744 protein-coding genes, 7 tRNA genes, 2 pseudogenes and 3 riboswitches (1 of these 756 cut by a window edge) are annotated in these 763141 nt (G+C 58.9%); of the genes and pseudogenes, 347 read left to right on the forward strand and 406 right to left on the reverse strand.

Annotation, left to right across the window (positions count from 1 at the left end):
* A protein-coding gene (locus tag GOV80_RS00575; protein ID WP_170774245.1) for a hypothetical protein crosses the window boundary here: on the forward strand, positions 1-296 show its 3' portion. Its footprint begins 235 nt before the window's first position; 296 of the gene's 531 nt are visible here — the last part of the coding sequence; its start codon lies beyond the left edge, outside the window; its stop codon occupies positions 294-296.
* Positions 297-301: 5 nt separating this feature from the next.
* Here GOV80_RS00575 and rnd read toward each other — a convergent pair whose 3' ends face one another.
* The 3 genes from rnd to purM all read right to left on the reverse strand — a co-directional run bounded on the left by rnd (position 302) and on the right by purM (position 3218).
* Positions 302-1459, reverse strand: a complete 1158-nt coding sequence (gene rnd / locus GOV80_RS00580) for a ribonuclease D (protein ID WP_170782469.1) — start codon at positions 1457-1459, stop codon at positions 302-304.
* A 119-nt stretch (positions 1460-1578) separates the two neighbouring features.
* Positions 1579-2175: a phosphoribosylglycinamide formyltransferase gene (gene purN / locus GOV80_RS00585; RefSeq protein ID WP_170782470.1), complete on the reverse strand. Its 597-nt coding sequence runs from the start codon at positions 2173-2175 to the stop codon at positions 1579-1581.
* Complete coding sequence (gene purM, locus GOV80_RS00590) at positions 2172-3218, reverse strand: phosphoribosylformylglycinamidine cyclo-ligase (protein WP_170782471.1); 1047 nt, start codon at positions 3216-3218, stop codon at positions 2172-2174. Before purM ends, purN begins: the two co-directional genes overlap by 4 nt.
* A 107-nt stretch (positions 3219-3325) precedes the next feature.
* On the opposite strand from purM, the gene GOV80_RS00595 reads away from it, so the two are divergent.
* Positions 3326-3402 (forward strand) — tRNA-Ile (locus tag GOV80_RS00595).
* Positions 3403-3856: 454 nt separating this feature from the next.
* On the opposite strand, the gene GOV80_RS00600 is transcribed toward GOV80_RS00595, so the two are convergent.
* Entirely contained in the window at positions 3857-5176 is a 1320-nt protein-coding gene (locus GOV80_RS00600) for an ATP-binding protein (RefSeq protein WP_170782472.1), read from the reverse strand.
* 44 nt (positions 5177-5220) lie between these two features.
* Between GOV80_RS00600 and GOV80_RS00605 the strand changes: the two genes are divergently transcribed.
* From GOV80_RS00605 to GOV80_RS00615, 3 genes are all read left to right on the forward strand, one after another.
* Complete coding sequence (locus GOV80_RS00605; protein ID WP_170774255.1) at positions 5221-6135, forward strand: MBL fold metallo-hydrolase; 915 nt, start codon at positions 5221-5223, stop codon at positions 6133-6135.
* Between the two features lie 75 nt (positions 6136-6210).
* Positions 6211-6285: transfer RNA gene (locus GOV80_RS00610), tRNA-Asn, on the forward strand.
* Between the two features lie 130 nt (positions 6286-6415).
* Positions 6416-6490 (forward strand) — tRNA-Asn (locus GOV80_RS00615).
* Between the two features lie 19 nt (positions 6491-6509).
* On the opposite strand, the gene GOV80_RS00620 is transcribed toward GOV80_RS00615, so the two are convergent.
* The 4 genes from GOV80_RS00620 to zwf (GOV80_RS00635) form a co-directional block, all read right to left on the reverse strand.
* Complete coding sequence (locus GOV80_RS00620; protein WP_170782473.1) at positions 6510-8129, reverse strand: long-chain-fatty-acid--CoA ligase; 1620 nt, start codon at positions 8127-8129, stop codon at positions 6510-6512.
* A gap of 148 nt (positions 8130-8277) precedes the next feature.
* On the reverse strand, positions 8278-9885 hold the full coding sequence (gene pgi / locus GOV80_RS00625; RefSeq protein WP_170782474.1) for a glucose-6-phosphate isomerase: 1608 nt from the start codon (positions 9883-9885) through the stop codon (positions 8278-8280).
* Between the two features lie 4 nt (positions 9886-9889).
* Positions 9890-10561: a 6-phosphogluconolactonase gene (gene pgl, locus GOV80_RS00630; RefSeq protein WP_170782475.1), complete on the reverse strand. Its 672-nt coding sequence runs from the start codon at positions 10559-10561 to the stop codon at positions 9890-9892.
* Positions 10558-12006, reverse strand: coding sequence for a glucose-6-phosphate dehydrogenase (gene zwf / locus GOV80_RS00635; protein WP_170782476.1), 1449 nt, complete (start codon positions 12004-12006; stop codon positions 10558-10560). The genes pgl and zwf (GOV80_RS00635) overlap by 4 nt, the downstream gene beginning before the upstream one ends.
* 163 nt (positions 12007-12169) lie before the next feature.
* Here zwf (GOV80_RS00635) and GOV80_RS00640 point away from each other — a divergent pair, with 163 nt between their 5' ends.
* Positions 12170-13123 carry a radical SAM protein gene (locus tag GOV80_RS00640; protein ID WP_170782477.1) on the forward strand — a complete coding sequence of 318 codons (954 nt, stop codon included), beginning with the start codon at positions 12170-12172 and terminating at the stop codon, positions 13121-13123.
* Here the strand turns inward: GOV80_RS00640 and GOV80_RS00645 are convergent, their stop codons facing one another.
* A complete protein-coding gene (locus tag GOV80_RS00645; protein ID WP_170782478.1) occupies positions 13124-13789 on the reverse strand; it encodes a lipid-binding SYLF domain-containing protein in 666 nt (221 codons plus the stop codon).
* Between the two features lie 170 nt (positions 13790-13959).
* Here GOV80_RS00645 and GOV80_RS00650 point away from each other — a divergent pair, with 170 nt between their 5' ends.
* Positions 13960-15486, forward strand: coding sequence for a caspase family protein (locus tag GOV80_RS00650; RefSeq protein ID WP_170782479.1), 1527 nt, complete (start codon positions 13960-13962; stop codon positions 15484-15486).
* Here GOV80_RS00650 and GOV80_RS00655 read toward each other — a convergent pair.
* Positions 15483-15752 carry an usg protein gene (locus GOV80_RS00655; RefSeq protein ID WP_170774269.1) on the reverse strand — a complete coding sequence of 90 codons (270 nt, stop codon included), beginning with the start codon at positions 15750-15752 and terminating at the stop codon, positions 15483-15485. The two genes, GOV80_RS00650 and GOV80_RS00655, sit on opposite strands and share 4 nt — an antisense overlap.
* 193 nt (positions 15753-15945) lie before the next feature.
* Between GOV80_RS00655 and gyrA the strand changes: the two genes are divergently transcribed.
* Entirely contained in the window at positions 15946-18678 is a 2733-nt protein-coding gene (gene gyrA / locus GOV80_RS00660) for a DNA gyrase subunit A (RefSeq protein ID WP_170782480.1), read from the forward strand.
* Between the two features lie 84 nt (positions 18679-18762).
* On the opposite strand, the gene GOV80_RS22615 is transcribed toward gyrA, so the two are convergent.
* The 4 genes from GOV80_RS22615 to GOV80_RS00680 form a co-directional block, all read right to left on the reverse strand.
* Positions 18763-20016 carry a DsbA family protein gene (locus GOV80_RS22615; RefSeq protein WP_170782481.1) on the reverse strand — a complete coding sequence of 418 codons (1254 nt, stop codon included), beginning with the start codon at positions 20014-20016 and terminating at the stop codon, positions 18763-18765.
* A gap of 79 nt (positions 20017-20095) precedes the next feature.
* Entirely contained in the window at positions 20096-21565 is a 1470-nt protein-coding gene (locus tag GOV80_RS00670) for a carboxypeptidase M32 (protein ID WP_170774275.1), read from the reverse strand.
* A gap of 1 nt (position 21566) precedes the next feature.
* Positions 21567-22712, reverse strand: a complete 1146-nt coding sequence (gene ctaA / locus GOV80_RS00675; protein WP_170782482.1) for a heme A synthase — start codon at positions 22710-22712, stop codon at positions 21567-21569.
* A 59-nt stretch (positions 22713-22771) separates the two neighbouring features.
* Positions 22772-23515 (reverse strand): RNA methyltransferase, encoded by a 744-nt coding sequence (locus GOV80_RS00680; RefSeq protein ID WP_170752876.1) that lies wholly within the window; start codon positions 23513-23515, stop codon positions 22772-22774.
* A 153-nt stretch (positions 23516-23668) separates the two neighbouring features.
* Between GOV80_RS00680 and GOV80_RS00685 the strand changes: the two genes are divergently transcribed.
* The 4 genes from GOV80_RS00685 to GOV80_RS00700 all read left to right on the forward strand — a co-directional run bounded on the left by GOV80_RS00685 (position 23669) and on the right by GOV80_RS00700 (position 26868).
* Complete coding sequence (locus GOV80_RS00685) at positions 23669-24286, forward strand: thiamine phosphate synthase (protein WP_170782483.1); 618 nt, start codon at positions 23669-23671, stop codon at positions 24284-24286.
* A gap of 45 nt (positions 24287-24331) precedes the next feature.
* The gene (locus GOV80_RS00690) at positions 24332-25225 is read left to right on the forward strand and encodes a PfkB family carbohydrate kinase (protein WP_170774281.1); all 894 of its coding nucleotides are present in this window, start codon (positions 24332-24334) and stop codon (positions 25223-25225) included.
* Positions 25222-26127: a pseudouridine-5'-phosphate glycosidase gene (locus GOV80_RS00695; protein WP_170782484.1), complete on the forward strand. Its 906-nt coding sequence runs from the start codon at positions 25222-25224 to the stop codon at positions 26125-26127. The genes GOV80_RS00690 and GOV80_RS00695 overlap by 4 nt, the downstream gene beginning before the upstream one ends.
* A 63-nt stretch (positions 26128-26190) precedes the next feature.
* Positions 26191-26868, forward strand: coding sequence for a DUF502 domain-containing protein (locus GOV80_RS00700; RefSeq protein ID WP_170774285.1), 678 nt, complete (start codon positions 26191-26193; stop codon positions 26866-26868).
* Here GOV80_RS00700 and GOV80_RS00705 read toward each other — a convergent pair whose 3' ends face one another.
* Together GOV80_RS00705 and GOV80_RS00710 are read right to left on the reverse strand one after the other, a co-directional pair.
* Positions 26869-27894, reverse strand: coding sequence for a patatin-like phospholipase family protein (locus GOV80_RS00705; RefSeq protein WP_170782976.1), 1026 nt, complete (start codon positions 27892-27894; stop codon positions 26869-26871).
* A gap of 65 nt (positions 27895-27959) precedes the next feature.
* On the reverse strand, positions 27960-28733 hold the full coding sequence (locus GOV80_RS00710) for a 3-hydroxybutyrate dehydrogenase (RefSeq protein WP_170782485.1): 774 nt from the start codon (positions 28731-28733) through the stop codon (positions 27960-27962).
* A gap of 293 nt (positions 28734-29026) precedes the next feature.
* Between GOV80_RS00710 and GOV80_RS00715 the strand changes: the two genes are divergently transcribed.
* Entirely contained in the window at positions 29027-30841 is a 1815-nt protein-coding gene (locus GOV80_RS00715; protein WP_170782486.1) for an extracellular solute-binding protein, read from the forward strand.
* 495 nt (positions 30842-31336) lie between these two features.
* Positions 31337-31573 (forward strand): hypothetical protein, encoded by a 237-nt coding sequence (locus GOV80_RS00720; RefSeq protein ID WP_170774290.1) that lies wholly within the window; start codon positions 31337-31339, stop codon positions 31571-31573.
* On the opposite strand, the gene GOV80_RS00725 is transcribed toward GOV80_RS00720, so the two are convergent.
* Positions 31562-32185, reverse strand: a complete 624-nt coding sequence (locus GOV80_RS00725; protein WP_170774292.1) for a helix-turn-helix domain-containing protein — start codon at positions 32183-32185, stop codon at positions 31562-31564. The two genes, GOV80_RS00720 and GOV80_RS00725, sit on opposite strands and share 12 nt — an antisense overlap.
* A 65-nt stretch (positions 32186-32250) precedes the next feature.
* Between GOV80_RS00725 and GOV80_RS00730 the strand changes: the two genes are divergently transcribed.
* From GOV80_RS00730 to GOV80_RS00745, 4 genes are all read left to right on the forward strand, one after another.
* Positions 32251-33768 carry a class I adenylate-forming enzyme family protein gene (locus GOV80_RS00730; RefSeq protein ID WP_170774294.1) on the forward strand — a complete coding sequence of 506 codons (1518 nt, stop codon included), beginning with the start codon at positions 32251-32253 and terminating at the stop codon, positions 33766-33768.
* Positions 33765-34424, forward strand: a complete 660-nt coding sequence (locus GOV80_RS00735) for a DsbA family oxidoreductase (RefSeq protein ID WP_170782487.1) — start codon at positions 33765-33767, stop codon at positions 34422-34424. The genes GOV80_RS00730 and GOV80_RS00735 overlap by 4 nt, the downstream gene beginning before the upstream one ends.
* Positions 34425-34499: 75 nt before the next feature.
* Positions 34500-35708, forward strand: coding sequence for a multidrug effflux MFS transporter (locus GOV80_RS00740; protein WP_170782488.1), 1209 nt, complete (start codon positions 34500-34502; stop codon positions 35706-35708).
* Positions 35709-35764: 56 nt separating this feature from the next.
* Entirely contained in the window at positions 35765-37423 is a 1659-nt protein-coding gene (locus tag GOV80_RS00745) for a hypothetical protein (RefSeq protein WP_170782489.1), read from the forward strand.
* A 137-nt stretch (positions 37424-37560) separates the two neighbouring features.
* Here GOV80_RS00745 and mfd read toward each other — a convergent pair whose 3' ends face one another.
* Together mfd and GOV80_RS00755 are read right to left on the reverse strand one after the other, a co-directional pair.
* The gene (gene mfd / locus GOV80_RS00750; RefSeq protein WP_170782490.1) at positions 37561-41019 is read right to left on the reverse strand and encodes a transcription-repair coupling factor; all 3459 of its coding nucleotides are present in this window, start codon (positions 41017-41019) and stop codon (positions 37561-37563) included.
* Between the two features lie 21 nt (positions 41020-41040).
* Entirely contained in the window at positions 41041-41565 is a 525-nt protein-coding gene (locus GOV80_RS00755; RefSeq protein WP_170782491.1) for a component of SufBCD complex, read from the reverse strand.
* 108 nt (positions 41566-41673) lie between these two features.
* On the opposite strand from GOV80_RS00755, the gene hemB reads away from it, so the two are divergent.
* The 4 genes from hemB (at position 41674) to GOV80_RS00775 (ending at position 46526) form a co-directional block, all read left to right on the forward strand.
* Positions 41674-42672 (forward strand): porphobilinogen synthase, encoded by a 999-nt coding sequence (gene hemB / locus GOV80_RS00760; RefSeq protein ID WP_170782492.1) that lies wholly within the window; start codon positions 41674-41676, stop codon positions 42670-42672.
* Positions 42673-42812: 140 nt separating this feature from the next.
* Positions 42813-43385 (forward strand): lipid-binding SYLF domain-containing protein, encoded by a 573-nt coding sequence (locus GOV80_RS00765; RefSeq protein WP_170774306.1) that lies wholly within the window; start codon positions 42813-42815, stop codon positions 43383-43385.
* A gap of 173 nt (positions 43386-43558) precedes the next feature.
* Positions 43559-46021, forward strand: coding sequence for a penicillin acylase family protein (locus GOV80_RS00770; protein WP_170782493.1), 2463 nt, complete (start codon positions 43559-43561; stop codon positions 46019-46021).
* A 109-nt stretch (positions 46022-46130) separates the two neighbouring features.
* Positions 46131-46526, forward strand: a complete 396-nt coding sequence (locus GOV80_RS00775) for a nuclear transport factor 2 family protein (protein ID WP_170774310.1) — start codon at positions 46131-46133, stop codon at positions 46524-46526.
* 3 nt (positions 46527-46529) lie between these two features.
* Here GOV80_RS00775 and hflX read toward each other — a convergent pair whose 3' ends face one another.
* The 4 genes from hflX to trkA form a co-directional block, all read right to left on the reverse strand.
* The gene (gene hflX / locus GOV80_RS00780) at positions 46530-47801 is read right to left on the reverse strand and encodes a GTPase HflX (protein ID WP_170774312.1); all 1272 of its coding nucleotides are present in this window, start codon (positions 47799-47801) and stop codon (positions 46530-46532) included.
* Positions 47801-48040 carry an RNA chaperone Hfq gene (gene hfq / locus GOV80_RS00785; RefSeq protein WP_005982826.1) on the reverse strand — a complete coding sequence of 80 codons (240 nt, stop codon included), beginning with the start codon at positions 48038-48040 and terminating at the stop codon, positions 47801-47803. The genes hflX and hfq overlap by 1 nt, the downstream gene beginning before the upstream one ends.
* 126 nt (positions 48041-48166) lie before the next feature.
* Positions 48167-49705 (reverse strand): TrkH family potassium uptake protein, encoded by a 1539-nt coding sequence (locus tag GOV80_RS00790; RefSeq protein WP_170782494.1) that lies wholly within the window; start codon positions 49703-49705, stop codon positions 48167-48169.
* Positions 49705-51081, reverse strand: coding sequence for a Trk system potassium transporter TrkA (gene trkA / locus GOV80_RS00795; protein ID WP_170774316.1), 1377 nt, complete (start codon positions 51079-51081; stop codon positions 49705-49707). The genes GOV80_RS00790 and trkA overlap by 1 nt, the downstream gene beginning before the upstream one ends.
* A 96-nt stretch (positions 51082-51177) precedes the next feature.
* On the opposite strand from trkA, the gene GOV80_RS00800 reads away from it, so the two are divergent.
* Positions 51178-51657, forward strand: coding sequence for a hypothetical protein (locus GOV80_RS00800; protein WP_170782495.1), 480 nt, complete (start codon positions 51178-51180; stop codon positions 51655-51657).
* A gap of 12 nt (positions 51658-51669) precedes the next feature.
* Here GOV80_RS00800 and ntrX read toward each other — a convergent pair whose 3' ends face one another.
* The 5 genes from ntrX to dusB all read right to left on the reverse strand — a co-directional run bounded on the left by ntrX (position 51670) and on the right by dusB (position 58912).
* A complete protein-coding gene (gene ntrX, locus GOV80_RS00805; RefSeq protein ID WP_170782496.1) occupies positions 51670-53079 on the reverse strand; it encodes a nitrogen assimilation response regulator NtrX in 1410 nt (469 codons plus the stop codon).
* Positions 53076-55364: a sensor histidine kinase NtrY-like gene (locus GOV80_RS00810; RefSeq protein ID WP_170774322.1), complete on the reverse strand. Its 2289-nt coding sequence runs from the start codon at positions 55362-55364 to the stop codon at positions 53076-53078. Before GOV80_RS00810 ends, ntrX begins: the two co-directional genes overlap by 4 nt.
* Positions 55365-55463: 99 nt before the next feature.
* Positions 55464-56831 carry a response regulator gene (locus tag GOV80_RS00815; protein ID WP_170774324.1) on the reverse strand — a complete coding sequence of 456 codons (1368 nt, stop codon included), beginning with the start codon at positions 56829-56831 and terminating at the stop codon, positions 55464-55466.
* 33 nt (positions 56832-56864) lie between these two features.
* Complete coding sequence (locus GOV80_RS00820) at positions 56865-57932, reverse strand: two-component system sensor histidine kinase NtrB (RefSeq protein WP_170774327.1); 1068 nt, start codon at positions 57930-57932, stop codon at positions 56865-56867.
* Positions 57929-58912 carry a tRNA dihydrouridine synthase DusB gene (gene dusB / locus GOV80_RS00825; RefSeq protein ID WP_272871003.1) on the reverse strand — a complete coding sequence of 328 codons (984 nt, stop codon included), beginning with the start codon at positions 58910-58912 and terminating at the stop codon, positions 57929-57931. The genes GOV80_RS00820 and dusB overlap by 4 nt, the downstream gene beginning before the upstream one ends.
* A gap of 183 nt (positions 58913-59095) precedes the next feature.
* Here dusB and GOV80_RS00830 point away from each other — a divergent pair, with 183 nt between their 5' ends.
* The 6 genes from GOV80_RS00830 (at position 59096) to GOV80_RS00855 (ending at position 65063) form a co-directional block, all read left to right on the forward strand.
* Complete coding sequence (locus GOV80_RS00830) at positions 59096-60226, forward strand: bifunctional 2-C-methyl-D-erythritol 4-phosphate cytidylyltransferase/2-C-methyl-D-erythritol 2,4-cyclodiphosphate synthase (protein WP_170782498.1); 1131 nt, start codon at positions 59096-59098, stop codon at positions 60224-60226.
* Positions 60223-60720 carry a phosphatidylglycerophosphatase A family protein gene (locus tag GOV80_RS00835; protein ID WP_170782499.1) on the forward strand — a complete coding sequence of 166 codons (498 nt, stop codon included), beginning with the start codon at positions 60223-60225 and terminating at the stop codon, positions 60718-60720. Before GOV80_RS00830 ends, GOV80_RS00835 begins: the two co-directional genes overlap by 4 nt.
* The gene (locus GOV80_RS00840) at positions 60717-61199 is read left to right on the forward strand and encodes a CinA family protein (RefSeq protein WP_170782500.1); all 483 of its coding nucleotides are present in this window, start codon (positions 60717-60719) and stop codon (positions 61197-61199) included. The genes GOV80_RS00835 and GOV80_RS00840 overlap by 4 nt, the downstream gene beginning before the upstream one ends.
* 145 nt (positions 61200-61344) lie before the next feature.
* Positions 61345-62526 (forward strand): ammonium transporter, encoded by a 1182-nt coding sequence (locus GOV80_RS00845; protein ID WP_170774337.1) that lies wholly within the window; start codon positions 61345-61347, stop codon positions 62524-62526.
* A gap of 129 nt (positions 62527-62655) precedes the next feature.
* A complete protein-coding gene (locus GOV80_RS00850; RefSeq protein ID WP_170782501.1) occupies positions 62656-63336 on the forward strand; it encodes an orotate phosphoribosyltransferase in 681 nt (226 codons plus the stop codon).
* 236 nt (positions 63337-63572) lie between these two features.
* The gene (locus GOV80_RS00855; protein WP_170782502.1) at positions 63573-65063 is read left to right on the forward strand and encodes a replicative DNA helicase; all 1491 of its coding nucleotides are present in this window, start codon (positions 63573-63575) and stop codon (positions 65061-65063) included.
* 1 nt (position 65064) lies between these two features.
* On the opposite strand, the gene GOV80_RS00860 is transcribed toward GOV80_RS00855, so the two are convergent.
* Positions 65065-65604 carry a GNAT family N-acetyltransferase gene (locus GOV80_RS00860; protein ID WP_170782503.1) on the reverse strand — a complete coding sequence of 180 codons (540 nt, stop codon included), beginning with the start codon at positions 65602-65604 and terminating at the stop codon, positions 65065-65067.
* Positions 65605-65822: 218 nt separating this feature from the next.
* Between GOV80_RS00860 and alr the strand changes: the two genes are divergently transcribed.
* Genes alr through GOV80_RS00875 form a run of 3 tightly spaced genes read left to right on the forward strand, consistent with a single transcriptional unit; the run spans position 65823 to position 68379 of the window.
* Entirely contained in the window at positions 65823-66857 is a 1035-nt protein-coding gene (gene alr, locus GOV80_RS00865; RefSeq protein WP_170782504.1) for an alanine racemase, read from the forward strand.
* Positions 66854-67636: an MlaE family ABC transporter permease gene (locus GOV80_RS00870; RefSeq protein ID WP_170782505.1), complete on the forward strand. Its 783-nt coding sequence runs from the start codon at positions 66854-66856 to the stop codon at positions 67634-67636. Before alr ends, GOV80_RS00870 begins: the two co-directional genes overlap by 4 nt.
* Positions 67633-68379 (forward strand): ABC transporter ATP-binding protein, encoded by a 747-nt coding sequence (locus GOV80_RS00875; protein ID WP_170774349.1) that lies wholly within the window; start codon positions 67633-67635, stop codon positions 68377-68379. The genes GOV80_RS00870 and GOV80_RS00875 overlap by 4 nt, the downstream gene beginning before the upstream one ends.
* On the opposite strand, the gene GOV80_RS00880 is transcribed toward GOV80_RS00875, so the two are convergent.
* Positions 68376-68804, reverse strand: coding sequence for an acyl-CoA thioesterase (locus GOV80_RS00880; protein ID WP_170774357.1), 429 nt, complete (start codon positions 68802-68804; stop codon positions 68376-68378). The two genes, GOV80_RS00875 and GOV80_RS00880, sit on opposite strands and share 4 nt — an antisense overlap.
* 100 nt (positions 68805-68904) lie before the next feature.
* Between GOV80_RS00880 and GOV80_RS00885 the strand changes: the two genes are divergently transcribed.
* The 7 genes from GOV80_RS00885 (at position 68905) to GOV80_RS00915 (ending at position 75748) form a co-directional block, all read left to right on the forward strand.
* Positions 68905-69351 (forward strand): paraquat-inducible protein A, encoded by a 447-nt coding sequence (locus GOV80_RS00885; RefSeq protein ID WP_170774358.1) that lies wholly within the window; start codon positions 68905-68907, stop codon positions 69349-69351.
* Between the two features lie 153 nt (positions 69352-69504).
* Positions 69505-70287 (forward strand): DNA repair protein, encoded by a 783-nt coding sequence (locus GOV80_RS00890; protein WP_170782506.1) that lies wholly within the window; start codon positions 69505-69507, stop codon positions 70285-70287.
* 122 nt (positions 70288-70409) lie between these two features.
* Positions 70410-71771: a DNA repair protein RadA gene (gene radA / locus GOV80_RS00895; protein WP_170782977.1), complete on the forward strand. Its 1362-nt coding sequence runs from the start codon at positions 70410-70412 to the stop codon at positions 71769-71771.
* Positions 71772-71813: 42 nt separating this feature from the next.
* Positions 71814-72413: a CvpA family protein gene (locus tag GOV80_RS00900; protein WP_170774362.1), complete on the forward strand. Its 600-nt coding sequence runs from the start codon at positions 71814-71816 to the stop codon at positions 72411-72413.
* Positions 72414-73021: 608 nt separating this feature from the next.
* Positions 73022-74548, forward strand: coding sequence for an amidophosphoribosyltransferase (purF, locus tag GOV80_RS00905; protein WP_170782507.1), 1527 nt, complete (start codon positions 73022-73024; stop codon positions 74546-74548).
* Positions 74549-74812: 264 nt separating this feature from the next.
* Entirely contained in the window at positions 74813-75061 is a 249-nt protein-coding gene (locus GOV80_RS00910; protein WP_170782508.1) for a hypothetical protein, read from the forward strand.
* A gap of 42 nt (positions 75062-75103) precedes the next feature.
* Positions 75104-75748: an SDR family NAD(P)-dependent oxidoreductase gene (locus GOV80_RS00915; RefSeq protein ID WP_170782509.1), complete on the forward strand. Its 645-nt coding sequence runs from the start codon at positions 75104-75106 to the stop codon at positions 75746-75748.
* A 63-nt stretch (positions 75749-75811) separates the two neighbouring features.
* Here the strand turns inward: GOV80_RS00915 and GOV80_RS00920 are convergent, their stop codons facing one another.
* From GOV80_RS00920 to GOV80_RS00935, 4 genes are all read right to left on the reverse strand, one after another.
* The gene (locus GOV80_RS00920; protein ID WP_170782510.1) at positions 75812-76654 is read right to left on the reverse strand and encodes an ATP-binding protein; all 843 of its coding nucleotides are present in this window, start codon (positions 76652-76654) and stop codon (positions 75812-75814) included.
* 111 nt (positions 76655-76765) lie between these two features.
* The gene (gene tatC, locus GOV80_RS00925; RefSeq protein ID WP_170782511.1) at positions 76766-77638 is read right to left on the reverse strand and encodes a twin-arginine translocase subunit TatC; all 873 of its coding nucleotides are present in this window, start codon (positions 77636-77638) and stop codon (positions 76766-76768) included.
* Positions 77635-78093: a Sec-independent protein translocase protein TatB gene (gene tatB, locus GOV80_RS00930; RefSeq protein WP_170782512.1), complete on the reverse strand. Its 459-nt coding sequence runs from the start codon at positions 78091-78093 to the stop codon at positions 77635-77637. Before tatB ends, tatC begins: the two co-directional genes overlap by 4 nt.
* Before the next feature lie 6 nt (positions 78094-78099).
* On the reverse strand, positions 78100-78315 hold the full coding sequence (locus GOV80_RS00935) for a twin-arginine translocase TatA/TatE family subunit (protein WP_170354368.1): 216 nt from the start codon (positions 78313-78315) through the stop codon (positions 78100-78102).
* Between the two features lie 219 nt (positions 78316-78534).
* Here GOV80_RS00935 and GOV80_RS00940 point away from each other — a divergent pair, with 219 nt between their 5' ends.
* Together GOV80_RS00940 and GOV80_RS00945 are read left to right on the forward strand one after the other, a co-directional pair.
* The gene (locus GOV80_RS00940) at positions 78535-78840 is read left to right on the forward strand and encodes a hypothetical protein (RefSeq protein ID WP_170782513.1); all 306 of its coding nucleotides are present in this window, start codon (positions 78535-78537) and stop codon (positions 78838-78840) included.
* Between the two features lie 21 nt (positions 78841-78861).
* The gene (locus tag GOV80_RS00945; protein WP_170782514.1) at positions 78862-79533 is read left to right on the forward strand and encodes a helix-turn-helix transcriptional regulator; all 672 of its coding nucleotides are present in this window, start codon (positions 78862-78864) and stop codon (positions 79531-79533) included.
* A gap of 61 nt (positions 79534-79594) precedes the next feature.
* Here GOV80_RS00945 and GOV80_RS00950 read toward each other — a convergent pair whose 3' ends face one another.
* The 8 genes from GOV80_RS00950 to GOV80_RS00985 all read right to left on the reverse strand — a co-directional run bounded on the left by GOV80_RS00950 (position 79595) and on the right by GOV80_RS00985 (position 87010).
* Positions 79595-80755, reverse strand: a complete 1161-nt coding sequence (locus tag GOV80_RS00950) for a peptidoglycan DD-metalloendopeptidase family protein (RefSeq protein ID WP_170782515.1) — start codon at positions 80753-80755, stop codon at positions 79595-79597.
* 63 nt (positions 80756-80818) lie between these two features.
* On the reverse strand, positions 80819-81469 hold the full coding sequence (locus tag GOV80_RS00955; RefSeq protein ID WP_170774383.1) for a protein-L-isoaspartate(D-aspartate) O-methyltransferase: 651 nt from the start codon (positions 81467-81469) through the stop codon (positions 80819-80821).
* On the reverse strand, positions 81466-82248 hold the full coding sequence (gene surE / locus GOV80_RS00960; protein WP_170782516.1) for a 5'/3'-nucleotidase SurE: 783 nt from the start codon (positions 82246-82248) through the stop codon (positions 81466-81468). The genes GOV80_RS00955 and surE overlap by 4 nt, the downstream gene beginning before the upstream one ends.
* Before the next feature lie 121 nt (positions 82249-82369).
* Positions 82370-83455 carry an ABC transporter ATP-binding protein gene (locus GOV80_RS00965; RefSeq protein WP_170774388.1) on the reverse strand — a complete coding sequence of 362 codons (1086 nt, stop codon included), beginning with the start codon at positions 83453-83455 and terminating at the stop codon, positions 82370-82372.
* Between the two features lie 80 nt (positions 83456-83535).
* Positions 83536-84594 (reverse strand): methyltransferase domain-containing protein, encoded by a 1059-nt coding sequence (locus GOV80_RS00970; protein ID WP_170774390.1) that lies wholly within the window; start codon positions 84592-84594, stop codon positions 83536-83538.
* An 87-nt stretch (positions 84595-84681) separates the two neighbouring features.
* Positions 84682-85791, reverse strand: coding sequence for a hypothetical protein (locus GOV80_RS00975; RefSeq protein ID WP_170782517.1), 1110 nt, complete (start codon positions 85789-85791; stop codon positions 84682-84684).
* 3 nt (positions 85792-85794) lie between these two features.
* Complete coding sequence (locus GOV80_RS00980; RefSeq protein WP_170782978.1) at positions 85795-86574, reverse strand: SDR family oxidoreductase; 780 nt, start codon at positions 86572-86574, stop codon at positions 85795-85797.
* 73 nt (positions 86575-86647) lie between these two features.
* Entirely contained in the window at positions 86648-87010 is a 363-nt protein-coding gene (locus GOV80_RS00985; RefSeq protein WP_170774396.1) for a nuclear transport factor 2 family protein, read from the reverse strand.
* A gap of 109 nt (positions 87011-87119) precedes the next feature.
* Between GOV80_RS00985 and GOV80_RS00990 the strand changes: the two genes are divergently transcribed.
* From GOV80_RS00990 to GOV80_RS01000, 3 genes are all read left to right on the forward strand, one after another.
* Positions 87120-88724, forward strand: coding sequence for a peptide chain release factor 3 (locus tag GOV80_RS00990; RefSeq protein ID WP_170782518.1), 1605 nt, complete (start codon positions 87120-87122; stop codon positions 88722-88724).
* Positions 88725-88742: 18 nt separating this feature from the next.
* The gene (locus GOV80_RS00995) at positions 88743-89681 is read left to right on the forward strand and encodes a glycosyltransferase family 2 protein (RefSeq protein WP_170782519.1); all 939 of its coding nucleotides are present in this window, start codon (positions 88743-88745) and stop codon (positions 89679-89681) included.
* Positions 89682-89865: 184 nt separating this feature from the next.
* On the forward strand, positions 89866-91269 hold the full coding sequence (locus GOV80_RS01000; protein WP_170782520.1) for a DEAD/DEAH box helicase: 1404 nt from the start codon (positions 89866-89868) through the stop codon (positions 91267-91269).
* Here the strand turns inward: GOV80_RS01000 and GOV80_RS01005 are convergent.
* Genes GOV80_RS01005 through GOV80_RS01015 form a run of 3 tightly spaced genes read right to left on the reverse strand, consistent with a single transcriptional unit; the run spans position 91266 to position 93264 of the window.
* Complete coding sequence (locus tag GOV80_RS01005; RefSeq protein ID WP_170782521.1) at positions 91266-92168, reverse strand: DMT family transporter; 903 nt, start codon at positions 92166-92168, stop codon at positions 91266-91268. The genes GOV80_RS01000 and GOV80_RS01005 overlap by 4 nt on opposite strands.
* Positions 92169-92189: 21 nt before the next feature.
* Entirely contained in the window at positions 92190-93068 is an 879-nt protein-coding gene (locus GOV80_RS01010; protein ID WP_170782522.1) for a fatty acid desaturase, read from the reverse strand.
* Positions 93061-93264, reverse strand: coding sequence for a DUF2061 domain-containing protein (locus tag GOV80_RS01015; RefSeq protein ID WP_170774408.1), 204 nt, complete (start codon positions 93262-93264; stop codon positions 93061-93063). Before GOV80_RS01015 ends, GOV80_RS01010 begins: the two co-directional genes overlap by 8 nt.
* Positions 93265-93370: 106 nt before the next feature.
* On the opposite strand from GOV80_RS01015, the gene GOV80_RS01020 reads away from it, so the two are divergent.
* Complete coding sequence (locus tag GOV80_RS01020; RefSeq protein WP_170782523.1) at positions 93371-94231, forward strand: helix-turn-helix domain-containing protein; 861 nt, start codon at positions 93371-93373, stop codon at positions 94229-94231.
* Positions 94232-94302: 71 nt separating this feature from the next.
* Positions 94303-94485, forward strand: a complete 183-nt coding sequence (locus GOV80_RS01025; RefSeq protein WP_170354385.1) for a hypothetical protein — start codon at positions 94303-94305, stop codon at positions 94483-94485.
* On the opposite strand, the gene GOV80_RS01030 is transcribed toward GOV80_RS01025, so the two are convergent.
* Genes GOV80_RS01030 through bcoG form a run of 3 tightly spaced genes read right to left on the reverse strand, consistent with a single transcriptional unit; the run spans position 94482 to position 97684 of the window.
* Positions 94482-95243, reverse strand: a complete 762-nt coding sequence (locus GOV80_RS01030; RefSeq protein WP_170782524.1) for an SDR family oxidoreductase — start codon at positions 95241-95243, stop codon at positions 94482-94484. The genes GOV80_RS01025 and GOV80_RS01030 overlap by 4 nt on opposite strands.
* Positions 95240-96721 (reverse strand): carnitine 3-dehydrogenase, encoded by a 1482-nt coding sequence (locus tag GOV80_RS01035; RefSeq protein WP_170782525.1) that lies wholly within the window; start codon positions 96719-96721, stop codon positions 95240-95242. Before GOV80_RS01035 ends, GOV80_RS01030 begins: the two co-directional genes overlap by 4 nt.
* A 48-nt stretch (positions 96722-96769) precedes the next feature.
* Positions 96770-97684 carry a 3-dehydrocarnitine:acetyl-CoA trimethylamine transferase BcoG gene (gene bcoG, locus GOV80_RS01040; protein ID WP_170782526.1) on the reverse strand — a complete coding sequence of 305 codons (915 nt, stop codon included), beginning with the start codon at positions 97682-97684 and terminating at the stop codon, positions 96770-96772.
* Positions 97685-97815: 131 nt separating this feature from the next.
* Here bcoG and GOV80_RS01045 point away from each other — a divergent pair, with 131 nt between their 5' ends.
* Entirely contained in the window at positions 97816-98802 is a 987-nt protein-coding gene (locus GOV80_RS01045) for a GlxA family transcriptional regulator (RefSeq protein WP_170782527.1), read from the forward strand.
* An 89-nt stretch (positions 98803-98891) separates the two neighbouring features.
* Here GOV80_RS01045 and GOV80_RS01050 read toward each other — a convergent pair whose 3' ends face one another.
* Genes GOV80_RS01050 through GOV80_RS01060 form a run of 3 tightly spaced genes read right to left on the reverse strand, consistent with a single transcriptional unit; the run spans position 98892 to position 101900 of the window.
* On the reverse strand, positions 98892-99938 hold the full coding sequence (locus tag GOV80_RS01050) for an aldo/keto reductase (RefSeq protein ID WP_170782528.1): 1047 nt from the start codon (positions 99936-99938) through the stop codon (positions 98892-98894).
* Positions 99939-99970: 32 nt separating this feature from the next.
* The gene (locus GOV80_RS01055; RefSeq protein WP_170782529.1) at positions 99971-100429 is read right to left on the reverse strand and encodes a DNA polymerase III subunit chi; all 459 of its coding nucleotides are present in this window, start codon (positions 100427-100429) and stop codon (positions 99971-99973) included.
* 4 nt (positions 100430-100433) lie between these two features.
* Positions 100434-101900 (reverse strand): leucyl aminopeptidase, encoded by a 1467-nt coding sequence (locus GOV80_RS01060; RefSeq protein ID WP_170782530.1) that lies wholly within the window; start codon positions 101898-101900, stop codon positions 100434-100436.
* Between the two features lie 231 nt (positions 101901-102131).
* Here GOV80_RS01060 and lptG point away from each other — a divergent pair, with 231 nt between their 5' ends.
* From lptG to rsmA, 5 genes are all read left to right on the forward strand, one after another.
* Positions 102132-103232 (forward strand): LPS export ABC transporter permease LptG, encoded by a 1101-nt coding sequence (gene lptG, locus GOV80_RS01065; protein WP_170782531.1) that lies wholly within the window; start codon positions 102132-102134, stop codon positions 103230-103232.
* On the forward strand, positions 103232-105394 hold the full coding sequence (locus tag GOV80_RS01070) for an LPS-assembly protein LptD (protein WP_170782532.1): 2163 nt from the start codon (positions 103232-103234) through the stop codon (positions 105392-105394). The genes lptG and GOV80_RS01070 overlap by 1 nt, the downstream gene beginning before the upstream one ends.
* Positions 105385-106638 (forward strand): peptidylprolyl isomerase, encoded by a 1254-nt coding sequence (locus GOV80_RS01075; RefSeq protein ID WP_170782533.1) that lies wholly within the window; start codon positions 105385-105387, stop codon positions 106636-106638. The genes GOV80_RS01070 and GOV80_RS01075 overlap by 10 nt, the downstream gene beginning before the upstream one ends.
* The gene (gene pdxA, locus GOV80_RS01080; RefSeq protein ID WP_170782534.1) at positions 106635-107600 is read left to right on the forward strand and encodes a 4-hydroxythreonine-4-phosphate dehydrogenase PdxA; all 966 of its coding nucleotides are present in this window, start codon (positions 106635-106637) and stop codon (positions 107598-107600) included. Before GOV80_RS01075 ends, pdxA begins: the two co-directional genes overlap by 4 nt.
* A gap of 81 nt (positions 107601-107681) precedes the next feature.
* Positions 107682-108560 carry a 16S rRNA (adenine(1518)-N(6)/adenine(1519)-N(6))-dimethyltransferase RsmA gene (gene rsmA, locus GOV80_RS01085; RefSeq protein ID WP_170782535.1) on the forward strand — a complete coding sequence of 293 codons (879 nt, stop codon included), beginning with the start codon at positions 107682-107684 and terminating at the stop codon, positions 108558-108560.
* 18 nt (positions 108561-108578) lie between these two features.
* Here rsmA and GOV80_RS01090 read toward each other — a convergent pair whose 3' ends face one another.
* From GOV80_RS01090 to prfA, 3 genes are all read right to left on the reverse strand, one after another.
* Positions 108579-109154 carry a DUF4167 domain-containing protein gene (locus GOV80_RS01090; protein WP_170774436.1) on the reverse strand — a complete coding sequence of 192 codons (576 nt, stop codon included), beginning with the start codon at positions 109152-109154 and terminating at the stop codon, positions 108579-108581.
* A 237-nt stretch (positions 109155-109391) separates the two neighbouring features.
* Positions 109392-110237: a peptide chain release factor N(5)-glutamine methyltransferase gene (gene prmC, locus GOV80_RS01095; protein ID WP_170782536.1), complete on the reverse strand. Its 846-nt coding sequence runs from the start codon at positions 110235-110237 to the stop codon at positions 109392-109394.
* Entirely contained in the window at positions 110234-111289 is a 1056-nt protein-coding gene (gene prfA, locus GOV80_RS01100) for a peptide chain release factor 1 (RefSeq protein ID WP_170782537.1), read from the reverse strand. The genes prmC and prfA overlap by 4 nt, the downstream gene beginning before the upstream one ends.
* Positions 111290-111352: 63 nt before the next feature.
* Here prfA and GOV80_RS01105 point away from each other — a divergent pair, with 63 nt between their 5' ends.
* On the forward strand, positions 111353-111640 hold the full coding sequence (locus tag GOV80_RS01105; RefSeq protein ID WP_170774443.1) for a hypothetical protein: 288 nt from the start codon (positions 111353-111355) through the stop codon (positions 111638-111640).
* On the opposite strand, the gene GOV80_RS01110 is transcribed toward GOV80_RS01105, so the two are convergent.
* From GOV80_RS01110 to GOV80_RS01125, 4 genes are all read right to left on the reverse strand, one after another.
* Positions 111581-111988 (reverse strand): DUF1499 domain-containing protein, encoded by a 408-nt coding sequence (locus GOV80_RS01110; RefSeq protein ID WP_170782538.1) that lies wholly within the window; start codon positions 111986-111988, stop codon positions 111581-111583. The two genes, GOV80_RS01105 and GOV80_RS01110, sit on opposite strands and share 60 nt — an antisense overlap.
* A 66-nt stretch (positions 111989-112054) precedes the next feature.
* On the reverse strand, positions 112055-113002 hold the full coding sequence (gene speB / locus GOV80_RS01115; protein ID WP_170774447.1) for an agmatinase: 948 nt from the start codon (positions 113000-113002) through the stop codon (positions 112055-112057).
* Between the two features lie 63 nt (positions 113003-113065).
* Positions 113066-114031: an agmatinase gene (gene speB / locus GOV80_RS01120; protein WP_170782539.1), complete on the reverse strand. Its 966-nt coding sequence runs from the start codon at positions 114029-114031 to the stop codon at positions 113066-113068.
* Between the two features lie 12 nt (positions 114032-114043).
* Positions 114044-115207: a M20 aminoacylase family protein gene (locus GOV80_RS01125; protein ID WP_170782540.1), complete on the reverse strand. Its 1164-nt coding sequence runs from the start codon at positions 115205-115207 to the stop codon at positions 114044-114046.
* A gap of 66 nt (positions 115208-115273) precedes the next feature.
* On the opposite strand from GOV80_RS01125, the gene mazG reads away from it, so the two are divergent.
* The 3 genes from mazG (at position 115274) to GOV80_RS01140 (ending at position 117579) form a co-directional block, all read left to right on the forward strand.
* Complete coding sequence (mazG, locus tag GOV80_RS01130) at positions 115274-116131, forward strand: nucleoside triphosphate pyrophosphohydrolase (protein WP_170774452.1); 858 nt, start codon at positions 115274-115276, stop codon at positions 116129-116131.
* A gap of 63 nt (positions 116132-116194) precedes the next feature.
* Positions 116195-117133, forward strand: coding sequence for a nucleoside hydrolase (locus GOV80_RS01135; RefSeq protein ID WP_170774454.1), 939 nt, complete (start codon positions 116195-116197; stop codon positions 117131-117133).
* Positions 117130-117579: a GNAT family N-acetyltransferase gene (locus GOV80_RS01140; RefSeq protein WP_170782541.1), complete on the forward strand. Its 450-nt coding sequence runs from the start codon at positions 117130-117132 to the stop codon at positions 117577-117579. Before GOV80_RS01135 ends, GOV80_RS01140 begins: the two co-directional genes overlap by 4 nt.
* 35 nt (positions 117580-117614) lie before the next feature.
* Here GOV80_RS01140 and GOV80_RS01145 read toward each other — a convergent pair whose 3' ends face one another.
* From GOV80_RS01145 to GOV80_RS01165, 5 genes are all read right to left on the reverse strand, one after another.
* On the reverse strand, positions 117615-117782 hold the full coding sequence (locus GOV80_RS01145) for a hypothetical protein (RefSeq protein ID WP_170782542.1): 168 nt from the start codon (positions 117780-117782) through the stop codon (positions 117615-117617).
* 324 nt (positions 117783-118106) lie between these two features.
* A complete protein-coding gene (gene eno / locus GOV80_RS01150) occupies positions 118107-119384 on the reverse strand; it encodes a phosphopyruvate hydratase (protein WP_170774461.1) in 1278 nt (425 codons plus the stop codon).
* A 124-nt stretch (positions 119385-119508) separates the two neighbouring features.
* Positions 119509-120390 (reverse strand): DMT family transporter, encoded by an 882-nt coding sequence (locus GOV80_RS01155; RefSeq protein ID WP_170782543.1) that lies wholly within the window; start codon positions 120388-120390, stop codon positions 119509-119511.
* 126 nt (positions 120391-120516) lie between these two features.
* Positions 120517-120930 carry a Fur family transcriptional regulator gene (locus GOV80_RS01160; protein WP_170774464.1) on the reverse strand — a complete coding sequence of 138 codons (414 nt, stop codon included), beginning with the start codon at positions 120928-120930 and terminating at the stop codon, positions 120517-120519.
* Between the two features lie 74 nt (positions 120931-121004).
* Positions 121005-121709, reverse strand: a complete 705-nt coding sequence (locus tag GOV80_RS01165; RefSeq protein ID WP_170782544.1) for an endonuclease/exonuclease/phosphatase family protein — start codon at positions 121707-121709, stop codon at positions 121005-121007.
* A gap of 165 nt (positions 121710-121874) precedes the next feature.
* Between GOV80_RS01165 and GOV80_RS01170 the strand changes: the two genes are divergently transcribed.
* Positions 121875-122786, forward strand: a complete 912-nt coding sequence (locus tag GOV80_RS01170) for an FHA domain-containing protein (RefSeq protein WP_170774468.1) — start codon at positions 121875-121877, stop codon at positions 122784-122786.
* Here the strand turns inward: GOV80_RS01170 and GOV80_RS01175 are convergent.
* Positions 122762-124180 (reverse strand): protein adenylyltransferase SelO, encoded by a 1419-nt coding sequence (locus GOV80_RS01175; RefSeq protein WP_170782979.1) that lies wholly within the window; start codon positions 124178-124180, stop codon positions 122762-122764. The genes GOV80_RS01170 and GOV80_RS01175 overlap by 25 nt on opposite strands.
* Positions 124181-124266: 86 nt before the next feature.
* Between GOV80_RS01175 and GOV80_RS01180 the strand changes: the two genes are divergently transcribed.
* Both GOV80_RS01180 and GOV80_RS01185 read left to right on the forward strand, forming a co-directional pair.
* The gene (locus GOV80_RS01180; protein WP_170782545.1) at positions 124267-124686 is read left to right on the forward strand and encodes a cupin domain-containing protein; all 420 of its coding nucleotides are present in this window, start codon (positions 124267-124269) and stop codon (positions 124684-124686) included.
* 3 nt (positions 124687-124689) lie between these two features.
* A complete protein-coding gene (locus GOV80_RS01185) occupies positions 124690-125580 on the forward strand; it encodes a fatty acid desaturase (RefSeq protein ID WP_170782546.1) in 891 nt (296 codons plus the stop codon).
* A gap of 65 nt (positions 125581-125645) precedes the next feature.
* On the opposite strand, the gene GOV80_RS01190 is transcribed toward GOV80_RS01185, so the two are convergent.
* Both GOV80_RS01190 and GOV80_RS01195 read right to left on the reverse strand, forming a co-directional pair.
* Positions 125646-126620 (reverse strand): leishmanolysin-related zinc metalloendopeptidase, encoded by a 975-nt coding sequence (locus GOV80_RS01190; protein ID WP_170752718.1) that lies wholly within the window; start codon positions 126618-126620, stop codon positions 125646-125648.
* A gap of 197 nt (positions 126621-126817) precedes the next feature.
* On the reverse strand, positions 126818-127951 hold the full coding sequence (locus tag GOV80_RS01195) for an anhydro-N-acetylmuramic acid kinase (protein WP_170782547.1): 1134 nt from the start codon (positions 127949-127951) through the stop codon (positions 126818-126820).
* Positions 127952-128132: 181 nt separating this feature from the next.
* Between GOV80_RS01195 and tyrS the strand changes: the two genes are divergently transcribed.
* Positions 128133-129377 (forward strand): tyrosine--tRNA ligase, encoded by a 1245-nt coding sequence (gene tyrS, locus GOV80_RS01200; RefSeq protein ID WP_170782548.1) that lies wholly within the window; start codon positions 128133-128135, stop codon positions 129375-129377.
* A 69-nt stretch (positions 129378-129446) separates the two neighbouring features.
* Here tyrS and GOV80_RS01205 read toward each other — a convergent pair whose 3' ends face one another.
* Positions 129447-130436, reverse strand: coding sequence for a hypothetical protein (locus GOV80_RS01205; RefSeq protein WP_170782549.1), 990 nt, complete (start codon positions 130434-130436; stop codon positions 129447-129449).
* A 206-nt stretch (positions 130437-130642) separates the two neighbouring features.
* On the opposite strand from GOV80_RS01205, the gene GOV80_RS01210 reads away from it, so the two are divergent.
* The gene (locus tag GOV80_RS01210; RefSeq protein ID WP_170782550.1) at positions 130643-131398 is read left to right on the forward strand and encodes a 3-hydroxyacyl-CoA dehydrogenase; all 756 of its coding nucleotides are present in this window, start codon (positions 130643-130645) and stop codon (positions 131396-131398) included.
* A 9-nt stretch (positions 131399-131407) separates the two neighbouring features.
* A complete protein-coding gene (locus tag GOV80_RS01215; protein ID WP_170782551.1) occupies positions 131408-131956 on the forward strand; it encodes a sugar O-acetyltransferase in 549 nt (182 codons plus the stop codon).
* Here GOV80_RS01215 and GOV80_RS01220 read toward each other — a convergent pair.
* The 3 genes from GOV80_RS01220 to GOV80_RS01230 form a co-directional block, all read right to left on the reverse strand.
* Entirely contained in the window at positions 131953-133761 is a 1809-nt protein-coding gene (locus GOV80_RS01220; protein ID WP_237215591.1) for an ABC-F family ATP-binding cassette domain-containing protein, read from the reverse strand. The genes GOV80_RS01215 and GOV80_RS01220 overlap by 4 nt on opposite strands.
* 69 nt (positions 133762-133830) lie before the next feature.
* Positions 133831-134565 (reverse strand): GNAT family N-acetyltransferase, encoded by a 735-nt coding sequence (locus tag GOV80_RS01225; RefSeq protein ID WP_170782552.1) that lies wholly within the window; start codon positions 134563-134565, stop codon positions 133831-133833.
* A 102-nt stretch (positions 134566-134667) separates the two neighbouring features.
* On the reverse strand, positions 134668-135144 hold the full coding sequence (locus GOV80_RS01230) for an outer membrane protein assembly factor BamE (RefSeq protein WP_170774488.1): 477 nt from the start codon (positions 135142-135144) through the stop codon (positions 134668-134670).
* 85 nt (positions 135145-135229) lie between these two features.
* On the opposite strand from GOV80_RS01230, the gene GOV80_RS01235 reads away from it, so the two are divergent.
* The 8 genes from GOV80_RS01235 to GOV80_RS01270 all read left to right on the forward strand — a co-directional run bounded on the left by GOV80_RS01235 (position 135230) and on the right by GOV80_RS01270 (position 140553).
* Positions 135230-135766 (forward strand): YceD family protein, encoded by a 537-nt coding sequence (locus tag GOV80_RS01235; protein WP_170774490.1) that lies wholly within the window; start codon positions 135230-135232, stop codon positions 135764-135766.
* Positions 135767-135972: 206 nt separating this feature from the next.
* Entirely contained in the window at positions 135973-136179 is a 207-nt protein-coding gene (rpmF, locus tag GOV80_RS01240; RefSeq protein ID WP_037316137.1) for a 50S ribosomal protein L32, read from the forward strand.
* Between the two features lie 24 nt (positions 136180-136203).
* Complete coding sequence (gene plsX, locus GOV80_RS01245; protein WP_170774492.1) at positions 136204-137292, forward strand: phosphate acyltransferase PlsX; 1089 nt, start codon at positions 136204-136206, stop codon at positions 137290-137292.
* Positions 137293-137313: 21 nt separating this feature from the next.
* A complete protein-coding gene (locus GOV80_RS01250) occupies positions 137314-138285 on the forward strand; it encodes a beta-ketoacyl-ACP synthase III (protein ID WP_170782553.1) in 972 nt (323 codons plus the stop codon).
* Between the two features lie 96 nt (positions 138286-138381).
* Entirely contained in the window at positions 138382-138684 is a 303-nt protein-coding gene (gene ihfA, locus GOV80_RS01255) for an integration host factor subunit alpha (protein ID WP_120633007.1), read from the forward strand.
* An 18-nt stretch (positions 138685-138702) separates the two neighbouring features.
* A complete protein-coding gene (locus GOV80_RS01260; RefSeq protein WP_170782554.1) occupies positions 138703-139275 on the forward strand; it encodes a MerR family transcriptional regulator in 573 nt (190 codons plus the stop codon).
* Positions 139276-139335: 60 nt separating this feature from the next.
* Positions 139336-139412, forward strand: a tRNA-Pro gene (locus tag GOV80_RS01265).
* A gap of 61 nt (positions 139413-139473) precedes the next feature.
* On the forward strand, positions 139474-140553 hold the full coding sequence (locus tag GOV80_RS01270) for a 2'-deoxycytidine 5'-triphosphate deaminase (RefSeq protein WP_170782555.1): 1080 nt from the start codon (positions 139474-139476) through the stop codon (positions 140551-140553).
* On the opposite strand, the gene GOV80_RS01275 is transcribed toward GOV80_RS01270, so the two are convergent.
* From GOV80_RS01275 to argS, 6 genes are all read right to left on the reverse strand, one after another.
* A complete protein-coding gene (locus GOV80_RS01275; protein ID WP_170782556.1) occupies positions 140550-140774 on the reverse strand; it encodes a hypothetical protein in 225 nt (74 codons plus the stop codon). The genes GOV80_RS01270 and GOV80_RS01275 overlap by 4 nt on opposite strands.
* Before the next feature lie 64 nt (positions 140775-140838).
* The gene (gene scpB, locus GOV80_RS01280; protein ID WP_170782557.1) at positions 140839-141489 is read right to left on the reverse strand and encodes an SMC-Scp complex subunit ScpB; all 651 of its coding nucleotides are present in this window, start codon (positions 141487-141489) and stop codon (positions 140839-140841) included.
* Positions 141482-142276 carry a segregation and condensation protein A gene (locus GOV80_RS01285; protein ID WP_170782558.1) on the reverse strand — a complete coding sequence of 265 codons (795 nt, stop codon included), beginning with the start codon at positions 142274-142276 and terminating at the stop codon, positions 141482-141484. Before GOV80_RS01285 ends, scpB begins: the two co-directional genes overlap by 8 nt.
* Positions 142266-143273 (reverse strand): beta-N-acetylhexosaminidase, encoded by a 1008-nt coding sequence (nagZ, locus tag GOV80_RS01290; RefSeq protein WP_170782559.1) that lies wholly within the window; start codon positions 143271-143273, stop codon positions 142266-142268. Before nagZ ends, GOV80_RS01285 begins: the two co-directional genes overlap by 11 nt.
* Positions 143270-144322: an SPOR domain-containing protein gene (locus GOV80_RS01295; RefSeq protein WP_170782560.1), complete on the reverse strand. Its 1053-nt coding sequence runs from the start codon at positions 144320-144322 to the stop codon at positions 143270-143272. The genes nagZ and GOV80_RS01295 overlap by 4 nt, the downstream gene beginning before the upstream one ends.
* Positions 144323-144410: 88 nt before the next feature.
* The gene (gene argS / locus GOV80_RS01300) at positions 144411-146156 is read right to left on the reverse strand and encodes an arginine--tRNA ligase (protein WP_170782561.1); all 1746 of its coding nucleotides are present in this window, start codon (positions 146154-146156) and stop codon (positions 144411-144413) included.
* A gap of 133 nt (positions 146157-146289) precedes the next feature.
* Between argS and GOV80_RS01305 the strand changes: the two genes are divergently transcribed.
* Positions 146290-146841 carry a putative pterin-binding protein gene (locus GOV80_RS01305; RefSeq protein ID WP_170782562.1) on the forward strand — a complete coding sequence of 184 codons (552 nt, stop codon included), beginning with the start codon at positions 146290-146292 and terminating at the stop codon, positions 146839-146841.
* Here the strand turns inward: GOV80_RS01305 and GOV80_RS01310 are convergent.
* On the reverse strand, positions 146823-147995 hold the full coding sequence (locus GOV80_RS01310) for a deoxyguanosinetriphosphate triphosphohydrolase (protein ID WP_170782563.1): 1173 nt from the start codon (positions 147993-147995) through the stop codon (positions 146823-146825). The two genes, GOV80_RS01305 and GOV80_RS01310, sit on opposite strands and share 19 nt — an antisense overlap.
* Before the next feature lie 76 nt (positions 147996-148071).
* On the opposite strand from GOV80_RS01310, the gene GOV80_RS01315 reads away from it, so the two are divergent.
* Positions 148072-148395 (forward strand): HesB/IscA family protein, encoded by a 324-nt coding sequence (locus tag GOV80_RS01315; RefSeq protein WP_170782564.1) that lies wholly within the window; start codon positions 148072-148074, stop codon positions 148393-148395.
* A 281-nt stretch (positions 148396-148676) separates the two neighbouring features.
* Complete coding sequence (gene xth, locus GOV80_RS01320; protein ID WP_170782565.1) at positions 148677-149456, forward strand: exodeoxyribonuclease III; 780 nt, start codon at positions 148677-148679, stop codon at positions 149454-149456.
* A gap of 4 nt (positions 149457-149460) precedes the next feature.
* On the opposite strand, the gene GOV80_RS01325 is transcribed toward xth, so the two are convergent.
* Both GOV80_RS01325 and dksA read right to left on the reverse strand, forming a co-directional pair.
* Positions 149461-150612, reverse strand: coding sequence for an FAD-dependent monooxygenase (locus GOV80_RS01325; protein ID WP_170782566.1), 1152 nt, complete (start codon positions 150610-150612; stop codon positions 149461-149463).
* Positions 150613-150682: 70 nt separating this feature from the next.
* Positions 150683-151105 (reverse strand): RNA polymerase-binding protein DksA, encoded by a 423-nt coding sequence (gene dksA / locus GOV80_RS01330; protein ID WP_170774521.1) that lies wholly within the window; start codon positions 151103-151105, stop codon positions 150683-150685.
* 372 nt (positions 151106-151477) lie between these two features.
* On the opposite strand from dksA, the gene GOV80_RS01335 reads away from it, so the two are divergent.
* The 5 genes from GOV80_RS01335 to GOV80_RS01355 all read left to right on the forward strand — a co-directional run bounded on the left by GOV80_RS01335 (position 151478) and on the right by GOV80_RS01355 (position 155594).
* Positions 151478-152323, forward strand: coding sequence for an AAA family ATPase (locus tag GOV80_RS01335; RefSeq protein ID WP_170782567.1), 846 nt, complete (start codon positions 151478-151480; stop codon positions 152321-152323).
* A 97-nt stretch (positions 152324-152420) separates the two neighbouring features.
* Entirely contained in the window at positions 152421-152870 is a 450-nt protein-coding gene (locus tag GOV80_RS01340; RefSeq protein WP_170782568.1) for a GNAT family N-acetyltransferase, read from the forward strand.
* The gene (locus tag GOV80_RS01345; protein ID WP_170782569.1) at positions 152867-154231 is read left to right on the forward strand and encodes a DUF2927 domain-containing protein; all 1365 of its coding nucleotides are present in this window, start codon (positions 152867-152869) and stop codon (positions 154229-154231) included. Before GOV80_RS01340 ends, GOV80_RS01345 begins: the two co-directional genes overlap by 4 nt.
* 3 nt (positions 154232-154234) lie before the next feature.
* Positions 154235-154405, forward strand: a complete 171-nt coding sequence (locus tag GOV80_RS01350; protein ID WP_170774529.1) for a hypothetical protein — start codon at positions 154235-154237, stop codon at positions 154403-154405.
* A 4-nt stretch (positions 154406-154409) separates the two neighbouring features.
* Complete coding sequence (locus GOV80_RS01355; protein ID WP_170782570.1) at positions 154410-155594, forward strand: vWA domain-containing protein; 1185 nt, start codon at positions 154410-154412, stop codon at positions 155592-155594.
* Here the strand turns inward: GOV80_RS01355 and trhA are convergent.
* Positions 155583-156266, reverse strand: coding sequence for a PAQR family membrane homeostasis protein TrhA (gene trhA / locus GOV80_RS01360; RefSeq protein ID WP_170782981.1), 684 nt, complete (start codon positions 156264-156266; stop codon positions 155583-155585). The two genes, GOV80_RS01355 and trhA, sit on opposite strands and share 12 nt — an antisense overlap.
* Positions 156267-156425: 159 nt before the next feature.
* Between trhA and GOV80_RS01365 the strand changes: the two genes are divergently transcribed.
* Positions 156426-157115: a M48 family metallopeptidase gene (locus GOV80_RS01365; protein ID WP_170782571.1), complete on the forward strand. Its 690-nt coding sequence runs from the start codon at positions 156426-156428 to the stop codon at positions 157113-157115.
* A gap of 71 nt (positions 157116-157186) precedes the next feature.
* Here the strand turns inward: GOV80_RS01365 and GOV80_RS01370 are convergent, their stop codons facing one another.
* Genes GOV80_RS01370 through GOV80_RS01385 form a run of 4 tightly spaced genes read right to left on the reverse strand, consistent with a single transcriptional unit; the run spans position 157187 to position 162013 of the window.
* Positions 157187-157729 carry an RSP_2648 family PIN domain-containing protein gene (locus tag GOV80_RS01370; protein WP_170782572.1) on the reverse strand — a complete coding sequence of 181 codons (543 nt, stop codon included), beginning with the start codon at positions 157727-157729 and terminating at the stop codon, positions 157187-157189.
* Positions 157726-158928: an RSP_2647 family RNA methyltransferase gene (locus GOV80_RS01375; protein WP_170782573.1), complete on the reverse strand. Its 1203-nt coding sequence runs from the start codon at positions 158926-158928 to the stop codon at positions 157726-157728. Before GOV80_RS01375 ends, GOV80_RS01370 begins: the two co-directional genes overlap by 4 nt.
* Positions 158929-158967: 39 nt before the next feature.
* Positions 158968-159237, reverse strand: a complete 270-nt coding sequence (locus GOV80_RS01380) for a hypothetical protein (RefSeq protein ID WP_170782574.1) — start codon at positions 159235-159237, stop codon at positions 158968-158970.
* On the reverse strand, positions 159224-162013 hold the full coding sequence (locus GOV80_RS01385; protein WP_170782575.1) for a [protein-PII] uridylyltransferase family protein: 2790 nt from the start codon (positions 162011-162013) through the stop codon (positions 159224-159226). The genes GOV80_RS01380 and GOV80_RS01385 overlap by 14 nt, the downstream gene beginning before the upstream one ends.
* Positions 162014-162199: 186 nt before the next feature.
* Here GOV80_RS01385 and GOV80_RS01390 point away from each other — a divergent pair, with 186 nt between their 5' ends.
* From GOV80_RS01390 to GOV80_RS01410, 5 genes are all read left to right on the forward strand, one after another.
* On the forward strand, positions 162200-162622 hold the full coding sequence (locus GOV80_RS01390) for a DUF2852 domain-containing protein (RefSeq protein WP_170774544.1): 423 nt from the start codon (positions 162200-162202) through the stop codon (positions 162620-162622).
* Between the two features lie 66 nt (positions 162623-162688).
* The gene (locus GOV80_RS01395; protein WP_170782576.1) at positions 162689-163120 is read left to right on the forward strand and encodes an RDD family protein; all 432 of its coding nucleotides are present in this window, start codon (positions 162689-162691) and stop codon (positions 163118-163120) included.
* A 78-nt stretch (positions 163121-163198) separates the two neighbouring features.
* The gene (locus GOV80_RS01400; protein ID WP_170782577.1) at positions 163199-164023 is read left to right on the forward strand and encodes an arginyltransferase; all 825 of its coding nucleotides are present in this window, start codon (positions 163199-163201) and stop codon (positions 164021-164023) included.
* Positions 164024-164029: 6 nt separating this feature from the next.
* Positions 164030-164419 carry a VOC family protein gene (locus GOV80_RS01405; RefSeq protein WP_170782578.1) on the forward strand — a complete coding sequence of 130 codons (390 nt, stop codon included), beginning with the start codon at positions 164030-164032 and terminating at the stop codon, positions 164417-164419.
* A gap of 243 nt (positions 164420-164662) precedes the next feature.
* On the forward strand, positions 164663-166021 hold the full coding sequence (locus GOV80_RS01410) for a dicarboxylate/amino acid:cation symporter (RefSeq protein ID WP_214647924.1): 1359 nt from the start codon (positions 164663-164665) through the stop codon (positions 166019-166021).
* Positions 166022-166077: 56 nt separating this feature from the next.
* On the opposite strand, the gene GOV80_RS01415 is transcribed toward GOV80_RS01410, so the two are convergent.
* From GOV80_RS01415 to GOV80_RS01425, 3 genes are all read right to left on the reverse strand, one after another.
* Positions 166078-168432, reverse strand: a complete 2355-nt coding sequence (locus tag GOV80_RS01415) for a TRAP transporter large permease (protein WP_170782579.1) — start codon at positions 168430-168432, stop codon at positions 166078-166080.
* Positions 168433-168449: 17 nt separating this feature from the next.
* On the reverse strand, positions 168450-169376 hold the full coding sequence (locus tag GOV80_RS01420) for a TRAP transporter small permease subunit (RefSeq protein WP_170782580.1): 927 nt from the start codon (positions 169374-169376) through the stop codon (positions 168450-168452).
* A 122-nt stretch (positions 169377-169498) separates the two neighbouring features.
* On the reverse strand, positions 169499-170581 hold the full coding sequence (locus GOV80_RS01425; RefSeq protein WP_170774558.1) for a TRAP transporter substrate-binding protein: 1083 nt from the start codon (positions 170579-170581) through the stop codon (positions 169499-169501).
* A gap of 247 nt (positions 170582-170828) precedes the next feature.
* Here GOV80_RS01425 and GOV80_RS01430 point away from each other — a divergent pair, with 247 nt between their 5' ends.
* Together GOV80_RS01430 and GOV80_RS01435 are read left to right on the forward strand one after the other, a co-directional pair.
* Positions 170829-172262 (forward strand): cache domain-containing protein, encoded by a 1434-nt coding sequence (locus GOV80_RS01430; RefSeq protein ID WP_170782581.1) that lies wholly within the window; start codon positions 170829-170831, stop codon positions 172260-172262.
* Positions 172259-172906: a response regulator transcription factor gene (locus tag GOV80_RS01435; protein WP_170774562.1), complete on the forward strand. Its 648-nt coding sequence runs from the start codon at positions 172259-172261 to the stop codon at positions 172904-172906. The genes GOV80_RS01430 and GOV80_RS01435 overlap by 4 nt, the downstream gene beginning before the upstream one ends.
* An 83-nt stretch (positions 172907-172989) precedes the next feature.
* Here GOV80_RS01435 and GOV80_RS01440 read toward each other — a convergent pair whose 3' ends face one another.
* Positions 172990-173832: a HalD/BesD family halogenase gene (locus tag GOV80_RS01440; RefSeq protein WP_170782582.1), complete on the reverse strand. Its 843-nt coding sequence runs from the start codon at positions 173830-173832 to the stop codon at positions 172990-172992.
* Between the two features lie 426 nt (positions 173833-174258).
* On the opposite strand from GOV80_RS01440, the gene GOV80_RS01445 reads away from it, so the two are divergent.
* The 3 genes from GOV80_RS01445 (at position 174259) to GOV80_RS01455 (ending at position 177669) form a co-directional block, all read left to right on the forward strand.
* Positions 174259-176010 carry an acetolactate synthase 3 large subunit gene (locus GOV80_RS01445; RefSeq protein ID WP_170774566.1) on the forward strand — a complete coding sequence of 584 codons (1752 nt, stop codon included), beginning with the start codon at positions 174259-174261 and terminating at the stop codon, positions 176008-176010.
* A gap of 67 nt (positions 176011-176077) precedes the next feature.
* The gene (gene ilvN / locus GOV80_RS01450; protein WP_170774568.1) at positions 176078-176638 is read left to right on the forward strand and encodes an acetolactate synthase small subunit; all 561 of its coding nucleotides are present in this window, start codon (positions 176078-176080) and stop codon (positions 176636-176638) included.
* A gap of 293 nt (positions 176639-176931) precedes the next feature.
* Positions 176932-177669 (forward strand): helix-turn-helix domain-containing protein, encoded by a 738-nt coding sequence (locus tag GOV80_RS01455; RefSeq protein WP_170782583.1) that lies wholly within the window; start codon positions 176932-176934, stop codon positions 177667-177669.
* Here the strand turns inward: GOV80_RS01455 and GOV80_RS01460 are convergent.
* The 6 genes from GOV80_RS01460 to GOV80_RS01485 all read right to left on the reverse strand — a co-directional run bounded on the left by GOV80_RS01460 (position 177666) and on the right by GOV80_RS01485 (position 186292).
* A complete protein-coding gene (locus GOV80_RS01460; RefSeq protein WP_170782584.1) occupies positions 177666-178442 on the reverse strand; it encodes a DUF2189 domain-containing protein in 777 nt (258 codons plus the stop codon). The genes GOV80_RS01455 and GOV80_RS01460 overlap by 4 nt on opposite strands.
* 30 nt (positions 178443-178472) lie before the next feature.
* Positions 178473-179867 carry an amidase gene (locus tag GOV80_RS01465; protein WP_170782585.1) on the reverse strand — a complete coding sequence of 465 codons (1395 nt, stop codon included), beginning with the start codon at positions 179865-179867 and terminating at the stop codon, positions 178473-178475.
* Positions 179868-180053: 186 nt separating this feature from the next.
* Positions 180054-181178, reverse strand: coding sequence for a peptide chain release factor 2 (gene prfB, locus GOV80_RS01470; protein WP_170782586.1), 1125 nt, complete (start codon positions 181176-181178; stop codon positions 180054-180056).
* A gap of 90 nt (positions 181179-181268) precedes the next feature.
* Entirely contained in the window at positions 181269-183755 is a 2487-nt protein-coding gene (locus tag GOV80_RS01475) for a PBP1A family penicillin-binding protein (RefSeq protein WP_170782587.1), read from the reverse strand.
* Between the two features lie 95 nt (positions 183756-183850).
* Positions 183851-185071, reverse strand: a complete 1221-nt coding sequence (locus GOV80_RS01480; protein ID WP_170782588.1) for an N-acetylmuramoyl-L-alanine amidase — start codon at positions 185069-185071, stop codon at positions 183851-183853.
* A 66-nt stretch (positions 185072-185137) separates the two neighbouring features.
* The gene (locus GOV80_RS01485; protein ID WP_170782589.1) at positions 185138-186292 is read right to left on the reverse strand and encodes a pyridoxal phosphate-dependent aminotransferase; all 1155 of its coding nucleotides are present in this window, start codon (positions 186290-186292) and stop codon (positions 185138-185140) included.
* On the opposite strand from GOV80_RS01485, the gene GOV80_RS01490 reads away from it, so the two are divergent.
* Positions 186291-187673, forward strand: coding sequence for a M48 family metalloprotease (locus GOV80_RS01490; RefSeq protein ID WP_170782590.1), 1383 nt, complete (start codon positions 186291-186293; stop codon positions 187671-187673). The two genes, GOV80_RS01485 and GOV80_RS01490, sit on opposite strands and share 2 nt — an antisense overlap.
* Positions 187670-188428 carry a DsbA family protein gene (locus GOV80_RS01495; RefSeq protein ID WP_170782591.1) on the forward strand — a complete coding sequence of 253 codons (759 nt, stop codon included), beginning with the start codon at positions 187670-187672 and terminating at the stop codon, positions 188426-188428. The genes GOV80_RS01490 and GOV80_RS01495 overlap by 4 nt, the downstream gene beginning before the upstream one ends.
* A 42-nt stretch (positions 188429-188470) precedes the next feature.
* On the opposite strand, the gene GOV80_RS01500 is transcribed toward GOV80_RS01495, so the two are convergent.
* From GOV80_RS01500 to hemA, 4 genes are all read right to left on the reverse strand, one after another.
* Positions 188471-189139: a DUF1194 domain-containing protein gene (locus GOV80_RS01500; RefSeq protein ID WP_170782592.1), complete on the reverse strand. Its 669-nt coding sequence runs from the start codon at positions 189137-189139 to the stop codon at positions 188471-188473.
* A gap of 93 nt (positions 189140-189232) precedes the next feature.
* Positions 189233-190354, reverse strand: a complete 1122-nt coding sequence (gene ispG, locus GOV80_RS01505; RefSeq protein ID WP_170782593.1) for a flavodoxin-dependent (E)-4-hydroxy-3-methylbut-2-enyl-diphosphate synthase — start codon at positions 190352-190354, stop codon at positions 189233-189235.
* Positions 190355-190426: 72 nt separating this feature from the next.
* Positions 190427-191641: a helix-turn-helix domain-containing protein gene (locus tag GOV80_RS01510; RefSeq protein ID WP_170782594.1), complete on the reverse strand. Its 1215-nt coding sequence runs from the start codon at positions 191639-191641 to the stop codon at positions 190427-190429.
* Positions 191642-191767: 126 nt separating this feature from the next.
* The gene (hemA, locus tag GOV80_RS01515; RefSeq protein WP_170782595.1) at positions 191768-192991 is read right to left on the reverse strand and encodes a 5-aminolevulinate synthase; all 1224 of its coding nucleotides are present in this window, start codon (positions 192989-192991) and stop codon (positions 191768-191770) included.
* A gap of 313 nt (positions 192992-193304) precedes the next feature.
* Here hemA and GOV80_RS01520 point away from each other — a divergent pair, with 313 nt between their 5' ends.
* The gene (locus tag GOV80_RS01520) at positions 193305-194690 is read left to right on the forward strand and encodes a dipeptidase (protein ID WP_170782596.1); all 1386 of its coding nucleotides are present in this window, start codon (positions 193305-193307) and stop codon (positions 194688-194690) included.
* Between the two features lie 132 nt (positions 194691-194822).
* Here GOV80_RS01520 and lpdA read toward each other — a convergent pair whose 3' ends face one another.
* Complete coding sequence (gene lpdA, locus GOV80_RS01525; RefSeq protein WP_170782597.1) at positions 194823-196217, reverse strand: dihydrolipoyl dehydrogenase; 1395 nt, start codon at positions 196215-196217, stop codon at positions 194823-194825.
* Positions 196218-196433: 216 nt separating this feature from the next.
* On the opposite strand from lpdA, the gene GOV80_RS01530 reads away from it, so the two are divergent.
* The gene (locus GOV80_RS01530) at positions 196434-196868 is read left to right on the forward strand and encodes a hypothetical protein (protein ID WP_170782598.1); all 435 of its coding nucleotides are present in this window, start codon (positions 196434-196436) and stop codon (positions 196866-196868) included.
* Here the strand turns inward: GOV80_RS01530 and GOV80_RS01535 are convergent.
* From GOV80_RS01535 to GOV80_RS01550, 4 genes are all read right to left on the reverse strand, one after another.
* Positions 196865-197440, reverse strand: coding sequence for a DUF924 family protein (locus GOV80_RS01535; RefSeq protein ID WP_170782599.1), 576 nt, complete (start codon positions 197438-197440; stop codon positions 196865-196867). The two genes, GOV80_RS01530 and GOV80_RS01535, sit on opposite strands and share 4 nt — an antisense overlap.
* Positions 197441-197549: 109 nt before the next feature.
* A complete protein-coding gene (locus GOV80_RS01540) occupies positions 197550-198821 on the reverse strand; it encodes an MFS transporter (RefSeq protein WP_170782600.1) in 1272 nt (423 codons plus the stop codon).
* A gap of 109 nt (positions 198822-198930) precedes the next feature.
* A complete protein-coding gene (gene queA / locus GOV80_RS01545) occupies positions 198931-199980 on the reverse strand; it encodes a tRNA preQ1(34) S-adenosylmethionine ribosyltransferase-isomerase QueA (protein WP_170782601.1) in 1050 nt (349 codons plus the stop codon).
* Positions 199981-200024: 44 nt separating this feature from the next.
* Positions 200025-203411 carry a YhdP family protein gene (locus tag GOV80_RS01550; RefSeq protein WP_336510103.1) on the reverse strand — a complete coding sequence of 1129 codons (3387 nt, stop codon included), beginning with the start codon at positions 203409-203411 and terminating at the stop codon, positions 200025-200027.
* Positions 203412-203479: 68 nt separating this feature from the next.
* Between GOV80_RS01550 and GOV80_RS01555 the strand changes: the two genes are divergently transcribed.
* From GOV80_RS01555 to aqpZ, 6 genes are all read left to right on the forward strand, one after another.
* On the forward strand, positions 203480-203941 hold the full coding sequence (locus tag GOV80_RS01555; RefSeq protein WP_170782603.1) for a peroxiredoxin: 462 nt from the start codon (positions 203480-203482) through the stop codon (positions 203939-203941).
* Positions 203942-204022: 81 nt separating this feature from the next.
* Positions 204023-204838, forward strand: coding sequence for a ferritin-like domain-containing protein (locus GOV80_RS01560; protein ID WP_170782983.1), 816 nt, complete (start codon positions 204023-204025; stop codon positions 204836-204838).
* 180 nt (positions 204839-205018) lie between these two features.
* A complete protein-coding gene (locus tag GOV80_RS01565; protein WP_170782604.1) occupies positions 205019-206344 on the forward strand; it encodes a DUF5930 domain-containing protein in 1326 nt (441 codons plus the stop codon).
* Complete coding sequence (locus tag GOV80_RS01570) at positions 206334-206834, forward strand: bactofilin family protein (protein ID WP_170770566.1); 501 nt, start codon at positions 206334-206336, stop codon at positions 206832-206834. Before GOV80_RS01565 ends, GOV80_RS01570 begins: the two co-directional genes overlap by 11 nt.
* Before the next feature lie 90 nt (positions 206835-206924).
* Positions 206925-207734, forward strand: coding sequence for a M90 family metallopeptidase (locus GOV80_RS01575; RefSeq protein ID WP_170782605.1), 810 nt, complete (start codon positions 206925-206927; stop codon positions 207732-207734).
* A 66-nt stretch (positions 207735-207800) separates the two neighbouring features.
* The gene (gene aqpZ, locus GOV80_RS01580; protein WP_170770562.1) at positions 207801-208487 is read left to right on the forward strand and encodes an aquaporin Z; all 687 of its coding nucleotides are present in this window, start codon (positions 207801-207803) and stop codon (positions 208485-208487) included.
* 38 nt (positions 208488-208525) lie between these two features.
* On the opposite strand, the gene GOV80_RS01585 is transcribed toward aqpZ, so the two are convergent.
* Both GOV80_RS01585 and GOV80_RS01590 read right to left on the reverse strand, forming a co-directional pair.
* Positions 208526-209074 carry a peptidylprolyl isomerase gene (locus GOV80_RS01585; protein ID WP_170782606.1) on the reverse strand — a complete coding sequence of 183 codons (549 nt, stop codon included), beginning with the start codon at positions 209072-209074 and terminating at the stop codon, positions 208526-208528.
* Positions 209067-209573 carry a peptidylprolyl isomerase gene (locus tag GOV80_RS01590; protein ID WP_170782607.1) on the reverse strand — a complete coding sequence of 169 codons (507 nt, stop codon included), beginning with the start codon at positions 209571-209573 and terminating at the stop codon, positions 209067-209069. The genes GOV80_RS01585 and GOV80_RS01590 overlap by 8 nt, the downstream gene beginning before the upstream one ends.
* Positions 209574-209705: 132 nt before the next feature.
* On the opposite strand from GOV80_RS01590, the gene GOV80_RS01595 reads away from it, so the two are divergent.
* From GOV80_RS01595 to GOV80_RS01620, 6 genes are all read left to right on the forward strand, one after another.
* Positions 209706-210893 carry a phosphoglycerate kinase gene (locus GOV80_RS01595; protein ID WP_170782608.1) on the forward strand — a complete coding sequence of 396 codons (1188 nt, stop codon included), beginning with the start codon at positions 209706-209708 and terminating at the stop codon, positions 210891-210893.
* Positions 210894-211021: 128 nt separating this feature from the next.
* A complete protein-coding gene (locus GOV80_RS01600) occupies positions 211022-211321 on the forward strand; it encodes a septum formation initiator family protein (protein WP_170782609.1) in 300 nt (99 codons plus the stop codon).
* Positions 211322-211485: 164 nt separating this feature from the next.
* Positions 211486-212475, forward strand: a complete 990-nt coding sequence (gene pdhA, locus GOV80_RS01605) for a pyruvate dehydrogenase (acetyl-transferring) E1 component subunit alpha (protein ID WP_170770551.1) — start codon at positions 211486-211488, stop codon at positions 212473-212475.
* Positions 212476-212490: 15 nt separating this feature from the next.
* Complete coding sequence (locus GOV80_RS01610) at positions 212491-213855, forward strand: pyruvate dehydrogenase complex E1 component subunit beta (RefSeq protein ID WP_170782610.1); 1365 nt, start codon at positions 212491-212493, stop codon at positions 213853-213855.
* Positions 213856-213867: 12 nt separating this feature from the next.
* A complete protein-coding gene (locus tag GOV80_RS01615; protein WP_170782611.1) occupies positions 213868-215166 on the forward strand; it encodes a pyruvate dehydrogenase complex dihydrolipoamide acetyltransferase in 1299 nt (432 codons plus the stop codon).
* 154 nt (positions 215167-215320) lie between these two features.
* Positions 215321-215557 carry a hypothetical protein gene (locus GOV80_RS01620; RefSeq protein ID WP_170770544.1) on the forward strand — a complete coding sequence of 79 codons (237 nt, stop codon included), beginning with the start codon at positions 215321-215323 and terminating at the stop codon, positions 215555-215557.
* Between the two features lie 7 nt (positions 215558-215564).
* Here the strand turns inward: GOV80_RS01620 and cysE are convergent, their stop codons facing one another.
* A complete protein-coding gene (gene cysE / locus GOV80_RS01625) occupies positions 215565-216374 on the reverse strand; it encodes a serine O-acetyltransferase (RefSeq protein WP_170770542.1) in 810 nt (269 codons plus the stop codon).
* 84 nt (positions 216375-216458) lie between these two features.
* On the opposite strand from cysE, the gene GOV80_RS01630 reads away from it, so the two are divergent.
* Positions 216459-216797 carry a TraR/DksA family transcriptional regulator gene (locus GOV80_RS01630; RefSeq protein WP_170782612.1) on the forward strand — a complete coding sequence of 113 codons (339 nt, stop codon included), beginning with the start codon at positions 216459-216461 and terminating at the stop codon, positions 216795-216797.
* Here GOV80_RS01630 and GOV80_RS01635 read toward each other — a convergent pair.
* From GOV80_RS01635 to GOV80_RS01710, 16 genes are all read right to left on the reverse strand, one after another.
* Positions 216778-217074, reverse strand: a complete 297-nt coding sequence (locus GOV80_RS01635) for a DUF7742 family protein (protein WP_170782613.1) — start codon at positions 217072-217074, stop codon at positions 216778-216780. The genes GOV80_RS01630 and GOV80_RS01635 overlap by 20 nt on opposite strands.
* 2 nt (positions 217075-217076) lie before the next feature.
* Positions 217077-221042 (reverse strand): baseplate multidomain protein megatron, encoded by a 3966-nt coding sequence (locus GOV80_RS01640; protein ID WP_170782614.1) that lies wholly within the window; start codon positions 221040-221042, stop codon positions 217077-217079.
* Complete coding sequence (locus GOV80_RS01645) at positions 221043-221489, reverse strand: NlpC/P60 family protein (RefSeq protein ID WP_170782615.1); 447 nt, start codon at positions 221487-221489, stop codon at positions 221043-221045.
* Positions 221486-222373 carry a DUF2163 domain-containing protein gene (locus tag GOV80_RS01650; RefSeq protein WP_170782616.1) on the reverse strand — a complete coding sequence of 296 codons (888 nt, stop codon included), beginning with the start codon at positions 222371-222373 and terminating at the stop codon, positions 221486-221488. The genes GOV80_RS01645 and GOV80_RS01650 overlap by 4 nt, the downstream gene beginning before the upstream one ends.
* Positions 222373-223005 (reverse strand): DUF2460 domain-containing protein, encoded by a 633-nt coding sequence (locus tag GOV80_RS01655; protein ID WP_170782617.1) that lies wholly within the window; start codon positions 223003-223005, stop codon positions 222373-222375. The genes GOV80_RS01650 and GOV80_RS01655 overlap by 1 nt, the downstream gene beginning before the upstream one ends.
* Before the next feature lie 15 nt (positions 223006-223020).
* Positions 223021-223686, reverse strand: a complete 666-nt coding sequence (locus GOV80_RS01660; protein WP_170770528.1) for a phage tail tape measure protein — start codon at positions 223684-223686, stop codon at positions 223021-223023.
* Entirely contained in the window at positions 223670-223882 is a 213-nt protein-coding gene (locus tag GOV80_RS01665) for a rcc01693 family protein (RefSeq protein ID WP_170770526.1), read from the reverse strand. The genes GOV80_RS01660 and GOV80_RS01665 overlap by 17 nt, the downstream gene beginning before the upstream one ends.
* Positions 223879-224196, reverse strand: coding sequence for a gene transfer agent family protein (locus GOV80_RS01670; protein ID WP_170782618.1), 318 nt, complete (start codon positions 224194-224196; stop codon positions 223879-223881). Before GOV80_RS01670 ends, GOV80_RS01665 begins: the two co-directional genes overlap by 4 nt.
* Positions 224197-224200: 4 nt before the next feature.
* Positions 224201-224614, reverse strand: a complete 414-nt coding sequence (locus tag GOV80_RS01675; protein WP_170782619.1) for a phage major tail protein, TP901-1 family — start codon at positions 224612-224614, stop codon at positions 224201-224203.
* A 20-nt stretch (positions 224615-224634) separates the two neighbouring features.
* Positions 224635-225048: a DUF3168 domain-containing protein gene (locus tag GOV80_RS01680; RefSeq protein ID WP_170782620.1), complete on the reverse strand. Its 414-nt coding sequence runs from the start codon at positions 225046-225048 to the stop codon at positions 224635-224637.
* Entirely contained in the window at positions 225045-225383 is a 339-nt protein-coding gene (locus GOV80_RS01685) for a phage head closure protein (RefSeq protein ID WP_170782621.1), read from the reverse strand. The genes GOV80_RS01680 and GOV80_RS01685 overlap by 4 nt, the downstream gene beginning before the upstream one ends.
* Positions 225380-225979: a head-tail connector protein gene (locus GOV80_RS01690; protein WP_170770516.1), complete on the reverse strand. Its 600-nt coding sequence runs from the start codon at positions 225977-225979 to the stop codon at positions 225380-225382. The genes GOV80_RS01685 and GOV80_RS01690 overlap by 4 nt, the downstream gene beginning before the upstream one ends.
* A gap of 174 nt (positions 225980-226153) precedes the next feature.
* Positions 226154-227332 (reverse strand): phage major capsid protein, encoded by a 1179-nt coding sequence (locus GOV80_RS01695; protein WP_170770514.1) that lies wholly within the window; start codon positions 227330-227332, stop codon positions 226154-226156.
* 36 nt (positions 227333-227368) lie between these two features.
* A complete protein-coding gene (locus GOV80_RS01700) occupies positions 227369-227914 on the reverse strand; it encodes an HK97 family phage prohead protease (RefSeq protein WP_170770512.1) in 546 nt (181 codons plus the stop codon).
* Between the two features lie 26 nt (positions 227915-227940).
* Positions 227941-228159: a GTA head formation protein, RCAP_rcc01685 family gene (locus tag GOV80_RS01705; RefSeq protein WP_170399828.1), complete on the reverse strand. Its 219-nt coding sequence runs from the start codon at positions 228157-228159 to the stop codon at positions 227941-227943.
* Positions 228152-229312: a phage portal protein gene (locus GOV80_RS01710; protein ID WP_170782622.1), complete on the reverse strand. Its 1161-nt coding sequence runs from the start codon at positions 229310-229312 to the stop codon at positions 228152-228154. The genes GOV80_RS01705 and GOV80_RS01710 overlap by 8 nt, the downstream gene beginning before the upstream one ends.
* A 159-nt stretch (positions 229313-229471) precedes the next feature.
* Between GOV80_RS01710 and GOV80_RS01715 the strand changes: the two genes are divergently transcribed.
* A complete protein-coding gene (locus tag GOV80_RS01715; protein ID WP_170782623.1) occupies positions 229472-229897 on the forward strand; it encodes a hypothetical protein in 426 nt (141 codons plus the stop codon).
* A gap of 95 nt (positions 229898-229992) precedes the next feature.
* On the opposite strand, the gene GOV80_RS01720 is transcribed toward GOV80_RS01715, so the two are convergent.
* Positions 229993-231363: a DNA-packaging protein gene (locus GOV80_RS01720; RefSeq protein ID WP_473773605.1), complete on the reverse strand. Its 1371-nt coding sequence runs from the start codon at positions 231361-231363 to the stop codon at positions 229993-229995.
* Between the two features lie 473 nt (positions 231364-231836).
* A complete protein-coding gene (locus tag GOV80_RS01725) occupies positions 231837-232715 on the reverse strand; it encodes a DMT family transporter (protein WP_170782624.1) in 879 nt (292 codons plus the stop codon).
* A gap of 372 nt (positions 232716-233087) precedes the next feature.
* Here GOV80_RS01725 and GOV80_RS01730 point away from each other — a divergent pair, with 372 nt between their 5' ends.
* On the forward strand, positions 233088-234344 hold the full coding sequence (locus GOV80_RS01730; RefSeq protein WP_170782625.1) for a DEAD/DEAH box helicase: 1257 nt from the start codon (positions 233088-233090) through the stop codon (positions 234342-234344).
* A 39-nt stretch (positions 234345-234383) separates the two neighbouring features.
* On the opposite strand, the gene mltG is transcribed toward GOV80_RS01730, so the two are convergent.
* From mltG to fabD, 7 genes are all read right to left on the reverse strand, one after another.
* Positions 234384-235544: an endolytic transglycosylase MltG gene (gene mltG, locus GOV80_RS01735; protein ID WP_170782626.1), complete on the reverse strand. Its 1161-nt coding sequence runs from the start codon at positions 235542-235544 to the stop codon at positions 234384-234386.
* Positions 235545-236810, reverse strand: coding sequence for a beta-ketoacyl-ACP synthase II (gene fabF, locus GOV80_RS01740; protein WP_170770498.1), 1266 nt, complete (start codon positions 236808-236810; stop codon positions 235545-235547).
* 185 nt (positions 236811-236995) lie between these two features.
* Positions 236996-237739: a 1-(5-phosphoribosyl)-5-[(5-phosphoribosylamino)methylideneamino]imidazole-4-carboxamide isomerase gene (locus GOV80_RS01745; protein WP_170782627.1), complete on the reverse strand. Its 744-nt coding sequence runs from the start codon at positions 237737-237739 to the stop codon at positions 236996-236998.
* Positions 237740-237857: 118 nt separating this feature from the next.
* Positions 237858-238397, reverse strand: coding sequence for a GNAT family N-acetyltransferase (locus tag GOV80_RS01750; protein WP_170782628.1), 540 nt, complete (start codon positions 238395-238397; stop codon positions 237858-237860).
* Positions 238398-238537: 140 nt separating this feature from the next.
* The gene (locus GOV80_RS01755) at positions 238538-238771 is read right to left on the reverse strand and encodes an acyl carrier protein (RefSeq protein WP_008756330.1); all 234 of its coding nucleotides are present in this window, start codon (positions 238769-238771) and stop codon (positions 238538-238540) included.
* A gap of 207 nt (positions 238772-238978) precedes the next feature.
* Entirely contained in the window at positions 238979-239716 is a 738-nt protein-coding gene (gene fabG, locus GOV80_RS01760) for a 3-oxoacyl-[acyl-carrier-protein] reductase (RefSeq protein WP_170782629.1), read from the reverse strand.
* A gap of 41 nt (positions 239717-239757) precedes the next feature.
* Complete coding sequence (fabD, locus tag GOV80_RS01765) at positions 239758-240696, reverse strand: ACP S-malonyltransferase (RefSeq protein WP_170782630.1); 939 nt, start codon at positions 240694-240696, stop codon at positions 239758-239760.
* A 171-nt stretch (positions 240697-240867) separates the two neighbouring features.
* Between fabD and GOV80_RS01770 the strand changes: the two genes are divergently transcribed.
* Positions 240868-242094, forward strand: a complete 1227-nt coding sequence (locus GOV80_RS01770; RefSeq protein WP_170782631.1) for a cytochrome b/b6 domain-containing protein — start codon at positions 240868-240870, stop codon at positions 242092-242094.
* A 68-nt stretch (positions 242095-242162) separates the two neighbouring features.
* On the opposite strand, the gene GOV80_RS01775 is transcribed toward GOV80_RS01770, so the two are convergent.
* Positions 242163-242735: a YceI family protein gene (locus tag GOV80_RS01775; protein ID WP_170770485.1), complete on the reverse strand. Its 573-nt coding sequence runs from the start codon at positions 242733-242735 to the stop codon at positions 242163-242165.
* 126 nt (positions 242736-242861) lie between these two features.
* Positions 242862-243380 carry a hypothetical protein gene (locus GOV80_RS01780; protein ID WP_170770483.1) on the reverse strand — a complete coding sequence of 173 codons (519 nt, stop codon included), beginning with the start codon at positions 243378-243380 and terminating at the stop codon, positions 242862-242864.
* A gap of 285 nt (positions 243381-243665) precedes the next feature.
* Here GOV80_RS01780 and rpsF point away from each other — a divergent pair, with 285 nt between their 5' ends.
* The 6 genes from rpsF to GOV80_RS01810 all read left to right on the forward strand — a co-directional run bounded on the left by rpsF (position 243666) and on the right by GOV80_RS01810 (position 247371).
* Entirely contained in the window at positions 243666-244019 is a 354-nt protein-coding gene (gene rpsF, locus GOV80_RS01785) for a 30S ribosomal protein S6 (protein ID WP_170354526.1), read from the forward strand.
* A gap of 27 nt (positions 244020-244046) precedes the next feature.
* Entirely contained in the window at positions 244047-244274 is a 228-nt protein-coding gene (rpsR, locus tag GOV80_RS01790) for a 30S ribosomal protein S18 (protein ID WP_005608650.1), read from the forward strand.
* A 12-nt stretch (positions 244275-244286) separates the two neighbouring features.
* Positions 244287-244910: a 50S ribosomal protein L9 gene (gene rplI, locus GOV80_RS01795; protein WP_170782632.1), complete on the forward strand. Its 624-nt coding sequence runs from the start codon at positions 244287-244289 to the stop codon at positions 244908-244910.
* A gap of 152 nt (positions 244911-245062) precedes the next feature.
* Positions 245063-245539 carry a transglycosylase SLT domain-containing protein gene (locus tag GOV80_RS01800; RefSeq protein ID WP_170770479.1) on the forward strand — a complete coding sequence of 159 codons (477 nt, stop codon included), beginning with the start codon at positions 245063-245065 and terminating at the stop codon, positions 245537-245539.
* Positions 245540-245714: 175 nt separating this feature from the next.
* Complete coding sequence (locus GOV80_RS01805; protein WP_170782633.1) at positions 245715-246416, forward strand: LuxR family transcriptional regulator; 702 nt, start codon at positions 245715-245717, stop codon at positions 246414-246416.
* Between the two features lie 97 nt (positions 246417-246513).
* Entirely contained in the window at positions 246514-247371 is an 858-nt protein-coding gene (locus GOV80_RS01810; RefSeq protein WP_170782634.1) for an acyl-homoserine-lactone synthase, read from the forward strand.
* A gap of 93 nt (positions 247372-247464) precedes the next feature.
* Here the strand turns inward: GOV80_RS01810 and tig are convergent, their stop codons facing one another.
* The 3 genes from tig to GOV80_RS01825 all read right to left on the reverse strand — a co-directional run bounded on the left by tig (position 247465) and on the right by GOV80_RS01825 (position 251992).
* The gene (gene tig / locus GOV80_RS01815; protein WP_170782635.1) at positions 247465-248796 is read right to left on the reverse strand and encodes a trigger factor; all 1332 of its coding nucleotides are present in this window, start codon (positions 248794-248796) and stop codon (positions 247465-247467) included.
* A 184-nt stretch (positions 248797-248980) separates the two neighbouring features.
* A complete protein-coding gene (locus GOV80_RS01820) occupies positions 248981-250105 on the reverse strand; it encodes a porin (protein WP_170770470.1) in 1125 nt (374 codons plus the stop codon).
* A gap of 291 nt (positions 250106-250396) precedes the next feature.
* Complete coding sequence (locus GOV80_RS01825) at positions 250397-251992, reverse strand: NAD(P)H-hydrate dehydratase (protein WP_170782636.1); 1596 nt, start codon at positions 251990-251992, stop codon at positions 250397-250399.
* A 170-nt stretch (positions 251993-252162) separates the two neighbouring features.
* Here GOV80_RS01825 and GOV80_RS01830 point away from each other — a divergent pair, with 170 nt between their 5' ends.
* From GOV80_RS01830 to GOV80_RS01850, 5 genes are all read left to right on the forward strand, one after another.
* Positions 252163-252501 (forward strand): P-II family nitrogen regulator, encoded by a 339-nt coding sequence (locus GOV80_RS01830; RefSeq protein ID WP_170782637.1) that lies wholly within the window; start codon positions 252163-252165, stop codon positions 252499-252501.
* Positions 252502-252533: 32 nt separating this feature from the next.
* On the forward strand, positions 252534-253940 hold the full coding sequence (gene glnA, locus GOV80_RS01835) for a type I glutamate--ammonia ligase (RefSeq protein WP_170782638.1): 1407 nt from the start codon (positions 252534-252536) through the stop codon (positions 253938-253940).
* Between the two features lie 100 nt (positions 253941-254040).
* Positions 254041-254670 (forward strand): MSMEG_1061 family FMN-dependent PPOX-type flavoprotein, encoded by a 630-nt coding sequence (locus tag GOV80_RS01840; protein ID WP_170782639.1) that lies wholly within the window; start codon positions 254041-254043, stop codon positions 254668-254670.
* 70 nt (positions 254671-254740) lie between these two features.
* The gene (locus GOV80_RS01845; protein WP_170782640.1) at positions 254741-255529 is read left to right on the forward strand and encodes a lytic murein transglycosylase; all 789 of its coding nucleotides are present in this window, start codon (positions 254741-254743) and stop codon (positions 255527-255529) included.
* A gap of 198 nt (positions 255530-255727) precedes the next feature.
* Positions 255728-256648 carry a hypothetical protein gene (locus GOV80_RS01850; protein WP_336510105.1) on the forward strand — a complete coding sequence of 307 codons (921 nt, stop codon included), beginning with the start codon at positions 255728-255730 and terminating at the stop codon, positions 256646-256648.
* Positions 256649-256684: 36 nt separating this feature from the next.
* On the opposite strand, the gene GOV80_RS01855 is transcribed toward GOV80_RS01850, so the two are convergent.
* Entirely contained in the window at positions 256685-257425 is a 741-nt protein-coding gene (locus tag GOV80_RS01855; RefSeq protein ID WP_170782641.1) for a heme-dependent oxidative N-demethylase family protein, read from the reverse strand.
* 123 nt (positions 257426-257548) lie between these two features.
* On the opposite strand from GOV80_RS01855, the gene dddP reads away from it, so the two are divergent.
* Positions 257549-258892, forward strand: a complete 1344-nt coding sequence (dddP, locus tag GOV80_RS01860) for a dimethylsulfonioproprionate lyase DddP (protein ID WP_170782642.1) — start codon at positions 257549-257551, stop codon at positions 258890-258892.
* On the opposite strand, the gene GOV80_RS01865 is transcribed toward dddP, so the two are convergent.
* Entirely contained in the window at positions 258889-259071 is a 183-nt protein-coding gene (locus GOV80_RS01865; RefSeq protein WP_170782643.1) for a hypothetical protein, read from the reverse strand. The two genes, dddP and GOV80_RS01865, sit on opposite strands and share 4 nt — an antisense overlap.
* A 241-nt stretch (positions 259072-259312) precedes the next feature.
* On the opposite strand from GOV80_RS01865, the gene GOV80_RS01870 reads away from it, so the two are divergent.
* The gene (locus tag GOV80_RS01870; RefSeq protein WP_170770456.1) at positions 259313-260527 is read left to right on the forward strand and encodes a bifunctional alpha/beta hydrolase/OsmC family protein; all 1215 of its coding nucleotides are present in this window, start codon (positions 259313-259315) and stop codon (positions 260525-260527) included.
* A 6-nt stretch (positions 260528-260533) separates the two neighbouring features.
* Here the strand turns inward: GOV80_RS01870 and GOV80_RS01875 are convergent, their stop codons facing one another.
* The 5 genes from GOV80_RS01875 to GOV80_RS01895 form a co-directional block, all read right to left on the reverse strand.
* Positions 260534-260857 carry a hypothetical protein gene (locus GOV80_RS01875; protein ID WP_170782644.1) on the reverse strand — a complete coding sequence of 108 codons (324 nt, stop codon included), beginning with the start codon at positions 260855-260857 and terminating at the stop codon, positions 260534-260536.
* 11 nt (positions 260858-260868) lie between these two features.
* The gene (locus tag GOV80_RS01880) at positions 260869-261417 is read right to left on the reverse strand and encodes a hypothetical protein (RefSeq protein ID WP_170782645.1); all 549 of its coding nucleotides are present in this window, start codon (positions 261415-261417) and stop codon (positions 260869-260871) included.
* 135 nt (positions 261418-261552) lie between these two features.
* A complete protein-coding gene (locus GOV80_RS01885) occupies positions 261553-262140 on the reverse strand; it encodes a biotin transporter BioY (protein WP_170770450.1) in 588 nt (195 codons plus the stop codon).
* A 77-nt stretch (positions 262141-262217) separates the two neighbouring features.
* Complete coding sequence (locus GOV80_RS01890) at positions 262218-262640, reverse strand: DUF6314 family protein (protein WP_170782646.1); 423 nt, start codon at positions 262638-262640, stop codon at positions 262218-262220.
* Positions 262637-262969, reverse strand: a complete 333-nt coding sequence (locus tag GOV80_RS01895) for a hypothetical protein (RefSeq protein WP_170782647.1) — start codon at positions 262967-262969, stop codon at positions 262637-262639. The genes GOV80_RS01890 and GOV80_RS01895 overlap by 4 nt, the downstream gene beginning before the upstream one ends.
* 89 nt (positions 262970-263058) lie before the next feature.
* Between GOV80_RS01895 and purB the strand changes: the two genes are divergently transcribed.
* The 5 genes from purB (at position 263059) to GOV80_RS01920 (ending at position 267470) form a co-directional block, all read left to right on the forward strand.
* Positions 263059-264366 carry an adenylosuccinate lyase gene (purB, locus tag GOV80_RS01900; RefSeq protein ID WP_170770444.1) on the forward strand — a complete coding sequence of 436 codons (1308 nt, stop codon included), beginning with the start codon at positions 263059-263061 and terminating at the stop codon, positions 264364-264366.
* A 115-nt stretch (positions 264367-264481) separates the two neighbouring features.
* Positions 264482-264634 (forward strand): adenylosuccinate lyase, encoded by a 153-nt coding sequence (locus GOV80_RS01905; RefSeq protein ID WP_170770442.1) that lies wholly within the window; start codon positions 264482-264484, stop codon positions 264632-264634.
* 103 nt (positions 264635-264737) lie between these two features.
* Positions 264738-265280, forward strand: coding sequence for a tetratricopeptide repeat protein (locus tag GOV80_RS01910; protein WP_170770440.1), 543 nt, complete (start codon positions 264738-264740; stop codon positions 265278-265280).
* A gap of 95 nt (positions 265281-265375) precedes the next feature.
* Positions 265376-266440, forward strand: a complete 1065-nt coding sequence (locus tag GOV80_RS01915; protein ID WP_170782986.1) for a flagellar motor switch protein FliG — start codon at positions 265376-265378, stop codon at positions 266438-266440.
* A gap of 106 nt (positions 266441-266546) precedes the next feature.
* Positions 266547-267470, forward strand: coding sequence for a lysophospholipid acyltransferase family protein (locus GOV80_RS01920; protein WP_170782648.1), 924 nt, complete (start codon positions 266547-266549; stop codon positions 267468-267470).
* A gap of 12 nt (positions 267471-267482) precedes the next feature.
* On the opposite strand, the gene GOV80_RS01925 is transcribed toward GOV80_RS01920, so the two are convergent.
* Complete coding sequence (locus GOV80_RS01925; protein ID WP_170782649.1) at positions 267483-268184, reverse strand: DUF1223 domain-containing protein; 702 nt, start codon at positions 268182-268184, stop codon at positions 267483-267485.
* 227 nt (positions 268185-268411) lie between these two features.
* On the opposite strand from GOV80_RS01925, the gene acnA reads away from it, so the two are divergent.
* On the forward strand, positions 268412-271102 hold the full coding sequence (gene acnA, locus GOV80_RS01930) for an aconitate hydratase AcnA (RefSeq protein ID WP_170782650.1): 2691 nt from the start codon (positions 268412-268414) through the stop codon (positions 271100-271102).
* A gap of 111 nt (positions 271103-271213) precedes the next feature.
* Here acnA and GOV80_RS01935 read toward each other — a convergent pair whose 3' ends face one another.
* From GOV80_RS01935 to yajC, 10 genes are all read right to left on the reverse strand, one after another.
* Positions 271214-271753, reverse strand: coding sequence for a DsbE family thiol:disulfide interchange protein (locus GOV80_RS01935; RefSeq protein WP_170782651.1), 540 nt, complete (start codon positions 271751-271753; stop codon positions 271214-271216).
* On the reverse strand, positions 271746-271904 hold the full coding sequence (gene ccmD / locus GOV80_RS01940) for a heme exporter protein CcmD (protein WP_170770430.1): 159 nt from the start codon (positions 271902-271904) through the stop codon (positions 271746-271748). The genes GOV80_RS01935 and ccmD overlap by 8 nt, the downstream gene beginning before the upstream one ends.
* Positions 271901-272674, reverse strand: coding sequence for a heme ABC transporter permease (locus tag GOV80_RS01945; protein WP_170782652.1), 774 nt, complete (start codon positions 272672-272674; stop codon positions 271901-271903). Before GOV80_RS01945 ends, ccmD begins: the two co-directional genes overlap by 4 nt.
* Before the next feature lie 61 nt (positions 272675-272735).
* On the reverse strand, positions 272736-273392 hold the full coding sequence (ccmB, locus tag GOV80_RS01950; RefSeq protein WP_170770426.1) for a heme exporter protein CcmB: 657 nt from the start codon (positions 273390-273392) through the stop codon (positions 272736-272738).
* Complete coding sequence (gene ccmA, locus GOV80_RS01955) at positions 273389-274003, reverse strand: heme ABC exporter ATP-binding protein CcmA (protein ID WP_170782653.1); 615 nt, start codon at positions 274001-274003, stop codon at positions 273389-273391. Before ccmA ends, ccmB begins: the two co-directional genes overlap by 4 nt.
* A 146-nt stretch (positions 274004-274149) precedes the next feature.
* Positions 274150-274503 (reverse strand): Mth938-like domain-containing protein, encoded by a 354-nt coding sequence (locus tag GOV80_RS01960; protein WP_170770424.1) that lies wholly within the window; start codon positions 274501-274503, stop codon positions 274150-274152.
* Between the two features lie 9 nt (positions 274504-274512).
* Entirely contained in the window at positions 274513-275271 is a 759-nt protein-coding gene (locus GOV80_RS01965) for a sulfite exporter TauE/SafE family protein (RefSeq protein WP_170782654.1), read from the reverse strand.
* The gene (secF, locus tag GOV80_RS01970; RefSeq protein WP_170782655.1) at positions 275252-276220 is read right to left on the reverse strand and encodes a protein translocase subunit SecF; all 969 of its coding nucleotides are present in this window, start codon (positions 276218-276220) and stop codon (positions 275252-275254) included. The genes GOV80_RS01965 and secF overlap by 20 nt, the downstream gene beginning before the upstream one ends.
* A gap of 2 nt (positions 276221-276222) precedes the next feature.
* A complete protein-coding gene (gene secD / locus GOV80_RS01975; protein WP_170770421.1) occupies positions 276223-277884 on the reverse strand; it encodes a protein translocase subunit SecD in 1662 nt (553 codons plus the stop codon).
* Between the two features lie 33 nt (positions 277885-277917).
* On the reverse strand, positions 277918-278205 hold the full coding sequence (gene yajC / locus GOV80_RS01980; protein WP_170770420.1) for a preprotein translocase subunit YajC: 288 nt from the start codon (positions 278203-278205) through the stop codon (positions 277918-277920).
* Between the two features lie 201 nt (positions 278206-278406).
* Here yajC and GOV80_RS01985 point away from each other — a divergent pair, with 201 nt between their 5' ends.
* Positions 278407-280068, forward strand: a complete 1662-nt coding sequence (locus tag GOV80_RS01985) for a mechanosensitive ion channel family protein (RefSeq protein ID WP_170770419.1) — start codon at positions 278407-278409, stop codon at positions 280066-280068.
* Between the two features lie 72 nt (positions 280069-280140).
* Complete coding sequence (serS, locus tag GOV80_RS01990; RefSeq protein WP_170782656.1) at positions 280141-281433, forward strand: serine--tRNA ligase; 1293 nt, start codon at positions 280141-280143, stop codon at positions 281431-281433.
* Positions 281434-281486: 53 nt separating this feature from the next.
* Here the strand turns inward: serS and GOV80_RS01995 are convergent, their stop codons facing one another.
* From GOV80_RS01995 to GOV80_RS02015, 5 genes are all read right to left on the reverse strand, one after another.
* Entirely contained in the window at positions 281487-282044 is a 558-nt protein-coding gene (locus tag GOV80_RS01995; RefSeq protein WP_170782657.1) for a helix-hairpin-helix domain-containing protein, read from the reverse strand.
* A 76-nt stretch (positions 282045-282120) separates the two neighbouring features.
* Complete coding sequence (locus GOV80_RS02000) at positions 282121-283107, reverse strand: fatty acid desaturase (protein ID WP_170782658.1); 987 nt, start codon at positions 283105-283107, stop codon at positions 282121-282123.
* A gap of 165 nt (positions 283108-283272) precedes the next feature.
* Positions 283273-284736, reverse strand: coding sequence for a ribosome biogenesis GTPase Der (der, locus tag GOV80_RS02005; protein WP_170782659.1), 1464 nt, complete (start codon positions 284734-284736; stop codon positions 283273-283275).
* A 48-nt stretch (positions 284737-284784) separates the two neighbouring features.
* Positions 284785-286107, reverse strand: a complete 1323-nt coding sequence (locus tag GOV80_RS02010; protein ID WP_170770409.1) for a PQQ-like beta-propeller repeat protein — start codon at positions 286105-286107, stop codon at positions 284785-284787.
* A 42-nt stretch (positions 286108-286149) separates the two neighbouring features.
* Positions 286150-286821 (reverse strand): hypothetical protein, encoded by a 672-nt coding sequence (locus tag GOV80_RS02015; RefSeq protein ID WP_170770408.1) that lies wholly within the window; start codon positions 286819-286821, stop codon positions 286150-286152.
* Between the two features lie 227 nt (positions 286822-287048).
* Here GOV80_RS02015 and GOV80_RS02020 point away from each other — a divergent pair, with 227 nt between their 5' ends.
* Both GOV80_RS02020 and GOV80_RS02025 read left to right on the forward strand, forming a co-directional pair.
* Positions 287049-288281: an efflux RND transporter periplasmic adaptor subunit gene (locus GOV80_RS02020; protein WP_170770407.1), complete on the forward strand. Its 1233-nt coding sequence runs from the start codon at positions 287049-287051 to the stop codon at positions 288279-288281.
* Positions 288278-292066: an efflux RND transporter permease subunit gene (locus GOV80_RS02025; RefSeq protein ID WP_170782660.1), complete on the forward strand. Its 3789-nt coding sequence runs from the start codon at positions 288278-288280 to the stop codon at positions 292064-292066. The genes GOV80_RS02020 and GOV80_RS02025 overlap by 4 nt, the downstream gene beginning before the upstream one ends.
* A gap of 25 nt (positions 292067-292091) precedes the next feature.
* Here the strand turns inward: GOV80_RS02025 and GOV80_RS02030 are convergent, their stop codons facing one another.
* From GOV80_RS02030 to GOV80_RS02040, 3 genes are all read right to left on the reverse strand, one after another.
* Positions 292092-292487 (reverse strand): DUF2147 domain-containing protein, encoded by a 396-nt coding sequence (locus tag GOV80_RS02030; RefSeq protein WP_170782661.1) that lies wholly within the window; start codon positions 292485-292487, stop codon positions 292092-292094.
* Between the two features lie 36 nt (positions 292488-292523).
* On the reverse strand, positions 292524-294329 hold the full coding sequence (locus GOV80_RS02035; protein ID WP_237215592.1) for an ABCB family ABC transporter ATP-binding protein/permease: 1806 nt from the start codon (positions 294327-294329) through the stop codon (positions 292524-292526).
* Positions 294330-294407: 78 nt separating this feature from the next.
* Positions 294408-295763: a LysM peptidoglycan-binding domain-containing protein gene (locus GOV80_RS02040; RefSeq protein WP_170782663.1), complete on the reverse strand. Its 1356-nt coding sequence runs from the start codon at positions 295761-295763 to the stop codon at positions 294408-294410.
* 126 nt (positions 295764-295889) lie between these two features.
* On the opposite strand from GOV80_RS02040, the gene GOV80_RS02045 reads away from it, so the two are divergent.
* Positions 295890-296453, forward strand: coding sequence for an LOG family protein (locus tag GOV80_RS02045; protein WP_170782664.1), 564 nt, complete (start codon positions 295890-295892; stop codon positions 296451-296453).
* Positions 296454-296488: 35 nt separating this feature from the next.
* Here GOV80_RS02045 and GOV80_RS02050 read toward each other — a convergent pair whose 3' ends face one another.
* On the reverse strand, positions 296489-296941 hold the full coding sequence (locus GOV80_RS02050) for a host attachment family protein (protein WP_170782665.1): 453 nt from the start codon (positions 296939-296941) through the stop codon (positions 296489-296491).
* 206 nt (positions 296942-297147) lie between these two features.
* Here GOV80_RS02050 and GOV80_RS02055 point away from each other — a divergent pair, with 206 nt between their 5' ends.
* Positions 297148-297489: a hypothetical protein gene (locus GOV80_RS02055; RefSeq protein WP_170782666.1), complete on the forward strand. Its 342-nt coding sequence runs from the start codon at positions 297148-297150 to the stop codon at positions 297487-297489.
* Positions 297490-298413: 924 nt separating this feature from the next.
* On the opposite strand, the gene GOV80_RS02060 is transcribed toward GOV80_RS02055, so the two are convergent.
* Positions 298414-299013 carry a superoxide dismutase gene (locus GOV80_RS02060; protein ID WP_170782667.1) on the reverse strand — a complete coding sequence of 200 codons (600 nt, stop codon included), beginning with the start codon at positions 299011-299013 and terminating at the stop codon, positions 298414-298416.
* Positions 299014-299113: 100 nt separating this feature from the next.
* Between GOV80_RS02060 and GOV80_RS02065 the strand changes: the two genes are divergently transcribed.
* Positions 299114-299875 carry an FkbM family methyltransferase gene (locus GOV80_RS02065; RefSeq protein ID WP_170770396.1) on the forward strand — a complete coding sequence of 254 codons (762 nt, stop codon included), beginning with the start codon at positions 299114-299116 and terminating at the stop codon, positions 299873-299875.
* A gap of 23 nt (positions 299876-299898) precedes the next feature.
* Here the strand turns inward: GOV80_RS02065 and GOV80_RS02070 are convergent, their stop codons facing one another.
* From GOV80_RS02070 to GOV80_RS02100, 7 genes are all read right to left on the reverse strand, one after another.
* A complete protein-coding gene (locus tag GOV80_RS02070; protein WP_170782668.1) occupies positions 299899-300342 on the reverse strand; it encodes a hypothetical protein in 444 nt (147 codons plus the stop codon).
* Positions 300343-300363: 21 nt separating this feature from the next.
* Positions 300364-300843 (reverse strand): hypothetical protein, encoded by a 480-nt coding sequence (locus GOV80_RS02075; RefSeq protein ID WP_170782669.1) that lies wholly within the window; start codon positions 300841-300843, stop codon positions 300364-300366.
* 19 nt (positions 300844-300862) lie between these two features.
* Positions 300863-301339 (reverse strand): hypothetical protein, encoded by a 477-nt coding sequence (locus GOV80_RS02080; RefSeq protein ID WP_170770390.1) that lies wholly within the window; start codon positions 301337-301339, stop codon positions 300863-300865.
* A gap of 193 nt (positions 301340-301532) precedes the next feature.
* Entirely contained in the window at positions 301533-302099 is a 567-nt protein-coding gene (locus GOV80_RS02085) for a sarcosine oxidase subunit gamma (protein WP_170770388.1), read from the reverse strand.
* Positions 302092-305121, reverse strand: coding sequence for a sarcosine oxidase subunit alpha family protein (locus GOV80_RS02090; protein WP_170782670.1), 3030 nt, complete (start codon positions 305119-305121; stop codon positions 302092-302094). Before GOV80_RS02090 ends, GOV80_RS02085 begins: the two co-directional genes overlap by 8 nt.
* Before the next feature lie 43 nt (positions 305122-305164).
* Positions 305165-305494 carry a sarcosine oxidase subunit delta gene (locus GOV80_RS02095; RefSeq protein ID WP_170770384.1) on the reverse strand — a complete coding sequence of 110 codons (330 nt, stop codon included), beginning with the start codon at positions 305492-305494 and terminating at the stop codon, positions 305165-305167.
* An 87-nt stretch (positions 305495-305581) separates the two neighbouring features.
* The gene (locus GOV80_RS02100; protein ID WP_170770382.1) at positions 305582-306826 is read right to left on the reverse strand and encodes a sarcosine oxidase subunit beta family protein; all 1245 of its coding nucleotides are present in this window, start codon (positions 306824-306826) and stop codon (positions 305582-305584) included.
* Positions 306827-307022: 196 nt separating this feature from the next.
* Here GOV80_RS02100 and ccmI point away from each other — a divergent pair, with 196 nt between their 5' ends.
* From ccmI to GOV80_RS02115, 3 genes are read left to right on the forward strand one after another with little or no spacing between them, the layout of a single operon-like run.
* Complete coding sequence (gene ccmI, locus GOV80_RS02105; protein WP_170770380.1) at positions 307023-308243, forward strand: c-type cytochrome biogenesis protein CcmI; 1221 nt, start codon at positions 307023-307025, stop codon at positions 308241-308243.
* Positions 308240-308704 carry a Holliday junction resolvase RuvX gene (ruvX, locus tag GOV80_RS02110; protein WP_170770378.1) on the forward strand — a complete coding sequence of 155 codons (465 nt, stop codon included), beginning with the start codon at positions 308240-308242 and terminating at the stop codon, positions 308702-308704. Before ccmI ends, ruvX begins: the two co-directional genes overlap by 4 nt.
* A gap of 15 nt (positions 308705-308719) precedes the next feature.
* Complete coding sequence (locus GOV80_RS02115) at positions 308720-308953, forward strand: DUF1289 domain-containing protein (protein WP_170770376.1); 234 nt, start codon at positions 308720-308722, stop codon at positions 308951-308953.
* A 249-nt stretch (positions 308954-309202) separates the two neighbouring features.
* Here GOV80_RS02115 and GOV80_RS02120 read toward each other — a convergent pair whose 3' ends face one another.
* From GOV80_RS02120 to GOV80_RS02145, 6 genes are all read right to left on the reverse strand, one after another.
* On the reverse strand, positions 309203-309931 hold the full coding sequence (locus GOV80_RS02120; protein WP_170770374.1) for a SpoIIAA family protein: 729 nt from the start codon (positions 309929-309931) through the stop codon (positions 309203-309205).
* Between the two features lie 36 nt (positions 309932-309967).
* Entirely contained in the window at positions 309968-310747 is a 780-nt protein-coding gene (locus GOV80_RS02125; RefSeq protein ID WP_170782671.1) for a phytanoyl-CoA dioxygenase family protein, read from the reverse strand.
* Positions 310747-311571: a sulfite exporter TauE/SafE family protein gene (locus tag GOV80_RS02130; protein WP_170770369.1), complete on the reverse strand. Its 825-nt coding sequence runs from the start codon at positions 311569-311571 to the stop codon at positions 310747-310749. Before GOV80_RS02130 ends, GOV80_RS02125 begins: the two co-directional genes overlap by 1 nt.
* A 39-nt stretch (positions 311572-311610) precedes the next feature.
* On the reverse strand, positions 311611-312606 hold the full coding sequence (dusA, locus tag GOV80_RS02135) for a tRNA dihydrouridine(20/20a) synthase DusA (RefSeq protein ID WP_336510108.1): 996 nt from the start codon (positions 312604-312606) through the stop codon (positions 311611-311613).
* A 164-nt stretch (positions 312607-312770) separates the two neighbouring features.
* Positions 312771-314828, reverse strand: coding sequence for an adenylate/guanylate cyclase domain-containing protein (locus GOV80_RS02140; protein WP_170782672.1), 2058 nt, complete (start codon positions 314826-314828; stop codon positions 312771-312773).
* Between the two features lie 188 nt (positions 314829-315016).
* Positions 315017-315619: a TetR/AcrR family transcriptional regulator gene (locus tag GOV80_RS02145; RefSeq protein ID WP_170770365.1), complete on the reverse strand. Its 603-nt coding sequence runs from the start codon at positions 315617-315619 to the stop codon at positions 315017-315019.
* 141 nt (positions 315620-315760) lie between these two features.
* On the opposite strand from GOV80_RS02145, the gene GOV80_RS02150 reads away from it, so the two are divergent.
* The 6 genes from GOV80_RS02150 (at position 315761) to GOV80_RS02175 (ending at position 323255) form a co-directional block, all read left to right on the forward strand.
* A complete protein-coding gene (locus tag GOV80_RS02150) occupies positions 315761-316225 on the forward strand; it encodes a (2Fe-2S)-binding protein (RefSeq protein WP_170770363.1) in 465 nt (154 codons plus the stop codon).
* A gap of 3 nt (positions 316226-316228) precedes the next feature.
* A complete protein-coding gene (locus GOV80_RS02155) occupies positions 316229-318415 on the forward strand; it encodes a xanthine dehydrogenase family protein molybdopterin-binding subunit (protein WP_170782673.1) in 2187 nt (728 codons plus the stop codon).
* 111 nt (positions 318416-318526) lie between these two features.
* Positions 318527-319846: a glutamine synthetase family protein gene (locus tag GOV80_RS02160; RefSeq protein WP_170782988.1), complete on the forward strand. Its 1320-nt coding sequence runs from the start codon at positions 318527-318529 to the stop codon at positions 319844-319846.
* A gap of 59 nt (positions 319847-319905) precedes the next feature.
* Positions 319906-320586 carry a type 1 glutamine amidotransferase gene (locus tag GOV80_RS02165; RefSeq protein WP_170782674.1) on the forward strand — a complete coding sequence of 227 codons (681 nt, stop codon included), beginning with the start codon at positions 319906-319908 and terminating at the stop codon, positions 320584-320586.
* Positions 320586-321944 carry a glutamine synthetase family protein gene (locus GOV80_RS02170; RefSeq protein ID WP_170782675.1) on the forward strand — a complete coding sequence of 453 codons (1359 nt, stop codon included), beginning with the start codon at positions 320586-320588 and terminating at the stop codon, positions 321942-321944. The genes GOV80_RS02165 and GOV80_RS02170 overlap by 1 nt, the downstream gene beginning before the upstream one ends.
* A gap of 6 nt (positions 321945-321950) precedes the next feature.
* A complete protein-coding gene (locus tag GOV80_RS02175) occupies positions 321951-323255 on the forward strand; it encodes an NAD(P)/FAD-dependent oxidoreductase (RefSeq protein WP_170782676.1) in 1305 nt (434 codons plus the stop codon).
* Between the two features lie 11 nt (positions 323256-323266).
* On the opposite strand, the gene GOV80_RS02180 is transcribed toward GOV80_RS02175, so the two are convergent.
* Complete coding sequence (locus tag GOV80_RS02180) at positions 323267-324235, reverse strand: formylglycine-generating enzyme family protein (protein WP_170782677.1); 969 nt, start codon at positions 324233-324235, stop codon at positions 323267-323269.
* A 214-nt stretch (positions 324236-324449) separates the two neighbouring features.
* On the opposite strand from GOV80_RS02180, the gene GOV80_RS02185 reads away from it, so the two are divergent.
* Positions 324450-325664 carry a DegT/DnrJ/EryC1/StrS family aminotransferase gene (locus GOV80_RS02185; RefSeq protein WP_170782678.1) on the forward strand — a complete coding sequence of 405 codons (1215 nt, stop codon included), beginning with the start codon at positions 324450-324452 and terminating at the stop codon, positions 325662-325664.
* Positions 325665-325667: 3 nt separating this feature from the next.
* On the opposite strand, the gene GOV80_RS02190 is transcribed toward GOV80_RS02185, so the two are convergent.
* The 4 genes from GOV80_RS02190 to GOV80_RS02205 form a co-directional block, all read right to left on the reverse strand.
* Positions 325668-326423: a trypsin-like serine peptidase gene (locus GOV80_RS02190; protein ID WP_170782679.1), complete on the reverse strand. Its 756-nt coding sequence runs from the start codon at positions 326421-326423 to the stop codon at positions 325668-325670.
* 7 nt (positions 326424-326430) lie between these two features.
* Positions 326431-326985 carry a polyhydroxyalkanoate synthesis repressor PhaR gene (gene phaR / locus GOV80_RS02195; RefSeq protein ID WP_170770347.1) on the reverse strand — a complete coding sequence of 185 codons (555 nt, stop codon included), beginning with the start codon at positions 326983-326985 and terminating at the stop codon, positions 326431-326433.
* A 134-nt stretch (positions 326986-327119) separates the two neighbouring features.
* Positions 327120-327566 (reverse strand): phasin family protein, encoded by a 447-nt coding sequence (locus GOV80_RS02200; protein ID WP_170770646.1) that lies wholly within the window; start codon positions 327564-327566, stop codon positions 327120-327122.
* Positions 327567-327697: 131 nt separating this feature from the next.
* Positions 327698-329500, reverse strand: coding sequence for a PHA/PHB synthase family protein (locus tag GOV80_RS02205; RefSeq protein ID WP_170782680.1), 1803 nt, complete (start codon positions 329498-329500; stop codon positions 327698-327700).
* A gap of 111 nt (positions 329501-329611) precedes the next feature.
* Here GOV80_RS02205 and phaZ point away from each other — a divergent pair, with 111 nt between their 5' ends.
* Both phaZ and GOV80_RS02215 read left to right on the forward strand, forming a co-directional pair.
* Entirely contained in the window at positions 329612-330883 is a 1272-nt protein-coding gene (gene phaZ, locus GOV80_RS02210; protein WP_170782681.1) for a polyhydroxyalkanoate depolymerase, read from the forward strand.
* Positions 330884-330888: 5 nt separating this feature from the next.
* A complete protein-coding gene (locus GOV80_RS02215) occupies positions 330889-331473 on the forward strand; it encodes a DUF6151 family protein (RefSeq protein WP_170782682.1) in 585 nt (194 codons plus the stop codon).
* Here GOV80_RS02215 and GOV80_RS02220 read toward each other — a convergent pair.
* From GOV80_RS02220 to GOV80_RS02235, 4 genes are all read right to left on the reverse strand, one after another.
* The gene (locus GOV80_RS02220; protein WP_170770339.1) at positions 331464-332180 is read right to left on the reverse strand and encodes an alpha/beta fold hydrolase; all 717 of its coding nucleotides are present in this window, start codon (positions 332178-332180) and stop codon (positions 331464-331466) included. The genes GOV80_RS02215 and GOV80_RS02220 overlap by 10 nt on opposite strands.
* Before the next feature lie 69 nt (positions 332181-332249).
* Positions 332250-332864 carry a hypothetical protein gene (locus tag GOV80_RS02225; RefSeq protein WP_170782989.1) on the reverse strand — a complete coding sequence of 205 codons (615 nt, stop codon included), beginning with the start codon at positions 332862-332864 and terminating at the stop codon, positions 332250-332252.
* A 20-nt stretch (positions 332865-332884) separates the two neighbouring features.
* A complete protein-coding gene (locus GOV80_RS02230) occupies positions 332885-333868 on the reverse strand; it encodes an alpha/beta hydrolase (protein ID WP_170782683.1) in 984 nt (327 codons plus the stop codon).
* Entirely contained in the window at positions 333865-334614 is a 750-nt protein-coding gene (locus GOV80_RS02235; RefSeq protein WP_170782684.1) for an alpha/beta hydrolase, read from the reverse strand. Before GOV80_RS02235 ends, GOV80_RS02230 begins: the two co-directional genes overlap by 4 nt.
* Before the next feature lie 217 nt (positions 334615-334831).
* Here GOV80_RS02235 and thrS point away from each other — a divergent pair, with 217 nt between their 5' ends.
* The 5 genes from thrS (at position 334832) to GOV80_RS02260 (ending at position 339516) form a co-directional block, all read left to right on the forward strand.
* Entirely contained in the window at positions 334832-336790 is a 1959-nt protein-coding gene (gene thrS / locus GOV80_RS02240; RefSeq protein ID WP_170782685.1) for a threonine--tRNA ligase, read from the forward strand.
* Between the two features lie 220 nt (positions 336791-337010).
* Positions 337011-337313 carry a BufA1 family periplasmic bufferin-type metallophore gene (locus GOV80_RS02245; RefSeq protein WP_170770331.1) on the forward strand — a complete coding sequence of 101 codons (303 nt, stop codon included), beginning with the start codon at positions 337011-337013 and terminating at the stop codon, positions 337311-337313.
* A gap of 72 nt (positions 337314-337385) precedes the next feature.
* On the forward strand, positions 337386-338243 hold the full coding sequence (gene bufB, locus GOV80_RS02250; RefSeq protein ID WP_170782686.1) for an MNIO family bufferin maturase: 858 nt from the start codon (positions 337386-337388) through the stop codon (positions 338241-338243).
* Positions 338240-338998, forward strand: coding sequence for an HvfC/BufC N-terminal domain-containing protein (locus GOV80_RS02255; RefSeq protein WP_170782687.1), 759 nt, complete (start codon positions 338240-338242; stop codon positions 338996-338998). The genes bufB and GOV80_RS02255 overlap by 4 nt, the downstream gene beginning before the upstream one ends.
* The gene (locus GOV80_RS02260; protein WP_170770325.1) at positions 338998-339516 is read left to right on the forward strand and encodes a DoxX family membrane protein; all 519 of its coding nucleotides are present in this window, start codon (positions 338998-339000) and stop codon (positions 339514-339516) included. The genes GOV80_RS02255 and GOV80_RS02260 overlap by 1 nt, the downstream gene beginning before the upstream one ends.
* Position 339517: 1 nt before the next feature.
* Here the strand turns inward: GOV80_RS02260 and GOV80_RS02265 are convergent, their stop codons facing one another.
* The 3 genes from GOV80_RS02265 to GOV80_RS22505 are packed head-to-tail and all read right to left on the reverse strand — an operon-like array spanning position 339518 to position 340410.
* Entirely contained in the window at positions 339518-339886 is a 369-nt protein-coding gene (locus GOV80_RS02265; RefSeq protein WP_170782688.1) for a hypothetical protein, read from the reverse strand.
* Between the two features lie 41 nt (positions 339887-339927).
* Positions 339928-340245, reverse strand: coding sequence for an ArsC/Spx/MgsR family protein (locus GOV80_RS02270; RefSeq protein ID WP_170782689.1), 318 nt, complete (start codon positions 340243-340245; stop codon positions 339928-339930).
* A gap of 30 nt (positions 340246-340275) precedes the next feature.
* Positions 340276-340410 carry a hypothetical protein gene (locus tag GOV80_RS22505; protein WP_269149773.1) on the reverse strand — a complete coding sequence of 45 codons (135 nt, stop codon included), beginning with the start codon at positions 340408-340410 and terminating at the stop codon, positions 340276-340278.
* Positions 340411-340460: 50 nt separating this feature from the next.
* Between GOV80_RS22505 and GOV80_RS02275 the strand changes: the two genes are divergently transcribed.
* Entirely contained in the window at positions 340461-340667 is a 207-nt protein-coding gene (locus GOV80_RS02275) for a cold-shock protein (RefSeq protein ID WP_008758035.1), read from the forward strand.
* 76 nt (positions 340668-340743) lie between these two features.
* Here the strand turns inward: GOV80_RS02275 and GOV80_RS02280 are convergent, their stop codons facing one another.
* Together GOV80_RS02280 and thyX are read right to left on the reverse strand one after the other, a co-directional pair.
* A complete protein-coding gene (locus GOV80_RS02280; RefSeq protein WP_170770319.1) occupies positions 340744-341016 on the reverse strand; it encodes a hypothetical protein in 273 nt (90 codons plus the stop codon).
* An 87-nt stretch (positions 341017-341103) separates the two neighbouring features.
* Positions 341104-342015 carry an FAD-dependent thymidylate synthase gene (thyX, locus tag GOV80_RS02285; RefSeq protein ID WP_170770317.1) on the reverse strand — a complete coding sequence of 304 codons (912 nt, stop codon included), beginning with the start codon at positions 342013-342015 and terminating at the stop codon, positions 341104-341106.
* 178 nt (positions 342016-342193) lie between these two features.
* Here thyX and GOV80_RS02290 point away from each other — a divergent pair, with 178 nt between their 5' ends.
* Genes GOV80_RS02290 through GOV80_RS02300 form a run of 3 tightly spaced genes read left to right on the forward strand, consistent with a single transcriptional unit; the run spans position 342194 to position 344042 of the window.
* Positions 342194-342622: a VOC family protein gene (locus GOV80_RS02290; protein WP_170770314.1), complete on the forward strand. Its 429-nt coding sequence runs from the start codon at positions 342194-342196 to the stop codon at positions 342620-342622.
* A complete protein-coding gene (locus GOV80_RS02295; RefSeq protein WP_170782690.1) occupies positions 342619-343323 on the forward strand; it encodes a DUF1194 domain-containing protein in 705 nt (234 codons plus the stop codon). Before GOV80_RS02290 ends, GOV80_RS02295 begins: the two co-directional genes overlap by 4 nt.
* On the forward strand, positions 343320-344042 hold the full coding sequence (locus tag GOV80_RS02300) for a DUF1194 domain-containing protein (RefSeq protein ID WP_170782691.1): 723 nt from the start codon (positions 343320-343322) through the stop codon (positions 344040-344042). The genes GOV80_RS02295 and GOV80_RS02300 overlap by 4 nt, the downstream gene beginning before the upstream one ends.
* On the opposite strand, the gene GOV80_RS02305 is transcribed toward GOV80_RS02300, so the two are convergent.
* The 3 genes from GOV80_RS02305 to GOV80_RS02315 form a co-directional block, all read right to left on the reverse strand.
* The gene (locus tag GOV80_RS02305; protein ID WP_170782692.1) at positions 344043-344540 is read right to left on the reverse strand and encodes a MarR family winged helix-turn-helix transcriptional regulator; all 498 of its coding nucleotides are present in this window, start codon (positions 344538-344540) and stop codon (positions 344043-344045) included. It abuts the gene before it with no gap.
* 78 nt (positions 344541-344618) lie between these two features.
* Positions 344619-344876 carry a succinate dehydrogenase assembly factor 2 gene (locus GOV80_RS02310; RefSeq protein WP_336510109.1) on the reverse strand — a complete coding sequence of 86 codons (258 nt, stop codon included), beginning with the start codon at positions 344874-344876 and terminating at the stop codon, positions 344619-344621.
* Positions 344873-345265, reverse strand: a complete 393-nt coding sequence (locus GOV80_RS02315; protein ID WP_170770305.1) for a helix-turn-helix domain-containing protein — start codon at positions 345263-345265, stop codon at positions 344873-344875. The genes GOV80_RS02310 and GOV80_RS02315 overlap by 4 nt, the downstream gene beginning before the upstream one ends.
* Before the next feature lie 91 nt (positions 345266-345356).
* On the opposite strand from GOV80_RS02315, the gene GOV80_RS02320 reads away from it, so the two are divergent.
* The gene (locus GOV80_RS02320; protein ID WP_170782693.1) at positions 345357-346559 is read left to right on the forward strand and encodes a pyridoxal phosphate-dependent aminotransferase; all 1203 of its coding nucleotides are present in this window, start codon (positions 345357-345359) and stop codon (positions 346557-346559) included.
* Between the two features lie 16 nt (positions 346560-346575).
* The gene (locus GOV80_RS02325) at positions 346576-346971 is read left to right on the forward strand and encodes a hypothetical protein (protein ID WP_170782694.1); all 396 of its coding nucleotides are present in this window, start codon (positions 346576-346578) and stop codon (positions 346969-346971) included.
* On the opposite strand, the gene GOV80_RS02330 is transcribed toward GOV80_RS02325, so the two are convergent.
* Together GOV80_RS02330 and ppk2 (GOV80_RS02335) are read right to left on the reverse strand one after the other, a co-directional pair.
* Entirely contained in the window at positions 346968-348329 is a 1362-nt protein-coding gene (locus tag GOV80_RS02330) for an MATE family efflux transporter (protein ID WP_170782695.1), read from the reverse strand. The two genes, GOV80_RS02325 and GOV80_RS02330, sit on opposite strands and share 4 nt — an antisense overlap.
* 101 nt (positions 348330-348430) lie before the next feature.
* Entirely contained in the window at positions 348431-349354 is a 924-nt protein-coding gene (ppk2, locus tag GOV80_RS02335; RefSeq protein ID WP_237215593.1) for a polyphosphate kinase 2, read from the reverse strand.
* 127 nt (positions 349355-349481) lie between these two features.
* On the opposite strand from ppk2 (GOV80_RS02335), the gene GOV80_RS02340 reads away from it, so the two are divergent.
* Positions 349482-350375, forward strand: coding sequence for an alpha/beta fold hydrolase (locus tag GOV80_RS02340; protein WP_336510110.1), 894 nt, complete (start codon positions 349482-349484; stop codon positions 350373-350375).
* On the opposite strand, the gene GOV80_RS02345 is transcribed toward GOV80_RS02340, so the two are convergent.
* Both GOV80_RS02345 and GOV80_RS02350 read right to left on the reverse strand, forming a co-directional pair.
* Positions 350355-350963, reverse strand: coding sequence for a carboxymuconolactone decarboxylase family protein (locus tag GOV80_RS02345; RefSeq protein WP_170782696.1), 609 nt, complete (start codon positions 350961-350963; stop codon positions 350355-350357). The genes GOV80_RS02340 and GOV80_RS02345 overlap by 21 nt on opposite strands.
* A gap of 92 nt (positions 350964-351055) precedes the next feature.
* On the reverse strand, positions 351056-351868 hold the full coding sequence (locus GOV80_RS02350) for a class I SAM-dependent methyltransferase (RefSeq protein WP_170782697.1): 813 nt from the start codon (positions 351866-351868) through the stop codon (positions 351056-351058).
* A 185-nt stretch (positions 351869-352053) separates the two neighbouring features.
* On the opposite strand from GOV80_RS02350, the gene parE reads away from it, so the two are divergent.
* The 3 genes from parE (at position 352054) to GOV80_RS02365 (ending at position 355566) form a co-directional block, all read left to right on the forward strand.
* A complete protein-coding gene (gene parE, locus GOV80_RS02355; protein ID WP_170782698.1) occupies positions 352054-354012 on the forward strand; it encodes a DNA topoisomerase IV subunit B in 1959 nt (652 codons plus the stop codon).
* A gap of 370 nt (positions 354013-354382) precedes the next feature.
* A complete protein-coding gene (locus GOV80_RS02360; protein WP_170782699.1) occupies positions 354383-355033 on the forward strand; it encodes a hypothetical protein in 651 nt (216 codons plus the stop codon).
* 251 nt (positions 355034-355284) lie between these two features.
* On the forward strand, positions 355285-355566 hold the full coding sequence (locus tag GOV80_RS02365) for a DUF1496 domain-containing protein (protein WP_170770289.1): 282 nt from the start codon (positions 355285-355287) through the stop codon (positions 355564-355566).
* A gap of 18 nt (positions 355567-355584) precedes the next feature.
* On the opposite strand, the gene GOV80_RS02370 is transcribed toward GOV80_RS02365, so the two are convergent.
* From GOV80_RS02370 to GOV80_RS02410, 9 genes are all read right to left on the reverse strand, one after another.
* Positions 355585-356355 carry an alpha/beta hydrolase gene (locus GOV80_RS02370; protein ID WP_170782700.1) on the reverse strand — a complete coding sequence of 257 codons (771 nt, stop codon included), beginning with the start codon at positions 356353-356355 and terminating at the stop codon, positions 355585-355587.
* 58 nt (positions 356356-356413) lie between these two features.
* Positions 356414-357559: an iron-containing alcohol dehydrogenase gene (locus tag GOV80_RS02375; RefSeq protein ID WP_170782701.1), complete on the reverse strand. Its 1146-nt coding sequence runs from the start codon at positions 357557-357559 to the stop codon at positions 356414-356416.
* A complete protein-coding gene (locus GOV80_RS02380; protein WP_170770283.1) occupies positions 357556-358938 on the reverse strand; it encodes an aldehyde dehydrogenase family protein in 1383 nt (460 codons plus the stop codon). The genes GOV80_RS02375 and GOV80_RS02380 overlap by 4 nt, the downstream gene beginning before the upstream one ends.
* A gap of 93 nt (positions 358939-359031) precedes the next feature.
* A complete protein-coding gene (locus GOV80_RS02385; protein WP_170782702.1) occupies positions 359032-360393 on the reverse strand; it encodes a glutamine synthetase family protein in 1362 nt (453 codons plus the stop codon).
* 56 nt (positions 360394-360449) lie between these two features.
* A complete protein-coding gene (locus GOV80_RS02390; protein WP_170782703.1) occupies positions 360450-362135 on the reverse strand; it encodes a Na/Pi cotransporter family protein in 1686 nt (561 codons plus the stop codon).
* 148 nt (positions 362136-362283) lie between these two features.
* On the reverse strand, positions 362284-363318 hold the full coding sequence (locus GOV80_RS02395) for a TRAP transporter substrate-binding protein (protein ID WP_170782704.1): 1035 nt from the start codon (positions 363316-363318) through the stop codon (positions 362284-362286).
* 51 nt (positions 363319-363369) lie between these two features.
* Positions 363370-364689 carry a TRAP transporter large permease gene (locus GOV80_RS02400; RefSeq protein WP_170782705.1) on the reverse strand — a complete coding sequence of 440 codons (1320 nt, stop codon included), beginning with the start codon at positions 364687-364689 and terminating at the stop codon, positions 363370-363372.
* Entirely contained in the window at positions 364686-365258 is a 573-nt protein-coding gene (locus GOV80_RS02405) for a TRAP transporter small permease subunit (protein WP_170782706.1), read from the reverse strand. Before GOV80_RS02405 ends, GOV80_RS02400 begins: the two co-directional genes overlap by 4 nt.
* Before the next feature lie 8 nt (positions 365259-365266).
* On the reverse strand, positions 365267-366022 hold the full coding sequence (locus GOV80_RS02410; RefSeq protein ID WP_170782707.1) for an N-formylglutamate amidohydrolase: 756 nt from the start codon (positions 366020-366022) through the stop codon (positions 365267-365269).
* Between the two features lie 155 nt (positions 366023-366177).
* Here GOV80_RS02410 and GOV80_RS02415 point away from each other — a divergent pair, with 155 nt between their 5' ends.
* Positions 366178-367047, forward strand: a complete 870-nt coding sequence (locus GOV80_RS02415; RefSeq protein WP_170770268.1) for a MurR/RpiR family transcriptional regulator — start codon at positions 366178-366180, stop codon at positions 367045-367047.
* Between the two features lie 839 nt (positions 367048-367886).
* Here the strand turns inward: GOV80_RS02415 and GOV80_RS02425 are convergent.
* Positions 367887-368561: a TIGR04283 family arsenosugar biosynthesis glycosyltransferase gene (locus GOV80_RS02425; RefSeq protein ID WP_170782708.1), complete on the reverse strand. Its 675-nt coding sequence runs from the start codon at positions 368559-368561 to the stop codon at positions 367887-367889.
* Between the two features lie 73 nt (positions 368562-368634).
* On the opposite strand from GOV80_RS02425, the gene ygfZ reads away from it, so the two are divergent.
* Complete coding sequence (gene ygfZ, locus GOV80_RS02430; protein WP_170782709.1) at positions 368635-369372, forward strand: CAF17-like 4Fe-4S cluster assembly/insertion protein YgfZ; 738 nt, start codon at positions 368635-368637, stop codon at positions 369370-369372.
* A 104-nt stretch (positions 369373-369476) separates the two neighbouring features.
* The gene (locus tag GOV80_RS02435) at positions 369477-370421 is read left to right on the forward strand and encodes an ABC transporter transmembrane domain-containing protein (RefSeq protein WP_170782710.1); all 945 of its coding nucleotides are present in this window, start codon (positions 369477-369479) and stop codon (positions 370419-370421) included.
* A gap of 52 nt (positions 370422-370473) precedes the next feature.
* On the opposite strand, the gene efp is transcribed toward GOV80_RS02435, so the two are convergent.
* The gene (efp, locus tag GOV80_RS02440; RefSeq protein ID WP_170770260.1) at positions 370474-371037 is read right to left on the reverse strand and encodes an elongation factor P; all 564 of its coding nucleotides are present in this window, start codon (positions 371035-371037) and stop codon (positions 370474-370476) included.
* 218 nt (positions 371038-371255) lie between these two features.
* Between efp and GOV80_RS02445 the strand changes: the two genes are divergently transcribed.
* Positions 371256-371576, forward strand: a complete 321-nt coding sequence (locus tag GOV80_RS02445) for a DUF6280 family protein (RefSeq protein WP_037310273.1) — start codon at positions 371256-371258, stop codon at positions 371574-371576.
* 72 nt (positions 371577-371648) lie between these two features.
* Here GOV80_RS02445 and GOV80_RS02450 read toward each other — a convergent pair whose 3' ends face one another.
* On the reverse strand, positions 371649-372218 hold the full coding sequence (locus GOV80_RS02450; protein ID WP_170782711.1) for a cobalamin biosynthesis protein CobQ: 570 nt from the start codon (positions 372216-372218) through the stop codon (positions 371649-371651).
* A gap of 62 nt (positions 372219-372280) precedes the next feature.
* Here GOV80_RS02450 and GOV80_RS02455 point away from each other — a divergent pair, with 62 nt between their 5' ends.
* A complete protein-coding gene (locus GOV80_RS02455; protein ID WP_170782712.1) occupies positions 372281-373738 on the forward strand; it encodes a cobyric acid synthase in 1458 nt (485 codons plus the stop codon).
* Positions 373739-373741: 3 nt separating this feature from the next.
* Here the strand turns inward: GOV80_RS02455 and GOV80_RS02460 are convergent, their stop codons facing one another.
* The 3 genes from GOV80_RS02460 to GOV80_RS02470 form a co-directional block, all read right to left on the reverse strand.
* Positions 373742-374428 carry a hypothetical protein gene (locus tag GOV80_RS02460; RefSeq protein WP_170782713.1) on the reverse strand — a complete coding sequence of 229 codons (687 nt, stop codon included), beginning with the start codon at positions 374426-374428 and terminating at the stop codon, positions 373742-373744.
* Between the two features lie 74 nt (positions 374429-374502).
* Complete coding sequence (locus tag GOV80_RS02465; protein WP_170782714.1) at positions 374503-375921, reverse strand: TolC family outer membrane protein; 1419 nt, start codon at positions 375919-375921, stop codon at positions 374503-374505.
* A 95-nt stretch (positions 375922-376016) separates the two neighbouring features.
* The gene (locus GOV80_RS02470; RefSeq protein ID WP_170782715.1) at positions 376017-376670 is read right to left on the reverse strand and encodes a protein-L-isoaspartate O-methyltransferase family protein; all 654 of its coding nucleotides are present in this window, start codon (positions 376668-376670) and stop codon (positions 376017-376019) included.
* A gap of 226 nt (positions 376671-376896) precedes the next feature.
* Between GOV80_RS02470 and GOV80_RS02475 the strand changes: the two genes are divergently transcribed.
* Positions 376897-376970: transfer RNA gene (locus GOV80_RS02475), tRNA-Cys, on the forward strand.
* A gap of 43 nt (positions 376971-377013) precedes the next feature.
* Here the strand turns inward: GOV80_RS02475 and GOV80_RS02480 are convergent.
* Complete coding sequence (locus tag GOV80_RS02480; protein WP_170782716.1) at positions 377014-377970, reverse strand: NAD(P)-dependent oxidoreductase; 957 nt, start codon at positions 377968-377970, stop codon at positions 377014-377016.
* Between the two features lie 146 nt (positions 377971-378116).
* Positions 378117-378324: riboswitch (cobalamin riboswitch) on the forward strand.
* An 85-nt stretch (positions 378325-378409) separates the two neighbouring features.
* On the opposite strand from GOV80_RS02480, the gene GOV80_RS02485 reads away from it, so the two are divergent.
* The 7 genes from GOV80_RS02485 to cobJ are packed head-to-tail and all read left to right on the forward strand — an operon-like array spanning position 378410 to position 386379.
* On the forward strand, positions 378410-378784 hold the full coding sequence (locus tag GOV80_RS02485) for a DUF1636 family protein (RefSeq protein ID WP_170782717.1): 375 nt from the start codon (positions 378410-378412) through the stop codon (positions 378782-378784).
* A 1-nt stretch (position 378785) separates the two neighbouring features.
* Positions 378786-379841 carry a cobalamin biosynthesis protein CobW gene (gene cobW / locus GOV80_RS02490; RefSeq protein ID WP_170770244.1) on the forward strand — a complete coding sequence of 352 codons (1056 nt, stop codon included), beginning with the start codon at positions 378786-378788 and terminating at the stop codon, positions 379839-379841.
* 14 nt (positions 379842-379855) lie between these two features.
* Entirely contained in the window at positions 379856-383149 is a 3294-nt protein-coding gene (cobN, locus tag GOV80_RS02495) for a cobaltochelatase subunit CobN (RefSeq protein ID WP_170782718.1), read from the forward strand.
* On the forward strand, positions 383146-384267 hold the full coding sequence (gene cobG, locus GOV80_RS02500) for a precorrin-3B synthase (RefSeq protein ID WP_170782719.1): 1122 nt from the start codon (positions 383146-383148) through the stop codon (positions 384265-384267). The genes cobN and cobG overlap by 4 nt, the downstream gene beginning before the upstream one ends.
* Positions 384267-384896, forward strand: coding sequence for a precorrin-8X methylmutase (locus GOV80_RS02505; RefSeq protein ID WP_170782720.1), 630 nt, complete (start codon positions 384267-384269; stop codon positions 384894-384896). The genes cobG and GOV80_RS02505 overlap by 1 nt, the downstream gene beginning before the upstream one ends.
* A complete protein-coding gene (locus GOV80_RS02510) occupies positions 384893-385618 on the forward strand; it encodes a precorrin-2 C(20)-methyltransferase (protein WP_170782721.1) in 726 nt (241 codons plus the stop codon). The genes GOV80_RS02505 and GOV80_RS02510 overlap by 4 nt, the downstream gene beginning before the upstream one ends.
* On the forward strand, positions 385615-386379 hold the full coding sequence (gene cobJ / locus GOV80_RS02515; RefSeq protein ID WP_170782722.1) for a precorrin-3B C(17)-methyltransferase: 765 nt from the start codon (positions 385615-385617) through the stop codon (positions 386377-386379). The genes GOV80_RS02510 and cobJ overlap by 4 nt, the downstream gene beginning before the upstream one ends.
* Here cobJ and GOV80_RS02520 read toward each other — a convergent pair.
* On the reverse strand, positions 386370-387101 hold the full coding sequence (locus tag GOV80_RS02520; protein WP_170782723.1) for a cobalt-precorrin-6A reductase: 732 nt from the start codon (positions 387099-387101) through the stop codon (positions 386370-386372). The two genes, cobJ and GOV80_RS02520, sit on opposite strands and share 10 nt — an antisense overlap.
* Between GOV80_RS02520 and cbiE the strand changes: the two genes are divergently transcribed.
* The 9 genes from cbiE (at position 387100) to GOV80_RS02565 (ending at position 393950) form a co-directional block, all read left to right on the forward strand.
* On the forward strand, positions 387100-388299 hold the full coding sequence (gene cbiE / locus GOV80_RS02525; protein WP_170782724.1) for a precorrin-6y C5,15-methyltransferase (decarboxylating) subunit CbiE: 1200 nt from the start codon (positions 387100-387102) through the stop codon (positions 388297-388299). The two genes, GOV80_RS02520 and cbiE, sit on opposite strands and share 2 nt — an antisense overlap.
* Positions 388296-388664 (forward strand): cobalamin biosynthesis protein, encoded by a 369-nt coding sequence (locus GOV80_RS02530; RefSeq protein ID WP_170770228.1) that lies wholly within the window; start codon positions 388296-388298, stop codon positions 388662-388664. Before cbiE ends, GOV80_RS02530 begins: the two co-directional genes overlap by 4 nt.
* Positions 388661-389455 (forward strand): precorrin-4 C(11)-methyltransferase, encoded by a 795-nt coding sequence (gene cobM, locus GOV80_RS02535; protein ID WP_170782725.1) that lies wholly within the window; start codon positions 388661-388663, stop codon positions 389453-389455. The genes GOV80_RS02530 and cobM overlap by 4 nt, the downstream gene beginning before the upstream one ends.
* On the forward strand, positions 389448-390776 hold the full coding sequence (locus GOV80_RS02540; protein ID WP_237215595.1) for a cobyrinic acid a,c-diamide synthase CobB: 1329 nt from the start codon (positions 389448-389450) through the stop codon (positions 390774-390776). Before cobM ends, GOV80_RS02540 begins: the two co-directional genes overlap by 8 nt.
* Positions 390773-391501 carry a uroporphyrinogen-III C-methyltransferase gene (cobA, locus tag GOV80_RS02545; RefSeq protein WP_170782726.1) on the forward strand — a complete coding sequence of 243 codons (729 nt, stop codon included), beginning with the start codon at positions 390773-390775 and terminating at the stop codon, positions 391499-391501. The genes GOV80_RS02540 and cobA overlap by 4 nt, the downstream gene beginning before the upstream one ends.
* Positions 391494-392237: a precorrin-6A synthase (deacetylating) gene (gene cobF / locus GOV80_RS02550; RefSeq protein ID WP_170782727.1), complete on the forward strand. Its 744-nt coding sequence runs from the start codon at positions 391494-391496 to the stop codon at positions 392235-392237. The genes cobA and cobF overlap by 8 nt, the downstream gene beginning before the upstream one ends.
* A 43-nt stretch (positions 392238-392280) precedes the next feature.
* A riboswitch (cobalamin riboswitch) is annotated at positions 392281-392486 on the forward strand.
* A gap of 36 nt (positions 392487-392522) precedes the next feature.
* Positions 392523-392687 (forward strand): CbtB domain-containing protein, encoded by a 165-nt coding sequence (locus GOV80_RS02555; protein WP_170770220.1) that lies wholly within the window; start codon positions 392523-392525, stop codon positions 392685-392687.
* 4 nt (positions 392688-392691) lie between these two features.
* Complete coding sequence (locus GOV80_RS02560; RefSeq protein ID WP_170782728.1) at positions 392692-393390, forward strand: CbtA family protein; 699 nt, start codon at positions 392692-392694, stop codon at positions 393388-393390.
* 65 nt (positions 393391-393455) lie between these two features.
* Positions 393456-393950: a hypothetical protein gene (locus tag GOV80_RS02565; RefSeq protein ID WP_170782729.1), complete on the forward strand. Its 495-nt coding sequence runs from the start codon at positions 393456-393458 to the stop codon at positions 393948-393950.
* Here GOV80_RS02565 and GOV80_RS02570 read toward each other — a convergent pair.
* Entirely contained in the window at positions 393947-394282 is a 336-nt protein-coding gene (locus tag GOV80_RS02570) for a DUF1636 family protein (protein ID WP_170782730.1), read from the reverse strand. The genes GOV80_RS02565 and GOV80_RS02570 overlap by 4 nt on opposite strands.
* Positions 394283-394430: 148 nt before the next feature.
* On the opposite strand from GOV80_RS02570, the gene GOV80_RS02575 reads away from it, so the two are divergent.
* The 7 genes from GOV80_RS02575 (at position 394431) to mdoH (ending at position 403924) form a co-directional block, all read left to right on the forward strand.
* Positions 394431-394889 carry a DUF302 domain-containing protein gene (locus tag GOV80_RS02575; protein WP_170782731.1) on the forward strand — a complete coding sequence of 153 codons (459 nt, stop codon included), beginning with the start codon at positions 394431-394433 and terminating at the stop codon, positions 394887-394889.
* Between the two features lie 78 nt (positions 394890-394967).
* On the forward strand, positions 394968-396587 hold the full coding sequence (locus GOV80_RS02580; RefSeq protein WP_170782732.1) for a thiamine pyrophosphate-binding protein: 1620 nt from the start codon (positions 394968-394970) through the stop codon (positions 396585-396587).
* Positions 396574-397758, forward strand: a complete 1185-nt coding sequence (locus GOV80_RS02585; protein WP_170782733.1) for a CaiB/BaiF CoA transferase family protein — start codon at positions 396574-396576, stop codon at positions 397756-397758. Before GOV80_RS02580 ends, GOV80_RS02585 begins: the two co-directional genes overlap by 14 nt.
* A 181-nt stretch (positions 397759-397939) precedes the next feature.
* Positions 397940-399310: a tetratricopeptide repeat protein gene (locus tag GOV80_RS02590; protein WP_170782734.1), complete on the forward strand. Its 1371-nt coding sequence runs from the start codon at positions 397940-397942 to the stop codon at positions 399308-399310.
* A gap of 35 nt (positions 399311-399345) precedes the next feature.
* A complete protein-coding gene (locus GOV80_RS02595; RefSeq protein ID WP_170782735.1) occupies positions 399346-400563 on the forward strand; it encodes an OpgC family protein in 1218 nt (405 codons plus the stop codon).
* A complete protein-coding gene (locus GOV80_RS02600; protein WP_170782736.1) occupies positions 400560-402059 on the forward strand; it encodes an OpgD/OpgG family glucan biosynthesis protein in 1500 nt (499 codons plus the stop codon). Before GOV80_RS02595 ends, GOV80_RS02600 begins: the two co-directional genes overlap by 4 nt.
* Positions 402056-403924 carry a glucans biosynthesis glucosyltransferase MdoH gene (gene mdoH / locus GOV80_RS02605; protein WP_170782737.1) on the forward strand — a complete coding sequence of 623 codons (1869 nt, stop codon included), beginning with the start codon at positions 402056-402058 and terminating at the stop codon, positions 403922-403924. The genes GOV80_RS02600 and mdoH overlap by 4 nt, the downstream gene beginning before the upstream one ends.
* Here mdoH and GOV80_RS02610 read toward each other — a convergent pair whose 3' ends face one another.
* Together GOV80_RS02610 and GOV80_RS02615 are read right to left on the reverse strand one after the other, a co-directional pair.
* Complete coding sequence (locus tag GOV80_RS02610; protein ID WP_170782738.1) at positions 403925-404749, reverse strand: CE1 family esterase; 825 nt, start codon at positions 404747-404749, stop codon at positions 403925-403927.
* Complete coding sequence (locus tag GOV80_RS02615) at positions 404746-405219, reverse strand: rhodanese-like domain-containing protein (protein ID WP_170782739.1); 474 nt, start codon at positions 405217-405219, stop codon at positions 404746-404748. Before GOV80_RS02615 ends, GOV80_RS02610 begins: the two co-directional genes overlap by 4 nt.
* Positions 405220-405440: 221 nt before the next feature.
* Between GOV80_RS02615 and GOV80_RS02620 the strand changes: the two genes are divergently transcribed.
* From GOV80_RS02620 to selD, 7 genes are read left to right on the forward strand one after another with little or no spacing between them, the layout of a single operon-like run.
* Positions 405441-408311 carry a monovalent cation/H+ antiporter subunit A gene (locus GOV80_RS02620; protein WP_170782740.1) on the forward strand — a complete coding sequence of 957 codons (2871 nt, stop codon included), beginning with the start codon at positions 405441-405443 and terminating at the stop codon, positions 408309-408311.
* Positions 408311-408670 (forward strand): Na+/H+ antiporter subunit C, encoded by a 360-nt coding sequence (locus GOV80_RS02625; protein WP_170770195.1) that lies wholly within the window; start codon positions 408311-408313, stop codon positions 408668-408670. Before GOV80_RS02620 ends, GOV80_RS02625 begins: the two co-directional genes overlap by 1 nt.
* Complete coding sequence (locus GOV80_RS02630) at positions 408667-410211, forward strand: monovalent cation/H+ antiporter subunit D (RefSeq protein WP_170782741.1); 1545 nt, start codon at positions 408667-408669, stop codon at positions 410209-410211. Before GOV80_RS02625 ends, GOV80_RS02630 begins: the two co-directional genes overlap by 4 nt.
* The gene (locus tag GOV80_RS02635) at positions 410208-410708 is read left to right on the forward strand and encodes a Na+/H+ antiporter subunit E (protein WP_174839409.1); all 501 of its coding nucleotides are present in this window, start codon (positions 410208-410210) and stop codon (positions 410706-410708) included. The genes GOV80_RS02630 and GOV80_RS02635 overlap by 4 nt, the downstream gene beginning before the upstream one ends.
* A complete protein-coding gene (locus GOV80_RS02640; RefSeq protein ID WP_170770632.1) occupies positions 410708-410977 on the forward strand; it encodes a K+/H+ antiporter subunit F in 270 nt (89 codons plus the stop codon). The genes GOV80_RS02635 and GOV80_RS02640 overlap by 1 nt, the downstream gene beginning before the upstream one ends.
* A gap of 7 nt (positions 410978-410984) precedes the next feature.
* Positions 410985-411371, forward strand: coding sequence for a Na+/H+ antiporter subunit G (locus GOV80_RS02645; RefSeq protein WP_170770191.1), 387 nt, complete (start codon positions 410985-410987; stop codon positions 411369-411371).
* A gap of 5 nt (positions 411372-411376) precedes the next feature.
* On the forward strand, positions 411377-413536 hold the full coding sequence (gene selD, locus GOV80_RS02650; RefSeq protein WP_170782742.1) for a selenide, water dikinase SelD: 2160 nt from the start codon (positions 411377-411379) through the stop codon (positions 413534-413536).
* Here the strand turns inward: selD and mnmH are convergent.
* Both mnmH and GOV80_RS02660 read right to left on the reverse strand, forming a co-directional pair.
* Positions 413527-414579, reverse strand: coding sequence for a tRNA 2-selenouridine(34) synthase MnmH (mnmH, locus tag GOV80_RS02655; RefSeq protein ID WP_170782743.1), 1053 nt, complete (start codon positions 414577-414579; stop codon positions 413527-413529). The two genes, selD and mnmH, sit on opposite strands and share 10 nt — an antisense overlap.
* 44 nt (positions 414580-414623) lie before the next feature.
* A complete protein-coding gene (locus GOV80_RS02660; protein ID WP_170782744.1) occupies positions 414624-415289 on the reverse strand; it encodes an SOS response-associated peptidase in 666 nt (221 codons plus the stop codon).
* Between the two features lie 45 nt (positions 415290-415334).
* Between GOV80_RS02660 and GOV80_RS02665 the strand changes: the two genes are divergently transcribed.
* On the forward strand, positions 415335-416987 hold the full coding sequence (locus tag GOV80_RS02665) for a tetratricopeptide repeat-containing sulfotransferase family protein (protein WP_170782745.1): 1653 nt from the start codon (positions 415335-415337) through the stop codon (positions 416985-416987).
* A gap of 60 nt (positions 416988-417047) precedes the next feature.
* Here the strand turns inward: GOV80_RS02665 and GOV80_RS02670 are convergent, their stop codons facing one another.
* Positions 417048-418625 carry a bifunctional metallophosphatase/5'-nucleotidase gene (locus GOV80_RS02670; RefSeq protein WP_170782746.1) on the reverse strand — a complete coding sequence of 526 codons (1578 nt, stop codon included), beginning with the start codon at positions 418623-418625 and terminating at the stop codon, positions 417048-417050.
* Positions 418626-418733: 108 nt separating this feature from the next.
* On the opposite strand from GOV80_RS02670, the gene GOV80_RS02675 reads away from it, so the two are divergent.
* From GOV80_RS02675 to arsC, 4 genes are read left to right on the forward strand one after another with little or no spacing between them, the layout of a single operon-like run.
* Positions 418734-419072 carry a DUF952 domain-containing protein gene (locus tag GOV80_RS02675; RefSeq protein ID WP_170782747.1) on the forward strand — a complete coding sequence of 113 codons (339 nt, stop codon included), beginning with the start codon at positions 418734-418736 and terminating at the stop codon, positions 419070-419072.
* Positions 419069-419500, forward strand: coding sequence for a DUF1330 domain-containing protein (locus GOV80_RS02680; RefSeq protein WP_170782748.1), 432 nt, complete (start codon positions 419069-419071; stop codon positions 419498-419500). Before GOV80_RS02675 ends, GOV80_RS02680 begins: the two co-directional genes overlap by 4 nt.
* Entirely contained in the window at positions 419497-420555 is a 1059-nt protein-coding gene (locus GOV80_RS02685) for a quinone-dependent dihydroorotate dehydrogenase (RefSeq protein ID WP_170782749.1), read from the forward strand. Before GOV80_RS02680 ends, GOV80_RS02685 begins: the two co-directional genes overlap by 4 nt.
* The gene (gene arsC, locus GOV80_RS02690) at positions 420552-420893 is read left to right on the forward strand and encodes an arsenate reductase (glutaredoxin) (protein ID WP_170782750.1); all 342 of its coding nucleotides are present in this window, start codon (positions 420552-420554) and stop codon (positions 420891-420893) included. The genes GOV80_RS02685 and arsC overlap by 4 nt, the downstream gene beginning before the upstream one ends.
* Here the strand turns inward: arsC and GOV80_RS02695 are convergent.
* The 3 genes from GOV80_RS02695 to GOV80_RS02705 are packed head-to-tail and all read right to left on the reverse strand — an operon-like array spanning position 420890 to position 423149.
* Positions 420890-422206: an MATE family efflux transporter gene (locus GOV80_RS02695; RefSeq protein ID WP_170782751.1), complete on the reverse strand. Its 1317-nt coding sequence runs from the start codon at positions 422204-422206 to the stop codon at positions 420890-420892. The genes arsC and GOV80_RS02695 overlap by 4 nt on opposite strands.
* Positions 422207-422211: 5 nt before the next feature.
* On the reverse strand, positions 422212-422730 hold the full coding sequence (locus GOV80_RS02700; RefSeq protein WP_170782752.1) for a PaaI family thioesterase: 519 nt from the start codon (positions 422728-422730) through the stop codon (positions 422212-422214).
* The gene (locus tag GOV80_RS02705; RefSeq protein WP_170770167.1) at positions 422730-423149 is read right to left on the reverse strand and encodes a PaaI family thioesterase; all 420 of its coding nucleotides are present in this window, start codon (positions 423147-423149) and stop codon (positions 422730-422732) included. Before GOV80_RS02705 ends, GOV80_RS02700 begins: the two co-directional genes overlap by 1 nt.
* Before the next feature lie 113 nt (positions 423150-423262).
* On the opposite strand from GOV80_RS02705, the gene GOV80_RS02710 reads away from it, so the two are divergent.
* The 8 genes from GOV80_RS02710 to GOV80_RS02745 all read left to right on the forward strand — a co-directional run bounded on the left by GOV80_RS02710 (position 423263) and on the right by GOV80_RS02745 (position 431264).
* A complete protein-coding gene (locus GOV80_RS02710; protein WP_170770165.1) occupies positions 423263-423631 on the forward strand; it encodes a MerR family transcriptional regulator in 369 nt (122 codons plus the stop codon).
* A gap of 276 nt (positions 423632-423907) precedes the next feature.
* Positions 423908-424309 (forward strand): MerR family transcriptional regulator, encoded by a 402-nt coding sequence (locus GOV80_RS02715; RefSeq protein WP_170770163.1) that lies wholly within the window; start codon positions 423908-423910, stop codon positions 424307-424309.
* Positions 424310-424355: 46 nt separating this feature from the next.
* Positions 424356-426137, forward strand: a complete 1782-nt coding sequence (locus GOV80_RS02720) for an acyl-CoA dehydrogenase C-terminal domain-containing protein (RefSeq protein ID WP_170770161.1) — start codon at positions 424356-424358, stop codon at positions 426135-426137.
* A gap of 54 nt (positions 426138-426191) precedes the next feature.
* Entirely contained in the window at positions 426192-426404 is a 213-nt protein-coding gene (locus tag GOV80_RS02725) for a hypothetical protein (protein ID WP_170770159.1), read from the forward strand.
* 316 nt (positions 426405-426720) lie between these two features.
* The gene (locus GOV80_RS02730) at positions 426721-427359 is read left to right on the forward strand and encodes a glutathione S-transferase family protein (RefSeq protein WP_170782753.1); all 639 of its coding nucleotides are present in this window, start codon (positions 426721-426723) and stop codon (positions 427357-427359) included.
* Positions 427360-427370: 11 nt separating this feature from the next.
* Entirely contained in the window at positions 427371-428582 is a 1212-nt protein-coding gene (locus GOV80_RS02735; RefSeq protein WP_170782754.1) for an acetyl-CoA C-acetyltransferase, read from the forward strand.
* A complete protein-coding gene (locus GOV80_RS02740) occupies positions 428582-429070 on the forward strand; it encodes a cupin domain-containing protein (protein WP_170782755.1) in 489 nt (162 codons plus the stop codon). The genes GOV80_RS02735 and GOV80_RS02740 overlap by 1 nt, the downstream gene beginning before the upstream one ends.
* Complete coding sequence (locus GOV80_RS02745; protein WP_170782756.1) at positions 429063-431264, forward strand: 3-hydroxyacyl-CoA dehydrogenase NAD-binding domain-containing protein; 2202 nt, start codon at positions 429063-429065, stop codon at positions 431262-431264. Before GOV80_RS02740 ends, GOV80_RS02745 begins: the two co-directional genes overlap by 8 nt.
* Positions 431265-431343: 79 nt before the next feature.
* Here GOV80_RS02745 and GOV80_RS02750 read toward each other — a convergent pair whose 3' ends face one another.
* Positions 431344-431991, reverse strand: coding sequence for a sulfotransferase family 2 domain-containing protein (locus GOV80_RS02750; RefSeq protein WP_170782757.1), 648 nt, complete (start codon positions 431989-431991; stop codon positions 431344-431346).
* The gene (locus GOV80_RS02755; protein ID WP_170782758.1) at positions 431988-432923 is read right to left on the reverse strand and encodes a DMT family transporter; all 936 of its coding nucleotides are present in this window, start codon (positions 432921-432923) and stop codon (positions 431988-431990) included. The genes GOV80_RS02750 and GOV80_RS02755 overlap by 4 nt, the downstream gene beginning before the upstream one ends.
* Positions 432924-433078: 155 nt before the next feature.
* Here GOV80_RS02755 and GOV80_RS02760 point away from each other — a divergent pair, with 155 nt between their 5' ends.
* Positions 433079-434092: a hypothetical protein gene (locus tag GOV80_RS02760; RefSeq protein WP_170782759.1), complete on the forward strand. Its 1014-nt coding sequence runs from the start codon at positions 433079-433081 to the stop codon at positions 434090-434092.
* A 6-nt stretch (positions 434093-434098) separates the two neighbouring features.
* Here the strand turns inward: GOV80_RS02760 and upp are convergent, their stop codons facing one another.
* The 7 genes from upp to GOV80_RS02795 all read right to left on the reverse strand — a co-directional run bounded on the left by upp (position 434099) and on the right by GOV80_RS02795 (position 440455).
* Positions 434099-434731: a uracil phosphoribosyltransferase gene (gene upp, locus GOV80_RS02765; RefSeq protein WP_170782760.1), complete on the reverse strand. Its 633-nt coding sequence runs from the start codon at positions 434729-434731 to the stop codon at positions 434099-434101.
* On the reverse strand, positions 434728-435714 hold the full coding sequence (locus GOV80_RS02770) for an adenosine deaminase (protein WP_170782761.1): 987 nt from the start codon (positions 435712-435714) through the stop codon (positions 434728-434730). The genes upp and GOV80_RS02770 overlap by 4 nt, the downstream gene beginning before the upstream one ends.
* The gene (locus tag GOV80_RS02775) at positions 435711-436922 is read right to left on the reverse strand and encodes a phosphopentomutase (protein WP_170782762.1); all 1212 of its coding nucleotides are present in this window, start codon (positions 436920-436922) and stop codon (positions 435711-435713) included. The genes GOV80_RS02770 and GOV80_RS02775 overlap by 4 nt, the downstream gene beginning before the upstream one ends.
* Positions 436919-438226, reverse strand: a complete 1308-nt coding sequence (locus GOV80_RS02780; protein ID WP_170782763.1) for a thymidine phosphorylase — start codon at positions 438224-438226, stop codon at positions 436919-436921. Before GOV80_RS02780 ends, GOV80_RS02775 begins: the two co-directional genes overlap by 4 nt.
* 3 nt (positions 438227-438229) lie before the next feature.
* Positions 438230-438616 (reverse strand): cytidine deaminase, encoded by a 387-nt coding sequence (locus GOV80_RS02785; protein ID WP_170782764.1) that lies wholly within the window; start codon positions 438614-438616, stop codon positions 438230-438232.
* An 89-nt stretch (positions 438617-438705) separates the two neighbouring features.
* Positions 438706-439797: a cupin domain-containing protein gene (locus GOV80_RS02790; protein WP_170782765.1), complete on the reverse strand. Its 1092-nt coding sequence runs from the start codon at positions 439795-439797 to the stop codon at positions 438706-438708.
* The gene (locus GOV80_RS02795) at positions 439772-440455 is read right to left on the reverse strand and encodes a hypothetical protein (RefSeq protein WP_170770132.1); all 684 of its coding nucleotides are present in this window, start codon (positions 440453-440455) and stop codon (positions 439772-439774) included. Before GOV80_RS02795 ends, GOV80_RS02790 begins: the two co-directional genes overlap by 26 nt.
* 186 nt (positions 440456-440641) lie before the next feature.
* Between GOV80_RS02795 and GOV80_RS02800 the strand changes: the two genes are divergently transcribed.
* The 3 genes from GOV80_RS02800 (at position 440642) to GOV80_RS02810 (ending at position 446678) form a co-directional block, all read left to right on the forward strand.
* On the forward strand, positions 440642-442915 hold the full coding sequence (locus GOV80_RS02800) for an NADP-dependent malic enzyme (protein ID WP_170782766.1): 2274 nt from the start codon (positions 440642-440644) through the stop codon (positions 442913-442915).
* Between the two features lie 255 nt (positions 442916-443170).
* The gene (prpE, locus tag GOV80_RS02805; RefSeq protein WP_170782767.1) at positions 443171-445060 is read left to right on the forward strand and encodes a propionate-CoA ligase PrpE; all 1890 of its coding nucleotides are present in this window, start codon (positions 443171-443173) and stop codon (positions 445058-445060) included.
* A gap of 178 nt (positions 445061-445238) precedes the next feature.
* Positions 445239-446678: an amidase family protein gene (locus tag GOV80_RS02810; RefSeq protein WP_170770127.1), complete on the forward strand. Its 1440-nt coding sequence runs from the start codon at positions 445239-445241 to the stop codon at positions 446676-446678.
* Between the two features lie 259 nt (positions 446679-446937).
* Here the strand turns inward: GOV80_RS02810 and GOV80_RS02815 are convergent, their stop codons facing one another.
* Positions 446938-447699 carry an NAD kinase gene (locus tag GOV80_RS02815; RefSeq protein WP_237215598.1) on the reverse strand — a complete coding sequence of 254 codons (762 nt, stop codon included), beginning with the start codon at positions 447697-447699 and terminating at the stop codon, positions 446938-446940.
* 167 nt (positions 447700-447866) lie between these two features.
* Here GOV80_RS02815 and glyA point away from each other — a divergent pair, with 167 nt between their 5' ends.
* Positions 447867-449162: a serine hydroxymethyltransferase gene (glyA, locus tag GOV80_RS02820; RefSeq protein WP_170782768.1), complete on the forward strand. Its 1296-nt coding sequence runs from the start codon at positions 447867-447869 to the stop codon at positions 449160-449162.
* Between the two features lie 48 nt (positions 449163-449210).
* Here glyA and GOV80_RS02825 read toward each other — a convergent pair whose 3' ends face one another.
* A complete protein-coding gene (locus tag GOV80_RS02825) occupies positions 449211-449585 on the reverse strand; it encodes a hypothetical protein (protein WP_170782769.1) in 375 nt (124 codons plus the stop codon).
* Between the two features lie 93 nt (positions 449586-449678).
* Here GOV80_RS02825 and GOV80_RS02830 point away from each other — a divergent pair, with 93 nt between their 5' ends.
* Positions 449679-450437 carry an alpha/beta fold hydrolase gene (locus GOV80_RS02830; RefSeq protein WP_170782770.1) on the forward strand — a complete coding sequence of 253 codons (759 nt, stop codon included), beginning with the start codon at positions 449679-449681 and terminating at the stop codon, positions 450435-450437.
* On the opposite strand, the gene GOV80_RS02835 is transcribed toward GOV80_RS02830, so the two are convergent.
* The 6 genes from GOV80_RS02835 to GOV80_RS02860 all read right to left on the reverse strand — a co-directional run bounded on the left by GOV80_RS02835 (position 450438) and on the right by GOV80_RS02860 (position 459265).
* Positions 450438-450626 carry a CTP synthetase gene (locus tag GOV80_RS02835; RefSeq protein WP_170770119.1) on the reverse strand — a complete coding sequence of 63 codons (189 nt, stop codon included), beginning with the start codon at positions 450624-450626 and terminating at the stop codon, positions 450438-450440. It abuts the gene before it with no gap.
* Positions 450627-450713: 87 nt separating this feature from the next.
* Positions 450714-451091 carry a rhodanese-like domain-containing protein gene (locus tag GOV80_RS02840; protein ID WP_170782771.1) on the reverse strand — a complete coding sequence of 126 codons (378 nt, stop codon included), beginning with the start codon at positions 451089-451091 and terminating at the stop codon, positions 450714-450716.
* An 80-nt stretch (positions 451092-451171) separates the two neighbouring features.
* Positions 451172-452524 (reverse strand): HlyD family type I secretion periplasmic adaptor subunit, encoded by a 1353-nt coding sequence (locus tag GOV80_RS02845; RefSeq protein WP_170782772.1) that lies wholly within the window; start codon positions 452522-452524, stop codon positions 451172-451174.
* Complete coding sequence (locus tag GOV80_RS02850) at positions 452521-454755, reverse strand: type I secretion system permease/ATPase (RefSeq protein ID WP_170770103.1); 2235 nt, start codon at positions 454753-454755, stop codon at positions 452521-452523. Before GOV80_RS02850 ends, GOV80_RS02845 begins: the two co-directional genes overlap by 4 nt.
* Positions 454756-454792: 37 nt before the next feature.
* The gene (locus GOV80_RS02855) at positions 454793-456730 is read right to left on the reverse strand and encodes a type I secretion protein (RefSeq protein WP_170782773.1); all 1938 of its coding nucleotides are present in this window, start codon (positions 456728-456730) and stop codon (positions 454793-454795) included.
* Positions 456731-456865: 135 nt separating this feature from the next.
* Positions 456866-459265, reverse strand: a complete 2400-nt coding sequence (locus GOV80_RS02860) for a CDK5RAP3 family protein (RefSeq protein ID WP_170770099.1) — start codon at positions 459263-459265, stop codon at positions 456866-456868.
* 596 nt (positions 459266-459861) lie between these two features.
* Here GOV80_RS02860 and GOV80_RS02865 point away from each other — a divergent pair.
* Both GOV80_RS02865 and GOV80_RS02870 read left to right on the forward strand, forming a co-directional pair.
* Positions 459862-460611, forward strand: coding sequence for a helix-turn-helix transcriptional regulator (locus GOV80_RS02865; protein ID WP_237215600.1), 750 nt, complete (start codon positions 459862-459864; stop codon positions 460609-460611).
* Complete coding sequence (locus GOV80_RS02870) at positions 460592-461101, forward strand: hypothetical protein (RefSeq protein ID WP_170782774.1); 510 nt, start codon at positions 460592-460594, stop codon at positions 461099-461101. Before GOV80_RS02865 ends, GOV80_RS02870 begins: the two co-directional genes overlap by 20 nt.
* A 398-nt stretch (positions 461102-461499) precedes the next feature.
* Here the strand turns inward: GOV80_RS02870 and GOV80_RS02875 are convergent.
* Both GOV80_RS02875 and GOV80_RS02880 read right to left on the reverse strand, forming a co-directional pair.
* Positions 461500-461585: transfer RNA gene (locus GOV80_RS02875), tRNA-Leu, on the reverse strand.
* A 757-nt stretch (positions 461586-462342) separates the two neighbouring features.
* Complete coding sequence (locus GOV80_RS02880) at positions 462343-463230, reverse strand: LysR family transcriptional regulator (RefSeq protein ID WP_170782995.1); 888 nt, start codon at positions 463228-463230, stop codon at positions 462343-462345.
* A 145-nt stretch (positions 463231-463375) separates the two neighbouring features.
* Here GOV80_RS02880 and GOV80_RS02885 point away from each other — a divergent pair, with 145 nt between their 5' ends.
* The 3 genes and pseudogenes from GOV80_RS02885 to GOV80_RS22625 all read left to right on the forward strand — a co-directional run bounded on the left by GOV80_RS02885 (position 463376) and on the right by GOV80_RS22625 (position 465313).
* Complete coding sequence (locus GOV80_RS02885; RefSeq protein WP_170770091.1) at positions 463376-464224, forward strand: TauD/TfdA dioxygenase family protein; 849 nt, start codon at positions 463376-463378, stop codon at positions 464222-464224.
* A gap of 135 nt (positions 464225-464359) precedes the next feature.
* Positions 464360-464668, forward strand: a pseudogene (locus GOV80_RS22620) (alcohol dehydrogenase catalytic domain-containing protein); the annotation flags it as partial.
* Between the two features lie 138 nt (positions 464669-464806).
* Positions 464807-465313, forward strand: coding sequence for a zinc-binding dehydrogenase (locus tag GOV80_RS22625; protein ID WP_331252087.1), 507 nt, complete (start codon positions 464807-464809; stop codon positions 465311-465313).
* Between the two features lie 147 nt (positions 465314-465460).
* Here the strand turns inward: GOV80_RS22625 and GOV80_RS02895 are convergent, their stop codons facing one another.
* The gene (locus GOV80_RS02895; RefSeq protein WP_170782776.1) at positions 465461-466051 is read right to left on the reverse strand and encodes a hypothetical protein; all 591 of its coding nucleotides are present in this window, start codon (positions 466049-466051) and stop codon (positions 465461-465463) included.
* A gap of 77 nt (positions 466052-466128) precedes the next feature.
* Here GOV80_RS02895 and GOV80_RS02900 point away from each other — a divergent pair, with 77 nt between their 5' ends.
* Positions 466129-466692, forward strand: coding sequence for a Crp/Fnr family transcriptional regulator (locus GOV80_RS02900; RefSeq protein WP_170770087.1), 564 nt, complete (start codon positions 466129-466131; stop codon positions 466690-466692).
* A 235-nt stretch (positions 466693-466927) separates the two neighbouring features.
* Here GOV80_RS02900 and GOV80_RS02905 read toward each other — a convergent pair whose 3' ends face one another.
* From GOV80_RS02905 to GOV80_RS02920, 4 genes are all read right to left on the reverse strand, one after another.
* Entirely contained in the window at positions 466928-467707 is a 780-nt protein-coding gene (locus GOV80_RS02905) for an IclR family transcriptional regulator (RefSeq protein ID WP_170782777.1), read from the reverse strand.
* 11 nt (positions 467708-467718) lie between these two features.
* On the reverse strand, positions 467719-469077 hold the full coding sequence (locus GOV80_RS02910; RefSeq protein WP_170770085.1) for a TRAP transporter large permease: 1359 nt from the start codon (positions 469075-469077) through the stop codon (positions 467719-467721).
* Positions 469077-469742, reverse strand: coding sequence for a TRAP transporter small permease (locus GOV80_RS02915; protein ID WP_170782778.1), 666 nt, complete (start codon positions 469740-469742; stop codon positions 469077-469079). The genes GOV80_RS02910 and GOV80_RS02915 overlap by 1 nt, the downstream gene beginning before the upstream one ends.
* Before the next feature lie 67 nt (positions 469743-469809).
* On the reverse strand, positions 469810-471048 hold the full coding sequence (locus GOV80_RS02920; protein ID WP_170770083.1) for a TRAP transporter substrate-binding protein: 1239 nt from the start codon (positions 471046-471048) through the stop codon (positions 469810-469812).
* Positions 471049-471155: 107 nt separating this feature from the next.
* On the opposite strand from GOV80_RS02920, the gene GOV80_RS02925 reads away from it, so the two are divergent.
* From GOV80_RS02925 to GOV80_RS02935, 3 genes are all read left to right on the forward strand, one after another.
* A complete protein-coding gene (locus GOV80_RS02925) occupies positions 471156-472751 on the forward strand; it encodes a GMC family oxidoreductase (RefSeq protein ID WP_170782779.1) in 1596 nt (531 codons plus the stop codon).
* A 618-nt stretch (positions 472752-473369) separates the two neighbouring features.
* Complete coding sequence (locus GOV80_RS02930) at positions 473370-473903, forward strand: hypothetical protein (protein ID WP_170782780.1); 534 nt, start codon at positions 473370-473372, stop codon at positions 473901-473903.
* A gap of 879 nt (positions 473904-474782) precedes the next feature.
* Positions 474783-475709, forward strand: a complete 927-nt coding sequence (locus GOV80_RS02935; protein WP_170782781.1) for a DMT family transporter — start codon at positions 474783-474785, stop codon at positions 475707-475709.
* A 114-nt stretch (positions 475710-475823) separates the two neighbouring features.
* On the opposite strand, the gene GOV80_RS02940 is transcribed toward GOV80_RS02935, so the two are convergent.
* The 4 genes from GOV80_RS02940 to GOV80_RS02955 all read right to left on the reverse strand — a co-directional run bounded on the left by GOV80_RS02940 (position 475824) and on the right by GOV80_RS02955 (position 482334).
* The gene (locus tag GOV80_RS02940) at positions 475824-476183 is read right to left on the reverse strand and encodes a group I truncated hemoglobin (protein WP_170782782.1); all 360 of its coding nucleotides are present in this window, start codon (positions 476181-476183) and stop codon (positions 475824-475826) included.
* 270 nt (positions 476184-476453) lie between these two features.
* A complete protein-coding gene (locus tag GOV80_RS02945) occupies positions 476454-478586 on the reverse strand; it encodes an adenylate/guanylate cyclase domain-containing protein (RefSeq protein WP_170782783.1) in 2133 nt (710 codons plus the stop codon).
* A gap of 103 nt (positions 478587-478689) precedes the next feature.
* Positions 478690-479163, reverse strand: coding sequence for a phosphate-starvation-inducible PsiE family protein (locus GOV80_RS02950; RefSeq protein WP_068340474.1), 474 nt, complete (start codon positions 479161-479163; stop codon positions 478690-478692).
* 432 nt (positions 479164-479595) lie between these two features.
* A complete protein-coding gene (locus GOV80_RS02955; protein ID WP_170782784.1) occupies positions 479596-482334 on the reverse strand; it encodes a cation-translocating P-type ATPase in 2739 nt (912 codons plus the stop codon).
* 187 nt (positions 482335-482521) lie between these two features.
* Here GOV80_RS02955 and GOV80_RS02960 point away from each other — a divergent pair, with 187 nt between their 5' ends.
* The 5 genes from GOV80_RS02960 to arcC are packed head-to-tail and all read left to right on the forward strand — an operon-like array spanning position 482522 to position 488614.
* Positions 482522-484009 (forward strand): YfcC family protein, encoded by a 1488-nt coding sequence (locus tag GOV80_RS02960; protein WP_170782785.1) that lies wholly within the window; start codon positions 482522-482524, stop codon positions 484007-484009.
* A gap of 9 nt (positions 484010-484018) precedes the next feature.
* Positions 484019-485398: an amino acid permease gene (locus GOV80_RS02965; RefSeq protein WP_170782786.1), complete on the forward strand. Its 1380-nt coding sequence runs from the start codon at positions 484019-484021 to the stop codon at positions 485396-485398.
* Entirely contained in the window at positions 485395-486618 is a 1224-nt protein-coding gene (locus GOV80_RS02970) for an arginine deiminase (RefSeq protein ID WP_170782787.1), read from the forward strand. Before GOV80_RS02965 ends, GOV80_RS02970 begins: the two co-directional genes overlap by 4 nt.
* A gap of 55 nt (positions 486619-486673) precedes the next feature.
* Positions 486674-487672: an ornithine carbamoyltransferase gene (gene argF, locus GOV80_RS02975; RefSeq protein ID WP_170756246.1), complete on the forward strand. Its 999-nt coding sequence runs from the start codon at positions 486674-486676 to the stop codon at positions 487670-487672.
* Positions 487673-487675: 3 nt separating this feature from the next.
* Positions 487676-488614 (forward strand): carbamate kinase, encoded by a 939-nt coding sequence (gene arcC, locus GOV80_RS02980; RefSeq protein WP_170756466.1) that lies wholly within the window; start codon positions 487676-487678, stop codon positions 488612-488614.
* 393 nt (positions 488615-489007) lie between these two features.
* On the opposite strand, the gene GOV80_RS02985 is transcribed toward arcC, so the two are convergent.
* The gene (locus GOV80_RS02985; protein ID WP_170782788.1) at positions 489008-490267 is read right to left on the reverse strand and encodes a BamA/TamA family outer membrane protein; all 1260 of its coding nucleotides are present in this window, start codon (positions 490265-490267) and stop codon (positions 489008-489010) included.
* 337 nt (positions 490268-490604) lie between these two features.
* Here GOV80_RS02985 and GOV80_RS22630 point away from each other — a divergent pair, with 337 nt between their 5' ends.
* Positions 490605-491042, forward strand: a complete 438-nt coding sequence (locus tag GOV80_RS22630) for an ion channel (protein ID WP_170355052.1) — start codon at positions 490605-490607, stop codon at positions 491040-491042.
* A gap of 437 nt (positions 491043-491479) precedes the next feature.
* Here GOV80_RS22630 and gltS read toward each other — a convergent pair whose 3' ends face one another.
* On the reverse strand, positions 491480-492715 hold the full coding sequence (gene gltS, locus GOV80_RS02995; RefSeq protein WP_170753934.1) for a sodium/glutamate symporter: 1236 nt from the start codon (positions 492713-492715) through the stop codon (positions 491480-491482).
* Positions 492716-492897: 182 nt separating this feature from the next.
* On the opposite strand from gltS, the gene GOV80_RS03000 reads away from it, so the two are divergent.
* Positions 492898-493242: a hypothetical protein gene (locus tag GOV80_RS03000; RefSeq protein WP_170782789.1), complete on the forward strand. Its 345-nt coding sequence runs from the start codon at positions 492898-492900 to the stop codon at positions 493240-493242.
* Between the two features lie 135 nt (positions 493243-493377).
* Here GOV80_RS03000 and ppk2 (GOV80_RS03005) read toward each other — a convergent pair whose 3' ends face one another.
* The 3 genes from ppk2 (GOV80_RS03005) to GOV80_RS03015 form a co-directional block, all read right to left on the reverse strand.
* Positions 493378-494166 carry a polyphosphate kinase 2 gene (gene ppk2 / locus GOV80_RS03005; protein ID WP_336510111.1) on the reverse strand — a complete coding sequence of 263 codons (789 nt, stop codon included), beginning with the start codon at positions 494164-494166 and terminating at the stop codon, positions 493378-493380.
* Positions 494167-494854: 688 nt separating this feature from the next.
* Complete coding sequence (locus GOV80_RS03010) at positions 494855-496006, reverse strand: patatin-like phospholipase family protein (protein WP_170782791.1); 1152 nt, start codon at positions 496004-496006, stop codon at positions 494855-494857.
* Positions 496007-496165: 159 nt separating this feature from the next.
* Positions 496166-497431, reverse strand: coding sequence for an MFS transporter (locus GOV80_RS03015; RefSeq protein WP_170782792.1), 1266 nt, complete (start codon positions 497429-497431; stop codon positions 496166-496168).
* 397 nt (positions 497432-497828) lie between these two features.
* On the opposite strand from GOV80_RS03015, the gene GOV80_RS03020 reads away from it, so the two are divergent.
* Positions 497829-499088 carry an efflux RND transporter periplasmic adaptor subunit gene (locus tag GOV80_RS03020; protein WP_170753928.1) on the forward strand — a complete coding sequence of 420 codons (1260 nt, stop codon included), beginning with the start codon at positions 497829-497831 and terminating at the stop codon, positions 499086-499088.
* A gap of 3 nt (positions 499089-499091) precedes the next feature.
* Entirely contained in the window at positions 499092-502136 is a 3045-nt protein-coding gene (locus GOV80_RS03025; protein ID WP_170782793.1) for an efflux RND transporter permease subunit, read from the forward strand.
* A 360-nt stretch (positions 502137-502496) separates the two neighbouring features.
* Here the strand turns inward: GOV80_RS03025 and GOV80_RS03030 are convergent, their stop codons facing one another.
* On the reverse strand, positions 502497-503843 hold the full coding sequence (locus tag GOV80_RS03030; RefSeq protein ID WP_237215604.1) for an integrase arm-type DNA-binding domain-containing protein: 1347 nt from the start codon (positions 503841-503843) through the stop codon (positions 502497-502499).
* Between the two features lie 173 nt (positions 503844-504016).
* A tRNA-Thr gene (locus GOV80_RS03035) sits at positions 504017-504092 on the reverse strand.
* Positions 504093-504255: 163 nt separating this feature from the next.
* Here GOV80_RS03035 and GOV80_RS03040 point away from each other — a divergent pair.
* Positions 504256-505164, forward strand: a complete 909-nt coding sequence (locus GOV80_RS03040) for a hypothetical protein (protein WP_170782795.1) — start codon at positions 504256-504258, stop codon at positions 505162-505164.
* A 48-nt stretch (positions 505165-505212) separates the two neighbouring features.
* Here the strand turns inward: GOV80_RS03040 and GOV80_RS03045 are convergent, their stop codons facing one another.
* The gene (locus GOV80_RS03045) at positions 505213-505482 is read right to left on the reverse strand and encodes a DUF2312 domain-containing protein (RefSeq protein WP_170614681.1); all 270 of its coding nucleotides are present in this window, start codon (positions 505480-505482) and stop codon (positions 505213-505215) included.
* A 163-nt stretch (positions 505483-505645) separates the two neighbouring features.
* Here GOV80_RS03045 and GOV80_RS03050 point away from each other — a divergent pair, with 163 nt between their 5' ends.
* The gene (locus GOV80_RS03050; RefSeq protein ID WP_170770077.1) at positions 505646-505864 is read left to right on the forward strand and encodes a hypothetical protein; all 219 of its coding nucleotides are present in this window, start codon (positions 505646-505648) and stop codon (positions 505862-505864) included.
* Between the two features lie 9 nt (positions 505865-505873).
* Here the strand turns inward: GOV80_RS03050 and GOV80_RS03055 are convergent, their stop codons facing one another.
* Positions 505874-506089 (reverse strand): hypothetical protein, encoded by a 216-nt coding sequence (locus tag GOV80_RS03055; protein ID WP_170782796.1) that lies wholly within the window; start codon positions 506087-506089, stop codon positions 505874-505876.
* Positions 506090-506333: 244 nt separating this feature from the next.
* On the opposite strand from GOV80_RS03055, the gene GOV80_RS03060 reads away from it, so the two are divergent.
* From GOV80_RS03060 to GOV80_RS03075, 4 genes are read left to right on the forward strand one after another with little or no spacing between them, the layout of a single operon-like run.
* A complete protein-coding gene (locus tag GOV80_RS03060) occupies positions 506334-507197 on the forward strand; it encodes an MBL fold metallo-hydrolase (RefSeq protein WP_170770075.1) in 864 nt (287 codons plus the stop codon).
* 22 nt (positions 507198-507219) lie between these two features.
* Positions 507220-507642, forward strand: coding sequence for a YeeE/YedE family protein (locus GOV80_RS03065; protein WP_170770074.1), 423 nt, complete (start codon positions 507220-507222; stop codon positions 507640-507642).
* Positions 507642-508073 (forward strand): DUF6691 family protein, encoded by a 432-nt coding sequence (locus tag GOV80_RS03070; protein WP_170770073.1) that lies wholly within the window; start codon positions 507642-507644, stop codon positions 508071-508073. The genes GOV80_RS03065 and GOV80_RS03070 overlap by 1 nt, the downstream gene beginning before the upstream one ends.
* A 9-nt stretch (positions 508074-508082) precedes the next feature.
* A complete protein-coding gene (locus GOV80_RS03075) occupies positions 508083-508514 on the forward strand; it encodes a protein tyrosine phosphatase family protein (protein WP_170782797.1) in 432 nt (143 codons plus the stop codon).
* 9 nt (positions 508515-508523) lie between these two features.
* On the opposite strand, the gene GOV80_RS03080 is transcribed toward GOV80_RS03075, so the two are convergent.
* The 5 genes from GOV80_RS03080 to GOV80_RS03100 all read right to left on the reverse strand — a co-directional run bounded on the left by GOV80_RS03080 (position 508524) and on the right by GOV80_RS03100 (position 514398).
* The gene (locus GOV80_RS03080) at positions 508524-509597 is read right to left on the reverse strand and encodes a flagellar motor switch protein FliM (RefSeq protein ID WP_170782798.1); all 1074 of its coding nucleotides are present in this window, start codon (positions 509595-509597) and stop codon (positions 508524-508526) included.
* Positions 509598-509670: 73 nt separating this feature from the next.
* A complete protein-coding gene (locus GOV80_RS03085; RefSeq protein ID WP_170782799.1) occupies positions 509671-512349 on the reverse strand; it encodes a sensor histidine kinase in 2679 nt (892 codons plus the stop codon).
* Positions 512337-512648: a hypothetical protein gene (locus GOV80_RS03090; protein WP_170770069.1), complete on the reverse strand. Its 312-nt coding sequence runs from the start codon at positions 512646-512648 to the stop codon at positions 512337-512339. The genes GOV80_RS03085 and GOV80_RS03090 overlap by 13 nt, the downstream gene beginning before the upstream one ends.
* Positions 512645-513025: a response regulator transcription factor gene (locus tag GOV80_RS03095; protein WP_170770068.1), complete on the reverse strand. Its 381-nt coding sequence runs from the start codon at positions 513023-513025 to the stop codon at positions 512645-512647. Before GOV80_RS03095 ends, GOV80_RS03090 begins: the two co-directional genes overlap by 4 nt.
* Positions 513026-513102: 77 nt before the next feature.
* Entirely contained in the window at positions 513103-514398 is a 1296-nt protein-coding gene (locus GOV80_RS03100) for a helix-turn-helix domain-containing protein (protein ID WP_170782800.1), read from the reverse strand.
* Positions 514399-514575: 177 nt separating this feature from the next.
* On the opposite strand from GOV80_RS03100, the gene GOV80_RS03105 reads away from it, so the two are divergent.
* The 4 genes from GOV80_RS03105 to aat all read left to right on the forward strand — a co-directional run bounded on the left by GOV80_RS03105 (position 514576) and on the right by aat (position 517811).
* Positions 514576-515112, forward strand: a complete 537-nt coding sequence (locus GOV80_RS03105) for a LuxR C-terminal-related transcriptional regulator (RefSeq protein ID WP_170770066.1) — start codon at positions 514576-514578, stop codon at positions 515110-515112.
* A gap of 149 nt (positions 515113-515261) precedes the next feature.
* Entirely contained in the window at positions 515262-515762 is a 501-nt protein-coding gene (accB, locus tag GOV80_RS03110; RefSeq protein WP_170770065.1) for an acetyl-CoA carboxylase biotin carboxyl carrier protein, read from the forward strand.
* A 9-nt stretch (positions 515763-515771) separates the two neighbouring features.
* Entirely contained in the window at positions 515772-517121 is a 1350-nt protein-coding gene (accC, locus tag GOV80_RS03115) for an acetyl-CoA carboxylase biotin carboxylase subunit (protein ID WP_170782801.1), read from the forward strand.
* A gap of 48 nt (positions 517122-517169) precedes the next feature.
* Entirely contained in the window at positions 517170-517811 is a 642-nt protein-coding gene (aat, locus tag GOV80_RS03120; protein WP_170782802.1) for a leucyl/phenylalanyl-tRNA--protein transferase, read from the forward strand.
* On the opposite strand, the gene GOV80_RS03125 is transcribed toward aat, so the two are convergent.
* The 6 genes from GOV80_RS03125 to GOV80_RS03150 form a co-directional block, all read right to left on the reverse strand.
* The gene (locus GOV80_RS03125; protein ID WP_170782803.1) at positions 517757-518125 is read right to left on the reverse strand and encodes a DUF2155 domain-containing protein; all 369 of its coding nucleotides are present in this window, start codon (positions 518123-518125) and stop codon (positions 517757-517759) included. The two genes, aat and GOV80_RS03125, sit on opposite strands and share 55 nt — an antisense overlap.
* A complete protein-coding gene (gene mlaD / locus GOV80_RS03130; RefSeq protein WP_170770061.1) occupies positions 518125-518574 on the reverse strand; it encodes an outer membrane lipid asymmetry maintenance protein MlaD in 450 nt (149 codons plus the stop codon). Before mlaD ends, GOV80_RS03125 begins: the two co-directional genes overlap by 1 nt.
* A gap of 12 nt (positions 518575-518586) precedes the next feature.
* On the reverse strand, positions 518587-518970 hold the full coding sequence (locus tag GOV80_RS03135) for an NADH:ubiquinone oxidoreductase subunit NDUFA12 (RefSeq protein ID WP_170770060.1): 384 nt from the start codon (positions 518968-518970) through the stop codon (positions 518587-518589).
* Between the two features lie 79 nt (positions 518971-519049).
* Positions 519050-519409 carry a RidA family protein gene (locus GOV80_RS03140; protein WP_170782804.1) on the reverse strand — a complete coding sequence of 120 codons (360 nt, stop codon included), beginning with the start codon at positions 519407-519409 and terminating at the stop codon, positions 519050-519052.
* Between the two features lie 62 nt (positions 519410-519471).
* Positions 519472-520737, reverse strand: coding sequence for an ATP-dependent Clp protease ATP-binding subunit ClpX (gene clpX, locus GOV80_RS03145; protein WP_170770058.1), 1266 nt, complete (start codon positions 520735-520737; stop codon positions 519472-519474).
* A gap of 135 nt (positions 520738-520872) precedes the next feature.
* Positions 520873-521505: an ATP-dependent Clp protease proteolytic subunit gene (locus GOV80_RS03150; RefSeq protein WP_170770057.1), complete on the reverse strand. Its 633-nt coding sequence runs from the start codon at positions 521503-521505 to the stop codon at positions 520873-520875.
* 320 nt (positions 521506-521825) lie between these two features.
* Between GOV80_RS03150 and GOV80_RS03155 the strand changes: the two genes are divergently transcribed.
* The gene (locus tag GOV80_RS03155; RefSeq protein WP_170770056.1) at positions 521826-522167 is read left to right on the forward strand and encodes an ArsR/SmtB family transcription factor; all 342 of its coding nucleotides are present in this window, start codon (positions 521826-521828) and stop codon (positions 522165-522167) included.
* A 7-nt stretch (positions 522168-522174) separates the two neighbouring features.
* Here the strand turns inward: GOV80_RS03155 and GOV80_RS03160 are convergent, their stop codons facing one another.
* Positions 522175-523296, reverse strand: a complete 1122-nt coding sequence (locus tag GOV80_RS03160) for a zinc ABC transporter substrate-binding protein (protein WP_170782805.1) — start codon at positions 523294-523296, stop codon at positions 522175-522177.
* Positions 523297-523389: 93 nt separating this feature from the next.
* Between GOV80_RS03160 and GOV80_RS03165 the strand changes: the two genes are divergently transcribed.
* From GOV80_RS03165 to GOV80_RS03180, 4 genes are all read left to right on the forward strand, one after another.
* On the forward strand, positions 523390-523869 hold the full coding sequence (locus GOV80_RS03165) for a Fur family transcriptional regulator (protein WP_170782806.1): 480 nt from the start codon (positions 523390-523392) through the stop codon (positions 523867-523869).
* Positions 523866-524609, forward strand: a complete 744-nt coding sequence (locus GOV80_RS03170) for a metal ABC transporter ATP-binding protein (RefSeq protein ID WP_331252082.1) — start codon at positions 523866-523868, stop codon at positions 524607-524609. The genes GOV80_RS03165 and GOV80_RS03170 overlap by 4 nt, the downstream gene beginning before the upstream one ends.
* Positions 524609-525403, forward strand: coding sequence for a metal ABC transporter permease (locus GOV80_RS03175; protein WP_170782807.1), 795 nt, complete (start codon positions 524609-524611; stop codon positions 525401-525403). Before GOV80_RS03170 ends, GOV80_RS03175 begins: the two co-directional genes overlap by 1 nt.
* A 74-nt stretch (positions 525404-525477) precedes the next feature.
* Complete coding sequence (locus GOV80_RS03180; RefSeq protein ID WP_170770051.1) at positions 525478-525615, forward strand: entericidin A/B family lipoprotein; 138 nt, start codon at positions 525478-525480, stop codon at positions 525613-525615.
* A gap of 1077 nt (positions 525616-526692) precedes the next feature.
* Here GOV80_RS03180 and GOV80_RS03185 read toward each other — a convergent pair.
* A complete protein-coding gene (locus tag GOV80_RS03185) occupies positions 526693-527142 on the reverse strand; it encodes a hypothetical protein (protein ID WP_237215606.1) in 450 nt (149 codons plus the stop codon).
* 116 nt (positions 527143-527258) lie between these two features.
* Entirely contained in the window at positions 527259-527573 is a 315-nt protein-coding gene (locus GOV80_RS03190; RefSeq protein ID WP_237215608.1) for a hypothetical protein, read from the reverse strand.
* Between the two features lie 191 nt (positions 527574-527764).
* Between GOV80_RS03190 and GOV80_RS03195 the strand changes: the two genes are divergently transcribed.
* Positions 527765-528712, forward strand: a complete 948-nt coding sequence (locus GOV80_RS03195) for an aldo/keto reductase (protein ID WP_170782808.1) — start codon at positions 527765-527767, stop codon at positions 528710-528712.
* Between the two features lie 34 nt (positions 528713-528746).
* Here GOV80_RS03195 and lepA read toward each other — a convergent pair whose 3' ends face one another.
* Positions 528747-530546 carry a translation elongation factor 4 gene (gene lepA / locus GOV80_RS03200; RefSeq protein ID WP_170782809.1) on the reverse strand — a complete coding sequence of 600 codons (1800 nt, stop codon included), beginning with the start codon at positions 530544-530546 and terminating at the stop codon, positions 528747-528749.
* A gap of 82 nt (positions 530547-530628) precedes the next feature.
* On the reverse strand, positions 530629-531255 hold the full coding sequence (locus tag GOV80_RS03205; protein ID WP_170782810.1) for an RNA ligase family protein: 627 nt from the start codon (positions 531253-531255) through the stop codon (positions 530629-530631).
* 166 nt (positions 531256-531421) lie between these two features.
* On the opposite strand from GOV80_RS03205, the gene GOV80_RS03210 reads away from it, so the two are divergent.
* Both GOV80_RS03210 and GOV80_RS03215 read left to right on the forward strand, forming a co-directional pair.
* Positions 531422-531730: a hypothetical protein gene (locus GOV80_RS03210; RefSeq protein WP_170782811.1), complete on the forward strand. Its 309-nt coding sequence runs from the start codon at positions 531422-531424 to the stop codon at positions 531728-531730.
* Between the two features lie 66 nt (positions 531731-531796).
* The gene (locus GOV80_RS03215) at positions 531797-532738 is read left to right on the forward strand and encodes a LysR family transcriptional regulator (RefSeq protein ID WP_170782812.1); all 942 of its coding nucleotides are present in this window, start codon (positions 531797-531799) and stop codon (positions 532736-532738) included.
* Here the strand turns inward: GOV80_RS03215 and GOV80_RS03220 are convergent.
* The gene (locus GOV80_RS03220; protein WP_170782996.1) at positions 532735-533178 is read right to left on the reverse strand and encodes a low molecular weight protein-tyrosine-phosphatase; all 444 of its coding nucleotides are present in this window, start codon (positions 533176-533178) and stop codon (positions 532735-532737) included. The genes GOV80_RS03215 and GOV80_RS03220 overlap by 4 nt on opposite strands.
* Before the next feature lie 28 nt (positions 533179-533206).
* Between GOV80_RS03220 and GOV80_RS03225 the strand changes: the two genes are divergently transcribed.
* Positions 533207-533902, forward strand: a complete 696-nt coding sequence (locus tag GOV80_RS03225) for an NAD-dependent deacylase (protein WP_170782813.1) — start codon at positions 533207-533209, stop codon at positions 533900-533902.
* A gap of 61 nt (positions 533903-533963) precedes the next feature.
* On the forward strand, positions 533964-534572 hold the full coding sequence (locus tag GOV80_RS03230; protein ID WP_170782814.1) for an HdeD family acid-resistance protein: 609 nt from the start codon (positions 533964-533966) through the stop codon (positions 534570-534572).
* Between the two features lie 76 nt (positions 534573-534648).
* Here GOV80_RS03230 and GOV80_RS03235 read toward each other — a convergent pair whose 3' ends face one another.
* The 4 genes from GOV80_RS03235 to meaB all read right to left on the reverse strand — a co-directional run bounded on the left by GOV80_RS03235 (position 534649) and on the right by meaB (position 537407).
* A complete protein-coding gene (locus GOV80_RS03235; protein WP_170782815.1) occupies positions 534649-535122 on the reverse strand; it encodes a copper chaperone PCu(A)C in 474 nt (157 codons plus the stop codon).
* Positions 535123-535166: 44 nt separating this feature from the next.
* Positions 535167-535517, reverse strand: coding sequence for a hypothetical protein (locus GOV80_RS03240; protein ID WP_336510113.1), 351 nt, complete (start codon positions 535515-535517; stop codon positions 535167-535169).
* Positions 535518-535916: 399 nt separating this feature from the next.
* Positions 535917-536204: a 50S ribosomal protein L28 gene (gene rpmB / locus GOV80_RS03245; protein WP_170326827.1), complete on the reverse strand. Its 288-nt coding sequence runs from the start codon at positions 536202-536204 to the stop codon at positions 535917-535919.
* A 231-nt stretch (positions 536205-536435) separates the two neighbouring features.
* Positions 536436-537407: a methylmalonyl Co-A mutase-associated GTPase MeaB gene (gene meaB / locus GOV80_RS03250; protein ID WP_170782816.1), complete on the reverse strand. Its 972-nt coding sequence runs from the start codon at positions 537405-537407 to the stop codon at positions 536436-536438.
* 265 nt (positions 537408-537672) lie between these two features.
* On the opposite strand from meaB, the gene hrpB reads away from it, so the two are divergent.
* From hrpB to GOV80_RS03265, 3 genes are all read left to right on the forward strand, one after another.
* On the forward strand, positions 537673-540105 hold the full coding sequence (gene hrpB / locus GOV80_RS03255; RefSeq protein ID WP_170782817.1) for an ATP-dependent helicase HrpB: 2433 nt from the start codon (positions 537673-537675) through the stop codon (positions 540103-540105).
* Between the two features lie 89 nt (positions 540106-540194).
* Entirely contained in the window at positions 540195-540653 is a 459-nt protein-coding gene (locus GOV80_RS03260) for an NUDIX hydrolase (protein WP_170782818.1), read from the forward strand.
* Positions 540654-540745: 92 nt separating this feature from the next.
* On the forward strand, positions 540746-542224 hold the full coding sequence (locus GOV80_RS03265; RefSeq protein ID WP_170782819.1) for an inorganic phosphate transporter: 1479 nt from the start codon (positions 540746-540748) through the stop codon (positions 542222-542224).
* On the opposite strand, the gene GOV80_RS03270 is transcribed toward GOV80_RS03265, so the two are convergent.
* Together GOV80_RS03270 and GOV80_RS03275 are read right to left on the reverse strand one after the other, a co-directional pair.
* Positions 542221-543195, reverse strand: a complete 975-nt coding sequence (locus tag GOV80_RS03270) for a 2-dehydropantoate 2-reductase (protein ID WP_170782820.1) — start codon at positions 543193-543195, stop codon at positions 542221-542223. The two genes, GOV80_RS03265 and GOV80_RS03270, sit on opposite strands and share 4 nt — an antisense overlap.
* A gap of 66 nt (positions 543196-543261) precedes the next feature.
* Complete coding sequence (locus tag GOV80_RS03275; protein ID WP_170782821.1) at positions 543262-544224, reverse strand: pirin family protein; 963 nt, start codon at positions 544222-544224, stop codon at positions 543262-543264.
* Between the two features lie 292 nt (positions 544225-544516).
* Here GOV80_RS03275 and GOV80_RS03280 point away from each other — a divergent pair, with 292 nt between their 5' ends.
* Together GOV80_RS03280 and GOV80_RS03285 are read left to right on the forward strand one after the other, a co-directional pair.
* Entirely contained in the window at positions 544517-544996 is a 480-nt protein-coding gene (locus tag GOV80_RS03280) for a peptidase associated/transthyretin-like domain-containing protein (protein ID WP_170782822.1), read from the forward strand.
* On the forward strand, positions 544997-545596 hold the full coding sequence (locus GOV80_RS03285; protein ID WP_170782823.1) for a ferric reductase-like transmembrane domain-containing protein: 600 nt from the start codon (positions 544997-544999) through the stop codon (positions 545594-545596).
* Here the strand turns inward: GOV80_RS03285 and argF (GOV80_RS03290) are convergent.
* Both argF (GOV80_RS03290) and GOV80_RS03295 read right to left on the reverse strand, forming a co-directional pair.
* The gene (argF, locus tag GOV80_RS03290; RefSeq protein WP_170782824.1) at positions 545593-546519 is read right to left on the reverse strand and encodes an ornithine carbamoyltransferase; all 927 of its coding nucleotides are present in this window, start codon (positions 546517-546519) and stop codon (positions 545593-545595) included. The two genes, GOV80_RS03285 and argF (GOV80_RS03290), sit on opposite strands and share 4 nt — an antisense overlap.
* Before the next feature lie 111 nt (positions 546520-546630).
* The gene (locus GOV80_RS03295) at positions 546631-547818 is read right to left on the reverse strand and encodes an aspartate aminotransferase family protein (RefSeq protein ID WP_170782825.1); all 1188 of its coding nucleotides are present in this window, start codon (positions 547816-547818) and stop codon (positions 546631-546633) included.
* Between the two features lie 292 nt (positions 547819-548110).
* Between GOV80_RS03295 and GOV80_RS03300 the strand changes: the two genes are divergently transcribed.
* Positions 548111-549001, forward strand: a complete 891-nt coding sequence (locus GOV80_RS03300; protein WP_170782826.1) for a DMT family transporter — start codon at positions 548111-548113, stop codon at positions 548999-549001.
* Here the strand turns inward: GOV80_RS03300 and GOV80_RS03305 are convergent.
* Positions 548983-549786, reverse strand: a complete 804-nt coding sequence (locus GOV80_RS03305) for an ABC transporter permease (RefSeq protein WP_170782827.1) — start codon at positions 549784-549786, stop codon at positions 548983-548985. The genes GOV80_RS03300 and GOV80_RS03305 overlap by 19 nt on opposite strands.
* 126 nt (positions 549787-549912) lie before the next feature.
* On the opposite strand from GOV80_RS03305, the gene GOV80_RS03310 reads away from it, so the two are divergent.
* Positions 549913-550491 carry a GcrA family cell cycle regulator gene (locus GOV80_RS03310; RefSeq protein ID WP_170770617.1) on the forward strand — a complete coding sequence of 193 codons (579 nt, stop codon included), beginning with the start codon at positions 549913-549915 and terminating at the stop codon, positions 550489-550491.
* Between the two features lie 195 nt (positions 550492-550686).
* On the opposite strand, the gene GOV80_RS03315 is transcribed toward GOV80_RS03310, so the two are convergent.
* The gene (locus tag GOV80_RS03315; RefSeq protein ID WP_170782828.1) at positions 550687-552123 is read right to left on the reverse strand and encodes an arylsulfatase; all 1437 of its coding nucleotides are present in this window, start codon (positions 552121-552123) and stop codon (positions 550687-550689) included.
* A gap of 376 nt (positions 552124-552499) precedes the next feature.
* Here GOV80_RS03315 and GOV80_RS03320 point away from each other — a divergent pair.
* Positions 552500-554323 (forward strand): annotated as a pseudogene (locus tag GOV80_RS03320) (DUF3604 domain-containing protein).
* Positions 554324-554565: 242 nt separating this feature from the next.
* Positions 554566-554979, forward strand: a complete 414-nt coding sequence (locus tag GOV80_RS03325) for a universal stress protein (RefSeq protein ID WP_170770030.1) — start codon at positions 554566-554568, stop codon at positions 554977-554979.
* 75 nt (positions 554980-555054) lie between these two features.
* On the opposite strand, the gene GOV80_RS03330 is transcribed toward GOV80_RS03325, so the two are convergent.
* From GOV80_RS03330 to GOV80_RS03340, 3 genes are all read right to left on the reverse strand, one after another.
* Positions 555055-556662, reverse strand: coding sequence for a BCCT family transporter (locus GOV80_RS03330; protein WP_170782829.1), 1608 nt, complete (start codon positions 556660-556662; stop codon positions 555055-555057).
* Between the two features lie 516 nt (positions 556663-557178).
* Positions 557179-558255 (reverse strand): DUF2235 domain-containing protein, encoded by a 1077-nt coding sequence (locus tag GOV80_RS03335; protein ID WP_170782830.1) that lies wholly within the window; start codon positions 558253-558255, stop codon positions 557179-557181.
* A complete protein-coding gene (locus tag GOV80_RS03340; RefSeq protein ID WP_170782831.1) occupies positions 558233-560524 on the reverse strand; it encodes a xanthine dehydrogenase family protein molybdopterin-binding subunit in 2292 nt (763 codons plus the stop codon). The genes GOV80_RS03335 and GOV80_RS03340 overlap by 23 nt, the downstream gene beginning before the upstream one ends.
* A 116-nt stretch (positions 560525-560640) precedes the next feature.
* On the opposite strand from GOV80_RS03340, the gene GOV80_RS03345 reads away from it, so the two are divergent.
* The 3 genes from GOV80_RS03345 (at position 560641) to GOV80_RS03355 (ending at position 564972) form a co-directional block, all read left to right on the forward strand.
* Complete coding sequence (locus tag GOV80_RS03345) at positions 560641-561372, forward strand: dienelactone hydrolase family protein (RefSeq protein ID WP_170782832.1); 732 nt, start codon at positions 560641-560643, stop codon at positions 561370-561372.
* Positions 561373-561450: 78 nt separating this feature from the next.
* Positions 561451-564546 carry a valine--tRNA ligase gene (locus tag GOV80_RS03350; RefSeq protein WP_170782833.1) on the forward strand — a complete coding sequence of 1032 codons (3096 nt, stop codon included), beginning with the start codon at positions 561451-561453 and terminating at the stop codon, positions 564544-564546.
* Positions 564547-564639: 93 nt separating this feature from the next.
* Positions 564640-564972: a DnaJ family domain-containing protein gene (locus tag GOV80_RS03355; protein WP_170782834.1), complete on the forward strand. Its 333-nt coding sequence runs from the start codon at positions 564640-564642 to the stop codon at positions 564970-564972.
* Here the strand turns inward: GOV80_RS03355 and GOV80_RS03360 are convergent, their stop codons facing one another.
* Entirely contained in the window at positions 564973-565755 is a 783-nt protein-coding gene (locus GOV80_RS03360; RefSeq protein WP_170782835.1) for a crotonase/enoyl-CoA hydratase family protein, read from the reverse strand.
* Positions 565756-565819: 64 nt separating this feature from the next.
* Positions 565820-566890, reverse strand: coding sequence for an SMP-30/gluconolactonase/LRE family protein (locus tag GOV80_RS03365; RefSeq protein ID WP_170782836.1), 1071 nt, complete (start codon positions 566888-566890; stop codon positions 565820-565822).
* A 95-nt stretch (positions 566891-566985) separates the two neighbouring features.
* Between GOV80_RS03365 and GOV80_RS03370 the strand changes: the two genes are divergently transcribed.
* A complete protein-coding gene (locus tag GOV80_RS03370) occupies positions 566986-568095 on the forward strand; it encodes a pyridoxal phosphate-dependent aminotransferase (RefSeq protein WP_170782997.1) in 1110 nt (369 codons plus the stop codon).
* 106 nt (positions 568096-568201) lie between these two features.
* Here the strand turns inward: GOV80_RS03370 and GOV80_RS03375 are convergent, their stop codons facing one another.
* From GOV80_RS03375 to GOV80_RS03400, 6 genes are all read right to left on the reverse strand, one after another.
* Positions 568202-569392, reverse strand: a complete 1191-nt coding sequence (locus tag GOV80_RS03375; RefSeq protein ID WP_170782837.1) for a pyridoxal-phosphate-dependent aminotransferase family protein — start codon at positions 569390-569392, stop codon at positions 568202-568204.
* 51 nt (positions 569393-569443) lie between these two features.
* Positions 569444-570076, reverse strand: a complete 633-nt coding sequence (locus tag GOV80_RS03380; RefSeq protein ID WP_170782838.1) for a bifunctional 4-hydroxy-2-oxoglutarate aldolase/2-dehydro-3-deoxy-phosphogluconate aldolase — start codon at positions 570074-570076, stop codon at positions 569444-569446.
* A 3-nt stretch (positions 570077-570079) separates the two neighbouring features.
* On the reverse strand, positions 570080-571885 hold the full coding sequence (gene edd, locus GOV80_RS03385; RefSeq protein ID WP_214647929.1) for a phosphogluconate dehydratase: 1806 nt from the start codon (positions 571883-571885) through the stop codon (positions 570080-570082).
* A 2-nt stretch (positions 571886-571887) separates the two neighbouring features.
* On the reverse strand, positions 571888-573333 hold the full coding sequence (gene zwf / locus GOV80_RS03390) for a glucose-6-phosphate dehydrogenase (protein WP_170782839.1): 1446 nt from the start codon (positions 573331-573333) through the stop codon (positions 571888-571890).
* Between the two features lie 127 nt (positions 573334-573460).
* On the reverse strand, positions 573461-575704 hold the full coding sequence (ptsP, locus tag GOV80_RS03395; RefSeq protein ID WP_170782840.1) for a phosphoenolpyruvate--protein phosphotransferase: 2244 nt from the start codon (positions 575702-575704) through the stop codon (positions 573461-573463).
* Between the two features lie 46 nt (positions 575705-575750).
* Complete coding sequence (locus GOV80_RS03400; protein WP_170782841.1) at positions 575751-576989, reverse strand: aspartate kinase; 1239 nt, start codon at positions 576987-576989, stop codon at positions 575751-575753.
* Positions 576990-577155: 166 nt separating this feature from the next.
* Here GOV80_RS03400 and GOV80_RS03405 point away from each other — a divergent pair, with 166 nt between their 5' ends.
* Positions 577156-577512, forward strand: coding sequence for a hypothetical protein (locus GOV80_RS03405; protein WP_170782842.1), 357 nt, complete (start codon positions 577156-577158; stop codon positions 577510-577512).
* Positions 577513-577520: 8 nt separating this feature from the next.
* On the opposite strand, the gene GOV80_RS03410 is transcribed toward GOV80_RS03405, so the two are convergent.
* The 4 genes from GOV80_RS03410 to GOV80_RS03425 all read right to left on the reverse strand — a co-directional run bounded on the left by GOV80_RS03410 (position 577521) and on the right by GOV80_RS03425 (position 579902).
* On the reverse strand, positions 577521-577976 hold the full coding sequence (locus tag GOV80_RS03410) for a DUF1178 family protein (protein ID WP_170782843.1): 456 nt from the start codon (positions 577974-577976) through the stop codon (positions 577521-577523).
* Positions 577977-578045: 69 nt separating this feature from the next.
* Positions 578046-578504 (reverse strand): NUDIX hydrolase, encoded by a 459-nt coding sequence (locus GOV80_RS03415; protein ID WP_170782844.1) that lies wholly within the window; start codon positions 578502-578504, stop codon positions 578046-578048.
* A gap of 106 nt (positions 578505-578610) precedes the next feature.
* Positions 578611-579354 carry an EcsC family protein gene (locus GOV80_RS03420; RefSeq protein ID WP_170782845.1) on the reverse strand — a complete coding sequence of 248 codons (744 nt, stop codon included), beginning with the start codon at positions 579352-579354 and terminating at the stop codon, positions 578611-578613.
* Positions 579355-579407: 53 nt separating this feature from the next.
* Entirely contained in the window at positions 579408-579902 is a 495-nt protein-coding gene (locus GOV80_RS03425; protein ID WP_170782846.1) for a GNAT family N-acetyltransferase, read from the reverse strand.
* A gap of 72 nt (positions 579903-579974) precedes the next feature.
* On the opposite strand from GOV80_RS03425, the gene GOV80_RS03430 reads away from it, so the two are divergent.
* Positions 579975-580580, forward strand: coding sequence for a flavin reductase family protein (locus GOV80_RS03430; RefSeq protein ID WP_170782847.1), 606 nt, complete (start codon positions 579975-579977; stop codon positions 580578-580580).
* Positions 580581-580713: 133 nt separating this feature from the next.
* On the opposite strand, the gene GOV80_RS03435 is transcribed toward GOV80_RS03430, so the two are convergent.
* Entirely contained in the window at positions 580714-582348 is a 1635-nt protein-coding gene (locus GOV80_RS03435) for a SulP family inorganic anion transporter (protein WP_170782848.1), read from the reverse strand.
* Positions 582349-582511: 163 nt separating this feature from the next.
* On the opposite strand from GOV80_RS03435, the gene GOV80_RS03440 reads away from it, so the two are divergent.
* Entirely contained in the window at positions 582512-583069 is a 558-nt protein-coding gene (locus tag GOV80_RS03440; RefSeq protein ID WP_170782849.1) for a hypothetical protein, read from the forward strand.
* A gap of 76 nt (positions 583070-583145) precedes the next feature.
* Complete coding sequence (locus GOV80_RS03445; RefSeq protein WP_170782850.1) at positions 583146-584018, forward strand: S-methyl-5'-thioadenosine phosphorylase; 873 nt, start codon at positions 583146-583148, stop codon at positions 584016-584018.
* A 3-nt stretch (positions 584019-584021) separates the two neighbouring features.
* On the opposite strand, the gene GOV80_RS03450 is transcribed toward GOV80_RS03445, so the two are convergent.
* Complete coding sequence (locus GOV80_RS03450; protein ID WP_170782851.1) at positions 584022-584879, reverse strand: alpha/beta hydrolase; 858 nt, start codon at positions 584877-584879, stop codon at positions 584022-584024.
* A gap of 241 nt (positions 584880-585120) precedes the next feature.
* Between GOV80_RS03450 and GOV80_RS03455 the strand changes: the two genes are divergently transcribed.
* Together GOV80_RS03455 and GOV80_RS03460 are read left to right on the forward strand one after the other, a co-directional pair.
* Positions 585121-586137, forward strand: a complete 1017-nt coding sequence (locus GOV80_RS03455; protein WP_170782852.1) for a DUF418 domain-containing protein — start codon at positions 585121-585123, stop codon at positions 586135-586137.
* Positions 586138-586189: 52 nt separating this feature from the next.
* Positions 586190-586819, forward strand: a complete 630-nt coding sequence (locus GOV80_RS03460; RefSeq protein WP_170770006.1) for a LysE family translocator — start codon at positions 586190-586192, stop codon at positions 586817-586819.
* On the opposite strand, the gene GOV80_RS03465 is transcribed toward GOV80_RS03460, so the two are convergent.
* On the reverse strand, positions 586816-586989 hold the full coding sequence (locus GOV80_RS03465) for a hypothetical protein (protein ID WP_170354960.1): 174 nt from the start codon (positions 586987-586989) through the stop codon (positions 586816-586818). The two genes, GOV80_RS03460 and GOV80_RS03465, sit on opposite strands and share 4 nt — an antisense overlap.
* A 321-nt stretch (positions 586990-587310) precedes the next feature.
* Here GOV80_RS03465 and GOV80_RS03470 point away from each other — a divergent pair, with 321 nt between their 5' ends.
* The gene (locus GOV80_RS03470; RefSeq protein WP_170770004.1) at positions 587311-587850 is read left to right on the forward strand and encodes an adenine phosphoribosyltransferase; all 540 of its coding nucleotides are present in this window, start codon (positions 587311-587313) and stop codon (positions 587848-587850) included.
* Between the two features lie 170 nt (positions 587851-588020).
* On the forward strand, positions 588021-588500 hold the full coding sequence (locus tag GOV80_RS03475; protein ID WP_170782854.1) for a fasciclin domain-containing protein: 480 nt from the start codon (positions 588021-588023) through the stop codon (positions 588498-588500).
* A gap of 34 nt (positions 588501-588534) precedes the next feature.
* On the opposite strand, the gene GOV80_RS03480 is transcribed toward GOV80_RS03475, so the two are convergent.
* The 11 genes from GOV80_RS03480 to coxB form a co-directional block, all read right to left on the reverse strand.
* Positions 588535-589950, reverse strand: a complete 1416-nt coding sequence (locus GOV80_RS03480; protein WP_170782855.1) for an FAD-binding oxidoreductase — start codon at positions 589948-589950, stop codon at positions 588535-588537.
* 38 nt (positions 589951-589988) lie between these two features.
* Positions 589989-590807 (reverse strand): MBL fold metallo-hydrolase, encoded by an 819-nt coding sequence (locus GOV80_RS03485; protein ID WP_170782856.1) that lies wholly within the window; start codon positions 590805-590807, stop codon positions 589989-589991.
* A gap of 102 nt (positions 590808-590909) precedes the next feature.
* The gene (locus tag GOV80_RS03490; protein ID WP_170782857.1) at positions 590910-591494 is read right to left on the reverse strand and encodes a GNAT family N-acetyltransferase; all 585 of its coding nucleotides are present in this window, start codon (positions 591492-591494) and stop codon (positions 590910-590912) included.
* Positions 591494-592756 carry an insulinase family protein gene (locus GOV80_RS03495; RefSeq protein WP_170782858.1) on the reverse strand — a complete coding sequence of 421 codons (1263 nt, stop codon included), beginning with the start codon at positions 592754-592756 and terminating at the stop codon, positions 591494-591496. Before GOV80_RS03495 ends, GOV80_RS03490 begins: the two co-directional genes overlap by 1 nt.
* On the reverse strand, positions 592753-594141 hold the full coding sequence (gene thrC / locus GOV80_RS03500; RefSeq protein ID WP_170782859.1) for a threonine synthase: 1389 nt from the start codon (positions 594139-594141) through the stop codon (positions 592753-592755). Before thrC ends, GOV80_RS03495 begins: the two co-directional genes overlap by 4 nt.
* The gene (locus GOV80_RS03505; protein WP_170782860.1) at positions 594138-594815 is read right to left on the reverse strand and encodes an SURF1 family protein; all 678 of its coding nucleotides are present in this window, start codon (positions 594813-594815) and stop codon (positions 594138-594140) included. The genes thrC and GOV80_RS03505 overlap by 4 nt, the downstream gene beginning before the upstream one ends.
* 155 nt (positions 594816-594970) lie before the next feature.
* On the reverse strand, positions 594971-595786 hold the full coding sequence (locus GOV80_RS03510) for a cytochrome c oxidase subunit 3 (RefSeq protein WP_170782861.1): 816 nt from the start codon (positions 595784-595786) through the stop codon (positions 594971-594973).
* A gap of 22 nt (positions 595787-595808) precedes the next feature.
* Complete coding sequence (locus GOV80_RS03515) at positions 595809-596384, reverse strand: cytochrome c oxidase assembly protein (protein ID WP_170782862.1); 576 nt, start codon at positions 596382-596384, stop codon at positions 595809-595811.
* Positions 596384-596545: a hypothetical protein gene (locus tag GOV80_RS03520; RefSeq protein ID WP_170782863.1), complete on the reverse strand. Its 162-nt coding sequence runs from the start codon at positions 596543-596545 to the stop codon at positions 596384-596386. The genes GOV80_RS03515 and GOV80_RS03520 overlap by 1 nt, the downstream gene beginning before the upstream one ends.
* Positions 596542-597498, reverse strand: a complete 957-nt coding sequence (gene cyoE, locus GOV80_RS03525; protein ID WP_170782864.1) for a heme o synthase — start codon at positions 597496-597498, stop codon at positions 596542-596544. The genes GOV80_RS03520 and cyoE overlap by 4 nt, the downstream gene beginning before the upstream one ends.
* Positions 597499-597571: 73 nt before the next feature.
* On the reverse strand, positions 597572-598483 hold the full coding sequence (gene coxB / locus GOV80_RS03530; protein ID WP_170782865.1) for a cytochrome c oxidase subunit II: 912 nt from the start codon (positions 598481-598483) through the stop codon (positions 597572-597574).
* Positions 598484-598659: 176 nt separating this feature from the next.
* On the opposite strand from coxB, the gene tldD reads away from it, so the two are divergent.
* From tldD to GOV80_RS03555, 5 genes are all read left to right on the forward strand, one after another.
* Positions 598660-600081 (forward strand): metalloprotease TldD, encoded by a 1422-nt coding sequence (gene tldD / locus GOV80_RS03535; RefSeq protein WP_170782866.1) that lies wholly within the window; start codon positions 598660-598662, stop codon positions 600079-600081.
* 239 nt (positions 600082-600320) lie between these two features.
* The gene (dprA, locus tag GOV80_RS03540) at positions 600321-601448 is read left to right on the forward strand and encodes a DNA-processing protein DprA (RefSeq protein ID WP_170782867.1); all 1128 of its coding nucleotides are present in this window, start codon (positions 600321-600323) and stop codon (positions 601446-601448) included.
* A gap of 142 nt (positions 601449-601590) precedes the next feature.
* Complete coding sequence (topA, locus tag GOV80_RS03545; protein WP_170782868.1) at positions 601591-604209, forward strand: type I DNA topoisomerase; 2619 nt, start codon at positions 601591-601593, stop codon at positions 604207-604209.
* 92 nt (positions 604210-604301) lie between these two features.
* Positions 604302-605006, forward strand: a complete 705-nt coding sequence (locus GOV80_RS03550; protein WP_170782869.1) for a CoA transferase subunit A — start codon at positions 604302-604304, stop codon at positions 605004-605006.
* Positions 605006-605632 (forward strand): CoA transferase subunit B, encoded by a 627-nt coding sequence (locus GOV80_RS03555; protein ID WP_170782870.1) that lies wholly within the window; start codon positions 605006-605008, stop codon positions 605630-605632. The genes GOV80_RS03550 and GOV80_RS03555 overlap by 1 nt, the downstream gene beginning before the upstream one ends.
* Positions 605633-605672: 40 nt before the next feature.
* On the opposite strand, the gene GOV80_RS03560 is transcribed toward GOV80_RS03555, so the two are convergent.
* Complete coding sequence (locus tag GOV80_RS03560) at positions 605673-606533, reverse strand: lytic transglycosylase domain-containing protein (RefSeq protein ID WP_170782871.1); 861 nt, start codon at positions 606531-606533, stop codon at positions 605673-605675.
* Between the two features lie 352 nt (positions 606534-606885).
* Between GOV80_RS03560 and GOV80_RS03565 the strand changes: the two genes are divergently transcribed.
* The 14 genes from GOV80_RS03565 to pdeM all read left to right on the forward strand — a co-directional run bounded on the left by GOV80_RS03565 (position 606886) and on the right by pdeM (position 622169).
* The gene (locus GOV80_RS03565) at positions 606886-607098 is read left to right on the forward strand and encodes a Flp family type IVb pilin (RefSeq protein ID WP_170769986.1); all 213 of its coding nucleotides are present in this window, start codon (positions 606886-606888) and stop codon (positions 607096-607098) included.
* A 458-nt stretch (positions 607099-607556) separates the two neighbouring features.
* Entirely contained in the window at positions 607557-608438 is an 882-nt protein-coding gene (cpaB, locus tag GOV80_RS03570; RefSeq protein ID WP_170782872.1) for a Flp pilus assembly protein CpaB, read from the forward strand.
* A gap of 190 nt (positions 608439-608628) precedes the next feature.
* Positions 608629-610035 (forward strand): type II and III secretion system protein family protein, encoded by a 1407-nt coding sequence (locus GOV80_RS03575; RefSeq protein WP_170782873.1) that lies wholly within the window; start codon positions 608629-608631, stop codon positions 610033-610035.
* Between the two features lie 16 nt (positions 610036-610051).
* Positions 610052-610687, forward strand: coding sequence for an OmpA family protein (locus GOV80_RS03580; protein WP_170782874.1), 636 nt, complete (start codon positions 610052-610054; stop codon positions 610685-610687).
* Between the two features lie 201 nt (positions 610688-610888).
* Positions 610889-612124, forward strand: a complete 1236-nt coding sequence (locus GOV80_RS03585; RefSeq protein WP_170769982.1) for a CpaE/TadZ family protein — start codon at positions 610889-610891, stop codon at positions 612122-612124.
* Positions 612125-612148: 24 nt separating this feature from the next.
* Positions 612149-613591: a TadA family conjugal transfer-associated ATPase gene (locus tag GOV80_RS03590; RefSeq protein ID WP_170769981.1), complete on the forward strand. Its 1443-nt coding sequence runs from the start codon at positions 612149-612151 to the stop codon at positions 613589-613591.
* A 12-nt stretch (positions 613592-613603) separates the two neighbouring features.
* On the forward strand, positions 613604-614572 hold the full coding sequence (locus tag GOV80_RS03595) for a type II secretion system F family protein (RefSeq protein ID WP_170769980.1): 969 nt from the start codon (positions 613604-613606) through the stop codon (positions 614570-614572).
* A gap of 10 nt (positions 614573-614582) precedes the next feature.
* On the forward strand, positions 614583-615569 hold the full coding sequence (locus GOV80_RS03600; RefSeq protein WP_170769979.1) for a type II secretion system F family protein: 987 nt from the start codon (positions 614583-614585) through the stop codon (positions 615567-615569).
* A 50-nt stretch (positions 615570-615619) separates the two neighbouring features.
* On the forward strand, positions 615620-616177 hold the full coding sequence (locus GOV80_RS03605) for a tetratricopeptide repeat protein (RefSeq protein WP_237215609.1): 558 nt from the start codon (positions 615620-615622) through the stop codon (positions 616175-616177).
* Positions 616178-616188: 11 nt separating this feature from the next.
* A complete protein-coding gene (locus GOV80_RS03610) occupies positions 616189-617040 on the forward strand; it encodes a tetratricopeptide repeat protein (protein ID WP_170782875.1) in 852 nt (283 codons plus the stop codon).
* Between the two features lie 3 nt (positions 617041-617043).
* Positions 617044-617589, forward strand: a complete 546-nt coding sequence (locus GOV80_RS03615; protein WP_170769977.1) for a prepilin peptidase — start codon at positions 617044-617046, stop codon at positions 617587-617589.
* Positions 617590-617706: 117 nt separating this feature from the next.
* Positions 617707-619014, forward strand: a complete 1308-nt coding sequence (locus GOV80_RS03620; RefSeq protein WP_170769976.1) for an ATPase — start codon at positions 617707-617709, stop codon at positions 619012-619014.
* A gap of 39 nt (positions 619015-619053) precedes the next feature.
* On the forward strand, positions 619054-621462 hold the full coding sequence (locus tag GOV80_RS03625; RefSeq protein WP_170782876.1) for a ligase-associated DNA damage response DEXH box helicase: 2409 nt from the start codon (positions 619054-619056) through the stop codon (positions 621460-621462).
* Positions 621463-621506: 44 nt separating this feature from the next.
* Entirely contained in the window at positions 621507-622169 is a 663-nt protein-coding gene (gene pdeM, locus GOV80_RS03630) for a ligase-associated DNA damage response endonuclease PdeM (RefSeq protein ID WP_170782877.1), read from the forward strand.
* 5 nt (positions 622170-622174) lie between these two features.
* On the opposite strand, the gene GOV80_RS03635 is transcribed toward pdeM, so the two are convergent.
* The 18 genes from GOV80_RS03635 to ruvC all read right to left on the reverse strand — a co-directional run bounded on the left by GOV80_RS03635 (position 622175) and on the right by ruvC (position 638600).
* Positions 622175-622912 carry a LytTR family DNA-binding domain-containing protein gene (locus GOV80_RS03635; RefSeq protein ID WP_170782878.1) on the reverse strand — a complete coding sequence of 246 codons (738 nt, stop codon included), beginning with the start codon at positions 622910-622912 and terminating at the stop codon, positions 622175-622177.
* A 200-nt stretch (positions 622913-623112) separates the two neighbouring features.
* Positions 623113-624003 carry a bifunctional methylenetetrahydrofolate dehydrogenase/methenyltetrahydrofolate cyclohydrolase FolD gene (folD, locus tag GOV80_RS03640; RefSeq protein WP_170782879.1) on the reverse strand — a complete coding sequence of 297 codons (891 nt, stop codon included), beginning with the start codon at positions 624001-624003 and terminating at the stop codon, positions 623113-623115.
* Between the two features lie 51 nt (positions 624004-624054).
* Entirely contained in the window at positions 624055-624360 is a 306-nt protein-coding gene (locus GOV80_RS03645; RefSeq protein WP_170769971.1) for a chorismate mutase, read from the reverse strand.
* A gap of 58 nt (positions 624361-624418) precedes the next feature.
* Positions 624419-626095, reverse strand: coding sequence for a formate--tetrahydrofolate ligase (locus GOV80_RS03650; protein WP_170782880.1), 1677 nt, complete (start codon positions 626093-626095; stop codon positions 624419-624421).
* A gap of 186 nt (positions 626096-626281) precedes the next feature.
* Complete coding sequence (locus GOV80_RS03655) at positions 626282-626857, reverse strand: MOSC domain-containing protein (RefSeq protein ID WP_170782881.1); 576 nt, start codon at positions 626855-626857, stop codon at positions 626282-626284.
* A 90-nt stretch (positions 626858-626947) separates the two neighbouring features.
* On the reverse strand, positions 626948-628864 hold the full coding sequence (ftsH, locus tag GOV80_RS03660) for an ATP-dependent zinc metalloprotease FtsH (protein ID WP_170782882.1): 1917 nt from the start codon (positions 628862-628864) through the stop codon (positions 626948-626950).
* 76 nt (positions 628865-628940) lie between these two features.
* A complete protein-coding gene (tilS, locus tag GOV80_RS03665) occupies positions 628941-630194 on the reverse strand; it encodes a tRNA lysidine(34) synthetase TilS (RefSeq protein WP_170782883.1) in 1254 nt (417 codons plus the stop codon).
* Positions 630191-631015, reverse strand: a complete 825-nt coding sequence (gene ybgF / locus GOV80_RS03670) for a tol-pal system protein YbgF (RefSeq protein ID WP_170782884.1) — start codon at positions 631013-631015, stop codon at positions 630191-630193. Before ybgF ends, tilS begins: the two co-directional genes overlap by 4 nt.
* Before the next feature lie 4 nt (positions 631016-631019).
* Positions 631020-631532, reverse strand: coding sequence for a peptidoglycan-associated lipoprotein Pal (gene pal, locus GOV80_RS03675; RefSeq protein ID WP_170782885.1), 513 nt, complete (start codon positions 631530-631532; stop codon positions 631020-631022).
* An 87-nt stretch (positions 631533-631619) separates the two neighbouring features.
* Positions 631620-632939 (reverse strand): Tol-Pal system beta propeller repeat protein TolB, encoded by a 1320-nt coding sequence (gene tolB, locus GOV80_RS03680; protein ID WP_170782886.1) that lies wholly within the window; start codon positions 632937-632939, stop codon positions 631620-631622.
* Positions 632936-634042: an energy transducer TonB gene (locus GOV80_RS03685; protein ID WP_170782887.1), complete on the reverse strand. Its 1107-nt coding sequence runs from the start codon at positions 634040-634042 to the stop codon at positions 632936-632938. Before GOV80_RS03685 ends, tolB begins: the two co-directional genes overlap by 4 nt.
* Positions 634043-634051: 9 nt before the next feature.
* Positions 634052-634528 (reverse strand): protein TolR, encoded by a 477-nt coding sequence (tolR, locus tag GOV80_RS03690; RefSeq protein WP_170769963.1) that lies wholly within the window; start codon positions 634526-634528, stop codon positions 634052-634054.
* A 1-nt stretch (position 634529) separates the two neighbouring features.
* Positions 634530-635225, reverse strand: coding sequence for a protein TolQ (tolQ, locus tag GOV80_RS03695; protein WP_170782888.1), 696 nt, complete (start codon positions 635223-635225; stop codon positions 634530-634532).
* A 111-nt stretch (positions 635226-635336) separates the two neighbouring features.
* The gene (gene ybgC, locus GOV80_RS03700; protein WP_170782889.1) at positions 635337-635720 is read right to left on the reverse strand and encodes a tol-pal system-associated acyl-CoA thioesterase; all 384 of its coding nucleotides are present in this window, start codon (positions 635718-635720) and stop codon (positions 635337-635339) included.
* Entirely contained in the window at positions 635717-636340 is a 624-nt protein-coding gene (locus tag GOV80_RS03705) for a hypothetical protein (RefSeq protein WP_170782890.1), read from the reverse strand. Before GOV80_RS03705 ends, ybgC begins: the two co-directional genes overlap by 4 nt.
* Positions 636341-636404: 64 nt before the next feature.
* The gene (ruvB, locus tag GOV80_RS03710; RefSeq protein WP_170769959.1) at positions 636405-637424 is read right to left on the reverse strand and encodes a Holliday junction branch migration DNA helicase RuvB; all 1020 of its coding nucleotides are present in this window, start codon (positions 637422-637424) and stop codon (positions 636405-636407) included.
* Positions 637425-637428: 4 nt separating this feature from the next.
* Positions 637429-638106: a Holliday junction branch migration protein RuvA gene (gene ruvA, locus GOV80_RS03715; RefSeq protein ID WP_170782891.1), complete on the reverse strand. Its 678-nt coding sequence runs from the start codon at positions 638104-638106 to the stop codon at positions 637429-637431.
* On the reverse strand, positions 638103-638600 hold the full coding sequence (gene ruvC, locus GOV80_RS03720; protein ID WP_170769957.1) for a crossover junction endodeoxyribonuclease RuvC: 498 nt from the start codon (positions 638598-638600) through the stop codon (positions 638103-638105). Before ruvC ends, ruvA begins: the two co-directional genes overlap by 4 nt.
* 332 nt (positions 638601-638932) lie before the next feature.
* On the opposite strand from ruvC, the gene GOV80_RS03725 reads away from it, so the two are divergent.
* Positions 638933-639145 carry a DUF1127 domain-containing protein gene (locus tag GOV80_RS03725; protein ID WP_170769956.1) on the forward strand — a complete coding sequence of 71 codons (213 nt, stop codon included), beginning with the start codon at positions 638933-638935 and terminating at the stop codon, positions 639143-639145.
* 104 nt (positions 639146-639249) lie between these two features.
* Here GOV80_RS03725 and GOV80_RS03730 read toward each other — a convergent pair whose 3' ends face one another.
* From GOV80_RS03730 to GOV80_RS03745, 4 genes are all read right to left on the reverse strand, one after another.
* On the reverse strand, positions 639250-639732 hold the full coding sequence (locus GOV80_RS03730) for a hypothetical protein (RefSeq protein WP_237215610.1): 483 nt from the start codon (positions 639730-639732) through the stop codon (positions 639250-639252).
* Positions 639699-640571 (reverse strand): 50S ribosomal protein L11 methyltransferase, encoded by an 873-nt coding sequence (locus GOV80_RS03735; RefSeq protein ID WP_170782892.1) that lies wholly within the window; start codon positions 640569-640571, stop codon positions 639699-639701. Before GOV80_RS03735 ends, GOV80_RS03730 begins: the two co-directional genes overlap by 34 nt.
* Positions 640572-640635: 64 nt before the next feature.
* Entirely contained in the window at positions 640636-641868 is a 1233-nt protein-coding gene (locus tag GOV80_RS03740) for an MFS transporter (protein WP_170769953.1), read from the reverse strand.
* 73 nt (positions 641869-641941) lie between these two features.
* On the reverse strand, positions 641942-644167 hold the full coding sequence (locus GOV80_RS03745) for a primosomal protein N' (protein WP_214647931.1): 2226 nt from the start codon (positions 644165-644167) through the stop codon (positions 641942-641944).
* Positions 644168-644226: 59 nt separating this feature from the next.
* On the opposite strand from GOV80_RS03745, the gene fsa reads away from it, so the two are divergent.
* From fsa to GOV80_RS03765, 4 genes are all read left to right on the forward strand, one after another.
* Positions 644227-644880 carry a fructose-6-phosphate aldolase gene (gene fsa, locus GOV80_RS03750; protein WP_170354905.1) on the forward strand — a complete coding sequence of 218 codons (654 nt, stop codon included), beginning with the start codon at positions 644227-644229 and terminating at the stop codon, positions 644878-644880.
* A gap of 199 nt (positions 644881-645079) precedes the next feature.
* Positions 645080-645787 (forward strand): DUF484 family protein, encoded by a 708-nt coding sequence (locus tag GOV80_RS03755; RefSeq protein ID WP_170769951.1) that lies wholly within the window; start codon positions 645080-645082, stop codon positions 645785-645787.
* Positions 645784-646704 (forward strand): tyrosine recombinase XerC, encoded by a 921-nt coding sequence (locus GOV80_RS03760; RefSeq protein WP_170782894.1) that lies wholly within the window; start codon positions 645784-645786, stop codon positions 646702-646704. The genes GOV80_RS03755 and GOV80_RS03760 overlap by 4 nt, the downstream gene beginning before the upstream one ends.
* Positions 646705-646774: 70 nt before the next feature.
* Positions 646775-647470, forward strand: a complete 696-nt coding sequence (locus GOV80_RS03765; protein WP_170769949.1) for a CDP-alcohol phosphatidyltransferase family protein — start codon at positions 646775-646777, stop codon at positions 647468-647470.
* Here the strand turns inward: GOV80_RS03765 and GOV80_RS03770 are convergent.
* The 9 genes from GOV80_RS03770 to GOV80_RS03810 form a co-directional block, all read right to left on the reverse strand.
* Entirely contained in the window at positions 647467-647934 is a 468-nt protein-coding gene (locus GOV80_RS03770; RefSeq protein ID WP_170782895.1) for a hypothetical protein, read from the reverse strand. The genes GOV80_RS03765 and GOV80_RS03770 overlap by 4 nt on opposite strands.
* Positions 647935-648010: 76 nt before the next feature.
* Positions 648011-648466, reverse strand: coding sequence for a methylated-DNA--[protein]-cysteine S-methyltransferase (locus GOV80_RS03775; protein ID WP_170782896.1), 456 nt, complete (start codon positions 648464-648466; stop codon positions 648011-648013).
* 125 nt (positions 648467-648591) lie between these two features.
* Entirely contained in the window at positions 648592-651495 is a 2904-nt protein-coding gene (gene ileS / locus GOV80_RS03780; RefSeq protein ID WP_170782897.1) for an isoleucine--tRNA ligase, read from the reverse strand.
* 205 nt (positions 651496-651700) lie between these two features.
* Positions 651701-652180: a DUF2269 family protein gene (locus GOV80_RS03785; RefSeq protein WP_170783000.1), complete on the reverse strand. Its 480-nt coding sequence runs from the start codon at positions 652178-652180 to the stop codon at positions 651701-651703.
* Positions 652180-653505: an SDR family oxidoreductase gene (locus tag GOV80_RS03790; RefSeq protein WP_336510116.1), complete on the reverse strand. Its 1326-nt coding sequence runs from the start codon at positions 653503-653505 to the stop codon at positions 652180-652182. Before GOV80_RS03790 ends, GOV80_RS03785 begins: the two co-directional genes overlap by 1 nt.
* Positions 653506-653578: 73 nt before the next feature.
* Positions 653579-654289 carry a VIT1/CCC1 transporter family protein gene (locus GOV80_RS03795; protein ID WP_170769945.1) on the reverse strand — a complete coding sequence of 237 codons (711 nt, stop codon included), beginning with the start codon at positions 654287-654289 and terminating at the stop codon, positions 653579-653581.
* A gap of 54 nt (positions 654290-654343) precedes the next feature.
* Entirely contained in the window at positions 654344-655333 is a 990-nt protein-coding gene (locus tag GOV80_RS03800; protein ID WP_214647932.1) for a YcjF family protein, read from the reverse strand.
* The gene (locus GOV80_RS03805) at positions 655326-655781 is read right to left on the reverse strand and encodes a GNAT family N-acetyltransferase (RefSeq protein ID WP_170782899.1); all 456 of its coding nucleotides are present in this window, start codon (positions 655779-655781) and stop codon (positions 655326-655328) included. The genes GOV80_RS03800 and GOV80_RS03805 overlap by 8 nt, the downstream gene beginning before the upstream one ends.
* Positions 655778-657190 (reverse strand): YcjX family GTP-binding protein, encoded by a 1413-nt coding sequence (locus tag GOV80_RS03810; protein ID WP_170783002.1) that lies wholly within the window; start codon positions 657188-657190, stop codon positions 655778-655780. Before GOV80_RS03810 ends, GOV80_RS03805 begins: the two co-directional genes overlap by 4 nt.
* 107 nt (positions 657191-657297) lie before the next feature.
* Between GOV80_RS03810 and truA the strand changes: the two genes are divergently transcribed.
* Entirely contained in the window at positions 657298-658065 is a 768-nt protein-coding gene (truA, locus tag GOV80_RS03815) for a tRNA pseudouridine(38-40) synthase TruA (RefSeq protein ID WP_170782900.1), read from the forward strand.
* Here the strand turns inward: truA and GOV80_RS03820 are convergent.
* From GOV80_RS03820 to GOV80_RS03835, 4 genes are all read right to left on the reverse strand, one after another.
* The gene (locus GOV80_RS03820) at positions 658062-658982 is read right to left on the reverse strand and encodes a nickel/cobalt transporter (RefSeq protein ID WP_170782901.1); all 921 of its coding nucleotides are present in this window, start codon (positions 658980-658982) and stop codon (positions 658062-658064) included. The two genes, truA and GOV80_RS03820, sit on opposite strands and share 4 nt — an antisense overlap.
* Positions 658967-659614 (reverse strand): DUF1007 family protein, encoded by a 648-nt coding sequence (locus tag GOV80_RS03825; protein ID WP_170769940.1) that lies wholly within the window; start codon positions 659612-659614, stop codon positions 658967-658969. The genes GOV80_RS03820 and GOV80_RS03825 overlap by 16 nt, the downstream gene beginning before the upstream one ends.
* A 72-nt stretch (positions 659615-659686) precedes the next feature.
* Positions 659687-660505, reverse strand: a complete 819-nt coding sequence (locus tag GOV80_RS03830; RefSeq protein ID WP_331252080.1) for a thioesterase family protein — start codon at positions 660503-660505, stop codon at positions 659687-659689.
* A complete protein-coding gene (locus GOV80_RS03835) occupies positions 660502-661737 on the reverse strand; it encodes an acyl-CoA dehydrogenase family protein (RefSeq protein ID WP_170782902.1) in 1236 nt (411 codons plus the stop codon). The genes GOV80_RS03830 and GOV80_RS03835 overlap by 4 nt, the downstream gene beginning before the upstream one ends.
* Positions 661738-661861: 124 nt before the next feature.
* Here GOV80_RS03835 and GOV80_RS03840 point away from each other — a divergent pair, with 124 nt between their 5' ends.
* Positions 661862-662797, forward strand: a complete 936-nt coding sequence (locus GOV80_RS03840; protein WP_170782903.1) for a 2-hydroxyacid dehydrogenase — start codon at positions 661862-661864, stop codon at positions 662795-662797.
* A gap of 7 nt (positions 662798-662804) precedes the next feature.
* Here GOV80_RS03840 and GOV80_RS03845 read toward each other — a convergent pair whose 3' ends face one another.
* Positions 662805-663161: a hypothetical protein gene (locus tag GOV80_RS03845; RefSeq protein WP_237215611.1), complete on the reverse strand. Its 357-nt coding sequence runs from the start codon at positions 663159-663161 to the stop codon at positions 662805-662807.
* 394 nt (positions 663162-663555) lie between these two features.
* Here GOV80_RS03845 and GOV80_RS03850 point away from each other — a divergent pair, with 394 nt between their 5' ends.
* From GOV80_RS03850 to GOV80_RS03865, 4 genes are all read left to right on the forward strand, one after another.
* The gene (locus GOV80_RS03850) at positions 663556-663879 is read left to right on the forward strand and encodes a hypothetical protein (protein WP_170782904.1); all 324 of its coding nucleotides are present in this window, start codon (positions 663556-663558) and stop codon (positions 663877-663879) included.
* A gap of 54 nt (positions 663880-663933) precedes the next feature.
* Positions 663934-664920, forward strand: a complete 987-nt coding sequence (locus GOV80_RS03855; protein ID WP_170782905.1) for a type I glyceraldehyde-3-phosphate dehydrogenase — start codon at positions 663934-663936, stop codon at positions 664918-664920.
* Between the two features lie 325 nt (positions 664921-665245).
* Positions 665246-667048 carry an autotransporter assembly complex protein TamA gene (locus GOV80_RS03860; protein WP_170782906.1) on the forward strand — a complete coding sequence of 601 codons (1803 nt, stop codon included), beginning with the start codon at positions 665246-665248 and terminating at the stop codon, positions 667046-667048.
* Positions 667045-671118, forward strand: a complete 4074-nt coding sequence (locus GOV80_RS03865) for a translocation/assembly module TamB domain-containing protein (RefSeq protein WP_237215612.1) — start codon at positions 667045-667047, stop codon at positions 671116-671118. Before GOV80_RS03860 ends, GOV80_RS03865 begins: the two co-directional genes overlap by 4 nt.
* Here the strand turns inward: GOV80_RS03865 and GOV80_RS03870 are convergent.
* From GOV80_RS03870 to GOV80_RS03885, 4 genes are all read right to left on the reverse strand, one after another.
* Positions 671112-671621, reverse strand: coding sequence for a thioesterase family protein (locus tag GOV80_RS03870; protein WP_237215613.1), 510 nt, complete (start codon positions 671619-671621; stop codon positions 671112-671114). The two genes, GOV80_RS03865 and GOV80_RS03870, sit on opposite strands and share 7 nt — an antisense overlap.
* Before the next feature lie 94 nt (positions 671622-671715).
* Positions 671716-674499 carry a formate dehydrogenase subunit alpha gene (gene fdhF / locus GOV80_RS03875; RefSeq protein ID WP_170782908.1) on the reverse strand — a complete coding sequence of 928 codons (2784 nt, stop codon included), beginning with the start codon at positions 674497-674499 and terminating at the stop codon, positions 671716-671718.
* A gap of 14 nt (positions 674500-674513) precedes the next feature.
* Entirely contained in the window at positions 674514-676217 is a 1704-nt protein-coding gene (locus GOV80_RS03880; protein ID WP_170782909.1) for an NAD(P)H-dependent oxidoreductase subunit E, read from the reverse strand.
* Positions 676218-676302: 85 nt separating this feature from the next.
* Positions 676303-677184: a LysR family transcriptional regulator gene (locus tag GOV80_RS03885; RefSeq protein WP_170782910.1), complete on the reverse strand. Its 882-nt coding sequence runs from the start codon at positions 677182-677184 to the stop codon at positions 676303-676305.
* A gap of 156 nt (positions 677185-677340) precedes the next feature.
* Between GOV80_RS03885 and GOV80_RS03890 the strand changes: the two genes are divergently transcribed.
* Positions 677341-677697 carry a YybH family protein gene (locus GOV80_RS03890; RefSeq protein WP_170782911.1) on the forward strand — a complete coding sequence of 119 codons (357 nt, stop codon included), beginning with the start codon at positions 677341-677343 and terminating at the stop codon, positions 677695-677697.
* Positions 677698-677719: 22 nt separating this feature from the next.
* On the opposite strand, the gene ychF is transcribed toward GOV80_RS03890, so the two are convergent.
* Positions 677720-678817 carry a redox-regulated ATPase YchF gene (gene ychF, locus GOV80_RS03895; protein ID WP_170769929.1) on the reverse strand — a complete coding sequence of 366 codons (1098 nt, stop codon included), beginning with the start codon at positions 678815-678817 and terminating at the stop codon, positions 677720-677722.
* Between the two features lie 193 nt (positions 678818-679010).
* Between ychF and GOV80_RS03900 the strand changes: the two genes are divergently transcribed.
* From GOV80_RS03900 to GOV80_RS03930, 7 genes are all read left to right on the forward strand, one after another.
* Positions 679011-679496, forward strand: coding sequence for an acyloxyacyl hydrolase (locus tag GOV80_RS03900; protein ID WP_170782912.1), 486 nt, complete (start codon positions 679011-679013; stop codon positions 679494-679496).
* Between the two features lie 78 nt (positions 679497-679574).
* Positions 679575-680366: a tryptophan synthase subunit alpha gene (gene trpA, locus GOV80_RS03905; protein ID WP_170782913.1), complete on the forward strand. Its 792-nt coding sequence runs from the start codon at positions 679575-679577 to the stop codon at positions 680364-680366.
* A 153-nt stretch (positions 680367-680519) separates the two neighbouring features.
* Complete coding sequence (locus tag GOV80_RS03910) at positions 680520-681686, forward strand: alpha-hydroxy acid oxidase (protein WP_170769926.1); 1167 nt, start codon at positions 680520-680522, stop codon at positions 681684-681686.
* A gap of 247 nt (positions 681687-681933) precedes the next feature.
* Positions 681934-682587 (forward strand): 50S ribosomal protein L25/general stress protein Ctc, encoded by a 654-nt coding sequence (locus GOV80_RS03915; protein WP_170769925.1) that lies wholly within the window; start codon positions 681934-681936, stop codon positions 682585-682587.
* A gap of 126 nt (positions 682588-682713) precedes the next feature.
* Positions 682714-683394: an aminoacyl-tRNA hydrolase gene (gene pth, locus GOV80_RS03920; RefSeq protein ID WP_170782914.1), complete on the forward strand. Its 681-nt coding sequence runs from the start codon at positions 682714-682716 to the stop codon at positions 683392-683394.
* Between the two features lie 82 nt (positions 683395-683476).
* Positions 683477-684640: a serine hydrolase domain-containing protein gene (locus GOV80_RS03925; RefSeq protein WP_170782915.1), complete on the forward strand. Its 1164-nt coding sequence runs from the start codon at positions 683477-683479 to the stop codon at positions 684638-684640.
* A gap of 9 nt (positions 684641-684649) precedes the next feature.
* A complete protein-coding gene (locus GOV80_RS03930) occupies positions 684650-685027 on the forward strand; it encodes a DUF2237 family protein (protein WP_170769922.1) in 378 nt (125 codons plus the stop codon).
* A gap of 121 nt (positions 685028-685148) precedes the next feature.
* Here GOV80_RS03930 and trpB read toward each other — a convergent pair whose 3' ends face one another.
* The 8 genes from trpB to GOV80_RS03970 all read right to left on the reverse strand — a co-directional run bounded on the left by trpB (position 685149) and on the right by GOV80_RS03970 (position 692695).
* On the reverse strand, positions 685149-686396 hold the full coding sequence (gene trpB, locus GOV80_RS03935) for a tryptophan synthase subunit beta (protein WP_170782916.1): 1248 nt from the start codon (positions 686394-686396) through the stop codon (positions 685149-685151).
* Positions 686397-686463: 67 nt separating this feature from the next.
* Positions 686464-687105 carry a phosphoribosylanthranilate isomerase gene (locus GOV80_RS03940; protein ID WP_170782917.1) on the reverse strand — a complete coding sequence of 214 codons (642 nt, stop codon included), beginning with the start codon at positions 687103-687105 and terminating at the stop codon, positions 686464-686466.
* Positions 687106-687111: 6 nt separating this feature from the next.
* Positions 687112-687462, reverse strand: a complete 351-nt coding sequence (locus GOV80_RS03945; protein ID WP_170783005.1) for a lipopolysaccharide assembly protein LapA domain-containing protein — start codon at positions 687460-687462, stop codon at positions 687112-687114.
* A 6-nt stretch (positions 687463-687468) separates the two neighbouring features.
* Positions 687469-687753, reverse strand: coding sequence for an integration host factor subunit beta (ihfB, locus tag GOV80_RS03950; RefSeq protein WP_050603110.1), 285 nt, complete (start codon positions 687751-687753; stop codon positions 687469-687471).
* A gap of 270 nt (positions 687754-688023) precedes the next feature.
* Entirely contained in the window at positions 688024-689700 is a 1677-nt protein-coding gene (gene rpsA, locus GOV80_RS03955; protein WP_170782918.1) for a 30S ribosomal protein S1, read from the reverse strand.
* Between the two features lie 225 nt (positions 689701-689925).
* Entirely contained in the window at positions 689926-690219 is a 294-nt protein-coding gene (locus GOV80_RS03960) for a DUF6525 family protein (protein WP_272871014.1), read from the reverse strand.
* Positions 690220-690360: 141 nt separating this feature from the next.
* Positions 690361-692040 carry a tryptophan halogenase family protein gene (locus GOV80_RS03965; protein ID WP_170769917.1) on the reverse strand — a complete coding sequence of 560 codons (1680 nt, stop codon included), beginning with the start codon at positions 692038-692040 and terminating at the stop codon, positions 690361-690363.
* Between the two features lie 121 nt (positions 692041-692161).
* Positions 692162-692695: a hypothetical protein gene (locus GOV80_RS03970; protein WP_170782920.1), complete on the reverse strand. Its 534-nt coding sequence runs from the start codon at positions 692693-692695 to the stop codon at positions 692162-692164.
* A 218-nt stretch (positions 692696-692913) separates the two neighbouring features.
* On the opposite strand from GOV80_RS03970, the gene GOV80_RS03975 reads away from it, so the two are divergent.
* On the forward strand, positions 692914-693393 hold the full coding sequence (locus tag GOV80_RS03975; protein ID WP_170769915.1) for a YHS domain-containing (seleno)protein: 480 nt from the start codon (positions 692914-692916) through the stop codon (positions 693391-693393).
* A 31-nt stretch (positions 693394-693424) separates the two neighbouring features.
* Here the strand turns inward: GOV80_RS03975 and GOV80_RS03980 are convergent, their stop codons facing one another.
* The 10 genes from GOV80_RS03980 to miaB form a co-directional block, all read right to left on the reverse strand.
* Entirely contained in the window at positions 693425-694042 is a 618-nt protein-coding gene (locus GOV80_RS03980; RefSeq protein WP_170769914.1) for a (d)CMP kinase, read from the reverse strand.
* The gene (aroA, locus tag GOV80_RS03985) at positions 694039-695385 is read right to left on the reverse strand and encodes a 3-phosphoshikimate 1-carboxyvinyltransferase (RefSeq protein WP_170769913.1); all 1347 of its coding nucleotides are present in this window, start codon (positions 695383-695385) and stop codon (positions 694039-694041) included. The genes GOV80_RS03980 and aroA overlap by 4 nt, the downstream gene beginning before the upstream one ends.
* A gap of 69 nt (positions 695386-695454) precedes the next feature.
* Positions 695455-696165, reverse strand: a complete 711-nt coding sequence (trmB, locus tag GOV80_RS03990) for a tRNA (guanine(46)-N(7))-methyltransferase TrmB (protein ID WP_170782921.1) — start codon at positions 696163-696165, stop codon at positions 695455-695457.
* Between the two features lie 125 nt (positions 696166-696290).
* On the reverse strand, positions 696291-697472 hold the full coding sequence (gene metK, locus GOV80_RS03995) for a methionine adenosyltransferase (RefSeq protein WP_170782922.1): 1182 nt from the start codon (positions 697470-697472) through the stop codon (positions 696291-696293).
* A gap of 5 nt (positions 697473-697477) precedes the next feature.
* Positions 697478-697526: riboswitch (SAM-SAH riboswitch) on the reverse strand.
* A gap of 42 nt (positions 697527-697568) precedes the next feature.
* Complete coding sequence (gene lnt / locus GOV80_RS04000; protein ID WP_170782923.1) at positions 697569-699065, reverse strand: apolipoprotein N-acyltransferase; 1497 nt, start codon at positions 699063-699065, stop codon at positions 697569-697571.
* The gene (locus GOV80_RS04005) at positions 699062-699949 is read right to left on the reverse strand and encodes a hemolysin family protein (RefSeq protein ID WP_170769909.1); all 888 of its coding nucleotides are present in this window, start codon (positions 699947-699949) and stop codon (positions 699062-699064) included. Before GOV80_RS04005 ends, lnt begins: the two co-directional genes overlap by 4 nt.
* A gap of 36 nt (positions 699950-699985) precedes the next feature.
* On the reverse strand, positions 699986-700480 hold the full coding sequence (gene ybeY / locus GOV80_RS04010) for an rRNA maturation RNase YbeY (RefSeq protein WP_170782924.1): 495 nt from the start codon (positions 700478-700480) through the stop codon (positions 699986-699988).
* 38 nt (positions 700481-700518) lie between these two features.
* Positions 700519-701541 carry a PhoH family protein gene (locus GOV80_RS04015; RefSeq protein ID WP_170782925.1) on the reverse strand — a complete coding sequence of 341 codons (1023 nt, stop codon included), beginning with the start codon at positions 701539-701541 and terminating at the stop codon, positions 700519-700521.
* Positions 701542-701697: 156 nt separating this feature from the next.
* Entirely contained in the window at positions 701698-702462 is a 765-nt protein-coding gene (locus GOV80_RS04020; RefSeq protein ID WP_336510117.1) for an outer membrane protein, read from the reverse strand.
* A gap of 185 nt (positions 702463-702647) precedes the next feature.
* On the reverse strand, positions 702648-703967 hold the full coding sequence (gene miaB, locus GOV80_RS04025; RefSeq protein WP_170782926.1) for a tRNA (N6-isopentenyl adenosine(37)-C2)-methylthiotransferase MiaB: 1320 nt from the start codon (positions 703965-703967) through the stop codon (positions 702648-702650).
* Positions 703968-704087: 120 nt separating this feature from the next.
* On the opposite strand from miaB, the gene GOV80_RS04030 reads away from it, so the two are divergent.
* Positions 704088-704951: a glycosyltransferase family protein gene (locus GOV80_RS04030; RefSeq protein WP_170783006.1), complete on the forward strand. Its 864-nt coding sequence runs from the start codon at positions 704088-704090 to the stop codon at positions 704949-704951.
* A gap of 68 nt (positions 704952-705019) precedes the next feature.
* On the opposite strand, the gene GOV80_RS04035 is transcribed toward GOV80_RS04030, so the two are convergent.
* Positions 705020-705817 (reverse strand): phytanoyl-CoA dioxygenase family protein, encoded by a 798-nt coding sequence (locus GOV80_RS04035; protein WP_170782927.1) that lies wholly within the window; start codon positions 705815-705817, stop codon positions 705020-705022.
* Between the two features lie 86 nt (positions 705818-705903).
* On the opposite strand from GOV80_RS04035, the gene GOV80_RS04040 reads away from it, so the two are divergent.
* The gene (locus GOV80_RS04040) at positions 705904-706794 is read left to right on the forward strand and encodes a LysR family transcriptional regulator (RefSeq protein WP_170782928.1); all 891 of its coding nucleotides are present in this window, start codon (positions 705904-705906) and stop codon (positions 706792-706794) included.
* 2 nt (positions 706795-706796) lie between these two features.
* Here GOV80_RS04040 and irrA read toward each other — a convergent pair whose 3' ends face one another.
* Complete coding sequence (irrA, locus tag GOV80_RS04045) at positions 706797-707213, reverse strand: iron response transcriptional regulator IrrA (protein ID WP_170769903.1); 417 nt, start codon at positions 707211-707213, stop codon at positions 706797-706799.
* A gap of 188 nt (positions 707214-707401) precedes the next feature.
* Here irrA and fabA point away from each other — a divergent pair, with 188 nt between their 5' ends.
* Genes fabA through GOV80_RS04065 form a run of 4 tightly spaced genes read left to right on the forward strand, consistent with a single transcriptional unit; the run spans position 707402 to position 710220 of the window.
* Positions 707402-707911 carry a bifunctional 3-hydroxydecanoyl-ACP dehydratase/trans-2-decenoyl-ACP isomerase gene (gene fabA / locus GOV80_RS04050; RefSeq protein ID WP_170326986.1) on the forward strand — a complete coding sequence of 170 codons (510 nt, stop codon included), beginning with the start codon at positions 707402-707404 and terminating at the stop codon, positions 707909-707911.
* Between the two features lie 31 nt (positions 707912-707942).
* Positions 707943-709172 carry a beta-ketoacyl-ACP synthase I gene (gene fabB / locus GOV80_RS04055; protein ID WP_170782929.1) on the forward strand — a complete coding sequence of 410 codons (1230 nt, stop codon included), beginning with the start codon at positions 707943-707945 and terminating at the stop codon, positions 709170-709172.
* A 5-nt stretch (positions 709173-709177) separates the two neighbouring features.
* On the forward strand, positions 709178-709969 hold the full coding sequence (locus tag GOV80_RS04060; RefSeq protein ID WP_170782930.1) for an enoyl-ACP reductase FabI: 792 nt from the start codon (positions 709178-709180) through the stop codon (positions 709967-709969).
* Positions 709970-710028: 59 nt separating this feature from the next.
* Positions 710029-710220, forward strand: coding sequence for a hypothetical protein (locus GOV80_RS04065; protein WP_170782931.1), 192 nt, complete (start codon positions 710029-710031; stop codon positions 710218-710220).
* Positions 710221-710237: 17 nt separating this feature from the next.
* On the opposite strand, the gene GOV80_RS04070 is transcribed toward GOV80_RS04065, so the two are convergent.
* A complete protein-coding gene (locus GOV80_RS04070) occupies positions 710238-710666 on the reverse strand; it encodes an FKBP-type peptidyl-prolyl cis-trans isomerase (protein WP_170782932.1) in 429 nt (142 codons plus the stop codon).
* Positions 710667-710774: 108 nt separating this feature from the next.
* Between GOV80_RS04070 and GOV80_RS04075 the strand changes: the two genes are divergently transcribed.
* The 9 genes from GOV80_RS04075 (at position 710775) to GOV80_RS04115 (ending at position 718927) form a co-directional block, all read left to right on the forward strand.
* Positions 710775-711464: a haloacid dehalogenase type II gene (locus tag GOV80_RS04075; RefSeq protein WP_170782933.1), complete on the forward strand. Its 690-nt coding sequence runs from the start codon at positions 710775-710777 to the stop codon at positions 711462-711464.
* Positions 711461-712288, forward strand: coding sequence for an alpha/beta fold hydrolase (locus GOV80_RS04080; protein ID WP_170782934.1), 828 nt, complete (start codon positions 711461-711463; stop codon positions 712286-712288). The genes GOV80_RS04075 and GOV80_RS04080 overlap by 4 nt, the downstream gene beginning before the upstream one ends.
* Positions 712285-713259 (forward strand): threonine ammonia-lyase, encoded by a 975-nt coding sequence (locus tag GOV80_RS04085; protein WP_170782935.1) that lies wholly within the window; start codon positions 712285-712287, stop codon positions 713257-713259. The genes GOV80_RS04080 and GOV80_RS04085 overlap by 4 nt, the downstream gene beginning before the upstream one ends.
* Positions 713260-713318: 59 nt before the next feature.
* Positions 713319-714107, forward strand: a complete 789-nt coding sequence (gene pcaD, locus GOV80_RS04090; RefSeq protein ID WP_170782936.1) for a 3-oxoadipate enol-lactonase — start codon at positions 713319-713321, stop codon at positions 714105-714107.
* An 11-nt stretch (positions 714108-714118) separates the two neighbouring features.
* Complete coding sequence (locus GOV80_RS04095) at positions 714119-714853, forward strand: alpha/beta fold hydrolase (protein WP_170782937.1); 735 nt, start codon at positions 714119-714121, stop codon at positions 714851-714853.
* 61 nt (positions 714854-714914) lie between these two features.
* Entirely contained in the window at positions 714915-716114 is a 1200-nt protein-coding gene (locus GOV80_RS04100; protein ID WP_170782938.1) for a TCR/Tet family MFS transporter, read from the forward strand.
* 82 nt (positions 716115-716196) lie between these two features.
* Positions 716197-717291 carry a Zn-dependent alcohol dehydrogenase gene (locus GOV80_RS04105; RefSeq protein WP_170782939.1) on the forward strand — a complete coding sequence of 365 codons (1095 nt, stop codon included), beginning with the start codon at positions 716197-716199 and terminating at the stop codon, positions 717289-717291.
* 6 nt (positions 717292-717297) lie between these two features.
* Complete coding sequence (locus GOV80_RS04110; RefSeq protein ID WP_170782940.1) at positions 717298-718530, forward strand: mandelate racemase/muconate lactonizing enzyme family protein; 1233 nt, start codon at positions 717298-717300, stop codon at positions 718528-718530.
* A 109-nt stretch (positions 718531-718639) separates the two neighbouring features.
* Positions 718640-718927, forward strand: a complete 288-nt coding sequence (locus GOV80_RS04115) for an ArsR/SmtB family transcription factor (protein ID WP_170783007.1) — start codon at positions 718640-718642, stop codon at positions 718925-718927.
* A gap of 100 nt (positions 718928-719027) precedes the next feature.
* On the opposite strand, the gene GOV80_RS04120 is transcribed toward GOV80_RS04115, so the two are convergent.
* Entirely contained in the window at positions 719028-722024 is a 2997-nt protein-coding gene (locus GOV80_RS04120) for a cyclic nucleotide-binding domain-containing protein (protein WP_170783008.1), read from the reverse strand.
* A 244-nt stretch (positions 722025-722268) separates the two neighbouring features.
* On the opposite strand from GOV80_RS04120, the gene GOV80_RS04125 reads away from it, so the two are divergent.
* Entirely contained in the window at positions 722269-722628 is a 360-nt protein-coding gene (locus GOV80_RS04125) for a DUF3307 domain-containing protein (protein ID WP_170783009.1), read from the forward strand.
* Here GOV80_RS04125 and GOV80_RS04130 read toward each other — a convergent pair.
* The 7 genes from GOV80_RS04130 to GOV80_RS04160 all read right to left on the reverse strand — a co-directional run bounded on the left by GOV80_RS04130 (position 722625) and on the right by GOV80_RS04160 (position 730593).
* Entirely contained in the window at positions 722625-723356 is a 732-nt protein-coding gene (locus GOV80_RS04130) for a hypothetical protein (RefSeq protein ID WP_170782941.1), read from the reverse strand. The genes GOV80_RS04125 and GOV80_RS04130 overlap by 4 nt on opposite strands.
* 54 nt (positions 723357-723410) lie before the next feature.
* On the reverse strand, positions 723411-724715 hold the full coding sequence (locus GOV80_RS04135) for an NAD(P)/FAD-dependent oxidoreductase (RefSeq protein WP_170782942.1): 1305 nt from the start codon (positions 724713-724715) through the stop codon (positions 723411-723413).
* On the reverse strand, positions 724712-725386 hold the full coding sequence (locus tag GOV80_RS04140; protein ID WP_170782943.1) for a TetR/AcrR family transcriptional regulator: 675 nt from the start codon (positions 725384-725386) through the stop codon (positions 724712-724714). The genes GOV80_RS04135 and GOV80_RS04140 overlap by 4 nt, the downstream gene beginning before the upstream one ends.
* Positions 725387-726937 (reverse strand): trimethylamine methyltransferase family protein, encoded by a 1551-nt coding sequence (locus tag GOV80_RS04145; RefSeq protein WP_170782944.1) that lies wholly within the window; start codon positions 726935-726937, stop codon positions 725387-725389. It abuts the gene before it with no gap.
* 2 nt (positions 726938-726939) lie between these two features.
* Entirely contained in the window at positions 726940-729342 is a 2403-nt protein-coding gene (locus GOV80_RS04150) for a GcvT family protein (protein WP_170782945.1), read from the reverse strand.
* Between the two features lie 111 nt (positions 729343-729453).
* Positions 729454-730083 carry a glutathione S-transferase family protein gene (locus GOV80_RS04155; RefSeq protein WP_170782946.1) on the reverse strand — a complete coding sequence of 210 codons (630 nt, stop codon included), beginning with the start codon at positions 730081-730083 and terminating at the stop codon, positions 729454-729456.
* Between the two features lie 12 nt (positions 730084-730095).
* A complete protein-coding gene (locus GOV80_RS04160; protein ID WP_336510118.1) occupies positions 730096-730593 on the reverse strand; it encodes a class I SAM-dependent methyltransferase in 498 nt (165 codons plus the stop codon).
* A 233-nt stretch (positions 730594-730826) separates the two neighbouring features.
* Between GOV80_RS04160 and GOV80_RS04165 the strand changes: the two genes are divergently transcribed.
* Genes GOV80_RS04165 through GOV80_RS04185 form a run of 5 tightly spaced genes read left to right on the forward strand, consistent with a single transcriptional unit; the run spans position 730827 to position 738047 of the window.
* Entirely contained in the window at positions 730827-732599 is a 1773-nt protein-coding gene (locus tag GOV80_RS04165) for an ABC transporter ATP-binding protein (RefSeq protein ID WP_170782948.1), read from the forward strand.
* Positions 732592-734502, forward strand: a complete 1911-nt coding sequence (locus GOV80_RS04170) for an ABC transporter substrate-binding protein (protein WP_170782949.1) — start codon at positions 732592-732594, stop codon at positions 734500-734502. Before GOV80_RS04165 ends, GOV80_RS04170 begins: the two co-directional genes overlap by 8 nt.
* Before the next feature lie 13 nt (positions 734503-734515).
* Positions 734516-735544 (forward strand): ABC transporter permease, encoded by a 1029-nt coding sequence (locus GOV80_RS04175; RefSeq protein WP_170769881.1) that lies wholly within the window; start codon positions 734516-734518, stop codon positions 735542-735544.
* Positions 735541-736695 (forward strand): ABC transporter permease, encoded by a 1155-nt coding sequence (locus tag GOV80_RS04180; RefSeq protein ID WP_170782950.1) that lies wholly within the window; start codon positions 735541-735543, stop codon positions 736693-736695. The genes GOV80_RS04175 and GOV80_RS04180 overlap by 4 nt, the downstream gene beginning before the upstream one ends.
* Entirely contained in the window at positions 736692-738047 is a 1356-nt protein-coding gene (locus GOV80_RS04185; RefSeq protein WP_170782951.1) for a CoA transferase, read from the forward strand. The genes GOV80_RS04180 and GOV80_RS04185 overlap by 4 nt, the downstream gene beginning before the upstream one ends.
* A 52-nt stretch (positions 738048-738099) precedes the next feature.
* Here the strand turns inward: GOV80_RS04185 and GOV80_RS04190 are convergent, their stop codons facing one another.
* Positions 738100-740472, reverse strand: coding sequence for a mechanosensitive ion channel domain-containing protein (locus GOV80_RS04190; RefSeq protein WP_170782952.1), 2373 nt, complete (start codon positions 740470-740472; stop codon positions 738100-738102).
* A gap of 367 nt (positions 740473-740839) precedes the next feature.
* On the opposite strand from GOV80_RS04190, the gene GOV80_RS04195 reads away from it, so the two are divergent.
* Genes GOV80_RS04195 through GOV80_RS04225 form a run of 7 tightly spaced genes read left to right on the forward strand, consistent with a single transcriptional unit; the run spans position 740840 to position 747331 of the window.
* The gene (locus tag GOV80_RS04195; protein WP_170769877.1) at positions 740840-742054 is read left to right on the forward strand and encodes a glycosyltransferase family protein; all 1215 of its coding nucleotides are present in this window, start codon (positions 740840-740842) and stop codon (positions 742052-742054) included.
* A complete protein-coding gene (locus GOV80_RS04200) occupies positions 742051-743298 on the forward strand; it encodes a glycosyltransferase (RefSeq protein ID WP_170782953.1) in 1248 nt (415 codons plus the stop codon). Before GOV80_RS04195 ends, GOV80_RS04200 begins: the two co-directional genes overlap by 4 nt.
* Positions 743298-744374 carry a glycosyltransferase family 4 protein gene (locus GOV80_RS04205; protein ID WP_170769875.1) on the forward strand — a complete coding sequence of 359 codons (1077 nt, stop codon included), beginning with the start codon at positions 743298-743300 and terminating at the stop codon, positions 744372-744374. Before GOV80_RS04200 ends, GOV80_RS04205 begins: the two co-directional genes overlap by 1 nt.
* The gene (locus GOV80_RS04210) at positions 744371-744955 is read left to right on the forward strand and encodes a histidine phosphatase family protein (protein WP_170769874.1); all 585 of its coding nucleotides are present in this window, start codon (positions 744371-744373) and stop codon (positions 744953-744955) included. Before GOV80_RS04205 ends, GOV80_RS04210 begins: the two co-directional genes overlap by 4 nt.
* Positions 744952-746094 carry a glycosyltransferase family protein gene (locus GOV80_RS04215; protein ID WP_170769873.1) on the forward strand — a complete coding sequence of 381 codons (1143 nt, stop codon included), beginning with the start codon at positions 744952-744954 and terminating at the stop codon, positions 746092-746094. Before GOV80_RS04210 ends, GOV80_RS04215 begins: the two co-directional genes overlap by 4 nt.
* Entirely contained in the window at positions 746091-746858 is a 768-nt protein-coding gene (locus GOV80_RS04220) for a polysaccharide deacetylase family protein (protein WP_170769872.1), read from the forward strand. Before GOV80_RS04215 ends, GOV80_RS04220 begins: the two co-directional genes overlap by 4 nt.
* Positions 746855-747331, forward strand: coding sequence for a class I SAM-dependent methyltransferase (locus tag GOV80_RS04225; protein ID WP_170782954.1), 477 nt, complete (start codon positions 746855-746857; stop codon positions 747329-747331). Before GOV80_RS04220 ends, GOV80_RS04225 begins: the two co-directional genes overlap by 4 nt.
* Positions 747332-747354: 23 nt before the next feature.
* Here the strand turns inward: GOV80_RS04225 and GOV80_RS04230 are convergent, their stop codons facing one another.
* Positions 747355-748494, reverse strand: a complete 1140-nt coding sequence (locus GOV80_RS04230; protein ID WP_170782955.1) for an alpha-D-ribose 1-methylphosphonate 5-triphosphate diphosphatase — start codon at positions 748492-748494, stop codon at positions 747355-747357.
* Between the two features lie 52 nt (positions 748495-748546).
* Between GOV80_RS04230 and GOV80_RS04235 the strand changes: the two genes are divergently transcribed.
* The gene (locus tag GOV80_RS04235) at positions 748547-749230 is read left to right on the forward strand and encodes a DUF1045 domain-containing protein (protein ID WP_170782956.1); all 684 of its coding nucleotides are present in this window, start codon (positions 748547-748549) and stop codon (positions 749228-749230) included.
* Here the strand turns inward: GOV80_RS04235 and phnN are convergent.
* From phnN to phnG, 9 genes are read right to left on the reverse strand one after another with little or no spacing between them, the layout of a single operon-like run.
* The gene (gene phnN / locus GOV80_RS04240; RefSeq protein ID WP_170782957.1) at positions 749212-749760 is read right to left on the reverse strand and encodes a phosphonate metabolism protein/1,5-bisphosphokinase (PRPP-forming) PhnN; all 549 of its coding nucleotides are present in this window, start codon (positions 749758-749760) and stop codon (positions 749212-749214) included. The two genes, GOV80_RS04235 and phnN, sit on opposite strands and share 19 nt — an antisense overlap.
* Positions 749757-750440 carry a phosphonate C-P lyase system protein PhnL gene (gene phnL, locus GOV80_RS04245; RefSeq protein ID WP_170782958.1) on the reverse strand — a complete coding sequence of 228 codons (684 nt, stop codon included), beginning with the start codon at positions 750438-750440 and terminating at the stop codon, positions 749757-749759. The genes phnN and phnL overlap by 4 nt, the downstream gene beginning before the upstream one ends.
* A gap of 3 nt (positions 750441-750443) precedes the next feature.
* Positions 750444-751214, reverse strand: a complete 771-nt coding sequence (gene phnK / locus GOV80_RS04250; RefSeq protein ID WP_170782959.1) for a phosphonate C-P lyase system protein PhnK — start codon at positions 751212-751214, stop codon at positions 750444-750446.
* Between the two features lie 4 nt (positions 751215-751218).
* Complete coding sequence (locus tag GOV80_RS04255; protein WP_214646777.1) at positions 751219-751623, reverse strand: VOC family protein; 405 nt, start codon at positions 751621-751623, stop codon at positions 751219-751221.
* Positions 751620-752480: an alpha-D-ribose 1-methylphosphonate 5-phosphate C-P-lyase PhnJ gene (locus GOV80_RS04260; RefSeq protein WP_170782960.1), complete on the reverse strand. Its 861-nt coding sequence runs from the start codon at positions 752478-752480 to the stop codon at positions 751620-751622. Before GOV80_RS04260 ends, GOV80_RS04255 begins: the two co-directional genes overlap by 4 nt.
* Entirely contained in the window at positions 752477-753073 is a 597-nt protein-coding gene (locus tag GOV80_RS04265) for an HAD family hydrolase (protein ID WP_170782961.1), read from the reverse strand. The genes GOV80_RS04260 and GOV80_RS04265 overlap by 4 nt, the downstream gene beginning before the upstream one ends.
* Entirely contained in the window at positions 753070-754161 is a 1092-nt protein-coding gene (locus GOV80_RS04270; RefSeq protein WP_170782962.1) for a carbon-phosphorus lyase complex subunit, read from the reverse strand. Before GOV80_RS04270 ends, GOV80_RS04265 begins: the two co-directional genes overlap by 4 nt.
* Positions 754162-754164: 3 nt before the next feature.
* A complete protein-coding gene (phnH, locus tag GOV80_RS04275) occupies positions 754165-754740 on the reverse strand; it encodes a phosphonate C-P lyase system protein PhnH (RefSeq protein WP_170782963.1) in 576 nt (191 codons plus the stop codon).
* On the reverse strand, positions 754740-755198 hold the full coding sequence (gene phnG / locus GOV80_RS04280) for a phosphonate C-P lyase system protein PhnG (RefSeq protein ID WP_170782964.1): 459 nt from the start codon (positions 755196-755198) through the stop codon (positions 754740-754742). Before phnG ends, phnH begins: the two co-directional genes overlap by 1 nt.
* Before the next feature lie 103 nt (positions 755199-755301).
* On the opposite strand from phnG, the gene phnF reads away from it, so the two are divergent.
* Positions 755302-756012: a phosphonate metabolism transcriptional regulator PhnF gene (phnF, locus tag GOV80_RS04285; protein WP_170782965.1), complete on the forward strand. Its 711-nt coding sequence runs from the start codon at positions 755302-755304 to the stop codon at positions 756010-756012.
* A gap of 161 nt (positions 756013-756173) precedes the next feature.
* Here the strand turns inward: phnF and GOV80_RS04290 are convergent, their stop codons facing one another.
* From GOV80_RS04290 to phnC, 5 genes are all read right to left on the reverse strand, one after another.
* On the reverse strand, positions 756174-756788 hold the full coding sequence (locus GOV80_RS04290) for an LbetaH domain-containing protein (protein WP_170782966.1): 615 nt from the start codon (positions 756786-756788) through the stop codon (positions 756174-756176).
* Between the two features lie 9 nt (positions 756789-756797).
* Positions 756798-758156 (reverse strand): phosphonate ABC transporter, permease protein PhnE, encoded by a 1359-nt coding sequence (phnE, locus tag GOV80_RS04295; RefSeq protein WP_170782967.1) that lies wholly within the window; start codon positions 758154-758156, stop codon positions 756798-756800.
* Positions 758153-759034, reverse strand: coding sequence for a phosphonate ABC transporter, permease protein PhnE (gene phnE, locus GOV80_RS04300; protein WP_170782968.1), 882 nt, complete (start codon positions 759032-759034; stop codon positions 758153-758155). Before phnE (GOV80_RS04300) ends, phnE (GOV80_RS04295) begins: the two co-directional genes overlap by 4 nt.
* Positions 759035-759103: 69 nt before the next feature.
* Positions 759104-760006: a phosphonate ABC transporter substrate-binding protein gene (phnD, locus tag GOV80_RS04305; RefSeq protein WP_170782969.1), complete on the reverse strand. Its 903-nt coding sequence runs from the start codon at positions 760004-760006 to the stop codon at positions 759104-759106.
* Between the two features lie 63 nt (positions 760007-760069).
* Entirely contained in the window at positions 760070-760891 is an 822-nt protein-coding gene (phnC, locus tag GOV80_RS04310) for a phosphonate ABC transporter ATP-binding protein (RefSeq protein ID WP_170769855.1), read from the reverse strand.
* Positions 760892-761054: 163 nt separating this feature from the next.
* Between phnC and rpe the strand changes: the two genes are divergently transcribed.
* Complete coding sequence (rpe, locus tag GOV80_RS04315) at positions 761055-761741, forward strand: ribulose-phosphate 3-epimerase (protein ID WP_170782970.1); 687 nt, start codon at positions 761055-761057, stop codon at positions 761739-761741.
* A 114-nt stretch (positions 761742-761855) separates the two neighbouring features.
* Positions 761856-762074 (forward strand): hypothetical protein, encoded by a 219-nt coding sequence (locus tag GOV80_RS04320; RefSeq protein WP_170782971.1) that lies wholly within the window; start codon positions 761856-761858, stop codon positions 762072-762074.
* Positions 762075-762127: 53 nt separating this feature from the next.
* Here the strand turns inward: GOV80_RS04320 and GOV80_RS04325 are convergent, their stop codons facing one another.
* Positions 762128-762874, reverse strand: coding sequence for an FkbM family methyltransferase (locus GOV80_RS04325; protein WP_170782972.1), 747 nt, complete (start codon positions 762872-762874; stop codon positions 762128-762130).
* Between the two features lie 169 nt (positions 762875-763043).
* A partial coding sequence (locus tag GOV80_RS22510) for an EF-Tu C-terminal domain-related protein (RefSeq protein WP_170782973.1) occupies positions 763044-763141 on the reverse strand: 98 nt, incomplete at its 5' end.

A 763141-nucleotide genomic window follows, 5' to 3' on the forward strand; every position in this document is an offset into this window, starting at 1 on the left:
ACCAGTTGCGCATTGATCCCACACCCGGCGGCGCGATCATCTTCGTATCCGGCACGGCCGCGCGGCAAGGCGCGTTTGGAGCCCAGCTTGTCCCTGTTGAGAGCGAAGAAAACGCGAAGAACGGCGTTTTGGAGTACACGTTCCGCGTCAGCTACCCAAGCTATGCGACCAATCAGGGGACAGATCGTTCGCGCAAAGTGACGGACGCCACCAACGTGACACAGGATGATCTGGCTAATATCCGGCTGGTGCGGGTCATAGGTCAGCAAAACGCGCTGGAATCGCGGCGTCGATAAACCTCTTACAAAGCCACGACTTTGACGGTCTGGCCTTGTGCAGCCAGGGCAATCTTACCCTCGCACAGCTTCAGGGCATCTTCACCGAACACTTCGAAACGCCAACCCGACATCGCTGGCAAATCTCGCTCGCCCGAGGCTATCTGATCCAGTTCTGAGCTGGTTGCGATCAGCTTGGCCGCCACGCCCGAGCTTTCAGTCTTGGATTTTAGCAACACGCGCAGCAGATCGGCGAGGGCTGGATTAACCTTTAGTTTGTCGCGGCTGTTATCCACACGCGGCATCTGTTCGGGAGGGCAGTTCACACCCTTTTTGACAGCCGCCAGAATACCTTCGGCAATCGCGCCCTTGCGCGCTTCGCGCAGCAGCAGGCGCGATCCGCCCAGATCAGAAGGCGACTTGGGCTTGGTCGAGGCCAGCTCGATCAGTGCGTCATCCTTGAACACCCGGCTGCGCGGGACATTGTTTTGCTGCGCATAGGCCTCGCGGAAATGCGCCAGTTCCCGGACGACTGCCAGAAACTTGGCCGAGTTCGTGCGGGTCTTGACCCGCTTCCACGCGTCTTCCGGGCGAATGTCATAGGTATCTGAATGGGTGAGCGTCCGCAGTTCTTCAGCCACCCAATGGCTGCGCTGGGTCTTTTTCAATTCTTTCGCGAGATGCTCATAGATCTGCCGCAGATGAGTCACATCAGCCAAAGCATAGGTCTTTTGCGCATCAGACAGCGGACGGCGCGACCAGTCGGTAAAGCGCGAGGTCTTGTCCACCCCCTGTTTGCAGATCTTGCGCACCAAGGTTTCATACCCGACCTGCTCACCAAACCCGCAGACCATCGCAGCAACCTGCGTGTCAAACAGAGGCGTGGGAAAGACATTTGCTTCGACCCAGAAAATCTCAAGGTCCTGACGAGCGGCGTGAAACACCTTGACCACGCCCTCGTTTCTGAACAGGTCGTATAGTGGTTCCAGCGACAGACCCTCGGCCAGAGGATCGACCAACACCGCGCTGTTTTCATCCGCGGATGGGACGGCAAGCTGAACCAGACAGAGTTTCGAATAGTACGTGCGCTCGCGCAGGAATTCGGTGTCTATTGTCACATAGTCATGGCTTGCGGCGGCCTCGCAGAAATCGGCCAGCTCTTGCGTCGTTGTCAGGGTCTTCATGCGCGGTCGTGTTCTTGCTCTTGTTCTTCTTGGTGACTGCCCGTCGCTTTCATACCGATCCGAGCGCTTGTGCAGACCATAGGCCGAATAACACGGGCGTGTAAATCACCCTGCACAGATCATGGCAGCAACACTGGTGTCCGATCACCGCTCGCATAACGTCGAAGCACAGCGGGATAGAGCTTGTGTTCGCAAACCAGCACACGCGCGGCCAAAGCTTCGGGCGTATCGTTAGCGTCAATCTGCACACGGGCCTGACCCAGGATCGGGCCGTCATCCAGTGCCGCCGTCACCTCATGCACCGAGCATCCGTGTTCGGCATCGCCTGCCTCGATCGCGCGGGCATGGGTGTTCAGACCCTTGTATTTCGGCAACAGTGAAGGGTGGATGTTCAGCATCCGGCCCTGAAACCGCGATACGAAATCACCGGTCAGAACACGCATGAATCCCGCCAAACAGACAATATCGGGCCCCGCGGCCTCGAGCGGTTTCAGCAGCTCCGCCTCGAACGCAGCGCGGTCACCTTTGAACGGGCGATGATCTATTGACGCAGTTGGAATGCCCCGCGCGGCGGCCTTTTTCAAACCGCCCGCTTCCGGATCGTTGGCCAGAACTAGGCAGGGTCGCGCGGGATGATCTCCGGCCATGGAATCAACCAGCGACACCATGTTGGACCCCCCGCCCGAGATCAGGATGGCGACGCGCTTATGGCTCACAGCAGTTTGCCAGAGTAAGCCACGCCGGGCGCGTCAGTGACAGTGCCAATACGCGAGACAGTTTCGCCGGCTTCGACCAGCAGAGCAGCCAGATCATCGGCGCGGTCTTCGGCACAGACGACGATCATGCCAATGCCACAGTTAAAGGTTTTGAGCATCTCGGCTTCGGCAATCCCGCCGGTCTCGGCCATCCAACGGAAGACGGGCGGCAAATCCCAAGCGTTCAAGTCGATCTGAGCGCCCAACCCCTCGGGCAGGACACGCGGCAAGTTTTCGGTCAGGCCTCCGCCGGTAATATGGGCCAGCGCGTGAACGCCCCCTGCCCGGATCGCTTGCAGCGCCTGTTTGACATAAAGACGCGTGGGCGTCAGCAGTGCCTCGCCCAGCGTACCGTCGCTAAACGGCGACTCGGCGTCCCATCCCAGCCCAGAAATCTCGACCAGTTTGCGCACCAGAGAGTAGCCGTTGGAATGCACCCCGTTCGAGGCCAGCCCCAGCAGCACATCCCCCTGCTGCACACCTGCGGGCAGATGCGCGCCACGCTCCATCGCGCCGACCGAGAACCCTGCCAGATCGAAATCGCCATCAGGGTACATGCCGGGCATTTCTGCCGTCTCACCACCGATCAGGGCGCAGCCAGACTGCACGCAACCTTCAGCAATGCCTTCAATGATCCGAGCGGCCGTGTCGGTGTCCAGCTTGCCAGTGGCGAAATAGTCGAGGAAAAACAGCGGTTCAGCGCCCTGACAAATCAGGTCGTTGACGCACATGGCCACCAGATCAATGCCCACACCGTCAACCACGCCGGTATCAATGGCGATGCGCAGCTTGGTGCCCACGCCATCGGTCGCGCCGACTAGAATCGGGTCGGTGTAGCCTGCGTCCTTAAGATCGAACAGAGCACCAAATCCGCCCAACCCGCTCATCACACCGGAACGGTTGGTCCGCTTGGCCGCAGGCTTGATCCGGTCAACCAGAGCGTTGCCTGCATCAATATCAACACCCGCGTCCGCATAGGTGATTCCGTTCTTGCCCGCTGTCATGGCCAACCCCTCATGAATGGTTCCCGCGCGGGTTAGTCGATTGTGGAAGATGTTGCAACGGTCAGGCTTGACGCGGGCGTTCACCGTGATACTCAAAGCGCTCAGGCGGGCCTGTAGCTCAATTGGTTAGAGCAGAGCGCTCATAACGCTTTGGTTGCGGGTTCAAGTCCTGCCGGGCCTACCAAAATCTGCCATAACTGGATACGAAGCTGATCGGCGCCTCGTGCTTTGCTTTGACTATTAGATCCTACCGGAACCGGAAATTCAGTTCCGTGCGCGATTGTTGACATATTGGCAGACTTCGTAAAACGAGTCGCAGGGTTCAAACCACCCCATAGCAACAGCGCCAAACGCGGCACCAATTCCGATAACAATAATCCAGTTCACTGCAACCACCTCGCTTTGAAAAGCGATACCCGACACCCACAACCTCGAATATTAACTGAACTTTAATACGCTGAAAAACTCACCATCCCTAGCGGAATGTACTACAGCACATTCATTTTGAGTTAATATATACACAATTCAATAGGTTTTGGCTACTTTGTTGTTGAAAGCAAACAAAATGGCTTGATTGTTGAAACAACAAACCCAGACCACACACCCCGAATCCGTTGCCTAAAATACTGCTGAAACCTCTAACGTGCGATGATGATATCGGCGCTCAGCCCGCCCAGCTTGTCGCTTTTGCCCAACCGTAAAACTCCGCCATGCGCGCGCGCGATATCAGCGACGATCGCCAGCCCCAGACCCACACCACTGCCCTTGTTCTGGTTGCGTGCCGGATCAAGGCGCGAGAATGGCTTGACCGCCTCTGCCCGGTCTTCAGGCGCAATGCCGGGGCCATCATCCTCGACCCGGATTCGTAAAGTTTTGGCGGTCAACGAGAGGCTCAATTCGGCCTTGTTGCCATAGCGCACAGCATTGCCAATCAGGTTTTCGACTGCCCGCCGGATCGCGGTCGGACGCAGCATGGCCTGCCCTTCCCCATCGGTTGCAACCAAACGCGCGTCGTAACCCGCGCGCTGTGCGTCATCAACAATCACTTGCAGCAAATGGCGCGGATCAACCTGTTCCGGTGCACCCTCGGCTGCACCGCGTGAGAATTCGAGGAACGCATCCAGCAGCAACTGCATCTCGTCTACATCCTTTTGCAGAGGTGCGGCTTCATCTTCGGGCAGCATCGACAATCCCAGCTTGAGCCGGGTCAGAGGTGTACGCAGATCGTGGCTTACACCGGACAACATCAGGGTGCGCTGTTCGATTTGCCGCTCGATCCGGGCGCGCATGTCCAAAAACGCGCTCCCCGCGGCGCGTACCTCAATCGCGCCACCTGGCGAATACGGTACCACCCGCCCGCGCCCAAATGCCTGGGCCGCATCCGCCAGGCGGGTGATGGGCCGAAGTTGGTTGCGCATGTATAGAAACGAGATCGTCGTCATGACGACTGCGAAAAATACCATCGTCACGATCAACTGATGTGGTGCGGCCGGGGACAGGCGGCGGCGATCTAGCACCAGTTCGAACGGGCCCAGATCGGTTTGAAGATACAGGCGCGCCTCGTCACCGCTGGGCAAAGCCACTGCCGTCAGTTGTGGCAGCTTGGCCTGTAATTCCGCTGCAACTTGCGGCGCGATAAAATCATACCAGCGCCGCATTCCGACCGCAGGACGTTCATCAATACCCAGAAACCGCGCTTTCATATCCAGGGCAACAAGGTCCTGCCGTATGGCGGCAAGCGCCTGCAACTGCGTCTCAGCCCCCTCCATCGTTTCCAGAATCAGCGTGACTTCGCGCGCGGAGGAGGTGGTCATCTGTGCCGTCACATCCTCAAGGTGTTTTTGCAGAAAGGCGATACCGACCACCAGCAACAAAACTACAACCGGCAACACCAGGATGATGGCCGCCCGCGCGTACAGGCTGCGCGGCATATAGGATTTGAGCCAGGCACTCGACATGCGCTAAACCTAACGGGCTGATCGGACAAGAGAAAGAGCACAGAATGCAGGCCCCCGACGATTTCAATCCACCCGCCGGTCAGGCTTTCGAATTGCAGCCCGGCCTCAGGCGCATTCTGGCCCCGAATCCGTCGCCTATGACCTATCGAGGCACGAACACCTATCTGCTGGGCACGCGGGACTGTGCCGTTATCGACCCAGGCCCCCTCAGCGATGTGCATCTCGAGGCGATTCTGTCCGCCCTGACCCCCAGCCAGCGCATCAGCCATATCATCGTCACGCATACGCATCTGGATCACTCCCCGCTTGCCGCCCCTCTGGCCCTGCGGACCGGCGCGCCGGTTCTGGCCTTTGGCGGCCCCGAGGCCGGGCGCAGCGCTGTGATGCAAGAGCTCGCCCAAAAAGGGCTGACCGGCGGCGGAGAGGGCATCGACACGGCCTTCCGCCCTGATATCGAACTAACCGATGGGCAGGTCATCACGGGCGATGACTGGCAGCTAGAGGTCATTCACACACCAGGCCACCTTGGCAATCATATTGCGCTGGGTTGGGGGCAGACCTGTTTCACCGCAGATCACGTCATGGGGTGGGCGAGTTCCCTGGTTTCGCCACCGGATGGCGACCTGACGGATTTCATGCAAGCCTGTCACCGTCTGCGCGCCGGCGACTGGTCGGTGTTTCACGCCGGGCACGGCGCGCCGATCACCGACCCTGCCGCCCGGTTGGACTGGCTGATCCAACACCGCACAGCGCGTGAGGCCCAGATTCTGTCCGCATTAGAGGATCGTCCCGGCACAGCCCGCCAGCTGGCAGAGAGGATCTACACCGAAACCCCCGCCGCACTGCTTCCGGCCGCGACGCGCAACGTATTTGCTCATCTGGTCGATTTAACCGTCAGATCAATGGCTTCGCCCAAAGGTGTGCTGTCCGTCGAGGCCGAGTTCACCCGATTACCATAAGGCGTAAACTTTTTCGTCATTTGATGCCGATCCCCTCTGGACGGCAAATTTCGGTGTTGTTATACGGCCCTCAGTTCCGGCGTAGCTCAGCGGTAGAGCAGTTGACTGTTAATCAATTGGTCGTAGGTTCGATCCCTACCGCCGGAGCCAAATCCACCTTCAAAACACACAGATTTGGCGCGAAACATTTGCCTTCACGCGGGCCAAGTTTTTTCGTCGAAAAAACTTCACCATCCCCTCTGGACGACAGAGATTGTGATTGCTATACGGCGCGAACCGTTCCGGCGTAGCTCAGCGGTAGAGCAGTTGACTGTTAATCAATTGGTCGTAGGTTCGATCCCTACCGCCGGAGCCATTCTTCCCAAGTGCAGACCTCAACCCGTCAGGGCGTCTTCGAAATCCACGCGCAGGTTGCGTTTCAGAACCTTGCCCGTTGCGTTCAGTGGCAAAGCATCAACAAAGACAACCTTATCCGGCACTTGCCATTTGGCGATCTTGCCGTCGAAAAAGGCCAGCAGTTCTTCCTCGCTCGGCTCTGCGCCGTCGGCTTTCACCGCCACCAACAGGGGGCGTTCGTCCCATTTCGGATGCGGTACGCCGATGACGGCAGCCGTTGCCAGCTTGGGATGGGCAACGGCGATGTTTTCCAGCTCGACCGAGCTGATCCATTCACCGCCCGATTTGATGATGTCTTTGGACCGGTCCCGGATCGTCATATAACCATCCGCATCCAGCGTCGCCACATCGCCCGTGGCAAACCAGCCATCCTGCAACAGATCCTGACCCTGCATCTGGAAATAGCTGTCCAACACCCACGGCCCGCGCACCATCAGATCGCCCTGCGTTTCGCCATCGCGCGGCAACTCATTGCCGTCATCGTCCACGATCTTCAACTCGACACCATAACAAGGGCGACCCTGGCTTTCGCGCAGTTTGTGCTGCGCTTCGATCGGCAGTTTCGCATGTTTCGACAGCGGATGGTTGGCAGTACCAAGTGGGCTCATTTCGCTCATGCCCCAGGCGTGGATGGTGTCCACGCCGTAGACCTCGCGGAAGGTCTCGATCATCGACGGTGGGCACGCGGCCCCGCCAATGACCGTGCGTTCCAGAGTTTCCAGTTTGCTGCCCGATTCCTGCGCGTAAGCCAGCAGCCCTTGCCAAATCGTCGGCACACCCATGGCGAGCGTCACACCATATGTGTCGATCAGCTTGACCAGAGCTTCGCCGTGCAAGTCTGGCCCCGGCAAAACCATGCGCGACCCGGACATCGCGCAGGCATAGGGCGAACCCCAGGCGTTCACATGGAACATCGGCACCACTGGCAACACGACATCCATAGCCGAAAACCCGATAACATCGCGCGTGTTCGAGCCAAAGCTATGCAGCACTGTCGAACGATGAGAATACAGAACACCCTTAGGGTTCCCGGTCGTGCCCGAGGTATAACACAGGCTGGACGCGGTATTTTCATCAAAGCTAGGCCAATCAAACCCGGCATCCCCGGTCTCGATAAACTCATCATAGAACTGAACACCCGGCACCTGCGCGATCGCATCCTCGTTGCGCTGGCCCATCAGCACGAAATGCTGCACTTCGGTCAGATGAGAATGCAGCGCGGCAACCAGAGGGATAAACGTTGCATCAAAGAACAGCACCCGGTCCTGCGCGTGGTTGATGATATAGGTCAGCTGCTCAGGGAACAGACGGGGGTTGATAGTGTGGCACACGAACCCGGCGCCTGAGGTGCCATAGTAGATCTCAAGATGGCGCCGGTTGTTCCAGGCCAGCGTCCCGATCCGTGCTTGGGGTTCAAGCCCCAATGCCGTCAGCGAAGAGGCCAGTTTCCGCGCATTGGTCGAAACTTCGGACCAGTTGGTTTCCGTCACCGTTCCGTCCGTTTCGACGGAAACAATCTCGGTCTGACCATGGTAGCAATCAGCGTGCTTGATCAGCGACGAGATCAGCAACGGCTGCGTCATCATTTGTCCCAGCATGGACATCCTCCCTTGGTGGTGGCCGCTTCTGTGCGGCGGCCCCTTGTTCTGGCCCGACGTTAGCGTCGGGACGGTCAGGACAAATCCTGCCAATCATTTAATTGTCTGACAATAAAAGAATGCAGCCTGCCGCTACGGCAAGCCGATTTTACTCACCCCGCTGACGCAACGCATAGGCCACCAACGCGGCGGTCGACCCGTCTTTGCCTGCGGTGTCCTCTTCGCCATCCACGATCGGACCCAGTGAGGTCGCAAGCTCTTTCCCCAGCTCGACCCCCCATTGATCGAACGAGTTGATGCCCAGCAAGACGCCCTCCACAAAGACGCGATGTTCATACAGCGCAATGATCTGGCCCAGAACAAACGGAGTAAGCTGTGGGTAAATCAGCGTGGTGGACGGGCGATTGCCCGGAAAGACGCGATGCTGGGCCTGACGGTCCAGTTCGGCCCCTTCCAGACCTTTGGCGGCCATGCGGTCGCGGGCTTCGTCCAGGGACCGGCCGCGCATCAGCGCCTCCGACTGAGCCAGACAATTTGCCAGTAGCAAACGATGATGATGGGCCAGCTCGGGTTCGTGCCCTTCTGCGGCAACCATAAATTCGCAGGGGATCACATCTGTGCCCTGATGGATCAACTGGTAAAAGGCATGCTGGCCATTGGTGCCGGGCTCGCCCCAGACCACGGGGCCGGACGCAACCTCTAACGCTGTGCCGTCCATCGCGACGGATTTACCGTTCGATTCCATCTCAAGCTGTTGGAAATATGCAGGCAGGCGCAGCAATCGCTGGTCATAGGGCAGAACCGCGCGGCTGGCATGGCCCAAAACCTGCCGATGCCAGATACCGACCAGGGCCAGCATCACCGGCAAGTTCTCGGCCCACTCCGCAGCGCGGAAATGCACGTCCATGGACTGGCCACCGCGCAGGAACGCATCAAAGGCATTCGATCCCACGGCGATCATCACTGGCAGACCAACTGGCCCCCAGACCGAATACCGCCCACCGACCCAATCGGCGAACCCGAACACACGCTCTGCCGGGATGCCAAAGGCTTGCGTCTTGTCCAAAGCGCTGGAAACGGCCGCGAATTGGCGGGCCGGATCACCACCACCTTCAGACATCCACGCCCGTGCAGTGCGGGCGTTGGTCATCGTCTCGATCGTGGTGAAGGTCTTCGAGGCGACGATCACCAACGTTCGCGTCGGGTCCAACTGGCGCAGAGTATCCGCAATATGCGCCCCGTCCACATTGGACACATAGTGCAGCCGGGGGCCGTCATGATAGGGCGACAGGGCGTGCGTCGCCATTACGGGCCCCAGATCGGACCCGCCAATGCCAATATTCACAACGTCGGTAAAGCTGCCCCCTACCCCGGCATAGGTTCCCCCGCGCACCTCTTCGGCGAAGATCCGCATCCGGTGCAGTGTGTCCAGAACATCAGGCATGACGTCCAGCCCGTTGACCTCAACCGGGCCGCCATCAAGTTTGCGCAGCGCCGTGTGCAACACCGCGCGCCCTTCGGTTTCATTGATCTTGACACCTGAGAACATCGCCTCGCGCCGATCCGCCAGACCGGCGTCGTCACAGAGATTGATCAGCGCCGCGCGGATATCGCCGTCAATCTGGGTCTTGGAATAGTCAAACAGCATATCCCCGGTCGAGGCCGAGAACTCCTGCGCCCGTTTCGGGTTCTGTTCGAACAGATCCAGAATGGTTTTTGTGCTGCTCGCAAGGGTCATGAGGTCGTCTAGTTTCATCGCATCACTCCGCCCAATGGACTGTCATGCCGCTAAGAACGGCGGCAATCGGAGCCTCTTCCGGCGGTAGCGCCATGGCTTTGTTCAGCGCCTCGCGCTTAGCAGAGCCGAAAATGACCAGATGCTTGGATAACGCACCGTCCAGCACTGGGGCCGTCAGCGAGATACGCGCCTCAGGCTGCGTTTCGGTACGGGCGATGGTCAAGGGCGGCGCGTGGCTGTCCAAGGCAGCCGCCAACCCCGCCATCCCCGGAAACAAAGACGCCGTGTGCATATCCTCACCCATGCCCAGCACCAATACGGACAGGGGCAGAACTGGCGTGATCAGGCTTTCGATCTCGGGCAGCACTGCCTCTGGGTCTTTTCCTTCCACGAACAGCGGCACGTATTGCGCGACCGAGGCGCGGTTGGTCAGCAAACGCTCGCGGATAAGTCGTTCGTTTGAACGGTCGCTGTCACCGGGCACACAGCGTTCATCGGTGGGCAGGACGCGCACACGGTCCCAATCGAGATCGGCGGCACATAGCCCGTCAAAGACCGGCCCGGGCGTGGTGCCGCCGGGCACCGCAAGTGAGACCAAATCGTGGTGCAGCAAGGCGGCCTCAAGATCTCCGGCCAACGCATTGGCAACGTCGATGGCCAGCATGTCCCTGTCGGGGTATTCCTGTATATTCATGGGTTTATTCCTTGCCAGCGGCGACCGTCCCGTTTCATCAGCAGCTCGGCGTCGCCCGGTCCTGTGCTGCCACTATCATAAGGTTTCGGCACATCACCACGTGCCTGCCATCCGGCGATGATGGGATCGGTCCATGCCCATGCAGCCTCGACCTCATCCCCACGCATGAACAAGGTCTGGTTACCCCGGATCACGTCCATCACCAGCCGCTCATAGGCATCGGGCGGGTCCTGATTTTCCGGTCCCAGCGCCTCGGCAAAGCTCATATCTAATGGCACATCGACCAGACGCATACCGCCCGGGCCCGGCTCCTTGATTGTCACTTTCAGCGTGATGCCCTCATTCGGCTGCAACCGGATCGACAGCACATTCGCATGACGCCCCGCATCAGCACCGAATATCGAGTGCGGCGCGTCCTTGAACATCACGTTGATCACCGAGGAGCGCGCAACCAGCCGCTTCCCCGTGCGCAGATAGAAAGGTGTGCCCGCCCACCGCCAATTGCTAACATGCGCCTTCAACGCCACGTAGCTTTCCGTGGTCGAGCGTTCATTGCCCACGACCTGGCGATAGCCCGAGCCCTCACCCTCGAACTGGCCGCGCACAATGTGATGCGGCTCGACCGGGTCCAGAGCGCGGATGACCTTCAGCTTTTCGTCCCGCACCGCGTCTGGGTCGAACTTCGCTGGAGGCTCCATCGCGATCAGGCACAAAAGCTGCATCAGGTGGTTCTGCATCATGTCACGCATGGCGCCTGCGCGGTCATAATACTCTTCCCGCCCATCAATCCCAACGGATTCAGCCACCGTGATCTGGATGTGATCGACGTATTGGCTGTTCCAGAGCGGTTCGAACAGCATATTCCCGAAACGGACGGCCATAAGGTTCTGGACCGTCTCCTTGCCCAGATAATGGTCAATCCGGTAAATCTGGTTCTCGGTGAAATGCGCGGCCAGAGTAGCGTTCAAAGCCTGCGCGCTGTCCAGGTCATGACCAAAAGGTTTTTCGACCACGATCCGCGTCAGGGGTGTGATCAGCCCATGCGCCTCAATCCGTTCGGCCAGCGGACCAAACAGGCGCGGCCCAACCGAAAAGTAAAAGGCCCGCACCCGACCGGGCTTTAGCCGGCGGGCCAAATGCCCCCACCCTTCATCCGAGACCCCATCCAGCGCCACATAGTCCAGCCGCCGCAAAAACGACTCGAGCGCCGAGACGTCCTGACATTGCTTCGCCGCGTGAGTCTTGAGCGATTCGCGCACCACATCGCGGAACCCGTTGCTGTCATATCCCGTGCGCGCAGCGCCTATGATTTGGGCACCGTCCACCCATTGCCCGGCGCAAAATCTGCGGAACAGCGCCGGCAGGATCTTGCGCTGGGCCAGATCACCGGTTCCGCCAAAAATGACAAGATCAAAGGGATCAACAGGGATGACGCGAGAAACCATGTGTTTTCCTTACCTTGACCGCTGACGCATGTCCAATGTTAGCGCAATCATCTATTCAGAAACCCTCATCTTCAAAATTCTGTCAGGACGTCCGTGTCGCACTTAACGAACCCGCCCCAACCGTCTAAGTCAGTGCAATGACTTCAAAGAACCGGATACCGGAATGAAAGACAACGCCGCAAGCGCTGCCAATATCGGCAAGTTTCAGGACAAATTGGTGACAGCCGATGGACAAACCCGGGCGTCGGTGGCGTTGAAGAACCCTGAAACGCTGTGGTTCAACACCGGCACGCTGTGCAATATCGAATGTCAGAACTGCTATATCCTCAGCAGCCCCTCCAATGATGCGCTGGTCTATATCACCGCCGATGAGGTGCGCGATTATCTAGACCAGATCGAAGAACGCAACTGGCCGGTGCGCGAGATCGGGTTTACGGGTGGTGAACCCTTCATGAACCCCGAGATGATCGAAATGACCCGTGCCGCGCTTGAGCGTGGGTTTGAGGTTCTGATCCTGACCAACGCGATGGTCCCGATGATGCGTCGCAAGATGCGCGAAGGGCTGCTGGAACTGCAACGCAGGTATGGCGACAAGCTGACCCTGCGGATTTCCGTCGACCACCACAACTCTGACCTGCATGATGAAGAACGTGGCAAGGGCAGCTTTAAAAAGACTGTGACCGGCATGGAGTGGCTACGCGACAATGGGTTTCGCATGGCGGTCGCCGGTCGGACGGTCTGGGGCGACAGCGATGCCGATAGTCGCGCTGGATACGCGGCCTTTTTCGAGAAACACGGCTTTGACATCGACGCGCAGAACCCGGCCCAGACGGTGCTATTCCCTGAGATGGACGAAACTGTTGAAGTGCCCGAGATCACGACATCTTGCTGGGGTATTCTGGACAAGTCACCAGACGCGGTGATGTGCTCGAACGCGCGAATGGTAGTCAAGCGCAGGGGCGCGGATAAACCCGCCGTTCTCGCCTGCACCCTACTGGCCTACGAGCCCGCGTTCGAAATGGGCACCACCCTGGCCGAGGCCGAAGCGGATGTGCATCTCAACCACCCCCATTGCGCTAAGTTCTGCGTCTTGGGCGGAGCGAGTTGTTCCGGCTGATTAATTCAGCTCCGGTGATTTCCAGTATTTGGTCCCCGTTGCACCGGCCGAGACGCGCCAGCCCTTTTTGTCTAGCATGAAAAACGAACGCCCGTCGGTAAATCTGATCGCGTCGTCGGTGCGTTCATCGCCTTGCATGGTGCCTGCTTCGGCGGTGGCCTCGAACCCTTGTGTGATGAACTTATCCAGATCCGCCTGCGTTTCGAACAAGATCACAAATTTCGACTCAAATCCGCCGATTCCCAGCGCGGCTCCGACCCCGCCGGTGCCCATATTCATGTAGACGTGCTGTTTTGTAGCTTTCGAAACCGCGACACCACGCCCATAGCCCGCAGACACAGGAAAAACGGTCACCTTTCGCGAATCGAACACCGCATAGCCTGCACTGAGCTGATAGAGCGCGTCGGCTTCAGGGTTCTGAGCCAGAAGCTGGGTCAGAACCTCATCCGCCATCACATCCAGCTTGGCGCGGGTTTCTTCGGGGGTCGCCTCATTCGAGACAAGCTCGGCGGTCGAATCCACCGTGTTACCAACAGCGTCGACGCCTTTGTCGACGGTGTCACCAACCTTCTGCGCCCCCTTCTTGATGTTGGACAAGATACCGTCCGCTTGGGCTGAACCACACCCCAGAGCAATAACAACTATGCCCAAAACAAGCCTTTTCATGCCGTCCCCCGATACATCCAACCTGATGAGATCATAGACAAGACCGGCGTAAAATCCACGGCAACGCATTCACAAAATCAAAGTCTTTTTCAAATTGTAACCGAAATCACTGAGGATTTTGTAAGCTTCCGCTAGGTTGGGTTCAGGGTAACGTTCAAAAGGCTACCGAAATGAGATGGATTTGGATGTTTTTCTTTACGGTTTTTGCGTCACCCACATGGGCTGGCGACCGGTTGGCTCTTGTGATCGGCAACAATCAATACGATTCCGTTCCGGTCCTGCAAAAAGCCGTCGCCGATGCCGAGGCTGTGTCGCGTCAGCTTCAGAATCTAGGGTTCGAGACCATTGAAGGATTGAATCTGGACCGGCGCGGCATGAACCAGAGAATCTCGGAATTTACGGCCCAACTTCAGGCCGGAGACACAGCTTTTGTGTTTTTTGCCGGGCATGGCGTGGAAATTGACGGTGAAAACTACCTGCTGCCAACGGATATAGAAACTCCGTTCTCGGGTGAGACAGATTTCGTCAAATCCGAATCCATCGCCCTGTCGAACCTGCTGAACCGCGTGCGTAGCACCGGGGCGCGGACATCAATCGCCATTATCGACGCCTGCCGAGACAACCCGTTTGAAACCACTGCCGGACGTAGCATCGGCGGCACCCGCGGGTTAGGCCGCATCAACGCCCCGCAGGGGATGTTCGTGATATTCTCGGCAGGCGCAGGGCAGATGGCGCTGGATCGGCTGCATGATAGCGAGGCCGAGCCGAACTCGGTCTTTACCCGCGCCTTGCTGCCACGTCTGGCGCAACCGGGGCTAGAGCTGCGCAGCATGGTCGCCGATCTCAGGCGCGAAGTCCGAGATCTGTCTCGCACCGTGCAGCACAATCAAGTCCCAGCTTACTATGATGAGCTGTTGGGCGAGTTCTATTTCACCCCGGCCGCTGTCGCCGCGCCTTCCGTCGATACGGTCACGCCGCCGATTGAAAAGATGCGCGCCGATCTGGAATTGGCCCGGTCCGTCGGTACGGTTTCGGCGCTGGACACGTTTCTTGAGACATACGCGGACCAGTCCACTGACTATACCTATGAAATCGCGTTGCAATTGCGTGCCGGGCTACAGGACCCCGAGACCCCTGCACCCGCTGTCATTCAGGATTCAAAGCAGGTGATGCAGGCGACTCAAGCGGCCTTGAACGCGCTGGGATGCAATGCGGGCGGGGCCGACGGAGTCGCAGGTCCCCGTACCAAACGCGCCTTTGCGGATTACCGGCGCGCCAGCAAATCCAATCTGGGTGCGGACGATCTGGGCACGCGGCACGCGCTGGACGAACTGGAAGGCAAAAGCGGCACTATCTGCGTCGCAGCACCTGCACCTACAACCCCCCGTACCACAGCATCTTCGGCCGTGTCCCTAAGCGGAAGTTGGAGCTTCAAAGCAACCTGCGCGCTGGTCGTCAAAGTGACCGGTTCAGTTAGGTACACCAGAGCGGGTAGCAACAAATTCACGGGCAGCCTGACGGATTCGTTGGGGCAAAAAGCCAACACGGTCGTCTACCTTAACGAGCAAGAGCTTAACGGAACGGATTATTTCCCCGGCATCACCGTGACATGGCGCGGCCGCCTGTCCGAGGATGGCAACAGCTTTACCGGATCGGGATCGACCGGCTGCTCGGTCTATGCTTGGCGGGTCGGCTAGTTTACCCGAAACTCACCCACCATGTTGCGCCATTCACCGGGCGCGATCATCTTGCGGTGCGTGTAGCGCACCGAATGCAGTGGACCTTCAATCTCACGCTGCCAGAATTCGATGAAATCGAACAGTTTCGGATGGTCCGGGGCAAGATCGTAATCCTGCCAGATGAACGTGTTTAGGACGTGGATATAGTCGGGCATGTGATAGAAGAATTCCGCCGTCGTCAGCCCGTACCCTTTCAGCATCAATTCGGTTTCGCTTTGCGTCATATAGACCTCCAATTTCTTGCAAGGTCTCTTCAGGGTAACACGCAAACCCCCTAACAGGCTGATAACAATATGTTACCCAGCTGTTACCGTGGCTTTTTTGCCGGAAAGGATCAGCTTGCTTGCACCTTATGTGCCGGGTCTGATAGAGTGCATCCACAAGATATAGACCCAAGCTAAAGATCGGGCAGTTTACGTGAGCGATACGCCAGAAACCCCAGAAAACATGGATGAAACCCCGCCCGAGCGTCCCGTCTATGACGGTCCGACGGTGTCAATCGAATCCGAGATGCGCACCTCGTATCTGGACTATGCCATGTCGGTCATCGTCAGCCGCGCGATCCCCGATCTGCGCGACGGGCTGAAACCGGTGCATCGGCGGATTCTGTATGCCATGCACGAAACCGGGAACACCCACGACAAGGCCTATCGCAAATCGGCCCGTCCGGTCGGCGATGTGATGGGTAAATACCACCCGCACGGTGACAGCGCGATCTATGACGCGCTGGTGCGGATGGCGCAGGATTTCTCGATGTCGCTGCCACTTCTGGATGGTCAGGGAAATTTTGGCTCGATGGACGGCGATAACCCGGCGGCCATGCGCTATACCGAAGTACGGATGGACAAGCCTGCCGCCGCCCTGCTGGCCGATATCGAAAAAGAGACTGTTGATTTTCAGGACAACTACGACGGCAAGGACAAAGAGCCGACCGTCCTGCCTGCCCGGTTTCCGAACATGCTGGTCAACGGTGCTGGCGGTATCGCTGTTGGTATGGCGACGAATATCCCTCCACACAATCTGGGCGAAGTGGTCGATGCCACACTGGCGCTGATCGACGATCCGGACCTGACGTCGGAGCAACTGATCGAATACGTCCCCGGCCCTGATTTCCCGACCGGCGGCGTCATGCTGGGTCGGTCCGGCGCGCGCAAAGCTTATCTGGAAGGACGCGGCAGCGTCATCATCCGCGCCAAGACCCGCGTGGAAGAGTTACGCAAGGACCGTTACGCCATCGTCGTGGACGAGATTCCCTATCAGGTGAACAAAGCCTCGATGATTGAAAAGATCGCCGAGGCGGTGCGAGAAAAGCGCATCGAAGGCGTCGCTCATGTGCAGGACGAATCCGACCGCAACGGCGTGCGTGTTGTCGTTGAACTGAAGCGCGACGCAACGCCCGAGGTAGTGCTCAACCAGCTATACCGCTTCTCACCGATGCAGACGTCCTTTGGTTGTAACATGCTGGCCCTGAACGGGGGTCGGCCCGAGCAGCTGACCCTGCGCCGGTTCCTGACGTCGTTCATCGACTTCCGCGAAGACGTCGTCGCCCGCCGCACCGCATACGATCTGCGCAAAGCGCGCGAACGTAGCCATATCCTGTGTGGTCTGGCCGTGGCCGTCTCGAACGTGGACGAAGTGGTTGCCACCATCCGTTCGTCGGCTGACGCGGCTGAGGCGCGCGAGAAACTGATGACGCGCCGCTGGCCTGCGGCCGAGATCGAAGGCTATCTGCGCCTGATCGACGATCCTCTGTCCAAGATGAATGACGATGGCACCTACAACTTAACCGAAGTTCAAGCCCGCGCGATCCTCGAATTGCGCCTGCAACGCCTGACCCAACTGGGCGTCAAAGAGGTCACGGACGAGCTGGAGCAATTGGCCGCCAAGATCAAAGAATATCTGGATATTCTGTCATCGCGCGAACGCATCATGTCGATCATCGGCGATGAGCTGCGCGAAGTGCGCGATCAGTTCGCCGTGCCGCGTCGCACCGAGATCGTCGACTGGTCTGGCGACATGGAAGACGAAGACCTGATCGAGCGTGAAGACATGGTCGTGACCGTCACCTCGGGCGGCTATATCAAGCGTACCCCGCTGGCCGATTTCCGGGCGCAAAAACGTGGCGGCAAGGGACTTTCGGGGATGCAGACCAAGGAAGAGGACGTGGTCACCACCCTCTTCGTGGCCAACACCCATACGCAGCTTTTGTTCTTCACCACGGACGGCATGGTCTACAAGCTCAAGACCTGGCGCCTGCCGCAATCGGGCCGCACCGGCAAGGGCAAAGCGATCGTCAACATCCTGCCGATCCCGACCGGGGTCTCCATTGCGGCGATCATGCCGGTGGATGTTCCAGACGAGGAATGGGAGAACCTTCAGATCATGTTCGCCACCAGCGCGGGCACCGTGCGGCGCAATCGCCTGTCGGATTTCACCAACGTCAAACGCAACGGCAAGATCGCCATGAAGTTCGAGGACGAGCACGCCGAGACCAAGCTGATCAACGCCCGTATCTGTTCCGAGGATGACGACGTTATGCTGGTTACCAAATCCGGTCGCGCGATCCGCTTCCCGTCCACGGATGTGCGGGTGTTCAATAGCCGCTCGTCGGTTGGTGTGCGTGGTGTGCGCCTGAACGGCGACGATGAGGTCGTGTCGATGTCGATCATCCGCCACTTCGACGCCAGCTCGGACGAGCGTGCAGCCTACCTCAAGATGCGCCGCCTGATGGCCGGTGTCACCGATGAAGCCGAGGGCGATGACGAGGAAGGCAACGCCGACAGTGTGCTGCCGCAGGAACGTTACGCCGAGATGTCGGCGGCTGAAAACCTGATCCTGACGATCACCAAGGGCGGTGCTGGCAAGCTGAGTTCCAGCCACGATTACCCGGTGCGCGGACGCGGCGGCATGGGCGTCGCGGCGATGGACAAGGCCATGCGCGGCGGCGATCTTGTGGCCTCGTTCCCGGTTGAGATCGACGATCAGATCATGCTGGCCACCTCCAAGGGGCAGTCGATCCGGGTGCCGGTTGACGGGATTTCCTTCCGATCGCGCAGCGCAGGCGGCGTGCGGGTGTTCAACACCGGCAAGGGCGAAGAAGTCGTCAGCGTCGCTTGGATCGCCGATCAGGGCGATGAAGAGGCTGAGTAGTCCAAAACCATCTGGTGACCTCGCCGTGCAACCCATGTTGAGCGGCGAGGTCATACTTTGACACACACGTAGCGGGATGGCTTGTTAAGCTTGTGCTCGTATAAGATCCTGAAGCACCCAAAGCCTGTCCTGACCCCAAACGCTTTGGCCGTTCAGATGAAAGCTGGGAACCCCCCAAAGCCCGATTTGGAGAAGACGTTCCTGGTTGGCCTCGACCCGGGCCCGCCAGTCAGAAGTGCCAATCAATGTCTTGGCCGTTTGCCATTCCAAACCCGCTTGGCGCACGACCTCCGCAAGCCCGGTATCGGTGCTGGCATCCAATCCTTGGGCCCAAGCGCCTGTCATGAAAGCCGCGCAGTATTCCGGTAAGCGGCCTTCGGCTTCGGCATAATCCAAAAGGGCGTACCCCCGTTCAATGCCCGCGCCCAAAGGGTCGCTAATACGACCAAAGGGGATGGCCAGACGTCGCGCCTCGCGTGCGCAATCCCCCAAGATATATGATGATTTCGCTTTGGGAACGGGCAGTCCACGCATCAACATCGGAAGCACCGGACGCAAGATCAAACGCGCATTGGTCCGCGTGGCTAGATCGCGTACACGGTCGAAAGCCAGATAGGAATACGGGCTTCGAAACGAGAAAAAGAACTCCAGTTCCTGCCCTGTTGCATCTGGGAAGGGCTCGGAATAGTCCGGCACAATGGGCGGGTGCGACGGCCCAAGCCCAAGCGTCGCCAAACGCCCGTCCAGGTATCCAAGCCGGTCCGGCCCCCAATAGCATTCGCCCCCATACGCAAAGCTGCCGCCAAGGTAATGCCCGGCGGCGGCAAGAGCCTGATCCCCTGCCCGCCGCGCCACATTCGGATCAGAGTGCGCCCCTTCGGGGATATCCAGACCGGACCACAGCGCAGTGCTGATTTGCCGTGCTTTTGAGGCGAAGTCCTGATCACCCAACAGGGCCGCAAGACGCCGCTCGGCTTGCGCAAAATCCGCGTCAGACGGGGCCGGCTGCTGTGGCGCTGCCAACCCTAAACGTCGCGCCCATCGCACAGTGTCGGCCCATGAATTCTGCCAGTATTCGGTGGGCAACGGCTGGATATCCGAAGCCGGGCGCGAGATCAGATGCGGCTCGATCTGGACATCAAATTTGTTCTGTAACTCTAACAAAAGCTGCAGGCTGAGGTGGCAATAGGGGTCAGCTACATCGTGAAAATACTGTACGGTGTAAGGTTTGCCGCTGAGCCTCCGCCGCACCTCGGCAATACGCTGTCTTGCGACGTGCAGGCCCTCGCTGGTCAGCACAACCGCAGCTTGGGTTTTCAACTTGTTTTTGATCGACACATGCCCCTCCCAAATCGCCTCTGGGGCACTCTATCGTCTGGCACAAAGATTCCCACGGCCGAACACTGAAACGTGAGGGTCAGAGGCCGTACAGCTTACCGAACTTATCTTCCAGATAGGCCAAAAGTGGCTCTGGCCCCGGTTCAACCCCACTTGCGCGGGTTATGACCTCGCGCGGGGCGTACAGCCCGCCATAGCGCTGCAGGTTCTCGCGCAGCCAGCCGGTTGCGCCCGTCGAGTCACCTTGCGCAAGCTGCGCGTCCAAATCGGGTAGCGCCGCGCGCAGCGCCTCATACAGGCATCCTGCGTAGACATTGCCCAGCGAGTAGGTCGGGAAATAGCCAAACAGCCCCACCGACCAATGCACATCCTGTAAGCACCCGTTTGAAGGCTTGTCGACCGCATAGCCGAAATCGGCCTTGAAACGGTCATTCCACGCGGCCTCCAGATCGCTGACCTGCAGGTCTTCGGCCATCAGGGCGCGCTCCAGATCAAAGCGCAGCATGATGTGCAGGTTATATTGCACCTCATCCGCCTCGGTTCGGATATAGCCGTTATGAACACCGTTGACGGTGGCATAGAATGCGTCGGCGTCACTAATCCCGAAATCGCCAAAGGCCGCTGTCATCTGATCGAACAGCCAGCCGGTGAACGCACGCGAGCGGCCCAGCTGGTTTTCATAAATCCGGCTTTGGCTTTCATGCACGCCCATCGACACCCCACTGCCCAGCGGGGTCAGCGCATAAGCTTGGTCGATGCCTTGCTCATATGCGGCGTGGCCGACTTCGTGAATGGTCGAGTAGAAACAGTTGAACGGATCGGTCTCGCTGGTACGGGTGGTGATCCGCACGTCCAGCCCGCTGCCCGAGCTGAACGGATGCACCGCCTTGTCCACGCGACCCGTGTTCAGGTCATAGCCGAAGGTGGTCGCCAGTTTCTGTGACAGGCGCATCTGGGTTAGTTCGTCAAAAGTGCCGGTCAGGGCTTGCGGCGCGGGGCGATCCAGAACAGCGGCGCGCAGGGCCACCAGGCGCGGGCGCATCTGGTCGAATATCTCGGCAATTTGAGTGCCCGTGGTGTAGGGCTCATAATCTTCGACCATGGCGTCATAAACATCACCGCCTTGGGCCAGCGCCGCACCCTCTTCACGTTTCAAGGCAACGACCTGTTGCAGCACGGGCAGGAACGCGGCCACGTCTTCGTCCGCACGGGCCTGCGCCCATGTGCCCTGCGCAGCGGATGTGACACGCGCAATCGCCTTGGCCAAATCAGCGGGAACTTTGACCGTGCGCTCATAGGACCTCCGGATTTCTCGGATCTGCGCCTTGCCAGCTTCATCCTGCGGATCGGCCTGATCCAGCCACTCGGCCACGCGCGGGTCGGATCGGCGCGCGTGCAGAACTGCTTCGATCGCAGCCATTTCCTCGGCCCGTTGCGGCGCAGCTCCGCGCGGCATCACCGTTTCCTGGTCCCAGCCCAGCCGCCCGGCAATCTGCCCCAGCGCCGAGGTTTCCCGTTGAAAGGCCATCAGGTCGTCAAAGGCGGTCATGTCACGCTCCGCGGATCAAGGTTGCGATTGGGTAAGCGGTCAGGAAACGCGCGCGCAGGATCAGGGTCCAGACGACCACGGCCATGAACTGATGGACAATCGCGATCTGCCACGGCGCGGCATAGACCACAGTCACGATACCGATCACCACTTGCAGTGCCAGCGCTGCAAAAGCCGCGTTAAAGGCAAACCGTGTTTGCGGATGCGCGCTGGTACCGCCGCGCCGCCAGACGATGACGCCGAAGATCAGCAGCAGATAGCCCGCGCAACGGTGAATAAACTGCACCAGACCAGGACTTTCGAAGAAGTTGCGCCACATCGGCTCCAGCATCGTGGCATCGGGCGGCAAAAGCTGTCCGCCGATCAAAGGCCAGTCGGTGAAAGACCGCCCCGCATCAATCCCGGCGACCAGTGCGCCAATCAGAATTTGCAGGAATGCGAAATGCATCAAACCGGTCGAGAGCGAGAATAGCTTCGCCTCTTTCGCGCGGCGGGCCTGCATCAGGTCACGCTCCTCGCGGCCCAGCTCAAAGATGTACCACGCAAGGAACCCGAGGATCACAAAGGCCAGACCCAGATGAGTGGCCAGGCGATAGCTGGCGACGGCAGTCATCCCCTCGCCCTGCGTCACGCCCGAGGCGACCATCCACCAACCGACAGCCCCCTGCACCCCGCCCAGAACGCCGGGGATCAAAAGCTTACTAGTCCAACCCGTAGGGATTTTCCGCGCGGCCAAGAAACCAAAGAACCCGATGGCCCAGACCAGACCGATCACGCGGCCCAGCTGACGATGACCCCATTCCCACCAGTAGATGAATTTGAAATCGTCCAGCTCCATCCACTGGTTCTGGATGCGCCACTGGTCGATTTCCTTGTACTTGTCGAACTCGGATTGCCAATCTGTCTCGGACATCGGCGGGATAGCCCCGGTGATCGGTCGCCACTCAGTAATCGACAACCCGCTATCGGTCAGGCGCGTCAGGCCACCCACAGCGATCATCACCACGACCAGCGCGAACAGCATCATCAGCCACGCCCGGATTGCCTTGCGCGCGCCGCCCCGGCCACGGTCGATCATACCGGGCTGAACCGCCTCTTGTTTCTGGTCGCCCGAGACCTCTTCGAAGATGCTGCGCTTGCCGCTCATGCTGTCCTCATGTCCTTGTTTCGTCGCACGCTAGGGTGAAGCGGAAGATAGGTCCAGCCTTAGCCCTTGTCCTTCCAGCGGACCATCTGCCGCATGATCCCGTGCAGCATCTGCACATCGGCCCGCGTCATCCGCATACGCGACCACAGGTTGCGCAGGTTGGTCTTCATCCCTTCGGCCTTTTCGGGCGGGTAGAAAAACCCCGCCTCTTCCAGCCGGTCCTCGTAATGTTCGACCAGTTTTTCAACCTCGATCCCTGTCGCCCAATCGCCCTTACCCAAATCAGTGGCCTCATGCACCACATCGGCGCTTTGGCGCATCCACTCATAGGCGGTCAGAAGCACACATTGCCCGAGGTTGAGCGAGGCATATTCGGGGTTCACCGGCACCGAGATGATGGCGTTGGCCTTGGCGATATCCTCATTCTCAAGCCCCGCGCGTTCAGGGCCGAACAATACGGCGACTTTTTCACCCGCTGCGACCTTTTCGGCAGCGATCTGCATGGCGCGTTCCGGGCTGTAGACTGGCTTGGTCAACCCGCGCTGGCGTGCAGTGGTGGCGAAGACAAAGGTGCTGTCAGCCAAAGACCCGGCCAGATCATCAAACAGCTGCGCCTCATCCAGCAATCGCCCCGCCCCGCTGGACATCGCCACAGCCTTGGGGTTCGGCCAGCCATCACGTGGGGCAACAATCCGCATCCGGTCCAGCCCGAAGTTCCACATCGCCCGCGCGGCAGCACCGATGTTTTCGCCCATCTGAGGGCGCACGAGCACAAAGGAAGGCTGGGATTTGTCGCTGGGCATGGCTGTCTCCGAAAGTTCCGCCTGCTGTAATCGGCACATTGGCGCAGGGCAAGCCGTCCGGGCGGCCAATTGCGCCAATATCCGGCTAAAAAGATTGCTTCCCCGGCCCAATCCGCTAAACCGCGCCAAAGACTGAAAGCGAAGGACGCGCCGATGGACACCCCCGAGCAGCCGCAGATTTACCTGATCACCCCGCCCACGATCACCCTGAGCACCTTCCCCGAGCAGTTGGGCCGCGTGCTGGACAGCGCCGAGATCGCCTGCATCCGCCTCGCCTTGGCGGGTAGCGACGAAGACACCATCGCCCGCGCCGCCGATGCCTGCCGCGAGGTCGCGCACGCACGGGATGTGGCGATCGTGATCTCGAACCATGTCCTGCTGGCGCAGCGGCTAGGGCTGGACGGGGTGCATCTGGATGACGGTGCGCGCTCGGTCCGGGCGGCGCGCAAAGAACTGGGCGCGGATGCCATCGTCGGCAGCTTTTGCGCAGCCTCCAGCCATGATGGCATGACCGCAGGCGAGCATGGCGCGGACTACGTGGCCTTTGGCCCGGTTGGCGCATCGGCCTTGGGCGATGGCACAATCGCAGAAAAAGACCTGTTTCAGTGGTGGTCCGAAATGATCGAGGTTCCGGTTGTGGCCGAAGGCGGCCTGTCCCCAGACCTGATCCGCGCGCTGTCGACGCACACCGATTTCTTCGGCATTGGCGACGAGATCTGGTCGCAGGACGATCCTGCCGCCGCGTTGAAGGCGCTGACCGACGCGATGTGAGCGTTAACCCTTGCACCCGCCGTGACGCTGCGGCATGACACGGGCATGACTCAGACTAGCGAAATCCTGTGTATCGGATCGGTCCTTTGGGACGTGATCGGGCGGTCTGCCAGCGCCATGCGGCAGGGGTCAGACGTGCCGGGGCGGATCACCCGTCTGCCCGGCGGCGTGGCCATGAACATCGCCATGACACTGGTGCGGTTCGGTATGACGCCCACCCTGCTCACCGCAATTGGCCGCGACCCTGAAGGCGACGAACTGGTCAATGCCTGCGCACGGCTGGGCATGGTCACGGATCACGTCTACCGCTCGCAGGATTTGCCGACCGACCGCTATATGGCTGTCGAAGGTGCCAATGGTCTGATCGCCGCCATCGCCGACGCGCATTCGCTTGAGGCTGCTGGGGCCAAAATCCTACGCCCGCTGATGCACGGACCGTTGGGCTACGAGAACACACCGTTCGAAGGCCCCATCGCATTGGATGGCAACCTGACGCTAACTTTGCTGGAAGAAATCGCCCAAAGCCCGGCCTTCGCAAAAGCCGATTTGCGCGTGGCCCCGGCCTCACCCGGGAAGGCCGAGCGCCTGCTGCCCTTCCTCAAACACGCCCGCGCGACGCTCTATGTGAACCTCGAAGAGGCCGGCATCCTGTGCCAGCGCGAATTCACCGATTCCGAATCCGCCGCCAAAGGTCTGCTGGATCGCGGCGCCTTGCGAGTGCTGGTCACAGATGGCGGCAACTCGGCCACCGTGGGCACCGCAGATGAGATTCTGACCCAAACACCCCCGTCCGTTCTGGTAACACGCGTGACCGGCGCGGGTGACACTTTCATGGCGGCGCATATCGCGTCCGAGGCCGCCGGGGCCGCCCCCGACGCTGCCCTGACCCGTGCCTTGCACGCCGCTGCTACTTACGTTTCCGGAGAAACCCCACTGTGATCGACATCCACTACTCGGCCGAGGTCCGCGCCGCCAAAGACGCAGGCCACCCCATCGTTGCGCTGGAAAGCACCATCATTACCCACGGGATGCCCTACCCTCAAAATATCGAGGTCGCGGCGCAGGTCGAACAGGACATCCGCGATGAAGGTGCCGTTCCAGCAACGATTGCGGTCATCGAAGGTGTGCTGAACGTGGGGCTGGAAGCGGATCAGCTCAAAGCGCTTGGTCAGGCGCAAGGTGTCGCCAAAATCTCGCGCGCGGACATGGCGGCCTGTATCTCGACCGGCGGGACCGGAGCCACAACCGTCGCCGCCACAATGATCGCAGCGCACTACGCTGGAATTCCGGTCTTCGCCACCGGCGGGATAGGCGGCGTGCATCAAGGCGCCGAAACCTCATTCGATATTTCAGCGGACCTGCATGAGTTGGCTCAAACCCCTGTGACGGTTGTGGCCGCCGGTGCAAAAGCCATCCTCGATCTGGCCAAAACGCTCGAGGTTCTTGAAACGTTGGGCGTCCCCGTCATAGCTCACGGGCAGGACGAATTCCCCGCCTTCTGGTCCGCCAAATCCCCTTATGCCGCGCCATTGCGTATGGACACCGCCGAAGCCATCGCCAAGGCCCACGCCACACGCCGCGCCCTTGGGCTGCCTGGCGGGCAACTTGTGGCCAACCCGATCCCCGCCGCAGATCAAATCCCGGCCGAGGAATTGGCCCCGATCATCGCCTCGGCCCAAGCAGACGCCGACGCGCACCGGATCACAGGCAAAGGCGTCACCCCTTACCTGTTGCAGCGCATCTACGAACAGACCGAGGGCCGTTCCCTGACCGCAAACATCGCATTGGTCAGAAATAACGCAAAATTGGCTGCCGGAATCGCCCGCGCCCTGTCCGAGTGAGCAAAGCTATTGTACCAAGGCCCCGGACTGCTTAACTAAATCGGCAAATCACTCAGGACCGCAATGAACACGCCCTTTGACGAAGAACCTCACCGCGGACCGGGCCTGTTTTCCCGGCTGCGCGCGTCATTTCTGACGGGCATCGTTGTTATTGCACCAGTCTGGCTAACGGTCTGGCTGATCTGGTCTGTGGTTGGCTGGATCGACAGCGCCGTCCTGCCGCTTGTGCCACAGCAATTTCACCCCGAACAGTATGTAGGAATCAATCTGCGCGGCGTCGGCGTGGTGATTTTCCTGATCTTCACGGTGATCGTCGGCTGGATCGCGAAAGGCATTTTGGGCCGGTCGCTGATCCATTTCGGCGAAAGCGTTGTGAATCGGATGCCAGTTGTGCGGTCGGTTTATTCCGGGATCAAACAGATCTCGGAAACGGTTTTCGCGCAAACCGAACGGTCGTTTGAAAAAGCCTGTCTCATCCAATATCCCCGCCGTGGCATTTGGGCCATCGGCTTCGTCTCGACCACTGCACGGGGCGAGGTCAGCGACCGTGCCGAAACCGGCGGTGCACTGCTCAGCGTCTTCGTGCCCACAACACCGAACCCGACCTCCGGTTTCTTGCTGTTTTTCCCTGAAGAGGACGTGATCCTGCTGGACATGTCCATTGAGGACGCCGCCAAACTGGTCATTTCAGCCGGTCTGGTCTACCCGAACGAAAAAGACCCGACCCAGCCGCCCGAGTAATCAGCCGAACATCTCCGGCAGGTTGACAGTGCTTTGCTGGCCCAAATCCGCCTTGTGATCGGTCAGAAACCGGTTAGCAGCCCGACGCCCAGCCTCTTTCAGCTTATGTAGGATGACCGGGTTCGGCACCGTCTTGGTCGCCACGGAAAGATCATTCATCAGCTCGTCATCCGCGATCATATGCACCAACACGCGGCTCATCTCACCCGCCTGCAACTTGCCCTCGGCCAACAGACGCTGTACGAAACTGATCGCTCGCAACTCCCGAAACAGGGACGAGTTGAAACTGATCTCATTCACCCGATTCTGGATTTGCTGCGGGGTCTTCGGCACCTCGTCCCGCTCCAGAGGATTGATATTCACGATCACAACATCATCGGGCAAACCTTTGTCAAACAAAGGGTAAAGCGCCGGATTGCCGGTATACCCACCGTCCCAATAGGCCTCAGTCCGCCCCGTTTTTGGATCGAAAATCTCCACCGCCTGAAACAAGGTCGGCAAACAGGCCGAAGCCAAAATCGCATCGGTCGAAATCTCGTCCCCCGTAAACACTCGGATCTTGCCACTGCGCACACAGGTCGCACACACAAACAGGGCTGGTCCCAGATCCGCACAGACCTCATCAAAGTTGAAGCGATCAATCACCGACTCCAACGGGTTCTTGTAGAACGGCCCGTATGCATAAGGCGACACCAACCGCGACCACGTATCCCCCACGGAAAACGGCAAGGAATACTCCATCGCCTGCGCGACCTGAGCAGGCTCAACGGCCTGCATCCAATTGGCCAACCGCATGTCGCCCACGGCCCCCATACGAGCCCAAAGCCCGTTCAGGTTGGCACGCGCACCATCGCGCCCATCCCGAACCATACCTGACTTGTACGCGGCACCATTCAAAGCCCCGGCCGAAGTCCCGGTGATCGCAGCGACCTCGATATCCTCTTCGTCCAAAATCCGGTCCAGCACACCCCAGGTAAACGCCCCATGTGCACCACCGCCCTGCAGGGCCAGATTGATCCTCTTCACAACGCTCACCCCTTCTTCTGTTCAAAAATACCTCGGGGGTGTGGGGGCCGAGCCCCCACGCAGTCTCACAACGCCGTCCAACCGCCATCCACGGAAATCGTCGTGCCGGTGATCTGCGCCGCCGCGTCCGAGCACAAAAACACCGTTGTGCCTCCCAACTGCTCAACCGTGGCAAACTCTTTCGACGGCTGCCGCTCCAGCATCACATTCTTGATCACGTCATCGCGGCTCATGTCATATTCCTTCATCGTATTGGGAATTTGCGCCTCGACCAGCGGGGTCAACACGTAGCCCGGACAAATGGCATTGCAGGTAATCGGTTCCTGCGCCGTCTCCAGCGCCACGGACTTGGTCATACCCACTACACCGTGCTTGGCTGCGATATAGGCCGCCTTGTAGGGCGACGCCGTCAAACCATGGGCAGAGGCGATGTTGACCACACGCCCCCACCCGGCCTTACGCATCATCGGCAAGGCGGCGGCTGTCGTGTGAAAAGCTGAGTTCATGTTGATCGCAATGATCGCATCCCATTTGTCGACCGGGAACTGATCAATCGGCGCCACATGCTGAATACCCGCATTGTTGACCAGAATATCGCATACGCCCACAGTCTCGATCAGCGCCCGGCATTCGTCGCCTTTGGACATATCAGCCTTGACATAGCGCGCATTTGTTCCCGTCTGATCCGAGATCTCAGCGGCCAGCGCGTGATCCTCGTCGCGGTCGGTGAACGAATTCAACACCACATCCGCCCCGGCCTTCGCCAACTCGCGTGCGATACCCAATCCAATACCTGAATTTGACCCTGTGATGATTGCAGTCTTGCCCGAAAGACTCATGGCCGCTCTCCTTCGAAATCCGAATTTCCGCCACAGTGCCATGCTGCACCTGCAAAGAAAACGGCGAATGACAAAAGCACGAAACAGCGCCAAAAATCTGCACAAAAAAAACGCCCGCACGAAGCGGGCGTTAAGTTATTGAGGCAGGTTTCATACAGGCAAGAAACCTATCGAGCAGTGCACCCTTTATAAGCAATTCCACGCCTCCGTCCAAGCTAAAAGTTTGAAAATAAGAAAAATCATCGGTACGGTGAATCCCAACAAAATAAGGCCAGAGCAGGATTGTTTCCAAAATGCGCCCCAATATTCTCCGCCCCATTCGCCCTGTGATCACGGGAATCACCCTGCTTTTGAGCAGTGCTATCGCTAACGCAGAATCGGCTCATGGCATAGCTATGTATGGCGCGCCCGCACTACCACCGGATTTTGTGTCATTGCCTTACGCAAATCCGGATGCGCCAAAAGGCGGCAAAGTCGTTTTTGGAAATACCGGCGGCTATAACAGTTTGAACCCGTTTGTGCAAAAAGGCACCCCACCCTGGCAATTGCGATTTTGGACCCATGAAAGCCTCATGGGGCGATCCTGGGACGAGCCATTCTCGCTATACGGGTTGTTAGCCGAATCGGTTGAAACAGCACCAGACCGTTCTTGGGTCGAATTCACCCTGCGCGAAAACGCCCAATTTTCAGACGGAACCCCGGTGACTGTCGAAGATGTGATCTGGTCGTACGAGATTTTGGGCACCGAAGGCCACCTGCGATATCGCGGATTGTGGGGCAAGATCGACAGTATCGAACAGACCGGCCCGCGCTCGGTTCGGATCACCTTTAACGACCCCGACCGAGAGCTGGCGCTCATCGCCGGTCTGCGCCCGATCCTTCAAAAGGCACAGTGGGAGGGCAAGGATTTCGCTGACGCCACCCTGCATGACTTCCCCGTCGGCACCGGCCCTTATGTGATCGATGACTATGAGGCCGGCCGCTATGTCACCCTGCGCCGGAACCCGGACTATTGGGGCGCGGACATCCCGTTCCGACGGGGAACCATGAACTTGGATGAGATGCGGATCGAATTCTACGGGGACGGCACGGTCCTGTTTGAGGCCTTCAAAGCCGGTGCTCTGACCGCTGTGCGCGAATTCAACGCCGACAAGTGGGACACGCAATACACCTTCCCCTCGATCCAGCGTGGCGACGTGATCAAAACTGAAATCCCGCATGGCAAACCTTCGGGCATGACGGGCTTTGTCATGAATACCCGAAAGGCCCCGTTCGATGACTGGCGTGTGCGCGAGGCGTTGACCCTTGCCTTCAACTTCGAATTCATCAACGACACGATCACGGGTGGCGCACAGCCCCGGATTACCTCGTATTTCTCGGGCTCGGATCTTGCCATGCAACCAGGCGAAGCGTCGGGCCGAGTCGCTGAATTGCTGCGACCCTTTGCAGACACGTTGCCGCCTGGCGTGCTTGAGGGTTACAGCCTACCCGAAAGTGACGGATCAGCGCGTAACCGGTCCAATATCCGCAAAGCGACCGCTCTGCTGGCCGAGGCGGGTTGGACCATTCAGGACGGCGTGCTGCGCAATGCAGCGGGCGATGCCTTTACCCTCACCGTCCTTCTGCAACAGGGTGACACCGAAAGCGAAACGGCGATCGAGATTTACAGTCGCGCGCTGGAGCGTCTGGGTATTCAGGTCACGACCGAGATGGTCGACAGCGCCCAACATACGGGTCGCACTTCCGAGCTGGACTTCGACATGACCTTCTTCCGTCGGGCACTATCACTGTCTCCGGGCAACGAACAGCGGCTCTATTGGGGCAGCGAGAACGCCGACACGCCGGGGACGCGTAACCTGATGGGCGTTGCCTCGCCTGCGGTAGATGGGATGATCGACGCCATGCTTGCCTCGGAAAGCCGCGAGGATTTCGTGGCCGCCACCCGCGCCTTGGACCGGGTTCTGACCGCCGGGCGCTATGTCATCCCGATCTGGAATTTCGACGTTGGCCGCATCGCCCACGCGAAAGAGCTAAAATTCCCCGACACTCTGCCGATTTACGGGGACGGGCCGGAATACATGCCGCAGATCTGGTGGTTCGAAGAATAGCCCAAATGGGGCGCTTTCGCGCCCCATTCCGCCCTCCGAGCCAAGGTCTGATCTCGCCCGTCGCAGCCTGTCGGCGAAAATTGGCACATTCGGTTTTCTGACGACATAGAGTAGTCACTGTTTTCACTACCACAAAATCTGCGGGTCCGCGAATTTTCGTCCAAAATCGGCGCAGTCTCAAAAAGAGCTTTACCGAATACATCTTTGCCGCTAGCCTTCGGCCTATACTTCGCTCTGTGTGATAAGATTTTTGCTTTTATTCTTGAACTTTAGCCAATTTCGTACCCCGCAGCGCGTCTGAGAAACGGACCTGCCTCCACTCACTCCAACCTTAGGTCCGACAGCCCGTTGCGGTGCGGCTGCAACGGGCATTTCCATTCCGAAAATACGCAAGCGCAAGGTGCGACATTTTGTCATGCACGGGGTCGCGCAGGGGCTTCGTAACCTGAATATAGGCCGGGCAGCCTTGAAACCTGGAAACCGGAAAGCTTGCACATGCTGAACTGGACTGACCTGACGCAAGACTGGGATGCGATGTACGCACGCGCCAAACGGCGGTTTCCGAACCTGCGCGATCAGGATAAGCCAAAGCTGGGCAAGGATCGCAAAGGGTTCGAAGCCTATCTGGCCGAGCGACACCAATTGACCGTAAACGAAGCCCATGAAGAGCTAGAGGATTTTCTGTTCACAGAAGGTCTGAACCGCGAATTCAGCAGCACGTTACGTAAGTGACGTTACCCACAGGATCGTTGCATCCTCATCGCTGACAGACACGACGTTGTGGCCCATGCTGCCGTCGTAATAGGCGCTATCACCGCGACGCATCTCAACCGGTTCATAGAATTCCGTATACAGCCGCACGACGCCGGTCAGGACATACAGAAACTCTTCACCATCATGGCGTACCCAGCCCTCGAACTCGTCCATCGAGCGGGCCCGTACGCGCGCACGGTAGGGCAGCATCTGTTTCTTGGTCAGTGTTTCCGCCAGCAACTCATGTTCGTAAGTCGCGGTCGCATGTGCCGCACCCTGACCCATCCGGGTGACAGACATCCGCCCGATCACCTGTTCGCGTTGCGGGGGCGTAAACAACTGCGGCACCGAGATCTCAAGCCCAACCGCCAACTTCTTCAGCGCGTCATAGGTGGGCGACATCTGACCGTTTTCGATCTTGCTAAGCGTCGAACGCGCCAGCCCTGCCTGCGTGGCCGCCTGTTCCAGCGTCCAGTTACGCGCTTTGCGCAATTCGCGGACACGGGCGCCCAGATCCAACGGCTCAAGCTCGGTATGGTCTCCGGATTCCCGCGCGATGCGGATCAGCGATGTCTGCTCTTGGGTGCTCATGCGTTTTTCTATAGGGCCAGCCCGTCCTGCTTGCAACGCGTCAGACGTCACGTTAGCCAAGGTCCATGTTGTCTGTCTTCGATCAAGGCCCGCCACCAGCTTGCCCCGTACCATTCAATTTGGCTGCGCATGTGTTGCGTCACGCGGATGATTTTGCGGAAAAGACCGCTTTGTCAGTGCTGGGTGCGCAGAGCGCGCAACATTGGACTTATGCCGCGTTGAAACGCGCCATACTGGGCACAGGCGCCGGCTTGCTGCAGGCGGGTCTGTTCCCGGGTGATATCGCGTTGATGCGGTTGGGAAACACGGTTGATTTTCCGATTGCGTATCTGGGCGCAATTGCGGTGGGGATTGTCCCCGTTCCAACCTCGTCTCAACTGACCGAGCCAGAAACGACGAAAATCATTCAGGATCTGAAACCAGCGGCTGTGCTGCGTGACCCATCGGTGGCTTGTGCTCCTCATCCAGTTCAAGTTTCCTTGTCCGACCTGACCATGATGCGGGACCTCGCACCCGCCACAGTCCAGATGGGCGACCCCGAGCGTTTGGCTTATGTCGTCTACACCTCCGGCACTTCGGGCAAACCCCGCGCCGTTGCCCATGCCCATCGAGCGATCTGGGCGCGGCAGATGATGGTCGATGGCTGGTACGGGTTGCGCGAAGATGACCGGTTGTGCCACGCGGGTGCCTTCAACTGGACCTATACGCTGGGCACCGGGTTGATGGATCCCTGGACAATCGGTGCCACGGCGCTGATCCCAGAACCGGGCACCGATCTGACCGCCCTGCCCGGCTTGCTGCGCGACCACCAAGCCACGATCTTTGCCGCCGCTCCGGGGGTGTTCCGCAAGATCGTATCGTCCCCTGATAACCTGCACCTGCCCGATCTACGCCATGGATTGTGCGCCGGGGAAAAGCTGTCGCCTACGCTGCACCATGCCTGGATGCGCGCCACGGGAACCGAGCTGTTCGAAGCTTACGGTATGTCCGAATGTTCGACCTTCATCTCCTCCAGCCCTAACCATCCGGCACGGGGAGAGTCATTGGGACAACCGCAACCCGGTCGTCGCGTTGCGATTCTGGGGCCCGACGGCCCTGCACCGCGGGGTCAGGCAGGCACCATCGCCATCCACCGTTCGGACCCCGGCCTGATGCTGACCTATCTGAACGCCCCGGACGAGGCGCAAGCGCGAATGCAGGGCGACTGGTTTTTAACCGGAGATCAGGGGGCGATGGCCGTTGACGGCCAGATCACTTATCTGGGGCGCGACGATGACATGATGAACGCGGGCGGCTATCGGGTCTCACCGATTGAGGTCGAAGCGGTGCTGTCGCAATACCCAGGCATCGCGCAGGTCGGAGCGGCAGCGGTTGAGGTCAAACAGGACACTTTTCTGATCGCCGCTTTCTATACCGGGCCGGAAGAACTGGACGAGGCGGACCTGCGCACCTATGTGGAAGCAAATCTGGCGCGCTACAAGCAACCGCGCGCCTTTATCTATCTGCCCGAACTGCCGACCGGTGGGAACGGCAAACTCCTGCGCCGGGCGCTTCCGGCCTACTTCAAGGCGAGCCAACAATGACCCAGACCGTCAAGCTTGATATCATGTCCGACCCGATTTGCCCGTGGTGCTATATCGGCAAGACCCATCTGGACAAAGCGCTGGCCGCGATCCCCGACCACCCCTTCGTCATCGAATGGCACCCGTTTCAGCTGAACCCCGACATGCCTGATAACGGCATGGATCGTCGTGAATATCTGGAGCGTAAATTCGGCGGCAAAGAAGGCGCCGTGCGGGCCTATGCGCCGGTGGTCGAACATGCCGAGAATGCCGGGCTGAAGATCGACTTCGAAGGCATGAAGCGCACCCCAAATACGCTGGACGCGCACCGCCTGATCCATTGGGCCGGGATCGAGGGCAAGCAAACCGAGGCCGTGGACGCCCTGTTCGACGCCTATTTCGTCCAGGCGCGCGATATCGGAGACCATGAGGTTCTTGGCGATATTGCAGACAGCGTCGGCATGGACGCCGCCGTAGTGTTGAAACTGTTGAAGTCAGACGCAGACCGTTCGGATATCAGCAACCGCGACAGCCACTCGCGCCAAATGGGCGTGAACTCGGTCCCGACCTTCATCGTGGCCAACCAGCACGCCGTTCCCGGTGCGCAGCCGCCCGAGATGTGGGAGCGCGTGATCGCGGACATCATGTCTCAACTTGAGGCCTCCCCTGCAAATTAGCACAGGTCTGTGTGCATTGGCATGACTGGCGCCCCCTGACCGCGCGTGATAGCGCGAACGGGTCAGGAGGGCACCATGGCCAGTCGCATGTCTCGCGGAGAGTTCGTCGCACTTGTCGCAATGATGTTTGCAACAATTGCGTTTTCCATCGATTCGATATTGCCTGCGCTGCCCGATATCGGCGCACAGCTTAGCCCCGATGACACCAACAAGGCGCAACTTATCCTGACATCCTTTGTGCTGGGTATGGGTATCGGCACCTTCTTCACCGGCCCGTTGTCGGACGCTTTCGGGCGCAAACCTGTAATCTATGTAGGCTCGGCCCTTTATATCCTTGCCGCTGCCGCCGCATGGGCAAGTTCTTCGCTGGAAATGCTGCTGCTGGCCCGCGTTCTGCAAGGTGTCGGCAGCGCCGCGCCGCGTGTGGTCGCCATGGCCATAATCCGCGATCTCTATTCTGGGCGCGAGATGGCGCGGATCGTCTCCATCGCCATGATGATTTTCACTTTGGTCCCGGCCATTGCACCCATGATGGGCGCCGGCGTGATCGCCTTGGCCGGTTGGCGCGCGGTCTTTGTCTCCTTCATGCTGTTTTCGCTGATCACCATCGTATGGATGGGCCTGCGTCTGCCCGAGTCGCTGACGCCCGAAAACCGCCGTCCCTTGCGCTTGCCGCTAATGCTGGATGCCGCCCGCGAGATGTTCAGCCACCCCACGGTGCGCCTGTCAATCATGGTGCAGACCCTGTGCCTTGGCATGCTGTTTACCATGTTGACCATGGTCCAGCAGGTCTATGACGAGATCCACAACAGCGCCCACAGCTTTCCCTTCTGGTTCGGCTTTGTGGCACTGATGTCGGGCTCGGCCAGTTTGCTGAATGCGACCCTTGTTGTGCGTCTGGGCATGCGACGGTTGGTGACTTGGGGGCTGGGCGGTCAGATCCTGTTCACCTCATTCGTGCTGCTGCTGAATTCGTTCGACCTGTCGGCCAACCTGTCCTTTGCGCTATTCGTCAGTTGGCAGACAGCGGTGTTCTTCATGGCCGGAATGACCATGGGCAACCTCAACGCCATCGCGATGGAACCGATGGGCCATATCGCGGGCATGGCGGCTTCGGTGATCGGTTCGGTTTCAACCGTTCTGGCCGCGCTGATCGCTGGCCCAATCGGTCTGCTCTTTGACGGTTCGATCCTGCCTCTGGGCGCGGGTATACTGACCATGAGCACATTGGGTTTCGGCCTGATGCTGCATATGGGCCGGATCGAAAACAGACTACTCGTCTGACCTGTGCAGCTTGATTGAAACGCGCTAACCTCCGCTCGACCCGAGGGGAGACTGAAATGAGCGACTATTACGATCTGGGCCCATATTCCTGCCCGATCACTACGACTTCACACGACGCGCAGCTTTGGTTCGATCGGGGGCTGAACTGGACCTACGGTTATAACCATGACGAGGCCGTCGCCTGTTTCCAGCGCGCTGCCGAGGCCGACCCGGACTGTGCCATGGCCTTTTGGGGTATCGCTTATGCGGCGGGTCCTAACTATAACCTTCCCTGGGATTTGCGAGATGACCGCGGGAAGAAAAAGTCGCTCGAGCAAGCCTATGACGCAGCGCAGCAGGCACTGGCTCTGGCCTCAATCTGCAACCCGGTCGAACAAGCGCTGATCAACGCCCTACCCGCACGCTATCCGCAGCGCGAACCAATCCCCGACATGCACAGCTGGGACCATGACTTTGCCGAAGCCATGCGTGACGCCTTTGCCGCGCAGCCCGGCAATCTGGACCTGCGCACGGTTTATGTCGAGGCGCTATTGAACCTCACCCCCTGGCAAATGTGGGACCTGAAGACAGGCCAACCTGCCGAAGGTGCCGCAACGTTTGAGGCGCAAACCGCGCTGGAAGACGCCATGACCGACGATCCTGCTGCCATGTCTCATCCCGGCTTGCTACACCTTTACGTGCACCTGATGGAGATGTCGCCAACCCCGGAAAAAGCGCTCAAGGCAGGCGACGTGCTGCGCAGACTGGTTCCCGAGGCCGGGCACCTGGTTCACATGCCCACCCATATCGACGTCCTGTGCGGCCACTACCACGATGTCGTTCAATGGAACCAGCAGGCCTCGGTCGCGGACGTGAAGTATTACGAGCGCGAAGGCGCCTTTACGATCTATACCGGCTATCGGCTGCACAATTACCACTTCGCAATATATGGCGCGCTCTTTTTGGGTCAGATGGCACCGGCTCTGGCCGCAAATCAGGCAATGTGGGACACAACCCCGGAAGAGATGCTGCGTATCGAAAGCCCGCCGATGGCTGATTTCTTCGAAGCCTATCTGTCCATGAAACCTCACATCCTGATCCGCTTTGGTCGTTGGGCCGAGGCCAAAACGCTAGACCTGCCGGATGACCCCGACCTCTACCGAACGCTCACGGCCACAACCCACTATGCCCGCGCACTCGCCCATGCTGCGACCGGAGAGGTTGCCGAAGCCGAAGCGGAAGAATCCCTGTTCCACGCCGCCAAAGCCCGCGTGCCCGAGGCCCGCCGCCTACACAACAACCGAGTCATCGACCTGCTGGAAATCGCCAGTGAAATGCTGCGGGGTGAGATCGAATACCGCAAAGAAAACTATGAAGCGGCATACACGCACCTTCGCCGCTCGGTCGATTTGGATGACACGCTGCCCTACGACGAGCCATGGGGCTGGATGCAGCCCACCCGCCACGCGCTTGGGGCGCTTTTGTTCGAACAAGGTCACGTGACCCAGGCCGAAGCCGTATATCGGGAAGATCTGGGTCTGGGCGGAACGCTCAGCCGCGCCTCGATCCACCCGGACAATGTCTGGAGCCTCAAGGGCCTGCATGATTGCCTCAAGGCGCGGAATGAAACGCTCGAAATCCAACAGATCAAACAACGGCTAGACCTCGCTCTAGCTCGGGCCGACCGGGCGGTCGCAGCTTCGTGTTTCTGCGCCCAAGCCGCGATGCAAAGCTAAATCGCGCTAAAGCGCGATGCCTCCGGCGGGGATATTTTTAGCCAGATGAAGCTGGGATCCCCCGTTCATCTGGCCTTAAATATCCCGGGGGAGTCGCGCGACACGCGCGCCGGGGGCAGCGCCCCCTTCCACCGGTTTCAACTGGTTTTGGACTTCTTTTTCTGGGCGATGACTTTCTCGGCCAGATCACGGGCAATCGCAAACGCCCCCTTGATCTTGTCACCGTCATTCTTCCAGTCCCGCCGCACCACAATCTTGTTGTCTTTGACCTTAGCCATGCCACGTTGGTTTTGGATGAATTCGACCAGCCCTTGCGGAGACGCGAATTTGTCGTTGTGGAACTGAATGGTAGCACCCTTTGGGCCCCCATCCAGCTTGGCGATACCTGCGCGTTTGCACATGGCTTTGATGCGAACGACCAGCATCAAGGTGTTTACCTCTTTCGGCAATTTGCCGAACCGGTCGATCAGTTCGGCGGCGAAGCCTTCCAACTCGACCTTGGTCGACAGCGAGGACAAACGGCGATAAAGGCCCAGACGCACGTCTAGATCGGGTACGTAGTCGTCGGGGATCAGAACCGGGACACCCAGATTGATCTGCGGCGCCCATTGATCATCGGCATCCGACAGCCCTTCCATCTCGCCAGCTTTGATCTTGGCAATCGCCTCTTCCAGCATCGACTGATAAAGCTCGTAGCCCACGTCGCGCATCTGGCCGGATTGTTCTTCGCCCAGAAGATTGCCCGCGCCGCGAATATCCAGATCCTGAGAGGCCAGCGTGAACCCGGCGCCCAGCGTGTCCAACGAGCCCAGAACCCGCAGACGTTTCTCGGCTGTGGCTGTCAGGCGGGCACGAGGCTTGGTGGTCAGGTAGGCGTAGGCGCGGGTTTTTGAACGTCCCACCCGGCCTCGGATTTGGTAGAGCTGCGCCAGGCCGAACATATCGGCGCGGTGTACGACCATCGTGTTCGCGGTAGGAATATCAAGCCCGCTTTCCACAATCGTCGTAGCCAGCAACACATCGTATTTGCCATCGTAAAAGGCGTTCATCCGATCATCAAGCTCACCTGCCGCCATCTGACCGTGGACGACCACATAGGTCAGTTCCGGCAGTTGTTCCTTTAGGAACTCTTCGATCTCAGGCAAGTCCGAGATACGCGGGACCACGTAGAAACTCTGCCCACCGCGATAGTGTTCTCTCAGCAAGGCCTCGCGGATGGTGACCGCGTCGAACTCACTGACATAGGTGCGGATGGCCAGGCGGTCGATGGGTGGCGTGCCAATGATCGACAGGTCGCGCACGCCTGTGAGGGAAAGTTGCAATGTCCGCGGGATCGGCGTGGCGGTCAGGGTCAGGACGTGGATGTCGCTGCGCAGTTGTTTCAAGCGCTCTTTGTGGCCGACGCCGAAATGTTGCTCTTCGTCAATGATCAGCAGGCCCAGATTGTTGAACCGAATACCTTTGGCCAGCAATGCGTGAGTACCGATCACGATATCCATGGTGCCGCGTGCCAGCCCGTCGCGGGTTTGCTGCGCTTCTTTCGCTGAAACGAAACGAGAGAGTTGCCGCACTTCAAGCGGGAAACCCCGAAAGCGCTCTTTGAACGAGGCGGCGTGCTGACGGGCCAGCAGCGTTGTCGGCGCGATCACCGCGACCTGAACGCCTGACATGGCGGCGACAAAGGCGGCGCGCATTGCGACCTCGGTCTTGCCGAAACCCACATCGCCACAGATCAGGCGATCCATCGGCGCGCCGGAATGCATGTCTTCCATCACCTCGGAAATCGCGCGCAATTGGTCGTCCGTCTCTTGATAGGGAAAACGAGCGCTGAACTCTTCCCATGCGTGAGGCGGCGGATCCATCACAGGAGCCTTTCGCAGCGCGCGTTCGGCGGCGATGCGGATCAGCTTGTCCGCCATCTCGTGGATGCGCTCTTTCAGCTTGGCTTTCTTGGCCTGCCATGCGCCGCCGCCCAGACGATCCAGCAGACCTTCGTCATGGCCGTATTTCGACAGCAGCTCGATGTTTTCGACCGGCAGGTACAGCTTGGACTGTTCGGCGTATTCCAGCAGCAAGCACTCATGGGCAGCACCAGCGGCGGTGACGACCTCCATCCCCTGATAGCGGCCGATGCCGTGATCCACATGCACCACGAGATCACCGGGGGTCAGGGATTGAGTCTCAGTCAGGAAATTTTCGGCCTTGCGGCGCTTCTTTGGCTGGCGGATCAGGCGGTCGCCCAGCACGTCCTGTTCAGCGATAACGGTCAAGTCGGGGGTTTCAAACCCATGCTCCAGCGCCCAGACGGCCAGATGCAGGCCCCGTTTGCCGACGCGGGTGCCGTCGGTAACGGGGATCGCCTCGGCCAAGCCTTCGTCTTCGATCAACCCGGTCAGGCGTTCGCGTGCGCCTTCGGAATAGGAGGCGATCAGCACCGGGCCTTGGGCCATCTTGTCGGTGATGTGCGCGGCCAGAGCGCCAAACAGGCTGATGCTTTCCTGCTGCCGCTCAGGCGCAAAGTTACGCCCGATCCGCCCGCCCGCGTCGATTACACCCGGCCCGCTAGCCTGTGGTAGCGGGCTGAATTGCAGCACCCGACGATCACCGATCGCTTGCTCCCATGCGGCATCATCCAGGTAGAGCAATCCGGGCGGGGTCGGCTTATAAACCGTATCCATTCGGGACCGGTTTTCCAGCGCCAAACGCCGGGTCTCATACTGATCAGCAATCGTATCCCACCGCGCCAGACGTGCGGGTGTGACCTGATCATCTACGGTGATCGTTGCGTCGGGAAGATAGTCGAACAGCGTTTCCAGCTTTTCGTGAAAGAAAGGCAGCCAGTGTTCGATGCCCTGATGTTTGCGCCCTGCGCTGACCGCCTCGTACAGAGGGTCGTCGGTGCCCGCCGCGCCGAACTCGATACGATAGTTCTGGCGGAAGCGCGTGATGGCAGCATCGTCCAGAATGACCTCGGACACCGGGGCCAGCTCCACCACCTCCAGCTTTTCGGTAGTGCGCTGCGAGACAGGATCGAACCGGCGCGCGCCGTCCAGAACATCTCCGAACAGGTCCAGACGCACGGGGCCGGATTCGCCCGGAGGGAAGATGTCGATGATGCCGCCGCGAATGGCATAGTCGCCGGGTTCCATCACCGTGGGGCTTTGGGTGAAGCCCATGCGCACAAGGAAATTGCGCAGCGCGGCCTCATCCACGCGGTGGTCCACACGAGCGGTAAAGGCCGCCTCGCGTAGAACCTCTCGGGCGGGCACCCGCTGGGTGGCCGCGTTCAACGAGGTCAGCAGCACGAACTGATCTGGCATCTGGTGCACTAACGCAGCCAGCGTCGCCACGCGCGCGGCGGCGATATCAGCGTTGGGCGAGACCCGGTCAAAGGGCAGACAATCCCAGCTGGGAAACACAAAGACCGGCATGTCGGGCGCAAAAAAGGCAAGGGCTGCTCGCATCGCCTCAAGCCTTTTGTCGTCGCGCGCCACATGACACACCGGCCCGCCGGACCGGGCGATCTCGTTCAGGACAAGCTGTGCGTCAAACCCTTCGGGGGCGCCGCCAACCGTGACATGGTTCGGAGCCTTCATCGCCTAACCTTTCCGAATTCTCTATCCCAGAACGCCGATGGAAAAGTTCTGATACATACCCCAAAGCGAGGTAATCAAGATCGAAATCATCCCCACGATCTGCGTATAGATCCTGCACCGCGTGAGGGTTTTCGCCACAAAGGCCAATTCAGGTTCAACCCGGCTCAACTTGCGCGCGGCCGAGATATTGATGAACGTTACCAACACCAGTGGAAACATCAGTAAAAACACCGCCTGCGCAAATTCCACGCCATAGACAAAGCCCAGCATGGCCAGCCCGGTGAAGAAAAAACAACTTAGCCCCAGCAGCGCAAGTCCCGACACCTCGACAATATAAAGCAGCCGATTGCGGTTGATCCGGACGATGTCCAGCAGATCCTGCTCGCTCTGCCCCCCGATCCGGCGGGCGCGCTGAACCAGATCAAACGGCACACCCATCGACCAATGGCTGGCGGTCGACCACAAAACGGCCAGCCCGATCCAATACCACAGGTTCGAAAAGCTGCGCATATCGATGATTTCGAAAATCGAAGAAAACAAGTCCACGCGTCAGCCCTTTAATTCACTGTCCTGAGGGACCCGCGTCGATCGTTACCCTTGAGACTACGCCGAATTCATGCCACCCAATGCACGAATATTCAAGGAGAGCGCGACATGAAACCGACCATCGCCCCTTATCCCCTGACGCGCTTTCGCCGGGCCCGCCAGTCCGAAGCCATCCGCGGACTGGTGCGCGAGAACGTTCTGACCACAGATGACCTGATCTGGCCGGTGTTTGTGCGCGATGGAGAAGGCGTGGAAGAGCCCGTGCCTTCGATGCCCGGTGTCGTCCGCCGCTCGGTCGATATGATCGCAAAAGCCGCTGTTGAGGCTCAAGCATTGGGGATTCCGGCAATTTGCATCTTTCCCTATACCGACCCGAGCTTGAAAACCGAAGATTGCGCCGAGGCGTGGAACCCCGACAATCTGTCGAACCGGGCGATCCGGGCCATCAAGTCCGCCGCCCCCGATATCGCGGTTATGACGGACGTCGCGCTGGACCCTTACAACATCAACGGTCACGACGGATACGTCGTGGATGGCGAGATTGTGAACGATCAGACCGTCGAGGCACTGGTCAAAATGACGCTGGCGCAGGCCGAGGCCGGGGCTGATATCATCGGACCATCGGACATGATGGACGGACGCATCGGGGAAATGCGCCGTGCTTTGGAAAACGCCGGGCATCACAACGTGATGATCCTCAGCTATGCCGCGAAATATGCCAGCGCTTTTTACGGGCCGTTCCGCGATGCCGTGGGCGCGTCGGGTGCGCTGACCGGAGACAAGAAAACTTATCAAATGGATCCCGCCAACTCGAACGAGGCTTTGCGATTGATCGAGCGCGATCTGACCGAGGGCGCAGACATGGTGATGATCAAACCCGGGATGCCCTATCTGGATATCTGTCGCCGTGTGAAGGACGCCTTTGGCGCGCCCACTTATGCCTATCAGGTTTCAGGCGAATACGCGATGGTTCAAGCGGCGGCGCAAAACGGTTGGATCGACGGAGAAAAGGTGATGCTGGAAAGCCTGCTGGCCTTCAAGCGCGCGGGCTGTGACGGCATCCTGACCTATTTCGCGCCCACGGTCGCACGCCTCTTGCAAGGATAAAATTCCAGTGTGACGCGGTTTTTCGCCGATTGTGATGAGTGCGGCGGCAGCTTTCCCGTGACAGGACGCCGCAATCGGCGTAGTCTTGCACATAAGATCGGGATCACCCGGCAAATCAGGCAGTTATACAGAGAAAACATATGAGCAGTTCCAACCTTCCCCGACTGAACCGTCGTGGCTTTGCGCTTGGCATGGCCGGTCTGACCGTGACCGCCGCCTGTGGCAATGGCGTCGGCAATTCCAATGCGGCAACGATCGACGCTCGCGTCGATGCGACGTTGACCGAAATGTATGCGAGCTATCCCAACACTGTTGAGATCGCCAACAAGGCCAATGGTATGCTAGTCATGCCACTGATCACCGAAGCAGGTTTTGTCTTCGGCGGCGGTTTTGGGCGTGGCGCGCTGCGCATCAACGGGGCAACAGTAGACTACTACTCAGCCGTCAAAGGCACCGCCGGCTTACAGATCGGCGCCCAGCAGTATGCGCATGTTCTGTTCTTCATGACACAAGATGCGCTGAACGACTTCCGCCGCGCCAGCGGTTGGACCGCCGGAGCCGACATCGGCTACGTGGTCAGCGATCAGGGTGACAGCCTTTCGACCGACACGACGACACTGCGCTCGCCTGTTCTGGCGGCTGTGTTTGGTCAAGCGGGTCTGCAAATCGGGGCGACCGTCGAGGGCACAAAATATACGCGGATCATTCCGTAAAGCTGAAATACCACCCCCTCGCTAAGTGCCCGTCATGGCCCAACGGTTGTGGCGGGGTTTCGCGTTTCTAAAGCAGAGTTAAACCTGCATATTTCGTGGCGTTCCTCTTTCGGTTGGTACAGCCTTCCTTTACTCTGCGAACAAGGTTTGACGGAACGGATTATGGACCGCAGATGGGTATAGTTTTTCGCTGGTTGGTGCGTATCACCTCGGCCCTTGTCATGTTGACGCTGGGGGCTGTGCTTCTGGTTTATTTCTTGGCCAGCCAATCCCTGCCCGAGTATAACCAGACCGTCGCCGTGCGGGGCGTGACCGCTCCTGTCGAAATCGTACGAGACACCGCAAATGTACCCCATGTTCTGGGTCAATCCGACCCGGATGTGTTCTTTGGGCTGGGCTACGCCCACGCGCAGGATCGTTTGTGGCAGATGACCGTCATGCGCCGCACCGCCCAAGGTCGCCTGTCCGAGGTCTTCGGTGCACGCACGGTCAATATCGACAAGCTGCTGCGCCGGTTGGACCTGTACGGTCTGGCGCATCGCTCGTTTCAGGTACAGGACGACTATACCAAAGCCGCCTTGCGGGCCTATGCGGCGGGCGTGAATGCGCGTTTGGACGAGATCAACGAAATGGCCCTTGGCCGCGGCGCGCCCGAGATGTTTCTGTTCAACGCCCCCGTTTCGCCTTGGCAGCCCGGAGACAGCCTTGCCGTCATCAAGCTGATGGCGCTGCAACTGTCCGGCCACCTTGAGGACGAGGTGCTGCGAGCGCGCACTTCGCTTATGCTGAACGACTCGGCTCGGTTGGCCGATATCCTGCCCGATGTACCCGGTGCCGGGATCGCGGCTCTGCCGGAATATGCCACGCTCTTTCCCGGACTTCCGCGCTATGCCCATGGCACGCCGATGCCCGATAGCCCGCTGTCACCTTTCCCCAAGCGCGGCCTTGCAGGCGCGTCTAACGCGTGGACAGCTGCCCCCTCACGCTCGGCTATTGGCGGCACGCTGTTGGCCAATGACCCACATCTGGGCTTCACCGCACCTGGCGTCTGGTATCTGGCACGGTTAGAGCTGGCCAAAGGCGGCGTGATCGGCGCGACAATCCCTGGTGTGCCTGCGGTCATGGCCGGGCGCAGTGATCGGCTGGGATGGGGACTGACCTCGTCCTATCTGGACGATCAGGATGTGCATATCGAACGGCTCAACCCCGACAACCCCGAGGAATACGAAACACCGGACGGGTTCAAAGCCTTCCGCGCGCGCCCCTCGATCATCGAGATCAAGGACGAAGCCCCGATCACCCTGACCCTGCGCTGGACCGAGAACGGACCTGTGCTGCCCGGCAGCCACTATGATCTGGAAACGATCACTCCACCCGGTCACGTGACTTCATTGTCTTGGACCGCGCTGAGTGCGCAGGACACCTCCATGTCCGCCGCATTGGCCCTGATGAATGCCAACAGCGTGCGGCAAGGGATCGAAGCAGCCGAGGGCTATATCGCTCCGTCACAGAACCTATCGCTGGTCGATCGGACCACCATCGGGATGAAACTGATCGGGGCCATGCCACGCCGCGCCTTGCGCAACCAAAGCCGGGGCCGTATCCCGACGCCCGGCTGGCTGAACGAGAACCGCTGGCAAGGTCGCCTGCCCTATGCCGACAACCCCGAATTTGTGGCCCCGGCGGGCGGCATTTTGGGCAATACCAACAACAAGATCATCGACCGACCCTTTCCCGAACATGTTTCATACGAATGGGGCGACACACAGCGCATTCACCGCTGGCAGCGTTTGATGCAATCGCGCGAAGTGCACACCCGCGACAGCTTTATCGAGGCGCAGCTAGACACGGTCAGTTTCACAGCCCGCTCGCTTCTGCCGCTGATCGGTGCGGACCTGTGGTTCACCGGTGCCTCTGCACCCGAAGGCACGCCCGAACGCCAGCGCCAGATCGCGCTTGGTCTGCTGGCCGAATGGAACGGCGAGATGAACGAGCACCTGCCCGAACCGCTGATTTATGCCGCCTGGTTGCGGGCGCTACAAATCCGCCTGATCTCGGACGAGCTGGGCCCGCTAGCCGCGGAATACAAACATGTCGAGCCGCTGTTCATCGAGCGCGTCTACCGCGACATCGACGGCGCGTCAGTTTGGTGTGACGTCCGTCAAAGCGCACCGGTCGAAACCTGCACTGACATGGCGCGACTGGCGCTGGACGATGCGCTGATCTGGATTTCCGAGAAATACGGTGGCGCGCTGGAATCTCTGCGTTGGGGCGATGCACATCAGGCCACCCATGATCACCCGGTTCTGGGCTCGGTTCCGGTTCTGCGGTTCTTCGTCAACATCCGTCAATCCACCAGCGGCGGCGACAATACTTTGCTGCGGGGGCGTACCTCGGGCGAAGGGCCGGACCCATTCCAGAACGTACATGGCGCGGGGTATCGGGGCGTCTATGATTTCGCCGACCCTGACAGCTCGGTCTTTATCACGGCCACAGGTCAGTCGGGCCATTTCCTGTCGCGCTACTATGACGATCAGGCGCAACTCTGGCGGCGCGGGGAATACATCCCGATGTCGCTGGACCTTGATCTGGCGCGTGCGGCGGCGGTCGGCGTGACCCACCTGACCCCGCGCTGACAACCGGGTTTTAGGCAAGACATTGCCCTGAAACCAAGGTTTCGTGGACGCAGACCCTTGTTCTGGCTTACGATCTCAAGGTGAAACGATTTGAGACCGGGGGGAATTGATGGCCAGTATTAGAGATACGATGAACAATCTTGCGCGCGACTATGCAATCGCGTGGAGTTCAGGCGACCCGGACGCCGTTGCAAGTTTCTATGCACCCGACGGGCAAATCATCATCAATCGGGGCGAGCCCATTGTCGGTCGCGCTGCGGTGGCCGAGATGGCACGCGGGTTCTATGCAGACTTCCCGGATCTTGAAGTGCGCTGCGACATGCTGCGTTGGGCGGGGAGCCACGCCATCTTTGTTTGGACCCTTGAAGGGCACCATGCACAGACCGGCAACCACGTCGTCGCCCGAGGCTGGGAAGAATGGGAACTGACCGCGGACAACAAGGTCAAATCCTCGCTAGGCTGGTTCGATGCTGACGATTACCAGCGGCAGATCGACGGGGCATAGTGCCTACAAGGCGGCGAACTGCGCCGCCTGTTTATCCGTCCACAAAACGGTGATCTTAAAGCCATCCTCAGTCTGCTCCTCGGTCCGCACGACATCCTGACGGAACAGCCACGCGCGTTTGTCGCCTTCGGCAAAGCTGAGCGTCAGGGTGATCTCGTGACGGACGCCTTGCAGCTTGGTGGCGATCTCGGTCAGCAGCACATCAACCCCGTCGCCCGTCACCGCCGAGATGGCAAAAACCGCAGGATCACGCTCGGCGCGGGCTATGGCGGCTTCGCGATTGTCGTCGGTCAACAGGTCGATCTTGTTCCAGACCTCAAGCCGAGGGCGCGCGTCATCCACACCCAGCGAGGTCAGGATCGTTTCGACATCGCGAGCCTGTTCGTCGGTCTCTTCATGGCTGATGTCGCGCACATGCACGACGATATCCGCGCCCAACACTTCCTCGAGCGTGGCGCGGAAAGCCGCCACCAGCTCGGTCGGCAGGTTCGAGATAAAGCCCACCGTGTCTGACAGGATCACCTCGGGGCCATCGGGCAGCTCTACCCGGCGCATGGTCGGGTCAAGCGTGGCGAACAGCATGTCCTTGGCCATCACCTCGGCCCCGGTCAGACGGTTGAACAGAGTGGACTTGCCCGCGTTGGTATAACCCACCAACGCCACAATCGGATACGGCACCTTGGCACGGGCCGCACGGTGCAGGGTGCGGGTCTTGACCACCTTCTGCAACTGCCGCCGCAAGCGAACAAGTTGTTCGTCAATGGCGCGCCGGTCGGCTTCGATCTGCGTCTCGCCGGGGCCGCCCACAAAACCCAATCCGCCGCGCTGGCGTTCCAGGTGGGTCCAGGCGCGTACCAATCGTGTCCGTTGATAGCTGAGCGCGGCCATCTCGACCTGTAGAACACCTTCACGTGTTCGGGCGCGGTCGCTGAAAATCTCAAGGATCAGCCCGGTCCGGTCGAGGATTTTGACCTTCCACGCTTTTTCGAGGTTTCGTTGCTGAACGGGTGTCACCGGGCCGTCGATCAGCACCAACTCAATTTCATTGTCATGTAGCCGCTCGGCCAGTTCTTCGATCTTACCACTGCCGAACAACAACCCGGCCTGCGCCCGCGGCAGGCGCACGATTTCAGAGCCGACCACGTCGAGGTCGGGCAACGCAGCGGCCAGTGCAACCGCCTCTGCCAGCGCCGGTTCGGGGACACGACGCTGTTCATCTGACTTGATTTCCGGATGCAGCACCCAGGCACGGGTGCGCGTCCTGTCATGTTCCATCAAGAGGCGTCTTCGCCCTCATACAGGTTGATCGGCTGTGATGGCATGATGGTCGAGATCGCGTGCTTATAAACCAGCTGCGACTGTCCGTCGCGACGCAACAACACGCAAAAGTTATCAAACCACGTGATCACACCTTGCAATTTCACACCGTTGATCAGGAAAATTGTGACCGGGACCTTTGCCTTACGTACATTGTTCAGGAACGCGTCCTGCAGATTCTGTCTGTCCGAAGCCATATTTTTATAAACTCGCCATTGTTCTTGCTACGCGCTGCGGACCAACGCGCTCCCTCTGGCGGAGTATGGAGTGTCGTTAACCGAGTTTCCAGATGAAAAATCAATCATTAACACGAGTGTTGATTCTCAGTCCCGCCAGAGCGTGGGCGTAATCAAGGCAATAATGGCCAGAGTCTCCAATCTGCCAATCACCATCGCCGCGCACATGGTCAGCTTGGCGCTTGACGAAAGGTCAATCAGGCGCAGAGGTACATCGGTTGCCAGTTCGATCAGCGGACCCGTGGTGCTGAGCGCCGCGACCGTCAGCACCATCGCCTGTTCGAACCCCGCCCCCATCGCGGCCAGCAACATATTGAACAGCGCGGCGGTCAACGCGAACATCATCAAGAAGATCCACGCAATGAATGCACCATCGCTTTGAATACGTCGGTTACCGCCGCCCACCCCACTGACCGAGGATGGATAGATCAGCCGGTCAATCTCGCGCGCACCATTCAGATAGAGCGCAAACACGCGCAGCAGTTTGACCCCACCGGCGGTTGTCGCGACCCCGCCGCCGATCAGAGCAATGCCCATCAGGATCAGACCCGGCGTGCCAAGGCCAGACAGTTGCTGCGCATCGTTCCAGTTCGCGCTTTCAAACCCTGCCGTGGTCAAAAAGGACAAGCCTGTAAAGAGCATACCCCAAATCACATTGACCGCCTGCATCGGTTCTAACCGGTTGCCGATCTCATTGACCCCCAGCCAAACCCGGACGAACAAAAGCGCAGCGACGGCGCCAACGATCATCAGTCCGATGCGAAATTCTGGGTCTTTGTCCAGGCGCGAATAGCCGGTTGTTGCGGTGTCGGTCGAAAAGGTTAGGCGCGACAAGGCGAAGAAAAGAAACAAGAACAGGATCGCCTCACCCGTGAACCCGGCCTGTGCACCCTCCATTCCGCCGACCGGAGAAATCCCCGAGGTCGCCATCGTAGACATGGCGTGGCAGATCGCCGTCAGACCCTGCTCGCCCGCAATCAACAGCAGCAGGCAGATCACAAGCGTCAGACCGGCATAGATCGGTGTCAGCGTCCGCGCGACCCGGATTAGCCGCCCGCGTGGATCAACCTTTTCGCTTTGCGCCACGCCCGAGACCGGACGACCCGGCTGGCCGCGCGCCGTAACCTCGAACCCGCCTAGCGACAGAGGGGCCAGGATCGCGGCGGCTGAAATCCACATCAGCAGGCCGCCCATCCACCCCACTTGCGCGCGCCAGAAATGCAGAGGCGCGTTTAGACGGTCGGGGTCGGGAAACAGGTCGGCGCCGGTCGTGGTCAGCGCGCTGACCATGTCGAAATAGGCGTTCAGAAAGGTGGTATTCCCCAAAGCGTCATGCAGGGGGATTGCCAGATAAAGGGGCAAAACGGTGAAACTGGCCAGCAATACCGCTAACTGCCCCAAAGTCCCCCTGCGCGGTACACGGTTCGATGAGGCCAAAGCAATGATGGCCACGATGAACAGCCCAAGAAACCCGGAATAAAAAAATGAGCGCGAGGTGTCGTGATCATCCAGAACCAGCGCATAAATCGCGGGTATCCACATGGACAGCGCGGCAAGGGCCCAGATCAGCAGAAACAGCGGCAAACGCCGCACCAATCCGATCCGCTGTGTCCGCGCGCGCTCCATCAGAAGAAATCAATCGAAACCTGCATCAAGCGCTCGACCTCGGGCACGTCCTTGGCCATGGCAAAGATCGCCAGCACGTCTTTCTCTTCGATCCGCAGGCTGCCCGTGGGGCGCAGCAACTCATCACCTTTGCGAACAGCCCCGACCAGAACGCCCTCGGGAAAGTCGATGTCACGCAGCCTTTGCCCCGCCATGGGAGAGGTCGACAGAACCTCGGCCTCGATCACCTCGGCCTCGGCATCGCCGATGGAATAAACCTGCCGCACGCGCCCATGGCGGATGTGGCGCAGGATCGAGCTGACAGTGGTAGCGCGCGGGTTGATATAGGCGTCAATGCCCAAAGGTCCCATCAAGGCCACCATGCTCGGATCATTGATCAGTGCAATCGCCAGCGCACAGCCCTCGGCCTTGGCCCGCACGGCGGCCAGCAAGTTGGCGCGGTCGTCGTCAGTGACGGCCAGCATCGCGTCGGCACGCTCGATCCCGGCTTCGCGCAACAGCGCGGAGTCCAAGCCATCGCCGTTCAGAACAATCGTGCGCTCCAACGCTTCGGCGGCCAGTTCGGCACAGCTGCGGTCGCGTTCGATGATCTTGGCGCGCACCCGGCTTTCGCGTTCCTCAAGCGTCCTCGCAACCTCGAGCCCGACATTGCCGCCGCCCACGATGACCACGCGGTCCTGTTTCTTTTGCGCCTTGCCGAAAACCTCCATCGTGCGGTCGACGTCTTTTACGTTGGCAAAGACATAGCATTCGTCACCAACGAACAGCTGGTCCTCGGACTCCGGGGCAAACAGAGTCCCCTCGCGCCGCACCCCAACCACGATCGAGCTGAGGGTCGAGAACAGATCGGTCAACTGACGTAGGGGCGTGTTTACGATCGGGCAATCCTCGTCAATGCGGATGCCCAAAAGCTGCGCCTGCCCGTCCATGAACATCTCGGTATCAAAGGCCGAGGGGGCCGAAAGGCGGCGCATGGCGGCGGCGGCCACCTCGCGTTCAGGGCTGATGACCACGTCGATGGGCAAGTGATCGCGGCGATACAGGTCGGAATGGATGGCCTGTAAATAGGATTTAGACCGCAATCGGGCAATCTTGCGCTGGATCGAAAAGACAGAATGCGCCATCTGACAGGTGACCATGTTCACCTCATCGGAATGGGTGGCGGCGATGATCATATCCGCATCACGGGCGCCCGCGCGCTGAAGTACATCAGGATAGCTGGCAAAACCGGCAATACCCTGAACGTCCAGTGTTTCCGTGGCGCGACGCACCAGGTCCGGGTTGTTGTCAACCACTGTAACGTCATTCAGTTCGCCCGACAGATGCCGCGCAATCTGCCAGCCAACCTGACCGGCCCCGCAAATGATGACCTTCATATACCTGGCCCTTCTGCCTGAAAGGATTGAATGACAGATGGCCCCAAAACGGTCAATCGAATTGTCATTTCCGCCTGCCGAGGGCAAGATAAGCCTATGAAAACAGTTGCCCGTTTCCTGATACCTGTCTTTGCGTTGACCTCATGCGGTCCGCTTTCGATGTACTACCAAGAAGGCGCAAGCGTTTCGCGTGTGCAGACCGAGACTACACAATGTCAGGTTCAGGCACTGGATGACGCTCCGGTGGCGACCCAGGTGCGTCAAGGCCCCCCCACCTATTGGCCGGGCCGTACCCGCTGCGACGGGCGCGGCAATTGTTATCGCACAGCGGGATGGTGGCAGCCTGGGCAGATCTACACCGTGGACGTCAATAAAGGCCTACGCGACCGTGTTGAAGCACAGTGCATGGCGGCCAAAGGGTATCGCCCGATCAGCCTGCCACCGTGCAAGCAACGGATAAAAGCCAGTGTCCCAGCCGCACGCACGACCCAATTTCCGCCGATTGGAACCGAGTCCTGCTTTGTTAAATTCGACGACGGATCGTTTCAGATCATCACACCCGGCCAGACGGGGTGAAGGACCGGCGGATTATTCCGCCGGCTCCGGTTCGTCCAGTTGCGCCACCCTTGCGCCCGATTTGTTCGACGTCACCACGCCCAGTGATTTCAGCTTGCGGTGCAGCGCGCTGCGCTCCATCCCGACAAAGCTGGCGGTGCGGCTGATATTGCCGCCAAAGCGGTTGATCTGGGTCAGCAGGTATTCCCGCTCGAACGCCTCGCGGGCTTCGCGCAGCGGCAAGGTCGCCAGCGCGCCAGACAGAACAACGCGGCCGGAATCGTCGGCCTTTTCATCCTCGGTCGGCAGTTCCTTAGCCTCGATCGGCCCCGTGCCGTCGCCCAGGATCAGCACCCGTTCGATCAGGTTTTTCAACTGACGCACATTACCCGGCCATGTCATGGTCTGCAGCAAGGCCACCGCTTCTTCGGAAATCTCGCGAACCGGCAGGCCCTGCGTTTCGTTGCACATCTCGATGAAATGCTGGGCCAAAACCGGAATATCTTCGCGCCGATCCTCAAGCGAGGGCACGTCGATCGGCACCACATTCAGCCGGTGATACAGTTCCTCGCGGAAGCGATCAGCGGCAATCTCGGCATCCAGATCCTTGTTGGTGGATGAGATCACGCGCAAATCCACCCGAACCTTGTCCGACCCGCCGACACGTTGGAATTGCTGGTCGACCAGCACGCGCAGGATTTTGGATTGCGTGCCCAACGGCATATCCGCGACCTCGTCGAAATAGACCACACCGCCATGCGCCTCTTCCAACAGACCTGATTCCACCCCCCGGTCCGAGGATTCGCGGCCAAACAGAACTTCTTCCACGCGCTCGGGTTCGATCCCGGCGCAGTTTACGGTCACGAAGGGCGCGTTGGCACGGTTTGAATGCGCGTGGATATAGCGCGCCGCGATCTCTTTGCCCGACCCTGCCGGGCCGCTCAGCATAACGCGGCCGTTCGATTTTGTGACCTTGTCCAACTGCCCCTGCATCGCTCGGAACGAGGCGGATTTGCCGATCATGTCGGAATTTGTCACCTCTTTGCGCTTGAGCGAGGCATTCTCGCGACGTAGACGCGATGTTTCCATTGCGCGGCGGATGACCACCATCAACTGGTCAATATTGAAGGGTTTTTCGATAAAGTCATAAGCCCCCTGCTTGATCGCCGCGACCGCAATTTCGATGTTGCCGTGGCCGGAAATAATCACCACCGGCACATCCGGGTTGTCACGTTTGACGGCTTTCAAAATATCGATCCCGTCCATCCGGCTGTCCTTCAGCCAGATATCCAGAATCAACAGCCCCGGCGGTTCCGAGTTGATCTGGGCCATGCACTCATCCGAGTTGCCCGCCAAGCGGGTCGTATAGCCCTCGTCCTCCAGAATGTCGGACACCAGTTCGCGAATATCGCGTTCGTCATCTACGATCAGAATGTCGCTCATCTTTGGCCTGCTTTCAGTTTGTTTGTTTGAATTGCCTGCTTTTGGGGCGCGTCAGACGGGGAAAAATTACCCGCTGGTAAACGGATCACGGCCATCGCGCCAAAATGGTCCTGTCCGTCGAAGACCGGCGCGTCTTCCAAAGTCAGCGCGCCGCCATGTTCTTCGATAATCTTTTTGACGATGGGCAGGCCCAAACCTGTCCCAGCATCCCGCGTTGTCACATACGGCTCGAACAGGCGCGCCCGATCTTCGGGCAGGCCAATGCCGTTGTCTGCAATTGTGATGACGGTACCCGCGTCATCGCTTTCTACGTCCACTTTGATCTGTGGCTTCAGGTTCTCGGGGGGGCCTTTTTGTTTAAGGGTTTCTATGGCTTCCCCGGCATTCTTGATCAGGTTCGTCAGTGCCTGGTTCAACATCGTCGCATCCAGATCAGCTGGGATCGGATCATCCGGCAATTGCGCCGTGATCTCGACATCGGGCTGCCCTGATTGCTGCAACAAAACCGCCTCGCGTACCAGATCGACAACGTTTTCCTCACGCCGATCGGGCTCGGGCATCCGTGCGAATTTTGAGAATTCGTCCACGATCCGCCGCAGATCATTGGTCTGCCGTACGATCACATCGGTCATGGATACAAGGCTATCGCAATCCTCTTCATCCAGCTTGCGCGAGAATTTGCGTTTGATCCGTTCGGCGCTCAGTTGGATCGGGGTCAGCGGGTTCTTGATCTCATGCGCAATGCGTCGCGCCACATCGCCCCACGCGGCCATCCGCTGCGCGCTAACCAGATCGGTCACGTCATCAAAGGCGACAACATAGCCTTCCAGCCCGCCATCCTCACCCCGTCTGGTTGCCATCCGCACCAGCAGGTTTTCAAGACGGCCCTTGCGCGTCACCTTGACCTCACCCTGAACGGCTTCCTGCCCGCTTTCCTTAAGGCTTTCGAACAAGGGCAGAAACTCGGGCACCGCTATGCCAATCGCCAGCGTTTCGTCCCCGCGCGACCAGTCCAACAATCGTTCCGCCGAACGGTTCACCAGTGTAACGCACCCATCGGGATCGACACCAACAACGCCCGACGTGACCGAACTGAGCACCGAATCGAACAACCGACGACGACGTTCGATCTGGCGGGTATTTTCTAGCAGAGTGTCGCGCTGTGCATTAAGTTGCCGCGTCATCTGGTTGAAATAACGTCCCAATATGGCAATCTCATCGTCGCTGGCCTCTTCGATGACTTGAACGCTCAGATCACCGGCCCCCACACGTTGCGCCGCTGTAGTAAGCCGTCCGACGGGACGCGACAGGCGCTCGGCAAACCACATACCCAGCGACATCGCCGCCAAGATCAAAATGACCGCAAATCCCAGATAGAGCAGACCAAATTCGAACAGTACCCTGCCCCGTTCGCTTTCAAGCTGTTGATAGAACTGCACAGTTTCCTTGGTGTCATCCAGCAGCGTCAACAACTGACCATCCACCTCGCGGCTGACATAGAGATACCGGTCCAGATAGGCGCGTAGCGGCACGAGCGCCCGGAATTCACTGTTTTGCCAATCGTCGATGATCAGAAGGCCTGTGTCAGAGGCCTCTACGATCTGCTCGGGCGTCGGTGCCTCATAGTTGAACAGGTAAGACCGGTCGCCGCGCGACTTTATTTCCCCTGCTCCGTCAATGACATAAGCCTCACGCAGCCCACGTTGAATTTGCGATTGTCCTTGCGCAAGAACCGCGCGCAATTCCGCGTCCGAGATATAGAAATCCACCGCGCGCGCATTGTTGAGGTACAGCGCCAGAACCGTCGCGTCCTGCCGCAAACCTTCGCGGTGCTCCTGCTCATAGGCTTCGGCGGCGGTCAGGGATGAGCCAACAACCTGCCTCACCCGGTCCGAGAACCAGCCCTCGAGACCGATATTTACCGTCAGGCCAGCGAAAATCGCCACCGTCACTGTCGGCACCAGTGCGAGCAGGGTAAAGGCACCAATCAGACGCAGGTGCAGACGCGATCCGGCCGATTTCGCCCGGCGCGCGGCGATCAAACTGCCCAATTGGCTGAGAACCAGCGCAGCAACCACCAGCACATAGACCAGATCTGCCAGCAGAATCAGGCGCAGCGACGGCGCGGTTGTGCCCAAGTCAAAGGGACCGATGACCAGATAGGTCACCAACGCCAGAACCGGGCCCAGAAGAACTAGACCCAAGGTGCTAATATTGCGCAGCTTTCGGGATTTCCGCCACCGATTAATCGATAGGATCAGCCCGCTCTGTGCTCGGGATGCCACCGTCTGCCCTCATCCTGATGCGCCGTTTTCACGGCAAACCGCCATATTTCGTGGTCCTTGTCGGGGTTGAACCCGAATGCCACGCTTTGTGTGGCGATATTACATCAGTTTGCGGCGGCGTGTCACCTGAATATCGAGGTCTGTGATCTTTTTCCGCAGCGTATTCCGGTTAATCCCCAGAAGATCAGCACATTTTGCCTGATTTCCGCCGGTTGCATCCAGGGCCAACTCGATCAGAGGGGCCTCTACCTCGCGCAGGATGCGTTGATACAGGCCCGGCGGCGGCAGAATATTGCCGTGCAAGTCGAAATACCGCCGCAAGTGACGCGCGACCGAAGTCGACAGTTTCTCGCGCTCACCATCGCCCAGAACAGGTTCGGCTTCGGGCTGGCTGCCCAGAACCGCCTCGACCTCGGATTTCGAGATTTCATCGGCGCGGCTGGTCAGGCTGAGGCGGCGGATCGCGTTTTCCAACTGTCGCACATTGCCCGGCCACGAATAGCGCCGCACCAGCTCTACCGCATCCGGGCTGAGCCAGCGTTTGGTGCCGTGTTCGCGCTCTTCCCGCGCCAGAAAGTGGTCGGCCAAAAGGGTGATGTCATCCACACGTTCGCGCAGCGCAGGCACGTGGATTGTCGCGCCGCACAGACGGTAATACAGGTCCTGACGCACGCGCCCGCTCTCCATCGCGTCGGTCAGGTCCGACTGGCTGGTGGCCATAAAGCGTGGGACGTGGTCGCCGGGCGTGTCCATCATGCGGACGATGCGAGCCTGCAGTTCGTCCTCGATATCGGCAATCTCGTCGATCAGCAACGTCCCACCTCGAACCCGCGCCATCACCCGCGCAGGACCTTCCAGATCGCGCAAATCAGCGGCTGTTGCCGTGACAAAGGGCAGTGTGCGGCGGTCTGAGAAATCATGAATAGCACGCGCAATCAATGATTTACCTGTTCCACTTTCACCAGATATCATCACCGAAAGATCAGTGTTCATCACCCGTGCGACCAACCGGTACAGCGCCTGCATCACCGGGGTCCGCCCGACTAGGGGTAGTTCTTCTGGGCGGTCCTGCGCCGGTTCGCTGGCGTCGGTTTGCACGCGCTGTTTCTGCTCCAGCGCCCGCGCGGTCCGTTTCATCAGATCAGGCAGGTCAAACGGCTTGGGCAGATAATCATAGGCATCGGCCTCGGCCGCCTGAATCGCCGTCATGATCGTGTTCTGGGCCGAGATCACGATGACAGGCAGGCCGGGTCGGTCCTGCGCGATCTTGGGCAGCATCTCCAGGCCATTGCCATCCGGCATAACGACATCTGAGATCACCACATCGCCTTTTCCTTCGCCAACCCAGCGCATCAGCGTGGTCAACGAAGAGGTCGCGTGCACCTTGCACCCCGCCCGCGTTAGGGCCTGTGTCAAAACGGTGCGGATCGTGCGGTCGTCATCTGCGACCAGTACTGTTCCATCCATTGGTGCTCTCCTTAAGCTCTTCTCGGCTTTGTCTTACGTTGCATCCTTCGGTGCCCGCCTCAGCGAGATACGAAACACCGTACGGCCCGGCACCGAGTCGGCGGAAATCCAGCCGTCATGGTCCGAGATGATCTTGCTCACCAGCGCCAGCCCGAGGCCGGTGCCGTTTTCCTTGCCCGACACGAAAGGGTCAAAAATATCGCTACGGATTTTCTCGGGCAGGCCCGGACCATCGTCGATGATCTCAACCTGCAGGGGCAACGAATGGCCCGAGCCATCGCTGCGCCGCAGGCGGAAGGAATGTTCGAAATACGTCCGCAGACGAATGGTTCCGCCTTTTGGATCAGCTGCTTCCGAGGCATTCTTCAACAGGTTCAGAATGACTTGGAGAAATTGATCGGGGTCGCCATAGGCCAAGGGCAACGAGGGGTCGTAGTCCTCGATAATCTTCATATGCGCGCCGAACCCCAGCAACGCGGACCGTCGCGCGCGGTCCAGAACGTCGTGGATATTGACGGGTTTGAAGTCAGGCTCCGACAGGTTTCCGAATTGCTCAACCTGTTCCAGCAGCTTTACAATTCTACGGCTCTCGGCAACGATAAGATCTGTTAACTCAAGGTCTTGCTGAGAGATATTCATGCTCAGCAATTGCGCAGCGCCGGTGATGCCGGCCAGCGGGTTCTTGATCTCATGCGCCAACATCTCGGCCATACCAATCGCCGACTGCGCCGCCGATTTAACCGTATTGCCCCGCGTCATCCGTCCCGCCAACTCGCGTGGTGAGATGATCATGATCATCGACCCCGGATGCCCAACCAAAGGGGCAATCTGTAGCGCGCATTGCAGCGGCGCACGATTACCCGATCCCGCATCTACATCATTCACGAACAGGGGTGTTCCCTGTGCCCGCGCCCTCTCGAACGCTTCCTCGAGGGGGGCATCAACCGCGATCTGATCCCACACCGGGTGCCCGATCACCGATTTACGCGAGGCGTTCAGGAAGCCCTCTCCGGCTGAATTGACGTCGGATATCCGATCGTCGCCATCAATGATGAAGGCTGGTACCGGAAGCGAAGTCCAAATACTCTGGTCCGAATTCATGCAACCGCCTCCACTTGCGTCCCAAGCGCGTCACCCAGCAGGCGGATCACCTCATCCGTATCGCGAGAAGTCAGAACAGCGCGGCGCAAGGCTGCGGGCGTTCCGGCCTGATCCATGTACCAACCCAGATGCTTGCGCGCGACGCGCAGACCCAGATCGGTACCGTAAAAGCCCAACATCGCCTGATAATGCGTTCGCACCATCTCGATCAGGTCATCGCCCTGCGGCACCACCGGTGCGGGCGCGCCATAAAGATCGTGGCATATCTGCGCCAGGACCCAGGGCTGACCCTGTGCGCCCCGACCGATCATGACACCATCCGCGCCTGACTGGTCCAACGCGGTTCCCGCTGTTTCCGTATCCACGATATCCCCGTTTGCGATGACGGGGATATCGACCGCCTCTTTCACTGCGCGGATCGCCTGCCAGTCCGCCTGCCCTTTGTAGAACTGACAGCGCGTGCGCCCGTGGATCGTCACCATTTGCACGCCCACCTCCTGCGCGCGCCGCGCGACGTCCGGCGCGTTCAGTAACTTGTCGTCCCACCCCAACCGCGTTTTCAGCGTGACCGGAACATCGACCGCCGCGATCACCGCCTCGATCAATGTCAGCGCATGATCCGGCGTTTTCAGCAGCGCCGAGCCGGAATAGCCATTCGTTACCTTTTTGGCGGGACACCCCATGTTGATGTCGATCACCCGCGCGCCCCGATCAGCGACCTGCCGGGCGGCCTCGGCCATCCAATGCGCCTCGCGCCCGGCCAGTTGAACGGCGGTGTTTTCCACGTCGGCCGACAGCTCGGCCCGTTCGCGCACGCCGGGTTTGGCCTGCACCATTTCCTGACTGGCGACCATCTCACTAACCACCATGCCCGCACCAAAGCGCATCACCAGATCGCGGAACGGGCGGTCGGTGATTCCGGCCATCGGGGCCAGCAGAACCGGAAGGTTCAGGTCTTTGTCAGCGAGTTGCAGTCTCAACGTGCTTAATCCTTGGGCAGTCGCGCTTTTGATATCGAATTTGGCGTATATGAACAACAAAACGGCGACGAAAAAGCCCTCGAAATCATCACTTGCCTAATTATTGGGCAGATTAACGCGAGTGATTGCCTCTGCATTCACCGCGCCCTAAACATTCCCCTGAATTTGCCGGAGACACTCCTTATGACCACCGCCGCCATTATCGTTGCCGCAGGACGCGGCCTGCGCGCCGGAGGGGGTATCCCAAAACAATGGCGGCCTCTAGCCGGACGCCGCGTCGCCGACTGGACGATCGAGCGGTTTCGTGAGCAGGTCGATCATATTGCGCTGGTTCTGTCACCGGATGACCAAGATGCGTGGGCAGAGCTTGCCGAATCGGGTCTGATTCTGACCGCAGGCGGCGCGGATCGCGCGGGATCGGTGCGCAATGGGCTGGCCGCCCTGAGCGGACTGGATGTGACCCGCGTTCTGATCCACGACGTCGCCCGCCCCTGTGTCGGCACGCAGATTATTCACAACGTGTTGCAAGCGCTTGAATCTGGCCCGGCAGCAGCCCCCGGATTGGCGGTGACAGACGCGCTTTGGACCGGAGATGGCGTAACCGTCACCGGCACACAAGACCGCAGCGGCCTGTTCGCCGCGCAGACGCCGCAGGGCTTTCACTATGACGCTATCGTCGCGGCCCATGCCGCGCATTCCGGTGGTGCCGCCGACGATGTCGAGGTTGCCCGCGCCGCAGGGTTGGATGTAACCATCGTGCCGGGCGACGCGGACAATATCAAAATCACACGGCCCGAGGATTTTGCCCGGGCGGAACGCATATTGGGAACGAATATGGATGTAAGGCTGGGCAATGGCTATGACGTGCATCGGTTTGGCGACGGGGATCATGTAATCCTGTGCGGCGTGCAGGTGCCGCATGATCGCGGCCTTCAGGGGCATTCGGACGCAGATGTGGGGATGCATGCCGTGGCGGATGCCATCTATGGCGCGCTGGCGCAGGGCGATATCGGCCAACACTTCCCGCCCTCGGACCCGCAATGGAAAGGGGCCGCCAGCGAGATTTTCCTGCGCCATGCGGTCGAACTGGCCGCGACGATGGGATACGCGATCTCGAATGTCGATTGCACTCTGGTCTGTGAGTACCCCAAAATAGGCCCCCATGCCGAGGCGATGCGGGTCGAGATGGCCCGGATCATGGGGCTGCGGACCGATCAGATCTCAGTCAAGGCGACCACATCAGAGCGGCTGGGTTTCACGGGCCGCAGCGAAGGTATTGCTTCTCTGGCTACAGCCTGTCTGGTGAAATCATGAACGCGGCACAATTGATCGGCACCGTCTGTGGTGTGGGCTATCTGCGCCCCGCGCCCGGTACATGGGGATCGCTCGCCGCCCTGCCCTTGGCGTGGCTGCTTCACACGCTGGGCGGTTTCCCCCTGCTGGTGATCGCAACGCTGGCGGCGTTCTTCGGTGGGCTCTGGGCCACACGCGTGATGACTGCAGGACAAGACGACCACGACCCGTCCGAGATTGTTATCGACGAGGTTGCAGGGCAGTTCATCGCGCTCTGGGCGATCTCTTACCCCTCCTGGGCGCATGGTATTGATATAACCGCTCTCTGGCCCGGCTGGGTTGCAGGGTTCGTGCTGTTCCGGCTGTTCGACATCACAAAACCCGGCCCGGTGGGTTGGGCGGATCGCAAGGGAGATGCGATGGGCGTGATGCTGGACGATGTGATCGCCGGGGTGTTTGCCGCCATCGGCGTGCTGATCCTGGCCGGGATCGCGCACGGGGTGTTGGGACTTTGATCGTCGCCACGTTACTGGACCGCGCCAAGGCGCAAGGTGTGATGATTGCCGCTGCTGAAAGCTGCACTGGCGGCATGGTAGCGGCTGCCCTGACTGATATCCCCGGCAGTTCGGCCGTAGTGGATCGCGGCTTTGTCACCTACACCAACGCCGCCAAACAACAGATGCTGGGCGTGAAGGCTGCGACGCTGGATGCTTACGGCGCAGTCTCGGAAGAGGTCGCACGCGAAATGGCCGAAGGCGCGCTGCATCATTCACAGGCACAACTTGCCGTGTCGATCACAGGCATTGCAGGCCCCGGCGGGTCCGAGTTCAAACCCGAGGGCCGTGTCTGCTTCGGCCTTGCCGCCGATGGTTTGCACACACGATCTGAGACAGTTGAATTTGGTCCGTTAGGTCGGGAAAACGTCCGGCGCGCGGCTCGAGATCACGCGCTGGGCCTGCTTTCTCAGGCGCTTTCTAGTATTGCTCAAAAATAGGGCGTGTTGCTCTGATCGCCGCCTATTTAATCACCTTTTCACAAAAAGCCCCGAAAACAGGCTGCTTTTTGTGATGTTGCCTCTTTTTTCCTCGTCCCTGATCCGCTTCAAGCCGCGCCACGCAAGTTGAAGAGGAGACCGGCCGATGAATGGAGCCGATACAGCCTGGATCATTGTGGCAACCGCCTTGGTCCTGTTCATGACATTGCCGGGCCTGGCCCTGTTCTATGGCGGCCTCGTGCGCGCCCGCAACGTGCTGAGCGTGTTCATGCACTGTTTCTCGATCGCTTGTTTGATGAGCATCCTGTGGCTGGTCGCAGGCTATTCCATCGCGTTCGGCGATGGCGGATCAGGCTTGTGGGGCGGTCTGGGCAAGGCGTTTCTGAACGGTGTCGATGCAGACAGCCTATCGGGCACGCTGCCCGAGGTTCTCTTCTTCGCATTCCAGATGACCTTTGCCATCATCACCCCTGCCCTGATCGTCGGCGCTTATGTCGAGCGCGTGGGCTTTGGCTTTGTGCTGACCTTCTCGGGCCTGTGGATGTTGCTGTGCTATGCGCCGGTGGTGCATTGGATCTGGGGTGGTGGCATTCTGACAGATGGCGGCATTTTGGGCGAGGTCGGCGTGCGTGACTTTGCAGGCGGAATCGTGGTGCATGAAACCGCCGGTCTGGCCGCGCTGATTATCGCCGTGGTTCTGGGCCCGCGCCGCAACCGCACGACGCCGCCGCACAATCCGGGCTTTGTCATGATCGGTGCCGCGATGCTGTGGGTTGGCTGGTTCGGCTTCAATGGCGGTTCGCAACTGGCCGCTGACGGCGGTGCTGCGATGGCGATGACCGTGACGCATATCTCGGCCGCGACTGCCTCTCTGACTTGGGCGCTGTATGAGCGGATCAAGTACGGCAAGGCCTCGATGGTCGGTCTAGTGACAGGTACGATCGCCGGCTTGGCCTCGATCACACCCGCCTCGGGCTATGTGGATCCGGTTCAGGCGCTGATCATCGGTGCCGTGGCCGGTGTGTTGTGTCAGGAAGCCGTCAATGTCATCCGCAACGTTCTGAAAATCGACGATACGCTGGATGTATTCGCCGTGCATGGCGTCGGCGGCATCTTTGGCACGCTTATGATCGCCGTCTTTGGCCTGGGCGCCTGGACTGCACAGTTGGGTGGCTTGGTCATCGTAGGTGTGTTCACAGTCGTTGTGACCTTTGTATTGATCAAACTGGTCGCGCTGATCACTCCGCTGCGGGTGGATGCAGAGACCGAGACCAATGGCCTCGATCTGTCGGTGCATGGTGAGCGCGCTTACGACATGACAAGCTGATCGCGCGTCAATCTGAATGTGCATAGCGGGCCCCTTGCGGGTCCGCTTTTCTTTTGTCCGCCCCCTCGACTCTGTGCCCTGCGGCGGGCTATCAGCCCGCAACGTGTTATCAGCCCAGAGGTTTGCATCATGATCCCCAGCTCGTACCCCGACAGCACCGAAATCGCCCGCCTGACCGCGCGCATGCTGCTGGAGATCAAAGCCGTCCACTTCAACGCGCGCGAGCCGTTCACACTGGCCTCTGGCCTGCCCAGCCCGACCTATATCGACTGCCGCAAGCTGATCTCATACCCCCGCATCCGCTCGACCCTGATGGACTTCCTGACCGTCACCGTGATGCGCGAAGCCGGGTTCGAGGCGTTCGACAACATCGCAGGTGGTGAAACCGCAGGCATCCCCTTTGCCGCCATGGTCGCCGAGCGGATGGCCCTGCCGATGACCTATGTGCGCAAAAAGCCCAAGGGCTATGGCCGCAATGCCCGGATCGAGGGTGCAATGTCCAAGGGTGAGCGCGTTCTGCTGGTCGAAGATCTGACCACCGACGGCGGATCAAAGCTGTCCTTCGTGGATGCGATCCGCGACACCGGGGCGACCTGCGGCCACACGGCGGTGATCTTTTACTACGGCATCTTCCCCGAGACCGAGAAAACCCTGGGCGATCACGGTGTGAAACTGCATCACCTGTGCACTTGGTGGGATGTTTTGGCCGAAGCAAAAGCGCAGAAAGCCTTTGATGCAGAGACACTTGACGGTGTCGAAGCCTTCCTGAACGACCCGCGTGGATGGCAGGAAGCCAACAAACCCTCCTAAAGTGCCTGTGCATAAGCTGGGGGTAACTCGGCAAAGAATCGCCCCCTCAGCGCTCGCATCTAGTGCTGCCGCGATGAAGCTGCACTAAATGTTGCGCCGCGCGGTGTTCTTTGGCAAAGTTGTCCAAACTTATCCCAAGCTGAAGTCGAGTTATTCGCGACTTATCTTCAGAGATTTACAGATGGCCCAACGGGTGCCGGATTGATTAGAACTGTCGCACGGGCAGTGGGGACAAAATGAACGAGATAAGCAGTATCGAGCAGGCGGCGGCGCAGATTCAGAACGCCGAAACCATGCCGCATTCCATCGAGGCCGAGCAGCAGCTTTTGGGCGCGATTCTGACCAATAACGATCTCTATGATCGCGTCGCCTCGATCATTGGGGCCGAGCATTTCTATGACCCGGTCCATGCCCGCATCTTCGAGGTGGCGGCCAATCGCATCGCCAAGAATGCTTTGGCCTCGCCCGTGACGCTGAAATCCTTCATGGCCGAGGATGAGGGCCTCAAGGAACTGGGTGGCCCCGCCTATCTGGTCAAACTGGCGGGTGCGTCGATCAGTGCCTTTGCGGTGCATGACTATGCCCAGATGATCTATGACCTCGCCATCCGGCGCGAGCTGATCCGGCTGGGCCGCGATATCTCGGACAAGGCGGCGCGGGTGGATGTCAGCAGCGAGCCCAAGGAACAGATCGTCGAGGCCGAGCAACAGCTTTATCAGTTATCCGAGCAGGGCCAGACCGAACAGGGATTTCAATCCTTCCTCAAGGCGGTCACAGAAGCCGTCAACGTCACCAACGAAGCGTATCAGCGCGGTGGTGGCATGGCAGGGATTTCCACCGGTCTGGCCGACTTGGACAAACAGCTTGGGGGCCTGCACCCGTCCGACCTGATTATTCTGGCCGGTCGTCCGTCGATGGGGAAAACCTCATTGGCGACCAACGTCGCGTTCAACGTGGCCAAAGCCTACAAACGCGGCACCAAGCCAGATGGGTCTGAGGGTGCGATTGACGGCGGAGTGGTCGGTTTCTTCTCGCTGGAAATGAGCGCCGAGCAGTTGGCAGGCCGGGTTCTGGCCGAAGCCTCGGAAATCTCCTCGCACAAGATCCGTCAGGGCGACATGACCGAAGCCGAGTTCCGCCGCTTTGTAGACGCGGCGAAAGAGTTGGAAGCCTGCCCACTGTTCATCGACGACACCCCGGCTTTGCCGATCTCGCAACTTGCTGCCCGCGCGCGGCGGTTGAAGCGGACGCACGGTTTGGACCTGCTGGTCATCGACTATTTGCAGCTGTGTCGCGGCATGGCCGACAATCGCGTCAACGAGATTGCCGAGATTTCGATGGGCATGAAGGCCATCGCCAAAGAACTGAACATCCCGGTCATCGCCCTCTCCCAGCTGTCGCGCCAGGTGGAAAACCGCGACGACAAGCGTCCGCAACTGTCAGACCTGCGGGAATCGGGCTCGATCGAACAGGATGCCGACGTGGTGATGTTCGTGTTCCGCGAGGAATACTACAAAGAGCGCGAAAAGCCCGGCGATCATGAGCTGGAAAAGATGGAAGAGTGGAAACAGGCCATGGACCGCCTGCATGGCAAGGCCGAGGTCATCGTCGGCAAGCAGCGCCACGGCCCCATCGGCACGGTTGAACTCTCGTTCGAGGCGCAGTTCACCCGCTTTGGCAATCTGGTCAAACCCTGGCAGCAGGACGGCCAGATCGAGGGCTACTGACCTACCACATTTCTGGCACATCGAAGGCCGACACGCAGCGTGACGAGCCTGCCAGCGGCGTCAGGTCCGATTTGGTCAGCGATTGCCCCTGCCATCCATGTGGCATGCTCAGCGCGTGGGGTGGGCTGGCGAACTCTACCGTCATTGGCTGAAATCCCGCTTTGCTATAGTAAGCGGGATCGCCATAGGTAACGACAACATCCAAACCGGTCTGACGCATCAGGTCCAGACCATACGCAATCAGTTTTCTCCCAATCCCCTGCCCCTGACAGTCTGTACGAACCGCGACCGGAGACATCAGAACCACGTCGCGCGGATCGTCTTCGTAAAAAAGCCGAGAAAAAAAGATACAACCCTTCAGATCTCCAACCTCGCCAGCGGTGACGCAGAACAGGTCTTCGGGGGGCGTGGTGTCCATTAGTGCTTGCGTCAGCGCAAAAAGCGCATCGCCTTCCGCTTCGCCCTCGGACGCTGCGAACACATCGCGGTAGAATTCAGGAATTGCGGCCTCTTGCCCAGTAAGCCCCGAAGATAGCTTCATAATTTCACCCTTGCCCGCTGCATAACACCGTTTAGCATGATTCCTCGCCTAACCCTGCGACTGCCGTTCGGCAATTTCAATGGGATTGAGATTTTTTGCGATTTCCTGCGCGCTTTTCCCTGATCCGCGGCCAATCCCTGTCCACGTTCCTGTCAAACCGGGCAATAAACGGTGCGTACCCCCTTGACCTGCCGCGATCCAATGTCATGAACAGTGCCATGAGTACCGCACGTTTGACTATCAACCTTCTTGCGCTGGCCAATAACTGGCGCGCCTTGGATGCCAAGACGAATGCCGAGACCGCTGCGGTGGTCAAGGCCGATGCCTATGGGCTTGGGGCTGGCCCCGTTTCCGATGCGCTGGCCGAAGAAGGCGTGCGCACCTTTTTTGTTGCCGCTGCGGAAGAAGGTGCCGAGGTCCGTGCCGCCGTAGGCGCCAGTCCGATGATCGGCGTGTTCTCAGGCCATATGGAGGGCGATGCAGATCTGTTGCAGGCCCATGACCTGACGCCGATGCTGAACTCACCCGAACAGGTCCAGCGCCACGAACAAAGTCTGCCCGGCCACGCCTTCGGCATACAGCTCGACACGGGCATGAACCGTCTGGGTCTGGAACGCTCAGATTGGGCTGAACTGCGCGAACGGATCGAGGCACAAAACCCTGCGCTGATCATGTCGCATCTGGCTTGCGCCGATGAGCCCGACCACCCAATGAACACCTATCAACTGCGCAATTTCCGCGAGATGACCGAGGGTGTCACTGCACGACGCTCCTTGGCAGCAACCGGTGGGATATTGTTGGGACCCGAATATCACTTTGACCTCTGCCGCGCTGGCGTCGGCCTTTACGGCGGCATGCCCTTTGCTGCGGCGAAACCCGTGGTGACAGCGGATCTGCCCGTCATTCAGGTCCGTGAACTTGCCGAAGGTGAGACGGTCGGCTACGGCAACAGCTGGACCGCGCGTCGTCCGTCCCGCATCGCCACCGTCGCGGCCGGATATGCCGACGGGCTGCATCGCGCGATTGGGGGCGGCATCGACGCCTTTGCAGGCGGTCAGCCCTGCCCGGTTGTTGGGCGCATTTCGATGGACCTGATCACCGTGGATGTCACCGACCTGCCCGAAGACCCCGAACGCCTGCGCATCCTGAACGGCCACCAGACCGTGGATGATCTGGCCGAGGCCGCAGGCACCATCGGCTATGAAATCCTCACATCGCTGGGCGCGCGCTATTCCCGAGGCTACGTGGAATGAACCCTTTGTATATGCTGGGCGGGCTGGGTCGCGTCGTCCTGTCCCTGTTTGCGAACTTCGGCAAGGTATCGCTTTTCACGGTCGATGCGATCTCGCACATTTTCCGCCCGCCTTACTACCCGCGCGAATTTGTCGTAGCACTGATGAATATCGGCTGGCTGTCGCTGCCGGTTGTCGGTCTGACTGCCATCTTCACCGGGGGCGCGCTGGCGCTGCAGATCTACGCCGGTGGCGCCCGTTTCAACGCCGAGGCCGTGGTGCCGCAAATCGTTGCCATCGGCATGGTACGCGAACTGGGCCCGGTGCTGGGCGGGTTGATGATCGCAGCGCGCGTCACCTCGTCGATCGCGGCGGAAATCGCGACGATGAAAGTGACCGAGCAAATCGACGCGCTGGTCACGCTGTCCACCCATCCGATGAAGTACCTGACCGCTCCGCGCGTATTGGCCGCAATCCTCACCGTGCCTGTTCTGGTGGCCGTGGGCGACGTGATCGGCATCGCCGGCGGCTATGTGGTCGCAACGCAAAGCCTTGGCTTCAACGCCGCCGTCTACCTGCAAAACACGGTCAATTTTCTTGAGCTGATCGACGTGATCTCGTCCCTAACCAAAGGGGCCGCCTTCGGCCTGATCACCGCCGTGATGGGCTGCTACTACGGCATGAACTCGGGCCGGGGCGCACAGGGCGTCGGGCGTGCCACCAAGTCTTCGGTCGAGGCTGCAGCCATTATGATCCTGGCCGCCAACTTCATTCTGACAGGGGTGTTCTTTTCGGTATGATACGGCTTGAGAATGTACACAAGGCCTTTGGCGACAACCGCGTGCTGCAGGGCATGAACCTTGAGATCCCCCAGGGCACCTCAATGGTGATCATCGGCGGCTCGGGCACCGGTAAGTCCGTGGCGCTGAAGTGTATTCTGGGTCTGATCAAACCCGACAGTGGCATGATCTACGTGGACGGCAAAGACGCCACCAAGGGCGACCGCGACGCGTTTCTGGCCCGCTTCGGGATGCTGTTTCAAGGCGCGGCGCTGTTTGACTCGCTGCCTGTCTGGCAAAACGTCGCCTTCCGCCTGCTGCGCGGCCCGCTGAAACGCCCGCCAGAATACGCCCGCGAGATCGCCATCGAGAAACTGCGCCGCGTGGGTCTGAAATCCGACGTGGCCGACCGCTTTCCGTCTGAGCTGTCGGGTGGGATGCAAAAACGCGTGGGCCTCGCCCGTGCCATCGCCGCCGAGCCCGAGATCATTTTCTTTGACGAACCTACCACGGGCTTGGACCCAATCATGTCGGGCGTCATCAACGACCTGATCCGCGAAATCGTGACCGAGATGGGCGCCACCGCCATGACCATCACCCACGACATGAGTTCCGTCCGCGCGATTGCCGACAACGTCGCCATGCTGCACGGGGGGGTGATTCAGTGGACCGGCCCTGTCAGCCAGATGGACGCATCCGGTGATCCTTATGTGGAGCAGTTCATCAGCGGCAGTGCCGAGGGGCCGATTGAGGCGGTGCGTTAATCTTCGTTCTTTGCCATCCAATATGCCGAACGCTCGACAATTTCCTGCGGAATGACTTCGGCGCGCCTAGTCTGCAAATTGAGCAAAACGCATTTGAAAACGGTCGTAAATGCAGGTTCTCCATCAGCAACGCGAACTAGTTTGTGGCTGAAAGTCATAGATTTCGTTCCAACCTCTAGAATCTCGCTTTCCATCTGGATGGCTTCGCCAGCACTCAATTCCGCAAGAAAATTGCTGTCTGCATGGACCACCGCAAAGGACAGCTTTCGTCCCGACCGCATGTCGTCGGCCGTAAGCCCCAACTCAGCCTGCAGCGCAAAAACGGAATCCGAACAGGCTGCAAAATACTTGGACACATTCATGTGCCCAAGAAAATCACAGTCCGATGGGTCGACAATTGACTTGTAGGCCACAAAACCCGACATCGTTCCTCCCTTCAAAAAATAACTCTGTGGTGAGCGCTGATTTCGGTTAAGCATAGCAGAACATCGCAGCGAATTTTTAATCTCGCCAAGACACCCAGTCATGCCCCTCCGCCTCGCCACCCTCTCGCTCCTAATCCTCTACCCCATCGCATGGTTTGCCCCTCTGATGCGCGCAGGCCTGCTACCCATCTTCGGCCTTAGCGAAATCAGTGTCATCACCGGGCTGCAGTCGCTCTGGAAATCCGACATCTTCCTCGCGCTGGTCGTCACCGTCTTCGCCCTCTTCGCGCCCTACATCAAAACCATCGGCACAGCCCTGATCCAATGGAATCTGTTAGACCCGCGCGTCCAGCCCGCGCTCAACGTCCTTGGCAAGCTGGCCATGGCCGATGTTTTCCTGATCGCGCTCTACATCACACTGGCCAAGGGCATCTCTTACGCCACCATCGAAACCGCCTGGGGTCTTTACCTGTTTACAGGCTGTATTCTGGCCTCGCTGGCGTTGGGACATATTACAGAGATGACATCCACCTCACGAAAAGCTTAAAGCCAATTGATTGAAAACACTTACCCAAGTATCATCTTAATATTTCGAGCAGCAAATTGTAGTTTTCGGGTCCGTAGCGGATCACTCTGTATGCGTTAAGTCTACTCCGCTTCGGCTCCGGTGTGTTCCGGTTCTAGAAGGAGATCGACAACCATGGCCGCCCTCCACAACATAACATTGCAATTTCAGAATGCCTTTTTAAGACTGACTTTTTTCCTCATCTGCATGGCTGCGCTTGCGGCCGTGGCAACCACCGCATTATCCGCACTCGGGGTCCTACCCTGGCTGACCATGCAAGCTGGTTTCGGCACCGCGCCGACCGCAGATGCGGGCATGTTCATACAGATCGGATTGACCGCACTGATTCTCATGCTGGCCTTCTACCTGCCCGCAAATAGCCGGATGATGGCGCTTGAAAATGCGCATCGCAAGTTTGCGATGAACATGCAGGACATAACTTACGCTTACCAACTGGCTCATGCCGCGGATCGGGGTGACACATTCATGATGTCGTCCGAGTTCGATGCCGTCAAAGAACGTATCGCCTTTTTGCGCCAACATCCTGACCTGCAAGCTCTGGAGCCTGAAATTCTGGAACTCGCCGCTCAGATGAGTCAGATCAGCCATGAATTGGCCGTCACCTACAGTGATGAACGCGTGGCCCGAGCGCGCACCTTCCTGCAACAGCGTCAGGAAGAGATCGAACAATTCCAGCAGCGCATCGGTGACGCTCAAACCATCCAGCAAGAACTGCGGCAATGGACCCGCGATGTCGAAATCGAAGAATCCATCGCCAAATCGCAACTGGCACGCCTGCGGGACGAGTTGTTCGACCTGCTGCCCGAACTTTCGACCCAGCTTCAGGCCCCGGTAGAGGATCGCAAAACGGCGACATCCAGCGTCATCGCCATGTCGCCTTCACGCGCCGCAGAGTAGGCGCCCTTGGGCGCCCGCCGCGGACGATGGCCCGCAGGGCTTGAGGACGTGGCGCGCCACCGGCGGCAATGAAAGCCCGCAAGGGCTTGAAGAACCGCCCCACCTCGGGCACCAAGGGCCGCATGGCAAAGACGACTTTTTCATGCTCGGCCTGTGGCGCCACGCATTCCCGCTGGTCCGGCCGCTGTGACGGCTGCGGCGAGTGGAACACGATTGTACAAGAAGCCCCCCTTTCGGCTGGCCCGGCCAAGAAATCCCTCGGCGGCAAGCGGGGCCAGACCATCGCACTCACGGACTTGTCGACCGAGGAAACCCCTCCGCCTCGCACATTGTGTGGGGTCGAGGAACTGGATCGCGTACTGGGCGGTGGCCTTGTCCCCGCCTCGGCCCTACTGGTGGGCGGAGATCCAGGCATCGGAAAATCCACCCTCTTGCTGCAAGCCGCCGCACGGTTTGCTCGTGCTGGCGTCAAAACCATCTATGTCTCGGGCGAGGAAGCCAGCGCCCAGGTACGGATGCGCGCCCGCCGTCTGGGGCTGGAGGACGCGCCGGTGCAACTGGCGGCAGAAACAAACCTGCGCAACATCCTTACCACGCTTGAGGCGGAAAAGCCCGGCCTTGCTATAATCGACTCGATTCAGACCATGTGGGCCGACAATGTCGACAGCGCACCCGGCTCCGTGTCACAAGTAAGGGCCGCAGCCCATGAATTGACCACGTTTGCGAAACGATACGGCATTTCGATCATCATGGTCGGCCATGTCACCAAAGAGGGCCAGATCGCGGGCCCCCGCGTCGTGGAGCACATGGTCGACACGGTGCTGTATTTTGAGGGCGAACGCGGACATCAATTCCGTATTCTACGCGCAGTTAAGAACCGCTTTGGCCCCGCCGACGAGATTGGCGTATTCGAGATGACGGGTAAGGGATTGGCACAGGTCACCAATCCTTCGGCCCTGTTCCTGTCCGAACGCGGCACGCCCAGTCCCGGCTCGGCCGTGTTTGCCGGGATCGAAGGCACCCGCCCGGTTCTTGTTGAGTTACAAGCACTTGTCGCCCCCTCTCCCCACTCACAACCGCGCCGCACCGTAGTAGGATGGGATAGCGGGCGACTGGCCATGATCCTGGCGGTGCTCGAAGCGCGCTGTGGCGTGCCGTTCACCGGTTTGGACGTCTACCTGAACGTCGCCGGAGGCCTGAAGGTCAGCGAGCCCGCAGCCGACCTTGCGGTGGCAGCAGCCCTGCTCAGTGCGCGCGAGGATACCGCCCTGCCTGCAGATACTGTCGTATTCGGAGAAATCTCTCTTTCCGGGGCTCTGAGACCCGCAGCCCAAACCGAAAACAGGTTGAAAGAAGCCCAGAAACTTGGTTTCACATCAGCTATAGCTCCGGCAGGTGGCAAAACCGGCACTGTGGCAGGTCTGACACTCACCCGACCCTCTGATTTAGTAGGGTTTGTTGGCGAAACCTTCGGAGCAGGTTAAGGTAAAGCCTTGAGAGGCTGAAAAAAACTACAGGCGAGGGCCATGGAAGGTTTTACAATTATTGACGGGGTGGTTGCCCTGATCATCGTGGTGTCGGGTCTTCTGGCCTATTCCCGCGGTTTATTGCGCGAGATTTTGGCAATTGCAGGTTGGGTCGCGGCCGCTGTTTTGGCCTTTATTTTCGCCCCCCAAGCGGTTCCGCTGGTCAAAGAAGTTCCGGTGGTCGGAGATTTCCTGCGCGACAGTTGCGAATTGTCCGTAATCACTGGTTTTGCAGCGGTCTTTGCGGTGGCTCTGATCGTGGTCAGCATCTTTACCCCGCTATTTTCATCGCTGGTGCAACGCTCAGCCCTTGGTGGTTTGGATCAGGCACTTGGCTTCTTCTTCGGGATTGCGCGTGGCATCCTGCTGGTCGCCATTGCCTTCTTTGTCTACGACACCGTCATGACCGGTCAGTCCTATACGATCGTCGATGAAAGCCGCTCGGCCAAAGTGTTCGAACAATTCAGCGACCAGATCGAAGAACAAAACCCGGAAGAGGCGCTTGGCTGGATCACACAGCAATATGAAGAGCTTGTCGCCAGCTGCTCGACCGAGCCCGCCGCGACCGAAGAGCTGACCGAACCGGCAGCAACTGAATAACCCCGAAAGCCCGGCCTTCGCCGGGCTTTTCTTTTACCGGTTAGGTAAAGCCCTCGCCTGCGCAGACGGTGCAGCGGATGTTCTTCAAGCCGAAGCAGCCATCACAGCGGCTGGTTATAGGTTTTCCAAACACATCGCGGCTTTTGACCACTTCGCCTGCGCCATTGCAGATCTGACAGGGCGCGCGCCCCATGCCACGGCATCGGTGACACCGGCGTTTTGGGGGTGTTTCTTTCTTTTGACCCTGTTTGTGTTGCCACATGGCTCAATTCATCCCGGCGAAAAAAATGATAGTCTCTATCCGGTCATGACAGCACACCCTGCCCTGCCTGTCACTTGAACAGGCGTCGTTGCAGCAAATTTCGCCTGCATCAGATGTGAATTGTGATCCTTTGATGACACAGGCATCGTTACGCAGTATGTGAGGGCCGAACTGAGATGGAATCGGAGCCACCGATCTTGCTGTACCCGTTTTCTTTCGCACCAGCCCGTTGCGGTAAGGGTGCGACTGTATCCACAGGCAAGCCAGCGGCTTTGAACAGGGCAAGCGCCCCGATGTTTCTCAACCTGCCGTCAATCGCTACGTCATAGAAAGTTGGAGCCCGTACATGTGTGGGATTTTGGGGATCGCAAGCCGAACGCATGATGTGTTTGCGGAAATCTATGACGGGCTGCTGATGTTGCAGCACCGGGGTCAGGATGCCTCGGGGATCGTCACCTATAACGGCGAATTCTTCCGCGAGAAGAAAGCCAACGGTCTGGTCAAGGACGTCTTCAACGTCAAGGATGCGGAAACCCTGCTGGGCAAGGTGGGCATCGGCCATGTGCGTTATCCAACCGCCGGATCGCTGAGCGCCGCCGAGGCGCAGCCGTTTTTCGTGAACGCCCCATATGGCATCTATCTGGTCCATAACGGCAACATCACCAACACGGCCGAACAGCGAGAGAAAGTGACCGGCAAATACAGCCGCCACCTGCGTACCACCTCGGACTCCGAGATTCTGCTGAATGTGCTGGCAGACAAGGTGGCTGATGCGATCAAGGTCAACGGCAATGCCGATCCGGTCCGCAACATCTTTGCCGGTGTGAAGATGACGATGGAGCGTATTCAGGGCGCCTATTCGGTGATCTGTCTGATTGCCGGTGTCGGCATGCTTGCGTTCCGAGACCCGCACGGGATTCGCCCCCTGTCGGTGGCGATCCGCGAGTCGGATGTGAACGGTGACGATTTTGCCTTTGCGTCCGAGGATGTGGCCTTTGGCATCAACGGTTTTGACAAACTGCGCGACCTGCGCCCCGGCGAGGCAATCCTGATCGATCTCGACGGCAACAAGCATGAGTTTCAGGCCGTCGAAGGCAAGCTGACGCCTTGTATCTTTGAATATGTCTACCTCGCCCGTCCGGATTCGCTGTTGGATGGGGTCTCCGTCTACAAAACTCAGATGCGTATGGGGCAGACTCTGGCCAAGCAGATTCAGGACTCGGGGCTTGAAATCGACCGGATTATCCCGGTGCCGGACAGCGCCCGCCCAGTGGCGCTTGAGGCTGCAAAGATCACCGGTATTCCCTACCGTGAAGGGTTGGTGAAGAACCGATATGTCGGCCGAACCTTCATCATGCCCGGTCAGGAAGAACGCCAGAAATCGGTGCGCCGCAAGCTGAATGCGGTCCCGTTGGAGTTCAAAGGTCACAACGTGCTACTGATCGACGATTCCATTGTTCGCGGCAACACGATCAAGAAGATCGTGCAAATGTGCCGCGAGGCTGGCGCGAAAAAAGTCTATATCGCCAGCGCCTCGCCGCCTGTGAAATATCCCAATGTCTATGGCATCGACATGCCCACCAAGCATGAACTGGTCGCCAACGGCAAAGAGATCGAAGAGATCCGGCAGGAACTGGGCGCAGATGCGCTGTTCTATCAGAAACTGGACGACCTGATCTGGGCCGCCAAGGAAGGCAACCCCGAGATCGAGGCGTTTGATTGCTCCTGCTTTGACGGTAATTACATCACCGGCAGCGTCAGCGACGATTATCTGGACAGCCTGGAAAACAGCACCCGCGTCAGCAAAAAGCGCGAGGACATGCAGGTGCCGGGCGGGTCTTGGAACGCCACGAAATTGGCGTCGGGTTCATAAATCCAGCGAATCAGAAGCGCGGAAAAGCTCGGATCTTAGTGTCGGTCCGGGCTTTTTTGTCAGATGCAGCGCCGGGGGCAAAATTTTCTGACACACAACTCTCTGGCGAAGGAAACGCAATCGCAATGGGTTCGCAGACCCACGCGAAATTGTGAGAAAACCAGCGAGCACCGCCGCCTTTCGTTTCACCTGCTCATTTGCTAGGCCGCTGCCACCACTCACTCAGACATAAGGGGTTGGGGCCCTTCGCCCCTGCCGCAAACCATGCCAAATTCCACCGTCGAAAGCGCGGCTACGCAGAAGGACGCGCTAAAGAAAAGTTCGGTCGCCCTGTTGGGCGTGTTCGGGCCCAAAACCGAGCTACGAGCGCTGATGCGCCTGTCCTCGGGTCGGGTCAAAGAGGTTAAACCGGGCAGCCGCGTTGCCTCGGGCACCGTCGTAGCCATTGATGCCGAAGGGATCATGCTGCGACAAAGCGGCCAGACCCAGCGGATCGCCATCCCCGGTCGCTAATCCTGTCTTGACGGCTTGCGCGCAGGGGTTCAAACCCCACCCATGACCGATCAGACTAAAATTGCCCTCATCACCGGGGCGTCTCGGGGCCTGGGTGCTGCCCTGGCCGAGGCGCTGGCCCCCGAATACCACATCGTTGCTGTTGCCCGCACCACCGGTGGGCTGGAAGAGTTGGACGACCGCATTCAGGCCAAGGGCGGCGCGGCCACGCTGGCGCCAATGGACATCGCCGACCCGAACGCCATGGCAACCCTGTGCCGGGGCATTCACGATCGCTGGGGCAAGGTGGACCTATGGCTGCATACCGCCATCCACACCTCGGCCCTGACGCCTACGCACTTCATTGATCCCAAGGAATGGGCGAAGGCTTTGAACACCAACGCGACGGCGACTTCAGTTCTGATCCCATATGTCGCGCCTTTGTTGGGCGAGAGCGGTCACGCTGTGTTTTTCGACGACCCCAAGGCGGGTGAGAAATTCTATGGCATCTACGGCGCGACCAAAGGCGCACAGATGGCGTTGGCGCGGAGTTGGCAGCTTGAGACCGAGCGTACTGGCCCGCGCGTGTCTATTGTCGAGCCCGCCCCCATGCCCACAGCCGTACGCGCCCGATTCCATCCCGGCGAGGACCGTGGTGCTTTGACGAGCCCTACGGATGAGGCGGCCCGGATTTTGGCGTCGCTATAGGGGAATGGCCCTTGCGGGCCATGCCTCTGGCAGGGATATTTTTAGCCAGATGAAGCGGGCGGATCAGCCGATATGGGTACCGGTGCGCCCGGCCAGATCGACGAAGAATTGCCACGCTACGCGGCCAGAACGTGCGCCGCGTGTGGCCTGCCATTCGATGGCTTCGGCGCGCAGGGTGTCGGGGGCGACGTTGACGCCATAGGCGGCGCAGTAGCGGTTAATCATTGCGAGGTATTCGTCCTGATCGCAGGGGTGGAAACCCAGCCACAAGCCGAAGCGGTCGGAGAGTGAGACTTTTTCCTCGACCGCTTCAGACGGGTTGATGGCGCTGGAGCGTTCGTTTTCAATCATGTCGCGCGGCATCAGGTGGCGGCGGTTCGAGGTGGCGTAGAAGACAACATTTTCCGGGCGGCCTTCGATACCACCATCCAGCACCGCCTTGAGCGATTTGTAGTGTTGGTCATCATGGCTGAACGAAAGATCATCGCAGAACAGGATGAACCGATGCGGCGCGGCCCGCAGATGGTTTAGCAGACGCGCGACCGAGCCCATGTCCTCGCGCTGAAGTTCGACCAGTTTCAGATCGGGGTATTCATCTTGCAGGCTCCCGTGGACCGCTTTGACAAGGCTGGACTTGCCCATACCCCGCGCACCCCAGAGCAACGCATTGTTTGCCTTATACCCAGCCGCAAAGCGCCGCGTGTTGTCCAACAGTGTATCGCGCGAGCGGTTAATGCCTACCAGCAGGTCCAGATCGACCCGGTTGACCTTTGTCACCGGTTCCAGCCGGTCCGGGTCCACATGCCAGACGAAAGCCGGTGCCGCGCCGAAATCCGGGGCTGCCAAGGGGGCTGGAGCCATGCGCTCCAAGGCATCAGCAATGCGGTTCAGGGCTTGGTCATCCATCAGGGCCTCCGACTGTTTTGGGGTTCAAACCATGATCAGATGCAAGCGGCAAGGCCCATGCATGAAAAAGGCGCGCCACCGGTGAGCGCGCCTGATCAGGATTAAGCCGGTTTACTTGCTTTCTTCGTCGACGATATCGGCGTCGGCTTCTTCTTCGTCGTCATAGTAGCCGTCAGCGCGCAGCTGTTCTTCGCGCTTTTTCTCGACACGGGCCACGAGGAAGATCGAGATTTCGTACAGTCCGTAAACCACCACGAACAGGATCACCTGAGTAATCACATCGGGCGGTGTTACCAGCGCGGCAAGCACCAGAATGGCGACCACGGCGTATTTGCGGACTGAACCCAGACCTTCGGCCGTTACCAGCCCCGCCTTGCCCATCAGCGTCAGCAGAACCGGTAGCTGGAAGCACAGACCAAACGCTACGATGAACTTGATCGTCAGGTTCAGATATTCCTGCGCCGAGCCCTGAAAGACCACGCTCAGCGGTGCGGCGGTTACGCCATCCGTCACGGCCTCCCCTTCAGCGCCGAATTGTTGGAAGCCAAGGAAGAAGTCATAGGCCAGCGGAGTGACCACGTAAAAGGCAAAGCTGGCCCCCAACAGGAACATGAAGGGCGAGGCCAGCATGAACGGCAGGAACGCGTTCTTTTCAGACTTATACAATCCCGGAGCCACGAACCGCCACATCTGCATCCCGATATAGGGAAAGGCCAGAATGAACCCACCCAGCAGTGAGACCTTGATGGCGACAAAGAACCCTTCCTGCGGCGAGATGAAGATCAGCCCACAATCCTGCCCGCGCTCGGCCAGAACGTCACACAACGGTTGCGTCAGAAAGTTGAACAGCGGGGTGGCCACTGTAAAGCAGATGATCATCCCGATCAGAAACGCCACGACGCAGTGGATAAGCCGCGTACGCAGTTCTGCCAGATGCTCGATCAATGGGGCCGAGCTGTCCTCGATCTCGTCGGTCTTGGTCATGTCTTGCTTTCGGATTTCAGCGCGGCCTCGGCCTCTTCGGCCTTGGCCAGAGCGTCAGCCGCCTCTTTCGCCTTGCGCTCGGCGGCGGCGCGCGCAGTCGAGGCCTGGATCTTCTTGGCTTGCTCTGCCCGTTCGGCCGCCAGCTTGCCGGTCTCGCTTTCGGGGTCGAACTTGGTCGGGTCGATGCTCTTGGCCAGATCCTGCGCGGCCTCTTTCACGCCATCCATGGCGCTGCCCACAGGGTTGGTGGCCGCGTTCAGACCCTTCTTGATCTCATTGACACCCGCCTGGTCAGCGGCTTCGTTCATGGCGCTGGAAAACTCGCGCGCCATGCCGCGGGCCTTGCCGACAAACCGCCCCACATTGCGGAACAGCACCGGCAGGTCCTTTGGCCCTACAACGATCAGGGCAACAACGCCGATGACCAGAAGCTCGGTCCAGCCCAGATCAAACATCTGCGCTTAGGCCTTGTCTTTGTCGGTCTCGGGGGTGACGTCCTTGGCCATCTCGGAGGCGTCCTGTTCCAGCTCATCCGCGCCTTCTTTGACGCCCTTCTTGAACGAGGTGATGCCTTTGCCCACTTCGCCCATCAGCGAGCTGATTTTGCCGCGGCCAAACAGAACCAGAACCACAACGGCGATCAGCAGCAGACCGGGAAGGCCGATATTGTTAAGCATGTCTTGTCTCCTTCTACATCGACGCCGAGCGCCGGGAATGTTGTTTGGCCATGTGTCTACGCCTGACGAGCCGCGGACAACAGTGCGCCAGATCAAATCCGCGTTCGAATTCGCCCCGTTCACGCGTTTTTTGGGCGCTGGATTTTCTCAACTGACAGGTTTATGTCAGTTGTACGTGACTAGGAAGAGATCATCGAAACCAGGTCAACGGAGATTGAAATGACCCATGTTGCCGAAATCGTCACCTTTTCCCTCGCTGACAGCACCACACCCGAGGCGTTCGTGAAGCTAAGCCAAACCACCGAAGCCTTCGTACGCGCGGCCCCCGGCTTTGCGCATCGACAGCTGAGCCAAGGCGAGGATGGCCGCTGGACCGACTACGTTGTCTGGACCGATATGAAAGCCGCACAGGACGCCGCCGCGCAGTTCCCGCAACAAGACTTCGCTGCCGCCTTGATGACGGCAATCAAGCCCGACAGCATCCAGATGCGTCACGAGAAAGTGCTATGGAACATGACCGCTTAAACGCGGTTCGGACGGCGTGACATGCGCCGCTCGGATCGTCTGTTCGATATCATCCAAATCCTGCGCGACGGAAAACTGCACCGCGCGCAGGACATCGCGGACCGGCTCGAGGTGTCGGTCCGCACGATCTATCGCGACATGGATACGCTAGTCGCGTCAGGCGTCCCGGTCGAGGGTGAGCGCGGCGTGGGCTATATGGTGCGCGAACAGATCACCCTGCCGCCGCTGAACCTGACCCCGGCCGAGCTTGAGGCGCTGAACCTTGGCATGGCCATCGTGGCCCAAGCCGCCGACCCCGATCTGAAAACCGCAGCCGAGACGCTCGCCGACAAGATCGACGCGGTACTACCCACACAAGTCATCGCCGAGGCCGACGCCTGGAAATTCGCTGTCTACCCCTTTGCCGATGCCGCGCGTGGACTGGCCCATATGGCCCCGATCCGCGCCGCCATAAAATCGCGCCAGAAACTGCACCTCAGCTACCGCCGGATCGACGGCGCACTGACCGACCGCACAATCCGCCCGCTTCATATGGAATACTGGGGCCGCGTCTGGACACTCACCGCATGGTGTGAGCTACGAGACAGCTTCCGCGTCTTCCGCATTGACCTGATCGAAGCCATCCGCCCCCTGCCCGAACTGTTCACAGATGAGCCCGGCAAACGCCTCAGCGACTTCGATCCGCAAACCTGATCCGTCCTTCATCTGGCCAAAAATATCCCCGCCGGAGGCATGGCCCGGACCGGGCCATTTCCTAGTTCAGAAACGGTTCGGGGTCGACAGCCTCAAACCCTTTACGAACTTCGAAATGGACATAAGCATTGTCCCCGTCCCGCAGGGCGGCAATCTTCTCACCACGACGCACCCGATCACCCTTTTTCACGGTGATACCGTCCACATTGGCATAAACAGTCAGCAGATCATTGTTGTGCTTGATCACAATGATCGGAACCTGATCTGCATCCGCAGTGATCGCCGCGACAGTGCCGCTATCGGCCGCTTTTACCGCGGTGCCCGGAGCTGCCGCAATGTCGATCCCCTCGTTCTTGCCTTTTTCATAGGTCCGAATGATCGAACCCGTCACCGGCAAACCCAGCGCCGAGTTGCTCTGAGACGTCGGCGCTTCCGCCGTCACATCCGGCGCAGGCGGCGCTGCTACGACCTCTTCGTCAGGCAAAGGCTGGGTGGCACTTGGAGGCGTCGGCGTGGGTGAGCCTTCACCCGGCTGAGTCACATTTGTCGACGGTTCCTCTGTCTGGCGTGGCGGCGTCTGTGTTTTTACCGGGATCAGCAAATACTGGCCTTCGCGCACGGTGAAATCGGAATCCAATCCGTTCCAATCCGCCAGTGCATCCACCGGCACGTCATAAAGGCGCGAAATCGTAAACGCGGTTTCCCCCCGCTTGACCTGATGCCGGATGGGCTCCGGCCCCGAGGCCACTGGTGCAGGCGCTGCCAGCGGCTGCGCAGGCGCAAGTGTCGAGGTACGCACAGACCCATCAGTTGGCGCCTCATCAATTGCAGTCCCGGCAATCGTGGCAATATCGACATTGCCCGACGACGCACTGACCGCACGCGGCAACGCGATCACCTCGCCATCCCGCAACGTATCGGTCGGCTTCAAACCGTTGAATACGGCCAGTTCCCCTTCGGGCAATCCGACCCGCGCCGCCACGTCGCTGACCTTGTCGCCGCGCCGAGCGATGGCGACTTGGTAGGTGGGATAAGTAATGACCCCGCGTGCATCGGGCGCAGGGCGCCTTGTGGTGGCCGATTGCGCCGCGTCAGCGGTCGAAAACCCGCCTACCTGACCGCGCAGATCATAGTCCAGCGGGCCTTCACACCCGGCCAGAACCACCATTGCCACCATGCCGCTTGCGCAGCGGAGCGTCGCTGATTTGGAAACTGCTCTCATTTTACCGTCCTCATCACCTGCCCCTGTTGACCGGGGTTCGGGTGGGTTCCTCAGAATAAACTTCTACGCCTCGTCTTTTCCCAGCCCTTCCAGCAAGGGCACGAAACGAACAGGCAACAATTCGTCATAGTCCAGGCCGGTTTCGGTCCGTCGCACACGGATCAGAGTTTGAACCGCATCCGACTGCCCCACCGGCAATACCATGATACCGCCGATTTTGAGCTGCGCCAAGAGCGGGCCCGGAGGGTCCTCAGCCGCCGCGGTCACAATGATACGATCAAACGGCGCCTGTTCAGGCAAACCAAATGAGCCGTCCGTCAACATCGCGGTCACATTGGTCAGACCCAGCTCGCGGAACAACGCGCCGGTTTCCCGCACCAATCGCTTGTGACGCTCAACTGTGTAGACCCGGCGGGCCAACTTGGACAGGATAGCCGCCTGATAGCCCGACCCGGTCCCTATCTCGAGCACAGTATCGCGCGGCCCCACATCCAGCGCCTGCGTCATCAGCCCCACGACCGAAGGTTGGCTGATCGTCTGCCCGCAAGCAATCGGCAACGGCGTGTCCTCATAGGCGCGCTCGGCAAACAGGCCCCTGACGAACTGGCCCCGGTCGATCTGTTCCATCGCCGCCAACACACGCTTGTCTGTCACGCCACGTGACCGAAGCGCAAACAGGAACTGCATCTTGGTTTCTGCACTCAAGCCCGTCATTCGATCGACTTCAAGGTCTCAAGCGTGTCATGCGCTGTCAGGTCCGCACGCATCGGCGTGACCGAGATATAGCCCGCCAGATTGACCGCCGCATCCGTCCCGGGCGCGGTCGGATTGTGCTGATAGCCGCCCTTGATCCACAAGAACCGCCGCCCTGAGGGCGAGCTGTGTGGTTCGACCGAGAAATGCGTGTCACGGCGAAAGCCCTGCGGCGCCACGCGGGTGCCCAGCACCTCATCTGCGGGAACGGGCGGGAAATTCACGTTATAAAACAGGCGGTAATCGCCCTGCTCGGCCAGGGTCGCGTCCAAGATCTTGCGCACAAGATCCGCCCCAAACCGGGCGGCGGCCTCGAACGGGTCGTCCAGCCCCAGATTGCGCGGGCCAAAGTATTGCGACAAGGCTATCGCTGGGACACCCTGCAAAGCGGCTTCCATCGCGCCACCGATCGTTCCGGAATAGAGCGTATTTTCGGCCGAGTTATTGCCCCGGTTCACCCCGGACAACACCAGATCAGGCAGTGCATCCTTCATCACATCATGCAGACCGGCCAGCACGCAATCGGCGGGCGAGCCCTCGGCGGCATAGCGACGTTCACCCAGCTTGGCGACCATCATCGGATGGGTATAGCTGATGCAATGGCCCACGCCGGATTGCTCGAATGCTGGCGCAACGACCCAGACTTCTCCGTCGGGCCCGGCAAGCTGGGCGGCGATTGCCTCAAGCGTGATCAGGCCCGGTGCATTGATGCCATCATCATTGGTCAGAAGAATACGCATATGCCCCATCCATCCCTGCGTTTCCCCCTTGATAGACCCGGCCCCGCGCCTCGGCAAGCGACGCGCACGCGCAATCTGCGGCATTCGCGCACCAGTTGGGTCTAAAATGCCACGTCAGGTATTATTCGGGGAAAACAAAGCACCGGTCGCGGCGAATGGTCAGCCACATAACGCGCCCCGGCTGCGGCACAAAGACATTCGGCACCGTGGCCTTCAAGATCGAACCGTCATAGTCCATGCGGAACTCAACCAGGCTTTCATTGCCCAGAAAGCGCGCCCGCTGGACCACGCCACGCGCGGCCACCCCATCAGTCGGTGTGGGCAGCGGTCCTTTGCCGTTTCGGTCGAAATCCAGTTTGACATGCTGCGGGCGGAAGACGATCTCAACGTCCGTGCCGTCAGGTACACCCGGCGCAAGAAACTGGCCGAATGGCGTTTCCGCCAGAGCTCCGTTAACTTGCGCCTTCAACACATTGACATCACTAAAGAACGCAACCGCCGCTTTATCCGCTGGCCGGGTATAGACATTATAGGGCGCGCCTTGCTGCACGATCTTACCACGCCGCATCAGGGCAATCTCATCGGCCATGCGCATCGCCTCTTCCGGCTCATGCGTCACCAAAACCACAGCGGCGTCTTCTTCTTTGAGGATTGCCAGCGTTTCATCCCGGATACCGTCGCGCAGACGATTGTCCAGCCCCGAGAACGGCTCGTCCATCAACATGATCCGGGGACGCGGCGCCAAAGCCCGCGCCAGTGCGACCCGCTGTTGTTCGCCGCCTGACAGATGATGCGGATAGCTGTCGATGAAACGCATCAGATCGACCTTGGTCAGCAGTTCTTCGACCCGCGCGCGTTTTTCGTCCTTGTGGCCCTTCAGACCAAAAGCCACGTTGTCGGCCACGCTTAGATGGGGAAACAGCGCAAAGTCCTGAAACATTAGCCCAATCTCGCGCCGCTCGGGCGGGACACGAAACACCGTGTCACAAATCAGCTTGCCATCCACATAGATCTGGCCGGACTCCTGCATCTCAACCCCGGCGATCATCCGCAAGGTGGTCGACTTGCCGCAGCCCGACGGGCCTAGCAAACACGTCACCTGCCCCGCCTGAACACTCAGCGAGACGTCATCCACCACAACGCGCCCTTCATACCGGGCGACCAGATTGCGGATTTCCAGACGTGGAGGAGTTGAATTCACTGTCACCGAAGGACCCCGTTGCCTTTCCCGATCAATTTCATCGGGCTTAGGCGGGGATAGCAACCCCGCCCGTCAGGCGCAAGCGGTCAGCAGCACCCGCCCGAGGCGGCCTCACCGGTGCTGACACCAGTGGCTTCAAATGGGCTTTCCCCTCCACAACCTTCGAAGATGCCATAATGGGTCGAGAAATCGCCGATAAACTCGAAATGGCGCGCAAATCGCGTGTCTTTCAGCATCATCCAGGTGTTGCCGCAGACCGGAAAGACCTTGCCTGCTTCGATCGCATGGTGGTCATCCAGTTCGAACAGATGCGGCGCGTGGGGGATCGTGCCCTTGTAGATCACCGCTTGGCCGTAATCCTCGCAGGCCGGTTCCAGTTCGGTCAGTTTGAACAGACGATACGTGGCCGACAAGAAGCTCAAGGGCGCAACGCGCTCTTCCAGCACCGGGTTTTCGATGGTCAGCGGGCGATGCGTCACCCGGCGCGGGTCGGCAAACCCGGCCTTGCGCGAGATCGACAAGAAGTCATTCCAATAAAGCGCGCCCGACAGGCACTCCCCATACAGAACCTCATCCTCGGCCATGGCGGCGGGGATGCGGCGGTCGGCATAGACGTCCGAGAAATACATCTCGCCGCCCTCTTTCAGCAGACGCTGCGCGCCGCGCAGAACGGCCTCTTTATCGGTGACCAGGTTGATCACGCAGTTCGAGACGATGATGTCGAAGGATCCGGGCTCAAGGTCCAACTCGTCCAGCTTTTCGATATAGCCGTGGTGGAATTCCACATTCGACGCGCCATGACCGAAGGCTTGCGCGTGATAATCCTGATGGGCGCGGGCTACATCAAGCTGCTCTGGCGTCATATCCACACCGACCACACGGCCATTTTCGCCGACCATCGCGGACAGAGCATAGACGTCGCGCCCGGCACCGCAGCCCAGATCAAGGATGCTCATCCCTTCCAGGTCCAACGGTGCGATCAGACCGCAGCCATAATAGCGCGTCAGCACATCATCATGGATTTTAGAGAGTATTTTCTTCACATGATCCGGCATGTCATCGGGTGTGCAGCAGGCATTGGTCTGCAAATCCGCGCTGCTTTGAAGGACATCGCCGTAATAATTCTGCACCGATTCATGCTTCATCGAACCTATCCCCTATGTCTGGTTATGGATCAGCTAATGCAGCAAGCACCATGGCGCAATCCGCACATGTGCGATTTTACAAAAGCGTTACACTAGCAGTTGGAAATCCACGCCCGCACGCACCTGCCCGTTCACCTGAACCTCCAGCCGGTGCAGACCGGGCACCAGTTTGAACGTGGTCGCATTGCCCTTCAGCTTGTGAGTCTTGCTTAGCGTCAGCGCACCATCCCGCAGCGCGGTCTGTTTCAACTTGTGCACTTTGGCCGAGATTTTGCCGCCAGGACGTTGAAAGTGAATGATATAATCGACCAGAACGGGCTGGTCTCCGGCACCACTGAGCGCCACATCGAAATTCAGCGCACCCCCGATCCGGGCATCTCCTTGCACCTGAATGTCAGCCGAGATTGCGGCGTCAGGATCATAGCCCAGCATCTTCATCGCGCCGGGATGTCCGGATTTCACCAATCCACGCAGGGTGTGGCTGGTCATCCAGCGCAACTCATCTGCGTCCTGCCCGCCCTCGCGCCATTGCTGCAGACGGTCCAGCACCAGATCGGGGTCTTTCTTGGCAATGTCGTTAAGATGGTTCGCCACCGACCGCGTCACGTATCGCGTCGGATCACTGTGTAACCGATCTAGCAAAGGCAACGGGTCAGTCAGTTCCAGGCCCACCGCCTGCCCCCACGGCAAACGCGGGCGGGTGCCTTCGCTGACCAGACGCCGTACGTGATAGCTGTCATGGGCGCACCATGCCTGCATCCGTTCCAACACCGTTTCCTGATGAGCGTTCAGGAACGGGCGAATGGCCCATTCCATCGAGAATCTCTGCGTCAGCTCCTCAAGCACGTCCAGCGCCAGATCGGGATGGTCGAGGCCAACGGCCACAACCCAATCACCCAAAGGCGCAAAGATGAAATCGCCGAAATCATCATCTTTCTTTGACGAGTCCAGCGGTGGCGGCAATGCTCGCAGCAGCGTGGGCGCAATGTCCGGCAGCGAGCCGGGGAAAACCTGTTGCAGGCAGTCGGCTATCCACGCCATGCGCTCTTTCAATTCCAGATCCAGCAGGCGGGACATGACCTGAACCTCGAACGCCTTTGCCTCGAAAGCGGGGTCGGCTGCCGAAAAAAGCCCCGCCAGATAGCGGGTCTTTTCTGCATTAAACAGCTGGTCTTTCAGTGAAAAATTCTGCGCCATCGCCTACATCGTCAGATTGGTTCCCCCGCCATCCAGCAGGATGTTCTGGCCCACGATAAAGCCCGCGTGCTGCGAGCACAGGAAAGCACAGGCCGCCCCAAATTCCTGCCGTGTGCCGTAGCGGCGCGCCGGGATTGTGGCGGCACGTTCTGCACGGGCGGCTTCCATCGAGATATTTTTCTGCAGCGAAACTGCACTATCTAAGGACTCCGCGCGGTCAGTGGCGTGGATACCCGGCAGCAGATTGTTGATTGTCACCCCTTGGGGGGCTACCTGCCGCGCGGTTCCCGCGACGTAGCCGGTCAACCCAGTCCGCGCCGCGTTCGACAGGCCGAGCACGGCAATCGGCGCGCGCACCGATTGCGAAGTGATATTGACCACACGCCCCCAGCCCTTTTCCATCATCCCCGGCAACAATGCCTTCATGAAAGCAATCGGTGTCAGCATGTTGGCATCCAGCGCCTTGATGAAGTCTTCACGCTCCCAATCCGACCACATACCCGGAGGCGGACCGCCCGCATTTGTCACAAGGATATCAACACCCTGCGCGGCTTCGATCACCTGCGCCTGCCCCTCGGTCGAGGTCACATCACAGGCCACCGTCTGAACATCAACGCCATAGGTGTCCCGCAAGCGCGCGGCTTCGGCCTCAAGCGCCTCGGCTCCGCGGGCGTTCATCACCAGATTGACACCGGCCTCGGCCAAAGCTTCGGCACAGCCCAGACCCAAACCCTTGCTGCTGGCACAGACCAGCGCGCGTTTTCCTTTGATACCTAGATCCATCTGATCCTCCCCATCTGTTATTGTTGCCATGTCTAGCACCGGCCAGACAGAGAAGACCAGATTTCAAGCAATATCAGTAAAAGAACTCTTCCCGAACGATCTTGCCATTTGCGACGTGATAGACACCAACTTCTTTCATATCAAAGGCTTCACCGGTCTCTTTTACCTTACCTTGGACCTCGAAGATCACGGCAAAACGGTCTTCACCATGGGGCATCGGGTCGCTGACCGAGGCACCGGAAACCTCATGCGCGCCTTCCCACCATTCATGTTTGCCCCGGATCGCGTCGCGACCGTGGGTTTCGCGGCCCATATCCATGAAATCCTGCGCTTCGACCGAGACGGCATCCTCAGCATAGAGTTTCTCAAGATTTTCCTTGGCGCGGTCCTCGCGGCAACCTGCGACCAGCTCGTCGGCAATCTCTTTTAAATTCATTCTCTCTCTCCACTATTTGTTCACTATATGTTCTTATTGCCATAAGCATACGATTCGAACCACCCCCTTTGTCTTGCCTCGGCAGGATTCCCCGCCTATACGCGCGATTATGCTTGATACCTCGAACCAACCCACCCTGCCGCCCGAGATCGCCCGTCGCCGGACCTTCGCGATCATCTCGCACCCTGATGCGGGCAAAACGACGCTGACGGAAAAGTTCCTGCTTTATGGCGGCGCGATCCAGATGGCCGGTCAGGTGCGCGCTAAGGGTGAGGCGCGGCGCACGCGCTCGGATTTCATGCAGATGGAGAAGGATCGTGGTATCTCGGTTTCCGCCTCGGCCATGTCGTTTGATTATGGGAACTTCCGGTTCAATCTGGTGGACACGCCCGGCCACAGCGATTTCTCGGAAGATACCTATCGCACTCTGACTGCCGTGGACGCCGCCGTCATGGTAATCGACGGCGCGAAAGGTGTGGAAAGCCAGACGCAGAAACTGTTCGAGGTTTGCCGCCTGCGCGATCTGCCGATCCTGACCTTCTGTAACAAGATGGACCGCGAAAGCCGCGATACGTTCGAGATCATTGACGAGATTCAGGAAATGCTGGCCATCGACGTCACGCCCGCCGCGTGGCCGATTGGCGTGGGTCGCGATTTCATCGGCTGCTATGACATGCTGCGCGACCGGCTGGAACTGATGGACCGCGCCGACCGCAACAAGGTAGCCGAGAGCATTCAGATCGACGGTCTGGATGACCCGAAACTAGCCGAACATGTTCCCGAGCACTTGCTTGAGAAACTGCTGGAAGAGGTCGAGATGGCGCGTGAATTGCTGCCCGCGCTGGACCCGCAGGCGGTTCTTGAGGGGCATATGACCCCCATCTGGTTCGGTTCGGCGATCAACTCGTTCGGTGTCAAAGAACTGATGGAGGGCATCGGCGCTTACGGCCCGCAGCCGCAAGTGCAATCGGCCGAACCACGTCAGATCGCGCCGGATGAAAAGAAGGTCGCAGGCTTTGTCTTCAAGGTTCAGGCCAATATGGACCCCAAGCACCGCGACCGGGTGGCCTTTGTACGGATGGCCTCGGGCCATTTCAAACGCGGCATGAAACTGACCCATGTGCGGTCCAAGAAGCCTATGGCAATCTCGAACCCGGTGCTGTTTCTGGCCTCGGATCGCGAACTAGCGGATGAAGCATGGGCCGGTGACATCATCGGCATCCCCAACCATGGCCAGTTGCGCATCGGCGACACGCTGACCGAAGGTGAGGCGCTGCGCGTGACCGGCATCCCGTCCTTCGCGCCGGAATTGCTGCAAGGCGTGCGTGCGGGCGACCCGATGAAGGCCAAGCACCTGGAAAAGGCACTCATGCAATTTGCCGAGGAAGGCGCAGCCAAGGTGTTCAAACCCTCGATTGGGTCGGGCTTTATCGTGGGTGTCGTCGGCGCGCTGCAATTCGAAGTGCTCGCCAGCCGGATCGAGATGGAATACGGCCTGCCTGTGCGGTTCGAGGCGTCTCAGTTCACATCCGCCCGCTGGGTCAGTGGTGACAAGGTGGCGGTGGACAAGTTCGTCAACGCCAACAAGCAGCACATCGCGCATGATCATGACGGCGACATCGTCTACCTGACACGTCTGCAATGGGATATCGACCGGGTAGTGCGGGACTATCCTGACCTGACCCTGACTGCGACCAAGGAAATGATGACGTGACCGGCCAAAGGGCCGCGCATGGGCGCTAAACCGACCTGGGGAACTGTCTCGACGGTCCGGGGGGCGGCCCCGGACATCCTGCGTTTCGTGGCCTATCACCTCGACCTTGGGGTGGATCGGATGCATGTCTATCTGGACGAACCCTGCCCCAAGGCCTTCAACGCCCTGAACCGGCATCCAAAGGTTGAGGTCCGCAATTGCGACGACGGGTTCTGGGCCAATCGTCAGCGGGCGCGCCCCGACAAGCATCAGGTGCGCCAGACCGCCAATGCCTCATTCACTTACCGAAAGGCCAACGAAGACTGGTTGCTGCATATTGATCTGGACGAGTTTCTGTGGCCCGACCGCCCGGTGGCCGATCTGCTGGCCGAGGTCGCGCAGGATACCCCTTATATCCGCGTCCGCCCGGAAGAGGCCGTGGCCGAAACCAAGGACCTGTACAAAGCCTATATCCCGCTCGGGCCTGATCGTGCCGCAACGGTGCAGGCGCTCTATCCCAACTATGGGGCTTTCGTGAAGGGTGGGTTTCTCAGTCACCTTCAAGGCAAGGTGTTTGCTCGCACCGGTTTGCCAGGCATCAACTTCCGCATTCACGGGTTGTTCCAGCATGGGGAACGCCTGATCTGCAAAGCGGAACTTGCCGAGGCTGCGCTGTGCCACAGGCACGCTCCTGATTGGGACCACTGGCTGGCGCATTACCGGTTCCGACTTGAGCGTGGGTCATACAAACCCGGATTGACGCCAAATGTCCCGCGAGATGAGGGCGGCATGAATATGAACGAACTGCTCAGCTGGATCGAAGCCGAGGACGGTATCGACGGCTTGCGCGCGTTTTTCGATGAGATCAGCGGCGCACACCCCGACGTGCGGGCGCGGCTGGAACAACACGGGTTGATCCGGCACCGGCCACTGGATCTGGACCGAAAACTTGCGAAACATTTCCCCGGAAGCATCTGAATTGTTGCATTAAATCTGCATGGTATCGGGCCGCGGACATCTAAACCCCTCTTCATTTGACCCTGCCCAACGTTTTTGTTATGTCCCGCTTCAGCCGAAATGCGCGGGACGCGCATGGCCATCCGGGCCCGGCACACCTTCATACGCGCGGGCCAGGTCGAGTGTCCGCAAAAACCGGACATACATGACAAAGTTTAACGAACTGAACCTGAACCCGAAGGTCCTCAAAGCCATTGAGGAAGCCGGATACGAAACACCCACCCCGATTCAGGCCGGAGCGATTCCACCCGCGCTTGAAGGCAAGGATGTGCTGGGCATCGCCCAGACCGGCACCGGCAAAACCGCCAGCTTCACGCTACCGATGATCACCCTGCTGGCTCGAGGCCGCGCACGGGCGCGGATGCCGCGCTCGCTGGTGCTGTGCCCGACGCGGGAACTGGCCGCACAGGTGGCCGAGAACTTCGACACCTATGCAAAGAATGTGAAACTGACCAAAGCACTGCTGATCGGTGGAGTCAGTTTCAAGGAACAGGACGCTCTGATCGATCGTGGCGTCGACGTGCTGATCGCCACTCCGGGCCGCCTGCTGGACCATTTCGAACGCGGCAAGCTGCTGCTGACCGGCGTTCAGATCATGGTGGTGGACGAGGCCGACCGGATGCTGGATATGGGGTTCATCCCCGATATCGAACGCATCTTCTCGCTGACGCCCTTCACCCGTCAGACACTGTTCTTCTCGGCGACCATGGCGTCCGAGATTGAGCGTATCACCGACACGTTCCTGTCCGCCCCTGCCCGGATCGAGGTTGCCCGTCAGGCCACCGCGTCCGAGACGATCGAACAGGGCGTGGTCATGTTCAAAGGTGGCCGTCGCGACCGCGAGGCCAGCGCCAAGCGCAAGGTTCTGCGCGCGCTGATCGACGCCGAGGGTGAAGGCTGCACCAACGCGATCATTTTCTGTAACCGCAAGACGGATGTGGATATCTGCGCGAAATCGCTGAAGAAATACGGCTATAACGCCGCCGCCATTCACGGCGATCTGGATCAGTCGCAGCGCATGAAAACCCTGGACGGATTCCGCGACGGCTCACTGCGCCTGCTAGTGGCCTCGGACGTGGCCGCACGGGGGTTGGATATCCCCTCGGTCAGCCATGTGTTCAACTTTGACGTCCCCGGCCATGCCGAGGATTACGTTCACCGCATCGGTCGCACCGGTCGAGCGGGGCGCGAGGGAAAGGCGATCACGATCTGCTCGGGCCGCGATGAAAAGGCGCTGGATGCGATTGAGAAGCTGATCCAGAAGGACATTCCCCGGCTCGACAATCCGGTCAAGGAAGAGCCCAAGGACGAAAAGCCCAAGCGCGAGAAAAAGATTAAGCCGGTCGACGAGGCAAAGGTCGACAAAAAGCCCGAGCGCAAGAAGGACGCGGACCGCCGAAAGGACAAGGAACTGCGTGGCCGTGGTCGCCGCACCGATTCAGGTCCGGCGGTTGTTGGCATGGGTGATCACCTGCCCAGCTTCATAGCGCTGAGCTTTGACGAACGCCGCGCAGGCGTAACGGCGCTAGCCGAGGCGGACGCCTCTTAAATCGTTAGCACCAGGGCCAGGATTGAGGCCCCCAGCAATGCCATCCCGGCGATCTCGCGCCGGGTGATGGTTTCGCGGAAGAACAGGATCGAGGCGAACAGGCTGAGGATCAGTTCAGCCTGCCCCAACGCCTTCACATAAGCCGCATTCTGCAATGTGAAGGCGAAGAACCAGCAAAACGACCCGCTTAGACTGGTGAGGCCTACGAAGACGCCGGTGCGCCGCGTCTCCCACACCGCGCGCAGTTCGGCGCGGTCTCGCCACAGCAGCCACAGCCCCATGCTGACGAATTGGAATGTCACAACAACGGCCAGCGTCACCAGCGCGCGGAACCATGCGTCGATCTCGCCAAGCTGCAGTGATGCGCCCCGGTAGCTGACTGAGGAAAAGGCGAACAGAATCCCCGACCCCAGCCCCAGCCGTGACGCGCGATTGGTCAGGTGTTTCCACCACGCACCGTCCCCTCCGGGGTTTTTCGACAGCAGCAGAACTGCGGTCAGGCCCATCAGAATGGCGACTAGCGCTCCGGCTGAAACCTGGTCGCCCAGAACGAGGAAACCGACGATAGCGGTCTGGATCACCTCGGTTTTCTTGAACGTGATTCCGACCGCGAAGTTGCGCTGCTTGAACAAGGCGACCACACAGATGGTTGCCAAGATCTGCGTTGTGCCGCCAATGGTCGCGAACAGCCAGAACACGGGTGGCATCGAAGGCAAAGACAACTCGCTGAGTTGCAGTGCAGCCCAAAGCGCCAGAACGACCAACGGCATGGAATAGGCAAATCTGGCAAAGGTCGCACCTGCGGCGGACAATTTCACGCTGCTCAGTGATTTTTGCAGCATAAACCGCACGGTCTGAAACGAGGCGGCGGCGATGGTGACGGGTATCCAGAGGCTCATACCGCCCCTTGTGGCCGCAATTTACCCCTTTGGCCAGAGCGGATGCGGCACCGGATCCTTGGCCTTTAGGAAATGGGCTCGAAACACCTGCGCGTAAGAGCGATAGACATAGGCCTCGTTCCGCGCCAAGTACGTGTCTTGCCCTGCGCGATACAAGGCGGGCAACCGGTACCACGGCGCCGCTGGATTCATGTGATGAACCACGTGCAGGTTGTTGTGAAGAAAGAGAAAGGCCAAGGGCCCCCGATCTTCGATGATCACCGTACGAGCCGAAGCCCGATCATGGGCGCGGTGTTCAAGAAAGGTTCGGATCTTCACCAAGCCTAGCCCCAGATATGCAGCCAGAACATAGGCCCAGATTGGCATGGGCGACAGCGACACAATCCACAGCACCACCAGAACTCCGCATAGATGCAATGCCCAGGCAAGCAGGATATCTGGTTGCAAAACGGACCGTAACTCATTCCGTATGAACACAAATTGACCAATGGCCGGACCCAACACGATGCGCCCTAGTAACGTATTGTTCACTGCCAGCAAGCGTTTCTGCCAACCGCGCAGAGCTGCCCAGACCTGTGGATCCAGATAGTTAGATTCGGGGTCGTCATAGGGGTCGGTCAGCGTCGCATCCCGATGATGTGCCAGATGCTGGTCGCGGAACCGGCGGTACGGAATGAACAGCGTCAACGGCAACGCCATCAACGCCTCATTCAACGCCTTTTGCCGAAAGGGGTGGCCGTGGATCGCTTCATGCGTCAGCGAAGAATGCAGTGCCGCCACGACGCCCACCAATGGCACAGCGGCCCAAACCGGCAAATAAAACAGCATCGCTAACCACGCCCCATAGCACCCAAGGATCAGGGCAAGGGTGCCCCATTCAGGCCCTGCACGCTCAGACATTGCGGCCCCATGAGATACCTGCCCATATACGTTCGTAAATCACGTAGAGCGTCAGGCCGATGGCCGTGTTGACCAAAGCCAAACCGCCCCCGATCGCGGCTGAGCCGGTTGCGACCAACCCCACAACGGTCATCACCACAAGGCCCACCGCATTCCACAGTACGGCCTTCACGACTGATCTGCGTCGTGTCTCCATTCCGTCACCCATATTTTTGTTATGGCTTAAGAATTACGGATCACGCAGATGGTGAACATTCTGAATGTGATTAACAAAATTCATCATCTGTGATAAAACCAAACACATGTCCAAAAATATCGACAAACGAGACCGTGCCGCACAGTTCCGCCTCCGCCTTGCCCGCGCGATGGAGGAGCGGCACGTGAGCCAAAGTGCTCTGGCGCGAAACATCGGCGTAGATCGCTCGACCGTGTCGCAACTTCTGACCGGCGACGGAGCTCGTTTGCCGAATGCGCATGTGGTTGGTGGCTGCGCGTCAGCGCTGGGAGTTTCGGCGGATTGGCTCCTGTCGCTCTCGGACCGACCCGAAAGCGCGGCTGAACTTTTGGCGGGTGCGCTAACTGTGACTGAGGCCGCCCGCGCGTTGGTGGATGAGCGGATATTCGAATGGCATCAAGAGGCCGCCGGATACAAAATCCGTTATGTTCCAGCGACTTTGCCGGACATGTTAAAGACCCGCGCCGTGCTGGAATGGGAGTATGCACCGCATCTGGGGCGGACGGCAAATCAGGCCATCGGCGCATCTGAGGACCGGTTGACCTGGATGCGCCGAGCGCAGTCGGACTACGAAATTGCCATGCCTTTGTTTGAAATCGAAAGCTTCGCAAGCGCAACGGGATATTACCGAGGGCTGGATCTGCAAACACGTCAGGATCAGATCGACCATCTACTTGCTTTGTGCGATCAACTCTACCCGCGCCTGCGCGTCTATCTGTTTGATGCAAAGAGGCTTTATTCGGCACCAGTCACGATCTTTGGCCCCTTGCTCTGCGTGTTCTATGCGGGCAGCCACTATATGGCGTTCCGCGACCGTGACCGGATCGAAACGTTCACCCGCCATTTTGACACTCTGGTCCGCGAGGCCGACGTCACCGCGCGGGATTTTCCCGGCCATCTGCGCGCGCTACGCGACAGTATGCGTTGAACTCAATCCTGTGCTAACGTCACTGGGCGCGAACCCTTTCGCATTCCGATTATGAACGGAGGAGCACAGGAATGGACGCAATGCAAACCGCCCAATACGCACGGGCCTTATATTCCGCCCACGGAGACAGAGCCGAGGCTGAAGCCGCGCAGAAGATGCGTGAATGCGAGGCCGCCGGGAATATGCAACAGGCACAGGATTGGCAGGCGGTCCGCCAGACCATCCGCCAGATTCGTGGTCCCAATCAGGGCTAAATCTTGGGGTCGGGGTTGACGGTATGCCCGTCCACCGCGATCACTTGCCCAGAAACCAGCCGCGCCGCGTCTGACGCCAGAAACACGGCCATATCGGCAATGTCACGCCCCTCGACAAACCGCCCCATCGAGGTGCCTGCGGCATAGCCGTTATACACCTGATCGCGGGTCATGCCTTTGGCGTTGGCCTCGCGGGCCAGAACGCCCTCCATCCGGGGGCCTTCGACCGCGCCGGGGCAGATCGTATTGCAACGCACGCCGTGAGGGCCAAGTTCCATCGCCAGCGTTTTGGCCAGTCCGATGACACCCCATTTCGCCGCCGCATAGGGCGCGCGATTGGGATATCCGTATTGCCCGGCCGTAGACGAAGTGATGATGATCGCCCCACTGCCCTGAAGCTTGAGGATCGGTGCCGCGTATTTCGCGCATAAAAACGCCCCCTCAAGGTTGACCGCCAGACAGGCACGCCATTCGTCAAGCGCCACATCCTCGACCAACGCCGTCGGTCCGGCGATCCCGGCATTGGCGCAGAGCGTATCCAGCCCACCCCATTGCGCCGCAATCTCGGCGAACAGGGCGGCAACCGAGGGCTCATCCGCCACATCCACCTGCGACCGTTTCCAATGCTCTGGGCACGCGCTTAACGCCTCCGCATCCAGATCGGCGACCCAGACCTGCGCCCCAACGGCGTCGAACGCCTCGGCCATGGCCCGGCCGACGCCCGAGGCCCCGGCCGTGATCAGAACCCGCGCGCTCATGCAGGTTTACGGATCGCCGCCCCCGCGCCCTCGGGATAAGGCAACCCGGCCTGCGCCTCGGCAATACGGGCCATGGCCGCCTCGATCTCCGCTGACGGAGCACTTGGACGGCGGGTGTCCAGACTGACATGCAGCAGAAAGCTTTCACCCGTGGCCAGCAGCTTGTCGCCCTCGTACATGCTGTGGAAAACGTGCAGCTTCTTGCCCTGCCCCAACAGCATTTGCGTGCGCACCTGTATCTTTGCGCCTGCATGCACCTCATCCACATAGCGGATGTGGTTCTCAGCGGTGAAGTAGCTGCCGCCCGAGGCGATATAGTCCGCATCACAACCGATGATCTCCATGAACCGGTCGGTGGCAGCGGCAAAGGCCTCCAGATAGCGCGCCTCATTCATGTGGCCGTTATAGTCCGTCCAATCCAGCGGCACCGCGCGCGACAAGGTCAAGATCGGTTGGCTCAGAGCGGCCTCCTCCATCGTCGGCAGAGCACCTGGTTTCAGCAGCGCGTCATGCTGGTTCAGCACCGCCCCTGCGCCATAGTCTTGCGCCTTGAGCGCGCGCATCATGCCCACGAGGTTATTGTCGCGGATGCGCTCCAGTTCACGGATGGAATGCATCCCCGATTGCGCATCCGACTGATCGGCGATCATATCGACCAGTTCATCAGTGAACTCGGGCACATCCATCAGCTTGGTCCAGGGCCATTTCAACGCTGGTCCGAACTGCGCCATAAAGTGCCGCATCCCGGCCTCGCCCCCCGCCACGCGGTAGGTCTCGAACAGGCCCATCTGCGCCCAGCGGATGCCGAACCCCATACGGATCGCCTCGTCCACCTCTTCGGTGGTGGCGATGCCGTCCTTGACCAGCCACAGCGCCTCGCGCCAAACCGCTTCAAGGAACCGGTCAGCGATATGCGCGTCGATTTCTTTTTTGATGTGCAGAGGGAAGAACCCCACCGATTTCAGGAGCCCCTGCGCCCGCTCGACCATCTCAGACGGGTTCTTGTCCGTCGGTACAAGTTCGATCAGTGGCAGCAAGTACACCGGGTTAAACGGATGCGTCACAACGATCTGTTCGGGCCGTAACGCACCCTCCTGCAATTCCGAAGGTTTGAACCCACTGGTCGACGAGCCAATGATCGCGCCCGGATCACACGCCTCCTGCAACCCCTTGTAAACCTTCAACTTAAGATCCAACCGCTCGGGCACACTTTCCTGAATCCACTCCGCGCCCTGCACGGCCTCAACCATATCTTCATGAAAACTCAGAGAACCCTCGGGTGGCAACGGAACATCACTCAGCCCCGGCAGCGAACGCCGCGCATTGTCCAGAACCTCCCCAATCTTGCGCTCAGCTTCAGGATCAGGGTCAAAAACCCGAACATCCCACCCGTTCAGCAAAAACCGCGCGGCCCAACCGCCGCCGATCACACCACCACCAATGATTGCCGCTGTTTTCACGTCGATCCGCCTCTTCATCTGGCTAAAAATATCCCGGGGGTTTGGGGGCAGGCCCCCAGTCCGCGCTTATTTCGCCGCCGGCGCACGCTTGGTCAAACCCAGCTTCTCGCGCACCTCAGCAGGCCCAATGACCTTCGCGCCCATATTCTCGATAATGGTCCCCGCACGCTCGACCAACTGCCAGTTCTCGGCCAGAACACCCTTGTCCAGCCACAGATTGTCCTCCAACCCAACCCGCACGTTGCCGCCTGCCAGCACAGTAGCCGCCACATAGGCCATCTGGTTCCGCCCCAAGGAAAACGCACTGAACGTCCAGTCATCAGGCACATTGTTCACCATCGCCATGAACGTATTCAGATCATCCGGCGCGCCCCACGGCACGCCCATACACAGCTGAACCAGAGCGTTCGGCTCCAGAATTCCCTCTTTCACCAACTGTTTGGCGAACCACAGATGACCGGTGTCAAAAGCCTCAATCTCGGGCTTCACACCCATATCCGTCATCATCTGCCCCATCGCCCGCAGCGCGCCTGGGGTGTTGGTCATGACGTAATCCGCCTCGGCAAAGTTCATGGTGCCGCAGTCCAGCGTGCAAATCTCAGGCAGACATTCCGCGATATGTGCGACGCGCTCGGAGGCGCCGATCATGTCGGTGCCCTCAGCCACCGGAAACGGGCTCTCGACGCCGCCGAACACGATATCCCCACCCATCCCGGCCGTCAGGTTCAGCACTACATCCACATCCGCATCGCGAATCCGGTCCGTCACCTCGCGATACAGGTCCAGCCGTCGGCTGGGTGCGCCGGTCTCGGGGTCGCGCACATGGCAATGCACCACCGCCGCCCCGGCCTTGGCCGCCGCAATCGCGCTGTCGGCAATCTGCTGCGGCGAGCGCGGCACATGCGGGCTGCGATCCTGCGTCCCGCCCGAGCCGGTCACGGCACAGGTGATAAAGACCTCGCGGTTCATTTCCAAAGGCATGGCGTTCTCCCCAACTTATACCCGGTTTTGCCCTGAGTTTTCCCCAGACTTCTCCCCGGCAATCGATTTGCGTTGCCCGCGACTCTGACGCAGCATTGTGAAAACACTTGCCAGAATGCGAATCGAACTTGATGAAATCCGCAAAAAACATACTGCAGCCCGAACATCGTGCCCTGAAAACGGCGGTGCTGGTGCTGGACGACTGCAACACGCTCAGCTTTGCATCCGCCGTTGATCCGATGCGCGCGGCCAACCGTCTGGCGGATCGTCCGGCATTTGATTGGGATTATGTCACCGCCACGGCCCAGCCCGCGATGCTGACCAGCGCACTGACCGTACCGGGTATCCCGCTGGCGCGCCTGCAAAGCTGCGACCTGATGATCGTGGTCGCAGGCTTCCAACTGGCGCGCCACGCAACCCCCAGCCTGCTGGCAGGTCTCCGCCGGATCGCAAACACCGGCGCCACAATGGCAGGCATCGACGGAGGCCCCTGGCTACTGGCCGAAGCAGGCCTGCTGGACGGCCACGCCGCAACAACCCATTGGGAAGACCTGGATAATTTCGCAGCCCGTTTCCCCGAAGTCGACGTCCGCCCCGACCGGTTCGCTGTCTCGCAAAACCGCCTCACCTCAGGCGGCGCAATCCCAGCGGTCGAAATGATGCTGCATATCATCGCCGCCCGCCACGGCGCAGGCTTCGCCGCACGCGTCTCGGGCCTATTCCTCTATGACGGCGCGCCCGACCCCAGCAAACCGCAAAGCCGCACCGGCGCCCCACACCGCCACACAGCGCTGACGGCCAAAGCCAACAGCCTGATGCAATCCGCGCTGGATGACCCCCTGCCGCTTACCAACATAGCCGAGACACTGGGTACCAGCCCCCGCACCCTGCAACAGCAATTCCGCCTGCGCCTGAACACCACGCCGCAAGACCACTACCTGCAACTGCGCCTGGCCGAGGCCCGCCGTCTGGTCACAGATACTGACATGCCGCTGATGGACGTAGCACTGGCCACAGGCTTTGCCTCGCAATCAAGCTTCGCCCGCGCCTTCCGCACGGCCCACGGCCTGTCGGCCCGTGACCTAAGACAAGAACGCGCGCACCCCACCCATCACTGACCGGATCCGCTTTCATCTGGCCAAAAATATCCCCGGGGGAGACGCCCGTAAAGGGCGGCGGGGGTAGAGCCCCCGACCCACCGCGAAACCTAGTACGGCATCGGAAAGGCGCGATGGGCCGCGGTGATCTCGCTCAAAACTTCCGAGGACAACTCAAGATCCTTACCCGCAAGGATACGTTCCAGTTGCTCGACCGTCGTGGCCCCGAATATTGCCGACAACATGAACTTCCGTGTCTGGCACCATGCTAGCGACATCTGGACCGGGTCCAGCCCATGCCGATCTGCAATATCAAGATAGGCCGCAACCGCGTCAAACACACGATCTGACTTGCGCCCACCCATCTCGGCATTGATCGACATGCGCGATCCGTCGGGCACCGCACCGCCCTGATACTTACCAGTCAGGAACCCCGCAGCCAAAGGTGAGAACGCCATCAATCCCACATCCTCATGCACGCTCAACTCGGCCATATCGGTATCGAAATGCCGACAAAGCAGTGAATACTCATTCTGAACCGAAGCCACCCGTGGCCCCGCCCCTGCCTCAGCCAAGCGTAACCATTGCGCGGTGCCCCAAGCGCTTTCGTTGGACAGGCCAAAGGCGCGGATATTGCCCTTGTTCACCTGCACCTGCAGCGCCTCCAGACACTCCTGCATGTTGGCCAGCACTTCGTCGGTGTTGTCACCTGCCGGCGCAAAGGTCCAATTCTGGCGGAACATGTAGCTGCCCCGGTTTGGCCAGTGAAATTGGTAAAGGTCGATGCAGTCCGTCTTCAACCGCCGCAGGGATCCCTCGACCGCCTCTGGAATGGTTTGGGCAGAGATTGGAGACCCGTTCCGCGCATGCGTAAACCCTGCTCCTGAATGTTTGGTCGCCAGCACATAGTCACTGCGGCGCGACGGGTTTGCCGCGTTCCAGTTCCCCAAGATCTCTTCGGTGCGCCCCACCGTTTCGGCCGAGATCGGGTTAACCGGATACATCTCGGCTGCGTCGACGAAATTGATCCCGGCCTCCAACGCCATATCCATCTGAATGTGGGCGTCCGCCTCGGATGTCTGGGTTCCGAATGTCATGGTCCCAAGACATAGATCGGTCACCATGATGCCGGTGCGGCCCAAAGGCTTCATTTCCATTTATCACTCTCCTGAAATCTGTACGGCAGGGCCTAAGCCTCGGCCTTCTTCTCCCATCGACCCGAAGCCTCGGACCAGTATTGCGCCGAACAACCTGCGTCAGTCAGTGCTTTCCACTGCCCCCGCGCGTGCTGCACCGCCTGTTCATCATTGCCGTCGAACAGGATGCATACCCGCTCCAACGCGTTCACTTCGTCCGGGGCAACAGCGGCACCGTCAACGGCCATCACACAAGCCGGATCGTTGCCAGCCTGCGGGCCGGTGGTCAGCAAGATGGGCTGATCCGCGTCATGCGGACCTCCCGCAAGACCATGCGGCAGGAACCCATCCTCGGGCCCCAGCCACAGTTTTTCATCCAGCCAGTCCATCCGTGCGAGATCAGTGCCCCGCACGGCAATCCGCCACCCGGCCTGACGCGCCTTGTCCAGCAACGCCGGCAAAGTGTGCTCCAGCGGGCGTTGGGTCAGGTGGTAGAAATAGACAGCCCCCATCCGATTACTCGAAATTGTCCTGCACAAACCGGCTGAGCGCCCGCACGCCCCATCCTGTTGCCCCTTTGGGCGCATAAGACGTCTCGGACGCGACCGAGGCCACACCAGCGATATCCAGGTGAATCCACGGCGTTTCCTCTTTCACGAACCGCTGCAGGAACTGCGCCGCCGTGATTGAGCCCGCAGGCCGTCCGCCCACGTTCTTCATATCCGCGATACGCGACTTCAACAGCTTGTCATAGGCATCACCCAACGGCATCCGCCACGCGCCCTCATCCTCGGCCTTGGCGGATTTCAGGAAGGCATCGCAGAACGTGTCATTGTTCGAGAAGACCCCCGCATTCTCATGCCCCAGACCGATGATGATCGCGCCGGTCAGGGTCGCCAGATCGACCATGCCCACCGGGCTGAAGCGTTCCTGCGCGTACCACATCACGTCGCACAGGACCAATCGACCCTCGGCATCGGTGTTGATGATCTCGACCGTGTCGCCTTTCATGGACTTGACCACATCGCCGGGACGCGTGGCATTACCCGAAGGCATGTTCTCGACCAGCCCGACAAGGCCGACTACATTGGCCTTAGCCTTGCGCTTGGCCAGCGCGCGCATGGTGCCAGCAACAACTCCTGCGCCGCCCATATCCATGGTCATGTCTTCCATGCCACCCGCAGGTTTCAACGAAATCCCGCCGGTATCGAACACAACGCCTTTGCCCACCAGCGCCAGCGGAGAATCGCCCTTGTCGCCACCGTTCCACTGCATCACCACAACCTTCGAGGGGCTAACCGAGCCCTGCCCGACGCTCAGCAATGTGCGCATCCCCAGTTCTTCGAGCTTGTCCTCTTCCAGAACCTCGACCTCAAGGCCCAGTTCCTGCATTTCGACCAAGCGATCGGCGAATTCGGTGGTGGTCAGAACGTTTGCAGGCTCATTGGTCAAGTCGCGCGTCATCCGCACGCCGTCGGCAATGGCGTAGAGCGGCGCAAATGCCACCTCGACCTCATCGGGTTTTTGATGCGCGATCGTGACCGGAGCGGCCGCGTCGGCATCTTTTGTCTTGTGCGCATCGAAATCATAGCTGCGAAGGGCGATACCAAGGGCCAGTTCCTCGGTCCTAATCTGGTTCGCCGCCATGACCAATAGCGCTTTGCCGCCTGCCAGTTTGGCCAGCGCAACACCGCCCTTGCGGGCCTCGGCCGGATCAGGACGGCGGGGCAGAATCAGGATGTCGAGTGCCTCGGCCACCATTCCTCCGGGCCAAGCCAGCGTGATCACGTCACCGCTTTTCACCTTGCCGAAGCGTTCGCTTTCCACCAGTCGTGCGACGGCTCCACGGGTCAGACGATTGGCACGCCGTGCCGCTGGGCCCATCTTGCCATCGTCCGTGATGATTATCGCCACGCGCCCCTCGGCCTGTGCCATTACGTCGATGTCGAAAGACTGAAACTGGATCGGGATAAGACTGCTCATGGCGAACTCCTGAAAATCTGTTTCCCAAGACCTAGCCCGCGCTGCCCGGCTTGACCAGATAGCAGTTTTCCCCGACAGGCATTTGCAGTACAGTCGCGAAAAAATTCCGGCAGGTTGGTGGGAGAGTGCAGTGGTAAGACGGGGCAGGCATATGCCGTCGCATATAAGCGCGGCCCGCGGTGAGTCCGATCCGTTGCCTCCCACAAATATTGGTCCGGCAGGATGGGCGGCATGATCCTCGACCGCTACTTCGCCCGCCGCTTCATGCAGAGTTTTTTAGTCATCGGCGCGATTTTCCTGACCCTGCTGATTCTGATCGACCTGATCGAACAGGTGCGCCGCTTTGACGACGAAAACCTGTCCTTCGGACGGTTGCTGCATTTGACCCTGCTGAATACCCCCGCTGCCATCAGCGAGATGCTGCCCCTTTTGGTGATCCTGTCCACAATCGCGCTTTTTGTCGGTCTGGCCCGCAGTTCGGAACTGGTGGTGACACGCGCCATCGGTCGGTCAGGCATTCGCGCACTGCTCGCGCCCGCCACGCTGGCGCTGGTCATCGGCGCAGGAGCGGTCGCCCTGCTGAATCCCATTGCGGCTGCCACGTCCGAGGAATATCAACGCCTGTCCGACAGCTACCGCAACAACGGAAGTTCGGCCTTTTCGATCAGCAGCGAAGGCCTGTGGTTGCGACAGGGCTCGCGCAATGGACAATCGGTGATCCACGCGCGGGGCACCGCAAATGGGAACACTTTGGTCCTGAACGAGGTGACAATCATCACCTTTTCACCTGACGGGACACCGAACCAGCAGATCCAGGCAGACGCGGCTGAACTTAAGGACGGGAATTGGATCCTCAGCAACGCAAAGGTTTGGCCGTTGATCCAAGGCGTCAATCCTGAAACCAACGCGACAGAGCATGAAAGGCTGGAGATTCCGACCTCGCTCACCCGTCAGCGTATTCTGGATACATTGGGCGATCAGGGATCCGTGTCGGTCTATGACCTGCCAGAACTGATCCGCGATTTGGGTGAAGCGGGGTTTTCGACCAAACAATATGAGGTCTGGCTGCAAGTTCAGCTTGCCCGGCCCTTCTTTCTGGTGGCAATGGTCCTGATCGGGGCCGCCTTCACCATGCGCCATGTAAGGTTCGGAGGCACCGGGATCGCGGTACTGTCGGCGGTTCTGCTGGGATTCGCCATCTACTTCGTAAGAAACTTTGCCCAAATTCTGGGAGAAAACGGACAATTGCCTATCTTCGTCGCGGCCTGGGCTCCGCCATTTGCAGCCATTCTTTTGTCGCTCGGCCTCCTTTTACACGCGGAGGACGGCTGATGCGTCTTTTCGCGCGTTTATTGTTGTCTGGTGCCGTCGCGCTCACACTGCCAGTAGTTGCGACAGCGCAAGTACAGCCTACGGCCGCCCCAACGCAGGATCAGGCGCAACAGGATGAACCGGCGTTGCTGGTGGCCGACAAGATCTTTATCACCCCCGACCGCGTTCTGGTGGCTGAGGGCAATGTCGAGGCGTTTCAGGGCGACGCCAAAGTCACCGCCAACCGGATCACGTATAACCGCGACACCGGCGAGCTGAATCTGGAAGGCCCCGTGCGCATTGATCAGGCCGGGACAACCACGATTCTGGCGGATTCGGCCACGTTGGACAGCGGCATCCAAAACGGCCTGCTGATAGGTGCGCGGATGGTGTTCGAACAGCAGGTGCAGATTGCATCCGTTCAGGCCAAACGCGCGGGCGGACGGTATACGCAGTTCGACAAGGTCTCTGCCACATCCTGTCATATCTGTTCGGACGGCAGGCCGCCTCTTTGGCAGATCCGGGCGCGGAAAGTCACGCATGACCAGTTGGAGCGGCAACTATACTTCGAAGGCGCACAGTTCAGGATTCTGGACCTGCCTGTCTTCTACTTCCCTTATCTGCGCCTTCCCGATCCGACGCTGGACCGCGCCACGGGGTTTCTGGTGCCGTCGATCCGCACCACATCGCAGCTTGGGACCGGAGTTCAGGTTCCCTATTTCTTCAAGCTGGGTGATCACCGGGATCTGACGCTAACGCCTTATATCTCGCCCGAAACCAAAACGCTGGGCTATCGTTATCGGCAGGCATTCAAGCGGGGGCGGATTGAAATAGATGGCGCGTATACACGTGACGATCTGGAACCCGGTGAGGATCGCGGGTTCTTATTTGCAAACGGATATTTTGGGCTTAACGACGGATATCTGCTCAGTTTCAACCTGCAAACCACGTCGGACGACGCGTATCTGGCCGATTATGGCCTGCCCGAATTCGACCGCCTGCGCAGTGAAATTGCATTGGAACGGTACGAGCGCGATACCGCATTCCGCACCAGCTTTATCCACTTCAAAACCCTGCGCGACAGTGAAGATCAAGATGAAATCCCATCGCGCATCTTCGATCTGTTCTACGAGAAACGCCTGTTTCCCAAATCGGTCGGAGGCGAAGTACGGCTAGGTGTCGAGACCCACGCGCATGAGCGCACCAGCGACGAAGACGTGCTGGGCCGCGACGTCGCACGGGCGACATTCGATGCGGAATGGCTTCGCAGCTGGACTTTTGCATCCGGGCTGCGTGCCGACGCGCAACTGGGTGCGTCTGTGGACACATTCAACATTCGCCATGACAGCAATTTTCCCGATCAGGTGACGCGCACCACGCCGCGCACCGCGCTGACCCTGCGCTATCCGATGGCACGCCGCGAACAAAGCGGGGCAACACAGGTGCTGGAGCCGATTGCGCAGGTCGGTTGGACCCAGGTTTCGACCAATGATGTGCCACTGGATGAAAGCACCTTTCAGGAATTCGACCAAGGGAACCTTTTGTCCCTGTCGCGCTTTCCCGCACCCGACAGGCGCGAGGATGGGGTCACGGGCGTATTCGGGCTCAACTGGTCCCGATATGCGGGCAATGGTCGCCGTGCGTTGGTTACAGTCGGGCAGGTCTATCGCGCAGATGCAGACCCCGAGTTCAACCTGACCTCGGGCTTGCAGGGAACCTCGTCCGATCTGTTGCTGGCCGGGCAGCTGCAAACCGCCAATGGTTGGTCCCTCGCGGGGCGCGGTCTGTTGAACGGCGATTTCAGCTTCGCCAAGGCCGAGATGCGCGCGGCCTGGCAAAGGGAAACCGTTGGGATCGTAGGAAGTTACGTCTGGCAAGAACCCGACCCGGATGAAAATATCGACGACGAGATATCGGAAATACGTTTGGACGGGCGCTATACAATTGACCAAAACTGGCTGACCCAGGCCCTCGCCCGATATGACATTAGTGAATCCGAGCCGATCCGATACGGGCTTGGCGTCACCTACCGCAACGAATGCGTACAAGTTAACATGAGTGTCAGCAGGCGCTTTACTTCGTCATCAAGTATTGAGCCTTCGACAGAATTCGGCTTTACCGTAGCTTTGACGGGATATTCCGTTGAAGGCAGTGGCCAACAGTTCAAGAGAAGATGCAGTTGATTCCAGGTTTCTCAAGTTTCCTTCGTTCCGGTTGGCTTAAACCGGTTGCTCCGGTTTTGACCGCGCTTGTCCTTGCTTTCGTCGCTCCGCAAACGCAGGCCCAAAGCCTGTTCTCGCCTGCAATCAAGGTCAATCAGGATATCGTCACCTGGTACGAACTGGATCAACGCCAGCAATTCCTGACCGTTCTGGGCGCGCCAGGCGCATCAGACGAAGAAGTCCGCCAGGCCCTTATTGATGACCGCCTACGCCGACAGGTCATGCGTCAGGCCGGAATCTCGGCCAATCCCGAGGCCGTTCAACTGGGCATTGACGAGTTCGCAGCACGCGGCCAGCTTTCCAGCGATGAATTCCTGCAACTCCTTGCTGATGCCGGGGTATCACGTGAAACCGTACGTGATTTTATCGCCGACCAACTCTCGTGGCGTGATTTCATCAGCGCCCGGTTTATCTCGCAAGCGCGCCCGACCGAGGATGAGATTAACCGTGCCCTGGGCCAATCGGGCAGCGGCGGCCTTCAGGTTTTGCTCTCCGAAATCATCATCCCCGTGACACCGCAGACTCTGCCGCAAGTGCAATTGTTGGCCGACGAAATCGCTCTGGTCGAAGGGTTCGATGCCTTTTCAGCGGCGGCAACGCAATATTCGGCCGCCGGCACACGCACCAATGGCGGTCAATTGGACTGGTTGAACCTGACCGAGCTTCCGCCCGCTTTGCAGCCGGTTATTCTTGGGTTGAAGACCGGTGACATCACCCAACCCATATCCCTGTCCAACGCCGTCGCACTGTTTCAGATGCGGGGCATCCGGGAAAGCGCAACAGCCGCGCCACAGTACTCCAAGATCGATTACGCAATCTACAATCTGCCAGGCGGACGCAGCCCGGCAACTCTAGCGCGCGCAGCCGAATTGCGTGAAAAAGTCGATACCTGCGACGATCTCTACGGTATCGCACAGGATCAGCCCCCAGAAGTTCTGGAACGGATTGAGGCCGCACCAGCTGAGATTCCGCGCGATATAGCGCTGGAACTGGCCAAGCTGGACCTCAACGAGGTATCCACCACCCTGACCAGCAACAATGGTCAGACACTGCGCTTCCTGATGCTGTGCACGCGCACACTGGACCGTGGAGAAGAAACATCGCGGGCAGACGTCGCCAACGCCCTGACGCAACAGCGCCTGCAAGCCTTTTCCGAAAGCCTTCTGGAGCAGCTGCGCGCCGATGCCACGATCGTCGAGCAATGACAGCCCCTATCGCGCTAAGCTGCGGTGACCCGGCCGGTATCGGCCCTGAAATCGCAGCAAAAGCTTGGGCCGAGCTGCGCGACACCTGCCCGTTCTTCTTCATCGGAGACGCAGCGCATTTGCCGGGCGGGACCCCGACCGCAAAAATTTCTAATCCAGCCGAGGCATTGAAACTTTGTACCACGGCCTTGCCCGTCCTGCAGCTTGACTTTCCCGAACCCGCTCTTCCGGGCCGCCCTGCCTCCGCCAACGCGCCAGGTGTCATTGATGCAATCGAGCTTGGCGTATCCCTGGTCCAATCCGGTGCGGCCTCTGCACTGTGCACGGCACCGATCCACAAAAAGGCACTGATCGACGGCGCCGGTTTCGCCTATCCCGGCCATACCGAGTTTCTGGCGGCGCTTTCTGGTCGCAAACGGGTGGTGATGATGCTGGCCAGCGACCAGCTTCGTGTGGTGCCCGCAACGATCCACATTCCGCTGTCCCGCGTCCATGCGGAACTGACCCCTGACCTCCTGCAAGACACGATCGAGATCACCGCGCATGGCCTACGCACCCAATTCGGTATCCCGAACCCTCGCATCGCCATCGCGGGCCTCAACCCTCACGCAGGCGAAGGCGGCAAAATGGGGCATGAGGAACTGGACTGGATCGGCCCCTTGATCGATAGGCTGCCTACCTATGACTACACGGTCACCGGTCCGCATCCTGCCGACACCATGTTTCACGCCGCCGCCCGCTCCCACTATGACGCAGCTATCGCGATGTATCACGACCAAGCGCTGATCCCGATCAAGACGCTGGACTTCGACCGCGGCGTAAACGTGACGCTGGGCCTACCCTTCATCCGCACCTCGCCCGACCACGGCACCGCCATGGACATCGCCGGGCAAGGCATCGCCAACCCCTCCAGCCTAATCGAAGCCCTGAAACTCGCTCAACGCATGGCGCAAAGCACTTGACCCTTCACCTGGCTGAAAATATCCCCGCCGGAGGCAAAAAAACTGGCGCACCGCCTCAACCCGCGCCACGGTAACCGGATCATGAGCGCCATCGACACCCTTCCCCCACTGCGCGAAGTCATCGCTGCACACCAGCTTTCGGCCCGCAAATCTCTGGGCCAGAATTTTCTGCTGGATCTGAACCTAACTGCCAAGATCGCCCGTCAGGCCGGTGATCTGACTACATGTGACGTGCTGGAAATCGGCCCCGGTCCCGGCGGCCTGACCCGTGGGCTTCTGTCCGAAGGCGCCCGCAAAGTCGTCGCCGTTGAAAAAGACACCCGCTGTATCACCGCCCTCAACGAGATCGCAGCCGCCTATCCGGGCAGGCTAGAGGTCATTAACGGCGATGCGCTTGAAATCAACCCGCTCGCCCACCTGACGCCCCCCATTCGCATTGCCGCGAACCTGCCCTACAATGTGGGCACTGAATTGCTGGTGCGCTGGCTGACCCCACCCGAATGGCCTCCGTTCTGGCAAAGCCTCACCCTGATGTTCCAACGCGAAGTGGCCGAGCGGATCGTCGCTCAACCCGGCAGCAAAGCCTATGGCCGCCTTGCCATCCTTGCCCAATGGCGGGCCGAGGCGCGGATCGCCATGTCCCTGCCGCCGGGCGCCTTTACGCCGCCCCCAAAAGTTTCCAGCGCGGTGGTCCACCTGACCGCCCTGCCCGAGCCTCGTTTTCCGGCAGATGCAGCCACCCTATCCCGCGTTGTCGCGGCAGCCTTCAACCAGCGGCGCAAAATGCTGCGTGCCTCGTTGAAAGGAGTCGCCCCCGATATCGAAGACAGGTTGCGCGCTGCTGGCATAGAACCCACCGAAAGGGCCGAACAGGTCCCGTTGGAAGCCTTCTGCGCTCTGGCTCGTGCAGTGAAGCAGCCCCAAGAAACAAAAAACCTCGGGTCGAAACCCGAGGCTTAACTTTGCTATTCAAACCAATTACTCAGCCGCCTCTGGAGCATCTCCCTTGTCGGCAGCGGGTTCTTCCGCAGCGGGCGCGGCCTTGGGCTTGCGCGCACGTGGCTTGCGTGCCGGTTTTTCTTTCTTCTCAGGTGCGGCGTCGCCGCCTTTGCTTTCGGGTGTCTCCACCAGACCGGATTCAGGTGCCGCATCTTCGGGCGCGAACCCCATCACATCAGGCTGCGGAGCCTCTGCGGGGTCGGCTTGACGGGCGGCTTCACGTTCCTGACGCTCGGCGCGCTCGCGGTCACGTTCGGCCTGGCGTTCGCGGTTCTGCCGCTCCTGCTCTTCGCGGCGGGCTTCCATCTCGCGTTGGGCTTCGCTCAACAGACGCAGGTAATGCTCGGCGTGTTGCTGGAAATTCTCGGCGGCCACACGGTCATTGGACAGCTGCGCATCGCGGGCAAGCTGGTTGTACTTGTCAATGATCTGCTGGGGCGTGCCGCGCACTTTGCCTTCCGGCCCCGAGCTGTCAAAGACCCGGTTTACAACGTTGCCGCCAGAAGGACGATTGCGGTTATTCTTGGCCCGCGAGCGGGATTTGGAAGATCTCATCTACTTTCGTCAGCCTTGTCTTACGATGTCGATCACCTCGCGACGTACACTGCTCAAAGGCTTTAGCTGTGACGCGATGTCGACTTTTTGGGCTTGGCGTCAGGGGCGCGCTGTAACGGCGTCAACCTCGCTGACTATTCCTGAGTAAACATGTCCGGCAGGTTCAGACAAGGGGTTTGTCCCATTTTTCGCTGCTTTTTTACATCAATCGGCAGAAATCGGCCTCAGAACGTGTCGTCATTGCGGCATTCTGGCGAAAACGACGCGGTCGCGCCCATCCAGATCAGGAATAACGCGCGTCTCAGACAAACCTGCCGCATCAAAAAGCGCCGCCACGGCAGCGCCCTGCGTCGGGCCAATTTCCACCAGCAACCGCCCGCCCGGTAATAGAAAATCAGGCACACCGGCGGCGATGCGTCTGTACGCCCCAAGCCCATCCCCTTCGTCGGTCAGAGCCATGCGCGGTTCATGCTCGCGTACTTCCGGGGACAGCGCCTCCATTTCGGACAGCGAAATATACGGGGGATTCGAGACAATAAGGTCGTATTGACCCTCAATGTTTCCAAACCAATCAGATTGAAGAACCTCCACCCGGTCTTGTACCTGGTGATGCACGGCATTCGCACTGGTTTGCAGGCAGGCCGATTCACTCAGATCAACGCCAACGCCCGACGCGCTGGTGCGTTCAGCCAGCAAAGTGATCAGAATACAGCCCGAACCTGTGCCCAGGTCCAGAACGTGATCGAACGGCTCGCTCAGGGCGGCTTCGATCAAGGTCTCTGTCTCGGGGCGTGGGTCCAGAACATCGCGGCTGACACGGAACCGACGGCCGTAGAATTCACGCTCGCCCAGCAGATGCGACACCGGGACCCGAATGGCCCGCAGCGCGATCAACTGATCATAGCGTTCGGCGATTTCCGGGGCCAATTCTTCGGGCGCGATCAGGGTGACACGGCTGGCCTCGATCCGGGCGGCATGGGCCAGCAGAACACGCGCATCGCGCGCCGGATCATCGACCCCCGCCGCACGCAGCCGCGCCGTGGCGGCAACCATAGCCATAGCCGCTGTCTGCGGCCCGTTCATTGCGCCATCTCGGCCAACAAACGCGCCTGATCGTCGGCGGTCAGAGCGTCGATGATTTCGTCCAAATCGCCCTGCATCACCTGATCCAGCTTATAAAGCGTCAGGTTGATGCGGTGATCCGTCATGCGGCCCTGCGGGAAATTATACGTCCTGATCCGCTCGGAGCGGTCTCCGGACCCCACCTGACTGGCCCGATCGGCCGAGCGTTCGCTGTCGATCCGCTGACGCTCCAAATCATACAAGCGCGTTTTCAGCACCTGCATGGCAATCTCGCGGTTGCGGTGCTGGGACTTCTCGGAACTGGTCACAACCAGCCCGGTCGGAAGGTGGGTAATGCGCACCGCCGAGTCGGTAGTGTTCACATGCTGTCCCCCCGCGCCCGAGCTGCGCATGGTGTCGATACGGATGTCATTGGCGTCGACCTGAATGTCCACATCCTCAGCCTCGGGCAAAACGGCCACGGTGGCTGCCGAGGTATGAATCCGCCCCCCGCTTTCGGTTTCGGGCACGCGCTGCACCCGGTGCACGCCGGATTCGTACTTCATCCGGGCAAAGACGTTCTCGCCCTTGATATGGGCCACCACCTCTTTGATGCCACCCAGATCGGAGGCCTGTTCTTCGATGATCTCAAACCGCCAGCCGCGCGCCTCGGCGTAACGCTGATACATGCGCAACAGATCGCCTGCGAACAATGCGGCCTCGTCCCCACCCGTGCCCGGTCGGATTTCCAGCATCGCTGGGCGTGCGTCGGCCTCGTCTCGGGGCAACAGCGCCAATTGCAGCGCATGTTCTGCTTGCGGGATACGGGCCTGAAGATCAGGAATTTCCTCTTCGGCCAGTTCCTTCATGTCGGGGTCGGCCAGCATTGCCTCGGCCTCGGCCAAATCGGCCCGCAGCTGCCGCCAGGCCATGATCTGATCAACCACGGGCTTGAGATCCGAATACTCCTTGGCCAAGGCCGCAATATCTCCACCCGAGGCACCATCGGACATGGCCGCTTCGAGGTATTGGAATCGCTGGGTTATCTGCTCAAGGCGTTCTTCGGGGATCATCTGGGCGGTGTCCCCTAATATGCCGCTTTGGTCAAGGGCCGAGCTTGTGCTAAGATAGCCGACATGAAGGGGTTGGTTTTCGTTTTATCGCTGTTTGCGGTGCCTGCCATGGCGGATTACGTCGGGCCGGACGGCAAGGTGCGCGACTGCTATTGCACAGACAAATCAGGTGCACGCGTGGATTTGGGTGAGATGATCTGCTTGCAGGTCGATGGCCGCATGTTCATGGCACAGTGTCAGATGTCGCTGAACGTGCCAATGTGGCGCGAGGTGTCCGAGGGGTGTTTGTCCTCAGGGTTGGAGCGCAGCAAGCCACTCATCAACTCGGTCTCGGTTTACCCCAAAATCTGATCGCCCAAAGCGCAGGCGTGCATGGATGCGTAGGGTATCGCCGTCTTGCTGGACCGTGGTGTAGTCGGGAAAGCCGATCACTTTGCTGCGGGTAATGTAGGTGATCATCCCCTCATCCACTGACCCGGCCAGCACGGTAGTGCGCGGCGTGGCCTGCGCGATGTCGTCCAGTCGGGCAAGACCTTCCGGCCCGGTTTCAACGATGCGAATGACGCCGCCTTGCATATCCGTATCCGCCGTTGCAGTCAGCGGCATATGCCATTGGGCAGGGTCAGAGGGTGCGAGACGGATATAAACCCACAGAGCCACAACAGCCCCGACTAGCACCCAAACGACCATCTTCTTCATCCTGAACCTCGTGTTTCCGCAGAACCTATTTGGTTCTTAGCGCCCGGCAAGGCACCAAGCGCCCCCTTACCGTGACGTCACACTAGGCAGGATGCATAGCAGTTCGAAAAGCAGGTTTGCCGCCGTCAGCGCCGTCGTCCCCGCAGGGTCATAGGGCGGAGACACCTCGACCAGATCGCAGCCCACCACGTTCACCCCACTCAAAGCTTGAAGCAATTGCAGAGCTTGCGGCGTGGTCAATCCGGCGATCTCAGGCGTACCGGTGCCGGGCGCAAAGGCCGGATCAAGGCTGTCGATATCATAGGTGATATAGGTCGGATGCTCTCCGATCTCATTGCGAATTTGCGCGCCGATTACCGTCAGGTTCTGCTGCCACAACTCCCACGCGGGGAATTGCTTGAAACCCCAGCCCTTGGCCTGGGTGAAATCTGACGCCGCATAGCCCGAGCCGCGAATGCCGATCTGAAAGGTCTTGTCGGGGACGATCAGGCCCTCTTCATAGGCGCGGCGGAAGACGGTGCCATGGGTTTCACGCTCGCCAAACATCTCGTCATTCACGTCGGCGTGCGCATCCACATGCACCAGCGCCACAGGCCCGTGCTTGGCCGCGATCGCCCGCAGGATTGGCAGGGTGATCGAATGATCGCCGCCCATCGCAACTGGCGTCACCCCCTGCGCCAGAATGGCGTCATAGCTTTCCTTGATGATCTTCAGGCTTTCTGCCAGTGAAAACGTGTTGATCGCAAGATCGCCAATATCGGCGATCTGAAGGCTGTCAAAGGGCGCGGCAAAACTGGCCATGTTATAGGGCCGTATCATCGCACTTTCGGCGCGGATCTGTTTTGGCCCGAACCGCGTGCCCGACCGCCACGAGGTGCCGATATCCATCGGTATGCCCAGCACGGCCACATCCAGCCCCGCCAGAGACTCCGCCTGCGGCAGGCGCATGAACGTGTTCGGCCCCGAAAACCGCGCCAGATCATTGCCGCTGAGGGGTTGGTTAAACTGTGTCATGCCCGTATCTCTCCCGTCCGACCTTTTGGCTAAGGTGATACCGGAAAGATGGCTAACCAATGGTTAAGGCTGCAGTTTGTTCCATCCCAAAAGACAAATAATCTGCGTCGCCACATGGGCACCGGCGATCGCCGTCGCGCCCGAGGTATCAAAAGGCGGAGAGACCTCGACTACATCGCCGCCCTTGATGTTGATCCCGGCAATGTCACGCAAGATGATCTGCGCCTGAATAGAACTCAGACCACCCCAGACGGGTGTACCGGTGCCGGGGGCAAAAGCGGGATCCAATCCGTCGATGTCAAAGCTCAGATAAACGGGGCTGTCGCCCATGATCTCTTTGATCTTTTGCGCCACGGCGGCCGGGCCGGATTCGTAGACCTCGCGCGCATCGATGATGTTGACGCCCAGAGTGTCTTCGTTAGTGGTTCGGATACCCACCTGAACGGATCGCTTGGGGTCCACGATCCCCGATTTCACCGCCTTGTAGAACATCGTGCCGTGATCCACGCGGGTCATGTCGTCATCGGCCCATGTGTCCGTATGCGCATCGAATTGCAGCAGCGACATGGGCCCGTATTTCTCGGCATAGGCTTTCAGGATCGGGAAACTGATATAGTGATCCCCGCCCAAAGTGACCGAAGCGACATCAGCTGCCAGAATGGTGCGGATATGGTCGGTCAGCCTGTCGGGGAAGGCTGGGATATTGGCATAGTCATAGGCCATGTCGCCATAATCTACGATGGCCAACTCGCTGAGCGCATCGAAGGGCCAGCCATAGGGCGCATCGGGCGATTGCAGCGCGCTGGCCTCGCGGATTGCGCGCGGGCCCAGCCTGGTGCCGGGGCGGTTCGTCACCGCTTGATCGAACGGCACGCCGGTCACGGCGATGTCCACCCCTTTCAAATCCTTGGTGTATAGTCGCCGCAGAAACGACGTCGCTCCACCAAAGGTATTCTCGAACGACAGCCCCTTGAGGTCGGGGTTGGTGAATGCCTCATCCACCTGAGTTTTTGCGTCTTCCAGTCCCATGTCTTTTCCTTATCAGCCCAGTGGCTGTGCCTTTTCGACGATCCGCGCAAAGAAGGATGCCCCGATGGGCGCGATCTCATCGTTGAAGTTGTATTTCGGATGGTGCAGCCCGGCGCCATCACCCTGCCCCACAAACAGATAGGCACCGGGGCGCGATTGTAGCATGAATGAGAAATCCTCGGCCCCCATCATCGGCGGAACCTCGGTCAGCACGCGCTCATCCCCCGAGATATCGCGCGCCACATCGGCGGCGAATTCAGCCTTGGCGGCGTCGTTGATCGTGGCGGGGTAATTGACCTCATAATCCAGCCGAGCTTCGACCCCGTAAGACTGCGCCTGACCCTCCACGATCTGCGCCATTCGATCCATCACCATCTTCTGTACATTCGGATCAAAGGTGCGCACGGTACCGTTGATATAGGCAGTATCAGGGATCACGTTGTTCACAGAACCGGTATGGATCTGAGTGACCGAGACCACCAGATCGTCCAGCGCATAGTTGTTGCGACTGACAATGGTCTGAATCGCCTGCGCAATCCCGCAGGCCGCCATCACAGGATCGCGGGTTTCATGCGGCATCGCCCCGTGGCCGCCGACACCTTGAATATGAACTTCAAACGTGTCCACCGCAGCCATGATCGGACCGGTATTGGTCTGAAACATCCCCTCGGGCACGCCCGGCGCATTATGCAGGGCGTAGACCTGAGAGATGTCGAACCGCTCCATGATGCCTTCCTCGACCATGACGCCCGCGCCGCCGCCATCCTCTTCGGCGGGTTGAAAGATCAGGGCCACGCGGCCCGAAAAATTCCGCGTCTCGGCCAGATAGCGCGCCGCGCCCAGCAGCATTGTCGTATGTCCGTCGTGACCGCAGGCGTGCATATTCCCCGGCTTGGTCGAGGCATAGTCCACCCCGGTTTCCTCAGGGATCGGCAGCGCATCCATATCAGCGCGCAGACCGATGGTAGGCCCTTCGCCCTGCCCGTTGATAATGGCGACGATGCCGGTGGTCGCGATCCCCTCGTGAATCTCGTCCACACCGAATTCACGCAGACGCTCGGCCACGAAAGCTGCCGTTTCATGGCATTCGAATTTCAGTTCAGGGATCGTATGCAGGTGCTGCCGCCACGCGGTCATATCGGCGGTATAATCGGCAATTCGGTTGACGACGGGCATCTGGGGTGGACTCCTGTTGCGGTCTGCGGAATGGATGCATCTGACACCGGAACGAAAGGGTTCGCAATGGCCGAAAATCCTCTGATCCACGATAAAGACGCAGGCATCGAACGTCTGCTGGAGATCATGCGCCGCCTGCGCGACCCGCAGACTGGCTGTCCGTGGGATATCGAGCAGGATTTTGCGACCATTGCCCCATACACGATCGAAGAAGCCTATGAGGTCGCTGATGCTATCGAACGCGAGGCTTATGACGAGCTGAAGGGAGAGTTGGGCGACCTGCTGTTCCAATCGGTCTTTCACGCACAAATGGCTGAAGAAGCTGGGCATTTCACCTTTCAAGACGTGGTCCGCACCATGTCCGACAAGATGGTTGCGCGTCACCCACATGTGTTCGGTGACGAATCCCGCGACAAGTCTGCCGAACAGCAGACGCTGGATTGGGAAACGATCAAGGCAGCGGAACGTGCAGGTAAGGAACAGAAAGGCGCGCTAGACGGTGTGGCCGCGAACCTGCCTGCCCTGCTGCGCGCGCACAAGCTGCAAAAACGCGCCGCGCGCGTGGGGTTCGACTGGCCCGACGCCAGCCATGTTCTAGCCAAGATCACCGAAGAGGCCGCCGAACTGGAAGAGGCCCGCGACAGCATGGATGCCGATGCACTCGAAGACGAATTCGGCGATCTGCTGTTTGTGATCGTCAATCTGGGCCGTCATCTGGGGATCGAGCCCGAAGCCGCCCTGCGCCGCACCAATGCCAAGTTCACTCGCCGGTTTGAACAGGTCGAATCCCGTCTGGCCGAACGCGGTAAAACACCCAGCCAAAGCGATCTGGCTGAGATGGACGCGCTGTGGGACGAGGTGAAAACCGAGGAGCATCGCGCCAATGGCAAACTCCCGCCGGTGGATGTCGCCACGGGGGTCTGAAACCGCTGGACAAGTGCTGTGACACTTGCGAGTGTCCGCCCTTCACGACCCCCGGAGACACCCATGCCGCGCAAAATCATTATCGACACCGACCCCGGTCAGGACGACGCCGTTGCCATCCTGTTGGCGCTGGCCAGCCCGGATGAAATCGACTTGCTGGGCGTAACAGCCGTCGCCGGGAACGTGCCGCTGGAGCTAACCGCCAAGAACGCGCGCATCGTCTGCGAACTGGCCGGCCACACGGACGTGCCGGTTTATGCAGGCTGTGATCGGCCGCTGAACCGCCCTTTGGTCACAGCAGAACATGTGCACGGCAAAACCGGACTGGACGGTCCCGTTCTGCCCGATCCGCAAATGCCGTTGGCCCAAGGGCACGCGGTCGATTTCATCATCGACACCCTGCGCGCGCATGAGCCGGGCACGGTGACTCTATGCCCTCTGGGGCCGCTCACCAATATTGCGACGGCTTTCACCAAGGCCCCCGATATCGTTGACCGGGTACAGGAAATCGTGCTGATGGGTGGGGCGTACTTTGAGGTCGGCAACATCACTCCGGCGGCGGAATTCAATATCTATGTCGACCCTGAAGCCGCTGATATCGTGTTCAAATCCGGCGCGCACATCGTTGTTATGCCACTGGACGTGACCCATGACGCGCTGGTCACGCCACACCGCAACGACGCCTTCCGCGCGCTGGACAGCAAGGTCGGACACGCAGTGGCCGAGATGACTGATTTCTTCGAACGGTTCGACAAGGAAAAATACGGATCGGAGGGCGCACCCCTGCACGATCCCTGCGTCACCGCCTATCTGATCCGGCCTGAGCTGTTCTCGGGCCGTCACATCAATGTCGAGATCGAGACCCAGTCCGAGCTGACACTGGGCATGACCGTTGCCGATTGGTGGCGCGTCACAGATCGCCCGGCAAACGCCATGTTCATGGGCAGCGTCGATGCACAAGGGTTCTTCGATCTGCTAACCGAACGGCTGGCTCGACTATGAGTGCGGCACTTAAACTCGCCCGGCCTGAGGATCTGGGCCGTCTGATGACCCTTGTCGCCGCCTTTCACGCCGAAGCGGGCATCGATCAGGACGCTGATCACCGGCGCAACGCGCTGGCACCGCTGCTGGACGGTATTCCCCATGGCTGCGTATATTTGATCGGTCCGGCGCGTGCACCGCTTGGATACGCGGTTTTGACCTTTGGGTGGTCTGTCGAGTTCGGCGGAATGGACGCCTTTATCGACGAGATTTACATCCGCCCCGCCGTGCGGGGTCGCGGCATCGCCACCGAGGTGCTGCTGGACCTGCCCAAAGCCCTTGCCAGTGCCGGGCTGACCGCCCTGCACCTTGAGGTCGACCGCACCAATGAAACCGCGCAGAACCTATATCTGCGCACCGGCTTCAAACCGCGCGATCGCTATGTATTGATGAGCAAGAAGCTCTGATAGCAGTCTTTTGTCAGCCCCCCAGCGACAGCACGTTAGCGCAACTCGCCTCTATACATATAGATCGGCGCATCCATGTCTTTGACGGGGTCGGTTGCCGAAACTGACTGCCCTGAAACCGGGTAAACACCTGGTGCCGAGCAGGCCGCCAGAAAAACAGTACTAATCACTGTTGCCGCAAGAAGGAATTTGGAACCAGTCATGGTATTCTCCTTTCGAGTAGTGACCTCAGGTTAGGGTTTGGCGGCCTCGCCCAAATAGGGAAAAGTTCACACAAAATTGCCTTTATGTTGCCACAATATTGGCAACTACCTGCAAACGTTGGACAAAAATTTTTCAAAAAATTGAAGATTCTTTACCTAACGTAACCTGCGCGCACTTTTCAGGCGACAGCACGAGGTTTTCAACGCGCATAAAGGGTGCGGATCGGACAATCCGCATAACCGATTCCCCACGAGTTCAGGGCGAGAGACGAAAAAGCCCGGCCTTCCAGCGAAGACCGGGCCTATTTGCGTCTTTTGGTACGATCAGCGTTTGAGGATCGAAGCCCCCGCATATTCTGCGACCTCACCTAGCGATTCCTCGATGCGGATCAGCTGGTTGTATTTGGCTAGCCGGTCCGACCGCGCGAGGCTGCCGGTTTTGATCTGACCGCAATTGGTCGCAACCGCCAGATCTGCAATGGTGGCGTCCTCGGTCTCGCCCGAACGGTGCGACATCACGTTGGTGTACCGCGCGCGGTGGGCCATATCGACTGCGCGCAGCGTCTCGGTCAGCGAACCGATCTGGTTCACTTTGACCAGCATCGAGTTCGCACAGCCGCGATCGATGCCTTCGGCCAGACGTTCAGGGTTGGTCACGAACAGGTCGTCACCCACCAATTGCACCTCGTTGCCGATGGCGTCGGTCAGAGCTTTCCAGCCGTCCCAGTCATCTTCGGACATGCCGTCTTCGATCGAGATGATCGGATAATCATTGACCAGCGCCGCCAGATAGGCCGCGTTTTCCTCGGACGTCAGTGTTGTGCCCTCGCCCGCCAGCACGTATTTGCCGTCTTTGTAGTATTCGGTCGCGGCGCAATCCAACGCCAGGTGGATTTCTTCACCCGGTTTGTAGCCAGCCTTTTCGATGGATTTCAGGATGAAATCCAGCGCCTCGCGCGTGCTGGCAATGTTGGGGGCAAAGCCGCCCTCATCACCGACGCCGGTGGCCAGACCGGCCGAGGACAGCTCTTTTTTCAGTGTGTGGAACACTTCGGACCCCATGCGCACCGCCTCGCGGATATTCGCGGCCGAGGTCGGCATGATCATGAATTCCTGAATGTCGATTGGGTTGTCGGCATGTTCGCCGCCATTGATGATGTTCATCATCGGCACTGGCAGAACGCGGGCCGAGGTGCCACCCACATAGCGGTACAGAGGCTGGGTGGTAAAATCCGCCGCCGCTTTGGCTGCCGCCAAAGAGACACCCAAAATAGCGTTTGCGCCTAGACGACCTTTGTTTTCGGTCCCGTCCAGTTCGATCATCGCCTGGTCGATGGCGACCTGTTCAGTCGCGTCAAAACCCACAAGCTCCTCGGCAATCTCGCCGTTCACGGCAGCGACCGCTTCCAGCACGCCCTTACCCATGTAGCGCGCCTTGTCACCGTCACGCTTTTCCACCGCTTCATAGGCGCCGGTAGACGCGCCCGAGGGCACAGCCGCGCGGCCCATGGTGCCATCTTCCAGGATCACGTCCACCTCGACCGTCGGGTTGCCCCGGCTGTCCAGAATTTCGCGTGCGTGGATGTCGATAATCGTGCTCATGAGGCCCGTCCCTGTGGCTGCAATCCGTTGCACGCCTCATACCATCACCGGGCAAAAAGTAAACCATTCATGTTAACGCTAACACATTGCGCAGCAGGTGTTTGCGCAAACCTGCGACGATCCGTCAAGCCGCAGCCACCATGACCCGCGCCAAACGACGTTCCCGCAGGAAAGTGTAAAGACCCGATCCCAGGATCAACGAAGCCCCCGCAATGGTCATCAGATCCGGGCGTTCGCCGAACATGATCATGCCCGCCGTGATCGAAAACACCAGCCGCGTATAGCGGAACGGAGTCAGCGCCGAGGCGTCCCCCACTCGCATCGCCGTGACGATGCCGTAGTAGCCCAAAACACTAAACAGGACGGCCCCAATCAACGGCCCCATCTGCGGGCCTGCGATCGGCACCAGCGATTGTGTTTGAACCACCATTAGTACCAATCCACCCAAGATCGCCGCGACATAGGCCTGCATCGCTACCACGGACGAGGCGATATCAGCGTCCAGTCGCCGCGTAATCAGATCGCGGGCGGCGATACAAAAAACGCTGATCACAACCAACAGGGTCTCGGGCTGGAACCCGGCCAGACCGGGGCGGATGATCATCAAAACGCCCAGAAACCCGACGCAGACCGCACTCCACCTGCGCCAGCCGACCTGCTCACCCAGAAACAGCGCCGCGCCGACAGTTACGGCAAGCGGCAATGCCTGGAAAACAGCGGCGACTGTGGACAGATCAACTAAGGCCAGCGCAGTCACGAAGGCAATCGCACCGACCCCTTCGCTGACTGCACGGACAAGTGGCAAGGGGCGCCACGCAGCCCGATCAAAGATGCGCTTGCGCGTTACGACGGTCATCACCGCAAAGATCAGGCCGCACACCGCGCCCAGCAAAATCATGATCTGACCGGTCGGCACCGAAGCCGACAGGTGCTTGATGAACATATCCTCAAGCGCAAAAGCCGCCATTGCGCCGACGACCAGCAAGATGCCGTTTACGTTGTTCATGATCCGATCCGTCAGAGGAGCGCTGTTCGCCCGATCACAGAAATCGAACGCGGCTTGGTCAGGCAAGTCCTATCCGCATGGAATACATGAATTCGCGTGCGGTCACCGTTCGCGATTCGTGATGAATCAGTCCTGTTCCAGCGGAACACCATAGAGCTCCAGCCGGTGGCCTTTCAGCTTATAGCCCAGCTTGGCCGCGATCTTTTCCTGCAAAGCCTCGATCTCGGGGTCGACGAATTCAATGACCTGCCCCGATTGCATGTCGATCAGATGGTCGTGATGGTCCCGTTCAGCATCCTCATAGCGCGCGCGGCCATCACCGAATTCCAGACGCTCGAGAATCCCGGCCTCTTCGAACAGCTTCACAGTGCGATAGACCGTCGCGATGGAGATCCCCGCATCGACCTTTGAGGCGCGGGCATACAGTTCTTCTACATCCGGGTGATCGTCGCTTTGTTGCAGCACCTGGGCGATGGTTCGGCGCTGACCGGTCATGCGCAGGCCCTTGGCCTCGCAACGGGCGATGATCGTGTCGGACATGAGTGACCCTCGGGGTGTATTCGGTTCTCTGTCTTAATACGTCTGCGCACTCTGCGCCACAGGGGAATTGTATCTTAGGCAACGCGCCGCAGGTCGGCCCAGATCGGCAAATGGTCCGAGGCGATATGCGCAGGCCGCGCATCGTGAACGCCATGCACCACAGCCTCAAGCCCTGCGCCCACCGCGATGCGATCCAGCGCGCCCAAAGGTTGCGCTGCGGGAAAGCTGGGAACCGGAGGCAGAAACCGCATGTCAGGCGCCAGATGGTCCAGCACCGGCTGGCGTGACCATTCGTTGAAATCCCCGGCCCAGACCGTGGGCATCTGCGTCAGGTCAACGTCACAGCGGCGGATATGGGTGATCTGCTGACGGCGCGATGCGGGCAGCAGACCCAGATGCATGCCCATCACGCGCAGCGGCCCGATGGGGGTGTCGAATTCAACCCGCACCGCCCCCCGAGGCTCCAGCCCCGGAAGGTCGTGATGTCCGGTCTGTCGCACTTGGATCGTGTCGCCCTTCCAGATCACCGCATTTCCATGCCAGCCCAGACTGCCTGCCCCACCAAGATCGACAATCTGCCATCCGGCCTCGTCCAGCATGAAATGCGGCAGGGCTGCGGGGCGCGGTGGCAGGCGTTTGTCGGCCTCCTGCAACACCACGATATCGGCCTTCATATTGTCGATGACCTGCATGATGCGCTGCGGCTGGCGGCGGAAATCAAGCCCGACGCATTTCTGGATGTTGTAGCTGGCAATGCGAAGCGTTGGCGTGGATGTCATAGCGCTCGGATCAAATATCTGACCACAACAGTGCCACGCCCTGCGCCCAGCGCAACAGTAAATTTCCGCGCGTGTCGAAAGGATCGGATGTGCAAGAGGGTTTTCGCCTTGTATACCCTTTGGCATAATAGTCCATACACCGCCTGCCCAAGCCGAGGACCCCACGTGAGCACCACCTTCGCGACCCTGGTCATTGCTGATATTTCCGGCAGCACGCCTTTGTACAAGGCCGTGGGCGATGCCGAGGCACAAAGGCTGATCCAGTTGGAACTGGATCGCCTGCGGCGCGTCCTGTTTGAGCATGGCGGGGTGCAGGTCGGTCAGAAGGGGGACGATGTTCTCAGCTATTTTAAGGATGCGGATGCGGCAATCAACGCCGTTCTGACCCTGATCGAAGGATCACCGGAAACCTCGCTGTCGGTCCATGTCGGCGTTCACTGTGGGCCGATTGTCATTGCGGAAAAGGGTGTCTATGGCGAGGCCGTGAACGTAACCGCCCGTCTTGCCTCTGTGGCCAATCCCGGCGAGGCCTGCGTCAGTGACGAAGCCGCCGCGTTGCTGCACAACGGCGCGCGCCAGATGCTGACCCCGCTGGGTCAGCTCAACCTCAAGGGTTTGACCGAACAATTCGCGGCGCATTCGCTGATCAGCCCTACGGCAAATTCCTTCACCCAAACCCGCCTGCCCCAATCCTATGGCCGCACCGAAGACAATCTTGCCGCACCCGAGCATCTGACGCTGGTCCTGCGACACGAGGGCCAAAGCTGGAGCTGCCCCGACAATGGCGAGCTGACGGTTGGTCGATCGCCGGGATGCGACGTGGTGCTCAGCCAGCCTTGGGTGTCCCGTCTGCATATGGTGATCACCATGAAAGACGGCAGGCTGATCCTGTCGGATCGCAGCACATCAGGCACCTATGTCAAATCCGAAGGCGGGCGGGAAATCCAGCTTAAGCGTGAAACTGTCATGCTGGCTGATAGCGGCCTGATCTCTCCCACATTGCCCCTCGAACATTCCGAGGCCTGTTTAGAATTCGAGATCCTAGGCCGTCGTCAGGTGCCGCAAAACGTGGCGTGAACCACTTCACCTTCCGAAGGCGGGCGCGTCAGGTCGATCGCTTCAGGCTGATCCTCATAGGGGCGCGACAGCACGTCATTCAAACGGTGGAACGGGGCATAATCGCCCCGTAAGGCGGCTTGTATCATCTGCTCGACACGGTGATTGCGCGGGATGAAAACCGGGTTCGCCGACATCATGGTGGCACGTGGATCGTTTTCCCGCTGCAGCCGCGCCTTCCAAGCATCGGCCCATTGATCAAAGGCCTGCGGGTCTGTGAACTGATCGCGCGCAGTATCACCGCCCAGCGCGCGGAAGGTATTTGTAAAGTCGGCCTGGTTCTGCGCCATTCGCGCCAAAAGGTCCGAAACCAGTTGCCGATCCCCGTCCTCTTCGGTCACAAGCCCGATCTTGGCCCGGAACCGCGTTAGCCAATGCTGTTCCATCAGATCGGGCATGGCGTGAACGATCTCGGTCGCTTCTTCCACAGCGGCCTCTTTGTCGTCTATCTGCTGGATCAGGGCCGTCGCCAGTTGCGCCACGTTCCACACCGCGATGCCGGGTTGGTTCGAATAGGCATAGCGCCCCATCCGGTCGATCGAGCTGTAGACCGTATTCGGATGATAGCTGTCCATGAAGGCGCAGGGGCCGTAATCAATAGTCTCACCGGCAATCGAGCAATTGTCGGTGTTCATCACCCCATGGATGAAGCCCACGCTCATCCACCCGGCAATCAGTTCAGATTGCGCCTGCGCCACGGCGCGCAACAGACCCATAGGACCCGCAGCCTGCGGATAGTGGCGTTCGATGGCATATTCAGTCAGGCGGCGCAGGCTGTCCAACTGCCCTCGCCCGGCAAAGACCTGAAACGTCCCCACGCGCAGATGGCTACGTGCGACGCGGGTCAGAACCGCGCCCGGCATGGGTTCTTCGCGGAAAACAACCTCGCCCGTCTCGACAGCAGCCAAAGCCCGCGTCGTGGGGATGCCCAGCGCGTGCATCGCCTCGGACACCACGTATTCGCGCAACACAGGCCCCGACCAAGCGCGCCCGTCCCCCTGACGGCTAAAGGGCGTGGGGCCAGACCCTTTCAACTGAATATCCCGGCGCAGACCGTCTGTTCCGACGGTCTCACCCAGCAAAACCGCGCGCCCGTCCCCCAACTGGGGATTGTAGTTGCCGAATTGATGCCCTGAATAAAGCTGCGCGATGGGTTCGGCCCCCTCGGGGAGCGTATTGCCGGCAAAAGCCTCGGCCATGTCCTGCACCTCACCCGGTGTGATCCGCAGGACCTTCGCCAGATCGGTGTTAAAGGCGATCAATTGCGGCGCGCGCACAGGCACTGGGGCCTGCCGGGCGTAGAAGCTGTTGGGAAGGCGGGCGTAGCTGTTGTCAAACGGGATCGTCAGGGTCATGTGCCAAAGATATTCCTCATCCACGCGAATACCATAGCGGATCACGCAATCCCGTGCATAATCGCTCCAAACACCCCGAGGGCCCCATGACCGCACAAGAGATTATCGACCACCTGAACCTGCAACAGCACCCCGAAGGGGGATGGTTCCGCGAGACATGGCGCGCCGACAACGCAGGCCGCGCCAGCGGTACCTGCATCTACTTCCTTCTGGCCGAAGGAGAGCGCAGCCACTGGCACCGAGTCGATGCGACCGAGATCTGGCTGTACCACGCCGGTGATCCACTGATCCTGTCGCTCAGCGCCTCGGATGCGGGGCCTGCCACAGATCATATGCTGTCCCCCGACCTGACCAAAGGCGCGCCGCAACTCATCGTCCCCAAGGGTCATTGGCAGGCCGCACGCAGTACCGGAGCCTATACGCTGGTCAGCTGCACGGTTTCTCCTGGGTTCGAGTTCGATGGCTTTGAACTGGCCGCACCGGGTTTCGATATACCAAAGGGTTAGGCCATGGATCACCGCGCCCTCATCGCGTCCATTCCAGCCGAGGCGAAAGACAAACTGCAAGAGCGGTCCAACTCGGCCGGGCTGCGGCATCTGGCGCTTTATGTGCTGGCATTGACCGCCACCAGTATCGGCATCATCGCGCAGGCCCCTTTCTGGCCTTTGCTGATCCTGCCTCAGGGTACCCTGCTGGTGTTCCTATTCACCCTCAGCCATGAATGCACGCACAAGACGCCGTTCAAATCCCCTTGGTTGAATGAGGTCATGGGCCATCTGGTGGCGATTCCGATTGCCCTGCCCTTTGTCTGGTTCCGCTATTTTCACCTGGCCCATCACAAATGGACCAACCACCCCGACAATGATCCCGAACTGGGTGGCAAACCCAAGCCCGATAACTGGCCCAGCCTGCTGATTTACCTCAGCGGCTGGTCCTATTGGCACGGCATGGCGCAGGTTCTGGTGCAAAATGCCCGCGGCCAGATCAAAGCGCCCTATCTACCGACACGTCAGCACAAAGCCATGCGTCTGGAGGCGCGGGTGCTGCTGGGCCTCTACGCCATGGCGCTTGTCAGCCTGTTTAAATCACCCGTGCTGTGGTGGCTGTGGCTGCTCCCTATTCTGGTCGGCCAGCCCTTTCTGAGGCTGTACCTTCTGGCCGAGCACGGCCTCTGTCCGCCGGTCGCAAATATGCTCGAGAATTCCCGCACCACCTTCACCAACCGCCTGATCCGCTTTCTGGCCTGGAACATGCCCTACCACGCCGAGCACCACGCCTTTCCGAATGTCCCCTTCCATCAGCTACCCGCGCTGCACAGATGGACCCGAGCGCATTTGAGATCGACATCAGACGGGTATTCTGACTTTACAAGCGCGTACATCCGCAAAGTAAGGAACTAACAACACCGGCGGTTGCTCTGGATGGCTAGCAACCAGACGTCATCAAGCAGCTTATGACCAGAATATTACGCCAGTGCGATTTCGTTTTCGATGCCAGCCGCACCTTCCGCAAGGACATAACCAAGATCCTCTAGGGACGCGACTGACCAATCTGACAAATAGTTGGTGGCATCATACGAGCCATCATCTGCCACATACCCGATATACCCGGTCATCAGCTCATCCTGATACTCTTCTTCGTCCCAGTGTCCTCCGGCTGTGCCCGACCCACCGTCAGTCTCTACAAACAAGAAATCGTCTTCAGTGAAGTAGCCGACATATGCTGAGTTCGCTGCATCACCGGTATAAACGCTGGTCACTATGTCATCAGTCGGCCGTCTGGTGCCATTGTCGTCCACCACAGTCGATACCAGACCGTAGTAATCCCAAAGCGTACCAAGACCCATGACATGCATCATTTCATGCAGAACAATATCATCGAATTGCCCAGCATCATGATACGCCAGAGCGTCCGCTTCATCGAACGTCATTTCTCCCAAAGCTGGCAAACCAGTATCAGAGCGTATTGCGGTCGGACCCGCCTGCCCCAGCACGCCGCCTTCTCCGTCTATGGCATCCAAATCCGCCATGATGACGAGGTCGTCGTAGAGGTTCCCTTCTCCATCGACAGCGTCTTCGATATCGCCATCAACAAGCGAAGCCAAATAGTCTGCGGACGCAATGAACACTGACTTCAGATCTTCAGGCCAGTCACCTACAAACCGGACTTCAATATTGTATTGAAGGCTGTCGTCGATTCCGTCGCCTTGACCGGTGATGTACGTGTCCGTGACAACCTCTGTTTCGGTTTCACCCCCGCCGCCTATGCCTGCTGGCGGCCCTTTGCTGCCCCTGGCGGCCGCTGACTCATCGATCATCAGCAGATCACCGCTCAAAGTTCCGATGGATTGTTTGTTATTTTCGGATTCATGCAGACGCGAAGCTCCCGCGCCTGATGACTTCACGTAGTCAAGGAAATTTCCACTGTTTTCAGATGGCATACCCTTCTCCCTCGAGCCTAGTCGAATACCGCCACCCAGTTTATTTTCGAGGATCTAATCCAAACAAAAGAAAATGACTAAAATGTGACTTGACGCGAATTTAGTGCACTCATTTCACAACAATAGACCAATAAATCTAGGCTTTGTTTGCATAAAGCACACTAAATGATAGTTATTGGTGTGACACATAGAGTGATCTAAAAACGCTTAATCGAGTCCTCAATACGCTCGACACTACTCACTACGCCTCCTCCCACAAGCGCGCTGACGCCTGTGGTTCCGGGGCATGAGGTCGGCAAGCCCCGCGCCACACGGACGGCGAGATAGGCGAAGGCTTGGGCCTCCAGCATGTCTCCGTCCAGACCCACGGCCTCGACCGGCTCGACAGCGCAATCGAGGCCCGCGCGCAGCATGTCCATCAGCACCGGGTTGCGGCGGCCTCCGCCCGTCACCAGCACACGCGCGGCGGGTCTAGGGCAATGCTCCATCCCCTGCATCACGCCTGCGGCGCACATGCCGGTCAGGGTCGCCACGGCGTCAGCGTCCGAGAGTTCCTGCACCAGTCTGATCATCTCGGCAAAATCGTTCCGGTCCAGCGATTTGGGGGGCATCTTGTTAAAGAAGGGCTCGGACAGGAACAGCTCCAGCGCGCCCGCCTCGACCGCACCCTGACGGGCCAGCGCGCCGTCCCGGTCCATCGGCAGGCCCAGCCGCTCCTGCATCAGATCATCCACTGGTGCGTTGGCTGGTCCCGTGTCAAAGGCCAGCAGCGCGCCGGGAGCCTCGGGGCCGTCAAAGCTGGGGTCCACATAGGTCAGGTTCCCCACTCCGCCCAAGTTCAGGAAGCACACGGGTTCGGTCGCGCCGATCCATTTCGCGCAGGCAAAATGGAAGAACGGCGCCAGCGGAGCACCCTCGCCCCCCATCGCTACATCGTCGCTGCGGAAATCCCACACGACCGGAACACCCAGCGCCTGTGTCAGACCGTCTCCATCGCCCACCTGCAACGTCCCCCGCCCGCGCGGCTCATGCGCCAAGGTCTGACCGTGAAAACCGATCAAGTCGATTTCATCGAACTCGGACAGCGCCTCGGCATGGGCAACCGTGACCAACTCGGCGGCGGCATCGACCTCGGGCCCGTGCCACTGGCCCAGCGCGGCCCGCAGAACCGCACGCTCGGCATCAGAATAGGCCCGGTATCCGCTGGGACCAAAGCCCAGAATGCGCACACCATCGGTTTCGACCACAGCCGTATCAACACCGTCCAGAGACGTGCCCGACATGGCGCCCAATGCCCTAACCGCGCCCGTTTTGCTGATCGCCCGACCCATGTTTGCCCTCGCGTTCCTCACGCCCGTTGATCCGGCGCGTTGGCCTCAACCTGCACGGTAACGCGAAGACAGTGCAAGCCACATCGGGCGTGGCCCGCGCTTTTCGTGCAAAAGGTGCCTTTTCCTTGCCACCCCCACCGCCTATACACTGCCCCGCAACATAAACCCAAAGGGCACGGATATGACCTACCACCCCAAATCGGATTTCATCGCCACGATGATCGAGCGCGGCTTTCTCGCCGACTGCACCGATTATCAGGGCCTTGACGAAGCGCTGATCAGTGGGGTGCAAACAGCCTATATCGGTTATGACGCCACCGCGCAGTCGCTGCATGTGGGCCACCTGATGAACATCATGGTGCTACGCTGGCTGCAAAAGACCGGCCACAAGCCGATCACTCTGATGGGCGGCGGTACGACCAAGGTGGGCGACCCCTCGTTCCGGTCGGATGAACGCCCCCTGCTGGGGCCCGAACAGATCGACGCCAACATCGCAGGGATGCAGAAGGTCTTCGCCAAGTACCTGTCGTATGATGACAGCGAGACCGGCGCGCTGATGCTGAACAATGCGGAATGGCTGGACAGCCTGAACTACCTCGATTTCCTGCGCGATATCGGGCGGCACTTCTCGGTCAACCGGATGCTGTCGTTCGAGTCCGTAAAATCGCGGCTGGACCGCGAACAATCGCTGAGCTTTCTCGAATTCAACTACATGATCCTGCAGGCCTATGACTTCCTTGAGCTGAACCGCCGCTATAGCTGCGTTCTGCAGATGGGCGGTTCGGACCAATGGGGCAACATCGTCAACGGTATCGACCTGACCCGCCGCGTATTGGATCACGAGATATACGGCCTGACCACACCGCTGCTGACCACCAGCGACGGCCGCAAGATGGGCAAGTCGCAGGGCGGTGCGGTTTGGCTGAACGGCGACATGCTGTCAGCCTATGAGTTCTGGCAGTTCTGGCGCAACACCACCGACGCGGATGTGGGGCGTTTCCTGAAGATCTTCACCGAACTGCCGGTGGATGAATGCGACCGTCTGGCCGCATTGCAAGGATCTGAGATCAACGAGGCCAAAATCCGCCTCGCCAACGAAGTCACTACTCTGCTGCACGGGGCCGAGGCCGCCGCAACCGCCGCGGCGACCGCCCGCGAAGTGTTTGAAAAAGGCGGCGTGGGCGATGATCTTCCAACGCTGACGCTGCGCGCAGATGATCTGCCTACTTCGATCGTGCAGTTGATCGTGAAATCAGGCCTGGCCAAAACCGGCAAAGAGGCCAAGCGCCTGATCGCCGAAAACGGAGCCAAACTGGATGACGCGCCGCTGACTGATGCAGGGTTGATGATCGACGCCGGTGCGCTGTCGTCTCCGATCAAACTGAGCGCGGGTAAAAAGCGCCACGCGCTGGTGCAACTGGGCTAAGCTCAGTTCTACGCTAAGAAAAACGGCCACCCAAATGGGTGGCCGTCGTCGTTTCAGGTTTGGCCTGTCTCAGCGGTTCCCACGGTTGCCATTGTTGCCGCCGTTACCGTTTCCGCCGCCACCGTTGCCCGAGCCGCCGCCCTGACCATTGTTGCCGCCGCCATTACCTGTGCCTGGGCCGGACCCGCCAGTGTTGCCGCCACCGTTACCGGGGTTGCCGTTGTTGCCGTTCCCGTTTCCGGGGCCGCCATTGTTCCCACCGTTGCCATCGCCGCCGCCGTTGCCACCGCTACTATTGCCACCGCTATTATTGCCGCCGTTGCCGTTTCCGCCGCCACCGTTGCCTGAGCCTCCGCCCTGACCGTTATTGCCGCCGCCATTACCGGTACCAGGACCGGAGCCGCCATTATTGCCGCCGCCGTTACCGGGGTTGCCACCATTGCCGTTCCCGTTTCCGGGGCCGCCATTGTTCCCACCGTTGCCGTTTCCGCCGCCGTTGCCACCGCCATTATTTCCGCCGTTACCACCGCCGCCATTGCCGGGTCCACCACCATTGCCGGGGCCACCGCCACCATCACCTGGTCCGTCGCCGCCACCGCCATCACCCGGCCCATCTCCGCCGTCACCAGGCCCGTCACCGGGCCCATCGCCGCCGCCGCCGTCACCCGGCCCATCGCCAGAGTTTCCGCCACCGCCCGGACCGCCGACACCCGGCCCTGCATCGGCCGACTGCTCGTTGTCACGATCTTCCCCAAGCGGAGCGTTGGATCCGATCGAGGCAGTCGGCAAATCTGTTAGCAAACCTGCAAGCCCCGGACATTGTTCGCCCGTTACCTGCAAAGTGGTCAGAAAATCACTCTGTTTTTGCAACCGCTCCAAAAAGCTGGGCGTCACCTGCGCACAGTCGCACAAGGCCGCGTAATCACCGCTTTTGGTCACATCGCGCGCGGTTTTCCAATTGCACACTTCAGGCGCGGCCGAGGCTTCACCCACAAACATCACACTCGCCAAGGGGACAACTAAAAGCCCTCCGGCCGCACCTTTCAAAACATTACGCATCACAGCACCTCCATTCACCAAACACGCGAATTGCAAAGTTTCTTCGGTCACGAAGTGGCGATTGGACGTGATCCCCACATGAGCCAAACATGAAGACGCCTTTATATTTGCTCGTGGCACTGCCCCTTCCCTGCAACCAGTCACTGGACAGACAGGGTGGCGACACGTTATTGAACAGGTGTTCATATTTTGCAAAGGAGCCCGCAATGCACCTGTCCAACACAGCCGCACTCATCACCGGCGGAGCGTCGGGTCTGGGCGAGGCAACCGCACGCCATTTCGCTGATCAGGGCGCGCAGGTCACGATTCTGGACCGCGATGCCGACCGGGGCCCAAATGTCGCCAACGAAATCGGTGGTCACTTTGTCCAGACCGATGTGACCAACGAGGCATCGGTGACCGAGGCCGTTGCATTTGCGACAAGTAAGATGGGGCGTGTCACGGCAGCTGTGAATTGCGCAGGCATCGCCTTGGGCATCAAGACCGTTGGACGCGACGGCCCGCATCCTCTGGACGCGTTTCAGCGCACCATCGACATCAATCTGGTCGGCTCGTTCAACGTCTCGCGCCTTGCGGCGGCTGAGATGGCCAAGAATGACCCAGAACCGGACGGTGCACGCGGCGTGATCATCAACACGGCCTCTATCGCAGCGTTCGACGGGCAAAAGGGGCAGACGGCCTATGCGGCCTCAAAAGGAGGGATCGTGGGAATGACCCTGCCCATGGCGCGCGACCTGGCCTCGACCGGTATCCGCGTGATGGCGATTGCACCGGGCATATTCATGACGCCCATGCTGGCCGGACTACCGGAAGAGGTGCAACAGCAGCTGGCCGCCGATGTGCCTAACCCTGCTCGCCTTGGCGACCCGCACGAATATGGGAGGCTGGCCGGGTTCATCGTGGAAATGGGCTATCTGAACGGAGAGGTCATCCGCATCGACGGTGCGCTCAGAATGCGGTAAACCTGCGCCATGAACGAGCGCGAGAAAATGGAGGCCGGGCAGTGGTATTGTTGTCTGGACCCGGAACTGAACGCCTTGCGCGATCAAGCCAGACGCGCCGTTCATGCGCACAACACCAGTTCACCGGACCGGCGCACCGACATGGGGCCGGAACTACGCGCCCTCTTGGGTCATGTGGGCGCGGACTGTTTGCTAGAAGCACCGTTTCACTGTGCCTATGGGATGAACATTCATCTGGGTGACAGAGTTTATTTCAACGCCGGTTGCATCGTTCTGGATACGGCCCCGGTCCGGATCGGCGACGATACGATGTTCGGGCCACATGTGCAGATTTATTGCGCCCAACATGCCAAAGATCCGGCAGACCGCGCGCAGGGGCTGGAGGTCGGCCTGCCTGTCACAATCGGCAAACATGTCTGGATCGGAGGCGGAGCAATCCTGTTGCCCGGTATCACCATCGGCGACAATGCCACCATCGGCGCGGGCAGCGTAGTCACAAAGGATGTCGTCGCCGGGCAGACCGTGGTTGGAAACCCAGCTCGCGTGCTGCCAGCCTAAGCGCCCTCAGCTTTTTCCTCTAGCATCAGCCATTCCTCTTCGGCAGCGGCGAGTTTTTCCTGCCGCTCGACCAAAGCCTCGGTCGCTTTCTGGAACTTAACCGGCTCGCGGGTGAACAACTCGGGGTCGGACATCAGCTCTTCCAGCTTGCCGATCTCGGCCTCAAGCCGTTCCATCTCGGCAGGCAGTTTTTCAAGGCGATGTTTTTCCGAGAAGGACAGACCCGCCTTCGGCTGTGCCTCTTGCTTGACCTTCGGCTTGGAAGGTTTTGATTTCTCATCCTTCTTAGGCAGGAGATCGCCGCGCTGAGCTATGTAATCCGACCAACCACCCGCATAGACAGTGGCGCGGCCATTGCCTTCCATCGCGATGGTCGTAGTAGCGACACGGTCCAGAAAATCGCGGTCGTGGCTAACCAGCAGAACGGTGCCGTCATAATCGTCCAACAGCTCTTGCAGCAGGTCCAGCGTTTCCACGTCCAGATCGTTGGTCGGTTCGTCCAGCACCAGCAAGTTGGACGTCTTGGCCATCAACTTGGCCAACAACAGCCGCGCTTTCTCACCGCCCGAGAGGGATTTGACCGCAGCCCGCGCCTGCCGTTCATCGAACAGGAATTCCTTGAGGTAGCCGACCACATGTTTGGGCTGTCCGCCCACCATGACTTGATCGGCCTTGCCCGAAACCCGCATTTCGGGATCGCCGGTCAGGCTGTCCCACAGGGTCATCTCGGGGTCTAACTGGGCACGGGTCTGGTCGAAGACCGCAACCTCAAGATTGGTGCCCAGCGTGACTGCGCCCTCATCCGGGGTTTCCTGACCTAGCAGCATTTTCAGTAGCGTCGTCTTGCCCACACCGTTGGGGCCAACAAAGGCAACACGATCACCGCGCTGCACCAGCAGATCAAAATTCCGCACGATGGGTATTGAATCAAAAGCCTTGGCCAACCCTTTGGCTTCGATCACCTTGCGCCCCGATTTAGGCCCTGCCTCCAACGTCATCGCCGCCGAGCCCTGACGTTTGATCTGCGCTGCCTTATCAGCCCGCAACGCTTGCAAGGCACGCACTCGGCCCTGATTGCGTTTGCGGCGGGCGCTGATGCCTTCAACGGCCCATTTCGCCTCGGATTTGATCAGGCGGTTCAGCTTGTGGCGCTGCTGATCCTCTTCTTCCCAGATCTTGTCGCGCCATGCCTCGAACGCATCAAACCCCTGTTCCTGCCGCCGCACCGCACCCCGGTCGATCCAAAGGGTCGCACGGGTCAAAGCGCGCAGAAAAGCGCGGTCGTGCGAGATCAGGACATAAGCCGCGCGGGTCGAGCCCAACTCACGTTCCAGCCAGGCAATCGCTTCGATGTCCAGATGGTTGGTCGGTTCGTCCAGCAGCATCAGGTCTGGCGCTTCGGCCATCAGTTTTGCCAATGCCGCGCGGCGACGCTCCCCGCCCGAGGCCGTTTCGACCAGGCGCGCCGGATCGAACTTCAGCCCCTCGCCTGCGCGCTCGACCTTATACAGCTCTCCCGGCTCGAGCCCGCTGGAGGCATAGTCGCCCAGCGTGGCAAACCCCTCCATGCCCGGATCCTGTTCCATATAGCCAACTGATTTGCCCGGAGGCACAACAATGTTGCCCTGATCCGGTTCGACCAGACCGGCCATCACTTTCATCAGGGTCGATTTGCCAGACCCGTTGCGCCCAACCAGCGCCACGCGGTCACCGGGTTGGACCACCAGTTCAAGCTCGGAAAACACCGGATCGCCCCCGAAGGTCAGGGAAATGCCGGACATCTGCAACAAAGGAATTCTCGCCATGCCCGCCAGCTAAACCGGCAGGGTCGGCGCGTCAACGCCCAGCCCTTGTTCTCGCCAAAAATACGGAATCTACCCGGCCACCGCCCGCAACAGACGTTTCCGGGCTGGTGGAATCGCCCCGATCTCGAGCCCGGTAAACACATGCAGCGTGTTCATATGCCGATCGACCACTGCGTGATCACTCACCCAGCCGCCCATCAACAGATAGGTGCGCAGCAGGGGCGGCATCCGCAACATCGCTTTTTTGACGTCAGGCCGACGCCGCAACCGTGCGGCAAAACGAAAGACATCCGGTGCCTTGACCCGTGGCAACCAGCGCTTGGGCGCCAGATGGCTGTGTTTTAGCATGGCAAAAGCATCCAGATACTCGGCCGTTTCTGTCCCGGCAAAGGACGAACAGCCAAACAGCATCTCAACGTTGTTCTGATCCACATAAGCCGTCATCGCGCCCCATGCGACGCGCAGTATGTCAGGATCGGTCCAGTCGGGATGAATGCAGAACCGCCCCATCTCGACCATGCGCCCCTGAAAATCCTCCAAAGCGGACAGATCGTAAAATTGCGCTGAATAGCTGAGGCCGATTTCGTCCCCACGCTCCATCGTCAACATGCGGAAACAGCAGACGAGTTCGCCACTGGAACGCATATCTTCGACAAGAACATGCGCACAGAGGCGATCAAAATCATCCCGATCCGTCTGATCCGTTCCAAAGGCCAGAGTGCGCAACTTCTGTGCCGCCACGATGTCCGCCCCAGTTAATGCCAACCGGGCGCGATACCGGCCTTTGCCAAGCAGTAAAGCCATGGTCGTCCTCTATTCGGCGATCACCAACCCGTTTCATCCCGTCTCGTTGCCTACCACATTATGTGTGACCATCCTGTGACGCGGACAAGAGGCCAAGGCTGATTAGTTGGTCGCGCCCGGAATATTGGCCGGGTTGAAGTTGCCGATATTGCCAAACAGCTGGCGCAGGAATCCGCGGTTCTGAATGCTCGATTCGGTTACCCGCCGCTCCAGAGGGACCACGATCCCGTCTTCAAGGCCGAACCGTTCGATGTTCCGCACCACACCACCCTGATCAAAGCTGATGGCGACAAGCTCACGCTCGACCACTTCGGGTCGCTTCGGACCATAGTGACGCACCCGAGACCGCACATAGTAGAATCCAGAATCCCGCACTACGCCGGACGAGGACGGCGCACCGACCGAGTCGAGGACGCTTTCGCGTGTGTCCACGCCTACCTGAATCTCGGCCAGATCTTCGGGGGGCGGGATGTACCCGTGATTCTCGAACACAGGTGAGCACGCGCTGATACCTGCCACACAGGCTGCAAGCACGAGCGTTCTGGACGCCGGTTTCAACCTGTTCACAACCTTTAACATGCACACCCTCTTGCCTTGGTCCCTTGCGGACCCTATCCGCTTACATCAAACCGCAGCCCCGGTTCAACACAGGAAAGGGTAACGAATGAGCAACCAGACATCTCTGCGGGTGGCCGACCTGCCGCAAAACGCGCCAACCTCGTTCGATCTGCGCCCCGACACCAAAGCGCTTGAGGCGATCCGCGATGACCTGGGCCTGCTGGGTCTGCGAAAGCTCAGCTTTGTCGGAGACGTCCGCGCGCAAGGAAAACGCGACTGGGCACTCGCAGGTAAGCTGGGCGCAACAGTGATCCAGCCCTGCGTCGTCACGCTAGAGCCGGTGACGACCCGGATCGACGTGCCCGTCACGCGGGTATTTCTGGCCGATTGGACCGCCCCCGATGAGGAAGAGTTCGAAATCCCAGAAGGCGACGAGTCGGAGCCCTTGGGGTCCGAGATCGACCCAGCCATTGTAATGATCGAGGCGCTGTCGCTGTCCCTGCCCCAATACCCGCGCAAAGATGGTGCGGAACTGGAACAGGCCGACTATACAGAGCCGGGCAAACAGGCGATGACAGATGAAGATACCAAACCCTTTGCCGGACTTGCCAGCCTGCGCGATGCACTGAAAAAAGACGAGTGACACGGGTCTGATTTCCTGTCATAGCACGCCCTCAGAAAAATCGCTTGAACATGTCGAGAATCGCAGTATTTTCGCGCGCTCATCGGAATTTGGGTTGGACATTGCGGGGCTCGTCCCCTAAACGCGCGTCAAACCACGTAAAAAACGAAGAATGAAACCCGGTCGGCAGCGAATCTGCGGACCCTCAGTAGACAAAGGTTGAGACCATGGCCGTCCAACAGAACAAAGTTTCCAAGTCGCGTCGCAACAACCGCCGCGCACACGACGCTCTGGTTGCTGCAAACCCGAACGAATGCGCAAACTGCGGCGAGCTGAAGCGCCCGCACCATGTCTGTGCGTCCTGCGGCCACTATGATGACCGCGAAGTCGTCGCTCAGGCCGACGAAATCGACCTGGACGAAGACGCGGCCTAAGCCTTTCAAAGCGCAGGCCAAGGCATGACGGAACAGCCCACGCAAACCGGACGGATCACCATCTCGGTTGACGCTATGGGCGGAGATTCGGGTCCCGCCGCAGTTGTGGCGGGGATCGCCAAATCGGCGGACAAGAACCCCGACATCGCGTTCATCCTGCACGGGCCTGAGGCTGAGTTGCGCAAACTTGTTGCGAAACGACGTGTCCTGAATGGGCGCGTCGTTTTTCGTGATTGCACCGACGTGGTCACGATGGAAGACAAGCCCAGCCAGGTTGTACGCCACGGCAAGCAGACCTCAATGTGGTCGACACTGGAATCGGTGCGCCAGGGCGAAGCCCATGGTGCGGTGTCTTGCGGCAATACCGGGGCGTTGATGGCGCTGTCGATGATGCGGCTGCGCAAATTGCCTGGCGTGAACCGCCCGGCGATCGCGATTCTGTGGCCTTCGCGCAACCCGCAGGGGTTCAACGTGATGCTGGATGTGGGCGCCGATGTACGCGCCGACGCGAAGGATCTGCTGCAATACGCGCTGATGGGCGCCTCGTACGCGCGCAACGGCATGGCGCTGGAACGCCCCCGGATCGGCCTGCTGAACGTAGGCACGGAAGAACACAAGGGCCGCGCTGAATTGAAAGAAGCGCATGCCATGATCACGGACTTTGCGGATCAGGCGAGCTTTGATTTCGTGGGCTTTGTCGAAGGCAGTGATATCCCCGGTGACAAGGCAGATGTCATTGTAACCGATGGGTTTACCGGCAATGTCGCGATCAAGACCGGCGAAGGCACGGCCAGCCTGATCGGGGACCTTCTGCGTGAGGCGTTCAAATACTCGCCCCTGTCTCGGCTGGCGTCGGTTCTGGCCATCACCTCACTGAACCGGTTGAAGAAACGTATCGACCCACGCCGTGTAAATGGCGGGGTTTTCCTGGGCCTCAATGGGACTGTGGTGAAATCTCATGGCGGCGCAGATGCCACCGGAGTTTCGGCCGCCGTGAAACTGGCCTTTACCCTGGCACAGTCCGGGTTCTCTGAAAAATTGGCGGCACGGGTTGCATCGACAGTCGAGCTTGCACAAGATGCCGCCCAAGCTCCGTCCAAGGCGGGCGAATAACAAAAAAGGCAGTACCCCAACATGGCAGGCCGTTCAGTTGTTGTAGGTGTCGGACATTATTTGCCAGAGCGAATTGTGCCGAATTCCGAGTTCGAAAAGTCGCTTGATACCTCCGATGAGTGGATCAAGACGCGGTCCGGCATCGAACGCCGCCATTTCGCAGCCGAGGGCGAGACCACATCCGACATGGCCACAAAGGCGGCCGAAGCAGCGCTTGCCGATGCTGGACTGACGGTCGACGACATCGACGCCATCGTTCTGGCCACATCGACGGCGGACCTGACCTTCCCTTCAGCGGCCACCATGGTGCAATCGCGGTTGGGTATGACCAAAGGGTTTGCCTTTGACGTTCAGGCCGTCTGTGCGGGATTCGTTTACGCTCTGACTAATGCCAACGCACTGATCCTTTCGGATCAGGCCAAGCGGGTGCTGGTAATCGGGGCCGAGACCTTCTCGCGAATCATGGATTGGACGGACCGGTCCACCTGCGTGCTTTTTGGCGATGGTGCGGGCGCGCTGATTCTTGAACGACAAGAAGGTGACGGCACGGCCGAAGATCGCGGTATTCTCGCCACTGATCTGAATTCCGACGGTCGCTATAAAGACTTGTTGTATGTAGACGGCGGCGTGTCGACGCAAACAACGGGCTATCTGCGGATGAAGGGCAATCAGCTGTTCCGCCAGGCGGTTGAACGTTTGACCTCAACTGCCGAGACTTGCTTGGAAAAAGTGGGTTTGGGTCACGAGGATGTGGATTGGATTGTCCCCCATCAAGCCAATATCCGCATCATTCAGGGCACCGCCAAGAAACTGGGTGTTCCCATGGATCACGTCGTAGTCACCCTACAGGATCACGGCAACACCTCTGCGGCATCGATTCCCTTGGCCATGTCCGTGGCCAAGCAACGCGGCCAGTTCAAACCGGGTGATTTACTTGTTACTGAGGCAATCGGTGGTGGATTGGCCTGGGGATCAGTCCTCCTTCGGTGGTAACAGGCGCAAAACGGCTTACACACAGACCTGCAATTCATTGATATTGACAGTGAATTTGCCCTGACCCTATGCTCTACCATCAACAGGGGGATTGGCATGGGCGACAAAACACTGACCCGAATGGATCTGAGCGAGGCCGTTTTTCGCGAGGTTGGCCTTTCACGCAATGAAAGCGCACAGCTGGTCGAAAGCGTTCTGGACCATATGTCCGACGCGCTGGTGCGGGGTGAGCAAGTCAAGATTTCGTCTTTCGGAACATTCAGCGTTCGGGACAAAACTGCCCGTATCGGCCGCAACCCCAAAACCGGGGAAGAGGTTCCTATTCAGCCACGCCGCGTGCTGACTTTCCGCCCGTCGCATCTGATGAAGGATCGCGTCGCCGCAGGGAACCGCAAATAAGATCAGGACGGCAGCGCCATGAGCAAGTCCCCAGACGCCTTTCGCACGATCAGTGAAGTAGCGGACTGGCTGGGCGTTCAGGCCCATGTCCTGCGATTCTGGGAAAGCCGCTTCACGCAGGTCAAACCGGTCAAACGCGCCGGTGGGCGGCGCTATTACCGCCCCAATGACATGCGCTTGCTGGGTGGTATCAAAAAGCTGCTGCACGAGGATGGGATCACCATCAAAGGCGTGCAACGCATTTTACGCGAACAAGGCGTGGCCTACGTCGCCTCATTGTCTCAGGGTTTGGAGGATGAGGCCAAGCCCGCCGCAACCGAAGACAACGTGGTAGTTCCCTTTGCAGCAAAGCCCGCACCCGCACCCCAAGAACAGATCTCGCTTGATTTGCCCGAGGCACCGGTGCCCGCAGCGCCCGTGCCGCCGCAGCCTGTTTTGGACAAGCTGGATGAGGCGCCGTTGCTGGGTGGCATCGCAACCCAAGCGTGGAATCGGACTGAATTTGACGATCAGCTGCTGCGTCAGATCGCGCCTGTTGCCCGTGACCTGCGCGCCCTTCTGAACCGAATTGAGAATCGATCGGCGGGATAAGAAAAAGGCAATGTTTTCCTCTTGCCCCTGCCGGGAAAACCGTTATGAACACTCCAACGTCGGGCTATGGCGCAGCCTGGTAGCGCGTCCGTCTGGGGGACGGAAGGTCGCAGGTTCGAGTCCTGCTAGCCCGACCAAATCACAACGACGTTTATGGCAGACAGGCCAGATCCCGCTCTGGCATCAGGGGGGATCGGAATGACAGGTGTATGCCCAAACCAGCAGATCGAAGGCATGATTGCACGCGGTGAGATCACCGCCGATCCCGCCGTAATCGACCCGCAGGTACAACCGGCCAGCCTTGACTTGCGTTTGGGAACAGTGGCTTACCGCGTGCGCGCCTCGTTTCTGGCGGGAGAAGGGCGCTCGGTCGCCGACCGTCTGGCCGAGTTTGAAATGCACCGCATCGACATTAACGACGGCGCGGTGCTGGAAAAAGGCTGCGTCTATCTGGTGCCACTGATGGAATCGCTCGCCCTGCCCGGCAGCGTCACCGCCGTGGCCAATGCCAAAAGCTCGACCGGGCGGCTGGATTTGCTGACCCGCACCATTACCGATGGCGGCACCGAGTTCGACCGGGTGCCTGCGGGTTATACCGGGCCTCTATACGCTGAAATTTGTCCGCGATCATTCTCGGTCCTGGTGCGGCCCGGAATGCGTCTGAACCAGATACGATTCCGTCAGGGCCAAGCGGTGCTAAGCGATGCGGAACTAAACGCGCTACACGCCGAGTCGCCATTGGTGGATGGACCGGCAGTGATTCAGGACGGATTGGGCTTTTCGGTCGATCTGCAACTGCCTGATACCGATCTGGTGGGGTATCGCGCCAAGCCACATACGGGTGTGATCGATCTGGACCGGATCGGCGAATATGACCCGCAGGAATATTGGGAAGAGGTACGCACCACGGACGGTCGCATCATCCTCGACCCCGGCGCGTTCTATATTCTGGTCAGCCGCGAGGCGGTGCATATCCCGCCCATGTATGCCGCTGAAATGGCCCCCTATCTGGCCATGGTCGGTGAATTCCGGGTGCACTACGCCGGTTTCTTCGACCCCGGTTTCGGCCACGCGGCCGCCGGGGGTGCAGGGTCACGCGGGGTGCTGGAAGTGCGCTGCCACGAGGCCCCGTTTGTGCTCGAACACGGACAGGTCGTCGGGCGTTTGGTCTATGAGAAAATGGCCGAAATGCCCACGCAGCTCTATGGCGCGGGCATTGCCTCGAACTATCAGGGACAAGGGTTGAAGCTGTCCAAACACTTCAAGCCGGTTGGCTAGAACTTCATAAAGCGACGCATCTGCCGGGTCATCTTCTGCGCTTGCCTCATGTTTTGAGACGGGCGTGGACCGCTGCTTTGTTTCTGTTGGCCTGTATCACCGCCCTGATCCGATTTGCCGCCCATACGGCTGGCCATATCAAAGCCCTTGTCCACGCCTTTATTGACCAGACGGCGCATCACCTGACGCACGATCATATCGATCATTCGATTGGCATTCATTGCTCAACTCCGTTTCCTGAACCTCAAAATAGGTGATCTGTCTGGCAACAAAAGGGCCGTTTGATCACTCTTCCTCGAACAGTTCCACCTGATCTTCATCTTCTTCTTCGTCGCTGCCCTCTCCCAAGGGAATCGTACCCGGAGGTGGCCTGTTTTCCAGCAACCCTGCGGCGCGCAATTCCTGAAGCCCTGGAAGGTCGCGGGCGTTTTCCAGCCCGAAGTGATCCAGAAACTGCGGCGTCACCACAAATGTCACCGGCCGGCCCGGTGTCATACGACGGCGACCCAATCGAATCCACTCCATTTCCAGCAACTGGTCGATGGTCCCGCGCGAGACCGACACGCCTCGGATTTCCTCGATCTCGGCCCGCGTGCAGGGCTGGTGATAGGCCACGATGGCCAAAGTTTCGATGGCGGCACGGCTGAGTTTTCGTGTCTCAACCGTTTCCTTTTGCATCAAAAAGCCCAGATCAGGGGCTGTGCGGATAGCCCAGGCCTCTCCCACGCGCACAACGCGCACGCCGCGCCCTTCATAGCGCTTGCGCAGCAGATCAACCGCTTGTGCCGCGTCGCTGCCGTGGGGCATCCGGGCTTCAAGATCGCTGATCGAAACGGGTTCAGCACTCGCGAACAGCACGGCTTCGACCATACGTTCCTGTTCGGCCAAGGGGGGCGCTTCGAACAGGGTGCCGGTTTCCTCAGAGGTTTCAGTCACGTGTTTCGGTCCTCTTGCGCAGATGGATCGGTGCAAAGGTTTCGCTTTGCTTGATCTCCATATGTCCTTCTTTCACCAGCTCCAACGAGGCCGCAAACGTCGCCGCCGTGGCCGAGCGCCGCCGCACCGGATCGGCATCCCAACCGTCGGGCAGATAGGTCTCCATATCTGTCCAGACGCCCGCAAACCCGATCAAGGGGCGCATCCGTTCCAGCGCCTGCTCCATGGTAAAGACAGCATCACGGTCCATGACAAAGGGGCGGAATTCATCGCGGGTGCGGATGCGAGCATAGCCCTGCATCAGGTCTAACAACGTGGCTGAATAGGTCACGGTGCGGATGCGGGTGACATCCTCACCCTGCCCGCGTTGGAAGAAATCACGCCCCAACTGATCCCGCGCCATCAATCGCGCAGCCGCGTCGCGCATGGCCTGCAAGCGTTCAAGTTGGAACGCCAGATGCGCGGCCAGTTCCTCGCCAGACGGTCCTTCGTCATCGGGATCGGGCGGCAGCAGCAGGCGGGATTTCAGAAAGGCGAGCCACGCGGCCATGACCAGATAATCCGCCGCCAGTTCGATCCGCAGCGCACGGGCTTTTTCAACGAAGGTCAGATATTGCTGCGCCAGCGCCAGAACCGAGATTCTGCGCAGGTCAACTTTCTGCGTCCGCGACAGGGTCAGCAGCACGTCCAACGGGCCTTCAAACCCGTCAACATCAACAATCAGCGCCTCGGCGGCAAGCCGATCCGCGACCGAGACCGGATCTTCGCTAAAAAGGTTATCGTTCATATACCTGCCCGCCCATTAGGGCAGATAGTTCCGCCTCGGCGGCTTCGATGTCAAGTTCCACAGGCTTTTGCCGCATCGACAGCGCTTTTTCGGCGCGTTTTTGCGCTTGCGGGGTCATCTCGCCAGCGGCGTCCAGCACCTTGGCGCGGGCCTCGAACGTGCCGTTGCAATGCAGAACCACGTCGCAGCCCGCAGCCAGCGCTTGCCCGGCAATTTCTTCGGGCGTGCCTGACAGGGCTTTCATCGAGATATCGTCGGTCATAATCAACCCGTCAAATCCGATCTTGTCACGGATCAGCCCGATCATCGTAGGTGAAACCGTCGCCGGTTGCGGGTCGATCCGGTCATAGACAAGATGTGCGGTCATCCCCATCGGCAGGTCGTTCAGCGCGCGAAATGGTGCGAAATCGGCCCCCTCCAGTGCTTCTTGATTCAGATCCACATGCGGCAGGTCATGGTGGCTGTCCAGTGTCGACAAGCCATGCCCAGGCATGTGTTTGATGACCGGAAGAACGCCGCCGTCCAGATGCCCTTTGGCAACCGCGCGGCCAAGTTTCGCAACCTGTTTAGGATCAGAGCCATAGCAGCGGTTCTTGAGGAACGCATGGGTGTCGTCACGCGCCAGATCAACCATCGGGGCACAGTTGCTGTCGATCCCAAGCTCGAACAATTCCAGTGCGATCAAGCGATAGCGCAGATACATCGCCCGTTCGGCCTGTTCCCCGGCCCGAGCCGCGTGATCCAGCGGCGGCGCCCATTCGCGGACCAAGGGCGCGCGCAGGCGCTGAACGCGCCCACCTTCCTGATCAATGGTAATCGGACAGTTGCGGCCCACCGCCTCGCGAAAGTCGTCACACAGTGCGCGAACTTGATCGGAGGTGTCGATATTTCGGGCAAAGAGGATGAACCCGAACGGGTTCATCTCGCGAAACAGTCTTTTCTCGTCGGATGTAAGCCGCAGCCCCTCCGCGTCCGAGATCGCAGCGCCGAATGTCACCGGGCCGCGACCGGGATACAGTCCGCCCCCTGCGCCTGAAGCGCGGCACAGAACTGACGCGAGTCGCTTAGATCATCAAACCCCAAAACCCGCAGCCGATAGAAGGTACGTCCACCGCTTGTGGTTTTTTGGATAACCCGCTGTTTTCCATCCATATACTCACCAAACCGACCGTTCAGGCGATCCCATTCCGATTGTGCAACCTGGGTGCTTTCATAGGCCCCAAGCTGGGCCATACGGGTGCCCTTTGAAAGGGTATCAGCGTCGACATCCAAGCCAACAGCGGCCTTGACTGCCGCATTGATGGCATCTTCGGTGCTGCTGCTAGGTGTGATCGGGTTGCTGATCCTGCGTGCCGGGCGTGTGATGGGCCGCAGCGACCGGCGCACACCGGGCAGCGCTGCAATTGCGGGGTCCGGCAGTTGCGCTGCGTAGTCCGCAGGGTCAATCGCCGGTTCGTCGTCAAGCGCAAGCGACGCCAGTTGCACACCGTCCTGTGGCTGTTCAATTGGCTTGTCCGCCAGTTCAGCAACCACCGCATCCACGGCACCTTGGCGCAGTTGCGCCGCCTCTTGATCAGAGATTTCTTCTTCCACCAAGTGCACGGCCGGTGTGGGCTTCAGCGGTTCAACCGGCGTGTCTTCATCCGTTAGCGAAACTGGCCGCGGCGCCAAAATCAAACGATCTGCAGGCGGCGCTGCGGTGCCGACGGCGGCCACTGCGTTCACCGCCAAGCCCTGATGATCTGCAGGTGTCCCACCTGGACTTTCCGGCTGGATACGCATCGGCCCTTCGATCGCGCGGACAACCGGAACACCGCTGACATCGCGCATGACCAACTTATAGCCCCAAACGGCGATACCGGCGACCAAAGCCAAGGACGCGGCCGCCCCCAGAAAATTCACGATCCGACCCAGGCCCGCTGCCTGCGGCGTCTCTTCATACCCGTGCATGTCGTCGGAATAATCGTACCCGCCCTGAACCGAGGGTTGATTCGTGTAATGCATCTGCTCGGGACGCATCTGTCCCGAGTAAACGTTATTTGCCATGTCCGCCTCACCGCCCGTTTCGCGCCAGAAAATAAGGCGCGCGGGTCATTTCTTGCCTACCTCGTACCGGCGGTTCGGGCGGTGTTTGTTACCGCATCTCCTGCGCCGGGGTAACGCCAAGAATACCCAAGCCCGCTGAAATCACAACAGAAACGGCACGGGCCAAAGCGATTTTTGACTGGCTTGTGGCAACATCGCCATCCTGAATGAACCGCAGTTGGGTTTCGTCGTTGCCCTTGTTCCACAGCGCGTGGAAGTCTCCGGCCAGTTCATAAAGGTAGAACGCAACGCGGTGCGGCTCGTTCGTGCGGGCAGCGATTTCCACCAGACGCGGCCATTCGGCCAGCTTTTTAGCAACCGTCAACTCGGATGCGTGATCGTTCTTACTCAGATCGGCCCCTTTGAGGGTCGCATCATCTGCGGCGATCCCGGCCTCAGCCGCGCGGCGCAGAACGCTCATGACGCGGGCATGGGCGTATTGCACGTAGAACACAGGGTTCTCGCGGCTTTGCTCCAGCACCTTGTCGAAATCAAAATCCAGCGGCGCGTCGTTCTTGCGGGTCAGCATGACGAAACGCGTAACATCTGGCCCCACCTGATCCACCACATCGCGCAGAGTGACAAAGTTCCCTGCCCGTTTAGACATCTTGAACGGCTCGCCATTCTTCCAAAGCTTCACCAACTGGGTCAGCTTGATATCCAGCGGCACCTTGCCATCGGACAGCGCCGACACAGCCGCCTTCATCCGTTTGACATAGCCGCCGTGGTCGGCACCAAACACGTCGATCAGAGCGTCAAAGCCACGGCTCACCTTGTCATAGTGATAGGCGATATCGGGCGCGAAATAGGTCCACGCGCCGTCCGATTTCTTGACTGGGCGGTCCACGTCATCGCCATGTTCAGTCGATTTGAACAGAGTCTGCTCGCGCGGCTCCCAATCTTCGGGCTTTTTGCCTTTGGGCGGCTCCAGCACGCCTTCATAGATCAGGCCCTTGTCGGTCAGCGATTGCAGCGCAGCCTCGATCCGGCCCGTGCCATAGAGAGATTTCTCAGAAAAGAACACGTCCATCTCGACGCCCAGCGCCTTCAGATCAGCGCGGATCAGGTCCATCATCGCATCGGTGGCAAAGTTGCGCAGGTCCTCAAGCCATTCGCTTTCAGGCTTGTCGATCAGGGTATCGCCGTATTTCTCTTTCAGCGCCTCGCCGATCGGGATCAGATAGTCACCGGGATAGAGCCCCTCGGCAATCTCGGGGCTGAGGCCATTGGCCTCGCGATACCGCTCATAGGCCGAACGCGCTAGTACATCCACCTGCGCGCCGCCATCGTTGATATAATACTCACGCGTAACTTCATGGCCAGAATAAGCCAGCAGGCTTGCCAAGGCGTCACCGAAGACCGCGCCCCGCGTATGGCCTACATGCAGCGGACCGGTGGGATTGGCCGAGACATATTCGACGTTCACCTTCTGCCCGTGTCCCATGGTCGAGCGACCATAATCGTTGCCCTGTTCCAGCACGGCGGTCAGCACACCCTGCCAGACCGACGGCGCCAGCCGCAGGTTCAAAAACCCCGGCCCTGCCACCTCGGCGCTGGTGATCCGATCATCGGCAGCCAGCTTTCCGGCCAGCACATCGGCAATGTCGCGCGGCTTCATCTTGGCTGGTTTTGCCAATACCATCGCCGCGTTGGTCGCCATATCGCCATGTGCCGCGTCGCGCGGAGGCTCAACCGCCACGTTGTCAAAGCTCAGTCCCTCGGGCAGAGCACCTTCGGACTGCATCTGCGCCAGCGCGCCCAGTACAAGGGCGCGGATCTCGGAAAACAGGTTCATTTCGAATGTCCTTTTGCTTGCCCGGCGGTTTATCACGCAGCGCGGTAAGGTCAATGGATGCCTAAAGTTTGACCTTGGTTTGGGCGCAATCCCCGCTACAGTCTGCCCGAACTGCGAAATTCGGAGACCATTGATGCGCCTCGCCCTACCCCTCAGCCTGCTTCTGTCCACCGCCCTGCCCGTTCTGGCCGAGATGCCCGCACCGCAAGGACATGTGCTGGTGACATTGGGTGGCGCTGTCAGCGAAACCAACCTGCCGGCGCGGGGCGAGAATGATGGCGGGCTGCTTGGGTTTCTCGAAGTGACCCATGAGGGTGCAGCAGGGTTTGACGCGGCCCTTCTGGACAGCCTACCCCAGATTCAAATCATTATTCCCTATGGCCCGCCCGATCATCAGCGCAACTACACTTTCAGTGGCCCGCTGCTGTCGGACGTCATGATCCTTGCGGGAGCCGAAGGAAAAACCGCACGTCCCATGGCAATGGACGGGTATCAGGCGGAAATCCCATGGGACAGCATTTCGACGTACAAACCCATTTTAGCCACCCATGCCGACGGTGAACCGATGGGCGTCGGAGGATATGGCCCCACCATGATCGTGTTCCCGCCAACCGACGAAGCCGACTCAGCCGAAGCCCAAGCAAGTCAACAGGTTTGGGCACTGGCCTATATCGGCGTCGAGTGACCCGTCGGCGCGGGTCGCCCTGTCAGGCGCACATAGTCCTGTATCGCAAAGCGATCGGTCATCCCGGCGATGTAATCTGATACGATCCGGGCCAGAACAGTCTCGTCCTCGGCAGCCTCAATATCGGAGTGCCAGCGGGCAGGCATTTGACGCGGATCCGCAAGATAGATCGGGAACAGCTCCTCGACGATCTTGCTAACTTCGGCCCGCACTTCCATCACCGAGGGCGCGCGATACATCCGGGTGAACAGAAAGGCACGGATATCCTGCAACTGCGCCCATAATTGCGCCGAGAACTGGATCACTGGGCGACCCAAATTGCGGATATCTTCCACCGAGTGCGCTCCGGATTCGGCAATCAACGCGGCAGATGTGTCTATTACGTCGGATACCATAACCCCAAAGACCCGCCGCAGAGCCTCATGCCTGCGCCGATACGGGTCAAGATTTGGATAGGCGCGATCGACCTCGGCATAGCACGCACCCACAATCGGCAGCGTTTGAATTTCGTCATCACTGAACAAATCCGCTCGCAGCCCGTCCAGCAAATCATGGTTGTTGTAGGCAATGTCATCTGACAATGCCGCCACCTGCGCCTCAGCGCTGGCATGGGTGTGCAGTTCCAGATCAAACGCGCCGTTGCACTCTGCCAACGCCCAAGGCAACTCGCCCTCAACCGGGCCGTTATGCTTGGCGATCCCTTCCAACGTCTCCCATGAAAGGTTGCAGCCATCGAATTCCGCATAGTGTCGTTCGAGTTTGGTCACGATGCGAATGGCCTGCGCATTGTGATCGAAGCCACCATAAGGCTGCATGATGGCATGCAGCGCATCCTCGCCCGTATGGCCGAACGGTGTGTGCCCCAAATCATGGGCCAAAGCCACCGCCTCGGTCAGTTCGGGGTTCAAGCCCAAAGCACCGGAAATCGTCCGCGCCACCTGCGCCACCTCAATGGAATGCGTCAGGCGGGTGCGATAGCTATCCCCCTCATGCTCCACAAAAACCTGCGTCTTGTGCTTGAGCCGCCGAAACGCGCTGGCATGAATGATCCTGTCTCGATCACGCTGAAAGCATGACCGAAAACTGCTCTCTTCCTCTGGCACCAACCGCCCTCGCGCGCAACTGGGATCCGAGGCAAAACCCGTTCTTTCCAAAGGTCTTGTCCTTGTCGCCTGTCCTTGGGTTTTCTATATGGTAGAGTGGTACAGAAATAAACCTTTGGAGCGTGGCATGAATCTGCCCCCAACAGTCACGGAACGCGCCTTCGATCGCCTGGCCGAAATTGGCGCTGCGGATCAGGGACAAGCCCTGCGCGTCGCGGTAGAAGGCGGCGGCTGTTCCGGGTTCCAATACGAGATCGCTCTGGACGAACCGAAAGAGGATGATCTGATCCTTGAGGGTAAAGGACAGAAAGTCATCGTGGACTCGGTCTCACTGCCGTTTCTGGAAAACGCCACGATAGATTTCACTCAGGAATTGATCGGAGCGCGGTTTGTCATCGAAAACCCGAACGCCACCTCATCCTGCGGCTGCGGCACCTCGTTTTCTATGTAGCTACCGGTGGGGGCGTTGCCCCCACACCCCCAGGATATTTCTGGCCAGATGAAGCAGGGATCCGCTCTCCGACCTCAATGCCGGAGAGCTTCACCTGGCGCGGTCATCGGCGTCCCCGCCTGTACCGCAGATCATAAATCGCACGGATTGGTTAACGATCCGTTTCTTCATCTGGCTAAAAATATCCCGGAGCGCGAGGCAGAGCCTCGCTCCCCAACCCACCATCTTGCCGCTGCGTTCATTCTGCGCGATAGGTTGCCAATGGCTCTGGAGGATCGCGCATGAAAATCGCCACGTTCAACATCAACGGTATCAAAGCGCGGATTGAGGCTCTGCCCCGTTGGCTGGATGACGCGCAGCCCGACATCGTGTTGCTGCAAGAGATCAAGTCAGTGGATGAGAACTTTCCCAGGGAACTTTTCGAAGACCGGGGCTACAATGTCGAAACCCATGGGCAGAAAAGCTTTAACGGAGTGGCAATCCTTTCAAAGTTCCCGCTTGAAGATGTGACGCGGGGCCTACCGGGCGACGATGAAGACGAACAAGCGCGGTGGATCGAAGCGACGGTCGTCGGGAAGCACTCGTTGCGGATTTGCGGTTTGTATCTGCCTAACGGCAATCCGGCTCCGGGACCGAAATATGACTATAAGCTTGCCTGGATGGAGCGCCTCTATCGGCGCGCGCAGGAGCTGATCGCTAGTGAAGAGCCGGCGCTGATGGCCGGGGACTATAATATCATTCCTCAGGCCGAAGACGCCGCACGTCCCGAGGCATGGCGGGAGGATGCTCTGTTTCGGCCTGAAAGCCGGGCGGCATTTCGCAAAATCCTGAACCTGGGCTTTACCGAGGCGTTCCGGGCGTGCACACAGGGGCCAGGGCACTATTCCTTTTGGGATTATCAGGCCGGGGCATGGAACAGGAATGACGGCATCCGCATCGACCATTTCCTGTTAACCCCACAGGCGGCAGATCTGATGCGCGATTGCCGGATTGATTCCGAGATACGCGGGCACGAAAAGCCTTCAGATCACGTTCCGGTTTGGGTGGAACTCGATCTTTAATTCCTTATGCGGTCGGGTCGTAGTTGTAGATCCAGTCGTATTTGCGTGCCAATTTCCCACCGATAGCGGACAAGGCCAGTTGCGCGCCCAGACGCATCGGTCCGCGCAAGTGGAAATTGCGGGCATTGGCACCAGCGGTGGCCACGACGTTGCGGGCTCTGGGGCGGCGGGTGGTCTCGTAGACCGAAAGCGCCTGGGTCACCCCTGATTGCTCAGAAAATGCACGCGCCAAGATCCAGGCGTCCTCCAATGCAAGACATGCCCCCTGCGCCATGAAAGGTAGTGTGGGGTGGGCAGCGTCCCCCAGCAAAGCAAGCCGACCGTTCTGCCAACTTTGCGCCACCGGCCGCAGGTAAAGGGCCCAAAGGTGGGTTTGCGCAACCTCGGTCAGCACCTCCCGAACTGGGCCGCCGAAATCCTGAAAGCGCGCCCTAAGATCGTCAGGATCACCTTCCCTGCGCCAACTTTCATCTGTCCAGTCCGAGCGTTCCTCGATTGCTACCACATTCATCATTTGCTGGTCACGTAGAGGGTACAAGACCACATGGCGACCCGGGCCCATTGTCAGTGACGCACATGGCGCTCGGGCGCGTTGAGCCCAAGGTATCGTTGCACGCCAGGCGATTTGGCGGGTGAATTGCGGCTGTTCCTCTCCGTTCAGGATCGGACGCAGAATGCTGCGTCCTCCGTCTGCGGCAATGGCGCATTCGGTGCGCAATCGCTCACCGCTTTGTAAAACCACTTCGGCTTCGCCAGGATGTTTGATCACCTGCGACACTTGAGCACCCAACTGGATATCGACCCCCGCGTTTCGCGCGGCCTGCACCAACAGGTCCAATAGATCGGCGCGATGGTAGTAGTAGGTCGGGCCGGCCGTCGGGGGCGGAATACGGCTGATGACGCGGCCTCGGCGGTAGTCGCGAAGAACCGTTCCGTTTGAGCGTTGTCCTACACGGGGCTCTGTGTGCTCAATACCCAGCGCACGCAGAACAGCCATGCCATTGGCGCTGATCTGAAGGCCCGCGCCCACTTCGGTCAGGGCTGGTGCTTGTTCCAGCACCGTCACCTGCGCGCCCTTCAGGCGCAGGGCCAGAGCAGCCGCCAAACCACCAATACCGCCGCCGATTACGGCAAAACTCAAACCGTCGATATTCATGAGCAAGGCTTAACGCAAAAACGCCGAGGCGACAGGCCCCGGCGTCAAAGATTTCCGAATTTTGCAGCGATCAATCGTCGCGGTGGACCTTCTCGCGGCGTTCGTGACGCTCTTGCGCCTCAAGCGTCATGGTCGCGATCGGGCGCGCATCCAGACGCCGCAGCGAGATCGGATCACCCGTCATTTCGCAATAGCCGTACTCGCCCTCATCAATCCGGCGCAGAGCCGAGTCGATCTTGGCCACCAGCTTGCGCTGACGGTCGCGGGTGCGCAGTTCCAGTGCGCGATCGGTTTCCTCGCTCGCGCGGTCTGCAACGTCCGGAATGTTACGAGTGTTGTCTTGCAGACCTTCGATCGTGTCGCGGCTGCCTGCCAAAAGTTCAGTCTTCCAGTCCAGCAGCTTACGACGAAAATACTCAAGCTGCTTGTCGTTCATAAATGGTTCGTCTTCGGCTGGACGATAATCTTCGGGCAGAAATACTTCCTGCTTCATTTTTGCTCCCTCGGTGTGGCCTGCAACGCCGAGTGCTCTCTCTTCACCAGACATGAGGCATTCCCTTCTGCGGAGCGTTTATCTGACGGCGCGGGGATTGTCACTATGCAAACGACGCGCCTGTGTTGTGTAATCCTAAAGCGTCTAAATATGAGACAACTAATAACAAAACCTTGTTTTTCTGTGAAAAAGTGCGGGCGATTTCTGGGCAAACTTTATATTGCCTCAGGGTGTGTTAGCGCACGAATCAAGCAAAGCCCTTGGAGTTGCTGGTCAATTCCGCATCGGGCGACGCAGCGACGTGGGTTGTAAAAATCTTCGCCCCTCTGTAACCCCAAAGGCACAACCTGCGCGACCTATCATGAGGCCCCAATGACCGCACGCTTTCAAGGCACAGCCGAATATGTTGCCACCGATGATCTGACCATCGCCGTCAACGCTGCGGTCACTTTGGAACGGCCTTTGCTGGTCAAGGGCGAGCCGGGCACCGGTAAGACCGAACTGGCCAAGCAGGTAGCTGATGCGCTGGGTCTGAAGATGATCGAGTGGAACGTAAAGTCCACCACCCGCGCCCAACAGGGCCTGTATGAATATGACGCCGTCAGCCGTCTGCGCGACAGCCAGTTGGGCGATGAGCGCGTGCATGACGTGTCGAACTATATCCGCAAGGGCAAGCTGTGGCAGGCATTCGACGCCGACGAAAAGGTCGTGCTGCTGATTGATGAGATCGACAAGGCCGATATCGAATTTCCCAACGACCTGCTGCAGGAACTCGATAAGATGGAGTTCCATGTCTACGAGACTGGTGAGACAATCAAAGCCAAGAACCGGCCTATTGTGATCATCACCTCGAATAACGAAAAGGAACTGCCCGACGCCTTCCTGCGCCGGTGTTTCTTTCACTATATCCGCTTCCCAGATGAGACCACGATGCGCCGCATCGTCGAGGTCCATCACCCTGGGATCAAGGATGCCCTGCTGACCACCGCGCTGACACAGTTTTATGAAATCCGTGAGACGCAGGGGCTGAAGAAAAAGCCCTCGACCTCGGAAGTGCTGGACTGGCTCAAGCTGTTGCTGGCCGAGGATCTGACCGCCGACGATCTGAAACGCGACGGGGCGAATGCGCTGCCCAAGTTACATGGCGCGCTGCTGAAAAATGAGCAGGATGTTCATCTGTTTGAACGTCTGGCCTTTATGGCGCGTAGCAAACGCTGAACATCCAGTGATCAGCCTTGCCTTACGGCAAGCGGGCTGTCAGCATTGGCACATGATCGCCCGACTGTCGGGCATCCGAGCAGATGGGGCAATCTGAGTGTCTGACACCCTTACGATCCGTGCCTTGCGGCCCGATGACCGGGCCGAATGGGCTGAGATGTGGCGCGATTATCTGGCGTTCTACGAAACATCCGTACCCGACAACACCTATGACAGCACATTCGCGCGGCTTTTAGGGGATGATCCGCATGATTTCTCGTGCTTTGTTGCCGAAAGCTCCGATGGTTTGGTCGGCCTGACGCACTACCTGTTTCACCGCCATGCGTGGAAAGAGGAAAGTGTCTGCTACCTTCAGGATCTGTTCGCCCGCCCCGAGGCGCGCGGAACCGGCGTTGGACGCGCGCTAATTCAAGCCGTGTATGACGAGGCTGACCGACAAGGCGCGCCATCGGTCTATTGGCTGACGCAAGAATTCAACCATACCGCTCGCAAATTGTATGATCGGATCGGCAAACAGACACCTTTCATTCGGTATCAACGCGCATGATCCGCTGGGCTGCTCTTGTGTTCGGTTTGGCATTGGCTGGATGTACGGCTGTTTCCGTCCCAGAACCACCCAGCCGGGTGAAGCCCACCGTTGAAGGGCTGCCGCCCCCAAAGGCCTTTGTAACCCCGCGCCCTACCCCGCCCGGTCGGGCAAATGCCGATATGGCGCGCGATTTCGTATCACTTCACTTTGCGCTGGAAAGCGGCACGCCCCTACCGGTCTTTACTCGCTTCGAGGGGCCCGTAACGGTGCGCCTGACCGGCCAGGTTACTCCGTCGATGCAGCAGGACTTGACCCGGTTGCTCAACCGTCTGCGCCGCGAAGCCCGGATCGACATCAAGCAAATCCCCGAAGGTCAGGCAAATATCACCATCGAGGCCGTCACTCAGGACCAAATTCAGGATATCCTGCCGCAAGCCGCCTGTTTCGTCGTCCCGAACGCCTCCAGTTTCGAGGAATACAGCCGGGATCGGCGCAAGAAGAAAAGCAGTTGGGTCCGGCTGCAAGACCGGCAGCGACTGGGGATTTTCATCCCCTACGATGCCAGCCCGCAGGAAAAGCGCGATTGCCTGCACGAAGAGATTGCACAGGCTCTGGGGCCGCTGAACGACCTGTATCACCTGCCGGATTCAGTCTTTAACGATGACAATATACATACCGTTCTGACCGGGTTCGATATGCTGATGCTGCGCGCCGCCTACTCGCCTGACTTGCGCAGCGGCATGAGCCGTGAACAAGTCGAAGCCGTTATCCCCGGCATTCTACGCCGTCTGAACCCAAACGGCGAAGTCCAGCCCGTAGGTCCCCCGTCAGAAACCCCGCGTGAATGGATCAGGGCGGTGCAAAAATCGCTGAACCCCAACCGCAACGTGCAGGCCCGGCTACGCTCTGCCCAGCGCGCCGCGCAGATCGGACACGAACAGGGCTGGACCGACCACCGCCGCGCCTATCCGCACTACCTGATGGGGCGCATGGGGCAATTTGACAACCCGCAAGCCGCTTTGCGCGAATATGATATCGCGCTGCAATTTCTGCGCACGTCACCGAGTACTGAGGTGCATCAGGCCTACATTACCACGCAGCTTGGCGCCTATGCGCTGGCGCAAGGCAGCGGTCCCGACTTCCTGCCCGAATTGGACAAAGCCATCGACGTGATGACCCGCGCCGAAAACGCCTCGCAATTGGCGACTTTGCTGTTGCTGAAATCCGAAGCGCTGAATCAGGCCGGACGGTCCACGCAGGCACGTTCCGTCAGGCTGGACAGTCTGGGGTGGGCGCGCTACGGCTTTGGCTCGGAAACGGTGGTCCGGTCGCTGATGCAAGAGGTTGCAGAAGCACCGTCCAACAACAGAGGCGGTTAACGCATGGTCGTAGTTCTGGGAATGGCGATACTGGGGGCAATCCTCGGGGCACTGACGGCACGAAAACGCAATGGCAGCGGCGCGGATATGGCGCAATATGCTGCGGGCTATGGCATCGCTTTTTCGTTGGTGGGTCTGGTCCTGTCCCTCATTCTCGTCCGACTGATCGCGTAGACCCATGTTCCTGCCCTTCTTCGAAAACCTCCGCAAAGCCCGTATTCCCGTCTCACTACGCGAATATCTGACCTTTCTGGAAGGCATGAAAAAGGGCCTGGCCACCTATGATGTCGAGGCATTCTACTACCTCGCCCGCGTTTCGATGGTGAAGGACGAGCGCAATATCGACAAGTTCGATCAGGCCTTTGCTGCCAGTTTCAAGGGCTTGGAAGAGATCAGCTTTGATCAGGTGATCGAGGCCGTGGACATCCCCGCCGAGTGGCTGGCCAAGATGGCCGAAAAGCACCTGTCCGAGGACGAAAAGGCCGAGATCGAGGCCATGGGCGGGTTCGAAAAACTGATGGAGACGCTGCAAGAGCGTCTCAAGGATCAGGAAAGCCGCCATCAGGGCGGCAACAAGTGGATCGGCACGGCCGGGACCTCTCCGTTCGGGGCTTATGGCTATAACCCCGAGGGCGTGCGTATCGGCCAGAAGGAAAGCCGCCACCAGCGCGCGGTCAAGGTCTGGGACAAGCGCGAATTCAAAAACTTAGACGACACTGTTGAACTCGGCACCCGCAACATCAAGGTCGCCCTGAAACGCCTGCGCCGCTGGGCGCGCGAAGGCGCGGCGGATGAGCTGGATCTGGACGGCACAATTCGCGCCACCGCGGAACACGGCTATCTGGACGTCAAAACCCGCCCCGAACGTCACAACGCGGTCAAAGTGCTGTTGTTTCTGGACGTAGGCGGATCAATGGACCCGCATATCAAGGTGGTCGAAGAGCTGTTCTCAGCCGCGCGGACCGAGTTCAAGCATCTGGAATATTACTACTTCCACAACTGCCTGTACGAAGGCGTCTGGCGCGACAATGCCCGCCGCTGGGATCAGCAGACCCCCACCCATGAGGTGCTGCGCACCTACGGCCCCGATTACAAGTGTATTTTCGTAGGCGATGCCTCCATGAGCCCCTATGAAATCGCCTACCCCGGCGGGGCGAATGAGCACTGGAACCAAGAGGCAGGTCAGGTCTGGCTGCAACGCGCACGAGACCAGTGGAATTCAAACCTGTGGATCAACCCAGTGCCCGAGAAATACTGGGAATACACTCATTCCGTTAGCATGATCCGCGAGATTTTCGAGGACCGCATGGTGCCGATGACCTTGGCTGGGCTGGAACAGGGCATGCGCGAGCTAACGCGATAAAGGTTCGCTCGGTAACGCCGGGGCCCATGCCGTATGCGCGGAAACGGCGGCAAAAAACAGAACGCTGCCTGTCAGAACAAAAACATGCCAGATCGTGTTGTGAAAAGGCAGCCAGTCCAACAGGTAAAAGGCAATCCCGGTCGTGTAGACAATGCCGCCTGCGACCATCAGCCAGATAACGGGATGGGACAGGTCCGCTAGCAGAGATTGCCCCGCCCAGACGACGGCCCACCCCATTAAAACGTAGAGCCCCAACCCAAACCATCGAAAGCGATGCGGGTCAATCATCTTCAGGGCCGACCCAAGCGTTGCCGAAGACCACAAACCAATCAACAAACCCGGCGACTGTACGCCCGAAATCAATATGAATGGCGTATAGGTTCCAGCAATTTTCACATAGATTCCGGAATGGTCCAACCGCTGCAATACATGCCCCCACCTGTCCGATTGCACCATGTTGTAGGCTGCCGAAAGCGACAGCATCAGAATAAGCGTGACCCCATAAACTGAAACGCCCAGTATCGCGGCGGGCTCGGTGCGGTACTGAACCGTCAAGAAAATGAGCGTAGGAACCGCGATGCTGGCGGCGCTGACGCCCAGAATATGCACAAACCCGTCGCTGATACGCTCGGCGCGGCTGTAAGATGGGCGGATTTCTGCAAAAGACCACATGATAACAAGGGTATGGCGCAACCTCTCGCGCGGCAAGCAAAGGCTCAGTCGTTTCAGGCGACCTCACCCTAGATTGATGTCACGCGAGCTAGGGCATCGTGATCGTTTCAGCCCCGATTTTTTGTTGCCCTCGCCCCGATCGCCCCCCATATCTGAGGTATGCTGCGATTAACTCCGATCTTGCTGGCGATTGCCTATGCCGTTGTCATGTACCGGATTTCCGTCTGGCGCACCCATCGCGAGTTGGATGCGAAATCTACAGAGTTGGCGGATCCCGCTCTAAAACGCATGACTGACCGATTGGCCGCCGCGCTCGAGATCGAACGTGTGCCGGTTTATATCTATGAGATCGACCCTGTGAATGGGCTGGCCGCACCGGATGGACGGATTTTCATCACACGCGGGTTCTATCGCAAGTTCCGCAATGGAGACGTCTCGGCCGAGGAGATGGCCAGCGTGATCGCGCATGAGCTGGGCCATGTGGCCTTGGGTCATGCGCGGCGGCGGATGATTGATTTTTCCGGTCAGAATGCACTGCGGACGGCGTTGATGATGGTGTTGAACCGGTTCATTCCGTTTGTTGGCGCATGGCTCGCTAATATGCTCGCGCATCTGCTGGCCTCGCGCTTGTCACGTGGCGATGAATATGAGGCGGATGAATACGCCGCCGCGTTGTTGACCAAGGCAGGAATTGGGATCGGGCCGCAGAAATCTCTGTTTCACAAGCTTGAGGAACTGACCGAGCAACGCGCAGGTGTCACGCCCGCCTGGTTGATGAGCCATCCCAAGACAGATGAACGAATTGCGGCGCTGGAGGCGTTGGAGCAGCGTTGGGGTGCGGGTGGATAGGTTTCGGCTGTGAGGGGCCAGCCCCTCACACACCCCGGGATATTTTTAGCCAGATGAAGGGCGGATCGGGATTAGGTCGTGAGAGCTTTGCCCAAACGCGGGAGGCGGGCTTTTTTCATCAGCCCGCGCAGGGTCCATTGGTCACCTGAGAGGTGGTTGGCCTGCGTGAGGACTCGGTGGGCGGTATCCGAGAGGCCTTGCGGATCGGCTTTCCAGAAGCCATGCAGCAGCGTGTCTGGGTCATGGCGGATCAGGCCCTCATCCGACAGGATGTTTCGGGGGAAGTCCTTGGCATTCATGGTGATGATCGCATCTGACGACGAGGTTATGGCGGTGGCCAGAACGTGGATATCGGCGGCATCGGGTAGCCAGAGGCGCTGTTCCACGCCCGGTTGCGCCGCGCGTTCCGCCTTGGGCCAGTGCGATTGTGTCAGGGCAATTTCGGCGCGGGCCTGTACCTCGCCCGTGGGGCCCAGTTTGCGGGCGGCACGGGCCCATTCTTCGAGGATGCGCGCCGACCAGATGGGTTCGAAATGGCCCAGTTTTGCCGCGCCCAGTAGCATCTCTCGCATCACCGTGGGGTAGATGACGCATGTATCCAGAACCGCCCTCACAGCCGGTAGAACACGGCTTTGAGGTAGCCGCTTTCCGCCAGTTGCGGCAGTTGCGGGTGGTCGGGGCCAGCAAAGCCGGTGTGGATCAGTTGCGCCTGCCGCCCGGCCCGGCCGATCCCGCGGGATGAGGCGTCGCGGAAACGACCCAGATCGGCGGCGTGAGAACAGGAACACAGGCCAAGATAACCGCCCGGTTTGACCAGCGGCGCGGCCAGACGCGCGATGCGCTCATAGGCGCGCAGCCCCGCGTCCAGCGCCTGTTTCGAGGGCGCAAAGGCAGGCGGGTCGCAGATCACTACGTCGAATTGCGCGCCCTCTTCGCCCAATTGGGTCAGCACGTCGAAGGCATCGCCTTGGCGGGTTTGGAACCGGTCGGCACAGCCAGACGCCTGCGCGCCCTGAGTGGCCAGATCCAGTGCGGCGGCTGAACCATCGACGGACAGCGCTTGCCCCGCTCCGCCTGCCAGCATCGCCAGACCGAACCCGCCCACATGGCTGAACACATCCAGCACCTGCGCGCCGGGTTGAACCAGACGCGCCGCGAAGGCGTGGTTGGGGCGCTGATCATAGAACAGCCCGGTTTTCTGGCCGCCGGTCAGGTCGGCCATATAGGTCGCGCCGTTCATCGGCACCGACAGCGGCGCGTCGGGGGCCGTGCCGTGCAGGGTGAGGTTGGCATCGTCCAGCCCCTCAAGCCCGCGTGTCCGGCCCGAGGCGTTTTTCAATACCGTGGTCACGCCCGTTACGGCGACCAGCGCGTCGGTCAGGGTGTCCAGATGCGCTTCGGCCCAGGCTGCGTTGGGTTGGATCACGCAGGCATCGCCAAAGCGGTCAATGATGACGCCGGGAAAACCATCCGCCTCGGCATGGATCAGACGGTAATAAGGCGCGTCGAACAGACGCTCGCGCATGTCCAGCGCGCGGCGCAGGCGGGTTTCGAACCACGTGGCGTTTAAATCGGCATCCAGATCGCGGTCCAACACGCGGCACATGATCTTGGACTCGGGGTTTACTGCAACCAACGCGATGGGCGCGCGTTTTTCATCCTCTAACACGGCCAAAGCCCCTGCCGGGATTTTGCGGGTGCGGCGGTCGGTGACGATATCATTGGCATAGACCCAGGGGAACCCGTGGCGCAGGCCGCGCGCATTGGCTTTGGGTTTCAGGCGGATACGGGGCCGGTCAGCGGTTTGGGTCATGCCGCCTCTCTTAGTGGCTCCGGCGCGCGGGGAAAAGCCCTAGCGGCTGCGGGATTTCCAGCCGCCCCGGCGTTTGGGTTTTTGTGCTGCCTGCAGCCCTTCGGCCAGCACCTGCGTCATCGGGTGATCCGCCTGCGCCGCGTAGATCGAGTGCAGATCGGTCAGCGCCTGCGTCTGGTCCCGATCCGCAGGCAGGCTAAGCGCCCAATCCAAGAAGATACTGCGGCATTCGGGCAAGGTGATGCCCTCGATATTATATGCCTCGCGGATCAGGCCCTTGTGGTCGTTGGGGTCGTCACTGCGCGCCATGGGTATCCTCCGAAATCACGCGGCCGATGATCCCGGCGGCGGTGTCGTAACTGTCCTGCAACGCGGCCTGAAGCTGGTCGACCTTTTCAAACCCGGTGGCCCGGCACAGGAAAGCGGTGCCGCCCTCGCCGATCTTGTCGGCCTCGATCACCTTGCCCGACAGCAGCCGGGCCGCGCATTGTACCGACCAGCATAGATCATAGCAGTCCTTCAGCGTTTGCGCCTGCGCGACATTCAGCAAGCCAGCAGCGACCGCGCCGTCCATCCCCGTGTGTACATCACGTTGAGGTAGACCGGACAGCAACGCGCCTGTCTCGGCCATCAGTTCGATATCCATCATCCGACCCGAGCCGTTCTTGGCATCCCAGATACCGGCCGGAGATTTGGCGGCGGCAAGTCTCGTGCGCATCTCGGCCACCTCGCGTAGCACCTTCGCGGTATCTCGGGGACGGGTCAGAAATTCGGCGCGGAAGGTTTCGATATCCTGCGCCAGATCAGCATTTCCAGCCACAACGCGGGCGCGGGTCAGGGCCAAGTGTTCCCAGACCCATGCTTCATTCTGCTGGTAGTTAGTGAAACTGGCCCAACTGGTTGCCACCGGCCCCTGATTTCCCGAAGGGCGCAGACGCATGTCGACCTCATAGAGCCGCCCCTGCGACATGGGCGCAGACAAGGCCGTGATCAGCGCCTGCGTGAAGCGCGCGTAATAGGTTCGTGTCGCCAGCGGGCGCGGACCGTCGGACATGTCCTGATCCAGCGGGTCATAGATCACGATCATGTCCAGATCGGATTGCGAATTGATCCGCCCCGCCCCGATCGAGCCCATGCCCAGCACCGCCGCCCCCCGTCCTGGCGCGAGCCCGTGTTTGCGGGCGAATTGCCCGGCCACATGCGGCAAAAGCGCGGCGATCACGGCGCTAGCCAGATCAGCATAGTGCTGCCCGGCCTGCGCCCCGTCGATTAATCCGCGCAGGTGGTGGACGCCGATGCGGAAATGCCATTCCTTGCACCAGCGTCGGGCGAAATCTAGCTGCGTCTCGTAATCCGACTCTTGCGCCAGCGCCTGCTCCAGATCGGCCTGTAAGGCCGCCTGCCCCGGCCAGTCATCAAAGAAGCTGCCGCCAATCACCGCGTCAAAAACTGAGGCATTCCGCGAAAGGTGCCCCGCCAGCGCGTGAGATGTCCCTACGATATCAACCAGTAGATCGATCAGATGTGGGTTGGCCTCGAACAGGGAAAACAGTTGCACCCCCGCAGGCAGGCCCGACAGGAATCCGTCGAGCGCCAGCAGCGCTTCATCCGGTTTCGCGGTTTTGGCCAGACGCGACAGCAGTTCCGGTTTCAGCCTTTCGAATATACGCGCACCCCGTTGTGAGCGCAGCGCCGGATAGGTCGGCCAGCGCGCCATGACCCCTTCGTCAAACGCGACCTCGGGGGTCGGCGCGGGGGCTGCGGCTCCGGGGGCGAAGAAGCCTTCGGTCAGCTCATGCACTTCGGTCAGGCGACGGGTCAGGTCGGCGGTCAGCTCGGTGCTGTCGATCCCCATCAGGCAGGCGACACGCGCGATCCCGTCGGGCGATTGCGGCACCTTGTGGGTCTGGGCATCATGGATCATCTGGATGCGATGCTCGACCTCGCGGTGGGCGCGGTAATGGTCGGTCAGCTTGTCGGCGACCTCCTGCGGGACCCAGCCTTTTTCGGACAACGCGGCCAGCCCCGGCACCGTGCCGCGAACGCGCAGATCGGGGTCGCGCCCTCCGGCGATCAGCTGTCGGGTCTGGGTGAAGAATTCGATCTCACGAATGCCGCCCTGCCCCAGCTTCATGTCGTGGCCCGGAATGGTCAGAGCGCCGCCGGTCCCCTTATTCTCGCGGATGCGCAGGCGCATGTCGTGGGCGTCCTGAATAGCGGCAAAATCCAGATGCCGCCGCCAGACAAAGGGGCGCAGAGTATCCAAGAACCGTTGCCCGGCCGCTAAATCCCCAGCGCAGGGGCGCGCCTTGATATAGGCGGCACGCTCCCACGTGCGGCCCAGACTTTCGTAATACCGCTCGGCGGCCTCGGCCGCCATGCAAACCGGCGTCACCCCCGGATCAGGGCGCAGGCGCAGATCAGTGCGGAACACATAGCCATCGGCGGTTTTGTCGCTGAGCGTGGCGCAGAAGTTCCGCGTGGCCCGCACCATGCCATGCCGGGCCTCATAGAAATCATCCGGGTCAAACCGGGTCTCATCGAACAGCACGATCAGGTCGATATCCGAGCTGTAGTTCAGCTCATGCGCGCCCATCTTGCCCATGGCCAGAATGATCATCCCGGCGGCGGTCTCAACGTCGTCCTCGACCATACCGGGCAGTTTACCGCGCCGGATCAACGCCGCGATCTCGGCCTTGGCGGCCACATCAGCCGCCAGCGCGCCGAAATCCGTCAGCGCAGCGGTGACTTTTTCTAGCGGCCATGCCCCTGCTACATCGGCCAGCGCGGTCAGCAGCGCCATCCGCCGCTTGCCTTGCCGTAAACCGGGCTTCAGTTGATCCGGTGGCAGTGCGCGCGCGGCGGACATTACCTCAGCCAAGGCTTGATCGGGATGGTGCAACGCCTGCGCCAGCCAGTCTTTTTCCAGATCAATCAACCCTTTGAGGTACGGGCTTGAGCCTGCAACGCCAGCAATCAATTCGCCCTGCTGCGGCGTAGCATCGGGGACCGCTGCGCGCGCCTCATCGCCCAAAGCCGGATCGAACGGGCGCGGCATTCGGTGAATTGTCAGAGCGTCGGTCATGCGGCCTCCTGCATCACAATGATCAGAGATGGCCTGATTTCAAAGGCTTGTACAAGCGGAAACTGGCACTCTGCGTCACTGACACCAATACAATGTAAAACATTTTTACATCACCCCCTTGCAACCCAACTAGTAGTCCCCATCTATTCAATGTGAAAACAATTTACATCAACCCGGAGAACCCAAATGACCGCACTATCCGACCCCGCCGTCCCTTCGAATCCGGGATGGTTGCACCGTATCGAGGCCTGGCTGGACGACAAAGGCAAAGGCGCCTGGATCGCCGCAATGGTGCTTGGTTTCATCTTCTTCTGGCCCGTGGGCCTTGCCCTTTTGGCCTATATGATCTGGAGCAAACGCATGTTCAGCAAATCCTGCAGCCGTCGCAAATCCTGGAACAGCCACATGAGCGCCATGAAACCTTCGGGCAACAGCGCGTTCGACGCCTACAAGTCCGACACTCTGGCGCGACTGGAACGTGAACAAAAAGAATTTGAAGCCTTCCTGCGCCGTTTGCGCGAAGCCAAGGACAAGGCCGAGTTCGACCAGTTCATGGATGAACGCGCCCGCGAAAACCGCGACGACGCCGAAACCGGCGCGACGGCCTGATCCGACCTTGCCCTGCCCCGGATTTCGGGACAGGGTGATCCTATTCAACGACGCGGATATCCCTATATGACCCATCTACCCGATCCCGATCGCCAGCCGGAATTCTATCAATCGGTGGCGACTAAACGCTTTGTTGCCTGGCTGTTCGATATCGCGCTGATTTCGCTGCTGTGTATCGTGCCGGTCTTCCTGACTCTTGGCGCGGGGCTGTTTTTCCTGCCGCTGATCTACGGCGTCATCAGCTTTGTCTACCGCGTGGTCACGATCACCAACGGGTCGGCCACGCTGGGCATGCGCTTTATGGGGATCGAGCTGCGCGACGCATTCGGCGCGCGGATGGATCTGGGCAAAGCGGTGGCCCACACGGCTGGGTATTTCGTTAGCATGGCGTTCTTTGTCGTGCAGATCGTTTCGGTGGTCATGATGCTGACCAGCGCCCGCTGTCAGGGCCTGACGGATTCGTTCCTTGGAACGGTGATGATTAACCAGCGCGCATAAGACAAACAGGGCCGCGTGAATCACTTGGCGGTTCCGGGATCGGTTGTTATCATCCGACCCAGGAAACACGGAACGTTCATGCGACACACGCTGCCCATTGCGCCACAATTCTATGTGACGGCCCCACAGCCTTGCCCTTATCTTGAGGGCAAGATGGAGCGGAAACTGTTCACCGCCCTGCAAGGTGAAGGCGCGGACCAGTTGAACAATTCCCTTTCACAACAAGGGTTTCGGCGGTCTCAGAACGTGCTCTACCGTCCCTCTTGCGCCGATTGCGCGGCCTGTTTGTCGGCACGGATCGACGTGTCGGCCTTCAAACCCCGCAAAAACCAAAAACGCGCAGCCAAGCGCAACGCCTATTTGCAGCGCAAGGCGAACTCGCCCTGGGCCACAGATGAGCAGTATGAGCTGTTCCGCCGTTATCTGGACACCCGCCATTCCGATGGTGGCATGGCCGATATGGACGTGTTCGAATTCGCCGCGATGATCGAGGAAACGCCGATCCGGTCGCGCGTCGTAGAATACGCTGACCCAAACTCGCATGAGCTGATCGCTGTCAGCCTGACCGATGTACTCGATGACGGGCTGAGCATGGTCTATTCCTTTTACGACCCACATCAGCCGCAGAATTCCCTCGGGACATATATGATCCTCGACCATATCGACATCGCACGCGAAGCTGGATTGCCCTATGTCTATCTGGGCTATTGGGTGCCAGGCAGCCCCAAGATGGGCTACAAGGCCCGTTTCTCGGGGTTGGAGGTCTATATTCGGGGCGAATGGACACGCGTCAGTGATCCCTCCGACCTTGCAGCTGCAGGACATCATCCGCTGTCTACCGCTCCGATTGCCGAGCAGGTCGCCAATATCCAACTGCCCGACCGTCACCCTACCAAAGGCTGATCCCTCATGCGGCAAAGCTTGCACGCGGTCACACTGGTCGTGCCCGACTATGATGAGGCAATTGCATTCTATACCCAAACCCTGTCCTTTTCGCTGTTGCAGGATATCGACCTGGGCGGAGGCAAGCGATGGGTGCGCATCGCCCCTGCGGGAGCCCAGCAAGGCTCGCTTTTGCTGGCACAGGCTAACGGCCCGGAACAGGCAGCGGCGATTGGCAATCAGACCGGCGGGCGGGTTGGTTTTTTCCTACAAACCGATGATTTTCAACGCGACTACACCGCCATGAAAGCGGCTGGCGTGACGTTCGAGGAAACCCCGCGTCATGAACCTTATGGAACCGTCGCGGTCTGGCGTGACCCGTTTGGAAATCGCTGGGATTTGATTGAATTCAGCTAGGGCGCGGTCCGGTATTTCGACTGCCTCAGGGCAGATCCCTCAAAAAAGATGAAGAATTATTAATCATCTAAATGGCGACTTCCCTACGCTCAGCGATTGAATCCTTACCCTACGTCACCAAATAATCCTGACCCTCAGCCGTTCGACCCCGTTTAGATCCGCACGGCTGGGCTTCAATGACATAGCCCGTGATGCAACAGGTTCCCGACCTGCGGGTTTGGCTTTGGTAAAGGGAGACGGACAATGACCCATGCTATGCGACGGCTGCTTGCGGCCAACCTGACGACGCAAATTCTAACGGCCCTTGCGCTTGGTTCAGCCCTTGGACTGGCCCTGAACTATTGGCAAATCCCGTTCCTTCAGGAGCATATGGTCAACGGCCTGTTCACCATGGTTGGTCAGATGTTCCTGAACGGGCTGCAAATGCTGGTCGTGCCGCTAGTGGTGTTTTCCCTGCTGTGCGGCGTGGTTGGGATTGGTGATCTGAAGGTGTTGGGCCGCGTAGGCGGGCTGACCTTTGTCACCTATCTGGCGACTACGGCGCTGGCGGTGATGACGGCGCTGGTGTTCGCCAACATCATCAATCCCGGCATGGGATTTGACAGCCTGCATATGGCCAGCGCGGATGTGTCCGTCGCAACGCAGGATACTGCGTGGCAGATACTGGCAAACATCATCCCCAAGAACCCGGTTCAGGCGCTGGCCAATGGCGAAATGCTGCAAATCATCTTCTACGTGATCGTTGTCGGTATCGCCGTGCTGATGATCGGCAGCCGCGCCAAAACTTTTGTCGAGGGTTGCACCTTCATGAACGAACTGGCTATGAAAATCGTCGAGATCGTGATGGCCTTTGCCCCGATCGGTGTCTTTTGCCTGATCGCCAAGACCTTCGCGGTCGAAGGGTTCAGCCTGTTCGCCCCGGTCATCGGGTACCTGACGACCATCAGCCTCACGCTGGTCTTTCACCTCTGCGTGACACTGATGGTGCTGCTTTATGTGTGCACCGGTCTCAGCCCGCGCGCGTTTCTGCTCAAGATGCGCTCGGCGCAGGTATTTGCCTTCTCGACCTCAAGCTCAAACGCGACGATCCCGGCCTCGATGCAATGCGTGACGCAGCGCATTGGTGTGGACCGCTCGGTTGCTTCGTTCGGCATCCCGTTGGGCGCGACGATCAACATGGACGGCACCGCGATCATGCATGGGGTGGCAACCGTGTTCCTGGCCAATGCCTATGGGATTGATCTGGGGCTGGGTGGCTATATGACCATCATCTCGATCTCGGTTCTGGCTTCCATCGGAACGGCAGGCGTTCCCGGCGTGGGGATTGTGATGCTGGCAATGGTTCTGAACCAGCTGGGTATGCCACTGGACGGGATCGCCATCATCCTCGCCGTTGACCGGATCATCGACATGATGCGGACGGTGGTGAACATCACCGGCGACGCGGTTGTCACCACCATCGTTGCGCAGCGTGTCGGCAAGCTGGACCGGGCGGTCTTCAATGACCCCGACGCTGGGACGCAGACCCCCGCCACGCTGGATATCGACCACGAGGCCGAAGCTGCTTTTGCGGAACTGACGCGTCCAAAGGCAAAAGCCTGAACAAAAAAGACCGGAGGCCACAGGGCCTCCGGTCTGTCATTCTTCTGTCGGCCTGATCAGTTCGGGATCAGATCCGGCACGATGGTCACGATGGACGGGAAGAACCACAGGATGGCGATTCCCACCACCTGGATCAGCACGAAGGGCACGATCCCGCGATAAATATGGCCCGTCGTAACTTCTTTCGGAGCAACACCGCGCAAGTAGAACAGCGCGAACCCGAAAGGTGGCGTCAGGAACGAAGTTTGCAGGTTCACCGCCACCATGATCGTCACCCATTTCGGATCGAACGACCCGCCATAGATCACCGGACCCACAATGGGGATCACGATGTAGATGATCTCGAGGAAGTCCAGCACGAAGCCCAGAATGAACAGCACCAGCATCACGATCAAGAAGACCGTAAACTCGTTGTCAAAACTACGCAGGAACTGCTGGATATAGTGTTCCCCCCCGAACGAGATCACCACAAGGTTCAGCAACTGCGAGCCGATCAGGATGGTAAAGACCATCGAGGTCACCTTGGCCGTCTCGCGCACCACGGGCGTCAGAACCCCGCTGGTGAACAAGACCCAGCAACCAAACAGCAAGCCGAACAGGGCAAACAAGTAGGCGCCATAGGCCACGATGAAGGCAATCCAGGTCTCGACGCTGACATCGCTCTGGTTAATGCGCAGATCGAAGTTCACACCCATCAGCAAGGCCACGATCACGGCCAAAGTCGCCCAGATGATCACCTTGGCCGAGCGGCCCTGATCCTGCAGCTTGCGGTAAGCGGCCAGCATGATCGCCCCGCCTGCCCCCAGCGCCGCAGCGGGCGTCGGGTTAGTCACACCACCCAGGATCGAGCCCAGAACCGCGATGATCAGAACCAGCGGCGGGAAGACCACACGGATCAGATCATTGGTCGCACAGCGCGCGGCGGCTTCTTTGCAGCCATAGATGGCCAGCGCAAACGGCACTGCCAGCAGCACAAAGGTCACACCCGAGGACGTGGTCGGAGCGATGAACAGCACATCGACCAACAGCATCAGCAACAGGCCGATGGCCCCTACAATCAGCGGCTGCGTCGGCTTCGATGGCGCGATGCCGCGACCCATGACCAGCGTCAGACCCAGCAGCACGACCATGACGGCCACACCGGTTCCGATCGGCGCAGCCGAAGCGATCTTGGCTTGTTGCGCAGCGGCCAGTTCCTCTTCGCTCAGGCGGGTCGACTCGGCGGCCCCACCTGCGGCGTCGATGGCCTCTTGCTCGGCTACGGCCTGATCCCAGGCCAGTTGCCCATGCAGGTCGATCATCGAGGCTTTGCATTCCTCGGACACGTTCGTGCGCAGCGATGCGCCCTCACCGATATCCGAGAAAGCCGAGACGCTGATGTTCTGGCTTCCGACAACACCAGCACTGCTCAGAACCATCATGCCAACGATCAGCGCAACCGGTGCACCCAGCAACCAGGTCAGACCTTCGGCACGGGTGATCGGCTCACCACTGCCGCCTGACATTTCAACGGCCGGGGCCTTTTCCGGATTCAGCAGCGCATAGCCAAAGGCATAAAGCGCATAAAGCAGCGCCAGCATGATCCCCGGCAGAAGTGCGGCCTGAAACAATGTCCCAACCGAAACCACCGCAGGTTCGCCCAGATAGGTCAGCGCGTCAGTACAGCCTGCATCTTGCGCGCGGGTTTCCTGCGCGGTCGAATAAAGATCACCGGCCAGTGTCCCGAGCAAAACGATCACGATCGACGGCGGAATGATCTGCCCCAACGTGCCCGAGGCCGCAATCACACCGGTCGCCAGTTCCGGCGAGTAGTTGTTGCGCAGCATGGTTGGCAGCGCCAGCAAGCCCATGGTCACAACGGTCGCGCCCACGATCCCGGTCGAAGCGGCAAGGAACGCCCCCACAACCACAATAGACACAGCCAGACCACCAGGCAGCGGGCCAAAGACACGCGCCATCGTGGTCAACAGATCGTTTGCGATCTTCGAGCGTTCCAGCGTGATACCCATCAGGACGAACATCAGAACGGCCAGCAGGGTTTCAATCGACTGACCGGCCAGCACGCGTTCGTTCATACGGTTCACGATGAATGACACATTGCGGTCCAGCGCGGTTTCCCAGCCCTGCACAAAGACCGGTTCGGCGATCCTCGGTAATTCCGGGAAGCGGAACACCGATACCGTTTCTGGTTTGACCCCCGAATTGACGAGGTCCCGGTACGCTTGGGAGCCGGTATCAATTGCCTGGTGGATCAGCAGCCCCGCACTGTCCAGCGCAGCGATGATCCCGAAGGAAATGATCCCTGCCCCGCCGATAGCAAATGCCACCGGGAAGCCGGATAGGATGCCTCCAAAAAGGCAGAAGAATACGATAATGAGGCCTATCTCGACGCCATCAAGTCCGAATAGCATAGTCTTGGTCTCCGTCCTTAATGCGTGCCTTCGAAGGCTTCTTCACCCTCACCAAGGCTGTCCTTGTCGAGGTATTTTCCGGTGCTCTCGGACCCTTCCGAGTATTCCAGGAACGAGCGGTAGAGGAATGCGATGGCGTGCAGGAACACCATGGCCGCAAAAGCCACCAGCAGGATCTTGAACAGGAAGTAGGCGTTGAACCCGTTGGGGCTGAAACCGATGGTTTCCACGTTCCAGCGCAGCGCGCGGGACTTGGCGACCAGGCGGTCCAACGTATCACTGGCCGAGGGTTTCGGCACGATCAGGTGCCGCCACATGAAGTACCAGCCATACATCCAGGTCAACACGGCCATCGGCATCATGAACAGAACCGCCCCGCACATATCGACCACACGCTTGGCCCGGTGGCTGATCCCGGCGTAGATCAGGTCAACGCGTACATGCCCGCCCTGAACGAAAGTGTAGGTGCAGCACAGGCAGACAACCATGGCGTTATAAAGTTTAAGTTCTTCCGCGAACCAACTGATATCTTGCGTAAACGGGATACCCAGGCCAAAGGACATATCGGGCCGGGTAAAGACCCGCTGCATGAACACGATGACGATCTGCTGGATCACCATCAGCAAGCCGGCCCAGGCGAAAAAGCGGCCGGTTGTGTTGGCGAAACCCTCAAGGACCCGCACCATTCCCCACATGAAGTTGCGGTAATACAGTCCAACTGCGGTCAGAACCAAAAAGAAGGTAAAGACCACAAAGAAGAACTCGACCGAACCGCCATAATAGACAAAACGCATGATCGACGCCTTGTCCGACCAATCCAGCCAGAGTTGCGGATGCGTGATGGCATATCCGAAATTATAGAAAGCTTCGGCAATGTTCTGAATGAACCATAGCAGCCCATTCCACAGGGCGCCGAAGAACGAGATACCGTTATCGTCCTGCATGTTGTCCCCAGGTCGCGTCAGTTGCACGAGGTGTTATCGCGGGCATGTCCAAGCCCGGCACGTGCAACGGGAAAGGTTTCCCCGCACAGGGCGGGGAAACCATTTGGTCGTGAGTAGGTTGCTTAGCCGCGAACGCGGTCGCGCTGCGTGGTGTAGGCACCCGAGGACAGGTTCTGCCACGCCGAGGATGCTGCCATCGACGACATTGCGCTGTCGTGGATTTTCTTGAACAGCTCGTCGCCCATGTTTTCGTCCAGAACTTCCTGGCTGGCCTGACCGAAGGCATCCCAGACGCTGTCGGGGAACTCCAGAACCTTCACGCCGCCCGATTGCAGACGCTGCAGCGCCGCACCGTTGTTGGCCAGGAATTGCGCCAGGTTCCACTGGTGCGCTTCGCCAGCTGCGATCTCGATGATCTTCTGCTGTGCCGGTGTCAGTTCGTCGAACACATCGCGGTTCGTTGCCAGCGACAGACCTGCGCCCGGCTCGTGGAAGCCCGCGGTGTAGTATGTCTTGGTGATTTCCTGGAAACCGGCCTTTTCGTCCGCCCAGGGGCCAATCCACTCGGTGCCGTCAATCGCACCCGAGGACAGCGCCTGATACACTTCCGAGCCCGGAATGTTCTGAACCGATGCGCCCAGCTTGCCCAGCGCCTGACCACCCAGACCCGGCATACGGAACTTCAGACCTTGGAAATCCTCGGGGCCGTTGATCTCTTTCGAGTACCAGCCACCTGCCTGCGCACCGGTGTTACCCGCCAGGAAGGATTTCAGGCCGAAGATCGAACCCAGCTCGTCATGCAGCTCCATGCCGCCATCATGGTAGTACCAGTTCACAAGTTCCTGCGCGGTCATGCCGAAGGGCACGGCAGTGAAGAACGCATAGCCCGGATGCTGACCTACAAAGTAATAGTCGGCAGCGTGATACATGTCGGCCTGACCGGACGACACCGCGTCAAACACTTCGAAGGCACCAACCAGTTCGCCAGCGGCCTTGATTTCGACATTCAGGCTGCCGTCGGACATAGTGTTGATGCTGTCGGCACAACGTTGCGCGCTGTCGAACACGCCCGCCAGACCGCGACCCCACGAGGTCACCATGGTCAGGGTGCGTTTGCCCTGTGCATAAGCCGGAGCTGCCAGCGTGGTGGCGGCAGCGGCCGAGCCGCCCAGTGCAGATGTTTTTAGAAATGAACGACGATCCATATGAGTGTTCCTCCCCTACATAGTCCAATCCCCCGAACTTTGCGGGGGCAGTCGTTTTCAGTGCGGCCAGCCTAATGACGGGAATTTGAATGTGAATACCTACTACTACGTAGGATTGCCGGTTTTTGAGGTGGGTGCGGGACAAAACCGGTAAATCTGGGGCCCATTTTCCGGCGAAACGGGCGACGTCACGATCGCAGACCCAAAGATTTTGCATTTTGACGCCTGCTTGCGTAACGATTCGACCATGAGGGGAATCCGCAATCTGATCTCGCTGACCTATGGCCAGAAACTGTCGCTTGTGGCGGCCATTCCTCTGTTGGTGGCCGTGGCAGCGATTGCATTCTTCGTCACCTACGAGGCCCGCGCCACCGCCGAGCGTGAAATTCAGGCGCTGGAACGTCGCCTGATCGAAGCCAAGAAAGAAGAGCTGCGCAACTACGTCACGCAGGCCCGCAACGGGTTCGCCTATATCTACGGCCGCGCCTCGACCGACGACAATGTGGCTCAGAATCTGGTCACGCAGATTCTGTCGGCCATGATCTACGGCAAGGATGGTTTCTTCTTTGTCTATGATTACGACGGCAACAATCTGGTCAGCCCGCGTCAGACCCAGTTCATCAACCGCAACTGGGAAGGTCTGACCGATAGCGACGGCACCCCGATTGTGGACGAGTTCATCCGCCTCGCCCGGCAGGGGGCAGGTTGGCACAGTTTCATGTGGCAAAAACCGTCGACCGGGGAAGAGGCGCAGATGATCGCCTATGTGGTTGGTCTTCAGGATTGGCGATGGGCCGTGGGCACAGGGGTCTTCATCGACGATATCGTCGCCACCGTCGCCAATGCCCGCGCCGAGGTCGAAGCCCGCGTGCAGCGCACCTTTGCTTATATTGGCGGTATCGTTCTGGCCGCCGTTCTGATCGTGTTTGCCTCGGGCATGTTACTGAATGTGCGCGAACGCAGGCTGGCGGATGCCAAGCTGAAAGAGCTGACTCAACGCGTGTTTGACGCGCAAGAGGAAGAGCGCGGACGTGTGGCCCGTGAGCTCCATGACGGGATCAGCCAGATCCTGGTCGGTGTGCGCTATGCGCTGGACAATGCCCGCCGCCGCCTGACGCGCGGCGATGACGCAGGCGCGCGCGACCCGCTGGACAAAGGGATCGACCATCTGGGCACCGCGATTACCGAGGTCCGCCGCATCAGCCGTGACCTGCGCCCCGGCGTGCTGGACGATCTGGGTTTGGGCCCTGCTCTTAAGGCACTAACCGATGATTTCCGCGAGCGTACGGGGATCGAGACCGAGTTCTCGACCGTCGTGTTTCGCAACCGTCTGGATCAGGACAGCAAGATCGCACTCTACCGTATCGCGCAGGAGGCACTGACCAATATCGAGCGCCATTCCGGCGCAACCCGCGTCACCATCGACCTGCGCGGCCACAAAAAGGGCGCGACCATGCGGATCACCGACAATGGCCGCGGTTTGCGCAGCGCACCCAGCGATGGCAGTGCCGGGATCGGGCTGCGCAACATGCAGGAACGGATCGAACAACTTGACGGATCGCTGCGCATTCTGTCATCACGCGGCCCACGCAGCGGAACGGTGATCGAGGTCAGCCTACCTCTCAGCCACTTGCTGCCGCCGCAGGAAGACGCAACCCCAAACCGAAAGGCCGGAACATGAGCGACACCACGATCCGGGTTCTGATCGTCGATGACCATCCAATGGTTGCCGAGGGGATCCAGTCGATATTGGAAAGCTATGACGAGATCGAGGTGGTCGGCACTCTGGGTAGCGGGCAGGATGCGGTCGATCAGGTGGCTGGGTTGCAGCCGGATGTCATTCTGATGGACCTCAATATGCCCGGCCTCGGAGGCCTCAGCGCGACTGAGATCATTCTCGAACGCCTGCCAGAAACGCGCATCCTGATCCTGTCGATGCATGATAGCCCGGAATATATCTCGACGGCGCTCAGCCACGGGGCCAAAGGCTATGTCCTCAAAGATGTCCCCACGGATGAAATCAAGCAGGCCATCGACGCTGTCATGCGTGGCGAGCAATATCTGTGCACCGGTGCCAGCGGCTCTCTTGAGCCCAAGGGCGACAACACGCGTGAGGCCCTGACCGGGCGCGAACAAACGATCCTGCTGGAACTCGCACAGGGCAAGTCCAACAAAGAGGTCGCTCAGACACTGGACATCTCGGTCCGCACGGTCGAGACACATCGCAAGAACATCAAACGCAAGCTGGGGATATCCTCGACCGCCGGTCTTACCCGCTATGCGCTGGAACACGGCGTCTTGCAGGGCACCAGCCCAGGGTTCTGACCGCAGCGCGGCACGCGCTGCCCGGCCCAACCGGCGAAGATAGGCCGCAAGCGCATCGACAACGGGCGGGAGCCCTGCCCGCTTCAGTCGAGCAAACGGTCCTGCCGCAGCCCTTCCCGATCTTGATGATGTTGCAGCACCCGCCCATAAAGCTGCCGGGTTCGTTCGACGCTGCCGCACATCCCCTCGGCCTCAACGAATGAAAAAATACCCACGTAGCGACGTTGCGTCCCGGTCACCGCTGCGACCCGATGCAACGCGTAACGGCCCTTGAAGATCTGAAGATCGCCGGGTTGCAACTCCAATTGCCGGACCCGCGCCCTTTCCCCGCCAAGCACGGCTGAGACGGCTGGAAAATTCTCGTCCGTTGGGCTGCGCAGGTTCGGTACATATTCGAACGCGCCACCCCCTTCGCCGTTTTGGATGGCCAAAGTCACGGTGAAATTGTTAGTATCGAAGTGCCAGGGAAAGCCCTGCCCTTCCTCCACCACATTGATGATCACATCCGCCAAAGGATCGTCATAGCGAAAGAAGCAGTCGTCGGGCTCATCCAACGCTGCGCGAATAAACGGCAGGAAGTCTGCGCATTCGTAAATTCGTCGCAACGGCCCCGTTTTTGCGAAATTATCCGCTGGCACAAAGGCGTTTGAGCGGTCAAAAAACTGCCGAACCGGGTGATTTCGATCCAGCGAGGGTTCATCACGGGTAAAATAGGCATTGGTTCGGCTGAATGAACGATGGGCGTGTTCGGCCACCATATCGGCCTCTTGTCGCAAATGCGCGACACCGTCGGAATGCACAAACTCCGGCAACACCGCGCAGCCATCCTGATCCAACTCACGCCTCAGATCGCTGATCAACCGCTCATATGCTCGAGAGCCGGGGCAATCTATCGGATACCGTCCAAGGTCAATAAGATCGTGCATGATATCCCGCCTCCATCGCCTATATGCTCGGGTCCACGTTGCCCCAGCATGTTGCCGCTATCATGCTCGTTTCGGACATCACTTTGACACTTTCCGACACGGTCAAATCACAGAGTCGCGTGGATTTCCCTCCAGATTTTCCCGAAAATTCCCATCATGCGGCAATCTGCGCAATAAAATGTCGCAAAATTCACTGCCTGAGATAGAAAATTGGTGCGATTGCCTGTTGACGCCCCGTCGCGCCGCTCATAATGTCCCTGCACGCAAAAAAGGAGCCTCTGGCGATGAAAGCGCTAGTCGTAATCGTAGGAAACACGCGCATGGGCCGGTGACGGTAAACCATAATTCAACCCATGCGCCTCCGAAAATCTCGGGGGCTTTTTTTTGGCAACACGCAAGACACATGTCGCGAACGGAGCAAAGCAGATGACACGTGAGATGACCGGCGCAAAGATGGTGGTTCAGGCCCTCAAGGATCAGGGCGTGGACACGGTATTCGGATACCCCGGCGGCGCCGTGCTACCGATCTATGATGAGATTTTTCTGCAAAACGACATTCGCCACATTCTGGTGCGTCACGAACAGGGCGCGGTCCACGCCGCCGAAGGCTATGCGCGGTCGACCGGCAAGCCCGGCGTTGCGCTTGTGACCTCAGGCCCCGGTGCCACTAATGCAGTAACCGGCCTGACCGATGCGTTGCTGGATTCGATCCCGATCGTGGTTCTAACCGGTCAAGTCCCGACCTTCATGATCGGCTCGGACGCGTTTCAAGAGGCTGACACCGTTGGCATCACCCGCCCCTGCACCAAGCACAACTGGCTGGTGAAGGATACGGATTCGCTTTCTGAGACCATGCACGAGGCTTTCCACGTCGCCACCTCTGGCCGCCCTGGTCCTGTGCTGATCGACATTCCTAAGGACGTGCAGTTCGCCTCGGGCGACTATACCGGCCCGAAACCTTCGACCTCACATTACCAGCCAGTTTTGAAAGGCGATCTCGAAGAGATCACCGAACTGGTTGCCGCGATTGAGACGGCGAAAAAACCTGTCTTCTACACGGGTGGTGGCGTGATCAACTCGGGCCCCGCCGCCAGCCAGTTGCTGCGCGAGCTGGTGGATGCAACCGGCTTTCCGATCACCTCGACCCTGATGGGACTGGGGGCCTATCCGGCGTCGGGCGAGAACTGGTTGGGCATGCTGGGAATGCATGGTCTTTATGAGGCCAATCTGGCGATGCATGACTGCGACCTGATGATCAACATCGGCGCACGTTTCGATGACCGGATCACCGGGCGCATTGATGCGTTCTCGCCGAACTCGAAAAAGGCGCATATCGACATTGATCCCTCGTCCATCAACAAGGTGATCCGCGTCGATATCCCGATTGTCGGGGACGTGGCACATGTGCTGGAAGATATCCTCAAGGTCTGGAAAGCACGTGGGCGTAAAACCGACGCAGCGGCGGTTAAACAATGGCAGTCGCAGATCGCGGATTGGCGCAAGGTCAACTGCCTGGCCTATACCAACAGCGAAAAGACGATCAAACCGCAATACGCGCTGCAACGTCTTGAAGAGCTGACCAAAAACCACGACCGCTATATCACCACCGAGGTCGGCCAGCACCAGATGTGGGCAGCACAATATCTTGGGTTCGAAGACCCCAACCGCTGGATGACATCCGGTGGTCTGGGCACCATGGGCTATGGCACTCCGGCCTCGATCGGTGTTCAGATGGCGCATCCCGACGCGCTGGTAATCAATGTCGCGGGTGAAGCCTCTTGGCTGATGAACATGCAGGAAATGGGCACCGCCGTTCAGTACCGCCTGCCCGTGAAACAGTTCATCCTGAACAACGAACGTCTGGGCATGGTACGCCAGTGGCAGGAATTGCTGCATGGTGAGCGGTATTCGCATTCGTGGTCCGAAGCCCTGCCCGACTTCGTCAAACTCGCCGAGGCCTTCGGGGCCAAGGGCATTCTGTGTTCCGACCCCGCCGATCTGGATGACGCGATCATGGAGATGATCAACTATGACGGCCCTGTCATCTTTGACTGTCTGGTTGAAAAGCACGAAAACTGCTTCCCCATGATCCCGTCGGGCAAGGCCCATAACGAAATGCTGCTGGGCGAGGCCGAAACGCAGGGCGTGATCGACTCCAAAGGTTCGGTTCTGGTTTAACAAAATTCGTCGAATTTTGTCGGGCGCTTCAGTACCCGACCTTCGCAGGATGATGAAAGGGACTTAAATGTCTGCCCTACATATCAAACAAGGCTCCACCCGCCATTCGGCCTATAACCTAAGGCCCACATTCTCGGACGTGCAGGAACGGCACACGATTGCGGTTTTGGTCGAAAACGAACCGGGTGTTCTGGCTCGCGTGATCGGACTGTTCTCTGGCCGTGGATATAACATCGAAAGCCTCACCGTGGCCGAGGTCGATCACACCGGCCACCTGAGCCGCATTACCATCGTCACCACCGGCACGCCGCAGGTGATCGAGCAGATCAAGGCCCAGCTTGGTCGCATCGTATCGGTCCGGGATGTGCACGATCTGACGGTCGAGGGCTCATCGGTCGAGCGTGAGCTGGCCATCATCAAGGTCGTGGGCGAAGGCGACAAACGGGTCGAAGCTCTGCGTCTGGCCGATATCTTTCGCGCCAATGTAGTAGACAGCACCCTGAATTCGTTCATTTTCGAAATCACTGGGGCCCCGGACAAGATCGACGCCTTTGCCGACCTGATGCGCCCGCTGGGCCTGGTTGAAATCGCCCGTACCGGTGTCGCGGCCTTGCTGCGTGGTGACTGAATGAATTGCCCCGCCCATTGCATGTAAGCATCGGACGGGGCTAAACATTCACAAAACTGCAGACAATATGCAGTTATGTCTGTTTATTTATTACATAACAGAAAATAATCGAATAAAAGATTATACAAATAAAAATAAAGCCTATTGCCTTTGTGGTTTAGCGCGTTAGCTTCGACACGTAACGTGGCGTTTCTATGCGCCTGTTGGGGTCCTAAGTACGATTTCAAAACATGCGCGACCGTTTGGTCAGACATGGTACGGTTTCACAAAAACACTTGAATACCGGGACAGAAATGACCAACGACACCCGCAACCCTGCTGACTTGCGCAGGATGTTCGGCGCAAACCTCAGGCAGCTCGCGCAGCAATACCCCTCTGTTTCCGAACTCTGCCGTCAGCTTGGCATCAACCGGACTCAATTCAACCGGTATTTGGGCGGAGAGAGCTTTCCCCGCCCCGATGTTCTGGACCGCATTTGCCGGTTCTTCGATGTCGACGCCCGTATTCTGCTGCACCCTCTTGAGGCATTGGACAAGGCCCCTCTACACCCCGCCGCTTCGGCCCTGACCGAGTTTCTGGGCTCAGGCCCCACGACATTGACCGAGGCGCTGCTGCCCGCCGGATTCTATTCTGTGTCAGAGACGGATCTTGAAAACCCCTTCCCGTCCCGGCACCGGCTGCTGCATGCCCGCCGCCTGCCCCAATGCACCCTGATTCGCAGCTTCGAGCCCCCCTCGGATGGCAAAGACAGTTCAGCCAAAGCGCGCGAAGTTCAGGGGATCGCCGCTTGTGCCGGTCATCAAATCTATATCCTGATGTCCTGCCGCGCCGCCCAGAACAGCCGCATCTACCTGATGACTCGCAATTCGGACTCGCAAGAAGAGTATTGGCGCGGCGTCGCAATCTGCCTGTCCAAGACGAATGCAAATGCGACCACCATGCGCAAACTCCAGCTGCGCCATCTGGGCACCAAACCGACCGAGGCATTGCCCGCCGCCCGCACCGCGCGCAGGTTGGAAAAGCCGATTTAGGTAAGTCCTTCGGCCTCTGTAATCTGACGGTAAAGATGCCAGCTTGCGTGCCCCAATAGCGGCAATACGATCAGCAAGCCAAGAAACCAGGGGATCATGGCGACAAAGGTCAGAACGGCGATCAGCACCCCCCAACCCAACATGACCGGCAGGTTTGCACTGACATAGCTATAGCTTGCAATCATCGCCGTAACGAAATCCAGTTCGCGGTCCAGCAGCATCGGGATGGACAAGACGGTGATCATGTAAAGCACGGTCGCGAAAACTGCGCCCACCGCTGTGCCCACCGCCAACATGGTCAGCCCATTGGCCGTCAGATACACCTCGACTGAAGTGGAAACGTTGGTCATGGTCGACAACCCCATGAACAAAGCAAAGATCATGTGACCCAGAAAGAACCAGAACAGGAACATGACCACGATGATTGCGCAGATCGACGGCAACTGACGCCGCCCCTGCTGCGCCACGACACCAAAGATCGCGCCATAATCCAAAGGCTCCCCCAGTTCCAACCGGTGCGAGACCTCATACAGCCCCACCGCCGCGAAGGGGCCCAACAGCGGAAACCCGATCGCCGCCAGCACCAGCCAGTACGAAGTCTGAGTCTGTATTGTCACCCAGGCAATCGCCCAGCCGGCCAGCACATAGAACCCTGCAAACAGCAGCCCAAAAACCGGCGCCCGGCGAAAATCGGCCCAGGCACGGTGCAGGGATTCGCGCAGCATCTCACGGCTGACCGGCCCCATTTTCGGAACGCCAAAGGGTTTCTCCATCACATTCTCCTCCCCTCGTCTGCCCTTCTATCAGGCCGGTCTTTTCTGCGGCCAACGCGTGGCCTTATGATACGCCGCCCCGATGGACAGAACCTGCCCATCGGCCCCTTTGGGTCCAAAAATCTGCATCCCCATCGGCAACCCCTCGGCCCCGAACCCGACGGGCACGGACAAGGCAGGCAGACCAATCAGACTGACAGGCACCATGACCTGCATCCAGCGATGATAGGTGTCCATCTTCACCCCTGCGATTTCCGTCGGGAACGGCGTGTCCAACTCAAACGGCCAGACTTGCGCAGATGGCAGCACTAACAGGTCATACTCAACGAACACCTCTGCGGCCTTGCGATACCAGTCCGAGCGAATGACGCTGGCGCGATGCACCTGCATCGCCGTCAAGGCCAAGCCACGATCCAGCTCCCACTGCGCAGTGTCTTTCAGCTTTGAGCGGTGTTCAGTCAAAGGGCTCAACCCGGCGGCCACGCTCCAGGCGCGTAGCGTCACCCAACTGTCCCACATCAATTCCGCTTCGAATGGCGGCGCAAGTGGTTCCACCTCCGCGCCCAGATCCGAAAACACCGCAAGGGCCTGCGCGCATTGATCCAAAATTCCGTCTTCAAACGGAAAGGCACCGCCCCAATCCGCCAACCAACCGATCCGCAGGCCGCGCATATCGGCGGCTCTGACCGGTGAAACCGGCGTGCAAGCCGCAGATAACGGCTGTCCCGCATCCGGCCCTGAGATCACGTCCAGCAACACGCCCAAATCCTCTGGGCTGCGCGCCATAGGCCCCAGAGTCGACAACTGATGCAAATACCCGTCCCCTTCGGGTTGAGACGGAACGCGTCCCCAGCTTGGTCGAAACCCATAAACATTGTTCCAGGCCGCTGGGTTGCGCAAGCTGCCCATCATGTCTGACCCATCCGCCAGCGCCAGCATCCCCGAAGCCAATGCCACTGCGGCTCCGCCAGAGGAACCTCCGCAGCTACGCTCAGCATCATATGGGTTGCGCGTCGCCCCATAGACCGGGTTGAACGTGTGCGACCCCAAACCGAATTCCGGCGTATTGGTCTTGCCGATCAGAATGGCCCCCGCCGCCCGCAACCGTGCCGCGATCAGATCGTCAGCCTCCGGTACATGCCCTGCAAACAGCGGCGAGCCTTGGGTCGAGGCCATCCCGGCCACATTGACCAGATCCTTGACCGCCATCGGCAACCCATGCAGCGGGCTCCGTCGCGGACCTTCATCCATCGCCCGCGCCTCGGCCATCAATTCGGCCTCATCCCGCAGCGCCACGATGGCGTTCAATCGGCCATTGACCGCCCCGATCCGCTCCAGCGTCAACCGCATGACATCCGCAGCCGAGACCTGCCCCGATGCCATTGCGCCCAAAAGTTCAGTTGCGGTGATTTGGCTCAGTTCCATCCCGGTCCCATCGGCAGTCATATTGCGTCGATACGATCAGCCTAACGACCCCGCCGCACCATTTAAACCCACTGTTTAAATGTATCTTTTCTGGTCCACCGCCGCGCAAGGATCCCCTTCATCTGTCCCAAAATATCCCGGGGGAGTCGCGCGCACGCGCGGCGGGGGCAGAGCACCCTGCCAGACTTACTCGCCTTGCGCCTCGGACCGGGACTTGCCAGCCACATCCAGCGCCAAAGTCGCCGCCATGAACCCGTCCAGATCCCCATCCAACACGCCCTTTGTGTCCGAGGTCTCATGGTTGGTCCGCAAATCCTTCACCATTTGATACGGTTGCAACACGTAAGACCGGATCTGGTTGCCCCAACCCGCATCGCCCTTGGCCTCATGCGCGGCGTTGATATCCGCGTTCCGGCGGTCCAGCTCTTGCTGGTAGAGGCGCGATTTCAGCGCCTTCATGGCGATGTCCCGGTTCTGGTGCTGCGATTTCTCGGAACTGGTCACAACGATTCCGGTCGGGATGTGCGTGATCCGCACCGCCGAGTCCGTGGTGTTCACGTGCTGACCACCCGCGCCGGATGACCGATAGGTATCAATCCGAATATCCGACGGGTTCACCTCGATCTCGATATTGTCGTCGACCACCGGATAGACCCAGACCGAGCTAAAGGACGTGTGTCGCTTGGCCGCCGAGTCATAAGGCGAAATCCGAACCAGCCGGTGTACGCCGCTTTCCGACTTCAACCAGCCATACGCGTTGTGACCCGAAATCTTATAGGCTGCCGATTTGATCCCTGCCTCTTCGCCCGCGGTCTCGGATTGCAGCTCGACGGTGTAACCCTTCTTCTCAGCCCAACGCACATACATTCGCGCCAGCATTGAGGCCCAGTCACAGCTTTCCGTCCCACCCGCGCCCGAGTTGATCTCAAGGAAGGTATCGTTGCTGTCGGCTTCGCCGTCCAGCAGGGCTTCTAGTTCTTTCTTGGCGGCCTTGGCCTGCAGCGCCTTGATCGCGCCCTCGGCGTCGGTAACGACCTCTTCGTCCTCTTCCATCTCGCCCAGTTCGATCAACTCGATATTGTCACTCAGATCGGTCTTGATGGTTTCATAGGTCTCAATCGCATCGACCAGCATCTGCCGCTCGCGCATCAGCTTCTGTGCATTCTCGGGATTGTCCCACAAGTTCGGATCTTCAACACGCGCGTTGAATTCCTCAAGACGATGAGGTGCGGTCTCATAGTCCATGCGCTGCGCCAGCAGCTCCAGCGACTTTTCGATTTCCGCCACGATATTCTGGGTTTCGGCGCGCATGGTCAGGTCCCAACTTGCTCAATCAGGCTTGCGTGATAGCAAGAGGTTGGGGCCACCACAAGACAGCGGAGGCCGCAAACCAATCAGGTGTCAGTAAAGACCGCCAGTTGCCACATCGCCCTGGCTGGCGTTGGGTCCGACGGTGACGGTGTTCCCGGTCGAGGTTGTCACCTGACGACCCGAGCTGGCCTCTTCAAACAAAGGCAGATCCGATCCCATCGCAAATCCACCGTCATAGACACGGTCGATAAACCCATCGACACCATCGCGGAAATACTCGGCCACCACATAGTCACCGGTCGCCTCCGGTGGCAGGCGCGCGCCGCTGAACCGGTCAATCTTGATGAAATGACCACCCTCTGGAACCTCGAAAGGACCGCCGCCATATTTCTCGGTCGCGGTTTCCATAAAGCTTTGGAAAACCGGGCCGCACATAGTGCCGCCATAGGCTCCCCGCCCCATGGGACGCGGGCGGTCGTAACCGATATAGCAGCCCGCCACGATGTTCGAGGTAAAGCCGATAAACCACGCATCCTTCGAATCGTTGGTGGTGCCGGTCTTGCCGGCGGTCGGCACAGGCAGGTTCACAAAAGACGACGCCGTTCCACGATCCACCACACCCTTCATCATCGAGGTCAGCTGATAGGCGGTGATCGCATCCATGACCTGCCAACGGTCAGTGACGATGGTCGGCGACTCGTCCGGCTCCAACCAGGCCGAGTTGCAGTCCAGACATTCCCGGTCGTCGTGCCGGTAGATCGTCTTGCCGAACCGGTCCTGAATGCGGTCAACCAGAGTGGGTTCGACCCGCTCGCCGCCATTGGCAAACATCGCATAGGCTGCGACCATCTTATAGAGCGTCGTCTCTTCGGACCCCAGCGAGTTCGCAAGAAACGCCCCCATGCGGTCATAGACTCCGAACCGTTCGGCATAGCCCGCGACCACCGGCATCGTGACTTCTTGTGCCAGACGAATGGTCATCAGGTTCCGCGACTGTTCAATCCCGGTCCGCAAGGGCGTCGGACCGTAGAATTTGTTCGACGAGTTCTTGGGCCGCCACAGACCTTGCGGCGTGTTCACCTCAATTGGGGCATCCACAACGATGGTGGCAGGGCTATAGCCACTGTCCAGCGCCGCGGCATAGACGAAGGGTTTAAAGCTCGATCCCGGCTGGCGCTGTGCCTGCGTGGCGCGGTTGAACACCGAATCCTGATACGAGAACCCGCCCTGCATTGCTAGAACACGGCCCGAGTTTACGTCCATCGCAACAAAGCCACCCTGCACTTCGGGCACCTGACGGGCGGACCACTGGCCCACTTCCCCGGCCATTACCAGAATGACGTCGCCGCGCTTGAAGTTGTCAAAGAAGTTACCTTGCATCCACTGGATGTCAGAGCGAGGAACGATGCCGTCAGCCGGGCCGTCCTCGATACCCACGGTAAGAGACTGATCGGCGACGTTCAGCACAACGGCCGGATACCATTGCGTCGGCAGTTCTACGTCGCGGGGGATTTCCGTAATCGCCAGTGCTTCGCGCCATTGCGCTTCATCCGCGAGCTTGTCTTCGGCAATCACCTCACCCGTACCGCGCCATTTCCCACGTGATCGGTCGTATTTCTGCAGCGCCGTGCGCAGGGCCTTGGCGGCCTCGACTTGCATTTCCTCATCCACCGATGCGCGGACGGTGAAGCCACCGGTAAAGAACTCACCTTCACCGAAATCCTCGCTCAGCTGACGACGGATTTCGTCGGTGAAATAGTCACGCGGCGGCAATGCGGTACGGAAGCTTTCGAAATCGCCGTTTTGGACCGATCGCAGCGGTTGCGCCACCTCGGCCTCATAGGTGGCCAAGTCGAGGTATCCGTTCTGATTCATCTCGCGCAGCACATAGTTGCGTCGCGCCAGCAGGCGCTCTTTCTCGCGCACCGGGTGGTAGTCTGAAGGCGCCTTGGGCATCGCCGCCAAGGTCGCCGCCTCATGCGGGGCCAGTTCCTGCAGCGTCTTGTTGAAATAGGTCTGCGCAGCCGCCGTCACACCATACGAGTTCTGCCCCAGAAAGATCTCGTTCATATAGAGTTCCAGGATCTGTTCCTTGTCCAGCGTATCCTCAAGCCGGGTGGCGAGGATAATCTCCTTGATCTTGCGCTCGGCGCGACGGTCGCCGGACAGCAGGAAGTTCTTCATCACCTGTTGCGTGATGGTCGACGCACCACGCACGTTTTCACCCTTGGATTTCACCGCCTCAACGCCAGCTGCGATGATCCCGCGCGGGTCATAGCCTTGGTGCGTGTAAAAGTTCTTGTCCTCGGCCGAGATAAAGGCCTGTTTCACCAGATCAGGGATTTCTTCTGAAGGCGTGAACAGGCGGCGTTCCTGCGCGAATTCGTCGATCAACTGACCCTCACCCGAATAGATCCGACTAATCGTGGGTGGTTTATACTGCGCAAGTGATTCATGGCTGGGCAGGTCGCGCCCATACATCCAGAAGATCGCGCCAATCACCAGCGCGGCCATGAAAAACCCAAGGGTCACGAGGCTGAAGATCGCCCCAAAGATCGAAAATATGAAACGGATCACGTCACTGCCTTTTGCTCGCGGTGCCGCCTATATAGGGACGCCCGCGCGTTGGGTCAAAACACGATGCCCCATATTAGCCGTTTTGCGCCGTAGGGTCACTGGCCAATCAGGGATCGGCGGATCACATCCTGCTGACGCCAGACTTCAAGCCCGTCGCGGATGCCATGTGCCATACCCAAGCGCCACTCTGGATTATTGATGTTTTTCCAGTCTCTGGGACTGGACAGAAAGCCAAGCTCGATCAAAACCGAAGGGATGTCAGCTGCTTTGAGAACGGAAAACGAAGCGGTGCGGATCGGGTGGTTGTTCATCGGCCCGCCCTGCTGCGTCATGCCATTGGCCAGCGCTGCGGCCAGCGCATCGGTGCGCGGTTTGGTTTCCTGACGCGCCAGGTCCAGAAGAACATCGGCGACCTGATCGTCGGCCCCGCTGAGGTCGATGCCCGAGATCAGATCACCCCGGTCATGCCGCTCGGCCAGTTTGTGGCTGGCCACGTCCGAAGCCTCTTCCGACAGGGTATAGACCGCCGCTCCATGAGCGCGCCCTTCCGACAGGATATCCGCATGCAGTGAGATGAACACATCCACGCCCGCCCGGTGCGCCAGCGCGATACGGCGCTCCAGCGACACGAAATGATCATCGGTTCGGGTCAAAACGATCTCGTAGCCTCCCGTGCGCAAAAGAACTTCGCGTAATTCGCGGGCGAAGGTCAGCATCAGGGTCTTTTCGTCTAGCCCGTTTACCTCGGCACCTGGATCAATGCCGCCATGGCCGGGGTCCAGCATCACCCGCAGCGGGCGCGGGCCATCCGCCTCTTGATCTGGCGCGGACACCGAGGGTTCGGGCAAGTCCCACTCCGGTTGGCGGGGTGCTCCGGCGCTGGCAACAAACGTATCAAAGTCGGTTCCCTTCAAGTCAAGCGTCAGGGCCGCCGTCCCCGTTGCCTCGTCGATCCGCAAATCAGCGCCTTCGACCGCCAAGGGGGCGCCAAGGTCCAACACCATGCGAGACCATCCGGGGACATAGGCCCCGAATTGCACGCTACTGATCCGATCCGTCTGCAAGAAATCCGCATCTTTCAGCCCGGTCCAATCGACCTCCTGAAAGTCCAGAACCATCCGGTAGGGGTCGCGCAGCGTGAACACACGGTAGGGAACCCCTTGGCTGAGCCCAAGCTGCACCCGCACGCCCGAGCGCCCCTCATCCACGATGCGGCTTTCATCGGGCAACACACGGGCCAGCGCGCTAAGTTCATGCGCAACCGCAGCCCCCGTCAGCGCCCAGATCAGCACTATGGCGTAGAAAATCCTGCTCATGGCCTCAAGTTATCCCGAGATCGTTTGACCAGCAGACTAACGCAGCCGCGCCGGTTTGTGAACGCTCTACCCAATATTGCCCCGCTCGGTCATAAAGATACGCAATCGGTCTAGCCCCTCACGGATATCAGAGGTGGAGCGGGCATAGGAAAAGCGCAAGGTGCAGTGGCCGCGTTCGGGATCGAAATCCAGACCGGGCGTGACGGCTACGCCGGCCTTGTCCAAAATCTCGGCCGCAAAGGCGCGGCTGTCGTCGGTTAGGTCGGATACATCGGCATAGACGTAAAACGCCCCGTCCGGTGGTGCGATATTGGTGAACCCGGCCTTGGGCAGACCTTCCAGCATCAAAGCGCGGTTCTGGCGGTAGACGTCCAGATTGGCTTGCAACTCATCCTCGCATTCCATCGCCGCCAGAGCCGCCACCTGACTGGCATGCGGCGCGCAAATGAACATGTTCTGGGCGATCCGCTCAACCACACGCACCTGATCCTCGGGCACGACCATCCAGCCGACACGCCAGCCGGTCATCGAGAAATACTTGGAAAACGAGTTGATCACATAGCATTCATCCGTCAGCTCCAGCGCGGTGACGGCTTTGGCCTCATATTCCAGCCCATGGTAAATCTCGTCGCTGATGAAGGATGCGCCCTGCCCCTGCGCCGCCTCGATCAGCGCGCCCATGGCCGCGTGGTTCAGCATGGTGCCGGTCGGGTTTGCAGGAGAGGCCACCATCAGCCCTTGCAGATCGAGCCCGGCGAAATCCGCAGGCACAGGCTGCAATCGGTTTTCAGGCGCGGTTGGCAAATCAACCGGAACCAAGCCCAGAGCCTTTAGGATCTGACGATAAGACGGGTAGCCCGGAGCGCCGATTCCGACGCGGTCGCCGCTGTCGAACAGGGCCGTGAAGGCCAGCAGAAACGCGCCCGAAGAGCCCGGCGTCACGACAACTCGATTGGGATCTAGATCGACTTTGTACCATTCATCATAAAGCTGCGCGATCCGCTGTCGCAGCGCGGGCATTCCAAGCGCCACAGTATAGCCCAAAGGGTTGTCCTGCATAGCCTTCGCCAGTGCTTCGGTCGCGTCCTTGGGGGCTCCGGTTCCGGGCTGACCGACCTCCATATGGATGATGTGGCGACCCGCCTCTTCGGCCTTTCGTGCGGCCTCCATCACGTCCATCACAATAAACGGATCGACGCCGGACCGGGTTGAGTTTCTCATGCCCATCTCCCATGTTGCTTGTATGGCTTTTGAGCGTGTATCCAGGCTGGCGTCAATCCCGGCCCTGTTTCTATGTGTGATGACTTGGTTCGTCAGCGCAGCTCAAACCAATGCGCAAAGCTTGATCCGCGACCCCGACATCGAAAACGGCCTACGTGAACTGGCCTTTCCTGTGCTGCGGGCCGCCGGGCTGAACACCAATCGGGTGCAAATTCTGGTCGTTTATGACAGCACATTCAATGCCTTCGTTATCGACAACAACGCGATCTATCTGAACTACGGCCTGATCCTGTCCGTGGACACCCCTGAGATGCTGCAAGCGGTGATCGCGCATGAGGCCGCCCATATTGCCAACGGCCATCTCGCCCGCCGGTTCGAAAACCTGAAAGCCGCCAAACGCAATGCCGGGTTGGGAACAGCGCTTGCGCTGGCCGTTGCCGTCGCCGGAGGTGGTGAAGCAGCGGCAGGTATCGCTGCGGGCACCTCGAGCTCGGCCTTGCGCAGTTTTCTGGGGCACACACGGGCCGAGGAATCCTCGGCCGACCGCAGCGCAGCAAGCTATCTGCGATGGGCAGGTATTTCACCCAGCGGGATGGTTGCCCTGCACCAGAAATTCGTGGGTCAGGAGCTGCTGAGCGAGGCCAATCAGGACCCCTATATGCGCTCGCACCCCACCAACCGCGATCGTCTGCGCGCGGCCCAGACGTTTTTAGGGGAATTTGGCGCGTCTGCGGTCCCCAACGCGCAGGCAGAATATTGGTTTGCCCGCGTGAAAGGAAAGTTATCCGCCTTCCTGCGCGCGCCCTCGTGGACATTGCGACGCGCGAAAGAGGAAACCGCGCAAGACATTCGCCTGATGCGCGAGGCGGCGGCCCATCACCAGAACCGCAATCTTGCGGAAGCGAGGGGCGCCATTGACGGCGCCTTGGCCATTCGCCCCGACGATCCTTATTACTATGAACTGAAAGGCCAGATCCTGCTGGAAAACCGTCAGTTGCCCGAGGCCGTTGCGGCCTATGGTCACGCGATGGAGATGGCACCAAACAACGCCTTGATCCTTGCAGGCTACGGTCGCGCGCTTTTAGCACAGGATCGGACGAAAGACGCCCTGCAAGTGCTTGAAAAGGCACGCGCCCGCGACCATCGCAACACTGGCTCTCTGCGAGACCTGAGCGTGGCATATGCGCGGGTCGGCAACACTGGCATGGCCTCAGTCGTTACGGCGGAAAGATATGCCTTGCAAGGCAAGCTTACCGATGCAGGTATTCACGCAAGACGCGCTCTCGGGCAACTACCCGAGGGTTCAACAGGTTGGCAACGGGCACAGGATGTGCTGATTGCCTCGGAAAACGCAAAGAAATCGAAAAGGAAACGGAAATGATCCTCAGACATGCTGCACCGGCCCTTCTGGGGCTTTCCCTGCTTGCCGCCCCGGCGCAGGCGTTGGACCTCAACACCATGAGCGATGCCGAGAGAGAGCAGTTCGGCGCGCAGGTACGTGCCTATCTTCTGGAAAACCCCGAGGTCATCATCGAAGCGATCAACATCCTTGAACAACGCAACGCTCAGGCCGAGGCCGCCGCGGATCAAGAACTGGTCGCAGTCAATGCCGACGAGTTGTTCAATGATGGCTACAGCTGGGTGGGTGGCAATCCCGATGGCGACATCACGCTGGTCGAATTCATGGACTACCGCTGCGGCTATTGCCGCCGGGCCGTCCCCGAAGTGGCCGAGCTGTTGTCCGAAGACGGCAATATCCGTCTGGTGATCAAGGAATTCCCGATCCTGGGCGAAGCCTCGGTGGTCTCTTCCCGCTTTGCCGTGGCCACCAAGCATGTGGCGGGCGATGACGCTTATAAGCTGGTGCACGACGCTCTGCTGGACTTTGGTGGTGAGCCAAACGAGGTTTCTCTGCGCCGTTTGTCGGATGGTCTGGGGCTGGATAGCGATGCCATTTTGGCAGCGATGGACAGCGATCGTGTGACCGATGAGATTAACCAGACCCGCGAATTGGCGCGGCGGATGCAAATCCAAGGCACACCGTCCTTCGTTCTTGGCACCGAAATGCTGCGCGGCTATCTGACTGCCGACCAGATGCTGCAAATTGCAGACGCCGTGCGGGCTGAACAAGGCTAAGTTTAAACACAGGCGGCGCGCAATAGTGCGCCGCCCTATCCCTTACCGATCGGCTACAGCCATCGGAATTTCACGCAGCAATTTTCGCCGAAGGGCTGCGGCATAGTCCTCATACCCTGCCGCAATTTCCACAAAAGCGCCCTGTCCTGAAATGACGTGCTCGACGTAGTAGGCCAGCACCTCGGGCTCTGCCCCCTCGATCACCAGCGCATTCACGGTGACACCTTGCATCACCTGCATCTCGCGCGCGACATGGGGGCGAAAGCCGTTATTGTGTTTGCCGTCCCCTGACACATCTATGACGCGCCGACGGCAATCGGGCCCATAGTCGAACATCAACGCTCCGAACGCGACCGCCGGGCCTATGCCGGTTCCACCCGTTGCACTTCGAGGGGCCGCCAGAACCTCGGCAGCGATCGATTTCAACCCTGCCACCCCTTTGACCAGACGCCAGGCCGAAATCTGCGTCTGCTGGCGCGAGTCTGACCACTCATACACCATCAGGGCCACGCCACCGGGTTGGGCCGAAATCGCCGTTACAACGTCAGGGTCCAGCAACGCAGCGGCGACGCCATCGCGTTGCAACTGATGTTCGGCCTCATCGACGCTGCCCGACACATCCAACGCAAAAGCCAATGCCAATTCACACGCGCGCGCCGCGCCGATGGGAGCGGTCCACATTAGTAGAACAAGGACGAGTGTAGCCTTCATAGGCCCGACTTGGCCCCAGAACGGCGCGGCCTGTCAACACAGACCGGTTCACCCTGTCGAGAACACATCCCTCCCCGGAACCGCGCGCTTGGGTTATTCCGCAGCCTCGGCCGCTGCGTCCAGTTCAGCCGCTTTCTTTTCGACCTGTTCAACGATGTGGTCGATCATCTGATCGTTGGACATCTTGTGGCTGGCCTTGCCCGCCAGATAGACCATACCCGAGCCCGCACCGCCGCCGGTAAAGCCAACGTCAGTCATCAGCGCCTCACCGGGGCCATTCACGACGCAGCCGATGATCGACAGGCTCATCGGCGTCTTGATATGCTCCAGTCGCTGCTCTAGCGCTTCGACCGTCTTAATCACGTCAAAGCCCTGCCGCGCGCAGGACGGGCATGAGATGATGTTCACACCGCGATGGCGCAGGCCCAGTGATTTCAGGATCTCATAGCCCACCTTGACCTCTTCCACCGGGTCCGCGGACAGGCTGACGCGGATCGTGTCACCGATCCCCATCCACAGTAGATTGCCCAGACCAATGGCGGATTTGATGGTGCCGCTGACCAGCCCTCCGGCCTCGGTGATACCCAAATGGATGGGAGCATCTGTGGCCTCGGCAATCCCCTGATAGGCCGCAGCCGACAGGAACACGTCACTGGCCTTCACGCTGATCTTGAAGTTGTGAAAGTCGTTGTCTTCCAGAATGCGGATATGCTCGAGCCCGCTTTCGACCATTGCCTCGGGGCATGGCTCACCATATTTCTCAAGCAAATGCTTTTCCAGCGACCCCGCATTGACCCCGATCCGGATCGAGCAATTGTGGTCGCGGGCGGCCTTGATCACCTCCTGTACCCGCTTTTCGTCACCGATATTGCCCGGATTGATCCGCAGGCAGGCAGCGCCTGCCTCAGCAGCCTCGATGCCGCGTTTATAGTGGAAATGGATATCGGCCACGATCGGTACAGGGCTTTCGCGCACGATCTCTTTCAGTGCCTTTGACGACGCCTCATCCGGGACCGAGACCCGCACAATATCCGCCCCCGCCTCGGCTGCGGCCTGCACTTGCGCTACCGTCGCGGCTACATCCGTGGTCAGCGTGTTGGTCATGGTCTGAACTGCAATCGGCGCATCACCCCCGATGGCAACGTCGCCAACCATGATCTGACGGGATTTGCGGCGATAGATGTTTCGCCACGGGCGCACGTGATTGAGGGACATGAGGGTCGGGTCCAAGACAGCCAGAGTTGCGCCTTTAGATAGTTTGCTTAACCCGCCATCGCAATGGCTAGATCATTCAGACGCGGCAACGGGTTCCTGTGCCTGAAGCTCGGCAACCAAGCGTTTGAGCGCGCTGTTCTGCTCGGCCTCAAGATCGGCGACCGTGTAGTTTTCCGCCACGGCATCCTTGGACAAGACTACGCCTTTAGCCACGGTACCCGGCGCACCGACCGGGCCGAAATGTTCACCGTTCATCGAGAAATAGACCGACCCCGACGCGCCTGCGCGCAGTTGCGGTGGTTCTTCGGTCAGCGGAACCTCGAACGTGTTGCCTTGCTCGACCGTGCCCAGCGTGCCTTCGAAGATGACGCTGCCATCTGCGGCTGTCACGCGCATCCAGGACGGATTGACCGCGACGATCTTGAGCGTGGTGTCCAGTTGCTCGACCACTTGTGGTAGCACCGGGCGTTCAACAGTATGCACCTCGGCCACTTCGATCTGAGGCGGCTCGGGCGGCAGGAAAGTCCCGACCGTACGCGGATCAAGGGTCGAGATCGGAGCGTCACGCGCGACCAGAACCGGTACATCCAGCGCCTGTGGGCGATACAGACGATCCAGCGCCTCGACGCTGGGTGGTTCGATCTCAGCCGTGGTTTCAGTCGATATTGTTGCGCGGGCAACATCCAGAGGATCAAGATCGGACAAAACGACCGGCGCCTGTTCAACCGGGCTGACCTGAACCTGCTGTATTCTGTTCAGCACTGACCAGCCGCCATAGCCGATCCCGCAGATCACAGCCAGCAACACCAGCGATGAGCCGATGGCACGTGGGTCGATCTGGCTGACCAGCGGTTCTTTTCCCGGAATATAGGGTGTATTGGGCGACATGAACGGATCATGGCCCATCGGGCCACGGGCCGGCAGCCCGCCTATAGGCTTGCGCACTACCGACGCTTGCGCAGACATGCCATGGGCCACTTCGAACCCACTTTCCTTGCAAAAAGCGGCAAAGGTTTCATCCGGGTTCATCCCCAGATAGCGTGCATAAGACCGCACATACCCGGCGATAAAGCCGGGTGTGTCAAAAGCGTCGGGGTTTGCTTCTTCAATCGCTGCGATGTAGGTGGCTTTGATCCGCAGTTCGCGTTGAACATCCAGAAGAGACTTGCCCATCGTCGCGCGTTCGCCGCGCATCATGTCGCCAAGTCGGACCTCATAATCGTCATAGCCTTTCGGCCGGACGTCACTGTCCTCATCCGATCCGCGCTGAGATCTGCGCCCAATCATTCCTGCTGCCCCATTCTGCCTACGCGTGTTTCACGCAAGAGCCGAATCATGCCTACCGATTCGTCTGCTACTTTTGTTAGCTTAAGCCTAACACGCTATGAACGCGTTGCACACTTTGGCGTGAGGTTAACCGGCGAGTTCGGCGCGATTTAGCGCACAATGTGACCAAAGTTCGTCCATCGCCTGCACCAGAGCGTTCATTTCATCCGGCCCGTGAACCGGCGATGGAGTGAACCGCAAACGCTCGGTTCCGCGCGGAACGGTCGGGAAATTGATCGGCTGAACGTAGATTCCATAGTCGTCCAGCAGCATATCGCTGAGCTTTTTCGTATGAACCGGATTGCCAACGATCACCGGCACAATATGGCTGCCATGGTCGATCAGCGGCAGGCCCAACCCTTTCAGTCGCAGCTTCAGGATTTTCGCCTGTGTTTGGTGCAGCTCACGCAGTTCCGGGGCAGTCTTCAGATATGCAACCGAGGCCGCCGCACCCGCAGCAACGGCAGGCGGCAGCGACGTGGTAAAGATGAAGCCCGGCGCATAAGAGCGCACAGCGTCACACATTTTCTCGCTTGCCGCGATATAGCCACCCATCACACCAAAGGCTTTGGCCAGCGTTCCGTTGATGATGTCGATCCGATGCGCCAGACGATCCCGCTCGGTCACACCGCCACCGCGGGGGCCGTACATGCCAACCGCATGAACCTCATCAATGTAGGTCAGAGCACCAAATTCATCTGCCAGATCGCAAATTTCTTCGATCGGGCCGAAATCGCCATCCATCGAATAGACGGATTCAAACGCGATCAGCTTGGGAGCGGCCGGATCGTCAGCCTCCAGCAGTTCGCGCAGATGAGCGACGTCGTTATGACGGAAGATCCGCTTGGCGCCACCGTTGCGGCGCACGCCCTCGATCATCGAAGCGTGGTTCAGCGCATCCGAATAGATAATTAGACCAGGGAACAGTTTGGGCAGCGTGCTCAGCGTTGCGTCATTGGCAATATAGGCCGAGGTGAAGAGCAACGCCGCCTCTTTGCCATGCAGATCAGCCAGTTCAGCCTCAAGCTGCTTGTGGTAAACCGTCGTGCCCGAGATGTTGCGCGTGCCACCCGAACCGGCCCCTGCCGAATCCACAGCTTCGTGCATCGCGTTCAGGACAACCGGGTTCTGGCCCATGCCCAAGTAGTCATTGCCGCACCAGACGGTGATGTTCTGTGTGGACCCGTCCGGGCGCGTGTGTACCGCATGCGGGAAATGGCCGTTGCGACGTTCGATGTCGATGAAGGTCCGGTAGCGTCCTTCGTCGTGCAGCCTGGCAATCGCGGTATCGAGCTGAGCAGTATAGTCCACCGGTTTCTCCTTAAAAGCCCGGCCAATCCGCATTGACCGAACATCTTCCCCGACCCCGTTTTCATCCGACGCCGATATGGTCCCAAGTGATCGCACCATATAAGTGAGTCTGGGAATGCTTATTTGATTTGCATCAAATATCGCCTCACATCCTACCCGACAAGTAAACTTACGTCCAAGAAACGCGAGGAAACGACGCAGGGGGCGGTCGCATGCGTCAGTTATTGCGCCTTTTTTGACAGCAAACGGACTGGACGGCAAGGATCGCCCTGTTAGGGTGCCGCCAGAAATCCTTTTGGCCGGAGTCCCCCTCATGACGCTTGACGCAGTTCTCACCCGTATCGACGCCGATCTGCAAACCTCAATCGATCGGTTGATGGAATTGCTGCGCATCCCTTCGATTTCGACTGACCCGGCTTTTGACGCTCAAGTCAGCCAAGCTGCGGACTGGCTGGTAGCCGACCTGAAAACCATCGGCATTCAGGCAGAAAAGCGCGAAACCACGGGCCACCCGATGGTCGTTGGGCATATCGGAGAAGATAACGACGCGCCGCATGTACTGTTTTACGGGCACTATGACGTGCAGCCAGTGGACCCGCTGAACCTGTGGAACCGCGACCCGTTCGACCCGGCCATCGAAGACACCGACAACGGCCCCGTCATCCGGGGGCGGGGATCCTCGGACGATAAGGGGCAGTTGATGACTTTTGTCGAGGCCTGCCGCGCCTGGAAAGCCGTTCACGGCACCCTGCCTTGCCGCATTACTTTTTTCTTCGAAGGCGAAGAGGAATCCGGTTCGCCCTCACTGGTGCCCTTCCTGCGCGAAAACGCGGCCGAGTTGAAAGCCGATCTGGCCCTGGTTTGCGATACCTCGATGGTGTCGCGTGGGGTGCCCTCAATCGCGTCTCAGCTGCGCGGGATGCTCAAGGACGAATTCACCATCGTCGGCCCCCGGATCGACCTGCACTCGGGCCACTACGGGGGACCGGGTCTGAACCCGTTGCGAGAATTGTCGAAGATTGTTGCCTCTTTCTACGATGACGAAACCGGTCGGGTTGCAGTCGACGGCTTTTATGATGGCGTCCACGAGGTTCCCGCTGACCAGTTGCGCCAATGGCAAGACTGCGGTTTCGACGAAGCTGACTACCTGAACTCCGTCGGCTATTCGCAACCGCATGGCGAAAAGGGCTATTCCACCCTTGAACAACAATGGGCGCGCCCGACACTCGAGGTCAACGGGCTTTGGGGCGGGTACAACGGTGCGGGATCCAAAACGGTGATCCCCTCGCGCGCCCATTGCAAGATCACCTGCCGCCTTGTTGGCGATATGGACCCTGACGATCTGCGCAACAAAATCCGCAAACATGTGGAGGATCGCCTTTCGGCAGATGCAACGGTTGAATGGGATAACGACCTTGAAGGCGCCCCGGCTTCGGTGATGAACCTGGATCGCCCCGAATTCGAGGCCGCACGCGGCGCGCTATCGGACGAATGGGGGCGCGAGGCTGTCTTTACTGGCATGGGAGGATCAATCCCGGTCGTTGGATATTTCAGCACCGAATTGGGGCTGGATTCCATGCTGGTCGGTTTTGCCAATGACGACGATGCGATTCATTCGCCGAACGAGAAATACGACGTAAAGAGCTTCCACAAAGGCATCCGGTCCTGGGCCCGTATCCTGCACGCACTGAGCAACTAGGGGCTAAGCGAGGCTCTGCCTCGCGCTCCGGGATATTTAAGGCCAGATGAATGAAGGATTCCCGCTTCATCTGGCTAAAAATATCCCGGGGGAGTCGCGGCTTGCCGCGGCGGGGGCAGAGCCCCCCTTCACTTACATGTGGATCACGCGCCCATAGGCATCCAATACACTTTCATGCATCATCTCAGACAAGGTTGGATGCGGGAAAACTGTGTTCATCAGATCTTCTTCCGTGGTCTCCAATTGACGACCGACTACATAGCCCTGAATCATTTCCGTCACTTCCGCGCCAACCATGTGCGCACCCAGCAATTCGCCAGTTTTGGCATCAAAGATCGTTTTGATCATCCCCTCAGGCTCACCCAAGGCAATGGCCTTGCCGTTGCCGATAAACGGGAAGCGGCCGACTTTGATGTCATAACCCAGTTCTTTGGCCTTGGCTTCTGTATATCCAACTGAGGCGACCTGCGGCTGGCAATAGGTGCAGCCCGCAATGCTTTCGGGTTTGACCGGGTGTGCGTGTTTACCTGCGATCAGCTCGGCGACCATCACGCCTTCATGACTTGCTTTATGCGCCAGCCAGGGTGCGCCGGCGATGTCGCCGATGGCATACAGTCCTTCGACACCGGTCCGGCAGAACTCATCTGTGACCACGTGGGTACGGTCGATTTTCACCCCTAAGGCCTCGAGCCCTAGATTCTCGACATTACCGACAATGCCAACCGCTGAGATTACCGTATCGAAATCGTGCTTTTCGACCTTGCCCTTCACCTCGATATGCGCGGTGACTTTGCCTTTGCCGCGATCAAGCTGCTTGACCATCGCTTTTTCCATGATGGTCATGCCCTGCTTGGTGAAGGCTTTTTTGGCAAAGGCGCTGATCTCAGCGTCCTCGACCGGCAGAACCCGATCCATCACCTCGACCACGGTCGTGTCCGCGCCCAGTGTATTGTAGAAGCTGGCAAATTCGATCCCAATTGCGCCTGACCCGATCACCAACAGCTTTTTAGGCATCCGGGGAGGTTGAAGTGCATGTTTGTAGGTCCAGACCAGATCGCCGTCCGCCTCAAGACCGGGCAACTCGCGCGCTCGCGCGCCCGTCGCTAGCACGATGTTCTTGGCCGTCAGGTCCTCGGTCCCTTTTTTGGTTTTGACCGAGACCTTGCCCTTGGCCGGGATCGTTGCCTCGCCCATCACAACGGTCACTTTGTTCTTTTTCAGCAGATGACCAATGCCGCCTGACAATTGCGCCGCAACCCCGCGCGACCTTTTAACCACCGCATCCAGATCATACCCGATCTTGTCGGCCTTCAGACCAAAATCCTTGGCGCGTTCCATAAGGTGAAACACTTCTGAAGATCGCAGCAGCGCCTTTGTTGGAATACAGCCCCAGTTCAGGCAGATACCGCCCAGGTGCTCACGCTCGACAACGGCCGTTTTCAGACCGAGCTGCGCTGCGCGAATTGCTGCTACATACCCGCCGGGCCCGGCGCCGATTACGATCAGATCAAAAGAGTGTGCTGCCATTGTTCCCTCTCGGCGCAGGTCGTTTCAGAGATTAGTTTACCATTAAACTAACTTCCAAAATGCATCAACAATATCGTCCCGCGGCAAAAGCGACGCAGGGTCAGCGCACAAGATACACGCTGTTTTCAGCCTATACCGCGCAAGACACAATGGCTAGAACATAGATGTCGGGCCCGCCCGGCACTCATTGATTGTATTGTATTGGAAGTTTCGACCATGGCCAGAACGCTGACTGACCTGTTGCTTGCCCTATTGAACGCGACCCTGATCCTGGTGGCCCTGTGCCTGTTTCTGGGGTGGAAGCTCGCCTCGACGGTTGACGATGTCACGACGACCCTCACGGAAAAGGTTCAAATCGTTGCTCCGCTGAAAGAAGAGGTGAAGGGAGTGCGTGGCGAATTGACCGCCCTGCGCAGTGAATTGTCGTCATTACAATCGGCGGCGGTTGTCGCAGACAGCGCCGTCGCCGCACAAATATCGTTGGCCTTGGCCAAGCTTGACCAGCTTGAAACCAAGCTGCAAACGTCACAGGCGCGTATCGCCGATCTCACTGAATCGCCGGATCACTTAATTAATACCGCCATAAACACGACGGCCGACGCAATCGCCGACCGCGTGATTGCCATTCGTGGCTGTGTGCCTTCGTCTTAGTTCGCGGCCTGCAATTCACGGACCGTTGCACCGTAGCCACCCATGTCCACATAGGCGGCTTCGGGCGCGGTCATGGGGCGCGACAAAGCCTCGTTCCGATAGGGGAAGCGACCGAACTGGCGGATCACTTCACGATGGGCCCGCGCGTGTAGCAGATTGCTGGAGTCCGAATTGATGTTCTGACACATCAACCGCACGCAGCGTTCCTGATCGCACAAGTTTTCCGAATGCATCATCGGTAGATAAAAGAATTGCCGCGCGGGTTCGTCGATCTTGAGGTCCCAACCCTTGTCCACCGCGCATTTCGCAGCCGTCAGAGCGGCGCGGTCCGATGCAAAGGCTTTAGCACTGCCTCGGAACATATTGCGTGGGAATTGATCCATCAGGATGATGTAAGCCAATGATCCGCTGGGATAGGTCAGCCATAGCGAGAATTTGCCCTCGCACGCCTGTTCCCATGTGGTCAGGAATTTTTCGCGGATTTCAGCATCAAGCGCCTCATCCTGCTCATACCACCCTTTGGGACCAACTTCATCCAACCAAAAACTCAGTACGTCTTCAGGCCCTGCCATTGCCCAATACTCCGTCTGTTCGCCTCCCCAGGGACGTAACGTCATTTAAGGACGATTTACAGATTTGTTACAGTAACATATTGCAACATATGCGACATAAACCTGTGTCCTAGGCGACTTCCTGCGCATCCTGATCGGCCTCGGCCGCTTCGATGGCCACTTCCTGAGCGACCTCGAACGCAACCGGCGACGCGGTTGGATACAGCGGCGACATGGTGCCGGTCTCGTCAACCGGGATCGCAGCGCGCTGAGTCATGCGGTACATGGTGTAGAGAGCCATAGCGACCAGCAGCGTGGCAATGATCAGGAAAAAACCCGGCGGTCCAAAGATTGCATCTCCCATCAGCCAACCTGTGATCAGCGGACCTGCAATCGCACCCATGCCGTTGATGAAGACAAGACCGCCGGATGCAGCGGCCATATCTTCATTGTTCAGAAAATCGTTCGCATGGGCGATCAACAGGGAATAGAGCGGGTTCGACATGCCTCCGATCACGAAGGCCGAGACCAACAGGACCGGGAACATCGTTCCAAACAACATAGCCGTCACTGCACCACCGGCCCCTGTCAGTGCAACAAGCATGATCAGCAAGCGCCGGTCCATTCGGTCCGAGAACCACCCCAGCGGATATTGTAGCAGAACCGCGCCCACGTAGAACGCCGCCACAAAAGTCGAGATTTCGACCAGCGTCAGCCCCGCGCGTGCGCCATAGACCGCCGCCATGCCGAACTGGGCCGAAAAGACGCCGCCCAACAGGAACATGCCGACACAGCCCAGCGGCGAGTTCCCCATCAATTCACGCAGGGTCATCGGTTTGGTGGTGTCGAAGGCAGGCGTAGGCGAGATCGACAACAGAATCGGCGCAAATGAGACCGAAACAAGGATAGAGGCGATCACAAACGTCTCGTACCCGGACGGGTCCCCCACCAGCACCAAGCCTTGTGCCGTAATGATCCCCAGCATCTGCACGATCATGTAAAGCGACAGCGCCTGCCCGCGGTTTTCATTGTCGGCTGCGTTGTTCAACCAGCTTTCGGCTGTGACATACACACCGGAAAAGCAGAAGCCGATGACCATACGCCCCAAAATCCATGCGATTTCGTTGGTCAGCAACGGGTACATGATCATCACCGCCGAGATGAACGAGGCCAGCGCCGCAAAGACCCGCACATGTCCCACGCGGCGGATCATCTCGGGCGCAAGGCGCGATCCGCCCAGAAACCCAACGAAATAGGCCGACATCACAAAGGACATCTCGAGCGTCGAGAACCCCTCGATTTCGCCGCGCACACCCAGCATCGTCCCTTGCAAGCCGTTGCCGACCATCAAAAGGCCCATGCCAAGAAGAAGCGCCCATGCGCTGGAAAGGACCTGAATCATTGGGGTCTCCGAATTTTGCCGACCAGACGTTTGCCGGTAGTTTCAGATGAAACGTGACGTCGGTCCTGCCTGTCTACGACATTCATGTGTTTTGATCCCGACACCTAATCTACCCAGGGATCAGAAGCGACGCGTCGCCATATGAGAAGAACCGATATTTCTGTTCAATTGCATGGACATACACGTCGCGCATCCGATCCTGCCCCATCAGCGCCGACACCAGCATCAGCAAGGTGGATTTCGGCAGGTGAAAGTTTGTCATCAGCGCATCGGTGACGTGGAACTGGAAACCGGGATAGATGAAGATGTCGGTCTCGCCTTCCCACGGCGCGATTTCTCCGCTGCGTGCGGCGCTCTCGATCAGGCGCAATGCGGTGGTACCGACCGGGATCACGCGGCCTCCGGCAGCCTTGGTGGCGCGGATCTGCTGCGCGGCCTCTTCGCTGACACGACCCCATTCCGCGTGCATCTTGTGGGTTGTCACATCCTCGACCTTGACGGGCAGGAAAGTGCCCGCACCCACATGCAAAGTGACATGACTGAACTCCACGCCACGCGCTTCAATGGCCTGCATCAGAGCGGGGTCGAAATGCAATGACGCCGTGGGGGCCGCGACCGCGCCAGAGTTTCGCGCCCAGATGGTCTGGTAATCGGTCTTGTCTTGCTCGTCTGCAGGACGTTTGGCGGCGATATAGGGCGGCAAAGGCATCGCCCCTGCCTGTTCGAGGGCGACGTCAAAATCCTCACCCGTCAGGTTGAACCTTAGATAGGCCTGCCCCTCTTCGACCCGGTCCAGCGTCGCGCTGAGGTCGTCCGAGAACCGGATATCCTCGCCCGGTTTGACCTTTTTCAACGGTTTGATCAGTGCGGTCCACGTGCCATCCGCCTGCGGTTCCAGCAAGGTGGCCTCGATCGCGGCCGAGACCGGACCCTGCGCGCTGTCGCGGTGGCGGCGACCATTCAGTCGGGCGGGAATGACGCGGGTGTCGTTCAGGACAAGGCGATCCCCGGCCCGCAACCAGCCGGGCAGATCGAACACATGCGCATCCGAAATGGCATTGCCGTGCGCAACCAGCAAACGCGCCGACGACCGAGGGGTCGCGGGCCGCGTGGCAATCAGGTCTTCGGGTAGATGGAAATCAAAATCGCTGAGTTTCATGCGGGCGCATTACAAGGCCCGGCTGGATTCAGCAACAACCCAATTTAGCGGTCCTCGCCGCGGGTCCCAGAGGCTGCTTTCGTGTTGTCCGACTTGACCGGCTGAGAATTCGGCCCGTCCGTCACTTTTGGCGGTGGTGGTCGAAGCAAATTACGCAAGAACAAAGGCGCAAGGCCCGACAAAGGGTTGACCGCAACCTTGGGCGCGGTGAGCGGACCGGTCAGGGAATAGTTGAACCCGATGACCCCTTCACCCTTTTTGGTCAAAAGGCTGCCCACCGCGTTGACCAGGTATATTGGTGAAATCGCGCCGCGCAGGTTCAGCAGCCCATTCGCAAGGTCGACTGTTCCATCGAAGGACAGCCCCATTGAAGGACCAACCGCGCTGCCGCTGAGGACCTTGATCTCGGTCGGTGTGATGCGCATTCGGCTTTCAATTGTCGCAAAAAAGATCCCCTGCCCGGCCATTTCGTCAATCAACCCGACCAGGCTGATTGCGTTCAGCAGGGCCGCCATGGCGGGCGCATCGGTGATCCGCGTGTTCGAGATTTTCAAGTTGGCGTCATAGTCACTGCCGTTGCCGACCGGCTCCAGCGTCATGGTCAGTGTGCCGCCCCGCGCCTGTGTGATTACCCCGGCAGCGCGAAGCGCCTCGCCTGCATCATCCGAGATCAACTCGACCGCGCTGCGTGCACCGCGTGGAGTGATCGTCCCGCGTACCGGGGCACTGCCGTTGATCCGCGCAGTGAAGCCGCCCGTGACACCGCCCGTGGTACGGAAATCGCCCTTGAAACCAGTCAGTGCTATACTTTCCGTCACTTGCAACCGATCCAGAACCACATCCAGATTCGGCCCGTTCCCGGTCCCCCCGCTGCCGCTGCTACCGCCGCCAAAGGTGGCGCCACCCAGATTGACCACCCCGCCTTGCACCCGAATATCAGGCACCGAAGCGCCACGGCTGACCAACTCGGCCGGGACGGCAAGCCAATTGCCCAAATCGAACGAGCTGAACTCGACCTTGTCGAATTCACCATCGTCGCGGAATGAGATCGACGCGGTGCTGCGCAGCCCTGCCGCATCCAGTTTCAGCGAATTGACCCTCAGTTGATCGCCCAACGTCGCGTCGAGCGTCATTCTTCCCTGGGCTTGCCGCCCCTTGCGCCAACCCAACTCAGGGATCGACAGCGCGACACCGACCAGATCCGAAGTCGCCGTCAGCGCGATCGGTTCACCCGCTCCAATTCCCAGATTGATATCGGCTGTACCCTGCCCGGTCAGCATCCCCTGAGGCAGGCCCGCCTTCAATTCGGTCATCAGTCGCGGGGACAGTTCAATCTCGCCCGACAGCAGACTGCGTTGCGGCTCGGTGCCACCGATGGGTTGGCGCCATGTTGCGTGCATGGGCACGTCGCCAAACAGACCATAGCCGCCAATTTCGACAGCAGTTTGATCGCCAGACAATGTCAATCGGTCGGCACTGACCGTAAAACCAGGAACCAGCCGGTCGCTTTTTACATTGTCGATGTCACCGGTGAAATGAAACTCGGTATCTTCGAATTTCAGCCCTTTTATCAACGGCAGGGACAGCGTGCCCGACAGGCTGACATCACCCGCTGCTAAATCAACGGGCAAATTGGCCTTGCTTAGCAATTCCAGCGGCGGCAGGTCCAGAAGTGACAGCGCAGCAGTCGCCTTGCCCTTGGCTTTGATCCGGGCAATCGCAGGCGAGTCCTTTTTGATCGACGTATCGGGGATGATGAAGGACGTCCCCGACGCATCGACCGCGCCCCCTTCGGGGGCCATTACCACCCCGCTTTCGGCCGAGGCGGTGAAGCGGTTTTCCAGGAGGCTTACCCGGCCTTGTGCGTCCTGAATGGGCGGCAGGGTCTTGGCAAATCTGATCTTCGCGTTGTCGAACCCGAAACCCAGATAGAGATCAGGTTTGGTTTCGGGACGGACCCGAAGCGAGAATTCGATGTCCGCGAAATCACCCTCATACAGGTTTTCAGACACCCATAGGCGGGGTTTGGGGGCCAAAATCTCGGGCCAGTAGTTCAAAAGCCGGTCCGAGGTCATCGTATCCAGATGCGCATCCAGAGACGCGACCCACCCGTCGGGTCGCCCAAGTAAGCGCCCCGAGGCCCGCAATGTGTGATCGGCATCCGTCAAGGTCAGTTGTCCCAAACGCAATTCGAACGGCAAAAGTTTCATCTGGAAATCCAGTTCGGCCCGTGCGGATTCCAACGATTCCGGAAACAGGCCGCCGGGATAGATGTCGATGCTGTTGAGCTGCAACTGAGCGGTCAGGCTTTCCAACGCACCGTCTTCGATGCCTTGCAGAAACGCCTTGCCCTCCGCCTGAATGGCTCCAAGGTCCGAGACCACGGACGCCTCGTTAAAATCCAGCACCTGCTGGCTTGGGTCATAGGTGAAATACGTCCGGGCAGACTCGAAGCGAATGGGTTTTGTCTCGGGCGTAGGCTGAACGGCCCCTGCGCCAAGGTTCAGGGTGGCAAACAGCGGGCCCAGCGCGGCTTGATCGTCGATGCTGCCCCGCAAGGACCCTGAAATCGGCGCTTTGAGCACTTGCAGCCAGGCTAGCGCAAGGCTTTGCCCAGCAATATCCTCGGAAGGTAAATCGGTGATCGAAAATCCGAAACTTGCCTGAGGACTACCCAGAAGACTGGTATAATTGGCCTCGATCGAGCTGGCATAGTCCCGCCCGGTCAGAACCGAAAAGCCGGTGGCAAGGCGCATTTCGTCACCGTCGCGTGTGACGGTAATGTGGCCGCCATCGAAAACCCAGGCCCTACCCAGTCGCAAATCCTGGTAGTCCAGCGTCAGCGATTGCAACTCGACCGACCGCAGACCCGACAGGATTGGCGACAGAAACACATCATCCGATTCCTCGATCAGTTCAGCTAGCGTCGGGGCCTGCTGCACCGGAGAGCTGCCGGACCCGACCGTCAGCGACAACGCCCCGTCCTTGTTGCGCGTCAGGGCTATCTGGGCATCTTGCAGGATGATGCGACGCGGGCGGATCTGGCCACGCAACAGGCCGCGCATAGACAGGCGCGTCCGCAAGTCGCCGACCTGCGCGATCTGCTGACCCGCCGCGTCACTGATCGTCACGTCACGTAACCTTAGCCGCGGAAGCCATTGTTCATTCACGAAAAACGTCGCATCACCGAACCGAACTTTCAGCCCGCCCAGCGTCTGATCCAGCCGTTTTTCAGCCTGCGTGCGCATCCATTGGGGCGCGTGTAACTGGTGACCGATCAGAAAGAACCAACCGGCGACAGCCAGCGCGCCAAGCATCAACGTAAAGCCAAGGGTCACATAGGCAACCAGCCGACGGCGCGACCTGCGACGCCGGGGTGTCTTGCTCTGGTCTGCACTTTTGTCGTCGTGCTGCACCAAATTGCTATCCACGCCTTTCAACCCGCTCGCACCGCCCTATGATCACGGGCAGCACTTAAAAACCTTTAGCGGAGTTTCCAATGCCCGACGTTACAGACATCGCCCCTGATTTCACTTTGCCTCGCGACGGCGGTGGCGAGGTCACGTTGTCAGACCTGCGCGGCGGTGCCGTCGTTTTGTTCTTTTACCCCCGCGATGATACGCCGGGCTGCACCAAGGAATCCATCGGTTTCTCGGAACAACTTCAGGCCTTTGCGGATGCGGGCGCTCACGTTTTCGGCATTTCGCGCGACAGCGTGGCCAAGCACGACAAATTCGTCGCCAAACACAGCTTGACCACGCCACTTTTGTCCGACGAAAGCTCGACCGTATGTGAGGATTATGGCGTGTGGGTTGAAAAGAACATGTATGGGCGCAAGTCGATGGGGATCGAACGATCCACTTTTTTGATCGACGCCGAGGGCAAGGTCGCCAAGGTCTGGCGCAAGGTCAAAGTACCCGGCCATGTGGATGAGGTGCTTGAGGCCGTCCGCGACCTCTGACCCCTTTTCTTGCGGTCGCCATCCGGTCTATGACGCAGTCCGATCAAGCGGAGAAAAACGGTGTCTAAAACCCTGACCCAGATGGCGACCGAAGTTCTGACGACCGCGGATGGACACGCAAAAACCGCGCTGTCCAAACGCTATGCCGCCGAATGGTTCGCCGCCCGCGGCGGGGATGCGCCCGCGATTGAAATCGGCGCGGCGTCTCCGCCTTTGTCCCCCGCGCGCCCAGATAAGCCCGAGCTTCTGTCCCCGCGCGAGGTGCCCAAGCGCAAACCCGGCACCGAGGCGGGCCGGATCGCATTGTTGCATGCGGTTGCCCATATCGAACTGAACGCAGTGGATCTTCATTGGGACATCATCGCACGTTTCGGGCATGTCCCCATGCCCATCGGATTCTATGACGACTGGGTGAAATGCGCCAAAGAAGAATCGCGCCATTTCGAGATGGTCTGTGATTGTTTGGAACGCATGGGCAGCCACTATGGTGCCCTGCCTGCCCATGCCGGGATGTGGCGCGCCGCTGAAGACACCGCCGAGGACCTGATGGGCCGTCTGGCCGTCGTCCCCATGGTGCTCGAGGCGCGCGGGCTGGATGTCACACCGGGCATGATCGGCATCTTCCGCAAAGCTAAGGATGAGCACGCCATTGCCACACTCGAGGTGATCTATGCCGAAGAGGTAGGACATGTGGCCTATGGCTCGAAATGGTTCCATTTCCTTTGCGGGCGCGAGAATGCCGACCCCAAGGATGTGTTCCACTCCTTGGTGCGGCGCTACTTCCACGGTGTGCTGAAACCACCCTTCAACGAAGAAAAACGCGCCGAGGCCGGATTGCCCCCCGATTTCTACTGGCCCCTGACCGAGGACCTACCTGCGCCCGGTCAAGCGCGTTAAACCTGCACAAGTTGACGTTATCGGCAACTTCCCGCCTAAAATGGGCGGGAAAAAACCGGTTCGTTGTGTGAACTGGTTAACAAACTTGCCCAAATCGCACGTCCCCTCTATGCACTTGGCCCAAGGGACGGAGACAACTCACAACCGGTCCCGAATTGGGGATGGACAGAGGGAAGACGCGTGCGAACACGTCTGGCAATTAAACTACATTCACTGCTCGAGCGGCACCTACCAGAACGCCGGGTATTTCTGAAATCCGACAATGATACACGGTTCATCCGTCTCAGCTCCGAGACGCAGGTGGCAGCTGTTGCTGGGGTCGCGCTGATCGTCGGCTGGACCGCCGTGGCAACCGCGATCCTGTTGATGGACAGTATCGGATCGGGCAATTTCCGCGATCAGGCGAAACGGGATCAGGCGACCTACCAAGAACGTCTAAACGTCCTGTCAGCGGAACGTGACATGCGCGCCGCCGAGGCGTTGTTGGCGCAGGACCGGTTCAACGCGGCGCTTCAGCAGATTTCGGCTATGCAATCCGAATTGCTAGCTTCGGAAAACCGCCGCCGCGAGCTGGAAACGGGCATTGAGGTCATTCAGACCACCCTGCGCGCGACGATGAAACAGCGCGAAGACGCGCGTCTGGAACTGGCTCAGCTCAAGCAGGAAGGCGGCGCGGATGCGGCCTATATGGCCAGCGCAAGCGACCCCGCCCAGATGGATTTCATGACCCAAGCGCTGGCCCGTACGGCGCTGGAACGGGACCAGATCGCAGCTGATGCCAAGGATGCGCTGGAAGAACGTGACGATCTTGAGCTGGAAATCCGGCTCATGCAGGAACGCAGTGACGAGATTTTCCGTCAACTGGAAGAGGCAATGGTCATCTCGGTCGAACCACTCGACAAGATGTTCCGTCAGGCAGGAATGCCCACAGACCGCATCATCGAAGAAGTGCGGCGTGGTTACAGCGGCATGGGTGGCCCCCTGACCCCCATATCCTTCAGCACGCGCGGTGAGGAACTGACCCCCGACGAAATCCGCGCCAACACTCTGCTACAGCAGATGGACCAGCTGAACCTGTACCGTATCGCTGCCGAGAAGGCGCCGTTTGCCAGCCCCGTGAATGCGGTTGTGCGTTACACCAGTGGCTTCGGCACCCGCCGGGACCCCAAAACCGGTGGCCGGCGCATGCACAACGGTGCAGACTTCGCTGGTGCGCACGGGACGGATATCTTTGCGACCGCCGATGGTGTGGTCACCCATGCTGGCTGGCAGTCCGGGTTCGGACGGCTGGTGAAAATCAAGCACGCCTTCGGAATTGAGACACTTTACGCTCATAACACCAAGATACGTGTAAAGGTTGGTCAAAGGGTCTCGCGCGGGGATCATATTGCTGATATGGGTAGCACCGGACGGTCGACCGGCACGCATCTTCACTATGAGGTGCGCGTGAACGGAAAACCTGTTAACCCAATGACTTACATTAAGGCTGCGAGAAATGTTTTCTAAGAGCAAAATCAACGAGCCCGCATCCAATGCGTCCGAGGCGGCAAAGCCTGCGGCTCCGGCCACACCGGCGGCACCTGCCCCGTCTGAAACCAAGGCCAGCACTGCACCCAAGCCCAAGCCTCCGGCGTCGGTTCTGTCTGCGGACCTACACATCACCGGCAACCTGAAAACCTCGGGCGATATCCAGGTCGAAGGCACGGTCGAAGGCGACATCCGCGCCCATCTGCTGACTATTGGCGAAACCGCCACCATCAAGGGCGAAGTGACTGCCGATGACGTGGTGATCAATGGCCGTATCGTAGGCCGGGTGCGTGGTCTGAAAGTCCGTCTGACGTCGACCGCACGGGTCGAAGGCGACATCATTCACAAGACCATCGCTATCGAAAGCGGCGCGCATTTCGAAGGTTCGGTGCAGCGTCAGGACGACCCGCTGAACCCCGGTCGCGGCGGCAAAGGCGGTGCGAACCCGGCTGCTGAAGTCAAGCAGTAAAGCCGACACGCAATCAATTCTATCAACGCCGCAGGGAAACCTGCGGCGTTTTTGGTTTCACGCCCCCGTTGTCCCTTGTAGTCTTTGCAAATGTTGATCTTTTTCTCGGTTCTTTTGCTGATCGTTGGCTTTTTCGCCTATCGTCATTGGTCCAAAACCCAAGCACGCAATGCGCTTTTGGCAGCTCCTCTGACCAAGCATCAGCGTCGGATCATCGACGCACAGGTTCCGCTGTTGCGCCGCCTGCCCGTCGGTCTGCGGGACAAGCTGGATGGCAAAATCAACCTATTCCTGGATCAGGTACAATTCCACGGCTGCGACGGACTGGACGTCACCGAGGAGATGAAGCTAGCCATTGCTGCGCAGGCCTCTTTGCTGCTGGTCAACCGTGACATCTGGTACGACAACCTGACCACCATTCTGATCTATCCCAACGCCTTCAAGTCGCGTCAGCGCAGGCAAGACGGCTATGTGATCAGCGAGAAAGAGATCGTGCGCACCGGCGAAAGCTGGGATCGCGGCCCGGTCATCCTGTCGTGGCGGCACAGCCAGCAAGGCGCGTTGGACGATCGCGACGGGCAAAACGTCGTATTGCACGAATTCGCGCATCAGGTCGATGATCTGTCCGGCGGCACCAACGGCGTCCCGATCCTGAGCGACGGGCAGAGTTTCGCAGAATGGGAACGGGTTTTTCTAACCGCCTATGACACCCATGTTCACGCCGTGGAACATGGCCGCCCCACGGTCATCGACCCCTATGGCGCCACCGGACACGAGGAATTCTTTGCCGTCTCTGTCGAGGTCTTTTTCGAGCGGCCCAAAGCCCTGAAAGCCGACGCGCCCGAGGTCTACGACCAGCTTTCAAAGCTGTTCCAACTGAACCCGGCAGACTGGGAATGACCTAAACATTTAACAAAAATGAATTTTTGAATTACGCTAAGCCTATTGATTTTCGGAGGGCTTTTCATGTCATCAAAACTTCTGGCCGAGTTTTTCGGCACGTTCTGGCTGGTGCTGGGCGGGTGCGGCAGTGCGGTATTGGCAGCCGGAGTGGCCGATGTGGGTATCGGCTGGCTGGGCGTTTCATTCGCCTTTGGCCTGACGGTTCTGACCATGGCCTATGCGGTCGGTCACATCTCGGGCGGGCATTTCAATCCGGCGGTCAGCCTTGGTCTGATGATCGGCGGACGGTTTGACGCCAAGGATCTGATTCCCTACTGGATCGCGCAGGTGATAGGCGCGGTTGCGGCAGCGGCTGTGTTATATCTGATCGTCAGCGGCGCGCCGGGGTTTGAAGGCGCAGGCGGGTTTGCCTCAAACGGGTATGGTGAGGCCTCACCGGAAGGCTATTCGATGCTATCCGCGCTGGTGATCGAGATCGTGATGACCGCGTTTTTTCTGATCATCATCCTTGGTGCGACATCGAATTTTGCACCCGAAGGCTTTGCGCCGATCGCCATTGGCCTGGGCCTGACGCTGATCCACCTGATCTCGATCCCCGTGACGAATACATCGGTAAACCCAGCGCGCTCGACCGGCGTTGCCCTCTTTGCAGACGGTCCTGCGATGGCGCAGCTTTGGCTGTTCTGGGTCGCACCGCTGATTGGGGCCGCAATCGGGGCGCTGATCTGGAAAGCAATGGGTGACGACTGAAGCAAAAAGCCCCGATGCAGCGCATCGGGGCTTTTTAATTATTCCGTTACAGTGACTTTTTTCATCACATCCGGCTGGCCGATCACCGCGCCGTTGGGACCGTCGCCGCGCTTGATCGAGTCCACCACGTCCATACCGCCGGTCACTTGACCCACAACCGTATACTGACCGTTCAGGAACGGACCGGGCGCAAACATGATAAAGAACTGCGAGTTTGCACTGTTGGGGTCTTGCGCCCGCGCCATGCCCACAACACCCCGGTCATAGTTATAGTCCGAGAACTCGGCAGGCAGATCCGGGCGATCCGACCCGCCGGTGCCCGCACGGCGCAGGTCACTGCCCAGACGGCCATGCTCTACATCCCCGGTCTGCGCCATGAAGCCTTCGATCACGCGGTGAAAGACCACCCCGTCATACTTGCCTTCGGCAGCCAGAGTGCTGATCTGTTCCACATGTTTCGGGGCCAGATCGTCAAACAGATCGACAGTCACGGTGCCATTGGCACCCTCGCCCTCGATCTCAATCTCAAGGCCTGTGGCAAGCACAGGGCTAGCCAGCAAGGCAAAAGCAGCGGCCAGCTTATACATCGGCGGCCACCTTGACGCTGATCATGCGGTCAGGGCTCATCGGCGGCTCACCACGAGTTATGGCATCGACATGTTCCATCCCTTCGATGACTCGACCGTAGACGGTGTATTGGCCGTTCAGGAAGTGATTGTCCTTGAAGTTGATGAAGAACTGCGAATTGGCCGAATCCGGATTCTGCGAGCGTGCCGCGCCCAGCGTGCCCCGGTCGTGTGGCAGTTTCGAGAACTCTGCCGGAACGTTCGGCAGCGACGAGCCGCCTGTACCCGCCATACGGATGTTGAACCCGTCTTCCATGTCGCCGTGCTGCACATCGCCGGTCTGCGCCATGAAGCCGTCGATCACACGGTGGAAGGCCACGTTGTCGTACTCGCCACCACGGGCCAGTTCTTTCATCCGGGCCGAGTGCTGAGGGGCCACTTCAGGCAGCAGTTCGATGACGACATTGCCGTCTTTCAGCTCGATGATGATGGTGTTTTCGGGATCCTTGATCTCGGCCATGTGGCCCTCCTGTCGTTTATCTTGCGCAAATACCTATGCGGCATGGGCGTGAATGCCAAGTGACGCATTGACCTGAGGGCAAAATGCAGGAAAAGAACCGCTTAAATCGGTTGTAACGACAAGGACAGAGTGATGGGCTGGAAAACACTGGACGATATGGACCTGAACGGCAAACGCGTGCTGGTGCGCGTCGATATCAACGTGCCGGTCGTTGACGGTGTTGTGACCGACGCCACCCGCATTCAGCGCATCGTGCCCACCGTGCGCGATATCCTTGCGGCAGGCGGCAAGCCGATCCTACTGGCGCATTTCGGCCGTCCGGGTGGCGAACGACGCGAGAACCTGTCGCTGAAACAGCTAATCCCCACCCTGACCACTGCCTTTGGCGCAGATGTGCTGTTTGCCGCAGATTGCGTCGGCACCGAGGCCGAGCTGGCTGCAGAGCAGCTGCAGCCCGGCCAGGTTCTGTTGCTGGAAAACACCCGTTTCCACGCTGCTGAAACCAAGAATGACGCTGATCTGGCCGCTGGAATGGCCAAACTCGGCGAAGTCTATTGCAACGACGCTTTCTCGGCCGCGCACCGCGCACACAGTTCGACCGAGGCCATTGCCCGCCTTCTGCCCGCCTGCGCCGGTCGCCTGATGCAAGCCGAGCTCGAGGCCCTTGAGGGCGCTCTGGGCGCGCCAAAACGCCCGGTGACGGCGGTTGTGGGCGGAGCCAAAGTGTCCACCAAGCTGGAGCTGCTGGGCAATCTGATCGAAAAAGTGGACTATCTGATCATCGGCGGCGGAATGGCCAACACTTTCCTCGTTGCCAAAGGCCTGAATGTCGGCAAGTCGCTTGCGGAAACCGCCATGAAGGACACCGCAGCCGAAATCATGGCCAAAGCGGAAAACTCGGGCTGCAAGATCGTTCTGCCAACGGATGTCGTTGTGGCCGACAAGTTCGAGGCAGGTGCCCCACATCAGGTTCTGCCCGTGGATCAATGCACCAATGACGGCATGATCCTAGACGCCGGCCCTGACAGTTTTGCCGCAATTTCCCAGATCTTCGCAGAAAGCAAAACGCTGATTTGGAACGGCCCGCTGGGCGCATTTGAGATCGAGCCCTTTGACGCTGCCACCAACGCCGCAGCCTTGAAAGCCGCCGCTTTGACCCGCTCGGGCCAGTTGGTGTCCGTCGCCGGCGGCGGCGACACGGTTGCGGCGCTGAACGCATCCGGCGCGGCCAAGGATTTCTCGTATATCTCGACCGCAGGCGGCGCGTTTTTGGAGTGGATGGAAGGCAAGACCCTGCCGGGCGTCGCCGCGCTAGAGTAATAAAATTCACGGCCCCTGACACTTTTTTGCGAATCAGGGGATTCACAACCCGAATCACCTGTGACATAGTGCTTTCAGAGGTCCGAAAAGGGCCCGTTGTTGAGGCGTTTCATACGGCGGTAAACAGAGTGTCCCGTTCCAATCGGCCCGGTTTGGGCGCAGTCGTTTTCTTCATGGTGGCATTTATGCTGGGTGTTTATTTCACCTTCGCTGCCGTGCAGGGGGGCTATGGCCTGTTCCGACGGGTCGAGATTGCAGCGGAACGGGACGCCCTGTCGCGCGATCTGGAAAAGCTGGAAGCCAAGATCGCCCAGATGGAGAACCTAACCCGTCGCCTCTCGGACACTTATCTGGATCTGGATCTGCTGGATCAACAGGCACGCTCGGTACTGGGCATGATCCGCTCGGACGAAATTGTTATCCGCTAAGCCCGACCAAGATTTTTCGACGAAAAATCTCTGACGTCGCACCCTTTGATACCCGTGCTTGCAGGGTCAGTGTCGCCGCATATTTTCCCTCGCCAGAGCATCGGAAATGCTTTATGAAATAGTTTAACGCTAAACTATCTTGCCGAGAGGGGGAGATCGCCAATATGGCTGCGCGAAAAACCACAAAGAAGCCAAATGTTTCTGCTGAAGAACTCACCACATATTACCGGGAAATGCTGCTGATCCGCCGATTCGAGGAGAAGGCCGGCCAGCTTTATGGAATGGGCCTGATTGGCGGCTTCTGCCACCTCTATATCGGTCAGGAAGCCGTTGTTGTGGGTCTCGAGGCCGCAGCGAAAGAGGGTGACAAGCGAATTACCTCTTACCGCGACCATGGCCACATGCTGGCCTGCGGCATGGATCCGGGCGGCGTGATGGCCGAACTGACCGGACGTATTGGCGGCCTGTCCAAGGGCAAGGGTGGCTCGATGCACATGTTCTCGAAAGAGAAGCATTTCTATGGCGGCCACGGCATCGTTGGCGCGCAGGTTCCATTGGGTGCAGGTCTGGCGTTTGCAGATAAGTATAAAGAAAACGGCGGCGTCACCTTTACCTATTTTGGCGATGGTGCTGCGAACCAGGGTCAGGTTTACGAGACGTTTAACATGGCGGCCCTGTGGGACCTTCCCGTGGTTTTCGTGATCGAGAACAACCAATACGCAATGGGAACATCACAGGCACGCTCGACCTCAACCAAAGATATCTACCATCGTGGCGAGGCTTTCGGCATCCCCGGCGAGATCGTGAACGGCATGGATGTGCTTGCAGTCAAAGCTGCCGGTGAAAAAGCCGTCGCCCACTGCCGCGCGGGTAAAGGCCCATATATCCTTGAGGTCAAAACCTACCGCTACCGCGGCCACTCGATGTCCGACCCGGCCAAATACCGCACCCGCGAAGAGGTTCAGAAGGTCCGCGAACAAAGCGACCCGATCGAACATGTGCGTGAGCTGCTGCTGACCGGTAAACACGCGAGCGAAGATGACCTGAAGGCGATCGACAAAGAGATCAAAGAGATCGTCAACCAGGCCGCCGAATTCTCGAAAGAAAGCCCCGAGCCTTCCGTGGAAGAGCTCTGGACAGATATCTACGCCTGAGAGGACGACTAAGACATGGCAACCGAAATTCTCATGCCCGCCCTTTCGCCCACAATGGAAGAGGGCACGCTGGCCAAATGGCTGGTCAAAGAAGGCGACACTGTATCATCCGGCGATATCATGGCCGAGATCGAAACCGACAAGGCCACGATGGAGTTTGAGGCGGTCGATGAAGGTATCGTCGGCAAGATCCTGATCGCTGAAGGCACCGAAGGCGTCAAGGTCAACACGCCTATCGCGGTCCTTGTGGAAGAAGGCGAAGACGCTTCCGCCCTGCCCGCGGCTGCGCCCGCAGCCGCAGCGGTAACCGAGGCCGCCCCTGCGGCGGTTGAGGCCCCCGCTTCTGCCCCTGCTGCGCCCGTGATAGACCTGTCGCCCGACTGGCCTGCAGACGCCGAGATGAAATCGGAAACCGTCCGCGAAGCCCTGCGCGACGCGATGGCCGAGGAAATGCGCGGTGACGAAGACGTCTATCTGATGGGCGAGGAAGTCGCCGAATATCAAGGTGCGTATAAAATCAGCCAAGGTCTGCTGGACGAATTCGGCAGCAAACGCGTGATCGACACCCCTATCACCGAGCATGGTTTCGCCGGTATCGCAGTGGGTTCTGCCTTTGGCGGTCTGAAACCCATCGTTGAGTTCATGACCTTCAACTTCGCCATGCAGGCGATTGACCAGATCATCAACTCCGCCGCCAAGACGCTCTATATGTCCGGCGGTCAAATGGGCTGTCCCATCGTGTTCCGTGGCCCCAACGGTGCCGCTGCCCGCGTGGCCGCGCAGCACAGCCAGGATTACGCGGCGTGGTATATGCAAATCCCCGGTCTAAAAGTCGTCATGCCTTACTCCGCGGCCGACGCCAAAGGCCTGCTGAAATCGGCGATCCGCGACCCCAATCCGGTGATCTTCCTGGAAAACGAAATCCTCTACGGGCGGTCCTTCGACGTGCCGCAGGTGGATGACCTGACTGTGCCGTTGGGCAAAGCACGCATTTGGCGCGAAGGCACAGACGTGACGATCGTCAGCTTTGGCATCGGCATGCAATACGCACTGGAAGCCGCTGACAAGCTGGCCGAGGAAGGTATCAGCGCCGAAGTCATCGACCTGCGCACCATCCGCCCGATGGACACCGGCGCGATCATCAACTCGGTGATGAAAACCAACCGTCTGGTGACTGTCGAAGAAGGCTGGCCGCAAGGTTCGGTCGGCAGTTATATCAGTTCGGTGGTGATGCAAGAGGCTTTCGACTATCTGGACGCGCCGGTCATCAATTGCACCGGCAAGGATGTTCCGATGCCCTATGCCGCGAACCTCGAAAAGCTGGCCCTGATCACCACCGATGAGGTGATCGCCGCCGTCAAACAAGTGACCTACCGGTAAGGAGCGACACAGATGCCCACAGAAATTCTGATGCCCGCCCTGTCGCCGACCATGGAAGAAGGCACGCTTGCCAAATGGCTGGTCAAAGAGGGCGACACCGTCTCGTCTGGCGACCTGCTGGCGGAGATTGAAACCGACAAGGCCACGATGGAATTCGAGGCCGTTGATGAAGGTACCATTGGCAAGATCCTGATCCCGGAAGGCTCCGAAGGCGTGAAGGTCAACACGGCCATCGCGATCCTGCTGGAAGATGGTGAAAGCGCCGATGATATCTGCGCAACACCCGCAGCAGCCCCCGCGGCTGCCCCGGCAGGCGCTGCGGGTAACGAGGCCGCCCCTGCGGCGTCCGAGGCGCCCGCCCCTGCCCCGGCTACTCCGGTCAAGGCCGATGGCGGTCGTATCTTTGCCTCGCCTCTGGCCCGCCGGATTGCCGCGCAAAAGGGCCTTGATCTGGCGCAGATCACCGGTTCGGGTCCGCATGGACGTATCGTCAAAGCAGATGTGGAAGGCGCAACAGCGACGGCCCCAGCGGCAGCGCCCGCACCTGCAGCAGCGGCTCCGGCGGCGGCGGCACCGGCTGGCCCCTCGGCAGACGCAGTTGCCAAGATGTACGAGGGTCGCGACTACGAGGAAATCAAGCTCGACGGCATGCGCAAGACCATCGCCGCGCGCCTGTCCGAGGCCAAGCAGACCATCCCGCATTTCTACCTGCGCCGCGATATCAAACTGGACGCGCTGCTCAAGTTCCGCAGCCAGTTGAACAAGCAGCTGGAAGGCCGTGGCGTGAAGCTCAGCGTCAACGACTTCATCATCAAAGCTGTCGCCAACGCGCTGCAACAGGTTCCAGCCTGTAACGCGGTTTGGGCCGGTGATCGGGTGCTGCAGCTGAAGCCATCGGACGTGGCCGTCGCTGTCGCGATCGAGGGCGGTCTGTTCACCCCGGTTCTGCAGGATGCCGACACCAAGTCGCTGTCTGCTTTGTCGACCGAGATGAAGGACCTAGCCGGGCGCGCGCGTGAACGCAAACTGGCACCGCATGAATATCAGGGCGGTACCTTTGCGATCTCGAATCTGGGCATGTTTGGCATCGACAATTTCGACGCTATCGTGAACCCGCCGCACGCTGGAATTCTGGCTGTGGGCACCGGTGTCAAGAAACCGGTTGTAGGCGATGATGGAGAACTGACCGCAGCAACCGTAATGTCCGTCACCATGTCCGTCGATCATCGGGTTATCGATGGTGCGCTTGGGGCAGAACTGCTGCAAGCTATCGTGGAAAACCTTGAAAACCCGATGGTTATGCTGGCCTAACATCTAATAACACAAAACAGCCGCGCCCGATTTTCCGGCGCGGCTTTTTGGTGCCCTGACGGGATGTGAGCAAGCGTGATCTGCCCGACTGTTGCTAGGTTCTGCGCAGCACACCAAATTGAGTGCAGATCAGAAACGAATGCACAGGTGCCCCATGACCTTCACGCGAATTACTCGAACAGGATTGGTTTTGCTGATGCTGGCTGCGATTGCACCCGCCGACGCCTATGCCAAGCCCAATAGCTATCCCGGCGAAAACTCGAAATACAATTCAAAAAGCGCGGTTGCCAAATGGGAAGCAGAACGTTCCAAACGAATTGAAGAGCGTAAGAAACGGCGGGAAGAACGGCGGCTCAAGCGGTTGAACGAAAAGAACAACCGCTCGAACTAATACTCACTTACTGGTCCTTTCCCAGCATGTGATCCATCGAGATCGAGGGCTGATCGCACCCTGCTTCGCCCACGATCTTGGCCGGAATACCCGCCACTGTTTTGCACGCGGGCACTTCCTGTAGCACAACCGAGCCCGCAGCGATCCGGCTGCAATGACCCACTTCGATATTGCCCAGAACCTTGGCCCCGGCCCCGATCAGAACACCGTTGCCAATCTTGGGATGACGCTGCTCTTCTTCCTTACCGGTCCCGCCCAGCGTCACTGAATGCAGCATCGAGACATTGTCCCCCACCACAGCAGTTTCGCCAATCACTATGGAATGGGCATGGTCGATCATGATCCCTTTGCCGATTTTCGCGGCGGGGTGAATGTCGATCCCGAAAATCTCGGACGAGCGCATCTGGAAGAAATAGGCCAGATCGTAGCGTTTCTTCTGCCACAGCCAATGCGCCACACGGTAGGCCTGCATCGCCTGATAACCTTTGAAGTACAGGATCGGCTGCAGCAGGCGGTGGCAGGCTGGATCGCGTTCGTAGACCGCCATAAGGTCAGCGCGAGCCGCCTCGATCAACGACGGATCGTCGGCATAGGCTTCGTCCACAATCTCGCGCAGCACCATCATCGACATCTCGTTCGAGCACAGCTTTGCCGCTACGCGATACGACAACGCGCGCTCAAGACTGCGGTGATGCAGGATACAGGCATGCACCAGCCCGCCCATCAGGGGCTCATTTTCAACGGCCGCTTCGGCCTCGGTCGTGATGCGGTCCCAGACGGGGTCGACGGGGGTCACAAGACTGCGCTTTTCCAACATGGCTTTTCATCCTTTGCTGCGCCTAGAATGCCATTTAGTGGCAAAAACGCCAAACGCAAACCCGTGATCTGCAAGGCAACGAAAATGAATGCATCGCAACTGGCAGAATTCGAAGCCAAAATTCGAGCGCGGTTGGAAGAACTAGCGGAGGATTCAGCCGCTGGACAGGACGCGCAAGCGGTTGTCGAGCTGGACCAGCAAGCCGTCGGTCGCCTGAGCCGAATGGACGCTTTGCAAAATCAGGCCATGGCCAAGGCGCAGCAAGCAAACAGGAATCTGGAAATGCGCAGGTTGCAATCCGCATTGCAGCGTATGGAGGACTGGGAATACGGGTTTTGCGAGGGTTGTGGAGAGGATATCCCCGCTGGCCGCCTGAATTTGGACCTGGCGGCCAGCAAATGCGTCAGTTGCGCGTCTGGTTGATCCGAGTGTCGATCAGGTGACGGAGCACCAGTTCAAAGCACTGACAATAGCGCATATCGTCAAAGCTGGGCTCATCCGCCAGCTTCCTGTTGCGCGCCGCCGCCATCAGAGAACCATTTCCAAACAGCGGATGCATACACCCGGTCTGGCCGACATAGGCATCGGCCAGTTCTGCTTCTTGGATCATACGTTGGCACAGGCGGTCCCGGTCCAGCGGGTCAACCCGTAACAGCACCCGCGCGGCGGCACTGACATCGCCATGAAGCACCGGGCGCATGGTCAGCTTTGTCCTACCGTCAGTCGGGCAAACAGACCTGGGCCAAAGCTCGCGGAAACCTGCGCGACCTGTACATCGTACCCCGCTGAGACACCATCGCTTAGCTTCATCGCGGCGCTATAGACCCAACGCGGTTCTGCAGTGATCTCTTCTCGGATCAAGGACCCGCTGGAGCGAACCTGTACCAGATAGGTTTCAGCTTCTTCCGCCAATGGTACGTCCAAACCCTCCCAGTCGTCGCCATCCAGACGGGTGCGGCGAATCCAGCTGATCTGGTCCTCGGACGCGGCGCGATGCGCGCGCAGATGAACCGGCGCATATGGTCGCAAGCCATTGCCGTTGAAAGCCAGAACCTGATGCACATAGGACGGATCATCGTACCCTCGCGCTGCCGGGCCTATGCGATAATGCTTGGCCACCCGACGCTCGGACCTCAGAAGGTTGGTCTGAGCGATCCGTTGATCCAGCAAGACAAAGGTCGAACCTTCAGGCCAGACATCCGGCATGGCGGCATCGCTGCCCAACTGGCCACGCAGGCGACCAGACAGCGCGTAAGTGCCGGGGCTTTCCAATGTTGCCTGGGCGAACTGAAACACCTCCCAATTGTCGGGCGATCCGTCGCCAATTGCTGCCAGATTGGCTCCATTCAGCAATGCGTCGCGCGGTCGGGATTCCAATAGCCCTGCAATCAGCTCGACACGCAAAGGTGCGCCATTGTCCCATACTCCGGCACTTGCGCGCCGCAGCGGTGTTTGCGTGAAGCCGATCACCGCCTGCCGCGAGATCACATCCTGCAAGCTGAAATCCTCATCACTGCCCGAGGAATAGACAGCCGCCCCGCCCGGCCACGGTTCGGCCGACACCGCGATGTAGGGCGCATGAGGCTCCTCGGCCCCCGTGATCAGCGGCAGGTCCAGAAATACGGGCAGAACCGGAACCGGAGCAACAAAGGGCCGTTCGGGCACCGAATCTTCGGGAATGTCCGAGGCGCTATAGACGCCCGGCTCGACCCGGACCGCGTCCGCCAATTGCAATTCGGCCTGTTCCAGGCGGTCGATGCGATACCGCGCGCCCTGTTCATCGCCTGACAGGCTGATCACATCGCCAGCGCCGATATCCAGCATCGATGGTGGCAGGGCAAAGCGGACAGTTTCACGCGACACCCGCGCCTCGCTGAGCCAACGCTCGACCGTTTGGCGCCCTTCGGTGCGGGTCATCGACAGTGGCATCTCGTTGACCGAGACGGAATGTGTCTGATCGTCTGGCAGAACGGCCTCCTCCGAGACGATGTCGTGATCGGCATCCGATTGCACGAAACGCAACCGCACGCGCCCCGTCATCTCGGCTTCGGCTTCGCGTCTGTGTTCGATAGTGCTTTCGACATCCGGGCTGATGGCCAGTTGCTCGGGGTCAATCACCTGTGGCGTCTGCGCTGCCCGCATCCGAAAGATCAGAACGCCATCGCGTTCAATGGAATCGAATCCATAGCGCAGCATCAAAGGCTGCAAAGCCGCCCGCGCGTCCGAGACCTGCTCGATCACATAACCGCGGACAACACCATAAAGCTGCGTGGTGTCGATATTTGTCACTCCGGCTCCGTGGCAAATTTCCGTCACCACGGACGCCAGACTGCGCGCGCCCGAGCGTCCGTTCAACCAATGACCACGGGCATAGTTTTCGCCGTCGCTCCACTGGCTACGCAGGTTCGGGAAAGCTGGATATGGCCGTGCGTCCCAAGCCCAGACATAGGCGTTGGACATGTCAATCATCGGCGCGTCATAGACATCCGATACCGGGTTCAGGGTCGGGTCGGACCAGTACCCCAGCACCGCGCGCAGATATTGAAGCTGCATGAAGTCATCACGCAACCCATTGGAATAGGCTGGCAAGCTGGATTCCGAGGACTTTGGGTCCAGAAATTTGTTCGGCTGGTTCGTGCCCTTGTCGATGGCCGCACAGCCAAGCTCTGTGAACCAGATCGGTTTCGACCCCGGAACCCATGCTGTTTGGTTCGCCTGTCGCACACCGCCGATGCGTTCGTGATGCGGGTTGGACCACCAATTGCGCAGGTCCTTGTAGCGCCAGATCCACGGCTCGTTGTGTTGCGCGTCTTCAATGGGCGCGCGGATTTGCGCCTCGGCCTCTTCGGGTGAGGCATAGAACCAGTCATACCCCTCGCCGCCTTCGATATTGCTGCGCAGGTAGTCCAGATCGTAGATCGCATTCGCGCCGGCCTTCAGGTCGGCATGATCCTCGCCGTCCCGCCAATCCGACAGTGGCATGTAGTTGTCGATGCCGACGAAGTCGATATTGTCATCCGCCCACAGTGGGTCGAGGTGAAAGTACCGATCCCCGCTGCCATCCGCAGGCTGATAACCGAAGTATTCGCTCCAATCCGCTGCATATCCGATCTTGGTGTCAGGCCCCAGAATTGCGCGCACTTCGGCCGCGAGGGTGCGCATCTGAGCAACGGCCGAAAAACCCGAAGCCCCTCGGATCTGCGTCAGACCACGCATCTCGGACGCGATGCAGAAGGACTCGACCCCACCTGCGGCCTTACACAGCGCGGCATAGTGCAGGATAAAACGGAACATCCCCCAGTCCTGCGGGCCGGTGTAGGTCACTGCACCATCGGCGATGGCAAAATCCGACGTCCGCGCCTGACCGAAGAATGCATTGACCTGCGCATCGGCCTGAGCGGTGCCATCCGGCGTGCCCGCGCGTCCCGGTGCGGTGCTAAGCGTGATCCGTCCGCGCCACGGAAGATGGGGCTGACCGGTTCCGCCCGACCAGGGGTCTGGCAGGTTATTGCCGCTGAGTTGGTCCATCAGAATGAACGGGTAGAACATCACCCGTTTGCCCGATTTCTTCAGGTGCTGGATGGCCTGCACGACCGACGCATCGGCCGGGGTCGCCCCATAGACCGGTCGGTCATTTTCATGCTGTACAAGCTGTGCCTCGGCACGAGACACGCCGGCAACCGTCCAGGGCATATTCTCGCCCTCATATTCCTTGTGCAAAACCTTGGGCTGCAACTGACATTCGCCGCAACGCAGGTCATTCCCGAACCACGACACGATCAACGAGGCCGCGTCGCAAGACGGCAGTTCGGCTTCCAACGCGCGGGTCGAGGTTACAAGGTCCGGCACGCCAGAGGCCGAGTTCACATTCGCCGCCCAGCTTTGCCCCCGCCCCTTGGTGTAATTTACCTGAGTGCTCGCCAAAGCATATTCGCCGGTACCCGGCATCAGGGCCACACCCCGCACAATGCTGGACAGCGCATTCGGTGTCTCTGGCAGACCGGGTTGATCCGGGCGCACCACCTCGAACGAGAATTGCGGCACCCGATTACCGAAGGCCGCCAGCTGCAAATCTTCGATCACTACATAGGCTGTCCCCCGGTAGGCCGGAACACTACCGGCCCCCTCAATCGCTTCGATCAGGGGATCAGGCAATTGCGCGTCATCGCCTGGGTAGACCCGCATGTTCAGGCCTGCGCGTTCCAGCTCCTCTCCGTCGGCCCAGACCCGGGACAAATCGGCGATCTGTCCCGCCCCGACTGCAATCGCCAACGAGATCGAATAACTGTAGCTGTGAGTGGTGGTCGTGACCTCGGGTGCTTTCGGGCTTCCTTTGCCGCCGCCCGACTGCGTGGTTGTGCTGGTACTGAGCGTTTCCAGAAAGTCCGAGGCCCAGATGACCTGCCCACCAACCCGCATCCGCCCGAATAAGGTAGCGACCGAGGCACCTTCACCCGTTTCTGTCAGTCGGAACCGGTCCAGCCGTCCGGTTTCAACCACCTCGCTGCCGCTGCCCATGACCGATTGGCTCATCAGCCGTTGGTCGATCACACGACCCAGCGACGCCCCGATGGCGCGCCCTATGACCGCCGTAGACAACCCCGCGACCGTGCCCCCAATCGCGCCGCCAATCGCGGCACCGGCCGCAGAAAGTACAATCGTCGCCATTTACATATCCTTCCGCGGAAAACAGAAACAGGCGACCACGCGGCGGCTCCAGGGATCGCTCAGGGTATTCTCGACAACGCCATGGCCGGAATACGCATGAATAAACTGCGGCAATGGTTTGATCTGGCTGACAAGTCCGACATGCTTTGCCACGCGTCCGTCGTGCATCCGAAACAGCAAAACATCTCCGACTGCCGCCTCCTTAACTGGCTTTGCGATCAGGTGGCGGCGGGCAGCATCCCACATCCGTTCCTCACCCTGCGGTTCAGACCAATCCATAGAGTAGGAAGGCACCGCCTCCGGCTCGGCCCCCATGACCGCGCGCCAGACGCCGCGCAGTAGACCCAGACAATCCGCGCCCGCCCCCTTGGTCGAGGCCTGATGAACATAAGGCGTGCCCAGCCAGCTTCGCGCCTCGGTCACGATATCCTGCCTTTCTTCAGTCATCGTCTGCTTCCCCCTGCATTCGGATTGCTTTTCTTCGGTACGGCCATCACCCAATCCTCGCCCGGAAGATCAGGAAATCCTTGGAAGTTTATGAGATTGCTAAATTTTAATCGACAGGTCTCCATGCGCTTATCGCAACCTGCGGTCAGGCGAACGTGGTCTCCAGCGGCCAGACCACCGCTTATCCCGGACCACAACGTGATGCGACGACCACCTGAGATCGGCTCATCCTGCTTGACCGACGCCCATAGGCCCTCGGCCTGCCCCGACAAAACGTCAACGCGGCCTCGTTCGAACCACGCGGCTAAAGCGGCTTCAGCACCCGTTACCTCAAGCACACTACCAGCAGTCAAACGAGCAATCTGGGCTTCGGCATGGAACCCCGGTGCTCCAACGTCGAACCGACAACTTCGGTCGCCCAGAACCGCCGTACAAGGTTTTTGATAGATCCGCCCCAGAGGCCGGTTCAACAGATCCGTCAGGCCCCGTAGTTCGGCATGAAACGCCCCACCCGCACGACGTATCTCGCCAATAGAGCCGCGAAATTGCAGGTTCCGCTGTTCTGGCTGCGCCCAGTTCACCAACCAGGCTTTAACCTCAGCCCCATCGAAACGACCCGCCTCAATATCCTGTTCCCGAACCGCTGCATCGGACAACGCGCCCATCGCCTCGGAATTATCGATGGACAGGCCCGTAGCTTGTTCAACCGCAGCGGCGGTCAAGCCGGTGCTGGCCTTGAAGGTCAGCCCCTCGAACTGCAATTCCAGATCATGATCCGTAAACCCATAGACCTGCCCGTCCGGTCGCGTGATGGCCCAGCACCGGCACGTAGTCGTCAGCCCGGTTTGCAGATGCGCTTGCAAGCTTTCCCGATCCACGCTCATCAGATACGCACCTCGACAACCGGAACATTGGGAACGTCTCCGGCCTGAAAGCTGGCAACGCTGGTTTGGATCTTGTCGGTGTCAAAACGCACGGGCACGTCAAACTCGAACCCTGCGGTGATCTCGACATTCTCGGGCGGCGGGTCGGCGAACATCACTTGCCCGCGCAGCAGATCAACCTCGAAATCCACCCCTTCGCGCATTTCATCCTGTTCCAGGCCCAACCGCACAGTGCCCAGAACCGGCTTGGTGATAGGGCGCGCATATTGGAACCCGCCCGAACTGTAGGTTTTAACAAGCTGAAAGTCGGTCTTCACACCGTCCCCGCGCGCGATGACCTGATCGCCTTTGTCCACGTCAGCGGTTGCTGCACCGGATTTGTAGTCGGACCAGTCCTTCCAGCGGAACCCGAACATTTGGCCCTGCCGCGCCTCGAAAAACGAGATCAAAGTCTCGATATCATCCAGAGACCGCATCCCGAACCCAGCGTCATACCGCCTGCGCGAATGAGCCCAAGGGGTGTTGCGTTCTTCGAAACCATTGGCCAGCGTCACGATGTCCGTTCGCCGCTCCGGTCCGCCGACCGAGCCGAAACTCAGGCTGGCGGGAAATCTCACCTCATGGAAATTCATGACCTGCTCCGTGATTTACCTATTGCGATTGCCGCGACCCAAGGCGCGGCTCATCTGTGCGGCGATCTGGCTTTGACTGCGTCGAAAGCCCTGCACGTCAGGTGTGGTGATGTTCATCACCACATTCACCGCTCCACCTCCGCCCGATGTGCGAACACCCAGCTTGCCATCTGGTCCGCGCGCCAGAGGCATAATCGCCTCAGGGCCAGCCTCACCCATCAGGCCGGTCGCGCCGCGCATCGGGAAAGTCGTCGGGCCGGTTATCACCCCGCCATTGGCAAAGGGCATTACCCGGCCCTGGCTAAAACTGCCGCCATCGGCAAACGGCAGAATACCTTGCACAAAACTGCCGACCCCGTTTGCCAACAGTCCACCGAAATGATCCGTTACCGGTTTGATCGCCGCCGCGTAAGCTGCTTGAATCATAGAGTTCTTCAGGACACCCAGCGCGTCCGACAGGTTCATCCCATCCAGCAACACGCCATCAAAGGCCCTCCGCAACCCACCAGACATGCCGCGCTCCAGCGTGGCAACGTCCTTACCAGTTTCCTCGAAGGCTGCGCTGATCCGCTTCATCTGGCTGTCAAATGCTGCCGCCATGGAAGCGGCATCGCCTAGCGCGTCGCCCAACGCCTCACCCCGCTCCTGAAGGTCGTCCAACCCGTCACGATCCGTCGTCATCACGCTCTCCTTGTTCCTTGTCCGGGTAGGCTGCCAGCAACGCGTCCAGCCCCGCCCTGTTCATCGCGGGCACGCCTGCGCCCTGTCCTAGCATCAGTCGCAGCTCAGCCGGGGTCAGACGCCAGAACTGATCCGGCGTCAGACGCAAGCCGGTCATCCCGGCCCGCATCAGGGCGGGCCAGTCGAACCCGCTCAACGATCCGGCACCATGAAGGCGCGGGCCAGCAGCTCGGCCGCCGCGCGGACCCCTTCCATGGGGCCGCCCTCGATATCGGCGCGCATCAAGTCGGCGCGGGTCACATCCGCCCCACCGCCGCGCAGCCCCGCCACGATCAGCGCCAGCACATCACTGCTAGAGTAGGCCCCGCCTTCGAACCGCTGGACCAATTCCACCAAAGTCCCGGTGCCCAGCTCCTGTTCCAGTTCCGCCAAAGCACCCAGCGTCAGCTTGAGCGCACGCGGCTCCCCATCAATGGTCAATGCCACCTCACCCGTCCACGGATTGGCCATCGGCTTACAGCGCCGTAAAGGTCAGAGCCCCGGCGCTGGCCAGACTCATCTCATAGGTGGCCTCGCCGCTATGCGAGCCCGCATACTCGATGCCAGTCACCTGAAACGCGCCTTCGACAATGCCGAAATCGGGGATGATCACCTGGAAATCTGGCGTCTCACCGTCAAAGAACAACTGACGCGCACGTTCATCGGTACCTTCGTCCTTGAACACACCCGAGCCCGAGATCGAGGCCGATTTGACCCCAGCCCCTGACAGCAGCTCGCGCCAGCCGCCCTGGCTTTCAAGGCTGGTGACATCCACACTTTCCGCGTTGAAACTGACCCGCGTGGCGCGCAGGCCCGCGATGGTCTCGAACAGGCCCGAGCCGTTCATATCCACTTTGACCAACAGGTCTTTTCCGTTCTGGGCAGCCATATGCTCTCTCCGTTGATTGCTTAGTCGTCTTCCACGCGGGCGCGGAATCTCAGGTCGATCTGGCGGATCGCGCCGCCCGTTCCCGTGCGCCGGGCGCTGGCGCGTTCGAACCACAGCCCCACAAGGCGGCCCCGATCCAAGCTGAGTGCTGCGCCTTCCAGCGCGTCGCACACCGCGCCCGCCAACGTCTTGGCCGTTCCAAAGCCTGCGGCCTCGGACACCACCGACACAGTGAACCGATGCACGGCCCCCGTGCCCGACCGGTCTGAGGCATCGCGCACCTCTTCCGGGCCCAACGTCACATAGGTTTGGGGCACCGCACCCGCCGGAACCGCGTCATAGATCGCGCCGCCTGACAGCGTACTGACCTGAGCGTCACCGGACAGCTTTTGAAACACCGCCGCCTGCAATGCGGCCGAAACGCCATAACTCATGCTGCCACCTCTTCATCTGCAAAACAGGTCAGGTACTGGCCGCGTGGGTCGCGCTCGGCCACGGCGCGGATTACGAACCGGCGCGAGCCCTCAGAGAACCGCTGATCAGGGCTTGGGCGCATCGACGATCCCTGAGGCGCGCCGCGCACCACGATGCGATAGCCAACGCGCGAGATCGGAACGCCCGCAACAGACCGCTCGGACCCACTTCGCGCGGTGACCTCGGCCCAGACCGTGCCCAGGGCAGCCCATGTCTCGGTATAGCCACCCGCCCCGTCGGCACTGCGTACCGGCGCTTCAAGCACCAGTTTTCTGTTCAACCGGGGCGTCTTCATTGCGCCACCCCGGCACCAAAGCGCACAATCCGGTAGCGTTGGATCAGGCTGGTGACGCCAAAGGGCATACAGCCCGCGCCCAGCGCCGTCTCATCGCGGTATTCATAGTAATGCGCCGCCAGCAGCAGCACCGCCTGCCCCAGATCAGCGGGCAGAGCCCCCCAATCCGCAGCCATCCCGGCGGTAAATGCAATCTTGACCGACCCACCCGTGGGAATGGTCGGCAGGCTTGCTCCGGCAGGACGCAGACGCGGGCGTTGGCTGTCTTGGGCCAGACGATACCGGCCACTGTCCACCACCGTGTCAGTGCCGGTTGCGTCGGTCACAGTCACCGCGCTGATCGCCGTGACCGGGGCCACCGGCAACACCTCACCCGCCGCATCACGCCAGCCGTTCAAATCCCACGAAAACGCGCGCGCGATCAGCACCTTGCCGGTGCGCGCCTCAATCGCTGCAATCGCTGCCCGCAAAAATCCTTTCAGAACATCGTCCTGCACACTGTCTTCGGCGAAACCCGTTCCCAGCCGCAGATGAGCCTTGAACTGGTCCACCGGCAGCGCCGCATCCGCGATGGCGGTTTCTTCGATCAACATCATCCATTCACTCCGCAATCTCGGACCCCTCCGGGGCCGTAACTTCAGGAATTGACGGGCACGCGCCGCCCCACGTTGCTCGGACGGAGGGGAGCAGCTAGACAACGCAAGGGATCTCACCCCGGCACGCGCCCGCCGCCCCGGGGGGCCAATGGCCCCCCGAGGATTCAGCCCGCTTTAGGCGGTGCCGAATTTCACCAGCTTGATCGCGGCAAAGTCGCTCACGTCGCCGCCGACACGCTTGGTCGCGTAGAACAGGACATGCGGTTTGGCGCTGAACGGGTCGCGCAACACGCGCAGGTCGGGACGCTCGGCAATGGTGTAACCCGCCTGAAAATCACCAAACGCGATCGAGAAACTGTCGGTGCCCGCATCCGGCATGTCCTCGGCGATCAGCACCGGATAACCCATCAGGCGCGCAGGCTCACCCGCCGCCAAACCGTCCGACCACAGGAAGCGGCCATCGCTGTCCTTCAGCTTGCGGATCAGACCCGCGGTTTTCGAGTTCATCACGAATGTGCCGTTCACGCGGTACTGCGCGCCCAGCGCATAGACCACATCGACAATCGCATCCGCATCAACACCGCCGTCGATGCCGGTGGGCACGTAGCCAATGTTGCCCCAGTCCCAAACGTCATTGTCGACCTTGGTGTGGCTCAGGATACCTTTGGGCTTGTCTGCCCCATCACCGTTGATAAAGGCCGAGGCTTCGGCGCGGGCGAACTTGTCTGCAATGCGGCCTGCCAGCCAGCCTTCGACGTCAAAGGCGCTGTCATCCAGCAAACGCTGCGAGGCTTTGGGCAGCGCGCTCAGCTCGTGCAGCGAGATCGAGATACGGTCAATCGACGGGGTCGCGGTCTCACTCGCAGCGGTGTTCTCATCGGCCCAGCCCGCGCCCACATCGGTATGGTCGATCAGCACATCGAACGAGTTCGCCTCGACATTCACCACAGACGCGATCGAGCGGATCGAGGCGGTGGATTTCAGCACCGACTTGATTATTTCAGCGGTCTGCGGATCAACCAGATAGCCACCATCGCTGTTCACGGCGCTGGACAGGGATTTCGATTCCATATCAAGCCCGCGCAGGCCGTCATCCTCGCCCGAACGCACATAGGCGTCAAAGGCCTTCTGGTGCGGTGCGCCGTCCTCGATCGAGGCCGCAAGGTGCGGACGCGCCGCGATGGTTGATTTACGATCCAGCATGGTCAGTCGCTCTTCTGTCTGTTGCAGTTGGGTTTTCACTTCAGCCTTGAGGCCCTTGAATTCATTCACGAAGCCAGTCATCGCCTGCTTCACCTCCTGAACCAGGGGCGCACCCTCTCCGGTCAAGGCCGGGGTTTCGGTCTTGCTCATCAGCACTTCCATTTCTTGGGTGGGGGTTGAGGCGCGCTAGGTCCGCGCCAGCTCCTGCCGGGCGGTGTTGAACACCTCGGCAATACTGCGCCAGGTGTTTTCAACGTCAGGCTCAACGCCCTTCGCTGCCACCCGCGCACTGGGCAGCATCGGGAACGTCACCAAGGACACTTCCCACAGCTCCAGTTCGGTCAGGACCCGCTGGCCCTTGTCATTCTTCACGGCCCGCTTGGTGCGATAGCCAATCGACAGACCATCCATCGCACCCGCGCGGATCAGTTCGGCTGCCTCACGGCCCTTTTGCGTTGCCTCCAGCAGACGCCCTTTGACCCAAAGGCCCCGGTCATCCTCGCGCACCTCTTCCCAGACGCCGATGGGTTGCGCCGGATCGTGCTGCCACAGCATCTTGACCCGCTGCCCCGCTTTCGCCAGACCGTCAAGCGAGGCTCTATACGCCCCGCGTTGCACCACGTCGCTGCCCTGATCTACCTGACCAAACAGGCTGGCATAGCCCTCGATCACAGCATCGTCCGTTACCGAAAGCCCGTCTCCGAACCGCGCGAATTTGTGTTCCAAATCCATGAACACCTCCTCGTAAGCCTCTGATTTCACGGCGTCGCCGCAAGGAATGACTGAAACACCTGCGCCAGGATCACTGCCGCCACGCCATAGACCGTCAGCCACAACCGTTTCTCCAGCCGTTCCATCATCTCTTCGATCTGATCCAGCCTGCGGCACAGATGTGCGTGCTGGATCTCGGCCACTCTCTCATGCGCGGCCAGACGCAGGCCCGGCGCGCAATCGAACGGGGGATACCCCTCAGCCATCCGCACGCTCCGGCAGCCCCAGCAACGCGCGTTTTTCAGCGTCGGTCAGGAAGTCGGCGCCATTCACCCGCGCCCATTGCGCATCGCGTTCCGCCGACAGCGCAGGCACTTGATCCAGATCGGGCTTCAGCACCAGATCCTCGCCGGTGTACCCCACCAGCCATTCCGACACCGCCGCCGCCACCCGCGTCACCAGAGGCAGCACGGTCAGGCGGTAAAACGCCCGGTTGGCCTCCTGATAGTTCGAATAGGTCGCGTCGCCCTGTATCCCCAGCAACATCGGCGGGACACCAAAGGCCAGCGCGATCTCGCGGGCGGCGGCTTCCTTGGTCTTTTGAAACTCCATATCGGACGGCGAGAACCCCATCGGCTTCCAATCCAGGCCCCCTTCCAGAACCATCGGACGGCCGGCATTGCGCGCTCCGCGATAGTTCTGTTCAATCTCATCCGAGAGACGCCGGAACTGATCCTCGGCCATCACCCCATGGCCATCGCCCTTCCACACCAGTGCCCCCGAAGGCCGCGCCGCATTGTCGAGCAGCGACTTGGACCACCGAGACGCGCTGTTATGCACATCAATCGCCATCGCCGCCGCCTGCATGGGCGAAAATCCATAGTGGTCGTCCTGCGGATGGAAGGATTTGATGTGACAGATCGCATCCACCGGGAACCGGTGCGTCTTGCCGCCCGCCGTGTAGTCATAGGCTTTGGGCCATCCATCTGCGCCCGGAACCACGCTCATCCGGTCCGAGCGCAGAACGTGCAGCTCAAGCGGCAAGCCTTCTTCGGCCTGCACGGCCTCGACATAGGCATTACCCGACAGCAGCAACTGCCCGAACAGAGCCTCCATCAACTCCGCCCGCCCCTGCGCCGCATTGGGGCGGCGCATCAACGACAGGATCGGATGCGTTTCATAGCGCTGCGCCTGATCCTGCAACACCAGGGGCAGCGCCGCCGCCGCTTCGGCAATCAGCTTGACCGAGCGAAACCCCACCGGGTTCCCCGAAAACCCCGTCCGCGTCAGCGACACCGCGTCCCGAGGGCTCCACGCCACGCGCCCGCCCGTCTGCCACGCCACCACGGGGCCCGCCGCGCTGGCCTTCGCATCGGGCGCTTCGCCCGCCGATCCACGACGCAAGAAATCGAATACCATCTGTGCTCCTTTCTGCCGCCGCTCTGCCCGGCTTGTTGAAAGGAGTTATGCAGGAAAGAAGTTTAAGCCGTGGGAATGGGGCGTACGGGGGTTGGGCAACGGTGGCATTTTCGTGTGGTTACGACGTTTTACCTGCCATGATAAAAACACGTGACATGAATGTCAGAAAATCTGTATCAACCTAACATGTTGATTGAGTTCTTTAAAAAAGTTGGCAGTTCGAAATGGTTGCCGTGGATCGGGTTAACTCCAATCCTGATTTTCTTAGTTTGCGCGATTATTGTCGGAGAAGGTCTCCTTGGTATCGCAGGTGTAGCCTTTTTAGCCAGCATGCCTTTAGGTGTCGCGGTGGGTGGGTTTGCCGCGCATCGTTTGAGCAGGAAATTGTTCCCACGTAAGCCCGAGATCGAACAAAGGCTTACCCAATCGCTTTCGGCACTCGGGTTTCTTTCGTTGCCTTCTTTCGTCGGATGGGCGGCCAATTCTTACTTGGATGCAGGAATCGACATGTATTCTCTGAAAACACATTTGTTTTGGGCTTGCGTCGTAAGTGGCGGCTTTTTTCTGATCAATCCAAGTTCATAAAAGACTTAGCTTGTCGTTCGGTAAAAAAACCAAAGCTGACAAATCCGAACGCCTCGCCTAGTCAAGCTGTGACGAACCAGACTTTCCAAAAGCCTTCACAAACTCCGCACCCTAGGCCTCCGATACCCCCCCGCAGGCCCCACAACCAACTCATGCAGCGCCCAGACCAGCGCGTCGACCCGGTCAGGCGAGCCCGGCCCCTCATACCCGCGCGCCGTCATCTGGCACATCTGTTCCTCCAGCGCGTCCAGCCCTGCCACATGGCAAACCCGCCCCTGCTCGTACAAGGCCGCCACAGGCTCGGCCCGCGCGACCTTGCCGCGGGATGCCCGCACCGCGCGATAAGGGACCAGAGGGTCCACCTGCCGCACGACCTCTTCCACCAACTGCCCGCCCTGATTGACCTCGGCCACCAGTCGTTCACCTCCGAACTCATCCATCGCGCCAATCGCCGCCTGCGCCCAGCCCGCCGGGCCAACGCCCTGCACCGTCCGGTCGGCCAGCACATAGGCCCGCCAGTCCTCGGGCGCGCCCTGTAGCTGAGCCCCCACGACCACAATCCCGCAAGCATCCGCGTCCGCCCCCGCCGTCACCGCCGGGTCCAGCGCCACGACGATGCGATCCAACGCAGGCACCCGCGCGCACCGCGCCGCCTCCAGCATCGAGCCGGTCCACAGCGCGCCCTCAGCATCCGACAGTAGCACCCCGTCCAACTCCTGCCGCCCCAGCCGCGTCCCCGCATAGCGCGCGCGCACCTCGTCCAGAAACGAATCCGCCAGATTGGCCCGGTTCGCCTCGGTCGGTGCATGGGTCTGCACGGTGGAGGGCGACGCCAATAAATTCTTCAAAACCTTCACATTACGCGGTGTGGTGGTCACGCAGACCCGAGGCCGATCCCCCAACCGCAGCGCAAACTGCAACATATCCCAGGTCTCGCCCGCCTTCTTCCACTTGGCCAGCTCATCCACCCAGGCCGCATCGAACTGCGGTCCGCGCAACCCCTCGGGATCATGCGCCGAAAACGCCTGCGCCTCGGCCCCGTTTGGCCAGTTCAGCTTGCGCTCCGACGCTTTCCACACCGGCCGACGATCCGGGGGCGAGCATTGCAATATGCCGCTATCGCCAAAGATCATCACATCGCGCACCTGATCAAAGGTCTCCCCAACCAGCGCCACCCGGCTAGCCTCGCCCTTGTCCAGCGGCTTGGACCCTTCGACCATCGACCGCACCCATTCTGACCCCGCCCGCGTCTTGCCCGCGCCACGCCCGCCCATGATCACCCAGGACCGCCAGTCACCCTCGGGCGGTAGTTGATGCGGCAGCGCCCAGAATTCAAACAGGAAAGGGAGGGCGCACAGCCCCCCCTCCCCGATCTCACTCAGAAATCTGTCCCTCACCGCAGCATCGGCGGAGGCGAGCCAGCCTGCACCCGATTTCAAATCGAGCGCGCTCAAGGTCGAGCGCATATCCCCCTTGGGCAATTCCGGCTTGTCTGTGATGTTGTTCGACAAAGCTTGTCTCCACTTTCTGACAACTTCGGATCAGCCCCTCTAACTGACCCAGTTGTTTTGCCGTTCCGGCAAGATCTGCATCCTCCCCGGTTCCGATTTGCCTGCGCAGTTCTTCTGCTGCTTGGCGCAAACCGCGAATAGATGTTTCCAGCGACTGCAACAGTTCCGCCGTCTGGGACATCCGCTCTTCCGGGGTAATTAAAGTCATGTGTGCCTGTGACCTCATGCGTGAGTTTTCTCCGCACGAGAGAAACGAAAAAACGACCGCCGGGTTGCCCCGCGGCCGTTGCTCATTTCTTCTAGCATGACACAATCAATACGACAAAAAGCACGCAAAGTCAATATGTTGCGCAACACCCATGCAACAGGAACCGCACTGCCTGTTAAGACTGTTGGCGTTTGATCTGTCTATCCAGCGGTAAACTCGCTCAACCCCGAGCGATCTCCAGCACAGCGGCACTCACAATCAGCACTGCCCCCGTGGCCTCGCGCAGTCCAAAGGGCTCGCCCGAAAATACAGCAGCCGAAATCAGGCCGACCACAACCTCGCTCATCAATAACAACCCCACCCGAGCCGGTGTCAGTAAGGTCGCGGGCCAGATCGTCAGAAAGATCATCGGCAGAGTGTACAGCACCGACAGTATCGCAATGGGCAGCACACCGACAATCGCGCTTTGCTCTTGCACTCCGCCCGCGCTGAACACCAGGCTGATCAGCGACAGCATCAGAGCCCCGGCAATAAACGCAAAAACCTGCCCCGGAACCGAAATGCCCGAGGAGCGATACAAACCCAGCGTGCCCACCGCCCAAGCCATGCCGGATACCAGCGCCGCCCAATCTCCGACATTGCTGGGCCAAGGGATCCCCTGACCGCCGCCAAGGACGATCGCCATGCCGCCTAGGCCACATATCAACCCCAAAACGCGAGTTCTGGTCAGATGCTCGCCTAGAAAAACCCGGCCTAAGATCGTGCCCCAAACCGGCGTCAGGTAAAACAGCAGGATGGCTCGAACGACATCCGTATAGACCAGACTGATCGTGAACAGACCAAAGGCCGCACCCGTGAACATGCCGCTGAACATCAAATCCTGCCAGCGCCGTGCCAAACCATGCCGGCCGCGCCACAAAAGCGGCAAAAGGAAAAGCAGCGCTGCCGAATACATCACGATCCCCGGCCAAGCCCCTTCCAGCCCCTGATCCACGAAGTAGCGGACAGGGATCCAGTACAGTCCCCACATCATACCGCCAAGAACCAGGGCACCACTGGCGAGCTTGAGGCTATGGCCCTGCTGTGCACTTCCCGTCATTCCCAACCCCAAACTTCGCCTCGCAATGCTACGACGCGCTGAACCGCCACTCGGAAATCGATGGCTCAAACTGATTGAGAACGCCAGCAGAATTTAGAACTCCGACCGCCAGTCCATCAGACAAATACTTGACAATGCCCGCGCCAACGCTCATGTGCCGTCCATCAGCGCCGCCGCGTGAGCATCCGGGCCTTTGCCCCCACGGCGCACCATATCTCTCCTGGTTCCCCTTCACGCAGGGTTCTTGATGCGATGGCCGGATGGCGCAGGATACGCCTGTGCGTCCCGAGGTCTCGCTAAACCCTGCCTGCCGCGCTTTTGCGCGGTCACACGCATCCGCGCGCAAAGTTGCGGATATCAAAGGATTATTACGTGTTCGACTTCGACATGCTGGGCCTTGCCCCGGCTTTGAATGACGCCCTGAAACGGGCAAACTTTACTCAACCCACACCGATCCAAAACCAGGCCATCCCAATGGCGCTGAATGGACATGACATTCTTGGGCTGGCTCAGACCGGCACTGGTAAAACGCTGGCCTTTGGTCTGCCGCTGATTGATCACCTTCTGGCGCAACCGGCCAAACCTGCCCCCAAGACAGTCAAGGCGCTGATCCTTGCCCCGACGCGCGAACTGGTGAACCAAATCGCTGACAGCCTGCGTACCCTCACGCAAAAGACAAAACTACGCGTCGCCACCGTTGTTGGTGGGCAATCAATCGGCAAGCAGATTTCTTTCCTATCGCGCGGCACCGATATTTTGGTCGCCACCCCGGGACGACTGATCGACCTGATGGAGCGTGGAGCCGTCGATCTTGGTTCTGTGCGCCATCTGGTGCTGGACGAGGCTGATCAAATGCTGGACATGGGCTTTATCCACGCGCTCCGCAAAATCGCGCCCGCTTTGGGCACGCCGCGCCAGACGATGCTGTTCTCGGCCACTATGCCCAAGCAGATGGAGGAGCTAAGCCAGTCCTACCTCACCAACCCACAGCGCATACAGGTGTCGCCTCCTGGCAAGGCGGCGGACAAGATCACTCAGTCCGTGCACTTCCTGTCCCGCGCGGACAAGCCCCGCAAGTTGCGTGAAATCCTCTCGGCCGACTTGGACGCTCTGACGCTGGTCTTCTCCCGCACCAAACACGGGGCCGAGCGGTTGATGAAGGACCTCGTTCGGGATGGCTTCAACGCGGCCTCGATCCACGGCAACAAAAGCCAAGGTCAGCGGGATCGCGCCATCAAGGCGTTCCGCGCTGGCGAGATCAACATCCTCGTCGCGACAGACGTTGCCGCGCGGGGCATCGATATCCCCGGCGTAGCCTATGTGATCAACTATGACCTGCCCGAGGTGCCCGATAACTATGTCCACCGCATTGGTCGTACAGCCCGCGCAGGGCGCGAGGGCGAAGGCATCGCCTTCTGTGCCCCGGACGAGTTGGACCAGTTGAAGCAGATCCAGAAGCTGATGAAGATCGACATTCCGGTCGCCAGCGGCACCATGCCCGAATTCGCCGAGCCCAAAAAGCCGCGCAAACAGGGCGGTTTTCGGGCGCGTAGGCCACAGGGGGGCAACACATCCTCCAAGCCTTCAGCGTCTAAACGGCGGCGTCCGCGCAGACGCCCCGCTGCGTAAAAAAGAAAGGGCCGCGATTTCGACGCGGCCCTTTTTTTCTTAGTTGCCCGAACTGTTTCTCTCGGCCTCAATCTCGCGCCACTTGGCGACGTTTCGATTGTGCTCGTCCAGCGTTTCGGCAAAAGCGTGCCCACCAGTTCCATCCGCGACGAAGAACACAAAGTTTGTCTCCTCCGGTGCCACGGCGGCCTCAAGACTGGCCAGCCCCGGATTGGCAATCGGGGTCGGTGGCAGACCGTCAATCACATAGGTATTCCAAGGTGTTGCGCGGCGCAGTTCACTGCGGCGCAAGCCACGCCCCAGCGTGCCCTTGCCCTCGGTCACGCCATAGATAACCGTCGGGTCCGTTTGCAGTTTCATACCCCGCTCCAACCGGTTCACGAAGACGCTGGCCACTTGCCCACGCTCATGCGGGACGCCGGTTTCCTTTTCGATGATCGACGCCAGGATCAACATCTCTTCGGGGTTCGAGATCGGCAGATCATCCTGACGGCTTTCCCAGATCGCGTTAATCCGAAGCTGCTGCTTGTCCTGCATCCCCTTCAGCACAGCCGTCCGGTCGGCTCCGCGCGCGATGTCGTAGCTGTCAGGCGCCAACATCCCCTCGGCGGGTATCTCAGCCACCTCGCCCGTCAACGCGTCGATCTGCATCAGCCCTTCGACCACCTGCCACGAGGTCACACCCTCGGCCACGGACACCCGATAGCGCGTATCCGCATCTTCGCGTTTCTCGGTATAGGCGGCAGGCACCTCGTCCGAGGTCACATCAAAAGTCGCAATCTCATCAAAATCCAGCGTCGCCGGGTTCAATTCGCGCACGCGGGTCTGAATACGGGTGACGCCGATGCGATATTCGATCTCGGACCCGCAGGTGCTGGCACCGCTGCTGGTGATCTCATCAATGATCTGTTCCATCGACGCGCCTTCGCGCACCAGAAAGCTGCCAGCCTTAAGCTGGGGGGACTTGTCGGTATAGTCTGCCGCCATCCGAAACAGCACGGCGCTGGTGATGGCGCCTTGCTCTTGCAGCTGTTGGCTGACCGCACCCATGTTCGAACCGCGCTGGACCTGAAGGCAGATCGCAGTTTCAAGCGGGCCTGCGTTTTTGTAGCGGGATTGCCCCCACAAGATCAGACCACCCATCAGGAACAAACCAACCACCAAAACGGTTAGCATGTTCGATGCAAGGGCCCGCCACATTTAACTGACCTTTCCGAAGATCACGCTGGCATTGGTGCCACCGAACCCGAACGAGTTCGACAGGGCCACGTTGATCTCACGCTCGCGCTTGGCGTTGGGGGCCAGGTCAATCGGCGTCTCGACAGCCGGGTTGTCCAGGTTGATCGTCGGCGGTGCAACCTGATCGCGGATTGCCAGGATCGAGAAGATCGCCTCGATCGCGCCCGCCGCGCCCAGCAGGTGGCCGGTCGCCGATTTGGTCGAGGTCATGGTCGCATTCGCCGCGTGATCGCCCAGCAGGCGTTCGACCGCGCCCAGTTCGATCGTATCCGCCATGGTCGAGGTGCCATGCGCGTTGATATAGTCCAGATCTTTCGGCTCCAGCCCGGCGCTGCGCAGCGCGGCTTTCATCGAGCGTTCGGCCCCGTCGCCATCCTCGGACGGTGCGGTGATGTGATAGGCGTCACCGGACATGCCATAGCCCAACACCTCGGCATAAATCTTCGCGCCTCGCGCCTTGGCGTGTTCGTATTCTTCCAGCACGACAATGCCCGCACCTTCACCCATGACGAAGCCGTCGCGGTCGATGTCATAGGGGCGGCTGGCTTTCTTGGGATCATCGGCATATTTGGTCGACAATGCCTTGCACGCGTTGAACCCGGCAATTCCGATCTCACAGATGCAGCCTTCGCCGCCGCCTGCAACCATGACATCCGCATCGCCTGCACGAATGATACGGCTTGCATCACCGATTGCATGCGCACCAGTCGAACAGGCCGTCACGACCGAATGGTTCGGCCCTTTGAACCCGCGACGGATCGACACCTGACCCGAGGCCAGATTGATCAGCGCGCCAGGAATAAAGAAGGGCGACACACGGCGGGGGCCCTTGTCACGGATCAGATTGGCGGTATCCGCGATAGACCCAAGCCCACCAATACCCGAGCCTATCAGTACACCCGTGCTCAAGCGCGCTTCTTCATCTTCAGGCATCCAGCCAGCGTCTTCGCAGGCCATATCGGCAGCCGCAATCGAGTACAGGATAAAGTCCTCAATCTTGCGCTGTTCTTTCGGCGACATCCAATCGTCGGGGTTGAACGTTCCGTTCGTGCCATCACCGCGTGGAACCTCGCAGGCATAGGTCGTCGTGACCCCACTGCCTTCGGCATCAAACTGAGTGATCGGGCCCGCACCGGATTCTCCGTCCAACAGCCGCGACCAGGTTTCCTCGACCCCGCTGGCCAACGGAGTGACCAATCCCAGACCGGTTACAACGACTCTGCGCATGAAATGCCTCTTGCCTGCTTCGTGTTTAAGAAACGCTCATACCCCGGCGTAGGGGCCGGGGGCAAGAGCAAGGGCGCATTCAGCCCAGAACCAGTTATCATCATGTGCGTCGCACAGACACCGAAAAACAAAAACCGCCCCCTCAGGTCGTTTGAGAGGGCGGCAAATTCATGATGGAAGTGATTTTACTGGAATTCGGCCACCGGCTCATGTGCGGTCGAGGCCACAGCCAGTGCATCCGACAGCTCCAGCGTCTTGCGGAACAACGCCCGCCCTACAATCGCTCCCGAAATGTTTGGGATATAGGCCAGGCGCGAGATATCGTCGGCCGTGCGTACAACACCGCTGGCGATGACAGGCGTGCGCGATTTCTCAGCAACCCCCGAGATCAGACCCAACTGCGCCTCGACATCTTCCATGTCGCTGTCGATATCTGTCACCAGAATTGCGGCAAACGGAGTATCGGCGAAGGCTTCGATATAAGCTTCGGCGGTAAATGCGCTTTGGCTGCGCCAACCTTCGGTCATCACGTGACCTTGCCAGACATCGACCGCCAGAACGATCTGATCCGGATACAGCTTTGCCAGCTCTTTTACCAGATTTGGGTCCCAGGCGGCCAATGTACCGATGACGATCCGACCCGCGCCCTTGTCGATCCAATGTTCGACTTGCTCACGGGTGCGCATGCCGCCTGCCAACTGCACTGGGATCTCGGCCGAGCGGATGATCTCTTCGACCAGTTCCGCATTAGTATCACGCCCTTCGATGGCGTCGAAATCCGTCAGGTGCATCCATTCCGCCCCTGCGGCAGCCCAGCTACGGGCTGTTTCGGCAGGGTTCACATGCCAGATCATAGCTTCGTCCAGACGGCCCTTGTCCAGTGTGACACAACGGCCGTTCTGCAATTCCATCGTGGGGTAAATCCTCATGAGCCTGATCCTCCGCTCAATCCTTGTGCTATACCCCAGTATCATAGCCGAAGAAATTACCCGTGCGGCAACCAGTTTCGGCAAACCACGGGCATTTTGCGGCATCGCAGCACGGGGATCAGTGACGTGTGGGTGGACCTGTCCGGCGCAGCAATTTGACCGACGTTCCTTGATAATCGCAGTCGCGCAGAGGCTGGTACCCCAGTTTTTCCGCCAATCTTTGCGAAGTCTCATTTTCGGAATTTATCATTGCAACCAATGGCCCCGGCATGATGCGGTCAAACCATTCATGCGCGGCCTGAGCGGCCTCAAGGCCCATGCCCTGTCCCTGCGCCTCGGGGGCCAGAACCCAACCTGCCTCGGGAAAACTGTCGAAATCCTCGCCCAACGCACGGTTGCCATAGAAAAAGCCGGCCTGCCCGATCATCTGCCGATTCGATTGCTGAATCACCGCCCACTGACCAAACCCGGCCATCTGCCAATGCCCGGCATTGCGCAAAAACGAATCCCACGCTTCGCCACGCGATCGCGGTTTGCCGCCAATATGCCGCACGACACACGGGTTACGCCAGATCTCGGCGAACCGGTTGAAATCCTCAGGCCGCATGGCGCAAAGCGTCAAGCGTGCCGTGTTTATCATCGGGGTGGATCGTATCATGCCCTGCCCGCTCTGAAATTTTGCCTCAGCTGAAAGCGTGCGTGCGAAATGGACATCTGACAAGCCTGAATACGCGTCAGGCAACAAAAAACGGCGCCTCCGTTGCCCGGAAGCGCCGCTTTCATAAGATTTCGAAGGTCTTAGGACGCTTCAGAGATGAATTTGACGGCGTCGCCAAAGGTCTGGATGGTCTCGGCTGCGTCATCGGGGATCTCGATGCCGAACTCTTCTTCGAAGGCCATGACCAGCTCAACAGTGTCCAGGCTGTCTGCGCCCAGATCGTCGATGAAGGAAGCGTTTTCCGCTACTTTGTCTTCTTCAACACCCAGGTGCTCAACAACGATCTTCTTAACGCGATCTGCGACGTCGCTCATGTCTATTCCTCATTCCATTTCAGGGCATAGTGCCCGGTTCTGCCCTTGCCCGCTCAGGCTGGCCTTGATGTGCCCGTCTGGGCGGTTTGGGTTCCCGATTGCCGGGAACTAGAAGGCCGACCCTATGGCCGACCCCCGAATTGATGCGCCGCCTATAGCACAGACAACGCCCAAGGCAAACGCTTTCGCGCCTGCCCCGACAGGTGGTCACAACATGGCCATACCGCCGTTTACATGCAAGGTGGTTCCGGTCACATATCCGGCCTCGGGGCTGGCAAGGTACAGAACTGCCGCAGCAATTTCCGACGCATCCCCCATACGTCCCGCCGGGACCTGACCCAGAATGCCCGCCTTCTGATCGTCGGTCAGCTTGTCGGTCATCGCCGTAGTGATAAAGCCCGGCGCCACCGCATTGGCCGTGATTCCACGGCTTGCGACCTCATAGGCCAGCGACTTGGTCATCCCGACCATCCCGGCCTTGGACGCGGCATAGTTCGCCTGACCAGGGTTGCCCGTCGCGCCCACCACGGACGAGATGTTGATGATCCGACCCCAACGCGCCTTCATCATGCCGCGCAGCACGCCTTTGCAAAGTTTCGCGGTCGAGGTCATGTTGACGTCGATTACGCTCTGCCATTCGTCATCCGACATACGCATGAACAGGTTGTCGCGGGTGATACCCGCGTTGTTGACCAGAATATCGACTGACCCCATCGCATCCGCCGCCTGCTTGGGCAGTGCGGCCACAGCCTCAGGGTCGCTCAGGTTACAGGGCAGCACGTGGGCACGGTCGCCCAACTCAGCGGCCAGCGCCTCAAGCGGTTCAATCCGTGTGCCGGACAGCGCCACCGTAGCACCGGCAGCGTGCAGAGAGCGCGCGATCTCACCACCGATCCCGCCCGAGGCACCGGTGATCAGTGCGTTCTTACCTGTCAAATCAAACATTCTCTTGTCCTTTTGCTACGCGCCACGCGGCGCGCGGTGTCTTACGATTCGGCTTGTGTCACATTCTGCACGTCATCCGGCGTGCCGACAGCTTTACCCGCGATCGAACGGTCGATTTTGCGGATCATCCCGGACAGAGCTTTCCCTGCCCCGATCTCCCACGTCTCGGTCACGCCCTGCGCGGCCATGTACTGCACGCTTTCGCGCCAGCGGACCGAGCCGGTGACCTGCGCGACCAGCAACTGTCGGATCAGATCGGGGTCACCGACCGCTTCGGCGCGCACATTGGCAATCAGCGGCACGGCAGGCGCTTTGATTTCAACCCCTGCCAAAGCTTCGGCCATCACGTCGGCAGCAGGCTGCATCAGCGCACAATGGAAAGGCGCGCTAACAGGCAGCATGACGGCCCGCTTGGCACCCTTTTCCTTGGCAATCTCGGCCGCACGTTCCACAGCAGCCTTCGCGCCCGAGACCACAACCTGCGTAGGGTCATTGTCGTTTGCGGCCTGACAAACCTCACCTTGCGCGGCCTCATCCGCCACGGCGCGCACGGCCTCAAGGTTCAACCCAAGGATCGCCGCCATCGCACCTTCGCCCACCGGCACGGCGCTTTGCATCGCCTGACCACGGGTGCGCAGAAGACGCGCAGTATCTGCAACCGACAGCGCACCAGAAGCGGCCAGCGCGGAATATTCCCCCAGCGAATGCCCGGCCACAAAGGCTGCATCGGTGACTGAGGCGCCCTCGGCCTCTAGCGCCCTCATTGCCGCCATTGACGTTGCCATCAACGCAGGTTGTGCGTTTTGGGTCAGGGTCAATTCAGCAATATCGCCATCCCAAATCAGGCCGCTCAGCTTTTCGCCCAGGGCTTCGTCCACTTCGTCGAACACCGCCTGAGCAGCGGGGTAAGCCTCGGCCAGAGCTTTGCCCATTCCGATGGTCTGGGCGCCCTGCCCCGGGAAAACAAATGCGCGTGTCATTGCAACCTCTTGGATGACGTTAGGTTGCGGCGGGGTGTAAACTGTGTGATCGCGCGGCACAAGCATTGCCTGATCTCTGCACAAAGGCACCGTATCTGTGCGCCCTGCGCCCTTGAGTCCTGCCCGCACGGCGATAGGTTGAACCCAACCATCTTTTCGCCGGAGCACCCGATGCCCTCGACCAACACGTTTTCCAGCTATGGCAGCGTCGCCAAGACCTTCCACTGGCTGACCGCCCTGCTGATCTTAACCGCCTTTCCGCTGGGCTATTTCGCCAATGATCTGGCACAGGCCATCTATGACCCGAACATCCCGACGACCGAGGATGACATCACCCGCGCGGCGCGCCTGTTCTCACTGCACAAAACACTGGGCGTGGCGGTCTTTTTCGTAGCCCTCGCGCGCATTCTCTGGGCCCTGACCCAAACCAAACCCGGCCTTTTGAACGCCGACAATAAGCCCGAGGCTTTTGCCGCCGAAACCGTGCATTGGCTGCTATACGGCTCGTTGGTGCTGGCACCGCTGACCGGTTGGATACACCACGCCGCAGCTGAAGGCTTTGCGCCGATCCTTTGGCCGTTTGGTCAAAACCTGCCGCTGGTCCCCAAATCCCAACATCTGGCCGAATTCACCGCCAGCCTGCACTGGCTGTTCGTCTGGACTCTTGGAGGTGCGCTGGTGCTGCATATTGCCGGGGCGCTGAAACACCACGTCATCGACAAAGACAGCACATTGCGGCGTATGCTGCCTGGCTCAGCCCAAGCCCCCGAGCCCCCGGCTCAACACCATTCCAAGACGCCCGCGCTTGCCGCGCTCGTCGTCTGGGGTGCGGTTTTGGTCGGCGGCTGGGGCATCGGCGCGTTCAGCCATCACTCTTACGCTCAGGGCGAAGCCACGGCACTGGCCGAAGTCCAATCGGACTGGCAGGTTCAGGAAGGAACTCTGGGCCTTACCATCAACCAGCTGGGTAGCCCAGTCACCGGTAGCTTCCAGGACTGGACGGCCGCCATAGCCTTTGATGAGCCCGCCGAGCCCGGCTTGGCCGGTTCGGTCGAGGTGACGATCTCAATCCCGTCGCTCAGCCTAGGCACGGTCAGTGATCAAGCTATGGGCGCGGATTTTTTCGACAGCGCACAATATCCCACGGCGCTGTTTAAGGCAGATCTATTCAAAACCGAAACCGGGTATGAGGCACGCGGCCCCTTGACCATCCGCGACAAGTCCTTGGACGTTGTGCTGCCGTTCACTCTGGATTTGCAAGGCGACACCGCGACGGTTTCTGGTGAATTGGAGTTGAACCGCGTGGATTTCGATGTGGGCACATCGCAACCCACCGAAGCTTCACTGGGCTTCGCAGTCACTGTAAGCGTCGAGCTGACTGCTACGCGCGGTGAATAGCGGCGAACAAACGAAAACCGCCGGGGCAAAAAGCTCCGGCGGTTTCGATTCTAGAATAGTAGCCTTATTTACTCGGCTTTCTGCGCCTCGACCGAGATCTGAACATTAACCTCGTCACCCACGAAGGGTGCGAACTGACCCAGATCGAAATCGCTGCGGATCAGAGTGGTCGTCGCGTCGAAGCCAGCCCACGGCTTGCCTGCCATCGGATGCTCACCCGCCTGGTTCAGCTTGGCGTCCAGTACGACCGATTTGGTTACACCATTCATGGTCAAATCGCCGGTGATATTGGCGGTGTTCTCGCCTGTCACTTCGATGCTGGTGGACGTGAAGGTGACAAGATCGCCTTCAGCGGCACCGAAAAAGTCTTCGGTCATGAAGTGATCTTCGCGCGGTTTCCAGCCCGTGAACATCTCGATAACGGGCATCGAAACCGTCACGCTGGACGCAGCCGGGTTTTCCTTGTCGAACAGGATCTCGCCTTCAAAGCCCGAGAACATGCCATAGGTGGTCGAAAAACCAAGGTGGTTATAGTTGAAAATGACCTGGCTGTGGCTTGGGTCCAGAACGTATTTCTCGGCACTTGCAAACGCCGAAGTCGCCGACACGGCCAGTGCAGCAGCAAGAAGGATGGGTTTCATGACAAACTCCGCAATGTTGTGGATGCAAACCTGTTGGGTTGCTCGGTAACGAAAATGTGCCGCCAAGGGGCGGCACACAAGCTTTATTCGCTCACAACTTCTGTTCCTATATGAACAGAATAAAATTCAGGCGAAGATTGTTACACTTCCACTCAATTGACCCTTGAGCGCTCGGCTGACATCCGCCGACTGCAGGGGCAGCTTCATCAGCAGGCTGCCATCGACATCAAACAGTTCGACTTGATCATCGCTGAATTTGGCACCGCCTAGCGTGTCATAGCTGCGGCGCAGAACCGTTTGCGGGCGGCCGTTTTCGTTCTTTTGCAGAACGCGGACTTCGCGACGGATCGGGTCAAAATAGGCATCGGGACGCGAGTCCAGCATCTGAATGGTCAGCAGACTGACACCAACGATCAGGAAAGCAAGCGACGCTGCCATCTTGATCGGCCAAACTTCGGCGGCCATGGCCGAACCCGGTGCCAGCCACATGGAAAAGGACATCACGATCAGAAAGGCACCAACCATGCGCGCCAAAATCATGCGCACTTTCCAGTTCGGAGCGAATGTGATCAGAACTGGAACGGATTTCTCAAAACGCGCGCCGGTCGCCGACTGTTCAAGTGTATTCGTATTCATCGCGGTCATTTCTCTCACCCTGTTTCTCAGGTTGCCGTCGTGGGTCCGGTGTGTCCGGTCTGTCCCCGGTATGAAATCCAAGATCGACTTGAAAAGCGTCAGGAATTGGGCGGTGCAAAGGAAATAGCAGGACTTCACCAAGGCACGTGTGTCAGGTCTTGCCCCGCCGCCATAAACGTGTATACGGGGCCATCCTTCGCTAATCACATGAATCGCGCAGCCTCTCGTGGCAGGGTCGCGAAGGACCAAACGGCCCCGCCTATGAAATGCGCCTTGATATAAACAGGAGTGCACATGCCACTGTATGAGCATGTAATGATCGCGCGTCAGGATCTGTCCAACGCGCAGGCAGAAAGCCTTGTCGAACATTTCGGCACTGTTCTGGCTGACAACGGCGGCAACGTCGTCGAAAGCGAGTACTGGGGTGTCAAGACGATGGCCTACAAGATCAACAAAAACCGCAAAGGCCACTATGCCTTCCTGAAAACCGACTCGCCTGCTGGCGCGGTTCAGGAAATGGAGCGCCTGATGCGCCTGCACGAAGACGTCATGCGCGTTCTGACCATCAAGGTCGACGAACATGCCGAGGGCCCCTCGGTCCAGATGCAGAAGCGCGACGAGCGCGAAGGCCGCCGCGAGCGCCGCTGATCAACGCCTGACGAAAGGACATAAACCATGGCCGCAAAACCATTTTTCCGCCGCCGCAAGGTCTGCCCGTTCTCGGGCGAGAACGCGCCGAAGATCGACTATAAAGACACTCGTCTGCTGCAGCGCTACATCTCTGAGCGTGGCAAGATCGTTCCCTCGCGCATCACCGCCGTTTCGGCGAAAAAGCAGCGTGAACTGGCCCGTGCTATCAAGCGCGCCCGCTTCCTCGCCCTGCTGCCCTACGCCGTGAAGTAAGGAGAGACTGATATGCAAGTTATCCTGCTGGAACGCGTTGCGAAACTGGGTCAGATGGGCGACGTCGTTGACGTCAAGCCCGGCTACGCCCGCAACTTCCTGCTGCCCCAAGGCAAAGCTCTGAGCGCGTCCGAGTCGAACATCGCCTCGTTCGAAGCCCGCAAGGCGCAGCTTGAAGCGCACAACCTGGAAACCAAGAAAGAAGCTGAAGCACTGGCTGAAAAGCTGGACGGTCAGCAGTTCATCGTGATTCGCTCGGCGTCGGATGCCGGTGCTCTGTACGGCTCGGTCACTCCGCGTGACGCTGCAGAGGCCGCGACCGAAGCTGGCTTCACCGTCGACAAGAAACAGATCGCCCTGATCGCACCGATCAAGGAGCTGGGTCTGCATTCGCTGGCAGTCAAACTGCACCCCGAGGTCGAAGTTGAAATCAAGATGAACGTCGCCCGTTCGGAAGAAGAAGCCGAACTGCAAGCTTCGGGTAAATCGATCCAGGAACTGGCCGCTGAAGAAGAAGCCGCCGCAGAATTCGAAATCGCCGAGCTGTTCGACGATATCGGTTCCGCCGCGTCCGACGACGAAGACCTGATTGCCGAAGAAGCACCGGCTGCGGAAGAAGACGACGCGAAAGCGTAACCTTCAACCTGTGAACTTCGAAAAGGCCGCGCCATTTTGGGCGGCCTTTTTTCATGCACGAACTGGGCGGCATAATTCAGCCTGAATTTCCAGCTACCCTTGCGGCCAGAGACAAGTTTCCTAGTATTTCGTCCAAAATTCCGGAGCCCTTGATGACTCAGATCCCGCGCCGCAGTGTCTTAGCCCTTCTTCTTGCCGCACCGCTGGTGGCTTGCGGCACCCCCGACACACCGACGCGTGCGGCCTTTGATCCCCCCCTTTACCCGAACGAAACGCCCGAGCTGCGGGCATCGATCAATAAATGGGCCGATCACTACGAATTGCCGCGCGAGCTGGTGCACAAACTGGCTATTCGCGAAAGTACGCATCGCCCCTGGGCCGTGAACCGACCCTATTACGGGCTGCTGCAAATCCTTCCGGCCACTGCACGGTCCATGGGCTACCAGGGCGATCCGCAGGGGCTCCTCGACGCCGACACCAATTTGGAATTTGCCGGCAAGTACCTGCGCGGCGCATGGCTGCTGTCCGACGGCGATCAGCAACGCGCGATCTTTCTCTATGCCAAAGGCTACTGGCCCGAGGCAAAAGCACGCGGATTGTTGGTTGAAACAGGGTTGGTTCCCGAATAGCCCTCCGAGGCTGCCGAAAACCTTGTATTAATGCGTTATGACGTCGCGAATGGCGGATAATAACACTACACATGTGAACAAATTGCTTGCGCGCTGCCTTACGCCTCGTAAGATTTACTGAACATTAACGCCGTTAACCTCTGAACCGAGGTTAACCTCCGTAAAGGTTGAAAAGTTGAAGCTGATCGACTTGGCCGCTATCGACCACGAGGAAAAGTCAGCCGCTGACATAATTGACGCGGTTTGTTCCGAGCTTGGCTTTGATTACGCATCCTATGCGACATTCAACCCCGTAAAGGGGGATGTTCAAGGCTACGCGAACTATCCTGACGAATGGAAGATTCACTATGGTACGCAGGGTTTTCATAAATTTGACCCGACTTTGTATCAATCCGTGCTCAGTATCGCCCCCGTAGACTGGGGTCGCTTTAACCATGATGACAAGTTCCACACCGTGTTTCGGGACGCCCACGACTTTGGCATCACGACCCGAGGCCTTTCGGTTCCGGTGCGCGGCCCTTACGGCGAATGCGGGCTGCTGAACGTAACGCGTGACTGCTCGGACGACGAATGGGACAAGCTCAAGCGGCACGTGATGGGAGACCTGCAACTTGCCGCCGTGCACGCCCATGACACAGTCATGCAGTCGGGTTTGTTGGGCAAAGCACTATACCTACCTGCCCTGTCTACGCGCGAGAAAGAGATCCTTCAATGGGCGGCCGTGGGTAAATCTCAGCAGGATATCGGTGATATCCTGTCCATCTCACACCGGACCGTCGAAGTGCATATGCGGTCAGGGCGGGAAAAACTAGGCGCATTGACCACGCCGCAGGCGATCGGACGGGCCGTTAGTCTCGGCCTGATAGCTCCCGGTTAACAAAAAAACTAAAATTCTACGGGAAACCCCTAATAGTCTCAGATCACAACTTTGTTAATCCTCTGTTCACGGTAACCAATCTGTAGGGGGATGGAACATGATCATCGTGATTGATGGGATGAACCAACACAAATTCAAAGACATCTTGGATGAGATGTATCAACTGCGCGCACGGGTCTTCGGCGACCGCTTGGGATGGGACGTAACCATCCAGGACGGGCGAGAGATCGACAGGTTCGATACGCTCAATCCTGCACACGTGGTCAGTCTGAACGACGAGGGGAACGTCGTTGGCTGTATGCGTCTGCTGCAGACCACAGGGCCTCATATGCTGGCCGATGTGTTTAACGCGATCCTGGATGGCGAGCCGCCTGTGCGCAGCGCCCAGATTTGGGAGGCAACCCGGTTTTGTGTCGACACTAAAAAGTTGGGGCGCGGGAGGGGTGAGAATTCAGTCTCCTATGTCACCAGCGAGGTCATGATCGGTTCGTTCGAATACGCCAAGTCAGCCGGGGTGCTGGACTCGATCGCTGTTATCGACCCGGTGATGAACCGCGTCCTGCAACGATCCGGGAACGCGCCTTATGACTATCTGGGCACCGCGAAACCCATGGGGAAAGTGGTGGCGATGGCCGCCCTCATGGATTGCTCGGACGAGCGTATTTCAGGAATTCGCGACTATGCTGGCATCGCCCATGACGTGTTTCTAACCGACGAACAAGCGCTCCAGCTTTTCGCCAAGTCCAACGTCAAACCACAACCCAAACCCGCAAACTTCGATCACAAGCCACTGAGTCAAATGGAAAAATACTTCGTAGAACAAATGAGCGCCGCAACCACCCAGGAAGAGGTCAATGCCGTATTGCGCTTGATAGAAGAACTCTCGGACAAGTTCACACCCGAGCAGAAGATAGCCCTGATGCGTTCCCCCCGTGCTCTAGCTCATGGGGCCTGACCCCCTCACCTCAGAAGTTAGAGCAACTTAGTCGGAGCCGCCTTTAATAGGCGGCTCCGTATTCTTTGGCCCGGCTTCTCGGGCGACAAGGGATTATTCCTCGTCCAGCGCCTCAACGGCTTTTTGCAAGTCGTCTTTGCTGACTTCCTTGTCAGCAACCTGAGCCAGCTCGACGATATAGTCGATGACTTTGTCCTCAAAGATCGGCGCGCGCAGTTGCTGCTGCATCTGGGCGTTCTGCTGCACGAACTCAAAGAACTGACGTTCTTGACCAGGGTATTGACGCGCCTGATTCATGATCGCCTGTGTCATCTCAGCATCGGTGACTTCAACCTCGGCCTTCTGGCCCAGCTCTGCCAACAGCAGACCCAGACGCACGCGGCGCTCGGCCAGTTTGTTGTGCTCGTCGGTGGGCTCGATCGGGTCGTGATCGTGGCCTTCGACATCGGGGTTTTCCTCGTGCCACAGCTGGTGCGCGATTTGCTTGGCTTCGGCTTCTACCAGCGACGGCGGCAGGTCGAACGACACCTTCTCATCCAGCACGTCCAGCAGAGCGCGCTTCATCACGGCCCGCGATGCGCCGTTATATTCGGCTTCCAGACGCTCCGAAATCTGGCCCTTCAGCGCGTCCAGATCTTCGGCACCGAATTTGGTGGCCAACTCGTCGTTGATCTCGGCGGCGACGGGCTCTTTCACTTCTTTGACGGTGCAGGTGAAAACAGCTTCCTTACCGGCCAGATGCTCGGCACCGTATTCGGTCGGGAAAGTGACGTTGACGTCTTTTTCCTCTTCGGCTTTCACGCCAACCAGCTGTTCTTCAAAGCCAGGAATGAAGCTGTTCGAGCCCAGAACCAGCGGATAGTCCTCGGCCGAACCGCCTTCGAATTCTTCGCCGTCTACTTTGCCGACGAAGTCGATCACGACCTGATCACCGTCCTTGGCTTTCGAGCCTTTACGGCGCGCTTTGAAATCCTGCGCGGTTTCAGCCAGGTTATTCAGCGCTTCTTCGATCGCCGCGTCGTCGGCTTTGACGACCAGCTTTTCCAGTTCGACCGATTTCAGGTCAACTTCAGGAATGGCAGGCAGCGCCTCATAGGACATCTCGACATGGACGTCGTCGCCTTCTTTCCAGTCCTCGTTGGTCATCTTGACCTCGGGCTGCAGCGCAGGACGGTCGCCGCTATCCTCAAAGTGCTTGTTCATCGCACCGTCGATGCTTTCCTGCATCGCTTCACCCAGCAGGCGCTGGCCGAACTGCTTTTTCAGCAGCGCCATCGGCACTTTGCCTTTGCGGAAACCTTTCATTTCGATTTCCGGCTGTGCCTCGACCAGTTTTTCATTCACTTTGTCGTCCAGCTCAGCTGCGGAAACGACAATATTGTAACCGCGTTTCAGACCTTCGTTCAGCGTCTCGGTAACCTGCATTATGGTAGTCCCCATAGGATTCGGGGCGCGCAAAACGGCGCGCCGGGCAAATTTGAGGCCTTCTATTTGCCCTGCCCCCAACGTGCAAGGGGCAACTGCCGGATCAGCCTTGTTTTGCCGCGGATTTGAAGAAAAAACGCCCCGGACTGGGCCGGAGCGTTTGTTGTTGGCTGCAACTGTCGTCTCAGAACCGCCAGCGCGCGCCCAGAGCCCAGGCTTCGTTCTCGTCGAAATCGACCATATCGTCAAAATCGTGGCGGCGGTATTTCAGATAGGCATCCGTGTTGATGCTGTCGATCCGCTGCACAACCGCGATGCCCCAGGATTTGGTGCTTGATCCTTCATTCTGGAAATCGGATCCGTCGAAATAGTCGATCCCGATACCGGTTTGCCCCCAAGACACCCAATCGGTCTCATAGGCGATCTTTGTGTACCAATAATCCGGATCGCTAGCCCCGTCAGAGGTATTGTCCCGCGTCCCCAGAGCCGCCGTGAAACTGAACCCGCTCGGCAGCAGCACCGAGGCCGATCCGATCGTATCCCGACGTTCACCTGACCCATCATCAAAGTCGCGCACCGCATAGGCGATTGTGGCCGCAAACTCGATCCCATTTGTGAAGGTGTTTCCGTAAGATACTGCAATATCGTAATAATCGTCGTCGTCACTGCTGGACAAAATATTCTGACCATAGGCGATAGCGCCCGAGAACCCATTGTAACTAGGCGTGTCATAACGGATACGCCCGCGCCGCGCCCCGTCAAAGTTGCTGGCGGAATCTCCAACCGTGATGTCGCTCAGTATCCCGTCGGGCTGGCGATAGAAAAAGGCACCGTTCTCGTCATTGGTGAACGAATACAGCACAGTGCCAACATAGGACAGATCAACCTCGGCCGCGCCATCGGACGCCATGCTGCCCTGCCCTGCCGAGAATTTGCCATAGCTGCCTTTCAGGGCGAAATCGACGTGGCGAATATCTTCGCGCGACCAGCCATCATTATTGGTACCGTCCTGATTGGCCGAACCGGTGCTGGGCAACCCCAATCCGGTTTCAAACCGGAACGTGAACTCGTTGCTGCCATAGGGCTGCATCAGGCGAAGCCCCACACGGCTGTTCGACAGATCATTGTCGAGCAAACGGGTTTCCGTTTCTTCCCCGTCATCTACCGAGACAATGACCGGGTGAATCTGACCGTAGAGCTCGACATAGCCGCCGCTGTTATTGTCGTATCGCAATTGCGCCATTGCCGGAACGGCAGTCGTTACGGCCAACACTGCGGCCAGGGAATGAATTCTAAAATTCTGGGTCATTTCAGTCACCATGAGAAAAACTGTTTTGGCGCTGCTCAATTTTTTGTCTTCTACCTGCCTAGGACGGGCGCTGAACGCACAAGTTGATGCCTATTGCCTTCCGTAACGTACCTCACACCGCGTCCTTGAAATCTGACTTCTTTTTAAATTCTTACTTCTCGCAAAACCTGACTTTGCTTCCAGGTTGGTTCGTCCCAAGGCACAGACACAATTGTCGATTGGTCAGCTTCACCCTTCAGACGGCCATTACCAGTGCAGCAACCAGCGTTTGACGACACTTCGAATATACAATCATATATCTATGTTTTTCAATACATATGGCAGTTGCTCAGGCAAATCCTCGGCAATCAAGCCCGGCCCAAAGCTGCGCGCACATTCCACATGCAACCACGCCCCAGTTTCCGCAGCCTGCATGGGCGCGAACCCTCGGGCCAGCAAACCGGTGATGAACCCGGCCAGCACATCTCCAGACCCCGCCGTTGCCAACCAAGGGGCAGAACGGTCATAAAAAGCCGCATTGATCGAGCATCTACCATCCGGCGCCGCAATCACCGTATCCGGCCCCTTGAAAAGCACCACACACCCGGCACGCTTGGCCGCCTCTCGCGTGGCATCCACCTTCGAATAAGCCGGTCCCTTTGTCGGCGTCGCCGCCAGCTTTTCGGTGATATCCGGGAAGAGCCGCGCAAACTCGCCCCCATGCGGGGTCAGAACGCAATTCTCGTGCAACTGCCCTAACAGGGCCGCCGGATCATCTGCAAACGCCGTCAGAGCATCCGCATCCAGCACGGTGGCACGCTTAGCCTGCAACACAACCGGCACCAGTTCGCGCGCCCGCTCCAACCCCATTCCCGGCCCAAGACAGAGCGCATTCAACCGCTCGTCGCCCAGCGCATCCGCAAACCCCTCGGCCCCATCAATCCGCCTCACCATGAGGGCTGTCACCTGCGCCGCCACCTCCATCTGAGCCGAGCCCGGCACTCCAAGCGTCACCAACCCAGCCCCAATCCGCAAAGCCCCCCGCGCCGCCAACCGCGCGGCGCCAGTTTTCGCCGCGCCGCCCGTGAGGATAAATGCGTGGCCGTGGGTGTATTTGTGGTCTGCGCGCCCCTTGAACACGCGCTTTGGAGCACCTTCGATCATTTTCAAAACCGGGCGCTCGGCCTGACTATTCCAATGCTCCGCCAACCCGATGGACTTGACGATCAAGCGGCCCGATTGGATGGCCCCGCGATCAAGAAAATGTCCACGCTTTGCAAGGTGAAATGCGACCGTCAAGGAGGCCACCGCAAACGGACCGAGTGACTTACCGCTATCAGAACAAAGCCCAGACGGGGTATCAACCGCGATAACTTTAACGCCCCCTAGCGCAATCCACGCATCCAAGGACTGCAAGACCTGCCCTAGTTCTCCTTCAATGGGACGCGCCAAGCCCGTACCGAAGACCGAATCCACGACGATGTCGGGCTTTGCCGCATTTTGAAGTGCGCCCTGTTTGCTCAAATGCTGAACAGCCCCCAACTCCACCCACCGCCCATAGTTCTCCCGTGCATCCGGCGGCAGTTTCTCGGCATCTCCATACAGAAACACGTCAACTGCCCAGCCCAGCCCATGCAAAAGCCGCGCTACAACAAACCCGTCACCACCGTTGTTCCCTGGCCCGCACAGCACCACAGCGCGCAGCGGATCCTCTTCATCTGGCCGCAAATATCCCGGGGAGCGCGAGGGGCTGGCCCCTCGCCTGTTCAACTCCGGCCATTCCTCAAAAATAGCCTCGACAACACCCTGCCCGGCGCGCTCCATCAACTCCAGCCCAGTGAATTCACCAGACTCAATTGCTGCCTGTTCAATGGCCCTCATCTGCGCCGCAGTCAGCAATTCTGTCATCTCAAAAACCCAACTCGATTCAATTCTGATTACTTTTTGAGCAAGTCGAACAAAAAGTAATCTATCACTTCTTTTCCCTGCACCTGCACCAGAGCAAATCCGCAATCCGATTGCCGACCAATCTTAGACGTGGTCAGTGCCATCCTGACAAGAGTTAAAGGGAGCCCGGTATGAAGAAGCTCGAAGCGATCATCAAACCGTTCAAGCTGGACGAAGTAAAAGAGGCGCTGCAGGACGTAGGCGTCCAGGGTCTCAGTGTGATCGAGGTCAAAGGCTTTGGCCGTCAGAAAGGCCACACCGAACTCTATCGTGGCGCGGAATATGTCGTCGACTTTCTGCCCAAAGTAAAAGTCGAGGTCGTTTTGGATGACGATCAGGTCGATGCTGCCATCGACGCCATCGTTTCGGCCGCTAAGACCGACAAGATCGGCGACGGCAAGATCTTTGTCTCGCCCGTTGAACAAGCCATTCGCATCCGCACCGGTGAGACCGGCTCGGAAGCGCTTTAATCGAACGCACTCAAATCAGAGGAATAGAGAGTATGAGCAAGGACGCAGTTCTTCAGCTGATCCGTGATGAAGACGCAGAATACGTCGACATCCGCTTCACCGACCCGCGCGGCAAGCTTCAGCACGTCACCATCATGTCGGACCAGGTTGACGAAGACTTCCTGGAAGAAGGCTTCATGTTCGACGGCTCGTCGATCGCTGGCTGGAAATCGATCGAAGCATCGGACATGAAACTGATGCCCGACACCGAAAGCGCCTATGTTGATCCGTTCTACGCGGAAAAGACCATCTGCCTGCACTGCTCGATCGTTGAGCCCGACACTGGCGAAGCCTATGAGCGTGACCCGCGCGGCACCGCCCAGAAAGCCGAAGCCTACCTGAAAGCTTCGGGTATTGGTGACGTTGCCTACATGGGCCCAGAAGCCGAATTCTTCCTGTTCGACGACGTCCGTTTCTCGAACAGCATCAACAAGGTATCTTACGAAGTTGATGCAACCGACGCATCGTGGAACACCGACACCGAGTACGAGATGGGCAACATGGGCCACCGTCCCGGCGTCAAGGGCGGCTACTTCCCCGTGAACCCCGTTGACGAAGCGCAAGACCTGCGCTCAGAGATGCTGTCGACCATGAAGCGCCTGGGCATGAAAGTGGACAAGCACCACCACGAGGTTGCTTCCTGTCAGCACGAGCTGGGCCTGATCTTTGACAGCCTGACCAAGCAAGCTGACGAGCTGCAGAAGTACAAGTACGTCATCCACAACGTTGCACATGCCTACGGCAAATCGGCCACCTTCATGCCGAAGCCGATCGCAGGCGACAACGGCACCGGTATGCACGTGAACATGTCGATCTGGAAAGACGGCAAGCCTCTGTTCGCTGGCGACAAATACGCTGACCTGTCGGACGAAGCGCTATACTTCATCGGTGGCATCCTGAAGCACGCTAAGACCCTGAACGCCTTCACCAACCCGTCGACCAACAGCTACAAGCGCCTGATCCCGGGCTTTGAAGCACCTGTTCTGCGCGCCTATTCGGCCCGCAACCGTTCGGGTTGTGTCCGTATTCCGTGGACCGAAAGCCCGAAAGCTAAGCGCGTCGAGGCTCGCTTCCCCGACCCAGCCGCGAACCCCTACCTGGCGTTTGCTGCTCTGCTGATGGCTGGTCTGGACGGCATCAAGAACAAAATCGATCCGGGCGAAGCCATGGACAAGAACCTGTACGATCTGCCGGCCGAAGAACTGGCCGACATCCCGACCGTATGTGGTTCGCTGCGCGAAGCGCTGGAAGCTCTGGCCTCCGATCACGACTTCCTGCTGCAGGGCGACGTGTTCACCAAAGACCAGATCGACGGCTACATCGCACTGAAGATGGAAGAAGTCGAAACCTACGAGCACACACCGCACCCGGTCGAGTACGGCATGTACTACAGCTGCTGATCCAAGAATTTTCGACGAAAATTCTTCCAAGGGCGCCCAACCGGGCGCCCTTGTTTCGTTTCGGGTGATCTTCCAGACTGCCTGCCAAGGAGGAGATCCCATGGACACCGAGTTTACGCATTTCGTGACCACCGCCGAAGAATTGGAACAGATAACCGGCGCGCCTCTGCCCCAGATCATCGCCAAGGAATTGCCCGCTCTGGATCAGATGTGCCGCGACTTTGTTGCAGCCTCGCCGTTTTGCATCATTGCCTCTGCCAATCCCGACGGACATTTGGATGTGTCACCGCGCGGAGACCCAAGCGGTTTTGTTCACGTGCTCTCGGACACCCTGATCGCCATCCCCGACCGTCCTGGCAACAAACGCGTGGACACGTTCCACAACATCCTGAAAGACCCACGCGTCAGTTTGATTTTCTTCGTGCCCGGCAAGATGGAGACATTGCGCATGCGCGGAACGGCCCAAATCTGCGCCGACCCAAAGCTGCTGGACACCATGGCCGTGCAAGGTCGCGCGCCCAAGCTGACCCTGCTGATCAAAGTTCAAACCGTCTTCGCGCATTGCCCCAAATGCGTGATCCGCGCAAACCTGTGGAACCCTCAGGATTGGCCAGATTCGTCAAACCTGCCGAACATGAACGCCATGATGGTCAAGCACGCGCGGATCAACAAAACTCCGGATGAATGGTTCGAAACCCTCAAGCAAAGCGGAGAACTGGATCTGTACTGACCCCCTTTGCGGGACAGCTCTCGGCACGTAAGATGGGAATTGTTCTTTTCAGTCCATCAGGTTTTTCACCATGTTTCGCCTTGCCCTGCTTTTCGCCTTGATCCTTCCAACTCTTGCGATTGCTGCCCCCTGCGGTGACACAAGCGCCGATTTTGAGGCTTGGAAAAAGGACTTCGCGAAACAAGCCAAACGCGCGGGTGTAAAGAAGAAAGGCCTCCAGGCACTCGCCCAGACGACCTATGCAACACGCACTATTGCAGCCGATCGCAACCAGAAGAGTTTCAAATATTCGCTGGACAAATTCATGCAGGTTCGCGGCGCCGACACGATTGTCGCGCAGGGACGCAGGCGCAAGGCGCGAAACCCGCAATTCTACGCGGCGCTCGAGCGGCAATATGGCGTTCCAGCGGGTGTTCTGATCGCCATTCACGGCATGGAAACCGGCTTTGGCGGCTTTATGGGCGACAGTCAGGTTGTTTCGGCAATCACCACCCTTGCCTATGATTGCCGCCGGTCGGAATTCTTCATTCCCCATGCGATCGGCGCACTGAAACTGGTGGATCAAGGCAGCATTACGACCGCGACACGGGGGGCGAAACATGGCGAATTGGGGCACACGCAGTTCCTGCCCGGCAACGCACTGAACTATGGGGTCGATGCCACGGGGGACGGCAAAGTGGATTTCTACAACATGACCGACGCGTTGGCCTCGACCGCGAATTTTCTTCGCAAAAAGGGTTGGAAACCGGGGCGCGGCTACCAGCAAGGGCAGCCAAACTTTGCCGTCATTCAGCAATGGAATGCTGCCACCGTGTACCAGCAATCCATCGCCATCATGGCCGCGCGAATCGACGGCTAAGGCTGGCCACAATCTCAGCACGCGCCTCCTTATTTCAGCCACATTCCTGCCACAGACATTTAATGGCCCTTAAATTGCCTAGGTTTCCAGACCGTAATCAATCTTTGCAATTTGTGATTTTTTTCCATTTTCGCCCAAATCTGCCCCATTTCTCTCACTAGACTGGAGTCCAAACAGGATGCGACAAAGGAATGCGCAGTGACTCCGAAGAACAGCTATCATGGTGGTTTGCAGTTTGACGGCGAGACCGATGGCGCGATCGAGCGGTTCAGCGCCATTGTTTCTGCAACGCTTGAAGATTACGGGCATCTGGTCGAACGCAAAAGCATTCGTGACGCGACCGAAGCCAGCATCGTCTGCAATCAATATCTGGTGCGTCTGACGCTGGACACACAGGTGCCCGTGGCTGAAGACCGGTTTGAGCGCATGAACCGCTCGGCTGGTTTGAAGACGCTGCAACGGCCCGTGGTGACGTTGCCGAAAAACCGGCTGACCATTACGATCACGCCGGTCTCACCGCTTCTGGACGACCGCGAGATTTCCGAGCTGATGCTGGTGGTTGTCCTGTATCGCATGGTCGACATCTGCGCCACGCAGCGGGTTGAATGGCTGACGCCCAACACCGTGCTGACCATCGAACAATTCATGAGTGCGTTTGACACTCTACCCCCCGTTAAAAAAAAGAAGCGAAATAGAAAACAGATTTTCGAGGCAGTCTCAGGCCCGTTCGCGGAACTGGACACTATTGAGGAAGACCAACTGGACGAGCCACAAAAAAAGGCGCCGCCCCCGGCAGCCCGGCCGATCCAGTTGTCGGATGAGCAGTTGCTCAGCATCGCTTTTCGGACAGAACCTATCGAGCAGCCTTTGGATCGGGACGACACGCACCCCCTCGACCACGACGAACAGCCCAGTGATATCTTGCGACTGACCAGTTGGGGATTGACCGGTGCCGTGGCCAGTGTGTCTGTTCCGATCGCGGCCTCTATGGCCGCTGTGAACCTGATCCGGGGCGAAGATTTTCGCCTTAACACTCAGGTGCTTGCCTATTCGGTAGCGATCTCCGCTCTCAGCACAAGCGGGGCCTTCGCAGGTGTTGCCAACGTTTTGGGCATGTGATTCACGAACCTAAGACCCTCCTAGGAGGCCCCGCCATCAGGCGGGGTTTTCTATATTTGGCAAGCTGTACGCTTTCAGCACGTAGGTATGGATTGTAAATACCACCGCCTGCGTCTGCGGCAGCCGCAACAGTGTTTGCTTTTCGCTGCGCAGATAAGGCGCGGTTCCGGGGTATTTGATGTGACGTGGCTCCTGCGCGCTTCGGGGTTGGTGCAACTCGGCATCATCGTACCACAGCGCGTTGAACCTCCAGAGCGGTCGACCCGGCCGTATCCCGTCGAACAAGCGCTGAACACGGCGGGCGATGTCATCGTCATAGCTGTCGACCGGCACATGGATGTCGATCAGCGGGCGCATGAACTTCTCGGACAGGCGCCAACTGGCCGGAAAACACAAGACGGCCCCGGTCAGAACATGTTCATCGCCGTGTTTTTGCAAGATACAGATATCCTCCTGCACCAGTTTGCACAGGGTCTCCATCGGCTGGGCGCGGTCGATGATCACCTCTTGCCCATCGGGTCGGGTGACATGGTCGGAGCACCCCGGATAGGCGTGGTGCAGCACAAGATCCAGAAGCTCCTGCGCCGCCGGTTCAGCGCTTGGGTCCAGCGCCAGAACATCCGCCCGGCGGTCGCGCAACAAAGCTTCTCGGTGCTGCATCTGCGCCGCAAAGGCATCATCGCGATGCAGCCATGTCTCCATACTGTCGGGCTGGATACCCGGCAGTGGGCGTTGATCTAGCGGGTTGTAGGGAATTGCGGTCTGAAAAATCGTCATAAGGCTGATCTATCACTGCAACGCAGAGCTGTCGGTCAAAAAGCGACGATCCGACCGTCGCAATTTATCGAGACTGCGCGGCAATGATTCTCCACGCTGAAAAAACAGGCAGAGAGGGCATCCATGAACACACATTACCGCGACGGCCGCAAAATCGACCCCACCAAAGGCGCGACCCTTGGTGATGGCACCCCGAACGCATTGGACCGGATCGAGATCGGTCCCACCCAACTAGCCTTTTCCGAGTGGGAGGCCGCCGGGTTGACCCTGCCCAACCTTGCCAACATGCGCGAGTATCGCTGGAAACGCCTGACGCAAGCGGTCGTGGATCGCGGCTATGGCGGGGTGCTGATGTTCGACCCGCTGAACATCCGCTATGCCACCGACAGCACCAACATGCAGCTTTGGAACACCCACAACCCGTTTCGCGCCGTACTGCTGTGCGCCGATGGGTACATGGTAATCTGGGACTATAAAAACTCGCCCTTCCTTTCGACCTTCAACCCGCTGGTGCGCGAACAGCGTTCAGGCGCCGACCTGTTCTATTTCGACCGTGGAGACAAGGTGGATGTGGCAGCTGATGTGTTCTCGAATGAGGTGCGGTTGCTGATCGAGGAGCATAGCGGCGGCAACAAGCGCTTGGCCGTAGACAAGATCATGCTGCATGGGCTGCGCGCGCTCGAGGCGCAGGGGTTCGAGATCATGGAGGGCGAAGAACTCACTGAAAAGACCCGCGCGATCAAGGGCCCGGACGAGATTCTGGCCATGCGCTGCGCCCATCATGCCTGCGAGACCGCTGTTGGCGCGATGGAGCAGTTTGCCCGCGCCAATGTCGGCGACGGCAAGACATCCGAGGATGACATTTGGGCCGTTCTGCACGCTGAAAACATCCGACGCGGCGGTGAATGGATTGAAACCCGCCTGCTCGCCTCAGGGCAACGCACGAACCCGTGGTTTCAGGAATGTGGGCCGCGGATCACGCAACAAAATGAGATCATCGCGTTTGATACCGACTTGATCGGCTCATACGGAATCTGCATCGACATCTCACGCACATGGTGGATCGGCGATCAGAAACCCCGCCCGGACATGATCTATGCCATGCAGCACGCGCATGAGCATATCATGACCAATATGGAGATGCTGAAACCCGGCGTCATGATCCCCGAGCTGACGGCCAACTCCCACAAACTGGACGACAAGTTTCAGGCGCAGAAATACGGTTGTCTGATGCACGGTGTCGGCCTGTGCGATGAATGGCCGTTGGTGGCCTACCCGGACAAGGCGGTTGCGGGCGCTTACGACTATGCCTTGGAGCCCGGCATGGTCCTGTGTGTCGAGGCCGCCGTGGGCGAAGTGGGCGGTGACTTTTCCATCAAGCTGGAGGATCAGGTTCTGATTACCGAGGACGGGTATGAGAACCTGACAACCTATCCGTTCGACCCCCAGCTGATGGGTCTGGCCTAGTCCGGCCAGGTTGAGCGTTTGACATTGCCGTGCCAGTCTTCGGCGGTTTGCGCCGCGACCGGCGCGGCCTCGGGCCAGTTCTGACCCGCCGCAAAGCTAAGCAGCGCCGTCAGGGCAAGAATGATCAGAAGATCGGGGCGCAGCGCGGTGCTGCGTGGTGCGCAAGAAATATGTGCCATCATGGCCTCCGGGATTGTGTGACGTGAACAACGTCAATGTGGAGGTTCCAAACATATTTTTAAAACGAATATTATTTTGATACTCCATCACATATTTTGATGATAATTGGAACCTACGTTCCGCATCCTGCACTGGATGACCGATCTGTCCTCACCTTCCCGTGACGCGCGTTACATATGGGTTGAGCGACCCGGTAGAAGCCCACAGTATTGGCGCTAACTTGCGACGTAAGGAACTGCCATGCCCACCGAACGCATTACCTTTGCCGGTCACGACGGCAACCAACTTGCTGCGCGCCTTGACCTGCCCGACGGGCCGGTTCTGGCCACGGCGTTGTTTGCCCATTGTTTTACCTGCTCCAAGGACATTCCCGCCGCCCGTCGCATCGCGGCGCGCTTGGCTGGAATGGGTATTGCCGTTCTGCGTTTTGACTTCACCGGTCTGGGTCACTCTGAAGGCGAGTTCGCCAACACCACTTTCACTTCCAATGTCGAAGACCTGATTGCCGCCTCTCATTATCTTGCCGGGCGCGACATGGCGCCGTCATTGCTGATTGGGCACTCGCTGGGCGGAGCTGCTGTACTGCGCGCCCGCGCTGGCATTCCCAGCGTCAAAGCGGTGGTCACGTTGGGCGCACCTGCCGATCCGGGCCATGTCTCGCACCATTTCCAGGCCGCTCTGCCCGAGATCGAGCAGGAAGGCTCGGCTGAAGTGACGCTGGGCGGGCGTCCTTTCCGCATTGGTAAGGCCTTTGTCGACGACATTTCGGAAACCGAGTTGACCCCCGCCATCAAAGAGCTGAAAGCCGCGCTGCTGATCCTGCACGCCCCCTTGGATGAGACCGTGAGCGTCGACAACGCCAGCGCCATCTTTATGGCCGCCAAGCACCCCAAAAGCTTTGTTACTCTGGATGATGCCGACCACCTGATCACGCGGGCCTGTGACGCTGAATACGCAGCCGATGTGATTGCGGCCTGGGTGACACGCTACATAACCCTGTCCCCACCAGCCCCACCGCCCGGCGCCCCCGAAGGCATTGTCCGCGTGACCGAGGCCGACCCCAGCGGTTTCTTGCAGGACATTCAATCCGGCCCCCGTCACCATGCGGTCGCGGACGAGCCTGCCTCGTATGGCGGCACCGACCGAGGCATGTCGCCTTACGGTTTCGTGTCTTCCGGATTGGGGGCCTGCACCTCGATGACAATTCGCATGTATGCGCGCCGCAAACGCTGGCCGTTGACGGGCATTGTTGTCGACGTCTGCCACAACAAGGTCCACGGGCAGGATGCGGGGCTAGTCGGCGACGGAAAGGTTGATCTGTTCCGCCGCAAGATCCGGCTCGAAGGTCCTCTGGACGACGAGCAGCGCGCCAGGTTGCTGGAAATTGCCGACAAGTGCCCTGTTCACAGGACACTTGAGGGTTCGGCGGAAATTACAACCGAATTGCTGACCTGACGCACCTTACCGTCGCGGTGCCGGTCGATGGATCGGCGGCCGTGCTGTCGGGGGCCGAGCCACAGGTGGCCGGGGCCGCGCGGGCGGTTTGGCGATCGGTGGCTTGGGCCGTGCAGGCGGTTTCCCAACCGGCGGCTTCGGGCGAACCGGGCGATCTACGTCGATGTCCACATCTACGTCGTGGTAATAGTCGTTCCAAAGAAGCGAGTCGTAAAACGGATCATATCCGTATCCCACGCCAACAGTGACCCCATCACAGGCCGAAAGGGTAAAACTGGCTGCGCCCAGACTCAGGGCAAGACAGGTGCGTTTGATCAGTTTTCTGGTCATCTTCCCCCTCCTCACCGAGCAGCCCGGAACGAGGCGAACACTGCGTTCAGATCCTCCACATAGGCCGGATCGGCCCCATCGCGCAGAACGGCCACGGCCACGGCGACGCGGTCATTGGGCAGGTCGATCACAGTCGCAGTGAAGTTAACGCCCCGCCCATCACGGGTACCGGTGCCCCGGATCACTTGCGCGGGCAGCCCTCCGATACGAGTCGAAACATTGTCTGAAACCACTGGGGATTTGACCAGAAACTTGTCGACATCCTGAAGATACCGCAATCCTCCGTCGATCGAGGCGACGCCGGCGGGTGCGACAAAACCGATCCAGACGTTGTCATCGGTCACAGGCCGTATCCCCATGACACGGGCCACTGCGCGGGGATCTCCCAGTTGCGTATCCTCAATCTCGCGTGTGCCACCTGTCCGCACGGCCCAGAAATCGGGCACCGAAAAGCTAAACAAGGCGCGTCCATTATCCGTATACGTCACCGGGGTATCGGCCAACACTGGCGCGGCGCCAAGCCATATCGCCGCAATGGCAGAGCTTATTCGCAAAAACATATCATAATAACCTGTTGTTTCTGTTGGCTCAGAGTGGCCCGCGATGACCGGATTTGTCCAGTCTCATTCCATAACAAAAAAACCCGCGCCGGGATTGCTCCGGGCGCGGGTTTCGTTGTTCTCAAAAGCGGGAAATCAGGCGCGGGCGTCGCCTACCAGTTTCCACAGGCCAGGGATCAGCAGCGCCGCCAGCGCCAGTTTGATCGCATCACCCACCAGGAACGGCGTCAGGCCCCAGGCCAGGATCGGCTGATCCCAACCATACAGCTGACCCAGCCAAAGCAGGCCGGGGACGTAGATCAACACATTGGCCAGAACCAGCGCCAGCGCCAGCTTGCCAACCGAGCGGTCCCAACCGCGCGCGGCCAGAGCACCCAGAGCCAGGGTTGCCAGCACATAACCCACCAGATAGCCGCCTGTGCCACCCATCATGTAAGTCAGCCCGAATTTCTCGGCCGACGAACCGGCGAACACATCAAAGCCCAGCGCTCCGATCAGCAGGTAACCCAGCATGGTCACCAAACCCAGACGCGCGCCATAGGCGGTGCCAATGGTCAGAACGGCAAAGGTGCCCATGGTGATCGGAACCGGCCACATCGGCACTTTGATTTTCGCGGCAACGGCCAAAGCAACGATGCCCAGCGCAACCAGGATCACTTGCTTAACACGCAGCGCCGTGCCTTCGCGCGGGCCAAACGCATTGGCCAGTACATTTGCATTCATCTTCACTTCTCCCCAATTCGGATCGGAATTCTGCGACAGCAATGCCCAATCCGGTCGCTCACTTCAAGGTGATTACGCTACCGTAGCACGTATTCCGTGTCCATTTCGTAGGATTTTCGGGGCCCGGAGACTATCCAGCGTACGCTCCATCGCGGCCAGTTCGAGAAATCATAGACTGCGTCGTAACTGTCTGGCGCGCAATCATGGTGATCCGATGTCTGCGGAACCCCCAGATTCAAATGGTGGAAATACCGCCCGTCGTCGAAAAAGACCGCTACACCGTCGCCGTTCGCACGCCACAGGTAGCGCCGGGTGCCTGTCATCTTAGCCTGACCGGGTATGCGCAAAACCACTTCTTCGTCATAGACCAGACCGTCTTCAGCAAGACGCAGATACGCCAACCCATCCGCCTGCACCACCTGCCCCGCCCTTGCGTCGCGGATGGTGCGCGTAAGGCCCCAGCAGCCTTCGAAATCGGACAGGCTGTTCGGAGCGATCATTCCGGCAGATACCCGTCCGTTATCCCGCCCCTGCCGTCGATGAACCGAATGATTACCCCGCTTTGCAAAACGTCATAGCAGGCCCAAAGCCCGGATGGTGGCCAGGTCGAGCAATACTGGTCTCCGCGAACCGCCCACCGTCCACTGCTGGGTCGCCCCGAGAAATACTGCGTAGCCCCGCTTGCATCGAAGGTTTGCCAGACGCCTTCGCCATAGCTGAGTTTCTGCCCGGTCAAGGCCGACACGATTTCATTCCCGGTCAGTGGCCAAAACTCTGTCGCGGCCGAAATATCGGGCCAAAGGGCTAAAATCAGGGCAAACCGTCTCATCTGCGCACTCGCATCTTGTTCCCGTGGCGGGTGGGGTTTAAACCGCGCCGCAACGCCTCCTGCCAAATCACAATAAGGTGCCGCTGCCAATGATTCCACGTTATTCCCGCCCCGAGATGGTTGCCATCTGGTCGCCCGAAAGCAAGTTCCGCATCTGGTACGAGATCGAAGCCCATGCCTGTGACGCCATGGCCGATCTGGGCGTGATCCCGCGCGAAAACGCCGAGGCCGTGTGGAAGGCCAAGGACGTTGAGTTCGATGTGGCGCGGATTGATGAAATCGAAGCCGTCACCAAACACGACGTCATCGCCTTTCTGACCCATCTGGCTGAACATGTCGGCAGTGAAGAGGCACGCTTTGTCCATCAGGGCATGACCAGTTCCGACGTGCTTGACACCTGCCTGAACGTGCAACTGACCCGTGCCGCCGACCTGCTGATCGCTGATCTCGAAGGTCTGCTGGCCGCCCTGAAACGCCGCGCGATCGAACACAAGGACACTGTCCGCATCGGCCGCAGCCACGGCATCCATGCCGAGCCCACCACCATGGGTCTGACCTTCGCGCGTTTCTACGCAGAGATGGACCGCAATCTGTCTCGCATGCGCGACGCGCGGGCCGAGATTGCAACCGGTGCGATCAGCGGCGCAGTCGGCACCTTTGCCAATGTCGATCCTGCGGTTGAAGAGCATGTCTGCGACAAACTGGGTCTGGTGCCCGAGCCGATCAGCACGCAGGTCATCCCGCGCGACCGTCACGCGGCCTTCTTTGCCACGCTGGGCGTGATCGCCAGCAGCATCGAAAATATCGCTATCGAAATCCGCCATATGCAGCGGACCGAGGTTCTGGAAGGGGCCGAGTTCTTCTCGATGGGTCAAAAGGGCTCGTCAGCTATGCCGCACAAGAAAAACCCGGTGCTGACCGAGAACCTGACTGGTCTGGCGCGTATGGTGCGTGCGGCGGTGATCCCTGCGATGGAGAATGTGGCACTTTGGCACGAACGCGATATCTCGCATTCCTCGGTGGAACGCATGATCGGGCCGGACGCCACGATCACGTTGGACTTTGCGCTGGCCCGTCTAACAGGTGTGATCGACAAGATGCTGATCTTCCCTGAAAACATGCTGGAGAACATGAACAAATTCCCCGGTCTGGTCATGAGCCAACGGGTTTTGCTGGCTCTGACCCAAGCGGGTGTCAGCCGCGAAGACGCCTATGCCATGGTTCAGCGCAACGCTTTGAAGGTTTGGGAACACCGCACTGATTTCAAAGAAGAACTTCTGGCCGATGCCGATGTCACCGCCGCCCTCAGCCCCGCGGAGATCGAAGAGAAATTCGACCTTGGCTATCACACCAAGCACGTAGACACGATTTTCGCGCGCGTGTTTGGCGAGGAATAAAGCCTAACGCACTAAACAAGGCCCGGACCGTTTCGGCGGATTCGGGCCTTGTCCTTTTGTCAGGTTGCTCAAATTCGGATATGATGTGGTCGTTGTTCCGAACAGGAGACCCACCATGACCCGTACTCTTCTATGCGCATTGGCTCTGACCTGCTCTGCCTCGATCGCGTTCGCCTGCAGCGGACATTCCAAGCAAACGCAATCCTGCGCGCCGGGCACCCAATGGGACTATGAGACCCAGAGCTGTACCAAAACCGTGAACAGCTAAGAAAATATTTCCTACTCGTGAATAAAAGCGAGCCGCCGATTGTTCGTCTTTTATCGGATCGCGCTATGCTTGATCAGAGCAGCCCAGAGTACGGAGTAGGAAAATGCGCCTAGTACTAGCCTCAGCAATTGCCCTGCAGGCATTTGCTTTCGCCCCTGTTGCCCACGCCGCTGGCGGTGGGGACAGCAGCCCGCCTAAACCGACGAACACGACCAAGAAGTGTCTGTTCGGTCGGGTCTATGACAAGGACGCCGGGCGCTGTGTGAAACCGAACAAAACAAATTTCACTCAGGACGAACTTTATGGCGCGGTGCGTGAGCTTGCCTATGACGGGCAGTTGGAAAACGCGCAGGACATCCTTCGGATCATGGATCAGGATGATGACCGTGTTCTGACCTATTGGGGCTTTACCTTCCGAAAGCTGGGCGATCTGGAACAGGCCAATCTGTTCTATCAGGACGCTATCAGGGTCAATCCCGACAATATTCTGGCGCGCTCATACATGGCACAAGGCTATGTCGCCGAAGGTCGCACCGACCTGGCCATCGAGCAATGGCGCGAAATCAAGGCGCGCGGTGGTGAAGGCACCTGGGCCGAGGCGTCTCTGCGCGAGGCAATCCGCACCGGGCTGACCTTCAACTACTAAGCTTCAGGTTTTTTTTACCCGAGTCTCCCTATTCTGTCCGTGGATCAGAATGATGGCACCGCAGGCAGATGCAGGACTCACACACATTGGTACAAATGGCGCCGGGGGCTTCGGCCCCCATTGCCGACAAAGAACAAGAAACGCCGCGCGTGGTTCCACGCGCGCTGAGCAATCGACAAAAGGCGGCAGTGGTCGTACGGCTTTTGTTAAATGACGGCGCGGATATCCCGCTTGAGGATCTTCCCGATGACTTGCAGGAAAAGCTGACCCACCAACTGGGGCAGATGGGTCTGGTGGACCGGGTGACGCTGGACGCTGTGGCCGCTGAATTTGCCGAAGCGCTGGACAGTGTCGGACTTTCCTTTCCGCACGGACTTGCCGGTGCGCTGGATGCTGTGAACGGCAAAATCGCTCCGGCCACCGCCGCGCGGCTGCGCAAAGTCGCAGGGGTGCGTCAAGTCGGTGATCCCTGGCAGCGCCTGCGCGAAATCCCGACCGAGGATCTGGCCGACATGGCGCAGGCCGAAAGTATCGAGGTCGCGGCAGTGATGCTTTCGAAGCTGGAAACCGCGAAGGCCGCGCAGCTATTGGGCCACCTGCCCGGTCCGGTGGCGCGACGGATCACCTATGCGGTGTCAAAAACCGCCAATGTCACACCCGAGGCAGTGGACCGGATCGGATGGTCGCTGGCCGCCCAACTGGATCAACGCCCGACCATGGCATTCACAGATGGTCCGGGTGCGCGCGTGGGGGCAATCCTCAACCAATCCACCGCCTCGACCCGCGACGGGTTGCTTAGCGCTCTGGATGAGGAGGATTCGAACTTCGCCAGTGTCGTACGCCGGTCCATCTTTACATTCGCCCATGTCCCAACGCGTATCCTGCCGCGCGACGTACCCGCTATCCTTCGGGGCGTGGATCAACCGGTTCTGGTCACAGCGCTCGCCGGTGCCGAGACCGAGGATGACAAGGCAACGGTTGAATTTCTTCTGACCAACATGTCCTCGCGCATGGCTGACAATCTGCGCGAGGAAATGACCGAACGCGGCAAGGTCAAACAAGCTGAGGCGGAAGAAGCCATGACCCAGATTGTTGGCGCAATCCGCGATCTGGTGGATGGCGACGCGATAACCCTTGTCGAAGAAGAGGCTGAGGAATAACGGGACGCCCCCGCGCCCTTGTAACCCATTCAGAACGCTTGTGGTCACTCGGTCGGGGTTGTATGTCTGGCCCGGCAACGCCCGCAATAGCCGCCGAGAGCCACAGATGCCCGCAGAAAAGTCAGAACTCAGCCGGATTGAGCTTGGCAAATATTACGTGACCGGCCTGTTCCTCAGAGGGTTGATTGGCGCGATGCGCCTGCTGCCCTACGAGCGCCGCATTGCGACAATGGGCGCATTGGTCCGCATGCTTGCACCAGTGGTGGGGTTTTCGAAACGCGTGCGCGACAACCTGAAGCTGACCTGCCCCGACCTGCCCGAGGATGAAGTCAATCGCATCTGCCAGGCCGTCCCCGACAATGCTGGCCGCGCGATTATGGAACATTTCTCGCCCGAAGGGTTTACGGATCGACAGCGCCACGCAAAGGTCTCGGGTCCTGGTATCGCCGCGTTTGACGCCGCCGTGGCCGAGGGCAAGCCGGTGATGATGATCACCGCCCATTTCGGCCACTACCTGGCGGCGCGCATCGCGCTACAGGAACGCAGCGGCGAACCGATCGGTTGTCTCTATCGCCGGATGGCAAACCCCTATTTCAACGACATGTATGTCGACGCCTTTTACAAAACCGGCGCGCCGATGTTTGAACAGGGCCGCCGCGGCATGGTTGAGATGGTGCGCGCCCTGAAAAAGGGTGGGATCATCGCCATCGTATCGGACCTGCACGCCCATGGAGGCGAAGAACTGACCTATTTCGGCAAACCCGCCGTGACCTCGGTTTTGAATGCCGAGCTTGCGATGAAGTACAAGGCGGTGCTGATCCCGTGCTATGCCGTGCGCCAGCCCAACGGTATCGACTTTGAGATCGTCCTGCACGACCCCGTCCCTCATACCGACCCCAAAACCATGACCCAGTTCACCAATGACGATCTTGAGGCGATGGTGCGCAAGAATATGGGCCAGTGGTTCTGGATTCACCGCCGCTGGAAAGCCTGGAATGGGTTGGGTGTTCAGCCGGAAGACATGGTTTAACGGGCGGTTGACCTATTTGACCCGCGCCGCGGCCACGATCGGACCATGACCCGCCTCTTGAACCAGCACAACCGCAGGAAGGTCCGAAGTCAGCGCAACCGAATATTGCTGCGCCTGGTTGCCATCCCAGGATCCAGCCCAGTGCCAGGATTCCACCACATTGGCATAGTCCAGCTCATGCCCCGCCAGTTCCCCTCGGCGGATCGAGGCATGGCGCATCGGTGAATACTCCACCACCCGAATCTCATAGGTCGCCCCTTCGGGCAGTTCGATCGGCGTGACATCCACCGTGACATCATTCGCCGCCCGTGTTGCTGTGACCGATGCCTCTGGCGCAGCTTTCAGATGGGCGTCGATGATGCGACTTAGTTCATCAGCCTTGGCGCCCACAACATCCTGCTGCCCGTTGATCACCATCTGCGGCGTATAGATCATCGACCGCCCGCCCCCACGCGCATAGGCGCGCTGCCGGGTGGTGTGATCGGGATTGGCATATTCATCTTCCCACCCGATATAGTCCCAATAGTCCACGTGCAGCGCCAAGCCGATAACGTCGTCGCGCTTGGCAAGCTCATGCATCAGCTTGTCCGCAGGGGGACAGGAAGAACACCCCTGAGACGTGAACAACTCCACAACCACCGGGTCACTTTCCGCCATCGAAGACGAGGCAAGAAACAGGGAAACAAGCGCGGTCGCAGTAACGGTTCTGATCATGGGGCTCTCGGGATTTGTGGGATGCGAGACAGGTGTACATCTATCGCCGCTCAACCTCCAATCAAGGTTTCTTGAGAGCCGCGACAGCCAGATTTCAAAAAAATGTGTGCAATGGTATACAAAAATTGCCGCAGGTGGGCTGTTGGACCTTGAACCGGCGGCTTGGGTGATGCAGATACCCCTCAGCGAATCCCATATTCCACGTCATTTGAGAGGGAGGCCACTAGATGCCCATCAAAGTCGGACAGGATACCGCCAAGACACGCCGCAGCCTGAGCGTGAATGGCAAGTCCATTTCCTATTATTCCATCCCCGCCGCACAAGAGGCCGGTCTGGGTGATTTCTCAAACCTTCCCGCCGCGCTGAAAGTGGTGCTGGAGAACATGCTGCGGTTCGAGGATAACGGTTTCTCGGTCTCGGTCGACGACATCAAGGCCTTTGCCGAATGGGGCGCCAACGGCGGTAAGAACCCGCGCGAGATCGCTTATCGCCCTGCCCGCGTTTTGATGCAGGACTTCACCGGTGTTCCGGCGGTTGTCGATCTGGCCGCAATGCGTGACGGCATCAAAGGACTGGGCGGCGACGCACAGAAGATCAACCCACTGAACCCAGTTGATCTGGTCATCGACCACTCGGTCATGATTGACGAGTTTGGCAACCCGCGCGCGTTCCAGATGAATGTGGACCGCGAGTATGAGCGTAACATGGAACGCTACCAGTTCCTGAAATGGGGCCAGAACGCCTTTAACAACTTCCGCGTTGTGCCCCCCGGAACCGGCATCTGTCACCAGGTGAACCTGGAATATCTGGCCCAGACCGTCTGGACTGACACCGATCAGGACGGCAACGAAGTCGCCTACCCTGACACGCTGGTCGGCACCGACAGCCACACCACCATGGTCAACGGCATGGCCGTTCTGGGCTGGGGTGTTGGCGGGATCGAAGCCGAGGCCGCGATGCTGGGTCAGCCGATCTCGATGCTGATCCCCGAGGTTGTGGGTTTTGAGCTGACCGGCGATCTGGTCGAAGGCACCACCGGCACCGACCTGGTTCTGAAGGTCGTCGAGATGCTGCGTGAAAAAGGTGTTGTCGGCAAATTCGTCGAGTTCTACGGCGAAGGTCTGGACCGCCTGCCGCTGGCCGACCGTGCCACCATCGCCAACATGGCCCCCGAATACGGCGCAACCTGTGGCTTCTTCCCGATCGACGGCGAGACCCTGCGGTATCTGCGCAATACCGGTCGTGACGAGGACCGGATTGCTCTGGTCGAAGCCTACGCGAAAGAGAACGGCTTCTGGCGGGATGCGGACTATGCGCCGATCTACACCGACACCCTGTCGCTGGACATGGGCACCATTGTTCCTGCGATCTCGGGTCCAAAACGCCCGCAGGACTATGTTGCCCTGACCGACGCCAAGGCCGCTTTCACCAAGGAAATGGAAGAGACTTTCAAGCGTCCCATGGGCAAAGAAGTCGCCGTCAACGGCGAGGACTACACCATGGAATCGGGCAAGGTCGTGATCGCCTCGATCACCTCCTGCACCAACACCTCGAACCCCTATGTGATGATCGGCGCGGGCCTTGTGGCGCGCAAAGCCGCAGCGCTGGGTCTAAACCGCAAACCGTGGGTCAAAACCTCGCTGGCTCCTGGGTCGCAGGTTGTGTCAGCCTATCTTGAGGCCGCTGGCCTGCAAGAAGATCTGGACAAGGTGGGCTTTAACCTCGTGGGTTATGGCTGCACCACCTGTATCGGTAACTCGGGTCCCATCCAAAAAGAACTGTCCGAGGCGATTGCCGAAGGCGACCTGGTCGCCACGTCGGTGCTGTCGGGCAACCGGAACTTCGAAGGACGCATCTCGCCTGACGTGCGCGCCAACTATCTGGCCTCGCCGCCGTTGGTGGTGGTCTACGCGCTGGCGGGCACCATGGATATCGACCTGACGTCCGAGCCGATTGGTCAGGATCAGGACGGTAACGACGTCTTCATGAAAGACATCTGGCCATCGGCCCAGGAAGTCGCTGAACTGGTTGAACAGACCGTTACGCGTGAGGCGTTCCAATCGAAATATGCCGACGTCTTCAAGGGCGATGAAAAGTGGCAGGGCGTAGATGTTCCGCAGCAGGAAACCTATGATTGGCCCGCGACATCGACTTACATCCAGAACCCGCCCTATTTCCAAGGCATGGGGGCCGAGCCGGGTACGATTTCGAACATCGAAGGTGCCAAGGTATTGCTGATCCTGGGTGATATGATCACCACAGACCACATCTCACCGGCCGGTTCGTTTGCGACGACCACGCCTGCAGGCAAGTATCTGACCGACCGCCAGGTTCAGCCGCGCGAGTTCAACTCGTACGGGTCCCGCCGTGGCAACCACGAGATCATGATGCGCGGCACCTTCGCCAACATCCGCGTCAAGAACGAGATGCTGGACGGTGTCGAGGGCGGTTACACAAAAGGCCCCGATGGCGAACAGACCTCGGTCTATGAGGCATCGATGGCCTATCAGGAACAGGGCACCCCGCTGGTTGTCTTTGGTGGCGAACAGTACGGTGCGGGTTCTTCTCGTGACTGGGCGGCCAAGGGTACGGCTCTGCTGGGCGTCAAGGCCGTGATCGCCGAAAGCTTTGAGCGTATTCACCGCTCGAACCTGGTTGGCATGGGCGTCATTCCGTTTGAGTTCACCGGCGGTGACACACGCAAGTCGCTGGGTCTGAAAGGGGACGAAACGGTCTCGATCCACGGTCTGGACACGATCCAGCCGTTGCAAGAGGTGCCCTGCACCATCGTCTACGGCGATGGGTCCGAGAAGACCATCACCCTGAAGTGCCGCATCGATACCGCGCCCGAAATCGAGTATATCGAAAACGGTGGCGTACTGCACTACGTACTACGGAACCTTGCAAAGGCTGGATGACCGGAATTTGTGCATATAGAATAAGAAAGGACGCCTAAGGGCGTCCTTTTGTTATTTGCGAGGCTCTGCCTCGCGCTCCGAGGTATTTTTGAACAGAAGAACGGGCGGGCTTTATTTGCCTGCAGCTTTTTCCAAGGCTGGGCGGATGGTGCCTTCGATCACGCGTTGGGTGATGGGTCCGGCAAAGCGCAGGATTATGGTGCCTTCGCCGTTGATGACATAGGTCTCGGGTACGCCGTAGACGCCCCAATCGAGGCCCATTCGGCCCTGTTCGTCGCGACCGATGCCAGTGTACGGATCGCCGAGTTCGGTCAGGAAGTCTTCGGCATTGTCCAGTTGGTCTTTGTAGTTGATGCCGTAAAGCGGGATGCCTTCATCGGATAGGGCCTGAAGGTTGGGATGTTCCACTCGGCATGGGGCGCACCAGCTGGCCCAGTAATTGACCAGTTTGACATTCCCGTCGCGCAGCGTGGCGTCGTCGAAATTGGGTTTGCCTTGAAATTCGGTCAGGACGACCGGTGGCGCGGGCTGGCCTTCGCGGGCGGATGGCAACGCGTTTGGATCGTCGCGGAACATGCCGATGCCGGCCAGAACGGCAAAGGCGCCAAAGATCAGCGGTGGCGCGATCATCAGAGGCGAGATTTTAGCCATTGCGGGTCATCCGTTCTTCGAGTTTTTCCATCTCGGTCCGAACCTTGCGGCCCCGCATCACGCTGAACAGGATCAGCGCCGTCAGAAGGCCGATTGAAACCACATAGGACCACAGCACCGTGTCGGCGTATTTTCCAAGATCGGGGATCATCCGTTTACCCTTTCCCGTGCCAGCAACGCCTTGATCCGGCGCGCGCGAATTTCCGTGCCCGTGCGATACAGCACCAGCGCGATGAACAGTAGAACAAACCCGATGATGCACAGAAGCAGCGGGTAGAAATAGATGTTGCTGACTTTTTCCTCGGTATCCGCCCCGGTAATGGCAGCTGCACGCATCACCGATGCGCCTTGGTGCAGACCCTGATTCCAGAAATTCACCGCATAGCGGCTGAGGATCGCAAAAACCGAGCCCACCAGACACAGGACCGAGGTCAGGTCGGCGGCGGTGTCGGGGTCTTCGATCGCTTCCCACAGGGCGACATAGCCCAGATAAAACAGGAATAGAATTAGGAAGGAGGTCAGGCGCGGATCCCAGGCCCACCATGTGCCCCACATCGGCTGACCCCAGATCGCGCCCGTCGCCAGTGCGATCAGTGTCATCACGATGCCAATGGGAGCTGCTGCACGAGCCGCCAACGCGCTGACATGGTGGCGGCGCACAAGCCAGACCAGTGAGGTCGCCAGCATCATCAGCCAGCAATTGATCGCCATCAGCGCCGCAGGAACATGCAGGTAGATGATCTTGACGGTTGATCCCTGTTTGTAATCATCCGGCGTGAAGAAGAACCCCCAGGTCAGCCCAACCACGATGCAGGCGATGGACGTAATCCAGAAAAACGGCATCACCCGTTCGCTGGTCGCAAGGAATTTGCGCGGGTTGGCGTATTCCCAGAGGGCGTTGGCTTTGGCTGCGATAGACATGGGCCTTATCTAGTCCGAGTCGGGTTCGTTCTCAATTGACCTTGGTCAAAGTTTGAGCACGTCACCGAAGGTTGATGCGTAAAACGGCGGCGCTGGCAAAGGGCAGCAGTGCGATTGTGGCGGCGGTGATCCCCGCCAGCATGAGCAGCGGGGTCTGGGTCTCCATCCCGGTGGCGCCACGGCGGGCCACTTCAGCGCCGAAGATCAGCGTGGGCACGTAAAGCGGCAGGACCAGCAGCGACAACAGCAAACCGCCGCGTTTCAGGCCGACGGTCAGGGCTGCGCCGAAGGTGCCGATGACGCTCATGGCGGGGGTGCCGATCAGCAGCGAGATCACCAGCCACGAAAAGCCCGGCACCGGCAGATTCAGCAGCACGCCCAGAAACGGCGCGGCCAGAACCAGTGGTAGGCCTGTGGTCAGCCAGTGCGCAAGCGCCTTGATCGTAACCACGGCTTCCAGCGGCAGCGGTGCCGTGGCCAGCAGGTCGAGCGAGCCGTCCTCCCAATCCAGCGCTAACAGGCGGTCGAGCGACAGCAGGCAGGCCAGCAGTGCGCCCAGCCAAAGCACACCAGGCGCGATAGTCGAAAGCAGAGAGGATTGCGGCCCGACCGAGAATGGCACCAGCACGGTCACGATCAGGAAGAAAGCCAGCCCAAGGCCGAAGCCCCCTCCGGCGCGGAAGGCCAGTTTCAGGTCACGCAGCAGCAAGGCGATCACAGGAAGCCTCCCTCGAAATCGTCGATGGGTTTGGGTTTGGCCTTGTTGGGGCCGACATCCAGAACCTCTCCGTCAAGGCCCAGGTCTATATGAGTGGCGATCAGGGCTGATCCCCCCTGCCCCAGATGCGCGCGCACGGCGTCGGCGAACATTTTCACTGCGTTCTGGTCCAGCGAGACAGTGGGTTCGTCCAGCATCCAGATCGGTCGCCCTGTAACCAGCATCCGCGCCAGCCCTAGCCGCCGTTTCTGTCCCGCCGACAGGTTGCCTGCGTGGCGGTCGGCCAGATCATTCAGAGCAAAGGCGTCCAGCGCCGGTTGTATGCCTTGCGTGCCAAAGACCGAGGCCCAGAAACTAAGATTTTCGACAACCGTCAGCGTGGGTTTCAGCCCGTCGGAATGTGAGGCATAGGCGATCTGATCCTCGGCCCCTTCGATGCGGCCATGCAGAGGGGGTTGTAACCCGGCAAGCGTACGTAGAAGGGTTGTTTTGCCGATCCCATTGGGGCCGCGCAGGATCAGTGCTTTGCCTGCGGGCAGTGTAAAGCTGAGCCCTTCGAGCACGGGAATGCCGCCACGGGTGATGGCCAGATCGGTCACGGTCAGTGTCATAGCGCTCGCTTAGCGGATTGTGGGGGCGGACAAAAGGTCGGAATTGACGCAGAGCTTTAGACGGAACGCGATGTGGTTGGGGTGGGAGTGAGGGGCCAGCCCCTCACGCTCCCCGGGATATTTTTGGCCAGATGAAGGGAGATCCGTCAGACCGGCAGCGCGGCAAGGGCGATGCGGCGACCTTCGGAGAGCAGTACGTTGTAGGTTCGGCAGGCGGCGGGGGAATTCATGATCTCGACCCCGATACCCGCATCTTCAAGCGTGTTACGCAGTTTGGCGGGAATATGTGCCAGCTCTGCCCCGGTGCCGATGAACAGGACGTCAATGTTGGCGGCAAGATCGAGGAGCGGTTGGGCATCCTCATAGCCCCGCCATTCCGAGGTGCCGGTTGGGCCGGTGAGAACCGCGCCGTGAAAGAGCGCGTCGCCCACGCGGAAGAAACCGGGGCCGTAGCCATCGACAGGGGTGGCGTTGGTATAGGTGATCTCGTTCAGGCGCATGGGTGCGTTCTAGCCCCAAAGTGGTAGGCCCGACAAGGCCGCAACGGCAATCACCAGATACGCGGCAGCTCGGTACAGCCTTTCGTGTTCGGGGCGGAACAGTTTGCCGCCCAGCCAATTGCCGATCAGGTTTGGCACAGCAAGCAGCAACCCCAGAAGCGCGGCCATTCCGGTCACCCGCCCCATACCTGTGAGGTAGCCCAGTAGCAGAAAGTCGAAGGCAAATAGGAATAGTAGAATGGTGGCGCGGATGACCGTCACTTGCAGTGGGCGGGACATGTAGAACAGTATGACCGCTGGACCAGGCAGGCCTGCCACGCCTCCAAGAAATCCTGCAGCGCAGCCGATGCCGACCACCATCGTGCGGCTGACATAGCCGTGATAGCGCAGACCTAGGATCAGGACCGCCAGCATCGCGATCGACAGGAGGCTAACCGCGTACCGAAAGACATTCACGTCGACCTGCGTCAAAATCCAAAGCCCAAGTGGCAGGATCAGGGCGCACCCGGCCACCAGCCGGATCAGGTCGCCCCGGTCAACCTCGCGCCACGCACGGCGCAGGTTGGGGAGCGGACCGAAGATATCCATGATGGTCAGCCCAATCAGCGCGCCGAACGGGCCCAGAAAAGGCGTTGCGATAGGCAGGAAGATCAGCGCCGTGCCAAAGCCGGAAAACCCACGCACGATGCCGCTGAGGAAGGCGGCGCATAGAATAATGGACAGCCCTGTGGGGGACTGGCCAAAAAGATCAGGCGTCGATGTTTGCAAACTGGTTGCCCGCCGTGTTCGACGGTTTGGACCAGTCGCGTTTGACCCCCAGCCACAGCAGGATGGTCGAGGCTACGAAGACCGAAGAATACGTCCCGACGATCACGCCCCAGATCATCGCGAAGACGAAGCCACGGATGACGTCTCCGCCCAACACATAAAGCGAGATCAGCGCCAGCAGGGTTGTCACCGAGGTCATGACCGTCCGGCTGAGGGTCTCGTTGATCGAGATGTTGAGGACCTCTTTTAGGTCTTTCTTTTTGTATTTGCGCAGGTTCTCACGCACCCGGTCAAAGACAACCACCGTGTCGTTCAGCGAATAGCCCACGATGGTCAGCAGCGCAGCGATGATCGCCAGATCGAACCGGATTTGCAGTTCCGAGAAGATGCCGATGGTCAGGATCACGTCATGCACAAGCGCGGCCACCGCCCCCAGGGCAAACTGCCATTCGAACCGTAGCCAGATATAGACCAGCACGGCCCCAATCGCGAGGACAACGGCGATCACGGCGGTCTGGATCAGCTCACCCGAAACCTTGGGACCGACGGATTCAACGGACACAAATTGGATATCGGGGGCTGCCGCCTTCAATGCCTCTTCCACAGCCGTTACTGTTGCGGCCGAGACCGCTTCGGCTTCCGCCTGCGCCTGAATGCGGATCATGGCGACGTTTTCGTCCTCGCCAAAGGTCGGGTCGAAAATCTCGGTGATTGTGACATCGCCCAGTTCAAGCGGAGCGATGGCGTCGCGATAGGCACCCACGTCGATCTCTTGCGCCGATTGGGTGCGGATCGTGGTGCCGCCCCGGAAGTCGATGCCGAAATTCAGGCCCTGCAACATGAAGGACGTAAAGGCCAAGACCATCATCAAGCCGGAAATACCCAGCCAAACCTTCCAGCGGCTGAAGAAATCGAACGAGGTTTCTTGAGGGACAAGTTTCAGTCTCATGATCAAACCTCGATCGTTTTCGGGCGGCGGCGTTCGAACCAAATCACGATCATCAGGCGCGTCACGAAGATCGCGGTGAAGACCGAGGTGAGGATGCCCAGACCCAGAGTGATGGCAAAGCCCCGCACCGGTCCGCTGCCCATGGCAAACAGGATTGTCGCCGTGATGAATGTGGTGACGTTTGCGTCCAGAATTGCCGACAGTGCCTTTTCATAGCCCAGCTCAATTGCACGGGCCGGACCTCGGGCGGATTTCAGTTCCTCGCGGATACGTTCAAAGATCAGCACGTTGGCATCCACCGCCATACCGACTGTCAGCACGATCCCCGCGATCCCCGGCAAGGTCAACGTCGCCCCGATCAGTGATAACAGACCGAACAGCAGCCCGACGTTCAGGATCAGCGCGATATTGGCGAAGATACCGAACAAACCATAGCTGAGCGCCATGAAGACCAGGACGGCAACAAAGGCCACGATGGTGGCCACCTTGCCTGCGTCGATACTGTCTTGTCCCAGCTCGGGGCCGATCGTGCGTTCTTCAAGGAACTCCAGCCCCGCCGGCAGCGCACCTGCGCGCAGCAGGACGGCCAGATTGGTGCTTTCCTCAACCGTGAAATTGCCGGTGATGATGCCCGAACCACCCGGAATATGGCTTTGGATCACTGGGGCCGAGATCACTTCGTCATCAAGCACAATCGCAAAAGGCGCACCGATGTTCTCCAGCGTGTAGTCGCCGAATTTACGGGCACCGGACGTGTTAAAGCGGAAATTGACCGCAGGGCGGCCGTTCTGGTCGAACGCGGGTTGGGCGTCGACCAGTTCCTCACCCGTCACAACGGGGGCGGATTCCAGAATGTAATACACACCGTCTTCATCAAGCGAAGGGACGACCTCTTGCCCGATGCCCGGCGCGGTATCCGCATCGGTCGTGCGGCCAGCAACCGGATTGAAGGTCAGTTGCGCAGTGGTTCCGATGATCTCTTTCAGCTCACCCGCGCTGCCGATGCCAGGCACCTGGATCAGAATACGATCCGCGCCCTGGCGTTGAATGGTGGGTTCACGCGTGCCGACCTCGTCGATACGACGGCGGATGATCTCAAGCGACTGTCGAACGGTGCGATCGTCCGAGGCCAGCTTCTCGGCATCCGACAGTTGCACGACGATGGTGTCGCCTTCGGCGCGGGCTTCGATATCAGTGGCCCCTACCCCGGACAGCGTCTGCACCTGACGGGCTAGGCCACGCACGACTTCCAGTGCGCGCGCCATGCCTTCGGGCTGACTGATGCGCACCCGAATCTCATCGGGGGCCGAGTTCTGACGGCGGATGGTGCCTACGGTCGCCCGCTCATCCCGCAGCGCATCGCGGATTTCAGGCCACATGGCATCCATACGGGATTCGTAGACATCGCCGACCTTAACCTCGGCCAGCAAGTGCGCACCGCCCCGCAAGTCAAGGCCCAGATTGACCAAGGACGACGGCAGCCAATTCGGCCACTGCCCCGCTTCGGCCTGCATCTCGGGCGTGTCGATGCCAAGCTCGATCGCGGCCTTGGCATCGTTGGATTGTTCAACGCGCGTGTAAAACGCATTCGGCAGGGCCATCAGCAGGCCGGTCACGCAGACCAGCCAGATCAGAACCCGCTTCCAGGTATCAATGTGCAGCATTACCCTGCCTTTTCAAGGATTTGACGCGCGACGTTACTTCGCCGGTTCAGTCTTGTTCAGAACCTGCGCGATGGTCGATTTGACGACGCGAACCTTGACACCCTCGGCCAGTTCAACCTCGATCTCGTTCTCGCCTTCCTTGACCTTCGACACTTTGCCGATCAGGCCACCCTGCGTGACCACCTGATCACCCCGGCGCACAGCTTCGACCATGGCCTGATGTTCCTTCATCTTTTTCTGCTGAGGACGGATCAGCAGGAAATACATGATCGCAAAGATCAGGATCAGCGGGAGAAACTGGGCGATTGCGCCACCTTCCATGGGATATTCCTTTTGGTTTGGTGCTTGCGGAGGGCCCGCAAATTTTGCGAGAACCTATTCTTTGAACTGACTGTTTGCAAGGAATGGCGGTACAGGTTTTTGCACCGAAACTCAGATAATGCGCAAAGATTTGGCCAAGCGTTGCAGTTAAGTCCTAGAAACAAGCGCTTGCGTCGATATAGTTGAACCGCGGGAGGTCCAATGGCGCAGATTCATCTGAAACTGGGATTGCTACTTCAGATACTGGTCACGACCCTATGGGTTGGCCTTTGTGCAGCGCCTGCTTCTGGTCAGGAAACGGTCGAAGCACCTGTCGAAAACGAAGAACAATCCGAGACCTTCAAAGCACCCGTTATCGTGGACGGCGATACTCTGTTTTTCTTACGTGGTTCCAGCGCACTACCAGCATCGGAACGCGCCGAAGCAGTACAGGAAAAAATAATAGAGGCGGCCGAAGCTTCGGATAGCCTTGAAGTCACAATCACTTATGAGGATACTGAACTCGGTACACGCATACTGGTCGACGGACTTTCGGTATCGGTTGTGACAGTCGCCGACGCGGAATTGGAGCAGATTGAACTGGAAGTTCTCGGTTTTCTCCATGGCGAGGCCATTGAGCAAGCGATCCTAGCCTACAGGTCCAATCGAACTGATCAAGCGCGAGTTTCCGGAGCGATCGAAGCCACCGCATGGACAATAGGCTTTGGTGTCTTTGTAGCCATCATCCTTTGGCTGCATCGCAGGATCAGACGCAAAACGCTGAAATTCGTACAACGGCATCTGAAGGACGTGGAAAACGCCACCGCAAAAAGCGTTCAGGCTGAAGCGATTGCCGCACTGGTTCGATATACCCTGAATTTCGTCCTGCTGGTGATCTTCTTTCTGGGTTTCTACTATTACCTGTCCTTCGTCCTACTCGCCTTTGCCGAAACACGGTACTTCGCGCAGCTTCTGCTGACTTACCTGACTGAGCCTGTTCTACTGATCTTCAAGGGCATCCTTAGTTACATCCCCAACTTGATCATGCTGGGTCTAATCAGCTGGGTCACGCTTTATATCATTCGGGGCATGCGGGTGTTCTTTGACGCCGTCGAGGCCGGGTCATTCGATCTGGGGGATTTTGAGAAACATTGGGTGAGCCCAACCTTCAACATCGCGCGCGTCGTCGTCATACTAATCGCGCTGGTCTTTGCCGTTCCTTATATTCCGGGATCAGATTCGGCTGCCTTTCAAGGCCTGACCATTCTGGTGGGCGCAATGCTGTCGCTGGGCGCGAACTCGGTCGTTTCAAACATGCTGGCGGGACTGTTTGTGATCTATCGCCGCTCGACCTCGATTGGGGACCGCATCCAGATTGGCGATCACATCGGTGACGTGGTGCAGATCAAGCTGATGGAGACGCATCTGAAATCCATCAAGAACGAACTGATCTCGATCCCCAACGCGCAGTTGATGAACTCGGACGTGGTGAATTTTTCCAAGAAAACCGATGGCAGCGGGCTGTTACTGCACACCACTGTCGGCATCGGCTATGAGGAACCGCCCGAGAAGGTCGAGGCCATGCTAATAGAGGCTGCCCACCGCACTAAGGGGATCAAGGCCAAGCCGGAACCCTTTGTTTTGTGGACTGCTTTAGCCGACTACGCGATTAATTACCAGATCAACGGCTATACCACGCGGGGCAGCATCATTCCCAAAATCCGCTCGGACCTGCACCGCAATATCGTGGCCGTGTTCAACGAAAACGGCGTGCAGATCATGACGCCGTCTTATATGGCCGATCCGCCCGATCCGAAAATCCCCAGCGAAGACTGGGATGGCCATCTGGCGCATGAATCCCACGAGGGCGCGGATAAGTCGTAACCGGTGCTACACCCTGCGGTTCAGATGGTGCATAAGCGGTCTCAGTGATTCACGCATTCAAGGATCTGAGACATGCACGACATCCGCGCCATTCGCGAAAACCCCGCCGCCTTCGACGCCGCCCTTGCGCGCCGTGGGGACGCGCCGGTGTCGTCGGACCTGCTTCGGCTGGACGAAAGCCGCCGTGCGAAAATTCTGGCGGCTGAGACCGCTCAGGCCGAACAGAACAAGGCCAGCAAAGAGGTCGGCGCCGCCAAGGCGCGCGGTGATGAGGCGGAATTCGAACGCCTCCGCGCGCTGGTCGCCGAGAAAAAGGCCGAGATCGCCCAAATGCAGACCGAAGCCAAGGATCTGGACGCTCTGCTGACGGATCAACTGATCCGCATCGCCAACCTGCCGGCCGAGGACGTGCCCGAAGGAGCCGATGAAAACGACAATGTCGAGGTCAATCGCTGGGGCACCCCGCGCGAGCTGGACTTTGCTCCGAAAGAGCACTTTGAGATCGACGCCGTGCAAAACGGCATGGATTTCGAGACTGCCGCGAAATTGTCCGGCTCGCGTTTTGTGCTGCTGTCCGGCGGCGTCGCACGCATCCACCGCGCGCTGGCGCAGTTCATGCTGGACACGCATATCAACGAGAACGACCTGACCGAGGTCAACGGCCCCGTTCTGGTTCTGTCGGAAATGATGCAGGGCACTGGTCAGCTGCCGAAATTCGGCGAGGACAGCTATCAGACGCGCGAAGGCTGGTGGCTGATCCCGACGTCCGAGGTCTCGCTAACCAATATCGTCAACGACACGCTGATCGAGGAAAGCTACCTGCCCCGCCGCTATACCGCGCATTCGCTGTGCTTCCGGTCCGAGGCCGGTTCTGCCGGCAAAGATACGCGCGGGATGCTGCGTCAGCACCAGTTCGAGAAGGTCGAGATGGTCTCGGTCACGCATCCGGACAATTCCGACGACGAGCAGAGGCGCATGTTGCGCTGCGCCGAAGGGATCCTGGAAAAGCTGGGCGTGCCCTATCGCACCGTGATCCTGTGTACCGGCGACATGGGCTTTGGCGCGCGCCGCACCTATGACATCGAAGCCTGGCTGCCCGGCCAGGATACGTACCGCGAGATCAGCTCGGTCTCGACCTGTGGAGACTTTCAGGCACGTCGCATGAACGCACGCTTTCGTCCCGAAGGCGGGGGTAAGCCGGAATATGTCCACACGCTGAACGGCTCGGGTCTGGCGGTGGGGCGTTGCCTGATTGCAGTGCTGGAAAACGGCCAGAACGCCGACGGCACCGTCACCCTGCCCAAGGTGCTGGCTCCCTATCTTGGTGGCAAGCTGACACTGCAACTGGACGGCAGTTTGGCATAAGAAAACCGGCGCGCCACAGCCGCCGGTTCGCAAATCTCAAAGGTGAGGAAGGGTTACTTCTTCGCCTTTTTCTTTTCTTTCTTCTTGTCTTTGTTCTTGTCGTCTTTTTTCTTCTTGTCCTTGGACTTGTCGTCCTTTTGGGATTTTTTGTCCTTCTTCGCCTTTGCCTTCACCTTGTCCTTGGCTTTCGAGAACACGGCCTCCATCTCGGCGCGTTTTTTGGCGGCCTTTTCCGCTTTGGCTTTGGCCTTGGCTTTTTTCCGTGCTTTGGCTGCGGCGGCATCTGCGGCTGCTTTTTCCTCGGCCGCTTTGCGGGCCGCCGCCTCAGCCGTTTTTTCGGCAGCGGCCACCGTCTTGCGCGCGACCGGTTTACGCGCCGCCGGTTTGCGCGTCGATGTTCGGCGTGCGGCTGGCTTGGTGGCTGGTTTGGTCGAAATCGCCTCTTTCGCTGCAGCGATCAGCAGCGGCGCACGCGCGACACCAATTCGGGGGACCTTGACCAGATCGGCAGGGCTTGCCTTGGCGATGGCTTCTGCGGTTCTAAAACCGTTTGCCGTAAGCGCTTGTCCTAACGCTTCGCCCACACCTTTAACGTCGGTCACTGAGGTCATTCCTTGTCCTTTCTGTATCTCCAAGCAGATGTATATACACTGAATATACAGATCCGCAAGCCGTATGATCCCAAACCTAACTGCTATGGGCCAAGTTGGCTGTTTGTCGTTTCTTTGGGAACGGCACCAGGCGTTTGGCGTCTTCGTCCCACAGTTTGAGGTTCAATGCCGCCACCGCTTCGGGGAACTTGATCCGGCGCGGCGTGTATTCGGGCGGTAGGTTGTAGTGACATTCCCGCAGTCGATAAGACGGAATACGCGCGTTGAAATGGTGGATGTCATGCAACGTAATGCAGGCCACCGCGTTGTCGAACCACCAACCGAAATCCAATGCGGACGACCCCTGCAAAGCCGCCAGTTTAGGGTCCAGGTCAGGACGCCGATCCCAATAGGTATCCTCAAAATTATGCTGAAGATATACAAGGAATACGCCCAGCATCCCACCCAACAAAGAGAAGACAAGCCACACCAGAATGCCGGTACTGCCCGCTATCAGGTACAGCAGCCCCAGAAACACGATGATAGACAGGTTGTGCAGAACGACACCGGTCACACCGAACCGCATCGTGTTCTTGGGCCAGCGATAACGGATGAAATAGGTGAACAATGCGCCCACTGGGACAAGGATGAACGGATTGCGGTAAAGGCGATAGAACAAACGGGTTTTCCAGTCCGCCTTAGTCCACTCGCGCACTGTCATCGTGTGAATTTCACCGGTTTCGCGATGTTCTAGGTTTCCGATTCCGGAATGGTGCAGATTGTGGTTCTGCTTCATCACTTCGAACGGGGCAAAGGTGAAAGGTGACAGCCCATGCCCGGCCCATTCATTTTGTAGACGTGTTTCGAAAAGGGAATGGTGGCCGCAATCGTGCTGCAAGACATACAGGCGCACGGCGGCAAATGCGAAAACAATCCCGGCGGGGACCATAATATACCAGCGATCCACATAAGCGACGGCCAGCGCAAGCGATGCAAAATACACCGCGAAAGTCCCAAAATAACTGAGAGCCGCCAGCCGGTTGTCCTGCACCGCATATTGTCGCGTGTATTCTCTTAGATCCATCCAGCCCGCCCCTCACGATGGCCCGGTTTAATATCAATTTGAAATTAAGCGTGGAATTCTCACATGCAACCCGCACGCGCGAAAACAAATGCACGCCAGTGAATGCTAGCGTGCAGTTTGGGGCCTGTCACGCCCCTCAGCCGAAAATGCTGCGATTTGGCGCGGTTACGCGCGCCCTTTGAGATGTTTGGCCAAAGCACCGGCGTTTTTCTTACGCCGTCCTTTGTAGGGGTTCTTGTCGCCTTGGCCGCGCAATGTCAGGCGGATGGGCGTACCGGGCATGTCAAAATCCTCGCGCAAGCCATTGATCAGATAGCGGTTATAGCTTTCGGGCATCTTGTCGGGATGCGAGCACATCACCACAAACCCCGGCGGGCGGGTTTTGGCTTGCGTCATATAGCGCAGCTTGATCCGGCGGCCCTGCGGTGCCGGCGGTGGGTGCTGTTCCAGCATCGCAGTCAGCCAGCGGTTCAGCGCAGCCGTGGGCACACGGCGATTCCACACATTATGCGCACGCAGGATGGCCGCACGCAGACGTTCCAGACCCCGGCCCGTCTTGGCGGACACCGTGATCAGAGGCGCGCCGCGCAGTTGCGGCAGCAGCCGTTCAAACGACTCCTTGAGGTCGCGCAGTTTCTCCTGCTTGTCCTCTTCAATATCCCATTTGTTCACTGCGATGACGACTGCGCGACCTTCGCGTTCAGCCAGATCGGCGATACGCAGGTCTTGCTGCTCAAATGGAATTGCTGCATCCAGCAAAACCACCACGACCTCGGCGAACTTCACCGCGCGCAACCCGTCGGAAACCGAGAGCTTTTCAAGCTTTTCCTGCACCTTGGCCTTTTTGCGCATGCCTGCCGTGTCGAAAATCCGCATCGGCGTGCTGTCGCCATCCGGGTCGGCCCAGTCTACCCGAAGGCTGATCGCGTCGCGGGTGATCCCGGCCTCGGGGCCGGTTAGCAGACGATCTTCGCCCATGATCTTATTGATCAACGTAGATTTTCCCGCATTCGGGCGACCTACAACAGCCACCTGCAACGGCTTAGCTGCGGTGATCAGAGGGGTTTCGCCCTCACCATCCTCATCCAGTTCGATATCGGTTTCCGGGGCCTCATCCTGAGCCTGCTCTTCGGCCGCGTCGGCCAGAGGCATCAATTGGGTATACAGGTCCGTCATCCCCTCGCCATGCTCGCCCGACAGTCGGACGGGTTCGCCAAGGCCAAGGTTATACGCCTCAAGCACACCGGCATCGGCGGCTGAGCCTTCGGCCTTGTTCGCCGCAAGGATCACATGTTTCGAACGTTTGCGCAGGATATCGGCAAACAGCTCATCGGTCGGTGTCACGCCAACCCGCGCATCGATCATGAACAGACAGACATCCGCCATGTCTACAGCGCGTTCTGTCAGTCGACGCATCCGACCCTGAAGGCTGTCATCGGTGGCGTCCTCAAGCCCGGCGGTATCAATCACGGTAAAACGCAGATCGGCCAGACGCCCTTCGCCCTCGCGCAGGTCGCGCGTCACGCCGGGCTGGTCGTCGACCAAGGCCAGACGTTTACCAACAAGGCGGTTGAAAAGGGTGGATTTGCCCACATTCGGGCGCCCCACGATGGCGAGGGTCAGTGACATGACATTCAACTTTCAAGACTCAGACGCGCCCTTTAGCGCATCTTTTCGTCAACGGAAAGCGTGTAGATCACCTTTGGTCGATACGACATACAAGGTCTGCCCCGCCACGACGGGTGCAGTGGTGGCCCCGCCGGGGACCTCGACCCGGTTGACCAGCGCGCCATCGACGGGATTAAAGAAGCGCAGGTAGCCATCATTCGAGGCGATTACGATGCGCCCTCCGGCCAGAATCGGGCCGTAGTGAGCCACTATGGGACCACGACGGTTGGGTTTGTCCTTTACGAAGCCTGGCAAGTCCTGCGCCCAGACTACCTGACCAGTCGCTGCGTCCAGACGGATCAGCTGGCTGCGGTCGCTGACCTGGAAAATGCTGTTGCCCGCAGGCCAAACCGTATCAATTGCGCCTTCATCGGCGGTCCACTTTCGCTCACCGGAATCCGCGTCAAAGGCCACGGTGCGGCCCGAGTGGTTCCCAATATAAATCGTGTCACCCACCACCATCGGGCCACCGGTGACATCAACGATCTGCGCCGCCGCGCGTCCACGGCGCCCACCGGCCACCGAGGCGTTCCAGCGGCGGATGCCGCCACGACGGAACGTGGCCGACACATCGCCAGAGCCAAAGGCGAACACGGCAAATTCCTGCGCGATTACCGGAGCGGGCGCACCCAGGACGTTTCCGACGCTCGGCGTGGCTTGAATCTGCCAAGCGATCCGCCCGTCTTTGACATCCACGGCCCAGCCGGTCTCATCCCCGGCGACCAGATACAGCAAGCCGCCATTCACCAAAGGCGCGCCGCTGCCGGTGGCGTTCAACCGTTTCTGCCAGCGGGTTACGCCGGTTCTGGCATCCAGCGCGGTAAGGCGACCAAACCCGGATGACACATACAAAACACCATCAGCATAGGCCAAGCCACCGCCTGTGGCGTCCGCGTCGCCATCCTGCGCAGGGATCAGATTAACGCTCCAGACAGTTGCGCCTTGTGCGGATGTCGCGGTGACGTTGGCGCCAGAGTCCAGAGTGTAGATCAATCCGCCTGCTACGACAGGCTCGGCTGTGATGCGCTGTTTACGCGAATCCCCCTTACCGATGGAATTCGACCATACCCGTTGCGGAGTCGCGCGCAATTGCGCATGCGTGGTGCGGAACGCCGCTGTGCCAGGACTTTGCGGCCAGCTTACATTAGCTTGCTGGGCCGGCAGGCTGATAGGTTTGGCTCCACGTGTCTCAACCGCCTCGGAATCCGCAGCGGGGCGGATATCCTCACGGGGGCCGACCAGGATCACCTCGGCTTCCTGACAGGCAGCCAGTACTGTCAGGGAAAGAACTGCGACCGACGCTCCGACGCGGGAAAATAGACTTGTTACCATGATATTGCGCACTCGCCTGTCCAATATGTGTTCCGCCCCGGATTAGCCCTGCCGGGCTATCAGCGGTTCGGGTTCACCCCCAAGGGCTACAATCAGTTGCGCAGCACGCTGTTGCAGGTCAACACCGATCTCGGCATCTTGGCGCAGCGCTTGCAACCGCGCAATCGCCGCGTCGACATTGCCTTCAGACACATCCAGCAGCGCCAACTGCTCCTCCGCAAGCAAGCGCAACGGCGCACCCGGCGCAGCCAAGGCTTCGAATTGCTGGCGTCTGTCTGCGATGGGCAGGCTATCCGCTTGCAGCAACAAGGCTTTAAAAGCCGCAATCGCCCGGTAGATCTCAGGCAGGTCCCCCTGCACCGCAATGGTGTTCAGACTTGCAACCGCATCCGCCTCGGACCCGGCTTCAACCTGGGACGCCGACAGCAACATATTCAGGACTGCATCTCCACCCGGCGCCGCCGCCTCAACCTCCGACAGGGAAGCAGCACGTTCCGCCGAGTCGTTCAACGCCAGAGCCGCTAGAATCGAGTCGCCCAGATCCTGGGCCTGTCCGGTTGCCCGCGCCTTACGCACCTCGTTGAAGGCCGCGCCGCCGACGATCAGAACCACGGCCAGCACACCGACCCAGCCCCAGCGCCGCAGCAGCAGGTAAAGACGGTCCCGGCGGACCTCTTCGGTCACCTCATCAATGAAACTGTCGGTGTCGCTCATCCCTGCCCTCCGGGGCTGTAATCCGTGGTGTATGGCGCCATGTCATAACCCGCCACATTTGCCAAGCCAAGGGTCCGAATTCGCACATTTCCCACTAGGCGGCACAGGCTTGCGGAAAAAAGTGAACCAAACTATTCAGTTTAGCGTGGAAAAGCTGCATAATCAGCCCCACATTTAAGTACGTGCGTCAACACCATCTTGGCGAAAATTTCTGGGAGAAACCCTTTATGCGCTTGATTTCGCTGGTAAATGCGGTTCTGGTAACAGTCGCACTGTTCCTGCTGGTGTTCGAGCGCGATGCGTTGTTTGCATTCGCAGGGCGGGCCGAAGCCGACGAAACAAGCGCAACCGAGTCGCCTGAACCAACATCAGATGCTTCGGACAAGTCCGCCGTCAACGTGGTTGCCCTGCGTTCAGTCGCACGCGAGATTGACAGCGCTGTGTTGCTGCGGGGCCAAACAAAAGCCAATCGTCAGGTCGAAGTTCTGGCCGAAACCACCTCGACCGTGATCTCGGAACCCAAGCGCAAGGGCACCTTTGTCGAGGCCGGGGATTTGCTGTGTGAACTGGATCCCGGCACCCGCCCGGCCAGTCTGGCCGAGGCAATGGCCGCCAAGCTTGAGGCCGAAAGCCGTATCCCCGAAGCCGAAGCTCGTTTGGAAGAGGCCCACGCATTGGTGGCCGAGGCCGAGATCAACCTAACCGCCGCGCAAAGACTGTCGGAAACTGGCTTTGGGTCGGAAACGCGGCGGGTTGCCAGTCAGGCCGCCATGCGCACCGCCGAGGCGGGTATCAAAACTGCCGAGGCAGGTCTGGAAGCCACGCGCGCCGGTATCGAAGCCGCCATTGCCGAGGTCGAAGCGGCCCGGCGCGAGATCGACCGTCAAACGATCGAGGCCCCGTTCAAAGGCCTACTGGAAAGCGACACTGCCGAACTTGGCAGTCTGATGCTGCCCGGCTCGCTATGCGCCACAGTGATTCAGCTTGACCCGATTAAGCTGGTGGGCTTTGTACCCGAGACAGAGGTCAACCGCGTGATTGTCGGGTCTGAGGCGACGGCGCAACTGGTTACAGGCCTTCAGGTGGCTGGCCGGGTCAGCTTTCTCAGCCGGTCCGCGGACGAAACTACCCGGACATTCGAGGTGGAAATCACCGTCCCCAACCCTGATTTGACAATCCGCGATGGCCAGACGGCAGATATCCGTATCGCGTCCGAAGGCACCAAGGCGCACCTGCTGCCGCAATCGGCCCTGACCCTCAGCCGTGAGGGGCAAGTCGGCGTGCGCACCATTGCGGCGGGCAACATTGTCGCCTTCCAGCCGATCCAACTGTTGCGTGACACGTCCGAAGGCGTCTGGGTCGATGGCCTGCCTGAAACGGTGGATATCATCGTGATCGGGCAGGAATTCGTGACTGCGGGCGTGAAAGTCGCCCCCACCTACAGGAACCTGACCGAATGATCGGAATCGTCAGCTGGGCCGCTGGCCGGGCCCGTATGGTCCTGGCCTTTATCGCCATCTCGCTGGTGATTGGCGGCTATGCCTATATTGGTCTGCCCAAAGAAGGCGAGCCGGATATCGAGATCCCGGCCCTGTTCGTCTCGGTTCAGTTCCCCGGCATCTCGGCGGAAGATTCTGAGAATCTGTTGGTCAAGCCGATGGAAACCGAGCTGGCCGATCTTGATGGTCTGAAAGAGATGACCTCGACCGCCGCCGAAAGCTATGGCGGGGTCGCGCTGGAATTTGATTTTGGCTGGGACAAGACCGCCATCATGGCGGATGTGCGCGATGCGATGAACAGCGCTCAGGCCGAATTTCCGGAAGGGGCCGAGCAATATTCGCTGACCGAGATCAACTTTTCCGAGTTCCCCATCGTCATCGTCAACCTAACCGGCGCGGTACCCGAGCGCACAATGGCGCGCGTCGCCAAGGACTTGCAGGACGATCTGGAAGCGATGGACTCGGTTCTTGAGGCCGGTATCGCGGGCAATCGGGACGAACTGCTGGAGGTCATCATCGACCCCCTGCGTCTTGAGGCCTACAACGTCACCGCAGCAGAACTGATCAACGTCGTTCAGAACAACAACCAACTGATCGCCGCAGGTGAGGTCGAAACCGCACAGGGTACATTCTCGGTCAAGATCCCCTCGTCGTTCAAAACGGCGCAGGATGTCTACGACCTGCCGGTCAAGGTCAATGGCGACCGGGTCGTGACCATGGGCGAGCTGGCGCAGATCAACTACACTTTCGAAGACCGCGAAGGCACCGCAAGGTTTAACAGCGAATCCACGGTCGCCTTGCAAGTGGTCAAGCGCAAGGGTTTCAACCTGATCGACACGGTCGAGGACGTCAAAAAGACCATTGCCACAGCTCAGGCGAAATGGCCCGACCAGATGCGCGCCACGATCGAACTGGGCACCTCGAACGATCAGAGCCGCATCGTTGGCTCGATGGTCAGCCAGCTTGAAGGCTCGGTCCTGACGGCGATTGCGCTGGTGATGATCGTCGTTCTGGCGTCGTTGGGCACGCGGGCGGCGCTGTTGGTGGGGTTTGCGATCCCGACCTCATTCCTGCTGTGTTTTGCCTTCCTTGCCGTTATGGGCGTCAGTATTTCCAACATCGTGATGTTTGGCTTGATCCTTGCGGTGGGGATGCTGGTCGATGGCGCGATCGTTGTGGTGGAATATGCTGACAAGCGCATCAAAGACGGCGTCGGGCCCATGCATGCCTATGTCGAGGCGGCGCAACGCATGTTCTGGCCTATCGTGTCGTCAACCGCGACCACACTCTGTGCCTTCCTGCCCATGCTGTTCTGGCCCGGCGTACCGGGTGAGTTCATGGGCATGCTGCCGGTCACGCTGATCTTTGTTCTGTCTGCCTCACTGATCGTTGCGCTGATCTACCTACCCGTGATGGGCGGCGTGTCTGGCCGTCTGAGCCGTGTGTTCGACCATGCCGCAGACTGGCTGCGGGTCCGCCTGTCCTGGCGCGCACGTGTCGCGCTGGTACCGCCTGCGATGCTGCTAATCTTTATGGGCGCCATACAAGTCCTGAACCCGGCCTATCTGATGCCTGCTGGCAGCTCGGGCGGTTTGGTATTCGGGGCCATCCTGTTCACGCTGGGGGCGTTTGCCGGCTCTGTCACGCTCAGCGCCGCTCGGATTGAACGCGCGCCGGACCCGCATGTGCACACCGCCCGCGAACACACTCGCTTTGGCCATGTGATCAAGTTTCTAGTCGGCAATCCGATCATGCCGGTGGTGTCGATTCTTGTCGTAAGTGCCGCTGTTGTCATGGTCATGATCGCCTATGGCAACAACAATCGCGGGGTCGAGTTCTTTGTCGAAAACGAACCCGAACAAGCCACTGCCTATGTGCGCGCCCGTGGCAACATATCCCTGGCTGAAATGGACCAGATGGTTCTAGATGCCGAACGGATCATCGGATCGCACCCCGCCGTGGTCAATGTGTTCTCTTTCGCTGGAGAAGGTGGCCTGACGCAGAACAATGGCGGCGCGCAGGCCCCCGCTGACACCGTGGGCCGCGTTCAGTTCGAGATCATCCCATGGGAGGATCGCCCAACCATTTCCGAGCCAATCCTGTTTGGTCTGCTGGACCGTCAGACCATCGCGCCAGAGTTTGACGGCGATGTCGTTCTGGACGAGTTGAATGCCGAACTGGCTACCATTCCCGGCATCGTGGTCGAGATTCTGCCACTGGAACAGGGCCCGGCCTCGGCCAAGCCGGTACACCTGCGCCTGAAGGGCGACAGTTGGCCTGAGCTGACTGCTGCCACGCAAACCGCACGCGGAGTGTTTGACGAAACGCCGGGGCTGATCAAGATCGAAGACACCCTGCCCCTGCCCGGTATCGACTGGCAGATCGACGTGGACGTTGCCAAAGCGGGCCGGTTTGGCGCGGATGTGGCGACCGTCGGTGCCATGGTTCAGCTTGTGACCCGCGGCCTGCTGCTGGGCGAAATGCGCCCCGACACGGTCGATGAAGAGATCGAAATACGCGTCCGACTGCCCGAAGATGACCGCGTGCTGTCAACGTTGGATACCTTGAAAGTGCGCACAGCGGACGGTCTGGTGCCCCTGTCTAACTTTGTGACCCGCCAACCTGTCGCCAAACTGGCCGAGATCAATCGCGTCGACCAGCAGCGTTACTATGATGTGAAAGCGGATGTTGAACCGGGCTTGGTCGATATGATCGCCATGTCGACCGACAGCGAAGGACAGAGCATCGAAGACAAGCGTCTTGCCTTGGTCCGCGAGGTTCAGGATGATGCGACCTCTACGCTGTCAACGATCGACGGTGGCAATGGAAAGACCTATGAGGTCGCGCAACTAACCGGCGCTGCGGATATGCAAGAGGTGCAGTCCCAGGCTGAAACCGCGACCTACCGGCCCGTGACACCGAACGAACGCATCGCGCTGCTGACCGAGTGGCTGGATAACGATCCCTTTGGCCCCGCGATTGCGTGGGAATGGACCGGAGATCAGGAAGAACAGGCCGAATCCGGTGCCTTCCTGGCGAATGCCTTCCTAGGGGCGCTGGGGTTAATGTTTGTGATACTGCTGGCGCAGTTCAACTCGCTCTATAACTCGGTGCTGGTGCTGCTGGCGGTGGTCCTGTCGACCACCGGGGTGCTGATCGGCATGATGGTGATGCAGCAGCCCTTCTCGATCATCATGACCGGGACGGGCATCGTGGCTCTGGCCGGGATTGTGGTGAACAACAATATCGTTCTGATCGACACCTATCAGGAATACAGCAGCTATATGCCCCGGATCGAGGCGATCATACGCACCGCCGAATCCCGTATCCGCCCGGTCTTGCTGACCACGCTGACCACCATGGCCGGTCTGACGCCGATGATGTTCGGCCTGTCGCTGGATTTCATCAACGGTGGCTACTCGATCGACAGCCCGACTGCGCTGTGGTGGAAACAGTTGGCCACCGCCGTCGTGTTCGGGCTGGGCATTGCAACGGTGCTGACGCTGATCGTAACGCCCTCGATGCTGGCGCTGCGCGTCTGGGTCACGACCTACGCCCTGTGGCTAAGCCGGTTGCTGATGCGCGTCACGGCGGGTGAGAACAGCCCGCTTGCGCAAGAGGTCGCGATCCGGCGTGCTGCCCGTAAGGCGCAAGCGTCCGAAATGGTTTGGGATGATTCAACGGCAGATGACCGCGATCAGAAACCGGGTCATCCGCCTGGTCCACCGCTGAAAGCTGCCGAATAGAACTGGGTCAACCGCCGGAAAGCCCTTATAACCGGGTCCAGGACTGGTGCGCGCAGATATGATGCTCGCACCCTTTGACCTTGAGCGTATCGCCCTGCAAGGTCATCTGCGGTACCGCGTCCACATTGATCAACGGCACCCAGAACTCACCGCCGCCATAGCCACCTCCGCCTTGGCTGGACACGTCCCAGAACAGCTTTTTGCCAATATTGGGCGTCTGCACCTCTTTCCCCGAGGAATCATAGGCCGACAGAATCTGACCGCAGAATTTGTCGCCGCACGCAGTGATCTTGATATGCGAGGTTAGGTTCTTGCGGTCCGGTTCAGTCTTCCACACTCCGACAATCGGATCATCTGACGCGAGCGCTGGCATCGCGCTCAGAACAATTGCGGCAACTGCCAGTTTCAAAGCAATACGCATCACCAGACCTCTAACCATTGGGGGCAGTATAACAGGTTATGCAGCTTGGGCATCCGATTGCTGACGGCTCCACAACTGGGCGTAGCGGCCCTGACGTTCCAGCAGCTCGTCATGGGTGCCCTGCTCCAGAATCTCACCTTGTTCCAGCACCACGATCCGGTCCGCTTCGGCGATGGTACTCAGACGGTGGGCGATGGTCAGAACCGTGCGCCCTTCGCCCGCGCGGGCTAGCGCATCTTTGATGTCCTGCTCGGTGTCTGTATCCAGCGCCGAGGTCGCCTCGTCCAGCAACAGGATCGGCGGGTTCTTGAGCAAAGTACGTGCGATCCCGACGCGCTGCTTTTCTCCGCCCGACAGCTTCAGGCCGCGTTCGCCGACCTTCGTGTCATAGCCTTCGGGCAGGGTCACGATGAAGTCGTGAATCTGCGCAGCCCTTGCGGCGGCCTCAACATCCTCTTGCGTGGCGCTATCGCGGCCATAGGCGATGTTGTAGCGGATCGTGTCGTTGAACAGGACGGTGTCCTGCGGCACCACTCCGATCGCTGAATGCAGGCTGGTTTGCGAGACATCCCGCACATCCTGCCCGTCAATCTTCAGCGCCCCACCTGTCACGTCATAGAAGCGGAACAACAGCCGCCCAATGGTGGATTTGCCCGAACCTGTCGCCCCAACGATGGCCACCGTCTGCCCCGCCGATACGGTCAGCGACACTCCCTTCAGGATTTCCCGGTCCGCGTCATAGCCAAAGCGCACATCCTGCAATGTCACTTCGCCGCCCGTCACCTTTAGCGCGGGCGCATTGGGCTTATCCGTCACCTCGGCGGGTTGTTCCAGCAGATCGAACATCTGCCCCATATCGACCAGAGCCTGCCGGATCTCACGATAGACCGTGCCCAGAAAGTTCAGCGGCACGGTGATTTGGATCATGTAGGCGTTGACCATGACGAAATCACCCACCGTCAGCGCTCCATTCTGCACGCCGATTGCGGCCAAAACCATGACCCCGATCAGCCCGCAAGTGATCAAGAACGACTGTCCGAAATTCAAAAAAGCCAGCGAATACGCCGTCTTGAGCGCTGCCCCCGCATAGGCCTTCATAGACACATCATAGCGTTCAGCTTCGCGCGTTTCGGCGTTGAAATATTTGACGGTTTCGAAGTTCAGCAGGCTGTCTATGGCACGTTGATTGGCCTCGGTGTCCTGATCGTTCATCTCCCGGCGCAGTTTCACCCGCCATTCGGTCACGGCAAAGGTGAACCAGATGTAAAGCGCGATGGTGACGGCCACGACGACCAGATACCACACGTCGAACAGCCACATCAGGATGATCGCGACCAACAACAGTTCGAGTATCAACGGACCGATGGAGAACAGCAGGAACCGCAACAGAAACTCGACACCTTTCACACCCCGCTCGATGATGCGGCTAAGGCCGCCGGTGCGGCGGGTCACGTGATAGCGCATCGACAGTTGGTGTATGTGCTGGAAGGTCTCTAGCGCCAAGGCGCGCAGGGCGCGTTGACCCACGGGCGCAAAGGCCGCGTCGCGCAGCTGCTGAAAGCCAACATTCATCATGCGTGCGATGCCATAGGCAACGGTCAGGCCGACGGCCCCCAACGCCAGCGGCGGCACGCCGTCTCCGGCCAGGCTGTCCACCGCATCGCGATAAAGGATGGGTGTGCACACCGCGATCACCTTGGCCAGCACCAGCATGGCCATGGCGATCACAACACGCCGTTTCACCCAAGGCTCATCATCTGGCCAAAGGTAGGGCGCGACCTTACGGATCGTGCGCCAACCCGACCGTCGCTCGTCGGTTTCAGGCTTATCTGCGGATAGCATAGGGGCTGCTCGTCTCATCACGTACCAGAACTGCGGTCAGAGATTAGCCCCTGACCCAAGAGGGCCAGAGGTACAGGATTATTCAGGAATGGTGAAGACCTGCCCCGGATAGATCAGATCAGGGTCGCGGATGGCACTGCGGTTGGCCTCAAACACGCGCACAAACAGCAGACCGTCGCCATAACGTTCCCGCGATATCGCCCAGAGCGTATCGCCCTCTTGCACGGTAACGGATCGGATAGCCGGGGCCTCAGCCGCGGCTGCAGCCGCGTTGGACGCCTCGGCCGCGCGCAGAACCTCCAGCGGTTCGCGTTTGAACGGCGTCTCCAGCCGGCTGACAACGGTGCCGTCAGAGCCCACCTCATCCACGCGCAGGGTGTAGACGCCGGGGTCGACATCCTCCAGCTCACTGCGCCATTTGCCGTCATCGGCAGGCGGCAGGTCATCCACCAACTTATTGTTGAGGTAAAGCCGAACGACCGAGCCATCCGGCACGCGCCCGGTCAGCTCCACATCTCCAGTGTCCGAATACCCAATTGTATCCAGTGCTACCTGATCCGCGTCTTCCTGAGGTGTTGCAGGCTGCACCAGCTCGACCCCATCTTCACCTGAGCGCAGGATTGCAACCTGCTGTTCCGGTTCCTCTTTTTTGGGCTCTGGTTCCACTGCGGCGACTTGCTCGTCCGCCGCGGGTTCTTCAGGAGCTTCTGCAGCCTGTTCTTCCTCGGACGCAGTGTTCTCTGCAATCTGTGTACCTTCATCCGCCGATGGCGCAACGTCTTCCTGCACGGTCGCCGGGGGTTCATCCTGGACCGGCTCAGCCTCCACCACAGGTTTGGGCAAGGCTGCGATCAGGTAGTCATCCGAGCGCACGGGCTGATCCTGCCCATCGGTTTCAAGCGTCAAACCACGCGCCGCACTGGAAAACGGGATCAGGACGAACTCGGCAAACTGTCCGCTGCGATCCACGGTGAAACTGTGCACCGTTTCACCATCCAGCAGCACTCGCACCACCGAGCCCGGCTCGGCATTACCCGACAGCACCGCGTTACCGTCGGGCTCGACAAAGATCTGATCAAGGCTGGGCGGGATTGTCTCAGGCGCGGCCTCGGCCGTGTCTTCCGGTACTGGTTCAGCCTCAGCCGGAGCAGCATCCTCAGCCACCTCCGGTTCTGACGGTGCGGTCGTCTCGGGCTGCGTTGAAGCAACGGGTTCTTCGGACGCAGCCGGTTCCTCCACCGCGGCCGACGTTTGCGCGCTTTCGGTCGGCGCGGGCTGTTCGGGGTTGGCTTCTGCTTGTGGCGCAGGGTCTTCGGCCACAGGATCGAACGCGCCGGACAGATAGGCCCCGCCCGCCCCGATCAAAACCACTATTCCGGCGATCACCCCCCAGGTGAAAGTACCGGAGCTTTCGCGTCCAGACTGATCGTCCATTCTTTTCCTTCCACTCCGCAGCGCAAATGCTTTGACTTCCACGCATTCTGCCTGACGGTTGAGCCAATCTATCAATCTCGCTATCAGGGGTCAAAACCCCAGATACAACCCCGGAGAGCCTATATAATGACCCAGAAATCTGTCTGTGTGTATTGCGGGTCACGCAATGGTGTTAATGCGGCTTATGCGCAGGCTGCAAACCGGTTCGGACAGTTGCTGGCGCAAGAGGGCTGGCGACTGGTCTATGGCGCCGGAGATGTAGGTCTGATGGGCGAGGTTGCCCGCGCCACGCAGGACGCTGGTGGCGACACGTTCGGCGTCATCCCCGTGCACCTGCTGCAACGCGAGGTTGGCAAGACCGATCTGACCCGCTTTGTCGTGACCGAAACGATGCACGAGCGCAAAAAGGTCATGATCATGAACGCGGATGCGGTCGTTGTGCTGCCTGGCGGCCCTGGCTCGCTTGACGAGCTGTTCGAGGCGCTGACATGGCGGCAGTTGGGCCTGCATGACAAACCCATTCTGGTGATAAATGTGGATGGCTACTGGGACGCGCTGCACGATCTTGTGCAGCAGGTCATAGGTCAGGGCTTTGCTGATGCATCGCTGGGTGATTTCATCACATGGGTCGATGGGCCGGATGCAGCCATGGCCAATCTGCGGCATTTGTTGGAACCCAGCATAGGGTAAGCAGGCGACCACGTCACCTGCTTTCAAAACTCCGCTTAAATCGCTGGTTTCAAACGATTGATCAGCACCTGCTCGACCTTGTGGAGCGGATGATTTGTCAACGTCTTGTCGACCTCGGCGACCACTTTGCTCAGCACCTCTCCATGAAGGCGACGGCGCAACAGGCCCAGAACATGCGGACTGGCGACCAAAACAAGGCGTTGATACGCGCCTTTCAGCCCCTTGCGGTTCAACAGATTGGCCACATCCTGCACGAACAGGGATTTCGCATGCGCTTTCCACTTGGGTTCTTCAACGGCAGATTTCTGGTTCGGACCCGCATCCGCCCGCCGCCCGGCGCGATCTGAGGGCTTGCTGCTGGCCCCATCGGTTTCTTCAACAGAGACAACCACCAGATTGGGGTCTTCGGCGTCGGTGATATTCTCCATGAACAAAGCCTTTTCGCCATCCGCGATGACAATCCAAGTTCCCTGTGAAAGTGCGACCATCGTGATCTCCTGCTATGGTTTTATGTGACCATCCCTTGTTCAACAGGCATAGGTATCCTGTTGCGCACCAACGGTTTTTCCGCGCGCTGTTTGAGTATTTTTAGTAGATTGGCGGTTCTCTCCCTCCGCCTAATATAGCTAGGGACGACCGGGGCCCGTACAATACTCGTTCAGATTAATTCGAATTTATCAGCGGGAAACCACCGATGGGTGAGCCAGATGCTTCCAAGCGTCAGCAGGCCTTCCAACAAAAAAGACTGGCTGCCCTTTTTCGAGCAATTCAACAACGTCTTAGCGGGCGCAGCAAACTGCGTGCTCTCGCGTCTGCCAGTTCAGCCTTCAGCTTGGCGCCTGAACAAAAAACCGAACGTTTAAAATTTACTGGACCGGTCGTTCACCCGCCAGAAAGTCAGTCATTTGGTGGCGCGTATTTTCCTTGGTCAACATCACCGCTCCATAAACGCGCTATTCTGGAAACTGTTTTCCTGTCAAAATTGAATTCTAATTTCTGCTTTGGAGGAGCGCCGTTCTTTTCTGTAAACATATAGTCACCAACATTCTCCCGATTGCTGGGACGAGATTTCCACAAATCCGTGAACTGTGGCAGTCGCTCGTCCAGCGCACTGGCCAAATCATCAAGTTCATCTTCAATTTTGAAAACGCGGGTAGAATTTGATCGACTAACTGCGCGAGCATATGAAGAAAGCCGATAGTAGCGTGACCAAACTTCGAACTTTGACTTAGAGCGGCGCCACAACCATCCTTGTGACGTACCGTATAGCCAATCCGATTGGCTTAAGTAACCACATTGCGGATCGTAAGCAGAATCCCACCATGGCCGTCCATTGCTGTCATATCTTGAGAACTTAAAATGCGACCTGACTCTTAGCCAAGGATTTCGGATGGTGGTAAACACAAATGCGTCGTCTAGCGAAACTCCAAGAGAACTGAGTTTATTTTCTATAGCTCGGCGGTCGGGATGCTCCTCCCAGTCCACAGAGCCGACCACAGCGAAGTCAGTGTGTCTCTCGTAGGTAATGTCATGTAAAAAGCAATAGTCGTGCAACGCATTACACATTGTCACGCTCCCGGCTTTCGGAGCGTTTAGGTAGAGAACCTTGTGCTTTGGAAGCCAGATCATTTCGTAGAAACCTTTACTTCCAAAGTACTGGGAGAACACGATTATACATTCGGGCGTTGTGTACTACAATGGCCTCTTGCTCTTGAAATCGTAGCGCCAGGACGCGTGCCCTAAGTGGAACAAGGGCGAGGCTGTTGCCACTTACTAAGTGCGTGGCTGACGGCGTTCTGTGCTTATGAATTAGCTAATCTTCGCTGTGGGCTCGAACCTCGCATCAGAACGGCAAAGCGCTGCGGACAGTCGGTCATCTTGAACGCTCCGCCGTTCAATCAAAAAAGGCCCACTCGCTTACGCAAGCAGGCCTTTCAATAACATATAACCGGTCAGCCGATCACATCCGCGAGGCGACGTTTTCCCAGTTCACCAGATTGTCCAGGAAGTTGCTCAGATACGCGGGGCGCTTGTTGCGGAAGTCGATGTAGTACGAATGCTCCCACACATCACAACCCAGCAGGGCGGTCTGACCAAAACACAGCGGGTTCACGCCGTTCTCGGTCTTGGTCACGGCCAGCGCGCCGTCAGCGTTCTTGACCAGCCACGCCCAGCCCGAGCCGAACTGACCGGCACCTGCCGCGCTGAACTGCGATTTGAATTCGTCAACCGAACCAAAGCTCTCAACCAAAGCCTTCTCCAGCTCGCCGGGCATGGCATTGTCGCCGGGGCCCATCATCTCCCAGAACTGGTTGTGGTTCCACAGCTGGCTGATGTTGTTGAAGATACCATTCTGGGCGACAGCATTTGCGTCATAGGTGCCCACGATGATCTCTTCCAGCGACTTGCCGTCCCATTCGGTTCCGGCGATCAGCTTGTTGCCGTTGTCGACATAGGCCTTGTGGTGCAGGTCGTGGTGATATTCCAATGTTTCCGCGGACATGCCCTTGGCTGCCAGCGCGTCATGTGCATAAGGAAGATCAGGAAGTTCAAAAGCCATCTCGGCCCCCTGTTGAAATGATTGTTGCGGTTCCAAAGGTTAAATGCTTTGGCAACGGCCATAGGTCAAGGGCAGAGACAAGAAAACCCGGAGGTCCGCGATGCTGACACAGGCGCGCAAGATGTTTTACCGCGCCCGCGGGTACTATGCTGGGTCCCTGAATGGTGAAGCGTTTCACCTGGATCCCTATCACTCGAAATTCTGGCGCAAGGCAACTGCAGGAAAGTGGGAGCCAGAGACATTCGCGGTTCTGGATGAGCACCTTTCACCCGACCGCGACTATCTGGATATCGGTGCGTGGATCGGGCCAACGGTTCTGTATGGCGCACGCCGTGCACGGCAGGTCTGGTGTTTCGAGCCTGATCCCACGGCGTTCCGCTATCTGGCGTGGAACCTGGATCTGAATGACATCCGCAATGTCTCGGCCTTTGGGGTGGCCTTGTCGGATCAGTTCGGCGTCGCCCGTATGGCCTCAGTCCGGGGTGAGCCCGGCGATTCCACCAGCTCGCTGCTGCATGATGGCGCTCATGGTACTGACGCGCTGACCATTGCTTGGGATCAATTCCAGGCGGTGAATGACCTGTCCCAAGTGTCACTGGTCAAGATGGATATTGAGGGCGCCGAATTCACCGTGCTGCCCAGCCTGATATCATTTCTGGAGGAACACCGTCCGGCCCTGTACCTGTCGACCCACGCGCCTTTGTTGCCAGAGGAGCAGCGCGCTGACAGGATGGCAGCATTGGCGCAGCTCTTGTCATTCTATAAGTCCTGCAAGGATGCGACCGGGGCCGAGGTCGGATTGCAGTCCTTTACCTCAGCCCCTGCCCTGACCGGTTTCCAAACATTCCTTCTGAACGGCTAAATGCCAATCTGACGTTCCTTCGTTCAATACAGGTTCGGACTGGGAACCGGCTTACACCGTCCGACACCACTGGGGCGGTTTACAACGTCCACCATTGGAAACCGGGCTGTCATGTCAAACCTGTTTGTCTTCGGGTCGAGACGCGCCATGTAGGACACCCGAAGCTTTTGGGTCGTGCTGGTCGACAGCGTCACTTTCCATTGCATCTGATACTGCTCTTTTCGGTTGACCTTGAATTTTGTGTCCATCGGTTTTTCATCCGACCAGCCTTTGTATTCGTTGTACGAGGCAATCGCCCCATCGTAGGCGCGCGCGCGCTTGTTGTCCGCATCCACGCTCAGCAATACCCGAGGGGGAATCCAGCCCTGCGCTTCCATGCTATGCAATTCACAGTCATAGTTTACAATTTCCGCCTGAGCCATTGTTCCGGCGATAGAAAATGCCAGCGCGACGAGTGCAACTTTCATCTATATTTTTCCTTCATTTGGTTAATTTGGTGTAGTAACTGCTCTGCAATTCCCCTCTGCGAAACCGGAACGTGAAAATACAGCAAGGTAGGATTCCGACCGGGCTGTCGCTTTCATATTTTTGCGATCCAAGAAAACCGCGAACTCTTGATCCTTCAGATCAACAACGTCCGAGCGTGATGCACTGGAAGAAAGAGTGCGCCCTGTATCAGAATAGACATAGTCTTTTCCGGACCACGCGATTGACAGGTTTCGGACGCCGTCGCGCTTGATGCGGGCGTGCCCTGGCAGTGTTTCGACATTTGGCAGCTGCACCTCGTGAAGATAGGCAGACCGGCCATATTCATCGACTGAAAAGACAAGATGCTGAGGCGTAGGGCTGCCGACAATACCCGGACCGAAATCGCACTCGAACGTCTCTTTGAAAGTTTGAGAGAGTGAAGCGACCGGGATGATGGTTAAAGCACCAATGAGAGCAATTGCGCTTGAATTTGGCCTCACTTGCCAACCCTTTCGCTATTCAACTTGAAAACTCAATCTCAACGCAGGTCCCGTTCGCATTGCCATCATGGGACGTCTGCACATTGGATCTTGAACTCGCAATTGCGCGCATAGTCTGGCGATTCAAAAAGATTGAAAATTCTTGACGCCCAATATCCAGAACTTTGGTTCTGGGGTCGCCAACCCTGGTACGACGACCGTTTTCGGAAAACGTATACGGCTCGCCGAACCAACTGAATGAAAGTAGACGATAGCTGGTTCTGTTGATCGAAGCCCAGGTTTTCGGAGTATTGATTCCCTGCATTTCAACTTCGTGAAGCACAACCGAATGTTGACTTTCATCAACTGAAAAAACGACTCGCGTTGGTGTTGGACGGTTTACCAGGCCTTTACCGAAGACACATTCAAACGATTCTGCATATGTCTCGGAAGCGGCAAAGTTTGGCAGGCTCAGACCGGCAATGAAGCCATACACAAGTAATTTTGAAATTCTCATTACCGACGTCACTATTAATATTTCGTCTATTGCTACTGCATAGGTCAGGCACCCGCAATGGGGGAAAAACGTAGCACGGCACGACAATAAATTGTGCTGCAAAGTAGGCTTTACCGACTAATTGGGCGCTCAAAAAGAAAGGCCACCAGTACAAGACATGGTGGCCCTACTTCAAAACGATAAAGGTTCAGATTCAGTAGATCCCGACCTCGCTGCCCGGTTGTGCGGCCACTTTAAGCAAGTTGAACGCGTAATCCGCAGCCGAACGGAAACAGACAACGCGGAAAGTCTCAGTGTCGTCCATCCAGAACGCCCCTGCGATCTGTGCAAGGCGCGAGCGGCGGATTTGACCGGGTTGGAAGGCCTCGGCCGACAGCTCGACCGGGGCAATTTTTCCCAGAACCTCGCGGGCACTGGTGCCCGAGACACGGAACACAGCCCGCGCGTCCGACACGTTTACAGCCAACGAATGGGTGCCGCTTAGTGTCTTGGTCATGGCCGCCAGCTTGGCGTCGACTTCGGCATAGGGCACCAGCACTAGCAATTCGTCCGAGGACATCCAGCACACGCCGGACTCACCTTCCACGAAAGCTTCGCGCTGACCGGGCATTTTTTGCCCGGTTGCGTCTTTGACGGCCTTCGCCAGCGCCTTATCGGACAGATCGCCGCGCAGCGTGATCATGCCTTGCAGGCCGCATTCTTCGACTTTGGCGATGCCCTCAAAGCTGGCGTGGTTCAGTGCGCTGATGGGTTCAGACATTCTGCTTCTCCCCGTCCTTGTCGTAAAAGATCGGGTCAACGATCTTGGCTTTGTAGGTTTTGCCGTCGGTGCCCGGGAACTCGACAATCTCGCCCATCCGGTCAGGACCGTGCTTGATCAGGCCCATGGCGATGCCTTTGCCCAGATTGGCCGAGTAATAGGTCGAGGTCACGCGCCCGATCATGTTGCGCTGACCGTTGGCATTGACGCCTTCGCCCACCGCATAGGCACCATCGGGAAGGACAGAACCATCCACAGTCTCAAGCCCGACCAGTTTCCAGCGGTCCGGATCGGCCATGTGGCTGCGTGTATGAGCGCGCTTGCCCAGATAGTCCTCTTTCTTTTTCGACAGCGCCCAGTGCAGCCCCAGATCCTGCGGGATCACGGTGCCGTCTGTCTCGTCGCCGATCATGATAAAGCCCTTCTCGGCCCGCAGGATGTGCAGACATTCGGTGCCGTAAGGCATCACGCCGAATTCTTTGCCCGCGTCCATCAGAGCGTCCCAGAAGGCCTGACCCTGAGATGCGGGTACCGCGATTTCATAGGACAGTTCACCCGAGAACGAGATGCGGTAAGCCCGCGCATCGAACGCGCCGATCTTGCCGTCACGCCATTCCATGAAAGGCAGCGCTTCTTTCGAGACATCCATGCCGCCGCCTGCTTGGGCGTTCAACTTCTCCAGCACCTTGCGGGCGTTGGGGCCAACAACAGCAACCTGCGCGTATTGCTCGGTGACGTTCGCGACATAGACTTTCCAGTCCCACCACTCGGTCTGCAGCCATTCTTCCATGTGACCATGGATACGCTCGGCACCGCCGGTGGTGGTGTGGCACAGCCATGTATCTTCGTCGATCCGCGCGACAACACCGTCGTCGATCAGGAAGCCGTTCTCTGAACACATCAGGCCATAGCGGCATTTGCCGACCTTCAGCGTGGACATCATGTTAGTGTACATCATGTCCAGGAACTTGCCCGCATCGGGCCCTTTGACGATCAGCTTACCCAATGTCGAGGCGTCCAGCAGGCCGAGGTTTTCACGGGTATTCTTCACCTCGCGATTGACCGCGTCATGCACGGACTCACCGGGACGGACATAGGCATAGGTCCGACGCCAATGGCCCACCGGCTCCCAATCGGCACCGTTCTTGTCGTGCCAGTTGTGCATCGGGGTTTGACGGATCGGCTGGAACACCTCACCGCGTGCCTCACCGCCGATCGACGCCAGCGAGATGGGCGTATAAGGCGGGCGGAAGGTAGTGGTGCCGACCTTCGGAATCTCTGAATCCAAGGCATCAGCAAGGATCGCCAAGCCATTGATGTTGCTCAACTTACCTTGGTCGGTCGCCATGCCCAGCGTGGTGTAACGCTTGGTGTGTTCGACGCTTTCGTAACCTTCGCGCGCCGCCAGCTGAACGTCGGATACTTTGACGTCGTTCTGGAAATCCAGCCAGGATTTCATCCGCAGCCCGATCTCGGCATTCGCCGGCATCAGCCAGACCGCCGCCATCGGAGCCTCAGCCGTGGTCTCACCGACCGGGGCCTTGGTGCGCTTCGCTGTGAACCCGGCCGCCTTGGCCGCTGCTTTACCCGCCGCATCCGCGTCGGTCAGAACATCGCCCAGCGCCAGCGGACCATTCGACGAGCCCGCGGCCAGCACGAACCCTTCACCATCAGCGCCCAGAGGAGGCCGCGACGGGTCAGGCCGGAAATGCGCCTGCGCCTCATCCCAGATCAATTTGCCGCCGCAATGCGACCACATATGCACGACCGGAGACCAGCCGCCCGACATGGCGACCGCGTCGCACTCGACCTCTTCGCGTGCACCGCCGATGCCTTCCTGATTGCACAGTTCGACCTTTTTGACGCGTTTGCCGCCCTTGACCTTGGCAATGGCTTTGCCCGGATCGACCTGAATGCCAAGCTGGCGCGCCTCATCGGCCAGCGGTCCGGCTGTCGTGCGCGCATCCACGATACGCAGAACCTCGACACCGGCCTGTTTCAGGATGATCGCAGTGCGATAAGCGTCATCATTGTTGGTCGCAACGATTACGCGGTCGCCGGGGGTCACGCCCCAGTTCACCACATAGTCGCGCATGGCCGAGGCCAGCATCACGCCCGGCACATCGTTGCCCGCAAAGGACAGCGGACGCTCGATCGCGCCGGTGGCAGTTACAACCTGTTTGGCGCGGATGCGCCACAGCCGGTGACGTGGGCCCTGAGTGCCCGGCTTGTGGTCGGTCAAACGCTCATATCCCAGCACGTAACCGTGGTCATAAACCCCGGCCCCCATGCAACGATTGCGCATCGTGACGTTGTCCATTGCTTCGAGTTCGGAAACCAATTGTTCCACGAACTTATCCACAGGCTCATCATTGATCGTACCACCGTCAACCGGAGCCCGGCCACCCCAATGGGCAGTCTGCTCGATCAGCATGACTTTGGCACCGGACGCGGCTGCCACTTTCGCAGCCTGAAGACCCGCTACACCGCCGCCGATTACCAGAACATCGGTGAAGTGGTAGAAGTGCTCGTACGTGTCCGCATCGCGGTTGTCCTTGTCAGGCGCTTTGCCAAGACCCGCGGACTGACGGATGAACGGCTCGTAGACGTGTTTCCAGAACGGCTTGGGATGAATGAACATCTTGTAGTAGAAGCCCGCCGGCAAGAAGCGCGACAGGTGGGTGTTGATCGACCCGATGTCAAACTCGAGGTTCGGCCAGTGGTTCTGCGAGATCGACGTCAAGCCATTGAACAGCTCGGTCGTGGTTGCGCGCTGGTTCGGCTCGAACCGGTTGCCCTGCCCCAGACCGACCAGAGCGTTCGGCTCTTCCGCGCCGCTGGCGACAACGCCGCGCGGACGGTGATATTTGAACGATCGGCCCATCATCATTTGATCATTGGCCAGCAGGGCCGAGGCCAGCGTGTCGCCCTCATAGCCCTGCATCGAGGTGCCGTTGAAACTGAATGTAACCTGTTTCGACCGGTCGATCAGCCGGCCTTGATTTGCGAGACGGGTGCTCATGTTGCGGACCTTTCGCAGGCGGAATTACGGGTGGCTGGGCGGATCATTCGAACTCTCTCCAGGTCCAGCCGGGGCGCTTGGCGGTGATCGCCTCGCGGATTTCTTGCGGTGGCTCGGTGGTCTGAGCGGAATAGGTACCGAAGACTTCGAGCGTGTCGGTCGCACGCGCCGCGTGGAACCACTTTCCGCAACCATTGGCGTGGCGCCAGCGTTCGAAGTGAACGCCTTTGGGGTTTTCACGCATGAACAGGTAGTCGTGGAACTCATCATCCGACGAGCCGGGGCCATAGCGCTTGAGATGCGCCTCGCCGCCAGCGGCCAGTTCGGTTTCTTCGGCATCGACGCCGCAATATGGGCAATTCAGGATCAGCATCTGGTCATCCTTTCGGCAGCAGGTACACGGCAGTGTCCTGCGAAATCAGCGTGTCGGGCGCGTAAGATTTTTCGACGAAAAATCTCATCAGTGCGCCACCCCGGCGGCGACGCTTTCGTCGATGAAGCGGCCCTCTTTAAAACGGTCCATCGTGAAGGCTTCGGTCAGCGGCGAATGACCCGTGGCCATCAGCTGCGCCATACCCCAGCCCGAGCCCGGAATGGCCTTGAAGCCGCCCGTGCCCCAACCAGCGTTGATAAAGCATCCACCCAGAGGCGTTTTCGACAGGATGGGTGAGCGGTCGCCGGTCATGTCCACAATACCGCCCCACTGGCGCAACATCTTGAGGCGCGAGATCATCGGGAAGGTCTCGACCAGCGCCCGCACGGTTTCCTCGATATGATGGAACGAACCGCGCTGGGTGAAGTTGTTGTAAGCGTCAGTGCCGCCACCGATGACCATCTCACCCTTGTCGGATTGCGACATGTAGCCGTGCACAGTGTTGGCCATCACAACCACGTCCATGCAGGGTTTGATCGGCTCGGACACCAGCGCCTGCAGCGCCACGGCCTCAAGCGGCAAACGGAAGCCCGCCATCTCGGCCAGCTGACCGGAATGGCCCGCGACCACAATGCCCAGCTTGTCACAGTCGATCGCGCCTTTGGTGGTGTCGACGCCCACAACGCGGCCATTTTCCTGACGCACGCCGGTGACTTCGCATTGCTGGATGATGTCCATTCCCATGGCCGAACAGGCTCGGGCGTAACCCCAGGCCACCGCATCGTGACGCGCGGTACCACCGCGTTCCTGCCAAAGACCGCCCAAAACCGGATAGCGCGGCCCGTCCAGATTGATGATCGGCACCAGCTCTTTGACGCGCTCGGGCGTGATCCACTCGGTCTTCACGCCTTGCAACGCGTTGGCATGGGCCGTGCGTTGATAGCCGCGGATCTCGTGCTGTGTCTGCGCCAACATGATTACGCCGCGCGGGCTGAACATGATATTGTAGTTCAGATCCTGGCTCAGATCCTCGTAGAGGCTGCGTGCCTTTTCGTACAACGCCGCCGACGGGTCCTGCAAATAGTTCGACCGGATGATGGTCGTGTTCCGGCCGGTATTGCCGCCACCCAGCCAGCCTTTTTCGATCACGGCGACATTCTGAATGCCGTAATTTTTACCCAAGTAATACGCCGTAGCCAAACCATGACCACCGGCACCGACGATGATCACGTCGTATTTCTTCTTAGGCTCGGGCGAACGCCAAGCGCGTTCCCACCCGGTGTGATAGCGCAGCGCTTCACGCGCCACAGCAAAGGCTGAATAGTGTTTCATAAGCGAATCCATCCGGTTCGGTGATTGTGCGAAGGTATGCCGCGTAACGACACTATACCCCTGCCGTTCAACGCCGTAATATCGCACTATTGCGACATAGCGCCCAATATTGCGTGTTGTAATCGTCTCGCGGCCATTTGTCCCTTTTTTCTACGCGCCTGCAGGTCTAAGTCAGGGCAGCTATACTGGAGCTGTCATGACTTTCTGGGCCCTCTTGATCCTCACCGCGCTGCTGATTGCCGCGTTCCTTGGCTATGCGATGTTCAGGGGGCGTAAAAACCGTGAACCCGCCGCAGCCTACGACCTGCGTGTGTATCGCGAGCAACTGGCAGGTGTTGATCGCGATCTGGCGCGGGGCGTCGTCAGCGAAGCGGACGCAGAACGTGTGCGAACCGAAATCTCGCGCCGCATTCTGGCCGCTGACGCGCAGATGCAGGCGCAAACGGATCAGGATGGACCGCCGCTCTGGGCCAATGTCGTCGCAATCTCGGTCGTTGCTGCCGTTTTAGTAGGCGGCGGATTCTGGATGTATCGTCAGATGGGCGCGGCCGGACTACCGGATCAGCCACTGGAGCTGCGCAAGGAGATGGCCGAAGCCTTACGGGCCGACCGCCCCAGCCAGGCTCAGGTCGAGGCCGACCTACCCGCCGCTCCACAGCCGCAACTGGACGAAAGCTACGCTGCCCTACTGGAGCAATTGCGTGAGACAGTCTCGGCACGCCCCGACGACCTGCAAGGCCATATCCTGCTGGCGCAACATGAGGCAAACGCAGGGAATTTCCGGGCTGCCTACGCCGCGCAGCAGCGGGTGATCGAACTTTCCGGTGACGCCGCTCCGGCGGATGCCTATTCGCATCTGGCCGAGATGATGATCCTGTCGGCCAATGGCTATGTCTCGCCCGAGGCGGAAGAGGCGTTGAAGCAGGCATTGCAGCGTGATCCGCGTCATGGCCCTGCAAACTACTATCTGGGGCAAATGATGGTTCAGGTCGGACGTCCTGACATCGGCTATCGCATCTGGATCGACGCCCTGCGCGTCGCCCCACCCGGCGCGCCTTGGGTCGAGGCCATCTACGCCCAGCTTGACGATCTGGCTTTCCGGGCAGGCGTGTTTAACCCGCCAAATATCCCGGCACCGTCCGGCCCTAGCCGTGAAGACATCGACGCCGCCGCGGCTTTGACGCCAGAGGAACGGCAAGAAATGATCCAAGGCATGGTCAACCAGCTGTCAGATCGTCTGGCCACCGAAGGCGGTCCGGTCGAGGATTGGGCGCAGCTTATTGCCGCTTTGGGGGTTCTGGGTGAAGGCCAGCGCGCGATTGATATCATGAAAGAAGCCGTGGACATCTTTGCAGGCGATACCGAGGCGCTGGAACTGCTTGACGCAGCCGCGTTTCAGGCCGGGATCGCGCAATGATCCACGACGCGTTTGAAGATTTCGCATCGGCTCTTGCACCAATGACGGCGCTGATGGGGCTGGATCTGGGGGAAAAGACCATTGGGGTCGCGGTCTCGGACCGGATGCGCGGCGTGGCCAGCCCTCTGGAGACTGTTCGACGCAAGAAATTCACGCTCGATTCCGCACGCCTGCTAGAGCTGATTGCAGAACGTGAAATTGGCGGAGTTATTCTGGGCCTGCCGAAAAACATGGACGGATCCGAAGGCCCCCGGTGCCAGTCTACCCGCGCTTTTGCCCGCAATATGATGCGTCTGATCGATGTCCCCATCGGGTTCTGGGACGAACGCCTCAGCACTGTTGCGGCAGAAAAAGCACTGCTTGAGGCGGATACGACACGAAAACGTCGCGGACAGGTTATTGATCACGTCGCCGCCGGTTATATCTTGCAAGGAGCGCTGGACAGGCTGCGCTTTCTGTAAGGACGGATGACGCCTATGACAAACATGGTCTGGAAACGGAATGAGGTCGAAAGCCCTTGTGTCCAGATTTGCGTCGTGCACCCGACAGAGCGGATCTGCACCGGCTGCTATCGCACCATCGACGAGATCTCGCGCTGGTCCAAGATGGACAGTTCCGAACGTGCCGAGATCATGGAGTCCCTGCCCGACCGCAAGCCGCAGCTTGCAAAACGGCGGGGCGGACGGTCGGCGCGTCTGAACAAATCCTGACCCTACCTCCCCGGTTCCCGACCCCTGTGCCGCGCCTGCGCCGTTGCAGGTTGGTCTGAACTCCGAGGGGGTCAAGTTCGAAGACATTTTGTGAGTGAGTGGCAACCCACAACGGCGCGTTTCGGCATTTTTGTTGCCCCGCGTGGTCGACGGGGCAAACATTGGGACACTAGATTTTTTCTGACTGGTCAATCAAGAACAACATGTCGCCAAATGGGCTGACTTGGCGTCAATCCGCCGATCCTGACACTAGCCAGCGGCAAGCCAGGTCTTTGCGTTATCTATCTCTTCTGCCGGGAAAAACTGGGTACGCGCACCCAGCACATGGCTTGCGACGCGTTGCGCCAGATGTTGCCACGCCTTGTCGCCCACGATAGCCGCGCGATCCAGCCGTCCGATATGGCCGCTTGCCAGTCGGAAATGCGCAGCTAAAGCCGTAAGGCCCCGCCAGCCGTCAAAAGCGCTGAGGTCGATCAGCAGACGAAACCCGGTCTTGTCGCGCAGCAGATCGTCCAGATGCGCCCCGGCCTTTTGGTATTCGTCGGGGTCCAGCTTGCCCAACAGGCTGATCTGAACACAGGGTCCGCCCAAATCGGTCACATGGATCGAGCCCAAGGATTCGCGCAACCACCGCCGCGCCTCTTCGATATCGGCCAGTTCGAAAACCTGCATTGGACAGGGCATGATCGGCGCGGCCAGACGAGTGCTGGTCTGCACCCACCCCTGATCAGCCACCACGGCGATCCGATCAAAGCCGCGCCAATGGCTGAGACCCAGCTTGGTATCCGACCACGCCGCCCCCAGGTCATAGCCCTTGAACTCGGGCTGAACGACGGCCATCAGGCGCACGGTCTCATGCTCTGCCAGCGCCGCTTCGATCGCTGGAACAAGCGTTTCGCTGTAATCGGTGCTGGTGACTTCGCCGGACAGCTCGACCTCAATCTGCGCGCCGTCCGAACTTGTGTGAACCGTAATCATACCCCTAAACCTCCAAACCAAAACAATGGCGGCAGGTTACGGAGATTCGATCCACTCGGCCACACCCCCTGCGCATTCGGGGCGGAAATAGGCAATCATCCGACCGTCCGGCCCAGCATTTGCACCATCCGGCCACGGCGCGACCCCGTGCAGGCAATGGCGATGCAGCAAATACGCCTCGCCAGGTTTGGCGGTCAGTTCGATACGCGGGCAGGTGTCGAACACCTCGCGTCGGGCGGTTTGGTAGATGTCGGTGATATCCACCTCGTGCAGCCTGTCGCGGGGGTGATCCATCAGTGCTTCTGCAAAAGCGGCGCGCAGGATTTTATGGCTGCCCTCCCACAGAACCATGGGTGAGGCATCAGCACTGGCATCGGTCAGCGGTATTCCCAATATCCACGCGTGCGGCTCATCCACGCGGCGGCGGCGGTCCGGTCCCGTCGGGCGCAGACCATCCACATGCGCCGCATCCCGATTGCGTCGATACCGCGCTGCCGCCTCATTCTCGCCCCGGCGCGGTTTGGGGTAGCCGGGATAGATGATCGAGACCTGACCTTTGTGCAAGGGCAGTGTTCCGTACTGTTCGACAATAAACCCCATGGCCTGCCCGGACAGGACATCCGACTGCCCGACCCGTCCCTGCGCATCATTGTCCAGTGCATCTACGCCGATGAACCAAGTGCCCTCGCAATCCACCCATTGTGCATGGGCCGGATCCGCCACCGAGGCGCGTGCCTGTGGCAAAGCGTGCCGCACCCAATCAGCCAAAACCGGATCATAGGGGAACTTCACCCAGCCCCTCTCGTGGAAATCCATCACAGCCCCACCGCCTTGCGCAGCATGTTCAGCGCGACCAATGTCAGAAAGACCGCAAAGACCCTTTTGAGTGGTTTCGGGTCCATCGCATGGGCCAGTTTTACGCCCCAAGGCGCCGTAATCATGGTCATTGCGACCACGATGGCGAAAGCAACCAGATTGACCGCGCCGATGGTCAGCGGCGGGCGGTGTTCGGGCGCGATGCCCAGAAACAGAAAGCCGATGACCGACGGCACGGCGATGATTACACCAAACCCGGCAGCCGTCGCGACGGCACGGTGAATTGGCGTGTTGAACAGGCTCATAAGCGGCACGCCGAAACTGCCCCCTCCGATGCCCATCAGGACCGACAGGAACCCAACGCCCGGAGATAGGACCGCACGCCGCACGCCCTTGGGCATCGCGTCACCTAGCCGCCATTCCGACTTGCCCAACCCCAAATAGGCCCCTATTACCATCCCAAGTACGCCGAACAGCGCCTGCAATGCCTCGGTTCGCAGGGCCGACGCCACCATCACGCCGAGGATTGCGCCCAGCGCGATGCCCGGCCCCCAGCCTTGCAGGATCGACCAATCCACCGCACCTTTCTTGTTATGGGCCAGAACCGAGCGGATTGACGTGACAATGATTGTGGCCAGCGAAGTTGCAAGACACAGCTGCATCAGTTGCGGACCGCCATAACCAAGCGTTTGAAACGCATAGAAAAAGGCCGGAACCAGAACGATCCCACCGCCAACACCCAGCAATCCGGCCAACACGCCCGCGAACGCTCCGATCACAAGCAAAAGTGCCAGCATCTGAACCAGCAACATCGTCTCTGGCATCTTTCCCCCATCCCGACCCAAAGGCCGCGTTTTGAATTCTCACGCGTCAGTCAAAGGCGCAACGCGGTCGAGCGCCTGCAACATGACCTCAGGCCCTGCCCCGTCCTGCACGGCCCCTTCGGACAAGGCCCGTCGCCAGGCACGCGCGCCGGGACGCCCAGCGAACAGACCCAGCATATGGCGGGTGATCTGATGCAAACGCCCCCCCGCGGCAAGGTGCTGCTCGACATATGGCACTATTTTTTTGACCACATCGATCGCATCGGCGGCCCGCCCGGTCCCGTAGATCAGCGGGTCCGCCTCTGCCAGAATATCGGTGGGCTGGTGATAGGCAGCTCGGCCGATCATGACACCATCCAGCCCCTGATCCAGATGCTCTTGCGCCTGATTCAGCGAGATGATGCCGCCATTGATCGACACATGCATATCGCTGAACTGCGTCTTCATCCGGTGCACCAAATCATAATCGAGCGGCGGGATATCGCGGTTTTCCTTGGGGCTGAGCCCCTGCAGCCACGCCTTGCGCGCATGAATGGTGACGCGTTCGCACCCTGCCGCGCGTATGGCCTGAAGAAAGGCGGGCAGAACCTGCTCCGGGTCTTGATCATCAACGCCGATCCGGCATTTGACCGTGACCTCGACATCGACCGCCTCGCGCATCGCGGCCACGCATTCGGCCACGCGGGCCGGGTCTTTCATCAGCACCGCGCCGAATGTGCCCGATTTCACGCGGTCCGACGGGCAGCCGCAGTTCAGATTGATCTCATCGTACCCGACCTCGCCTCCCAGACGCGCGGCTTTCGCCAGTTCGGCGGGGTCCGACCCACCCAGTTGCAGCGCTACGGGATGTTCCTGCGGGCTATAGTCCAACAGATGCAGCGCCCCGCCGCGTACCAGAGCGGGGGCCGTGACCATCTCGGTGTAAAGCAGGGTCTCGGCGCTCAGCAGACGGTGCAGATACCGGCAATGGCGGTCTGTCCAATCCATCATGGGGGCCACGCTCAGGCGCGCTGCATTTCGTATTTCGTTCGTCACCAGGTTCGCCTTACACGCTCAAGAAAGGCACCTTTACAAAGCATTTGGTGCCGAATTGCCGATTCGAGTGCGGCACCCTTTATCACATACGCTCGAAACGAACAGCAGCAGGCGACGAAACGCGGCCGCATTCGATCAAGGCCGGTCAACAGGCGAAAAGCGCGTCAGTACTTTTCCGTATGGGTCACAGCGCGCCACCCCTTGGGCAAAGGGGCGCTCAGCAACTCATGCGCGCGGGTTTTCATGACAACCGACGCGGGGTCGCCGCCACGCAGTTGATCTGCCGCCTCAAACGCTGCAATCGCCTGCTCGAACCGTTTGGCCCGGTAATGTGCCAGCCCTTGTTCGTAGGCCAAAATCCAGTCGTCAGGGGCGTCGAACCCATCTCTCATGCCGATCAGCTCATAAACCACCAGCTCCTGATCCCGCCCAAAGAGGGTCAGTGTGTCCAGTTCCCGCACGACAATCGCATCGCCCGCCTCGCGCCGCGTTTCCGGGCCGATCAGGATCAAAGTACCAAAAGACCGGTTCGCCCCTTCCAACCGGCTGGCCACATTCACCACATCACCGATGGCCGTATAGTTGAGCCGCTGTTCCGAACCGATATTGCCCACCAGAGCTTCACCACTGTTCAAACCGATGCGCACACGCAGGGGGTGCCCAGCGTCGTCCACGATACCGGCCTCATCGACAGCGGCGATCAGGTCCAACGCGGCGCGGCAAGCATTTTCGGCGTGATCGGCATCGGTACGCGGAGCGCCCCAGAACGCCATTACCGCATCCCCCATGAACTTGTCGATGGTGCCGTCATGGCGAGTAATCGCGGTCGATGCCGCGCTGAAAAACGGCTCCATCAATTGTACGATGCGCGGACCCAGCTTTTCGGACAGCCCAGTGAAGCCGGTCACATCGCAAAACAGGACTGAGATCCGTTTTATGTCCCCGCCCGGTTGCGATTTGATGCCCTCGGCAACCAGCATGCGCACTAGATCGGTCGGGACATATTTGCGAAAAGCCGACAAACCGGCCGCCATGCTCGCAGTTGCAGCAGACAGATTGGCCAGTTCGGACAGCTTCGAGGGCCTGCGCGAGATCTCTTCGACGTCAAACCGTTCGATTTTGTTTAGGTCTTCGGCGATGCGCGCCAGCGGTTTGGCCACAATGCTGCGTGCCAGCCAGATCGTCGACCCGATGGCCAAAGTCACCACGACGATAAGAATATACAGCAGGTTGATCAGCGTCTTGTCGATCCCTGACAAGAACGCAGATTCCGGTATCACCGTGGCCACCCGCCATCCATAAAACCCCAGCGGGGTCAGTGCGACCGCGTAGGGAACCCCGTCGATCACCACCCTCTGGTTCTGGCTGCCCGCCGCTTTGGCCTTGGAGCCGCCTAAAAGCTGTTCGCCCGAGATCATGGCAACTTCGTAAAGTTCGCCTTCGCCCATCCGCGCAGGCGTCACCTCATCCGCTTCTTGATCAGGAACAGCGATGACCTTGCCATCCGCGTCCAGAATAAAGGCCGCCCCGAACTCACCGGGGTTCAAAGTGGCCAGAAAGCGCGAAAGCCGGTCCGTTTCGATCGCGACGGCCAAGACACCTTCGCGTCTGCGGTTCACATCGACAGGTCCAGCAAACGCGTAAACGGTTTTGTTGCTGCCCGGCAAATCACGTGCTTCGATCCACCCCTGAGAGTTCAGACCCATGAAATTCCCAAACCACGCGTGGTCACGGGGGTCATAAGTGGTCTCCGAAAAGGTGCGCGCCTCAAACTGAATGTCGCCGGGGATGAAAATATACTGGTCCTTACGCAACATGCGGTCGTGGATTTGGTCGTCAATTTCGACCATCTCAAGCCCACCATCACCCAGACGATGCGAGGCAAAGAAATTGCCGTCCGGCCAGCCAAAGAAAATCCACGAGATGTTGGGCTGTGCCTGCAATTGCGACAGAAACACGAATTCGCGCTTATCGGCCTGACGGGTCTCAATAACGTTTTGCACAAAGATCGTACGCACCGCCGCCCAGGCGGCCTCGGCCGAGCCCAGCGTCGCGCCCACCTCGGTACGCACGGTATTGGCGATCTGCGTGTTGATTTCTGCAGCCAGCATGCGGCTGTTATCGCGCGCCGTCGTCCACCACAAGGAATGGACCACAAACGTCGAGACGCCGATCGAGAAGGCAACCAGGATTGAGACAGCGATGCCGACGCTAAGTCGCATGAACGCTCCGAAAAAGTAACGTTTGACACAGTATTCCGTTCAGAACGGAAAAGAAGCAAAGCTTACTTTGATTTTGCGCGAAAATCTCACGCAAGTGTTAAAGATGCGTCATCACGCGTCATCGGCAAACCTGCAAGCAGAGGTAGAAACACCCGCGCAGGATTGCCACGCCGCAACCGCGCTGTGGATCACTGGCCATAGCGGCTCAGGATCATCTCAACGCTGCTGTTGATCGTGTCGGTCATTTCGGCCTCGCTCAGGACACTGCCGGTGAACACCATCGGCCAGAACGCCCGCGCCTTGATCAATCCGATGAACTCCTGCCCGGCGGCGTCGGGGTCGTCGATTTGCAACTGGCCGTCCTCTGACGCGTCCCGCAACATCCGAATGAACACCGAGGTCTTGTCCAGTTTGCCCTGCGCTGCCGCCGCAAGTTCGGGACTGCGCAAAACTTCGCTGATCACCATACGCGACATTGCCATCACCTCGGGCAGCATCAGAATACGCCCTTCGGCCCAAGCCAGTTCAGTCAGTTGCTCGCGGATATCGCGGCCCTTTTCATAGCGGATATCCAGCACACCGGCGAACCGGTTCGACAGCTCCACCACGATAGACCGGAACAAATTTTCTTTGCTTTCGAAATACTTGTACAATGTGCGCTTGGACACTTCGGCGCGAGCAGACACACGGTCCATACTGGCCGCCGCGAACCCCTTTTCCTGGAACTCGGCGACGGCAGCTTCGATGATCTGAGCGTGTTTGGCCGCATTCGGCGCGCTGATGTCGTTCATATCTGCAAGCTATAAGCCCATTGACAGAGCAAGGTCAAACACTAGGTAAACGCATGGGTTTACACTGATGGGAGCGTCACCTATTGTAAACCCGCAAGTTTACCAATTCAGGTAACCAGCCCAACATGGAGTATCCCCCTCATGTCACTGACCTTGAAACTGAACGGCCAGACCCACTCGGTCGATGCCGAACCCGGCACGCCCCTTCTGTGGGTGATCCGGGATGAATTGAAGCTGACCGGAACCAAATTCGGCTGCGGCGTCGCGTCCTGCGGTGCGTGCACCGTGCATCTGAATGGCGAGCCCGTGCGCTCGTGCCAAACTTACATCGAAGATGTCGAAGATGCTGAGATCACGACGATCGAGGCCGTCGGCGACGACAAGATCGGTGCCGCAGTCCAGCAGGCCTGGGTCGAACTGGACGTGGTTCAGTGCGGCTATTGCCAGTCTGGCCAAGTGATGTCGGCTGTCGGGTTGCTGTCCGAAAACCCCAAGCCCTCGGCCGAGGAAATTGACGAATACATGTATGGCAACGCCTGTCGCTGTGCCACCTATCAACGCATCCGCGCCGGCGTCCAGCGCGCATCCGAGATTCTGGAGGCCTGATCTATGACCATCAACACCTCTCGCCGTGGGTTTCTGAAAGGCGCCGCTGCTGCCGGTGCCGTGCTGCTGGTCGGCGCCCGCCCCGATGGCGCGCTGGCGGCGGCCTCGTCCGAGACCGCTCAGTTCAACCCCTTCGTGAAAATCGATGCTGATGGCACAGTGACGGCCATCGTGAAGCATTTTGAAAAGGGTCAAGGCCCGGCCACCGGCCTGCCGACGCTGATCGCCGAGGAAATCGGCCTGACCATGGATCAGATCGAATATGAATTCGCGCCGTCGGACCCGAATGTCTATAACAACCTTCTGTTCGGTCCCTTCCAGGGCACCGGCGGGTCGACCGCGATGGCGAATTCCTGGCTGCAATATCGTCAGGCAGGCGCTGCCGCACGCGAGATGCTGATCAACGCCGCCGCCCAAAGCTGGGGCGTGGATGCGTCGGGCATTACCATCGAAGAAGGCATCGTCAAGGCCGGTGACAAGTCCGCTCCGATTGCGGAGTTCGTGGCAGCCGCTGCTCAGCTAGAAGCGCCGGCCGAGCCACGCCTGAAAGACCCGTCCGAGTTCCGCCTGATCGGCAACGCAGCCGTGCGCCGCAAGGACTCGGCTATCAAGGGCAACGGTCAAGCGATGTACGCGATGGATGTGCATCTGCCGAACCAAATGGTCGCGATGATCAAGCGTCCTGAATCCAAGGGCGGAATCGCACTTGGCTTTGATGACAGCGCATCAAAAGAGGTCAAAGGCTATATCAGTGCCGCTGTTCTGCCCAATCAGGCGGGCGTTGCGGTCTATGCCGAAAACACCTGGGCCGCGATCCAGGCGCGTGACGCGCTTGCGGTCGATTGGGACATGTCGGGGGCCGAGACCCGCGACTCGGATCAGATCAGGTCCGAGATCATGGCCGCGCTGGATGCTGAACCCACCTACAACGTGAACAAGGCGGATATTGGAGCGGTTTCGGCAGCCATCGACGGCGCGGATAAGGTGGTCGAAAAGACCTTCTACTTCCCACTGCTGGCCCACGCACCGATGGAGCCGTTGAACTGCACCATCGAACAAACTGCTGAGGGTGACATCGTCCTGCACGACGGCGCACAGATGCCGACGGGCCCGCATATGGCCTATCAGCAGATATTCCAACTGCCACCCGAGAAGATCCACATCAAGACCATGCTGGCTGGTGGTTCCTTTGGCCGTCGCGCCACGCCCGATGCGGACTATCAGGTCGAAGCCGCGCTGGCCTTTGTGGTCACCGATCGCTCGCGCCCAGTGAAACTGGTCTGGACGCGGGAGGATGACATTCGCAGCGGTTACTATCGCCCCGCCTTTGGCCATAAAGTCCGTGTGGGTCTGGATACGGACGGTAATATCGTTGGCTGGCAACATCAGATCGCCGGGCAATCAGTGATAAAAGGCACCGCGTTCGAGGCCGTTCTGGTGCATGACGGCGTCGATCACAGCTCGGTCGAAGGTGTGACTGACAGCCCATATGCCATTCCTGGAATGGCCGTTGGCCTGACCGACACACCCAAGGCGACAACGGTTTTGTGGTGGCGCTCGGTGGGTCATACCCATACAGCCTATGCGATGGAAACCATGATGGACCTAGTGGCCGAAGCCGCAGGTCGTGACCCGGTTGAATTCCGTCTGGCCCACCTCTCCGACAGCACAAACCCCGATCAACAACGTAAGGCCGCCGTTCTGAAACTGGCGGTCGAAAAGGCGGGTTGGGGCAACGTACCCACGGGGCGCTCTCAGGGGATAGCGGTGCATAAATCCTTTGGGTCTTATGCGGCTGAAGTCGTTGAAATCTCGGGCGATCCGGAAAACGGCATCAAGATCGAAAAGGTCACCTGTGCCGTGGATTGCGGCATCGCGGTGAACCCCGACGTGGTCAAAGCGCAGATGGAAGGCGGCATAGGCTATGGCATCGGCCATGTGATGCGCGACCAGATCACGCTGACAAGCGGGGCGGTCGATCAGTCCAACTTCCCGGATTACGAGCCGCTGCGCATCAGTGATATCGCCGCCATCGACGTGCATATCGTGCCGTCCGCCGAGGCGCCGACTGGCGTGGGCGAACCCGGAACGCCCCCGTCCGCACCGGCGCTGGCAAATGCGATCCACGCGATGTCAGGCGTTCTGGTGGCCGAGCATCCGATGGCTGAAAACGGTGTCAGCTTCGCCTGACCCCCTGCCCCGCGCCGCCTGAACCCGGCGCGGGCTTAATTTGATCAAATTTCGTGACAAGGCGCGCCGTGTCGACTAAACCTCGGGAGAACCACAATGATGGAGCCCCCGATGGACCTGAGCGCCTTGCACAGTTTTCGCGTTGCAGCCTGCGACCTGAACGGTCAGTTGCGGGGCAAACGCGTGCCGCCCTCGTATTCCGACAAGCTGGACAAAGGGTCCGTGCGGATGCCGTTCTCGGCACTGAATGTGGATCTGTGGGGCGCAGATATTGACGGCAGTCCGCTGGTGTTTGAATCCGGTGATGCCGATGGTGTGTTGCTACCCACCGATCGCGGTGCGGTCCCTATGCCTTGGCTTGAGGTGGACACCGCACTGGTGCCCATGTGTCTGTACGACGACCACGGCACCCCCTTCGCCGGAGACCCCCGCCACGCGCTTGGCGCTGTGCTGGACCGTTATACCCAGCGCGGCTGGTCGGTAATCGCGGCGACCGAGCTGGAATTCACTCTGCTCGATTCCTCGGGCGCGCAGCCACAACCGCCGATGAACCCCATTACCGGGCGCAGGCTGGTGGATGAGGCTGTTCTGTCCATGGCCGAGATGGACGCGTTCGATGCCTTTTTCACCGAGCTTTACAATGGCTGCGCCGCGATGGGCATCCCCGCCCAGACCGCCATTTCCGAAAGCGGCATCGGCCAGTTCGAAATTAACCTGAACCATCAGGATGCGATGCGTTGCGCCGACGATACATTGCTTTTCAAGGTATTGACGCGCGGACTTGCCCGCAAGCACGGGTTTACCGCAACGTTCATGTCCAAACCCTATGCTGATGATGCGGGCAACGGGATGCATGTGCATTTCTCGGTCGTGGATCAGGCCGGTCGGAACGTCTTTGACAATGGCGGCCCCGAGGGGACGGACACGCTGCGCCACGCAGTTGCAGGGTGTCTGGCGGCGATGCCCGGTAGCACGCTGATCTTTGCGCCGCACGGCAATTCCTACACCCGGCTCGTGCCCGGTGCCCACGCGCCCACCGGTGCAAGTTGGGCTTACGAGAACCGCACCGCTGCCCTGCGCATTCCCGGCGGTGCCCCTGCCGCCCGCCGGATTGAACATCGCGTGGCCGGTGGCGACATCAACCCCTACCTGATGCTGGCCGCCGTTCTGGGTGCCGCGATGAACGGGATCGAGGACGCAGCTCAGCCGCCCGCCCCGATCACCGGCAACGCCTATGAAATCGGTGGCATGCCCCAACTGGCGGGCGATTGGGAGGCCGCGATCACTACCTTCGAATCCGACCCCAAAGTGGCGCGCATCTTCCCTGCTGATTTGATCCGCTTTCTGGCGATGACCAAACGGCAGGAAGTCCGACGCTTCGCCGAGCGTCCCCCCGAAGAGCACTGGCTAAGCTACGTCGAGGCCGTCTGACCCCCCTTGCCCGGCCCCTTTGGGTTCGTTAGAATGAATTTGATCAAATTTGGTGACTCATGAAAATCGGCATCCTTGTAACCGGCCACCCCCCGGACGAACTGTACGGTGAGTTCGGCACCTATGACGGCATGTTTCGTGCCTTGCTTGGGGGGAACGGGTTCACGTTCGAAACCTATAACGTCGTTGATGGAGAGTTTCCCGCCAGCACGGCTGCGGCTGAGGGCTGGGTCATCACCGGCTCGCGCCATGGCGCCTATGAGGACCATCCCTGGATACCCCCGCTTGAAGACCTGATCCGGGCCATCCGGGACCGTGGCCAGCCGTTGATAGGGGTGTGTTTCGGGCATCAGATTATCGCTCAGGCACTGGGCGGCAAGGTCGAGAAGTTTCAGGGCGGCTGGGCCGTCGGGCGCACCGACTATAACCTTGATGGCCAGACAGTTACGCTGAATGCGTGGCATCAGGATCAGGTGGTCGCCCTGCCCGACGGCGCGCGCGTCACCGGCACCAACGATTTCTGTCGCAACGCCATGGTGGCCTATGGCGACACGATCTGGACCGTACAGGCCCACCCCGAATATGGTGACGCCTTTATCCAAGGCCTGATCCAGACGCGCGGCAAAGGCGTGATCCCCGACGAATTGATGCAAGCGGCCACTGACCGCCTGCCCGCCAATGACGACAACCCCAAGATCGGGCAATTCATGGCGGAGTTTTTGAAGAAAGTGAGGGCCTGATGGCCGATTGGACCGAACAACTGCCGCAGGCAGCCCGCAGCTATTTCGACGGCCACCGACTGGATGAGGTCGAATGCATCATCTCGGACCTGCCCGGTATTGCGCGTGGCAAAGCGGTACCTGCCTCGAAATTCGCCAAGCAATCCTATTTCCACCTGCCAGACAGCATCTTTTACCAGACCATCACCGGTGATTGGGGCGAGGCCGCAGGCGAAGATGGATTCATCGAACGGGACATGATCCTGAAGCCCGACTTCACGACCGCATCCGCAGCACCGTGGACGGGCGACTGGACGCTGCAGGTGATCCATGACGCCTATGACCGCGATGACAACCCGATCCCGTTCAGTCCGCGCAACGTGCTGAAACGCGTGGTGCAACTGTATCACGACAAGGGCTGGAAACCCGTCGTCGCCCCCGAGATGGAGTTCTTTCTGGTTGCCCCCAACGTGGATCCCGCGCAGGAAATCAAGCCGATGATGGGCCGCTCGGGCCGTCCAGCGGCAGCGCGGCAGGCCTACTCGATGACAGCCGTGGACGAATTCGGACCGGTGATCGACGACATCTATGATTTCGCCGAACACCAAGGGTTCGAGATTGACGGTATCACACAGGAAGGCGGCGCAGGCCAGTTGGAGATCAACCTGCGCCACGGCAATCCGGTGAAGCTGGCCGATGAGGTCTTTTACTTCAAACGCCTGATCCGCGAGGCCGCCCTGCGCCACAACTGCTTTGCCACCTTCATGGCGAAACCGATAGTGGATGAGCCGGGCTCGGCCATGCATATCCACCATTCGATCATCGACATGGAGACCGGGCAAAACATTTTCTCGGGTCCACAAGGGGGCGAGACGGACGCGTTTTATCACTTCATCGCCGGGTTGCAGAACCATCTGCCCTCGGGTCTGGCGGTGATGGCGCCCTATGTGAACTCGTATCGCCGCTATGTGAAAGATCACGCCGCGCCGATCAATCTGGAATGGGCACGCGACAACCGCACCACCGGCATCCGCGTGCCGCTGTCGGGGCCTGAGGCGCGCCGGGTCGAAAACCGCATCGCCGGGATGGACTGCAACCCCTATCTGGGCATCGCGCTGTCACTGGCCTGCGGCTATCTGGGCCTGGTCCAACAGGAACGCCCGCGCCGTCAGTTCTATGGCGACGCTTACGAAGGCGAAGGCGATATCCCACAGGTCATGGGCAACGCGCTGGACCTGTTCGATGAAGCGACCGCCCTGCACGAGGTTCTGGGCCCCGAGTTTGCCCGCGTCTATGGCATCGTCAAACGCGCCGAGTATGAAGAGTTCCTGCAAGTCATCTCTCCGTGGGAGCGTGAGCATCTGCTGATGAATGTCTGAACTGCGATGAACCTGCTTTATTCCAACGACCGCAAGGCTGAATATCCAGCCAGCTGGTACGCGGCCACGGCCAATTCGATTGACCGCTTTCCTGTTCTGGCAGGCGATGAAAAGGCCGATGTCTGCATCGTGGGCGGCGGCTATACCGGCCTGTCCGCTGCACTGCATCTGGCCGAGGCCGGGTTCAGCGTGGTGCTGCTGGAGGCGCATCGTGTCGGCTTTGGCGCGTCGGGCCGCAATGGTGGTCAGTTGGGCAGCGCGCAGCGGATGGATCAGGAAGACCTTGAACGACTTGTCGGGGATGACGACGCAGCCAAGCTGTGGGATCTGGCTGAGGACGCGAAGGCGTTGGTCAAATCCCTGATCTCCAAGCACCAGATCGACTGCAACCTGAAACCGGGCGTTGCCGTTCTGGGCCTGTCGGCTGGCGAACAGCAGGAATTGCATGATCACGCGGCGCATCTGTCTGACCGCTATGGCTATAACCAGATGGAGCTTCTGGACGAAGGCGCGGGCCACGGTCTGTGCCCCTCGCCCGCCTATCGCGGAGGCTATCTGGACATGGGTGCCGCGCATCTACATCCGCTTAACTACGCTTTGGGTCTGGCGCAGGTAGCGGCCAAGGCAGGCGTGCGGATTTATGAGGGCACCGAGGTGACGGGGGTCGAGGAAACCGCACCCGCCATAGTCCACACCGCGCAAGGCAAGGTCACGGCCGATCACGTCGTTCTGGCCTGTAACGGATATCTGGGAGGCCTGAACAGCAAGGTCGCCGCGCGGGTCATGCCGATCAACAATTTCATTGCTGCCACGGAACCGCTAGGCACCGATGCCGCCCGTGTTTTGACCCGAGACGTGGCGGTGGCCGATACGAAATTCGTGGTGAACTACTTCCGCCTCAGCGCCGATAACCGGCTGCTGTTTGGTGGCGGCGAAAGCTATGGCTATCGCTTCCCGGCGGACATCGCCGCCAAAGTCCGCAAACCGATGACAGAGATTTTCCCACACCTGCGCGACGTCAAGATCGACTATGCCTGGGGCGGCACACTGGCGATCACCATGCGGCGGATGCCGTATCTGACGCGGGTTGCGCCCAATATCCTGTCCGCCTCGGGCTATTCCGGCCATGGGGTTGGCACGGCAACCCATGCGGGACAGTTGATGGCGCTGGCCATCCAAGGCCAAGCCGAAGGGTTCGACACCATGGCGCGCGTCCCTGCCCTGCCCTTCCCCGGAGGCCCCGCCCTGCGCAGCCCCCTGCTGGTTCTGGCGATGACATGGTTTGCGTTGCGCGATCGGTTGGGGGTGTAATTGCGGATCGGTTAATTGAGTTTCAGTAAGCTACCGAAATCGCGTAGCACCCGAAATCCGGCAGACATTGTGCCTCCGTCCAGATGAATCTTGCCTCGAACTGCCGCGCGTGAAAAATCCATCGCAGTCCAGAAGGCCCCACCTCGACCTACCCTTCTAGCGCAGTCCCTGGTCATGGCTTCTTGAAAATAGATGCTGGATGAATTCCACGCTTCGTGCCTTTTGCTCCAACAAGACATCGTGGCTTCTGATACATTTCCCGACATATGCCGCAATCCCCACGCATTTTCGGCGTCTAGTTCATCCACTCGAACCGGATGGCCTCGCCCCGCCAGATCGGGGCGCTTCACACCCAGCATTTCTTCGGTCGGCTTGCCGTGAAAGTTGACCTGATCGGTGGTGACTTCCTCACCCTGAGCAAAGGGCGTCTGCGTCCCAGCGCGGGCCGCGCATTCCCACTCTGCCTCAGTGGGCAGGCGATAAACTTCGCCCCCCACTTTCTGGTTGAGCCATTTTGTATATGCAAGCCCGTCCAGATATGACACATCGACGACCGGGTAATTACCACGAATGTCTATGCACGGCCCATCAATGCGCGGTGTGCAAGCACGCGGGATATGCCCCCCGCAACCTCCGTCGTTGACGCAGGCCATCCATTGATCATGGGTCACCTCGCTGCGCCCCATTGCGATAGGCATATCGATCGTTACCTGGTGAACCGGTCCCTCGTGATGGGCGATATAGGGCTCTTCCGGTGTCGCAAGACGAAATCCCTTTTTGTCCCAATGGAAGTTGCGCTTGGATTCTCCCGGTGCAGCGCCCATCAGAAACTCTCCCAACGGCAACACGATCATCTCGGGGCAGACGTCGCATTCCTGGAACATCTCAAGCGGCGCGACTTCGGTTCCGTCGGACAGGACGTATTGCGCATGAGCTGGCAGAGCGAGAATGGACAGTGAAAAAGCAAGTCTAGCAAGCATGATGGCAACAATCCGGACCGTGAAATGCAACATGTAGATTGTCCCATTGCCACCCGGATTCCCCTACGGATACAAGACGCAATCCGGCGGTCGGGATGCAATTGCCCCTAAATACAACAGTTCGGTGAAATTTCGCAGCATGTTCACGTAGGGGCTTGGATTGAAATTCTTTTAGCTTTATCTTTTCCAAAGATAGAATTTGGGAAAATCAAATATGACGCTTCCTCCTAACGTTCATGACGCCGAACCCATCCCTGCCGCCGCGCGTAAGGCCATCGACGCCCTGATGCAGTCGGGCGACCTGTTCCGCTATACCGCGCCGCAAGACGCGCCTGTTGCGCTGCTGGAAAGCGAATTCGCGGCCCTTTTGGGCACGAAATACGCGCTGGCGGTATCGTCCTGCTCGGCGGCCTTGTTCCTGTCGCTCAAGGCGTTGGGCCTGCCGCGGGATGCGCGGGTGTTGATCCCCGGATTTACCTTTGCGGCCGTGCCGTCCTCGGTCGTCCATGCGGATTGCATTCCGGTTTTGTGCGAAGTGGGCGAGAATTATCGCATCGACATGGCCGATTTCGAGGCCAAGCTGGACAGCGTTCAGGCCGTCATCATCAGCCATATGCGCGGCCATACATCTGACATGGACGCGATCATGGTACTGTGTGATGCGCGCAATATTCCCGTGATCGAGGATGCGGCCCATTCGCTGGGCACCACCTGGCATGGGCGTAATATCGGCACGATTGGCAAGGTCGGCTGTTTCTCATTCCAGTCCTACAAAATGATCAACGCGGGTGAAGGTGGTATCCTGATCACGGACGACGCCGACCTGGTGGCCCGCGCCGTGATCATGTCGGGCGCGTATGAGCATAACTGGAAAAAACACAAAGGCCCGCGTGGCGACAACTCGCCCGAATTGGAGCAAGCCTTTTCTCGCTGGCAGAACCAATTGCCGCTGTATAATTTGCGGATGAGCAACCTCAGCGCCGCCGTGATCCGGCCGCAGATCCCTGAGCTGGCGCGCCGCGTCAAAGACGGGCTCGCCAATCACGACTACGTGGCCGACCGATTGAACACCTCGCCTTATATCAACGTCCCTGCCCCGCTTGCGCCGGAACAACGTGCACCGGATTCGATCCAGTTCAACCTGGTGAACCTGAGCGATGATGATATCCGCGCCTTTGCCGCAGCATCCGAGGCGCGAGGCGTCAAGGTTCAGGTTTTTGGTCTGAGCGAGGACAACGCCCGCGCCTTCTGGAACTGGCAGTTTCTGCCCGAGCAGGTCGATCTTCCCCAAACACGCGAGATGCTGATGAAAGCGTGCGATGTGCGCCTGCCCGTCCGCCTGACACGGGAAGAGCTGGACGTGATCGCGGACATTCTGCTGGCCTCAGTCGGCGAGGTCACCGCCCCCGAGATGGCGTTCGGCACCTGAGCGTCAGCGCGAGGGTACGTAGACAACTCGACTGGACACAAACAGCGCCGCGATCCCTTCAGGGGTTGCGGCGACGCGCGATAAGACACCAGCCACAGCCAGCCCCGATGGCGTGTCAATCAATAAGGGCGCGCCGGAATCCCCCATCATTACAGGGCAATCCGCGATCATCAGCGCATCAGTGCGCCGAACAACCGGACATGGGTTCGCACGGCTGAGGACATGCGGCCGCACTCCAGCATACCCCGCGACCGATCCGGTCAACATATCCTGCGCTGTCAGAGGAAAAGAACCCAACGCCCGGCCAATCGGGTTCTCCAGTTCAAGCACCGCCCAATCCAGTTCAGGTCCGTCATTGAATGCAGTGCCTTGGCCTTCGGGCAGGACATAGCGCTTGGCGGTCGAGACCGCGGAGGCCTCCCCTCGCTGATACCCAGCAGCAAAGCGGATACTGGATGGCGGTATCCAGCGCTGACGCGCGGCATTGTAAAGGCAATGCGCGGCGGTCAGAACCAAATCATCCGCGACCAAAACGCCGGTGCAATGAGATCGCTGGGCCCTGCTGGCAAAATTGACTCGTCCGATTGCGCGCCATGGCGGTTCAGCCGCATCCAGTATTTCGCGGGCACGGATATCTGCGCAACCATCATCCACAGCAGACCCAAGCGTGCAGATCGGCGACCGCGGCTCAGAAAACTGCCCTTGCGCATAAACGAGCGCTGCCCAACACAGCACGACGCCCGTCAGCACCCAGCGCATGGCAGGTTCAGTTCAGTTTGGACAGTTTCTGCTGAAGCTCGGCAAGCTGCTTTTTGATGTCGTCCAGATCTTCTTTCGGTTCAGATTTGGCCTCATCTTCCTTGTCGGGGCCAGACCACTGGCCAGACAATCCGCCGGTCATCGCCTTCAGAAAAGCCTGTTGCTGCGCCTGCATCGCCTCGAACCCGGGCATCTGGGACATCGGGTTCATGGCGTTCATGTTCTCCATCATCTTGGACTGGCTTTCGCGCAGCATATCGAACGAGCTTTGCAAGAACTGCGGCATCATTCCACCTCCCGGCAGCATGTAACTGCGGACCAGATCGTTCAGCACGTTCACCGGCAGCACGTTTTCGCCCCGGCTTTCATGTTCCGCAATGATTTGCAGCAGATATTGGCGTGTCAGGTCATCCCCTGTCTTCAGGTCGATAATCTGCACTTCGCGCCCATCGCGAATGAACACCGCGATATCCTCTAGCGTGACGTAGTCGCTGGTCTCGGTGTTATACAGCCGACGGCTGGCATAGCGTTTGATCAGCAACGGTTTTTCTTGTTCTGACACCGTTTACCCTCCCCAAGGATGATGCGTTGCAGCAGAGATTATGCGACTGCAGAACAAAAAGAAAGGGCAGGTCTTTCGACCTGCCCAACGCGATTGCACCAGATGGGAGGAATGGGTGCGCCTCGCGGCCTTACTTACTTGGCAGCTGTTGCTTTCTTGGCAGCAGCAGTCACCTCGTTGGTGGCTTTCTTGACAGCAGCAGTTGCGTCTTCTGCAGCGTCTTTACCGGCAGCCATCAGCAACTCGACGGTTTCGCTCTGAACTTTTTTCGCGATTTCAGCGAAAGCAGCCAGGTTTTCTGCGGCAACTTCAGCCGACGCGCTTGCGAAGTCGGTTGCGGCTTTTGCGTAGTCGGCAGGCTCTGCCTTTGCTTTCGACATCTCGGTCAGTTTGGCCAGAGTGTCTTTGGTCCATTTGTTCGAGATTTCTGCCGATTTCTCTGCAGCTTCCAGAGCAACACCCGACAGTTTTTCGTTCAGGGTTGCGGTCGACTTGAAGGCACCTTCCAGAGCGGAAGTGTCAACGGGGAATGCGCCCATGATGTCTTTCAGGGTCGCGGTGAAGTCAGGGGTCTTTGCCATTGTCCAAATCCTTTTTGCCGAACCGGGCCCGCCCCGGTTTTCATCAGCTTGAGGACAATATGATTGCTGCATCGCAGCATTGCAAGATTTTTTTGCTGCAGCGCAGAAAAAACTTCGGATTCCCTTACTAATCAATCAGTTGCTTTGGCCAATACATAGGTACCGGGCGCGGGACACAGAGACGGGTGGTTCGAATCGCCCGGCTCACGCGCCGGAATCTGCTTGCCAGACCGCTTTCTCAACCACGCTTCCCAAAGCGGCCACCAGGACCCTTCATGGAAATCGGCATCCTTCATCCAGCTGTCAGCGTCCAGCTGCATGTCTGGGTTGGTATAATGCCCGTATTTCTTTTTGCTGGGCGGATTCACGATGCCTGCGATATGACCCGATTCCGACACCACAAAAGTTTTCGACCGTGACCCCATCTGCTGCACGCCGCGGTAACAGTCTTTCCAGGCCGCGATATGATCGGTCTCGCAGGTGATTGACATTAACGGCACGTCGACATCCCGGATATGCAGCTTGTGCCCCAACAGTTCAAACCCGTCCGTGACAAAATCATTGCTTTGACACAGCCCACGCAAATACTCGACCGCCATGCGGCCTGGCAGGTTGGCCCCATCTCCGTTCCAGTACAGCAAATCAAACGCCGGAGGTGTTTCGCCCATCATGTAGCTGCGGATTGCGGGGCCGTAGATCAGGTCGTTGGAGCGCAGAAAGGACATGGTTCGCCCGATGACCCAAGCTTTTAGCACGCCATCCTTACCGATCTGGTCTTCGATGCCGTTGACGAAGTCGTTTTGCAGAAACGGGGTGAACTCTCCCTGTTCGCCAAAATCGGTCAGAGTGGTGAAGAACGTGGCCGACTTGATCGACTTGTCCCCGCGCTGCTTCAACAGCGAAAGCGTCAGGCTTAGTGTGGTGCCCGCGATGCAATAGCCGACCGCATTGACTTGCTTGACCTTACAAATGTCCTTCACCTGCTCGATCGCGGTCAGGTAACCTTCTTCAATATAGTCCCCCATGCCGATTTCGGCGTGGGATGCGTTCGCATTTGCCCAACTGACGACAAATAGGGTGTAGCCCTGCTCCGTTACCCATTTGATCAGGCTGTTCTGGGCTTTGAGGTCCAGAATGTAGAATTTGTTGATCCAGGGCGGGAACAGGACAATCGGCGTTTCATGCACTGTCTCGGTTGCCGGTTTGTACTGGATCAGCTCCATCAACCGGTTGCGATAGACCACCTCTCCCGGTGTCGTGGCGATATTGCCGCCCACTTCAAAGGCGCTGTCATCCGCCAGTCGAACAACCATCTCGCCATCATTGGCCTCCAGATCGGAAACGAGGTTCTCCAGCCCTTTGATCAGCGACTGACCTTCAGTCTCGACCGCTTTTTCCAGCGCATCAGGGTTTGTGGCCAGAAAATTTGTCGGAGACATCATGTTGATGATCTGTTGCGAAAAAAAGTGAAGACGCTGCTTGTCTTTGGCATCCATGTCATCGACCGAGGCCACTGCTTCTGAAATCGCATCGGCATTTGTCTGGTATTGCTGGCGGACGAAGCGGAAATAAGGGTTAGTCTCCCAAAGCGGATTGGCAAAACGTTTGTCTTTGGCTACTGGTGCCGCCCCCTCAACTTCGCCCGTTGTCAGCGCCTGCTGCGCTTCGGCAAAGTTCATGACAGACTTGCTCCAATAGGCAATCTGGTGTTCCAACAGCTTGGCGGGATTTTGCCAAGCCTCGGCCATATATGCCGTTGCTGCTTTTGCGAAAAGCTCTTGATTCGGGCCGTCCAACGCGGGGGAATGCGCCTTCTTCCCGGCCATGACCTCGACCAGCCGCTTCGACAGCTCTTCGACTTTGTTCAAATTTTCTTTAAGCCGTTCAAGATGTTCTGCGGACAATTCCTGCGCCTGGTCTTCACTTGTTGTCATTTTAACAATTCCCCCGTAATCTTGCTGCTATGCAGAATAACGTCGCGGCAGCCGCAGCGCAAAGCGACGAATGGTCCGAAGTTTAGGGCTGTCACTCAGGAGGTTCGCCCGATGCGCTACATGATGACCTATGATCTGATGGAAACCATGCGCAACACCAATCAATGGATGGGTGCGACCGCCAGTGCGATGGCCTCTTACCCGTTGTTTTCGATGGTGCCGAACCCTGCGTTCAGCATGATGGCAGCCTGGGGCGAGGTCACGGAACGCACATTCCAGCGCATGATTGTCAAGCCTGACTGGGGCATTCGCACCTTCACCTGCGAAGATGGCAAGGACCATCTTGTCGACATCGTGCCGGTGGTCGAGCGTGCGTTTGGCGACCTGATCCACATCCGCGTCAACGGTCGCGAAGAACAGCCGCGCAAGGTTCTGCTGGTTGCCCCAATGTCGGGCCACTATGCGACGTTGCTGCGATCGACAGTCAAAAGCCTGCTGGTCAATTGCGAAGTTTATGTCACCGATTGGCATAATGCGCGCGATATCCCTGTGTCCGAAGGCAAGTTCGATGTCGAGGACTATACACTCTACCTTGTCGATTTCATGAAAGAACTTGGCCCGGAAACACATGTTGTTGCCGTATGCCAGCCCGCGCCCCTTACCCTGGCTGCCACGGCTTACCTGGCCGAGGTGGAACCCAAGGCACAACCCAGCACTCTGACACTGATCGGTGGGCCGGTCGATCCAGACGCGACTCCGACGGATGTCACCGATTTTGGCCGCCGCGTTACAATGGGCCAGCTGGAAGAAACCATGATCCAGCGTGTGGGCTTTAAGTACAAAGGCGTCGGCCGCATGGTCTATCCCGGCCTGTTGCAGTTGGCCTCGTTCATGTCGATGAACGGAGAGCGCCACAGCAAGGCCTTCACCGACCAGATCCAGCGTGTCATGCGGGGCGAGGCCTCGGATCATGACGCGCACAACCGTTTCTACGATGAGTATCTGGCAGTGATGGACATGACGGCCGAGTTCTACCTGTCTACCGTCGAACGCATCTTCAAAAACCGCGAAATTGCGCGGAATGAATTTGTGGTGGCCGGGCACAAGGTGGATATAGGCAAGATCACCGATGTCGCGGTAAAATCAGTTGAGGGCGCGAATGACGATATCTCGGCCCCTGGCCAATGTATCGCGGCCCTTGATCTTTGCGCCGGTCTGCCCGATGCGAAAAAGGCCAGTCATGTGGAACCCGGCGCGGGGCACTACGGTATTTTTGCGGGCCGCAGCTGGCGCGACAATATCCGCCCGCTGGTGATCGACTTCATGAACGCCAACACACGCAAACCGCGCCGCCGGGCCGCCAACAAGAACAAAGTCGCCTGAGGCGCATGGTTCAAAGCCCGGCCAAGGACACTACCTTCGCCTGCACCTGCGGTGCTTTGAGTGGGCGCATTTCGGCCGCAGGGGTCGCTTCGTCCACACATGTGGAATGCTTTTGCCACGATTGCCGGGCCGCGCAGCTTTATTTTGGACAACCCGACCCTGCCCCTGGCCCGGTCGACGTGCTGCAAATGCTGCCCGAGGAGATCGTTTTTGAACACGGCGCAGAACACCTTGCGCTGATGCAGCTCAGCCCCAAAGGGATGTTGCGCTGGTACGCCAGTTGCTGCAACGCCCCGCTGGCCACCACTTCACGTACACCGAAAGTTCCTTTCGCCGGGTTCATCGTGAACCGCATCCCGGACCCAAGCGACCTAGGGCCCGTACGTACACGCGGCTTTGTTCCTCGCCCCGGCGGAAAGCAAGCGCATGAAGGCTTGGGCCCTGCGGCAATTGGTCTGGTGACGCGCGTGCTGAAGTCCCGTTTGTCTGGCAGTTGGAAGAACACGCCTTTCTTCGATGCCTACACCGGGGAAACGTCGGCCAAACCGACCGTCCTAACGAAACCCGAGCGCGCAGCCCTCTACAAGTAGGCCAAACGCGCCGGAATGTTCAGCCAAGCCTCCAAGGCTTCGGTCACCGCGGCGGGAGCCTCGAGCGGCACCATATGGCCCGCCTCCTCGATCACACGCAGTTCGGCATTCGGGATCATCTCAGCCATGAAACTATGTTTGCGCACTGGAGTGATTTGGTCATGGGCCCCACACAAAACCAGAGTTGGCACGTTGATATGCCGCAACCCCCCTTGCTGGTCCGGTCGGCGCTGCATGGCTCGCATTTGCCGTTCGAACATATCCGGCCCTTGATCAATGGCCATGGCCATCACTTCGTTCAGGACGGGCACCCGCTCCGGCCCCGGCGCCAACGTGTCCGAACCGATCATGCGAGTCATCACATCCTCAAGCCGCCCGGATTTTGCCCCAACGATCAACTCTTCACGTCCCGCCGCGATCTGAGGGGTATCGGCCTGTGCATCGGTCGCCATCAGGCACAACCGAGAGACCCGGTCCGGCGCGCGGCGCGCGATCTCAAGCGCCACAACCCCGCCCATGCTGAAGCCGCCCAATGCAAACCGATGCGGCAACTGGTCCAGCAAGCCTGAGGCGATCTCTTCTATCCGTTCGCCGACCGACAGGGGCGCAACCGTCACCGCGCGGTAATGAGACAGGTACAAAATCTGAGCCCCGAACAGGCGCGCATCGCACATGAAACCGGGCAGTAAAACCAACGGCTCAATCACACAGAGCCTCCACAATAATCAACTTTTCCTGCAGGATGAGCGTTTTCCAGCACCCGGGCAAGGGAAAGTTCAGGGATAGTCGATGCCCCGAAAGGGTGGGAAATCCGCATAGCGCGCCTGCCGCTTGTCCCGGGGTTCATCAGGTTCCGCCCCAGCCCGCAACAGGCATCCGCGTGGCGCGATATAGCTATCGATCCGGCGATGCGGATTGGGTCTCCAGACCAGATTGAACGCGCAGAGCTTGGGAAAGAACCAGATCTCGGAATAGTCCAGATGATCATGCATCCACCACGCAAGATCGCGCCAATCGCGTCCGGTTCCATTTTGATCCGCGAACCACGGAATCACGATCGACGCCCCCGCAATCCGGTTCTCGCCCGTGCCCCGATCCCAGATATGGCATTCCATCGGGTTATCATTGCGGGCACAGTTCAGTTTGTTTTCGTTGCCGAACCGGTTCAGCGAGGGCGCGCGATAACCCGAGCGTACGGCGACGCGCCCAAAGGTCTCTTCCAAAGGGTCCAGCAGGGTTTGGCAAAAAGCGCGCCCCGTTTCGATGGCTAGATCAGGGTTTTCGGGGATGTTCTGTATCCCATGAAAATTCCCGATTTCGGAATACAGGAAGTCCCGCATGAAGAAATGCCGCGACAAGCGCACCCGGCCCAGGGTCTCAAGGCTCCACATACTGGCCGGTTTACGCATCGCTATTCGATCCCCACCGAGCGTAGCCACGCGAGCATGCCATCCACTGTGGCTTCGGTCTGCCCCGGCGACATCAGCCGCCCAGCCACCACATGCGATGCAGGGTCATCTTCTTCGCCCATTGCAACCAGATTGACTGTCGCAGGCCCGCCCCACGCCTGCGCCACCTGATGAGTCCGATCCGGACGCACCACCTGATCGTCATCCGAGAACCAGAACAGCGCCGGAACCTGTGCTTGCGCAAAATCCTGCCCGTTCACCACATCGACCAGCCGGGTCATCGGAACAACGGCCTCCCACGGATAGCTCAGCGACCAGTATTTGTTCCGCTCCGGGTCGGTATCTGACACATCGCGGGTTTCTCCCATCAACATCGGCAACCAATTTCGCGCCCAGGGCAGGCCGGGTATCCAAGCCCCCGGCGTATTGATCCCGAAATTCGGCGAAACAAAGATCATCGCGCCGACATTCTGCGTCATCTCGGCATCCAGCGCGGCAGCCGCAGCCAGCGTCCCCCCAGTCGAGGTCGAGATCACAACCACCCGGTCGCCGACCGCGCGTGCTGCAGCGAGGCCCTCGGCCATGTCGGCCATCCACCCCGAGGCCGTCGCCTCTGCCATGGCGGAACCGCCGCGCCCATGGCCTTGCAGGCGCGTGTACACCAGATTGGCACCCAGCGCTTTTGCAAGCAGATCGGGCACCGGGCGGATTTCCTCGGATGAGGCCGAGAATCCGTGAACATAAAGGATCGACACCGGTGTTCGCTGTTCCTTGAATCCCTCTTGCCAGATCACCCGCTTTTCGACACCGGGAACGATGTCTTCGAAGGCGGATTCGACACTCTCGAAATAGACCTGCACCCCCTCGCCAAATTTGCGCGGCTCAAACGTGGGATGAAGGTCAACCTCTTCGCGCGGCCCCAACCAGAAGATCAGGCCGCCCAGAGCTGCCAGCACGACAATGAAACGCAGAACCAACCGGGTCATTCGGGGGCAAGCACATCAAGCACGGCGCGTTCGATAATCTCCAGGCAAGGCCCGTCCGAGAATCTGTGATCCGCATCCTTGACCAACAGCAACCGCATATCCGGTCCACTGGCATGGTCCAGCAACCGCACAGCCGTCTCGATTGACACCGCTGTATCCGCCGTGCCCTGCAAAAATCGCACGGGAAATGGCAAAGCCAACGGATCGCGCAGAACCAATCGCGTGCGCCCATCTTCGATCATGCGCTTGGTAATGATGTAAGGCTCCATGTAATCCGAGGGCAATTCCACGTGCCCCACCATCTCCAGCGCTGCCTTCTGCTCATCACTGAACGAGGCCCAATACCCTTCCTCGGTAAAATCCGGCGCAGCAGCGATTGTGACCATCCCGGCGATCCGTTCCGGCATCGCTTTTGCCAAAAGCAACGCCTGCCATCCGCCCATCGACGATCCCACAACGACCAAGGGCCCTTCGGTCAGCGCCTCAATCGCTGCAACTGTATCCTCATGCCAGTCCCCAATGCAGCCCTCTTCAAACGTGCCGGAACTTTCCCCGTGCCCAGAGTAATCGAACCGTAAAAACGCCTGCCCGCGTTCCTGTGCCCACGCCTCAAGATGCACCGCCTTGGTGCCCTCCATATCCGACTTCAGCCCGCCAAGAAAAACGATCGTGGGCGCGACCCCCTCGCTTTTGTGAAACGCCAACCGCCGCCCCTGCGCGGTGTCCAGAAATTCAGCCACTGCCATAAAACCCTCTTTGCTTTACCAACATCATGCACGTCCCAACCCCAACCGCAATTCCCTGATCCGCCCTTCATCTGGCCCAAAATACCTCGGGGTGCGCGAGGGGCAGCGCCCCTCGCTCCGACACTTGACACACGCGCACCCACCTGCCAAAGCAGCCACACGCAAATAACCCGCAACCGGGCGTTCAGTGGGCGCCAAACCGACGAGGAGAGCCAACATGGCCTTGGATTCAAAATCCGTCTCACTCACCTTCCCCGATGGCAATGCACGATCCTATGAGGCAGGCATCACACCTGCGCAGGTGGCAGCCGATATCTCGACCTCGCTGGCCAAAAAGGCAATCTCGGCCACGGTCGATGGCAAACATTGGGATTTGCAATGGCCTATTGAGGCCGACGCACATATCGCCATCCACACAATGAAAGATGAGGAACAGGCCAATGAGCTGATCCGCCACGATCTGGCGCATGTGATGGCCCGCGCCGTGCAGGAAATCTGGCCCGCCACCAAAGTCACCATTGGCCCCGTCATCGAAAACGGCTGGTACTATGACTTTGACCGTGAAGAGCCGTTCACGCCCGAAGATCTCGGCCTCATCGAGAAAAAGATGAAAGAGATCATTAACAAGCGCGACCCCGTCACAACCGAGGTCTGGGACCGCGACCGCGCGATCGAATTCTACAAGGCCAATAACGAGCCCTATAAGGTCGAGCTGATCGAAGCCATTCCGGGCGATGAACCGCTGCGCATGTACTGGCACGGTCATTGGCAGGATCTGTGCCGCGGCCCGCACCTGCAGCACACCGGCCAACTGCCCGGCGACGCGTTCAAACTGATGTCCATCGCGGGTGCCTACTGGCGCGGCGACAGCTCGCGCCAGATGCTGCAACGCATCTACGGTGTGGCCTTCACCGGCAAGGAAAAGCTGAAAGCCCACCTGCATATGCTGGAAGAGGCCGCCAAGCGCGACCACCGCAAGCTGGGCCGCGAAATGAACCTGTTCCACATGCAGGAAGAGGCCCCCGGCCAGATCTTCTGGCATCCCAACGGGTGGAAAATCTACACCACCCTGCAGGACTATATGCGCCGGATGCAGGAACGCGACGGCTATGTCGAAGTTAACACCCCGCAAGTTGTCGACCGCAAACTGTGGGAGGCCTCGGGTCACTGGGACAAATATCAGGAAAACATGTTCATCGTCGAAGTGGATGAAGAACATGCCCGTGAAAAGGCGATCAACGCGCTGAAGCCGATGAACTGCCCCTGCCACGTGCAGGTGTTCAATCAGGGTCTGAAATCCTATCGCGACCTGCCCCTGCGCATGGCTGAGTTCGGATCGTGCGCACGCTATGAACCTTCGGGAGCATTGCACGGCATCATGCGGGTGCGCGGTTTCACGCAGGACGATGGCCACATCTTTTGTGCCGAAGATCAGATCGAATCCGAGACCGCCAAGTTCATCGCTTTCCTATCCAAGGTCTATGCCGATCTGGGCTTCCACGACTGGACGATCAAACTGTCCACCCGTCCCGAAAAGCGGATCGGGTCCGATGAAAGCTGGGATCTGGTCGAAAAAGCCTTGGGCGATGCCTGCAAAGCCGCCGGGTATGACTATGAGATCCTCGAAGGCGAAGGCGCGTTTTATGGCCCCAAGCTAGAATTCACTCTGACCGACGCCATCGGTCGGACCTGGCAATGCGGCACGCTGCAGGTTGACCCCAATCTGCCCGAACGTCTGGATGCCAGCTTCATCGGCGCAGACGGTGCCAAGCACCGTCCGTTCATGCTGCACAGGGCAACGCTGGGCTCGTTTGAACGTTTCATCGGTATCTTGATCGAAGAGCACGCCGGCAAGCTGCCGTTCTGGCTGGCCCCGCGTCAGGTTGTCGTGGCCTCGATCACTTCCGAGGCGGATGATTATGTGGCCGAAGTGGTGGAAACGCTCAAAGCCGCCGGGGTTCGGGCCGAAGCGGATATCCGCAACGAAAAGATCAACTACAAGGTCCGCGAGCATTCTGTCGGTAAAGTGCCCGTGATTTTGGCCGTCGGTCACCGCGAAATCGAAGACCGCACCGTCAGCGTGCGCCGTCTTGGCGAAAAACAAACACAGGTTCAATCACTTGAGGCTGTAACAATTGAGCTATCCAAGGCGGCGACCCCCCCCGATCTGCTGTAACATTCGGCGTCAATTCGCCTGCGATCCGGCCCTAAAACAGGGGCCGGATTGAAATATTTTCCATTTTCGATTTCAAAAACAATATGTTAACCTGCAAGAGGGCATGACAGTGCCTGACGGGGTTGTGAGACACGGGCTCGTGAATTTAACTGTCGCCTCTGAACGACTACCTTTGTCATTGTCAACACAGACATACGCAGTCACCAAAAGGATTACCGAGATGTCGAACACAGCTAAGTCCCTCGTTATCGCAAGCGCCGTTGCAGCCGCCGTATCGGGCATGGCCACCACCGCAACCGCACAAGCCAAAGAGAAATGCTATGGCGTTTCGCTGGCAGGCGAAAACGATTGCGCCGCAGGCCCCGGCACCACCTGCGCCGGTACCTCGACCGTTGATTATCAGGGCAATGCCTGGACTCTGGTCGACGCAGGCACTTGCGCCGATATCGAGCTGCCTAAAACCGCAGACGGTTCGGACCGCAAAGGCTCGCTGGAGCCGCTGGACCGCGATCTGCCGGCATAAGCCCGCGCTTAGGAAAACCGAAGGGGCGGGCCTTGTCGCCCGCCTCTTTGTCGTGAACCGGAGACTATAACGATGCTGGACAATGCTATTCGTTCAAACAGACTGCCCGCCGCGCCGGGTGTCGGATATAAGCCCCAGCATTTTCAGCAAATTCTGGATCACGCCCACCCGGTGGCATGGCTGGAAATCCATGCCGAGAATTACATGGGCGATGGCGGACGCCCGCTGGCGCAACTGCGCCATTTGTCCGAACAATTCCCCATCTCTGTCCACGGTGTCGGCCTGTCCATTGGCGGCGAAACCCCGCTGGACCCCGATCATCTGGCCCGGTTGAAACATTTGGTTGGCTGGCTGAACCCTGCCAGCTTTTCGGAACATCTGGCTTGGTCGACCCATGACAGCCATTTCCTGAACGACCTGCTACCCCTGCCCTACACCGACGCAACTTTGGACCGGGTTTGTCAGCATATTGATCAGGTGCAAGAGGTTATCGGACGGCAGATGCTGCTGGAAAACCCCTCCAGCTATTTGGCGTTCGAGGAGAGCACCTGGTCCGAGCCTGATTTCCTGCGTGAAATCGCGCGTCTCACCGGCTGTGGCCTGTTGCTGGACGTGAATAATGTGTTCGTGTCGGCCACCAATCTGGATTTCTCGCCGCAAGGCTATATCGACGCCTATCCGCTGGACAAAGTGGGTGAGATTCATCTGGGCGGCCACGACGAGGATGAAGACGACCACGGTCGCCCCCTGCTGATCGACAGCCATGGGCGCGAGGTTGTGGACCCTGTATGGACGCTGTTAGATTACGCTCTGGACCAGTCCGGCCCCAAGCCCATCTTGATCGAATGGGATACCGACGTTCCCGACTGGCCTGTACTGCGCGCCGAGGCCGATAGGGCTCAGGCGGCTTTGGACCGCGTTCCAGCATGAGCGTTTCTCAGACAACCTTCCACACGGCGCTTTTGGACCCGTCACAGGCGGTGCCCGACGGCCTTGTGGACGCGTCTGAACACCCTGCGGGACGTCGTTTCAGCGTCTATCGCAACAACGTCGCCGTGTCGCTGACCGAGGCAATGTATCAGGCCTTTCCGGTGATTACCAAACTGCTGGGCACGCAGAATATGGATGGTCTATCGGGTATTTTCCTACGTCAGCATCCTCCGACCTCGCCCATGATGATGTTCTATGGCGAGGCATTCCCCGAGTTTCTGGCCGGGATGCCGCAGCTTTCGCATTTGGGCTACCTGCCCGACATCGCTCGGCTGGAACTGGCTCTGCGTCAGTCTTACCACGCCGCCGACAGCACCCCAGCCCCAGCGGATGCGCTGGCAGTTGCGCCTGATGAGGTGATGCAGGCCACGCTTGAATTTGCGCCGTCGATGCGGGTGATCCGCTCGGAATGGCCGATTTATTCGATCTGGCGTTTCAACACGCAAGAAAACGCACCCAAGCCACAGGCTGGGGCCGAAGGCGTGTTAGTAACACGACCGGAATATGATCCCGCTCCGCATCTGCTGCCTGCCGGTGGTGCGGATTGGATTGCAGAGATGATGGCCGGTCAGACGATCGGTCAGGCGTATGAAAACACCTCTGCAACCACCCCCGAGTTTGACCTTGGGGCTACTCTGGCGCTGCTGCTTCAAGGCGGCGCTCTTACTTCTGTGACTATCGAAAGGCTGGCATAATGACTGCCCTGATCTCCCTTCACAATAACGTCCTGGGACGGCTCGACAGTTCGGCCAATTGGCTGACCCCGACCCTGGCGCGGCTTGTTTTTGTTGCTGTATTGCTTGTGTATTACTGGAACTCGGCCACTCTGAAGATTGACGGGTCGATCTTCTCGGCGTCAGCCGGTGCCTTTGGCCAGATCTTCCCCAAAGCGGCTGAAGCCGTTTTGTACGACGTCACCCAGATGACCTTTTTCCAGCGCATCGTGATCTTCTTCGGCACCGTGGCCGAATTCGTCCTGCCTGCGCTTCTGCTGGTTGGTCTTCTTACACGCGTTGCTGCCCTGGCCATGATCGGGTTCGTCTGGGTCCAGACCATCGTTGATGTCGCCGGTCACGGCGTGAAACTGGGTGGATTGTTCGACAACGCCATCACTTTGATGGATCAGCGTGTGATGTGGACCTTCCTGTTCCTGGTCATCGTGATCAACGGCGCAGGCCCGATTTCCATCGACCGCGTCCTGCGCCTGAAGTGATCTAGAAATGCGCCTTGGGCTCGTCCGGTTTACCCGCGGCCAGCCCAAGGACCCCCGCGACCCCGGCAAATGCAACGGGGAACATGGTAAAGGCATTGAAGCCAAACGCGTAATACATGCCGCCTGCTGAGACCAGCAACAATAGCCCCCCAACCAATGCCCGCGCCTTGGCCATGGCCCCGCCAGCAATCGCCAGCAGAGGCGCAAGGATCGAGGCCGTCTGGATCAGTTGCGCGTTGTCCACCTGCTCGGCTAACCCGTCGATCTCGCCGTACCGGTCGATCAGTTCGACATAGCCATAGCCGACAAAGCCGACCAACATGCCGATTAGCCCGGCAATCACACCCAAAATCATCGCTGCGTTACGCATCTTTCGCCCTCTTGCTTGCGCCCTTGCAGATATGCATCCGCTCAGTCGACGCCAAGAGCCGCCTTCGTCGCCGCCGTCCAGCCAAGAAAAAGCTCCTCGTCACGCTCGATCAAAGGACGTTTCATCAAGGTCGGATGATCGCGCAACAGCTCCAACGGTGCACGCGCGCGTTCGTCTCCGCTTAGGCCCCGCCATGTCGTGGACCGGGTGTTGAGCAAAGCCTCGCCGAAATGTGTAAAGGCCTGCGACATCACCGCGTCAGGCACGCCATCCGCGCGCACGTCGATGAATTCTATATCCTGCAATGACTTCAATGCCTTACGGCAGGTGTCACAGTTCTTAAGTCCGTATAGGCGCATTTTCGGGGGTTTCCTGTGCTTGTGCGAATTTTAGGCAATTTCGCCAACGTGTTCCGGTAATTCTTGATTTTTTACTTCACCGTGCAATGTTGAAAAAGACGAAATACGCAATTCGGGCCGAAGCGTGTGGGCGCGGCGGTGATGAAAGGCGGTGGCGTCAATCACTTCCCCCACCAATTTGTGGGACAACGTGTAAGTAGAAGGAGACACGGGAAATGCCAACTGGCACCGTGAAATGGTTTAATACCACTAAAGGCTATGGGTTTATTGCCCCTGATGAAGGTGGCAAGGACGTATTTGTACATATCTCGGCTGTTGAACGGTCAGGTCTGACCGGGCTCGCAGACAATCAGAAAGTCTCATACGAATTGCAGGACGGACGCGACGGTCGCCAGATGGCCGCCGATTTGAAACCGTTGTAAGGCCCCCTCCCGACGGGAAGACAAAGCAGGGCAACGGCCAATTTCCGGCCGTTGACCAATAATGGTTCGACCAATGTTAACCGCGCGCCGGATCTGCGTCGACGTGCGTGAACCAGTCTTGACCCATCGCAACGATGCAGGACGTGCCGGTCGAATAAGTGACAACCATCGTCCAATCACCTTTCTCGCTAGTCCAGACTTCCATGATCTGCTCAGGGCTGCGCACCCCAGAGGCTGCGCGTTGCGAGCCGAACTGACGTTCCAGCTTGTCATGCAACCGGGACGTCGGCTCACACAGCACCTCAGCAATAGGGGATTTGGCCAAAGCCGGAGCGCCAAGCAAAGACATCAAGCACGCGTATCGGATACAGGAAAGAAAAGCCATGAAGCCAGTGTAACAGCTTAATGACAGTACGTATAGACAAACGATATGCGCTTAGTTTTCGCGAATGACCGCTTCGAACTCGCGCCATTCGCGGGCGGTCATGCCCGAGGTTTCCTGCGTCACAGCCTCTCCGGCGAGCATCCGCCGCAGGCTGTCGACCATCTGTGCCGACAGATTCACCGCGCCCAGACGATAATCTTCGAAAGCTTTATAGGCAAAAGGCACCCAATCGGCGACGATCTTGCACATCATATCGGCATAAACGCGGATTTCGTACTGCGCATGCGGGTCGGCCCGTAAACGCAGGAAGTGGAACAGGTTGTGCAGGTCCACCTTCCAATACCACTGGGTGTAGATATTCGCCGGCAGGTTCATTCGCGCCAGTTCACGCGCCAGACCCTGCTGACCGTCCTGACTGATCATCGCCTCGTAATTGTCATAGCACCGGGCGCTGTCGGCCTTTAGCATTTCAAGAACCCGCGCGGCCTCTTCCCCTTGTAAGGCTTCGCCCCGACCCTGGTTGTTCACCTCGGACTGCGCCGCCACATGGTCGGGCGCGGGGATATAGAACTCCCGATCCAGGATCGAGTAACGCGCGGAATATTCGTTCACATTCGCCGTCCGGTGCCGGATCCACTGACGGGCCACAAAGACTGGCAGCTTCACATGCAGCTTGATTTCGCACATCTCGAACGGGGTCGAATGCCAGTGACGCATCAGATAGCGGATCAGGCCCTCGTCATTCTGCACCGACTTAGTGCCTTTGCCGTAAGACACCCGCGCCGCCTGACAGATCGCGTTATCATCGCCCATATAGTCGATTACGCGCACAAAGCCGTGGTCCAGGACTTGATGAGCGGTGTACAAATGATCTTCCATCCCCGGAGCCACAACACGACGCGTTTGATGCGATTGCGCCCTTTGCGCTTCGATCTCGGCCAGTTGGTCAGAGGACAGCGGCATGAAATTTCCTTTCCATCGGATGAGTCGGCGACCACTATATCTCGGCAATGCAGCGACCGGAACCGCGATATGTACGCTTGTTTGTGCATTTTCCAAATTGTGTCCGCCGCGCCTCTCGACAGACTATGTTAGCGCGCTAAGGTGCTTGTCATCACCTGAACAAAAAAAGGAAACCGCAATGGGGCTGACATACCTCCACACCATGGTCCGTGTGAAAGATCTTGAGAAATCCATGGCGTTTTACGAACTGCTGGGGCTGCAAGAAACCCGCCGGTATGACAGTGAACAGGGCCGATTTTCGCTGATCTTCATGGCGCCTCCGGGGCAAGAAGATCGCCCGATCGAACTGACATATAACTGGGATGGCGACGACGGATTGCCTAGCGATAGCCGGCATTTCGGTCACTTGGCCTACGGAGTCGATAATATCTACGAAATATGCCAACTACTTCAGGACAATGGCGTCGTGATCAACCGGCCGCCGCGTGACGGGCGCATGGCGTTTGTGCGCTCGCCCGACAATATCTCGGTCGAGCTGCTGCAAAACGGTGACGCGCTTGATCCGGCCGAACCCTGGGCCAGTATGGAAAGCACCGGCCACTGGTGATCCGCTGGCTGACAATCCTGGGACTGGCTGCTCTGGCCAGCCCCCTGCGGGCCGAGACCTGCAGGCTGGCGCTTGCCTTGGCGATGGACATATCGACCTCGGTAGACGCAACCGAAGACACGCTGCAACGGCAGGGCCTGGCCGCAGCACTCGTCGCACCTGAAGTGACGGAGGCGTTTTTCTCGTCCCCCATGCCCGTCGCACTGACCGTCTATGAATGGAGCGGGCGCAGCACGCAACGCGTTATTCTGAATTGGTCGATGATCCGCACGCGGGCAGACTTGCTGGCAGCGGCGACGACGGTGCAACAGTCGGTGCGGTCCGACAGCGGGTCAGCCACCGCGATGGGATATGCGCTGGCCTTTGGCGCGACATTGATGCAGCAAGCCCCGCCCTGCCTGTTCCAGACCATCGATCTGTCTGGGGATGGGTCGAACAATGACGGGTACGGACCAGACTCGGCCTATCGCCACTTTCCATTTCAGGAAATCGTGGTGAACGGGCTGGTCATCAACGCCGCCGATTTCGAGGGTGAGCTGTTCCTGATCCCGTTTTTTGAGAACAATGTCCTGCATGGCCCCGGCGCTTTTTTGGAAGTTGCGCAAGGGTTTGAGGATTTCGAGCGCGCCATGCGCCGCAAACTTGAGCGGGAATTGCAGGGCCTGCAAATCGGCGCGCTATCTGGTGATGCGTTGAAATGATCCGCTACCTTGCCGCTGCCGCAACCCTTTTGGCAACGCCTGCGATGTCTGAGTGCAGGCAAGCGCTGGCCCTTGGGCTGGATGTCTCTGGTTCGGTCGATAGTACCGAATACCGGTTGCAGCTTGGTGGTCTAGCCGCTGCCCTGCAACGACCCGAAGTCAAGCAACTACTTCTTTCGGGCCTTGGCCCTGCGGTGCGGTTGGCGGTATTCGAATGGAGTGAGCCCAGTCATCAGCGCATGTTGCTAGACTGGACAGAAATCCGATCCGAGGAACAATTGGATGGTATTTCAGCCCTGTTGAACTCCGTGACGCGCAGCTCGGCGCCGCAGGGAACGGCGGTCGGATCGGCGATGCAGTTTGGCGCCGGTCTGCTGTGGCAACAACCTGAGTGCTGGAAGCACACGCTGGACCTGTCTGGTGACGGCAAACATAACATTGGACCCCATCCCCGCGAGGCCAAACAGGCGCTGCAAGCCAGCGGGATCACTATCAACGGTCTGGTGATCGGCCCTGATGATGCCAATGTTGGGGACAAGCGAGACGTGCAGATCAGCGAGTTGTCCGCCTATTACAATGCATGGGTCACTCTGGGCCCCGATGCCTTTGTCGAGGTCGCCGTGGGGTTCGAAGCCTATAAGGACGCGATGGCCCGCAAGCTGATCCGCGAGCTTGAAGGCCTGGTCCTGTCCGATGCCGGGCCCTACACCCGGCCCTGATCAGTAAATATAGCGGATCTGGTCCGTCCAGTAGCGTTCAACCCGGCGGAGGGAAGTGGTGATGTCCTCAATCCCTTCCAGCTCCAATACGCCACGTGATTGCAACCCACCTGCGTGGCGCGCGAACAGTTCGGATACGATATCGCGGATCTCACGCCCCCGCGGCGTCAGACGCACGCGCACCGAGCGGCGGTCAATCTCGCAGCGTTGGTGGTGCATATAGCCCATCTCAACCAGCTTTTTCAGGTTGTAGCTGACATTACTGCCCTGATAGTAGCCCCTGCTTTTCAATTCGCCCGCCGTGACCTCATGATCGCCGATATTGAACAGCAACAAGGCTTGCACGGCGTTGATCTCAAGCACGCCGACACGCTCGAACTCGTCCTTGATGACGTCCAGCAGCAGGCGGTGCAGCCGTTCCACCAGCGCAAGCGCCTCAAGATAGCTGGTCATGAAGCCCTTGGCCCCGTGCGCGGAGACCTGCATTTCCATACTCATCCGATCCTCCGATTCAATCGCGCCGTTTCAGGCAGCATGAATCGAAAAACCGAATATTCTGTTAAGCAGATTTTGCTCTTACTTTTGAAAGGTTTGCGCTATGTCCACAATCAGATCTGCATACGGCTCGGGCGTGGAAACCTGTCCTGTTACCCATTGATACAGGTCCTGATCATTCTCGTGCAGCAGGGCGTCGTACAGGTCCAGCAACGCCTCATCCATGCTGCCAAGATTGCGATCGGCATAGGCCGACAGGATCAGGTCCATCTCTTTGATGCCCCGGCGCATCGAACGCATTTTCAACCGCTTGATCCGCGTGTCCCGCTGCTCGGTCACTGGACTTGCTCAGCCATCTGTCGCAGACGCTTTTCCAGTTTCGCGGCTCGTTCCGCGCTGGCTCGCATCTCGCCCCGGATCGAGCGTAGCTCGGCCACGATATCCACAAGTTCGGGCATGGGTTCTTCAGCTTCCGAGGGCGCATCCATGCCCTCGCCTTCCCCGGTCAGCAGCCACATGATCGAGACATTGACCATCCCGGCCAGCATCGACAGGCGGTTGGCGCGCGGCTCGGACAGGTCGTTTTCCCAATCCGCGAGGGTTGCTTTTTTCACGCCCAACCTGCGGGCCAGTTGTGACTGTGTCATCCCCGCAGCTTCACGCGCACCTGCCAGACGGTCGCCGAATGTCGCTGAATCCGGGCCGTACCAGTCGTTTTCGTCGTTCATCGGGGTCTCCAATTCCACAATTCATATCGCTTGATCGTCGTTCGGGCGCACCCTATGACAGACAGGTTGATCATTCAAACCGAGGGCCCCCATGAGTTTCCTGTCTGCGACACTGTCACGCGTAAAACCGTCGCCTACAATCGCCATGACGGCCAAAGCGGCCGAATTGAAGGCCGCGGGACGCGACGTTATCGGCCTGAGCGCCGGAGAACCCGATTTCGACACGCCGCAGAACATCAAGGATGCCGCCGTTGCCGCGATTGCGGCGGGCAAAACCAAATACACCGCACCCGATGGCATCCCCGAGCTGAAACAGGCCGCCTGCGCGAAGATGAAGCGCGACCACGGGCTGGACTATACGCCTGCGCAGATCTCGGTGGGCACGGGCGGCAAGCAAACGCTCTATAACGCGCTGATGGCGACGATGAACGACGGCGACGAAGTGATCATCCCTGCGCCCTATTGGGTCAGCTACCCCGACATGGTGCTACTGGCCGGAGGCACGCCGGTTGTTGTGGAAACGTCGCTCGAGAACAGCTTTAAATTGACCGCCGACCAGCTTGAGGCCGCGATTACGCCAAACACCAAGTGGTTCATCTTCAACTCTCCGTCCAACCCAACGGGCGCGGGCTATAGCCGGGCCGAACTGAAGGCATTGACCGATGTGCTGATGCGCCATCCACATGTTTGGATCATGTCTGATGATATGTATGAGCACCTGGCCTATGACGGGTTCGAGTTCTGCACCCCGGCCGAGGTTGAACCCGGCCTCTATGACCGCACTCTGACTTGCAACGGCGTGTCCAAGGCCTATGCCATGACCGGTTGGCGGATCGGTTATGCGGCGGGTCCGGTCGAGTTGATTGCCGCGATGCGCAAGATTCAATCTCAGTCGACCTCAAATCCCTGCTCCGTCAGTCAATGGGCGGCAGTCGAGGCGCTGGAGGGCACGCAAGACTTTCTGGCCCCCAATGCCGAGACATTCAAACGCCGCCGCAACTTGGTAGTGCGGATGCTGAACGAGATTGACGGTATATCCTGCCCCACTCCCGAAGGCGCGTTCTATGTCTACCCCTCGATCGCAGGGCTGATCGGCAAGACTACTCCGGCGGGCACGGTGATCTCATCTGATGAAGCCTTTGCCACGGCATTACTGGAAGAAGCCGACGTGGCCGTCGTTTTCGGGGCCGCCTTCGGTCTATCCCCAAACTTCCGCGTCAGCTACGCAACCTCGGACGCGGCGTTGACCGAGGCCTGCACCCGCATTCAGCGGTTCTGCGCCGCACTGACCTGATCGGAGGCTTTGAGCCGTGGATTTGCCCGAATATTACTTTCGCGTGCGCGCGAATGGGGCGGCGGTTTTTCGGATCGACACCGAAAACCGCCAACGCCGGATCGAGATGGACCAGATCGCGGTCATCAACATCCGCAACGGTGAGGTCAAGCCGCAGGGACAGCGCACCCTGACCGAGACCGACCAGGCCGCTATCACTCGTTGGATCGAGGACCGCACAGCCCTTTTGGCACAACGTGATATGGACGACATTCACCGGGCCGTGGACTACCTGAACCTGACGACTCAGTGGGCGCAGTCCAAAGCGACAGATGAGCAGCTTGAGGACGTCACTGACCGGCTGTTACTGGCGATGCACGATCTGCGCAGTGTTCTGGTGCGTAAAAAGGCGGATCGTCTGACCAAAGACTAACCTGCCACCGGGACCGAGCGGACCGACCACATCCAGAACCGCGCCATCAGCAAGACCGCTGCGAAGGCTAACCCAAGCACAAGGCCCAGCCACACGCCGATCCCGTCCATCCCCTGGACAAAGCCGAAGTAATACGAGGCCGGAATCCCCACGACCCAATAGCTGAGTCCTGCCATCACCATTGGCACTTTGGCGTCCTGCAATCCACGCAACAGGCCCAGCGCGATCACCTGCGCGCCATCGACCAATTGGAACAGCGCCGCCATGGCCAGCAACCCGGCTCCGATCAGCAGGATTTGCGACCGCTGCGGGTCATCCGCCTCCATGAACAGGGAAATCAGCGGCTCGGCGCAGGTCAGGAACAGGATCACGGTCAGCACCGACATCACCAGCGACATCGCCGTCACAGCAATCGCGCCTTTTTCCAGATGTGCCCGGTCTTTGCGGCCCAGCGCATTACCTGCGCGGATCGTGGCCGCGTTGGACAGACCCAGATGCACCATGAACGTAGCCGAGGCGAGATTCAGCGCGATACCATGCGCCGCCAGCGGCACTTGTCCCAGCCAGCCCATCATGATTGCCGACATGGCAAACAGGCTGACCTCGGCCAATGTGGTCAGACCGATGGGCACGCCCAGACGCAGGACGCTGAAGAAGAACTCCCAATCCGGGCGCCAAAAGCGCTGAAACAGGCTGTGTTCGGGCAGGGCACGCACCGCGTAGATCACCACGAAAACCAGTGAGACGATCTGCGTCACGACCGAGGCGATGGCCGCACCGATCACGCCCAACTCGGGCGCGCCCCAATTGCCGAAGATCAGCGCATAGTTAGTGAAACCGTTGACCACAGCCGCCGTCACAGTGATCCACAGCACGATTTGCGTGCGTTCCAACGCCGCCAAATAGGATTTCAGGACCATCACGATCAGCGCCGGGAACAGGCCCCAGCCCGCGACCCGCAGATATTGCGCAGCGGTCCGGGCGACCTCGGGGTCCTGATCTAACGCAATCAGGATCGGGTAGGACCACCACAGCAGTGGCATCATCAACGCGGCATAGATCAGCGACAACCACAGCCCCATGCGGGTCGAGCGGCGGATGCTGGTCTCATCCTCCTCGGCGGCGGCGGTGGCGACTATGGGCATCACCGCCCAGCCGAACCCGGCCCCAAACAGAAACAGCACGAAGTAGTAACTACTGGCCAGGGTTACAGCGGCCAGAGCTTCGACCCCGTACCAGCCCAGCATGATGGTGTCGGTCAGACCGATAGCAAACTGCGCCAGATGCCCGCCCACCAACGGCAGGCCCAGCACGGTAATGGCCCGGAAATGGCCGCGATATGTCATCACCTTGTTCATCGCCCCAGCCTTATGCCCGGCCCGAGGCCGGGACAAGACCAGATCAGCGAAATTTCAGGATGAGACTCTCAGTCCGGGGCCAATCAACAGCCCGGATGACCCTAACGCGCATCAGGGTGCAGTGCGCTGCCAAGGATGTGCTCGGACCGATGGATGACGTGATGCGCCTGTCCAACGATCAAGGGATCAGGCTCGCGGACCACATCATGGTTCTTGCCGGGGTAGTCCAGCGTCGACAGGAAATGCCGCATTGTGTTCAGGCGCGCACGCTTCTTGTCGTTCGACTTGATGATGGTCCATGGCGCGTCGGCGGTGTCAGTATAGAAGAACATCGCCTCTTTCGCCTCGGTGTAGTCGTCCCATTTGTCAAGGCTGGCCTTGTCGATCGGCGACAGTTTCCACTGTTTCAGCGGGTCCGTCTCGCGGCTTTTGAACCTGCGTTGCTGTTCGGGCTGCGTGACCGAGAACCAGTATTTGTAAAGCTGAATGCCCGAGCGGACCAGCATCCGCTCAAGATCCGGAGTCTGACGCATGAATTCCAGATATTCGTTGGGCGAGCAGAAGCCCATCACCCGTTCCACGCCTGCGCGGTTGTACCAGGACCGGTCGTAGAACACCATTTCACCAACGGTGGGCAATTCCTGAACATAGCGCTGATAATACCACTGACCCTTCTCTTCCCAGGTGGGTTTGTTCAACGCAACCACTCGGGCCTGACGTGGGTTCAGGTGCTCCATGAACCGCTTGATTGTGCCGCCCTTACCCGCAGCGTCACGGCCTTCGAACAGCAACACGAACCGCTGGCCGGTTTCTTGCGCCCATATCTGAACCTTCAGCAGCTCAGCCTGCAACTCGGCCTTTTGCGCCTCATAGATCTTGCGCGCCATCTTGCGGCCATAGGGGTACTTGCCGCTTTCAAACGCGTGGCGAATTTTCTCGGGGCTGGGCTCAGCCGGGCCGGTCGTGGGCACCGGAACGCCGTTGGCGGAGGCTTGTGTCTTTTCGATCCGCGCCGCTGTTTCCATGCAATCTCTCCTTGAAAAGCTGTCTGACCCAGTGACTAGCAGAGACCGCCATTTCGCGCTTTGATTGGTATCAAATTGCTGTAACCTTGTGGTTCTGTTTTTGGCTATGGCAGCAGAGGGTTAACGCGTGGACAGCAGATTTGTCGAACTGGACGGACAGCCGTTCTTTCTACGCAGTTGGGGCGATCCCAGCCTGCCGCCCTTGCTGATGCTGCATGGCTTTCCTGAATATGGCGGCACATGGGCTGATCTGGCCCCGCATCTAGCTGAACACTTCTATTGTATTGCCCCGGACCAGCGTGGTTATGGCCAAAGCTGGGCGCCCGAGGGGGTCGGGCACTATACCCTGTCAAAACTGGTCGGGGACATGGCGGCGCTGATCGATATGCTGGGCGCACCTGTCACGGTTCTGGGCCATGATTGGGGGGCCTCAGTCGCCTATGGGCTGGCCATGTTCCAGCCCAAGCTGGTGAGCCGACTGATTATCGCCAATGGCGTCCACCCGGTGCCGTTTCAGCGCGCGATGGCGTCGGGCGGAGCGCAATCAGCGGCCTCGCAATATATCAACGATCTGAGGGCCGAAGACGCCGCCCAAAGATTTTCTGCCGACAATTTCGCGCGGCTCGAGAGGTTCTTTCGGTACGGGATGGGGCTGGATTGGCTGTCGGATGCACAAATGCAGGCCTATCGCACCGAATGGGCCCGGCCCGGCCGGTTGGACGCAATGCTGAACTGGTACCGCGCCTCTCCGCTGGTGGTGGCGAAACCCGGCGAACCGCTGACGAATCTGCCCGAGCTGCCGGTCGAGCGCCTTTTGGTCCGCTGCCCGCATCTTTTGCTGTGGGGATCTGAGGACAAGGCCCTGCTACCCGAGGCCACTGAGGGGCTGGAAGAGTTCGCCCCCGACCTGACCCGCATTGACATTCCCGGCACGGACCACTGGCTGCATCATCAACGCCCCAAGGCGCTGGCGCAGGCCATTCTGAACTGGACCCGAGCCTTAACGGTGTCCCCAGTCTGACGGATCGTCCGAGTTGTTGGGGGACAGCCCCAGAATATCCCCATCGGTGGAACAGCCCAGCCCCAGAACCGTGCGATTGGCGTAAGAAAAATAGGCGCAGACCTGATTGATCTCGAGGATTTCTCCATCCTCCCACCCTGCAGCGTGCAGAGCCTCAATATCACTTTCTGTCAGTTCCGCAGGCGCCTCGGTCAGTTTGCGCGCATAGCCCATCGCCGCGATCTGCGCCGGATCCAGAGGGGCCGTCTGCGGTGTCCGGGCTTCAATCGCGGCACGGATAGCATTGCCTCGGTCAGGGTTAGCCAAAAGCCGCTGCAGGCCACTGAAATGATGCTCGACACAATAGTCGCAGCGGTTGAGCGCGCTGACCCACACGCCCAGGACTTCAAGAAACCATTTCGGGATGGTGTTGGCCGAATGGTGCAAGACATTCTTGTACATCGCCATGTGGCCTTCCATCGAATGCGGGCGCAAGGAATGCACCATCATGATGTTGTCCACATTATTGCCCGGCCCCGTCACCCGCTGATACAGCTTGCGCAGCTTGCCGGTCGCTTCTTCGAACGGCACCACTTTGATCCAGCTCATACCTGTCCCCTGTCGTTTCCAGCGCAGCTTAGTTGCGTTCAAATTGAGCTTCGAGAGGCAATCGTATGAAATTTAATTTTTATACGCCGCACCTATGACTTGCGGCACTCATAAATGGTGGCAGACAAGGGCATGTTCATCCCGTTCGCCCCGAAGGCATCAGTCAGCCTTGCGAGAATTCGAGCCACGACATCTTCGGGATCAACACCACCACGTTCGCGGATCTCGTCGATAAAAGGATTGCCAAAGACAAGAGCTGCTGCAAAGGCCCGCGGGTTCGAGATGGGTTTCGTCAGCTCGATCGTCAGGAATGAGACATCCTCCCAACCGGCCTCGGCCAGATCCGAACATACCAATTGCGGGTCGCCATAATGGAAGGGAACCTTGTAAAAGCCCGGCGGGTCATCCGGGAACACCTCCGAAGCAACCTGTTGGGCGATCTGGGAAAACGGATTCAACTCGATCGCGCTCCAGACATTGAAAACGTACCGGCCACCCGGCTTGAGAACACGCGCCGCCTCACGATACGACGCTACTTTGTCGGGAAAGAACATGACCCCGAACTGGCACACGATAAGATCGAAAAGCGAGTCGCCAAATGGTAACTCCATCGCGTTGGCGACTTGAAAATCGATCTTGTCCTTGGAGGAAAATTTTTGACGCGCGACATCCAACATCGGAGCGTTCAGGTCAGTAATGATCAAGGAGGCATCCGAAGGCAATTTATCCCGCAATCTACTACTGACGATACCCGTTCCTGCCGCGAGTTCCAAAACGGTCTTGGACTGTCCTGAAACAGCGGCGTCGACAATCCGGTCCGCGTAATCAAAGAAAATATTTGGACCCAACCCGTTGTCATAGTGCGAGGGGATATCCCCGACAAAGCCCGAGGCGTTCGTGCTCATTGAAATTCTCCCAGTCTGGTGCAGTCCGCAATAGTCACAGGGTACACGAACTTGACCAAGCTTGCCAAAACCATGATCAGCCCTTCCGACCTGCCTACCATTTACCCACAACACTTCGCGCCCCTCTTCCCCCGGACCACATCACCTGCCATAATGGGTAAAACCCAAAAACAAGAGCAGCACCGATGCCAGACGATCTGTTGACGCCCAGCGCCACCTCCACATACGACGCCTCTTCGATTGAGGTGCTTGAAGGACTGGAACCCGTTCGCAAACGCCCCGGCATGTATATCGGCGGCACGGATGAGCGCGCGCTGCATCACATGGTGGCCGAGATCCTCGACAACTCGATGGACGAGGCGGTCGCGGGGCACGCCAACCGAATCGAGGTGGAACTGCACGAAGATTACGCCCTGACCGTCCGCGACAACGGGCGCGGTATCCCTATTGATCCACATCCCAAATTCCCCGACAAATCCGCGCTGGAAGTCATTCTTTGTACTCTGCACGCGGGGGGCAAATTCTCGGGCAAGGCCTATCAGACCTCGGGCGGTCTGCATGGGGTTGGTGCCTCGGTCGTGAACGCCCTTTCCGATTCGATGGTCGTGCAGGTGGCCCGGGACAAGACGCTGTTCGAACAACGGTTCTCACGCGGTATCCCGCTGGGCCCGGTCGAGAAAATCGGCGCGGCCCCCAACCGGCGCGGCACCACCGTGACATTCCACGCCGATGCCGAAATCTTTGGCCACCACAAGTTCAAACCGGCGCGGTTGTTCAAATCCATTCGCTCCAAGGCCTATCTGTTCTCAGGCGTGGAAATCCGCTGGAAGTCCGCCATCGACGATGGCGAAACTCCGACAGAGGCCACGTTCCATTTCCCTGGCGGCCTGTCTGATTACCTCAAGGAGACGATGAACGGCTCGTCCACCTATGCCGAGCAGCCCTTCGCAGGCACCGTGGACTTCACCGAGAAGTTCGGGACACCGGGCAAGGTCGAATGGGCAATCAACTGGACGCCCTCGCGCGATGGGTTCATCCAATCCTACTGTAACACCGTCCCCACGCCCGAAGGCGGCACCCATGTTGCCGGGTTCTGGGCCGCGATCCTCAAGGGGATCAAGGCTTACGGCGAGCTGATCAACAACAAGAAAGCCGCGCAGATCACCCGCGAAGACCTGATCACCGGCGGCTGCGCGCTGGTGTCCTGCTTTATCCGAGAGCCGGAATTCGTGGGCCAGACCAAAGACCGTCTGGCCACAGTCGAGGCGCAGCGTCTGGTCGAGAATTCGGTCCGCGACCATTTCGATAACTGGCTGGCCGCGGACACGAAATCCGCCGGCGCGATACTCGACTTTGTGATACTCCGAGCCGAGGAACGTCTGCGCCGACGGGCCGAGAAAGAGACACAACGCAAATCCGCCACTAAAAAACTTCGTCTTCCCGGCAAGCTGGTGGACTGCTCTAGTTCAACACGCGACGGGACCGAGTTATTCATCGTCGAGGGCGACTCGGCGGGCGGTTCCGCCAAAATGGGACGTGACCGCAAGACGCAGGCCCTGCTGCCCCTGCGCGGCAAAATCCTGAACGTGCTGGGCGCGGCCAGTTCGAAACTGGGCACCAATGCCGAGATCAACGATCTGACCCAAGCGCTGGGTGTGGGCCTTGGCACCAAGTTCAACGTGGACGACCTGCGCTATGACAAGGTCATCATCATGACCGACGCGGATGTGGACGGCGCGCATATCGCCTCACTGTTGATGACGTTCTTCTTCACCCAGATGCGGCCCATGATCGACGCAGGCCACCTGTATCTGGCCTGCCCGCCTCTGTACCGCCTGACCCAAGGCGCCAAACGCGTCTATTGTCTGGATGAGGCCGAGCGCGACGAATGGTTAGAAAAAGGTCTGGGCGGCAAGGGCAAGATCGACGTGTCCCGCTTCAAAGGTCTGGGCGAAATGGACGCCAAGGACCTGAAAGAGACCACAATGGACCCGGCCTCGCGCAAACTGATCCGCGTCACGATTGATGAGGACGAACCCGGCGAGACCGGCGATCTGGTCGAGCGTCTGATGGGTAAGAAACCCGAACTGCGGTTCCAGTATATTCAGGAAAACGCGCGGTTTGTTGAAGAGTTGGATGTTTAATTCGACCTTTGGCCGCTAGCAAATGCCGCAAAAAACGAAAATGAGCGCCAAAGAAGAATCCCGAGCAATCAATCGGATCATAGCCATTTTCAGTACATTTTGGGTATTGTTTGTGGTCTGGGTGGTGTTTTTTCCAGACTGGTTCTCAGCGCCAAGATCGATTTCCAAAGCGTATATATTTATTTTTGTTTGGTGGCCGATAGCTTGGCTGCTGCACATAGCAAAGAAGAGTATAAGCGAAGATCAGCAGTGCGAATAATTATACTTGCTCATGACAAATCCAGCGACTTGGCCTAGGGCTTGATGTTTAAATTGCCCGAACTGAGGTTCCAAATCACCCGAAAGAACGCGCTGATTGTGGAGGAGTTAAATGTTTGATTATCGCACGTATTTGCGATTGGTTTACACTATCGCTTCGATTTTGACATTCATACCTGGCATTGCCCAAAGCGAAGAAACGGACAACAGCATCTTCGAGGAAATCCCACCTTGCGAAGCATACATTTCCTTTCTGAATGGTGAAGATGTGGCCCCAACTCCAGATTGTTATTCGATTTCTAGTTTTCTCATATTGAACAATCATTTGGGTGAAACCAAGTTCATAAAAAAGGCTCTCAAACAATACTCTCAAAGTAGCGGTATTTCTTTTCTGTTTCGTTATCTCAATGAGTTAAGCGCAAGAGACTACTTGCACGCCTACTTTTGGGCTGACAATGCCGACCGCCAAGTTTACGCGTCGTTCTTCCGCTCTGGAGATTACTCCAGGGCCCATTACTATGCTTCCGCGCTGCAGGAAGCGAAATACGATCTGATTGAGGTCTTTTGTCAAAATACCCTACAATGTCCGGACCTTTCGAGGGTGGATTTTACAGTCAATAACCCTTTTGAAAATGAGGAATTATTTGACGGCTACAGCTCAAGAAAGCTCTTGGCATGTTTAGCACGGACGGATAGCTTTACTGTTCCGATTGAAAAGGTTGTTTTGTCTAAGAGATATCTCGATTGTCTACAAAACACGTGACCAAACGTATGATGCGTGCTCGCACCCATCACGTCTTTCATGTCAAGATGAGTGCAAACACCGATCCTACTTCACCGCAGGCGTCGCGCCCGAACCAGTTACGGTTGCGAACAGCATCCGCCACCAAACCCCTTGCCTAACCCGTTGATCTCGTTCACACTTACCTTCAACCCGTCATTCAAGAACGACATTTGAGGTTCCCGAGCGTCCAAGACCCATTTGACCAACTGATTTCTCAACGGGAGGACGACATGAAGACACTACCCCTCGGACTGGCCTTAGCCTTGCTGGCCACACAAGCCCCAGCGCAGCAAATGCTCAGCACCGCATCGCCTATTCCGGAAGGTGCCGAGAAGCGGTTTTGCTATTATGAAGGCATGGCCTATTCCGAAGACGCATTTGTTCTGATGGTCGGCGACAACACTGTAACCAGCACCGTCAGTACCGTTCAGGAACGCCTGCTGCGCTGTCATCGTGAAGAGGATGGCTCGCTGAAGTGGAAACCGCAGAGCACATTCTCGACCAACAACTGAACGCGTTGGGTGGGCGTTCTAGCCCACCTTTTGCTCCAGCCAATCCGCGATCTGACCTGCTGGCCCCTCCCAGCCGGGCTCCATGAACAGGAAATGGGCGTGGTCTTCGGCTGGCAGGAAGGTGGCTCGCACGCCGTAAAGTTCCGCCAGCGCGCGGCAGGTGTTGGGGTTCACGGCCCGGTCCTCGGTTCCGGATACGATCAGCACCGGGCAGTCGACCTTGTCGATATCCACCTTCATCGCGTGCTGGTCGTCGAACATCCAAAAGAACATCTCGAACATCACCCGCCCGCTTTCCGGGCCAAGCTGGTCGAATACCTCATGCTGCTGTGCCTCGGGCAGTTTGTTCAGCGCAAAAGGGGCCATCAGGTCGAAATCGACGCGCATGGGCTGTTTCCAGAACGCCCCGCCCTCCATCAGTGCGCGCGGTACCGCGCGTTCGTCGTCGGTTTCGGGCAGCGTCCCCCAGGCCGCATTCGGGTTGATCAGGACAATGGCGCTGGCCAGGCCCCGAGACGCCACCTGCTGTGCCACCACCCCGGCGATGGCATGGCCGAGCAGCACCGGCTTGCTATCCAGCCCCTGCACGAATGCGGCAACGTCATCGGCGTAGTCCATGACGCTGGTGTCGGTCAGGCCGGGATCGGGCTCGGCCTTGGGGTCGCCGTCATGGTAGCGCAGCGCAGGGGTGTGAACCGTCCAGCCGCGCGCGCGGAAGAAGCCCGCGTAATCCTCCATACACCACGGCCCAGCAAAGGCCCCGTGGATCAGAACAATCTCTTTGGTCATGAAAATCTCCCTCACCTGCGCGCAGTATGCGAGGTGAGGGATCGGGTCTGCAACCCTGTTACAGCGCGGCTTTGAACAGCGCGGTCAGGTTGTCTTCGGTCAGTTCAATCGGGTTGCCGCCACAGGACGGGTCGGTGATCGCACCTTTGACCAGTTCCGGGATCGATGCTTCGGTCACGCCCAGATCGGACAGTTTGCGCGGGATGGCAAAGCTGTCGTTGAACGCCTGCACAAAGGCACGGAAGCCGTCAAAGCCGCCTTCGATGCCCAGATAGGCCGCGGCCTGCTGGAACCGGTCCGCGATAACGGGCGCGTTGAAATCCAGCACGGCGGGCATACAGACCGCGTTGGTGGTGCCGTGATGGGTGTTGAACACCGCGCCGATTGGATGGCTCATCGCGTGGATCGCTCCGAGGCCCTTTTGGAACGCCGTCGCGCCCATTGCCGCTGCGCTCATCATCTGGGCGCGGGCTTCGATGTCGGTGCCATCGGCATAGGCGCGCGGCAGGTAGTCCTTGACCAACCGCATCCCCTCTAGCGCGATGCCCTGCGACATGGGGTGGTAATGCGGGCTGCTGAACGCCTCGACACAATGCGCGAACGCGTCCAGACCGGTGCCTGCGGTGATGAACTTGGGCATGCCCACGGTCAACTCGGGGTCGCAGATCACGACCGCAGGCAGAACTTTGGGGTGAAAGATGATCTTCTTCGCGTGCGTTTCCGAGTTGGTGATAACGCTGGCACGGCCCACCTCGGACCCTGTCCCGGCAGTGGTCGGCACGGCGATGATCGGTGCGATGGCGTCAGCATCGGCGCGAGTCCACCAGTCGCCGATATCCTCAAAATCCCAAACAGGGCGGATCTGGCCGCACATGAAGGCAACCATCTTACCCAGATCCAGCCCCGAGCCACCGCCAAAGGCAATCACCCCGTCATGACCGCCCGCATTATAGGCGGCAACCCCTGCTTCGAGGTTCTTTTCATTGGGGTTCGGGTCCACTTCGCTGAACAGCCCTCGTCCCAGCCCTGCGGCCTCGAGGATATCCAGAGTGGCCGTGGTGATTGGCAGATCGGCCAACCCCTTGTCCGTCACCAATAAGGGGCGTTTCATCCCAGCCGCCGCGCAGGCCTCGGGCAATTCCTTGATCCGGCCAGCGCCGAACTTGATCGCGGTCGGGTAGGACCAGTTTCCAACAAGGCTCATGATGTCACCTTTTTCAGATGGTAGGATTTTGGACGTGTGAGGTTGTGATAGCCGATGACCGACAATCCGCCTCCGCGTCCGGTATTCTTGCAGCCGGTCCAGCACAGACCCGGGTCCAGATAATCCGCCCGGTTCATGAACACGGTGCCGGTTTCGATCCGGTCGCCCACCCGCGCCGCGCGATCCACGTCACGGGTCCAGAGGCTGGCAGTCAGGCCAAACTCGCTATCATTCATATGCCCGATGGCTTCTTCGTCCGAGGACACTTTCATGATGCCCACAACCGGACCAAAGCTCTCATCCCGCATCACGCGCATGTCATGGGTGACATTGGTCAGGATCTGTGGGGTCAGATAGGCTCCCCCATCATCCTCAGCGAAGGTCTCGATATGGGGAACGGCACCATCCGCGACAGCCTCGGCAATCTGCGCGCGCACCTCATCAGCAAAGCGGACGTTGGCCATCGGGCCAATCGTCGTCTCAGCGTCAAGCGGATTGCCCAGCTTATAGCCTTTCACCACCTCAACCGCTTTGGCAACGAAGGCGTCATAGAGGCTTTCATGCACATAAATCCGTTCGATCCCGCAGCAGCACTGGCCCGAGTTGAACATGGCCCCGTCGATCAGCGTATCGACCGCCGCATCCAGATCGGCATCCTCCATGACGTAGCCCGGATCCTTGCCACCCAACTCGGTACCAACGCCAGTAAAGGTGCCCGCCGCAGCGCGTTCCATCGCCTGTCCGCCGCCGACTGAGCCGGTAAAGTTTACGAAATCAAACGCCTTGCCAGCGATCAGATCATTGGTCACGTCATGGCTGAGGAACACGTTCTGGAACACATCCGCGGGCACTCCCGACGCATGGAACGCCTGCGCCATACGCTCACCCACCAGCAAGGTTTGTGTGGCGTGTTTCAGCACCACCGCATTGCCCGCAATCAGCGCAGGTGCCACCGTGTTGATCGCCGTCATATAGGGGTAATTCCAAGGCGCCACCACAAAAACGACCCCATGCGGAATACGCTTGATATAGCGTTTGAAGGTCTCATCCTCACCCACAGCGATATCGGCCAGAGCGTCTGAGGCAATTTCGGCCATATGACTTGCACGTTCATTGAACCCGCCAAACTCACCGCCATAGCGCACCGGCCGGCCCATCATATGCGCAAGCTCTGGCACGATCTCGTCATTCATCGCCCCCACAGCGGCCACACCTGCCATTACAAGATCAATCCGCTCCTGCAACGGCCGCGCCGCCCACTCCACCTGCGCCGCACGGGCCCGCGCGGCGGACTTTAAAGCCGCCTCAGCCGACAACACTTCACGCTCCGCAAAAACCGATCCGTCAATCGGCGAGACACATTGCAACATCTGCCCCATTTTCACTCCATTTTCGAAAGAAACAGGATCCCTGCTTCATCTGGCCCAAAATATCCCGGGGAGCGCGAGGGGCTGGCCCCTCGCTCCCGCCCTCTAAGCCCGCTCAAACCCGCGCGCAATTTCCCAATCCGTCACTACACGCTCGAACTCTTCGATCTCGACCTCCGCCGCACGGGCATAGTGATCGACCACATCATCCCCCATGGCCGCGCGCAACATGGCCGACCCATGCAAGGCATCCCGCGCCGCGCGCAAGTTGCCGGGGATCATGCCCGTTTCGCCCTGATAGACGTCTCCCTGTGTCGGGGGCTGCAATTCCAGCGCTTCCTCGATCCCGGCAATCCCAGCGGCCAGCATCCCTGCCATCGCCAGATACGGGTTCATGTCCGAGCCCGGAATACGGCACTCCACCCGAACTGCCTTGGTGCCATCCCCGCACAGACGGAACCCCGCCGTGCGGTTGTCCACCGACCAGATGATCCGCGTTGGCGCAAACGTGCCCTTCATGAACCGCTTGTAACTGTTGATGTAGGGAGCCATGAAATAGGTGTAATCGGCGGCGTATTTCAGCAAACCCGCCATGTAGTTCTTCATGACATCAGACATCCCGAGCGGATCTTTTTCGTCGAAAAAGATTGGCACCCCGTCTGCCCAAAGCGACTGATGCACGTGGGACGAGCTTCCCACTTTCTCATGATGCCATTTCGGCAGGAACGTCGCCGCATGGCCATGCTGCCACGCGATCTCTTTCACTGCGTTCTTGGCAATCGAGTGATACTCGGCCGTGTCCATCGCGGGGGCGTATTTGATGTTCAGCTCTTCCTGCCCGGTCTCAGCCTCACCTTTCGAGTTTTCGACCGGAATCCCCGCGTTCCACAGATGATTGCGGATCGGGCGCATCACATGCTCTTCCTTGGTGGTCTGCAGGATGTGATAGTCTTCGTTATAGCCCGAGATCGGCTCCAGATCGCGAAACCCTTCCTTGCGGATCTGGTCAAAGCTCTTCTCGAACAGGAAAAACTCCAGCTCGGTGGCGCACATGGCGTCATAGCCCATGGCCTTAAGCCGGTTCACCTGCTTTTTCAGGATGGACCGAGGCGCGTGGGGCACTTCCTCATGCGTATGGTGATCCAACACATCGCACATCACCATGGCGGTGCCCTCAAGCCACGGAACCGGGCGCAGAGTACTTAGGTCAGGCTTCATCACATAGTCGCCATATCCGCGTTCCCAGCTGGTGGCAGCATAGCCATCGGGCGTCGCCATCTCGAGGTCGGTGGCCAACAGATAGTTGCAGCAATGGGTCTCTTCCCAAGCGCCCGCCACGAAATGCCCCGCGTGGAACCGCTTGCCCATCAGACGCCCCTGCATGTCGACCATGCAGACCAGCACGGTATCGACCTCACCGGCTTCGACCTTGGTTTTCAGGTCGTTCAAACGTGCTTCATTGCCCATCCCGTTCATCCTTTGTCACTTTCCGGGACTGTTGTCCCAAGCTCTTGCCCTCGGCCTTAGTCCTCGACCGTTTCGTTATCCATTTCCGTCACCAGACGTGTCTCCAGAACCTGCCCGCTTTGGTAGAGGATCGGATAGGCGATGGCGGCGATATGCCCGTGCAGGTCGCGCATGGCGCGCAACGTCTCAAGATGCAGATCGCTTGAGGCAAAGCTTTCGGTCTGCCCCCTCTCAAGCCGCTTCAAATGCGCCTTTCGGCTGTTCCGCGACAGGCGCTTAACCTCGGCTTTGTCCAGCACCAGACGGCGGGCGCAATCCATGTCATCCACCAGCAGCACATGACGAGCCAGAGAGAAACTGGCCAGCACCGCCGCGTGCAAATCCTTGAGTTCTTTCCAGCCCTGTGCCGAAAAATCGGTGCGTTCGGTGTGTTTGATCTGCGCGGTTCGGGTCATGCGGTTCGACACCACGTCGCCCGCCGCCTCAAGCCGGATCGCGTATTCGACCAGGCTGCGCGCCGCCTTGATCTGCGCCTTGCTCATGTTTTGGCGCGGCATTCGGGCGACAAAGCGTCGGATTTCGGTCAGCTGTGCATTCACCCGTTCATCCTGCTGCCACAGGGCCGAGATCGCATCGCTGTCGTCCTGCTCATAAATATCCAGAACCGGGCGGAACATGCGCTCAACCTGTGTGACCATCTGCAACAGCTCATGCCGGACCGAGGACATCGCAACGTTCGCCCCCGACGCGCTTGGATCGTTCAGTGGGCTAAGCGCGTCCGAGAAGTGGTCCATCGGGTGCGCCTTAACCTCGGGCTCGGGCAGCAGCAGTGTCACCGGACGCTCCAGCCAGTTCACAAACCCTGTGGCCAGCACAAAAACGGCAAGGTTGAACCCGATATGGGCCAAGATCAACGACTGCCCTGCCCCCGCCACCATCAGCGTCTGATGCGTGCCGGTCACGTTGACCACAATCAGCATCACCAGCGCCGCGCTGCCGCGTAGCAGAAGGTTGGCCAGTGGAATACGACGCGCGGAAACGGTCAGGTCACGGGTGAGCCAGATCGGAATAAAGGCCGAGCCCAGATTGGCCCCAAGAACCAGCGACAGCCCGGCAGCAAAAGGGATGGCTCCGATCTGAACCAGTGTCACGCACATCAGGATCGTCGCAACCGAACTGTGCATGACAAAGGCCAATACCGCGCCCACGATAAAGGCGCTGAAATAGTCGCTTTCCAGATAGCCCGCGATGGCGGGCAAAAAGGCGCTCTCGCGGATCGGATCAACCGCATCGCGCAAGAACTGCAATGAAACCAGAATGAACGCGATGCCCAGAACAATGCGCCCGATCAGCCGCACATTGGCGCGGTCGGACTTGAGGTACAACCACCCGCCCAGCGCCAGCAGCACGGGCTGCAGCCAGCCCAGATCATAAGACAGAACCTGAATGACAAGCGCTGCACCCAGATCCGCGCCCAGCACCCCGGCCAACGCAAGGCCAAAGCTGACCATGCCTGCCGCGGCAAAACCGGTCAGCAAAACCGTTACCGCCGCCGAGCTTTGCAGGATCGTGGCCAGAACCATACCGGCCCCACCGGCAACAAAGGTGTTCGAGTGTCGCGTCAACAGCGACTGGAACAATGCGCCAAAGCGTCTTTCGATGCCCGTGCGGACCAGCCGCACCGCAAACAGCAGCAACATGGTCGCCGCAAAAATCTCGATCAGGAACCCCGCAATAGCCATTGGCCTATACTCCTCTGACCCGGTTCACGCCAAGGCGCGACCAGAGTGTTCTTGTCTGTTTCAGAGGCAAGCCTAGCATCGGGGATCGGGGTTCCAGAGGTCCAATACCGGCACGCGACCGAGGCCGCGCGCCGAAATCGCGTTGAATTTAGCCGTAGCGATAAGGCCGTCCGGCCTTGAGCATGTCGGCGTTGTACTGCTTGAAGATCTCGACAACCTTGGCCTTGGTCTCGGACTCGGCTGCGATTTCATCCCAGAAGGCAACGGCTGCTTCTTCGACCTGCGCCCATTCGGCGTCCGGGATCGAGGTCAGTTCCATCTTATCGCCATTCACGCGCAGGCTGGCCTCGCCACCCCAATACCACCACTGGCGATAGTAGTGCGATTGGTCACAGCAAACGCGGAACAGGGTCTGCAGGTCTTCCGGCAGTTCGTTCCAGCGGTCCATATTGGCAAAGAACGATCCTGCCCATGCGCCCGAGATGTTGTTAGTCAGGAAATAGTTGGTCACATCAGCCCAACCCACGGTGTAGTCCTCGGTGATGCCTGACCACGCGATGCCGTCCAACTCGCCGGTTTGCACCGCAACCTCGATGTCTTCCCAGGGCAGAGTGACCGGTACAACGCCGAACTGGCTTAGGAAGCGGCCCGCCGTTGGGAAGGTAAAGACGCGTTTGCCCTGCAGATCGGCCAGGCTGTTGATCGGGTCTTTGGTGGCAAAGTGGCAAGGATCCCATGCACCGGCGCTGATATGCTTGACGCCGACCTTGGAATATTCCTCATCCCAGATCTCGTTCAGGCCGTACTGGTTGAACAGCACCGGCACGTCCAGCGAGTAGCGGGAAGCAAACGGGAAATAGCCACCGAACACGGTGACTTCGGTGGGAGATGCCATCGAGTCATCATCGGATTGCACCGCGTCGATGGTGCCGCGCTGCATGGCGCGGAACAGCTCTCCAGTCGGGACCAGCTGATCAGCATAGAACAGCTCAATCTGCATCCGGTCGCCGGCGATCTTGTTGAACATCTCGATCGCTGGGTCGATCACATGGGCCGCCAAAGCTGGACCGGCATAGGTCTGCATCCGCCATGTGATCGTGCTCTGCGCCAGCGCGGGCGTGGCCAGAGGGGCAGCGGCAACGCCGACCCCGGCTGTTTTCAGAAACTTACGTCTTGTTGTCATGTCATTTCCTCTCTGTTGCAGGTTCTTGTGCCTCTTGAGCGGGCATTCTTGTTAATTTCCGTAAACATATCCGGGCAGCCACAAGGCCAGTTCCGGGAAGATCATGATGATCGTCAGCGCCAGCACCATCACCGCCACAAATGGGAAGATCGACCGGTAGATGTCGCGCAGAGTGATCTCGGGCGGGGCCATGGCGCGCATTAGAAACAGGTTATACCCGAAGGGCGGCGTCATGTAGGCGATCTGGGTGGTGATCGTATACAGCACCCCGTACCAAATCAGGTCAAAGCCCAGCGCCCCCACCAGCGGCACATAGAGTGGAGCCACGATGACCAGCATCGCCGTGTCGTCCAGGAATGTGCCCATGACGATAAAGCTGAGCTGCATCAGGATCAGAATCACCCAGGGCGACAGGCCCAGTTGATCGGTGAACAGGTTGTCGATGGCTTTCACCGCACCCAGCCCGTCGAACACTGCGCCAAAGCCAAGGGCGGCAAGGATGATCCACATAAACATGCATGAAATCGCCAACGTCTGCTTGGTGCAATCCTCGAAAATCTTCCACGTCATGCGCCGTTTCAGCACCGACACGACCAGCGCCGTCAGCGCCCCGATGGCCGAGCTTTCGACCAGCGAGGTCCAGCCATTCACAAAGGGCACCATCATAGCGGCAAAGATGATCAGCGGCAGCGCACCCGCGCCCAGCAGGCGGATTTTCTCGGCCCGCGGGACCTCATGCGCATCTTCCATTGCGGGGCCCAGATGCGGCTGAATGCGGCAGCGGATCCAGATATACAGAATGAACATTCCTGCCATCAGCAGGCCGGGCACGATCCCTGCCAGCCACAACTGCCCTACCGGCTGCCGCGCGATCATCGCATAGAGCACCAGAACCACCGAAGGCGGCACAAGAATTCCCAGACTGGACCCCGCCTGAATGACCCCCGTCACCATCGTCTTGTCGTAGCCCCGCCGCAGCAATTCCGGCAGCGCAATGGTCGCGCCAATCGCCATCCCCGCCACGCTGAGCCCGTTCATGGCCGAAACCAGCACCATCAGGCCAATCGTACCAATTGCCAACCCGCCATTCACCGGCCCCATCCAAACATGGAACATCCGATAGAGGTCATCGGCCAGACGGCTTTCTGACAACACGTAGCCCATGAAGATGAACATCGGCAGCGTTAGCAGTGGATACCACTTCATCAGCTTCATGGCGGCTGAAAATGTAATGTCCTGCCCGCCTGTTCCCCACAGGGCCAGCGCGGCAACGGTAGCAACCGCTCCGATTGCGCCAAAGACGCGCTGACCTGTGAAAAGCATCAGCATCATCGAGGCGAACATGAAAATGGCGATATATTCCTGGCTCATGCCCGAGCGACCCCGATTTCCTGCCCGTTGATCCGGGCTATGTCTTTGAAAAATTCCGATATCGCCTGCAGCAGCATCAGGAAAAAGCCCAGCGTCATGATCGATTTGATCGGCCAGATATAAGGCCGCCACGCGGTCGAGGAACGCTCGAGCCGCCCAACCTCTTCACTGCCGGTCAGAAGACCGGTGAAATAGGCCACGGGTTCCGTGCCCCAATACCCAAGGCTGTAGGCGGTCGAGCCCAAGCCGCCATAGAACAGCACGCCCAGATACAGAATCAACAGCAGCACTGTGAAGGCGTCGAACCACGCTTTCTTCTTGTGACTCCAGTTGTGATAGAACAGGTCCATCCGTACGTTCGAACCCAGCTGGATCGAATACGGCCCGCCCATGATGTAATAGGTCACCATGGCAAATTGCGCCATTTCCAGGGTCCACAGCGACGGCAGAAAGAAGGTTTTCGAGATCGACGACCACAGCAGGATGCCCATCATCGCGAACAGACCCCACATCATCACCCGCCCGATCCGGTAGTTGATCGCGTCAACGACGCGGACATATATGCTCATCGCCCGGATCACTCGGCCGCCCTTTCTTCGAAGGTCGCCAAGGTCCGCTTGATCCACGGGACAAGGCAGTTGGTGACGGTTGCGTGCTGCTGAGGCGTGCGGATCAAGTCGTTACGGATTTCGATCATCACGTTCAGCAAACCATTGGGCAATGCCTGCACATCCAATGTGTGGGCCACGCCGTCCTTGGCCGAATACGGCTCGTTCAGTCGCGTGATATACGGGTTCTCAACGGCTTTCGTTGCCATCATCGCAGCGGCAAACCGATCATCGACTCCGTGCAGTATGCCAAGCTCGACCTGACGTTTTTGTCCGTGATAAATTGGCGTGAAGCTATGGATCGTCACCAGCAACTCCAGTGAGGCGCGGTTGCGGTCAATCACAGCCGACAAGGCTTGTCGAAACGGGTCATAGACCCCGTGGACACGGGCCTGCCTTTCTTCATCCGACATCTGGGCATTTGCGGGGATGTCGTAGTCCTCGCTCCGGACGGGCATGGCGCCCGGCGCTTCGGGGGGGCGGTTGCAGTCATAGACCAGCCGCGACACACCACCATGAACCAGCGGTGCCGAGAGTTCGGCAGACATCATCCGGGCCACGGCCAATGCGCCGGGGTCCCATGCGATGTGACTGTCGCGCGCCTCGGCGCCTAGGCCCATGTCGCCCAGAAACGCAGGGATGCGGTTCGACGCGTGTTCGCAGACCAACACCACCTTCGGGGCGTTGCCTGCCAAGTCAGTGTGAACAACTGTGCCGAAATCCAACCTATCGCCCCGCGATTCCCAGAATCTTCTTTGTGGAAAAATTTCCACACACGTCGATCACCTGTCAATAATTTTCCTGTACAATTTTCTCCAGACTTGATCTTGATGAAAAATTATTCACATTATGCCTTTGTCGCATACAGGAGGATCGTTTAGTGCGGGTGACGGACAGGCTGCTGGCCCATCGGGACAAGATGACGCCTTCGGAACGGCAACTTGTCAGTGTGCTCCTGGATGACTATCCCATGGCAGGCTTGGGCAGCATTACTGAACTGGCCAGCACCGCCTCGGTCTCGACCACCACGGTGGCACGGATGCTGCAAAAGACCGGATTTGACGGCTATCCACAATTTCAGGCCGCCCTGCGGGGCGAAGTAAAAGAGATGATCTCGGGCCCCATCGCCAAGCGTGATGTCTGGCAAAACGATCTGCCCGAAGAACACATCCTCAACCGCTACTCCCAGCAATCCCTCGCCAACCAAAAGCGCACGATTGATGAGGTCGATCCAGCCGAGTTTGACAGTTTTTGCAACCTGTTATCCGATCCCAACCGACGTATTTTCATCACCGGAGGACGCATCACAGGTACAATGGCGCAGTACCTGTACCTGCATTTGCAAATGATCCGTCCCGACGTCCGAATGTTACCGGTGGCTGCGTCGTGGACACATGATCTGCTGGATGTACGCAAGGATGATGTCCTAATCGCGCTGGACGTGCGGCGCTACGAGAACTCGACCATGCTGATCGGGCAGCTCTGTCAGGAACGCGGGGCCGAGATTGTGCTGTTCACAGACCAGTGGCGCTCGCCCATTCACCGACTGGCCAAACATACCTTTGCCGCACGGATTGCGGTACCGTCAGCGTGGGATTCGATGGCGTCGATCCTGACGCTGATGGAGTGCGCCATCGCCGAGGTTCAGGAACGCCTTTGGGATTCGGTCAAAGACCGCACCGACGAACTTGAGGCCGCCTTTGACCGTACCAAGCTGTTCCGCAAGTTCGGTCAAAACTCGGGTTCTTAACATCTGAAATTGCTATAATTTACAACTGCCCGTGATCAGTGTTGCCACTGCGGGGCCGCGCGTTCACTTTATGGGCATGAGTTTTGTCGCCGATAATCAACTGCCGCTTCTGATCCTGTTTTTTCTGATCGGACTCGTGGGCACCGGGTTTCTGTTCCGCAAACCGGCGGGGCATCGGGCGTGGAAACTGGCCGATCTGGTCTGGGTCGTGTTGGGTGGCATCGGCGCATTGGTTGCCGTTTTGGCAGGTCTTTACACTGCAGACAGTTCTCGTCTCGACCGACAAATCGACGTGGCCTACGCAGCTACACTGGCCTTTGACCGGGACGCTGCGCGCTTTCGGTTGCGCTTTTGTGATCCCGCCTACGACGATGATATCGGCGTTCTGTGCGAAAAGGTGGAATTCCTGTCAGCGTCTACGGCCAGCAACGCTGACCTGCCCCTGTTTATCGCCGTGACCAACGAGGTCGCGCCGCTGCAAGGACTGCACTTCCTGTTCGGACGTCAGGCCAAGGACGAAATGGACGACGCACGCGCGATGGCCGAAAAAGCCAGCGCTTTCGATATCGACCAATTTCTGGTTTTTACGACCGTGGACGACAAAACCCAGATTGCCATCGACAATATGCGCCGCAAGGTGCCTGCGATTGCCGGGGACTATCTGATCCTAGCCCGAAGCTACGAGGATCTGATTGCGCAAGTCGGGAAGTTGAAAGACGAATGGGAATATCTACAGGCCAACGCGCATATATTGGTGTTGCAAATCATCGCCCTATGTCTGGTCAGCTTTGCTGCACCGTTCCGACTGGGCAAATCGCTTGTGGAACTACGAACCGCCTTCAGCGCCGATACGCCTGAGCCAGTCGCTCTGGGTCCGCGCCAAGAAAATACCGTGTCAGAGTCCAAAGGTTCCGCGTCCCTCGACGCAGCCAACCCGCCTTCTGGTATCGGTCCGCACTCGTAAAGGCCCGGACCGGCAACAGAGTGATGCGGCCAAGGCGACGCACCAACGCCACGTCCTCCATCAATGGCTGATCCGGGAACCCTCCCGCCTTTTCATACAGGCGGCGCGGAACCAGCAACCCCTGATCGCCATAGGGCAAGCCAAATATCCGGCTGCGCAGGTTGGCCCAACCCGCCACCCATGTCGGGGCAAAACCCGAGGCAGAAAACGCCAGCCGGAAGACCCCCGGGGCGCCATGTCGCAGATGATCCCCAACCACTTTGGTCCAGCCCTGCTGCAATACGGTGTCGGCGTGCAACACCAGCAGCCACTCGCCCTTGGCCTCGGCACACCCCCGGCGCAACTGACCACCGCGCGACGCGGCACCGGACACGATTTCAGCCCCGGCCTCATCCGAGATCTCTAGGGTTTGGTCCGTCGATCCACCGTCCGAAACGATCAACTCCCGGATCAGGCCGGTATGCAGCCCTTCCATCAACGCCTCAAGCGTTGCGGGTAGGGTCTGAGCCGCATTCAGGGTTGGGATGACGATCGAGATCGGTGCTGGCACGTGGATTACCCTCTGGTCTTGTCGGCGCGAACTCCTATATCACGAAGCCGAGGGAAAGCACGAGGACACCCCCATGCCCAATCGCCGCATCCTGCGCCTGAGTGGCGCGGACACTGACAGTTTCCTGCAAGGGCTGGTGACAAACGATATCGCCGGGATGCAGGGCGGGTTGGTCTATGCAGCGCTGCTGACGCCGCAGGGCAAATACCTTGCCGATTTCTTTCTGACGCGTCGGGGCGACGCTGTCCTGCTGGACGTGGCAGAAACTCTGGCGGACGGGCTGGTCAAGCGTCTGAGCATGTACAAGCTGCGCGCGGACGTCACGATCGCGGACAGCGGGTTGAATCTGCAACGCGGCACCGGCCCTGCGCCCGACAGCGCCCTGCCCGACCCACGCCACAATGACATGGGCTGGCGGACGTATAGCGCTGCTTCTGAAAGCGACGACGGCACCGATTGGGACGCCATCCGTGTGCGAAATTGCATCCCTGAGACGGGCGTTGAGCTGACCCCAGACAGCTACATCCTCGAATCCGGGTTCGAAGCGCTGAACGGCGTCGATTTCAAGAAGGGCTGCTATGTCGGGCAAGAGGTCACCGCCCGCATGAAGCACAAGACCGAGCTGCGCAAAGGTCTGCGCAGGGTGCTGATCGACGGCAGCGCCCCGGTCGGAACGGAAATCAACGCAGGTGGCAAACCTGTTGGGACGTTGTTCACTCAGTCGGGCGGCGCTGCCATCGCGTATCTGCGGCTGGATCGCGCAACCGGCGATATGCAGGCCGACGCAGCGACGGTTCGGCTAAGCAGTTGAATTGTTGCGCAATCGGCACGGCTGAACCCGATCACCGCGGGTAAAGATTGCCACCCCCACCCTGGCGCTGTCACAATACCGACGGGACCAACACGGGTGCGGGTATGTTCAAGCTATACAGAGCGATCTGGCGCGCCAGCGCCGGGCGACAGATCATCCTGATCGCCCTGTCCATTGCGGTGGCCGCCCTTGCCGCCGTCCCACTGGAATTTCAACGCGATATCGTCAACCACCTGACCTCGGCCAATATTGATGCCGATCACCTGATGTTGCTGGGCGCGGGGATGATGGGGGTTATCCTGCTGAGCCTCGGGTTGAAATGGGTGCTGGGATACCGCTCGGGCACGCTGGGCGAAGACATGATCCGCCTTATCCGTCAGCGGCTGCTGGTCAGGTCTGCTGATCTGAACGAAACGGGCGAGGACGTGCGCAAGGGGACCATGACCACCGCCATCTCGGCCGAAGCGGAAGAGCTCGGCAAATTCGCAGGTGGTGCGTTTTCCGACCCGGTCGTGCAGATCGGAACGTTGATCAGCGTGATAGGATATATCTCCTCCACACAGCCGGGGCTGGGACTGATCGCTTTTTCGATGATCGTGCCGCAGATCGTCATCGTGCTGGTGTCGCAACGCAAAGTTAATGTCTTTGTGGCTGAACGCGTGCGCATTCTGCGCAGCGCCACGGACCGGCTGACTTCGGCCCAGATCGACGCCGCTGCGCGTGAGGTCGAGGCGCAGTTCGACGACATCTATGAAACCCGCCGCCGGATGTTTCTCTGGAAGCTTTCTGCCAAATTCCTGCTCAGCGTCATCAACGGCGCAGGCACCGTTGGCATACTGATGCTGGGCGGTTGGCTGGTTCTGCAAGGGCGCACCGATGTCGGCACCGTGGTTGCCGCAACAAGCGGGCTGGCCCGGATCCAGGGACCGACCGCGTTTCTGATCGCCTTCTACCGCCAGGTCAGCGCCAACCGCATCAAGTATGAGCTGATGCTGGAACTGTTCGGCCCCCACCCCGAGCAATACCGCCGTATCAAGCGCCGCACATAAAAAAGGCCACGTAGCCTTGGCTAACGCGGCCTCTTGGCGATTTCAGTGCAGCTTACGCGCGCTCGGAATATTCCATAGTCTCGGTGTTCACTACGATCATCTCATCCTGACCGATGAAGGGCGGCACCATGACCTTGACGCCATTGTCCAGAATGGCCGGTTTGAACGAGTTCGCAGCGGTCTGACCTTTGACGACCGGCTCGGTTTCGACGATCTTGCAGGTCACTTTCTGGGGCAGCGTGGCGTTCAGGGCCTCTGCTTCGTAGAACTCAACCACAATGGTCATGCCGTCCTGCAGAAACGGGCGACGTTCGCCCAGCAGTTCCGATGGCAGTTCGATCTGCTCATAGGTCTCGGAATCCATGAACACCAGCATGCCGTCGGATTCGTAGAGGAACTGCTGATCCTTCTGTTCCAGCCGCACACGCTCGACCTTGTCCGCCGAGCGGAACCGTTCGTTCAGTTTCGACCCGTTGCGCAGGTTACGCAGCTCGACCTGCGCAAAAGCGCCGCCTTTTCCAGGTTTTACGTGATCGACTTTTACGGCTGCCCACAGGCCGTCATTATGCTCAAGCACATTGCCGGGGCGAATTTCGTTCCCATTTATCTTGGGCATGACATAAATCCTTCACAAACGGTTGATGCGTCAGTTGCGCTTCCTATATCTGGCGTGACCACACCTGGCAAGACAACGAGACCTAGTGCTGCACATGCAGCAAGCTATGCGAGTGACGCAACGCAACTATGCATATTAGCTGTATCCGAATCACACTTTATAGGTCATAAGGACCGTCACGCCGAAAATGCAAGAGCAAGAACAACAAGGAAGACGAGATGAGAGATTTCGTTGACGGCACCGCCTTTAACAATGAGCAAGGCAACCGTGCGCGCAAACTTTTTGCAGCCGTCGTTCTGGCTGCGCTGGATGATGCAATTGCCGATGACAAGAAATACGGCAATGGCCCCGAACAAATCGCCCGCTGGGCCCGCTCTCGCGATGGCCGCGAGGTGCTGTCCTGCGCGGGTATCGACCCCAATGAGCGGGTTGTCAGCGGCCTGATGGAATTCGTGGGGCGCGGTGTGCGCACCTCGGTCGCGCTGTCGCGCGAGGAAAGCGAACGCCGTAACGCTGCTCAGCAGGCCGAAGCCGCCTGATCTGAACTGCTGCCTTTGAGAAAAAGCGCGCTCTGACTGCCAGAGCGCGCTTTTCTTTTGGCTAAACCAACGTCAGAAAAACAACAGCCACTGCCGAGCGACCCAGACTTCGGCTGCAAGCAAAGCTGCGAAGAAGATCTTTGTCGGAAGGGTCAACCCGCGCCGCCAAAGCGCGATATATGACACCGCGCAGGCTGTGATCGACAAGGGCACGACCCATTGCGCGTGATGGGCGCTGTCCCAATAGCTGATCGGGCTGTGAAAGACCCAATTGCTCAGCGGCCAAAACTGCGCCCGTCCATCCCCTGCATGCAGCAGAAAATCGGTACCCAGATGCAGCAACCCGGCCGAGGCGCCCAGCACCAGCAAACGCGCGCGCAGCAATACCCCGATGGCCAGTGCCAGCCCCCAGACTAGAAACGAGTTGTCGATGGCAAAAACGGTCTGCCACGCGTCGGAATAATAAAGCTGCCCGAACACCACTTGCTCGGGGATGTTCAGAATGAACAGCGACACCCCCGCCATCAGATAGAGCGACAGGTCCGGCAGCACCGACCCAATCAGAACGGCACGCAGAGTTCGGCCATAGGACGGGCGCGCAAAGGCGGCGGCTCCGATCAAAAGATGGGCTGGCGTGTTCATCGGGGGCTTTTCCTCCGCCGTCAAATCGGGTCATGTGCCCGTCAGGTTATAGGAGAACAAGCATGGTTCGCGCCATCATGATTCAGGGTACCGGCAGCAATGTGGGTAAATCGGTTTTGGTGGCCGGGCTGGCTCGCGCCTATACACGACGCGGGCTGCGCGTGGCTCCGTTCAAGCCGCAGAACATGTCAAACAACGCCGCCGTAACCGAAAACGGCGGCGAGATCGGGCGCGCGCAGGCGCTTCAGGCGTGGGCAGCGAACAGGCCGACGCATACGGATATGAACCCGATTCTGCTCAAACCCGAAACCGACACGGGGGCGCAGATCATCGTGCAGGGGCAGCGGGCTGGAACGATGAAGGCGGGTGACTACCGCAAGGGCAAATCCAAGCTGCTGGGGGCTACGCTGGAAAGCTTTGACCGGCTCTGTGCGGATGCCGATCTGGTTCTGGTCGAGGGCGCAGGCAGTCCGGCTGAAACCAACCTGCGTAAGGGAGATATTGCCAATATGGGCTTTGCCTGCGCCGCAGGTGTGCCGGTCGTGCTGGTCGGCGACATTCACCGCGGCGGTGTAATCGCACAGATTGTAGGCACGCAGGCGGTGCTGGAAGCCAGCGATCTAGCGATGATCAAGGGCTTTGCGGTGAACCGCTTCAAAGGTGATGTGTCCCTTTTCGATGAAGGGCGTGACGATATCGCAGCGCGGACCGGTTGGACCTGCATGGGTGTCGTGCCGTGGTTCAACGACGCATGGAAACTGCCTGCCGAGGATATGATGGACATCCGCTCTCACGCGGGCGGGACCTGCAAAGTGGTGGTGCCGCAACTTGAGCGGATGGCCAATTTTGACGATCTGGACCCGCTCTCGGCTGAACCAGGCATCACGGTCGAGATCGTCCCTGCGGGGCGCCCCCTGCCCGGCGATGCGGACCTCGTGCTGCTGCCAGGCAGTAAATCCACTATCGGCGACCTGACCTTTTTCCGGGCGCAGGGGTGGGATGTGGACCTCTATGGCCATGTGCGGCGCGGTGGTCATGTTTTGGGCCTGTGTGGCGGGTATCAGATGCTGGGCAATACCATCTCCGATCCCGGCGGCGTCGATGGTCGACCAGGAACAGTCGATGGGCTGGGCTTGCTGGACGTCGATACCATCATGGCTGGCCAGAAGCAGGTCACGTTGCGGCAGGCGCATGCGGTTCCCGGCAAAGAACCGGTGTCAGGCTATGAAATCCATATGGGCCGGACCGAGGGCCCCGACTGCGCCCGCGCTTGGCTGGAGGTTGAAGGTCGGCCCGAGGGTGCCGCAGACAAAACTGGACGTATTCGCGGCAGCTATCTGCACGGGATATTTTCGTCCGATGCGTTCCGCGCGCGTTACCTGTCGGAATTGGGGGCTGTCTCAGAGATCAATTACGAGGACGGCGTGGACGAGACGCTGGACGCATTGGCCGACCATCTTGAGCAGCATATGGATTTGGATCAGCTTTTGGAACTGGCGCAACAGCCCTGCCGGGCCTAGCGTCTAGCTGGATTCCACCTCAGCCAAAGCCCGATAAATCTCGCGCCGGACCATTTTTCGCACGTTGCGGGTGAAGCGTTCGCCCAGCACGCCCTGAAGCTCTTCCCGCACGACCTGCGCGATAAGCTGGCGCAACGCGTCTTCATCCATCGCAGGAGGTTCAGGCTGTTCTTCAGCCTCGGTCGCCGCGATGACCTCGGGGTCACGGATGAAGGTTGCTTTGGTGTCCGAGAGCCCCTCTTCCACCACTTCATCCTCTTTGGCTTCGTTCCCGACGCTCCAACCCAAAGCACGGGTCGGAGTTCCAGAATAGGCGTCATCGCTATCACCGTCGGGTTCCCACTGATCCTCGGTGCGGGCAATCGCCGCCTCCAGCGCTTCTATCTTGGAACTCAGGCTGAAACTCGGAACTTTCTCTGGGGTTGGGACGGGTTGCGACGCCTCACTCTCTACTGCATCCCGGGCGCGCAGAACCATAGGTTTGACTGACGCATCCACCACCGGGTCTGCAATGGGTTTACCGTCCTCATTATCCTCGACTCGCAGTGCGTCCGTCAAAACCAATCTACCGGGCTTTCGTGCCAAAGAAGACGGAACGAGATCGGGGATTTTGCGGCCTTCTTCACCGACCAGGCGTTTGATAGAGGACAAAACGTCCTCTACTCTCCCGTCTACGACTTTATCCGTCATTCTTCTCTACCACTCTTTCCTCAGAATCGAGTGTAGCCAAACACTTCGGCCCTCACAACAGATTGTGACCTGGGTTAGTCGCGGCGCAGGGCCTTGAGTACCCGATCCAGATCCTTGCTCTGCTTGCTAACCTGTGCCGGTGCTTTCTTGACCAGATTGTAATACAGCGTCGGGTCATAAATTTGCACGGCCAGCCCCAAACGCTCGGCCGTCAAAAGACCTTGCGCCTGCAACAACTGATAGGCAGCCAGCGACCGTTCGGTGCGCGATGCAACCTCATTGAGCTGCGCATCCAGCAGGTCTTGCTGTGCGTTCAGAACATCCAGCGTCGTCCGAGCGCCCAAGGTCGCCTCTTCCCGGATGCCGTCAAAGGCCACTTGAGAAGCTCGCACCTGCTCGGTCGAAGCGCGCAGGCTGGCCGATGCAGCCTGGAAGTTGGCATAAGCCACGGAAACGCCTTGCGTGATATCTTTCTGTACGTTCAGCAGGTTCGCGCGGGACGCGTCACGGGTCGCCATTGCACGACGGACCTGCGCGGCCAAGGCGCCACCAGCATAGATCGGCTGAGTGAAGGTCAAAGCGACCGTCGCGTCTTCGATTGAATCGTCGTTGTCGTAGCTTTCGGTAATCCCGGCATCCGCGTTCAAAGTAACATTCGGGCCAAGGTTTGCACGCTGCTGAAGAACGGCCAGATCAAAGGCACGAACCTCATGCTGAGATGACAGGATCGCCGGGTGGTTGCGCTGAGCCAGGGCAATCGCCTCCGCCTCTGACCGCGGCAGGTTGGGCAGGCTGGGCTGACCAGCCGTCGCGCCCGGCGCTTTACCTACGGCGTTAACGTATTCGGCCTGCGCCGTGCTCAGGTTCCCGCGCGCAACGGACAGTTCCGCCTGAGCGCTGGCAAGCTGCGCCTGCGACAGCGCCACGTCCGTGCGCGTCACCTCGCCCACATCGAAACGGTCCTGCGAAGCGCGGAGTTCCTCGGCAGAAACTTCCACATCGTTCAATTGAATCTGAACGGTTTCTTCCTGAAGAACAACGGCCAAATAAGCATTTACGGCTCGGAACAGCACGGCCTGTTCCACATCAATCAGGCTTTGACGTGTGGACAGAACGATTTCTTGCGCCGATTGCTTGCCCAGAACCGAAAAGCCACCATCGTAGATCAGCTGACTAAGCGTCAGACCAGCAAAGAACGTAGAAGGTTCATTTCGGACCGTCACATCGTCAATGGTCGAGCGGGTATAATCCTGGCTGACCTGAGCGGCAAAGTTGATGATCGGACGCAGCGCGGCCAATGCGATCGCCACATCTTCGTCGGCAGCACGCAGCAAGGCCCGGTTTTGTTCCAACAGCCCGCTGGTGTTATAAGCACCAATGAACGCGTCTGTCAGATTGTCTGCCCATGCGCCCCGACTTGGCACAACACTAAGCGCGATACCGGCCGTCAGCGCCAACGCCTTGACCAGTTTTCCTCCCGCCGTAGAACTCATCACGAAATCCTCTCAAACCAAAATTACGCAGCCCTGCGGACAGTTTGCGCGTTTATGTTCAACTAATCAAGGTGGCAGGACAATCTGTCCCGGAATTATAGCGAAAATACACGATCCGTGGAAAAAGCGCGCAAAACCGGGGCATTGGCATTAAACGCGTGGCGCCAAGTCACGCGTTCGCCGGATTTGTGGCCGATCCGAACAGTTCCCAATTCACCATCCATGAAAAGGCATGCGATCCGGCCATGATCCTTGAGCTGCGCGAGCAACGCGTCAGGCACATGCTCGACCCCGCCTTGAATCAGGATGACATCGTAGGGGCCATGTTCGGTTGCACCCTGCTCCAAAGGCCCGACATGCACGATTGCGTTATCTGAGTCTGCTTCCATCAAAACGGTTTGGGCCTCGGTGGCGAGTTCTTCATCCTCTTCCACCGCAACCACAAGCTGCGCCATCTTTGCGGCAACAGCAGTAGAATACCCCATCGCCGGCGCGATATCGAGTACGACCTCATCATTGGAAATATTCAGCGCATCCAACATTTTGGCAAGCGTCCGAGGCTCCAGCAGGCAGCGACCGTTCCCCAGATCTAGCAGCCCTTCAACATATGCTGCCTCGCGCTGCGCATCGGGCACGAAGTTTTCACGCCTGACGCTAAGCATCGCATCGATAATCGGAAATTTCGTGACATCAGAAGGCCGGATTTGCGTATCGACCATAGTGCGGCGCCGGGCTGCAAAATCTGTCATTGGATCGCTCGTTCTATTCCCTTGGATGCTGGGCTTGTGCCATATCCGGATAAAACCGGCAACGGCTCAGGCATCGAAACTTTTGTTGCAGAACAAGAAAGTGAACCTGTTTCCGATACGGCACGCCTGCGCTTGCTGAATTTTCGCCGCAACCCTCTGGACGCCCCAGAAGAAAGCTGTTAAAACGCCTGTCACACCACAGCAAGTATTTGATTTTACTTGAAAAGGCGAGTTGGCGGAGTGGTGACGCAGCGGATTGCAAATCCGTGTACACCGGTTCGATTCCGGTACTCGCCTCCACTCTCTCTACAAAACAGACTATTCCACTGGCGCGCAGCTTGCGTCATTCGGCCCCACGCCCCTGAGGGATGACCTCGCATCCGGGCTCTTCCGGTTCGTCGTCCTCCATCTCGGGCGGAAAACCGGAGGCTGTGATGTCTAGACCGGTTGCATCCTCCAGACGTCGGATGATGTTGGGAGACAATTCACGCTCGCCATAGCGGGCAATTCCGTCCTCGAAAATCTGGATCATGACCGGGTTGATCTCCAGCGGTACACCGGCGCGGTCAGCAACGTCCTGAAACAGCCCGATATCCTTTTTCACAAGGTCCATCGTAAAGGAAATGTCGCGTGATCCGTTCAGGATCACCTGGCTTTCGGTCTCATGCACAAAGGAAGTACCTGATGAAATCTTGATCGCCTCATAGGTCGTGTTCAAGTCCATCCCGGCGGCCTTGGCGGTCACGAGCGCTTCAGCGCAGGTAATCAGGTTTGCCGTCGCCAGGTAGTTGGTCAGCACCTTAAGCACCGAGGCCGAGCCCAACGCGCCCGTGTGCAGCACGCGGCGGCCCATCGTGGTCAGAAAGGGTAGGATACGTTCGAACGTTGCACGGTCGCAGCCCGCGAAGATCGAGATATTGCCCGTCGCCGCCCTATGGCACCCGCCTGAGACGGGGCAGTCGACTGCCGCCCCTCCGCGTTCGATGACCTGCGCACCCAGCCGCTTGACCTCGGCCTCGTCGGTGGTGGACATCTCCATCCAGATCTTGCCGGGGCCGACTTCGGGCAGCATCTCCTGCATCACGGCGTCCGAGGCAGCAGGCGATGGCAGACAGGTGATCACCGCGTCGCAATCGCGCATCAGCTGGGCCGGGCTTTCGGCGGCCTTGGCCCCCTGCGCCACGAAGCCCGCGACCAGATCAGGGTTCAGATCGTGCACCGTCAGGTCGATCCCGTTGCGCAGCAAAGACCCGGACAGTTTGCCGCCCACATTGCCCAGTCCGATAAAGCCCACTCTCATGCGACACGTCTCCCTGTTTGCGCCGTTTCGGTCATGGCAGCACGGGGTTGCGGGCTTCGTCATGCCGCCCAGCGACGCTTACAGGTCGCTTTTCCACCGTTGCTTCACAGATGCTTGCGACTCGCTTGACAAGCCCCTGTCCGGTGCCGCATGTCCGATCCGTTGGTGTCCTCTGCACGAGGATGAAAAGGGAATGCGTCAACGGATCATCCGCCAAACGCAGCCGCCCCCGCGACCGTGACCGGAGAGGGTGCCCAAGCCACTGGCCAGACAGGCCGGGAAGGCGGGACATCCGGCAGGGCAATCGCCCTGACATCCGCAAGCCGGGAGACCTGCCAGCACCCGCGATTGAAACCGGACGGGGTGTTCCGGTGTCGGGTCAAATGCGACCCGCTTGAAACCCCGTCCCCCACGATGAGGATTTGGGGGGATGAGAGACATGACCGAGACCGCTCCGGTCGAGCTGCTGGTTTGCACCACCTGCCGCCGCGGCCTACCTGTTGAAGATGACGCAGACCGCCCCGGCACGTTGTTGCACAAGGCGCTGGAACAGGCCGATCTGCCCGAAGGCGTAACGCTGAGAGCCGTCGAATGCCTGTCGAATTGCGATCAGGGCTGTTCCATCGTGCTGCGCGGCGGGCCGGAACGCTGGACCTTTGTTTATGAGAACCTGAGCGAAGTCGATCATGTCGACGTGATCGTAGACGGTGCCACCAAGTATCTGGCCTCCGAGGACGGTCTGGTCAAATGGCGCGAGCGCCCCGAACACTTCCGCAAAAACTGCGCCTCGCGCATCCCCCCGATTGGAGCCTGACATGTCCACTTTGGAAAAACTCCCCGTTACTGTGATCACCGGCTTTTTGGGTTCGGGCAAGACCACGCTGGTGCGCCACCTGATGCAGAACCCGCAGGGCAAGCGTCTGGCCGTTGTGGTCAACGAGTTTGGCGATGTCGGCGTGGATGGCGATATCCTGAAATCCTGCGCCATTCCCGATTGCCCGGCGGAAAACATCATGGAACTGGCCAATGGCTGCATCTGCTGCACCGTGGCCGATGATTTCATCCCCACGATCGAGGCGCTGATGGCGCTGGAGCCGCGCCCCGAGCATATCCTGATCGAAACCTCCGGTTTGGCGCTGCCCAAGCCGCTGCTGAAAGCGTTCGACTGGCCCGATATCCGATCCAAGATCACCGTTGACGGCGTGATCGCGCTGGCCGACGCCGAGGCTGTTGCCGCCGGTCGCTTTGCCCCGAATGTCGCGGCGGTGGATGCCCAGCGTCTGGCCGACGACTCCATCGACCACGAAACGCCTCTGTCCGAGGTGTTCGAGGATCAGATCTCCTGCGCCGATATCATCCTGCTGACCAAGCCTGATCTGGCCGGCCCCGAAGGTGTCGCCAAAGCCAAAGAGATCATCGCCGCAGAGGCCCCGCGCCCTCTGCCGGTCGTCGAAGTGGCCGAAGGCGTTGTGGACGTGCGCGTCGTGCTGGGTCTTGAGGCTGCCGCCGAGGATGACATGGAGGCTCGGCCCAGCCATCATGATGGCCACCATGATCACGAGCACGATGATTTCGAAAGCATCATCGTCGAGCTGCCGGAACAGACCGACCCGGCCGATCTGGTCGCGAAAATCGAACGTCTTGCCAAAGAACTGAACATCCTGCGCGTCAAAGGCTATGCCGCTGTTCAGGGCAAGCCAATGCGCCTGCTGGTTCAAGCCGTCGGCGCGCGTGTGCGTCACCAGTATGACCGTCCGTGGGAGCCCGGCGAAGAGCGCCGCTCGCGTCTGGTGGTGATCGCCGAGCATGACGATATCAAAGAGGCTGAAATCCGCGAAATCCTTGCGGGCGTCACCGAAGCCGCCGAGTAAGCACAGAGTAAACCATGCACGTCGTCTTCCGCGAAAGCCACGGGTTAGAGGAATCTGAGACCCCAACCGATCTGGGCCAGAGCCCGGCGGATTTGGTGGTGCTGTCGTTTTCGGACAGTGACCTTGGCGCTTTCGCGGCAGGCTGGCATCGTGGCGGCGGCCCCGAGGGTCGGATGCCGACCCTGCGACTGGCCAATCTGACGGCTCTGAAACATCCTCTGTCCGTTGACACCTATGTCGAGCAGACGTTGGAGGGCGCCAAGGGAATCCTGATCCGTCTGATCGGTGGGGTGCCTTATTGGGCTTACGGGCTACAGCAGGTTCTGGCCCTGGCGCAGGCCAAGGGAATTGCTGTGGCCGTTCTGCCCGCAGACGGGCGCGAGGATACGCGACTGGATGAGTATTCCACCCTGCCCGTCTCCACCCTGCGCCGCTTAGCGCACCTGTGTGACACCGGCGGCGAGGTTGCAGCACAAGCCGCTTTGGCACAGATGGCACTGGCAGCGGGGCTCTATGCGGGCCCGGTGATGGGCGCCAAATCCCTGCCCGACTGCGGCGCATGGTGCCCCGATCGCGGAGTGATTCCGGCGGAACAGGCGTTTTCCGGGGATGCGAAACGCATCCTCGTCACCTTCTACCGCGCTTATCTGACATCCGCCGACACCGCCCCCGTGGCCGCCCTAATCCGCAGTCTGCGCGCACGTGGATTTGAAGCCGTGGGGCTCTTCGCCCCTTCGCTAAAGGCCCCGGCAGCTGCGGACTGGCTGCGCAACACCGTCACCGCGTTGACCCCATCCGCGATCATCAACGCCACCTCCTTCTCGGGTAAAAGCGCATCTGGCACCTCGCCCTTGGACGCCGCCAATGTACCCGTCTTCCAAGTCGCACTGGCCACCTCGCGCCGCAAAGCCTGGGCCGAAGCGGAACGCGGTCTCTCGCCCGCCGACCTCGCCATGCATGTGGTGCTGCCCGAGGTGGACGGGCGGATTTCAGCAGGCATCGCCTCGTTCAAGGAGCCGGGCAAGCGCGACCAGCATCTGGAATATTCCCGCTTTGCCCACCGGGCCGAAGAGGAACGGATCGAAGCCATCCTTGACCGGGTGACCGGCTGGCTGAACCTGCAGGATAAACCCAAAGCCGATCAAGTGCCCGCGCTGGTGCTGTCCACCTATCCCGGCAAAGATTGGCAAATGGCCCATGCGGTGGGCCTCGACGCGCTGGCCTCGGCTGAGGCGATGCTGTCCGACCTGCAAGCCGAGGGCTATGATACCGCCCCTGCCAAACCAATCGCTGATACGCTGCTGAACGCCCGGATCGCATGGCCGCTGGCCGAGTATCAGGCCGCGCTTGCGGACCTGCCCGAACAGCTGCGCACCGACTTGCATACGGTTTGGGGCGCTCCCGAGGATGACCCCGCTTACACCGATGGTGCCTTTCACTTCACCGCCCTGCGTCGGGGCAAGGCTCTGGTCGCCTTGCAACCTGAACGCGGCACGCCCGAGCTACGCGATGACGACTATCATGACCTGTCGCGCACCCCGCGCCACAGCTATGTCGCCTTTTACCTTTGGCTGCGTAAAAGCTTGAATGCCGATGCGCTGATCCACATCGGAGCCCATGGCACGTTGGAATGGCTGCCCGGCAAATCCGTGGCGCTCTCAGCCGGTTGCTGGCCCGAGGCGCTGATCCGCGACCTGCCAGTGATCTACCCCTTCATCGTCAATGACCCCGGCGAGGCGGCGCAAGCCAAGCGCCGGATCGGCGCGGTCACGCTGGGCCACATCCCGCCCGCTTTGAAAGAAAGCGGTACACCGGATCGGATGGTACGGCTGGAGTCCCTGCTGGACGAATTCTCGAACGCCGATGGTCTGGACCCCAAGCGCCGCGACCGTTTGCAAGAGGATATCCGGAATGAGGCTCAGGCCATCGGGCTGGAAAGCGATCTGGGTCTGGATCAGGCCACCTGCACCGCCGAGGCGATCACCCGCATCGACCGCTTTGTCTGTGACATCAAGGAAAGCCAGTTCGGCGACGGGCTGCACATCTTTGGCCGGGTGCCAGAAGTGACCGGCAATTTCGACCCCGCGCCTTCCGCCCAGTCTGAACGCAACGCCCTAATCGACGCACTAGCCGGAAAGCGGATCGAGGCCGGGCCATCCGGTTCGCCCTATCGTGGCCGCTCGGACGTGCTGCCTACCGGGCGGAACCTTTATACCACCGATCCGCGCTCGGTCCCGACTCGTGCGGCCTATACCCAAGGCGTGAAACTGGCCGAGGAACTGGTGCGGCGTCACCTGCAAGAGGAAGGCGATTATCCCAAAGGGCTGATCGTTGACCTCTGGGGTTCGGCCACCATGCGCACCGCCGGGGAAGAATTCGCCATGGCGCTGCACCTGCTGGGCGTCAAACCGGTCTGGGATAAGGGATCCGAGCGGGTCTCGGGCATCGAAGTTCTGCCCATCACCGACCTTAGCCGCCCGCGTCTGGACGTAACGCTGCGGGTCTCGGGCCTGTTCCGCGACGTGTTCCCAACGCTTTCGGCGCTGTACGGTCAGGCGATCCGGGCGCTGTCGGCGCGCGATGAGGCCGCCGATTGGAACCCCTATGCCGGTCAGGAGCCCGCCGCCCGCGTTTATGGCCCCGCCCCCGGCAGCTATGGCGTGAACATGACGCAATTGTCGGAAATCTACACCGACGAGGCGCGCGCGCAGGCGGGTGAGGCATGGCTGGATGCAAGCTCTTACGCGTTGGAGGGCGAGCACATCGCGCAAGACAAAGACGGCATCACCCAGCGCGTCGCCAATGCCGACAGTTTCGTGCACCTGCAGGATCTGACCGAGACCGACCTGCTGCTGGCCAATGACTATGCAACGCATGAGGCCGGGTTTGCCGCCGCCAAAAAGATCACAGGCGGCACGGCGCAGCTTTATCATCTGGACAATACCAACCCCGACACCCCGCGCGCGCGCACCCTGCCCGAGGAAATCAGCCGCGTGGTCCACGCCCGCGCCGCCAACCCCGGCTGGATCACCGGGATGCAACGCCACGGATTCCGGGGCGCAGCCGAGATCGCCGCGACGCTGGATCATATGGCCTCATTCGCGCATCTATCTGGCACAGTCGCGCCGCACCTTTTCGACCTTTACCACGATGCCACGCTGGGCGACGCTGAGGTCAACGCCTTTCTGGCCGAGGCCAACTCTAAAGCGCATCAGGCCATGCAGGACCGGTTCCGCGCTTTGCTTGAGGCGGGGCTTTGGAACACACGCCGCAACTCGATTCGCGCCGATCTGGAGGGGCTGGGATGAGCGCCCCCGTCGTACAGGGTTGGTGCCCCGGCGCGCACCGTCCGATGATGTCGGGCGATGGGCTGGTGGTCCGGGTGCGGCCGCGGCTGGCTCGTCTGACAGCTGAGCAGGCCTTAGGTCTGTGCGATCTGGCGGAACACTTTGGCAATGGCACCATCGACCTGACCAACCGCGCCAACCTGCAGCTGCGGGGCGTGGCCGAGGCGGATCATCAATCCCTGCTGGCCGAACTGGCCGCGCTGAACCTGCTGGACGCCGAGCCGGGGATCGAGGTGCGCCGCAACATTCTGGTCTCACCTCTGTACCAATCCGGAGACCTGACCGCTCGGCTGGCGCAAGAGCTTATTGACCGGCTGGCCGAACTGCCCGCACTGCCCGCCAAGTTCGGCTTTGCCATCGACACTGGACCTGAGCGCCTGCTGGCTGGGGATTCAGCCGATATCCGGCTGGAAACAAGCCCAGAGGGTTTGATCTTGCGCGCTGATGGGGCAAACACCGGACGTTTGGTCCAAGAATCGGAAGCCATCGAACTGCTGATCGCCTTGGCCGCATGGTTCTCCCAAAACTACACGCCCGAGAGCAGGCGCATGGCCCGCGTGGTCTCGAACTTGCCGCCGGAGTGTCAAGGAACGACACCGGGCCCGGTGGGCACCCCGCTGCAACCCGGACTCTGCGATCAGGGGACGCTCTATGGTGCAGCCTTTGGGCAACTGCCTGCGCGCGCCCTGAAAGGCCTGATCGCGCAAAGCAGGGCCGTTGCCTTGCGGGTCACCCCTTGGCGCTTGATCCTGTTGGAAGGTGGGGCGGCGATACCCGCGCCGGCCTTTGTTACGGACGGAACCGACCCGCTTGTGACGACCGACGCGTGCCCCGGCGCGCCATATTGCCCGCAAGCGCAGGTGGAAACCCGCGACGTCGCCCGTGCTTTGGCCGCACGCGTACCGGGCAGCCTGCATGTCTCGGGCTGCGCCAAAGGATGCGCGCGCATGGGCCTGGCCGATGTGACGCTGATCGGCAATGCCGGACGATTTGATCTTGTCAAACAGGGCCGCGCGGGGGATGAGCCCTGCCAGACCGGCCTGACCGAAGAAACACTGATGAATATGGACTTCACCTGATGCCCTATACTTATGAAACCGATGGCGCTGCGATCTATAAGGAAAGCTTTGCCACCATCCGGTCCGAGGCTGATCTTGCCCGGTTCGACGCCGACGAGGAACAGGTCGCCGTCCGCATGATCCACGCGGCCGGCATGGTGGGGCTTGAAGAGTTCGTGCATTTCTCGCCCGGTTTTGTGGCCGCCGCCCGCACTGCAATGGAAGCCGGCGCACCCATCCTGTGCGATGCGCGCATGGTCAGCGAGGGCGTGACCCGGTTCCGTCTGCCCGCTGACAATGAGGTGATATGCACCCTGCATGACGAACGTGTGCGCCCCTTGGCCGCCGAGATGAGCAACACGCGCTCGGCTGCCGCGCTGGAGCTGTGGCGCCCACATCTGGAAGGCGCCGTTGTCGCCATTGGCAACGCACCTACTGCGCTGTTCCATCTGCTGAACATGCTGGAAGACCCCGCCTGCCCACGCCCCGCCGCCATCATCGGCTGCCCCGTGGGCTTTGTCGGCGCGGTCGAATCCAAAGACGCCCTGTGGGAGGCACAGCCAGTGCCCTCCTGCATCGTCAAGGGCCGCCTGGGCGGCAGCGCCATCACCGTCGCCGCCATCAACGCCATCGCGAGCCGCGCGGAATGAGCGGCACCATCTATGGCGTGGGCCTCGGCCCCGGCGATCCCGACCTGATGAGCGTCCGGGCCGACCGCCTATTGCGCAACGCGCGCCACGTGGCGTTTTTCCGCAAGCCCGGTCGCAGCGGACAGGCGCGCAAAATCGTCAATGGGATGATACCCGAAGATGCCGTCGAATTCCCGATGGAGTACCCGGTCACAACCGAGATCCCAGTGAGCGATCCGCGCTATAACGAGCTGCTCTCGGCGTTTTACGAAGACTGCGCCGCGCATCTGAAGGCTCTGTCCGAACAGGGCGAAGACGTGGTGGTCTTGTGCGAGGGCGATCCGTTTTTCTACGGCTCTTTCATGCATCTTTACAACCGGTTGCGCTACGAATCTGATGTCGAGGTCGTGCCTGCCATCACCGGCATGTCGGGCGCGTGGACGGCGACCGGAGACCCGATCACCTGGGGTGATGACGTGCTGACCGTACTGGTGGGTACTCTGCCCGAGGACGATCTGGCGCAGCGCATGGCACAGACAGACGCGCTTGTCGTGATGAAGATCGGGCGCAATATCGACAAGGTGAAGCGCGCGCTGAAGACGGCGGGCCTCTATGACCGCGCGTGGATCGTGGAATTTGCGCAAATGCCGAGCCAGACGGTGACGAAACTGTCCGAGGCTTGTGAAAAGGTCACACCCTATTTCTCGATCATCATCGTGCACGGTCAGGGGCGCAGGCCATGAGTGGCTGGGTCAAGATCGCCGGTCTTGGACCAGGGGATGATGCGCTGGTGACGCCCGAGGTGACTGCCGCTTTGGCCGAGGCCACGGACGTGGTCGGCTATATCCCCTATGTTGCCCGCGTGGCCGAACGCGAAGGCTTGACGCTGCACGCCAGTGACAACCGGGTCGAGATCGACCGCTCGCAGCACGCGTTGCAAATGGCGGCCGAGGGCAAGCGCGTGGTCGTGGTGTCCTCGGGCGATCCCGGTGTGTTTGCGATGGCGGCCGCAGTGTTTGAGGCGTTGGAGGATGGCCCGCCCGAGTGGCGCAATATCCAGATTGATGTGCTGCCGGGGATCACGGCGATGCTGGCGGCCTCGGCCCGTGCCGGCGCACCGATGGGGCATGATTTCTGCGCCATCAACCTGAGTGACAACCTCAAGCCGTGGTCCTTGATCGAAAAGCGTCTGCGGCTGGCGGCACAAGCGGATTTCTCAATGGCGTTTTACAATCCGCGCTCAAAGTCCCGCCCGGAAGGCTTTGTTAAAACGTTGGAAATCCTGCGCGAGGAATGCGAGCCCGAACGGCTGATCCTGTTCGCCCGCGCCGTGTCGCGCGCCGATGAGGCCATTCGGATTTCGACACTGGCCGAGGCCACGCCCGAGATGGCGGATATGCAGACGGTGGTCATCGTCGGCTCGTCCCGCACCCGCGTGATCGAGCGCGACGGCGCGCCCATCGTCTACACGCCGAGGTTCACACCGGCCAAGGATCAGGTATGAACCAGCCAGTCCAGAACCTGAGCAACGCTCGACATCTCGACCCGCTGCGGCAGGGCCGGACGGTCGATCATCAGCACCGGCAGGCCCAGCGCCCGCGCCGCGTCCAGCTTGGCCCGCGCGCCAACGCCGCCCGCGTTCTTGGACACGACCAACTGGATCCCATGGCGCTGCATCAGCGCCTGATCGTCGGCCAGAGTGAATGGCCCGCGCGAGACAACTACGTCGCAGTTCGGCAACGGCAGAGCACCCGGTTCATCGACCAGCCGCAACAAGTAACGATGCTGAGGCTGGGCGGCGAACTCCTCAAGATGCATCCGGCCCACGGCCAGAAACACCCGCTGTGGCGCGGCGGACAGGGCGGCCACCGCGCCGTCGATATCCGGAACATGCTGCCAGTCGTCCCCATCCTGTTCCACCCATGCCGGGCGGGTCAGCGCGGCCAGAGGCACGTCGGCCTTATGGCAGGCGGCCACCGCGTTGGCGCTCATCTGGGCGGCAAAGGGGTGCGTGGCGTCGATCACGTGGGTGATCGCGTGATCGCGCAGGTAGGTGGTCAGGCCGTCCACGCCTCCGAACCCGCCCACGCGCATCGGCAACGGCTGCGGGCGCGGGTTATCAATGCGGCCCGCATAGGAATAGGTCGCTTGGATGCCCCGTTCGGCCACGGTTTTAGCCAGGGCGTTGGCCTCTGTCGTGCCGCCAAGGATCAGGAGGTGTGTCATGCATGAAGCTCCGTGGCTGACCGTTCTGGGCCTGGGTGAGGATGGGCTTGATGGCCTGTCACCCGCAAGCCGTCAAGTGCTGGACCGCGCTGAAATCATCATGGCCCCGCCGCGCCACCTGTCGCTGATCCCCGACAGCCAGGCCCGGCGGGTCGAATGGCCGGTGCCTTTTGCCGACGGGCTGCCCGTGCTGACGGGGTTCCGGGGGCGACCCACTGTCGTGCTGGCCTCGGGCGATCCGTTCTGGTTTGGTGCCGGATCGGTCATCGCGCGCAATTTCGAGGCTGGGGAATGGACCGCCCTGCCCGGCCAGTCAACCTTTTCCTTGGCCGCCGCGCGGCTGGGCTGGCCGCTGGAGGCGACGCTGACTTTCGGCCTGCACGCCGCCCCCCTGACGCGGCTGCGACCGCATCTGTCGCCAGGCCTGCGCGCCATTCTGTTGCTGCGCAACGGGGCTGCGGTGACGGAACTGGCGACCTACCTGACCGAAACCGGCTTTGCCGACACCCGCCTACACGTGATGGAAGCGCTCGGCGGCCCTCGTGAACGTTCCCGCAGTGTGTCCCTGACCGAGGCGCTGCTGGGCGGGTTCGATCACCCGGTCTGCGTCGCGCTTGAAGTCGCAGGCGAGGGTCGCGCGCTGCCCAAATCCTCAGGCAAGCCGGATGAGATATTCGAGACCGACGGCCAGATCACCAAACGCCCTGTCCGCGCCCTGACCTTGTCAGCGCTGGCCCCGCATCGCGGTGAGCATCTGTGGGATATCGGAGGCGGCACCGGCTCGATCAGTATCGAGTGGTTGATGTGCGATCCGACCCTCACGGCCACCACGATTGAACCCCGCGCGGACCGGGCCGAGCGGATTCGTCGCAATGCCGATGCGCTGGGTCAGGATCGGCTGACCGTCATCCACGGCACTGCGCCCGATGCGCTGGACGGGTTGTCCCTGCCGGATGTGGTGTTCATCGGTGGAGGTCTAAGCGCCGCGCTGCTGGACTGGCTGTATGCCACTTTGCCCGCTGGTACCCGCTTAGTCGCCAATGCAGTGACACTGGAGAGCGAGGCGTTGCTGGCGCAGTGGCATGAGAAACGCGGCGGCGATCTTTTGCGGATTGAATTGGCGCAGGCTGCGCCATTGGGGCCGCGCCGGGGTTGGAAATCCGGCTATCCGGTGGTGCAGTGGAGCGTCACGCTATGATCGTCGCGGGCCTTGGCTTTTCCTCCACCGCGACGGTGGACAGTCTGCGCGCGGCCTTTGCGGCTGCCGCCTCTGACCACCCCGTCAGCGCCTTGGCGACCGTCGCGGACAAAGAGGGCCATGCTGCGCTGGCAGAATTCGCAGCCGTAACCGCCCTGCCCCTGCATTTCATCGCGCCCGCCGATCTGGCCGGGCAGCGCACGCTCACCTGCTCGCCCCGCAGCCGCGCCAGTTATGGCACCGGCAGCGTGGCCGAAGCATCCGCCCTTGCCGCCGCTGGATCTGGCGCGCGGCTGCTTTCACCCCGACAGATATCAGACGACCGGCTGGCCACCTGCGCCATCGCCATCGGAGGACAAAAATGACAGTTCATTTCATCGGCGCCGGACCGGGCGCTGCCGACCTGCTGACCCTGCGCGGGCGCGATATCATCGCGTCCTGTCCCGTGTGCCTCTATGCGGGCTCGCTGGTGCCCGAGGAAATCCTTGGCCACTGCCCCGAGGGAGCCAAGATCATCAACACCGCGCCGATGGATCTGGATCAGATCATGGCCGAGATCGATGCCGCCCATAAGGCTGGTCAGGATGTGGCCCGCCTGCATTCGGGCGATCTGTCGGTCTGGTCCGCCATGGGCGAACAAATCCGCCGGTTGAAAGAGATGGGTATCCCGGTCAGCGTCACGCCCGGCGTGCCGTCCTTTGCCGCGGCAGCCGCGGCCTTGGGCACGGAACTGACACTACCCGGCCTCGCGCAATCGGTGGTGCTGACCCGCACGCCGGGCCGCGCGTCTTCGATGCCCGAGGGTGAGACGCTTGAGAACTTCGCCCGCACCGGCGCAACGCTGGCCATTCACCTGTCGATCGGCAATTTAGACAAGGTCATCGCCGACCTGACCCCGGCCTATGGGGCCGATTGCCCGGTGGCCGTTGTCTATCGCGCCAGCTGGCCCGATGAACGCATCATCCGTGCAACGCTGGAGACGCTGAAAGACGCGCTGGACGACGGCATCGCCCGCACCGCGCTGATCATGGTCGGCCCAGCGCTCGCGGGCGAAGGGTTCGACGAAAGCTGTCTGTATTCCAAGGATTACGACCGCCGCTATCGCCCGCAAAGCGCTGACAGCCCGTGGTCCAGCTGGAGCCCCGAGGATGAATGACGCGATGACTAACCCTCCGGGCCTTCTGATTTCTGCACCGTCCTCGGGCACCGGCAAGACCACGGTCATGCTGGGCTTATTACGTGCGCTGGCCGAGGATGGGCTGACCGTTCAGCCTTTTAAAAGCGGACCAGATTATATCGACCCGGCCTTTCACCGGGCGGCTGCGGGGCGTGCCTCGTTCAATTTGGACAGCTGGGCCATGAGAGAGCCTCTGTTGGACGCCATTTCTGCACAGGCCGAAGGCGCGGACATCGTGGTCGCCGAGGGCTCAATGGGGCTGTTCGACGGCGTCGCCAAACCCGGAGAGCTGGGCTATGGCTCGAGTGCAGAGACGGCGCAGCGCATGGGCTGGCCGGTGGTGCTGGTACTGGATGTGGGCGGTCAGGCGCAGTCGGCGGCAGCGACGGCTTTGGGGTTCAAGATGTATAACCCCGATCTGCCCTTTGCCGGCGTGATCCTGAACCGCTGCGCCAGCCCCCGGCATGAGCGGTTGACGCGGCTGGGGATGGAGCGCGCGGGCCTGCCGGTACTGGGCGTGTTGCCCCGGCGCGGCGACCTAACCCTGCCCGAGCGGCATCTGGGTCTGATCCAGGCTGTCGAACACCCCGACCTGGAAAGCGCAATTGTCGGCTATGCTGCGTTCCTGCGCGAGCATGTCGATCTTGAGGCGATCAAGCGGGCGGCATCCTCAGGCCCGAATGGGCCATCGTCCGCCGCGCTGCCGCGGCCCCCGGCGCAACGGATCGCACTGGCCCGCGATGCAGCGTTTTCCTTCACCTATCCGCATTTGCTGGAAGGTTGGCGCGCGGCAGGGGCCGAGGTGTTGCCCTTCTCGCCCTTGGCCAATGAAGCCCCGGCTGCGGATGCCGATCTGGTTTGGTTGCCGGGCGGATATCCTGAACTGCATGCAGGCACTCTGGCCGCTGCATCGAGTTTTCAGGAGGGGTTGCGGAGACATGCGCAGACCAAGCCCGTTCATGGGGAATGCGGGGGGTATATGGCGCTGGGACAGGCTCTGATCGATAAAGAGGGTGTCTCGCATCAGATGGCCGGGTTGTTGGGGCTGGTGACATCTTACGAGAAGCGCAAGTTCAATCTGGGGTATCGCCGGGTCGAGCTGCTGGCCCCCATGCCCGGCTTTGCCGTAGGCACGGGCCTGCGGGGGCATGAGTTCCACTATTCCTCGATTATTGAACAACCCGACGCGCCCTTGGCCCGCGTGTTTGACGCAGAAGGCGCCGAAGGGCCTCAGACCGGATCGGTGCGCGGCAATGTGACCGGCACGTTCTTTCACCTGATCGCGGAGGCCTCAGTATGAGTGGGTTTGTCTCGTTCATCGGGTCGGGTCCGGGCGATCCGGAGTTGTTGACGCTAAAGGCCGTGGACCGGATGCAAAAGGCGGATGCGGTGCTGTTTGATGACCTCAGCAGCGGGCCGATCTTAACCCATGCGCGCGAGGATGCCGATCTGGTGGGCGTGGGCAAACGGGCGGGCCGCCCCTCGCCCAAGCAGGACCATGTCAGCCGGTTGCTGGTGGAATATGCGCAAACCGGGCAGCGGGTCGTGCGGTTGAAGTCCGGCGATGGCGGCATGTTCGGACGTCTGGAAGAAGAACTGGTCGCCCTGCGCGCGGCTGGGATCGAATACGAGATCATCCCCGGCATCCCCTCGGCCGTGGCGGCAGCGGCGGCGGCTGGCATCCCGCTGACCCGAAGGCTAACCGCGCGGCGAGTACAGTTTGTCACCGGCCATGATGTCAGCGGCAAACTGCCCGAGGACCTGAACCTGCCCGCGCTGGCCGACCCCGATGCGACCACGGTCGTCTTCATGGGCAAGCGCACCTTTCCGCTGCTGGTCGAAACGTTGCACGCCCATGGTCTCCCGCTGGAGACGCCAGCACTAATGGCCGAATCCGTCTCGACCCCCGAGCAGAAGCTGCATCGCAGTACTGTAGGCGCGCTGTCCGAGAAACTGGCGGATGAAATCGGCACCGCCCCTGCGCTGATCCTTTATGGTCCTCTGGCAGAGTTTGACGATGTTTGACCTGACCTTGATCGGCATCGGCACCGGAAACCCTGACCACGTGACCTTTCAGGGCGCGCAGGCGATCCGCGCGGCGGACCTGATCCTGATCCCTCGCAAGGGCGAGAACAAGGCCGATCTGGCCGGGCTGCGCGAAGAAATCATTGCGCAGGTCACCGACACGCCGCCGCAGATCGCCTATTTCGACATCCCCAAGCGCCGGTCCGATGACGGGTATCTGCGCGGAGTGGATGAATGGCACGACGCCATCGCCCTGCGCTGGCGCGAGGCAATTGCCGCCCATCCGGGCGCGCAGCATGTTGCGCTGCTGATCTGGGGCGATCCATCGCTCTATGACAGTTCACTGCGGATTGCAGAGCGGCTGGACCCTCAGCCGGAAACGCGGGTGATTCCCGGAATTACTGCCCTTCAAGCTTTGACAGCGGCGCATGCGATTCCGATCAATGATCTGGGCGCGCCTTACGTCGTGACCACAGGGCGGCGGATACGAGATGAAGGCTGGCCCGAAAGTGCATCAAACGTGGCGATTATGCTGGATGGTGAGTGCTCGTTCCAACATCTTCAGATGGCAGATTATGACATCTGGTGGGGGGCTTATGTGGGCATGAAAGAGGAAATTCTGATCAAGGGGCTCTTGGCTGAGGTTGCGCAGCAGATTCTGGACACCCGTGCCGCTGCGCGCGCCGATCACGGGTGGATCATGGATATCTATCTTCTCAAAAAGTGCGTGAACTGACCAAATTGGTCGCGAATGGCGATTGCGCCACGCGGGTTTTGAAGGCTAGATGAACCCGTCTGGTCCCGTCGTTCACAGCGACGAGCTAAGAGGGAATGTGGTGCGATCCGAGTTGATCCAATCCACAGCCGCCCCCGCGACTGTAAGCGGTGAGCCTTGCTCAACCAGCCACTCCTGAATTTTCAGGGGGAAGGCGAGCACAGGCCCTGACCCGCAAGCCAGGAGACCTGCCAGGCGTGATTTGAAACACCGGCCGTCGGGTGCGACGGCACAGGAGAATTGAAAATGACAACACAAACACAAACCGCCTCGCGCGCTGGTATCCTGCCGGTCATGTTCGCTGTGGTTCTGGGCCTTGGCATCATTTCGGTGACTGGTCACGTTCAGGCCGCTGCCCTGCATGACGCAGCCCATGACGTGCGTCACGCAACCGGCTTCCCCTGCCACTAAACCCATGTTTGGCCGCATTCTGACCAGCGCGTTGTTCGCTGGTGCTATAGCGGGGCTGATTGCCGCCCTGCTGCAGCTTGCGTTTGTGCAGCCTGTTTTGCTGCACGCGGAACTGTATGAATCAGGTGAATTGGTGCATTTCGGTGGCGACGCCATCAGTGCACATCCCGAACTGCCGGGCATGTTCTCGGACCTGTTCCGCGATGCGCTGAGCGTTATTTTCACCATGCTCATCTATACAGGTTATGCGTTGATGATGATCGCGCTGATGTCGGTGGCCGAGGGCAGTGGTCACAAAATCGATGGGCGCACAGGCGTCTTGTGGGGCCTGGCCGGGTTCATCGCGGTTCACCTCGCCCCCGGTTTTTCGTTGGCGCCCGAAGTGCCCGGCGTGGCAGCGGCGGATGTCGCAGCGCGTCAGGTTTGGTGGTTTGCCACTGTCGCAGCAGCAGGTGTAGCCATGTGGCTGATCGCCTTTGGCGGCAACCTTGTCAGCTATGTGATCGCAGCCGCCCTGCTGCTGGCCCCGCACCTAATCGGCGCGCCCGAGCCCGACGTGTTCACCGGCCCTGTGCCGACCGAGATTGGTGCGCTGTTCGCTGCACGTGCTTTCGGTGTGGGTCTGGCGGCTTGGGTTCTGCTGGGTGCCTTTGCCGGGTATTTCTGGCAGCATGAAAGCCAACGGGCCGAAGTTCCGGCATAAGCCAAACAAAATCAATCGCGCCGGGTTCTGCCCGGCGCCTTTCATTTATCCTCAAGGAACCTGAAATGGCACGCTCACTTGCCCTTTTTGCAATAGGTCTGGTCTTTGGCAGCGGCGCGGGGTTTGTCGTGGCCGCTGCCAATGGCGTCACCTTTGACGGTCACGACCACGGCGATCCGTCGCACCACGGTGCCGCGCATGCCGAGACCGCAGCCCACGATCATTCTTCGGCAATCAACCTGCCCGCCGGGGCGGACGCTCCGGGAGTTGAGATCACCCTCACCCCCGATCCCATGGCCGGATGGAACCTGCATGTTGTGCCGCAGAACTTCCAGTTCTCGCCACAAAATGCCTCAAAAACCGATATCGACGGCGAGGGACACGCGCATGTCTACGTGAATGGTCAGAAACTGGCCCGGCTCTATGGCAATTGGATGCATATCGACCAACTGCCGCAGGGCGAGGTCGAGGTCTCGGTCTCGTTGAATGCCAACAGCCACAGCCCTTTGATGGTCGACAATGTGCCGGTCAGCGCTGCAGTCATGGTACAGGTAGACTAAAACGCCGGGATACGTGCCCGCAGACACATCCGAAGCCGCCCGCAAGGACGGGCGTCTTCGATCCAGCCTTTGGGGCTTTCCAGATAGGTCCGGCAGGTCGCCACGATATCATCGGCGTCCGAAGCGACATCGACCCCTGAAAACACATATGTCGCCCCGCCATCAGCCTGCAGCGCGATGGCCACGGGTTCTGCACATCCGCTGAAACAGGCGTGCTGATCGACCGAAACCCGCCCCTCAATCCCCGCGCGGGTCAGGGCGGATTCGACAGCTTTGACCTCGGCCCCGCAATCGCGGGCACCGGCACAGGACGAACATATCAACAGGCGCATCTGATCCAATTCGGACCTCATCGGGGGGCATTTGCCTGTTTCTGAGGGTTTCCAACCGCAGGCGCAATCGGGAAAACGCACAAGATTGTTAGTGCGCCCTGTCCCGCTTTCTGGCATCACAGTCGCAACCCCGAAACAGGAGGCCCCGATGAAAGCCCTTTGGACTGCGATTGCCCTGACAGCGACCCCTGCTTTGTCAGACGAGCCCCTGTCGGGCTGGGCCAGCTACGCAACCGACAAAAGTTACGACGCGTTGGTTGCCGACACCAAGGATGCCATCAAAGCCAATGGTCTGATCGTGGTCACGCAGGCAGGCCCGACCAACGCCGCCGCATCGCGCGGGATCACTATCCCCGGAAATCGGGTCATTGGTGCCTTCAACAACGACTATGCGGTGCGTGTGCTGGAAACCTCGGTGAACGCGATGATCGAGGCGCCGATCCGCTTTTATGTTACCGAGAATGAGGACGGCACCGCCACCCTATCCTACAAGACTCCCAGCTTTGTCTTCGCGCCCTATGTCTATGAGGGCGGAGACCCCCTGCGCGAGATCGCTGAGGAGCTGGATGGCAAGTTTCAGGCTGTGGCTGAAACAGCAGTCAAATAGTCACACTGACGTGATCCGCCTTGCGTCCGGGGCTGTCCTCCGCAATCTGCTGTGAAACAGTTTTTCGGAGCATGACTTATGCAAGACCTCTCGCCCCGCGCAGCGGACCTTCTGGCCCAACGTTTGTACGAGGCCGGATGTCGCCACGCCTTTGGAATGCCCGGTGGTGAGGTTCTGACCCTTGTCGATGCGCTGGAACAGGCCGGGATCACCTTTCACCTGACCAAGCATGAAAACGCCGCCGGTTTCATGGCCGAGGCCGTGCATCACCGCGATGGCGCGCCTGCCATTCTGGTCGCCACCCTTGGCCCCGGTGCGATGAACGGGATCAACGTGGTCGCCAATGCCTTGCAAGACCGGGTGCCGATGATCGTGCTGACCGGCTGCGTCGATGCGGATGAGGCGCTGACCTATACCCATCAGGTAATGGATCACGCGCAGGTCTATCGCTCGATCACCAAGGGGACGTTTACGCTGACCGCCAAAGGCGCAGACATTGTTGCCGATAAGGCGGTTACGTTGGCCAATCAACCGCGCCCCGGTCCGGTGCATATCGACGTGCCGATCTCGGTCGCGGATACCCGCGTGTCGGGGGTGAAACCGCGCCGCCGCGCCAAGATCGCCACTGTGTCGCCTGCGGGCGACTGCGTTGAGAAAGCCCGCCGTTGGGTGTCGCAGGCCGAACGGCCCATCGCAATTGTCGGGTTGGATGTTCTCTATGACGACTCGCGCAACGTGGTGCAGGCATTTCTGGAGCATTTCGACATCCCATTTGTGACGACCTACAAGGCCAAGGGCGTAGTCCCCGAGGATCACCCTCTGTGTCTGGGCGGCGCAGGCCTCTCGCCGTTGGCCGACAAACATCTGGTTCCGCTGGTCGAACAGGCCGATTTGGTGCTGTGTCTGGGCTATGACCCGATCGAAATGCGCCCCGGCTGGCGTGAGATCTGGGACCCAGCGGAAAAGCGCGTGATCGACGTCTCGGCTGTGCCCAATGACCATTACATGCATCAGGCGGGGCTGAATTTGGTCGCGCATACGGGCGAGACGCTGGAGGCCATTGCCAAAGGCACCCCGTCGCGCAAGACTTGGCTGGGTGGCGAACCCGCGCAAGTCAAAGCCGCTTTGGCGCAGGCGTTTCCCACGGATGACGACTGGGGTCCCGCGGCGGTTATCGCTGAGACCCGCGCTGCCCTGCCCGCCAACACGCTGGCGACAGCCGACAGCGGCGCGCATCGCATCCTGCTGAGCCAAATGTGGGATTGCTCTGAGGAACGCGGGCTGATCCAGTCCTCGGCCCTGTGTACCATGGGCTGTGCCGTGCCGATGGCGATTGGCCTGAAACTTGCCGAACCCGACCGCCCGGTGATCAGCTTCTCGGGTGATGCCGGGTTCCTGATGGTTGCCGGAGAGCTTTCGACAGCAGCCGAGATGGGGGGAAACCCAATCTTTCTGGTCTTTGTCGATGCAAGCCTTGCGCTGATCGAGCTGAAACAGCGCCAGCGCCAGATGGGCAATACGGGCGTGGATTTCGACCGCCACGACTTTGCCGCCATGGGCCGCGCGTTCGGCGGAAACGGCCACACGGTGCGCAACCGCGAGGAGCTGCGCGCGGCGCTGGACGCGGCGGTCAAGGCCGACAGCTTTACCGTCATCGCCGCCGAGATCGACCGTGGAGGCTATGATGGCCGGATTTGAGGGGCCGCTGACGGGCGTCAAGGTTCTGGACCTGTCCCGCATTCTGGCAGGACCGACCTGCACGCAATTGCTGGGCGATCTGGGCGCCAACGTGATCAAGATCGAAAACCCGGCAACCGGCGGCGATGATACGCGGCAGTGGGGTCCACCTTATGTGACGGACGCGGATGGGAATGCATCGGACCTAAGCGCTTATTTCATGTCGGCCAACCGCAACAAGAAATCTGTGGCCATCGACATCACCACCCCCGAGGGTCAGGCGGAAATCCGACGCATCGCCTCGCACGCGGACATTCTGATCGAGAACTTCAAACCCGGCGGGCTGGCGAAATACGGCTTGGATTACAAAACCTTGTCGCAGGAATTTCCCAGCCTCGTTTATTGCTCGATCTCGGGCTATGGGCAGGATGGGCCGAACGCATCGAAACCCGGGTATGACCTGATGGCGCAGGGCTATGGCGGGATCATGTCGCTGACCGGCGACCCCGAAGGCGCGCCGATGAAGGTGGGCGTGGGCATCGCTGACGTGATGTGCGGCATGTACGCGACCGTCGGTATTCTGGCCGCGCTACGTCACCGGGATCAAACAGGTGAGGGCCAGCAGATCGACCTTGCGCTGGTCGACGCGCAAATTGCGTGGCTGATCAATGAGGGCGTGAATTACCTGACCTCTGGCAACGTCCCTCAACGCCGCGGAAATGGGCACCCGAATATCGTGCCCTATGACGTCTATCAAACGGCGGACGGGCACGTGATCCTGGCGGTTGGCAACGACAGCCAATTTAGACGGTTCTGTGACTTCATCGGGCAGCCTGCCCTAGCGGACGATCCCCGTTTTGCGACCAACCCATCACGTCTGGAACATCGTGATGCGCTGAATGCAATTCTGCGCCCAGCCGTACAAAACTATGACACTGAAACCGTCATTGCCGAGCTTGAGAGTCGCAAAGTGCCTGTGGGCCCGGTGCAGACTTTGGATCAGGTTTTTGCCACCGATCAGGTCGCCGCAAGGCAGATGCAGATCGCCATGCAAGCCGACCCGGCACAGGTGAATCTGATCGGAAATCCGCTGAAACTGTCCAAAACGCCTGTAACATATCGCAGTGCTCCACCGACCTTTGGCGCGGACACTCAGGCCGTTCTGAACGCCGAAAACCCGTTTGAAGACTGAAACACAATGCCTAATTCGGCGGCATGTTGCTGAAACATGCCGTTGAATCGGCGGTTTTTTTCACGTTTTGCACACACAGCATTTCACCAATTCGAGAGGTCGGTCGATACTGATACGACCCGACTAGAGTCTCTGGTAAGTCGAATATTGTACTAATTCTCACACGGATCGGACCACGAGCATGAAACAAGACGTTTTCGGACAGATGAACACCCTGAGCCATTCGGCTAGCGCCGAGGCGTGGGATGGCGTGCTGCTCGGGTTCATGGCGCATGCGGCGGTGACGCCTCAGCATCTGGGAAAAGTCTTGGAGCTTGAGCCTGATTTTGCCCTGGGCCATGCGATCAAAGGTCTGTTCATGGTTCTGCTGGGCCGCCGCGAGATGATGCCTGTCGCCGTCGAGGCTCTGGCCGCTGCCAATGCAGCCATGACGCGTCAACCGGTAACCGCACGCGAACGCCTGTATGTGCAGGCGCTGGAGTTGTATCTGGCCGATCTCCCCTCGCAAGCCGTTCAGAAATTCGAGGAAATCCTGCGCGCCAATCCGCAAGACTCGCTGGCGATGAAGCTTAGCCATGCCACCCGCTTTGTTCTGGGCGACGCCGAAGGCATGCGTCGCTCGATCGAACGTGTGATGCCGGCGTATGAGCCTGATCACGCGGGCCGTGGATATCTGTTGGGCTGCCATTCTTTCGCGCTGGAAGAAACCGGCGCCTATGAGAAGGCCGAGATTGCAGGCCGTCAAGCGCTGTGGATGGTGTCAGATGACGCATGGGGCCTACACGCGGTGGCCCACGTGCATGAGATGACCGGTAACGCACAGTTGGGTCTGGATTGGCTGGCCGGGCGCGAGGACGCCTGGGCGCATTGCAACAACTTCCGCTATCACGTCTGGTGGCACAAAGCGCTGATGCATCTGGATCTGGGTCAGGTCGATCAGGTGATGGAGCTGTATGACAACTACATCCGTCAGGACAAGACCGACGATTACCGCGATATCTCGAACGCGACCTCGTTATTGTCCCGTCTGGAGCTTGAGGGGGTAAATGTCGGCAATCGTTGGGAAGAACTGGCCGACCTGAGCGCCAATCGCACAGAAGACGGCTGCCTGATCTTTGCCGACCTGCACTATCTCCTGGCCCTCACTGGCGATAACCGGGACGAGGCGACCGGAAAGATGCTGAAACGCATCCAGAAAGACGCCCAGCGTAATCAGGGCGACACCCCGATCCGCATGTCCGATCCGGGCGTTGCAGCAGCCAAAGGGTTGGAAGCATTTGGCGACGGCCTGTACGGCCAAGCCTTTGATTTCCTTTCTACAGCACGTGACGGAATGCAACTTGCAGGTGGCAGTCACGCGCAACGTGATGTATTCGAGCGCATCACAATTGATTCCGGCCTGCGCGCCGGGCGTCTGGATGCAGTCGAGCGCATCCTGGATGACCGCCGCGCAAAACGAGCCGGTGGCGAGGACAATTACGCCCTTGCGCGCCGCGCATTGATCGACGCGGCACGCGATGACGGAGACGCACAAAGCGTTCCGGCTGAATAACAAAAACAAAAAGACCAAAGAAGGACAGAACACGTATGGCGACAGCATCGCCCGCTTCTGATTTTGCGCCTGTGGCAGCTCAAGTAGCCGCCCCTGCCCGCGTGCGCGACCCACGGCTGGATTTCTATCGCGGCATCGCGATGTTCATCATCCTGATCGCACACATCCCGAACGACCCCTGGGCCAGATGGATTCCAGCGCGGTTCGGCTATTCGGATGCAACCGAGATTTTCGTATTCTGCTCGGGGATGGCCTCGGCCATTGCGTTTGGTGGGGCCTTTGCCCGCAAGGGTTGGTGGATGGGAACGGCTCGCGTGGCGTTCCGCATCTGGCAGGTCTACTGGGCGCATATCTGCCTGTTCTTCTTTGTGGCCATGTCGATGGCGGCGCTGGACCAGACAGGTTTCTTCGAGAAAACATATATTTCCTCGCTGAACCTCCAGCATTTCTTCAACGATCCTGCGCCACAGATGGTCGGTCTGTTCAGGCTGACATACGTGCCGAACTACTTTGACATCCTGCCAATGTATCTGGTGGTTTTGGCGCTGATGCCCGTTTACATGGGCCTATACCGCGTCGGGTTCTGGGCCGTGGCCGCCACGTCGATTGCGATTTGGCTGGTGGCACAAACTGGCGCGCTGGCCCTACCGGCCGAGCCTTGGTCGGACCGTCAGTGGTTCTTCAACCCCTTCGGCTGGCAGTTGCTGTTCTTTACCGGCTTTGCCTTCATGCGCGGGTGGATCCCTGCCCCGCCCGTATCGAAAACCCTGATCTGGGCTGCCGTGCTGTTCCTGATCCTGTCGGCCCCGTTTGGATCTTGGAAGGTCTTTACCTGGATCAACAATGCCGCGCCTGAATTGGGAGCCGTGCTGCGCAAGGGCTGGCCCTTGACCTCGGAACTGCGGGGCAAGACCGAGTTTGGCCTGCTGCGCTATGTTCACTTCCTCTCACTGGCCTATCTGGGCTGGGTCGTCGCGGGTGAGCATGGCCATCGCCTGATCGCAACCGGTCAGGGTGCAGCCGCGAAAGTTTGGGAATTCCTGCTGACCGTCATCACCAAGGTCGGTCAGCAATCCTTGGCGGTTTTCGTCTTTTCCATGGCAGCAGCGCGCCTGATCGGCGTTGGACTGGACCTGAGTGGGCGGGATGTTGCCAGCGTCTTCATCGCCAACATGATTGGCTTTGCCATGATCATCGGCGTGGCCTATCTGGCCGGTTGGTTCAAGTCACAGCCTTGGAAGTCTAAAAAATGAATTTCACACGTCGCGCATTTCTGGCCTCAACTTCGGCGCTTGCTTTCGCTCCGGCCACTTTTGCTGCCGGGGGCGAGGTCCCCTTTGACCGCAACGATGTGATCGCGCTGGCCCGTGAACTGGCCAGCCAACCCTATGCCGAGCGTGAAATGGTTCCGCAGGAATGGCAGGACCTGACGTATCAACAGTATCGCTCGATCCGGTTCAGGCTGGACCGTGCGCTGTGGTATGAAACCCAGACGCCGTTCAACGTAGATTTCTTTACGCCAGGCCTGTACTTCCCGCGCACTGTTAAGGTTTCAACAGTCGAGGACGGGATGACCACCCCGGTTACGTTCGATCTGTCGATGTTCGACAAATCCGAAGACGTGCCGACCCTGCCCATCGACGACACGCTGGGGTTCTCTGGCTTGCGCCTGCGCACCGAAATGCACCGCCCCGGTAAGACCGATGAGTTCTGCGTCTGGCAAGGCGCCAGCTATTTCCGCGCCATTGGTCTGCACGAGGTTTACGGGCTGTCCGCGCGTGGTCTGGCCCTAAAAACAGGGGACCCGGATGGTGAGGAATTTCCCGAATTCATCCGCTTTTGGCTGGAACGACCCAAACTCGGCCAGCGCAACATGGTCGTCCACGCGCTGATGGACAGCCCCAGCGTGACCGGGGCCTATCGGTTCAACGTCACCGCCGGGGCCGACTGCATCATGGATGTCGAAGCAACGCTCTTCCCCCGCGAAGAACTGCCCCATGTGGGCATCGCGCCCGGCACCTCGATGTTCCTGTTCGACCAGACCAACCACAGCCGGTTTGACGATTTCCGCCCCGCCGTTCATGACAGCGATGGCTTGATGGTTCGCAATGGCGCGGGTGAGGTGCTGTGGCGGCCTTTGGCCAACCCTACCCGCCTGCAGATTTCGTCGTTCGTGGATACGAACCCACGCGGCTTTGGCCTGATGCAGCGGAAACGCAAGTTCTCCGACTATGCGGATCTTGAGGCGAATTATCACAAGCGCCCCGGCCTGTGGGTGGAACCAAAGGGCGATTGGGGTAAAGGCACCGTGACGCTGGTCGAGATTCCGGCGGATCAGGAAATCTACGACAACATCGTCGCCTATTGGCGCCCGGCCGAGCCCTATGCCGCCGGCAGCCAGATCGACATGTCCTATCGTTTGATCTGGGGCGAAGAACCCCAGCGCACCTCTATGCCGCGGGTGATCAACACCGCGATGGGCGACAATACCTTCGGCGACGGACGTCTGGCAGTGATCGATTTTGAGGCTTCGGACCTGTTCGATGACCCCGAGGCGATGACCATCTTTGTTGACTCGCCCCATGCCGAGACCTCAGACGGCGTGCTGCAACGCAATCCCGATACCGGCGGCTTGCGGCTGGCCTTCTCTTTCCAGCCGGGAGAACGGAACCACGTAGAGCTGCGCGCGCAGCTTCTGAAGGACAAACAGCCCGCCTCTGAGGTGTGGCTATATCGTTGGACCACATGAGCCGCGATCTGCATATCATGCCGCCCGAGGCCCCTCTGGCGATGCCCGCGCAGGATTTCAGCGCCGGGTTTCGGGATGCACAGGTACCGAATGGCAAGCGCGCCTCGGCCGGGTTCTGGCGCGCGCTGGCCTTTTCGCCTGCGATGGCGGCCACTTTGGGGCTGCTTTGGGTGATGTCCGACTGGTTCGGGGCCGAAGGGATCAACCTGATCGAAGGCATCCTGCTGGCGTTGATCTCGTTTAACTTTTTCTGGATTTCTTTCACGGTCTGCACCGTGCTGCTGGGCATGGTGTCCCTATCGCGGCAGGAACAGCCCAAACGCGAAGGCCGCCCTCAGCCCCTGCGCGTCGCCCTGTTGACCCCGGTCTACAACGAGGTGCCGTGGAACGTGCTGGGCAATGCCCGCACCATGCTGGAGGATCTGAGTAAGCGCGGTGGACAACATCACTATGCCATGTTCATCCTGTCCGACACGCGCGACCCCGAGATCGCGGCGCAGGAACAGGCCAGTGTCGAGGCGCTGCGCACGACCCTAGCGCCGGGTCTTGAGCTGTATTACCGCCGTCGTCCTGAAAACACTGACCGCAAGGTGGGCAATATCGCCGATTGGGTCAGCCGCTGGGGGGCTGATTGGGACGCCATGCTGGTGCTGGATGCTGATAGTCTGATGACCGGTCGTGCCATCACCCGCCTGACCGACGCTTTGGCACGCGACACCGGAGCCGGTCTGATCCAGAGCTATCCGCAGCTGATCGGCGCGCAATCGGTCTTTGCCCGGATGCAACAATTTGCCAACGGCGTGTACGGCATCGCCTTTGCCGAAGGACTGGCCCGTTGGTGCGGGCAAGAAGGCAATTATTGGGGCCACAACGCCATCATCCGCACGCGCGCCTTTGCCTCAAGCGCGGGCCTGCCCAAACTGCGCGCCTTTAATGGTCAGGAAAAGCTGATCATGAGCCACGATTTCGTCGAAGCAGGCCTGCTGCGCCGCGCCGGGTGGGCCGTGCGCTTCCTGCCGCGCATTCGCGGGTCCTATGAAGAGACGCCCCCTACGCTGATCGACCACGCACTGCGAGATCGGCGCTGGTGTCAGGGCAACCTGCAACACCTGAAATTGCTGGGCTCCACTGGGTTTCGTGCGGTGTCTCGTTTCCACATGTTCCACGGCGCGGTCGGATATTTGATGTCGCCCCTTTGGTTTGCCCTGCTGGTTATGTGGGCGCTGATCGGTCAGGGTGAGGACGCGTCGGTCCTGTATTATTTCAGCCCCGACAATCCACTGTTCCCGCAATGGCCCGAGATGTCGGAAACCCGCCATGTGCTGATCATTCTCGTGATGTACGCCATGTTGCTGGCCCCCAAGGTGCTGGGCGTTCTGGCCCTGCCGCTCAGCGGTGTGCGCTATTCGGATTTTGGCGGCGGATTCAAATTCCTGACTTCGTTTTTGTCCGAGGTCATTCTGTCGATCCTCTACGCGCCGATCCTGATGGTGCAACAGATGATCGCCGTGTTCCGCACCGCATTCGGTGTACAAAAGGGCTGGTCCCCGCAGGCACGCGACGGGGGCAGCTATGGGCTGCGCACTCTGATCCTATGCCACGTGGTAGAGACCGTGAGCGGCGTCGCCCTGAGCGTCGGGATACTGTCCGGCTTGGTTTCGATCTGGCTGGCCCCGATAGCGATCAGCCTAGCCTTCGCGATCCCGCTTTCTGCACTCAGCGGAGTGTCTTCGGGCCCTGCGCGCCGCATGGTCGGGATGAAAGAGGATGTGAAGGAGCCCGCGATCACACGCTCGGCCCGCCGTCACAGAGACGAGTTGAAGCGCTTGATCGAAGGGCGCGGCGTAATGACCCCGGCAGAGTGATCAGCCGCCGGGCAGGCCTTCGTACCAGTCCACCATCATGTCCGCCCACCCTTTGGGCACTGTGTGCCCTCCAGGGAACAGCGCAAACTCCAGTGCACTGCCATCTGCACAGCCGCTCCAATACCGGCGCATAAAAGGGCCGGTCGTCGAAAACCCGCTGGGTTTGGTATCGACGCAGCCATTGGCGATGCGCCAGATTTCCAGCCCGGCAAAGATATCGCCCTGATGGAACCGGCCACCGCCCAGCAAACGCCCTTCGAGCGGGACCACATTGTCGGTCCAGCCATGGGTGTGAAACATACGGATCGGCCCCTCGCAGGCCTCGGGGTGAGGTCGCCAGAACCCGCCTGATACGGGCACATAAGCCGAAAACCTCTCGGGCGCATCGCAGGCCAGGTAGTTGACCATGAACCCACCGGCCGAGAAACCACCGAGAATAACCCGCTCAGCATCAATCCCGAATTTGTCAGCGGCGTCCTGAACGACTTCGGTCAGGAAGGCGGTTTCATCCCTGTCGCCGAAGCCGGGATAGAAGTTCCAGCTTTTGACACCGGGGCGATTGGCGCGCTCAAGCCCCTCGGGTGCCATCACCGCATAGCCTCGCGACAACAAGGGTTTGACCATGCCGCGGTTCTTCATCGTACCGGTTCCGCTGCCGCCATAGCCGTGCAGGAAAACGACCAGCGGCGGATTTTCCGCCTTAGGCAGTTCGATGTGGTATTCGCCCATTTCAGTGCTACAGGCACCGTCCTGATCAGCGCAGGCGGCATGGGCCGACTGCCCGGCGATTGCGGCCACGACAGCCAGTATGGCGGCGCGGATCATTGAACGGCCTCCTCATAAGTTCCAACCGGCAACCCCGACCGGACCCAACCGGGCCCTGCGGCCGAGCCTAGCATCCCTTCGGGTACATCGATGATATTGGTAAAGCCTGCTTCGCTCAGCCGGTTGCTGAGCCGCGCGGACCGAACCCCGCGCGCGCAGATCAGAGCAATAGGCGCAGACCTGTCGCCGTCGGTCAGTTGATCCAGCGCCTGAACAAAATCATCACGGCGCATGTCCAATGGATAGGCACCCTCACCCACGCCTGTCGCATCCCACTCGCGCGGGGTTCGAATATCCAGCAACAGCACGTCGCCCGACACGGCCTGTTCATGCGCCGCCTGCACACTCAGATGCCCACCCGCATAGCTGGGCGGGATCAACCGGTATTCCCGGATCGCAAAACCCGCTGCAACGGCGGCCCCGCCGCTGAAAAGAATCCACCTGCGGGTGCGGATCGTCTTGTCTGGCACGTCGTGCCCTCCTGTGTGGTCAGATACGTATTACCATATTGAACACCGCAAATCCGCGTTCAATTCAGAGAGCCGGATCAAGTTCATGTCAGGATTTTTTCAAAAACCGCAATTTGGCGACATCAGTAGGTCAAACAGCGGTACTTGCAATAGCTGGACAGTTCGAAAATTATCCTTACAAAATCAGGGTTATCTTGACCGCCCAGACCGGAGTATCGCACTTGTCCCTATTCCTCATCGCGGCCCTTCCCTTTCTTGGCGCTGTATTTCCAGCTCTACTGATCAGGGCAGGACGAAATGCAGCTGCTTCGGCTGCGGGCCTCACCACATTCCTGGCACTGATGGGCGTCTTGATCCATATCCCCACGATCATGCGCGGCGAGGTCGTGACCGCCCGGTTCGACTGGATCCCCATCTTGGGCCTGAACGCGAATTTCATGATGGATGGGCTGAGTTTTCTGTTTGCCCTGCTGATCTTGGGGATCGGACTGCTGATCATCCTCTATGCGCGGTTCTACCTGTCGCGCGAGGACCCGATGGGCCAGTTTTACACCTATCTGCTGCTGTTTCAGGGCGCGATGGTGGGGATCGTTCTGTCTGACAACATTTTACTTCTTCTTATTTTCTGGGAACTTACGTCTCTAAGCTCATTCTTGTTGATCGGCTATTGGAAACACCTGCCTGAGGGCCGTCAGGGCGCGCGCATGGCACTGGCCGTGACCGGTTCTGGCGGGCTGGCCATGATCGCGGGGATGCTGATTCTGGGCAATATAGTGGGGTCTTACGACCTGAGCGTAATCCTTCAGAACAAGGAGATGATTCAGGCGTCGCCCTATTATCTGCCCGCGCTGATCCTGATCCTGCTGGGCTGTTTCACCAAATCCGCGCAGTTCCCGTTCCACTTCTGGCTGCCGCACGCAATGGCCGCCCCGACGCCTGTGTCGGCCTATCTGCACTCGGCCACGATGGTTAAAGCAGGGCTGTTTCTGATGGCGCGGATGTGGCCGGTTCTGGCGGGCACGGATGCGTGGTTCTATATCGTGGCGACCACCGGTTTGGTGACCATGTTGATCGGTGCGGTGATTGCGCTGTTCAAAGACGACCTCAAGGCGCTGCTGGCCTTTTCAACCGTGTCACATCTGGGCCTGATCACCATGCTGCTGGGCTTCGGCACCAAGTTTGCCGCAGTCGCCGCCGTGTTCCACATCATCAACCACGCGACATTCAAGGCTGCGCTGTTCATGACCGCCGGGATCGTCGATCACGAGACCGGAACCCGGGATATAAAAAAACTGGGCGGGCTGCGCCACCTGATGCCGATCAGCTTTACCATCGGCACTATCGCATCGCTGTCCATGGCGGGTCTGCCGCCACTGAACGGGTTTCTGTCGAAAGAGATGATGCTGGAAGAAACCGTCCACACCACCTGGCTGCATTCGCACTATCTGGTGCCGGGTCTAGCCCTGTTGGCTGCAGTGTTCTCGGCAGCCTATTCATTCCGCTTCATCAGCCATGTGTTTCTTGGCCCCGAGCGTCACGACTATCCGCATCATCCGCATGACCCGCCGGTCGGGCTGTGGCTGGCCCCGGCGTTTCTGGTCGTGCTGGTCGTGCTCATCGGCCTTTATTCCAACGCTATCGTCGGCCCGCTGGTCGCGGTTGTGTCGGATGCGGTCTATGGCGGTGGCAAGCCGCCCTATTACTCGCTGAAACTGTGGCACGGGTTTACGCCCGCGCTTTACATGTCGGTTGTCGCCACACTGGGTGGCCTGTTCCTGCTGTCCCAGCACCGCCGGGGTGAGCAATTCTGGAACGCCCTGCCCCGCCCCGAGGCGAAAACCATATTCGAGGCCGTGATCAGTGCGCTGACTTCGGCAAGCCGCTGGATCACCGACACACTGCATAATGGCGTGATCAGCCGCTATGCCATCATCCTGATCGCCTTTACCGTGGGGCTTGGGTACTACGCCTATGCGACCGGTTCTATCGGCGCGCAGACGCGCGATCCCCTGCCGCTGCAGGTGATCCCAGTGATCGGCTGGATTTGTCTGGTGGGAGCCACCCTGGCCATCATGTGGTTCCACCGCAACCGCCTATTGTCGCTTGTATTGATCGGTGTCGTTGGTCTGATCGTTTCGATGGCCTTCAACTATCTGTCGGCCCCCGACCTTGCGCTGACCCAGATCTCGGTCGAGGTGGTAACGATGATCCTGTTGCTGCTGTCGCTGAACTTTCTGCCCACCGATACGCCTTGGGACAGCAGCGCCGCGCGGCGCTGGCGGGATGCAGCGATCTCGGTCGTAGCGGGGATCGGATCCGGTGCCCTGATCTATGCGCTGATGTTGCGGGATTTTGCCTTCCCCACAATCTCGGATTTCCACCTGGCCAATTCGTATAAGGGCGGAGGCGGCACCAATGTGGTGAACGTAATCCTCGTGGATTTCCGAGGCTTTGATACGTTCGGCGAGATTATCGTGCTGGGCATCGCCGCCCTGATCATCTTTGCCCTGACCGAGTCCGTTCTGGGCACGAATGTGCGCGCCTATCTGCTGAACCGCAAACCACATTGGCCACAGTCGGGGGACTCGCATCCGCTGATGATGGTCGTCGTGACCCGGATGATGATGCCGATCGCGCTGATGGTGGGAGCATACATCTTTTTCCGTGGGCACAATCAGCCCGGCGGCGGGTTTATCGCCGGTCTGATTGTCGCCATTGCCTATCTGATGCAATACATGGCCAGCGGCTATACTTGGGCCATTGAACGGCAGAGGTTCTACTACCATGGGTCTATCGGGTGGGGCGTGCTGATCGCCGCTGCAACAGGGATCGGTGCATGGTTCAATGAGCGTCCGTTCCTGACCAGCGATTTCGGTTATATCCACTGGCCGCCGCTGGAAGAGTTCGAATGGGCCACAGCTATCCTGTTTGACACTGGCGTGTTCCTCGCCGTGCTTGGCGCGGTGATGCTGGCGCTGGACAGCCTGTCGCGCTTTGCGTGGCAGCCGGGCATGGCGCAGGAATTCCCGATGGATATCAACCCGCTGCGGGACCGCGACACAAAAGACGATAACGAGAAGGAGCAGGCCTGATGGAAGCGCTCGTAGCCTCAGCCGTAGGCGTCATGACCGCTGCCGGGATCTTCCTGATCCTGCGCCGCCGAACCTTTCCCGTTATCCTGGGCCTTTCCCTGCTGACCTACGCGGTGAACGTGTTCCTGTTTGCCACAGGCCGGTTGGCGTTGGATGCACCTGCGGTGCTGAACAAATACAAGGACGTGCCCTACACCGACCCGCTGCCGCAGGCGCTGGTGCTGACGGCCATCGTAATTTCGTTCGGGATGACGGCAGTGATCGTGATGATTGCCCTCTCGGCCTATCTGTCGGCCAAGGATGATCACATCGACATGCGTGGACAAAACAATACCGATGCGCCGGGAGAAGACGCATGAACCACTGGATCGTCGCTCCGATCGTTCTGCCCGCGATCCTGGCCCCGTTCATCATCATGGTCCTGCGCTATCATCTGGACCTGCAACGCATCTTCTCGGTCGCTGGTGTGGTGGGCCTATTGGGTATTGCCCTGACCATCACCGCGCAGGCCGCTGGCGGAGATATTCTGGTCTATGAGTTGGGCAACTGGCCTGCGCCATTCGGCATCGTTTTGGTACTGGACCGGCTTTCTGCGATGATGGTGCTACTGACCGCGCTGTTGGCCCTGCCTATCGTGCTCTACGCCATCGCCTCGGGCTGGGACGACCGGGGCAAACATTTCCACGCCCTGTTTCACTTCCAGCTCATGGGTGTGTGCGGAGCCTTCCTGACCGGCGACGCCTTTAACCTTTTCGTTTTTTTCGAGGTGCTGCTGATCGCCTCATACGGATTGATGACGCATGGAGGCGGCGCAACCCGCCTGAAAGCAGGCGTGCAATATGTGGCCTATAACCTGCTGGGCTCTACCCTGTTTCTGTTTGCTCTGGGTACGCTTTATGCCGTCACAGGCACGCTGAACATGGCCGATATGGCGGTGCGCGTGGCTGAACTGCCTGCCGAAGATACGGCCTTGCTGCGGGTCGGCGCAGTGCTGCTTCTACTGGTCTTTTGTATCAAGGCCGCCGTTCTTCCGCTGCACTTCTGGTTGCCTGCCAGCTATGCCAACGCGCCGTTACCGGTGGCCGCACTGTTTGCGATCATGACCAAGGTTGGGGCCTATTCGATCCTGCGGATGTACACGCTGGGCTTCGGTCCCGAGGTTGAGGCCACCCAAGGCCTGGTGGGCTCTTGGCTGCAACCAGCGGCTCTGGTGACACTGGCCATTGGGACCATCGGCATTTTGGGCGCACAGCATATCGCGCGGATGGTGGCGTTCTGCGCCATCGCCTCGATGGGGACATTGTTGATCGCAATCTCTTTGTTTACCGAGACCGCTACGGCTGCGGCGCTGTATTACATCTACCACTCGACCCTTGCCACGGCGCTGCTGTTCCTGATCGCGGATATGGTGGTCGAACGCCGCGGCGGGTCCATCGCTCCCACCGCGCCGATGCCGCAGGGCGGGCTGATCTCGTCCCTATTCTTTGTGGGGGCCATCGCTCTGGCTGGGATGCCGCCCCTATCAGGCTTTATCGGCAAGTTGCTGGTGCTGGATGCCGCGCGGGATGCGCCTGACGCCAACGCGATCTGGGCGGTCGTCCTGATCGGGTCCTTCGTGACAATCGTCGGTTTGGCCCGCGCGGGTACGCTAATCTTCTGGAAAAGCCACGACATCCAGCACAATCCCGCAACCGACCTTGAAAAAGAAGAAGAGGCGCTGGCCAACCCTGCCCCCGAGCCCCACCCCGGACTGGCCTTTACATCGGTCTTTGCGGCAGTTCTGGGTCTGGTCCTGCTTACACTCTTTGCGGGTCCGGCGCTGAAATATGCCAGCAACACGGCTGAGCAGCTCTTTACCCCAGAAAACTATATCGCTGCCGTATTGGGAGAGAACGGATGATCAGATTGCTGCACCGGATATTCCCGCACCCACATCTAACCTTTCTGCTAACGGTGGTGTGGGTGCTGCTGGCCAATACCGGCTCGCTGAACTCGGTGGTGTTCGGGTTGTTGCTGGGGATCATCATCCCCTTTGTCACGCAGCCCTATTGGCCCGACCGGCCGAAACTGCGCAACTGGCCGATGATCGCCGAATACATGCTGGTCGTGCTGTGGGACATCGTGATCGCCAATATAACCGTGGCCAGGATCATCCTGTTCAAACGCGATGCCGACCGGCAACCCAACTGGGTCTCGATCCCATTGGAACTGCGCACCCCCGAGGCGATCACCGTGCTGGCCGGAACGATCACCATGACGCCCGGCACAGTCAGCTGTGATCTGTCCGCACAAGGCCATAACTTGCTGGTTCACTGCCTCGACGCCCCCGACCCCGAGGCGGTACGTGACGAGATCAAGCAACGCTATGAGCGCCGCCTGAAGGAGATTTTCGAATGATTGTCACCTATGCCATCTGGTTCGCTTTCGCCTGTTTCGGCGCGGCGATCATGCTGTGCCTCTACCGGATCATCTCGGCCGAGGGGGTCGGCACCCGCGTTCTGGCGCTGGACACGATGGTGATCAACACCATCGCGCTGATGATCCTGTACGGGCTTGCATTGGGGACCGAGATCTTTTTCGAATCCGCCATGATCATTGCCATGCTGGGTTTTGTCTCGACCGTAGCCTATGCGCGCTTCATGCTGCGCGGCAATATCATCGAGTGAGGGCGGCATGACGATTATCTTCGAAATTCTGATTGCTTTCTTTCTGGTCGTTTCTGGCATCTTCGGCTTTGTCGGGTCCTATGGGATGATCAAGCTGAAGGACCCGATGTCGCGCCTGCATGCACCTACCAAAGCCACCACGCTGGGCGTAGGCGGGGTGCTGCTGGCGTCGATCGGCCATTCGGTTCTGCTCGAAGGCAAGCTCTCGCTGCACGAGCTTCTGATCACGCTCTTTTTGTTCCTGACCGCGCCGATCACGGCCCTGTTCATTGCCAAATGGCATATTCATCGCCATGAAAAGCCAAGCGACCTGCCGGATGCGGGCGAGGATGAGCTTTGGGCCACCCACGCGGTCGAGCAGGTCGAGGACGTCCCTGACCACACAGCGAACTGACCCTGATGCATACTTCTCCGCTGCCCCTGACCCGCGATCTGGTTCTTGTCGGCGGCGGCCATACGCACGCGCTGCTGCTGCGCAAATGGGGGATGAACCCCTTGCCCGGCGCACGCGTGACCGTGATCAACCCCGGCCCCACCGCGCCGTATTCCGGCATGTTGCCGGGGTTTGTGGCCGGGCATTACGAACGCGCAGAACTGGATATTGATCTGGTGAGGCTGGCCCGGTTCGCTGGCGCGCGGGTCATTTTGGGCAAGGTAGAGGGAATAGATCTGGATACCCGTTGCGTGCGCGTACCAGGCCGCCCTCCCGTGGCGTTTGACGTGGCCTCGGTTAATATTGGCATCACCTCGGACATGCCCGCCCTGCCCGGATTTTCTGATCACGCGGTGCCCGCTAAACCTCTGGGTCCGTTTGCCGCCAGATGGGGCGAATATCTTGAACGTACGGGCCCTGCCTCGGTCGTTGTGATCGGCGGCGGCGTGGCCGGGGTTGAGTTGGTGATGGCCATGGCCCACGCCCTGCGCGCCAAGGGACGTGTGGCGCAGGTCACGTTGATCGACAATGCGCAGGCGTTGACGGCGACAGCGGACAAGGCCGCTGCAACCATCCGCAAGGCCATGGAGGGGCTTGGGGTTGACGTGATCGAAGGCGCGACCATTGCAAAGATCACCAGCGAAACCGTCGTGCTGGAAGATGGCCGCCAAATCCCTGCCAGTTTCGTGACAGGCGCAGCCGGAGCGCGCCCTTATGCCTGGATGGCCGATACCGGGCTGGAGATGCAGGATGGTTTTATCCGGGTGAACGGCTTCCTCCAGTCCAGCGACCCCGCGATTTTCGCCGCCGGGGATTGCGCGCATCTGTCCGAAAACCCGCGCCCCAAAGCGGGCGTCTACGCGGTGCGCGAGGCGCCAGTCCTGTTCAACAACTTGCGAGCCATGCTCGGGGCGGGCCGGATGCGCCGCTATCAACCGCAGAAGGATTACCTGAAACTGATCTCGCTGGGCGAGAAATCAGCTTTGGGCGAGCGTCTTGGAACCTCGTTCAGTGGCCCGTTGATGTGGCGTTGGAAAAACCACATTGATCAGACCTTTATGAACAAGTTTCGGCACCTGCCGCAGATGGAACCGCCCGAGGTGCCACGGCTTCACGCCAGCGGGTTGCAAGAGGCGTTGGGCAACAAACCCATGTGTGGCGGCTGCGGTGCCAAAGTCGGGCACGGTGCGCTGCACGCTGCATTGAAACACCTGCCCGAGGTACAACGAGCGGACATCCACTCCCTGCCCGGCGACGATGCCGCCCTGGTTCATACTGGTGGCGTGCGGCAGGTCATCACCTCGGACCATCTGCGAAGCGTCTCAGATGATCCAGTACTGATGACACGCATCGCCGCAGTTCATGCCTTGGGCGATATCTGGGCAATGGGCGCTACGCCACAGGCCGCTACAGCGACCATCATCCTACCCCGCATGACGCCCGACTTGCAGCGCAGAACGATGGCCGAAATCATGTCAACTGCCAGTGAAGTCATCCGCCAAGCCGGGGCCGAGATCGTGGGCGGTCACAGTTCCATGGGGGATGAGATGACCATCGGGTTCACCCTGACCGGACTGTGCGCGCGCGCGCCGATCACCCTGTCCGGGGCGCATACGGGCGATGCTTTGATCCTGACCAAACCTCTGGGCAGCGGCGTTCTAATGGCTGCTGAAATGGCCGGCCAAGCCGACGGGGACTGGATCACCAAAGCCTATGAACAGATGACCCACCCGCAAGCTGAAGCGTCTCGGATTCTGGCTGATGCTCACGCGATGACGGATGTCACCGGGTTTGGGCTGGCGGGGCATTTGATGGGCATGTGTCAGGCCTCGGGCTGTGGCGCAACGCTGGATCTGGATGCGATTCCGTTGATGACCGGCGCGCTCGACTTGGCCACGCTGGGGGTCCGGTCCACGATTTTCGACGAAAATCGTTCCATCGCACCGGACCTGCCGTCTGGGGGTAAAGCTGATCTTTTGTTCGATCCGCAAACCGCAGGTGGGCTTTTGGCCGCGGTCGCGGCGGATAAGGCTCACAATCTTTGCGAACGGTTGCACAAAGCCGGATATCCAGCTGTGGTGATCGGCCATATGACCGAAGCCGCAGGGCTGCGCCTTCAGGACTGATCCAGAACCTTCTGCACCTGAGACGCGGCCTTCTCCAACCCCTTGGTATCAAGCGTTGGCACATCAACCCGCGCAATCAAATCCGCCTTCCGCGCACGGCTGGATTTCGCATAGGCCGGGTCATAGTGCTGCTGCATCAAAGCCTGCGTCAGTGCCAGCTTGTCGCCCACCTCGATCAGGGCCAGCCAACCGTCGACCACCTCATGCCCGCGATGGGACCGAAGCGGAGACAGCCTGTCCCGCAACCGGGCTGTGTCAGATAAGATATCATCATAGGCCCGCACCAGATAAGTCGAGCGCGCCTCAAGCGGTGTGCAGATCTGAATACGCGGCGCGGCGCATAATGCGGTCCACAGTGAGGGCGGCAGGATCAAAGACCCGATCTTGGAAGATTCCGCCTCGACCACCACGGGATGTTCGGGATCAAGGGCGCAGAGCGCCGCCGCAAGCGCCGATTCAAATGCTTTCTGACTAGGTTGACCCCCGGGCTGTTCCCCAAGTAGCGAGCCGCGGTGATTGGCCAACCCTTCCAGGTCCAGCACCTGAACACCACGGGTGTTTAGGCGGGCCAGCAATTCAGTCTTGGCAGTTCCGGTGTAGCCATCCAGCGCGAACAGACGATGCGGCAGAGGGTCCTCGTAGAGATATCGGTTCACCAAACGGCGATAGGTGCGATAGCCGCCCTCGACCACTTCGGCCCGCCAACCGATCTGTTGCAGCATCCAGGTGAATGAGCCCGAGCGTTGCCCACCGCGCCAGCAATAGACCAGAGGTTTCCACCCGCCCTCATGATGCGCCAGGCTGTTTTCGATATGGTTGGCGGCATTGCGAAACACCAGCGCTGCACCCAACTTGCGGGCCAGAAATGGGCTTTGTTGCACATAGATCGTCCCGACCCGGGCGCGTTCTTCATTGTCCAGAACCGGCAAGCTGATCGCGCCCGGAAGGTGATCTTGGGCGTATTCGGCAGGGCTGCGCACGTCGATCACGGTGTCAAACCCATGCGCATAAAGGTCAGGAAGGCTGTAAAATTTCAAAACCATGTCAAAGGTCTATCGCGCGAAAGCTGGATTGCAAAGAAGAACGCTCAACCTGCGACGGGCTCGATCAGGCTCGCTCCGCTGGCCCGGTTGGAGTTCACGGCGGGATCGACCCGGTAATAGCTCAGCAAGCCCTCAGGCCCCGGTACCATCAGACGGGCGGCACCTTTCCCTGCCTCACCCAGCCACAAGGGCCAGTCCTGTGGCTCAAGGATCAGCGGCATTCGATGGTGGATCGCACTCAGAGTGTCATTGGCCGAGGTCGTGACGATGGCGCAGGTCGGCTGCCGGGCTTCCTCGGCGCCCCAGTTCTGCCAGACACCAGCAAAGGCGATGGGCGCATGATCGAGGCGATGAATATACCATGGCAACCTGTTGCCTTGTTCGGTCTTGGTCCATTCATAAAACCCCGTCGCCAAGATCAGACAGCGCCTTTCGCGGCAAGCCGCGCGAAAGGCCGGTTTCTCGGCCAGGGTCTCGGCACGCGCGTTGATCAGCAGGGGCCCAGCGGTTTCGGTCTTGTACCAATGTGGCAGGAACCCCCAGCGCATCGGATCCAGGGTTCGCCCGTTTTCGCTCGCGCGCACCACATGTACCTGATTTGTGGGGCAAACATTGAAATTGGGCACAGCCGGCAAGCTGTTGGACGGCCGCGCGGCAAAAAGCTGAGCCATCGCATCATTGGGAAGAGTTATTGCAAACCGTCCGCACATGGGTAATGAACCACCTATATTTCCTTCTTACAGGCACCGGGTCATATGCAAAACCAAACAGCCAATACCCTTAAAAGCAAGGCTTTGTCAGCGCTGGAGACCGGCAAGCCGCACCAGGCGCTAAAAAAAGCTCAACTGGGATTGAAGAAGTTTCCAAAAGACAGCGATTTTCACGCCATCGCAGGCTTTGTCCTGACCGAAATGAAGCAATATAGGAAGTCGATCCCGCATTTCGTGGAAGCCGCGCGGATGAAGCCGCAAGACCCGCAATTCGTAGAGAATTTGGCCAATGCGTTGATGCAAACCGGCCAGATTCCAAAAGCGCTGGATTATGCCGAACAGAAGCTTGAGATCTTTCCCAACAACAAAGAGCTCAACCGCGTTCTGGATGAAATTTACCTGAAAGGTAACAACTGGCGTCAGATCATTGATCACACAACCAAAAAGCTGGTCGCAGACCCTGACAATGTCGATCTCCTTTCGACGCGGGCGCGGGCCTATGGGCGGGTCGGGTTCGACGAGGACAGTTCAAACGATATTAACCATGCCTACCGGATCGCACCGGAAAGCCACAAAGTCGCGTTACTAAAGGCAGTCAACTTGCATCAAGGCGGTGACAAGGCGGGAACCAAGGCTATCCTGGAGCGGATTCTGAACGAAAACCCGGACCACATCAATTCGTTGCTGCAACTTTCTACGATGGTAGGTGGTGCGGAAGCCGGAAGCTTGCTCAAAAACGTTGAAAGCGCGATTGAGAGATCGGAACACAAGCTATCCGAATTGGAATTTGCCAAGGCGCATCTGACACACAAAATCGATGGCTTGGACGCGGCCATGCCGCAATTCGAAAAGGCCAACGCGGTTCAGCACGATTCCAATCCATATAATTTTGAATCCGAAGAGGAAAAACTGGGCACGGTCACACGTCAATTTTCTGAAGGCAATCAAATATTGGCAAATGACGTAAGCGAAGGACCTTTGCCAATATTCGTCGTCGGCCAACCGCGTTCAGGCACGACCTTGATGGAGATGATGCTGAGTTCAGACCCCAACATTGCTGGTTGTGGTGAACTTATGCTCGGGTCCGACCTCTCGGTTAACTTCTGGCAAGGCAAGGATACTTTCGATACGGCATCTGCCGCTCAGTTCGCGCAGGAATTTCGCAAACTGATGCCTCCGATCCCTGAAGGGTCCATAGCCTTTGTCGACAAGATGCCCCATAATTTCCAACGTGTGGGCTATTTGCTGTCCGCCTTCCCGAATGCGCGGGTGATCAACATGCAGCGCGATCCACGCGATGTAGGGCTGTCGAAATGGATCCGACGCTTTCCCGCAGGCGGGATGCGCTATGCGTCAAACCAAAAGGCTATTGCACACACTGCCAACCTGTACCGGCGCTATATGGCTCATTGGGAAAAAGTGTTCGAGGATCGCATCCTGACCGTTCCTTACGAAAAACTCGTGGCCGATCCCGAAACCTACAGCAAGAAGGTCGCTACGTTCTGCGGCATCGACTGGTCCGAGGCGATGATGCACCCGGAAGAGAACAAAAAACAGGTTAGAACGGCCAGCATCGACCAGGTGCGCAACAAAATCTCCACCAAATCTGTCGGCGGATGGCGCAGCGTCAGGCACCATCTTCAGCCAATGCTGGACGGTATCGATCCCGCGCTTTGGCCTGAGTACGAATTCGACTGATAAAAACAATAAAGGCCGCATCCTTACGATGCGGCCTGTCAGTTTCCTGCACCTAAGCTGTTATTTCTGCTTGATGCGCCCGTCCAGATACGGGGTGTACGGCGCGTTGGCGGCCAGATATTCAGCCGTCACGTCAGCCAGGTCCGGGCCATAATCATAGGCGTTCTTGTCATCGCCTTCGAACATGTCATAGCCGTCGCCGCCATTACGGACATAGTTGTTGGTCACGACAAGATAGGTCGCCGCCGGGTCAATCGGGACAAAGCCCCCGTCCTTGGCTACCATCACATCGCTGATACGCCCTTCGTTCGGCGCAACCGCAGGATCCCATGTGAAAGTCAAACCGGCCACTTGCGGGAAACGGCCCTTGACCTCTTCCACCTGGCTCACACCGTTTTCCAGCGCATCGATGACGCCCTGACCGCTGATTTGGAAGGTTGAGAGCGTGTTCTGGAACGGCAGCACGGTCAGCACTTCGCCCATGGTCACGTCACCCGGATCAATCGAGGCACGCAAACCACCCGAGTTTGCAATTGCAATCTGCACACCCTGATCGGCAACACGGGCCAGCATGGCATCGGCTACAAGATTGCCCATCTGGCATTCTTGCACTCGGCAGACAGCGCGGTCGCCCTCAATCGCGTCAGCAGCACTTGCCACAACCTTGTTGCGAATCTCGTCCAGCGGCACGGCCAGTTCCGCGATGCGATCCAGCGCCGACTGATCCTCGGTCACAGTGTTGTCCATGATCAGCGGCTCGCCCGCGGCTTCGACCACATTGCCATCGTCGTCAAAGGTCACGTTCAGCTCACCCAGGAATTTGCCATAGGCATAGGCCTGAACGATCTGGACCCCGTTCACCACGGTTGGATAGGGACCCGCCGCCTTGTCCGAGACGTTGGACAGATACGTGTTGGAATGTCCCCCCACGATCACATCGACACCGGTTGTTTCACTGGCCACGCGTTGGTCCACGCCAAAGCCCGAATGGCTGAGTACGATGATCTTGTTCACCCCCTCGCCGGTCAGTCTGTCAACTTCGGCCTGCACCGCCGGGACCGGATCCGAGAAGGTTATGTTCGGGCCGGGTGAGGCCAGATCATGGGTGTCTTCCGGGGTCAGGCCGATCAGGCCGATCTTCTCGCCGCCCACTTCAATCACGGTCGATTTCTTGATCTTGTCGGTCAGCAGCTCTTCGTCTTTGACATCGGCGTTCGACATCAGCACTGGAAAATCGACCGAGTCGATGAAACCGCGCAGAACTTCGGGCCCGTCGTCGAATTCGTGGTTGCCCACGGTCATCGCGTCATAACTCAGCTTGTTCATGAACTCAGCCGCGACCTTGCCCTTGTAATAGGTATAGAACAGGGACCCCTGAAATTGGTCTCCGCCATCCACAAGGATCGAGTTCTCGGCACGGCCACGGGCATCGTTCACTGCCGTTACCAAACGGGCCGAGCCACCAAAGCACTCGCCTTCGGCATTGTCTTCAGCGCTGCAGCCGCTGTCATATTTGTTGATCGGTTCGAACCGGGCGTGGAAATCGTTGGTATGCAGGATCGTCAGCTTATATTCGGCTGCGGCCATGCCTGCTGTCAGGCCCAGAACGGCGACCGATGTCAGTAAGCGGGTGAACATGTTCAAACTCCCAATTGTTATTTGTCGTGATCGTGCGCCGTGCCGCGCAAAGAGTCAAAGGGGGAAATCCAGCTTGATTCTACCCGCCGTGCGAGGCATCACGGCCCCATGCTGATTTACAAGATTTTCCGGGCCGACGAATGGGCCGCTTTGCAGTCCGATGGGGCGACGGACGGTGCTCCGATTGATGTCGCAGACGGCTATGTCCATTTCTCGACGGCCGAGCAAGCAGCCGAGACAGCGGCCAAGCATTTCGCCGGGATCGACGGTCTGACCCTGTTGGCCTGCGACGCCGGCGCGATGGGTGACGACCTGAAATGGGAGGTCTCGCGCGGGGGCGCGCTGTTTCCGCATCTCTACCGGCAGATCAGGATGACGGATGTGCATTGGGCCAAGCCTTTGCCTTTTGACGGGCAGGCCCACCAGTTCCCCGAGGAGATGGAATGACCCGCTACGTCGACCCAGATCGCGCGCAGTTCGAGGCGTTCAAGAATCTGGACCGCGACCATCCGATCGAGATGCTCAATCTGGTGAAATTCCGCGCCAAGGCCGCGTACCCGGATGACCACGATCTGGCCGATGCCGGTCTGACCGGCGCGCAGGCCTATCGCAACTACGGGAGCGACACCGCCCCGATCATCGCCCGTATCGGCGCACATATTCTATGGAGCGGCGCGTTTCAAACAACCCTGATTGGCCCGCAGGACGAGGTTTGGGACGCAGTCTTTATCGCCAGCTATCCCACCGCTCATGCGTTCATGGAAATGGTCACGGACCCGGATTACCAAAAAGCGGTCGTGCATCGTCAGGCAGCGGTGGACACGTCGCGGCTTATCCGTTGCGCGCCGACCCAAGGCAGAGAGAGCTTCGGATGAAACTGACCGAGAAACTGGGCCTTGCCGCCCTGCACCGGATGGATCCGGAAGCCGCGCATGGGATGTCGATCAAGGCGTTGAAAGCGGGGCTAGCCCCCGCGCCCGGTCCTGTGACCTCGTCCCGGTTGCGCACACAGGTGGCTGGGCTTGATCTGCCCAACCCGGTTGGGCTGGCCGCTGGTTTCGACAAGAACGGCGAGGTTCTGACACCTCTGTCCCGCGTGGGGTTCGGGTTTATCGAGGTCGGTGCCGTGACCCCACGCCCGCAGCCCGGTAACCCCAAACCACGCCTGTTTCGCCTGTCCGAAGACAAGGCCGCCATCAACCGCTTTGGCTTCAACAACGAAGGCATGGAGGTCATGGCCACTCGTCTGGCGGATCGCCCAAAAGACGCTGTGATCGGCCTGAACCTGGGTGCGAACAAGGACAGCGACGACCGCCCCGGCGACTTTGCCAAGGTGCTGGCCCATTGCGCGGCACATCTGGATTTCGCGACGGTCAATGTCTCGTCCCCTAACACCGAGAAACTGCGCGACCTGCAGGGCAAGGCTGCGCTCAGTGCGTTGCTAGGCGGAGTGATCGAAACCCGCGATGCCCTGCCCCGTCCCCTGCCTGTCTTCCTGAAGATCGCCCCCGATCTGACCGAAGACGAATTGCAAGACATTGCTGATGTCGCTCGGGAAACCGGCGTGGATGCGGTGATCGCCACCAATACCACCCTGTCCCGCGACGGGCTGCGAAGTGTGCATAAGGATCAGGCCGGAGGTCTGTCCGGCGCACCTCTGTTCGAGAAATCCACCCGCGTATTGGCCCGGCTGAGCCAGTTGACAGAAGGTCAAATCCCTCTGATCGGTGTTGGTGGGATCAGCACGGCGGAACAGGCCTATGCCAAGATTTGCGCCGGAGCCTCTGCCGTGCAGTTCTACACGGCGATGGTTTATGGCGGCATCTCATTGGCCGCTGAGATCGTGCAGGGGTTGGATAAACTTCTGGCGCGCGACGGGTTCGACACTGTCGCACAGGCTGTGGGCAGTAAACGTGAGGACTGGTTATGATCGAATATTGGCACAACCCCCGCTGTTCCAAATCCCGCGCGGGACTGGCGTTGCTTGAGGAAAAAGGCGCGCAGGTCGAGGTGCGGAAGTACCTTGAAGACGCCCCCTCGGCGGATGAGTTGCGCGCAACACTGGCCCTTTTGGGCGTACCCGCCATCGACATGATGCGGACGGGTGAAAAACAGTTCAAGGAACTCGGGCTGACCAAAACCACGTCAGAGGACACACTGATCGCGGCAATGGCGGAACACCCGATCCTGATCGAGCGCCCTCTGGCGATCAATGGCGTCAAGGCCGCCATCGGACGCCCGCCCGAGAACCTGCTGAACCTGCTTTAAGAGATCTGCGCCTCAAGCCGGGGATAGCGCCAGCCCAAGGTCAATCCCCGCGCAATGTTCAGAACCATCAACGCGGCCCAAAGGCCGTGATTGCCCAGCGTCGGCACCAGTAAGAACAGGGCGACCACATAGATCGCAACCGACTGGATCATCGCGTTGCGCATATCCCGCGTCCAGGTTGCCCCGATATAGATGCCGTCAAACATCCAGCTTGCCACCCCGATCACCGGGGCCAGCGCCGCCCAGATCAGGTATTCTCGCGCAGCCAGACGAACCTCGGGCGAGGTGGACATCAGGTCGATCAGCGCAGGCCCGGCAAGGTAGAACACTGCGCCCAAGGCAAAGGCTCCGCCCACACCCCACTGCGACGCCATGACCGACGCCCGCCGCACCTGATACCGGTCCCGTGCACCCACTGCGCCGCCCACCAGCGCCTCGGCTGAAAAGGCGAATCCGTCCAGCGCAAAAGCTGTGATCTCCAGAAACTGCAGAAGGACCTGATTGGCCGCCAGATTGACGTCGCCCAGATCGGAACCCACGAACAAGAAGGTGGTGAATGAGCCCGTCAACAGCACCGACCGGATCATGATATCCGCATTCACCTGCACCATCCGCCGCAAACGTGCGGCGTTGAATATCCGGGGCCAGTCGCGCCACTGATTGCCGCCGAACGCGCTGCGACACAGCCACAGACCCAACGCCAGACCAGTCCACTCGGCGATCAAAGTGGCGATGGCGACGCCTTCGACACCCCAACCCAGCCCCAAAACAAACCAAAGGTCTAACAGGATGTTCAGCCCGTTCATCCAGATCTGAAGAAGGAACACGCCACGGGTGCGTTCGATAGCAATCAACCACCCGGTCACAGCATAAAGCGCAATCGTCGCGGGCGCGCCCCAGATACGAATTTCAAGGTATGCGCGGGTCAGGGACTCGACCTCGGGACTGGCCGGGGACAGCGCGAAGGCCCCCCAGAACACCCATACTTGCGTAGCGATGAATACAAGACCAGCGGCACCGCCCAGCAGTAGGCCGCGCATCAACAGCGCACCGGTCTCGGCTGTATCGCCTGCGCCGCGCGCCTGCGCTGCAAGACCGGTCGTGCCCATGCGCAAGAACCCGAAAATCCAGTAAATCGCTGACAGGATCACCGCGCCCATGCCGACGGCTCCGATGGGGGCCGCCTGCCCCATCTGGCCCACAACGCCGGTATCGACCGCGCCCAAAATCGGAACGGTGGCGTTTGACAACACGATAGGAAGGGCAATCTTCAGCACCCGTCCATGCGTTATTGGCGCCGAAGCGTCCTGCATGGATGCTAGCTACCCTTGGTCATAGGTTGTGGCATCAGGAAATGACCCGTGGCCTGCGCAAAGGGGCGCGCATGATTGTCCTGCCATGCTTCGACCCGGACCGAGGCATAGCGACGCCCCGACCGGCTGATGATAGCCCGCGCATAGGCATCGCGCGGCAGACCGGATCGCAGATAGTCGACCGTGAAATCCACGGTTTTGGGAAAGCGGATCGTCTCATCCCGCGCGATCTGCTCGGCATCCAGCTCACCGCTCTCGATGCTGGGCAGGAAATACTCCCAACTCAAGGTGATCACGGCCGTGACCTCAAGGAAGGCTGCGGTGACGCCCCCATGCAGGGCGGGAAGGATCGGATTTCCGATGAGCTTTTCGTCATAGTTCAACACCCCGGTCAGCTCATCCCCACGCCGATCAAAGCTGAAATCCATGAACCGGATATAAGGCACTCCATCGACAATCGCGTTCAGCGCCGCGTCCCGGCGCTGTTTGACTACTTGTACGGGTTCGGGACGTTTGCGCGCCATCAGAGCCCCTCCACCGTGAAAGAGCCCGAGGCCGTGGCCACCGGCAGGTCCTGATTTTCGTCCATCGCGGTGGCGCGTACGAAGGCCACGTTACGGGTGATGTGGTAGCAGGTCGCGCGCGTGGTGATGGTCTGACCCGGAGTTGCCGCGCGCATATAATCGATGCGCAAATCGATGGTCGCCGTGCCACCGGGCGCGGACGGGTGGCTCATGACAGCGGCGCCGCAACAGGTGTCCAGAACGGCAAATACAGCGCCGCCATGGATGACCCCAGTGCGCGGATCGCCCACCAATTCCACGTTATAGGGCATTGTAATCGCAGCCTCTCCGTTACCGATTTCAGTCAGCGTCATGCCCAGCGCCCTGGCATGTGGGATCGCCTCGATGAACTGACGCGCGATAGCAGCTTTGTCGACCATCTATTTGTACCTTCTTGGTTTCTCCCTTTATGAGCGCGTGGCCCGCAAAAGAGCAAGCCCACCTGTTGCGCTTGTCAGGCGTAGGTCATAGGCTGCGCCAGAGGAGATCAGGAATGCCCGACGACCGTTTGTCATTCAAAGAGATGTGCGCCCAGTTCGATGTGACACCGCGCACCCTGCGCTATTATGAGTATATCGAGCTGTTGCAACCCGACCGCGAAGGCCGTGCGCGATTCTATGGTCCACGCGAATGCGCCCGCATGACGCTGATCATGCGGGGGCGCAAATACGGCTTTCCCTTGGAAGACATCCGCCAATGGCTGCTGATATACGAAGATCAGGGCAACCAGGCGCAGATGAAGGCTTTTGTCGACTTGGCCGATGTCCAATTAGTTGAACTACACAAGCAAAAGCAGCAACTGGATGAGGCGATCGACGCTCTGAAAACCATGCGCGATCAGACCGCCAGGTCGCTGGACTGACCTCAACGCCTATTGCGGCCCTCTTGAAGCCCCGCAAAAGGGATTGCTGTTGCAATTCCCGTTTCCATTGGGTGTTGGCCAGCTGTCGAAATCTGAAAATAACGTGACGTGACGTTGGGGATTTCACCCTCAAACGGACTTGACGCAAACGGAAGTTACGTCAACTAAAGTTGTGACGTAGCGTTTGCATTACGTGAACGTCATCTCCGTGTTGTAAGTGGCGCATCGACTGCGCAACTGTACTTGATAGACGCCAGTGACAAGAGTGCTGAAACCATGACCGAAGATCTGATGACCATTCGTGAAATGTGCGAGACCTATGACGTCACGCCGCGCACATTGCGGTTTTACGAGGCCAAAGAACTTTTGTTCCCGATCCGCGAGGGGCAAAAACGCCTGTTCACCAAACGCGACCGGGCGCGCCTGAAACTGATTCTGCGCGGCAAGCGCTTTGGCTTTAGCCTAGAAGAAATCCGGCAACTTCTGGATCTGTATCATGTGGGGGATCAGCAGATGACGCAGATGACCCGCACGTTTGAGATCGCCCGCGAGCGTCTGACCGATATGGAGGCCCGCCGCGAAGAACTGACGCAGGCCATCGACGATCTGAAGGAACAGTTGCGTTGGGGCGAGAAAGTGATCGCCTCGATGAAGAACGAAAAGAAAGCCGCCGAGTAGCCCTGCGGCCCCACCTCCGGACATTTGAGATTAAAGGGAGCTTCTTATGCCCGTCTATAACGCGCCAACAAAAGACATGCAGTTCATTCTGCACGAAGTCCTCAACGTTTCGGGGTCGAAAATCCCCGGTTACGACGAATTGGAAGCCGAATTCACCGGTGCCGTTCTTGAGGAAGCCGGCAAAATCGCAACCAACGTCCTGCACCCGCTGAACGTTGTGGGTGACACCGAAGGTGTGCGCCACGAAAACGGAGTCGTTTACACGCCGACCGGCTTCAAAGACGGTTTCGAGCAGATGAAAGAAGGCGGCTGGACCGGCTTGGATATGCCCGAGGAATTCGGCGGTCAGAACATGCCTTATGTCCTGGGTAGCGCGGTGGGCGAGTTCTTTCAGTCCGCCAACCAAGCCTTCACCATGTATCAGGGTCTGACCCACGGCGCGGCTTCGGCCATTCTCGCCCACGGCACCGACGAGCAGAAGGCCACCTATCTGCCCAACATGGTCAGCTGTGAATGGACCGGCACCATGAACCTGACCGAACCGCATTGCGGCACCGATCTGGGCCTGATGCGCACCAAGGCTGAACCGCAGGACGACGGCAGCTATAAGGTGTCAGGTCAGAAGATCTTTATCTCGGCCGGTGATCACGACATGGCCGACAACATCATCCACCTGGTTCTGGCCAAAATCCCCGGCGGCCCCGAGGGCATCAAGGGTGTCTCGCTGTTCATCGTGCCCAAGTTCATCGTCAACGAAGACGGCTCGCTGGGCGAACGCAACGGCGTTTCGGTCGGCAAGGTCGAAGAGAAGATGGGCATCCACGGCAACTCGACCTGTGTGATGAACTATGACGAGGCCACCGGCTTCTTGCTGGGCGACCTGCACAAAGGTATGCGCGCCATGTTCACCATGATGAACGAAGCACGTCTGGGTGTGGGTATGCAAGGTCTGGCGCAAGCCGAGGCCGCCTATCAGAACGCTGTCGAATACGCCAAGGACCGCCTGCAGGGCCGTGACGTGACCGGCGCGAAAAACCCCGACGGCCCGGCAGATCCGCTGATCGTCCACCCCGATATCCGCCGTAGCCTGATGGATCAGAAAAGCTTTACCGAAGGTGCGCGCGCCTTCATCTTGTGGGGTGCCACACTGATCGACCAAGCACATCGTTCCGGCGATGCAGATGCAGACGGCCTGATCTCGCTGCTGACTCCGGTCATCAAAGGCTTCCTGACCGACGAAGGCTATGACATGACTGTCAAAGCTCAGCAGGTTTACGGCGGCCACGGCTACATCGAGGAATGGGGCATGTCGCAATACACCCGCGACGCCCGTATCGCCATGATCTACGAAGGCGCAAACGGCGTTCAGGCGCTGGATCTGGTGGGTCGTAAGCTGGCTACCGATGGCGGCAAGCACGTCATGGCCTTCTTCGACATCGTCAAGAATTTCTGCAAGGAAAACGGTGGCCAGAACGAAGCCTTTGACAAGGCGTTCATCGAACCGCTCAAGGCGGCGTCCAAGGATCTGCAGGCGGCTGGCATGTACTTCATGCAGAACGGTGCAAAGAACCCCAACCACGCACTGGCTGGTTCGAACGACTTCATGCACATGTTCGGCCACGTTTGCCTGGGCTTGATGTGGGCGCAAATGGCAAAAGCAGCCTATGCGGCCCTTGACGGCGGGGCCTCGGATACCGAGTTCTACCAGACCAAGATTGCCACCGGCCAGTTCTACATGGCGCGTCGCCTACCGGCCACCGGCCTGCATCTGGCGCGTATCCAGACCGGTGCTGACACTGTCATGGCTCTGGATGCGGCAAACTTCTGATCCAAAACCGGCTGCGGGATTTTGTCTTGCAGCCGGATTTCGCAAAGGACCGACATGCCAAAACGCTTTCGCCTGACCCGCCGGTTTCCGGTTGCAATGACCGAAGATGGCTATCGCAAACTGCGCGGTTTCGCTGCCGAAGCCGGGTTGGATGAAGGCGAGGCTCTGTCGTTTCTGTTCGAAAATTTCAACAGCGTGATTGATCACGACAACCTGACGCACAAGTTGCGCATCTTCAACTCGGAACTTGAGGCGCGAAAACGGTGAATGATGCGGGGACCAGACAACTTTGGCAATTCGCAGATACTCTGTCCGCCTCCGGCGGACGTATTTGGAGCGAGAAGAAGGCAAACGCACGCTTCCCCCCCGCCATCCGGGTTATGATCGCACCTTTGGGCACGCAGTCAGGACGGCGAGGCTTTTCATCGTGCGAACATCGGCTCGGCAGCCTGTACCGCACGCATGAAAAGGCCGCTTTGACGTTAAAGAACCGTTACGGAGAAGGGAAAACTCTGCGGACTTCTTCTCTTCAAAAATTCGGAAATATCGACATAGCCGCACAAGCCACGGGAGGGGCGCGCACATGACCATCAAACTGCATTGCTTCGGAGAAAGCGGAAATTCTTACAAAGCCGCGCTTGCGCTTGAGATGTCGGGCCTGGAATGGGAACCCGTTTTTGTGGACTTTTTCAAAGGCGTATCGCGCACCCCCGAATATCGCGCCGAGGTCAATGAAATGGGCGAGGTGCCAGTCCTGACCGATGGCGATTTTCGCACAAGCCAATCCGGGGCCATTCAGGCTTATGTCACCGAAAAGTCGGGTAAGTTCGGTGGCAAGGACCGCGACGAAAACTACGACATCTTTCGCTGGGTCCTGTGGGACAATCACAAGCTCAGCTCGAATGCGGGGATGACCCGGTTTTTGTGCAATTTCCTGCCCGAAGAGCACCGCAACCCAGATGTCATTGCGTTCAACCAAGGACGCCTGAAGGCCGCTTACGAAATTCTGAATACCCACCTTGAGGGCCGCGACTGGATCGTGGGCGACGGCGTGACCAACGCCGACCTCAGCTGCTGCGGATACCTGTACTACCCTGAACCATTCGGCTTTGACCGTGCCGACTGGCCCCATATCGACGCCTGGCTGACGCGCCTCAGCGAACAGCCCGGCTGGAAACACCCCTATGACCTGATGCCCGGCAATCCGTCGGATCGAGCTTGAGGAGAAGACCCATGACCGAAGCCTATATCTATGACGCCCTGCGCACCCCGCGTGGCAAGGGCCGCAAGGATGGCAGCCTGCACGAGGTAACCTCGGTGCGACTGTCCGCCGTCGCCCTTAACGCCATGAAAGAGCGCAACAACCTGGAAGGTCACGCCGTCGAGGACGTGATCTGGGGCAACGTCACGCAGGTGATGGAGCAAGGCGGTTGTTTGGCGCGCTCGGCCGTGCTGGCCTCGGATCTGGATGAATCGATCCCGGGTCTGGCCATCAACCGCTTCTGCGCTTCCGGCATGGAAGCCGTGAACCTGGCCGCAAACCAGATCAAAGGCGGTGCCGGTGACGGCTATATCGCCGGCGGCGTCGAGATGATGGGCCGTGTACCCATGGGATCGGACGGCGCAGCTATTGCCGTTGACCCTACCCTGGCGATGGATACCTATTTTGTACCGCAGGGGATTTCCTCGGACATCATCGCCACCGAATACGGCTTCAGCCGCGATCAGGCGGACCAGTTGGCGATGGAATCGCAGCGCCGCGCGGCGCAAGCCTGGGACGAAGGCCGCTTTGAAAAATCGATCATACCGGTCAAGGACCGCAACGGCCTGACCATTCTGGACCGCGACGAATACATGCGCCCCGGCACTGACATGCAGAGCCTCGGCAGGCTGAACCCAGCCTTCCAGATGATGGGCGAGCAGATGCCGGGCTTCGACAAGGTCGCCCTGCTGAAATACCCGCACCTGGAAAAGATCAACCACATCCACCACGCGGGCAACAGCTCGGGCATCGTGGACGGGGCAGCGGCCGTTCTGATCGGCAACAAGGAATTCGGTGAGAAGCACGGCATCAAGCCGCGCGCGCGTATCAAAGCCACCGCCAAGATCGGTCTGGACCCGACGATCATGCTGACAGGCCCGGTTCCGGTGACCCAGAAAATCCTGGCCGACAACGGCATGCAGATTTCGGATTTCGACCTGTTCGAAGTGAACGAAGCCTTCGCGTCGGTCGTACTGCGGTTCCAGCAGGCATTTGATGTGGACCCCGAGCTGGTGAACGTCAACGGCGGCTCGATCGCGATGGGTCACCCGTTGGGTGCAACCGGCGCGATGATCATCGGCACCCTGCTGGACGAACTGGAGCGTCAGGACAAAGAAACGGGTCTGGCCACGCTCTGCATCGCGTCGGGCATGGGTGCCGCGACTATCATCGAGCGGGTCTGATGCCCAAGCTGGATCTCTCTCAGATCCCGTTTATTGGGGGATCGTCTTATCCCGGTAAGCTGGCCGAGGCGACCGCAGGTCGTTTCGTTCAGCGGCTGGGGGATACGGGCGGTCTGACCCAATACGGGGTCAACATCGTACGGTTGGAGCCTGCGGGGATGTCCTCGCTGCGGCACTACCACATGGAGCAGGACGAGTTCGCCATTGTGCTTTCCGGCACCTGCACATTGATCGACGACGATGGTGAGCATGAGATGCAGCCCGGTGACTGCGCGGCCTGGCCCGCAGGTGAGCCCAACGGCCACCACCTTGTGAACAAAACCAACGCGCCCGCGACCTTTCTGGTGGTGGGCACGCGGACCCCGACCGAGACCGGCTTTTACAGCGATATCGACATGATGGTGAAGGATGACGCCGACGGCGAGGCCTTCACCCGGAAAGACGGCAGCCCGCTGACGGCTGACCAGATTGGAGATGACAATGACTGATTTCACTCTGACCAAAGACGCAGACGGCGTCGCCACGATCACCTGGGACGTTCCAGGTAAGACGATGAACGTAATGTCCTTTGACGGGCTGGCCCAGCTGAGCGACCTGATCGATCAGGCGCTGGCGGATGAGGAGGTCAAGGGGATCGTCCTGACCTCGGGCAAAGAAGGGTCGTTTGCGGGCGGCATGGACCTGAACCTGCTGGCTGTGATGAAGGAACAGGCAGGCGACAACCCGGCCAAAGGTCTGTTTGACGGCACGATGCAAATGCACGCCCTTCTGCGCAAGATCGAGCTGGCCGGCATGGACCCCAAGACCAAGAAAGGCGGCAAGCCGATCGCAACCGCCCTGCCCGGCACTGCCGCAGGCATCGGCATGGAGTTGCCTCTGTCCACGCATCGCATTTTCGCTGCCGAGAACCCCAAGGCGAAATATGGCCTGCCCGAGATCATGGTCGGCATCTTCCCCGGCGCGGGCGGCACCACGCGGATGGTCCGCAAGGTGGGCGCGATTGCAGCGGCACCGCTGCTGCTGGAAGGCAAGATGCTGGACGTCAAAAAGGCCAAAGGCGCAGGCTATATCGATGAGATCGCTGCAGATCCGGTGGCAGCCGCAAAGGAATGGGTGCTGAACGCGAAAGACACCGATCTGGTCAAGCCGTGGGATGCCAAGGGCTATAAAATGCCCGGCGGTGCGCCGTACCACCCTGCAGGTTTCATGAACTTCGTTGGCGCCTCGGCGATGGTACACGGCAAGACCCAAGGCGCCTTCCCGGCGGCCAAGGCGTTGCTGAGTGCAGTTTATGAGGGGGCTCTGGTTGACTTCGACACCGCGCTGAAGATCGAAGCGCGCTGGTTCACCTCAGTCCTGATGAACCCGTCCTCGGGTGCCATGATCCGGTCGCTGTTCCTGAACAAAGAAGCGCTTGAGAAAGGCGCAGTACGTCCAGCCGGTGTGCCGGATCAGTCGGTCAAGAAGATCGGCGTTCTGGGTGCGGGCATGATGGGTGCGGGCATCGCGCTGGTCTCGGCCCAGGCCGGGATGGAGGTTGTTCTGGTCGATCGTGATCAGGCGGCTGCCGATAAAGGCAAAGCCTATACCGAGGCTTATCTGGACAAGGGCATGAAGCGCGGCAAAGTCACCGAAGACAAGAAACAGGCGATGTTGTCGCGCATCACCGCAACGCCCGATCTGGACCACCTGAAAGGCTGCGACCTGATCATCGAAGCCGTGTTCGAAGACCCTTCCGTCAAGGCCGAGATGACCCAAAAGGTCGAGGCGATCATCCCCGAGGATTGCATTTTTGCCTCGAACACCTCGACCCTGCCGATCACCGATCTGGCCAAGGCCAGCGTTCGGCCCGAACAGTTCATAGGCATTCACTTCTTCTCGCCGGTTGAGAAGATGTTCCTGGTTGAGATCATCAAGGGCAAGGAAACCGGCGATCGTGCGGTTGCCAAGGCGCTGGACTATGTGCGCCAGATCCGCAAGACGCCGATTGTGGTCAACGATGCACGCTTCTTCTACGCTAATCGCTGCATCATCCCTTACATCAACGAAGGTCTGCGGATGATAACCGAGGGCGTCAGCCCGGTGCTGATCGACAATGCCGCGCGTCAGCTGGGCTTCCCCGTAGGGCCGATCCAGTTGAATGACGAAACCTCGATTGATCTGGGTGCCAAGATCGCGCGGGCGACCAAAGCTGCGATGGGCAACGCCTATCCCGAAAGCCCCGCCGATGACCTGATCTTCTGGATGGAAGGCGAAGGCCGTCTGGGCCGCAAGGCCAATGCAGGCTTCTTCGACTATGACGAAAAGGGCAAACGCGTCGCATACTGGACCGGCCTGGCCGAGAAATACCCGCATGCCGAAGAGCAGCCCGACCTGATCGAAGTACAGGAACGCCTGATGTTCGCGCAGGTGTTGGAAGCTGTCCGCGCGTTGGAGGAAGGTGTTCTGGAAGACATCCGCGAAGGCGATGTGGGCGCCATCCTGGGTTGGGGCTTTGCGCCGTGGTCCGGTGGCCCGCTGAGCTGGCTGGACATCATCGGCACACCTTATGCGGCTGAACGTTGCGATCAGTTGACCGAAGCCTACGGTGAACGCTTCACCTGCCCGCCGCTGCTGCGGGAAATGGCGGAGAAGGGTCAAAGCTTCTACGGGCGTTTCGACCCCGAAGCCAAAGCGGCCTAAAAGTCAAAGAAGCTGGCGCAGCCCCCCTGCGCCAGCTTTCCCATTTGCACTTTTTCAAGATTCCAAACGGAACGTACTGCTAATCAAAGCGATACCCAAACCTGTCGACATCCTCGGCGCAAGCCTCGGCCACAGCCGCACGTGTCTTGGCGCAATAGTAACTGCGATAATCCGGTGCCCGCTCGGACCTGTTGCTCAGGGGCAATGCCACCCGAAATCCCAAATGGTCGAATAGCGGGGCGGCGTCTCGGTCAAAATACTCCAGCCGGATGAAGGCACTGCAATGTTCGGTTCCGTCGGTCAGCGTCATATAGCGCCTTGCGGGATTGGCTGCGAAGGATCGTGCAATCTGCGGGTGCAAGACGAAATCCTGAAATGAAAGGGTTTGCGCCAAGGTGACATCCCGGTGGTCAAACTTTTGGGTTCTGAGCCAATGATAGTAGCTGACCATCCTGTCCCAAGGGTTGCGCACCAGCGTGAACGTGAACATGCCGCGCAACGCAACCGGTGTCATCAGCCCATCCAGCGCAGAAAGCGGTGCGTGTTTCGTCAAAGCGCCAACGCCTGTCAAAGCCTTCTGCCGCTTGCGCCGCCGTAGGGCCTTGGGTGTATCGCCTATAAGGATATCATCCTTCATAGCCCGCGCCTCTAACGCCAGAGACAGCGACGTTCCCCCGGTTTTGGGGATGTGGACAAACACGTATCTACGGCCATTTGAGATGATCATGCCGCCGCCTGCTCGGCGGGCGCGCGACCAGCCCGCCAGCCCAGCAGCGCTCCGGCGGTCGCGATCAGACCAATCCCTCCGATCTGCATCAGCCCGATGGATTGACCAAAGGCGACCCACGCAAACAGGGGGCCGAAAATCATGACCGAGTATTCGAACACTGCAACATAGGATGGCTCGCCTACCTGATAGGCTTTGATCAGCATGAAAACCGCGATTGTTGACCCTACAGCCTGCACGATGATCCATGGCACAGCGTCTTGCATCTGCCACACCCAGCCACGCGTGACAAACCCGTCGGGCCCTGGGGGCGATATCATGGGGAAGAGGGTTAGAACCCCCACTCCGATCAATCCCGTCAACCCCAGTGTGATCACCATCGCCGCCAACAGCGCGACTGTGCTTTCACCCGCGCAATGGCTGCGCGTGATGATGGCGCTGAGGGCATAGAACAACCCTCCGGCCACCGGCAGCAGGGTGCGGGCATCAAAATCCTGCGGATTGGGTTGCAGCACGCATAGAATCCCAGCGAACCCCAGTAGGACGGCCAGAATGCGCCATGGCCCGATCCTCTGCCCCATTGCAAGCGTCGAAATCAGCAGCACGAAAATCGGAGAGGTGAACAGACCTGCCAGCGCCTGCGCAATCGGCATCAGCGCCAGCGAGGTGAAATAGAACAGCATGGCCAGCGTGATCAGCACACTGCGTAGCATCACCGGACCCGGCCGGACGGGACGCAAGCGCCCGAATCCCAACAAGGACAAGCCGATGATCAGCGGCAGCATCAGGGTGGACCGGCTCAGGTGGAACTGCCACAGCCCGACCGTGTCGGCCAGCAGGATCACTACGTTGTCGATCACCCCGATGATCGCCATTGCGCTGACCATCAGAACCGAGGCCAGGATCGGAGAAGTTTGCGCACCAGACGACATGTTTGACCCTATTGCAGAAACCGACCGGGGCACGCCTGCGCCCGGATGCGTCGTCACATCCAGCACAATTCCCCGACATCGCGCAACAGGTTTGCGCCGCTGGATTTTTGCGTGCTAAACTGCCGCCAATCAAGAATGAGCAGACCTCACCCGTGATGACGGCCCTTAAACAGTACCAGCGGATCGAAGCAACCGGTCTGTGGCGCCCATCGCCCGATGTGCAGCGGCGCGAGGTCGTGGTGTCGATTGGCGAAGCCACGATGACAATCTCGGATTTCAACGACAACGCGCTGACCCATTGGTCGCTGGCTGCGCTGGAACGGCAGAACCCCGGCGCATATCCGGCCATCTACAATCCCGATGGCGATCCGGACGAAACGCTGGAGCTGGCCGAAACCGAGACCACCATGATCGAGGCGATCGACCGCCTGCAACGGGCCATTGACCGCGGCCGTCCGCATCCGGGGCGATTGCGCTGGCTCAGCGTCGCCGGTGTTGCCGCCGCCGTCTTGGCCCTTTTGGTGTTCTGGGTGCCCGCCGCCGTGCAAAACCACGTGGTCGCTGTGGTGCCCGAGATCAAACGCCACGATATCGGCGACGCAATTCTTGAACGGATCGAGCGCGTGTCAGGCCGCGCCTGCGCCTCGGTCGACGCACAGGACGCGCTGAAACAGTTGGCCACACGTACCGGTGTGCGTGAAGTGGTTATCCTGCCTGCGGGCGTGCAAACGAGCCTCAGCCTGCCGGGCGGCATTATCCTGCTAAACCGCGCGTTGGTCGAAGATCACGAGGACCCTTCGGTCGCCGCCGGCTATATCGTCGCCGAACGCGCCCGGTCACAGGCACAGGACCCGCTGGACGATCTGCTGAACCGCACAGGTGCTGCAACCGCCTTTCGCCTGCTGACGACCGGAGAGCTGACACCGGGCATCGTCGATGCCTATACCGAAGAGGTTCTGTCCGAACCCCGTCCGTCCCTACCTGATGACGTGTTGCTGGAAATGTTCGCGCAGACCGCCCTGCCCTCGACCCCGTTTGCTTATGCCAAGGATGTGACCGGCGAAACCGTGCTGGGGTTGATCGAGGCTGACCCTATGGCCGGACGTCCTCAGCAGCAGGTTCTGCCGGACCGCGATTGGGTCCGGCTGCAAAATATCTGCGGCGGTTAGACCAGCTTACTTCGTGCCAAACATCCGGTCGCCCGCATCGCCCAGCCCCGGCATGATGTAGCCCTTGGAATTCAGCTCGCGATCCAGCGAGGCCGTGACGATATGCACATCCGGGTGCGCCTCTTTCATGCGTGCGACCCCTTCGGGCGCGGCCAACAAGCAAAGGAAGCGAATATCAGTGGCGCCAGCCTCCTTCAGCAGATCTATCGCCGCGGCTGAACTGTTGCCGGTGGCCAGCATCGGATCAACGGCAATGACCAGACGGTCCTTCAACCCTTCGGGCGCTTTGAAGTAATACTGCACGGGCTTGAGCGTTTCCTCATCGCGGTAGAGGCCGACAAAACCCACACGGGCCGAGGGGATCAGCTCCAGCACCCCGTCCAGCATCCCGTTTCCGGCCCGCAGGATCGACACCAGCGCCAGTTTCTTGCCCGCTAGGATAGGGGCGTCCATTTCCTCCATCGGGGTTTCAATGTGGCGGGTGGTCAACGGCATCTCGCGCGTGATCTCGTAGGCCAGCAGCAGCGTGATCTCACGCAGCAACTGCCTGAAAACGGCGGTCGAAGTGCCCTTGTCCCGCATGAGCGTCAGTTTGTGCTGCACCAGCGGGTGGTCAACGACGGTCAGGTGTTCGCTCATGATCTCTCCAGTCTTGTCTTGACCCGTTCACGGGTCTTGTCATCGCAAAAGGCGGCCGCAAGGGCGGTTTCATTCAGGGCCGCGAAGTCCTCGGCCTGCCAGCCGAAGGCTTGCGCCAGCATCTCATATTCGCGCCGCATTGTAGTGTGGAAAAACGGTGGGTCATCGGTGGAAACCGTGAGTTTGACACCGGCCTCCCGCAGTTTCGCAATCGGATGGGCCGCGAAGTTGGGGAAAAGCCCCAGCACCACGTTCGAGCCGGGGCAGACCTCTAGTGTGATGTCGCGGTCGAGAATCTCGCGGATCAGGTCAGGGTCTTCGATGGCGCGCACTCCATGGCCCACACGCTCCACGCCCAGATCGCGAATGGCATCGCGTACGCTTTCGGGACCGCCGAACTCTCCGGCATGGGTCGTCAATCGCAAACCCGCCTCGCGCGCGCAATCGAAGGCCCATGCGTAGTCGCCCTGAGCGCCCACGGATTCATTGCCACCCATACCAAACCCAGTGATCCACTCGCCCGCCGTTTCCGCCGCGCAATAGGCGCTGAGTTTAGCCTTTTCAGGACCGAAATGGCGCACACAGGTCACGACCCCGCGCAGGGTGATGTCGTATTCGCGCTCGGCCTCATCCGCCGCGTCCTGAATGGCGGTCAGGTAGTCGCGCCAGGCATGCAGGTCTCCGCCGCCGCAGAAATCGGGGCTGAGGAAGGTTTCCGAATAGACCACTCCGTTCGCCGCGCTTTCTTCGAGGATGGCCAGTGTCAGGCGGCGGAAATCCTCGGGCGATTTCAGCACTTCGCAGGCGGCCTCATACACGCGGAGGAAATGGGCGAAATCGCGGAAATCATAGCTGCCGTCGGGTTTGAAAATCCCGCTCAAGTCGATGCGCTTTTCATGGGCCAACTGCCGGATAAAGGCGGGCGGGGCCGCGCCTTCGTGGTGCAGGTGCAATTCGATTTTGGGAAGGTCTGCGACGCTCATAGAAAACTCCGCCCCGGCCCCTGCGCCGGGATGTTCAGGTGGTGTGCGATGCTAGCCGCAATATCGGTGAAATTCACCGCGCCGATCTGGCCCGCGCCTCGCCCGGCGATCAGAACCGGAACCTGCTCGCGCGTATGGTCGGTGCCAATCCAGCTGGGGTCATTGCCATGGTCGGCGGTAAGCAGCATCAGGTCGCCGGGGCGCAGGTGGGCGATGATCGCACCGATCTCACGGTCGAACCATTCCAGCGCGCGCGCATAGCCGCTGATGTCGCGACGGTGGCCATAAAGGCTGTCAAACTCCACGAAATTGGCGAAGGTCAGGCTGCCCTCTTCTGCCTCATCGACCAGATCGGAGAGGTGACGCATCAGGTCCGCGTCCGAGCCTTTGCGCAATGTGTCGATCCCCTGCATCGAGAAGATATCGCCGATCTTACCGACCGCATGCACGCGCCGCCCGGCATCCTGCGCCCAGTTGGTCAGAACCGGCGCTGGCGGCAGGATGGCGAAATCCTTGCGGTTGGTGGTGCGGGTGAAGCCCTGTTCGGGCGAGCCCACAAAGGGCCGCGCGATCACCCGGCCCACTTTCATCTCATGCAGGCGCGGGGCCAGAGTTCGGCACATTTCCAACAAGCGGTCGAGGCCGAAATGTTCCTCATGCGCCGCGATCTGGAACACGCTGTCGGCGGATGTGTAGCAAATCGGCCAGCCGGTGCGCAGATGTTCGGCGCCCAGGTCTGCAATGATAGCCGTACCCGAGGCGTGGCAATCGCCCAATATGCCGTCGGTTCCTGCAGCCTCGGCGGCGGCCCGGCTGAGGTCGGCGGGAAAGGCTGGCTGCGTATCCGGGAAATAGTGCCAGTCCCAAGGCACCGGCAGCCCGGCCAGTTCCCAATGGCCCGAGGGCGTGTCCTTACCCGGCGAATGTTCCCGCGCGCAGCCCCACAGGCCGGTCGGTTTCGCCTCCAACCCCGGCGTATCCGCGCCCGAGGCCAGACGGGTCGCCGCCCCCAGCCCCAGCGCCTCCAGATTGGGCAGGTGCAGCGGGCCCGAGCGCCCATCCTCGGCCCGCCCCTCAGCGCAGGCCTGTGCGATATGGGCCAGCGTGTTAGCCCCGGTATCAGGCACATCGCCGTTGAAAAAACGATCCGCATCCGGCGCGCCGCCGATGCCGACCGAGTCCATCACGACTAGAAACGCGCGGGTCATGCGGTGATCCTTTCATGCACGATCCCCGGCAGCGCGGGGCTGTCCGGCCCGAGACTGATCGCTTGCAGGACGGCCTGCGCCGCCTGTTGCGCCGCGTCTTCGCGGGCGGCGTGGATCACGGCCAACGGCGCACCCTTGTCCAGCTTATCACCCAGCCGCACGATGTCCGAGATGCCAACGGCGGGGTCAATCACGTCGCTCTCAACTTGCCGCCCACCGCCCAGCGCGACAACGGCCAGACCCAGCGCCTCACCGTCCATCGCGGTCACATAGCCCGCACTTGGCGCAGGGACTTCAAGGATCACGCTGGCCTCGGGCAAGTACCGCGACCAGTTGTCGACGAAATGCAGTGGCGCGCCAACGGCGGCCATCATGCGCCCGAACCTTTCGGCCGCGCGGCCAGAGCGGATAATTTCGGCCAGTTTCTCGCGACCTTCATCCACGGTTGCGCACATCCCGGCATCCACCAGCAGCACGCCGCCTAACTCGACCGAGATTTCGGCCAAGGGCGAATTGTGCCCGTTGGTCATGGCCTTCATGACCTCGCAGATCTCTAACGCGTTGCCCAGCGCCGGAGCCAGAGGTTGGTTCATATCCGTGATCACCGCCGAGGTGCGGCATCCCGAAGCATTCGCGGTCTGGGTTAGGGCCTGTGCCAGATTGCGTGCATCTTCGTGGGTTTTCATAAACGCGCCGCTGCCCACCTTGACATCCAGCACCAGAGCATCAGGGCTGGCGGCCAGCTTCTTGGACAGGATCGACGCGGTGATCAGGTCCAGGCTTTCCACAGTCGCCGTCACATCGCGGATTGCATATAGCCGCTTGTCCGCAGGGGCGATCTGCCCCGTTGCGCCAACGATGGCGGCACCCGTTTCGCGCAAGATCTGCGCCAGACGATCTTCGCTGATCTGAGTGGTCACGCCCGGAATCGACTCGAGCTTGTCCAGCGTCCCGCCGGTATGGCCCAACCCACGACCCGAGATCATCGGGACATAAGCCCCCATCTCGGCCAGTGCAGGCGCAAGCACGAGGCTGACGCTGTCGCCCACCCCGCCGGTCGAGTGCTTGTCGATCACCGGGCCATCCACGTCCCATGTCAGAACGTCGCCGCTGTCGCGCATTGCAACCGTCAGGTCAGCGCGGCCCTGCGCGCCCAGACCGCCCATACAAACGGCCATGGCAAAGGCACCGGCCTGCGCGTCACTAACGCCGCCATCGGCCAGACCTTGCGCGAACCAGCGCAACTCCTCGGCCGTGGGCACCTGACCCCGGCGCAGCTTGGCGTTGATCGAACGGGCGTCCATGGCTCACTCCATATGCGAGGCACCAAAGGCCCCCGGCAGCAGATCGCCGATGGTGGTCTCCATCTCAGCCCCTTCGACCGAGGCCAGCGTCACCTTGACCTCGCGCTTGCCGAACTCGGCCAGTTTCTGACGGCACCCCCCGCAGGGCGGCACGGGCTGAGGCGATGAGGCAACCACATAAATCTCGGTCAGTTCCTGCTCACCTGCGGCAACCATGGCGGCAATCGCCCCTGCTTCAGCGCAGGTGCCTTCGGGATAAGCCACGTTTTCGACATTGCATCCGGAATAAATCACGCCCGAGGCAGATCGGATCGCCGCTCCGACCTTGAAATTGGAATAGGGTGCATAGGCGTTTTCGCGGACTAAGAGGGCTGCGTCTTTCAGGCTCATGGCGATTCCCCATTTTTTGATCATCTGGTCAGAAAAATATTGTTCTATTGAAACGGCGCGCCAAGGTGAAGCCCCGCGCGCCGCAATTCTTACCCCAGCCGTGTGTTGAACGTGCCGGGCAGCGTCACCTCAAGCAGTTCCACATCATCCGACGGGTTCGACAGGCGCGTCCGCATCCCCGGCGGGATCACAAACGCGTCCCCTTGTTCCAGCGGGTATGGCTCGCGCCCTTCACCTTCTAATGTGATCGCGCCGTCCATGACAAAGGTGAAATGGATATCTGTGTCATGGGCCGCCCATTGCGGATCACCCTGCCCTTTGCGCACCACCTGCACCCCGGCCACGCCCTTGGTGTTTTCGGCAATTGTTGTGTCGCGGCAGATATAGCCCGGCAGGCGGAACGGCACCCAATCCGCGCCTTCGGCCTGATTGAAGACGAACTTCTGCCCCTGCCATTCCCGACCGGGGCGGTAGTGTGGAGTGGGCAGGTCCATGTCGTGGTCAATCTCGGTGACGTGTTCGGCGGGCACGCCGATCTCGATCACCTGCACATTGTCCGAGGCCTCCAACACACGGTGGCGGATTTCGGGCGGTTGGATAAAGCAATCACCTGCGGTCAGGCGCATCTTGTCGCCCTGATCCTCGTAGACCACATCCACCCAGCCGTGGATGCAGAAGATCAACTGGAAGCCAACCTTGTGGAAATGAACCATATCCGGAACCGGCCCTCCATCAGGAATGCGGATATGGCTGGCGATGATCGACCCGCCCAGCCGATCTGGCACCAGATCGCGGTAATGCATCCCGGCGCGGCCGATGATCCACGGGGCCTGATCCTTGAGCCTGCGCACCACGAAGGAATGAACGGTGTCGGGCATGACCATGGGCGGATTCAGCTCATCAATCTCGACCTTTGTGCCGTTCGGGGCCACTAGGCTGCGCTGCCCGTCGGCAAAGCTGTCGGGGTCATTGGTCAGGATGCGCAACGTGCCGGGGCTTTCCGACGCGTCCTTTTCAATACGCAGCCGCAGCCCGTGGCCGGAAAACACCGCCACCCGAGGGTCATCGGCGGGATAAATCATATCCATCCGCATCCCCAGCACCTTGGTATAAAACGGGATATCGTCGCGCAGCTCCTGCGTGGGCAGGCGAATCTCAGCTTTGGTCTGGTTGTTGGTCATTCACTGTCTCTTCGGTCTTGGCTTTCGGCCATCCGATCAGAACAGCGGCCAGAATGCCAATCGAAAAGAACATCTCAAGCGTTTCTTCGAGCACAAACAGGCGCAGCATCATGGTTTGCGAAATATCCGAACCCATCATCCCGGACACCTCTTCGAGCAGTTGCGCGACCACCGCCGACATGCCCGCCAGGAAAAACACCAGCAAAAAAGGCGCGCGGGCTTTGAACGCGCGCCAGCCAGACGGAATGCCATGCCAGACCAGCCCGCCAAGCACGATTGCAACCAGCACCAAACGCACAAGGGTCATGTCCAGCGCTGTATCCAACCCGCTGAGGATCGTATGCTGCCAAGTGCCAATGGCGTAGATATCTGCCTCAAGCTCGCGCTCGGCCAGCAGAAGACAGACAACGCCAATATACAAACGCGACACGCCACGATAGCGATAAAGCGCAATCACCCCAGCCATCATCAGCGCGAATGCCGATCCGGTTTCGATCAGCCCGCCTTCTTGGTTGAAGGCCGAAGCCTGAACAGGCCAGATCGAAATCACGACCAGAATCCAGGCCATCACAGCCAGCACCGCCCGCAGCCCCACGGATTGCACACCGAACGATCCGTGCAGGACCAAGCCGGGGTTGCGTTCGTCTTTCAAGCTCATATCAGACCTTCATCGCTGCGCGTATTCATTGGTGTTTACGAACGCGGCAGACCGTAAATGTTTCGTGGCAGAATTCAACCAGCACCCCCATGAGGTCGGAAACCCGCAATGAAATGACGCAACGTAGCCAAGCCTCGGAAAATGGTTTAACGATCAACCAAATCTTGGAACGGAGTTGATTTGTCGATGTCGGACACACCCAGCCTGCGGCAGGCCGCGCTTGATTACCACGCCCATCCCAAACCTGGAAAGCTTGAGATCAAGGCCACAAAGCCCATGGCGAATGGCCGCGATCTGGCCCGCGCCTATTCGCCCGGCGTGGCCGAAGCCAGCCTGGAAATCAAGGCCGACCCGCACAATGCCGAGCTTTACACCGCGCGCGGCAATCTTGTTGCAGTGGTCTCGAATGGCACTGCTGTTCTGGGGCTGGGCAATATCGGTGCGCTGGCCTCGAAGCCCGTGATGGAGGGCAAGGCCGTTCTGTTCAAGAAATTCGCAGGTATCGACTGTTTCGATATCGAGGTCGACCAGCCCGACCCCGAGAAACTCGCCGATATCGTCTGCGCGCTGGAACCGACCTTTGGCGCGATCAACCTTGAAGATATCAAGGCCCCCGACTGTTTCATCGTCGAGAAAATCTGCCGCGAGCGGATGAATATCCCCGTTTTCCACGACGATCAGCATGGTACTGCCATTGTCGTCGGGGCTGCGGCCAAGAACGCGCTGCACGTTGCCGGCAAATCGTTCGAAGATATCAAAGTCGTCTCGACCGGCGGCGGGGCGGCCGGGATTGCCTGCCTGTCCATGTTGGTGAAACTGGGCGTCAAGCGAGAGAATATCTGGCTGTGCGACATTCACGGGCTGGTCTATGAGGGCCGCGCCGAGGATATGAACCCGCACAAGGATCAGTTTGCGCAGAAATCCGACCTGCGTACTTTGGATGATGTGATCGGCGACGCGGACCTGTTTCTGGGCCTCAGCGGGCCGAATGTGCTCAAGCCTGAGATGGTCGCAAAAATGGCCAGCCGCCCGATCATCTTCGCGTTGGCCAACCCGACGCCGGAAATCCTGCCCGACGCCGCGCGCGAAGTGGCCCCGGATGCAATCATCGCCACAGGCCGCAGTGACTTTCCAAATCAGGTCAACAACGTCCTATGCTTTCCTTTCATCTTCCGGGGCGCGCTGGATGTAGGCGCAACCGAGATCAACGACGAGATGCAAATCGCTTGCGTGGACGGCATCGCCGAGATGGCGCGCGCCACCACCAGTGCCGAGGCCGCAGCCGCCTATAAAGGGGAACAGTTGACCTTTGGGCCGGACTATCTGATCCCCAAACCCTTTGATCCGCGCCTTGTGGGGGTTGTGTCCTCGTCCGTGGCCAAGGCCGCAATGGACAGCGGCGTTGCTAAGCGTCCCATCGAAGATATCGAGGCGTACAAGGAACAACTGAACCAGACCGTTTTCAAATCCGCCCTAATCATGCGCCCGGTTTTCGAGGCCGCCGCAGCCGCTTCCCGCAAGATCGTCTTTGCCGAGGGTGAAGATGAACGGGTGTTGCGGGCTGCTCAGGCTATTCTGGAAGAAACCACCGAGACCCCCATTCTGATCGGTCGACCAGACGTGATCGGGGCCCGCTGTGAAAGGTTGGGTTTGACGGTGCGGCCAGGTGCGGATTTTCAGATCGTGAACCCGGAAAACGATCCGCGATACTACGACTATTGGACGTCCTACCACCAGCTCATGCAGCGCCGCGGCGTCACACCTGATCTGGCCAAGGCCATCATGCGGACAAACAACACCGCAATTGCCGCCATCGCGGTGCAACGGGGCGACGCCGACAGTATGATCTGCGGCACCTTCGGCGAATATCGCTGGCACCTGAACTATGTGGAACAAGTGTTGGCGGACGGCGACCTGCGCCCGCATGGTGCTCTTTCGTTGATGATCTTGGAAGACGGGCCGTTGTTCATCGCCGACACTCATGTGCGGCAACTGCCCTCGCCCGAGGAACTCGCCGAAAGCACCATTGGGGCCGCCCGTCACGTGCGCCGCTTTGGGCTAGAGCCCAAGATCGCTTTCTGCTCGCAATCGCAGTTTGGCAACCAGTCCGAAGGGTCCGGCAAACGCCTGCGGGCCGCGCTGGATATTCTGGATTCCGAGCCGCGTGACTTTACCTATGAGGGCGAGATGAACTTGGATCTGGCACTGGACCCCGAACTGCGCGGGCGGATCTTCCCCAATTCGCGCTTGAAAGGTTCGGCCAATGTGCTGATTTTTGCTCATGCGGACGCAGCCAGCGGTGTGCGGAATATTCTGAAGATGAAGGCCGACGGGCTGGAGGTCGGGCCGATCCTGATGGGGATGGGCAACAAAGCGCATATCGTGACGCCCTCGATCACCGCACGAGGGCTTTTGAACATGGCCGCCATCGCCGGTACGCCGGTCACGCACTACGGATAAACTGCGGCCGGACGTCTGAAACGGCGTCCGGCCGATTCCCTATCTGTTTGCACGCCTGAATTTGCAGATTTGCAAATTTACCCATCAATCGCCAGATAACCCTCACGCAGTCGTGCATTTGCAAAAATTTGCAAGTCAATTCGGCGAATTCTGCAAACTTTTTGCGATAAAGTGACGCTCCGTCACGCCGCTTGCTTGTCCTGTGGCCGCCCTGCCCCTTACACACATGCCCAGGAATTGACGGAGGAGAACACCGTGGCATATCAGGACGTTTACGAAGGCTGGAAATCCGACCCCGAGGGCTTCTGGATGGAGGCCGCAAAGGGCATCGACTGGGTAAGCCCCCCGACCAAGGCTTTGTTCGATGACAACGCGCCGCTATACGAATGGTTCTCGGACGCCCGCGTAAACACCTGCTGGAACGCTGTCGACCGCCATGTCGAAAACGGACGGGGCGAGCAGACTGCAATCATCTATGACAGCCCGATCACGCATACCAAGCGCGAGATTTCCTATGTCGAGCTGCGCAACCGCGTAGCCAATTTGGCAGGTGCACTTCGGGCCAAGGGTGTCGAAAAGGGCGACCGGGTTATCATCTATATGCCAATGATCCCCGAGGCGCTTGAGGCGATGCTGGCCTGTGCGCGTCTGGGCGCGGTGCATTCGGTGGTATTCGGTGGCTTTGCCAGCAACGAACTGGCCGTGCGGATCGACGACGCCAAACCCAAAGCGATCATCGCCGCCTCCTGCGGGATGGAGCCGGGCCGCGTGGTTCACTACAAACCCCTGCTGGACGGCGCGATTGATCTGGCAGAGCACAAACCCGATTTCTGCGTTATTTTCCAACGCGAACAGGAAGTCGCCCAGCTGGTCGAAGGGCGCGACTTTAACTGGCACGGCTTCCAGTACGGCGTCGAACCGGCTGAATGTGTCCCGGTCGATGGTAATGATCCTGCCTATATCCTTTACACCTCGGGCACGACCGGTTCACCCAAAGGTGTCGTGCGCCCCACGGCAGGCCATCTGGTCGCGTTGAACTGGACGATGAAGAATATCTACAATGTCGACCCTGGTGACGTGTTTTGGGCGGCATCCGACGTGGGATGGGTCGTAGGGCACTCCTACATCTGTTACGCGCCCCTGATCCATGGCAACACCACCATCGTGTTCGAAGGCAAACCCGTGGGTACCCCGGATGCGGGGACCTTCTGGCGCGTGATTTCCGAACACAAAGTCAAAAGCTTTTTCACCGCCCCGACGGCGATCCGCGCGGTTAAACGCGAGGATCCGCAAGGTGAATTGATCGCCAATTACGACCTGTCCCATTTGGGCGCGCTTTACCTGGCTGGAGAACGGGCAGACCCGGACACGATCATCTGGGCGCAGGACGCGTTGAAAGTGCCGGTGATCGACCATTGGTGGCAGACTGAAACCGGTTGGACCATCGCTGGCAACCCGCTGGGGATCGAGGAACTGCCGACCAAGTTGGGCTCGCCAGCGAAGCCAATGCCGGGCTATGACGTGCAGATCCTGGACGAAGGCGGCCATCCGATGAAACCCGGCGAGTTGGGCGCGATTGCGGTGAAGTTGCCCCTGCCCCCCGGTACGTTGCCGACGTTGTGGAATGCGGAAGAGCGATTCAAAAGCTCGTACCTCAATCATTTCCCTGGTTACTATGAGACCGGCGATGCAGGCATGATTGATGAGGATGGATATCTGTACATCATGGCGCGCACGGATGATGTGATCAACGTTGCGGGCCACCGCCTGTCCACTGGGGGGATGGAGGAGGTTCTGGCCGCCCATCCCGACGTGGCCGAATGTGCTGTGATCGGTGTAACCGACCAGTTGAAGGGCCAGATGCCGGTTGGTTTCCTGTGCCTGAACGCAGGCTGCGACCGCGATCATGCTGAGGTCGTGCAGGATGTGGTCAAGCTGGTGCGCGAAAAGATCGGTCCGGTTGCGGCGTTCAAACAGGCTGTTGTGGTGGACCGCCTACCCAAGACGCGTTCAGGCAAGATCCTGCGGGGGACCATGGTGTCGATTGCCGATGGTGCAGACTACAAAATGCCTGCTACCATCGACGATCCCGCCATTCTGGACGAGATCACGGACGCGCTGAAGACCATCGGCTACGCAAAATAACAACGGAAAACTCAAGGGTGCGCCTGTCGGCGCGCCCGATTTGCGATGACGCGCGAATGCGAGGCTCTGCCTTGCGCTCCGGGATATTTCTGGCCAGATGAAAGAGGATCCCCGAAATGGGGCTGAACCTCTTGCCATCGGCCGTCTTCCGCCTCAGGTTGAGCCCCGGAGGACGAGCATGAGCGACAATGACATCTGGCGACTAAGCGCCACGGACTTGGCGAAGCAGACCCGCAGCAAGCAGATCAGCGCGGTGGAGGCCGTTCAGTCTTCGATTGACCGGCTGCATCAAGTCAATCCAGCCCTGAATGCCGTGGTCGAAGACCTGAGCACTGAGGCATTGACGCACGCGCATACGCTGGATCAGGCCGTGGCTGCAGGCACGGAGCCCGGTCCGCTGCACGGTGTGCCCGTGACGATCAAAATCAATGTCGACCAAAAAGGACACGCGACCACGAATGGGGTCGTGGCTTTGAAAGACGTGATCGCGCCGGACGATGCGCCCATCGTGCGAAACCTGCAAAATGCTGGCGCCGTCGTCCTAGGGCGCACGAATACGCCCGAGTTTTCCTTTCGCGCCGATACCGACAACGAGCTGCACGGCCGCACACATAACCCCTGGGGGCGGCATATCTCGCCTGGTGGGTCCTCGGGCGGGGCCGGCTCGGCGGTGATGGCTGGGATCGGGGCCTTGGCGCATGGCAATGATATTGGCGGTAGTCTGCGGTTTCCGGCGGCGGCAAACGGGGCTGTGACCGTAAAGCCGGGATTGGGCCGCGTGCCTGCGTGGAACCCGAGCCAAAAGGTGGAACGCGGCCTGTTGGCGCAATCCATGTCGGTGCAGGGGTTGATCACCCGTTCAGCTACCGATCTGCACCTGTCGATGCCCAGCCTGATCGCCGCCGACCCGCGCGATCCGTTCCATGTGCCGATGCCATGGCGTGGGGCCGCCTATGACGGACCTATCAAGGTTGCTTTTACAAAGAACACGTTCGGCTATGATCTGCATCCAGAAGTCGCAAAGGCCTTAGATACTGCCCGTGACGCGCTGATTGACGCAGGATATGCGGTAACAGAGGTCGATCCGCCTGATGTCTTTGATTGTGGGCGCAACGGATACCGCGCTTTGATGGGCGAAGTACTGACCCTGTTGAAAACTGATATCGAGGCAGCGGGGTCGCAGACCATCCGCGATATATTCGACGTGTATTTTCAGGAGTTTCCGCCGATCACCGGTACAGAGCTGATTGAGATGCTGGCCAAGCGCACACACTATGCCCGCGAATGGTCTCTGTTCATGCAGGACTACCCATTGGTTCTGTCGCCTTTCCTGCCGCAACCATTCTTTAGACCCGACCGCGATACAGAAGGCCCTGAAGGCGTGCATGAGGTGCTGGGCTGCGCGGTTTATTCCTATGCGATGAATTTCCTCGGGTTGCCCGCAGCCTGCGTTCCGGCGCGTTTGGCAGAACTGCCAAAAGGAGCGCAGCCAATCAATGTTCAGATCGCAGCCCCGCGCTGGCGTGAGGACATGGCGGTTGATGCGGCCGCGGCCATTGAGGCGCGCGTTGGGCAGATGTGTCTGCCACTATGGGATAAGATGGGTTCCGCAGAATAACCCCCGACAAAAGAAATTGACCCCGGGGTTTTGTGCCCGGGGTCCACTTTCTAAAATATGCCCGGAGATCCGATAACAAGCGTAGCACCACCTACCCTTGTCAGCGCCTAAACTGCGCGGTCATTTCGAAAACACCGTCGGCGGCCACTCACTCCCGCCTTGGATGTGTCTCCGGGCAAGTTCACATTAACCCGAGGTTAATCAAACTCCTGTGAACTGGTTCACATAAGCGCGAAAAAACCGTGGTCGACTGTGGAAACTACGTGAATTGCTCAGAAATCAGCCGCTCTTCCAACCCGTGGCCGGGATCGAACAGGATGCGATGCTGAATTGAAGGCTCAGACCGAATCTCAACCCAGTCGATATCCGGGAATGAGATCGAATCGGCATCTGCCATCACCGGGCGTTTGTCAGCGTCCAGAACATCGAACCGCACTTTTGCGATCTTGGGCAGCAAGGCCCCGCGCCAACGTCGGGGGCGAAAGGCGGCAATGGCGGTCAATGCCAGCACATCCGATCCTATCGGCAGGATTGGTCCATGTGCCGAGTAGTTATAAGCCGTCGACCCCGCTGGCGTAGACAAAAGCGCCCCGTCGCACACCAGTTCATCCATGCGAACACGCCCATCCACGCTAATCCTCAGCCGGGCGGCCTGCGGACCGGCCCGCAGCAGCGACACCTCGTTGATCGCCAAAGCCTCATGCATCTTGCCGGATTGATCCATGGCGCGCATGGCCAGCGGATTGATGACTTCTTCTTCTGCATCGGCGAGGCGTTCCATCAGATCTGCCTCGTGAAACTCGTTCATCAGAAAGCCGATCGTGCCCCGATTCATCCCGTAAACAGGCGTATCCAGATGCTGCATGTTATGCAGCGTGTGCAGCATGAAACCGTCACCGCCCAAAGCGACAACCACATCCGCGTCGCGCGGGGCCGCATTGCCATAGCGCCGCACCAGCGCATCACGGGCGGTCTGGGCCACCTTGGCGTCGCTGGCGAGAAAAGCGATTCTCTGAATCATCGGTTGCAGTTTCCGGTGCTGAACATTTGGTTCCGAAACAACCATACCTTTCCCCGATAGGCCAGTCTTGACGCCGCAGCGGGCCAAATCGTCGCTTTACAGCTTTTGCATATCTGCCGTTTCCGATAGGAAATCCGCAAGATAATTCCAGCCATGCGGAGCCCCCAATGAACGCCAACCTTCGTGACACAGGTTTTTTCACCCAGTCTCTCGCGGATCGTGACCCCGAGCTTTTCGGCTCGATCACATCCGAGCTGGGCCGTCAGCGCGACGAGATCGAGCTGATCGCATCCGAGAACATCGTCTCTGCCGCCGTGATGGAAGCTCAGGGTTCGGTGATGACCAACAAATACGCCGAAGGCTACCCCGGTCGCCGCTACTATGGCGGGTGCCAGTTCGTCGACATAGCCGAGAACCTGGCCATCGACCGCGCCAAGCAGCTCTTCAATTGTGAATTCGCCAACGTGCAGCCCAACTCGGGCTCGCAGGCCAACCAAGGCGTGTTCCAAGCACTGATCCAACCCGGCGACACCATTCTGGGCATGAGCCTGGATGCAGGTGGCCACCTGACCCACGGCGCGGCCCCCAACCAGTCGGGCAAGTGGTTCAAGGCTGTTCAATACGGCGTACGCCAGCAAGACAACATGCTGGACTACGATCAGGTCGAAGCGCTGGCGAAAGAGCATCAGCCCAAGCTGATCATCGCCGGTGGTTCCGCCATTCCGCGCCAGATCGACTTTGCCCGCATGCGCGAGATTGCCGATATGGTCGGCGCCTATCTGCACGTCGACATGGCACACTTTGCCGGTCTGGTTGCCGCAGGCGAGCACCCAAGCCCCTTCCCGCACGCACATGTCGCGACCACCACTACCCACAAGACCCTGCGCGGCCCGCGCGGCGGCATGATCCTGACCAACGACGAGGCGATCGCCAAGAAAGTGAACTCGGCCATCTTCCCCGGCATTCAGGGCGGTCCGCTGATGCATGTCATCGCTGGTAAAGCCGTTGCCTTTGGTGAGGCCCTGCGCCCCGAGTTCAAGACCTACATCCAGCAGGTCATCAACAACGCACAGGCGCTGTCTGATCAGTTGATCAAAGGCGGTCTGGACACAGTTACGCACGGCACCGACACCCATGTGGTTCTGGTTGACCTGCGCCCTAAAGGCGTCAAGGGCAACGCGACCGAAAAGGCCCTGGGTCGTGCGCACATCACCTGCAACAAGAACGGTGTGCCGTTTGATCCGGAAAAACCGACTATCACCAGCGGTATCCGTCTGGGCAGCCCCGCCGGCACCACCCGCGGCTTTGGTGAGGTCGAGTTCCGTCAGATCGCGGATTGGATCATCGAAGTGGTCGACGGTCTGGCAGCCAATGGCGAAGACGGAAATGGCGAGGTCGAAGCCAAGGTCAAAGCCGAAGTGGCCGAGCTGTGCGCCCGCTTCCCGATCTATCCGAACCTGTAATTTTTCAGGATATCAAAAAGCTGAACGGCGCCCCAGCGGCGCCGTTTTTCATATGAAGCCCTGCCACCGCAGAAACACAAGCAGCAGAACCGACAGGGCCAACAGATTGAAAGCCAATCCACCCAGCATCCCCAGAAACCAACCCAGCCTGCGGTCGGCCAGATTGATGCCTGTCAGATGATCTTGCACCTCTTCTGAGGCGCGGGCCAGCTTGGGCGTATCCAGCACCAACCTCAGCTTGGGATGGGCCGCCATCTGTTCGGCATCCGCCAAAACCAGCGCCTGTTTGTATATGCGCCGGGGCAGTTGACGTTTGGCTTTTCTGACCGAGGCCGTCAGCGTCTTGTCCCGCACACCCAGCTTGTCGCGCAACAGCTGCACGGTCTGCGCGATTTGAGTTTGAATATCGGGGTTTTGCGCCATGTGGGGGGGCCTCCTGACGCGGCACCATATCCGGGTGACGTCAGCACGACAATGGGGCTGGTTGTTTGGACCGGTGACGGGTAACACACGGTCATGCTGAATACGATTGTCCATGGTGAGCCAACTTCAAACCCCCCGTTGCTGATTGCCCATGGGCTCTATGGCTCTGGCCGCAACTGGGGTGTGATTGCGCGCAGATTATCGGATGAGCGGCAAGTCGTTGCCGTCGATATGCGCAACCATTCCAACAGCGCCTGGATCCAGCAGCATGATTACCCAAGCATGGCCGATGATCTGGCCGAGGTGATAGACCATTTCGGCGGACAGGCCGATGTGGTGGGGCATTCGATGGGCGGTAAGGCGGCCATGACGCTGGCTCTGCTGCATGGTGAGAAACTGCGCAAGCTAGTGGTCGCCGACATCGCACCCGTGACCTATACCCACAGCCAGATCAAGTTCATCGAGGCGATGCGCGCAGTTGATCTAACGCAGGTCACGCGCCGCTCGGACGCGGAACAGCAGCTGGCCGATCAGGGGGTTGAGAAAGCCCTGCAAAGCTTTTTCACCCAGTCGCTAGACATCAAGGGCCAACGCTGGTTGTTGAACCTGGACGTTCTGGCCGCCGAGATGCCCAAGATCATGAGCTTTCCTGACATCACCGGCACATGTACCAAACCGACCCTGTTTCTGTCGGGGGGCGCGTCGGATTATGTTCTGCCCGACCACCGCCCCGCGATCAAGGCCCTGTTCCCGACCGCGCGCTTTGCCAAGATCCCCGGCGCAGGCCATTGGCTACACGCTGAAAAACCGCGCGAGTTCGAGGCCTCGGTCCGGGCGTTCCTGAACGCCTGATCAGGCTGCGTCGTTATACAGGTCTCGGGCTACCCGCCACGAGACCGGTGCCGCCAACGCAAATCCCAATGCCGCTGCCAATACGATGGTGGCCACGGAATTTGTGCCCGCAACCAGAACCGCAATCACAGCCGTTCCGGCCAGAGCAGTGGAAATCATAGCATAAAGAGTTGTCGCAAGACGAAACATGGTCAGCTGTCCCTTTGTAATGTGTCTGACCACAACTTTAACGCGGCACAGCCCGGCAGACCTTGACATGCGTCAGGCTGAAAATTTTTATTCTTTCGACACTTCACCACCCGCATTCACCCAATCGGAAAAGCCGCCCAAATTGTAGACCTGAGCATAGCCCATATCCTTGAGCAATTTGCCCGCTAGGGCCGCACGTCCGCCGGCAGCGCAATAAAGAACAATGGGGCGATCCTTACGCAACTCAGGATCGTAGGACTTCAGCGCCTCATCTGCGCTGAATTCAAGCGACCCGCGAGAGATATGATGCGCACCACTGGCACGGCCCGTCTTCTGCAACTCGGCCCCGTCGCGGACATCCAGCAGTAAACCGCCCTGCCCCAGAATCTCGGCGGCGCGGGCCATGTCGATCCGCTCCACGCTGGCATTGGCGGCTTCCATCATCTCTTTCACGGTCAAGGGCATCTGTATCTCTCCTGTTGGTGCTGCCGACAGGGTAACATGCGAAAATTGGAAGGTGTAGTGGGATCGCCCTACACGGGCGATCAATGTTCGCGGAAGGCACGCGACATGCTGTCTGTCACCGGCTTGGCGATATAGGCCGCGAAAGTGCGTTCCTCGGTCTGAATCATGATCTCGGCTGGCATCCCCGGCGTGGGGATAAAGCCGCGCACGCGGTCAATCTCCTCCGGCGGCAGCGAGATTCGGGCCAAATAGACCTCTTGCGGGGCACCCGCCGAGTCCTCGAGCAGGGCATCGGCCGAGACGTAAAAGACCTCGCCGCTCAGCACCGGAGTCGTGCGCTGGTTCAGGGCGACTAGTCGCACGGTGGCGTCCTGTCCCGTCACGACGCTGTCGATCTCGGTTCTCGGGATTTGCGCCTCGATGATCAGGGGCGCGTCGGCGGGCAGGATTTCGGCGATGGGTTCACCTGTTTCGATCACCCCGCCCGGCGTGTGATAATGCAGCCGCACGACTGTGCCCGTAACCGGCGCGCGCACAACGGCGCGGTCCAGAACGCTGCGGGCCTGACGGGCTTTTTCGCGGACACTTTCCAGATCGGCCTCGATCACGCCCAGCTCGTCCAATGCCGCCTCGCGGTAGGCCGACCGCGTTCGGGTGATCTGTTCTTCGTATTTCAGCATCATCTGGTTGACCTCGGCGGTCTCAGCCGCCAACCGCGCCTGCTGACCATCGGCCTCGGCCTGCACGCGGCGGATCGTGTTTAGCTCGCCTTTGCGGACCAAACCCTTTTCAAACAGCGCCTCTTTGGTCTCATACTCTTCCTGCAAAATGGCCGAGCGCACCCGCATACTGTCCAACTGCGCCTCAAACCCGCTGGAGCGGATGCGCAGCGCTTCCATATTGCGCTGAAGCAGAGCTATATCGTTCAGCAGGGTCTTGCGCGAGACGTCAAAGCTGATCTTCTGGCCATCCAGGATCGTCATCACCTCGACGTCATCGGTGGCCTTGATCAGATCGGGCGAAAATTCCAGCCGCTCGCGTTCTTCATACTCGGCCAACAGGCGCTGGCTCATCGCCTGAAGGCGGATTTTACGGATGAACAGCTCACGCTCATTGGCCTCGGCAGAGGTCTGGTCCAATGTCATCAGGACCTCCCCGGCCTGCACCGATTGACCTTCGATGACCTTGATATCTTCGATGATGCCGCCTTCCAGATGCTGCACGATCTTGTTGCGTCCAGTGGCGACAAAGCTGCCCTGCGCAATCACGGCGGCAGCCAAGGGCGCGCGAAAGGACCACACGCCGAACCCGCCGAAACAGACAACCAGCAGCACCATTCCGACGACAACGAATTTGCTGATCGAGCGTGGAACCTCGGCATACCACACCTCGGGGTCTTTGGGATCATTGTTGACGGGCACCAGATCATTCATGTCGCATTTCCCTTCTGGCCTTCGATACCGGGCTGTTTACGCGGCCCGTTCAGCTGTTGCAGCACCTGTTCGCGCTGACCGAACAGGGCGACCCGCCCGTCGGTCAGCAGCATGATCTTGTCGACCGCATTCAGCAAAGTCGGCTTTTGCGTGATCACCACCACCGTGATCTTGTTCGCCTTGGCCTGCGCAATCGCCCGCGCCAAAGCCTGATCCCCGGCCACGTCCAAGTTCGAGTTCGGCTCGTCCAGAACCACCATACGTGGGTTACCAAAGAACGCGCGCGCCAGCGCGATGCGCTGCTTTTGACCGCCGGACAGCGGAGAGCCATCGGCGGCGACAACAGTCTCATACCCTTGAGGCAGCGTGGCGATCATGTTGTGCACATCGGCCAGCACGGCGGCGTCGTGGATTTGCTCATCCGTCGCGTCCTCACGCATGCGGCCGATATTGTCCTTGATGCTGCCGGGAAACAGCTGCACGTCCTGCGGCAAATAACCAATACTCTCACCGAATTGGCGCGGGTCCCAGTTGCGGATATCCATCAGGTCCAGTCGCACGCTGCCCGACGTTGGCAGGATCGAGCCCACCAGTGTCTTGCCCAGCGTCGTCTTGCCCGCCCCGGAATTGCCGATAATGGCCAGTGTCTCACCGGGATTGAGCGAAAACCCGATCCCGTTCAGCACCACGCGCTTGGTCCCGCCGGGCACGTAAAGAAGCCGTTCGACATCCAACCGGCCTTCGGGGCGCGGCAGGCGCAGCTTTTCGTATTGCAACTCGGACTTGGTCAAAAGGGTCTTGATCCGACCAAAGGCAGCGCGGGTCAGCAGGAAGGTGTTCCACCCTTCGATGGATCCTTCGATCGGGGCAAAGGCGCGCCCGGCGATGATCGAGGCTGCAATGACCATGCCGCCGGTGATCTCACCTTGCAGGGCAAGATACGCGCCCCAGCCCAGAATTGCGATTTGTGTAAGTAAGCGCACCGCGCGCGAAATCGCAGCAAAGATGACGTTCCGATCCTGCGCCCGCACCTGCCATGTCAGCGACTGCGCGGTGTCGCGGCCCCAGATGCGCACCGCCTCGGGGATCATCGCCAAAGCGTTGATGATCTGACTGTTGCGCGCCATCGAATCCAGATGCTGGTTGGCCATGGACTGAGCCCGGTTCGCCTCGGCAAAGGGCTTGGCGGTCATGCGCTGGTTGATCAGAGCGATGATCATCAGTAGCAGCGCAGTCACGATCACGATTGTGCCAAGTTGCGGGTGCACAAGGAAAATCATCAGGATGAACAAGGGCGCGAACGGCACGTCCAGAAATGAGATCAACGTGCCCGACACCAGAAATCCGCGGACCTGCTGCAAATCGCCCAGCGTCTGATATTCCCGTCCGGTCCCATGCAGCGAGGCATGGGCCGCCGCGCTGAGGATGGGCGCACCCAACCGGGCGTTTACCTCGACCGCTGTGCGCATCAGCATGAATCGGCGCACCGCATCAAAGGCTGATTGAAAGATCACCGCCCCAGCCACAATCGCGGTCAGCATGATCAACGTGTCCAGAGACCGGCTGGTCAATACGCGGTCGCTGATCTGAAACAGGTAGATCGGGATGGCCAGGATCAGGATGTTGGTTGCGCAAGTCAGCACCAGCACAAAAGCCAAATTGCGCAAGATTGCCCGCATCGAAATTCGCAGCGTCTGCTGAAAGTCCTCGGGCGGAGTGCGTTTATGAAAGGTCTGGGGTGGCCCTTTGCCATCCCCACCGCCCTCTTTCCGGAGCGGCAGAGGTTGGTTTGCCTTGGCCTCGATCGTGGTTCCCAATTGTCCACCGCCTTTTGAGCGATCCGGGGGGGGCGTCCGGTCGGTCTTCTCCCTGGCGGTTTCCGGATCGGGGCCTTTGGCATCGGCCACCCCAGCTTCGCGGCCCTTCTGGAGTTTGTCGTTGACGGGCTGCGGAACGTCACGCCGAAGGGATTTCTCGGCGTGACGGAGGAATGTCGTTTCTTGAGCACTTTGCGTGCCCTTTGGTGAAGGTTGCGGTTCAGAGACTTTTGGGGCCTTGGGTGGAAACGTCACCGGATTATGCACACGCAGATCCTGGCTTAACCGCAAGCTCGCCATTTTGGCGGGTTTGGTCACGGGGCCATCTGCAGGGGCCTTGGTCGGGCCACCACCACCGCGTCCGTCCAGCGGGCTGGCGAACAGGGATCGGCGCGACGAGAACAAAATCGACATACTCAAACTTTCGAAACACTCGTATCAAAGAGGGAAATCAGGCCAGCATGGTTTGCAGACCATCATCGAAGCTTTCGGCCATCTCGGACGGGGTCATCTTGTTGTGGCCCGGCGCGTTTTCCGAGTTTCCGGGTCCATCCACCGTGTCAATAAGGACAGCGATGGCATCATTTCCGATCTCAACATCCAGATCATCGTCCGGCGTGTCGATCAGACTAGCCTGATGCAGCACGAGGTCGGAATATTCGCCCTCACCGGTCATGACCACGGAATCGACGCCGGCTTTTACCACACCCGCGGTATTCAGAACCGCATTTCCAGCCCCCAACGCAGAAGCCACTGCACCGGCTTCCCCGTTAAGGTTGATGTCGTCCTGGTCTTGCAGGATCGTGATCTGTTCAATCGCGTTAACCTGCACCAGATCGCCGTCGATTTTGAGGACCCGGATCTGTTCCATCCCCGCGAAGTCCGGGTTGTTCAGCAAGGCGTCTTCCAGCGCTTCGGTGTCCATTTCCTCAAGCGGCAGAACACCCGCCAAGCTGGCGTCCAACTCCTCATGCGTGTCCTCGCCCATCGTGGTCAGCGCCACCTGATTGACAACAAGATTGTCATCATCCTCATCCGGAATGCCACCGTTGATCTCGTCATCATCGAGGAACACGATTGTCTGGTGAACGATATCCACCGAAATCATGTCCCCGCCGATCAGGATCACGTCGTAATAGCTGCCAAGTTGCAGAATCTCGGTTACGTTGATCAGAACATTGTCACCCATCACGTAAAGGCTGGACGATGCGGTGATCTCGGTTTCGATATGGTCGATATCGGTGGCGTCGATTTCTTGCTGGATGAAATTCGTGACCACCAGATCGCCCGCAATCCAGGTCACAGCGACCAGAGGATCCTGCCCCTCGGCCGCGACGTTGTCATCCAGCCAATGGGCCTCGTTGCCTTCAACGGTGATGGTCGAGGTTTGAACGACCATCGTGTCGCTTTGCGCACCGGCATCGCCGGTGTCAATGTCCGACACTACCGCAACCTGACTGACGACGGTCACGTTGACCGATTGCCCGCCCACCGCGATCACTGGCGCGTCGACCCAGGCCACTGTGACGGCAACTTCGTTGACGGCCAGATTGCCACCGGTGGAAACGGTATGCCCTTCGCCAAATTCCGAGTCTTCGGACTGGTCCCACTCGGCGGGAAGAAGTTCTTCGGGCAGATCCTCTGTCTGGTCCTCATCGGATTGATGATGCTGCGGCAGAAGCTCGCTCCAGTCAGGGGCCTCATCGACATGTTCGCCGTTCACGATGGTACCCATCGCGTCTTCGCCCTGGAACTGATGCACCGTCGCGCCTTCGACCTCGATGGTCTGCTGTACCTCTTCGACGAGGGCTTGAATGTGTTCAACCGACTGATAATCGGCGATATTCAGAGACGGGGCCGATACCGCGTGCAGCGACTCCGCAACCGCCGCCAAGGCGTCGCCCTGCGCCATCAAGGTTTCGACATCGCGGAACTCGGCCTGTCCAAGGGTATCATTGTCGCTTAGACGCAGAGTTTGCACGGTATAGGTCACGGCCGACCCGATCAGTTCGGGGATCAGTTGCGGTTGCAGAACTACGGTCTGAAATGAGATCGCCGGAAGCTGCACGTCGGAAATGAAATCATCGGCATTCGGCACCAGACCGAAACCCGGAACCGGGGCCGCCACGGACATCGCCTGCACGGGTGCAGGGGCTATGTCAGTCTGTGGCGCATCCGTTCTGAATGGCAGGGCATCATATTTCCCCGGATCCAGCTTCAACCCCGCCTTGACCTTGATGACGGTCGCATCTTCAAGCTCTTCCAGTTCCGCCTTGCGCCTGAATGCGACAAATTCGTCATACTGATCCCGCCATCGGGCCTGTTCGCTGGTAAGTTCAAATGTTCCAATAAAATGAGCAATCGTTTCACTGATACTGTCGAGCGACATAACACTGTTCCTTTCCCCATCCCGGCCAGAAATTTCCGTTTTGGGTTAAGTTGGGCTGAGGCCGCACCATGCGGCCTCAGCATGTTTTTGCCGGAGATCGTGGGGGTTTAGCCGATCTCCGGCTGGGACACCGGCTTATACGTCGGTATCGTCGCTGGAGTAGGACGAAGTCATCGATCCACCAACCATGGTCGTATCGACCGAGTTGCCAAGCACGTTGGCACCCATGACGATCGACTGGTTGAAGGCCGTGGTGTCCACAACTGCGGCAGACGAAGCATAGGATTCACCCGAAACGATGCCGTCACCAGCATTGTTCGAGCCCCAGACACCCGCGTTGCCACCGGTGCCACCTGCGCCTGAGTTCGCACCCGAAGCATCGCCACCAGTGACTATCCCACCAGCTGTGTGGCCGGTAGTCGCCCAACCGATTGCTTCACCGCTGGTGCCGCCCATACCGGCCCCGGCGCCGCCGCCGCCGCCAAAGCCTGAGGTCGCCGACCCGTCCGTCGAACCGGATGCATCAGAGGTGGCATCATTGTCCGAAGACGCGTCACCACCGTATCCGGCAATGGATTCGGCAAGACTGTCCGCCGAGCCATCTGTGTCTGCCTGCGCAAACACATCCACCAGACCACCATCTCCGGCCGTGTTCATCGCATCGGCCGAACCGGTGCCCGAACCATCCGACGTCGCACCTTGCTGGATCGCGCCGCCACCGCCGCCGAAACCATCGGCGGTCGAGGTGCCGGTTCCGGTGCCGCTGGCCGAGCCGTCGGTGTCGTTTGTGCCACCTGCTCCGCCATCGCCACTGGTGTTCTGCGAGTTGCTGGCCGACCCGTTCACGTCACCCGGAGACTGGGTGATGTTCGGACCGGTTGTCGCCTGATCGCCGACACCCTGCGCGCCGGCGTTCGCTCCGGCTGTACCGCCTGTCGCGCTACCGCCGGTGCCATCGCCACCCGAGCCGAATCCGCCGGTGCCGTCGCCACCCGAGCCAAAGCCTCCGGTTCCGTCGCCGCCAGATCCAAACGCGCCGGTTCCGTCACCGCCAGTTCCCGGATTGCCGCCATTGGTGTCGCCACCGCCGTTGCCGGCACCGGCCTGACCTGCGTTCAGCCCGGACAGACCGTTTTGCTGGTTCAGAGCTGCAAGCGCTGCATCGACCTGACCGGAAGTGCCACCAGTGCCTTCAGCACCCGTGCCTGCACCACCCGTGCCGTTGCCAGCATCACCGGTACCGCCCATACCTTCTGCGCCGTTGCCCTGGGCCCCAGAGCCTTCGGCACCCGCGCCTTCGCCACCATCGGCATCAGCGTCGCTGCCTGCCAAGCTGCCAGCCAGACCCAGACCGACATTTCCGGCCGCCGCATCGTTGGCGTCGGTGTCGCTGCTGCTGCCATTGCCGGCCTGACCATCCGCATCCGCATCACCGTCGCCACCGGCTGCGCCTTGCGCGGACGAGTCGTTCGCGCCAAGACCCGCGCCAAGCGCCTCTGCGACCGAAGCATTGTTGCCACCGGAAGACTGGCCATCATTGTCGGCATTCGACAGGCCCAGCCCCAGACCCAGCCCAAACGAGCTTGCGTCTCCGCCTTCACCGCTGGTGCCGTCTGCGTCGGTGTCGGATGAACCTGTGTTGCTTGCTCCAGAGATGCTACCGGCGTCTCCGCCTTCGCCGCCACTGCTGCTGCCGTTGGACTCGGCACCCGACACACCGACACCCAGGCCGATGTTGGATGCTGAACCGGTCGAGCCGCCGTCACCACCAACGCCTGTACCATCCGCGTTGCCGGTCAGACCACCAAAGGCCAGCGCGTCAGCGCCATGGGTTTGGGCACTTGCCGCGCCGCCATCGGTGCTGCCACCGCTGCCAGAGTTGCCACCATCGGTTGAAGAGCCGATGCCTTCATGGGCCGTCGCGGTGCCACCATGAGCATTGCCGCTCTGGTCAAATTCGCCTTCGTTGCGAACGGCGGCCGAGCCCAGATGGTCATTGTCGGACAAGTTTGCGACCTGGCTGCTGATCGAAGACATGTCATTGCCTTCACCGCTCAGGTCGATGTCCAGATTCAGGTCGTCGCCCGGGTCATAGTCCATATCGCCTGCAACGGTGATGACATCGCCCAGCTCAGCCGAACCTGACGCGTCAATATCGACAGTGTCATTGTCTTTCGGCAAGCCTTCTCCGTCGCCGAAGTCGATCGTGACCGAGTTGCTGTTCGAGTTGTCATTGTCGCCATTGCTTTGCGACTGACCCTGACCTTGATCTTGGCCCTGGCCCTGATCCTGGCCTTGGGCTTGGTCCTGACCCTGACCATTTTCAACAGACGTCGCCTGAGCTTGCGCCTGGTCCTGACCCTGGCCCTGTTCGTTGTCGACATCATTGTCGACATCCGTCTCTTGCGACGTCAGGTCAGCATCAACATAGGCGTCATCCACATGGATATCTGCGTCGATTGGCGCGATGATCGTATCCACGTTCACCTCGTCAATATCGGTAATGCTGTTATGGGGTTGTTGACGTTTTGACATATCAATTTCCACTTATTAAGCGCACTGACCGTCACTCTTTCAAAAACGGTTACGGGCGCGGTTGAAACAAACAGCGCACTCGCGCAAAACCTGCGCGGATGCGTATTTCACAGTGAGATTGTCCTCCACCCTCCTTTCCCCGGCTTAGCCGGTCCTGCATCTGCTAAAGTCGTTCGCGGAAATGCGCGATTCGCAGACACGTTCGGATCTTTCGCCCCGTTAATTGGAGCCGTTCCATGGTTGCAGGAGGAAACCAGTCTGAATAGCTAGCCGGAAGCACTAGAACGGGTAATCACCTGATTCGGATTGATTATTTCCAAATCACGAACAATGCGCGACTTTTTCGGTTGCTGGTTTTTTAGCCAATCGCATATCGAGAAAACTCATTAAATTGCCTCTACTTAAGCGGGTGAAACGCCCTCAATCCTAAACTTAAGTTCTAGAACTGTTTGCGCGTTAAGGACCGTGCAACCAGGAAATTTGCACTTTTCCCTATAGTCTGCACCGAAAGTGCGTTAATGTTCAGTTAATATTTTTCGAAGTGCCAGTTTGCTATTACGCCGCATAGCGGTGCAGGTTTTGACAAGGGGGGAATGATGAGCATTCCGTTTCGGGACAATGCTGCGCAAAACCAATTTGGTTTTGACGAATTCTCAGTAAATTTTATTGGTAAAGAGCTTTTCTACTCGGACCAGACCCTGACGGGTGTTGAAACAGAGTTTGGTGTCACCACACACCGCTACGATTCAATCTCAGCCCTGCCGACATATGGCGACCCTACCACCGGCCCCGGTAGGATCGTGATCGTCGATCAGATGATTCTGGAAGATCTTCTGGCCCGTCCCAGACATTATCGCGATTGCGTGGGCAGCGGCAGCTTGGCCTACGCGTATCGAAAAGAGGAATCTGCCCGCTTTCTGTTTGAGCAATGGGACCGGACTCGCCATGGAGATATCGGTTTTCTGCCAATGAATGTCGGTCCCGATGTCTGGCGCGCGATCCTTCGATTGTTGCTGCATGAGGAACTATACCTGCCCGGCTTTCTTGCAGACAGCGTCTCCAACTTGCAAAGCCCACCCAAGCAGCACGCAGGCTCTAGGCCTGCCGCGCCTGAGCCGCACCCGCTTTATTCCAAACTGACCCGGAGGGAAAAGCAGGTCCTGCAACAGGTATCAAAAGGGCACAGTAACAAGATCATCGCGGCCAATCTTGGTATAACTGAACACACGGTTAAGTTGCACATGCACAATGTCGCCGGAAAGATCGGCGTCAGCAACAGAACCGCCGCCGCACAGTTCTTTTTCGAAGTCGCCCCGGACGAAGCCCATGAACTTGCCAGCGACTGAGGATTTCGAAACCCGCTTTGACCGTCTTATCCTTTTGGTCGGCAAGCTGAACTATATGTGGACCAATACAGAAAGCCTGCTGATCCACCTGATCGCCGGGCTGAGCGGAACCAACAAGGATGTCGCGGTCATCATTTTTCTGACCCTCAACACCACCCGTGCACGCATTGATCTGGTGGAACGGCTGGCAAAGATGGACGGTCGCCCCCCCGATCTGAGGGATGCGATTCTCGAGCACACCCAGCGCTTGTCGAAACTTTCGGGCATTCGCAACAAGTACAATCACTGCATCTATTCCTTCGACCCTGACAGTGGAAATCCCAAGACGATTCTTATGCGGATTTCAGACCGGAAAACCGACATCAAGCTGGGACGCGAAGACACCGTTGACGCCGCAGCGCTGACCGAGATTGAAAGCGTAGTGAAAAAACTCTCGGACGCCAACCGCGATATCTGGCAGTTGATCACAAGGTTAGGCTTTCCGGTCTAAAGGCGACGTGGTGCGGGTGGTCAGGTTTAACAGAACATAAACAGGCCATTTCCTTCACGTTCACCTGACTTGATCTATAGTGGCGAGTGTCGCTTTAACTGCGACATTATCTTGCTACCCGATCAGGGTCTTTCGATGTTCAACTATGTTCTGACAACTTCTACCACTTTGATATGGGTCGCAACCGGGCTGCTTGTAGGCTTCCTTTTTATCTAGCCCCCCAGTGCGCGCCTAACTTGAGCCTGAGAACAGAAGCCTTGAATGGCTTTGTTGCGTAGAGGTTGTGTAAGCAGTGAACAGGCACGCCGTCACGGGCAACTGACACCGCGTAGCGATTCTACCAAAAGCAACGACTGTGGAACGGGTTGCACGCCAAACAACATCGGCTGTGAAATACTTGGTGCGGGCGGTGGGACTCGAACCCACACGGGCATAAGCCCTTCAGATTTTAAGTCTGATATGTCTACCATTCCATCACGCCCGCACGGCGTATTCCGCTCCCAATTGGGCTGAGGAAATCACTAAGCGGATAACGCTGCAAACACAATCCGTTTCAACGACAACCACTTGAATTCTGATTCACGGAGGGCTGACAACCGGAGCGATCGTTGCCAATCGTCAAAGGCTGGTTAAAATTCGCACGCAAGGATTGCACATAAATTGCCAATCTCTAGGACGGGGACCACCCCTAAGGGATATCATTTTCGATTTTCGGGCAAGTTACGAGTGCAGAACAAAAGTCCTTTCCAGACTGGATCGCTGGCATCGAACATCGCGCCAAGAGGCCGCCAGCCTGGCACCCCAACGTCGCACAAATACAATCTGGCAACGCCTCGCCTATCCCGGAGCCTTCGTCGGGGCGTTCTTTCTGGGGGTATTCGCCGTCTTCCTGACACGCTACATTCAATACCACATGGTAGGCGTGCCCGACGCTGGTGACACGAACTTTCCAGGCATCATCGGTATCGGCGTGGCCAGCATGGCGAGTTTCTTTATCTCACTGTTCCTCACAGACAAACAAAAGGAATTCGCTAGTGCCAGCACGGCAGGCGTTATGACGACCACACTCACCTTCCCAAATCTGGTCTGGGAAAACGACATCGGATGAGTATTCGATATGGGCTCGAAGCCGTTTTTCTCCACGTTGCATACTAATGACTGACCCAAGCCCAGTTTTGACTCCCAGTTTTCTTAGTTCAATTGGTCGAAAACATCTTGTGGATACCTACTGGAGTGCCAACTCACAGACAAACCCGTTGACTATCTGCTGCTTCCAATAGCGCCGCTGTAACTGCGTCGATCATTTTGGTGTGAGGCGATGCCGTCATGCTTACTAAGCCAACAATGCGTTCTGGTCCCTTCTGTTCAAGGGGGATCCTTTTGAGCCGCAGATGGTCATATGTCGTTAAACGGTTGTCTGGTATGATTGACACGCCAAGTTCAGCGGCCACCATACTGGAGATTGCTTCAAGACTCTCAAGCTCCATCGCGTCTTTGACTTCAATGCCCTTTCTTTGCAGCCAAGTCTCGATTTGCCTTCCTACAACCGCATCACGCGTAAAGCGAATAAACGGTGACGCACCAAGCAATTCTCTCGAAGGTAAATCCGGGGTGTTTTCCGAGACAAGCAGGACCAATTTTTCAGATACAATTTCTGAGAATTCCAATGTGTTTGGCAGAACATCTGGTCGGGAAATGATCGCCGCTTGAATCTGCCCGCGGTCCAACTGTAGCAAAAGCTGATTAGTCAAACCTGGAACAATCCGTACAAGGATGTCCGGATGCACGGACTTTAGCCTCGCCAACGCAGTTGGCACTAATCCAGTCAGGGTCGTTGGAACGGCCCCCAAAGTTATTTCACCAGAGAGTTCGTTGTTCGACTTCACCCTTTCCGCCAATCCGTCATATGCGGCCACCACCGCAGCAGCCTCTCCGACGAACGTTAGCCCGGTATGAGTAAGTTTGGGCGACTTGGATGATCGGTCAAATAATTCGAGCCCCAACGCGACCTCCAGATTCCGCATCTGGTGACTGACCGCCGACGGAGTTAGATGCTCCGCCTCAGACGCGGCACGGAAGCTACCATGTCGATGAACTGCGATTAGAGTTCGCAGTGCCCGAATGCTCATTCCGATAACCTCGCTAGCGCTAAAACCGTGTTCATTATGTGAAAATTTTTTCACTTATTAGTCAAAGATTTTTCGTTTTTGTTCATTTTTGTTGATGTGTACCATGCACACAGCACGCCTTATGAAACCAAACCCAGAGATGCTTATGGTTGCTCCCAAATCCAACGCCTATACTTCCATCGTCGCCAAACCCTTCGCTCCAAACCTCGGGGCTGAGATCTACGGAGTCGACCTAAGCCGGCCTGTGCCTGACGACCAGTTTGCAGAGATCTGCGACGCTTTTCACACCTACCAGGTGCTGTTCTTCAAAGAGCAGAAGGAAATACCACCTGCGCAGCACATTGAATTTGGGAAACGCTTTGGGCCGCTTCACGCACACCCCGCAGCCCCAACGATGGACGGGTATCCGGAGATTTTCGAAATACATGCAACTAAGAATTCCAAGGTAGCAAACGGTGAGTTCTGGCACTCTGACGTCTCTTGCGATGAGACACCGCCCCTTGGAACTATGCTGCAAATCCATATCGCCCCTCCTTGTGGCGGGGACACTATGTTCAGTGATATGTATGCGGCCTACGATGATCTTTCGGAACCGATAAAAGATATGATCAACGGGTTATCTGCACTTCATAGTTCCGAGCATATCTACAAAGGCCGCTATAGCGACCGGGGGCAAAAAGACAGCGAAATTGACTGTCCCGAAGCAGTTCATCCGATCGTCAGGACCCATCCGGAAACGGGCCGAAAGTCGCTGTTTGTGAATCGAACATTTACAACAAAGATTTTGGGCTTGTCGGAAAAGGAAAGCGACGCGATCCTCAACATGCTTTTCGAGCATGCGGAACAGATCAACTATCAAATCCGGTTCAGGTGGTCACTTAACGACATGGCCTTTTGGGACAACCGGTGCTGTATGCATCGTGCGATCTGGGACTATTGGCCCGCTGAGAGAAAAGGGCGACGTGTGACCGTGAAAGGCGATAGGCCTGTCTAGACTCGACCGAACCGAATTGCTGGATCAAAGAAACCGAATCTTTAGGAGCGATAAGTGCGAGCTGCAGTCGTAAGAAAGTTTTGTGAAGATCTTTCGATTGAGACGGTCCCGGATCCAACCTGCCCAGACAATGGAGTGGTCCTGGAGGTCGCAGCCTGTGGAGTATGCCGCTCGGATTACCATGGATGGTCTGGCGCGCACCCCAAAGTTCAAAATGGCTCCATCTTAGGGCACGAATATTGTGGAACTGTGGTAGAGGCAGGGCCTCAAGCGAAGCACAGTGTTGGTGACCGCCTCATAGCGCCATTCATCTTGGGTTGCGGCAGCTGCAACGCTTGTCAAACAGGCGTAGCAAACACTTGTGCCAACCAAATCGTTCCAGGATTTGGAACGCCAGGTGCCTATGCAGAATATGTCGCTGTGCCGTTTGACCATAACTTAGTTCACTTGCCAGAAACGCTCTCTACTTCCTTGGCGGCAGGGCTCGGGTGTCGTGTAACCACTGCTTGGCATGCTTTGACAGACCGTGCAGATGTCGCAGCTGGTGAATGGGTGGCTGTCCACGGTACAGGAGGTATTGGCTTGTCCGTTCTTCTATTGGCAAAAATGCTTGGATGCCGAGTTGTCGTAGTGGATGTGGTTGAAGAGAAACTTGAGCATGCAAAGCTCAACGGCGCAGACGCTACAGTAAATGCCAGCAAAGAAGACGCCGCAGCAGCGATCCTAGATATCACGGATGGAGGAGCACAGGTTTCCATAGAAGCGCTGGGGATCGAAACAACGACGAACGCATCCTTAGAGTGTCTCGCCATACTTGGTCGACACGTGCAAATTGGTATGCCTTCGGGCGACGGCCAGATGCAGGTAAACATGCGTGCAATCTATTCCAAACAACTCTCGTTTTTCGGCACTCGTGGTATGCCTTCGTGGAAATACCCACGCCTTCTAGGAATGATCGAGCGTGGCGAAGTAGATATCCAGCCAATGGTCGCCAGAGAGGTCCGATTGGAAGAGGCCAGCAATGAACTTCGCGCAATGAATGGACCAACTTCCCCAGGAACCGCTGTTATCACAAGGTTTCAGCCGTGATCAGCGCAAACGCCTGATAGGTATTTATTCAGTCATTCTCTCTGTCATCGTGCGCCCCTTCGCAAATTCAGATACTCACGCAAACTGGCTGTTCAGGGTAATGCAATGAGCGCCTGCTTTGGGCTCGGTGCAGACGTTCAGCAGAATTCAGTGAGCGTCCGCTGTGCGGACGAAGTCGCCATTGTCCGCCTGGGGACAAAGGTCCGCTTTGGGGAGACGCGCCCAGAGAAACCCAGTCAGAAGCGAAAGCAGTACAGCCAAAGTTGTCAGGGCCGATTTAACAATTGTGGCTGTACTGGCGGCATACACCAGTGCACTTGATACCTCTGGCCAACTCCAAATCATGGCCGCGATTCCAATGTTTTCGAAATAGTCGAAGAAGGCGCAGCCAACCGAGAGAATTATGCCAGAGCGAACAAGCTTGCTGTCGGGCATACGTCGCCCGAACCAGCTAAACGTGGTTATCAAAGTCAGCGCGAGCATAGCCGGGTAAAATGTATCCAGAGAGAGCTGGTAACTAAGATAATACTCGCGCCCTTCCGCTCTTAAGGCTTCAAGAAGCGACGCGGCGTCTTTGGGATTGTAGCCGAGCGGACGCATGTCGAATGGGACGTGCCCCGAGACAGCTTCGATGTGAGCAAGCGTGACGCTGATCATCAGCACGTAGATGACTAAAGCAATCAACCCGCAGCCAACGGCGGCAAAACCGATGTACCTTGAAAGAATTGTGTGAATCATTTTGGGAACTCCTTGATCTGTGCCAAGTTGCCCTTGGGTGAAGCCACACGCATTATCATTTGATAAGGCAAACCAAGATGGATCTACGGAAATTTCTCGCACAGTCTCCTGACCTGCCTGATATGAGTTTTGCAGACGGTTTTGCGTCTCAGTGGAGAAGTAAGCGTTTGAACAAGGGCGCGCGCCTTGCCCACCAAGAACAACCTGAATCAGATGAGTTCATTCTTTTGGATGGGTGCCTAGCCAGCAGCATTTGTGACCAAGAAGGCAAGGAAGTATGCGTTGGGCTCCATGTAGGTCCTTGCGTTGTCACGCCGAATATCGCGCGAACGCGGGATGGAGTGTCCCTTGTGTCCATCGAGGCAACCAAAGACGCTTCGCTTTATTGGATCAATACTGATCGGCTTACGAACCTGATGATTGAGTCTGAACCAATCCGAAACTGGGCAAATGGTATTCTACGAGACGCATTGAGTGAAAAGGCGGAACGCGAATGGTGTCTCGCCGCTCTTGGCGGGGCGGAGCGGCTGAACTGGTTCCGCCAAGCATTCCCCAGCTATGAAGACATTTTCACTCATTCGTTGATAGCATCCTTTTTGGGGATCACGCCTGTCACGATGAGCCGTCTACGCGCTAGGTAGAGTGCAAAAAGAAGGGGGGAACTCACGATTTGGAGATTCCTACCGTCGCCTACGGAAACCCAACAAGGCAACTCGGCTGAACTATTGGAACTCTCAGAGGCGATATACATTCAAATAACCGACTTTCCTTGAGCCCGCGTAAGCGGGTGAAGGTTGTTGATATCTGGAAAATAGATAGGGGCGCGAACAATATCGGTGTAGGCAAAAAACTTGCTACAGCACTGCAAAGAGCCAATCAGGAACAAAGAAGGTTCGACAACTTTTCGGCTCCACCATTCAGGACAGGAAGGAATTCGAGCAACCCTTGCAGTTCATGACGTTGCGTTGGGGCATGAACCGACAAAGTGGCGACCAACCTGCCGGTCTCGTCCTGAATTGGCACGGCAACAGCGGTCATGCCGGACATGAATTCTTCGTCATCAGTCGAATAATTTCTGGCAGAAATCCGGTTCATTTCGGCCCGCAATGCCTCCGGTTCGGTCAGTGTATGCGGCGTCTGGGCGTCCAGCCTACCAGCGGCCAGATAACCGTCCAGAACTTGTTGCCTAAGCGTCGACAAGTACATCTTGCCGCTAGCGGTGCAGTGAAACGGCACTTGCGTCCCGATCGGCAATTGAATGCGCAAAGGCCACTTTGTCTCGACCCGGTCAAGATAGATCATCCCTTCGCGGTCGGGGATCGCCAGATTGCACGTTTCGCCGATCTCATCCGCCACGCCGCGCAAAATTGCTAGTCGCGCCGTACGAAGATGTTCCGATGACACTGTATTCACGGAAAGCTGGCGCAGGCGAGGCCCCGGTCCGAAAGACCGCCCATCCAGATCGCGCTGCAGAAACCCTTCGGCTTCGGCGGTTTGCAGCAGGCGATGGATCGTCGGTTTTGCCAAGCCCAGAGTTTCGATTAAATCCGATGGCTTCACCGCGACCCCACGCCGGGCGATTTCCTCAAGGATCACCAATAGGCGCAGGTTTGTCGGTATCTGAGTTTCTTTTTCGGGTGCATCAGTATAGGCCATCCCGGTACATTCTAGTTGTTTGGCAGCAGGATCAAGGCCAGATCAGGTACCAGTGACACCAGTATCCAAACTGATAGCAAAGCCACTAGATACGGCACCGTGTAGCGCAACAATCTGAAATAGGGCACGCCGGTCACGCCGGACGCCACGTACAAGTTCAATCCATAGGGCGGGGTGATGAAACCGATGGATGCCCCGACCAGAAAGATCACCGAGAAATGGATTGGATCGACGCCAACAGACGCTGCTATGGGGGCCAGTATCGGGGCAAGAATGATCGTGACAGGTAGGCTTTCCAACACCATGCCGGAAAAGAATACGATCACCATCGAGGTAAACAACACGGCGTGGTACCCGCCCATTGAGGTGACAAAGTCACCGATCGTCTGCTGCGCCCCCAGCAACGACAGGATTTGCTGCATCACGACAGACACGGCAATCAGCGGTGCAAGGATACCAGTGATCTGCGCAGATCGGATCACGATCGAGGGGATCTCAGGGATGGTAAACCCTTCAACTACGAACATCTCGGCATAGGTTTTCTCAGTCGGCGGAATATTGTTGCGCGCGCCCATGATGCGGTTAATCGGATAACTGACCAGCCCGGCAATCACACAGAATCCGACAGTCACGCCGGCGGCTTCGGTGGGTGAAAACTTGCCGGTGTAGATGCCCCACAGTACTAGGCCGATGGCAAAGAACCCAAGCCATGCGCCAAAGGCGGTTTTCAGGATGCGGTTAAGTTGCAACGGGATCAGATAGCCCCAACCGTTGATGCGGCAGATGATCCAACAGGCCAGTTGCATGCCCATCACCATCAGCGCGCCGGGCAGAATGCCGGCCACGAACAGCTCGGAGATTGGCAGGTTCATCAGGAACCCGTAGACGATGAAAATAATCGACGGCGGTATGATGATGCCGACCGTACCACCCGCCGCAGCGGTTGCGGCACTAAAGCGCTCGTCATAACCGCCCTTGACCATTTCCGGGTGCAGCATCGACCCGATCGTCGCGGTGGTTGCCGAGTTTGAGCCGGAAATCGCCGCGAACAACCCGCACGCTCCCAGCGAGGCCATCGCAAGCCCGCCGCGTATCCAGCCCAGACAGGCATAGGCAAAGTCGCTTAGCCGGCGCGCAATACCGGATTTGTTGATCAGGTCACCGGTCAGAATGAACAACGGCATCGCCAACAGGGCGAAGCCCTTGTTGAACACGTTCAAGAGTTCCGCTCCCATATTGTCCAGCGTCAGGCCAAGGACAAAAGAACAGCCGATCACCCAATAGCTGATGACCAGCAGAACCGGCACGCCCAGCATGAACAGAAAAGTGACCCCTATCGAGATCAGAGTTACCCAGGTTCCGTCCGCCATCAGTCCGATCCTATCACCGCCTGCTGAAGCAGTGGCTTACCTGTTTTCCAGTTGTCAAAATCATCTGCCAGGTTCTGAAACACCCGCCCAACCATTAGGAAGAACGACAGCGGCGCGGCCAGAAGGAACCACCATTGCATGATGTTGTCGGTTCCGAGCACGATCTGAAAATTCGAAGCCGAAAGCGCCACCAGACGTGTCGTTGTCACGATGACAATGACTGCGAAAATGAACCAAAGAACAGCGTCCAATATCAGACAGGCCAGCTGCGCGCCGCGCGGCATCCCCGTGCGAAATTCAGTAAAGCTCAGATGTGTACGCAGGCGCACGTTGTAAGACGCCCCAAACCAGGCCATCACCATGAACAACAACGGCGGGATGGTCGTCGACCACGGTTCCTGATCGTTGAACACAAACCTGTCAATAACACCCCAAAAGATGATCAGCGCGATGGCCAGATAGGAGTACACCATGACCGAGCGTTCAAGCTGGCGCTCGATGAACGGTACTTTTCGGTAGATCATCATGATTAGAAAACCGCCGAGCGCGGCGACCACCGTTCCGACTACCCAAGCCGCGTCAGACCGCAGTGCGGTTTGAATCTCGAATGAATCCCGGCTGAGTAGGGCGCTGAAAATTGCGCCAATATCTGCCCACAGCGACATGAACCCCGTCCTCCCAGTCGGTGTTTAGTGGAACCGGCCCGCGAAGGGACCGGTTCGTTCAGTTTAATCAGGCAGTGCCCATCCACCAACGGCGGGGTTCGACATTTTCAGGCAGCATGTCCGCCGGAATCTCGCGCGCGATGTCGTAGATTTCCTGATAGGTATCGATGCCACCTGCCCAGTTGTTCAGACGCTCACGCCATTGCGCCCAGGGTTCAGGGTTGTAGTTCGGCGCACACATTTCTTCGGCAAGTTTGATTTGATCATCAGCCAAGAACGCGGCCCGTACACCGTTTTCGGCAAAGATCGTGTTCGGCAGTTGTGGGTCCGAGAAGCCCACGGTGTTCAGCAACGCAGCCTCGTTCGCACCTTGAATGAGCGCTTGTGTGAAGTACGAGGATTCCATGACGGCGTCCTGAAGCTCTCCGCTCAGGCTGTCGAACACCTTTGCTGACATCGAGGTGTGTTCAGTACCACAGAAGAACTTAAGGTTCACCGACTGCGACACAACTGGGGCCATGTTGGCATAAGCCACGGCAGAGGCCCAAGTCTCGGCCCCATCGATCAGACCAGTTTTCAACGCATCCAACGTCTCTTCCCACGCGACAGGCACTGGGTTCAGGTTCAGCAGCTGCATTGCGATCCGACCAAGTTGTGTGCCGGTCACGCGGTTCTTAGTACCGAACAACTCTTCCAGCTTTGTAACAGTTGGTTTGTCTGCAAAGTTAGAACCCATCTGAAGGCCACGCAGTTCACAATGGGTGAACAAGAACTTCAGCCCATGGCGCTTCTCAAGGGGGTCTCGTAAGATGCGCTGACTGGCGGGGCTGTAAAAGAAATGATACTGCGCTGCGCGGCTGGGGAACATATAGGCATAGTCCAACACGTTCAAATACGGCGCGCCGCCTGCCGAGTTCTGGGTTGAAGCGGCATAGATGTCGACGATTCCCTGCTGAGTCTTCTCGACGCAGCTCAGCTGACCGCAGATCTGGTTGTCGCCGATGAACTCGATGCGAATCTCACCGTCTGTTCGCTCTTCGAGGTCGCGCGCGAACTCGATGGCACCGGCCCGTTCGATCAAAAGGTTGCGGGTATTGAAGCCGGCTGCACCGAATTTCAGCGTGTGTTTGGGCTCCTTCGAGAACCTCTTTTCATAATTTGACTCAGCGGCTTGCGCCAGATTGGCGAGGCTCATCGCGCCGCCAAACCCACCAGCTGCCAGCAGAGTCGAGCTCATGCCATAGCGCCCTGCCACACGGAAGAAATCCCGCCGTGAAATGCCACTCAGTTTCCGTCCGATCTCCATTGCTATCCTCCCGTTTCGCAATTATTGAGACGTTTTGTATCAAAAAATGCTAGTATAGTTCTGGCAATTTGCATAGAGTTTTTTGACGACTTTGGGAGGAGACGGTCATGGAAGTGGATTATGCGGTTGTCGGGGCGGGGTCTTCTGGCTGTGTCATTGCCAACCGCCTAAGCGCTGATCCCAACACCAAAGTCGCCCTGCTTGAAGCGGGCGGGCCAGATACGAACCCGTGGATTCACATCCCTGTTGGGTATTTCAAAACCATGCACAACCCGGCGGTCGACTGGTGCTACCGCACCGAACCCGACCCAGGGTTGAACGGTCGTTCCATCGACTGGCCGCGCGGCAAAGTACTGGGTGGATCATCCTCGCTAAACGGTCTCCTTTATGTACGCGGACAAAAAGAGGACTACGACCGCTGGCGCCAAATGGGCAATTTCGGCTGGGGATGGGAAGATTTGCTGCCCCTATTCAAACGCAGCGAAGATCAGGAACGCGGCAAGGATGCTTTTCACGGCACAGGCGGCCCGCTGTCAGTATCGAATATGCGTATACAACGTCCGATCTGCGACGCCTGGGTCGCCGCTGCGCAATCCGCGGGCTATCCGTTCAACCCGGACTACAACGGTGCGGAACAAGAAGGCGTCGGGTATTTTCAATTGACGACGCGCAACGGTCGCAGGTGCAGCGCTGCGGTGGCTTATCTCAAGCCGGTCCGCGACCGCACCAATCTGAATATCATCACCCACGCTATGGTGTCGCACGTCACATTTAACGGCAAAAAAGCGACCGGACTGGAATATCGCGACCGATCTGGAGCTGTGCAGAAAATCACCGTTCGTCGCGAGATCATTCTGTCCGGCGGAGCAATCAACTCGCCGCAGATATTGATGCTATCGGGCATTGGTGATCCCGATCACTTGAAGGATAACGGGATTGAGCCGATCCACGCGTTGCCTCGCGTTGGCAAAGGTTTGCAGGATCACCTGCAGGCGCGACTTGTATTCAAATGCAACGAGCCCACGCTGAATGACGAAGTGCGTAGCCTGTTCAATCAGGCCCGGATTGCGCTAAAATATGCGTTGTTCCGCGCAGGTCCCATGACCATGGCCGCTAGCCTTGCCACCGGGTTTCTGAAAACGCGCCCTGAAGTGCAAACGCCCGATATCCAGTTCCACGTCCAGCCGTGGTCGGCGGACAGTCCTGGCGAGGGGGTACACCCGTTTTCTGCCTTTACCATGTCGGTTTGCCAATTGCGCCCGGAAAGCCGAGGCGAGCTGCGCTTAAATGGGCCCGATCCATCTGAATATGTCAAAATCTTCCCGAATTACCTGTCTACGGAAACCGACTGCCGGACGATCGTGGACGGTGTGAACATCGCTCGAAGGATTGCACGACATAACCCATTAGCATCAAAAATTTCGGAAGAGTTCCGGCCTGACGCGCAGCTATCCTGCGATGATTACGAAGGCACACTGGACTGGGCACGGTCGAATTCTGTTTCGATTTACCATCCGACGGGCACTTGCGCGATGGGCGCGTCGGGCGATGCAGTCGTAGACCCCAAACTGAAAGTCAACGGAATAGAAAATCTGCGGGTCGCTGATTGCTCGATCATGCCAGAAATCGTCAGCGGAAACACCAACGCACCTGCGATCATGATCGGTGAAAAGGCGAGCGATTTAATACTTGCGGATGCCTGACCACTCGGCACGTGCGATCACTTCGGACAGGAGCACGGCGACAGCGGGCGGCCCCAACCGAAGCAACTTGGCTGCGCGTCTCAAAGATGTCCGACTAAAAAAGGGATGCACTCTAAAGGCTTTGGCCAATGCATTGGGTGTCGAACACCACACTATGATCAGCCAAATGGAACTTGGCAATGTGGCAGTACCTTCGAACCTATGGGTAACACTTGCCGAACCTCTCAATTTGGATCGCTATATCTGGGTGCGTCTTTGAACCCAAGAATATCATCCCGACATGCATTGGTCGCTCTTGGCAACCTGAGCCGCCGGGAAGTAGCGAACTTCTTGGATGCCTTGCGCAAGGGGCAACTGAATGACTTGCTGAAACAGCAGAACCAACAACCCAAACCAAAATCCACACCTGAAGACCTGACCTCTGCATGCCCAGCGCAAAGCGGATCGATTTGACGTGTCCGAAGTTCGGATGCGCTGGATCTTCTTGGTGTCTAAAGAAAGAGCCCAATGAATATCTCCAAACACAAAGGCAGCTCGTACTACTACAAGTTCATGATCGGCGGGTAAGAGTACAAGGCCAGTACCAAGCGCAAAGACTAGGCTATTGCTAAACGCGTCATGCCGGTCGAATACAGCGAGGTCATGGCCATTCGCCAACATGGGGAGAAGCCGGAGAAAACGCTCCGAGACGCCTGTGCGCTCACGGTGGCCAGTGTCCAAAGTCGGACCAAAGAAAGCTACCAATACAACATGAACAAAATGCTAGGGCTGACCAATTTCTTCCACGGCCACTGTTCGCTTGATCCGGACCGTCCTCTTTCTCCTTGGACCGGTGGCGACGTGGATCACCTAAGGATGGCACGTCGGGCAGAAGGTATGACGGCAAACACGACTAGAGTCGAACTTCGCTTTCTCAAGCGAGTGAACAACTTTTGCAAAAAGAAGAACAAGGTGAACCCTGACCTGGATACTGAATTCGACCGTGGCTTAGTGAAATGCCAAGTTTTTTCTGAAACCAAAGAAAATGCCATTCCCCAGTTTCCCAACGCCAAGGCATCTGAGGGAAACGCCGCATATCAGAAGGCGGCCGATCTGTTCGACTACCTAAAAAATAAAGGTTTAAGGCTGATTGAAGCCATTCTGGTCGAGTAAGCAGATATGATCTGGAAAACAGAGCAACCAGCAACCGGGGCCACAAAACCAAGAAGTCCGTGTTAGTCCCAATCAGCGACCGGCTCTACGACGTTTTTTACAAGGCTCCCTGAGCAGCCAAAGCCTTTCGTCTCAATGGACCGGGCCGTCAAACACCAGCGGCAAGCCTAACGGACAACTAAGTTTCAAGTGCCTGTGTGTTGGCGGAGAAAGGAGCGGCAACAATTCACTCCTGCAGGGATACCTATGCAACTCGGATGCTGAACAAAGGTACTCGACCTGAGGAAGTGTCTCATCTCTTAGGTCACTGGACGGTCACTCCGACACAAAAAAACGCCAAGTTCGCGAATCTGACCACGTCAGACAAAGCGCGCGAATTGCTAAACGCAGCCTAAGGCAAAACCGAAAGCGTCCCAAATTCCGCCCCATTCTGAACTTACTGCACTGGGTCAAATCACCCTGATGGGTGTTAAGACTCAGTTTTTTAAGGAATTTTCTGGTGCCCCACACGGAATACACAAACCAAAGTAAATATATATTGTTAAAATATAAAACATAAACACATACCATACGATACCCCGAATAGTACCCCCAGTGGCAAAATTGCCTCGCCTGCACTTGCAGTGTACTTGCGACGACGATTCACCATTTAGAAGTCAATTTTGACCTCGAACAAAGCTACGCCCTCAAAAAAAATAGTCGTTAGTATGACACGAGCTTTGGGATCAATCTGGCAACGAGCCAGCTTTATAGGTTTGAACATTGAAGTATATAATCTGATCAATCGCAGATGCATGCTTTAGTGACCGCTGTGCGGACAAAGCAGTCATTCGTAGAATCTCTAAAGACGAAGAAGCAAATGCGTGATAGCTCCAGATTATGGCCACGGCATCTGCGCGAAATCGAACGCCCATCCCTTACGCATTTGCGGGTATTGGTGTTCTTTTTGCATCAATCTGTTTCGGGCTGGTTCCCTACTTTAGCCGCAGCCTGACCGATCAGGGCGTTGCACCCTATGCGGTCGCATTCTACCGATACATTGTTGCGGCTCTTCTTCTGCTTCCTGTTCTCATCGGGCACCGAAAAGAATGGCGAGAGATCATTTGGGGTCTCTCCGCCGGAGCCGTAATGGGGCTTGGTTGGATCGGATATGTAACGGCGCTGGAGAAGCTGCCCGCATCGACAGTGGGTGTGCTTTACATGACCTATCCGGTGTTCACCTTAGTTATTGCTTGGGCTGTGTTTGGCGATGCACCCACGCGACGTGCCGTGTTGGCCGCTGGCCTGATTGTGGTGGCTGCTGTCATTGCTGGCTCGCCTGCGTCAGTGGCTGCGGAACATCTACCGACGCTGCTGCTATCCCTTACCGCCCCATTTGGGTTTGGCTTCGGAATCTGCGTCCTGGTACATAGGTTGTCACGGATTACGCCGTTGGCACGCATCGCGTCAGTTTCTCTGGGGTCTGTACTGGGCCTCGCACCGCTCATCCTGGGTGCTGAGGTTGGAGAGCTTCTCCCAAGGGAACAATCCGATTGGCTTTTCATTGTTGGTATTGGTCTGGTTACTGCTTTCGTGCCCCAGCTTATCTACACGATATGCTCACCTGTCATTGGGGCTTCCCAAACGGCGGTCGTCGGAAGCATCGAATTGCCCACGATGTTTGCCGTGGGATATCTTGCCTTTGGCGAAGCCATCTCTTTACCTCAAGCTTTGGCATGTGCCTTAGTGCTGGGCGCAATCGCGATCACAAGAAGTAGAAAGACGCGCACCGTATCTACCGTGCTCGCAAAATCACCGAAGCGGTAGTACTGGGCTCAAGGAAGACGTTGGTCTAAATTTCGCGAACGACCACCATGCGGGGAAAACAAGCTTTGATTGAAGATTTTGAAGATTGCCGACTCTACGCGGTTGTGGCGAAATTCAGATACCTACAACTTGGTCCTTGAGGCTATATAGAATGTATAAGACCTCTTCTTGTTCCCGTTGGCCGACGTCGTTGGCCTTTAGGGCATTCATGGCGTCGTCCAGAACTGCGACAAACTCATCTCCGCTGATGTTCATGTGCCGATGCGTAGCAACCATATCCTTGCCCGTATAGATCTCAGGCCCGCCAGAACCAGTTATGAAGAAGTCTCCTGCCATTTGTTTGAGGTGCTCCATCTCAGTTCCCGCAAATCGTGCAGCGACAACTGGGTTTTTAGAGTGATTGTCCACCAGAACGTCGACTATTCGCCGAATACCATCCGTTCCTCCCAGACGTTCATATAGCGTCTTTGACATGGTGCCCCCGTGTCTGGCTCACCTCAAACCTCGATCTCTAGTGAATGCTAGCATGTCGCACCGATTGGCGCCAAATCTATAGCATTTAGGCGATTTTTTCATCGGAATCCATCACCAAATGCGATGTCTTTTTTGGGCTCATAACCGACGAACGCCGTTACCTGAAGCAATGTCCGTTTTTTGGTTGGTCGGATTTGACCGGCCCATTTTGATTGTAAGCGCATCATTGGCCTGAGACCCATCAGGATGGTTGTTTCATGCGCTGCAAATTCATTTCTTCTCGAAACGGTAAACGCCATCCCAAGCGGCCGGTGGTTTAAACGCGAAACGGCTGCAACGTTCGATAAAGACATCTACAACAAGCTTGTTAGTTGCAATTTCTCGATGCGTCTGGAGGGCTTCTAATGCGTCGGCCCATTTTCCAGACTGATACAAGTCATAGCATACACGCCATTCTTCGAGTTCGCGTTTCTTGGCTACGCTTGCCAGAAAGCCACTCTCATCATCTTTTTCCGCGATTAGTTCAAAGATACGACTAGGAAAACTAGTTCCGGCAGGCACAACATGGTCAACTTCGCGCAGCAGAAACATGCTCTCGACATGAACGGCCACATCTGACGACACGAGAACCCTTGTACCGTAAACTTTGTTCAACCCCTCCAGTCTGGAAGCAAAATTTACGGCAGCACCCAGTGCTGTGTATTGCAATCTCGAAAGAGACCCAACGTTGCCGACAACTACGCGACCTGTGTGTAGGCCGAAACGTGTTTGCAACGGACGCAACGGTAACGCGCCATTATCAGAATTGAGACTCGCCTCAGCCTGCAAACACGCCAAAGCTGCTCGGCAAGCGTGAACAGGGTGATCAGTATCATCGAGCGGAGCATTCCATAGAGCCATAATGGCATCTCCAATGTACTTATCCACTGTACCCTGATTACCAGATATCTCTTTTTCCATTGCTTCGAAATACTCGGACAAAGCAGGCATCAGAACTTCTGGTTCAAGTCCCTCGGTCTGGCGCGTAAACCCTTTAAGGTCGGCGAACATCAGGGTTACGTCGCGCGACTCTCCCCCAACGCTAATTCTCTCTGCTTTTGAAAGGATAGAGCGCACCAGTTCCTTTGGTACGAACGCACCGAAACTCGACAATCCAGCTTTCATACTTGCAATCGCTGTTTCGAGTTCGGCAACTTCCTGAATATTTGATTTCAGGTTCAAGTCCTCACTTAGTTCAAAGTTACTGACTTTTCTTGCTTCAGCTGCCACGCGCACAAGATTTTTGCTCAACAGACGGGCGACAACAAAGGTAAATGCGACGGCCAGGGTCAAAGCAAGTACGCCGAATTGCATAGCACGGGTCGTATTTCTTTTTATGTCTCCGATAAACTCATCTTCCGGCACTATAAGCCCGAGCGTAGGTTGGGCACCGAAGACTTCAGGGATTGGCATCACAGATGTGATATAGCTTCTTCCATCGGATTCTGGAGCTATGCGGAAAAAATCCTGCTGGCTTGCTCGCCATTCATCAATGACACTGTCAATAATTTTGCTACTGCCTTCAATTGACCCATTCGTATTGGAACTCACGAAGCGCGGCTCTCCACCTTTGGATCGCGTGCTGGTGTACGAAAGTAGGCGACCTTCGCGATCTAGCATGAAAACCAAACCATGATCGCCAATCCTGATATCGTCTAGGATTTGCGAAAGTGCTGATATTGTTATGTCGAGCGCGACGACGCCAAGCAATTTACCTTCGTTGTCGATTACGGTTTTTGAGAACGTTGCACCCAGACGTCCTGTGCTCTCAAACTGATAAAGCGGTGAAACATAAATACCGCTTTGCTCCAACGCCCCACGATACCAAGGGCGCGTTCGAGGATCGTAGACAGCCGTTCCACTACGAAATGGCGTGGGCAGCGAACTGCCATTGGACCAAAAGTAAGTTTCGACACGCTCGCCAGATTGATCGGTGATTATACGTTGGACGCGGTCTACTCCTTCCGGCACTGGCACAGCGGTTGGTCCAAAGGTTTTCCAGTGTTTTGGCAGGTTTATGTTTTGGAAAAAGTCGCCGGATTTTTCCTCTCCAAAATATAAACCATAATAGTGCTCATTACCCTGCATCTGCGAATAGAGCACTTCCAAACCTGCACTTGAGCCAGCATACTCCGAAAACTTAGAAAGAAAGACGGACGCAGAAGATACGACATTTCCCGCTCCGCGTATTACGGTTAGCATCTCTTCGACTGACTGATTTCTGGCCTCGGTCATCCGCTCATTCGCGGTACGAATGGCGAGTTCTTTGTTGCCAAAATAGAGAATGGCAACAAGCAATGTTGTTACGGCTAAGGTGAGGAACGTGAATAACGTCGCAACGCCGATATGAAGACGTACTTTCATACCCTCAATTAGTCAAAATGTAGTAATAGAAGTCCACCCACTCGTCGCCACACAAATGAGTATCTTGAGTGCATTTCCCCCTGAGGACAGAAAAGTATTGGCACTATTGCTCTTCCTTGGCTTCTTCAGCGCTTTTGGTTCGCCCAAACCGAACACTAAAGGACGGCATATCGTGAACCAGCCAATAGGCGAGTGAACAAGCAATCACTAAAAGTGCCAAGCCGACCAAATCCAGTCCGCTAGTTTTTTCTGTATCGAGTATAATGACCTTCCGCGCGACGGCCATGAGCGCCGTCGCAACCACTATCTTCACATGGATTACATCGTCGCGAAGATAGATTGTGATGTTTACGAATATTTCGATAGCGATTAGCACCGCCATGAAGGCGCCAAAAGTCGCTAATATTTCAGAGATTGTCAGGATGAAGACAGGCTGATTGATTAGTTTCTGATAAAGGGTCCAGGCCACATCCAAGACGCCAAGTAGTATAACCAGAACCATCATTACGGCCAGAATACGGACGGCGAACCGAATTACGACCTGAAGTTTTTCTACAAATGGATCCTTGTGTTCCATTTATCACCTCCCCCTCTTTGCTACTTCAGGACGCCAAGCGGGCGTTCTCTGCGCCACCATCGCTTGCTCCCCAACGGAAATATCCTATGCTATCAGTGTTTCATTTCAGCCGAGCTTACCTCGACGATTTTCAGCGTCACTCTAGCGCCAAATGTCTTTTTTTCCCGCAGGACTGGCTCGCTAGCCCCGTTGAAAAAAATCCGAAATCCACACGGCCAACCACAAAAGAAACCTCGATCTGTTTATGGCGCGACTTGCAATCCGCAGAAGCCGATGACTATTCCTGAGTTCGCTTCAAAACGCGCCGCAAACTAATCCGAGAAGCCTAAAAGATTAAATCCCTCCGTCTACAAGTTTAGTAAGATCCTCCTTTCCAAGTAAAACACGTGACCACTATTTTTGGATTAGCCATTTTAACCACACTCATTCCGCTTAAACGAATTTAAGGTTGAACATTTCCTTTAAGCCAGAAAGCACGAGTGTCGGAAGCGCCGCGACAAAGAACGTTCCCAGCAGATGTGAAAGAGGCAGCGGAACCGTGCCCAGAACGAAATGGCCCGGAGCGGAATAAATTGCCAACAACGATAAAACGATTGAAATGCCAACTGCGCCCAGCAGTATGGTGTTGCCAAGGGGCGACTTACGGTAAAGCGTCGTTGTAGTTCGCGCGTCAAAGACATGCCAAATTTGGGCAAATATGAGGGTCATGAAGGCTGCTGTTTGCGCGTGCTCCAGAGAGGCGCCGCGTTCGAGAAACTCTTGAAATACGTAGTAGGTCAGAAGTCCCAATGCGCTGCCCCTAATCAGAATCCGCTCTTTCATTCCGCCGCCAAACATGTCCTCGTCGCGCGGGCGTGGCGGGCGTCTCATTAGATCCGGCTCGCTTTTTTCAAATCCCAGCGCCAGTGCGGGTAAGCCATCTGAAACCAAGTTCACCCAGAGGATCATAAGCGGTGTGATCGGAAGGAGGGGGTCTGCGCCCATTAGCAGGAAAGCGAAAAGTATAGTGGTAACTTCCGCAACGTTGGCAGTCAGAGCTTGCCGGACGAATTTCAGTAGGTTGTCAAAGATTCTACGGCCCTCACGAACGGCCGTGACAATAGTCGTGAAGTTATCATCCAGAAGAATCAACGCGGCGCTGTCCTTGGCAACCTGTGTCCCGGTAATCCCCATGGCGACACCGATGTCAGCCGCGCGAAGCGCTGGCGCATCGTTCACGCCATCTCCAGTCATCGCGGCCACTTCACCATTGGTCTGAAGTGCTTTGACGATGCGAAGTTTGTGCTCAGGCGTCACGCGCGCAAACACAGCTGCGTTCTTCACGGCGCTATTTAAATCTTCATCTTTCATTTGATCGAGCTCAGCACCCGTGAATACGGCTTGCTGTGAACCCGACAGTACACCGATTTGCTCGGCTATAGCCTTGGCGGTGACGGCGTGATCACCAGTAATCATAACCGTACGGATTCCGGCACCAGTGGCTTCTGCTACGGCATGCGGCACTTCTTGTCGGGGGGGATCCATAATACCATGGATACCAGCGAGCACGATTTCCTGTTCGGGGTTGTCGTGATCCAGTTCGTCTGGGGAAACTTCGCGATACGCCACCGCCAAAGTTCTGAGAGCCCGCTCACCAAAGCTGTCAATGACATCTTCTATATCAGCTCGCAGTTCAGGCGTTATTTGGCGCTCCTCCTCGCCGATGCGGACCTTAACCGCTCGCGACAAAATTACGTCAGGCGCCCCTTTTGCGACCAAAACAGTCCGCCCATCGGGAAGCTGTGCGAAGACGGACATCATTTTTCTTGTTGAATCAAAGGGGAATGATTGAAGAGCCTCGCTCCGACGAGCACTCAATTCTTCGACATCAATTCCTGCCTTTGCCGCAGCGACCAGAAGCGCACCTTCAGTCGGGTTACCTTGCACCGAGGTCTCAGCACCTTCACCAATCAACCGGGCATCGTTGCAAAAAGCGGAGATCATCAGCACAGGCCATAAAGGAGTCCCCTCTTCGACCTTTGTGGCTTCGTTCTTCGAGTCCAGAAATTCACCTGACGTGTCAAAGCCAGCGCCGCTTACCTCCCATGTTTCGCCCCCAGCCCAAATGCGCATTACCTGCATTTGGTTTTGTGTAAGAGTTCCAGTCTTGTCCGAGCAGATAACAGAAGTGGCGCCCAACGTTTCCACCGAAGACAGTTTTCGGGCCAGAGCGTTATTCGAAGCCATGTTCTGAGATCCGAGCGTCAAAAGTATTGTGACGACAGTTGGTAGGCCTTCTGGAATGGCTGCTACTGACAGAGAAATCGCGGTATTTAGCATTTCAGCGAGGTCCATGCCGTTTATAACGCCGATACCAATGACGATAGCCACGACGATAAGGGCCGCGATAATAAGTACCTTCGAAAGTGCTTCGATTTTGAGCTGCAGCGGCGTCTTTGGTTCCTTAGCTGCTGACATCAGATCCGCGATATGGCCAACCTCGGTTCTCATGCCAGTTCCAACCACGACGCCTTCGCCGGTTCCACCAGTGACAAGGGTACTCATGAAACCCATGTTGAGACGGTCGGCAAGAACGACCTCCTGGTCGTTGATCTTGCGATCATGTTTGTCCACAGGTTCGGACTCTCCGGTTAGTGCAGCTTCATCAACCTGCATTCTGTTGGCTTGGAGAAAGCGAATGTCAGCGGCAAGGATATCGCCTGTTTTAACTATCAATATGTCGCCGGGGACCAGATCAGAAGCGGCTATTTGTACCTGGTCACCATCCCTTCTTACCAAAGCCTGAGGTGCTGACATCTCGCGAAGTGCGGCGAGTGATTGTTCTGCCTTGAACTCTTGCCAAAACGAGATGAAGGCATTGAAGATCGCGATCACGAAGATCGCCACGGCGTCGATCCAATGTCCGGTGAAAGCTGAAATAACCGCACCCACCATAAGGATTATTAGGAGTGGGCTCTTAAATTGAACGAGCAGCATTTTCCACGCCGGTTCAGCCTCGGTTTCGGATAGACGGTTCAGACCGTATCGGGAGAGGCGTTCCTTTGCGGTTTCCGAGCTCAAACCGTGTTTAGGATCTACAGCTAGTGTTTCGGTTAACGCAGTTTTCTCGATCACCCAAGGAGCTGTCGGAAGTGTTTTTCGGTCATCCGTGGCATGGAAAGCATGCTGCATAGAAGCCCCTTTCGTTACAACGTGGGTGCAAATTTTCGCGCAAACACAGCGCGAATCACTGCTAGTCTACTTCCTGCCCTCGATTTTTCACTTTCCATTGAGCCATTTTGGCTCGCCAAAAATTGAAACGAATCTAGATACATGCTCGTTTTTTTGCGTCGCTGTACCTTCAACGCGAGAGTTAGTTATGTCCAAATTCAAGTTTCCTACTGCATTCACAATCTTGTTTGCTCTGATCGCTATTGTCGCGGTGCTAACTTGGGTTATTCCAGCCGGTGAGTATGACCGTCAGATGAACGAAGCTCTGGGCAGCGAAGCTCCTGTTCCGGGCACCTATCACGAAGTCGAGTCTAACCCTCAGGGACTAACTTCGGTAATTCTCGCACCAATTGCTGGGATGTATGACCCTGGGCTTCTCGGAAGCTCTTCAAGTGCAGCAATAGACGTTGCGCTCTTCGTTTTGGTTATCGGTGGCTTCCTGATGGTCGTTACCAAAACAGGGGCTATCGATGCTGGCATTGGTTGGTTGCTGCATAGGCTTGAAGGCCGCGAGATTTTAATGATCCCGATTCTGATGATCGCCTTTGCCTTTGGCGGCACAAGCTACGGTATGGCTGAGGAAACACTGGCGTTTTATGCTCTTATAATTCCGGTATTCATACGCGCGGGATATGATTCACTGACCGGTGTTGCCGTGATCATGCTAGGTGCTGGAATCGGCACTCTTGGCTCGACCTTCAACGCGTTTGCAACAGTCGTAGCTTCGCAAGGCGCTGGTATTCCATTTACGACTGGCATCGTTTTGAGGTTCATTATCCTCATTCTCTGCCTGGCAGCTGGTATCGCTTTTGTCATGAGATACGCAAAGCGAGTAAAGGCCGATCCTTCTGCATCTGTGGTTGCGGATCAAGCCGAGGAAAACAGAAGACATTTTCTCAAAGGGTCGGCCGGCGATGACGCTTTGCCAGAGTTGACTCGAACCCGTTCCACCATCTTGCTCCTGTTCGGGATTACCTTCGCCATTATGATCTATGGTGTTGTCGCGCTGGGGTGGTGGATGGCCGAAATGTCCGGTCTCTTCCTGGTGATGTCCATCATCGTTTGGTGGGTCGGGAAAACCGATGAAGGGTCCAGAATGGACGAGGGGACTTTTGTGGAAACCTTCGTCGATGGAGCGCGCGATTTGCTGGGCGTTGCCCTGATCATTGGCGTCGCGCGCGGTGTTGTCGTCATTATGGACGCGGGCAAAATTACCGACACGATCCTTGCTGCAGCCGAGGGGTTTGTCTCGGGGCTGAGCGAGTTCGCCTTTGTCAACGCGATGTTTGGTATTCAGATCTTGATGTCATTCCTGGTGCCGTCCTCGTCAGGGCTGGCCACGCTTTCGATGCCGATCATGGCGCCACTGGCAGACTTTGCGGGCGTCGGTCGTGACCTTGTGGTTACAGCGTACCAGTCGGCAAACGGATGGGTGAACCTGTTCAACCCGACATTTGCCGTCGTCATGGGAGGGCTAGCCATTGGCCGTGTCTCCTATGACCGGTGGCTACGCTTTGTTTTCCCGCTGCTTGTTATACTTGCCGTGATCATCTGCGCGGCACTCACCGTTGGGGCCATCACTGATCCGGGGATCGACGGGCCCACAACCGAGACTTCAGACACGACATCGAACTGAGCCGTCGCAATGACCGATCGCTCCGCCACAGAGACAACATCGACATCCGGTGCCCTTGGGCTGACGGCTTGTATAGCTTTGGTTGTTGGAAACATGATCGGGTCGGGAGTGTTCCTTCTACCAGCGTCACTTGCACCTTTTGGGCCAATTGCAATTGGCGGGTGGGTTTTAACGTCGGCTGGGGCGTTGGTTCTTGCGATCATTTTCGGACGCTTGTCGCGTGTCGTTTCAAAACCTGGTGGCCCCTACGCCTATTCGCAGGAAGCATTCGGAGACTTTGCAGGCTTCATTATTGCCTGGGGATATTGGATTGCACTCTGGACGGGAAACGCGGCCGTAGCCGTAGCCTTAGTCGGCTATCTGGGCTTTCTTTTCCCGATCATCGTCGAAGTCCCCATGTACGGGCTATCGACTGCTCTGGTCGCGATTTGGTCGCTGACACTGGTTAATATCCGCGGGGTGCAAGGTGCAGGCGTGGTTCAAATCGTGACCACCGTACTGAAGCTTGCCCCGCTCATACTTATCGGCACCTTGGGCATCTTCTGGATCGAGCATGAAAATTACCTTCCTGTCAATCAAAGTGGAACGACTGCGGTTTCAGCCATTTCCGCGGCGGCGGCACTGACGCTTTGGGCCTATCTTGGACTTGAATCTGCCACCGTGCCCTCTGGCGATGTGGTAGAACCGGAAAAGACCATCCCGCGCGCCACCATCATCGGCGTTATTATCGCGGCCAGTGTCTACATTGCGGTGACGGCCGTTTCGATGGGCGTCATCCCCTCTAACATTCTGGCAGTATCATCAGCACCGCTCGCCGCTGTCGGTGAGGTCATGTTCGGCGCATTCGGCGGAATACTCGTGGCCTGCGGCGCGGTTATCTCGACCTTTGGTACGCTTAATGGCTTTACCCTGCTCAGTGGGCAGGTTCCTTACGGCGCCGCCTTGGACAAAGTATTTCCGGCAGCATTAGGTAAAAAATCGAAATTCGGGACACCCGCAAACGCCTTGATTTTATCGAATGTATTGGCCTCGGTTCTGATCATCCTGAACTTCGCGCAAGGGTTGGTTGCCGCGTTCAACTTTGTCATTTTACTTGCAGTAGTCGCGAGCCTTTTGCCATACGCGGTCTGCTCTGTCGCCGAGATCATGATCCGCCTGAAGGGTGGTCAGGTTCTGCACGGTCCGGAATTGACCAAGGTCGTTGTCCTCGGCGGCCTGGGCTTCATCTACTCAGTATGGGCCTTTATCGGGTCCGGAGCGGAAACCGTACTAATTGGCTCTGTATTACTGCTTGCAGGTGTTCCCATCCATGTTTGGGTCCGCTGGAGCCAGGCCAACGACGACGAAGATATTCAGACAACTGTTGCCTCGAAAGGAGATTTGCCATGAAGCTCGGCGTTCATTCCGAGATCGGAAAGCTCAACAAGGTTATCGTCTCGCGCCCATCGCTTGCACATGATCGACTGACACCGAGAAATTGCGAAGAGTTGCTGTTCGACGACGTCATATGGGTCGAGCAAGCTCGAAAGGACCATGCCGAGTTCTGTTCGCTCATGCGTGAACGCGGGGTCGAGGTCTATGACATCCAGGATCTATTGGCTGAAGTGCTTAGTGATAGTAGCGCTAGGTCTTTCATGCTTGACCGATTGATCATTCCAAAAATTGTTGGCCTTGGCGTGTCTGTTGAGATGAGAGCTTGGCTGGACGAGATGAAAGCTGCAGATCTCGCGCGCCACATGCTTGGGGGAATCATATTCGCGGAATTACCCAAGGGGACCATTGACCCAAAATTCGACGATTTGATCACCCAAAGTGAGTTCGTATTACCCGCTGTGCCGAACGCTCTTTTCCAACGAGATCCTTCGTGTTGGATATTCAACGGTGTGACAACGAACCCGATGTTTTGGCCCGCTCGCAAACCTGAGACCTTAATGATGCGTGCGGTGTATAAATTCCATCCGATGTTTAAGGAATCCGAGTTTGATATCTGGTGGGGCGATAGCGATGAAGATTTTGCTAATGCCTCAGTCGAAGGCGGCGACGTACAGCCTGTAGGTAAAGGAACCGTTTTTATCGGGATGGGTGAACGAACGACGAGTCAAGCTGTTACCCTTCTTGCGCAGGCACTATTCCAAAAAGGTGGGGCAGAGAGAGTTGTCGCATGCGCGATGCCTAAAAGCCGCGCGGCCATGCATCTGGATACTGTCTTCACTTGTCTTGACCACGACAAAGTGACTGCATTCACGGAAGTCGCGGATCAGATCACGTGCATTTCACTTCGCCCAGACGACAAGAAACTGTTCGATGCAAGGGTCGAAGAAGGGCACCTGTTCGACGTCTATAAAGAAGCCCTTGGGCTGAACTCACTTGATGTCATCTCGACCGGTGGCAATGAGTTCCAAGCCGAACGCGAGCAATGGGATGACGGGAATAACGTCGTGGCCCTCTCGCCCGGTGTTGTCGTTGGCTATGCGCGCAACACGTTTACGAACGGCAAGATGCGCGCAGCCGGCGTCGAGGTGATCGAAATCTCGGGTCAGGAACTAGGGCGTGGTCGCGGCGGTGGCCACTGCATGACCTGCCCGATCGACCGCGATCCCGCCTATTGAATTTACCATGGGTGCAGCCTCCTGCGCCCACTGATTTTTGTTAGGGAGAGACAAAATGGCATTCAATCTCAAAGGCCGTAGCTATCTGAAAATCGCCGATTTCAGCCAGCGTGAAATGCTGTATCTGCTGGATCTGGCCCGCGATCTGAAACGCGCCAAATACGCCCGCGCCGAACAGCCCTCGCTGACCGGCAAGAACATCTGCCTGATCTTCGAGAAGACCTCGACACGTACCCGTTGCGCCTTTGAAGTGGCGGCCTACGATCAGGGTGCGAACATTACGTATCTCGATCCATCGGGCTCGCAGATCGGGCACAAGGAGTCGATGAAAGACACGGCGCGCGTTTTGGGCCGCATGTTCGACGGGATTGAATTCCGCGGTGCTGGTCAGGACATGGTTGAAACGCTGTCAGAATATGCCGGTGTTCCGGTCTATAACGGCCTGACCGACGACTGGCATCCGACCCAGATGCTTGCCGATATGCAGACCATGATCGAGCACGCTGACAAGCCCCGCAAGGACATTGTCTATGCCTATTCGGGCGACTGTCGGTCGAACATGGGTAACTCGCTGCTGATGTTGGGCGCGATCATGGGCTGCGACGTCCGGATGATTTCTCCGAAAGAAACCCAGCCCCATGACGATGTGCGCGACTTGGCGATGGAGCGGGCTGAAAAGACCGGCGCGCGTGTGACCATCACCGACGATACCTCGGCCGTAGAGGGCGCGGACTTCATTCATACCGATGTCTGGGTGTCGATGGGTGAGCCTAAAGAAGTCTGGGCTGAGCGGATCAAGCTGCTGAGCCCTTATCAGGTCAACATGGATCTGATGAAGAAAACCGGTAATCCAGCCGTCAAGTTCATGCACTGCCTGCCCGCTTTCCACAATCTGGAGACCAAGGTCGGTCAGGACATTCACGAACAGTTCGGCATCACCGAGATGGAAGTGACCGAGGAAGTGTTCGAAAGCGACATGAACATAGCGTTCGAGCAAGCCGAAAACCGGATGCACACCATCAAGGCGATCCTCGTCGCCACATTGGGAGCCTGAACCATGGGACGCGTTGTTGTAGCACTCGGCGGCAACGCGCTTCTCAAACGGGGTGAGGCGATGACAGCGGACAATCAGCGCAAGAACGCGAAGATTGCCGCAGAAGCCCTCGCCCCGCTCTGCGAAGCGCACGAAACCGTCATCACTCATGGCAATGGTCCGCAGGTCGGGATGCTGGCCTTGCAAGAGATCATGTATACGGATGTCGAGGAGTACCCGCTGGACGTTTTGGTCGGCGAAACGATGGGCATGATCGGCTATATGATCGAGCAGGAGCTTGGGAATATCCTGCCCTTCGAGCATCACATCGCCACCCTGTTGACCATGATCGAGGTTGACCCAAGCGACCCGGCCTTTGACAACCCGACCAAGTTCATCGGTCAGGTCTATTCCGAAGCGGACGCCAAGAAAGAGGCGGCTGACAAGGGCTGGACGGTGAAACCGGATGGCGAGTACTGGCGACGCGTTGTGCCGTCGCCCCGCCCGAAACGTATCTTTCAGGTCGAACCTATCCGTTGGATTCTGGAAAAGGGCGCGACCGTGATCGCTGCTGGCGGTGGTGGCATCCCGACGATGTACGAGGCAGGTGCTGAACGGAAACTGGTCGGGGTCGAAGCCGTCATCGACAAGGACTTTGCCTCGTGCCTTCTGGCGCAGAACCTTGGAGCAGATTTCTTTGTTATCGCTACAGATGCAGAAGCCGTGTTCCTGAACTGGGGAACGCCTGAACAAACAGGTATTAGATCGATCACTCCGGATTCATTGGATGAGTACGATTTCCCCGCCGGGTCAATGGGCCCCAAGGTCCAGGCTGCACAAGACTTTGTGCGATCCTCGGGCGGTCGCGCCATCATTTGCGCCCTCGCAGATGTTCCTGCAGCCGTTCGCGGTGAAAAAGGAACAACGGTTTCTGAGAGCGCGGGAGAGACCAAGTTTCACTGATACAATGGGCCTGACAAGAAAGTTCTGCTCGAAGCCTTCTTTGTTGTGAACATGTCCCTCTGAGCTGATCCACTAAAGTGGTTCCTAAGAAATACAGTTCCGTCTTCCAGATGCCGACTATTGAAGTGCCAAAAATTCAACAGATTAGCAGGGTCGGCTATAGCTTGTAGCTGGCTTGAATGGCGCTGGAATTAAGCGACTTAACAGGCGTTCCTTACAAGAGGATGGATTGGCAGACGGGAATGCATGGCTGGCAATTGTATTTAACACTCGCCCTCAAGCTATTGATGTGAGGCATACCACTGCCTGCACAATTAGCACTTCGCAAATTGGTTTCCAAGATTTCCAGAGCTTAGAAAAAGTTATTTTGGGCTGAAGGAAACTGCGTTCATTTCAAAACTGAAATGGTTGTCCAATCATCATCTGCAGCCTAACACCTTCGTCAGAAAATGCGGTATCTGCTCTGACTACAAAGCCTTGAACCCATGCGCGCAACCCAATACCAGCGCTCCATTTCATGTCAGAATGCAGTTCGCCAAGATCGTAACTGCCTGCGACGCGGCCCATCTCACCAAATGGAACAAACTGCACCCACTCAACACCCAGCAATTCTTGGGCGGCGGGCCATTGGTCGAATGGATTCCAATACGGGGTCATGCGAAGTTCCGCAGAATAGTAGATGGCAGAACGATCATTGAATCTCTCTTCCGGAAAGCCGCGCATACGAAACAAACCTCCAAGCGTGGCTCCAGTGTAAGGAGGAGGACGATTGGAGATAACTCCACCATTTTCACTCCATGACGGTGTGTCTGCAGTCCAGAAATCGAATGCAAGCACACGACTACGAAACCACGCAGACTCACCAAAATCGTGATAGGCATCAAATTCAGCCTGCATCACAGTCCAGGAATCTGTGCTGTCAAACCAGCCGAAATCCCTTGAGTATTGCAGCTTGAGGCCAACGCCTTTCGTGGGGTTCACCGGAAAGTCACGGTTATCCCAGAAGTAGACGAAATCAAGACCATTCGTTCGTAACTCGCCGTCGAAATCATCTCCGTCGCTCACCAACGCTCTGTGAAACGGCCTTATCTCAAAAAAGCTTCGCCCACTTTCAAATGGGTTCAGAGACGATCCACCTGTCGCGCCGGAAACCAGGAAGCCATCGCGTATACTGTAGTCAGGAACAACTTGATTGCGACCGTGACCTATCGGCAAAAGATACTTGAACCGGACTCGCGAAAACACGTCCGAACCGCTTCCTGTGACAAAGTTGTCTTTGTTCGAGTCATTCGTTCCAGCTCGCTCCCCTGCGAAATCCGGATTGCCGTCTACATATGTGTCTGCGTCGTTGTAATAACCGAGAGAAAATATGGGATCGATAAAGAGGCGCTTCCATCGAGGGACCTGTAAGTCTTCCGCAGCAAGAAAACCTGTTGCTGAGCCAGTGTCACCAGCAATAATTGTGCCAAGTATCCTAGCCTGAGGTTGCAGGTAACCTACCCGTCCTTCTACCCAGCCTGCGCTCAGACCAAATGTTTCATTGTAAAAGGCAAATGGAAGGCTGAGTCTGAGACCGGAATAGTCCTCAACTTCCTCAGCCAACACCGAAGGCGTTAAAGCGCTAAACATGAGAAACAAGGCCAAAAGTTGCATGGCGACCGCGTTCGGTCTGCAATCGCGTGGCTTTGGCACCTCAGAAATCAAGTCTAAAGCCCCCCTTTCATTCGTATTTTAGAATATAAAAGGTCGAAAGATTTTGATAATGATTTTAAGCGCTACCGGTAAAAGAATGTTTCGGTGTGACAATTCAAAAACTGACGAATGCCACTTCGCGATACGCAGAAAGTTGGTTCTGGAAAAATAAGCCGCACTCGAAATCTTTGGGTTACCGCCTTCGACCTTTAAAATCATGTGCCGCGCGCGGACCTCTGTGCGAAGCAACTTTTGCCTTGGCGGCACCGGTACAAGAAACGGCAAAGGAGAAAGTCTCGTGATTGGTCAATTGTTGCTGGGCTCAGTTATCACGCTGTTCTCAATTATGACAGGCGCGATAATGTGGGGCGTTCTCAATGAAGTACTTGAAAAAATGGAGCCGTGGCTTCGCCATTCGGACAACCGATTTATGTCATTCGTGGTAGTATTGATCATGGTCGTGGTTTGCATAATGAGCGTGACCACATTTGGCGTTTGGTTGTGGGCCCTAGTTTTTTTGCAGATGTCAGTATTCAGCACGCTGGAAGAGGCGGTGTACTACTCATTGGTAGCATATACGACCTTGGGTATTGGCGATGTAGTCGTCCCACAGCACCAGAGGTTGCTTGGCGGGATGACTGGTGCAAACGGTTTTTTCATGTTTGGTTTGATGACGGCAATGCTCACCGACATTTTTCGCCACGTGGGAAGGATGCAGCGCGGCTTGAAAGACTAGTAAATTGCTGTTGGGGGCCAGCAGGAGTTTTCCCAACTCGATAAACTCTGCTGCTAAATGTGTTTGAGCGACCTTCGATTGGGCTCGTTAACCCCCTCTTGGAACGTAGCTTGCCCGACTAACGCCGCTAAATAATAGGTCCGCGTCAGCATGAAGTGCCCAAATGATGATAGTAGCTTTCCAGTTGAACTAAATTCGGGCACGACCTACACGGCAGATTGAGAAGAAAATGGATACACGTCTGTATCCCAGGAAAAAAGCAAAGCAAAATATCCGCTCAATCCGACAAGCGTCGTTGTAACGCCGAAGCCTTATCGAGATGATTTTTTGATGGCGTGTCGATAGCCGATACGATTGGTAACCAACGACGTTCTTCTCCGCTATCGCTTTGGCTGCAGGGGTCGACTTCTGGCTATGAAACTCAATTGAGCCTGAATCTAAGGTAAGTTCGAGACGAACAATTGGATAATAAATGCATTGGCAATATCGACAAAAAAAGCTGAAACCAGCGGAAGTACAATGAAGGCAAGCGGAGACGGGCCATATTTATGCGTCACAGCCGTCATGTTGGCTATGGCCGTTGGTGTAGCTCCAAGAGCGAAACCAGCGAAACCTGCAGACATCACGCCAGCAAAATAGTTTCGCCCCATCGTTCGATAGACAACGAATATGATGAAAGCTGCCGCAGCCGCAGCTTGAAGCGTCATAGTGACGGCTAAAACACCAGCGGAACCCGCCAAAGTCCAAAGCTGCATACTCATTAGAGACATTGAAAGAAACACTGCTAACGAGAAGTCCTGTAATAGTTTCAACGAGGCGGTACCCGTTGGTGTCTTGATCTTCGGAAAAACTCTCGGCGTCAGGTTTGCAAGTAAAATACCGGAAAGAAGGCATGGCACGAAGAGCGGCAGGTTTGCTCCGGTTAATTCCAGCGACTCATCTGCAATGAAGCCAATCACAATTGCTAGATGCGTCCAAAGAATAGCTCTCATCATTCCAGGATTCGTCGGGCCACCGGTTGGATCAGTAGAAGCTATCACCTCAATAGCGTCTTGATTGGAACTGGAAATCGATGTTTTCTCTTTCGCGCTTGGTTCGAGCCGGTCACGCGCAATCAAGTAGCTGGCGATTGGTCCGCCAATTAGACTTGCCATTATTAATCCGATCGTTGCAGCGGCGATGCCAAGCTCCGCCGCCCCCGCTACAGCGTATTGCTCTTCAACAACTGGGCCCCACGCTATGGCTGTACCATGACCACCGATGAGAGACGTTGTCCCCATCATCACACCGGCCTGAGATGGCAAGCCAAATAGTGAAGCTCCGAGAATGCCTATTCCATTCTGGATAAACATATACCCAATGGTCAAAACAAGCATGAGGCCGAGAAGTGGGCCGCCTTTAACTAGGTCTGAGAACTTCGCATTAAGACCAATTGTGGTGAAGAAGTAGATCAGCAAAGAGTCGCGCGACGCCAGATCATAAACTACTTCTCGCCCAGTCACAGTTACCACGCCTAGTGTCACTAGTGCCGCCAGTAAGCCACCTGAAACCGGCTCGGGGATTGAGTACTTGCGCAAAAACCCAAACTGCTCTGTGAGCCTTGATCCTAGAAAGTACACAACGATGCCAAGAGTCACAGCAATAAAACTGTCCACCACGATCGGTTCTGCCATGAACAGACTCCTAACTTCGCCGCACCACCATGCGGTCTTGAACAAGCTGCACAGGTGCAACCGGAAATTATGGTCCGATGGTAGAGCATGATCGAACAAGGGTGCAACAAAACGATCCTGCTGCTAGACTGGGCCGATACTTACAAAAAAGCCAATTTATGAAGAATAGAAGGGCTATCAACGTGAAAAAATTGATCAAAAGCGCTATCAGCATCGCCCTTTGCAGTGTAGCTGGTGTTCCAGTTACAGCAGATGAAAAGACACATTCTTACTTATTCTTAGGCGAAGAGACGATCCTAACAGGCACCGAAAATTGTGTTTATGAAATAATGAAACAAGGTGTCGAAGTAGATGAAAACGAAAGTAGAGTATTCTATGAATTAGCGCAGGGAATTATCCTAGTTTATGCACATAAATACGTCCGCTATCGAACCACTGGAAAAGTACCGGATTCATACAGTGAAGAAGAAGCCGAAATTTTACAATCAGGTGAGATAGACGAATTTTTCGAACACTGCTTTAAGTGAACAAACGACGATCAACTAAAGTCTTGTGACAAAACTTTCTGTCTTATTAGGTGGGTGATCCTTTGGACGTGAAGCGGTATAAAAAACGGGCAATCCAATGGAGTGTGAAAGGATGTGTTCCGACTCAAAGCCCGTTTAGTATTTTTGCGGAACAGTATGTTTGAACGAAATGGACTTCGGAGCACCTTTCCTGTGTTCGCGGCGATTTGGCAATTCCGGAAGCACAAAGGGCTCTTCATTATACGGGATCGACTGAAGTAAGTGTGAAATGCAGTTCAGCCTTGCTAGGCGTTTGTTGTCTGCGGGAACGCGGAACCAAGGCGCATGTACACTGTCTGTCGCCGAAATCATTCTCTCATATGCTTCTGTGTAGTCCCACCAACGTGCCCAGGACTCCAAGTCCATCGGGCTTAGTTTCCAGTGTTTTCTAGGATCGATCATGCGGTCCTTGAAGCGCTCCTGCTGAACCTCTCTAGTAACATCAAAAAAATATTTCAAAAGTATGATACCTTCCCTGACAAGGTATCGCTCAAAACCAGGCGCATCGGTCAAAAAGTTCTCATATTCTTTGTTGGTACAGAAACCCATGACCCGTTCCACTCCCGCGCGATTGTACCAACTTCGGTCGAAAAGGACGATTTCGCCTCCTGCAGGAAGATGTTCAAAATACCTCTGGACATAGACTTGGGACTTTTGTCGGTCGCTTGGTGCAGGAAGCGCAACGACCCGAAAAACTCGTGGGCTCACACGCTCGGTAATACGTTTGATGACGCCGCCTTTTCCTGCAGCGTCGCGCCCTTCGAATACTACAACAACTCTTGCTTTAGTGCGTTGCACCCATCCTTGGAGGTGGCAAAGCTCCACCTGCAATCTCTTCAATTCTGTCTCATAGGACTTCTTAGAGATTTTTTTCTTTGCCGCCACGTCCTTTGCCCCCATTAAACAATTGTAGGTAATTGAGTTAGAGTTATTGTGAGTTCGTTTCCTGCAGTCTTTGCAACCACATAAGCGCTTAAGTCTACGAACAACCGACATCCACTCGTTCAAGCTTTAAGGCGCTGCCAATCCAAACTATTAAACAACCTACGCGTCCAGAATTTCCGGCGCCTCAATTACTGGCCACCAGATATGCGTAGCAAGCCATTCGTAGTCGGCCCCGCCCACACCATTCGCACCAGTTGACTGCTTGTGTGCGGAAATTAGCTCTTGGCTAAATCGGTGCCCGCCTCGAACGAACTTTGTCAGTTCGCGATGCACAGTCCAGTTCAAAGCCAATCCCAACTCTGTGATTTGAAACCCATCGTCTACACGTTGCACGTTCGGGTTCGCCAGGAAAGTCAGCTGCCGTCTCACGCTTGTCTGAGGCAAATTAGTATATTTAGCCAAACCGCGAGTTGTCCACGGTTGAGGATGAATAACAAGTGCTTGATGCACCCTCTGCATAGGGGGCGGATACTTAAAATGATCAAACGTGACTTGCCAGCGGCGCCAAAGTCGTAACCGGTTGCGCTCAGTTTCACTCATCGACATAAGTGCATACATTAATGATTATGATTTACCTGACAAGCCAACTGAAGCAACGATCCCTTTGGCGCCAATAAAGTAATCGTGCTTACCGAGGCGGACGATCGCTCCAAAGGGTCGCAGAGTTAAAACGCTGATAACCATAGTCAAATAGCGCTTGCATGTACTCTGGATCAAACGGCTCAGCTAGAGGATATTCGAAATCAGTTCCAATCCAAGTGGCTTGGTATTCGGCGTCTCGCTGCAGACTTAGTTTGTACGCAATCGTAAGATCATCTACGCCTTGCGCCTTGATTAGCGTAGAAAGCGAGCGTGCAGACACTTGGAAGACCCCCGGTTCAATAACTCTAAGTTCTGGCTCAACTTTGCCGTTTCGGATTGCATACAGCTTGCCACCGCGAGCATATTTCCTTGGGATATCCCATCCAGGCACGTAGGCGGTTTGAGAATATACACCACCATCAACGTGAAGTTCATCCCGGACACCTTCATCAGTCTCAACATCAATTAAAACCGGAGGGAAAACGCCCGGAATTGCCGCAGAGGCGAGTATTACATCGGCGAATACCTTTTTTGCATTCGCTGAATTGCTGTTAGCGATTGCACCCATATCCCAAAGTACTGGCCTTTGTGCATCCAGGCTTACTGTCTGAACCAACAGACGCCGTCCGCGACCATGTTCTTTGGCAATTTGCGCTAGAAAATCGTCCGTTATGTAAGACTGTATAAGTTGTTTTAATGGGTCAGAGCTTTTGACAGAAGAACCACTTAGGATACCAGTTACAAGTCGTCCTCTGAATATCCGGGACGGTGGTAACCCACCGTACAACTCTTTGAGCTCATCGTCATAGTCAGAACCCAGGAAGGCGAACGGCGCTGCCAAAGCACCGGTTGAAACTCCGGTAACGACCATAAATTCTGGGCGCGTGCCGGATTCGCTCCATGCATTCAAAATGCCGGCAGCAAAGGCTCCATCTTCGCCTCCGCCCGATAGTGTTAGTGTATAATCTGAAGATAACCCAGATGTTCGCCTTTGACGTTGAGCTGTTTCCAGCAGTTCACTGATATTGACTGGAGCAACATCGGCCCAATAACGAGCACCTTCGATGCCCGGAACTTGTGGACTCTCTAGATCCAATTCGCTTACTGGGTTCCTAGATATATTTGAGCATCCCAGTTGGAGAAGCAGCAGTAGCAAAATAGTCAGCTTACTCCGATGCCCGCGTCCCGTCTTCTCCACCACTAGCTCCATTGGGTTAAACTAACACACGGGCCAGCAACTTTTTTCTGGACCATAACTCTTGATCGTCGTTCCAGCTCTGGGAGCGCATTGAGCGTCGCAGTCTTTTTGGTTGCGTTCAAGTATAGCATGCCAAACAAGCACAAATTTATTATTGCGCTAACGTTTCTCGGTAGGAGCCATTTCCGTACTGGTTGGCAAGACTTCAGTGTGAAAAGTCTGCTCGGCTCGTGACACGGGTTCAACTGACCAAATCCTTTGCCCCAAATACAGTGCAAAGCAAAACATGACCGCAAAATTTACCCAATAAAGCGCGATGTCACCAAAAAAAGTGGTAACTAAGTTGGCTATCAAGGGGCCGCTTATCGATCCGAGAGTCCAAACCAATAGCATAGTTACCGCTGCCGAAGAGACGTAGACAGGAACCGTTCTGTCCAACGCGTGCGCCACAAGCAAAGAATATTGAGTGAGCAAACTTCCACCTAGTAGCATCAGAATAATGCAAAGGATTACGAAGCCGATTGAGTTGTAGTCGAATGAATTGACGCTGTGGTCGTAGTCCACGTCGACCAGAACCGCCATAAGAAGAAGAACTACTGTTGCGGTTACCGTAGCTATCAAGATTACTTTCCGACGGTCCATCTTGTCGGATAGCCATCCAAGCGGAAACTGAAAAAGGACACGCCCGAGATAAATGAGGGCTACCATAAGGGCCACATCGATTATTTCGACCCCTAGCTGAGCAGCATTATAGGGGACAACGCTCAACAAAGTTGTAGACACCATACCCATGGCGAATACGCCCAAGACTGCGGCTGGGGCGTCCTTAAATAAACCGCGTATTCGAATGGGTACCGTGGTTTCATTATTGGGAGGAGATGAGCGAGTAGTCGAGATGACCACAATCGAAATGCAGTAAAACAAAGCGACGTAGACGAATACCTCTCGAATATCCCCGGGCACTACAAAAACTAAAAACTGACTGAACACGGCGACTACGCCGACTATTATCGCATAGACTGCGAGAACTCTTCCCCGGGTCTTTTCCTCCGCAGTTTCATTGATCCACGTGTCACCGATCGAAAAAAGCCCTGCGGTGGCCAAACCGGAGAGGAACCGCAAAAAGACAAGAAATGGTGTGTTGGTGGAAACAGAAAAAAGTATGGCCACCGCTATCGTGATAGCTGCGCCAGAAGCAAATGCACGGATGTGGCCAATATCAGCAATCGATCTGGCGACAACAAAACACCCGACTAAAAACCCTGCAGAGTATGCGGACGCCGCAAACGAAGCGGCTTCTTGAGACGCCCCAATTTCAGAAAACGCGAGTGGAACCAAAGTACCAGATCCAGCAGTGGCCAGCTGAACAGCAGCCATTGCAACGAAGAGTGATTGAAGATTGAGAACTTGGTTTCTGATTGCCAATGTACCCTAGCTCCAAGTTGCACCGAGGCTCGGTAAGTTTTTCCTACTTCTCGCTTCTACTCAGGTAGACGCGCGGTATCTTCCAGCAAACAACGCTACTCGTTAAAGATCTTAACACCGAGTTCTACTGAAATCGAAAATCGCTGGGCACTACGTTGGACCTTCAGGCTTTCGCGAATTTAGTTTTTTGGTCGGATATTTCGCTTACGCTTTATAATACAACAATAAAATCTGTCCACTTCCCTGAAGCTCTCGCCGAGCCATTTTGGCTCGGCCCAATTTGTGAAAATCTGCAGGTGCGGGCAGAGTTGGTTCAAGCGATCTCTTTTCTCGCGAAGCTTGGTGGGCCCCTTGGGTGCGCTCAACGAGCGAGCATCTTAAAAGCAGGTGAAAAACTATGCATTTGATTTTCCGAGGGGCATTGGCGGTTGTTTTACTTGGTGCTTTACCCATCGTGGCAGCAGCACAAGACGCTCCCACAACGATAAGACCAGCAAAAGTCTTCACTGTTCTTAAAGCCTCATCTGATTTTGAAAGGATTTATCCTGCAATTGTCTATCCGTCGAAGGAAGTTGAACTCTCTTTTAGAGTCAGTGGACGAATTACAGAGCTGCCAATTAGGGCCTCTAGCAGTGTCATGCAGGAAGACGTTGTTGCCCAACTAGACACCCGAGACTTTGAAGTCGAGGTAGAAAGGCTTAACAGCCAACTCGAAGAGGCCGAGGCGAATTTAATTGTGCTGAGGTCAGGTGCACGCCCTGAAGAAATTACAGCTCTAGAAGCCTCGGTTGAGGCAGCTCAAGCCCAAAGAGACCAAGCTCGGGAAGACTACATCCGCTCAGCTCAGCTTTTGGAGAGGGGGGTAATTCCTACTGCGCAGTACCAACAACGTGAAGCTGCCTTTCGTCTGGCAGAAGCTGAACTGGTGTCACGAGAAGAGCAGCTTACAATTGGTCGTATCGGTGGACGGCCAGAAGAAATAATTGCTGCAGAAGCGGCGATCCGTGGCCTTAAAACACAAATTCAATCGGCAAAAAACGATCTTTCCGATGCTACGCTTCGAGCGCCGTTCGACGGAACGATTGCCAAGCGCAACGTGGACAATTTTCGTAATGTTCAAGCCGGTGAAACCATCGCCTTAATCCAAGATCTATCGACTGTAGATGTAAGCTATGACTTGCCCGGCGCTGACATAATCGCAATGTCGTCAATTGGCTTCGACAATGTTGTTAGCATGGTTACGTTCGACTCGTTGCCGGGCGTAGAAATGAACGCAGACCTTGTCGAGTTTACTACGCAAGCAGACGCAGCAACACAAACCTATCGAGGTCGTCTATCAGTAACCCCGCCTGAAGACTTGATTGTACTGCCTGGGATGGTAGCGCGCGTGATTATTAGGGCGGACGGGCAAAGCGACACACATGTTGTGGTTCCACTTTCAGCTTTAGCGGCAAGCCCCGACGGTTCCCCTTATGTCTGGCTATTGGATGGATCCAACAGCACTGTCAAGCGTCGACCCGTTGAATTGGGAGAAATATCTGAAGACTTCGTGTTCGTAAAAACTGGCCTTGAAGAAGGGCAAATGATTGTAACTGCAGGCTTGAGCGAACTGCAGGAAGACATGGTAGTTCGCCCGATTTCAAAAGTTGGTGAGTAGCAAATGGATCTCGCAAGGTTTGCAATTGAGAAGCGTCTAATTTCCGCGTTGGTGACTATTCTCATTTTGGTGGCTGGCTATTTTGCATACTTAACTCTTCCTCGTTTCGAAGATCCTGAGTTCATAATAAGGCAAGCTCAGGTCATAACACCTTATCCGGGTGCCACTGCAGAAGAAGTCGCCGAAGAAGTCACTGAGGTTATTGAGAATGCTCTACAAGAGCTCTCCGGGGTAAAAGAGGTGAAGTCAGTTTCATCACCCGGACTCAGCACTGTGACGGTCGAGTTTACAATCCCCACGACACCTGATTTTCCGTCACTCCATGCAAGATTTGCCCAATTGCGCGCAAAGATTCTTGACGCTCAAACAAGCCTGCCGCCGAACGCGCTCCAATCTCAGGTCTACGATGATTTCGGCGATGTGTATGCCTTATATTTTGCGATTGTTGGCGATGGCTATTCAATAGCCGAGCTCCACGAGTACGCGAAGGAGCTCCAGAGGGAGTTGGTTGCCGTCAGCGGTGTTTCCAAGGTGGTCTTAAGTGGTGAACAGAATGAAGCAATCTTTGTAGAGTATGCACCAGCAAGGTTAATAGAACTTGGAATATCACCGCAGCAAATTGGGCAAGTTCTGGAGGGACAAAACCTCGTAGCGCCCGCGGGTTCCATAAAGTCCAACTCGCGACGAATAGAGATACGTCCGTCGGCGGCAGTAGCCTCAATTGACGCTATCAAAGACCTAGTCGTTTCTGTGCCGAGTAGTGGTGCATCATTTCGACTTTCAGATATCGCAACCGTGTCGCGCGGTTACGTTGAACCCGCAAGCCCCCTACTTTTTCGGGACGGTCAGCCTGCAATTGGAATTGGAATATCGAATAGCCTGGGCGGAAACGTTGTGAACATGGGCGAAGCCGTGAAGCAACGGATAAACGAGCTGGAGAACCTAAGGCCAATCGGAATCCAGATTTTGCCAATCTCTGATCAGTCTGCTTCGGTAAAAGAATCGATCAACGACTTTGTCATGAACGTGGTTCTGGCGCTCATCATCGTTGTAGGCATATTGCTAATTTTTATGGGGTTAAGATCCGGAATACTCATGGGAGGTATTCTGTTGGTCACAGTCGCAGGCACGCTTGCCGGCATGCAGCTCCTGGGGCTCGACATGCAAAGGATTTCACTAGGCGCGCTGATCATTGCGCTCGGCATGCTGGTTGATAACGCTATTGTCGTTGTCGAAGGTACGTTGGTCCGAGTTCAACGCGGCGAAGCCACCAGCGACGCTGCTATCTCTGTCGTAAATCAAACCAAATGGCCGCTGCTCGGAGGAACAGTTGTAGGACTTTTGGCGTTTTCCCCAATTGGCTTTTCACCGGACAACACTGGAGAATACGCCGGAAGCCTCTTCTGGACCATTTCTATCTCGTTGCTTTTTTCGTGGTTGGTAGCGATTTGGCTCACGCCCTATTTTTGCACTCTGCTGCTGAAACCAACCTCGGAAAAACCGCCTGCAGAGAATGCAATTCTCCGTGCCTATCGTGCTCTCCTCGCGTATGCGATCCGGTTCCGGTACCTGACTGTGGGGCTTGTTGTTGCGCTCTTTCTCTCTGCGATCGCAGGGTTTGCGCTGGTACCGCCGGGCTTCTTTCCCAACAGCACTAGGGCGCAATTTGTTGTGGATTACTTTTTGCCAGAGGGAACCGACATTGAACAAACCAGTCTGGACATGCGAGAGATTGAAGCGCATCTCTTAACTCTGCCAGGTGTCAACTCTACTAATCTGTCCGTGGGCAGCGGGCATTTACGCTTCATGTTGGTATACGACAGTGAAGACCAGAACCCCGCCTATGGTCAAATTTTGGTGGACGTAGAGGATTACCGGCAGATCGATGCGTTACAGCCTGAAATTCAGTCATGGATTGACCAAAACTACGCTGACTCATATGCAAAAGTTTGGAAGTTTGTACTGGGCCCCGGTGGTGGATCGAAAGTCGAAGCTGAATTTTCTGGACCCGATCCCGTTGTGCTTCGGGAACTCGCCGAACAGGCAAAACTGATATTCGCTGAAAATGGAGCCATCGCGATAAAAGACGACTGGCGCGAACAAAAGCCGGTAATTCGACCAGTTATTGACACGGAAAACGCCCGCAGGCTCGGTCTCACCCAAGCGGAAATTTCCAGGGCAGTTTACTGGCATCAAGTAGGGGCGCCGATAGGGATTTATCGCGAAGGCGACAACTTATTGGACATAGTTATGCGCCCGTTCGAAGCAGCCCGAAGCAATATCAGTGACCTAAAAAACATCCAAGTTTATAGCGATGTAGCCGGAGGGTATATTCCAATATCCCAAGTTGTAGACCGATTTGACCTTGTTTTCGAAGCTGGGAACCTTAGGCGCATCGACCGAAAGCTTGCAATCACCGCACAAGCCGATAACGCACCAGAAGTACTCTCAGGCGACCTTTTCGCTCAAGTCCGACCACTTGTAGAGGCAATAAAACTGCCAAGTGGGTATTCTCTTGAATGGAGAGGTGAGTACGGGGACTCGCAAAGTGCGAACGACGGTTTAGCTTCGACTATGCCGCTTGGGTTCGGAGCGATGATTGTCGTAGTTTTCTTCTTATTTAACGCAGTCCGACAACCACTGATCATATGGTTGACAGTACCTCTGGCTCTCATTGGAGTCGTCTGGGGGCTCGCGGCAACCAGAACGCCACTCGAATTTATGGCAATACTGGGTATTTTGTCTCTAACAGGGATGTTAATCAAAAACGCTATCGTCCTTATTGACGAAACCGATACTCAGATTGCCGGTGGAAAACCTCGATTGCTGGCTGTTGTTGACTCAGCCGTTCTACGCGTCCGCCCAGTGTCACTGGGAGTACTTACTACTGTACTTGGAGTAATGCCTTTGCTGTGGGATCCGTTTTTCGAGTCACTCGCAGTGGTGATCATCTGCGGTTTGAGTTTTGCAACCGTTCTTACGCTGATAGTGGTGCCGACTCTGTACTCAATTTTTTTTAGAATAAATGATGACGAAACAGCGGCTTAATCACTAACCTAAAAATCCCCACCTCTGCCAAACACCTTGCGCTTTCGGCATGTTCCGGGCTTTAAGTGCGTCCTTTTGCATGTACGAACTGATTTGGATCCCACCTTCAATTCGCACGACCTTTCCAAACCTGCAGAAAACCCCGACTAAAAGTGCGGAACCTAATTTATTACGCAATCCTGAAGGATTCTTAGTTCCTCACAGAGATTCTTTTGGAACATTGTGAGCGGTAAGTTTGCCTAACCCCGTCTCAGCATGTTCGGCGTTTGGTGAAAGAAATTTTTTGCGCTGTTCTCGTAGATTTCCGAAGTCTACCTTCTGCGCATCTCCGCCGCTCGTGTTCAGCGCGGTAAATGCCCCCTACTCCAGCACCTCATCTCCATCGCGGGCAGCCGCACGCCTTTCGGCCAAACGTTTTGCCATGTTGTACTCGTCACTGCCCCGTTCGAAGCGGCTTTCATAGAAGTCGAGCACCATCGCGTTTTCCTTGGCGGTTAGCAAACCACCAGTAGAAAGCCCCTCGATAATGCTGCGACGTTGATGGTCCGACATTTTTCCATAGTAGATTTCAGTGATTTTTTCGTTCGTATGGCCAAGATTTAGGGACCAGGCTTTACGGTCTTTGGGAGAGGTGCAAAGCTCATCCCCAAGCGCCTTGAGCGTATCACGAACAGAGTGCGGTGTGCATTTGCGTCCGATCTGGGAGGTGGCGAGATCAAAGGCGCAGCTCACGGCTGAGGAGGATTTCATCGGGGGTACGGGGCTGATCTCTGATCCTCGTTGTTTCAGATGTGCAAGCTCAGGGAAGACAGCGTCGTCTTGGGTGAAGCCCATTACCATTAGCTCCGAAAGCCAGCTTACGAAAACCTCTTGGAAGGCTTCAGTACGCGGGAAGAAAACACTGCGAAAGCTCTTCCCATTCTTTGCGCGCATTTCTAAGGCGTCCTGAACCAGCTCCCCTTTACAAAGGTCAATATGTTTCAGTCTCAGCGTAGTGAGCGCTGCGGCGCGTAACCCACTGGCATAAGCACAAGCCACCATGGCGCGATCACGGCGCTCCGCAATCGTGCGATCAGGCATCTTCTCCAACATCTTTTCCGCCTGCTCGATCGTCAGATAGTCGCGATCATCACGCGGCAGGGTTTTGGCGTGTACCGCCTTTGGAAGCTCCAGATAGAGTGGGATGTTTTGACTCAAACGCTTGTAGCCGTCCTGAAGCCGGAGCCATTCGAAGAACTGGCGAACCTGCGACGCGTGGTGCCGGATGGTAGAATTACCCAAACCACCATGCTCTTTGAGCGTTTGGCCAAGATTGACCAAATGATCACGAAAGTCTGCGGCGTCCTTTGGCGTGACCTTGTCGAAGGCTTTGCCTCCTAGGAAAACCTCCAGCATGCGGATGCTCCGCAGATGGGCGCGTTTGGTCGAAGTCTCAAAGCGCCCAGCATAGACTTGCCACTCATGCACGATCCGATCGTTTGTCGGGTACCAAACCGTCTCGCGAAAGCCGGGTTTATTCCCGGTATCAGCTGGGATCTCACAATTACTTTCGCCCAGCGCCAGCAGCTTTTCCTTTTGGAACCAACGATACTTGAAGCGCCAGAGTTTCGAACCGTTCGGCTTCACCAGCAAATAAAGCCCGTCAAAATCGGCCTGCTTGTAGGGCTTCTCCCTAGGTTTCAGAGCCCGAATCCGTGCGTCGCTCAAAACAGGAATTGGGGGTACCTTCCAGTCACCGTGTGGCACGTACCCCAATTTGGTACCCCATTTGGGGGCAGATTACAGCGCACGTGGCAGGACAACATCGGACAATCCGAAAGTAGAAATCCTGCAACTACAAGCTACTATCAGTCAAAATCGAACGCAACTGGATGTTAAAGTGGTGCCCCCACACGGACTCGAACCGCGGACCTACTGATTACAAATCAGTTGCTCTACCAGCTGAGCTATAGGGGCACTGGGTGTCGATTACTTTCTCTGCCGCGCGACTGCAAGCCCGAAATTTCACCGCAACTTAGGGAAATTCTTGTTTCGTCGTTGGCGAGGCAAGCGAAGGGTTAGTTGAGGCGGGTTTGACTGCGCGGGTTGCAACCTGTAACCCGACAAACGAGGCAAGAAGATGCAGGGACAAGAGCCGGATATGCAGTTTGCGATCCACGCTGGGGCCGCTTTTACGGATCAGGGGCGGCTGCAAAGGTCGCTTCAGGCGAATGGTGCGTTGCTCAGCGAGTGTGGCGCGCGGTTCTTTGGCCCTCGTCGGTATCGTCAGTATTTCAAACCGAATTTCGGCGGGCCGGATATTCGAACTCTGTCACCTGACGCAATCAAGAAAATGCGACTGGCCTTGCCTGTGGACGCGGCGACCAAGCGTGCCATTTTCCTGAACGACAATTTCGTGGGTGATCAGGGGAATCTTCTGCGCGACGGCCAACTTTATCCCGATGCCGGGCGCAGGATGGCGCTGTTGCAGCAGGCCTTTCCAGAAGAACCTATAAATCTGTATTTCGCCCTTAGAAATCCGGGCAGTTTCATCCCGAAACTGCTGATGGCCCTGCCCGACCCAGATCGGGAAGAGATTCTGCGCACAACAGATCTAAGCTGTCTGAGCTGGATTGGCATGATCGAGGATATTCGTGATCTCGCCCCGGATGTGAAGATTACGCTTTGGTGCAACGAAGACACCCCCCTCATCTGGGGCAATGTTGTGCGCCAAGTCAGCGGGATACCAGAAACCGCAGCCCTGACCGGAGAATATGACCTGATCTTGTCGTTGTTGACTGCAGAGGGGCAAGTTCTGGCGCAGGCAGCCTTGGACACTGAAGCCAACGATCCTGAAGCCCTTCAGGTCCAGTTGTTCCACATTTTTGAGGAACACGCCGAATCGGACAGGCTTGAAGAGGAGCTTGAGCTTCCCGGATGGAACGCAGAAATCGTTGATGCATTCTCGGAGCTGTACGAACAGGACGTAGCTCGGTTGGCAAATATGAGCGGGGTTCAGGTTCTGAGCCCGCGCAACGCGCCCCTCTAGGTACAGAGGGATGGGCAAACGCCGGGTGTGGGCGTTTGCAAAGGGCCTTTAGCTCATGCCAAGCGCTTCTTTGTACATTTCAAGGACCGCCTCTTCCTCGGCGATGTCGTCCTTGTCGCGTTTACGTAGGGCAATGACCTTGCGCATCACCTTGGTGTCGTAGCCGCGGGCCTTGGCTTCGGCCATAACCTCTTTCTGCTGCTCTGCGATGTCTTTTTTCTCGGCATCCAGACGCTCGAACCGCTCGATAAATTGGCGCAGTTCTCCGGCGGTCACGCGGTAATTGGCGGTGGCCTGGTCTTCGGTCATATCTTCCATCTACGTCTCTCCCAGAGGTTGCGGTCCTGCCGCGGTGGCAGCGGCAATATGCCGGATACATCGCACCCGCCGGCGCCGCAAGCGGTCAATCGCAGGCCGGGCTTGTGCGCCACAATGCGATCCGGTAAGCGCAATGCGCATCAGCAAAAGATTGCGAGGCCAAATGTTCGAACTCATCACCTGGGGCGGAGCCGCCCTGTCGCTTGCCGGTCTCCTGGGGCTGGTCTGGTGTATCCTGCGCGTGATGAAGGCCCGCAAATCGGGCCTGTCTGATGATGAACTGCGCGCCGTTGTTCAGGGGGTTCTGCCGTGGAATCTGGCATCCCTGTTTTTGTCGGTCCTGGGCCTGATGCTGGTGATCCTGGGAATTTCGTTCAGCTAAACCTGTACGTCATACTGGCAAGTTGTCGAACTGCGCTTCCATTGCATCTTCGCAAAGGGCCGCATCCAGGCGACGCAGCCGCGATGGCACGTGAACGCCCTGCTGGCGCATCCGATCGATTACCTTTGTAACGCTAGGCTGCAAGGCCAGACGAGTTTCCAGACAGGCACCCTGCAACTTTTCTTCCAGTCGCGCGGCTTCGGAATACAAATTGCTTGTAGACATCGTCATCCTCCCAAATGCTGTCTGACTACACCCATATAGGTAACTGTTTTAAGACTAGCTGATCCACGCCCGCGGTCGCGCATAAACTTGCCGTTACGTAAGGCAAAATCGGCGGCGAATTGCGGAACGGTTAAAGTCTAGTCGATTTCCGGCTAATCTGCCTTGACAGGCATCAAGTCACGCAAGCTTGATTGCGATATATTCCAGACTTACTATATAAAGAGAAAGACAAGCGGAGGGCAAGATGACACCCAAGGTCAAGGCATTTTTCGACACCGATACATTCACGGTGTCTTATCTGGTGCAAGAACCCGAAGGCACAGCCTGCGCGATTATCGACAGCGTTCTGGATTTCGACCATGCCTCGGGTCGCACGAGCACCAGTTCAGCCGACGAGATCATCAGCCATGTCCGCGCCAACGGGCTGAAGGTCGAATGGATTTTGGAAAGTCATGTCCATGCCGACCACCTGTCGGCTGCGCCTTACCTTCAGCAGGAACTGGGTGGGAAAATTGGCATCGGCGACCAGATCGTCACCATTCAGGAAACCTTCGGCAAAATCTTCAACGAAGGGACCGAGTTTCAGCGCGATGGCAGCCAATTCGACGCCCTGTTCCGCCAAGGCGACAGTTTTCACATCGGCCAGATGCGGGGTGATGTCCTGCATACGCCCGGCCACACTCCGGCTTGCATGACCTATGTGATCGGCGATGCGGCTTTTGTCGGCGATACCCTGTTCATGCCCGATTTCGGAACCGCGCGCTGTGACTTTCCCGGTGGGTCCTCGGAGGTCTTATATGACTCGATTCAAAAGATCCTTTCCCTGCCCGACGAGACTCGGATCTTTGTTGGTCACGACTACAAAGCCCCCGGCCGCGATGAGTTCGCGTGGGAAACCACCGTGGGCGAACAAAAGGCGCTGAACGTGCATATCGGTCAGGGCCGCCCGATCGAAGAATTCGTCGAGATGCGGGATGCGCGCGATGCGACCCTGGGAATGCCGCGTCTGATCCTTCCTTCCCTTCAAGTCAACATGCGGGCCGGCCAGATGCCGCCAGCGGACGAAAAAGGCGATGTTTTTCTGAAGGTTCCACTGAACAAGCTGTAACGATCCGTCGAAAGGGCAAACAATGCAAACGGAATGGATTTGGGGATTTGGCGGCGGCCTGATGATCGGGATGGGCGCTGCCATTTACCTGTTGGGTAACGGTCGCATCATGGGGGCCAGCGGTATTTTAGGCGGGCTGATCGACGGCTCGGACCGTACAAAGGAGCGACTGGCCTTTATCGCAGGACTTGTCGGAATGCCCCTGATTCTCAGCCTGCTTCTATCTCCCGCGCCCGCGACACATCTGACAGGCAATCTCTCGGTCGTCATTATTGCGGGCCTGCTGGTTGGGGTCGGCACTCGGATCGCCAATGGCTGCACGTCGGGGCATGGGGTTTGCGGCATCTCCCGGTTTTCGCTGCGCGGCATCGTGGCGACGGTAATTTATATTGGCGCCGGTGCCGTAATCTTGGTGTTCCTGCGCCACCTGCTGGGGTTGATCTGATGCGTATGGTGATTTCCCTCCTTGCAGGGTCCCTTTTCGGCGCGGGGCTGCTTTTGTCGGGCATGACCGACACCACCAAAGTTCAGGGTTGGTTGGACATTTTCGGAAATTGGGACCCGACGCTGGCCTTTGTGATGGGCGGCGCGATCGTGCCCATGTTCTTTGCCTGGCGACTGGCCGAGCACCGCCGCCCGTTGACTGGCGGGACGTTTCCGGCCCCATCCGCTCCCGAGCTTGACCGCAACCTGATCATCGGCTCGGTTATGTTCGGGATGGGTTGGGGGCTGTCGGGCCTGTGCCCCGGACCGGCCATTGCGTCGATCTCATATGGCGGAGTTGGCGGGATTGTGTTCCTTCTTGCGATGATTGCGGGGATGTATGCGGCCCCTGCGGTGGGGTCGAAACTGGACAGGGCGGCCAACGCGGCCTAATCAAACAGGATGGAGATTCGCCCCATCACCCCCCGCTACGCCGTCTCGCCGCAAATCACGGTCGAGGATGTCCCAGCCATTGTCGATGCAGGTTTCGTGAAGGTTATCTGCAACCGCCCGAATACTGAGGTGCCGGTCGATATGCAGTCTGACGCAATCGGTCAGGCTGTTCGGGCGGCAGGGCTGGAATATGAGGTTCTGGAACTGACCCACCAGACGATGACGCCGGAAAACGTGGCCCGTCAGCGTGACCTTGCCGAAAACTGCACCGGGCCGGTTCTGGCCTATTGCGCCTCTGGCACGCGATGCTCGGTTGTCTGGGCCTTGGGACAATGTGACCGGATGAGCACCGATGACATTCTAGAGGCCACAACCAAGGCGGGTTACGCACTGGAGAACCTGCGCCCGACGCTGGACCAAATTCGCGGCTCGACAGACTGATCTACCGCTTTACCCAAATGCATCCGGGTTGTTTTCCAAACCAGCGAGTTTGGAAATTTCGGCGGCGATCTGATCAGAGTCGTTGAATTCCAGTGTCTCTGCTGTCAGATCGGGCTCCTTTATCGAGGGCTGACCTTCTTGCCTCGCTGTTTCTGCGTGGTGAGGTTGCTCGGTGGCCAACCGGGCTTCCAGAAACTCTTCGGTATTGGCCAGTGCTGGCAGTGGTGCATATTCATTTAGCCGCACTGCTCGCATCCCGCCACATTGGCCCAATCGTCCGACCGCGGCACGGGTGCGATCTATGGTCAGAACCTCGGCCCGATCCAACCGGGAGCCGGTAAGCGGCAATACATCGCCCGCCGAGAGCCCCGACAATGCAGCCAGCGGCAGGTTCATCCGGCAAATCACCGTGTTCAATTCGGCCCGGACAACCCCGGTTGCCTGCTCCAGGCTCGGCCCCGAGGGGTCTTCGGGCACAATTTCAGCATCCGTGCCCGCCCGCTCGGGCAATAGCAGTGCAATATGGCCCTGACGCAACCCGCCACTCAATTCGACCGTCAGATCAAAGGTCAAATATGCGTCCTCAACCATGGCCAGGGACAACGATCGCATATCAGCAAGACGGGCTTTGAATTCATAACCGGTTAGGCCAGGCTGGCCGCCAGTGGGATCGGCTAAAGCATCGGCGCGACGCAGTGCCTCTTCGACCATTGGCGCGACCATGGCGGCATCCGTGTCTGTGAACGAACGACCGGCAGGAGGGTCAGGCATGACCTCTCCGATCGTTTGCACCTGAAGGATGGCCGATACCACCCCGATATCCATACATACCGCTGCCGCGACTCCATCGGGATCTGAGAAGCGCAACAACAACCAATCGTCGCCTGCAAAATCGCCCAGTACATCCGGAGATCTTTCTGACTGCTTCGCCCCGATGACTGAAAGAGGTAAGTTCAACCGATCCCCCGCGGCGCGGGCAAACCCCAGCCGAAAAGCGCGCAGGGCAGAACGAGGGCCATCCCCCTGCCCTTCTTGCCCGACCGAGAGTTTGCGCGCCAACACCGCGTTGACCGGTTGTGCCATAGCCTAAACCGCCAATTTACTTCATCTTCTCTGGTCTAACCCAGCGGCGGTTACCAATGTCTTTACAAAAAAGCTATTGCGCGGCCTGCCGATAGGCCAACGGCACGCGAACGCGGAACGCTGCGCCGCCTTGACCGGGCAAGTAGGTGATCTCTCCGCCAAGGCGCTGAATGATTTCCCGGCAGATCGCCAGACCCAATCCCGCCCCGCCGGCTTTGTCACCGCCGATCCGAGCGAATTTCTCAAACACCATCGACTGCGCCTCGGGAGGAATGCCGCTGCCGTTATCGGTGAAATCGACCACGACTTGTCCCCCTACATCATGGGCGGAAATCGTCAGAACCGGCTCATCCGCGTCGCAATACTTCTGGGCGTTCGTGATCAGATTGATGAAGACCTGCCCCAGACGATCAAGATCGGTATGGAGCGGCAGGCGTTCAGACGCGATTGAACGCCGAACGGTCAAAGTATGGCTTCCTCCGGCCAAAGCGCTGGAAACAGCCCGATCCAGCACGGACCGCAGCGTATCGCCACCCATGTTCAAACTGACCCGACCGCTTTCCAGAACGCTGAGGTCCAACAAATCGTCCAGCAGCCGCGTCAGGCGCAGCGCCTCGTCATGGATGATGGCGGCATAGCGCGTCTGTTCCTGGACGCTCAGCCCGTCCGTGTCCCGCATGATCTCGGAAAACGCCCGGATCGAGGTCATGGGGGTGCGCAATTCATGGCTGACCTGGCTGAGGAAACTGTCTTTCTGCTCCGAGATTTGGGTCAGCTTGGTATTGGCCTCGCGCAGTTGCCGCGCAGTGCGACTGAGTTCGGCTGACTTCACCTCAAGCTGGCTGGAATATTCCAACAATTGCGCCGATTCGTCGGCCACCGCCAGCAGGTCTTCGACCGAAACCGACGAGCCTCCCACGATCTGACCGATCATCGCGTGGGCCGTCGCCGCCCCGACCGAACCGCTAAGTTCCCGTTCCAGGCGCTCCAGAAAGACAGGCGTCGGTTCGGGCAGGCGCGTGCGGCCACCCTGTTGTTGGGCTTCGGCCTGAAAGAATTCCTGCGCGGGACCGGCCCCCAGAATCCGCTGGGTCATGATCATCAGGTCTTCGCTTTGTGCGACCGATCCACTCCAGCCACGCGGGGCAACGGAATGGTCAAACACATTGACGAATTGCGCGCCCTGCAACCGTTCCAGCGGGCTAGGGAAGCTCAGCAGCGAAGCCACGCAGAACGCCATCGTGTTCAACGACAGAGACCACATCACCGCATGGACCATTGGATCCATGCCCTCGATCCCGAACAGCGCCTGCGGGCGTAACCAGCCCAGCCCGAAAGGTCCGTGCTGCAAGACGCTGTCGGTCATCAGGACACCGCCCATTCCTGGCAGCAACAACGTATATATCCAAAGCAGAAACCCGGTCGTCAGACCAACAAGCGCGCCGGTCCGCGTGGCCCCTCTCCAGAACAGCCCGCCGACCAAAGCGGGTAAGATTTGCGAAATTCCGGCAAAAGCCACCAACCCGATTGACGCAAGCGCCGCTCCACCACCTGACAATCGGTAATAATAGTACCCAAACGCCATGATCACTGCGATAGACACGCGTCGCGCCATCAAAACAACGTTGCGCACATCGCCCGAGACGGATCCGCCCCCCTCCTGCGTGCTCAGCCAAATGGGCATAACCACATGGTTCGACACCATAGTCGACAGCGCCATGGCGGTGACGATCACCATGGATGTGGCCGACGAAAATCCTCCGATAAATGACAGCATGGCCAGCCATTCATTGCCCTGCGACAGCGGTACCGTCAGCACAAACAGATCGGGGTTCGAGCCGTCGGGCAACAGGTCAAGCCCGACCACAGCGATCGGCACCACGAACAGGCTCATCAACAGAAGATATAGCGGAAAGGCCCAGGCGGCAGTCCTCAGATGCGCTTCATCTGCGTTCTCGACGACCATGACCTGAAACATGCGGGGCAGACAGACAAAGGCCGCAGCGGACAGAAAGACAAAGGTTGTCCAGCGACCGGCATCGACGTTCCACTGACCTATCTCCGAGGCGTCAATACGGTCCATCATTGGCTCGACACCGCCGGCAATGCCCCAGACAACAAAGATGCCCACCGCCAGAAGCGCAAAAAGTTTGACGACGGATTCAACCGCAATTGCAGTGACCACGCCGTGGTGGCGCTCGTTGGCGTCCAGATTTCGCGTTCCAAACAAAATGGCGAAAACAGCCAGCCCTGCCGCAACCCAAAACACGCTTGATCCTTCGCGGTAAAGCCCTGTGGGGTCGGCCTCGGCAAAGATCGAAAAGGACAGAGTGATGGATTGCAGTTGCAGCGCGATATAAGGCGTGCCGCCTAGCACAGCCAGTATGGTCACGCCGATTGCCAGCGTGTTCGACTTGCCATACCGGGACGAGATCAGGTCGGCGATTGACGTCACCCGCTGACTGCGCCCCACCCGCACCAGTTTGCGCAGACCCCACCACCAACTGATCATCACCAGCGTGGGGCCAAGATAGATCGTAACGAATTCCAGCCCCGAGCGGGCAGCATTGCCTACAGCGCCGTAAAAAGTCCAGGCAGTACAATAGATTGACAGAGACAGCGTATAGATCAGAGGTGAGCGCAACCACGCACCCTTGCCTGCCGCCGCCAACCGGTCTGCCGCAAAAGCGACGCCAAACAACAGCACGACATAGCCCAGACAAACAAGGATTAGAACGTTCAGCGTTGCCATTTGTCCGCATCCGATTCGGCGTCATCTCGGCTAGCGCTGCGCCTAGCTGCGAAGCCAAAGATCAAGCTGACCCCGATCAGCAGGCCCCAGCAAAAGAAAATGTAGAACATGGCCGAGGACAGGGGCACACCGTTGTCGCCTTCGGATTCCGGCCACAGCAACGGAATGGCGATCAGCGCAGCCCCCAGAATCGGAAGCAGTCGCGCGGCGTCCATCAGCCGGCGGCGGCGGTAACTCTGGCGTTCCAGAAACAGCGAAGGCCGAACGCCCGGAGGCTGTCGATCCCCGCCGTTGCTCATGATTGCGTGGCCTGAGCGTGCAAGTCGCGTACGGCTGTCAGCACCTCGGCATTGGAAAACGGCTTAGTCATAAAGCGGCTGACCCCAGCGTTTTCAGCCATCTCGCGGTCGCGCGATTGCCCGCGTGCGGTCAGCATCAAAACCGGCAAGCTGCGCATATCGTCCAGTTCGCGCAGGTCACGCAGAATATCCATGCCACTTTTGCCCGGCAACATGACATCAAGAATCACCAGATCAGGCTGTGCGCCCTGGATCACCTCGATCGCGTCCGTCCCTTCCGAGTGCGTTTCGACCTGCCAACCCTCACGCGTCAACAGGAACCGAATGGCCTCGGCAATGTTGGGCTCATCCTCAATCAACAGAACCTTGCGGCTCATTTGTCGTATTCCTCCCCGAGACGGATCATCCATCCACAAACCGTCAGCGCCAGCTTACGCCGTCTGTCGGGAAACTGTCAAAAACCTTCGCTCAGAATCGATGGTTCGCGGCGCGACGCGCAATCATCGTTGGGGCACACCCGGCAACTGGGACCTACACGTGCGATGGCCTGATCACTGGGCTGGCCCTCTTCAACCGACCGGACCAACATGACCGAATGGTAAACAGGCGCATCATCGTAGCCTGCGACCCCTTGCGGCCACGCGTAGGCAAAGCAATCGAACTCGGCAGCCGAGCGACCAAGCTGCACGATCCGGCGACGGATCGGAACCAGAGGGCGATTCAGCGCCTGAAACAGGGGCCAAAGGGGGCAGGCCTCGCCAAATCGGGGCATTGCGAAGCCCGGAACGGATTTGGTGAACAGGATGCTGCCGGATGCATCGCAAATAACCAGCCCTGTCGGTCGCCGCAGCACGCCTTCGGGCAAAGCCGCAAGTCGCCGCAGGACGGTCGCGATATCCACGTTGAATTGAGCAGCCAGTTTCAGCGGGTCTGGTTCAGCACCGTCCAGCCCCGCTTTCACCGCGTCCAAAGGCATAGCACGTGCATCGGTTGCATAGACGTCCAGAAACCCGCGGGTCACAGTCCGGGCCGCCGTCGAATCAAAACCGCTCAGGTCCAAGTCTGAAGGGTCCGCACCAGCCTCGATTTCGGGAAAATGATGGTCGTGACGTTCAAAGAACGCCTCAACATCTTCCAGCGGCACCCCGCGCCGATCATCGGCGGTTTCGGTGTCGTCCAGGTAAGCCACCAGCGATTTGGAGCTATCTGCCAACCTCTCCGCATCCTGATGAAGGTTGCGGTGGAATCGATCCTGCCATTCAGGCTCAATCTCATGTGTTTCAGCCAGAATGGCAGCTGTAGACCGAATCGCGGCGGCGGTCGACAGCACCTCGTGCATAGAGGCCGCCAAATGCGGGTCATGGGTCAGACGGTCGGACAGGGTTTCAACGGTGCGTTCCAGCGAAACCACCCGGCGGTGCATCTGCGCCAGAACCCCCGCCCAACCGGGAAACCGCCCAGCAAATTCCTCAAGCGCATCAACCTCAGCCTGCTGACCAACTGCGTCTACCGCAGCCTCACGCAGGGCCGAGATTAGGGTGGCTTCGATCCCCTGCGTCAAGACCGAAGGCTCAACCGACAGAGCCGCCGCAATATCGACCAGTAATTTCCCCCCGATCCGGCGGCGATTGTGTTCGATCAGGTTCAGGTAAGAAGCCGAAATACCCACACGGCGCGCCAGTTCGGCCTGACGTAGACCGGCGATCTGACGCCTTTCGCGGATTCGACTTCCTGTCAGCGCGTCCCTCATAGCTGCACTTTCCCTGTCATTACCCGTGGAATTTTCGGAACTCTTGATATATTTCTATTACTTATAGTCCAATTTTCCCACCATCTTTACAACCTTAACAAAATCACAGGTCAAGCCAGGAACATATTCCCGGCCTTCCCCCTTCTCATCCCACTAAAATCCCGGCACCATAGCGGGATGAGCGACCCCGCCTTCGAATATGCCCCAATCGGCCTTGTCGAGCTGGAGAACCGGATCATCCGACGGTGCAACTTGCAATTCGCCCGCACCTTTGGCGGGGAAGAATTCGAGTACCGCAACATGCCTCTGCTGCACCTTTACCCCTCGGTCGCGGATTGGGAACGGATTGGCGCGCGCAGCCTTCAAGTGATGCGTGACACAGGATATTACACGGACGAACGGGTCATGCGGCGGCGCAATGGCGACCTGTTCTGGTGCCGTGCACGCGGTCGGTCCCTAACGCCGGACGACCCATTCCGGCATGGAATCTGGAGCTTTTCCGACATCTCGGAAGAACGCCCCCTGGTCGAGTTGACCACGCGCGAGCGCGAGGTTGCGATCCTGTCCTGCCGTGGCCTGTCAGCCAAGGAAATCGGCGTGGAACTGGGCCTGAGTTACCGCACCATCGAAGCGTACCGCGCCCGGCTGCTGGAGAAATTCGGAGCGCGAAAACTACCGGAATTGGTGGCGAAACTTTCCGGAATGCCGCTCTAGGTTTATTTCCCTACCGAAAACTTAACCAAACCCGGTTCAGACAGGCCGAGACGCGCTTTTCATGGCTGGACGCATAGATTATAACGCTGCGTAATCAGATCAAAGCCCGCAACGCACAGACGGGCCAAGGGGAACCGTCGAGGACACTCATGACAGACACTAAACACGAAGCGGATGTGGCATTCATCAAGGCTCTTGCCGAATTGCTACGCGAAAACGACCTGACCGAGTTGCAGGTCAAACGCGAATATGGCGAAGAAGACAGCCTGAACGTGCGCGTCAGCCGCATGAACCAAGCCGCAGCCGCTCCTGTTCAGGTTGCCGTCCCGGCAGCAGCCCCCGCTGCTGCCCCAGCAGCCGCACCTGCTGCTGCTCCGGCCGAAGCCCCTGCGGCAGCCGAAGACCCCGCCAGCCACCCCGGTGCCGTAACCTCGCCCATGGTGGGCACCGTTTACATGCAGCCCGAACCGGGCGCGCCTGCCTTTATCTCGGTCGGTGCGTCGGTGTCCGAGGGCGACACGCTGCTGATCGTGGAAGCGATGAAAACCATGAACCACATCCATGCGCCGAAATCCGGCACCATCAAGCGTATTTTGGTGGGCGACGGCGACGCAGTGGAATTCGGCACGCCTCTGGTCATCGTTGAGTAAGGCGGGCCCATGTTCGACAAAATCCTGATTGCCAATCGAGGCGAGATCGCCCTGCGCGTCATCCGCGCCGCGCGCGAGATGGGGATTAAGACGGTCGCCGTGCATTCGACAGCCGACAGCGACGCGATGCATGTGCGCATGGCGGACGAGTCGGTTTGCATTGGCCCTCCGCCCAGCCCGCAAAGCTATCTGTCCGTGCCCGCTATCATCTCAGCCTGCGAGATCACCGGCGCGCAGGCGATCCATCCCGGCTATGGCTTCCTTTCCGAGAATGCCGAGTTCGTGCAGATCGTAGAAGATCATGGCATAACTTTCATCGGCCCGACCGCCGAACATATCCGCGTCATGGGTGACAAGATCACCGCCAAGGACACGATGAAAGAACTGGGCGTGCCTTGCGTTCCGGGTTCCGACGGCGGCGTCCCCACGCTGGAAGACGCCAAACGTATCGGCGAGGAATTCGGCTATCCCGTCATCATCAAAGCCACCGCCGGTGGCGGCGGACGCGGCATGAAAGTCGCGATGAACGCGGATGAGATGGAAAGCGCCTTCATGACCGCGCGTGCCGAAGGCAAGGCTGCCTTTGGCAATGACGAGGTCTATATCGAGAAATACCTGACCACGCCCCGCCATATCGAGATTCAGGTCTTTGGTGATGGCAAGGGCAATGCCGTCCATCTGGGCGAACGCGATTGTTCCCTGCAGCGCCGCCACCAGAAAGTGTTTGAAGAGGCCCCCGGGCCATGCATCACCCCCGAGGAACGCGCCAAGATCGGCAAGGTCTGCGCGGACGCGGTGGCCAAGATCAACTATATCGGCGCGGGTACAATCGAGTTCCTGTACGAAAACGGCGAGTTCTATTTCATCGAAATGAACACCCGCCTGCAGGTGGAACACCCGGTGACCGAGGGCATTTTCGGCGTCGATCTAGTGCGCGAGCAAATCCGCGTGGCGGCCGGCGAAGACATGTCGTTTGGTCAAGACGATCTGGAGATCAATGGCCACGCCATCGAAGTTCGGATCAACGCGGAAAAGCTGCCCAACTTCTCGCCCTGCCCCGGCAAGATCACAGCGTATCACGCGCCGGGTGGTCTGGGCGTACGGATGGATTCGGCGCTCTATGACGGCTATTCGATCCCGCCCTACTACGACTCGTTGATTGCCAAGCTGATCGTACAGGGCCGCGACCGGGCCGAGGCGCTAGCGCGTCTGGAACGTGCCTTGGGCGAGCTGATCGTGGACGGGATCGACACCACCGTGCCTCTGTTCCACGCCTTGCTGCAAGAGCCTGATCTTCACAGCGGTGACTACAACATCCACTGGCTGGAGCACTGGCTTGCGGAGAACATGGCCGATTAACACAACCCGGTCGAAGGGCCTTGGCCTTTCGACCGCGGGATGTCCTGCATGAGCCTCTCGCCGGAACTTTTGCTACATGGCTATTCCGTCGGCATTTTTCCGATGGCCGAGCACCGCGACGACCCGGAGTTGTTCTGGGTCGATCCCAAGTTTCGCGGCGTGTTTCCGCTGGACGGGTTTCACATTTCTCGCAGTCTGGCGCGGCGGATGCGCAAATGCGGATTCTCGATCAGCATCAATCAAGACTTCGCTTCGGTGGTCGATGGCTGTGCCGACCGCGCAGATACATGGATCAATAGCGAATTGCACCTGCTCTACCAACAGCTTCACCGCTCGGGCCATGCGCATTCGCTGGAGGTGTGGGACGAATCCGCGTTGGTTGGCGGCGTCTATGGCGTGACCCTTGGCGCAGCTTTCTTTGGTGAGAGCATGTTTTCCCGCCGTACGGATGCGTCGAAAATCGCGTTGGCCTTTTTGATTGACCGGCTACGAAGAACCGGGTTTCAGCTGTTTGACACGCAGTTTTTGACAGCGCACCTGGCCTCGCTGGGCGCAATCGAGATACCGCGCGCGCGATACCGGCAGGAACTAGAAGAGGCAATCAAACTTGAGGCGGACTTTGCCGCGGCTTTGGATCAATCCGCCGAAGGCGTGATACAACGGATAACCCAGACGTCATACCGCGCGTGATCCAGCGCGTTCAACGCTGGAGCTGTTGCAATCATCCAACCGTCAAACAGTTGATCTGTCTTGCCATTTTCCCAAATCGTCAGATAGGCAAAAGCATCACCGGTCGGGTTTTCGGCTGGATATCGGCAGTCGCCCAAGGCTACATCCAGACCAAAGATTGCCTCGGTCTGACCATTTTGCATCTGGACATCCACGGTCTGGCCGCTGACCTTGTCCAACCCGCGCAACATCGCTCCCGGCCCGGATTGGACCTTTTGCTGGGCCGAAACGCCCGTTGCGGCCAACAAGGCCGCGACAAGGGCCGCGCGTCGCATCAGCTGCCGTCCCCGGCAACGAATTTAACCAGCAATGAGATCAGGCTGACCGCGCCCTGCGTGTCGGTAACTTCGTCACCCGGCTCGAAATAAAAGGGCGAACCACCAGGCATTACCTCAACGAAGTTGCCGCCCAGCAGCCCTTCGGAGGAAATCACGATCGCGCTATCATCGGGCACCAGAATGCCGTCCGAGATCGAAAAGGTTGTATCTGCGCGGTAGGTATCGGAATTAAGGGTTACCCCCGTCACAGTTCCGATTTTAACCCCGGCAAGGCGCACATCTGTCCCTACGCCCACGCCCTCCAGCGACCGGAACGAGGCCCCCAGTTCGTACCCTGTACCGCCCTGCGACAGGCCTGTGGATTGGCTGGCATAGATGCCAAACGCAACGGCACAGGCTAAAACAGCGCCGCCAACTAGGACTTCGGTTACGTTATAGCTCGACATAAATTGCCTCGTTTATTCGGGGCTCCAGGCCTCGTAATCGGAACGTTCAATCGGGTCCGGGCGGCGCAGCGACCCAGCCGGTGCATATGCCAGCGCCGAGCCCGTCAGGTTCTCCTGATGCGGTTTTTCCCATGATTTATGGGCCAGCGGCTTGTCGGTCGGTGGTTCATCCCACGTGCGGTGCAGCCAACCGTGCCAGTCAGGATCAATGCGGCTGGCTTCGGCCTCACCATTGAAGATCACCCAGCGCTTGCTGTCATCGGCGTTGCGATAAAAGACGTTACCCTGGTCATCTTCGCCAACCTTCTCACCCTTGCGTGCAGTATAGATCTGCGTGTTCAAGGTCGCCCCGTTCCACCAAGTCACGGCTCGCAAGAGATTGTTCAGGATACCCATGGGCTGCCTCCGGCAATTCTGTTTCCGCAGATATGGACCAAAGGCGCGCCAAGGTCCAGTCTCACAAGGATCACACCTGTCATTCCGGCAGATATGCGGCCACTTCGATTTCAATCCGGTATTTCGGGTCGATCAACCCACATTCGATCATCGTTGCCGCCGGTGGGTTCGCGCCGAATGTCTCGCTCAGGATTGGCCAGCAGGATTCGAACTCGGCCTTGTCAGGCAACATGTACGTCACGCGGACCACGTCAGCAAACCCAGCTCCGGCCTCAGCCAGCGCCTTTTCAATGATCGTCAACGCCGAACGGCACTGCTCGACCACGTCATTGCCTTGCCCGACTGTGCCCGCAACATGGACCCAGCCACCTGCAACAACAGCCCGGCAATATCCGAGTTTGGCTTCAAACTCACCACCGGACGAAATACGTTTGATCATTCCTGCGCCTCACAAGAAAACGGCGCGGAAAACCGCGCCGTATGTGTTTGAAATTAAGCGGTTTACCCGGCTGACGCAGATTCCGCTGCATCCGCATAGATGATGAGCGGTTGCGACTCTGAGGTCACGGCCTCTTCGTTGACCACAACTTCGGTCACGTTTTTCAGACCTGGAAGTTCGAACATCGTATCCAGCAGGATATCTTCCAGGATCGAGCGCAGACCACGTGCCCCGGTTTTCCGTTCGATCGCCTTCTTGGCAATCGCCTTAAGTGCGTCATCGGTAAAGGCCAGCTCGGCATCTTCCAGCTCGAACAGACGCTGGTATTGCTTGACCAGCGCGTTCTTGGGCTTGGTCAGGATAGTAACCAGAGCATCCTCGTCCAGATCCTCAAGCGTTGCCAGAACTGGCAGACGACCGACGAATTCTGGTATCAGGCCGAATTTCAACAGGTCTTCGGGCTCAAGATCTTTGAAAATCTCGCCCACGCCCCGGTCATCATTGTCACGCACATCAGCACCAAAGCCCATGGCCGAACCTTTGCCGCGCTGCGCGATGATCTTGTCCAGACCCGCAAATGCGCCACCGCAGATGAACAGGATATTCGTGGTGTCCACCTGCAGGAATTCCTGCTGCGGATGCTTGCGTCCGCCCTGCGGCGGAACGCTGGCCACTGTGCCTTCCATCAGTTTCAGAAGCGCTTGCTGCACGCCCTCACCCGATACGTCGCGGGTGATCGAGGGGTTTTCGGACTTGCGCGTGATCTTGTCGACTTCGTCAATATAGACGATGCCGCGTTGCGCACGCTCGACATTGTATTCCGACGCTTGCAGCAGTTTCAGAATGATGTTCTCGACATCCTCGCCCACATAGCCGGCTTCGGTCAGGGTCGTCGCATCCGCCATGGTGAAGGGCACATCCAGAATACGCGCCAGCGTCTGGGCCAGCAGCGTCTTGCCGCAGCCGGTCGGGCCGATCAGCAGAATGTTGGACTTCGCCAGCTCAATATCGCTGCCCGCTTTCTGAGCATGGTTTAGACGTTTGTAGTGATTGTGAACCGCAACCGACAGAACGCGCTTGGCGGTGGCCTGACCGATCACGTAATCGTCTAGAACCTCGCAGATATCCTTGGGCGTCGGCACCCCGTCGCTGGACTTCAGGCCACTGGCCTTGGTCTCTTCGCGGATGATGTCCATGCACAGTTCGACGCATTCGTCACAGATGAATACTGTGGGTCCGGCAATCAGCTTGCGCACCTCATGCTGGCTCTTGCCGCAAAAGCTGCAATAGAGCGTATTTTTGCCGTCGCCGCCTGAATTCGTCGCCATGTTATACCTTTCGGGCTTCGTCTCTGCGGCCCCGCCCGGGGCCGCGTTTGCCGCTTGTTGGTGCAGCTTAGGCCACCACCGGGGCGGCTACAATCTCAAAAATGTACCCAACGTGGTCAACACGGGCACAGATTCCTAGGCGTCGTCCCCGTCCATTTTTGCACGGTTTTCGACGATTTCGTCGATATGGCCCCATTCTTTTGCTTCTTCCGGGCTCATGAAATTGTCACGGTCCAGCGCCTTTTCAACCGCCTTTTTTGTCTGTCCTGTATGGCGCACGTAAATGTCATACAGACGGTCCTTCAGCTTTTGCGTCTCGGCCGCGTGGATCATGATGTCACTAGCCTGACCCTGATAGCCACCGCTGGGCTGGTGCACCATGATCCGGCTGTTAGGCAACGAAAAGCGCATCCCCTTCTCGCCCCCGGCCAGCAGAACCGACCCCATTGAGGCCGCCTGACCGATCACCAATGTCGAACATTTCGGCTTGATATACTGCATTGTGTCGTAGATCGACAAACCGCTGGTCACTACGCCGCCGGGCGAATTAATGTAGATCGAGATTTCCTTGTTCGGGTTCTCGGCCTCAAGATGCAGCAATTGGGCCACGATCAAATGGCTCATCCCGTCATGGATCGGGCCGTTGATGAAAATGATCCGCTCTTTCAGAAGGCGCGAGAAAATATCATAGGCGCGTTCGCCACGGCTTGTCTGTTCGACCACCATGGGGACGAGCGTATTCATATAGGTATCAACGGGATCGAACATACGGAACCTGCCTGCTTTGCTATGGATCGGGACAATACCCGAAGAAACGTTACCCGAGTCTTAGTGCTGCCACTGAGGGGCTGCAAGGGGGGCCAAAGACTTCTGTATCTTCTTGTGCAAATGAGACCGTTCGGACTCGAAAAACACGCATCTTGCACACAGAGCCTCACAATCATGTGCAAGCATCATCCCATCACGTCATTTTGATTCATGCATATGGGGGCAATTGGTCAAAATACAGGCAGACGGCCTCCGCACAGCGGAGATCATTGAAAATCGAAAACACTCGCCCGTCGACCGGGCCCACAAGGAAAATATAAATGGCACTGCTCCAGATTTCACAGGATATGTCACCTCAGAACCTCGAACAGATCGCGGGGAACGCAACGGACGCGTCGAACTTCCTGAAAGCCATTAGCCACGAAGGGCGGCTGATGATCTTGTGCCATTTGGTCTCTGGCGAAAAATCGGTCACCGAACTGGAAGAACTTTTGTCGGCGCGACAAGCCGCAGTGTCCCAACAACTGTCTCGCCTGCGTCTTGAGGGGCTGGTCGCGCCCCGACGCGAGGGCAAGGCGATCTTCTACCGTTTGGCAGATGATCGCCCCCGCCGGATGCTGGAACTTGTTTACGAGCTGTTTTGCACCGAAGAAGCAGCCTGAGCGCGGCTCAGGACCCGCTGGCACAATTCACGTAACCCTGCGCCATCCCCAATAGCATCGCCGAGTAATGATCGGTTCCGGGGGTGACGTCGACGCCAAGCGGGTCCAATTCATAAACTCCGGCCCCAGAACCTTCGATCGCTGTCTCGACAAGGCGCGTGTCGTATTGAGGTTCGGCGAAGGCACATTGGATTGAATCCTCTGCTACCTTCTCTTGCAGCGCGGCCAGTCGCGCAGGCCCAGGGTTGGACGCATCGCCGAGACTTACGGAGCCGGATGTTTGCAGCCCAAAACGGTTTTCGAAATACTGATAGGCGTCGTGGAACGTAATAAACCGGTGATCCTGCATCCCAGCGATTTTTGTGGCAATCTGGGCTTCCAACTCAAGCAGCTCCGCATTGGCGCGCTCTGCATTTTCCCTGTAAATGGCGGCGTTCTCCGGGTCTGACGCGGCCAGCGTCTCAGCAATGACATGGACCCAAACACGCCCGTTTGCAGGGTCGAGCCAGGCATGCGGGTCGACGCCGTCATGATCATGACCATGGTCATCGTGGTCTGCGTGGTCGTCATGATCATCGTCGTGGCTGGCGTGATCATCATGATCCTCGTGCGCCGCGTGCTCATCATCTTTGTCATGACCGTCATGATCGTCATGTCCCGCATGTTCTTCATGATCTTTGTGATCGTCATGCCCGGCGTGATCGTCATGTTCTTCGTGTTCATCATGCGAATCGTGACCATCGTGGTCTTCATGTTCGTCATGATCGTGATGGTCATCTGCAACCACGTCGCGGAATTCATACAGCACCGTACCTTCCGCATCCAACAAAGTGACGAGGCGCGCATCGCCAGACAGTGCATCCAGCGGCTTCTCCATCCATGGCGTTAGCTCTTCGCCGACCCAGAACACGACATCGGCCGATTGCAGCGCCCGCGCTTCGGATGGGCGCATGGCGTGGTCATGCGGCGAAGATCCGGCCGGGATGATCAACGCGGGCTCTCCAACACCGTTCATGACCTGCGCGACCAACGAATGAACAGGCGCAATATCCGTCGCTACTTTAGGCGGCTCGGCGACCGCCTGACTTGCCAACACAGAGCCCACAGCACAAAGAACTGACCGTCGCATATTTACCCTCGAGTGATATGTTATTACATTTCTTGGTCGCTTGATATGCCCGACGTTATAACATATCAAGCCAAAAATAATTCGGAGCACCGGATGAGCACCGTCGGTTTCAGACAGCACGATCACGCCCATTGCGTACATACCGCCCTCGCCCAAGCTGAGGCGAAATGCAAAGCAAAACGTTTGCAATTTACGCCAGTTCGACGGCGGGTTCTTGAAATTTTGCTGGAAAAACACAAGGCTATGGGTGCTTATGACATCCTGGCCGTGCTGGCTGCGGAAGGCATGGGGTCACAACCCCCCGTAGTCTATCGGGCACTGGATTTTCTGGTGCAACACGGCTTTGTCCACCGCATTGAGCAGCTCAATGCCTATGCAGCATGCGCGCACCCCACCCATGATCACGTACCAGCCTTTCTGATTTGCCGATCTTGCAAAGCGGTCGCCGAAACCGAAACCGAACTGACGCAGGGCCGTCTGGGCGTTGCTGCAAACACATCCGGCTTTCAAATCGAACGCGTCGTGGTCGAGGCTGAGGGCCTGTGCCCGGAATGTATTGGAACACAGGCGTGACGACCCCACTGATCACTCTCAAGGACCTGACGATCCGGGTGGATGGGCGCACAATTCTGGAAAACGTCAACGCATCGGTGTCCGAGGCCGAGATCGTGACAATTGTCGGTCCGAACGGATCGGGCAAATCGACCTTACTGCGCGCCATGATCGGTGCCATCCCGCCAGCAGAAGGAACAGTCCACCGTGCGCCAAACCTGCGCATTGGATATGTCCCTCAGAAACTGGCTTTGGATGCGGCCTTGCCGATGACCGTGCAGCGTTTCCTCGGCCTACCCCGACGGGTCCCGGCGCAAGAGGCGGTTCAGGCCCTTGAATTGGCAGGTGTACCGGATCTCAGAAACCGGCAAATGACCAAACTGTCCGGCGGGCAGTTCCAGCGTGTCCTACTGGCCCGCGCCCTATTGGAGAAACCCCAAGTGCTTCTGCTGGATGAGGCCACGCAAGGATTGGATCAACCGGGTGCCGCGGCCTTTTACCAACGGATCGAGCAGGTGCGCCGCGATATCGGCTGTGCAGTCGTCATGGTCAGCCACGATCTGCACGTGGTCATGGCGGCCTCGGACCGGGTTCTGTGCCTGAACGGACATATCTGCTGTGAAGGGTCGCCGCGAACGGTTGCTGATGCGCCTGAATACCGTGCGCTGTTCGGCAGTGGCACTAAGGGGACCATGGCGCTCTACCAGCATCAGCACAGCCATTCGCATGACCATGATCACTCGCATGATGAGGCACATTGATGCTGGATGACTTCATGGTGCGCGCAGCGCTGGCTGGTGTTGGCGTGGCGATTGCCGCGGCCCCTTTGGGTTGTTTCGTCGTTTGGCGCCGAATGGCTTATATGGGAGAAGCCACGGCCCATGCGTCGGTCCTTGGGGTCGCGCTGTCGCTAGCTTTCTCGCTTCCGCTTCTGCCCGCGATCCTGGCCTCGGCCCTTACCATGGGTTTGGCCGTAACGTTGTTGCGCGGCAAAGGTTTTGCCATGGACACTTTGCTGGGCGTCATCGCACATACCGCGCTGGCGGCAGGTCTGGTGACGGTGGCGCTGTTGTCAGATGTACGTCTTGACCTGAACGCTTTTCTGTTTGGCGACATTCTGGCCGTGACCAAAGGGGACCTTGCCACCATCTGGATCGGAGGAGCGCTGATCCTGACAGTGATGACACTCAGGTGGTCTGCTTTGCTGGTCGCCACGCTGAACCCCGATCTGGCCTATGCATCAGGCATCGACCCCAAACGCGAGGAGCTTTGGCTGACCCTCGCCATGGCGCTGGCCGTTGCAGTCGCAATCAAAGTGGTTGGCATCCTGCTGATCGCCGCACTGTTGGTCATTCCGGCAGCCGGGGCGCGGTCGCTGGTCAAAACCCCGGAAAGCATGGCTGCTTTCGCCGCCGTGATCGGGTCCCTCGCCGCTTTGGGTGGGCTCGGCGGTGCCTATCTGGCCGACACACCGGCGGGTCCCAGCATCGTCTGTGCCGCCGCTATAATCTTCCTGCTGACCGCGCTTTTTGGCCCTTTCATCCGCAAGGACTGATTCCGCTGCAAAACGCTGGTTTCGCTTTTGAAAAACTGCTAGGCACGGCATAGCAAACACCTATGGAGACACAGATGATCCGCACCGCTCTGATTGGACTGACCCTGCTGGCCCTGACCGCCTGCGAAACTGCAAAAGGCGTTGGTCGGGATATCGAGAAAGCCGGGGACGCAATTACCAACACGGCAAGCGACGTTCAGGAAAACATCTGATCCCCTCCATTTTGGGGCAAGAACTTTGCCGCCCTCAATATATTGTTGAATGATCCAGCATATCGTGGCTATAATAGAGCCACAGGTGCATAGACGCGGCATTGCATATCTGACACGACGTTGGGGTTCTTGTGGTCACACAAGAACCCCTTCTCGCATTTGGCGAAAGGTAAGTGGCAGCCTGATTGCCCAATAGCCTGGGAAAAGGAAAAGGCGTCAGGTGCGCAGACGCGGTCTTTGCATGTGCCCTTGCGGAACACTCCTGACGCCTTGCCGGTTCGGCACACCCGAGGGACGCACCGTTCCAGTTGTCTCGGCCCCCGCAGGAACCGCGACCACCGTGCCACGCTCGTGAAAGCGCGTCACAGCCCGCATCAACCATCTGATAAGGTTTCGAAACGGTCCGGCCATGATGCCCGGACCACCTTGAAACCAGCCGGTAACCCGCTGCGATCACAGAAAAACCCGAAAGTTCCCCATCATCCGCGTAGCCCCTTTGGCCTTTGCGTCCCGCCGTGACCCCTAAAGGCCTTGGCGATAACGAAACTGTTACATCCGATCCGCAGTCCGGCAAGAAAATAGCACCGCAGCATGAAAATTAGCCGTGGATAAAGTGTTGATATCCGCAGGGATGAATTTGTGGACAAGTCTGGAAACCCAGCCGCGAGGGGCTGTTGAGTACGGAAAACTCCCGTCTGTGAAAATGACCTCCTTCGCACCCGTTTCTGCACCCGCAAATGGGTTTCCTGAAGGTGCAGAGGCAGAATCACGTTGCCAATCCGAATCAAACCGCGCAATTCGACCTGAAAAACCAGAGAGCTCGGGCGACAGCATCGAACCACTGCAACACCGCGCTGAAGGTCGCGGGCCCAATCCCCTGCCGCCAAGAGACGCCGCGTATCTGGCGGAAAGGACCAAAAGCCTGTTGCATGTGGGGCGCGCCGCCGCCCGAACCGCCTCCTCCCTGCGGAGACGGGTAGTCCTGAGAAGCGCCCTGACCCGGCCGGAATTACCTACTACGCCGCGGCATACCTAAGCAGCCGGTACCCCCTACAGCCCGTCCGAGTCAGGGTCGCTTCAGTTCACCTGCCGTTCCAGAACGGTGCTGTAGGTCGTTCCACGACGCAGGCTACGGAAATCCGCGTAAATTTTGCCGTCCTCATACCGAGCATCAATCAGCGCATTCACACCGATCTCGGGGTTGGCCGAGCTTTCGACGATGCTGATCCGGGTCGGGTCATCCAGACTGATGGTGCCAGTCGCGTCCATCACCCGCCAGGTCTGAGCCGCATTCGGACGCCACTTACTGGGCCCCCAAAACACATTGTCCTGCTGCTTTTGGATATCCAGAACCCACTCGGCGTTGTTGAACCGAGGCGCGTCCCCGGTCGAGGTCCGGTTCGGCCCGACGGCGGTATAGCTGCCCGTCCACGTCCCGCGCAGGTCCGGCGTATCGGCTGCGGCTGCGGTGGCAAGGCTGAGGCTCGTGGCCAAAGCGGCTGCTCCGGCAGTCATAAATCTGGTCATGGTCTCTCCTCCGTTTGTGTCCGGGCCGATGCTGGCCTGCTCAACAGATTGGGAGGAGGCGGACACGTTACAACATTTGTGAAGGAAGCTTCATGAAGGGTTTAGATTGCGGTTAATCAGGCCCACGCCAAGGCGGTTCCGGCGACAACTAAGGCAATCCCGACCCCTTCTCGCATCGAGAAGTCTTCACCGAACAAGAAGAACGAGGCGATGGCGATCAGCACAACCTCGGCCCCCAGAATGCCGGTATAGATGATGCCCAACCGCTCCTCGCGCAGCGCGGCAAGCTCCAGCGTTGCGGCGGCCAGCAGGGTTGCCACGATCAACAGGCTAAGGCCGAGGCCGGGGATTTTCCACCAGAACTTCATCGAGATCATGGCAATGGAATAGAGACCTGCCGATCCGAGGGCGATTATGGGGACCATGGACATAGGGGCCTCCTGCCGAAGTTGCCGCTAGGTCAAAACTAACAAGTTTTAAAAAGTTGGGCTGTGAGCTGGATCACAGATTCGGATATCCTGTTTGGATTTCAAGTGATTTTACTCAGCCCTCAAGCTTGAAGTGCATAACAGTCCCGCAGAATATTCATATATTCTAATTCGAATTTTCAGGGAGAGGAGCAATGACGACGTTTCACGAAATCGGTCTAACCGGGGTGCGAATTCCTCGAATTGGTTTTGGGTCAACAGGGATAGGTAGCATTCCGCAAATTTATGGCTACGAAGTTGATGAGAATAGGGCGCGAGAAACCTTGCGTACAATACTTACCCGCCCCGACGGGTTTATCGATACCGCCCGCGGCTATGCCATGGGCCGGAGTGAAGACCGCATTGGGAGCGTAATTCGTGAACTCGGTGGTTTGCCAGAAGGCTGTGTATTGTCCACGAAAATCGACCGCGACATGGAGACGAGCGTGTTCGACGCTACCCAAGCTAGGCGATCGCTAGAGCAAAGCTTAATGGCACTCGGCGTAGACAGCGTCGACATCCTTCACCTGCACGACCCGGAATACGCTGGTGATATGTCAGAGATCACGCGCAGCGGAGGTGCGCTGGACGAATTGTTCAAAATCAAAGAGGAAGGCCTTGCAACTGCCGTTGGTTTGGCCGGCGGACGGCTGGACGTCCTGTCGCCTATGTTGCGCGACTGGGACTTCGATGTCGTGATGACGCATAACCGGCACACACTTGTAAACGTGAATGCTTCGCCCCTAATCGAACAAGCCGTTTCCAAGGGTGTCACCGTCTTAAATGCAGCACCCTACGCGGGAGGAATTCTGGCAAGAGGTAGCGCGGTTCACCACTTTTACGTTTACCGGCCGGCAACAGAAGAAATGCTCGCGCCTGTGCGCGCGGTCGAAGATATCTGTGCCCGATACGACATTCCAATGGGCGCGCTGGCGCTGCAATTCTCGCTTCGAGATGCAAACATTGCTTCAACAGTTTGCGGGGTGACGTCGCCCCAGCATGTAAACCAAACGCTTGAGTGGGCCCATTGGGACATACCTGAGGCGGTCTGGACTGAACTCACCGACCTCGGACAATCGGACGCCGATCCAGAATCCGCGTAAACTTAGACAAACCAAGAGGAAGAAATGGACAGCCTTAGCTGTCCATTTTGAGCGCTGAAATAAACGCCTCCTGCGGGATATCGACCTTCCCGAACTGGCGCATCTTCTTTTTCCCCGCCTTCTGCTTATCCAGCAGTTTGCGTTTCCGGGTGGCGTCGCCTCCGTAACACTTGGCGGTCACGTCCTTGCGCAGGGCCGAGAGGGTCTCGCGGGCGATGACCTTGCCTCCGATGGCGGCCTGGATCGGGATTTTGAACATATGGCGCGGGATCAGGTCCTTGAGCTTTTCGCACATTGCCCGGCCCCGCATCTCAGCCCGGTCGCGGTGGACCATGGTCGAGAGCGCATCGACGGGTTCGTCATTCACCAGCACCGACATTTTGACCAGATTGTCCTCTGTATAGCCGGTCATCTGGTAGTCGAAGGATGCGTAGCCCTTGGTCACCGATTTCAGGCGGTCGTAGAAGTCAAAGACGACCTCATTCAGCGGCAGGTCATAGACGACCATGGCGCGGCTGCCCGCATAGGTCAGGTCCAGCTGGATACCACGGCGGTCCTGGCACAGTTTCAGCACGTCGCCGAGGTATTCGTCGGGCACCAGAATGGTCGCCTTGATGCGCGGTTCCTCGATATGGTCGACCTTGGAGGGGTCGGGCATGTCGGCAGGGTTGTGCAGCTCGATCATCTCGCCGTCTTTCATGTAGACGTGATAGATCACCGACGGCGCGGTGGTGATGAGCTCGATATCGTATTCACGTTCGATCCGGTCGCGGATGACCTCAAGGTGCAACAACCCGAGGAAGCCGCAGCGGAAGCCAAAGCCAAGTGCTGCCGAAGTTTCCATTTCGAACGAGAACGAGGCGTCGTTCAGCGCCAGTTTGTCGATCGCATCGCGCAGGTCTTCGAATTCGGAACTGTCGACGGGAAAGAGGCCACAGAACACAACCGGCTGCGCGGGCTTGAAGCCGTCCAGCGCGTCCTCAGTCCCGTTGCGGTCATTGGTGATGGTATCCCCGACGCGGGTGTCGCGGACCTGTTTGATTGAAGCGGTCAGAAAGCCAATCTCACCGGGGCCTAGGCTGTCGACCATCTCCATCTCGGGGCGGAAGACTCCGACGCGGTCGACGTGGTGCAGGGTGTTGTTCGACATGAACTTGACCCGCATCCCCTTTTTCAGCGTGCCGTCCATGATGCGGACCAGGACGATCACGCCCAGATAGGCGTCGTACCACGAATCCACCAGCATCGCCTTGAGCGGCGCGTCCAGATTGCCTTGTGGTGCGGGCAGTTGCTGCACGATGGCTTCCAACGTCTCGTGGATGCCCTGCCCCGTCTTGGCGCTGACCTGAATGGCGTCGGTCGCGTCGATGCCGATCACGTCCTCGATCTGTTCGGCCACGCGGTCACAGTCGGACGCGGGCAGGTCAATCTTGTTCAGCACTGGCACGATCTCATGATCGGCGTCGATGGCTTGATAGACATTCGCCAGCGTCTGCGCTTCGACCCCTTGGGTCGAGTCCACAACCAGCAAAGACCCTTCGACCGCACGCATGGACCGTGAGACCTCATAGGCAAAGTCCACGTGGCCGGGGGTATCGATCAGGTTCAGCACATATGCCTCGCCATTGTCGGCGGTATAGTCGATGCGGACCGTGTTGGCCTTGATGGTGATGCCGCGTTCCCGCTCGATATCCATGCTGTCGAGCAGCTGTTCCTTCATGTCGCGATCCTTGACCGTTCCGGTCTCTTGGATGAGCCGGTCAGCAAGGGTGGATTTGCCATGGTCGATATGCGCGACGATGGAGAAATTGCGGATATGAGCGAGGTCTGTCATAGCGACGGGATATGGTTCGAAAACGGGCGCTGGTCAAGGTAGGACCGCACCCGGCAAACCCCTTTGTTTCCGGGTCTGCTGCTTATGAAGCCAACTCGTTTTTGATCAGTTCGGCATTCATCCAATGCGTGTCGCTTTGCACATGGTCTTCGCGCACGTATTTCGCCAGGTGCGTTGGCATATCCCGCTCTGGGAATGCTGCAAAGTCTCGAACGACGAAACCCTCTTGCCTCTCCAGATCAAGATCGGAAAGAACCGTGCTGACAACCTGATCCGAAAACCGCCCGCGATACAGTTCTGGGACGGATGCGATCCCAAGTTCGGCAAAGCGCAAGAGAGTCGCGTCCCAGGCCTGAACCTCCTCCTGCTTAATCCACGCAAAACCCAGAAAATAGGATGGCAACGCGCGGTACGCTATAGAGTGGCGCGCAAAGAGATATTCGCCAACTATGCGCTCATCCCCGGCCAGTTGAGGCGAGATTCCAGCCGCAAAGGCTTTCATCCAATCGCGCGACGGATGGTATCGGGCATCAAGGCTGCGCGGATGGCAGCCCTGACTGTGGATTGTCGTATTCTCACCGTCCATTTTCTCGGTAAAGACAACCTCATTTGCGGCAATCAACCCGCCGACACTGCGCATGATCTTGTCATCGCTGGTGGCCCCGGGGGATTGCGGCAAATGGAATGTGCGGCCGTATTTCTTAAGCATTTTAGTTTCAAATCCGATGGTTTGCCTTAGCAAAGGCGACTTTGTTCCACTGCGCAATCACAATTTTGCAACGCCTGATTGATCCCGAATCCAGTTTGATTCATACTCTGTCGAAAGCCGAGAGGGGCGCAAGATCCCTCCGGGCAGGCAAAAACGAGGCATGAGCATGAAAAAGTTCTTCCTAATCGCATTCTGTGCTGCGTCCGTGGCAAGCTCTCCGTTGGCTGTTGAGGCCGCGCAAATCAAGCGGGCGTGTCTGGCATCGGACCGGTCGGCAGCGACACGGGATCGGTGCACCTGCATTCAGCGCGTGGCCGATCAGGCGCTGACGCGCAGCGACCAAAAGACCGTCTCGAAATGGTTCGCTGATCCTCATAAGGCGCAGGAGTTGAAGATGTCGCGCAGCGCGCGCGATGATGCTCTTTGGGATCGGTATCAGAATTTCGGCCAGATGGCGCAGGCGATCTGTAGCTAAACACCTCAGCATCCTTGACCTGACCCGCCCTGCGCCCCAGAAAAGGCGCAATGAAAGAGGTGTTCGATGGTGATGAAAGGGCTTACTCTGCGGGGACTTGAAGTGTTCGAGGCCTTGGCGCGCACCGGTTCGGTGGCGCAGGCGGCCGAGATCACCGGGCTCAGCCAGCCGTCAGTCAGTCAGCAATTGCGCAATCTGGAAAACGCATTGGGCACCGAACTGGTCGACCATGGACGTCGCCCGATGCGGCTGACGCAGGCTGGGCGCAGCTTTCTGGCACGCGCCGAGACCGTCTTGGCCGAGTTACAAATGGCCCAGAGCGAATTGACCGTGATGGATCTGGGCCATCTGACTACCCTGTCCATCGGGCTGATCGACGATTTCGACAATGACCTGACTCCCCGGCTGGCGACATTGCTGGCCGACAGCCTGACGCGTTCGAAGTTCAAGCTGATCACCCTGCCCAGTCTTGACCTGTTCGCCGACCTAGAAGCCCAGCGCCTGCACATGGCTGTATCAGCGCATTCCGGTGAAGTGCTTGAAGGCGTAGCCGAATACCCGCTGGTGCAGGATCCGTTCATTCTGGTCACTCCAAAAGGAGCGCAGGATGCGGTGCAGACCCTACCCTTTCTGCGCTACGCCCGTGAACAGCTTATCAGCCGCCAGATCGAGGCCCAACTGGCCCGTCAGAAACTGGAGTTCGAGGAACGGTTCGAGATCGGCTCACATCTTGCGCTGATGGCGATGGTTGCGCGCGGCCTTGGCTGGGCCATCACCACGCCCTTGGGGTTCATGCGCGCCGCCCGGTTCCATGACGGCCTAGAGGCGCACCCAGCCCCGTTTGGGGACTTCTCGAGGATGATTTCCCTGTTCACCCGCACCGATTGGTCCGATCAGGTCCCGCAAGAGGTGGCCGATATGATGCGCCGCCTGATGCGCAGCCAGATCGTGGACCCGGCGCTATCGCAACTGCCGTGGCTGTCAGACAGGCTCAAGGTGATGGGCTAACCCCGCAGATGCGCCTCAAGGCCTTCAACGGCTGCTTCAATCAGGTCCAAGGCTCCATCAAAATCGCGGGTATAGTAGGGATCAGGCACATGGTCCGCACCAGTTTGCGGAGCAAAATCGGTCAGCAAACGAACCGGAGTGTCACTTCCCGCAGGGCGCAGATGCTCGATATTCGCGATATTGTCGGCATCCATTCCGATGATCAGATCGAACCGGTGGAAATCCTCGGCCACAAATTGCCGCGCCCGTAGATCGTCCAGCTTGATCCCACGCCCCCGCGCCGCCTTTTGCATCGGCCCATAAGGCGGATCACCGATATGCCAGCCCGAGGTCCCGGCGCTATCGGTGAAAAAATGGGGCGCACGGGCACGAAAAGCACCTTCGGCGGCAGGGGAACGACAGATATTGCCCAGACAGACAAACAGGATACGGTGGCTCATCGGGCAAAGTGTAGCGCGTGAGGCAAAGATGGGAAAGATCGTCATTTTGACAGGGGCCGGAATTTCAGCCGAAAGCGGTTTGGGCACATTTCGCGACGAAGGCGGTCTGTGGTCCCAGCACCGGATCGAAGACGTCGCCACGCCCGAAGGCTTTGCACGTGATCCAGCGTTGGTTCACGGCTTTTACAACGCCCGCCGTATTCAGGCTGCCAAAGCGCAGCCCAACGCTGCCCATCTGGCGCTCGCCCGCCTGCAACGCGACTTTCCGTCGGAGGTTGTGATCGTCACCCAGAATGTTGACAACCTGCACGAGGCTGGCGGGGCCAAAAACGTCCTGCACATGCACGGCACGCTTGCAGGAGCACTCTGTGCCACTTGCGATCATCGCTGGACTGCCCCACCCGAGATGTCCGTGGGCGAGGTTTGCCCGGCCTGCGCCGCCCCCTGTGCCCGACCCGACGTGGTCTGGTTCGGCGAGATGCCATATCACATGGACCTCATTTACGACCACTTGGCAGGGGCGACCGTTTTTGCATCAATCGGCACGTCAGGTCAGGTCTACCCGGCGGCCGCGTTCGTGCACGAGGCCGCCTTGGCCGGAGCGCGAACGGCTGAACTGAACCTTGATCCCTCGGATGGCGCCTCGCGGTATGATGAAGTCATTCTGGGCCCAGCCACTCAGATCGTGCCGCAGTGGGTCGACGGATTGCTGACACATTCCTAACCTGCGGTTGAAAAACGATTTATTTTGGGGCTGAATAACCCTGCCAATACCGGAGGCCCCAATGACCGACCCGAACAACCCGCAGCCAGAGATCCTTGAGGCACACAGCATGGACAGCCGCGATGCGCTGGGCGATCAACTGGCCAATCTGTGGTGGACCTTCCTGCTGCGCGGCCTTCTGGCAGGCGCGCTGGGAATTGCAGCGCTGTTCTGGCCCACGGGTAGTATCGCACTACTGCTGCGGCTGGTGGGGGTGTTGCTGGTATTGGATGGCGGCCTCACCCTGCTGGGGTTCGGGCGGCGCGGCCTGATCGGCGGTGTTGGCGTCGGCGCGCTGCTGATCGGTCTGGTACTACTGATCTGGCCCGAAGGCGTCGCGCGCTTGACCTTTTTCCTGCTGGGCGCATGGGCGCTGATCGTGGGGATCGGCGCGCTGATGGCGTGGCGACAAATGCCCGAACGCAACCCAGATGCGGGGACTGTTCGCAATTCGGGGATCGTTGCCCTAATCATCGGGCTGGTCCTGTTGTTTTGGCCCGGTAGTGGCATGGTCGCGCTTGGCTGGGCGATCGCCTTCTCGGCCCTGGCCTTCTCTGCCGTCATGTTCTTTCTGGCAGCCCGCTTCAAACGCGCCCATGACCGGGTCGCCCCGCGTGTCGTTAACCGCTAAGGCGCAAACAGGCCGGGTTTTACCCGGCCTGACGCATGGATGACGGCCGCATCGCGGCCCGAAGACAGGCGTAGGCCTAGTTAGAATGCGACCCGTGGCCGCCCGTATCGTGACGTTCCAAATCGACGGGAACCTCGATAACGACCTCACCGGCTTTTTCGAAGATCAGCGTCACAGGAACCGTCTCACCTTGTTCGAACGGAGCGGCAAGTCCCATGAACATCACGTGATCACCGCCGCGTTTCAGTATATGCGACTCGCCCGCCGGGATCACAAAGCCTTCCTCAACATGGATCATCTTTGCGACGCCATTCGCGTCGATTTGATGCGTGTGCAACTCGACCCGTGCCGCCGCGTCGGATTGCACACCGATCAGCCGGTCCTCGGCATCGCCACTGTTTTGGATCACCATAAAGGCCGCCCCGGCCTTGGCTGCTTTACCGGCCGAACGCGCATAGGCATCCTCGACCGTGATAGTGTCCTGCGCCATAGCGGCAGAAGCAAAGGTAACAGCGGCCAGCACCGCCATGAATTTGGATGAAAAGGGCATTGCGCCTCTCCTGACTTGAGAATTTGAACGAACTGATTTTGCGATCAAATCCGGGCCGGAGGCGCGCGCGCCGGATGATGTGGACGGGGTGCCGCGATCAGATTTCCGCGCGTGCGTGCCGGCACGGCAACCTTGGGGCGCGGCGCAGGCGGAACGTCCACATGCGGCGCGTCAATCGCCCCCAGCAATGTCAGCGCATAGTCCGGACAATAGTGCGGCGGTTGCGTCGGTTGCCCTTCGGCATCCATATAGACCACCACCGGCCCCGTACCCGTACACAGCACCATCTGCCCAACAGCGGCATCCACCCCGCGCGAGGCCGCAACGCTCTGACCGGTCAGGACAACCAGCAGCGATAGCATGTAAGGCAAGAGATATTTCAGAACGGGTCTCACTCTGACCCACGGTATAAGCCCGAGGGAAAGCGGGCTTCAAGCACAATCGGCAGCGCTAGAAGCCCTTGGTTTGAAATGAACCGTCAGCGGTCCAATTCCGGTCGTTTTACGGACCCTTTGGTCAAGCTCGTATGCAGCCGGTTCACCTGACGTTGCATCCGAAAACCTGTCCCAAAGGTATTGCCGAAAAAACCGGTCAACAGGGCAAGAAAATCGTAGGATTTGAAAGACATGAGAGTGAACTCCGCCAGATGAATATGACTAAGCTTAACCCTACGTCAGCCAACTGTATGTGAACATTGTCACGCTGGAAGTGCTTTTCTCGTAATGCCCTGACTACAAACGAAAAGACCCCACACCGGACAGGTGCAGGGCCAAAATTCGCAGATCGGAAAAAGCTTAGGCGGAGGCCTGTGCCTTAGCGATTTCTTTTTTCACTTTCAGCGCGTTGGCCGACAGCTCTTCGTCCTTGGCTTTGGCCAGGAACGCGTCCAGACCACCGCGGTGGTCGACCGAGCGCAGCGCAGCCGCCGAGATGCGCAGCTTAACGCCGCGGCCCAGAGCTTCGGACTGCAAGGTGACGTCGTTCAGGTTGGGCAGGAAACGACGACGAGTTCTGTTTTTGGCGTGGCTGACATTGTTGCCAGTCATCGGGCCTTTTCCGGTCAGTTCGCAACGGCGCGACATGGTTTCTTCCTTTGTTTCTGGAGGCCAGGCAAAACGCCCTCGGCCAAATCACAAGGGGCACAACCCGAAGTCGCGCCCGAAAACTGGTTGGATGCGTTTAGTGGGAATCGCCGAGAGGGTCAAGACGGATCAACGGAATTCTTTGACTTTGCTGCATGACGCCGGGGCGCACCAGTCACATCATGGTTTTGTCAGGAAAATTCGCAAAAAGAACACCCCACTGATAGCCCCCTAAACCAGATGAGACAGCATCTGTTGCGCAGCAGCAGCCGGGCTGAGCACCCCTTGCGCGACTTTGGCATTCAACGATGCCATTTCAGCTTTGGCCTCGGACGTTTCCAGCCTGGCCAGCAGGGCATGGCGCACCTCCTGATCGAACCAGAAACAGGCTTGATCGGACCGGTTCGCTGCCCATTGACCTGTTTCACGGCGCCATTGGCTAAGCGCCTGCATCTCGACCCAAGCCTGTTCCAACCCGTGTTCTTCGACGGCTGAAACCGTCATTGCCTTGGGAAAGCCCTCAGGGTCCTGCGGGCGCTTGCGCAATAGCCGCAATGCTCCCGCATAGTCAGCGCAGGTACGGGTCGCGGTGGCCTTGAGGTCCCCATCCGCCTTGTTGACCAGAATCATATCCGCCATTTCCATGATGCCGCGCTTGACCCCCTGCAACTCGTCCCCGCCCGCCGGTGCGAGCAAGAGCAGGAACAAGTCCGACATCTCGGACACCACGGTTTCGGATTGCCCCACGCCAACGGTCTCAATCAGAACCACGTCGAACCCTGCGGCCTCGCACAGGGCGATGGCCTCGCGGGTGCGACGGGCCACACCACCTAAATGGCTTTGGCTTGGGGACGGGCGGATAAAGGCGGCGCGTTCGCGGCTCAGACGCTCCATCCGGGTCTTGTCGCCTAAAATGGACCCGCCGGACCGGGCCGAGCTGGGATCGACCGCAAGAACAGCAACGCGCAGCCCCTGCCCGATCAACATCATGCCGAAGCTTTCGATAAATGTGGATTTGCCAACGCCCGGCGTGCCCGACAGCCCGATGCGCAGCGCCTGCCGCCCGGAATTGGCCAGACGCGCCAATAGTTCACCCGCCTGCGCCCGGTGGTCAGCACGGCCGCTTTCGACCAAAGTGATCGCGCGGGCCAGCGCACGCCGGTCCCCGTCCAAAATCCTGTCACTCAGGTTGTCTATGTCCATTTTCGTCCCAACCTCCTGCGGCTCCACTAATTGCCGTCGCCACAGCCGATTTGTCCAGACCGGACTGTGCGAAGACCCCGCTGGATGCCAACAAGCTGAGCTGTTTTTGTGACCCTGGCGTCTAGTTTCTGTCCCCTTCACCGTCGCTGCTCAGGCCCAGCGTGCGGACCCGCTTTGGGTAAAGGCGTGCGAGATAGGCCTCTCCTCTGACGAAACCGGTGCAGAGGAACTGGACGCCGCCCGGCGCTTGGCGGATAAAGCCTGCATGACTCGACTACCAATCGACGACACCATTCCTGAACTGCTGACTGCCCTAAAATCCGCAGGGCGGGCCGTACTGCAAGCGCCTCCGGGCGCGGGTAAGACGACCCGGGTCCCTCTGGCGATGCTCGAGGCGGGGTTGTGTGACGGCAAGATCGTGATGCTGGAACCGCGCCGTCTGGCCGCCCGTGCGGCAGCGGAACGCATGGCCGAAACGCTGGGCGAACGTGCGGGGCAGACGGTGGGCTACCGGGTACGGGGCGAAGCGAAGGTGTCGGCCAACACCCGGATCGAGGTCGTGACCGAAGGCATCCTGACCAGGATGCTACAATCCGAACCCGACCTGCCCGGCGTTGGCGCGGTGATCTTTGACGAATTTCACGAACGGTCCCTGAATGCCGATTTGGGACTGGCGCTGTGCCTTGAGGTGACAGGCGCGTTGCGCGACGATCTGATCCTTTTGGCCATGTCTGCCACGTTGGACGCCGAACCTGTCGGGCGGTTGATGAACGCGCCACTAGTAACCTCGTCCGGCCGCAGCTTTCCGGTTGAAACACGCTGGCTGGACCATCCTTTGGGCACGAAGGCGCGACGGCTGGATGCTCTGGTCGATCTGGTGGTGCAGGCCGAACGCGAAACAACCGGCGGGATGTTGGTTTTCCTGCCAGGCGAGGGCGAGATTCGCCGCGCCGAAAACGCCTTGGCCGGGCGCTTGCCCGATGTGTGTGTTGTGCGCCCCCTATTCGGCGCGATGCCCTTCGCCGCCCAACGCAAGGCGATTGGTCCGGTCGAGACGGGGCGCAAGGTCGTTCTGGCCACGTCGATTGCCGAAACCTCTCTAACCATTCCCGACATCCGCGTTGTGGTCGATATGGGACAGGCACGGCGGGCGCGGTTTGATCCGGGATCAGGCATGTCGCGGCTGGTAACGGAACGGGTCACACGCGCCGAGGCAACCCAACGCACGGGCCGTGCCGGACGCGTGGCTGAAGGCGTTTGCTATCGCTTTTGGTCCAAAGGCGAAGAGGGCGCCCTTTCCACCTACCCTCCGGCCGAGATCGAGGCAGCCGACCTGACCGGTCTGGCGCTGGAACTGGCGCTTTGGGGGGCAGAACCGGGCGATCTGGCCTTTCTGACCCCTCCGCCCGAAGGCACGATGTCTGAGGCCCGCGCCTTGCTGACCATGCTGGGCGCACTGGACCGCAAGGGGCGGATCACCGATCACGGTCGCGCGCTGGCCGCCCTGCCCCTGCACCCAAGGCTGGGACATATGCTGGAACGTGCCGGGCCGGACGCCGCCGCTCTGGCCGCGTTGATGGCCGAGCGCGACCCGCTGCTTGGCGCGCCTGTTGATATGTTGTTGCGGCTTGAGGCCTTGCGCGACCCGCGCGCATTTCAACGCAACCGCGTCTGGCAAGTAAATACGGGTGCGCTTGATCGCATCAAGGCCGAGGCCAAGCGGTTGCGCAGCAAGGGCAGCCCATCCGACCTGAGCCCCGCCGCCATGGCCGCGCTGGCCTATCCCGACCGCATCGGCCAACGCCGCAAAGGCGATGAGCCGCGCTATGTCTTGTCGGGTGGCAAGGGAGTGGTGCTGGACAGCACGGACACCCTGGCCGCAGCCCCCTATCTGGTTGTCACCGACACCGACGGCAATCCGCGCGAGGCGCGCGTGCGCATGGCTGCGCAGATCTCGGAACGTGAAATCCGTGATCTCTTCGCGGATCAGATCGCCTGGGTCGAAAGTTGTGCGTGGTCCAAACGCGACCGCCGCGTCATCGCCCGCAGGCAGGAACGGCTGGGCGCGATTACCTTGGATGACCGTATCTGGAAGGACGTGCCCGACGAAACCTTGGCACTGGCGATGTTGGACGGTGTCCGCGACCTCGGACTGCGGCTCGAAGGGGCCTCCGCCCGGCTGGCGGCGCGGGTCGAACTTGTCCGCGCCGAAGGTGCCAACCTGCCCGATTTCTCAGCCGAGGGGTTGATGAAAACTCTAGAAGACTGGCTGCTGCCCATGCTGTCAGGCGTGCGTTCGGCCGAGGACTGGAAGCGGTTTGATCTGCTGCCTGCCCTGCGTGTACGGCTAGACTGGACCCAGACGCAGGAACTGGACCGACGTGCGCCGGGCGCGTTTCAGACGCCGTTGGGCCGCAAGGTACCGATTGATTATGGCGGGGCGATCCCGGAAATCTCGGTCCGGTTACAGGAACTGTTCGGTGTCACGCGCCATCCGGTTGTCGGAGGCGAACCGCTGAAGATCACCCTGCTGTCCCCGGCCCAACGCCCCATTCAGATCACACGCGACCTGCCGGGGTTCTGGGCGGGCTCCTACGCTGATGTCCGAAAGGACATGCGCGCGCAATACCCCAAACACCCCTGGCCCGAAGACCCCACACAGGCCGACCCAACCTTGCGTGCGAAACGACGCAATTAGGCCTGCCCCTCCGGTTTATTGAATATATCTTCTTTCGTTGTTATTTGACCGCTTGAGGAGGCGCTCGGGCAGGCCGGCGTAAAAAATACATGTCACATTGGTTGCGAAATACCTGGGAGGAGATCCTTCGCCCCCTGTTCCTGCGTCCCCGCAGGGTGCAGGTCGCAGCGTTGTGCACGCGCCAAACCGATAGTGGGATCGAGGTGCTACTGATCACCAGCCGTGACACCGGTCGCTGGATCATCCCAAAGGGCTGGCCCATGGATGGCAAAGACGGTGCTGAAACGGCTGCGCAAGAGGCATGGGAAGAGGCCGGCGTTCAGGCCGCACATATCCACCGGGACCCGGTGGGGCGCTATACATATGACAAAAAGCTAAACGACGGATCTTTGCTTCCGGTTCTGACCAGCGTGTACCGAATTGAGGTAGAGGAGTTGGCGGACGAGTTCCCGGAGCTCGGCCAGCGCGAGCGGCACTGGGTTCGCCCGTCCGACGCGGCAGAGCGGGTGAACGAGCCCGAATTGCGTGCGCTTCTTCGTCGGTATTAACACATTCGCAAGCCCTGAAAGGGCAGAAGGTTGAATAGCAGGCCCGAACCTTGTATCGGCCTGCGCTAGCCCGCAACCACTTGCAAAACCCAATGACTGAAATCCACACCAACAGCCGATGGAAGGCGCTGGACAGCGACCTGCACCGCATTTCGCGTATTGAACACGCGAATGCGTTCGTTGCGCGCCCGCTGCTGGCCTCCGGCGTTGCGTTGGCCTTTGTGGTGTTGGCGGGATTGACCGCTGCAGTGTTGTTTGGGCAGGCCGACGGGCGTCTGGTTGTGGTCGCAGCCGCCGTATTCGGCGCCTATATGGCGATCAATGTGGGCGCCAACGATGTCGCCAACAACATGGGCCCCGCCGTGGGCGCCAACGCGTTGCCGATGGGTGTCGCCATCACAATCGTCGCCATCGCCGAAAGCGCAGGTGCGCTGCTGGCCGGGGGTGATGTCGTGACGACTATTTCGCGCGATATCGTACATCCGGCTTCGGTCACAACAGAAGCGCACTTTATCTGGGCCATGTTGGCGGCCCTGATGTCGGCGGCGTTGTGGGTCAATATCGCCACTTGGGTGAGGGCCCCGGTTTCGACCACGCATTCGGTCGTTGGGGGCGTGGTCGGCGCAGGCGTCGCAGCCGCAGGTCTGAGCGCCGTGAACTGGAGCACCGTCGGCACCATAGCACTCAGTTGGATGGTCTCGCCCGTGATTGGCGGCGCGGTCGCCGCCATGTTCCTGGCTTTTATCCGCGCGCGCATTCTGCGCCAGGACGACAAAATCACCGCCGCGCGCCGCTGGGTTCCTATTTTGGTGGGGCTGATGGCAGGTGCTTTTGCGACCTATATGTCGGTAAAAGGGTTAGAGCGGGTCGTCCAAGTTGATCCTGTCATCGCATTGAGCACCGGTGGAGGTTTGGGGCTTTTTTTCTGGCGACTTACGATCCCATGGGTGCACAGGCGGACCCGCAACATAGAGAACCGCCGCCGGGCGATGAAATCTCTGTTTGGCCTTCCTCTGATCATCGCTGCCATTTTCCTCAGCTTCGCGCATGGGGCAAATGACGTGGCGAACGCGATCGGCCCTTTGGCCGGGATCGTCCACGTGTCTGAATTCCACGACCTTGCCGCCACGGTAGCCGTGCCGCAATGGATCATGCTGATCGGCGCGTTTGGTATCTCTTTCGGTTTATTCCTGTTTGGTCCGCGCCTGATCCGCATGGTGGGTACCCAGATCACGAAACTGAACCCGATGCGTGCCTTTTGCATCGCCCTCGCCACAGCTCTGACCGTCATTCTGGCCAGTTGGCTGGGCTTACCCGTGAGCACCACCCATATCGCTATCGGCGCAGTATTCGGGGTGGGTTTCTTCCGCGAATGGGAGACAGATCGCCGCTGGAAAAAGTCCAACCAACAGCGCCCGCCTGAACAACGACGTGCCCGCGAGGAACGCCAACGCCGCAAGCTTGTCCGCCGGTCGCATTTCATGACGATCCTTGGGGCGTGGATGGTGACAGTACCCGCCTCGGCCGTCATGTCGGCGATGATCTTCGGCCTTCTGACGGCCTTCCACTAATCCACAGCGCGCCTGACCTGATCAACGGATAAAGGCTGATCCTGCGCCTCTTCGATCAAAGCCTGCACACCCGCGCAATAAGGCGTCGCCACGCCATGCTGCACTCCGAGGCGGATAATCTCGCCTTGCAGGCTGTCGATCTCGGTAACGCGCCCGGCCATCAGGTCATATGCCATAGAGGTGCGCGCATTAGGATCTATCGTCAGCATCCGCGCCGCAATTTTTGAAAACAACGGCGTCGGCAGGCGAAGAACATGCGGAATAGCCCAAGCAGGCAACGGTGTGGTCGATGCAACGGGATGATCCGCAGCCCTGAGAACAGCCAGAGCCTCGGCCATTTGGTCGGCCATAAGCTGACGCCAGTTCCGGTCCATCAACTGCTGTTTCAACGTCATCCCGGACAAGGCGTTCAGCGCATTGTTGAGGTTGATGACCAGCTTGCCCCACTGAACGGCCTCGATCCTGTCGCTTTCGACAACAGGCAATTCTGCAGATCCCAGCGCCTGCCCCAAACCTCCTGCGCCGGATTGGATGACAATCTCGCCCGAGGTGGCCCGGTGAAACCGCCCGCCCTCCATAGGAACAACGTTGAACGGCACCATTCCGGCGCGGACATCCTGATCGGGCAAGGCAGCGCGCAGTACACGCGCATTCTCGATCCCGTTTTGCCAGGACAGCACTACCGACTGCGGCGCATATTGCCCAATCAGCGCAGCCATATCTGCCGTCGCTCCGGATTTGACGGTGACGATGACCACCTCGGCATCTGCCATGCACACCGGATCCTCGGCTAGAGTCAAAGTGTCAATGTGCCGGTTCTGCCCGGCAAAATCCGTAAGGGTCAGGCCATGTTCCCGGATCGGATCCAAAACGCGGGCACGCCCTAGCAGAGTGACCTCGAGACCGGCACTAGCAAGCAACCCGCCGCAATAACACCCGATACTGCCTGCACCCGCTATGGCGATTTTCATGGCGCCCTCCCCTTCAGACAAGAATTGCCGGGATAGGCCACTGGGGCAAGGTCACGTGACGTGCCGTCACCGCGCCAATCTGGGCTTCGTGCGTGCAAGCTGTTCAGAAATCTCGATATATTCGGCGTCATCTCCGGGGGGCAGTTGAAAAGCACCCTTCGCCCAATCGGCGGCCTGCCATTCCCGCGTGGCGGTCTCGATCTTTTCCTTCGAGGATGAGACAAAATTCCACCAGATATACCGATCTTGCCCCAATGTTGCGCCCCCTAACAGCATCAGCCGCGCCCCTGCTGGTCCTGCCCTGACCGAAAGGCGATCGCCTGGCCGGAACACCATCATGCGGCCGGCTTCGAAAACGTCGCCTGCAACCTCGACCGAGCCCTGCGTCACGTAGACGCCCCTATCCTCGTGATCGTCGGGCAAGGGAATGGCCGCGCCGGGGTCAAGTTGAACATCCAGATAAAAGGTCTCGGACAGCATGTTTACGGGGCTGGACGCGCCATAGGCCGATCCAAGGATGAGCCTCGCACTGACCCCTGTGTCCTGAATATGCGGCAACGCACCTTGCTTGTGATGTTCGAAATCGGGGGCCATATCCTCGTGCTGGTCCGGCAGTGCGATCCAGGTCTGGATGCCGAACAGACTGTGCTTTTTGCCGCGTGTTTCGGCGCTTGTGCGTTCCGAATGGGTCACACCGCGCCCCGCTACCATCCAGTTCACCTCGCCTGGATAGATCATCTGATGGGTGCCCAGACTGTCGCGATGTTCGAATTCACCCTGATACAGGTAAGTCACGGTACCCAGCCCAATATGCGGGTGCGGGCGCACGTCAATGCCACCATCGGTGATAAATTCCGCCGGGCCCATCTGGTCGAAGAAAATAAATGGTCCGACAAGCTGACGTTTTACCGAAGGCAGCGCCCGTCGCACCTCAAACCCGCCGAGATCGCGAGCCCGAGGAATGATCAGTGTTTCAAGCGCGGCGCTCTCAGACTGGCATTCGGGGCTGTGGGTGGGGTTCCAACTCATTCCGGTGTCCTCAGTTGCAAACTTAGGTTCTGTTCGTGGATGCAAAATATACCCCAAAAAACATCATTAATACTGCAATTTTTGCACATAACTAGTGCGCATTGCGAGTTACATCATTTCATTGCAATTATGTTATCACATACCATTCGTTTAGTCGCGGCAAAGAAACCCTGCTCCGAACGCCCAGAAGTGGCCCCCGCATCCTCGAGCCACTTCACAATTCGCATATCCTCCTCGGAATAAGCTGAGATCGTGCTATTTTATATCTAGCGTCAAACCGCAGGAGGATTGCATGACCGGTTCGCCCCTCAATCGTCGTTCTCTGATCGCAGGAGGCGGGGCTGTGTTGGCCTCGGGCCTTTTGGTTCCTGCTCGCGCCAAAGGGTTGGCGCCGACGCCGTCGATGCGCGGAGGATCAAACAACTATCGCCCCGGCGCTCCTGTGGTCGAACGGATTGGTGGCGGCGGGTTCTGGATGACGGGTACCGTGCGCCGCGCAGGTGACGGTGCCCCTCTGCCCGGTCAACGCATTCAAATCTGGGCGCACACAACCGAAGGTCATGAGCGCGACCCCCAAAGCCACGGCGCAACCTTAACCGACGCGGAAGGTGCGTTCCGGCTGGAGATGCCGCAGATCGTGCCTGCTTTTGGGCAACCGCATGGGCATCTGGCCTATGATAGCGGCGAATTCGAGACGGTTTTCCTACGCCCTGTGATGTCCAGTGCACGGGACAAAACCCTTGCGGTGCATTTCGTGTTGCAACCGATCTAAGTGGCTCGTCGCACCGCATTGGTCTGGGTGGCCTTGTTTGTTGCGCTTTTGGTGCCAGTCATTGCTGCTGGCTTCAGCCCCTATCTGGCCTGGCGAAGCCCTATCTACATCGTTGCAGGTTTCGCGGGGGTGCTGTCGCTGAGCTTATTGTTGTTGCAGCCGCTATTGGCCTCAAAAGCTCTACCGGGAGTAACGCCACTTCTCAGCCGCCGCCTGCACCGCTGGGTTGGCCTGATTTTGATCGGTGCCATCATCATCCACGTCGCCGGGTTGTGGATCACCAGCCCGCCGGATGTTGTAGATGCTTTGACCTTCACATCACCCACTCCATTCTCAGTGTGGGGCGTCATCGCCATGTGGACTGCATTCGTGGCTTGTGGGTTGGGCGTTTTGAGGCAGCGGCTGGCCCTGCGGTTTCGCATCTGGCGGCTTTTGCACACCGTTTTAGCCTCTGTGACAATTGCCGGGACCGTCGCTCATGCGCTCCTGATTGAAGGCACGATGGAGGTTGTGACCAAAGCCGCCCTATGTGGTTTGGTTCTGCTGACGAGCGTTTGGACGCTCGCCAGATTGCGTGTATGGGACCTGCGCAGGCGTTAGACGCCCAGACACCAGCGCATCACAGCTTTTTGCGCGTGCAGACGGTTTTCGGCCTCGTCAAAGATCACCGAGTTCGGGCCGTCCATGACCTCGGATGTCGCCTCTTCTTCGCGGTGGGCCGGCAGGCAATGCATGAACAGCGCGTCCGGCTTAGCATGTGACATCAGTTCGGTATTGACCTGATAGGGGCGCAGAAGGTTGTGGCGGCGTTCCTTGGCAGACTGGCTGTCATGCATCGAGACCCACGTGTCGGCTACAACCAGATCGGCGCCTTGGACGGCTTTGAACGGATCACGCTCGATCACGATCTGTGACCCTTTTTGGCGGGCGAATCCCATGAACTCTTCTTCGGGGTCAAGCTGTGGTGGGCCTGTGAATGTGAAGTCGAAGCCAAATTGACCGGCCGCATGAAGAAAGGATGCGCAGACATTGTTGCCGTCGCCGGTCCAGACCACCTTTTTGCCTGCGATCGGCCCGCGATGTTCTTCAAATGTCAGGACATCGGCCATGATCTGACAGGGATGGGTGCGGTCGGTCAGGCCGTTGATGACCGGCACGTCCGAGAATTCGGCCATTTCCGTAAGGATCGTCTCGTCAAAGGTGCGGATCATGATCATGTCGACATAGCGCGACAGCACGCGCGCGGTGTCGGCGATGGTTTCTCCGTGACCCAGTTGCATGTCTTTGCCGGACAGCACCATCGTTTGCCCGCCCATTTGGCGCACGCCGACATCGAAAGACACGCGCGTCCGGGTCGAAGGTTTTTCGAAGATCAGAGCAACCATCCGATCCTTGAGGGGTTGTTCATCATCAACGGCGGCTTTGGGGCGGCCAAGGCGCGCCTGTTTCATTGCCCCGGCCTGGTCGATCATAGCCCGCAGGTCGCTTGCTTCGGTTTTGTGAATGTCGAGAAAATGGTTCATTTCGTTTCGCTTTTGGCTTTTGGTTGCCGGGGGCGCTGCCCGTCGTCATTGGATCTTGAACCAATGGCGCCCGAATGGCGGCCCCCGAGGTATTTTTGAACATAAGATGGATCAGGCAGTGGTCAGATTGGCCTGGACCTGCTGCGCTGCTTTTTCCAGGCGGATCATGGCTTGCGCGATATCGTCCTCGGTCAGGGTCAGCGGTGGCAACAGGCGGATCACATTGTCGGCAGCAGGGACGGTGATGACCTCATTGTCATAGCCCGCATTCACCACGTCGATATTGGTGGGCCTACATTTCAGGCCCAGCATCAGACCAGTGCCGCGCACCTCTTCGAAAACATCCGGGTGGTCGGCAATCAGCCCTTCGAGTTTCTGACGCAGAAGGCCCGCCTTGCGGTTCACACCTTCGAGGAAGGCAGGGGTTGTCACTTGGTCAATCACTGCGCAGCCCACGGCGCAGCCCAGCGGGTTGCCGCCATAGGTCGATCCATGAGTGCCTGCGGTCATGCCGTTGGCGGCGTCTTCGGTGGCCAGGACGGCGCCCAGGGGGAACCCTCCGCCTATGCCTTTGGCAACCATCATGATATCCGGCGTGATCCCAGCCCATTCGTGGGCGAAGAGCTTGCCGGTTCGGCCCACGCCGCATTGCACTTCGTCAAGGATCAACAGCAGGCCATTGTCGTCGCATATCTGGCGCAGCGCTTTCATTTCCGCGTCGGGGACAGGGCGGATACCGCCTTCGCCCTGCACCGGTTCGATCAGAATCGCGGCGGTTTTCTCGGTGATGGCGTTGGTTACACCGTCCAGATCGCCAAATGTCAGGTGCACGAAGCCAGGCAGCAGCGGGCCAAAGCCCTTGGTCATCTTCTCGGACCCCGCAGCGGCGATACCTGCCGAGGAGCGACCGTGGAACGAACCGTCGAATGTGATGATCTCGACCCGTTCTGGCTGACCTTTGTCATAGAAATGCTTGCGGGCCATTTTCACGGCCAGTTCACAGGATTCCGTTCCGGAATTGGTGAAAAACACCGTATCAGCAAAGGTATGTTCCACCAGCTTGTCGGCCAAGGCCTGCTGCTGGGGAATGTGATAGAGGTTCGACACGTGCCACAGCGCATGCGCCTGTTCGGACAACGCGTTCACCAGCGCCGGATGCGCATGGCCCAGCGCGTTCACGGCGATCCCGGCGCCAAGATCAAGGAAACGTCGGCCATCCGCCTCGGTCAGCCAGGCGCCCTCACCTTTCACGAAGGTCAGAGGCGCGCGATTATAGGTCGGCAGAACGGACGGGATCATGGGATCATCCTTTTTGGATCAGTTGAGCCTCGTGAGTGAAACACGAAGGCCCTATTCGTCAACAGATTTGGTGGAGTTTGCGCATAATTACAGTGCGCAATAGATCAAACAGGCCGGTTACGCAGTGATGCGTCGACGTCGGAGGCGCAGGATATGTGCAGCCTTGATCATGCAAGCGCGTATAGCGAGGTCTGCACCAACTGGGAACCCCGAAATGGACGCATGGTCGAATTTCCGTCCAAAGGTGAACTTGTCCCTTGCTATTTGAAGCTCCTTGGCGCACCGCTGGCCCATGACACCCGCCCGCCAAAACCCGCCGCTCGCGGCCTTGCTGATCATTGCAGCCAGCGCGCTTCTTGCCGGGACAACCCTGCTGGCCAAGGCGTTGGGAACAGATGAGTTGGGCCCAGCCCTGCACCCGATGCAGATCAGCCACGGGCGGTTTATGTTCGCGTTTATGGTCATTGTCAGCGCAGTTGGCATTCTGCGCCCGCGCCTGAGCCGCCCGCATTGGGGGCTGCATATCGGGCGCACCAGTTTCGGATGGGTCGGGATCACGCTGATGTTCGCCTCGGTCGCGTTTATCCCGCTCGCCGATGCCACTGCGATATCCTTCCTGAACCCGGTTTTCGCCATGATTCTGGCCATTCCGTTACTGAGGGAGACCATCGGCCCTTGGCGCTGGCTTGCTGCAGCAGTCGCTTTGGCCGGAGCTTTGATCTTGCTGCGCCCAACCCCCGACAGTTTTCAACCCGCCGCGTTGCTGGCGCTGACGGCTGCCGTGGTGATCGGGATGGAGCTGATTTTCATCAAAAAGCTCTCGGGCCGAGAGATTCCCATCCAGATTCTGCTGATCAACAATGCAATGGGTCTGACCATCGCCTCGGTCGCGGTCAGCTTCGTGTTCCAGATGCCCACCTCGCAGCAATGGGCGGCGCTGGCCGGAATCGGAGTGCTGATGGCCTGTGCACAGGCGTGTTTCGTCAACGGAATGGCGCGGGCGGACGCATCATTTGTTGCACCGATCAGCTATGTCACGCTCATCTTTGCCGCGTTCTATGATTTCGCCATTTTCCGCGTTGTGCCTGATTGGATTAGCACGCTGGGCGCCACGATCATCCTGACCGGAGGTCTGATCCTCGTCTGGCGCGAAGGACGGCAGCGTCAGGCCTTGAGCCGATAACCTGTTCGCAACATCTGCCAGGTCGCCGCGCCTACCAAAAGGGTTGCGCCTGCGCAGATAACCATCCCCAGCCACGCAGAGCTATCGGACACCCCGATCATCCCATATCGCAGCCCGTCGATCAGATAGAAAACCGGGTTCACGTGGCTCAGGCGGTTCAATACGGGTGGTAGAGCCTCTACCGAGTAAAATGTGCCCGACAGGAATGCCAGTGGTGTGACGATAAAATTGGTGATCGCCGCCATCTGGTCGAATTTATTGGCGAAAATCCCGGCGAACAGGCCAAGTGCACCCATGAAAGCCCCGCCCAGTACCACAAAAATCAACGCGATAAGCGGGTATTGCGGCACGATCCCCAACACCAGGGCCAAAGCCAAGGCGACCACCAGCGCGATCAGAACGCCCCGCGCAATCCCGCCTGCCAGATAACCCAACAGGATCTCCAGCGGCGATAAGGGCGGCATCAGCGTATCGACAATGTTGCCCTGCACCTTGGCGATCACCATCGACGAGGAGGTATTGGCAAAAGCGTTCTGGATCACGGTCATCATCATGATCCCGGGCGCTAGAAAGGTCAGGAACGGCACACCCATAACGTCCGAACGGCTGGGGCCGATGGCGATGTTGAAGATCAGCAGAAACAGGCCCGCCGTTACCAAAGGGGCCAAAAGGGTCTGTGTCCACACCCCCATGAACCGAAGCGTTTCGCGTTGCGCCAGGGTGAAAAGGCCCATCCAATTCACCGCGCCAAAGCGGCGCGCGTCCTGTTCGATCAGATTCTGCATGACCCACCCCATAGCTGATTCGAGAACCGCTTGTAACTCGGGCGGCAGTGATTAGAATAGGGCGCTGAGATGATTTCCCAAGGCGGCCCGAATCCGGGGCCGCTTTCCGCTTTTGAAAGGCAAATGATGTCCTGGACTGACGAGCGTGTAGAACTGCTGAAAAAGATGTGGGGCGAGGGCCAGTCGGCCAGCCAGATCGCCAAAGAACTGGGCGGCGTGACCCGCAATGCGGTGATCGGCAAGGTTCACCGTCTGGGCCTGTCGAACCGCGCAACCGGCGCGACCCCGGCCAAGGCCGAACCGAAGGAAAAACCGGCCCCCGCTGCGCCCAAGGCCGAGGCCAAACCGAAACCCGCGCCCAAGACCGAACCCGCGCGCCCCGCACCCGCTCCGACGGCCGAGGCGAAGCCCGCCGTGCCCGCCCGCCGCCAGATCATCCCGGCCGGTCAACCGCTGCCGCCGCAGCCTTCGGCCAACGAAATCAGCCCCGAGGCTCTGGCCAAGGTCAACGAGGTCGAGAAAAAGGCCAAGAAGCTGACGCTGATGGAACTGACTGAGAAAACCTGCAAATGGCCCGTCGGCGACCCCGCAACCGAGGATTTCTGGTTCTGCGGCCTGCCGGTTGAGGCAGGTAAGCCGTACTGCGAAGCGCATGTGGGCGTGGCCTTTCAGCCGATGAGCTCGCGGAGAGATCGTCGGCGGTGATTGGGAACACCGGAACCTAAATTGACATTGTAGAGCTTGAAAAGAGTGCGGGCGTTTCGTCAAGCCTCTTACCGGAAGTGTTGTAAATTCAAGAACTACGCAAGGCGCAACGAGCCCTCACAAGGAAAACGCCCTCGCTGAAAGCTGCGAGGGTGGTTTGGGTCCGAGCGTCGGCTGGGCGGACAAAGCCGTCACTCAGTCATTGGGTGGTTCATAGGGATCCGGCGTTCCCGGGGGGATCGGAGGAAACTTCTCGAATGTAGCAATGTGCTCCTGCAACTGCGGCAGCGCCTTTTCGGCTGCCCATGTGTGCGGGAAGAGTACGCTTTCACGCTCGTGTGGATCATTCAAAAGGTTGTAGACCCTTGGTGTGTCGAAAGACTCCGTTGCACCAAAAGCAGTCGTATTCTCTTTGAAAAGAACTTTCCAATCCTTCCATTTTACGCCGAATATCTGCTCACCCATGTAGACGATAACACCTTCTCGGTTTGAGTTTGGTTGGTCACCAAGAAAGAACTTTGACTGGTCGACACCATCAAAGGCCCTGTCATCAGGCACCTTGCCCCCTGCGAAAGCCGCAAGAGTCGGATAAAGATCCATTGAGTGGACAACATCGTTGCTTTCAGAACCGGCAGGGATCTTTCCCGGCCACTTGATTGCAAATGGTACACGCATACTTCCTTCGAGGCTGGTGAACAGAGTACCGCGCCAAGGCCCGGCCGTACCATGTACCGCAGGAACTGGCGAGACGTTGGCGTTCCCAACCGGAAGAGCTTCGGGGCCGTTGTCAGCAGTAAATATCACCACGGTGTCGTCGGAAACGCCCGCCGCCTCAATCGCATCAACAATACGTCCGATATAGCTATCTGTTTGAAGCAGAATGTCGGCCCAGACGCCGTTTCCAGTGGCGCCTTCGAACTCCTCGGACGCGATGTTCGGATAGTGGGTCTGAGTATAAGCAAGATAGATGAAAAACGGCGCGTCTTCGGCACTCTTTGCTTCGATAAACTCGATGGCCTTTTTCGTCAGGTCGCCATCTATTTCGCCGCGATAGTCCAGATCGTAGTCTTGAGCGATGGTTGCTGGCTCGCCAGCAACACCTTGCATCACAACCGGCTCTTCCATGTTGGCATCGGCAAAACCCGGAAGCGTGCGCCAGACTGTAACGTCAGTGGTCTCAACGCCGTAAAACTCATCGAATCCTTGATTCGTTGGATAGCGCCCTTCGGTCCATCCAAGGTGCCATTTCCCGTACATGGCCGTGCTGTATCCTACATCCTTCAGCATCTCAGCGATCGTGATTTCCCATTGGGTCAGACCGTAAACGCCACCTCCCAGTGGGACCGTATGGTTGCCGCTCCGGATGCCGTACCGTCCAGTCATGGTCGCTGCGCGGGACGGCGTGCACTGGCTTTCCACGTTGAAGTTCGTGAGTCGTAGTCCTTCCGCAGCGAGGGCGTCCATCTCGGGAGTCGCCGTACCTCGGATTATGCCGCCTCCATTGAACCCGGGTTCGCCCCAGCCAAAATTATCCATAAATATGAATACGATGTTAGGTTTTTCTTGCGCCGAAGCGGCCTCGGCAAATAGAAGAGATAAGGACAGTAGGAATGTGCGGGACAACCACTTCATAACAACATCTCCAATCAAGCTCACGGACTCAAGACTGTCGAACGAAGCTGCCAGTCGTCAAGAACGGTCACTCGTCGCGGTATTTTCTCACAGTGGTAGAGCGTCAAAATTACTTGCGAAGCTGCGGTCCGGTTTTGGTCGAACCTCGCTCAGGCTCTCTTTTGCTCAACCAAGAAAAACCGTTGTTTTCCTTGACGAACAACCGACTCAGATGTTGCCATAAGCTGGCATTCAGCTCGGCTGGGAGGTTCATATGAAGTTTTTTCTGACGACATCGACAGCAATAGTTTCCGCAGCATTCATAACAAGCTCATCAGATGCTCAAGAGGCCGCACAAGGTGGGCTAGTCGGAGAGATGACCATATCGGTTGATGATATGCGTGAACCCGCACCCGCCGATTTCTCACCCTATGCAGGTCGGGATTTTCCTACGCGACCTTTGTGGGGTGACACTCACCTGCACACATCAAATTCACTCGATGCCCGCGGATTTGGCGTTATTCTGAGCCCCGACGATGCCTATAGGTTTGCACGTGGTGAGGAAGTCACCACATCACATGGCCTCCGTGTGAAGTTATCGCGTCCGCTCGACTGGCTTGTTGTATCCGATCATTCTGACGCCATGGGTGCAATGAATGAAATCATCGCGGGAAACTCCACACTGATGCGCGATGCAACGCTCAGAGACTGGAGCGAACGGCTTAATGCGGGCGGAGACGTTGCACTTGGCGCCACTATGGAAGTTATTGAAACCTTTGCTGGCATCACGGGCGAGGCACTTCCCGAGGCTGTTGCAGATCGAAGGTTTGTGCAATCCGTATGGGACGAGTTCACGCAAACTGCGGATCATCACAATGACCCTGGCACATTCACTGCGTTCATCGGATACTAGTGGACATCTACCGAAGCTGGCAACAACCTCCACCGCAATGTGATCTACCGGGATGATGCCATTCGCGCTCGGCAAATGCTGCCCTTCACAACCGCAGAAACATTTAATCCGGAACGGCTATGGGATTGGATGGAAACTTATGAACTAGAGACTGGTGGTCGTGTACTGGCCCTTGCTCACAACGGCAACGTCTCCAACGGTTTGATGTTTCCGGTCGAGACAAACCCTGAAACGGGTGAGCCTTTGACAGAAGACTACGCAGAGCGGCGTGCCAAGTGGGAGCCGATGTATGAGATTACCCAGATCAAAGGTGATGGAGAAACTCACCCGTTTCTCAGCCCGAACGATGAGTTCGCTGACTATGAAACCTGGGACAAATCCAATCTGGGTCCGACACTCAAAGAAGACTGGATGCTTCAGTACGAATACGCCCGCGAGGCCTTGAAGAACGGTCTCAAGCTAGAAGCTCAGCTCGGCACCAATCCATACAAGTTCGGAGTAGTGGGCTCGACCGACAGCCATACTGCTTTGGCAACGGCGGAAGAAGACAATTTCTTTGGCAAACACTCTGGCGTCGAGCCGGAACCTGGCCGTTGGCAGCATGTCGTTGGCGAGTTCGACGCCTTGAGGATTCTCGGGTGGGAAATGGCAGCCTCAGGCTATGCAGCGGTTTGGGCTCAGGACAACACACGCGAAGCCATATTCGACGCCATGGAACGGAAAGAAGTATACGGGACAACCGGTAGTCGCATCGCGGTTCGATTCTTTGGTGGTTGGGATTTTACGGAAGCTGACGCAAGATCTCGATTGCCCGCAGAAATAGGATATGAAAAAGGCGTTCCGATGGGTGGGGACCTCGCGGACGCGACACAAGGCGCGGACGCCCCAACCTTCCTGGTTGCTGCGCTGAAAGATCCGTTCTCCGGCAATCTCGACCGTGTTCAGATTGTGAAAGGTTGGCTAAATTCCAGCGGCGAAACTGAGGAGCGTGTCTATGATGTGGCTTGGTCGGGAGACCGAGAACCCGATGCGGACGGCAACCTGCCAACGGTAGGGAACACCGTGGATGTTGCAACTGGCACGTTTACGAATTCAATAGGTTCCCCGGAACGGATCACCGTTTGGAAAGACCCCGATTTCGATCCTTCTATGAGCGCTTTCTACTATGCCCGTGTCTTAGAAATTCCCACACCGAGATGGACAATTTACGATGCCGTTCGGTTCGGAGACGAACTGCCTGCCGAGGTGCCCACGTCAACTCAGGAACGTGCTTACACTTCGCCAATTTGGTATACTTCCGGGGGCTGAAATATACCTAAGCTGTCATCGTTACGGCAAAAGCCCGGCAGTTCCTGTCGCAGCAACACTCGGCTAGTGCGTTCATGCGAACGTCCGCTTAAGACGCGACACGGCCATTCGTTGCGTAGTACATCAGAAACTGCTTAGCGGACAAAGCGCCTGCTGTTTATGGAACGCAGTCGCTCTTGACTGTTCGCTTTGCAAAGTCATTCAATACTTATTGGCCAAATGCGTGAAACGGGATGTTGTAGATGCCACGTGATACGAAATTAATCCTATGCCCGCTAAACCTTCGTCACGTCAGGTTGGACTACAGCGCCTACGAAGAAGCAATCGCAATGGCCAGGCGCAGAGAAGCGCGGCTTCTCGTGGTGACAGTTGCGCCAGAAATGGAGCGAAACTTGAATATTCGCGACTCTGTTGGCTATTGGAGCGAGCAATTGGAGAAGTTTGTGAAAGATCACCCGGCGGAAGGCGTCGAATTAGAAACTGTTGTTCGAACCGGTGCTGTGCATCGGCAAATCGTAAAGCTCGCCGATGAACGCAACGTGGATATGATCGTGATGGAGGCGGCCAACCCAAAGATTCAGGATTACCTCCTGGGAACGACCGCCAGCCACGTAGTGACACATGCCAGTTGCTCGGTTTTTGTTGTTCGGCACTAGTCGATTCAAAAACCTCGGCAACCCGATGTGATGGCTCCCTTATTTTAGGAAGCCATCATTGATTTTGTCCGCTTGCTACAGCTTTTTGTACTCGGATCGCAGAGCCAGCCACAGACAGTAGCACATAATGAGGATCACCAGTGTAAATGGAATCCCCATTGACACGGCAGCACCTTGGAGGGCGTTCAATCCACCGCCTAGAAGAAGCGCAATTGCAACCAAACCTTCCAAAGTGCACCACCAAACACGCTGAACAACGGGCGCATCCAGTTTACCACCTGCGGTGATAGTATCGATAACCAACGACCCTGAATCAGATGACGTGACAAAGAAGATCACAATCAAAATCAGCGAGATCGGGGCGACGATATTGTACAGAGGCAACTCCTTGAGGAAGCCAAACAGGGCGCCCTCTGGCGCATAACTGTCGATGACGGTTGCTTTGACGCCTTCAGCGCTACCTGCGTTCAGCATGTCAATCGCGGCCCCTCCAAAAGTGGACATCCACAATGCGCAGACCGCCGTAGGAGCAATAAGGGCACAAAGAACAAACTCACGCACCGTACGACCCCGAGAGATCCGGGCAATGAACATTCCCACGAAAGGAGACCATGCAATCCACCATGCCCAGTAGAACGTAGTCCACCCATGGAAAAAGCTGGCATCCTCTCTGCCAAAGGGATTGGAGAGCGCAGGTAGCAGCGTGACATAGTCTACCATGACTGAAACGTAACGAGCAATTGCGGCCGCCACCCCGGTCATTGCGATCACAAAAATAAACAGCCCCACAGCCATGATCATGTTGATCTCAGATAGCCGTTTCACACCGGCATCCATTCCCAACAAAACAGAACCAAGCGCAATGAGCGTGATCGCGACAATGATGATGACGGTCAATGTGGGCGAAGGCGTGATGCCAAACACTTCATTCAAACCTGCGGCAACCTGTTGCGCACCGAGGCCCAACGAGGTGGTTAGTCCGAAGAGGGTCGCAAACACGGCCAGCGTGTCGATGACATGCCCCCAGAAGCCCCAGACACGTTCACCAAGTAGCGGAAAGAACGCCGACCTAAGCGTCAGCGGCAGGTTCAAGTTGTATGCAAAAATCGCCAGTGCCAGTCCCACTGCAGCGTACACAGCCCAACCTTCGAGACCCCAGTGATGGATCGTACCAACAACACCGATATACTCATTGCCGGGCTCGGTGATGTCGATGTTTAAGGGGCGCGCATTCCCATCTTCCGAGAAGTTGTAGTACACGGGCTCCAATACACCGAAGAACAGTAGACCGATCCCGATTCCTGCGGCAAACATCATTGCGATCCAACCCGCATACGAGTAGTCGGGTTTCGCATCTTTTCCGCCAATTCTGACCTTTCCGACCGGCAAGACAATGAGCGCCAGGCAGAACAAGGTGATCGCATTCACCGACAACACAAGAAACCAATCAAAGGTGCTGGTCAGCCACGGCCGAAGCCAGCCAAAAAATGCAGCAGCCGCTTCCTGATTGGCCAATGCCACGATCACGAAGCCTAGGATCAGCAAACCAGAAACGATGAAGACAGGGTTATGGATGTCTAACCCGAGGGGTCTGATGTTGTCCTGTCCGAGTTCATATTCAGTCTCGAAATCCCAGACGCGAGGGTCTGGGTCGAGCATCTTTTTTTGACTTGTATCTGACATTTTACCTCCCTAAGCGCATGTGTCATGCGCCTTAGCGTTGCACAACCTGCGGCAATCTGTCCAACATTCAGTCAGACGCAGCTGCCACGATTGACGGTGTTCCAAGGGCCAACACAGCAGAGATTTCGAACGGGACCGGTCAAATCGGCTTACAAATGCGAAAAATTCAACAGGATCAACTTGCCGCGCACCGACTCAGACGTTCGCGCGAAAACGCCGAGACCTGCAAGACTTTAGGACATTGTTTTCTGTGGCCCGTATAGCCAGATCAACTGCAACGCAGCCCCCCACTTAGGTTAAGTCCACTTCTGGCTGAAAGCCCCAGCATCTTCGCGGCTGGCTCGATTGCCTCGGGCAGCCCAACTGTCGGTTGGGCAGTTTTGGCGAATTAATGTAGCTTGCTTTTGGCGTTGCCACGAAAACTCCAATTCTGCTTCCCTAAGATGTCTGCTTTGGGCTCGAACCGGACTTTGAAGTGTTGGTGATCATTGGAGCCGTTAGCAAATCGTCAGCCCTTCACTGCGCCGGATGTGATGGCAAATCCGGCATCGGTACCCAGCCCGGCAGATCATCCGGCGAGACCGAGACGTGCAGCCTCTCGGATCGGTCCTTGCCCACTTTCCGGTGCTTGCGCAGCAGGAAAATCTTACCCCAGCCGCGCCATGTGCCCACTGACCGCGCAGCGGTATCGGTAGGGAAGCGGTCGCGCCATCCGTCAGGCAGTGGCAGGCCGTGCATCTCGGCCTTGTCCAGCATCCAGATCAGAGAGATGTTGCTGAGTGGGCGCGCCTCTTCGAACCCGTTCAATTGACCGCCGACATCCCCATGCGTGCCCCGGAACCAGACTTGTTCCACATGGCCCTTGAAATCAGGGGTACATTTCCACAAGACCGGCTCGAACACTTCGCGGGTCTCGTCAAGCGCCATGGCGTGATAGCCGTGGCGGGTGGCCGGGCCCAGCTGGTGGTTGTGAAAGGCGTGGCGTTCTTCGGCCCAGCGCCACAGTAGTGGAAGACGTAGGCCCAGCGCTTTTACCGTGTCCCAGACGCCGACCATCTCAATCGCCACATCCTCGTGGCAGAAGGCTTGCCGGAATTCAGCCGCGGCCTTGCCGTTAGCGTTGCACTCATAGTGACGATAGGCCTGCTTGATGTTCCGCTCGGTCGCGTGTTCGGCCTTGAGCAACCCGATCAAGTCGATCACCCCGGCAAGGCTGCGCACCCCGTAGGCGCCACGCGAATAGCCGATGAAGTAAATCCTGTCGCCGGGTTTGTAGCGCGACGCCAGATAGCCGTAAGCACGCCTGATCTGGCGGTTGATCCCCCGCCCCATCATCACGTCCAGCGAGGACTTCCAGTTGTCCCACTGTACCCCAGCTTCGTAAAATACCGAGACCTTGCTGCCCATCTCGCAACACAGACGCAGAGTTTGGCCTGCGTGGGTCTCTCGGCCCGGTTCCAGCGTCGACATGGTCCCGTCGAGGATAATCACATGGCTGATCGGTTCACGGTGGCGCGACTCGGCTGAGTGTTCGGACCGCAGAGGCCGTCCGAGCCATCCCAGTACCTTTCTACTCAGCCGCGACAGATCCATGCGTCAGCAACTCCCATACTCTTTGAGGTGTGAAAGGCATATCCGCCTGTCGCACCCCGTGATCCCAGAGCGCATCCTGAACCGCATTTGCCACTGCGGCCAGCGCGCCCACGGTGCCTGCCTCACCGCATCCCTTCATCCCCATCGGGTTTGAAGTTGACGGAACCGGCGCCGAGGTAAACTTAATCATGGGTATCTCGGCGGCGCGCGGCAAGGCATAGTCCATCAACGAAGCCGTGAGCAGTTGCCCCTGCGCATCATGCACAACACGCTCGGTTAGCGCCTGTCCGATCCCCTGGACCACACCGCCATGTACTTGCCCTTCGGCCAGCATCGGGTTGATAAGGTTACCAAAATCATCGACCACTGTATAGCGGTCGACCCAGGTTTCTCCGGTGTAAGAATCAATGACGATTTCGGCAACATGTGCGCCATTGGGATAGCTGCGCGCATCCAGGTTGGCGCGCGCATGATGTTGCCGCAGATCAGTACGGCCATCGGCGCGGGCCATATCCGCGGCCTCGGTCAGGGTGGGCGTCAGGTTCGACCCCGGCGCGCGAAAGGCTTCGTGATCGAATGTCACATCGCTTTCCTCCACCCCCATCTTATCAGCCAGATAGGGCGTGAATGCGGCGATCATGACGTCGATTGTCGCCAGTGTGGCCGTGCTTTGCACCGTAACGGACCGAGACCCACCAGTACCGCCACCATGAGGAAGTTGATCGCTGTCGCCCTGCACCACATTGATCCGGTCCACCGGAATCCCGGTCTGATCTGACAGGAAATGGGCATAAACCGTCTCATGCCCCTGCCCGTTCGATTGGGTTCCGACATAGAGGTTCACGGTGCCATCCTCGCAGAACTCCACTTTCGCGTTCTCGGAAGGGTCCCCCAAAATACTTTCGATATAGTAACATAGGCCCTGCCCGCGGATCAGGCCGCGTTCGGCATCGGCGGCCTTGCGGGCGGCAAACCCCGCAGTCTGTTCGCCCGCGCGGGACAGGATCATGTTGAAGTCGCCCACATCATAGGTCTCGCCGGTGGCAGAGGTGTAGGGAAACGCCTCGGGGCGGATGAAATTCTTGCGGCGCAGCTCCCACGGGTCCACGCCCAGTTCGCGCGCGGCGCGGTCCATGACGCGCTCTAGCACATAAATCGCCTCGGGGCGGCCCGCACCGCGATAGGCATCGACCTGTGTGGTGTTGGTAAAGAACCCTTCGACCCGCAGATAGGTCGTCTGGACGTCGTAAACGCCCATCAAAACTTTGCTAAACAGGCTAGTCTGAATCGCCTGCCCGAAATGGCTGTTATAGGCACCCAGATTGATCTTGCTGTGAACGCGATAGGCCGTGATCCGGTGATCGGCATCAAAGGCCAGTTCGGCCAGCGAGGTCAGGTCGCGGCCATGATGGTCGGACAGCATCGCCTCGGACCGGTCGGACATCCAGTGCACGGGTTTGCCCAGCTTCTTCGCCGCAACGGCAGTGCAGAAATACTCCGGGTAGGGCATCACCTTCATACCAAAGCCGCCACCCACATCCGGAGTGGTGACACGGATGTCTTCAGGCTCGACCCGTAGTTTTTGCGCCAGTTGAGCGCGCATGGCCCAGACGCCCTGTCCGCCATAGGCAAAATGCAGACGGCCATCGACCCAGTTGGCCTGACAGCCGCGCGGCTCGATCGAGGCAATGATGACGCGGTTGTCCACCACGTTGAGCGATACAGTGTGCGCCGCAGCCTGAAACGCGGCCTCGGTCGCGGCCTCGTTGCCCAGACCCCAGTCAAAGGCGCGATTGTCCGGCGCTTCGGGGTGCAAGGTCTCTCCGCCCGCATCCACGTCCAGCTTGGCGGGGCGTTCGTCAATCTCGACCAAGACCAGTTCGGCGGCGTCACGGGCCTGGGCTTGAGTGTCAGCAATAACCACCGCGATCGGTTCGCCAACAAAGCGCACTCGGTCAGTCGACAGCATGTGACGCGCAGGCGCTGCTGCGGGCGAGCCGTCCCGGTTCTTGACCGTCGACGCATTGATCACGGTGTCGATCCCGGCCTCTTTCAAATCCTCCAGCGTCATCACCAACCGAACCCCATCAGCTGCGCGCGCCGCGTCCAGATCAAGCGCCGTGATCACCCCATGCGCCACCTGCGAGCGGACAAACACGGCGTGCAGGGCACCTTCTGGTACAACATCATCCATGTAGTGCCCCTGCCCGGTCAGAAACCTCTGATCCTCGGTCCGTTTCACGGGCTGGCTTCTGCCGAATTTTTCCATGGGGCGACCCTCCTGCGCGGTTCCGAAGGCGACCCTAGCCCGAGTGTGGGCGATGTCCAGAAAAAGACAGGGGTTTGGACTTTAAGTTCTGCGGGTTTCCGATAGCCTCAGACCCCATGACCTGGACACATGATACCGTTTTCCCTTTCTCTGCCGCGATGACGAGCGGCAAGACCGCAACCCATGACGTTTATGCTGGGGGCGAAGGCCCACCCATCCTGATCCTGCAGGAATTGCCCGGGATTGGGCCGGAAACGCTGGATCTGGCCAAACGCCTGAACGGGGCGGGGTTTCGTGTCTACCTGCCGCATATGTTCGGCACCTATGGCAAAGTCACGATGGGCCGCAACATGGCCCGACTGTTCTGCGTCCGGCGCGAGTTCAACATGTTCCTCAAAGGCCGTCAGAGCCCCATTGCGGGCTGGATGCGATCGCTGGCGGCCGAAATCAAGTCCCGCGACAACGCAGCAGGCGTGGGTGTCATCGGTATGTGCCTGACCGGCAGTTTCGCTCTGACCCTGATGGCTGAGGACGCGGTTCTGGGCGGCGTCGCCAGCCAGCCAGCCTTGCCGGTCTTTGGCGGCAATACACTGCACATGAGCTCCGATGACATCGCACAAGCCCGTGCGGGCATGGCCGCCAAAGGTCCGGGGCTTGCGATGCGATACGCGGATGACAAGCTGGCCCCGGAACGGCTGATGCGCGCGCTACAAGACGGCTTTGGTGATGACCTTGAGACACAGGAATATGAGGGCAAGGATCACTCTCTGCTGACGCTGGATTTCCACGAACCGGCCTATCAGAGGGTGCAGGATTACTTCCGTGCCCGATTTGCCCAGGCCGGATAGCACACGCACCCTTCCCCTTCCTGCGCGCATTCGCTATTGCAATCGCTGACCCGAGATTGATGACGCAGGACGCACCCCATGGCGATGGAAAAGACATTCAACGCGGCCGAGGCCGAGGCCCGCATCTACGAGGCCTGGGAACAGGCCGGAGCCTTCAAGGCAGGCGCGAACCGTTCGCGCGACGAAAGCTTTACCATCATGATCCCGCCGCCCAACGTGACGGGCGCGCTTCATGTGGGGCACGCGTTTAACAACACGCTGCAGGATATCCTGACCCGCTGGCACCGGATGCGCGGCTTCGACACGCTGTGGCAGCCCGGACAGGACCACGCCGGTATCGCCACCCAGATGCAGGTGGAAAAGATGCTAGCCAATACCCAGCAACCCGGACGACGTGAGCTGGGGCGCGAGGCGTTTCTGGACAAGGTCTGGGAATGGAAAGGCGAATACGGCGGCACCATCATCGAACAGCTTAAACGGCTGGGCTCCAGCTGTGACTGGTCGCGCAATGCGTTTACCATGGCGGGCGCACCGCGTGATCCGCGTACCGGCCACGAAAATTCTGCGAATTTTCACGACGCGGTGATCAAAGTCTTCGTCGATATGTACGAGAAAGGTCTGATCTATCGCGGCAAGCGGTTGGTCAACTGGGACCCGCATTTTGAGACCGCGATCTCGGATTTGGAAGTCGAGAACATCGAAACGCCCGGCCACATGTGGCACTTCAAATACCCGCTGGCCGGGGGCGAGACCTATACCTATGTCGAAAAGGACGAGGACGGGAACGTCGTGCTTGAGGAAGAGCGCGACTATATCTCGATCGCCACGACCCGCCCCGAAACCATGCTGGGCGACGGCGCGGTTGCGGTTCATCCGTCGGATGAGCGGTACGCGCCAATCGTCGGGAAACTCTGCGAAATCCCGGTTGGCCCGAAAGAGCATCGCCGTCAGATCCCGATCATCACCGATGAATATCCCGACCCCGACTTCGGCTCGGGCGCGGTGAAGATCACCGGCGCGCATGACTTCAACGACAACATGGTCGCCAAGCGCGGCGGCATCCCGATGTACCGCCTGATGGACACCAAAGGCGCGATGCGGGCCGATGGGGCGCCCTATGCCGAGGCTGCGGGTTTGGCGCAGGAATACGCGCGCGGCAAGGACTTCACAGAAAACGAGATCGACGCGATCAACCTGATCCCCGATCACCTGCGCGGCCTCGACCGGTTCGAGGCGCGCGCGAAGGTCGTCGAGGAAATCACCGCCGACGGTCTGGCCGTCATGACCCGCGCGGATGACCCGCGTCTGGGCACCAAGCTGGGCGAGGATGACGACCCGGCGGCGCTGGTCCCGCTGGTCGAGAGCAAACCGATCATGCAGCCCTTTGGCGACCGCTCGAAGGTTGTGATCGAACCGATGTTCACCGATCAGTGGTTTGTCGATGCCGAAAAGGTCGTCGGCCCCGCGCTGGATGCGGTCAAGGACGGCACGGTCAAGATCATCCCCGAGTCGGGCGAGAAAACCTATTACCACTGGCTGGAAAACATCGAGCCCTGGTGCATCTCGCGCCAGCTGTGGTGGGGGCATCAGATACCGGTTTGGTATGGGCCTGCGCGCGACGAGCAAACCGGAAAGTTTGACTACGACCGCATGGAAGTGATGTTCTGTGCGACTTCCGAGGAAGAAGCCGAGCAAAAGGCCAAAGACTATTACGGAGTCGAATTCGCATACGACACACCACAAGAAAACGCGAAATTCCTTTGGGATGACGAAATTGAGACTGCAACTGGCCTTTCTCAAACCGGCAAACAAGTTTCGAAACCTGATGGGTCGCCCAATTTTGTGTTGATACTACGCGATCCTGACGTCCTCGACACGTGGTTCTCCTCCGGCCTCTGGCCCATTGGCACGCTGGGCTGGCCCGAGCAGACCGAGGAGTTGGAGCGCTACTTCCCCACGGACGTTCTGATCACCGGCTTCGACATCCTGTTCTTCTGGGTCGCCCGGATGATGATGATGCAACTGGCCGTGGTCGATCAGATCCCGTTCCACACCGTCTACCTGCACCAGCTCGTCCGCGACGAGAAGGGCAAGAAGATGTCCAAGACCACCGGCAATGTCATCGACCCGCTGGAGATCGTGGACGAATTCGGCGCCGACGCGCTGCGCTTTACCAATGCCTCGATGGCGGCGATTGGCGGCGTGCTGAAATTGAGCCGCGAGCGCATCACCGGCTATCGCAACTTCGGCACCAAGCTGTGGAACGCCGTCCGCTTTGCCGAAATGAACGAGGTCTTCACCGACGCCGTTCCGCAACTGGATGTGGCCGACCTGAAGCCCAAAGCCGCCGTAAACCGCTGGATCATCGGCGAAACCGCCCGCGTGCGGGCCGAGGTCGACGCGGCGCTGGAAAGCTATCGCTTCAACGACGCGGCCAACGGGCTGTACGCCTTTGTCTGGGGCAAGGTCTGCGACTGGTATGTGGAATTGTCGAAACCCCTGCTGCAAGGCGATGACGCCGAGGCGCAGGCCGAAACCCGCGCCACCATGCGCTGGGTTCTGGATCAGTGCATGGTCCTGCTGCACCCGATCATGCCCTTCATCACCGAAGAACTGTGGGGCCTAACCGGCGACCGCGCGAAAATGGTCGTCCACGCCGACTGGCCGACATATGGCACCGAACTGGTCGATGCCGATGCGGATCGTGAGATGAACTGGGTGATCTCGGTCATCGAAAACACCCGCTCGGCCCGTGCCCAGATGCGGGTTCCAGCGGGGCTCTACGTGCCGATGCTGGTGACAGAAATCGACGCCCACGGCCAAGCCGCATGGGACCGGAACGAGGCGCTGATCAAGCGTCTGGCCCGGATCGACAGCCTGACCAAGGCCGATGCGCTGCCCAAAGGCACGATTTCCATCGCCGCCCCCGGCGCGTCCTTCGGCCTGCCGCTGGTGGATATCATTGACATCGGTGCCGAAAAGGAACGGCTGGAAAAAGCCAAAGGCAAGCTGGCCAAGGAACTGGGCGGTCTGCGCGGGCGTCTGAACAACCCCAAATTCGTGGCCTCGGCCCCGGAAGAGGTTGTCGAAGAAGCCAAAGCCAACCTCGCCGCCCGCGAAGAAGAAGAGGCTAAACTGAACGAGGCGCTGGCCCGTTTGGAAGAAATAGCCTGATCTTCTTCTCGTTCCATATACGGAAATCCCAAACCTCGCCGCACCACCCGTGGCGGGGTTTTCAGTTTCAGAGACAGCCTTTAGAATAGCGCCATGTTCGGGTCGCTAGCAAAACTCATCGAACGCCAGATCCAAAAGGCGCAGGCCGAGGGGCAGCTAGAGGGCCTTGAAGGCGAAGGCCGCCCCCTGCCCGACCGATCCGGCGAAGCGCAAACCGATCCTGCTTTGGCCGCCGGGCATCGGATCATGGCGCAGGCCGGTGTTTTGCCCGAAGAATTCACGATCAAGAAACAACTCGACGCTGCCAGGCAGGACTATGCCACACTGAGCGATCCGCAAGCGCGCAAACGGGCGATGGCGCGCATCGCCGATCTTGAGATGCGCTATAACATGGCCCGCGACGCCCGCTGTGCATTTATGCGCTGATCACTTGAAGACGGGCTTGCGACCTTGCATTTGGGCCGCGATGACCTCCATCTGCTCGGGCTTGCCAATCAACTCAACCTGTTCGGCGGATTCGGCCATCAGCACCTCGGCGCGAGGTTGAGTTTCGGCCAGATCGATCAGCCGCTTGGCAGCGCGGATGGCCGACGGGCTGCGGCCCCCGATGTCTTCGGCAAGCGCTATGGCCTCGGTCAGTGGATCGTCAGAGGTTTTGGTCACCAAACCCCAATCCGCCGCCTGCGACGCACCGATAGGCCGCGCAGTATAAGTCAACAGACGCAGAACGTCCGAGCGGACCAGCTTGGGCAGCAACACCATACCGCCCATATCGGGGATGATGCCCCACTTCATCTCCATCACGGCCAGTTTGGTGTCAGGATGCGCGATGCGCACATCCGCACCCAAGGCGATCTGCAACCCGCCGCCATAGGCCACGCCCTGAATTGCGCAAATTACCGGCATGGGTAGGCGTCGCCAGATCAGGGCCAGTTCCTGCATCTCGTTGGCATCTTCGTGACTGCGGGCCATCAGCCATTCGCGCGGGTCGATATGGGCCATCTTGGCAAAGCTCGCCATATCCAGACCAGCGCAGAAACTCTTACCTTCGCCCGACAACACCACCGCTCGCGCGTCCGAAGCCGCCACTTCTTGCCCCGCAGACAAAATCGCCTTGATCATCGCGTCATCCAACGCGTTCATCTTGTCGCCGCGCGTCAGCGTGACATGAGCGATGTGATCTTTGTATTCGACGGATACGCGTGACATGCGGACCTCCCATTACCGGTTGAGGTAAGCATGCCTGCAAGTGCCACCAAGTTCCAGATCAACGTTAGGGCAGCTTTTCGGCAGGCATTCGGCCGAACCACGGCGAATCCAGTGTCATGACATAGAAGTCATCACCTACAATCCGCCCTGCGGTCGTGATGCCCAAGCGTCCAGCGGGGTCTTGCAGATTTTGCAGGATCGTCCCGTCGCCGTCGAAGCGGATCACCATACCCCGATGGATCGGGGCAGGCCGGACCATCGGCCCCAACCGCCAGATCACCTTGCGCAGAAACGGATAGGGCATCAGCGCCTCAGTCGGTACGCGCGGGCTGGCGAAGGCCAGCCAATAGGTGCCGTCGCCTTGGGCTTTGATATTGTCCGGATAGCCCGGCAGGTTGTCCAGAAACACCTCTTGTGTTCCCGCTTTGGGACCAGTCAACCACAGCCTGTGCACTCGTGCGCGCCCGGTCTCAGCGATCAGCAGAAAATCTTCGTCGGGCGACAGCGCGACCCCATTGGTATAAACGAAACCTTCGGCGATCTTTTCGACGGCTCCATCCGGGGAATAGCGGGCGACATAGCCAGTGGGCGATTGCTCCCAAATCGTCAGAACCGAAGTGGGTTTGGTACCCCCCATGGTCTCGGGGTCGAAACGGTCAGACGAGTTCGAGAAATAAACCGTGCCATCACGCCCGACATCCAGATTGTTGGCGTAGATGACCGGTGCGCCGTCAATTTCAGAGACCAGCGTTTCCAAACTCCCCGGCCCTGTCCAGCGCATCAGTCCGCGATAGCTGTCCGAGATATAGAGGGCTCCGTCAGGAGCGGCCTTCAGGCCCAACGGCCGGCCGCCAAGATCGTCGACCTTCTGCGGCGCATCCTGATCAATGCGATAGAGCGCTCCGGACTGTGTGGTCGTAAAGACTGTGCCATCAGGCAGATCAGCAATGTCTTCAGGGCCCTCCTCGCCGTCGGGCAGGGAGATCAGTTCAAGCCGATCCAGCGCGTTGTTTTCGGCGAATTCGCCCGTAAAACCAGGGGCCTTTGGGGCGTCCCAGACGACGGGCTCAACTGCGACCGGCCAAAAAAGCAGATAGGCGAGACCAATTAGGATCAGACCGATTGCGATGCGCATGTGCGCTCCTTCCGTTGTGGCTTGGCGCAAGGGTGCGGGTGTTTTGCCCGCAGCGCAAGCTTGCCTGACGGATGACCTTACGTTTATCTGCCTTCATGACAGAGTTCCGCTTTACCCCCCTTGCCCAATCCCTGCCCGCCACCGTGCCTTTTGTCGGCCCTGAAACGCAGGAGCGGCAGCGCGGTGCGCCTTTTCTGGCGCGATTGGGCGCCAATGAAAGCGTCTTTGGCCCCTCCCCGCGTGCGATCGAGGCGATGGTGCGGACCGGGATCTGGATGTATGGCGATCCCGAAAACCACGACTTGCGCCATGCTTTGGCGGATCACCATGACGTTTCGCCTGAAAATATCGTTGTGGGCGAGGGTATTGACGGGCTGCTGGGGTATCTGGTGCGCCTATTTGTCGGGCCGGGCGATGCTGTTGTGACTTCGGACGGGGCATATCCTACCTTCAACTACCACGTGGCCGGGTTCGGAGGGGTGCTGCACAAGGTGCCCTATAGAGATGACCATGAGGACCCTCTGGCGCTGTTTGCCAAGGCGGCCGAGGTAGGTGCCAAGCTGGTTTATCTGGCCAACCCGGACAATCCGATGGGCAGTTGGCACAGGGGTTCGGATATAGTCGCCGCGATGGACAAGCTACCTTCAGGCTGCGTGCTGGTTCTTGACGAGGCTTATGTAGAATGCGCCCCCGAGGGCACCGTCGCCCCGGTTGATGCAGACGACCCGCGTCTGATCCGGATGCGTACCTTTTCCAAAGTTCACGGCATGGCAGGCGCGCGGGTTGGATATGGGATCGGGGCACCGGCGTTGATTTCAGCATTCAACAAGGTGCGTAATCATTTCGGAATGAACCGCGCGGCGCAGGCGGGGGCCTTGGCGGCGTTGCAGGATGATGAATGGCTGGCCCATGTTCAGCAACGCATTGCGGCAGCGCGGGACCGCATTGGTGTCATCGCGCGGGATCACGGGTTGGAACCCCTGCCCTCGGCCACCAATTTCGTTGCCATTGATTGCGGGCGTGACGGGGAGTTTGCCAAGGCGGTGCTGGACGCGCTGGTTGCGCAGGGCATTTTCGTGCGGATGCCGTTTGCCGCGCCTCAGAACCGATGCGTTCGGATCAGTTGCGGTGCAGAGAAGGATCTGGATGCGTTTGCATCAGCTTTGCCCAAGGCGCTGGCTGAGGCGCTGGCGCGTTTTCCCTGAGCTGGGCTCGTGTGGTGAGCGAGCGGGGGGCTGTCTGCCCCCCATCGCGCTTGGGCGCGCTTCCCCCCGAGGATATTTTTAGCCAGATGAAGGGCGGAACTGCGCTTTAGGCCGCGAGAGTGGCTGCGGCGGCTTCGAGCGCGCCTTTACCGCGCGGGATGTTCAGCGCTGCGAGCGCGGTTTCGACCCCGCCCAGCATCGCCATCACCATTTGGGCGTTGACGTGGCCCATGTGGCCGAGGCGGAAGCAGCCGTCCCAGTCCTCCATCCCCAAGCCGATGCCTAGGGTTAGGCCGAGTTGGGTCTCGGTGAAATGGCGCAGCGGAGTGCCCTGTCCGTCTGATAGGCGCAGCGCTGTGACTGCGTGACTGCGATGCGCGCGGTCGGCTACATTCAGGTGCAGCGCGCCGCCTTCTGCCCATGTCTCGCAGGCGGTCCAGATGGCGGTGGCAAGGCGCTCGTGGCGCGCCCAAACATGTTCGAGCCCTTCGGCGTGGATCAGGTCGAGCGCGGCGCGCAAGCCGTAGAGATGATGGGTCGGCGCGGTACCGTCGAAATACTGATAGAACAGGTCAGGCTGGGCGCGCGGCACCCAATCCCAGTATTGCGAAACGCGGGGCATGGTGACGCGTTTGGCGGCGGCTTTTTCGTTGAAAAAGACAAAGCCCACTCCTGCCGGGGTCATCAGCCCTTTCTGGCAGGCGGTGACCATGACATCGACGCCCCATGCATCCATCTCGAACCGGTCGCACCCGAGCGATGCGATGCAATCGGCCATTAGTAGAGCGGGATGGCTTAAGTCATCCAGCAGGGCACGCAATGCCGGAATGTCGTTGCGCACGGAAGTCGACGTATCCACATGCACTGCCAAAACGGCTTTGATGTCATGTGCTTCGTCGGCGCGTAATGCTTCAGCGATGAGGTCAAAATGCCAAGGCGAAGAGGTCCCAAAATCAATCAACTGCGGCTTGGCGCCTATGCCTTCGGCCATCTCGGCCCAACCATAGGTGAAGCGGCCAGACGCTGGGGCTAGAACCACCTCACCCGGAGCGATCACGTTGGACAGTGCCGCCTCCCACGTGCCGTGACCGTTGGCGATGTAGATCGCCACGTTGTGTTCGGTTCGCGCCACGCGCTTGAGGTCGCGGGTCAGGTCGGGCATCATCTCGATCAGTGCGCCATCATAGATATTGGGCGACGGCCGATGCATCGCTTGCAGCACGGCATCCGGCATCACTGAGGGGCCCGGAATGGCCAGATACTCGCGCCCTTGCGCGAGAGAGATGTGGTTTGTCATGGGGTCAACCTGTCTGAATTGACGCCCAATTTAGTGACGTCCCGCGCGGCGTCAATCCATCAGCTGCGACGCCTCACGTGCAAGTTTTTCGATGCCGGTCCAGTCGCCGTCCATGACCATCTGTTTGGGCGCGACCCAGCTACCGCCTGCGCAAACAACATTCGACAAAGACAGGTAATCGCGTGCATTTGACGGCGACACACCACCCGTTGGGCAGAATGTGATTTGCGGCAGCGGCGCGCCGATCGCTTTGAGCGCGGGGGCACCACCGGACGCTTCGGCCGGGAAGAATTTCAGCATGTCATAGCCCTGCTCAAACAGGCGCATCGCCTCAGAGGCAGTCGCCGCACCCGGCAGCAAGGGCAAGCCCTCGGCCTCACAGGCGGCGATCAAAGCGTCGGTTGCACCCGGTGAGACACCAAACTGCGCACCCGCCTCTTTCGCGGCGCGGACGTCTTCGGGGGTGATCAGTGTTCCCGCGCCGACCACACCACCGGGCACCTGCGCCATGGCACGAATTGCGCTGAGCGCCGAAGGCGTGCGCAGGGTGACCTCAAGCGCGGGGAGGCCTCCTGCGACCAAAGCCTCGGCCAGAGGCCGTGCTTGAGCCGCGTCATCGACGACCAGAACCGGCACGATTGGGGCCAGTGCGCAAATCTCGCGGGTGCGTTGGGTTTTGGACATGGTTTACACTCCGAAAATGCTGGCGCCAGTGTCAGCGGACCCGACATTCTGGCGGAAGGCTCCGAACAGGTCGCGCCCCACGCCGTGCTGATTGGCGCTGAGGTCGGCGGTGGCGGGTCTACGATCCAGCACGCCGGGCGTCAGGATCTCCAAATCGCCTTTTACTGCGTCGACCCGCAGGATATCGCCGTCTTGCAGGCAGGCAATGGGACCACTGTCCAGCGCCTCGGGAACCACATGGATCGCAGCGGGGACCTTGCCGGAAGCGCCCGACATGCGGCCATCGGTGACCAGCGCGACCTTTTGGCCTCGTCCCTGCAGGATCGACAGCATGGGCGTCAGAGAATGCAGCTCGGGCATCCCGTTTGCCTTTGGACCCTGAAAGCGAACGACGACGATGGTGTCGTCAGTGAACTCTCCGGCCTTGAAGGCGGCTTTGACCGCGTCTTGGTCGTGGAACACGCGAACCGGGGCCTCGACCACCTGATGTTCGGGGGCAACGGCCGAGACCTTCATGACGCCCGTTCCCAGATTGCCGGTCAGGCGTGACAGGCCACCGGTGGGTTGGAACGGGTCGCTGGCCGGGCGGAGAATCTTGTCGTTCAGGCTATGCCCTGCACCTTCTTCCCAGACCAAGTCGCCACCTTTCAGCTTAGGTTCCTTGGTGTAGTTATGCAGCCCCTGCCCTGCGACTGTCAGCGTATCGGGGTGCAGGAGCCCGTCTTCCAGCAAAGTGCCGATACAATAGCCCAGCCCGCCCGCAGCATGGAAATGGTTCACATCGGCCAGACCGTTGGGATAGACCCGCGCGACCAGAGGCACCACGGCGGAAATGTCAGAGAAATCCTCCCAATCCAACACGATACCCCCTGCCCGCGCCATGGCGATCAGGTGGATCAGCAGGTTGGTGGAGCCCCCCGTAGCCATCAAGCCGACAATCCCGTTCACAAAAGCGCGTTCGTCGAGGATCTGGCATACGGGCGTATAGTGGTTGCCCAGCGCGCTGAGCGACAGGGCGCGGCGCGCGCCTTCCTCGGTCAGCGCATCACGCAGGGGGGTGTTGGGGTTGACGAAGCTAGAGCCCGGCAGGTGCAGGCCCATGAACTCCATCAGCATCTGGTTGGTGTTGGCAGTACCGTAGAAGGTACAGGTGCCAGGGCCATGATAGGCGGCCATTTCGGCCTTCATCAACTCGTCGCGGCCGACTTCTCCGGCGGCGAATTTCTGGCGGACCTTGGCCTTTTCGTCGTTTGGCAGGCCGCTGGTCATAGGACCGGCGGGTAGGAAGACGGCGGGCAGATGGCCAAACGCCTGCGCCCCAATGATCAGGCCGGGGACGATCTTGTCGCAGACGCCTAGGAAAACGGCAGCGTCATAGGTGTTGTGACTGAGGGCCACGCCGGTCGCCAGCGCGATCACATCGCGCGAGAACAAAGACAGCTCCATCCCCGCCTCGCCCTGCGTGACGCCATCGCACATCGCAGGCACGCCGCCCGCGACCTGCGCTGTTCCACCTGCCGCGCGGATCGCATCGCGGATCAGGGCGGGGTAGCGTTCGAACGGCTGGTGGGCCGAAAGCATGTCGTTATAGGCGGTGACGATGCCCAGATTGCCTGCCGTGCCGGTGGCCATGGACTGCTGATCCTCGCCCGCACCGGCATAGGCATGGGCCTGTCCACTGCAGGACAGGTGCGCGCGAGCGGGGCCTTTGGATTTGGCCTGCTCCATCCGTTCAAGATGCGGGTCCCGCAGATCGGCGCTGCGCGTGATAATGCGCTGAGTGACGTCGGTGATGACGGAATGAACCATGATTACCCTCCGATCTGACGCCAGCGGCGTCCGTCCCGATGCATCAGCATCAGGGCCTCTTCAGGGCCGGAACTGCCCTGATCGTATTTGGCGGGCCGGTCACCACGCTGTTCCCAGCCGTTAATAATAGGATCGACCCAGGCCCAGGCGGCCTCGGCCTCATCCCCGCGCATGAACAGAGTCTGATCGCCGCGAATGACGTCCATGACCAGTCGCTCATAGGCGTCCTGCGCCCGCGCATCTGCGCCCAGCGCCTCGGCAAAGCTCATATCCAGCGCCACATCAGACAGACGGAAGCCGCCCGGGCCGGGGTCTTTGATCGTGGTGCGCAGGGTAATGCCTTCGTCCGGTTGAAGGCGGATCACCAGCACGTTGCCATGCAGAGGGCCAACATTCGGGAAAATCGTATGCGGCGGGTCGCGGAAGAAAACCGCAATCTCGGATTCACGGGCTCGCAGGCGCTTGCCCGTGCGCAGATAAAACGGCACCCCGGCCCAGCGCCAGTTGCCAATATGCGCCTTGAGCGCAATGTAGCTTTCGGTGCGGCTGGCCGGATCTCCTACATGGTCCAGATAGCCGTCGCCACCCTTGTCGGTACGGTACTGACCTCGGGCGATATCCCTTGCGTCGACCGGTTCTAACGCTTCGATCACTTTCACCTTTTCATCGCGCACCGCGTTGGGCGCGAATTTCGACGGAGGCTCCATCGCCGTCAGACACAGAAGTTGTACCAGATGGTTCTGGATCATATCCCGCATCGCGCCGGATTGGTCGTAGTAGGCCCCGCGCCCTTCGACCCCGACGGTTTCAGCGACGGTGATCTGAACGTGGTCGACATGAGTGGCGTTCCACAGCGGCTCGAACAGGGAATTGGCAAAGCGCAAGGCCATCAGGTTCTGCACCGTTTCCTTGCCCAAATAATGGTCGATACGGTAAATCTGATGTTCCTCGAAACAGCCGCGCAGCCCTTCGTTTAGCGCCTTGGCCGAGGCCAGATCGTGCCCGAACGGCTTTTCCACGACGATCCGGCTGTCAGGCGTTGCCACGCCGTGGTCGTTCAGGCGTTGTGCTATCCCGGAAAACAGGCTGGGACCGACCGACAGGTAAAAGGCGCGCACCACGTCCGGGCGCAGCATTTTGGCTAGCTCTGGCCAGCCTTTGTTCCCCAGTGCATCCACCGAGACATATTCGACCTGTGCCAGAAACCGATCCAGCACATCCTTTTTGAACTCCGGCGCGAATTCCTTCATCGACGCGCGGACCTGATCTCGGAACGCGGCGCTGTCGATATCCGAGCGCGCGGTGCCGATCACCCGGGCCTCGGGCGGCATCTGGCCGACCTGGAAGCGATGATACAGGCCGGGCAGGATCTTGCGCTGCGCCAGATCTCCGGTCGCGCCAAACAGCACCAGATCGAAGGGATTAACCGGGATTACGCGTGAAACCATCGACAGGCTCCTTCAGAACTCACTGGGTTTACCAGTTATGTTATCGCTAACATTCACCGCCGAATTAATGAAATCCGACGCATAAATCAACACCGGATTTGAAATTAGTTTCAAAACCCCTGCCCGCTCAGCCCTGATTGCGCAGCCACTCCATGACAGCGGGGCGCACGGATTGTTCGCCCCGGTGCCGCGCATCTGCGATGATCTTGCGCAGAGACTGCAGATCAGCCCGTAGCAGAACGCTTTTCACCGGCCCGATCGAGGCAGGCCGCATCGACAGCGACCGGATGCCCATCGCAGCAAGACAAAGCGCTTCAACAGGGCGACCGGCATCCTCACCGCAGAACGACAGTGGCGTGTTCGAGATATTGCAGCGCTCGACGATGCGCTCAATGAAGCTGAGGAAGCTGACATTCAGCGTATCATAGCGGCGGCGCACCAGTTCATTCTCGCGGTCAGCGGCAAAGAAGAACTGTTTCAGGTCATTGCCCCCGATCGAGACAAAATCCACCTCATCAAAGAATTTCTGCGGCGAGAAACCCAGCGAAGGCGTTTCCAGCATCGCCCCAACTTCGAGCGTTTCTGGCAGGACATGGCCGAGCCGCTTTTCACGCTCGATGGTTTTATTGACCTCCCAGCGGGCCTCGCGGAATTCTTCGGCCTGCGCCACGAAGGGGAACATAATGGTCAACGGGCGACCATTGGCAGCCCGGATTAACGCCTGCAACTGCATCCGCATCACGCCGCGCTTGTCCAGCCCTACCCGAATTGCGCGCCAACCCAGCGCGGGGTTGGGTTCTTCCACGTGTTTCATGTAGGGCAGAACCTTGTCCGAACCGATGTCCAGCGTACGGAACACCACGCGCTTTTCGCCCGCCGCGTCCAGAACCCGCTGATACTGCGTCACAAGCTCGGACCGTTTCGGCATCTGATTGCGGATCAGGAATTGCAACTCGGTCCGAAACAGGCCTACGCCCTCGGCCCCCGAATTGCCCAGCGAGGGCAAATCCGCCATCAGACCCGCATTCATCACCAGATTAATCCGCTCGCCATCACGGGTCACGCAAGGCGTTTCGCGGATCGAGGCATATCTCTCTTGCGCCTGCGCCTGCATGGCGATCTTGTCGCGGAAGGCAGTGACGACGGAATCTTCGGGGCGCAGATGGACGCTACCGTTGTCACCGTCGACAAGGATGTGATCCCCGTTCAACGCCTCGGTCGTAATTCGGCCCACATGCACAACCAGCGGAATCGCCAAGGCCCGCGCCACAATCGTTGCGTGGCTTCCGACCGAGCCTTCTTCCAGCACAATCCCTTTCAGCGACCTGCCATATTCCAGCAAGTCTCCGGGCCCGATATTCCGAGCGATCAGGATCGGGTCAGGCGGCAAATCCGCGCCATTGGTGTTGCCTTGCCCGGTGAGAATACGCAGCAGACGGTTGCTGAGGTCGTCCAGATCAGCCAAACGTTCGCGCAGGTAGGGATCCGTTACTTGCCCCATCCGCACCCGGGCCTGCGATTGCTCCTTTTCGACAGCCGCCTCGGCGCTCAAGCCGCGAGCGATGTCTTCCTCCATCCGGCGCATCCAGCCCTTGGAATTCGCGAACATCCGGTAGGCTTCCAGCACCTGCAACTGCTCGGTATCGCCATCTTTTGATATCTCGAGCATCTTGTCGACGCCGACCCGCAATTCATCGACGGCCTCGGTCAGCCGCTCACGTTCGCGATGAGGGTCTTCGGCAATGGGGTTGGTGACCACCACGCGCGGCTCGTGCAACCAGACATGGCCCTCGGCCGAGCCTTCCTGCGCCGGGCCGCCGCTCAGCTGTACCGATTGCTGGTGTCGTGGCGACAGAGCCGCACCCTCACCCACAAAGGCACCCAGTTCGGTCATCTCGGCCAGCACCATGGCGACTACTTCCAGCGCATAGACCTCGTCCGCCGAGTATTCCCGCGCGTCGCGGGATTGGACCACCAGAACACCAAGTTTTTCACCCAGACGTTGGATCGGCACACCCAGGAAAGACGAGAATCTCTCTTCCCCGGTTTCAGGCATATAACGGAAACCCTTGGCGGCAGGCGCATTCGGTGTGTTCACGATTTTGCCGAACTTAGCTACACGACCCACAAGCCCCTCACCCATGCGCATTCGGGTCTTATGAACAGCCTCGGGTGACAACCCCTCGGTCGCGCAGAGCTCCAATGTGTCTTCATCGCGAAACAGATAAATCGAGCACACTTCGGCCCGGATACTATCGGCGATCAGGTGGGTGATCCGGTCAAGACGTTCCTGACCGGCGGCCTCGCTCGCCATCTCTTCGCGCAGCCGCCCAAGCAGCTTGCGGGATTCAGTTTCGGTACCGTCCGCCATGGCCCACCCAAATTAGTGCGTCAGGCAAGACCTTTGGCTGAAACGCTCAGGCCGCCTTGTCCAGTTCAAAGGCATCATGCAGTGCCTGAACCGCAAGTTCCATGTATTTCCTGTCCACAAGGACGGAAATTTTAATCTCGGAGGTTGTGATGACCTTGATGTTGATCCCCTCATCCGAGAGAATTTTGAACATCTTGGCCGCAACACCCGATTGCGACCGCATGCCGATGCCAACCACCGAAACCTTGCAGACGTCTTCGTCGGCGACCAGTTCGGCATAGTTCAACTCGCCCGCGTCCTTGATCGCCAACAGCGCTTTCTCGGCGCGTGCCACCTGATCGGTCGGGCACGAGAAGGTCATGTCCGTGCGCCCCTCATCCGAGATGTTCTGCACGATCATGTCCACATTTACGCCCTCATCGCTGAGCGCGGTAAAGATGATCGAGGCGATGCCGGGGCGGTCTGCCACGGACACGACGGTCATTTTGGCTTCGTCGCGGGAATAGGCCACACCGGCCACAACATTGGATTCCATGATATCCTCCTCATCGACGACCAGCGTACCGGCCTCGTCGGATTGTTCTTCGAAACTTGAGAGAACGCGCAGTTTCACCTTGTAGCGCATCGCCAGCTCGACCGAGCGGGTTTGCAGCACCTTGGCCCCCAGCGAGGCCAATTCGAGCATTTCCTCGAACGAAATCTTGTCCAGCTTGCGCGCCTTTTCACAGATGCGCGGGTCGGTGGTATAGACGCCGTCCACATCCGTATAGATGTCGCAGCGCTCCGCACCAAAAGCTGCGGCAAAGGCCACCGCCGTCGTGTCCGATCCACCGCGACCCAGCGTGGTGATGCGGCCTTCGGGGCTGATGCCCTGGAACCCGGCGACGACGGCAACGCGCATGCCTTCGCCGAATTTCTGGTTCAGGTTCTCGGTCGGGATTTCCTCGATCCGGGCCTGGCTGTGGGCGCTGGTGGTCATCAGCGGCACCTGCCAGCCCTGCCAGCTGCGGGCGGGGATATCCATTTCCTGAAGCGTCAGCGCCATCAAGCCGGCGGTCACATTCTCGCCCGAGGACACAACCGCATCATATTCGCGCGCATCAAACAGCGGAGAGGTTTCGTTCACCCAGCCTACCAACTCATTGGTTTTACCGGACATGGCCGAGACGATGACAATGACGTCATAGCCCTTTGCCACCTCGACGCCGATACGTTTCGCAGCGCGGCGGATGCGGTCCAGGTTGGCGACAGATGTGCCGCCGAATTTCATCACGAGTACGGGCATGGGGGCTGGTGTCTCCGCGCCTTGGAATTCAGATCCCGAGCGTCTTATGTCAGGGGGCCCGCAAGGGCAAGTGTTCAAAACCTTTTCCACTGCGGTCTAACGGGTGCTTTACATCCCTCCACCACGGTGTCAGCTTGGCCCTATTCCATTTGTGATGAGGTTCCCCATGCCCCGCTTAGCCCTTGCTTTTGTCTTGTTGTCCACACCCGCTTTGGCTCAGCAAGCCTCGCTTGCCGCAACAGATGGGCAGAACGCGCTTGGAACCGTACCCTGTGCCACCAATGCGGGCGAACCGCTGCGCAGCTGCAACGCCGAGCTGCGCCATCGCGACGATGGACGGATAACTCTGGCAGTTGGCATGGGCAATGGCGAGGTACGCAACATCTATTTCGCCGACGGCATCCCAGAATCCACCGATTCCGCCGCGCGCCTCAGCTATGAGACGCAGGGAAACGTCATGGTGATCTTCGTTGACCCCGGCGAGGTCTACGAAATCCCCGCGGCGGCGTTAGCCCCTCGGTAAACTTAGGATCAGTTGCTCTTGCGGCTGGGAATAAAGGGCAAGGGCGCGACGGGAACGCCATCCTCGATCAGGGCCTTGGCATCTTCGGGTTTGGCTTCACCATAGATCGCCCGTTCTGGGGCATCACCCAGATGCATCTTGCGTGCTTCGGACGCGAAATCCTTACCCACGTAGTCCGAGTTTTCCTCGACCTTGCGCCGCAACTCGGACAGCGCCTTCTCAAGCTCGGCGGGTGGAACCGACATCTCGACCGGGTTTTCTTCCTTGGCAGGTGTCTCGCTTCGCGCCACGACCTTGCGGGATGGGCGCACACGCGGTGTCATGATCGCCTTTTCAACGCAAGCGTCGCCACAGATGGCACAGACCACCATGCCTGCCCCGGCAAGCTTGTCGTAAGCGGCGGCCGATTGGAACCAACTGTCAAACGCGTGGCCCTGGCTGCATTTCAAGGCGTATTGAATCATGATCGGTCCAGATTGCGATTGCCGAATAGATACTGACCATCAAAACAATGACAAGCCCTAGTCTGCAGATCAATGCGACTGCGTTGCCACCTGCCGTAACATTTGGGCGAGTTCAGGCTGATCCACCCGCGCCGCTGCCGCCCGTATCGAAAACCATACGCGCTCACGATCATCGCATTCGGGATAGCGCTCCGATAAGGACATTACCATCAGCGGAAACACATCCACCAGGCAAAGGACCGCTCCTTTTTTGCGCCGTTGTTTTATGTGTGTGTAACGCCCGATCATCTCAGCCGAACAGACCCCACGCACGCCCGCTTCTTCCCAGGCTTCCTGCTGCGCTGCCTCGAACGAGGACATCCCCTTGATCAATCCGCCCTTGGGAATGATCCAGCGGCCCGACTTACGAGTTGTGATCAGCAAAACTTCGGGGGCGCCCGCACGTAAACGGTAACACAATGCGGCGGATTGTTGTCGAACCGGAATCCTGTCCGAGTCCGGCGGTTGATACCGCCATAGCCTGCTCATGCCCTGTGCCCCTTTCAACACCTGCGACGCCCAAAGCTTTAGTTTTTGTACTTATTTAGAGGGTCGTCGCAGAACCACTACCATACTTGGCGAACTCCACCAAGCGTCACATGCGTGCGGCCAGTTTTCGCACAAGATCGTCATGCGGGATATCGGCATCACTGGCCAATCGGCGCAAACCGAAATGCACGCGGGCGATACGCTGGTAATAGCGAGTGTAGACATAGTTCGTCCCACCCCCGGCAAGCGCCCCCAAAACAGGTACGGATTGCGCGGCGAGTTTTTGCCCCAGCACCACCGCCAGTTTCGGCGCGACGGTGGCGATCAGCTTTTGAAGGGCCGGTCCGGTCAACGTCATCCGAGCTGAAAAAAACCCGAAATCCGCACCATCGTCGAAGGACAGCGGACCCGCCGCGGACAGAACCTGCACACAATCGAATTTCACACCGTCTTCCGATGGGTCAAACCCTTCTCGTGCCGCAGCACCTTGTATGGCGCGCAACAGCATCGTGGTCGTTGCGGGCAATTCCACCAAAGAGGTCGACACTCCGCCCACACCGCCTGCTGCGCCCATGGCCGTGGTCACAGCCGTATTCACCCAAGGTCGTTGATCCGGCACCGCCCTGCGCGACCCTTCGGCGGCATGCATGGCCACCCAAAGCGCCTGCTCGGTTGCTCCGGTCAACGCCTCTCGCAGTGACGGGGGCAGTTGATCCAGCAGGGTTTCCGCAGATCCGCCCAGACTGTTGAGCAACCGAACACCCGGCCCACCCGCCGAGCGGTAGTACCCGGCCAACCGGTCCAACTCTGCCTCGGCATCCAGTTTTTCGACAAGAACAACGTTCTGCATGCGTGCCCTCCTGTCCTAAAAAGATCGGCACTATGCCCCGTTTTTTCAATAGTTCATCGGTCCCAACGCGTTACAGGACCAGCGACACCCGTCCATGCGCCCAAGGTTAGCTCAGCCCCCAGAACCCGTTGGGGATTGGTGGGCGGCGGCATCTCAACTCCGGTCAGGCGGGCGAAGCCGAAACGACTGTAATAAGGTGCATCGCCCACCAGCATCACCCGCTCCCATCCTCTGGTAAGACCTGCCTGCAAGCCCTCGTGTATGAGGAAACCGCCCAAGCCCTCCCCCTGATGGGTGGGGTGCACGGCCACCGGCCCCAGCAACAACGCATCGAAGGTCCCCACATGAACGGGCCAGAACCGGATCGCCCCCGCCAAAATGCCCTCACCATCTCGGGCCACTAGAGACAAGCCCTCAACCGGCGGAACATCATCGCGCAACCGGTACGAGGACAGCGCCTCGCGCCCAGGCGCAAAGCACAGGTCGTACAAAGCCTCGACCTCCCACCAATCGTCCGGGTCCTCCGGCTTGATCGTGAATTGCTGCACCCCTGCCCTCTTTTCCTTGCTGGAATTCGCCCTAGCACTTCGTTACGCCTTGGGCAAACGCTTGGAGTTCATATGTTCTATCGCCCCGAAGACGGCCACGGCCTGCCGCATAACCCTTTCAACGCCATCATAACCCCGCGCCCGATTGGCTGGATCTCTTCCCGCGACGGCGATGGGATCAACAATCTGGCGCCGTACTCCTTCTTCAACGGGGTCGCGTATACACCGCCACAGGTGATGTTTGCCACGACCGGGACGAAACCCGACCAAGACGGCGGCAAAGACAGTCTCGCCAATATCGAAGCAACAGGCGTTTTCTGCGTCAACGTTGTCGCCCATGCACATCGTGATGCGATGAACGCCAGCTCTGCCGGGTTGCCAAAACATGTGGATGAATTCGGCCACGCAGGTTTGACTGCAGTGGAGTGCGAGACGATCCCATGTGCTAGGGTTCAGGACGCGCCCGCCGCCCTGGAATGCAAGCTGACCCAGATCGTCACACTGCCCGGCGCGGCGAACCGCGTTGTTTTCGGCGAAGTCACCGGTGTCCACCTGCGCGATGACTGTTTGAAGGATGGCAAGTTCGACGTCACGGCGTTTCAGCCACTGGCGCGGCTCGGATACCGCGACTATTCGGTAGTTACTGAACTATTCTCACTCAACCGCCCGGATGACTGAGCGTATAGGGGGCGCTGCCCCCGCCGCCTATTCGGCGACTCCCCCGGGATATTTATAGCCAGATGAAGCAGGGGATCCTCCGTTCATCTGGCCCCAAATATCCCGGAGCGCGAGGCGGAGCCTCGCTAAATCCTCAGTGACCGCCCAGAATGCCGGTGCGAACTGAATAATCGACCGCGATTTCATAATCAGGGTCATCGTCGCTATCGACCATAAGGTGACCGGCTTTGTTCAGCAGCTTGTGGCAATCTCGACTCAGATGGCGCAGCATCACGCGTTTACCGGCCGCTTCGTATTTGCCGGCGATGTTTTCGATCGCCTGAAGGGCAGATTGATCGACCACACGGCTTTCGGCGAAATCCACTATGACGGTCTCGGGATCATTCGGGACATCGAAAAGTTCGACAAATCCGTCAGAAGAACCAAAGAACAGAGGGCCTTGGATTTCGTAGACTTTCGCGCCTTTTTCTGTTTCAGAATCCCGCGTAATCGCATGGATGCGCTTGGCGTTGTTCCAGGCATAGGCCAGAGCCGAGACGATGACGCCAACGACGACGGCGATCGCAAGGTCCTCCATCACCGTCACAACCGTCACCAGCACGATGACGAACGCATCCATCAGGGGTACTTTGCGCATGATGTTGAACGAGTTCCAAGCAAAGGTACCGATCACCACCATGAACATAACGCCGACCAGCGCAGCCAGCGGAATCTGCTCGATCAGCGGGGACGCGAACAGGATGAAGATCAGCAGGAAAAGCGCGGCGGCGATCCCGGCGATGCGGGTGCGGCCACCGGATTTCACGTTGATCATCGACTGGCCGATCATAGCACAGCCACCCATGCCACCGAAGAAACCGGTTGCGACGTTGGACACGCCTTGCGCGATGCATTCCTGTGACGCTCCGCCCCGTTTGCCCGTGATTTCACCCACAAGATTCAGGGTCAGCAGCGATTCAATCAGGCCGATGGCGGCCAGAATGACGGCGTAGGGCAGGATGATTTCAATGGTTTCCCAGGTCAGCGGCACCATCGGAATGTGGAAAGGCGGCAGGCCGCCTTCGATCGAGGCCAGATCGCCTACGCGCGGTACATCCAGGCCAAAGCCGATCACCAGCGCGGCAACAACGACAATCCCGGCCAGAGGGGCCGGAACAACACGCGTGATGCGCGGCATGACCCAAATCACCGCCATGGTCAGCGCGACCAGGCCCAGCATGGTGTAAAGCTGCAGACCCGAGAGCCACTCACCTCCGCCCATGCCGTGGCCGGTGTTCTCCATTGTGCCCGGAACCTTGAACTGCCCAAGCTGCGCCAGAAAGATCACGATTGCCAGCCCGTTTACAAAGCCCAACATCACCGGATGCGGCACCAAGCGGATAAACCGGCCCCAATGCATGGCCCCGGCGATCACTTGCAGAATGCCCATCAGAACCACGGTCGCAAACAGGTATTCCACGCCATGTTCCGCCACCAGCGCCACCATCACAACCGCCAAGGCCCCGGTCGCACCCGAGATCATGCCCGGGCGCCCGCCGATCAGCGCCGTGATCAGGCCAACCATGAAGGCAGCATAGAGGCCAACCAACGGATGCACGCCCGCGACGAAAGCAAATGCCACCGCTTCGGGCACCAGCGCAAGGGCAACGGTAAGACCAGACAGCAACTCGATCCGCAGACGGGACGGTGTCAGCCCTTCATCCGGCACCCAACGCAGGTCGGGTTTGGCGATACGGTTGGCAAAGCTTGCCAGCATGGCTCGGGGCATGGAATGTCCTGTCGGTTGATCTGCGCGCGAAAGGGGCCTTCTACCTGTCATCCGCCCTCTGAGCCACCGCATCAGGCGGGAGGCTGCTATGCACAGGACGCATAGCCGTTGTCTCACAAAGTCGTGAGTTGAACCTGCCACACCGGGGGCACACCTTTGCGCCATGCGATGGCTGATCTTGTTTCTTCTGACCCCTATTGCTGCCTTGGCGCAGGATTTGCAGGGCAATGACACTGCCAGTAACTGGCGTGTGACCCATTATGAAACCTACGGGGTCTGGAATTCCATCTGCGATGAGCGCGAGGAATACGGGGCGCTCAAGCAACGCTGTTACATTCGCCGGGCCGAGGTGTTTTCGCTGCGCCCGAAATTTGGAGCACAGTTCATCTTTATCACCCCTGCCCCGGATGGCGTGGAGATCGAGTTCGGTATCGAGCCCGGCACGTTGTTCCGGCCATCCGGCTTTCGGATCGATGGAAAGGACGGAGCGGTTTGGCGCACGCGCAGACCTGGATGTCTGACCGGGTTGAGCTGCACGTTTGACGGCGTCGGTGCGGATGAGATCGTTGAAGCCATGCTGAAGGGCGAGGCCTATCGGTTCGAATTCCGCGACAGGCATGGGCAGGCACAGGACCTAACATGGCCATTGCAGGAATTCAGCGCCGCTTGGGCGGATTTCCAACAACAGGCGCAGGCGCGCAGTCTGTTGACGTCACAATAAGCCGCATTGCCCCTTGTCAGCCGTCGTCGCTCGGCGCACAAATCCTTCAACTCGCACAACAACTCGGAGAAAGCACGTGACCCAGACCAAGATTGCCGTCATCGGCGGATCAGGCATTTACGACATTGACGGGTTGGAAAATGCAGAATGGGTCACTGTTGAAACGCCTTGGGGCGATCCCTCGGACCAGATTCTGACCGGGGCATTGGACGGTATTGCAATGGCGTTCCTGCCTCGCCATGGGCGCGGCCATGTGCATTCCCCGACCGAAGTACCCTATCGCGCCAATATCGACGCGTTGAAACGGCTGGGTGTCACCGATGTGATCTCGGTCTCTGCCTGCGGGTCGTTTCGCGATCAAATGGCACCGGGGGACTTCGTGATCGTCGATCAGTTCATCGACCGGACCTTTGCGCGCGAGAAAAGCTTTTTCGGCACCGGTTGCGTGGCGCATGTCAGCGTGGCCCATCCCACTTGTCCTCGCCTGTCGGATGCGTGTGAAACCGCAGGCAAGGCCGCCGGGATCAAAATCCACCGGGGTGGCACCTATCTGGCGATGGAAGGCCCGCAATTCTCATCGCTGGCGGAATCCAAAATGTACCGCGAACACTGGGGCTGTGACGTGATCGGCATGACAAACATGCCCGAGGCGAAACTCGCCCGCGAGGCCGAGCTGTGCTACGCCTCAATCGCGATGGTCACGGATTACGACAGTTGGCACCCTGACCACGGCGAGGTTGACGTCACCGCCATCATCGCCACCCTGACCGGTAATGCGGAAAAAGGCCGGACCCTGGTCAAAGGGTTGCCCGCGCTTTTGGGGGCAGACCGCGCCCCCTGCCCGCATGGATGTGACCGAGCGCTGGAATACGCCATTCTGACCGCACCGGAAAAACGTGACCCGGCCCTGCTGGCCAAACTGGATGCGGTGGCCGGGCGGATCCTTTGACCGCTAATTGATCAGCGCCTGTTGCACCTGATCCCATAGGCCGTGGGACCAGAGGTCGTTGTGCATACCGTCGGGAATGATGAAAAGCTGCGCGTTGTCTCCGGCCATTTCGGCCAGAGCCTGCCCGTGATGAACCGGGATGGTCGTGTCCGCCGTGCCGTGGAAGATCAGCGTTGGCACAGTGATTTGATCAATCAGGTCGCGGGTTGCGAACTGGTCCTTCATAAGGGCTGAGACCGGCAGGAACGGATAGCGTTCAGCGGCGACATCGACCGTTGCGGTGAACGGTGCCTCCAACACCAAGAGACGTGCATCAGGGCGCTGCGCGGCCACGGCGGCGGCAACGCCGGTTCCAAGGCTTTGCCCATACAGAACGACCGTGTGACCTTCGGCAGCAAGGCGGTCATACATCTGGATCCCATCGCCGATCAGCGCTGGTTCAGAGGGCGTGCCCTCACTACCCGGAAAGCCGCGATAGCTGGGGGCGAACAGGCCGAAACCACTGTTGAGGATTTCACGCATCCGATCCGCGCGATCCCCCAGACTGCCGGATTGACCATGGAAAAACAGCACTGTAGGCGCGCCTTCGGTGGCCGGAGGAGCCGTCCAGACAGCCAGCTGGGTACCATCGGCCATGGGCAGTGCAAGCACCTCGACATCCGCCAGACCGACCGTAGCCGGCGCAGGTAGCGTCTCGCCCGGTTTGAACAACAGCGATTGTTGGTTGGCGTACATATACCCAAGGATCGTGGCATAGACAGCAGCACAGATCGCAACCAACAGGATCAGCGCCCTTTTGTGCCGCGCGCTTGTGAGTACATGCCCCGTGTTGTGCGGATGATCCGTTTGCACCTGTGCCATAGGCCTCCTCCCGGTTGAAATCTGCCTGTTCATAGACTGGGAACCCTACCCTGTGTTTCAAGGCGTGACCGCGCGGTTTAATGCAATCTTCAGACTGTTGCGGAAATACCGCCCTGTGCGCGGGTTGGATAGGGTCAAGGTTGAAAACAGGCGCAGCCGCTCGCGATTTGTTTACAGAGTGCAGCCGCACTTGCGCCACAAAGACCCAGCAGAACCGCAGGCGACAACGATGAGGACAAGCATGAAAAGGTTAGAGGCACTGGACGCAGCCCGGTTTTTGGCGTTCTGCGGTATGGTGTTGGTGAATTTCCGGATCGCGGCGCAGGTTGCGCCAGATGGCGGCTGGGCGACGGCTCTGGTCGATGCGCTGGAGGGGCGTGCAGCGGCCTTGTTCGTGATCCTGGCCGGGATCGGCATCAGCCTGTCACACATCGCGGCCCCTCTACTGCTGCGGCGTGCTTTGTTCCTTTTTGGATTGGGGCTGATCAACATGAACGTGTTTGGCGCCGACATCCTGCATTTCTACGCATTGTATTTTGTGGTCGGCGCAGCGTTTTTGACCGCCTCGGCGCGAAGCCTTTGGTTGGGCGCTCTGGGTATCGTCGGGTTGGCTGTACTGGCCAATCTGACCTTCGACTATAGCAATGGATGGAACTGGGCGACCCTGACGTATAACGACCTCTGGACCTTACCCGGTTTTCTGCGCAACGCGGTCTTCAACGGCTGGCATCCGGTTTTGCCATGGGCGGCGTTCCTGCTGATTGGCATGGCAATTGGGCGGTCAGAACTCCACACGATCTGTATCCAACACCGCCTGATCATGTGGGGGTTTGGCGCAGCCGTGCTTGCGATGTTTCCTTCAATGCTGGTCACAGACCCTGACCTGGTCACTTACCTGGGCACCGAATCCATCCCGCCCGGACCATTCTATATCCTCGCCGGAACCGGATCGGCCTGCATGGTGATCGGGCTACTGCTGAAACTGTGGCCAAAGCTCAAACGCTTAGGCGTCGCACCAGCTTTGACAGCGCCGGGGCGGATCAGCCTGACACTGTATGTCGCGCATATCCTGATCGGTATCGGCGCGCTTGAGGAGGCAGGTCTGCTGGACGGCTCTCTCTCCCCCGTTCAGATTGTCTTCTATGCGCTGGGCTTTTGCGTACTTTCTTCACTTGCTGGCCTGCTTTGGTCGCGTTGGTTCACGCGTGGACCGCTTGAGGGCCTGATGCGTCGCATAACTCAGCCACGCGCGGCTTGACCTTCTCGGTATCGCAGGGCTTTCTGGCGGAACTATTCTGACAGGAGCCCCCATGTCCCTTGATCTCTGGCTGGCCTTTGTGGCTGCCTCGACTGCACTGTTGCTGATCCCCGGACCGACCGTCCTGTTAGTGCTAAGCTATGCGCTGTCCAAAGGACGCAGCGTTGCCGTCGCCTCGGCCACGGGCGTTGCCGTCGGAGATCTTATCGCCATGACCGCGTCTTTGCTGGGCTTAGGCGCGCTGGTGCTGGCCTCGGCCACCTTGTTTTCGGTCCTGAAATGGGTGGGGGCAGCCTATCTGATCTGGCTTGGCATCAAATTGCTGCGCAGCGCCCCATCCGGTGGGTTGAGCACCGTCGAGACCAGCCGGGACGTCACCGCCCGCAGCGTGTTCGGCCACGCCGCAGCCGTGACGGCGCTAAACCCGAAATCCATTGCCTTTTTCATTGCTTTCGTGCCGCAATTCCTGCGCCCCTCGGACCCTCTGGGCCCGCAATTTATCATCCTGATCGCCACATTCGTCGGACTCGCTTGGCTGAACGCGCTAGCCTATGCGCTGCTGGCGGATCGGCTGCGGGTGATGATCGGACGAGCGGGCGTAATCACTGCCATGACCCGGTTCGGAGGGCTGGCCCTGATCGGAATGGGTGTCGCGACTGCGGTTTTGCGCCGTCCAGCCTAGTCTTCGGCGTTTTCCTTCATGAAGCCGCGTATGAATCGCCGAATTTCGCGGGCGGCCGAAGTGTCCAACTCTTTGCACAGTTCGACAAAAGCGTCCCGCTCATCCTTGTCCAGACGCAGGACCAACTGACTGTTTTTCTTGGTAGAACCCTTACCGTCTTTCTTGGCCACGCTGTACATCCCTGACAAAGTCTTGATTCTTCCCGAGATGCATTGTATATACATCGCATAGAAATTGTAGTTATCGAGCACCTAACAATAAATAAGGAATATGGCAATGAACCTTCATGCTGCTCAGGCATTTCTTTTGCAAGACCAGCGCAACTGGCGCAAACCTCACCTAGCTTGGCTGCCCTCGGCGCTGTATCGCTATAAAAGCTTCCCGACTATTCTTGCGGGACGTCATAAATAAACACTCGCAATCAATCCTTGCATGACCGACCCCAATGGGCCAAACAGCCCAGCGTGTTTTGACGCCAAAGGGGTCCTTCCATGTCCAGAAACAAAACGGTCAAGGATTACATCCGAACCATCGTCGATTTTCCCCATGAAGGGATCATGTTCCGGGACGTGACAACGCTGTTCGCCGACCCGCGCGGGTTTCGCATGGCGATTGATCAGATGCTACACCCTTATGCAGGCGAGCGGATTGACAAGGTTGTGGGACTTGAGGCCCGCGGCTTCATTCTGGGCGGCGCGATTGCCCACCAACTGAGTGTCGGGTTCGTCCCGATCCGCAAAAAGGGCAAGCTACCCGGCACAACGATCAGCCAAGACTACAAGTTGGAATATGGTGAGGCTATCGTTGAGATCCACGACGACGCGATCCAGCCCGGCGAAAAAATCCTGGTGGTCGATGATCTGCTGGCCACCGGGGGCACAGCTGCCGCCGGGATCAAACTGATCGAGAGATTGGGCGGTGAGATCATCTCTTGCGCGTTCATCATCGACCTACCCGACCTTGGCGGTCGCAAATTGCTGGAGGAGATGGACATGGATGTGCATGTCCTGTGCGAATTCGAAGGTCTCTGACTGCAAACTGATCACAAAGCTGTGAGTTGAAAATTCGTTCTACGCTGGCTTAGCGCAGAGTTTGGCGGCTTCAAGTTAAAGTCATCAACATATTCAGTGATCCTGTTTTGAATAGCGCGCGTACCCCTGTTGATGCCACCAAGGGCATCCCAACAAGGGAACCTTTTATCATGTTTCGCAAATTCGCAATTGCCGGCGTGTCCGGCGCCCTGATCGCCACCGCTGCTTTCGCCGGAGCCAAGAAAGACATCGTGGATACCGCTGTCGGCGCGGGCAGCTTTGAAACTCTGGTCGCTGCTGTTCAGGCCGCCGAGTTGGTGGATACTTTGAAAGGTGAAGGTCCATTTACGGTCTTCGCCCCGACTGACGAAGCCTTCGCAGCCCTGCCTGAGGGGACCGTTGAGACTCTGCTCAAGCCCGAAAATAAAGATCAACTGGTCGCTGTTCTGACCTATCACGTGGTACCGGGCAAAGTGATGTCGGGTGATCTGTCCGACGATATGAAGGCTGCGACCGTGCAAGGCGGCGACGTGACAATCGATCTGGACAACGGCGTGATGGTAAATGACGCCTCAGTCGTTCAGGCCGATATCGAAACGACGAATGGCGTGATCCACGTTATCGACAAAGTGATCCTGCCATCCTCGTAAAACGGCGCGCGGCTCGGGGATACCCGGGCCGCACTTATACCGACAAAACAGCCCCGGGGTTCATGATCCCCTTGGGATCGAGCGCAGACTTGATCGCCCGCATTGCAGCCAGCTTGGCCGGATCGGCATAGCGTTCCAGATCATCTGTCTTCAGCCGTCCAATCCCATGCTCTGCGCTAACCGATCCACCGAACTTGTGCACAAGATCGTGGATGGCACGCTTGATCGGGGCCCGCTGCACATCGAAATCAGATCGACTACGCCCTGCCGGCGGAAACACGTTGTAGTGAAGATTGCCGTCCCCCAGATGACCGAAACAGTTGATGCGAAACGGCCCCAACATGGCAACAACCTCTGCCCCCTGTCGGATAAACGCGGGGATTTCCGAGATCGGCACGGAGATATCATGGCTCGAAACTGAGCCGATCAGCCGGTTCGCCTCGGGGATTCGCTCGCGCACAGCCCAAAGATCAGCCCGCTGCGCTTCGCTTTGCGCGATCACGGCATCCCGGACCAAACCCCTTGCCTCAGCCGCTGAATAGAGCGTCTCAAGTGCCTCTTGAGGCGCGGTATCGCCGAACAATCCAATCTCGATCAATACGGACCATTCCGGCGGGGATGCAAACGGCTGACGTATATCCGGCAGCACCTCGGACAGAAAGTGCAGCCCCTGCCTGTGGATCAGCTCGAACGTGCTGACACCGTCCCCCAACTGATCCCGCGCAAGGGCCAACAAATCAATGGCGGCTTCGGGCGACGGGACCTGCACTATCGCCGTTCCAACCCCAGCAGGACACGGCGACAGCTTAAGCGACGCCGCGGTGATGATCCCCAACGTTCCTTCAGACCCGATCAGCAAATTGCGCAGGTCATAACCGGTATTGTCCTTCCGCAACCGGCTAAGCCCATGCCAGATCTCCCCATTGGGCAGAACCGCCTCAAGCCCCAGGCACAGATCGCGTGCATTGCCATAGCGCAGGACGTTGACCCCACCCGCATTGGTCGCAAGGTTGCCGCCAATCCGGCACGACCCTTCCGCAGCCAGAGACAGAGGAAACAAGCGGTTTGCTTGCCGGGCAGCTGCTTGAATATCAGCCAGAACGGCCCCGGCCTCGGCAATCAGAATATTCTCGGTCGGATAAACCGCCCGGATAGCTGTCATCCGCTCCAACGAGATCAACAACGGCGCAGGCCCATCAGGCATCACCTGCCCACCGACCAGGCCGGTTCCGCCCCCATAAGGCACAACCGGTACCGACGCCGCGGACGCCAACCGTATCAACGCCGCGACGTCTTCCGTTTGTCGCGGGGCCGCGACAAGACCGACCTGTCCTGAAAATCTGCGGCGCGGCTCCTCTGCATATCGCGGCTCGGGCACACGCAAAACACCATCGCCCAGAGTGTCGCGGAGGGATTGAGCAAAGGTTTCGTCAGCAGGATTCAATGTCATAGGCATTCCTTGCCCAACTCCGCCGGACCCGACAAGCCCTATTCAAGCTCAATCAAGTATTGCGGCTCCAGCACCACCACCGTCGGCCGATCCGGCAATGTGCGCAGCGACACAGTCAATTCCGAGATACCATCCCGCTCAACCGGGAACTCATCCCGGATATCGACCAGAAACCGATCCAGCGAAAAGCCCGAAAACCAATGCATCGGAATAATGACCGAGCTTTTCAACCGCTTCAGCACCTCAATCATCTCGGGCAGAGGCATGGTCGTGCCCCCATCTACCGCGGCCATGACCACGTCCAGCCGCCCCAAGGCTGCGAATTGTTCGTCCGACGGGACATGATGCAAATGCCCCAGATGGCCAATGCACAGCCCCTCGATTTCGAAAACAAAGATAGAGTTTCCGCGCTCCTCAACCCCGCCATAGACCGAACGAATGTCGGTCGAGACATTGCGCACCAGCATCTCACCCAAATCCAGATTATGCTCGATCCCCTGCCCGAACTCCCCCCAACCGGGCAAGACATGCGGAATCGCCGGGTCGGGATGCGCCGTCCAATGGGTGCTATGAGCATGGTTCATCGTGACCACATCCGGGATCAGATCGGCACTTCCGATGAACCCTGTGAAATCCGTCACCGCATTCAACCCGCCCTGCGTCTGGATCAGAAACGAAGCATGGGCGACATAGCTGATCCGAACCGAAAACTCCGGCACCGGGTCCGTCCAGGCGGCTTTGTGAACATACTCAATTCCAGGCGCTGCATCCGCTATAGCAATACAATGGCTTGGCCGCCGCTCCTGCGCCGCAGCCCCACCCGAAATCACCAACAATATCGCAACCACCCAGCGCATAACCCGATACTAGCGCAGATGCGCCGCAAGTCATGCCCCTTGTTCTTCTGTTCAAGAATACCTCGGGGGAGGCGCGGTTTGCCGCGACTGGGGCAGAGCCCCCTAGCCCGCGTCGGTCTTGCCGCGACGGTCCGACCGCAGGCAGGCATACAGAACATGCGTCCGCCACCGTCCATTGATCTGCAAATAGGATTGCGCCACGCCCTCATATTTGAAGGCTGACCGCTCCAGCAACCCGCGCGAGGGCTTGTTTTCGGGCAAACACGCCGCCTCGATCCGGCTCAGATCCAAGCGCGTAAAGGCATGATGCACCACGGCCCCGATCGCTTCGCGCATATAGCCATTTCGCGCATAGGCCTGCCCGGTCCAATACCCCAATGTTCCCGCCTGCGCCGGGCCGCGTCGAATATTGTCCAGCGTGATCGCGCCGACCAGCCGGTCATCTTCGCGTCGAAACAGAAACAGCGGTATCGCCGTCCCGCTCGCGACCGAGCGCTGCGCCCAATAAACCCGGTTGGTAAAAGACTTGCGGCTTAGGTGGTCCTTGGCCCAGATCGGCTCCCACGGGGTGAGAAATTCTTTCGAGGCCCGCCGCAGCGCCGCCCAGTCGTTGAAATCGGAATGCACCGGCGGGCGCAGGCTGAGGCGCGCTGTCTCAAGTTTCAGCTTGCGTCGGCCCAGAAGCATCACGCCGCACGCCTCTCCTGCAACTCCACCAATGTGGGCGCGTCCGAGACCGGACCATACAGCGCCAGCGCCGCCGGTGCCTGCACGGCCATGGTTTCGGCAAAGGCACGCACGTCCTCGGTGCTGACCGCATCAATCTTGGCCACGGTATCTTCAAGCGAGGGCACCCGGCCCCAAATCTGCACCAACCGCGCCAGACGCTCAGCCCGGTTCGAGGGGCTTTCAAGCCCCATCAGCATTCCGGCCTTCATCTGCGCACGTGCACGGGCGACCTCTTCGGGGCTCATATCCTCGGCGGCGCGCTTCATCTCGTCGATTGTGATTGTCGCCAGCTCGCCCACCTGATCGGCTGACGTACCCGCATAGATCGTGGTCGTTCCGGTATCCGCATAGGCCCCAGTTTGCGCAAAGATCGTATAGCAGAGCCCGCGTGTCTCGCGCACCTCTTGGAACAAGCGCGAGGACATACCCCCACCCAAAGCGGTCGAGTAAATCTGCGCGGTATAGATCGCATCATCACGGTAGCCGGGGCTTTCCAACGCCAGCGCAAAATGCGCCTGTTCCAGCTCTTTCTCCTGTCGCGCTTCGCCGCCGGTGAACTTCGCGGCTTCTGCAATCAACCCTTTGCGCGGTTGAAGATGGCCAAACATCTCTTCGGCCATTTTCATCAGCGCGTCATGATCCACGGCCCCTGCCGCAGATAGGATCATCTGCTCAGGGCCATAGTGTTCTGCCACAAAACCCGACAAGTCCTCGCGCGAAAACGCGCTGACCCGTTCGGACGGCCCCAGAATGGTACGGCCCAGAGGTTGGTCGTGATAGCTCTGTTCTTGCAACCAGTCGAAAATCACATCGTCCGGCGTGTCATAGGCCTGACCGATCTCTTGTAGGATCACGCCGCGTTCGACCTCGATCTCGCGCGGGTCGAAGATGGGGTTCAGAACGATGTCGCCGATCACGTCCATCGCCAGCGCTACGTCATCTTTCAGAACGCGCGCATAATAGGCCGTCACCTCGCGCGAGGTGTAGGCGTTGATATAGCCGCCCACATCCTCGATCGCCTCGGCGATTTGCAAAGCCGAACGTCGCTCGGTTCCTTTGAACGCCATGTGCTCAAGGAAATGCGCGATGCCGTTCTGTTCGATTCGCTCGTTCCGCGCACCCGCGGTCACCCAGATGCCGATGGCCGCCGATTGCAGCCCCGGCATGTTCTCACTGACGATCCGAAATCCGTTCTTCAGCTGGTCTTGTCTGACAGTCACTCGGCGATATGCCCTTTGATATGATCCTCAAGGGCACCCAGATCATTGGCAATCCGCGTCACCCGTTCCGGACGTTCATACAGATCAGACATGCGGGATGGAAGAGGCGGATGTTCCCCGCTCGCCTTCTCGACCGCTGCCGGGAATTTCGCCGGATGGGCGGTGGCCAGAGTGATCATCGGAACCGCCACGGCGCGTTGTTCTTCGGCGACCTTAATTCCAACGGCAGTGTGCGGGCAGACCAGTTCGGCACTGTGGGCCAGCGTGTGTTTGATTGTCGTCAGCGTTTCATCCTCGGACACACGTCCCGAGTCGAAGCTTTCGCGCAGGGCCTCCATCGCGCCCTGACTGACGTTGAAACCCCCGCGTTTCAACTCATCCATCAACTGCGCCACGGCGCTGCCATCCTCGCCATATGCATAGTAAAGCGCCCGTTCAAAGTTCGAGCTGACCTGAATGTCCATCGACGGGCTGATCGAAGGAATGGTGTCGCCCTTGAAATACCCCTCGCCCGACAGACAGCGATGCAGAATGTCGTTCTGGTTGGTCGCCACCACCAGACGGTCAATAGGCAGGCCCATGCGCTTGGCCAGGTAGCCCGCGAAGATGTCGCCAAAGTTGCCGGTGGGCACCGTAAAGCTGACCTTGCGATGCGGAGCACCCAAGCTGACAGCCGACGAGAAGTAATAGACGATCTGCGCCAGCACCCGCGCAAAGTTGATCGAGTTCACCCCGGCTAGTTTCACCCCGTCGCGGAAGTCGAAATCGTTGAACATATCTTTCAACGCGGCCTGACAATCGTCAAAATCGCCATCCACGGCCAGCGCATGCACGTTGCTGTCGGCGGGCGTCGTCATCTGACGGCGCTGCACCTCAGAGACACGGCCATGGGGGAACAGGATGAACACATCCACCGCGTCCAGCCCCCGGAACGCCTCAATCGCGGCTGAGCCAGTATCACCACTGGTCGCACCCACGATGGTCACACGATCATTGCGCCGCTTCAGCGCAACCTGGAACAGCTGGCCGATCAGCTGCATGGCAAAATCCTTGAAGGCCAGCGTGGGCCCGTGGAACAGCTCCAGCAGGAAGTGGTTCTCGTTCAGCTGCTTTAGCGGAGCGCGGGCGTCATGGCCAAAGCCTTCATAGGCGCGGGCGATGATGTCCTTGAACTCCTGCTCGGTGAACGAGCCGCTGACATAGGGCCACATCACACGGAACGCGATCTCTTCATAGGGCAGACCGGCCAGAGCGGCGATCTCATCATGGCTCATCACCGGAATCTCGGCGGGCAGATACAGGCCGCCATCGCGGGCAAGGCCGGTCAGCATCGCCTCTTCAAAGGTCAGTTCCGGCGCTTGGCCACGGGTCGAGATATATTTCATTGCTCTTCACTCTGTGCAGGGGCGCGGTTGCGCCACAGGAAATAACCGGTCATCGCGGCCCAGACCAGAGCCAGACCAAACCATGTGATTGCATATTGCAGATGATCGTTTGGAATTCCCGCTGTATCGACCGGCAGAGGCGTGATGCCGGGGTCGGTTTCCGACCGCGCGATCAGCAGGATCGGTTCGGCTCCAAGCGCGGCGGCCAGATTGGGCACATCGCGGGCAAACCAGATGTTTTCGTCAATATCGGGTTCGGGCGTGTAGCTGTCGATCTCATCCGGCCAATGCAGGCTGCCGGTTACGGTCATTGGCCCGGTCAGTCGCTCGACCAGTTTCGCCGTGGTGGGCACAAAGCCGCGATCCACTAGAATAGTCCGATCCTCGGTGCTGAAAGACTGGATGATCCGATAGCCCGCCCCGACCTGCTTGACCGAGACCAGAACGTGGATCTCCCCCGGCTCCATATCGCCCGAGATTGTCACCGGCAGGTATTTGTCGGTGTCTTCGGAAACGCTCGGCGGCAGGTCCACAGGATCTGCTGCTATGCGCGAGTCGATCTCGGCCAGAACGCCTTCTTTCCAGGCCAAACGCTGCACCTGCCAGACGCCCAGCGACAGCAGCACGCCCAGACCGGCAAGCCCGAAGATCAGCAGGAACAAAGTGCGGCGCATAGTCAGGTGAAACCTTGTTACAGAAACCGGCGTCTTGTTAAGGGCAGCGTGATCCCGATTGCAACCACGCAATTGTATGGGGCGCAATCTTGCGCCCCCGATCGAGAAAAAGCCGCCCCACGGGGCGGCTTTTGCAATTTACCTATCTGAGCGGATCAGAACAGCGGAGCCTGACCCCAGATATAAACGGCAAAGAAAAGGAACAGCCAGACGACGTCCACAAAGTGCCAGTACCAAGCGGCGGCCTCAAATCCCACGTGCTTTTCAGGTGTGAAATCGCCCTTCAGAGCTCGGATCAGGCAGACACTCAAGAAGATCGTCCCGATGATCACATGCGCGCCGTGGAAACCGGTTGCCATGAAGAAGTTCGAATAGAACTGGTCGCCACCAAACTCCCAGCCCTCATGAGCCAGCAGCTCATAATATTCAAAGGCCTGCAGCGCGGTGAAGGCGATGCCCAGCACGATCCCAATCGCCAGACCCTGCACCAGCGCCTTGCGGTCGTTGTTGTGCACCAGCGCGTGGTGCGCCCATGTGATCGCGCAGCCCGACAGCAGCAGGACCAGCGTGTTGATCAGCGGCAGATGGAACGGGTCAACCGCATGAATATCCGGCTGGATATATTCGGTGCCGGCATAGTCGTACATCGGGTACATGCGATGTTTGAAGAACGACCAGAACCAGGCAAAAAAGAACATCACTTCGGACATCACGAACAGGATGAAGCCATAGCGCAGGCCGATGCGCACCACCGGCGTGTGGTCGCCCGCGCGGCTTTCGGCCACCACTTCGGACCACCAGGCGAACATGGTGTATAGAACGGCAACCAGACCCATCCAGAACATGAACGACGTGACGCCGTGCATCCACAGGACGGCTCCGAACAGCATCACAAAGCCGCCAACGGCGCCGATCAGCGGCCAGATCGACGGGGCCAGAATGTGATAATCGTGGTTTTTAGCGTGTGCCATCAGCGTCCCTCACCTAAAGGCATTAGTTCGTGTTTGTATCAGCCTGCGCATCAAGGGCGGCATAGCCCTCGGGCAGGTCAATTTCGTAGAATGTATACGACAGCGTGATCGTATGCACATATTTCGCTTCCAGATCCTCGACCATCTCAGGATCGACGAAAAAGCTTACCGGCATCTGAACCCGCTCGCCGGGCTGCAGGACCTGTTCTTCAAAGCAGAAACAGGCGATTTTCTGGAAATAGCCGCCGGCCGAATAGGGCGCGACATTGTAGGATGCCTGCCCCGCAATTGGTCGGTCCGTCGGGTTATAAGCCTCGTAAAAGGCCAACCCGTTCTCACCGATGCGTACTTCCATCTCACGTTCGACCGGTTTGAACTCCCACGCCATGTCCTTGGCCTTTGACGCGTCGAAGCGGACGGTGACGGTGCGGTCGAGAATATCCTCGGGCGCGGCTTCAGCCACACCTGTGGTGCCGCCAAACCCCGTGACGCGGCAGAACCAGTCATAAAACGGCACCGCAGCCCAGGCGAGGCTGCCCATCAGCACCACGACGCCCACGGTTTGAACAACCGTCTTTTGAGGACCAGACAGCGCCATCAGTTCTGTACCTCTTGCGTCGCCATGTTGAAATCGGTGCCCGAGACTTTGACGATCGTCAGACCGAAAATGATCACGATGAACGCCGCCAGCGTCAGGCCTACGCCCAGATTGCGACTAAAACGACGTTCGTGCAGTTCGTGGCTTTTGCGCAGGCTCATGACCAGCCTCCCAGCCCATAGGGTTTCAGCAACGCCTCAATCAGAATCGCGCCGAAGTGCAGGAAAAGGTACAGCAGCGACAGTTTGAAGAACGACCGCTCAACCTTGAAATTATCCGCTTCCGAGTCGTCCTCGGTCCGGCGCGCAATTGCCCATGCGCCGCGCAGAAACAAGGCGTTCATCACTATAGCCACGGTCAGGTAAACCGGACCGCCTATGCCCGAGAATGCCGTTCCAACAGCCAGCAGCGCCAGAAGACCGGTGTAAACCAGGATATGCCAGCGCGTCGCGCGGCGACCATGGGTCACGGTCAGCATCGGCACGCCTGCATCGTCATAGTCCGAGCGCATGAACAACGCCAACGCCCAGAAATGCGGCGGGGTCCACATGAAAGTCAGGGCGAACATCAGCCAAGGCTCAATCGACATTGTGCCCGTGGCCGCGACCCACCCGATGACCGGCGGGAAGGCTCCTGCCGCGCCACCGATCACGATGTTCTGAGGCGTCGAACGTTTCAGCCACATCGTATAGACGACGACGTAGAAGAAGATGGTGAACGCCAGAAACGCACCAGCAAACCAGTTGGTCGCCAGCCCCAGCATGATCACCGACAGGCCCGACAGCGCCAATCCCAACGACAGCGCTTCGCCTTCCTGCACTTTACCCGCCGGAATCGGTCGACCCTTGGTGCGTTTCATCACCCGATCAATATCCGCATCCCACCACATGTTCAGCGCGCCAGACGCGCCGCCGCCGATGGCGATGAAAAGAATGGCACAGAACCCGACAAAAGGATGCACCGGCACCGGTGCTGCCAGCAGACCCACCAAGGCCGTGAACACGACCAGTGACATCACGCGCGGCTTCAGCAGGGCGAAATAATCGCCAAAGCTGGCCTCATCCGCGTGCGCCGAGGCGGTCACTTGGCTGGCATTGATGCTTGCGTCGCTCATGTCCGGTCCTTTGGGGGCAAAAGCTGCGCGATCCCCGCGCAGCCCACTTGTCTAAACCTAGGCCGCAAAGGGCTTAGTTCGAGGCAACCTGATAGGTGGCAGGCTGACCTGCATACTCTTCCAGAGCACCTCGCAGCCATTCCTCATAGGCTTCTTCGCTGACCACTTTGACGGTGATCGGCATATAGGCGTGGTCCTTACCGCACAGTTCCGAACACTGTCCGAAATACACACCTTCTTTGTCGGCCTGGAACCACAGCTCGGCCAGACGACCGGGCACACCGTCCTGCTTCACGCCAAAGGACGGGATGGTCCACGAATGGATCACGTCGGACGCGGTGACCTGCATAACTATGACCTTGCCCACGGGCACGACAACAGCGGTGTCGGTGGCCAGCAGCCACTCATCATCGCTGTAACCGGCATCTGCCAGCTTGGCGCGCATTGCATCATCCAGAACAAACGGGGTCACATCGGCATCCGCCGGGCGTGCACCTTCATCCAGCGTGGCCGGATGGCCCAGCAGGTAGCTGTCGAATGCAAAGTCGTGGTCGACATATTCGTAGGTCCAGTACCATTGGTTGCCGACAACCTTGATCACCACGTCGCCTTCGGGAATTTCCTGCTGTTTGAACAGAACCGGCAGCGAGAATGCACCGATAAAGACCAGAATCAGGATCGGGCCCAGCGTCCACGCGATCTCAACCGGGGTATAGTGCGAGAACCGCGCAGGTTCAGGGTTCGAGCGTTCATTGTAGCGCACGATGCAATAGATCAGCAGACCAGCCACGAACAGACAGATCGCGGTGATGATCACCAGAATCATCCCGTCCAGCCGCTGAATTCCGGTGGCCAGCTCGGTCACGGCGGGCTGGAAGCCCATACCACCATCAACCGGTTTGCCAATAATCTCAAGCTCCTGAGCCATGGCCGGAAGGCTGGAGAGGGCTGTCAAAAAGCCCGAAAGCATCAAAGCATTCTTCATGTTCTGTCCTGATCGTTTGATCTTTGCGTCCCTGGCGAAAAGGTGTGAATCGGTCGCACCTCTCCCGTTGTCTTTAGCCGCGTTAAAAACCATATTCCTGCGGGTAGATAAAGCAAAATGCTTGCGTCAAACAGACGCTATTTTTGATCTGGATCAAACCCGAAAGGTCCCAAGTGATGCCCAACGACCCGTTTCGCCCGTTTGAAAGCGTTCTTCCACAGGACGAAGCCCTTGCGGTCCTTCAATCTGCCACCGCCGGGGCCGAGGACGGAGAGCTGTTTGTCGAGCGTCGCAAATCCGAAGCGTTGGTCTTTGATGACGGTCGGCTAAAGACTGCGTCTTATGACGCGTCCGAAGGGTTCGGCCTGCGGGCGGTGCAAGGCGAAGTGGCTGGGTACGCGCATTCCACCGATGTTTCGATCGGCGCTTTGAAACGAGCCGCCGAAACCGCGCGTTTGGCGGTTGGGGATGGCGGAGGAACGCTGGCGGACGCTCCGCGCGCTACGAACACGCGACTTTATACGGATGAGGATCCAATAGAATCCGCCAGTTTTCCGGTCAAAATCGAAACCCTGCGCGAGATCGATGCGTTTGCCCGCGATCTGGACCCTCGGGTCGTACAAGTCAGCGCAACCATCGCTGCCGCTGTGCAGGAGGTTGAGATTCTCCGCCCCGATGGCGTGCTGGTACGCGATGTGCGACCGATGACGCGGCTGAACATCTCGGTGATTGTCGAGCAGAACGGCCGCCGCGAAAGCGGCTCGGCCGGTGGGGGCGGTCGTGTTGGGTTGGATGGGCTGATCGCTCCGGCAGACTGGCAGGACAAGGCGCAAGAGGCGTTGCGGATTGCGCTGGTCAACCTCGACGCCATCCCCGCCCCGGCCGGTGTGATGGAGGTCGCGCTTGGCCCTGGCTGGCCCGGCATTCTGCTGCACGAAGCCATCGGTCATGGGTTGGAAGGTGACTTCAACCGCAAGGGCAGTTCCGCCTTTGCCGGGCTCATGGGCCAGCGAATCGCATCCAAAGGCGTGACCGTGGTAGATGATGGCACGATCCCGGATCGGCGCGGCTCGATCTCGGTCGATGATGAGGGCACGCCCAGTTCGCGCACGGTTTTGATCGAGGATGGCATCCTGACCGGCTACATGCAGGACCGCCAGAACGCGCGTCTTATGGGGGTTGCCCCTACCGGGAATGGCCGTCGTCAAAGCTATGCTCACAAACCAATGCCGCGCATGACCAATACTGTTATGCTGGGTGGCGACGCCGACCCGGCATCCTTAGTCGCTGACATCAAGGACGGTATCTGGGCGGTCGGGTTTGGCGGTGGTCAGGTGGACATCACCAATGGCAAATTCGTCTTCTCGTGCACCGAGGCTTACCGTGTCGAAAACGGCAAAATCGGCGCACCGGTGAAAGGGGCCACGTTGATTGGCGATGGCCCGTCCGCGCTGAACCGTATTCGTGGCGTTGGCAATGACATGGCGCTGGATCCCGGCATGGGCACCTGCGGCAAGGACGGTCAATGGGTGCCCGTTGGCGTTGGCCAACCTACCGTTCTGATGGACGGCCTGACCGTGGGCGGATCGGCGGCCTAAGTTAGAATCGTGGCTCATCTGTTGGGGCGCAGGGTTAACACTGCGCCTCAAATCCTACGCATAGATTTGGGCAATATCTGGTTGGCCCTATTGTTGCGAAAAAATATTTTCGCTATTTTTCAACACACTAACCATTGTCACGAGATCAAATCGCAAAAATACCGGAAAAATTTGACAGGATTCAGAAGCTGTTAACCCCTACAGTCGTAAACCAGTTCTGCAATCAGGCGGAGCAACGGATGACCGAAGAGCAGCTTTCTTCCTATCACCCCACACTCCCACCCACCACGGAAGAGGATCGGTTTTCCTGGCTTCGTCTGTTGCGCTCTCGCAAAGTTGGTCCGGCGACGTTTCGTCGGCTGCTGCGGGAACATGGCTCAGCGCAGAATGCGCTGGCTGCGCTGCCCGAAATGGCACGCGCTGCCGGTATTGAAGGGTATGAAACGTGCCCGCCCGGCGTGATTGAGGCGGAACTCAAGGCCGCAAAAGCTGCCAAAGCGCAGCTTTTGTGCCTTGGGTCCGCCGACTTTCCCAACGCTTTGAACGATCTCAATGATGCCCCACCGATGCTGTGGGCCATCGGCGACGTGTCGATATTGCACCGCCCAGCAGTGGCGATGGTTGGCGCGCGCAATTGCTCGTCACTCGGCGCGCGGATGGCGCGGGGGCTGGCGACGGATCTGGGCAAACAGGGACATGTCATCGTCTCTGGCCTGGCACGCGGGATCGACACCGCAGCGCATATGGCCGCTTTGGACACAGGTACTGTTGCCGTGATGGCCGGTGGCGTCGATGTGATCTACCCTGCCGAGAATACTGATCTCGCCCATAAAATCGCCGAATCCGGGTTGCGTGTATCGGAACAGCCCATGGGCGTAACACCGCAAGCCCGGCATTTTCCGCGCCGCAACCGGATCATCTCGGGGCTGGCGCAGGCGGTCGTCGTGGTCGAAGCCGCCGCAAAATCCGGCAGCCTGATCACGGCGCGGGATGCGCTGGATCAGGGGCGTGAGGTTTTGGCCGTTCCCGGCCATCCCTTTGATGCCCGCGCCGCCGGATGCAACCTGTTGATCCGCGATGGGGCGACTTTGGTTCGCTCGGCCGAAGACGTGATCGAAGCCCTGCCCCAGCGTGACCTGATCACAGCTACTCGGCCGCAGCTTACCCCAACAATCACAAAGCCAAACCCGCCTACCGCCTTGCACAAGGCGATTCTGACCCGCCTCGGTCCCTCACCAATTGCCGAGGATCAGTTGATCCGTGACATCGCCGCCTCGGCGGGCGAAATCGGCCCCGCACTTGTGGATCTTGAGCTGGAAGGGCGTATCCAACGTCAACCGGGCGGGTTGCTGTCTCTTTCGGCTTGAGGGCCCTTTTTTCACTCGTATCGTTTTGAAATCACCCCCAAATTCCCATGACCAAAGGAACGCATTGACAATTCGCTCTTGCCCTACACATTTTGCACCATCATAGAAGGCGCCATATTCGTCGAGCGAGGTTTTCCCCTAAATGCCTGTAGTTGTTGTAGAATCCCCTGCCAAGGCCAAAACGATCAACAAATACCTTGGCCCCGACTACACGGTTCTGGCGTCTTATGGCCATGTGCGCGACCTGCCACCCAAGGACGGATCGGTCGATCCCGAACACGAATTCGAGATGAAGTGGGAGGTCGGCAATGACAGCCGCAAGCATGTCAAGGCCATCGCCGACGCCTTGAAAGAAGACAACGCCCTGATCCTCGCCACTGACCCCGATCGCGAGGGCGAGGCGATCAGCTGGCACCTGCAAGAGGCGCTGACCAAGCGCCGTTCGATCAAGAAGGACACGCCCGTCAGCCGCGTGACCTTCAACGCCATCACCAAGGACGCCGTGACCGAGGCGATGCAGAATCCGCGTCAGGTCGATATGCCTCTCGTCGAAGCCTATCTGGCACGCCGCGCGCTGGACTATCTGGTGGGGTTCAACTTGTCCCCTGTCCTGTGGCGCAAGCTGCCCGGGGCGAAGTCGGCAGGTCGCGTGCAATCAGTCTGTCTGCGCCTGATCGTCGAGCGCGAGATGGAGATAGAGGCGTTCAAGCCGGTCGAATACTGGTCGGTCAAAGCGCTGTTCGAAACCCCACGCGGCCAAACTTATGAGGCGCGTCTGGTCACTCTGGCCGGGAACAAGCTGGACAAGCATGACCTGAAAAACGCCACGCAGGCCGAACTGGCGGTGCAGGCGATCACCAGCCGCGCACTCAGCGTTACCTCCGTCGAGGCGAAGCCTGCGGCGCGCAACCCGTCGGCCCCATTCATGACCTCGACCCTGCAGCAGGAGGCCAGCCGCAAGTTCGGCATGGGTGCGCGCCATGCAATGCAGGTGGCGCAGCGACTGTATGAGGCGGGCTACATCACCTATATGCGGACCGACGGTATCGACATGGCCCCCGAGGCCGTGGCCGCCGCGCGCGATGCCATCTCTGACCGCTATGGCAAGGAATACGTGCCGGACAGCCCGCGCATCTACAAGAACAAGGCCAAGAACGCGCAAGAAGCCCACGAGTGTATCCGTCCCACGGATATGTCGCGCGATGCCAGCGACCTGAAGGTCACGGATGAGGATCAGCGCAAGCTGTATGACCTGATCTGGAAGCGCACGATTGCCTGTCAGATGGCCGCGGCACGGCTGGAACGCACCACGGTCGAGATCGGCAGCGATGACGGCCAAGTCGGTTTGCGTGCCACCGGTCAGGTGGTCATGTTCGACGGCTTCATGCGCGTCTATGAAGAAGGCCGCGACGACGTTGCCGATGACGACGATAAACGCCTGCCGCAGATCATGCAGGGCGATCCGGCGCGGTTCGCCAAGACCTCGTTTAAGGATCAGTTCTCGAAAGCCGAGGACAAGGCCGCAGTTCTGTCCGACAATGAGGCCGTTCTGGCCCTGCAACACCATACCCAACCACCCCCACGCTATACCGAGGCCACGCTGGTCAAACGCATGGAAGAGCTAGGGATCGGGCGTCCGTCAACCTATGCCTCGATCGTGACCACGATTCAGGACCGCGAATATGTGCGCAAGGATAAGAACAGGCTGATCCCCGAAGAAAAAGGCCGGATTGTCACGATCTTTTTGCTGAACTTCTTCCGTCAGTACGTGGGCTATGAGTTCACCGCCAATCTGGAAGGCGAGTTGGACGATGTCAGCGCTGGCGAACGTGACTACAAAGACCTGTTGGGCAAGTTCTGGCGCGATTTCTCAGCCGCGATTGGGGAGACGTCCGAGCTACGGATTTCCGAAGTACTGGACAAGTTGGATGAAGCGCTGGCACCCCAGCTGTATCCGCCGCGCGAAGACGGCTCCGACCCCCGCGTTTGCCCGAAATGCGGCTTGGGGCAACTGCACTTGAAAACCTCGCGCACCGGCGGGTTTGTCGGCTGCGGCAACTACCCCGAATGCACCTATACCCGCCCCATCGCGGGCGAAGGGGCTGAGGGCGATGAACGCCTGCTGGGCGAAGATGCGGGCGATGAGATTTGGCTGAAATCCGGCCGGTTCGGGCCTTACGTCCAGCGCGGCGAGCCAACGCCCGAGAACAAGAAACCCCCGCGTGCGTCCCTGCCCCGTGGGTGGAGCAAGGATGACATGGATCTGGACAAGGCGCTGACGCTGCTGTCCTTGCCCCGCCAGATCGGCGAACACCCCGAGGGCGGCATGATCAGCACGAATTTCGGACGGTTCGGGCCCTATATCATGCACCAGATGCCGGAAGAGACGAAGCCGGTATATGCCAACCTCAAAGACCCCAATGACGTCTTTGAAATCGGCATGAACCGCGCGGTCGAGATGTTGGCCGAAAAGCGCGCCAATCCGGGCCGTGGACGCCGGGCGGCGGCAAAACCGCTTAAGGAGTTGGGCGATCACCCCGATGGCGGCGCGATGCAGGTGTTGGATGGACGCTATGGGCCATATGTCAAATGGGAAAAGGTCAACGCGACCATCCCCAAGGATATCAAGCCCGAGGACGTGACGCAGGAAATGGCCATCGAACTGGTCAACGAGCGCGCTACCAAGAAAGGCACCAAAAAGAAAGCTGCCCCCAAGAAGAAAGCCGCAGCGAAGAAGACAGCCAAAAAGGCGGCCTCATAGGTAGAAATACCACCACCCTGTTGGATTCGTTGACTTCCCCGTGACGTGGCGGCACAACCTGCCCATCACCATGTCATTGGGGGAGTTTTTTCATGAAAAAAGTCTATGCAAACGCGGCCGAGGCGCTGGACGGGCTGCTGCATGACGACATGTTCATCGCTGCAGGCGGATTTGGCCTCTGCGGTATTCCGGAACTGTTGCTTGAGGCCATCAAGGAGGCAGGTACGCAGAACCTGACCTTTGCATCGAACAACGCAGGCGTCGATGATTTCGGCATCGGCATTCTGTTGCAGACCAAGCAGGTCAAGAAGATGATCAGCTCGTATGTTGGCGAAAACGCCGAATTCATGCGTCAGTACCTGGCCGGCGAACTCGAGCTAGAGTTCAACCCGCAAGGTACTCTTGCCGAACGTATGCGCGCCGGTGGCGCAGGTATCCCCGGTTTCTATACCAAGACCGGCGTGGGCACCGTGATCGCCGAAGGTAAAGAGCACAAGGACTTCAACGGCGAGACTTACATAATGGAGGAAGGCATTTTTGCCGACCTCGCGATCGTCAAAGCGTGGAAGGCCGACGACACCGGCAATCTGGTGTTCCGTAAGACTGCCCGGAACTTCAACGTGCCCGCTGCGACCTGCGGCAAGGTCTGCGTGGCCGAGGTTGAGGAAATCGTGCCTCGTGGCTCGCTGGACCCCGACGCGATCCACCTGCCCGGCATCTATGTGCATCGCATTATTCAAGGCAGCCACGAAAAGCGCATCGAACAGCGCACCACCCGCAAGAAGGAGGACGCATAATGCCCTGGGACCGCAATCAAATGGCCGCCCGCGCAGCGCAAGAGTTGGAAGACGGCATGTATGTGAACCTCGGCATCGGTATTCCGACGCTGGTGGCGAATTATGTGGGCGACAAGGACATCACTCTGCAATCCGAGAACGGAATGCTGGGCATGGGCCCCTTCCCTTTCGAGGGCGAGGAAGACCCCGACCTGATCAACGCGGGCAAGCAAACGATTACCGAGCTATCTCGTACGTCCTATTTCGACAGTGCCACGTCCTTTGGCATGATCCGGGGCGGCAAGATCGCCGCCGCTGTTCTGGGCGCGATGGAAGTCGATGAAGAAGGCGATCTGGCCAACTGGATGATCCCCGGCGTGCTGGTCAAAGGCATGGGCGGTGCGATGGATCTGGTGGCAGGTGTGGGCCGCGTGATCGTAGTGATGGATCACACCAACAAGCACGGCAAATCAAAGTTGCTGAAGAAATGCACCCTGCCTTTAACAGGCAAAAAAGTGGTGAACCGCATCATCACCAATCTGGGTGTGATGGACGTGGTCGACGGCGGCCTCAAGATCGTCGAGATCGCCGAGGGCGTGACCGAGGACGAGATTCGTGCCGCCACCGAGGCCAATATCGTCAACTGAGAATCCAATGAAAAGGCCCGCTGGTTCAAGCGGGCCTATTTCAATTCAGCGTCTGAAACACGCAGCCGTCGGAAATGAATTGGGGTGGCGTGGAACAAAGCGCGCGGGCCACCTGAAACGCCGCTAGCACCTTGGGCACATAGTCCCGAGTCTCGGAAAACGGTGGCACCCCGGCATGTTTGCGCACCGACCCCTCGCCTGCGTTGTAGCCCGCCAGCACCAGAATCGGGTCGTTGTCGAACTCGTTCATCAGCCAGTCCAGATATTTCACACCACCCGAGATGTTCTGGCCGGGGTGAAAACTGTCCTCGACGCCAAAGCGCCTGGCCGTGGCAGGCATAAGCTGCATCAACCCCTGTGCACCTGCTGAACTGACCGCGTCAGACCGGCCAGCCGATTCCACAGAGATCACAGCCAAAACCAATGCTGGGGACACATTAGTGCCCACGGTCTGCCGCAGGATCTCAATCCCTTGCTGCTGTGCAATGGTCTGAAGGGTCTGCAGCCGAGGGGAGGCCACGTTGATTGCGATCAGCGCATTCATCGCATCTTCCAACCGGCCAGCCCGGGCCTGCGCCAATTCAGGAGATATCTTGTCCCAGAAGGCTTTGTAGGACCCAACCGGTTTGTCCGATCCGCCCGGCAAGGCCGGAGGTGCGACGCGGGTACGAGCGATTACCTCCGGCACCTCAATCTCTGCCCCGGTACTGGGCGCGGACGGAGCCGCCGCATGTTCCTGAGGTGTTATCTGCACGGTCACGCGTGGGCGCGTCCCCGGCTTTGGCGCTTTGACACGTTTATAGACACCTCTTGGCTCTTGCGTCTGCGCAAGCGCTTGAACAGGAGCCAATATCGTCGCAACCGCCAAGCTGACGCTCAGCATTACATTCCGGAGATTCATTTTGCCCGCCTCACGGATTTCTTTTGGCTGATATGAACCCGGAATCGACGGCTAAGGCCATAAAAACAACGTGAATTGGGGCAGATTCGCCTCATTTGCCGCAATTTTGCATCGCAGATTTCACATCCTTGAGCAAAAGAGAATATTTTAATTGTTTATTTTCAGTGTCTTATCGTGAAAGTTATCAAAAAGTTAAACTTAAGCGAAAAAATTTGGGGTTTGGCCCAATTCCTGCCACGCCTGCCCGTCAAACATAATGCCATACCGAGACGGTCGGGAGCGGACTGAGAGAGAAAGCTCTGGAAGACGCCGAGGTTTACTTAACTATTTTGATCCTTAGGAGGGACGTAACATGATCAAGTTCATCAAGAACTTCTGCAAAGACGAAGACGGCGCCGTAACAGTTGACTGGGTCGTTCTGACCGCAGCTATCGTTGGCCTGGCCGCAGTTGCTTACACTCAGATCGGCGACGGCACCGCGACTGTTTCGCGCAACGTCGGTACCGCACTTGGCACGGTTGACACTCCGTCCGACATCAACACTTCGTTTGGTACTACTCCGTAATACCACTCCTGTTGAAAACAAATTCGGTGGGGTCATGCTTAGTTAGGCTTGGCCCCATTTTTTTTAAGCGTCCTTGCCATGGTGCCACATGCTAAAAAGACTTAAACAGTTTTTGGATTGCGAAAATGGAGCAGTCACGGTCGACTGGGTTGTTTTGACCGCCGCGATTGTTGGATTCGCTTCTTTCATCGGCCTTTACATAGCGGAACCAGTAAAAGACTTGGACGCCAGAAACGGCGCCGCGGTCTCGTCTGTAGTTGTGCATGAAATAGACCTGGATTTTTCGGACAGCCCAGATTCTTAAGTTCAGTGTAGGCTTGAGTAAGCTCTGCACAAAAAAATGCAAAAACTATCGGGATTGTCCCTCTTTTCGACACAATTGACCGATACCCAAGGTCGAGCATGGCCGAAATCCAATCGGCGATTAAACGACAACAAAATGATACGAGGGGACACGAATGCGTGCAGTATTTGGACTAGTCCTGATTATAGGGGTGGCTTTGGCCGGTGGCGCTGTTTACTTGGCGCGGGACTATATCGCCCAGACTCAGGCAGAAGTGGAGCGACAGAAACGAGCGGCGGAAGAGGCTTTGGCGAATGTCAAATCCGTGCCGACTGTTGACGTTTTGGTATCAACACGCGCCCTGAAATATGGTGAGCGCATCGCCCAGGAAGATGTGCGCGTCGTGAAATGGCCCGAAGATGCGATTCCCGAAGGCACTTTTTCCGAAATGGCAGCATTTTTTCCAGAAGCGGCAAAGGGCGACCGTTTTGTCCTGAGGACAATGGAAAAAGATGAAGCTTTGATGGCCGTCAAAGTGACGGAGCCGGGCGAAGCAGCAGGTCTGACCTCGCGCCTTGCCAAAGGGATGCGTGCGTTCGCAATCCGTGTCGACGTGGCCTCGGGGGTTTCGGGCTTCCTACGCCCCAGCGACAAGGTCGACGTGTATTGGACCGGCTCTCTTAGCGGTGCGATTGCCGGCAACAACGGCGAAATCACTCGTCTGATCCAGACAAATATCGAGTTGATTGCAGTCGACCAAACCGCCGGATCAGATCTGGCTGGCGCAACGATCGCGCGTACTGTTACTGTTGCGGCTACACCTGAACAGATTGCCGCCCTAGCGCAAGCGCAGAACACAGGCCGTTTGTCATTGGCTCTGGTTGGCGTACAAGATGAGACGGTCGCAAGCGCCGTCGAGGTTGACCAACGCAAGTTGTTGGGAATCAAAGAGACCGCTCCTGCGGCACCTGCAGCCGTCGAAGAAGTCTGCACGATTAAGACCCGTCGCGGCGCCGAAATCTTTGATACCGGAATCGTGACACCCTGCACAAACTAGCGCCAAATCAGCGCTTTAGGATGACAGGCCGCGCCTCTGCGCGGCTTGTTTCATTTTGGATGTTGCGAATTGTCCACATAAGGAAAATTCCAGAAACCCTTGATTATTGCAATAAATTCGTAATTCGCGCAGGGTTAATAGGCATAAGGTGCTAAACCTAAAACGAGGCGTGATCGGAGAGGCAGGTCACATGAAAATATATTCTTGGATCAGCGCAACCCTGCTGGGGTTGACGCTTGTTATCAGTTCAATCGGTGAGACCGCCTGGGCTGAAAGTCTTCGCGTGGTAAAGAAGGGAACAGCGGAAACGCTGGATGTCCCGATGAACCGCGCCATTGTTGTTGAGAGTGAGCAGCCGTTTGCCGAGCTCAGCATTGCCAACGCTGGCATCGCTGATATTTCGTCGCTTTCGGATCGCACGATCTATGTATTGGGTAAAGCCCCCGGTCTGACCACTCTGACATTGTTCGACGGTGCAGGTAACTTGCTTGCGAATGTTCGGGTCCGGGTTTCGCCGGATGTATCGGAGTTCAAAGAGCGTCTGCGTCAGATCCTTCCCAATGAGCGGATTGAAGTACGAACTGCCAATGACGGGATCGTATTGTCCGGGACAGTATCCAGTTCCGGCAAACTGGCCCGCGCATTGGAGTTGGCCGAGCGCTACGCGCCCGAACGTGTGTCCAACCTGATGTCGGTCGGTGGTGTTCAACAAGTGATGCTGAAAGTTCGCTTTGCCGAGATGAACCGGTCGGTTGCCAAAAGCCTGACCGCGTCGCTGGGCTTTGCCGGGACTGACACATCAGGTGGTTTCAACACGTTGAACAACCTTCCGGCTCTGACGAATGCGTTGAACAATAACATTCCAGTCGTTCAGACGAATACCGGCGCAATCCTCTTTGGATTTGGCGCAGGGTCTACTCAGGTTCGCCTGCTGCTTGAAGCGTTGGAATCCAAAGGCCTGGCCCGCAGCCTGGCAGAACCGAATCTCTCGGCCCTGTCCGGTCAGGAAGCCACCTTCCTTGCCGGTGGTGAGGTCCCGATTCCTGTGCCACAGGACGATGGCGTCATCGCGATCGAATATCGCGCCTTCGGCGTAGAGATGGACTTTATCCCCCGCGTTCTGGATGACGGCATTATTAATCTTGAAATGGCGGCCTCTGTGTCGGCCATTGACGGAAACTCGGACTTCACAATCCAGGGTGACAATGTTCCCACCTTCATCGTTCGCCAAACCAGCACAACTGTTGAACTGCGCGATGGTGAGAGCTTCGCAATCGCTGGGCTGATTCAGGATGACTTTACCGACATCAACAGCCAGGTTCCCTGGATCGGCGATGTGCCGGTTTTGGGTGCCCTGTTCCGCAGCGCGGAATACCAGCGTGCGCAAAGTGAGTTGGTCATCATTGTGACGGCACACCTGGTGTCGCCCACACGTGGCGAAGCTTTGGCATTGCCGACAGATCGGGTCAAACCACCCAGCGAATTTGATCTGTTTATCAATGGCCGTGTCGCACGAACCGAACCCGCCGGAGCCGGCGCGGCTTCTGAGGTCGCCAAGCAGGACTTCGGTAGCTCTTACGGCTACGTCCTGGATTGATAGGAGGATAGGACCAATGCAAAAGTGGATAATCGCACTGGGTCTTTCGGTCTCTGTCACCGCGTGTACGCGAGAGGCCGGATATGAAATTGACCAAGGCGCATTCGGAAATGCGACACTGCACAACACGCGTGTCCTGAACGGCGACCTGAGCTACGCTCAGATTCTGGGTCAGAGATTCGCCGCCGAGGTGCCGACGCAGATCAACTTTGCCTTCGACAGCGCACAGCTGGATGAATCGGCACGGCGGATTCTGTTGCGGCAAGCGGCTTGGATCAAACAATTCCCAGAAGCGCGCTTCCGGGTTTACGGTCACACCGACGCGGTCGGCTCTCAGGCTTACAACCAAGCCTTGGGTCAACGCCGGGCAAACGCAGCAGTGGCATTCCTGACTCAACAGGGCATTTCACGCTCCCGTCTTGAGGCTGTTGTATCCTTCGGCAAAACGCGTCCGTTAATCGACACGCCGAACAGGGACCGCCGCAACCGCCGGACCGTGACAGAGGTTTCCGGCTTTGTGGACGGTAACCCGCTGATTCTGGACGGTAAATACGCCGAAGTGATCTACCGCGAATATGTCGGAAGCGCGACGTATGAAAGCCAGTTGCGCGCTGAAACGAACCTCGGTGACACCTCCGACGGCGGCGAATAAAACAATAAACTTGAATTGGGCGACATCGTCGCCCAATTCCCTACAATTGGTTCTTTTGCGCCTAAATCTTGCCTAAGTTCCAAGCCACATTTTCAACAATTGGGTGAAGTCGGCCGTAAAAGGTCGCAGCAGGGCAACAGCCAGCCTGATCGAACGATTGCGTTCGCCGGGATGGCTGCCCTCATGATGAGGATTGGGTTAATGACAAGCGCAACGACGCAAGATGATAACACCGCCATTCTGGCCTGCACGATCAGCAGAGATGTCCAGAATTTCGACTTGCTCATCGAAGATATGGAAGCCGCTCTGGGTGAGCGCTGGGGCGATCTGGGATTTGCGGAAGCACTTGCTTTCTTTGGACAGCCCGAGGCGGACAACCTGGAATTCGTCGCATTGGCCATTGACGGCGAAGACGAGGACAACCTGACCCAGATGGGCGAGATCATCTCGCGCGCTAAAGAAAAGAAAATCAAAGTCGTCCTTATTGCCGAAGATGTGACTCCGGCATCGCTGCATCAGTTGCTGCGCAAGGGCGCGGACGAATTTGTTCCCTACCCTCTTCCCGAAGGCGAACTGCAAGAAGCAATCGCGCGCATGAATCAGCCTGACCCCGTTGTTGTCGCACAACAAGCTGCGGTTCAGCTGACGCAGGGCGAGTCGAAAGAAGGTGCTTTGTTCGTTGTGCATGGGCTGGCTGGCGGCGTCGGATCGACGACAATGGCCGTCAACCTTGCCTGGGAATTGGCAACCGCATCGGACAAGGAAACCCCGAAGGTCTGCCTGTTGGATCTGGATTTGCAGTTCGGCACCGTGTCGACCTATCTGGACCTGCCGCGTCGCGAAACGGTGTTCGAGATGCTGTCAGACACGGATTCGATGGATGACGATGTCTTCTCGCAAGCGCTGCAAAGCTACGAAGACAAGATGCAGGTTCTGACGGCCCCTTCGGACATGGTGCCGCTGGATCTGATCACTCCCGAAGACATCCAGCGCGTGATTGATACCGCGCGCAAGCACTTTGACTATGTGATCGTCGATATGCCGAGTACGCTGGTGCAGTGGTCGGAAACCGTTCTTCAGGCCGCGCATGTGTATTTCGCCCTGATCGAGCTGGATATGCGCTCGGCCCAAAACGCTCTGCGCCTCAAGCGCGCGTTGCAGGCCGAGGAACTGCCCTTCAACAAGCTACGGTTTGCCCTGAACCGGGCCCCGAAATTCACTGATCTAAACGGTAAAAGCCGCGTGAAACGTATGGGCGAAAGCCTGGGTATTTCGATTGATCTGCAACTGCCCGACGGCGGCAAGCCGGTGATGCAAAGCGGCGATCACGGTCTACCGCTGGCCAATTCGGCAGCAAAGAACCCATTGCGCAAGGAAATCGCAAAACTGGCAAAGTCACTTCACACCCTTGGCAGCAGCAGCGCCGAGGCCGCGTAACATCATCCCAAAGGGGGATCCGACGTGTTTTCAAGATACAAGAAACAGCCCGCCGGACAGCCGGTCGAAGCAATCAAGGCGCAAGCCGCGACACCTGCCCCGGCGCCGGAAAAAGCAGCTTCGGCGACTGCGGTCGCGCGGCGTCCGCTCAAGAAAAAAACCGCCGAGCCGGTCGCAAGTGACAAGGAACGCAAGCGTAAGGAGCGGTTGGGCGAGATCAAGATCGAGTTGCATCGTGAACTGCTTGAGAACCTGAACCTGGCGGCCCTTGAGAATGCGGGCGAAGCCGAACTGCGGGCCGAGATCAGCTCGATCGCCAGCGAGGTTCTGGAAGACAAGAACATCGTGCTCAACCGCGATGACCGTTCGCAACTGAACAAAGAACTATATGACGAAGTCACCGGGCTTGGGCCGCTGGAAACGTTGCTTCAGGACGATACCGTAAACGATATTCTGGTAAACGGCCCGCAACAGATTTTCGTGGAACGTCATGGTAAGCTGGAAATCAGCGACATCACGTTCAAAGATGAAAAGCACCTGATGCGGATCATCGACAAGATCGTGTCCGCCGTGGGTCGTCGTGTGGATGAATCCAACCCGTATGTTGACGCCCGTCTGGCCGATGGTTCGCGTTTCAACGCTATGGTGCCGCCAATTGCGGTGGATGGCTCGCTTGTGTCCATTCGTAAGTTCAAAAAGGACAAGCTGGGCATTGACGACCTAGTCAATTTCGGCGCGTTCACCGAAGAAATGGCGGCCTATTTGCAAGCCGCCGTGTCGACCCGGCTGAACGTGATCGTCTCGGGAGGTACCGGTTCGGGTAAAACGACCACGCTGAACGCCCTGTCCAGCTTTATCGATGACGCCGAGCGTATCCTGACAATCGAGGATACGGCGGAACTTCAGCTGCAACAGACCCATGTGGGCCGGATGGAAAGCCGCCCGCCCAACGTTGAAGGCAAAGGCGAAGTCAGCCCGCGCGACTGTCTGAAAAACGCCCTGCGTATGCGCCCTGACCGCATCATCGTGGGCGAGACGCGTGGCGCCGAGGTGATCGACATGTTGCAGGCCATGAACACAGGCCACGATGGGTCCATGACTACGATCCACGCCAACTCGGCCCGTGACGGGATTTCGCGTCTGGAAAACATGATTGCGATGGCCGGGATCGAAATGCCGATCAAGGCGGTCCGCAGCCAGATCTCAAGCGCTGTGAACCTGATCGTGCAAGCCAGCCGCTTGCAGGATGGCTCGCGCCGAATGACCTCGATCACCGAGATCACAGGTATGGAAGGTGACGTCATATCGATGCAAGAAATATTTAGATTTCAACGTGTTGGATTGACGCCTGAGAACAAAATCATCGGTCATTTCACCGCCACCGGTGTACGTAGCCACTATTCGGAACGGTTCCGTCTGTGGGGCTTTGACCTGCCTCCGGCGATCTATGAACCGACGACAATGTAAGGAGTTCCAATCATGCAACTGCCGGTCGAGGCCCTTATTTACGTCGTCATTTTCGTCGCCGTATTGGCACTGGTCGAAGGGATCTATCTGGTCGCCTTCGGCAAATCCATCAGCTTAAACAGCCGCGTCAATCGACGTCTGGACATGCTCGATAAAGGTGTCGGGCGCGAACAGGTTCTGGAACAGCTGCGCAAGGAAATGCAGCAGCACATGAAATCCCAGAGCATCCCGCTCTATTCGCTTCTGGCCGACAAGGCGCAGAAGGCGGCGATTGCGTTTTCGCCGCGGCAACTGATCATGATCATGGTCCTGGTGTCGGGCTTTGCCTTCATGGGGTTGAGCATCGGAACCGCGACAGATGTGGTCCTGCGTATTGCGCTCTCAATCGCTATCGGCGTTGGCGGTGTGTATGCATGGGTGAATCACAAGGCCGGCAAGCGCATGGCCATGCTGGAAGAACAATTGCCGGATGCTGTGGAATTGATGGTGCGTTCGCTTCGGGTCGGTAACCCGTTCGTATCCACCATCCAGATTGTGGCGAACGAGGTTCAGGATCCACTTGCAACCGAGTTTGGCGTGATTGCGGACGAATGTGCCTATGGCCGCGACGTGGGCGAGGCCCTGAAGGATCTGGCCGAGCGGCTCGACATGCAGGATCTGCGCTTTCTGTCCGTTGCCGTCGGCATTCAGCAACAATCCGGGGGTAACCTGGCCGAGGTTCTTGCTGGTTTGGCGCTTGTCATTCGATCGCGGTTCCGTCTGTTCCGTCGTGTAAAAGCCATCACGGCCGAGGCGAAATGGTCCGGTAAGTTCCTGTCCGGCTTCCCCGTCTTTTGCCTGGTCTTCATTCTGGTGAAAGACCCTGGATACTATGACGAGGTTCTGGACCATCCCTGGTTTATCCCGGCATGCTTCTTTGTTGGCATCATGCTCACGGTGAACCTGATCGTCATGCGCATTCTCACAAACATTAAGGTCTGAGGAGGACCCCATGGAATTCCTGACCCATATCAACAACTTGATCACAGAACATCTCGGCGAATTCGGCCCGTTGATCATCGTGGGCGCGCTGGGGGTACTAATGATCCTTGTCGCCATTCCGTTGATGATGAATCAGCGTGAAGATCCGCTGAAAAAGTTGCAGCGTTCGCAAGCGGCACCGAAGAAGAGCAAGAAGGACAAGCGCGACAAACTGCGCACCGCAGGCCGCAACGAACAGCTTGAAAAATTTTCGAGCTTTCTGGAGCCGAAAAATGAAGAAGAACTCTCTGCAATGCAGCTCAAACTGCGTCAGGCGGGGTATCAGTCCAAGGACGCCGTTCGCTTCTTCCACTTTGCGCAATTCGCTCTGGGCATCGTCGGCCTACTGATCGGTATGTCATTGGTAACCGTTTTTGCCGGAGACCAGGAGTTCACCTCGCAACAGATGATCATTCGCGTTTTGATCCCTGCGGCCGCTCTCTACTTCCTGCCCCGCTATTGGATCACCAGACGCGTCGCCGAGCGGCAGGGTGCCATTGAAGCCGGCTTCCCTGACACGTTGGACTTGATGCTGGTTTGTGTTGAGGCCGGCCAATCATTGGACCAGGCCATCGTCCGGGTCGCGTCCGAAATGAAAGCCTCCTACCCTGACATCGCGCAGGAGTTCGAGGTCGTCGCCTACGAGCTGAAGGCTGGTAAGGACAAAGACACCGTTTTGCGTGACTTTGGGACGCGGTGCGGGGTGCAGGATGTCAACTCGTTCGTGACTGTGATGATCCAGTCAGCCACTTTCGGGACGTCGATCGCAGACGCCCTGCGGGTTTATGCCAGCGAAATGCGTGACAAACGTGTTATGCGGGCCGAAGAGGCCGCTAACAAGTTGCCAACCAAAATGACACTTGCCACAATGATTTTGACGGTGCCGCCGTTGCTGGTCATTTTGGTCGGTCCTTCGGCAAAAGCTATCTCGGATTTCGCAAACACTGGCAGTGGTTAAAAAAACCGATGAAAAACACAAACAGGGGCGTCTCAAACAGGGTGCGCCGCATGCTGCAGGCCATCATGGTTTTTACCATGGTGGCCTCTTGCACGGAAACGACACAGAGTGACAACCTCACCCCGCCTAGCTTTGATCCGGATGGCGAGGCCGAGGATCCGTTGGTGGTCGCCAATCGCCTGCTGGTATCGGGTGAATATGATCTTGCCTTGGATTCCTTTGCCCGTGCCGCTCTGGATCAGGGTATGACCTCCGAAATCCTGACCGGTATGGGCACTGCAAATCTGGGTCTGAAGCAGTTGAAGCCGGCTGAAACCCTGTTGCGCCGCGCGGTCGAGGAGGACCCTGAATGGTCCGTTGCCTGGAACAATCTGGGCGTTTTGTTGATCGAAAAAGGCGAATATCCTGAGGCCGCTCAGGTCTTTCGGCGCGCCTTCGCGTTGGACAATGGCGAAAGTGACGCAATTCTGGACAATCTGCGCTTAGCTCTCGCAAAAATGGAAAATCCTGTTAATACTACTCGAGAAGAACAAGAATACACACTGGAGCAGCAAGGCGACGGGCAATTCACGCTGCGCAAGCTCCCGGAACCAGAGCCAGAGCAGTAAGGGACGCAAAAATGCGCCAACAATTCTTGATTCCGTCGATGGTTTTGTGTGGGCTGATCCTGTCGGCCTGCGAAAAAGAAACCGAAGAGGAAAAGGTCGAAAAGACGTTTCAGGAAGTAAACGTCATCGACGAGACCAATTTGAACGATGTTCTGCTGACCGCCGCAGACCCGAACGAGGCCGTGACCTATTTCCAGGGCGCAGCCGCAAAGAACCCTGGTCGGATTGATTTGCAGCGCGGTCTGGCCATTTCACTGTCTCGCGCGAAGCGCACCACCGAGGCGAAGGCCGCTTGGAAAAAGGTCACCACCATGAAAGGGTCCGGCAACGTGGACCGTGTGGAGTATGCGGACGCGCTGGTCCGGTCGGGCGATTGGAATCAGGCCAAGACGGTGCTGGACGGTATTTCGCCAACCTATGAGACATTCAAACGGTATCGCCTCGAGGCGGTTGTCGCGGATTCTCAAAAAGATTGGAACCGCGCGGACCATTTTTATGAAACAGCTGTCGGTTTGACGACCCGTCCCGGAAGCGTGATGAACAATTGGGGCTACTCCAAACTGTCACGCGGCGATTACGAAGACGCCGAGCGTCTGTTCGCTGAAGCAATTCGTCAGGACCGGACGCTCTTTACCGCCAAGAACAATCTGGTTCTGGCGCGCGCGGCTCAGGGAAACTATGCGATGCCGGTTGTTCCGATGACGCAGGTTGAACGCGCTATGCTGTTGAACACAATGGGGATTTCCGCAGTCAAACAAGGCGATGTTGCCACTGCGAAGAACCTGTTCCGCGAAGCGATTTCCACCCACCCGCAGCACTACGAGGAAGCGGTTCGTTCGCTCCGTGCGCTCGAGGAAGCCTGATTGATGCACATCCCCGCAGAGGCCGCGGCTTGGTTTTTGCCGTTCGTCCTGCCGATCTGTTTTTATGTCGCTTTCACTGACATGCGCGAGATGCTGATCAAGAACCACGCTGTGGTAGCGTTGTTTGGCGTCTTTGTGGTGATCGGTCTGTTTCTACTGCCTCCTTGGTCAATGGAGTGGACGCAGGGGCGGCTGGGGCCAATTGCGATTTCCCTTCCACCTTATATCTGGCAACTTCTGCACGCGCTCGTCTTTCTGGTTTTGGGCATCCTGTTTAATGTCGCCGGGGTCATGGGCGCGGGGGACGCCAAGTTCATCGCGGCGGCTTCTCCGTTTGTGTGGACCGCCGATTTTCGCGCGGTGATCCTGATTTTGATGGCAACTACATTGGCGGCATTTGCCACGCATCGGTTGGCCAAGGCGACCCCCTTAAGGGCCATCGCGCCCGAATGGGAAAGCTGGAACAGGGGCAAGCAATTTCCCATGGGATTTGCGCTTGGCGGTAGCCTCGCCCTTTATCTGATACTGGGAACTGTTTACGGCTCGTAAACTATCATTAACCCGCCTTGTCGATGCCTTGGTACTGCCACAAAGCAAGGCCAGTTTTTCTACCAAGCGGCCCCGTGGGGGCTTCTGGCGTGAATACTGGATAGACGGGCGACGCTCATGAATATGCAGACAACCTCGGTCATGGCCCCTCCTGCCCCCAAAGGGCTGGGTGAAATGCGGCTTCCGATCGTGATGATGCGGGACATTCTGTTGAAAACGATGTTCCGCAAGAACGTAGACACCGTTTCGGAAGTGGCCGAAGCGATTTGCCTGCCCGGTGCGGTAACACAGGAATTGATCGATATCTCACGCGAACAAAAATTACTTGAGGCGACAGGTACGCTGAACGCCAATAGCGGCAATGAGATGGGTTACCAGTTGACCGATGCCGGTAAGGCGCGGGCGCTGGATGCGCTTAGCCAGTCGGAATACTTTGGCGCGATGCCGGTTCCGCTGGACGTGTACCGCGAACAGGTCAAGCGCCAGTCGATCCGCAATATTCAGGTGACACGCGATCAGCTAACCGGTGCTATGGGCCATCTGGTTCTGCCCGACAGCCTGTTGGATCACCTTGGACCTGCGGTCAGCGCGGGTCGCTCGATCCTGATGTATGGACCGCCGGGCAATGGTAAATCCTCGATTTCGAACGGGATTCGCGATGCGTTGGGGGACAGTGTCTATGTTCCGCGCGCAATCGAATATGCCGGTCAGGTGATCACCGTTTATGACCCGATCGTACACACGGCGATCGAACAAGAGGCTGACGACCCCAACAGCCTTCGCCGCCGCAAACGGTTCGACACCCGCTACGTGCAGTGCGAGCGCCCGACCGTCGTGACCGGTGGTGAACTGTCGCTGAGCATGCTGGACTTGGTCTACAACCCCACCGCACGGACCTATCAGGCCCCGCTGCAGCTGAAATCGACCGGCGGCATCTTTATCGTGGACGACCTTGGCCGTCAGGCCGAGCCACCCCAGGCACTGATCAACCGCTGGATTGTTCCGCTGGAAGAAAGCAAGGATATCCTAGGTCTGCAATCGGGCGAGAAGTTTGAGGTGCCTTTTGACACGCTGGTGATCTTTTCGACCAACTTCCACCCGAATGAGATTTTCGACCAAGCGGCTCTGCGCCGGATCTTCTTTAAGATCAAGATCGACGGCCCGAACCAGGAAAACTTCCTGAAAATCTTCGCCATGGTCGCCCGCAAACGCGGCATGCCGCTGGATGAAGCTGCTTTGGTACATTTGTTGAAGGTCAAATACCCAACCATCAACAATATCTACGCCAATTATCAACCGATCTTCCTGATCGACCAGATGATCTCGATCTGCGAATTCGAAGGCATCCCCTATCAGATGAGCCCCGACCTGATCGACCGCGCCTGGGCCAACATGTTCGTCAAAGAAGAAAAGATCGTTCACTAACCCCTGCCATTCTGACGCCGGGCGGGCCATCATACGGCCATGACGCCGATTCCCGCCCGGATCACCGACTGGTTCACGACCAAAGGCTGGTCGATCCACCCCCACCAACAAGATATGTTCGACCGGGCCATGGACCCGGCAACGTTGCTGATCGCGCCCACGGGTGGCGGCAAGACGATGGCCGGGTTTCTGCCGACATTGGCCGAACTGTCCGAAAGTGCTCCAGAGGGTCTGCATACGATCTATGTCTCGCCGCTCAAGGCGCTGGCGGCGGATATCCGGCGCAACCTGCGGGGCCCAGCGGATGAGATCGGCCTGCCCATCCGTATTGAGGACCGCACAGGTGACACTTCGGCCACGCAGAAGAAACGCCAACGGGTGGACCCTCCGCATATCCTACTAACCACGCCGGAAAGCCTGGCCCTGTTGACCTCATACGAAGACGCGCAACGCATGTTTCACGGGGTACAGCGTGTGATCGTTGATGAGATTCACGCGCTGGCCGAAAGCAAGCGGGGAGATCAGTTGATGCTGGCGCTGGCGCGGCTGCAAACACTCGGCCCGACTATGCGGCGTGTGGGGCTATCTGCTACGGTCGAGGACCCGGACGCCATCGCCCGGTTTCTGGCCCGGCACCCCGACCCCTGCCAAATCGTACAGGCTGACCCCGGACCAGACCCCGACATTCAGATGCTTGAAACTCAGGAGCTGCCGCCGTGGTCCGGCGGCGGGGCCGCCTATGCCATTCCTGCGGTTCTGAAACAGATCAAAGAGCACAAAACAACGCTCATCTTTCACAATACCCGCGCGCAGGCCGAGGTTTTCTTTCATAACCTGTGGCTCGCCAATGACGACGCCCTGCCCATTGGCATCCACCACGGCAGTCTGGATCGGCAACAGCGTGAACGGGTCGAGGCCGCAATGGTGCGGGGCGATTTGCGCGCGATTGTGTGTACGGGTTCGTTGGATCTGGGCATCGACTGGGGCGACGTGGACCTAGTGATCCAGATCGGCGCACCCAAGAATGTCAAACGTCTGGTTCAGCGGATCGGGCGCGCCAATCACCGCTACAACGCACCCTCGAAGGCTCTGCTGGTGCCCGCAAACCGGTTCGAGGTGGTGGAATGCGTCGCAGCACTCGAAGCTGCCCGCGCCCATGATCTGGATGGCGATCCACGCGGCGCTGGCCCCCGCGACGTGCTGTGCCAGCATATTCTGATCGCGGCGGCAGCAGGCCCGTTTGATGCGGATGATCTCTATAGGGAAATGACAGCCGCGGGACCGTTCGCCGATCTGTCCCGCTCGCAATTCAATGATTGTCTGGAGTTCTGCGCCACCGGAGGATACGCCCTGCGCGCTTATGACCGTTGGCAGCGGCTGCAACAACGCCCCGATGGCATGTGGCAGTTGCGCGATCCACGCGCGGCGCAACGTATCCGTATGAACTTGGGAACTATTCAGGACACCGACACGCTGAAAGTTCGGCTGAAACGCAATCGCGGCGGCAAACCGCTGGGCGAGGTTGAAGAGGCCTTTGCCGCCACGCTCACCCCCGGTGACACGTTTCTGATCGGTGGTCAGATCGTGCGTTATGAAGGGCTGCGCGAGATGACGGTTGAGGTCAGCCGACGCGCGGATCGCAAGCCAAAAGTCGCTGTGTTCTCGGGCACGAAATTCGCCACCTCGACGCAGCTGAGCGACCGTATTCTGCGCATGTTTGCCCAACCGGACTGGCCACAACTGCCCGCACATACGGCCGAGTGGCTGGCCCTGCAACGGCAGGTTTCACGCCTTCCTGGTCGTGAGAGGCTGCTGATCGAAAGCTTCCCCTCGGATGGGCGCGAACATCTGTGTGTTTACGGGTTTGCCGGGCGCAATGCACAGCAAACGCTGGGTCTGTTGCTGACCAAACGGATGGAGGAAACCGGCCTTGCGCCGCTGGGGTTTGTCGCCACCGACTATGCCACCCTGATCTGGGGGTTGGACGCCGTCACCGACCCGCGCCCCCTGTTTCAGGCCGAGACGCTGCGCGATGGGTTGGACACGTGGCTGGCGGGCAATGCCGTGATGAAACGCACCTTCCGCAGTTCGGCGACCATTGCGGGACTGATCGAGCGCAACACCGGCGGGCAGCGCAAAAGCGGGCGGCAGGCGACGTTTTCCTCGGACATTCTGTATGACACGTTGCTAAAATACGACCCCGACCACCTGCTGATGCAGATCACCCGCGAAGAGGCGATGCGAGGTCTGGTCGACTTTGGCCGGATCGAGGACATGATTGCCCGGATTGGCGACCGCGTCGACCTGTTGCGGTTGGATCGCGTCTCACCCCTGGCCGCGCCCCTGTTTCTTGAAGTTGGCAAAGTCCCCGTCAAAGGCGCTGCCGAGGAGCGACTTTTGGCCGAAGAAAGCGCGCGACTGTTGCAAGAAGCAGGGTTGGCACCATAGCGAATCCGCTTGCAGCGCCGCAGAAAACCCGCAAAGAACGTATCATGAACGATCTGACATTCACCTTTGCCGGGCACACGCTGCGCGCTTTGGGCAGCGGGGCGCTTTGGTGGCCCGATCAAAGCCTGCTTTGCGTGTCTGACCTGCATCTGGGCAAGTCAGAGCGTCTGGCGCGCCGATCCGGCCTGACCTTGCCGCCCTATGAAAACCGGGACACCTTGGCGCGGCTTTCCTCGGACATCGCCCACACGCAGGCCGTGACGGTAATTTGCTTAGGAGACAGCTTTGACGACCTGGCCTCAACGCAGTGCCTGAACGAAGCCGAAAGGTTGCAGATCGCAGCCTTGCAAGCCGGTCGCCGCTGGATTTGGATCGAAGGCAATCACGACCCCGGACCGGTCGATCTGGGCGGCGCGCATCTGGCCGAGCATTCAGTTTCGGGCCTGACCTTCCGCCATATCGCGCACCCTGACGGAAAGACCGAAATCTCGGGCCACTACCATCCCAAGGTGCGGCTAAAACTACGAGGACGGTCAATCTCGCGCCCCGCATTTCTGCTGGACAAACGCCGCCTGATCCTGCCCGCATATGGCACCTATACCGGCGGTCTTCGCAGCACACAGGCTGCTGTGTCCGAACTAATGGGGGTTGACGCAATGGCCATTTTGATCGGGACGCACCCCCAAATGGTCCCTATGCCGAGATAGCGAATTCAGACAATCCCTTGCTGTTCCAGCATGGGCTTGTATTTGCGGCTGATCGGAACCAGGTCGCCATTTTCAAGGCGCAGAAACGTCTTGCCACCATGTTTTTCGACACCAGCAATGGCGCTGCCAACCACCCAATGCGACCGATGGGTACAATACCCAAGGACAGGTTCCATCTCGTCAATCGCATCTGAAAGCCGTGACCGGATGGTAAATGTACCCTCTGATGTAACGACATCCACGGAATGGTCCCGCCCCGCCAATCGGTAGATCTGTCCGGAAAACCCCTTTGGCAAGCGTCGGGTCAGACGGGGTTGAACAGCAATCTCTCCCGGTGCCTCGGGCATTGGGCTGCGCGTAATCAATAGCCCGGTCGCGAACAAAGCCCCATAGGAGGCAACCGGCAAAAATCCGGGCGACTGGGCTCCCTGCGCGGCGAAGAGCAGCCAGACCATCACCCATAAGCAGGGAAGGAACAGCACCAATATTACCGGAATTACCGCCAGATCACGCCGCGACAATTCCAACTTTCTGAACCAGTTGCAGCTGATCCTCCGCGCAGCCCATGTTGCCGCGATGGCCAAAGCCGTGACACCGGACCAGAACACCAGACGCGACAGGAATGGCAGGCTTAGTTCAGGGAAAGGTTGGAGCGCAAAAGCCAACAAAGGCAGAAAAACGAAACCCGCGATCACTCGGCGCAAAGTAAACTCGGCCAGAATTGAGTTCAGTATGGTCTTCATATTGGCTCTGCAAATCCCCCCGGCCCCGGCCAATCCATCGACCTAGGTCGTAACCAGCTGGGATTACTGATTTATCACCGTTTCCTTCCACGTAAAAGCCTGACCGTGCAAATTTAATATTTCCACAATGAATCGCAAAAGAGGCCGAAGAGTCGATGAACTCCACGGCCTTTTCTATTCGCCCTGAGTAAAAATTCAGGTCAGGCCGTCAGCCCCTCGGGCTCGGGCCGGCTATTCGCGCGGCAGCACGCTGTCAGAGTGTTGGCCAGCAGGCAGGCGATGGTCATCGGACCTACGCCACCCGGAACCGGCGTGATCGCGCCTGCGCGCTCGGCGGCGCTGGCGTAGTCGACGTCTCCGACCAGCTTGTTCTTGCCGTCACGCTCAATGCGGTTGATGCCCACGTCGATCACGGTCGCACCTTCTTTGATCCAGTCGCCGGGAACCATCTCGGGGCGGCCCACAGCGGCGACAACGATATCGGCGCGGCGCACAACGTCCGGCAAGTCTTTGGTGCGGCTATGCGCGACGGTCACGGTGCAGCTATCGCCCAGCAGCAGTTGCGCCATCGGCTTGCCCACGATGTTCGAGCGGCCAATCACAACCGCATCCATGCCCGACAAAGAGCCGTGGTGGTCACGCAGCATCATCAGGCAGCCCAGCGGGGTGCAGGGCACCATTGATTTCTGGCCCGTGCCCAACAGACCCACGTTCGAGATGTGGAAGCCATCCACATCCTTGGCCGGGTCGATCGAGTTGATCACCAGATCTTCGTTCAGGTGCTTGGGCAGCGGCAGCTGCACCAGAATGCCGTGCACGGCCGGATCGTTGTTTAGCTTGTCGATCAGTGCCAGCAGGTCTTCTTCCGAGGTCTCGGCGTCCAGCTTGTGCTCGTACGAGTTCATGCCGACCTCGACGGTCTGCTTGCCCTTTGAGCGGACATAAACCTGGCTGGCCGGATCCTCGCCCACCAGAACCACGGCCAGACCGGGCGTGATACCGTTTTCCTCTTTCAACTTTGCAACCTGATCAGCCACTTGTGCACGCACATTCGCTGCAAAGGCCTTACCGTCGATAACCTGGGCTACCATCCTGTGATCCCTTCTTTCCAAAAACGGATCGGGCGCAAAGCGCCCGGTCATTCATTCCGGCCCAAGAACGCGCTCCTCACGCGCAATCGACCAGTCAATCAAAATGCGCCACAACTGCTCGGCCAGATCAGGATCCATACCCAACGCATCCGAGCTGTCGCGTACCCGCTGCACCACTTCTTCAACACGATCCGGGATACGGGCTGGCAGCCCTTCGGCCGGTTTAAGCTGCGTGGCGCGGTCGATGTAACCTGCGCGCGTCACCAACATCTCGATCAGTTGGCGGTCCAGCTTATCGATCTGAACCCGCAATTCCTGCATAGAATGACAGTCTTGCGGAGGTGTCAGAGTGGGCATAGCGATCTCCTCATGGACCGGGGATATCCCCGGACCATGAGATGGTTCAAAAACCGGCTTAGAACAAGCCTTCGATCTCACCTGCGTCGTTAAGGCAGATGGTTTCTGCAGCAGGTTTACGCGGCAGGCCAGGCATGGTCATGATCTCTCCACAGACAACCACGATGAAGCCGGCACCAGCGGACAGGCGGACTTCACGCACCGGAACCGAGTGGCCGGTTGGTGCACCTCGCAGGGTCGGATCCGTTGAGAACGAGTACTGGGTTTTCGCCATGCAGACCGGCAGGTTGCCGTAGCCCGCTTCTTCCCACTCGCGCAGCTGGTTTCGGATTTTGTTGTCGGCCAGAACTTCATCAGCGCGGTAGATGCGCTTGGCGATGGTTTCGACCTTCTCAAACAGAGGCATGTCATCGGGGTAGATCGGCGCGAAGTTCGCGGAACCACCTTCGACGATTTCGACAACCTTTTCGGCCAGCGGTGCCGAGCCTTCCGAGCCCAGTTCCCAGTGACGCGACAGGATCGCTTCAACGCCGTGCTCACCACAATAGTCTTTCACTGCCTGCACTTCGGCATCGGTGTCGGTGACGAAGTGGTTGATAGCGACAACGACCGGAACACCGAAGGACTTCACGTTCTCGATGTGACGGCCCAGGTTGGCGCAACCGGACTGAACCGCGTCGACGTTTTCGGCACCCAGATCGGCCTTGGCAACGCCGCCGTTCATCTTCATTGCGCGCACGGTGGCAACCAACACCACTGCCGACGGAGCAATGCCCGCCTTGCGGCACTTGATGTTCATGAACTTCTCGGCACCCAGGTCGGCTCCAAAGCCTGCTTCGGTCACGACATAGTCAGCAACTTTCAGCGCGGTCTTGGTCGCAATGACCGAGTTACAGCCGTGTGCGATGTTTGCGAACGGACCACCATGGACGAAGGCCGGGTTGTTTTCCAGCGTCTGCACCAGGTTCGGCTGCATTGCGTCTTTCAGCAGAACGGTCATTGCGCCTTCGGCTTTGATGTCGCGGCAATAGACCGGGGTCCTGTCGCGGCGGTAAGCAACGATGATGTCGCCCAGACGCTTTTCCAGGTCTTTCAGGTCGTTGGCCAGGCACAGGATCGCCATAACTTCCGACGCCACGGTGATGTCAAAGCCAGCTTCACGCGGGAAACCGTTCGACACGCCGCCCAGCGAGGCGGTGATCTGACGCAGAGCGCGGTCGTTCATGTCGACCACACGACGCCATGCAACGCGACGGATGTCGATGTCACACTCGTTGCCCCAATAGATGTGGTTGTCGATCATCGCCGACAGCAGCGAGTGGGCCGAGGTGATGGCGTGGAAGTCACCGGTGAAGTGCAGGTTCATTTCTTCCATCGGAACAACCTGCGCGTAACCGCCACCTGCAGCGCCGCCCTTCATGCCGAAGTTCGGGCCAAGCGAGGCTTCGCGGATACAGATCATCGCGTTTTTGCCGATGCGGTTCAGGCCGTCGCCCAGACCCACGGTGGTGGTGGTCTTGCCTTCACCCGCAGGGGTCGGGTTGATCGCGGTGACAAGGATCAGCTTGCCGTCTTCACGGTCCTGAACCGAGTTGATGAAGTCCTGGCTGACCTTCGCCTTGTCGTGACCATAAGGCAGCAGATCGGCGGATTCGATGCCGATCTTGGCACCGATTTCCTGAATCGGTTTCTTATTCGCTTCGCGGGCGATTTCGATGTCGGATTTGTAGCTCATTGGGCAAGATCCCTGATTGAATGCCTTGCAAACCGGCGCAAATAGCCCGGTGCTGATCAATCCATACAATTGTGTACCAAAGCGATGGATATGGATTCCGACATAATCACGCCGTGAAACGGCGTAGCGTCACTTAGGGGGTCGCGTAACGTAAGCTTGATCGTTTCCCATCGGAAATCCTGTGTCTTAAGGTGCCCAAGCGCGCTGATCGGGGACGAACAGCTTTAGCTGGTCACCCAGATGTAGCGCTCCGGGCCTTTCAACCCATGCAGTCACCCCACGCCGCCCCTTGGCTGCGGGCTTGAACGCGGCACCATGGCCGGGCAAATCGGCCTCGACCTCGCGGCCGGGAATCACGCAAGGGCGGTTTTCCATATCCACCGTGATCGTTACTCCATCCGGCCCCTGCAGACGCGACGAAGGCGGGATATGGGTAAAGTCAGGAATACCGCGCAACAGGATGCTGACCCCCAGGTAGGACGCGTCCAGCGTTTCAAGCCCCATCTCGGTAGCGGTTGCCTGCATCTCCTCTTCAGACAGCACCGAGAGTTGCCGCACATTTCGGATTTCTGTGCCTTTGGAATAAAGGTTCGTCATCCGCACACATGAAGCGCGGTTTTCGCCCTCATGCCGCTCTCCGGCGACACCTGCAAAACCCAGCGACAAAGCGGGTACGGAGTCGGCACGGATGGACTGACCAGCCGGTACATGGCCCAACCAGACCACTTCGCCCATGAATTCCGTTTCGCGCATGACCGGCATAATCATTCCCTTTACAGCTTTTCACGGGCACTAGACGGCAGGCACGTCGGAAAGAACAGAAAACCCGAGCCTTAGCTCGGGTTTTTGCTGTTACGCGGTCGGTTCTGGCTCCATCCCGCCATCGGGCGGAGTTTTCTTGACCTTGGTCTTCGGAATGGCCGTAACGCTGGGCGCGTTGCCCTCGTCAGGGCTATCGCCTTCGTCGTCACCTTCGGTCGGAGAGTCGCCGTTCATCACGCGCTTGATCTCGTCACCGGTCAGGGTCTCGTATTCCAGCAGGCCTTGCGCCAAGCGTTCCCATTCTTCGTTTTTGTCGGTCAGAATCTTGTGGGCACGCTCATATCCTTGCTGGATCAGGCGCTTCACCTCTTCCTCGATCAGCTCTTTGGTATGGGCAGAAACCGAGAAACCAGCAGTGTTGCCCTGATAGCCTTCATGCGCCTCGGCATAGTCGATATTGCCGACTTTGTCCGACATGCCCCAGCGCATCACCATCGCACGCGCCAATTGGCTGGCCTGCATGATATCGCCAGCGGGACCGTTCGACACATGATCCTCACCGTATTTGATGACTTCGGCGGCCTTACCGGCCATGGTCATGGCCAGCTTTTGTTCGCACTCATCTCGGTGATAGTTCAAGCGGTCCATTTCGGGCAGTGAAACCACCATACCCAATGCACCACCGCGCGGGATGATCGTGGCCTTGTAAACCGGATCGCACAGCGGCAATTCCAGACCGACCACAGCGTGACCAGCCTCGTGATACGCTGTCTTTTCCTTCTGGTCTTGCGTCAGCACCATACTGCGGCGCTCAGCCCCCATCATCACCTTGTCTTTGGCGTTCTCGAAATCTTCCATGGTGACGAAGCGGCGACCAACACGCGCGGCCATCAGTGCGGCCTCATTCACGAGGTTCGCCAGATCGGCGCCCGAGAAGCCCGGCGTCCCCCGCGCAATGATGCGCAGGTCGACATCGGGGCCCAGAGGCGTCTTGCGCGCATGCACGCCCAAAATCTTCTCACGACCTTTGATGTCAGGGTTGCCGACGGTCACGTTGCGGTCAAACCGGCCCGGACGCAGCAGCGCGGGGTCCAGAACGTCCTTACGGTTAGTGGCCGCCAGAATGATCACGCCTTCATTGGCCTCGAACCCGTCCATCTCGACCAGCAACTGATTGAGCGTTTGTTCGCGTTCATCGTTGCCACCGCCATAACCCGCACCACGATGGCGTCCTACGGCATCAATCTCGTCAATGAACACGATACAGGGCGCGTTTTTCTTGGCCTGTTCGAACATGTCGCGCACACGCGATGCACCGACACCCACGAACATCTCGACAAAGTCCGATCCTGAGATTGTGAAGAAGGGCACGCCTGCCTCACCTGCAATCGCACGGGCCAGAAGTGTCTTACCAGTACCCGGAGGGCCGACCAGCAAAGCGCCTTTCGGGATCTTGCCGCCCAGACGGCTGAATTTCTGCGGGTTGCGCAGGAATTCGACGATCTCCTCCAGCTCTTCCTTGGCCTCGTCGATACCGGCGACGTCGTCAAAGGTCACACGGCCATGTTTCTCGGTCAGCATCTTGGCCTTGGACTTGCCAAAGCCCATCGCGCCACCTTTGCCGCCGCCTTGCATCCGGTTCATGAAATAGACCCAGACACCGATCAGCAGCAGGAAGGGCAGCAATGTGATCAGGAACGACTGAAAGCCCGACTGCTGCTGTTTTTCCGCCCGCACCGGGATGTTCTCGTCGATCAAAAGCTTGGTGACTTCGGCATCGCCGGGTTTGATGGTGACATAGCTGGCACCACTTTGCGTGGTGTAGCGAATCTGTTCGCCATCCAGCGTCACATTCTTAACCTCGCCGCTTTCAACGGCTGTGACGAAATCGGAATAAGTTCTTTCATTGCTCTGAAGCGTTCCACCCGGTCCGCTGAACAGATTGAACAGTGCTAGGATCAGTAAAAACAGAACGACCCAGAAGGCGATGTTACGAGCGTTGCCCAAGGAAAATCTCCCAAAAGATTTCGGCAGATGGGGGTCTGCCGGGTTGCCCTATAAAATAGAGATGATTCAAGCAGGTTCAATGCGATAAAAAAGAAGAGTGCAACTCGGGCACTTCTGACGCCAATTCCGCCCGCCAACCATTGGAAAAACCCGCCAAAGGCGCCGACAGCAGCGTGTCTTCTGCCCAAATCGCGGGCGATGCCACAAGCGCCGCGCGCGGTTTTCCCAAAGCACGCCAGTCGGGCAACTGCCGCAGCCCGGCCTTTGCCAATGGGCGGACTTGCGCGTCTGATCTTTGCGGACCGGTCAAGATCCAGCGGCTATCCCACAAATCGCCCGGCTTGGAAGGTTGTACGGAAATCGCCCCTAGTTCCCTGCAAATCCACGTGTTCTCGTCCTTGGCAACCACCATACATCCCCCGATTGTGGTTGTTTCTGCTTGGCGCAAAGCCGACAGAGCCTGTTCGACCGCCATCTGCCGCGGCGGATAGCCTGCACCCGCGATCCATTGGATACTGCCCACCAACAGACGCCGTTGGATTTCGCTGGGCAGCGCCACAAAGCCAGCGCGATCAACGCAAATGTCGCCCGTCTCAGCCCGCAGAACCCGACGCGCGGTTTCCTGCGTAAACACGTCCAAAGCCTCGCGCGCTTGTGCAAGGTTGTCAGCCACCCGGCTGAGGGATCGGGCGGTTATGCCGATCTCTTCCAACCCTGCCAGAGCCTCACGTGCCTTGATCCGATCAAAGCGCAGGTCGTGATTCGAAGGGTCTTCTATCCAGTCCAACCCGTGTGCATTCAGGTAGTCGCGCAACTCCTGTCGGGTGACATCCAAAAGCGGTCTGAGCAGTTGAACCTCGTTCAGCTCGCGCGCAGCAGGCATCCCAGACAGGCCTGTGACGCCGGACGCGCGACCAAGCCGCAGCAGGACGGTTTCGGCCTGATCGTCGGCAGTGTGACCAAGTGCGATTGCGGGTACATCATTGCGCCGGGCCCAGTCGGTCAGCAACCTGTACCGGGCCTGCCGCGCCTGATCCTGCAAGTTGCCGCTGCCATCCCATCCGGTCCACCGCAACACTTCATGGGGCAATCCCATGTCTCGGGCCATTTCCGCAACCCGATCGGCTTCAGCGCTAGATTCAGGGCGCAAACCATGATCCACCGTTGCAACGTACAGCGAAACACCCTGCGCGCGCGCGTTCTCTGCCAGAAGGTGCAGCAAAGCGACCGAGTCGCCGCCACCTGACACTGCAACCCCCAAACGTGCAGGCAGTTGCGCGGGCAGTCGCCTGCGCAACGCGTCCTTCAACTTGTCAGGGGATGTGGTCAAGAACAGCCCAGCGACGCCATTTCCTGTGTCGCGCTTGAGGCCGCTGGGGATGCCGGGAACCGCACCCCCACCTCGCTAAGTGTGATACAGGCCTGATCAGTTTGTCCCAGTCGACCCAAGGCCGAGCCGAGCTCAAACAAAGCCTCGGGCGCAAAGGCCCCTTCTGAATCACCGGTGAAACTGGCCAGAAAGGCACGCGCCGCTTCGCGTGTGTCGCCCAACCCTTCCAGCGCTTGCCCGCGCTTCAGGTTAGCTTCGGGCGCAAGAGGGCTGCCGGGATATGAGGTATCAAAGCTTGCAAACTGGTCGGCTGCAGCCTGAAAATTGCCCTCGGCCAGCGCTTGCGCGGCAGCGTCGAAATCCGCGCGTTCGCCTATCGCCAACTCACCCTGATCAATCGCCGTGGGCGCAGCGAGTGTTGTCGGAGCAGCCGCCGTAATCTTCGTCTCACCCCCAAGGGTCGAGGTTTCGCCCAGCGTGCTCAGATCGCCGCCTTCCAATTCAACCAGACGGAACTCCAGATCGCCAATTCGGTTGGTGCCGTCGGTGACTATATTCTGCACCCGCTGGTTCAACTGCTCGGTCTGACGGGTCAGGCGCTGTAACTCGGCCTCGATGGCGTCGACGCGTTCAAGCACCGAACTACCGGACAGGTTGGGTGACGGTGACCCCGTCGTCGAAAACTCACGTTTCAGACGCTGGATTTCCACATGCAACACGGTCAACTCCTGCCGGATATCGGCTAGGGTCTGCTGATCCTGTGCTTGTGCCACCCCGGCGGTCGCCAAAACCGCGGCCAGAACCCATCCTGCAACTTTCATCATCTTACCCCAGTGTTGAGCCGGTCAGCACCGTAACCGCACGGCGGTTCTTGGAATAGCAATCCTCGGTACTGCAAATCTCGATCGGGCGTTCCTTGCCAAAGCTGACCGTGGTCAGACGGTTGCCCGCCACCCCGCGCGAGATCAGGTATTCGCGGGCCGCATTCGCCCGACGTGCGCCCAGTGCAAGGTTGTATTCGCGAGTGCCCTGTTCATCTGCGTGGCCCTCAATGGTTGCCACGAAATCGGGGTTCGCCAACAGCCAGTCCGCCTGACCCTGCAGAACGGTCTGCGCTTGCGGTGTAAGGGTCGACTGATCGATCGAAAACAGAACCCGGTCGCCGACGGTCTGCTGGAAATAAGCCGGTGAGCGCGGATCGCTGGGCGATCCTGCGGCCAGACCACCACCATTTGCGCCGCCGCCAAGGCCGCCTCCCAATGTCGAGGGATCGTTGTTGGTACAGGCGGCCAGAATGCCAAGCACGCCCAAAGCTACCACTTTGCCCAATACGTTCATTTCAAGTGCCTCGTTGTGTTTTCTGTTTATTGCCGCCTGTGTATCACAGCGCGGGTTTCTTGTGAACTTTTCCGACCGCCCCCGCGATCAATTCTGCAAAGGCCCCCAGGACGGATCGCTCCCGCCATCCGGCGTGCGCACCGGGCGCAGGTTGCGCCCCGAGATATCCACCGAATAAAGCGTCGCCCGACCGCTTGCGCCTTGGGTTTCACGGGTGAACATGATCACACGACCATTGGGCGACCATGTCGGCCCTTCGTCCAGAAAGGACGAAGTCAGTAACCGTTCCTCGCTGCCATCGGTGCGCATCACGCCGATATGGAACCGACCTTTGTTTTGCTTGGTGAAGGCGACCAGATCGCCCCGCGGGGACCAGACCGGTGTACCATAACGCCCCTGACCGAAACTGATCCGCGTCGCCTCACCCCCATTTGCGGGCATGATATACAGTTGCGGCGTGCCCGAGCGGTCGCTTTCGAACACGATTTGCGACCCATCTGGCGAATAGCTGGGCGCGGTCTCAATCGCCGGCGTGTTAGTCAAACGTACGCTCTGCCCCGAGGCCAGATCCATCTTCCAAAGATCCGTATTCCCCCCTTGAATCAGCGAATAGACAATCGAGCGTCCATCAGGCGAGAAACGAGGTGAAAAGCTCATGGTGCCGCCGGGCGTGTTCAGCTCGGTGCGGCGGACGCGATCCACATCCAGCACATAGATGCGTGGCTGGCCGGTTTCATAGCTGGTATAGAGCAACCGGTCACCCGTCGGCGAAAAGCGCGGAGCCAGCACGATGGCGGCACTGTCGGTCAGGTACTGCACATTAGCGCCGTCGTAATCCATGATCGCCAGACGTTTCAGGCGCTGATCCTTGGGGCCACTTTCCGACACGAAGGCCACGCGACTATCGAAATAACCGCCCTCACCCGTCACGCGGCTATAGACCTGATCGGCCACCTTATGCGCCATGCGCCGCCAGCCATCCGTAGTGCCTGCGAACTGCAAACCGTTGCCAAGCTCTTGCCCGGAGAATACATCCCATACCCGGAAGCGGACCGTTAGCCGGTTGCCCGAGACATTTACCGCCCCAGTAACAAGCGCCTCGGCATTGATCGCCTTCCAGTCGGCAAATTGCAGTGGCGCCTCAAAGCTGCTGACCCGGCTGATAAATGCATCAGACGAGATTTCGCGGAACAGCCCGGTGCCGGTGAGGTCCGCTGCGACAACCCGTGTGATATCTTGCGCGTATTGAGCCGCAGCGGGACCGTCGGGCACGAAACTGGGCACCGCGAAGGGCAAGGGTTCGATGATCCCCTGATCCAGTTCCAAGCGCAGCGGTCCGTTCTGGGCATAAACCGGCGCTGTCAGAAGCGTCAGGCCGAGCAACAGGCTGGTCAGAAATCTCATCATTTGATCCGCATCCTCTCGGGATTGAATGTAATCTCAATATCCTGCCATTGCGCGTATTTGTCAGCAGGCAGGTTGTATCCTTTTGCCCCGCAGCGCAGGATCGCACGTCGGGCGGCCTCATAGGCTTGTCTTGCTGCGCCGTCGGAACCGCCTGAACTGTCGATCAAACGCAAACTGCCACCCACCACCTTGCCATCGGGGGTCAGCGAAAATCCAACGACTACCACCGTTTGCAGCGCATCCGTTGACAAGGACCCAACGTTCCAACACCGCGACACCGCCAAACGCATCGCGTCTTTCTCACCACTGGTCAGCGGCGGGCCAGAGGGCTCTGTGCCCTGCCCCAGCGCCTCGGCCAACGCATCTTCGATGGCGCTTTCATCCGCAGGCTGCGGCGCAGGCGTCTCGGGCTCGGCTTCGGGTGTTTCCGCCACCTCAGACTGCGCAGGAGGGGTCGGACGGTTTGGCCGAACCTGCGGGCGCGGAGAGCTGCGCGGCGCGTATTCCTTGGCTTCCTCGGCCTCGGTCACGATCTCATCCGTGGCCTCTTCGGGAGCGGTCTGATCCTGTTGCTCTTGCTGGATCTCGGCGCCTTCTTCCAAGGGCACAGCGGGCGTTTCAATGTCATCGGGTGCAGCCTCGGGCGGAGGCGGTGCAACAGGTTCTGGCGCAACCTTGTCTGCCGGGCGCGGCTGCGCCTCGGGGCCGGGGGGCACGGGCAAGGCGGCCACCTCTGGCGCGGGCGGCTCAAGCGCTGGGGGTTGTTCGATTACCACCGGCTCGGGCGGCGGTTCCACCGCCTCGGGCACCGGGTCAGGCTCGGGCTCGGATGGCTCCGACACCTCGGGCACCGTCTGATCTTCTTCGACCGGCTCGGGCGGCGTCACCTCTTCAACCGGCGTGTCAGGCTGCTGCAAGGCCGCAGGCGTTGTCACCTCTGGCGCATCCCGCTGAGCGGTCATTGCCGCAAATTGCTCAGCCGAGATCACCGAGACATCCTGCACGGCCATCGGCAAGGGTTCGGACCGGAACGTGCCGCCGAACAAGGCCCATCCGATCAAACTGACATGGGCAATCGCCGAGATCTTGGTGCCGGTATCCACCGTGCCGCCTCACTCTCCACCTTCGTCCAGCGTCGGGCCGCCGGTGTCGGTCACAAGACCGACATTGGAAAACCCGCCCGCATTCAACGCACCCATTACCTGCATCACCTGCGCATAAGGGATCGAGCCATCCGCCCGCAGGAACACACGGTCGCTGCTGCGCTCGGACGCGATGGCGCGCAACCTGCCGATCAATTCATCACGCTGAACATCTGTCGTCTGAATCTGAACCTGACCATCAGCGGTCAGTGTCACGGTCAAAGGTTCCTCATTATCACCGGGCAATGCACTGGCCGCCGTCTTGGGCAGGTCCACCGGCACCCCGACAGTCAACAATGGTGCGGCGACCATGAAGATGATCAGCAACACCAACATAACATCCACAAAGGGCGTGACGTTGATCTCAGCCATTGGCTGGGCACGGCCGCGACGACGTCCGCGTCTGCGTCCATTGCTGCCCGAGCTTTGCTGAACCGCAGCGGCCATCCTAGCTATCCAACTGACGCGACAGGATGGTGGCGAATTCGTCTGCAAAGGCCTCATAGCCGCCCACGATCCGGTCACTATCCGCGCTGAGTTTATTGTAGAAAATCACCGCCGGGATCGCGGCCAACAGGCCCAGACCGGTCGCCAGCAAAGCCTCGGCAATACCGGGGGCTACAACCGCCAGATTGGTGTTTTGTTGTTCGGCAATCTCGATAAAGGCGTTCATGATGCCCCAAACCGTGCCGAACAGCCCGATAAAGGGCGCGGTCGAACCAACCGTCGCCAAGACCGGCAGACCCTTTTGCAGCGTCTCGGACTCTTTGGCGATGGCCACATCCATTGACCGATCAATCCTCGCTGTGGCCCCCGCGATCAGCCCGCCATCGGTGCGATGTGAACGACGCCATTCGATCATGCCGGCGGCGAAAATCTTTTCCGAACTGCCATCGGGCTGCGTGCCGATCTGCTCAAACAACTCATCCAAGGGGTTGCCGGACCAGAACGCCTCATCAAACACCTGCGCCTCACGCCGCGCGGCCCGGTAGTTGATGACCTTCTGGATGATAATCCCCCAGGACCAGATCGACGCACCGATCAGCATCAGCATCACCAGTTTGACGATAAAGGTCGCGCGGGCATACAGCCCCCACATGGAGAAGTCGATCTCCTGCGCCAGCGTCAGCGTTTCAGCTTCCATGAACCTGCTCTTTAGTTTTTGCCTGATGGCCGTTCGTTTGGCCTTGTTTTGCTAAACGCTAACGCAGTTGGATATGAAAAGCCAACAGAACCACCCCGGCCCCGCAAAATGTTACATCAATGCGCGAATCTCTGCCGGAAGACGCACCGGTTTGCCCTGCGCATTCATGCAAACCGCTGTGACCGAGGCGGTGAAAACTTCGGTCTCGCCCCGTGTCACCCGCTGCGCCATCGTCAGCCGCGCCCCGGACAGCGACGTGATCCAGGTTTCAATCGTCAACTCATCATCGAATTTCGCAGGGGCCAGATATTCGGCCTCGATCTTACGCACGACCCAGACAATACCCGCATCGCGCATCGCATTCTGGTCGTTACCGATATTGCGCACATAGTCCGAGCGCGCCCTCTCGATGAATTTCAGATAGTTCGCGTGATAGACCACACCCCCCATATCGGTGTCTTCATAGAAAACCCGGACGGCATAGGTATGGGTCATTGCGGTTGCTCCAATCTGGCAAACAGGCGCAACGCATGAGAGGCATCCTGCGCCGCACCCGGCAATACCGGATCGTAGGCCGCGCGGATCAGCCCTGCAATATCAGGTCTCAAAATCGTAGCCTCACCCGCCACCGCCAAAGGTGATTGCGTGCGAAATGCCGTGTCGGACCATAGCAAAACGGTTTGCACCACCTGGCTGAGCGCCAGGGTTTCGGCAGGCACCTTCGACAGCTCTTTGTCCATTCGCAAAAACACGAACGCGGCACGGATTGCGCCGTCTTCCTCGAACCGGAAGATACGATATTGGTTGGCATCTACCGCAACCAGTCGTTCGACCAAAGGTGCTAGGTCCGGGACAAGGCGATCGAGGTCCGGCACTTCCAACAGCTCATTCCAGTCCCGGAAGAAGAACACCATGCAGTTGGCCCCCAGTTCAGGGTCCGTTTCCGCCATTTTGTGACCGGCCAGCGTGACGACCGCTTCGAACGCCCCTTTGACCGTGGCCAAGGTGTCATCTTCCACCCCGAAAACGATGGGCACAATCGGACGCCCCCAACGTGCGAACAAAAACTCGCCGCTTTCGCGGGTGAACAGCGCTTCGATTTGATCAGGTGTCACGCGCAGACCCTTCTTCTCGTTTCAAATATGGCCGCCGGAGGCTTAAAATCCCTAGCGCTACAATTCAACCAAACAGATCGCTTTGCCCCCGAGGCGCTGCCATACCCAAATGCGTCCACGCCTTTTGTGCCAGCATCCGCCCGCGCGGTGTGCGCTGGATCAAACCCTGCTGCAACAAATAGGGCTCAATCACTTCCTCAAGCGAATCCCGGCTTTCCGACAACGCTGCTGAAAGGGTTTCGATCCCAACTGGTCCACCGGCGTAGTTCTCGGCGATCAGCTTAAGATACCGACGATCCGCGCCGTCCAATCCCAGATTGTCCACGCCCAAACGTGTCAAAGCACCATCGGCCAGATCCCGTGTGATCCGCCCGTCGCCTTCGACGATAGCGAAATCCACCACCCGACGCAGCAGCCGCCCCGCGATCCGAGGGGTCCCGCGCGACCTCCGCGCGATCTCGCGCGCGCCTGCGTCGTCAGCAGGAGCCCCCAGTTTACGGGCGTTTCGCGTGACGATCTCGTGCAGTTCATCGACCGTGTAGAATTGCAGCCGGGTCGGAATGCCAAAGCGATCCCGCAGAGGCGTGGTCAGCAGACCCATCCGGGTCGTCGCTCCGACCAGAGTAAAGGGCTGCAACTCGATCCGCACGGTCCGCGCGGCGGGGCCCTCGCCGATCACCAGATCAAGCTCAAAATCCTCCATCGCCGGGTACAGAACCTCTTCGACCGCCGGGTTCAGACGGTGGATTTCGTCGATGAACAGCACATCGCGCGATTCCAGATTGGTCAGAATCGCCGCCAAATCCCCGGCCTTGGCCAGCACCGGACCGGAGGTCATGCGAAAATTCACCCCCAGTTCACGCGCCATGATCTGCGCCAACGTCGTCTTCCCAAGGCCCGGAGGACCATGGAACAGCGTATGATCCATCGCTTCGCCCCGCTGACGAGCCGACTGGATGAAAATGCGCAGGTTCGCGCGCGCCTCGGCCTGACCGATGAACTCGTCCAACCCCTGAGGGCGTAGGGCGCGGTCATTATCCTCGGGCAAAGGGTCCGGGCGCAGAGTGGGATCGGCGTCAGTCATCCATTCAGCCTTTCGGAGCCAGCAGTTTCAACGCCGCCCGGATCAGATCAGCCTCACCGGCGTCCGGCAGGCTGGCGGCCGCTTCGGCCACGGCCGCGGCCGCCTCGGACGGGCCATAGCCAAGGTTCGACAGGGCCGACAATGCCCCAGCCGAAGCCGCCGCATTGCCCGAGGCCGGTTTCGCCGCGCGTTTGGGCGCAGGCGCTGGCTCAATCAGTTCGACCGGCTCAGGCACAGGGCCGTCCATCGCCTCGGTCACGGTGCCACCCATGGCCATCACGCCCGGCGCTTTGTCTTTCAGGTCCAAAACGATGCGCTGCGCGGTTTTCGGCCCCACGCCTTTGGCCGCCTTGACCGCGCCCCAATCACCCAAGGCAATCGCACGGTTGACCCCATCCGGGCCCAGCGCAGACAGGATCGCCAAAGACACTTTGGCCCCCACCCCCTGCACCGAACACAACAGGCGATGCCATTCCTTCTCGACCAAAGACAGAAACCCATAAAGCTGCATCAGGTCTTCGCGCACCACCATGTCCGTGTAGATCGAGACCGCCTCCCCCACGCCCGGCAGAGCCGCCATGGTCCGGTCCGAGCAATAGACGATATAACCAACCCCGCGCACGTCGATCAGCACGTGGTCTGCTGCGCGGTAATCCAGGCGTCCAGTGAGTTTTCCGATCATGCCCGCACCTCTTTCATCCGCGCCTGCGGCGCTGCGCCATAGTAGGAATGGCAGATCGCAATCGCCAGCGCATCTGCCGCATCTGCGCCCTTGGGCTGACACCCCGGCAGTTGCAGCTTGACCATGTGCAAGACTTGCTCTTTCTCGGCATGCCCCACGCCCACAACTGTTTTCTTGACCCGGTTGGGCGCATATTCCCCTACCGGCAACCCGGCTTGCGCGAGCGTCAGAAGCGCAACCCCGCGCGCCTGACCCAGTTTCAGCGTTCCCGCACCGTCCTTGTTCACGAAAGTCTGTTCGATCGCGGCCTGATCGGGCGTGTGTTCGGCGATCACCTCGACAATCTGGTTGTGCAGAGACAACAACCGCTCGCCCAAATCATCACCGTCGGATTTGCATAGCCCGTTGGCCACGTGGCTCAGGCGGCTGCCATGCGATTCGATGACGCCCCATCCCAGGGTTCTCAGCCCCGGATCAATGCCCAAAATCCGCATGTTGTGCCCCAGCCTGCTCGGGTTTTTGTGATCTTTCTTACGGGTTAGCACGAAGCGTGAACATTTTCCAAGCGAATTGACGGAAAGTCCAAAAACGACAGACCTGCTCGAGGGGCGACACAATGGCCTGTTTGCGACCGCGAAATGTCTGAATTCGACGTGTTTGATCAAGCAAAAATGACCAATGAATTAAGGGGCTTTCACGTTTTCAGAGCCTTGCAGAAAACGCATAGGACACATGCAATTTCGTCGCTTGTGGTGTCAGATCGACATCCCTAAATGCCGCTCAAACGAAGGATTGAAACTGAACTCTAACCAGAAGGAAACAGGATATGGCCGTACTGGATACCACCCGCGCCACCACTGGCTCGTTCGGCCTTGCTGGCCGTATCGGCGGATTTTTTGCAGCGGTTGTGAACGCCGTTGTGGAATGGAACGACGCCCGCGTGACCCGCAACGCGCTGAGCGGTCTGAGTGACCGTGAACTGGACGATATTGGCATGTGCCGCGGCGATATTGACGTCGTAGCGGATAGCCGCCGGTAAGATTTAGACCACCACTCACACGCCCCTATCTCCTCCCTCGGGGGCAAAGCAGAACGCCGCGCATTGATTTATGCGCGGCGTTTCTGATTCAGATTTGCAAAAAATCAGGGCAGATAGCTTGAGACCTGCGCGGCCAGAAAGGCAGAAATCGGGTCAATCTGCATGATCCAGGCCCCAGCCTGTTCGACCGACGTCCCTTGGCTCAGACTGTCAACGCGGTATTCATAGGCGGACGGCCCAAGGCTCGCTAAAAGAAAGGTCTTGAATGCAAAAAAGCCCACAAGGCACATCAGCAGCACTTTGGCAGGCACCGCAGACTGAACGCGCTGCGGCCTCATCACCACCAGGCCATCTTTGCGCATCGTCGCACGATAACCACGGCTGAGTTTCGCGTGTTTTTTGTTCAGACGATGAACGCGCTGATCAAATTCCAGTTGTTTTCCAGTCATGGCAGCCTCCAATAACCGCCCCCGATATGCATCTTTGAACGGTAGACAGAGATTGCGCCAAAAAAGTGGCAGGAATCCATAAAACTCCTGTAAATGGCCCGATTTTAGCCCTGTTTGCTTAAGATTAGCGTCGTCCATTCGCCAATCTCGTCCCGACGGGCCAGATTGAACCCGTTTTGTGAATAAACGGAAACCACATCATCGGCCTGTTCATTGAGGATTCCCGACAGGATCGCGTAACCCCCTGCCCGCAGATTCGCCCCAATTTCCGGCGACAACGCGACCAGCGGCCCCTTGAGGATATTGGCAAAGATCAAGTCATAGGGCGCGTGGGCCCTCAGGTCGGTGTGATCGAACCCGGCAGCCTCGACGCACTGCACCTGACCGGCCATGCCATTGGCTTTCAGGTTCGCCTCGGCCACATCGACGGCCACCTGATCAATATCACTGGCAATGATATCACCCTGCCAGACCCGCGCGGCGGCCATGGCCAGAACGGCAGTGCCACAGCCGATATCGGCCACTTTTGTGGCCTCGAACCCCTCATTCAGTAGATAATCCAGCGCCTTGAGGCAGCCCAGAGTGGTACCGTGATGCCCGGTGCCAAAGGCCATCGCGGCCTCGATCAGCAGGGGAATGCGGCCTTCGGGCAGTTTGTCGGCGTCGTGACTGCCGTAAACAAAGAAGCGCCCGGCCTCGACCGGAGCCAGTTCGCGACGCACATGGGCGACCCAATCGGTTTCGGGCAGCTCCGAGACGACAAAGGGCTTGGCTTGGAACGCGGCGGCCAGAACGGCCAGCGCGGTTTCATCCGGGTTTTCGGTGAAATAGCCGCCAACCTCCCATAGGCCCGAGCCGTCCTCGACCTCGAACACACCAACGCCGGTAGGTTCCGGCTCCAGACGCTCCATTGCTTCGCCCATGCCTTCGGCGGCTTTCTTGCCCATCAGAGTGGTCAGCGCAGTGAATGTGGGCATGGGGGCCTCCTGTTTGGGTTTCCTCTGCGCCTAGGCCGCCGGGCAGGCAAGGTCAAGCGCTGGCTTATTCCGCAGGGGCCGGGGCGTATTTTGACAGGATGGTTTCATTGCCCGGCTCGGGGTGGCGCGGGATCAGCAACGACAAGGCCAGCGAGATCATCGCCATCGCTGCCGCCAGCGTAAACACCGCGCCGGGCGAGACCACCCACAGCAAACCCAGCAACGCCGGCAGGAACACGGCGGCGATGTGGTTGATCGTGAACGCCACCGCTGCGGTTGGTGCGATATCGGCAGGGTCGGCGATTTTCTGGAAATAGGTTTTCAGCGCCAATGCCAGCGCGAACAGCACATGGTCAATCACATAAAGGATCGCGGCCAGCACCACGCCCCAGCCGAACCAGTAGATACCGCCATAGGCCGCGAACACGATCGCCAGACCGGCATATTCAAAGATCAGCGTGCGGCGCTCGCCGAACACGGACACGGCTTTGCCCAGCATCGGAGCGGCGGCCATGTTGATCACCAGATTGATCAGATAGAGGCTGGTTAGCTCATGCACCTCGAACCCAAATTTCTCGACCATCATGAAGCCTGCGAAGACGACAAAGATCTGCCGCCGGGCACCGGCCATGAATTGCAGGGCGTAATACAGCCAATAGCGTTTGCGCAGGATCAGTTTCTTGGTCTGCGGCGTCGGCGCATCGAATTGCGGGTAAGCCAGCAGGCAGAACAGCGCCAACAGTGCCGTCACGCCGCCCGCCGCCATGAAGACGAAGTTATAGGACAGATCGAACCGGTCCCATGTCAGTACGATCAAACCGTACACCACTGCTGTCGCCGCTGAGCCCATCGCGACCAGCCAGCCCAACACCTGCGGCGCACGATCCTTGGGCAACCATTGCAGTTGCAGCGACTGGTTTACCGTCTCGTAGTAGTGAAACCCGATCGAGCTGAACAGCGTCACGAACAGCAGCCCGCCAAGGCTGGGGAACCACGCAGTGATTGCCGTCGCAACACCCAGCATCATCAGCGAGATCATCGCCAGCACTTGCTCGCGGATAAAGATGATCACCGCGATTACGCCTACGGCCAGAAATCCGGGAATTTCACGCACCGTATGCAGCAGGCCTATGTCTGCGCCGTCGAAATTCGCGACCTCGATGACGAAATTGTTCAGCAGCGCGCTCCATGCGTTAAACGCAATGGGCATCATCAACGCCATCATGAACAAGAGCGTTATGGGACGGCGCCAGAACGGAAGGCTCTGCGCATCAGAGAGCGGCATGGGTTTCAGCATGACACCGCTCTACGCTCATTTTTTCGGTTTGGCGAGGGGGCAGACGCACAGGCGGTCTGCACCGGTGCAGAGGTCAGTAAAAACTCTGCGGGTCGATATCGACGGTCAGGCGGATATCGCCCTTCAGACGCAGGGGCGCAATCCAGCGGGCGATAGCATCCTGAATCGGCGCGCCTTTGGGGGCTTTGACCAGCAGGCGTACACGGTGCCGCCCGCGTATTCGTGCTATTGGCGCGGGCGCAGGTCCGAAGACTTGGGCATCTATAGCACGTAGCGGCGCATCGTTGCGTGCCATCGCGTTGCCGATGTCGAAAACCGGACCGACCTCGGGCCCGGACAGCACGATCCCGGCCATGCGCCCATAGGGCGGGACGCCTGCGGCCTGACGCCCGGCGGCCTCGGCCTTCCAGAACCCTTCTTCATCGCCTGACAGAATGGCGCGGATCACCGGGTGTTCAGGCTGAAACGTCTGCAACAGTGCCTGCCCCGGCTTATCCGCCCGCCCGGCCCGGCCCGCAACTTGCCGCATAAGCTGGAACGTGCGTTCCGCCGCTCGCAGGTCCGCCCCGTGCAGAGAAAGGTCGGCATCAATCACCCCCACCAGTGTCAGTTTGGGAAAGTTGTGCCCCTTAGCCACCAGTTGCGTGCCGATGACGATATCCGCGTCGCCCTCGGCGATCTCTTCGATCTTGGCCTTCAATGCACGGGCTGAACCGAACAGATCGGAACTCAGCATCGCGATCTTAGCCTCGGGGAAAGTGGCCTCCGCCTCTTCTGCCAGCCGCTCGATCCCCGGCCCGACCGGAGCAAGCTTGCCTTCGACCCCGCATGACGGGCAGGTATCCGGCATGGGCTTTGTCTCACCGCACTGGTGGCACATCAGGCGTTTAAGGAACCGGTGTTCCACCATCCGCGCATCGCAATGATCACAGGCAATCTGTTCGCCGCACGCCCGGCACAGCGTCACTGGCGCATAGCCACGGCGGTTGATGAATAGCAGCGATTGTTCCCCGCGTTCGATCCGCTGCCGCACCGCCTGCCGCAGCGACGGCGAAATCCATGTCCCCGGCTGCATCTGCTCGGCCCGCATGTCGATGGGCTTCATTTCGGGCAGCACCGCCGCCCCAAAGCGCGAGGTCAGGTCCAGCCGCTCATACTTGCCGGCCTCGGCATTGGCCCAGCTTTCCAGCGACGGCGTCGCACTGGCCAGAATCACGCGCGCCCCGCAGATCGAGGCGCGCAGCACCGCCATATCCCGCGCGCTGTAATGCACGCCGTCTTCCTGCTTGTACGAGGTGTCGTGTTCTTCATCGACCACCACCAGCCCCAGATCGCGGAACGGAAGAAACAGCGCCGAACGCGCGCCGACGACCAGTTGCGCTTCCCCCTGCCCGACCATGCGCCAGACCCGCCGGCGTTCGGTCATGGTTGCACCCGAGTGCCATTCGGCAGGCCGCGCGCCGAACCGAGCCTCGACCCGCGTCAGGAATTCGGCGGTCAGGGCGATCTCGGGCAGCAGAACCAGCGCTTGCCGCCCCATGCGCAGGGCTTCGGCGACGGCCTCTAGGTAAACCTCGGTCTTGCCCGAGCCGGTGACACCCTTCAGCAACGTTGTCCCATAATCCCCGGAACGTTGCCCAGCCTGCAGGCGCGCGACCGCGGCGGCCTGATCGTCAGTCAACGCCTTGCCCGGCAAGTCCGGGTCCAGCCGGGGATAGGGCAAATCACGTGGGCTGTCTTCCTCGCGCACTGCGCCTTGCTTGACCAACCCCTTGACGACCGAGGACGTCACCCCCGCCTGCTCGGCCAACTCCTTTAACGTGAACGCCAAGCCGCCGTAGTCGCGCAGCACCTCAAGCACGCGGGTCCGCGCATCGGTCATGCGGTCTGGCTCGGCACTGCCCAAACGATAGATTTTCCGCATCGAGGGCGGATCGCCCAGCCCCGGCGCACGGGTCGCCAAGCGCAGCATCGCAGGCATCGGTGTCAGCGTGTAATCGGCCACCTTGCCCAGAAACAACCGCATCTCTTCGCGCATCGGCGCAACCTCGAGCACCCGGATCACGGATCGCGCCTTGGCCAGATCAAAACCGCCCTGCCCCGGCCCCCAAACCACACCCAGAACCTTGCGCGGGCCCAGCGGCACCTCGACAAACGCGCCCAGAAAACACCCGCCCTCGGGCGCTTTGTAGTCCAGCGTCCGGTCCAAGGGCTGTGTGGTCAGCACAGCCACCAGCTCACCCTGATCGAAATACTCCTGCGCGCTCACCGCATCTCCTCGGGTCGGGGGTTTCAGCATCGGTGTTATTGGGGTAAAGCCATCCGCAACCAAGGCCAACCCATCAAAGGACTGCCCGCATGAAATTCTTCGTAGACACCGCCGAGATCGACGCCATCGCCGAACTGAACGATCTGGGAATGGTAGACGGTGTGACCACCAACCCCTCGCTGATCCTGAAATCGGGCCGCGATATTCTAGAAGTCACCAAAGAGATCTGTGATCTGGTCGACGGCCCCGTATCCGCCGAAGTCGTCGCGACCGAGGCCGACGACATGATCGCCGAAGGCCGTAAGCTGGCCCAGATCGCGCCGAACATCGCCGTGAAGGTTCCGCTGACATGGGCGGGGCTGAAAACCTGTAAAACCCTGTCCGACGAAGGCCAGATGGTCAACGTCACGCTCTGCTTCTCGGCCAATCAGGCACTGCTCGCCGCCAAGGCGGGCGCGACCTTTATCTCGCCCTTCATCGGCCGTCTGGACGATATCAACCTCGACGGCATGGATCTGATCGCTGATATCCGCCAGATCTATGACAATTACGGATTCGAGACCGAAATTCTTGCCGCTTCGATCCGCACCGTGAACCATGTGACAGACAGCGCCCGTATCGGCGCCGACGTGATCACCGCTCCGCCTGCCGTGATCAAGAAACTGGCCGACCACCCGCTGACCGACAAGGGGCTTGAAACCTTCCTGGCCGACTGGGCCAAGACCGGTCAGAAAATCCTCTGATCCCTGACACTGCCGCGCGGTGCCGCCAGGCACCGCGCCCGGCCCAACTGCCAGCCCTGATCGCAGATCAGGGTCTTGCAGGCGGGAGAGGCCCCGTCGCGCAAATGACGGGAAATCCAACCACAGGCTCACTTTTCCCAAGGCAAATCGGTCCAGCCGTGTTATAAGGCCGCAAAACATAAAAAAGACCGGACGGGACATGAGCAGCAATACCAAACTCAAGGACACTCTCCGCGAGGCGATTCTGGCCGAGCCTGACGCCGTGCTGGACGACAAGGACCTGATGCAGGCCCTCGTCGCCGCCAATGAACAAGCGCGCGGAGATAACATCGTCGACCTGCGCGGCATCGCCATGCAGCGGCTCGAAGCGCGGCTGGATCGGCTTGAAGACACCCACCGCTCGGTCATCGCGGCCGCTTATGAAAACCTTGCGGGTACCAATCAGGTGCACCGCGCCATCCTGCGCCTGCTGGAGCCCACAGGGTTCGAGGACTTCCTGACCACCCTTGGCTCAGACGTCGCCGAAATTCTGCGCGTGGATCGGATCACGCTGGTCCTGGAAACCACCGTCCTGCAGGAAGACCCCGCGATCGAAAAACTGGGCGGAGCGCTGGCCGTAGTCGAGCCCGGCTTTGTCGACAACTACCTGACTTTCGATCGCAGCGGCCCCGCCCGCGAAGTCGTGCTGCGCGAGGTCATCCACCCCACACACCGCATCTTCGGCGATCAGGCCGATCACCTGCGGTCCGAAGCCTGCATGCGGCTGGACTTGGGCGAAGGCCGCCTGCCCGGCATGATCATCATGAGCGCGAAAGACCCCAACCACTTTTCACCGCAACTTGGCACCGACCTGCTGACCTTCTTTGCCGGTGTTTTTGAACGATCCATGCGCAACTGGCTGTCATGAGCCTGATCTCTCCGGCCTGCCGCGACGCGTTGCAGCACTGGCTGGAGGGTCTCGTCGCGCTTTCAGGCCGATCAACCAATACTCAGGCCGCCTACCGCAGCGACGTGAATGATTTCCTATCCTTTATGACCCTGCACCATAGCGAACGTCAGGGTTTGGCAGCACTGGCTCGGATCACCGTATCCGATATGCGGGCCTGGATGGCGGATCAGCGCGGCTCGGGCGTCGGCGCGCGTTCGCTGGCGCGCAAGTTGTCGGCTGTCAAAAGCTTCTACCGCTGGCTGGCAGAACGTGAAGGGTTCGAGCCGACCGCGGTCTTGTCGACCCGCGCGCCCAAATTCACCAAGAAACTGCCCCGCCCCGTCGACGAAGATGCTGCCCGCGCCCTGATCGAAACGGTCGAACTGCAATCGACCAATGATTGGGTCTCTGCGCGCGACGTGGCCGTGGTCACATTGCTCTATGGTTGCGGGTTGCGGATTTCCGAGGCGCTGTCGCTGACCGGCGCTGACGCCCCCCTGCCAAAATCGCTGCGAATTGTTGGCAAAGGCAACAAGGAGCGCATCGTCCCGGTCCTGCCCGCCGCACAAGCAGCTCTGGACCGGTATCTGGTGCTCTGCCCTCATCCGCTGGACAAGACCAAGCCACTGTTTCGTGGTGTCCGCGGCGGGGCGCTGAACCCGCGTGCCATTCAGGCCGCCATGGCCAAGGCGCGTCAGCAGTTGGGCCTGCCCGCGACGGCCACCCCACATGCGTTGCGCCACAGCTTTGCCACGCACCTGCTGTCTGCGGGCGGCGATCTTCGCGCCATACAGGAATTGCTGGGGCATGCCTCTCTGTCGACCACGCAAACCTACACCGCCGTGGACACCGCCCGGCTGATGGAAGTCTACGACCGCACTCACCCGAAAGCCTGACACAATTGCAATTTCACCAAACAGGGCATTTTGCTTTGCATCTTGGACACGCATCGTACATGACACGCGCATGACACTCAGATTCAAAGCTCTCTCCGTCCATCTCTTTACTGCAACCGGCGCCGTTTTCGCGATGCTGGCCATGCTGGCCGCTGTCGAAGAAAAATGGAGTCTGATGTATCTGTGGCTGGTCGTGTCCTTTATTGTCGATGGCATCGACGGCCCACTGGCGCGGCACTATCACGTCAAGAAAAACGCCCCCGAGTTTGACGGCGTATTGCTGGATCTGATTATCGATTACCTGACTTATGTATTCATTCCCGCCTTCGCCCTGTTTAAATCCGGGCTGATGGATGGCTGGACCGGCTGGTTTGCGATCATCGTCATCACCTTCGCCAGCGCGATGTATTTCGCGGACACTCGGATGAAGACCAAAGACAACTCGTTCTCGGGCTTTCCCGGCTGCTGGAACATGTTTGTCATTGTGATCTTCGCGCTCGAACCCAATTTCTGGGTCATCCTGCTCATGGTCTCCCTACTGGCTCTGGCCATGTTCCTGCCGTTGAAATTCGTGCATCCCGTCCGGACCGAGCGTTGGCGCAGCGTCACCCTCCCCATGGCCCTCGCCTGGACCTTTTTCGCCGGATGGGCCGCCTGGGTGGATTTTCATCCCGAAAGCTGGGCGCATTGGGGGCTGGTGATCACCAGCCTGTATCTGGTCTTTGCAGGGATCGCCCAACAGGTGATCCCACAGCAAAAAGCCTAAAGGATTTCCTCGACCTCAAACTCGGTCCCGTTATGGGTGAACACGTCGCCCTCCTGCAGGCCGGACATCGCCAGATAGATCGGGCTTTGGGTCGAAATCCCCATATAGGTCGTCCCGTCCACATCAAACCGCGTTGTCGACACGCAGACCACAAAACACCGGTTGTTGAACTTTACCACGGCACCGGGCTGGACTGTATCGGTCAGCCCAAAATCGGTGTTCTCGATCACGTCGATCTTGGCATGATGCGCTTGCAAGGGCGCGTCGAAAGCCGCCGCCAGATCCGCATTTTCACGCGAAGCCGCGATATCGTCCTTGTCGTGCCCTTCCCGGTCGTCCAACTGAGAATCCTTCAGAAACGCATCGTAATGCGCTTGCGCGGTCGCCAGCTCCTGTTCTTCCAGTGACATCAAACGGTCAATAATGGCTTTCTTGCGCGCGGCGGGGTCGGCTTGAACGGTCATGCCAAAAACATCCTTCGAATTCTCTATGTGATACAAGTTGGGACGCAAGCGGATGGATTGCAATAGCTTTCCACTCTCAGATCAGCAACCCTGCCGCGCCCTCGTGCCGCAACAAGGCCACCTTGGTCTCCACGCCGCCGTCACCGGAAAACCCACCCAATCCATTTGCCCCCAACACCCGATGGCACGGAATAATGACCGGGATCGGGTTCGCCCCACAGGCCTGCCCCACAGGTTGCGCCGGGCGACCAACCTGTTTGGCAATATCCCCATAGGTCACAGTCTCGCCCAGTGGAATCGCATACATCAGATCACATACCTGCCGCTGAAAGTCAGAACCGGCCACACGATAAGGCAGATCAAACCGCTCCAACCGCGCCTGATCATAGGCCGCCATCTGCGCTGCCGCCTCACGCAACAAGGCTGACGCCTCACCTTCATTGCGTCCATCCCAGACCAAACGGGTAATGGCACCACCCGTCTCTTCAATCCCCAGACGTCCAAATCGCGTATCGACAGCAATCATCGGCATAGCCAGAACCTGACCGCGAATTGAGAAAAGGCGCAACCCCCAACAGGCTGCGCCCCAATCTTCTTCTGTTCAAAAATACCTCGGAGCGCGAGGCAGAGCCTCGCAGAACTCCAAATCCAGAGACGTTACGCCAACGCCTCGTCACAGCGCCCGCAGACACCCGTATGGACATGACGCCCGACATCCGGCAGGATTTTCCAGCACCGCTGACATTTCTCGCCCTCGGCCTTTTCGAACACCACCGCAACGCCCTCAATCTCGGGCACGCGGAAAGCCTCGGCCGGGGCCGGATCACCCGTAACAGTCAACCCCGAGGTGATGCACATATCGTCCACATCGAAAGTAGCCAGCAGATCACGGGTTTCCTGGTCCTCAACATAGACAATCGGCGCGGCCTCAAGGCTGGACCCGATGACTTTGTCCTGACGCTGAACCTCCAGCGCAGCCGTCACCGAACGACGCACGCGGCGCACCTTGGCCATGCTTGTTTCCAATTCCGCGTCGCGCCAATCGGCTGGCGTGTCCGGGAAATCCACCAGATGGACCGAGCTGTCATCACCGCCAAACCGCTCCAGCCAGACCTCTTCCATGGTAAAGACCAGAACCGGCGCCAGCCATGTGGTCAGACGGTGGAACAGGATATCCAGCACGGTGCGGGCTGCGCGGCGACGCTGGTTATCGCCGTCGCAATAGAGCGCATCCTTGCGGACGTCGAAATAGAACGAGGACAGATCTACCGTGGCAAAAGTGAACACAGCGCTGAACACACCCTGGAAATCGAACGCGGCATAGCCCTTGCGCACCTGTTCATCCAGATCGGCCAGACGGCTCAGAACCCAGCGTTCCAGACGCGGCATATCTTCGGGCGCGACGCGATCAGCCTCGGTGAAATCAGCCAATGATCCCAGCATAAACCGCATGGTATTCCGCAGACGACGATAACTGTCAGCGGTTCCTTTCAGAATCTCCGGCCCGATCCGCTGGTCGGCGGTATAGTCAGTCTGAGCCACCCACAAGCGCAGGATATCGGCCCCATATTGCTTGATGACCTCTTCCGGCACGATGGTGTTGCCCAGCGATTTGGACATCTTGTTGCCCTTGGCGTCCAGCGTAAAGCCGTGCGTCACCACGTTGCGATAGGGCGCACGGCCCTTGGTGCCGCAGGCCTGCAGCATGGACGAATGGAACCAACCGCGGTGCTGGTCGGTGCCCTCCATATAGACATCGGCGATGCCGTCCTCGGTCCCGTCCTCACGGTCGCGCAGAACGAAGGCGTGGGTCGAACCCGAGTCAAACCATACGTCCAGCACATCGAACACCTGATCATAGTCGTCCGGGTTGGCGATGCCGTCCAGCACCTGTTCCTTGAACCCGTCCGTGTACCAGATATCCGCGCCGTTTTCCTCGAACGCGGCTTTGATACGTGCGTTCAGATCGGCGTTGCGCAGCAGGTAATCGGCATCGGTGGGCAGAGCGCCCTTCTTGGTGAAACAGGTCAGCGGCACACCCCACGCACGCTGGCGGGACAGCACCCAATCCGGGCGGGCCTCAATCATCGAATACAGGCGGTTACGACCCGTCTGCGGGGTCCATTTCACCAGTTCATCAATCGAGCGCAGGGCGCGTTCGCGGATGGTGTCGCCCATCTCGCCCATGCCGTCGTCCAGCTTGCGGTCGACGGAGGCAAACCACTGCGGCGTGTTGCGATAGATGATCGGAGCCTTTGAGCGCCACGAATGCGGATAGCTGTGCTTGATCTTGCCACGCGCCAGCAGCCCGCCGACCTCAGCCAGTTTGTCGATGATAGTCTTGTTCGCATCACCCTCACCGCCTTTGCGGGACAGGATGTATTTGCCACCAAAGAACGGCAGATCGGCACGGAACGAGCCGTCATCCATCACGTTATAGGTGATGACCTGTTCCAACATACCCAGATCGCGATAAAGCTCGAATTCCTCCATCCCGTGCGACGGCGCACAGTGAACGAAACCGGTGCCTTCGGTATCGGTCACAAATTCAGCGGCGCGGAAATCGCGGATGTCATCCCATTCGCCATTGCCGCCCTCGGCCCCGGCCAGCGGGTGGGTCAGTTGCACGCCTGCCAGCTCATCCCTGGTTACGTCGCGGACGCGGGTCCACTGATCGTCGTTCAAACGGGCACGGCCCAGAACATCCGCCGCCAGATTGTCGGCCAGCAGGAATTTGTCACCTACTTTGGCCCAGCATTCATCCGGCGCGCCGGTGACTTCGTAAAGGCCATACGCGATGTCCTTGCCGTAAACGACCGCCTTGTTCGACGGCATCGTCCAAGGGGTCGTCGTCCAGATCACCACAAACGCATCATCCAGATCGCCTGCATTCACGACCTTGAACTTCACCCAGATGGTGAAGCTTTCCTTGTCGTGATACTCGACCTCAGCCTCGGCCAGAGCGGTCTTTTCGACCGGCGACCACATCACGGGTTTGGACCCCTGATAGAGCGTGCCGTTCATCAGGAACTTCATGAACTCGTCGGCGATCACCGCCTCGGCGTGATAGTCCATGGTGATGTACGGATCGGGCCAATTGCCGGTGATCCCCAGACGCTTGAACTCTTCCCTTTGGATGTCGATCCAGCCCTCGGCGAACTTGCGGCATTCCTGACGGAAGTCGACGATGTTCACCTCGTCCTTGTTCTTGCCCTTCTTGCGGTACTGTTCCTCGATCTTCCACTCGATGGGTAAGCCGTGGCAGTCCCAGCCGGGCACGTAACGCGCGTCATGGCCCATCATCTGATGGCTCCGCACGATCATGTCCTTGATGGTCTTGTTCAGCGCGTGACCGATATGCAGGTGACCATTCGCATAGGGGGGGCCATCGTGCAGGGTAAAGGGCGTCCGACCCTTTTTCTCACGCAGGCGGTCATAGACGCCGATGGTTTCCCAACGCTCCAGCCATGCGGGTTCGCGCTTGGGCAGGCCAGCGCGCATGGGGAAATCGGTTTTGGGCAGGTTCAGCGTGTCTTTGTAATCAGGTGTTTCGGCGCACATTGGGGGCGTCCTTTGGATGATCTGGTCGTGTGGATCGAAGCGGTCGGTGCGAGGTCTCAAACACCTTTGCCCGGCGTCTCAGGAAGTCAGAGCGCCGGGGATATAATTCGAATAATGATGGCCATCCGGTCATACATGGCCGCGCTTATAAGACGCCCTTGGCGGATGGTCCAGAGCTTCCGCCCCCTGCGGCGAATGGTGCGGTTCAAAACAGCTCGATCGCGGGGCGCGCGATCATCAACCAGAGGATGCTCAGCACCGAAAGAAAGGCCGGGATGCCGCTTAGAAACCAGATGCGGAACAAGCGGTGATAGCTATCAGGCAACGGTGCACCCTGTGCAGCAGCCGTCTGTGCCAGATCCCGCAGGCGGACCTGTATCCACACCACGGGCAGCCAGAACACGCCCGCTACGACGTAAAGCACCAGCGACAGCATGATCCACCCGTCGGCAAGGGACCAACCCAGCCGCCAAGCCAGCAGGGTCCCGGTCACGGGTTGGACGATTACGGCGGTCGTCGTGAACAGCAGGTCAGCCAGAATGACCACACGGGCAGTTTGCGCAACAAACCGCGCGTCGCCGGACCGATGCGCCATCAGCATGAAAAACGCGATCCCGGCTCCGGTGCCCAGCAGAACGCTAGCACCGATGACGTGCAGCCATCGCAGGATCAGGTCTGGATCCATCATCGGCTTTGCACCATAGGCCAGGCAACCAGCGACAGCAGCATTGCAGGCAGCACTTTGACGAGTGGGCCCAACGGGTCCAGCCACAGGCCTGGTGTCACGACCGTTGCCGCCAGCACATAGAACGCTGCCACCCCAACTTGCGCCAGGCACACGCGCGCGGTCCAAGGACGATATAGAACGGCCAGTCCCAAAGCGATATCGACGAAAGACCAGAACACGACAGAACTGACGGCAGCGGCATCGGCCCATCCGGCCTCGGTCAGAACACCGGCAGCCTCGGGCAATCCGACCAATCCGAAAATGCCGGACAGGACCCAGAAGAGACTCAGTACGGTTATGACAAGCGGGGCCAGCAGGGACATGCGCGCGGTCAGCCGGTGTTCACGCGCGCTGGTCATTGACCCATAAATTTCGGGCAGCGGCCTGAGCGACCGACCCGTTGCTGCGCGATAGGGCGCGGGATCACCCACAACACCCGAAGCCATGACCGTCATCGCCGTGCTGCGCAGGGGCGAGCGCCACCCAAGATAGCCCAGCGCGTCAGCACACCGTGCAACTGCCTTGGTCAAGACCGGAGGCATGACAAGCCGAAAACGGGCCGCCGGGAAACCCAGCCAACGGCGCGTGGTGGCCAGGACATCCCTTAACGATTGGGCTTGATCCTCAACCAGATCGTAGGCGCCTTGCGGTACCTCATCGGCACAGCAGGTAACCACGGCATGGCACAAATCCTCCATCCCGACGCACTGCACCGGTGTCGCGGGATAAGCAATCGGCTGCACCAGCGGAACCGCTGCCAGCATCCGCAGCAATGTCGTTCCACCGTAATCTGATTGCCCGATAACCAGTCCGGGGCGCAAAATCCACAGGTCCGCACCGCTGTGTTCAAGCGCCGCATCACCAGCGGCCTTGGTGCGCATGAACTCGGTGTCCGCATTGGGCGTCGCCCCGATGGCTGATATTTGTACGACCGAAACACCCCGTTGTGCGCAGGCCTGACCCAGCGCTGCAATGGCGTGATGATGCACCGCCGCAAGATCATCCGAGGGGCCGTCCTGCAACGCGCCTGCGCAGTTCACAACGCAGTCGATGCCAGTGAGTGCGGCCTCCCAATCCTGCGGGTGCGTAAAGCGGCGCAAATCGCCCTGAACCAACTTAATTCCGTCCAGTAGCAACGCGCCTTGCACAGGCTTACGAACAAGCCCCGTGACCTGCGCGCCCCGGCATCGCAAGGCGCGGACCACCGCCGCGCCTATGAAGCCGTAAGCGCCTAGAACAAGGATATTTTTCCCAGTGAGTGTCAGAGCACACCTCGCCACCACGTTGATGCCTTCACCCTAGCCATATGAGGTATATCCGCCATGGGGACTGTGCCGCCTGCGACAATTCTAGCCGTCAGGGATGAAACAGCGATCCAACCAGATAGGCGATTGATGCCGCAGCGCCCCCAATCAACAAGGTCTCACCACCCGACCGCCACCACGGGGCCAGCGACCAGCGGCTTTTGAGCGCGCCGATGGCAAAAAAGACCCCCATCGTCATCCAAGCTGAGAGCGCAAAGGCGCGCTCGACCCCGGCCAGAAACGGCAAGAGCGGGATCATGCCCGCAACCAGAAAGGCCAGAAACGTCGCCATCGCGGCCTTCATCGGGTGCGGGTCCACACTGCCCAGACCATATTCACCCTCGATCATCAGGTTGATCCAGTTGTCGTGATTGGCGGTGATGGCATCGGTTGCCTCATCCAGAACGCGCCCCGAAAGGCCCTTCTGCGAAAGGATTTCCCGGACTTCATCGCGCTCACCATCCGGGTAAAGGTGGATGTGGCGCTCTTCGATTGCGCGGATGCGGCGGATATTGTCCAACTCGGCTTTGGTACCCGAGTAGTTGCCTGCCGCCATGGAAAACCCATCAGCCAGCACATTGGCCAGCCCCAAGGCCACGATGATGAACGGCGACAGCCCTGCCCCCGCGACGCCAGCGACAATCGCAAAAGTGGTCACCGATCCGTCGATGCCGCCATAGACGATATCGCGCAATACGCCCCGACCGGGCGGCGCATTGATCCGGGCTGCAATTTCCTGCTGGCTGTGTCCGTGCTCGGTCATGGCTGGCTCCACCTTTGGTATGGCAACCAGCAGGGCAGAGGTCTTTGCGTCAGGTCAAGTCTTGGAAAACAATCCCGCCAACGCCCGTTTGATGATCCGCCGAGTCGAGGGCTTGTGACGGTCCGAGAAAGGCAGCGGGCGGCAGACCTCCATCGCGGCCATGCCGACGCGCGCGCTGAGCGCGCCGTTGACCAGACCTTCGCCGAACCGGTGGGACAGTTTGCTTAGGACCGAGCCGCCCAGAACCGGTTCCAGCAGGTCATCGCCCACAGCCACCGCGCCCGTGGCCACCAGATGCACGAACACAGCGCGAGTCAAACGCCAGCTGCCCAGAAACCCGGCGCGGCCACCGTAGATTTCAGCAATTCGCCGGATCATCCTCAGGGAAGCCGCCAGTGCCGTCACCACATCTGCCAGCGCCAGCGGAACCAGCGCCGTCACCGTGGCCACCTGACGGGCGGCGGCCTCAACCTCGCGGCTGGCGGCTTCGTCCAGCGGGGCCAGAAGTTCGTCTTCGGTCAGGGTCAACAGGCCGGAGGCATCGAACTGCTCGCCCATGCGTTCGGACAGGCGGTCGCGGCCCCATTTGGTGTCGTCGCGCCCCTTGTAGAAGGCCATCAGCCGGTTTGTGACTGCCCGCGCCTGCCCCAGATCACCCTCGGCCAGCGCGGCATCGGCGGCGCGGCGCATCCCGTCCACCCGCGACAGACGCCCAATCGCAGCCAACTCGCGCAGGGCGATGATCAGCCCGACCACCAGCAACGCGCCGATCAGGCCCGTTACGACCCAGCCCAGAACCGGCGCGCGCAGCAACAGAGACGTCACGAAATCCCAAGCCGCGACCGAGACCACAGCCCCTATCACAGCCGCCGCCAGCCCCCAGAACCAACGCGACAAGGCCGAAGGTTTTCGCGCTGCCAACCGCGCAGCGGTCTGCATCGCCTGCCCCTGCGGAGCGGCGACATCCGGAACCGGCGGTGCCTGCGCCACGTCCTCGCCGGGGGCCTCGGCCTTCAGATCAATCAGGACCGGACCTTTAGCCATCTGCGTTTCCTTCTCGGTACCAGACATATTTGATGTCGGGCAGGTTTTCGTCGTTGTCAGAACCATCGCTGCGGGCAACCTCGGCAAACCCGTTGCGTTCGTAGAACCGGCGCGCGCCACCATTGGCCTGAAAGGCGAACAGCGACAGGTGTGAGCGTTCGGCTTTGGCGTGATCCAGCAATCGCTGTCCGATCCCCTGCCCACGTGCCGGGGCACTTAGATATAGTGAGTGTACCTCGACCCCGTTCAGGGCCAGAAACCCGACTACACCATCGTCGGATTCCGCGACGGTGACCCAATCCTGATCTATCATCCGGCCGCAAAAGGCGATGGTTTCCGCGTGGGAATGCAACTCGGGCATCCAGTCATGCTCGCGAGCGAATCCGTGCAGGATTTCTCCGGTGGCTCCGGCATCGGTGCTGCGGGCAGGTCGCAGGATTACCGTCATAGCCGATCTCCGATCAGGAACTGGGCCGCGCGGTCCAGCCGGATATGCGGAGGGCCGTCACCGGGGCGCAGGGTCAACTGCGCGGGCGCAAAGGCCATGAACCCATAGTCTTCGCCCAGCCAGCTTTCTGCCCCGTTGCGCGCAGGCCCCAACAGATGCGCGGGGTCTTCGGGCAACTCGCCGGGATAGAAAGCGGCTTGCTTCCCGTCCAGCAAAGTGCCGCGCACGCAGGGCAAGTCCACCCCATCATGTGTGCGAATTTCTTCGGTCGTGGCGCGGAGCGAGGCCAGCGACAATGCCGCCGTTTCCGCCCCGGCAAAGCTGGCGCGGTCGCGGGCGTCGCGGGTCAGCGCCTCCATGATGTGGGTTAGGCGGGCGTGTTGGTGGTGGTGCAGATGATCCGCCTTGGTGGCGGCAAACAGGATGCGTTCCACGCGCTTTCCCAACAGCAACTGGCTGAGCCACGCGTTCCGCCCCGGCCGGAACGCCGACAGGATATCGCCCATCGCGCGGCGCATATCCTCAACTGCCTGCGGCCCTTTGTGAATCGCGCCCAGCGCATCAACCAGTACCACTTGCCGGTCAATGCGCGAAAAGTGATCGCGGAAGAAGGGTTTGACCACTTGCGATTTATACGCCTCGAACCGACGGGCCATTTCGCGGTGCAGGCTGCGTCTTGCACCACTCCCTTCGACAGGCAGCGGCGCGAAGGTCAAAACCGGAGAACCCGCCAAGTCCCCCGGCAGCAAAAACCGTCCGGGCGTGCAATCATAGTAACCGGCATCGCGCGCGGTGTTGAGGTAATCGGAAAACGCCTTCGACAGGGCCTGCGCCTGCGGCTCATCATGTTCGGCCTCTGGGACGGCGGCTTTGGCCTGCGCAAGGTAGCCTGCCGCTTCGGCGCGGTTGGCGATACGGTCTAGTGTCTCGGACGACCAAGTGGCATAGGACTTGTCCAGCAAAGCCAGGTCCAAAAGCCATTCGCCGGGGTAGTCCACGATGTCCAGATGAACCTTACGCGGGCCTTGCAGGCCGGACAGCAACCCTGCAGGCCGGGCCTTGAAGGACAGGCGCAGTTCAGAAACCGCCCGCGTGCTGTCCGGCCAATGCGGCTTTGGGCCGGTCAGGGCTGCCAAATGGTTTTCATAATCGAACCGCGGCACCGTGTCGTCGGGCTGGGGTTGCAGATAGGCTGCGTTGATCCGCCCCTCTTGCTGCGCCACTAAGCCGGGCATCCGGCCTCGGTCCAGCAGGTTGGCCACAAGTGACGTGATGAACACCGTCTTACCCGACCGTGCCAAGCCGGTCACACCCAGACGGATCACCGGTTCGAACAATGCCTCGGACACGCTGTCGCCCACGGTTTCAAATCCGCGCACAAGACTGTCTGCCAGCGATGAAATGGCCAAATTGTCGTCCCGCTGTTGTCGTTTTTCCCAAGATAGGTAGCAGGTGCGCGACATACCAGCGCTTTCCTGCCCTTGCCCGTCTCGTCACCGCGCGCTACCAGCAGCACATGCCCAGATACGCGCTGAAAGTCGAATACCAAGGAGAACCGTTTGCCGGATGGCAGCGGCAAAAGGATCAACCCTCGGTTCAGGGGGCGATCGAGCAGGCCTTGTCGCGCATTCAACCCGGCGCGCATACCATTGCCGCCGCTGGTCGTACTGATGCGGGCGTTCACGCGTTGGGGCAGGTCGCTCATTGCGATCTGGTCAAGGATTGGGATCCGTTTCGCTTGTCCGAGGCGCTGAACTTTCACCTCAAGCCTGACCCCGTTGCAATCGTGCAGGCGGCGCGGGTTGAGGACGACTGGCATGCCCGGTTTTCAGCGGTCGAGCGGCAGTATCTGTTCCGTATCCTGATGCGCCGCGCACCTGCGACCCATGACGCGGGGCAAGTTTGGCAGATCAATCATCAACTGGACGTGGCGGCGATGCAGGCCGGGGCAGATATGCTGATCGGGCGGCATGATTTCACCACCTTCCGGTCGTCCATTTGTCAGGCCGCCAGCCCGGTGAAAACGCTGGATGAGCTGCGGGTTGAACAGGTTCAGGGCTTCTCTGGTCCCGAGCTTCACTTTCACGTCCGCGCGCGGTCTTTCCTGCACAATCAGGTCCGCAGTTTTGTCGGCACGTTGGAACGGGTGGGCGCTGGTGCTTGGTCACCCGAAGATGTGCGCGACGCGCTAGAAGCCCAAGACCGCACCGCCTGCGGGCCTGTTTGCCCGCCGCAGGGGCTGTATCTGGCGCGGGTCGGCTATCCCGAGCCCGTCTTCAACTAGATCGCACGCAGCAGCAACCCGCTAGCAATAACGGCAATCAACAGCCCTGCCACCAGTTCAATCGTGGGGGCCAGCACCTGCGCGAAACGGGTGGCAGAGGCTGAGGCCAAAAACCCGCCACGCAAGCCAAACGAAGTCCAACCGACCAGAGTTGTCACTGTCGCCGTGCCCAGTGCCATGGCGAACGCACCGGCAATACCCACCATGGCGATGCCCATCTGCCACGTCAGGATCAGCACGAACAAAGCGCCGGTACAGGGGCGCGCCGCGATGCCTGCGATTAGCAAAGCGGCCTCTTTCCAATTGCCGATCTGCGCCACTTCTTCAGCGGTGGGGCCGTGGCGGTGGCCGCAATCGGAACAGACCTCATGATCATGGTGATGATGATCGTGGTGATGATGCGCGTGAGATTTCTCGGCCCGGTTTCGGCGGGCGAAACTACGCAGGCCCCGGAACACCAGCCACAGACCGATTGCAGCGATGGCGCCGTAGCTGACCGGGGCCATGACCTGCTCGGTCGTGCCAACCAGACTGTCCCGCGACATCTGGAACACCAGAACACCCGCATAAACCAGCACAACAGCCGTGACGGCCTGGCCCAGGCTGGACAGCACGCTGATCGCGGACAAACGCCAAAAGGCGACGTTGCGGCCCAGCCCATAGCCTCCGATCAGCACCTTGCCGTGACCGGGACCGATGGCGTGAAAAAACCCATAGGCGAAACATACGGTCAACAGCGTGGCCACGGCCTGAGGTTGTTCTGCCCGCGCAGCACGCAGGGATCGGGCGATCTGGTTCTGAAATTCCCGCTGTTCCCCGGCGGCCCAAGCCGCAAGGTTGTCAAACCCTCCGCTGCCCCAGAACCACAGCAGCAGGCCCAAAGCCAAGGCGACAGGGACAATCAGGTACTTGGACATGAAACGCGGATCTCAGTCGCAAAGTCTTCGCCCACCAGCGGGATATCGTTTTCCTCAAGATCATAATCGGCATCCAATGTCAGAAGGAACGCCCGCATCTGCGCAAGCTGGCCGTCAATATCCGGCACGATCTTTTCGATGTTGCACGATATATTGCCCGTGACCGTCACAGGGCGTGTCACTTCGTAGGCGGTGTAGTAGGTCTCGTCGAACGCTTTGGCAGAAAGCGCAGATGCCGCCACTGGTGCGCCCTCAACCGCCCTCAGGTGGGTCGAGACGATGCGGCCATTTTCGGTGGTGGCCGTGGGCTCTGCCGGACCCGACAAAGGTACGATGCGCCCCTCGGACCAAAGAACCAGATCACCGTTGTAGCCTTCCAGCCATTGGGCGTCGAACCCGGCCAAAAACGCCTGCTCGCTGTCGCTCAGCAGACCATCACCATCTTGATCCAGCTTTCTGTCTTCAAGCTCGAACAGGGAATACAGCTCATCATAGGCCCAAGTGACGCGCACATGGGTCAGGTTGCCCGCGTCATCCACGATAAACTCCAGCCCCGTGTCGATGAAAACATGAGGGTGGGCCAATGCCGGGATCGGCAGGCAACAGGTCAACAAGGAGATCAACAAACGCATGATCGGAAGATAGGGCCTTGTACCCGCCGCGACAATGCACATTCAAGCCAACGCGCAGAAACCGGCCCACCTTCAGGCCCGAGGAAACAGAACCAGTGTTTGCAGGGCCGTGCCCACGGGGCCTTGGGTGTCGAACAAAACCGACTGCGACATGCCGATACCCGATGGCTGCCAATGGCAGACCGACTCTGACGCCAGCCAGTCCGAGACCGGTTCGCGGTGGATTTGAACCGTCAGGTCAGTGTTCATGAAGCCCATCTCGGTTGTCGGCGCGTTCCACGAAATACCGTTGCCGCAATCGGCCAGCGGACAGAGCGCCTGGATAGGAGATTGCACTTCGTCCGCCAACAGCGGCGGCGTCCGCATCCATATGGTTTTGGGCCCCGGGCCCTGATTGCCGCCTTTGGGGTAGAGGATATCGGAGTGATTGGCGAAACCGGGCAGGTTGTGGCGGGTCTCTCCAATCGGAAACGGCCCGGTCACTGCGTCCTCCAGCTGCGGCGGCGGCATGGTCACATTCGCAACGGGGCCAAGGTCACGGCGCACCAGATGCATGGTCGTGGCCGTCGCGCAAAGCGTGTCGTCAAGATCATGCACCGTGACCCGCGTGGTCGCCAGTGTCTTGGTGTGGCGGGTCGTCTCGGCGGCGACACGCAGTCCGGCCAGCGGTAGCGGGCGCAACAAGTCTACTGACAGCCGGGTCAGCATCTTCTCGGGCCCGACCTCGGTTTCGGCTGCACGCACGATCAGTCCGCTGACGGGACCTGCATGGCAATGATCGGCGGACCAAGGTCCCCGAGCCGCGTCATTGCCCACAAATGCGCCATCCGGGCTGATGTGGAAATAGGCGGGTTGGCTCCCGTCGAGCTCTGCCTGCATACCGATGCTCACACCTTTTCCTGCGTGTGTTTCTTCAACTCGGCCCGCGCGACCTGACGGCGGTGCACTGCATCCGGCCCATCGGCCAGACGCAGCGTGCGCACGTGGGTCCAGGCCGTGGCCAACGGCGTATCCTGACTGATCCCTTGCGCACCAAACATCTGGACCGCCTCGTCAATCACCTTCAACGCGACCCGAGGGGCCACGACCTTGATCTGGCTAATCCAAGGCGCCGCCGCCCGCGCATCGCCCTGATCCATGTACCACGCGGCCTTAAGGCACAGCAGGCGGGCCATCTCGATCTCCATCCGGCATTCGGCGATGATATCGAAATTCGCCCCAAGCTGCGCCAGTTTCTTGCCAAATGCCTCGCGCTGAAGCGACCTTTTGCACATCTGTTCCAGCGCGCTTTCTGCCTGACCGATGGCGCGCATGCAGTGGTGGATACGTCCCGGCCCCAGACGGCCCTGCGCGATCTCGAATCCACGCCCTTCGCCCAGCAGGATGTTTTCTGCAGGAACGCGCACATTGGTGAACCGGATATGCATATGCCCATGGGGCGCATCGTCATGGCCATAAACTTCCATCGGGCGCAGAACCTCGATCCCCGGCGTGTCGGCTGGCACGACGATCATCGATTGACGCTGGTGCTTGGGCTGTTCCTCGCCTGCGGTCTTAACCATCACGATATAGACCTTGCAGCGCGGATCGCCCGCCCCCGACGACCACCACTTTTCGCCGTTCAGAACATAGTCGTCCCCGTCCCGCACACAGGACATCGACACATTCGTGGCATCCGACGAGGCCACATCTGGTTCCGTCATCAGATAAGCCGAGCGAATCTGGCCGTCCAGCAGAGGCTTCAGCCACTGCTCTTTCATCTTGTCCGAGCCATAGCGTTCGAACACCTCCATGTTGCCGGTATCAGGCGCAGAGCAGTTGAACACCTCGGCCCCCAATGGAGTCTTGCCCATCTCTTCAGCGAAAAAGGCATATTCGACCGTGGTCAGCCCAATCCCCTTCTCGCTATCCGTCAGCCAGAAGTTCCACAGCCCCGCCGCCTTGGCCTTGGCTTTCAGACCTTCCAAAATCTCGACCTGTCTTTTAGTATATTGCCAGCGGTCGCCCTTGGCGATTTCGCCCTGATATTCTGCCTCCAGAGGCATCACCTCGTCACGGATCATCTCGACCACCCGTTGCAGCAGAGCGCGGTTTTCCTCGCGCAGGGTGAATGACATGTTCATGGGCTTCCTCCTTGCACCCGGCAGACGGGCTTTACCTTCGGCCCGAGAATGACTTAGCTGCCGACATGATGTCCAGTTGGGTGACGAAACGTCAACTCAATCAAATTAGTAGGTGGAGACAAATATGGCGCTGTTGATCGAAACCGGGTTAACCGGCTGGATGAGTGATGCGGATATCGCCCGTGACATTCGAGCTGTGGACCCTGATCTGGATGTGCGGACGCCCGATACGATCGGCGATGCGGATCAGATTACCATGGTGGCTGTGGCTGGACTGCGAGACGCGCGCTTAAAAGAATTGCCCAACCTTAAACTGGTGCAAAAGCTTGGTGCAGGGGTTGAAACGATTGTGGGCAACCCAAATCTGCCAGACCACGTCCGCGTCGCAAGGTTGAAACCGGATGCGCCCGCGCAAGGCATTGCCGAGTGGTTCGTGGCCTATGTTCTACGCCACCAGCGCCACATGCCTTTTTACGAAGCCGCCCAGACCCGAGCCGAATGGCTGCCAAAAGAGCCCGGCTATTCGCCCAATACCACGGTCGGCGTGCTGGGGCTGGGTCATATCGGGTCACGCAGCGCCCTGATGCTGCGCGCAATCGGCTTTCAGGTCCTGGGGTGGAGCCGCTCGCCCAAGGAAATTGACGGCGTAACCTGTTTGCACGGCGACGATACCCTACCCGAACTGCTGGGGCAATGTGATCATGTCTGCGCGATCTTGCCCTCGACCCCTGAAACCAAGGGCCTGTTTGATGCCGACATGCTGGGGACTATGAAACCGCGTAGCCAGCTATTGAATGCTGGACGCGGGGACTTGATCGACGAGGCGGCCCTGATTGACGCGCTGGATGTGGGCCGCCCGGCTCACGCGGTTCTGGACGTGACAAGCACCGAGCCGCTTCCGTCGCACAGCCCGCTCTGGTCCCATTCCGGTGTCACGATCACCCCGCATGTTTCCGGCTGGCATTTGGGCGACGCATTGGCTGACGTGGCCGAGAATTACCGGCGGCTGAATGCAGGATCGCCCCTGCTTCACGAGGTGGACCGCACACGCGGCTATTGATGGCGGTTCAAGGGGTCAAAATCCACTTGCCGTCCGCGCTGCGGCAACGCTGTGTGCCCACCTCACGCGTTTGATCAGTGCCGTCGGGCTGGATAAAGTGTTGCAGTTGCACGCAATTACCACGCACGCCTCGCACCCGAATTGTGCCTTTGGACCCACTTTCGGGATTGCTCCAGCTTTGTTCGGCCCCTACTTGCGGCGTGCCGGATTCAAGCATCGCGTCTGCCGTCGCATTGACGACTTTGAAATCGTCAGGGCTTAGCCCCATTTCTGCGATGATCCGCGACAATGGTTTCGCGTAGCTCAACGAGCCAGCGGTCAACGCCACCGCCAAAACCGTAGCTGAAATAATCCGGGCCATCATGGCTGCCTCTTCTTTTTCGAAATGAATTTGCAATCAACACTATACAGGCTCTGACCTTGCGTCCAAGCCCCCGCCGCGACCATCAGTCAAACACAGCCGTCCCCGTCCCAAGGCATCGGAACCCTTCGCAATAGGTACGCCCCAAGTTCCAAAGCCGCTGCTTGGCTCAGGTCCAGAATTGCGCGCTCATCACCCTCACACTCCCTGCCCGCAAGCCGCACATTCCAGCTTTTCAGGACGTTTTTGATACCCGACCTTCTGGGACAAGTAGCGTAGCATGCCCATAACCCTGTAAAAACAGTGTGTTTCCGAGCGGTTTCTTTGGCGCAGGGCTTCACAGGATGAGTTGAATCTGATGAAATACGCGTAGTTTTTTAGCACTGGAGATTGTTCAATGGTACTGCGTGGAACCCTGTTGGCGCTGGCCGCTGTCATCGGCTTGACGGCTTTTAACGCAACCCCTGTTGTCGCCAAGGAAGAGACCAAGTCCGTCTCGGTCTTCAGCCGTACCTGGGCGATCACGCAAGTCTCGGATGGTCCGGTCGTATATCGTGCGACGCGGGACAACAATAACCTCAATCCGTTTGGCCCGCCGCCGCGACTGCGCACGCTACAGGCCATTGCGGCGATCCAGCAGGCCACCGGGTGCAAACCTATCGTGTCCAGCATGTATCAGAACATCTCGGGCCAGTTCTTTTCCCAAGTTAGCTGTAACTGAACCCGGCACAAAACGGGCATTGAGGTCAACGCAACGCGCTGCCATAGCTTGCGCATGAAACTTGCGATCAACGGATTCGGCCGCATTGGCCGCACGATCCTGCGGCAGCTGCTGGCCATGCCGCAGGACAATGGTATCGACCTGGTGCTGATCAATGATATCGCACCGCTGGAGACCTGTGCCTATCTGTTCAAATATGACAGCACCTTTGGTCCGTATACGGGACAGGTAGAACAGGACGCCGCCCATTTGGTCGTGGACGGGCGCAGGATTCCGGTAACGCACAGCCCCGACCTGTCACGCGTTGATCTGACCGGTGTGGATGTTCTGATGGATTGCACCGGCGTTGCCCGAACTTCGGATGGGGCTGGTCAAGGGTTGGTGGCAGGTGCAGGCAAGGTCTTGATTTCGGGCCCATCACCTGCGACCGAAGTTACGATTGTTCTTGGAGCAAACGAAGATCAGCTTGGGTCTGCGCGCATCGTTTCGAATGCCTCGTGCACGACCAACGGGTTGGCGCCTCTGGTCAAGGTGCTGGACGAGATCGGCGGCGTCGTTTCCGGGCACATGACCACCATTCACTGTTATACCAACAGCCAGCCCATGGTGGACGCGCCCCGCGGTGATCTGACCCGGTCGCGGGCGGGGGCACTGTCGATGGTTCCGACAACCACCAGCGCCATGCATCTGATCGACGAGGTTTTGCCCCATCTTGCAGGCCGTATCTCGGGCGCAGCGGTACGGGTTCCAACGGCCAGCGTGTCAGCAGTCGATCTGATCGTGACGCTGGAACGCGGTATGTCGGCCGAAATTTTCGAAACAGCGCTGCGAGAGGTCGTGGCACAATCGCCGGTTCTGGGCTGGACGGATGAACCTCTGGTCTCATCGGATTTGCGCACGCGCCCCGAGTCTCTGGTGATCGCTGGCCCCGAGACGCGTCAAATCGGAGAACACCAGATCCGCGTATTCGGCTGGTACGATAATGAATGGGGATTTTCCGCCCGGATGCTGGATGTCGCGCAGCTAATGGCTGCAAGCTAAAAATCGCGGACCAGCTACAGCACCCTCCGGGTCGCAGATCAACGTGACGCTGAAGAACACCCGCGCATTGAATTCACTTGGCGCTTTTGCGCGACCTGCCGCAATGCGGCCAAATATCAACAATTTAACGCGCCACTACCATTCAATACGGTCCTCCAGCACCATTGCGTAGGGTCCTGGCCACCACACCCGCCTGCAATTCCCAGTACATATTCGATAATTTCTTTCCCAACGCCGTGACTGATGATCTAACTGTTCAGAAAGAGCTGTCACCCTTCATAAGGCAGCAATATTGCGTTCGATTTTGGGCAGTTGGAGCCAACAGATGCAGGGAAGCAGGCTGCGCTTTTCTAAAACCTTGGTACTGGGCATCATGGCTGCCGCTATGCCGACCGGACTGTCCGCTCTGGAAACCTCGCTGGTCGCGCCAGGCGCTCCGCAAGAGTTGGTGGACCGGATCGAGGAGACATCTTCGGTTACCACCGCAGAATCCCGCGGGTTGGATACTCCGCTGGAAATCCTGTCCGCCGCACTGTCTGATTATCGGACTATCGTCCAGATCATGTATGATGAGGGTTATTTTAGCCCGGAAGTCAGCATCAAGCTAGATGGTCAGGAAGCAGCAGAGCTCAGCTCGCTCAGCGTCCCGGCCAAGATAGACCGCGCGGTGATTACCGTGGCAACGGGCCCCTCCTACCGTTTTGGCGAGGCGACCTTGCGACCGATTGCACCGGAAACCGTCTTGCCCGAGGATTTTGCGATTGGCAAACCAGCCTCGACCGGGGCCATCCAGCGGGCAGCCTCGGCCGGTGTTCAGGGCTGGCGCAACGTAGGTCATGCCAAGGCCGGTGTCGCCGGACAAAAAGTGATCGCACGCCACCCACAGGCCCGGCTGGACGCAGAGATCGACGTCGATCCCGGTCCGCGCCTGAGATTTGGCGAAATGTTCATTCTGGGTGATTCTGACGTCAAACACTCTTCGATCGAAAAGATCGCGGGTTTCCCCTCGGGTCAGGTCTATTCACCCGAAGAAATCCAGAAGGTCGGCACCCGATTGCGCAGGACCGGAACGTTCAATGTGGTCGCCATCGAGGAGCGTGAAACCCCGAACGCCGACGGCACGTTGGATTTCGACGTCTATTTCGAAGACCTGCCCAAGCGCCGCCTGACGCTGGGTTTCGAAATAGCCTCGCGCGATGGGATCGACCTGACCGCCACCTGGACACACCGCAACGTGTTCAAACGCGCCGAGCGTCTGCGTTTTGAAGCTGCATTGCGCAACATCGGTGGGTCCGAGGACTTGGATGGCCGGATCGGCTTGCGACTGGACCAGCCAGACCGGCTTGGCCCCGATGACAGCACCTTCTGGAATGCCCTGATCGACCGCCGCAATACGGACAACTACAGTGTGTCAATCACCTCGCTGGCATATGGTGCGCGCCGGACCTTCTCGGACCGGCTTTATGCCGAGGCTTCGGCAGGGTTTCAGTTGTCAAACGCGGACGATGCCTTCGGCGACGGACGCAAATTCAGGTATTTCATCCTTCCGTTCCGCGCCGAGTGGGATGAACGCGACAGCAAGGTCAGCGCCACGCGCGGGTTCTATCTGGATGCGCAGGCTATGCCATTTGTTGGACTGTCAGGCACGGAAACAGGTGCCCGCTTCTTCGCGGATGCGCGCAGCTATACCAGCCTTGGAACCGACGGGCGCATCGTGCTGGCGGGTCGGGTGCAAATCGGCTCAGTCATCGGCCCCTCGCTGGACGGTGTGACCCCGGACTTCCTGTTCTATTCTGGCGGTGCAGGCACTGTTCGCGGGCAGCCCTTTGAAAGCCTTGGTATCCCCGTCGGAGATGAGGTTGCAGGCGGCAAGTCGTTTTTGGGGCTTTCGGGCGAAGTTCGTGGTAAAATCACCGATACTATCTCGTTGGTCGGGTTTTATGACTACGGGGCGGTCGATACGACGGTTTTTGTGACCAGCACGGCGAATTCCCATTCGGGGGCTGGTCTGGGGGTCAGGTACGATTTGGGCGGCTTTGGCCCGTTGCGGCTTGATCTGGCTGTGCCGGTTCAGGGTGACACGGGCAATGGTCTGCAATTCTATATCGGGATCGGACAGGCATTTTGATACGACGCACTTCATATACGATTGTCAGTGCCACTCTGATCGCAACCGCACCACCGGTATTCGCGCAGGAAGACGGCGGCGGCAGTATGCTCGAGACCTTCTTGCAGGACACATTGTCGGGCGACAATCAGAACGTAACGGTCAAGGGCCTGCAAGGCGCGCTCAGCGCCCGTGCCACGATTGAGGAAATCACTGTCGCCGATGATGAAGGCGTCTGGCTGACCATCAAGGACGCCCAGCTTGATTGGAACCGACTGGCCCTGATCCGGGGACGGTTTTCGGTCAATGCACTGACGGCGCAGGAAATCGACATCGCCCGCGCGCCGGGGGCGACGACAACGGAAGAGCCCGCCGCTTCGGCTGAGACACAGCCCTTTCAACTTCCTGAATTGCCGGTTTCCATTGAGATCGGCGAGATTCGGGTGGATGAGCTGGCCTTGGGCGAGCCTCTGATCGGTGTGGCGGCCGATCTGTCTGTCACTGGAAATCTGTCTCTGGCCGACGGAACGATGGACACCAATCTGGACATCACCCGGCTGGATCGCGCCGGGGATGAGATCAAGCTGACCGCTGGATTCCAGAACGACTCGAGCCAGATCACACTGGATTTGCAGGTGATCGAGGCGTCGGGCGGGCTCATATCGACAGCGCTGAAAATCCCCGACAGCCCGCCGATTGGGTTGACGGCCAAGGGATCAGGCCCGCTGACGGATTTTACTGCCGATATCGGGCTGAGCAGCGATAACCAGCAGCGCGTTTCGGGGCAGGTACGCCTGCGCGCGGCTGAAGCCGATCAGGGTATCGCCTTCACCACCGACCTCAGCGGCGACCTGACCCCGTTTCTGACCGCCGAGATTGACCCGTTTTTTGGCACCGAGACCCGCCTGTTCGTCGACGGGCAGACCAAACCCGACGGCGCTCTGGAGGTCTCGGACCTTGAACTGACGACGCAGGCCCTGAGCCTGAAAGGGGAATTGCAACTGGGCGAAGGCAGCGCCTTGCAACTGGCGGCCCTGCAAGGGCGGATCACCCCGCCCGACGGGCAATCCGTGACCCTACCCGTCGCAGGTGGGGATACGTCGATCAAAGCGGCACAGATTTCGGCGCTGTTTGACCGGAAAAACGGCAATCTGTGGGATCTCAGCCTGACGGCCAACGGGCTGAACGCACCGCAAGCCAATCTGCAAAACGCGCGCATTACCGCTCAGGGCGTTCTGGATCAGGACGAGGGCTTTGCGGTCAGCGGCGATCTTCAGGCCAGTGTTTCCGGCATTGACCTGAACGATCCCGCCCTGAACGCCGCTTTGGGGCAGCGGATCATATTGGACGGACAGTTCGACTATGGCAGCGATCAGTCCTTGAACCTGTCCGGGTTCGAGCTGATCGGCTCGGACTATGATCTGGCGCTGGATGCGCTGGTCAACGGCCTGAACAGCGGGCTCAGCATCGATGGCTCGGCCGAGTTGAACGCAACCGACCTGTCGCGCTTTTCCGATCTGGCGCAGATGGAACTGGGCGGTCAGATCACGGCGCGGGTCGAGGGCAAAGGATCCCCGCTTGATGGCAGCTTTAACGGCAAACTGACCGTTGAGGGGGCCGACCTGTCGACTGGGCGCGAGGATATCGACCCGATTATCACCGGCAACACCACCGTCACGCTGGACGGTCAGCGGGGGGCGGACGGCATCACGGTGCGTACCTTCGCTCTGGACAGTTCCGCCGCGCAGGTCGAGGCCAGTGGCAACGTCACGACACCAGATGGAAATCTGACAATTGACGGGCAGGCAAAAGTCAACGCCCCGGATCTGTCGGTCTTTTCCGGGTTGGCCCAACATGATCTGGGCGGCTCTGTCCGGGCCGAGTTCGCGGGCCAGGGCACCGCGCAAACACAGGAATTCGACGGTACGCTCAACATCGTCGCGCGCGATCTACAGACCGGCTTGGCCGATTACGATCCGTTGCTGACCGGGCAAACCACGATTCTGTGGGATGGCGCGCGTTCGCTCGACAAGATTGAAATTCGCAAAGCAACCGTGAACGGCACAGCGCTGCGTGCGCAGGTACAGGCGACGGTCAACAACCCAACGGACGCGCCTTCGGGTGAAGGGACGGTGCAGTTGGTCGTGCCCGACCTGTCGCTTTTCTCGGGCATTGCGGATCGGGAACTGACCGGTGTGGTCAACGCCAATTTGACGGGCAGCGGCGACCTATCGAGCCGCGCTTTTGATGTGCAAGGTGATGTGGATGCCGACAATATCCAGATTGGAATGGACCTTGTGGACCGCCTAATTCAGGGCCGCACGACCCTGTCTGTGGACGCCCAAAACAGCGACGAAGGCTTGGATGTCAGAACCTTTCGCCTGAAGGGCACCGCAATCTCGGCCGATGCGTCGGGCAAGGTGGCGCGTCAGTCGGGCGGGCTGAATTATTCGGTTCAGCTGGATGACCTAGCGCGGATCACGAACATCCTGTCAGGGCCGCTAACATTGACCGGCAATGTCGCACCCACCGCGGATGGCGTCGAGGGTACGACAACCCTGAGTGGTCCCGACAGCTCCTACGCGTCATTGATCGGGTCGGTAGACGCGGACGGTTCAGCGGATTTTGACTTTGACGCCAAGTTCAACCGGATCGAGCGGTTCCTGCCAGAGTTCCCTGGCTCAGTCGCCACAAGCGGCACGGCAAAGCGGCAGAACGGGGTCTGGACCATCGATTCCAACACCGAAGGTCCGGCACAAATTAACAGCACTTTGTCCGGCACGTTTGATGAAACCTCGGGCGAAGCCGATCTAAAGGCCGTGGGCGGTGTCAATATCGGCATCGCGAACCTGTTCATCTCGCCCAACAAGATCGACGGCACGGCCCAGTTTGACGTGGCGCTCAAGGGCAAGCCCGCGCTGGATGCGCTGAGCGGGACAATCACCACCAACGGCACCTCGCTGGCGCTGCCAACCGCAGGACAGACCTTCACCGGGATCGACGGAACGGTAACATTAGCGCAAAGCCGGGCAACCATTGCGATAACCGGCGGCCCGCGCTCGGGTGGCAGTTTCAACGTGTCCGGACCGATTGACCTGACCCCGCCCTTCAACGCCAATGTGACGACGACGCTGAACAATCTGGTGCTGACAGATCAGCTCTTATTCGAAACATCGCTGAACGGTCAGATCGCGCTGACCGGCGCTCTGGCTGCCAACAGTGCCGTTTCAGGCCAGATCAATTTCGGCGAAACCAATATCAATCTTGCTGCGGCGTCCGGCGCCGTAGGTGCCGCGCCGATCCCGAATATCGAACATGTCGGGGAAAGCCCGGCCAGCTACCTGACGCGGGAACGCGCTGGTTTGATCGTGGACGAGGAAGCCACCCAAAGCGACTCGCGCATCGCGCTTGATGTTTCACTGCTGGCTCCGAAGGCTGTGTTCGTGCGCGGTCGCGGCGTAAATGCAGAGCTGGGTGGGCGTTTGTTCATTGGCGGGACAACCAGTTCCGTGGTCCCATCCGGTCAGATCGAGCTGATCCGAGGTAACTTGGACATCCTTGGCCGCCGTCTGGCCCTGACCAAGGGGGCCGTAACCCTGCAAGGCGACCTGACGCCCTATATCGAGTTCGCATCCTCGACCAGCACGTCAGAGGGCACCGCGACGATTGAGATCGCAGGCCCGCTGGATGCGCCCGAGGTCAATGTATTCTCAGACCCAGAGCGCCCTGCAGAAGAGGCGTTGGCGATCCTGCTGTTCGGCAACCGGTTCTCGGAATTGTCGCCCTTTGTCATCGCCCAGATGGCCGCGTCATTGGCGCAGCTCAGCGGGGCGGGCGGGGACGCGACCAAAGGCCTGCGCGACAGCACCGGAGTTGATACAGTTGATATCGGCGCCACCGAGGGCGGCGCTGGACGCCTGGGCGCAGGCGCGTATCTGAGCGACAACCTCTATACCGATTTCACCGTGAACACCGAAGGTGACACCGAGGTGAACCTGAACCTGGACGTGACGGATAACTTCACCGTGCGCGGCACTGTCGACGGACAGGGTGAGACAGGGATCGGCATGTTCTTTCAACGCGACTACTGACGGCGGATACCAATCGGCTGACCGACCTGCGGCGCAGGCGTAAGCCCCGCGTGGTCGCGCACCATTTGGGCCAACCGGGCGGCGGCCCACTCTGGATACGCCTCAGACCGACCGGTGGTGTGGCTGACATTCATGAACAACGCCTCTTGCGTGGCGCAAACCTCTCCCGCGTCTGACAGCATTTCGGCAAAATAATGCCCGCGTTTGTGATCGGCATCCAACATGCGGATACGAAATGTCAAAGGCTGCCCCTCGAGCACCTCTTGCAGGAAGGACATCTGCGATTGCAGCACATAGGGTCCCTGCCCCAGCGCGTTGACCTGCACCTCACCCAAGCCCAGATGATCCACCATCAACCGCTCGAGCGCCATGTCGAACGCAACGCCGTAGTAGCCCACATTCATATGGCCGTTATAGTCGATCCATTCGGGCAGCACTTCAAAGCCCCGAATCTCCACCGGCGCATCATAGGGGCCGTCATGCCCGCTTAACGGTTCTGTCATCTGCATCATCCTCGCAACAGGGCGGCATGTTTGGACGCACGAACCCTGCTGTCAAGAAAAGTTAAAGGCGGCCATAAGGGCCGCCTTTGTTCGGTTATTCCGCCGCGATAGCGTCTTCGATCTTTTCTACCCTGATGGCCGAGAACTTGAACTCGGGGATTTTGCCATATGGGTCGATAGCCGAGTTGGTCAGGATGTTGGCCGCCGCCTCGACGTAGGCGAAGGGGATGAACACCATATCCTCGGCAATCGCACGGTCGGCGCGCACCATGATATCAATCGAGCCGCGCCGGGTGGTCAGACGAATGGTCTCGCCCGGTTCGATTCTCATCAGCTTGAGCGTGCGCGGGTTCATCGAACAGTTCGCTTCCGGTTCTACCGCATCCAGAACGTTTGACCGGCGGGTCATCGACCCGGTATGCCAGTGCTCCAACTGACGGCCCGTTGTGGCGATCATCGGGTATTCCTCATCCGGGGCTTCAGCCGGCGGGATAACGCTTGCCGGGGTGAACTTGGCCTTACCGTCCGTTCGCGGGAAGCCATCACCAAACACGATGGACTGACCAGGATCGGTTTCCGACAGAGACGGATAGGTGATCGTCTCGGACTTCAGTCGATCCCAAGTGATGTTATCGAGCGATGCCATTGTCAGCTTCATCTCATCAAACACCTGAGACACGTCCGTGTAGCCCCAGTTCAGCCCGATGCGCTGCGCCAGTTCGACGGTGATCGCCCAGTCCTCGCGCGCCTCACCCGGAGGCGGCACGGCGGGGCGCACCCGCTGCACCTGACGGTTGGTGTTCGACACGGTGCCGTTCTTTTCATACAGCGCCGAGGCAGGCAGGATGATGTCGGCATAGTTCGCTGTCTCGGTCAGGAAGATATCCTGCACGATCATCAGGTCTAGCTTGGCCAGCGCATCGCGGGCGTGGTTCACATCCGGGTCAGACATGGCCGGGTTCTCACCCATGATGTACATACCCTTGATGTTGCCCTGATAGGCCTGGTCGATGATCTCGGTCACCGTCAGACCCTTCTCGTTCGAGAAGTCGTCCGAATTCCAGACCTCGTTGAACTTGGCGCGAATGCCATCGTCAGTCACGGTCTGGTAGTCGGGCAGGAACATCGGGATCAGACCCGCGTCCGAGGCACCTTGCACGTTGTTCTGACCGCGCAGCGGGTGCAGACCTGCGCCGGGTTTTCCAACGTTGCCGGTCATCAGGGCCAGCGAGATCAGGCAGCGCGAATTATCCGTGCCATGGATGTGCTGACTGACGCCCATCCCCCAGAAAATCAGACCAGCCTTGGCTTGCGCAAAGGTGCGCGCAACGCGGCGCAATTGATCGGGTTCGATGCCGCAGATCGGGGCCATCGCTTCGGGCGTGAACTGGCGCAAATGCTCTTTCTCGGATTCCCAGTTCTCGGTCCAGCGGTGGATATACTGGCTGTCGTAAAGCTCTTCCTCGACGATCACGTTCATGATCGCGTTGAGCATCGAGACATCTGCCCCGGGGCGGAATTGCAGCATCTCATCGGCAAACTTGCGCATGCCGACGCCACGCGGATCCATTACGATCAGCTTGCCGCCGCGTTTGGCGAATTGTTTGAAATACGTTGCCGCGACGGGATGGTTTTCAATCGGGTTCGACCCGATAATGATCGCCACGTCCGCGTCCTTGATGTCGTTGAACGCAGCCGTCACAGCGCCTGATCCGACGTTTTCGATCAACGCCGCAACAGACGACGCGTGGCACAGACGGGTGCAGTGGTCGACATTGTTATGCTTGAACCCCTGACGGATGAACTTCTGGAATAGATAGGCTTCTTCGTTGGTGCATTTGGCCGAGCCGAAACCGGCCACGCTGCGCGGGTCTTCGTCGCGCAGGGCCACCAGTTTGGAGGCGGCCAGATCCATCGCCTCTTCCCATGTCGCTTCGCGGAAATGGGTCGACAGGTTCGCGGGATCGACATTCAGCCCCTTGGCAGGCGCGTCCTCGCGCCGGATCAGCGGCTTGGTCAAACGGTGCGGGTGGTGGATGTAATCAAAGCCAAAACGGCCTTTGACACACAGACGGCCTTCGTTGGCGGGGCCATTGATGCCCTCGACGTATTTGACCTTGCCGTCCTTAACCTTCAGCGAGACCTTACAGCCCACACCACAGAACGGGCAGACGCTTTCGGTTTCGCTGTCATAGTCCTTGCTGTCGCCCTTCTGCTGATCGTCCAGAACGGTGGCAGGCATCAGCGCGCCGGTGGGGCAAGCCTGAACGCATTCACCACAGGCTACACAGGTCGAATCGCCCATCGGGTCGTTCTGGTCGAACACCACCTGCGCAGTATGGCCACGACCGGCCATGCCGATCACGTCATTCACCTGAACCTCGCGGCAGGCACGGACGCAGAGATTGCAGTTGATGCAGGCGTCCAGATTGACGCGCATCGCAACGTGGCTGTCATCCAGCAGCGGGATTTTCTCAGCCTCTTTCGCAGGGAAACGGCTGTCGCTGACATCATTCAGCTTGGCCATATCCCAGAAGTGGCTCGAAGTGTCATGCGCTTCCTCCGGCTGATCAGCGACCAGCAGTTCCATGACCATGGCGCGTGATTTCTCGGCGCGGTCACTGTCAGTCTTGACCACCATACCGTCCGCCGCAGGACGAATACACGAGGCGACCAGAGTGCGCTCGCCTTCCACCTCGACCATACAGGCGCGGCAGTTGCCGTCCGGGCGATAGCCTGGCTGCGGCTTGTGGCACAGGTGCGGAATGGTGAACCCTTGGCCCTTGGCGGCTTCCCAGATGGTCCAGCCTTCGGGCACGGTGACATCTTCGCCGTTCAGGTTGAAGGTGACGGTCTTGTTTGGGCTTGCGTCTAGCATGGCTCTGTCTCCCTTCAGATTTCGTCAGCGAAATGTTTGATGACAAGGCGGATCGGGTTCGGAGCCGCCTGCCCCAGACCACAGATCGAGGCGTCGCCCATCACCTGACACAGATCCTCGAGCAGATCGGTGTCCCATTTGTCGGCCTGCATCAGCTTGACCGCCTTTTCACAGCCTGCGCGGCAGGGCGTACACTGACCACAGCTTTCATCCTCGAAAAACCGCAGCATGTTCAGCGCCGCATCGCGGGCCGTGTCCTGATCGGACAGAACCACCACGGCAGCCGACCCGATGAACGTGCCCAGCGGCTGCAACGTGTCGAAGTCGAGCGGGACGTCGTCAATATGGGAGGGGAGAAGACCTGACGACGGCCCGCCCGGTTGATACGCCTTGAATACATGGCCGTCCGCCATGCCACCGGCGGCATCAATCACGTCAAGAATGGTCGAGCCTGCGGGCAACAAGTAAACACCCGGCTTCGCGACACGGCCCGAGACCGAGTAGCTACGCAGGCCCTTACGGCCATTCTTTTCAACTGAATTCAAAATCTGCGGGCCCTCGCGGCAGATTTTCGACACCCAATACAGCGTCTCGACATTGTGGACCAAGGTCGGGCGGTTGAACACGCCGACCTGGGCCACGAACGGAGGACGGTGGCGCGGCAGGCCCTTTTTGCCCTCGATGGATTCGATCATCGCGGATTCTTCACCGCAGATGTACGCACCAGCACCCCGACGCAGGTCAATATAGCCGGGCGCAACGATACCGGCCTGCTCCAGCGCGGCAATCTCACGGTGCAGGATTTCCAGCACCGCCGGGTATTCGTCGCGCATGTAGATAAAGCAGGTCTCGGCCTCGACCGCCCATGCGGCGATCAGCATGCCCTCAAGGAAAACGTGCGGCGTGCGCTCAAGGTAGTAACGGTCTTTGAACGTGCCGGGTTCGCCCTCGTCGCCGTTCACAGCCAGATAGCGAGTGCCTTCGTTCATACGAACAAAGCCCCATTTCTTGCCCGACGGGAAGCCGGCACCGCCCAGACCACGCAGGCCCGAGGACAGGACGTCTTCCTGCACCTGCTCCCAATCACCGCTGTCGCGCAGTTCTTTCAGCTTGGCGTAGCCGCCGTTTGCTTCATAAGCTGCAAAGGTTTCGTAGTCGGGCAGATGCGCATGCGTATCATCGGCAGCAATCGCGGCTTGGACCTTTTCGGGGGTCGCGTGGTCGATATGGTTGTGACCGATCTCAAGCACAGGCGCGGTGTCACAACGACCCATGCAAGGCGCACGCACGACGCGAACCTCCGACGCATCCAGACCATCCTCCAGCGCCTTCTGCAACTGCTGGGCACCGGCCATTTCGCAGGACAGGGAATCACAGACACGGATCGTCAGCGCGGGCGGAGGCGTCTCATCCTCTTTCACCACATCGAAATGGGCATAAAAGGTGGCGGTCTCATAGATCTCGGCCTGACCGATGCGCATCTCGACCGCCAGAGCGGCGATGTGGTCGGCGCTGATATGGCCGTGTTCGTCTTGAATCAAATGCAGGAATTCGATCAGCAGATCGCGACGGCGCGGGCGGGCGCCCAGCAGGCGCGCAACTTCGGCCTGTGCCTCATCCGTGAACTGACGGCCTTTGGGCGTGTGCCGCCCCTTGCCTTTACCTGACTTCCAGACGCCCTTGGGTGCGCCTGATGGCTTGGTGTCTAATGGTGCCATGATGCCCTCCGATTAAGGCCCCGTGTCTCATCAGACCAGCATATCGTCAAATCTCTTATCGCAATCGCACGATAACGACAGCTTATCACCGCAATGAGGCGACGACGGTGCGCAAAGCCTCGACCGTGGGTAATTCGGGCTCGCGCGTTAGGGTGGCCAGACAAATCGGTTTGCTGACAACAGGATCGACCAGCGGCAGCACCTTGGTGCCCCGCAAATCGCCCAAAGCACGCACCAGAACGCGCGGAACAACAGTAGCTGCCAGCCCCTCGCGCGCCATGACCATCGAGGCGGTAAACCCACTGGTTTCCGCCACCACATGCGGATGCAGGCCCTGTTCGGCGAATATTCGATCCAGAATGCGGCGGTTCTGCATCTGCGGCTCAAGTAGGCTGATCGGAAATTCGGCCACCTGTGCCCAGGGGATCGGACCCGTCTGTTCGGTCATATGCGAAGGCACAAGCAGCACATAGGTTTCCTCGTACAGAGGCTGCACCTGCCGCAGATCGGTGCCGATACTGTCGCCATAGGTGATGCCCGCGTCCAGACTTCCCTCATCCAGCCGGTGCTGAATGGCGCTGGCCGACATGGTCTCAATCCGCGACAGGATGCGTGGATGCGCCTGCTGCAAACGCTTGATCAGCCGCCCGGTGAAAGCGATCGCCGTCGGAATGACCCCTAGGATCAACGTGCCCGTAATCTCTCCCCGCGCGGCCAGCACTTGTTGCTCCAGCGCCTTGGAATCATCCAATATCCGCCGTGCCCGACGAACCATCATCTCGCCCTCTTCGGTGAGGCCCTGAAACCGGTTGGCACGACGGACGATCGAGACACCCAACCGGTCCTCAAGATTGCGGATGCGCATCGAGAACGCGGGCTGCGATATCCCGCATTCCTCAGCTGCCTTGGCGAAATGTTGGTGTCGCGCAAGGGCGCTAAGGAGTTGGAGGTCGCGGATTTCGATCATATTCGAGTTTTCCAATAACGGGCCGACGACCACTTTAGCCGTATTAACCTGCGGGAAAAGCACCGTCTGCAGGCGAGCATACCTTTGAACGCATTCTTGTCTTACTCAAGAAACTCGCCTGTAATACACGGCAAGGGCAACACGGAGAGGCTTCGGATGACCGCAGTAGAAGTTTTTCAGAAATTGTATGACAAGTATGTTGATTGCTATCGGTTAAAAGATGCAACTGGTTGTGCGTCATTCTTTATGGATGACGCACAACTATTTTCGCCCTACGGCCCTGCAGCCAAAGGCCGAAAGGCTATAGAAGCTACCCATTCTGAATGGGTTGAGGAAGGTGGCGAGGACAAAATCGTTACGGTTGTTCAGGCCGGCATCGACGGTCAAATCGGCTGGTGCCTTGTCCACTTTAGTGAAGGGACGACCGGTTACGGGACATCCCTTAACGTTTTGTACCGGCAACCTGACGGCGGGTGGCTGATCAGCCATTGCAGTCTGAACGAAAAGCTTTGATACAGACGTTTGCCAGACGGGCTCAGTTGTTAAACAAAAAGTGCATCACATCGCCGTCCTTGACGATGTAGCCCTTGCCCTCGGCGCGCATCTTGCCTGCCTCCTTGGCTCCTTGCTCGCCATTAGCGGCGATGTAGTCGTCATAGGCGATGGTCTCGGCGCGGATGAAGCCTTTTTCAAAATCACCGTGGATAACGCCAGCGGCCTGCGGTGCCGCGGTGCCGGTGCGAATGGTCCAGGCCCGGGCCTCTTTCGGGCCGACGGTGAAATAGGTTTCCAGCTTGAGCAGGTCGTAACCGGCGCGGATCAGACGGTCGAGGCCGGGTTCTTCCAAACCCATCTCGGTCAGGAACATCTCGGCTTCGTCTGCTTCCAGCAGGCTAATCTCTTCTTCGATCTTGGCGCTGATGATGACGTGAGAATTGCCCTGCGCGGCAGCCATTTCAGCGACCTTGGCGGAATATTCATTGCCCTCGGCGGCTTCTTCTTCGGACACGTTGCAGACATACAGAACCGGTTTGGTGGTCAGCAGTTGCAGCATCTTCCACGCCTTGGCGTCCTCGGCCGTAACCTCAACCAACCGCGCGGGTTTACCGCTTTCCAGCATAGCCTGCGCTTCGGCCAGCAGGCGGTCTTGTTGCTGCGCCTCTTTGTCGTTGCCCTTCAGCTTGCGCACCAGATTGGCGCGGCGCTTTTCGATGCTTTCCAGATCGGCCAGCATCAGTTCGGTCTCGATCGTGTCAGCATCAGCCACCGGGTCGACACGGCCATCCACATGGGTCACATCGCCATCTTCGAAACAGCGCAACACATGGGCGATCGCGTCGGTCTCACGGATATTGGCCAGAAACTGATTGCCCAGCCCCTCGCCCTTTGACGCCCCCTTCACCAGACCGGCGATGTCCACGAAGGTCATGCGCGTCGGGATGATTTGCTTCGAGAACGCAATTGCCGCCAGCTTGTCCAAACGCTCGTCCGGCACGGCCACGTCGCCCACATTCGGCTCGATGGTGCAGAACGGGAAATTCGCCGCTTGCGCCGCGGCAGTCTTGGTCAGCGCGTTGAACAAGGTCGACTTGCCCACATTCGGCAGACCCACGATTCCCATTTTAAAGCCCATTGCGGCCTCCTGAAGCGATGTGACGGCGTCTTCTAGGCGGGTTGTGGAAAATGCGCAACCCAAGCGGTGCAACCGGCAGATGGCCACCGCAGCTTCACTAAACCGTTACGGTATTTGTACTTGCGTGAGTTGAACCGCGCGGGTCATGGTCCCCAATTAGGAACACACACACAATTAATTGACGAAGAACCCAATGAAAGCGTTACTTACTTCTGTCGCCTTGCTCGTGGCTGCAACCTCGGTACAGGCCCAATCTGTCATCTTTGGCGCGGGTTTTGCGGATTTTTCTAACGGCAACGGCGACGATCAGGGCGTCTTTTCGCTAGAATACCAGCATCGCCCGTTTCACGAAGCAACGCGTTTCAGCGCTGGTCTGGGTACAGCCCTGACTGTCGACACCGACGGTGACACGCATATCGGCGCAGGTCTGGTGGGCATCTATTCCTTCTCGGATCGCTGGTTCGCTGAGTTGAGTGTGATGCCAGGCTACTTTAACGCCTCTAACGGCGACAATGACTTGGGTGGTGGCTTTCAGATTCGTAGCCTTCTGGGTGTTGGCTATACTTTGGACAGCGGCAACGCCATTTCGCTGGCTGTCACTCACAAGTCGAACGCCAGCACAGAAAGCTTCAACCCCGGCGTCAACGCACTGTTCCTGCGGTATCACTACGGGTTCTAGGCCAATCTGAGCGGTCGGGATTGATTTCCGGCGAAAGTTTCTGCACATCAGGTTCAAACCTGAATGCAAGGACCGCAGATGACCCGTATCGACGCCAAGTTCGCCGCTCTCAAGGCCGAGGGTAAAAAGGCTTTCGTTGCCTATATCATGGCTGGTGATCCCGACTTTGACACCTCGCTTGAGATCGTCAAAGGATTGCCGGGGGCCGGTGTGGACGTGATCGAGCTTGGCCTGCCTTTCACCGATCCTATGGCGGATGGTCCGACCATCCAGGCCGCAGGTCAGCGTGCCCTGGACGGAGGGATGACCTTGCAGCGCACGTTGGACCTGGCCAGTGCATTCCGCGAAACGGATGACACGACGCCAATTGTTCTGATGGGATACTACAACCCGATCTACAGCCGTGGGGTAGAAACCTTTTTGGCCGATGCCAAAGCAGCTGGCATCGACGGGCTGATCGTGGTGGACTTGCCACCCGAAGAAGACGACGAACTCTGCCTGCCTGCGCAGGATGCAGGTCTGAACTTCATCCGCCTTGCGACCCCGACGACCGACGACAAGCGCCTACCGCGCGTTTTGCAGAACACGTCCGGCTTTGTGTACTATGTCTCAATCACCGGTATCACCGGCGCGGCCGAGGCCCAGGCCACCAATGTCGGCCCCGAAGTGGCCCGCATCAAATCCGCCACAGACCTGCCCGTCATCGTCGGCTTTGGCATCAACACGCCCGAGAAATCGCAGGCCATTGCAAGCGTTGCTGACGGGGCCGTAGTGGGATCCGCCATTGTCAGCCAAATCGCGGATGGCAAACCGGTGGCCGAGGTTCTGGATTTCGTAAAATCCCTATCTGACGGCGCACACTCCGCCTGACCCTGCCCTGCTCGACATCAAGACCATGAACCGCGCCTGGAGGCCCCAGTCGCGGTTTTGTGTTGGCGCACTAAAATCCTGCTCAAACCTTACATTGCGACGCGGCATAAAGATTGGTAAATAAAGTGAACCAATCCTACGAAAGCCTGCTTCATGCCCGTCATCACCAACATAGAAGACCTCAAACGCATCTATGAGCGGCGTGTCCCGCGTATGTTCTATGACTATGCGGAAAGCGGCAGCTGGACCGAGCAGACCTTCCGCGACAACAGCTCGGATTTCGATGACATCCGCCTACGGCAAAGGGTTGCCGTCGATATGTCAGGGCGTTCAACCGCATCGCAGATGATTGGTCAGGACGTGTCAATGCCGGTCGCCTTGGCCCCGGTCGGTCTGACGGGCATGCAACACGCGGACGGAGAGATGAAGGCCGCCAAAGCCGCCGAGGAGTTCGGAGTGCCCTTCACCCTGTCCACCATGTCGATCAACTCGATCGAAGACGTGGCAGAGCACACGACCAAACCGTTCTGGTTTCAGCTCTATACGATGAAAGATCAGGACTATGTCAGCCGCCTCATTCAACGAGCCAAGGACGCCAAGTGTTCCGCGTTGGTCATTACACTGGATCTACAAATCCTGGGCCAACGGCACAAAGACCTCAAGAACGGCCTGTCTGCACCACCAAAGCTGACGCCCAAAACCATCGCAAACCTCATGACCAAATGGTCCTGGGGGATTGAGATGCTGGGCGCCAAGCGCCGCGAATTCGGCAACATCGTCGGCCATGTCGAAGGGATATCGGATGCTTCGTCCCTTGGCGCGTGGACGGCCGAGCAGTTCGACCCCAGCCTCGACTGGAACAAGGTCGAAAAGCTGATGGAGCAATGGGGCGGCAAGGTGATCCTCAAGGGCATTTTGGACGCCGAAGACGCAAAGATGGCCGCTAAGCTGGGGGCGGATGCGATTGTTGTCTCAAACCACGGCGGTCGCCAACTGGACGGCGCGCTCAGTTCAATCCGGGTACTGCCCGAAATCATGGACGCCGTAGGCAGTGATGTTGAAGTCCATCTGGACAGCGGCATACGCTCGGGCCAGGACGTCTTGAAAGCCGTCGCCTTGGGTGCGCAAGGCACCTATATTGGCCGCGCCTTTGTCTATGGTCTGGGAGCGATGGGACAAAAAGGTGTCACCACCGCGCTGGAGGTGATCCACAAGGAACTCGACACAACAATGGCGCTGTGCGGTGAACGCAATCTCGGGGACGTCGGGCCGCACAACCTGTTGGTGCCCGAAGATTTCGGGGGCCGTTGGCAAAAGTGATCACTGGGTCAGGGGGCTCTGCCCCCGCCGCCCGTTCCGGGCGCCTCCCCCGGGATATTTTCAGCCAGATGAAGTCTGGATCCGCTCTTCATCTGGTCCCAAATATCCCGGAGCGCGAGGCAGAGCCTCGCAAAAAAACGATGGCTCGAAAAAGCCCTTTCCAAATCCAATGAATCAAGCTAAGGACGCGGCTTCACGCGGGCATACAGCCTTGGAGGATGCCCGCCCTAACATTTGGAGAATTATCATGGCTGGAGAGATTCCTGATCTCGTAGCTCTGGAACGGACGGGGACAGGCAAGGGCGCCGCTCGTCAGGCACGCCGCGACGGCATGGTTCCGGGCATTGTTTTTGGTGGCGACAAAGAGCCGCTGCCGATCAACATCCCGTTCAACGTTCTGTTCAAGCGCCTGAAAGCAGGCCGCTTCAAGTCGACCCTGTGGAACCTGAAGGTTGAAGGCCACGAAGACGTTCGCGTCATCTGCCGCGACGTTCAGCGTGACGTTGTCAAAGACCTGCCGACCCACCTGGACCTGATGCGTCTGCGTCGGACCACCAAGATCGCGCTGTTCATCCCCGTTGAGTTCGTCAACGAAGACGAAGCGCCCGGCATCAAGAAGGGCGGCGTTCTGACGGTTGTCCGTCCCGAGGTTGAGCTGGTCTGCACCGCTGGTGACATTCCTGAGAAGATCACCATTGATCTGACCGGTCTGAACATCAACGACGTTGTCACCATCTCGTCGGTTGACCTGCCCGCAGGCACCAAGCCGACCATTGACCGTGACTTCGTGATCGCCAACATCTCGGCCCCGACCGGCCTGTCGTCCAGCGACGATGAGGAAGGCGAAGAAGTGGCCGCGGATGAGGTTGAAGTCGTCGGCCAGGACGCAGCCGAAGAATAAACCCAGACCCGGTGTTTGGAGTTTGAAGCGGGGCCTGATCCAGGCCCCGTTTTCTTTTGCCCTGTGGGCTGGAAAGCAGGGGGCAAACCGTGGCATCAACCTGTAGCATCAGACAAGGGCGCGCTTATGAAACTGTTTGTCGGATTAGGGAACCCCGGATCGAAATATGCTCGCAACCGGCACAATATCGGCTTTATGGCCGTGGACCGGATTGCCGAAGATCACAATTTCGGCCCCTGGAAATCCAAGTTTCAGGCCGAGATCGCCGAAGGTCGTCTTGGCCGTGAAAAGGTTCTGCTGATCAAGCCGCAAACCTTCATGAACCGCTCAGGCCAGTCCGTGGGCGAGGCGATGCGGTTCTACAAGCTGGACTCAACCGACGTGACCGTTTTCCATGACGAGTTGGACCTTGTCCCTGGCAAAGTGCGAGTCAAGGCAGGCGGCGGGCATGCGGGGCACAATGGACTGCGGTCAATCCACGAACATATCAGCCCCGCCTATGACCGGGTGCGCCTTGGGATCGGGCACCCGGGGCGGAAAGAGATGGTCTCGCCCTATGTTCTGGGCGACTTCGCCAAGGCTGATACCGACTGGTTGGATGATGTGCTACGCGGTGTCTCGGATGGTGCAGGGCATCTGGCCGATGGTGACGGTGGCAAGTTCATGAACGCGGTTGCCATGCGCACCGCGCCGCCGCGATCGTCGAAAACTGCAGACAAAGCGCAAAAACCTGCGCCCCAACCAAAGCCGGAACCACAGGTTGATGACCGCTCGGCGATGCAGAAACTGCTGGATAAGTTCAAATAGCCCCTTAGCTCTTGCCGTAACGTCCTGATTGCAGATGGCTGCTGCACGCGGTCCAATGCGGCACGTCTATGGGAGGAGACATATGAGATCACTGCTGAAGTGGATGTTGCGCGTCGCCTTGATGCTGGCGCTGGCCGCAATCGTTGTCGGGGTCTGGAAGCGCGAGGAAATTCAGCGGCTCTTGGCCGTGAACTCTTTGTTCTCCGAAGATAAGATCGTCCACAATTTCTCTCATATGGATGAGGCGTTTCTAACGGTCGCCCTGCCCCGTGGCAACGGCCCAACCAGCGAATTGCCCTATGGCGCTGGATTCGACCTGCCCGAGGGCACCGATCAATGGATCGAGGACCGGGCAGTGACGTCCCTGCTGGTGATGCAGGATGGCGAGATCCGGTTCGAGGAATATTACCTGGGCACCGGTCCCGACGATCACCGGATTTCGTGGTCGGTTGCGAAAAGCTATCTATCGGCCCTGTTCGGCATCCTGCTGGCCGAAGGCGCGATCGGGTCGCTGGACGATCCAGTGGTGCAATATGCGCCCAAGCTGGCGGGAACGGCCTATGATGGCGCAACAGTCCGCAACGTGCTGAACATGGCAAGCGGCGTCACCTTTAACGAAGACTATTTCGACCCGAACTCCGATATCAATCGGATGGGTCGCGTGGTGGCCTTGGGTGGTGAGTTGGACGATTTCGCGGCCTCGTTGCAGGAGACTTTCGTAGAACCCGGCGCGCAATGGCAATACGTGTCCATCGACACACATGTCATTGGCATGGTGATCCGAGGGGCGACCGGGCGCAGCGTCTCGGATCTGTTGACCGAAAAGATCGTTCAGCCGCTAGGTCTGGAACAGGATGGTTACTATGTGGCGGACGGTGCCGGAGTGGCCTTTGTGTTGGGCGGGCTGAACTTTACCACCCGTGATTTCGCCCGCTTTGGGCAGATGATCCTACAAAATGGCACCTATGGGGGGCAGCAACTGGTCCCTGCCGACTGGATCGCCGAATCCGTTCTGCCCAGCGCCCCAACACAGGCGGGCAAGATCGGGTATGGCTATCAGTGGTGGATTCCCGTCGGCGCGCATGAGGGTGAGTTTCTGGCCCGCGGCGTCTATGGCCAATATATCTATTTCGATCAGCCTCGGGGCGTTCTGATCGTAACAACCGGCGCGGACCGTAAATTCCGCGATGACGGGGTGAATGAGGCCAATGTAGAAATGTTCCGCAGCATCGCGCAAAGCCTGTAAAGTCGGATTATGCAGAAACAGGACAGCATAAATGTACTGGGCGGCGTGCTTGCGCCCTGTTCCCGCGATCCGCTGACCGGGTTCTTTCGCGACGGCGCTTGCAACACCTGCCCCGAGGATCAGGGCAGCCACACCGTCTGCGCTGTGATGACAGCCGAGTTTCTGGCTTTTTCCAAATATGTCGGCAACGACCTGAGCACCCCTCGACCAGAGTTCGACTTTCCCGGCCTCAAACCCGGGGATCGTTGGTGCCTGTGCGCCGGGCGGTTCCTGCAAGCGCATGACGAAGGCTGCGCGCCCATGGTACACCTTGAGGCCACACACCAACGCGCCTTAGAAGTGGTCCCGCTGGATATACTACGCGACCACGCGGCTGCAGGCGATTGAGACCTGACTGAACCTCTGGTTTGCGACATCAATAGACCGCCGCGCGGGGCCCTCTTGTGGGCGCGGTCAAAAAAACCGGCCCTGTTTTGGGGCCGGCTCCAAACGTTTAACGCTATGGCGCTTAGCCCGCCGTACGCCCTTCGGTATCTGACATATCGAAGTTCAGATACTTGGCCACGGTCTGCACATCCTTATCGCCGCGCCCGCACATGTTCATGCAGATCAGGTGATCCTTGGGCAGGTCGGGCGCAATTTTCATCACGTGGGCCAGCGCGTGGCTGGGTTCCAGCGCCGGGATAATCCCTTCGGTAGCGCAGCAGAGCTGGAACGCCTCGAGTGCTTCTTTGTCGGTGATCGAGACATAGTTCGCGCGGCCAATATCGTTCAGCCACGAATGTTCCGGCCCGATACCGGGATAGTCCAGACCGGCCGAAATCGAATAGCCTTCCAGAATCTGACCGTCATCATCCTGCAGCAGATAGGTGCGGTTGCCATGCAGCACGCCAGGACGACCGCCGGTCAGCGAGGCGCAATGCTCCATCTTCTCGTTTACACCTTTGCCACCGGCCTCGACCCCGATGATATTGACCGATTTGTCGTCAAGGAACGGGTAGAACAGGCCCATCGCGTTCGATCCGCCACCGATGGCTGCAATGATCGTGTCGGGCAGACGGCCTTCGGCCTTCAACATCTGTTCCTTGGCTTCCTTGCCGATAATCGACTGGAAATCGCGGACCATTGCAGGGTAAGGGTGTGGACCGGCTACGGTGCCAATACAGTAAAACGTGTCGCGCACATTCGTCACCCAATCGCGCAGCGCGTCATTCATCGCGTCTTTCAGCGTGCCACGACCGGACGTGACCGGAATCACCTCGGCCCCCAGCAGGCGCATACGGAACACGTTGGGGGCCTGACGCTGCACGTCATGGGCACCCATATAGACGATGCACTTCAAGCCGAACTTGGCGCAGACCGTGGCGGTGGCCACGCCGTGCTGCCCTGCGCCGGTTTCGGCGATGATCCGGGTCTTGCCCATACGGCGCGCCAGAATGATTTGGCCCAGCACGTTGTTGATCTTGTGCGCGCCGGTGTGGTTCAGCTCGTCGCGCTTGAGGTAGATCTTCGCGCCGCCCAAGTGTTCGGTCAGGCGTTCCGCGAAATACAGCGGCGAGGGACGACCCACATAGTTCGCCCACAGATCATCCATCTCGGCCCAGAAGGTCGAATCGTCTTTGGCCTTCTCGTATTCCTCTTCCAGCGACAGGATCAACGGCATCAGGGTCTCGCTGACAAACCGTCCGCCGAAGATGCCAAAACGGCCCTGCTCATCCGGGCCGGACATGAAGGAATTGAAAAGATCGTTGGCCATGGGTGTCTCCCTCGTCATTCCCGTTGTTCATAGGAGGTAGCGGCGGGATTTGCCATGGCAAAACGTATCAGCTTGCTGCGTCAACAAATGCGCGGATCAGACCGGCATCCTTGACCCCCGGCGCGCTTTCGACCCCCGTGGATACATCGACCTGTTGTGCCCCGGTCATGCGGACAGCCTCGGCCACGTTGTCAGGGGTCAGGCCACCCGCCAACATCCACGGACGCCGCCAGTATTTGCGCCCAGCCAGCAGGCGCCAGTCAAAGGCCAAACCGTTCCCGCCGGGCAATTCGGCGTTGCGAGGCGGCTTAGCGTCGATAAGCAATTGGTCGGCCACCTCAGAATACAGATCAATCGCCATTAGATCTTCGGGCTCGGCCACACCTATGGCCTTCATCACAGGCAGGCCGTAACGCTGCCGGATATCAGCCACGCGGTCGGGGCTTTCCTTGCCATGCAGTTGCAACATGTCCAGCGGTACATCCGCGACAAGCCTGTCCAGTTCCGCGTCCGAGGCATTGACAGTCAGCGCAACTTTGGCCACTCCGACAGGCACAAGGTGGGCCATCGCGGCCGCGGCCTCAATCTCTAGGTGTCGCGGCGATTTTGGAAAAAAGACAAAGCCCACATACCGCGCGCCGGCCTCAGCTGCTGCGCGCACGTGCTCAGGGGCGGTCAGGCCGCATATTTTGACCGAAATACCGGACATGGTGCCTTAGCTGGCCTCATCCAGAATGGCGAGGACCTCGTCCTTGCCTTCGTTCTGTTTCTTCTTGAGCTTCTTGACCTCACGCTCAAGCTTGCGGACTTCGCCGGTCTTGGCCGACGCATCTGCGCGGTGCTTGTGCTCGCGCAGCCATTCCCACAGGAAACCGATGACCAGACCGGCCACGATGCTACCCAGAACCACAATAAACAACGGCAGCGAAATGCTGAAATTGACCCCGACCAGATCGGCAATCGCCTGAGGCATCAATGTCAGTTCAACGGCTTCGCGGTTGGCCAGCGAGACCGAGATCAGGACGATCCCGAGGGTCGCCAGAAAAGCATATCGAATGTAGCGCATCATGCCTTAGGCTTTACCGTTCAAACGGTCCCTTAGCAACTTGCCTGTCTTGAAAAATGGAACACATTTTTCTTCCACCTGAACAGTCTCACCTGTCCGAGGGTTACGGCCAACCCGCGCGTCGCGCTTTTTGACGGAAAACGCGCCAAATCCGCGCAGTTCCACCCGGTCCCCGCGGGCCATGGCATCCGTCACTTCTTCGAACACAGTATTCACGATCCGCTCGACGTCGCGTTGGTAGAGATGCGGGTTCTCGTCGGCGATTTTCTGAATCAGTTCTGAACGGATCATGTGCGTTACCCTCCCAGGCGACCGGATTACCATGTCTATTATTCTGATCACTATAGAAAAAAACTTGGTTCGGGGGAACGTTGACTCTGTGTGTGCGACCTTGATTCTACGTCAAACTCACGCGAATTTTTGCACTTGTCGGGGAATTGGCCTGCAAATCGTGAACCACAGATGAATAAAGCCTGCAAATCGGAACGTGTTGATTCGCAACAAAAACGGCCCCGCACTCTCATGCGGGGCCGCAAATTCTGCTTGGACTGAGGTCCGGGCTTAGTCGCCCGACTTCAGCGCTGCACCCAGGATGTCGCCCAGCGACGCGCCCGAGTCCGACGAACCGTACTGTTCTACGGCCTCTTTCTCTTCGGCGATTTCGCGCGCCTTGATCGAAAGACCCAGACGGCGGGTTTTGCTGTCAACGTTGGTGACGCGGACGTCGACCTTGTCACCGGTCGAGAAACGCTCGGGGCGCTGCTCGGCGCGGTCACGCGACAGGTCCGAGCGGCGGATGAAGGATTTCATGCCTTCGTAATCCACCTCGATACCACCATCTTCGATCGCAGTGACTTCGACAGTGATGACCGAGCCACGCTTCACGCCGCCCACGGCTTCGGCGAACTTGTCACCGCCCAGGGCTTTGATCGACAGCGAGATACGCTCTTTTTCGACATCAACTTCCGAGACAACGGCCGAAACCATGTCGCCTTTGCGGTAGTTCTGGATCGCATCCTCGCCACGCTCGTCCCAGGACAAGTCGGACAGGTGAACCATGCCGTCGATGTCGCCTTCGAGGCCAATGAACAGACCGAATTCGGTGATGTTCTTGACTTCGCCTTCGACCTCGGTGCCCTCGGGGTGCGTTTCTGCAAACACTTCCCACGGGTTGCGCTGAGTCTGCTTCAAGCCCAGAGACACGCGACGCTTGGCGCCGTCGATTTCCAGAACCATGACGTCGACTTCCTGGCTGGTCGAAACGATCTTGCCGGGGTGGACGTTTTTCTTGGTCCAGGACATCTCGGAGACGTGCACCAGACCTTCGACACCGGCTTCCAGCTCGACGAACGCGCCGTAGTCAGTGATGTTGGTGACGCGACCCTGATGGACCGAGCCCAGCGGGTATTTCGCAGCAACCAGATCCCACGGATCTTCCTGCAGCTGCTTCATGCCCAGGCTGATGCGGTGGGTTTCTTTGTTGATCTTGATGACCTGAACCTTGATGGTTTCGCCGATCGTCAGGATCTCGGACGGGTGGTTCACACGACGCCATGCCATGTCGGTGACGTGCAGCAGGCCGTCAACGCCGCCGAGGTCAACAAATGCACCGTATTCGGTGATGTTTTTGACGACACCCTCGACGGTCTGACCTTCGGACAGGTTGCCGATAACTTCGGCACGCTGTTCGGCACGCGATTCTTCCAGGATTGCGCGACGCGACACAACGATGTTGCCACGGCGGCGGTCCATTTTCAGAATCTGGAACGGCTGCTTCAGACCCATCAGCGGGCCAGCGTCGCGCACGGGGCGGACGTCAACCTGCGAGCCGGGCAGGAACGCAACTGCGCCACCCAGATCGACGGTGAAGCCACCTTTGACGCGGCCAAAGATTGCACCTTCGACGCGCTGGTCGTCGGCATATGCTTTTTCCAGACGGTCCCATGCCTCTTCACGGCGGGCCATCTCGCGCGAGATGACGGCTTCGCCACGGGCGTTTTCTGCGGCGCGCAGGTAAACTTCGACCTCGTCGCCTACAGCAATTTCAGGGGCTTCGCCGGGATTTGCGAATTCTTTCAGATCAACGCGGCCTTCCATTTTGTAGCCGACGTCGATGATGGCTTGGCCGGCTTCGATCGCCAGAACCTTGCCTTTGACAACAGAACCCTCTTCGGGCGTGTCCATTTCGAAGCTTTCGTTCAGGAGGGCTTCGAATTCCTCCATGGATGCGTTAGCCATGTGGCGTTGTTTTCCTTTACAGTACGATTTTGCTGGCCGAGCGGTTGTCTCCGCCGGTCTTGTTTCATGGTGTCCTCTGGCGTGACCCGGTGCGCATCCGATTACACAAACACAAAGGGCCGAGGTAACCCGGCCCTGCTCAGATACGTCATCCGGACGTTGACCGCCCTTGTTCAGACAGCGCGCGTATAGGCCGAATTCAGGTAATGTGCAAGAGCAAAGCCCTTAGTTACTGGCTGCTCCGCTATCTTTCATGCGCCAGATGCCTGCGTCCTTCTGCAACATCGACCGTTCGATGGCATCCAATCGGGACAGCGCCCCGGCAATATCCGTCGATCCGCCAGACCGGTTCCAGATCTTCAGCGCCGAGGCCGGGCTCCACGGCAGGCATGCCGCTGCCAACCAGCCGCGCAATTCAGGCGGCAGGGAATCATAGGTTCGCATCGGAGATACCCTGCACCGCCGCTTTAGACCGCTGCAAAGATTACGACCGCCTCGCCCGGTCTTGTTTCGTCGCATGGCAAACCTCGTCACAAAATTTTTTGTAATGTTATTACATTCTAATGCTGGTTAGACAAGCACTCCAAATGCAAAAAGGGCGGGATCAATTCACCGCCCTTTCCATGCTAAAGACGCGGCGCCGCAAAGCGCCCAGACTTCTCAAAACAGTTGCAGATCCTTTGCACCACTTTGAATCTCGGCAAAGTTCGGCATGTTCTGGACCGCCACTGGGGCCGGTTTCGTGCCAGGCATCGCCACTGTCGGTTTGGCTGGCTTGCCGAAGGCCGGTTTCTCAAGCTCGCCACGAATATCGCGCAGCAGCGTTTTGTGGTCCGGCATGGATTTGAGTATCTGCGCAAGGTCTACCTTCGCACCCTTCCACCACTGGAACCAAATCGGTTTCTTCAGCGGTCGGATACGGTCACGGATACCTGTACCATAGCCCGTGTCATAGACTTGCTTGCCCAACAGTACCGTCTGGAATACGCGATGGTCGAACAGGGTGGCGAACTCCACATCATGCTCCATCGGCAGGCGGTGCTGCCAAAGCTCAAGATTCTCAGCCAGACGATCGGGGATTTTCATCTCGGTCCGCGCGTCGATCCAGTATTGGTCATCCGTGCGGTTGCCCAACCGGTAATGCAGACAGATGAATTCCAGCACCTCATTGTAGAGCTTGTCCATCTGCCGGTTGTAGCGCGCGCGCAACGACGGCTCGATGTCACGCGTCGGCAGATGTTCCGCGAACCAACGGATGGCGTGGTCGATCATATGGATCGCGGTGCTTTCCAGCGGCTCAATAAAGCCGCCCGATAGGCCGATGGCCACACAGTTCTTAACCCAGGCATTGCGCACTCGCCCAACCCGCATCGGGATCACACGTGGCGTAAGACCCTTGCCGCTGTCACCCAGCCACTCAAGATATTCATCGGCTGCCTGATCATCCGTCCGATGCGCCGAAGAATACACATAGCCCGTGCCTACGCGATTGAACAATGGCACTCGCCACGTCCAACCCGCCCCCAACGCGGTCGAGCGCGTAGCGCTTTCGATCTTCTCCGGATTGGGATGTTCGACCTGCAACGCCATGGCCCGGTCATTGGGCAGATAGTCCGAATAATCCATGAACGGCTCACCCAGAGCCTGATTGATGATCAACCCCCGGAATCCGGTGCAATCCACGACCATCTCGATGTCATGACGGCCTTTGCGTTCAAGCATCAGGTGGCTGACATTGCCCTGTTCGTCCAGTTCAACCGCCTGAACCTCATCCTGAATATGCTCGACGCCACGTTTGGTGCAAACCTTCGTCAGCATCCCGGCGAATTTCACCGCGTCCAGATGGTAGGCATAGCCGAACCGTTGTTCGAACTCCGGCGCGCCCAAAGGACGCGCACCTTTGCACAGCCGCGCAAGATCATCATGCGGGGCAATGGATTGAGTAAAATCCCGATCCCCGTTGCCGAAGCGCAGGAAATATTCCGAGGCCTCCAACCCTTCCAGCAACTGGCCATGCGCGAATGGGTTCATATAGTCGATACGATTGCCCTTGGCGTCCTTGTTCCAGTTGCAGAACTTCACACCCAATTTGAACGACGCGTTGGTTTCGCGGAAGAAATCGCGCTCGGATATGCCTGCCTGACGCAGTGTGACCGGCATACGCGGCACGGTTGCTTCGCCCACACCCACGGTCGAGATATTTGGGCTTTCGATCAGGCAGATGCGGGGGCGATCCTTGGGGGCGGAAGTGCGGGAAAACACCATCTCGAGGATCAACGCGGTCATCCACCCCGCTGTGCCACCACCCACGATGGTAATCTTGCTCAAACGCTTGCTCATTAGGCTCTGCTCCCCCTTGTTTTGGGGGACTATAACAGCTTTCCCTAACCTAGCCAGAGCCTATGACCGGTGCTTTGGAAATGTTGTCAGATAGCAGAAGTCTGCGCCGCGACATCGGCGTTCAGATTTCCTCGCCCTTCTTCAAAAGCTCTTCGATCAGGGCGCGCTGCAAACCCTGACTGTCACCGCCCCCAAACTCGGCCGCACCACCGGAATAGAGCGTGCCATATGTCTTGGCGATATTCACTGTCTGCGCCAGACCCGAGATCAGCTGATCCTTCTCAAGCGCCGACAACGGATGGATATAGGCCGCCCACAATGTACCATTGGCTATGGCATAGCGTGCATCCAAAGTACTGTCGAAATTCGCTTGCATCACGCGCTGCAGATCCGTTGGCGACAGATCGTCCGCACTGACAATCGCCACCATGGCCCGCATCCGGTCGGCGTTGATATCAGTAACGACAAAAACCGGGACGTCGCCCAATGTTAGTTGAAAACCCGGACCTTGCGGCAGTGCCTCGGGATCCAATGCAAACAGAATTTTACCCAGCCGTTCATAGGTCATGGGAGGTTCCAGTACCGGGGTCTCTTGCGCCTCTTGGGCAGCCAGACCTGTGGCCAGAAATATCATGAAAAAGGCTAGTCGGATCATGGCGAGGCTCCCGCTGGTTTCAGTGTCAGCATAAAAGGCAGCAGGTCACGTGACCAAACAAAGCTTAGTGAAGGCATCACCGAGAAGCGCCGCAATTTTGAACGATCTGCAAAACTGTAAGTCCTTTCTGTCATAGTTCGTTCGGTTGAGCGTTGTTAGATTTGTTTCAGCGACGGATACCCCGACCGCTCTGAGCCCAAAGCACGTAAGGAAACGCAATGAAATCTCTGATCCTGACCACCCTGATCGCCGCCCTGCCCTTGGTTGCTGCACCGGCCTTTGCAGCAGACGAAATCAACGTCTCGAACGGCATTTCAGCAGCGGGCGCTCCACTGGCGGCGCATGGTGTCGACCTGGTGGCGCTGGTGACAAATGGCAATCCGGTGGAAGGCTTTGCCAACCACTCGGCGACTTATGATGGCGCATCGTACTATTTCACCTCGGCGGATAACCTCGCCGCGTTCGAGGCCAACCCGGCGGCGTATCTGCCCCAACATGGCGGTTTCTGCTCGTTCGGTGTGTCGGTCGGGAAGAAATTTGATGGCGACCCGGATCAGTACCTTATTGCAGATGGCAAGCTGTACCTGTTCCTGAATGCAGAAACCCGCGCCGCCTTCCTGAAAGACGTCCCCGGCACAGCGAAAACAGCTGATGGTCAGTGGTCGAAAATCAAAAGCATCGCAGTCGGCGAGCTGTAATCCCGACACCTCGCAGCGATCACCCGCGGCGCTACGGCGTCGCGGGCTTGCGTTCTGCGATGAGCGTAATGGCCTGTGCCAGGGCCTCTTCGACGCTGAGGTCCGAAGTATCCAGCAAAACGGCATCCTCAGCCGGTTTCATCGGGGCTGTACTCCGCTCGGCATCGCGGGCATCGCGCTCGCGCACATCAGCAAGGACCTGTTCACGGGTCACATCGTCGCCCTTGGCGCTCAGTTCCAGATACCGCCGTTCAGCGCGCACCTCGGCGCTGGCGGTGACGAACAGCTTGGCCTCGGCCTCGGGGCAGATCACGGTTCCGATGTCACGCCCGTCTAGCACTGCGCCGCTATCCCGTCGGGCAAAGGCGCGCTGGAAATCGACCAAAGCCGCGCGGACCTCGGGGATCACCGCCACTTTCGACGCGGCCTGAGCGATCTCGGCCGTGCGCAGATCGCCCTGCTGCAACTCCTCGGCGGTCAGGGCCTCGGCCGCCGCGATGGGCTCCATCCCTTCCAGCGTCCGCCGCCCCACCGCGCGGTACAAAAGCCCGGTGTCCAGATGCGCAAAGCCGAAATGTGCCGCAACCCCTTTCGAGATCGTGCCCTTCCCAGCAGCTGCAGGGCCGTCTATGGCGACCGTAAAGCTCATGTGCGTACGACCTTGGCGCCCAGCGCAGCCATCAGCGGTTCAAAAATCGGGAACGAAGTCGCAATCGGGCCGCCATCATCAACCGAGACCGGCGATTTCGCTCCCATTCCCATCACCATGAACGACATGGCGATGCGGTGATCCAGAAAGCTCTCGCAGGTGCCGCTGCCGGGGACATTGCCGATGCCCAGACCGTCAATCGACCACCAATCCTCGCCCTCATCCACGGTCACGCCATTGGCACGCAACCCGCGGGCCATGGCGTCGATCCGGTCGCTTTCCTTGACGCGCAGCTCTTTCACCCCGCCCATCATCGTGGTGCCCGTGGCATTGGCCGCAACCACAGACAGCACCGGGTATTCGTCAATCATCGAGGCCGCGCGTTCCGGCGGCACGTTGATGCCCTTCATGTTGGGCGAGTATTTCGCGCGCAGGTCAGCGACCGGCTCGCCACCCTCTTCGCGCTCATTCTCATAAGTCAGGTCCGCACCCATCTCGCGCAGCGTGGTAAACAGCCCCGCGCGGGTCGGGTTCAGGCCAATACCCGGCACCAGCACATCCGAACCCGGCGTGATCAGCGCCGCGCAAACCGGGAACGCCGCGCTGGACGGGTCACGCGGCACGGCAATAACCTGCGGTTTCAACTCAGGACGACCGGTCAGGGTGATCACCCGGCCCTCATCGGTATCCTCAACGGTGATCTCTGCGCCGAACCCGGCCAGCATCCGTTCGGAATGGTCGCGGGTGGCCTCTTTTTCGATCACCACGGTTTTGCCCGGTGCGTTCAGACCGGCCAGCAGCACGGCGGATTTCACCTGCGCCGACGGAACGGGAACCTCATAGCGCACCGGAACCGGTTCGGCGGCACCTACAATGGTCATCGGCAAACGCCCACCCGAGCGACCAACCGATTGCGCCCCAAACAGCGCCAGCGGGTCCGTCACCCGCGCCATGGGGCGTTTGTTCAGGCTGGCATCGCCGGTAAACGTGGCTGAGATCGGGCAGGTCGCCATCGCGCCCATGATCAGCCGCACACCCGTGCCCGAATTGCCGCAATCAATCACCTGATCCGGCTCGGCAAAGCCGCCAACGCCCACGCCATGCACGGTCCATTCACCGCCACCATGATCCGTAACCTCAGCCCCAAAGGCGCGCATGGCCTTGGCGGTATCCAGAACATCCTCACCTTCCAGCAGGCCGGAAATCTTCGTCTCACCCACCGCCATCGCGCCCAAAATCAGCGACCGGTGCGAGATCGACTTGTCGCCGGGCACCTCTGCCGTTCCGGTCAGCGGACCGCAGGGATGCGAGGTCATCGGGATGGGCGTGCCGTGTCCGGACATGGGGGCTCCTGTTTTCGCTATCAGTGCCTTAGCCGATTAGCGAATTGGGGCCAGATGGTCCAGCGGCAATCAGCCCTTGCGGCGGAAGGTCAGGTAGTGCGGCGTGCGCCCTTCGCGCAGAGCTTTCTGTTCATAGCGGGTGGAAATCCAGTCGTCCCACGGTTCGCGCCAATCAGAGGGGCGCTCCGCCAGCCATTCGAACCCCGCGCGCGGCACTTCCTCGAGCGTTTGGCGGACATAGTCGGGAATGTCCGTCGCCACGCGAAAGATCGAACCCGGTTTCAGCGCCCGCGCCAACGGCTCCAGGTGCTCCGGGGTCACAAAGCGGCGGCGATGGTGCCGCGTCTTGGGCCACGGATCGGGATAGAGCAGGAACGCGCGGGAAATGCTGGCCTCGGGCAGCACATCGAACAGATCACGCGCATCGCCGGGATGGACGGCGAGGTTCTCAACCCCCGCCTGCCGGATTTTACCCAACAACATGGCGACGCCGTTAATGTAAGGTTCGGCCCCTATGATGCCGATGTCAGGATTGCGCGCAGCCTGATGCACCAGGTGCTCACCACCACCAAAGCCGACCTCAAGCCAGACGTCGCGACCGTCAAACAGCTCCTGCAAGTCCAGCGGCTTGCGTTCAGGGTTGCTCTCCCAATCGACCGCACCCGGGGACAGCGCATCAAGGTCTTCGCTTAGATAGGTCTTCTGGCTTTGCTTCAGGGTTTTGCCTTTGAAGCGGCCATAAAAGTTCCGGCGGGGGCGTTGGGGGATCTCGGTGCTCATGGGCCGAGCCCATACTGTGCCGAAACCACGGACGCAAGAGGGCGACCGGTCCACTCAACAGACCTGCCGCCCCCAAAAAGCACCAGAATAGAGCGCGCCCGAATGGGCGCACCTTTGGTCTAAGATCAGACCGCCGCTTTCAGCGCGTCCGCCAGATCAGTGCTTTCCCAGCTGAAGCCGCCATCGGCATCGGGTTCGCGGCCGAAGTGGCCGTAGGCTGCAGTGCGCTGGTAGATCGGCTTGTTCAGTTGCAGATGCTCGCGGATGCCGCGCGGGGTCAGGTCCATTACCTGGCCCACGGCTTTTTCGATCGCCGCATCTGCGATCTGGCCCGTGCCATGCGTATCCGCGTAGATCGATAGAGGCTTGGACACGCCAATCGCATAGCTGAGCTGGATCGTGCAACGCTCAGCCATACCGGCAGCCACTACATTCTTTGCCAGATAGCGTGCGGCATAGGCGGCCGAACGATCCACTTTGGTCGGGTCTTTACCCGAGAACGCGCCACCACCGTGAGGTGCTGCACCCCCATAGGTGTCCACGATGATCTTGCGACCAGTCAGGCCAGCATCGCCATCGGGGCCGCCGATCACAAATTTGCCGGTCGGGTTTACGTGCCATTCGGTCTCGGCCGACAGCCAACCTTCGGGCAGAGTCTCGCGGATATAAGGCTCGACAATGGCGCGGATGTCATCCGAGCTCAGCGCCGCGTCCAGATGCTGGGTCGACAGCACGATCGAGCTGACGCCGACGGGTTTTCCGTCACGGTAGACAACCGAAAGCTGCGACTTGGCATCGGGGCCCAGCGCAGGCTCGGAGCCGTTTTTGCGCACTTCAGCCAGCCGACGCAGGATCGCGTGGGAATACTGGATCGGAGCCGGCATCAACGCAGGCGTTTCGGTCGTGGCATAGCCGAACATGATCCCCTGATCGCCTGCCCCTTCGTCCTTGTCATCGGCGGCATCGACACCCTGCGCGATATGGGCGGATTGTTCGTGCAGCAGGTTCGTCACTTCGACGGTTTCGTGGTGGAACTTGTCCTGCTCGTAGCCGATATCCTTGATACAGGCGCGCGCGATGTCGTCGATATGCGCCATGTAGTCGTGCAACTTGTCCTGATCCGACAGGCCCACTTCGCCACCGATGACAACCCGGTTGGTGGTGGCAAACGTCTCGCACGCGACGCGTGCTTCGGGTTCTTCGTTCAAAAAGGCGTCAAGGACGGCGTCTGAAATCCGGTCGCAGACTTTATCCGGGTGCCCTTCGGACACGGATTCCGAAGTGAAAGTATAGTTCTGTCGGGACATGAATGTGCTCCATTAAGATTTCCCCATCACGCCAGGAAGCCGTTGTGACGGGCATGCGAGGGGATACGCCCGCACAAAGCCGGGGTCAATCGGTATTTATGCGTCTACCCGCCGGGCGTTGCGCCAAAGCAGCGCGGTCAGGCCGAATAGCACAAAAAAGACCGGATAGTCGCCGATCCGCGCATACAGTGTCCGAGCCAGCGGGGCAGGCAAAAGCGCGTCGATAAACCCCGCCTCTCCAAGTGGCAGTGCCTTGGTGATCCGCCCCAAAGGGTCGATCATCGCCGAGACACCAGTATTGGCGGCGCGCATCATTGGCAGGCCCTGTTCAACCGCGCGCATTTGGGCTTGGGCGAGGTGCTGATACGGCCCGGACCGAGTGCCAAACCAAGCATCATTGGTGATCTGCATCAGAAAATCCGCGCGCCCCGGTGCCGACAAGACATCTTGCGTGAACACCGCCTCATAGCAGATCAACGGCAGGGCCAGCCCCAGCTTTCCCGCCTCGATCAGCTCAGCGCCCGGACCGGCGCTGAAGCCGTTGCCCGTGGTCGTGGCCATGCCGTGAATGCCGAACCGGGCCATCACGTCCCCAAACGGAACGTATTCGCCAAACGGGGCCAGATGGTGCTTGTCATACAGGCCCTGCTGCTGCCCATCTTCATTCAGGTAGATCATCGAGTTGTAGATCCGGGGCCCATCCCCCCGTTGAATGCCCAGAAAAACCGGCGTTCCCTGCGCGGCTTCGGCAATCGCGTCCAGATAAGGCTGCGCGCTACCCAGCCAAGCGGGAACCGAGGTTTCCGGCCACACGATCAGGTCCGGGCGTGGCTGCAGCGCCGAAAATTCAATCTGGCGGGCAAAGAAAAGCGGAGCATAGTCTGGGTCCCATTTCTGGTGCTGCGGCGCGTTCGGCTGGATCAGACGGACGATGTGTTCGGTATTGGTAACGTCCGGGCGCATCGCGGCGTATCCCAAACCCAGACCTGCAAAACCAACCGACAGACACAAAGGCAGGAAAATCCCCTTGCGCCGCGACAGCGCCGCGCCCAGCGGCAGAGTAGCCAGCAAGGTCAACGCCCCCAACCCATAGGGCCCGGTCAGAGCAAGAACCTGCGCCACGGGTGTGTCCACCCAGACCTGCGCCAACCCGGCCCACGGAAACCCGGTCAGCACATAGCCACGCGCCGCTTCTGCCAGCGCGATGATCAGTGCGAGCAAAACAGTTTGCCCCACCCCCGATGCGCCGGATTTTCGTGCCACCCAAAATGCCAGAGCCCAGAACAGGGCAAGCCCTCCGGCCATAAACACCAGCGCAAAAGGCGCCATCCATCCGTAGCGCGGCGCGTCGACCAGAAATGGCTCAACGATCCAGCTTAGGGCATGGACGAAATAGCCCGTCGCGAAGGCCCAACCGATCCAGGCTGCCTGCCCTCGGCTTTTGCTGGACAGGTAAACCGGGGCCAGCAGCGTCAGCGCGATAACTGTCGCCCACCAATACCCGAACGGAGCAAGGCCAAAGGCGGCCACGCCACCAAGCACTGCGGCAGACAGGAAGATCAGCCAGAATGGCCAGCCCCCCACAGGGGTCATGCAACAAGATCCGGCAACATTACGCGCAGGCGCTTGATACGGCGCGGGTCGGCGTCGATCACCTCAAACTCAGGGCCTTCGGGATGCAAAACAACCTCGCCGCGCGCAGGCACGCGGCCGGACAGCATAAAGACCAACCCGCCCAACGTGTCGATTTCTTCCTCGTCCACATCCTCGTGGCTGGTCAGAGACCTTCCAATCTCGGCCTCGAACTCCTCGACTGGGACGCGGGCTTGAACGACATAGCAGCCTGGCTTTTCCTGCACCCATAGCTGACTTTCGTCAGCGTCATGCTCATCTGCAATCTCACCCACAACCTGCTCAATCAGGTCTTCGATGGTCAGCAACCCGTCAACACCACCATATTCGTCGATCACCAAGGCCATATGCCTACGTTCTGTCTGCATCTTGGTCAGCAGAACCCCAATTGGCATCGAGGGCGGAACAAACAGCAAAGTCCGTAACATCGAGACCAGATCGAATTCGGATGATGTTCCGTTGAACCCATGGGTCAGCGCGAAATCCTTAAGGTGCACGAAGCCCAAAGGCGTATCCAGTGTCCCTTCATAAACAGGTATCCGCGACAGACCGCTTTCGCGAAACACCTGCGCAAGCTCGTCTTTGGAGATGGTCGAAGGAACTGACACGATTTCTGCCGTGGGAATGGCCACATCTTCAACCCGCATCCGGCGCAGGTTGATCATGCCGCGTGGCTGTGTCGCCTCAGTGTCATGACCATTCATCGCAGTGGCCTCCCCCTCGGTCGGGGTTGAGAACGCATCTACTATTCGCGAGAAAAACCCTGTCTTCTCTTTGCTGTTTTCGCCGCTGTTCTGCGGTTGCGCGCTTTGCGCCGCCATAGAACTGCCGTCTGTTTCGCCCATTATCCTAGTCCAAATGATCGGCCTGACTGGCCCGTATTAAACTATATATGGGTTATCAATACCCATTTTGCCAAGTATCTCGACCTCAAGCCCCTCCATCAAAGTGGCGTCGGGGTCACGAATGTGATCATAGCCCAGCAGATGTAACAATCCGTGAATGATCAGATGCGTCACGTGATCGTCCATGGGTTTGCCTGCCTCGGCAGCCTCGCGGGTGCAGGTATCGAAGGAAATGGCGATATCCCCAAGAGCGATTTCACCGGTAAAATCGGGCTGCGGATGGTCAGGGATATCGCCTGCGGCCTCGGGCGACAGATCCTCGGCGGGCCAACTCAGCACGTTGGTCGGGCTGGGTTTTTCCCGAAACTCGGCGTTCAGCGCGGCAATGTGGGCATCATCGCAGGCCAGAACACTGACTTCACACAGATCTGCATCCAGATCAAAACGATGGAACACCGCCTGAGCGGCACGGTCTACCAATGCTTCCAGACCTCTCCAACGGGGGTCTTCGACCGTCAGTTCAATAGCCATGTCAATTCGCCCAATACCCGGTATCCGCAGCGCGGGCCTTATCCGGTTTCACGCCCCGCGTCGGCCTCATACGCCTCGATAATGGCGGCGACAAGCGGGTGGCGGACCACATCTTTGGAAGTGAAGTAGTTGAAGCTGATATTCGGGATCGTTTTCAACAAACGTTCCGCATCTGCCAGCCCCGATTGCACCCCGCGCGGCAGATCGACCTGCGAGCGGTCACCGGTGATCACCATCCGGCTACCTTCACCCAGACGGGTCAGGAACATCTTCATCTGCATGGTCGTGGCGTTCTGCGCCTCATCCAGCACCACGAAGGCATTCGCAAGGGTACGCCCCCGCATGAAGGCCAGCGGCGCGATTTCGATCCGCTTTTCCTCGATCAGCTTGGCCAATTGCTTGCCGGGCAAAAAGTCGTTCAGCGCATCATACAGCGGCTGCATGTAGGGATCGACCTTGTCCTTCATATCGCCGGGCAGGTATCCCAGCTTCTCGCCCGCCTCGACCGCCGGACGGCTGAGGATGATGCGATCCACATGCCCGCCGATGAACATCGACACACCAACAGCAACGGCAAGATAAGTTTTACCCGTGCCTGCCGGCCCGATTCCAAAGGCCAGTTCATTGTTGAACAGCGACTGCACATAGGCTTTCTGCGCGTCTGTGCGGGGCTCGACCAGTTTCTTGCGAGTCTTGATCTCGACCGTGCCGCCCTTGAACATCTCAAGCTGATCGCCGTCGCGGCTGCCGGTTCCGGTCTCGGACCCGCCCATGCGCAACTCACGATCCACATCTGCGGCTTCAACCTCGCGCCCGCCTTCCAGACGTGTGTAAAGCGCCTGGAGCACCTCAATCGCCTGTTTCTGGGCATCATCGTCACCCATGACGACAAGCTGATTGCCACGGCGCACGATCTGAACCGATAGCTTGTTTTCGATGTCGGTCAGATTGCGGTCATATTCGCCGCAAAGGTCAATCAACAACCGGTTGTCTGGAAATTCAACAAACGCCTCACGCTGGGGCATTTCATCTTGCGGTGGGGTCAGGGCACCGATGGCCAATCCGTTCTCCTGTCTTGGCGTTTCACCCTGAGCGTGACAACAATTGCCGGTAGGTGCAAGCCACAGATTCAAATTTTCCGGATCAGATGACAATTCCGCCGATTGACTGTAATTTCAGCCAATCATCCCGGCATTCGACAGAGCACTCTCTGCAAATCAGAACGTATAAGTCAGACCAAACCGAAGACTGCGATACTCCGGCGTGGAACGGGTCGAGAATCCGTTGCCAAATTCGATATCCTCACCCTGAAACTGAACATATTCATATTCGCCGGTGATTGACCAATCGTCGTTCAGGTAATGCTCGGCCCCAATACTTAGCGAGAATCCATCCCGGCTGTCACTCTCCTGAAATGACTGTGTCGTTGCGCCGGTGGTGATGCTGTTTGTCGTTTCGATGTCGCCGCGCACATAGCCAGCGGACACAAAATAAAGGATGGAGCCGCTTTTGTTTGTCAGGCCATTGCGGAATCGGATGGACAACACGTCCGACACTTCGGACCCGCCGGTGACTGTCGTTCCACTGATCAGCGCGGTTGTTTCATCGTCAATCGAGCCGAACTCATACCCGATTTCAAGGCCGTAAACATAGTCGCGCCCGCCTTTGGCCGGAAGAACACCGCGCCATCCAGCCCGAACGCCGCCGAATGACCCGTTCAAGTCCAATTCGCCAATGGGAAACGTGCCGCCTGGTGTGGCCAAACCGAACTGATCCGTTCCGCCACTTGCGTATCCCGCCGTCAATCCCAGATAGAAAGCGCTAACGTCGCGATCAACCCGCTGCGGATCCAATACCGGAGGGTCTGACAAGGCGGCATCGGTATTGCCCGCAATCGCTGCCCCTGAGAGCCCCAAAAGCGAAACCATCACCGCCAAAACAAACTGCAAACAAAGCTTTGTTTTATTTCTTTCGACTACCACTCGCACCCTCCAAGGCCCAGACACTTTGCCCGCGTCAGTACACAACCCGAAAATTCAGAGGCTACAAATGTCGTAGGTCCCTAAAAAATCTGGCTTTTCTCGGAGCATAGAACGAAGCGATAAATCAAGCGTTAATTTTCAGTTCAAATTGACCCTTGGCGTTTTCATCACAGATAGCGCGCGTGTCAGACAAGCTCACCCGCCAGCGAATTCGCGCCCGACGAGGTGATGCGTACGTCTCGCAACTCTCCGATGGCCAAATCCGCGTCGGCCACGTGAACCGAATGAAGATACTCGGATTTTCCGACCATCTGCCCCGGTAGACGACCCGGCTTTTCAAACAAAACACGCACGTTTCGGCCCACCATCGCATCCTGAATTTCGCGTTGATGCCGGGTGATCACGGCCTGCAAGCGCTGTAGGCGATCATCCGCCACCTCGGGATCAACCTGAGACCGCTCGGCTGCCGGCGTTCCCGGACGGGTCGAATATTTGAACGAATACGCGTATCCGTATCTGACTTGCTCAACCAAATCCAATGTCGCCTGGAAATCCGCATCGGTTTCCTCGGGGAAGCCCACGATGAAGTCGCCTGACATCATGATATCCGGCCGTGCTTCGCGAATACGTTCGATCAGACGCAAATAGCTGTCTGCCGTATGGCTGCGATTCATCCGCTTCAGAATCCGGTCCGAGCCCGACTGAACCGGCAGATGCAAATAGGGCATCAGCTTGTCGCAGGTTCCGTGCGCCTCGATCAGGTCATCGGCCATGTCGTTGGGGTGCGACGTAGTGAACCGGATACGCTCCAGCCCGTCAACCTTGTTCAACTCCCAGATCAGCCTGGCCAGCGTCATGTCACCGTTGGGTCCGGCCCCGTGATAGGCGTTGACGTTCTGACCCAGCAAAGTGATCTCACGCACGCCGCGTTCGACCAGATCCCGCGCCTCACGGATGATGCGATCCGCCGGGCGGCTAACCTCGGCCCCGCGGGTATAGGGCACAACGCAGAAGGCACAGAACTTGTCGCAGCCTTCCTGAACGGTCAAAAACGCCGTCGGGCCACGCTTGGCTTTGGGCCGGTTCTTGAGCTTTTCGAACTTGTCTTCCTCGGGGAAGTCGGTGTCCAGCGCCTTGGCGCCCTCGCGGGTCTTGGCCTCCATCTCGGGCAGACGGTGGTAGCTTTGGGGCCCCACCACCAGATCGACCAGAGGCTGACGACGCATGATCTCTTCACCCTCGGCCTGTGCAACACAACCGGCCACACCGATCTTCAAATCGGGCTTTTCCGCTTTCAGCCCTTTGAAGCGACCCAACTCGGAATAGACCTTCTCAGCCGCCTTTTCGCGGATATGGCAGGTATTCAGCAGAATCATATCCGCGTCATCGGGGCTTTGGGTTTCCACATATCCCTGACCGCCCAGCGTTTCGGCCATACGCTCGCTGTCATAGACGTTCATCTGGCAACCATAGGTCTTGATGTACAGCTTTTTGGGTTCCGACATGGGTAAGGCCTTTGCGTTCGCGGGATCGGCGTCGTCTATACCTTACGAACGCCGCTTGCAATGCCCGCGCGATTACCCGATTTTGGCCCGAAACGCCAGCAAGACGAGCGCGAACAGGCCATGCAATACGACTCGGTGAATTCCTTTCTGCGATCTGGTATACCCACGCTGTCAAAAGGCCCAATTGCTCTGATCTTTGCCGAGGATGAGGTCGAGGTCGAAAGCACGATCCGTCACCACCTGAACCTCGGCTTCGCTGCGCTGGTAGCCTTCATGCCCACCGAATTCACTTTGTCCGACGATCTGGCCGAGCGCATACACCGTGTCACTTTGACCTGCGCCCCGCGCACAGTCGTCTTCGACACGATCAATACTATGATCGCATCGGCCCCGACGCGTTGGATGTATTATTGCTACAACGCCGAATACCTGTTCTTCCCCTTCTGCGAGACCCGCACCATCGGCGAGATGCTGGCCTTTCACACCGAAGAACGCCGTGATGCAATGTTGACCCACGTGGTCGACCTCTATGCTGACGATCTGGCGGCTTTCCCCAACGGGGTTGCTCCGGATCGCGCGATGCTGGACCGAAGCGGGTACTACGCACACACCCGCCACACGCCCGACGGCCACCCGGTTGAACGGCAGTTGGACATGTCAGGGGGGCTGCGCTGGCGGTTTGAAGATCACATTCCTTATGAACGCCGCCGCATCGACCGGATTGGTCTGTTCAAATCCCGCAAGGGCCTGACGCTCCGGTCAGATCACACGTTCAACACACAGGAATACAACACCTATTCCTGCCCCTGGCATCATAACCTGACGGCTGCGATCTGTTCCTTCCGTGCGGCAAAGGCTCTGAAATCAAACGCAGGATCGACCTTTGAAATCCCAAGTTTTCAATGGCGCAACTCGGTCGCGTTCGAATGGACCTCAAACCAGTTGCTGGACCTGGGCCTGATCGAACCGGGACAATGGTTCTGATCCGCCCTTCATCTGGCCAAAAATATCCCGGGGGAGGTGCGGCCCCGCCGCGCCGGGCGCAGAGCCCCCTATCGCGGCCACACCATCGGAAACCAATCCTCGCGCAGGCGCTGCCCCGGCACCATGTCATGGCCCGGAAACGGGGGTGAGGTGCGGCCGGGTCGCTCCACATAGCGCGCATCATCCCCCACCAACCGCAACGAAAACGCGCGGCGGCGACTGTCTGAGTGATTCCCGCGTGCGCCGTGCAATGTGCGATAGTTGAAAGCTACCGCGTCGCCCGGCTGCATTTCGAATTCGACCACATTCATCCCTTCGGTGTCCGGGTCAGGTACAGGGATGTACTGGCCCTCATCCGCAAAGAACCCCTCCTCAGACACCCAGCGGGTCGGCAACACCTCTTTCTCCCACCGATGCGATCCGGCCACGCAGCGCAAGGTGGCCTGTGACACCGAGTCCAGCGGGGACCAAAAGCTGATCGTCTGCCGACCTTCGACAAAGTAATACGGACCATCCTGATGCCAGGGCGTCGCCATCGAGGTCCCCGGCTCTTTCACCAGTACATGATCGTGAAACACTTGCACGGTCTGCGATTGCATAAGATCCGCCGCGACCTCGGCCGCCGGAGAGTTGTGGACTACGTCCTGAAACTGCTCGATTCGCGACCAGTTGCAGTAGTCGTCAAAGAACAGTCCCGTTTCGCCCTGTTTCTTGTTGTCCGAGGCATATGGACCGGGATCCGCCATATTCGCTGCTACTCCGTCGCGCAGGCGATCAACGTAGTCGGCAAACAGCCCCCTGATCAGCACGACGCCGTCACGCTGATAAGTGTCGATCATGTCTTGCGTCACAAGGGAGTGGGTCATGTTCGTCTCCGAGCCGGTTGTGCGATGATCTGCGCATGGCATTGCACTCTGTTCAAGTCATATCTTTTGAAGGTAGATATAAAGTCATGTTATATCTTTCTCTACGACAGTACGAATATGTCTGCGCCATCGGTCGACATGGGGGCCTGTCGGCGGCAGCGCAGCATCTGAATGTGTCCCAACCCGCTCTGTCCAACGCCCTGACACGGGTCGAAGAACAAGTGGGCCACCCACTATTCACCCGCAAACGCGGCGCAGCCATGAGCCTGACCCCACAAGGGCGCAGGTTCATCGAACAGGCCGAGGCCCTGCTGGCCCGCGCAGCGCAACTGGAAAACTCATCTGCCGAGGGACCTGCGGCGGCGCGCCTGCGCTTGGGATGTTTCGAAGATCTTGCGCCGTTCTTGCTGGCGCGCGCTTTGCGCCTGTTGCGCAGGGAACTCCCAGATGTCGCTGTGACCTACCGCGTGGCGGATTTACAGGGCCTAGTCTCGGGCCTGGTTCAGGGGGAAATCGACTTGGCATTCACCTACGGCCTGACTTTGGATGCTGGCTTCTCGACGACGCAGTTGTTTGCAAATTCCCCGAACGCGGTGATGTCTCCGGATCACCCGCTTGCGGGGCGGGAACACGTCTTGTTAAGTGACGTGGCCGCCTATCCCTTGATCCTGTCGGATGAAGGGCTTTCGGCACAACATTTTCTCAATCTCTTCCGCTCAGCCGGACAGACCCCAAAGGTTGCCCACCGAGCAGCATCGCTGGAAATTCAACGCAGCTTTGCGGCGCATAAAGAAGGGGTTGCGATGACTTATGCCAACATCCCAGCCCCGCTCAGCTACGACGGAACGCCGCTGGTCAGCCTGCCCGTCACTGACCAGATCGCGCGCGAGCCGGTTGTGCTGGCGCGGCACGGTACGGGACCGCTGGATGCGCTTACCGAACGGGCGCAACAGGTCCTGGCTGAATTATCGACGTAAGGTTATTTCTTCCGCAGACGGATCACTACATCGACCGACGCGATTTCGACCCCCTCAGGCGCGTCAGGCAGGCGCTGAATCACCAACTGGTCCGACGGCGCATCGCTCAGGCGGCCTTCGTCTTCCCAGAAGAAATGCGGATGGTCATGGGTGTTGGTGTCGAAATAGCTTTTTGAACCGTCCACGGTGATTTCCTGCAACACCCCGGCCTCGCAGAACGCGCGCAGCGTGTTGTAGACCGTCGCCAAAGACACAGCATCGCCGTTCTTTTTGGCCGATTCAAACAGGCTTTCCGCGGTGACATGACGATGATTTCCGTCACCCACCAAAAGCTCCGCCAGGGCCACGCGCTGACGTGTCGGGCGCAATCCGGCGTGAACCAACCAATTAGTGGCTATGCTCTGGCTTTCTGGTGTCATGAATCCGATACCGATTTGTTGCTTGTGTATATATAAGTGCTGAGGCCTAGGAATTTCAAATGAAATTCATTCGCAAGAACAGACGGAACTGGTCATGATGTATGTCACCGCTCTTGCAGGACCTTGCATACGGGTGCTAGACGAGGCCAGATTAGATAAACGGACCCCTGGCAGGAGAGGCGGCAAGAATGGCCCAATTCCCGAGCAGCTTTGACAAGGATGATCTGCTGAAATGCGCCCGTGGCGAATTATTCGGCCCCGGTAACGCGCAGTTGCCCGCCCCGCCGATGCTGATGATGGACCGGATTACCGATATCTCAGCCGATGGTGGAGCCCATGGCAAAGGTCATGTTTTGGCGGAATTCGACATTACTCCGGACCTGTGGTTCTTTGACTGCCACTTCCCCGGCAACCCGATTATGCCCGGTTGTCTGGGGCTGGATGGCCTGTGGCAGCTGACCGGCTTTAACCTGGGCTGGCGCGGCTGGCAGGGGCGTGGCATGGCTGTTGGCGTGGGCGAGGTCAAGCTGACCGGCATGGTCCGCCCCGACCGCAAGATGCTGACTTACAAAATTGATTTCAAAAAAGCGATCCAGACGCGCCGCCTGACCATGGGTGTGGCGGATGGTATCGTCGAAGCGGACGGTGAAATGATTTACGACGTCAAGGACATGAAAGTCGTCCTGTCCGAAGCCTGAGCCTGATCGGCCCGAAATAAGGAGCACGCATATGCGTCGAGTAGTTGTCACCGGTTTGGGGATTGTCTCCTCCATCGGGAACAATGCCCAAGAGGTTCTGGCCTCACTCAAAGCTGGCAAATCCGGCATTGAGGCCAATGAGCAGATGGTCGAACACGGTTTCCGCAGCCAGATTGCCGGCTCGCTGAAGATCGACGTGACCGAGCATGTGGACAAGCGTACCTTGCGTTTCATGGGTCCCGGTGCGGCTTATGCCCATATCGCGATGAGTCAGGCGATCGCAGATTCCGGTCTGACCGAAGATCAGGTGGTGAACCCGCGCACAGGTCTGGTGGCCGGCTCGGGTGGCCCCTCGACCAGTGCGATGCTGACTGCGCATCAAACCGTGCTGAAGAACGGCGCAACCAAGCGGATCGGGCCGTTTGCGGTGCCGAAATGCATGTGCTCGACCATCTCGGCGAACCTTGCGACGGCGTTCAAGATCAAGGGCATCAACTATTCGATTACATCGGCCTGCTCGACCTCGCTGCATTGCATCGGCAACGCGGCGGAACAGATCATGCTGGGCAAGCAGGACGTGATGTTTGCAGGCGGCGGAGAAGAGCTGGACTGGACGCTGTCCTGCCTGTTCGACGCGATGGGCGCAATGTCATCGAAATACAACGACACGCCGGACAAAGCCTCGCGCGCCTTTGACCAGAATCGCGACGGGTTCGTGATTTCCGGTGGCGGCGGGATCGTCGTGCTTGAGGATCTGGATCACGCTTTGGCACGCGGTGCCAAGATCTATGCCGAAGTGACCGGCTATGCCGCCACCTCGGACGGCCATGACATGGTGGCCCCTTCGGGTGAAGGCGGCGAACGCGCGATGCGTCTGGCACTGTCCACACTACCCGAAGGCCGCAAGGTTGGATACATCAACGCCCACGGAACCTCGACCCCGGTCGGCGATGTGGGCGAGGTTGAAGCCGTACGCCGCATCTTTGGCGAAGGCAACGTGCCGCCGATTTCTTCGACCAAGTCGATGACCGGCCACGCGCAAGGTGCCGCAGGCGCATTGGAGGCGATCTTCTGCCTGCTGATGCTGGACAATGATTTCATTACACCGTCGATCAATGTCGAAACGCTCGCCGAAGGCATCCAGCCCGGTGAAATTGCAACGCAGGTCGTTGAAAATGCGGGGCTCGACTCGGTGATGACCAACAGCTTCGGCTTTGGCGGCACCAACGGATCCATGGTTCTTTCAAAGTATAACGGGTGAATGTGATGTCGGATCTTCTTAAAGGCAAACGCGGCCTGATCATGGGCGTGGCGAACGACCGCTCGATCGCGTGGGGTATCGCCAAAGCCATGCACGAGGCCGGTGCCGAACTGGCATTCACCTATCAGGGCGAGGCTTTTGGTAAACGGCTGGAGCCGCTGGCCCAGAGCCTCGGCAGCGACTTCATGGTCGACGCCGATGTCACCGATGACGACTCGCTGGACCGAGCGTTCGGCGAGCTGGGCGAACGCTGGCCCACCATTGATTTCGTGGTTCATGCGATTGCCTATTCGGACAAGTCGGAACTGACCGGCCGCTTCCTGAACACGACGCGGGCGAATTTCAAACACTCGATGGACGTGTCGGCCTATTCCTTCATCGAGGTCGCGCGCCGCGCCTATCCGATGATGAAAGACAATGGTGGCACGCTGCTGACGCTGACATATCAGGGTTCGAACCGCGTGGTTCCGAACTACAACGTGATGGGTGTGGCCAAGGCGGCGCTGGAATCGGCGACGCGCTATCTGGCCAATGATCTTGGCCCCGAAGGCATTCGCGTCAACGCCATCTCGCCCGGTCCGATGAAAACGCTGGCCGGTGCGGCCATCGGTGGCGCACGCAAGACCTACAAGTTCTGCGACCAGAACGCGCCCATGCGTTCGAACGCTACGCTTGAGGCCGTAGGCGGCACCGCTGTTTATTTGGCATCCGAGGCCGGGGCATGCACCTCGGGCGAGATCATCAAGGTAGATGGTGGCTTCCACGTTCTGGGCATGCCGCAGCCTGACTTTATGTGACCCCAATTTTCCCCGCCGGTGCCCAGATTTGACCATCTTTCACCGGCAGGGATACGGGTATGAGCAAAGCTGAACATATCGCGGCAAGCACCGCGCGCACGTCCCGATCCCGTCGCAAGTCTGGATTTCTGGGTGCGCGAGGGCGCATAGCCCTGCTGGGCCTGACCACAATACTGATGCTGTTTGTGTATTTGACCCAGCCGCAGGTCAGAACCGCAGTCGCATCCTGGACCAGCCTGCTGACAGGCTGATCCGCATCGGCGCGGGGTCAGTTGATCGACACCACCTCGATATCAAACACGAGATCCTGACCGGCCAAAGGATGGTTGGCGTCCAGTGTCACTGTTGCCTCATCCGCTTCGACCACCGTCACCGGCATAACCTGTCCGTCGGGTGCCTGCATTTGCAGACGTGAACCGGGCTCCAGCGGGATATCATCGGGGATGCCTTCGCGCGGGATGCTCTGCCGCATTTCCGGATTGATCGGCCCATAGGCGTCGACGCAGGCAATCTCGACCTTCTTCTTCTCGCCCACTGTCAGGCCGGGCATGGCACTGTCGAGTCCCGGAATGATCTGCCCCGAGCCGACCACGAATTCCAGCGGATCGCGCCCGTCCGAGCTGTCAAATACGTTCCCGTCCAGCAACGTCCCCGTATAGTGAATGCGAACCGTGTCGCCCTGTTTGATAGCGGTCATTCTGGCCTCCGGCCGTTAAAGAGTTGAGCGACCAACCCTAGAGTGTGACACGCCATTGTAAACCCGTTCCTCTTTTGCCAACCTGCGCCCCAGGGATGGAGGGATCAGATGCCGATCAAAACATGTATCTTCGACGCTTACGGGACGCTGTTTGACGTAGCCGCCGCCGCACGACAGGCCGCAGCCGAGCCGGAGTTTGAAGCACTGGGGCAGAAATGGCCCGAACTGGCCAATTACTGGCGCCTGAAGCAGTTGCAATATACTTGGCTGCGCGCGGTCTCGGACGCACATGCGGATTTCTGGGATGTCACGCAGGACGCGTTGGATTGGGCTTTGGAGGCCACCGGTCTGGATGGCGATGCAAAACTACGGCAACGTCTGCTCGACCTCTATTGGGAGTTGCAGGCCTACCCCGAAGTGCCCCAGATGCTGCAAGCGCTCAAGGCCGGAGGATTGCAGACCGCGATTCTGTCGAACGGCTCGCCGCCGATGTTGGACGGTGCGGTGCAATCTGCGGGGATTGGCGATGTGCTTGACGATGTCCTGTCGGTCGAAAGCGTCGGCGTCTTCAAACCCCATGTGCGCGTCTACGATCTGGTGCAGAAACGGTTCGGCGGCGAACGGGGCGAGATTTTGTTCGTGAGTTCAAACGGCTGGGACGCCGCAGGCGCCAGTGGCTATGGTTTTACCACCGCATGGGTCAACCGCGCGCAAGAACCGATGGACCGCTTGCCCTGGAGGCCCGCGCATGTATTGTCCGACCTGACGACGATCCCTCAACTTGCTGGGCTGGAATGACATTTTTTACAACAACAGATGGAAAGAACCTGTATTTCGAAGAAAACGGATCAGGTTCGCCCGTCCTTTGCCTTGCAGGGCTGACACGTAATACCCAGGACTTCTCGTTTCTGACACCGCATATGGCAGATCATCGGATGATTGCGATGGACTACCGAGGGCGCGGCCAGTCGGAATATGACACCGACCACGGCAACTATAACGTTCTGCGCGAAGCCCATGACGCGATCGAATTGCTGGACCATCTTGAGCTTGAGCGGGTTTCGGTGATCGGCACTTCGCGCGGCGGGTTGATAGCCATGGCGCTGGCCGCCAGTCACCCCGAGCGTTTGGCCTCGGTCGTGCTGAACGATATCGGGCCGGTTATCGACACGTCTGGGATTGCCAAAATCATGGGCTATGTCGGCAAAAAGCCGGTTTCCAAAACCTATGATGAAGCAGCTCTTGCCCTGCAGCATATGATGGCCGAACAATTCCCCGGAGTTCCGCTGGAGCGATGGCGGAAAATGGCTGAATTCCAGAACCAGGAAACCGAACAGGGCCTTTCTTTGCGCTATGATCTGGGGTTGCGCACCGCCTTGCTGGAACAGGCCGCCGCAGGGGCGATCCCGGATATGTGGCTGTTTTTTGAGGCTTTGCGCGATATTCCAACCGGCGTCATTCGGGGTGCCAATTCCGATGTTCTTGGCAAGGACACTCTGGCCGAGATGCATAGACGTCATCCCGGCCTCGTCTCAGTCGAAGTCCCTGACCGGGGCCACGCGCCCTTTCTGGACGAACCGCAATCCCTGGATTTGATCCGCAACGTATTGGACGCCGTATGAGCACATTGCAAATGATTGAAGCGGCCGCCGACCGGTTGCGGGGCCATGTGCGGGAAACACCGATCCTGACCTCCCCGTTTCTGGACGAGATTGCGGGCCGCCGGGTGCTAGTTAAACCCGAATGCCTGCAACATACCGGCAGTTTCAAGTTTCGCGGGGCATGGTCGGCGATCTCTGCACTCAGCGAAGCCGAGCGCAATCGTGGCGTGATCGCCTTTTCTTCGGGTAATCACGCGCAGGGCGTGGCCCACGCCGCGACCCGTCACGGCATCGCGTCGGTGATCATCATGCCGTCAGACGCGCCCCAGTTGAAAATCAACAACACCCGCGCTCTGGGCGGTGAGGTGGTTCTGTACGAGCGCGCCACGGAAAGCCGCGAAGAAATTGGCGAGGCTTTGGCCGCCGAGCGTGGCCTGACCCTGATCCGCCCCTATGACGAACCGCAAGTGATTGCCGGGCAAGGCACCACTGGTCTGGAGATCGCCCGGCAAGCTGCGGATTTGGGCGTGAAACACGCAGATGTGCTGGTGTGCTGCGGTGGCGGCGGGCTGACCTCGGGCATTGCGCTGGCGCTTGAAGAACACGCTCCCGGTCTGCGCCCCCGCCCCTGCGAACCCGAGGGGTTTGACGACGTGAAACGCTCTTTGGAGACGGGGCAAATCCAAAGCAACGCGGCAACCAGCGGCAATATCTGCGACGCTATCCTGACTCCGCAACCGGGGGACATCACCTTCCCCATCCTCAACCGCCTGTGCGGCCCCGGCCTGTCTGTGTCCGAAGATGAAGCCATGCACGCCATGGCGCTGGCCTTCTTGCGCCTCAAGATTGTTCTGGAACCGGGCGGAGCGGTATCGCTGGCCTCGGCCCTGTTTCGGCGCGACGAGATCGAGGGTGATGCGGTGATCGTCGTCGCCTCGGGCGGCAACACAGACCCGGATGTCTTTGTCAAAGCGCTGGAGTTCCTGACCTGACAAATCCTGCGCAATTTGGGTATTAGTCGGCGCCAGATGAGATGAACGGGGAAACAGTAATGCAGATCGCTGATCTTGGGGATGTCCAGCTTCACTACCGGATTGACGGCGATCCCAATGGGGTGCCGGTGGTGTTCGCGAACTCACTGGGCACCGATATGCGCCTGTGGGACGCCGTGCTGCCCCATCTGCCCGCTGGTCTGCGGATCATTCGGTATGACAAACGCGGGCACGGCCTGTCGTCGTGCCCAACGGGTCCCTATTCGATGGGGGCGCTGGTGCGGGATGCCGAAGCGTTGCTAGATCTTCTGAATGTACGCGACTGCGTGTTTGTGGGCCTGTCTATCGGTGGGCTGATTGCGCAAGGCTTGGCCGTTAAACGCATGGATCAGGTGCGCGCACTGGTGCTGTCGAACACGGCGGCCAAGATCGGCACGCCCACCATGTGGCAGGACCGGATCGACGCCATCCGCAAGGATGGGATCGAGGCGCTGGCCGACGCCACGATGGAGCGCTGGTTCTCGCGCGCGTTTCGCACCACGCCTGATATGCTGCTTTGGCGAAACATGATGGAACGCCAGCCTGCCGAAGGATATATTGGGTGTTGTGCGGCCATTTCGGGCACGGATTTTTTCACCCCCACAAGCGGCTTGCGCCTGCCCACGTTGGGCATTGCGGGCAGCGAGGATGGCTCGACCCCGCCCGATCTGGTGCGCGAGACCATCGAGTTGATCCCCGGATCGAAGTTCGAGTTGATGCGCAGGGCCGGTCATTTGCCCTGCGTCGAGCAGCCCGAAGAATATGCAAACCTGCTGCACCGTTTCCTGACCGATATCGGTCATATTTGAAGGAGGGAGACATGGCGGATTTTCTGTTGGTTCACGGCTCCTGCCACGGCGCGTGGTGCTGGCGCGATCTGATCCCGGCGCTTCAGGCTTTGGGGCACACGGCCCGCGCGATCGACATGCCCAGCCATGGCTCGGATCCGACGCCGGTCGCGCAGGTCACATTGGCCGGGTGCCGGGATGCGGTGTTGGGCGCCTCGACCCCCGAAACGATCATCGTCGGACATTCCTGGGGCGGCTACCCGATCAGCGCCGCGGCCGAGGCCGATCCTTCCGCCATGAAGGCGCTGGTATATCTGTGCGCCTATGTGCCCAAAGATGGCATGTCGATGGTCGAGATGCGCCGCCAATCGCCGCGCCAGACCATCGCTGACGCGGTCGACAAATCCGCGGATGGCCTGTCGTACACCGTAAAACCCGATTGCGTCCAAGAGCTGTTCTATCACGATTGCCCACCTGCCACCGTGCGAAATGCTCTGGCGCGTCTGTGCCCGCAACCCATCGCGCCGCAGGACACGCCTCTGCCCCTCACCGACAGGTGGGATCAAGTTCCAAGGGCTTATATCCGCGCGACCGACGACCGCACCATTCCCCCAGAATATCAGGCACAAATGAGCCTGTCGGTGCCGCCAGATATGCGCTTTAACATCGACAGTTCGCACTCTCCGTTCTTCTCGCAGCCTGACACATTGGCCGGAATTCTGAACGCCATCGCCGAACAAACCTTTCCATCCGGTCGTCCGTGTTGACGCTTTTCGTCCAATCACCGAGGGACCAGCGCCCGCCGGACCACTTGGGTGATTGCTGACGATGCGCCTGCCCTTCCTCTTTGTCCTGCTGACCGTGATGATCGACGCGATGGGCATCGGCCTTGTTCTGCCAATCATGCCCGAGCTCATTGTCGAGGTTCAGGGCGGCACCCTCGCAAGCGCCGCTATCTGGGGCGGCGTGCTCAGCACAACATTCGCGGCCATGCAATTTGTATTCGGCCCGATCTTGGGCAACCTCTCGGACGCGTATGGGCGGCGGGTCGTTTTGCTGGTCTCGCTGTTCGTGATGGCGCTGGACTATGTCGTGATGGCACTGGCGGGCAGCATTTGGCTCTTGCTGATTGGGCGCCTTGTCGGAGGTATCACAGCAGCCACCCATGCCACCGCTGCCGCCTTCATGGCCGATGTCTCGAAACCGAAAGACAAGGCAGCCAATTTCGGCCTGCTGGGCGCGGCTTTTGGCATCGGCTTTGTCCTTGGCCCCGTAATCGGTGGATTGCTCAGCGAATACGGAACCCGCGCGCCCTTCTGGGCTGCCGCTGGGCTTTCAACCCTCGCATTCGCCATCGGTGTCTTTGTCATGCCCGAGACTGTCACCGACAAAACCCGCCGCACGTTCAGCCTGCGTCGCGCCAACCCGGTCAACTCTTTGCGCGCCATAGCCAGCCTGCCCGGAATTCGCCCGATGTTGTGGGTTTATTTCCTCTATTCTGTGTCGATCTACGTCTATCCGGCGATCTGGGCCTATTTTACCACTGAACGCTTTGGCTGGTCGCCGCAGATGATTGGCCTGTCGCTGGGCGTCTACGGTATCGGAATGGCTGCGGTTCAGGGCGGGTTGATCCGACCGGCCACGCGGTATTTCGGCGAGCGCAGGACCATCATCTTCGGTATGGGGTTCGAGATCGTCAGCTTTATCATTCTGGGGTTTCTGACCAACGGCTTCATCGCCCTGATGCTGATCCCGATCACCGCCATTGGTGCAATCGTCACCCCGGCGTTGCAAGCGATGACTTCCCGCGCCACCCCGGATTCCCAGCAAGGCGAATTACAGGGCGTCCTCACCTCACTGCATGCCTTGTCGATGGTCCTATCGCCTTTGGTGATGACCAGCGTCTTTGCGCAGTTTGCGCGCCCGGATGCCGTGCTCTATCTGCCGGGGGCACCGTTTTTACTGGCCATGCTGTTGATGGTTGTGGGCTTTGTCCTTTTCTTCCGGTCACCTAAGGTCATGACCTGACAACGACACTTTTGTGACGGTTTCCGCCTTGCGTCGCGCGCCCGTCCGCGTCACCGTGACTTGAAAAGGACGAGGGCAAACCATGCAAACCATCAAAGCCGCCGTATGCCGGGCGTTTAACGAACCTCTGGTCATCGAGGACGTGCAACTGGCACCACCGGGAACGGGCGAGGTCGAAGTGACCCTGGATGCGGTGGCGATCTGTCACTCGGACATCTCTTACGCCAGCGGCGCATGGGGCGGGTTCCTGCCTGCGGTCTATGGGCACGAGGCCGCAGGTGTGATCTCCGCCTTGGGCGCTGCAACCGACGGGTTTCAGGTCGGGGATCCGGTCGTGGTCACTCTGATCCGCGCCTGCGGGTCCTGCCCGTCCTGCGCGGGTGGGCAACCGACCATTTGCGAAACGCCCTATAACACAGTGAAGGGGCCCCTGCGGACCTCGGACGGTGAACCGCTGGATCAGGCTATGGCCTGTGGTGCCTTTGCCGAAAAGGTCGTCGTCAGCCATCGGCAAATCGTGAAAATCCCCGAAACCATGCCCAAGGACGTTGCCAGCCTGCTGTCCTGCGGTGTGATCACCGGAGTCGGGGCTGCCGTCAACGCCGCTGGTTTGCGGGCCGGTCAGGACGTTGTTGTGATCGGCGCGGGCGGGGTGGGCCTGAACGCAATTCAAGGCGCTCGTATAGCCGGGGCCCGCCGTATCGTGGCCGTCGACATGACCGAAGAGAAGCTTGAGATCGCGCAGGAATTCGGCGCGACCCATGGCGTTCTGGCAACGGCCAAAGCCCCTTGGAAGGAATCCTACAAGGCTTTGGGCGGGCGCGGCGCGGATGCGGTACTGATTACCGTCGGCGCCATCCCGGCCTATGATCAAGCCCCGCGCTATCTGGGACGCGGCGGCAAGGCGATCATGATCGGGATGCCGCATTCCGGGGATATGTCGACCTATGAACCGGTTATGCTAGCCGCTTTGGGCCAAGGCGTGATCGGGTCGAAAATGGGCGATGTGGTCATTCAGCGGGATATCCCGTGGATGATCGACCTCTATGAACAAGGGCGGCTGAAACTGGATGAGCTGATCTCGGGCCGCTGGTCGCTGGATCAAATCAACGAGGCCATTGCCGACACCAAGACCGGATCGGCCAAACGCAACGTGATCCTGTTTGACCGAGGCTAGCCGCGCATGAAACTGCAAGATCTCGACATCATCGTCACCGCCCCGCCTGCGCCGGGCTGGGGCGGGCGCTATTGGATATTGGTAAAGCTCACAACGGATACCGGGATCACAGGTTGGGGGGAATGCTATGCCTCCTCCGTCGGGCCCGAGGCGATGCGCCATGTCATCCGCGACGTGTTCGAGCGGCACATGCTGGGCGAGAACCCCGAGAATATCGAACTCATGTTCCGCCGCGCCTATTCCAGCGGCTTCACGCAGCGCCCCGACCTGACGGTGATGGGCGCGTTTTCGGGGCTCGAGATCGCCTGCTGGGACATTCTGGGCAAAGATCGCGACCGCCCGGTCTATGCCTTGCTTGGCGGGCTTATGAATGAACGCATTCGCGCTTATACGTACCTCTATCCCCTGCCCCAGCATAATCTGACCGACTTCTGGACCTCACCCGAACAGGCCGGAGAATGCGCGGCCGAGATGGTGCGGCGCGGCTTTACAGCCGTCAAATTCGACCCCGCCGGGCCCTACACGATCCGGGGCGGGCACATGCCCGCGATGTCCGATATCTCAATGTCCGTGGCCTTTTGCAAAGCGATCCGCGAGGCGGTTGGCGACAAGGCCGACCTGTTGTTCGGAACCCACGGCCAGTTCAACACCGCAGGCGCGATCCGTTTGGGACAAGCGCTGGAGCCGTATTCTCCGCTATGGTTCGAAGAACCGACACCGCCCGACATGATAGAGGACATGGCCCGCGTCGCCCGCAATGTCCGCATCCCGGTGGCAACCGGTGAACGGATGACGACCAAGGCCGAATTCGGCGCGGTTCTGCGCGCGGGCGCGGCTGAGATCCTGCAACCTGCCTTGGGACGTGCGGGCGGGATATGGGAGATGAAGAAGGTCGCCGCCATGGCCGAGGTCTTCAACGCCCAGATGGCACCGCATCTTTATGCCGGGCCGATCGAGTGGGCCGCGAATATCCATCTGGCGGCCTCGATCCCGAACCTGCTTCTGCTTGAGACAATCGAAACCCCGTTCCACGACGCCCTGATCAAGGGCAGCCTTCGGGTTGAGGACGGGTTTGTCACCGCGCCCACCGCGCCGGGGTTGGGAATTGAAGTAGACGAGGAACTGGCCCGCGCGCATCCCTTTGACGGAACGGGTCTGCATTTACAGATGCAGGAAGAACCTTGCGACTATGTCAACGGAAATGCGTTTCAGGGCGGCGCGCCTGCAACCGAGGGGTGACAAACCGCAGGGTTTTGCGGCATATTGCATGAACCCCCTAGTTTCAGACAGGCCACCCATGACACTCATGGAAAACGACACTCAAACGGCAGATGATGCCGCAACAGATATGAAGGAAAGCGCCGCGCAGGCGGCGGCTTTTCTCAAAGCTCTGGCCCATGAAGGCCGACTGATGATCCTGTGCCATTTGGGAACGGGCGAAAAATCGGTGGGTGAGCTGGAAAGGCTGCTGGAAATCCGTCAGGCCGCCGTCAGCCAGATGCTGGCGCGTTTACGGGCCGAAGGGCTGGTTTCAACCCGGCGCGATGGCAAGACGATCTATTACTCGGTGAAAGACGGCAATACCGAGCAGGTGATCGGCCTGCTTTACGATCTGTTCTGCAAGCCGCAGGATTAGGCCGTTTCGGGTTCCACCTGAATCACTCTGCGACACGAATGTCCCGAGAACGTCGCAGGCGTGGCAGGGTATTCGTGTCTCAAGTTAAACCCGAAGCGCTTTAGTTCGACACGTAGCCCGCAATCACCTGCATCAGCTTAAACGCCGTCGCGGCGTCATTTTCCACAACGGCCAGGAATTCCTCTTCGCCCACGCGCAGACAGGACAGTTCGGTCTCGGCGATCATGCTCAGCGCGCGCGGTTCTTTGCGGATCAGTCCCAGTTCGCCCACCAACGCCCCTGCGCCTACAGTGGTGATCAACTGATCCGGTCCGTCAGGCTGCGGCAGGTACAGCCCAGCCTCGCCTTCCAGAACGACATAGGCCCCGTCGGTAGGCTGGTCATCTTTGAGGAAAACAATCTCGCCCGGTTTGGCGTCGAACCAGCGGGCACCAAATGCCAGCAGGCGCAGCTGGCGACGGTCGAGGCCAGAAAACAGCGGCGTCTGCTCCAACGCGCGCAGTTTGCGCGCGAGGTCGGCCGATGCAGCACTGTCTTCTTCCACGTCCGCCGGTCCTTCGTCTGAAACCACCCGACCTTGCCGTATTTCGACAAACATGTCGAATACGCCGGGGTTGTCGAACTGGTCGTTCAGATAGATGACAGTCGTCTCGGGAAGCAGCGATCGCAGGTTCTTATAGACAGCAACCTGCGTGGACATGTCATAGCTGGCGAGCGCACTATCGAGGATCAAGATATCGGGTTTCTTGATCGTCGCACGGGTAAAGGAAAGCGGTTCGGCAAAAACCGCAGGCAAGTTCTGCCCGCCCAACGCCACCGGCACGTCATATATCAGCTCGACCACCAAAGGCCGTGCGCCGTTCTGATCCAGCACATCCACGATCAGCTTGCGCACCTCGTCCGAGCGCGCGCCACCGATCTGGCTGACTTTTCCGAACAGCGCATTCTCCATCACCGTCAAGCCCGGTGCAAAAGCGTCTGCGTCCAGTGGCACAAACACATCGTGCAGCGTTTCCAGCAGCTTTTGCGAATGGCTGTGGCGCAGTTCCAGAATCCGATCTTTCAGCTCATCGGTGAACGCAGGCCCGATCTGCTCGGCCGAGATCACAACCGGCACGGCCAGAAGCGTGGCAAGCTGTTCATCATCCAGACCCGACACGCCTTCGTCCCGCGTGCGCTCCAAAAGTTCGATGGCCTTTTCATAGGTTTGCGCCTCAAGCCCAAGCTTTCGGAACAAGGGGTGATCGGTTCCGTCCAGACCGAAAATCTGACGCAGCATTTCGATCACGTCGCGGGTCAGATGCACCAGCGTTTCATCCAGTCCCAATTCCCGAAGCTGGCCAAGGAAAACGGTCTGCTGTGCCAACAGGGCCTGCGTCACCGGAACGCGCGGGGTGGCAAACAGCAGGTTCTCGGCCACCGGCAGGGCCGCGTTGTAGCAGCAGCGATCAAAGACCAGCGCCTGTTGCTCCAGCCCGGCATCACGCACGGCCTGCTGCACCACCGGGCGCAGCTCAATCAGTTTTCCCGCCAGATTTTGGTGCGTGTCCGGATCAAACGCCTGTTCCGCCCCGCGCTGGAACAACGCCCCACCCGAGCCCATCCCGTCAATCAGGTGCAACCACCAGTCGCGTAGCGCCTCGGGGCTGTCCAGATCCGCACGCGACGGGTCCAGCCATTGGGCCTGCAACGGGTCATCGCTGTTGCCCGCCCGTCGAGTTTCGGCAAATCCGGGATCGTCTGTGGACGCGCTTAGCGGTTTGAACCGGATCGGCATCATTACGTTGTCGCCCAGCGTGCCCTGAAACATCACCGGGCGAGACGAAGCATAGCCGATACGCGCCGCGACGACCCCCTGATGCAGGCTCGCAATATCCTGTGTCCCTATCGACACTCGCCCGGCACTGGGCAGCATCTCGCGCGTCAGCAGCTCGGCAATGGCGCGGCGATCTTCCTCGCTGGGTGCCGCGATCCCGATAGTCTTACCCGCCGGAAAGCTGAGGTTCAGATCATCCAGCACCTGATTGCCGTCCATATCCCGGACCGAGACATGATCCAGCACGATATCGCCCCGCAGACGCGGTTGTTTTTCGGGCTCACCCTCGAACAGCTTTTCGTCCAGCATGCCCGGTGGGGCAAATCGCTCGACGACCACCTCCCATCTCAGCGACATGTCCTGAGTCTGGTTGTAGTAGGTCAGCAATTCCTTCCAGGGCGAGCTGAGGTCCTTATACGCCGCCAGCGCCGCCACCAGCGCCCCCAGCGAGACCGAACCCTGAAGTACCAGCAAACCACCGACCAGATAGAACATGAACGGGGTCAGTTGCGAGATGAAGTTGTTGATGAACTTCATAAAGAACTTTTTCTGGTAGATCTCGAACCGGATACCGAACAGACGCCCCAACTGATCCGAGACCATCGCCCGCCGATACCGCCATCCGCCATTGGTGCGCAGGGTCGAGGCACCAGCCGCGTTTTCGCCGATCTGGGCGGCCAGAACGCGGACTTCCTGAATACGCTTCTTGTTCAGCAGGTTGATCTGGCGTTGAAGCTTGGGGATCAGCCATGCCTGCACCGGGATCAACGCAACAGCGGCCAGGCCGAACCAAACGCTTTGCAAAAACAGGAAGGACAGGATGGTAATCATCTGTCCTGCCTGCAACACCGGCTGACTGATCGCATCGCCCATCAGCCCGCCCATCGGCTCGCTTTCGGCGGTGATCATCGACACCATCTCACCCTGACTGACCCGTTCAAAATAGGGTTGAGGGAACCGAAGGGCACGGCTGATTAACTGATAACGAAAGCGGCGCAGCATCCGCTCGCTCAGCACACCTTTCATCGTGTTGATCCGCATTTTCATCAGGCCATGAGCCAAAACTGCGGCAAGGAAAGCAAAACACAGGATGATCAGAAATGTGGTTTGCGGCAGTTGGTAGCCAAGCACATTCACCACCGAGCTTCCGGCCCCGATGGCGTCATTGATGATCCGCTTAGGCAATTCCAGCGTGAGATACAGCAAGGGAAACAGCGTCGAAGTCACAGCCAGCAGGATTAACTGGTCGCGCTTCGAATATTTCCAAATAAAGCGGAAGATCGTGCGTTCTATGGAACCTGCCCCTGCTACGGTTCATGGACCCGGCCTGAACAGCATCGCCGCACAACCGTTGCTTTGAATTTACCGCAATCGAGACCAGCGACGCAAACAGTTTCCAATTTGATCAGATTTTTGCCGAATGTGAACAAGTTCATTTGCGCAACCACAAGTTAGCGCCTAGACTTTGCATCAGGACGATGTCGGGAGGATTCATTTGCATGCCAGTTTAGGCGCAGTGTTTTTGATGCTCTGCTTATTGCAGATCAAACATATGTTTGCGGACTACTACCTCCAAACGCCAAAAATGCTGGCGGGACGCGGAGAATATTTTCACATGGGACGGGCACAACATGCAGCGGTGCATGTAGTGGGCTCTGTCCTTGTGTTTTTGCTGTTCGGCGCGCCCTGGGCCTTTATTCTGATCATCGCCGCGTTGGAATGGATCGTTCATTTCAACATTGATTTCGCCAAGGCCAGTTATTCCGACAAAAAGCAACTGGTACCGACGCAATCGGCCTTCTGGCGTGCTGCCGGTCTAGACCAATGCCTGCACAATCTGACGTATGTCGCTATGGTCTGGGCTTGGGTAAAATTTGCGGTTTAGGCCACGTTAACAAGGCCGGATCGACTGTAGATCGACAGCCACATGTCATCCAGCACATCCAGCTTCTCAACGTCAAAATTGTCTGCATGTTCCCAATACCGACCACTCGGAACATAATATCCCAGATCCCGTTCACACCGCAAAACGTTGTCCATCCCATCCGTCGATGGCAACTGAGGTGACATCAAAGAGGTCGTGGAAACTGAGGGGTAGACCAACCTGCTGCACCCTTGCGAAAGCCGCACGACCCGGCAGCCCTGCGCAGCCCCGAACAAGCCCAGACGCGCGGACTTGGCCTCGAGCGATCTGAGCGTGACATCATCACGCAAGGGATCGGCGGCCCCGCGACCGTAGAAATGCGTCTTGCCTACTTTCGGGTAAATCATGTCGCAGCCAAAGTAGGCTAGAACCGCCGGGCGCAGCGATGCCAAAGCCCAATACCCAGCCGTCAAGGCCATCGTCCCGCCCGCATAGACGAAACCGCCATAAGCATTTTGCAGCGGAACATACTCCGAGGCCTCGACAATGCGCTGACCCGGATCTGACGCGGCAGGTCTGTTATCGACCGGAAAATCCTCGGGGTGAATCAACACATCCCAATCCGGTCGGACACGCCAGGCATTATTGATGGCGACTATATGGGTAAAGGGCGCGCGGGGCCACTGTCGGGCGGCCACTGCGCTTGGGGCGCTGCCCAGTATCAGAACTCGGTTCCTCGGTTCGGTCATTCTGGGCTCCGTCCCATTCTGCTCCCAGAATTCTAGAGCGATTCAGCCTGACGGCTAGCCCAGAACCGAAAAACTGCTTTCTTCGTTAATGGGGCGCTTACGAGAATAGAACCCCACGTCGATCATTCGCTTGATATAGGGCAGTTCGAATTGCAGCGGTTGCGTGTCGTGATCTGCACCGCCCTCGCAATAGTTGATCAGCGCGGCCATCATCTTGCCGGCAATTGGCGCGTTCTTGTACTGGTTCCCGCTGGTCCCGCAGGCCATGTAGAACCCCGGCAGGCTGGATTTGTCGTAGATCGGAATCCAGTCGGTCGACGCATCATACAAGTCCACCACTCCGCGCGTTTTCGAGGGAATGCCGAGGCTGGGCACCCGTTGTGCATAGCGCATCGCCTGAGTGGTCCACTGATCGGTGAAGTCGCGGTTGTAGTGCACGTCATCCTCGCACCACTGATGCGGATCGCATTCGGGATCTTCCGAGCCAACAAGGATGTGGTTGCCATGTTCCGGCCGACAGTAAAGCGCGATATCGCTGTCCGACACGATCGTACCGTCATTTTCGAAATCAAACCCTTCGGGTGCGGGGACGTGCACCACCTCTTGCCGCAGCGGGCGGGTTTCGATGGTCATGTCATCCAGCACACCCGCCATACCGTTGATGATGGCCGAACCCGGCCCAGCCACATTCACCACCACCTTGGCACGGATTTCCTCACCCGAGGCCAGCTTGACCCCAGCCACGCGCCCGTCCTCGGTCAGAATCTCGACCACTTCGGCCCCGGTGCGTACTTCGGCCCCGTTCAATTTGGCCGCGTCCATCAGGTTCTGCGCCGATAGTGCCGGGTCGGTGACGTAGCCCGCTTGCGGCCAGAACACCGCGCCCTGCATCTTGCCCCCGTTGGGTTGGCCAAATTCCGGGTCATCCATGCGTTTGGGCGGTGTGAAACTGTCCAGCGAATAGACAGGCAAGCGCTCGGCGATCTTCTCAGGCGACCATTCCTCAAACGGGCAATCCAGATCAGCGCTGTTTTTCATATGCTTGTCCAGCATCCCGTTGGCATCGGTCTTCATCACCAGACACCCCGTCTCGCGGAACTGCGCCAGATTGGCATCAGCGGGCAGGCCCAGATAGGCAGCCCAGTCGCGCCAATAGTGATACCCCTCCCACGCGAACGCGGTGCCGTCGAAGGTCGAATAGTGCATCCGAATGATGGCGCAGGACCCGGCCGTGGACCCATGCCCGACCTGAGCGTTGCGGTCCAGTGACAGGGTTTTCCATCCTGCCTTGGCCATCTCGAATGCGACGGCAGCCCCGATCACTCCGGTGCCGATGATGATTGCGTCAGGTTGGCTCATGACGTGTTCTTCTCCCAGTAAAACCGCGAATAGGCGCTGAACTCCTCGATCTCTTCGTCGAGCGGTTCAACACCAGTGAAAACAAACAGGTAGTGAGAGACCAGCGACAGCCGCAGCGACATCGGCTCATTTAGCTGCGCCAAATCGTACCCGATCTGCATGTAGTAGAGCACGCGCGCCCGCGTCTCGGCCTCGGTCTCATCATAGTCATAGCGGATGAACATTGCCCGCAGCGCCGCCAGCCGCCGTGCATCCGACTGATCCAGCATTCGCCGTACCTTGCCCGACCGCCGCGCCCAGTCGCGCATGGCAAAATCCAGCGCGGTATCGAAGAGTTCAGAGTTCACGACACAACGCTGCACATTGCAAACAGCGGCGGTGATCGTTGCGGCAGGGAGTTCGGATTGGGCGATCAGGGCCGCCGTATTGGTCGCCTGCCATTTGGCGAGCAACGCATCCAACAGCTCCTGCCGGGACTTGAAATACCAATAGAAAGACGACCGCGACACGGCCATACGCTCGGCCAGGTTCATCACCTTGACCTGCTCGACCCCGTCCGAGATCAGCACGTCCATCGCGACATTCAGCCAGTCGTCCCGCGTGACCTTGATATTTCCGACCAAAGGTTCGGCATCCGGATCATCACGGTGAAGAATGGGTTTGGTGTTCATTCAACTCTCCGGCGGCGCGCCGCCCTCGGCGGTCCTGCGCGCGATGAAATCCTGCAAAGCACCCAGCTGGTCGCTGGTGCTGCTGGGGGGCTTGAAATCATTAAGGATACCCTTCCAAACTTCGGTGGCGCGGTGATTGGCATCGACCGAGCCACGCTCGGTCCACGTCCCGAAATTGGCGTAGTCATGGACATGGGGCTGATAGAATTCGGTGTTGTACCGTTCCATAGTCTGGGTTGAGGCAAAGAAATGCCCGCTAGGGTCGACCTCGCTCAGCGCGGTGTCAAAACCGATCTCGGCAGCGCCGGCCTGAGCGCCTGCGCAAAGCTCGGCCACCATGTTCAGCACCTCGGCGTCACAGACAAGCTTTTCGAATGAAACGGACAGCCCGCCCTCCAACCATCCTGCCGCGTGTATGATCACGGTGGCCCCGGCCATTAGACAGCCCCACAGGCCAAACTGGTTCTCATTCGCCGCCTGCACATCGTTAATGTTTGAAGCCGATCCCGCAGCGGATCGCCATGGCAAGCCCAAATGCCGCGCGAGTTGCCCTGCAGCCAGTGACGCTTGAAAATGCGAGGGCGTCCCGAAAGCAGGGGCGCCCGATTTCATGTCCACGTTGCTGGTGAACGTGCCATAGCAAACTGGCGCGCCGGGTTTGGTCAGTTGGGTCAGGGTCAATGCCGCCAGAGCCTCGGCATGGGACAGCGCAATCGCGCCCGCCACGGTGATCGGGGCCATTGCTCCCATCAGGGTAAACGGCGTGATAATCGACATCTGCCCATGCCGCGCAAAATCGATCAGCCCCTGTGCCATGGGGATATCCAGCGTGCGCGGGCTGTTGGTATTGATGATCGTATAACAATACGGGTTTGTACGGAATTCGTCATCGCTTAGCCCCCGCGCGGTCGAGAGCATTTCGAAACAATCCATCACCTGCGGCGTTCCGCGCGAGAAGAAGAAGGGGAACTTGTCTGTCAGTTCCATTTGCGCCTGCGTGGTGAAATAGTGCCGCAAATTGGTCGGCACATCCTGCGGCTCTACCTGGGGTGAGATCATCTGGAACACATCGAAATGATGCGTCAGCTTCAGGAAATCAAGATAATCCTGCCCAGTCGCAGGGCGGCGACCCCTTTCCAGATCGGTGGCGTTTGGCGCCCCTGCCCCTGGCTGAAACACCAATGAGCCCAGCTCCAGCGTGAAATCGCGAGCACGTGACCCGGCACGGCAGGCAATCGACTTGGGGGCCGAGGCGACGGCGGCCTCAACCATGTCGCGACCGATAAAAACCATTTCACTGCCTTCATCTACGCGCGCTCCAGCAGCGGCATAGATACGACGTGCCTCCGGCAGCAGGACCTTGACCCCAAGTTCTTGCAGGATGCGCAGCGCAGTGTCGTGAATGTCCGCGATCTGATCTGCAGGGAACACTTCCATCTGCGGAAAGGGATTTCTGAGCTGGCGGTAGTTGACGTCGCGACTGGGCGGTGGCGCGGTGTCCCCACCGCGTCCACGCCGTCTTCGGCCCCGTTCAGACGTTTGCGCGTTCATGTTCAACCCCGCATCGCTTTGCCTTGCGGATCGTAGGGCGAAGCAGAAATGACCCGCGCGGGACGCTCGACGCCAACCACATGCACGGACAACTCGGTCCCCGGCTCGGCCTTGTCGCGGTTAACCAGGGCCATCGCCAGAGATTTGCCGGTGTAGTGCCCGTAGCCGCCCGAGGTCACATAACCCACCCGCTCATCACTCGACCAGATCGGTTCATACCCGCTGGCATCCGCATCCAGCGCATCGACCTCTAGCGTGACCTGAACCTGCGCTGGTCCGTTGCCGTCGCGTTCGGCCATGGCGGCCTCTTTGCCCACAAAGGATTTGTCCCAGTCGATCCAACGATCCATCCCGGTCATGCCCGGCGTGTACGCCTGAGTAAATTCAGCCGACCAGATCCCAAAGCTTTTCTCAAGTCGCGTAGACAGCATCGCGTTAAAGCCACATTCGCGGATGCCTTCGTCAGCCCCGGCCTCAAGCAAAATTCGGCGCAGTTTGATGTGATCACCATAGCGGCAATTGATCTCATAGCCTTTCTCGCCCGTCACCGACATGCGGGCCACGCGCGCGCGGACCAGACCGATGTCGAAATCCCCACAGCCCATGAAAGGAAGGCCTGCGATATCCTGCTCGGCCAGTTTTTCGACCACCGCCTGCGACTTCGGTCCAACCACACCGAACCCGCAATATTCCTCACCAAGATCGCGGACCGAGACACCGTCAATCATGTGGTCATCGAACCAGCGCATGTGCCAGGCCCGCAGGTAGTAGCTACCCATGATCCACCAGGTGCCATCGCCCCAGTTAAGGACAGTCAGATCACCTTTGAGCCGCCCGTTCTCGCCCAGCATCGGGGCAAGCTTGGCACGCCCCGGCGCAGGCAGTTTCGAAGCCATGACCCTGTCCAGCCAAACCTGCGCATTGGGGCCGCTGACCTCGAAACGCGAAAAGCCGGAAATATCCATCAGGCCAACGCCTTCGCGGATCGCCTTACATTCCCCGGCCACGATATCGTGCGCGTTGGATCGCTTGAGCGTCGGCGTTTCTTCAAACCCTTTGGGCGCGAAATAGAGCGGCACCTCAAGATCCCAACTGACGCCCCACTTGCACCCGGCCTCGGTCATCGCGTCGTGCGCGGGGGCCATTTTCAGCGGGCGGCCTGCGGGCAGTTGCTCGTTCGGATAGGTCATCACGAAGCGGCGCGAATAGAACTGCCCCGTGGTTTCGCGGATATACCGCTTGTTCTGCGCAAAATCCCCGAACCGCGCCACATCCATCGGCCACGCATCGGCCTCGGGCTCACCATGGATCATCCACTCGGCCAGTGTTTTGCCAACGCCGCCGCCCTGTAGGAACCCGGCCATCACCGCACAGGCCGACCAATAGCCGCGCTTGCCCGGCACCGGCCCGACCAGAGGGTTGCCGTCGGGCGCAAAGGTAAACGCGCCGTTCACCCAGGTCTTGATGCCCACATTCTGGATCGACGGATACCGCTCAAAGCCCAGCGTCAGCTCATTTTCGATCCGATCCAGCTGTTCCTGAAACAGTTCCTCGCCGTAATTCCACGGCGCGCCGTCCATGGCCCAGTGTTCGTGCTCGACCTCGTAGATACCGACCAGAACACCCTTCTGGTCCTGCCGCATATAGGTGAAGCCTTCGAGGTCGACGGTCATCGGCATCTCAAAATCCGCCTGCGCGACCTCGGGCACAGTATCGGTGATCAGATAGTGGTGCTTCAGCGGCGAGACCGGCAGTTCAACCCCCGCCATGCGCCCCACCTGTTTGGCCCACAGACCGGCCGCGTTGACCACATGTTCACAGGTAATGGTTCCTTTGTCGGTGACAACTTCCCAACCATCCGCCGTCTGCGTCAGGCTTTCTACCTTGGTTTCCTCATAGTATTCCGCACCGCGTTTTTTCGCCGCCGTGGCGTAGGCCTGCACGGTTCCGGTCGTGTCGATATAGCCTTCGCGATCTGCCCACATCGCACCCAAGACGCCTTCGGTTGACATGATTGGGCAGCGTTTCTGGGCCTCCTCCGGTGTCAACAATTCGCAATCATCAATTCCGATGGACTGGAAGATGCGGTAATTGGCCTGCAACCACTCCCAACGCTCGGGTGTACCAGCCAAAGTCAGACCACCAGTCATGTGCAGGCCGATATTCTGGCCGGATTCTTTCTCGATCTCGCTCAGCAGGTCGATTGTATAGGCTTGCAACGCCGCCATGTTGGGATCGGCGTTCAACGCATGGATACCGCCCGCCGCATGCCAAGACGACCCCGAGGCCAACCGCCGCCGCTCCAGCATAACCACATCCGACCAGCCAAACTTGGCCAGATGATACAATACCGACGCCCCCACGACGCCGCCCCCAATGACCACTACGCGATACTGAGATTTCATCTTGCCCTCCCCTGCATGGCTCGCGGAGAACGCTAGACGCACTGTTCATATCTGTCTAGACATTTCTGTACAGTTCTGAACTTTAGAACGCCTCTCGGGGTTCAATGGGCCTTAAAGCTGGGCGCTGTGGCGGCTGGCGACCTTATCGAACCACGCAAGCGTCGCCGAATTTTCCTGCGGGATCCGCATCTTGATCACCCGAGCGAAATCCACAAACACAAAGGTCGAGATATCGGCCAGCGTAAACTCTGGCCCAGCCACATTGGCACTGTCTTTCAGCCGATTTTCAAGCATCGCAAAGAACCGTTCCACCCGCTCGACCCCGCGCTGCGCCAGCTCGGGAATTTGGGCATATTTTGCAGGACCGGGAATCGCTCGTCCTTCGAAAGCTGGATGCGCGTTGCGCAGCGCCTCGGCCACAGGGGCACCGCCGTGCTGTTCGACGATGCTGTTCCACATCAAAACCAACCCTTTTTCATCCGGGGTACGCCCCATCAGCGGCGGTTCTGGGAACTGCGCCTCAAGATAGGCCGCGATTCCGAGGTTTTCGGTCAACACCGTCCCTTCATCCGTCACCAGCACGGGCAGCGTGGCACTAGGGTTGATCGCACGGAAATCCTCAGCCAGCTGTTCCCCTTTTGCGATCGAGATATCGCGGGTCTCAATCTCCAGCCCTTTTTCAGCAATGAACATCCGCGCGCGGCGTGGGTTCGGGGCAGTCGAGCAATCGTAGAATAGCATTAGCAGCCCCCTTCAGCGGCGATAGATGAAACAACGCCCTTCAACTGCTCCGTCTGGCAGAGGCAATTCGCTCAGCCCATCAAAATACATCCGGTCGCTGGAGACCATCAATCCGCCCTCGGCCAGAAGCGGCTCGATCAACGGGGACACGAACCGGGCAAAAGCGTCGTTCTTTTCGCGGTTATGCCCGCCCAGATCGGCATGGATCAAACTGGCCGTAGCGCCGAATCGATCCAGCGATGCGGGCAACGTCTCGCGCACATCGCCCAAAATCACCAGATCTTCCGGCGGGGTCGAATCCGGGTGCGAGGCCACGGCGCGTTCGAACACATAGACCGGGCGGTTCCGCACATACTGCACCATGTGGTGATAAGTACGGCCATTACCCAGGCCCAGCTCGAACACCGGCCCGTCCATCCCCTGCGTTTGAGCGATGGCATAGTCCAGGCAGGCCCGTTGCGAGACCATGCGGTCAATGAACAGATCGAGGCGGCTTTGGGGATCGGGCACGGGAAAATCTCTCCTTGATAGTTGCCGAAGCTTAATCAGGCATCGACGCCGCCTGTGATGACAAATCCTCAAGGGTTTGTGTAGGCAATTTCGCGTCAGTTTCATATTCCCGCGACATTTCAGCCCAAGAACGGGTTTGACTAATCAGGCCCAACCGCGCGAAACTGCGACAAAAAACACGGGGAGTTGATCAAGCCTATGCCGAGTGACGGCCGAACGGGTGGGAAACCCGCATGACTGCGTTGTTGTCTGTCAGGGACCTCAGCATCGGCTTCGGTGCGGGTGAGGCCGTGGTTCAGGGGGTCAGTTTCGACGTCGAGGCCGGGCAGACTTTGGCGTTGGTGGGCGAGTCCGGGTCTGGAAAAACCATCACGTGCCGCGCGGCGCTTCGCATCCTGCCGCGCACGGCCCAGATACGCAGCGGCACCATTACTCTGAATGATTCCAAAGGATTGGAAGACCTGACGGCAATCAGTGAGCGCCAGATGCGTGACATTCGCGGCAATCGGGTCTCGATGATTTTTCAGGAACCGATGCGGTCGCTGTCGCCCTTGCACAAGATCGGCAATCAGGTCAGCGAGGTTCTGTGGCTGCATCGCGGCGCGTCCGAGGCGCAGGCCCGCAAAGAAGTTCTGACCCAGTTCGAACGCGTGGGCTTTCCTGACCCCCAGCGCGCCTATGATTCTTACCCGTTCGAGCTGTCCGGCGGCATGCGCCAACGTGCGATGATTGCCATGGCAATGGTTGCCAAGCCGGAACTGCTGATCGCGGATGAGCCAACCACCGCGCTTGACGTCACCACGCAGGCGCAGGTTTTGGGGTTGATCAAAGAGTTGCAGCGCGAGACGGGCATGGCGCTGATCCTTGTGACCCACGACCTGGGCGTCGTTGCCAATATGGCCGAACAAGTGGTCGTTATGCACAAGGGTAGGGTGATGGAATCCGGGGCGGCCGCGCCTATTTTGACCACACCTGCGCATCCCTACACCCAGCAATTGTTCAACGCCGCGCCCCAGATTCCCGACAAGGAAGCTGTCGGCATACCGATGCCCAGCGAGGACCTGATCCTGCAAATGAACAGTGTCTCCAAAACCTATACCATGCGCTCCAGCAAAGGGTGGCAAGGCGACCGGCTGATCCATGCCTGTCGCGGTGTCGATCTGAATCTGGCACGTGGCAAGACACTGGCCATTGTCGGCGAAAGCGGATCGGGCAAAACCACGGCGGCCCGCATTGCGCTCGGGGCCGAGCCCCCCGATCCGGGCGGAGAGGTTCTGTTTCGCACCGCGCCCGACGCCGACCCGATCACGGTTCACCACATGACCCGCGCCCAGCGCACTGCGTTTCAGCGCAAGGCGCAGATGGTGTTTCAGGACCCCTACAGCTCGCTCAGCCCGCGGATGCGCATTCAGGACGCGATGACCGAGCCGTTGGAGATCCACAAGATCGGCTTGCCCGCCGAACAACGGGACAAAGCGGCCGAGATGCTGCAACGGGTCGGGCTGAACGCCGACATGCTGAAACGCTATCCTCACGCGTTTTCAGGCGGTCAGCGACAGCGGCTTTCCATCGCACGGGCGATGATGCTGGACCCACAGCTGATTGTCTGTGACGAGCCGACCTCGGCTTTGGATGTCTCGGTGCAGGAACAGATCCTGACGCTGCTGGAAAACCTGCAAGACAGCTTGAAACTGTCCTATTTCTTTATCTCGCACGACCTTGCGGTCGTGGCGCGCATCGCAGACGAAGTTGCAGTGATGCGCCGGGGCCTTGTGGTGGAACAAGCCCCGCCCGAGACACTGTTCTACAACCCGCACCACCCCTACACAAAGGCGCTGATCGCCGCACAACCGGAACCCGACATCAACCGGCCCATCGACCTGAATTTGGTTGCTTTGGGCGCCGGTTCGCCCGACAGTTGGGATGACGCCTTCCGATTTACCGACTCCGTGATACCATCATTGGTGGAAATGGAGCCCGGCCATAAGGTACGATGCCATGTTTAAGACCACTCGCCCCCTGATCCTGGCAGCCGCAATGTCGGCGCTGTGGTTTCTGCCCGCCACAGCAGAGACCCCCACCCCTCAGGAAAGCGCGTTCTGGGAAGACGAAGTGGCCGCCGGAAACATGCCTCCCGTCGCAGAACGCCTACCGGCTGAGCCGCTGGTGGTCGATCTGGCCGCCAAGGGGCGTGAGTTCGGAACGCCGGGCGGCACGTTGCGCACCATGGTGACGCGATCCAAGGACATTCGGCAGATGGTGGTCTATGGCTATGCCCGCCTGGTCGGTTTTGACGAAGATTACGAAATTGTCCCTGATCTGCTGGAATCCTTCACCAATGAAGACAACCGCAAATTCACCCTGAACCTGCGCGAAGGCCACAAATGGTCCGATGGGTCGCCCTTTACGTCCGAAGATTTTCGATACTGGTGGGAGGACGTAGCCAATAACGAATTGCTCAGCCCGTCGGGGCCGCCGGATTTCCTGATTGTCGAAGGCAAGAGCCCGGCCGTCACTTTCCCTGACGAAACGACCATCGTGTTCGAATGGGCCGACCCGAACCCTGATTTCCTGCAGTCACTGGCACAGGCGCGCCCGCCGTTCATCTACCGCCCATCCGCGTTTCTGAAACAATATCACGAGAGCTTCGCTGACGCCGATAAGCTGGCCTTTCAGGTCGAAGACGCCCGCGTCAAAAGCTGGGCGGCGCTACATAACAAGCTGGATAACCTCTATAAGTTCGACAATCACGAGCTGCCGACGCTGCAACCTTGGCTGAATGCCAGCTCTGGCAAAAAGATCCGGCACAACTTTGTTCGCAACCCCTATTACCACCGCATCGACAGCAAAGGTGTGCAACTACCCTATATCGACGTGGTCGAGATGGAGATCGTGGCACCCGGTCTGGTCGCCGCCAAGACCAATGCGGGCGAGACCGATTTGCAAGGGCGTGGGCTGGCGTTCCGGGACGCCTCGATCCTGAAAAAGGGTGAAGCCGGGGGGAATTACAAAACCCTGCTGTGGAAAACCGGTGTTGCCTCGCAGATTGCGATTTATCCCAACCTGAACTTTGCCGATGACGGATGGCGAGAAGTTCTGCGCGACGTGCGTGTGCGTCGCGCGCTGTCGCTGGCCATTGACCGCAAGACGATCAATCAGGCGCTGTACTTCAAACTGGCGCAACCGGGTGCGATGTCGGTTTTGCCTGCCTCACCCTTCTATGACGAGGAAAACGCCAAGGCCTGGGCGCAATATGACATCGAAACCGCAAACGCTTTGCTGGACGAAGCTGGCCTGAACCAGCGCGATAAGGATGGTATTCGTTTGCTACCCGATGGCCGCCCGATGGAACTGATCATTGAAACCGCCGGTGAGCGGCAAGAGGTCGAGAACGCCTTGCAGATCGTTACCGACACATGGCGCGAGATAGGCGTCGATCTGGTGATGCGCCCGCTGGACCGGGACATCCTGCGGAACCGGGTGTTTGCGGGGAATACCATGGCCTCGGTCTGGTTTGGCTGGGATGACGGTATCCCGCAGGCCCACACCTCACCCGCCTATCTGGCACCCACCGATCAGGTGTTTCTGGCCTGGCCGAAATGGGGGCAGTATTACCAGACCGGCGGCGATGTCGGCGAAGCGCCCGATATGCCCGAGGCCGAGCGCCTGATGGAACTTGCCCATGACTGGGAAATCGCCACATCGGATGACGAACGCAAGGCCGTCTGGTCCGAGATGCTGAAGATCCACGCCGATCAGCTTTATGCCATCGGCATTCTGAATGGCGCCCCGCAGCCCATCGTTGTGTCCAACCGCCTGCGCAACGTGCCCGAACAGGCCATGTGGGCATGGGAACCCGGCGCGCATTTCGGCATCCATCGCCCCGACGAGTTCTACTTCGCCGACTGACAGGAGCAGCTAAATGGTAATGCTGCGCTACGCGGTGTATCGCTTTTTCACGATGCTGCTGACACTGCTTGTGGTGTCGGTTCTGATCTTCGTGATCATCAACCTGCCGCCTGGCGATTACCTCAGCAACCAAATCGCCGAGCTTCAGGCCTCAGGGCAATCCGCCGGTGTGGCCAAGGCCGAATTCTTGCGTACCGAATACGCGCTGGACCGTCCGATGTGGGAGCAATACCTGATCTGGATGGGCTTCTGGCCCGGCCCCCATGGGTTTGAGGGGCTGATTCAAGGCAATTACGGCTGGTCCTTTGAATTTGACCGCCCGGTGGCCGAGATTGTGGGCGACACCCTGTGGCTGACCGTTGTGGTGAACCTTGCCGCAATCCTGTTTGTCTATGCGGTCGCTTTGCCGCTTGGTGTCCTTGCGGCGGCACGATCACGGACGTGGATCGACTATACCTCGGCCTTTGTGGGCTATCTGGGTCTGGCCACACCGAACTTCTTGCTGGCCCTGATCCTGTTCTACTACGGCCACCAATATTTCAACTTGCCCATCGGCGGGCTCATGGACCCGATTTACGAGGGTGAGCCGATGAGCTGGGACAAGATGAAATCCATCCTTCTCCACCTGATTGTGCCGACCTTTGTAATCGGTACCTCGGGCGCCTCGGCGATGATGCAACGGCTGCGCGCGAATATGCTGGACGAGCTGGGCAAACCCTATGTGGAAACCGCCATCGCAAAAGGCATGGCCCCGTCGCGGATGCTAACCAAATATCCGCTGCGCGTGGCCTTCAACCCGTTTGTCGCCGATATCGGCAACCTGCTGCCCTCGATGGTGTCTGGGTCGGTTCTGGTCTCGGTGGTGCTAGGGCTGCAAACCATCGGCCCGACCTTGCTGACCGCGCTGAAGACGCAGGATCAGTTCCTGTCTGCCTTCATCCTGATGTTCGTCGCACTGCTGACGCTGATCGGGACAATGATTTCGGACATCTTGCTGGTCATGTTGGACCCGCGAATTCGGTATGAGGGGCGTGAAGCATGACCAAACGCTCTGACGGTCGCTATGTCGACGATGCCCCCTTCGATCCAGACGCCGCCCTGCAACAGCTCGAGCGAGCTGATCTGGACGCCCCCAACTGGCTGCTGGTCTGGCGCAAGTTCCGCACGCACAAACTGGGCTTGATCTCGGGTATCTTCTTGCTGCTGTGCTACCTGATGCTGCCCTTTGCCGGGTTCATTGCCCCCTATGGTGCGAATGAACGCAATGACGAGCATCTTTATGCCCCGCCCCAAAGCGTCAACTGGTTCCACGAAGGCGAATTCGTCGGTCCGTTTGTCTACCCGACGGTGATCGAGGCCGACCTTGAGACCTTCCAGTGGAAAGCCGTGACTGACACCAGCGATCCGCGCCCGCTCCAGTTCTTTTGTGAAGGGGCCGAGTACAGGCTGGCGGGGCTGATCAAGTCGGACACGCATTTGTTCTGTGCGCCCGAAGGGGCAACGCTGTTCCTGTGGGGGTCCGACCGTCTGGGCCGGGATGTCTTCAGCCGCATTCTCTATGGCGCGCAACTGTCACTGACCGTGGGCCTGATCGGCATCTCGGTGTCGTTCTTCCTGGGCATCCTGTTCGGGTCGATGGCGGGCTATTTCGGCGGCAAGATCGACTGGGTCATCAACCGCGTCATCGAGATTCTACGCTCACTGCCCGAACTGCCATTGTGGCTGGCCTTGTCTGCAGCGGTGCCCTCGAACTGGAGCCCAGTGGCAGTGTTCTTCATAATCTCGATCATCCTCGGGATACTCGACTGGCCCGGCCTTGCCCGATCTGTGCGCGCCAAGTTCCTGTCGTTGCGCGAGGAAGAATATGTGCGCGCAGCCGAAATGATGGGTGCAAGCTCGGGCCGTGTGATCCGCAAGCACCTGCTGCCGAACTTCATGTCCCACCTTATTGCCTCGGCCACTCTGTCGATCCCGGCGATGATCTTGGGGGAAACGGCGCTGTCTTTCCTGGGCCTCGGCCTGCGGGCTCCAGCGGTTAGTTGGGGCGTGATGCTGAACGATGCACAGAACCTCGCCTCGATCGAGATCTACCCGTGGACGGCAATCCCGATGCTGCCGATCATCGTGGTGGTGCTGGCCTTCAACTTCCTTGGCGACGGGCTGCGCGACAGTCTCGACCCCTATCAGCAATGACACTGGTTTCGGCGCTTCCTGACCCGGAAAGCTATCGGGTAATCGGAAGCGGAGCGCGGCTCAGCGCCTTTGCGGTATCTGAACTGGCAACCGCCAGCTTTGCGGCGGTGGGGCAAGAGCTGGCGCGATTGATGGTGTCCCTGAACCTGACGTCCAGCGCGCCCGACGTCACGGTTGATCACCGGCTGGCTTCACTGTGGTATGGATTTTCCTTCAAGCCCGAAGGGTGGGAGATGCCGAGCCTCTGGGACGCCATCGCCGGGGATTATCAAGCCTCTGACGGGTGGATCAGGCTGCATACCAACCTGGCCCGCCACCGGCAGGCCGCATTGAACGTGCTCAAGGTCGATGCAGACCGCGATGCTGTCGCTCAGGCCCTCAAAACATGGGCTATCGCAGATCTGGAAACCGCCATCGTAGCCGAGGGCGGCGCCACCGCCGCGATGCGCAGCAGGGCCGAATGGCTGGAGCATCCCCAAGGCCGGGCGGTGTCGCGTGATCCGTTGATCGGCTGGCACAACCCCCGCCAGATCATGCTGCGCAACCGTCCAAAGGCCACGGCCAAACGGCCGCTTCAGGGCCTGCGCGTTCTGGACCTGACCCGCGTTCTGGCAGGCCCCATTGCCACCCGCACTCTAGCCGGGGTCGGGGCCGAGGTTTTGCGTATTGATCCGCCCGGCTGGGACGAACCCGGCGTGATCCCGGATGTCTCGCTGGGCAAACACTGTGCCTATCTGGATCTAAAGTCGCCCGCCGGAATGGAGACATTACAGGAATTGCTGTCTCAGGCGGATGTGTTCGTGCATGGCTATCGCCCAGGCGCGCTGGATGCGCTGGGGTTGACGCAAGCGAAACGGGACGCGATTGCGCCCAACCGGGTCGAAGTCACATTGAACGCCTATGGCTGGCAGGGGCCATGGGCGAACCGGCGCGGATTTGACAGCCTTGTGCAGATGAGCGCAGGCATCGCCGATACTGGCCGCATCTGGGCCAAGGCAGACAAGCCGACGCCCCTGCCGGTGCAGGCGCTGGACCACGCAACCGGCTATCTGATGGCCGCCGCCGTGCTGTCTGCTCTGGCCGAGGCCGCCCAAGGTAACTCAATCATGCAGGCCCGCTTGTCCCTTGCCCGAACTGCTGAATTGCTGGCCATTCTCAGCAAGTCCGAAACGTCTGAGGATATCGAAAATGCCAACCCGACCGACTATGCCCGCACGCCCGAGGAATCCGGCTGGGGTGTCGGTCATCGTCTAAAACCGGCCCTGAGGTTGAGCACAACGGACATGCACTGGCCTCTGCCTGCATCGAAACTGGGCACGTCCCAACCCGTCTGGCCAACGCTGAAGCCCTAGCGCATCCGCCGCGCGGTACGCGCGGCTCGGCCCAAAGGGGCGGGAGCACGTCCTATCTGTCATCCCCTCCGCCGGGGCCGATATCGTCCAGATAATCTTCGTCAATCGCGGCCTGCACCGCACCAGTCACCGCCTCGCGCTGTTTCGGCGTCAGGTCTTCGGGCGCTTTCTCATCGGCCAGACGCACCGTTACCTCGCGGTGCGCAAACCGGATACCTTCGCGGGCGAACAATTCGCGGATTTCCTGATAGACCTTTTTGCGCACCAACCACTGATCACCCGGCTTGGTCATGAACTTGACGCGGATGATCATCGCGGAATCCTGCATCTCGATCACACCCTGCGACTTGAGCGGCTGGATGAAATTGTCGCCGATAACCGGGTCGCTCAGCAATTGCTGCCCCAGCTTCTTGATCAGTTTGCGTACCTTCTCGACATCAGTGTCATAAGTTACGCGCAAGGGTAACTTCATGATCACCCAGTCACGGGAATAATTGGTCAGCACCTTGATCTCACCAAAAGGAATGGTGTTCAGCGCACCCAGATGATGACGCAGCTGGAACGACCGGACCGATATTTTCTCGACAGTGCCTTTCACATCACCAATGTCGATATATTCCCCTTTGCGGAACGCATCATCCATCAGGAAAAACGCCCCCGAGAAAATATCCCGCACCAGCGTCTGCGATCCAAACCCAACGGCCAGACCCACAACACCCGCGCCCGCAAACAGGGGGCTGACATTGATGCCCATTTCCATCAGCGCGATCAGCGCGATGGTTACGACAACCACCGCCAAGATCGCCCCCCGGAACAGAGGCAGCAGAGTGGCTAGACGGCTTTGCCCGCCTTCGCCACCTTCATCGCCCAGCTCGGCCTCGGCCCCGCCATCGTCAATCTCTTCAGCAATCTTGCTGTCAATCCAGATGCGGAAGAAATGGAACAGGACATAGCCAATGAAGATGATCACCATCACGTCCAGGAAACGCTCGATAGGCAGTTCCTCGCTCCAGCTGGCATCCGGGTTCCAGATGACGACCAGCGCATAAAGCCCAACCACAAAGGCCAGAATACCAGCCACACGGCGCGCCAGATCCTCATACGTCACGATGGAATGCGCGCGTTTTTCGGCCAGAGGGGTCTCGATTAACTCCTCCTCGGGCGCATCGGCGTCTTCGGCGTTCATCTCCTCCATCTGGCGGTTGCGGTCGAAATACCGCTCAAGCAGATAGTTCATCGCACCGTAAGCGATCACCACCGACATAAAGATGGCATAGCTACTGGCCACGATCGGGATCGAGTTCTGGTTTTCAAGCACCAGATCGACAGCCAGTTTGAACCAGCTGAACACGATATAGACGATCAGCGCAGGTGCCCAAGCCAGCGAGATGAAACGCAGGATCCACGACACTTGTTCCTTGGTACGTCCGCCCCGGATGGCATGGGAAATGGCACGCCCATTGAACGCGATCATCAGCAAATTGCCCAACGCACCCAACATGGTCAGGCCGCCATAGACCATGGCATAAACGTTATAGTTCAGCCCGAAATCCGCGACCCAGGTCGAAAACATCACGACCGAGATGTCATAGGTCGCAATCGCCGAAGCCCAGATGTAAAGCCGTTTGGCGTCCCGGTCCGAAAACGGCGGCAGGCGGTACTGGCTAAGATAGGGCGACAGCACCATACGCCACAGATCGGACACCGTGCGCGACAGGAAGAAGGCCGCGAATATTGCCGTGACCGTGAACTGGATCGAGATATCCTCAGCCTCGCCGAAAAACAGGAATCCAACGATCAGGGCCATCAGCATGGCAAAGATCGTACCCCCGATCCCCATAAGGAAGCGGAACACCAAAAACGGCATTTTTTCGCGGTAGCCCTGCGGGTTTTCCTTGGATCGCGCGACCACGATTCCCTTGGCGATGCGCTTGCCGTAAATCTCAGTTGACAGCCACCGCCCTAGCAACAGGAACAGGATGTTCCAGAACAACACCTCGACATAGGTCTGTATTCGGCCATCGGGGCTGGTTTGGCGCAGGACGTATTTCACCTCGAAAATCGAATAAGGCAGCGCCTCAAGCCGCGACTGCATCGACTCGCGGAATTTCGAAAACCGCTCCTGCGCCTTCATCAATTGCGACCCATCGGCCATCGGGTCGCCTGCGGCGTCCTGATTGGCCTGTGCCGGTGCACCCGACGATACGATTTTCCCCGCACTGTCGATGACGATTACGCTAGCACCAGCCTCGGTTGCTGAGCGGATCGCAGCAACCAGATCCCCATCTTCCGAGGCCTCGTCGGTGCTGTCCGCACCCGTTGTGTAGCCGGGAATGAGCGATGTTTGCGCTTCAGCTCCGCCTGCAAAAGTCAACGCGATTGCCCAGGTCAACAGCGCAAAAACGGCAAATAATCTTGTTGTCATCGGGTCTTTCATCCACGTCCGCATTTGCCCCGCAGCCTATAGAAGCACAATCCCGTGTTCAAATGCTCAACAGATGTCGACCCCAGTTCGTCTTTCCACGTGTTCCCACCGCAATAGCGGTGACCGAAGTATTTCCATCGCGATGGAAAGTGAATAAGACCGGGCCGGACAACAATTGAGGTTTTCGACCCGGAACCTGATGTAAAGCAAAGCGACGTTGGGCCATTTCATTGCAACATGTAGCCAAATCGCAATGTTTGTCGGTTTTGACCCGCCGGAACCGCGTTTTTTGCAAGCCGACCGAAAACAAATACGATAGAAGTGCACCCGCGCGGACATGCACCAAGACACGGACACAGGCAAAAGTATGAGCCTTAAAAGAAAACAGAAAATAGCCGGACGTGCGCCCCGCATTCTGTTCTACAGCCACGACACCTTTGGTTTGGGTCATCTGCGCCGCTCGCGTGCTCTGGCCGCTGCGATGACACAGGCGGACCCTTCGGCCTCGGCATTGATCCTGACCGGCTCGCCCGTTGCCGGGCGGTTTACCTTTCCGCGTCGGGTGGATCACGTTCGTCTACCCGGTGTTACCAAACGCGCTGACGGGTCCTATGCCTCACAGACCATGGGCATGGGTATCGAAGAAGTGACCGAACTACGCTCGGGTTTAATCCGAACGTCTGTGCAGCAATTCGATCCGGATGTGCTTATCGTCGACAAGGAACCTACCGGCTTCCGAGGCGAGCTGCTGCCGACTCTTGACTGTCTGATGCAAAGCAGAAGAACCAAAATGGTCCTTGGATTGCGCGACGTTCTGGATGAGCCCGAGGTTCTGGCCGCTGAATGGGATCGTAAAGAGGCGGTCGCTGCAACCGAGGCCTATTATGACGAGATCTGGGTCTATGGGCTACGCTCGATCTACGACCCGACACGTGGCCTACCGCTGAGCCCCGAGGTGCAATCGCGCATCCATTGGACCGGCTATCTGCGCCGTGATCTTGGCCCCGTGGGCGAACCGCCCGAGCAGCCATATATCCTGATCACCCCCGGAGGGGGCGGCGACGGCAAGGCGATGGTGAACCTTGTTCTGTCGGCTTACGAAAAAGACCCCACCCTGTCGCCCCGCGCCGTGCTGGTCTATGGTCCGTTCCTGTCGGGCGAGTTGCGGGACGATTTCGAAACGCGCGTTGCGGCGTTGAACGGTCGCGTGACTGCTGTCGGTTTTGAATCCCAGATTGAAACCCTGTTTGCCGGGGCCGCCGGTGTCGTCTGCATGGGCGGCTACAACACGTTCTGCGAAGTGCTGTCTTTTGACAAACGCGCCGTCATTGTTCCTCGCACGACCCCGCGTCTGGAACAGTGGATTCGCGCCTCGCGCGCAGAAGAGCTGGGGCTGGTGCGGATGCTGGACGAAAGCCGCGATGGCCTGACTCCCGAGGCAATGATTGCAGCCATTCGCGCCCTGCCCGATCAGCCCCTGCCGTCCCAAGCCATTGGCGACGGGCTGTTGGACGGGCTAGACTATGTCACGGACCGCGTTGACGCCCTGCTGAACGGAGAACAGGAACGGGCTATCGGATGACATCTGCGCCTCCTAATCTGGCGGTGCTGGTCAAAGGGTGGCCGCGCCTGTCGGAAACGTTCATCGCTCAGGAACTGGTTGCATTGCAGGATGCGGGCCATCGGTTCGACATCTGGTCACTACGCCATCCCACCGACGTCAAACGCCATCCGCTGCATGACCGGTTCAAGGGTCAGGTGCATTACCTGCCCGAGTATCTGTATCAGGAACCCCAACGCGTCTGGGCCGCGCGCCGTGCCGCGCAGGCCCTGCCCGGTTATGCCGAGGCCTACCGGATCTGGCGTGCAGATCTGCGCCGCGACCCGACTCACAACCGCATTCGCCGCTTTGGTCAGGCTTGCGTGCTTGCAGCCGAATTGCCGCAGGACACGCGGGTCATGTATGCGCATTTCATGCACACGCCGTCCTCGGTCGCGCGCTATGCCGCCATTATGCGCGACCTGCCGTGGAGCTTTTCCGCCCACGCCAAGGATATCTGGACCTCGCCCGACTGGGAAAAAGCTGAAAAGCTTCAGGCCAGCACCCATGGTGCTGCCTTTGGTGCAACCTGCACCGCCATCGGCGCCACGCACCTGCGCAACCTGGCCGACGATCCCAAGCGTGTCGATCTGATCTATCACGGGCTGGACCTGAGTCGTTTTCCGGACCCGCCCGAGCGCACGCAGCGCGCGCCTGACGCGCCGTTTCACATGATCTCGGTCGGGCGGCTGGTCGAGAAAAAGGGCTTTGACCGCCTGATCGACGCCTTCGCGCTGTTGTCCGAGGCTCTTGACTGGCACTGGACGCATATCGGCGGCGGCACGCTGGCCGAAACGCTGGCCGGGCGTGCCGAAGATGCCGGGCTTGCAGCGCGGATCACCTGGAAAGGGGCCTGCGACCAGCCCGAAGTTATCGAAGCCATGCGCAAGGCCGATCTCTTCGTCCTGCCCAGCCGCATCGCCGCCGACGGCGACCGGGACGGCCTGCCCAATGTACTAATGGAGGCCGCCTCGCAAAAGCTGCCAATCCTATCCACACCGGTTTCGGCCATACCAGAATTTATCGACACCGGAATCCATGGCCTGTTATCCGAAGATGCGCCCGCCGCACTGGCCGCAGCGATCACCAGGATGGCGCAAGACCCTGCTAAGGCGATGCAGATGGCCGGTAACGCCTATGACCGCCTGATCGCCGAATTCCGCATGGATCCCGGCATTGCTTTGCTGTCAAAACGACTAAGCACATTGGGGGCGGATCGGGGCTGATGGCACGCGTTGCGTTCTACACTCCGATGAAGTCCCCCGACAGTCCGGTGCCGTCCGGCGACCGGGAAATGGCGCGTAACCTTTTGGCAGCGATTGGTGCGCAGGGGGACGCGGTCGATCTGGTCTCGCATCTGCGCGTTTTCGACAAAACGGGCGACGCTCAGGTGCAGGATAAGCTGCGCACCGAGGCTGACGCCGAAGCCCAACGCCTGATCCATACGCTCGCCCCAGATACCGCCCTTTGGGTGACGTATCACAACTATTACAAGGCACCTGACTTGCTGGGCCCGCGAGTCAGCCGGGCGCGGAAAATCCCCTATGTGCAACTGGAAAGCACGCGCGCGACCAGCCGTCTAACCGGCCCCTGGGCCGGGTTCGCCCAAGCCGCCCATGAGGCCTGCGATGCGGCGCAGGTGATCTTCTACCACACGGCCAACGATCTGATCACACTGGAACGTGAAAGATACGGGTCACAGCAGCTGATCGAATTGCCGCCCTTCCTGCCTCGCGCGGACCTTCCGGGTGCGGCGGCTTGTGAAGGCCCCATGCTGGTCGTCGGGATGATGCGGCACGGGGACAAGCTAGCCTCGTACCAGATTCTGGCACAGGCTCTGGCGTTGCTGGACGGCGCGTGGTCTCTGAATATCGCGGGCGATGGCCCGGCGCGGGCCGAGGTTGAGGCTCTGATGGCACCTTTTGGGGCGAAGGTTCGTTTTTTAGGCCAGTTGGACCGCGCCGACGTGCAGGCGCACTATCAAAAGGTGTCGCTGCTCGTCTGGCCCGGCGTAAACGAAGCCTACGGCATGGTTTATCTTGAGGCGCAATCAAGCGGCCTGCCGGTCGTAGCGCAAGACCGTCCGGGCGTGCGCGACGTTCTGGCCCCGTCGGACTACCCAAAGGTCGAGGACGGCCCGGCCGGGTTGGCGCACCGGTTGCAAACCCTGTTGGCCAATCCCTCACTGCGCCGAGATATTGGCGCTGCGGCCCAAGCGCATGTTGCCGCGCGCCATCTTCAACCCGCCGCCACCAAACGCTTCTGGCAAGCGGTGCGACCCCTGATCGGGGGGCAAAAATGACCCGGCTTGCCTTGCTCCGCCATGGTCATACGGCATGGAACCGCGCCGGGCGTATCCAAGGGCGCAGCGATATTCCATTGGATGACGCGGCCCGGTCCGAGCTTGCGACTTACGCATTGCCCGAGCCGTGGGATCAGGCGGCGCTCTGGTCCAGCCCCCTGAAACGCGCGCAGGAAACGGCGCGTCTGGTGGCCGGGCGCGCGCCCCTGACGGCAGAAGCGCTGACCGAGATGAATTGGGGCGATTGGGAAGGGTTGCGCGGTGTTGACTTACTGGCTGAGCCCGACTGTGGCTATCGTCATATCGAGGATTGGGGGTGGGATTTCCGCCCCCCAAACGGAGAAAGTCCGGCCGAAGTTCGCGACCGTCTGCGCCCATGGTTGAGTGGCCTGACAGGCGACACGGTTGCTGTCTGCCATATCGGCATCATGCGGGTCATTCTGGCGCAAGCTTGGTCTTGGGAATTTGATGGACCCGCCCCTTTCAAAATCAAACGGAACCGGCTTTATATCATTGACATGAAGACCATGCGCGCCCAGACCGAACCTCTCCGCCTGATCAAAAGGGATGGCGCGGCATGAAGGTGATGATCGTCGTCACTCATCTGTTGGGCACGGGGCACCTGAGCCGCGCGCTGACATTGGGGCGCGCGTTTGTGCAAGACGGCCATCAGGTTCTGGTGGTAACGGGCGGAATGCCTGCGCCGCAGCTGAATGTGACGGGCATGACCTTGCTGGGTCTGCCGCCGCTGCGCTCGGACGGAACAGATTTCACCCGGCTGCTGACCCAGACCGACGAAGTTGCCGATGTAGCATATCTGGCCGGGCGGCAGGCAGCTCTGGTTGAGGCGGTGCGCAGTTTTGCCCCTGATGTGCTGATAACCGAACTATTTCCGTTTGGCCGACGGTCCCTGAGCGCTGAGTTCATTGCCTTGCTCAAGGCCGCCTCTGCACTGCCCAAACGACCGGTCATTTTGGGCTCGATCCGGGACATCCTTGCGCCGCCCTCAAAACCAAGCAAAGCCACGCGCGCAGAAGAGATCGTGCTGACCACATACGATGGGGTTCTGGTGCATTCTGACCCGCAGATGGTTTCGCTGGACGTAAGCTGGCCAGTGTCAGAGCGGTTGCGCCCAAGGCTGTACTACACCGGGTTTGTCGCCCCGGAGGCGGCCCCTCCACACCCCGACGCGTTGGGGCAAGGTGAGGTTCTGGTCAGCGCGGGCGGAGGCTCGGTCGGGCAGCCGATCTTTCGCGCGGCCATCGAGGCCACCCAAAAGATGACCAACAGGCGCTGGCGCCTGTTGGTTGGGGGGCAGGACGCTCAGGTGCGCATTGCTCAACTGTCGAATTTGGTGGGCATCGCCAATGTCACCGTGGAACCCGTGCGACCCGATTTTCGCCAGATGCTGCGCCACGCCGCAGCCTCGGTCAGCATGTGCGGCTACAATACAGCACTTGATATTCTTCAGGCCGCGACACCTGCGGTCTTTGTCCCGTTCGATGACGGCAATGAGGTCGAACAGACCCTGCGCGCCCAAAGCCTATCGGATCAGCCGGGGGTCGCATTGGTTGCCAGCCACGATCTGAGCGGTGCATCCCTTGCACAGGCTGTAGACCGCGTTCTGAACGCACCCGCGCGGCCCGTTCCCGACCACGGATTTGACGGCGCGGCCAAATCTGTCGAGATCGCCAAGGCTCTGCTGGAGCGTCGGGGATGAAGGTCGATTGGTACTCTCTGGAAGCAGAACTGGCACTGTGGCGGCAAGAGGGATTGTCACTGCCGCTTTGGTGGCGGGATGACGATGCGATCACCACAACCCCGCAATTGGAGCGTCTGACTCAGCTGTCCGACGCGCTTGGGCTGCCTGTTCATCTCGCCGTGATCCCACGGAATGCCGATCACGCTTTGGCCGACTATGTACAGGCACATTCAGCGCTAGTCCCAGTCGTCCACGGCTGGGCGCATCAGAACCATGCTCCGGCGGCCGAAAAGAAAGCCGAATTCCGGCTGCACCGACCCTTGCCCGAGATCATGAAAGACGCCAAAGCCGGGCTGGATAGGTTGACCACCCTGTTTGGGCACCGGCTACGGCCGCTATTCGTGCCCCCGTGGAACCGTATCGCGCCCGAAGTAGTGCAGATCTTGCCCACGCTGGGTTTCACGACACTTTCGACCGCGACGCCGCGCAAAATCGCGCAGCCCGCGCCGGGACTGGATCAGGTGAACACCCATCTAGACCCGATTGACTGGCGCGGCACGCGCGGGCTGGTCGCACCGGATCAGCTTGTCGCCCAGACCGTCGATCTGCTGCGCAACAGGCGTTTGGCGCACGCGGACAACGCCGAACCCTTTGGCTACCTGACCCACCACCTGGTTCACGATGACGAGATCTGGACCTTCACCCATGACTTCTTGCGGCGGCTTCTGGATGGGCCCACGACCCTCTGGACTGCCCCCGAGACTTTACGGAGACCTCAATGAGCCGATTGGATTCCATGCTGCGCCGCCTGACTGCCCAGCGCGACGGGCTGAACTGGGCGGTCGCGCAGATAGCGGACCACCCCGGAGACGTTCTGGACATGGGTCTTGGTAATGGCCGGACCTATGACCACCTGCGCGAAATCCTACCCGACCGGCGCATCTGGGTGATGGACCGGGTGCTGCAATGCCACCCCTCCAGCACCCCCCCTGCCGAGGATTTCCTGCAAGGCGAAGCTGAACCCATGCTGGAAAAACTGGCCCAGGGCGGGCCGAAGATCGCCATGGCACACTATGATTTCGGGCGCGGCATCAAGGCCGATGACGTGGCCGAAGCCGCCCGCCTCAGCCCCTTGATCGCGCAGGTCATGTTGCCCGGAGGGCTGCTGATCTCGGGGCAACCACTGGTAGGTTTCGACCAAATCACCGGGCCCGAAACCATCGCGCCAGACCGCTACCTGTTCTATCGCGCCTGATCAGACTGATCTGACGCACCCAATCAGGCCACACGCCGTCCGCGCGACCAAACGCCGTTCAACGCAGGAGCACCCTCGCGCAGACGGAACCGAATGACATCGGCGCGGGCACCTTCACGCAGCTCACCGCGATCCTGCAGACCCACAGCTTGTGCGGGTGTTTGCGTCACGGTGCGCAGACCACGCGCCATATTGCCCCACATATCGCCCAGGCGGGTTGCCGACAGCAGCAGCGCGGCGGGCACATAGTCTGACGACAAAATATCCAGATGGCCCAGATCAGCCAGTTCCTGCGCCGCGACATTGCCGGAATGAGACCCGCCCCGGATCACATTGGGCGCCCCCATCATAACCTTGATTCCGTGATCGTGGCAGGCCCGGGCGGCCTCGACCGTGGTGGGGAATTCGGCCAGCATGATGCCATGCCCCGCCGAAACGGCCACCTGATCCTGCGTCGTGTCATCGTGGCTGGCCAGCATCGCCCCGAACCGTTTGGCGGCCTTGACCGTCTCGACCTCGTGCTGATCGCCAAACCGATCGCGCAACGCCTTCAGTTGTGCCACGTGCTGCAGGAAGTCATCATCGTTCATGCCATGCTTGCCCTTCATGTAGGCCTCAAGCTGGGTCATATCGCGGAACTGCCTCTGGCCGGGCGTGTGATCCATCAGCGACACCAAACCGACGCGATCCTCGGGGCCGAACTCGTCCAGCTCGGCCACGAGGGTTTCCGAGCAGACCTCGGCCCGCAGGTGTAGAAAATGGCTGATCTTCAGCGCATCCTGTTCGCGCAGATCCCACAGCTCGCGCGACAGCTCGCGGGCGTATTTCTTGTAGCGGTTGCCCGATGGGATCGAACCGATGCGCATGGCGTCGAACACAGTGGTGATCCCGGTGCTGGCCAGTTCCGCATCGTGCGCCAAAATCGCCGCCGCATGGGGCCAATCGACTTTGGGGCGCGGCTGGATGTGGCGTTCCAGATTGTCCGTGTGCAGTTCGACCAGACCGGGGCAGACATAGTCGCCGCCGCAATCCACTGCGCCGGGCGGCACGGTGCTGCCCGTGGCGATCTCGGCGATGGTTTCACCGGTGACGCGGATGCTGCCTGTGACCGTCTCATCGGGCAGAACCAGCGTGGCATTGGCAAGGATCATTTCTTCTGTCATCTGAACTTCACACGGTCTGAGCTATTGGGTAGGCCACGCATAGGAGGCCAATGTGACATTCACGCGATACGCGATCTATTTTGCGCCACCCGAGGGGGCCGAGTGGACCCGGTTTGGCACAAGCTGGCTGGGCTGGGACGTTGAGACCGGCGCGACGGTCGCGCACCCCGATATCCCCGGCGTGGATGTGGCCGCCGTCACGCAGGTGCCGCGCAAATACGGGCTGCACGCGACGATGAAGCCTCCGTTCCGACTGCGCAACGGGCAGACGGTTGAGGCGCTGCGCGATGCTTGCGCGCAGATGGCCTCTGCGCAGGCTCCGGTCACGTTGGAGGGGCTTGAGATCGCACGACTGGGCCGGTTCCTGGCCCTGCGCCCCGCAGGTGGCGAGGCCGCGCTGAACGCGCTGGCCGCCGCCTGCGTGCGTGATCTGGACAGCTTCCGCGCGCCCGCATCCGAGGCCGAATTGCAGCGTCGTCGTGGCACCGGGCTGTCGCCAGCGCATGAGGCCAATCTGGTGCAATGGGGATACCCTTACGTGATGGACTCGTTCCGCTTTCACATCACCCTCAGCGGCAAGTTGGACAAACCCACGCTGGCCACCGTTCAGGATGCGTTGGACACGCGGCTTGCGCCCCTGCTGCCCACGCCGTTCCACATCACCGATCTGGCGCTGATGGGCGAGACCGAGGACGGGCGGTTTCACCTGATCCATCGCTATGCCCTTTCTGGCTGAAGCTGGGTCAGGATGGCACTGACCGTCTGGTCCAGCGGACCGGAATTGTCGATCTGCACCACCCGGCGCAATCCATCGGGCAGCGTGATCTGCGCGCGTGCAAGCCGACGAGCCTGATCCGTCGCACTTTCGCGCCCACGCGCCGACAGGCGCTGCGCCAGCACCCGCGGGTCGGCAGTCAGCGAGATCACAACCAGATCACCAAACACCTCTTGCGCGCGCAAAAGCACGGATCGGGACAGGTTCACCAAAACTGCATCCGCCTGCCCCCGCAGCTGCTGGATGCTTTGGGGCACCCCATACAGCAACCCATGGGCCGGCCAGTGCAGGGCAAAGGCATCCTCATCCACCATCTGCTGAAATGTGCCTTCGGAGACCCGGTCGAAATCTTCGCCGTCCTCGCCCTCGGGGCGGGTGATCACCCGGCGCATCCGGTGAATACGTGCGGAGCGCGCCACTAGCGCCTCGATCACGCTGTCCTTGCCAACGCCCGAGGGTCCGACGACCGCAATGACCGGTGCAAGGGTCATGCGGCCATCCCCGGTGTGAAATCCGATACGTTGATCTCACGGTCGCACACCCGTTCACGCGCGCCGACATCGTGGAAAATGCCGATGATCGCCGCACCGCGCGCCTTCGCTTCTTCGATCAGGCTCAGCACGGTTTCACGGTTCTGCACGTCAAGCGAGGCGGTGGGCTCATCCAGCAGCATCGCCGGATAGTCGTGCGCAAAGCCCCGCGCGATGTTCACGCGCTGCTGCTCGCCGCCCGAAAAGGTCGTGGGGCTGAGCGTCCAGAGGCGCTCAGGAATGTTCAGCCGCGCCAACAGCCCTGCCGCCTTGTCGAGCGCCGCCTGACGGTCGCATCCGACGGCCAGCAGAGGCTCGGCCACCACCTCAAGCGTCGGCACGCGCGGCACCACCCGAAGGAACTGGCTGACATAGCCCAGAGTGTCCCGCCGCAGGGCCAGAATCTCGCGCGGTTCAGCCTGCGCCACATCCACGCCGCCCACCATGACTTGCCCCGAGGCGGCCAGATAGTTGCCATAGATCACCCGCATCAGGGTGGATTTGCCCGCCCCGGACGCTCCGGTCAAAGCCACGCATTCCCCGGGGGCCACGCTGAGTGTCGCGCCCTCCATCACAGGGATCGCCGCGCTGCCCTGATTGTGCAGGGTAAAGCTTTTGCTGACGTTGTTCAGTTCAATCATCTCTCACACCTGCAACACGCTTGAGACCAGCAACTGCGTGTACGCATGTTGCGGATCGTCCAGCACCTGATCGGTCAGGCCGGATTCGACCACATGACCGTCTTTCATCACCATCAGCCGGTCCGCCAACAGGCGCACCACAGCCAGATCATGCGTGACGATGATGGCGCTCAACCCCATCTCGCGCACCAACCCGCGCAGCAAATCCAGCAGACGCGCCTGAACCGAAACATCCAGCCCGCCCGTCGGTTCATCCATGAAAACCAGCCGAGGCCCGGTCACCAGATTGCGCGCGATCTGCAACCGCTGCTGCATCCCACCGGAAAAGGCGGTGGGGCGGTCATCGACGCGGTTCGCTTCGATCTCGACCCGGCCCAGCCAGTCGATGGCCTTGTCGCGGATGTCACCATAGTGACGGTCGCCCACGGCCATCAGACGCTCACCAATATTGCCGCCCGCGCTGACAGTCATACGCAGCCCGTCGCGGGCGTGCTGGTGGACAAAGGCCCAGTCGGTGCGACCCAGCATCCGGCGCTCGGGTTTCGACATCGTCACCGTATCCACCGGCCCGTCGGTTCGTGTATCGAAAACAACCCGCCCCTCGTCCGGTTCCAGATGACCGGCCAGACAATTCAGCAACGTCGACTTGCCCGAGCCGCTTTCGCCCACAATTCCCATCACCTCACCGGGATAGAGATCAAAGCTGACGTCGGTACAGCCGATCCGGGTGCCATAGGTTTTTCGGATGTTCTGAACGCTTAACAGCGGGGTCATGGCTCTACCTCGGGTCATAGGCAAATTCGATCCGATTGCCGCCAGGCTCTTGGATCATGAAATGGATTTTTGGCCCAGCACCCGAAGGTTCGGGGGCAAATTCCACCTGAACGCCGGGCCAGTCTTTCACAGCGGCAAACACCACATCCAAAGACTCGCGCGACGGGATTTTGAACGCCACATGGTGCAACCCGACATTGGCATGACGATCGAAGCCGTGCTGATCTTCGCCCTTTTGCTGCCACAGCGTCAGAACCGCCGAGCCGTTGCTGATAAAGGCCGAGGGGTATTCGGGCCGTCCACCGACCACATCCCAGCCCAGCGCCTCGACAAAGAACGCCTTGGTCGCCTCAAGGTCCGAAACCGTCAGGCCCAGATGATCAATTCCCAGTACGTGTTCACGCATCATGCTGCATCCTCCTTGGCCAAACGCCCTTCGTGCCCCGCAGCGCGGCGTGAGCGGCAGTAATCGGTGTCGGAGCAGACAAACATTCGGTTGCCCGCATCATCCATGATCAACTCGTCCAGATAGCTGTCTTCGGCCCCGCACAGGTCGCAGGGATGGTCCGCCTTGGTCGCCTCGAACGGGTAGTCCTCGAAATCGAGGCTCACCACCTTGGTATGCGGCGGCACCGCATAGATGCGCTGCTCGCGCCCCGCGCCGAAGAGCTGGATCGCGTCCATCTCAAGCTTTGGGTTATCGAATTTAGGGATCGGAGACGGGTCCATCACATAGCGCCCGGACACTCTTACCGGATGGGCGTATGAAGTCGAAATTGCCCCGTGCTGACTAATATCTTCATACAACTTCACATGCATCAGCCCGTATTCTTCAAGCGCGTGCATCTTGCGCGTTTCCGTCTCGCGCGGTTCCAGAAAGCGCAGAGGCTCGGGGATCGGCACCTGATAGACGAGGATTTGATCCTCGGTCAGTTCCGCCTCGGGGATCCGGTGGCGGGTCTGGATGACGGTGGCCTTTTCCGTTTCTTCGGTGGTCGCGACCCCGGCTGTGTTCTCAAAGAACTTGCGGATCGAGACCGCGTTGGTCGTATCGTCGGCACCTTGGTCGATCACCTTAAAAGTATCTTCGGGTGTCAGTGTAGCAGCCGAGACCTGCACCCCACCCGTACCCCAGCCATAAGGCATCGGCATCTCGCGACTGGCAAAGGGCACCTGATAACCGGGCACTGCCAATCCCTTGAGGATCGCCCGCCGGATCATCCGCTTGGTCTGCTCGTCGAGATAGGCGAAATTGTAATCGCTCATAGTATTCCCCTCTCGGACAATTCTGTTTCCAGTGCTTCGGCGCCGACAAATTGAATAGCGTCCATTCCCACAGCACGCGCACCGTCGACATTGTGCAAACCATCGTCGATGAACACGCAGTCTTGGGGCTGAACAGCGGCCCGTTCGCACAGAAGTCTAAAAATACGCGGATCAGGCTTCATGACGCCTTCCTGACCCGACACCACCAACGTGCCGAACACCTCACCCAACCGGGGATGCACTTTCAGACCCTCTGGCCAGGTTTCGGCCGACCAATTGGTAACAGCGTGGACGGGGGTTCCATTCGCCTTGAGGCGATCGAGGATATCCCAAGTGCCGTTAACCGCGTTCTGAACAGTGAGTGTATATCGCTCCACGTAGGAGGCGAACAGGTTCTGATCCTCCGGGTCTGCCAACTCTTTGGCCATATCGGCGAACCGCTCGCCGTTGTCTCCCCGTGCGTTTTTGGCTTTGAACCCGGTCCGTTCGATGAAAGCATGGGCAGCTTCATCCGATCCTAGATCATCGACCCATGCAAGATGGGGGTGCCAATCAACCAATACACCGCCGATATCGAAAACAACGACCTTCATTCCGCAGCCTCCTTTGGGGTGATCCGTTCCTCGGCCTCGCGGCGTAGTTTTCGGACCAATTCCAGTTCGGACTGGAAATCCACGTAATGCGGCAGTTTGATATGTTCGAGGAAACCGGTGGCCTGAATGTTGTCGGCATGGCTTAGGACAAATTCCTCATCCTGCGCGGGCGCGCCCAGATTGTCTTCGCCCAACTCCTCCCACCGCAAGGCCCGGTCGACCAGAGCCATGGCAATGGATTTACGCTCGGACTGACCAAAGACCAAACCATAACCGCGGGTGAACTGAGGTGGTTCGGTTTTTGAGCCCTTGAATTGGTTAACTGTCTCGCATTCGGTCAACTCGACTTCACCGATTTCTATGGCAAAGCCCAACTCGGTAATGTCCATCTCGACTGCAACTTTGCCAATCCGCAGTTCGCCCACGAAAGCATGGTTGCGGGCGTATCCGCGTTGGGTGGAATACGCCATGCCCAGTACAAACCCTTCATCCCCGCGGGTCAGGGATTGCAGACGCAGGGGACGGGTCGAGGGAAACTCCATCGGTTCACGTGTCAGGTCGCCCGGTGTCTCGTCGCTGGTAGGTTCATCCTGAATGATGTCCTCACCCTTGAGGAATTCGGTGATATGTGGCGTTGGCTCGGTGCGCGGCGCGGCTTCGGGCGCAATCGGGTCGCCGCCTTCTGCGGCCAGTTTGAAATTCAGCAAACGATGAGTGTAGTCGAAGGTCGGCCCCAGCACCTGCCCGCCAGGCGCATCCTTGAACGTGGCTGAAATGCGCCGGTCGCAGGCCATATTGCCTGTCGCAACCGGGTTGGTGTACCCAAAGCGCGGCAGCGTCGTGCGGTAGGCTCGGATCAGGAAAATCGCCTCGATCAGATCTCCGCGCGCCTGTTTGATCGCCAGTGCAGCAAGATCAGGGTCATACAGCGACCCTTCCGCCATCACCCGGTTCACTGAAAGGCTTAGTTGTTCGCGGATTTGGGCGACGCTCAGCTCGGCCACGTCCGGCGCGCCTCGGCGCTCTTCGGCCAGCCAGGCATGGGCGTTCTCGATCGCCTTCTCACCCCCTTTGACAGCGACATACATCGGTTACACCTCCGCGCTGATCTGGGTACTGCGCGGCAAGGCCGCTACGGTTGCACCAGATGTGAAAAAGAAATCGCAGCCCAGCGGATAAAGCGCCGCGTTGGCTTGCAGCGCCGGAATATCAGGCAGCGACAGTCGGGCAGTGTCCCGGATTCCCGGTCCTGACAATTGGGCCCCCTGCGCACTCAGACCATCACACTCCACGATCAGGGTGGCCGAGCGGTCGGGATATTCTGCCGTCCCTATGCGATACTGCCCGATCGGCAACAGCGCTTGCCACGCACCGACCACAAAGTCGGCCTGCGCTGCATCCGTAAAGGGTGCGCCGGTGTGGAATGTCAGCCATCGCCGCACGGCATCCGTGTCTAACTCTCCGGCCAGACAAACCTTGGTGTCGGGGTCACACAATGTCAGCAGCAACGTGCCCGCCGCAACCGATAGCGGCGCAGGTGGCTGTGCCCCGGCCAGCGTTCTGATCTCACCCGGCCGCGCCATAACGTTCATCGCGGCGCGAAAGGCGTGAGACGACTGAACCGGAGCATTATCGAACCCACCCGAAAACTGAGCTTGTGCGGTCATCAATCCTCTCCTCGGACCAATGTGAAGAACTCAACCTTGGTGGCGGCAGCTTTGGCCGCGCGCCGGGTGTGGTCTGCCTGCACACGTTCTGACAAAGGGGCGATCACTTGGGCACGGACTTCATCCGCCGCAGCAGTTTGCATCAACGCGTCAATCAGCGCGGCAGCCTCAGATTTTGGCTTGGACCGGCCCTGGACATAGCCATGCCCGACCGTGCCATCCTCCAACACCACCGAACACCGGGTAACGGTCATTTCCCCCAGGTTGAATGGGGCGCCCGTAGCCCCCGCACGACCCCGCACCATAACGCCGCCGATTTCGGGGCGGCGCAGCCATTCAAAGCGCGGAGGCGTGGCATATTTCTGCCAAAGGGCCATTAATGCGTCTTCGGGCGCGCGGGCCAGAAGACCCATCCGCGCCCGACGCGCTTCGGTGTTGATTTCTGACAATTCCGTCATCGGACCCTCTTGGATGGGTTGTCTATTTATACTATACAACTAGACAAATATTACACCTCAACGGTACCTTCCGCAATCCACCGGTGCATGAAGATTTGATGACATGAGTAAAACACCCATCTGGAAAAGCATCGCGTTGGCCCTGATCTCAGATATCGCCGAAGGCCGCTATGACACCGGCGACCAACTGCCGACCGAGGCGCAACTGGCCGCCAAGCATGGTGTGAACCGCCATACGGTGCGACGCGCTCTCGCAGACCTGACCGAGCAAGGGCTAGTTCACCCCCGGCGCGGAGCAGGTGTCTTTGTGGCAGCGCGACCCACCGACTATCCGATCGGAAAACGCGTCAGGTATCACAAGAGCATATCGGCCAGCGGAAAAATTCCGGGCAAGAAAATCCTGAGCCTGACAACGCGAACGTCCGATGCAGCCGAGGCCGAGGCCCTGGGCCTGACCTCCGGCGATCCGGTGCACGTCTATGACGGCTTGTCTTTAGCGGATGGTCAGCCAATCGCTCTGTTTCAAAGCGTCTTTCCGGCCAAGCGCCTGCCCAATATTCTGACCGCCTTGTCCGAGACACAATCCGTGACCAAAGCATTGCAACGCTGTGGGATCGACGACTACACCCGCCACTCCACCCGCCTGACCGCACGCGCCGCGAGCGCAACCCAGGCTTTGCACCTGCGCTTGCCCGAGGGTGCCCCTGTCCTGCATTCGATCGGTATCAACATAGCGCCCGATGGCACACCCATCGAATATGGCCGCACCACATTTGCCGGCGAGCGCATTACTCTGACACTTGGGGATGATTGAGCCCAAAATGCTCCCGCCCGTCTTCAACCTCCTGCCGGAGGTCTCATCCCGTTGGGCATAGCGCCGCGCAAAGCGCGGCGCCGGGCCCAAGGCCGCCAGCGGGTATCGGCGTAGCCGATGCGTGCGCGGGCGCGGGAGGACCACGCCCACACATGTTGCGGCTACTCGTATTTCTCGAGGAACGCTTCCGCCTGCAGCGACCGGAAATCCGGAAGCGCAGCCCGCAGGCGCGCATTGTCCCAATCCCACCAGGCCAAGGCCAGCATTCGTTCCGCGACGCCAGCGGGGTATCTCGGCCGGATCGGAGCAGCCGTCACACCACCTACAATGGTGTATGGTGTGACATCCTTGGTCACGACCGCGCCTGAGGCCACAATCGCACCGTGACCAATTGTGACTTCGGGTTTGATGATCGCAGCATGGCCGACCCATGTGTCATGACCAATCACGGTCATCCGACTGGCGCGATGTTCGAACCAAGCTGCATCATCTTCTACGTCATCCCAATAATCCGCCGAGCGATACAGGAAGTGATGCAACGAGGCTTTCTCCATCGGATGGTCCGTTGCACCGACCCGGGTAAAGCTGGCGATGTTGGCAAACTTGCCGATCTGAGCGTTCGCGATATCGCAGGTCCGGTCACAATATGAATAGTCCCCAAGCTCCACATTGGCCAATCGCGTCCCGGCACCGATTTCGACATACGCGCCGAATGTGCTGTTGGTGATCGCACAATCTGGGTGGATAAACGGTTGATCGGAACTCAGTCGTGCCATGTGGTTTCCTTAACTCGCAGATGACGCGATCTTTGCTTTTTTCCTTTGCGGCTTCGTTTCGCCCTGGATCAATCGGCGACGCAGCCAGCCCGAGAACCAATCCATCAGCATCACCATCAGGATGATCAGAACGATGTAGTAGGCAACCTCTTCCCAGTCTTTCTGGGTGATGATGGCCTGCGTCAGCAACAAGCCTATCCCACCGCCCGTAATCGCACCAATCACAGTGGCGCTGCGCGTGTTGGATTCGAGGAAATAGAGCAACTGGCTGAGCAGCACCGGCGTCACCTGCGGGATCACCCCGAACCGATAACGTTGCGGCGCATTGGCTCCGGTCGATTGGACACCCTCGATCTGTTTTTGATCAACATTCTCCAGCGCTTCCGAGAAAATCTTGCCGAACGTCCCAGTATCCGTCACCAGAATGGCCAGCGCACCTGTCAGCGGACCGGGGCCGAATGCCCGCGCCAGAACGACGGTCCAGATCAGAGCGTCCACACCGCGCACAAAATCAAACACCCGGCGCGTGAGAAACCGAACCGAACGCAGCGGGTTGAAATTGCGGGTCGCAAGAAAAGCCAGCGGCAGGGCCACAATGCCTGCCCCCAAGGTTCCGAGGAAGGCCATCAGGATCGTCTCGAAAATGGCCCAGGCCACGTCCTGATGGCGCCACATCTTGTTGGTCCAGAAATCATTCAGGATCGCGCCCGCCTCACCATTTGCGGCCAGCCCAATGAGTTGCGGGAACGACTTGCCATAGTAGGGGCTATCGAGGGTGAAGAAAAACAGCTCCCACCCGTTGAAATAGCGGAACACTTCGGACCGGTTGCGCGTCACGGTCAGTCGACCCGCATCCGTGGTGATCGCCATCCGGTTCTTTGAGACATTGATCCAATCGGGCACATCGCCTGCGGGTAGCTCGGCCTGCACACCCGCCGAACGGGTCGGCGTTGCACGCACCGTGCCATAACCGGGGATATCATATTCCACCGTCTCGGGGCCGAACCGCACGATATGGCCGTCTTCCAGATCAATCACCGTCGTCTCGCCCAGAGCGACCCAATCCGGCGCTTGGCCTTCGGGATAAGCACCCTTGCGCTCACCTTCGATTGCGGCCGAGACTTCACCTGTGCGATTGTCACGCTCAATGTGGGTTTTGTAACTGTAGCTGTCAGCCACCAGCGTCTTGCCGTTTTCCCAGTTTGCGCGTCCGGCCAAGCCGGGCACGTCGAAAGCGAAAAACACATAGGTCAGATAGGCCAGCACCAACGCAGGTAATCCGAAATTGATCAGGCGCTTACGACTGAACAGACGATCAGCCTCGGCCTTCAGCTCATCAAGGGAGAGGTCAGTGGCGAAGGTGCTCATGCCCGCGCTCCTTTCTCGGATCCGTGGGTCAGGCGATCACGCAGATGGCCCGAGATTTGGTCGACCACGACAATTGTGACGAACAACAGCAAGAAAATCGCGGCGGCCTGATCGTATTTGCCCTGCCCCCAGGACATCGAGTTGCGCAGCTCATAGCCAAGACCGCCTGCACCGACGAACCCCAGGATAGCCGAGGCGCGAATGTTGATTTCGAACCGCAGCAGCGCATAGCTGACATAGTTCGGCCCAACCTGCGGGATCACGCCCAGATACATGCGCTGCGACCAGTTCGCGCCGACCGAAGCCAACCCCTCGACCGGTTTCAGTGAGGCGTTCTCATTCACCTCAGAAAACAACTTGCCCAGCGCGCCAGCCGTATGGATTGCAATGGCGATCATCGCCGGAACCGGGCCGCCGCCCAGAATAAAGATGAGGACCAGAGCGATCACGATTTCAGGGATTGCGCGACAGATATCGGCGATGCGGCGGAACAAGGGGATCAACGCAGGCCAAAGCGCCATTCCACGTGTGGACATCAGCGCAAGGAATGTACCCGCGATGGTGCCAATTAGCGTGGACGCGGCGGCGATGTTGATCGTCTCGACCAGCGCCGGGAAGAACTTGACCAGATTAGCGGGCAACGCGTCGATCTTTTCCCAGGTTTCGGACAGCACCTCTGCCGGGTAGTCAAAGATACGGTGCCAACCATCCGCGAAACTGCCCGCGTTGCGGTCATCCGCTGTGCGGAACCCGGCGGCCATCAGGGCCACGAAAACGATCAGAAGAATACCACCATAGACCCGCTTGCGTCGCGTCATCTCGGTATAGTCGGCCCGGATCTGGTCGACGGTCGGGGACCCTGCGGTCAGGTCTGTCATGGAATGCTCCTGAGTGGAAAACGGGGCCCGGCTTGGAACACCGGACCCCGGTCTTAGGGGGGTGCAGGCTTAGTTAGACTTCAGCTTGCGTGCTTCGATAATAACTTCGTAGGCTTCGTGGGTGATCGGCTCGAACGCGCGGGCTTCACCAGCAGCAACGCCGTAGAAGCACTCACGGTCTTTCTCAGCCAGACCCGCCATCAGGGCGGTCATTTTCTCTTTTACGTCTGCAGGCAGCGCGGTGCGCAGAACAACCGGACCTTCGGGGATCGGCTTGGATTTCCAAATCTGGACCATGTCGTTCATGTCGACCAGACCGGCATCAACAGCGCGACGCAGCGCGCCCGACTGATACCCATCTTCCCAATCGCCCAGGCCGTCAGCCCAAGTCACGCCACCATCGACGTCACCGTTGTTCACGGCAACGATGGTCTGCTCGTGGCCACCGGTGAATTTCACCTCACCGAAATAGTCGCCCGATTCCATGGTGGAACCCGTTGCCGCAGGTATTTCGATCGACGGGATCAGGTAGCCCGAGGTCGAGTTCGGATCGCCAAAACCAAAGGTCTTGCCCTTCATGTCTTCCAGCGAGGTGATGCCGCTGTCTTTGCGCGCAAAACCGATCGAGAAATAGCCATAACCGCCATCGGTGTTGACCTTGACCAGAACCGGCTCGACCGCTTCGGGATCAGACAAGTAGGTTTTCGCATAACCCGAAGCACCCAGCCACGCCATGTCGATGGTGCCGCCCAGTAGGCCCTGGATCACGCCGTCATAGTCAGCCGGTGCAAACAGTTTGGTTTCAACACCCAGTGTTTCCTCGGTGTATTCGCGCAGGCATTCGTTGTTGTTCAGACGGTCCTGAGCGTTTTCACCGCCCAGAATGCCGATGCGGAATTCGTTGATATCCGCGGCCAGGGTCGGCCCGGCCATTGCAGTTGTGGCCACTAGGGCTGCCATCAGTTTTTTCATCTGTCTCTCTCCGGTTTGATATGCCGGCCTTTCATCGGCCGGTCGATGAAAGGGGTAGTTGGCTTAGATGGTTGCTTCTGCTTCCATCAGGGCCTTCTGAGTCGCATCCAGCGTCTCAATCTCGGTCGATGTCGCCTCTTCCGAGAAGCTGGCATCCGCGCCATAGATCTCGCGGGCGACGCCGGTTGTCAGTTGCTCAGGCAGGCCGTCGAACACGATGCGACCGTCACGCATACCGACTACGCGGTCGCAATAGCGACGAGCCGTATCCAGCGTGTGTAGGTTGGCGATTACTGTGCGGCCGTCTTCTTCATGGATGCGGCGCAGTGCCTGCATGACGACCTGCGCATTCATCGGGTCCAGCGAGGCAATGGGTTCGTCCGCCAGAATGATGCTTGGATCCTGCATCAGCGCGCGCGCAATGGCGACCCGCTGTTGCTGCCCACCTGACAGCGCCTCGGCCCGTTTGGGTGCGTGCTCTGCAATGCCCAGACGGTCAAGAATGTCGATGGCGCGGTGAATTTCCTCCATCGGAAACAGGTTGAACATGGTCGCCAATGTCGAATGGCGGTTCAGCGTACCATGCAGCACGTTCGACACCACATCCATGCGCGGCACCAGATTGAACTGTTGGAAGATCATCGCGCAATCGGCCTGCCAGGCACGCTTGTCGCGGCCCTTCAGCTTGGTGACATCACGTCCTTGGAAAGTGATCTCGCCTTCGCTGGCGTCCGTCAGGCGGTTGATCATCCGCAGCAAGGTCGATTTCCCTGCACCGGAACGACCGATGATCCCGATCATGCAAGGTTTGTCCACGTCCAGCGTGGCCCGGTCCACGGCGATATTGTCGCCAAAGCGCTTGGTCAGTTTTTCGATACGCAGCACGTGCCACCCCCAATACATGTTGGCGGTCAGCTACAGATCCTGCTCAACGAATATGTGTCAGGGCAGTGAAAGTTTTGTAACGGCGCAAAATGCGCGGGGGCTACCCTTTGTAGGACGTCGGCGGTATATGCGACGACGACTCTACTGATGACATGAGGCCGCCATGAGCTTTGACCGCACCATCAAGATCGCACCGTCGATCCTCTCCGCCGATTTCGCCAATTTCGGGGCCGAGATTCAGGCCATCGAAGCCCAGGGCGCCGATTGGGTCCATGTGGATGTGATGGACGGTCATTTCGTACCGAACCTGACCTTCGGCCCTCCGGCGGTCAAAGCGTTCCGACCGCATGTGAAAACGGTGATGGATGTCCATCTGATGATCACTCCGGTCGATCCTTACATTCAGGCCTATGCCGATGCCGGAGCCGACATCCTGACCGCGCACATTGAGGCAGGGCCGCACACTCACCGAACCCTGCAAGCGATCCGCGCTGCTGGCATGAAGGCTGGTGTTGCCCTGAACCCCGGCACCCCGGCCGAGGCGGTCGAACACCTGCTGGACCTGACGGATCTGGTTTGCGTGATGACCGTGAACCCCGGCTTTGGCGGGCAGAAATTCATCGACATGACCGACAAGGTCCGCCGTCTGCGCCAGATGATCGGCGACCGCCCCATCCATATTGAGATCGACGGCGGCGTCGATCCAAACACCGCCCCACTGGTCGCGGCGGCCGGTGCAGACGTTCTGGTCGCAGGGTCGGCTGTGTTCAAAGGCGGGTCAGTCTCGACCCCCGAAGTATATGGCGAGAACATCCGCACCGTGCGCGCCGCCGCAGAAACAGCACTTTAACGCCTTCGGGCCATGCACCTGCTGCACTGCGGCTATGTCTGATTTCAGCTACCTAACCGCATAAGCTGCGATTAGGTTTCGGACTGTCAGAATTCAAACCTATGGCGTGTTTCCATGTCCAAACCCTCCTCACCCCGCCCGTACAGCTTTAACCCCGTTGGCCTTACCGGGCGCTTGCCGCATAGACTGCGCACGGCACTGCGCAAGCTGTCCAAGGCCCGTTCTTCGGTTCGGCGCATCCGGGCCTATTGGGTCATGAGCGATCAGGACCTGCGCGCACGCAGCTTGAAACGCGAAGACATCATCCGACTGGTTCTGGCGGACGTGATCTAAACGCAGCCCCATTAAAGGTGGTTTGTGGCGCAGGGCTCAGGAGCATCCCTGCGCTATTTGGCTTTGCTTGTCATTCGGGACAGCTTTGCGTCCCGATAGTCAAATTTGGCGCTATCATAGGGTGCGAAGATCGCGTCGCAATCCGTGGCATCTGGTGATGGAGGCCGAATGAAATCGTGCAGTTCGAAGCCCTGCTCGGCCATCACCGCCACGAAGTCACTGAACCTATAACCACCTTGGTATCGCCGCCGAACCGAGACCTCGGCCAGAACAAAGGCGCAGTTTTGCAGCATTTCGCTTGCGCCCTTGATCACCTCAATCTCGAACCCTTCAGTATCGATCTTCAGGCCAAAAGGCCCATCGTAAGAACGCGCAATCTCATCCAAAGTGCGGACGGGCACCTGTCTTTCCTCTATGCCCGACGTATGCGCACTGGCGGCTTCGTCAAAGGCCATCATCGTGGCGCGCGTTCCCAACACTCGGCCAGCAACTGTCGGTATATGAAGGGTCGTCTGCCCGTTTTCCGCGCCAACGCCGCAGGCATGGAAGTCGAAATCAATTTTGTCGCCCCAATTCTTGCGCAGCTTAATTTCATAGTCCGCGATCGGCTCGACCAGAACAAATTTCGCCTTTGGAAAGGCCTCATACAGATGAGAGGTGCCCGACGCGACGCCAACATCGAAAATAGTGGCGGCCTCAAAGCCCAGGCTTGCGATATAGTCCCCGCTCTCTCTATTGACCGATACTTGATAGCCCCGACGTTTCAGACGCCGAGCCAATCGAATTTCGATGTCATCCATAGGTGAATTCTCCGTTGGCGCGCCTAACACAGTCGGCGAAGCAGTCGAGCTAAAGAAACATCGCTTTGCCACAAGCACAACGAAAAAGGCCGCCCCTTGGGAACGGCCTTCTTTAGTTCAACGTTTAGGACCGAGATTATTCGACGAATAATCTCAGCACCTTCACCGATTACTCAGTGATTTTCGACACAACGCCGGCGCCGACGGTGCGACCGCCTTCGCGGATCGCGAAGCGCAGGCCCTGCTCCATCGCGATCGGCGCGATCA

It is taken from the genome of Ruegeria lacuscaerulensis (genome assembly GCF_013034685.1).
Lineage (GTDB): Bacteria > Pseudomonadota > Alphaproteobacteria > Rhodobacterales > Rhodobacteraceae > Ruegeria > Ruegeria lacuscaerulensis_B.

What these genes read in the sequence shown, in the direction of transcription:
- rnd (WP_170782469.1), bottom strand. Translation starts at nt 1,459, where the DNA reads ATGAAGACCCTGACAACGACGCAAGAGCTGGCCGATTTCTGCGAGGCC.
- purM (WP_170782471.1), bottom strand. Translation starts at nt 3,218, where the DNA reads ATGACAGCGGGCAAGAACGGAATCACCTATGCGGACGCGGGTGTTGAT.
- GOV80_RS00600 (WP_170782472.1), bottom strand. Translation starts at nt 5,176, where the DNA reads ATGTCGAGTGCCTGGCTCAAATCCTATATGCCGCGCAGCCTGTACGCG.
- GOV80_RS00605 (WP_170774255.1), top strand. Translation starts at nt 5,221, where the DNA reads ATGCAGGCCCCCGACGATTTCAATCCACCCGCCGGTCAGGCTTTCGAA.
- GOV80_RS00620 (WP_170782473.1), bottom strand. Translation starts at nt 8,129, where the DNA reads ATGCTGGGACAAATGATGACGCAGCCGTTGCTGATCTCGTCGCTGATC.
- pgi (WP_170782474.1), bottom strand. Translation starts at nt 9,885, where the DNA reads ATGAAACTAGACGACCTCATGACCCTTGCGAGCAGCACAAAAACCATT.
- pgl (WP_170782475.1), bottom strand. Translation starts at nt 10,561, where the DNA reads ATGAATATACAGGAATACCCCGACAGGGACATGCTGGCCATCGACGTT.
- zwf (WP_170782476.1), bottom strand. Translation starts at nt 12,006, where the DNA reads ATGGTTTCTCGCGTCATCCCTGTTGATCCCTTTGATCTTGTCATTTTT.
- GOV80_RS00640 (WP_170782477.1), top strand. Translation starts at nt 12,170, where the DNA reads ATGAAAGACAACGCCGCAAGCGCTGCCAATATCGGCAAGTTTCAGGAC.
- GOV80_RS00645 (WP_170782478.1), bottom strand. Translation starts at nt 13,789, where the DNA reads ATGAAAAGGCTTGTTTTGGGCATAGTTGTTATTGCTCTGGGGTGTGGT.
- GOV80_RS00650 (WP_170782479.1), top strand. Translation starts at nt 13,960, where the DNA reads ATGAGATGGATTTGGATGTTTTTCTTTACGGTTTTTGCGTCACCCACA.
- GOV80_RS00655 (WP_170774269.1), bottom strand. Translation starts at nt 15,752, where the DNA reads ATGACGCAAAGCGAAACCGAATTGATGCTGAAAGGGTACGGGCTGACG.
- GOV80_RS00670 (WP_170774275.1), bottom strand. Translation starts at nt 21,565, where the DNA reads ATGACCGCCTTTGACGACCTGATGGCCTTTCAACGGGAAACCTCGGCG.
- ctaA (WP_170782482.1), bottom strand. Translation starts at nt 22,712, where the DNA reads ATGAGCGGCAAGCGCAGCATCTTCGAAGAGGTCTCGGGCGACCAGAAA.
- GOV80_RS00680 (WP_170752876.1), bottom strand. Translation starts at nt 23,515, where the DNA reads ATGCCCAGCGACAAATCCCAGCCTTCCTTTGTGCTCGTGCGCCCTCAG.
- GOV80_RS00685 (WP_170782483.1), top strand. Translation starts at nt 23,669, where the DNA reads ATGGACACCCCCGAGCAGCCGCAGATTTACCTGATCACCCCGCCCACG.
- GOV80_RS00690 (WP_170774281.1), top strand. Translation starts at nt 24,332, where the DNA reads ATGACTCAGACTAGCGAAATCCTGTGTATCGGATCGGTCCTTTGGGAC.
- GOV80_RS00700 (WP_170774285.1), top strand. Translation starts at nt 26,191, where the DNA reads ATGAACACGCCCTTTGACGAAGAACCTCACCGCGGACCGGGCCTGTTT.
- GOV80_RS00710 (WP_170782485.1), bottom strand. Translation starts at nt 28,733, where the DNA reads ATGAGTCTTTCGGGCAAGACTGCAATCATCACAGGGTCAAATTCAGGT.
- GOV80_RS00715 (WP_170782486.1), top strand. Translation starts at nt 29,027, where the DNA reads ATGCGCCCCAATATTCTCCGCCCCATTCGCCCTGTGATCACGGGAATC.
- GOV80_RS00720 (WP_170774290.1), top strand. Translation starts at nt 31,337, where the DNA reads ATGCTGAACTGGACTGACCTGACGCAAGACTGGGATGCGATGTACGCA.
- GOV80_RS00725 (WP_170774292.1), bottom strand. Translation starts at nt 32,185, where the DNA reads ATGAGCACCCAAGAGCAGACATCGCTGATCCGCATCGCGCGGGAATCC.
- GOV80_RS00730 (WP_170774294.1), top strand. Translation starts at nt 32,251, where the DNA reads ATGTTGTCTGTCTTCGATCAAGGCCCGCCACCAGCTTGCCCCGTACCA.
- GOV80_RS00735 (WP_170782487.1), top strand. Translation starts at nt 33,765, where the DNA reads ATGACCCAGACCGTCAAGCTTGATATCATGTCCGACCCGATTTGCCCG.
- GOV80_RS00740 (WP_170782488.1), top strand. Translation starts at nt 34,500, where the DNA reads ATGGCCAGTCGCATGTCTCGCGGAGAGTTCGTCGCACTTGTCGCAATG.
- GOV80_RS00745 (WP_170782489.1), top strand. Translation starts at nt 35,765, where the DNA reads ATGAGCGACTATTACGATCTGGGCCCATATTCCTGCCCGATCACTACG.
- mfd (WP_170782490.1), bottom strand. Translation starts at nt 41,019, where the DNA reads ATGAAGGCTCCGAACCATGTCACGGTTGGCGGCGCCCCCGAAGGGTTT.
- hemB (WP_170782492.1), top strand. Translation starts at nt 41,674, where the DNA reads ATGAAACCGACCATCGCCCCTTATCCCCTGACGCGCTTTCGCCGGGCC.
- GOV80_RS00765 (WP_170774306.1), top strand. Translation starts at nt 42,813, where the DNA reads ATGAGCAGTTCCAACCTTCCCCGACTGAACCGTCGTGGCTTTGCGCTT.
- GOV80_RS00770 (WP_170782493.1), top strand. Translation starts at nt 43,559, where the DNA reads ATGGGTATAGTTTTTCGCTGGTTGGTGCGTATCACCTCGGCCCTTGTC.
- GOV80_RS00775 (WP_170774310.1), top strand. Translation starts at nt 46,131, where the DNA reads ATGGCCAGTATTAGAGATACGATGAACAATCTTGCGCGCGACTATGCA.
- hflX (WP_170774312.1), bottom strand. Translation starts at nt 47,801, where the DNA reads ATGGAACATGACAGGACGCGCACCCGTGCCTGGGTGCTGCATCCGGAA.
- hfq (WP_005982826.1), bottom strand. Translation starts at nt 48,040, where the DNA reads ATGGCTTCGGACAGACAGAATCTGCAGGACGCGTTCCTGAACAATGTA.
- GOV80_RS00790 (WP_170782494.1), bottom strand. Translation starts at nt 49,705, where the DNA reads ATGGAGCGCGCGCGGACACAGCGGATCGGATTGGTGCGGCGTTTGCCG.
- trkA (WP_170774316.1), bottom strand. Translation starts at nt 51,081, where the DNA reads ATGAAGGTCATCATTTGCGGGGCCGGTCAGGTTGGCTGGCAGATTGCG.
- GOV80_RS00800 (WP_170782495.1), top strand. Translation starts at nt 51,178, where the DNA reads ATGAAAACAGTTGCCCGTTTCCTGATACCTGTCTTTGCGTTGACCTCA.
- ntrX (WP_170782496.1), bottom strand. Translation starts at nt 53,079, where the DNA reads ATGAGCGACATTCTGATCGTAGATGACGAACGCGATATTCGCGAACTG.
- GOV80_RS00815 (WP_170774324.1), bottom strand. Translation starts at nt 56,831, where the DNA reads ATGGATGGAACAGTACTGGTCGCAGATGACGACCGCACGATCCGCACC.
- GOV80_RS00820 (WP_170774327.1), bottom strand. Translation starts at nt 57,932, where the DNA reads ATGAATTCGGACCAGAGTATTTGGACTTCGCTTCCGGTACCAGCCTTC.
- GOV80_RS00830 (WP_170782498.1), top strand. Translation starts at nt 59,096, where the DNA reads ATGACCACCGCCGCCATTATCGTTGCCGCAGGACGCGGCCTGCGCGCC.
- GOV80_RS00835 (WP_170782499.1), top strand. Translation starts at nt 60,223, where the DNA reads ATGAACGCGGCACAATTGATCGGCACCGTCTGTGGTGTGGGCTATCTG.
- GOV80_RS00845 (WP_170774337.1), top strand. Translation starts at nt 61,345, where the DNA reads ATGAATGGAGCCGATACAGCCTGGATCATTGTGGCAACCGCCTTGGTC.
- GOV80_RS00850 (WP_170782501.1), top strand. Translation starts at nt 62,656, where the DNA reads ATGATCCCCAGCTCGTACCCCGACAGCACCGAAATCGCCCGCCTGACC.
- GOV80_RS00855 (WP_170782502.1), top strand. Translation starts at nt 63,573, where the DNA reads ATGAACGAGATAAGCAGTATCGAGCAGGCGGCGGCGCAGATTCAGAAC.
- GOV80_RS00860 (WP_170782503.1), bottom strand. Translation starts at nt 65,604, where the DNA reads ATGAAGCTATCTTCGGGGCTTACTGGGCAAGAGGCCGCAATTCCTGAA.
- alr (WP_170782504.1), top strand. Translation starts at nt 65,823, where the DNA reads ATGAGTACCGCACGTTTGACTATCAACCTTCTTGCGCTGGCCAATAAC.
- GOV80_RS00870 (WP_170782505.1), top strand. Translation starts at nt 66,854, where the DNA reads ATGAACCCTTTGTATATGCTGGGCGGGCTGGGTCGCGTCGTCCTGTCC.
- GOV80_RS00875 (WP_170774349.1), top strand. Translation starts at nt 67,633, where the DNA reads ATGATACGGCTTGAGAATGTACACAAGGCCTTTGGCGACAACCGCGTG.
- GOV80_RS00880 (WP_170774357.1), bottom strand. Translation starts at nt 68,804, where the DNA reads ATGTCGGGTTTTGTGGCCTACAAGTCAATTGTCGACCCATCGGACTGT.
- GOV80_RS00885 (WP_170774358.1), top strand. Translation starts at nt 68,905, where the DNA reads ATGCCCCTCCGCCTCGCCACCCTCTCGCTCCTAATCCTCTACCCCATC.
- GOV80_RS00890 (WP_170782506.1), top strand. Translation starts at nt 69,505, where the DNA reads ATGGCCGCCCTCCACAACATAACATTGCAATTTCAGAATGCCTTTTTA.
- radA (WP_170782977.1), top strand. Translation starts at nt 70,410, where the DNA reads ATGGCAAAGACGACTTTTTCATGCTCGGCCTGTGGCGCCACGCATTCC.
- GOV80_RS00900 (WP_170774362.1), top strand. Translation starts at nt 71,814, where the DNA reads ATGGAAGGTTTTACAATTATTGACGGGGTGGTTGCCCTGATCATCGTG.
- purF (WP_170782507.1), top strand. Translation starts at nt 73,022, where the DNA reads ATGTGTGGGATTTTGGGGATCGCAAGCCGAACGCATGATGTGTTTGCG.
- GOV80_RS00910 (WP_170782508.1), top strand. Translation starts at nt 74,813, where the DNA reads ATGCCAAATTCCACCGTCGAAAGCGCGGCTACGCAGAAGGACGCGCTA.
- GOV80_RS00915 (WP_170782509.1), top strand. Translation starts at nt 75,104, where the DNA reads ATGACCGATCAGACTAAAATTGCCCTCATCACCGGGGCGTCTCGGGGC.
- GOV80_RS00920 (WP_170782510.1), bottom strand. Translation starts at nt 76,654, where the DNA reads ATGGATGACCAAGCCCTGAACCGCATTGCTGATGCCTTGGAGCGCATG.
- tatC (WP_170782511.1), bottom strand. Translation starts at nt 77,638, where the DNA reads ATGACCAAGACCGACGAGATCGAGGACAGCTCGGCCCCATTGATCGAG.
- tatB (WP_170782512.1), bottom strand. Translation starts at nt 78,093, where the DNA reads ATGTTTGATCTGGGCTGGACCGAGCTTCTGGTCATCGGCGTTGTTGCC.
- GOV80_RS00935 (WP_170354368.1), bottom strand. Translation starts at nt 78,315, where the DNA reads ATGCTTAACAATATCGGCCTTCCCGGTCTGCTGCTGATCGCCGTTGTG.
- GOV80_RS00940 (WP_170782513.1), top strand. Translation starts at nt 78,535, where the DNA reads ATGACCCATGTTGCCGAAATCGTCACCTTTTCCCTCGCTGACAGCACC.
- GOV80_RS00945 (WP_170782514.1), top strand. Translation starts at nt 78,862, where the DNA reads ATGCGCCGCTCGGATCGTCTGTTCGATATCATCCAAATCCTGCGCGAC.
- GOV80_RS00950 (WP_170782515.1), bottom strand. Translation starts at nt 80,755, where the DNA reads ATGAGAGCAGTTTCCAAATCAGCGACGCTCCGCTGCGCAAGCGGCATG.
- GOV80_RS00955 (WP_170774383.1), bottom strand. Translation starts at nt 81,469, where the DNA reads ATGACGGGCTTGAGTGCAGAAACCAAGATGCAGTTCCTGTTTGCGCTT.
- surE (WP_170782516.1), bottom strand. Translation starts at nt 82,248, where the DNA reads ATGCGTATTCTTCTGACCAATGATGATGGCATCAATGCACCGGGCCTG.
- GOV80_RS00970 (WP_170774390.1), bottom strand. Translation starts at nt 84,594, where the DNA reads ATGAAGCATGAATCGGTGCAGAATTATTACGGCGATGTCCTTCAAAGC.
- GOV80_RS00975 (WP_170782517.1), bottom strand. Translation starts at nt 85,791, where the DNA reads ATGGCGCAGAATTTTTCACTGAAAGACCAGCTGTTTAATGCAGAAAAG.
- GOV80_RS00980 (WP_170782978.1), bottom strand. Translation starts at nt 86,574, where the DNA reads ATGGATCTAGGTATCAAAGGAAAACGCGCGCTGGTCTGTGCCAGCAGC.
- GOV80_RS00985 (WP_170774396.1), bottom strand. Translation starts at nt 87,010, where the DNA reads ATGAATTTAAAAGAGATTGCCGACGAGCTGGTCGCAGGTTGCCGCGAG.
- GOV80_RS00990 (WP_170782518.1), top strand. Translation starts at nt 87,120, where the DNA reads ATGCTTGATACCTCGAACCAACCCACCCTGCCGCCCGAGATCGCCCGT.
- GOV80_RS00995 (WP_170782519.1), top strand. Translation starts at nt 88,743, where the DNA reads ATGGGCGCTAAACCGACCTGGGGAACTGTCTCGACGGTCCGGGGGGCG.
- GOV80_RS01000 (WP_170782520.1), top strand. Translation starts at nt 89,866, where the DNA reads ATGACAAAGTTTAACGAACTGAACCTGAACCCGAAGGTCCTCAAAGCC.
- GOV80_RS01005 (WP_170782521.1), bottom strand. Translation starts at nt 92,168, where the DNA reads ATGAGCCTCTGGATACCCGTCACCATCGCCGCCGCCTCGTTTCAGACC.
- GOV80_RS01010 (WP_170782522.1), bottom strand. Translation starts at nt 93,068, where the DNA reads ATGTCTGAGCGTGCAGGGCCTGAATGGGGCACCCTTGCCCTGATCCTT.
- GOV80_RS01015 (WP_170774408.1), bottom strand. Translation starts at nt 93,264, where the DNA reads ATGGAGACACGACGCAGATCAGTCGTGAAGGCCGTACTGTGGAATGCG.
- GOV80_RS01020 (WP_170782523.1), top strand. Translation starts at nt 93,371, where the DNA reads ATGTCCAAAAATATCGACAAACGAGACCGTGCCGCACAGTTCCGCCTC.
- GOV80_RS01025 (WP_170354385.1), top strand. Translation starts at nt 94,303, where the DNA reads ATGGACGCAATGCAAACCGCCCAATACGCACGGGCCTTATATTCCGCC.
- GOV80_RS01030 (WP_170782524.1), bottom strand. Translation starts at nt 95,243, where the DNA reads ATGAGCGCGCGGGTTCTGATCACGGCCGGGGCCTCGGGCGTCGGCCGG.
- GOV80_RS01035 (WP_170782525.1), bottom strand. Translation starts at nt 96,721, where the DNA reads ATGAAGAGGCGGATCGACGTGAAAACAGCGGCAATCATTGGTGGTGGT.
- bcoG (WP_170782526.1), bottom strand. Translation starts at nt 97,684, where the DNA reads ATGCCTTTGGAAATGAACCGCGAGGTCTTTATCACCTGTGCCGTGACC.
- GOV80_RS01045 (WP_170782527.1), top strand. Translation starts at nt 97,816, where the DNA reads ATGAAATCCGCAAAAAACATACTGCAGCCCGAACATCGTGCCCTGAAA.
- GOV80_RS01050 (WP_170782528.1), bottom strand. Translation starts at nt 99,938, where the DNA reads ATGGAAATGAAGCCTTTGGGCCGCACCGGCATCATGGTGACCGATCTA.
- GOV80_RS01055 (WP_170782529.1), bottom strand. Translation starts at nt 100,429, where the DNA reads ATGGGGGCTGTCTATTTCTACCACCTGACCCAACGCCCGCTGGAGCAC.
- GOV80_RS01060 (WP_170782530.1), bottom strand. Translation starts at nt 101,900, where the DNA reads ATGAGCAGTCTTATCCCGATCCAGTTTCAGTCTTTCGACATCGACGTA.
- lptG (WP_170782531.1), top strand. Translation starts at nt 102,132, where the DNA reads ATGATCCTCGACCGCTACTTCGCCCGCCGCTTCATGCAGAGTTTTTTA.
- GOV80_RS01070 (WP_170782532.1), top strand. Translation starts at nt 103,232, where the DNA reads ATGCGTCTTTTCGCGCGTTTATTGTTGTCTGGTGCCGTCGCGCTCACA.
- GOV80_RS01075 (WP_170782533.1), top strand. Translation starts at nt 105,385, where the DNA reads ATGCAGTTGATTCCAGGTTTCTCAAGTTTCCTTCGTTCCGGTTGGCTT.
- pdxA (WP_170782534.1), top strand. Translation starts at nt 106,635, where the DNA reads ATGACAGCCCCTATCGCGCTAAGCTGCGGTGACCCGGCCGGTATCGGC.
- rsmA (WP_170782535.1), top strand. Translation starts at nt 107,682, where the DNA reads ATGAGCGCCATCGACACCCTTCCCCCACTGCGCGAAGTCATCGCTGCA.
- GOV80_RS01090 (WP_170774436.1), bottom strand. Translation starts at nt 109,154, where the DNA reads ATGAGATCTTCCAAATCCCGCTCGCGGGCCAAGAATAACCGCAATCGT.
- prmC (WP_170782536.1), bottom strand. Translation starts at nt 110,237, where the DNA reads ATGAACGGGCCGCAGACAGCGGCTATGGCTATGGTTGCCGCCACGGCG.
- prfA (WP_170782537.1), bottom strand. Translation starts at nt 111,289, where the DNA reads ATGATCCCCGAAGAACGCCTTGAGCAGATAACCCAGCGATTCCAATAC.
- GOV80_RS01105 (WP_170774443.1), top strand. Translation starts at nt 111,353, where the DNA reads ATGAAGGGGTTGGTTTTCGTTTTATCGCTGTTTGCGGTGCCTGCCATG.
- GOV80_RS01110 (WP_170782538.1), bottom strand. Translation starts at nt 111,988, where the DNA reads ATGAAGAAGATGGTCGTTTGGGTGCTAGTCGGGGCTGTTGTGGCTCTG.
- speB (WP_170774447.1), bottom strand. Translation starts at nt 113,002, where the DNA reads ATGACACAGTTTAACCAACCCCTCAGCGGCAATGATCTGGCGCGGTTT.
- speB (WP_170782539.1), bottom strand. Translation starts at nt 114,031, where the DNA reads ATGGGACTGGAAGACGCAAAAACTCAGGTGGATGAGGCATTCACCAAC.
- GOV80_RS01125 (WP_170782540.1), bottom strand. Translation starts at nt 115,207, where the DNA reads ATGCCCGTCGTCAACCGAATTGCCGATTATACCGCCGATATGACCGCG.
- mazG (WP_170774452.1), top strand. Translation starts at nt 115,274, where the DNA reads ATGGCCGAAAATCCTCTGATCCACGATAAAGACGCAGGCATCGAACGT.
- GOV80_RS01135 (WP_170774454.1), top strand. Translation starts at nt 116,195, where the DNA reads ATGCCGCGCAAAATCATTATCGACACCGACCCCGGTCAGGACGACGCC.
- GOV80_RS01140 (WP_170782541.1), top strand. Translation starts at nt 117,130, where the DNA reads ATGAGTGCGGCACTTAAACTCGCCCGGCCTGAGGATCTGGGCCGTCTG.
- GOV80_RS01145 (WP_170782542.1), bottom strand. Translation starts at nt 117,782, where the DNA reads ATGACTGGTTCCAAATTCCTTCTTGCGGCAACAGTGATTAGTACTGTT.
- eno (WP_170774461.1), bottom strand. Translation starts at nt 119,384, where the DNA reads ATGAGCACGATTATCGACATCCACGCACGCGAAATTCTGGACAGCCGG.
- GOV80_RS01155 (WP_170782543.1), bottom strand. Translation starts at nt 120,390, where the DNA reads ATGAACAACGTAAACGGCATCTTGCTGGTCGTCGGCGCAATGGCGGCT.
- GOV80_RS01160 (WP_170774464.1), bottom strand. Translation starts at nt 120,930, where the DNA reads ATGTCCGACACGATCATCGCCCGTTGCGAGGCCAAGGGCCTGCGCATG.
- GOV80_RS01165 (WP_170782544.1), bottom strand. Translation starts at nt 121,709, where the DNA reads ATGACATCCACGCCAACGCTTCGCATTGCCAGCTACAACATCCAGAAA.
- GOV80_RS01175 (WP_170782979.1), bottom strand. Translation starts at nt 124,180, where the DNA reads ATGACCCTGACGATCCCGTTTGACAACAGCTACGCCCGCCTTCCCAAC.
- GOV80_RS01180 (WP_170782545.1), top strand. Translation starts at nt 124,267, where the DNA reads ATGACCGCACAAGAGATTATCGACCACCTGAACCTGCAACAGCACCCC.
- GOV80_RS01185 (WP_170782546.1), top strand. Translation starts at nt 124,690, where the DNA reads ATGGATCACCGCGCCCTCATCGCGTCCATTCCAGCCGAGGCGAAAGAC.
- GOV80_RS01190 (WP_170752718.1), bottom strand. Translation starts at nt 126,620, where the DNA reads ATGCCATCTGAAAACAGTGGAAATTTCCTTGACTACGTGAAGTCATCA.
- GOV80_RS01195 (WP_170782547.1), bottom strand. Translation starts at nt 127,951, where the DNA reads ATGGGTCGGGCGATCAGCAAAACGGGCGCGGTTAGGGCATTGGGCGCC.
- tyrS (WP_170782548.1), top strand. Translation starts at nt 128,133, where the DNA reads ATGACCTACCACCCCAAATCGGATTTCATCGCCACGATGATCGAGCGC.
- GOV80_RS01205 (WP_170782549.1), bottom strand. Translation starts at nt 130,436, where the DNA reads ATGCGTAATGTTTTGAAAGGTGCGGCCGGAGGGCTTTTAGTTGTCCCC.
- GOV80_RS01210 (WP_170782550.1), top strand. Translation starts at nt 130,643, where the DNA reads ATGCACCTGTCCAACACAGCCGCACTCATCACCGGCGGAGCGTCGGGT.
- GOV80_RS01215 (WP_170782551.1), top strand. Translation starts at nt 131,408, where the DNA reads ATGAACGAGCGCGAGAAAATGGAGGCCGGGCAGTGGTATTGTTGTCTG.
- GOV80_RS01220 (WP_237215591.1), bottom strand. Translation starts at nt 133,761, where the DNA reads ATGGCGAGAATTCCTTTGTTGCAGATGTCCGGCATTTCCCTGACCTTC.
- GOV80_RS01225 (WP_170782552.1), bottom strand. Translation starts at nt 134,565, where the DNA reads ATGGCTTTACTGCTTGGCAAAGGCCGGTATCGCGCCCGGTTGGCATTA.
- GOV80_RS01230 (WP_170774488.1), bottom strand. Translation starts at nt 135,144, where the DNA reads ATGTTAAAGGTTGTGAACAGGTTGAAACCGGCGTCCAGAACGCTCGTG.
- GOV80_RS01235 (WP_170774490.1), top strand. Translation starts at nt 135,230, where the DNA reads ATGAGCAACCAGACATCTCTGCGGGTGGCCGACCTGCCGCAAAACGCG.
- rpmF (WP_037316137.1), top strand. Translation starts at nt 135,973, where the DNA reads ATGGCCGTCCAACAGAACAAAGTTTCCAAGTCGCGTCGCAACAACCGC.
- plsX (WP_170774492.1), top strand. Translation starts at nt 136,204, where the DNA reads ATGACGGAACAGCCCACGCAAACCGGACGGATCACCATCTCGGTTGAC.
- GOV80_RS01250 (WP_170782553.1), top strand. Translation starts at nt 137,314, where the DNA reads ATGGCAGGCCGTTCAGTTGTTGTAGGTGTCGGACATTATTTGCCAGAG.
- ihfA (WP_120633007.1), top strand. Translation starts at nt 138,382, where the DNA reads ATGGGCGACAAAACACTGACCCGAATGGATCTGAGCGAGGCCGTTTTT.
- GOV80_RS01260 (WP_170782554.1), top strand. Translation starts at nt 138,703, where the DNA reads ATGAGCAAGTCCCCAGACGCCTTTCGCACGATCAGTGAAGTAGCGGAC.
- GOV80_RS01270 (WP_170782555.1), top strand. Translation starts at nt 139,474, where the DNA reads ATGACAGGTGTATGCCCAAACCAGCAGATCGAAGGCATGATTGCACGC.
- GOV80_RS01275 (WP_170782556.1), bottom strand. Translation starts at nt 140,774, where the DNA reads ATGAATGCCAATCGAATGATCGATATGATCGTGCGTCAGGTGATGCGC.
- GOV80_RS01285 (WP_170782558.1), bottom strand. Translation starts at nt 142,276, where the DNA reads ATGAACGATAACCTTTTTAGCGAAGATCCGGTCTCGGTCGCGGATCGG.
- GOV80_RS01295 (WP_170782560.1), bottom strand. Translation starts at nt 144,322, where the DNA reads ATGGCAAATAACGTTTACTCGGGACAGATGCGTCCCGAGCAGATGCAT.
- argS (WP_170782561.1), bottom strand. Translation starts at nt 146,156, where the DNA reads ATGAACCTGTTTTCCGAGATCCGCGCCCTTGTACTGGGCGCGCTGGCG.
- GOV80_RS01305 (WP_170782562.1), top strand. Translation starts at nt 146,290, where the DNA reads ATGCGCCTCGCCCTACCCCTCAGCCTGCTTCTGTCCACCGCCCTGCCC.
- GOV80_RS01315 (WP_170782564.1), top strand. Translation starts at nt 148,072, where the DNA reads ATGAATCTGCCCCCAACAGTCACGGAACGCGCCTTCGATCGCCTGGCC.
- xth (WP_170782565.1), top strand. Translation starts at nt 148,677, where the DNA reads ATGAAAATCGCCACGTTCAACATCAACGGTATCAAAGCGCGGATTGAG.
- GOV80_RS01325 (WP_170782566.1), bottom strand. Translation starts at nt 150,612, where the DNA reads ATGAATATCGACGGTTTGAGTTTTGCCGTAATCGGCGGCGGTATTGGT.
- dksA (WP_170774521.1), bottom strand. Translation starts at nt 151,105, where the DNA reads ATGAAGCAGGAAGTATTTCTGCCCGAAGATTATCGTCCAGCCGAAGAC.
- GOV80_RS01335 (WP_170782567.1), top strand. Translation starts at nt 151,478, where the DNA reads ATGACCGCACGCTTTCAAGGCACAGCCGAATATGTTGCCACCGATGAT.
- GOV80_RS01345 (WP_170782569.1), top strand. Translation starts at nt 152,867, where the DNA reads ATGATCCGCTGGGCTGCTCTTGTGTTCGGTTTGGCATTGGCTGGATGT.
- GOV80_RS01350 (WP_170774529.1), top strand. Translation starts at nt 154,235, where the DNA reads ATGGTCGTAGTTCTGGGAATGGCGATACTGGGGGCAATCCTCGGGGCA.
- GOV80_RS01355 (WP_170782570.1), top strand. Translation starts at nt 154,410, where the DNA reads ATGTTCCTGCCCTTCTTCGAAAACCTCCGCAAAGCCCGTATTCCCGTC.
- trhA (WP_170782981.1), bottom strand. Translation starts at nt 156,266, where the DNA reads ATGTGGTCTTTTGCAGAAATCCGCCCATCTTACAGCCGCGCCGAGCGT.
- GOV80_RS01365 (WP_170782571.1), top strand. Translation starts at nt 156,426, where the DNA reads ATGCTGCGATTAACTCCGATCTTGCTGGCGATTGCCTATGCCGTTGTC.
- GOV80_RS01375 (WP_170782573.1), bottom strand. Translation starts at nt 158,928, where the DNA reads ATGACCCAAACCGCTGACCGGCCCCGTATCCGCCTGAAACCCAAAGCC.
- GOV80_RS01380 (WP_170782574.1), bottom strand. Translation starts at nt 159,237, where the DNA reads ATGGCGCGCAGTGACGACCCCAACGACCACAAGGGCCTGATCCGCGAG.
- GOV80_RS01385 (WP_170782575.1), bottom strand. Translation starts at nt 162,013, where the DNA reads ATGACCGACGCTCTGACAATTCACCGAATGCCGCGCCCGTTCGATCCG.
- GOV80_RS01390 (WP_170774544.1), top strand. Translation starts at nt 162,200, where the DNA reads ATGACCGCACTATCCGACCCCGCCGTCCCTTCGAATCCGGGATGGTTG.
- GOV80_RS01395 (WP_170782576.1), top strand. Translation starts at nt 162,689, where the DNA reads ATGACCCATCTACCCGATCCCGATCGCCAGCCGGAATTCTATCAATCG.
- GOV80_RS01400 (WP_170782577.1), top strand. Translation starts at nt 163,199, where the DNA reads ATGCGACACACGCTGCCCATTGCGCCACAATTCTATGTGACGGCCCCA.
- GOV80_RS01405 (WP_170782578.1), top strand. Translation starts at nt 164,030, where the DNA reads ATGCGGCAAAGCTTGCACGCGGTCACACTGGTCGTGCCCGACTATGAT.
- GOV80_RS01410 (WP_214647924.1), top strand. Translation starts at nt 164,663, where the DNA reads ATGACCCATGCTATGCGACGGCTGCTTGCGGCCAACCTGACGACGCAA.
- GOV80_RS01415 (WP_170782579.1), bottom strand. Translation starts at nt 168,432, where the DNA reads ATGCTATTCGGACTTGATGGCGTCGAGATAGGCCTCATTATCGTATTC.
- GOV80_RS01420 (WP_170782580.1), bottom strand. Translation starts at nt 169,376, where the DNA reads ATGCAGGACGATAACGGTATCTCGTTCTTCGGCGCCCTGTGGAATGGG.
- GOV80_RS01425 (WP_170774558.1), bottom strand. Translation starts at nt 170,581, where the DNA reads ATGGATCGTCGTTCATTTCTAAAAACATCTGCACTGGGCGGCTCGGCC.
- GOV80_RS01430 (WP_170782581.1), top strand. Translation starts at nt 170,829, where the DNA reads ATGAGGGGAATCCGCAATCTGATCTCGCTGACCTATGGCCAGAAACTG.
- GOV80_RS01435 (WP_170774562.1), top strand. Translation starts at nt 172,259, where the DNA reads ATGAGCGACACCACGATCCGGGTTCTGATCGTCGATGACCATCCAATG.
- GOV80_RS01440 (WP_170782582.1), bottom strand. Translation starts at nt 173,832, where the DNA reads ATGCACGATCTTATTGACCTTGGACGGTATCCGATAGATTGCCCCGGC.
- GOV80_RS01445 (WP_170774566.1), top strand. Translation starts at nt 174,259, where the DNA reads ATGACACGTGAGATGACCGGCGCAAAGATGGTGGTTCAGGCCCTCAAG.
- ilvN (WP_170774568.1), top strand. Translation starts at nt 176,078, where the DNA reads ATGTCTGCCCTACATATCAAACAAGGCTCCACCCGCCATTCGGCCTAT.
- GOV80_RS01455 (WP_170782583.1), top strand. Translation starts at nt 176,932, where the DNA reads ATGACCAACGACACCCGCAACCCTGCTGACTTGCGCAGGATGTTCGGC.
- GOV80_RS01460 (WP_170782584.1), bottom strand. Translation starts at nt 178,442, where the DNA reads ATGGAGAAACCCTTTGGCGTTCCGAAAATGGGGCCGGTCAGCCGTGAG.
- GOV80_RS01465 (WP_170782585.1), bottom strand. Translation starts at nt 179,867, where the DNA reads ATGGAACTGAGCCAAATCACCGCAACTGAACTTTTGGGCGCAATGGCA.
- prfB (WP_170782586.1), bottom strand. Translation starts at nt 181,178, where the DNA reads ATGCGCGCCGAAACCCAGAATATCGTGGCGGAAATCGAAAAGTCGCTG.
- GOV80_RS01480 (WP_170782588.1), bottom strand. Translation starts at nt 185,071, where the DNA reads ATGAGCAGGATTTTCTACGCCATAGTGCTGATCTGGGCGCTGACGGGG.
- GOV80_RS01490 (WP_170782590.1), top strand. Translation starts at nt 186,291, where the DNA reads ATGCCCATCTCCCATGTTGCTTGTATGGCTTTTGAGCGTGTATCCAGG.
- GOV80_RS01485 (WP_170782589.1), bottom strand. Translation starts at nt 186,292, where the DNA reads ATGAGAAACTCAACCCGGTCCGGCGTCGATCCGTTTATTGTGATGGAC.
- GOV80_RS01495 (WP_170782591.1), top strand. Translation starts at nt 187,670, where the DNA reads ATGATCCTCAGACATGCTGCACCGGCCCTTCTGGGGCTTTCCCTGCTT.
- GOV80_RS01500 (WP_170782592.1), bottom strand. Translation starts at nt 189,139, where the DNA reads ATGAAGGCTACACTCGTCCTTGTTCTACTAATGTGGACCGCTCCCATC.
- ispG (WP_170782593.1), bottom strand. Translation starts at nt 190,354, where the DNA reads ATGTCCCTCAATCACGTGCGCCCGTGGCGAAACATCTATCGCCGCAAA.
- GOV80_RS01510 (WP_170782594.1), bottom strand. Translation starts at nt 191,641, where the DNA reads ATGATTGGGCGCAGATCTCAGCGCGGATCGGATGAGGACAGTGACGTC.
- GOV80_RS01520 (WP_170782596.1), top strand. Translation starts at nt 193,305, where the DNA reads ATGACGCTTGACGCAGTTCTCACCCGTATCGACGCCGATCTGCAAACC.
- lpdA (WP_170782597.1), bottom strand. Translation starts at nt 196,217, where the DNA reads ATGGCAGCACACTCTTTTGATCTGATCGTAATCGGCGCCGGGCCCGGC.
- GOV80_RS01530 (WP_170782598.1), top strand. Translation starts at nt 196,434, where the DNA reads ATGGCCAGAACGCTGACTGACCTGTTGCTTGCCCTATTGAACGCGACC.
- GOV80_RS01535 (WP_170782599.1), bottom strand. Translation starts at nt 197,440, where the DNA reads ATGGCAGGGCCTGAAGACGTACTGAGTTTTTGGTTGGATGAAGTTGGT.
- GOV80_RS01540 (WP_170782600.1), bottom strand. Translation starts at nt 198,821, where the DNA reads ATGATTCAGGTCCTTTCCAGCGCATGGGCGCTTCTTCTTGGCATGGGC.
- queA (WP_170782601.1), bottom strand. Translation starts at nt 199,980, where the DNA reads ATGAAACTCAGCGATTTTGATTTCCATCTACCCGAAGACCTGATTGCC.
- GOV80_RS01555 (WP_170782603.1), top strand. Translation starts at nt 203,480, where the DNA reads ATGCCCGACGTTACAGACATCGCCCCTGATTTCACTTTGCCTCGCGAC.
- GOV80_RS01560 (WP_170782983.1), top strand. Translation starts at nt 204,023, where the DNA reads ATGGCGACCGAAGTTCTGACGACCGCGGATGGACACGCAAAAACCGCG.
- GOV80_RS01570 (WP_170770566.1), top strand. Translation starts at nt 206,334, where the DNA reads ATGTTTTCTAAGAGCAAAATCAACGAGCCCGCATCCAATGCGTCCGAG.
- GOV80_RS01575 (WP_170782605.1), top strand. Translation starts at nt 206,925, where the DNA reads ATGTTGATCTTTTTCTCGGTTCTTTTGCTGATCGTTGGCTTTTTCGCC.
- aqpZ (WP_170770562.1), top strand. Translation starts at nt 207,801, where the DNA reads ATGTCATCAAAACTTCTGGCCGAGTTTTTCGGCACGTTCTGGCTGGTG.
- GOV80_RS01585 (WP_170782606.1), bottom strand. Translation starts at nt 209,074, where the DNA reads ATGTATAAGCTGGCCGCTGCTTTTGCCTTGCTGGCTAGCCCTGTGCTT.
- GOV80_RS01590 (WP_170782607.1), bottom strand. Translation starts at nt 209,573, where the DNA reads ATGGCCGAGATCAAGGATCCCGAAAACACCATCATCATCGAGCTGAAA.
- GOV80_RS01595 (WP_170782608.1), top strand. Translation starts at nt 209,706, where the DNA reads ATGGGCTGGAAAACACTGGACGATATGGACCTGAACGGCAAACGCGTG.
- pdhA (WP_170770551.1), top strand. Translation starts at nt 211,486, where the DNA reads ATGGCTGCGCGAAAAACCACAAAGAAGCCAAATGTTTCTGCTGAAGAA.
- GOV80_RS01610 (WP_170782610.1), top strand. Translation starts at nt 212,491, where the DNA reads ATGGCAACCGAAATTCTCATGCCCGCCCTTTCGCCCACAATGGAAGAG.
- GOV80_RS01615 (WP_170782611.1), top strand. Translation starts at nt 213,868, where the DNA reads ATGCCCACAGAAATTCTGATGCCCGCCCTGTCGCCGACCATGGAAGAA.
- GOV80_RS01620 (WP_170770544.1), top strand. Translation starts at nt 215,321, where the DNA reads ATGACCTTCACGCGAATTACTCGAACAGGATTGGTTTTGCTGATGCTG.
- cysE (WP_170770542.1), bottom strand. Translation starts at nt 216,374, where the DNA reads ATGTTGGAAAAGCGCAGTCTTGTGACCCCCGTCGACCCCGTCTGGGAC.
- GOV80_RS01630 (WP_170782612.1), top strand. Translation starts at nt 216,459, where the DNA reads ATGAATGCATCGCAACTGGCAGAATTCGAAGCCAAAATTCGAGCGCGG.
- GOV80_RS01635 (WP_170782613.1), bottom strand. Translation starts at nt 217,074, where the DNA reads ATGCGCCCGGTGCTTCATGGCGATGTCAGTGCCGCCGCGCGGGTGCTG.
- GOV80_RS01640 (WP_170782614.1), bottom strand. Translation starts at nt 221,042, where the DNA reads ATGGCGACGATTGTACTTTCTGCGGCCGGTGCCGCGATTGGCGGCGCG.
- GOV80_RS01645 (WP_170782615.1), bottom strand. Translation starts at nt 221,489, where the DNA reads ATGACTGAAGAAAGGCAGGATATCGTGACCGAGGCGCGAAGCTGGCTG.
- GOV80_RS01650 (WP_170782616.1), bottom strand. Translation starts at nt 222,373, where the DNA reads ATGAGCGTGGATCGGGAAAGCTTGCAAGCGCATCTGCAAACCGGGCTG.
- GOV80_RS01655 (WP_170782617.1), bottom strand. Translation starts at nt 223,005, where the DNA reads ATGAATTTCCATGAGGTGAGATTTCCCGCCAGCCTGAGTTTCGGCTCG.
- GOV80_RS01660 (WP_170770528.1), bottom strand. Translation starts at nt 223,686, where the DNA reads ATGACGACGGATCGTGACGGGTTGGACGACCTTCAGGAGCGGGGTGAG.
- GOV80_RS01670 (WP_170782618.1), bottom strand. Translation starts at nt 224,196, where the DNA reads ATGGCCAATCCGTGGACGGGTGAGGTGGCATTGACCATTGATGGGGAG.
- GOV80_RS01675 (WP_170782619.1), bottom strand. Translation starts at nt 224,614, where the DNA reads ATGGCTGCCCAGAACGGAAAAGACCTGTTGGTCAAAGTGGATATGAAC.
- GOV80_RS01680 (WP_170782620.1), bottom strand. Translation starts at nt 225,048, where the DNA reads ATGAGTTATGGCGTTTCGGCCGCATTGCAGGCGGCGGTGTTTCAAAAG.
- GOV80_RS01685 (WP_170782621.1), bottom strand. Translation starts at nt 225,383, where the DNA reads ATGAAGACGCCCCGGTTGAACAGAAAACTGGTGCTTGAAGCGCCGGTA.
- GOV80_RS01690 (WP_170770516.1), bottom strand. Translation starts at nt 225,979, where the DNA reads ATGATGTTGATCGAAGAAACCGCCATCGCGGATGCGGCGCTGCCGGTG.
- GOV80_RS01695 (WP_170770514.1), bottom strand. Translation starts at nt 227,332, where the DNA reads ATGAGCAAGACCGAAACCCCGGCCTTGACCGGAGAGGGTGCGCCCCTG.
- GOV80_RS01700 (WP_170770512.1), bottom strand. Translation starts at nt 227,914, where the DNA reads ATGGATTTGGAACACAAATTCGCGCGGTTCGGAGACGGGCTTTCGGTA.
- GOV80_RS01705 (WP_170399828.1), bottom strand. Translation starts at nt 228,159, where the DNA reads ATGGCTGAGGGGTATCCCCCGTTCGATTGCGCGCCGGGCCTGCGTCTG.
- GOV80_RS01710 (WP_170782622.1), bottom strand. Translation starts at nt 229,312, where the DNA reads ATGGTATTCGATTTCTTGCGTCGTGGATCGGCGGGCGAAGCGCCCGAT.
- GOV80_RS01715 (WP_170782623.1), top strand. Translation starts at nt 229,472, where the DNA reads ATGTCAGAAAATCTGTATCAACCTAACATGTTGATTGAGTTCTTTAAA.
- GOV80_RS01720 (WP_473773605.1), bottom strand. Translation starts at nt 231,363, where the DNA reads ATGCGCTCGACCTTGAGCGCGCTCGATTTGAAATCGGGTGCAGGCTGG.
- GOV80_RS01725 (WP_170782624.1), bottom strand. Translation starts at nt 232,715, where the DNA reads ATGACGGGAAGTGCACAGCAGGGCCATAGCCTCAAGCTCGCCAGTGGT.
- mltG (WP_170782626.1), bottom strand. Translation starts at nt 235,544, where the DNA reads ATGTGGCGGGCCCTTGCATCGAACATGCTAACCGTTTTGGTGGTTGGT.
- fabF (WP_170770498.1), bottom strand. Translation starts at nt 236,810, where the DNA reads ATGCGCAGAGTCGTTGTAACCGGTCTGGGATTGGTCACTCCGTTGGCC.
- GOV80_RS01745 (WP_170782627.1), bottom strand. Translation starts at nt 237,739, where the DNA reads ATGAGGATTTACCCCACGATGGAATTGCAGAACGGCCGTTGTGTCACA.
- GOV80_RS01750 (WP_170782628.1), bottom strand. Translation starts at nt 238,397, where the DNA reads ATGATACGATCCACCCCGATGATAAACACGGCACGCTTGACGCTTTGC.
- GOV80_RS01755 (WP_008756330.1), bottom strand. Translation starts at nt 238,771, where the DNA reads ATGAGCGACGTCGCAGATCGCGTTAAGAAGATCGTTGTTGAGCACCTG.
- fabG (WP_170782629.1), bottom strand. Translation starts at nt 239,716, where the DNA reads ATGTTTGATTTGACAGGTAAGAACGCACTGATCACCGGTGCCTCGGGC.
- fabD (WP_170782630.1), bottom strand. Translation starts at nt 240,696, where the DNA reads ATGACACGCGCATTTGTTTTCCCGGGGCAGGGCGCCCAGACCATCGGA.
- GOV80_RS01770 (WP_170782631.1), top strand. Translation starts at nt 240,868, where the DNA reads ATGCCCTCGACCAACACGTTTTCCAGCTATGGCAGCGTCGCCAAGACC.
- GOV80_RS01775 (WP_170770485.1), bottom strand. Translation starts at nt 242,735, where the DNA reads ATGAAACCCATCCTTCTTGCTGCTGCACTGGCCGTGTCGGCGACTTCG.
- GOV80_RS01780 (WP_170770483.1), bottom strand. Translation starts at nt 243,380, where the DNA reads ATGACCGCGATGAATACGAATACACTTGAACAGTCGGCGACCGGCGCG.
- rpsF (WP_170354526.1), top strand. Translation starts at nt 243,666, where the DNA reads ATGCCACTGTATGAGCATGTAATGATCGCGCGTCAGGATCTGTCCAAC.
- rpsR (WP_005608650.1), top strand. Translation starts at nt 244,047, where the DNA reads ATGGCCGCAAAACCATTTTTCCGCCGCCGCAAGGTCTGCCCGTTCTCG.
- rplI (WP_170782632.1), top strand. Translation starts at nt 244,287, where the DNA reads ATGCAAGTTATCCTGCTGGAACGCGTTGCGAAACTGGGTCAGATGGGC.
- GOV80_RS01800 (WP_170770479.1), top strand. Translation starts at nt 245,063, where the DNA reads ATGACTCAGATCCCGCGCCGCAGTGTCTTAGCCCTTCTTCTTGCCGCA.
- GOV80_RS01810 (WP_170782634.1), top strand. Translation starts at nt 246,514, where the DNA reads ATGATCATCGTGATTGATGGGATGAACCAACACAAATTCAAAGACATC.
- tig (WP_170782635.1), bottom strand. Translation starts at nt 248,796, where the DNA reads ATGCAGGTTACCGAGACGCTGAACGAAGGTCTGAAACGCGGTTACAAT.
- GOV80_RS01820 (WP_170770470.1), bottom strand. Translation starts at nt 250,105, where the DNA reads ATGACCCAGAATTTTAGAATTCATTCCCTGGCCGCAGTGTTGGCCGTA.
- GOV80_RS01825 (WP_170782636.1), bottom strand. Translation starts at nt 251,992, where the DNA reads ATGACAGAATTGCTGACTGCGGCGCAGATGAGGGCCATTGAACAGGCA.
- GOV80_RS01830 (WP_170782637.1), top strand. Translation starts at nt 252,163, where the DNA reads ATGAAGAAGCTCGAAGCGATCATCAAACCGTTCAAGCTGGACGAAGTA.
- glnA (WP_170782638.1), top strand. Translation starts at nt 252,534, where the DNA reads ATGAGCAAGGACGCAGTTCTTCAGCTGATCCGTGATGAAGACGCAGAA.
- GOV80_RS01840 (WP_170782639.1), top strand. Translation starts at nt 254,041, where the DNA reads ATGGACACCGAGTTTACGCATTTCGTGACCACCGCCGAAGAATTGGAA.
- GOV80_RS01845 (WP_170782640.1), top strand. Translation starts at nt 254,741, where the DNA reads ATGTTTCGCCTTGCCCTGCTTTTCGCCTTGATCCTTCCAACTCTTGCG.
- GOV80_RS01855 (WP_170782641.1), bottom strand. Translation starts at nt 257,425, where the DNA reads ATGACGATTTTTCAGACCGCAATTCCCTACAACCCGCTAGATCAACGC.
- dddP (WP_170782642.1), top strand. Translation starts at nt 257,549, where the DNA reads ATGAACACACATTACCGCGACGGCCGCAAAATCGACCCCACCAAAGGC.
- GOV80_RS01865 (WP_170782643.1), bottom strand. Translation starts at nt 259,071, where the DNA reads ATGGCACATATTTCTTGCGCACCACGCAGCACCGCGCTGCGCCCCGAT.
- GOV80_RS01870 (WP_170770456.1), top strand. Translation starts at nt 259,313, where the DNA reads ATGCCCACCGAACGCATTACCTTTGCCGGTCACGACGGCAACCAACTT.
- GOV80_RS01875 (WP_170782644.1), bottom strand. Translation starts at nt 260,857, where the DNA reads ATGACCAGAAAACTGATCAAACGCACCTGTCTTGCCCTGAGTCTGGGC.
- GOV80_RS01880 (WP_170782645.1), bottom strand. Translation starts at nt 261,417, where the DNA reads ATGTTTTTGCGAATAAGCTCTGCCATTGCGGCGATATGGCTTGGCGCC.
- GOV80_RS01885 (WP_170770450.1), bottom strand. Translation starts at nt 262,140, where the DNA reads ATGAATGCAAATGTACTGGCCAATGCGTTTGGCCCGCGCGAAGGCACG.
- GOV80_RS01890 (WP_170782646.1), bottom strand. Translation starts at nt 262,640, where the DNA reads ATGATCGCTCCGAACAGCCTGTCCGATTTCGAAGGCTGCTGGGGCCTT.
- GOV80_RS01895 (WP_170782647.1), bottom strand. Translation starts at nt 262,969, where the DNA reads ATGAGACGGTTTGCCCTGATTTTAGCCCTTTGGCCCGATATTTCGGCC.
- purB (WP_170770444.1), top strand. Translation starts at nt 263,059, where the DNA reads ATGATTCCACGTTATTCCCGCCCCGAGATGGTTGCCATCTGGTCGCCC.
- GOV80_RS01905 (WP_170770442.1), top strand. Translation starts at nt 264,482, where the DNA reads ATGACCCGTACTCTTCTATGCGCATTGGCTCTGACCTGCTCTGCCTCG.
- GOV80_RS01910 (WP_170770440.1), top strand. Translation starts at nt 264,738, where the DNA reads ATGCGCCTAGTACTAGCCTCAGCAATTGCCCTGCAGGCATTTGCTTTC.
- GOV80_RS01915 (WP_170782986.1), top strand. Translation starts at nt 265,376, where the DNA reads ATGGCGCCGGGGGCTTCGGCCCCCATTGCCGACAAAGAACAAGAAACG.
- GOV80_RS01920 (WP_170782648.1), top strand. Translation starts at nt 266,547, where the DNA reads ATGCCCGCAGAAAAGTCAGAACTCAGCCGGATTGAGCTTGGCAAATAT.
- GOV80_RS01925 (WP_170782649.1), bottom strand. Translation starts at nt 268,184, where the DNA reads ATGATCAGAACCGTTACTGCGACCGCGCTTGTTTCCCTGTTTCTTGCC.
- acnA (WP_170782650.1), top strand. Translation starts at nt 268,412, where the DNA reads ATGCCCATCAAAGTCGGACAGGATACCGCCAAGACACGCCGCAGCCTG.
- GOV80_RS01935 (WP_170782651.1), bottom strand. Translation starts at nt 271,753, where the DNA reads ATGGCTAAAATCTCGCCTCTGATGATCGCGCCACCGCTGATCTTTGGC.
- ccmD (WP_170770430.1), bottom strand. Translation starts at nt 271,904, where the DNA reads ATGATCCCCGATCTTGGAAAATACGCCGACACGGTGCTGTGGTCCTAT.
- GOV80_RS01945 (WP_170782652.1), bottom strand. Translation starts at nt 272,674, where the DNA reads ATGTCTATCGCAGCCAAAGCCAACGCCCTCTGGGAATACGCCAACCCG.
- ccmA (WP_170782653.1), bottom strand. Translation starts at nt 274,003, where the DNA reads ATGACACTGACCGTGACCGATCTGGCCATCACCCGTGGCGGCATTCCC.
- GOV80_RS01960 (WP_170770424.1), bottom strand. Translation starts at nt 274,503, where the DNA reads ATGCGCCTGAACGAGATCACCTATACCAACGCCACCCCTGTCGATGGC.
- secF (WP_170782655.1), bottom strand. Translation starts at nt 276,220, where the DNA reads ATGAGACTGAAACTTGTCCCTCAAGAAACCTCGTTCGATTTCTTCAGC.
- secD (WP_170770421.1), bottom strand. Translation starts at nt 277,884, where the DNA reads ATGCTGCACATTGATACCTGGAAGCGGGTTCTGATCTGGCTGGTCTGC.
- yajC (WP_170770420.1), bottom strand. Translation starts at nt 278,205, where the DNA reads ATGGAAGGTGGCGCAATCGCCCAGTTTCTCCCGCTGATCCTGATCTTT.
- GOV80_RS01985 (WP_170770419.1), top strand. Translation starts at nt 278,407, where the DNA reads ATGGCGCAGATTCATCTGAAACTGGGATTGCTACTTCAGATACTGGTC.
- serS (WP_170782656.1), top strand. Translation starts at nt 280,141, where the DNA reads ATGCACGACATCCGCGCCATTCGCGAAAACCCCGCCGCCTTCGACGCC.
- GOV80_RS01995 (WP_170782657.1), bottom strand. Translation starts at nt 282,044, where the DNA reads ATGACCTCAGTGACCGACGTTAAAGGTGTGGGCGAAGCGTTAGGACAA.
- GOV80_RS02000 (WP_170782658.1), bottom strand. Translation starts at nt 283,107, where the DNA reads ATGGATCTAAGAGAATACACGCGACAATATGCGGTGCAGGACAACCGG.
- der (WP_170782659.1), bottom strand. Translation starts at nt 284,736, where the DNA reads ATGTCACTGACCCTCGCCATCGTGGGGCGCCCGAATGTGGGCAAATCC.
- GOV80_RS02010 (WP_170770409.1), bottom strand. Translation starts at nt 286,107, where the DNA reads ATGGTAACAAGTCTATTTTCCCGCGTCGGAGCGTCGGTCGCAGTTCTT.
- GOV80_RS02015 (WP_170770408.1), bottom strand. Translation starts at nt 286,821, where the DNA reads ATGAGCGACACCGACAGTTTCATTGATGAGGTGACCGAAGAGGTCCGC.
- GOV80_RS02020 (WP_170770407.1), top strand. Translation starts at nt 287,049, where the DNA reads ATGCGCTTGATTTCGCTGGTAAATGCGGTTCTGGTAACAGTCGCACTG.
- GOV80_RS02025 (WP_170782660.1), top strand. Translation starts at nt 288,278, where the DNA reads ATGATCGGAATCGTCAGCTGGGCCGCTGGCCGGGCCCGTATGGTCCTG.
- GOV80_RS02030 (WP_170782661.1), bottom strand. Translation starts at nt 292,487, where the DNA reads ATGCGTATTGCTTTGAAACTGGCAGTTGCCGCAATTGTTCTGAGCGCG.
- GOV80_RS02035 (WP_237215592.1), bottom strand. Translation starts at nt 294,329, where the DNA reads ATGCTATCCGCAGATAAGCCTGAAACCGACGAGCGACGGTCGGGTTGG.
- GOV80_RS02040 (WP_170782663.1), bottom strand. Translation starts at nt 295,763, where the DNA reads ATGGACGATCAGTCTGGACGCGAAAGCTCCGGTACTTTCACCTGGGGG.
- GOV80_RS02045 (WP_170782664.1), top strand. Translation starts at nt 295,890, where the DNA reads ATGACCCAGAAATCTGTCTGTGTGTATTGCGGGTCACGCAATGGTGTT.
- GOV80_RS02050 (WP_170782665.1), bottom strand. Translation starts at nt 296,941, where the DNA reads ATGGTCGCACTTTCACAGGGAACTTGGATTGTCATCGCGGATGGCGAA.
- GOV80_RS02055 (WP_170782666.1), top strand. Translation starts at nt 297,148, where the DNA reads ATGGGTGAGCCAGATGCTTCCAAGCGTCAGCAGGCCTTCCAACAAAAA.
- GOV80_RS02060 (WP_170782667.1), bottom strand. Translation starts at nt 299,013, where the DNA reads ATGGCTTTTGAACTTCCTGATCTTCCTTATGCACATGACGCGCTGGCA.
- GOV80_RS02065 (WP_170770396.1), top strand. Translation starts at nt 299,114, where the DNA reads ATGCTGACACAGGCGCGCAAGATGTTTTACCGCGCCCGCGGGTACTAT.
- GOV80_RS02070 (WP_170782668.1), bottom strand. Translation starts at nt 300,342, where the DNA reads ATGAAAGTTGCACTCGTCGCGCTGGCATTTTCTATCGCCGGAACAATG.
- GOV80_RS02080 (WP_170770390.1), bottom strand. Translation starts at nt 301,339, where the DNA reads ATGAGAATTTCAAAATTACTTGTGTATGGCTTCATTGCCGGTCTGAGC.
- GOV80_RS02085 (WP_170770388.1), bottom strand. Translation starts at nt 302,099, where the DNA reads ATGTCTGAACCCATCAGCGCACTGAACCACGCCAGCTTTGAGGGCATC.
- GOV80_RS02090 (WP_170782670.1), bottom strand. Translation starts at nt 305,121, where the DNA reads ATGAGCACCCGTCTCGCAAATCAAGGCCGGCTGATCGACCGGTCGAAA.
- GOV80_RS02095 (WP_170770384.1), bottom strand. Translation starts at nt 305,494, where the DNA reads ATGCTGATCCTGAATTGCCCATATTGCGGCGTCGATGCCGAAGAAACC.
- GOV80_RS02100 (WP_170770382.1), bottom strand. Translation starts at nt 306,826, where the DNA reads ATGAAACACTATTCAGCCTTTGCTGTGGCGCGTGAAGCGCTGCGCTAT.
- ccmI (WP_170770380.1), top strand. Translation starts at nt 307,023, where the DNA reads ATGACTTTCTGGGCCCTCTTGATCCTCACCGCGCTGCTGATTGCCGCG.
- ruvX (WP_170770378.1), top strand. Translation starts at nt 308,240, where the DNA reads ATGATCCACGACGCGTTTGAAGATTTCGCATCGGCTCTTGCACCAATG.
- GOV80_RS02115 (WP_170770376.1), top strand. Translation starts at nt 308,720, where the DNA reads ATGACAAACATGGTCTGGAAACGGAATGAGGTCGAAAGCCCTTGTGTC.
- GOV80_RS02120 (WP_170770374.1), bottom strand. Translation starts at nt 309,931, where the DNA reads ATGATTACGGTTCACACAAGTTCGGACGGCGCGCAGATTGAGGTCGAG.
- GOV80_RS02125 (WP_170782671.1), bottom strand. Translation starts at nt 310,747, where the DNA reads ATGGATTTCCACGAGAGGGGCTGGGTGAAGTTCCCCTATGATCCGGTT.
- GOV80_RS02130 (WP_170770369.1), bottom strand. Translation starts at nt 311,571, where the DNA reads ATGCCAGAGACGATGTTGCTGGTTCAGATGCTGGCACTTTTGCTTGTG.
- GOV80_RS02140 (WP_170782672.1), bottom strand. Translation starts at nt 314,828, where the DNA reads ATGCGACTTAGCGTCGGCATCGCTGTCTCAATCCTGGTTGCCTTCTCG.
- GOV80_RS02145 (WP_170770365.1), bottom strand. Translation starts at nt 315,619, where the DNA reads ATGAACGACATCAGCGCGCCGAATGCGGCCAAACACGCTCAGATCATC.
- GOV80_RS02150 (WP_170770363.1), top strand. Translation starts at nt 315,761, where the DNA reads ATGTCACTGACCTTGAAACTGAACGGCCAGACCCACTCGGTCGATGCC.
- GOV80_RS02155 (WP_170782673.1), top strand. Translation starts at nt 316,229, where the DNA reads ATGACCATCAACACCTCTCGCCGTGGGTTTCTGAAAGGCGCCGCTGCT.
- GOV80_RS02160 (WP_170782988.1), top strand. Translation starts at nt 318,527, where the DNA reads ATGGACCTGAGCGCCTTGCACAGTTTTCGCGTTGCAGCCTGCGACCTG.
- GOV80_RS02165 (WP_170782674.1), top strand. Translation starts at nt 319,906, where the DNA reads ATGAAAATCGGCATCCTTGTAACCGGCCACCCCCCGGACGAACTGTAC.
- GOV80_RS02170 (WP_170782675.1), top strand. Translation starts at nt 320,586, where the DNA reads ATGGCCGATTGGACCGAACAACTGCCGCAGGCAGCCCGCAGCTATTTC.
- GOV80_RS02175 (WP_170782676.1), top strand. Translation starts at nt 321,951, where the DNA reads ATGAACCTGCTTTATTCCAACGACCGCAAGGCTGAATATCCAGCCAGC.
- GOV80_RS02180 (WP_170782677.1), bottom strand. Translation starts at nt 324,235, where the DNA reads ATGCTTGCTAGACTTGCTTTTTCACTGTCCATTCTCGCTCTGCCAGCT.
- GOV80_RS02185 (WP_170782678.1), top strand. Translation starts at nt 324,450, where the DNA reads ATGACGCTTCCTCCTAACGTTCATGACGCCGAACCCATCCCTGCCGCC.
- GOV80_RS02190 (WP_170782679.1), bottom strand. Translation starts at nt 326,423, where the DNA reads ATGCGCTGGGTGCTGACGGGCGTCGTGCTGTGTTGGGCAGCGCTCGTT.
- GOV80_RS02200 (WP_170770646.1), bottom strand. Translation starts at nt 327,566, where the DNA reads ATGGCAAAGACCCCTGACTTCACCGCGACCCTGAAAGACATCATGGGC.
- GOV80_RS02205 (WP_170782680.1), bottom strand. Translation starts at nt 329,500, where the DNA reads ATGACAACAAGTGAAGACCAGGCGCAGGAATTGTCCGCAGAACATCTT.
- phaZ (WP_170782681.1), top strand. Translation starts at nt 329,612, where the DNA reads ATGCGCTACATGATGACCTATGATCTGATGGAAACCATGCGCAACACC.
- GOV80_RS02215 (WP_170782682.1), top strand. Translation starts at nt 330,889, where the DNA reads ATGGTTCAAAGCCCGGCCAAGGACACTACCTTCGCCTGCACCTGCGGT.
- GOV80_RS02225 (WP_170782989.1), bottom strand. Translation starts at nt 332,864, where the DNA reads ATGTGGAGCCTTGAGACCCTGGGCCGGGTGCGCTTGTCGCGGCATTTC.
- GOV80_RS02230 (WP_170782683.1), bottom strand. Translation starts at nt 333,868, where the DNA reads ATGACCCGGTTGGTTCTGCGTTTCATTGTCGTGCTGGCAGCTCTGGGC.
- GOV80_RS02235 (WP_170782684.1), bottom strand. Translation starts at nt 334,614, where the DNA reads ATGGCAGTGGCTGAATTTCTGGACACCGCGCAGGGGCGGCGGTTGGCG.
- thrS (WP_170782685.1), top strand. Translation starts at nt 334,832, where the DNA reads ATGGCCTTGGATTCAAAATCCGTCTCACTCACCTTCCCCGATGGCAAT.
- GOV80_RS02245 (WP_170770331.1), top strand. Translation starts at nt 337,011, where the DNA reads ATGTCGAACACAGCTAAGTCCCTCGTTATCGCAAGCGCCGTTGCAGCC.
- bufB (WP_170782686.1), top strand. Translation starts at nt 337,386, where the DNA reads ATGCTGGACAATGCTATTCGTTCAAACAGACTGCCCGCCGCGCCGGGT.
- GOV80_RS02255 (WP_170782687.1), top strand. Translation starts at nt 338,240, where the DNA reads ATGAGCGTTTCTCAGACAACCTTCCACACGGCGCTTTTGGACCCGTCA.
- GOV80_RS02260 (WP_170770325.1), top strand. Translation starts at nt 338,998, where the DNA reads ATGACTGCCCTGATCTCCCTTCACAATAACGTCCTGGGACGGCTCGAC.
- GOV80_RS02265 (WP_170782688.1), bottom strand. Translation starts at nt 339,886, where the DNA reads ATGCGTAACGCAGCGATGATTTTGGGTGTGATTGCCGGGCTAATCGGC.
- GOV80_RS02270 (WP_170782689.1), bottom strand. Translation starts at nt 340,245, where the DNA reads ATGCGCCTATACGGACTTAAGAACTGTGACACCTGCCGTAAGGCATTG.
- GOV80_RS02275 (WP_008758035.1), top strand. Translation starts at nt 340,461, where the DNA reads ATGCCAACTGGCACCGTGAAATGGTTTAATACCACTAAAGGCTATGGG.
- GOV80_RS02280 (WP_170770319.1), bottom strand. Translation starts at nt 341,016, where the DNA reads ATGTCTTTGCTTGGCGCTCCGGCTTTGGCCAAATCCCCTATTGCTGAG.
- thyX (WP_170770317.1), bottom strand. Translation starts at nt 342,015, where the DNA reads ATGCCGCTGTCCTCTGACCAACTGGCCGAGATCGAAGCGCAAAGGGCG.
- GOV80_RS02290 (WP_170770314.1), top strand. Translation starts at nt 342,194, where the DNA reads ATGGGGCTGACATACCTCCACACCATGGTCCGTGTGAAAGATCTTGAG.
- GOV80_RS02300 (WP_170782691.1), top strand. Translation starts at nt 343,320, where the DNA reads ATGATCCGCTACCTTGCCGCTGCCGCAACCCTTTTGGCAACGCCTGCG.
- GOV80_RS02305 (WP_170782692.1), bottom strand. Translation starts at nt 344,540, where the DNA reads ATGAGTATGGAAATGCAGGTCTCCGCGCACGGGGCCAAGGGCTTCATG.
- GOV80_RS02315 (WP_170770305.1), bottom strand. Translation starts at nt 345,265, where the DNA reads ATGAACGACGAAAACGACTGGTACGGCCCGGATTCAGCGACATTCGGC.
- GOV80_RS02320 (WP_170782693.1), top strand. Translation starts at nt 345,357, where the DNA reads ATGAGTTTCCTGTCTGCGACACTGTCACGCGTAAAACCGTCGCCTACA.
- GOV80_RS02330 (WP_170782695.1), bottom strand. Translation starts at nt 348,329, where the DNA reads ATGAACAAGGTGATGACATATCGCGGCCATTTCCGGGCCATTACCGTG.
- ppk2 (WP_237215593.1), bottom strand. Translation starts at nt 349,354, where the DNA reads ATGGAAACAGCGGCGCGGATCGAAAAGACACAAGCCTCCGCCAACGGC.
- GOV80_RS02345 (WP_170782696.1), bottom strand. Translation starts at nt 350,963, where the DNA reads ATGAGCTGGATCAAAGTGGTGCCGTTCGAAGAAGCGACCGGCAAGCTG.
- GOV80_RS02350 (WP_170782697.1), bottom strand. Translation starts at nt 351,868, where the DNA reads ATGAGCACGAACGCCTCGGGCTTTGTCGGGGATATCCCCTCGCACTAT.
- parE (WP_170782698.1), top strand. Translation starts at nt 352,054, where the DNA reads ATGCCAGACGATCTGTTGACGCCCAGCGCCACCTCCACATACGACGCC.
- GOV80_RS02360 (WP_170782699.1), top strand. Translation starts at nt 354,383, where the DNA reads ATGTTTGATTATCGCACGTATTTGCGATTGGTTTACACTATCGCTTCG.
- GOV80_RS02365 (WP_170770289.1), top strand. Translation starts at nt 355,285, where the DNA reads ATGAAGACACTACCCCTCGGACTGGCCTTAGCCTTGCTGGCCACACAA.
- GOV80_RS02370 (WP_170782700.1), bottom strand. Translation starts at nt 356,355, where the DNA reads ATGACCAAAGAGATTGTTCTGATCCACGGGGCCTTTGCTGGGCCGTGG.
- GOV80_RS02375 (WP_170782701.1), bottom strand. Translation starts at nt 357,559, where the DNA reads ATGAGCCTTGTTGGAAACTGGTCCTACCCGACCGCGATCAAGTTCGGC.
- GOV80_RS02380 (WP_170770283.1), bottom strand. Translation starts at nt 358,938, where the DNA reads ATGGGGCAGATGTTGCAATGTGTCTCGCCGATTGACGGATCGGTTTTT.
- GOV80_RS02385 (WP_170782702.1), bottom strand. Translation starts at nt 360,393, where the DNA reads ATGGGCAATGAAGCACGTTTGAACGACCTGAAAACCAAGGTCGAAGCC.
- GOV80_RS02390 (WP_170782703.1), bottom strand. Translation starts at nt 362,135, where the DNA reads ATGGCTATTGCGGGGTTCCTGATCGAGATTTTTGCGGCGACCATGTTG.
- GOV80_RS02395 (WP_170782704.1), bottom strand. Translation starts at nt 363,318, where the DNA reads ATGACAACAAGACGTAAGTTTCTGAAAACAGCCGGGGTCGGCGTTGCC.
- GOV80_RS02400 (WP_170782705.1), bottom strand. Translation starts at nt 364,689, where the DNA reads ATGAGCCAGGAATATATCGCCATTTTCATGTTCGCCTCGATGATGCTG.
- GOV80_RS02405 (WP_170782706.1), bottom strand. Translation starts at nt 365,258, where the DNA reads ATGAGCATATATGTCCGCGTCGTTGACGCGATCAACTACCGGATCGGG.
- ygfZ (WP_170782709.1), top strand. Translation starts at nt 368,635, where the DNA reads ATGCCCAATCGCCGCATCCTGCGCCTGAGTGGCGCGGACACTGACAGT.
- GOV80_RS02435 (WP_170782710.1), top strand. Translation starts at nt 369,477, where the DNA reads ATGTTCAAGCTATACAGAGCGATCTGGCGCGCCAGCGCCGGGCGACAG.
- efp (WP_170770260.1), bottom strand. Translation starts at nt 371,037, where the DNA reads ATGCCCAAGATAAATGGGAACGAAATTCGCCCCGGCAATGTGCTTGAG.
- GOV80_RS02445 (WP_037310273.1), top strand. Translation starts at nt 371,256, where the DNA reads ATGAGAGATTTCGTTGACGGCACCGCCTTTAACAATGAGCAAGGCAAC.
- GOV80_RS02450 (WP_170782711.1), bottom strand. Translation starts at nt 372,218, where the DNA reads ATGAACACGCCAGCCCATCTTTTGATCGGAGCCGCCGCCTTTGCGCGC.
- GOV80_RS02455 (WP_170782712.1), top strand. Translation starts at nt 372,281, where the DNA reads ATGGTTCGCGCCATCATGATTCAGGGTACCGGCAGCAATGTGGGTAAA.
- GOV80_RS02460 (WP_170782713.1), bottom strand. Translation starts at nt 374,428, where the DNA reads ATGACGGATAAAGTCGTAGACGGGAGAGTAGAGGACGTTTTGTCCTCT.
- GOV80_RS02465 (WP_170782714.1), bottom strand. Translation starts at nt 375,921, where the DNA reads ATGAGTTCTACGGCGGGAGGAAAACTGGTCAAGGCGTTGGCGCTGACG.
- GOV80_RS02470 (WP_170782715.1), bottom strand. Translation starts at nt 376,670, where the DNA reads ATGACAGATTTTGCAGCCCGGCGCCGCACTATGGTCGATACGCAAATC.
- GOV80_RS02480 (WP_170782716.1), bottom strand. Translation starts at nt 377,970, where the DNA reads ATGAGAGTGGGCTTTATCGGACTGGGCAATGTGGGCGGCAAACTGTCC.
- GOV80_RS02485 (WP_170782717.1), top strand. Translation starts at nt 378,410, where the DNA reads ATGACCGAGACCGCTCCGGTCGAGCTGCTGGTTTGCACCACCTGCCGC.
- cobW (WP_170770244.1), top strand. Translation starts at nt 378,786, where the DNA reads ATGTCCACTTTGGAAAAACTCCCCGTTACTGTGATCACCGGCTTTTTG.
- cobN (WP_170782718.1), top strand. Translation starts at nt 379,856, where the DNA reads ATGCACGTCGTCTTCCGCGAAAGCCACGGGTTAGAGGAATCTGAGACC.
- cobG (WP_170782719.1), top strand. Translation starts at nt 383,146, where the DNA reads ATGAGCGCCCCCGTCGTACAGGGTTGGTGCCCCGGCGCGCACCGTCCG.
- GOV80_RS02505 (WP_170782720.1), top strand. Translation starts at nt 384,267, where the DNA reads ATGCCCTATACTTATGAAACCGATGGCGCTGCGATCTATAAGGAAAGC.
- GOV80_RS02510 (WP_170782721.1), top strand. Translation starts at nt 384,893, where the DNA reads ATGAGCGGCACCATCTATGGCGTGGGCCTCGGCCCCGGCGATCCCGAC.
- cobJ (WP_170782722.1), top strand. Translation starts at nt 385,615, where the DNA reads ATGAGTGGCTGGGTCAAGATCGCCGGTCTTGGACCAGGGGATGATGCG.
- cbiE (WP_170782724.1), top strand. Translation starts at nt 387,100, where the DNA reads ATGCATGAAGCTCCGTGGCTGACCGTTCTGGGCCTGGGTGAGGATGGG.
- GOV80_RS02520 (WP_170782723.1), bottom strand. Translation starts at nt 387,101, where the DNA reads ATGACACACCTCCTGATCCTTGGCGGCACGACAGAGGCCAACGCCCTG.
- GOV80_RS02530 (WP_170770228.1), top strand. Translation starts at nt 388,296, where the DNA reads ATGATCGTCGCGGGCCTTGGCTTTTCCTCCACCGCGACGGTGGACAGT.
- cobM (WP_170782725.1), top strand. Translation starts at nt 388,661, where the DNA reads ATGACAGTTCATTTCATCGGCGCCGGACCGGGCGCTGCCGACCTGCTG.
- GOV80_RS02540 (WP_237215595.1), top strand. Translation starts at nt 389,448, where the DNA reads ATGAATGACGCGATGACTAACCCTCCGGGCCTTCTGATTTCTGCACCG.
- cobA (WP_170782726.1), top strand. Translation starts at nt 390,773, where the DNA reads ATGAGTGGGTTTGTCTCGTTCATCGGGTCGGGTCCGGGCGATCCGGAG.
- cobF (WP_170782727.1), top strand. Translation starts at nt 391,494, where the DNA reads ATGTTTGACCTGACCTTGATCGGCATCGGCACCGGAAACCCTGACCAC.
- GOV80_RS02555 (WP_170770220.1), top strand. Translation starts at nt 392,523, where the DNA reads ATGACAACACAAACACAAACCGCCTCGCGCGCTGGTATCCTGCCGGTC.
- GOV80_RS02560 (WP_170782728.1), top strand. Translation starts at nt 392,692, where the DNA reads ATGTTTGGCCGCATTCTGACCAGCGCGTTGTTCGCTGGTGCTATAGCG.
- GOV80_RS02565 (WP_170782729.1), top strand. Translation starts at nt 393,456, where the DNA reads ATGGCACGCTCACTTGCCCTTTTTGCAATAGGTCTGGTCTTTGGCAGC.
- GOV80_RS02570 (WP_170782730.1), bottom strand. Translation starts at nt 394,282, where the DNA reads ATGCGCCTGTTGATATGTTCGTCCTGTGCCGGTGCCCGCGATTGCGGG.
- GOV80_RS02575 (WP_170782731.1), top strand. Translation starts at nt 394,431, where the DNA reads ATGAAAGCCCTTTGGACTGCGATTGCCCTGACAGCGACCCCTGCTTTG.
- GOV80_RS02580 (WP_170782732.1), top strand. Translation starts at nt 394,968, where the DNA reads ATGCAAGACCTCTCGCCCCGCGCAGCGGACCTTCTGGCCCAACGTTTG.
- GOV80_RS02585 (WP_170782733.1), top strand. Translation starts at nt 396,574, where the DNA reads ATGGCCGGATTTGAGGGGCCGCTGACGGGCGTCAAGGTTCTGGACCTG.
- GOV80_RS02590 (WP_170782734.1), top strand. Translation starts at nt 397,940, where the DNA reads ATGAAACAAGACGTTTTCGGACAGATGAACACCCTGAGCCATTCGGCT.
- GOV80_RS02595 (WP_170782735.1), top strand. Translation starts at nt 399,346, where the DNA reads ATGGCGACAGCATCGCCCGCTTCTGATTTTGCGCCTGTGGCAGCTCAA.
- GOV80_RS02600 (WP_170782736.1), top strand. Translation starts at nt 400,560, where the DNA reads ATGAATTTCACACGTCGCGCATTTCTGGCCTCAACTTCGGCGCTTGCT.
- mdoH (WP_170782737.1), top strand. Translation starts at nt 402,056, where the DNA reads ATGAGCCGCGATCTGCATATCATGCCGCCCGAGGCCCCTCTGGCGATG.
- GOV80_RS02610 (WP_170782738.1), bottom strand. Translation starts at nt 404,749, where the DNA reads ATGATCCGCGCCGCCATACTGGCTGTCGTGGCCGCAATCGCCGGGCAG.
- GOV80_RS02625 (WP_170770195.1), top strand. Translation starts at nt 408,311, where the DNA reads ATGGAAGCGCTCGTAGCCTCAGCCGTAGGCGTCATGACCGCTGCCGGG.
- GOV80_RS02630 (WP_170782741.1), top strand. Translation starts at nt 408,667, where the DNA reads ATGAACCACTGGATCGTCGCTCCGATCGTTCTGCCCGCGATCCTGGCC.
- GOV80_RS02635 (WP_174839409.1), top strand. Translation starts at nt 410,208, where the DNA reads ATGATCAGATTGCTGCACCGGATATTCCCGCACCCACATCTAACCTTT.
- GOV80_RS02645 (WP_170770191.1), top strand. Translation starts at nt 410,985, where the DNA reads ATGACGATTATCTTCGAAATTCTGATTGCTTTCTTTCTGGTCGTTTCT.
- selD (WP_170782742.1), top strand. Translation starts at nt 411,377, where the DNA reads ATGCATACTTCTCCGCTGCCCCTGACCCGCGATCTGGTTCTTGTCGGC.
- mnmH (WP_170782743.1), bottom strand. Translation starts at nt 414,579, where the DNA reads ATGGTTTTGAAATTTTACAGCCTTCCTGACCTTTATGCGCATGGGTTT.
- GOV80_RS02660 (WP_170782744.1), bottom strand. Translation starts at nt 415,289, where the DNA reads ATGTGCGGACGGTTTGCAATAACTCTTCCCAATGATGCGATGGCTCAG.
- GOV80_RS02665 (WP_170782745.1), top strand. Translation starts at nt 415,335, where the DNA reads ATGCAAAACCAAACAGCCAATACCCTTAAAAGCAAGGCTTTGTCAGCG.
- GOV80_RS02670 (WP_170782746.1), bottom strand. Translation starts at nt 418,625, where the DNA reads ATGTTCACCCGCTTACTGACATCGGTCGCCGTTCTGGGCCTGACAGCA.
- GOV80_RS02675 (WP_170782747.1), top strand. Translation starts at nt 418,734, where the DNA reads ATGCTGATTTACAAGATTTTCCGGGCCGACGAATGGGCCGCTTTGCAG.
- GOV80_RS02680 (WP_170782748.1), top strand. Translation starts at nt 419,069, where the DNA reads ATGACCCGCTACGTCGACCCAGATCGCGCGCAGTTCGAGGCGTTCAAG.
- GOV80_RS02685 (WP_170782749.1), top strand. Translation starts at nt 419,497, where the DNA reads ATGAAACTGACCGAGAAACTGGGCCTTGCCGCCCTGCACCGGATGGAT.
- arsC (WP_170782750.1), top strand. Translation starts at nt 420,552, where the DNA reads ATGATCGAATATTGGCACAACCCCCGCTGTTCCAAATCCCGCGCGGGA.
- GOV80_RS02695 (WP_170782751.1), bottom strand. Translation starts at nt 422,206, where the DNA reads ATGCAGGACGCTTCGGCGCCAATAACGCATGGACGGGTGCTGAAGATT.
- GOV80_RS02700 (WP_170782752.1), bottom strand. Translation starts at nt 422,730, where the DNA reads ATGGCGCGCAAACGTCCCGAACCCGTACAAGTAGTCAAACAGCGCCGG.
- GOV80_RS02705 (WP_170770167.1), bottom strand. Translation starts at nt 423,149, where the DNA reads ATGGTCGACAAAGCTGCTATCGCGCGTCAGTTCATCGAGGCGATCCCA.
- GOV80_RS02710 (WP_170770165.1), top strand. Translation starts at nt 423,263, where the DNA reads ATGCCCGACGACCGTTTGTCATTCAAAGAGATGTGCGCCCAGTTCGAT.
- GOV80_RS02715 (WP_170770163.1), top strand. Translation starts at nt 423,908, where the DNA reads ATGACCGAAGATCTGATGACCATTCGTGAAATGTGCGAGACCTATGAC.
- GOV80_RS02720 (WP_170770161.1), top strand. Translation starts at nt 424,356, where the DNA reads ATGCCCGTCTATAACGCGCCAACAAAAGACATGCAGTTCATTCTGCAC.
- GOV80_RS02725 (WP_170770159.1), top strand. Translation starts at nt 426,192, where the DNA reads ATGCCAAAACGCTTTCGCCTGACCCGCCGGTTTCCGGTTGCAATGACC.
- GOV80_RS02730 (WP_170782753.1), top strand. Translation starts at nt 426,721, where the DNA reads ATGACCATCAAACTGCATTGCTTCGGAGAAAGCGGAAATTCTTACAAA.
- GOV80_RS02735 (WP_170782754.1), top strand. Translation starts at nt 427,371, where the DNA reads ATGACCGAAGCCTATATCTATGACGCCCTGCGCACCCCGCGTGGCAAG.
- GOV80_RS02740 (WP_170782755.1), top strand. Translation starts at nt 428,582, where the DNA reads ATGCCCAAGCTGGATCTCTCTCAGATCCCGTTTATTGGGGGATCGTCT.
- GOV80_RS02745 (WP_170782756.1), top strand. Translation starts at nt 429,063, where the DNA reads ATGACTGATTTCACTCTGACCAAAGACGCAGACGGCGTCGCCACGATC.
- GOV80_RS02750 (WP_170782757.1), bottom strand. Translation starts at nt 431,991, where the DNA reads ATGATCATCTCAAATGGCCGTAGATACGTGTTTGTCCACATCCCCAAA.
- GOV80_RS02755 (WP_170782758.1), bottom strand. Translation starts at nt 432,923, where the DNA reads ATGTCGTCTGGTGCGCAAACTTCTCCGATCCTGGCCTCGGTTCTGATG.
- GOV80_RS02760 (WP_170782759.1), top strand. Translation starts at nt 433,079, where the DNA reads ATGACGGCCCTTAAACAGTACCAGCGGATCGAAGCAACCGGTCTGTGG.
- upp (WP_170782760.1), bottom strand. Translation starts at nt 434,731, where the DNA reads ATGAGCGAACACCTGACCGTCGTTGACCACCCGCTGGTGCAGCACAAA.
- GOV80_RS02770 (WP_170782761.1), bottom strand. Translation starts at nt 435,714, where the DNA reads ATGAGCGTCGCAGACCTTCCCAAAATCGAATTGCACCTGCACCACGAA.
- GOV80_RS02775 (WP_170782762.1), bottom strand. Translation starts at nt 436,922, where the DNA reads ATGACCCGCGCGTTTCTAGTCGTGATGGACTCGGTCGGCATCGGCGGC.
- GOV80_RS02780 (WP_170782763.1), bottom strand. Translation starts at nt 438,226, where the DNA reads ATGGACGCCCGTTCGATCAACGCCAAGCTGCGCCGGGGTCAGGTGCCC.
- GOV80_RS02785 (WP_170782764.1), bottom strand. Translation starts at nt 438,616, where the DNA reads ATGAGCCTGAAAGACGCAGCCCTCTTAGTCCGCGAAAACGCCTATGCA.
- GOV80_RS02790 (WP_170782765.1), bottom strand. Translation starts at nt 439,797, where the DNA reads ATGACCAACAACCAGACCAAAGCTGAGATTCGCCTGCCCACGCAGGAG.
- GOV80_RS02795 (WP_170770132.1), bottom strand. Translation starts at nt 440,455, where the DNA reads ATGAGCTTGAAAGACGAACGCAACCCCGGCTTGGTCCTGCACGGATCG.
- GOV80_RS02800 (WP_170782766.1), top strand. Translation starts at nt 440,642, where the DNA reads ATGTCGGACACACCCAGCCTGCGGCAGGCCGCGCTTGATTACCACGCC.
- GOV80_RS02810 (WP_170770127.1), top strand. Translation starts at nt 445,239, where the DNA reads ATGAGCGACAATGACATCTGGCGACTAAGCGCCACGGACTTGGCGAAG.
- GOV80_RS02815 (WP_237215598.1), bottom strand. Translation starts at nt 447,699, where the DNA reads ATGATTCAGAGAATCGCTTTTCTCGCCAGCGACGCCAAGGTGGCCCAG.
- glyA (WP_170782768.1), top strand. Translation starts at nt 447,867, where the DNA reads ATGAACGCCAACCTTCGTGACACAGGTTTTTTCACCCAGTCTCTCGCG.
- GOV80_RS02825 (WP_170782769.1), bottom strand. Translation starts at nt 449,585, where the DNA reads ATGGCGCAAAACCCCGATATTCAAACTCAAATCGCGCAGACCGTGCAG.
- GOV80_RS02830 (WP_170782770.1), top strand. Translation starts at nt 449,679, where the DNA reads ATGCTGAATACGATTGTCCATGGTGAGCCAACTTCAAACCCCCCGTTG.
- GOV80_RS02835 (WP_170770119.1), bottom strand. Translation starts at nt 450,626, where the DNA reads ATGTTTCGTCTTGCGACAACTCTTTATGCTATGATTTCCACTGCTCTG.
- GOV80_RS02840 (WP_170782771.1), bottom strand. Translation starts at nt 451,091, where the DNA reads ATGCCCTTGACCGTGAAAGAGATGATGGAAGCCGCCAATGCCAGCGTG.
- GOV80_RS02845 (WP_170782772.1), bottom strand. Translation starts at nt 452,524, where the DNA reads ATGAATGATCTGGTGCCCGTCAACAATGATCCCAAAGACCCCGAGGTG.
- GOV80_RS02850 (WP_170770103.1), bottom strand. Translation starts at nt 454,755, where the DNA reads ATGTCGATTTTGTTCTCGTCGCGCCGATCCCTGTTCGCCAGCCCGCTG.
- GOV80_RS02855 (WP_170782773.1), bottom strand. Translation starts at nt 456,730, where the DNA reads ATGTCGCTCGACAGTATCAGTGAAACGATTGCTCATTTTATTGGAACA.
- GOV80_RS02860 (WP_170770099.1), bottom strand. Translation starts at nt 459,265, where the DNA reads ATGTCAAAACGTCAACAACCCCATAACAGCATTACCGATATTGACGAG.
- GOV80_RS02865 (WP_237215600.1), top strand. Translation starts at nt 459,862, where the DNA reads ATGAGCATTCCGTTTCGGGACAATGCTGCGCAAAACCAATTTGGTTTT.
- GOV80_RS02870 (WP_170782774.1), top strand. Translation starts at nt 460,592, where the DNA reads ATGAACTTGCCAGCGACTGAGGATTTCGAAACCCGCTTTGACCGTCTT.
- GOV80_RS02880 (WP_170782995.1), bottom strand. Translation starts at nt 463,230, where the DNA reads ATGAGCATTCGGGCACTGCGAACTCTAATCGCAGTTCATCGACATGGT.
- GOV80_RS02885 (WP_170770091.1), top strand. Translation starts at nt 463,376, where the DNA reads ATGGTTGCTCCCAAATCCAACGCCTATACTTCCATCGTCGCCAAACCC.
- GOV80_RS02895 (WP_170782776.1), bottom strand. Translation starts at nt 466,051, where the DNA reads ATGATTCACACAATTCTTTCAAGGTACATCGGTTTTGCCGCCGTTGGC.
- GOV80_RS02900 (WP_170770087.1), top strand. Translation starts at nt 466,129, where the DNA reads ATGGATCTACGGAAATTTCTCGCACAGTCTCCTGACCTGCCTGATATG.
- GOV80_RS02905 (WP_170782777.1), bottom strand. Translation starts at nt 467,707, where the DNA reads ATGGCCTATACTGATGCACCCGAAAAAGAAACTCAGATACCGACAAAC.
- GOV80_RS02910 (WP_170770085.1), bottom strand. Translation starts at nt 469,077, where the DNA reads ATGGCGGACGGAACCTGGGTAACTCTGATCTCGATAGGGGTCACTTTT.
- GOV80_RS02915 (WP_170782778.1), bottom strand. Translation starts at nt 469,742, where the DNA reads ATGTCGCTGTGGGCAGATATTGGCGCAATTTTCAGCGCCCTACTCAGC.
- GOV80_RS02920 (WP_170770083.1), bottom strand. Translation starts at nt 471,048, where the DNA reads ATGGAGATCGGACGGAAACTGAGTGGCATTTCACGGCGGGATTTCTTC.
- GOV80_RS02925 (WP_170782779.1), top strand. Translation starts at nt 471,156, where the DNA reads ATGGAAGTGGATTATGCGGTTGTCGGGGCGGGGTCTTCTGGCTGTGTC.
- GOV80_RS02930 (WP_170782780.1), top strand. Translation starts at nt 473,370, where the DNA reads ATGCCGGTCGAATACAGCGAGGTCATGGCCATTCGCCAACATGGGGAG.
- GOV80_RS02935 (WP_170782781.1), top strand. Translation starts at nt 474,783, where the DNA reads ATGGCCACGGCATCTGCGCGAAATCGAACGCCCATCCCTTACGCATTT.
- GOV80_RS02940 (WP_170782782.1), bottom strand. Translation starts at nt 476,183, where the DNA reads ATGTCAAAGACGCTATATGAACGTCTGGGAGGAACGGATGGTATTCGG.
- GOV80_RS02945 (WP_170782783.1), bottom strand. Translation starts at nt 478,586, where the DNA reads ATGAAAGTACGTCTTCATATCGGCGTTGCGACGTTATTCACGTTCCTC.
- GOV80_RS02950 (WP_068340474.1), bottom strand. Translation starts at nt 479,163, where the DNA reads ATGGAACACAAGGATCCATTTGTAGAAAAACTTCAGGTCGTAATTCGG.
- GOV80_RS02955 (WP_170782784.1), bottom strand. Translation starts at nt 482,334, where the DNA reads ATGCAGCATGCTTTCCATGCCACGGATGACCGAAAAACACTTCCGACA.
- GOV80_RS02960 (WP_170782785.1), top strand. Translation starts at nt 482,522, where the DNA reads ATGTCCAAATTCAAGTTTCCTACTGCATTCACAATCTTGTTTGCTCTG.
- GOV80_RS02965 (WP_170782786.1), top strand. Translation starts at nt 484,019, where the DNA reads ATGACCGATCGCTCCGCCACAGAGACAACATCGACATCCGGTGCCCTT.
- GOV80_RS02970 (WP_170782787.1), top strand. Translation starts at nt 485,395, where the DNA reads ATGAAGCTCGGCGTTCATTCCGAGATCGGAAAGCTCAACAAGGTTATC.
- argF (WP_170756246.1), top strand. Translation starts at nt 486,674, where the DNA reads ATGGCATTCAATCTCAAAGGCCGTAGCTATCTGAAAATCGCCGATTTC.
- arcC (WP_170756466.1), top strand. Translation starts at nt 487,676, where the DNA reads ATGGGACGCGTTGTTGTAGCACTCGGCGGCAACGCGCTTCTCAAACGG.
- GOV80_RS02985 (WP_170782788.1), bottom strand. Translation starts at nt 490,267, where the DNA reads ATGCAACTTTTGGCCTTGTTTCTCATGTTTAGCGCTTTAACGCCTTCG.
- gltS (WP_170753934.1), bottom strand. Translation starts at nt 492,715, where the DNA reads ATGGCAGAACCGATCGTGGTGGACAGTTTTATTGCTGTGACTCTTGGC.
- GOV80_RS03020 (WP_170753928.1), top strand. Translation starts at nt 497,829, where the DNA reads ATGCATTTGATTTTCCGAGGGGCATTGGCGGTTGTTTTACTTGGTGCT.
- GOV80_RS03025 (WP_170782793.1), top strand. Translation starts at nt 499,092, where the DNA reads ATGGATCTCGCAAGGTTTGCAATTGAGAAGCGTCTAATTTCCGCGTTG.
- GOV80_RS03040 (WP_170782795.1), top strand. Translation starts at nt 504,256, where the DNA reads ATGCAGGGACAAGAGCCGGATATGCAGTTTGCGATCCACGCTGGGGCC.
- GOV80_RS03045 (WP_170614681.1), bottom strand. Translation starts at nt 505,482, where the DNA reads ATGGAAGATATGACCGAAGACCAGGCCACCGCCAATTACCGCGTGACC.
- GOV80_RS03050 (WP_170770077.1), top strand. Translation starts at nt 505,646, where the DNA reads ATGTTCGAACTCATCACCTGGGGCGGAGCCGCCCTGTCGCTTGCCGGT.
- GOV80_RS03055 (WP_170782796.1), bottom strand. Translation starts at nt 506,089, where the DNA reads ATGTCTACAAGCAATTTGTATTCCGAAGCCGCGCGACTGGAAGAAAAG.
- GOV80_RS03060 (WP_170770075.1), top strand. Translation starts at nt 506,334, where the DNA reads ATGACACCCAAGGTCAAGGCATTTTTCGACACCGATACATTCACGGTG.
- GOV80_RS03065 (WP_170770074.1), top strand. Translation starts at nt 507,220, where the DNA reads ATGCAAACGGAATGGATTTGGGGATTTGGCGGCGGCCTGATGATCGGG.
- GOV80_RS03070 (WP_170770073.1), top strand. Translation starts at nt 507,642, where the DNA reads ATGCGTATGGTGATTTCCCTCCTTGCAGGGTCCCTTTTCGGCGCGGGG.
- GOV80_RS03075 (WP_170782797.1), top strand. Translation starts at nt 508,083, where the DNA reads ATGGAGATTCGCCCCATCACCCCCCGCTACGCCGTCTCGCCGCAAATC.
- GOV80_RS03080 (WP_170782798.1), bottom strand. Translation starts at nt 509,597, where the DNA reads ATGGCACAACCGGTCAACGCGGTGTTGGCGCGCAAACTCTCGGTCGGG.
- GOV80_RS03085 (WP_170782799.1), bottom strand. Translation starts at nt 512,349, where the DNA reads ATGGCAACGCTGAACGTTCTAATCCTTGTTTGTCTGGGCTATGTCGTG.
- GOV80_RS03090 (WP_170770069.1), bottom strand. Translation starts at nt 512,648, where the DNA reads ATGAGCAACGGCGGGGATCGACAGCCTCCGGGCGTTCGGCCTTCGCTG.
- GOV80_RS03095 (WP_170770068.1), bottom strand. Translation starts at nt 513,025, where the DNA reads ATGAGCCGCAAGGTTCTGTTGATTGAGGATGAGCCCAACATTGCCGAG.
- GOV80_RS03100 (WP_170782800.1), bottom strand. Translation starts at nt 514,398, where the DNA reads ATGAGGGACGCGCTGACAGGAAGTCGAATCCGCGAAAGGCGTCAGATC.
- GOV80_RS03105 (WP_170770066.1), top strand. Translation starts at nt 514,576, where the DNA reads ATGAGCGACCCCGCCTTCGAATATGCCCCAATCGGCCTTGTCGAGCTG.
- accB (WP_170770065.1), top strand. Translation starts at nt 515,262, where the DNA reads ATGACAGACACTAAACACGAAGCGGATGTGGCATTCATCAAGGCTCTT.
- accC (WP_170782801.1), top strand. Translation starts at nt 515,772, where the DNA reads ATGTTCGACAAAATCCTGATTGCCAATCGAGGCGAGATCGCCCTGCGC.
- aat (WP_170782802.1), top strand. Translation starts at nt 517,170, where the DNA reads ATGAGCCTCTCGCCGGAACTTTTGCTACATGGCTATTCCGTCGGCATT.
- GOV80_RS03125 (WP_170782803.1), bottom strand. Translation starts at nt 518,125, where the DNA reads ATGCGACGCGCGGCCCTTGTCGCGGCCTTGTTGGCCGCAACGGGCGTT.
- mlaD (WP_170770061.1), bottom strand. Translation starts at nt 518,574, where the DNA reads ATGTCGAGCTATAACGTAACCGAAGTCCTAGTTGGCGGCGCTGTTTTA.
- GOV80_RS03135 (WP_170770060.1), bottom strand. Translation starts at nt 518,970, where the DNA reads ATGGGTATCCTGAACAATCTCTTGCGAGCCGTGACTTGGTGGAACGGG.
- GOV80_RS03140 (WP_170782804.1), bottom strand. Translation starts at nt 519,409, where the DNA reads ATGATCAAACGTATTTCGTCCGGTGGTGAGTTTGAAGCCAAACTCGGA.
- clpX (WP_170770058.1), bottom strand. Translation starts at nt 520,737, where the DNA reads ATGGCGACGAATTCAGGCGGCGACGGCAAAAATACGCTCTATTGCAGC.
- GOV80_RS03150 (WP_170770057.1), bottom strand. Translation starts at nt 521,505, where the DNA reads ATGTTCGATCCCGTTGATACCTATATGAATACGCTCGTCCCCATGGTG.
- GOV80_RS03155 (WP_170770056.1), top strand. Translation starts at nt 521,826, where the DNA reads ATGGCACTGCTCCAGATTTCACAGGATATGTCACCTCAGAACCTCGAA.
- GOV80_RS03160 (WP_170782805.1), bottom strand. Translation starts at nt 523,296, where the DNA reads ATGCGACGGTCAGTTCTTTGTGCTGTGGGCTCTGTGTTGGCAAGTCAG.
- GOV80_RS03165 (WP_170782806.1), top strand. Translation starts at nt 523,390, where the DNA reads ATGAGCACCGTCGGTTTCAGACAGCACGATCACGCCCATTGCGTACAT.
- GOV80_RS03175 (WP_170782807.1), top strand. Translation starts at nt 524,609, where the DNA reads ATGCTGGATGACTTCATGGTGCGCGCAGCGCTGGCTGGTGTTGGCGTG.
- GOV80_RS03180 (WP_170770051.1), top strand. Translation starts at nt 525,478, where the DNA reads ATGATCCGCACCGCTCTGATTGGACTGACCCTGCTGGCCCTGACCGCC.
- GOV80_RS03185 (WP_237215606.1), bottom strand. Translation starts at nt 527,142, where the DNA reads ATGACCAGATTTATGACTGCCGGAGCAGCCGCTTTGGCCACGAGCCTC.
- GOV80_RS03190 (WP_237215608.1), bottom strand. Translation starts at nt 527,573, where the DNA reads ATGTCCATGGTCCCCATAATCGCCCTCGGATCGGCAGGTCTCTATTCC.
- GOV80_RS03195 (WP_170782808.1), top strand. Translation starts at nt 527,765, where the DNA reads ATGACGACGTTTCACGAAATCGGTCTAACCGGGGTGCGAATTCCTCGA.
- lepA (WP_170782809.1), bottom strand. Translation starts at nt 530,546, where the DNA reads ATGACAGACCTCGCTCATATCCGCAATTTCTCCATCGTCGCGCATATC.
- GOV80_RS03205 (WP_170782810.1), bottom strand. Translation starts at nt 531,255, where the DNA reads ATGCTTAAGAAATACGGCCGCACATTCCATTTGCCGCAATCCCCCGGG.
- GOV80_RS03210 (WP_170782811.1), top strand. Translation starts at nt 531,422, where the DNA reads ATGAAAAAGTTCTTCCTAATCGCATTCTGTGCTGCGTCCGTGGCAAGC.
- GOV80_RS03215 (WP_170782812.1), top strand. Translation starts at nt 531,797, where the DNA reads ATGGTGATGAAAGGGCTTACTCTGCGGGGACTTGAAGTGTTCGAGGCC.
- GOV80_RS03220 (WP_170782996.1), bottom strand. Translation starts at nt 533,178, where the DNA reads ATGAGCCACCGTATCCTGTTTGTCTGTCTGGGCAATATCTGTCGTTCC.
- GOV80_RS03225 (WP_170782813.1), top strand. Translation starts at nt 533,207, where the DNA reads ATGGGAAAGATCGTCATTTTGACAGGGGCCGGAATTTCAGCCGAAAGC.
- GOV80_RS03230 (WP_170782814.1), top strand. Translation starts at nt 533,964, where the DNA reads ATGACCGACCCGAACAACCCGCAGCCAGAGATCCTTGAGGCACACAGC.
- GOV80_RS03235 (WP_170782815.1), bottom strand. Translation starts at nt 535,122, where the DNA reads ATGCCCTTTTCATCCAAATTCATGGCGGTGCTGGCCGCTGTTACCTTT.
- rpmB (WP_170326827.1), bottom strand. Translation starts at nt 536,204, where the DNA reads ATGTCGCGCCGTTGCGAACTGACCGGAAAAGGCCCGATGACTGGCAAC.
- meaB (WP_170782816.1), bottom strand. Translation starts at nt 537,407, where the DNA reads ATGGACATAGACAACCTGAGTGACAGGATTTTGGACGGGGACCGGCGT.
- hrpB (WP_170782817.1), top strand. Translation starts at nt 537,673, where the DNA reads ATGACTCGACTACCAATCGACGACACCATTCCTGAACTGCTGACTGCC.
- GOV80_RS03260 (WP_170782818.1), top strand. Translation starts at nt 540,195, where the DNA reads ATGTCACATTGGTTGCGAAATACCTGGGAGGAGATCCTTCGCCCCCTG.
- GOV80_RS03265 (WP_170782819.1), top strand. Translation starts at nt 540,746, where the DNA reads ATGACTGAAATCCACACCAACAGCCGATGGAAGGCGCTGGACAGCGAC.
- GOV80_RS03270 (WP_170782820.1), bottom strand. Translation starts at nt 543,195, where the DNA reads ATGAAAATCGCCATAGCGGGTGCAGGCAGTATCGGGTGTTATTGCGGC.
- GOV80_RS03275 (WP_170782821.1), bottom strand. Translation starts at nt 544,224, where the DNA reads ATGAGTTGGAACCCCACCCACAGCCCCGAATGCCAGTCTGAGAGCGCC.
- GOV80_RS03280 (WP_170782822.1), top strand. Translation starts at nt 544,517, where the DNA reads ATGACCGGTTCGCCCCTCAATCGTCGTTCTCTGATCGCAGGAGGCGGG.
- argF (WP_170782824.1), bottom strand. Translation starts at nt 546,519, where the DNA reads ATGAACCATTTTCTCGACATTCACAAAACCGAAGCAAGCGACCTGCGG.
- GOV80_RS03295 (WP_170782825.1), bottom strand. Translation starts at nt 547,818, where the DNA reads ATGATCCCGTCCGTTCTGCCGACCTATAATCGCGCGCCTCTGACCTTC.
- GOV80_RS03300 (WP_170782826.1), top strand. Translation starts at nt 548,111, where the DNA reads ATGACACCCGCCCGCCAAAACCCGCCGCTCGCGGCCTTGCTGATCATT.
- GOV80_RS03305 (WP_170782827.1), bottom strand. Translation starts at nt 549,786, where the DNA reads ATGCAGAATCTGATCGAACAGGACGCGCGCCGCTTTGGCGCGGTGAAT.
- GOV80_RS03310 (WP_170770617.1), top strand. Translation starts at nt 549,913, where the DNA reads ATGTCCTGGACTGACGAGCGTGTAGAACTGCTGAAAAAGATGTGGGGC.
- GOV80_RS03315 (WP_170782828.1), bottom strand. Translation starts at nt 552,123, where the DNA reads ATGAAGTGGTTGTCCCGCACATTCCTACTGTCCTTATCTCTTCTATTT.
- GOV80_RS03325 (WP_170770030.1), top strand. Translation starts at nt 554,566, where the DNA reads ATGCCACGTGATACGAAATTAATCCTATGCCCGCTAAACCTTCGTCAC.
- GOV80_RS03330 (WP_170782829.1), bottom strand. Translation starts at nt 556,662, where the DNA reads ATGTCAGATACAAGTCAAAAAAAGATGCTCGACCCAGACCCTCGCGTC.
- GOV80_RS03335 (WP_170782830.1), bottom strand. Translation starts at nt 558,255, where the DNA reads ATGGATCTGTCGCGGCTGAGTAGAAAGGTACTGGGATGGCTCGGACGG.
- GOV80_RS03340 (WP_170782831.1), bottom strand. Translation starts at nt 560,524, where the DNA reads ATGGAAAAATTCGGCAGAAGCCAGCCCGTGAAACGGACCGAGGATCAG.
- GOV80_RS03345 (WP_170782832.1), top strand. Translation starts at nt 560,641, where the DNA reads ATGACCTGGACACATGATACCGTTTTCCCTTTCTCTGCCGCGATGACG.
- GOV80_RS03350 (WP_170782833.1), top strand. Translation starts at nt 561,451, where the DNA reads ATGGCGATGGAAAAGACATTCAACGCGGCCGAGGCCGAGGCCCGCATC.
- GOV80_RS03355 (WP_170782834.1), top strand. Translation starts at nt 564,640, where the DNA reads ATGTTCGGGTCGCTAGCAAAACTCATCGAACGCCAGATCCAAAAGGCG.
- GOV80_RS03360 (WP_170782835.1), bottom strand. Translation starts at nt 565,755, where the DNA reads ATGTCACGCGTATCCGTCGAATACAAAGATCACATCGCTCATGTCACG.
- GOV80_RS03365 (WP_170782836.1), bottom strand. Translation starts at nt 566,890, where the DNA reads ATGCGCATCGCAATCGGTCTGATCCTAATTGGTCTCGCCTATCTGCTT.
- GOV80_RS03370 (WP_170782997.1), top strand. Translation starts at nt 566,986, where the DNA reads ATGACAGAGTTCCGCTTTACCCCCCTTGCCCAATCCCTGCCCGCCACC.
- GOV80_RS03375 (WP_170782837.1), bottom strand. Translation starts at nt 569,392, where the DNA reads ATGACAAACCACATCTCTCTCGCGCAAGGGCGCGAGTATCTGGCCATT.
- GOV80_RS03380 (WP_170782838.1), bottom strand. Translation starts at nt 570,076, where the DNA reads ATGTCCAAAACCCAACGCACCCGCGAGATTTGCGCACTGGCCCCAATC.
- edd (WP_214647929.1), bottom strand. Translation starts at nt 571,885, where the DNA reads ATGGTTCATTCCGTCATCACCGACGTCACTCAGCGCATTATCACGCGC.
- zwf (WP_170782839.1), bottom strand. Translation starts at nt 573,333, where the DNA reads ATGGTTTCACGCGTAATCCCGGTTAATCCCTTCGATCTGGTGCTGTTT.
- ptsP (WP_170782840.1), bottom strand. Translation starts at nt 575,704, where the DNA reads ATGGCGGACGGTACCGAAACTGAATCCCGCAAGCTGCTTGGGCGGCTG.
- GOV80_RS03400 (WP_170782841.1), bottom strand. Translation starts at nt 576,989, where the DNA reads ATGCCCGTACTCGTGATGAAATTCGGCGGCACATCTGTCGCCAACCTG.
- GOV80_RS03405 (WP_170782842.1), top strand. Translation starts at nt 577,156, where the DNA reads ATGCCCCGCTTAGCCCTTGCTTTTGTCTTGTTGTCCACACCCGCTTTG.
- GOV80_RS03410 (WP_170782843.1), bottom strand. Translation starts at nt 577,976, where the DNA reads ATGATTCAATACGCCTTGAAATGCAGCCAGGGCCACGCGTTTGACAGT.
- GOV80_RS03415 (WP_170782844.1), bottom strand. Translation starts at nt 578,504, where the DNA reads ATGAGCAGGCTATGGCGGTATCAACCGCCGGACTCGGACAGGATTCCG.
- GOV80_RS03420 (WP_170782845.1), bottom strand. Translation starts at nt 579,354, where the DNA reads ATGCAGAACGTTGTTCTTGTCGAAAAACTGGATGCCGAGGCAGAGTTG.
- GOV80_RS03430 (WP_170782847.1), top strand. Translation starts at nt 579,975, where the DNA reads ATGTTCTATCGCCCCGAAGACGGCCACGGCCTGCCGCATAACCCTTTC.
- GOV80_RS03435 (WP_170782848.1), bottom strand. Translation starts at nt 582,348, where the DNA reads ATGCCCCGAGCCATGCTGGCAAGCTTTGCCAACCGTATCGCCAAACCC.
- GOV80_RS03440 (WP_170782849.1), top strand. Translation starts at nt 582,512, where the DNA reads ATGCGATGGCTGATCTTGTTTCTTCTGACCCCTATTGCTGCCTTGGCG.
- GOV80_RS03450 (WP_170782851.1), bottom strand. Translation starts at nt 584,879, where the DNA reads ATGGCACAGGTGCAAACGGATCATCCGCACAACACGGGGCATGTACTC.
- GOV80_RS03455 (WP_170782852.1), top strand. Translation starts at nt 585,121, where the DNA reads ATGAAAAGGTTAGAGGCACTGGACGCAGCCCGGTTTTTGGCGTTCTGC.
- GOV80_RS03460 (WP_170770006.1), top strand. Translation starts at nt 586,190, where the DNA reads ATGTCCCTTGATCTCTGGCTGGCCTTTGTGGCTGCCTCGACTGCACTG.
- GOV80_RS03470 (WP_170770004.1), top strand. Translation starts at nt 587,311, where the DNA reads ATGTCCAGAAACAAAACGGTCAAGGATTACATCCGAACCATCGTCGAT.
- GOV80_RS03475 (WP_170782854.1), top strand. Translation starts at nt 588,021, where the DNA reads ATGTTTCGCAAATTCGCAATTGCCGGCGTGTCCGGCGCCCTGATCGCC.
- GOV80_RS03480 (WP_170782855.1), bottom strand. Translation starts at nt 589,950, where the DNA reads ATGACATTGAATCCTGCTGACGAAACCTTTGCTCAATCCCTCCGCGAC.
- GOV80_RS03485 (WP_170782856.1), bottom strand. Translation starts at nt 590,807, where the DNA reads ATGCGCTGGGTGGTTGCGATATTGTTGGTGATTTCGGGTGGGGCTGCG.
- GOV80_RS03490 (WP_170782857.1), bottom strand. Translation starts at nt 591,494, where the DNA reads ATGCTTCTGGGCCGACGCAAGCTGAAACTTGAGACAGCGCGCCTCAGC.
- thrC (WP_170782859.1), bottom strand. Translation starts at nt 594,141, where the DNA reads ATGAAATATATCTCGACCCGTGGCCAAGCGCCGGAACTGACCTTTGAA.
- GOV80_RS03505 (WP_170782860.1), bottom strand. Translation starts at nt 594,815, where the DNA reads ATGCGCCGCACTTTGTTCCTGCTGATCTTCGGGCTTGCCGGTCTGGGC.
- GOV80_RS03510 (WP_170782861.1), bottom strand. Translation starts at nt 595,786, where the DNA reads ATGGCACACGCTAAAAACCACGATTATCACATTCTGGCCCCGTCGATC.
- GOV80_RS03515 (WP_170782862.1), bottom strand. Translation starts at nt 596,384, where the DNA reads ATGGCGCTGTCTGGTCCTCAAAAGACGGTTGTTCAAACCGTGGGCGTC.
- GOV80_RS03520 (WP_170782863.1), bottom strand. Translation starts at nt 596,545, where the DNA reads ATGAGCCTGCGCAAAAGCCACGAACTGCACGAACGTCGTTTTAGTCGC.
- cyoE (WP_170782864.1), bottom strand. Translation starts at nt 597,498, where the DNA reads ATGAGCGACGCAAGCATCAATGCCAGCCAAGTGACCGCCTCGGCGCAC.
- coxB (WP_170782865.1), bottom strand. Translation starts at nt 598,483, where the DNA reads ATGAAGAATGCTTTGATGCTTTCGGGCTTTTTGACAGCCCTCTCCAGC.
- tldD (WP_170782866.1), top strand. Translation starts at nt 598,660, where the DNA reads ATGCCCAACGACCCGTTTCGCCCGTTTGAAAGCGTTCTTCCACAGGAC.
- dprA (WP_170782867.1), top strand. Translation starts at nt 600,321, where the DNA reads ATGACCGAAGAGCAGCTTTCTTCCTATCACCCCACACTCCCACCCACC.
- topA (WP_170782868.1), top strand. Translation starts at nt 601,591, where the DNA reads ATGCCTGTAGTTGTTGTAGAATCCCCTGCCAAGGCCAAAACGATCAAC.
- GOV80_RS03550 (WP_170782869.1), top strand. Translation starts at nt 604,302, where the DNA reads ATGAAAAAAGTCTATGCAAACGCGGCCGAGGCGCTGGACGGGCTGCTG.
- GOV80_RS03555 (WP_170782870.1), top strand. Translation starts at nt 605,006, where the DNA reads ATGCCCTGGGACCGCAATCAAATGGCCGCCCGCGCAGCGCAAGAGTTG.
- GOV80_RS03560 (WP_170782871.1), bottom strand. Translation starts at nt 606,533, where the DNA reads ATGAATCTCCGGAATGTAATGCTGAGCGTCAGCTTGGCGGTTGCGACG.
- GOV80_RS03565 (WP_170769986.1), top strand. Translation starts at nt 606,886, where the DNA reads ATGATCAAGTTCATCAAGAACTTCTGCAAAGACGAAGACGGCGCCGTA.
- cpaB (WP_170782872.1), top strand. Translation starts at nt 607,557, where the DNA reads ATGCGTGCAGTATTTGGACTAGTCCTGATTATAGGGGTGGCTTTGGCC.
- GOV80_RS03575 (WP_170782873.1), top strand. Translation starts at nt 608,629, where the DNA reads ATGAAAATATATTCTTGGATCAGCGCAACCCTGCTGGGGTTGACGCTT.
- GOV80_RS03580 (WP_170782874.1), top strand. Translation starts at nt 610,052, where the DNA reads ATGCAAAAGTGGATAATCGCACTGGGTCTTTCGGTCTCTGTCACCGCG.
- GOV80_RS03585 (WP_170769982.1), top strand. Translation starts at nt 610,889, where the DNA reads ATGACAAGCGCAACGACGCAAGATGATAACACCGCCATTCTGGCCTGC.
- GOV80_RS03595 (WP_170769980.1), top strand. Translation starts at nt 613,604, where the DNA reads ATGCAACTGCCGGTCGAGGCCCTTATTTACGTCGTCATTTTCGTCGCC.
- GOV80_RS03600 (WP_170769979.1), top strand. Translation starts at nt 614,583, where the DNA reads ATGGAATTCCTGACCCATATCAACAACTTGATCACAGAACATCTCGGC.
- GOV80_RS03605 (WP_237215609.1), top strand. Translation starts at nt 615,620, where the DNA reads ATGCTGCAGGCCATCATGGTTTTTACCATGGTGGCCTCTTGCACGGAA.
- GOV80_RS03610 (WP_170782875.1), top strand. Translation starts at nt 616,189, where the DNA reads ATGCGCCAACAATTCTTGATTCCGTCGATGGTTTTGTGTGGGCTGATC.
- GOV80_RS03615 (WP_170769977.1), top strand. Translation starts at nt 617,044, where the DNA reads ATGCACATCCCCGCAGAGGCCGCGGCTTGGTTTTTGCCGTTCGTCCTG.
- GOV80_RS03620 (WP_170769976.1), top strand. Translation starts at nt 617,707, where the DNA reads ATGAATATGCAGACAACCTCGGTCATGGCCCCTCCTGCCCCCAAAGGG.
- GOV80_RS03625 (WP_170782876.1), top strand. Translation starts at nt 619,054, where the DNA reads ATGACGCCGATTCCCGCCCGGATCACCGACTGGTTCACGACCAAAGGC.
- pdeM (WP_170782877.1), top strand. Translation starts at nt 621,507, where the DNA reads ATGAACGATCTGACATTCACCTTTGCCGGGCACACGCTGCGCGCTTTG.
- GOV80_RS03635 (WP_170782878.1), bottom strand. Translation starts at nt 622,912, where the DNA reads ATGAAGACCATACTGAACTCAATTCTGGCCGAGTTTACTTTGCGCCGA.
- folD (WP_170782879.1), bottom strand. Translation starts at nt 624,003, where the DNA reads ATGGTAGCCCAGGTTATCGACGGTAAGGCCTTTGCAGCGAATGTGCGT.
- GOV80_RS03645 (WP_170769971.1), bottom strand. Translation starts at nt 624,360, where the DNA reads ATGCCCACTCTGACACCTCCGCAAGACTGTCATTCTATGCAGGAATTG.
- GOV80_RS03650 (WP_170782880.1), bottom strand. Translation starts at nt 626,095, where the DNA reads ATGAGCTACAAATCCGACATCGAAATCGCCCGCGAAGCGAATAAGAAA.
- GOV80_RS03655 (WP_170782881.1), bottom strand. Translation starts at nt 626,857, where the DNA reads ATGCCGGTCATGCGCGAAACGGAATTCATGGGCGAAGTGGTCTGGTTG.
- ybgF (WP_170782884.1), bottom strand. Translation starts at nt 631,015, where the DNA reads ATGAAAGTTGCAGGATGGGTTCTGGCCGCGGTTTTGGCGACCGCCGGG.
- pal (WP_170782885.1), bottom strand. Translation starts at nt 631,532, where the DNA reads ATGAACGTATTGGGCAAAGTGGTAGCTTTGGGCGTGCTTGGCATTCTG.
- tolB (WP_170782886.1), bottom strand. Translation starts at nt 632,939, where the DNA reads ATGATGAGATTTCTGACCAGCCTGTTGCTCGGCCTGACGCTTCTGACA.
- tolR (WP_170769963.1), bottom strand. Translation starts at nt 634,528, where the DNA reads ATGGCCGCTGCGGTTCAGCAAAGCTCGGGCAGCAATGGACGCAGACGC.
- tolQ (WP_170782888.1), bottom strand. Translation starts at nt 635,225, where the DNA reads ATGGAAGCTGAAACGCTGACGCTGGCGCAGGAGATCGACTTCTCCATG.
- ybgC (WP_170782889.1), bottom strand. Translation starts at nt 635,720, where the DNA reads ATGACCCATACCTATGCCGTCCGGGTTTTCTATGAAGACACCGATATG.
- ruvB (WP_170769959.1), bottom strand. Translation starts at nt 637,424, where the DNA reads ATGACTGACGCCGATCCCACTCTGCGCCCGGACCCTTTGCCCGAGGAT.
- ruvA (WP_170782891.1), bottom strand. Translation starts at nt 638,106, where the DNA reads ATGATCGGAAAACTCACTGGACGCCTGGATTACCGCGCAGCAGACCAC.
- ruvC (WP_170769957.1), bottom strand. Translation starts at nt 638,600, where the DNA reads ATGCGGATTTTGGGCATTGATCCGGGGCTGAGAACCCTGGGATGGGGC.
- GOV80_RS03725 (WP_170769956.1), top strand. Translation starts at nt 638,933, where the DNA reads ATGGCCGTACTGGATACCACCCGCGCCACCACTGGCTCGTTCGGCCTT.
- GOV80_RS03730 (WP_237215610.1), bottom strand. Translation starts at nt 639,732, where the DNA reads ATGGACGACGCTAATCTTAAGCAAACAGGGCTAAAATCGGGCCATTTA.
- GOV80_RS03735 (WP_170782892.1), bottom strand. Translation starts at nt 640,571, where the DNA reads ATGCCCACATTCACTGCGCTGACCACTCTGATGGGCAAGAAAGCCGCC.
- GOV80_RS03740 (WP_170769953.1), bottom strand. Translation starts at nt 641,868, where the DNA reads ATGCTGAAACCCATGCCGCTCTCTGATGCGCAGAGCCTTCCGTTCTGG.
- GOV80_RS03745 (WP_214647931.1), bottom strand. Translation starts at nt 644,167, where the DNA reads ATGCTGAAACCCCCGACCCGAGGAGATGCGGTGAGCGCGCAGGAGTAT.
- fsa (WP_170354905.1), top strand. Translation starts at nt 644,227, where the DNA reads ATGAAATTCTTCGTAGACACCGCCGAGATCGACGCCATCGCCGAACTG.
- GOV80_RS03755 (WP_170769951.1), top strand. Translation starts at nt 645,080, where the DNA reads ATGAGCAGCAATACCAAACTCAAGGACACTCTCCGCGAGGCGATTCTG.
- GOV80_RS03760 (WP_170782894.1), top strand. Translation starts at nt 645,784, where the DNA reads ATGAGCCTGATCTCTCCGGCCTGCCGCGACGCGTTGCAGCACTGGCTG.
- GOV80_RS03765 (WP_170769949.1), top strand. Translation starts at nt 646,775, where the DNA reads ATGACACTCAGATTCAAAGCTCTCTCCGTCCATCTCTTTACTGCAACC.
- GOV80_RS03770 (WP_170782895.1), bottom strand. Translation starts at nt 647,934, where the DNA reads ATGACCGTTCAAGCCGACCCCGCCGCGCGCAAGAAAGCCATTATTGAC.
- GOV80_RS03775 (WP_170782896.1), bottom strand. Translation starts at nt 648,466, where the DNA reads ATGCCGATGATTGCTGTCGATACGCGATTTGGACGTCTGGGGATTGAA.
- ileS (WP_170782897.1), bottom strand. Translation starts at nt 651,495, where the DNA reads ATGTGCGCCGAAACACCTGATTACAAAGACACGCTGAACCTGCCCAAA.
- GOV80_RS03785 (WP_170783000.1), bottom strand. Translation starts at nt 652,180, where the DNA reads ATGGATCCAGACCTGATCCTGCGATGGCTGCACGTCATCGGTGCTAGC.
- GOV80_RS03795 (WP_170769945.1), bottom strand. Translation starts at nt 654,289, where the DNA reads ATGACCGAGCACGGACACAGCCAGCAGGAAATTGCAGCCCGGATCAAT.
- GOV80_RS03800 (WP_214647932.1), bottom strand. Translation starts at nt 655,333, where the DNA reads ATGGCTAAAGGTCCGGTCCTGATTGATCTGAAGGCCGAGGCCCCCGGC.
- GOV80_RS03805 (WP_170782899.1), bottom strand. Translation starts at nt 655,781, where the DNA reads ATGACGGTAATCCTGCGACCTGCCCGCAGCACCGATGCCGGAGCCACC.
- truA (WP_170782900.1), top strand. Translation starts at nt 657,298, where the DNA reads ATGCCCAGATACGCGCTGAAAGTCGAATACCAAGGAGAACCGTTTGCC.
- GOV80_RS03820 (WP_170782901.1), bottom strand. Translation starts at nt 658,982, where the DNA reads ATGTCCAAGTACCTGATTGTCCCTGTCGCCTTGGCTTTGGGCCTGCTG.
- GOV80_RS03825 (WP_170769940.1), bottom strand. Translation starts at nt 659,614, where the DNA reads ATGCGTTTGTTGATCTCCTTGTTGACCTGTTGCCTGCCGATCCCGGCA.
- GOV80_RS03835 (WP_170782902.1), bottom strand. Translation starts at nt 661,737, where the DNA reads ATGAACATGTCATTCACCCTGCGCGAGGAAAACCGCGCTCTGCTGCAA.
- GOV80_RS03840 (WP_170782903.1), top strand. Translation starts at nt 661,862, where the DNA reads ATGGCGCTGTTGATCGAAACCGGGTTAACCGGCTGGATGAGTGATGCG.
- GOV80_RS03845 (WP_237215611.1), bottom strand. Translation starts at nt 663,161, where the DNA reads ATGATGGCCCGGATTATTTCAGCTACGGTTTTGGCGGTGGCGTTGACC.
- GOV80_RS03850 (WP_170782904.1), top strand. Translation starts at nt 663,556, where the DNA reads ATGGTACTGCGTGGAACCCTGTTGGCGCTGGCCGCTGTCATCGGCTTG.
- GOV80_RS03855 (WP_170782905.1), top strand. Translation starts at nt 663,934, where the DNA reads ATGAAACTTGCGATCAACGGATTCGGCCGCATTGGCCGCACGATCCTG.
- GOV80_RS03860 (WP_170782906.1), top strand. Translation starts at nt 665,246, where the DNA reads ATGCAGGGAAGCAGGCTGCGCTTTTCTAAAACCTTGGTACTGGGCATC.
- GOV80_RS03870 (WP_237215613.1), bottom strand. Translation starts at nt 671,621, where the DNA reads ATGACAGAACCGTTAAGCGGGCATGACGGCCCCTATGATGCGCCGGTG.
- fdhF (WP_170782908.1), bottom strand. Translation starts at nt 674,499, where the DNA reads ATGCTAGACGCAAGCCCAAACAAGACCGTCACCTTCAACCTGAACGGC.
- GOV80_RS03880 (WP_170782909.1), bottom strand. Translation starts at nt 676,217, where the DNA reads ATGGCACCATTAGACACCAAGCCATCAGGCGCACCCAAGGGCGTCTGG.
- GOV80_RS03885 (WP_170782910.1), bottom strand. Translation starts at nt 677,184, where the DNA reads ATGATCGAAATCCGCGACCTCCAACTCCTTAGCGCCCTTGCGCGACAC.
- GOV80_RS03890 (WP_170782911.1), top strand. Translation starts at nt 677,341, where the DNA reads ATGACCGCAGTAGAAGTTTTTCAGAAATTGTATGACAAGTATGTTGAT.
- ychF (WP_170769929.1), bottom strand. Translation starts at nt 678,817, where the DNA reads ATGGGCTTTAAAATGGGAATCGTGGGTCTGCCGAATGTGGGCAAGTCG.
- GOV80_RS03900 (WP_170782912.1), top strand. Translation starts at nt 679,011, where the DNA reads ATGAAAGCGTTACTTACTTCTGTCGCCTTGCTCGTGGCTGCAACCTCG.
- trpA (WP_170782913.1), top strand. Translation starts at nt 679,575, where the DNA reads ATGACCCGTATCGACGCCAAGTTCGCCGCTCTCAAGGCCGAGGGTAAA.
- GOV80_RS03910 (WP_170769926.1), top strand. Translation starts at nt 680,520, where the DNA reads ATGCCCGTCATCACCAACATAGAAGACCTCAAACGCATCTATGAGCGG.
- GOV80_RS03915 (WP_170769925.1), top strand. Translation starts at nt 681,934, where the DNA reads ATGGCTGGAGAGATTCCTGATCTCGTAGCTCTGGAACGGACGGGGACA.
- pth (WP_170782914.1), top strand. Translation starts at nt 682,714, where the DNA reads ATGAAACTGTTTGTCGGATTAGGGAACCCCGGATCGAAATATGCTCGC.
- GOV80_RS03925 (WP_170782915.1), top strand. Translation starts at nt 683,477, where the DNA reads ATGAGATCACTGCTGAAGTGGATGTTGCGCGTCGCCTTGATGCTGGCG.
- GOV80_RS03930 (WP_170769922.1), top strand. Translation starts at nt 684,650, where the DNA reads ATGCAGAAACAGGACAGCATAAATGTACTGGGCGGCGTGCTTGCGCCC.
- trpB (WP_170782916.1), bottom strand. Translation starts at nt 686,396, where the DNA reads ATGGCCAACGATCTTTTCAATTCCTTCATGTCCGGCCCGGATGAGCAG.
- GOV80_RS03940 (WP_170782917.1), bottom strand. Translation starts at nt 687,105, where the DNA reads ATGTCCGGTATTTCGGTCAAAATATGCGGCCTGACCGCCCCTGAGCAC.
- GOV80_RS03945 (WP_170783005.1), bottom strand. Translation starts at nt 687,462, where the DNA reads ATGCGCTACATTCGATATGCTTTTCTGGCGACCCTCGGGATCGTCCTG.
- ihfB (WP_050603110.1), bottom strand. Translation starts at nt 687,753, where the DNA reads ATGATCCGTTCAGAACTGATTCAGAAAATCGCCGACGAGAACCCGCAT.
- rpsA (WP_170782918.1), bottom strand. Translation starts at nt 689,700, where the DNA reads ATGGCTAACGCATCCATGGAGGAATTCGAAGCCCTCCTGAACGAAAGC.
- GOV80_RS03960 (WP_272871014.1), bottom strand. Translation starts at nt 690,219, where the DNA reads ATGCGACGAAACAAGACCGGGCGAGGCGGTCGTAATCTTTGCAGCGGT.
- GOV80_RS03965 (WP_170769917.1), bottom strand. Translation starts at nt 692,040, where the DNA reads ATGAGCAAGCGTTTGAGCAAGATTACCATCGTGGGTGGTGGCACAGCG.
- GOV80_RS03970 (WP_170782920.1), bottom strand. Translation starts at nt 692,695, where the DNA reads ATGATCCGACTAGCCTTTTTCATGATATTTCTGGCCACAGGTCTGGCT.
- GOV80_RS03975 (WP_170769915.1), top strand. Translation starts at nt 692,914, where the DNA reads ATGAAATCTCTGATCCTGACCACCCTGATCGCCGCCCTGCCCTTGGTT.
- GOV80_RS03980 (WP_170769914.1), bottom strand. Translation starts at nt 694,042, where the DNA reads ATGAGCTTTACGGTCGCCATAGACGGCCCTGCAGCTGCTGGGAAGGGC.
- aroA (WP_170769913.1), bottom strand. Translation starts at nt 695,385, where the DNA reads ATGTCCGGACACGGCACGCCCATCCCGATGACCTCGCATCCCTGCGGT.
- trmB (WP_170782921.1), bottom strand. Translation starts at nt 696,165, where the DNA reads ATGAGCACCGAGATCCCCCAACGCCCCCGCCGGAACTTTTATGGCCGC.
- metK (WP_170782922.1), bottom strand. Translation starts at nt 697,472, where the DNA reads ATGTCCCGACAGAACTATACTTTCACTTCGGAATCCGTGTCCGAAGGG.
- lnt (WP_170782923.1), bottom strand. Translation starts at nt 699,065, where the DNA reads ATGACCCCTGTGGGGGGCTGGCCATTCTGGCTGATCTTCCTGTCTGCC.
- GOV80_RS04005 (WP_170769909.1), bottom strand. Translation starts at nt 699,949, where the DNA reads ATGGGCGAAACAGACGGCAGTTCTATGGCGGCGCAAAGCGCGCAACCG.
- ybeY (WP_170782924.1), bottom strand. Translation starts at nt 700,480, where the DNA reads ATGGCTATTGAACTGACGGTCGAAGACCCCCGTTGGAGAGGTCTGGAA.
- miaB (WP_170782926.1), bottom strand. Translation starts at nt 703,967, where the DNA reads ATGTCGGAACCCAAAAAGCTGTACATCAAGACCTATGGTTGCCAGATG.
- GOV80_RS04030 (WP_170783006.1), top strand. Translation starts at nt 704,088, where the DNA reads ATGCAATACGACTCGGTGAATTCCTTTCTGCGATCTGGTATACCCACG.
- GOV80_RS04035 (WP_170782927.1), bottom strand. Translation starts at nt 705,817, where the DNA reads ATGACCCACTCCCTTGTGACGCAAGACATGATCGACACTTATCAGCGT.
- GOV80_RS04040 (WP_170782928.1), top strand. Translation starts at nt 705,904, where the DNA reads ATGTTATATCTTTCTCTACGACAGTACGAATATGTCTGCGCCATCGGT.
- irrA (WP_170769903.1), bottom strand. Translation starts at nt 707,213, where the DNA reads ATGACACCAGAAAGCCAGAGCATAGCCACTAATTGGTTGGTTCACGCC.
- fabA (WP_170326986.1), top strand. Translation starts at nt 707,402, where the DNA reads ATGGCCCAATTCCCGAGCAGCTTTGACAAGGATGATCTGCTGAAATGC.
- fabB (WP_170782929.1), top strand. Translation starts at nt 707,943, where the DNA reads ATGCGTCGAGTAGTTGTCACCGGTTTGGGGATTGTCTCCTCCATCGGG.
- GOV80_RS04060 (WP_170782930.1), top strand. Translation starts at nt 709,178, where the DNA reads ATGTCGGATCTTCTTAAAGGCAAACGCGGCCTGATCATGGGCGTGGCG.
- GOV80_RS04065 (WP_170782931.1), top strand. Translation starts at nt 710,029, where the DNA reads ATGAGCAAAGCTGAACATATCGCGGCAAGCACCGCGCGCACGTCCCGA.
- GOV80_RS04070 (WP_170782932.1), bottom strand. Translation starts at nt 710,666, where the DNA reads ATGACCGCTATCAAACAGGGCGACACGGTTCGCATTCACTATACGGGG.
- GOV80_RS04075 (WP_170782933.1), top strand. Translation starts at nt 710,775, where the DNA reads ATGCCGATCAAAACATGTATCTTCGACGCTTACGGGACGCTGTTTGAC.
- GOV80_RS04080 (WP_170782934.1), top strand. Translation starts at nt 711,461, where the DNA reads ATGACATTTTTTACAACAACAGATGGAAAGAACCTGTATTTCGAAGAA.
- GOV80_RS04085 (WP_170782935.1), top strand. Translation starts at nt 712,285, where the DNA reads ATGAGCACATTGCAAATGATTGAAGCGGCCGCCGACCGGTTGCGGGGC.
- pcaD (WP_170782936.1), top strand. Translation starts at nt 713,319, where the DNA reads ATGCAGATCGCTGATCTTGGGGATGTCCAGCTTCACTACCGGATTGAC.
- GOV80_RS04095 (WP_170782937.1), top strand. Translation starts at nt 714,119, where the DNA reads ATGGCGGATTTTCTGTTGGTTCACGGCTCCTGCCACGGCGCGTGGTGC.
- GOV80_RS04100 (WP_170782938.1), top strand. Translation starts at nt 714,915, where the DNA reads ATGCGCCTGCCCTTCCTCTTTGTCCTGCTGACCGTGATGATCGACGCG.
- GOV80_RS04105 (WP_170782939.1), top strand. Translation starts at nt 716,197, where the DNA reads ATGCAAACCATCAAAGCCGCCGTATGCCGGGCGTTTAACGAACCTCTG.
- GOV80_RS04110 (WP_170782940.1), top strand. Translation starts at nt 717,298, where the DNA reads ATGAAACTGCAAGATCTCGACATCATCGTCACCGCCCCGCCTGCGCCG.
- GOV80_RS04115 (WP_170783007.1), top strand. Translation starts at nt 718,640, where the DNA reads ATGAAGGAAAGCGCCGCGCAGGCGGCGGCTTTTCTCAAAGCTCTGGCC.
- GOV80_RS04125 (WP_170783009.1), top strand. Translation starts at nt 722,269, where the DNA reads ATGCTCTGCTTATTGCAGATCAAACATATGTTTGCGGACTACTACCTC.
- GOV80_RS04130 (WP_170782941.1), bottom strand. Translation starts at nt 723,356, where the DNA reads ATGACCGAACCGAGGAACCGAGTTCTGATACTGGGCAGCGCCCCAAGC.
- GOV80_RS04135 (WP_170782942.1), bottom strand. Translation starts at nt 724,715, where the DNA reads ATGAGCCAACCTGACGCAATCATCATCGGCACCGGAGTGATCGGGGCT.
- GOV80_RS04140 (WP_170782943.1), bottom strand. Translation starts at nt 725,386, where the DNA reads ATGAACACCAAACCCATTCTTCACCGTGATGATCCGGATGCCGAACCT.
- GOV80_RS04145 (WP_170782944.1), bottom strand. Translation starts at nt 726,937, where the DNA reads ATGAACGCGCAAACGTCTGAACGGGGCCGAAGACGGCGTGGACGCGGT.
- GOV80_RS04150 (WP_170782945.1), bottom strand. Translation starts at nt 729,342, where the DNA reads ATGAAATCTCAGTATCGCGTAGTGGTCATTGGGGGCGGCGTCGTGGGG.
- GOV80_RS04155 (WP_170782946.1), bottom strand. Translation starts at nt 730,083, where the DNA reads ATGCTATTCTACGATTGCTCGACTGCCCCGAACCCACGCCGCGCGCGG.
- GOV80_RS04165 (WP_170782948.1), top strand. Translation starts at nt 730,827, where the DNA reads ATGACTGCGTTGTTGTCTGTCAGGGACCTCAGCATCGGCTTCGGTGCG.
- GOV80_RS04170 (WP_170782949.1), top strand. Translation starts at nt 732,592, where the DNA reads ATGTTTAAGACCACTCGCCCCCTGATCCTGGCAGCCGCAATGTCGGCG.
- GOV80_RS04175 (WP_170769881.1), top strand. Translation starts at nt 734,516, where the DNA reads ATGGTAATGCTGCGCTACGCGGTGTATCGCTTTTTCACGATGCTGCTG.
- GOV80_RS04180 (WP_170782950.1), top strand. Translation starts at nt 735,541, where the DNA reads ATGACCAAACGCTCTGACGGTCGCTATGTCGACGATGCCCCCTTCGAT.
- GOV80_RS04185 (WP_170782951.1), top strand. Translation starts at nt 736,692, where the DNA reads ATGACACTGGTTTCGGCGCTTCCTGACCCGGAAAGCTATCGGGTAATC.
- GOV80_RS04190 (WP_170782952.1), bottom strand. Translation starts at nt 740,472, where the DNA reads ATGACAACAAGATTATTTGCCGTTTTTGCGCTGTTGACCTGGGCAATC.
- GOV80_RS04195 (WP_170769877.1), top strand. Translation starts at nt 740,840, where the DNA reads ATGAGCCTTAAAAGAAAACAGAAAATAGCCGGACGTGCGCCCCGCATT.
- GOV80_RS04200 (WP_170782953.1), top strand. Translation starts at nt 742,051, where the DNA reads ATGACATCTGCGCCTCCTAATCTGGCGGTGCTGGTCAAAGGGTGGCCG.
- GOV80_RS04205 (WP_170769875.1), top strand. Translation starts at nt 743,298, where the DNA reads ATGGCACGCGTTGCGTTCTACACTCCGATGAAGTCCCCCGACAGTCCG.
- GOV80_RS04210 (WP_170769874.1), top strand. Translation starts at nt 744,371, where the DNA reads ATGACCCGGCTTGCCTTGCTCCGCCATGGTCATACGGCATGGAACCGC.
- GOV80_RS04215 (WP_170769873.1), top strand. Translation starts at nt 744,952, where the DNA reads ATGAAGGTGATGATCGTCGTCACTCATCTGTTGGGCACGGGGCACCTG.
- GOV80_RS04220 (WP_170769872.1), top strand. Translation starts at nt 746,091, where the DNA reads ATGAAGGTCGATTGGTACTCTCTGGAAGCAGAACTGGCACTGTGGCGG.
- GOV80_RS04225 (WP_170782954.1), top strand. Translation starts at nt 746,855, where the DNA reads ATGAGCCGATTGGATTCCATGCTGCGCCGCCTGACTGCCCAGCGCGAC.
- GOV80_RS04230 (WP_170782955.1), bottom strand. Translation starts at nt 748,494, where the DNA reads ATGACAGAAGAAATGATCCTTGCCAATGCCACGCTGGTTCTGCCCGAT.
- phnN (WP_170782957.1), bottom strand. Translation starts at nt 749,760, where the DNA reads ATGACCCTTGCACCGGTCATTGCGGTCGTCGGACCCTCGGGCGTTGGC.
- phnL (WP_170782958.1), bottom strand. Translation starts at nt 750,440, where the DNA reads ATGATTGAACTGAACAACGTCAGCAAAAGCTTTACCCTGCACAATCAG.
- phnK (WP_170782959.1), bottom strand. Translation starts at nt 751,214, where the DNA reads ATGACCCCGCTGTTAAGCGTTCAGAACATCCGAAAAACCTATGGCACC.
- GOV80_RS04255 (WP_214646777.1), bottom strand. Translation starts at nt 751,623, where the DNA reads ATGATGCGTGAACACGTACTGGGAATTGATCATCTGGGCCTGACGGTT.
- GOV80_RS04260 (WP_170782960.1), bottom strand. Translation starts at nt 752,480, where the DNA reads ATGAGCGATTACAATTTCGCCTATCTCGACGAGCAGACCAAGCGGATG.
- GOV80_RS04265 (WP_170782961.1), bottom strand. Translation starts at nt 753,073, where the DNA reads ATGAAGGTCGTTGTTTTCGATATCGGCGGTGTATTGGTTGATTGGCAC.
- GOV80_RS04270 (WP_170782962.1), bottom strand. Translation starts at nt 754,161, where the DNA reads ATGTATGTCGCTGTCAAAGGGGGTGAGAAGGCGATCGAGAACGCCCAT.
- phnH (WP_170782963.1), bottom strand. Translation starts at nt 754,740, where the DNA reads ATGACCGCACAAGCTCAGTTTTCGGGTGGGTTCGATAATGCTCCGGTT.
- phnG (WP_170782964.1), bottom strand. Translation starts at nt 755,198, where the DNA reads ATGACGGAATTGTCAGAAATCAACACCGAAGCGCGTCGGGCGCGGATG.
- phnF (WP_170782965.1), top strand. Translation starts at nt 755,302, where the DNA reads ATGAGTAAAACACCCATCTGGAAAAGCATCGCGTTGGCCCTGATCTCA.
- GOV80_RS04290 (WP_170782966.1), bottom strand. Translation starts at nt 756,788, where the DNA reads ATGGCACGACTGAGTTCCGATCAACCGTTTATCCACCCAGATTGTGCG.
- phnE (WP_170782967.1), bottom strand. Translation starts at nt 758,156, where the DNA reads ATGAGCACCTTCGCCACTGACCTCTCCCTTGATGAGCTGAAGGCCGAG.
- phnE (WP_170782968.1), bottom strand. Translation starts at nt 759,034, where the DNA reads ATGACAGACCTGACCGCAGGGTCCCCGACCGTCGACCAGATCCGGGCC.
- phnD (WP_170782969.1), bottom strand. Translation starts at nt 760,006, where the DNA reads ATGAAAAAACTGATGGCAGCCCTAGTGGCCACAACTGCAATGGCCGGG.
- rpe (WP_170782970.1), top strand. Translation starts at nt 761,055, where the DNA reads ATGAGCTTTGACCGCACCATCAAGATCGCACCGTCGATCCTCTCCGCC.
- GOV80_RS04320 (WP_170782971.1), top strand. Translation starts at nt 761,856, where the DNA reads ATGTCCAAACCCTCCTCACCCCGCCCGTACAGCTTTAACCCCGTTGGC.
- GOV80_RS04325 (WP_170782972.1), bottom strand. Translation starts at nt 762,874, where the DNA reads ATGGATGACATCGAAATTCGATTGGCTCGGCGTCTGAAACGTCGGGGC.